Origin of the sequence: Albibacterium bauzanense (genome assembly GCF_004339765.1) — a bacterium.
Taxonomy (GTDB): domain Bacteria; phylum Bacteroidota; class Bacteroidia; order Sphingobacteriales; family Sphingobacteriaceae; genus Albibacterium; species Albibacterium bauzanense.
Map to the genome: position 1 here is coordinate 230,687 of NZ_SMGO01000001.1, position 922,746 is coordinate 1,153,432.

The 922,746-nt window shown below is 35.7% G+C and carries 844 protein-coding genes, 11 tRNA genes, 2 other RNA genes, 1 pseudogene and 1 riboswitch (2 of these 859 only partly in view); of the genes and pseudogenes, 422 read left to right on the forward strand and 436 right to left on the reverse strand.

Annotated elements, in window-relative coordinates; genetic code table 11:
* The 3 genes in view from C8N28_RS00985 to C8N28_RS00995 are tightly spaced (at most 37 nt apart) and all read right to left on the reverse strand, a layout consistent with a single transcriptional unit that may run on beyond the window.
* Window positions 1–1,009: the 5' portion of a hypothetical protein gene (locus tag C8N28_RS00985; RefSeq protein WP_132220657.1), read on the reverse strand. Its footprint begins 575 nt before the window's first position; only the first 1,009 of its 1,584 coding nucleotides appear in the window; it begins with the start codon at window positions 1,007–1,009; the stop codon falls past the left edge of the window.
* Window positions 1,010–1,046: 37 nt separating this feature from the next.
* Window positions 1,047–1,973: a glycosyltransferase family 2 protein gene (locus C8N28_RS00990; RefSeq protein ID WP_132220659.1), complete on the reverse strand. Its 927-nt coding sequence runs from the start codon at window positions 1,971–1,973 to the stop codon at window positions 1,047–1,049.
* A gap of 5 nt (window positions 1,974–1,978) precedes the next feature.
* A complete protein-coding gene (locus tag C8N28_RS00995; protein WP_132220661.1) occupies window positions 1,979–2,341 on the reverse strand; it encodes an EamA family transporter in 363 nt (120 codons plus the stop codon).
* 146 nt (window positions 2,342–2,487) lie between these two features.
* On the opposite strand from C8N28_RS00995, the gene C8N28_RS01000 reads away from it, so the two are divergent.
* Both C8N28_RS01000 and C8N28_RS01005 read left to right on the forward strand, forming a co-directional pair.
* Window positions 2,488–3,477, forward strand: a complete 990-nt coding sequence (locus C8N28_RS01000) for an SDR family oxidoreductase (protein ID WP_132220663.1) — start codon at window positions 2,488–2,490, stop codon at window positions 3,475–3,477.
* Window positions 3,478–3,496: 19 nt separating this feature from the next.
* Window positions 3,497–4,789, forward strand: a complete 1,293-nt coding sequence (locus C8N28_RS01005) for a nucleotide sugar dehydrogenase (RefSeq protein ID WP_132220665.1) — start codon at window positions 3,497–3,499, stop codon at window positions 4,787–4,789.
* Window positions 4,790–4,940: 151 nt separating this feature from the next.
* Here the strand turns inward: C8N28_RS01005 and C8N28_RS01010 are convergent, their stop codons facing one another.
* The gene (locus tag C8N28_RS01010) at window positions 4,941–6,779 is read right to left on the reverse strand and encodes an acyltransferase family protein (protein WP_132220667.1); all 1,839 of its coding nucleotides are present in this window, start codon (window positions 6,777–6,779) and stop codon (window positions 4,941–4,943) included.
* A 340-nt stretch (window positions 6,780–7,119) separates the two neighbouring features.
* Between C8N28_RS01010 and C8N28_RS01020 the strand changes: the two genes are divergently transcribed.
* The 24 genes from C8N28_RS01020 (at window position 7,120) to C8N28_RS01135 (ending at window position 32,429) form a co-directional block, all read left to right on the forward strand.
* Window positions 7,120–7,296: a polysaccharide biosynthesis protein gene (locus C8N28_RS01020; protein ID WP_221410172.1), complete on the forward strand. Its 177-nt coding sequence runs from the start codon at window positions 7,120–7,122 to the stop codon at window positions 7,294–7,296.
* Window positions 7,253–8,452: a UDP-4-amino-4,6-dideoxy-N-acetyl-beta-L-altrosamine transaminase gene (pseC, locus tag C8N28_RS01025; RefSeq protein ID WP_132220671.1), complete on the forward strand. Its 1,200-nt coding sequence runs from the start codon at window positions 7,253–7,255 to the stop codon at window positions 8,450–8,452. The genes C8N28_RS01020 and pseC overlap by 44 nt, the downstream gene beginning before the upstream one ends.
* Before the next feature lie 55 nt (window positions 8,453–8,507).
* Window positions 8,508–9,419, forward strand: coding sequence for a hypothetical protein (locus C8N28_RS01030; protein WP_132220673.1), 912 nt, complete (start codon window positions 8,508–8,510; stop codon window positions 9,417–9,419).
* A gap of 19 nt (window positions 9,420–9,438) precedes the next feature.
* A complete protein-coding gene (gene pseI / locus C8N28_RS01035; protein WP_132220675.1) occupies window positions 9,439–10,449 on the forward strand; it encodes a pseudaminic acid synthase in 1,011 nt (336 codons plus the stop codon).
* A 160-nt stretch (window positions 10,450–10,609) separates the two neighbouring features.
* A complete protein-coding gene (locus C8N28_RS01040; RefSeq protein ID WP_165870280.1) occupies window positions 10,610–11,578 on the forward strand; it encodes a sugar-transfer associated ATP-grasp domain-containing protein in 969 nt (322 codons plus the stop codon).
* The gene (pseF, locus tag C8N28_RS01045; RefSeq protein ID WP_132220679.1) at window positions 11,568–12,284 is read left to right on the forward strand and encodes a pseudaminic acid cytidylyltransferase; all 717 of its coding nucleotides are present in this window, start codon (window positions 11,568–11,570) and stop codon (window positions 12,282–12,284) included. Before C8N28_RS01040 ends, pseF begins: the two co-directional genes overlap by 11 nt.
* Window positions 12,285–12,303: 19 nt before the next feature.
* Window positions 12,304–12,831 carry an N-acetyltransferase gene (locus C8N28_RS01050; RefSeq protein WP_132220681.1) on the forward strand — a complete coding sequence of 176 codons (528 nt, stop codon included), beginning with the start codon at window positions 12,304–12,306 and terminating at the stop codon, window positions 12,829–12,831.
* Window positions 12,832–13,093: 262 nt separating this feature from the next.
* The gene (locus C8N28_RS01055) at window positions 13,094–14,239 is read left to right on the forward strand and encodes a DegT/DnrJ/EryC1/StrS family aminotransferase (RefSeq protein WP_132220683.1); all 1,146 of its coding nucleotides are present in this window, start codon (window positions 13,094–13,096) and stop codon (window positions 14,237–14,239) included.
* Between the two features lie 43 nt (window positions 14,240–14,282).
* Window positions 14,283–15,059, forward strand: a complete 777-nt coding sequence (locus C8N28_RS01060; RefSeq protein ID WP_132220685.1) for a polysaccharide biosynthesis/export family protein — start codon at window positions 14,283–14,285, stop codon at window positions 15,057–15,059.
* 22 nt (window positions 15,060–15,081) lie between these two features.
* Window positions 15,082–17,463 carry a GumC family protein gene (locus C8N28_RS01065; RefSeq protein WP_132220687.1) on the forward strand — a complete coding sequence of 794 codons (2,382 nt, stop codon included), beginning with the start codon at window positions 15,082–15,084 and terminating at the stop codon, window positions 17,461–17,463.
* Window positions 17,464–17,533: 70 nt separating this feature from the next.
* Window positions 17,534–18,691 carry a hypothetical protein gene (locus C8N28_RS01070; protein ID WP_132220689.1) on the forward strand — a complete coding sequence of 386 codons (1,158 nt, stop codon included), beginning with the start codon at window positions 17,534–17,536 and terminating at the stop codon, window positions 18,689–18,691.
* 8 nt (window positions 18,692–18,699) lie between these two features.
* Window positions 18,700–19,704 carry a hypothetical protein gene (locus C8N28_RS01075; RefSeq protein WP_132220691.1) on the forward strand — a complete coding sequence of 335 codons (1,005 nt, stop codon included), beginning with the start codon at window positions 18,700–18,702 and terminating at the stop codon, window positions 19,702–19,704.
* Window positions 19,705–21,501, forward strand: coding sequence for an ABC transporter ATP-binding protein (locus tag C8N28_RS01080; RefSeq protein ID WP_132220693.1), 1,797 nt, complete (start codon window positions 19,705–19,707; stop codon window positions 21,499–21,501).
* Window positions 21,502–21,533: 32 nt separating this feature from the next.
* Complete coding sequence (locus C8N28_RS01085; RefSeq protein WP_132220695.1) at window positions 21,534–22,679, forward strand: hypothetical protein; 1,146 nt, start codon at window positions 21,534–21,536, stop codon at window positions 22,677–22,679.
* 16 nt (window positions 22,680–22,695) lie between these two features.
* The gene (locus tag C8N28_RS01090; protein ID WP_132220697.1) at window positions 22,696–23,616 is read left to right on the forward strand and encodes a glycosyltransferase family 2 protein; all 921 of its coding nucleotides are present in this window, start codon (window positions 22,696–22,698) and stop codon (window positions 23,614–23,616) included.
* An 8-nt stretch (window positions 23,617–23,624) separates the two neighbouring features.
* A complete protein-coding gene (locus tag C8N28_RS01095; RefSeq protein ID WP_132220699.1) occupies window positions 23,625–24,758 on the forward strand; it encodes a glycosyltransferase in 1,134 nt (377 codons plus the stop codon).
* A complete protein-coding gene (locus C8N28_RS01100) occupies window positions 24,755–25,843 on the forward strand; it encodes a glycosyltransferase (RefSeq protein WP_132220701.1) in 1,089 nt (362 codons plus the stop codon). Before C8N28_RS01095 ends, C8N28_RS01100 begins: the two co-directional genes overlap by 4 nt.
* Entirely contained in the window at window positions 25,830–26,942 is a 1,113-nt protein-coding gene (locus C8N28_RS01105) for a glycosyltransferase (protein ID WP_132220703.1), read from the forward strand. Before C8N28_RS01100 ends, C8N28_RS01105 begins: the two co-directional genes overlap by 14 nt.
* Window positions 26,939–27,895, forward strand: coding sequence for a GNAT family N-acetyltransferase (locus C8N28_RS01110; RefSeq protein ID WP_132220705.1), 957 nt, complete (start codon window positions 26,939–26,941; stop codon window positions 27,893–27,895). Before C8N28_RS01105 ends, C8N28_RS01110 begins: the two co-directional genes overlap by 4 nt.
* Before the next feature lie 20 nt (window positions 27,896–27,915).
* Entirely contained in the window at window positions 27,916–29,109 is a 1,194-nt protein-coding gene (locus C8N28_RS01115) for a hypothetical protein (RefSeq protein ID WP_132220707.1), read from the forward strand.
* Window positions 29,099–30,058, forward strand: a complete 960-nt coding sequence (locus C8N28_RS01120; protein WP_132220709.1) for a polysaccharide deacetylase family protein — start codon at window positions 29,099–29,101, stop codon at window positions 30,056–30,058. Before C8N28_RS01115 ends, C8N28_RS01120 begins: the two co-directional genes overlap by 11 nt.
* Before the next feature lie 3 nt (window positions 30,059–30,061).
* Entirely contained in the window at window positions 30,062–31,228 is a 1,167-nt protein-coding gene (locus C8N28_RS01125; protein WP_132220711.1) for a glycosyltransferase family 4 protein, read from the forward strand.
* On the forward strand, window positions 31,216–31,821 hold the full coding sequence (locus C8N28_RS01130; protein ID WP_132220713.1) for a sugar transferase: 606 nt from the start codon (window positions 31,216–31,218) through the stop codon (window positions 31,819–31,821). The genes C8N28_RS01125 and C8N28_RS01130 overlap by 13 nt, the downstream gene beginning before the upstream one ends.
* On the forward strand, window positions 31,821–32,429 hold the full coding sequence (locus tag C8N28_RS01135) for an acetyltransferase (protein WP_132220715.1): 609 nt from the start codon (window positions 31,821–31,823) through the stop codon (window positions 32,427–32,429). Before C8N28_RS01130 ends, C8N28_RS01135 begins: the two co-directional genes overlap by 1 nt.
* Here the strand turns inward: C8N28_RS01135 and C8N28_RS01140 are convergent.
* Entirely contained in the window at window positions 32,426–33,058 is a 633-nt protein-coding gene (locus C8N28_RS01140) for a response regulator transcription factor (protein WP_132220717.1), read from the reverse strand. The genes C8N28_RS01135 and C8N28_RS01140 overlap by 4 nt on opposite strands.
* A gap of 346 nt (window positions 33,059–33,404) precedes the next feature.
* Here C8N28_RS01140 and C8N28_RS01145 point away from each other — a divergent pair, with 346 nt between their 5' ends.
* The 15 genes from C8N28_RS01145 (at window position 33,405) to C8N28_RS01215 (ending at window position 51,561) form a co-directional block, all read left to right on the forward strand.
* Entirely contained in the window at window positions 33,405–34,103 is a 699-nt protein-coding gene (locus C8N28_RS01145) for a hypothetical protein (protein WP_132220719.1), read from the forward strand.
* A gap of 2 nt (window positions 34,104–34,105) precedes the next feature.
* Complete coding sequence (locus C8N28_RS01150; protein WP_132220721.1) at window positions 34,106–35,767, forward strand: hypothetical protein; 1,662 nt, start codon at window positions 34,106–34,108, stop codon at window positions 35,765–35,767.
* 100 nt (window positions 35,768–35,867) lie between these two features.
* Window positions 35,868–37,259 carry an undecaprenyl-phosphate glucose phosphotransferase gene (locus tag C8N28_RS01155; protein ID WP_132220723.1) on the forward strand — a complete coding sequence of 464 codons (1,392 nt, stop codon included), beginning with the start codon at window positions 35,868–35,870 and terminating at the stop codon, window positions 37,257–37,259.
* 128 nt (window positions 37,260–37,387) lie between these two features.
* Window positions 37,388–38,134: a polysaccharide biosynthesis/export family protein gene (locus tag C8N28_RS01160; protein WP_246012685.1), complete on the forward strand. Its 747-nt coding sequence runs from the start codon at window positions 37,388–37,390 to the stop codon at window positions 38,132–38,134.
* 26 nt (window positions 38,135–38,160) lie between these two features.
* Complete coding sequence (locus C8N28_RS01165; protein ID WP_132220727.1) at window positions 38,161–40,530, forward strand: GumC family protein; 2,370 nt, start codon at window positions 38,161–38,163, stop codon at window positions 40,528–40,530.
* Window positions 40,531–40,671: 141 nt separating this feature from the next.
* Window positions 40,672–42,198: an MATE family efflux transporter gene (locus C8N28_RS01170; RefSeq protein ID WP_132220729.1), complete on the forward strand. Its 1,527-nt coding sequence runs from the start codon at window positions 40,672–40,674 to the stop codon at window positions 42,196–42,198.
* Window positions 42,195–43,616 carry a Coenzyme F420 hydrogenase/dehydrogenase, beta subunit C-terminal domain gene (locus C8N28_RS01175; RefSeq protein WP_132220731.1) on the forward strand — a complete coding sequence of 474 codons (1,422 nt, stop codon included), beginning with the start codon at window positions 42,195–42,197 and terminating at the stop codon, window positions 43,614–43,616. Before C8N28_RS01170 ends, C8N28_RS01175 begins: the two co-directional genes overlap by 4 nt.
* Before the next feature lie 38 nt (window positions 43,617–43,654).
* Window positions 43,655–44,737 (forward strand): polysaccharide pyruvyl transferase family protein, encoded by a 1,083-nt coding sequence (locus C8N28_RS01180; protein WP_132220733.1) that lies wholly within the window; start codon window positions 43,655–43,657, stop codon window positions 44,735–44,737.
* 103 nt (window positions 44,738–44,840) lie between these two features.
* The gene (locus C8N28_RS13960; protein ID WP_394345257.1) at window positions 44,841–45,905 is read left to right on the forward strand and encodes an EpsG family protein; all 1,065 of its coding nucleotides are present in this window, start codon (window positions 44,841–44,843) and stop codon (window positions 45,903–45,905) included.
* 3 nt (window positions 45,906–45,908) lie between these two features.
* On the forward strand, window positions 45,909–47,096 hold the full coding sequence (locus C8N28_RS01190) for a glycosyltransferase (protein WP_132220737.1): 1,188 nt from the start codon (window positions 45,909–45,911) through the stop codon (window positions 47,094–47,096).
* Between the two features lie 9 nt (window positions 47,097–47,105).
* Window positions 47,106–48,017 (forward strand): glycosyltransferase family 2 protein, encoded by a 912-nt coding sequence (locus C8N28_RS01195; RefSeq protein WP_132220739.1) that lies wholly within the window; start codon window positions 47,106–47,108, stop codon window positions 48,015–48,017.
* A 94-nt stretch (window positions 48,018–48,111) separates the two neighbouring features.
* Window positions 48,112–49,122 (forward strand): glycosyltransferase family protein, encoded by a 1,011-nt coding sequence (locus C8N28_RS01200; protein WP_132220741.1) that lies wholly within the window; start codon window positions 48,112–48,114, stop codon window positions 49,120–49,122.
* Between the two features lie 19 nt (window positions 49,123–49,141).
* Window positions 49,142–50,452: a nucleotide sugar dehydrogenase gene (locus C8N28_RS01205; protein WP_132220743.1), complete on the forward strand. Its 1,311-nt coding sequence runs from the start codon at window positions 49,142–49,144 to the stop codon at window positions 50,450–50,452.
* A gap of 165 nt (window positions 50,453–50,617) precedes the next feature.
* Window positions 50,618–51,067 (forward strand): glycosyltransferase family protein, encoded by a 450-nt coding sequence (locus tag C8N28_RS01210; RefSeq protein ID WP_132220745.1) that lies wholly within the window; start codon window positions 50,618–50,620, stop codon window positions 51,065–51,067.
* A complete protein-coding gene (locus C8N28_RS01215; protein WP_132220747.1) occupies window positions 51,064–51,561 on the forward strand; it encodes a glycosyltransferase in 498 nt (165 codons plus the stop codon). Before C8N28_RS01210 ends, C8N28_RS01215 begins: the two co-directional genes overlap by 4 nt.
* 44 nt (window positions 51,562–51,605) lie before the next feature.
* On the opposite strand, the gene C8N28_RS01220 is transcribed toward C8N28_RS01215, so the two are convergent.
* A complete protein-coding gene (locus tag C8N28_RS01220) occupies window positions 51,606–53,141 on the reverse strand; it encodes a capsule assembly Wzi family protein (protein WP_132220749.1) in 1,536 nt (511 codons plus the stop codon).
* Between the two features lie 191 nt (window positions 53,142–53,332).
* On the opposite strand from C8N28_RS01220, the gene rfbC reads away from it, so the two are divergent.
* The 4 genes from rfbC to C8N28_RS01240 all read left to right on the forward strand — a co-directional run bounded on the left by rfbC (window position 53,333) and on the right by C8N28_RS01240 (window position 56,749).
* Window positions 53,333–53,905, forward strand: a complete 573-nt coding sequence (gene rfbC, locus C8N28_RS01225) for a dTDP-4-dehydrorhamnose 3,5-epimerase (RefSeq protein WP_132220751.1) — start codon at window positions 53,333–53,335, stop codon at window positions 53,903–53,905.
* A gap of 8 nt (window positions 53,906–53,913) precedes the next feature.
* Window positions 53,914–54,999, forward strand: a complete 1,086-nt coding sequence (locus C8N28_RS01230; RefSeq protein WP_132220753.1) for a mannose-1-phosphate guanylyltransferase — start codon at window positions 53,914–53,916, stop codon at window positions 54,997–54,999.
* A gap of 215 nt (window positions 55,000–55,214) precedes the next feature.
* Window positions 55,215–56,219, forward strand: a complete 1,005-nt coding sequence (locus C8N28_RS01235) for an acyltransferase (protein ID WP_132220755.1) — start codon at window positions 55,215–55,217, stop codon at window positions 56,217–56,219.
* Window positions 56,220–56,560: 341 nt separating this feature from the next.
* Entirely contained in the window at window positions 56,561–56,749 is a 189-nt protein-coding gene (locus tag C8N28_RS01240) for a hypothetical protein (RefSeq protein WP_132220757.1), read from the forward strand.
* 408 nt (window positions 56,750–57,157) lie between these two features.
* Here C8N28_RS01240 and C8N28_RS01245 read toward each other — a convergent pair whose 3' ends face one another.
* The 8 genes from C8N28_RS01245 to C8N28_RS01280 form a co-directional block, all read right to left on the reverse strand.
* Window positions 57,158–58,027: a hypothetical protein gene (locus C8N28_RS01245; protein ID WP_132220759.1), complete on the reverse strand. Its 870-nt coding sequence runs from the start codon at window positions 58,025–58,027 to the stop codon at window positions 57,158–57,160.
* Window positions 58,017–58,364, reverse strand: coding sequence for a helix-turn-helix domain-containing protein (locus tag C8N28_RS01250; RefSeq protein ID WP_132220761.1), 348 nt, complete (start codon window positions 58,362–58,364; stop codon window positions 58,017–58,019). The genes C8N28_RS01245 and C8N28_RS01250 overlap by 11 nt, the downstream gene beginning before the upstream one ends.
* Window positions 58,365–58,489: 125 nt before the next feature.
* Window positions 58,490–58,993, reverse strand: coding sequence for a hypothetical protein (locus C8N28_RS01255; protein WP_132220763.1), 504 nt, complete (start codon window positions 58,991–58,993; stop codon window positions 58,490–58,492).
* Window positions 58,994–58,999: 6 nt separating this feature from the next.
* A complete protein-coding gene (locus C8N28_RS01260; RefSeq protein WP_132220765.1) occupies window positions 59,000–59,581 on the reverse strand; it encodes a CHAP domain-containing protein in 582 nt (193 codons plus the stop codon).
* Window positions 59,500–59,874, reverse strand: a complete 375-nt coding sequence (locus C8N28_RS01265) for a hypothetical protein (protein WP_132220767.1) — start codon at window positions 59,872–59,874, stop codon at window positions 59,500–59,502. The genes C8N28_RS01260 and C8N28_RS01265 overlap by 82 nt, the downstream gene beginning before the upstream one ends.
* Before the next feature lie 94 nt (window positions 59,875–59,968).
* Window positions 59,969–60,601 (reverse strand): DUF6266 family protein, encoded by a 633-nt coding sequence (locus C8N28_RS01270; RefSeq protein WP_132220769.1) that lies wholly within the window; start codon window positions 60,599–60,601, stop codon window positions 59,969–59,971.
* 357 nt (window positions 60,602–60,958) lie between these two features.
* On the reverse strand, window positions 60,959–62,206 hold the full coding sequence (locus C8N28_RS01275; protein ID WP_132220771.1) for a type II toxin-antitoxin system HipA family toxin: 1,248 nt from the start codon (window positions 62,204–62,206) through the stop codon (window positions 60,959–60,961).
* 3 nt (window positions 62,207–62,209) lie between these two features.
* Complete coding sequence (locus C8N28_RS01280) at window positions 62,210–62,503, reverse strand: helix-turn-helix domain-containing protein (RefSeq protein ID WP_185140113.1); 294 nt, start codon at window positions 62,501–62,503, stop codon at window positions 62,210–62,212.
* Window positions 62,504–62,689: 186 nt separating this feature from the next.
* Here C8N28_RS01280 and C8N28_RS01285 point away from each other — a divergent pair, with 186 nt between their 5' ends.
* Both C8N28_RS01285 and C8N28_RS01290 read left to right on the forward strand, forming a co-directional pair.
* Window positions 62,690–64,081, forward strand: coding sequence for an APC family permease (locus C8N28_RS01285; protein WP_132220773.1), 1,392 nt, complete (start codon window positions 62,690–62,692; stop codon window positions 64,079–64,081).
* 72 nt (window positions 64,082–64,153) lie between these two features.
* On the forward strand, window positions 64,154–64,702 hold the full coding sequence (locus tag C8N28_RS01290) for an SAM-dependent methyltransferase (RefSeq protein WP_132220775.1): 549 nt from the start codon (window positions 64,154–64,156) through the stop codon (window positions 64,700–64,702).
* 49 nt (window positions 64,703–64,751) lie between these two features.
* Here C8N28_RS01290 and C8N28_RS01295 read toward each other — a convergent pair whose 3' ends face one another.
* On the reverse strand, window positions 64,752–65,813 hold the full coding sequence (locus tag C8N28_RS01295) for a class I SAM-dependent methyltransferase (protein ID WP_132220777.1): 1,062 nt from the start codon (window positions 65,811–65,813) through the stop codon (window positions 64,752–64,754).
* 90 nt (window positions 65,814–65,903) lie between these two features.
* On the opposite strand from C8N28_RS01295, the gene C8N28_RS01300 reads away from it, so the two are divergent.
* Both C8N28_RS01300 and C8N28_RS01305 read left to right on the forward strand, forming a co-directional pair.
* Complete coding sequence (locus tag C8N28_RS01300; RefSeq protein WP_132220779.1) at window positions 65,904–66,251, forward strand: PadR family transcriptional regulator; 348 nt, start codon at window positions 65,904–65,906, stop codon at window positions 66,249–66,251.
* The gene (locus tag C8N28_RS01305; RefSeq protein ID WP_132220781.1) at window positions 66,248–69,448 is read left to right on the forward strand and encodes a DUF2723 domain-containing protein; all 3,201 of its coding nucleotides are present in this window, start codon (window positions 66,248–66,250) and stop codon (window positions 69,446–69,448) included. Before C8N28_RS01300 ends, C8N28_RS01305 begins: the two co-directional genes overlap by 4 nt.
* A 14-nt stretch (window positions 69,449–69,462) precedes the next feature.
* Here the strand turns inward: C8N28_RS01305 and C8N28_RS01310 are convergent, their stop codons facing one another.
* Window positions 69,463–70,245: an NUDIX hydrolase gene (locus C8N28_RS01310; RefSeq protein ID WP_132220783.1), complete on the reverse strand. Its 783-nt coding sequence runs from the start codon at window positions 70,243–70,245 to the stop codon at window positions 69,463–69,465.
* Window positions 70,246–70,341: 96 nt separating this feature from the next.
* On the opposite strand from C8N28_RS01310, the gene C8N28_RS01315 reads away from it, so the two are divergent.
* Complete coding sequence (locus C8N28_RS01315; RefSeq protein WP_132220785.1) at window positions 70,342–71,211, forward strand: alpha/beta hydrolase; 870 nt, start codon at window positions 70,342–70,344, stop codon at window positions 71,209–71,211.
* A gap of 13 nt (window positions 71,212–71,224) precedes the next feature.
* On the opposite strand, the gene C8N28_RS01320 is transcribed toward C8N28_RS01315, so the two are convergent.
* From C8N28_RS01320 to C8N28_RS01345, 6 genes are all read right to left on the reverse strand, one after another.
* A complete protein-coding gene (locus C8N28_RS01320) occupies window positions 71,225–72,343 on the reverse strand; it encodes a fatty acid desaturase family protein (RefSeq protein ID WP_132220787.1) in 1,119 nt (372 codons plus the stop codon).
* A 209-nt stretch (window positions 72,344–72,552) separates the two neighbouring features.
* On the reverse strand, window positions 72,553–73,470 hold the full coding sequence (locus C8N28_RS01325) for a sugar phosphate isomerase/epimerase family protein (RefSeq protein WP_132220789.1): 918 nt from the start codon (window positions 73,468–73,470) through the stop codon (window positions 72,553–72,555).
* Between the two features lie 65 nt (window positions 73,471–73,535).
* Complete coding sequence (locus C8N28_RS01330; RefSeq protein WP_132220791.1) at window positions 73,536–74,525, reverse strand: YihY/virulence factor BrkB family protein; 990 nt, start codon at window positions 74,523–74,525, stop codon at window positions 73,536–73,538.
* Between the two features lie 6 nt (window positions 74,526–74,531).
* The gene (locus C8N28_RS01335; protein WP_132220793.1) at window positions 74,532–74,939 is read right to left on the reverse strand and encodes an acyl-CoA thioesterase; all 408 of its coding nucleotides are present in this window, start codon (window positions 74,937–74,939) and stop codon (window positions 74,532–74,534) included.
* A gap of 2 nt (window positions 74,940–74,941) precedes the next feature.
* The gene (mltG, locus tag C8N28_RS01340) at window positions 74,942–75,991 is read right to left on the reverse strand and encodes an endolytic transglycosylase MltG (protein ID WP_132220795.1); all 1,050 of its coding nucleotides are present in this window, start codon (window positions 75,989–75,991) and stop codon (window positions 74,942–74,944) included.
* 9 nt (window positions 75,992–76,000) lie between these two features.
* A complete protein-coding gene (locus C8N28_RS01345) occupies window positions 76,001–76,765 on the reverse strand; it encodes a PASTA domain-containing protein (protein WP_132220797.1) in 765 nt (254 codons plus the stop codon).
* A 176-nt stretch (window positions 76,766–76,941) separates the two neighbouring features.
* Here C8N28_RS01345 and C8N28_RS01350 point away from each other — a divergent pair, with 176 nt between their 5' ends.
* Window positions 76,942–77,958: a D-alanine--D-alanine ligase gene (locus C8N28_RS01350; protein WP_132220799.1), complete on the forward strand. Its 1,017-nt coding sequence runs from the start codon at window positions 76,942–76,944 to the stop codon at window positions 77,956–77,958.
* Here C8N28_RS01350 and C8N28_RS01355 read toward each other — a convergent pair.
* Together C8N28_RS01355 and C8N28_RS01360 are read right to left on the reverse strand one after the other, a co-directional pair.
* A complete protein-coding gene (locus tag C8N28_RS01355) occupies window positions 77,932–78,876 on the reverse strand; it encodes an MlaD family protein (RefSeq protein ID WP_132220801.1) in 945 nt (314 codons plus the stop codon). The two genes, C8N28_RS01350 and C8N28_RS01355, sit on opposite strands and share 27 nt — an antisense overlap.
* Before the next feature lie 67 nt (window positions 78,877–78,943).
* Window positions 78,944–79,744: an N-acetylmuramoyl-L-alanine amidase family protein gene (locus C8N28_RS01360; protein ID WP_132220803.1), complete on the reverse strand. Its 801-nt coding sequence runs from the start codon at window positions 79,742–79,744 to the stop codon at window positions 78,944–78,946.
* 160 nt (window positions 79,745–79,904) lie between these two features.
* Between C8N28_RS01360 and C8N28_RS01365 the strand changes: the two genes are divergently transcribed.
* The 3 genes from C8N28_RS01365 (at window position 79,905) to C8N28_RS01375 (ending at window position 85,285) form a co-directional block, all read left to right on the forward strand.
* The gene (locus C8N28_RS01365) at window positions 79,905–82,562 is read left to right on the forward strand and encodes a putative LPS assembly protein LptD (RefSeq protein WP_246012687.1); all 2,658 of its coding nucleotides are present in this window, start codon (window positions 79,905–79,907) and stop codon (window positions 82,560–82,562) included.
* A gap of 27 nt (window positions 82,563–82,589) precedes the next feature.
* Window positions 82,590–83,837: a competence/damage-inducible protein A gene (locus C8N28_RS01370; protein ID WP_132220805.1), complete on the forward strand. Its 1,248-nt coding sequence runs from the start codon at window positions 82,590–82,592 to the stop codon at window positions 83,835–83,837.
* 110 nt (window positions 83,838–83,947) lie between these two features.
* Complete coding sequence (locus tag C8N28_RS01375; protein ID WP_132220807.1) at window positions 83,948–85,285, forward strand: dihydrolipoamide acetyltransferase family protein; 1,338 nt, start codon at window positions 83,948–83,950, stop codon at window positions 85,283–85,285.
* A 23-nt stretch (window positions 85,286–85,308) separates the two neighbouring features.
* Here the strand turns inward: C8N28_RS01375 and C8N28_RS01380 are convergent, their stop codons facing one another.
* From C8N28_RS01380 to C8N28_RS01410, 7 genes are all read right to left on the reverse strand, one after another.
* On the reverse strand, window positions 85,309–86,625 hold the full coding sequence (locus C8N28_RS01380; RefSeq protein WP_132220809.1) for an ABC transporter permease: 1,317 nt from the start codon (window positions 86,623–86,625) through the stop codon (window positions 85,309–85,311).
* Window positions 86,625–87,536 (reverse strand): ABC transporter ATP-binding protein, encoded by a 912-nt coding sequence (locus C8N28_RS01385; RefSeq protein WP_132220811.1) that lies wholly within the window; start codon window positions 87,534–87,536, stop codon window positions 86,625–86,627. Before C8N28_RS01385 ends, C8N28_RS01380 begins: the two co-directional genes overlap by 1 nt.
* 92 nt (window positions 87,537–87,628) lie before the next feature.
* On the reverse strand, window positions 87,629–88,789 hold the full coding sequence (gene dnaJ, locus C8N28_RS01390; protein WP_132220813.1) for a molecular chaperone DnaJ: 1,161 nt from the start codon (window positions 88,787–88,789) through the stop codon (window positions 87,629–87,631).
* A gap of 9 nt (window positions 88,790–88,798) precedes the next feature.
* A complete protein-coding gene (locus C8N28_RS01395) occupies window positions 88,799–89,407 on the reverse strand; it encodes a nucleotide exchange factor GrpE (RefSeq protein WP_132220815.1) in 609 nt (202 codons plus the stop codon).
* A gap of 164 nt (window positions 89,408–89,571) precedes the next feature.
* Window positions 89,572–90,252 (reverse strand): cell division ATP-binding protein FtsE, encoded by a 681-nt coding sequence (locus tag C8N28_RS01400; protein WP_132220817.1) that lies wholly within the window; start codon window positions 90,250–90,252, stop codon window positions 89,572–89,574.
* 1 nt (window position 90,253) lies between these two features.
* Window positions 90,254–90,457 (reverse strand): fructose-6-phosphate aldolase, encoded by a 204-nt coding sequence (locus C8N28_RS01405; protein WP_132220819.1) that lies wholly within the window; start codon window positions 90,455–90,457, stop codon window positions 90,254–90,256.
* 21 nt (window positions 90,458–90,478) lie between these two features.
* Window positions 90,479–91,543 (reverse strand): acyl-CoA reductase, encoded by a 1,065-nt coding sequence (locus C8N28_RS01410; RefSeq protein ID WP_132220821.1) that lies wholly within the window; start codon window positions 91,541–91,543, stop codon window positions 90,479–90,481.
* A 133-nt stretch (window positions 91,544–91,676) separates the two neighbouring features.
* Between C8N28_RS01410 and C8N28_RS01415 the strand changes: the two genes are divergently transcribed.
* Complete coding sequence (locus tag C8N28_RS01415) at window positions 91,677–92,027, forward strand: 4Fe-4S dicluster domain-containing protein (protein WP_132220823.1); 351 nt, start codon at window positions 91,677–91,679, stop codon at window positions 92,025–92,027.
* 40 nt (window positions 92,028–92,067) lie between these two features.
* On the opposite strand, the gene C8N28_RS01420 is transcribed toward C8N28_RS01415, so the two are convergent.
* Window positions 92,068–92,538: a universal stress protein gene (locus tag C8N28_RS01420; protein WP_132220825.1), complete on the reverse strand. Its 471-nt coding sequence runs from the start codon at window positions 92,536–92,538 to the stop codon at window positions 92,068–92,070.
* 85 nt (window positions 92,539–92,623) lie between these two features.
* Here C8N28_RS01420 and C8N28_RS01425 point away from each other — a divergent pair, with 85 nt between their 5' ends.
* Window positions 92,624–93,418, forward strand: a complete 795-nt coding sequence (locus tag C8N28_RS01425) for a C40 family peptidase (protein ID WP_132220827.1) — start codon at window positions 92,624–92,626, stop codon at window positions 93,416–93,418.
* Here C8N28_RS01425 and C8N28_RS01430 read toward each other — a convergent pair.
* The 9 genes from C8N28_RS01430 to hisG are packed head-to-tail and all read right to left on the reverse strand — an operon-like array spanning window position 93,396 to window position 101,499.
* On the reverse strand, window positions 93,396–94,331 hold the full coding sequence (locus C8N28_RS01430) for a WD40 repeat domain-containing protein (protein ID WP_132220829.1): 936 nt from the start codon (window positions 94,329–94,331) through the stop codon (window positions 93,396–93,398). The two genes, C8N28_RS01425 and C8N28_RS01430, sit on opposite strands and share 23 nt — an antisense overlap.
* A 44-nt stretch (window positions 94,332–94,375) precedes the next feature.
* Window positions 94,376–95,002 carry a bifunctional phosphoribosyl-AMP cyclohydrolase/phosphoribosyl-ATP diphosphatase HisIE gene (hisIE, locus tag C8N28_RS01435; protein ID WP_132220831.1) on the reverse strand — a complete coding sequence of 209 codons (627 nt, stop codon included), beginning with the start codon at window positions 95,000–95,002 and terminating at the stop codon, window positions 94,376–94,378.
* Window positions 94,983–95,774: an imidazole glycerol phosphate synthase subunit HisF gene (gene hisF / locus C8N28_RS01440; protein WP_132220833.1), complete on the reverse strand. Its 792-nt coding sequence runs from the start codon at window positions 95,772–95,774 to the stop codon at window positions 94,983–94,985. The genes hisIE and hisF overlap by 20 nt, the downstream gene beginning before the upstream one ends.
* Window positions 95,744–96,478: a 1-(5-phosphoribosyl)-5-[(5-phosphoribosylamino)methylideneamino]imidazole-4-carboxamide isomerase gene (locus tag C8N28_RS01445; protein WP_132220835.1), complete on the reverse strand. Its 735-nt coding sequence runs from the start codon at window positions 96,476–96,478 to the stop codon at window positions 95,744–95,746. Before C8N28_RS01445 ends, hisF begins: the two co-directional genes overlap by 31 nt.
* A 17-nt stretch (window positions 96,479–96,495) precedes the next feature.
* The gene (gene hisH, locus C8N28_RS01450; protein ID WP_246012691.1) at window positions 96,496–97,101 is read right to left on the reverse strand and encodes an imidazole glycerol phosphate synthase subunit HisH; all 606 of its coding nucleotides are present in this window, start codon (window positions 97,099–97,101) and stop codon (window positions 96,496–96,498) included.
* Between the two features lie 8 nt (window positions 97,102–97,109).
* Window positions 97,110–98,264 (reverse strand): bifunctional histidinol-phosphatase/imidazoleglycerol-phosphate dehydratase HisB, encoded by a 1,155-nt coding sequence (gene hisB, locus C8N28_RS01455; RefSeq protein ID WP_132220837.1) that lies wholly within the window; start codon window positions 98,262–98,264, stop codon window positions 97,110–97,112.
* Window position 98,265: 1 nt separating this feature from the next.
* Entirely contained in the window at window positions 98,266–99,318 is a 1,053-nt protein-coding gene (hisC, locus tag C8N28_RS01460; RefSeq protein ID WP_132220840.1) for a histidinol-phosphate transaminase, read from the reverse strand.
* 1 nt (window position 99,319) lies between these two features.
* Window positions 99,320–100,627 carry a histidinol dehydrogenase gene (gene hisD / locus C8N28_RS01465; RefSeq protein WP_132220842.1) on the reverse strand — a complete coding sequence of 436 codons (1,308 nt, stop codon included), beginning with the start codon at window positions 100,625–100,627 and terminating at the stop codon, window positions 99,320–99,322.
* A gap of 20 nt (window positions 100,628–100,647) precedes the next feature.
* Window positions 100,648–101,499 carry an ATP phosphoribosyltransferase gene (hisG, locus tag C8N28_RS01470; protein ID WP_132220844.1) on the reverse strand — a complete coding sequence of 284 codons (852 nt, stop codon included), beginning with the start codon at window positions 101,497–101,499 and terminating at the stop codon, window positions 100,648–100,650.
* Between the two features lie 410 nt (window positions 101,500–101,909).
* Between hisG and C8N28_RS01475 the strand changes: the two genes are divergently transcribed.
* From C8N28_RS01475 to C8N28_RS01530, 12 genes are all read left to right on the forward strand, one after another.
* Window positions 101,910–104,360: a glycoside hydrolase family 31 protein gene (locus C8N28_RS01475; RefSeq protein ID WP_132220846.1), complete on the forward strand. Its 2,451-nt coding sequence runs from the start codon at window positions 101,910–101,912 to the stop codon at window positions 104,358–104,360.
* Between the two features lie 17 nt (window positions 104,361–104,377).
* Entirely contained in the window at window positions 104,378–106,297 is a 1,920-nt protein-coding gene (gene glgB, locus C8N28_RS01480; RefSeq protein WP_132220848.1) for a 1,4-alpha-glucan branching protein GlgB, read from the forward strand.
* A 7-nt stretch (window positions 106,298–106,304) separates the two neighbouring features.
* Window positions 106,305–107,723 (forward strand): glycogen synthase, encoded by a 1,419-nt coding sequence (locus C8N28_RS01485; protein ID WP_132220850.1) that lies wholly within the window; start codon window positions 106,305–106,307, stop codon window positions 107,721–107,723.
* A complete protein-coding gene (locus tag C8N28_RS01490; RefSeq protein ID WP_132220852.1) occupies window positions 107,720–108,994 on the forward strand; it encodes a glucose-1-phosphate adenylyltransferase in 1,275 nt (424 codons plus the stop codon). The genes C8N28_RS01485 and C8N28_RS01490 overlap by 4 nt, the downstream gene beginning before the upstream one ends.
* A gap of 196 nt (window positions 108,995–109,190) precedes the next feature.
* A complete protein-coding gene (locus tag C8N28_RS01495; RefSeq protein ID WP_132220854.1) occupies window positions 109,191–110,459 on the forward strand; it encodes a dihydroorotase in 1,269 nt (422 codons plus the stop codon).
* 10 nt (window positions 110,460–110,469) lie between these two features.
* Entirely contained in the window at window positions 110,470–111,141 is a 672-nt protein-coding gene (locus tag C8N28_RS01500) for a hypothetical protein (RefSeq protein WP_132220856.1), read from the forward strand.
* Between the two features lie 11 nt (window positions 111,142–111,152).
* Window positions 111,153–111,740 carry a DUF4199 domain-containing protein gene (locus tag C8N28_RS01505; protein WP_132220858.1) on the forward strand — a complete coding sequence of 196 codons (588 nt, stop codon included), beginning with the start codon at window positions 111,153–111,155 and terminating at the stop codon, window positions 111,738–111,740.
* Between the two features lie 3 nt (window positions 111,741–111,743).
* Entirely contained in the window at window positions 111,744–112,694 is a 951-nt protein-coding gene (locus C8N28_RS01510; protein ID WP_132222470.1) for a glycosyltransferase family 2 protein, read from the forward strand.
* Between the two features lies 1 nt (window position 112,695).
* Window positions 112,696–113,658, forward strand: a complete 963-nt coding sequence (locus C8N28_RS01515; protein WP_132220860.1) for a glycosyltransferase — start codon at window positions 112,696–112,698, stop codon at window positions 113,656–113,658.
* Window positions 113,659–113,669: 11 nt separating this feature from the next.
* Entirely contained in the window at window positions 113,670–114,851 is a 1,182-nt protein-coding gene (gene galK / locus C8N28_RS01520; RefSeq protein ID WP_246012693.1) for a galactokinase, read from the forward strand.
* A gap of 3 nt (window positions 114,852–114,854) precedes the next feature.
* Window positions 114,855–115,670 (forward strand): NAD(P)H-binding protein, encoded by an 816-nt coding sequence (locus tag C8N28_RS01525; RefSeq protein WP_132220862.1) that lies wholly within the window; start codon window positions 114,855–114,857, stop codon window positions 115,668–115,670.
* 167 nt (window positions 115,671–115,837) lie between these two features.
* On the forward strand, window positions 115,838–117,805 hold the full coding sequence (locus tag C8N28_RS01530; protein ID WP_132220864.1) for a polysaccharide biosynthesis protein: 1,968 nt from the start codon (window positions 115,838–115,840) through the stop codon (window positions 117,803–117,805).
* A 3-nt stretch (window positions 117,806–117,808) separates the two neighbouring features.
* On the opposite strand, the gene C8N28_RS01535 is transcribed toward C8N28_RS01530, so the two are convergent.
* Window positions 117,809–118,090: a hypothetical protein gene (locus tag C8N28_RS01535; protein ID WP_132220866.1), complete on the reverse strand. Its 282-nt coding sequence runs from the start codon at window positions 118,088–118,090 to the stop codon at window positions 117,809–117,811.
* 206 nt (window positions 118,091–118,296) lie between these two features.
* A complete protein-coding gene (locus tag C8N28_RS01540) occupies window positions 118,297–118,650 on the reverse strand; it encodes a hypothetical protein (RefSeq protein ID WP_132220868.1) in 354 nt (117 codons plus the stop codon).
* 532 nt (window positions 118,651–119,182) lie between these two features.
* On the opposite strand from C8N28_RS01540, the gene C8N28_RS01545 reads away from it, so the two are divergent.
* The 3 genes from C8N28_RS01545 to C8N28_RS01555 all read left to right on the forward strand — a co-directional run bounded on the left by C8N28_RS01545 (window position 119,183) and on the right by C8N28_RS01555 (window position 122,478).
* Window positions 119,183–120,676, forward strand: coding sequence for a gluconokinase (locus tag C8N28_RS01545; protein ID WP_132220870.1), 1,494 nt, complete (start codon window positions 119,183–119,185; stop codon window positions 120,674–120,676).
* Window positions 120,677–120,679: 3 nt separating this feature from the next.
* Window positions 120,680–121,972 (forward strand): gluconate:H+ symporter, encoded by a 1,293-nt coding sequence (locus C8N28_RS01550; RefSeq protein WP_132220872.1) that lies wholly within the window; start codon window positions 120,680–120,682, stop codon window positions 121,970–121,972.
* A gap of 209 nt (window positions 121,973–122,181) precedes the next feature.
* A complete protein-coding gene (locus C8N28_RS01555; protein ID WP_132220874.1) occupies window positions 122,182–122,478 on the forward strand; it encodes a hypothetical protein in 297 nt (98 codons plus the stop codon).
* A gap of 24 nt (window positions 122,479–122,502) precedes the next feature.
* Here C8N28_RS01555 and C8N28_RS01560 read toward each other — a convergent pair whose 3' ends face one another.
* Window positions 122,503–123,855, reverse strand: coding sequence for an MATE family efflux transporter (locus tag C8N28_RS01560; RefSeq protein ID WP_246012695.1), 1,353 nt, complete (start codon window positions 123,853–123,855; stop codon window positions 122,503–122,505).
* Between the two features lie 175 nt (window positions 123,856–124,030).
* Between C8N28_RS01560 and C8N28_RS01565 the strand changes: the two genes are divergently transcribed.
* From C8N28_RS01565 to C8N28_RS01575, 3 genes are all read left to right on the forward strand, one after another.
* A complete protein-coding gene (locus tag C8N28_RS01565; RefSeq protein WP_132220876.1) occupies window positions 124,031–124,576 on the forward strand; it encodes a Sec-independent protein translocase subunit TatA/TatB in 546 nt (181 codons plus the stop codon).
* Window positions 124,577–124,667: 91 nt separating this feature from the next.
* Entirely contained in the window at window positions 124,668–126,899 is a 2,232-nt protein-coding gene (locus C8N28_RS01570) for a Tex family protein (RefSeq protein WP_132220878.1), read from the forward strand.
* A gap of 257 nt (window positions 126,900–127,156) precedes the next feature.
* Complete coding sequence (locus C8N28_RS01575) at window positions 127,157–128,443, forward strand: citrate synthase (protein ID WP_132220880.1); 1,287 nt, start codon at window positions 127,157–127,159, stop codon at window positions 128,441–128,443.
* Between the two features lie 44 nt (window positions 128,444–128,487).
* On the opposite strand, the gene C8N28_RS01580 is transcribed toward C8N28_RS01575, so the two are convergent.
* Entirely contained in the window at window positions 128,488–128,700 is a 213-nt protein-coding gene (locus tag C8N28_RS01580) for a hypothetical protein (RefSeq protein WP_132220882.1), read from the reverse strand.
* A 112-nt stretch (window positions 128,701–128,812) separates the two neighbouring features.
* Between C8N28_RS01580 and C8N28_RS01585 the strand changes: the two genes are divergently transcribed.
* On the forward strand, window positions 128,813–129,991 hold the full coding sequence (locus C8N28_RS01585) for a prolipoprotein diacylglyceryl transferase (protein WP_132220884.1): 1,179 nt from the start codon (window positions 128,813–128,815) through the stop codon (window positions 129,989–129,991).
* A 6-nt stretch (window positions 129,992–129,997) separates the two neighbouring features.
* Here the strand turns inward: C8N28_RS01585 and C8N28_RS01590 are convergent, their stop codons facing one another.
* From C8N28_RS01590 to C8N28_RS01605, 4 genes are all read right to left on the reverse strand, one after another.
* Complete coding sequence (locus C8N28_RS01590; RefSeq protein ID WP_132220886.1) at window positions 129,998–130,552, reverse strand: NifU family protein; 555 nt, start codon at window positions 130,550–130,552, stop codon at window positions 129,998–130,000.
* 63 nt (window positions 130,553–130,615) lie between these two features.
* Entirely contained in the window at window positions 130,616–131,221 is a 606-nt protein-coding gene (locus C8N28_RS01595; RefSeq protein ID WP_132220888.1) for a bifunctional nuclease family protein, read from the reverse strand.
* 75 nt (window positions 131,222–131,296) lie between these two features.
* A complete protein-coding gene (locus C8N28_RS01600) occupies window positions 131,297–132,268 on the reverse strand; it encodes an electron transfer flavoprotein subunit alpha/FixB family protein (protein ID WP_132220890.1) in 972 nt (323 codons plus the stop codon).
* A 39-nt stretch (window positions 132,269–132,307) separates the two neighbouring features.
* Window positions 132,308–133,045 (reverse strand): electron transfer flavoprotein subunit beta/FixA family protein, encoded by a 738-nt coding sequence (locus C8N28_RS01605; RefSeq protein ID WP_132220892.1) that lies wholly within the window; start codon window positions 133,043–133,045, stop codon window positions 132,308–132,310.
* Window positions 133,046–133,195: 150 nt separating this feature from the next.
* Here C8N28_RS01605 and C8N28_RS01610 point away from each other — a divergent pair, with 150 nt between their 5' ends.
* Window positions 133,196–133,540 carry a tetratricopeptide repeat protein gene (locus C8N28_RS01610; RefSeq protein ID WP_132220894.1) on the forward strand — a complete coding sequence of 115 codons (345 nt, stop codon included), beginning with the start codon at window positions 133,196–133,198 and terminating at the stop codon, window positions 133,538–133,540.
* Between the two features lie 6 nt (window positions 133,541–133,546).
* On the opposite strand, the gene dnaB is transcribed toward C8N28_RS01610, so the two are convergent.
* Window positions 133,547–135,106, reverse strand: a complete 1,560-nt coding sequence (dnaB, locus tag C8N28_RS01615) for a replicative DNA helicase (RefSeq protein WP_132220896.1) — start codon at window positions 135,104–135,106, stop codon at window positions 133,547–133,549.
* Window positions 135,107–135,439: 333 nt separating this feature from the next.
* Between dnaB and rlmB the strand changes: the two genes are divergently transcribed.
* On the forward strand, window positions 135,440–136,207 hold the full coding sequence (gene rlmB, locus C8N28_RS01620) for a 23S rRNA (guanosine(2251)-2'-O)-methyltransferase RlmB (protein ID WP_132220898.1): 768 nt from the start codon (window positions 135,440–135,442) through the stop codon (window positions 136,205–136,207).
* Window position 136,208: 1 nt separating this feature from the next.
* On the opposite strand, the gene C8N28_RS01625 is transcribed toward rlmB, so the two are convergent.
* Together C8N28_RS01625 and C8N28_RS01630 are read right to left on the reverse strand one after the other, a co-directional pair.
* Window positions 136,209–137,291 (reverse strand): mannose-1-phosphate guanylyltransferase, encoded by a 1,083-nt coding sequence (locus C8N28_RS01625; RefSeq protein WP_132220900.1) that lies wholly within the window; start codon window positions 137,289–137,291, stop codon window positions 136,209–136,211.
* Between the two features lie 64 nt (window positions 137,292–137,355).
* Entirely contained in the window at window positions 137,356–138,321 is a 966-nt protein-coding gene (locus tag C8N28_RS01630; protein WP_132220902.1) for a KpsF/GutQ family sugar-phosphate isomerase, read from the reverse strand.
* 93 nt (window positions 138,322–138,414) lie between these two features.
* Here C8N28_RS01630 and recQ point away from each other — a divergent pair, with 93 nt between their 5' ends.
* From recQ to C8N28_RS01650, 4 genes are all read left to right on the forward strand, one after another.
* Window positions 138,415–140,604 carry a DNA helicase RecQ gene (gene recQ / locus C8N28_RS01635; RefSeq protein WP_132220904.1) on the forward strand — a complete coding sequence of 730 codons (2,190 nt, stop codon included), beginning with the start codon at window positions 138,415–138,417 and terminating at the stop codon, window positions 140,602–140,604.
* 24 nt (window positions 140,605–140,628) lie between these two features.
* Window positions 140,629–141,444, forward strand: coding sequence for a 3-deoxy-8-phosphooctulonate synthase (gene kdsA, locus C8N28_RS01640; RefSeq protein ID WP_132220906.1), 816 nt, complete (start codon window positions 140,629–140,631; stop codon window positions 141,442–141,444).
* A 341-nt stretch (window positions 141,445–141,785) separates the two neighbouring features.
* Window positions 141,786–143,129, forward strand: a complete 1,344-nt coding sequence (gene gdhA, locus C8N28_RS01645; RefSeq protein ID WP_132220908.1) for an NADP-specific glutamate dehydrogenase — start codon at window positions 141,786–141,788, stop codon at window positions 143,127–143,129.
* Window positions 143,129–143,377 (forward strand): hypothetical protein, encoded by a 249-nt coding sequence (locus C8N28_RS01650; protein WP_132220910.1) that lies wholly within the window; start codon window positions 143,129–143,131, stop codon window positions 143,375–143,377. Before gdhA ends, C8N28_RS01650 begins: the two co-directional genes overlap by 1 nt.
* A gap of 608 nt (window positions 143,378–143,985) precedes the next feature.
* Here C8N28_RS01650 and C8N28_RS01655 read toward each other — a convergent pair.
* A complete protein-coding gene (locus tag C8N28_RS01655; RefSeq protein ID WP_132220912.1) occupies window positions 143,986–144,558 on the reverse strand; it encodes a DUF6580 family putative transport protein in 573 nt (190 codons plus the stop codon).
* Between the two features lie 107 nt (window positions 144,559–144,665).
* Here C8N28_RS01655 and rnhA point away from each other — a divergent pair, with 107 nt between their 5' ends.
* Complete coding sequence (gene rnhA, locus C8N28_RS01660; RefSeq protein ID WP_132220914.1) at window positions 144,666–145,133, forward strand: ribonuclease HI; 468 nt, start codon at window positions 144,666–144,668, stop codon at window positions 145,131–145,133.
* A 21-nt stretch (window positions 145,134–145,154) separates the two neighbouring features.
* On the opposite strand, the gene lysA is transcribed toward rnhA, so the two are convergent.
* From lysA to rpsO, 7 genes are all read right to left on the reverse strand, one after another.
* Window positions 145,155–146,336: a diaminopimelate decarboxylase gene (gene lysA, locus C8N28_RS01665; protein WP_132220916.1), complete on the reverse strand. Its 1,182-nt coding sequence runs from the start codon at window positions 146,334–146,336 to the stop codon at window positions 145,155–145,157.
* A gap of 15 nt (window positions 146,337–146,351) precedes the next feature.
* Entirely contained in the window at window positions 146,352–147,665 is a 1,314-nt protein-coding gene (locus C8N28_RS01670; protein WP_132220918.1) for an aspartate kinase, read from the reverse strand.
* A 126-nt stretch (window positions 147,666–147,791) separates the two neighbouring features.
* Window positions 147,792–148,742 (reverse strand): D-2-hydroxyacid dehydrogenase, encoded by a 951-nt coding sequence (locus C8N28_RS01675; RefSeq protein ID WP_132220920.1) that lies wholly within the window; start codon window positions 148,740–148,742, stop codon window positions 147,792–147,794.
* An 18-nt stretch (window positions 148,743–148,760) separates the two neighbouring features.
* Window positions 148,761–149,828 (reverse strand): 3-phosphoserine/phosphohydroxythreonine transaminase, encoded by a 1,068-nt coding sequence (gene serC / locus C8N28_RS01680; RefSeq protein ID WP_132220922.1) that lies wholly within the window; start codon window positions 149,826–149,828, stop codon window positions 148,761–148,763.
* 206 nt (window positions 149,829–150,034) lie between these two features.
* A complete protein-coding gene (gene rpe, locus C8N28_RS01685) occupies window positions 150,035–150,706 on the reverse strand; it encodes a ribulose-phosphate 3-epimerase (RefSeq protein WP_185140114.1) in 672 nt (223 codons plus the stop codon).
* Window positions 150,707–150,727: 21 nt separating this feature from the next.
* The gene (locus C8N28_RS01690) at window positions 150,728–152,854 is read right to left on the reverse strand and encodes a polyribonucleotide nucleotidyltransferase (RefSeq protein WP_132220927.1); all 2,127 of its coding nucleotides are present in this window, start codon (window positions 152,852–152,854) and stop codon (window positions 150,728–150,730) included.
* Window positions 152,855–152,977: 123 nt separating this feature from the next.
* Window positions 152,978–153,256, reverse strand: coding sequence for a 30S ribosomal protein S15 (gene rpsO, locus C8N28_RS01695; protein ID WP_132220929.1), 279 nt, complete (start codon window positions 153,254–153,256; stop codon window positions 152,978–152,980).
* Window positions 153,257–153,357: 101 nt separating this feature from the next.
* On the opposite strand from rpsO, the gene C8N28_RS01700 reads away from it, so the two are divergent.
* A complete protein-coding gene (locus tag C8N28_RS01700; protein ID WP_132220931.1) occupies window positions 153,358–153,771 on the forward strand; it encodes an acyl-CoA thioesterase in 414 nt (137 codons plus the stop codon).
* Between the two features lie 5 nt (window positions 153,772–153,776).
* Here C8N28_RS01700 and C8N28_RS01705 read toward each other — a convergent pair whose 3' ends face one another.
* Genes C8N28_RS01705 through C8N28_RS01720 form a run of 4 tightly spaced genes read right to left on the reverse strand, consistent with a single transcriptional unit; the run spans window position 153,777 to window position 157,032 of the window.
* Window positions 153,777–154,691, reverse strand: a complete 915-nt coding sequence (locus C8N28_RS01705) for a ribonuclease Z (protein WP_132220933.1) — start codon at window positions 154,689–154,691, stop codon at window positions 153,777–153,779.
* Window positions 154,688–155,077 (reverse strand): STAS domain-containing protein, encoded by a 390-nt coding sequence (locus C8N28_RS01710; RefSeq protein WP_132220935.1) that lies wholly within the window; start codon window positions 155,075–155,077, stop codon window positions 154,688–154,690. Before C8N28_RS01710 ends, C8N28_RS01705 begins: the two co-directional genes overlap by 4 nt.
* A gap of 19 nt (window positions 155,078–155,096) precedes the next feature.
* Window positions 155,097–156,050, reverse strand: coding sequence for a phosphoribosylaminoimidazolesuccinocarboxamide synthase (locus C8N28_RS01715; RefSeq protein ID WP_132220937.1), 954 nt, complete (start codon window positions 156,048–156,050; stop codon window positions 155,097–155,099).
* 10 nt (window positions 156,051–156,060) lie between these two features.
* On the reverse strand, window positions 156,061–157,032 hold the full coding sequence (locus C8N28_RS01720; protein WP_132220939.1) for a PhoH family protein: 972 nt from the start codon (window positions 157,030–157,032) through the stop codon (window positions 156,061–156,063).
* Between the two features lie 170 nt (window positions 157,033–157,202).
* On the opposite strand from C8N28_RS01720, the gene C8N28_RS01725 reads away from it, so the two are divergent.
* Together C8N28_RS01725 and C8N28_RS01730 are read left to right on the forward strand one after the other, a co-directional pair.
* A complete protein-coding gene (locus C8N28_RS01725) occupies window positions 157,203–157,988 on the forward strand; it encodes an SAM hydrolase/SAM-dependent halogenase family protein (RefSeq protein WP_132222476.1) in 786 nt (261 codons plus the stop codon).
* A 1-nt stretch (window position 157,989) separates the two neighbouring features.
* Complete coding sequence (locus tag C8N28_RS01730; protein WP_132220941.1) at window positions 157,990–158,502, forward strand: hypothetical protein; 513 nt, start codon at window positions 157,990–157,992, stop codon at window positions 158,500–158,502.
* An 82-nt stretch (window positions 158,503–158,584) separates the two neighbouring features.
* On the opposite strand, the gene C8N28_RS01735 is transcribed toward C8N28_RS01730, so the two are convergent.
* Both C8N28_RS01735 and C8N28_RS01740 read right to left on the reverse strand, forming a co-directional pair.
* Window positions 158,585–159,124 carry a hypothetical protein gene (locus C8N28_RS01735; protein WP_132220943.1) on the reverse strand — a complete coding sequence of 180 codons (540 nt, stop codon included), beginning with the start codon at window positions 159,122–159,124 and terminating at the stop codon, window positions 158,585–158,587.
* A gap of 46 nt (window positions 159,125–159,170) precedes the next feature.
* Window positions 159,171–159,779 carry a hypothetical protein gene (locus tag C8N28_RS01740; protein ID WP_132220945.1) on the reverse strand — a complete coding sequence of 203 codons (609 nt, stop codon included), beginning with the start codon at window positions 159,777–159,779 and terminating at the stop codon, window positions 159,171–159,173.
* A gap of 234 nt (window positions 159,780–160,013) precedes the next feature.
* On the opposite strand from C8N28_RS01740, the gene C8N28_RS01745 reads away from it, so the two are divergent.
* The 5 genes from C8N28_RS01745 to C8N28_RS01765 all read left to right on the forward strand — a co-directional run bounded on the left by C8N28_RS01745 (window position 160,014) and on the right by C8N28_RS01765 (window position 166,067).
* Window positions 160,014–161,933 carry a tetratricopeptide repeat-containing sensor histidine kinase gene (locus C8N28_RS01745; RefSeq protein ID WP_165870281.1) on the forward strand — a complete coding sequence of 640 codons (1,920 nt, stop codon included), beginning with the start codon at window positions 160,014–160,016 and terminating at the stop codon, window positions 161,931–161,933.
* On the forward strand, window positions 161,926–162,537 hold the full coding sequence (locus C8N28_RS01750) for a response regulator (protein WP_132220949.1): 612 nt from the start codon (window positions 161,926–161,928) through the stop codon (window positions 162,535–162,537). The genes C8N28_RS01745 and C8N28_RS01750 overlap by 8 nt, the downstream gene beginning before the upstream one ends.
* Window positions 162,538–162,633: 96 nt before the next feature.
* Window positions 162,634–163,305, forward strand: coding sequence for a hypothetical protein (locus C8N28_RS01755; protein WP_132220951.1), 672 nt, complete (start codon window positions 162,634–162,636; stop codon window positions 163,303–163,305).
* Window positions 163,306–163,360: 55 nt separating this feature from the next.
* A complete protein-coding gene (locus C8N28_RS01760) occupies window positions 163,361–164,203 on the forward strand; it encodes a ThuA domain-containing protein (RefSeq protein WP_132220953.1) in 843 nt (280 codons plus the stop codon).
* A gap of 37 nt (window positions 164,204–164,240) precedes the next feature.
* Complete coding sequence (locus tag C8N28_RS01765) at window positions 164,241–166,067, forward strand: ABC transporter ATP-binding protein (RefSeq protein ID WP_132220956.1); 1,827 nt, start codon at window positions 164,241–164,243, stop codon at window positions 166,065–166,067.
* A gap of 152 nt (window positions 166,068–166,219) precedes the next feature.
* On the opposite strand, the gene C8N28_RS01770 is transcribed toward C8N28_RS01765, so the two are convergent.
* The 3 genes from C8N28_RS01770 to C8N28_RS01780 are packed head-to-tail and all read right to left on the reverse strand — an operon-like array spanning window position 166,220 to window position 168,864.
* The gene (locus C8N28_RS01770) at window positions 166,220–166,972 is read right to left on the reverse strand and encodes an ABC transporter ATP-binding protein (protein WP_132220958.1); all 753 of its coding nucleotides are present in this window, start codon (window positions 166,970–166,972) and stop codon (window positions 166,220–166,222) included.
* Window positions 166,973–167,019: 47 nt separating this feature from the next.
* A complete protein-coding gene (locus C8N28_RS01775) occupies window positions 167,020–167,736 on the reverse strand; it encodes a lysophospholipid acyltransferase family protein (RefSeq protein ID WP_132220960.1) in 717 nt (238 codons plus the stop codon).
* Window positions 167,737–167,748: 12 nt separating this feature from the next.
* A complete protein-coding gene (locus tag C8N28_RS01780) occupies window positions 167,749–168,864 on the reverse strand; it encodes a fatty acid desaturase family protein (RefSeq protein ID WP_132220962.1) in 1,116 nt (371 codons plus the stop codon).
* Between the two features lie 150 nt (window positions 168,865–169,014).
* Between C8N28_RS01780 and dinB the strand changes: the two genes are divergently transcribed.
* From dinB to C8N28_RS01795, 3 genes are all read left to right on the forward strand, one after another.
* Window positions 169,015–170,106 carry a DNA polymerase IV gene (gene dinB / locus C8N28_RS01785; protein ID WP_132220964.1) on the forward strand — a complete coding sequence of 364 codons (1,092 nt, stop codon included), beginning with the start codon at window positions 169,015–169,017 and terminating at the stop codon, window positions 170,104–170,106.
* 17 nt (window positions 170,107–170,123) lie between these two features.
* Window positions 170,124–171,065, forward strand: a complete 942-nt coding sequence (locus C8N28_RS01790; protein WP_132220966.1) for a helix-turn-helix transcriptional regulator — start codon at window positions 170,124–170,126, stop codon at window positions 171,063–171,065.
* A gap of 102 nt (window positions 171,066–171,167) precedes the next feature.
* Window positions 171,168–171,662 (forward strand): DinB family protein, encoded by a 495-nt coding sequence (locus C8N28_RS01795; protein ID WP_132220969.1) that lies wholly within the window; start codon window positions 171,168–171,170, stop codon window positions 171,660–171,662.
* A gap of 8 nt (window positions 171,663–171,670) precedes the next feature.
* Here the strand turns inward: C8N28_RS01795 and C8N28_RS01800 are convergent, their stop codons facing one another.
* The gene (locus tag C8N28_RS01800) at window positions 171,671–172,747 is read right to left on the reverse strand and encodes an SGNH/GDSL hydrolase family protein (protein WP_132220971.1); all 1,077 of its coding nucleotides are present in this window, start codon (window positions 172,745–172,747) and stop codon (window positions 171,671–171,673) included.
* Between the two features lie 83 nt (window positions 172,748–172,830).
* Here C8N28_RS01800 and C8N28_RS01805 point away from each other — a divergent pair, with 83 nt between their 5' ends.
* The 3 genes from C8N28_RS01805 to C8N28_RS01815 all read left to right on the forward strand — a co-directional run bounded on the left by C8N28_RS01805 (window position 172,831) and on the right by C8N28_RS01815 (window position 174,542).
* A complete protein-coding gene (locus tag C8N28_RS01805) occupies window positions 172,831–173,949 on the forward strand; it encodes a DUF2914 domain-containing protein (protein WP_132220973.1) in 1,119 nt (372 codons plus the stop codon).
* A 90-nt stretch (window positions 173,950–174,039) separates the two neighbouring features.
* Window positions 174,040–174,291, forward strand: coding sequence for a type II toxin-antitoxin system Phd/YefM family antitoxin (locus C8N28_RS01810; protein ID WP_246012697.1), 252 nt, complete (start codon window positions 174,040–174,042; stop codon window positions 174,289–174,291).
* Window positions 174,288–174,542 carry a Txe/YoeB family addiction module toxin gene (locus C8N28_RS01815; RefSeq protein WP_132220977.1) on the forward strand — a complete coding sequence of 85 codons (255 nt, stop codon included), beginning with the start codon at window positions 174,288–174,290 and terminating at the stop codon, window positions 174,540–174,542. The genes C8N28_RS01810 and C8N28_RS01815 overlap by 4 nt, the downstream gene beginning before the upstream one ends.
* 173 nt (window positions 174,543–174,715) lie before the next feature.
* On the opposite strand, the gene C8N28_RS01820 is transcribed toward C8N28_RS01815, so the two are convergent.
* Window positions 174,716–175,324 (reverse strand): master DNA invertase Mpi family serine-type recombinase, encoded by a 609-nt coding sequence (locus tag C8N28_RS01820; RefSeq protein WP_132220978.1) that lies wholly within the window; start codon window positions 175,322–175,324, stop codon window positions 174,716–174,718.
* Window positions 175,325–175,475: 151 nt separating this feature from the next.
* Between C8N28_RS01820 and C8N28_RS01825 the strand changes: the two genes are divergently transcribed.
* A complete protein-coding gene (locus tag C8N28_RS01825) occupies window positions 175,476–176,342 on the forward strand; it encodes a TaqI-like C-terminal specificity domain-containing protein (protein WP_221410173.1) in 867 nt (288 codons plus the stop codon).
* On the opposite strand, the gene C8N28_RS01830 is transcribed toward C8N28_RS01825, so the two are convergent.
* Entirely contained in the window at window positions 176,326–180,033 is a 3,708-nt protein-coding gene (locus tag C8N28_RS01830) for a DUF7149 domain-containing protein (RefSeq protein WP_132220980.1), read from the reverse strand. The two genes, C8N28_RS01825 and C8N28_RS01830, sit on opposite strands and share 17 nt — an antisense overlap.
* A 453-nt stretch (window positions 180,034–180,486) precedes the next feature.
* Here C8N28_RS01830 and C8N28_RS01835 point away from each other — a divergent pair, with 453 nt between their 5' ends.
* The 3 genes from C8N28_RS01835 to C8N28_RS01850 all read left to right on the forward strand — a co-directional run bounded on the left by C8N28_RS01835 (window position 180,487) and on the right by C8N28_RS01850 (window position 182,268).
* Window positions 180,487–180,993: a helix-turn-helix transcriptional regulator gene (locus C8N28_RS01835; RefSeq protein WP_132220981.1), complete on the forward strand. Its 507-nt coding sequence runs from the start codon at window positions 180,487–180,489 to the stop codon at window positions 180,991–180,993.
* Window position 180,994: 1 nt separating this feature from the next.
* A complete protein-coding gene (locus tag C8N28_RS01840; RefSeq protein WP_132220982.1) occupies window positions 180,995–181,642 on the forward strand; it encodes a nucleotidyl transferase AbiEii/AbiGii toxin family protein in 648 nt (215 codons plus the stop codon).
* 431 nt (window positions 181,643–182,073) lie between these two features.
* Window positions 182,074–182,268, forward strand: a complete 195-nt coding sequence (locus tag C8N28_RS01850) for a type II toxin-antitoxin system Phd/YefM family antitoxin (RefSeq protein ID WP_165870282.1) — start codon at window positions 182,074–182,076, stop codon at window positions 182,266–182,268.
* Window positions 182,269–182,416: 148 nt separating this feature from the next.
* Here the strand turns inward: C8N28_RS01850 and C8N28_RS01855 are convergent, their stop codons facing one another.
* Window positions 182,417–183,256 (reverse strand): tyrosine-type recombinase/integrase, encoded by an 840-nt coding sequence (locus C8N28_RS01855; RefSeq protein ID WP_132220984.1) that lies wholly within the window; start codon window positions 183,254–183,256, stop codon window positions 182,417–182,419.
* A gap of 206 nt (window positions 183,257–183,462) precedes the next feature.
* Here C8N28_RS01855 and C8N28_RS01860 point away from each other — a divergent pair, with 206 nt between their 5' ends.
* The 8 genes from C8N28_RS01860 (at window position 183,463) to C8N28_RS01895 (ending at window position 190,836) form a co-directional block, all read left to right on the forward strand.
* Window positions 183,463–184,506, forward strand: coding sequence for an SIR2 family protein (locus tag C8N28_RS01860; RefSeq protein WP_165870283.1), 1,044 nt, complete (start codon window positions 183,463–183,465; stop codon window positions 184,504–184,506).
* Window positions 184,506–186,269 (forward strand): ATP-binding protein, encoded by a 1,764-nt coding sequence (locus tag C8N28_RS01865; RefSeq protein ID WP_132220988.1) that lies wholly within the window; start codon window positions 184,506–184,508, stop codon window positions 186,267–186,269. Before C8N28_RS01860 ends, C8N28_RS01865 begins: the two co-directional genes overlap by 1 nt.
* Window positions 186,254–186,532, forward strand: a complete 279-nt coding sequence (locus C8N28_RS01870; protein WP_132220990.1) for a hypothetical protein — start codon at window positions 186,254–186,256, stop codon at window positions 186,530–186,532. The genes C8N28_RS01865 and C8N28_RS01870 overlap by 16 nt, the downstream gene beginning before the upstream one ends.
* A 325-nt stretch (window positions 186,533–186,857) precedes the next feature.
* A complete protein-coding gene (locus C8N28_RS01875; RefSeq protein ID WP_132220992.1) occupies window positions 186,858–188,123 on the forward strand; it encodes an AAA family ATPase in 1,266 nt (421 codons plus the stop codon).
* Between the two features lie 7 nt (window positions 188,124–188,130).
* Window positions 188,131–188,841 (forward strand): RloB family protein, encoded by a 711-nt coding sequence (locus tag C8N28_RS01880; protein WP_132220994.1) that lies wholly within the window; start codon window positions 188,131–188,133, stop codon window positions 188,839–188,841.
* A gap of 168 nt (window positions 188,842–189,009) precedes the next feature.
* A complete protein-coding gene (locus C8N28_RS01885; protein WP_132220996.1) occupies window positions 189,010–189,708 on the forward strand; it encodes an HNH endonuclease in 699 nt (232 codons plus the stop codon).
* A 105-nt stretch (window positions 189,709–189,813) separates the two neighbouring features.
* Window positions 189,814–190,206 (forward strand): DUF1398 domain-containing protein, encoded by a 393-nt coding sequence (locus tag C8N28_RS01890; RefSeq protein WP_132220998.1) that lies wholly within the window; start codon window positions 189,814–189,816, stop codon window positions 190,204–190,206.
* Window positions 190,207–190,284: 78 nt separating this feature from the next.
* The gene (locus tag C8N28_RS01895) at window positions 190,285–190,836 is read left to right on the forward strand and encodes a dihydrofolate reductase family protein (RefSeq protein ID WP_132221000.1); all 552 of its coding nucleotides are present in this window, start codon (window positions 190,285–190,287) and stop codon (window positions 190,834–190,836) included.
* 43 nt (window positions 190,837–190,879) lie between these two features.
* On the opposite strand, the gene C8N28_RS01900 is transcribed toward C8N28_RS01895, so the two are convergent.
* The 8 genes from C8N28_RS01900 to C8N28_RS01935 form a co-directional block, all read right to left on the reverse strand.
* Entirely contained in the window at window positions 190,880–191,620 is a 741-nt protein-coding gene (locus tag C8N28_RS01900; protein ID WP_132221002.1) for a hypothetical protein, read from the reverse strand.
* Between the two features lie 345 nt (window positions 191,621–191,965).
* On the reverse strand, window positions 191,966–192,478 hold the full coding sequence (locus C8N28_RS01905; protein ID WP_132221004.1) for a DUF6141 family protein: 513 nt from the start codon (window positions 192,476–192,478) through the stop codon (window positions 191,966–191,968).
* Window positions 192,479–192,556: 78 nt separating this feature from the next.
* Window positions 192,557–193,411: an alpha/beta hydrolase gene (locus C8N28_RS01910; RefSeq protein ID WP_132221006.1), complete on the reverse strand. Its 855-nt coding sequence runs from the start codon at window positions 193,409–193,411 to the stop codon at window positions 192,557–192,559.
* Between the two features lie 6 nt (window positions 193,412–193,417).
* A complete protein-coding gene (locus tag C8N28_RS01915) occupies window positions 193,418–194,137 on the reverse strand; it encodes a siderophore-interacting protein (protein ID WP_132221008.1) in 720 nt (239 codons plus the stop codon).
* A gap of 121 nt (window positions 194,138–194,258) precedes the next feature.
* Complete coding sequence (locus tag C8N28_RS01920) at window positions 194,259–194,567, reverse strand: helix-turn-helix domain-containing protein (protein WP_132221009.1); 309 nt, start codon at window positions 194,565–194,567, stop codon at window positions 194,259–194,261.
* Window positions 194,564–194,695 (reverse strand): type II toxin-antitoxin system RelE/ParE family toxin, encoded by a 132-nt coding sequence (locus C8N28_RS13900; protein ID WP_132222478.1) that lies wholly within the window; start codon window positions 194,693–194,695, stop codon window positions 194,564–194,566. The genes C8N28_RS01920 and C8N28_RS13900 overlap by 4 nt, the downstream gene beginning before the upstream one ends.
* Window positions 194,695–194,886 (reverse strand): Txe/YoeB family addiction module toxin, encoded by a 192-nt coding sequence (locus C8N28_RS01930; RefSeq protein ID WP_221410174.1) that lies wholly within the window; start codon window positions 194,884–194,886, stop codon window positions 194,695–194,697. Before C8N28_RS01930 ends, C8N28_RS13900 begins: the two co-directional genes overlap by 1 nt.
* Before the next feature lie 69 nt (window positions 194,887–194,955).
* Window positions 194,956–195,210 (reverse strand): type II toxin-antitoxin system Phd/YefM family antitoxin, encoded by a 255-nt coding sequence (locus C8N28_RS01935; protein WP_132221010.1) that lies wholly within the window; start codon window positions 195,208–195,210, stop codon window positions 194,956–194,958.
* A gap of 181 nt (window positions 195,211–195,391) precedes the next feature.
* Here C8N28_RS01935 and C8N28_RS01940 point away from each other — a divergent pair, with 181 nt between their 5' ends.
* The gene (locus C8N28_RS01940; protein WP_132221011.1) at window positions 195,392–195,823 is read left to right on the forward strand and encodes a hypothetical protein; all 432 of its coding nucleotides are present in this window, start codon (window positions 195,392–195,394) and stop codon (window positions 195,821–195,823) included.
* Between the two features lie 43 nt (window positions 195,824–195,866).
* Here C8N28_RS01940 and C8N28_RS01945 read toward each other — a convergent pair whose 3' ends face one another.
* Window positions 195,867–196,058, reverse strand: a complete 192-nt coding sequence (locus tag C8N28_RS01945) for a hypothetical protein (protein ID WP_132221012.1) — start codon at window positions 196,056–196,058, stop codon at window positions 195,867–195,869.
* A gap of 482 nt (window positions 196,059–196,540) precedes the next feature.
* Between C8N28_RS01945 and C8N28_RS01950 the strand changes: the two genes are divergently transcribed.
* The 5 genes from C8N28_RS01950 to kdsB all read left to right on the forward strand — a co-directional run bounded on the left by C8N28_RS01950 (window position 196,541) and on the right by kdsB (window position 202,449).
* Window positions 196,541–199,219, forward strand: coding sequence for a porin family protein (locus C8N28_RS01950; protein ID WP_132221013.1), 2,679 nt, complete (start codon window positions 196,541–196,543; stop codon window positions 199,217–199,219).
* A 5-nt stretch (window positions 199,220–199,224) separates the two neighbouring features.
* On the forward strand, window positions 199,225–199,986 hold the full coding sequence (locus C8N28_RS01955) for a GLPGLI family protein (RefSeq protein ID WP_132221014.1): 762 nt from the start codon (window positions 199,225–199,227) through the stop codon (window positions 199,984–199,986).
* 95 nt (window positions 199,987–200,081) lie between these two features.
* Window positions 200,082–201,077, forward strand: coding sequence for a tryptophan--tRNA ligase (gene trpS / locus C8N28_RS01960; protein ID WP_132221016.1), 996 nt, complete (start codon window positions 200,082–200,084; stop codon window positions 201,075–201,077).
* 8 nt (window positions 201,078–201,085) lie between these two features.
* Window positions 201,086–201,700 (forward strand): deoxynucleoside kinase, encoded by a 615-nt coding sequence (locus C8N28_RS01965; protein WP_132221018.1) that lies wholly within the window; start codon window positions 201,086–201,088, stop codon window positions 201,698–201,700.
* Between the two features lie 2 nt (window positions 201,701–201,702).
* Window positions 201,703–202,449: a 3-deoxy-manno-octulosonate cytidylyltransferase gene (gene kdsB / locus C8N28_RS01970; protein WP_132221020.1), complete on the forward strand. Its 747-nt coding sequence runs from the start codon at window positions 201,703–201,705 to the stop codon at window positions 202,447–202,449.
* On the opposite strand, the gene C8N28_RS01975 is transcribed toward kdsB, so the two are convergent.
* On the reverse strand, window positions 202,450–204,237 hold the full coding sequence (locus C8N28_RS01975; protein ID WP_132221022.1) for a chloride channel protein: 1,788 nt from the start codon (window positions 204,235–204,237) through the stop codon (window positions 202,450–202,452).
* A 74-nt stretch (window positions 204,238–204,311) separates the two neighbouring features.
* Between C8N28_RS01975 and C8N28_RS01980 the strand changes: the two genes are divergently transcribed.
* The gene (locus C8N28_RS01980; RefSeq protein WP_132221024.1) at window positions 204,312–206,453 is read left to right on the forward strand and encodes a S46 family peptidase; all 2,142 of its coding nucleotides are present in this window, start codon (window positions 204,312–204,314) and stop codon (window positions 206,451–206,453) included.
* A 1-nt stretch (window position 206,454) separates the two neighbouring features.
* On the opposite strand, the gene mce is transcribed toward C8N28_RS01980, so the two are convergent.
* Window positions 206,455–206,868, reverse strand: a complete 414-nt coding sequence (mce, locus tag C8N28_RS01985) for a methylmalonyl-CoA epimerase (protein WP_132221026.1) — start codon at window positions 206,866–206,868, stop codon at window positions 206,455–206,457.
* Between the two features lie 85 nt (window positions 206,869–206,953).
* Between mce and C8N28_RS01990 the strand changes: the two genes are divergently transcribed.
* From C8N28_RS01990 to coaA, 6 genes are all read left to right on the forward strand, one after another.
* Window positions 206,954–208,141, forward strand: coding sequence for a cysteine desulfurase family protein (locus tag C8N28_RS01990; protein ID WP_132221028.1), 1,188 nt, complete (start codon window positions 206,954–206,956; stop codon window positions 208,139–208,141).
* A gap of 78 nt (window positions 208,142–208,219) precedes the next feature.
* Window positions 208,220–208,546 carry a HesB/IscA family protein gene (locus C8N28_RS01995; protein WP_132221030.1) on the forward strand — a complete coding sequence of 109 codons (327 nt, stop codon included), beginning with the start codon at window positions 208,220–208,222 and terminating at the stop codon, window positions 208,544–208,546.
* A 65-nt stretch (window positions 208,547–208,611) separates the two neighbouring features.
* On the forward strand, window positions 208,612–210,513 hold the full coding sequence (locus C8N28_RS02000; RefSeq protein ID WP_132221032.1) for an AMP-dependent synthetase/ligase: 1,902 nt from the start codon (window positions 208,612–208,614) through the stop codon (window positions 210,511–210,513).
* Between the two features lie 55 nt (window positions 210,514–210,568).
* Window positions 210,569–211,801: a nucleoside recognition domain-containing protein gene (locus C8N28_RS02005; protein WP_132221034.1), complete on the forward strand. Its 1,233-nt coding sequence runs from the start codon at window positions 210,569–210,571 to the stop codon at window positions 211,799–211,801.
* A 2-nt stretch (window positions 211,802–211,803) separates the two neighbouring features.
* Window positions 211,804–212,184 (forward strand): methylglyoxal synthase, encoded by a 381-nt coding sequence (locus C8N28_RS02010; protein WP_132221036.1) that lies wholly within the window; start codon window positions 211,804–211,806, stop codon window positions 212,182–212,184.
* A 35-nt stretch (window positions 212,185–212,219) separates the two neighbouring features.
* Window positions 212,220–213,176, forward strand: coding sequence for a type I pantothenate kinase (gene coaA, locus C8N28_RS02015; protein ID WP_132221038.1), 957 nt, complete (start codon window positions 212,220–212,222; stop codon window positions 213,174–213,176).
* Here coaA and C8N28_RS02020 read toward each other — a convergent pair whose 3' ends face one another.
* Window positions 213,177–214,022: a helix-turn-helix domain-containing protein gene (locus C8N28_RS02020; RefSeq protein WP_132221040.1), complete on the reverse strand. Its 846-nt coding sequence runs from the start codon at window positions 214,020–214,022 to the stop codon at window positions 213,177–213,179. It lies immediately after the preceding gene.
* A 110-nt stretch (window positions 214,023–214,132) separates the two neighbouring features.
* Here C8N28_RS02020 and C8N28_RS02025 point away from each other — a divergent pair, with 110 nt between their 5' ends.
* Window positions 214,133–216,232, forward strand: coding sequence for a heavy metal translocating P-type ATPase (locus C8N28_RS02025; protein WP_132221042.1), 2,100 nt, complete (start codon window positions 214,133–214,135; stop codon window positions 216,230–216,232).
* Here C8N28_RS02025 and C8N28_RS02030 read toward each other — a convergent pair.
* The 12 genes from C8N28_RS02030 to C8N28_RS02085 form a co-directional block, all read right to left on the reverse strand.
* Window positions 216,229–216,795 (reverse strand): gluconate 2-dehydrogenase subunit 3 family protein, encoded by a 567-nt coding sequence (locus tag C8N28_RS02030; protein WP_132221044.1) that lies wholly within the window; start codon window positions 216,793–216,795, stop codon window positions 216,229–216,231. The genes C8N28_RS02025 and C8N28_RS02030 overlap by 4 nt on opposite strands.
* A 20-nt stretch (window positions 216,796–216,815) precedes the next feature.
* Complete coding sequence (locus C8N28_RS02035) at window positions 216,816–218,495, reverse strand: GMC oxidoreductase (protein ID WP_132221046.1); 1,680 nt, start codon at window positions 218,493–218,495, stop codon at window positions 216,816–216,818.
* 26 nt (window positions 218,496–218,521) lie between these two features.
* Complete coding sequence (locus C8N28_RS02040; protein WP_132221048.1) at window positions 218,522–219,745, reverse strand: nucleoside permease; 1,224 nt, start codon at window positions 219,743–219,745, stop codon at window positions 218,522–218,524.
* 201 nt (window positions 219,746–219,946) lie between these two features.
* On the reverse strand, window positions 219,947–220,549 hold the full coding sequence (locus tag C8N28_RS02045; RefSeq protein ID WP_132221050.1) for a hypothetical protein: 603 nt from the start codon (window positions 220,547–220,549) through the stop codon (window positions 219,947–219,949).
* Window positions 220,550–220,608: 59 nt separating this feature from the next.
* Entirely contained in the window at window positions 220,609–224,031 is a 3,423-nt protein-coding gene (locus C8N28_RS02050; RefSeq protein WP_132221052.1) for a UvrD-helicase domain-containing protein, read from the reverse strand.
* Window positions 224,032–224,034: 3 nt separating this feature from the next.
* On the reverse strand, window positions 224,035–227,235 hold the full coding sequence (gene recC, locus C8N28_RS02055) for an exodeoxyribonuclease V subunit gamma (protein ID WP_132221054.1): 3,201 nt from the start codon (window positions 227,233–227,235) through the stop codon (window positions 224,035–224,037).
* On the reverse strand, window positions 227,220–229,004 hold the full coding sequence (gene recD / locus C8N28_RS02060; protein ID WP_132221056.1) for an exodeoxyribonuclease V subunit alpha: 1,785 nt from the start codon (window positions 229,002–229,004) through the stop codon (window positions 227,220–227,222). Before recD ends, recC begins: the two co-directional genes overlap by 16 nt.
* Before the next feature lie 63 nt (window positions 229,005–229,067).
* Window positions 229,068–229,538 carry an OsmC family protein gene (locus tag C8N28_RS02065; protein WP_132221058.1) on the reverse strand — a complete coding sequence of 157 codons (471 nt, stop codon included), beginning with the start codon at window positions 229,536–229,538 and terminating at the stop codon, window positions 229,068–229,070.
* Between the two features lie 48 nt (window positions 229,539–229,586).
* Window positions 229,587–230,942 carry a M23 family metallopeptidase gene (locus tag C8N28_RS02070; protein WP_132221060.1) on the reverse strand — a complete coding sequence of 452 codons (1,356 nt, stop codon included), beginning with the start codon at window positions 230,940–230,942 and terminating at the stop codon, window positions 229,587–229,589.
* A 115-nt stretch (window positions 230,943–231,057) separates the two neighbouring features.
* Window positions 231,058–231,672, reverse strand: coding sequence for a gluconate 2-dehydrogenase subunit 3 family protein (locus tag C8N28_RS02075; RefSeq protein ID WP_132221062.1), 615 nt, complete (start codon window positions 231,670–231,672; stop codon window positions 231,058–231,060).
* Entirely contained in the window at window positions 231,672–233,417 is a 1,746-nt protein-coding gene (locus C8N28_RS02080) for a GMC family oxidoreductase (protein ID WP_132221064.1), read from the reverse strand. Before C8N28_RS02080 ends, C8N28_RS02075 begins: the two co-directional genes overlap by 1 nt.
* 97 nt (window positions 233,418–233,514) lie before the next feature.
* Complete coding sequence (locus tag C8N28_RS02085) at window positions 233,515–234,468, reverse strand: lipid A deacylase LpxR family protein (protein ID WP_132221066.1); 954 nt, start codon at window positions 234,466–234,468, stop codon at window positions 233,515–233,517.
* A 162-nt stretch (window positions 234,469–234,630) separates the two neighbouring features.
* On the opposite strand from C8N28_RS02085, the gene C8N28_RS02090 reads away from it, so the two are divergent.
* Window positions 234,631–236,256 (forward strand): gliding motility protein RemB, encoded by a 1,626-nt coding sequence (locus C8N28_RS02090; protein WP_246012699.1) that lies wholly within the window; start codon window positions 234,631–234,633, stop codon window positions 236,254–236,256.
* Between the two features lie 6 nt (window positions 236,257–236,262).
* On the opposite strand, the gene C8N28_RS02095 is transcribed toward C8N28_RS02090, so the two are convergent.
* Window positions 236,263–237,702 carry a gliding motility protein RemB gene (locus C8N28_RS02095; protein WP_132221068.1) on the reverse strand — a complete coding sequence of 480 codons (1,440 nt, stop codon included), beginning with the start codon at window positions 237,700–237,702 and terminating at the stop codon, window positions 236,263–236,265.
* 310 nt (window positions 237,703–238,012) lie between these two features.
* On the opposite strand from C8N28_RS02095, the gene C8N28_RS02100 reads away from it, so the two are divergent.
* From C8N28_RS02100 to C8N28_RS02145, 10 genes are all read left to right on the forward strand, one after another.
* Window positions 238,013–241,147 carry a PAS domain-containing hybrid sensor histidine kinase/response regulator gene (locus C8N28_RS02100; RefSeq protein ID WP_132221070.1) on the forward strand — a complete coding sequence of 1,045 codons (3,135 nt, stop codon included), beginning with the start codon at window positions 238,013–238,015 and terminating at the stop codon, window positions 241,145–241,147.
* A gap of 16 nt (window positions 241,148–241,163) precedes the next feature.
* Window positions 241,164–241,916, forward strand: a complete 753-nt coding sequence (locus C8N28_RS02105) for a sensor histidine kinase (RefSeq protein ID WP_132221072.1) — start codon at window positions 241,164–241,166, stop codon at window positions 241,914–241,916.
* Between the two features lie 10 nt (window positions 241,917–241,926).
* Window positions 241,927–242,571, forward strand: coding sequence for a response regulator transcription factor (locus tag C8N28_RS02110; protein ID WP_221410175.1), 645 nt, complete (start codon window positions 241,927–241,929; stop codon window positions 242,569–242,571).
* Window positions 242,572–242,686: 115 nt separating this feature from the next.
* A complete protein-coding gene (locus C8N28_RS02115; protein ID WP_132221076.1) occupies window positions 242,687–243,244 on the forward strand; it encodes a peptidoglycan-binding protein LysM in 558 nt (185 codons plus the stop codon).
* 118 nt (window positions 243,245–243,362) lie between these two features.
* Entirely contained in the window at window positions 243,363–243,959 is a 597-nt protein-coding gene (locus C8N28_RS02120) for a hypothetical protein (RefSeq protein WP_132221078.1), read from the forward strand.
* Window positions 243,960–244,016: 57 nt separating this feature from the next.
* Window positions 244,017–244,589: a peptidoglycan-binding protein LysM gene (locus tag C8N28_RS02125; RefSeq protein ID WP_132221080.1), complete on the forward strand. Its 573-nt coding sequence runs from the start codon at window positions 244,017–244,019 to the stop codon at window positions 244,587–244,589.
* Window positions 244,590–244,667: 78 nt separating this feature from the next.
* Window positions 244,668–245,498 (forward strand): fimbrial biogenesis chaperone, encoded by an 831-nt coding sequence (locus C8N28_RS02130; RefSeq protein WP_165870284.1) that lies wholly within the window; start codon window positions 244,668–244,670, stop codon window positions 245,496–245,498.
* 56 nt (window positions 245,499–245,554) lie between these two features.
* Window positions 245,555–248,311, forward strand: a complete 2,757-nt coding sequence (locus tag C8N28_RS02135; RefSeq protein WP_132221084.1) for a porin family protein — start codon at window positions 245,555–245,557, stop codon at window positions 248,309–248,311.
* 3 nt (window positions 248,312–248,314) lie between these two features.
* Window positions 248,315–249,094, forward strand: a complete 780-nt coding sequence (locus tag C8N28_RS02140; protein ID WP_132221086.1) for a hypothetical protein — start codon at window positions 248,315–248,317, stop codon at window positions 249,092–249,094.
* Window positions 249,091–250,137 (forward strand): hypothetical protein, encoded by a 1,047-nt coding sequence (locus C8N28_RS02145; protein ID WP_132221088.1) that lies wholly within the window; start codon window positions 249,091–249,093, stop codon window positions 250,135–250,137. The genes C8N28_RS02140 and C8N28_RS02145 overlap by 4 nt, the downstream gene beginning before the upstream one ends.
* A 2-nt stretch (window positions 250,138–250,139) precedes the next feature.
* On the opposite strand, the gene C8N28_RS02150 is transcribed toward C8N28_RS02145, so the two are convergent.
* The 4 genes from C8N28_RS02150 to C8N28_RS02165 form a co-directional block, all read right to left on the reverse strand.
* Window positions 250,140–251,525, reverse strand: a complete 1,386-nt coding sequence (locus C8N28_RS02150; protein WP_132221090.1) for an SLC13 family permease — start codon at window positions 251,523–251,525, stop codon at window positions 250,140–250,142.
* 104 nt (window positions 251,526–251,629) lie between these two features.
* Complete coding sequence (locus C8N28_RS02155; RefSeq protein WP_132221092.1) at window positions 251,630–252,877, reverse strand: glutamate-5-semialdehyde dehydrogenase; 1,248 nt, start codon at window positions 252,875–252,877, stop codon at window positions 251,630–251,632.
* A gap of 19 nt (window positions 252,878–252,896) precedes the next feature.
* Window positions 252,897–253,946, reverse strand: coding sequence for a glutamate 5-kinase (proB, locus tag C8N28_RS02160; RefSeq protein WP_246012701.1), 1,050 nt, complete (start codon window positions 253,944–253,946; stop codon window positions 252,897–252,899).
* Between the two features lie 211 nt (window positions 253,947–254,157).
* Window positions 254,158–255,585: a 3-keto-disaccharide hydrolase gene (locus C8N28_RS02165; protein WP_246012703.1), complete on the reverse strand. Its 1,428-nt coding sequence runs from the start codon at window positions 255,583–255,585 to the stop codon at window positions 254,158–254,160.
* A gap of 341 nt (window positions 255,586–255,926) precedes the next feature.
* On the opposite strand from C8N28_RS02165, the gene C8N28_RS02170 reads away from it, so the two are divergent.
* Window positions 255,927–256,961 carry an MBL fold metallo-hydrolase gene (locus C8N28_RS02170; RefSeq protein ID WP_132221094.1) on the forward strand — a complete coding sequence of 345 codons (1,035 nt, stop codon included), beginning with the start codon at window positions 255,927–255,929 and terminating at the stop codon, window positions 256,959–256,961.
* Window positions 256,962–256,984: 23 nt separating this feature from the next.
* Here the strand turns inward: C8N28_RS02170 and C8N28_RS02175 are convergent, their stop codons facing one another.
* The 3 genes from C8N28_RS02175 to C8N28_RS02185 all read right to left on the reverse strand — a co-directional run bounded on the left by C8N28_RS02175 (window position 256,985) and on the right by C8N28_RS02185 (window position 260,520).
* The gene (locus C8N28_RS02175; protein ID WP_185140115.1) at window positions 256,985–257,470 is read right to left on the reverse strand and encodes a YMGG-like glycine zipper-containing protein; all 486 of its coding nucleotides are present in this window, start codon (window positions 257,468–257,470) and stop codon (window positions 256,985–256,987) included.
* A gap of 91 nt (window positions 257,471–257,561) precedes the next feature.
* On the reverse strand, window positions 257,562–259,463 hold the full coding sequence (locus C8N28_RS02180; protein ID WP_132221096.1) for a polysaccharide biosynthesis protein: 1,902 nt from the start codon (window positions 259,461–259,463) through the stop codon (window positions 257,562–257,564).
* Between the two features lie 313 nt (window positions 259,464–259,776).
* Entirely contained in the window at window positions 259,777–260,520 is a 744-nt protein-coding gene (locus tag C8N28_RS02185; protein ID WP_246012705.1) for an SDR family oxidoreductase, read from the reverse strand.
* A 145-nt stretch (window positions 260,521–260,665) separates the two neighbouring features.
* On the opposite strand from C8N28_RS02185, the gene C8N28_RS13765 reads away from it, so the two are divergent.
* The 6 genes from C8N28_RS13765 (at window position 260,666) to ppnP (ending at window position 263,699) form a co-directional block, all read left to right on the forward strand.
* The gene (locus C8N28_RS13765; RefSeq protein WP_165870285.1) at window positions 260,666–260,809 is read left to right on the forward strand and encodes a hypothetical protein; all 144 of its coding nucleotides are present in this window, start codon (window positions 260,666–260,668) and stop codon (window positions 260,807–260,809) included.
* A 20-nt stretch (window positions 260,810–260,829) separates the two neighbouring features.
* On the forward strand, window positions 260,830–261,417 hold the full coding sequence (locus tag C8N28_RS02190) for a hypothetical protein (protein ID WP_132221098.1): 588 nt from the start codon (window positions 260,830–260,832) through the stop codon (window positions 261,415–261,417).
* A 129-nt stretch (window positions 261,418–261,546) separates the two neighbouring features.
* Window positions 261,547–262,386 carry a VOC family protein gene (locus C8N28_RS02195; protein ID WP_132221100.1) on the forward strand — a complete coding sequence of 280 codons (840 nt, stop codon included), beginning with the start codon at window positions 261,547–261,549 and terminating at the stop codon, window positions 262,384–262,386.
* Between the two features lie 37 nt (window positions 262,387–262,423).
* Window positions 262,424–262,882 (forward strand): SRPBCC domain-containing protein, encoded by a 459-nt coding sequence (locus C8N28_RS02200; protein ID WP_246012707.1) that lies wholly within the window; start codon window positions 262,424–262,426, stop codon window positions 262,880–262,882.
* A 34-nt stretch (window positions 262,883–262,916) separates the two neighbouring features.
* On the forward strand, window positions 262,917–263,327 hold the full coding sequence (locus C8N28_RS02205; RefSeq protein ID WP_132221102.1) for a VOC family protein: 411 nt from the start codon (window positions 262,917–262,919) through the stop codon (window positions 263,325–263,327).
* Window positions 263,328–263,387: 60 nt separating this feature from the next.
* Window positions 263,388–263,699 (forward strand): pyrimidine/purine nucleoside phosphorylase, encoded by a 312-nt coding sequence (gene ppnP / locus C8N28_RS02210; RefSeq protein ID WP_221410176.1) that lies wholly within the window; start codon window positions 263,388–263,390, stop codon window positions 263,697–263,699.
* A 46-nt stretch (window positions 263,700–263,745) separates the two neighbouring features.
* On the opposite strand, the gene C8N28_RS02215 is transcribed toward ppnP, so the two are convergent.
* The 3 genes from C8N28_RS02215 to C8N28_RS02225 form a co-directional block, all read right to left on the reverse strand.
* Window positions 263,746–264,606 (reverse strand): alpha/beta fold hydrolase, encoded by an 861-nt coding sequence (locus C8N28_RS02215; RefSeq protein WP_132221104.1) that lies wholly within the window; start codon window positions 264,604–264,606, stop codon window positions 263,746–263,748.
* 213 nt (window positions 264,607–264,819) lie between these two features.
* Window positions 264,820–264,893, reverse strand: a tRNA-Arg gene (locus C8N28_RS02220).
* Between the two features lie 98 nt (window positions 264,894–264,991).
* Window positions 264,992–266,242, reverse strand: a complete 1,251-nt coding sequence (locus C8N28_RS02225; RefSeq protein ID WP_185140116.1) for a DEAD/DEAH box helicase — start codon at window positions 266,240–266,242, stop codon at window positions 264,992–264,994.
* A 205-nt stretch (window positions 266,243–266,447) separates the two neighbouring features.
* Here C8N28_RS02225 and C8N28_RS02230 point away from each other — a divergent pair, with 205 nt between their 5' ends.
* Both C8N28_RS02230 and yidC read left to right on the forward strand, forming a co-directional pair.
* The gene (locus tag C8N28_RS02230) at window positions 266,448–268,085 is read left to right on the forward strand and encodes a CTP synthase (protein ID WP_132221106.1); all 1,638 of its coding nucleotides are present in this window, start codon (window positions 266,448–266,450) and stop codon (window positions 268,083–268,085) included.
* 39 nt (window positions 268,086–268,124) lie between these two features.
* Window positions 268,125–269,963: a membrane protein insertase YidC gene (gene yidC / locus C8N28_RS02235; RefSeq protein ID WP_132221108.1), complete on the forward strand. Its 1,839-nt coding sequence runs from the start codon at window positions 268,125–268,127 to the stop codon at window positions 269,961–269,963.
* 72 nt (window positions 269,964–270,035) lie between these two features.
* On the opposite strand, the gene C8N28_RS02240 is transcribed toward yidC, so the two are convergent.
* From C8N28_RS02240 to C8N28_RS02255, 4 genes are all read right to left on the reverse strand, one after another.
* Complete coding sequence (locus tag C8N28_RS02240; RefSeq protein WP_132221110.1) at window positions 270,036–270,257, reverse strand: DUF2795 domain-containing protein; 222 nt, start codon at window positions 270,255–270,257, stop codon at window positions 270,036–270,038.
* Between the two features lie 83 nt (window positions 270,258–270,340).
* Entirely contained in the window at window positions 270,341–270,889 is a 549-nt protein-coding gene (locus C8N28_RS02245; protein ID WP_132221112.1) for a cob(I)yrinic acid a,c-diamide adenosyltransferase, read from the reverse strand.
* Between the two features lie 99 nt (window positions 270,890–270,988).
* A complete protein-coding gene (locus C8N28_RS02250) occupies window positions 270,989–272,086 on the reverse strand; it encodes a S1C family serine protease (protein ID WP_132221114.1) in 1,098 nt (365 codons plus the stop codon).
* Window positions 272,087–272,100: 14 nt separating this feature from the next.
* Window positions 272,101–272,664 (reverse strand): RNA polymerase sigma factor, encoded by a 564-nt coding sequence (locus C8N28_RS02255; RefSeq protein ID WP_132221116.1) that lies wholly within the window; start codon window positions 272,662–272,664, stop codon window positions 272,101–272,103.
* A gap of 189 nt (window positions 272,665–272,853) precedes the next feature.
* Here C8N28_RS02255 and C8N28_RS02260 point away from each other — a divergent pair, with 189 nt between their 5' ends.
* The 3 genes from C8N28_RS02260 (at window position 272,854) to C8N28_RS02270 (ending at window position 274,722) form a co-directional block, all read left to right on the forward strand.
* On the forward strand, window positions 272,854–273,045 hold the full coding sequence (locus C8N28_RS02260) for a hypothetical protein (protein ID WP_132221118.1): 192 nt from the start codon (window positions 272,854–272,856) through the stop codon (window positions 273,043–273,045).
* A gap of 175 nt (window positions 273,046–273,220) precedes the next feature.
* Window positions 273,221–274,564: an adenylosuccinate lyase gene (purB, locus tag C8N28_RS02265; RefSeq protein ID WP_132221120.1), complete on the forward strand. Its 1,344-nt coding sequence runs from the start codon at window positions 273,221–273,223 to the stop codon at window positions 274,562–274,564.
* A 75-nt stretch (window positions 274,565–274,639) separates the two neighbouring features.
* A tRNA-Leu gene (locus tag C8N28_RS02270) sits at window positions 274,640–274,722 on the forward strand.
* A 552-nt stretch (window positions 274,723–275,274) separates the two neighbouring features.
* On the opposite strand, the gene C8N28_RS02275 is transcribed toward C8N28_RS02270, so the two are convergent.
* The 3 genes from C8N28_RS02275 to C8N28_RS02285 form a co-directional block, all read right to left on the reverse strand.
* Window positions 275,275–276,552 carry a M16 family metallopeptidase gene (locus tag C8N28_RS02275; protein WP_132221122.1) on the reverse strand — a complete coding sequence of 426 codons (1,278 nt, stop codon included), beginning with the start codon at window positions 276,550–276,552 and terminating at the stop codon, window positions 275,275–275,277.
* Entirely contained in the window at window positions 276,545–277,789 is a 1,245-nt protein-coding gene (locus C8N28_RS02280) for a M16 family metallopeptidase (protein ID WP_132221124.1), read from the reverse strand. The genes C8N28_RS02275 and C8N28_RS02280 overlap by 8 nt, the downstream gene beginning before the upstream one ends.
* Before the next feature lie 82 nt (window positions 277,790–277,871).
* A complete protein-coding gene (locus C8N28_RS02285; RefSeq protein ID WP_246012709.1) occupies window positions 277,872–279,320 on the reverse strand; it encodes an ATP-dependent DNA helicase in 1,449 nt (482 codons plus the stop codon).
* Window positions 279,321–279,349: 29 nt separating this feature from the next.
* Here C8N28_RS02285 and C8N28_RS02290 point away from each other — a divergent pair, with 29 nt between their 5' ends.
* The 3 genes from C8N28_RS02290 to coaD are packed head-to-tail and all read left to right on the forward strand — an operon-like array spanning window position 279,350 to window position 281,153.
* Complete coding sequence (locus C8N28_RS02290) at window positions 279,350–280,147, forward strand: DUF3822 family protein (RefSeq protein WP_132221126.1); 798 nt, start codon at window positions 279,350–279,352, stop codon at window positions 280,145–280,147.
* Window positions 280,138–280,674 (forward strand): 16S rRNA (guanine(966)-N(2))-methyltransferase RsmD, encoded by a 537-nt coding sequence (rsmD, locus tag C8N28_RS02295; RefSeq protein WP_132221128.1) that lies wholly within the window; start codon window positions 280,138–280,140, stop codon window positions 280,672–280,674. The genes C8N28_RS02290 and rsmD overlap by 10 nt, the downstream gene beginning before the upstream one ends.
* Window positions 280,675–280,679: 5 nt before the next feature.
* A complete protein-coding gene (coaD, locus tag C8N28_RS02300) occupies window positions 280,680–281,153 on the forward strand; it encodes a pantetheine-phosphate adenylyltransferase (RefSeq protein ID WP_132221130.1) in 474 nt (157 codons plus the stop codon).
* On the opposite strand, the gene C8N28_RS02305 is transcribed toward coaD, so the two are convergent.
* On the reverse strand, window positions 281,150–281,734 hold the full coding sequence (locus C8N28_RS02305) for an NUDIX hydrolase (RefSeq protein WP_246012711.1): 585 nt from the start codon (window positions 281,732–281,734) through the stop codon (window positions 281,150–281,152). The two genes, coaD and C8N28_RS02305, sit on opposite strands and share 4 nt — an antisense overlap.
* A gap of 22 nt (window positions 281,735–281,756) precedes the next feature.
* On the opposite strand from C8N28_RS02305, the gene pyrE reads away from it, so the two are divergent.
* Both pyrE and C8N28_RS02315 read left to right on the forward strand, forming a co-directional pair.
* Entirely contained in the window at window positions 281,757–282,407 is a 651-nt protein-coding gene (gene pyrE / locus C8N28_RS02310; protein WP_132221134.1) for an orotate phosphoribosyltransferase, read from the forward strand.
* Between the two features lie 8 nt (window positions 282,408–282,415).
* Window positions 282,416–282,811: an SRPBCC family protein gene (locus C8N28_RS02315; RefSeq protein WP_132221136.1), complete on the forward strand. Its 396-nt coding sequence runs from the start codon at window positions 282,416–282,418 to the stop codon at window positions 282,809–282,811.
* A gap of 6 nt (window positions 282,812–282,817) precedes the next feature.
* Here C8N28_RS02315 and C8N28_RS02320 read toward each other — a convergent pair whose 3' ends face one another.
* The 6 genes from C8N28_RS02320 to arfB all read right to left on the reverse strand — a co-directional run bounded on the left by C8N28_RS02320 (window position 282,818) and on the right by arfB (window position 288,235).
* Window positions 282,818–283,423 (reverse strand): Maf family protein, encoded by a 606-nt coding sequence (locus C8N28_RS02320; protein ID WP_132221138.1) that lies wholly within the window; start codon window positions 283,421–283,423, stop codon window positions 282,818–282,820.
* A 3-nt stretch (window positions 283,424–283,426) separates the two neighbouring features.
* On the reverse strand, window positions 283,427–283,948 hold the full coding sequence (locus C8N28_RS02325) for a KdsC family phosphatase (protein WP_132221140.1): 522 nt from the start codon (window positions 283,946–283,948) through the stop codon (window positions 283,427–283,429).
* A gap of 38 nt (window positions 283,949–283,986) precedes the next feature.
* The gene (locus C8N28_RS02330; RefSeq protein ID WP_132221142.1) at window positions 283,987–284,769 is read right to left on the reverse strand and encodes a Rossmann-like and DUF2520 domain-containing protein; all 783 of its coding nucleotides are present in this window, start codon (window positions 284,767–284,769) and stop codon (window positions 283,987–283,989) included.
* A 3-nt stretch (window positions 284,770–284,772) separates the two neighbouring features.
* On the reverse strand, window positions 284,773–287,256 hold the full coding sequence (locus tag C8N28_RS02335) for a heme lyase CcmF/NrfE family subunit (RefSeq protein WP_132221144.1): 2,484 nt from the start codon (window positions 287,254–287,256) through the stop codon (window positions 284,773–284,775).
* Between the two features lie 57 nt (window positions 287,257–287,313).
* Window positions 287,314–287,721, reverse strand: coding sequence for a cytochrome c maturation protein CcmE domain-containing protein (locus C8N28_RS02340; protein WP_132221147.1), 408 nt, complete (start codon window positions 287,719–287,721; stop codon window positions 287,314–287,316).
* A gap of 106 nt (window positions 287,722–287,827) precedes the next feature.
* Window positions 287,828–288,235, reverse strand: a complete 408-nt coding sequence (arfB, locus tag C8N28_RS02345) for an alternative ribosome rescue aminoacyl-tRNA hydrolase ArfB (RefSeq protein WP_132221149.1) — start codon at window positions 288,233–288,235, stop codon at window positions 287,828–287,830.
* Window positions 288,236–288,286: 51 nt separating this feature from the next.
* Between arfB and cmk the strand changes: the two genes are divergently transcribed.
* Both cmk and rpsA read left to right on the forward strand, forming a co-directional pair.
* Entirely contained in the window at window positions 288,287–288,973 is a 687-nt protein-coding gene (cmk, locus tag C8N28_RS02350; protein WP_132221151.1) for a (d)CMP kinase, read from the forward strand.
* Window positions 288,974–289,084: 111 nt separating this feature from the next.
* Entirely contained in the window at window positions 289,085–291,016 is a 1,932-nt protein-coding gene (gene rpsA / locus C8N28_RS02355) for a 30S ribosomal protein S1 (protein ID WP_132221153.1), read from the forward strand.
* A 110-nt stretch (window positions 291,017–291,126) separates the two neighbouring features.
* On the opposite strand, the gene C8N28_RS02360 is transcribed toward rpsA, so the two are convergent.
* Entirely contained in the window at window positions 291,127–291,417 is a 291-nt protein-coding gene (locus C8N28_RS02360; RefSeq protein ID WP_132221155.1) for a YgaP family membrane protein, read from the reverse strand.
* Window positions 291,418–291,564: 147 nt separating this feature from the next.
* On the opposite strand from C8N28_RS02360, the gene C8N28_RS02365 reads away from it, so the two are divergent.
* On the forward strand, window positions 291,565–292,044 hold the full coding sequence (locus C8N28_RS02365; RefSeq protein ID WP_132221157.1) for a hypothetical protein: 480 nt from the start codon (window positions 291,565–291,567) through the stop codon (window positions 292,042–292,044).
* 35 nt (window positions 292,045–292,079) lie between these two features.
* Here the strand turns inward: C8N28_RS02365 and C8N28_RS02370 are convergent, their stop codons facing one another.
* Entirely contained in the window at window positions 292,080–292,742 is a 663-nt protein-coding gene (locus C8N28_RS02370) for an MgtC/SapB family protein (protein ID WP_132221159.1), read from the reverse strand.
* A gap of 103 nt (window positions 292,743–292,845) precedes the next feature.
* Here C8N28_RS02370 and pnuC point away from each other — a divergent pair, with 103 nt between their 5' ends.
* On the forward strand, window positions 292,846–293,436 hold the full coding sequence (gene pnuC / locus C8N28_RS02375) for a nicotinamide riboside transporter PnuC (protein WP_132221161.1): 591 nt from the start codon (window positions 292,846–292,848) through the stop codon (window positions 293,434–293,436).
* Window positions 293,437–293,530: 94 nt separating this feature from the next.
* Here pnuC and asnB read toward each other — a convergent pair whose 3' ends face one another.
* From asnB to purU, 4 genes are all read right to left on the reverse strand, one after another.
* Window positions 293,531–295,213: an asparagine synthase B gene (gene asnB, locus C8N28_RS02380; protein ID WP_132221163.1), complete on the reverse strand. Its 1,683-nt coding sequence runs from the start codon at window positions 295,211–295,213 to the stop codon at window positions 293,531–293,533.
* A gap of 243 nt (window positions 295,214–295,456) precedes the next feature.
* Complete coding sequence (locus C8N28_RS02385) at window positions 295,457–296,071, reverse strand: plastocyanin/azurin family copper-binding protein (RefSeq protein ID WP_132221165.1); 615 nt, start codon at window positions 296,069–296,071, stop codon at window positions 295,457–295,459.
* 85 nt (window positions 296,072–296,156) lie between these two features.
* Window positions 296,157–296,420: a hypothetical protein gene (locus C8N28_RS02390; RefSeq protein ID WP_132221167.1), complete on the reverse strand. Its 264-nt coding sequence runs from the start codon at window positions 296,418–296,420 to the stop codon at window positions 296,157–296,159.
* A 131-nt stretch (window positions 296,421–296,551) separates the two neighbouring features.
* On the reverse strand, window positions 296,552–297,391 hold the full coding sequence (gene purU / locus C8N28_RS02395) for a formyltetrahydrofolate deformylase (protein WP_132221169.1): 840 nt from the start codon (window positions 297,389–297,391) through the stop codon (window positions 296,552–296,554).
* A gap of 187 nt (window positions 297,392–297,578) precedes the next feature.
* Here purU and C8N28_RS02400 point away from each other — a divergent pair, with 187 nt between their 5' ends.
* On the forward strand, window positions 297,579–298,052 hold the full coding sequence (locus C8N28_RS02400) for a Dps family protein (protein WP_132221172.1): 474 nt from the start codon (window positions 297,579–297,581) through the stop codon (window positions 298,050–298,052).
* A gap of 51 nt (window positions 298,053–298,103) precedes the next feature.
* Here the strand turns inward: C8N28_RS02400 and C8N28_RS02405 are convergent, their stop codons facing one another.
* The 3 genes from C8N28_RS02405 to C8N28_RS02415 all read right to left on the reverse strand — a co-directional run bounded on the left by C8N28_RS02405 (window position 298,104) and on the right by C8N28_RS02415 (window position 300,777).
* Complete coding sequence (locus C8N28_RS02405) at window positions 298,104–299,264, reverse strand: MFS transporter (protein ID WP_132221174.1); 1,161 nt, start codon at window positions 299,262–299,264, stop codon at window positions 298,104–298,106.
* Window positions 299,265–299,385: 121 nt separating this feature from the next.
* Window positions 299,386–299,760 carry a hypothetical protein gene (locus tag C8N28_RS02410; protein WP_132221176.1) on the reverse strand — a complete coding sequence of 125 codons (375 nt, stop codon included), beginning with the start codon at window positions 299,758–299,760 and terminating at the stop codon, window positions 299,386–299,388.
* A gap of 165 nt (window positions 299,761–299,925) precedes the next feature.
* Window positions 299,926–300,777, reverse strand: a complete 852-nt coding sequence (locus tag C8N28_RS02415) for a dienelactone hydrolase family protein (RefSeq protein ID WP_132221178.1) — start codon at window positions 300,775–300,777, stop codon at window positions 299,926–299,928.
* A gap of 200 nt (window positions 300,778–300,977) precedes the next feature.
* On the opposite strand from C8N28_RS02415, the gene C8N28_RS02420 reads away from it, so the two are divergent.
* The 5 genes from C8N28_RS02420 to C8N28_RS02440 are packed head-to-tail and all read left to right on the forward strand — an operon-like array spanning window position 300,978 to window position 306,432.
* Window positions 300,978–301,625, forward strand: a complete 648-nt coding sequence (locus tag C8N28_RS02420; RefSeq protein WP_132221180.1) for a TetR/AcrR family transcriptional regulator — start codon at window positions 300,978–300,980, stop codon at window positions 301,623–301,625.
* On the forward strand, window positions 301,600–302,970 hold the full coding sequence (locus tag C8N28_RS02425; RefSeq protein ID WP_132221182.1) for a TolC family protein: 1,371 nt from the start codon (window positions 301,600–301,602) through the stop codon (window positions 302,968–302,970). Before C8N28_RS02420 ends, C8N28_RS02425 begins: the two co-directional genes overlap by 26 nt.
* A gap of 13 nt (window positions 302,971–302,983) precedes the next feature.
* Window positions 302,984–304,021 (forward strand): HlyD family secretion protein, encoded by a 1,038-nt coding sequence (locus C8N28_RS02430; protein WP_132221184.1) that lies wholly within the window; start codon window positions 302,984–302,986, stop codon window positions 304,019–304,021.
* 4 nt (window positions 304,022–304,025) lie between these two features.
* Window positions 304,026–305,573: a DHA2 family efflux MFS transporter permease subunit gene (locus C8N28_RS02435; protein WP_132221186.1), complete on the forward strand. Its 1,548-nt coding sequence runs from the start codon at window positions 304,026–304,028 to the stop codon at window positions 305,571–305,573.
* Window positions 305,574–305,586: 13 nt separating this feature from the next.
* Entirely contained in the window at window positions 305,587–306,432 is an 846-nt protein-coding gene (locus C8N28_RS02440; RefSeq protein WP_132221188.1) for a universal stress protein, read from the forward strand.
* 13 nt (window positions 306,433–306,445) lie between these two features.
* Here C8N28_RS02440 and C8N28_RS02445 read toward each other — a convergent pair whose 3' ends face one another.
* Together C8N28_RS02445 and C8N28_RS02450 are read right to left on the reverse strand one after the other, a co-directional pair.
* A complete protein-coding gene (locus C8N28_RS02445) occupies window positions 306,446–307,054 on the reverse strand; it encodes an alpha-ketoglutarate-dependent dioxygenase AlkB family protein (protein ID WP_132221190.1) in 609 nt (202 codons plus the stop codon).
* A gap of 2 nt (window positions 307,055–307,056) precedes the next feature.
* Window positions 307,057–307,908 (reverse strand): bifunctional helix-turn-helix domain-containing protein/methylated-DNA--[protein]-cysteine S-methyltransferase, encoded by an 852-nt coding sequence (locus C8N28_RS02450; RefSeq protein WP_132221192.1) that lies wholly within the window; start codon window positions 307,906–307,908, stop codon window positions 307,057–307,059.
* A 280-nt stretch (window positions 307,909–308,188) separates the two neighbouring features.
* Between C8N28_RS02450 and C8N28_RS02455 the strand changes: the two genes are divergently transcribed.
* Complete coding sequence (locus C8N28_RS02455) at window positions 308,189–308,839, forward strand: carbonic anhydrase family protein (protein ID WP_132221194.1); 651 nt, start codon at window positions 308,189–308,191, stop codon at window positions 308,837–308,839.
* A gap of 131 nt (window positions 308,840–308,970) precedes the next feature.
* Here C8N28_RS02455 and C8N28_RS02460 read toward each other — a convergent pair whose 3' ends face one another.
* Window positions 308,971–309,801 carry a ferritin-like domain-containing protein gene (locus tag C8N28_RS02460; protein ID WP_132221196.1) on the reverse strand — a complete coding sequence of 277 codons (831 nt, stop codon included), beginning with the start codon at window positions 309,799–309,801 and terminating at the stop codon, window positions 308,971–308,973.
* Between the two features lie 11 nt (window positions 309,802–309,812).
* Entirely contained in the window at window positions 309,813–310,490 is a 678-nt protein-coding gene (locus C8N28_RS02465) for a ferritin-like domain-containing protein (protein ID WP_246012713.1), read from the reverse strand.
* A gap of 156 nt (window positions 310,491–310,646) precedes the next feature.
* Between C8N28_RS02465 and C8N28_RS02470 the strand changes: the two genes are divergently transcribed.
* Both C8N28_RS02470 and C8N28_RS02475 read left to right on the forward strand, forming a co-directional pair.
* Entirely contained in the window at window positions 310,647–311,204 is a 558-nt protein-coding gene (locus C8N28_RS02470; protein ID WP_132221200.1) for an RNA polymerase sigma factor, read from the forward strand.
* Window positions 311,201–311,998 carry an anti-sigma factor gene (locus C8N28_RS02475; RefSeq protein WP_165870286.1) on the forward strand — a complete coding sequence of 266 codons (798 nt, stop codon included), beginning with the start codon at window positions 311,201–311,203 and terminating at the stop codon, window positions 311,996–311,998. The genes C8N28_RS02470 and C8N28_RS02475 overlap by 4 nt, the downstream gene beginning before the upstream one ends.
* Before the next feature lie 58 nt (window positions 311,999–312,056).
* Here C8N28_RS02475 and C8N28_RS02480 read toward each other — a convergent pair whose 3' ends face one another.
* From C8N28_RS02480 to C8N28_RS02490, 3 genes are all read right to left on the reverse strand, one after another.
* Window positions 312,057–312,320: a TFIIB-type zinc ribbon-containing protein gene (locus C8N28_RS02480; protein WP_132221204.1), complete on the reverse strand. Its 264-nt coding sequence runs from the start codon at window positions 312,318–312,320 to the stop codon at window positions 312,057–312,059.
* A 207-nt stretch (window positions 312,321–312,527) separates the two neighbouring features.
* Window positions 312,528–313,280 (reverse strand): LytR/AlgR family response regulator transcription factor, encoded by a 753-nt coding sequence (locus tag C8N28_RS02485; protein WP_132221206.1) that lies wholly within the window; start codon window positions 313,278–313,280, stop codon window positions 312,528–312,530.
* Window positions 313,277–314,290: a sensor histidine kinase gene (locus tag C8N28_RS02490; protein WP_165870287.1), complete on the reverse strand. Its 1,014-nt coding sequence runs from the start codon at window positions 314,288–314,290 to the stop codon at window positions 313,277–313,279. Before C8N28_RS02490 ends, C8N28_RS02485 begins: the two co-directional genes overlap by 4 nt.
* Window positions 314,291–314,675: 385 nt before the next feature.
* On the opposite strand from C8N28_RS02490, the gene C8N28_RS02495 reads away from it, so the two are divergent.
* The 4 genes from C8N28_RS02495 to C8N28_RS02510 are packed head-to-tail and all read left to right on the forward strand — an operon-like array spanning window position 314,676 to window position 317,722.
* Window positions 314,676–315,176, forward strand: coding sequence for a nuclear transport factor 2 family protein (locus C8N28_RS02495; RefSeq protein WP_132221210.1), 501 nt, complete (start codon window positions 314,676–314,678; stop codon window positions 315,174–315,176).
* Window positions 315,177–315,198: 22 nt separating this feature from the next.
* Window positions 315,199–316,002: an SMP-30/gluconolactonase/LRE family protein gene (locus C8N28_RS02500; RefSeq protein WP_132221212.1), complete on the forward strand. Its 804-nt coding sequence runs from the start codon at window positions 315,199–315,201 to the stop codon at window positions 316,000–316,002.
* Between the two features lie 30 nt (window positions 316,003–316,032).
* Window positions 316,033–317,202, forward strand: a complete 1,170-nt coding sequence (locus C8N28_RS02505; RefSeq protein WP_132221214.1) for a PQQ-dependent sugar dehydrogenase — start codon at window positions 316,033–316,035, stop codon at window positions 317,200–317,202.
* A 58-nt stretch (window positions 317,203–317,260) separates the two neighbouring features.
* The gene (locus C8N28_RS02510) at window positions 317,261–317,722 is read left to right on the forward strand and encodes a nuclear transport factor 2 family protein (protein ID WP_246012715.1); all 462 of its coding nucleotides are present in this window, start codon (window positions 317,261–317,263) and stop codon (window positions 317,720–317,722) included.
* Between the two features lie 97 nt (window positions 317,723–317,819).
* On the opposite strand, the gene C8N28_RS02515 is transcribed toward C8N28_RS02510, so the two are convergent.
* From C8N28_RS02515 to C8N28_RS02535, 5 genes are all read right to left on the reverse strand, one after another.
* Window positions 317,820–318,311 (reverse strand): cupin domain-containing protein, encoded by a 492-nt coding sequence (locus tag C8N28_RS02515; RefSeq protein ID WP_132221216.1) that lies wholly within the window; start codon window positions 318,309–318,311, stop codon window positions 317,820–317,822.
* 12 nt (window positions 318,312–318,323) lie between these two features.
* Complete coding sequence (locus tag C8N28_RS02520) at window positions 318,324–319,388, reverse strand: alpha/beta hydrolase (protein WP_132221219.1); 1,065 nt, start codon at window positions 319,386–319,388, stop codon at window positions 318,324–318,326.
* A 9-nt stretch (window positions 319,389–319,397) separates the two neighbouring features.
* A complete protein-coding gene (locus tag C8N28_RS02525) occupies window positions 319,398–320,120 on the reverse strand; it encodes a carboxymuconolactone decarboxylase family protein (protein ID WP_132221221.1) in 723 nt (240 codons plus the stop codon).
* A 119-nt stretch (window positions 320,121–320,239) separates the two neighbouring features.
* Window positions 320,240–321,325 (reverse strand): alpha/beta hydrolase, encoded by a 1,086-nt coding sequence (locus C8N28_RS02530; RefSeq protein WP_132221223.1) that lies wholly within the window; start codon window positions 321,323–321,325, stop codon window positions 320,240–320,242.
* A gap of 11 nt (window positions 321,326–321,336) precedes the next feature.
* Window positions 321,337–322,320 (reverse strand): aldo/keto reductase, encoded by a 984-nt coding sequence (locus C8N28_RS02535; protein WP_132221225.1) that lies wholly within the window; start codon window positions 322,318–322,320, stop codon window positions 321,337–321,339.
* 195 nt (window positions 322,321–322,515) lie between these two features.
* On the opposite strand from C8N28_RS02535, the gene C8N28_RS02540 reads away from it, so the two are divergent.
* Entirely contained in the window at window positions 322,516–323,418 is a 903-nt protein-coding gene (locus C8N28_RS02540; protein WP_132221227.1) for a helix-turn-helix domain-containing protein, read from the forward strand.
* 156 nt (window positions 323,419–323,574) lie between these two features.
* Here C8N28_RS02540 and C8N28_RS02545 read toward each other — a convergent pair.
* Window positions 323,575–323,648: transfer RNA gene (locus C8N28_RS02545), tRNA-His, on the reverse strand.
* Window positions 323,649–323,770: 122 nt separating this feature from the next.
* Between C8N28_RS02545 and C8N28_RS02550 the strand changes: the two genes are divergently transcribed.
* From C8N28_RS02550 to C8N28_RS02560, 3 genes are all read left to right on the forward strand, one after another.
* Entirely contained in the window at window positions 323,771–324,667 is an 897-nt protein-coding gene (locus C8N28_RS02550; protein WP_132221229.1) for a site-specific tyrosine recombinase, read from the forward strand.
* A gap of 595 nt (window positions 324,668–325,262) precedes the next feature.
* The gene (locus C8N28_RS02555; protein WP_165870288.1) at window positions 325,263–327,500 is read left to right on the forward strand and encodes a TonB-dependent receptor; all 2,238 of its coding nucleotides are present in this window, start codon (window positions 325,263–325,265) and stop codon (window positions 327,498–327,500) included.
* A gap of 18 nt (window positions 327,501–327,518) precedes the next feature.
* Entirely contained in the window at window positions 327,519–328,094 is a 576-nt protein-coding gene (locus C8N28_RS02560) for a hypothetical protein (protein ID WP_132221233.1), read from the forward strand.
* Between the two features lie 64 nt (window positions 328,095–328,158).
* Here C8N28_RS02560 and C8N28_RS02565 read toward each other — a convergent pair whose 3' ends face one another.
* Window positions 328,159–328,728 carry a UbiX family flavin prenyltransferase gene (locus tag C8N28_RS02565; RefSeq protein ID WP_132221235.1) on the reverse strand — a complete coding sequence of 190 codons (570 nt, stop codon included), beginning with the start codon at window positions 328,726–328,728 and terminating at the stop codon, window positions 328,159–328,161.
* Window positions 328,729–328,857: 129 nt separating this feature from the next.
* On the opposite strand from C8N28_RS02565, the gene C8N28_RS02570 reads away from it, so the two are divergent.
* Together C8N28_RS02570 and C8N28_RS02575 are read left to right on the forward strand one after the other, a co-directional pair.
* The gene (locus tag C8N28_RS02570) at window positions 328,858–329,682 is read left to right on the forward strand and encodes a sulfite exporter TauE/SafE family protein (RefSeq protein WP_132221237.1); all 825 of its coding nucleotides are present in this window, start codon (window positions 328,858–328,860) and stop codon (window positions 329,680–329,682) included.
* 87 nt (window positions 329,683–329,769) lie between these two features.
* A complete protein-coding gene (locus C8N28_RS02575; RefSeq protein WP_132221239.1) occupies window positions 329,770–330,420 on the forward strand; it encodes an ankyrin repeat domain-containing protein in 651 nt (216 codons plus the stop codon).
* Window positions 330,421–330,432: 12 nt separating this feature from the next.
* Here the strand turns inward: C8N28_RS02575 and C8N28_RS02580 are convergent, their stop codons facing one another.
* Together C8N28_RS02580 and C8N28_RS02585 are read right to left on the reverse strand one after the other, a co-directional pair.
* Complete coding sequence (locus C8N28_RS02580) at window positions 330,433–330,651, reverse strand: PspC domain-containing protein (RefSeq protein WP_132221241.1); 219 nt, start codon at window positions 330,649–330,651, stop codon at window positions 330,433–330,435.
* Between the two features lie 2 nt (window positions 330,652–330,653).
* Window positions 330,654–331,934, reverse strand: coding sequence for a DUF2851 family protein (locus tag C8N28_RS02585; protein ID WP_132221243.1), 1,281 nt, complete (start codon window positions 331,932–331,934; stop codon window positions 330,654–330,656).
* Between the two features lie 162 nt (window positions 331,935–332,096).
* On the opposite strand from C8N28_RS02585, the gene C8N28_RS02590 reads away from it, so the two are divergent.
* Window positions 332,097–332,876: a nitrilase-related carbon-nitrogen hydrolase gene (locus C8N28_RS02590; protein ID WP_132221245.1), complete on the forward strand. Its 780-nt coding sequence runs from the start codon at window positions 332,097–332,099 to the stop codon at window positions 332,874–332,876.
* 71 nt (window positions 332,877–332,947) lie between these two features.
* Here C8N28_RS02590 and C8N28_RS02595 read toward each other — a convergent pair whose 3' ends face one another.
* Window positions 332,948–333,526: a hypothetical protein gene (locus C8N28_RS02595; protein ID WP_132221247.1), complete on the reverse strand. Its 579-nt coding sequence runs from the start codon at window positions 333,524–333,526 to the stop codon at window positions 332,948–332,950.
* A 127-nt stretch (window positions 333,527–333,653) separates the two neighbouring features.
* On the opposite strand from C8N28_RS02595, the gene smc reads away from it, so the two are divergent.
* On the forward strand, window positions 333,654–337,199 hold the full coding sequence (smc, locus tag C8N28_RS02600; protein WP_132221249.1) for a chromosome segregation protein SMC: 3,546 nt from the start codon (window positions 333,654–333,656) through the stop codon (window positions 337,197–337,199).
* Here smc and C8N28_RS02605 read toward each other — a convergent pair.
* From C8N28_RS02605 to recR, 3 genes are read right to left on the reverse strand one after another with little or no spacing between them, the layout of a single operon-like run.
* Window positions 337,179–337,457, reverse strand: coding sequence for a hypothetical protein (locus C8N28_RS02605; RefSeq protein ID WP_246012717.1), 279 nt, complete (start codon window positions 337,455–337,457; stop codon window positions 337,179–337,181). The two genes, smc and C8N28_RS02605, sit on opposite strands and share 21 nt — an antisense overlap.
* A 57-nt stretch (window positions 337,458–337,514) precedes the next feature.
* Complete coding sequence (locus C8N28_RS02610; protein WP_132221251.1) at window positions 337,515–338,333, reverse strand: SDR family oxidoreductase; 819 nt, start codon at window positions 338,331–338,333, stop codon at window positions 337,515–337,517.
* A gap of 18 nt (window positions 338,334–338,351) precedes the next feature.
* Window positions 338,352–338,966 carry a recombination mediator RecR gene (gene recR / locus C8N28_RS02615; RefSeq protein WP_132221253.1) on the reverse strand — a complete coding sequence of 205 codons (615 nt, stop codon included), beginning with the start codon at window positions 338,964–338,966 and terminating at the stop codon, window positions 338,352–338,354.
* 102 nt (window positions 338,967–339,068) lie between these two features.
* Here recR and C8N28_RS02620 point away from each other — a divergent pair, with 102 nt between their 5' ends.
* Together C8N28_RS02620 and queG are read left to right on the forward strand one after the other, a co-directional pair.
* On the forward strand, window positions 339,069–339,779 hold the full coding sequence (locus C8N28_RS02620; protein WP_132221256.1) for an LOG family protein: 711 nt from the start codon (window positions 339,069–339,071) through the stop codon (window positions 339,777–339,779).
* 26 nt (window positions 339,780–339,805) lie between these two features.
* Window positions 339,806–340,741: a tRNA epoxyqueuosine(34) reductase QueG gene (gene queG, locus C8N28_RS02625; RefSeq protein WP_132221258.1), complete on the forward strand. Its 936-nt coding sequence runs from the start codon at window positions 339,806–339,808 to the stop codon at window positions 340,739–340,741.
* A gap of 24 nt (window positions 340,742–340,765) precedes the next feature.
* On the opposite strand, the gene C8N28_RS02630 is transcribed toward queG, so the two are convergent.
* The 4 genes from C8N28_RS02630 to C8N28_RS02645 form a co-directional block, all read right to left on the reverse strand.
* Window positions 340,766–341,740 carry a 3'-5' exonuclease gene (locus tag C8N28_RS02630; RefSeq protein WP_132221260.1) on the reverse strand — a complete coding sequence of 325 codons (975 nt, stop codon included), beginning with the start codon at window positions 341,738–341,740 and terminating at the stop codon, window positions 340,766–340,768.
* Between the two features lie 190 nt (window positions 341,741–341,930).
* Complete coding sequence (locus C8N28_RS02635) at window positions 341,931–342,491, reverse strand: C40 family peptidase (RefSeq protein WP_132221262.1); 561 nt, start codon at window positions 342,489–342,491, stop codon at window positions 341,931–341,933.
* A gap of 12 nt (window positions 342,492–342,503) precedes the next feature.
* Window positions 342,504–343,823, reverse strand: coding sequence for a tRNA (N(6)-L-threonylcarbamoyladenosine(37)-C(2))-methylthiotransferase MtaB (gene mtaB, locus C8N28_RS02640; RefSeq protein WP_132221264.1), 1,320 nt, complete (start codon window positions 343,821–343,823; stop codon window positions 342,504–342,506).
* 73 nt (window positions 343,824–343,896) lie between these two features.
* Complete coding sequence (locus C8N28_RS02645) at window positions 343,897–344,559, reverse strand: DUF6766 family protein (protein ID WP_132221266.1); 663 nt, start codon at window positions 344,557–344,559, stop codon at window positions 343,897–343,899.
* 111 nt (window positions 344,560–344,670) lie between these two features.
* On the opposite strand from C8N28_RS02645, the gene C8N28_RS02650 reads away from it, so the two are divergent.
* From C8N28_RS02650 to C8N28_RS13770, 4 genes are all read left to right on the forward strand, one after another.
* The gene (locus C8N28_RS02650; RefSeq protein ID WP_132221268.1) at window positions 344,671–345,897 is read left to right on the forward strand and encodes a DUF763 domain-containing protein; all 1,227 of its coding nucleotides are present in this window, start codon (window positions 344,671–344,673) and stop codon (window positions 345,895–345,897) included.
* Window positions 345,898–345,956: 59 nt separating this feature from the next.
* The gene (gene mqnC / locus C8N28_RS02655; protein WP_132222503.1) at window positions 345,957–347,081 is read left to right on the forward strand and encodes a cyclic dehypoxanthinyl futalosine synthase; all 1,125 of its coding nucleotides are present in this window, start codon (window positions 345,957–345,959) and stop codon (window positions 347,079–347,081) included.
* Window positions 347,082–347,087: 6 nt separating this feature from the next.
* Window positions 347,088–347,651, forward strand: a complete 564-nt coding sequence (scpB, locus tag C8N28_RS02660; RefSeq protein WP_132221270.1) for an SMC-Scp complex subunit ScpB — start codon at window positions 347,088–347,090, stop codon at window positions 347,649–347,651.
* 84 nt (window positions 347,652–347,735) lie between these two features.
* On the forward strand, window positions 347,736–347,903 hold the full coding sequence (locus tag C8N28_RS13770) for a hypothetical protein (RefSeq protein WP_165870289.1): 168 nt from the start codon (window positions 347,736–347,738) through the stop codon (window positions 347,901–347,903).
* 66 nt (window positions 347,904–347,969) lie between these two features.
* Here C8N28_RS13770 and C8N28_RS02665 read toward each other — a convergent pair whose 3' ends face one another.
* The 8 genes from C8N28_RS02665 to trxB form a co-directional block, all read right to left on the reverse strand.
* Window positions 347,970–348,308: a helix-turn-helix domain-containing protein gene (locus tag C8N28_RS02665; RefSeq protein WP_132221272.1), complete on the reverse strand. Its 339-nt coding sequence runs from the start codon at window positions 348,306–348,308 to the stop codon at window positions 347,970–347,972.
* Window positions 348,309–348,402: 94 nt separating this feature from the next.
* Entirely contained in the window at window positions 348,403–349,761 is a 1,359-nt protein-coding gene (locus C8N28_RS02670; RefSeq protein WP_132221274.1) for a UDP-N-acetylmuramate--L-alanine ligase, read from the reverse strand.
* 3 nt (window positions 349,762–349,764) lie between these two features.
* Window positions 349,765–350,613 (reverse strand): 50S ribosomal protein L11 methyltransferase, encoded by an 849-nt coding sequence (gene prmA, locus C8N28_RS02675; RefSeq protein ID WP_132221276.1) that lies wholly within the window; start codon window positions 350,611–350,613, stop codon window positions 349,765–349,767.
* 14 nt (window positions 350,614–350,627) lie between these two features.
* Entirely contained in the window at window positions 350,628–351,398 is a 771-nt protein-coding gene (gene tpiA / locus C8N28_RS02680) for a triose-phosphate isomerase (RefSeq protein ID WP_132221278.1), read from the reverse strand.
* A 12-nt stretch (window positions 351,399–351,410) separates the two neighbouring features.
* Complete coding sequence (locus C8N28_RS02685) at window positions 351,411–352,622, reverse strand: putative sugar nucleotidyl transferase (protein ID WP_132221280.1); 1,212 nt, start codon at window positions 352,620–352,622, stop codon at window positions 351,411–351,413.
* A 95-nt stretch (window positions 352,623–352,717) separates the two neighbouring features.
* Window positions 352,718–352,966, reverse strand: a complete 249-nt coding sequence (locus tag C8N28_RS02690) for a type B 50S ribosomal protein L31 (RefSeq protein WP_132221282.1) — start codon at window positions 352,964–352,966, stop codon at window positions 352,718–352,720.
* A 93-nt stretch (window positions 352,967–353,059) separates the two neighbouring features.
* Window positions 353,060–353,959 (reverse strand): histone deacetylase family protein, encoded by a 900-nt coding sequence (locus C8N28_RS02695; protein WP_132221284.1) that lies wholly within the window; start codon window positions 353,957–353,959, stop codon window positions 353,060–353,062.
* Window positions 353,960–353,979: 20 nt separating this feature from the next.
* Complete coding sequence (gene trxB / locus C8N28_RS02700; protein WP_132221286.1) at window positions 353,980–354,966, reverse strand: thioredoxin-disulfide reductase; 987 nt, start codon at window positions 354,964–354,966, stop codon at window positions 353,980–353,982.
* Window positions 354,967–355,138: 172 nt separating this feature from the next.
* Between trxB and C8N28_RS02705 the strand changes: the two genes are divergently transcribed.
* Window positions 355,139–356,023, forward strand: coding sequence for a polysaccharide deacetylase family protein (locus C8N28_RS02705; protein WP_132221288.1), 885 nt, complete (start codon window positions 355,139–355,141; stop codon window positions 356,021–356,023).
* 262 nt (window positions 356,024–356,285) lie between these two features.
* On the opposite strand, the gene guaB is transcribed toward C8N28_RS02705, so the two are convergent.
* A complete protein-coding gene (gene guaB, locus C8N28_RS02710; protein ID WP_132222505.1) occupies window positions 356,286–357,755 on the reverse strand; it encodes an IMP dehydrogenase in 1,470 nt (489 codons plus the stop codon).
* A 119-nt stretch (window positions 357,756–357,874) separates the two neighbouring features.
* Here guaB and C8N28_RS02715 point away from each other — a divergent pair, with 119 nt between their 5' ends.
* The 9 genes from C8N28_RS02715 (at window position 357,875) to arr (ending at window position 363,458) form a co-directional block, all read left to right on the forward strand.
* A complete protein-coding gene (locus tag C8N28_RS02715) occupies window positions 357,875–358,411 on the forward strand; it encodes an RNA methyltransferase (protein ID WP_132221290.1) in 537 nt (178 codons plus the stop codon).
* A gap of 360 nt (window positions 358,412–358,771) precedes the next feature.
* Complete coding sequence (locus C8N28_RS02720; RefSeq protein WP_132221292.1) at window positions 358,772–359,110, forward strand: TM2 domain-containing protein; 339 nt, start codon at window positions 358,772–358,774, stop codon at window positions 359,108–359,110.
* Between the two features lie 32 nt (window positions 359,111–359,142).
* The gene (locus C8N28_RS02725) at window positions 359,143–359,526 is read left to right on the forward strand and encodes a DUF2752 domain-containing protein (RefSeq protein WP_246012719.1); all 384 of its coding nucleotides are present in this window, start codon (window positions 359,143–359,145) and stop codon (window positions 359,524–359,526) included.
* A 223-nt stretch (window positions 359,527–359,749) separates the two neighbouring features.
* Window positions 359,750–360,541 carry a PhzF family phenazine biosynthesis protein gene (locus C8N28_RS02730; RefSeq protein WP_132221296.1) on the forward strand — a complete coding sequence of 264 codons (792 nt, stop codon included), beginning with the start codon at window positions 359,750–359,752 and terminating at the stop codon, window positions 360,539–360,541.
* A gap of 29 nt (window positions 360,542–360,570) precedes the next feature.
* On the forward strand, window positions 360,571–361,050 hold the full coding sequence (locus tag C8N28_RS02735) for a VOC family protein (RefSeq protein WP_132221298.1): 480 nt from the start codon (window positions 360,571–360,573) through the stop codon (window positions 361,048–361,050).
* 77 nt (window positions 361,051–361,127) lie between these two features.
* Window positions 361,128–361,571 (forward strand): DinB family protein, encoded by a 444-nt coding sequence (locus C8N28_RS02740; protein ID WP_132221300.1) that lies wholly within the window; start codon window positions 361,128–361,130, stop codon window positions 361,569–361,571.
* Between the two features lie 40 nt (window positions 361,572–361,611).
* On the forward strand, window positions 361,612–362,178 hold the full coding sequence (locus C8N28_RS02745; RefSeq protein WP_132221302.1) for a dihydrofolate reductase family protein: 567 nt from the start codon (window positions 361,612–361,614) through the stop codon (window positions 362,176–362,178).
* Window positions 362,179–362,202: 24 nt separating this feature from the next.
* On the forward strand, window positions 362,203–362,688 hold the full coding sequence (locus C8N28_RS02750; protein WP_132221304.1) for a GNAT family N-acetyltransferase: 486 nt from the start codon (window positions 362,203–362,205) through the stop codon (window positions 362,686–362,688).
* A 356-nt stretch (window positions 362,689–363,044) separates the two neighbouring features.
* The gene (gene arr / locus C8N28_RS13965; RefSeq protein WP_394345258.1) at window positions 363,045–363,458 is read left to right on the forward strand and encodes an NAD(+)--rifampin ADP-ribosyltransferase; all 414 of its coding nucleotides are present in this window, start codon (window positions 363,045–363,047) and stop codon (window positions 363,456–363,458) included.
* Between the two features lie 13 nt (window positions 363,459–363,471).
* Here the strand turns inward: arr and C8N28_RS02760 are convergent, their stop codons facing one another.
* Window positions 363,472–363,828, reverse strand: a complete 357-nt coding sequence (locus C8N28_RS02760; protein ID WP_132221306.1) for a winged helix-turn-helix transcriptional regulator — start codon at window positions 363,826–363,828, stop codon at window positions 363,472–363,474.
* Between the two features lie 99 nt (window positions 363,829–363,927).
* Between C8N28_RS02760 and C8N28_RS02765 the strand changes: the two genes are divergently transcribed.
* The 9 genes from C8N28_RS02765 to C8N28_RS02805 all read left to right on the forward strand — a co-directional run bounded on the left by C8N28_RS02765 (window position 363,928) and on the right by C8N28_RS02805 (window position 370,451).
* Window positions 363,928–364,683, forward strand: a complete 756-nt coding sequence (locus C8N28_RS02765) for an SDR family NAD(P)-dependent oxidoreductase (protein WP_132221308.1) — start codon at window positions 363,928–363,930, stop codon at window positions 364,681–364,683.
* Between the two features lie 25 nt (window positions 364,684–364,708).
* Window positions 364,709–365,698, forward strand: coding sequence for an SDR family NAD(P)-dependent oxidoreductase (locus C8N28_RS02770; protein WP_132221310.1), 990 nt, complete (start codon window positions 364,709–364,711; stop codon window positions 365,696–365,698).
* 138 nt (window positions 365,699–365,836) lie between these two features.
* The gene (locus tag C8N28_RS02775) at window positions 365,837–366,352 is read left to right on the forward strand and encodes a GNAT family N-acetyltransferase (protein ID WP_132221312.1); all 516 of its coding nucleotides are present in this window, start codon (window positions 365,837–365,839) and stop codon (window positions 366,350–366,352) included.
* Complete coding sequence (locus C8N28_RS02780; protein WP_132221314.1) at window positions 366,349–366,699, forward strand: cupin domain-containing protein; 351 nt, start codon at window positions 366,349–366,351, stop codon at window positions 366,697–366,699. The genes C8N28_RS02775 and C8N28_RS02780 overlap by 4 nt, the downstream gene beginning before the upstream one ends.
* A gap of 13 nt (window positions 366,700–366,712) precedes the next feature.
* Complete coding sequence (locus C8N28_RS02785) at window positions 366,713–367,006, forward strand: hypothetical protein (RefSeq protein ID WP_221410177.1); 294 nt, start codon at window positions 366,713–366,715, stop codon at window positions 367,004–367,006.
* A 43-nt stretch (window positions 367,007–367,049) separates the two neighbouring features.
* A complete protein-coding gene (locus tag C8N28_RS02790) occupies window positions 367,050–368,216 on the forward strand; it encodes an FAD-dependent oxidoreductase (protein WP_132221318.1) in 1,167 nt (388 codons plus the stop codon).
* Between the two features lie 68 nt (window positions 368,217–368,284).
* Window positions 368,285–368,869: a Crp/Fnr family transcriptional regulator gene (locus tag C8N28_RS02795; RefSeq protein WP_221410178.1), complete on the forward strand. Its 585-nt coding sequence runs from the start codon at window positions 368,285–368,287 to the stop codon at window positions 368,867–368,869.
* 101 nt (window positions 368,870–368,970) lie between these two features.
* A complete protein-coding gene (locus C8N28_RS02800; protein WP_132221322.1) occupies window positions 368,971–369,795 on the forward strand; it encodes an SDR family NAD(P)-dependent oxidoreductase in 825 nt (274 codons plus the stop codon).
* 119 nt (window positions 369,796–369,914) lie between these two features.
* Complete coding sequence (locus C8N28_RS02805; RefSeq protein WP_132221324.1) at window positions 369,915–370,451, forward strand: glycosyl-4,4'-diaponeurosporenoate acyltransferase CrtO family protein; 537 nt, start codon at window positions 369,915–369,917, stop codon at window positions 370,449–370,451.
* A 35-nt stretch (window positions 370,452–370,486) separates the two neighbouring features.
* Here C8N28_RS02805 and C8N28_RS02810 read toward each other — a convergent pair whose 3' ends face one another.
* The 3 genes from C8N28_RS02810 to gltB all read right to left on the reverse strand — a co-directional run bounded on the left by C8N28_RS02810 (window position 370,487) and on the right by gltB (window position 377,367).
* Entirely contained in the window at window positions 370,487–371,239 is a 753-nt protein-coding gene (locus C8N28_RS02810; protein WP_132221326.1) for a DUF2249 domain-containing protein, read from the reverse strand.
* 131 nt (window positions 371,240–371,370) lie between these two features.
* Window positions 371,371–372,834, reverse strand: coding sequence for a glutamate synthase subunit beta (locus C8N28_RS02815; protein WP_132221328.1), 1,464 nt, complete (start codon window positions 372,832–372,834; stop codon window positions 371,371–371,373).
* Between the two features lie 12 nt (window positions 372,835–372,846).
* Window positions 372,847–377,367 carry a glutamate synthase large subunit gene (gene gltB / locus C8N28_RS02820; RefSeq protein ID WP_132221330.1) on the reverse strand — a complete coding sequence of 1,507 codons (4,521 nt, stop codon included), beginning with the start codon at window positions 377,365–377,367 and terminating at the stop codon, window positions 372,847–372,849.
* Between the two features lie 301 nt (window positions 377,368–377,668).
* Between gltB and ffs the strand changes: the two genes are divergently transcribed.
* From ffs to C8N28_RS02860, 8 genes are all read left to right on the forward strand, one after another.
* Window positions 377,669–377,768: signal recognition particle sRNA small type (gene ffs / locus C8N28_RS02825), an RNA gene on the forward strand.
* Between the two features lie 107 nt (window positions 377,769–377,875).
* Window positions 377,876–378,535 carry a fructose-6-phosphate aldolase gene (gene fsa / locus C8N28_RS02830; RefSeq protein ID WP_132221332.1) on the forward strand — a complete coding sequence of 220 codons (660 nt, stop codon included), beginning with the start codon at window positions 377,876–377,878 and terminating at the stop codon, window positions 378,533–378,535.
* A gap of 23 nt (window positions 378,536–378,558) precedes the next feature.
* Window positions 378,559–379,548, forward strand: a complete 990-nt coding sequence (locus C8N28_RS02835) for a YpdA family putative bacillithiol disulfide reductase (RefSeq protein ID WP_132221334.1) — start codon at window positions 378,559–378,561, stop codon at window positions 379,546–379,548.
* Between the two features lie 69 nt (window positions 379,549–379,617).
* A complete protein-coding gene (locus C8N28_RS02840; RefSeq protein ID WP_132221336.1) occupies window positions 379,618–380,760 on the forward strand; it encodes a 5-(carboxyamino)imidazole ribonucleotide synthase in 1,143 nt (380 codons plus the stop codon).
* Window positions 380,761–380,769: 9 nt separating this feature from the next.
* A complete protein-coding gene (purE, locus tag C8N28_RS02845) occupies window positions 380,770–381,279 on the forward strand; it encodes a 5-(carboxyamino)imidazole ribonucleotide mutase (RefSeq protein WP_132221338.1) in 510 nt (169 codons plus the stop codon).
* A gap of 115 nt (window positions 381,280–381,394) precedes the next feature.
* Complete coding sequence (gene mnmA / locus C8N28_RS02850; protein ID WP_132221340.1) at window positions 381,395–382,483, forward strand: tRNA 2-thiouridine(34) synthase MnmA; 1,089 nt, start codon at window positions 381,395–381,397, stop codon at window positions 382,481–382,483.
* A 174-nt stretch (window positions 382,484–382,657) separates the two neighbouring features.
* On the forward strand, window positions 382,658–385,051 hold the full coding sequence (topA, locus tag C8N28_RS02855) for a type I DNA topoisomerase (RefSeq protein ID WP_132221343.1): 2,394 nt from the start codon (window positions 382,658–382,660) through the stop codon (window positions 385,049–385,051).
* Between the two features lie 15 nt (window positions 385,052–385,066).
* Window positions 385,067–385,471 (forward strand): hypothetical protein, encoded by a 405-nt coding sequence (locus C8N28_RS02860; RefSeq protein WP_132221345.1) that lies wholly within the window; start codon window positions 385,067–385,069, stop codon window positions 385,469–385,471.
* A gap of 111 nt (window positions 385,472–385,582) precedes the next feature.
* Here C8N28_RS02860 and C8N28_RS02865 read toward each other — a convergent pair whose 3' ends face one another.
* The 4 genes from C8N28_RS02865 to hemF all read right to left on the reverse strand — a co-directional run bounded on the left by C8N28_RS02865 (window position 385,583) and on the right by hemF (window position 391,451).
* Complete coding sequence (locus C8N28_RS02865) at window positions 385,583–386,755, reverse strand: tetratricopeptide repeat protein (protein ID WP_132221347.1); 1,173 nt, start codon at window positions 386,753–386,755, stop codon at window positions 385,583–385,585.
* Window positions 386,756–386,761: 6 nt separating this feature from the next.
* Window positions 386,762–387,886 carry a tetratricopeptide repeat protein gene (locus C8N28_RS02870; RefSeq protein WP_132221349.1) on the reverse strand — a complete coding sequence of 375 codons (1,125 nt, stop codon included), beginning with the start codon at window positions 387,884–387,886 and terminating at the stop codon, window positions 386,762–386,764.
* A 5-nt stretch (window positions 387,887–387,891) separates the two neighbouring features.
* Window positions 387,892–390,444 (reverse strand): DNA gyrase subunit A, encoded by a 2,553-nt coding sequence (gene gyrA, locus C8N28_RS02875; protein ID WP_132221351.1) that lies wholly within the window; start codon window positions 390,442–390,444, stop codon window positions 387,892–387,894.
* 107 nt (window positions 390,445–390,551) lie between these two features.
* A complete protein-coding gene (gene hemF / locus C8N28_RS02880; RefSeq protein WP_132221353.1) occupies window positions 390,552–391,451 on the reverse strand; it encodes an oxygen-dependent coproporphyrinogen oxidase in 900 nt (299 codons plus the stop codon).
* A 74-nt stretch (window positions 391,452–391,525) separates the two neighbouring features.
* On the opposite strand from hemF, the gene C8N28_RS02885 reads away from it, so the two are divergent.
* From C8N28_RS02885 to C8N28_RS02905, 5 genes are read left to right on the forward strand one after another with little or no spacing between them, the layout of a single operon-like run.
* Window positions 391,526–392,026, forward strand: coding sequence for a DUF4442 domain-containing protein (locus tag C8N28_RS02885; protein ID WP_132221355.1), 501 nt, complete (start codon window positions 391,526–391,528; stop codon window positions 392,024–392,026).
* A 42-nt stretch (window positions 392,027–392,068) separates the two neighbouring features.
* Window positions 392,069–392,509, forward strand: a complete 441-nt coding sequence (locus C8N28_RS02890) for a hypothetical protein (protein ID WP_132221357.1) — start codon at window positions 392,069–392,071, stop codon at window positions 392,507–392,509.
* Window positions 392,509–393,156, forward strand: coding sequence for an SCO family protein (locus C8N28_RS02895; RefSeq protein WP_317127305.1), 648 nt, complete (start codon window positions 392,509–392,511; stop codon window positions 393,154–393,156). The genes C8N28_RS02890 and C8N28_RS02895 overlap by 1 nt, the downstream gene beginning before the upstream one ends.
* Complete coding sequence (locus tag C8N28_RS02900; RefSeq protein WP_132221359.1) at window positions 393,146–393,574, forward strand: c-type cytochrome; 429 nt, start codon at window positions 393,146–393,148, stop codon at window positions 393,572–393,574. Before C8N28_RS02895 ends, C8N28_RS02900 begins: the two co-directional genes overlap by 11 nt.
* Window positions 393,575–393,626: 52 nt before the next feature.
* Entirely contained in the window at window positions 393,627–393,800 is a 174-nt protein-coding gene (locus tag C8N28_RS02905) for a hypothetical protein (RefSeq protein WP_165870290.1), read from the forward strand.
* Between the two features lie 28 nt (window positions 393,801–393,828).
* Here the strand turns inward: C8N28_RS02905 and C8N28_RS02910 are convergent, their stop codons facing one another.
* On the reverse strand, window positions 393,829–395,022 hold the full coding sequence (locus C8N28_RS02910) for a BaiN/RdsA family NAD(P)/FAD-dependent oxidoreductase (protein WP_132221363.1): 1,194 nt from the start codon (window positions 395,020–395,022) through the stop codon (window positions 393,829–393,831).
* A gap of 110 nt (window positions 395,023–395,132) precedes the next feature.
* On the opposite strand from C8N28_RS02910, the gene pncB reads away from it, so the two are divergent.
* Window positions 395,133–396,311 carry a nicotinate phosphoribosyltransferase gene (gene pncB / locus C8N28_RS02915; protein ID WP_132221365.1) on the forward strand — a complete coding sequence of 393 codons (1,179 nt, stop codon included), beginning with the start codon at window positions 395,133–395,135 and terminating at the stop codon, window positions 396,309–396,311.
* Window positions 396,311–397,018, forward strand: a complete 708-nt coding sequence (locus C8N28_RS02920) for a class I SAM-dependent methyltransferase (protein ID WP_132221367.1) — start codon at window positions 396,311–396,313, stop codon at window positions 397,016–397,018. The genes pncB and C8N28_RS02920 overlap by 1 nt, the downstream gene beginning before the upstream one ends.
* Here the strand turns inward: C8N28_RS02920 and mutS are convergent.
* The 5 genes from mutS to C8N28_RS02945 form a co-directional block, all read right to left on the reverse strand.
* Entirely contained in the window at window positions 397,008–399,617 is a 2,610-nt protein-coding gene (mutS, locus tag C8N28_RS02925) for a DNA mismatch repair protein MutS (RefSeq protein WP_132221369.1), read from the reverse strand. The two genes, C8N28_RS02920 and mutS, sit on opposite strands and share 11 nt — an antisense overlap.
* 53 nt (window positions 399,618–399,670) lie before the next feature.
* On the reverse strand, window positions 399,671–401,035 hold the full coding sequence (locus tag C8N28_RS02930; protein ID WP_132221371.1) for a sigma-54-dependent transcriptional regulator: 1,365 nt from the start codon (window positions 401,033–401,035) through the stop codon (window positions 399,671–399,673).
* Between the two features lie 68 nt (window positions 401,036–401,103).
* Window positions 401,104–403,248, reverse strand: a complete 2,145-nt coding sequence (locus C8N28_RS02935) for a cation:proton antiporter (RefSeq protein WP_132221373.1) — start codon at window positions 403,246–403,248, stop codon at window positions 401,104–401,106.
* A gap of 99 nt (window positions 403,249–403,347) precedes the next feature.
* Entirely contained in the window at window positions 403,348–405,321 is a 1,974-nt protein-coding gene (locus tag C8N28_RS02940) for a polysaccharide biosynthesis protein (RefSeq protein WP_132221375.1), read from the reverse strand.
* A gap of 125 nt (window positions 405,322–405,446) precedes the next feature.
* Window positions 405,447–406,814 carry a dipeptidase gene (locus C8N28_RS02945; RefSeq protein ID WP_132221377.1) on the reverse strand — a complete coding sequence of 456 codons (1,368 nt, stop codon included), beginning with the start codon at window positions 406,812–406,814 and terminating at the stop codon, window positions 405,447–405,449.
* An 83-nt stretch (window positions 406,815–406,897) separates the two neighbouring features.
* Here C8N28_RS02945 and C8N28_RS02950 point away from each other — a divergent pair, with 83 nt between their 5' ends.
* From C8N28_RS02950 to ssrA, 3 genes are all read left to right on the forward strand, one after another.
* Window positions 406,898–408,121: an MFS transporter gene (locus tag C8N28_RS02950; RefSeq protein WP_132221379.1), complete on the forward strand. Its 1,224-nt coding sequence runs from the start codon at window positions 406,898–406,900 to the stop codon at window positions 408,119–408,121.
* Window positions 408,122–408,221: 100 nt separating this feature from the next.
* Entirely contained in the window at window positions 408,222–410,372 is a 2,151-nt protein-coding gene (locus C8N28_RS02955) for a S46 family peptidase (RefSeq protein ID WP_132221381.1), read from the forward strand.
* Window positions 410,373–410,453: 81 nt separating this feature from the next.
* Window positions 410,454–410,820: a transfer-messenger RNA gene (ssrA, locus tag C8N28_RS02960) on the forward strand.
* Window positions 410,821–410,895: 75 nt separating this feature from the next.
* Here the strand turns inward: ssrA and C8N28_RS02965 are convergent.
* The 3 genes from C8N28_RS02965 to C8N28_RS02975 all read right to left on the reverse strand — a co-directional run bounded on the left by C8N28_RS02965 (window position 410,896) and on the right by C8N28_RS02975 (window position 413,062).
* Complete coding sequence (locus C8N28_RS02965) at window positions 410,896–412,065, reverse strand: calcium:proton antiporter (RefSeq protein WP_132221383.1); 1,170 nt, start codon at window positions 412,063–412,065, stop codon at window positions 410,896–410,898.
* Window positions 412,066–412,181: 116 nt separating this feature from the next.
* Window positions 412,182–412,763: a Crp/Fnr family transcriptional regulator gene (locus C8N28_RS02970; protein WP_246012722.1), complete on the reverse strand. Its 582-nt coding sequence runs from the start codon at window positions 412,761–412,763 to the stop codon at window positions 412,182–412,184.
* Window positions 412,764–412,813: 50 nt separating this feature from the next.
* Window positions 412,814–413,062 (reverse strand): winged helix-turn-helix transcriptional regulator, encoded by a 249-nt coding sequence (locus C8N28_RS02975; protein ID WP_246012724.1) that lies wholly within the window; start codon window positions 413,060–413,062, stop codon window positions 412,814–412,816.
* Window positions 413,063–413,335: 273 nt separating this feature from the next.
* On the opposite strand from C8N28_RS02975, the gene C8N28_RS02980 reads away from it, so the two are divergent.
* The gene (locus C8N28_RS02980; protein WP_221410179.1) at window positions 413,336–414,382 is read left to right on the forward strand and encodes an NADP-dependent oxidoreductase; all 1,047 of its coding nucleotides are present in this window, start codon (window positions 413,336–413,338) and stop codon (window positions 414,380–414,382) included.
* 17 nt (window positions 414,383–414,399) lie between these two features.
* On the opposite strand, the gene C8N28_RS02985 is transcribed toward C8N28_RS02980, so the two are convergent.
* From C8N28_RS02985 to C8N28_RS03020, 8 genes are all read right to left on the reverse strand, one after another.
* On the reverse strand, window positions 414,400–415,320 hold the full coding sequence (locus C8N28_RS02985; protein WP_132221387.1) for a helix-turn-helix domain-containing protein: 921 nt from the start codon (window positions 415,318–415,320) through the stop codon (window positions 414,400–414,402).
* A 107-nt stretch (window positions 415,321–415,427) separates the two neighbouring features.
* A complete protein-coding gene (locus C8N28_RS02990) occupies window positions 415,428–416,300 on the reverse strand; it encodes an SDR family NAD(P)-dependent oxidoreductase (RefSeq protein WP_132221389.1) in 873 nt (290 codons plus the stop codon).
* A gap of 148 nt (window positions 416,301–416,448) precedes the next feature.
* Window positions 416,449–416,871, reverse strand: coding sequence for a hypothetical protein (locus C8N28_RS02995; RefSeq protein ID WP_246012726.1), 423 nt, complete (start codon window positions 416,869–416,871; stop codon window positions 416,449–416,451).
* A gap of 171 nt (window positions 416,872–417,042) precedes the next feature.
* Window positions 417,043–418,956, reverse strand: coding sequence for a RagB/SusD family nutrient uptake outer membrane protein (locus tag C8N28_RS03000; protein ID WP_165870291.1), 1,914 nt, complete (start codon window positions 418,954–418,956; stop codon window positions 417,043–417,045).
* Between the two features lie 21 nt (window positions 418,957–418,977).
* Window positions 418,978–422,205 carry a SusC/RagA family TonB-linked outer membrane protein gene (locus C8N28_RS03005; RefSeq protein ID WP_221410180.1) on the reverse strand — a complete coding sequence of 1,076 codons (3,228 nt, stop codon included), beginning with the start codon at window positions 422,203–422,205 and terminating at the stop codon, window positions 418,978–418,980.
* A 775-nt stretch (window positions 422,206–422,980) separates the two neighbouring features.
* The gene (glf, locus tag C8N28_RS03010) at window positions 422,981–424,141 is read right to left on the reverse strand and encodes a UDP-galactopyranose mutase (protein WP_132221393.1); all 1,161 of its coding nucleotides are present in this window, start codon (window positions 424,139–424,141) and stop codon (window positions 422,981–422,983) included.
* Window positions 424,134–425,297, reverse strand: a complete 1,164-nt coding sequence (locus tag C8N28_RS03015) for a glycosyltransferase (protein WP_132221395.1) — start codon at window positions 425,295–425,297, stop codon at window positions 424,134–424,136. Before C8N28_RS03015 ends, glf begins: the two co-directional genes overlap by 8 nt.
* A gap of 332 nt (window positions 425,298–425,629) precedes the next feature.
* Window positions 425,630–425,869, reverse strand: coding sequence for a PIG-L family deacetylase (locus tag C8N28_RS03020; RefSeq protein WP_221410181.1), 240 nt, complete (start codon window positions 425,867–425,869; stop codon window positions 425,630–425,632).
* A 64-nt stretch (window positions 425,870–425,933) separates the two neighbouring features.
* On the opposite strand from C8N28_RS03020, the gene C8N28_RS03025 reads away from it, so the two are divergent.
* Entirely contained in the window at window positions 425,934–427,106 is a 1,173-nt protein-coding gene (locus C8N28_RS03025; RefSeq protein WP_132221397.1) for a family 1 glycosylhydrolase, read from the forward strand.
* Between the two features lie 23 nt (window positions 427,107–427,129).
* Here C8N28_RS03025 and C8N28_RS03030 read toward each other — a convergent pair whose 3' ends face one another.
* Genes C8N28_RS03030 through C8N28_RS03055 form a run of 6 tightly spaced genes read right to left on the reverse strand, consistent with a single transcriptional unit; the run spans window position 427,130 to window position 435,555 of the window.
* Complete coding sequence (locus tag C8N28_RS03030) at window positions 427,130–428,521, reverse strand: MFS transporter (protein WP_394345255.1); 1,392 nt, start codon at window positions 428,519–428,521, stop codon at window positions 427,130–427,132.
* The gene (gene uxaC / locus C8N28_RS03035; protein WP_132221399.1) at window positions 428,506–429,915 is read right to left on the reverse strand and encodes a glucuronate isomerase; all 1,410 of its coding nucleotides are present in this window, start codon (window positions 429,913–429,915) and stop codon (window positions 428,506–428,508) included. The genes C8N28_RS03030 and uxaC overlap by 16 nt, the downstream gene beginning before the upstream one ends.
* 38 nt (window positions 429,916–429,953) lie before the next feature.
* The gene (locus C8N28_RS03040) at window positions 429,954–431,597 is read right to left on the reverse strand and encodes a UxaA family hydrolase (protein ID WP_132221401.1); all 1,644 of its coding nucleotides are present in this window, start codon (window positions 431,595–431,597) and stop codon (window positions 429,954–429,956) included.
* A 26-nt stretch (window positions 431,598–431,623) separates the two neighbouring features.
* The gene (locus C8N28_RS03045; protein WP_132221403.1) at window positions 431,624–433,093 is read right to left on the reverse strand and encodes a tagaturonate reductase; all 1,470 of its coding nucleotides are present in this window, start codon (window positions 433,091–433,093) and stop codon (window positions 431,624–431,626) included.
* A gap of 3 nt (window positions 433,094–433,096) precedes the next feature.
* Window positions 433,097–434,164, reverse strand: coding sequence for a DUF6807 domain-containing protein (locus tag C8N28_RS03050; protein ID WP_246012728.1), 1,068 nt, complete (start codon window positions 434,162–434,164; stop codon window positions 433,097–433,099).
* 38 nt (window positions 434,165–434,202) lie between these two features.
* Complete coding sequence (locus tag C8N28_RS03055) at window positions 434,203–435,555, reverse strand: Gfo/Idh/MocA family protein (protein WP_132221405.1); 1,353 nt, start codon at window positions 435,553–435,555, stop codon at window positions 434,203–434,205.
* 229 nt (window positions 435,556–435,784) lie between these two features.
* On the opposite strand from C8N28_RS03055, the gene C8N28_RS03060 reads away from it, so the two are divergent.
* Window positions 435,785–436,795 carry a LacI family DNA-binding transcriptional regulator gene (locus tag C8N28_RS03060; RefSeq protein ID WP_132221407.1) on the forward strand — a complete coding sequence of 337 codons (1,011 nt, stop codon included), beginning with the start codon at window positions 435,785–435,787 and terminating at the stop codon, window positions 436,793–436,795.
* A gap of 15 nt (window positions 436,796–436,810) precedes the next feature.
* Here the strand turns inward: C8N28_RS03060 and C8N28_RS03065 are convergent, their stop codons facing one another.
* A complete protein-coding gene (locus C8N28_RS03065) occupies window positions 436,811–437,140 on the reverse strand; it encodes a hypothetical protein (protein WP_132221409.1) in 330 nt (109 codons plus the stop codon).
* A 156-nt stretch (window positions 437,141–437,296) separates the two neighbouring features.
* On the opposite strand from C8N28_RS03065, the gene C8N28_RS13935 reads away from it, so the two are divergent.
* The gene (locus C8N28_RS13935; protein ID WP_132221411.1) at window positions 437,297–437,752 is read left to right on the forward strand and encodes a cold-shock protein; all 456 of its coding nucleotides are present in this window, start codon (window positions 437,297–437,299) and stop codon (window positions 437,750–437,752) included.
* 92 nt (window positions 437,753–437,844) lie between these two features.
* Here the strand turns inward: C8N28_RS13935 and C8N28_RS03075 are convergent, their stop codons facing one another.
* Genes C8N28_RS03075 through C8N28_RS03085 form a run of 3 tightly spaced genes read right to left on the reverse strand, consistent with a single transcriptional unit; the run spans window position 437,845 to window position 439,993 of the window.
* A complete protein-coding gene (locus tag C8N28_RS03075; protein ID WP_132221413.1) occupies window positions 437,845–439,146 on the reverse strand; it encodes a glycoside hydrolase family 2 TIM barrel-domain containing protein in 1,302 nt (433 codons plus the stop codon).
* A 60-nt stretch (window positions 439,147–439,206) separates the two neighbouring features.
* Complete coding sequence (locus C8N28_RS03080; RefSeq protein ID WP_132221415.1) at window positions 439,207–439,644, reverse strand: DUF2231 domain-containing protein; 438 nt, start codon at window positions 439,642–439,644, stop codon at window positions 439,207–439,209.
* Between the two features lie 10 nt (window positions 439,645–439,654).
* On the reverse strand, window positions 439,655–439,993 hold the full coding sequence (locus C8N28_RS03085; protein ID WP_132221417.1) for a hypothetical protein: 339 nt from the start codon (window positions 439,991–439,993) through the stop codon (window positions 439,655–439,657).
* Between the two features lie 97 nt (window positions 439,994–440,090).
* Between C8N28_RS03085 and C8N28_RS03090 the strand changes: the two genes are divergently transcribed.
* Complete coding sequence (locus C8N28_RS03090) at window positions 440,091–441,137, forward strand: DNA topoisomerase IB (protein ID WP_132221419.1); 1,047 nt, start codon at window positions 440,091–440,093, stop codon at window positions 441,135–441,137.
* Between the two features lie 40 nt (window positions 441,138–441,177).
* On the forward strand, window positions 441,178–441,726 hold the full coding sequence (locus C8N28_RS03095; protein WP_132221421.1) for a low affinity iron permease family protein: 549 nt from the start codon (window positions 441,178–441,180) through the stop codon (window positions 441,724–441,726).
* A 23-nt stretch (window positions 441,727–441,749) separates the two neighbouring features.
* Here the strand turns inward: C8N28_RS03095 and C8N28_RS03100 are convergent, their stop codons facing one another.
* The 7 genes from C8N28_RS03100 to C8N28_RS03130 all read right to left on the reverse strand — a co-directional run bounded on the left by C8N28_RS03100 (window position 441,750) and on the right by C8N28_RS03130 (window position 453,869).
* Entirely contained in the window at window positions 441,750–443,915 is a 2,166-nt protein-coding gene (locus C8N28_RS03100; RefSeq protein WP_132221423.1) for a DUF5916 domain-containing protein, read from the reverse strand.
* 153 nt (window positions 443,916–444,068) lie between these two features.
* On the reverse strand, window positions 444,069–446,600 hold the full coding sequence (locus tag C8N28_RS03105; protein ID WP_132221425.1) for a phosphocholine-specific phospholipase C: 2,532 nt from the start codon (window positions 446,598–446,600) through the stop codon (window positions 444,069–444,071).
* A 15-nt stretch (window positions 446,601–446,615) separates the two neighbouring features.
* Window positions 446,616–448,103, reverse strand: a complete 1,488-nt coding sequence (locus C8N28_RS03110) for a SusD/RagB family nutrient-binding outer membrane lipoprotein (RefSeq protein ID WP_132221427.1) — start codon at window positions 448,101–448,103, stop codon at window positions 446,616–446,618.
* Window positions 448,104–448,159: 56 nt separating this feature from the next.
* Window positions 448,160–451,384, reverse strand: a complete 3,225-nt coding sequence (locus tag C8N28_RS03115) for a SusC/RagA family TonB-linked outer membrane protein (RefSeq protein ID WP_132221429.1) — start codon at window positions 451,382–451,384, stop codon at window positions 448,160–448,162.
* Window positions 451,385–451,585: 201 nt separating this feature from the next.
* Window positions 451,586–452,116 (reverse strand): RNA polymerase sigma factor, encoded by a 531-nt coding sequence (locus tag C8N28_RS03120; RefSeq protein WP_132221431.1) that lies wholly within the window; start codon window positions 452,114–452,116, stop codon window positions 451,586–451,588.
* Between the two features lie 42 nt (window positions 452,117–452,158).
* A complete protein-coding gene (locus C8N28_RS03125; protein ID WP_132221433.1) occupies window positions 452,159–453,565 on the reverse strand; it encodes an alkaline phosphatase in 1,407 nt (468 codons plus the stop codon).
* A 103-nt stretch (window positions 453,566–453,668) separates the two neighbouring features.
* Window positions 453,669–453,869, reverse strand: coding sequence for a YwbE family protein (locus C8N28_RS03130; RefSeq protein ID WP_132222523.1), 201 nt, complete (start codon window positions 453,867–453,869; stop codon window positions 453,669–453,671).
* Window positions 453,870–454,081: 212 nt separating this feature from the next.
* On the opposite strand from C8N28_RS03130, the gene C8N28_RS03135 reads away from it, so the two are divergent.
* The gene (locus tag C8N28_RS03135; RefSeq protein ID WP_132221435.1) at window positions 454,082–454,702 is read left to right on the forward strand and encodes a porin family protein; all 621 of its coding nucleotides are present in this window, start codon (window positions 454,082–454,084) and stop codon (window positions 454,700–454,702) included.
* Between the two features lie 110 nt (window positions 454,703–454,812).
* Window positions 454,813–455,361: a hypothetical protein gene (locus tag C8N28_RS03140; protein WP_132221437.1), complete on the forward strand. Its 549-nt coding sequence runs from the start codon at window positions 454,813–454,815 to the stop codon at window positions 455,359–455,361.
* A gap of 5 nt (window positions 455,362–455,366) precedes the next feature.
* On the opposite strand, the gene tamL is transcribed toward C8N28_RS03140, so the two are convergent.
* Window positions 455,367–457,715: a translocation and assembly module lipoprotein TamL gene (gene tamL / locus C8N28_RS03145; protein ID WP_449369350.1), complete on the reverse strand. Its 2,349-nt coding sequence runs from the start codon at window positions 457,713–457,715 to the stop codon at window positions 455,367–455,369.
* Here tamL and C8N28_RS03150 point away from each other — a divergent pair.
* The 3 genes from C8N28_RS03150 to C8N28_RS03160 all read left to right on the forward strand — a co-directional run bounded on the left by C8N28_RS03150 (window position 457,706) and on the right by C8N28_RS03160 (window position 458,780).
* A complete protein-coding gene (locus tag C8N28_RS03150; RefSeq protein WP_132221439.1) occupies window positions 457,706–458,455 on the forward strand; it encodes a TrmH family RNA methyltransferase in 750 nt (249 codons plus the stop codon). The two genes, tamL and C8N28_RS03150, sit on opposite strands and share 10 nt — an antisense overlap.
* 44 nt (window positions 458,456–458,499) lie before the next feature.
* Window positions 458,500–458,570, forward strand: a tRNA-Cys gene (locus C8N28_RS03155).
* Between the two features lie 27 nt (window positions 458,571–458,597).
* Window positions 458,598–458,780: a spore protein gene (locus C8N28_RS03160; protein ID WP_132221441.1), complete on the forward strand. Its 183-nt coding sequence runs from the start codon at window positions 458,598–458,600 to the stop codon at window positions 458,778–458,780.
* A gap of 72 nt (window positions 458,781–458,852) precedes the next feature.
* Here the strand turns inward: C8N28_RS03160 and C8N28_RS03165 are convergent, their stop codons facing one another.
* Entirely contained in the window at window positions 458,853–459,884 is a 1,032-nt protein-coding gene (locus tag C8N28_RS03165; protein ID WP_132221443.1) for a quinone-dependent dihydroorotate dehydrogenase, read from the reverse strand.
* 53 nt (window positions 459,885–459,937) lie between these two features.
* Between C8N28_RS03165 and C8N28_RS03170 the strand changes: the two genes are divergently transcribed.
* Complete coding sequence (locus tag C8N28_RS03170; protein WP_132221445.1) at window positions 459,938–461,851, forward strand: ABC-F family ATP-binding cassette domain-containing protein; 1,914 nt, start codon at window positions 459,938–459,940, stop codon at window positions 461,849–461,851.
* A gap of 18 nt (window positions 461,852–461,869) precedes the next feature.
* On the forward strand, window positions 461,870–462,397 hold the full coding sequence (locus tag C8N28_RS03175) for an acyl-CoA thioesterase (protein ID WP_132221447.1): 528 nt from the start codon (window positions 461,870–461,872) through the stop codon (window positions 462,395–462,397).
* A 5-nt stretch (window positions 462,398–462,402) separates the two neighbouring features.
* Here C8N28_RS03175 and C8N28_RS03180 read toward each other — a convergent pair whose 3' ends face one another.
* The 3 genes from C8N28_RS03180 to C8N28_RS03190 form a co-directional block, all read right to left on the reverse strand.
* Entirely contained in the window at window positions 462,403–462,813 is a 411-nt protein-coding gene (locus C8N28_RS03180) for an EVE domain-containing protein (RefSeq protein WP_132221449.1), read from the reverse strand.
* A gap of 67 nt (window positions 462,814–462,880) precedes the next feature.
* Window positions 462,881–463,378: an FKBP-type peptidyl-prolyl cis-trans isomerase gene (locus C8N28_RS03185; protein ID WP_132221451.1), complete on the reverse strand. Its 498-nt coding sequence runs from the start codon at window positions 463,376–463,378 to the stop codon at window positions 462,881–462,883.
* Between the two features lie 4 nt (window positions 463,379–463,382).
* Entirely contained in the window at window positions 463,383–465,419 is a 2,037-nt protein-coding gene (locus C8N28_RS03190; RefSeq protein ID WP_132221453.1) for a thioredoxin domain-containing protein, read from the reverse strand.
* Window positions 465,420–465,542: 123 nt separating this feature from the next.
* Between C8N28_RS03190 and C8N28_RS03195 the strand changes: the two genes are divergently transcribed.
* Both C8N28_RS03195 and mazG read left to right on the forward strand, forming a co-directional pair.
* Window positions 465,543–467,321: an aminopeptidase P family protein gene (locus C8N28_RS03195; RefSeq protein WP_132221455.1), complete on the forward strand. Its 1,779-nt coding sequence runs from the start codon at window positions 465,543–465,545 to the stop codon at window positions 467,319–467,321.
* 10 nt (window positions 467,322–467,331) lie between these two features.
* The gene (gene mazG, locus C8N28_RS03200; protein WP_132221457.1) at window positions 467,332–468,138 is read left to right on the forward strand and encodes a nucleoside triphosphate pyrophosphohydrolase; all 807 of its coding nucleotides are present in this window, start codon (window positions 467,332–467,334) and stop codon (window positions 468,136–468,138) included.
* A 15-nt stretch (window positions 468,139–468,153) separates the two neighbouring features.
* Here mazG and C8N28_RS03205 read toward each other — a convergent pair whose 3' ends face one another.
* A complete protein-coding gene (locus C8N28_RS03205) occupies window positions 468,154–469,374 on the reverse strand; it encodes an ABC transporter permease (protein WP_132221459.1) in 1,221 nt (406 codons plus the stop codon).
* Window positions 469,375–469,442: 68 nt separating this feature from the next.
* On the opposite strand from C8N28_RS03205, the gene fmt reads away from it, so the two are divergent.
* Window positions 469,443–470,354, forward strand: coding sequence for a methionyl-tRNA formyltransferase (gene fmt, locus C8N28_RS03210; RefSeq protein WP_132221461.1), 912 nt, complete (start codon window positions 469,443–469,445; stop codon window positions 470,352–470,354).
* Here fmt and C8N28_RS03215 read toward each other — a convergent pair.
* Window positions 470,346–471,224 carry an aminotransferase class IV gene (locus tag C8N28_RS03215; RefSeq protein ID WP_132221463.1) on the reverse strand — a complete coding sequence of 293 codons (879 nt, stop codon included), beginning with the start codon at window positions 471,222–471,224 and terminating at the stop codon, window positions 470,346–470,348. The two genes, fmt and C8N28_RS03215, sit on opposite strands and share 9 nt — an antisense overlap.
* Window positions 471,225–471,254: 30 nt before the next feature.
* Window positions 471,255–472,298 carry an RluA family pseudouridine synthase gene (locus tag C8N28_RS03220; protein WP_132221465.1) on the reverse strand — a complete coding sequence of 348 codons (1,044 nt, stop codon included), beginning with the start codon at window positions 472,296–472,298 and terminating at the stop codon, window positions 471,255–471,257.
* A 77-nt stretch (window positions 472,299–472,375) separates the two neighbouring features.
* Here C8N28_RS03220 and C8N28_RS03225 point away from each other — a divergent pair, with 77 nt between their 5' ends.
* Window positions 472,376–473,260: a 1-aminocyclopropane-1-carboxylate deaminase/D-cysteine desulfhydrase gene (locus tag C8N28_RS03225; RefSeq protein WP_132221467.1), complete on the forward strand. Its 885-nt coding sequence runs from the start codon at window positions 472,376–472,378 to the stop codon at window positions 473,258–473,260.
* A 90-nt stretch (window positions 473,261–473,350) separates the two neighbouring features.
* Entirely contained in the window at window positions 473,351–473,743 is a 393-nt protein-coding gene (locus C8N28_RS03230; protein ID WP_132221469.1) for a hypothetical protein, read from the forward strand.
* 4 nt (window positions 473,744–473,747) lie between these two features.
* Here C8N28_RS03230 and C8N28_RS03235 read toward each other — a convergent pair whose 3' ends face one another.
* The 3 genes from C8N28_RS03235 to C8N28_RS03245 are packed head-to-tail and all read right to left on the reverse strand — an operon-like array spanning window position 473,748 to window position 476,549.
* Complete coding sequence (locus tag C8N28_RS03235) at window positions 473,748–475,106, reverse strand: acyl-CoA dehydrogenase family protein (protein WP_132221471.1); 1,359 nt, start codon at window positions 475,104–475,106, stop codon at window positions 473,748–473,750.
* Window positions 475,107–475,136: 30 nt separating this feature from the next.
* Window positions 475,137–475,880: a bacillithiol biosynthesis deacetylase BshB1 gene (bshB1, locus tag C8N28_RS03240; RefSeq protein ID WP_132221473.1), complete on the reverse strand. Its 744-nt coding sequence runs from the start codon at window positions 475,878–475,880 to the stop codon at window positions 475,137–475,139.
* 54 nt (window positions 475,881–475,934) lie between these two features.
* Window positions 475,935–476,549: a DUF4294 domain-containing protein gene (locus C8N28_RS03245; protein WP_132221475.1), complete on the reverse strand. Its 615-nt coding sequence runs from the start codon at window positions 476,547–476,549 to the stop codon at window positions 475,935–475,937.
* A gap of 96 nt (window positions 476,550–476,645) precedes the next feature.
* Here C8N28_RS03245 and C8N28_RS03250 point away from each other — a divergent pair, with 96 nt between their 5' ends.
* From C8N28_RS03250 to C8N28_RS03265, 4 genes are all read left to right on the forward strand, one after another.
* Window positions 476,646–478,859, forward strand: a complete 2,214-nt coding sequence (locus tag C8N28_RS03250) for a RelA/SpoT family protein (protein ID WP_132221477.1) — start codon at window positions 476,646–476,648, stop codon at window positions 478,857–478,859.
* A gap of 101 nt (window positions 478,860–478,960) precedes the next feature.
* Complete coding sequence (locus C8N28_RS03255; protein ID WP_132221479.1) at window positions 478,961–479,467, forward strand: Fur family transcriptional regulator; 507 nt, start codon at window positions 478,961–478,963, stop codon at window positions 479,465–479,467.
* A 45-nt stretch (window positions 479,468–479,512) separates the two neighbouring features.
* Window positions 479,513–480,787, forward strand: a complete 1,275-nt coding sequence (locus tag C8N28_RS03260) for an adenylosuccinate synthase (protein ID WP_132221481.1) — start codon at window positions 479,513–479,515, stop codon at window positions 480,785–480,787.
* Window positions 480,788–480,808: 21 nt separating this feature from the next.
* Entirely contained in the window at window positions 480,809–482,017 is a 1,209-nt protein-coding gene (locus tag C8N28_RS03265) for an anthranilate synthase component I family protein (protein WP_317127308.1), read from the forward strand.
* 19 nt (window positions 482,018–482,036) lie between these two features.
* Here the strand turns inward: C8N28_RS03265 and C8N28_RS03270 are convergent, their stop codons facing one another.
* From C8N28_RS03270 to C8N28_RS03285, 4 genes are all read right to left on the reverse strand, one after another.
* Window positions 482,037–482,837, reverse strand: coding sequence for a M48 family metallopeptidase (locus tag C8N28_RS03270; protein ID WP_132221483.1), 801 nt, complete (start codon window positions 482,835–482,837; stop codon window positions 482,037–482,039).
* Between the two features lie 66 nt (window positions 482,838–482,903).
* The gene (gene plsY / locus C8N28_RS03275; RefSeq protein ID WP_132221485.1) at window positions 482,904–483,545 is read right to left on the reverse strand and encodes a glycerol-3-phosphate 1-O-acyltransferase PlsY; all 642 of its coding nucleotides are present in this window, start codon (window positions 483,543–483,545) and stop codon (window positions 482,904–482,906) included.
* Window positions 483,546–483,551: 6 nt separating this feature from the next.
* Complete coding sequence (gene nadC / locus C8N28_RS03280; protein ID WP_132221487.1) at window positions 483,552–484,427, reverse strand: carboxylating nicotinate-nucleotide diphosphorylase; 876 nt, start codon at window positions 484,425–484,427, stop codon at window positions 483,552–483,554.
* A 70-nt stretch (window positions 484,428–484,497) separates the two neighbouring features.
* Entirely contained in the window at window positions 484,498–484,890 is a 393-nt protein-coding gene (locus C8N28_RS03285; protein ID WP_132221489.1) for a DUF4783 domain-containing protein, read from the reverse strand.
* Window positions 484,891–485,110: 220 nt separating this feature from the next.
* Between C8N28_RS03285 and gpmI the strand changes: the two genes are divergently transcribed.
* Together gpmI and C8N28_RS03295 are read left to right on the forward strand one after the other, a co-directional pair.
* On the forward strand, window positions 485,111–486,634 hold the full coding sequence (gpmI, locus tag C8N28_RS03290; protein WP_132221491.1) for a 2,3-bisphosphoglycerate-independent phosphoglycerate mutase: 1,524 nt from the start codon (window positions 485,111–485,113) through the stop codon (window positions 486,632–486,634).
* A 16-nt stretch (window positions 486,635–486,650) separates the two neighbouring features.
* A complete protein-coding gene (locus tag C8N28_RS03295) occupies window positions 486,651–487,187 on the forward strand; it encodes a hypothetical protein (RefSeq protein ID WP_132221493.1) in 537 nt (178 codons plus the stop codon).
* 76 nt (window positions 487,188–487,263) lie between these two features.
* On the opposite strand, the gene C8N28_RS03300 is transcribed toward C8N28_RS03295, so the two are convergent.
* Window positions 487,264–487,929, reverse strand: coding sequence for a tetratricopeptide repeat protein (locus C8N28_RS03300; protein ID WP_165870292.1), 666 nt, complete (start codon window positions 487,927–487,929; stop codon window positions 487,264–487,266).
* Between the two features lie 260 nt (window positions 487,930–488,189).
* Between C8N28_RS03300 and lon the strand changes: the two genes are divergently transcribed.
* Window positions 488,190–490,661, forward strand: a complete 2,472-nt coding sequence (lon, locus tag C8N28_RS03305; RefSeq protein WP_132221497.1) for an endopeptidase La — start codon at window positions 488,190–488,192, stop codon at window positions 490,659–490,661.
* 75 nt (window positions 490,662–490,736) lie between these two features.
* Here lon and C8N28_RS03310 read toward each other — a convergent pair whose 3' ends face one another.
* From C8N28_RS03310 to C8N28_RS03350, 9 genes are all read right to left on the reverse strand, one after another.
* On the reverse strand, window positions 490,737–492,176 hold the full coding sequence (locus C8N28_RS03310) for a Glu/Leu/Phe/Val family dehydrogenase (protein ID WP_185140117.1): 1,440 nt from the start codon (window positions 492,174–492,176) through the stop codon (window positions 490,737–490,739).
* 33 nt (window positions 492,177–492,209) lie between these two features.
* Window positions 492,210–492,434, reverse strand: coding sequence for a CcmD family protein (locus C8N28_RS03315; protein ID WP_132221499.1), 225 nt, complete (start codon window positions 492,432–492,434; stop codon window positions 492,210–492,212).
* Between the two features lie 45 nt (window positions 492,435–492,479).
* Window positions 492,480–493,148, reverse strand: a complete 669-nt coding sequence (gene ccsA, locus C8N28_RS03320) for a cytochrome c biogenesis protein (protein WP_132221501.1) — start codon at window positions 493,146–493,148, stop codon at window positions 492,480–492,482.
* 59 nt (window positions 493,149–493,207) lie between these two features.
* The gene (locus C8N28_RS03325; protein WP_132221503.1) at window positions 493,208–493,867 is read right to left on the reverse strand and encodes a heme exporter protein CcmB; all 660 of its coding nucleotides are present in this window, start codon (window positions 493,865–493,867) and stop codon (window positions 493,208–493,210) included.
* 67 nt (window positions 493,868–493,934) lie between these two features.
* A complete protein-coding gene (locus C8N28_RS03330) occupies window positions 493,935–494,342 on the reverse strand; it encodes a YtxH domain-containing protein (RefSeq protein ID WP_165870293.1) in 408 nt (135 codons plus the stop codon).
* A 62-nt stretch (window positions 494,343–494,404) separates the two neighbouring features.
* Window positions 494,405–495,547: a sugar phosphate isomerase/epimerase family protein gene (locus C8N28_RS03335; RefSeq protein ID WP_221410182.1), complete on the reverse strand. Its 1,143-nt coding sequence runs from the start codon at window positions 495,545–495,547 to the stop codon at window positions 494,405–494,407.
* A 35-nt stretch (window positions 495,548–495,582) separates the two neighbouring features.
* Window positions 495,583–496,380, reverse strand: a complete 798-nt coding sequence (gene ispE, locus C8N28_RS03340; RefSeq protein WP_132221507.1) for a 4-(cytidine 5'-diphospho)-2-C-methyl-D-erythritol kinase — start codon at window positions 496,378–496,380, stop codon at window positions 495,583–495,585.
* A gap of 37 nt (window positions 496,381–496,417) precedes the next feature.
* Window positions 496,418–497,068, reverse strand: a complete 651-nt coding sequence (locus tag C8N28_RS03345) for a hypothetical protein (RefSeq protein ID WP_132221509.1) — start codon at window positions 497,066–497,068, stop codon at window positions 496,418–496,420.
* Between the two features lie 13 nt (window positions 497,069–497,081).
* Complete coding sequence (locus C8N28_RS03350; RefSeq protein ID WP_132221511.1) at window positions 497,082–499,487, reverse strand: alpha-ketoacid dehydrogenase subunit alpha/beta; 2,406 nt, start codon at window positions 499,485–499,487, stop codon at window positions 497,082–497,084.
* Window positions 499,488–499,731: 244 nt separating this feature from the next.
* Here C8N28_RS03350 and C8N28_RS03355 point away from each other — a divergent pair, with 244 nt between their 5' ends.
* The 7 genes from C8N28_RS03355 (at window position 499,732) to phoU (ending at window position 505,713) form a co-directional block, all read left to right on the forward strand.
* On the forward strand, window positions 499,732–500,115 hold the full coding sequence (locus C8N28_RS03355; protein ID WP_132222533.1) for a DUF1573 domain-containing protein: 384 nt from the start codon (window positions 499,732–499,734) through the stop codon (window positions 500,113–500,115).
* Window positions 500,116–500,220: 105 nt separating this feature from the next.
* On the forward strand, window positions 500,221–501,423 hold the full coding sequence (locus C8N28_RS03360) for a pyridoxal phosphate-dependent aminotransferase (protein ID WP_132221513.1): 1,203 nt from the start codon (window positions 500,221–500,223) through the stop codon (window positions 501,421–501,423).
* 120 nt (window positions 501,424–501,543) lie between these two features.
* Window positions 501,544–502,527: a PstS family phosphate ABC transporter substrate-binding protein gene (locus C8N28_RS03365; protein ID WP_132221516.1), complete on the forward strand. Its 984-nt coding sequence runs from the start codon at window positions 501,544–501,546 to the stop codon at window positions 502,525–502,527.
* Between the two features lie 4 nt (window positions 502,528–502,531).
* A complete protein-coding gene (gene pstC / locus C8N28_RS03370) occupies window positions 502,532–503,419 on the forward strand; it encodes a phosphate ABC transporter permease subunit PstC (RefSeq protein ID WP_132221518.1) in 888 nt (295 codons plus the stop codon).
* Between the two features lie 22 nt (window positions 503,420–503,441).
* A complete protein-coding gene (gene pstA / locus C8N28_RS03375) occupies window positions 503,442–504,275 on the forward strand; it encodes a phosphate ABC transporter permease PstA (RefSeq protein WP_246012732.1) in 834 nt (277 codons plus the stop codon).
* Entirely contained in the window at window positions 504,251–505,042 is a 792-nt protein-coding gene (gene pstB, locus C8N28_RS03380; protein WP_132221522.1) for a phosphate ABC transporter ATP-binding protein PstB, read from the forward strand. The genes pstA and pstB overlap by 25 nt, the downstream gene beginning before the upstream one ends.
* Before the next feature lie 17 nt (window positions 505,043–505,059).
* The gene (phoU, locus tag C8N28_RS03385) at window positions 505,060–505,713 is read left to right on the forward strand and encodes a phosphate signaling complex protein PhoU (RefSeq protein ID WP_132221524.1); all 654 of its coding nucleotides are present in this window, start codon (window positions 505,060–505,062) and stop codon (window positions 505,711–505,713) included.
* An 80-nt stretch (window positions 505,714–505,793) separates the two neighbouring features.
* Here the strand turns inward: phoU and C8N28_RS03390 are convergent, their stop codons facing one another.
* Complete coding sequence (locus C8N28_RS03390) at window positions 505,794–506,717, reverse strand: SMP-30/gluconolactonase/LRE family protein (RefSeq protein ID WP_132221526.1); 924 nt, start codon at window positions 506,715–506,717, stop codon at window positions 505,794–505,796.
* A gap of 125 nt (window positions 506,718–506,842) precedes the next feature.
* Here C8N28_RS03390 and C8N28_RS03395 point away from each other — a divergent pair, with 125 nt between their 5' ends.
* The gene (locus C8N28_RS03395) at window positions 506,843–507,586 is read left to right on the forward strand and encodes a cupin domain-containing protein (protein WP_165870294.1); all 744 of its coding nucleotides are present in this window, start codon (window positions 506,843–506,845) and stop codon (window positions 507,584–507,586) included.
* Between the two features lie 6 nt (window positions 507,587–507,592).
* On the opposite strand, the gene C8N28_RS03400 is transcribed toward C8N28_RS03395, so the two are convergent.
* The 8 genes from C8N28_RS03400 to C8N28_RS03435 all read right to left on the reverse strand — a co-directional run bounded on the left by C8N28_RS03400 (window position 507,593) and on the right by C8N28_RS03435 (window position 516,719).
* On the reverse strand, window positions 507,593–508,327 hold the full coding sequence (locus C8N28_RS03400; RefSeq protein WP_132221528.1) for a phosphatase PAP2 family protein: 735 nt from the start codon (window positions 508,325–508,327) through the stop codon (window positions 507,593–507,595).
* A 72-nt stretch (window positions 508,328–508,399) separates the two neighbouring features.
* The gene (locus C8N28_RS03405; RefSeq protein WP_132221530.1) at window positions 508,400–509,662 is read right to left on the reverse strand and encodes a sensor histidine kinase; all 1,263 of its coding nucleotides are present in this window, start codon (window positions 509,660–509,662) and stop codon (window positions 508,400–508,402) included.
* On the reverse strand, window positions 509,659–510,327 hold the full coding sequence (locus C8N28_RS03410) for a response regulator transcription factor (RefSeq protein WP_132221532.1): 669 nt from the start codon (window positions 510,325–510,327) through the stop codon (window positions 509,659–509,661). Before C8N28_RS03410 ends, C8N28_RS03405 begins: the two co-directional genes overlap by 4 nt.
* A gap of 1 nt (window position 510,328) precedes the next feature.
* Window positions 510,329–513,355, reverse strand: a complete 3,027-nt coding sequence (locus C8N28_RS03415) for an efflux RND transporter permease subunit (protein ID WP_132221534.1) — start codon at window positions 513,353–513,355, stop codon at window positions 510,329–510,331.
* A gap of 5 nt (window positions 513,356–513,360) precedes the next feature.
* Complete coding sequence (locus tag C8N28_RS03420; RefSeq protein WP_132221536.1) at window positions 513,361–514,284, reverse strand: efflux RND transporter periplasmic adaptor subunit; 924 nt, start codon at window positions 514,282–514,284, stop codon at window positions 513,361–513,363.
* Between the two features lie 2 nt (window positions 514,285–514,286).
* Complete coding sequence (locus tag C8N28_RS03425) at window positions 514,287–515,531, reverse strand: TolC family protein (RefSeq protein WP_132221538.1); 1,245 nt, start codon at window positions 515,529–515,531, stop codon at window positions 514,287–514,289.
* A 39-nt stretch (window positions 515,532–515,570) separates the two neighbouring features.
* Window positions 515,571–515,978 (reverse strand): GtrA family protein, encoded by a 408-nt coding sequence (locus C8N28_RS03430; protein ID WP_132221540.1) that lies wholly within the window; start codon window positions 515,976–515,978, stop codon window positions 515,571–515,573.
* A gap of 30 nt (window positions 515,979–516,008) precedes the next feature.
* Window positions 516,009–516,719, reverse strand: a complete 711-nt coding sequence (locus C8N28_RS03435; protein ID WP_132221542.1) for a CDP-alcohol phosphatidyltransferase family protein — start codon at window positions 516,717–516,719, stop codon at window positions 516,009–516,011.
* Between the two features lie 207 nt (window positions 516,720–516,926).
* On the opposite strand from C8N28_RS03435, the gene C8N28_RS03440 reads away from it, so the two are divergent.
* The 3 genes from C8N28_RS03440 to namA are packed head-to-tail and all read left to right on the forward strand — an operon-like array spanning window position 516,927 to window position 519,670.
* Window positions 516,927–517,298 carry a BlaI/MecI/CopY family transcriptional regulator gene (locus C8N28_RS03440; protein ID WP_132222537.1) on the forward strand — a complete coding sequence of 124 codons (372 nt, stop codon included), beginning with the start codon at window positions 516,927–516,929 and terminating at the stop codon, window positions 517,296–517,298.
* Between the two features lie 20 nt (window positions 517,299–517,318).
* The gene (locus tag C8N28_RS13870) at window positions 517,319–518,578 is read left to right on the forward strand and encodes a M56 family metallopeptidase (protein ID WP_132221544.1); all 1,260 of its coding nucleotides are present in this window, start codon (window positions 517,319–517,321) and stop codon (window positions 518,576–518,578) included.
* 24 nt (window positions 518,579–518,602) lie between these two features.
* The gene (gene namA / locus C8N28_RS03450) at window positions 518,603–519,670 is read left to right on the forward strand and encodes an NADPH dehydrogenase NamA (RefSeq protein ID WP_132221546.1); all 1,068 of its coding nucleotides are present in this window, start codon (window positions 518,603–518,605) and stop codon (window positions 519,668–519,670) included.
* Between the two features lie 48 nt (window positions 519,671–519,718).
* Here namA and C8N28_RS03455 read toward each other — a convergent pair whose 3' ends face one another.
* A complete protein-coding gene (locus tag C8N28_RS03455; protein ID WP_132221548.1) occupies window positions 519,719–520,375 on the reverse strand; it encodes a DUF6266 family protein in 657 nt (218 codons plus the stop codon).
* A 268-nt stretch (window positions 520,376–520,643) separates the two neighbouring features.
* Between C8N28_RS03455 and C8N28_RS03460 the strand changes: the two genes are divergently transcribed.
* Window positions 520,644–521,291 (forward strand): S8 family serine peptidase, encoded by a 648-nt coding sequence (locus C8N28_RS03460; RefSeq protein WP_132221550.1) that lies wholly within the window; start codon window positions 520,644–520,646, stop codon window positions 521,289–521,291.
* Window positions 521,292–521,324: 33 nt separating this feature from the next.
* Here C8N28_RS03460 and C8N28_RS03465 read toward each other — a convergent pair whose 3' ends face one another.
* The 3 genes from C8N28_RS03465 to C8N28_RS03475 form a co-directional block, all read right to left on the reverse strand.
* Window positions 521,325–521,840 (reverse strand): VanZ family protein, encoded by a 516-nt coding sequence (locus C8N28_RS03465; protein ID WP_132221552.1) that lies wholly within the window; start codon window positions 521,838–521,840, stop codon window positions 521,325–521,327.
* A 104-nt stretch (window positions 521,841–521,944) separates the two neighbouring features.
* Window positions 521,945–522,379 (reverse strand): SRPBCC family protein, encoded by a 435-nt coding sequence (locus C8N28_RS03470; protein WP_132221554.1) that lies wholly within the window; start codon window positions 522,377–522,379, stop codon window positions 521,945–521,947.
* Window positions 522,380–522,499: 120 nt separating this feature from the next.
* Window positions 522,500–522,964 (reverse strand): response regulator, encoded by a 465-nt coding sequence (locus tag C8N28_RS03475; protein ID WP_132221556.1) that lies wholly within the window; start codon window positions 522,962–522,964, stop codon window positions 522,500–522,502.
* 190 nt (window positions 522,965–523,154) lie between these two features.
* On the opposite strand from C8N28_RS03475, the gene C8N28_RS03480 reads away from it, so the two are divergent.
* From C8N28_RS03480 to C8N28_RS03500, 5 genes are all read left to right on the forward strand, one after another.
* On the forward strand, window positions 523,155–524,291 hold the full coding sequence (locus C8N28_RS03480; RefSeq protein WP_132221558.1) for a ThiF family adenylyltransferase: 1,137 nt from the start codon (window positions 523,155–523,157) through the stop codon (window positions 524,289–524,291).
* An 11-nt stretch (window positions 524,292–524,302) separates the two neighbouring features.
* On the forward strand, window positions 524,303–525,010 hold the full coding sequence (locus C8N28_RS03485) for a hypothetical protein (protein WP_132221560.1): 708 nt from the start codon (window positions 524,303–524,305) through the stop codon (window positions 525,008–525,010).
* Window positions 525,007–527,172, forward strand: coding sequence for a sensor histidine kinase (locus C8N28_RS03490; RefSeq protein WP_132221562.1), 2,166 nt, complete (start codon window positions 525,007–525,009; stop codon window positions 527,170–527,172). The genes C8N28_RS03485 and C8N28_RS03490 overlap by 4 nt, the downstream gene beginning before the upstream one ends.
* Window positions 527,173–527,174: 2 nt before the next feature.
* Window positions 527,175–527,639, forward strand: coding sequence for a hypothetical protein (locus tag C8N28_RS03495; RefSeq protein ID WP_132221564.1), 465 nt, complete (start codon window positions 527,175–527,177; stop codon window positions 527,637–527,639).
* Between the two features lie 153 nt (window positions 527,640–527,792).
* On the forward strand, window positions 527,793–528,272 hold the full coding sequence (locus C8N28_RS03500) for a DUF4199 domain-containing protein (RefSeq protein ID WP_132221566.1): 480 nt from the start codon (window positions 527,793–527,795) through the stop codon (window positions 528,270–528,272).
* Between the two features lie 73 nt (window positions 528,273–528,345).
* Here C8N28_RS03500 and C8N28_RS03505 read toward each other — a convergent pair whose 3' ends face one another.
* Complete coding sequence (locus C8N28_RS03505; protein ID WP_132221568.1) at window positions 528,346–528,825, reverse strand: DinB family protein; 480 nt, start codon at window positions 528,823–528,825, stop codon at window positions 528,346–528,348.
* A gap of 182 nt (window positions 528,826–529,007) precedes the next feature.
* Here C8N28_RS03505 and C8N28_RS03510 point away from each other — a divergent pair, with 182 nt between their 5' ends.
* The 3 genes from C8N28_RS03510 to C8N28_RS03520 all read left to right on the forward strand — a co-directional run bounded on the left by C8N28_RS03510 (window position 529,008) and on the right by C8N28_RS03520 (window position 531,799).
* Complete coding sequence (locus tag C8N28_RS03510) at window positions 529,008–529,634, forward strand: ATP-binding cassette domain-containing protein (RefSeq protein WP_165870295.1); 627 nt, start codon at window positions 529,008–529,010, stop codon at window positions 529,632–529,634.
* Window positions 529,635–530,726, forward strand: coding sequence for a hypothetical protein (locus tag C8N28_RS03515; protein ID WP_132221572.1), 1,092 nt, complete (start codon window positions 529,635–529,637; stop codon window positions 530,724–530,726).
* Between the two features lie 95 nt (window positions 530,727–530,821).
* Window positions 530,822–531,799 (forward strand): diaminopimelate dehydrogenase, encoded by a 978-nt coding sequence (locus tag C8N28_RS03520; protein ID WP_132221574.1) that lies wholly within the window; start codon window positions 530,822–530,824, stop codon window positions 531,797–531,799.
* 58 nt (window positions 531,800–531,857) lie between these two features.
* Here C8N28_RS03520 and uxuA read toward each other — a convergent pair whose 3' ends face one another.
* Together uxuA and C8N28_RS03530 are read right to left on the reverse strand one after the other, a co-directional pair.
* Window positions 531,858–533,024, reverse strand: a complete 1,167-nt coding sequence (gene uxuA, locus C8N28_RS03525) for a mannonate dehydratase (protein WP_132221576.1) — start codon at window positions 533,022–533,024, stop codon at window positions 531,858–531,860.
* 30 nt (window positions 533,025–533,054) lie between these two features.
* Window positions 533,055–533,876: an SDR family oxidoreductase gene (locus C8N28_RS03530; protein ID WP_132221578.1), complete on the reverse strand. Its 822-nt coding sequence runs from the start codon at window positions 533,874–533,876 to the stop codon at window positions 533,055–533,057.
* Between the two features lie 386 nt (window positions 533,877–534,262).
* On the opposite strand from C8N28_RS03530, the gene C8N28_RS03535 reads away from it, so the two are divergent.
* Genes C8N28_RS03535 through C8N28_RS03545 form a run of 3 tightly spaced genes read left to right on the forward strand, consistent with a single transcriptional unit; the run spans window position 534,263 to window position 540,339 of the window.
* Window positions 534,263–535,303: a LacI family DNA-binding transcriptional regulator gene (locus C8N28_RS03535; protein WP_132221580.1), complete on the forward strand. Its 1,041-nt coding sequence runs from the start codon at window positions 534,263–534,265 to the stop codon at window positions 535,301–535,303.
* A 4-nt stretch (window positions 535,304–535,307) separates the two neighbouring features.
* Window positions 535,308–537,443 (forward strand): alpha-glucuronidase family glycosyl hydrolase, encoded by a 2,136-nt coding sequence (locus C8N28_RS03540; protein WP_132221582.1) that lies wholly within the window; start codon window positions 535,308–535,310, stop codon window positions 537,441–537,443.
* Between the two features lie 43 nt (window positions 537,444–537,486).
* Entirely contained in the window at window positions 537,487–540,339 is a 2,853-nt protein-coding gene (locus C8N28_RS03545; protein WP_132221584.1) for a glycosyl hydrolase 115 family protein, read from the forward strand.
* A gap of 87 nt (window positions 540,340–540,426) precedes the next feature.
* On the opposite strand, the gene C8N28_RS03550 is transcribed toward C8N28_RS03545, so the two are convergent.
* The 4 genes from C8N28_RS03550 to C8N28_RS03565 all read right to left on the reverse strand — a co-directional run bounded on the left by C8N28_RS03550 (window position 540,427) and on the right by C8N28_RS03565 (window position 547,976).
* Window positions 540,427–542,376: a RagB/SusD family nutrient uptake outer membrane protein gene (locus C8N28_RS03550; protein WP_132221586.1), complete on the reverse strand. Its 1,950-nt coding sequence runs from the start codon at window positions 542,374–542,376 to the stop codon at window positions 540,427–540,429.
* Between the two features lie 12 nt (window positions 542,377–542,388).
* Complete coding sequence (locus tag C8N28_RS03555; RefSeq protein ID WP_132221588.1) at window positions 542,389–545,463, reverse strand: SusC/RagA family TonB-linked outer membrane protein; 3,075 nt, start codon at window positions 545,461–545,463, stop codon at window positions 542,389–542,391.
* A gap of 423 nt (window positions 545,464–545,886) precedes the next feature.
* Complete coding sequence (locus tag C8N28_RS03560) at window positions 545,887–546,585, reverse strand: response regulator transcription factor (protein ID WP_132222539.1); 699 nt, start codon at window positions 546,583–546,585, stop codon at window positions 545,887–545,889.
* On the reverse strand, window positions 546,582–547,976 hold the full coding sequence (locus C8N28_RS03565; protein WP_132221590.1) for a sensor histidine kinase: 1,395 nt from the start codon (window positions 547,974–547,976) through the stop codon (window positions 546,582–546,584). Before C8N28_RS03565 ends, C8N28_RS03560 begins: the two co-directional genes overlap by 4 nt.
* A gap of 163 nt (window positions 547,977–548,139) precedes the next feature.
* Between C8N28_RS03565 and C8N28_RS03570 the strand changes: the two genes are divergently transcribed.
* From C8N28_RS03570 to C8N28_RS03585, 4 genes are read left to right on the forward strand one after another with little or no spacing between them, the layout of a single operon-like run.
* Window positions 548,140–551,130, forward strand: a complete 2,991-nt coding sequence (locus tag C8N28_RS03570) for a SusC/RagA family TonB-linked outer membrane protein (protein ID WP_132221592.1) — start codon at window positions 548,140–548,142, stop codon at window positions 551,128–551,130.
* Between the two features lie 34 nt (window positions 551,131–551,164).
* Entirely contained in the window at window positions 551,165–552,799 is a 1,635-nt protein-coding gene (locus C8N28_RS03575) for a RagB/SusD family nutrient uptake outer membrane protein (RefSeq protein WP_132221594.1), read from the forward strand.
* A gap of 26 nt (window positions 552,800–552,825) precedes the next feature.
* Window positions 552,826–554,217 (forward strand): 3-keto-disaccharide hydrolase, encoded by a 1,392-nt coding sequence (locus C8N28_RS03580; protein ID WP_132221596.1) that lies wholly within the window; start codon window positions 552,826–552,828, stop codon window positions 554,215–554,217.
* A gap of 26 nt (window positions 554,218–554,243) precedes the next feature.
* Complete coding sequence (locus C8N28_RS03585; RefSeq protein ID WP_132221598.1) at window positions 554,244–556,199, forward strand: c-type cytochrome; 1,956 nt, start codon at window positions 554,244–554,246, stop codon at window positions 556,197–556,199.
* Window positions 556,200–556,428: 229 nt separating this feature from the next.
* On the opposite strand, the gene C8N28_RS03590 is transcribed toward C8N28_RS03585, so the two are convergent.
* Window positions 556,429–557,451: an LLM class flavin-dependent oxidoreductase gene (locus C8N28_RS03590; RefSeq protein ID WP_132221600.1), complete on the reverse strand. Its 1,023-nt coding sequence runs from the start codon at window positions 557,449–557,451 to the stop codon at window positions 556,429–556,431.
* Between the two features lie 233 nt (window positions 557,452–557,684).
* Between C8N28_RS03590 and C8N28_RS03595 the strand changes: the two genes are divergently transcribed.
* Window positions 557,685–558,242: a dihydrofolate reductase family protein gene (locus tag C8N28_RS03595; RefSeq protein ID WP_132221602.1), complete on the forward strand. Its 558-nt coding sequence runs from the start codon at window positions 557,685–557,687 to the stop codon at window positions 558,240–558,242.
* A gap of 33 nt (window positions 558,243–558,275) precedes the next feature.
* Here C8N28_RS03595 and C8N28_RS03600 read toward each other — a convergent pair whose 3' ends face one another.
* Window positions 558,276–559,151, reverse strand: a complete 876-nt coding sequence (locus C8N28_RS03600; RefSeq protein WP_132221604.1) for an SDR family oxidoreductase — start codon at window positions 559,149–559,151, stop codon at window positions 558,276–558,278.
* A gap of 137 nt (window positions 559,152–559,288) precedes the next feature.
* On the opposite strand from C8N28_RS03600, the gene C8N28_RS03605 reads away from it, so the two are divergent.
* A complete protein-coding gene (locus C8N28_RS03605) occupies window positions 559,289–559,654 on the forward strand; it encodes a winged helix-turn-helix transcriptional regulator (RefSeq protein WP_132221606.1) in 366 nt (121 codons plus the stop codon).
* Window positions 559,655–560,254: 600 nt separating this feature from the next.
* Here C8N28_RS03605 and C8N28_RS03610 read toward each other — a convergent pair.
* From C8N28_RS03610 to prmC, 6 genes are all read right to left on the reverse strand, one after another.
* Complete coding sequence (locus C8N28_RS03610) at window positions 560,255–561,118, reverse strand: helix-turn-helix domain-containing protein (protein WP_132221608.1); 864 nt, start codon at window positions 561,116–561,118, stop codon at window positions 560,255–560,257.
* 76 nt (window positions 561,119–561,194) lie between these two features.
* Complete coding sequence (locus C8N28_RS13815; RefSeq protein WP_185140118.1) at window positions 561,195–561,914, reverse strand: putative quinol monooxygenase; 720 nt, start codon at window positions 561,912–561,914, stop codon at window positions 561,195–561,197.
* A 429-nt stretch (window positions 561,915–562,343) separates the two neighbouring features.
* A complete protein-coding gene (locus C8N28_RS03620) occupies window positions 562,344–563,426 on the reverse strand; it encodes a site-specific integrase (RefSeq protein ID WP_132221610.1) in 1,083 nt (360 codons plus the stop codon).
* Window positions 563,427–563,651: 225 nt separating this feature from the next.
* A tRNA-Lys gene (locus C8N28_RS03625) sits at window positions 563,652–563,724 on the reverse strand.
* A gap of 241 nt (window positions 563,725–563,965) precedes the next feature.
* Window positions 563,966–565,201: an MFS transporter gene (locus C8N28_RS03630; RefSeq protein ID WP_132221612.1), complete on the reverse strand. Its 1,236-nt coding sequence runs from the start codon at window positions 565,199–565,201 to the stop codon at window positions 563,966–563,968.
* A gap of 201 nt (window positions 565,202–565,402) precedes the next feature.
* Window positions 565,403–566,266, reverse strand: coding sequence for a peptide chain release factor N(5)-glutamine methyltransferase (gene prmC, locus C8N28_RS03635; protein ID WP_132221614.1), 864 nt, complete (start codon window positions 566,264–566,266; stop codon window positions 565,403–565,405).
* Window positions 566,267–566,352: 86 nt separating this feature from the next.
* On the opposite strand from prmC, the gene ribD reads away from it, so the two are divergent.
* From ribD to C8N28_RS03660, 5 genes are all read left to right on the forward strand, one after another.
* Window positions 566,353–567,402 (forward strand): bifunctional diaminohydroxyphosphoribosylaminopyrimidine deaminase/5-amino-6-(5-phosphoribosylamino)uracil reductase RibD, encoded by a 1,050-nt coding sequence (gene ribD / locus C8N28_RS03640; RefSeq protein ID WP_132221616.1) that lies wholly within the window; start codon window positions 566,353–566,355, stop codon window positions 567,400–567,402.
* Window positions 567,399–568,262: an EamA family transporter gene (locus tag C8N28_RS03645; RefSeq protein WP_132221618.1), complete on the forward strand. Its 864-nt coding sequence runs from the start codon at window positions 567,399–567,401 to the stop codon at window positions 568,260–568,262. The genes ribD and C8N28_RS03645 overlap by 4 nt, the downstream gene beginning before the upstream one ends.
* Entirely contained in the window at window positions 568,249–568,866 is a 618-nt protein-coding gene (locus C8N28_RS03650; protein WP_132221620.1) for an IMPACT family protein, read from the forward strand. Before C8N28_RS03645 ends, C8N28_RS03650 begins: the two co-directional genes overlap by 14 nt.
* Window positions 568,867–568,985: 119 nt before the next feature.
* Window positions 568,986–571,310 carry a transglycosylase domain-containing protein gene (locus C8N28_RS03655; RefSeq protein WP_132221622.1) on the forward strand — a complete coding sequence of 775 codons (2,325 nt, stop codon included), beginning with the start codon at window positions 568,986–568,988 and terminating at the stop codon, window positions 571,308–571,310.
* 66 nt (window positions 571,311–571,376) lie between these two features.
* Window positions 571,377–574,535 (forward strand): basic secretory protein-like protein, encoded by a 3,159-nt coding sequence (locus C8N28_RS03660; RefSeq protein ID WP_246012737.1) that lies wholly within the window; start codon window positions 571,377–571,379, stop codon window positions 574,533–574,535.
* Between the two features lie 50 nt (window positions 574,536–574,585).
* On the opposite strand, the gene C8N28_RS03665 is transcribed toward C8N28_RS03660, so the two are convergent.
* Window positions 574,586–574,927 carry a GIY-YIG nuclease family protein gene (locus C8N28_RS03665; RefSeq protein WP_132221626.1) on the reverse strand — a complete coding sequence of 114 codons (342 nt, stop codon included), beginning with the start codon at window positions 574,925–574,927 and terminating at the stop codon, window positions 574,586–574,588.
* A 103-nt stretch (window positions 574,928–575,030) separates the two neighbouring features.
* Here C8N28_RS03665 and C8N28_RS03670 point away from each other — a divergent pair, with 103 nt between their 5' ends.
* From C8N28_RS03670 to C8N28_RS03680, 3 genes are all read left to right on the forward strand, one after another.
* Entirely contained in the window at window positions 575,031–575,801 is a 771-nt protein-coding gene (locus C8N28_RS03670) for an XRE family transcriptional regulator (RefSeq protein ID WP_132221628.1), read from the forward strand.
* A 105-nt stretch (window positions 575,802–575,906) separates the two neighbouring features.
* Window positions 575,907–576,386 carry a hypothetical protein gene (locus C8N28_RS03675; protein WP_132221630.1) on the forward strand — a complete coding sequence of 160 codons (480 nt, stop codon included), beginning with the start codon at window positions 575,907–575,909 and terminating at the stop codon, window positions 576,384–576,386.
* 144 nt (window positions 576,387–576,530) lie between these two features.
* Window positions 576,531–577,379 (forward strand): 3-hydroxyacyl-CoA dehydrogenase family protein, encoded by an 849-nt coding sequence (locus C8N28_RS03680; protein ID WP_132221632.1) that lies wholly within the window; start codon window positions 576,531–576,533, stop codon window positions 577,377–577,379.
* A gap of 19 nt (window positions 577,380–577,398) precedes the next feature.
* On the opposite strand, the gene argS is transcribed toward C8N28_RS03680, so the two are convergent.
* Window positions 577,399–579,177 carry an arginine--tRNA ligase gene (gene argS / locus C8N28_RS03685; protein ID WP_185140119.1) on the reverse strand — a complete coding sequence of 593 codons (1,779 nt, stop codon included), beginning with the start codon at window positions 579,175–579,177 and terminating at the stop codon, window positions 577,399–577,401.
* A gap of 18 nt (window positions 579,178–579,195) precedes the next feature.
* Complete coding sequence (gene rocF, locus C8N28_RS03690; protein ID WP_132221636.1) at window positions 579,196–580,143, reverse strand: arginase; 948 nt, start codon at window positions 580,141–580,143, stop codon at window positions 579,196–579,198.
* 107 nt (window positions 580,144–580,250) lie between these two features.
* On the opposite strand from rocF, the gene C8N28_RS03695 reads away from it, so the two are divergent.
* Window positions 580,251–581,639, forward strand: coding sequence for an arginine decarboxylase (locus C8N28_RS03695; RefSeq protein ID WP_132221638.1), 1,389 nt, complete (start codon window positions 580,251–580,253; stop codon window positions 581,637–581,639).
* A gap of 19 nt (window positions 581,640–581,658) precedes the next feature.
* On the opposite strand, the gene C8N28_RS03700 is transcribed toward C8N28_RS03695, so the two are convergent.
* A complete protein-coding gene (locus C8N28_RS03700; RefSeq protein WP_132221640.1) occupies window positions 581,659–582,396 on the reverse strand; it encodes an RluA family pseudouridine synthase in 738 nt (245 codons plus the stop codon).
* Between the two features lie 222 nt (window positions 582,397–582,618).
* Here C8N28_RS03700 and C8N28_RS03705 point away from each other — a divergent pair, with 222 nt between their 5' ends.
* On the forward strand, window positions 582,619–582,981 hold the full coding sequence (locus tag C8N28_RS03705; RefSeq protein ID WP_132221642.1) for a response regulator: 363 nt from the start codon (window positions 582,619–582,621) through the stop codon (window positions 582,979–582,981).
* Window positions 582,982–582,994: 13 nt separating this feature from the next.
* Here the strand turns inward: C8N28_RS03705 and C8N28_RS03710 are convergent, their stop codons facing one another.
* From C8N28_RS03710 to alaS, 3 genes are all read right to left on the reverse strand, one after another.
* Window positions 582,995–583,684 carry a response regulator transcription factor gene (locus C8N28_RS03710; protein ID WP_132221644.1) on the reverse strand — a complete coding sequence of 230 codons (690 nt, stop codon included), beginning with the start codon at window positions 583,682–583,684 and terminating at the stop codon, window positions 582,995–582,997.
* A gap of 99 nt (window positions 583,685–583,783) precedes the next feature.
* Window positions 583,784–584,881 carry a peroxiredoxin family protein gene (locus tag C8N28_RS03715; RefSeq protein WP_132221646.1) on the reverse strand — a complete coding sequence of 366 codons (1,098 nt, stop codon included), beginning with the start codon at window positions 584,879–584,881 and terminating at the stop codon, window positions 583,784–583,786.
* 28 nt (window positions 584,882–584,909) lie between these two features.
* On the reverse strand, window positions 584,910–587,525 hold the full coding sequence (gene alaS, locus C8N28_RS03720) for an alanine--tRNA ligase (protein ID WP_132221648.1): 2,616 nt from the start codon (window positions 587,523–587,525) through the stop codon (window positions 584,910–584,912).
* Window positions 587,526–587,641: 116 nt separating this feature from the next.
* On the opposite strand from alaS, the gene C8N28_RS03725 reads away from it, so the two are divergent.
* On the forward strand, window positions 587,642–587,977 hold the full coding sequence (locus tag C8N28_RS03725) for a MerR family transcriptional regulator (protein ID WP_132221650.1): 336 nt from the start codon (window positions 587,642–587,644) through the stop codon (window positions 587,975–587,977).
* On the opposite strand, the gene fbp is transcribed toward C8N28_RS03725, so the two are convergent.
* The 9 genes from fbp to C8N28_RS03770 form a co-directional block, all read right to left on the reverse strand.
* On the reverse strand, window positions 587,972–589,000 hold the full coding sequence (gene fbp, locus C8N28_RS03730) for a class 1 fructose-bisphosphatase (protein ID WP_132221652.1): 1,029 nt from the start codon (window positions 588,998–589,000) through the stop codon (window positions 587,972–587,974). The two genes, C8N28_RS03725 and fbp, sit on opposite strands and share 6 nt — an antisense overlap.
* Before the next feature lie 115 nt (window positions 589,001–589,115).
* Window positions 589,116–589,610 (reverse strand): metallophosphoesterase family protein, encoded by a 495-nt coding sequence (locus tag C8N28_RS03735; RefSeq protein WP_132221654.1) that lies wholly within the window; start codon window positions 589,608–589,610, stop codon window positions 589,116–589,118.
* 15 nt (window positions 589,611–589,625) lie between these two features.
* Complete coding sequence (locus tag C8N28_RS03740; RefSeq protein ID WP_165870296.1) at window positions 589,626–590,282, reverse strand: tRNA1(Val) (adenine(37)-N6)-methyltransferase; 657 nt, start codon at window positions 590,280–590,282, stop codon at window positions 589,626–589,628.
* Between the two features lie 57 nt (window positions 590,283–590,339).
* Window positions 590,340–591,236: a metal ABC transporter permease gene (locus C8N28_RS03745; RefSeq protein WP_132221658.1), complete on the reverse strand. Its 897-nt coding sequence runs from the start codon at window positions 591,234–591,236 to the stop codon at window positions 590,340–590,342.
* An 11-nt stretch (window positions 591,237–591,247) separates the two neighbouring features.
* On the reverse strand, window positions 591,248–592,537 hold the full coding sequence (locus C8N28_RS03750; protein WP_132221660.1) for a metal ABC transporter permease: 1,290 nt from the start codon (window positions 592,535–592,537) through the stop codon (window positions 591,248–591,250).
* A complete protein-coding gene (locus C8N28_RS03755) occupies window positions 592,537–593,322 on the reverse strand; it encodes a metal ABC transporter ATP-binding protein (protein ID WP_132221662.1) in 786 nt (261 codons plus the stop codon). The genes C8N28_RS03750 and C8N28_RS03755 overlap by 1 nt, the downstream gene beginning before the upstream one ends.
* A complete protein-coding gene (locus C8N28_RS03760; RefSeq protein ID WP_221410183.1) occupies window positions 593,319–594,257 on the reverse strand; it encodes a metal ABC transporter solute-binding protein, Zn/Mn family in 939 nt (312 codons plus the stop codon). Before C8N28_RS03760 ends, C8N28_RS03755 begins: the two co-directional genes overlap by 4 nt.
* A 164-nt stretch (window positions 594,258–594,421) precedes the next feature.
* Window positions 594,422–595,315 (reverse strand): helix-turn-helix domain-containing protein, encoded by an 894-nt coding sequence (locus C8N28_RS03765; protein ID WP_132221666.1) that lies wholly within the window; start codon window positions 595,313–595,315, stop codon window positions 594,422–594,424.
* A 79-nt stretch (window positions 595,316–595,394) separates the two neighbouring features.
* Window positions 595,395–595,838, reverse strand: coding sequence for a 3-hydroxyacyl-ACP dehydratase FabZ family protein (locus C8N28_RS03770; RefSeq protein WP_132221668.1), 444 nt, complete (start codon window positions 595,836–595,838; stop codon window positions 595,395–595,397).
* 161 nt (window positions 595,839–595,999) lie between these two features.
* On the opposite strand from C8N28_RS03770, the gene C8N28_RS03775 reads away from it, so the two are divergent.
* Window positions 596,000–597,430 (forward strand): alanine/glycine:cation symporter family protein, encoded by a 1,431-nt coding sequence (locus C8N28_RS03775; protein ID WP_132221670.1) that lies wholly within the window; start codon window positions 596,000–596,002, stop codon window positions 597,428–597,430.
* A 58-nt stretch (window positions 597,431–597,488) separates the two neighbouring features.
* On the opposite strand, the gene C8N28_RS13905 is transcribed toward C8N28_RS03775, so the two are convergent.
* A complete protein-coding gene (locus C8N28_RS13905; RefSeq protein WP_262708398.1) occupies window positions 597,489–597,611 on the reverse strand; it encodes a hypothetical protein in 123 nt (40 codons plus the stop codon).
* A 492-nt stretch (window positions 597,612–598,103) separates the two neighbouring features.
* Window positions 598,104–599,243 carry a cystathionine gamma-synthase gene (locus C8N28_RS03780; RefSeq protein WP_132221672.1) on the reverse strand — a complete coding sequence of 380 codons (1,140 nt, stop codon included), beginning with the start codon at window positions 599,241–599,243 and terminating at the stop codon, window positions 598,104–598,106.
* Window positions 599,244–599,404: 161 nt separating this feature from the next.
* Between C8N28_RS03780 and egtB the strand changes: the two genes are divergently transcribed.
* Both egtB and C8N28_RS03790 read left to right on the forward strand, forming a co-directional pair.
* Entirely contained in the window at window positions 599,405–600,589 is a 1,185-nt protein-coding gene (egtB, locus tag C8N28_RS03785; protein ID WP_132221674.1) for an ergothioneine biosynthesis protein EgtB, read from the forward strand.
* A 7-nt stretch (window positions 600,590–600,596) separates the two neighbouring features.
* On the forward strand, window positions 600,597–601,547 hold the full coding sequence (locus C8N28_RS03790) for an L-histidine N(alpha)-methyltransferase (RefSeq protein ID WP_132221676.1): 951 nt from the start codon (window positions 600,597–600,599) through the stop codon (window positions 601,545–601,547).
* Here the strand turns inward: C8N28_RS03790 and proS are convergent.
* Window positions 601,544–603,016, reverse strand: a complete 1,473-nt coding sequence (gene proS, locus C8N28_RS03795; protein ID WP_132221678.1) for a proline--tRNA ligase — start codon at window positions 603,014–603,016, stop codon at window positions 601,544–601,546. The two genes, C8N28_RS03790 and proS, sit on opposite strands and share 4 nt — an antisense overlap.
* A gap of 169 nt (window positions 603,017–603,185) precedes the next feature.
* On the opposite strand from proS, the gene C8N28_RS13820 reads away from it, so the two are divergent.
* The 4 genes from C8N28_RS13820 (at window position 603,186) to C8N28_RS03815 (ending at window position 606,995) form a co-directional block, all read left to right on the forward strand.
* A complete protein-coding gene (locus tag C8N28_RS13820; protein WP_185140120.1) occupies window positions 603,186–604,070 on the forward strand; it encodes a hypothetical protein in 885 nt (294 codons plus the stop codon).
* Between the two features lie 67 nt (window positions 604,071–604,137).
* Window positions 604,138–605,643, forward strand: a complete 1,506-nt coding sequence (locus C8N28_RS03805; RefSeq protein WP_132221680.1) for an OmpP1/FadL family transporter — start codon at window positions 604,138–604,140, stop codon at window positions 605,641–605,643.
* Between the two features lie 141 nt (window positions 605,644–605,784).
* Window positions 605,785–606,135 (forward strand): MmcQ/YjbR family DNA-binding protein, encoded by a 351-nt coding sequence (locus tag C8N28_RS03810; RefSeq protein ID WP_132221682.1) that lies wholly within the window; start codon window positions 605,785–605,787, stop codon window positions 606,133–606,135.
* A gap of 365 nt (window positions 606,136–606,500) precedes the next feature.
* Window positions 606,501–606,995, forward strand: a complete 495-nt coding sequence (locus C8N28_RS03815) for a hypothetical protein (protein ID WP_132221684.1) — start codon at window positions 606,501–606,503, stop codon at window positions 606,993–606,995.
* Window positions 606,996–607,097: 102 nt separating this feature from the next.
* Here the strand turns inward: C8N28_RS03815 and C8N28_RS03820 are convergent, their stop codons facing one another.
* From C8N28_RS03820 to C8N28_RS03835, 4 genes are all read right to left on the reverse strand, one after another.
* On the reverse strand, window positions 607,098–607,451 hold the full coding sequence (locus C8N28_RS03820) for an HPF/RaiA family ribosome-associated protein (RefSeq protein WP_132222541.1): 354 nt from the start codon (window positions 607,449–607,451) through the stop codon (window positions 607,098–607,100).
* Between the two features lie 14 nt (window positions 607,452–607,465).
* Window positions 607,466–608,362: a tyrosine-type recombinase/integrase gene (locus C8N28_RS03825; protein ID WP_246012740.1), complete on the reverse strand. Its 897-nt coding sequence runs from the start codon at window positions 608,360–608,362 to the stop codon at window positions 607,466–607,468.
* A gap of 53 nt (window positions 608,363–608,415) precedes the next feature.
* Window positions 608,416–608,607 (reverse strand): 30S ribosomal protein S21, encoded by a 192-nt coding sequence (gene rpsU / locus C8N28_RS03830; protein WP_132221686.1) that lies wholly within the window; start codon window positions 608,605–608,607, stop codon window positions 608,416–608,418.
* 93 nt (window positions 608,608–608,700) lie between these two features.
* Window positions 608,701–610,740, reverse strand: a complete 2,040-nt coding sequence (locus C8N28_RS03835; protein ID WP_132221688.1) for a glucoamylase family protein — start codon at window positions 610,738–610,740, stop codon at window positions 608,701–608,703.
* Between the two features lie 223 nt (window positions 610,741–610,963).
* On the opposite strand from C8N28_RS03835, the gene C8N28_RS03840 reads away from it, so the two are divergent.
* Genes C8N28_RS03840 through C8N28_RS03850 form a run of 3 tightly spaced genes read left to right on the forward strand, consistent with a single transcriptional unit; the run spans window position 610,964 to window position 613,644 of the window.
* Window positions 610,964–611,848, forward strand: a complete 885-nt coding sequence (locus C8N28_RS03840; RefSeq protein ID WP_132221690.1) for a LiaF transmembrane domain-containing protein — start codon at window positions 610,964–610,966, stop codon at window positions 611,846–611,848.
* A gap of 9 nt (window positions 611,849–611,857) precedes the next feature.
* A complete protein-coding gene (locus C8N28_RS03845) occupies window positions 611,858–612,898 on the forward strand; it encodes a sensor histidine kinase (protein ID WP_132221692.1) in 1,041 nt (346 codons plus the stop codon).
* Between the two features lie 2 nt (window positions 612,899–612,900).
* A complete protein-coding gene (locus C8N28_RS03850) occupies window positions 612,901–613,644 on the forward strand; it encodes a LytR/AlgR family response regulator transcription factor (protein WP_132221694.1) in 744 nt (247 codons plus the stop codon).
* Between the two features lie 3 nt (window positions 613,645–613,647).
* On the opposite strand, the gene C8N28_RS03855 is transcribed toward C8N28_RS03850, so the two are convergent.
* Window positions 613,648–614,151 carry a TlpA family protein disulfide reductase gene (locus tag C8N28_RS03855; protein ID WP_132221696.1) on the reverse strand — a complete coding sequence of 168 codons (504 nt, stop codon included), beginning with the start codon at window positions 614,149–614,151 and terminating at the stop codon, window positions 613,648–613,650.
* Between the two features lie 135 nt (window positions 614,152–614,286).
* On the opposite strand from C8N28_RS03855, the gene purN reads away from it, so the two are divergent.
* From purN to rodA, 7 genes are all read left to right on the forward strand, one after another.
* The gene (gene purN / locus C8N28_RS03860; RefSeq protein ID WP_132221698.1) at window positions 614,287–614,883 is read left to right on the forward strand and encodes a phosphoribosylglycinamide formyltransferase; all 597 of its coding nucleotides are present in this window, start codon (window positions 614,287–614,289) and stop codon (window positions 614,881–614,883) included.
* The gene (purH, locus tag C8N28_RS03865) at window positions 614,884–616,416 is read left to right on the forward strand and encodes a bifunctional phosphoribosylaminoimidazolecarboxamide formyltransferase/IMP cyclohydrolase (protein ID WP_132221700.1); all 1,533 of its coding nucleotides are present in this window, start codon (window positions 614,884–614,886) and stop codon (window positions 616,414–616,416) included. It abuts the gene before it with no gap.
* Window positions 616,417–616,556: 140 nt separating this feature from the next.
* Window positions 616,557–617,579: a rod shape-determining protein gene (locus C8N28_RS03870; protein ID WP_132221702.1), complete on the forward strand. Its 1,023-nt coding sequence runs from the start codon at window positions 616,557–616,559 to the stop codon at window positions 617,577–617,579.
* A gap of 82 nt (window positions 617,580–617,661) precedes the next feature.
* Window positions 617,662–618,498, forward strand: a complete 837-nt coding sequence (gene mreC, locus C8N28_RS03875; RefSeq protein WP_132221704.1) for a rod shape-determining protein MreC — start codon at window positions 617,662–617,664, stop codon at window positions 618,496–618,498.
* Complete coding sequence (gene mreD, locus C8N28_RS03880; RefSeq protein ID WP_132221706.1) at window positions 618,491–619,003, forward strand: rod shape-determining protein MreD; 513 nt, start codon at window positions 618,491–618,493, stop codon at window positions 619,001–619,003. The genes mreC and mreD overlap by 8 nt, the downstream gene beginning before the upstream one ends.
* The gene (gene mrdA, locus C8N28_RS03885) at window positions 619,000–620,964 is read left to right on the forward strand and encodes a penicillin-binding protein 2 (RefSeq protein ID WP_132221708.1); all 1,965 of its coding nucleotides are present in this window, start codon (window positions 619,000–619,002) and stop codon (window positions 620,962–620,964) included. Before mreD ends, mrdA begins: the two co-directional genes overlap by 4 nt.
* Window positions 620,945–622,228 (forward strand): rod shape-determining protein RodA, encoded by a 1,284-nt coding sequence (gene rodA / locus C8N28_RS03890; protein ID WP_132221710.1) that lies wholly within the window; start codon window positions 620,945–620,947, stop codon window positions 622,226–622,228. The genes mrdA and rodA overlap by 20 nt, the downstream gene beginning before the upstream one ends.
* A 31-nt stretch (window positions 622,229–622,259) precedes the next feature.
* Here rodA and C8N28_RS03895 read toward each other — a convergent pair whose 3' ends face one another.
* The 7 genes from C8N28_RS03895 to C8N28_RS03925 all read right to left on the reverse strand — a co-directional run bounded on the left by C8N28_RS03895 (window position 622,260) and on the right by C8N28_RS03925 (window position 630,335).
* Entirely contained in the window at window positions 622,260–623,234 is a 975-nt protein-coding gene (locus C8N28_RS03895) for a hypothetical protein (protein ID WP_132221712.1), read from the reverse strand.
* A 93-nt stretch (window positions 623,235–623,327) separates the two neighbouring features.
* Window positions 623,328–624,896: an FMN-binding glutamate synthase family protein gene (locus C8N28_RS03900; protein WP_132221714.1), complete on the reverse strand. Its 1,569-nt coding sequence runs from the start codon at window positions 624,894–624,896 to the stop codon at window positions 623,328–623,330.
* A gap of 70 nt (window positions 624,897–624,966) precedes the next feature.
* Window positions 624,967–626,637 (reverse strand): alkaline phosphatase PafA, encoded by a 1,671-nt coding sequence (pafA, locus tag C8N28_RS03905; RefSeq protein WP_132221716.1) that lies wholly within the window; start codon window positions 626,635–626,637, stop codon window positions 624,967–624,969.
* Window positions 626,638–626,726: 89 nt separating this feature from the next.
* Window positions 626,727–627,161: an SRPBCC family protein gene (locus C8N28_RS03910; RefSeq protein WP_132221718.1), complete on the reverse strand. Its 435-nt coding sequence runs from the start codon at window positions 627,159–627,161 to the stop codon at window positions 626,727–626,729.
* 33 nt (window positions 627,162–627,194) lie between these two features.
* On the reverse strand, window positions 627,195–627,521 hold the full coding sequence (locus tag C8N28_RS03915; RefSeq protein WP_221410184.1) for an ArsR/SmtB family transcription factor: 327 nt from the start codon (window positions 627,519–627,521) through the stop codon (window positions 627,195–627,197).
* Window positions 627,522–628,095: 574 nt separating this feature from the next.
* Window positions 628,096–628,168: transfer RNA gene (locus tag C8N28_RS03920), tRNA-Phe, on the reverse strand.
* Window positions 628,169–628,559: 391 nt separating this feature from the next.
* Window positions 628,560–630,335 carry a glycoside hydrolase family 9 protein gene (locus C8N28_RS03925; RefSeq protein ID WP_132221720.1) on the reverse strand — a complete coding sequence of 592 codons (1,776 nt, stop codon included), beginning with the start codon at window positions 630,333–630,335 and terminating at the stop codon, window positions 628,560–628,562.
* A gap of 135 nt (window positions 630,336–630,470) precedes the next feature.
* Between C8N28_RS03925 and C8N28_RS03930 the strand changes: the two genes are divergently transcribed.
* The 6 genes from C8N28_RS03930 (at window position 630,471) to C8N28_RS03955 (ending at window position 639,219) form a co-directional block, all read left to right on the forward strand.
* Window positions 630,471–632,207 (forward strand): ABC transporter ATP-binding protein, encoded by a 1,737-nt coding sequence (locus tag C8N28_RS03930; RefSeq protein WP_132221722.1) that lies wholly within the window; start codon window positions 630,471–630,473, stop codon window positions 632,205–632,207.
* A complete protein-coding gene (locus C8N28_RS03935; protein WP_132221724.1) occupies window positions 632,197–633,957 on the forward strand; it encodes an ABC transporter ATP-binding protein in 1,761 nt (586 codons plus the stop codon). Before C8N28_RS03930 ends, C8N28_RS03935 begins: the two co-directional genes overlap by 11 nt.
* A 95-nt stretch (window positions 633,958–634,052) precedes the next feature.
* Window positions 634,053–634,442 carry a hypothetical protein gene (locus tag C8N28_RS03940; RefSeq protein ID WP_132221726.1) on the forward strand — a complete coding sequence of 130 codons (390 nt, stop codon included), beginning with the start codon at window positions 634,053–634,055 and terminating at the stop codon, window positions 634,440–634,442.
* A gap of 108 nt (window positions 634,443–634,550) precedes the next feature.
* Window positions 634,551–636,857 (forward strand): TonB-dependent receptor, encoded by a 2,307-nt coding sequence (locus tag C8N28_RS03945; protein ID WP_132221728.1) that lies wholly within the window; start codon window positions 634,551–634,553, stop codon window positions 636,855–636,857.
* Between the two features lie 29 nt (window positions 636,858–636,886).
* Complete coding sequence (locus C8N28_RS03950) at window positions 636,887–638,227, forward strand: sialidase family protein (RefSeq protein ID WP_165870297.1); 1,341 nt, start codon at window positions 636,887–636,889, stop codon at window positions 638,225–638,227.
* Window positions 638,228–638,328: 101 nt separating this feature from the next.
* Complete coding sequence (locus C8N28_RS03955; protein WP_132221732.1) at window positions 638,329–639,219, forward strand: aldo/keto reductase; 891 nt, start codon at window positions 638,329–638,331, stop codon at window positions 639,217–639,219.
* Window positions 639,220–639,233: 14 nt separating this feature from the next.
* Here C8N28_RS03955 and C8N28_RS03960 read toward each other — a convergent pair whose 3' ends face one another.
* Together C8N28_RS03960 and C8N28_RS03965 are read right to left on the reverse strand one after the other, a co-directional pair.
* A complete protein-coding gene (locus C8N28_RS03960; protein ID WP_132221734.1) occupies window positions 639,234–640,301 on the reverse strand; it encodes a trans-sulfuration enzyme family protein in 1,068 nt (355 codons plus the stop codon).
* A 139-nt stretch (window positions 640,302–640,440) separates the two neighbouring features.
* On the reverse strand, window positions 640,441–641,958 hold the full coding sequence (locus C8N28_RS03965; RefSeq protein WP_132221736.1) for a catalase: 1,518 nt from the start codon (window positions 641,956–641,958) through the stop codon (window positions 640,441–640,443).
* Between the two features lie 220 nt (window positions 641,959–642,178).
* Here C8N28_RS03965 and C8N28_RS03970 point away from each other — a divergent pair, with 220 nt between their 5' ends.
* The gene (locus tag C8N28_RS03970) at window positions 642,179–642,814 is read left to right on the forward strand and encodes a peroxiredoxin (protein WP_132221738.1); all 636 of its coding nucleotides are present in this window, start codon (window positions 642,179–642,181) and stop codon (window positions 642,812–642,814) included.
* 73 nt (window positions 642,815–642,887) lie between these two features.
* On the opposite strand, the gene C8N28_RS03975 is transcribed toward C8N28_RS03970, so the two are convergent.
* A complete protein-coding gene (locus C8N28_RS03975) occupies window positions 642,888–643,799 on the reverse strand; it encodes an alpha/beta hydrolase (RefSeq protein ID WP_132221740.1) in 912 nt (303 codons plus the stop codon).
* 112 nt (window positions 643,800–643,911) lie between these two features.
* On the opposite strand from C8N28_RS03975, the gene C8N28_RS03980 reads away from it, so the two are divergent.
* Both C8N28_RS03980 and C8N28_RS03985 read left to right on the forward strand, forming a co-directional pair.
* Entirely contained in the window at window positions 643,912–645,678 is a 1,767-nt protein-coding gene (locus C8N28_RS03980) for an ABC transporter ATP-binding protein (protein WP_132221742.1), read from the forward strand.
* Between the two features lie 38 nt (window positions 645,679–645,716).
* Window positions 645,717–647,012, forward strand: a complete 1,296-nt coding sequence (locus tag C8N28_RS03985; protein ID WP_132221744.1) for an NAD(P)/FAD-dependent oxidoreductase — start codon at window positions 645,717–645,719, stop codon at window positions 647,010–647,012.
* A gap of 60 nt (window positions 647,013–647,072) precedes the next feature.
* On the opposite strand, the gene C8N28_RS03990 is transcribed toward C8N28_RS03985, so the two are convergent.
* Window positions 647,073–647,843 carry an NIPSNAP family protein gene (locus C8N28_RS03990; RefSeq protein WP_132221746.1) on the reverse strand — a complete coding sequence of 257 codons (771 nt, stop codon included), beginning with the start codon at window positions 647,841–647,843 and terminating at the stop codon, window positions 647,073–647,075.
* 163 nt (window positions 647,844–648,006) lie between these two features.
* Here C8N28_RS03990 and C8N28_RS03995 point away from each other — a divergent pair, with 163 nt between their 5' ends.
* Window positions 648,007–650,472, forward strand: coding sequence for a TonB-dependent receptor domain-containing protein (locus tag C8N28_RS03995; RefSeq protein WP_165870298.1), 2,466 nt, complete (start codon window positions 648,007–648,009; stop codon window positions 650,470–650,472).
* A 67-nt stretch (window positions 650,473–650,539) separates the two neighbouring features.
* Here C8N28_RS03995 and C8N28_RS04000 read toward each other — a convergent pair whose 3' ends face one another.
* Together C8N28_RS04000 and purL are read right to left on the reverse strand one after the other, a co-directional pair.
* Complete coding sequence (locus tag C8N28_RS04000; protein ID WP_132221750.1) at window positions 650,540–651,196, reverse strand: SGNH/GDSL hydrolase family protein; 657 nt, start codon at window positions 651,194–651,196, stop codon at window positions 650,540–650,542.
* A gap of 318 nt (window positions 651,197–651,514) precedes the next feature.
* Complete coding sequence (gene purL, locus C8N28_RS04005) at window positions 651,515–653,737, reverse strand: phosphoribosylformylglycinamidine synthase subunit PurL (RefSeq protein ID WP_132221752.1); 2,223 nt, start codon at window positions 653,735–653,737, stop codon at window positions 651,515–651,517.
* Between the two features lie 250 nt (window positions 653,738–653,987).
* Here purL and C8N28_RS04010 point away from each other — a divergent pair, with 250 nt between their 5' ends.
* The 8 genes from C8N28_RS04010 (at window position 653,988) to C8N28_RS04045 (ending at window position 663,975) form a co-directional block, all read left to right on the forward strand.
* Window positions 653,988–656,174 carry a glutamine synthetase III family protein gene (locus C8N28_RS04010; protein WP_132221754.1) on the forward strand — a complete coding sequence of 729 codons (2,187 nt, stop codon included), beginning with the start codon at window positions 653,988–653,990 and terminating at the stop codon, window positions 656,172–656,174.
* Window positions 656,175–656,273: 99 nt separating this feature from the next.
* Entirely contained in the window at window positions 656,274–657,449 is a 1,176-nt protein-coding gene (locus C8N28_RS04015) for an AIR synthase related protein (protein WP_132221756.1), read from the forward strand.
* Window positions 657,450–657,458: 9 nt separating this feature from the next.
* A complete protein-coding gene (locus C8N28_RS04020) occupies window positions 657,459–657,890 on the forward strand; it encodes an ATP-dependent zinc protease family protein (RefSeq protein WP_132221758.1) in 432 nt (143 codons plus the stop codon).
* Window positions 657,891–657,921: 31 nt separating this feature from the next.
* Window positions 657,922–658,851: a 30S ribosomal protein S6--L-glutamate ligase gene (rimK, locus tag C8N28_RS04025; RefSeq protein ID WP_132221760.1), complete on the forward strand. Its 930-nt coding sequence runs from the start codon at window positions 657,922–657,924 to the stop codon at window positions 658,849–658,851.
* Window positions 658,852–658,888: 37 nt separating this feature from the next.
* Window positions 658,889–661,162: an ATP-dependent helicase gene (locus C8N28_RS04030; RefSeq protein ID WP_132221762.1), complete on the forward strand. Its 2,274-nt coding sequence runs from the start codon at window positions 658,889–658,891 to the stop codon at window positions 661,160–661,162.
* 11 nt (window positions 661,163–661,173) lie between these two features.
* The gene (locus tag C8N28_RS04035) at window positions 661,174–661,854 is read left to right on the forward strand and encodes a DUF4290 domain-containing protein (RefSeq protein WP_132221764.1); all 681 of its coding nucleotides are present in this window, start codon (window positions 661,174–661,176) and stop codon (window positions 661,852–661,854) included.
* A 61-nt stretch (window positions 661,855–661,915) separates the two neighbouring features.
* Complete coding sequence (gene murA / locus C8N28_RS04040) at window positions 661,916–663,241, forward strand: UDP-N-acetylglucosamine 1-carboxyvinyltransferase (RefSeq protein WP_132221766.1); 1,326 nt, start codon at window positions 661,916–661,918, stop codon at window positions 663,239–663,241.
* Window positions 663,242–663,330: 89 nt separating this feature from the next.
* Window positions 663,331–663,975, forward strand: a complete 645-nt coding sequence (locus C8N28_RS04045) for a YceI family protein (RefSeq protein WP_246012742.1) — start codon at window positions 663,331–663,333, stop codon at window positions 663,973–663,975.
* A gap of 114 nt (window positions 663,976–664,089) precedes the next feature.
* Here C8N28_RS04045 and C8N28_RS04050 read toward each other — a convergent pair.
* The 6 genes and pseudogenes from C8N28_RS04050 to C8N28_RS04075 all read right to left on the reverse strand — a co-directional run.
* Window positions 664,090–665,061, reverse strand: a pseudogene (locus tag C8N28_RS04050) (PLP-dependent cysteine synthase family protein); the annotation flags it as partial.
* A 6-nt stretch (window positions 665,062–665,067) separates the two neighbouring features.
* Window positions 665,068–665,889, reverse strand: coding sequence for an AMP nucleosidase (locus tag C8N28_RS04055; protein ID WP_132221770.1), 822 nt, complete (start codon window positions 665,887–665,889; stop codon window positions 665,068–665,070).
* Between the two features lie 83 nt (window positions 665,890–665,972).
* Window positions 665,973–667,214: an ATP-dependent Clp protease ATP-binding subunit ClpX gene (clpX, locus tag C8N28_RS04060; protein WP_132221772.1), complete on the reverse strand. Its 1,242-nt coding sequence runs from the start codon at window positions 667,212–667,214 to the stop codon at window positions 665,973–665,975.
* Window positions 667,201–667,911 (reverse strand): ATP-dependent Clp endopeptidase proteolytic subunit ClpP, encoded by a 711-nt coding sequence (clpP, locus tag C8N28_RS04065; protein ID WP_132221774.1) that lies wholly within the window; start codon window positions 667,909–667,911, stop codon window positions 667,201–667,203. Before clpP ends, clpX begins: the two co-directional genes overlap by 14 nt.
* A 193-nt stretch (window positions 667,912–668,104) precedes the next feature.
* The gene (gene tig / locus C8N28_RS04070) at window positions 668,105–669,445 is read right to left on the reverse strand and encodes a trigger factor (RefSeq protein ID WP_132221776.1); all 1,341 of its coding nucleotides are present in this window, start codon (window positions 669,443–669,445) and stop codon (window positions 668,105–668,107) included.
* Between the two features lie 77 nt (window positions 669,446–669,522).
* Window positions 669,523–669,604: transfer RNA gene (locus C8N28_RS04075), tRNA-Leu, on the reverse strand.
* 173 nt (window positions 669,605–669,777) lie between these two features.
* Here C8N28_RS04075 and C8N28_RS04080 point away from each other — a divergent pair.
* Window positions 669,778–670,419 (forward strand): hypothetical protein, encoded by a 642-nt coding sequence (locus C8N28_RS04080; RefSeq protein WP_132221778.1) that lies wholly within the window; start codon window positions 669,778–669,780, stop codon window positions 670,417–670,419.
* 78 nt (window positions 670,420–670,497) lie between these two features.
* Complete coding sequence (locus C8N28_RS04085; protein WP_132221780.1) at window positions 670,498–671,151, forward strand: sigma-70 family RNA polymerase sigma factor; 654 nt, start codon at window positions 670,498–670,500, stop codon at window positions 671,149–671,151.
* Between the two features lie 65 nt (window positions 671,152–671,216).
* Here the strand turns inward: C8N28_RS04085 and C8N28_RS04090 are convergent, their stop codons facing one another.
* From C8N28_RS04090 to C8N28_RS04110, 5 genes are all read right to left on the reverse strand, one after another.
* Window positions 671,217–671,555, reverse strand: a complete 339-nt coding sequence (locus C8N28_RS04090; protein ID WP_132221782.1) for a plastocyanin/azurin family copper-binding protein — start codon at window positions 671,553–671,555, stop codon at window positions 671,217–671,219.
* The gene (locus C8N28_RS04095) at window positions 671,555–672,094 is read right to left on the reverse strand and encodes a DUF4142 domain-containing protein (RefSeq protein ID WP_221410185.1); all 540 of its coding nucleotides are present in this window, start codon (window positions 672,092–672,094) and stop codon (window positions 671,555–671,557) included. Before C8N28_RS04095 ends, C8N28_RS04090 begins: the two co-directional genes overlap by 1 nt.
* Before the next feature lie 76 nt (window positions 672,095–672,170).
* Window positions 672,171–672,554, reverse strand: a complete 384-nt coding sequence (locus tag C8N28_RS04100) for a helix-turn-helix domain-containing protein (RefSeq protein WP_165870299.1) — start codon at window positions 672,552–672,554, stop codon at window positions 672,171–672,173.
* Between the two features lie 154 nt (window positions 672,555–672,708).
* Complete coding sequence (locus tag C8N28_RS04105) at window positions 672,709–673,224, reverse strand: hypothetical protein (protein ID WP_132221786.1); 516 nt, start codon at window positions 673,222–673,224, stop codon at window positions 672,709–672,711.
* A gap of 42 nt (window positions 673,225–673,266) precedes the next feature.
* A complete protein-coding gene (locus C8N28_RS04110) occupies window positions 673,267–674,070 on the reverse strand; it encodes a DUF4382 domain-containing protein (protein ID WP_132221788.1) in 804 nt (267 codons plus the stop codon).
* Between the two features lie 210 nt (window positions 674,071–674,280).
* Between C8N28_RS04110 and C8N28_RS04115 the strand changes: the two genes are divergently transcribed.
* The 6 genes from C8N28_RS04115 to ligD all read left to right on the forward strand — a co-directional run bounded on the left by C8N28_RS04115 (window position 674,281) and on the right by ligD (window position 681,228).
* Window positions 674,281–674,616 carry a hypothetical protein gene (locus C8N28_RS04115; protein WP_132221790.1) on the forward strand — a complete coding sequence of 112 codons (336 nt, stop codon included), beginning with the start codon at window positions 674,281–674,283 and terminating at the stop codon, window positions 674,614–674,616.
* A gap of 10 nt (window positions 674,617–674,626) precedes the next feature.
* Window positions 674,627–675,469: a hypothetical protein gene (locus C8N28_RS04120; protein WP_132221792.1), complete on the forward strand. Its 843-nt coding sequence runs from the start codon at window positions 674,627–674,629 to the stop codon at window positions 675,467–675,469.
* Window positions 675,470–675,474: 5 nt separating this feature from the next.
* A complete protein-coding gene (locus C8N28_RS04125) occupies window positions 675,475–676,149 on the forward strand; it encodes a response regulator transcription factor (protein ID WP_132221794.1) in 675 nt (224 codons plus the stop codon).
* A 1-nt stretch (window position 676,150) separates the two neighbouring features.
* Window positions 676,151–677,467, forward strand: a complete 1,317-nt coding sequence (locus tag C8N28_RS04130; protein WP_132221796.1) for a sensor histidine kinase — start codon at window positions 676,151–676,153, stop codon at window positions 677,465–677,467.
* Window positions 677,468–677,755: 288 nt separating this feature from the next.
* A complete protein-coding gene (ku, locus tag C8N28_RS04135; protein WP_132221798.1) occupies window positions 677,756–678,529 on the forward strand; it encodes a non-homologous end joining protein Ku in 774 nt (257 codons plus the stop codon).
* 35 nt (window positions 678,530–678,564) lie between these two features.
* The gene (gene ligD, locus C8N28_RS04140; RefSeq protein WP_132221800.1) at window positions 678,565–681,228 is read left to right on the forward strand and encodes a DNA ligase D; all 2,664 of its coding nucleotides are present in this window, start codon (window positions 678,565–678,567) and stop codon (window positions 681,226–681,228) included.
* Window positions 681,229–681,238: 10 nt separating this feature from the next.
* Here the strand turns inward: ligD and C8N28_RS04145 are convergent, their stop codons facing one another.
* A complete protein-coding gene (locus C8N28_RS04145; RefSeq protein ID WP_132221802.1) occupies window positions 681,239–682,603 on the reverse strand; it encodes a sensor histidine kinase in 1,365 nt (454 codons plus the stop codon).
* A gap of 639 nt (window positions 682,604–683,242) precedes the next feature.
* Between C8N28_RS04145 and C8N28_RS04150 the strand changes: the two genes are divergently transcribed.
* The 4 genes from C8N28_RS04150 (at window position 683,243) to C8N28_RS04165 (ending at window position 689,575) form a co-directional block, all read left to right on the forward strand.
* Complete coding sequence (locus C8N28_RS04150) at window positions 683,243–684,427, forward strand: hypothetical protein (protein ID WP_132221804.1); 1,185 nt, start codon at window positions 683,243–683,245, stop codon at window positions 684,425–684,427.
* Window positions 684,424–686,814 carry a hypothetical protein gene (locus C8N28_RS04155; RefSeq protein ID WP_132221806.1) on the forward strand — a complete coding sequence of 797 codons (2,391 nt, stop codon included), beginning with the start codon at window positions 684,424–684,426 and terminating at the stop codon, window positions 686,812–686,814. The genes C8N28_RS04150 and C8N28_RS04155 overlap by 4 nt, the downstream gene beginning before the upstream one ends.
* Before the next feature lie 214 nt (window positions 686,815–687,028).
* Window positions 687,029–687,838: an AraC family transcriptional regulator gene (locus C8N28_RS04160; protein WP_132221808.1), complete on the forward strand. Its 810-nt coding sequence runs from the start codon at window positions 687,029–687,031 to the stop codon at window positions 687,836–687,838.
* 78 nt (window positions 687,839–687,916) lie between these two features.
* Window positions 687,917–689,575: a serine hydrolase domain-containing protein gene (locus C8N28_RS04165; protein ID WP_132221810.1), complete on the forward strand. Its 1,659-nt coding sequence runs from the start codon at window positions 687,917–687,919 to the stop codon at window positions 689,573–689,575.
* Window positions 689,576–689,671: 96 nt separating this feature from the next.
* Here the strand turns inward: C8N28_RS04165 and C8N28_RS04170 are convergent, their stop codons facing one another.
* Complete coding sequence (locus C8N28_RS04170; protein WP_132221812.1) at window positions 689,672–690,499, reverse strand: helix-turn-helix domain-containing protein; 828 nt, start codon at window positions 690,497–690,499, stop codon at window positions 689,672–689,674.
* 112 nt (window positions 690,500–690,611) lie between these two features.
* On the opposite strand from C8N28_RS04170, the gene map reads away from it, so the two are divergent.
* Complete coding sequence (gene map, locus C8N28_RS04175; RefSeq protein WP_132221814.1) at window positions 690,612–691,370, forward strand: type I methionyl aminopeptidase; 759 nt, start codon at window positions 690,612–690,614, stop codon at window positions 691,368–691,370.
* A 70-nt stretch (window positions 691,371–691,440) separates the two neighbouring features.
* Here map and C8N28_RS04180 read toward each other — a convergent pair whose 3' ends face one another.
* From C8N28_RS04180 to C8N28_RS13875, 3 genes are all read right to left on the reverse strand, one after another.
* Window positions 691,441–692,355 carry a poly(ethylene terephthalate) hydrolase family protein gene (locus C8N28_RS04180; protein ID WP_185140121.1) on the reverse strand — a complete coding sequence of 305 codons (915 nt, stop codon included), beginning with the start codon at window positions 692,353–692,355 and terminating at the stop codon, window positions 691,441–691,443.
* A gap of 113 nt (window positions 692,356–692,468) precedes the next feature.
* Window positions 692,469–693,185 (reverse strand): GlxA family transcriptional regulator, encoded by a 717-nt coding sequence (locus C8N28_RS04185; RefSeq protein ID WP_246012744.1) that lies wholly within the window; start codon window positions 693,183–693,185, stop codon window positions 692,469–692,471.
* Window positions 693,154–693,444 carry a hypothetical protein gene (locus C8N28_RS13875; RefSeq protein ID WP_246012745.1) on the reverse strand — a complete coding sequence of 97 codons (291 nt, stop codon included), beginning with the start codon at window positions 693,442–693,444 and terminating at the stop codon, window positions 693,154–693,156. The genes C8N28_RS04185 and C8N28_RS13875 overlap by 32 nt, the downstream gene beginning before the upstream one ends.
* Window positions 693,445–693,587: 143 nt before the next feature.
* Here C8N28_RS13875 and C8N28_RS04190 point away from each other — a divergent pair, with 143 nt between their 5' ends.
* Genes C8N28_RS04190 through C8N28_RS04205 form a run of 4 tightly spaced genes read left to right on the forward strand, consistent with a single transcriptional unit; the run spans window position 693,588 to window position 695,479 of the window.
* Window positions 693,588–693,962 carry a DoxX family protein gene (locus C8N28_RS04190; protein WP_132221816.1) on the forward strand — a complete coding sequence of 125 codons (375 nt, stop codon included), beginning with the start codon at window positions 693,588–693,590 and terminating at the stop codon, window positions 693,960–693,962.
* A gap of 51 nt (window positions 693,963–694,013) precedes the next feature.
* Complete coding sequence (locus C8N28_RS04195; protein WP_132221818.1) at window positions 694,014–694,460, forward strand: SRPBCC family protein; 447 nt, start codon at window positions 694,014–694,016, stop codon at window positions 694,458–694,460.
* 8 nt (window positions 694,461–694,468) lie between these two features.
* Window positions 694,469–694,870 (forward strand): VOC family protein, encoded by a 402-nt coding sequence (locus tag C8N28_RS04200; protein ID WP_132221820.1) that lies wholly within the window; start codon window positions 694,469–694,471, stop codon window positions 694,868–694,870.
* 36 nt (window positions 694,871–694,906) lie between these two features.
* Window positions 694,907–695,479 carry a dihydrofolate reductase family protein gene (locus C8N28_RS04205; RefSeq protein ID WP_132221822.1) on the forward strand — a complete coding sequence of 191 codons (573 nt, stop codon included), beginning with the start codon at window positions 694,907–694,909 and terminating at the stop codon, window positions 695,477–695,479.
* 67 nt (window positions 695,480–695,546) lie between these two features.
* Here the strand turns inward: C8N28_RS04205 and C8N28_RS04210 are convergent.
* The 5 genes from C8N28_RS04210 to C8N28_RS04230 all read right to left on the reverse strand — a co-directional run bounded on the left by C8N28_RS04210 (window position 695,547) and on the right by C8N28_RS04230 (window position 700,500).
* A tRNA-Leu gene (locus C8N28_RS04210) sits at window positions 695,547–695,626 on the reverse strand.
* A 59-nt stretch (window positions 695,627–695,685) separates the two neighbouring features.
* Window positions 695,686–697,008, reverse strand: coding sequence for an RIP metalloprotease RseP (rseP, locus tag C8N28_RS04215; RefSeq protein ID WP_132221824.1), 1,323 nt, complete (start codon window positions 697,006–697,008; stop codon window positions 695,686–695,688).
* Window positions 697,009–697,013: 5 nt separating this feature from the next.
* Window positions 697,014–698,198, reverse strand: coding sequence for a 1-deoxy-D-xylulose-5-phosphate reductoisomerase (locus C8N28_RS04220; protein WP_132222552.1), 1,185 nt, complete (start codon window positions 698,196–698,198; stop codon window positions 697,014–697,016).
* A gap of 4 nt (window positions 698,199–698,202) precedes the next feature.
* Window positions 698,203–699,696, reverse strand: coding sequence for a GH3 auxin-responsive promoter family protein (locus C8N28_RS04225; RefSeq protein ID WP_132221827.1), 1,494 nt, complete (start codon window positions 699,694–699,696; stop codon window positions 698,203–698,205).
* Between the two features lie 18 nt (window positions 699,697–699,714).
* Complete coding sequence (locus C8N28_RS04230) at window positions 699,715–700,500, reverse strand: beta-carotene 15,15'-monooxygenase (protein WP_132221829.1); 786 nt, start codon at window positions 700,498–700,500, stop codon at window positions 699,715–699,717.
* Window positions 700,501–700,630: 130 nt separating this feature from the next.
* Here C8N28_RS04230 and trxA point away from each other — a divergent pair, with 130 nt between their 5' ends.
* From trxA to C8N28_RS04270, 8 genes are all read left to right on the forward strand, one after another.
* Complete coding sequence (gene trxA / locus C8N28_RS04235) at window positions 700,631–700,927, forward strand: thioredoxin (RefSeq protein WP_132221831.1); 297 nt, start codon at window positions 700,631–700,633, stop codon at window positions 700,925–700,927.
* 2 nt (window positions 700,928–700,929) lie between these two features.
* The gene (locus tag C8N28_RS04240; RefSeq protein WP_132221833.1) at window positions 700,930–701,409 is read left to right on the forward strand and encodes a rhodanese-like domain-containing protein; all 480 of its coding nucleotides are present in this window, start codon (window positions 700,930–700,932) and stop codon (window positions 701,407–701,409) included.
* Between the two features lie 52 nt (window positions 701,410–701,461).
* A tRNA-Ser gene (locus C8N28_RS04245) sits at window positions 701,462–701,548 on the forward strand.
* Between the two features lie 556 nt (window positions 701,549–702,104).
* Window positions 702,105–702,602 (forward strand): hypothetical protein, encoded by a 498-nt coding sequence (locus tag C8N28_RS04250; RefSeq protein ID WP_132221835.1) that lies wholly within the window; start codon window positions 702,105–702,107, stop codon window positions 702,600–702,602.
* Window positions 702,603–703,055: 453 nt separating this feature from the next.
* The gene (locus C8N28_RS04255; RefSeq protein ID WP_132221837.1) at window positions 703,056–703,784 is read left to right on the forward strand and encodes a hypothetical protein; all 729 of its coding nucleotides are present in this window, start codon (window positions 703,056–703,058) and stop codon (window positions 703,782–703,784) included.
* A gap of 197 nt (window positions 703,785–703,981) precedes the next feature.
* Entirely contained in the window at window positions 703,982–704,179 is a 198-nt protein-coding gene (locus C8N28_RS04260) for a hypothetical protein (protein ID WP_132221839.1), read from the forward strand.
* Window positions 704,180–704,451: 272 nt separating this feature from the next.
* Window positions 704,452–705,786, forward strand: a complete 1,335-nt coding sequence (locus C8N28_RS04265; protein WP_132221841.1) for an SIR2 family NAD-dependent protein deacylase — start codon at window positions 704,452–704,454, stop codon at window positions 705,784–705,786.
* Between the two features lie 121 nt (window positions 705,787–705,907).
* A complete protein-coding gene (locus C8N28_RS04270) occupies window positions 705,908–706,447 on the forward strand; it encodes a hypothetical protein (protein ID WP_132221843.1) in 540 nt (179 codons plus the stop codon).
* A gap of 271 nt (window positions 706,448–706,718) precedes the next feature.
* Here C8N28_RS04270 and C8N28_RS04275 read toward each other — a convergent pair whose 3' ends face one another.
* Entirely contained in the window at window positions 706,719–707,348 is a 630-nt protein-coding gene (locus C8N28_RS04275; protein ID WP_132221845.1) for a DUF4145 domain-containing protein, read from the reverse strand.
* A 590-nt stretch (window positions 707,349–707,938) separates the two neighbouring features.
* Between C8N28_RS04275 and C8N28_RS04280 the strand changes: the two genes are divergently transcribed.
* The 3 genes from C8N28_RS04280 (at window position 707,939) to C8N28_RS04290 (ending at window position 710,884) form a co-directional block, all read left to right on the forward strand.
* Entirely contained in the window at window positions 707,939–708,667 is a 729-nt protein-coding gene (locus tag C8N28_RS04280) for a copper homeostasis protein CutC (protein ID WP_132221847.1), read from the forward strand.
* 78 nt (window positions 708,668–708,745) lie between these two features.
* Window positions 708,746–709,114 carry a DUF2200 domain-containing protein gene (locus C8N28_RS04285; RefSeq protein ID WP_132221849.1) on the forward strand — a complete coding sequence of 123 codons (369 nt, stop codon included), beginning with the start codon at window positions 708,746–708,748 and terminating at the stop codon, window positions 709,112–709,114.
* 153 nt (window positions 709,115–709,267) lie between these two features.
* The gene (locus C8N28_RS04290; RefSeq protein ID WP_132221851.1) at window positions 709,268–710,884 is read left to right on the forward strand and encodes an alpha-amylase family glycosyl hydrolase; all 1,617 of its coding nucleotides are present in this window, start codon (window positions 709,268–709,270) and stop codon (window positions 710,882–710,884) included.
* Here C8N28_RS04290 and C8N28_RS04295 read toward each other — a convergent pair.
* From C8N28_RS04295 to C8N28_RS04320, 6 genes are read right to left on the reverse strand one after another with little or no spacing between them, the layout of a single operon-like run.
* Window positions 710,877–711,680 carry an alpha/beta hydrolase gene (locus tag C8N28_RS04295; protein WP_132221853.1) on the reverse strand — a complete coding sequence of 268 codons (804 nt, stop codon included), beginning with the start codon at window positions 711,678–711,680 and terminating at the stop codon, window positions 710,877–710,879. The two genes, C8N28_RS04290 and C8N28_RS04295, sit on opposite strands and share 8 nt — an antisense overlap.
* Window positions 711,680–712,789, reverse strand: coding sequence for an alcohol dehydrogenase catalytic domain-containing protein (locus tag C8N28_RS04300; protein ID WP_132221855.1), 1,110 nt, complete (start codon window positions 712,787–712,789; stop codon window positions 711,680–711,682). Before C8N28_RS04300 ends, C8N28_RS04295 begins: the two co-directional genes overlap by 1 nt.
* A gap of 50 nt (window positions 712,790–712,839) precedes the next feature.
* Window positions 712,840–713,973 carry an alpha/beta hydrolase gene (locus tag C8N28_RS04305; RefSeq protein ID WP_132221857.1) on the reverse strand — a complete coding sequence of 378 codons (1,134 nt, stop codon included), beginning with the start codon at window positions 713,971–713,973 and terminating at the stop codon, window positions 712,840–712,842.
* 39 nt (window positions 713,974–714,012) lie between these two features.
* Window positions 714,013–715,362, reverse strand: a complete 1,350-nt coding sequence (locus C8N28_RS04310; RefSeq protein ID WP_221410186.1) for an MFS transporter — start codon at window positions 715,360–715,362, stop codon at window positions 714,013–714,015.
* Entirely contained in the window at window positions 715,359–717,581 is a 2,223-nt protein-coding gene (locus C8N28_RS04315) for a family 65 glycosyl hydrolase domain-containing protein (protein ID WP_132221859.1), read from the reverse strand. The genes C8N28_RS04310 and C8N28_RS04315 overlap by 4 nt, the downstream gene beginning before the upstream one ends.
* Before the next feature lie 35 nt (window positions 717,582–717,616).
* On the reverse strand, window positions 717,617–718,441 hold the full coding sequence (locus C8N28_RS04320; protein WP_132221861.1) for a phytanoyl-CoA dioxygenase family protein: 825 nt from the start codon (window positions 718,439–718,441) through the stop codon (window positions 717,617–717,619).
* Window positions 718,442–718,574: 133 nt separating this feature from the next.
* On the opposite strand from C8N28_RS04320, the gene C8N28_RS04325 reads away from it, so the two are divergent.
* A complete protein-coding gene (locus C8N28_RS04325) occupies window positions 718,575–719,444 on the forward strand; it encodes an AraC family transcriptional regulator (protein WP_132221863.1) in 870 nt (289 codons plus the stop codon).
* Between the two features lie 15 nt (window positions 719,445–719,459).
* On the opposite strand, the gene C8N28_RS04330 is transcribed toward C8N28_RS04325, so the two are convergent.
* The gene (locus tag C8N28_RS04330) at window positions 719,460–720,227 is read right to left on the reverse strand and encodes a hypothetical protein (protein WP_132221865.1); all 768 of its coding nucleotides are present in this window, start codon (window positions 720,225–720,227) and stop codon (window positions 719,460–719,462) included.
* A 387-nt stretch (window positions 720,228–720,614) separates the two neighbouring features.
* Here C8N28_RS04330 and C8N28_RS04335 point away from each other — a divergent pair, with 387 nt between their 5' ends.
* Together C8N28_RS04335 and C8N28_RS04340 are read left to right on the forward strand one after the other, a co-directional pair.
* Entirely contained in the window at window positions 720,615–721,553 is a 939-nt protein-coding gene (locus C8N28_RS04335) for an NADP-dependent oxidoreductase (protein WP_132221867.1), read from the forward strand.
* 76 nt (window positions 721,554–721,629) lie between these two features.
* On the forward strand, window positions 721,630–722,502 hold the full coding sequence (locus C8N28_RS04340) for an alpha/beta hydrolase (protein WP_132221869.1): 873 nt from the start codon (window positions 721,630–721,632) through the stop codon (window positions 722,500–722,502).
* 50 nt (window positions 722,503–722,552) lie between these two features.
* On the opposite strand, the gene C8N28_RS04345 is transcribed toward C8N28_RS04340, so the two are convergent.
* From C8N28_RS04345 to C8N28_RS04370, 6 genes are all read right to left on the reverse strand, one after another.
* Window positions 722,553–723,503, reverse strand: coding sequence for a sugar phosphate isomerase/epimerase family protein (locus C8N28_RS04345; protein WP_132221871.1), 951 nt, complete (start codon window positions 723,501–723,503; stop codon window positions 722,553–722,555).
* 52 nt (window positions 723,504–723,555) lie between these two features.
* Window positions 723,556–725,079, reverse strand: a complete 1,524-nt coding sequence (locus C8N28_RS04350) for a serine hydrolase domain-containing protein (RefSeq protein ID WP_132221873.1) — start codon at window positions 725,077–725,079, stop codon at window positions 723,556–723,558.
* An 85-nt stretch (window positions 725,080–725,164) separates the two neighbouring features.
* Complete coding sequence (locus C8N28_RS04355) at window positions 725,165–725,935, reverse strand: SDR family NAD(P)-dependent oxidoreductase (RefSeq protein ID WP_132221875.1); 771 nt, start codon at window positions 725,933–725,935, stop codon at window positions 725,165–725,167.
* 3 nt (window positions 725,936–725,938) lie between these two features.
* Complete coding sequence (locus tag C8N28_RS04360; RefSeq protein WP_132221877.1) at window positions 725,939–727,087, reverse strand: DUF4861 family protein; 1,149 nt, start codon at window positions 727,085–727,087, stop codon at window positions 725,939–725,941.
* 14 nt (window positions 727,088–727,101) lie between these two features.
* Window positions 727,102–727,944 carry a 5-dehydro-4-deoxy-D-glucuronate isomerase gene (gene kduI / locus C8N28_RS04365; protein ID WP_132221879.1) on the reverse strand — a complete coding sequence of 281 codons (843 nt, stop codon included), beginning with the start codon at window positions 727,942–727,944 and terminating at the stop codon, window positions 727,102–727,104.
* A 38-nt stretch (window positions 727,945–727,982) separates the two neighbouring features.
* Window positions 727,983–729,176 (reverse strand): glycoside hydrolase family 88 protein, encoded by a 1,194-nt coding sequence (locus tag C8N28_RS04370; RefSeq protein ID WP_132221881.1) that lies wholly within the window; start codon window positions 729,174–729,176, stop codon window positions 727,983–727,985.
* A 140-nt stretch (window positions 729,177–729,316) separates the two neighbouring features.
* Between C8N28_RS04370 and C8N28_RS04375 the strand changes: the two genes are divergently transcribed.
* From C8N28_RS04375 to C8N28_RS04385, 3 genes are all read left to right on the forward strand, one after another.
* Complete coding sequence (locus tag C8N28_RS04375; RefSeq protein ID WP_132221883.1) at window positions 729,317–729,802, forward strand: RNA polymerase sigma factor; 486 nt, start codon at window positions 729,317–729,319, stop codon at window positions 729,800–729,802.
* A complete protein-coding gene (locus C8N28_RS04380) occupies window positions 729,802–730,434 on the forward strand; it encodes a hypothetical protein (protein ID WP_132221885.1) in 633 nt (210 codons plus the stop codon). The genes C8N28_RS04375 and C8N28_RS04380 overlap by 1 nt, the downstream gene beginning before the upstream one ends.
* A gap of 88 nt (window positions 730,435–730,522) precedes the next feature.
* Window positions 730,523–730,924 (forward strand): hypothetical protein, encoded by a 402-nt coding sequence (locus C8N28_RS04385; protein WP_132221887.1) that lies wholly within the window; start codon window positions 730,523–730,525, stop codon window positions 730,922–730,924.
* Between the two features lie 228 nt (window positions 730,925–731,152).
* On the opposite strand, the gene C8N28_RS04390 is transcribed toward C8N28_RS04385, so the two are convergent.
* Genes C8N28_RS04390 through C8N28_RS04405 form a run of 4 tightly spaced genes read right to left on the reverse strand, consistent with a single transcriptional unit; the run spans window position 731,153 to window position 738,326 of the window.
* Window positions 731,153–732,568, reverse strand: coding sequence for a hypothetical protein (locus tag C8N28_RS04390; protein ID WP_132221889.1), 1,416 nt, complete (start codon window positions 732,566–732,568; stop codon window positions 731,153–731,155).
* A 43-nt stretch (window positions 732,569–732,611) separates the two neighbouring features.
* Window positions 732,612–733,817 (reverse strand): DoxX family protein, encoded by a 1,206-nt coding sequence (locus tag C8N28_RS04395; RefSeq protein WP_132221891.1) that lies wholly within the window; start codon window positions 733,815–733,817, stop codon window positions 732,612–732,614.
* An 11-nt stretch (window positions 733,818–733,828) separates the two neighbouring features.
* Window positions 733,829–735,172 (reverse strand): RagB/SusD family nutrient uptake outer membrane protein, encoded by a 1,344-nt coding sequence (locus tag C8N28_RS04400; RefSeq protein ID WP_132221893.1) that lies wholly within the window; start codon window positions 735,170–735,172, stop codon window positions 733,829–733,831.
* 16 nt (window positions 735,173–735,188) lie between these two features.
* Entirely contained in the window at window positions 735,189–738,326 is a 3,138-nt protein-coding gene (locus C8N28_RS04405; protein WP_221410187.1) for a SusC/RagA family TonB-linked outer membrane protein, read from the reverse strand.
* A gap of 240 nt (window positions 738,327–738,566) precedes the next feature.
* Here C8N28_RS04405 and C8N28_RS04410 point away from each other — a divergent pair, with 240 nt between their 5' ends.
* Window positions 738,567–740,021, forward strand: a complete 1,455-nt coding sequence (locus C8N28_RS04410; protein ID WP_132221895.1) for a phytoene desaturase family protein — start codon at window positions 738,567–738,569, stop codon at window positions 740,019–740,021.
* A gap of 3 nt (window positions 740,022–740,024) precedes the next feature.
* Here C8N28_RS04410 and C8N28_RS04415 read toward each other — a convergent pair whose 3' ends face one another.
* The 8 genes from C8N28_RS04415 to C8N28_RS04450 all read right to left on the reverse strand — a co-directional run bounded on the left by C8N28_RS04415 (window position 740,025) and on the right by C8N28_RS04450 (window position 749,254).
* A complete protein-coding gene (locus C8N28_RS04415) occupies window positions 740,025–740,633 on the reverse strand; it encodes a hypothetical protein (protein ID WP_132221897.1) in 609 nt (202 codons plus the stop codon).
* Window positions 740,634–740,732: 99 nt separating this feature from the next.
* Window positions 740,733–741,386 (reverse strand): dienelactone hydrolase family protein, encoded by a 654-nt coding sequence (locus C8N28_RS04420; protein ID WP_132221899.1) that lies wholly within the window; start codon window positions 741,384–741,386, stop codon window positions 740,733–740,735.
* A 178-nt stretch (window positions 741,387–741,564) separates the two neighbouring features.
* Window positions 741,565–741,660, forward strand: a riboswitch (TPP riboswitch).
* A 123-nt stretch (window positions 741,661–741,783) separates the two neighbouring features.
* Window positions 741,784–741,868, reverse strand: a tRNA-Ser gene (locus C8N28_RS04425).
* 89 nt (window positions 741,869–741,957) lie between these two features.
* The gene (locus C8N28_RS04430; protein ID WP_132221901.1) at window positions 741,958–742,836 is read right to left on the reverse strand and encodes a Ppx/GppA phosphatase family protein; all 879 of its coding nucleotides are present in this window, start codon (window positions 742,834–742,836) and stop codon (window positions 741,958–741,960) included.
* The gene (gene ppk1, locus C8N28_RS04435) at window positions 742,833–744,905 is read right to left on the reverse strand and encodes a polyphosphate kinase 1 (RefSeq protein ID WP_132221903.1); all 2,073 of its coding nucleotides are present in this window, start codon (window positions 744,903–744,905) and stop codon (window positions 742,833–742,835) included. The genes C8N28_RS04430 and ppk1 overlap by 4 nt, the downstream gene beginning before the upstream one ends.
* A gap of 102 nt (window positions 744,906–745,007) precedes the next feature.
* Window positions 745,008–746,042, reverse strand: a complete 1,035-nt coding sequence (locus C8N28_RS04440; RefSeq protein WP_132221905.1) for a Gfo/Idh/MocA family oxidoreductase — start codon at window positions 746,040–746,042, stop codon at window positions 745,008–745,010.
* A 14-nt stretch (window positions 746,043–746,056) separates the two neighbouring features.
* A complete protein-coding gene (locus C8N28_RS13775; RefSeq protein WP_165870301.1) occupies window positions 746,057–746,632 on the reverse strand; it encodes a hypothetical protein in 576 nt (191 codons plus the stop codon).
* 57 nt (window positions 746,633–746,689) lie between these two features.
* Window positions 746,690–749,254, reverse strand: a complete 2,565-nt coding sequence (locus C8N28_RS04450) for a phosphoenolpyruvate carboxylase (RefSeq protein WP_132221907.1) — start codon at window positions 749,252–749,254, stop codon at window positions 746,690–746,692.
* Between the two features lie 276 nt (window positions 749,255–749,530).
* Between C8N28_RS04450 and C8N28_RS04455 the strand changes: the two genes are divergently transcribed.
* The gene (locus C8N28_RS04455) at window positions 749,531–749,941 is read left to right on the forward strand and encodes an organic hydroperoxide resistance protein (RefSeq protein ID WP_132221909.1); all 411 of its coding nucleotides are present in this window, start codon (window positions 749,531–749,533) and stop codon (window positions 749,939–749,941) included.
* 129 nt (window positions 749,942–750,070) lie between these two features.
* Window positions 750,071–752,224 carry an FUSC family protein gene (locus tag C8N28_RS04460; RefSeq protein WP_132221911.1) on the forward strand — a complete coding sequence of 718 codons (2,154 nt, stop codon included), beginning with the start codon at window positions 750,071–750,073 and terminating at the stop codon, window positions 752,222–752,224.
* A gap of 32 nt (window positions 752,225–752,256) precedes the next feature.
* On the opposite strand, the gene C8N28_RS04465 is transcribed toward C8N28_RS04460, so the two are convergent.
* On the reverse strand, window positions 752,257–752,868 hold the full coding sequence (locus tag C8N28_RS04465; protein WP_132221913.1) for a WbqC family protein: 612 nt from the start codon (window positions 752,866–752,868) through the stop codon (window positions 752,257–752,259).
* 73 nt (window positions 752,869–752,941) lie between these two features.
* Here C8N28_RS04465 and C8N28_RS04470 point away from each other — a divergent pair, with 73 nt between their 5' ends.
* A complete protein-coding gene (locus tag C8N28_RS04470; protein ID WP_246012746.1) occupies window positions 752,942–753,811 on the forward strand; it encodes a lysophospholipid acyltransferase family protein in 870 nt (289 codons plus the stop codon).
* The gene (locus C8N28_RS04475; RefSeq protein WP_132221915.1) at window positions 753,804–754,829 is read left to right on the forward strand and encodes a glycosyltransferase family 2 protein; all 1,026 of its coding nucleotides are present in this window, start codon (window positions 753,804–753,806) and stop codon (window positions 754,827–754,829) included. Before C8N28_RS04470 ends, C8N28_RS04475 begins: the two co-directional genes overlap by 8 nt.
* Window positions 754,830–754,837: 8 nt before the next feature.
* Here the strand turns inward: C8N28_RS04475 and aroQ are convergent, their stop codons facing one another.
* Window positions 754,838–755,251 carry a type II 3-dehydroquinate dehydratase gene (aroQ, locus tag C8N28_RS04480; protein WP_132221917.1) on the reverse strand — a complete coding sequence of 138 codons (414 nt, stop codon included), beginning with the start codon at window positions 755,249–755,251 and terminating at the stop codon, window positions 754,838–754,840.
* Window positions 755,252–755,359: 108 nt separating this feature from the next.
* Between aroQ and murI the strand changes: the two genes are divergently transcribed.
* Window positions 755,360–756,184, forward strand: coding sequence for a glutamate racemase (murI, locus tag C8N28_RS04485; protein ID WP_132221919.1), 825 nt, complete (start codon window positions 755,360–755,362; stop codon window positions 756,182–756,184).
* Between the two features lie 75 nt (window positions 756,185–756,259).
* On the opposite strand, the gene C8N28_RS04490 is transcribed toward murI, so the two are convergent.
* Complete coding sequence (locus tag C8N28_RS04490; protein WP_132221921.1) at window positions 756,260–756,457, reverse strand: cold-shock protein; 198 nt, start codon at window positions 756,455–756,457, stop codon at window positions 756,260–756,262.
* 131 nt (window positions 756,458–756,588) lie between these two features.
* On the reverse strand, window positions 756,589–757,668 hold the full coding sequence (fbaA, locus tag C8N28_RS04495; RefSeq protein WP_132221923.1) for a class II fructose-bisphosphate aldolase: 1,080 nt from the start codon (window positions 757,666–757,668) through the stop codon (window positions 756,589–756,591).
* Between the two features lie 169 nt (window positions 757,669–757,837).
* Between fbaA and accD the strand changes: the two genes are divergently transcribed.
* Window positions 757,838–758,680, forward strand: coding sequence for an acetyl-CoA carboxylase, carboxyltransferase subunit beta (gene accD, locus C8N28_RS04500; RefSeq protein WP_132221925.1), 843 nt, complete (start codon window positions 757,838–757,840; stop codon window positions 758,678–758,680).
* A gap of 29 nt (window positions 758,681–758,709) precedes the next feature.
* Here accD and C8N28_RS04505 read toward each other — a convergent pair whose 3' ends face one another.
* The 3 genes from C8N28_RS04505 to glmM form a co-directional block, all read right to left on the reverse strand.
* Complete coding sequence (locus C8N28_RS04505; protein ID WP_132221927.1) at window positions 758,710–758,916, reverse strand: hypothetical protein; 207 nt, start codon at window positions 758,914–758,916, stop codon at window positions 758,710–758,712.
* Window positions 758,917–758,985: 69 nt separating this feature from the next.
* On the reverse strand, window positions 758,986–760,128 hold the full coding sequence (locus C8N28_RS04510) for a cysteine desulfurase family protein (protein ID WP_132221929.1): 1,143 nt from the start codon (window positions 760,126–760,128) through the stop codon (window positions 758,986–758,988).
* 9 nt (window positions 760,129–760,137) lie between these two features.
* Window positions 760,138–761,529: a phosphoglucosamine mutase gene (gene glmM / locus C8N28_RS04515; RefSeq protein WP_132221931.1), complete on the reverse strand. Its 1,392-nt coding sequence runs from the start codon at window positions 761,527–761,529 to the stop codon at window positions 760,138–760,140.
* 133 nt (window positions 761,530–761,662) lie between these two features.
* On the opposite strand from glmM, the gene C8N28_RS04520 reads away from it, so the two are divergent.
* The 3 genes from C8N28_RS04520 to C8N28_RS04530 all read left to right on the forward strand — a co-directional run bounded on the left by C8N28_RS04520 (window position 761,663) and on the right by C8N28_RS04530 (window position 763,678).
* Window positions 761,663–762,400: a class I SAM-dependent methyltransferase gene (locus C8N28_RS04520; protein WP_132221933.1), complete on the forward strand. Its 738-nt coding sequence runs from the start codon at window positions 761,663–761,665 to the stop codon at window positions 762,398–762,400.
* Window positions 762,401–762,569: 169 nt separating this feature from the next.
* Complete coding sequence (locus C8N28_RS04525) at window positions 762,570–762,971, forward strand: phosphatase PAP2 family protein (protein ID WP_317127311.1); 402 nt, start codon at window positions 762,570–762,572, stop codon at window positions 762,969–762,971.
* Window positions 762,968–763,678: a ZIP family metal transporter gene (locus tag C8N28_RS04530; protein WP_132221937.1), complete on the forward strand. Its 711-nt coding sequence runs from the start codon at window positions 762,968–762,970 to the stop codon at window positions 763,676–763,678. The genes C8N28_RS04525 and C8N28_RS04530 overlap by 4 nt, the downstream gene beginning before the upstream one ends.
* Before the next feature lie 31 nt (window positions 763,679–763,709).
* Here the strand turns inward: C8N28_RS04530 and C8N28_RS04535 are convergent, their stop codons facing one another.
* The 7 genes from C8N28_RS04535 to C8N28_RS04565 form a co-directional block, all read right to left on the reverse strand.
* A complete protein-coding gene (locus C8N28_RS04535; RefSeq protein WP_246012747.1) occupies window positions 763,710–764,660 on the reverse strand; it encodes an MBL fold metallo-hydrolase in 951 nt (316 codons plus the stop codon).
* Window positions 764,653–765,264 carry a dephospho-CoA kinase gene (coaE, locus tag C8N28_RS04540; protein ID WP_132221939.1) on the reverse strand — a complete coding sequence of 204 codons (612 nt, stop codon included), beginning with the start codon at window positions 765,262–765,264 and terminating at the stop codon, window positions 764,653–764,655. The genes C8N28_RS04535 and coaE overlap by 8 nt, the downstream gene beginning before the upstream one ends.
* Before the next feature lies 1 nt (window position 765,265).
* On the reverse strand, window positions 765,266–766,213 hold the full coding sequence (locus tag C8N28_RS04545) for a CdaR family protein (RefSeq protein ID WP_132221941.1): 948 nt from the start codon (window positions 766,211–766,213) through the stop codon (window positions 765,266–765,268).
* 75 nt (window positions 766,214–766,288) lie between these two features.
* On the reverse strand, window positions 766,289–766,600 hold the full coding sequence (gene yajC / locus C8N28_RS04550) for a preprotein translocase subunit YajC (protein WP_132221943.1): 312 nt from the start codon (window positions 766,598–766,600) through the stop codon (window positions 766,289–766,291).
* Between the two features lie 19 nt (window positions 766,601–766,619).
* Window positions 766,620–767,081, reverse strand: coding sequence for a DUF1573 domain-containing protein (locus C8N28_RS04555; protein WP_132221945.1), 462 nt, complete (start codon window positions 767,079–767,081; stop codon window positions 766,620–766,622).
* Between the two features lie 30 nt (window positions 767,082–767,111).
* The gene (gene nusB / locus C8N28_RS04560; RefSeq protein ID WP_132221947.1) at window positions 767,112–768,059 is read right to left on the reverse strand and encodes a transcription antitermination factor NusB; all 948 of its coding nucleotides are present in this window, start codon (window positions 768,057–768,059) and stop codon (window positions 767,112–767,114) included.
* 38 nt (window positions 768,060–768,097) lie between these two features.
* On the reverse strand, window positions 768,098–769,192 hold the full coding sequence (locus tag C8N28_RS04565; RefSeq protein WP_132221949.1) for a Leu/Phe/Val dehydrogenase: 1,095 nt from the start codon (window positions 769,190–769,192) through the stop codon (window positions 768,098–768,100).
* Window positions 769,193–769,307: 115 nt separating this feature from the next.
* On the opposite strand from C8N28_RS04565, the gene C8N28_RS04570 reads away from it, so the two are divergent.
* Window positions 769,308–771,098: an ABC transporter ATP-binding protein gene (locus tag C8N28_RS04570; protein WP_132221951.1), complete on the forward strand. Its 1,791-nt coding sequence runs from the start codon at window positions 769,308–769,310 to the stop codon at window positions 771,096–771,098.
* On the opposite strand, the gene C8N28_RS04575 is transcribed toward C8N28_RS04570, so the two are convergent.
* Window positions 771,099–771,635: a tetratricopeptide repeat protein gene (locus C8N28_RS04575; RefSeq protein ID WP_132221953.1), complete on the reverse strand. Its 537-nt coding sequence runs from the start codon at window positions 771,633–771,635 to the stop codon at window positions 771,099–771,101. It lies immediately after the preceding gene.
* Between the two features lie 99 nt (window positions 771,636–771,734).
* On the opposite strand from C8N28_RS04575, the gene ung reads away from it, so the two are divergent.
* Entirely contained in the window at window positions 771,735–772,412 is a 678-nt protein-coding gene (ung, locus tag C8N28_RS04580; RefSeq protein ID WP_132221956.1) for a uracil-DNA glycosylase, read from the forward strand.
* Here ung and C8N28_RS04585 read toward each other — a convergent pair.
* From C8N28_RS04585 to pyrF, 7 genes are all read right to left on the reverse strand, one after another.
* On the reverse strand, window positions 772,409–772,879 hold the full coding sequence (locus tag C8N28_RS04585; RefSeq protein WP_132221958.1) for an Lrp/AsnC family transcriptional regulator: 471 nt from the start codon (window positions 772,877–772,879) through the stop codon (window positions 772,409–772,411). The two genes, ung and C8N28_RS04585, sit on opposite strands and share 4 nt — an antisense overlap.
* A 60-nt stretch (window positions 772,880–772,939) precedes the next feature.
* Window positions 772,940–773,362 carry a SufE family protein gene (locus C8N28_RS04590; protein WP_132221960.1) on the reverse strand — a complete coding sequence of 141 codons (423 nt, stop codon included), beginning with the start codon at window positions 773,360–773,362 and terminating at the stop codon, window positions 772,940–772,942.
* Between the two features lie 24 nt (window positions 773,363–773,386).
* Window positions 773,387–774,610, reverse strand: a complete 1,224-nt coding sequence (locus tag C8N28_RS04595) for an aminotransferase class V-fold PLP-dependent enzyme (protein WP_132221962.1) — start codon at window positions 774,608–774,610, stop codon at window positions 773,387–773,389.
* Window positions 774,611–774,621: 11 nt separating this feature from the next.
* Window positions 774,622–775,923: a Fe-S cluster assembly protein SufD gene (gene sufD / locus C8N28_RS04600; protein ID WP_132221964.1), complete on the reverse strand. Its 1,302-nt coding sequence runs from the start codon at window positions 775,921–775,923 to the stop codon at window positions 774,622–774,624.
* Between the two features lie 5 nt (window positions 775,924–775,928).
* The gene (gene sufC, locus C8N28_RS04605) at window positions 775,929–776,693 is read right to left on the reverse strand and encodes a Fe-S cluster assembly ATPase SufC (protein ID WP_132221966.1); all 765 of its coding nucleotides are present in this window, start codon (window positions 776,691–776,693) and stop codon (window positions 775,929–775,931) included.
* 50 nt (window positions 776,694–776,743) lie between these two features.
* Window positions 776,744–778,192: a Fe-S cluster assembly protein SufB gene (sufB, locus tag C8N28_RS04610; protein WP_132221968.1), complete on the reverse strand. Its 1,449-nt coding sequence runs from the start codon at window positions 778,190–778,192 to the stop codon at window positions 776,744–776,746.
* A gap of 185 nt (window positions 778,193–778,377) precedes the next feature.
* Window positions 778,378–779,211 (reverse strand): orotidine-5'-phosphate decarboxylase, encoded by an 834-nt coding sequence (gene pyrF / locus C8N28_RS04615; RefSeq protein WP_132221970.1) that lies wholly within the window; start codon window positions 779,209–779,211, stop codon window positions 778,378–778,380.
* Window positions 779,212–779,469: 258 nt separating this feature from the next.
* Between pyrF and rho the strand changes: the two genes are divergently transcribed.
* The 3 genes from rho to purS are packed head-to-tail and all read left to right on the forward strand — an operon-like array spanning window position 779,470 to window position 782,043.
* Complete coding sequence (gene rho, locus C8N28_RS04620) at window positions 779,470–781,083, forward strand: transcription termination factor Rho (RefSeq protein WP_132221972.1); 1,614 nt, start codon at window positions 779,470–779,472, stop codon at window positions 781,081–781,083.
* A 13-nt stretch (window positions 781,084–781,096) separates the two neighbouring features.
* Window positions 781,097–781,795, forward strand: a complete 699-nt coding sequence (gene pssA, locus C8N28_RS04625; RefSeq protein WP_132221974.1) for a CDP-diacylglycerol--serine O-phosphatidyltransferase — start codon at window positions 781,097–781,099, stop codon at window positions 781,793–781,795.
* Window positions 781,792–782,043, forward strand: a complete 252-nt coding sequence (gene purS, locus C8N28_RS04630) for a phosphoribosylformylglycinamidine synthase subunit PurS (protein WP_132221976.1) — start codon at window positions 781,792–781,794, stop codon at window positions 782,041–782,043. The genes pssA and purS overlap by 4 nt, the downstream gene beginning before the upstream one ends.
* Window positions 782,044–782,122: 79 nt before the next feature.
* Here the strand turns inward: purS and folK are convergent, their stop codons facing one another.
* Window positions 782,123–782,626 (reverse strand): 2-amino-4-hydroxy-6-hydroxymethyldihydropteridine diphosphokinase, encoded by a 504-nt coding sequence (folK, locus tag C8N28_RS04635; RefSeq protein WP_132221978.1) that lies wholly within the window; start codon window positions 782,624–782,626, stop codon window positions 782,123–782,125.
* Between the two features lie 122 nt (window positions 782,627–782,748).
* Between folK and sppA the strand changes: the two genes are divergently transcribed.
* From sppA to C8N28_RS04655, 4 genes are all read left to right on the forward strand, one after another.
* Window positions 782,749–784,515 carry a signal peptide peptidase SppA gene (gene sppA, locus C8N28_RS04640; RefSeq protein ID WP_132221980.1) on the forward strand — a complete coding sequence of 589 codons (1,767 nt, stop codon included), beginning with the start codon at window positions 782,749–782,751 and terminating at the stop codon, window positions 784,513–784,515.
* 6 nt (window positions 784,516–784,521) lie between these two features.
* Complete coding sequence (locus C8N28_RS04645; protein WP_132221982.1) at window positions 784,522–786,210, forward strand: DNA polymerase/3'-5' exonuclease PolX; 1,689 nt, start codon at window positions 784,522–784,524, stop codon at window positions 786,208–786,210.
* Between the two features lie 4 nt (window positions 786,211–786,214).
* Window positions 786,215–787,036, forward strand: coding sequence for a glycosyltransferase (locus tag C8N28_RS04650; RefSeq protein ID WP_132221984.1), 822 nt, complete (start codon window positions 786,215–786,217; stop codon window positions 787,034–787,036).
* A 69-nt stretch (window positions 787,037–787,105) separates the two neighbouring features.
* Complete coding sequence (locus tag C8N28_RS04655; protein WP_132221987.1) at window positions 787,106–787,828, forward strand: glycosyltransferase; 723 nt, start codon at window positions 787,106–787,108, stop codon at window positions 787,826–787,828.
* Window positions 787,829–787,972: 144 nt separating this feature from the next.
* Here the strand turns inward: C8N28_RS04655 and C8N28_RS04660 are convergent, their stop codons facing one another.
* Window positions 787,973–788,746 carry a glycosyltransferase family 2 protein gene (locus tag C8N28_RS04660; RefSeq protein WP_221410188.1) on the reverse strand — a complete coding sequence of 258 codons (774 nt, stop codon included), beginning with the start codon at window positions 788,744–788,746 and terminating at the stop codon, window positions 787,973–787,975.
* 97 nt (window positions 788,747–788,843) lie between these two features.
* Between C8N28_RS04660 and C8N28_RS04665 the strand changes: the two genes are divergently transcribed.
* Window positions 788,844–789,323, forward strand: a complete 480-nt coding sequence (locus C8N28_RS04665) for a SixA phosphatase family protein (protein WP_132222564.1) — start codon at window positions 788,844–788,846, stop codon at window positions 789,321–789,323.
* Between the two features lie 12 nt (window positions 789,324–789,335).
* Here the strand turns inward: C8N28_RS04665 and dprA are convergent, their stop codons facing one another.
* The 3 genes from dprA to C8N28_RS04680 are packed head-to-tail and all read right to left on the reverse strand — an operon-like array spanning window position 789,336 to window position 792,239.
* Window positions 789,336–790,457, reverse strand: coding sequence for a DNA-processing protein DprA (dprA, locus tag C8N28_RS04670; protein ID WP_132221991.1), 1,122 nt, complete (start codon window positions 790,455–790,457; stop codon window positions 789,336–789,338).
* 3 nt (window positions 790,458–790,460) lie between these two features.
* Window positions 790,461–791,096, reverse strand: coding sequence for a 16S rRNA (guanine(527)-N(7))-methyltransferase RsmG (rsmG, locus tag C8N28_RS04675; RefSeq protein WP_132221993.1), 636 nt, complete (start codon window positions 791,094–791,096; stop codon window positions 790,461–790,463).
* Window positions 791,097–791,114: 18 nt separating this feature from the next.
* Window positions 791,115–792,239 (reverse strand): glycosyltransferase, encoded by a 1,125-nt coding sequence (locus C8N28_RS04680; protein WP_246012748.1) that lies wholly within the window; start codon window positions 792,237–792,239, stop codon window positions 791,115–791,117.
* A 129-nt stretch (window positions 792,240–792,368) separates the two neighbouring features.
* Between C8N28_RS04680 and tgt the strand changes: the two genes are divergently transcribed.
* The 5 genes from tgt (at window position 792,369) to C8N28_RS04705 (ending at window position 799,201) form a co-directional block, all read left to right on the forward strand.
* On the forward strand, window positions 792,369–793,499 hold the full coding sequence (tgt, locus tag C8N28_RS04685) for a tRNA guanosine(34) transglycosylase Tgt (RefSeq protein WP_132221995.1): 1,131 nt from the start codon (window positions 792,369–792,371) through the stop codon (window positions 793,497–793,499).
* Window positions 793,500–793,514: 15 nt separating this feature from the next.
* On the forward strand, window positions 793,515–794,597 hold the full coding sequence (locus C8N28_RS04690; protein ID WP_132221997.1) for an LptF/LptG family permease: 1,083 nt from the start codon (window positions 793,515–793,517) through the stop codon (window positions 794,595–794,597).
* Window positions 794,598–794,607: 10 nt separating this feature from the next.
* Window positions 794,608–795,507, forward strand: coding sequence for a DMT family transporter (locus tag C8N28_RS04695; RefSeq protein ID WP_132221999.1), 900 nt, complete (start codon window positions 794,608–794,610; stop codon window positions 795,505–795,507).
* Between the two features lie 516 nt (window positions 795,508–796,023).
* Window positions 796,024–798,879: a TolB-like translocation protein gene (locus C8N28_RS04700; RefSeq protein ID WP_132222001.1), complete on the forward strand. Its 2,856-nt coding sequence runs from the start codon at window positions 796,024–796,026 to the stop codon at window positions 798,877–798,879.
* 31 nt (window positions 798,880–798,910) lie between these two features.
* Window positions 798,911–799,201 (forward strand): LapA family protein, encoded by a 291-nt coding sequence (locus tag C8N28_RS04705; protein WP_132222003.1) that lies wholly within the window; start codon window positions 798,911–798,913, stop codon window positions 799,199–799,201.
* Here the strand turns inward: C8N28_RS04705 and C8N28_RS04710 are convergent, their stop codons facing one another.
* Together C8N28_RS04710 and C8N28_RS04715 are read right to left on the reverse strand one after the other, a co-directional pair.
* On the reverse strand, window positions 799,202–800,029 hold the full coding sequence (locus tag C8N28_RS04710) for an alpha/beta hydrolase (protein ID WP_132222005.1): 828 nt from the start codon (window positions 800,027–800,029) through the stop codon (window positions 799,202–799,204).
* 24 nt (window positions 800,030–800,053) lie between these two features.
* Entirely contained in the window at window positions 800,054–800,995 is a 942-nt protein-coding gene (locus C8N28_RS04715; protein ID WP_132222007.1) for a hypothetical protein, read from the reverse strand.
* A 38-nt stretch (window positions 800,996–801,033) separates the two neighbouring features.
* On the opposite strand from C8N28_RS04715, the gene C8N28_RS04720 reads away from it, so the two are divergent.
* The gene (locus C8N28_RS04720; RefSeq protein WP_132222009.1) at window positions 801,034–802,329 is read left to right on the forward strand and encodes a (Fe-S)-binding protein; all 1,296 of its coding nucleotides are present in this window, start codon (window positions 801,034–801,036) and stop codon (window positions 802,327–802,329) included.
* Window positions 802,330–802,362: 33 nt separating this feature from the next.
* Window positions 802,363–803,154 carry a (Fe-S)-binding protein gene (locus tag C8N28_RS04725; protein ID WP_132222011.1) on the forward strand — a complete coding sequence of 264 codons (792 nt, stop codon included), beginning with the start codon at window positions 802,363–802,365 and terminating at the stop codon, window positions 803,152–803,154.
* Between the two features lie 32 nt (window positions 803,155–803,186).
* On the opposite strand, the gene C8N28_RS04730 is transcribed toward C8N28_RS04725, so the two are convergent.
* A complete protein-coding gene (locus C8N28_RS04730) occupies window positions 803,187–803,690 on the reverse strand; it encodes an OmpA family protein (RefSeq protein ID WP_132222013.1) in 504 nt (167 codons plus the stop codon).
* 128 nt (window positions 803,691–803,818) lie between these two features.
* Window positions 803,819–805,051, reverse strand: a complete 1,233-nt coding sequence (locus C8N28_RS04735; RefSeq protein WP_185140122.1) for an NADP-dependent isocitrate dehydrogenase — start codon at window positions 805,049–805,051, stop codon at window positions 803,819–803,821.
* A 142-nt stretch (window positions 805,052–805,193) separates the two neighbouring features.
* Here C8N28_RS04735 and C8N28_RS04740 point away from each other — a divergent pair, with 142 nt between their 5' ends.
* Window positions 805,194–805,592: a hypothetical protein gene (locus C8N28_RS04740; protein ID WP_132222015.1), complete on the forward strand. Its 399-nt coding sequence runs from the start codon at window positions 805,194–805,196 to the stop codon at window positions 805,590–805,592.
* A gap of 27 nt (window positions 805,593–805,619) precedes the next feature.
* Here the strand turns inward: C8N28_RS04740 and trhA are convergent, their stop codons facing one another.
* The 10 genes from trhA to C8N28_RS04790 form a co-directional block, all read right to left on the reverse strand.
* Complete coding sequence (gene trhA, locus C8N28_RS04745) at window positions 805,620–806,252, reverse strand: PAQR family membrane homeostasis protein TrhA (RefSeq protein WP_132222017.1); 633 nt, start codon at window positions 806,250–806,252, stop codon at window positions 805,620–805,622.
* Between the two features lie 41 nt (window positions 806,253–806,293).
* Window positions 806,294–807,061 carry an ABC-2 transporter permease gene (locus C8N28_RS04750; protein WP_132222019.1) on the reverse strand — a complete coding sequence of 256 codons (768 nt, stop codon included), beginning with the start codon at window positions 807,059–807,061 and terminating at the stop codon, window positions 806,294–806,296.
* Window positions 807,054–807,773, reverse strand: coding sequence for an ABC transporter ATP-binding protein (locus C8N28_RS04755; RefSeq protein ID WP_132222021.1), 720 nt, complete (start codon window positions 807,771–807,773; stop codon window positions 807,054–807,056). The genes C8N28_RS04750 and C8N28_RS04755 overlap by 8 nt, the downstream gene beginning before the upstream one ends.
* A gap of 9 nt (window positions 807,774–807,782) precedes the next feature.
* The gene (nosD, locus tag C8N28_RS04760) at window positions 807,783–809,048 is read right to left on the reverse strand and encodes a nitrous oxide reductase family maturation protein NosD (protein WP_132222023.1); all 1,266 of its coding nucleotides are present in this window, start codon (window positions 809,046–809,048) and stop codon (window positions 807,783–807,785) included.
* Window positions 809,024–810,067, reverse strand: coding sequence for a nitrous oxide reductase accessory protein NosL (locus C8N28_RS04765; protein WP_246012749.1), 1,044 nt, complete (start codon window positions 810,065–810,067; stop codon window positions 809,024–809,026). Before C8N28_RS04765 ends, nosD begins: the two co-directional genes overlap by 25 nt.
* A gap of 75 nt (window positions 810,068–810,142) precedes the next feature.
* The gene (gene nosZ, locus C8N28_RS04770; protein WP_246012750.1) at window positions 810,143–812,125 is read right to left on the reverse strand and encodes a Sec-dependent nitrous-oxide reductase; all 1,983 of its coding nucleotides are present in this window, start codon (window positions 812,123–812,125) and stop codon (window positions 810,143–810,145) included.
* Window positions 812,126–812,274: 149 nt separating this feature from the next.
* Complete coding sequence (locus C8N28_RS04775) at window positions 812,275–814,059, reverse strand: hypothetical protein (protein WP_132222025.1); 1,785 nt, start codon at window positions 814,057–814,059, stop codon at window positions 812,275–812,277.
* A gap of 138 nt (window positions 814,060–814,197) precedes the next feature.
* The gene (locus tag C8N28_RS04780; protein WP_132222027.1) at window positions 814,198–815,469 is read right to left on the reverse strand and encodes an acetyl-CoA hydrolase/transferase family protein; all 1,272 of its coding nucleotides are present in this window, start codon (window positions 815,467–815,469) and stop codon (window positions 814,198–814,200) included.
* Between the two features lie 6 nt (window positions 815,470–815,475).
* Entirely contained in the window at window positions 815,476–816,624 is a 1,149-nt protein-coding gene (gene nirK, locus C8N28_RS04785; RefSeq protein WP_221410189.1) for a copper-containing nitrite reductase, read from the reverse strand.
* A 147-nt stretch (window positions 816,625–816,771) separates the two neighbouring features.
* Window positions 816,772–817,260 carry a c-type cytochrome gene (locus tag C8N28_RS04790; RefSeq protein WP_132222029.1) on the reverse strand — a complete coding sequence of 163 codons (489 nt, stop codon included), beginning with the start codon at window positions 817,258–817,260 and terminating at the stop codon, window positions 816,772–816,774.
* 181 nt (window positions 817,261–817,441) lie between these two features.
* Between C8N28_RS04790 and C8N28_RS04795 the strand changes: the two genes are divergently transcribed.
* Window positions 817,442–818,668 (forward strand): hypothetical protein, encoded by a 1,227-nt coding sequence (locus C8N28_RS04795; RefSeq protein ID WP_132222031.1) that lies wholly within the window; start codon window positions 817,442–817,444, stop codon window positions 818,666–818,668.
* A gap of 5 nt (window positions 818,669–818,673) precedes the next feature.
* On the opposite strand, the gene C8N28_RS04800 is transcribed toward C8N28_RS04795, so the two are convergent.
* The 3 genes from C8N28_RS04800 to C8N28_RS04810 form a co-directional block, all read right to left on the reverse strand.
* The gene (locus tag C8N28_RS04800; RefSeq protein WP_132222033.1) at window positions 818,674–819,039 is read right to left on the reverse strand and encodes a Rossmann-fold NAD(P)-binding domain-containing protein; all 366 of its coding nucleotides are present in this window, start codon (window positions 819,037–819,039) and stop codon (window positions 818,674–818,676) included.
* 75 nt (window positions 819,040–819,114) lie between these two features.
* Window positions 819,115–820,173, reverse strand: a complete 1,059-nt coding sequence (locus C8N28_RS04805; protein ID WP_132222035.1) for a response regulator — start codon at window positions 820,171–820,173, stop codon at window positions 819,115–819,117.
* Window positions 820,174–820,183: 10 nt separating this feature from the next.
* On the reverse strand, window positions 820,184–821,368 hold the full coding sequence (locus C8N28_RS04810) for a PAS domain-containing sensor histidine kinase (protein ID WP_132222037.1): 1,185 nt from the start codon (window positions 821,366–821,368) through the stop codon (window positions 820,184–820,186).
* Window positions 821,369–821,650: 282 nt separating this feature from the next.
* On the opposite strand from C8N28_RS04810, the gene hemN reads away from it, so the two are divergent.
* From hemN to C8N28_RS04855, 9 genes are all read left to right on the forward strand, one after another.
* Window positions 821,651–823,000, forward strand: coding sequence for an oxygen-independent coproporphyrinogen III oxidase (gene hemN, locus C8N28_RS04815; RefSeq protein ID WP_132222039.1), 1,350 nt, complete (start codon window positions 821,651–821,653; stop codon window positions 822,998–823,000).
* 3 nt (window positions 823,001–823,003) lie between these two features.
* Window positions 823,004–825,397, forward strand: a complete 2,394-nt coding sequence (locus C8N28_RS04820; protein WP_132222041.1) for a heavy metal translocating P-type ATPase — start codon at window positions 823,004–823,006, stop codon at window positions 825,395–825,397.
* A gap of 7 nt (window positions 825,398–825,404) precedes the next feature.
* Complete coding sequence (gene ccoS / locus C8N28_RS04825; RefSeq protein ID WP_394345260.1) at window positions 825,405–825,581, forward strand: cbb3-type cytochrome oxidase assembly protein CcoS; 177 nt, start codon at window positions 825,405–825,407, stop codon at window positions 825,579–825,581.
* A gap of 115 nt (window positions 825,582–825,696) precedes the next feature.
* The gene (ccoN, locus tag C8N28_RS04830; RefSeq protein ID WP_132222045.1) at window positions 825,697–827,814 is read left to right on the forward strand and encodes a cytochrome-c oxidase, cbb3-type subunit I; all 2,118 of its coding nucleotides are present in this window, start codon (window positions 825,697–825,699) and stop codon (window positions 827,812–827,814) included.
* 33 nt (window positions 827,815–827,847) lie between these two features.
* A complete protein-coding gene (locus C8N28_RS04835) occupies window positions 827,848–828,039 on the forward strand; it encodes a hypothetical protein (RefSeq protein WP_132222047.1) in 192 nt (63 codons plus the stop codon).
* A gap of 3 nt (window positions 828,040–828,042) precedes the next feature.
* Window positions 828,043–828,873 (forward strand): cbb3-type cytochrome c oxidase N-terminal domain-containing protein, encoded by an 831-nt coding sequence (locus C8N28_RS04840; protein ID WP_132222049.1) that lies wholly within the window; start codon window positions 828,043–828,045, stop codon window positions 828,871–828,873.
* Window positions 828,874–828,878: 5 nt separating this feature from the next.
* The gene (gene ccoG / locus C8N28_RS04845; protein ID WP_132222051.1) at window positions 828,879–830,258 is read left to right on the forward strand and encodes a cytochrome c oxidase accessory protein CcoG; all 1,380 of its coding nucleotides are present in this window, start codon (window positions 828,879–828,881) and stop codon (window positions 830,256–830,258) included.
* A 1-nt stretch (window position 830,259) separates the two neighbouring features.
* Window positions 830,260–830,685 carry a FixH family protein gene (locus C8N28_RS04850; RefSeq protein WP_132222053.1) on the forward strand — a complete coding sequence of 142 codons (426 nt, stop codon included), beginning with the start codon at window positions 830,260–830,262 and terminating at the stop codon, window positions 830,683–830,685.
* The gene (locus C8N28_RS04855; protein WP_132222055.1) at window positions 830,682–831,380 is read left to right on the forward strand and encodes a sulfite exporter TauE/SafE family protein; all 699 of its coding nucleotides are present in this window, start codon (window positions 830,682–830,684) and stop codon (window positions 831,378–831,380) included. The genes C8N28_RS04850 and C8N28_RS04855 overlap by 4 nt, the downstream gene beginning before the upstream one ends.
* Window positions 831,381–831,383: 3 nt before the next feature.
* Here the strand turns inward: C8N28_RS04855 and C8N28_RS04860 are convergent, their stop codons facing one another.
* Entirely contained in the window at window positions 831,384–832,130 is a 747-nt protein-coding gene (locus tag C8N28_RS04860; RefSeq protein WP_221410190.1) for a hypothetical protein, read from the reverse strand.
* Between the two features lie 436 nt (window positions 832,131–832,566).
* On the opposite strand from C8N28_RS04860, the gene C8N28_RS04865 reads away from it, so the two are divergent.
* The 4 genes from C8N28_RS04865 (at window position 832,567) to C8N28_RS04880 (ending at window position 838,534) form a co-directional block, all read left to right on the forward strand.
* Complete coding sequence (locus C8N28_RS04865; RefSeq protein WP_132222057.1) at window positions 832,567–835,476, forward strand: SusC/RagA family TonB-linked outer membrane protein; 2,910 nt, start codon at window positions 832,567–832,569, stop codon at window positions 835,474–835,476.
* A 17-nt stretch (window positions 835,477–835,493) separates the two neighbouring features.
* A complete protein-coding gene (locus C8N28_RS04870; protein ID WP_132222059.1) occupies window positions 835,494–837,026 on the forward strand; it encodes a RagB/SusD family nutrient uptake outer membrane protein in 1,533 nt (510 codons plus the stop codon).
* A gap of 185 nt (window positions 837,027–837,211) precedes the next feature.
* A complete protein-coding gene (locus C8N28_RS04875; protein ID WP_132222061.1) occupies window positions 837,212–837,619 on the forward strand; it encodes an Rrf2 family transcriptional regulator in 408 nt (135 codons plus the stop codon).
* Window positions 837,620–837,688: 69 nt separating this feature from the next.
* A complete protein-coding gene (locus tag C8N28_RS04880; protein WP_132222063.1) occupies window positions 837,689–838,534 on the forward strand; it encodes an SDR family oxidoreductase in 846 nt (281 codons plus the stop codon).
* Between the two features lie 280 nt (window positions 838,535–838,814).
* Here the strand turns inward: C8N28_RS04880 and C8N28_RS04885 are convergent, their stop codons facing one another.
* From C8N28_RS04885 to C8N28_RS04900, 4 genes are all read right to left on the reverse strand, one after another.
* Window positions 838,815–839,273 (reverse strand): pyridoxamine 5'-phosphate oxidase family protein, encoded by a 459-nt coding sequence (locus C8N28_RS04885; protein WP_132222065.1) that lies wholly within the window; start codon window positions 839,271–839,273, stop codon window positions 838,815–838,817.
* 25 nt (window positions 839,274–839,298) lie between these two features.
* A complete protein-coding gene (locus C8N28_RS04890; RefSeq protein WP_132222067.1) occupies window positions 839,299–839,871 on the reverse strand; it encodes a hypothetical protein in 573 nt (190 codons plus the stop codon).
* A gap of 86 nt (window positions 839,872–839,957) precedes the next feature.
* Window positions 839,958–840,854: an MBL fold metallo-hydrolase gene (locus C8N28_RS04895; RefSeq protein WP_132222069.1), complete on the reverse strand. Its 897-nt coding sequence runs from the start codon at window positions 840,852–840,854 to the stop codon at window positions 839,958–839,960.
* 56 nt (window positions 840,855–840,910) lie between these two features.
* A complete protein-coding gene (locus C8N28_RS04900; RefSeq protein ID WP_132222070.1) occupies window positions 840,911–842,728 on the reverse strand; it encodes a DNA polymerase III subunit gamma/tau in 1,818 nt (605 codons plus the stop codon).
* A 153-nt stretch (window positions 842,729–842,881) separates the two neighbouring features.
* Here C8N28_RS04900 and C8N28_RS04905 point away from each other — a divergent pair, with 153 nt between their 5' ends.
* From C8N28_RS04905 to mtgA, 5 genes are all read left to right on the forward strand, one after another.
* Window positions 842,882–843,469: an OmpA family protein gene (locus C8N28_RS04905; RefSeq protein WP_132222071.1), complete on the forward strand. Its 588-nt coding sequence runs from the start codon at window positions 842,882–842,884 to the stop codon at window positions 843,467–843,469.
* An 88-nt stretch (window positions 843,470–843,557) separates the two neighbouring features.
* Window positions 843,558–843,917, forward strand: a complete 360-nt coding sequence (gene rpsF / locus C8N28_RS04910; protein ID WP_132222072.1) for a 30S ribosomal protein S6 — start codon at window positions 843,558–843,560, stop codon at window positions 843,915–843,917.
* Window positions 843,917–844,183 (forward strand): 30S ribosomal protein S18, encoded by a 267-nt coding sequence (gene rpsR, locus C8N28_RS04915; protein ID WP_132222074.1) that lies wholly within the window; start codon window positions 843,917–843,919, stop codon window positions 844,181–844,183. The genes rpsF and rpsR overlap by 1 nt, the downstream gene beginning before the upstream one ends.
* Before the next feature lie 16 nt (window positions 844,184–844,199).
* Window positions 844,200–844,643, forward strand: coding sequence for a 50S ribosomal protein L9 (rplI, locus tag C8N28_RS04920; protein WP_132222076.1), 444 nt, complete (start codon window positions 844,200–844,202; stop codon window positions 844,641–844,643).
* A gap of 64 nt (window positions 844,644–844,707) precedes the next feature.
* Window positions 844,708–845,424 carry a monofunctional biosynthetic peptidoglycan transglycosylase gene (gene mtgA / locus C8N28_RS04925; protein WP_132222078.1) on the forward strand — a complete coding sequence of 239 codons (717 nt, stop codon included), beginning with the start codon at window positions 844,708–844,710 and terminating at the stop codon, window positions 845,422–845,424.
* Window position 845,425: 1 nt separating this feature from the next.
* On the opposite strand, the gene C8N28_RS04930 is transcribed toward mtgA, so the two are convergent.
* Together C8N28_RS04930 and C8N28_RS04935 are read right to left on the reverse strand one after the other, a co-directional pair.
* Window positions 845,426–845,890 (reverse strand): ABC transporter ATPase, encoded by a 465-nt coding sequence (locus C8N28_RS04930; RefSeq protein WP_132222080.1) that lies wholly within the window; start codon window positions 845,888–845,890, stop codon window positions 845,426–845,428.
* A gap of 98 nt (window positions 845,891–845,988) precedes the next feature.
* The gene (locus C8N28_RS04935) at window positions 845,989–847,389 is read right to left on the reverse strand and encodes an ammonium transporter (RefSeq protein WP_132222082.1); all 1,401 of its coding nucleotides are present in this window, start codon (window positions 847,387–847,389) and stop codon (window positions 845,989–845,991) included.
* A gap of 538 nt (window positions 847,390–847,927) precedes the next feature.
* Between C8N28_RS04935 and C8N28_RS04940 the strand changes: the two genes are divergently transcribed.
* Window positions 847,928–848,941: a glycosyltransferase family protein gene (locus C8N28_RS04940; protein ID WP_132222084.1), complete on the forward strand. Its 1,014-nt coding sequence runs from the start codon at window positions 847,928–847,930 to the stop codon at window positions 848,939–848,941.
* A 26-nt stretch (window positions 848,942–848,967) separates the two neighbouring features.
* Complete coding sequence (locus C8N28_RS04945; RefSeq protein ID WP_132222086.1) at window positions 848,968–850,302, forward strand: GH1 family beta-glucosidase; 1,335 nt, start codon at window positions 848,968–848,970, stop codon at window positions 850,300–850,302.
* A gap of 16 nt (window positions 850,303–850,318) precedes the next feature.
* Here the strand turns inward: C8N28_RS04945 and C8N28_RS04950 are convergent, their stop codons facing one another.
* Together C8N28_RS04950 and C8N28_RS04955 are read right to left on the reverse strand one after the other, a co-directional pair.
* Complete coding sequence (locus tag C8N28_RS04950) at window positions 850,319–852,889, reverse strand: ABC transporter permease (protein ID WP_221410191.1); 2,571 nt, start codon at window positions 852,887–852,889, stop codon at window positions 850,319–850,321.
* Entirely contained in the window at window positions 852,879–853,556 is a 678-nt protein-coding gene (locus C8N28_RS04955) for an ABC transporter ATP-binding protein (protein ID WP_132222088.1), read from the reverse strand. Before C8N28_RS04955 ends, C8N28_RS04950 begins: the two co-directional genes overlap by 11 nt.
* Window positions 853,557–853,682: 126 nt before the next feature.
* On the opposite strand from C8N28_RS04955, the gene C8N28_RS04960 reads away from it, so the two are divergent.
* Window positions 853,683–854,363, forward strand: coding sequence for an arylesterase (locus tag C8N28_RS04960; protein WP_132222090.1), 681 nt, complete (start codon window positions 853,683–853,685; stop codon window positions 854,361–854,363).
* A 9-nt stretch (window positions 854,364–854,372) separates the two neighbouring features.
* Here C8N28_RS04960 and C8N28_RS04965 read toward each other — a convergent pair whose 3' ends face one another.
* The gene (locus C8N28_RS04965; RefSeq protein ID WP_132222092.1) at window positions 854,373–855,185 is read right to left on the reverse strand and encodes a patatin-like phospholipase family protein; all 813 of its coding nucleotides are present in this window, start codon (window positions 855,183–855,185) and stop codon (window positions 854,373–854,375) included.
* A gap of 75 nt (window positions 855,186–855,260) precedes the next feature.
* Here C8N28_RS04965 and C8N28_RS04970 point away from each other — a divergent pair, with 75 nt between their 5' ends.
* On the forward strand, window positions 855,261–856,046 hold the full coding sequence (locus tag C8N28_RS04970; RefSeq protein WP_132222094.1) for an SDR family NAD(P)-dependent oxidoreductase: 786 nt from the start codon (window positions 855,261–855,263) through the stop codon (window positions 856,044–856,046).
* Here C8N28_RS04970 and C8N28_RS04975 read toward each other — a convergent pair.
* On the reverse strand, window positions 856,043–856,672 hold the full coding sequence (locus tag C8N28_RS04975; RefSeq protein WP_132222096.1) for a hypothetical protein: 630 nt from the start codon (window positions 856,670–856,672) through the stop codon (window positions 856,043–856,045). The genes C8N28_RS04970 and C8N28_RS04975 overlap by 4 nt on opposite strands.
* Window positions 856,673–856,802: 130 nt before the next feature.
* Between C8N28_RS04975 and C8N28_RS04980 the strand changes: the two genes are divergently transcribed.
* On the forward strand, window positions 856,803–857,699 hold the full coding sequence (locus tag C8N28_RS04980) for an NHL repeat-containing protein (RefSeq protein WP_132222098.1): 897 nt from the start codon (window positions 856,803–856,805) through the stop codon (window positions 857,697–857,699).
* A 21-nt stretch (window positions 857,700–857,720) separates the two neighbouring features.
* Window positions 857,721–858,212, forward strand: a complete 492-nt coding sequence (locus C8N28_RS04985) for a YajQ family cyclic di-GMP-binding protein (protein ID WP_132222100.1) — start codon at window positions 857,721–857,723, stop codon at window positions 858,210–858,212.
* Window positions 858,213–858,277: 65 nt separating this feature from the next.
* On the opposite strand, the gene C8N28_RS04990 is transcribed toward C8N28_RS04985, so the two are convergent.
* The 9 genes from C8N28_RS04990 to C8N28_RS05030 all read right to left on the reverse strand — a co-directional run bounded on the left by C8N28_RS04990 (window position 858,278) and on the right by C8N28_RS05030 (window position 871,805).
* Window positions 858,278–859,042: a 3-keto-disaccharide hydrolase gene (locus C8N28_RS04990; protein WP_132222102.1), complete on the reverse strand. Its 765-nt coding sequence runs from the start codon at window positions 859,040–859,042 to the stop codon at window positions 858,278–858,280.
* Window positions 859,043–859,078: 36 nt separating this feature from the next.
* On the reverse strand, window positions 859,079–860,233 hold the full coding sequence (locus C8N28_RS04995) for a Gfo/Idh/MocA family protein (protein WP_132222104.1): 1,155 nt from the start codon (window positions 860,231–860,233) through the stop codon (window positions 859,079–859,081).
* Window positions 860,234–860,254: 21 nt separating this feature from the next.
* Entirely contained in the window at window positions 860,255–861,298 is a 1,044-nt protein-coding gene (locus tag C8N28_RS05000) for a sugar phosphate isomerase/epimerase family protein (protein WP_132222106.1), read from the reverse strand.
* A 29-nt stretch (window positions 861,299–861,327) separates the two neighbouring features.
* Window positions 861,328–862,533 carry a cupin domain-containing protein gene (locus tag C8N28_RS05005; RefSeq protein WP_132222108.1) on the reverse strand — a complete coding sequence of 402 codons (1,206 nt, stop codon included), beginning with the start codon at window positions 862,531–862,533 and terminating at the stop codon, window positions 861,328–861,330.
* Between the two features lie 31 nt (window positions 862,534–862,564).
* Window positions 862,565–863,623 carry an aldose 1-epimerase family protein gene (locus tag C8N28_RS05010; RefSeq protein WP_132222110.1) on the reverse strand — a complete coding sequence of 353 codons (1,059 nt, stop codon included), beginning with the start codon at window positions 863,621–863,623 and terminating at the stop codon, window positions 862,565–862,567.
* Window positions 863,624–863,637: 14 nt separating this feature from the next.
* Window positions 863,638–866,313, reverse strand: coding sequence for a c-type cytochrome (locus C8N28_RS05015; protein WP_132222112.1), 2,676 nt, complete (start codon window positions 866,311–866,313; stop codon window positions 863,638–863,640).
* An 86-nt stretch (window positions 866,314–866,399) separates the two neighbouring features.
* Window positions 866,400–867,887, reverse strand: a complete 1,488-nt coding sequence (locus C8N28_RS05020) for a RagB/SusD family nutrient uptake outer membrane protein (RefSeq protein ID WP_132222114.1) — start codon at window positions 867,885–867,887, stop codon at window positions 866,400–866,402.
* Between the two features lie 20 nt (window positions 867,888–867,907).
* Window positions 867,908–871,018, reverse strand: coding sequence for a SusC/RagA family TonB-linked outer membrane protein (locus C8N28_RS05025; RefSeq protein WP_132222116.1), 3,111 nt, complete (start codon window positions 871,016–871,018; stop codon window positions 867,908–867,910).
* A 238-nt stretch (window positions 871,019–871,256) separates the two neighbouring features.
* Window positions 871,257–871,805 (reverse strand): plastocyanin/azurin family copper-binding protein, encoded by a 549-nt coding sequence (locus C8N28_RS05030; RefSeq protein WP_132222118.1) that lies wholly within the window; start codon window positions 871,803–871,805, stop codon window positions 871,257–871,259.
* 209 nt (window positions 871,806–872,014) lie between these two features.
* Between C8N28_RS05030 and C8N28_RS05035 the strand changes: the two genes are divergently transcribed.
* Window positions 872,015–872,665, forward strand: coding sequence for a DsbA family oxidoreductase (locus tag C8N28_RS05035; RefSeq protein ID WP_132222120.1), 651 nt, complete (start codon window positions 872,015–872,017; stop codon window positions 872,663–872,665).
* On the opposite strand, the gene C8N28_RS05040 is transcribed toward C8N28_RS05035, so the two are convergent.
* Window positions 872,662–873,810 (reverse strand): BaiN/RdsA family NAD(P)/FAD-dependent oxidoreductase, encoded by a 1,149-nt coding sequence (locus C8N28_RS05040; RefSeq protein ID WP_132222122.1) that lies wholly within the window; start codon window positions 873,808–873,810, stop codon window positions 872,662–872,664. The genes C8N28_RS05035 and C8N28_RS05040 overlap by 4 nt on opposite strands.
* Before the next feature lie 72 nt (window positions 873,811–873,882).
* Here C8N28_RS05040 and C8N28_RS05045 point away from each other — a divergent pair, with 72 nt between their 5' ends.
* Window positions 873,883–875,109: an MFS transporter gene (locus C8N28_RS05045; protein ID WP_132222124.1), complete on the forward strand. Its 1,227-nt coding sequence runs from the start codon at window positions 873,883–873,885 to the stop codon at window positions 875,107–875,109.
* Here C8N28_RS05045 and C8N28_RS05050 read toward each other — a convergent pair.
* The 16 genes from C8N28_RS05050 to cls all read right to left on the reverse strand — a co-directional run bounded on the left by C8N28_RS05050 (window position 875,106) and on the right by cls (window position 894,366).
* Window positions 875,106–876,095, reverse strand: a complete 990-nt coding sequence (locus tag C8N28_RS05050) for an NAD-dependent epimerase/dehydratase family protein (RefSeq protein WP_132222126.1) — start codon at window positions 876,093–876,095, stop codon at window positions 875,106–875,108. The two genes, C8N28_RS05045 and C8N28_RS05050, sit on opposite strands and share 4 nt — an antisense overlap.
* Complete coding sequence (locus tag C8N28_RS05055; RefSeq protein WP_132222128.1) at window positions 876,092–877,213, reverse strand: hypothetical protein; 1,122 nt, start codon at window positions 877,211–877,213, stop codon at window positions 876,092–876,094. Before C8N28_RS05055 ends, C8N28_RS05050 begins: the two co-directional genes overlap by 4 nt.
* Window positions 877,210–878,415: a serine palmitoyltransferase gene (spt, locus tag C8N28_RS05060; RefSeq protein ID WP_132222130.1), complete on the reverse strand. Its 1,206-nt coding sequence runs from the start codon at window positions 878,413–878,415 to the stop codon at window positions 877,210–877,212. The genes C8N28_RS05055 and spt overlap by 4 nt, the downstream gene beginning before the upstream one ends.
* A gap of 186 nt (window positions 878,416–878,601) precedes the next feature.
* Window positions 878,602–879,474: a cysteine synthase CysM gene (gene cysM, locus C8N28_RS05065; RefSeq protein WP_132222133.1), complete on the reverse strand. Its 873-nt coding sequence runs from the start codon at window positions 879,472–879,474 to the stop codon at window positions 878,602–878,604.
* Complete coding sequence (gene epsC / locus C8N28_RS05070; protein WP_132222135.1) at window positions 879,471–880,286, reverse strand: serine O-acetyltransferase EpsC; 816 nt, start codon at window positions 880,284–880,286, stop codon at window positions 879,471–879,473. The genes cysM and epsC overlap by 4 nt, the downstream gene beginning before the upstream one ends.
* A gap of 16 nt (window positions 880,287–880,302) precedes the next feature.
* Window positions 880,303–881,586: a hemolysin family protein gene (locus C8N28_RS05075; RefSeq protein WP_132222137.1), complete on the reverse strand. Its 1,284-nt coding sequence runs from the start codon at window positions 881,584–881,586 to the stop codon at window positions 880,303–880,305.
* 198 nt (window positions 881,587–881,784) lie between these two features.
* On the reverse strand, window positions 881,785–884,037 hold the full coding sequence (locus tag C8N28_RS05080; RefSeq protein WP_246012753.1) for a copper-transporting P-type ATPase: 2,253 nt from the start codon (window positions 884,035–884,037) through the stop codon (window positions 881,785–881,787).
* 23 nt (window positions 884,038–884,060) lie between these two features.
* Entirely contained in the window at window positions 884,061–885,257 is a 1,197-nt protein-coding gene (locus C8N28_RS05085) for an efflux RND transporter periplasmic adaptor subunit (protein WP_132222139.1), read from the reverse strand.
* Complete coding sequence (locus tag C8N28_RS05090) at window positions 885,257–886,363, reverse strand: efflux RND transporter periplasmic adaptor subunit (RefSeq protein WP_132222141.1); 1,107 nt, start codon at window positions 886,361–886,363, stop codon at window positions 885,257–885,259. The genes C8N28_RS05085 and C8N28_RS05090 overlap by 1 nt, the downstream gene beginning before the upstream one ends.
* The gene (locus C8N28_RS05095; RefSeq protein ID WP_246012754.1) at window positions 886,341–887,627 is read right to left on the reverse strand and encodes a TolC family protein; all 1,287 of its coding nucleotides are present in this window, start codon (window positions 887,625–887,627) and stop codon (window positions 886,341–886,343) included. The genes C8N28_RS05090 and C8N28_RS05095 overlap by 23 nt, the downstream gene beginning before the upstream one ends.
* Entirely contained in the window at window positions 887,578–889,512 is a 1,935-nt protein-coding gene (locus C8N28_RS05100; protein WP_132222143.1) for an efflux RND transporter permease subunit, read from the reverse strand. Before C8N28_RS05100 ends, C8N28_RS05095 begins: the two co-directional genes overlap by 50 nt.
* Window position 889,513: 1 nt before the next feature.
* Window positions 889,514–890,809, reverse strand: coding sequence for an efflux RND transporter permease subunit (locus C8N28_RS05105; RefSeq protein ID WP_132222145.1), 1,296 nt, complete (start codon window positions 890,807–890,809; stop codon window positions 889,514–889,516).
* A gap of 2 nt (window positions 890,810–890,811) precedes the next feature.
* Entirely contained in the window at window positions 890,812–891,429 is a 618-nt protein-coding gene (locus C8N28_RS05110) for a DUF3347 domain-containing protein (protein ID WP_132222147.1), read from the reverse strand.
* A gap of 197 nt (window positions 891,430–891,626) precedes the next feature.
* Complete coding sequence (locus C8N28_RS05115; RefSeq protein ID WP_132222149.1) at window positions 891,627–892,028, reverse strand: HYC_CC_PP family protein; 402 nt, start codon at window positions 892,026–892,028, stop codon at window positions 891,627–891,629.
* 88 nt (window positions 892,029–892,116) lie between these two features.
* Window positions 892,117–892,845: a GDSL-type esterase/lipase family protein gene (locus C8N28_RS05120; protein ID WP_132222151.1), complete on the reverse strand. Its 729-nt coding sequence runs from the start codon at window positions 892,843–892,845 to the stop codon at window positions 892,117–892,119.
* A gap of 54 nt (window positions 892,846–892,899) precedes the next feature.
* Complete coding sequence (cls, locus tag C8N28_RS05125; RefSeq protein ID WP_132222153.1) at window positions 892,900–894,366, reverse strand: cardiolipin synthase; 1,467 nt, start codon at window positions 894,364–894,366, stop codon at window positions 892,900–892,902.
* Between the two features lie 128 nt (window positions 894,367–894,494).
* Here cls and C8N28_RS05130 point away from each other — a divergent pair, with 128 nt between their 5' ends.
* The gene (locus tag C8N28_RS05130) at window positions 894,495–895,271 is read left to right on the forward strand and encodes an NYN domain-containing protein (protein WP_132222155.1); all 777 of its coding nucleotides are present in this window, start codon (window positions 894,495–894,497) and stop codon (window positions 895,269–895,271) included.
* 113 nt (window positions 895,272–895,384) lie between these two features.
* On the opposite strand, the gene C8N28_RS05135 is transcribed toward C8N28_RS05130, so the two are convergent.
* The 4 genes from C8N28_RS05135 to C8N28_RS05150 all read right to left on the reverse strand — a co-directional run bounded on the left by C8N28_RS05135 (window position 895,385) and on the right by C8N28_RS05150 (window position 899,618).
* Window positions 895,385–895,897 carry a hypothetical protein gene (locus C8N28_RS05135; protein ID WP_132222157.1) on the reverse strand — a complete coding sequence of 171 codons (513 nt, stop codon included), beginning with the start codon at window positions 895,895–895,897 and terminating at the stop codon, window positions 895,385–895,387.
* A 144-nt stretch (window positions 895,898–896,041) separates the two neighbouring features.
* On the reverse strand, window positions 896,042–896,743 hold the full coding sequence (locus C8N28_RS05140) for a 3-keto-disaccharide hydrolase (RefSeq protein ID WP_132222159.1): 702 nt from the start codon (window positions 896,741–896,743) through the stop codon (window positions 896,042–896,044).
* 700 nt (window positions 896,744–897,443) lie between these two features.
* Window positions 897,444–898,181, reverse strand: a complete 738-nt coding sequence (locus C8N28_RS05145; RefSeq protein ID WP_221410192.1) for a 3-keto-disaccharide hydrolase — start codon at window positions 898,179–898,181, stop codon at window positions 897,444–897,446.
* A 534-nt stretch (window positions 898,182–898,715) separates the two neighbouring features.
* On the reverse strand, window positions 898,716–899,618 hold the full coding sequence (locus tag C8N28_RS05150; protein WP_132222161.1) for an Abi family protein: 903 nt from the start codon (window positions 899,616–899,618) through the stop codon (window positions 898,716–898,718).
* 1,004 nt (window positions 899,619–900,622) lie between these two features.
* Between C8N28_RS05150 and C8N28_RS05155 the strand changes: the two genes are divergently transcribed.
* The 4 genes from C8N28_RS05155 to C8N28_RS05165 are packed head-to-tail and all read left to right on the forward strand — an operon-like array spanning window position 900,623 to window position 901,867.
* Complete coding sequence (locus C8N28_RS05155; protein WP_132222163.1) at window positions 900,623–900,877, forward strand: hypothetical protein; 255 nt, start codon at window positions 900,623–900,625, stop codon at window positions 900,875–900,877.
* Complete coding sequence (locus C8N28_RS05160) at window positions 900,867–901,355, forward strand: hypothetical protein (protein ID WP_132222165.1); 489 nt, start codon at window positions 900,867–900,869, stop codon at window positions 901,353–901,355. The genes C8N28_RS05155 and C8N28_RS05160 overlap by 11 nt, the downstream gene beginning before the upstream one ends.
* A gap of 12 nt (window positions 901,356–901,367) precedes the next feature.
* Window positions 901,368–901,499: a hypothetical protein gene (locus C8N28_RS13910; protein WP_262708399.1), complete on the forward strand. Its 132-nt coding sequence runs from the start codon at window positions 901,368–901,370 to the stop codon at window positions 901,497–901,499.
* A gap of 5 nt (window positions 901,500–901,504) precedes the next feature.
* Window positions 901,505–901,867, forward strand: a complete 363-nt coding sequence (locus C8N28_RS05165) for a hypothetical protein (protein WP_132222167.1) — start codon at window positions 901,505–901,507, stop codon at window positions 901,865–901,867.
* A gap of 185 nt (window positions 901,868–902,052) precedes the next feature.
* Here C8N28_RS05165 and C8N28_RS05170 read toward each other — a convergent pair.
* From C8N28_RS05170 to C8N28_RS05180, 3 genes are all read right to left on the reverse strand, one after another.
* Window positions 902,053–902,126, reverse strand: a tRNA-Ala gene (locus C8N28_RS05170).
* A gap of 47 nt (window positions 902,127–902,173) precedes the next feature.
* Window positions 902,174–903,694, reverse strand: coding sequence for a malate:quinone oxidoreductase (locus tag C8N28_RS05175; RefSeq protein WP_132222169.1), 1,521 nt, complete (start codon window positions 903,692–903,694; stop codon window positions 902,174–902,176).
* 92 nt (window positions 903,695–903,786) lie between these two features.
* Window positions 903,787–904,569, reverse strand: a complete 783-nt coding sequence (locus C8N28_RS05180; RefSeq protein WP_132222171.1) for a TerC family protein — start codon at window positions 904,567–904,569, stop codon at window positions 903,787–903,789.
* A 192-nt stretch (window positions 904,570–904,761) separates the two neighbouring features.
* Here C8N28_RS05180 and C8N28_RS05185 point away from each other — a divergent pair, with 192 nt between their 5' ends.
* Window positions 904,762–905,619: a DUF6263 family protein gene (locus tag C8N28_RS05185; protein ID WP_132222173.1), complete on the forward strand. Its 858-nt coding sequence runs from the start codon at window positions 904,762–904,764 to the stop codon at window positions 905,617–905,619.
* A 39-nt stretch (window positions 905,620–905,658) separates the two neighbouring features.
* Here the strand turns inward: C8N28_RS05185 and C8N28_RS05190 are convergent, their stop codons facing one another.
* The 4 genes from C8N28_RS05190 to C8N28_RS05205 all read right to left on the reverse strand — a co-directional run bounded on the left by C8N28_RS05190 (window position 905,659) and on the right by C8N28_RS05205 (window position 911,444).
* Entirely contained in the window at window positions 905,659–906,186 is a 528-nt protein-coding gene (locus C8N28_RS05190; RefSeq protein WP_132222175.1) for an adenine phosphoribosyltransferase, read from the reverse strand.
* On the reverse strand, window positions 906,179–907,090 hold the full coding sequence (locus C8N28_RS05195; RefSeq protein WP_132222177.1) for a helix-hairpin-helix domain-containing protein: 912 nt from the start codon (window positions 907,088–907,090) through the stop codon (window positions 906,179–906,181). The genes C8N28_RS05190 and C8N28_RS05195 overlap by 8 nt, the downstream gene beginning before the upstream one ends.
* 124 nt (window positions 907,091–907,214) lie before the next feature.
* Window positions 907,215–908,537 (reverse strand): hypothetical protein, encoded by a 1,323-nt coding sequence (locus C8N28_RS05200; protein WP_132222179.1) that lies wholly within the window; start codon window positions 908,535–908,537, stop codon window positions 907,215–907,217.
* A 123-nt stretch (window positions 908,538–908,660) separates the two neighbouring features.
* On the reverse strand, window positions 908,661–911,444 hold the full coding sequence (locus C8N28_RS05205; RefSeq protein WP_132222181.1) for a TonB-dependent receptor: 2,784 nt from the start codon (window positions 911,442–911,444) through the stop codon (window positions 908,661–908,663).
* 296 nt (window positions 911,445–911,740) lie between these two features.
* Here C8N28_RS05205 and C8N28_RS05210 point away from each other — a divergent pair, with 296 nt between their 5' ends.
* The 3 genes from C8N28_RS05210 to C8N28_RS05220 all read left to right on the forward strand — a co-directional run bounded on the left by C8N28_RS05210 (window position 911,741) and on the right by C8N28_RS05220 (window position 914,803).
* The gene (locus tag C8N28_RS05210) at window positions 911,741–914,008 is read left to right on the forward strand and encodes an aconitate hydratase (RefSeq protein ID WP_132222183.1); all 2,268 of its coding nucleotides are present in this window, start codon (window positions 911,741–911,743) and stop codon (window positions 914,006–914,008) included.
* A 128-nt stretch (window positions 914,009–914,136) separates the two neighbouring features.
* Window positions 914,137–914,349 (forward strand): hypothetical protein, encoded by a 213-nt coding sequence (locus tag C8N28_RS05215; protein ID WP_132222185.1) that lies wholly within the window; start codon window positions 914,137–914,139, stop codon window positions 914,347–914,349.
* A gap of 127 nt (window positions 914,350–914,476) precedes the next feature.
* Window positions 914,477–914,803, forward strand: a complete 327-nt coding sequence (locus C8N28_RS05220) for a DUF3276 family protein (RefSeq protein ID WP_132222187.1) — start codon at window positions 914,477–914,479, stop codon at window positions 914,801–914,803.
* 64 nt (window positions 914,804–914,867) lie between these two features.
* Here the strand turns inward: C8N28_RS05220 and C8N28_RS05225 are convergent, their stop codons facing one another.
* A complete protein-coding gene (locus C8N28_RS05225) occupies window positions 914,868–915,047 on the reverse strand; it encodes a DUF5670 family protein (protein WP_132222189.1) in 180 nt (59 codons plus the stop codon).
* 114 nt (window positions 915,048–915,161) lie between these two features.
* On the opposite strand from C8N28_RS05225, the gene pyrR reads away from it, so the two are divergent.
* From pyrR to C8N28_RS05255, 6 genes are all read left to right on the forward strand, one after another.
* The gene (gene pyrR, locus C8N28_RS05230) at window positions 915,162–915,713 is read left to right on the forward strand and encodes a bifunctional pyr operon transcriptional regulator/uracil phosphoribosyltransferase PyrR (protein WP_132222191.1); all 552 of its coding nucleotides are present in this window, start codon (window positions 915,162–915,164) and stop codon (window positions 915,711–915,713) included.
* Window positions 915,714–915,742: 29 nt separating this feature from the next.
* Window positions 915,743–916,681: an aspartate carbamoyltransferase catalytic subunit gene (locus C8N28_RS05235; RefSeq protein WP_132222193.1), complete on the forward strand. Its 939-nt coding sequence runs from the start codon at window positions 915,743–915,745 to the stop codon at window positions 916,679–916,681.
* A gap of 138 nt (window positions 916,682–916,819) precedes the next feature.
* Window positions 916,820–919,849 carry a tetratricopeptide repeat protein gene (locus tag C8N28_RS05240; protein ID WP_132222195.1) on the forward strand — a complete coding sequence of 1,010 codons (3,030 nt, stop codon included), beginning with the start codon at window positions 916,820–916,822 and terminating at the stop codon, window positions 919,847–919,849.
* Between the two features lie 3 nt (window positions 919,850–919,852).
* On the forward strand, window positions 919,853–921,574 hold the full coding sequence (locus C8N28_RS05245) for a TonB-dependent receptor (protein ID WP_221410193.1): 1,722 nt from the start codon (window positions 919,853–919,855) through the stop codon (window positions 921,572–921,574).
* A 24-nt stretch (window positions 921,575–921,598) separates the two neighbouring features.
* Window positions 921,599–922,654, forward strand: coding sequence for an SPOR domain-containing protein (locus C8N28_RS05250; protein ID WP_132222199.1), 1,056 nt, complete (start codon window positions 921,599–921,601; stop codon window positions 922,652–922,654).
* Between the two features lie 31 nt (window positions 922,655–922,685).
* Window positions 922,686–922,746: the 5' end (the start) of a MotA/TolQ/ExbB proton channel family protein gene (locus tag C8N28_RS05255; RefSeq protein WP_132222201.1), read on the forward strand. 635 nt of this gene lie beyond the right edge of the window; 61 of the gene's 696 nt are visible here — the first part of the coding sequence; the start codon lies at window positions 922,686–922,688; its stop codon lies beyond the right edge, outside the window.

Here is a 922,746-nt window from a genome sequence, read left to right on the forward strand (position 1 = left end):
GGGTATCAAAGCCACTAAAGAAGGGATATTTATTTACGATAATGTAAGGAATAATACCTAAGAAGATGATAATAACTCCTATCAGTAAAAATTTGATAGATACCCGTATGTTGAAATCTATATATTTTAGCCTGTATAATATTACTACAACCAAAATTAAAAACAATACAATAAACTCAATGCTTGTAAACATCTCTTGAAGTAGAGGAACCAGTGTGGTGAAAAAACCTGTTGAGAATTTGATTAAACGGGTTGGCATAGCCACTAAAGAATTTAATCCTATTTCATTGTAATTTAGCGCTGCATATTGCTGTGAAGGAGCTAAGAAAACACCTTTAAATATCCAAAATATAAAAGGTAGAAGTAAGAAGTCCCAATACCTAAGCGTATTCTTAATTAACATCGAAAACACCTCTGCAAAGTTCTTTAATCCGCTATTAAGAATATATTTTATTTCATTTGAATATAAGATCCAGATAAATGGAATTAAGTAAAATACAACGAAGGAGTTAATCATAAAAGAAAAGAAAAACAACAACAAGCTTAAGGACCTATCCAATGGTTGCTGTTCTAATTTGAACCTTACAAGAAAGTATATTGCCAAAATGAAAACAGTTAAACACAATGTAAATGGAAGGCATATCATCGCTATTTTAGCATCCCCTAATGGCAGTACACTATAAATTAAAACAGCAAAGTATGCAAAGTTCAGTCCTTTACTTTCGACAGTAAACCATTTATCAATAATCTTAAATAAAGTATAAATACTTATTAGTTGTAAAACAAAAGTTAACAGATGATAGAAAATCGGTGCATTTGGAAGTTTTTGAAGTAAAACATGCATATAACCAAAGATCACCGCTCCATTCCCATGAAATTGAGTCATAATGCCTTTATCAGACATGTTATAGAGCGTCCAATCATCCCAAAATACACCGGGATTTATAAGCATCAAACAATTTGAAATAACAAAAAGCAGGTATGCTGTTGTTTTTATCTTGCCTTGCATGTTAATGTATTTAGGAAAATTGGTTTAAATCTTAAGGTTAATTATAAATCTTCTTTATAATATAATTTGGACGGTTTTGTACTTGTTTGAAAATTTTGAATAGGTAAATCCCCATTAACCCTAAGAAGGTAGAAATAATTCCTAAAATTAATATATTAATAGAAACGAGTGAGGTCCAACCTAGTTGAATAGCATCGCCCCAGATGATTTTTTTGGCTATTAAATAAATAATTGAAAGTACGCTTCCAAAAGTAATCAGCAATCCTGAATAAAATAGATACTCCAGTGGTTTTCCCGAAAAAGAAGTCACTGCCTGGATCATTAATTCCAATCTCTTTCTTGTGCTATAAGTACTTTCCCCTTCGCGTAATCCCTTAGTAACTGGCAAGCCAATTTGGTTATAGCCTGTCCAGTACATCATACCACCCATAAATAGGTTTGCATCACCCAAAGAATTAAGACTCTTTACATATTGTCTTTTCATCAATCTTTCTGAAAGAATATTCTCCGGAATCTTAACTTCTGATATCTTATTGATTGACCAATAAAAAAGTCTGCCACCTAAACTTTCTATAAACTTACCCTTCCTTTTTTCTTGATAGCCATATACCACATCGACATCTTCCTGACTCTGCATCGCATCAAAACACCGGATTATAAAATTAGGATGAGTTTCCAAGTCATTATCAATTAAGAATACAAAGTCGCCCTTTGCGTATTGTAGACCTGCTTGCATCGCATAATGATGACCGAAGTTTCGGGACAAGTCAATAACTACGATCTGTTGGATTTCTTTCTTTTTATCCAATAAGAAACGCAACGAATCATCGGGTGAGCCATCATTTACAAAAATCAATTCATAATCATCGATGTTCAGCTTCCGAATGGCTTCAATCATTTCTAGTAAAAAAGTATCTAAAAACCTTCTTGATTTATATAGCGTTGTTACTACAGATAAAGTCATGCTTTTTAAAACTTAACGGTGATTAACGTTCCTAAAATAATAAAAAATAACCCGATTAATTTTCCCCAGGTAAAAGTTTCCCCTAGAAAATAGATTCCAATAATAAATACCAAAGCAGGAGAGAGGCTCATAAAAGGATATGCCTTGGTAATTTCAAATTTAGTCATGGCTGCCATCCAAAAAAGGGAAGCCAGAAATGCACTAATAAAGCCTGAGATAATATAAAAGTCTAATAAGGCATGCCCCATAAACTTGAGTTTACCGCTAAACCCTTCAGGCAAACTCCCCAATTGATTAAGTCGCCATTTAAGGATTATCTGTCCATAAATAGTAAATAAGATTGTACAGAAAATGTATATATACCCCATATGGTCACAAATATATATGAATTAATGAATAATATTTTGATGTTTCAGTTAATTAAGTAATTGAAATTATATATTTGCATCACATAAAATCGTTATTTGAATTCATATTACTTTATTAATACTATTTAATTATAACAAAATTAATAATGAGCAATAGTTCATCAGAACCAAAAACCATATTAATTACCGGAGGAGCCGGGTTTATCGGTTCCAATCTATGCGAATACTTCTTAAATAAAGGCTATGTGATCCGCGTGTTGGATAACTTTTCTACCGGTCATCGTCATAATATAGCCTCCTTTTTAGATCAGGAAAACTTTTCTTTAATTGAGGGAGATATCAGGAATCTGGAAGATTGCAAACAAGCCTGTGAAAATGCAGATTATATTCTGCATCAGGCGGCACTTGGTTCCGTACCCCGATCTATTAACGACCCCATCACTACCAACGAAGTAAACGTTAATGGATTTTTAAATATGCTGGTCGCAGCAAGAGATGCACAAGTAAAAAGGTTTGTTTATGCTGCAAGTTCTTCAACTTATGGCGATTCTGAATCTCTACCTAAAGTTGAAGATAAAATCGGAAAGCCTCTATCTCCTTATGCAGTTACTAAATACGTTAATGAACTGTATGCCGATGTTTTTTCAAAAACATATGGTTTAGAGTGCATTGGATTACGCTATTTCAACGTATTCGGCAGAAAACAAGACCCCAATGGTGCCTATGCTGCTGTGATACCTAAATTCGTTAAACAGTTCATGAGCTATGAAAGTCCGGTTATTAACGGTACTGGCGATTATTCACGCGATTTTACCTACATTGATAACGTAATCCAGATGAATGAGCTTGCTATCATGACTAATAATTCTGATGCTCTCAATACGGTTTATAATACAGCTGTAGGAGATCGTACCACCCTCAACGAATTAGTTCAATACCTAAAAGAATACCTAACAGAGTTTGACCCTAAGATTGCCAGTGTTACTATTGAACACGGGGAAAATAGGGCAGGAGACATTCCACACTCTTTAGCAAGTATAGATAAGGCTAAAACATTACTGGGCTATAAACCATCACACACCATACAGGAAGGTTTAAAAGAAGCTCTTACTTGGTACTGGGGAAATTTAAAATAATACATAGAATAATATAGAAATGAATAATCTTATAGAAACTAGGATTGCTGTTATTGGTTTAGGTTATGTAGGTTTGCCCTTGGCACGTTTATTTGCGACTAAATACCCGGTAATCGGTTTTGATATTAATCAACCTCGTATCAATGCATTAAATGCAGGTATCGACTCAACATTGGAAGTATCTGAAGAGGTATTGAAAACAGTCTTAGTTGATAAGCCTTCTAATTCAAACGGACTCTATTGTTCTTCTACTTTATCCGATATTGCAAACTGCAATATCTATGTTGTAACCGTACCAACGCCTGTCGATAAAAACAATCGTCCAGATCTTACCCCGCTTTATAAATCAAGCGAAACTGTTGCTAAAGTATTAAAAAAGGGAGATATCGTAATTTACGAATCAACCGTTTATCCTGGTGTTACTGAAGATGAGTGCGTTCCTGTTCTTGAAAGAGTATCGGGTTTAAAATTCAATATTGATTTTTTTGCAGGCTATTCTCCAGAACGTATCAACCCGGGAGATAAAGAACGTACGGTAGAGAAAATATTAAAAGTAACTTCTGGCTCTACTCCTGCAATTGGGGAGCGGGTTAATGAGCTATATAAATCTGTAATTCCTGCCGGCACTCATTTGGCACCTAGTATTAAAGTTGCTGAAGCTGCAAAAGTTATTGAGAATTCGCAGCGCGATATCAATATTGCCTTCGTAAATGAATTGGCAAAAATCTTTAATCGTTTAGATATTGATACCCATGCGGTATTAGAAGCAGCAGGTACCAAATGGAATTTCTTGCCTTTTAAACCAGGCTTGGTAGGCGGACATTGCATTGGTGTAGATCCATACTATTTAGCACAAAAGGCTCAAGAGCACGGTTATCATCCTGAAATTATCTTAGCCGGCCGTCGTTTAAACGATGGAATGGGAGAGTACGTTGCTCAGGAAGTAATCAAATTAATGGTTAAGAAGGATATTCAGGTTAAAAACTCTAACATCCTTGTATTAGGGATCACTTTCAAAGAAAACTGTCCCGATGTCCGCAACACCAAAGTTGTAGATGTATTAAATGCTCTAAAGGATTACGATGTAAATATCACGATCTACGATCCTTGGGCAAATCCTGCTGAAGTTAAGCATGAATACGGATGGGATAGCATCAAAGAGCTGGGCGATGCAAAAGATTGCGATGCCATTATTCTAGCTGTCGCTCACGATGAGTTCAAGTCTCTTGATCTCACTCAACTGTGCAAGAAAAATAAAGTTATCTACGATGTGAAAGGAATCTTAGGCGAATTGGCTGACGGGAGATTGTAATCTTTCTCTCAATTTCAAGCTAGCTTGCTTTATATAAATCCGTAGTTCTTCCGTATTGCGTCCGTTGTGTCTACGTTAAAACACGCAAAACAACATAGAGATTACGGAAGGATAACCTGAAAAAGATTTAAGAATCTAATAGAAGAGCTTTTTATTGGTATTTATTGATTAATTTATCTAAGAGTGTCATAAAATCAGCGTCGAGGTCTTTTGCCATTTCAACTGCCCCATACACATTTAGATGACTTTGGTCATAATACATAAGTGTATCTTTATAAAATGGAGGCGAGTTAAAAACCTTGCTTTTTGAGAGATCATAGTAATATACATTATCATATTTATTAACAATCTCTTCAATAAGTTCCTTGTTTCGTGATCTGTCACTAACCTGAAATTTAAAATCAGTTGATTTTACAATAGATTTATTTACTCGGACAGGATTCCGACCAATAATAGGAAAAGTATTTAAGATTATTAAGCTTTGGTTTGATCGTAAGTTTTTTGCAAAATTATTTAAGGCTATTTTCATTGATGGCAGTCTGTCAAACCCTATACTATTAATAATTATTATATCATTTTTAGCTACCTCTATTAATGTAGTGTCAATAAAAGTTTGAGCAATCTCATAATTAATAGCACTATATGCAGGAACCTCTTCTCTGATGACCCCTCCAATAGATGGATAACCTGATGTTGTAATTGTTCTAAATGAAAAATTATTTTGTTTGCCAATATAATCCAAAAAAGGCTTGATAGCTAAAGCATGACTATCTCCAAAAAGAAATATCCTATCATACGTAGGTGATGCATTTCCAAATGTTTCAATATTCTTTTTCCCATTTGATTCTGTCCCAAAAGTTGGCATAATATATTCGTCTGGCATTGCACTTTTCTTAGCAAGTACAGGAATAGTAAACGCAAGCACCAGGAGGAATACAACTACAGGAGAAAAGGATAAAATAAATTTCTTATTCCCTGTAGTTCTAAAGACGTTTTCAATAAATGTATAAGAAAGCCATGCTAGAACATAAGTCGAAACTGAGATGAATAGTATTTCATATACCGTAAAATCATAAGCCACATTCATTCCTTCTTGATATCTCATGAATGCCATAATAGGCCAGTGCCATAAATATAATGAATATGAAAGTTCTCCGATATGAACCATCACCTTTTTCGAAAGTAAGTCCGAGAATATATTTTTCTCGGAGATTAACAGTAATCCAGTACCGATAGTTGGGATTAATGCTAATACGCCAGGAAATGTGGATTGTCCAGTCATAAAGATTGCACTACCAAATATAGCCAAAAGACCTATCGTGCTGATTATAAGACTATTATTCTTATTAATTGGCTTTCGTTTTAAAAAAATCAAACTCAATAGTGATCCGACAAAAAATTCAGGCATTCTTGCTAAAAGAGAAAAATACATACTTGATGTAGCATGATTAACCATCATTTGATAGGTGCTATATCCCGTAAACAAGATGATTAATCCACCCATAACATAGGGCAGGTATTTATTTTTTATGAATATTATAAGTAATGGTAGTATAAAATAGAATTGCATTTCTATTGATAATGACCAGGTGTGCAATAATGGGTTATCACTTAATCCTACCCCAAAATAAGATTCGCCTCTTGCAAATACAATATTGGATATGAATAAGGCGGAGCCTAAAATCGAACCTCTTAGGGTTTTTATATCATAATAAAGATATACGAAGTATACAGCAATTAATACAAAGATGACTAGGATAAAATGTGCAGGAACAATCCGCTTAATTCTTTTCTCATAGAATGTTAAGAAGCTGAAAGTACCTTTTGCCTTTTGATGCATCAAGATGGATGTAATGAGATAGCCTGATATTACAAAAAATATGTCTACCCCAATGAAGCCACCAGGAAGCCAAGAATGATTTAAATGAAAAATAAAGACAAAAAGAAAGGCTAAAGCTCTTAGCCCTTGGATATCATTTCTGAATTGCATTGTTTAGGTTTATTTTAGCTCGAAAGTAATTAAATTGTAGGAGCTATCATAAATTATAAACAACATAAACGCTCTTTTTCATAAATCTTACTATAAGAAGAATAGATAGCAAGGAGTTTATCCAAGTGCAATAGCAGGAGTTTGGTATAAGAGATAAGATTGAAAATTGCGAGATAGTTATACAATGATTATTATTGCGCATCGTTTGCCTATATTTAAAAAGAATTTTAATTAAGATATCTATGCTATCCAACAAATCTATATTAATAACCGGGGGCACAGGCTCTTTGGGAAAGGCATTAATTAAGCACATCTTAACAAATCATCCAGCTGTTATGTAATGGGTTCAAGTGGATCAGTTATTCCTTTCTTTACCAGTAAAATGATATACGGTGTATTGCCAATTACTAATCCGAATATGACACGTTTTAATATTTCTTTAGATGACAGTGTTGATTCAAGTTTTGACTATAATGAAAAAACAATTTATTCCCTACAGCAGTCAACATATAACTGATGAAGATATTCAGGCAGTAATTGAAACCCTGAAATCAGATTATTTAACGCAAGGGCCAAAAATAGCTGAATTTGAAAATGCCTTTGCAAAATACATTGGAAGCAGCTACGCAGTATCAGTTGCTAATGGCACTGCTGCTCTTCATTTATGTGCATTAGCGCTGGATGTTAAAGAAGGTGATAAGGTTATCACAAGTCCCATTACATTTGCAGCCTCTGCAAATTGTGTACGTTATTGTGGTGGAGAGATCGTTTTCGGTGACATAGATCTTCAAACGTATCTATTGGATGTTAACTCAGTCAAATCCTTATTAGAATCATCTCCGTCTGGCACGTACAAAGGCATCATTCCCATTGATTTTGGCGGCAGAGCAGTTAACTTAGAAGTTTTCCGTGAACTCGCAGATGAATATAATTTATGGATTATTGAAGATGCCTGTCACGCACCTGGTGGTTATTTTACTAACTCGGACAATCAGAAGCAAAACTGCGGAAATGGTAATTATGCAGAACTTGCTGTATTCTCCTTTCATCCTGTTAAACACATCGCTTCTGGTGAAGGAGGAATGATCACTACAAACGATGAACGGTTATATAAAAAGCTTCTCCAATTAAGAACACATGGTATTGTTAAATCTGATAAGGATTTTACGAATAGCATTGAATTTGCAGGTGGGGAAGAATCTTATCCAGGATGGTATATGGAGATGCAGCTATTAGGTTTTAATTACCGTTTGACTGATTTTCAAGCTGCATTAGGGCTTAGTCAATTGGGTAGGGCTGATGAAGGCTTGATCAAGAGAAGATCCATTGCCAAAACGTATGAAGATGCCTTTAACGGTCAATCGTATATTAAAGGGCAATCTGGAGTGATTGAAGGCCATGCTTATCACCTATATATACTTGAAGTAGAAGATCGTCTTGGTTTGTATAATTATTTACGCCAGAATAATATTTTCTCTCAGATTCATTATATACCCTGTCATTTAATGCCCTATTATCGTCAATTTGGCTGGAAAGAAGGCGATCGACTGCATTCTGAAAAATATTACAAACATTGCCTGAGTTTACCAATGTATCCTACCTTGAGCTATGAAGAACAAGAGTTTGTGATTAATAAAGTAAAAGAGTTCTATAATGAAGTTCGGAATAAATGATGTAATCATATATTCCGAAGGGGGATTTACTCTAGGCCTTGGGAATATTTATCGAATGATCGAACTTGCAAAGTCCTTAAAAGAAAATCGAGATTTCCACATAAGGTTTGTAACTTCCAGTGAGGCTTATATCGCAGAACTCATTAGGTATAATGGTTTTGATGTTCTATTAGCAGAATATGATAAGTTGCTTGAAGTCATTAGTGGACAAAGCTTTGAGCTATTAATTATTGATAAATTAGGTGTCGAATCTGATTTCATTCAATCAATAAAAGATAAGAAAAGCAATCACTTTAAAACGGTTATTTTTGGTAATTGTACTTCTGCAAATCAGCTTGCTGATTTAGTAGTTAATGCTGTTATTGGTACTGATTTTTCAAACAAAATACATACCGATCACTCTGGAACTAAATATCTAACCGGACCAAAGTATCTAACCTTAAGAAAAGAATTTGCATATAAAGCTTACCAGCATAAAAACATCCTTAATAATATTCTATTATTATTTGGAGGGTCAGATCAAGCCAATCTTTCTTGCAAAATATTAGAATATTTTCGCGGATCATCGAACCCATATAAATTTACAGTTATAATAGGTAAGGGCTATCGCTTTCATGCTGAATTAGAAGGTATAACAAGAGGGAATGACAATATAAAGGTCCTAAGAGATATTGACAATGTGGAAGATGTAATGTTAGAAAATGATTTTCTTATTACTTCTCCTGGTACAACATTATTTGAAGGTTTTTATTTAGGTATACCTTGTATAGCATTGTATCAAAACGATTCACAGAAAGAAGTTTTCCGCAATTTCTACATGACTTTTTCCTATGAAGGCATTGATAATTTAGAGAATTACATGAACGATGTTTATTTTAATATCGAAAAGTATTATGAAGAATTAGATAAACTGGAAATAGGGTCGGGAAAACAAGATATAATTAACCATATAAGTGAATTAATGTAATTTCAAAAAGGCGCTATTAATGGATAAAAAACAAGTATTTATTATTGCTGAATTATCAGCAAATCATAATAATGATTTTGACTTAGCTGTAAAAACTATTAAAGCTATTGCAGATTCGGGTGCAGATGCCGTTAAAATTCAAACTTATAAACCTGAGAGCTTAACTTTAAACTTAAATACTGGTCTCTTTGCTCCACGCACTGAAGGTTTATGGAAAGGTTACACCCCTTGGGCTCTGTATGAAGAAGCTTCTATGCCATACGAATGGCAACCTAAACTTAAACGAATCGCTGAAGATTTAGGTTTAACCTTTTTTTCTTCTCCTTTTGATAAAGAAGGAGTAGATTTTCTTGAAAGCATGGACGTATCATTATATAAAGTTGCTTCTATGGAAATTACAGATATCCCTCTTATAAAGTATATAGCAAGTAAGGGTAAGCCTATAATTATTTCAACAGGTACTGCCGAACTGGAAGATATCGAATTAGCATTGAAATCATGCAAAGAAATGGATAATGATTGTATTACTTTACTGAAATGCACTGCTGAATATCCAGCTCCTATTAATAAAGCTAATTTATTGACGATCCCTAATTTCAAAGAAACCTTTGGGACAAAGGTTGGTGTTTCCGACCATACGATTGGTAGCACTGTCCCCGTAGTAGCTGTAGCGTTAGGAGCTACGGTTGTAGAAAAACATTTTATACTTGATCGAAGTTTAGGTGGTCCGGATTCTGCATTTTCCATGGAACCACATGAATTTAAAGCGATGGTACAGGCAATAAGAGAGGCAGAAAATGCACTAGGTCAAATTACTTATGATGTATCAGAACAAAGTAAAATGAAAAGGAGATCCTTGTTTGTGGTGGAAGACATTAATGCAGGAGAGAAGCTCACTGAAAAGAATATTAAATCAATAAGGCCAGGCCATGGACTACACCCCAAACATTTCCAAACAATTCTTGGGAAATTTGCTAATCAAGATTTAAAAAAAGGTACGCCAACTAATTTAACGTTTTTTAGAGACTAGTAAAAACCTAACATCCAAGATGGCTTCCAACATTTTTATTTACATTTACCCTTTTAATATAAACCCATACCAATACTTTACCTTAATGAATTTAAAACACACGAAGTTTTCTTTCGTTAATTATTTATTGAGAAGCATTCAACATAAACATCTTTTTAAGATGAATGTCTTTAATACAATTTCAATGATGTCAAAGGGTTTTGATGTAGAAAGTATCTATCTTTATTCATTGAATAAAACGAATTATAAAAAATATCTTCCTGATTCAGCCATACCTAAGATTAGTTTAAATTCAAATAATGGTTATTGGCCAATTTTACATGATAAGTTTGTCTTTTATAGATTTATAAAAGACAAACTTCCTACAGGAGAACTATTAGGAATAGTTTTTAAGGGTGAGATTACTGCAGTTGATGGTGTTTTTGGATATGCAGAACTGTTGGAAGGTTTAAAAAAATCGAATAAATATGTTTTGAAACCCCTCCAAGGCGGTAATACTACAGGCATTTTGTTTTTATCTTTAACGAATGAAGCTTTAATTTTACAAGGTAAACCTATAGATCAGGATATCCTGAAATCAACTATTAATGGATTAAATGAATACGGAATATTTAAATTTTATGAACAGCATAAGTTGTTTGCTAAGATTTATCCCGGGTCGATTAATACCATACGATTGGTTACATTATATGATTTTGAACAAAAGAAGCCTTTTATTCATGCGAGTATATTAAGAATGGGCTGGTCAAGATCAGCACCTTTTCATAATTTTCAAAAAAGAGGATTGGTTTCGTTAATTGATAATGAAACAGGGCTATTATCCATTTGTAAAAGAAAGGATGAAAATGGAAGAATTACACATCAGAGCAACCATCCAGACACAAATCAAGTAATTGAGGGAATGGTGATACCTTTCTGGGAAGATATAAAAGGAACTATCTTAGCTTATTTGGAAAAAAATCCTTTTCTTGATTATGTAGGATGGGACATCTTGGTTACCGATGAAGGTTTCCTGGTTATTGAAGCCAATCATAATCCTGGATTAGGCTTTATGCAAGCTTTTAAGCCGTTATTAGAAGATCCGAGAGGGGCTAATTATTTCAAAACAAAAAATATTTATGCTTCCTGATAAGACAAAGAATCTAGCCATTATACCCGCGAGAGGAGGAAGTAAACGAATACCGGAAAAAAACATTAAACTCTTTTTCGGTAAACCGATTATTGCTTATTCTATAGAAGCTGCATTGGCGAGTGACCTTTTTGATGAGGTTATGGTGTCTACTGATAATCTGGAAATTGCGGCAATTGCTCAAAAATATGGTGCCAAAGTTCCTTTCATTAGAAGTTTTAGAAATTCAGATGATAATGCAGGATTAAATGACGTGTTTTTTGAAGTTCTTAATTATTATCAGGATCAAGGAATGCACTTTACCAACTTTTGTGGCATTTTGTCTACTGCACCCTTTATTGAGAAAGAGTATTTACAAGAATCTTTCTCACTTTTAAATGAAATGACACATGCAGTTATTCCTGTTGTCAAATATGATTTTCCGATTGAACGATATTTAATGATAGAAGATGAAATTTTAAAGGTTGGTGATAGAGATAATTATGGTAAGAGGAGTCAGGATTTACCAGAAAGATTTCATGATGCCGGACAATTTTATTGGGCTAATTGTGAATCTTTTTTATTAAACAAAGGTTTTTTTAAATTAATGCCTAAAGCTTATCGTCTCAATAGGAATGTTTTTCAAGATATTGATACCCTGGATGACTGGGAAAGAATTGAAATGATCTACCAGTTTTTAAATATGAAGAAAAAACCAAGTCTTTAAATAGCTGTTTAATTTTATTATGACTATAAAGAATAGATTTATTGCAAATCTTGATAAATTGGAGTGTATAGCCGGTTATAAGTGGGAACTAATAGCAGATAAACACTCTTCTTATATCTTAAAATGGAGAAATGATCCAAATAATGCAGTTCTATTTGAAGATATAAGTACATTAACTATTGAAAAACAAAAGGCTTTTTTAAATCGATATGATGAACATGACAGGGTAGACCTCGTATTAGTTAAAGATGATTTAATCAGGATAAACACCCCAGTGGGTGTATTTAATATTAAGAATCTAGGAACATCTCCAGAATACGGGGCCTTGATAGGCGATGAGACATTGAGGAATAAAAGCTTGGGTTACAATGTTAAAGTAACAATTTTTAGATTTTGGTTTGATGTGATGAAAATGAAAGAGATTTTAGTTAAGAATAAGATTCAAAATCAAAAAGTCATTGAAAATAATTTAAAAATGGGGTTTAAACCAGTAAAACTGGAACCGGCTTTAATTACGTCGACTTTAACAGCAGATTTAATGAAATAGATTCGCATAAATCTATAATTACCAGGCTCTTTTCAGTTAAATATTTTAATATTTTTTTGATTTAAAAGGGTTATTTTTTTTATAAGATATTTTATTATCAATTTTATTTGGTAATATTACATATAATTACTAATCAATAAAATTATACTAAATTAGTCGACATTAAACTTTACAGATAAATTATATGACAGGCTTTCTGTATAAGATTTGATTTTTTAAGATAACGATAACGTGTTATTGCATTTTTTTATATATAAATAATATGTTTGATAAAATATGGCTTTCTTCTCCACACATGGGTGATGAAGAATTCTCCTTTGTAAAAAATGCCTTTGATGCCAATTGGATAGCCCCAACCGGACCGGACATTATTGGTTTTGAAAAGGATTTAGAAAGTTATCTTGAAAATGGTGTACATGTCACTACGGTTAGCTCTGGAACTGCTGCCATTCATTTAGCACTGCTTATTCTTGGAGTAAAAGATGGAGACGAAGTTATTTGTCAATCTCTTACTTTTGTTGCAACTGCCAATCCTATTTTATACTTAGGTGCTAAACCTGTTTTTGTTGATAGTGAAAAAGACACCTTTAACATGTCTCCTGAACTTCTGGAGCGAGCTATTTTAGACAGAATCTCTAAAGGTATAAAACCCAAAGCTATTATAGTTGTGCATCTATATGGCAATCCTGCAAAGATTGTTGAAATCATGGAAATTGCCAGACGCTATGACATATTGGTCGTAGAAGATGCTGCAGAGGCTTTGGGATCCAGTTATAAAAATCAGGCTCTTGGAACCTTTGGCGACTTTGGAGTTCTTTCTTTTAATGGTAACAAAATCATTACCACTTCAGGTGGAGGTGCTTTAATCTCTAAAAATAAGGAATGGATTGACAAGGCGTATTTTTATGCTACACAAGCACGTGACAATGAGCACTATTACCAGCACAGTGAAATGGGTTATAATTACCGAATGAGTAATATTTGTGCTGCTATTGGTAGAGGACAAATGACGGTATTAAATAAACGAGTAGCACAACGAAGAGCAAACTTCTACTTTTATAAAGAAAAATTAAAGGAATTTAAATCATTTCATTTTATTGAAGAAAGTGATCGCAATTCTTTTTCCAATCATTGGTTAAGCGTAGCTGTATTAAACGGAATTGACCCTAATATAATTCGTTTAAAATTACAAGAAGTAAACATTGAATCCAGGTTCTTTTGGAAACCAATGCATTTACAACCTCTTTTTGAGAAATATGATTTTTATGGTGACGGTACTTCAGAATACCTGTTTGAGCGAGGAATATGTTTACCTTCAGGGTCTAGTCTTACTCAAACACAGAAAAACTTTTTGGTTCAAAATTTAAAAGGGATATTGAAAGAAGAAGAGGTAAATAGCATAACATAGAAATACCAAATTAAATTTTAAGTAACCATAGTACATATTCTTAATGAAGAGAAATTTTTACCCCATCCTTATTGTATTTTTATTGATTTTAAGCTCCTGTACCGCAACACAACAGTTGAGGTATTTTAACGACCTTCCAGATACATCCCGCTTTGATCTTCCACCAATGCCTCAAATAGAAAGGACTGTTCAAACTGGAGATCGATTATTAATAACCATTGGAGCACAGGATCCTGAAGCTGCAGCATTATTTAATAATTATGGTGGTATACCCACCTCCGGCAACACCGGTTCTAGCCAAGGTGGCCAATCTGAAGTAGTTGGCTTTCTTGTGGATGCTGATGGACAAATTGAATTGCCATTTTTAGGGAAAGTCCTTGCTGCCAAGCTTACTGCTGAAGAATTAAAGAATAATCTGACTACAAGTCTTGAGGAGTATCTTAAAGAACCTTTTGTTACTGTCAAGTTCTTTGAAATCAAATTCACAGTTCTTGGTGAAGTACGCAGTCCAGGAACCTATACGCTTCCACTTCAACGAACTACTTTCCTGGACGCTTTAGGTGCAGCGGGTGACTTGCCTGTTTCGGCAAAAAGATATGATATTCAAATTTACCGTGACTATGATGGCGAACGTGCAATTTTCAAAGTTGATCTTCGCAAAATGGATATACTTTATAATTCTGAGTTGTTTCAGATAAGACATAACGATGTAATTTATGTTCAACCCAGAGATAGCCGTAGATTTAGTGAGGAAACTCGTTTTTACGTATCCCTGTTGTCTCTGGCAGTGGGTTTAGTTGCCATATTTACAAGATTTTAAGAATTTAATATTTATAGACCACATGGAAGACGTGTTTGAGGATGAGTATCAACGATCGGCAAAAGGCTCTTTTAACTTAAAATATTTTTTAACAAAATTGCTTGCTAACTATGTCGTGATTTTGGTAACGATGTTAATAGCTTTACTGGGTGCTTACATCTACTTACGCTATTCAACTCCTAAATACCGAATCTCTAGTTATATTTTAGTTGGTGGTGGTGAACTTGAAAGTAATGCCAATAGTATTTTGACAAACGTTGGACTAATTAGTAATGTTGATAATACGTTAGCTTCAGTTAATAATGAAATCTTTATTTTAAAATCACATGCCATTAATGGGAAAGTAGTTGATTCTTTGCAATTGAATGTAATTGTTTCCAAGATGGGGCGATTAAAAAATCAGCCGATAACAAAAGACAATTTACCAGTTACTATCCAGGTACATAAATCCAACCCAAATAGTAGCAGTCCAGAATATGGGTTAACATTAAATGAGGAAGGCTTTATTATAGATGATAATGGTGAATCAATCAAAGGTATTTATGGAAAATCTTTGATACTAAATTCTGATACCATAACATTCAATAAAAAGTCGGGTGCAATTATTAATGATGATACTTATTTATTTCAATTGACGGGAAGGTCTCAAACCATTGCAAAATACATTTCCCAACTAGGGGTTGAAGCTACCAGAAATGGAGGAGTTGGCTTATTAAAATTATCTATTGTTGAAGAAGTCCCTGAAATAGCTGAAAAGTATATTCAAGTATTAATTCACTCTTATAATGAATCCTATTTAGATTACAAGAACCAGGCAATTAGAAGGGCATTAACATTCCTAAATCAGCGTTTAGAAACTATCGGTTCAGAATTGAATGCACAAGAACAAGAGATCGGTGAATTTAAGGCAAAAAATAAATTATACGATATCTCTACGACTGCTGCTGAGCTATTGATGAAATTACAAGATCTGGATGATCAAAAAAGCCAATATACTTTTCAGAATGAACTGCTCTTGATGATTCAAAGTAGTATGCAAAATGCATCTGATAACGAAGAAATTATTGCTACTAATAATGGTCTTTCCGATCCAGTCTTACTTTCTCAGGTTCAACAATATAATGAATTAGTTTTACGTAAACAGATGATTCAAACAACCGGAGCAAAATCTGATCCCCGGTTAGGTATAGTGAATGAACAATTGGCGAATGTTAGAAGCAATACATTATTAAATATTGCTAATATTCGTAAACAATTCCAGGCTAGCAATAATCATCTTTCCTCATTAGAAAACTCACAAAATAATGAATTTAACACTCTCCCAGAAAAGGAAAAGGAATTTGTGGAACTTCATCGTAAGGTAAGTATTAAGGAAGCACAATACTTATTTTTACTTCAAAAGAAAGAAGAAACCGATATTCAATTAGTTTCCTCTGATACAGAAAGATCAAGAACCGTAGATGATGTATTAAATGAAGGGAAGGTTTGGCCTATTACTTTAGATATTTATGGTATCGCATTAATGATTGGATTTCTATTCCCTTGCTTTATTATTCTACTTAGAGTTTTATTAAATCAAAAAATAGAAACCCGCGAAGAAATAGAAAATGCGATACATATACCAATTCTTGGAGAGCTAAGTCTTAGTCATTCAGAAGAACCTATTGTTATCTCAAAGAATAACCGATCTGCTATCGCAGAACAGTTTCGTTCTATACGGAGCAATCTTTCCTTTATGGATACGAATGAAACAAATAAAGTTTTTGTGATTACATCCTGTACAAGTGGAGAAGGGAAAAGTTTCGTAAGCTTAAATTTAGGAAATAGTTTAGCCCTTAGTGAGAAAAGAGTAGCTATTTTAGAACTTGATTTAAGAAAACCAATTCTATCGGAAAAATTAGGATTAAAAAATAAAGTAGGTATATCAAGTTTTATAATTGATAAAACAATGCAACCTTCTGATATCATTCAACCATTAAAAGCATATCCTAATTTATTTTTATTAAGTTCTGGTCCAACTCCCCCTAACCCGGGTGAGTTAATTATTCATCCAAGAATAGCAGAATTGATTAGTTATTTGAAAGAAAACTTTGATTTTGTCATATTAGACACTCCTCCATTTGGATTGGTTGCAGATGCACTTAATTTAGCAGCACTTTCCGATTTATCTATATTTATTATTCGACCAGATCATTCCTTACGATCTTCCTTGACTTTACTAAATGACCTGTATAAAAACAAAAAGTTTCCGAACATTTCTGTAATAGTTAATGGAATACGCCCTAGAAAAGGTTATGGCTATGTTTATGGCCATGGTTATGGTTACGGTTATTATGCAGATGATGTAATAAAAAAGGAGAATAGCTTAATTAAATTCTTTAAACGACTATTGAGGATAACCTAATATATTTAGTTATTAAATTCTGAGCAGTAGAGTAGATGACTGTTTATTTTAAAAAAATCGAAAGCAATATATGGGTAATACGATTTTAGTATTTGTTATGATGCGAATTTATAGAGATTCTCATCGCAAAATATTCGATATTGACCGTTTAGTTAATGAAGGTCATGAAGTGTTATTCCTTTCATTTTGTGGTTGGAATGGATATTCAGCAACTGTAAAAGACCCATATTTGATTGAGAAGACTCTTTTCATTAACAATGATAATGATATAGAGAATTTCATTAATAAGTATACTGATAAAACTGTTTTATATATAACAAGTGTAAATTATCCTCGCTCATTTATAAAACATTTTAATTCGTTAAAAAATCATCCATCAAGTCAAGTCTTAGGATATAGCACAAGAATGGTACCCTCCATGATTGATTTAAATATTAGAAAATCCATATCTCATGGAATAACAAAATTCATAGCCTATCGACCCCTAATAAAGAGGCTTCTTTCAAGCTTTAATTTTAATAAAGTGAAGCTTGATTATTTATTAGCCGGAACACTTTATCAGACTCCTTTTTTTACTAACTTTTCTAATACAAAAATTATATCGGTGCATACAGATGATGTGAATCAAATATTATCTGTTCAAAATGAATCACAACCAATCCATACAGGCAATTATGGTGTTTTTACAGATCAATTGATCCCTTTCGCCTTTAAACACTTATATAATGAATCAGAAAGAGATGAATATTATCAAAATCTTAGTGATTTTCTTGAATATCAAAGAGTCAATATGGGGTTAGATATAATATATTTTGCTGCCCACCCTGAAATAGAAGTATATAGTATGCAATATGATTTTTTAAAATATGATTTCAATATAGTAAAGAATGATGTTGTAAGGTTAATCAAAGACTCAACAATAGTATTCACTCATTTCAGCACTACAGTGGGCGTAGCTGTATATTTTAATAAACCTGTACATATTTTAATCGATAATAAATTAAAGGATCATAAAAGTGTTATAAATCGAATTGAAGTAATATCAACTCTTTTAAATTCACCGATTTCAAATATGGATAATTATTTAGAAAGTGATTCAAAAATAGTTAAGGTAACAGTAAATAGTGCTTTATATTCCAACTATAAAATTAAATATTTAAAAGATAATGAAATACAAGAGCACTCGTATTGCCATGCTATTAGAACTATCTTAGAACTCAAAGGTTAAACATTAAAATGAACTCTGTATTACTTATTATTTCCACAGAAAGACATATTCAGGAAGCGCAGCAATTTTTTAACTGCTGTTTACAAGTAGATTCAGAGTGGAACTTAGATATCGTTTTATTAGGAAGCCTAGTAATACCCGATCAAGCGAAACGTTTATACTCCATATTTAATAAAATCAGGGTGCTTTCACTCTATGAAAAGACTCATAAGTATAATTCTACATTCTTATTAAAGAACATAATAGAATTCATTAATTTTCGTAAAACCAAATATAAGATATTGATTTTTACTAATTTCATGAGCCACCGTCAACGATGGCTTATAAATTTTGTGAAATACAATAGATCAGTATCCCTTACAGATGGTTCTGTAATTCTGTATATTAACAGTAATCGAATTAAAAATATAGACTTAGTTAGAGACAATTATAAATTATTTAAACCTCGTAGAATTAAACATATACTGTTTTTTAGTAAATTTCATTTTAACACAAGTGCTCATGACTCACTAATTACATATTCAGAAAAATACTTAAAAAGCATTATTTCACCAGTTGATGAATGGCATTTTATAGGTTCACCTTTAATTGAACTGAAGAAAATGTCAAGTGTTGATCTTGAACTAATTATTGATAAGCTTATTATGGATAGTGGCAGTTCTATAAAATATTATATGCATCCCCGGGAATCAAATCAATCCTTGATTAACATAAAAAAGAAATGTGAAGTTATACCTTTTGAAAAAACATATGAAGAAAGAATTCGTAATGGTATGAGACCTCAAGTTGTTCTTTCATTCTATAGTACAGTTCTATTTGAACTGTTAGATGTTGATAGTTCTAATTTAAAATTAATATTTATCGACATTAGAGACTTACTTAAAAAGAATGATGCAACGGAGGAATATTATTCAAAAATAGAAACAGTTTACAAGTATATCCATAAACAATCCGAAGTGAATGAAAACGTAAAATGTATACCTTTCTATGAATTCATTAGTTGTTCTCTATAGATGAAAATATTAAAACAATTTATAATAAAGAATTTTAGAAGTTTTGTTTACTTCTATTCCTTTTTAAAATACCGCATTTTTATTTCTATAGCGTTAAGTCTACTAGTAGGAGTATTGGATGGCTTTGGGTTGGCTATGTTTTTACCACTATTACAAATTGTGGGAAATCCTAATGGCGTAGACTCAACTCAAATGGGAAGCTTAAGTTTCTTATTGGATGGATTTGATACGCTAGGAATCGAATTAAATCTAATATCCATTCTGTTATTAATGCTAATCTTTTTCATTCTAAAAGGAATATTTAAATTTATTGAAGGATATTACCGCTTAATATTACAATTAGATTTTACAAAGAAAATCAGATTCTCCAATATAAATCTTCTCTCTAATTTTAAGTATAGCGCATTCGTAACAAGTGATACCGGCAGGATTCAAAACACTTTTAGTGGAGAAGTTGAAAAAGTAGTGCAGGCGTATCGTAATTACTTTACTGCATTTCAATATGGTGTACTGGTATTTGTTTATATCTTTTTAGCATTTCTCGTTAATCCACAATTTGCCTTATTAGTGAGTATTGGAGGTGGTTTGACTAACTTTATCTTCAAGAAGTTTTACTTTTTTACAAAATCCAATTCTAAAAAACTTACTAAAGAACTTCATGCTTTCCAGGGCTTACTTATACAGATAGTCACGAATTACAAATACCTTAAAGCGACGGGTTTAGTTTTTAGTTTTGCTAAAAAATTAAAGAATACAATTGATGAAACTCAGGTATCCCAACAAAGGATCGGCATATTGGCAACGTGGCTAAATGCTATAAGAGAGCCTATAATCATGATTGTTATAGTCAGTGTAATACTTATTCAAGTGAGTATATTTAATCAACCTCTAGCATTAATTATTTTAAGCCTTTTGTTTTTTTATCGATCATTAAGTTTTTTAATGTCTTTACAGAACTATTGGAATGGGTTTCTTGCTGTATCGGGATCATTAGAAAACATGAAGGAATTTACAAAGATACTTTCTAAGCATCAAGTGGAAAACGGAACCCTAACTTTCGAAGGGTTTAAAAACAGAATTGATATTAAATCCTTGAATTTCTTTTATGGCGATAAACATATACTTAAAAATATAAATTTAGACATTAACAAAAATGAAACCATCGCTTTTGTTGGAGAAAGCGGATCTGGTAAAACTACATTAATTAATATACTATCAGGTCTCTTACAAATTAAGGAAAACAGTTATTATATTGATAACAATGATGTCTGTAAATTAGAAATGCATTCATTTCATAAACGTATAGGTTATATAACACAGGAGCCTGTTATTTTTAACGATACCGTCTTTAATAATATAACATTTTGGGATCAACCAACAACAGAAAATATAAATCGCTTTGAAATTGCACTGAAAAATGCTTCTATCTTTGAATTCGTTATGAGTTTACCGGATAAAGGAAATGCTTATTTGGGAGACAATGGTATTATGATTAGCGGTGGACAAAAACAAAGAATATCAATTGCCAGGGAACTATATAAAGATATTGATATTCTATTTATGGATGAAGCTACTTCGGCATTGGATTCCCAGACTGAAATGGATATTCAATCAAGTATAGACAAACTGAAAGGAAAATATACTATTATATTGGTTGCTCACAGATTATCAACAGTTAAATCTGCTGATAAGATCGTCTATTTGAGTGAAGGTGAAATTTGTGGAATCGGGGATTTTGATACCTTGAAATCTAATTCTACTGGGTTTAAAGAAATGGTAAGCTTACAAGGTTTTTAAATAATGGGAAATGGTCTTAAAAAAGCTATTAAATGAAGCTTAATAAAAAAAATATAGAACAAATTTTTTTTTCTAATATCCAAAATAAAGCTCATCTGAAAGTAAGGAAGCGCAGCAATCTAAGAATTCTAATTACCCATATTTTTGATTTGTTTCATTATAAAGTACATAAAAATGAAAAGTTAGAAAATGCAACAATGATTTTTAGTGCTCCAGAGTTTTTAGATGCTAGTTTATTTCCGGGTTTTTTAGCGTTAAATGCTAAGAATAAACATATATGTGACCTTAAAAATGGCTGGCGTTTTGAAGAATATCTCTTATCTCTTGGGTTTCTATTAAATAGTAGCCTACGCCTTTCATTGTCAAAATATATATTAAAAAGAGTAGAAAGGAAATTGAATGGGATTACTTTTAATGCTTTTATCTGTTCTTTTCCTATACCTATATGTTATTTTATCGCATTAGTTTTAAAAGACCGCAAAACAAAGATATTCACCTTTCAACACGGTATTTACTTAGCCGATTATTATAGAGCCAACTTTTTTGAAAAACAGATTGCTGATTACAATTTGGTTTGGGGACAGGTGTACAAGGATTGTTATATAAGAAATGGAATAAGTGAAAAGAATATAATTATTGTAAATGCTATTATAAATAAAAATTATAATAGAGATATTAATAAGAGAGGTGTTAATCCAGTTTTTTTAGGTCAACAACTGTACAAGGTTTTACCTCGAATATTTACAGAGTATAATAATACAATATCCAACCTTATTGATTTTTACGCTAAACATAATATACGACTAAAATATAAACCTCATCCTAGAGAAGATATAAAAATGAGCTTAAGCAAAATTAATAGAAGTAGATTGTACTTCTATGAAAAGAAAAGAGTTCAGAGTGATTTCTTTAATTCGATAACTCATGCATTTTCAGTAAATTCAACTGCACTTATTCAGGCTTTATGTTTGGGTGTTAAATGCTGCCAAATATTAAATCCAGGAATACCCAATATCGATTTTACAAAATATACATCCATAACTAGTTTGAATCTTGAAGGCGATACAGATGATCTTATATCGATTCAGGATAATTCCTTCTTTATTGAGGATAGATTTCTTAAATTAAGCAGTAATACTCAATACGATAATTCTGAATTGATATTAAAATATATTTAATCTTCTGTAATACCAAATGGTTTCAAATAGTCTCATATCTGTAATTCTACCAACTTATAATCGGGGTGATTTTATTTCCAGATCGGTTAGGAGTATACAAAATCAAACCTATCCTCATTGGGAATTAATAGTAGTTGATGATGGATCAGAGGACAATACAGACAAGATAATTAATGAATTCATTAGAAAGGATAGTAGAATATCATATATCAAGCTTACTAAAAACGTTGGGGCAAGTAGAGCAAGAAATAAGGGAATAGAGTTATCTAAAGGGGATTATATAACCTTTATTGATTCTGATGACGAATATCTGTCTGAGAAGATAAAAAGCCAATTGGAGTTGTTTTTAGCAGATAAAACTCATCAAATAGGATTGGTAACCTGTGGAAGACAAGATTTTAGAGCTGACAGATTATATAATGTATGGGTACCTGCAATTAAAAGCAATGTATTAAGCAATCTTTTTAAAGGTAAGCAGATAGGAGCAGGAACTCCTTTCTTGATGGTAAGCAGAAAAGTAATTGAGTCGGGTGTAAGATTTGATATAAATATCAATGTTGTTGAAGACTTTGACTTTGTAGTACAAACTTTAGTGAATGGATTTAATCTTGACTTCGTCAATAAACCGCTCGTTAATGTATTCCACGATGCACAGGAAAGAAATTTTAATTATGAACAGGGGTTTTCAGCAAGAGAATATCTCTATAAAAAGTACAAAGATTATTTTATAAGAAATAAAACAGAAAGGAAATCTTTTCTTTTAAAAAGTTGCTTCTTTTATGTTGAGATGAATAATAGAAATAAAGATTCCAATATAATAAGAGATGTAAAAAAAGAATGGCCTATGGCATGGTTTACTTTCTTGATTATGAGAACAATACCAAAAGGCAGGCTTAGAAATGCTTTTATAAAACTTCACAAACTGGTTATAAAATAAAAAAGATTATGAAAGTTTTGTTTTTTATAGATACCCTACAGACTGGAGGTGCTGAAAAAAGCATATTAGAAATAGCTGCGAATTTAAAAGAGTTCGATCCCATTATTTGTACACTATTCTCTGACAAGGATGACTTGAAAAAAGAATTTGCAAAGGTTAAGATCCCTGTATATGAACTAGGTTTAAAGAAATCTTCCAAATTCTGGATATTCAAAGGTAAAAAAGCCTTCGAGACGCTCATAAAGACAATTGAACCAGATATAATTCATGCTCATCTTTTTAAAAGTGAGTTAGTTGCAAGGATTTCTAATCGACCGAAATCGATACTTTTAATAGGAGCCTTTGTAAATGATTCCTATTCTAAGGAAAGATACGAAGCGCAAACCTTTACAAGGAATATTAAGCTAAATATGGTCAAATTTATCGATCGTATTTTGGCTAAAAAGGTTGATTATTTTACTTCTATAACTAAAACAATATCAATTTCAAATGCCAGGGCATTAGGAGTTGACATCAATAAGATAACTACTATATATAGAGGAAGATCTATTGAGAATTACAATCCAGTTCAACCTATGTACGAATCTAAAGATCGATTTGTGTTTTTAACCATTGCGCGCCTCTTAAAAAGGAAAGGTTATATAGAATTAATTGACGCAATTGGCGAATTAAAAAATACCAACGAGGATTTTATCTGTATGATTGCTGGCGATGGAGCTGATGCTAATGAAATTAAACTTTACGCCAATAGAAAAGGAGTTTCAAATAATATTGAATTTTTAGGTAATCGAAATGATATTTCTGCCCTTCTTCAAAAGACTCATTCATTTATCTTCCCATCTCATTATGAAGGACAAGGTGGGGCTTTAGTAGAAGCAATGTTATCTGCTAAACCAATAATCCTTTCGGATATTGATGTTTTTAAGGAACAAATTAATGAAGGAGAAACCGGGATTTTTTTTAAATTGAAGAACCCTATTGATTTAGCTGAAAAAATGAATTGGATGATGAACAATTATGACAGTGGTAAAGAGATGGGATTAAAAGCAAGATCTGTTGCAATGGAAAAGTTTGATATTTTAAAAATAGGGGATCAGCATGATTCTTTTTATAAAAGTGTGCTGGAAAATTTTGATAAATGATTATTTTCCAACTAATACAGAAATCACAACTCCGGGGCGCAGAGATATTTGCTGCTCAGCTTTCACAGCATTTGGAGGCGGCAGGACATGAAGTGTTTCTGATTAGTGTATTTCCAGGGAACGATGTGCTTCCCTTTGATGGAAAGAAAATACAGTTAAACAGACCCCTATCAAAAAGGTGGTTTGATATAAAAGGGTGGAAAGCATTAAATTCTTTAATTAAGCAGCATCAACCAGACATTATCCAGTGTAATGCTGGTGATACCTTGAAATTTACCGTTTGTTCGAAGCTGTTATATAATTGGAGAGTGCCTATTGTTGCAAGAAATGCAAGTATGGTCAGCCAGTATATTAAGAACCCGTTGATAAAAACCATAAATCGATGGTTATATAAAAAAGTGGATGCTATTATATCGGTTTCTAAGCATTCAAAAGATGACATCAATGAATTATTTCCTGAAACTAAAAAGAAGACTTCAGTAATTCCAATAGGTATTGAATTAAAAAACATAGAGAATGTTAACTGGCTAGGTAATAACAATTCTAGTTTAAACATTATACATGTTGGCGGTTTCACATTTGAAAAAAATCATGAAGGGCTTTTAAGAATTTTTAAATTATTTTTAGAAAGGCAGTCAGATGCTCATCTACACTTGCTGGGAGAAGGCTCTAAACGTAAGGAAATAGAAGAAAATTCTAAGCAAATAGGCTTGCAAGATAATATTACTTTCTATGGATGGAGAACAAACCCAATGGATTACATTGGTAAAGCAGATATGCTCTTGCTACCCAGTATCATTGAAGGATTACCAGGTGTGATTCTTGAGGCAATGGTATGTAAAACTCCAGTAATCGCTTATAATGTTGGTGGAATATCAGAAATTGTCCAACAAAATGAAACAGGATTTCTAATCAATAGAGGTGACGAAAAATCTTTTGCATTATTAATGGAACAAGCATTGCTTCCTTCTGTAAAACAAATTACACAGAATGCATATGATAAAGTTATTCAAGATTATAATAATCAATCCATTGCTCAACAGTTTGAAAGCACATATATAAAGATGATTCATGGAGAAAATTAAAATATTACATATCATTAAATCTTTAGGAAGAGGTGGAGCAGAGATGTTACTACCCGAAACCCTAAAACTCCATAATCAAGAACGATTTGAATTTCATTATATTTATTTTCTGCCTTGGAAAAACCAATTAGAAAATGCCCTTAAAGATGCTGGAGGAAAGGTCTCTTGTTTTTCAGCTAAGAACAATATTGAATTGATGCTTCAATGGAGAAAAGTGATTCGTTATATCACTCAGCATAACATACAATTGGTTCACTGTCATCTTCCCTGGGCAGGCTTTTTAGGGCGTTTAGTACACCGTTTAAAAGGAATTCCTCTGATCTACACAGAACATAATAAACAAGAACGTTATCATAAAATCACCTTTTATTTAAATAAATGGACTTTTAACAGCCAGAGCAAAGCAATCGCTGTTTCAGAAGACGTAGCTCTTTCAATCCAGAAAAACATTCAACCAACAATACCTGTAGAAGTTATTTCAAATGGTGTTAATACTTCTTCTTTTAAACGTAATACTCAGGATGGAGTTGCTATACGTAAAGACTTAGGATTGCCAGAAAATGCATTAATTATAGGAACGGTTGCAGTTTTTAGATTTCAAAAAAGACTCTTGGAATGGTTAGAAGTTATGGCACAAGTCTGTGCGAATGATGAGCGTGTTTATGGCATTATCGTTGGCGACGGTCCATTAAAAGAAGAACTTCTTAACAAAAGAAGAGAATTAGGTTTAGAAAACAGAGTTTTTATGCCAGGTTTGAAGGTAGAGGTTAAACCTTGGTTATCAGCAATGGACATCTATATGATGAGCTCTGAATTTGAAGGGCTGCCTATTGCTCTATTAGAAGCTATGAGTATGGGTTGTGCAGTTGTAACAACAGATGCAGGTGGTATTAAAGAAGTGATTCAAAATAATATAAATGGTTTAATGGTACCGGTTGAGGAATGGAAGAGTTTAAAAAATGAGGTTTTGAAATTAATATATAGCGAACCTTTACGACTAGAATTAGCACAAAATGCAGAAAAACGAGTGCAAGAGGCATTTAGTTTGGACAAAATGGTTTATGAGCTAGAAACAGTATATGAAAATATGTTTCAATGAGTGATACAATGCAAATAAGAAAAGCAAACTCAGAGGATATTCCGAAAATTATTGAACTCTTAAAAATCTCATTAGGGGAATCTTTAATACCTAAATCTGAAAAGCTTTGGCGATGGAAACATATTGATAACCCATTCGGCGCCTCAACAGTCTTACTAGCAGAAGAAAATGAGCAGATAATAGGCCTAAGAGCATTTATGAATTGGGAATGGAAAGATCAGGATCAGAGCTATAAAACCGTTAGAGCAGTAGATACAGCAACTCATCCTGCTCATCAGGGAAAGGGAATTTTCAAAAATTTAACCTTAAAAGGTTTGGAGGAAATCAAACAAAATACAGCTTTTGTTTTTAATACTCCTAATCAAAAAAGTAAACCAGGTTACCTAAAAATGGGCTGGGAAGAACAAGGAAGAATGCCCATACAACTAAAAATAAATCCCTTTGCATTTAAAGGCAAGATACCATTAGAATTATTCTCTTGGAATGGTTTAAAGTTATCGGATAAACTCTTCGAAAATCCAGGGCCTGGAATCCAAACTAATTATAGCAGGGCATATTTTGAATGGCGGTATTCAGCTAATCCTATGTTTGACTATCAATTCTTAACTGACAACGATAGTTATCTAATAGTTTATCGTTATAAGCAGCATAAGTTTGGGGTAGAGCTTCGAATTGTAGATTTTTTAGTAAACAAGAATATTTTTAATTCCGATAAAAGAAAGCAGTTAAGTTATGAGCTAAAATTGCGATGTAAAAGAGTATTTTTGACTACAGTTTCTGGTAACCATTATAAAAACATGAATTTTCAATATCCATTCTTAGGTCTATTGCCAATTCTTAAAATAGGGCCTATGATCACTCTAAAAAATATTGGGCTTTCTTCTTCGGAATTTGAAGAACTCTTGAATACCGAATCTTGGATATATAGTTTAGGGGACTTAGAGTTGTTTTAATTAAATAGAAATACTACATTATGGTAGGCGCATTGATTTTAGCAATTATTCTTTATGGGCTGCAACAGCCTTTATTAGCAAACCTAAAAAATAAACATCCTTTTATTAATTTAAGACTTTTAGACAATCTATATGTTTACCACCTGCTTTTTTGGCTGATATATTATATCTATACCCGCTCTAGCCGATCTGATTCATTCGCTTATTTTAATAGAGCAGAAAATGGTGATACATGGCTCGGAATCTATCATACAGGAACGCGATTTATAGATTTTGTAGCTTATCCATTTGTGAATTTAGGATTTAACTATGAAATGATGATGATGCTTTTTGCATGGTTTGGGTTTATCGGATTCGTCTATTTCTATATCTTTTTTAAAGAAAACAACCGTTTACTAGTTAGATATCAAGGCTATGATCTGATTGCTATCTTACTATTTCTTCCAAATATGCATTTCTGGACTGTATCTTTGGGTAAGGGATCATTGATATTCTTAGGTTTAGGCTTATTTGCATATGCGATGAAAAAACCTCAAGCGCGTTTGATTGCATTGACTTTAGGAAGCTTAATCGTGTTTAACATAAGGCCACATGTATTTTTATTTCTAGGGGCTGGTGCAGTAATTGGCTATTTAACCGGAAGAGAAAAAGTACCTCTATATCAAAAGATTTTAGTTTATATTACTTTTATAGGTGCTATATTTTTATTTTATGGTCAGATATTGGCCGTCGCAAACTTAAATGAGGCTGATATCATTGGCAGCTTTGACGAATTTGCAACAAAAAGGGCGGGAGAGCTTTCCTCATCAGGGTCTGGTGTAGATTTAAATAATTATTCCTTGCCCCTAAAGTTATTTACGTTTTGGTTCCGACCATTATTCCTGGATGCTTCTGGGATATTAGGCATCTTTGTTTCGTTAGAAAATCTCTTATATTTATTGTTGGTTTATAAACTATTTGACAAGCAATTTATAAGCTTCTTCAAACAGTCTTCTTCTTTAGTAAAAATGAGTGCCGTCATTTTTTTAACTTCCTCCATAGCGTTATCTTTTGTAATGTCAAATCTTGGTTTAGTAATACGGCAAAAAAGTATGGTTATGTATTTTCTATTCTTTGTTATCCTTTCCTTTTTGTCATACAAAGAGAATTTGCGCAGAATCTGGATTAACAAACGTAAAGCGGAACTAGTAGCAAAAACTGAAAATGAAAAATAAAGGCACATTCACTATTTCTTTAGATTTCGAATTATACTGGGGAGTATTTGAAAAAGTAAACCTTCAGGATAGGCTTACCTATTTCAGAAACACTCGAGAAGTGATTCCAAGAATGTTAGAACTATTTAATAAGTTTAATGTACATGTTACCTGGGCAACCGTAGGAATGTTATTTGCTGAGAATTGGGAAGAATGGGAGGAGATTAATCCGGTATGTAAACCCAATTACTTGAACCAACATGTTAATCCATATAGATTACAAGAAATATATGGTAAAAGAAAGGAATTAGAATTTTGTTTTTTTGCTCCAGATTTAATAAAACAGATCATCAGCAGTGAAAATCAAGAACTAGCAAGCCATACGTACTCCCATTATTTTTGCCAGGAGGAAGGTCAGGATGAAGCTAGTTTTGATGCTGATTTAGAAATAGCGGTTAAATTAGCTAAACGATTAGGAGTGGATTTGAAATCATTGGTTTTTCCACGGAATCAGATCCGTCAAGATTATCTAAAGATATGTAGTCAACATGGAATAGAGGCTGTTCGTTCAAATCCTATTGATTGGTATTGGAATGAAACAGGTAAAGAAACCTTAATGAAAAAAGTATTCAGAACAGGTGATGCGTTTATTCCCTTGGGTTCGAAAAAGTCATATAAGCTCTCAGATACAAATTTAGAGGAAGTAATACAGTTAAAGGCAAGCCGCTTCTTGAGGCCTTATTCCTCAAAAAGTATAATTAATGCTTTGCGCTTGCGTCGCATATTAAAAGAAATGGAAAGTGCTGCTATTGATAAAGAACATTATCATTTATGGTGGCATCCGCACAACTTCGGAACGTTCCCACAGGAAAGTTTGGCTGGATTAGAAATTATATTGAATAAATATAAAGAACTCCAACTCCGATATGGGATGCAAAGTTTTACAATGAAAGAAATCAGTAATTTTTAATTCATGAGTAATCCCAAGCTTATCCGTATTACTACTGTCCCTCTTTCATTAGAGAAGCTGCTTGAACATCAACTTCGTTTCATGAGTCAATATTATGAAGTTATAGCAATATCGTCTGATAAGCCTTGGTTAGAGAGAATTGGAGAGAAGGAACAAGTTTCAACATATAACGTTGAAATGAGCCGACAAATCACACCAATTTCAGATTTGAAAGCATTGTGGAGGCTCTATCGCTTTTTTAAGTTAGAGAAACCTTTGATTGTTCATACACATACTCCAAAGGCTGGTATTGTAGGTATGCTTGCTGCAAAAATGGCTGGTGTTCCACATCGTTTCCATACGGTTGCAGGAATGCCATTAATGGAAACTACCGGTAATAAAAGAAAGCTGCTTAATTTTACAGAACGATTAACCTACAAATGTGCTAACGCAGTTTTTCCTAATTCTAAAGGATTGAAGGAAACCATTTTAAAAGAAGGGTTTTGTGTAGAAAGCAAGTTGAAAGTTATTGGAAACGGTAGCTCGAATGGTATTAATACATCTTATTTTGATCCTGCACTTTACTCCTTGGACGACGTACAAATTTTAAAAGATGATTTAGGAATTGATATTAACGATGTTGTTTTCCTTTTTGTGGGTCGTTTAGTGGGTGATAAGGGAATAAATGAACTGGTTTCTGCCTTTAAAAAATTGAACATCCAATCTCCAGCAACAAAAATAATCTTAGTAGGTCCTCAAGAACAACATTTGGATCCTTTACTGCCAGATGTAGTTAGAGAAATAGAGAACAACCCTTCCATTATATCGCTTGGTTACCAATCTGATGTAAGAGCATATTATTCAATAAGTGATGTAATGGTTTTACCAAGCTATCGGGAAGGCTTTCCGAATGTCGTAATGCAAGCAGGTGCGATGGGATTGCCTTGTATTGTATCTAATATTAATGGGTGCAATGAAATTATTATAGAAGGAGAAAATGGTTTAATTATCCCCACAAAGAATGAGAAAGCCTTATTGGAAGCAATGATTAAATTTGTGAATAATAAAGACTTGTTAAATAAATTAAAAGCGAATACCAGAAAAATGATCATTGACCGTTATGATCAACAGCATTTCTGGAATCTTCTATTGAATGAATATAATACACAGATTCAAAAATGTATCAAATAATCATTAAACCTGTTTTTGATTTTAGTTTAGCATTCATGGGCTTTGTGCTTCTTTTGCCAATATTTTTCATACTTGTCATTCTTTTATTTTTTGCGAATCAAGGAAAACCTTTTTTCATACAAGCCCGTCCGGGTAAAAATGGAAAGATATTTAATCTTATCAAATTTAAAACCATGAATGATAAAAAGGCTGCAGATGGAAATTTGCTTCCTGACTCCGATCGACTAACGGCAATCGGCTCTTTTATACGTAAAACCTCCCTTGATGAAATACCTCAATTATTTAATGTAATTAAAGGCAATATGAGCTTAGTGGGACCACGGCCTTTATTGGTAGAATACCTGCCATTATATACTTTGGATCAGAATCGCAGACACGAAGTAAAGCCAGGAATTACAGGTTGGGCACAAGTGAATGGTAGAAATACCATTTCATGGGAGAAGAAATTCGGGTATGATGTTTGGTATGTGGACAATATATCTTTGGCCTTAGATGCAAGAATTTTATGGAGAACCATGGCAAAGATTTTCAAGGGCGAGGGTATTAATGCAGGAGGGCAGGCAACTATAAATAAATTTAAAGGAAGTATATAATGGTATATTTAATTGGAGCGAGTGGACATGCTAAAGTAATAATCGAAATTCTTGAAGACCTTGATATAAAAGTCGGTGGTCTATTGGATTCTAATCCAGAAATTAAAACATTATTAGATTACAAAGTTTATGAAGGACTTCCTGTTTCATTCAACCCGAATGAGGATAAATTAATCATTTCAATAGGGAATAATGCAATCAGAAAAAGGCTGGCTTCTTCTAGTATTCATAAATTTATTTCAGTTCGTCATATCAATACAAGCATTTCTAAACGATCAACTATTGGAGAAGGTACTGTAATAATGGCCGGAGTATCTATGAATTCATCATGCAATATTGGAAACCATGTTATTATTAATACAAACGCTTCCATTGATCATGATTGCATACTTGAGAACTATGTACATATTTCACCAAATGCTGCTTTAGCTGGTAATGTGCAAATAGGAGAGGGAACACATGTAGGTATTGGGGCTTGTATTATTCAAGGAATCAAAATTGGGAGATGGTGCACAATAGGTGCGGGGGCTGTGATTATCCATGACGTACCAGATGGTGCAACGGTTATTGGTAATCCTGGGCGTATAATTAAAATGGGGAAAATTTAATGAGTATTCTGCACCCACTTATTCTTATTAGCAACCCGAATTGCGTCTTCCTTGCTTACAACTTCTAGTTTACGGTAAATATTTTTAATATGCGTCTTAACGGTTTCTTTACTAATAAATAGCTCATCTGCAATTTTTGAGTAACTTTTGCCTTCTGAGATATACTGTAATACTTGCGATTCCCGATCTGATAAAGGAGAGTCATTCTGCTTTTGGAAGGATTCAACAACCATCTTTGAAATCGATAAACTCATAGGCGCACCACCAGCAAGTGCTTCTTCAATAGATTTTTTAATTGTATCCAGACTGGCTGTTTTAATAATATAACCACTTGCTCCAGCACTTAATGACTTAAATACTTGACTACTATCCTCAGAAACGGTAATAATAAGAATAATACAATTCGGTAATTTTTTTCTAATTAACGTAGTGCCTTCAATTCCACTTATTCCAGGCAGTTGTATGTCTATCAAAACAATGTCAGGAGCATCGCGCTCTAAATTAGCAATCGCATCTTCACAATTGCTATAAGTGCTAACAATAACATATTTTCCTGCCGACTGCAAGATCATTCTTAAACTTTCACGTATCAACTGATTATCATCAATAATAATAATCCTATTCTGCATTTTTGTTTAATTTTTTTGTTCGGTTTATAAAAGGTGGTAGTTCAATATAGCTCAGATTTCAATTAACAAATTTTTATTTTATTCAGGTTAAAATTGATGAAATATTTGTATTTCTTGTAATAAAAAAGTTAAGTCATATTAAAAATAACCTTCTCTTAACAAATATGTAACTAAATTACGAAATATCCCCCATAATGGGTGATATAAAAGGATTATTTTTGAATTAGCTTTGAACAAATTAAGAGATATAATCCATGAATTTAAACCTGAACACTAATTTTAAGAAGCTAATCAATTAACCCTAAGTTGAAAAGATAATTTTTCTCATTGTATTTAATTAATAATTATGAAACCATTGTTATACTTAACAAGCGTAATGTGTGTATTGCTGGGAAGTTTTTCTCAAGCAAAAAGTCAAACTCCGGACAACCCTGTTTATGTTCGCTCTATCGGAATTCAAGCCGGTACACAAGGAGTAGGGGTAACCTTTTCGGTACCTTTTCAAAACCACCTCGCCCTTCGCGCAGGCGCAGCTTTTTTACCTTTTGATACCGATGTATTGAAAACCTATAATAACTATAAAACGACAAACGATATTACTGCACGTATGTCCAATATACATTTACTAGTTGACTGGACTCCATTTGATGCAAATGATAACTTTGGTAAGCATTTCGCAATAAGTGGTGGTATGGGCTATTTCTTTAAGGCAAAAGGTACATTTGTAACTAAACTTACTGAACCTTATCAATATGGGGAAATTGAGATTGCTCCGGAAGATATTGGTGTTCTTACAAGCAGTATTGACTGGGAATTCTCTTTAGCTCCTTATTTAGGATTAGGGTTACAAAATTTCAATTTAGGACCAAAGCTTGGTTTAGATCTTAATCTGGGTGCTTATTACCTTGATAAACCTAATGTTCGCATCGTAGGAACTAACTTGTTGGACGGAAACGAAGCAAACGCAAAATTAGTAGAAGATAATGTAGATAAATATCGTTTCTTACCGGTTGTTCAATTAAGTCTAAGCTATAAAATTAAATAAAAATGAAAAGGATATACTTTATATTAGTAGGGGCGTTGATTTCAACCATGTTGTTCTCACAATGTGCTGATCCCCTAAAAGGTTTTGAATTAAATGTTAGTACAGACGTAATTCACTATACTACTTTAATTCAAGTTAAAGATGCCAATGGTGGTTCAGTAGGTAATGATATTACTGTAACCATTACTGGTCGCGATGCCGCCTCTATTTATAATCTTGCCGGTGAAAAGCAGTTTGCTTTATCTAGTGGAATTTTAGGCTTAGGTGTTACTCCATATGCAGATCCTACAGCAGGTAATAACATTCAGTTTACGGTAGTTCTTTCTGGCGCAGGTTATGTTACTCAGAATGTGCCTGTAACCATTAACTACAATCAATTTGAGAGTGTTAAAACTGTTACCTTATTAAAACCAGCTAACCCTCCGGTTGATGGTATTGTTGAGAGTATAACAACTACTGCATTGGTTAACAATGCTACTGCAAGCCCAATTGTTCTTACAACAGGTAGTGGGGATATAGGCAAACAATCTGTTAATATTGAGATTGCCAGTGGTACACAGTTCTTAGATGCAGCCGGTACAGTTATTACAGGTGCATCATTAAGGAGTTCAGTAACGTTATTCGATCCATCTGAAGAAACAGCTCTTGCTGTATTCCCTGGTGGAAGTTTAACAACAAACAATGTTATTCCTGAAGGTGGCGGTGCTGCAGAAACTGGTTCATTTGTACCAGCAGGGCTTGTAAATATTGAATTCAGTATAGGTAATACGCAAGTAAAACAATTTAGTAAACCAATTACAATTGATATTGGACTTGAGCCGACCTTCATCAATCCAAGCACTGGTGCTTCCTTACAAGCAGGTGATGAGTTGGGTATTTACAGTTATGATAATGCTACCGCACAATGGACTTTTGAAAAGAATGTAACTGTAACCATGGTGAATGGCAATCCGGTTGCTCGTTTTGAAACCAATCACTTAACCTGGTACATGATAGGAAGTTTCTTTAAATCATGTAATACTCCACTTGTTATCAATGTTCTATCTCCATGGATGCAAGATGGTATTACCTATTCTTTAACTGTGGAAGCTATTATAGCAGGAAAGGTTGTTTCTTCTACCCAGGCTTCTGTAACGAAAGAAAATCCTACAATTACACTTCCTCAACTACCGGTTTCAAGTGGTTTAATAAGTATTCGTGTTCGGGACAACTCAGGTAGAGACTTAACAGAAAATGAAGGCTTCTATGGTATAAAACTTGTCGCTCTGGGATGTACTGCACTTCCATTTAACTTCCAGCTTAATGAGCCAACAAGTAATCCTAAAGTAACCTTACAACTATATGTTCGTTGTCCGGGTGATGATTTGGTGCTAAATGTTCTTCCAACATTCTATCTATATGTTCGTGACCGTGAGAACGGTGAAACTGAATTCAAACTATTAGGTGTTGTTAAAAATGGCTTCATATCCACTTCTATGTTAACTGCTGGTGCAAAATACGATTTCAAAGCAGTTTGGGGTGATAAAGTTAAAGTTGTTGTTGGCAAGACAGTAACAGCCGATAATTCAGGAACAGTAGGTATTGAACCGGGTGATATCATTGGCGAGAAAGCTGGTGCAGTTAACCTTGAAATGCTAACTGAAGCTTGTAATACTATAAAATAATAATCTTATAACCTTATCCTGATCAATTATTAATCAGGATAAGGTTATTTCATAGACACATCCATTGTGTTTACCTCTTGTTTTGTTTATTAAGTAAATCATGCAATCGAGTTTCGCTTATATTTCTAAATATATTGTAGCCTTAACAGATGTTATTCTGGTAAGTGTTGTCTTTCTTATTTCGGCTGAATTAACAGAATATGTATTTGGCTTGAATATCAGAGATTTCTATAAATATTATTTATTAATTGTAAACTCAACCTGGTTGGTAATTGCCTTGGCTTTTGGTTTATATACAGCCATTGGTATGGAGAATTTAGAGAAGTTTTACCGCAGCACTTTTCGTTGCAGTGTATTCCATCTCCTTTTTTTTGGTATCACCTTATTTTTTATTGAAAACAGCTTCCTTTCTTTAAAGGTATTTATTTTCTTCTATCCTTTACTGGGTTTAGGTCTATTGCTTAGTCGCTTCGTTGGTACCTATTTTCAAATGGTTGTTTTGAGCAAATTTAATGTTCGTAAATCGGTTGCCATTATGGGTAATAATCAGGGTGGACAAAAATTGGCTCAATATTTCAGTACACATGAACTTAATTATTCTTTCGAAGGTTTCTTATCAGAATCTGATTCTTTATTGGTTAATGATAAGGGTGAATTGATGCCTGCTGCCTTTGGACAATTGCAAAAAGCCGTCGATCAAAATATCAATGAGGTTTATGTTTCGCTGAAACCAGAGCGCATGTCACTCACTACTTCTTTATTGGCAGAAGCAGAACGCCAGTGTATTCGTATTAAATTGGTGCCAGATTTAAGTATGGAAAATAGGATACCTTTTGAAATGAGCTTTATGGGCGAATTGCCTGTGTTGAGTGTTCGACAGGAACCATCTTACGAGATAGAGAACCGCTTTAAGAAACGTGTTTTCGATCTGTTCTTTAGTTCATTGGTAATTATCTTTTTGTTAAGCTGGCTTTATCCAATTTTAGCTATTCTAATAAAATTAGAAAGCCCAGGACCTGTCTTATTCAAGCAGCAACGTAGTGGGAGGGATAATAAACCTTTTTGGTGCTATAAGTTTCGTAGCATGGAAGTAAATGAGAATAGTGATTCTCTACAAGCATCCAAAAATGACTCTAGAGTAACGAGGTTAGGTAAGTTTATGCGAAAAACGAGTATTGATGAACTTCCTCAATTCTTTAATGTGCTTCAAGGCACTATGAGTGTAGTAGGCCCTCGTCCTCACATGCTAAAACATACCAAACAATATAGTAGGATTATAGAGAAATATATGGTAAGACAATTTATGAAACCAGGTATTACGGGTTGGGCGCAAGTTAATGGTTACCGCGGAGAAACGAAAGACCCTGCTTTAATGGAGAAAAGAGTGACTCATGATATTTGGTACATGGAAAACTGGACTGCAATGCTGGATGTAAAAATTGTATTTTTAACTGTAATTAATATCCTTACCGGAGAAGAAAATGCAATCTAAAATTAACAGGATTGCACAATTAAGTTGATATCTTCGCGTTTGCTAATTATCAACCATTTCATATATCTACCATGTACAAACATATACCCAACACAAGAATATTTGTTCTTCTAACATCTTTCTTTCTCTTGTCATTTTCATCTTGCGTAGTAACCAAAAAATCAGTTTATTTTAACGATCTACCTTTTGATAGTACTGCAGTTGTAAACTTGGCTAAGTTTAATGAACCTGTTATTCAAGCTGATGATATTCTTAACATAACGATACAAACAGTTGATGTAGATGCAACAGCTGCCGTTAATCAAGTGTCAACGGTACCCGCAGTAGGTGCCAGTTCAGCATCAACAGTAGGCAATCAGGTTATTAAAGGATTTTTGGTCGATAAGGATGGAAATGTAGCGATACCTATGCTAGGAAATATTAAAGTAGCAGGCTTAACTACCTATGATGCACGCCAGTTAATCGCTGAAAATGCTTCTAGATTTTTTAAGGAGCCTACGGTTCAAGTACGCTTTGCAAACTTTAAGATAACCATTATTGGCGAAGTAGCTAAACCTGCAACTTATACAGTACCAAATGAAAAAGTAACCTTATTAGATGCCATTGGCTTAGCTGGTGATTTAACCATTTATGGCAAAAGAGAAAATGTAATGCTCATAAGAGACAACCTGAATGGTGAAAAGGAATTTATACGCTTTAACCTTAATTCTTACGATACCTTTAAATCACCTTATTTCTATTTACAACAAAACGATGTGATATATGTAGAGCCAGGTAAAGGTAAAGTTGCAGCTAATAATGCTGCAAGGACTCAAACTATATCCTTAATTAGTGCACTTGCATCTTTAGCAATCGTTGCATTATCCAGATTATAAAATTCTAAAATAAAAAGACTTATTATATGAGCGAGTGGGAGGAATATGGCTTCAAAGAAGAATCAAATGATGCTAATAAAGCAATTATTGGTTTGCTTAATAAATTATTGAAAAATTGGTATTGGTTTGCATTGGGTGCTTTTATTGGTTTAGCAATAGCATTTACTTATTTACGTTACAGCACTCCAATTTATCAAATCAATGCTAAGGTTTTGGTAAGTGATGAAAAAAAGGGAGCTGGTGTAGAAAATGCTCTATTAGGTGATTTTGCTGGCATGCTAGGCGCTAAGAGTACAGTTGATAATGAAGTTGAGATATTGAAAACTCGTACTTTAATGGAGGAGGTAGTTCAGGAACTTCATTCCAATATTGTGTATTATCGAAAGGGAAATATAAGAGACGTTGAGCTCTATAAACCGCCGTTTTATATCGATATTATAGAGATAGATTCTAATGTTGTTAATAACCTTTTCAACTTAAAACCTATTAGTGAAAAACAAGTTCAAATATCAAATAGTGATTTTCAAGAAACAATTTCTTATAATCAGATACTAATTATTCCTGAGATTGGTAAGTTTCAAATTATAAGGAATAGTGAAGTATCATTTTTAGATGAAACCTATCAGTTCAGTATTTCAAGTTTAGACAATAGGGTCGTTGATTTTATGAAGAGACTTAATGTTGAAGTCGCTAATAAATTAGTTACAGTTATCGATTTGGGCTTTGAATATCCTCTAAAGAGAAAAGGTGAAGATATTTTAAATACCTTGATTAATAAATATGTTCAAAGTAACTTGAGAGATAAAAATACTATTGCAGATAGTACCATAGCATTTATAGAGGATCGTTTAGTCTTAGTCAGTCAGGAATTGGGAAGTGTAGAGGGAGATATCCAGAGCTTTAAACAAAAAAGCCAATTGGCAGATATGACTGTACAGTCTCAAATTCTTTTAGAAAATTCGAGTCAATATATCAAAGACCTAGCTGCAATAGAAACACAATTAAGTATTCTTAGCAGCATGCAGGGTTATTTAGACGACAGAAATAATGCACGAATTATTCCCAGTGCCATGCTGCCTAGCGATGTTGTTTTTAGTGGACTTGCAGAACGTTATAATACATTATTATTAGAACGTGATCGTAGATTACTAAGTTCAACTCCAGATAATCCAACCATAATTAATCTGGATAAACAGCTTACTAATTTAAGGCAAGACATCCAAGGTAATCTAAATAGTACAAAAGCAAATTTAACTATTACAAGAGCTGATCTTTTAAAGAAAACAGAACAATTAGAAGGAGCCATTCGTAGTGTACCTGCTACTGAAAGAACCTATCTAGATTTAGAAAGACAGCAGCAGATCAAACAAGAACTCTATGTATTCCTCCTACAGAAGAGAGAAGAAACGGCTATTAGTAAAACCTCAAATATCTCAAATAGTAGAATAATTGATGCTCCTAAAGCTGAAAATCTTCCAATTAGTCCTAAAAAATTGTTTGTTTTAGCTGTCGGTTTATTATTTGGTTTAGCTATACCTTTTATTATTTTATATCTAAAGGATATTTTAAATACAAAGATTCAGGATAAAGAAGATATTAAACGGAGAACACAGGTTCCAATAATTGCAGAGATTGGTCATAATGATAAATATGAAATTGAGTTAATCACAAAAGAATCACGTTCAGCTCTCTCTGAGAGTTTCCGATCATTAAGGACGAATTTAGATTTTTATTTAAGATCTAATGATCAAAAAGTTGTTTTACTTACCTCTAGTATGAGTGGAGAAGGAAAGTCTTTTGTTGCAATTAACTTAGCCTTGGTTCTAGCTTTTTCCGGAAAAAAAGTAGTTGTTATGGAAATGGATCTTCGTAAACCGAACCTTTCTGTTAAACTAAACTCAAAAAATACCATTGGATTTAGTAATTATATTATTTCAGAACAGTTAACCTCGGAAGATATCATACAACCTTCAGGTATAAATGATAATTTGTTTTTAATAAGTTCTGGGCCAATTCCTCCAAATCCATCTGAATTAATATTAAATGAGCGTACAGATCAATTAATGACGACATTAAAAAATGAATTTGATTATATAATCATTGATGCGCCACCAATTGGATTAGTTACAGATGCTCAATTATTGAGTAAGTATGCAAGTCTCTCGCTATATGTGGTACGACAAGGATTTACAATGAAAGGTCAATTAGGAATTGTTAATGATTTGGGGCAAGATAATAAATTGGGTAAAATTGCGATTCTTGTGAACGATATTAAATATAATAAGGGTTATGGCTATGGCTATGGCTATGGTTATGGCTATGGTTATGGCTATTATGAAGATTCTCATAAAAAAAATTCTAAGAGATGGTTGACTTGGTTTTCGAATACTAAATAAGTATTCTAATTATTTAGTATTGCATTTATAATTGTTATAAGTCTCAAAACAATTCGTCTTATAATAATTATAAATGTTTTAGAAATATTATAAAGCATAATTCGTAAAAACATAAAAGAAGATTAAGAATTCTAAAAGAAAATGGTTCCGGCAAATAGGGTAGTACTAAATACTGTAATATTATACGGTCGCATGTTAATTACAATGGGTATTACTTTGTATTCGACACGTTTAGTTTTAAATACCTTAGGAAGTACGGATTATGGTATTTTTAATCTTCTTGCAGGGATTATTACAATGCTATCATTTCTGAATACAGCAATGGCAACTTCAACTCAACGCTATCTATCCTTTTATCAAGGGACAGATAACATCTCGATGCAAAAACGAATTTTCACAAACTCCTTTTTTCTGCATATTATTATCGGGGGAGTTATAGTCTTAATTTTAGAGATTTTGGGTCTATTTTTATTTGATGGTGTTTTAAACATTCCACAAAATAGAATTGAACAAGCAAAGATAATCTATCATTTTATGTCCTTAACTGTTTTTTTTACAATTATAACTGTTCCTTTTACGGGAACTCTAATTGCAAATGAAAATATGCTTTGGATAGCCATTGTAAATATTTTAGAGACATTGTTAAAGTTAATCATAGCGATTTCATTATATTATGTAACTTTTGATAAACTTGTATTTTATGGTTTCTTTACAGCAGGAATTAGTATAATAAGCTTTTTCTTGTTTTCTGTCTATTGTTTTAGAAGGTATAAAGAATGCACTTTCAAACGAGTGTTTAATGTTGATAAAACATTAATAAAAGAATTAAGTTTTTTCGCAAGCTGGAACCTCTTTGGAACTTTTTGTGGCTTAGGGAGAAATCAGGGCCTGGGGATTCTGATGAATCTATTTTATGGAGTAATCATTAATACTTCATATGGGATTGCCAATCAAGTCTCTGGTCAACTTAAATTTTTTTCTGCTACATTGTTACAAGCAATAAATCCGCAAATAATGAAAAGTGAAGGTGCAGATGATAGAGAAAGAATGTTAAGACTCTCTATGATTGGAAGTAAATTCAGCTTTTTCTTACTAGCTCTTTTTGCTATTCCTTGTATTTTTGAAATGGAACAGATTTTGCAACTTTGGTTAAAGAATGTTCCCGAATATGCGGTAGTATTTTGTGACCTGATTTTAATTGCAACTTTAGTTAATCAATTGACAATAGGATTACAGTCCGCTTTTCAAGCCACGGGAAAAGTGAAAGTTTATCAAGCTATTGTTGGTACAATTTTATTATTCAACCTTCCTTTTTCCTATATTTTGTTGAAGCAAGGCTTTCCTGTTTATTCTGTATTAATCTGTTATATTGTTTTAGAAGCTATAGCGTGTATGGTGCGGGTTGTGCTTTTAAAAATAATTGCTGGATTGTCAATAAAAGAATATATGGAAAGAGTTTTAGGAATGACAATAATTCCCGTACTACTTTCTATTGTGGTTTGTGCGATATTTAAATATAAGGTTGAATTACCTTTTAGGTTTTTATTTACAGGAATTGTGTCTGCTATTACATTTATTACTGCTATTTATACCGTAGGCCTATACAAAGATGAAAAGAATATGTTAATGCAAATATTTAATTATGCACTTAATAAATTTAGAAAATGACCAATAGTATAAAAGAGGCTGAATCTTTAATGGAGACGGTCGTGAAAGGTGGATATTGTGTTGGTTGTGGAGCTTGTTCTGCAGTAGAGAATTCCCCAATACGCATGGAATTGGATGCTGATTCTAAATATCAAGCTACTTTGGACATTAAAGATGTTAGCTCTGATTTTAAAAAATCTGTTTTAGAAGTTTGCCCTTTTTCTGACCAAAGTCTCAATGAAGATCAAATTGGCAAAGATCTATATGGATCGCATGCAACAATGCATGATAAATTAGGATATATAATATCTACATATGCTGGTTATGTAGCACAAGATAATTTCCGTGAAATGGGTAGCTCAGGAGGTATGGGTACTTGGATATTGTCCGAATTATTAAGTCAAGGGTTGGTAGATGGAGTTATTCATGTAAAAGAGAGGAAGGATTCAGAGGACCATTCGATGATCTTTAAGTATTCTATATCAACAACACTTGACGAAGTTATAGAAGGTGCAAAATCAAGATATTATCCAATAGAAATATCTGAAGTTATAAATTTAGTAAGAAATAGACCAGGTAAATATGCTATTGTTGGTTTACCTTGTTTTATAAAGTCTATTCGTTTATTAACTAAACAAGATCCTGTTTTAAATGAACGTATTAAGTATTGCATTGGACTTATATGCGGCCATTTAAAAAGTGAGAATTTTGCAAAAATGTGGGCATGGCAATGTGGAGTACATCCAGATAATTTAGAATCTATTGATTTTCGAACTAAATTAGAAGGGTATACTGCTAATCAGTATGGTGTTACAATTAAAGGAGAAATAGATAATAAAAAAGTTGCAATTCAAAGCCCTCCCTTGAATCAATTATTTGGCGCAAACTGGGGATGGGGACTTTTTAAGTATAAGGCTTGTGATTACTGTGATGATGTTACTGCAGAAACAGCTGATATTACTATTGGAGATGCTTGGTTACCAAAATATCTGAATGATAGTAAAGGGACAAATATTATAATAGTAAGAAATCCTATAATCAATGAATTAATAATTAAATGTCGATTGGAGAAGAAATTGATAGTAGAAGAAATAAGCCCTCAAGAAGCAATTGCATCTCAAAGTTCTGGATTTTCGCATAGGAGAGAAGCTTTATCGTTCCGTTTATTCTTAGCCGATGAAGAAAAGAAATGGCGACCGCAAAAAAGAGTATTGGCTTCAAATTCAACGATTAGCGACCTTATGAAAACCCGTCAAATACTGCGTATGGATATGGCAAGAACAAGTCACTCAGCATTTAATGAATCACTAAGACACAATGACTTTAATATATTTAAAAATCAACTCGATCCAATAATTAAAGAGTATAAAAGAACATATGCTCAAACGATAGGAAGAAAAGTTCTTAATAAAATAAAAAAATACCTTAAAAAGTATTAGTATAAGTACATTTTAAAGAATAATAAGTAAAGATTAATATGAAAATTGGAATAATTACTTTTCATTGGGGAGCAAATTATGGTGGTGTTTTACAAGCTTATGCGTTACAACAATTCTTGAAAAAAAATATAAAAGGAAGTGAAGTAAGCATTATAAATTATGTTCCAAAAACTCCTACACAGTCATTGTTCAAATGCATTGCAACGAGAAAAATAAAGTATATTCCGAGTAATTTAATTACCTATTTTAAAGAAAGAAACTTTGTGCCTTTTAGAGATAAGAATTTAATATTGACAAAAAAATATTCTTCTTTAAAAGAATTGCAAGAAGACCCTCCTGAACTAGATGTTTATATTACTGGAAGTGATCAAGTATGGAATCCTTATATTATTAATAAACATGGGACACCTTATTTTTTGACCTTTGGAGATAAATCAATTAAGAGAATTTCGTACGCTGTTAGTTTTGGGTGTACAGAATATCCTGAAAGGGAACTTTCATTAATTAAACCTTTTATTGAAAAATTTGATGTCTTAAGTGTACGTGAAAATACTGGATTATCAATTCTGGAAAAGGTGGGAATAACAAAAGTGGAATTAATGCCTGACCCAACACTATTGTTAGAGGAATCTGACTTAGAGAGATTGATTTCTGAAAAGAAGAAAACGAAATCAAAAAAATTCATCTTTTTTTACATCCTTCAAGAAAATCAAAACTGTATTCAAGAAATTTACAACTATTTAAAGTCTCGAAAAGGAATAAAAACTATAAATACAAAAAGATTAAGATTCTCAACTATAAATATTGAAAGCTGGTTATTTAATATCAAATATGCAAAGTGTATAATAACTAATTCTTTTCATGGAGTTGTATTTTCTATATTATTTAATAAGAATTTTATTGTAGTTCCAATTGAAGGGAGACATAAAGGAATGAATGATAGAATATATACTTTACTTAATAAATTTGATTTAAATGATCGAATCTTAGAAAAATATGATGAGGCACTAATTAATAGTAAAATAGATAATCCTATTGATTGGAATAAGGTAAATCAAACTAAAAAAAGAGTAAGTAGCCTGGCTTCCGAATTTTTAAAAAATGGTATTATTAATCCTTGATAAAGTCAAGTCTTAAAATTAGAAATCCAATATTTTATTAAAGGATATGAAAAAAGGTAAACCGTCTTCTTAATTTATGACTCCGTATATAACTTTATATTTAATGCTTATATGTTCTTTTCTAATAACATGGAAAAGAGAAAATATAGAAGCTAAATGGCTTTTTGGATTTTTTTGTATAATTGTTTTCTTGCTTCCTGCTTTAAGAGATATTAGTGTAGGAACTGACACAATTAATTATATTCATTTTTTTCAGCATCCAACGATCGGCTATGATGTTAGGGCGAATACCGAATATGGTTACAAATTATGGAATTCCATAATCTCCTATATATGGAATAACAAACATTTTTTTATATTCACAAGTGCTGTATTATCGTTAAGTGGTGTATTTTTCTTCATCTATAAAAGATCTCCTTATCGAATTCTATCTCTTCTTTTATTTGTATTGGTTGGGCATTTTTACCTTTTCCAATTTTCCGGTATGAGGCAATCTATTTCAATTTCCTTTTTTCTGTTTGCTCTTCATTATTATATAAAAGGCAAAGATTATAGACTAATAGCTATAGTCTTCTATATTTTGTCTATTAGCTTCCATACCACAGTTTTGTGGTGTTTGCCAGTAATATTAATCGTAGAAAGGATCAAATTCGACAAAAAATGGTTGTATATTTTGTTATGGTCTTCTTTCATAATTGGATTATCCGGTATTCTTAACTATAGGTTATTAATTTCAATGTTTTTTGAAGTTGTAGGACAGGGAATCAATGTAATCAATAGATATGATTCATATACAGATTCCCTTTCAGACGTACAAATGTCAACCTATCGAATTCTTGCAGATATGACTCCTCTAACACTTATAGGCACAGCTTGTATATATTATGTAAAGGATATGAATGGTTTATTACTAAAGTTGTTTATTATAGGAATATTTACAAACAACATGATTATTACTTACCCTATTGGTTTTCGTTTAGTAATATATTTAGTTATATTAATTATAGTTGTTGTGCCATCTATTTTTCAACGAAAAGACACAACATCGCTTTTATTTTATCTATTAATAATATTATATTATTTATATAAATCCTATAGCCTCTTAGTTGTGCAATATAGTTCTGATTTCATTGGGAATAAAGTTATACCTTATAAAATGTTTTTTTAGGTGATGAATAGAAAAATTAATGTACTCTATATATCTGTGGGTGAAGGAGGATCTGATATAGCTCTATTAAATATGCTTAATGGTCTTTCTGTATATGAGAATATCAATCCTGTTGTTTTAGTAAATCCAAGAAAAGTATTAATCCCAGAGCTAGAGTCAAGGAATATTGTATATAAGATTGTTAACTATAAATTCTCTCTCTGGCCGAGGTTTAATTACTGGTCAGAGAAAATCCGTTACCCATGGAGGTTAATTTCCAATCCAATTAAGAATTTTATTGCCGTTAAAAAGATTATTAAGATTGCGTCTGATTACAATATAGATATCATACACACAAATGTAGGCGTTATTCAAATTGGTTACATTGTAGCAAAAAAGCTTGGCATACCACATATTTGGCATCTTAGAGAATACCAAGGGCCAGAATTTAAAATGTGTCAATTTCCGAGCAAAAAATTTTTTTTTGACAAATTAAACAATGACAATAACTATTCAATAGCTATCACGAACGGTGTATATAATCATTTTAAATTGAATCAGCAGAATTCTTGTCTTATTTATGATGGAGTACTTAAGAATAATCAGACTAGGTTTATACTTGAAAAGGAAAAATATTTTTTATTTGTTGGAAAAATAACAGATAATAAAGGAGTTACTGAATTATTAGAAGCTTTCATTGAATTTGCAAAGACTGATGAATTATATGAATTAAGAATCGTTGCTAAATTTACTATAAATGAATATACTCGAACATTAATTAAAAAAATTAAAAAGAGTGGTTTGCAGGACAGGATTAAATTTTTAGGTTACCGCCAAGATACTTATGAGTTGATGTCAACTGCTTCGGCATTAATTGTCCCTTCTAAGTTTGAAGGTTTTGGTTTAACAACAGCAGAAGCAATGTTTAATGGTTGCTTAGTAATTGGTAAAGATATTAGTGGTACAAAAGAACAATTTGATAATGGTTTAAAAGAATGCGGATTAGAAATTGGAATACGCTATTCTACTTTAAAGGAATTAACTTTAGCAATGAATGATGTAAAAACTAATGGTATTCAACATTATGTTGAGCAAATAAAAAATGCACAAGCTACAGTTAAAGGATTGTATTCTATTGAAAAAAACACACAAGAAATAAATTTACTTTATAAAAAAACCATGAATAAAATTAATAGAAGAATCATAAAGTAATACTTGAATATGGATGTATCAGTAATAATCGTTTCTTATAATACAAAAGACTTAACTTTACAATGCGTTAATAGTGTTCTAGAACAAACTAAAGAAGTCAGCTTTGAGGTCATTATTGTAGATAATGATTCTAAAGACGGGACAAAAGAATACTTTATTAATGATTCGCGCATTACTTATATACAAAATGATTCGAATGTTGGGTTTGGAATAGCAAATAATATTGGGGTCAATGTATCAAAAGGCAGGTATGTTTTTCTGTTAAATTCAGATACAATACTTTTAAACAATGCCATTAAGTTATTTTATGACTTTATGGTAGAGAATGAAACAAAAAACACTGTTGGCGTAATTGGTACTGTTTTATTGAATATGGACAAAACAGAAGGTCTTTCTGTTATTCATTTTAAAAGTATATCATATTTGTTGAGGTTGTCGTTCAGGAAGCTAATCCAAAAGATATTCGGTCTCTCTCAAGCTTTTGTTGATAAAAAACTACCTAATAAAATGACCTTTAATGTGGATGGAGTAATGGGAGCTGATATGTTTATACCTTCCACAGTTTATAAAAAAATTAATGGTTTCGATGATTCCTATTTTATGTTTGGAGAGGAAGTCGATCTGCAAAAAAGAATCAAAGATTTAGGACTTCAGCGATTAATAATTAGAGGGCCACAAATTATCCATATTCATGGAGGAAGTGGGGATAATGATGGTCGAAAGTTGTCTTTTAGATCTATTTACTCTATACAAAAAGGTTCTATTTTTTTTATTAAGAAGAACTATTCAAGTCTCTATTATATTTCATATAAATTTATCCTCTTGTTGATTTGGTTTCCATGGGTATTGATTGATAAAAGATTCGATGCAATACAGCGTATTTCATTATTTAAACTAATTATTAATCCCTCGAAATATTGATTACTTCTGACCTTTCTTTTCCCTTATGCCCATCCAATTTATTTGAATTTAATTTTTACCCTTATATAATAAATACTAGAAATATTCATTAAATATGAAAACAAAGAATACTGAAATGTTCATTGCTTGGATTAAGTTTCAACGGCGAGCATCTTCTATGCAACCATTTTTCAATTTTAATCTTCAATTTATTCTCCCTATTTTCCAGCAGAGAAAGTTAAAGATATTCGATTATTTTGGTAAAGGAATAGAAACTTTATGGATGTTACTAAAAAGACGCCCAAAAACTTTATGGGTTCAATTGCCCCCAACTCCACTTTTAAATATAGCTTTAATTTACAAACGTTTCTTTAATAAAAATATGATAATCATTGCAGATTGTCATAATGGACTTTTTAGTGATAAATGGGCTCGATTTTTAGGAAATTGTTCAACCTTAAACAAGGCTGACTTAATATTAGTGCACAACCATGTAATTGAGAGAATAGCAATCGAGCGAGGAGTTAAAGCTTCCAAATTATTAGTTCTAGAAACGAAACCTGCCTATAAAAATACACAAAATATATCCTCATATAATCTAAATATACAAACACCATGGATATTAATGCCGTGTGCTTTTGCAATAGATGAGCCTATTTCTGTCGTTTTTGAAGCTGCTAAATTAATACCTGAAATTCAAATATTAATTTCAGGGGATACCAGAAGAGCTGTTGGAATTCATGATTTAAATAAAATACCTGAAAATGTCACTCTTACTGGCTATCTTTCAGAAGATGATTACGAATCTTTGTTTATTCAAGCACACGCTATATTAGGACTAACAACTGAATCACATATTCAACTTAGTGTTGCTAATGAAGCCACTGGATTTGAGAAGCCTATGATACTGTCTGATACGGAATTACTTAGAGATCTATTTAATAAAGGTGCAGTTTATGTTGATACATTAAGCCCAATGTCTCTAGCTGAGGGAATAAAAACTGCGATTCTAAATAAAGATAGTTTAGCAGAGGATGTCAGAGTATTGAAAATTGAGCGAAATAAAAAATGGGAAATGCAGGCAACAAGAACTAAGGAAGCAATAAAAAAATTAAGTTTACAATAACAAATAATATATATATATAATGAATATAAGTATTTTCGGGTTAGGTTATGTTGGATGTGTTAGTATTGGCTGTTTAGCTAAAAATGGTAATCATGTAGTAGGTGTTGATCCAAACATTATTAAAGTCAATCAAATTAATAGTGGACGTGCGACAATAATTGAGAAGGATATTGATCATATTATAAAAGAGCAAAAAGAAGCTGGTCGAATTTCTGCAACAATAGATTATAAGAAAGCTATTCTTGAAACTGATATTTCTATTATTGCAGTAGGTACTCCTTCTACATTGAATGGTCACCTGAATTTAGGTTATATGTTTAATGTTGCTGAAAATTTTGGTGAAACACTTATGGAAAAAGAAGGGTTCCATGTGATTGCGATACGTTCTACCGTTATGCCTGGTACAGCCGATAGGTTTGCTACAATAATTGAAGAAAAATCCGGCAAACTAAGAAATGTGGATTTCGCAATTGTAAGTAATCCTGAATTTCTTCGAGAAGGTTCTGCTGTTGCAGACTACAATAATCCCCCTCTTACTTTAATAGGTTCTCATAATCCACAGGCGACAAAAATAATTTCTTCTTTATATGCTCATTTACCAGCTGAAATAGTAATCACTGATATAAGAGTAGCTGAAATTATGAAATACGTTAATAATACGTTTCATGCATTAAAAATATCTTTTGCAAATGAAATCGGAAATATTTGTAGCGCACTAGATATTGATTCTCATAAGGTAATGGATATTTTTTGTAAGGATAAGCATTTAAATATTTCTCCATATTACTTTAAACCTGGTTTTGCTTATGGAGGTTCATGTCTTCCAAAAGATTTAAAAGGTCTTCAAACACTTGCACATGATTTATATATTAAAGCTCCTGTTATTGAAAATATCGACAAAACCAATGAAGTGCAGATTCAAAGAGCTGTAGAGATTATTGTAAACAAGAATAAGAAAAAACTTGGGTTTTTAGGTCTTAGTTTTAAAGCTGGTACAGATGATTTACGGAATAGCCCATCGGTATCTCTAATAGAAATACTTTTAGGTAAAGGATATCAAATCAGCATTTATGATAAAAATGTTGAGATTTCAAAACTAACTGGAACAAATAAAGAATATATCGAAGCGCGTATACCTCACTTATCTAAATTAATGGAAAGTAGTATAAATTCATTACTAGATGATTCTGATATGATAATTGTTAACAATAAAGAAGAGGAGTATTCTGAAGTTTTATCTTCATGGAATAGTGATAAAACTATTTTGGATATGGTTAGATTAGATCAAGAGGTAAGGAAACTGCCGGGATATAAAGGTATTAACTGGTAGGTAACACTTTAAAATGAGTTCAAGGAGAAATCAAGCACCAAATTACCGAATTTTGGAGAGATTGGAGCAGGAGCAAAGAGATGCTGTAAGACGATTGGACAAACTTACCATATTCTGCAGATACTTTAATTGAAAAGTTGAAATATATTTGTAATAAATTAATAAATGAGTAAAAAAATCATAGCTATTGCTTCTGCAGGAGGGCATTGGATACAACTATTACGCATTGCACCTGCTTTTGAAAACAATGAAGTAGTTTTTGTCTCTACTGAACCAAGTTTCGCTAGCTCCGTCAAAAACTTTGACTATTATCTTATTCCTGATGCAAGTCGATGGGATAAAATCGGACTTTTAAAGAGCTTTTACTCTGTATTTAAAATGATTTTGAAATTAAAACCGGAAATAATTATTACAACAGGGGCAGCTCCAGGTTTAATGGCCATTATCGTCGGACGTATTATTGGATGTAAAACCATATGGATTGATAGTATTGCGAATGTTGATAAAATATCGATGAGTGGTAAAATCGCATTACGATTTGCAAACATAGTATATACACAGTGGCCGGAACTAGTGAAAGGGAAGATAGTTTACCACGGAAATGTTATATCATGAAGAGAATATTTGTTACTATTGGAACACAGGTTCCGTTTGATAGATTAATTTCCGCGATGGATGAAATCGTGGGTCAATTAAATGAAAGTTTAACATTACATGTTTTTGCACAAACTGTAAGTTCTAAGTATAAACCTAAAAATATGGAATGGACAAGCTTTATGTCTCCTTCTGAATTTAATAGGCATCTTAATGAAGCGGACTTAATTGTTGCACATGCAGGAATGGGCACTATAATATCTGCATTAACCTTAGATAAACCAATAATTGTATTACCAAGATTATTAATTCACAATGAGATCAGGAGTGATCATCAAATATCCACTTGTAGGACTTTTGATAAATTAAAATATGTTCATGTGATTTATAATGAAAGTGAACTAAAGACTAAAGTAGAGGATATCTTGACCGAAAAAATAGAAGGTAGCCTTCATAAAATAACTAATTTTGCTTCAGCAGAACTTATATTATCTATAAAGAATGAATTGCAATAATCATATATAATTCTATAAAGGGAAAATAAATTCATTAAATAATGCTAATTAAAACTTCTGACTAACTTCAATTGAAGACCAATAGAATTGTCTAATAATCTTCCTTGATCTAATGCGACAACCATTCCCATAGTTAGTTTCTTATTAAATTCCTTTTGTAATTCTAATTGCCCTGAAAATTGATTAACAGTTTCAAAGAGTCCATAAATAGGAGGATTTCTTATTTCTCCTATCGAACCACCTATAGGGCTAGTATTATAAGTTCCAAAATTCCTTGAATAGGAAACCTTAGAAATAAAATTCCAATCTTTCAAATGGCCGGAAAAACCTAAATGGAAAGAATATAAACGATTATTAATGAAATATTCATTTGGATTTTTAATCTGACCCTTTTTTGATTCAGACACTGTTGTAATAAAGGGGGTTCCTAATCCTTGTCCATTATAAGACCACCCTTCTTTGTAATAATAACTATTATAATAGTTTTCATCTCCAGATTTGGTAATTTTAGACCAAAGCTCTCCTGCTTGATTTTTAGTATAAAGAAACTCAAAAAGGATAGTTTTCCATTGAAAAACATTTTCATTTTGGAGTCTTGGCCTTTTGTTTTCCAAACGAATACCATTTAAACCATCCCTGATATTTGCTAATTTTGAAAGTGCACCTACATCGTAAAAATTCTGTCTATAAACAAGAAGGTTACTATTTTTAAATTCATATTCTGCACCGACATCAATTGAGCCTAGTTGATTTCCTATTTTAGAAGAAAGTACTATGCCATTTGCATATGGTTTACCAGTTATTACGTATAAAAATGTTTCAAAGCTTGAAAGATCGAAATCAGCACCATAAACATCCTTTTCGTTTCCCCACATTGCTTGGTGACTAAAACCACCATAAAGTTTAAGTTTCCAACTATCTCTTCCAATCCGGCCATATAAAGATTTTTGATGAATGTAGGTTTTTGTATTAATTGTTTCATCTTCTAATGTTCCTACTTCTTCTAACTCTACGGTTTGCACTGTATATTTTCCAGCCCAACCGTGTGAAAAATTCCCTTTGATAGCTATTAGTCCATCCCAAAGAGGCAAAGTATAATATTCAGGTATTGAAATCTCAATTTTAGGTATGCCTAATGCATTTCCTGAGATTGCAAAGTTCCCGGAAGTAAGTGAACTATCCCCATTAAGCCCCATTACATCTTTCGTTCTTCCTGCCTTAAGTTCAAAGATGGCTACTCGCATTTTGCCATAGCCTTCAATTAAAGCTAGGTTTGATTCTTTTCCGAGGTTGGTTCTGCCTTCAAATCCTGCCCCCCAATCAATAAGCTTTTTTTTACCATACCAAGTATTACTTCTCGTTGTATCGTAGGCTTTAGATGCTCTACCAAGAAAGCTTCCGGAAACGCCGGCGTTTGGTATAGAGCCATATTGGTTTGAGCGCATCCAGAAAGGAACAACACCATTGCTTGTAGCAGTTGTTTGGGCTTCTACTTCATAATGGAAGAGGGAATCTTGCGCGAAAACATTTAATTGCAAACAGAAAATAATGCTTAAAATTGTAAAAAGAGGTCGTGTCATTTTAATAAATATGGAACATGCTATTGTTGAATGTACTAAAGTACTACTTACATTTTTAAAATTTAAAATAACCATGTTAACTTAATATAAATCTTAAAAAATCACCCAAAATGGGTGATTAATATCCGCTTTTAAAAATGATACTTTGTCCTTTAAATGAATATTACAGGAAGTAATTTAGATAAGTCACAATGGAAATAATTAACACTGGTTTAGCCGAGTGCTTCATAATAAAACCAAAAATATTTGAAGATTCAAGAGGCTATTTTTTTGAAAGTTTTAATGAAACATCCTTCAAAAAAACAATAGGAAAGGATATTAATTTCGTTCAAGATAATCAATCTTATTCTTCATATGGAGTAATAAGAGGATTGCATGCCCAAAGTGGGGATTATGCTCAAGCAAAATTAGTAAGAGTTTTAGGTGGGGGTGTACTAGATGTTGCAGTAGATGCTCGACCAGAGTCTTCTACATATGGTAAACATATCGCAGTTGAATTAACTGCAGAGAATAAGTTACAGCTATTTATTCCTCGTGGTTTTTTACATGGCTTTGCAGTATTAAGTAAAACTGCCGAATTTTTTTATAAATGCGATAATCTATATAAGAAGGAAGCAGAGCTAGGAGTTTCATATAACTCACCCGAATTAGGAATTGATTGGATTATTCCTCAAAAAGATCAACTTATTTCACAACGCGATTTAGAGCTACCACTATTTCTAAAATATAATAATTCTATTTTAGAATCCATTCCTTTAAAATAATACCTAGAATGAATAACAAGCATATTAACTTATTTATAATGGCTGGTGGTGTCGGTAGTAGATTCTGGCCAAAAAGCCGAAATGCCTTTCCAAAGCAGTTTATCGACATTCTGGGAACAGGTGATTCCCTCTTACAATTAACATACAATCGATTTAAAGATTATATAAACAACGATAATATACATATAGTAACAAATCAAGATTACAAACAATTAGTTCATGAGCAATTGCCAAATCTTACAGTTAAGAATATCATTTGTGAACCGTCAAGAAATAATACAGCACCATGTATTGCCTATTCTGCATTTAAATTATTAAAGAAAGACCCAAATGCAATAATGATTATTGTTCCATCTGATCATTTGATATTAAAAGAAAGCGCCTATCTAAATATTATTCAAGATGCCGTAAATCATGCAATGAAAAGTAATGTTTTAGTAACTTTAGGCATATCACCTACGCGCCCGGATACGGGTTATGGTTATATTCAATATGATGCATCGGATAATGAGAAATTACATCTGGTAAAAGCATTCCATGAAAAACCTCAGTTAGAGTTAGCTATTAAATATATAGAAGAACCTGATTTTTTATGGAATGCAGGTATGTTCATTTGGAAAGCAGCGGATATCATTGAAGCGTTCAGACTTTATTCACCTGATATATATAAATTATTCGATTCTGGATTTGAATATTACAATACTGATAATGAAGAAGAATTTATAAATAATAACTACCCTAATTCACCTAATGTATCAATTGATTATGCAGTTATAGAAAAGGCAACAAATGTTTATACTATTCCTGCAGATATTGGATGGAGTGATTTGGGAACTTGGAATTCTTTGTATGAAATAAGTGATAAGGATAATAACAACAATGTTCTTATTGGAACCAATAAGTATGAAATTAATAATTCTAATGGATGCATTATTAGTGCATCAGCGGAGAAATTAGTAATTATAGATGGTTTAGATGATTATATTATTGTTGATGATGATAATGTATTGCTAATTCATAAGAAGAATAGGGAACAAGAAATTAAAACAATAGTCAATTCTTTCAAAGATAAAGGGCTTAATGAATATTTGTAATATTCAATAGGAAATTCTTGTTACATTACTAAAAAACAAACCGATTGAATTACAGCAAACTAGACAATAAAAGCATTAGAATAAAATGCATATTTATTACTAGAATAATTTCACCCGTTCTTCTAATGAAAAAAGCTAATGTTAGCATAAAAAATATAGGATTAAGTCAACTCTGTATTTAAGAGTCGGTTATGAAAGTTTAAAAACTTATTTAAATGGAAAAAAGAATACCATATTATGATTTGTTAAGAGCTGTTGCAATATTAGCAGTTTTATTGATTCATTCTTTAAATGCAGAAATCAATAATGAAATTTCTTGGATAGTTGTTTTGGTTAGGCAATTAATCAATTTTGCAGTTCCTCTTTTTATCGCCCTTTCAGGATACTTTATGGTAGACAAAGTTTTTAACGCTGAATATACTTATAAAATGTTTCTTCAAAAGCAGATTTCAAGAGTTTATTTGCCATACCTAGTTTGGAGTTTGCCCTATATTTTCGTGGCTCTTTATTTCAAAGGAGAGACCATTTTGAATAGTTTATATAAGCTTTTAACTTTTCAAATTTCAGGAATATTTTATTACGTTTTCTTGATAATTCAGTTTTATATATTCTTTCCATTGCTAAAGAAAATGACGAATAAAAGAGGTCTTGTTATAGCTACTCTATTAAGTTTTATCTGTTGTTTAATTTTCTTTTTTTTGAAATTATTCTTGAATATTGATATACCTTTAATTATCTATGCGGGTAATTTTATAACCTGGATAATGTTTTTTATTCTAGGTATGTATCTAAAAAGAAATAAGGTAAGCTTAAATAATAAAACATTAATAATTCTAATATTTCTTAGTTTAATATTAGAATTGATTGAGACAAAAATTCATTTTAATATGTTAAATAATATAGGCGAGGCGATAACTGCTGTGAAGATATCGAGTTTTATATATTCTGGATTGTTAATAATACTTTTACTGAAGGAAAACATGGTAAATATTAAAACCTCTAAATTTTTAGAATCTTTAGGGCAAGTATCATACGCAATTTATTTAAACCACTTGCTTGTTTTGATTTTTGCAAATAAAATTGTAAAGCTCATATTTATGGAAAACACTTTGCTTACACAGCTATTAGTTTTCTTAATTACAATGGTTGTTTCATATTTACTTTGTATAATGATAAAATCTATTGATAAATCTAGGGCACATAAATACTTAGGAATATAAATTAAAATAAATACTAATCGCTACTGATAAACTCTATCAAAAAACATGAATGGAAAGACTCAAAGCATTTTTAGGTACGACCTTGCCATTCCTCGATAAAACACAGTGCTTATCTTGAAAGCTACTAAAATACTGTTTCCTAATTAATATATCGTTAAGAAATTAATAGCTGTACTCTGTTATTAAGAAAATCCCCCAATATGGGGATAGGTTAAGATAAAGATATACCTATGGCACGATTTTCTTTTAAAACAATAGTTTTCTTTCATAACGTAATCTAAAATGTTTAGCAAGAATGTAAGAAGCAACCGAATTAATACATAAGCGGTTATGTTTATATCATGGATGAACAACAAGCCTTAATATTGGTGCAACTTCTGAAGAATGAAGCTGCCACCTTATCATTAGCAAAGTCGCTAATGACAGAAGAAGAATTTGCTAAATATCTAGAAATGTACCGCGAAAGTTTTAATTTAACGCTGAATTCATTTAAGGATTGGTTTCCGGGAATGATTGAGAAAGAAAGTTAGCTTAAGAATAATACTGTGTGCAATAGCATGTGTACTTGCTGCTAAGTAGTCTAATTAATAGGCAGAGTTGGAACGATGTAACATTTATTAGGTCAGATTACAACATACATCCTCCCCCACTTATCTTTAAAACAGTCAGTCACTGTCTTTAGATAAATGGGGGAGTAATGTTCTTGAACAAATTCATTCATTTCAAGAAAGAATTCAGGGTCATAAAAGGTTATTTCTGCTATGGTTTCAGTACAAACATCAATTTCTGCGCCTCGTTCCCCGTCTATATATTGTTCGTGAAAACAAAGAGCCCAACCTTCATCATTATAATAATATAAGCCCCTTCACTTTGACACATAGGGATTACACGACCACTCACAATAAGAAAGACATTAATACCTTTAGCCATATCTCCAATCACTTTCTTTTATGATACATCTTTATTTGGTAATCATTATATTCCCTTAGTATTTCGAGCAGATCTGCCATCTTATAGAGAGTTATAAGACTATAGGTATTAAAACGAGACTTTAGCGTATTTGTACTAAATTTCTTACCATCAGCACGACGAACAAGTTCGCTTATTACCTCAAAAAAGGATTTAAAGGGTATATGGAGTTTTATTATGTTTGTGTTAATGAGCATATTAAACGCATACATCATGACCGCAGAGGTTCCTATAAGGTTGATAATTCTGGGTATATGGCGATAGCCTGTATGGACAGATTGCATCGCTTGTTCATTTTCACGCTTGGATTGACACTTTAAAATGGATATGTGGTTATTAATAGTTGTACCGAGACAATGATTAGCAGATGTGTAAATTATATCCTTTTTGGGTAGATAATGGCTCTCAATCCAATAGCAGTTTAGTATATCGTCTTTACTATCAGGGTTATTTTCGATCTCAGAATCTATTTTATTAATATAATATTCAATAATTTGATCTTTATTAAAGTTTATTAAAATAAAAAAACGCAGCAAGAGCTGTTCTTTAGGTACACTGCTTTCTATCTTTAAAACCTTGATAAGTCGATAGCTAATTATTCGTAAATACATAATGTTTCGTTCGCTGGGTACTTCCTGGGGTCTCTCATTATTTAGATTAAAATAATAGCTGAGGATGCGAAATAGATCGGAATCAATAGCTGCTTTCTCTAATAAAGCGACAAGCTTCTTCTTTACTGTTTGTACTTTCTGTATTATTATTGCATTTTCTTTAAGCTCAATGTTAAGCGTACTTTCGCTGTAAGAGTATTCTGAGAATAGGTTGATTTTATTTTCCATTATCTCCGCCTCCTTCCTTCTTTTTTATTGGGCCAGTTCTGTAATTTCGATCAAGAAACTTTTTAATGTCGCTTTCAAAGAAAACATGACGATTGCCGATTCTGCTGCAGGGAATATGTCCTTCATTTACATAGCGATAGAGGGTAGTTGGACTAAGCCGAAGCTTTTGAGAGAGCTCTTCTATGAAGATAAGGTCATGCAGCACGGAGACAGGAGCTTTATCTTGTGCTTTTATCTCTTCGATGGTTCTAATAATCTGCTCGTTTGTTTGAAGTAGCTGGTTTAGAGCTTTTACCAACTTGGATAGTTCATAAGTGAATACATCATCTGTTTTCATAGAAATAGATTTTAATTATTTGAATTATTCGGTTATTTACATTCGTTAATTAGGTTTACTGCCGCGTAGGGGCTTATTGTAGATGTGTTTACAAATGAGTGCATTTAATAAATGCTTAGCAAGTACTATCTTTTGTTCCTTTTGAGTTTGTATGCAAGGAGAAGGGGAGATAGGATAGCAATTAGTACCAATAGTATGAGCCATTTTAATGGGATAGATGGAGAGCGTTCTTTTTCATGCTGCAGATTGCTTTGTTCTTGATGGATACTAAGCTCTTGCTGTTGACGGTTATGATTGCTTTCTTGTTCTTTGTTTGAAAGGACTTGATGGTTTGTAGCTGTTTGCTGTTTTAGCTCACTGAAGATGATACTGCCTTTGCTTAACTGAAAACCACCGTTGGGTTGATAGCTGATTGTTGAATCGGAATGGATAAGGGTAGTGCTGTAATGAAGCTGTTCTATCCATGATTGAAGCCATTGGCTTGCCTCAAGGCTAAGGTGGCTGTCATGGCTTTCTAAACTTGTAATTCCTGCTGTTTGCGCCGACTGCTGTAAGCTTTGTTTTTTATGGAGGCTTGCACAGCTAAGAATTAGGAGGCTGCTGATTAGTAGGAAGGGTATTCTTTTCATGATGATTTATTTTAGGGGTGTGATCCAATCTGATACTTGAAAGATGCTGCTAATGGGTCTTCTTTTTCGATACACGCCATCGCCTTCGCGGCTATTGGCATCGTTTGTATTTCCTTCGACCGTGATTACATATTTATCGCCCCATTCGTCTACAAAGCCTGCATGAGCGATGCGCTTTAAGTTGGAATAATAAATTCCGAAAACATCTCCTGCTTGAGGAATGGGCTTGTTTTGATTCTTTCGCCAGATGATTCGTTTGTTGGGAAATAGGGAAGGAGACCAGGCTGTTTTTGGTTCTTTTAGTCCTGCCTGGCCAAACGACCAGGAAACGAAGGCTGCGCACCAGGCATAGCCTTCGTTTAAACCTGTGTATTTTAGATATTCACCAACTCGTTCGCCATCGTTCTTATTGCTTTTCTCGCGTACTCCGATTTCTTGTGTATAAATTGTACGGATCTGGGCTCGCTGCTGTTCTGGCAGGTTGGTGGCCTCTGTTTGAGCTTGTATTACATAAAAGCTGCTGTTGCTAATATGAAGGCATAGAAAACTGCCAAATAGAAGGAGAAGTAGATCAATACTTTTTGCCATGATAGTAGGGATTTAAAGGTTCTTTCTAAAAAAATGTGTTGATATTCATTCAATACAGGCCATTGCCAGGCGATCATCCATCCGGTTAAAATCATAAAGGATATAACGGTGATGGCTGATAGGGGTATGACTGCCAGTACGCCCAGATCAATGGGAGCTGCTGTGATGTCTATCCTCCGGATGGTATCGCCAAAAAAGATGAATACAAGGATGGATAATACCAGCATTAAACTGAGCTTGTGCTGATTGAAGAAGTAGTTGAACTGATCGAAAACTGTTTGGATGTGATTCATGATGATTGGGTGCTAAAGTGAATGGATTTGGGGTTAGAGCTTGTTTAGAGCGGGAAATTATGGAGGACCTCTTGCGAGATCCTCCATATGGATGTTACAAGAGTGTAAGCGACCCGAAGTAACTGCTGTTTGAGCGTTTTGATCCATCGCTGGAACTTACTGCGCTCCAAATGTGAAGTTCTCCCTGACCCATGATCTCAGGATTGATAGAGTCTTCACCATCCTCGCGAATAGCATCTTGATACAGGAAGTAATCTTTTGTTGCTTCGTTGTACATGATGAAATAAACCAGATCATCTGCTTCGGACGATAATGGGTTGACGGTAGGATCCCACGTGATATCCAGATCTCCATCCAGGTTCTTAGTAACCAAAGGTGAGATGGTTTTTAGTGAGCCCTTTGAAAGTCTCACATCATCATACGGAATGCTGAAGTCTGGATATTGTCCTTCGACTTTTGGCAGCAAGTGCCTTACTGCCCGGTTAAAGGCTGTCATCTTTCGCTCTTGGGAATCGTTGTATCCCATGTTTATAAAGCTTCGCAAGGGGTTGAGGAATTCAATAACTAAAGCAAACTTTGACCGATGTGCGATTTGCTTAGCTGTTGCTGCTTTCTTTGACGGTTTAGGAAGCGACCTTAAGTAGTCGATAGAACGCCAATTAGATCCTACAACGTTTCCAAGCTTCCCTGAGAATGAGCCCAATGCTCCTTTTACATAAATTGCCATTTTCTTAAAATTAAAAGGTGAATAAAACTGTTAATTGAATGAGCAACCGGTTTGCAATCATTGGGAACAAACATATCGTAGGGTACTGCCCTCTAAAACTTATTGGGAATATTGCTTGCTAAAGGGCTTATTTGATTAATGGTATTTGATTGATTTCGAAACTTGTGCTTAGAAAGGCTTTGATTGAACAGGAGAAGGTTAGTGGGTTTGGGTGAATGGGAGTAGGTGAGGGGGAAATTTGGAGGAGAGAGGTTTTATTAGTTATAATGAAATGCTCAAGAGGAAAGAAAGCTATATTGGTAGAATGAAATATTCAGATGGAGAATGAGGGGCTTTATTTTTATACAGAAAGAATATTTAAACCTTAAAGGCGGCTGCCATTAGTATTTGTTCACTACGAGATATTCCAATACCCTTTGCTATTTCCCGCCAACTAGATACAGCATTTTTCACTTCTTCTATTATTTCGTTCATCTTTTTCTCACTCAACCTACAATGAACACCAATGCTCTTGGCAAGATTGATGTCTAATAGATTGTTTTCTGTATCAATATTTAATGCCAAGCCTCCTTTGTCTATAGAAGGGTTTATATCAAAAGCAGGAGATAAGCGCCAACCTTCATTTGTAAGTATAAAACCATGATTTCTTAAATGATCATCAGTATTAGAAATTAGTATATTAAAAATAATTCTTCTCCAAAGTTGTTGTAGATCATCATCTATATGCACTCCAGAAAATTGAATAAATTCTATAATATTCAAATATGAAGGTGTAGTATTACGAATGAGTTCTTCATTATTTCCGGTCATAGTCATTGCAGAAGCGAAATGAACCCTAGCCTCCTTATCTCTATCGAACCGTTTAGTAAAAAAAGTATAATGAGCTCCAGCGACATGTTCTATTTTTGATTCTGTCATAACAATACCCGCATTGACAGCAAGGCGATATGCCAAATATTCCCATGCACCTTTATTTATAGCATTATCATTCTTTGAAGGAAACTTAGCAATCCAAGGGTGACTATCATTATCCAAAATATTAGCTTTAGGTCTAGCTCCTCCAAGCGAGGAACCTGGAGCCATCAATATAGCAAGCCATTTGTTTATTTCGATCGAATCGATATCAGATTCAATCATTTTTGCGCCATACTGTAATTCTCTAATACTTGCCCAAGGAGGAGTAGGTGAAACCGAATCGTTATTAAGGAAATCTCCATCAGGTTCTTTCTTAAATCTTAAAGCCCCCATTCTGCTTAAATCATGGACTCCCAAAAGAAAGTCAATATCATATAAAGTAGGTGCTGTTTCTCCCCGTTCATGTGCAATAAAAGCAGCTCGCCGTTTCATTAAAGTTCTTCCCCAAGTATCTGGCATGGAGTCCATAAATACACCAAAGTTTTCTTTTTTATTGGGATATTGTTGTCCACTATACCATTCAATATCAGGATCAAGTAACATTTGCTCATGAGAAATTATCCAGTCCTTATCGTAGGAAAAACTAAATGCTTTTCTTCCTTTAGCATGGTGGGCAGATAATACCCCAATACATTTAGGAGAATCCATACCTTTCCAATCTGCGTAAACCCATATATCTGTCTTTGCCATCTTTTATTTTCCCATTAGACTAAGATCTTGTAATTTCCTTCCAAACTCATCGTCTGTTGCCACTTTTAAAAAATCATCATGAAGTCCTAATACTCTAAGTACATTAAAATATGCACCCATTGATACACTAGGATTCCCTTTTTCAATATAATATAATGTAGAACGATCAATACCCGCTCGTTCTGACACTTGTATGGTAGTTAGTTTACGTCGTTTCCTAGCTAATTTGATGTTTTCTCCCACTTGTTCTAATTCTTTCTGATACTTAGGAAGCAGGATTTGTTTCTTCAACTTCATAATATGTTGTTTATTATCTACAATAATAGCAATTTTGATTGAAATATACAACATAAAGATAATAGAGAGGTAGCTATCCGATTGTAACAATTATCTCTACGTATAAAACAATTTCGTATTTAAACAGTATTTTAATAAAATAAACAAAAGTTAAATACCTAAATACTAATTATATATGAATGAATTATGGAAAGAGATACCACTCAAAACGTGGCACCTAAACACCAGCTAAGTATTACTGATGCTGTTGCTATTATTGTAGGCATTGTAATAGGCGCTGGGATTTTCAGAACACCTTCTTTAGTTGCAGCCAATACAGATTCTGACTCATTATTTTTATTTGCCTGGATATTAGGCGGAGGAGTATCATTAATTGGTGCACTTTGTTATGCCGAACTTACCACCGCATTTCCCAATGCTGGTGGAGATTATCACTTCATAGGTAGAGCTTATGGAAAGAAGCTCGCTTTTCTTTTTGCATGGGCCAGGATGAGTGTTATTCAAACTGGATCAATCGCTTTACTAGCTTATATTTTCGGAGATTATTTTAGCCAGATACACAGTCTCGGTGAGTTTTCGTCTGTGATATATGCTGCACTTGTCGTCATAGTTCTTACAGCCATTAACATTACGGGAATTAGATTAGGGACGGGCACACAAAAATTATTTACAGTGGCGGAGGTAGCTGGTGTTTTACTGATTGCCGCTGCTGGGCTGATCTTTGCACCGGAGGTTATTGAAACTGCTCCGCCTGTAATGGATGCATCTACATCCTCTGGCAACTTTATAGGGTTGGCAATGGTTTTTGTTCTACTCACATTTGGTGGATGGAATGAAGCAGCATACATATCGGCTGAATTAAAATCTGGAAAGAAGCGGATGGTTCAAGTGTTGATCGTCAGTCTGTTTATTATTACAGCAGCTTATCTTTTAATTAATATAGGATTCTTGAGGGCATTGGGACACAGCGGGATAGCTCAATCTGATGCTGTAGCGGTAGATTTGATGAGAATTGTGTGGGGAGAAACGGGTGTTTGGCTTATTGGAATTATTGTAGCTGTTTCGGCTCTAACATCTGCCAATGCAACGATTTTTACAGGTGCAAGAACCAATTATGCATTAGGAAAAGATTTCAGGATACTTTCTTTTCTTGGAAGGTGGAATAGCCAGACATCTGGCCCGGTAAACGCGCTTTTAGTACAGGGATTGATTGCCTTGGTATTAATAAGTTTAGGTTTATTTACACGTAGTGGTTTTGAAACTATCATTGAATATACAGCGCCTGTGTTTTGGTTTTTCTTTTTATTGGTAGGTATTGCATTATTTATATTACGTAAAAAAGAGCCGGATGTACCCAGGCCCTTTCGCGTTCCACTTTACCCGATTACACCTATTATCTTTTGTTTAACAAGTGCTTACCTTTTATACTCAAGCTTGATGTATACGGGTGTTGGTGCGCTGGTAGGTGTTGTAGTATTATTCGTAGGGGTATTACTGCTTGCGATATTTAAAAAAATAGAGGGAAGAAATAAATCTAAACAAAGCGATGAGTATCATGTTGATAAAATTATCACTTGATTGATATACAGAAACTTATAAAATATTAGATATAATTAATTCATATATTTTTTAACCTTTAAATTAAACAAGATGAAATCTGTAAAAAAACTAATTGGGGTCGTGCTTTTATTAGTATCTGTTGCTACTCTTGCAAATGCACAAGATCGTCCGGCGTTGGATGTTCCATACGTACCAACACGCCAAGCGGTTGTTGATGCAATGCTGAAATTAGCCGATGTAAAACCTGGTGATGTATTGTATGATTTAGGATGTGGTGATGGAAGAATTGTTGTTACTGCTGCCAAAGATTATGGTGCAACAGGTAAGGGATTTGACATTGATCCTCAGAGAATTGCAGAAGCTAATGCCAATGCTAAAAGTGCAGGGGTGAGCGATAAGGTTGAGTTTTTTAATGCTAACCTGTTTGATACCGATTTGAGCGGGGCTTCAGTTATTACTTTATATCTGTTACCTGATGTAAACATGAAATTACGTCCGAAAATTCTGGCTCTTAAACCAGGTACAAGGATTGTATCGCATGCTTTTACAATGGGAGACTGGAAACCTGAAAAGACACAAACTGTTGATGGCTCAACAATTTACTTCTGGACTGTTCCTGAAGGAGGGGTTATAAATTAAGGGCTGTTTATAAAAACTAAATAATCGGATAACAACACTTATTGCTAAGTTACAATGGGTGTTGTTTTTTTTGAATTAAGAATTTGAACTTACTCCCCATATCGATCAATAGGGTATGGTTCAAAAAGGATATTTTGCGAGCAGCTTGAATAACATCATCTTCATGGGTGATCATTTGCTGAATTAGCTCTGTGAATCCCATAGATAATAGAAAATCACATTGACTGGTAAACGCACAATCATTCAGTCCACTTTTCCTGCCAGAGTTTATTAATGCTGAAAAATTTACATGAGAGGTAATATCTTGTATTCCGATATTGTCGTATAGATTATCATTGACCTTGTGATTATTATAACACATAAGTGTACCCTGGCTTCTATAAGGCTTATATAATTCCGAACTTAAATAGCCATAATCGATCGTCATTACATAGCCTTGATTCAATGAGCTTGCTATTTCCTGGATCCAGTTAATGGCCTGTAAGTTTATTTCGCTGCGGAAATCTTTGGGGAGTTCAATATTTAGCTCCTTAAGATATTCTTTCAATTCTTCTTGGGCTGGCTGTAATACTTCTGTAAAGCCATTATCATAGCTTACGAAAACTTCCATGAGTTCATTTTTCATTACGACTTGATGAACAGCAAAATTATCTACCAGCTCATTTGAGAATATACAGCCATTAACTTCCGGAAGCTCATTAATTGAATTGAGCCACTCTACTTTTTCAAGTAAATGCGACTTTTCAATCTCTCGCATAATAGGACTCTTTTCGATGATGTAGTACTTTAACTGCTCATACATTTTCTCATTCTTCTTAAGGTAGGAAAGAATATCATGACATAACATGCCTGTACCTGCACCATATTCGACAATGGTAAAATCAGTGCAGCCGAGCGTTTTCCACATTTCTTCTAACTGCTTACCAATCAATGCACCAAAAACAGGTGTAAGGTATGCGCTGGTATAAAAATCACCATTCATTCCGATCTTATTTCCAGGAGAAGTATAATACCCAAGTTCAGGATAATAGAGACACATTTCCATAAATTCCTCGAAGCTGATGACTCCTTCATCCTTAATTTTTTGCTGAATGATTTCTGTAAGACCCATATTTATAAGACAATATGGTTGATAAATGGTTTTTACATCTTGCTTATATACATAAGTTACTTATATATAAATAAAATTATATATTTGTGTATGGATTCGATTAAATATAAAGGTTTATTAAAGGGGAGTCTTCAAATAATCATCTTGAAACTTCTTCAAAAAAATGGAAGGATGTATGGATATGAAATCACTCAAGTAGTTAAAGAAATTACCAATGGTGAGATCTTACTTACCGAAGGGGCTTTATATCCTGCTTTACATAAACTGGAAAAAGAAGGTTTGTTAGCAGCAAGTGTAGAGCTTGTAGATAATAGGGCGCGTAAATATTATACGCTTAGTGAGAAGGGGAGAACTGAGGTTGAAATTAAACTAAAAGAAACTAAAAGCTTTATGGGTAACCTGGATTTATTACTCAATTTAAATCTTAAGCTAACATGAAATTAACTGTTCTTCAGAAGCAAGAGATCCGTAAATATCTGGAAGAGGTAACTATCGTAAGATCTAATTGTGATGAGTTGTTTGATCATATTATTACTGATTTAGAACAAAATTCGACATCGGATAAATTGGATATTGAAAGGGTTAAACAAAGCATTGTGGTTGAATTTGATTCAATGATAAATACTGAACAAGAGAAAAGAAACTATCGGCGAATCAATACAATAGTTGGTTTTACTTTGTTCTTATTTGCCTTAGTGGTTTATTGGCTGACCATGGAGCCAACTGTCAGCTTTTGGGATTGCGGGGAATTTATTGCTGCTGCATTTAAGCTTGAAGTTGGCCATCAGCCCGGAGCGCCCATTTTTCTTATGCTGGGAAAGATCTTTAGTCTGTTTGCTTTTGGCGAAAGTTCTGCAGTAGCCTATTGGGTTAATTTTAGTGCTGCGTTTGCAAGTGCTGCTACCATTATGTTTTTATTCTGGACCATAACAGCTTTGGTTGCCAGGGCTTATAAGAATGAGAAGATTAAATCTAAGACTACAAGTATCATAATTGCTGGTATAATAGGCGCTTTGGCTTATACCTTTTCAGATACATTTTGGTTTTCAGCGGTAGAGGCTGAAGTATATGCACTTTCATCCTTATTTACAGCTGTTACCTTTTGGGCGATTCTTAAATGGGAAAGTCAGGCAAATGACCGTTGGTTAATCTTAATTGCATTTATGATTGGCCTGTCGACAGGAGTTCACTTACTTAATCTGTTAACGATTCCAGCAATTACACTTGTTTATTATTATAAAAAAGCAGAGAACAGTACTACCTTAGGAACTCTTAAAGCTTTACTGATTGGGTGTGCAATCGTCGCTTTTGTTCAATTTGGAGTTATTCAATACTTTGTATTAGGAGCATTTAAATTCGATCTTCTTTTTGTTAATCTATTTGGGTTTTCATTTGGATCGGGCGCTTTGTTTTACATTGTTATAGTTGGATTTTTGTTGTTCTTCGGCGTTCGATATTCTATCCGAAAACATAATTACAAGCTAAATCTAGGTTTAATATGCACGGTATTCTTACTATTGGGATTTAGTTCTTATACAATGATTCTTCTTCGTGCAAATGCTAAACCTGCCATTAATCTAAGCAATCCGGATAATATTTATTCACTCTATAATTATCTTGGAAGGACGAATTATAAATCTACTCCTTTATTGTATGGTAATACATTTGATGCTAAAAGCATTGAAAACGAAGTAACAGGAAATCTATACAGAAAAGGGGAAAATAAATATGAGATTGCTGGAAATACATATAAAACGACTTATGATAAAAATTTACTATTTCCACGAACATATAGTCAGACGCCACAGCATATTGATTTTTACAAGGAATGGATAGGACTCAGAGATGGGGAAACGCCAACTTTTAGTCAAAATCTTGGCTTTTTTGCCTCCTGGCAAATGGGAGTAATGTACTGGCGGTATTTTCTTTGGAATTTCTCTGGTCGGCAGAATGATATTCAGGGATATGGCGATATAAAAAATGGCAACTGGATAACAGGGATTAAGCCTTTAGACGCCATTCGTTTAGGAAACCAAACGAATCTTCCGCCAAGTATAGTTGCAAACGAAGGACATAATGTATTTTATGGTTTACCTTTTTTACTTGGCATAGCAGGTGCTATATGGCTGTTTAGAAGAAATAAGCAGATCGGTGTTATTCTTACTGCTTTCTTTTTCTTTACGGGCATAGCTATCATATTATATCTGAACCAGGACCCTATGCAAGTTCGGGAACGCGACTATGCTTATGCTGGGTCTTTTTATGCTTTTGCAATCTTTATAGGCTTTGGTTTTCTTTTAATTAAGGAAATTCTTCAAAGAACTTCTACGAAAAGGATAGGTTTAATAGCGGCTACAGTAATTTGTTTATTCTCTGTTCCATTTTTAATGGCTACTCAAGGCTGGAATGATCATAATCGGTCAGATAAAACAACATCTTTAAATTGGGCAAGGAACTACCTGAACTCTTGTGCTAAGGATGCTATTCTTTTTACGAATGCCGATAATGATACTTATCCGTTATGGTACGCGCAAGAGGTAGAAGGTATAAGAACAGATGTACGAGTAATTTGTCTTCAGTTTTTACAGGATGATTCATTTATTGATCAATTGAAAGCAAAGGTAAATTCTTCAGAGGCATTGCCCATTAACTTATTGCATAAGCAATATCAGGCTGGTGTTAGAGACTTTTTCCCCTATGTGGATTATGGAATTACTGATAGTGTAGAATTAAGAGATCTGATTGCAGTAATGACCTCTGAGAATAAAAATGATAAAGTTCAAATGACAGATGGTTCTTATATGAATTTTATACCTGCCAGAAAATTGAAACTTTCGATAGATGCTGATCAGTTGATAGATACAAATACGATTCGGCCTGATCAAAAATCAAACGTGGTGCCTGCAATGGAATGGAGCTTTAATAAACCCTATGCAAGTAAAGGAGATTTAATTATGTTTGATATTTTGGCAAACAATGACTGGAAAAGGCCTATTTATTTTGCTACATCAGTATCTGAGGATACGTATATGGGTTTAGAACAATATCTATATCTGGAAGGATATGCTTATCGGTTATTGCCTTTAAAAAATGAGGGTAAAGAGGTGGATAAGACCCAGCGCACTAATACTGATGTAATGTATTCAAATGTGATGAACCGACTGGATTTTACAGCATTTAATAAAGCGAAATATATTGATGTTGAATCAAGGAGGGTTCTGAATAGTACATGGCAGTTAAATAATACATTGACTAATAACTTGATTACTGAAGGTAAAACAGATAAGGCAAAGCAGGTAATGCAGAAAAGCATGAGGGAACTGCCTTTAAGAAATTACTCCATTATAGATACTCTGAATAAACTGAATACTGTAAGAAATTTATATGCACTGGATCAAACTGAGGAAGCTAACAATGTTACCAATACTACATTGGATTTCTTAACACAGGAACTGCAGTATATAACAACGCTTACTATTTCTCCACAATTAGCCTATCGGGATGAAATTCAAATAGGATTGTATGTTTTGGATGAATTTGAAAGGATTACAGCTGGCTATCAGCAGAAGGAATTAAACCAACGAACTAAAGATGTTCTGGATCAGATGATAGAGGCTTTTCAGATTAAAAGTTAATATTCTAAAAGCTTTTACCATAGATCTTTTAAGCCATTTTGTAAAGCTTCTTCGTAGCTTTCTTTATCAAACCGATAGAGGTAGGGTGCTTTGTAGGCTCCACCTTTTCGTTTAGTGGGTAAACGTTCAAGTATTTTATAGCTGAGCATTTTGCGTTGAAAGTTTCTACGATCAAGAGTTTTACCTAAAAGGGTTTCATAGAGTCTTTGAAGCTCGGGCATGGTAAATTCATGCGGAAGCAGGCTTAAACCAATGGGCTGATAATTTAACTGCTGCCTTAATGTTTTAAGTGCTGTTTCTATAATTGATTGATGGTCTGAAACAAGTAATGGCAGATCTTGAACATCATGCCAACGGCACTCAATTGTAAAGATATCATGTTTGGGCTCTACTTCTGTAAATTCTACGAGAGCGTAAAAACCTATGGTTATAAAACGGCCTAGTACCCACTCAATAAACTCTTGTGCATATTGATCTTTAGCATATTGTTCTTTTAAAAGTTCGGCACGTTTATTTATTCGTGTACGTTCAGGATCACCAAAGGCATGGAACTGCTGAAGAAAGATATTATTCAATCCTGTTCTTGAAAAAAGTAAACGATTGGCAGCTTCTTCAAGGCTTTCTTCTTTGCCAATAAATCCACCAGGGAGGGTCCAGCTTTCCTTATCCTTATTCTTTAATAATAATATTCTCAGGTGGTTTTCATGAAAACCAAAGATTGCTATATCTATCGATATGGATGGTAAATTATCTTCGATAACATTCTTTAACGAGATAATCTCATTATCTTTTGCCATATTACAAAGTAAAATATTTTTTTGGAAATTAGGTGGCCTAGAATCTTTTAATTATTATTGTGTCAATGTAACACATATTTGTTAAATATAAGAACCATGAAGAAATCAATACTGTTCTTTTTCTTTTTAATTATCGCTTTTTCATCTTTCGCAGCCAAGGTAGATACTATTGAGGTCTATAGTAATGCTATGGGCAGGAGCCTTAAAACAGCTATTGTTACTCCAAATTCGTATAACAAGAATAGTTCAGCATACCCGGTTTTATATCTTTTACACGGGGGTAGCGGTAGTTACCGCGACTGGCATCATTCTATACCAGACAAGTCTTTACTTCATAAATTAGCAGACCAATATAATTTGATTATTGTAACTCCTGATGGAGGAACTACCAGCTATTATTTTGATAGTCCGACTGATAAAACAAGCCAATACGAGACTTTTATTTCTAAAGAACTAATTGAGAGTATTGACAAAAATTATAGAACAATTAAAGATCGAAAAGGAAGAGTTATTGCTGGATTATCGATGGGAGGGCATGGTGCTTTCTTTCTTGTCACGAAACACCCTGATTTGTATTCAGCAGCTGGAAGCATGAGTGGCGTTATGGATATTAATACGGCTCAATGGGTTGTTCCGGCTGAATTTGCTGAATCAAGAAAACAAAATTTCATTAAACTTCTAGGACCTGAAAGTACAGGTGAATTTATTTACCCTAATAATACAATGATTGCCATGGTTAGCAAAATGAAGACCAGCAACGTGAAATATATATTTGATTGTGGCGTAGACGACTTTTTAATTAAGACTAACAGGGCTTTGCATGAAAGACTGGTTTATAATGGAATACCACATGAATATATTGAGCGTCCGGGTAAACATGAATGGCCATATTGGGAAAACGCCTTATACTATCAAGTACTATTTATGCACAAGGTATTAGAAGAAAACGGGGCAAACGTTCTTTAATACTTATAACCTATTAAGCAACGCTGAATTTCTTTAGAATTATATAATGAGATTTCATAGCATCCCAAAAAGTAATGTTTTCAATATAGGGAAGTTGATATTGATGGGCCGTTTCTCTAACAATATGTGATATGGCAGGGTAGTGGATATGACATATTTTAGGGAATAAATGATGCTCAACCTGTTGATTTAAACCGCCGAGCAGGAATGCTGCTAATTTACTTTTCATAGAAAAGTTGGCTGTAGTTCTCATTTGATGTTCTGCCCAGGCATCTTCCATATTTCCCTCTCCATTGGGAATGGGGAATTCTGTACCTTCAACCACATGTGCAAGTTGGAATACTAATCCCATAACCAAGCCTTGTGCAAAATGAAGGGCTACAAAGCCAATAATTCCTTGCCACCAGGTAATATCTGTTAAGAGTACCGGTAAGCCGAAGAAAAGGAAATAGTACAAAAACTTGAAGAAGAACAGGTTAAAGTATTCTATTTTAGGGTGTTTCGGACTTACGCATTCACCCACTTTTGATTGAAAGAACTTCTTATAATCCTTACGAAATACCCAGGATAGGGAAGCTAAACTATATAATGGAAAGGCATAGAAATGCTGAAAACGATGCATACTGGTTAATTTATCATCATCAGATAGTCGAATAAGACCCGGGGCTATTTCAAGATCTTCATCATGACCGGCAATATTGGTATAAGTATGATGGACCACATTATGAGTAATATTCCAAACGTAAGGATTGGCTCCAACAAAGTGAAATACAGTACTGAATATTTTATTTACTCTGGAGTTAGATGAAAGGGCACCATGGATGGCATCGTGGCAGATATTAAATCCGATAAAAGCACTGAATACGCCTAATAAAACGGCAAACAGCAGCATAATTAAAGGATTAAAGAGGTTAGAAATTATTAAGGCATATAATAATACAAAGCCTGTTAGGAAAATAACAGCCTTTGTCCACATGGCTCCATTTGCCTTCTTTTCTATTTTATTAGATTTAAAATAGTGGTCTACCTTATGTCGCACGTCGGCGAAAAAAGAAGAACGGTTCTTATTGTTGAATTTTAATTTGTTGGAAGACTCATTAAGAGTACTATCAATCTTTATGGTTGATGACATTATGTTTTGTTGTTCATTATTAAAGTAATTCCTGGGAGATACAATGAATCGTTAATCTATCAACGTTTTTAACTTTAATAATTACTCAAAACAGGCACCTAAAGTCTTTTAATGACTTATCCTTCGTTACACATTAGTAAATATAAGAAATATAAAATGCCTATATCTCAGAAAATCAAGATATAGGCATAAAAAACAAAAAGGTTACATTAAATTAATTCTGTTTTAATGTAATTAAAGCTTTGCGTAATGCTTTCATAAGGATCCATGCTGAAGTTTTCTTGTTCTACAAAGAAACGCTTCATTCCGGATTGCTCTGCACCGGCAAAGATTGCTTTAAAGTCAATAGAGCCACTTCCTACTTCAGTATTGATGGTTGGAGTAGCTTTATCCATATCTTTTATATGCCACATTGCAAAACGACCAGGGAATTCATTGAATAAGGCAATAGGGTCATTTCCTGAACGAACTGCCCAATATAGATCTAATTCAAACTGAACTAATTCAGGATCTGTATTATTCATAAAGATTTTAAGGGCAGTTTCACCACCTCCCAGATCTGCAAATTCAAAATCATGATTATGGTAGCCTAACTTTAAACCTGCTGTTTTACACATTTCTGCAGCTACGTTTAATTTATCAGCAATCATTTTGTAGCTATCAAGTGTCCTTAAGTCTTCTGATAGATAAGGTACAGTAACGTATTCATTACCAATAACTTTAGCTGCATCAATAATAGCCTGAAGTTCATCTTTACTATCGGTTCTGATAAACTCTTCGATTCCATAATGTCCGCTGGTACTAACCAGGTTATTTTGATCTAATAATGCTTTAAACTCTTGTGGACTTAATCCCCAGAAACCACCTTTAGATGAAAAGCCATAGCCTTCAACATCTTTGTAACCAATTGCAGCTACTTTTCCAATCACTCCGGGTACATCTTGTCCGATGATTTCTCTTAAGGTATATAACTGTAAACCGATGTTAGTATCAGCTGGTACTGATGCTTCATTATTTGCTTCCTGACTGTCTGAAGTATTATTTGTGTCGGACATGCATGAAGGCAAAATAAGTGCGCCTGCTGCAAGCATGGCTGATTGTCTTAAAAAGTCTTTTCTGCTTTTCATTTGATTTGTTTTATGATTAAGGTTTAAAAAAAAATAATTATCTGATAAATAAGATGTGAATACGTTTACCAACGTTTTAAACGATCTTCTGTTTGCACATTTGTTTTAAATGAATTGAAACGAGGTGTTACTATCTTGATACTACGTTTAGAGAGTTCTATAGCTGCATTTAACTCAAAGCCGATTAATAATATTAAAGAGTTTAAATAGAGCCAGATCATAATAACGATTAAGGTACCAATAGAGCCGTATAGTTTGTTATAGGTATTAAAATGGTTTATATAATAAGCGAAGCCTATAAAAGTGAAAATAGCTAAAATTGTTGATAAGGTTGCACCCGGACTAAAAAATTTCCATTTTGTAGCTGAAGAAGGTCCGAATTTATAAACGAAACTTACAGTGAAGAAGTAGATTGCTGCTAAAATGAACCAGCGGGTTACCATAATTACATTTAACCAGGAACTGCTTGCTATACCAAACAGTTCTTTAATAAAGTTAAATATCTGACTGGATATTGTAAGAAGGGTCATCCCGATTGTTAAGGCAACAACGATCATGAAGGCGAGACCGATAGCTACCAAACGCTGTTTTACCCAACCTCTGTTCTCTGTAATTAACGATGCTTTATTAAAAGCCATCATTAAGGATGTTAGGCCATTGGTAGCAAAAAGGGCTGCCGCAATAAAACCAAAAGAAAGCAATCCGCTGTTTTGATTAATAATAATATCTTCTACAGTTGTACGAATGGTTTCATATGCATTTTCGGGCAAAACAAGTGCTATAAAGGAGAGTAGTTGATCTTGAAAGTTCTTTACCGGTATATAAGGAATTAAAGTAAAGAGGAAGATTATTGCCGGAAAAATAGCCAGCAGGAAGTTATATGCTAAAGATGATGCCTTGTTTAAAAGAGATTCGCGGGCAATTTCCTGAAAGAAAAACACGGCTACCGTATATAATGGCAATGAACCAAAACCAGGCAACACAACCACCTTTGTCCACTCAATTAAATAATCGTATGGTTTGAATTTCAACAAAGTTTGGTGAATTCGATTCATGCTTTATCAGGTAAAATAAGGAGCCATTTTTTTATTAAACTCTTCGGGTGGAAGACAGGGTTTGTTCTTTTCTATATTTACGAACACTAAAATGGTTTCTCCTATATTAATTAACTCTTGCTGTTCATTATGAATTTCATAATAGAACTTGATACGGATGCCTGGCTTTTCTTTAATCATAACAGTAATAGTCAGGTTTTCATCATACCTGCCCGGTTTGATATATTTACAATATAAATCTAAAACAGGCATCATTACACCATTGTTTTCCATGTCTTTATACGAAGTACCTAAACTACGTAACATTTCTACACGTGCAACTTCATAATATTGGGCATAATTACCGTAATATACATAACCCATTTGGTCAGTCTCTCCGTATCTTACCCTGATATTACAGCTGAATTTAAACATAATTAACGTTTTATGTTTCTTTGATCTAATGCTCTTTGGAATTTTCTGGCATTTACTAAATGTTCTGCCACTGTAGTTGCAAAGTTATGATAACCTGAAAAATCATCTTTCGCGCACATATAAACAAAATCATGTGTTTGTGGATTTAAAACAGCATCGATAGAAGCGATACTAGGCATCATAATAGGTCCGGGCGGCAGGCCCTTATGTATATAAGTATTATAAGGTGAGTTAGTGCGTAAATGCACATTAAGTACTCTTCTGATAGTAAAATCTTGTGTTGCAAAGATTACAGTTGGATCTGCCTGCAGAAGCATACCTTTTCTTAATCGGTTCAAATATAAGCCTGCAATTTTAGGCATTTCATCGTTATGTAATGCTTCACCTTTTACGATTGCTGCCAAATTGCTTACCTCAATTGGAGTTAGATTAAGGGCTTTTGCCTTGGCTTTTCTTTCTTCATTCCAGAATGTTTCATATTCTTTATGCATCCTTTCAACAAACTGATCTGTAGAAGTATTCCAGAAAAATTCATAGGTATTGGGAATGAACATTGTAAAAAAGTTTTCATGGTTGAAACCATATTCCTTTGCCAGGCTATCGTTATTTAAGAGTTGAATAAAGGCAAGTGAATCTGGCTCAAGCTGCTTGGCTAATAAGCCCCCAAAGTTTTCTTTTAAACGAATATTCTGAAAACGAAGTTTAACAGGTTCTTGTAAACCGGCACTTAACTGGTTAAGGAGTGTACGATTGTTCATTCCTTCTGTTAGTTTATATTTACCAGCTTTAACACGCAATGGATAATCTTTCTTTTCTGCAGCCCATCTAAATGCTGCTGTATCTTCTAGTATTTCATTATCACCCATATTTTTCATCAGGTCTTCGAAATCTGAACCTGTTGGAATATATAGGTAGGGCTGATTAGCTGTTACATTGGGTGCTAAAAATCGTTGATAAACGGTGAAGGCGATAGCAGCACCAATTATAAAAACAAGAACCCCGACAGCTAATAATATTTTCTTTATAGAAATTGATCTTTCTCTTTTTTGCATAGAAATTCTCTAGTTGCTTAATGCAAGGTTAATAGCAGTTCCTACACTTACCTTCTCCATTTGTAAAGAATCTGCAGGAGGTGTTTGACTTACCACACGTGCTGTTAAGCTGTCAGTAATATAACCCATATAATTAACCGTACCAACAGTTAAGGAAGATCCTAAGATTGAGAAGCGGGCTTCACTTAGGGTTAAACCAACTACATTAGGCACTAGTACTTCAGAATCGCCCATTCCATTACCTAAAATCAAATTGATCCGGGAGCCTTTTGGTATTTCTTGTCCGGCTTTTAATTCTTCTCCGCCATAACGAACATCCAATACTACATCTCGGGCAATATCAGCCACATAGGTTGTATCGCCTAAGCGAAGTTCATAATTACCAAGAATGGCACGAGCTTCAAGAAAGGTCATTTCACGTATCTCAGGGAAGCTCACTACCGGCGGACTTAAGGTAATCATGGTAAGATAAATTGTACGATTATCTTTCACAAAAGAACCTCCAACAGGATCTTGATCAATAATAACTCCTGGTTCAGCATTAGCTTGATATACGGAATCTACCTGATATCTAAAGCCTTGTTGCTCTAAAAGGCTAATGGCTTCTGTAATGGATTTGCTTTTTAAGTCTGGAACTTTAATCTTTTCACCATGGTGAGTATAATTCCGTAAAACAAAGAATATTAAGGAAACGAATACAATGATTGAAATGATTGCTATAATCAAGTGTCTTCTAAATGTTTTAGTACCGAGGTACTGAAAGAGTTTACTCATATTGATAATTTAAACAAATCTTCTTCTTTGTTAGCAAATATTAATCCAATTGATTGGATACGGTTTTTGCACCTCCAAACTTACTCAAAATATTAAAGAGTGATCTACTTTTTTTTATGATGGGTAATTTATTCAACGTTAAATAAAATCTATATTTGCTTTTAAAATTGCCCCATATGAAATTAAAAATCGCCTTGCTTTGTGGTGGATATTCAGGTGAAGATGAAGTATCTTATAAAAGTGCAGCCTTTGTTGAAGAGAGCCTGGATAGTGAACGTTATGACGTGTATAAAATAAAAATATTACCTCGTGAGTGGTTCTATGAAAATGCAGAAGGGTTTATTTATACGATTGATAAGAATGATTTTAGCTTAACAATTTCTGGGAATAAAATCCAGTTTGATTTAATTTTTGTGATGATACATGGCTCTCCTGGAGAGAACGGATTGTTGCAGGGTTATTTTGAAATGTTGGGTTTACCTTATACGAGCTGCGACTCGCTGACATCAAGCCTGACCATGAATAAAGCATATACCAAGGCGGTTCTTCGAGGTATTTCAGATATGTATTTGGCTAATTCGGTTCAGTTGTTTGAACAGGATCAGGAAGGAGCAGTAGAAATTATCGAGAATAAACTTAGGCTGCCCATTTTTGTAAAACCGAATGGGGGAGGAAGCAGCATTGGTATGTCTAAAGTGGATAAGGCTGAAGGTATTAAAGCTGCAGTTGATTTGGCTTTTAATACTGAAAATACAGGAAGACAGGTTTTGGTAGAGGAGTTTGTATCGGGCAGAGAGTTTTCAGTAGGGGTTTATCGCTTTAAAGACAGTGTACAAGTGCTTCCTGCAACGGAAGTAATTACAGATCGTGATTTCTTTGATTATAAAGCGAAATACATAGCAGGGTTAACGCAAGAAATTACGCCTGCAGAAATTAATGAAGAACAGGTAGAACGAATGGAACGGATTGTAAAAGAAATCTATCTGAAATTAAACTGCAAGGGATTGGTACGTATTGATTTCTTTTTTGAACATAAAACTGATAACTTCTATTTTATAGAGATTAATACCATACCGGGACAAACAAAAACGAGCTTTATTCCACAGCAAATTCGAGCAACTGGAAAAACAGAGCGAGCCTTTTATACAGAATGGATAGAAAGCTCTTTACTCAGCTTTGCGACCAAAGATTGAGAAATGGACGTACCTTTTAGGATTTTGCTTAACATCGATAATTAGATTATCAAGGCTTTTTGATGCATCCTGAAGGTTATTGTATAGTTCATCATCGTTCAATAGTTTTCCTAATGAACCTTTACCACTGTTAATACTATCAACCGCCAATTGAAGGTCTGAAACAGCCATGTTTGCCTTATTCATTGTTTCTTCAAAGTTTAAGCGGGCGGCTTTATCACTTACCGTTTCTAAATTTGCAAATATGCGGGTAAGCTTTTCATTATTATCATTAAAATTAGCTGAGATGGATTCCATATTGGTTAAAATCCCTGAGATTTTTGACTTTTCAGTTCCTACCATACCATCTACCTGAGTTGCTGTATTCTCTAAGGTATTTAAGGTATTTGCAATACTTTGTAAACTTCGGTTGATGTTCTTTTGAAAATCCGGACTGATGGTATTATTAACAGAACTCAATACAGAATCTAATACAGCAAATAGGGCTTCGGCTTTCTTCTGAATAGGTTCAACCTGCTCCATAATATTTTTTTGAACGTCAGATTGCAAGGTATCACCAGTTTGTGCATAGACCTTACTATCGCCCAGATCAAAAACAATGGCTTTACCTCCTAATAGATCTGTGCTGGCAATACGAGCAATTGTATTTTCAGGAAGCTCGTATTTCTTATCAATCTTAAATTCTGTCAGAATCGTACCATTAGGTAATAATGTTAATCCGGAAACTCGTCCTATTTGATATCCGTTTACATATACGGGTTTAGAAACGGTTAATCCATCAACTCGTTCATAAACTGCATAATAAGTATTTTCTGAGGTAAAAACATCGTTTCCTTTTAAGAAACTATAGCCTAATACGAGTATAGCAATGGCAACAGTTGCCAATATTCCAACTTTAGTTTCGTTTTTTATTTTCAAAATAATTTCGGTTCTAAGGATTTATATTTCATAAACCATAACAACTTTTTCTGCTGAATGTTTTAAATTAACGTTCAATCAAACTTTTATATGATTTTATCGCGTTCGTTAAATTCTCTACAATTTCTGCTTGTCCGGCAGCTGAAGTCATGTATCTCTCTTCAGCCGGATTACTAATAAAGCCAATTTCTGTTAAAATAGCAGGCATTCCCGCTCTTGCCAATACGGCAAGCCCTTGTTCTTTAACCCCGCGGTTAATTCTGCCGGAAGTAGCATAATGATCTTGTACCAATGTTGCCAGCTTGATACTTTGATCACGAAACTGATTCTTCATTAAAGAGAAAATGATGTAGCTTTCAGGATCGTTGGGGTCAAAATCATAGTTCTGCTCATAATTTTCTTCTAAAAGCATGGATGCATTTTCGCGCATAGCAACATCTTGTTCTCCCAATCTATGAAAACCTGAGACAAACGTTTCTGTACCGCTTACACGTTCATTACCAGCTCTTCTTGGCATAGAATTACAGTGAATAGAGATAAACAGATCGGCATTATTATCATTGGCTACTGCGATTCTCTCATATAATTTTACAAAGACATCTGTTTTGCGGGTATAAATTACTTTCACGTCTTTCATCTCGCTTTCAATCTTTTTTCCAAGCTTTAAAGCAACTTGCAGAGCTACGTCTTTTTCCCGCGCTATTGCTCCACGCGTTGCTCCATCTTCTCCACCATGGCCAGCATCAATTACAATTGTTTTTATTCGAAAATCAGGTTTATCCTCTTGGTTGCTAAAACTTAGAAAGGGTATAAGAAAACATAAAAAGATAACGTTTAATATTTTTTGTTGCGTATTTTTGATTTTCATAGCGGGAATAACAATTTTGTATTATTATTATTGTTTTAATAAATAGAGTTAAGCATTATCGTATTTTCGCAAATCTGAGATTTAAGAAATAGCTAGCTTAATTTTCATTAATTTTGGCATTTTCAGTTTGTTTTACAAAAGTACTATTCAAAGTCATATTTTGAAATTGATTATAAGCATTTTTCAACAAATATTTTTCATTATAACGTTTTTTACGGTACTTTCTGTATACGGGCAAGATACAACAAACACGAATATAACTGGAATACAGGATACTTTAAAAAATGATGCAGACTCTATAGCTGCTAAAGATACGGTATTAGCCACTGAATTTCAGGATACCACAGCACAAACTACTAGTCCGCAAGAAAGAGCTAATGCGTTAAACTCTGCTATTAATACTGCTGCCAGCGATTCCTCCTGGATGGATTATCGTAACAATGTTATTCACTTTTTCGGAAACGCTAAGATAAAGTATGAAGACTTTGAGTTAACAGCCGATTATATTCGCATCGATAATAACTCTCATTTGCTTTTTGCAAGTGGTTCTTATGACCATAATCACAAATACAGAGGTCGTCCTATCTTTAAAACAGCAGCCGAACCACCGGCAACTACTGATTCTTTATACTATAACTTTGATACTAAAAAAGGTAAAGTCTATGGCACCTTTTCGGAAGTAGAAGGTGGATTTATACAGGCGCAGCAATTAAAGAAGAATGAATTTAATGAGGCATCTATCAAAAATGCCATTTATAGTACATGTAATTTACCTGAACCTCATACCCACTTTGGTATTTTTATCAGCAGGGGTCTTGTCACGGAAAAGAATGTAATTACCGGGCCTGCTTATTTAGTAATTGAAGATGTACCCTTACCTTTTATAACGGTTCCATTTGCCTTTTTTCCGAAAATGAATAAAAGAACTTCCGGATTCTTATTCCCATCTTTTGGAGAGGACTATACGCGTGGTTTCTTTATGCGTGATATTGGTTGGTATATAGGCTTAAACGATTATTGGGACGCGGAAATCAGAGGTTCCCTCTATTCTAAAGGATCATGGGAGACGTCTTTAAGAACGCGTTACCGTAAAAACTATAAATACGACGGTGGCTTTAGTATGCGTTTTGCCAGTACCAGAACAGGAGTAGAGGGTACGCCAGGGTATAAACCGAGTAAAGATTTCAATATTACATGGAATCATAGTAAGCGGCAAGAATCAAACCCAGGAACGACTTTTAGTGCCTCTGTAAATGTGGGTACAGGTTCTTATTTTTCTAAAACTGCTGCTGGCGGAAGTTATGATTATGACCAAATTACCCGTAATAGCATGTCTTCAAGTATTAGTTATGGTAAAATATTTGGCGATGGCCGTTTTAACTTTACTTCTTCTTTATCACACCGGCAAGATATTTCGGCAGGTACGGTTTTCTTAGAACTGCCTTCCTTTAACTTGAATATGACCTCTTTTAATCCTTTTGATTCTAAAGATAGGATTGGAGAACAAAAGTGGTATCAAAGAATTAACGTAGGGTACAGTTTACAGGGGCGTAATTCAATAAGTTCTACTGAGTCAGAATTGTTTAAAAGTGAAACGCTAAAAAAATTCAGGAATGGCCTGCAACATAATATTCCAATAAGCCTTTCATTAAATCCATTGCAATTTCTCCAATTCAATACCAGTGTCAATTACACCGAGAGCTGGTATCTTCAAACTATAAGAAAGAGATTGGATAATACAGCCGGAGGCTTTGTTCAAAAAATTGATACAGTACCCGGATTTAGCCGTGCTTATGATTATTCTCTCTCGAGTGGATTTTCAACCAAATTCTATGGAATGAAGGAGTTTAAAGGTAAGCTAGCTGCTATACGACATGTTGTAACACCTTCAATAAACTTTAATTACCGCCCTGATTTTTCAGATGCACGCTTTGGTTTCTATCGCAGATATCAAGATGTTAATGGAAATGAAGCAATGTACTCTATCTACGAGAACTCTGTTTTTGGTGGCCCCGGAGCTGGAGAATCCATGGGTATTGGATTCTCGATCGACAATAATATCGAAGCTAAAGTGCGTAGTACAGAGGACAGTACGGGCTTTAAGAAGATCCCGATACTACAGGGTTTATCTTTTAATGGTAATTATAACTTTGTTGCTGATTCATTTAAATTATCCAATATAAACTTCTCAGGAAGAACTTCTTTGTTTGATCAAAAATTAGGGCTTAGCTTTAATGGTAGCTTTGATCCATACCAATATGATCCGGTAAATATGCGGCGGGTCAATCAGTTCTCTGTTAAGGATGGAGTTTTAGCTCGCTTGGTCAATTTTGGTTTATCAATGGATTATAGCTTAAACTCTGAAGCCAGGAATAGCAGAAATGAGAATATTGAGGAATTGAACAATGCTTCGAATGGTGCTATGACACCAGAACAAAGCCAGCAATTAGCACGAATATCATCAGATCCTAATGCCTTTGTAGATTTTAAAGTACCGTGGAATATAGCAGCGTCCTTTAGTTTTTACTATTCGAAGCCGGGAGTTGTGTCTTCAATTACCAGTACTTTAAATCTCTATGGGGATGTAAATTTAACACCTAAATGGAAGGTACAGTATAATACTGGTTATGATTTTAAAGCACAAAAAATTATTCTAACCCAGTTTAATATTTACCGCGATTTACATTGCTGGGATATGTCGTTTGGGTGGATTCCATTTGGTACTTATCGAAGCTATACCTTCACATTACGTGTAAAAGCATCTATACTTCAAGATCTTAAGCTTAATAAGCGTAATGATTATTACAATAGCTTTTAGAAAGTTTTCTTTTCTTAATTAAATTTTATGCGAGCAGAACTCATAGTTATCGGTGATGAACTTTTAATAGGTCAGGTTCTTGATACAAATTCAAGTTGGATTTGTGCACATCTCAATGAAATCGGTGTTCAGGTAAAGCAGATTTCCACTATTTCTGACGATGGAGAGGAGATAATCAATGCCTTAGCTTTAGCCACTTCTCGTTCAGATGTAATTTTAATGACAGGTGGTTTAGGCCCCACGAAAGATGATGTGACCAAGCAAACTCTATCGAGATACTTTAATTCTGAATTAGTATTTGATGAGAAAGTACTTGCACATGTTAAAGGGATTTTTGAGAAATACGATCGACCAATGCTCCCTGAGAATATAAAACAGGCTGAGGTTTTAAAGATCGCAGAAGTTCTTTTTAACAAAGCAGGTACAGCACCGGGTATGTGGATTAAGCAAGGCAAAAGCCATGTGGCTATTATGCCAGGGGTTCCATCTGAAATGAAATATTTAATGGAGCATGAAGTATTGCCTCGAATAAAGGTACTTCCAGGTAGAAAAGAATTGATACAAAATCATATTTTAACAGCCGGACTTGGAGAGTCTTTCCTGGCAGAAAGGATTGCGCATATTGAAGATCGTTTACCAGCCTATATTAAACTCGCCTACCTTCCTGCGCCTTTGCAGGTACGTTTACGCTTGAGTGCAGAAGGCGATAATCATCAATTATTAAAAGAAGAGCTGGATAGTTTTACTAAAGAGATTAAAGATGAATTAAAAGAGTACTGCATCAATGATAATGAACAGACATTGGAAGAAACTTTATTAGATGAGATGAAGAATCTGAACCTGAGCCTGGCTTTAGCAGAAAGCTGCACAGGAGGTTATGTTTCTCATTTAATTACTGAAATACCAGGTAGTAGCCAGGTTTTTTTAGGTAGTATTGTGAGTTACGACAATTCGGTGAAGGTTAATTCATTAGGAGTAGAACAAAAAACATTAAATGATTTTGGTGCAGTAAGTGAGCAAACAGCGATAGAAATGGCAGAGGGTGTAAGACAAAAACTTGGCAGCAGTTATTCGATAGCTATTACCGGAATTGCAGGTCCGGGTGGGGGTTCTGTTGAGAAACCAGTAGGAACAGTATGGGTGGCTATTGCTGGGATTAAAAAAACTTATACTTTTAAGTATTTGTTTAAGAATAGTCGCAATGGTACTATTATAAGGGCATCTAAGAATGCTTTATACCAACTAATTCAATTAGTTAGGGAAGAGAATAAATGATTTTTGAAATATAGAATGGCTTATAGTTAATTATGGCAAATAATATTCCGTAAAAATAAATGTCTGCAATTATTTAATTAACTTCGCCTTAATACAGAATCTTTAAGTTTATGGCAAAATATAATTTACTTCTTCCACGTATGGGGGAGAGCGTTTCTGAAGCAACTGTAGTTAAATGGCTCAAACAACCTGGAGATTCAATTGAAATTGATGATTCAGTTTTAGATATAGCAACCGATAAGGTTGATTCTGAAGTACCTTCACCCATTGCCGGAACGCTTGTTGAACAGCTCTTTAAAGAAAATGAGATTGCTCAGGTAGGTGAGGCGATAGCGATTTTAGAAGTTAATGAAGAAGACCTTGAGCAAGAGCCTGAAATACCATCCAAAGAACCTTTTGTTAGTAAACCTGCTGAAGATAAAGTTGAAACACATACAAGTATTCCTATTCCAGGAATAGATCTGTTAGCGAATGAAAGTAAAGAAACGATTATAGATTCCTCCAACCGTTTTTACTCTCCTTTAGTAAAGAATATAGCTGCAGAAGAGGGTATAAGCCTGGAAGAATTGGATAAAATTAAAGGATCTGGCTTGGAAGGCCGTGTTACAAAACAGGATGTTCTTGATTTTGTTGCCTTCAAAACAGGTAATACTCCACCTGCAACAAAACCTTCAAGCTCTGAGTCAATTAGCACGAATACAGAACCAGCTCCTCAGGCTCAACCAGTTTCTATTTCAGAAGGAGATGAAATTATAGAAATGGACCGTATGCGTAAGCTTATTGCAGGACATATGCTCACAAGTGTTCAAACTTCGCCTCATGTTTGTTCTTTTATAGAAGCGGATGTAACAAACATTGTTCATTGGAGGGATCGTGTTAAAAATGCTTTTGAAAAGCAGGAGGGGACTAAAATTACATTTACACCTATTTTCATTGAGGCTATCGCAAAAGCTATAAGAGATTATCCGATGATTAATATTTCTGTCAATGGTTCACAAATCATTAAAAAGAGAGATATTAATATTGGAATGGCAACTGCTTTACCTTCGGGTAACCTGATTGTTCCGGTTATTAGAAATGCTGATCAATTAAACCTGGTTGGTATTACTAAGGTCGTAAACGATATGGCGGCCAGAGCCCGCATAAATAAATTAAAACCAGATGAAACACAAGGAGGTACTTTTACAGTAACCAATGTAGGTTCATTTGGAACGGTAATGGGAACACCTATTATAAACCAGCCGCAAGTTGCAATATTGGCTTTAGGTGCAATTATAAAGAAGCCTGCGGTTCTCGAAACAGAACAGGGCGATGTAATCGCAATCCGCCAACGAATGTTCTTATCTCTTTCTTATGACCATCGTGTTGTTGATGGCGCTTTAGGTGGAAAGTTCTTGAAAAGAATAGCTGAATATTTAGAAAACTGGGACGTTAAAAGAGAAAGCTAAGTTTTCTCTTTTAATCATTCCTATTATTTACGGTAATTAAACCATTTGATAAGTTCTTTATAACTTGCTTTTTTACCATACATTAAAATTCCTACTCGATAAATACGCGAAGCAACCCATGTTGTTAAAATAAAACCAGCTATCAGTAAAATAATGGATAGGGATAATTGCCATAATGGGACTCCAAATGGCACGCGTACCATCATTGCGATGGGTGAAGTAAAGGGAATCATGCTTAGCCAAAAAGCCAAAGGACCATGTGGATCTTTAATAAGTACGCCAAAAGACATTACATAGGTAAAAAGCAAGGGCATGGTAATGGGTAGCATAAATTGCTGAGTTTCTGTTTCGTTATCAACCGCAGAACCTACTGCAGCAAATAAGGCGCTATAGAGTAAGTACCCTCCAATAAAGAAGATTAAAAAACAGCTAATCAAATAAGGGAAGTCAATACCTGCCAGCGTTCCTTGTACATCACCCAACAAGCTATTTTGTTGAGCAAATGCTGCTGAATTGGGAACAGATGATGAAATAGAACTTAGCTCTTCTGGAGAAAAAGCATCGGGCATCTGGCTTGCCATAATTAATCCTCCTACTGTCAGAAGTGTACCCGATAAAACGATCCATAAAAGAAACTGGGTTAAACCAACCAAGCCGATACCTACTATTTTACCTAGCATTAATTGGAAGGGCTTGACTGAAGATATGATAATTTCTACAACGCGATTATTTTTTTCTTCAATAACGCCTCGCATAACCTGCGCACCGTAAATAAACAAAGTTAAATAGATCATAATGGATGCAAACATCCCGATTCCCATAGCAACACCAGCATTTGATTCTTGCTCTCCTTGTTCTGTTATTTCAAGCGATGTTACTTTTACCTTAGGCTGAATGCTATCTAAGGTCTGAATATCAATTCCTGCATTGTTTAATAATATCTTACGTAAGATATTATCTACTTGATTACTTATTTCGCCCTGAACAAAAATACTTGCTTTTTGAGAGGAGAGAAGGTCTAATTTTTGAGACTCTAAAATATTTTCAGGGATCACTAACAGAAACTGGTTTTCTTGCAGATAACTTTTCTCTTCATTTGCAGAACGGGTAGCCTTTTCAAATGAAAGGCTCTCTGTATCCTTTAAATCATTAATAATAAGATTGCTATTATCAATTACATAAACTGTTGATGAAGATCCAGAATCTTGTATAGATAGGGCTATTACACCACCCCACATTCCGAGAAACAATAGAGGGACCAAAAAAGTAATGATTAAAAACGATTTCTTTTTAACCCGACTTAGGTACTCACGTTTGATGATAAGAAATATTTTCTTCATTAGTTCTCTTTAACCTGTTTTACAAATATATCATGAATACTAGGAATAATTTCAATAAGCTCCTGGAGCTGAACCTGATTTATCAGATGGGCTAAAGCATCATTAATATGATGGCCATTCAATAATTCGATGGTTGCTTTATTTCCTTCTTCATATTCTTGGGTATCTAAAACCTGAAACAATTCATACCCTTCCGGATTTTTAAGCTGTATTCCTTTATTGCTATATTTTATTAGATATTGATGTTTTCTATAGGCATTCTTGATTTCAGAAACCTTGCCATCTAATATCTTTTTTGATTTATTGATAAGTACAATCGAATCACATAGTTCTTCAACAGATTCCATCCGATGTGTAGAAAAAATGATAGTTGCTCCTTTCTTATTCAGGTCTATAATTTCATTTTTAATCACATCTACATTTACAGGATCAAAACCTGTAAACGGTTCATCCAGAATAATTAATTCAGGCTGATGGATAACTGTAGCAACAAATTGCACTTTTTGCTGCATTCCTTTACTTAAATCTTCTACCCGTTTATTCCACCAGGTTTCCATTTCCATCTTCTCAAACCAGTGCTTTATTCTTTCTGTAGCATCTGCTTTGCTTAATCCCTTTAGTTGGGCAAGGTAAAGCATCTGTTCTCCAATCAGCATTTTTTTATAAAGACCGCGTTCTTCGGGCAGATAGCCAATTCGAGATATATGTTTTTCGCTTAATGCTTCTCCATTAAATAAGATCTCACCATGATCGGGTGCTGTAATTTGGTTGATAATACGAATTAAAGATGTTTTTCCAGCTCCATTAGGACCCAGAAGGCCAAATATACTTCCTTTCTTTATCGTGAACGATACATGATCTAATGCGAGATGTTTTGCATATTGCTTAACGATGTCTTTTACTTCTAGCATCCAGATGGGGTTTATTGGATTAGATTCAATAGAGGTTATTTTGTTACGTATAAAAAAAGCCTAACGTTCAGTTAAGCTTTTTATTTATATTTTTATTCGAAATACTCTTTCATGCGTTCAAAAAAGCTTTTTTCGTTTTTACCAGGCTGAGGCTTAAAGTTAGAAGACTCACGCAAATTTTCTAACTGAGCTCTTTCTTCCTTGGATAATGCTTTTGGCGTCCAAATGTTGATATAAACTAATTGATCACCTTTAATATAAGAATTAACCTCTGGTATACCTTTACCTTTTAGTCGAAGGATTTTGCCTCCTTGTGTACCTGGTTCAATCTTTATTTTTGCCTTTCCATCAATGGTAGGTATCTCAGATGTTGTTCCCAATGCTGCATCTACAAAACTTACATGCAGGTCATAAATAATGTTAATTCCATCACGCTTTAAAACTTCATGAGGAATTTCCTCAATAAGAATTATCAGATCACCGGGAATACCTCCCCGAGGAGCAGCGTTCCCTTTACCACTCATAGAAAGTTGAATGCCTTCGCTTACACCTGCAGGAATATTTATGGTAATTGTTTCTTCACCTTTGGTTAAACCTTCACCATGACATTCTGAACATTTAGCAGTAATTTCAACACCCTCGCCATTACATGTAGGGCAGGTGCTGGTAGTTTGCATTTGGCCTAAAATAGTATTGGTAACTCGCCTAACAGATCCTGTTCCTGAGCAAGTTGAACAAGTATGAAAAGAAGATTTATCTTTTGCACCAGAACCATCACAAGTTTTACAAACAACGTTCTTATTAACCTTGATTTTCTTTTCTACACCTTTCGCTATTTCTTCAAGAGTAAGTTTTACTTTGATTCGTAAATTACTTCCACGAATAACGCGACGACCGCCACCACGTGAACGAGATCCTCCAAAGAAACTTTCGAAAGGACTGCCCCCATCACCGCCAAAGATATCTCCAAACTGACTGAAGATATCTTCCATATTCATTTCTCCACCATAGCCGCCTCTTCCATTAGCGTTTGCGCCTGCATGGCCAAACTGATCATAGCGTTTACGTTTTTCCGGATTGCTTAATATTTCATAAGCTTCTGCAGCTTCTTTAAATTTATCTTCGGCTTTCGGATCATCCGGGTTTTTATCCGGATGAAACTTGATTGCTAGTTTTCGGTAAGCTGATTTAATTTCTGCTTGATCCGCAGCACGAGCAACCCCTAATATATCGTAATAATCTCTCTTTGACATCTTTTTATACTAACTGCCTACAACTACTTTTGCATAACGAAGTACCTTATCGTTCAGGTAGTAACCCTTCTCTATTTCGTCTAGTACTTTACCTTTTAAATCATCTGTAGGAGCAGGAATATTAGTTATTGCCTCATGAATTTCGGCATCAAAAGGTTGATTAATAGATTCCATTTCCTTAAGGCCTTTTTGTTGAAGGGTCTTTTTTAATTTTTGAGAAACCAGCGTAACGCCTTCTTTTATAGAATCAACACTATCACTTAATTCCATCGCTTTTAAGGCACGATCGAAATCATCTAAAGTTGATAAAAGATCACCGATAACTTCTTTTCCTGCAGTTTGTAAAAGTTCAATACGCTCTTTAGAAGTACGCCTTTTATAATTATCAAATTCTGCATATAAACGCAGATATTTATCATTCGCTTCTTTTAACTCAGCTTTCAATAATATTTCTGGCGATAAATCATCGGCTTGATCTGCTTCATTCAGGTGCGAATCATCTTTACTATGTAAACGAGCTTCATTTACTGATTCTAATTCGTCAATAATCTTTTTATTTTCCAAATGTTCTTCAGGGTTAGTATTCTCCAAATGTCCCTCAGGATGTTTATTTTTCATTTGAATAATTAATTAATTCACTTTTATTTAATAACTCTAATCCATACTATTCTATTAAAATAGCATAAACTAAACTTCAACAATTGTTTTGCCAATTGTGCTTCTGCGTCAACATGTCAGTCAAAAACATAAATGTCTAACCAGTTGACGTAAAATTAGGATAATTATAGGCTGATATTATCCAATAATGAACCAGTTTGTGTCTTGATTATTCGAGATGGTAGATTTTTGATAATCTGATAATCATGTGTGGCCATCAAAATGGCAGTTCCAGAACGACTAATTTCACGTAAAAGAAGAACAATCTCTTCGGATGTATCAGGGTCAAGGTTACCAGTAGGCTCATCGGCTAAAATAACGTCAGGGTTATTTAAAAGAGCCCGGGCAATTACAACACGTTGTTGCTCTCCTCCTGATAACTCATGTGTCATCTTTTTTAGCTTAGAACGCAAACCAACCTTTTCAAGCACATCCAACATCCGATCGTTCATAAGTTTCTTATCTTCCCATCCGGTAGCCCGCATAACGAATTCTAAATTCTTTTCAATAGTACGGTCTGTTAAAAGATGAAAGTCCTGAAAAACGATTCCTAACTTCCTTCTCAGGAAAGGAATATCGCGCTCATTCAGCTTTTTTAAATCGAAGCCAGCAACCATTCCCTCGCCAGCTCCAATAGGAAGTTCTCCGTAAATCACCTTTAACAAACTACTTTTACCTGAACCGGTCTGACCTATTAAATAAACGAATTCACCCGATTGGATCTGGAGGTTTACATTGGATAATACTAAATGTTTCGGCTGATATATATCAACATTCTTTAATGTTATTACTACGTTTTGATCCATTTTAAAGTTCTAATTTTGTTATTTTACCAAAAGGAATGTCACTAACTAATTTCATGATAACATCCTTTTTGGAGCCTAAACCAACCTTATCTAATGATTTATCAGGTCTATCTACCCGAAAATAGGCCAATAAAGTAAATTCATCATCACGTAATTGAACATAGTCTGGAATTTTTGCAACGCCTTTTACTTTAATGATGTACATATCTTCAAAGTTAACCATAAACTAGCTATTGGCCTTTAAAAAATCTAAAATATTTACACCATCAGCATAATCAACTAAACCAGGTAACTGACTTGTACCAAAGCCTGTCAAGGGAATTTCCAAATCTTGCATTGAATTTGATCCCTGAATAGCTTCTTCACATACAACGCATTGGATACTATCTTTATTCTCCTCTAAATGAGTTTCTACGAAACTGAACAAGTCATACTCTTCAAAATAAACAACACCAAGAGGGGAGGCAAAACGGGTATCTGCTTTTAATAATAAGAAGCCATTATCAAGATGTTTATCTCCGTTCACTAAATAAATGGCCTTATTATATTCATAATTATTATTGTATTTATAATGATTACTGATGGATGAAAATGACTCTATTGCTTCAAAAAACAAAGAATAATTATAATTCTTTGGAAAGAATATCTTGGAAACATTCCGACATCCCAAACCAAAATAGTCAAATAAATCATGCCCTAATTTCCCTAAATCACTCTTAGTTTCCTTACCTGTGATAATAGCTACTGAATTTCTGTTCTTTCTGATTATATGAGGAGTCTTTTTAAAGTAATAATCAAAATAGCGTGAACTGTTATTGCTGCCGGTTGCAATCACCAGATCAAAATTTGACAGGCGATCTACCAAGTTGATTTTAGCTTTAAAAGCGGGTTCGATTTCTATTAACCTTTTTAATAAATAGGGAATAAGAAGTTTATCATCGGCCGAAGCCTTAACCTGGACATTAAATCCTGCTATTAAACACGATAATACATCATGAAAGCCTACCATAGGAATATTTCCAGCCAATATTAAACCAACCGTTTTATCACTATCATTTTGGAAATACTTTGAATAGGGTTCAATCCATGCTCTCAAATCCACCAGATTTAAAAGTGCAAGATTTGCTTGCAAAGCCTGCTCAACATTGCCAGGTGTAAACCAAGGGTTTTGAAACTGAGACGATTGAATTATTTCATTTAGCGTTTGAGTTCCTTCGGAGAATGTTTGAATTTCATTAGATAACTGAGATCCAAGATTTACAAATGCCTCAATGCGTTGATTACTTGTCAAAATATGTGTTTTTTACTTGAATGTCTTAAGAATACTTTATATTTGTCTACAAAAGTAGGAAACTTATTCCACGCATTAGAAACGTTTTCTATTTAGGATAAAATATAATATTTAAACAATATTTCAAATAATAATGGCAATTATAATTACAGACGAATGTATTAACTGTGGGGCTTGTGAACCTGAATGTCCAAATAATGCAATCTACGATGCAGGTGAATCTTGGCGTTACTCAGATGGTACATCATTAACCGGAATGATTGATTTCGGTGGTGGAAAAACAGCCGATGCCGACGAACTTCAAGCTGCCATTTCAGATGAAGTGTATTATATAGTTCCCGACAAATGTACAGAATGTGTTGGGTTTCATGATGAACCTCAATGTGCAGCTGTATGTCCTGTTGACTGCTGCGTTGATGACGAAGATAGACGTGAAACAGAAGAAGAACTGCTTGCAAAGAAAGCATTCTTACACGCTGAATAAATAAATACAAAACTTAATAAAACAGACCTGTAATTCCTTATTATTGGTCTGTTTTGTTAGGCACAATAAGAACCGGACATATAGAACGTCGTGCCACTCCTTCAGCAACACTTCCTGAAATGAAATGATCGAAACCAGTCCTTCCATGTGTTCCTAAAATAATAAGATCAGCATTCCATTCATTGGCTGTTGCTAAAATTTCAACTCTTGGATTTCCAACTTTGCTAAAAGTAACAAGCTCTTTATCACTATCCCAAATAGATCCGTAACGCTCCAATACAGATTTTGAAGTTTCCTCTTGCATATCTATTATTTCAGGCATAACCAAAGGTTGCTGACCTAAAAGGGGATCTCCTGAATAAGTAGAAGAGGGCGGATCCATCACATTTAATAAGGCAACATGTGCATCCATAAGACGCGCTAAATGAAAACCATATTGAGCAGCCTTTTCAGAATAAGGAGAATCATCGATAGCAATCAGGATTCTTTGAAAATTATTAATAGCAGCCATAACTTTAGTTTTTATTTTAAAGATAACAAATAATGATTAATCGGGTTTTAAATAGTAGTTTTATATTTGCCCTCAAAATAGATTTATGACACAATATGGAATTTGCAGTTTATCCCTAATACCTCTGCGTGCAGAACCTTCACATAAAAGTGAAATGACTTCCGAGGTTTTATTTGGCGACTGTTTTGAAATTTTAGATGAGCAGCAGTCTTGGTCATTAATAAAATTAGCCCACGATAATTATGAAGGTTGGGTAGACACTAAACAAATCACGCCTGTAAATTTTGATTTATACAAAGAGATAACGCATCATGTACAAGCTGTTTCAGATCTTTCTTCGCATGGTATCTTGATGAGATTAGGGCATGACGAGATGTTACATATATTACCAGGAAGCACACTTCCATTATTACAGGAAGATGGTTTATTTACCATTGGTGAAACCGAATATATGTTTTTAGGGCTTTCCATAAATCCAGATGCACGTAATATCACCAAAGAAATAGAAGAAGTTGCAAGGTTCTATATTAATGCACCTTATTTATGGGGTGGACGCAGCATGTTTGGCATCGATTGTTCCGGATTTACGCAAATAGTATATAAGCACTTTGGTGTAAAAATTCCAAGAGATGCATATCAGCAAGCAGGTGAAGGAAAAACTATTGATTTCTTACAAAAAACACTTCCGGGCGATCTGGCATTCTTTGATAGCGAAGACGGTAAAATTGTTCACGTCGGAATTCTACTTAACGATTCAGAAATTATTCACTCATCAGGTAAAGTGAAAGTCGACAAAATAGATGAAAACGGAATATTTTCTTTAGAAGAACAGAAATACACACACAAGCTTAGAATCATTAAGAGGCTGGCTCATTATTAAGCCCTACACTCCAAACGAAAGCCAACTTCTCGTCTCCGACAGATATTAACTGATTAGCATTACTATTCCATACTATTTTATTAATAGAAAGCTTATGGGCATCGTATCCTTTTTCAAAACTAACCGTTTTTAAAAGCTTAAAATCGTTTGCATCCCATAGTTTAATACTTTTGTCGCGACTACCTGTTGCGAAAACAGGTAGGGTAGGATGATAGGCAATGCTGTAAACAGTATACATATGCGCTGTTATGTGCTCTATTCTTGAAAAATCAGAAGTAAGATAAATATTGAGTTTAGCATCGCGCCCTCCGGATAAGAAGTATTTTCCATCAGGAGAAAAGCACAAAGAAGTTATTGGCATGGTATGATCCTTTAAAAGATATTTAAAGCTGTAGTCATGCGCATCATAAATATAAATTCTCGCATCTTTGGTCCCAAAGGCAATGGTTGCTTCCGTAGGATCTATCGCAATTACACGCACTGTTTGATTGGAAATATCAAGGTGATGAACTTTTTTATAGGTCTTCAAGCACCATACACTAACTGTGCCGTCTTCAGAAGAGGCAATTAATTCATTCTTGCTCGCCAAAAATTTAAGATCAAAGACCGGTTTAGCATGAAATAACAATGTTTCAATTACTTCATGAGAATCAAAGCTGAAGATATTTATTTTACCGCTTCGCTCTCCAATGGCAAGAAAGTTTAAGGAAGGAATATAATGAAGTGCATATACGGAAGACTCAACAGGTAAGAGTACCTTATCGAAAGTCATTTTATCTAAATCCCAAAGTACAATACCCTTGTCGTTTCCAGCTGTTAATAGCTGATTAGGCTTAGCACCATTTTCAACAGTATATATGGGATTTTGATGCCCACTTAAAATGGCATCTAACTGCACGGAAAGCTTCAACATAGCAATAATCTTTTTCGTAAAAATATACTTTACGAAGATATTGGTTATTTATGTCTGCTTTCTAAGTTCTTTGCAATCTTTTTAAGTGAAATCTTTTTTTCCTGTAATAAAACCAATAAATGGAACAATAAATCGGACGACTCATTGATGAAATCCTTATCAGTTTCTCTCAATGCTGCAATTACCGTTTCAACAGCTTCTTCACCAACTTTTTGTGCAATCTTAGTTACTCCTTTTTTCCTTAACTTATTTACATACGATTCCTCGCTTGGGAATTCATAGCGCTGACTAACAATTTGCTCCAGCTCAAATAAGAAATTCTGATTATACTCAGTATTAAAGCAACTGCGTGATCCTGTGTGGCAAGTAGGCCCTTCGGGTTTTGCTTTAATCAACAGGGTATCATTATCACAATCTATATGCGTAGATTTAACTTCAAGAAAATTCCCACTCTCTTCACCCTTAGTCCATAATCTATTTTTAGAACGGGAGAAAAAAGTTACCCTTTTATCTTTTTGAGTAAGCTCCCAGGCTTCAGCATTCATATAGCCTAACATAAGAACTTCTAGCGTTTGAAAATGCTGTATAATTACAGGAACTAGTCCATTATTTTTACTAAAATCAATCATGATTTCTTTTTTATTCTTCTTTTTATCTTGTACAGATTCCATTTCTTTTTAATTCTTTCTTTAAGTCGGGAATACTTATTTCTCCATAATGAAAAACCGAAGCAGCTAATGCGGCATCCACATTTGCTTTTTGGAATACATCTGTAAAGTGCTGCATATTGCCAGCGCCACCGGATGCTATAAGAGGAATAGTAAGATTTAAGTTAATTTCACTTAGTAAATCGCAATCAAATCCATTTTTGGTGCCATCATAATCCATAGAAGTGAGTAGAATTTCTCCAGCTCCTAGTTCCTCAGCTCTTTTAACCCATTTAAAGGTTTCCCAATCTGTTTTTAACCTTCCACCATTTAAATGAACATAATTCTGCCCATCAATAAATCGGGTATCTACAGCAACCACAACAAACTGCTTTCCAAATGCATCTGCTAATTGCTTAATTAGATCAGGATTTCGAACAGCAGCAGAATTGATTGATATTTTATCAGCACCAGCATTCAACAAAGCATCGGCATCCGCTATTTCAGATATTCCTCCACCGATCGTAAAAGGAATATTAATCTGCTCAGCTACAGCCTTTACCAAGTCAAGCGTAGTTTTTCTCCCTTCATTCGTAGCAGAAATATCCAAAAACACGAGTTCATCGGCACATTGCTGAGAATATTGCCAGGCCAATTCTACCGGATCTCCGGCATCTCGTAAATTTATAAAATTAACACCTTTAACAGTACGGCCATCTTTAACATCTAAACAAGGAATGATGCGCTTGGCAAGAGTAGAGGAATTTAAAATTTTATCAGTGAACGTAGGTTCCATTCTTTTATTTCTTCAATGCTAATTCGGTTCTCATAAATGGCTTTCCCTACAACAGTAGATTCAACTCTTAACTGAGCAAGTTCTCTCACATCATCCATAGAGCTTATACCGCCAGAAGCGATGAGTTTGATAATAGGGGAGTGATCCAGTAATTTCTTATACAATTCGATTCCTGCACCTCCCAATTTACCATCCTTATTAATATCTGTACATAGAAAACGGAAAAAACCAAGCGATAGGCAACGATCTATGTAATCGATTAATTTCACAGGAGAACTTTCCATCCACCCTGAATATTTAATAACTTCATCTAATACATCGATAGCAATTATAACCTGATCTGAACATTTTAGCTCACTCAGTTCGTCTAGAAAACTTGGATTAGTAACTGCCTGGGTTCCTACAATAACTCTAAAAACACCTTCATCGGTTAGTTTCTTTACCATATCAATACTACGGATTCCACCGCCATATTGAATCTTCATATCTACTTTCTTTACAATATCAAAAAGATGTTGTTGATTTGTAAAATCTCCTTTAGCACCATTTAAATCAATGATGTGAATAATTTCGGTACCATTTGCCTGGTACTTCTCAATCATCTCTTCAAGGCTAACATCATAGGATGTTACGTCTTTATAATTACCCTCTCGTAAACGAACAACTTTTTTGTCTAAAATATCTATAGCCGGTATGATATACATGTTATGCTCCTGATTGGTTATATTGTTGAAAAATTCTTAAGTATTAATTCTCCTGCATCTCCTGATTTCTCGGGGTGAAACTGTACACCATAGAAATTATTATTCTGTACTATAGCAGAGAATGAAATTCCATAGTTGCAAGAAGCGACGGTAAATTTAGGATTATATTCAATATAAAACGAGTGTACAAAATAAAAGTATGTTTCTTGAGGAATACCTTTCATTAATTCTGATTCATTCACCTGTTTTATGGTATTCCAGCCCATATGTGGAACCTTTAAATCAATTCTTCCTTCAAAATTAAGAGTCCGCAAAGGAATCAATTTAAGTAAATCAACATTTCCCTCTTCTGAATAATCAGTCAAAAGCTGCATACCTAAACAAATGCCCAACACAGGCTTCTTCAATTGCAGGATAGAATCAATCATTCCACTTGCTTTTAATTTCCCCATTGCCTTAGCAGCATGCCCAACACCGGGAATAATTATTCGATCGTAATTATCAAGCTCTTCAGGTCTATTAACCATTCCATATCTCAATCCTTGCCGCTTTAAAGCTGCAGTCAATGAGAAAATATTCCCAGCCCCGTAATTAACAATTCCTATAGAAGAATGTTTTTTCACTTTATTAATTATAATAAGCCCTTGGTACTTGGTAATTGCATATTATCTGCATCTCGTTTAATAGCCATCTTTATTGATTTTGCGAAAGCTTTAAAAATAGCTTCAATCTTATGATGCTCATTTTGACCCTCTGCTTTAATATTGAGATTACATTTAGCAGCATCTGAGAATGATTTAAAGAAATGATAGAACATCTCAGTAGGCATTTCTCCAATCTTTTCACGTTTAAATTCTGCATCCCATACTAGCCAGCTTCTTCCACCAAAATCAATTGCAACCTGGGCCAGGCAGTCGTCCATTGGTAAACAGAATCCATAACGAGCTAAACCTCGCTTATCTTGCAGTGCCTCTAAAAAAGCTTCTCCCAAAGCAATACCTGTATCTTCAATAGTATGGTGCTCATCAATATGTAAATCGCCTTTAGTCGAAATCTTTAAATTAACTCCTCCATGACGTGCTAATTGATCAAGCATATGATTAAAAAATGCAATTCCGGTTGATATATCAGACTTTCCTGAACCGTCTAAATCCAATTCAATTTCAATATCAGTTTCGTTTGTCTTTCTAGTATGTTTTACTTTTCTCTTTCCTAACTTCAAGAATTCGTAAATAGCTCGCCAAGAACCTGTTTCAATAGCTACCGTAGCTGGGTCAATCTCTAAATTCTCATTAATACCAAGCGCAGGGTTATTGTTTAACCAAATAGCCTTTGCTCCTAAATTCTGTGCTAATTTCACATCGTTTACCCTATCCCCAATAACGAATGAATGTTTTAGATCATACAATTCGGAATTAAAATACTCAGTAAGTAAAGCTGTTCCAGGTTTACGGGTAGGAGCATTTTCATGAGGAAAAGTTTTATCAATGTGTTCTGCAATAAAGTTAATACCTTCTCCTTTTAATGTATTTATGATAAAGTCGTGAACAGGATGAAATGTTTCTTCAGGATAAGAATCAGAACCTAAACCATCCTGATTACTTACTAAAACTAATTTAAAATCAAGTTCTTTCGCAATACGGGAAAGATATTGAATAGCTTCAGGGTAAAAGGTTAATTTTTCAAAGCTATCAATTTGCTCATCTTCAGGTTCTTTGATTAACGTTCCATCACGATCAATGAACAATAATTTATAAGCCTGACTTCTAAGTGTACTTTCTGACATGTTATTTGTAATTATTTAAAGACTCAAGCAATAAATCGTTCTCTGCCGGTGTTCCAATAGTAATTCGTAAACAACCTTCACATAATGAGACTTTAGAACGATCACGAACAATTATTTCATGATCAGCCAAATGGTTGTAAATGGAAATAGCATCTTTAGTTTTCACTAAAATAAAATTAGCATCTGAAGGATATATCTTCTCCACAAAAGTAAGCTCAGCTAACTTTTCAATCAGCCTGTCTCGTTCCAATGTAGTTTCCAAAATCCATTTATTAACCATATCAACTTGCTGAAGGCCTTCAAGTGCTAGTTCCTGAGAAGATTGATTGATATTATAAGGCGGCTTTATTTTATTAAATACCTCTATAATCTCTTCACTTGCAAAAGCTATTCCTACACGTAAACCAGCTAAACCCCAAGCCTTTGATAAAGTTTGAAGAACAACCAGGTTTCCATACTCTGTAAGTTCTTGAATAAAAGATTTCTGACGTGAGTAATTGATATATGCCTCATCTACTACAACCAATCCGTTAAAATTCGCTAACAGCGTTTCTATGTCCTCTCTATAAATTGAATTCCCCGTCGGATTATTAGGAGAACATACAAAGATAATGCGAGTATGTTCATCAATTGTTTCTGCAATTGCTTCTAAATCCAGTTGGTATTCTGAATTCAGATTAACATGCTTAACTTCAACATCATTAATCGCCGCTGCCACTTCATACATCCCATAAGTAGGAGGTAGGATTAGGATATTATCATGCTGAGGATTGCAAAATGCACGAATAAGAATATCAATAGCTTCATCACTGCCATTACCTAAAAAAGTATTGGCCACAGGAACTCCTTTAATTTTACTGATTGCCTCTTTTACACTAATTTGTAAAGGATCAGGGTAACGATTAAAGTTTTTATCGAGAGGAGATCCGTAAGCATTTTCATTTGCATCTAAGAAAACAGATGCCTTCCCCTTAAACTCATGTCTGGCACTTGAATAAGGAGTGAGATTCTTTATATTTTCTCTAAGAATCGACTGAATATTAAAATTAGACATGTTATTTATTCTTTGATTGTAAATGTTTTAATCGTATGCTAACTGCATTCTTGTGTGCTTGTAAACCTTCGATCTCGGCAAGTATTTCTATCGTAGGACCTAAGTTAAGGATTCCATCTTCATTAATTTGTTGAAAGGTAATTTTCTTAATAAAGGAATCAACCGAAACTCCCGAATAAGCCTTCGCATGCGCACTTGTTGGCAAAGTATGATTAGTTCCAGATGCATAATCTCCCGCACTTTCAGGAGTTAAATGACCATAAAATACAGAGCCGGCATTCATTATCATCCTGCTATAAGCTTCCGGCTCATCTACTGATACAATAAGATGCTCAGGAGCATAATCATTACAAAATATCATAAGATCCTGTTTAGAATCAAACAATATACTATAAGAGTTTTCAATGGCTTTTTTAGCAATCTCTGCACGAGGCAAAACCTCTATCTGTTCCCTCAGCTCTTGCTGAACCTGTTCAATAAGAGTTTTACTGGTACTTAATAAAACAGCCTGACTGTCTTTACCGTGTTCTGCCTGAGCAAGTAAATCGGCAGCAACAAAGGCCGGGTTACTTGTATCATCACCGATAACTATTACTTCTGAAGGTCCGGCAGGTATATCAATAGCTGTATTGGCATTCAATTGTACCAGCGTTTTTGCTTGTGTAACGTATTGATTTCCTGGCCCAAATATCTTGTCTACTTTAGGAATACTTTCTGTACCATAGGCCATAGCTGCAATTGCTTGTGCCCCTCCTGCACTATAAATCGTATCTATTTTTAATAGCTGTGCACAATAAGCGATGTAGGGATTTATTTTACCATCCGGCTGCGGAGGCGAACAAACTACTATTTCTTTACAACCTGCTATACGTGCTGGAACAGCCAACATTAAGAATGTACTAGGCAAAACAGCTGTTCCACCAGGAATATAAAGTCCAACCCGTTCAATAGGCCTATTTTCTCGCCAGCAGCTTACACCGTTTGTAGTTTCAACCTGTTTCTCTTTAGTCAATTGATAACGGTGAAACATATAGATATTATTAAACGCAATTTCTAACGCTCTTTTCTGATTACGATCTACTGTCTCTGCTTGCTGATTAATTTCGTCTTCATCAATTATTAAAGATTTCAATGAAACCTTATCGAATTTTTCAGCATAGGATATCAATGCCCGATCTCCGTTCTCTCTTACTTCAGCAATGATTTCCTCAACTTGTTTTTGAATCTTGTGATCTGAATCAGAGTTACGTAATACCAGCTTCTTTTTATCTTCAATAGTTAATTGACTATATTCAAAATACGCTAACATTTATTCTTTATTAACCAGATTTACACAATAATTTTTTCTATTGGCATAACCACAATTCCTTGTGCACCAGATGCTTTTAAAGCATTGATTTTTTCCCAAAAATCTTGCTCAGAAATAACTGTATGTACTGCAACCCATCCTTCTTCTGCAAGAGGGATAATAGTTGGGCTTTTCACACCTGGTAAAAGGGTTAAAATAGAAGGTAGATTTTTGCGCTCTACGTTTAATACCACATATTTAGTTTCACTGGCACGTAAAACAGATTGAATTCTTTGTAATAATTCTTCAACGATCGAATCATGTTTGATATCTTTCTTACCGATCAAGACCGCTTGCGAAGATAATACATCTGCAAAAGGTTCTAAGCCGTTACTTTTTAAAGTCCCGCCGGTTGATACAATATCACAGATAGCATCACTCAAACCTAACCCGGGTGAAATTTCAACCGACCCTGAAATCGTACGAATACTAGCATCAATCTTATTCTCTGTCAAGAATTTCTGTAAAATTATCGGATTAGAAGTAGCAATTGATTTGCCATTCAACTCTTGTAACGATTCATAATTCTTTCCCTTTGGAATAGCAATTTTTAAAGTGCATTTCCCAAATCCAAGTTTTTGAAGGTATTCAACATCTACCTCTTTTTCCTGAATTACGTTTTCTCCAACTATACCCAAATCGGCAATGCCATCTTGAACATATTCAGGAATATCGTCATCGCGCAAGAACAGAATTTCAAGCGGAAAATTATTAACAGAAGTGATAAGTGAACTTTTATAGTTCTCGAAGTTTAATCCGCAATTTTTAAGAAGTGCTACAGATTTTTCGTTTAGACGGCCAGATTTTTGTATGGCAATTTTTAATGCTTTCAAAAGATATATTATTAATAAAATTAAACATTGGGGTTACGCTCCACGTAGAAACATACTATTTTATATCGCCACAATGGCGATGGAAATGTAAGTGATGTGTGAAGGTGTAATTCATGTTGTGGAGATAATTATTAATAGCACTATATATTGCAAATATAATTGCAATTTAGACAATACCAAATAAAAATCTAAATAATAACTCGCTTTAGTTGAAATATTCCAAAATCACGAGAATAATTCATTCATTTAATTCTACGACCAATTAAACAATGGTTGTTATCATCAAAGTCTTACAAAAAGAACATCGGAAACTCAAGCCAATATTTTATAGTAAAATACGATTTGTTTACTAATGTAAATAATGTAATTTGCTTACGATATATCTTAAAAAAAAACAGAATCGAATTAATATGGTGGAAGAGTTTAGAGTGACTAAAAGTTTAAAAGAAAAAATAAGCGATCAATATGAAGAGGACATACATCATGTTAATAATCCTGTACTTGATCCTCCCAAAATTGAAAAGAAGTATTTGGGTAGAATAACTCAGTATCTTCAGAAAGGTAATAGCTTTTATTTCCATGATAATAAAGCTACAGTAGAAATTAAAGTTGTAAGCGATGAGATCATCAGAGTTCGTTTGGCTCCTAACTCCAGTTTTCTTTCCGATTTTTCATACGCAGTTGATAATGTAAATCAACATGTAGACTTGTATGAACTAGATGAAGATAATGAGAACTATCGGGTGAAAACCAACACGGTAACCTGTGTACTGAATAAAGAAAACTTTCATATTTCTTTTGAAAATAGAGATGGAAAAATAACCAATCAAGATCACGCTCCCATGCACTGGGAAGAAAACGATGACTTTGGAGGTTACTACGTTTATTGCACCAAACAAGCAAAGGAAAATGAAGGTTTCTTTGGATTAGGGGATAAGGCTAGCCATTTAAATTTAAAGGGCAGGCGCTTAACGAATTGGAATTCTGATACTTATTCATTTTCATTTAATCAAGATCCTCTATATAAAAGCATTCCTTTCTATTTGAGTCTACACGAAGGAGAATCTTATGGAATTTTCTTTGATAATACATTTAAAACTTACTTTGACTTTGCTAGTGAAAAAACAGATCAAACTAGCTTTTGGTCAGAAGGAGGAGAGCTTCAATATTATTATATTCACGGACCCTCTATGACGGATGTAATAAAACGTTACCATAATCTTACAGGCACCCATTATTTACCACCTACCTGGGCATTGGGCTATCACCAATGTCGGTGGAGCTATTACCCGGAAAGTAAAGTAAGAGACCTTGGACTTCAATTCCGGAATCGCCAAATTCCTTGCGATGCGCTCTATCTCGATATTGATTATATGGAGGGATACCGGTGTTTTACATGGAATAAGCGTTATTTTCCTGATCCAAAAGGGATGATTCAGGATTTAGCTAAAGATGGTTTTAAAACTGTCGTAATGATTGATCCTGGAATAAAAGTAGATGATAATTACTGGGTATTTCAGGAAGGTAAAAAAAACAACTACTTCTGTAGAAGAGGGGATGATTATTTTATGGAAGGATATGTATGGCCTGGTCGTTGTCAATTCCCTGATTTCACCAACCCACAAGTCCGCGCCTGGTGGGGAGGTTTGTATGAAGGATTAGTTGAAAGTGGAGTAGCGGGTGTTTGGAATGATATGAATGAACCTGCTGTTTTTGGTGGCAGGGTATTTCCAAATGATGTTCGTCATAATTACGATGGTCACCATGGGTCTCATAGAAAAGCACATAACATCTATGGAATGCAAATGGTTAGAGCAACATACGATGGATTGAAAAAACTTCAACCCAACAAAAGGCCTTTTACCATTACCAGAGCCGCCTATGCAGGCACTCAACGCTATGCATCAGTATGGACAGGTGATAATGTTGCAACCTGGGAGCATTTAAAAATGGGATCCTTGCAGTTACAGCGCTTATCGATGTCAGGCTTGCCTTTTTGTGGAACTGACATTGGTGGCTTTAGTGGCGAACCTACTGCAGAATTGTTTACAAGATGGATTCAATTTGGGGTCTTTTCTCCTTTTATGCGTGCACATTCTGCAGGCGATACAGCAGAAAGAGAACCTTGGAGCTTTGGTGAAGAATACGAGAAACTAAATAGAAAGTTTATTCAACTAAGATATAAACTGTTACCCTACATCTATACTGTTTTCAGGCAACATGCCCATGATGGCTCACCCATTCTAAATCCTCTAATTATGCTTGAGCAAGAGGAGGTAAGTAATCTGCAACGAGAAGAAGAATTTGCTTTTGGTGATAAAATACTTGTTTCCCCTGTTTTAGAAGCCGGTCAGCAACAGAAAACAATCTACCTTCCAAAAGGCAAGTGGTATGACTACTGGACACATGCTTTAATACCTGGAGGTATGGAGCATCAATTTGACACTCCACTAGATAAAATGCCGATTTTTATTAAAGCAGGCACTGTATTGCCAGAGCATCCTGTCATGCAATATGTAAATGAGAAAACAATTGAGATCCTTGATTTAAATGTATTCTATTCAGAATCACATGTTGAATCAAGTTTATACGAAGATGAAGGAGATTCATTTGCTTATGAACATCAGGGATACGTAAATAAGAAATTCATAGTTAAGGGTACTGCAAGTTCCTTAGAGATTACACAAGAGGTTGAAGGTTTATATACAGAGTCGTACCATGAATACCGTGTTAATATTATTGGCTTACCTTTTGAATTAAAGACTGTACTTGTTGACAATGAAATAATCAACTTTAGTCAAAACGAACTTGGTAGTACAGTTGTTATAGGAAAAAGGTTTAAAAGCATGCTACTTAAATAACCACCAAAAATCTAACTATGCTAAATTCTGTACAAGCTTATTCTAAGTTTTCTGATTTTGATATCAGTCTATTTCGCGCAGGCAAACACTATAAGCTTTACGAAAAATTTGGCGCTCATGAGCTGCAATTTAACCAGCAAATAGGAACTTATTTTGCTGTTTGGGCTCCCAATGCTGATGCCGTTTCAGTCATAGGAAATTTCAATGGTTGGAATCGTTTTTCCCATCCGTTATTGTTACGCTGGGACCAATCAGGCATTTGGGAAGGCTTTATTCCTCAAGTAAAGAATGGAGAAATCTATAAATATGCCATTAGTACAAAAACGGGTGAGGTACTTGAAAAAGGAGATCCATTCGCTTTTCAATGGGAAGAACCACCTTTAACAGCGTCTGTAGTAAATACTACCTGGTATGAATGGAAAGATAATGATTGGATGACAATCCGTCATTTGAAAAATGCTTTGAATGTGCCACTAGCTGTTTATGAAATGCATTTAGGCTCGTGGATGCGAAATATATCTAATCCATCTAAGTTTCTGACCTATGAAGAAATAGCTGAAAAACTGATTCCTTATATCTTAGAGGCTGGCTTTACACATGTAGAGTTTATGCCTGTTATGGAGCATCCTTACAGTCCGTCATGGGGCTATCAAATTACAGGCTTTTACGCTCCAACAGCTCGCTTTGGCTCACCACAAGGATTAATGTACTTAATAGAACAACTTCACTTGAATGATATTGGAGTAATTTTAGATTGGGTGCCATCTCATTTTCCGGGAGACGCCCATGGTTTGCATAAGTTTGATGGAACCTTTTTATATGAACATGCAGATCCTAAACAGGGCTATCATCCCGATTGGAATTCATACATTTTCAATTATGGCAGAAATGAGGTAAGATCTTTCTTAATCAGCAATGCTATTTATTGGTTAGACAGATATCATGTTGATGGCTTAAGGGTAGATGCGGTCGCTTCTATGTTATACCTCGATTATTCTCGAAAAGAGGGAGAGTGGATACCCAATGAGCTGGGTGGCAGAGAAAATTTAGAGGCAGTATCGTTCCTTAAAGAATTTAATGAAACAGTATATAGCGAATTTCCAGATGTTCAAACCATCGCAGAAGAATCAACAGCTTGGACAGGCGTTAGCAGTCCGACTTTTCAAAATGGATTAGGTTTCGGAATGAAATGGATGATGGGATGGATGAATGACACACTTGATTATTTTAGTGGAGATTCTCTCTTTCGAAGATATGACCATGGAAAAATAACGTTCAGTACCGTTTATGCCTTTACTGAAAATTTCATGTTACCGCTCTCTCATGACGAGGTAGTACATGGAAAGAAATCGCTTGTATACAAAATGCCAGGCGATAATTGGCAACAATTCGCTAATCTTCGTGCACTTTATTTATATATGTACACGCATCCGGGAACAAAGCTATTATTTATGGGCTCTGAGTTTGCTCAAACTTCTGAATGGAACTTTAATCAGTCGCTCGATTGGCATTTGATGCAATATGAACCACATATTGGTATATTTAAATTTATCCAAAAACTAAATACCATTTATAAATCTGAACCGGCATTATATGAAGTATCTTTTCGACAAGAAGGTTTTGAATGGATAGAATATGGAGATGCTCAAAACTCTGTACTTGTTTACCTTCGAAAGGGCCATCATGTAGATGCAAACTTATTAGTAATCCTAAATTTAACACCAGTTACACACAATGATTACCGGGTTGGTTTACCCGCATCCGGACAATGGGATGTTATTCTTAACTCAGACGATCTCGAGTTTTATGGCTCTGGAGTTGTCCAGGACTCTGTTTTAAGTGAACCAATCGCTTGGATGGGACATGCACACTCTGCCATTATAAAACTACCACCATTAGGAGGATTAGTTTTAAAGCGACAACCAAATCTAATTTAATACAGCTATGAAGGTATTTCATATCAGCGCAGAATGCTATCCTGTTGCAAAAACTGGTGGCTTGGGCGATGTAGTAGGAGCATTGCCAAAATATCAAAACCTATTGGGTATCCAGGCAGCTGTTATTATGCCTTGGTATGACAAGCCATTTGTAAGAGACCATAAGTTCGAGAAAGTATACGAGTCAGAATTTAAGCAAGGTTCACAATTTTACTCATTCGCAATTTTAAAAGAAACCACAAATATTTTGGGTTTTGAAATCTATTTGGTCAAAATTCCCGGACTATTAGATCGTACTGAAATATATAGTTATCCGGATGAAAGTAATCAATTCATAGCCTTCCAGCACGCATTGCTGAAATGGATAAGTGATCAAAATATTGCACCCGATTTATTTCATTGTCACGATCATCATAGTGGCCTTGTTCCTTTTTTTATTGAAAATGCAGAAGAATTTAAATCATTAAAAGGCATCCCGACCCTTGCTACCATCCATAATGCTCAATACCAGGGATGGATGGGCTGGCAACAAGCTATTTTAATGCCCTCCTTTGATTCCAATAAATGGGGTTTATTAGACTGGGATAAAAATATTAATCCATTAGCTTCTCTCATTAAATGCTGTTGGGCTTATAATGCAGTTTCGACGGGTTATTTAAAAGAACTTTTTAAAGAAGCAAACGGTCTTGAAAGTCTTTTCTTTTCTGAAAAAGAGAAAGGCTATGGAATTATCAACGGTATCGATGAAGAGATATGGAATCCTGAAACAGATCCATTCCTTCATAAAAACTACAGTGTTAGAACAGTAATAACGGGTAAAAAAAGCAATAAAAAGGCCTTATGTGAAAGCTATGGTTTAGATCTGGAATTACCATTATTGGCATTTATCGGGCGCTTTGCACTCGAAAAAGGAGCAGATTTATTACCAGGCTTTGTTCAGGAATTAGCGCAAAAATTTACCGGAAAAATAAACTTTATCGTCTTAGGATCTGGAGATATACATATACAGGAAGCCTTAACCCACCTACGTGAGAAAGGAAATACAGCAGTAATTATTGGATATAATGAAAAACTTTCGCATCAAATTTATGCATCTGCTGATTATTTAATTATGCCTTCCAGAGTAGAACCCTGTGGCCTAAATCAATTATATGCCATGCGTTATGGCACCATTCCTATTGTTCGGAGCATTGGAGGTTTAAAGGATACAGTAACCGATTTATCGAAGAATAAGGCCAACGGAATTGTTTTTGAAGAAGTTTCCTTACGTAATATGGTTCAAGCAATAAAACGCGGATTAAAACTGTATGAAGAGTCAAAAGTATTTAATAAATTACAAAGAGAAAACATGAAGCTGGATTATTCATGGAAAAGCTCTACAATGAAATATATACAGTTATATGAAAACTTAATTAATCGCTTATGAAACCCAATGTGATTTCCATTGTTTTAGGGGGAGGAAGAGGAACTCGTTTAAATCCTTTAACGTTAACGCGTTCAAAGCCGGCTGTGCCCATAGCCGGAAAATACCGATTGGTTGATATACCTATTTCTAACTGTTTAAATGCAGGTTACAACCGTATTTTTGTTCTTACACAGTATAATTCAGCTTCCTTAAATTCACATATTAAAAACACCTATAATTTCAGTGTTTTTGAGAAGGGTTTTGTTGATATTCTTGCTGCTGAGCAAACAAACGATGGGGATAAATGGTATGAAGGAACAGCCGATGCTGTTCGACGAATAAACAGGTATCTTGAAGCGCATGAATATGAATACATTCTTATTCTTTCAGGAGATCAACTCTATCAAATGGATTTCCAAAAGTTGATTGATTTTCACATCGAAAAGAATGCAAAAATTACCTTAGCAACTATTCCGGTAAATGCGAAAGATGCTACCTCATTTGGAATTCTAAAATCGGATGAAAACGACCGGATAACTTCCTTTATAGAGAAACCAAAAACTGAGTTGTTGGTCGACTGGAGCTCTGAAGTAAGCGATTCAATGAAAGGGCAGGGCAGAGAGTATCTGGCTTCCATGGGAATTTATGTATTCAATAAACATGAGTTATTAAATTTATTGGAAACAACCGATGGACTTGACTTTGGCAAAGAATTAATACCTCATGCAATCGAACATTCAGACGTATATAGCTTTCAATATGATGGATACTGGACAGATATCGGGAATATTGATTCTTTCTTTGAAGCAAATATTGGTTTAACAGACGATATTCCTCTATTTAACTTATTTGATTCAAACACAATATATTCACGCTCAAGAATGCTTCCACCTTCAAAATATGCAGGTTGTTTACTTGATCGTGTAATCGTAGCAGGAGGATGCATTATTAATGCAGATAAAATAGAACGGTCAGTAATAGGCGTACGTTCCAGAATCGGAAAGGGAACAGTAATACGAAATACTTACATGATGGGTTCAGATCATTATCAAAACCTGGACGATATAGTGGCAGCTCAAAAGGCAAATAGGCCACTTGTTGGTGTAGGCGAACGTTGCTATATTGATAATTGCATTATCGATAAAAGTGCTTGTATTGGAAACGATGTTCGAATTACTGGCGGAGAACACATAGAAGATGGTGATTTTGAAACACATACCGTAAAAGATGGTATTGTTGTTATTAAGAAAAAAGCTATTCTTCCAAACAATACAGTTATTGGATCTAAGTAATTTTGAGAAATACAAAATATTCGTTATTCATTAACGAGTATTTTGTATTTTTGTTCTTTAATGGAAGATATCCAAAAGCAATCTTTGTTTTGTCTTAAACAAATTTCTTTATTCCTTCTCGCAAGGAATAGTTCTGAATTATTGATGACCTTCCATTTCTCAAGATTATCTCAATCCCTAAACTTCACCTACACCTATGGAAAGACTGATTATTCAATCTGCTAATATTCTTTTTCCTGATTCTAAGTTCTATAAACAATCAGCTGATGTTTTAATTGAAGATGGAATTATAAAAGCCATTGAAGCACCTGGAAAACTTACGGTTAGCAAGGGAACTAAGCTTATAGCTGGTGAAAACCAGTTCCTGGCACCTGGCTTTTTTGATTTGAATGCAAATTTTGGAGAACCGGGTTTCGAAACAAAAGAAGATTTTATAACAGGTTGCGCTACCGCAGCAGCCGGTGGTTTTACAGGGGTGGTTTTACAACCCAATACCAATCCTCCTTTACACAGTCGTTCAGAGATTGCATTTATTGTTAACAGTGCCAAAGATGCACCGGTTGATATATATCCCTTAGGAACTATTACCAAGAACAGAGAAGGAAAAGAGCTTGCAGAATTATATGATATGAAATTGGCTGGTGCTGTCGCTTTCAGTGATGGAGACCGAAGCTTACAACATGCAGGATTAATGAGCAGAGCCCTTTTATATAGTCAAGGCTTTGACGGGTTGATATTCTCATATTCAGAAGACAAGTCGATTGCAGGAAAAACTAAAATGAATGAAGGAGAAATGAGTACCTATCTCGGGATGAAAGGAAATCCGAATATGGCAGAGGAGCTCATGATTTCCCGTGATCTGTTCCTGGTTGAATATAACGACTCTCCTATCCATTTTAGCACAATCAGTACAGCAGGGGCCGTAGAGCAAATTCGAAAGGCGAAGAAGAAAGGTCTTAAAGTTACATGCGATGTTGCCGCTCATCATTTACTTCTAACAGACGATGAGTTAATTTCATTTGACAGCAACCTGAAAGTAAGACCTCCTTTACGATCTAAGGCTGATAGAGATGCATTGATAAAAGGATTAAAAGATGGAACCATTGATGCCATCGTATCTCAGCATACCCCACACGAAGTTGAATATAAAAAAGTAGAGTTTGAAATAGCCGAATTCGGAATAGCCAGCTTACAAACTGTTCTACCTATGTTGTTAAAAGCAAAACTATCACTTGAATTGATTATAGAGAAGCTAGCTATAAATTCACGGAAGGTGCTAAACATAGAACCAATCCAACTTAAAGTTGGTGAACAGGCGAATCTAATTTTGATTAATCCGAATGAATTATGGATATTTGACAGCAAGTCTAATCGCTCAAAAGCAAACAATAACCCTCTTTTTAATTCAGAGTTAAAGGGAAAGGTAAGTTTATTAATACATAAAAATAAAACTTTAATCCTTTAAAATCATCACTATGAATCCTCAAATAGAACAAGCACTTAAAGCCTCTATTCACGAATATAGTCTAGCAAACAATCAGAAATCAGATGTATTTAGCAGACGCATTCTAGAAGCTTTCAAAATAGATAAGCCCTATCTCGAAAAAGTTGAATACTTAGATCGCGTGTTCGATGACTTTATTCATTTCGATGATTTACGTGAAATATTTTTTGATCTACTGTTAATTAACTTCTTTACAGTTGATGCAGAAAAACTTGAAGCAGATTATCTTGAGTCTCCTGAATGGGAGCGTATCGAAGATCAAACTATTGACCGTGGAACTGAATTATTAAACGTTCTTCTCTATTTACGAGAATGCAAAGACGAAAAAATAAGTCCTGAATTAGATGATTTTCTAAAAGAGTTCTTATTAGTCGAAGAAGATGAATTTCAAGATGAATATCGAATCTATGAACCTTTTATTGAAAACCAGATCCTGGTAGATAGTGATTTCGAAGGAATAGCAGCTGTTGCCGGAAAGCTTGATCCAGATCAAGAAGTTGCAGATCTGTTTTATCCGGTTATGTGTTTTTTCTCAGAACCTGAACCAACTGAACAGCAATTCGATAGCTATGTTAAATCAAGTAGAAATAAATCTTTTGACGCGGCGATACTTGCTTTAATCGTTGCTTATAATCAATCTTAAACTTAAATACGATGGATTCAAACACCCTTATCTCCGCAAGATCGCTGGCCATCAAATATGGTCTAGTCTGGACAGCAATTAATCTAGTTATATTTTTACTCGTTTATTATGCAGGCCCACAATTAATGGGTACATGGAAATACTCTGCAATCCAATTAGTTATTGGCTTAGGATTAGCTGTATATTTCACATTAGAAATAAGAAAGCAAATAGGAGGTTTCTGGTCATTTAGCGAAGCACTGAAATCTATCTTCATCCTGTTCATTATTCCTACAATTATTTTGTTTTTCTTTTCAATAGTCTTTGCACGGTGGATAGAGCCTACTTATGAATCAAAGATTACTGAAATGACATTAAACGCGACAACCGAATTAATGGAAAGGATTACAGATGATCAGGAAATCATTGATAAAGCCATTTCAGATGCTGAAATAGCCATGGTTAAACAGTTTCATCCATCCTTTATGGATATCGTTAAAAGTATCGGTTTTTCAGTCATCATCTACTTTATAGGTGCTATGATATGGGCGGCTATCTTTAAAAAAGACAGACCTACTTTTTACCGTGCAGAAGAAACTAATGACGAGCTGAACGACTAAATGATGAATATTTCTATTGTCATACCCTTATACAACGAAGACGAGTCTTTACCAGAACTAACTGCATGGATTGATCGGGTAATGTGGGAAAATAAGTTTAGCTATGAACTTATTTTTATTGATGATGGTAGTACCGATGACTCTTGGCTTGTCATTGAAAGACTTAAAGAAAAGTTTCAATCAGTTACAGCTGTAAAGTTCAGGAGAAATTATGGTAAGTCAGCAGCACTCAATGTTGGCTTTGCAATGGCACAAGGAGATGTTGTCATTACCATGGACGCTGATTTACAAGACAGTCCGGATGAGATCCCGAAGCTGTATAATAGAATTAAAGAAGAAGGCTTTGACTTAATTTCCGGATGGAAACAGAAACGGCACGATCCACTATCAAAAACTCTTCCCACAAAATTATTTAATTCAGCAACACGCAAAATGTCGGGGATAAATAATTTGCACGATTTCAATTGCGGATTAAAGGCCTACAGAAAAGAGGTAGTGAAAAATATTGAGGTATATGGTGAAATGCACCGTTATATACCTGTAATTGCAAAATGGGCAGGATTTAAAAAAATAGGGGAGCAGGTTGTACAACACTATCCTAGAAAATATGGTGAAACAAAATTTGGAATGAGCCGGTTTATCAATGGGTTCCTTGATTTAATCTCCATCTTCTTTGTAGGTAAATTCAGCAAGCGGCCCATGCATTTCTTTGGTACGATGGGTGCGGTGAGTTTTTTTGCAGGATTTCTTATCACCATTTGGCTATTGATCCAAAAACTCAGTGCAATTTCATCACATATCACATATCGAGATGTAACCGACCAGCCCTTATTCTATTTAGCTCTGGTAGCTATTATCGTTGGGTTCCAGCTTTTCCTAACAGGCTTTGTTGCAGAATTGGTTTCAAGAAGCTCCACCGAACGAAATAATTATCAAATCGAAAAGGTAATATAATATGTTTTTTTCGATTATTATTCCACTTTATAATCGTCCTCAAGAGATCGACGAGTTGCTTTTTACGTTAGAGCAACAAGAATATAAAAACTTTGAAGTCCTGATAATAGAGGATGGCTCTAAACAAGATGCACGCACTATTGTCGAAAGCTACTCTGATAAAATCAATATTCAATATTTTTACAAAGAGAATGCTGGTCAAGGCTTTGCTCGTAATTATGGCTTTGAGCGTGCAAAAGGCGATTACTTTATAATCTTTGATTCCGACTGCCTGATACCAATCGATTATCTAAATATTGTAAATGACTATCTAAAAGAACATTATTTAGATACTTATGGTGGCCCGGATGCAGCGCACGACTCTTTTACACCCATTCAAAAGGCAATTAGTTATTCCATGACATCTCCATTTACTACCGGAGGTATCCGTGGTAACAAAAGCCATATTGGCACCTTTCATCCCCGAAGTTTTAATATGGGAGTTTCCAGAAAAGCATGGGAACAAGTTGGCGGTTTTAAATTAACTCGTTTAGGAGAAGATATAGAATATAGCATCAGGATACAAAAGGCAGGCTTTAAAATTGGGCTTATTCCAGAAGCCAAAGTCTTCCATAAAAGAAGAACTGATTTCAAACAGTTTTACAAACAGCTACATTTTTTTGGAAGGGCAAGAATAAATATTTACAAGCATTTTCCTAGCGAATTAAAGCTTGTTCATTTCTTTCCATCAGCGTTTGTATTGTTCTTATTCACGACTCTTATCGCAAATTTGCTTTCCCTTCCCATAGCCCAGCTTGGTAACTTACTATTAGCTATCTATATTCTTCTTTTATTCTTTCATGCCTGGAATAATACAGCTTCACTAAAGATTGCTTTTTTAAGTGTATTTACTTCTTTAATTCAGTTAGTTGCCTATGGCTTAGGTTTTATTCAAGACTTCTGGAGGCGAATTATTCTTCAATAAGATAATAAAATATGAAAACAATCATGCCTGAACTTGCAAAGATCGTTCATGATATAGAGCAAACTTTCAATAAAAGATATAATTCAGATCCTTTGATATTCTGCTCTCCGGGTAGAATAAATTTAATCGGTGAACATACTGACTATAATAATGGATTAGTATTACCTGCGGCAATTGATAAATACATTATTCTTGCTATAGCAGCCAGGGAAGACAACGAAGTTCATATTTTCTCTCAGGACTATCAAGATAGCTATATAGCATCTTTATCTCATATAGAAAATTCAGACAAATTATGGCCTGATTACATTATGGGAGTAATTGACCAGATGCAAAAACTAGATAAAAAAGTAAGCGGAGTTAACATTGTTTTTGGAGGCAATATACCTCAAGGAGCCGGTTTATCATCTTCTGCAGCAGTTGAATGTACAACTGCTTATGCTTTTAACAATCTTTTTAATCTCGGATTCAGTTCTCTCGAACTAGCTAAAATATCTCAGGCAGCAGAGAATGAATTTGTTGGTGTAAAATGTGGCTTGATGGATCAATTTGCAAGCACTTTCGGCAAAGAAAACAAGCTCATTAAATTAGATTGCGAAACCTACGAGTATAAATATGTTCCATTTGATACCAACGACTATAGCCTGATCTTATTCGACACACAAGTAAAACACTCTTTAGCATCATCCGCTTATAATGAGAGAAGGCAACAATGTGAATATGGAGTTGAACTTATCCGTAAACATCATCCTGAAGTTACAAGCTTAAGACAAGCTACGTTAGAAATGATTGATAAGTTCGTTAAACCAGTCGATAAAATAACATACAATCGTTGCGAATTTATTATTCAAGAAATAAAACGTGTTGAAGACGCTTGTAGCGATCTATTAGAAGCTAATTACACTCAGTTTGGACACAGAATGTTCCAGACTCATGAAGGATTAAAAAATCAATACGAAGTAAGTTGTGAGGAACTCGATTTCTTAGTTGAGTTTGTAAAAAATTATCCGGAAGTTCTTGGTGCAAGAATGATGGGAGGGGGGTTTGGCGGATGTACAATTAACCTGATAGAAAATTCAGCAATTGATCGAATCTCAAATAGCACAGCCCTGGCATATGAAAAAGCCATGGGAAAACAGATGAAAATATATCCAGTGTCTATAGTTGATGGAACAAGGTTATTAAGAAAGTAGAGAATGAATTCGAATAATAAACTATTAACTGTTAGCATATTAGGTTGTGGATGGTATGGATTAGCTCTGGCAAAGTCACTCATAGAAAAAGGATACCATGTAAAAGGATCAACAACATCCGGTGAAAAGTTAAATGCCCTTAAGGAATCAGGAATTGATAGCTACCAGGTCAACTTTTCCACAGAAGACGCGGTATACAATCCTCAATTCTTTCAAAGCGACGTGCTTTTTATCGCCATTCCTCCTAAAAGAAAATCAGGAGAATCAGATTACTATCCTCAAAAAATTAAAGCTATTTGTAAAGCAGCCACTAGCAATAAAGTAAAACATGTTATCTTAATCAGTTCTACAGGCGTATACGAAAATACTGGAAAGGAATTTAATGAGCTAGATTCTCCACAACCTACCAGCGAATCAGGTAAGGCATTGTTCTCTGCAGAAAATATTGTACTTGCTCAGAAAGACTTTACTACTACCATTCTCCGTTTTGGTGGTTTATTTGGCCCAGGTAGAAATCCGGGAAGATTCTTAAAAGGCAAGAATTCAATTCCAAACGGTTTGGCTCCTGTTAATATGACCCATTTAAATGATTGTTTAGCAATTAGCCATGCCATTCTAGAACAAGAATCATTCGGAAAAATTTACAATGCTTGCTCTCCTCAACACCCAAGCCGTATTGATTTTTATACTCATTATTCCATAAGCGCTAATGAAGAAGCCCCTGATTTCGTCCATGAATTACATGAATGGAAGATCATAAATAGCGTTAATATACCTTTATATTTAAAATATATCTTTCAGGAAGCGTTAATTTCTTAATAAAAGGTTAAATTTATATTGAATTAAACCAAGGATTGCTTAATTGGTGTACCTACACTTAGGTATTTTTATAAAAAAGTTTAATGGTTACTTAAGTTAATTTAACTTTGTTAACCTGGTTATTATGAATTAATTAATAATTAGGAGCATAACAATTAATAAATTGTATGAAAAACCTTTCTCCTTTAAATGTAAACCCGATTAAGAATTTCTTATTAAACGATAAGCATCTTCACCCCTTAATCATTCTGTTTATCGATATGGTACTTATTTCCTGTGCATTTACCCTGTCGTTTTTTATTGTAGAGTGGTTCGAATTTTTCCGCATAGACCTTGAACGTTATTCTGCTTACATAGTCCTTTTCAATTTAGCGGCTCTACCAATAATCTTTTTATTAAAATTACATACACGGCTTCTCCGATTTTCAAACACAATTGACCTACTTCACATATTCTTCGCTACACTCATTGTTACATTATTATTTCTAAGCGGAGTATTACTATTTGGAGACCATATTATTAAAGGTAATTATAAGGCCTTATACCAGGTCTTAATAATTAATATATTCGTTTGTTCCACCTTATTAATCATTTTCAGACTGCTTGCCAAATCATTTTATTTATCAATGGTTCAGCATTTCTCTAATAAAAAAGCTCATCGCGTCTTAATCTATGGATCTGATAAAAATGCAGTATTAGTTAAGCGAGCGTTAGAAAACGACCAGGAAATGAACTATATCATAGAAGGATTCATAGATATAGAACAAAACCGATTTAACAGCTATGTAGAACAAAAAAAGGTCTATCACTTTAGTGATATGGAACGTCTTAAAAAACAAAAGAATATTGACGAGCTTTTAATAGTCAACGAAAACCTAGATCAAAAGTCAAAACAAACAGTAATTGAGTGTTGTATGCGATTGGGTATCCAGGTTCTCACCATTCCACCTTCTAAAAACTGGCTTTCTGGAAAAGTTGCCAAAAAGCAGATCAGAGAACTACAAATCGAAGATCTACTGCAACGTAAGCCCATTAATATTTCCTGCAATATGGTAAAGAAGCATATAAAAGGAAAGCGAATTTTAATAACCGGCGCTGCAGGTTCGATAGGCTCTGAAATCGTCCGTCAGGTACTTAGTTACAAACCCTCGTTCCTAATATTGTGTGATAATGCCGAATCGCCTTTATACAATATTCAGTTGGAAATAGAAGAGAACTTTCCTAATGCTAATATTGAAATTGTAATTGCCGATGTAAAAGAATATGACCGGATGTATAAACTTTTCGATGTGTGCAGGCCCGAAGTTGTATATCATGCAGCAGCATATAAGCATGTACCTTTAATGGAAAATAATCCCTTTGAAGCCATTGCTGTAAATGTGGGCGGTACTAAAAACATTGCTGACCTATCCGTAGAATTTGATATCGAGAAATTCATTATGATATCTACCGATAAGGCAGTAAATCCAACCAATGTAATGGGAGCATCCAAGCGATTGGCAGAAATCTATACTCAATCACTTGATTCTTTTCCCCATGGTAAAACCCGTTTTATTACCACTCGTTTTGGCAATGTTTTAGGCTCAAATGGCTCTGTTATCCCTCGCTTTCGTGGACAAATTGAAAAGGGCGGACCTATTACAGTTACCCATCCTGAAATTACACGTTATTTTATGACCATTCCAGAAGCAGTACAACTAGTTTTGGAAGCTGAAACAATGGGGCAGGGTGGAGAGATTTTCGTGTTTGATATGGGGAAACCAGTAAAGATATTGGATATGGCTAAAAAGATGATCCAGCTTGCAGGTTTAGAAGAAGGAAAAGATATCGAAATTGTATTCACCGGATTACGCCCTGGCGAAAAACTATATGAAGAATTACTGGCTTCTACAGAGTTAACTATAGCTACCCATCATAAGAAAATCAATATTGCCCGTGTTCAGAATTATCCTTACAAACAAGCTAACAAGGCAATAGAGGAATTGCTAAAAGTGAATTTACATCATAATAACGAAGAGGTAGTCCGTATGATGAAGAAGATCGTTCCTGAGTTCTTAAGCAAGAACTCTGTTTATGAAGATTTAGACCCAAACACAAATCAGCAGATATCTCAATCCATAGAAGAAGTAGGTTAACACTTACTTATATTTAGCTACATACCTCAGCAACTCCTGTTTATTAGTCAAACTATAAACCATATCCAACGTTAACTTTCTGAATGCTGAAATAATTTGATCGATAGTAAAGTTATTCGTCAAGTTGGCTGCTGCACTATACACTATCTCGCAAAAGTTCCTCATCTTATACTTAAATACATAGAGATCATGATAACCTTTCAATTTACCATTCTCGAAGAATAACAATTCATTTAATGATTTAATCTGAAGCAGACGCAGTAATTCCTTGAAGTCCTTTTCCATACTTTATCGGTTTTCTGGTTATAAATTAGGTTTATGCATTAAAAATGCCGATTAAAGCCGAGAAAGCTATATTTCGGAACATATTGCTAAATATTATACCAAATTCGGGAGTATTTTGATGAGTTTGTATCTAATTCTTCCTAAGACCTCTCTTGATTTAAATAAACTTTAATAATAGAACAAGAACCTAAGGATCATTGACCTTTTTAAAACTTATACCCGACACCAACACCAACATTCCATTTACCATCACTGCTTGCTGTCTTACCATTATAAAAAAGGGGTATTTGAATAGCGAAGTGTTTATAAACGCTTGTTAGACCAAAACCTAGCGTTGGTGTAATCAATGAGTTTTTTGTCCCACTATCGGATTTATCTTCTTTGAACTTCAAACTTGGCAATAAACCCACTAACACCGTCAAAGGTTTATTAGTAAATTTAATAGCAGGCCCTACCAGGTTTAAGTAGCCTCCATTATCTGCATACCCAGCAACTATAATTCCCTCTATTAAAGTAGCTTTCGTTTCATTTACTTGTGCTTTCAAAAAAACAGTTGGCATAAAACACAGGATACAACCAAAAAAAATCGTTTTTACTTTACTTACTTGCATAATATTTATTTAATAAATCAATAATTGTGAATTTCTATATATCAAATATATTATATTTTATATATATTATATATATCAATATAATATATATACATATTTTAATAATTTTTATTGCAATTAAAATAAATTAATATGTTTTAATACATATTATAACATATATATAAATTAAAATATAAATAATACAAGTTTTATAAACAAAATATATAATATAATCACATATAATTATTATAAATTAAAATAATTATGATAATTTATATAGAGATACACCTTTACTATTAAATAAAACACCTAAAAATTCCATAATCAATAACAAAATCAACCTCTATTTTAGAATTAATGCCAGATATACCTACAATCTACATTCCTTTACTTAAGATCGCTATAGAAAATCATTAACAAGTGGTCTGATGTTAATAAGTTCTAGTCCTTTTTCCTACTTATTTTTTTCTAAAAACTCTATATTGCACATTAAACCCCAACTATGAAGTATGTTTTAGGAATAGACATCGGTACAGGCAGTGTAAAAGCTGTATCGGTTGATCTTCAATGCAAGTCGTTTGAAACTTCTCAACAGTATTATTCCTTCAATTCCCCAAAACCAGGTTATCATGAGCAAGATCCTGAACAGATATGGGCAGCCTTTTTAGAGAGTATTAAAGAGATTATCATTAAAATAGGCTCACAACCTTTGGCTATCAGTTTAAGTAGCGCTATGCATAGTTTACTTGCTGTAGATAAAGATTGTAAACCACTGTCAACCATGATGACATGGGCGGACAGTAGAAGTTCCGATATAGCAAAAAGATTAAGCGATTCTGCCGAAGGTCTTGCTATTTATAACGATACTGGCACTCCGCTTCATGCCATGTCGCCTTTATGCAAGCTGATCTGGATAAAAGAAAACCAGCCAGAATTACTTAACAAAGCCCATAAATTCATCTCTATCAAAGAATACCTTTGGTATAAACTCTTTCAGGAATATAAAATTGATCATTCAATAGCATCCTGCACTGGCTTATTTGATATCAATAAATTAACTTGGCACAAATCCGCATTGGCATTAATTGGCATTAATAATAACGTATTGTCTGAACCAGTGCCTACAGATTATACAAAAGAATTTAATGGTACTAGTCAAAACCCTGAACTTGGTTTTCTTCAAGCAGGCATTCAATTTGTAATAGGTGCCAGCGATGGTTGCCTGGCAAATCTTGCCAGCATGGCCAATAAACCGGGAGTAGCGGTAATGACTATTGGCACAAGCGGTGCTATTCGAATTGCCAGTAAAACACCTTTGCCAAACGAAAAATCAATGCCCTTTAGTTATATTCTAGATCGGGAGACTTTCATTTGTGGTGGCCCGATAAATAATGGTGGTATTACTCTGCAATGGTGGCTAAAAAATATTACAGAAGGCAAGCCGACAGAAGAAAGTTATGATCAACTTTTCAAACAAATAGGAGAGGTGCCAGCAGGTAGCAGCGGATTAATCTTTTTACCTTACTTAACCGGAGAGCGCGCACCTATCTGGGACAGTGAAAGTTGCGGTACTTTCTTTGGAGTTAAACTTCAACACGGTCAGCAACATTTTTCAAGAGCTGTTTTAGAAGGAGTTTGCTATGCAATGAGAGATGTTCTGGATACCGTTCAGCAAAATGCTGAACCCATTACACAAATCAACATCAGTGGCGGATTTGTGAAGTCAGATATATGGGTACAAACACTTGCTGATATAACCGCAAAGAAATTGGTAGTTGTTCAAACTGAAGATGCATCTTCAGTAGGCGCCGCTTTTTTAGCTATGAAAACCCTGAATTTAATCCAGGAATATCCAACTTCAAATTATGCCAATCTAAAAACCATTGAACCAAACCCAATAAATTCTAAAATTTATTCAGAGAATTTTACCATCTTTAGACTCCTTTATTCCAATTTAAAGGAAACCATGCATCAGTTTTACCAAATGAACAATTAAACCATGTCGTCTTTACTAATTGTACTCCTAGGCATTGTATTGCTTTTTATTCTTATTCTTAAGAAGCTAAGTCCAATGATTGCCCTTCTTATTGTTGCTATCCTTACTGGTTTATTCCTCGGAATGCCAGTATTAACGGTGATGGATTCTATCGGAAATGGAATAGGAAGCACACTCGGGAGTATGGTTATGGTGCTTGCACTGGGCGCTATGATGGGTAAACTGATTGAAGACAGCGGAGCCGCTAAAAAGATCGTATTTGTACTAATGAAATCTTTTGGATATGATAATATCCAATGGGCAGTATTACTTACCGGCCTATTAGTAGGTATCCCATTATTCTACAATGCAGGCTTCGTAGTATTGATTCCACTGGTTTTTGCAATAGCTTCAGCTACCGGATTACCAAAATTATACATCGGTATACCCATGGCAGCAGCATTATCGGTTACACATGGTTTTTTACCACCCCATCCAGGTCCGGTTGCTTTAGCAGCGATTTTGGATGCTGATTTAGGAAAAACACTCTTATACGGACTTATTCTAACAGTGCCGATCTCTATCATAGCAGGTGTTTATTTCCCCCGATTAGTCATAAAAAGAGAAAAGGGAGTGAGCTTTGATATGGGTTCTTTTTCTTCGGATACAAGCTTACCATCTGGCTTTAAAAGTTTTGTAGTTGCACTATTACCCGTATTCATTATCATTGCAGGAACAATTGGCGCCAGCGTTATTCCCGAATCAATTACGCATACATTTTTTGCATTTATCGCCGACCCAACTGTTGCTTTACTTGCATCGGTCTTAATCGCTGTAATTGTGCAGGATACGCCTATTAAGGAAGCCATGGAATCTTGTTCTGAAGGAGTAAAAAGCATTGCCATGATCATTCTGATTATTGCTGCCGGTGGCGCCTTTAAACAGATACTGGTAGATAGCGGAGTAGGAGAAACTGTGAAAGAAATTGCAGCAACCATACAATTATCTCCTTTATTACTTGCCTGGATAATTACCGCACTATTACGCGTCACTTTAGGATCAGCAACTGTAGCTGCATTAACTGCCTCAGGAATGGTTCTGCCAATGATCGGACCCGATGCTCCAGCCGAATTAATGGTTCTTTCTGTAGGCGCCGGAAGCTTAATGCTCTCTCACGTAAACGATACAGGCTTCTGGATGTTTAAAGAGTATTTCAATCTATCACTTAAAGAAACCTTTACCACCTGGACCGTCATGGAAAGTATCGTGTCGATACTTGGTTTATGTGGTGTATTGCTATTAAGTCATTTCGTGTAATCCACTCTTCAACCAATAATAATTCAGATAAGTTTCGATTTTTTAGTACTTTAAAACAGTCATGTAAAGACATTGCTTTACATACTCGAGTAGTTATCGAATGATCTCTTCGTTGTGTCTACGTTTTTTTAGGCTAAACAACGTAGTTACAACGAACCCTATACTCCGCAAATTTTGAAAGATGTAAAACAATGAGATAGGGAAGAGTAATGCTACTATTTAAAACAAGAAGTGCTTATGATTGTATTAAGTATATGCGCAACGATGAAGAAATAAAGAAAAAAGCCTACGAAGAGTTATCAAAACTCGACCATACTGAACTGGAGTCAGAACATGAGATCAATCTCGAAATTTACTTTCAAGACCCAGAAGGAATCGTCGAAAGGTTTACTGTATTCTTTGAAAGAGGTTTTGATGACGGTAAAGAAGGATGGATAATCCGCCACATCATTAGTCCGGATAAGCTGCAAAGCCCTGCCGACAAAGAAGACGATAGTATTGAATAGACTGAACTTAATTATTCAAACAGTTTATTTAAGTAAATGGCGTGTTTTTGTGCGATAGCGAAGAAAGAGCAGAAGCGATGAAGCCATTAATCCGATAGTTAAACCATACCAAATACCTTCCAGACCATAGCCAAGGTGGATTCCTAAGTAGTAACTAATAGGTAAACCGATGATCCAGTAAGCAACAAATACGATAAAAGTAGGTTTGTTAACATCACTCATACCTCTTAATATACCTAAACCCACTGACTGGGTACCATCAAACAGCTGAAATAAACCAGCAATGATTAATAACTGTGCAGCCAAATAAATTACAGCTTCATCGGCTGTGAATATCCAAGGTAATTGTTTATTAAAAACAACAAAAACAAGTGCAGTAAAAACCATAAATACCAGCACAATATGATAGCTTGAAGCAGAGAAGTTAAAGAGACGATTCAAGTTATTCTTCCCAAAGCTATTGCCTACTTGTATGGTTGCAGCCGAAGCTATTCCTGTTGCTACCATATAGGTTATGGCCGCTAAGTTAATTGCTACTTGATGAGCAGCTTGCTCTACAGCACCTAATTGTCCGGCTAAAATAGAAGCTGCTGCAAAAGCCCCGATTTCAAAGACATACTGCATAGCAACCGGCGACCCGATTTTCAGGATATTAATAGAACGAACCCAATCAACTTGTTTCCAAACAAAGTGCTTAATATAGGGGCGGAAGTCTTTTGAATTAAAAATATAGACTCCCATTACCAATGCCATCAAGCAACGATCTATTAAGGTAGCATAACCAACACCGCTAACTCCCATAGGCTTAATACCAAACATCCCTTTAACGAATATAATAGCGATGATAACATTCAATACATTTCCCCAGATGGTAATTCGCATAGCTTGTCTGGTAAACCCTAAACCTTCTGCAAACTGTTTGAAGGCACTGAATATCATGATTGGAACGATGGAAATACTCAATATCAGCAAATAGGGTTTGGCTTCTACTACAACTGCCGGGTCTTGATCAAGGTGAGTTAACATAGCCATAGAGCCATAATAAACTATAAAGAACAGAACTACCCCTGAAATGATATTTAGAAAAATACTGTTTGAAAATAATCGGGCACATTCTTCTTTATTACTACGGCCGTTTTCTTGAGCAATTAAAGGAGTTAAGCCAAAGGCAATTCCCAAACCGACTACCATAACGATCATAAAAACACTATTTACCAAAGACACAGCAGCTAAAGGAACGGTACCTGCAAAGTGCCCAACAATAACACTGTCAGCAGTATGAACCAATGTATGACCTAACTGAGAGATCATAATGGGGCCAGCCAAATGCAAGTTGGAGCGGTAATAAGGTAAGTACTTTGAGAAATATGCTTTCAATGTCTGTTTTTTTTTATAATCCGGCAAAGATACGGATATCTTATGTCCTATGGAATCAACGAATGAAATAGGTTATTTATACCCTGATAAACAGCAATCATTTATCCGATTTATATTCATCATTATTCCTAAAAAATAATAACTTTGAAGAATCAATAACCAATACTAGAAAAATATGTACAGTTCAATTCTTTTATTTTTAAACATAGGCGGGCAGGAAATGATTTTCATTTTCGTGATTGCGTTGTTTCTCTTTGGAGGCAAGAAGCTTCCAGAATTAGCGCGCGGTTTGGGCAAAGGGTTAAGGGAGTTTAAAGATGCTTCAGAAACCATTAAACGCGATATTAACGATCAAATTAACGACTTTGAAAAGGATGTTGAGAAAAAATCTGCACCAAAAGCTATAGCAGAAAATTCATCGACTCCTGCTAGCAGCGATGCAAGCGTTGTAGCAGAAAGTGAAAGGCCTTCTTCGGAGGAAGCAGCCAATGCAGATGACCCGACAGGAAGTTCTGCTGAGGCAGCTGCAACAAAGGATTACAGCGATCCTACGTTAGATCCAAACTACAATCCGGAATATGATGGCTTTTATCAGCCGAATTATGATTACAGCGTCCATTCAGATGAGGCAACGTCAGCATCGGCTACTGAAACTCCTGAACCAGCTGACAGCACAGAACCTCTTAAAAACACAGAGGATCCGAATTCTAAAACAGAGTAACCAATATAATCCCTTTACACATATTGATGAGCCGGAATTTATTTTCGGCTTTTCTATTCAAAAAATTAAGATTTCATTCCCTTGTAAATTCATGAATTACGAATCTAAAATCTCTCAAGAGCTTGCCTTGGCAGGCAATCAGGTGAAAAGCACTATTTCTTTACTTGAAGAAGGAGCAACCATTCCTTTTATAGCACGCTATCGAAAAGAAATGACCAATGGGCTCGATGAGGTACAAATAACGGCCATCCGAGATTTATTAAAACAATTACAAGAGCTTGATAAAAGGAGGGAAGCAATCTTTAAATCGATTGAAGAACAGCAGAAATTAACTCCTGAGCTAATTAAGATGCTCAATGAAGCAGAAACGCTCAGTATTTTGGAAGACATCTACCTGCCTTATAAACCAAAAAGAAAAACCAAAGCAAGTGTAGCGAGAGAAAAAGGTTTAGAACCTTTGGCAGATGCATTACTCTTACAGGAAGATGGCGATGTTTTAAAAATAGCTAGTGAATTTATTGATCAGGAAAAAGAAGTTGAATCGGCTGAAGATGCTCTGCAAGGTGCGCGGGATATTTTAGCTGAATTATTTTCTGAAAATGCATCTATACGCTCTAAAGTTCGAGAATTGTTCTATGAGAAAGGTGATTTTAAATCAACTCTGATTGCAGAAAAAGAAGAAAGCGCACAGAAATACAAAGACTATTTTGATTGGAAAGAGCCTGTTAAGGCAGTAGCTTCTCATCGATTACTGGCTATGCGCCGCGGAGAAAAGGAAGGTTTATTAAAGCTGGAATTAATTGTTAATGAAGATGATGCCATCGATATATTAAACAAAGAATTTAAGAAGGGAAATAACGATAGTTCTAAGCAAATAGCACTTGCTACGCAAGACAGTTATAAAAGATTGATTAAACCCTCTATTGAAACAGAGATCCGGGTATTAACAAGGCAAAAAGCAGACGATGAAGCTATCAGGGTATTTACTGAAAATGCCAGACAATTGCTATTAGCAGCTCCTTTAGGGCAAAAAAGATTAATGGCCATCGATCCGGGTTTCCGCACCGGATGCAAAATTGTTTGTTTAGATGAACAAGGCAAGCTACTTGATAATAGTGTTATATACCCGCATACCGGACAAGGAAAGTTAAAAGATGCTGAAAAGATTGTTAACGATTTAATAAGCAAATTTTCAATCCAGGCTATCGCCATTGGTAACGGTACTGCAGGAAGAGAAACAGAAACGTTTATTCGCAGCGTTGTTCCTTCTTCGGTCATTGTAGTAATGGTGAATGAAAACGGAGCTTCTATTTACTCGGCATCACCTGTAGCAAGAGAAGAGTTTCCGGATTACGATATTACTGTTAGAGGAGCTATATCTATTGGTAGAAGATTGATGGACCCACTGGCAGAGTTGGTAAAAATAGACCCCAAATCAATAGGGGTAGGGCAATATCAACACGATGTAGACCAAGCAAAATTACAATCATCATTGGATGAAACGGTAAGTAGCTGTGTAAATGCAGTTGGAGTTTCATTAAATACAGCTTCCAGGCAGATTTTGGCTTATGTATCTGGTTTAGGCCCTGCGTTAGCCAATAATATTATTTCTTACAGAAATGACAACGGTCCTTTTAAATCACGTGAGGATTTAAAAAAGGTTCCGCGACTAGGAGGGAAGGCATTTGAACAGGCAGCCGGATTTCTAAGAATTACCGATGCTGAAAATCCTTTGGATGCCAGTGCAGTTCACCCTGAGCGTTATTCGCTGGTTGAGCAAATAGCAAAAGACTCTAAAAGTTCAGTTTCAGAGCTTTTAAAGGACGATAAGCTGAGAAAAAGTATCAAACTGCAAGACTATGTGAATGATACCGTAGGTTTGCCGACATTGAATGATATCTTTTCTGAGCTGGCAAAACCAGGAAGAGATCCGCGCGATCAATTTGAAGCCTTTGTTTTTGCAGAAGGCATAAATGGCATTGACGATCTAAAAGAAGGAATGGTTTTACCTGGCCTGGTTACCAACATTACAAACTTTGGAGCCTTTGTAGATATTGGCGTTCACCAAGATGGATTGGTTCATTTGAGTCAACTTTCAAATCGATATGTGAAAGACCCGAATGAAATTTTAAAGGTTAACCAACAAGTAGAAGTGCGGGTTACCGGTGTGGATGTCGCCCGAAAGCGAATTGCGTTATCAATGAGAAATGAACCAGCACCGATTCCTAAAAAGAAGCCTGTTAAAATTAAAAAGCGTACAAATAATGATAGTCAATTAGATATGCAAGCAAAACTAGCTGCCTTAAAAGAGAAATTTAAGTAATATTAGCTTTTATCAGGTCCTTAAAAACTGAAAATAAGCTAATTGGTAATCCAGTTGTAAATTCTGAATAAAAATTTAATTATAATTGGTGTCTTTTATTTAAATTTTGCTACTTTTAGACGTTCTGAACGTGAAATTCGTAGTTAGTAATTTCTTAACATCATTTTTACATTTATAGCAGATTAGAATTTATTCTGTATACGTACATCCTAAATTTTAATCGAATTAATTACTTTTGTATAAAACCAAATTTAAATATGTCTGAAACTATTTCTTTAAGAATTGGGGAAAATAACTTAGAATTACCTGTAATTACTGGAACAGAGAATGAGAAAGCGATCGATATTTCAAAACTCCGTGATCAAACAGGATATATTACTCTTGACCCTGGATTTAAAAACACAGGTGCCGCAAAAAGTGCCATTACATTCTTAGACGGTGAAAAGGGTATTCTTCGTTATCGTGGTTATGCCATTGAAGAATTAGCTTCAAAATCAACTTTTGTTGAAGTTGCTTATTTATTGATTTATGGAGAGTTGCCAACTGGAAACGAACTGGAAACTTTTCGTATGACAGTAAGAAGGCATACACTTATTCATGAAGACATGAAAAAGTTCTTTGATGGTTTTCCATCAAAGTCACACCCAATGGGTCTGTTGTCTGCATTGGTAGGTGCATTATCTGCATTTTATCCCGAATCTCTGAATGCACACGCAACAGAGGAAGAGGAAGACTTAACGGTTATACAGCTTTTGGCAAAGATGCCAACCATTGTTTCATGGATATATAAAAAATCATTGGGCCATCCGCTAATCTATCCTTCTAACGATTTAGATTATGTAACCAACTTTTTAAATATGATCTTTGGTCAAAGAACCGAGCAGACTGAAATTGATCCGGTAATGGTTTCTGCCATGAATACCTTATTAATCCTTCATGCCGACCATGAGCAGAATTGTTCAACTTCTACGGTTCGAATTGTAGGATCATCACAAGCTAATTTATTTGCTTCTATTTCTGCAGGGATATCTGCTTTATGGGGGCCACTTCATGGAGGAGCGAACCAGGCGGTAATTGAAATGCTTGAAAAGATTAAAAATGATGGAGGAGATTGTGATAAATGGATTGCAAAGGCAAAAGACAAAAACGATCCGTTTCGCTTAATGGGTTTTGGTCACCGTGTATATAAGAACTTTGATCCCAGAGCTAAAATTATTAAGAAAGCTTGTGACGAAGTATTGGAGAAATTAGGAATTAATGACCCGGTATTGGAAATTGCGAAGAAACTAGAAAATGCTGCTCTTAACGATCCTTATTTTATAGAAAGAAAACTATATCCGAATGTTGATTTCTATTCAGGAATTATTTACAGGGCATTAGGCTTTCCAACAGATATGTTTACCGTTTTATTTGCACTGGGCAGACTTCCGGGATGGATTGCTCAATGGCGTGAAATGCGTACTAACAAGGAGCCAATTGGTCGTCCTCGTCAGGTATATGTAGGTGCACCTGAACGTAACTATGTTGATTTAGCTAAACGATAATAAAAAGGGCCCCGTTGAATATTCAACGGGGCCCTTTTTATAAATTAAACTTTCTTTTTATCAACCAATATTAAAACTACTCCGGCTACAAGTAAAATACCACCCGTATAAGAAGGCCAGTTAACTTGTTTTTCTTTATCGGCATTTACCTCCAATGGGCCGATATCTACTACCTTTTCTTGTTTGGTATAACTAAAACCAGTCCATATGAGCATAACGATACCCAAAATAGTAAGAATAATTCCAAAAGTTTTCATAAGCATGTTTGATTGATTAGAATAACAACAGCGTCTTTATTAAAATGTTTTAAAATGCGTTAAATCATCTTTACTCTTTTCTGCTTATCTTTAAAAACTATATCTTTATCCTATGTTTCCAACCCTATCACACCTTATAGAATATATTACAGGAATTTTTGTTCCTCTACCTATTCAAACCTTTGGTTTGTTTGTTGCAATCGCTTTTGCCTGCGGATATAGTATGTTCGTTAAAGAGTTAAAACGAAAGGAAAAGGAGGGCTTAATCAAGCCTTTTCAACGAACACGCATAGAGGGAGAACCTGCTGGCACAACTGAATTAGTTCTAAATGGTATTTTAGGATTTTTGTTAGGCTTTAAGGTTGTTCATGCATTTTTCAATTATGAAAGGCTGGTTCAAGACCCACAAGGTTTTATTCTTTCGGGTGAAGGCAATATAGTAGGAGGGCTTGTATTAGGAGCTTTATTTATTTACTGGATATGGAAAGATAAAAAACGAACTCAACTTGCCAAGCCTAAAAAGGTTACCGAGACTGTGCATCCTTATGAATTAATGGGCAATGCATTGGTTTGGGCAGCTGTTTTTGGATTATTAGGTGCTAAGATTTTTCATAATCTGGAATATTGGGATGAGTTTATGGCTAATCCGATAGAAGGGATATTCTCATTTAGCGGATTAACATTTTACGGCGGACTGATATGTGGTGGTGCGGCAGTTTTATATGTTACAAACAAACATGGTATAAAGCCTGCTCATATGCTGGATGTTGGAGCACCCGGAATGATGCTGGCTTATGGAGTAGGAAGAATGGGTTGCCATATGTCTGGCGATGGAGACTGGGGGATTGAAAACACAGCCGCTAAGCCCGGTCTGTTATCCTGGCTTCCGGATTGGGCATGGTCTTTCAAATTTCCTCATAATGTCATAGATGCTGGTGTGCCTATTGAAGGATGCGTTGGTAGATTTTGCCATACGTTACCAGTAGGAGTATACCCAACATCTTTATATGAATTTACTGCTTGTTTAATACTATTCGGAATTCTATGGTTCTTAAGAAAGAAGATCAGGTATGCAGGCATGTTATTTGCCATTTACCTGATCTTTAGCGGACTGGAGCGTTTCACGATTGAACTTATCCGTGTTAACTCAAAATACCATGCCTTTGGCTTAGACTTTACTCAAGCAGAACTGATTTCAGTAATCATGGTTCTTGCAGGTATTGTTGGTATATTCTGGAGTATTAAATACACTAAAAAGAACCCGGAAACAATGGCTCCTTTATCTGTTTAATTCTGATTAAAGGGAATCGGCAACTACTTCCTGAACTTCGGGAACCATTCTTTTTAATAAACCTTCTATACCTGCCTTTAAGGTTACTATAGAAGAAGGGCAACCGCTGCATGAACCACGTAGTTCAACAGTAACCGTACCTTCGTTATAATTTAAGAAATGGATAGCGCCGCCGTCTTGCTCAACAGCCGGTCTTACATAATCGTGCAGAATTTGTTGAATCTTAACTTCAATGTCTGTGCCTTCAAAGTTTACATTCATATCGGTAACAACTTCCTGAACTTTTAGATCAGACTCTACTGCTCCTTTTACAAATTCTTTAATGATTGCTTCAATATCTTCCCAGGTGCTGTCGGCTGATTTTGTAACGGTTACAAAATTACTTGCAAAGAAAACACCATCAACAAAATTGAATTTATATAACTCGCTTGCAAAGGGTGATACTTGTGCAGACTCACGTGTAGGGAAATCTAAACTACCATTCATTAATAGCTTATTTACTAAGAATTTACGTGTAGCTGGATTAGGGGTTTCTTCGGTATATACTTTTATATTAGCCATAATTTTATAAATAGAATCAAATGCAAAAGTACGAAAAAAACACGAGGCATCGTCAGCTACAAGTCAGGAAGACTTTCTTCTGGAAATTTCATCACGGATCTTAGCAGCCTTTTCATAAGCTTCGTCATCCAATGCCTGATGGAGTTTCTCTTTTAATTCTTCATCAGAAAATGTAGAGTAAGAAATGGGACTTTCTTTCTCTTTTGAGCCAATATCTTTTGAGTCAGAATCCATATTCTCAAGAAATGCAAAATCATTTCCTTCGATTATAATGCCAGCAGATGACAAAATGAATTCATAGGTATAAATAGGGCAATTAAAACGAACGGCTATGGCAATGGCATCTGACGTGCGGGCATCAATCTCAACGATTCTACCATCATCATTACAGATTAGTTTGGCAAAGAAAATGCCGTCTACCAGATTATATATTAAGATCTCTTCTATTGTAATATCAAAGGTATCTGCAAATGATTTAAACAAATCATGAGTTAGCGGCCTGCTTGGAGTCATTTTCTCGATCTCTATAGCAATAGCTTGAGCTTCAAACCCACCGATAATGATCGGTAATCTCCGACGTCCATTCACTTCCCCCAAAACTAATGCATAAGCACCTGACTGGGTTTGGCTATATGATAAGCCAATAATCTCTAATTTGATTTTATCCATATAATCTTTAAATAAAAAAGTCTTCGATAAATAGAATTCAGATTCAAATAATATTTATCGAAGGCTCCCTTATAATTACCCCGCCTTATAAGATTTTATTGCAGCAATTAATTGAGGAACTACCTCAAATGCATCGCCTACAATTCCATAATCAGCTACTTTAAAGAAAGGAGCTTCAGGATCCTTATTTATAACAACTATGGTTTTAGATGCACTCACGCCTGCAAGGTGTTGAATGGCACCAGATATACCAATTGCAATATACAAATTTGGCTGCACAGAAATACCAGTTTGACCAACATGTTCTTCATGAGGGCGCCATCCAGCATCAGAAATAGGCTTTGAGCAAGCAGTAGCAGCTCCTAATGCGTCGGCAAGTTCTTCTATCAATCCCCAGTTTTCAGGTCCTTTTAAGCCTCGTCCACCCGACACAACAATTTCAGCATCTGCAAGTGATACTTTATCTGTTGAACGTACAATATCTTTAATAATGGTATTCAGATCATTTGTTAACTGAGGATCAAAATCAATGATCTCTGGCTGAACTTGATCTACTTTTAGCTCAAATGAGTTTGGAGTTAGGGATAGTACCTTATTGGCTGCTTTCAATTCTGTAAAAGCAAATGCTTTGCTAGAGAAAGCAACTCTTTTAACAATCAGATTATTGCCACTTATTTCAGGAAGAGCTACTGCACCAGGTGCAAATGCCGCCTCAAGCTTAGCTGCAACACGAGGAGCTAAACCTTTACCACTGAAAGAGTTTGAAAGAATAACAACAGCCGAATTTTCGCTCTTGGCTGCAGAAGCAATAACGGATGCATAAGAATGGCTAACAAATGATTTTAACTGATCAGAGTTAACATTTAATATTTTTGAGGCTCCATATTGCCCCAATAGATTCAGGTTAGATGGATCAACAGTTCCAATGGAGATGGCAGTTAAATCGGTATTCAATAAACCTGCAATTGCTTTGGCATAAGAAACCACTTCAAATACAGATTTTTTAAATTCACCTGCGGTATTTTCTACATATACTAATACAGACATTTCTTCTTTGATTTTACGTATAACATGTTTGGCCAGAGCCTATATAACATGTGATTTACTGTGCAACAATTCTACCAATTTTTCTGGCTCATTGGCAGCTATTAATGTTACTTCGCCTCTGGGTTGAGGAGTTTCAAATTTAGTAACACTTGAAAGTTCAGCTACTTCAACAGCTTCAATAACCTGCAGGGGTTTAGTGCGCGCCGACATGATACCACGCATATTTGGAATACGTGATTCTGCAACACCTTCTGCAACACCAATTATGCAGGGTAGAGAAATACTTAATACTTCCTTTCCTCCCTCAACTTCCCGATCAACTAAAGCTGTCTGATCCTGAACTTCAATTTTTTTAGCAATAGATACAGAAGGAATGTTCATTAGTTCACCAACGAAACCTGCAACTTGTGTTCCGTTATAATCAATTGACTCTCTTCCTGTTAATATTAAATCGAAGTTATTTTCTTTGGCATATTTTGCTATCTGATGGGCTACGAACCAGGCATCTCTAGGTTTTGCATTAACGCGTACAGCATCATCTGCACCGGTAGCCAGGGCCTTTCTAATCGTAGGATCTGTTTCGGCTTCTCCAACATTAATTACAGTTACTGTTCCTTTTCCACCTTCACTTAACTCAATAGCTCTTGCTAAAGCTATTTCATCATAAGGATTTACAATAAATTGTACACCCGTCGAATTGAACTGGGCATTATCATTTGTAAAGGTTATTTTTGTGGTTGTATCAGGAACACTGCTAATACATACTAATATTTTCATCAGAATAAATTGTTTTTAAATGGTGATAAAACTATCATGGGTGTTTATTATTTCGGTTTGTGAAGTTTATAAACTCATGATGGTTTCATTTAGTTAAATTATTAAAAATTCCTTTTTACAAATCTAACAAAAAAAAACAACGACTGAACAATGAGTAAGGAACGTTTAGAGCAATTAATGAACTTTTTAAACGAGGGTTCAACAGATCCATTTATACGCTACGCGATTGCCACAGAACACGTAAAACTAAAGCAATATGATTTAGCTTTAAAGTTTTATCAGGATCTACTTTTGAACAACCCGGATTATATAGGAACCTATTATCATACAGGAAAACTATTAGAATTACTGGATAGAAGGGATGAGGCTATATCGGTTTATGAAAAGGGGATGCAGATAGCCAAAAAAGCAAGAAACATGCATGCCTTTTCAGAGCTGCAGGGAGTTTATAATATGGCTTTGGGATTAGATATAGATGATGACGATGATTATTAACGAAATTTAAAATGGTAGTGGTTCGTCACTATTCATATCGTTCATTTTTGACGAACGTGTAATAACGCCCGGACTGTTAAACTCTTGAGAAGGGGCCATTCCTGCTGAAAATGAACTGGCTGGTGTTCCAAAATCATCATCCAAATCGGTAAATTTCACATATTTACCGACGAACTTCAATGGAACTGTTGCAATCTCACCGTTTCTATGCTTGGCTATAATTACTTCTCCAACACCAGCTGTACTGTTACCACTTTCATCTTCAGTAAGTCCATAATATTCTGGCCTGTAAAGGAATAAAACCATGTCGGCATCTTGCTCAATAGATCCCGACTCACGTAAATCTGAAAGCATAGGACGCTTGCTATTTCCAGGGCGACTTTCAACAGCTCTACTTAATTGAGAAAGTGCAATTACGGGGATATTTAACTCTTTTGCCACTGATTTTAAAGCACGTGAAATGCTACCAATTTCTTGTTCACGATTTCCGCCTTTTCCATCTACCTTTCCGTGCATTAATTGAAGGTAATCGACAATGACCATTTGAATGTCAAATTGAGCCTTTAATCTTCTGCACTTTGCACGAAACTCAAATACGTTCAATGCAGGTGTATCGTCGATTAATAAAGGAGCTTCTGTTAGTTTTCCTATACGGGAATGCAGTTGAGTCCATTCATGATCGGCTAAATTACCTTTTCTCAACTTCTCTTGTTCAATCTCTGTTTCGCCCGAAATCAAACGATTTACCAATTGAACGGACGACATTTCTAAAGAGAACACAGCAACGGGTTTATCATATTGTACTGCTGCATTTCTGGCACAAGTTAAAACAAAAGCAGTTTTACCCATAGCTGGCCTTGCAGCAATAATAACAAGATCTGAAGGCTGCCAACCAGAAGTAATTCGATCTAATGCAGTAAATCCTGAAGGGACACCTGTTAAAGAATCCTTTCGATCACGAAGCTTCTCCAAAGCATCCACAGCATTCCGCATGATATCATCTATCTTTTGAGTATCGCGACGTAAATTATTTTGAGCAATGTCGAATAAGCTCTTTTCAGCACTATCTAATAGATCGAATATATCGGAAGTCTCATCGTATGCTTTGGTGATAATTTCAGATGAGATCTGAATAAGTTCTCTTTGAATGTATTTTTGAGATATTATCCGCGCATGGTATTCAATGTTTGCAGCAGATACAACCCTGTCTGTTAATTGTGTAAGGTAATAAGCTCCGCCAACCAGTTCTAATGAACCCATTTTACGAAGTTCAGCTGTTACTGTCAATATATCTACCGGAGAAGATTTCTGAAACAAATTGGTAATAGCTTCAAATATCTTACTATGCGCATCGCTATAAAAGGTTTCTGTTTTTAAAATATCAATCACCACTGATAGTGCATCCTTTTCAAGCATTAAAGCACCAAGAACCGCTTCTTCTAAATCTAAAGCCTGAGGAGGCAATTTACCCAATCCGCCTGTTAATTGTGAGTACTTTGATTTGCGATCAATAAAGGCAGGTTTGTTAGATCTGTTAGAAGAGGGGTTAAATTCATTGGTACTCATTGATATCTAAATAACTAGGTTTATGCTCTAAAACGTATTGATTTTCTGTACAAACAAAGATATCTAAATTTTACTCGATTCGGTCATTTCATTTATAAACACCCAATTTATAAAGCTGAGTAATGTTTCATTTTGATATTTAAAAACGGAGCTGCTAATTAACATTCGTTGTTGATAAAATGTTAGCATTACACATAAATACCTTATAGTGAATATTTTATATATTGTGTTAATAAGTTTAAAATTGTGTATTATATTGAGTTTTATTTTAATTACAATGAATTATTGTTCACCTATAATTAATGCTGTAACTTCGTAGCGAAAATAGAATATATGCAAGATTTTTCCAGACCTATTAAGAAAGAGACCAATCAGTTCATTTTTGGTATCCGAGCAGTCATTGAAGCAATTGAAAGTGGTAAAGAGCTAGAGTCTTTATTTATTCAAAGAGGTTTAAATGGTGGGTTATTAATAGAATTAAAAACATTGATAAGAGAAAGAAATATCTCTTATCAGCAAGTACCAATTGAAAAGCTTAATAGGCTTACACGGAAGAATCATCAGGGCGTTGTTGCTATTATATCTCCAATTACCTATCAGCACATTGAAGACATCATTCCACTTGTGTATGAAAGGGGAGAGGTGCCCCTTATTCTTATGTTAGACGGAGTAACTGATATCCGTAACTTTGGAGCTATTGCAAGAACTGCAGAATGTGCGGGCGTACATGCGATTATCGTACCTCAAAAAGGTTCTGCAGAAATTAATCCTGACGCTATAAAGACTTCAGCGGGGGCCTTATTTAAAATCCCGGTATGCAGGGTTGATAGCCTTTATAAAACGGCCAAATTCTTACAGGAGTCTGGCTTACAATTAATTTCTTGTACAGAAAAAACAGATGATACTATTTATCAACCTGATTACACCTCACCAAGTGTTTTAATTTTAGGATCAGAAGAGAGAGGTATTTCAGATGATTTAATCCGGATATCAGAACACTTAGCTAAAATACCGCTCTTTGGTGAAATAGCTTCACTCAACGTATCCGTTTCTACCGGAGTAGTCGTTTATGAAGCAATCCGTCAACGTACAAAGAAATAATTCACAGATATTTACTTCCGTGCTTTGATTTAACATCGGTCAGAATTTGCTTAAGATTCTGTTCCTGATCTCGTGGAATAATCAATAATACATTATCAGATTCTGCAATAATTAAATTGTCGACGCCCTGTAATACAACTAGTTTTTCTTTTTTTACGCTAACCATGCAATTCTTCGAATCGTAGAACATTACGTTCTTTGAAGGAATGGACAAATTACCAGAGAAATCTTTCTCTGCCAGGTCATAAACAGAACTCCATGTTCCAAGATCTGACCAACCAAAGGTTACGGGTAAAACATATACATTATCTGCTTTTTCCATAATGGCAAAATCAATGGAAATATTAGGACAACGTTGATATGCAAGTGCTATAAACTGCTTTTCTGTATCTGCATTGAGGTGTCTTTCTCCTTCAGCGAATATCTCATTCAATTCATAAACATACTTACCTAATGCTTTTATAATAGATTTTGCAGACCAGATAAATATACCCGAATTCCATAAAAAGTCTCCGCTCTGAAGGAAGGTTTTTGCTATTTCTAAACTGGGCTTTTCTGTAAATGTTTTTACTTTTTTAAACTCTTCCTTAGCCGACCCATCCAGATATTGAATGTAGCCATAACCTGTATCGGGTCGTGATGGTCTGATACCTAAAGTAATTAATCGATCTTCTTCTGACGCAGTATCGAGTGCTTTAATGATAGACTCATTAAAGTTTTTCTCATCGAGAATTAAATGATCTGAGGGCGATACAACAATGGTAGCCTCAGGATTAATTGCTTTGATTTTATGACAGGCATAAGCAATACAGGGAGCTGTATTACGCATGATTGGCTCTGCAAGTATTTGATTATCTGATACGGAAGGAAGTTGTTCTTTTAGTATTTCTAAATGAGATTCGTGCGTTATTATAAATATATTTTCAACGGGAACAATTTCACTGAATCGTTGATATGTAGACTGGATAAGGGATTTTCCTGTACCAAATAAATCTAAGAATTGTTTAGGATATAAAGATTTGCTAACAGGCCAGAAACGACTTCCAATTCCTCCTGCCATGATAACCACAAAGTTGTTTTTCATTGATGCTAATTAATGAGTAACGATAAAATAATAGAATTTTACCAAATCAAATGTAAGCTTTTGATTAGATAATTCCTTCTTTAAGTAAATCGTGAAGATGAACGATTCCTGCATATACTTTACCATCTGTAACAATTACCTGTGTAATATGATTTTTTCGTAGTAAATCAAGAGCATTTACAGCAAGCTCGTCTTTTTGAATTTTAATAGGATTGACTCCCATAATATCTTTTGCCGTCAGGTTAGCGATATTCTCATGGTTCTCTATCATTCTACGAATATCCCCATCTGTAATAATTCCGACGATGGTATCGTTTTCTAAAACAGCAGCAGCTCCTAAGCGGTTCTTCGTTATCTCTACCAAAACCTTCTTAATAGAGTCATGAATTAACACGCTTGGCTTTTCATTTTGAGATGCCAAATCACCAACCTTAAGATATAGTTGCTTTCCAAGAGAACCTCCCGGATGATACCTTGCGAAATCTGTATTACTAAAAGATCTGCATTCTAATAAAGATATTGCTAAAGCATCGCCCATAGCCAATTGTGCTGTTGTGCTGGTTGTAGGGGCCAAATTTAACGGACAAGCTTCCTTTTCAACTGTCGTATTTAATACAAAATCGGCCTGCTTAGCTAAATATGAGTTTATATCGCCAACTAATGCAATCAATTTGTTACCCAGCTGTTTTAATAAAGGAATAAGGACTTTTATTTCAGGGGAGCTGCCACTTTTGGAAATAGCTATCACCAAATCATCGGATTGTAACATGCCTAAATCGCCATGTATCGCATCTGCAGCATGCATAAAGATTGCCGGGGTTCCTGTAGAATTCATGCTAGCTACAATCTTTTGAGCTATAATTGCACTTTTCCCAATTCCTGTAATAATAACCCTACCTTTGATATTTAAAATTTCAGTAACAACCTTAACGAAGTCATCATTAATGTGTTCAGTTAATTTCAGAACAGCTTCCGCTTCGGTTTTTAAAGTATTGATGGCAATGTTTTTTATTTCCGAATTAGTTTTCACAATTTTTTTTTATATTTAGTACAGAATTCACACAAAAATATGTTATTTTGAGTAATCTAATGTACATATTAGACATTTTCCTTGAGGACAACAATGCAAATAGAAAAATCATTATTCGATAATCTGCAAATATTTTTTGGTTTTGATACTTTTAAAGGTGAGCAAGAGGCAATCATAACTAACATTCTGCAAAAGAAAGACACTTTTGTTATTATGCCTACAGGTGGTGGGAAATCGATTTGTTATCAATTACCTGCATTAATGAGTAAAGGAACAGCTATTGTAATTTCTCCTCTTATCGCTTTAATGAAAAACCAGGTCGACCAATTACGTGCATTTGGAGGCTCTGAAAGTATCGCTCATTTCTTAAACTCTTCCCTTAATAAAACAGAAATAGCTCAGGTAAAGAAAGATGTAATAGATGGTAAAACGAAATTACTATATGTTGCACCTGAATCGTTATCAAAAGTTGAGAACATTGAGTTTCTACGTTATATAACGGTTTCTTTCGTTGCAGTTGATGAAGCCCATTGTATTTCAGAATGGGGCCATGATTTCCGTCCGGAGTATCGTAAAATAAGACAGGTTATCAATAATATTGGTGATAATATTCCTATCATAGCACTTACAGCAACAGCCACACCGAAGGTTCAATCGGATATCCGCAAGAACTTGAATATGGTTGACGCCAAATTGTTTAAATCATCCTTTAATCGTCCAAATTTATATTACAAAGTACAGCCAAAGGTTGACGTTGTAAAAGAGATTGTTCGCTTTATAAAAAACAATACAGGAAAATCGGGCATAATTTACTGCTTAAGCCGAAAAAAGGTAGAAGAAATTGCTGAGATTCTAAAAATCAATGGAATTAGAGCTTATCCGTATCATGCAGGCTTAGACGCCAAAACCAGGGCAGAGACCCAGGATCTGTTTTTAATGGAAGGAGCTGATGTTATCGTTGCTACCATTGCCTTTGGTATGGGGATTGATAAACCGGATGTCCGATATGTAATTCACCATGATATCCCCAAAAGTATGGAAGGGTATTATCAGGAAACAGGACGAGCAGGAAGAGATGGTGGGGAAGGGGTTTGTTTAGCTTTTTACTCTGAAAAAGATGTTGAAAAGCTCACCAAATTCATGAAAGATAAACCTGTTGCGGAGCGAGAAATTGGAACTCAAATATTAAAGGAAGTAATTGACTACTCCGAATCTGCTGTATGTAGACGGAAACAGATATTGCATTATTTCGGGGAAGATTTTGATGCAACCGGATGTGATTGCATGTGTGATAACTGCAATGCCGAAAAGACTTATTTTGAGGCACAGGATTCTCTATTAAAAGTATTAAAGTTTATACAAGAGCAGGGTGATAAATTTGACGATCATCATATTACCAATGTAATGATGGGTCAGAATAACCAGCCTGTATCTTCCTATAAACATGATGAACATCCTTTCTTTGGTTATGGAAAAAATGAAGGGATTGTATATTGGAAATCCTTCTTTAGACAGGCTGTTCTTGAGAATTTTCTTTCAAAAGACATAGAAAACTACGGTTTGCTTCAGTTAACCGAAAAAGGGAAGTCTTATTTAAAAAATCCATATTCAATTAAGTTCATTCTTAACAATACAATGGAGAAGGCTTCAAACACAGGTGAAGCTAGTTCTGGTGAAGGGGGGAATGCTGTAGATTCAGTCCTTCTTAAGATGTTAAAAGATCTAAGAAAAAAAATAGCCAAGCAAAAAGGTTTACCTCCATTTGTTATTTTTCAAGATCCTTCTTTGGAGGAAATGTGTATACATTATCCGGTATCAATCGATGAATTAAAGCAAATTCAGGGAGTAGGGGCAGGTAAAGCATTAAAGTTTGGAACTCAATTTATTTCTCTCATTAAGAATTACGTTGAAGAGAATGAAATTGACCGTCCGGTTGACCTAATTATTAAAAGTACTGCTAATAAATCAGCATTAAAAGTATCCATAATTCAAAATATTGATAGAAAAATAGGTTTGGATGACATTGCTTCAGCAAAAGGGATAACTTATGAAGAGATTTTAAAAGAGGTAGAATCGATTGTAAATTCGGGTACCCGATTGAATCTTAATTATTTTATCGATGAAGTCTTGGATGAGGATCGTCAAAATGAGATATTTGATTACTTTAAAGAGGCAGATTCAGATTCCATTGAATCAGCTTTAGATGAGCTGGGGAATGACGATTATTCATTCGAAGAAATAAAACTAATGCGAATTAAATTCATGTCTGAACTCGGAAATTAGTTCAAAAATATATTATAATTAAAAATGAAAATAAACCCTTTATCAGGCATCAAGAATTCAGATTCAAGCAATTTCTTTTTAATGGCAGGCCCTTGCGCAATAGAAGGTGAGGATATGGCCTTACGCATTGCGGAAAGAATTATTCAAATTACCGACAAGTACAATATTCCCTATATATTTAAAGGATCGTACCGTAAAGCTAATCGCTCAAGAATAGATTCATTTTCAGGTATTGGTGATGAAAAGGCATTGAAAATCCTTAGAAAAGTTGGTGAAACCTTTAATATTCCTACAGTAACGGATATTCATGAAAGTCATGAAGCAAGTATTGCTGCAGAATTTGTAGATGTATTACAAATTCCCGCGTTTCTATGCCGTCAAACCAATCTACTAATTGCTGCTGCCGAAACAGGTAAAGTAGTAAATGTTAAGAAAGGACAATTCTTATCAGCTGAGTCAATGCGATTTGCGGTAGATAAAGTTAAAGAATCAGGAAATGATCAAATTATTCTAACTGATAGAGGAAATACATTTGGTTATCAAGACCTTATTGTGGATTTTCGTTCAATTCCACAAATGCAGTCATTTAATGTTCCTGTAGTAATGGATTGCACACATTCTTTACAGCAACCTAACCAGGCAACCGGAGTTACAGGAGGTAAACCTCAGCTTATAGAAACCATTGCAAAAGCTGCTATAGCAGTTGGCGCAGACGGTATATTTATTGAAACGCATCCTGAACCAGCTATGGCCAAGTCTGACGGAGCAAACATGTTACAGTTAGATCTTTTAGAAGGTTTAATAGATAAGCTTGTTCGTATAAGATCTGCGATTCTTTAGAATAGTATATTCTGTTTCTGACATCTACACACTCTGATTATATTACATGATATATACCTATCTTTTAATCTTTCTAAGATTAAGATAGGAGCCTCTGAAATGAGCCATTCTGAATTGCATATATTTCTATTTAACATAATATGTATTATAAGTACAATTAAACATAAGATATTAACCAGGGTATTTAATTAATAAAAATCAAGACTAATTGAAATTCCAATTACACAATTTTTAACATACATATTTGAAATAATATGAAGAATATATCTACAAATTTGAATAATACGCATATTATAATTATTATTGTTGACAAAATAAAAATCAAAACAAATTATAGTAATATGTCCCAAAAATTTAAGTCTTTCATAAAACTTCTTAAAGAAAGAAATCCTAATCAACCGGAATTTATTCAGGCTGTAACTGAGGTAGCCGAAGATGTTATTCCATATATGGAAGAATGTAACCCTGCTTTTCTGGATGAAAAGATTTTAGAGCGCATTATGGAACCAGAGCGTGTAGTTAGTTTCAGGGTATGTTGGGAAGACGACAATGGTGATATTCAAATCAATCGAGGATTTCGTGTTCAAATGAACAGTGCGATCGGTCCTTATAAAGGCGGCTTACGCTTTTCTCCTACCGTAAACTTAAGCATATTAAAATTTTTAGCCTTTGAGCAAGTTTTCAAAAACAGCTTAACAGGATTACCACTTGGTGGTGGTAAAGGAGGATCTGATTTCGACCCTAGAAACAAGTCTAATAAAGAAATTATGCGTTTCTGCCAAAGTTTTATGACAGAGCTATCTCGTCATATTGGCTCTAATGTTGATGTTCCGGCTGGTGATATTGGTGTTGGAGAAAGAGAAATTGGTTACCTTTTCGGACAATACAAGAGAATAAGAAACGAATTTACAGGAATATTAACAGGTAAAGGACCAGGTTGGGGTGGCAGTTTAATTAGACCAGAGGCAACAGGTTATGGCCTTTTGTATTTCGTAGAACAAATGCTATATGAGAGAAACATCTCTATAAAAGGTAAAGTAATCACAATTTCTGGTAGTGGAAATGTTGCCCAGTTCGCTGCAATTAAAGCCGTAAACCTTGGAGCTAAAGTTATTACTGTATCAAATAGTGATGGTGTACTTCATGACAAAGATGGTTTTACGATTGATAAGATTCATTTTATCACGAAACTAAAAAACAAAGGATCAAGAGACTTTAAGGAATATACAGATCTATATGATTCGACCTTTACACCTGGTAAAACTCCTTGGATTTATCCATGTGATATAGCCCTACCCTGTGCTACCCAAAATGAATTAGATACTGAAGATGCAGCTTTTTTAATAAAGAATGGATGTTTCTGTATAGCAGAAGGTGCTAATATGCCTTGTACTATGGGAGCAGTAAAATTAATATTAAAATCGGGTATTTCTTATGCACCAGGAAAAGCGGCAAACGCAGGTGGTGTTGCTGTATCAGGATTAGAGATGTCACAAAACAGAATTGGTCAATGCTGGACTGAGGAAAAAGTCGATGCTAAATTAAAACACATCATGCATGACATCCATAATACATGTACTCATTACGGTAAAGAAGAATCGGGTAAAATCAATTATTTGAAAGGTGCCAATATTGGAGGATTTATTAAGGTCGCCAAAGCAATGTGCGCTCAAGGAATTGTATAATGAGAAGTATTGCAGAATTACCTCATCCTGATTGTAAGATCACTATCTTTTCAATGAATCAAAAGTTTATTATCAAGATAGAACAAGGTAGTCTTGAACAAACTTATAAGATATCGGAAATGGATGTAACGGATGGAGTTAATGGTGTATTTCAATTGATCGACGAAACCTTCATCAATCAAGCATTATCTCATTTTAAGTCTATGATGGCCTCCTTTAAAGAAACCTGTAATAGACATGAGTTCTAATCTATGATAACTACAGGTAAACAAGTATAATCAACTGTATACTAATACGATAAGTCCCCAAACAGAATAATATTCTGTTTGGGGACTTTCTTTTTTATACACATAAATGACTACAAGTATAAAAACTTTATGTAAACTACATAACTACCTGATTATAAGAATATATAACACAATATCGGAACTATATTTGGTGACGTAAATCACCAAATATGTAGGAACTATTCTAAATTTAGATGTAATTTTCTTAAAACAGCTGAAGACGAATTAGTGTATATATTTAATCATAACATTACTAAATTGAATATATAAAACAGCGGATGAATCATAGCTTTGTGAGAAGACATTAACATTTCACAAGCATCATTAGAGGAGGACTTATAAAGATTATAAAAGGAGAACAGAACCTGTCTGTATAAGTAAAAACATAAAGGATCCATAACATATAAATCCCAATATTGAATTTTGCAGATTCTATGTCATAAAAAAAGCTGACCCTAATTAAGGCCAGCTTTTAAATATTATAATACTATTAAGTATATGCTATACTAGTATAGTACATATTCCAGTTTTAACTTTCAGTACAATTCTATAAGAGGTCTTATACTGCTTTATGATATACGAGCTAAAGACAGTTTCGGGAAATATGATTTCAATAATTCAAATCCACCGAACATAGCTGCACTATATAATAGAGTTCCTGCAAGGAAGTTCTTTTCGAAAGGTATAGCCATTACAAGACATTGCAAAAAGCCTGCAGGTGTTTGTGCAAATGCAGGATTATTTAACCATACACCAATATCTGCTACAACCCAATGTATAAGAACAGTAGCAAGAGCAGATAAAAGAATACTCGTTGGTTTTACATGTTTGATAGCTCTGCCTAACAGAACAATCAAAGCAAAGCTTAAGTACACCCAGAAGATTCCATCATAAAGAAGAGTAAATTCACCGAAATAACCATAGTTAATGAAAGCATCGGAAACCAATAAAATCAATAAAGGAAGAAGAAAAGCCTGGTATTTATTCTTAATATAGGCACCTCCGAAAAGGGCTATGGCCCCTACTGGAGTAAAATTAGCTAAGTCTCCAAACCTTTCCGGGCTCAATCCACGTAAGGCAGCAAAACCAATGATGATAAATAGAATAATCCAAGTTCTAATATTAATTTTCTCGAGCGACATAATTATATTTAAATTAAAACGTAAAGATAACAAAAATATAAATTAGGGTGAATTAAAGTCTGCTAATAAAGATGCTGTTTAAGAGCTTATCCATTATCTTTGCTTTCATGATAGAAATTTTTACTGATGGAGCTTCAAGTGGAAATCCAGGACCTGGCGGTTATGGCGCAATTTTAAGAAAAGGACAACACTATAAAGAAATTTCAGAAGGCTTTAGAAAAACTACCAATAATAGAATGGAGCTATTAGCGGTAATCGTAGCTCTTGAATCAATTAAAATTCCAAATCAAGAGATAATGATTTATTCTGATTCAAAATATATAATTGACGCTGTTGAAAAAAAATGGTTGTATGGCTGGATAAAAAAAGGATTTGCAGGAAAAAAGAACAAAGATCTGTGGTTACGATTCTTTGCAGTATACAAACAACATCAAGTTAAGTTTACTTGGGTAAAAGGTCATGCAGGGCATATAGAGAATGAACGTTGCGATGAATTAGCTGTGCAAGCGTCAAAGGATAAATTAAACTGGAAAGTAGATTCAGTTTTCGAAATGGAGCAAATAAAGCTATTATAACAGCTTTATTTGCTCCATTAATTATTTAACTAATATTTCGTCGCTATAAACATAGCGAATTTCCTCACGTAAATTATAACGAGAAGCCATCACCTCTCCATAAGCACCGGCAGTACGGATAGCCACTAAATCATTCCTGCTTGTTTCAGGTAAAACAACTTCCTTAGCAAAGCAATCTGTACTTTCACAAATAGGTCCGACGATGTCATAATTAGCAGTCGCGGATTCTTCTGTTTGAGAATCTTTAATTTCTAACCGTTCTATCTGATGATAAGCCTGATACAATGCTGGTCGCATTAATTCAGTCATTCCTGCATCCAGAATTAAGAAATTCTTCTTTAACCCGGTCTTCACATACAGAACTTTACTAATTAAACTTCCACATTGTGCCACAAGTGCTCTACCTAATTCAAAATGAACTTCCTGATCATTCTTCCGCTCTAAGAACTGGTCAAAAACATTAAAATAGGCTTCAAAATCCGGAATACTATTTCCATCAGGATTATGATAATCAACACCAAGCCCCCCTCCTACATTTAATACTTTCAAATAATAACCGCGTTCTTCAAACCAGGTATTTATTTCATTAATCTTAATGCATAGACTTTTGAAAACATTTAAATCAGTAATCTGTGAACCAACATGAAAATGAATACCGATTAATTCAATATTGTTAAGAGTTTTTAGTTCATTTATACAACCATCTAACTCCCAAATTTTAATACCAAATTTATTCTCCTCTAAACCAGTTGTTATATAATGATGCGTTTGGGCATCAACATTTGGATTGATTCGCAAAGCAATGCGAGCTTTCTTTCCCTTAGCCTTTGCTAATTCATTTATTACTCCTAACTCCTGAATAGATTCCACATTAAAAGCGAAGATATCATTTTCAAGAGCGGCTATAATCTCCTTATCTGATTTACCTACACCTGCAAAAACTATTTTACTAGCATCAAAACCAATCTCAACAGCCTTTAAAACCTCATTACCACTTACACAGTCAGCTCCAAAACCAACACTACAGATTGACTTCAATACCCGATCATTAAAGTTAGCTTTTAATGCAAAATGGACATGAAATCCATGCTTATCTGCACCTTTTTTAGCTGCCTGGAGAGTATTTTCTAATAAAGCTAAATCGTAATAATAAAAAGGAGTTTCTTTATTTTGAAATTCCTTAACTAAATGATTATCAAACATATTTGATCCTGGTCTTTAAAATAAACGAGTATGCAATGATTTCAGTGCTTCTACTTTATCAGAAGTGTTTAATAAAAGAGAGATGTTATACTCACTTCCACCGTATGATATCATTCGAATTGGCAAGTGTTTTACTGCATCCAAAACTCGTGATGTATAACCATGAGTACTTGAACTAAAGTCGCCCACAACACAAACAATCGTTTGATCATAGTCAACTTCTACATGCCCAAAATCTTCGAGTTCTTTCTTAATTTCCTGCAAATGTTTAGTATCATCTATTGTCAAAGAAATAGCAACTTCCGATGTTGTAATCATATCAATCGGAGTTTTATACCGCTCAAAAACCTCAAAAACTCTACGTAAAAAGCCATATGCCAATAACATTCTGGAAGAATGGATACGAATAGCTGTAATTCCATCCTTGGCTGCAATAGCACGCACCCCACCTTTTATAGCACCCTCTGCCCTAATTGTTGTCCCTGGTGCTTCAGGAACTAACGTATCTAAAATCCTAACCGGAACATTATAGCGTTGCGCAGGAAATACACTTTGAGGATGAAGAATTTTGGCTCCAAAATAGGCCAGCTCTGCTGCTTCATTAAAACTAATATGTGCAATAGGCTTTGTTCCTTTAACAATCCTGGGATCATTATTGTGCATACCATCTATATCTGTCCAAATCTGAACCTCATCAGCTTGTATAGCAGCACCAATCAAAGAAGCTGTATAATCACTGCCCCCTCTACGTAAATTATCTATTTCTCCAAAAGAGTTCCTACAAATAAATCCTTGAGTTATGAACAGCTGACAATCTTTATCCTTATCCAACAATTCTTGAAGCTTCACTTTAATAAAATCAATAATAGGTTCATTATCTTCATCTATTTTCATAAAATCAAGTGCGGGCAACAATCGTGATTTTACACCTATTTCAGTTAAATAAAAATGGAATAAAGTAGTAGACAATAATTCTCCTTGAGCCAGAATAACTTTTTCTTCAACTGGAGTGAATTGCTGTTCAGAAAGAGAAGCTATCAATTTAAAATGATAATCTATTAATTCTTTCCCGTTCTCTAACCCTTTCTCTGTTGTAAATAATTCCTGAATAAATGCATTATACTTTAATCGCAATTCCTTTATTATAGCATCAGCAGCTTCCTTCTTACCATGTTGAAAGGCTTCACTAATTTCAACTAAAGCATTTGTAGTTCCCGAAACAGCCGATAAAACAATGATTTGTCTGTCATCAGATTTTGCAATCTGATAAAGTGCTTTCATTCTTTCAGCAGTCGCTAAGGATGTTCCCCCGAATTTTAGGATTCTCATTGGATATAAATATTAAAGGCCATCTTGTTTAAAGAACAGCCATTTTACCAAGTTCAGGTTATTTAATATAGACCTCTCTTAATTAAATAACCTGAACAATTATAAATTCTATGAATATTATTAAAATTACGAACCTGCCAGTTTTGCAATAATTAAACTTGCAAGCTCCTCTCCTACACGTTGCTGAGCTTCATTTGTAGCTGCACCAATATGTGGAGATAAAGATATTTTAGCATTAGTTAGTAATAAATTATTTGGTTGTGGTTCATTTTCAAACACATCCAAACCTGCAAAAGCAACTTTACCAGAATCTAAGCTATTAATTAAAGCAGTTTCATCAATAATTCCACCTCTTGAAGCATTAACAATACCAACTCCATTTTTCATCTTCGAAAACTCTTCAGCACCAATTAATGGTTTACCTAAGAAAGGAACATGAAGGCTTATAAAATCTGCATTCTGTAGTAATTCCTCAAGAGGAACTTGCTTAACATTGAATTTTACAGATTGTCCATCAAAGAATGTCAATGAAATTTCTGTATTAACAGGAAAAGTATCTGCTACCAAAACATTCATCCCTAAACTCAATCCCATCTTAGCAGTTTCATGTCCAATACGGCCATAACCAATAACTCCTAATGTTTTTCCACGCAATTCAACACCTTTAGCATAAGCCTTTTTTAAGCCAGCAAAGTTAGTTTGACCTTCAACAGGCATCTTTCTTTGTGAATCATATAAGAAACGTACACCATTAAATAAGTGAGCAAAAACTAATTCAGCAACTGATATTGATGATGCAGCTGGAGTATTAATTACAGTAATACCTTTGTCACGAGCATATTGAACATCAATATTGTCCATACCTACTCCTCCCCTTGCAATGATCTTTAAATTCGGACAAGCATCAATAAGTTCTTTACGAACCTTTGTTGCACTACGTACCGTTATAACATCATATTGAGGTAATTTCTCCATTAATTCATCCTGTGGAATATGAGTGGTATCTACTTGAAAACCTGCGTTTTCAAGCATTAATTTACCTTGATCATCAATTCCATCATTAGCCAGTATTCTCATTTTTAATTCTATTTTTTATTATTTATGATTTTCTTCGAATTCTTGCATTACATCAACCAATAAATGAACACTTGATATTGGCAATGCATTGTATAAAGATGCTCTAAATCCACCTACACTTCTATGTCCTTTTAAAGCAACCAGGTCTCTCTTTTGAGCAAGCGCTAAAAATTCGCTTTCCAACTCAGGGTTTTCCATTACAAAAGTAACGTTCATTCTAGAACGATCTTCTACTGCTGAAGGTCCTCTAAACAATGGATTACGATCTATTTCCTCATATAAAGTACGAGATTTTACAATGTTCTCTCTTTCAATTTCCTCTATTCCGCCTTTTAAACGCAACCATCTAAGGTTTAGCATAGCAACATAGATAGAAAATACAGGAGGTGTATTAAACATTGATTTTGCATTAATATGCGATTGGTAGTCGAATACAGAAGGAATAGTTCTTCCTGTTTTTCCTAGCAAATCATTATTTACAATTACAATTGTTAATCCTGCTGGTCCAATATTCTTTTGAGCACCTGCATATATTAAACCAAATTTTGAGACATCTATCTTGCGGCTCATGATGTCAGAAGACATATCACAAACTAAAGGAACAGGTGAATTTGGTATATCAAAAAGTTCAGTTCCAAAAATAGTATTATTAGATGTATAGTGAAAATAATCTACATCCGTAGGGATAGTATAATCCTTAGGAATGATGGTATAATTATTTTCTTTACCTGAAGCAACCACTTCTACCGATCCAAAATTCTTAGCTTCTTTTATTGCATAACTGGCCCAGCTACCTGTATCAAGGTAAGCACTCTTTCCACCCTCTTTTAATAAATTCATAGGAGCCATTGCAAATTGCTGACGAGCACCTCCTTGCAATAACAAAATAGAATAATTCTGTGGTACCGAAAGCAAATCACGAATCAAAGATTCCGTTTCAGCCACTACTGCCTCAAATTCTTTGGAGCGATGTGAAATTTCTAAAATAGATAAGCCAGTATCATTAAAGTTAATTACTGCCTCAGAAGCTTGTTTAAAAACCTCTTGGGGCAAAATACATGGTCCAGCACCAAAATTATGTTTCATTCGTTGTAAAATTTAAGTTAAATATTGCGATAAAATTAAATATTAATTTTCATTTTATCATTATTATTAACAAAGCTTTATCAAAAAAACTAAAATCTAATTAGATAAATACGAAATATTTAATTTATTAAGGGAATTAATACAGAATATAAAAAAAAACGGAGGATAATATCCTCCGTTTTCAAATTACTCTATTTAAAGAATATCTATATTCTAATATTTGACACTGCTATGTTTTTTAACTCATCAATAACAGCTTCGGGGTTCTTAGCTGCAAATATTGCATTTCCTGCAACTAATACATCAGCTCCGGCTTTAAGCAAATCACTCGCATTTCCTAAATTAATTCCTCCATCTACTTCAATAAGCAAACTTTCATTCTTAGCGGATGCCATAGCTATCAATTGACGGATCTTTTCATAGGTATTTTCAATAAACTTCTGACCTCCAAAACCAGGATTTACAGACATTATTAAAACAAGATCCAAATCTCCTATTACCTCACTAAGAAAAGCAACCGGAGTATGTGGATTAAGCGCAACACCTGCCTTGCAGCCAACATCTTTAATAGCCTGAATCGTACGATGCAAATGAGTACAAGCCTCGTAATGAACCGTGATAGTATGAGCGCCACAATCTTTAAACTGTTGCAAATATCTATCTGGCTCAACAATCATTAAGTGAACATCAAGTGGCTTCTTTGCATAACGGCTAATAGCCGTTAAAACAGGGAAGCCAAATGATATGTTCGGAACAAATACTCCGTCCATAATATCTATATGGAACCAATCAGCATTGCTACGATTAACCATATCTATATCTTCTTTTAAATTAGCAAAATCTGCCGATAAAAGAGATGGAGAAATTAAATGTTTCATATTAATAATGATAATATACTTTTATTTAGATTCGTCTTTTTCCGGTTTCGGAAGCAATACCTTTCTAGATAATTTAAACTTGCCTTGCTTATCAATGTCTAGCAATTTAACCTTAATTACATCGCCTACATTGAAGATGCCATCCATAGTCTCTAAACGTTTCCAATCTATTTCGGAAATATGTAGCAAACCGTCTTTTCCTGGCATAATCTCAACAAACGCTCCAAAAGGCATAATTGATTTAACTTTACCTTCGTAGATTTCACCAATCTCTGGTTTAGCAACAATTGTTCTGATACGTCCAACGGCAGCATCAATAGCAGCCTTATTATCAGCAAACACTTGTACTATACCTTTTCCGTCTACCTCTTCAATTGAAATAGTAGCACCTGTTTCTCGTTGCATTTCCTGAATGATCTTACCTCCAGGTCCAATAATAGCACCAATAAATTCTTTATCAATTGAGAAACTAACAATCCGGGGAGCATGTGGTTTATAATCTTCACGAGGAGTAACCAACGTCTTCTTCATTTCACCCAAAATATGCAAACGAGCTTCTTTTGCCTGATCTAAAGCTTGAGTTAAAACTTCCCATTTCAAACCATTTATTTTCAAGTCCATCTGACAAGCAACAATACCTTTTTCAGTACCTGTTACCTTAAAGTCCATATCACCTAAATGATCTTCATCTCCTAAAATATCGCTTAATACAGCATATTTACCAGTATCCTCGTCCATGATTAAACCCATAGCAATTCCTGATACCGGAGAACTAATTTTAATACCTGCATCCATTAATGCCAACGAACCAGCACAAACAGTAGCCATCGATGAAGAACCATTCGATTCTAAAATATCTGAAACAACCCTAATTGTATATGGATTCTCATCGCCCTTTGGTAAAACTTGTCTTAAAGAACGCATCGCTAAATTACCATGACCTACTTCTCTACGACCCGGGCCTCTATTTGGACGAACCTCACCTACCGAAAACGATGGGAAGTTATAATGCAATATAAACTTATTGTATCCATGAATAAATGCACCATCAATCATTTGCTCCGAATCTTTCGCTCCTAATGTAACAGAAGTTAATGATTGAGTTTCGCCACGTGTAAACACAGCAGAACCATGAGCAGCAGGCAAATAATTTACTTCGCTCCAAATTGGGCGAACTGTACGAGAATCACGTCCATCTAAACGAATTCCTTCATTCAGAACTAAATTACGAACAGCAGCCGATTGTACATCATGAAAATACTTTTTTGTTAAGAAAACAGTGTCATCATCTAAGTCTTCAGTTAAAAAACCAGAAAGAATTTCTTTGAACTGTGCTGAACGCTCCTGTTTAGGAAGACTTAATTTAGCAATCTCGTATACTTTATCATAAGATGCAGCATAAATAGATTCACGCAATTCTGGATTAGAAGGCTCATGATTGTATTCACGTTTTACCTTTTTACCAACCATCTCTGCAAGATCAAGCTGAGCTTGAACCTGAACTTTAATTGCTTTATGAGCAAACTCAATAGCTTCAAGCATTTCTTCTTCAGAAATCTCTTTCGCCTCTCCTTCAACCATTCCAATATCAGAAGCGGAACCGGCAACAATAAACTCTAAAGTTGCACGCTCTAAATCTGATAAAGTTGGATTAAGAACAAGCTGGCCATCAATCTTAGCTACACGCACTTCAGAAATAGGGCCATTAAATGGAATGTCAGAAACTGCCAATGCAGCAGAAGCTGCTAAACCAGCTAAAGCATCAGGCATTATATTTTTATCTGCAGATATTAAGCTAATCATAACTTGTGTATCTGCGTGGTAATCTTCAGGAAATAATGGACGAAGCGCTCTGTCAACTAAACGTGAAATTAAAATCTCATAATCAGACAAACGTGCTTCACGACGCAAAAACCCACCGGGAATACGACCAGCTGCAGCATATTTTTCTTGATAGTCTACAGATAGAGGTAAAAAATCTGTTCCAGGTTTAGCTTCTTTAGCAGAAACAACCGTGGCTAATAACATGGTATCACCCTGTTTTACTACAACAGAACCATCAGCCTGTTTAGCCAGTTTTCCTGTAGAGATTTCAATCTGACGACCATCGCCTAAATCGAATGTTGTTTTAAATTCTTTATAACTCATTTTTGTTTCGATATAATACGGTTTCATCTTCAAGCCGTATTCTGTTAATATATTGTATTGTGTTTTGCAAAAATAAAAAGCCATCTCCGGTTTGGGATGGCTTTCTCAAAATTTTCCTGATTTCTATTTGATAATATCTCTCAGTTTTAAGGCTTTGATAATCGCACGGTATCTTTCGATATCTTTTTTATAAAGATACGCTAATAAACCACGGCGTTTACCTACCAATTTTTGAAGTGCTAACTGAGTAGAAAAATCTTTTCTGTTTTTCTTTAAATGCTCAGTCAAATGAGCAATACGATGTGTAAATAAGGCAACTTGTCCTTCTGTAGATCCCGTATTGGTTTCTGATTCTGCGAATGTTTTAAAAATCTCCGCTTTGTACTCTTTACTTAAATACATTACCTGAATAATATTAAAGTGTAATTAATTAATTTTATGCAAAAATAAGGTATATATCTTATATTACAATGAATTGGCTTATAATTTTTTAATTTAACTACATGAAGATTTATTCCCGTTTCAAAACCTCCTATAAGGTCAGGCCTGATGATATCGATATGTTTCAACATGTTCACAACAGCAGATACTTTGATTATGTAATGGCTGCCCGCTATGATCAAATGCGAGAATGCTATGGCATGAGCATGGAAGAGTTTATGAACAATGGTTATGGATGGGTAGTTCGTACTGCTCATATCGACTATAAAAGAGCGTTAACAATGGGACAAGAGTTTACTGTTGAAACAGGAATTGAAAGTATAAACTCAAAAGGATGTAGAGTTAATTTCGAAATACAAATTACAAAAACCGGAAAAACAGCTTGCGATGGTTGGTTTGATTATATATTAATCGACATTAAAACTGCAAAATCCGTCCATGTAACCCAGGAAATGATCGATAAATTCTCAATCTAACTCCCTTATTCAACAGGAAATGTAACCCCTTCCATAGCTAAAAAAGAATTCTGAAACACACTTTTACTTTCATTCAGTAAAGGTTCCAGATTTCGATAGCGGGCTGAAAAATGCCCGAGAAGTAATTTCTTTGCCAGTACATTTTTAGCAATCACACCAGCTTGTAAAGCTGTAGTATGATATGTTTCAACTGCCCTTAATAACAGGTCATTTAAAAATGTGGCTTCATGATATAATAAGTTCACACCTTTTATAGAATCATGGTAACTACCAGAATCAAGCGTGTCTGAACAAAATGCATAGCTACGCGTTAACGGTGGCGGATAAGTAAGCTCTGCAGATTTATATACTTTACCATCATCAGAAACACAATCCATTCCTTGTTTTAAAACCGGCAAACACTCTGTTGGCACCCCTTGAGCCTTTACGGCCTCTATGTTAATTTTTGCCAATCGGGCTCTTTCATCAAAGCGAAAACCAGTACAAGGAATACGATGATCTAAAGGAAAGCTGCGAACAATAACATCATCATTCTCTAATATTACTTGCTCCTGCGAAGGTTGAACAGGATGAAAAATTAATGGATAACGTAACCTGGTATCAGAATGCAGCAAATGAATATCTATAATTTCCTTTAATTCCGGAGGACCAAATAACGTCAGTTCTTCTTTACGACCAATTAAATGCATGGAAGAAATCAGGCCTACTAAACCTAAATAATGATCTCCATGCAAATGACTGATAAAAATATACTTTATTCTAGAAGATTTTATATTATACTTCATTAACTGAAGCTGGGTTCCTTCTCCACAGTCAATTAAATACAGCTTCTCATTTATATTTAATACTTGCGAAGTCTGGTTACGCCCATAGGCCGGCGTGGCTGAATTACTACCTAATATTGTTAATTCAAATGTCATCCTTCTTCTGATGCCGAAGACCCTCTAAACTCTTTCTCCAATTCTTCCATAAAAACAATATCTTCAGCCTCTTGAATTGTAGGCACCGATAAAAGAACCTCATCTAGCTTACAGATTTCAATCAATTGAGAAATCTCTGAATTAGCATGTGCAAGAATAAAAATCCCTCCCAATGCTTTACACATTCTATGAGCCATCAATGCAGAGCGTAAACCTGATGAATCAATCTCTTCTACTTCAGAAAGATCTAATACAATGTTTCGTTGTCCGTCTGTATTAATGCGAACAAATTCTGATTTAACTTGTGGTGCGGCACTCCCATCCAATACTTTTTCATGTGGTTTCAAAACCACATACCGCTCATGCCTATCAATTGTAAATTTCATCTTGCTCGTATTTGTATTACTATTCTACCTCTAATCTATCTATTGCTGCCAATATATTTGATTCTACTCGTTTATTTATATCTCCCGAATTCGGATAATCAAAATCTTCACCAACTATATGCTCATATAACTCAATATACCGTTCCGAAATAGATTGAACCACTTCATCTGTCATTAGCGGAACCTGCTGCCCCTCTTTTCCTTGAAATCCATTTTCAATTAGCCATTTACGAACAAATTCCTTCGATAATTGTCTTTGCGGATCTCCTGCCTCTTGTAATTTATCATAAGAATCAGCATAAAAATACCTGGAGGAGTCAGGTGTATGGATCTCATCCATCAAATAAATCTGATCTCCTACTTTCCCGTATTCATACTTCGTATCTACTAAAATCAGTCCGCGCTCTGCAGCAATCTCAGCTCCCCTTTTATACAGAGCCTTTGTATATTTTACTAATTTAGTATAATCTTCTCTACTTACAATCCCTTGTTTCAATATTTCTTTCTCAGAGATATCTTCATCATGCCCTACTGCTGCTTTTGTTGTAGGAGTAATGATAGGTTCAGGCAACTTATCATTTTCATTTAAACCATCTGGCAACCTTTCTCCGCACACTTCTCTTTTTCCTAATTGATATTCGCGCCATGCATGACCAGATAAATAACCTCTGATCACCATTTCTACTTTAAAAGGCTTACAAATACGTCCGATACTTACATTCGGATCAGGAACATCAATCAACCAATTCGGGATAATATCCTCCGTTGCTTTGAGTGCTCTTGCTGCAATTAAATTTAAAACTTGTCCTTTAAATGGAATAGCTCGTGGTAAAACTACATCAAATGCAGAGATTCGGTCACTAACAACCATTGCCAGGTATTTATTATCGATGGTATATACATCCCTCACTTTCCCTTTATAAAAGGCAGTCTGCTTAGGAAAATTAAAACTGGTTTCTTTTAAAGCGTTCATCTTTATTCTATTAAATATCTCCGTAAGCAGATAATATACTTTTAACCAATTTATGCCTTACTACATCACTTCCACTCAAATAAATAACATCAATGCCTTCAATATTATCTAGTAGTTTAATAGCCGTGTTTAATCCAGATTGTTGCTTTTTTGGTAAATCTATCTGAGTAACATCGCCTGTAACAATAAACTTTGCAGTTGGCCCCATCCTTGTTAAAAACATCTTCATTTGCATATCCGTTGCATTCTGGGCTTCATCCAAAATAACAAAGCAATTATCCAATGTCCTCCCTCTCATAAATGCCAAAGGTGCAACTTCAATAATCCTGTTTTCCAACATATATTTAAGCTTTTCAACCGGAATCATATCATCCAATGCATCATATAGAGGTCTTAGATACGGATCCACCTTTTCTTTTAAATCACCAGGCAAAAAACCAAGATTCTCACCAGCCTCTACAGCCGGCCGGGTAAGAATAATTCTCTTAATTTCTTTATTTCTAAGAGCTCTAACAGCCAATGCTACGGCAGTATAAGTTTTACCAGTTCCAGCGGGCCCAATAGCAAAAATAATGTCATTCTTATGAATGCTATCAACCATCTTTCTCTGGTTAGGCGTCCTGGCCTTAATAACTACACCATTTGGCCCAAAAACAATAGGTTCTCCCCCACCGGGTGCAACTAATTCTTTCCCTTTTGCAGAACCTTTTTCAACAGTTTTCACTGAGTTTTTAGAATCGTAAATTGTTTCAATATCTCTTTCAATGAGATTATTATATTTCTCAACATGAGCCATTAAGGCATCAAAATACAATCGAAACTCTTCAAGTTCTTTAACATCCCCTAAAACAGTGAGATCGGTACCTCGCGCAACCATCTTTAGTTTTGGAAAATATTTTCTTATTAATTTGAAATGCTCATTTTCCGGACCCCATAATATTTGAGGGTCAATTTGTTCTAGATTAATTTTTATTTCACTCAAATTAATGTTTTTAGAAGGCTAAATTATATGTAATAAATTTGAATCTTTGCAGATCAAATTCCTTACGCAAGATTACTAATAATGGAGCATAAAAAAAAGCAAAATAATTCTGCTTATGTTTGCAAAAATGAGTTAAAACCAAATTTGGATTTGAGGAGACGTTTTTAATGATGGGTATAATTACTTTAACTACTGATTTAGGACATAAAGACTTCTATCAAGCTGCATTAAAAGGAAGCATCTTGTCGCTACATCCTACCGTAAGGATCATTGATATATCTCATGATATTGCACCCTTTGATCTACAACAAGCAGCCTTTATTTTAAAGAATTCTTATCCGTATTTTCCCAAAAAGACAGTGCATTTAATTGGCATTGATTCAGTCTACAACGAAAACACAAAATACCTGGCATTAAAGTACAATGGGTATTATTTTATTGGTGCAGATAATGGAATCTTTTCATTAATTTTTGAAAATCAACCAGAAGAAATAGTAGAATTATCCATTATACAAGACTTGAAATTTCTACATTTCCCATTAACTGATATTTTCGCAAAAGCTGCCTGCCATTTAGCTAAAGGTGGCAAACTAGCTGAAATTGGCGAGCCAGTGACCGAACTCGTTCAGCGACGGGTTTTTGAACCTATTGTAGAGCCTGATGCAATTCAAGGAAGCGTAATTTACATTGATTCATTCCAGAATGTTATAACCAATATCCATAAAGAATTATTTACTAAAATTCAAAAGGAACGTCCTTTTACGCTTTTTTTCAAACGAAACGAAACTATCAATCAATTAAGCTGGCATTATAACGAGGTTCCTGAAGGAGAGAAACTTTGCCTGTTCGGTATCAGTAATTACCTTGAAATTGCCATTAACAAAGGAAATGCCAGTGGATTATTAGGTCTGCAAACTGATAATATCGTAAGAATTGAATTCCAAAATAAAAAGTAAAATGAACTACAAGATATTTTTATTTTTTGTCTTCATACTTTTAAGCTATCAACCACTTTTAGCTCAAGACACCTTAGCTTATGAAGTACAACGTCAGCGAGTAAATTCCTTACTTGACCAACGCAGTGCTCGTTTCGGGCAGTTTGATCAGAGCCTAAAAGCTCGCACAGGAATCTTTGGTTTGAAAACCAAAAAAGATATGCAAGCTTCCATTGATATTTTAAAAGAAATTGTTGCTACCGATAATAATATTTTTAAAGAAACTAAGGTATTATTAGAATACAAAGACATGGAGAAAACCTTCATCTCTTCCGAGGCAGAACAATCAACTAAACGTATCAATGGTTATGTTAACACAATCAGCAAGCTTCAAAAAAACCAGGAAGAGCAGTTACTAAAAATTCAGGAAATCCAACAAACATCGAATCGTTATCTCGTTATTTCTCTCTTCAGTACCCTTGCAGTAATTATACTTGCTTTTCTCCTGATAAAGACTAGAAACAAAAAACGCTAGATAACATCAATACTTTATGCAAAAGCCCCTCTGAAATTCAGAGGGGCTTTTGCATAAAAAATTATAGAAAACCTTTGGTCTTTTAGAACTTAATGGTAATTCCCGCATTCAATACCGAAACACCATAACCTAGTTCAGCATAACCGCCTATTTGTTCACTGAAGAACCATCTTCCACCCAGAAAACCCGAAAAGCCCAAACCACTGCCATAGCTGTTACTCATGGAATCATCATCTCCATCTGAGGAATATTTCACAATATTATACCCAAGCATAACTCCTCCATAAACATCAAGATCCGGAACATTGGTAAAGCCATTATAATGGTAGGCACCTCTTGCACCTACGATCGTGTAGTTCCATTTAGCGGTATATCCCAAATCAGTGTATTTGTAACCGGTATTGCCAATATAACCACCAAGGCTGATCACGCCTGGGCCACCAATATCCCACATGCCATGATCTAGCGATACAGAAATAGCAGGACGCGCTTTTCCTAAGCCGCCTAAAGCGGTTCCCAGGCCTATACCAGCATTTGCCATAGTTGTTCCATTTTGAAATTGCTGCGCATGGACAGCCCCAGCGATAAAGATCACCAAGAGAGTAAAAATTGCTTTTTTCATAATTTATATAGTAATTTAGTTAAAACAAAGTAATTAGATGTTTATCCTACTTTTGACATTTACAAACGGCGCCCCCCACTAAAACTCCATCGACAGTGGCTTCAACATAATGTTTGCGACCAATTATTATTTCCGCTTCCACAGGAACAAGTCCTAACTCCTTAACATCACCTCCTACCTCGTCTTGTTTCATCACTGTCCCTGATACTTTCATACGGATTCGTTGATCAGAATTCTCCACCAGAGTAATGGTAGCATTACCCCATTCACCTTCTTCTTCAAAACCATAAAGAGGAAATAATCCAGACTCATTTGCTTGAAATGACGTTGCACCAAAAAAACCTACAGGATAAGTTCCTTCAGGTAACTTGCTGTTAAAGCGACCATTGTATGCAACAGCATCCATCACAGATTCCTCGCTTGGATCTGTTTTTGCCTGAGTTATCCTAAACGAAAAAATATCCTCCGCAGATGACGTTGTGATCACAATATTATCCTGACCAAACTGATTTGGAAGTGTTGTCTGCCCATCTATTGTAACTTTGTACAAACATTCGGCACTACCTTCCATACCGAGATCATCATTCTCTTTTACACAAGCTGTTGTTGTTAATGCTATAAAGCATAAAGACATCATTTTCTTAATTGCTATCATTATTTTTCTATTTTAGTGTTTACAATTTCTATCCAGAGCCGGCTGACAAATTAATCAACCTCTTTTCCTTTATGATGAAAGCAAAGTTAAGGCGGCCATATTTTATACAATACCCCCCAAATGGGGTTTTTATCAGGCATGTATGCATCGTACCTTTGCTATATGAAAAACTAGAGATAAACCCGTTAATTAAACAGTATGATAATAAGATATATACATAAATACATACAGTATATGTGTCGCTTTTTCTTATACCTGATTTTTGCATTGCTGCCTTTAATCGGCTTTGGGCAATCGGTAGATTCCTTGGAAAAAGTATTAACTACAAAAAAACTTACAGAGGGAGAAAAGATCAAGCTATATCAGGATCTGTCAGACAGATACTCGAACCTTAATATGCAGAAATCCTTGGAATATGCAAAAACAGGACTAACATTAGCTTTACAAACCAAGGATAAAAAAGCGGAAGCCCTATTTTACCAAAATATGAGCTTAGCTTATCTCAAGGGAGGGGTTTATGATTCAGCAACAATTTATTTAGACAAAGCATTACCGATCGCGCAAAAACTTGAAGATGCAAAATTAGAAGCAACACTAAATAGGGTTTATGGCAGCCTTCATGCTTATCAAAACAAGTATGACTTAGCGATGGATTATTATAAAAAATCAGCAGGCATACTTGAAAAAATAAATGACACCTATGAACTGTGCCAGACCTATGCTGGTATCGGCGGTGTTTATCGATTGCTGAGCAACGACGACCAAGCCATGGTATACTATATTAAAGCAGAGCAAATGGCAATAGAGAGTGGAAATCGAGAGCGACTGGCCGACATATATTTAGCCATGAGTTATATATATCGAAATCAGGAAATGAGCAAGGAAGAAGTTGTGCAACCCATTAAGCAGGCAGTTAAAATCTATCAGGAAACAGGTAATAAGTTCGGAGAGAATCAAGCCTTAGCGACTTTGGCGAACACATATAGCTATTATGACGACTATGTCTCAGCCCTGCCTATAGCGCAACAGGCACTACAACAGACCGAAGAAGCAGGTTTTTCGAATTTAATATCCACCAGTGCAACTATATTGTCTGCTATATATTATTATACTGGCAAATACGAAGAATGTATAACGACTGGCCTAAAAGTCTTGCAAATAGATTCGGCTGATGTCAATCTTACCAAGCATGCTTATATCCATCTTTCATTAGCCTACGGACAGTTGGGGCAAATCGACTCCATGGAGTATTATGTAAACCAATTTGTTACAGCACTGGAAGAACAACATAACGAAACTTTTCATAATACACTTTCCGAAATGGAAGTAAAATACGAAACCGAAAAGAAAGAGTTTCAGATCAGTACCTTACAAAGCCAGCGAAAGCTGTATTTATTGCTCGGTATTACCGGTGGATTGATTTTAATAATCGCACTAGCTTTTGTTGTCATACGCTACCGCCTGGCAGTCAGCCGGCGAAAACTTGCTGAAGAAGAAACGCAGCGACTGGAACAAGAAAAACAACTAGTAGCAGTACAAGCCACACTTGATGGCGAAACGGCTGAACGTAGCCGGCTGGCGAGAGACCTGCACGACGGCTTAGGCAGCATGTTGTCTCTAGTAAAAATCAATCTGCCGCAGGTAAAAGGTAATGCAATTCTAGAAGCCGTAGACGTTTCCCGCTTCCAGAAAGCCTTAGGCATGCTGGACGATTCTATACAAGAACTTCGTCGAGTAGCGCATCACATGATGCCCGAATCGCTTCTACGATCTGGATTGAAAGTCTCCTTGACAGATTTCTGCACCGCAATCCCAACCGTACGCTTTCATTATTTTGGAGACGAAGCTCGCCTATCCGGTAATCTGGAGATCATGATATATCGTTGCATTCATGAATTGGTTAATAACGCACTAAAGCACGCAGAAGCTACGCAAATCAATGTGCAACTGATACAAGAAGATAATCGTGTATCTTTCACCGTACAAGATGACGGGAAAGGTTTCAACCAACAAAAGGTAACCGAAGGAATGGGCTTACAAAATATCCGTCAGCGTGTAGCTGCTTTTCAGGGTAAAATGGAGATTTATTCATCGGAAGATGGAACGGAAGTACATGTAGAGCTAAAACTTACAAAAAGCGAACATCATGATTAAAGTAGCCATCGTAGACGACCATAAGATATTGACCGAAGGATTGCAGGGGTTAATTGCTGCGTCTGGATTGGCCACCGTGGTTAATGTAGCACACAGTGCTTCAGAATGCCGGCAATCCTTGGGTTTTTGTAAACCAGATGTATTGTTGCTGGATGTAAGCTTACCGGATATTAGCGGATTAGATTTCTGCAAAGAAGTAAAAACAGAGTTTCCGGAAATAAAGATACTAGCCCTAACCACACACAATGAGTATAGCATCGTGCGCCAGATGCTCGACAACGGTGCTTCAGGGTATTTAATCAAGAATGCCATGACCGAAGAAATATTGGCAGGAATAAAAGCAGTAGCCGCTGGCGAAATATTTCTTTGCCATGAGATCGATATTTTGATGAAGCGCCCGAAAGAGACACATACCTGGCTCAGCCATCGAGAAAAGGAATTGCTGAAATTGGTTGCTGAAGGATTGACAAACAGTGAAATTGCAGAACGGATATTTTTGAGCCCTGAAACTATCAAAAGCTACCGAAAAAACCTGTTACTGAAATTGGATGCTAAAAACACAGCCGTGCTTGTCAGAATAGCACTCGAGAAAAAATTAATCTAATCATCTTCGTAAAAAATTTTCTCAGCTACAAAGGTTAAAAATTTCATTCTTCATTCTTGGCAGAAGATTTGTTTATTTATTCTGAAAACAATTCAAATGAAAAACTCAATTAATATAATAAGGAAATCCTACCCTCTTTTAATCATTTCGTTTGCAATGATATTTATTGGAGCATGTACCGGCAATACAAATCAAAATTCACAAAACATATCACAAACAGACAGTACAAGAAATAAAACCCAAGCAATAGACAGCGTCAAACTAAAGCTTTCTGATAGCGACACAATATTTGTTATTGCAGGAAAATCATTGGGCAGATTTGAATTAAAACAAGAAGTAGAACAAGCTCAGTTATTTAATGTATTAGGAAAGGCCGACAGCGCAGATGCTGCCATGTGTAAAAGTTGGAGTATGTGGTATTTAGACAAACAATCTCCCAAAAAAGAATTGGATGTCTATGCTGTTTGTGATGCTAATGTGGATATGCGAAAAACCATACAAATTTTACGCCTAAGCAATGTAGATTTTATTACAGAGAAAGGAATATCATCCACAAGTACGCTTAGTCAATTAAAAACAGCTTACCCAAATGCAGAAAGCATTGAAGGTATTGAAACATCATCTTCCATAAAAGTCACCCTGATTGATGATATCGCTTCAGGAATTGCTTTTGAGATATCTAATGATAAAATAACATCCGTTGCTATACATACTCCTGGCGAGAAAATTACAGATACCTATTTACCATTCTACAAACAAGTTAATTAAACCCTAAATAGATCGTTGCAGAATTTTATATCTTAGCAGTTAAGGTCTTCTATTTATGAACATACGAACTATAAAACAGGGCATCCCTCTTGTTACTCTTTTCATATTATGTTTCTTATCCATTAACCTCTCAGCTCAGACAAAGAAACCAGACTTTAAGGTTATTGCCTTTTATACTGCTAAAAATGATCAGGCTCACATCAGCTACGTTCATGAAGCAAATAAGTGGTTTCCTCAGGTAGCGAAAGAATATAACTTTACTTATGATTCTACCTCCGATTGGAATAATCTCAATGCAGAATTTCTATCCAAGTATCAGGTAGTCTTATTTCTGGACACACGACCTGAAGATACAGCACAAAGACAAGCCTTTCAACAATACATGGAAAACGGGGGCGGATTCATAGGCTTCCATTTTGCAGGCTTTGCACTTACACCTTCTGATTTTCCACAAAACTGGGATTGGTATCACAATGAATTTTTAGGGTCAGGAAGTTATGTAAGCAATACCTGGCGACCAACATCGGCTGTATTACGCGTAGAGAATCACTCACATCCAGCGACTAAAAATCTGCCCGAAACGTTTACATCATCTCCAAATGAATGGTATCGCTGGCAAAATGATTTAAGAACCAATCCGAATATTGAAATATTACTTTCTATTGATCAAAGCAGTTTTCCTGTAGGAACAGGTCCCAAACCTCATGAGATTTGGCACAGTGGTTATTATCCAGTGGTATGGACAAATAAAAAATATAAAATGTTGTATATCAACATGGGACATAACGATATCGATTATGAAAATGGCACCAATAAAGATTTATCATTTACTTTTACAAACAAAATTCAGAACCAGCTAACCATCGATGCCCTACTATGGATGGGTAAAACCAAATAAATATTATGTATTTTTGGAGCCTATTAGATTAATAAATATGGCACGCAACGTATCGAGCACAAAAGAAGAACTTCCAAAGCCCAAGCTAAATAAAGAGAACATCAAAAGCGTTAAAAAGCTTTTAAAGTACCTAAAACCTTATCAGTTCAAGTTTATCATTGGAATGATATTCCTCTTCCTGTCAAGCATAACCCTACTTGCCTTCCCTGCTCTTTTAGGTGCAATGATAGATGCCGCACAATCTAAACAAACCTATGCATGGTTACCTTCAGATATAGCAACCATTGGTTACATAGCATTCATCATTTTATTCGCTCAAGCAGTCGTATCATTTTTCAGGATCCGCTTATTTGTAGAGGTATCTGAAAAATCAGTTGCAGATATTCGTCGCGACACCTATTTCAACCTCATTACCTTACCCATGGATTTCTTTTCAAACCGTTGGGTAGGAGAATTAAACAGTCGACTTTCTGCAGATCTATCTCAGATTCAAACCACCATGACTACAACATTGGCAGAAATGATCCGCCAACTCATCACCATGATCGGAGGAATAGCCTTCTTAATAATCGTTTCCCCAAAACTTACTCTTCTAAACCTTGCAATCCTACCAGTAATGATCATTGCAGCCGTATTTTTTGGAAGCTTTATCAGGAAACTATCCCGCCAAACTCAAGATCAACTAGCTGAATCAAATACCATCGTACAAGAAACCCTACAAGGAATCTCAAACGTTAAAGCTTTTGTAAATGAAGCATTTGAAGCAGGAAGATATAAAAAATCACTGACTGAAGTTGTACGTATCGCTATGCGCGGTGCTAATTATAGAGGAGTATTCGTTTCATTTATAATCTTCTGTATTTTCGGAGCGGTAATCGGAGTAATTTGGTACGGTTCTGTACTTGTTTTAAATGGAGAAATGACTGTAGGCGATTTAACAACCTATATTTTATACTCTATGTTTGTGGCAGGCTCTATGGGTAGCTTTCCCGATTTATATGCAAATGTTCAAAAAGCAGTTGGTGCAAGCGAACGTGTTATTGAACTCTTAGAAGAAAAACAAGAAGATATTTCTATCAATCCTATTAACAGCAAAGATAGAAAACGTATTTCTGGAAATTTAAGCTTTGAGCATATCAACTTCTCCTACCCTTCCCGCTTAGAATCTCCTGTATTAAAAGATATTTCATTCTCTGTTAAAGCCGGTGAAAAGTTAGCAATCGTAGGACCAAGCGGTACAGGTAAATCAACCATTGCTTCCTTAATTTTAAGGTTCTACAACCCACAAAGCGGACAATTACTATTCGATGGTAATCCAGCTGAAAATTATTCATTAACTGATATCAGAAGTCAGATTGCCATCGTTCCACAAGATGTATTATTATTTGGTGGAACCATCCGCGAAAACATTGCTTACGGAGATCTAAATGCCTCGAATGAAGAAGTGATTGAAGCTGCGAAAAGAGCTAATGCCCATGACTTTGTTACCGGATTTCCCGAAGGCTATGAAACCCTCGTTGGTGAACGCGGTGTTAAACTTTCTGGTGGTCAACGTCAAAGAATCGCCATTGCAAGAGCACTTCTCAAAGATCCCGCGATTCTAATTTTAGATGAAGCCACTTCCTCTCTCGATTCAGAATCAGAACGTTTAGTTCAGGAAGCACTCGAAGAGTTATTGAAAAACAGAACCTCTATCATCATTGCCCATCGTTTATCTACCATCCGTCAAGTAGACAAAATTATTGTAGTAAACGAAGGCCAGGTTATTGAAACGGGAACCCATCAAGAGCTTATTATACGAGAAGGAGGAATGTACAAGTATCTGTCAGAATTACAAACCGAAACCAAACCAATTCATTCTTAAAATGTATTTATAGAATGAGGAAGCTATTTTTTAAAACCTTATTAAAGATCAATAACAAAGCTTTACCCCGATATGCAGGTAAAGATCCCATGAAATTGACTAGCTTTCAGAAGCTAGTTTTAGGTTTCCGATATTGGGTATTAAAAAACGCTTTATAAGCTATTATTTTCGTTGTTTTTTAACTCTTCTAAACGAGGAGAAACACGCTTTACAGAATCATTCATATAATCATCCTCAATTAAACCGTCTCGCATTCTCACAATACGGTGGGCATGTTGAGCAATGTCTTCCTCATGTGTAACCAGGATAATGGTATTTCCTTTGGAGTGAATTTCCTCCAATAAGCCCATTATTTCAATGGATGTTTTTGTATCCAGATTACCTGTAGGCTCATCGGCCAATATAATTGATGGATTATTAATTAAAGCACGTGCAACTGCTACCCTTTGTCTCTGACCTCCAGATAGCTCATTAGGTTTGTGATGAACCCTGTTTCCCAATCCAACATTCTCAAGTGCTGCTTGTGCTCTCTCAGTTCTTATATTTTTATTTACACCAGCATATACTAAGGGCAAGGCTACATTATCCAACGAAGTAGACCTTGGGAGTAAGTTAAATGTTTGAAACACAAAGCCAATTTCCTTATTTCTTACATCGGCTAATTCATCTTCTGACATCTCACTAACACGGATATTATTCAACAAATATTCACCACGTGTAGGTGTATCCAGACATCCAAGAATATTCATTAAGGTCGATTTACCAGAACCAGAAGGCCCCATTAAGGCTACAAATTCGCCTTTATTAACTTTCAAAGAAACCGATTTAATCGCATGAATAGTTTCTGCTCCTATAACATACTTCCTGCCAATATCCGTAATATCTATAAGTGATTGCTCTGTCATTTCAATTATTTTACTGTTAGATACCTAATAGATCAATTTGTTACTAATTAAATGATCCAATTTACTTTATATAATTTATAAACCAGATCATGCAGTTCGTCGGCCGTCAAATTTAATTCTGATACTTCAACAGGCTTCAAAACATGCACATTTACCCTACCAGGCTTAGTGTCATATTTTGCACCATCATCCCAATGTATTTTCCAGGCATCCTCTATAACTACCGGTAATATAGGAATATTCAAATCTACTGCTAATTTAAAAACCCCGTTTTTAAATGTTTGTAATTTTGGCGGATACTCATCCGATATCCCTCCTTCCGGAAAAATAGCAATACTCTTTCCTTCATTCAAATAAACTTCCGCTCGCTTAAATGCCTTATAGGCTGAAATCTTACTAGAGCGGTTAACCGGAATATCAATCGTTCTAAAGAAGAAACCGGTTACCGGATTATGTAATAGCTCATCTTTACCCATAAAGCTAAAGTCAGATTTACAGACCTTCATTAAGGCTGTTATATCTAGATTTGACGTATGGTTTGCACAAATTATATAATTACGAGACCAATCAACAGGTTCATCAGTTTTAACCTTATAACTAATTCCTGCAGCACCAGAAGATAGTAAGGCCAGCATCCTTCTTAGGCGCACAAGAGCCGAAAAGTTTTTAGAACTATTCTTCCCCAAAAAATATAAAAATGGCCACACAAGAATAAAGAAAATGATAACCAACGCTAAATAGAAATTTCTATGAAGGTGTTTCATTTCTAAGAGGCACTAAATTTCACCATGTGCAAATATACTTTCTTTTAGACCACCTTTTACCCCACTCTTTTTAAGCAAAAAGTAATGCGACCGAATTGCTTGATAGGCTGGGTAGCAAGTATATGGAAAACCATATTCTTTTGCATAACGACGAATAATTGGTGTAATTTTAGGATAATATGTATGAGCAACATGCGGAAACAAATGATGCGCAACATGATGAGTAAATCCTCCAAAAAGAAAATTAGCCAGCTTATTGTCTGCACTAAAATCCTTTGTTACCGTTAATTGGTGAATCGCCCAGGTAGTATCCATCTTTCCATCTTCAGGTGGCATCGGGAATACAGCATCCTCATCAACATGTGTTGATATTAAAGCTATTACGCCAAGCATACTTGCAGCAATATGCATAACCAACCATGCAAATACGATTAAATACCAAGGTTGATTTAAAAAGAGAATGGGAACAATTACCAGATAAAAAACATTGAATATTTTAGCAGCAAAAAGCTTAAAGTACTCTATTTTTGGAATACGAAGAATCCTCTTTAAATAATTATCCTTCGTACCAAAGAAATCTTTAAAATCCCTGTTAAACAACCAGTTTAATGTATAAAAAGGATAAATAAACCACATATAAATATGCTGGTATTTATGAATCTTCAATATTGGACTTTCAGGGAAAAGATGAACAATATCGCTTTGCTTAATATCTGTATCCCAGTTTTGCACATTCGGATATGGATGGTGTAGTAATAAATGTCGCTTAGACCAAATGTAACTATTACTACCAAACAGTTCTAAAACATACATAAATCGTTTATTCAGCTTTTTATTCTTGAAAACAGCCCCATGAGCTGCATCATGAAAAGCGTTGATAAACAATATCATGGTAGAAAACCCTAGAAAAATATAGAAGAGAAAAAGCAACCAAACGTTATTACCAAAGATCAGGATACAAGCGTAAAGAATAAAATAGAATAATAATACGCTGATAGATTTAATAACATTTTTACGTTGAATAGACGTATCCGTTAACACATTATCCTGAACTTCCTTTTGTAGCTTTCTAAAAAAATCATTGGGGCCTGCTTTCTTATAGGTAGGTCTAATAAATATTTGTTCCATGCTTGCTCAAAAAAATAAATCGTCTGTAATTAATATTAAACGTATTTCGCAAAAACCGTGCTATCAATTATAAAACTGATGTTTTAATTTGGTACGTAAAAATACAAATTATTAAAAGAAATTATTACATTATCACAAATGAACACCTCTATGATCGAAGAGAAAATCTATCGTAAGATAATCCATATTGATATGGATGCATTCTTTGCATCGGTAGAGCAGCGTGATTTTCCAGAATATAGAGGCAAACCTTTAGCCGTTGGTGGTTCTCCCGAAGGCCGTGGCGTTGTAGCTGCAGCAAGTTATGAAGCTCGCGTCTTTGGAGTACGATCAGCAATGCCTTCACATAAAGCGATAAGTCTTTGTCCTCATATCTTATTCGTACGACCCCGTTTTGATGTTTATAAAAAAGTATCTGGCAGCATTCGTGAGATCTTCAAAAGATATACAGATCTCATAGAACCCCTATCTTTAGATGAGGCTTATTTAGATGTGAGTTATGATAAACTAGGTATAGGATCAGCCCTGGATATTGCCAAGCAAATTCGAGAAGCCATTAAGGCGGAGCTAAATCTTACCGCTTCAGCAGGTATTTCAATCAATAAATTTGTAGCAAAAGTAGCATCAGATATTAATAAACCAGACGGTATTACCTTTATTGGCCCCTCAAAAATTGAAGCCTTTATGGAAACTTTACCCGTTGGAAAGTTTTACGGCGTGGGTAAAGTAACAGCCAAAAAGATGGGACAAATGAATTTACATACTGGAGCCGATCTTAAAAGACTAACAGAACCCGAACTGGTAAAACACTTCGGCAAACAGGGACATTTTTTCTATCGCATAGTTCGCGGAATCGATGACCGGCCAGTGCAGCCTAACCGAGAAACAAAGTCAATCAGCGTAGAAGATACCTTTGAGCATGATTTAACCCGCTTAAAAGATATGGACTTTGAACTGGAAAAGATTGCTGAGAGATTAGCAGGGCGTTTGCAAAAGCACCAACTTAAAGGTCGGACAATCACCCTAAAAATTCGGTTTAATGACTTTTCAATCATCAATCGAAGTAAATCTTTACTTCAAAACACAAATGACCTATCCATCATTTTGCAGACAGTAAAAGAGCTTTTATCAAAAGAATTATCTGCAGAAGATAAAAGAGTGCGGCTCTTAGGGATTACCCTTTCCAATTTCAATGAAATCACTATCATAAATAAAAACCCACAACAATTACGTTTATTTTAGCAAACTAATTAAACACCATGAACCGATTAGATCGTATAACCGCTATCCTTATTCAACTACAATCCAAACGGGTTATAAAAGCACAAGAAATTGCCGATCGTTTTCAAATTAGTTTAAGAACCGTTTACAGAGATATCAGGAGCTTAGAAGCAGCTGGAATCCCTATAATTGGAGAAGCCGGAGTAGGTTATTCAATTATGGATGGATATCGACTACCACCCATTCAATTTACAAAAGAAGAAGCAACAACCTTTTTAATGGCTTCAAAAATTGTAGAGAAATATACCGATGCAAAGAATTATCAACTTTACGAATCTGCCCTATTTAAAATCAAAGCTGTACTAAGAACCGTAGAGAAAAACTATCTTGAAGACATTGCTCCACATATTCTTGTCCTTAACAATTACCAGCAAGAAAGCACTACTAACAATCAATTTCTTCAAAATATCTTAAATGCAATCAATGAAAAGAAACTTGTTTCATTAAAGTATAAGAATATAAATGCAGAGAAAATCACTCAACGTGATATTGAAACCGTTGGAATTTATCTTCAAAATAGCTTTTGGTATCTCATTGCTTATTGCCGTTTAAGGAATGACTATCGAACATTCAGAACCGACAGAATATTAAACTTCGATATCCTAGATGAATGTTTTCAAACACAGCACCCCACATTAAAAGAATATCTAAAAATCAAATCTGAGCAAGAAGATTTACAAACGGTAGTACTATTGGTGGAAAAAATACTCGCTGGCCATATCACCACTCAAAAATACTATTACGGCTTTGTATCTGAAGAAGAAAAAGGAGATCAAATAGAAATGACATTCCTAACTGCTTCATTAAGAGCTTTTGCCGGATGGTATTTAACATTAGCCAAGCGTGCTGAAATCGTATCACCAAGTTCCTTAAAGCAAGATGTTCGAAATATGATTGCTGAAATTGCAAAAAAAGTATAAAATATTTTTTCTGCTGACATAGGGTTGTCAGCATCCCGTCGTTTCTTTGTTATATAATTAGAAATTGAATTAAAGATTCATCACCATTTTAAAATAAACATTATGAAACAGACAGAAGCATTCCTAAAAGAACTAAAAAATGAAAGCGTAACAACAAGAAAAATGTTATCTATAGTACCCGATGACAAATTTGATTGGCAGCCCCACCCTAAGAGTATGACTATAAAAAGATTAGCCGCACATATTGCAGAACTTCCTGGCTGGGTTGGCATGGCATTAAATACAACTGAATTAGATTTTCAGAATAATCCCTACCAACCAAAAGATATCAATACCACAAAAGAATTACTAGTCGAATTTGAGAACAACGTCGCCGATGGTATAAAGCAGTTTGAAAATGCCAATGAAGATCAGCTTTCAGAAACATGGGTTTTAAGAAACGGCGATCAAATATTGAGCACAGGAACAAAAGCAGATATAATTAGAATATCATTATCTCAAATCATTCATCACAGAGCACAGCTTGGTGTATTCTTACGTCTGTTAGATATCCCAATTCCAGGAAGCTATGGACCAAGCGCCGATGAGACGTTTTAGAAAACCCATCAGATAATTTTATGTTTCTTGAGAACTTCCAACACTATCGGTTGGATTTTCTCAAGCATTCTGGAAAAGCCAACATCGGTAGGATGAGTACCATCAACCGTACCTTCATGATCATCGCCCAAAAGATCTTTTCCTTCGATAAAATAAAGATTTTTGATCCCTTGATCCTGCAGCTTTTTAAACTCAATGCCTATTTGTTCATTTTGCTTTCTTACCCTTTCACCAACTTCCTGATTCCAGAAACCACTTTCCCTAACAAGGCTCTGCATAATAATAATTGGTGTTTCCGGGTGTTCACTTCTAATCTTTTTAATAAAAGACTCTGTCCGTTCTGCTACAATATCAGCTGTTGAGTTGGGAACAAAATCCAGGATGAACAGATCAGCTTGCATTGGTGCAATCATATCTGCAACTGCAGGTTCAATTTTAGCACTACCGCTCAAACCAAGATTGATAAAGTTCAAACCCGTACTTCGGGATAATTGAGCCGGATAAGCCAATCCTGGCCGACTAGCAGAAGCACCCTGAGCAATGCTTGACCCATATACCAGAATCTGCTTTTTAAAAGGGTTCTCCAATTCCTGAAATTCGGCTGCATTTGAAACACCAACCTCAAGACTTTTCACTTCATCATATAGAGGCAGGTATAACAGAAATTCCTTCTCACTACTATCCATATGATCAACCAGCGTATATTCATTACATTCCTTCGTTGCAGGATTACCACTACCTGCAAACTGCCATTTTCCTTCCTTATTTTTTATATAAATATCAAGCCCTTTATAAGCTATCGCCGTCATATTCGGTGATACACCTCTACTGGTTACACACCATTTTGCCTTAACATATTCGCTATTACTTTTAAAACTCACGAACAATCCTGCACCGTTAGTCAGCAATCTTTTCACATTGCCGGGTATGTTTGGATATCGGGTAGTATCAATACGATGGAAAGAATTTCCATTATCTTCAGCCTTGCCATAAACAGTTAATCGGTGATACTGACTTGTTTCTTCAGTCTGACCATAGGTTAAACCAGATATAAAAATGAAAAGGATTATTAAGGGTGTTTTCATAAAATAAAGATAGTTAATATGAATTAACCCACAATCATAATTAGATCTTTAAAAAACCTTAATTTAACTGGTTGAAAAGAACAATGAAAAGAGCATTAGTACGATTTAGAAATAGCGCATTTCGAAAATATATTCGAAAACATGAAAAGCATTTACCTGTACTATTTTTCATGGGAGGATTCATCTTTGACACTATGACATTAGGCAGAATAGATCGTGTATATGATCTTACTATTCTTTGCTTACATATGATATTTCTAACGATTAATATCTATCTCTTTAATTTAGCTGATGATGAAAAGTGGAAAAACACCTTTATCGAAAGATTCGAGATTTACCTTCCTTTAGCCATACAGTTTTCTTTTGGAGCACTTTCAAGTGCATACGTCATTTATTTTTCACGAAGTGTCTCTCTATCAAAGACAGCTTCATTTTTCATCATTTTAGTTTTTATACTATTCGCAAACGAATTACTGAAAAAACGAATTTCAAATAAATACTTGCAGTTTAGTGTACTCTATTTTTTAAGCTTTACATTTTTCAGCTTTATAATCCCTGTTTTTATCAGAAAGATGAATCAAGATATTTTTCTGATCTCTGGCTTTACCAGTTTAGCTTATATTTTCTGCCTATTGATTTTTATCTATCTAGTAAGTCCCAGCACTCGCAAAGAGATTCATTTGGGAAAAATGATCAGTATGATATTGATACTTTATACAACATTAAATTTCTTTTATTTTTTTAAACTGATTCCTCCTGTGCCCTTAGCATTGGAAGATGGAATTGTTGCGCACCAAGTAGAGATAAGCAACAATAAGTATAAAGTTATATATGAGGCAGACGAATGGTATATATTCTGGAGAGACCATCGATTAAAATTCACTCACCGTCCAAATGAAGATGTTTATATTTTTACTTCCATATTTGCTCCTACAAACCTGGAAAAAGCTATTGCACATCGTTGGAAATGGTTAAACCCTGCTACTAAAAACTGGGAAATTGTAGAAGATATTGCTTATGAAATTAAAGGTGGCAGAACAGGCGGTTATCGAGGATATACCTACAAAAACAATGTTAAGAACGGAATCTGGAAAGTTGAAGTCATTACTGTAGACGAAGAACTTGTTTTAGGAGTGGTAGATTTTGAAATCGTTTCAGGATCAAGTACAAAACAAATAGATTTAAAAGAAAGAAGATTTTAGTCAAAGAGAGATTTCGTAAATCATTATCATAAGCCAGTACACAATGTACAACATATTGTACAATTATAAAATCTTCTTATATTTGTTATTATGATTACAACCTATTCAGATTTCAGACAAAAGCTAAAGAAATACTTGGATGAGGTATTTAAAAGCAATAGTCCCTTATTTGTCACCCGTACAAAGGGTGAAAATATCGTAGTACTTTCAGAATCAGATTACGAAAGTATTATGGAAAGTTTTTATTTACTAAAATCTCCGAAAAATGCGGAACGGCTTCAACGAGGAATTGAGCAGTATCAGCAAGGAAAAGCTCAACCAAAGAATCTTATCGAAGAATGAAAGTTATTTTTGTCGATGGTGCTTGGGAAGACTACTTATATTGGCAACAGACTGATAAATCAATGCTAAAAAAGATCAACGGCCTAATTAAAGAAATATTGAGAACTCCTTTCCAAGGAACAGGTAAGCCTGAACCTCTAAAAGAAAATTTATCTGGATTTTGGTCAAGACGTATAAATCAAGAACATCGCCTTGTGTATAAAGTCGAGGATGGAGTTGTTATAGTTCTTCAATGCAAGTATCACTATTAAAACCCTCCTCAATCTTTATAACCAATAAACTACTTTTTATACCAAACTCCTAATATCCTACTCGGATTAAATTCTTTATTATTCAAATAGGCGTTTGCATAAGAGAAATAAAGAAAGGTTTTTGGAGCAGCCAACATTTGTATCGGCAAGAATTGGAGATTGACTTTTAATATTTAATTGTTAAGGATTTGGTGATGTCTATTTACAAAACTCGAAACAGTTAATCTATGCACGCCCAGTATTCTTCCAATCGCACTATAAGACACTTTTCTTTCCAATAAATCCTTGATCTTTTTCTCTTGACCTGTAAGTTTCGTTTTCGAGGATTTACTTCCTTTAGGACGACCAAGAATCACACCTTCTGCTTTTTTCCGAGCAAGAGCTTCTTTAGTTCGTTGAGAAATAAGATTTCGCTCTATCTCAGCAGATAATCCAAAGGCAAATGCCAATACTTTAGAATTTATATCACTGCCTAAACGATAATTGTCTTTAATAGTCCAAACTTGAATATCCCTATTCATACATTCATTAAGCACACCCATAATCATTAAAAGATTTCTTCCCAAACGAGACAATTCAGAACAAATTAGAATGTCCTCTTTTTTCATTTTTCTAAGAAGCTTACCTAATTTTCTTTCATCTACATTTTTCGAACCTGAAATAGTCTCTTCTATCCATTTGTCTACTACATATACACTTTTCTTACAAAATTGGTTGATTTCGTACCGTTGATTTTCAACTGTCTGTTTGTCTGTACTTACTCTGATGTAACCGTAAATCATAATTTTATCTGTTTAAATGAACAGTAAAAGTATTGTATAATTTAAATCAGTTCTGTCTAAATTAAAACAGACTATTATTATATGCAACCAAATCAGCGTTTACTTTAGACAGCATGCAACTATCTCTCAATTTAAGGGTTCAGAAAGTTGGGTGATTTTAAGCCCGATTGAACAAGGAATTAAGGCTAAAATAGAGGCTGTAGGAACGCCTCTTAAGGATTGGGACATTAATATAAATCGAGGTATCTTGACTGGGTATAATGATGCTTTTATAATTGACGGGAAGAAAAAAGCTGAACTTATAACCTTAGACCCTAAATCTGCTGATATTATACGACCAATACTTAGAGAGCGTGATATCAAGCGATATTCACATGAATTTGCTGATTTATGGCTTATTTATATACCTTGGCATTTCCCTTTGCATAATGATCCAACTGTAAAAGGCGCATCGCTAATTGCCGAGCAAGCCTTTGAAAATCAATACCCTTATATATATGCACACCTCTTGAAATACCATGTGGAATTGTCTAACAGAAACAAATCCGAGACCGGAATACGGTATGAATGGTATGCTTTACAACGTTGGGGAGCAAATTATTGGGAGGATTTTTCTAAACAGAAAATCATATGGAAAATTATTGGCGACCAAATGGCTTTTTCTATGGATTCTAGTAATCTTATGGTAAATAATGCTTGTTATATCTTGACAGGTGGCAATTTAAAATACCTATTAGCCGTTTTAAACTCACGTATAATAAAATGGTATAGCTATCTAACTAACATGAATAAGACAGGTGTAGGAGATATGCAAATAGGTGCTCAAAATGTAATACTTTTTCCAATTCCTCGTATTTCTGACGCTGAACAAAAGTCAATTTCGGAATTAGTACAAGGAATTTTAACAATGAAAGAAAATAACGAAGAAACAACTAAATTTGAAGCAGATATTGAAATATTAACCTATGAATTGTATGGTCTAACTAAAGAAGAAATTGCATTTATTGAAGCTCAATAAATGCAATTTCTTCTTTAGTTAGCTTAAATGAATTATATATAATTAAATCAATATTTTCCGAATTTTCTATCGACACATTTTTGCTTAAGCTAATTAATTGATTTGCTATCCCGGATGTATTTGGCATTGGAAAATTTTCAAAAAATGTATGTTTCATACGAATTCCATTTTCGCCTAATCCTCCACCACCATAAAATGTCTTTACCGCATAAAAGAATAATTTTGAATTCAAAATAGTAATCAGCACGTCGAGATTTTCTCCAGTTATAATTCTTGCCGTGTCCAAGCATAGATATTTACCATCTTCATCCAACATAAAACTTGGTTCCTGAACCATCTCTTGAAATATGATTTTCTGTTTAGAAAAATCCTCCATATATGCGCAGTTCCTTAAATTATAAGGAGTAATCCCTTTATCAGTTCTCTTTTCAAGTTCAGAATAATATTGGTCAAGATGTTGTTTAATCGCGGGATAATCGTCTATATTTATGGGTTTTATACTTTGTTCTCTTATGCCATTATGGCTATTAATCAGCCACAAATCAGCAAATTCATGTGAATATCTTTTAACGTCCCTGCCGCGTAAAATAGGTCGTATAATATCAGCAGATTTAGGGTCTAAGGTTATAAGTTCAGCTTTTTTCTTCCCGTCAATTATAAAAGCATCATTAAAACCTGTTTTAATGCCGTAGTTTATACTAATTTCCCAATTTTTTAGCGGTGTGCCTATAGTTTCTATTTTAGCCTTTATTTGCTGCTCAATGGGGCTTAGGATTGTCCAATTAGTAGGGGTAGTAAAACTGGTTGTAATTCCAAACTGCCTAATATAAACGCTCAAATTACTTAACACCTTTTCTTTGACGACACAGGTTAACGTTTTTTGTTGATTTTTATCCTTAGAAAACATTAAGATATTAGTATCTACAGTCGCTGTATCAAAAATTTGTGTGCCTCCAAAATCGACTAAAACCAAAGGATTGCTCTTCTCTATAAAAAACTTCCTTAAACTTTCTCCATAACCAGCCCTCATCCATTTATTGGATGTAATAAAAATCAATAATCCCTTATTTTTTAAAATTCGATGCCCTAATTCATAAAACAAACTATAGATATCTCCTGTACGAGCGAATGTTTCATAACCGACTTTTTGTAAAGCATCGCTATCAGCTCCCATTTTCTGCAATTGAATATATGGTGGGTTTCCAATAATTGCATCAAAACCAATAAAGTCGCCGTCATCATTTAATACTTCGGGAAATTCAATTCGCCATTCAAAAGCATTTTCGTAAATCTTATTATTCTTAACCTCTTCTCTAAAAGCTTCAATCTTTTGGATTTTATCTTCAAGGCTTTTTTTATCCTTTTGTTGAGCTTTAGTTAAGGTGACTGTAAATAACTGATCACTGCCATATTTATTAAAATATTCTGCATTCAGTAATTGTAAACTTCTTATTTCTTTACTATTTCTACTAATCTCACTCTTGAAATTGCCCTTTATATCATTAATTAATATTTCTAATTTTCTTTTTTGATCTTTACTCTTTGCATTACGATAATCAGAAACTGCATTTCTATAATCATCAATCGAAATTTTGCTGCTCTTCAAAGCAGACTTCAAATCACTATCAAAACCAAAGCGGCTGATTAAAGAATTACCATTCTTAATATTAATATCAATATTTGGCAATGTTTCTAATTCTGTTTTTGTCTTATAATATGAATTCTTTAACAATTCAATCCACAATCGCAGACGACAAATCTTTACAGAGTTTGGATTAATATCAACTCCAAAAAGACAGTTCTCAATAATAATCTGCTTTTCATAAAACAATGTCTCTTGTATACGCTGACTCTCTCTGTTACTTGGATTATACTCAAATAATTCCCCGTCCTTACCGGTAATAATTAACTCATCATTTTCTACTTCAACACAATATTCTCTTAATCGCTTTCCATCCTTATCTTGCAAAATCTCCAACTCACTTTTTATAGCGATTAATTCATTTAGTGCAGAAACTAAAAAATGGCCCGAACCAACAGCTGGATCGCAAATTTTGATACTATTTATAATCTGGTTTGCTTCATCTAAATCTTCAATTTTATTATATAATTTAGAAAACTCTTCACAGTTCCAACCTTTGACTTCGTTAAATTTTTGAATAACAGTTCTTCTTAAAATCTCCTTGCACATATACATAGTAATCACCCCTGGAGTAAAAAAAGACCCATCTTTGTAGCCATTAATTTTTTCAAAAATTAACCCAAGTACAGAAGCATTAATTAATGTCTTATTACCTTCTTGAATTTCTTCAGCCCCTTCACTACTAAAATCATACGAATCTAAAAATTGAAAAAGGTACTCTATAGTTGATAAGTTCCCTACCCTTCTATTACCTTGTTGATCTTTTAAAACAGTCGTTGAAAGAATAGGAATTTTTTTATCATCTTTTAAATTACTGATAAATAAAGTAGAATGTTCTATTTCTGTAGGTTCAAAAAGTGAACTATTTAAATAAGGTACTTTTTCGAATATCTTTTTTACATCGTCATTCCTTTCCTCATGTTTACGTGCTAAAACCTGAAAAAACAAGCTGTTTAAATCATCGTATTCCTTGATTCTATCTAGATTCAAAAATGAATATGACTTATCGCCTTTATGGTATTTAATGAGCTGTGCTTCAAGTAATTTAAGAAATAGTACACGATTTATCCAAGTGATATTTAAAGTTAAGGCTACATTAAACAATCGTTCCTGATGATTTTCACCATATAGAAAAGCTTTATCTAATCTGGTCATTTTGTCCAAACTATCTAATTGGATAATAGTATCTTCTATGATAGTTCCGGAATTTCGCTTACCATCTTTATTGCGTTCTATTAACCTTTTCCCTCCTTCTTTCGTTTCTACCAGACCAATAATATGAAGCAATTCATTATAAAATTGTTTATCTAACGTATTACTATCATTCGTAAATGGGAGTTTCAAAAGATGCTCAGGAGACAATAATTTGAATAAAGCAATTAACTTATTATCATCCTTTTTATCGTCGTTCCTAACAATATCTTGGTAATCCCGAATATCAAAATGAGTAAATTCTATTTCTTGGACGATAGATTCAATAGCTGGTTTTGCAATTTCCGAATAAAAGAAATCAGTCGTTTTACCTGATAATCTGCCATTTATAAACTCCTCAAATTTCCATACCAAATCCTTATTTTTAGCAAATAAACGTTCAAAGACATGAACGTCAAAGAAATACCACTCATAAATATTAGTAATAATTAAACTTTTTACTTCAATGTTTTTATGCGTAACTCGTTCTTGTAAATAATAAAATACTAATTCTTGAAGAGCCTTAACGTTTAAGTTAGATAAACTTACCATCTCGCTCTTATTTGAAAGTTTCTTAGCTTCAAGAATCACCCCTACTGAAGTACTGGCTTTATCTCCATTATGGATTACAAGATCTTTTCTTCCTTTTGTATTTATAAAATGATTAGGATCATAATAAGTCTTCTTAAGGAAGTCAATAATTATATTTTTATGGAACTCTTCTGATTCATTATCATTAATTCTGTCAATCAATTGAATCAGATTATTCTTGAAACTCTCTATTTCAACCCTGTTTGGTTTTACTTTCAGAAAAGCTTTATTTAACGCTTCTCTAGGCTTCAATACTTTAATTTCCATCCGTCTTATTTCTGCTTTAAATCAGTTAGTCCATTTATATCTACTCACCTTCTCTATAGAAAATGATAAATACTAATAACATTCAAAATTCACTTTACCTTAAACAGTATCCAAGAATCTGAATTACTGCTCTATTTCTTAACTTTCTGGTTATCATCTATAATTGGATAGTTAATGACAACAATTTGGCTTAATGAGCTAAAAAATCCATTTATTGCTAAATGTAATACTTATTAAGAGGAAAACAAAACTCTTTTACTACTGTAAAAACTGTCTAAATTAAAGGTGCATTCATTCCTATAACAAACTCCCAATATCCCACACGGATTAAACTCTTTATTATTTAAATATCCGAAGTTTTGCGAAGAAGCGAAAAACCGCAGTTCGAAAGCAAAAACAGTATATTCTTAAAAGTAAACAATAATGTTTACTTAAATTTGTTTATCTTTGAATATGGAAACGACATTAGAGAAATATAAAGGAATACATCCAGGAATGATTCTCGAGCGCGAACTAAAGAAAAGAAATCTTAAAAAGGGTCCTTTCGCCCTTTCCTTAAATGAATATCCCCAAACGCTAAATGAGGTAACCAAGGGAAGACGCGGGCTAACTCCTGCCCTATCTTTGAAAATAGACAAGGCTCTGGAATTAGAAGAAGGGACTATGTTTATACTGCAAGCCTATTACGAAATCAAAAAAGAGAAACAAAAAACTGAATTCAGAAAGCACCCTGACTTATCGATCATTCGAGAAATACTCTTCTGGGACACTGATATTAGTAAAATTGAATGGCAAAGACAATACAAATACGTTATTCAACGCATATTTGAACGAGGAAATACTGAGGAAAAAGAAGAGATCTTAAAGTTTTACGGTAAGGGCAAAATAAAAGAAATAACTGGCAAGGACAAGATCACAGGTAACAGTATACCGATCATGCTTCATAAAAAACTTAAATAATATGTTGTACTGGAATACTGTAAATAATCTTTTAAAAGACACCCTGATTACACTCATGCAATCTAAAGAATTCCTGAAATTCCGACTAGTAGGCGGAACAGCATTAAGTCTGCAACTAGGTCACAGAATGTCAGTTGACATCGATTTCTTTACCGACGCTTCTTATCGTTCAATCGACTTTGATGCAATTGAGGACTTTCTTAACATATCATTTGGTTATGTTCAAGGTGATTTTGGTGGCAACCCTGGCATAGGAAAATCTTATTTGGTCGGACCTGACATTAATCATATCACCAAACTAGATGTCTACTATGCAATAGATCCATTTTTTCAACAAGCTATAGTTGAAGATAATATACGGATGGCCACAATTGAAGAAATTATAGCGATGAAAGTAGACATAGTTCAAAGAGGTGGAAGAAAAAAAGATTTCTGGGACCTGCACGAAGTACTTGATCACTATAGCATCAGCGAAATGAAGGATCTGCATCGCCAGCGTTTCGAATGGTCACATGATGAAGCTTTAATCCATCAAAACTTTACCGAGTTCGAAGCAGCCGATGATGAGCCAGATCCCATCTGTCTCAAAAACAAAGAATGGATCTTTATCAAAGAAGACATCGAACAAGCCGTAAACGCCTCACTGTAACAAATTTACACATATAAAATGCAACGATTATTGCTTTGCACAAATCTACCTTGCTTTAAAACTTCCTCACCTCCTATACCAAACTCCCAATATCTTACTCGGATTAAACTCTTTATTATTTAAATATCCGAAGCTCTGTAAAGAGGAAATAATCCTTTAGATAAATTGAACTAGCTAAAAATCCATTTAATGATAAATGTACTTCTTATTAGAAGTAAAACAAAACTCATTTACCATTACAAAGAAATAAATAGATTCTCGAAATGTTAAGAATGGAATCTGGAAAGTTGAAGTCATTACTGTAGACGAAGAACTTGTTTTAGGAGTAGTAGATTTTGAAATTGTTTCAGGATCAAGTACAAAACAAATAGATTTAAAGGAAAAAAGATTTTAGTCAAAGAGAGATCTGTAAATTTCCTTATATTGTTATTATGCATACAACCTATTCAGATTTCAGACAAAAGCTAAAGAAATACTTGGATGAGGTATTTAAAAGCAATAGTCCTTTATTTGTAACCCGGGCAAAGGGTGAGAATGTCGTGAGTCTTTCAGAATCAGATTACGAAAGTATTATGGAAACTTTTTATTTATTAAAATCTCCAAAAAATTCAGAACGGCTTCAATGAGGAATTGAGCAGTATCAGCAAGGAAAAGCTCAACCCAGGAATCTTATCGAAGAATGAAAGTTATTCTCAATCCTTATAACCACTAAACTACTTCTTATAGTGAAGGACTATTTATTTTAGATCTATCTGAATTACTTTGCTAGGGATATTAAAGGAAATCTAAAGGACTTGGCGTATTTATTCTATTTACATCGGTAATGTGAGTATATATCTGAGTAGTTTTTATCGATTGATGACCTAATAATTCCTGTACTATACGAATATCAGTACCACTTTGAATTAAATGTGTAGCATATGAGTGTCGTAATGTGTGTACTGTGCCTAAAGTGCCTATTTTAGCTCGGGAAAGTGCTTGTTTAAGAACAAGTTGTACACTACGTTCACTATATCTATTACCCGAAGCACCTTCAAAAAGATAAACCTTTGGTTTGTATTCTTTATAATATTCTCTTAAAGTTACTAATAACCTGTCGGGCAATGATACAATACGATCTTTATTACCCTTACTTTGATTTATTCTCAGTAATTTATCTGAAGATCTAACATCGGTAATTTTCAGGTTCAAAACCTCACTGAGCCTTAATCCACAGCTGTAGATTGACATAAGCAAAGCCTTATGTTTTAAATTAGAAGTGCATTCTAAAATCTTTCTTATTTCATCTTTGGAAAAGAACTTAGGTAAACTGTCAAAACTCCTTTTGGGATATAAGTAATCTAACTTGATATTTTTCACTAGTAAGAGCCTATATAATTTTTTAATGGCACCAACTAGCCCTTTTTGATAGGAAACGCTTATCCGATCCTCTTTTACCTTCATATTTATGAAGTTTTCAATTTCTATTATCGGTATCTGTTCCAAATCAACATAGTCTTCCATATGTTTTAGAAAAATATGTGCATAGTCTCGGTAGGCTCTAATTGTACTAGGTGAATACCTTTGAAGTGCCAACCTTTTCTCAAATAATGTCAATAGATTTTCGCTATCCATATTTAGTTAACAAGAATATTTTATAAATAGTTTCGCTATTTTGTCAATAATTAATAATATTTCCCTATTAGTCAATGTTTTAATATATTTACATAAGAATAAAACGCTATACATATATAATGTTGTATTAGCGAAATATGATTTCGTTAATACAGATGTTAGGGGCAAGGATATCGCAAAATCAACATCTATCATATTGTAACAACATGGAAAATTTAAAAGAAATTCTCGCGACACCCAAACAAATAGGTCTTTTATTAGGGGCTGGAGTATCTAAAGCATGCGGACTCCCAAATATTGAAGATATAACTAAACTAGCTATAGCAGGTATTACTAATGCTAACTTCATTAAAATATTAGATGATAAGGATACTGTCGAAAATATATTAAATAAAACACAGCAATTAAGGATTTTATTAAAATCTGGAAAAGAAATAAATAGCTTAAAGGAACAAGATATTCTTGATATCGAAAAGGCTATAAAGAAAATTATTTTTGACGAATTATCAATTGAAATTGATACTGATAATTTTTATAAATTAGTTCTTTGGTTAAATTTTATTAATCGAGATTATGAAAAAGAAATTTTTACCCTAAATTATGATTTATTAGTTGAAAAAGCACTTGAAAAAGCGAGTTTACCATATTTCAGTGGTTTTATTGGAAACGTAAAACCTTTCTTTATTACAGACTCTGTTGATGATTTTCAAGGTGTCTATGTTAAGCAAAGCTGGGTTAAATTATGGAAATTACATGGTTCTTTGAACTTTGTAAAGGATATAAGTGATAAAATATACATTGACAATAGCGGAATTGAATCTGCTGAAAACCTGCTGATATATCCTTCTATGGATAAATATTTATCTTCTAGAAAGGCTCCATATATTTCCTATTTAGATAGACTACGTAAATATCTTATTGATAAAGAAAAAATTGTTTTTGTATTGGGATATTCTTTTGGTGATGACCATATAAATGAGGTTATTGTTAATGGGCTTAATAATAATCATCGTTTGTCAGTCATTGCTTTTGCATATGATGATTTCACTTTTAAACAAGGAATAGGTTTGTTAGGTAGTTATCCAAACTTTTCTATTTATACCAATAAGAAAAAGTATTCTAATCGAAGAGAAAGTATTTTTAATAGCACCTCTAATATAGGTGATTTTAATAATTTAATCTCCTTAATTGATGAGATTACTTTTTCAAAACCAATTGCTCCCGAACCTAAAATAATACCCAAACCATAATGTTAAATATCACAAATAGCGGCAAAATTGGTCAGGTTATAGAAGTTAATACTGAAAGAGTTATAGTTGAAGTCAGCAATGAACTCGATAATTATAATATAATCCATAATGGAACTTTGTATCGTATTGGTCAGGTTGGTAGTTTTGTAAAAATCATTAATGGTCTTTCTTGTGTTTATTGCGTTGTTGAATCTTTTTCAACTTATATGCAAACTGGTGATATTGCAATCAATAAGAAGGTAATTAATGTCTCATTACTTGGATTTAAAAATATAAAGGGCGAATTTGAAAGCGGAGCTAAAATAACACCAAGTATTGCCGATTCAGTTTTTTTGATTGATGAAGACGATATCAATGTCATATTTAAATCTGATGTGAAATTTCCTATTGAAGTTGGGAAAAATTATTTTTCCAATAGTCTACCTGTTTACTTAAATCTTAATGAATTTGTACTTAAACATTCACTAATAGTAGGTAGTACAGGTAGTGGTAAATCTAATACTGTTGCTTATCTATTAAATAATATAACGACAGAATATAAAAGTTCCAGGGTTGTAATTATTGATATTCATGGTGAATACATGAAATATCTTGGTGACGATGCAAATGAATTCTCCATTTATGACCCAGCAAAAAAGCTGGTTATACCATATTGGATGCTTGATTTTGAAACTCTTTGTAAATTGTTTGGACTTGGAAACGGTTTAACTTATTCCTCAATTATAGATGTCTTTAGGGATAGGATTCTTGAAATGAAAAAAGAATTTGTTAATTCAGTAGACTTACTAAAAGAAAAAATAAAACTATCAGATATAAATATAAATTCGCCAATTCCATTTAATATTAAAAATATTTGGTTTGAATTTTATAATAGAGGTTATGGCACCTTTGAGAATGGCTCAAGAATATTCGGTGAATTCGCATATCTAAAAGACGGAGATGAAAATCCTTTAATTGGAGATGCTGAAAATTTGATTAAACCTCAATTTGAACCATATTCTATGGGAGTCAATAGACCATTTAAGTCAAATGAGGTTCAATATAAAAACGTTGCAGATAACATCGAGAATTTATTGCGTAATGAAGATTTTAAATTTGTATTTGGTGATGATGAATACATAAAAGGAGATAAAAGTATAGCAGAATTAATTTCCTCTTGGATTGAAAATGATAAACAAATAAGCGTATTAAACCTAAGCGGAATACCATATAATATCTTAGATGTTGTCATTGGAGTACTTTCAAACTTACTATTTGACACGGTTTATTATACTTTAAAAATTGACGATAAGAAATATGAAGGTCGGCCTTTGCTAATATGTTACGAAGAAGCGCATCGGTACTTAAATTCTGGAACTCAAAATAGTTTTTCTCAAAATGCTGTAGAACGAATAATGAAAGAAGGAAGGAAATTTGGATTGGGAGCAATGATAATTTCTCAAAGACCAGTTGAAATTCCTAATACGATTTTATCCCAAGTTAGCACTTTTATTGCTCTGCGCTTAACTAATAGTGAGGATCAGTCAAAAATTATAAGTTTTGCACCAAATAATTTTTCAATGTTCCTCAAATCTTTGCCATCCTTGGGAAATGGAGATGCATTTGTAATTGGCGAGTGTATGAAAATACCAATGAAAGTAAAAATACCATTATTAGACACTGTAAAGAACATAAACTTTGCTGAAAAGATAAGAGCATGGAATCAAGAAAAACCAGAAGAATTAAGTTATAGTGAAACAATAATACGTTGGATGCAAAAATAATTAAAGGAAAAACTATGGATATAGAATGGCAAGAAATTGGGTTTGACTCAGATAATATTGATAGAATTGCTCATACTGGATTAGATATGTATGTAGAATTTAAGAAAGGTAGCGGTTACAAGTTTTGTAACTTACCTTATGAAATTTTCGAAAGAATTCTAAATAAAGAAGTAATTAGTAAAAGTCAGGGTAAACCATCTTATGGCGCCACATTTAATATGCTAGTTGTAAAAGGCGGTTACAAAGGAGAGCAGTATAAATAATAGTTTTGAATTAAATTGAATGAAAATTAGAGAATAAATCCCAGCCCCTAACAGCACCTACAAAAAATTGGCGTTTCAGTGGTTAAATGAAGCTTTGTGCTTAGTTTCAAGTTCAATGGTAGCAGATAGTTTAGAGCTTCGAAATCGCCAACTTCTTGTAGCTGCAAAACGTTAGTGGCAAGGCTAACGGGCGAAGCTGCCAAATAAGAGAATGTCGTCAATAAAGATCTTTTTTTTGAGACTTTTTCTCAATTTATAATCAGAAATTGTGTTTTTTTGTGAATTTATGTTTTAGATTTGCGTATATTTCTCAAAATAAATAAAAATGTTAGTACAATTTACAGTTGGAAATTTTCTTTCCTTCAATAAGAAAAGAACACTAAGCCTTGAAGCCAAAGGCATTTCCGAATTAAAAACCAATATATCTAGTTTCAAACCTGAAAAGATTCTTCGTTCATCTGTAATTTATGGAGCTAATTCAAGTGGAAAAAGCAATTTGATTAAAGCCTTAGAAAGAATGAGAGACGTTGTTTTGAGCTCTGTGAAGTTAAATGATTCAGATGAATTAGATTATTCCCCATTCTTACTATCCACCGAAACCGAAAATCAACCGACTTTTTTTGAAATTGTTTTTTGGCAAGATTCAACGAGATATAGATATGGCTTTGAATATACATTGGAGCAAATTGTCAATGAATGGCTATTTGCTGGGAAATCTGAAAAAAGTGAGAAATCTCTGTTCATAAGGACATTGGATGGAATAGGTGTTTCCGATAAATTTAAAGAAGGCGAAGGAAATGAATCTAAAACAAATGGCAACCGACTATTTATTTCTCTGGTAGCTCAATTAGGCGGTGACATTTCAAAAAAAATAGTAGATTTTTTCAATGATTATAATGTATTGTCAGGTCTTGAGCATAATGATTATACAGGGTTTACAATGAGAATGCTTCACAAAAATTTGAATGGATGCAATGAATCTTTGAAACTATACCAAAAGCTTAAATTAGGATTCAAAGAGATTAATGCGGTAGAGTCAGACTTTAATCCAGCTGAAATCCCTGACTTTATTTCAGCTAAAATGAAAACAAAACTTATTAAAGACTTCGCTGGGAAAAAAGGTGTTAGTTTAAAGACCGTACATAATAAATTTGACAAAAAAGGAAATGTTATAGATTTTGTTGTTTTTGACAAACAAGGAAATGAGTCCGAAGGTACTAACAAAATTATTGATTTGTCTGGACCGATTTTCGATACATTGTATCTCGGTAAAGCGTTAATTATTGATGAATTAGACGCTAAGTTACATCCGCTAATTACAATACGTATTGTTGAACTTTTTAATAGCCCAGAATCAAATCCTAACAATGCTCAATTGATTTTCACAACACACGATACTAATTTATTAGGTGAAGATCTTTTTAGAAGAGATCAAATTTGGTTTGCAGAAAAGGACGATCAAGAACAAACAGATTTGTATTCGCTATCCGACTTCAACTTACCTGACGGCTCTAAAGTTAGAAACGATTCAAATCTTGAAAGAAACTACATAAGAGGCAGATATGGTGCCATTCCATTCATTACAAACTAATTGAACTATGGCACGAATTATAAAAATTGATAATGCTTTACAGAAGCGTTTTGCAAAACAGGCTAAAAAAAATAAAGCAAGAGAACTTGTAACTTATTTTTTAATTGTATGTGAAGGGGAAAAAACCGAACCGAATTATTTTAAATCTTTCCCCAAACAAGTAGGCAAAATTGTCTACGACATTGGATTTGATGGTGGTGGAATTAGCACTCTAAAAGTTGTTGAGAAGGCTATTGAACTCAGGGATAAATCTAAACAAAAGTATGATAGAGTTTGGGCGGTTTTTGATAGAGATAGTTTCAAGGCAAATTCTTTCAATAGTGCAGTTTTAAAAGCTAACGCTAATGATATAAAGTGTGCTTGGAGTAATGAAGCTTTTGAATTATGGTATTTGTTGCATTTTTATAACCGTATAACAGCAATGACGCGAGATGAATATAAGAAATCTATAGAAGATGCTGTAAATACAAAGCTTGGTAAAAAGAAAAATATATTTCAATACAAAAAAAATGATACTGAAATGTATTTTCTATTAAATAAAGTAGGTAATCAAGGCTCTGCAATAAAATGGGCTAAAGAATTAGCTAATGGAATTACTGGAGAACAATTTGCCAATTACAATCCGCAAACAATGGTGTTTAAACTTGTTGAAGAACTTAATGGACAGTCTGAAGAATTAAACGCTGAGATTATAGAAAAATATAGGGAAGGACAATAAGCAAAAGCCATAGCCACCAACAGCAGTTTGGCAAAATGTCGGGTTTAGTGCTAAGTTCAATGGCAGTTCTTCGAATGAACTTTTGTACAAAATTGAACATTTGTGCTTCGATTTCCGCCACTTCGTCAAGCTGCAAACGTTAGCCGTAATTCTACCAAAAGTACGCATATGAAAAACCGAAAGTATCAAGGAGAAGCGTGGAAATCTTTTCGTAAAGATATTATCGAATCCGATCGGTTTGTTTGTTTGCAGTGTAGACGAAATTCATTTGAAGTCGTTTTGCAAGTACATCATAAACATTATATAAAAGGTAGAAAACTATGGGAATATGCGAGCGAAGATTGTATAACTTTATGCAGAGGTTGCCACGCAATGGAGCACGGAATTATAATGCCAAATTTTGGATGGGATTATATTTGCGATGAAGATTTAGGGGATCTAATCGGGATATGCGACAGATGTGGAAATAATATGCGATATGCTTTTCATATATATCACGAAAAATGGGGTTCGATACAAGTAGGAAGACAATGTTGCGACAATTTAACTGACAGTTTTGAAGCGTCAAATCATTTAGAATCAGCAAGAAGATTTGAAAGTAGAAAACAAAATTTTATCAAATCGTTGAAGTGGAAAGAAGAAGATAACATTTATAAAATAAGTAAAAATTTATTTGAAATTTTAATCAGTAAAGATGAAGAGTGTTTCAATTTGTCGATTTATGGAAAGAAAAGTTCTAAAAAGTACAAAACATTGTCCGATGCAAAAGCGTCTGCGTTCGAAGTATTGGAAAATGGAAAATTTATTGATTATTGCTTAAAGCATAAAATAATATTACCTCCAAAATTTAAAATAAATGACAAATAGGAACTACTGCTAAATATTGGATTGGCGAAATATGGTTTTGTTAATACAGATGTTACCTGCAAGCAGAAAAACCGAAACTTGAAATAAAAAAATGGAATATTGAATATGTTTACAATAGAACAAATACACCAAGCATTTGGAAAAGTTAAAAGCGGAGCGGATTTCCCTCAATTTGTCCAAAATTTAAAAGAAATTGGAATAACACATTATGATAACTTTGTATCAGACGGACGAACAAAATATTATGGAATAAATGACTTTACTCTTGACGGAGAATCAAAATATCCGAAAATGGAAGTAAACAATATAAATTCAGCGGAAAAACTGAAACACGCAATTTCAATCCATCAACAAGGACAAACAGGCTACCCAACTTTTTGTCAACAAGCATCAGACGCAGGAGTTGAAAAATGGACAACTCATATGATTGAAATGACAGTAACTTATTTTGACAAAAAGGGAAATAAATTAGTGGTTGAGCCAATTCCGCAGCTGTGAAATATTAATAAAGAATAATGTGAAAAAGACAGCGAATAATAAAGCCAGCAGGTAACACCGTATAAATGTTAAAAAAATATGAGAAAAATAATTGCGGCACTCAATATGACAGTTGATGGAATTTGTGATCATACAGTAGGAATTCCAGATGTAGAAATACATCAACATTATACAGAATTATTAGGACAAGGTGACGCAATTCTATACGGCAAAACCACGTATCAACTTATGGAATATTGGCGGACATTTTTAGAAAATCCTTCCGAAGAAAAATCAATGAATGACTTTGCTACGGCTATTGACAGAATACCAAAAATTGTTTTCTCTCATACACTTAAAAATGTAGATTGGCAAAGTGCAACCTTAGCAAATAATGATTTAAAAGAAACGGTTTTAGAACTCAAACAACAATCAGGGGAAAATATTTTTATTGGTAGTCGTAGTTTAATCATACAACTATTGAAACTTAATTTGATTGATGAATTACAACTTTGCATATATCCAATGGTTGAGGGAAAAGGTTTAGCTCTATTTGAAGAAATATACGACAGAATTATTTTTAAACTTGTTAAAACTAAAATCTTTAATAGCGGAGCTATAATACTTTACTACCAACTGCTACTGTATTAAGTTCAAAGCGTTGAAAGACATAAATATTGACATAATCACCCCCTTACCTCTTATACCAAACACCCAATATAGCACAGGGATTAAAGCTCTTATTATTCAAATATCCGAAACTCTGTAAAGATGCAAACAGTCGCAATCCGAAAGCAAAAAGTAGCATACCTCTTTCAATTGTGGCATTATCAATAACCAATGGAATTTCAAAATTCTGTTCTTTAAACCCTTTGGAGATTCGGAAACGTTCCGATTCGAAATAATGAACTACCTCAGCAAACCGTGAGTCAAAATCATAATGGATCAACAAAAACCCAAAGCCGATATGAGATACGTCTTTCATAATACCTTTGGCTTCTTGATTAGCATCGAATTCAGAGATATCTAGCGTACAACTCTCTCCTGTTATTGATACCTGTGGTTTTTCCAGAAGAATATCACTTACCTGTGCCTTTGAATTAACAACCATACTTTCAAAACCAGGAACTGTCTCCCAATCATCGAATACCGGATTATCTGCAATTTTATGCTTTGAGTAGAAACTTTTCTTAAAAAAGCTAACCATACTACAATAAAATGATCCATCCTGATTGTTTAAAGCAAAGTCCTTCAAAAAACCAAAAATCCTTGCACTTTGATAGGCTGCTTTCCCAAATTTTTTACTTTCCAAAACGGTGCCTCCTCGTGGTTTTACAGTACGCGGATAAGATTGAATAATCTCCTGCCCGTTCACCACGCGATAAACATAATTTCCAATCCTTCCATGAATTTTGCCATTCTTAATAATTGCCATAATCTTAAAATTTAATTGCGAAACAAAACCAAAGATTGGCGGATTATACCGAGAAAGCCAGTTTGTGAGAAAATTGCATAATGAAACGGGCATTTGATTAACAGAAGCATAGGAGACGCACATACCTTCTCTTAAATTAATGAAAACCCACAGAAAGTTTTCACTGCTATATCTACACTAAAAGAGCCAAAAAAGCGCAGACGTAGCGCAAGAATAGCTCTTTAATAACTCTAATGTGTAAAGCAAGGTGTTTAGAATTTATATAAGAAGGAAGTAAAAACTAAAAGTATGAATAACTTTCCTGTATTTAGCAACTTAGTAATGAGGTTTTGGTTTGTTTCAGCTTTAAGATTTAAACTGGTTTATTTCATTGAGTGCTTTAATCAACTCTTCGGGGCTACTTGTTCCTATTAATAATTTCTTCTGATCAGTAAATTGAAGCTGCAATCCCATATTGCCTGAAACATTATAGGCTGTTCCGCTTCCAAAGATACTGAATCGTAAACCCCATCCACCGTATTCAACAAGTGGCCTGTATTTCCTCACAAATGATCTGGTTATTTTATCCCAAGGATAATATTTAAAAGAAATATGGAAAGGAAAGAATCTAATATAAATGCCATCATTCTTTACCTGTGTTTCTAATCGAGCGAAAACAAACAAGACTGTAAACAAAACAACTAAGCCTGTGGCAAATATAAGTCCTTCGTTGCTCATTGGCTTGTCGCCAAATTGCTGTCTTTCTATAACTTGTTTATATGCTCCTAGTATAAATAGTGTGTTTATACCCAATAAGATTAACCAAAACCACCATTGTCTGAATCTTTGTTGCTCGCTAAATAAGACTTTATCGTTCATATTTTAATTTTGCGGTAGGGTTAAAATAATGTTCTGATTCTTGGCTTCATAACAGATTTTATTTCTGAATACTGATTCTTATTCTTGAGTACTATTTGTTGTTATATATAAATTCTTAAACGCATTTGCTACTGCTTGATGCAGTATTGTTGCGTGGTCTTCATCGGGTAAATAATCGAATAAAACCTTTACATTTTTGTTTTTGGCCATTCGTAATTTTTCTGCCAATAAATTTGCATCAACCTCCATTACTCTTGGAATTGCAGTTGGTGTCAAACCTTCTTTGCCTACAGCAATATAAACTAAAGTATTGACATTATAATCGGCATTTAATATCTCAGAATCCTGATTAAGCAATGAGCCATTATCCCACCAAAGACTTGGACTAACGATAATATATTTATTAAAAAGCTGAGGTTTCTTTAATAGAATCTCTGTTTCAAGAAGCCCTCCTAATGACTGTCCAATTATTGTTTTGGATGAACTCGTTTTATAGTTTTTGTCTATATAGGGCTGCAGTTCCTTTTCTATGAAACTGATAAACCTATCTGAATGCCCTGCTGAAGGATATGTCTTTTTATCTTCTTCTATTGCTGTAGGAAATGTAAAGTCTCTCCTTCTATCCACAGTAGCAATGCCTACCACGATAGACTTTGGCACACGATTTACCCATTCAAAACTATTAAATTGAACAAGGCCAACAATATGAATAAAGTCTTCATCTGCCGAACCATCAAGCAAGTAAATAACAGGATAGCTTACCGTGTCAGCATCGTTATATCCTTCAGGAAGATAGATATTAAATGTCCTTTTCTCTCCTAATTCTTTTGATTGAATTTCATCAATTATGCCAAGCACAAATGGTTTACCAGATTGTGCATAGATTGAAATCGTTGAGAAAATGAAAAATAAAAATATGATTATCTTCTTCATTATTTTCTATAAACCTGCTTTCCCTTTAAGCCAATATCCTTTTGTGAATATTCGTCCTTTTACACTATTGCTTTTCAAGACGTGTCGAAAGTTTTGAACCGAAGTTGCATTTCCTGTTAAAACGAAATGACTTGTATTCCAGTCAGGTGAATTAAATATAGGCAAATCGTTTATTAACTGTCTATTTATAAATATATCATTTTTTGAGAAAACAGAATAATTTTCTAAACCTAAAAGCTGAGGCACGTTGAAGTTAGATTCATCCAGTTCAAAATAAAATTGAAATTGATGCTGGTTCTTTTTTAGATAAGGAAGAAAAGAGCAAGCAAGTCCCAATGAGGTTTCGTCTCCAAAGATAAGATGTTGTTTTATCGTTGGTTCATATTGTTTTTTCCCTCTAGGCGCACTGATGCGTATCTCATCTCCTACATTTAAATTATCAATAAAAAGGCTTCCCGGAGCTTGACCATGTATATAAAAAATGATTTCTAAAATCCCATTTTCCACATCGTTAAATACAACTGTATAGTTTCTAAATTCTGTTTCATTTACACGGATAAGAACTGCATAACCAGGTTGAAAACTCATACCGGAAAGGTTTCCCTGAAAACGTATTCTTTTTATTTTAGGACTGATGTAATTCGTTTCTACTACTTCCATTAACGGCATTTTGGAAGGTATTAAGGCTTCCATTGCATCGCCTAACCATTTTGCTACTCTTGGCATTATATTAATATATTGATTTGGAGCAAAACTGCATAGAATTATTAGGTATATGTTGTAAAATGGGCGGTTATAATTGTACTAATCAAGGTTGTTAATGGAGAATACAAACAAGACGAATAGGTCAATAAGCAAATTTTTCATTGTTAAATTCAACGTTAAAATTCACTTTTACATCTAATGCTTTGAAAACTTTTAAAATTGTAGCAAACCTAGCGTTGGTTGCATTATTCTCAATTTTCGAAATTTGTGCTTTCTTTACTCCAACCAGTTCGCCTAATTCTTCTTGGGTCATATTTCTTTCTAAACGAACTTGTTTTATAGCTTGTCCAAGCAAGTCTAGTCGTAATTCATTCTCAAATTCATTACGCTTTTCAGTCTCTTTTTTACCGATGTAATTATCAGTCAATTCGTCTAAACTATAAGTTTTCATTTCTTTTTCTCGTTAAAATACTTCTCTCTTAATCTTTCAGCTTTTTCAATTTCACTTCTCGGAATTTTATCCGTTTTCTTAACCAATCCGTGAGTTGAAATTACAACGGTATTTCTTTTATCCTGTATTACCTATCATTATAATGTCCTTTAGCAGAAACTATATAAACGGTTACGGTATCTTCATGAACCATGTATATTAACCTATCTTTTTGATTAACTTTTCTAGACCAATATCCAGCATATTGATATTTCAACATTTCGGGCTCACCTATCCCTATAAAAGGAGTTTCAACCAATTCAGCAAAAACCCGCTCCAATCTTTTGATACTTTTTTTATCGCCCGATTTATATATCCTTTAAATCCTTAATAGCTTTGTCGGAGATATTTACAATATATTTTCCCATAGAGTTTTGGTCGGATCTAGTTTACTGTATTTACCTTTTCTTAAATCCTCTATACCCTTCTCTATCTCCTCGATATTCTTTATATCATCAAAATAAGGATCATCGCTTATACGTTCTCTTTTACGTAATTCAAAAGTTTCAGTTTTTCCTCGTTGTATTATTATACGCTCATTTTCGGCTAAATCCAGATATTTTTTCAAATTACCTCTTAGCTCACTTGGACTAATTACTATCATAACTATAAATATATGTACATACAAATGTACAAAATAATGTATAATAAAATAAAGATCATTTAGTTGATTATAAAAACGTTAACAATATTTAACACTCAAAAAGCATTCTGTCTTTCAAGAGACTATTTTTCCGTATATTGCTTTAGTGCGTTAGTTTTAATCTTCTATCGATATTGTGATTATGAAAAAAGTGTTTGCTATAAGTCTATTTGTATTCTTTTTTGTAAATGTACAAGGTCAAATTGTTGTGAATGCCGACGGAACCCATTCTATACAGCATGGCCCACATATCATTAATCCGAATGGCACAATTTCCGTTCAACATGGTCCGCATATTATAAATTCTGATGGGTCGGTTTCTGTTAAACATGGTTCGGTTATCGTTAATACCAATGGTAGTCATTCTACTATTCTAGGATCTGAAAGAGACGATAGCAATCATTCATTAGAGCTATTATCTAACAAAGACGCTGAGAAACAGCAAAAAAGCCATCAGTTTTACTTTCAGAGTCGAATGATGGGTACGGCAGCAAGGTTAGATAGGTTTGATGCAGAACGAAAAATTAGAAAAGAGGAAAAGAAGTTGAAAAAGCAAAGATTAAGGAACAAGTAAGGTAGAATTGCAATATGATTCTATATCTCATCGGTCCTAAATACTATTCGAACTTCAAATAGCTCAACTCAATATCGGTATTTATCGCATCAGCTTCGTCTGAGATTATGACAACACGACCACTGAACGTTATACTCATGAATTGGTCTTCTGCCATTTCGAAGCTGGCAGGCATATTACAAACAATCATTGGCAGACCGTCGGAAGATTCAATGACAAATTTGTAGCCTGACAAGGGAATGTTTGAGATAGTATTCGTATATCCCAGTGAACCGTTTAACCTGTTAACGATCTCAACATTAGAATTCGAAAAATTACAAGTTTGTGAGAACTTTAAATCGGAATCGATTTTTTCTTTCTCACAGGAAAGCAATGCAAATAAAACGACAACTATTGCATAAATATTACCTTGGAGATCATAATACTGATATTTTAAAGGTTAATCCACGAATCCTCAAAGAATGGCTGAAAATTTAGACAGCTAAAAACACTAATAATCAGCTGGTATTATAACGAACCCTACGAGAAAATGCTACATACAGCTTACTTTTACGATATACACCTACTGCTGTTAAACATTAACATAACTATTATTTTAGTTATTAAACTATTTTTGTAGTTTAGCACGATGGGTACTCCTATTTCTCGTTAGACATATTAAAGATTGATTACTGGTTCTCTAGTTCTAAGTATGAAACAAAATAAGCTTAAAAAGGTATGGTGAAAACTATTGCTTCTATAACTTTCTTTTTTCTTTTCTTGACTTTTAACGTGGCATACTCCCAAGATATAGAAATTAAAGGCGCTGTATACACTGAAGATGGGATTGCTTTAAACGGTTCAATTCTACAAATCATTAATCAACAAGATTCGATAATCCATACTTTCGGACGAACAGATAAAGAAGGAAAATTTTCATTTCTCGCTCCCGTTGATACAGGACAGTTTTTTCTTATTGCTATTTACCCAAAACATACTGATGTTTTTATCCCTTTCCATGTGGACGACACTTTTTCAGGAAGGGATTTTGGCACCATTGAACTTCCCCTAAATTCAGTGTTTCTTGAAGAGGTCGTGATTACAGCTAAGGGGCTGATGAGTGTTAATGGGGACACGCTGGAATATAATATAGGCGCTTTAAAATTTGAACCCAATGCCCGGATTGAAGATATTATCAATGATCTTCCGGGTATGCAGATTACTCGCGGTGGACAAATCTATTCACATGGACAGATAATCGAAAGGGTGCTTGTGGATGGTGAACCATTTTTTGGCAATGATCCCACTTTGGTCACTAAAAATATCAGGGCAGATATGGTAGATAAAATACAAGTGTATGATGATATTAGTGAAAATGAAAAAATAACAGGGATTGTTGATAGCGATAGAAGAAAAACAATTGATGTAAAACTTAAGGAAGATAAGAAGTCAGGAATGTTTGGGTCTGCAGAGGGAGGATATTTGAACAATTACTACAATAATGTTGTGATGTTAAATACATTCCGCGGCAACCGCAAAATCTTTGGTTATGGTGCTCTTAGCAATACAGGTAAGTTGGGGGTTGGTTACAAAAACATGGTTGCAAATGGTTCTGCACTTGGTAATCAATTTGACAGTTCTACAGGTAAATTTCTAGGGGAAGGAACTCCAAAAGTATATAGTGGTGGACTGAGCTATTCAAATATCTGGAACAGGAAGAAACTAAATACCAGTGTTAGTATAAGTGGGATGAATGTTGAGGGTACGAAAGATATTTATGAATTGATAGATCCAGATGTAAACCCACTGTCAAACACAAGGAATACAGATTTTCAGCGGAAGTCTCATAATCAAAGCTTTCGCATAAATTATGAAAATGAAGTTGCTTCAAAGATATACCTGGACCTTCAGGTGAATCATTCAAAGCAGACCGGCTTTATTTATCAGGACTCCTATTTGAAGCGGATAGCAGATAATGTAGTAGCCGTTCATTCAAATCAAGTAAACAATAGCAATGGAGATGACTTTACGACATCTCTGAATGCCAATTGGTCAAAAGAGTTAAGTAAAAAAGGAAGGCGAATATCGATTGGGATCAGCCCTGAATTGAAATCGTCAAAAATGGATAACCAAATTATCTTGGAGACAAACAACCTTGGAGAGGAAAACGCCGATCATCTAGAAATAGCAAAGCAAAAGCTTGATTATAAAATAAACTCTAACCTGGTTTATAGCGAACCAGTTTTTAATGGAAGCTTAATCAATAGTTTTGAAAACAAAAACCATAGTGTTTCCAATGCTGTGAATACTACCAGTAACAATCTGGCCTATGAAGATAGGTTCAGTGGAGATCATAGGTATAGTTATATCGAAAATAAGTTGAAATCTATTTACAGAAGGTCTATCGATAAGTTTTCCGGTGAGATAGGTACAGCGATATCTTTTGACAGGAGCCTGTTAAAAGATATAGATACCCAGATATCTTTAAAAAATGATTTCATTTTTTTTCAACCGTTAGTTAATCTTAGATATAATATTAGTAGTACTCATAGGTTGGAATTTCGGTATTCCAAAAACAACATAGCCCCAACCCTTCTGCAGGTTCAGCCTATTACCTATAGTGACGATTTTATCAATATGTACTCTGGAAACAAGTATTTAGAACCGGAATCCGTCAGTAAATTTTATTTTAATTATTACAACTTTAAGCTTAATAAGTTAAGAGCTCTTAATAGTGAATTTGAATTCAATGTAAAAAACAATGCCGTTGGTTACAATATTAACACCTTGTCCGAAGGCAATCTCATTTCCCCGGTGAATATCAAGAAAAATATATACAGTTATACTTTCCATACGACCTATGGGAAGGAAATCAGTAAGAAAAAAGATTATCTATGGTTACCTCTTGACATGAAAAAGGAATTAAGCTATAGTTACATAAATTCTATTGAGAATAGGATAATAAGTACTTTTATTGATCTACGTCCTAGCTTTGCTTTTATTAAACGAGGAGGGATACGATTTGGCTTAGCCGCTGGCCCTAGTTATGAGCGGATAAAATATTCAGAAAATACCGATTTTAACTATGAAGGCTTCGGCATTAAAGGTACCGGAAATGTAGACATTGACTTACCACTCAAATTTCAATTGAAACAAAACTTCAATTATTTGTATAAACCCAAGTACACTTTTTCAAACACATCATTGAACCAATTATTGTGGGATGCTTCCTTAACAAAGTTGTTTGGGAAAAATGATAATTTCACATTAGAACTATCCGTAAATGACCTTTTAAATAAAAATACTGGGCTTCAGCGGGTTTATGGAAATACCGGGTTTACAGAAAGCAGATATTCGACTATAAAAAGGTATTTCTTACTAACCATAAAATTCGACATCAATAAAATGAAAGGATAAAGGATATGAAAAACATTGTTGTTGTATGCTTATTACTATTTTCTACATTTTCTCTCAAGGCTCAATTTAACCATATTATTGATGCAGGAACGGTTACTTATGAATATAAGATCAACCAATATGAACGTTCAAAGAAACTACTTGGCCAGGAATCCTTAGCTGATAAATACAGAGATTACTTATACTCGTTAGAACAAAATCGTTTTGTTTTACGGGAGTATAAGCTATCCTTCGACCATAATATCAGTTTTTTCCAGTTGATGAACAACAAGGAAATAACAAACTATCTTGATTTTTTATTGGGCATTCCAACAACCAGTGTATACAGGGATTTGAATGCTGATTCATTAAGAATAACAAAAGAATCGGGTGAGGATATCTATAATTTGAAAGATGTGATCGTACCGATTAAGTGGAAGTTTACAACTGAACGTATGAATATTTTAGGTTATGAATGTCGCAGGGCAAATGCCATCATACTTGATTCTATTTATGTCGTTGCTTTTTATTGTCCGGATATAAATGTTCCTTCCGGTCCATCTATTTTTGGTGGATTACCGGGATTGATCTTGGGAGTTTCTCTACCATATGACAACATTAACATTTTTGCAACGGAAGTAAGATTAGACAACCCCGAGATTCCTAAGACAAGTTTAAAAAAGGAAAATAATAAAACGATGACTTTTAATGAATACGGTGATTTTATTAAAAACTTATCTTCTAGTAAATCCAGAATAGATTATAATCAGAGATCATTGTATTTTTAAAGTACAATCCGACTTGATTAAGAATCTAAGACTAAAAAATATTTGCTCTCCACCATTACCCAATATTCCTTCGAAATCTGTATTTTCGCAACCATATGGAAACAGTCGTTAGCGGTATCCGGAGTACCGGAAAATTACATTTGGGAAATTACTATGGTGCAGTAAAGAACTTCATTGAGATGCAGGAAAATTACAACTGCTTCTTTTTTATTGCCGACTGGCATGCGCTTACTACACATCCTACAGCATCTGAAATGCATGACAATGTACGACAAGTAGTTGTTGAATATCTTGCTGCAGGCATCGACCCGGAAAAGGCAACGATCTACGTTCAGTCAGATGTTCCTGAAATTACTGAGCTTTATTTATACCTTAATATGAATGCTTACCTGGGTGAGCTTGAGCGAAGTGCCTCTTTTAAAGATAAGGTACGTTCACATCCGGATAATGTAAATGCTGGTCTGCTAACCTACCCTACGCTAATGGCGGCTGATATTCTTATACATCGGGCTACAAAAGTTCCTGTTGGAAAAGATCAGGAGCAGCATTTAGAGATGGCTAGAACATTCGGCAATCGTTTTAACAGGCTTTATAATGAAGATTACTTTCCAGAGCCTTATGCATTCAGCTCGACACAGAAACTGGTTAAGATTCCTGGTTTAGATGGTAAGGGAAAAATGGGAAAATCAGAAGGAGAAGGCAATGCAATCTTCCTTTCAGATACGCCGGAGGCTATTCGTAAAAAGGTAATGAAAGCTTTAACAGATGCTGGCCCAACAGCTGAAAACCAAGCTAAACCAGATTATATTCAAAATCTATTTGATTTAATGGCAGTGGTTTCTTCAAAAGATACGGTTGCTCACTTTGATCAACTATATAATAGCTGCCAAATTCGTTATGGCGACTTTAAGAAGCAATTAGCTGAAGATATGATTGCCGCAACTGAACCGATGCGTTCACGAATCAATGATATTGCAAACGATCATGAATATGTTAAAAAAGTAGTTAATTTAGGTGCTGAAAAGGCAAGAGCTTCTGCTCAAAAAACCATATCAGATGTCCGTCAGTTAATTGGCTTGAAATCATTTTAGAAAAAACCATGCATATAGCGATCGTTGGAAATATTGGAGCGGGTAAAACAACCCTAACGCGTTTATTGTCAAAGCAAATGGGCTACGAACCTCAATTTGAGGCGGTAGAGCATAACCCCTATTTGGAAGACTTTTACAACGATATGAAACGCTGGTCGTTCAATTTGCAGGTATTCTTCTTAAATAGTCGCTTTCGCCATATGCTGGAACTGCAGAAAGAGAAGAAAAACATCATACAAGATCGTACCATTTATGAAGATGCTTATATTTTTGCAGAGAACCTGCATGATATGGGCTTGATGACGGCCCGCGATTTTAATAATTACAGTAATATCTTTGAAAGCGTTTTAGAGTTTATCCAACCTCCTGATTTATTGATCTACCTAAGGGCTTCTGTTCCTACATTGGTTGATAATATTCAATTACGAGGTCGTGATTATGAGGCTGGTATTCGTTTAGACTATCTGTCTAAGTTGAACGATAAGTATGAAAAATGGATCAGCTCTTATGATGGAGGAAAGTTATTAGTGCTTGATAAAGACAAGCTTGATTTTGAAAACAATACAGAAGATTTATCCTTTGTTTTGGAAAGTGTTAATCGGGAAATAAACGGCTTGTTTTAATTATGAATATCATTGGTATCATACCTGCCCGTTATGCTTCAAGCCGTTTCCCTGGGAAGCCTTTGGTAGATATAGCAGGTAAATCAATGATTCAACGGGTATATGAAAGATGCCTGTTATCCAATAGTTTAAGTTCTGCAGTAGTAGCTACTGATGATGACCGCATAGCTGATCATGTAAAGTCTTTTGGAGGAAACGTTATCCTTACTTCTAGTAGCCATAATAGTGGAACGGACCGCTGTGCAGAAGCTGCCAATCATTTTCCAGATGCAAATATTATTATTAATATCCAAGGTGATGAGCCTTTTATACAACCAGAGCAAATTGATCTATTGGCAGCTTGCTTTAACTCGGAAGGAACTGAAATTGCAACATTGGTTAAAAAAATCGACAGCTATAAAGAGCTCTTTAATCCTAATACACCCAAGGTAATTATAGATAAAACAGGGAAAGCTTTGTATTTCAGTAGAAATACCATTCCTTTTCAGCGTGATGTTCCTGAAAACGAATGGCTGGACAAGCAAGATTATTTTAAGCATATTGGAATCTATGGCTTTCGGGTAAAAACTTTGCAGCAGCTAACTTTATTACCAATATCTGCACTTGAAAAGGCAGAAGCCCTGGAGCAATTACGTTGGTTAGAGAATGGTTATTCTATTCAAACTGCAAAAACCAGTTATCAATCTTATGGTATTGATAGTCCGGATGATATCACCTTGGCATTAAAAGAATTCAAAGACCTTTTATAGTTACTCCAGGTAATTACCTATACGCATAAGCAATGCGCGGTATTTATTAAATATGGCTGATTTAGATACAAATCCCAAATACTTATCATTTAGGTCTATTACAGGAAGAATCCATATATCCTCACGATCCATTTTCCGCATAACCTCATACATATTCGTATCAATACGAATAACATCTTGAGGTGGTTGAGCAAGCTCCTTCATTGTTTTATCTGGCGAAGCCTCTCCTATCAATATTTCAAATAGCTTTTCACTATAGATAATTCCTACTAAAACCTGGTTATCATCAACTACAGGAAAAATATTTCTCTTGGTATGGAGAATGTCCAATCGTCTATCCATTGGCTTCTCATTGGGATGCAATACAGTAAAATTTCGCTCAAGAACATAACGCAATTTCATCATCTTTAAAACTGTCCGGTCTTTGTCTTCATGAGGAAGATAATCGCCAGATTCAGCCAAAGCTTGAGTATATATTGAATATTTCAAAATACTCTTATTGATAAAATAAGTAATAGCAGAAACAATCATTAGGGGTACCATTAGTGCATATCCTCCTGTAATTTCAGCGATCAGAAATATACCGGTTAAAGGTGCGTGCATAATTCCGCTTAATGCTCCGGCCATTCCTGCCACAATGAAATTGGCTACATTTAATTCAACAAATCCGGTTAAATTAATGCCGTAAGCAAATGCAAAGCCCAAAATACCTCCCATTACCAAACTTGGCCCAAAGTTTCCTCCATTTCCACCACTATGTAAGGTAATTACTGTTGAATAGGCTTTAGCAAAAACCGTTATAATGGCATATATAAGTACAAGCCAGCCAATATTCTGATATTCTGAAAACAAGCTATTCCCTAATAAAGAAGTACTTTTACCAGCCAATAGCTCTTGTATAGCCAAATAACCTTCGCCATATAAAGCTGGAAATATAAATACCATTACTCCTAATACCAATCCACTAATAATAAGCTTATGGTATTGATTCTTCATTTTTCCAAACCATCCCTTAGCAGCATGGTTCAGTTTATTGAAAAACACGGAAAACAGGCCGACACATAAAGCTAATAAAACATAAAAGATTAATGCATCGAATGCCCAGGTATCAGTAACCAGGTAAAAAAGTGGCTCGCTATATAAAAGCCTTGATACGACAGATGAGGTTGCTGCGGCAATTAATAAAGGGATGAAGGCTGGTATGGAGAACTCGGGAAGAAGAATTTCTATAGCAAACACCATTCCTGCTACCGGACTATTGAATGCACCGGCAATTCCGGCTGCTGCACCACAAGCCAGTAGCATGGTAACCTCACGGTAATTTAAACCAAAGAATCGACCAATATTAGAACCAATTGCAGAACCGCTGGCTACAATTGGAGCTTCCAGACCAGCTGAACCACCAAAACCTACGGTTAATGCACTGGTAATAATTTGGGAGTAAACATTGTGTACGGGTATCCTACTTGATTTATTGGAAATGGAATACAAGATGGGTGTTATACCATGATCCATCTTTTTTGTCTTTAAAAACTTTCTGACATACAGAACGCTTAAAAAGATACCAATTAAGGGAAAAAACAAATAAAGATAACCCCTGAGTTCCCATGGAACCTCATTCTGTAAGAATGTAGCTATATGTAAGGTAAGTGCTTTTAAGGCAGAAGCAGCTAATCCACCGGTAATACCTACAATTGCAGCTAAAATAATTAAGAAGCTCCGATTAGATATCCGCTGTATCCTCCACTGGTTTAACCTGTTAACAAAGGTTGTGATCTCTTTAATCATCCATTGGGTTTAATTCATTTATGTTATTGCTAACTTTGCGAATATAATTAATCAAAACTTGTTGAATACTATTTATGAATATTTTTAAGAAAAATGTACTTGTTACTGTTATATCGCTTATTATCGGGGCAGGAATAACTTCATTTACATTCCTGGATGAAGGGATGTTTCCTTTGAGCGATTTAAATCGGGTTGATTTAAAGAAAGCCGGACTTGAAATTAGCCAGACTGATATTTTTAATCCGGGACAGGTTGGATTGGTAGATGCATTAGTACAAGTAGGTGGCTGTACAGGATCTTTTATTTCGGATGAAGGATTAATCATTACCAATCATCATTGTGCTTTTGGTGCTGTGCGTTTGGCCAGTACGCCAGAAAATGATTACCTGACCAATGGTTTTGTAGCGAGACAAAAAGAGTCGGAAATAAAAGCGCAAGGGTTAACCATCCGGATTACCGATAGTTATGAAGATGTTTCGAGTCGGGTATTGCAGGCTGCACAAGCATCGAGTGATCCGGCACAGAGAATTCATTTGATTACTCAGGAGCGTTTAAATATTGCAAAAGAGGCAGAGCTGAAAGATCCTTCTATTAAGGCTGAAGTTTCAGAGATGTTTATCGGCAAGAGCTATGTTCTTTTCCGATATAAAACTATTGAAGATGTACGCCTGGTGTATGTTCCTCAACAAATTATAGGTGAATTTGGTGGCGACACTGATAATTGGATATGGCCAAGACATACAGGCGATTTCTCATTTTTACGTGCTTATGTAGCTCCTGATGGTTCGCCGGCTGCTTATTCAGTAAACAATGTACCTTATAAGCCTAAGAAATTTTTAAAAGTAAATCCGAATGGTGTTAAAGAAGAAGATTTTGCTTTTATATTAGGTTATCCGGGTAGAACATTCAGGCACCGTCCGGCTCAATATATTGAATACCAGGAACGATTCCTGCTTCCTTATACAGCTGCTCTTTATGATTTTCAAAACAATGAAATGGTGAAGGCAGGGAATAATGACCGGGCAATTGAACTTAGTCTGGCAACTCGTATTAAAAGTAATGCGAACGTGATGAAAAACTACCGTGGTAAGATGAAAGGCTTAAAGGCGATAGACCTTCATAAGAATAAACAAGATGAAGACTTGGCATTGGCGCAGTTTATTGAAAACGACAGCCAGTTAAAAGGCAAATACGGTAGCTTAATGGCTGATATTGATAATCTTTACAAGGATATCTTTAGTGATGCTGAACGTGAGCTCTGGTTTAATCAAATCTATGCAAGCACTCGTTTATTGAATGTGGCAAGACAAATAAATGCTTTTAAATTAGCACTAGGAAACAGTGCAAATAAAGAGGAAATGTTCCAATCTAATTTACCACGCCTTAAAAGTATCCTTAACAGCCTGTATGAAAGCTATAACTTTAGTACTGACAGTGCCATCTTCACTAAGATGTTACTAGATGCGTCTAAATTTTCTGACAACCAATCGGTTACTGCGGTTAATAAAAGATCAGATCTAGTTAATTTCGCTAAAAAATCTTTGTCTGCAAGCAAATTAAAAGATCAGGAATTTGTATTCAATAAGCTTTTACTATCTCCTAAATCACTTCTTAGCTACTCAGATAATTTGTTGAGCTTTCAAAATGATTTGCAAACACAGCAAGCAGCATTAAAACCTGAATTGGATCGCAGAGAGGGTGTCTTAAATCAACTAATGGGCGATTATGTGGCAGTTAAGGAGCAGTTTCAGAAAAGGGACTTTATTCCTGATGCTAATAGTACTTTACGTTTAACCTATGGCTATATTCGTGGTTACTCTCCTGCCGATGCTACGTATGTAAAGCCTTTTACCACGATTCGTGGTATTATTGAGAAAGGAGCACTTGATCAGCCTGATTTCCGCTACCCTTCTAAGATTAGGGAAGTTTGGGAAGCTAAAGATTTTGGACCTTATGCGATGAAAGAGTTGGGCGATGTACCCGTTAATCTATTATATAATATGGATACGACAGGAGGAAATTCTGGCTCTCCAATTATGAATGCTAAGGGTGAATTGATTGGTGTAAACTTTGACCGTGCCTACGATGCAACCATTAATGATTTTGCATGGAATGAAAGTTATAGCAGATCAATCGGTGTTGATATACGTTATGTACTTTGGGTAGCTGATAAAATTGACAATGCTGATTTCTTATTAAAGGAAATCGGTATTTGATTTACGAATTTGGTGTGCTAATCGTTTGAACCAATTCGGTTAGTACACCATTATTATCTTTTGGGTGAATAAAACAAACCAATTTATTATCGGCACCTTTCTTTGGCTCTTCGTTCAATAAGCGTGATCCCGCTGCCTTAAAGCGAGCCATTTCTTTCTTAATATCTGCAACTTCATAGGCAATATGATGAATACCTTCTCCCCTTTTCTCGATAAATTGATAAATAGGGCCTTCGTTATTCAATGCTTGTAACAATTCGATCTTACTTTCTCCTATTTTAAAGAAAGCCGTTTTAACCGATTCACTTTCAACAGTTTCAGTTTTATAGCAAGGGCTTTGCAAGATTTGTTCGTAGTTCTTTATTGCCGCATCCAGGTCTCTTACCGCTATGCCAATGTGTTCAATTTTCTCCATCGCTGTTTTAAATAGAATTATTTCATCAAATTTGTTTAATTAACAAATAAAAGTTCACAATCTTTTAAAAAATAAATAAATCGTAATGGCAGCTTCTATTTATTTAGATAATAACGCAACAACGCAGGTTGATCCGAGAGTGCTGCAGGAAATGATACCCTACTTTACGGAAAACTATGGAAATGCTTCTAGTACGAATCATAAATTTGGACAAATAGCCGCTGAAGCAGTACAAACAGCCCGATTAAGGATTGCTGAATTAATAGATGCAACGGATCGGGAAATAACCTTTACCTCTGGAGCTACAGAATCTATTAATATTGCCATAAAGGGAGTTTATAATCGATATCAATCTATTGGTAAACATATCATTACTTGTCAAACTGAGCATAAAGCTGTTTTAGATGTATGCCGTTCGTTGGAAAAACAGGGTGCTGAAGTGACCTATTTAGCAGTAGATAGTCAAGGAAATATTGATTTACAGGATTTAAGGAATGCCATTCGAAAAGATACTGTGTTGATTGCATTGATGTTTGCCAATAACGAAACGGGTATTATTCATCCTATTAAAGAAATTGCCAGCATTGCTGCAGAGAATAAAGTATTATTCTTTTGCGATGCTACGCAAGCTGTAGGAAAAGTGCCTATTTCATTGAAAAGTGCAGGGATTGATATGATGGCTTTTAGTGCACATAAAATCTATGGACCTAAAGGAATTGGTGCATTATATGTAAAACGGAAGACTAGAAGAATACAATTGGAGCCTTTAATGATGGGTGGCGGACAGGAGAATGGTTTACGAGGTGGAACATTAAACGTTCCAGGGATTGTAGGTATGGGTGCTGCTGCTTTATTATGCAAACAAACGATGTTAGAAGAAAGTAAGTGGCTAGAATCTTTAAGAAATTACTTACAAAAGTCTCTATTAAAAATTGAAGAGACAACTGTTAATGGGCTTTCAGATAATAGATTATCTCACACTACTAATATTACTTTTCGGTTTTTAAAAGCCGAACATATTATGGTTAGCTTAGGAAATATTGCCTTGGCATCTGGCTCTGCCTGCTCTACAGGTTCGCTGGATCCATCGCATGTACTTTTAGCCATGGGTTTGAGCAGAGATGATGCTCATGCTTCTTTGCGTTTTAGTTTGGGAAGATTTAATACAGAAGCAGAGATAGATCAAGCAGTTAAACTTGTATCAAGAAAAGTAAAGGAGCTCAGAGAGGAGTCTCCAGCCTGGCAACTATTTAAAAGTGGATTAATTGATTAATTAATTTCATTTTAGGATGACAAGAGAATTGTATGCTTAAATAAATAATGTCGATATTTGTAAAACTATTTAATAGCTATGATTACAATTACTGATAAGGCAAAACAACGCGTAGAAGATGTGATGAAAGAAGAGAATTACGATTCTTCTTATTTCGTTCGTGTTTCTGTTGATAGCGGAGGCTGCTCTGGCTTGACTTACAAATTGGATTTCGATAACCAAGAGCAAAAGGATGACCAGGTATTTGAAGACAAGGGAATTAAACTGGTATTAAATATTAAATCCTTTCTTTATTTAGCTGGTACTGAATTGGATTTTTCGGATGGACTGACTGGTAAAGGTTTCGTATTTAATAATCCGAATGCTTCCCGTTCATGTGCTTGCGGAGAAAGTTTCGCTGTTTAACATCCTCTGATTTTCTTTAGATTATTTTTTTTTATGTTTGTAATGACCTATAAACATAGAAAGATATGAACCCTGTTACGCAAGAAATGACAGTGCCAGACTTGTTGCGCAATGTCATTAAAAACATTCATCCGGAAGATCATTCTTTTTTATTGGAAAAAACAGGTCAGGAATGGACTGAAATCTCATATAAAACAGCCTACGAATATATTAATGCAGTTTCGGCCTATCTTATCTCGATTGGTATTCAAAAAGGCGACCGGGTAGCTTTGCTAATAGAAAATAGTCCGACTTATCTTTATTTTGATCAGGGCATTCAACAAATTGGAGCTATCAATGTATCTATCTACCCTACTCTTCCAGAAAATGACACCGAATATATTTTAAATGATAGTGGTGCAAAGATAATCTTGGTAGGCAATCACTTTCTATTGAAGAAGATAGTAAAGATTGCTAATAACTGCGGATCTTTAACGCGGATTATTGCCGCTTTTGATGATTATGAAAAGACGATAAAAGATGCGCACCTAAAGGCTGGAGTGATTTCTTTTTCTTCACTAATTAATGAAGGTAAAAAGATATTTCCTGATTATGAACGGAAGATCATAGCTGCCTGCGAAGGAATCATTCCATCCGATCTATCTACTCTTATTTATACATCAGGCACTACAGGAATACCAAAAGGTGTAATGCTTACTCACTCAAACCTGGTGAACAATGTTCGGGCAGCTCTGGATTTAATTCCTGTTATTGAGTCAACGGATTTATTCTTATCCTTTCTTCCCCTTTCGCATGTTTTTGAAAGAACTGCAACTTACCATATCTGTTTATCTTGCGGTTGTCGCATCGCTTTTGCCCAAAGTTTAGAGCTACTTGCTAAGAATATGGAAGAGGTTAAACCCACTGTATTAAACTGCGTTCCACGTTTACTGGAGCGCATCCATGATAAAGCAATTCAGGGAGGCACGCAAGCTGGAGGGATGAAAGCGAAAATATTTACATGGGCATTGGCAGTGGGAAAAGAATTTAGGGAAGTGCAGGAAAATGGCACACAAGCTGGTCCGATTTTACTTTTAAAGCACAGTCTTGCAGAACGATTGGTATTCAGTAAAATAAAAGCAAAGACTGGTGGCCAGCTTAAATTTTTAATTTCTGGTGGTGGCGCTCTTTCTCAAAATGTTGGTGAGTTTTTTGGAGACTTGGGTATAAAAATATTGGAAGGTTATGGCTTAACAGAAACATCTCCTATAGTATCAGTCACCGAATATGATCGACAAGTATATGGTACCGTAGGGAGAGTTGTACCGCGTATTGAAATAGGAATTCAAAACTATGAAACCAATGAGATATACACGGTTCAAAGCTATGAGTCTTTTAATCCTTCATTTGAATGTCCTGAAGGTGAAATCATTATCCGCGGACATTGTGTAATGAAAGGTTATTGGAATAAACCAGAAGAAACAGCCAATGTAATTGATAAAGAAGGTTGGCTGCATACAGGAGATATTGGAAGGTTTTATAAAGGAAACCTTCAAATTACTGATCGATTAAAGAATATGCTGGTTAATTCTTTTGGTAAAAACATTTATCCTACTCCGGTAGAGAATACCTATTTAAAAAGTCCTAAAATAGAACAGATTTTTTTGATTGGTGATAAGCAAGAATATATTACAGCCATTATCATTCCATCGCAAGAGAGTTTAATTACACGTTTTAATATTAAAAAGGAGTTTTTTGAAAAGCCGGACCGGTTTATTACAGATTCAGATATTATAAGCTGGCTTAATGAAGACATAGCAAAACTCTCAAACGAATTAGCAAAGTTTGAAAGGATTAAAAAGTTCCTGGTTAAACGTAACCCATTTTCTATCGATGAAGGTGAACTCACACCTACGATGAAAGCCAAACGAAAGGTGATTGAGAAAAAATACGCAAAAGAAATAGATGATCTTTATAAAAGTGATTAGAATCTGATTTTATTTAGCTGATTAAAATCTTACATTTACTGACTCAATCGTCAATATGGCTTTAAATTACGTCTGGATCTCATTTTTTCTTATCGCATTTGTCGTTGCCCTATTTAAACTTATTTTTCTTGGCGATGTTGAGATATTCCAACGTATTATTACTGGAACATTTGACAGTGCAAAGGTAGCAGCAGAGATTTCATTGGGATTAATTGGCTTAATGGCCTTTTGGTTGGGAATTATGAAGATTGGCGAAAAGGGAGGAATGGTTCAGCTTTTTGCAAAAGCTGTAGGACCGTTTTTTCACAAACTGTTTCCTGAGATTCCTAAGAATCATCCTGCCTTAGGATCTATCTTAATGAACTTCTCGGCAAACATGTTGGGATTAGACAATGCAGCTACTCCATTAGGATTAAAAGCGATGAAGGAGCTTCAGGAGTTAAATCCTGATAAAGAGACAGCGACGAATGCACAGATTATGTTTCTGGTATTAAATGCTTCTAGCTTAACGCTGATACCTATCAGCATTATGGCCTATCGGAAAGAAGCAGGGGCGGCTGATCCGGCTGATGTTTTTATTCCCATTTTAATTGCCACCTTCTTTTCTACAATCGTAGGATTAATAACTGTTGCCATCTATCAGAAGATCAATTTATTTAATAAGATAGTTTTAGCCTATTTAGGAGGTATATCCTTATTTATTGGAGGTTTGTTATTTTACTTTAATACATTACCACAAGAAGAAATTAGCACCATTTCTAAGGTAGGTGGAAACGTTACTCTGTTTGCAATCATCGTTTCCTTTATTGCCTTAGCGATGTATCGCAAAGTAAATGTATATGAAAACTTCATAGACGGTGCAAAGGAAGGTTTTGAGGTTGCTATAAAAATAATACCCTACTTGGTCGGTATTTTAGTTGCTGTAGGTGTGTTTCGTGAGGCTGGAGTAATGGATTACCTTGTACAAGGAGTTAGCTCTGTTGTAGCTTGGTTTGGCGCTGATACACGCTTTGTTGAAGCTTTACCAGTAGCATTTATGAAGCCGCTAAGTGGAAGCGGTGCAAGGGGATTAATGGTTGAACTAATGAACGCAAATGGTGCAGACGACTTTGCTTCGCGGGTAGCCAGTGTAATTCAGGGGTCTACAGAAACTACTTTTTATGTTTTAGCCGTATATTTTGGCTCTGTAGCCATAAAGAAGACAAGACACGCATTACCTTGCGCACTTTTAGCTGAACTAGCAGGTGTTATTGCAGCTATTATTGTAGCTTATATATTTTTTGGATAGATATGGAAAACAGAAAAACTATTGCATTAATTGCTCATGATGGAAAAAAAGATGAGATGATTCAATTCGCTAAAGAAAATCACGATCAACTTAACCAATTTCATTTAATAGCTACGGGTACTACCGGACAACGAATCATTGAAACAGCTTTACAGGTTGAACTTAAATTAAGTGGCCCAAAAGGAGGCGACGCACAAATAGCTGCCTTGGCGGCAGAAGGCATATTAAGTGCTGTATTATTTTTTCGCGATCCATTAGGAAAGCATCCTCATGAGCCCGATATTCAAATGCTTATGCGTATTTGCGATGTGCACAACGTACCGTTGGCAACTAACCCTAGTACTGCTAAACTAATATTACTTGGTTTGCAGAGTGAATTATAAAACATGGCCTTTAAAGTAAATGCAAATTTATTGTAATGATCCAATTTAATAATAACGAACAATACTCACCTTTTATAGGAATTGAACGTAAACGATGGAGAGAATTGAATGGATCTATATCCTATAATTTATCCAACGAAGATATTGGTTCTCTGAATGCAATGAATGAGCCATTAACTCTTCAGGAAATACAAGAAATTTACTTCCCGTTAAGCCATTTACTTAATATTCATATTAATGAGGCGCGTCAACTACACTCTGAAGTAAGCGGATTTTTAAAAGACCGAACCCATAAGCTACCTTTCATTATCGGTATTGCAGGTAGTGTTGCAGCTGGTAAAAGCACAACTGCCAGGGTATTACAAAGGTTGCTTTCATTGGCGCCTGATAAACCACAGGTAGATTTAATAACAACAGATGGCTTCTTATATCCCAATAGCGTACTGGAAAGTAGAGGAATACTAAATAGAAAAGGCTTTCCAGAGAGCTACGATACAAGGAGATTAATTCGCTTTCTGGCTGATATCAAATCAGGTAAAAAAGAAATATCTGCCCCTACCTATTCACATCTGGAGTATGATATTATGGAAGGTCAGAATCAGTTAATTAGTTCACCCGATATTGTTATCATAGAAGGAATTAACGTTTTACAAGTTAACTTATCAAAACAACATAAAGGGCCCAGAATATTCGTTTCTGACTTTTTCGACTACTCCATTTATGTACATTCAAATGAACAGAATTTACAGAAATGGTACGTAGATCGTTTTCTATCACTTCGTGATACAGCGTTCAAGAAAGCAGACTCATATTTTCATAAATATGCTAATCTTGATCATAAAGAGTCTATAAGTACAGCCACATCGATTTGGAATGAGATTAATAAACCCAACCTTTTAAAGAATATTTTACCAACTCGCTATCGCGCCAATTTGATCCTTGAGAAAGATGTTAATCACTTAATTAAACGAATTAGTATTCGTAAAATCTAGTTAATCTTTTTGTTGGAAATCGCTGGGTAAAAGGCCTGTATATTTTTTAAAAAAGCGTGTAAAATAGGCTGGGTCATCAAAACCTGTTTGATAAGCAACCTCTCTAATTGGTGTATTTGTCCAAAACAAGAGTCTTTTAGCTTCCAGAATACGCTGTTCGTTAATTAATGTCTTCGCATTTTTGCCTGTTATTTCTTTAATTACATCGTTTAAATGTCCAGGCGATACAAATAACCGCTTAGCATAGTCGCTTACCTTTACTTCCTCAAGTGCATGAACAGTTACCAATTGCTTAAAGCCTTTATAGATTGAATTGTACTTTTTTCTTTTTTCAAGAGAATCGTTCTTCTTTAAATGAAGCGATATCTTGTCTAATAAGGCACTAAATATTTTCGCCAGGATTTCTTTATTCTTTAACTCGCTATCATATTCTTCAATCATTAGATTAATGAAATTCATAAAAGCTTGCATGCTATCGCTATCCAGCTCAATAACATCTGCACCAAATATATCATGCCAATTATTCCTACTTTGTAAAGACATCAAAAACTGTTCTTTAAAAGAGATAAGAAGCAGTTTGGCATTCTTTGCCTTTACATGAAAATGAATCTGTTCCGGGCGCATTACGATTAACGCATTAGCCTGTACTTTGTATTCATGAAAGTCGATAAACTGGATTGTTTCACCTGAGATTAGAAAATAAATACTAAAATAATCATGGCGATGCGGCTTTTTGATCTTCTCCAATGAATCGATGTTCAGATCAAGCCATTTTATATTGAAAAAGTCATCTTCATCTAATATATTCGATGAGCTTTTATATATAGGGATGGATTTACTCTTCATAAAATCAAATGTTGTAATTTCCGTGAAAAGTACTATTAATTCCCGACTTTATTATCTAAATAAAGAATCACTTGCGGTAATTTTGATATTATAATTAGATAAAGACTATCATGAGCAACGAACACGACTTAGTAGAATTGAATGTAACAGGAATGCACTGTAATAATTGTGCGCTATCGGTTCACAAACTATTAGAGAAAAAAGGTCTTCAAGACATTCATGTTGATTTTGCAAATGAAGAGGTAAAATTCTCAGGTGCTGAGGATTCATCATTACCCACTATTATAAAAGATATTGAAGGATTAGGCTTTAAGGTTTACGAACAAGAAGAAGCTCCACAAGAAAAATTTTATGATAAAATAGAGAATCGCTTCTATTTTAGCCTAATCTTTACGATTCCTCTATTCTCACATATGTTTCTGCCTTTTCATTGGTTACATAATCCTTATATTCAGTTAGCTCTGTGTTTACCGGTTTTCATCTTAGGTGCTATCCATTTTGGAAAAAGTGCATTTAACTCCCTTAAAAACGGAATGCCGAATATGGATGTGTTGATCTTTATTGGTTTCACTTCAGCTTTTATATATAGTTTAGTAGGTACCGCATTTGAGTTAGGTGCTAACTATATGTTTTATGAAACTACAGCAGTAATTATAACTTTAGTATTATTGGGAAATCTCTTTGAGAAAAGATCGGTGTCTCAAACTACATCTGCAATCAAGGATTTACTAAAATACCAACAGGTTAAAGCTACTCGTATAAAAGGTGAAACGCACGAAGTTATAGACTCCAGAACGATCCAGAGTGGTGATATATTATTAGTAAATACGGGTGATAAAATACCAGCCGATGGTGATATTATATGGGGAGATGCTTCGGTTAATGAGTCATTAATAACCGGAGAAAGTATTCCGGTTGAGAAAACCAAGTATGATTCGGTAATTGGAGGAACATTGGTTGAGCATGGAACAATCAAAATTAGCGCAACCAAGGTTGGAAAACACTCTGTACTTTCTCAGATCATTGAGATCATGAAACGTGCTCAATCTTCAAAACCTCCTATTCAGCGTTTAGGAGACAAAGTTGCTGGCGTGTTTGTACCTGTTGTAGTAAGTATCTCTGCTCTTACCTTTATTCTTGCCTATTTTGCTTTTAATATTGAGCTGGGTGATTCAATTATGCGAGCTATTGCTGTACTTGTTATCTCCTGCCCTTGCGCTATGGGATTAGCTACACCGACAGCTGTAATGGTTGGTTTGGGCAGAGGCGCAAAAAAAGGTGTTCTAATTAAAGGTGGGGCCACCGTTGAAGAAATGGCTAACCTTAAATACATGGTTTTTGATAAAACAGGAACGCTAACCACTGGAGATTTTAATATCAAAGCAATGGACGTTATTGATATAAGCAAGGAAGACGCAGCTTCTATCATTGTTGGTTTAGAAAGTTATTCGAACCATCCTATTGCAAAATCATTGGTAAAAGAACTTCAGTCTCAAGTAGTAAAGAAGTTTATATTCACCGAAGTAAAAGAGATTAAAGGATTAGGGATAAAAGCCGTTGATAATGATGGTAACACCTATGAAATTGGATCTAATAAGATCATAAATTCTGGCGAAGATGATTTTGATATTTACTTAAAAAGGAACAACAACCTGTTGGTCAAGATCTCTATTGAAGACCAATTAAAACCAGATGCAAAAGAGCTAATCGATATCTTAAAAGAACAAAAGATCACGCCTATATTATTAAGTGGTGATAGAAAAGAGAAGTGTGAATCGGTAGCGAAGAAATTAGGAATCGAAGTAGTTTACGCTGAGAAATTACCGCAAGAAAAGCTGGATATTATTGACTCTTACAAAGAACAGGGAACAACAGCTATGGTTGGAGATGGTATTAACGATGCGCCTGCTTTGACTACTGCTGATGTAGGTATATCATTAGGGAATGCGAGCCAGGTAGCTATTCAATCAGCTAAAGTTGTATTGCTAAACAATGATCTTAAATCAGTTATTACCTTGTTAAAAGTTGGTAAACATACTTTGATCACGATTAAACAGAATTTATTCTGGGCCTTCTTTTACAATGTATTTGCTATACCATTAGCTGCATTGGGCTTTTTAGGCCCAATGTTAGCAGCTTTGGCAATGGCATTTTCTGATGTAGTGGTTATTGGTAACTCACTACGTTTAAAGATTAAAAAATTGAACTAAGCCCAGGCTTTATCACCTTTCGTATAGGCAATATCACCATCATACCTTCCAGGAATCGGATTGTATCTTAAAGCTTTGGTAGCACCTAACTCAGAAGTAAAGTAACCCAAGAGGGTTAGTTCTTTAATCATTCTGAAATAATGGTTAGGCTCACCTTCTTTCTTATTCTTTTGGTATTCTTGTTGTTCTTTATCCAGATCAATTAATAAAGCAGTTCTTTCTTCCGCACTTAATTGCTGAAAGTTTTTGCTGTATTTTTTATTGGAAGCTTCTTCAATTTTTGTTAAACCTTCCATAAATGTCTTTTGATCTTGCTCAGTATAGCAGTCGCGTACCATTACTGGTATAAACTCTCCTACTCCGGCCTCTTTTGCTCCAGGAGTTTTCGTTGCAGGAAGAATTGTATCAGCGATGTCTCCTAAAAAGTCTGTCTGATTTTTTTCAAATAGGCTTGCAACATCTTTTGTGGCAGGACGAGTACATCCTTCAAGGAATAACTGTCCACCTATAATTGTACCACCGAAAACTAATGCTACCCGATTAATTGCTTCTCTTCTATTCATGATGCTTTTCTTAATGGATATTAAAGATTCTGTTTTTTCAATTCGCTAACGGCATAATCTACAGCGCGGGCTGTTAAAGCCATGTAAGTAAGAGATGGATTTACAGCAGCAGCTGAAGCCATGCATGCACCATCTGTAACAAATACATTTAATGCATCCCAAACTTGATTATGTTTATTAAGGACCGATGTTTTAGGATCAAGCCCCATACGAGCAGTACCCATTTCATGAATTCCTTGTCCGAAATAATATCCCGAGTCAAAAGTTGTTACATCTTTTACACCGGCAGATTCTAACATTTCCTTTCCGTCGGCCATCATGTCCTTTCTCATCTTCAGCTCATTCTCACGCAACTCACAATCCATCGCTAAGACTGGCAATCCCCACTTATCTTTTTTCTCTTTGTCTAGCGTAATTTTATTATCGTGGTTTGGTAAGATCTCACCGAAAGCCGTAATTCCTATCGACCAATCTCCTGGTTCGCTTAATTCATCTTTGAAAGCACCGCCAATATTCAATTCAGCAATGTTTCTCGACCAGCCACTCCGGCTTGCAGAACCCTGATATCCGAATCCTCGCAGATAATCGCGTTTATCATCTCCCACATTTCTGTAGCGTGGTATATAGATACCGTTAGGTCTTGATCCATAGTAATATCGATCATCGAAACCTTCCACTCTACCACTTGCTCCTAATCTAAAATGATGATCCATTACATTATGGCCTAATTCACCACTGCTACTTCCTAATCCGCCTTCCCATACATCTGTTGCAGAGTTCATTAGTACCCAGCTAGAATTAAATGAAGAAGCACATACAAAGACTATTTTAGAAAAATACTGATAAGTCTGATTTGTTTCAGCGTCCAATACTTCTACGCCAGTTGCCTTTTTGGTGTCTTTATCATAAAGTATTTGAGTAACGATAGAGTAAGGTCTTATAGTTAAATTACCTGTTTTAGCAGCTGCAGGTAAAGTAGCCGATTGAGAGCTAAAATAAGCACCGAAATTACAACCTAACCAACATTTGTTTTGGTATTGACAATTAGTTCGATCATGATGAGGTACTGTAATATTTGCTGTACGGCCAATGATCATTTGTCGGCTACTATTGTAATGCTTTTTAAGTCGTTCAGCAATATCCTTCTCAACAACGTTCATTTCCATTGGTGGCATGTAATCCCCATCAGGCAATGCAGCAATTCCATCTTTGTTTCCACTAATTCCTGCAAATTTTTCTGCATAACTGTACCAAGGCGCTATATCTTTATAACGGATAGGCCAGTCAACAGCAATGCCTTCTTTGGCATTTGCTTCGAAATCCAGGTCGCTCCATCGGTAACTTTGACGGCCCCATGTTAATGAGCGCCCTCCTACTTGGTAACCACGAAACCAGTCGAATCGTTTAACTTCTGTATAGGGACTCTCCTTTTCATTCACCCAAAACTTGAGATTCTTTTCATTTAGAGGGTAATCACGTTTTAATACCGGGTAATCCTCTATCATTTTTTGAGTACGCCCACCTCTATGGGGGAATTCCCAAGGATCAGTAGTATTGTTTTGATAATCTTTAACATGCTCTACATTCCACCCTCGCTCAAGGACAATTGTTTTTAATCCTTTCTCTGTCAATTCTTTTGCAGCCCATCCTCCGCTAATTCCGGAGCCGATTACGATTGCATCATACGTGTTATCTGCCATAATTTAATAATTTAGGTATTCTATAATTAACTTTCTAAAATTGCTTGTTTTTGATTCCGATCACGGAAAAATACAATAAATAATAAAACTACTATTGCAGCAATAGCTGCAGGTATTAACCATATATTTTGCCAGCTATGTGTACCATCACTATTTAAATAATTATCTACAATTGGTCCTGAAATAAGCGACCCAATTAACATACCAACACCATAGGTTGCTAAAGTGATCATACCTTGCGCTGCAGATTTAAAGCGATCTCCTGCTAAGTTATCGGTATAAATTTGACCAGTTACAAAGAAGAAATCATAGCAAATACCATGAAGAACAACTCCTCCTATTAACATCCAATAGCCTGCATCTGCATTTCCATAAGCGAAGAATACGTAGCGAAGAACCCATGCCAGCATACCAAATGCAAGCATTTTCTTAACTCCAAATCTCACGAAAAGGAAAGGCATAACCAACATAAACAAAAATTCTGATACTTGACCTAGTGACTGAACGGCTGTTGGTGCTGCTACTCCTACTTCAGTTAGAAATGCATTTGTAAAATTATAATAAAAAGCCAGAGGAATACAAATAGCAATGGATGAAATAAAGAAGATTAAATATGATCTGTTTTTAAGTAAACGAAGTGCATCCAGACCTAGTATTTCTCCTACAGATATTTTTTCACCCTTTTTCATCGGTGGAGTACTTGGCAATGTAAAAGAAAATAAACCCAATATCATTGAAGCAATAGCTGCCATTTTAAAAGTATTTCCTAACTGACCTGAATCTTGACTATCCCAGGCTAAGTAGCTAATTAATAGACCTGCTATAATCCATCCTGCTGTTCCCAGAATACGAATTGGCGGGAATTCTTTTTCGGTATTGGTCATTTGTCTGAAGGCAATTGAGTTTGCCAAAGCCAACGTAGGCATGAACAATATCATATAAATTAAAATTAAAGGGAAGAAACCTTCAAATGTAGCTGCTTGTCCGGCAAACCATAGAAGGAGTGCCCCTATTATATGTAATACTGCAAAAATACGTTGAGCTGGAAAATAACGATCCGCGATAATTCCAACGATAAATGGTGCCAGAATTGCACCGAATGATTGTGTTAAAAAGGCTGTTCCGACTTGAGTTCCTGTTGCTTTATAAGTACCAAATAAGAATGTTCCCAGTGTTACAAACCAGGCTCCCCATATAAAGAATTCGAGGAACATCATAAAAGATAATTTAAAGCGGTTGCTTGTGTTCATAGGTTAATGATTAATTGATGGTTTAGTGATTAATGATTATTTATTTTGATATTATTGATTTCTAAATGTACTCATTTTTTAAATTGTCTTTTTCATCTTTTAAACTTCACGGAAGAAACTCCTTTGGATATTTTTGAAAAGAAAGTTCTAATTTACCACCATTATCCTAAAAAGCAAACAAAGGATTGCAATTTAGAAACCTTATAATTGCAAAAGAAGGTCATTGTTGAACTCACGTTGGATATCTATAAACCCTGGGTAATGCACCAATTGGTCGCCAATAAGAATAGCGGGTTTTACTCGTATGGTGATATAGGTTTTCTTTCCAGATTGATTAGTCCCCGTTATAAACTGCTGGATATCATTCCGAATAGAATCATTCGCTAAGAACTCGTATATATTCTTATTAAGCTCTAATCTAACCTCCTTTACTCCTTGTGGTGCAATATCTATTCGTTGATTTATTGCACCTTCAGATAACTTCTGTTTATTAATTAGAATTTCATAATCGAAATAATTAATAGCAGCATAGTCATTGGTTGGATTTGACACTTCAATGGTTAGATCAGCCTTTAAAGGGATACTTTTGTTTATAAAACCAAGAGCAAGAGAAGGTATATTGGTTAAACTCATATCTCTTTTAGAAATAAGTTTTTGAACGTCGGTACCTGATACAAGAATGCTATTTACACGTACAATACGATAAGTACAATCTGCTAACGTCTTCATTTCCTTCGCTTGTTGGCTTATTCCACACCCTGCTAGAACAAACAACATTAAACCAACTGAAATTATCGCTTTCATAAAAATCTATTTTACTGTAAAACCTAGTTCAAACTGTGAAGTTAAATATTGAAATTCGTTTATTTATGAGAATATGATAAAACACTTTCTAATTCCTTGATTCGATTCAATTCAGGTTTGCAAACAAATATACCATAATCACTATCCTTCCTTAATCCTCTTACAAAAAGGTAAATGACACCTCCGAAATGCTTCTCATAATCAAAATATGGCAATCTTTGTTCCAGGTATTTCTTGGCTGCTATGGTATAGATGAGATACTGTAAATGATAATTATTATCAAACATCACTTCATTCAAAACTTCCTTTGAGTAAAAATCCAGAGAATCTCCCAAGAAGTTCGATTTCCAATCCAAGATATAAAACATGCCATTGTGCTCAAAGAACAAATCCATTTTACCGTTCATGATACCTTCAAGCTCTCCGAATGAATTTACGCTAAATGGATATTCTGTAGTAGATAATAAATTTAAACTCTGAGTGTTAAATACAGGAACATTAAAGTCAAACTCTAACTCATTCAAACGTTTATCCTTGGATAGTTCTGACAACCTAAATTCCTGATCTGCTATTTTTATCTTAGCATTTAATACTTCTTCAAGCAGCTGAATCAATGAAGCTTTATAATTTTCCAATTGTTTTGGCATAAATCGAATTAAAGAAGCATGAATATACCGTTCCCAATATTGTCCATTTGTGAAATCAATATTTTCAAAAATATGATGCAAGAGATTACCTGTAATATTACCCTTTTGCAGTTTTTTGAAAATAAAAGATTCATAGTCTTTTAAATCAACGTAGGTATTCTGCTTCTTCGTATAGATTGGTTTCTTTGCTAAAGAAGAATAACTTAGCTTACGCCAATATTTTTCATTTAAATTGAACCGATCTGCATAGCCAGGAGTAGAAAGTTGCTGATCTGCCGACTTGGAATAACGGTAATCTTTATCGACCTCCAAAGCCTGTGAAAAATTAATGAGTTGAGGTTGTTCTGGGAGGGCTTGAATTGATCTGACAAATGGAATTAGAGAAGTATTATTTTGATAATAGGTATAGCGGGTTATAAAGCACTTATATACTGCGCGAGTTATTGCAACATAAATAAGTCGCCGATTTTCCTGTTCTAACTGCTTTTCTACCATTTCACGATGCTCATCTGTTAGGTGTTCTGTGATACCAAACAAGTACTCTCCATTTGAATCATCTTTAAAACTGCAGAAATCACGATCATTCTCCGATTTCAAATCTAAAAATGGAGCAAAAACAATGTTATACTCCAGTCCCTTACTTTTATGAATGGTAACAATTTCAATTGCTTTTTCATCGCTCTCAATTCTTTGCTCAAATTCGTCACCCTCCAGCCTCATCCCTTCCAAGCCTCGCTTAAGCCAGTGTATTAACTCTAATTGCGAAAAATTCTTATGAGATTGCACTTTATGAAGTATCTCAATTAGTTGATAGAGATTGGTGATGATTCTTTTTCCATTTCCTGAAACATTATTTAAAAGGCTTCCCTTAACACCATAATCAATAATAAACTGCATGAGTGTTGCATAAATACCATCCTCTTTCCAAAGCAGTCCATATCTTTTAAAATTTTGCAACTCCTCATCCTGATCCAATTTCAATATCTCTAAGCGAGTATATCCAGTTAAAGGGTTCAGTAGGGCTTTGTTGATCGTGGAGATGTTACTCTCATAAAATGCATTTAAAAGATAATATACAAATTTTGCCTCCTGGCTTTGTAAAACCTTACTATCATCGATAGTTATGGCAGGAATACCATATTTGGCTAACTGCGCCTTAATCTTTCGGCCTTCACCATTATATCTTACAAGAATGCCGATATCAGAAGCTTTAATTCTTCTTCTTTGGCCGTTTTTCTCAATCAGATAATCTTCGTTTTCTAATAGCTGAATAATCTGTGCAACTACTGTTTGATAGCGTTCATCTGAGCCTTTATTTTCAACGATCGTTATAGGAAAATCGACTACATCTTTATTTAGCAATACACCTTTACTGTTATTAATAGGAGATTCAACATGATGATAAACTATGCCTTCTTTTTCTCCCTGATAATGGAAAGTATCAAAATCAGCCAAAGGCTTAAAGAATAAATTCATCGCCTCAATTAAGGGCGCTGAGGAACGATAATTATGATTCATTCCGTATTTATTACTTACTTCACGAGCAGCTTTAAAATAGGTGTTCAAATCCGCTTGTCGCCAGGCATAAATGGATTGTTTTGGGTCTCCGATATAAAAAAGAGTTGTATTATGTCCAAATGCTGTATGAAAAATCTCATACTGTAATTTGTCGGTATCCTGAAACTCGTCAATAAAAACTGCTTTATATTTCTCTTGAAGTTCAGCCACCAGTCTTTCATTACCTTGTCTTGTCAGGGATCTATGTAGTTGTTCAATCATATCATTAAATGAAAGAACATTTTTCTTTTCCTTATGCTGAACAATATATTGGACGGAATCCTGAATTAGTATACAATATAATCTATTCAAAACTTCCATTACTCGCGTAGAAATAGAATTTTGAAAAGCATCAACTTCAGCAATTTTATCGAGCCAATCTGGAAAAAGCTTAATAATATAAGCTGCATCGGACTTGTCTTTCAAATAATCCAAAAAAGCTTCTGGTTGATGAATAAGCGGTAACACATTTTTCTTTGCGAAAGTATTCGAATTACAGCGTTCTGTAAGCTCATTTGTTGAATCTATGACCTCCTGGTATAAACTTTCAAGAAATGCACTTTTCTGTTCTTCAATAGTAAGTAGTTCTGAAAGAACAGCTTTTGATTCACTTTCAGAGAAAGAATAAGATATTTGCGAATCATATTCAATATATCGCTGACCATTCAGATAAGTTTCTATAAACCTTACCAATATTTTCCTGCTTAACTTATCTCCTTCCTTTTTAAATCGTTCGCCTTTTAAGAACTTTAACAGTATAGGATCAAGCGTAGTTATTTTTTCACGCCAAAACCTATTAACCTCATCCTCAATTAAAGAAGATGTGTCTTGTAAGGTTTCTGAACCAAAAAGCTGATTAGTTTCAAAAGCAAACTCATTCAATGTTTTCTGACAAAAGCTATGTATGGTCATAACTGATGTTTCATCTAATAATAGTTTGGCTTCTTTCAAAAGCTCTATAACCTCTTCCTGACCCCATTGAGCTATTGTCCGATCTACTAACAACTTAATGGTCGAATCTTCAATTTCTTCCTTATGAGCACTCTTATATGCTGTTCGTACAAACAAACGTATCCTTTCTTCCAACTCTGCTACAGCAGCCTTGGTAAAGGTTACCATTAATATTTTCTTGATACTTAGCTTTTGTTCAAGAATTAATCTCAAAACAAGAATAGCAATTGAATATGTCTTACCTGTTCCTGCGCTGGCTTCTATTAAGTTGCTACCACTCAACGGAACATCAGCTGCCACAAAATCTAAGTATTCTTCCTTTTCCATGAGTTAAACCTTTATCTTAAATAGCCTAAAAGCCGCTGAAATAACCATTTCTGAATTACTCAGATATTCCTCAAACATGCCTTCTTGTTCAAAGAAACCAAGATCATATTCATTTAACAAATATTGATCTCCACATGGAATATGCTCATTCTGGAAAATACCATTAAGCATCCTTTCGTATTTTTTTAAATCGTATTTAGCAAGTTTATCTGGGTCGTTTTCGAACCTTGGATGAAACATAAAAGGCTTTTCTTGCCCATGAAAATAGGCGCGTACCAATTCACCCAATTTCTCTCTTGCCTCTTCCACGCTAAGCGCAGACTTATCTATTTTGTAAATACATTTATCAACATCTGAAATTAAATAACTATCTATCTCAATATTACTGGCGATAGCAAGCAGATATTTTATATATGCCTCTAACCTATATTTATTGTTATGTTTTGAAAAACTAACCAGAATCATTCTGTCACCGAATACCTTATTAATTTCTCCTGTTATTTTTATTCCTTCAACCTCTAATTCAATTGAGATAGTGCGTTCATCTTGATTATTGATACTTTCTTCTACTAACTGTTTTGTAGATTCAACAGCTGAATATATATTGGTTAATAAAGTCTGCGACATATTTTTCAAAGGCAATTGCCCCTTTTTTATACCTCGCTGTATATAACCATCAAGCTCTTGCTGGCCAAGAAAAAGGAAATCTTGCTTTATTTGCCACTCCTGTAACCCATCCAATTCAAAATGTTCAGTTTCGGGCAATAAAACACGCTCTTCCCGATAATATATGTTCAATACTTTATTATGATAATATTCAAATGGATTTTTAAAGAAATTGATTAATTCATTAATAGATACTTCCTCTAATACAGAGCTCTCTTTTGCCTGAGAATTTTCAAAGCTTGCTTTCTCAACACGTTTATCATTGGCTGCCAGATAATTAGATATACCTGAAGGCTGTGGAGTAAAATTATGTAAAGGATGCTGGATAACAAATTGCTCTCTCACAAACGAATCCTCTGCATTGGTTGCTATAACATCTATTCCAGAAACAATGTAATCAATCAGCTCATCCACAATTGCTGATGGCGGCAATAAGGTATTATCTTTTGTATTCTTACCAATATAGCTAATGTATAAATGTTCTTGCGCTGAAAGGATGGTCTCCAGAAAAAGGTGTTTATCATTTTCTTTAATATTACGATCACCCTTCCTCTTCTCCTGCTGCATAATATTAAAGCTCAAAGGATCTTCTTTCCTTGGAAATTTATCAAATCCTAAACCTAGTAAAGCAACCACTTTAAAAGGGATACTCCTCATCGGAATTAAAGAACAAAAAGTGATCCCGCCAGATGCGAAGTTGTTAGTCCGTATTTCACCTGATAGGTTACTAAGGAAATTATATTTGAATACGTGAAAACCAATCTTCTCTTGAATATTTTCACTAATCAAGTTTAGTTTCTTTACATAATTAATCAACAATTGGTAATCATCATTCACTTCCTCTTCCGACTGAAAAATAAGGTTTGAAACTAACCTCAAAATATATTCGCCCCATTCAATAAGTGTTCTGTCTTTTTGTTGTTCTCGTATTGTTTCAACTAATACTTCCACAAAATGAGAAAAACGAATCAGTTCAAATGCTTGTTCTCCTTCTACTATATCTAAAGGATAAAAACTGTAATCATTCAATTCATAAGCTTCATCAATCTTCATACTAATACCATATACAACTCTATTTAAGCCATTTAACCAGCTTACATAAACTGTATCATCAGATATATTGCCTTCAATTCCAAAACGAATATTAGCTTCATCTACTATCCTCCTTATTAGTTCTATATCTTCAATATTGAAACGATTACGAATATAGCTCCATTCCAATATCTGCAAAATGTCTTCTGCTTTAAAACTTTCTTCTAAATTTAAAATCGCATGAAGTGCCCCGATTAATCCATCACTAGATTGAATACTTTCATCGGCAATTGTAAATGGAAAGGAATAAGGAGCAGATTTAAAAATAGCTTTTATATAAGGAGCATACGTATCAATATCACTTACCATAACCACCATATCACGTGGTGATAAACTTCCTGGATCCTGATTTACCAAATGAACCAAATAGTTATACAATGCTTCTACCTCTCTAACAGGCGTATAACAAGAATTCAGACTAATAGAACCATCTTTTAAGTCATCTAGGCTGAACTTGCTACGATCATCAGAAACAGCATTATTATAAATATCATTTTGAATCTTACTTAATAAACTTTTGGGAGCGGGTTCTATACCGCTATCTTCATATTCATTTAAAAAGTCGTCATCTTTGAAAAACAGTCCAAAAGTGTTTTGAATTACACTCCCCCAATTAGTTAATAGTGCATTCCCTTCAATAGGAACCTCGTATAATGATGCTTTTTGTCGTGCTTTGCTCTTCCAGCGTGCAATTTGTTGAGGGCTTTTATCATCAAACCAATAAATTGATGGAGATGGGTTCAGTAGGTTAAAGGAGATATCAATATGTTTAGCTAGCTCATGGAAAACCTCCAGATGATACTCCGTAATAATAGATATACCGAAAAAATCAATTTGAGGAAGTTTCCTTCTTAACTTTTCTTGTTGCAAAGGATTCTGAAGACTATCAATAATAAATTTCCCTACCCGGGTTTTATCTGGCATTTTATCTCCTATTTTACCCTTCACAGCAATCCATAGGTATTTTTGCCAATTATTTTCACTCAAATCAGGAGTTTGAGTATTATTCCACTCATTAATCATCTCCGGACGATATATCTGATATTGGTCAAATAGATCGGCAACCTTCTCTGCCAAAGCCATTCGTTTGGTATCTTCTCCTTGATTATAATATTGTGCGATAAAAGGAAATCGACCTTTAAAAGCATATTCATCTAATAAGCCATAAATAAGCCACTGTAGATTATCTACGGATAGTATTTGCTCTTGTGGACCATCTAATAAAAAATAAACATGATTAATAATATCGTTCGGTTTCAAGAATTGGCAATTCGCAGTAATTCCTAATTTTTCAGCTATTTGTATTTTCAGCCAATTATTCATTCCCAGTGTCTGGGTTACTATAAAATGAGGTTGAAAAACCGTAGGTAATGGTTTCTGCAGATTATTAGCGAGCTGTTCAACTAATCTAAAAAGCGAGTTGGAAACATTTAATTGCAAGCCCATAGATCATTTTGTATAGAGTCATTAAAGCGATCTTTAATCCCTGAAGCTCTTTTCACAGTTCTATCAATCGTTGATAATAATATATTTTCTGAACTCTGAATAATCACCTTTAATTTAGCCCTTGTTACTGCAGTATATAATAGCTCCCGGGTGAGTATATGCGTACCTTCATGATCTGGCAAAACGATCAGCACTTCATCGTATTCTGAACCCTGGCTTTTATGAATAGTCATGGCATAAACTGTTTCAGATTCAACAATAAGTTGAGGAAGCACTGCTTTTAATTGCTTCTCACTGTCCTCAAACCATGCCATCAAAATGTTATTTGAATCGGGTCTGAGAATACCTATATCGCCATTAAACAGCCCTAAATCATAGTAGTTTTTAGTTATAATAATAGGCCTATTCATATAGAACTCTGTTTGACTATCAATAAGCCCTTCTGCATTTAATAAAGTTTCTATTGCCGTATTAATATGATACAGTCCAAATTTTCCTTCTCGAACTGCACATAGTACCCTTATTTTATTAAATTTATTCAGAGCCGAACGAATATCATCCTCTTGAATATAGGCTTCGTAACTTTTCACAAATTCTCTAAATATGTCAGGACTATATTTTGTATCAATATGAATTTGCTCATCATAGCCTGACTTCAGAAAATCTTCAATCTCAACTGAATTATTAGAAATTATAGCTCTACTGAATTTCCCAATGCCTTTTGTACTATCAAAGCGCCTGCTTCTTTTCAATTCAATAATATGATCAGAAAGAGGATTAGCAGACTTATCTGACATAAAGTTATCAGTTAATTTAGCTTCATTATTAGCTATGAATGAATTAATTAAGTCGATTTTATTTGATGATAACGAATTCACCTTTTCCTGTGTTTGACATAAATCCCTGAACAGACTTCCAGCCTCTACCGATGATAGCTGATCTTTATCTCCTAATAATATTAAACGAGTCTCTGGTCCAATAGCATCTAATAATTTAGCGAATAAGGCTACATCAATCATAGAAGCTTCGTCGATAATAACGATATCATATTTTAGCGGATTCTGTTGATTGTGTTTGAAATGAATTGAACCATAAATCGTTTTAAGCATACGATGAATGGTTGTGGGTTGATCGCCCTGCAAAGATTCTGCTAAGCGCATAGCAGCCTTCCCTGTAGGAGCCGCCAATCCAATCCTAATATTCGGATCTATTCGTTTCAGTAGTTCTAATAGCTTTGAAACAGTAGTTGTCTTACCCGTGCCCGGCCCACCAGTAATAATTGTAAAATTGTTTAATAAACCCAAGATGGTTGCTACTAACTGCCAATCTATCCTTTCATCCGCAGATAATCCTTCCCGTGAATCATCCGAACTAAAAAGGCTGGCTATAAACTCTCTGTGTTTATTGATTAACTCAATACGATAAGTGAAATCAACAGACTCACTATTTATCAAAACTTGTATACGCTTTAAAATAATGGTTTCATAAACAAAATATCGCTGGAGGTATAGCTTTGATTTAAACAACACAAAGGGTTGTTTATTATCGATTGATGTACTCACTAAAGGTTCTTTAATCAAGTCATTTTCCATTTCTGATAGACTATGATATAGAGAAGGAAACTCTATTTCTCCATTCAAAATCTCTTTCAGATCCAGACAAATATGTCCCTCACCAAGTTTCTTTAAAACCAGGCTGGCAAAAGGTTTTAGCTTCTCTGCTTTAAAAAATTCAGCAAATTGTTCATGAACGTTATTTAGAGTTTGCATATCCTATTGCGCCTAAATGTAAACGATCTTAAAGTATTTTTTAAAACAAGGTGTTGGAACCTTTTAAAGTACAATACAAGTGGGTTTATGTTTAACCTGGAAATTTACGGAGTTAGCGATAAAACAGAGTTCTCTTGCTTTTGTATGCAGCTCATTTGCTTTTTCCACCATGAATGCCTCACTCACGGTAACTACGGGCTTTAGTGTAACTTCTGTAAAACGACCGCTACGATCAGGTTTCTCTTCCATTATTCCTGAGGCATTGTCTGTATAGTCTACTACTACTACGCCTGCATCTGCACATAAATCAAGATACCAAAGCATATGACAACTAGATAAAGCAGCTAACAAAAGTTCTTCGGGGTTATATTTCGTTTTATCACCTCGAAAGGAAGAATCTGAAGAACCCAATATATCGGGCTTATTTTTACCGCTAATTTTATGATCACGACCGTATAAACGCGAATCAAAAGTTCCGTGTCCTTTGTTACCGGTCCATTTCACTGTCAAATCGTAGGTGTGGGTTTTATTCATTGCTTAGTTTTTTCGTATACCTATAAATATAGAAAAAAATAAGCACTCTTAAAGGGTATTCTCGGAGCCTTCGCTATTAAAATATTTAAACAAATTCTCTGGTCTTCCTTCATAAGCTAAAAAACGAGTTTCTTTAACCCCGTTTTCAGTAGTTATAGCAGCAAGAGTATTTTGATTACGCTGAATCTCTTGACGGAATGAAGCCATATATTCCTTAGAAATAGGCTCTGTCCGCTGGAAATTCTGTCTTAACGGATCTACCTGTACACCATTCTTCCAAAAGCGATAACATACATGCGGTCCGGTAGCCAGGCCTGTACTTCCTACATAACCAATTACTTGACCTTGCTTAACTCGCTGTCCTCTTTTAACAGCAGTCTTAGTCATATGAAGGTATTGTGTTGAATAGGTTTTATTATGTTTAATCTTAACGAAATTACCGTTTGCACTTGTATAACGAGAGTCCTCTACTACACCATCACCAGTAGCAATTATAGGGGTTCCTTTAGGTGCAGCATAATCTGTTCCTAAATGAGCTTTCCTTACTTTTAGAATAGGATGTAAACGACTATTACTAAATTTAGATGTTATTCTGCTAAACTTCAAAGGAGCTTTTAAGAAAAAGCGCTGTAAGCTATTCCCATTTTCATCGTAGTAATGACCTTCTGATGAACCTTCTGGTTGAAAATAATGAGCCTGGTATTCTTTTCCATTTTGAGAAAACATAGCAGATCTAACCTTGATAGCACCTACTGGTTCATCACCAACATACTGTCGGTCATATTCAATTTTAAACCAATCACCCTTTTGGATCGAATAGAAGTCAATTACCCCTCCAAAAATATTAGATAGATAGACCGCCATATCAGGATTACCACCATTCTCTTGTAAAGCCTCATATAATGAATTTGTAATTGTTCCACCAATGGTCTCTACTGTTGTACGAGTAGGTTTCATCTCTTTATAAACTCGTACAGAATCTCTTAAGTCATATACAATATAGTCAACCGCATTAGGCTGATAAACAAAATATTCAGCTTTATTAGAATTATCTTTTGCAAAAAAAACAGTGTAAGGTTTATTGGCAGCCATATTACGTACATCAAACACTGGTTTTGATGCCTTCACCAATTTAGCAATGGTTACTTTATCAATCTGATAACGATCTAAAATCGTAGATAAGAACTCATTTCGTTTAATCGTTGAGTTTTCAATGCGATAATCATCTACTGGCAATCCAAATAATCGTTCAGAAATTACTTCATCAGCTACAGCATTATTTTCAGCTAGTGAGCTAGGTTTATCCGATACATTAGATTCAAAGGCAGAGAAGGTCAGGAAACTGGTTAACAAACTTATGGATAGTAACACCAATATGCTTAGTGCATTTATTTTAATTTTCATCTATTGCTTATTGCAGGTTTCAGAATAAAAAAAAGCATTTCGCCTGATTGGTTATTCAAACGAAAAGACTAATTTCATGAATTCTACTTACAATAACAAGAAAAGAAGGAATTTATTATAAATTATACTTAATTATTTCATCTTCCGGAACGCCTTCCCATTTATTTGGCACATTTCCTTTATAGCCAATATCCTCAATTCCAATCTTAGTTGTATAAAAACCGGAGGCTGTGAGCTGTCTCAAGCGGCTAAAAAAAGCAACCCCTTGTTTCATTTCAGGAGTAGCTTTATCTGGATAAGCAATTTGATCTATTAGTTCAATTTGTTGCGCTTCATTACATTCTTTAAAAACAGAATCAAATCGATTAAGACATTGCATATCCAACCACTTCAATCCTCCACGCATTGGCAGTTGGTGCTGAGGTATATCTTTTACAATAAATTCAATAAAATCAGGAACGCCAGCATCGGTCGCACTTCCTGAAACTTCGTCTTTAGGAATAATAATATCTACCAGAACAGCAATTGTTGCCATCTCATGCTCATCGAAGAATTGTTCTTCATTTAAGTCATTGATCCGTTCAATCTCAAATTTCTCACGACCAGGAACGGCTTCCACCTCTCCTTTAGCTGTTTTACCAGTTTTATCATCTGTTGTACAGGATTTTAGCAAAGCCGTAGAGCCTATTGCAGTTAATCCTAAAGCTTTTAAACTATCTCTTCTATTCATTAGGATAAGTTTTGTTTTTTTCTTTGATCCAATATATATTCAGCAGTTCTCATTGATAAAGCTAAAATAGTCCAGGTAGGGTTTTTATCTCCTTGTTGTACAAACGGTGCTCCATCAACAACAAAGACATTATCACAATCATGAGCCTGCCCCCATTTATTTAAAGCTGAAGTGGCACGATCATCTCCCATTCGCACAGTTCCAACTTCATGAATAATCTCACCTGGCTTCAATAAGCCATAATCATTTTCCGGGCCTTTTGGTTTCGAAATATTCATAGCACCCATTGCATTTAACATCTCTTCAAAAGTTTCTTGCATATGTTTTGCTTGCTTTAGCTCAGCATCACTCCATGTATATTGGAACCTTAAAACCGGAATACCAAATTTATCTACTACATTTGGGTCTATTTCACAATAATTTTCCTTCCTGGCTATTGCCATTCCTCGTCCTGCCATACCCACTTGTGTACCATAAAACCGACGATAATCATCTTTTAAAGATTTACCATATCCACCGGCTGGTTTCATATTACCATCCCGATCAGGAACCAAACCATTCAGCGTAGGAGTACTTCCACCAAAACCATAAGAAGGCATACCAAAACCTCCGCCATATTCAATATGATATCCTCTTGGGAAATCTAAATTCTTATTATCAAGCCACCATGGCGAATAAATATGAACACTTCCTACACCATCATCGTTATAACGTTTCCGATCCATTAGTTGAGGAAGGAAACCCGACATAGATACTCCGGTTGAATCATGCAAATACTTACCAACAATATCGCTGCTGTTTGCCAAACCATTTGGATGATTATTTGATTTAGAATTTAATAGAATCCGCGCCGACTCACAAGCACTGGCAGCCAATATTACAATAGCACCCTGAACCTGATATTCCTGTAAATCTTCTTTACTAATATAAGAAACTCCTGTAGCCTTTCCATCTTTATCTGTAATAACCTCACGAACCATTGCGTTTGGCACAACTTTCAGATTTCCAGTCTTAATAGCAGGAATAACTAAACAAGAAGATGAAGAGAAATCCGCATAAACTTTACAGCTTCTAGAACATTGACCACAATTAAAGCAAACACCACGATCCTTGTTTCCCGGCAATTGTTCAGTAAGCACAGAACCTCTACCGGGGATTACTTTAACTCCAGTTTTCCTTGCTCCCTCCATAATAAAAAGCTCTGTCAACCTTGGCTTTGGAGGTGCTAAAAAAATACCATCGGGCTCATTTTCCATTCCTTCTTTAGTACCATACACACCGATTAAACGGTCAACCTTATCATAATAAGGCTTAACATCGTCGTAGCTTATTGGCCAATCATCGGTAAGTCCATCGTAAGATTTTCCCTTAAAATCAAGCGGTCCCATGCGTAAAGAAATCCTTCCCCAATGGTTTGTTCTTCCTCCCAACATTCTTGAGCGAAACCACTCAAATTCTGTATTGTCTTTCCGTGTATATGGCTCTCCATCTATTTCCCAACCTCCATAAGCAGCATCGAAATCACCAAAGGGTCTTACTGTTGAAGCACCACGGCGTGGCGACTCCCAAGGCCATTTTAACTGATGTGAATCGAGCACGGGATCAAAGAAAGGTCCGGCTTCAAGCATCAAAACATTTAATCCTGCATTTGCAAGAACATAGCCTGCCATACCACCGCCAGCACCAGAACCTACTATAACTGCATCATACTTTGTTGCTGATTTTTTTATTTGAAAATCCTTCATCAAGGGATTGGTTTTAAGGTTTACAATATTATGATCTGTATCAGATAGGCTAATATATAATATTTTATTTTAATAAATAGGAAAGTTTAAAAACTAATCAAAAATAATAAGTCACACCAAGAGACCCATATTCATGTGTATTTAATTGATTTACAGCCTCTCTAGTAGTGTGTATATAATTAATGTTTAAACCTACATGATCAGTCGCCATTTGAAAACCAATAACTTGAGAGAACACTATCGGTTTAATATCAAAAGCTACCGGCCTTTTATGAGTAGCTAACATTCCACCTTGAACCGTTGAATTATAAACAACCCAATTAAACTGCGGACGATAAAAGAAATAAAATTCTCTATCAGGTTTATGGCTCCCAGACTGTATTCTGCTTCCCATAGCAGCCGATTCAAACAAACGGTTAATTTTCCCAAAGCGAATACTCGGACCAATTGCTAAGCGTGTATTATTGAGTCCCAGAGAAACAGCACTATTCATAAAAATATCCAGACGCTTTCCCCTATTCCGAAACATCAACCGACTGTAACTGCCGCGCACATCTACACCAACCGCATTATTCAATTGATATTGCCATCCGTTTATCTCATAAAAGCCAAAAAGTTGATGAAAACTGCGTTGAACATCTTCTCCGAAAGCTTTTTTTCCAATAACAGCTAGTTCCATACCCAAAGTCATTGCCTCTTCTTTTTTCGAATACCAGCTCATTTCACCATTCACATATAAATAGCCAGTTATTGGCCGATCTATATCATCCTCGGATTCAATATCTCCAGTATAAGCATTATATATTTTATGCCCTGCTCCAACCGACCAAAGTTTATTTTCCCATTTATCTTGCGAGAACCGCATTGAATCAATCGCTCTTTTATAAAAAAGACTAATACCATTCGTATAGTACTCATCCTGAGACTTCATTAAATAGACGTCATTATCATTCCGAAATCCCAGTTCATTATGAATTCTTTGCTGGCCATATACACAATTGGATGTAATCGCAAATAACAGACAAAAAGAAAAAGCAAAGATTCGATGCATTTTTAAAAATAGCCTAATTAGGTTTATAAATTCAAATTTATCAGAATTTTCATCAAAGCTATCATAAGCAATTCAATTTACATTTAAATCTCTAATTTCGCTTCTGGCTTGATTTTAGCTGCTATTTAAAATAGGTTCACCATACACGATTATTTTATGCTTATGACACAGTGCTCTCTTAAAAACTATTTTATAAAATCGATTATCATTTTCCTATTTATTTTCATTCTGAGTCCGTTTACTACAAAAGCTCAGGCTGTTTATCAACCCTATTCTTATCAATTTTATCAAAAGTTAAACTCAATACAATACAGTACTGAAACACGCCAGCATACCGCTTTAAAGCCATTTCTCATTGATTCTGTAATGCGGCCAAGCTACGATTCATTAATGAATCTCAATTTCCAAGAACGTGATAGTTGGTTAGGAAGGAAAATTTATAATGAGCATCTTATTGAAAGTAACCAAAACAACTCCCATTTCTATGCAGACATTTTACCCGATTTATCCTTGGGACGTGACTTTGCCGGAGGAGGCAAAAATACTTTCGTAAGAACTCTGGGGGCTCAAATTGGCGGAAATATTAATGATAAATTCTATTATTATATAAGTGCATACAACAACAGAAGTATATTTCCCAATTACATCAATACTTTTATAGATAAATCAAAAGTTGTACCCGGTCAGACTTATGGAGATGTAGGAGAAAATGTTCAAGACTGGAACAATTATACTGCTGTAACTTCCTATACACCTAGCAAATACTTGAATATTAGTCTGGCTTATGATAAAAACTTTATTGGCGACGGTTACCGGTCCATGCTTCTATCGGACGTTGCATCCAATTACACTTCTCTAAAACTAACAGGTAAGCTCGGAAACGTACAATACATGACTATGTGGTCTTATATGATTGACCCATTATCTCCAGAATTAGTTGATAAAACCAGGGGAAAATGGGGAACCTTTCAATACTTGGATTGGAATGTAAATAACCGTCTATCTCTTGGATTCTTTCAATCCATTATCTGGGCCAATCGCACAGAAAGCGGCAACGGAGTACGAGGCATCGAACCTGCCTATCTAAACCCCATTATCTTTCTACGTTCAGTTGAGTCTTCTGATCCCGACTCGCCTGATAAAATGCACTTGGGGTTAAATGCTAAATATAAAATATTAAATAACTTTGCTTTATATGGTCAGTTTCTACTAGGTGAATTTACTGCCAAAGAATTCTTTACTGGCAATGGCTATCTTCACAATAAATGGGGTGCTCAACTAGGTTTCCGAACCTTCGATACCTTTGGCCTTAAAAGCTTAAACCTATTAGGAGAGTTCAATGCAGCACGCCCTTATACCTATACCCATTTTGATCCTATTAGTAATTACAGTCATTTTTCACAACCACTTGCTCACCCTCTGGGAGCTAACTTTCGCGAATTCGTAGGGATAGCCAACTATTCGATTAAGCGTTTCGATTTCTCTTTACAAGGCAACTATTCTTCCTATGGACTAGATCCAGATGATGATAGCAACTTTGGGAAGAATATTTTCAAATCTTATTTTAACTATGAGAGCCTTTATGGCAACTACATTGGTCAAGGACTTAAAACTAATTTAACATTCATTGATACTCGGGTTTCCTATTTGCTAAACTCCAAATATAATTTGCGTTTTGAATTAGGTGCCATCATTCGTCAGGAAAAAAATGAACGTGGAAAAGAAAGCTCAAAAATGGTTACATTAGGATTACGTTCATCCTTTAGAAATTTATATTACGACTTCTAATAATAGCTAAAAATCATAATAGAGATTACGGAACGATGCCCGCAAACCTAAAGTAATTAAGCTGCTGGTATTAGTCCATTCAGCATTGCTTTCTCGACGAAGAACTGCCCCGGCTTCTAATCGCAGATTGTACTTTGGATTTACAACATAAGCAACTTTAGCATCTGCGTATACCATATTAGTTTTCAAACCCTGTCCGATAGCACCACTATGTGCCAAGTTTTTATCATAAGGTTTAAATAAGTTCTTTCCATAATTATCACCTTCTATTATGTCTAAACCATAAAGTCCGTAATTACCTTGCAAAGAGAAATCAAACTTCTGATAAGAGTAATTCGCTACCCCTACGAATTCGCGAAAATTGGCACCAAAAGGATGTGCCAAAGGCTGAGAATAATTACTATAACTTGTTAAAGGATCGGTATCGGTGTAACTATAAGGTTTTGCAAAATTATATTCAGCCAGGAAAGTCAAGTTTCTCACACCCAATGCATCAAAACCACGAACACCTATTTGTCCGGCTAGTTTTTTATTCAACAACAACTGCCCATAAAAAGAAGCATTTCTAAAAGCCTTATACTTTGTATTTAAACCAACCTGCATCATATCACTCACTTCAACATTATTGCGATTAGCCCATATAATAGAATGGAATAATCCCATCGAAAAACGGTTGCTTAGATTCCAATCTGCATATTGAAAAGCTCCCCATCTTCGTTGGCTACCACTTCTATTGATACCCGTCTCTCTTGGGTCTAACATATAAGACATAATACTGATAAGCTGTACATTACCAAAAACCCCATTAAACTTTAAGAAAGTACTGTTAGAAGATATATCAGATAATAACATAGATCGATAACCGTCTCCTATAAAGTTCTTATCATAAGCAAGAGAGAAATTCAAGTTCTTTCTAGGAGAATAAGACACAATAGCCGAGGCATAAGTCCAATCCTGCTGATCTGTACCAAGCTTCCCATACATCTGACCAGGCACTACTTTATTTTCCAAAATAAAATCATTCACATAGGTTGGAAATACTCCCTGATTCTCATATGCACTCGTATAAAAGAAAAATTTTTCACTTATAGTCCCTCCCAGTTGAAAGCCGCGAGTATTCAACCATGTATTTTTACCTCCTCCTCCAAAATCTCTTCCCACCTGAAAATCAGGTATAAAATCACCATAAATAGTATAACCTTCTCCTTTTACATCAATCAAATGCTCATTCCACAATTTACGGCCCACCCATGTCAACCGCTCCTTCACTCCTACATTCATCAACGAATCATAAACAGGAGTCATTATCGAATCAATAATCATCGGCTTCACAGCTGTATGCTGACTGGTTTCCCAGCTATATTGAACTTTATTAAACTTTTGATAAAAATGATATGAATAAGGTTGATAACTTGCCTGTGCTTGAGTTAATATAGGTGCAAGCATAAACAATAATAGCAATGACGTAAAAATAATATTTTTAAAAAAGTGTTGTTTTATAAGCATGCGGCTAAATATTCGTTTAAAATCTTATCATTACTCATACTATGAATAAATCAAATCTGTTACAGCCAAAATCAAGCCAAACAAATCGTTTCTCAAACATACCCAGATTTTCACTAAAACAGCGATTGATTTAATAAATGCAATAAATTTCAAAGTTATTATATAAAGCTTTCTAATAAATTTGAGATATTAGAGTTTGATTTAAAACCTTATTATTGCAAAAACAAACAAATCCAGCACTGTCCATTTCATGAAGAAAAAACATCTTCTAAAAGCCCTTAGAAAATATAGCCAGCTTAACGTTAAGATCAAAAACGAGAATATCTTTGATCTTTTAAATGAATCGGTCGCTCTTATTGCTGATGTACCACTTAGCAACATCTGCTTATTTCAAGGTGATGAAATGGATTTCATAGCTAACTATGGATTAAAGTTCAACCTCAACAGCCTCTCTCAATTACCTTACAGAGATCTGATAGTACACAACAACTTCTTTGAAATCAAAGACATTGAAGCTAGCAACTACCATAATCTTACAGGCTTTAACGAAAATAAGATTTGTTTTTTTGCGACTCATCCATTCTATGATTCAGAAGGATCTTTATTAGGTACAATTAACCTCTATGATTATAAAAAAAGGAAACTTAATGTTGAACAAAAGCAATATATTCTAAAGGCTGCCAACCGCGCTTCTCAAATCACAATTGATAGAAAAACCGTGCAGGCGTCTCAGTTATTGGAGATACTGTTCGAGTCTACAGATGATCTTATTGTCGTTTCTAATCGGGAGAAAATATTACATATAAACCCGGCAGCTTCAAAACTGTTGGGATACAGTCAAGTGGAAATATTAAAAAGTGAATTAACACGGTATTTCCATCCGGATGATGTACAAAGCTTTGAAGAAGCAGTTAAGCTTCACAGCAAAGGTCGGGTCTTAAAGAAACTGACTAATCGCCTTATCTCAAAATGTGGAAAAACACACTACATTCAATGGGCAAGTGTTCTTGAAGAAGAAACCAGATTAATATACTCTATAGGTAGAGATATTACTAATCTGGAAGAACAAAAGAACCTTTTATCTCAAAGCGAAAAACGCTTCAGAGCTTTTTTTGAGAATTCGCAAAATCTTTTCTGCATGCATAATTTAGAAGGCAATTTTCTATCTGTCAATAAAACGGGTGCTGATATGGTTGGTTATACAATTGAAGAGATAAAACAAATATCTCTTTTTGATATTATACCAGAAAATAATCAAGTTCTACTTAAGCAATACCTCAATACTATCAAAACCAAAGGGCGTGCTGAAGGTATCATGAAGGTTATTACAAAAACAGGCAATATCAGAACCTGGTTATTTAATAATGTGTTACAACAAGATGATCAGGAAAAAGAATATGTTATAGGCAGTGCCGTTGACTTAACCGAACGCTTCGAATTAGAAGGTCAGTTAAAGGATGCAAAACGCAACGCCATTCAAGCAAGCAGTGCAAAATCAGAGTTTCTTGCAAACATGAGTCATGAGATCCGCACTCCTTTAAATGGAATTATTGGCTTTACCGATTTAATGCTAAAAACAAAACTAGATAACACTCAGCAACAATATGTAAATATTATTAACCAATCGGGCAGCACATTACTGGGAATTATAAATGACATACTTGATTTCTCAAAGATTGAAGCAGGAAAATTAATTCTCAATAATGAGAAAGTTGATTTACAGGATATGGCATCCCAAACTTGTAGTATTGTAACCTATGGTGTAGAACAAAAGAAAGTTGAGCTTCTATTAGACATTTCAGAAAATGCACCCCGTTATATTTGGGCAGATGAAACACGCTTAAAACAGATATTGGTTAATTTACTCAGCAATGCTATCAAATTTACGGAAGAAGGAGAAGTAGAACTGAAGATTACACCTATGCAAGAATTCAGTGATGGGAAAACTTCTATTCGTTTTGAAGTAAGAGACACTGGCATTGGTATCAAAAAAGAAAAGCAAAAAGAGATTTTTGAAGCTTTTGCTCAAGAAGACGGTTCCATAACAAAAAAGTACGGGGGTACCGGCCTGGGGCTTACAATTTCTAATAGTTTATTAAAACTTGCAGACAGTAAACTTCACTTAATAAGCGATGTAGGTATGGGCAGTTGCTTCTATTTTGATCTTACTTTTAAAACAGAGAAGGATGAACCTGAAGATGTGTCTTTGAAAGATGTTAAATCAGTATTAGTAGTAGATGATAATGCAAATAACCGGCGCATATTGAAACACATGCTTGAGCTTAAGAAGATCACTGTAAATGACGTGGATAGCGGTTCCCAAGCCCTCCGTGAACTTCAAAGTGGTAAAAACTATGATGTTATCATCATGGATTATCACATGCCTTTTATGGATGGTATTGAAACTATCCGAAAAATAAAAAGCATCATTCATGCACAAAAACAACCTATAATCATGCTTTATAGCTCGTCTGATGATGATCAACTTCAGGAAGCATGTGATGAACTTGGAGTTGAATCACGCTTGGTAAAACCTATCAAAATGCGTGAAATGTATCAGGTATTAGCACAATTAAAAAAGGAAAATTTAGCACGCAAATCCATAAAACAAGAAGATAGGCTCAAATTCGCAAAGGGAATAAAAGTTTTAATTGCAGAAGACAATGAAGTAAACATGTTTCTCACCAAATCCATTATTCAACAAATCGCTCCAGATGCTTCCATTTTCGAAGCCCGTGATGGAAAACAGGCCGTTAAGCAATACCAAAAAGAAGACCCGGATATTATCTTAATGGACGTTCAAATGCCAAACCTTAATGGCATTGAAGCAACTCATACTATTCGAGAACTTCAAAAAAGTTTTCATGTACCTATAATTGCTTTAACAGCTGGAGCAATGAATGATGAAAGAGAAAGATGTCTGGAAGCAGGAATGGACGATTTTATGACGAAACCTATCGTAAAACAAGACATCGCTGATATGTTTACTAAATGGATAGGAACAGCAACTGCGCAAGAAACTTCATCTATTTACGAGAGCCCGATAAATTTCCAACTATCAAATCATATAGATCGAGTATGGTTTGATGAATACACATCTTTAGATCCAACTTTTAAGATCGAATTCATTAAGTTACTTAAATTAGAACTTTGTGAAAGTGGAAAATATCTTAAACAACATGTCGACTCAAACGATCTGGAGGGACTAAAAAGAACAGGTCACAAACTGAAAGGCACTAGTTTAACTGCAGGCTTAACAGAATTAAGCAAACTCGCTATCGCATTTGAACTACTAGCAGACTTTGATGCAACTTATATTGAAGAATTATTAGAAAAAACGTTGGATGAAATCAAAATTATTCTAAACTTGTTAGAACTTGAATAATAACAATTTAATATTAATGGAAAGTACACAGTTGATAGAGACAATTAAACAACAAGAATCTATCATCAAAGAACTAAAAAAAGATATTCAAGCCAAAAAACAATGGATATCATTAATTGCTCATGATTTTATCGGAGTATCCAGAAACCTACTATGGGTTCTGGATGCATTACAAAATGGAGATATTTCGCAAGAAATTTTATCTGGATTACTGCCTGAGTTAAGATCTAGTGCAATGCTTAATCAGCATACCATTGAGTCTACTCTTACTTGGATAAACACCCAGCAAGATGGATTCAGTCTGCATAAAAACGAACTAAACGGCTTTAAATTATTCCTATCTATTCAGCAATTATTCAGTAATGATCTAAAGAAAAAGAACGTCCAACTTTCCTTTAAAGGAGATCAGGAAATTACATTCATAAGTGATGCAGTATTAATTTTATTTATTTTAAAAAAAATTATCGAAAATGCTATTAAGTATTCTTATGTTGGAGGAAATATTATCTTTGACTGTACATTAATTGACAGTGAAAACATTAAATTCACAATAGAAGATTTTGGTATTGGTATGAGCAATCGAGTTCTAGAAGACATATTCACCCTTAACGAAGCAACTCATACGGGAACCTTAAATGAGAAAGGTGCTGGCATTAGCCTTGCCATCATCAATGATTTATCAAAATTATTAAAAGCTACTATTAAAATAGCTTCAATAGAAAATAACGGCACAAAAATTGAAATGAATCTGCCGCTAACCTTAGTTTGACCTGTATATCATGACCGAGAAAATACTTATTGCAGATGACCACGGCATAGTTAGGTTGGGATTATCCTTAATGATTAAAAAGCTAAGACCTTCAGTCATTATTGAGGAAACAGACAACTATAGAGGACTTTTGGATATAATTGACAAAAAACAATATGATTTAATCATATTAGATATCAAAATGCCTAACGGCAATTTTCAAGAAACCTTAGAGATCATTAAAATAAAATACCCAAAGATTAAAGTATTGGTTTTTTCTGCCCAAGACGAACAATTATATGCTATCCGCTATTTAAAAATGGGAGCTGACGGTTTCTTACATAAAGACTCAAACGAAGAACGGATTGGCAAAGCACTTGAAAAGATGTTCGACAAAGGAAGCTACATTAGCAGTGAAGTGAAAGATACAATGGTATTCAATACCCTGAATAAACATGTACCTTCTCAGAACCCCATTGAAGTTCTTTCTAATCGCGAAATGGATATTGCAGAAAAGCTTATCAAAGGACTTACTTTAAAAGACATTTCTAACGATCTTAATATTCATATCGCATCCGTAAGCACCTACAAAACACGTTTATTTAAAAAACTAGATGTTCAAACTGTTCCGGAACTCATAGAGATATTCAGATTATATGATATTTCTCTTTCTTAACAAGTAGTAAAGTTATTACTTGTTACGCTTTTATTATACTACAAAAAGATAGAAATGTATATCATAGCTTTGTAGCAGAATATCTTTACAATCAGGGTAAATACTATTAAAGCAAATGAAAAAGAATATTATAACCAGCATATTTATCAGTACCCTGCTTCTTATAACTTTTTCAATAAAAGCACAAATCATTCAATCCGGTACTGCTCAACTCAGCATCAAAATTTCTGATGTAATGTCCATTGACCCAAGCAGCAGCATTCATTCTGAGTCTGTACTTTTTCAATATAAAAATGAAGGTGATTATAATACTAATCAAACCATTGTAAGAGAAAGCTACTTAATAATCACTGCTACCCAAACCTTTGATGTAAAAGTTAAAGCGGATGGCCCTAATTTTATTGGTGAAGGAAGCGCTGCCGGCAGCCTCATTCCAGTTAATGTTCTCACTGTAGATGCTAGCGGCAATACCAACCTTTCTGGCGCTACCATATCTGTTATTAATTTGAGTACCGAAAATCAGAATATTATTACTGCAGCGGATAGAGGAAGTGAAAAACACGTTACTGTTAAATACATCATTCCACAAGCAAAGTCCCAGTCTACTGATATCCTAGGAAAACCAGGTGGAAATTACATGCAAACTCTCACCTATTCTGTAACAGCCCATTAGGCTTTTACACAAGCACAAGCCTCCTTCTGTAGTAAACATACTACTAAATCTCGCTGATATATATTACAAAAACAAATCTTATTCAACCTCATCTTTGGATAGATTTAAAAAGGTAATAATGAACAGTGTTAGAAAATTGAGGACTAGTATAATAAGCAGCATAGCATTAGCTATTTGCCTACTGATACTTACATCAACTGTATCTGCACAGAATCTGGTTGAAAAAGATCCTGGTACTACATTATCACATATACCTATTCCAGTAGCTGTAGAAGTAGATGATTTCATTAGCTTAAGTTCTAATATAGGAACGGGTTTACAAGTTAACTTGAGTCTCAAAAATATAGATGATTATGAGAATGGCGTTTCTTTAAATATGCCCAATCATATTGTGGTATCTTCTAATCAAAGATTCAGCCTCTTAGCTCGGGCAGCATATAAGGATTTCACATCGGCAGGTAGCCCTGCATTTCCTTCTAATATACTGGGTATACAAATTAAGAATACTGATATATCAGGAACTGGTCTTAGCTTACAAAATATTCCTGGCTTAGAAATAAACGATCAAGTATTAATTGAGAATGCCGCACCTTCTATCAAAAAATACTTAAACATAGAATATAGTATATCTTCCAAAAATGCCATTAACAAAATATTAGGTATCGGTGGTGGCATTTACACAAACACTATAATATACACCCTTAGTGCACTTTAAAAACAAATAAGATAAAATAAACAAAACAAACAATAAACTAAGACAAATTCTACTAACATGAAAAAGCAATTAATCATCGGCGCATTATCTTTCGTAGCCATCCTTTTCATTAACACCCAAGCTAAAGCTCAAGCAGATGCTACAGCAGGGACAGCAAACGTAAGTATTGAGCTCTTAAATTTCAATTCCATTGATGCTGGTTCTGGTATCGATGGTAGCGATAACAATATAGCCTTCGTTTACGATACTCCAGCTAAATACAATGATCCTGCAGGACAATCTGTTCTGAAGTTAAACCACTTAATTATCACTGCTGCTAATGACTATACTGTTAAAGTAAAAGCTACTGGCAGCACTGGTGAAAACTTCACTACTACTACTGCCAGTGAGATTCCATTAGATGTATTATCTATTCAAGCAAGTTCAAATGAGACTGATCCAGGGACTATGGATATTGTTTCATTAAGCACAACTGATCAAGATCTGATTGAAGGAGCAACACTTGGTGCTGCAAAATCATATGAAGTAACGTATTTCATAACACAGGAGAAAGCGCAAACCGTCCTTTTAGGAAAAGAATCAGGAACCTATGAAGCAACTGTTACCTATACCATTGTAAATGCACTTTAAATTTAATTACAGAAAAGTTTCTTAATATCCTTTCTTTGTAGTTAATTTAGGAAACTTTTCTGTATTATGAATTTAATAATGAATCAAAATCAAACTCAGCATATTACTCAGGCGATTCTCTTTTTAAGTTTACTCCTTTTGAGTATATCTGTTAATGCACAGGGAATCTCCATATCTCCAACTCGTATGTTCTATAGTGGTACTCCAGGACAAACTTTGGTACAAAACGTAACTGTTACTAATGGATCCTCAAAGCCTCTTACCTTCAATACCAGTACCAAAGATTGGTATCGCGATGAAACAGGAGAAAAGATATATGTAGATGCAAATACATTACCCAAATCCAACAGTGCTTGGATATCTACCTCTGAACCTTTATTCACAGTAGAAACAGGTGCCTCAAGGAATATCCCGGTTACATTGCATATTCCAGAACAGGCTTCTGCGAATGAAGTTACAAACAGCATGTTATTTTTCTCACAGATAGGACAACAAGCTGATAACTATCAAGGAGGAGTAGGTATTGGTATACAGGTACTATTTGAATTCGGGATACAAGTTTTCAATACACCTCCAACCAATACAACGCAAGATTTGGAATTTACAGCTGTAGACGATTTAGGAAACGTCACTAAGAATAATGAGTCTTATCGTAGAATTGGAGTAAAGGTAAAAAACCAAGGAAATACAATCAGTGATGCTTCAGTAGAAATGGAATTAACAAATAAAAATAGCGGGCAGGAGATAAAATTAAATCCCGTAAACATTTCCATGTTGCCTGACGCTGAACAGTTAATTTATTTCGACTTATCTCCTGAGACGAAAGGTTCTTTTTCTGGCGTATCCTTTATCAAAATGAGTGGAACGACGGATATACGTGTAGCTGAAAAAGATTTTGAATTCAATTAAAGTATAAAATCATTGCAAGGTAGAGGGACTTAAACCCATGTTACTAAGTTCAATAAATGAGAAATATCTTAGTTCTTTTTACGTGCCTTTTGGGAGCACTAAGCTCTGCTATTGCGCAAGAAAAAGCACCTCTTACTTTTTCATTTGAACAAGATTCCATTCTGGCAGAGCCGGGCATTACTTTTATTAACTTTTTACTCGTAAAAAATCAAAGTAGCGACAGCCTTAAAATAAACAAAATAACTGCCCAAGCAGCATATCCTGGTAGCCTTTTATCACCAAGTACTGCCTCTTTCTCCTTAGCCCCAAATGAAAGCAAACGCTTTCCTGTTAAATTCCTTACAAATCAAGACTTCTTAAAAATACCCGAACAATCCATTCAATATAACATCTCTTATTTATTAAATGGAGATAACAAAACACAGTCTGCAAGCTTCCATATCAATCGAAAAGAAGAGATTGATTTAAACATCTACCCCTTTGCATTGGATAATTATTTGGACCCAAATCTTCCGGAAAATAAAGTTTCGTTCTTTGTGGAAAACAGGAGTTACTCAAGCCGACAAATCAAACTCAGTTACCGACTTCAGCCAGATGGATTACAAATTGCTCAAAAAGAGCTCATTATTAATTTAGAATCCAAGGAAAAGAGGCTTATAGAATTACAAGTAAGCTCACGTTCCACAAATGCTTTCAGCCCTGACTACCAACTTATTGTTAATGCAGAAGATTTAATCCTAAATAAAGTGGTAGGTAGTACTGCCATTCGTATTGTAATTTTGAGCAGTTCGAGGCAAATGAATGCTACTAGGTTTAATACAACAGGAAACTCCATCGAATTAACGCATAATCAATTAAACAAGGGCCTATCATACAGCCAATTACGAGCTAACGGGACTTTTTTACTCAATAAATTGCAAGCTAGCTTCACTACAAACGCTGATTATTATCAACAGCGCGAAAACCTAAATATCTACAATACCTGGTTTGAACTGGGTAACCAGAAATTAACCCTACGTTTGGGAAATATTTACGGAGATGGTTATGACTATAGCATAAGTGGCAACGGAGCAAAGATCACTTATCAACCAAATGATCATCGAAGCTTCGAAATCATAGGCTCACAAAACGATTATAGCATCTATAATAATCTAAACAACAATAATAGAAACCTAGCTACTACACTCGCCTCTCGTTATCAATTTACTAATAAAAATACTCAATCAGAAATAGCCTATATCTACAATACCGACCCTGAAAAAGCTATTAATACCAATTTACTTACACTATCTTCTTCTATAAAATTAGACCCTATCCAAAACATCCGTTTTGAAGGAGGAATTAGTAATGAACAAAACACAGATGCTATGATTCAGGCATTTGGCTACTCTGCAGGCATTTATTATGGAATAAAAGACAAAAACTGGAGTATTAACTCAACTAATTTCTATAGTACACCTGAGTATGCTGGACAGAAAAGAGGAACCCTTAATTTAAATCAAAGTGTTTCTTATAGTCTCAGCACAAATAAACAGCTTTTTTTACGCTATTCCAACAATACAAATCAACCTCATTACTTAACTCAAATACCTCTGGTTGATTTAAACGGAATGCCTCTTTCAGAGAATTACTATTACGGTCGCAATCAAACACTTGGAACAGGTATATCCCTCAATCATAACAACTTTAATTTTTCTATTTCTCCCCAAATTATCGAGCAAAAAAATATAACCAATCGCATAGAGAATAAAATGCTTTCTTATAATATAAGAGCCGACATAAGCACTGGTTTCGGAAAGCACAATCTCAGTCTCTCTTCTGAATATGGTTTATCCAATGTCAATAATGAAGATGATTGGTCCAAAACCATGCGTTTAATGCTATCCTATCGCTATAAAAATATAAGCTTAAATGCTATAGCAAACCTTAATCCTCAGAACATCTACGATGCTATTCAAGCAATTCAGTCCAAAAACAAATCAAATAATTATTCGCTCTATTCATCTTACTCTTTCAAAGCATTCAATCAAAAACTCATTGCAAACTTATCGGGTGGCTTAAACTATTCAGCGATATACAGTAATTTTAATAAAAGCCTCAACGCAAATGTCGAATACACAGTAATGAACAATTGGGCTTTAACTGCTGCAAGTAGCTACAGTGGCTTTAAATCTGAAAACTTCTCCAGCAATAACATGCAATTTAGAGCTGGAATTAAGAAATATTTTAAACAAGCTACAGCCTTAGGTAATCATAAAGTTAAACTAAAACTTTTCCAGGATAAAAACTATAACGGTATAATGGATAATCAAGAACAAGCCATTCCTGGCAAAATAATCCGGCTTAATAGCACAGCAGCTCTAACCGATAAAAATGGTGAAGTTAGTTATCAAAATGTTATGTCTGGTACTTATCGAATCCGGATTGATGAAAAAGAAGGTTTACAATTGGGTTCCGATTCGCTTCAAGTAAAGCGTAATAAAACCGTTTTACTTCCTATGATCCAAAACAACCACATTTCTGGAGAGCTAAAAGAAATACGCCAACAATACGATGAAAAAATATCTGACATTGTGGGTGTCAATATCTATGCTAGAAATGAGAAAGGAGAAATATTCAATACCTTTGTTAACCCGGAAGGGAAATTTAATTTCTATGTCAAGGAAGGAACCTATACCATTTACATTGAAAACAACCGATATCAATTTTTAAATCCTTCTCAAAATATTAAAGTTATCACAGGTCAGGATTCGGATAAATTAATCTTTGAATTTAAGAAGAAGGATACGGAAATCAAAGTTAAAAAGTTCTAAGCAATGAAAGCACTACTAACAAGTATTTATATTTTTATAAACTTTACTTGCTTTGCACAAAGTGCCATATCTACTTCTGCATCCCGCATCTATTTTACTGAAAACGGCAACAAAGAGCAGATGTTTGTTGTTCATAATCCTGATACCACCTATGCATTAGAATTGGGACTGTCTTTTCATGACTGGCAATACGATTCCATTGGCAATAATAAAACATATGATTCAGGAACGCTTGCCAACTCGCTTAGCGATTACTTAAATCTTCCTTCAGGAAATCATATCACCCTTCCTCCAGGAGCAACAGATACAATACATATTGCTATTCAAAGTATTCAGGATGATGATATACCTGTTCGTACAGCAATGCTGTATCTTACACAATTAAGTAGAGATAAAGAACAAAGTCAGGCTTTTATACAAACTTTGGTACAAATGGGTATTAAAATCTACTATAAAAACAAGGAGTACCCTCAACCTAAGATAGATCTTGGTAATTTTAGCCTAAATCAATCAACATATGGAACTAAAGATCTCAAACTATCTGTTGCTAATCGAGGCAATATATGGCAAGACGGTAAAATTCAGTATGAGCTATTAAATTTAGAGACTCGGGAAATGGTTAAATTAGATGAAGTTGCGTTTTTTTCATTACCTGATGATAAACAGTGGATAAGCATAAACTTACCTAGTAGCTTAAAAAAAGGCAAGTACGTTGCTTATGCTCAACTGGTACCTGCTACAAACCATGGAATTAATAATATTGAACTAATCTTTACAAATTGAAAGCTAATATATTTACACTCTGTTTACTTATATGGTTCAGTGGAAACTTAAGCGCTCAACCAAAAAAAGATATTACCATTAGTTCTTCGCAAGGTGGAGGGTCTTATATCCAATTTAACAACCAAAATGATTTAGATAACGGAGGTACCTCCATCGGAAATATTCAAATTCAATTTGCTATCCCGGGTGGTAATAATGAAAAGAATTGGAAGTTAACTGTACAGGTTACCAGCCCAATTACAGTAAATAATACTACTTTAGATCCTCAATATGTTTTAGTAAAACACAACCCTTCTCTTTCTAGTGAACCAACTTTCGCAAATGCTATTAATGCTCCACAGGTATATATTCCCATGAATTACAATGAAGTAACACTTATTGCATCTTCGGCAACTCCCCTGAAAGCACCACCATATTATTCTGTTAATATAAGATACGATTTAAAAATTCAGGGCGGCCCGCAACTTGTAGAGCTACAAAACGGATCCTATCCTTGCCAACTTACCTTTCGTCTCTATAATAGTGGCGGAGTATTAATGTCCTCCTCCTCAACAACCTATGGATTTGGTAAATATTTCAATGGTAGTGGTGGTGGAGGAGGTGGTGGTGGTACTCCCCTTACTAGTTTAACTTTAGTTAACGGTGCACAAAATACTTCATTGGATTTTAATGGTCCCGCAGACTATATAACAGGAGCTTCCCTTACTATTAGTAATGGACTAAGAACTCAATCTACAGAACCCTATCAAATTAAAGTAAAAAGCAGTACAGCCAATTTCTCTTCCAGTCAAACTAGCATTATCCCTGTAAGCGCCATTAAACTTCAAAGTACAAATGGTGCTCCTGCACCCAGTAATGTAACTCATAACACCATCAGTTTAGATAATATTGGTAAAACGTTGATGATAAAAGACGGTTGGACAGACCCCAACCCTGTATACTATAATCTCAAATATTTTACTATGCCCAATGACACTAACTTTAGCAATGCTCGATCTGGCAATTATACTACCACCTTAACTTACACCATGGAACCTAAATAACTTTATACAGTCCAAACTATCGGCCACCAATAATAAATAAACAAAAATATAAAGAGAATTGAAGTTAGATTAAGCCATAATCCAATCCTGGCCATCTCTCCTATCCTTATCTTGCCCGAACTGAAAACAATCGCATTAGGCGGTGTAGCTACCGGAAGCATGAAAGCGCAAGAAGCTGCTAAAGCAGCCCCCGCCAATAATGGTATTGGAGGAATACCTAAAGCTGCTGTCAAAGTTATCAATAATGGTAAAATCATGCTCGCGGTAGCAGTATTAGATGTTACTTCCGTTAAAAAATTAATTCCGGCAATAACAAACAAAGATATCAGCATAGCCGGAAGGAAATTAACAGCCATAAACTGCATAGCAAGCCAACTTGCCAAATCGGTCTGAGAAAAACCTTTTGCAATGGCCAAACCAGCACCAAAAATCAATAAAACATCCCATGGAAGCTTCTTAGCAGAACTCCAGGTCATTAATTTTCCTTTACCCTCACCTGCGGGAACCAAAAACATAAGTAAAGCACCAACAATGGCTATAATGGTGTCATCCAAACCAGGAATAAAAGTATCCCAAATAAATGAACGAGTAATCCAGAAAAAAGCAACTAATGAAAATATAGCCAATACCCGCTTCTCTTGAAGCGACATTTTACCTAGTTCCAATAATGCAACATGTTCAGCTTGATTCTCCATCTTTAACTTATAGCGTGTAAGATAAAGCCAGGTAGCAAATAATAATACAATACTCAAAGGAAGCGCAAACATCATCCACTGCATAAAAGAAATCTCGATTTGAAAAGCTTCCCGAACAACACCAGCAAGTATTAAATTAGGCGGCGTACCAATTAAAGTAGCCATTCCGCCAATAGAAGCTGCATAAGCAATACCCAACATCAAACTTCTGGAGAAAGGCTGCCTTTCTCCCATATGCTTTATAACCGACAAACCAATTGGAAGCATCATAATGGTAGTAGCCGTATTAGATAGCCACATCGATAAAAAGCCCGTAGCCAGCATAAAACCCAGAATCATCCGCTTCTCTCCTGTCCCTACAAAATTGATGATCTTATAAGCGATTCGCTGATGCAAGCCCCAGTTCTCAATAGCCATACCTAATATAAAACCACCCATAAACAGGAAAATAAAAGGGTGACCATAAGACGTAGTAGTTTGATCAATCGTTAAACCGCCTGCCAACGGCAAGAGAGCTAAAGGCAATAAAGAGGTAACAGGAAGTTCTGCAGCTTCACTAATCCACCAAACTGCTATCCAACAGGTACAAGCCAAAACCGCTTGCCCTTCAGGCGAAAGACCTTCTAAATGAATATACTTGATAATTAAAAAAGACAAAGGGCCAGCCAGCAGGAAGAAATTTTTCCAAGTCATAAAACAATAATCAGGTTATCAAGATTAGTTTATAGGATATTTCGAGCGTGGACCTAAAAATTCCTTTCGCTAATATAAAAAAATAAACTAAATCTTAATTACGATTACCTGATTTGTCCATCACCTCGAATCAGCCACTTCTCAGTAACTAATTTCTCCAATGCAAATGGTCCGCGGGCATGTAGCTTCTGAGTAGAAATACCAATCTCAGCACCCAGTCCAAATACACCTCCGTCTGTAAAACGAGTAGAAGCATTTACGTAAACTGCAGCAGCATCTACCTCATTTAAGAAGCGTACTTGTTTATCAGCATCCTTAGAAACAATGGCTTCCGAATGTTTAGACGAATAGTTTGAAATATGATCCAATGCCTCATCAATATTCTCCAAGACAAGAACCGAACATTTCATATCTAAAAACTCACGGCCAAAATCCTCCTGCGTTGCAGCTTGCAATTGCTTATAATTAGAATGAGATAAAATATCATACGATTCCTTATCTGCGAATATCTCTACCTGAAAATCTGCTAATTTAGGAGCTAATAATTCTAAAAATGGCTTAGCAATTGCCCGATCTACAATGACGGTATCCAATGCATTGCATACAGATGGACGAGTAACTTTAGCATTTACTACAATAGACACCGCCTTTTCTAAATCGGCAGTAGTTTCCACATAAGTATGGCAAACACCAGCACCCGTTTCTATTACCGGAACCTTCGAATTATTTCTTACAAATTGAATTAACTGATCAGAGCCACGGGGAATAATAATATCTACGTACTTTGAAGCATTCAACAATTCATCTACAAAACGACGATCGACCGGTAAAAGCTGAACAACAGCCCGGTTAATATTAAACTTATCTAAACACTGATGAATAAGCTCAACCAAGATCGTATTTGTATGAAAAGCATCACTACCACCACGAAGCAAACAAACGTTGCCTGAGCGAAGACAAAGAGCTGCCACATCAATCGTTACATTCGGTCTTGACTCATAGATCACTCCTACTACACCCAAAGGCACAGTTTTCTTGATAACCTGCAATCCATTATCCAATGTTCTTTCAACAATCACTTGATTGGCCGGATCTGGCAAAGCAGCAATTTCATCCAAGCTCGACGATAAATCATCAATGCGGGCATCCGTTAAAACTAAACGATCTTTCTTGGGGTCAGCATCATCCATTTTATTTAAATCCAATTGATTGCTCGCAAGGATTTCTTTTTTAGAATTCTTTAACCGTGTTGAAAGTTCTTTCAACAATGACTTTTTTACCTCCTCAGAAAGAGCTTGGACTACTGTAGTAGCTTTCGCTGCACTTTTAAGGATCTCTTGAATATTCTCCATTGTCTATGAATCGTAATGTTTATATAAATACAATATCATTGGCATTTGCCACTTCTAAATTCTGTTTCTTCAAATTCTTTATCAACTCGCTCGATGATATCTTGGTTTTCGCTACTGCAATGGCCACATTATCCTCATCCACGATCTCAATCACTTCTCCCTGCTCAAAATCACCAATAACCTCCTTTACACCAACAGCAAGCAAACTAAACCTTTTACTTAATGCAGCTGTAGCACCTAAATCTACCTTGATCTTTCCCTTTATCAAACTACCGCTTGCAAGCCAGCGATTTCTAGCCGACATCGAACAAGGTTGAGGTTCGCAAACGGTTCCTGCTTCCCCTTTAATAGCTTTCAAAATGCCGTTCTCAGTTCCTATTCCAAAAATAACTGCTTTTATACCCATTTGATTGGCCAAACGTGTATAAGTTAGTTTAGAAGTCATCCCTCCTAAACCAGATGCCGATTTCTCTTTGTTTGCCAATTGTAAAACCGATTTATCGCTCGTATCCAACGCTTTAATCAGCTCGCCATTAGCATCCAACACACCTGGAACCGATGTACTGAATAATAACAAAGATGCATTAAAACCTACAGCAATCAAAGTAGCCAGCTCATCATTATCAGAAAACTTGAGCTCCAGATTACTGACAACGTCATTTTCATTCGCTATCGGAATAATATTATTCTCCCAAAGTTTCTCGTAAGTCTTTTTTAATTGCAAAAACTGCTTCCGATTAGAAAAGTGAGTCCGTTCACTCAAACTTTGCGCAATATTAATACCACAGGGTGTAAAATATTGTGAGTATTTATTAAGCAACAACGTATTTCCAATAGCAGCTGCTGCCTTTCTTTCGCTTAAACCTTTCTTATAATCTTTTATAAAAGATTTACCCGCAGCCACCGCTCCCGAGGAAACTAAAACGATGTGATATTGTGAATGAATTTGTGCAACCTGTTGAGCAATACCAGCAATTACCTGCTCGTCCAGTTCTCCACTATTGGTAGTTATAGATGCTGTTCCAAATTTTATGACTAGTATCGGTTTCTTAAGAATTGACTTTTTCAAAATAATTGCCTTCGTATTTAAATAAAGGAACAAAATAGAGAATTTATTTATGAATTTGGAAATAGAACGGTAAAATAAAGGGAAATTGTTTTTTAAGAATTTAGTAAAAATGAAAGGTTCCCAAACGGGGAGAATGGGAACCTTTACTAACCAATTATAAACCTAAATTATGATAGTACAAATATAGTGTACATTATACACTTATTCAAATTTATAACGATTTTATTTTAATATTTTTAAAGCTAACATTATCACCATGATCCTGTAGTAAAATATGGCCCTTTTCAGCTTCACCAAAATTAGTCCAGTCTTTATATTTACTAGCAGCAACTAGCTTACGATACTCCTCTGAGCCTCTTACGTACGATAAAACTACTACTCCATTCAAATAATGCTCAACTCGTTTATCTGGATAAGCAACAATTCTACCACGGTTCCATTCTCCTATCGGACGCATAAAACGAGGCTGTTTATTTGAAGTAATCAGATCATATAAAGAGGCAATTGTACGATTACCATCTTTACCCAGCTTAGCATCCGGGTGCACAGCATCATCCAAAATCTGATACTCTAAACCAATGGCCGATCCGGCACTTTGCTCTGCCAGTGTAACGAAATATTTTACACCACTATTAGCTCCCGTAGTTAATTTAAATTCGAAGGAAAGATCAAAAGCACCATACTCATCTTTGGTTACAATATCTCCACCATTGGTAGATTCTGCTCCATCTGATGCCAGAACTGAAAGTATACCGTTTGATATTTCCCATCCTTTTTCTGGAAAAGTATCTTTATGAGCGCCTACCCATCCTTCACTTGTTTTTCCATCAAAAAGCAATTTATAACCGTCATTCTTTTCCTGATCAGATAAGCCATTAGTTGTTAAATTAACAACATACACTCCGGTTGGAAATGCTTTTGGAGTTAAGTTCTCTGTTTGTAATTCAATGTTTTTGAAATACACCTTTTTACCAACTTGTTCATCGCTAGATACTGAATGCACCTGTAAACCAATAAATCCGGTTGCATCCAGGGTATCAATAACATAGGCAATCGGGGTATCGTTAATCCAGGTCTTCAATTCATTTCCGATACTCTCAATTCTAAAATGATTATATTCTCCTACTTTAAATACTTCTTTTGCAGGTGGATTTAAATCAAGCGGATAAAGCCACATTCTGCGCGCTTCATCGTAGATCCCGCCAGTCCATTTCCGATCAGAAGCATCCACTTCTACTTGTCGGCCAAATACCAAACCTGCACCATCCTTACCTGCCGGGTCAAACTGGCCACGCGCCATAATTCCCGAATTGCTATTCACGCCTTCAATTTTAATATCTACATCTAAAATGAAATCACCATATTCCTTCTCGGTAATTAAGAATGTATTAGGAGTATTTTTAACCTGGGTACCTACTATTTCTCCATCGATGACTTCAAAAGGTGCCGTTCCGGCTACTTTCTTCCAGCCATCCAATGTCTGACCATCGAAGATTGGTTCTAATTTTACAGCAGAATCCGTCGCATTATTAGCTGACTGAGTACAAGACTGAAAAGATAAAAGAACAAACATAGCAGCAAAGGCAGTCGAAATATGACCTCGCTTTTGCACGATCGTTTTAAAAGAATTGGTGATCATAATTTAAGGGTTTTAAAATATTAATTAAGGGTTTTAAAAATAAAAGGATACGGTAGTATTCAACTCATGAACACTGTTTTTTGAATTACCGAATATAATACTTTGAAATTAATCGACAAAAAGAAAAAACATTCAATAACCTTGCTTTACGTATACGAATACAACCATCATATTTCCTTAATTACATCAACGTTAAAACAGCCTAAAAAACACAGATACAACGGAAGGACCACCCGAACATAACTCGGTTATGTAAACCATGGTATTATTATAGGTAATACAAGGTAGCTCTTCCTTGCTTCGTAATAAATCAGTAAATTGCTCAACAATAGCAGAAACTCATGAAAGATCGTCGGATTACCCAATCAAAAAACTACAAAAATGGTTCTTTTCAGAACCTCTCTTCTACTCCAACAATGGCTCCGGATGTTTCTTTTATTAGTATACTAAAAGATATGTTTCGTCGGCCGAAGAGCGTTCGTCCGCAGCATATGATTCCATCTGTTAAAACCGATTTAAAGTTGCTTTTCTCAAAAGAACCTTTAATTGTGTGGTTTGGCCACTCCTCCTATCTAATTCATTGCAATGGTAAAAACATCTTAGTAGATCCTGTTTTTAGTGGCCATGCATCACCCATGTCATTTATGGTGAAGGCTTTTAATGGCTCAAATGTATATACGGCAGAGGATATGCCTGAAATTGATCTGTTAATTTTGACTCATAACCATTATGATCATATGGACGTTCAGACTATCAACAAATTAACGGGGAAGGTGAAGAACTATTTAACAACAATTGGTGTTAAACGATCTTTAATAAACCTGGGTATTCCAGGGTATGCAATAACAGATCTGGACTGGTGGGAAAAGGAGGAGTATAATGAGCATTTAATATTAACCGCTACTCCGGCACGGCATTTCTCTGGCAGAGGAATTAGAAGAGGTGGAAGCTTATGGGCTTCTTTTGTACTTGAAATGGAAGGTTATAAGATCTTCATTGGTGGAGATTCAGGCTATGATAGCCATTTTAAATTAATTGGAGAGACCTTTGGCCCTTTTGATATAGCAATCCTTGAATGCGGACAATACAACACATCGTGGCCTTTTATACACATGATGCCTGAAGAAACAGTACAGGCTTGTATTGACTTAAATGCTGCAACATTGTTTCCGGTACATTGGGGGAAGTTTGCTTTGGCAAATCACCCCTGGGATGAACCCATTCAGCGTGTTAAACAAAGTGCTGACCAAAAAGGATTAAGAATGATAGCTCCTATGATTGGAGAACCCATTATGATAAGAAAGAACCAACCAGACAATGAGCAAACAGCTTCTGATAGTTATTTGCAAAAAGAATGGTGGAAACTTGACTTATAATAATGGGTTTCTATTGAAAATAATTATTTTTTTGTTTCAACTCTTCCACTTTCCCGGTCGCTCTTTCTGCCGATAGCATAACCGCTACCGCCGCCGATTGCAGCTCCAATAGCTGCTCCTCTAACTGGCTTATCTTTATCAATTAAAGCTCCGCCGATAGCTCCTACACCTGCACCAATTGCAGTACCTTTGGCAGCATCGCTCCAGCCTTTCTTTTGTTGCTCTTCAGCAGCTTCTGGCGAAGCATGAATTACCGTACTGGTATTTGTGGTAGGAATTATATTTGATTCCTTTTTAGAATAGCTTTTAGCAGCTTCCTGCTCTGCAAGCGCAGCTTTTGCTGCTTCAGCCCTTTTGAAACTATCCAATTTCAAACTATCATTTACTCGCTTTTCTGCCATTTCCTGAGCGAGAACATCTTGTTTTTCGCCTGATGCATTACCGCATGCTGTTAAAAGACTAAGAGATACTGCAGTCAATGCTATAAAGGTTATCGCACTATTTTTCATTTTACTTTGTATTTGAAATTTGTCAGAATATTTAATTTATACCAAGCAGCTATAAGAAATAACTATGCCAAAGACAAAATAACGGACTGATTTAACTGAGGTAGTTGGTATCTAAACTCTCGTATATTGAGTTATTGCTTAAAAATTCAGGTATTACTTCCTTCATCTTACGAACTACTAACTCGTTATCTTGCATCTCATTAATTTCCAATAATTCTATAATGGCAGTATTGGCTTCCTCGTAGGAATGGTTCCTCACTTTAGCTATATTTATTTTTTTATGATGGGTAGGAAGCGTAAGTTCAGAAGAAGCTAATAGCTCTTCATATAATTTTTCACCCGGTCTTAAGCCAGTATATACAATCTTTATATCTACTCCCTCATTAAAACCTGCCAGCTGAATCATCTTCTTCGCCATATCAACAATCTTAACCGGCTTACCCATATCAAAAACAAAGATTTCTCCGCCATGTCCCATTGTACCGGCTTCTAAAACCAATTGTACGGCTTCAGATATGGTCATAAAATAACGCGTAATCTCAGGATGGGTAACTGTAACCGGGCCGCCCTTTTCAATCTGTGCCCGAAAGCGTGGTATTACAGAACCATTAGAACCCAATACATTGCCGAAACGGGTAGTTATAAATCGGGTTTTTAAAATAGGCGAATTCAGAGCCTGAATATATATTTCTGCCAGACGCTTAGAGGCTCCCATCACATTCGTGGGATTAACTGCCTTATCGGTAGATATCATCACAAACTTTTCGACCTCATATTTAACAGCAAGATCTGCAATATGCTTTGTTCCACCTACATTTACATCAACCGCCTCAAATGGATTATGCTCCATTAATGGTACATGCTTATAAGCTGCAGCGTGATAGATTACTTGAATATCATACGTTTTAAAGACAAATTCCATCCGATTAGCGTCACGTACATCAGCTATGATCATCATAACTGAGGCATCGGGAAAGGTTTCTTCTATTTCTAACTGAATGGCATGTAAAGGTGATTCAGCATTGTCGCAAAGTATCAATAAAGTTGGCTCATATTGCAAAACTTGTCGCACAATTTCAGAACCTATAGAACCGGCTGCACCAGTTATCAGAACACGTTTGCCATGGAGATCAGTTTTTACGCGGCTTTGATCTATTTTAATAGGTTTGCGCTGCAGAAGATCTTCAATGCGAAGCTCATGCATTTGTTTCCGTTTAAGAGTCCCTGAAAGCCATTTACTGGATGGAGGCACTGTAATAACTTTAATTCCTAAACGAAGGCTGCGTTCTATAACCACCTTTTTAGAACGTTCGTCTAAGTTCTCATGAACAATGATCAGTTCTTGTATTTTCTTATATTTCTTAAGTTCAGGCAGTTCTTTAAAATGATAAACCTTCTTTTGCTCCATATAGCTATAAAGCCTGTTGCGATTGATATCAATAAAACCCACAACAACATAGTTTACTTCTTGATTACTCTCTAATGCTTGTTTTACCAGTATGGCATTTTTGTCGGAACCATAAATTAAAACGTTTACAAACTCTTTTCCGGCAAATCGACGTGTTAAAAACTGATAAACATTCCGCCCTATTACACGTAGCATAACCAATAAAGATGTACAAATAAAGAAGTTGATAAGTACAATTAAAAAGAGGTTTTCATGCTCATCGCCTATAACTGTCTGCGCAAACAGAAGCATAAAACTTAAAAAGATAATATTAAAAGTAATAGAAGCAGAAAATATACGGAATAGATCTACACTATTAGAGTAACGCAGCAAACCTGTGTGCATACGGCCAACATAAAGTGTGGCAATTGCAATAATGGAAAAAGAAGCGGTATAGATAGCGAAACGCAGTGGACTTATTAATGTAAATTCGAAACCCTTAACTAATAAGAAAGAGAAAGAAAAGGACCAGGAAACAATTAGCAAATCTAAAATTAAGATAGTCCATCTAGATACAGTCTTTCCTTCTAAGAGGAATTGTTTCATTTTCTCTTTTATATTGAAAACAAATTCATTCTGAATCATTGTTTATGGGCTCTGTTTAGAAAAAATGTGTGAATGACAAATTATAATCGTCAATCTGTATAAATTTGTTTAATACAGATCAGCCAAAATTAATCAATAAATGTTCAACAAGAAATACTATTCATCAATTTATACTAAAGCGTACTGTAAGATAGAATATTTTGTTCTAAATAAGCTTGTATATTAATCAAAAAGGACGAACAGCTTATACAGAAAATCTATATAAACTGTTCGTCTTAAAACTGGGCTTAGAAAAAACAAGCACAGAATAGAATTATTTTTGCGGTGGCAATGAAGGTCTTATTTCTATTTTACTAGGAAGAGAACGAGCATTCATTTTCAAAATATCTGCTACGAGTTCACCGATATCCTCTTTTTGAATTTTCCATGCATCCTGATCGCTAATTTCATGGCCATTAAAAGCAGTAGCAACAGATCCCGGCATAATGGTAGTTACACGAATTCCGAGTTTACGAATGTCGAGCATTACAGCTTGAGTAAAACCAGTAAGACCAAATTTACTTGCATTATAGGCAGATGCACCTTCGAAGAAATTAGTTCCCGCTAAACTAGAGATCGTAATAAAGTAGCCTTTAGAAGCAGCTAAAGCATCTAAAGAGGCTTTTATACTATAGAATGGACCGGTTAAATTGGTATCAATAGTTTCATGCCATTCTTCAAGAGATAGATCAGTAATAGAAGCAAAATGCCCAACACCGGCATTAGCTACAAACACATCTACCCTACCCCATTTCTCTAATACCTCTTTTACAGCAGCTGTTTGAGATTCAAAAGAACGAACATCCACTTCCAAACCGATTACAGCACCAATTCCAACTCCCTTTAATTTCTTAACTGCTTGCAGAGCTCTTTCTTCAGACCTGGAAGTAATTGCAACATTATATCCTTCCTTTAATAAGGATTCTGCAATTCCATAACCGATACCTGAACTTCCACCAGTAATTATCGCTACTTTATCAATTTGTGTCATAGTCTTAATAGTATTACGTTTATTCATTTATGTTAATTACGAAGCTACAGGAAATATATGAGAACAATATTTCCAGACTGTAAAATTTCATTAATTTATATAGAATTACAAAATTGCACTCAGTTTTCGTATATTTATAAATGCAATAACGCATAATAAATTATAAACAACCATGGGAAGAAATGATAATAAAAACTCGAATAAGAATCAGAAAAAAGCTCCCAAAGATGCAAGTTTGGCTGGTTCAAAAGTAGTCTCAGACTACCAGGCAGGCAAAAAAAGCAAATCATCCGACCTGGATAGCAAAAAGAAATAATTAACTAACGAGTGTAGGGTTTGATTAGATTTATTTGTCTTTTAGTTTTTGCGCTCTCAATTAATCCATCTTTCGGTCAGGATGTGGAAGATGAGTACATGATAGAATTAGCAAAAGAACTGTTTCTAGGACTTCCAATAAAATCTGACCTGCCCAGCTCTCTTTCTTTATTAAAAGAATCTAATAAAGTTGATAAAGTAACTGTCCTGGACGAAAATATAAAGGCTACATTCATCAGTCACCCAATCCTTAATATTAACTCCATAAAAGGCGATGACAGGTCTGGATCAGCAGATATTGAACTCTTATTTTACAACAATCAAATTTTTGAAAGAAGAATTATAGTAAATAACCAATGCGATCTTACAGCTTTCAATACTCTATATAATCTCTTGAAAGCTGTATCATTTCATATAGAAGCAGAAAAACCTGTAACAGATTCAACCAGCTATCGTAGAAACACTCTTTTCACCGCAAAGGATGGAAGGAATCTGGCTCATATTGAACTTTCTTATAACCCTGCTCTCTTTAACCCCGAAAGAGACCTGACTGATAAAGCTAAAACAATTGCTATTGTCTTTGCTATTTACGACAATACCTTATATTAGGTTTACCTAACCTTTAAAATTAGCTGTTATTATTTTGTCGCAATCACCCCTATAATTGTCGCAGTAATATATATATCTGTTCTTTCTATACGTTAAATTTGTATATATCAACCAGTTAATATATTTATTATGAAAAATTCAATTTATCCATGTCTATGGTTTAATAATGAGGCAGAGGCAGCAGCAAATTTTTATTGTTCTGTTTTTAAAAATTCAGAGATAACATTAAAAAGCCCCTTAGTTGTTAACTTCAACTTATACGGTGAAAAATTTATGGGCCTAAATGGCGGGCCTGCATTTAAAAAGAATCCGTCCATCTCCTTTTTTGTATTATGTGAAACTGTAGAAGAAACCAATCAAACCTGGGATAAACTTAAAGATGGTGGTTCAGTACTAATGCCTATTGATAAATATCCATGGAGCGAACGATATGGTTGGGTTCAGGATCGTTTTGGCGTTAGTTGGCAGCTTTATTTAGGACAAATGCAAGACGTAGGACAAAAGTTCACCCCCTCATTCATGTTCGTAAAAGAGCAATCTGGTAAAGCAGAAGAGGCTGTTCATTTTTATACTTCAATTTTTGAAAACTCAAGTATAAACGGTATTGCGAAATATACTGCCGAAGACGCTGATGTTGAAGGTTATGTAAAGCATGCCCAGTTCAAGCTTAATGATCAGGTGTTTATGGCAATGGATAGCTCTGCAGAACATGAGTTTTCGTTCAATGAGGGAATCTCTATTGTGGTAGGTTGTAAAACACAGGAGGAGATAGATTATTACTGGAATAAGCTATTAGAAGGCGGTAAGGAAAGTCAGTGTGGTTGGCTAGAAGACAAATTTGGTGTTTCATGGCAAATCGTTCCAAATGTTCTAGATGAATTAATGTCTGACTCCGTAAAATTTGAACGCGTTATGCAAGAAGTTATGAAAATGAGAAAATTAGATATTCAAACTATGGTTGACGCTTAATTTTAATTATTAGCTCAATTTTTTAAACAATAATATTATGAAAAACGAAAGTAAATCTATGCAAATGCTACATTTCTCAATAAGCATTCATGCACCCAAAGAAAAGGTATGGCATACCATGTTGGATGATAAAACATACCCTAAATGGACAACTGTATTTCATGAAGGTTCTCTCTATAAAGGAAGTTGGGAAAAAGGAAGTAAAATCCAATTTTTAGATCCTACAGGCTCGGGAATGTTTTCGAGAATTGAAGAAAACAAACCTTATGAATTTGTTTCAATTGAACATTTAGGCTTTATAAAAGATGGAAAGGAAGATTTAAAAAGTGAAGGAGCAAAAGCCCTGGCTGGAGCACATGAAAACTATACCTTCAAAGAAAAGGATGGAATAACCGACCTTTCAATAGATGCAGATACGCCTGAAGAATATAAAGAGATGTTCGAAGATATGTGGCCAAAAGCATTGTCAAAGCTTAGAGAGCTTGCTGAGGAATAAACATATTTAATCTAACAATTTAAGAAATATAGTCATGGAAAAAATCACATTAAATGCTTATTTACTTTTCGATGGAAACTGTCGGGAAGCAATGGAATTTTACCAACAAATTTTTGGAGGAGAGCTTCAAATGATGACATTCGGACAAGTTGATGATAGTTGTCCGGCAGCTAAAAAAGATTCAATTATGCACGCTAGCCTTATGGGAGGAGAAGTTGATTTAATGGCATCCGATAATCCCGAGGATAAACCATCTGGCAAAGGAAACATAAGCCTCGCCCTTAGTGGTTATGATGAAGAAAAGCTCCGCAAAAGGTTCTCTGATTTAAGTATGGGAGGGAATATATTTATGCATTTGGAGAAACAAATTTGGGGAGATCTCTATGGTGCCTTTACTGATAAGTTTGGCATCGACTGGATGGTTAATATCGGCACTAAAAAATAGTGGGTAATTGGAGAAGAGATAATATATTTGCTTAACTTTATTTAATACAAACAATAATTTATGAGCGACTCAACAAACTCTTCTTCAATTAATGCAATATCTCACAATGTATATTTTGATGGTAAGGTTCAAAGCCTTGGAATAGACACAGAACAAGGTAAAGCTACACTAGGTGTAATGAAAAAAGGAACCTATGAGTTTTCTACTTCTTCACCAGAAAGAATGGTAGTAGTGTCTGGTATCATGAATGTTAGATTACCGGAAGCTAGCTGGAAAAAGTACCAGGAACACGAAGAGTTTAATGTAGAAGCTAATACTACATTTGAGGTTTTATGTGATACGGATGTTGCGTATATATGTTATTATGGGTAGATAGCCGTTCACTACCAGCTGTTGGATTACCAATAGCAAAGAAACATCATCCATTTCTAACAAAATCATCAATCAAGCTTGCAACTGCATCTGAATTTTCCTCAGGTGCAAAGTGTCCGCTATCGACAATTTTCTTTGCTTTAACTTGTGTAAGGCCACTTAATTGAAAACCTTGCACATAATCCTCTATGTTACCCTGTTCTTCAGCACCCTTTAAATACAATAAAGGTACATCAGAAATAATATTCAAGTTCCTTTCTTTTTCGTCTTCAGCAAAGGAACGATACCATCCCAAACTTGTACTCAATGCCTCTTTCGAATTATAAGCCTGAACATATTTCTCTCTCCTATCTGGAGCTATAGCATCCTTTTTTGCAGCAATTGAATTATAAAAATAATCGAAGAGCAGATTCAGTTTGCCGCTAATTAACTGCTCAGGCAATTCTGGCACTGAAAAGAAAGCAAAATGCCAAATAAAAGGATTCCGCTTAACCTGTTCCCAAGGTGCGACACCAGGAACGGCCGTACACATGATGACGGCTTTAGATAAGTATTCGAAAAAGTGTTTAATAAAAGCATAGCAAACCATTCCTCCAACATCATGACCAACAAGAACAATATTCTTTAGGCCAAGAACATCAAGTAAATTCTTGATAAATTTCGCAATAGATAATTTAGTTGTAGAAGCGATACTTTCAGTTTGTCCGATTCCGGGCAGATCTATAGCCATTATATGATAATCATCCTGCAACAATCTCATAAGCTGTTCAAATTCCATCCAGGTTTCCGGATATCCATGAAGACAAAGTATTGTCTGTTTGGATTTATCTCCAGCCTCCACTACATGTGTCGAAATCCCGTTAACCAGTACTTGAGAATGCTTAAAATTATAAGATGAGATATTCATAAATCGCTATTATAAAAGTTTATTCAACTTAAGCCAATTCAATGCAAGAAGCATGGATTCAGACAATAATAACAGCTATAAATCAAATTAAGTTTTCGGTCTTACGTTTATCGTTTAGATATAAATAAGTATAAATGAAGGGCTTTAAACAGAGAAAGCCACAAGAAGGTTATTCTTATGGCTTTTATGAGGTATTTACTACCTATATTTTAGTACCCCCAACAAGATTCGAACTTGTGACCGACGGTTTAGAAAACCGTTGCTCTATCCAGCTGAGCTATGGAGGCTCGTTGTTAAAACGAATGCAAAATTAATAAAATCTTTAACATTCGAGCAAATTAAAGCAACAATATCTGCATTTTCAATCTTATTAAATAATGCTTAATTAACTCTTTGGAGCATTATTTGTTTCGACAACTTGTTTCTTCTTGAATATCTTGCGTTTACCGTTATTAGATTTTTTATTTGTCGGACGACCATTTGATTTTAAAGGCTCTTTTGGCTCTTCACCATAAATACCTGGCAATGCTACACGGTCAACTTTTCGATCCATTAACTCCTCTATTGACTTAAACTTACCGTAATCTTTATTATTAACGAAAGTTATTGCAGTACCTGTACTTTCTGCCCGAGCTGTACGACCAATTCTATGAATATAATCCTCCGGATCGCCTGGTACATCAAAATTCACTACCAAATCAATCCCATCCACGTCAATCCCTCTGGAAAGCACATCTGTACCTACCAACACATTCAGCTTCCTATTCTTAAAATCAAGCAATATCTGCTGTCTTTCATCTTGTTTCAAATCGGAGTGAAAAGCTTTTACCTTTAGGCCGGTCTTCTTTAAATCTAAGTCTAAGCGCTTTACCTTCTCTTTCGTTGAAGCAAAAACTATTACACTCTTAAATTCACCATTCTTCAAAATATCTACCAAAAGAGCGTTTTTATTCTCATCATACACCCGGTAGCATTGTTGAAGAATACCTTCAGCCGGACTAGAAGTAGCAATATTTACTTGCTGTGGATTCTTCAGCAGCTTTTGAGCAAACTGCCTGATCTTTGAAGGCATTGTTGCAGAGAAAAGCAATGTTTGACGCTGAGCAGGAAGCTTCCGGATAATATGTAACAAATCTTCCTGGAAACCCATATCCAACATCCTGTCTGCTTCATCAAGAACCAGGAATTTGATATCATTGAAAAGAACTCCCCCTGAATTTAAGTGAGCAATTAACCTGCCTGGGGTAGCTATTACAATATCTACACCCTCTCTTAAGGATCTTCGTTGTTGCTCATAATCTATCCCATTTCCACCACCATATATTGCGATAGAGCTAATGCCTGTAAAATAAGCTAACCCTTCAATCTGTTGATCAATTTGCAAGGCTAGTTCACGCGTAGGAGCTAATACCAAGGCACTTATAGGCGGTTTCTTAGCTAACTTACAAATACCATCCATTACGGGAAGTAAATAAGAAGCTGTTTTTCCTGTACCTGTCTGGGCACACGCAATTAAATCGTGGTTTGATTGAATAAGAGGAATTGCTTGAGCTTGTATTGGAGTAGGGCTTTTATAACCCATACTATTCAGTCCGTCTAAAAGACGTTCATCAAAATTAAAATCAGTAAAAATCAATATTATATATATTATTAGAAATGTAAAAGTATTAAAAATAAGTGAAAGTCAACCTTTTATCGAACGTTTTATGCAAACAAAAAACGCACTAAATATTTATTAAGTCAAAATACCCAAAATAATTCCTAATTTTGTATCCCGTACAAAAACATTTAGAAAAGGGTCTAAAAAGATCATTTCCTATAAGAATATCCAACATATCAATATGACAAAATACATTTTCGTTACGGGCGGCGTTACCTCCTCGTTAGGTAAAGGCATTATTTCAGCATCTTTAGCTAAACTTCTTCAGGCGCGTGGCTACAAAGTTACCATTCAAAAATTCGATCCTTATATTAATATTGATCCGGGAACATTAAATCCTTACGAACATGGAGAATGCTACGTAACAGAAGATGGAGCAGAAACAGATTTGGACTTGGGTCACTACGAACGATTTTTAGATACTCCTACCTCACAGGCAAACAATATTACTACCGGAAGAATTTATCAACATGTAATTCAAAAAGAACGTGCTGGTGATTATTTAGGTAAAACAGTTCAGGTTGTACCCCATATTACAGACGAAATTAAACGAAATATGCGTTTATTGGGAGAGGGTGGCAATTATGATATTGTTATAACTGAACTTGGCGGTACCGTAGGCGATATTGAATCGCTACCTTTTATTGAAGCTGTTCGTCAGCTTCGATGGGAATTAGGCAGCAATGATTCACTGGTTATACATCTTACTTTAGTACCATTCTTAGCTGCAGCAGGCGAATTAAAAACCAAGCCTACACAGCATTCGGTAAAAATGCTTTTAGAATATGGTATCCAGCCAGATATCCTGGTTTGCCGTACAGAGCATCACTTAAATGCAGAACTTCGAAAAAAAATAGCCTTATTCTGTAATGTCAATCTAAATGCAGTTATAGAATCAATAGATGCTCCTTCAATTTATGATGTTCCTCTATTGATGCTAAGAGAACAGCTTGACAAAACCGTTTTAGCAAAATTAAAACTTCCAACCCGGTCTGAGCCAGAACTGTCTTTATGGAAGAACTTTCTTGGTAAGGTTAAAAACCCCACCTCTGAGATCAAGATTGGCTTAGTAGGAAAATATGTTGAATTACCCGATGCATATAAATCTATTAACGAATCATTTATCCATGCCGGAGCAGTAAATGAGTGTAAAGTGATCGTTAAATACCTTTCGTCTGAGAGCATTACAGAAGGTAATGTTGTTGATAAATTAAAAGGATTAAGCGGCATTATCGTTGCTCCTGGTTTTGGAGAAAGAGGATTAGAGGGAAAAATTGCTTCAATTCAATATGCCCGTGAAAATCAGATTCCCTTTTTCGGAATTTGCTTAGGTATGCAATGTGCTGTTATTGAATTTGCAAGAAATGTTTTAGGAATAAAAGATGCAAACAGCTTCGAAATGAATTCTAAAACGAAGCACCCTGTGATAAACTTAATGGATGAGCAGAAAAAGATTAAAAATAAAGGCGGAACTATGCGATTAGGCTCCTACCCTTGCGATCTTAAAAAAGGCTCTAAGGCAGCTGCTATCTATGGAAAAGTAAAAATTACAGAACGCCATCGCCATCGTTATGAATTTAACAACAAATACCTTCAGCAATTTGAAAATGGAGGAATGATTGCTTCAGGTATAAATCCTGATAATGGGCTGGTAGAGATTATAGAACTTAAAAACCACCCATTTTTTATAGGATCTCAGTTTCACCCTGAATTAAAATCAACAGTTGTTAATCCGCATCCACTTTTTGTTAACTTTGTAGCCGCTTCTTTACAGCATGCCAAGAAGGTTAATGAAGAACGAAAAATAACTACTAAATAGATAAAACTAAATAGAAATTAATAGAATAATATATTAAGTATGGATAGAAATACGTTTACCGGCCTCTTTTTAATGTTAATTATTATCGTTGGTTCGGTATTCTTGATGAGGCCATCTGATGAAGAAATTAAAAGAGAGCAGCTTTTACAAGACTCTATTGCACTTGCAAAAACACAAGGTGTAAACTCCACTACAAACAATACAGTCACCAGCACTGCAGCAGACAGCACCTTAGCGATCCCTACACAAGATTCAATAGTTGCCACCGGCCCTTTTGGTAGCTCTAAAAATGGAAGCGAAAAGCTTATCACATTAGAAAACGAGCTTCTTAAAGTTAACATTACCAATAAAGGTGGAAGGATTAAATCTGTTGAGCTGAAAAACGAAGTTGATTATACCGGCAAACCTTTAATTATGTTTGACGGAGATGAAAACACCTTCGGCTTACAATTTTCAAGCGCAGGTGAAAATATCATTACCAACAACTTATATTTTGCCGGCCCAGATCAAGGATTTGAAGTAAGTAACAGTGATTCTTCTTCAGTAACTCTACGTTTAAATTATGCCGAAGGCAAGTATATTGATTATATCTACTCATTAAAAGGCAATAGCTATCAGGTTGGTTTCGTTGTAGTTACAAAAGGAATGCAAGATGTGGTTGCTCCTGGCGAGAAACAATTAATCCTGAACTGGAACTCCGCGCTTTCACAAAAAGAGAAAGATATTGCTAATGAACAACGTTATTCTACAGCTTATTTTAGAACAGCAGAAGGTGATGTTGAAAGCCTGAGTACAGGGAAAGATGATCAAGAAGATATTGGAAAAACCGATTGGATTACCTTTAAACAACACTTTTTCTCAAATACACTGATAGCTGATCAAGATTTTGCAAGTGGAACTTTAGCTGTAAATACAACTGCTGAAGCAAATGTTGTTAAAACTTTCGAAGCAAATCTAAACCTGGATTTCGCACGACAAGATATCAATACTTATCCGATGAAATTCTTTTTCGGACCTAATAAGTATTCCATATTAAAGGATCAAGGATATGATTTTGAGCAACAAATTGATTTAGGATGGGGACCAATGACCTGGATTAACAGGTTTATTACTTTACCCGTTTTTAATGTTCTCGAAGATTTTAATCTGGGATATGGCATAATCATTCTTATACTTACCGTTCTTCTTAAATTAGTTTTATCACCATTGAGCTACAAATCATATGTATCAATGGCCAAAATGCGGGTATTAAAACCTGAAATGGATGAAATTAAGAAGAAGGTTGGTGAGGATAACCCTACCCTGCTACAACAAGAATACCTCAAGCTCTATAAGCAGGCTGGCGTAAACCCCATGGGAGGTTGTATTCCTATGATTTTACAGATGCCGTTTACCATTGCTTTCTTCTTCTTTTTCCCTAACCTATTTGAGCTGAGGGGAGAGAGCTTCTTATGGATGAATGACTTATCGACCTACGATGCTATTATAACCTTCAAACCTATTTTCGGAGTTGGACATATTAGTTTAATGGTTATTTTAATGACCCTTGCTACCTTGCTTTCAACCTGGTATAACAATTCAGTATCAGGTGTAACAGGGCAAATGAAGTACATTGGTTACTTTATGCCGTTAATATTCTTATTCGTTTTGAATAGCTATCCGTCTGGATTAACTTACTACTATTTCCTTTCAACCTTATTTACATTCGGACAGCAGTTTGCTATTCGTCAAATGATTAACGACGAAAAGATTCACGCAAAACTTCAGGAGAATAAAAAGAAACCAGAGTCAAAGAAAAAGAAATCAGGTTTTCAAAAACGTATGGAAGATTATATGCGTCAGCAAACTCCTCCAACTCCTGCTCCTAAAAAGAAATAAGAATAAAATTAAGACAATAAAAAAGGCGTTCAAATTGAACGCCTTTTTTATTGTCTTAATTTCTCCTACTATTTAGTACTCATCTTCGTTAAAAAAGAAATCTTCCTTTGTAGGATAGTCCGGCCAAATCTCTTCGATATTTTCATAGGGCTCTCCGTCATCCTCCAGGGCTTGTAAGTTCTCTATAACTTCAACAGGAGCACCTGAACGGATTCCATAATCTATTAATTCATCTTTAGTTGCCGGCCAAGGCGCATCTTCTAAGTGAGATGCCAGCTCTAATGTCCAGTACATAATTCGTTGTATTTATTAGTGTTCAATTTTGCGCAAAAATATAATAATTATTGACATAATCAAATTTATTTGAAAACAATCGTTTATAAACGAGGTACCCAAATATTCTCTTCAATTTTATCGTCAAAAGATACCTTTCTTCCAAGCACAAAAAGGTAATCACTTAAGCGATTTAAATAGATCAAAACCTTCTCATCCACAAAACTTTCTTCTGATAAATGCACGGTTATTCGCTCTGCTCTGCGGCACACACACCGCGCTAAATGACAGCTGGCTACTGGCAATTCTCCGCCAGGCAATATAAAATGTTTCAAAGGAGGCAATTCCTCATTCATCTTATCAATTTCTTCTTCCAAAAGAGTAACATCTGATTCATATAGATCAGGTATTTTCATTTTTGAATGCTCAGGATCAGAAGCCAAGGAAGAACCAATGGTAAACAAACGGTCCTGAATTTCCTTCAATACTACTGCTTGTCTTTCGTCTATTTTCTGACTCCTGATTAAGCCAATATAGGAGTTAAGCTCATCGATCGTACCGTAGCTTTCAATCCGTAAATGATGCTTAGCAACCCTTGTACCCCCTATTAGAGAGGTCTGCCCTTTATCACCTTTTTTTGTATAGATCTTCATGTATATAATTTTAATACGTTCAATATAATAATTAATAGGAATAAAAAAGGCACTTTATCTTGATTAGATAAAGTGCCTTTTAAAAAACAGGATATACTTTTAATACACCTTAACTATGTAAACAAAATCTTGAATCTTTTTAATCTGAGCAGTCCTCGAAAGGCCTTTCAACAAGTTAGTCTTGTTAATTTGCATCTTACGATTTAATGCGTCTTTAGATATTGCATCTACAGATTTAAGTAAATAGCTGGTCTTAATAGCAAAGGCTGCTCCATCGGCTTCCTTTTGTTTACCATTAATTACACCAATCACATTTCCGCTATCATCTAACACCGGTCCACCGCTATTTCCAGGGTTTACAGGAATCGAAACCTGATAAGCAATCGTATCTCCACCAAAGCCTGTAGTTGAGCTTAAATAACCTCTACCATATACAGCTTCCTCACGTGGGAAACCAATGGTATAAACATCTTGTCCTAAATCTGATTCTGTCTTTTTAAATGTATAAGGCAGCGGTGCAGGTTCTTTAAAAGTAGGATCTACAATTTCCAGGATGGCGATATCATAAGTAGGGTCAATATAAACAACCTCAGTTTTAAAAGAAACGCCCTTCGTATTCTGAACATAAATAGAATCAGCACCATTGATAACGTGGTAATTGGTAGCGATATAACCGTTAGAAGTTAAAGCAAAACCTGTACCCCCAAATGTACTTGGGGCAACTGCTTTTTCACTATTAGAACTTATATTGCTAATAACCTTATTCTGAGCATTCACATTATTCACAATCCGGTTCATATCACGCTTTAAAGCACTATATTTACTCGAATTGTCCTTTACATCACTATAAAAACCAGACATCCATAAAGTAGAAAATACAATTACTAATGCTACAGAAGCTGCTATTAATGCACTATAACCGTAGTTTTTCCAAAGTTTTACAATCCCGGTCGAACCCGATAACTTATGGATCTTAGGAGTTTCAAGCTTCGACTGTATACTCTCTAGTTTCGATCGGAAATCAATTCTATTTTGATATTCGTTAAGTTTCTCTAATAATAGAACATGCTCCCTGTATTTTGATGCCTCCGACGGATTTTCTTTGCAATATTCTTCAAATAGCCTCCGCTCCTCTTCATTCATGCTTCCTCGAACATATGCATCTGCCTGTTCAATAAAATCAATACCCTTCTTCATTTCATTTTTATATTTTAGCCGAAAAATAACTTCTTCAGGCGTTGTAAACATTTATACTTTTGCGTTTTGGCGTTATCTGCATTGGTATAGCCAAACTTCTCACAAATCTCCTGCATGGAAAGATTCCGTAAATAAAAGTCGCTTATTATAGTCTGACACGGCTCTCCCAACAAATGCAGCGATTGCTCCATCAATAAAAACTGCTCTTCTTTCAATTGATATTCAAGCAAATCATTTTCTACAGCAACAATCTCTTCATGCTCCTGAACATTAAAACTCAGTCGATCATTCTTATTTAATCTCTTAAGCCATAACCGCCTGCATACAGAATATAAGAACGTTTTTAATTTACTACTTAAAACAAAGTCTCCACTATTTACCCGATCGTATAATACGATCACTGCTTCCTGAAAAATATCCTTCGCATCGTCCTCGCTCCCATTGTTTTTAGTCACAAGCTGAAAAACCATGGGGAAATATGCAGCGTATAAATATTCCAACTCATCAGTAGAGCCATTTGCTATACCTTCAATAACTTCCTGGTCACTCAGTACCCGACTTTTTATGTTATTCACCATTTAATACTTAAAACGAATAAAAGTAACCCAATTTTCTCATTATAAAGGAAATAAATTTACATTCAAACCAATCAACCCATGATTAATATTATTCTTCAATTTTTTTAAAATTGTTGGGTTACCTTTTACATCTAAATGTATTAAGTGTAAAATAGCATGTTATTTTAAAACAACAAAAAACAATTAAAAATGAAAAATCTATTAAAATTCGGTTTCTTAGGACTAGCTTTAACTCTTGCTGTATCAGCTTGTAACACTCAACCAGCTGCAACTGAAGCAGATGACGTTGATGTAATTGTTAACGAAGACACTACTGTAGTTAACGACATCGATACTGCAGTTATCGACACTAACGCTATCGATACTAACGTTGTAAATTAATTATAATTACATCGGTAAAAAAACCTGTACGAAAACGTACAGGTTTTTTTTTATTCCTTTTTTTAAGGTTTTATATAAAGTCGCACCCTTTTATAAAAAACCTCATTACCCTTTCTTAGAAATTGTATAGCTCCTTTCCTTTTTCTACCTTTACAGACCATAAAGAATATATCTCATGAAATTCTCACCTCTTACTGCCATTTCACCTATAGACGGTCGCTATCATAAATCAACAGCCATTCTATCTAATTATTTCTCAGAATTTGCTCTTATTCGTTTTCGTGTTTATATAGAACTTGAATATTTCATTGCCTTATCCGATAGTGATATTCCCCAATTACCGAAACTCAGCACCGAACTAAAAAACGAATTGCTGAAAATAGCCAGCGAATTCACAGAGAAAGATGCAGAAGAGATAAAAGAGATTGAGAAAACAACCAATCATGATGTAAAAGCTGTTGAATATTTCATTAAGAATAAATTCGATCTGCTAGACCTACAAGAACACAAAGAATTCATTCATTTTGGTCTAACATCTCAAGATATTAATAATACAGCCATTCCTTTTTCCTGGAAAAAAGCGCTTACGGAAGTTTATTTGCCAGAACTAAATCTGATAGTTAATAAACTGCAGGAGCTAGCTTCTAAATGGAAAGATATTGCTTTACTTGCCCGAACACATGGTCAACCAGCCTCTCCAACGCGTTTAGGGAAAGAAATCCTGGTTTTCTGCGAACGTTTAGAAAATCAGATCAAACAGGTAAACCACATTCCATTTTCTGCAAAATTTGGTGGAGCAACGGGTAATTTCAATGCCCATCATCTTGCTTATCCGGCTATTGATTGGGCCGAGTTTGGAAATGACTTTGTTAACGAACAACTTGAACTATCGCGCTCGCAATACACCACGCAAATTGAGCATTATGATAACTTCGCAGCACATTGCGATGCCATGAAACGTATTAATAATATCCTTATTGATTTTAGCAGAGATATATGGACCTATGTATCCATGGATTATTTTAAACAGGAAATTGTAGCCGGACAAATTGGATCGTCTGCCATGCCCCATAAAGTTAATCCAATCGACTTTGAAAACGCAGAAGGAAACTTGGGTATCGCGAATGCTCTTTTTGAGCACTTAGCCGCTAAACTGCCTATTTCAAGGCTTCAACGCGACCTTACAGATTCAACAGTTTTGCGTAATGTTGGTGTTCCTGTAGCACATACAATGATTGCTCTGAAATCACTAATGCGCGGACTCAACAAGTTAATCATTAATGAAACGGCAATACGAGCAGACCTGGAAAACAATTGGGCTGTTGTAGCTGAAGGAATTCAAACAATTCTTCGAAGAGAAGGTTATCCGAAGCCTTATGAAGCTTTAAAAGACCTAACTCGTACAAATACCAAGGTTAATGAGCAAGTTATTGCTAACTTCGTGGATAACCTGAATGTATCCGATTCTATAAAAGAAGAGATTAAGTCAATTACCCCATGGAACTATACGGGTATATAATTTTCCGGCAAATTTTAACCCTTACATAATATATCAATATATTATAATTATATATTTGCATTCAAATATTTCATTGCCCGGGTGGCGAAATTGGTAGACGCACCATCTTGAGGGGGTGGCGCCCTAAGGGCGTGGCAGTTCGAATCTGCTCCCGGGTACTCCTTAAATCCACAACAAACACATTTACAGATACCTAGCTCACATAATATATCTGTATATACAAACTACACACATTCTATAACCCAAACTATCTTCTAACAGAGGATGTACAGAGGTTTAACAGTCATTTTACCACTGCTTGAGGACTGTTCAACCACTGTTTGACCACTGTTCAACCACTGTTTAACTACTGTTTGATTAAAACCTAGTAAAAATCAAATACGCATCGCCCATAAATGAAATCTTGAGCTGTAATATTTATTTTTTGTTAAGAAGAAGTAATGAAATCAACTGTATTGTTGAAAATTGAGACTAAAGTCGCGAAAAAGATAGTTTAGAAAATGCAATAGCAGGAAAACAAAAGGAAATAAGAAGAGAAATTTTTAGCCCCAAATGCACTGGGTCGTACAATAGGGCTAAAATTTCTAACAAAAACATCCGAAAATATAAAATAAATTTAGAAAAGAAGAATTTAGACGATAATATATATAGAAATACTTAACATTAGGTATATAAGCATTCGAAAATGTTAAATTATTATCGTCAACTTCTTATATTTTTCCTACAACAACTTGAACCATCGTGCTAAAATCTAAATACTCAGTAGCCAGGTCTAATAAACCTTTGGGAGTAATTTCTTTTACCTGTTGAGTATAGTAGTCGAAGTAATCAAGGGTCAATCCTGAGAAGTAAGCTTGCTTAAACTTATCGGTATGAGAAAAAACATCTTCCAGGCTACCCAACATAGATCCTAATAAGTAGTTTTTCACCAAGGTTAGTTCTTCCTCCGATATTTTCTCAGTTCTTAAGCGATTAATTTCAAATTCTATTTCTTTCAAGGTATCAGCACAAACTGCAGTTCCTACTTCGGAAGAAATAGTAAAGAATGCTGCATGTTTCAGAGAACCTAAGCCAGATCCTATTCCGTAGGTATATCCTTTATCTTCTCTAATATTCATCATCAAACGTGATCCGAAATAGCCACCTAGGGTTGTATTTAATACCTGCAAAGCAGGGAAATCAGGGTGAGCTCGTGGAATACTCAATTGTCCGATGCGAATAGCAGACTGTACAGCCTTCTCCCTTTCAATCACAACCTTCTGAGCAAGAACAGCTTCAAACACAGGTCTAGCAAAGGTAGGAGCTTCAGTACTTCCAACCCAGCCATTATTGATTGTGTTGCTGATGTAGTTTAAAGTTTCATTGGATATTTTTCCTGAAACGAAGATTGTACAATTAGCCGGGACAATCTGTTGCTTAAAAAGAGCCTTCAAATCATCTCTATTCAGTTCATCGAAATCACTCTCTTTCTGAATATACCCATAATTACTATCACCAAAAAGCAGGTTATTAAACTGACGTCTGGCCAGGTAGTCATTTTTCTCTAAAGAGATCTTTAAAGACTGCTTAGAATTACGTTTATAAGTATCCAATTCCTGTTGAGGGAATATTGCATCATTCAATACCTCAAGAACGAAAGGCAATAGTTTATCTAAATACTTTGTTAAGGTAACCAGGTTTAAGGTTGTTTGATCGTAGTTGTATTCAGGAAAAAGATAGGCTCCATAAAAATCAACTTTCTCTGCAATCTGGGCACTCGTATATTTAGAGGTTCCTTCTAATAACATAGCACTAAGTGCTGAATTTATAATAGGCGCATTGGCCTTGAAAGCGGCATTCTCAAATACCCATTGAATGCGAACGAGTTCTTGTTCGCCGGCATTAAACATAAACAGATTAGAACCATTCGATAGTTTCAATGATTCCGGAGAAATTATATTTACACTTTCAATTGGATGAAAAGCTGGTGGATTGATTCTATTAAGCATGGTCTTGGGCTAAGTAAATTAAGGTTGACGAATTATCTTTCTTAAAGATTTCAGTACTCATGTTTCGAATATCTTCAACAGAAACAGCTAAATATCTTTCTACTTCTGTATTAACTTCTTGTGCATTGCCTAGTAATTCAAAATAAGAAAGGTTCATGGCTTTGTTTAAAATAGACATTTCGGAGAAAACCATGGTAGATTCAACTTTATTCTTGACTTTCTCTAATTCGTAATCTAAAACGAATTCAGACTTCATTTTTTCAAGTTCATCCCAAATTGCAGCTTCAGCAGTTTCTATCGAAACATTAGGCAAGGGTTTTCCTTCGATAATAAATAAACCAGCATCGATACTACCGGTTATATAGGCATGAATCTCACTAAAGATCTCTTGTTCTTTTAATAATCTTCGATATAAGCGGGATGATGAGCCTTGTGATAAAAGATCAGAAATTAAATCAGCAATATAATAGCCCTTCTCTGTCCTTGCCGGCATATGGAAGGCCATATATATACTATTTGTAGGAACATCTGAATGAATGATCTCTCTTCTCTCCTCCAATTGTTCTGGCTCAACAGGAAGGTTTCTTTTATATTCTACTCCCTTTGGAATAGGTTCAAACCAATGCTCTGCTAATCTCTTTATTTCTTCAGTTTCAACATTTCCAGCTACTACCAAAATAGCACTCTGTGGATTATAATGCTTTTTGAAGAAATCTTTAACATCTTCAATCTTTGCATTTTCAATATGAGAAAGTTCTTTACCAATCGTAGCCCAGCGATATGGGTGCTTTTTGTATGCTAAGGGTCTTAATTTCAACCAAACATCACCATAAGGCTGATTCAGATAGCGCTGCTTAAATTCTTCGCAAACTACATTTCGCTGAACCTCTAAACTTTTTTCACTAAAGGCTAAGCTCAACATCCTATCGCTCTCTAACCAAAAAGCAGTTTCTATATTTACAGCAGGTAACGTAATGTAATAGTTGGTTATATCGTTACTTGTAAACGCATTATTCTCACCCCCAACCAATTGCAAGGGTTTATCATATTGTGGAATATTTACGGATCCACCAAACATAAGATGCTCAAATAAATGCGCAAAACCAGTTTGGTCCTCATCTTCGTCCCGAGCTCCAACGTCATAAAGAATATTCATTACCGCCATCGGAGTTGAAGGATCCTCATGAACTAAAACTCTAAGTCCATTTTTCAATATAAATCGATTATATTTTATCATTTCTTGTGGTTTCTATTTAACATTAGCTGACAAATTTAATTAAATAAGGAAGGATTAAGGAAAATCGAAGAGAATAGGTAATTTATGTTTCAACAAAGAAGGCATCACCAAAATTCAAAAGGAAAAGCTCTTTTGTTGCACGTGTGCAGGCAGTATATAACCAACGCATAAATTCGGTGTTGAGCATCTCTTCTGTAAGAAAACCTTGATCTATAAAAACAGCCTCCCATTGTCCCCCTTGGGCTTTATGACAGGTAACTGCCATCGCAAATTTTATCTGCAGAGCATTATAATAAGGATCTTGTTTTAATGCCTGAATTCTATCCTTTTTTGTGGGCAGATGCATATAATCTTCCATGATGGCTTCAAAGAGCCGTTGTTGATCTGCTGAAGGAAGATTCGGAGCATCTGCATAGAGTGTTTCTAATAAAACGCGGCAATTTAAAGCTTCACTGTCTGAATCTACAAACTCCAGGCTTACATCTGCAAAATGAAATCCAAATTGGGTATGAACATTACTTACTCTTGTAACCTTAGCCATATCGCCATTAGCGATAAAGCTTTGACTCTGATTTTTATCAACCCAGAAATAGTTATTTCGAACTACCATAATATAATCACCACCGGTCAATTCTTCTTCACGATAGAGAATCCTATTTCGAATATTTAAATTGTACAGATTAGCATTCTTATTCGATCTGCAGATAACCAACGTATTCTCCATACCATATTTATTATATGCGTATTCTAAGCCTTCAATCAGGCGCTCTCCGGTCATTCTGTAAATATCTTTAAAGGGCTTTACATGAAACTGAGGGTATGGATATGATTTCTGCTCATTTGAATTATTAAGTATTAAATTACGTATGGTAGTTGCATTATAAAGAATGCCTGATGTTTTCTCTTGCCTCACAACCTCTGTTAGTTCAATCTGAAACACTTTCAGGCTAAACAAGGTATTTAGGATCTTTGATGATAAGGCAGGACTCTCTAATAGGCCTACAGGAGGAAGTTGAGCGGTATCGCCTACTAACATTAACCTGCAGTTCTCTCCATTATAAACGTATTCAATTAAGTCTTCTAACAAACTTTGTCGGGAGAAACCAGCCCGTTCATTAGAAATCATTGATGCCTCATCTACTATAAACAAGGTATCGGTATGTTTATTTTCTGCTAAGGCGAAATCCATATCAGGGGTTCCAGCAACCTTTTTCCTGTAGATTTTTTTGTGAATCGTTAATGCATTCTTATTGGAGTAGGATGTAATTACCTTAGCGGCTCGTCCGGTTGGTGCTAATAGAACAAAGCGCATCTTTATTTGTGGTAGTGCCTTTACAAGTGCACTTATGATACTGGTTTTCCCGGTTCCGGCATAGCCCTTTAATATAAAACAAGAAAAATTTTCGGTCGAATTCAAAAAATCTGCGAGGACCTCAAACGCATCCTGTTGGTGTTTAGTGGGATTATTCGGAAAATATTGTTTAAAAAGTTCTGCTTTAACCACATCCAAAGTTATGAAAAGGTTTGCCAAATCGATTGTAAAACCTATTTTTGTTAAGAATGGAAAGTCAATTAGAATTATTGAAAGCTGAGGAAAAGTTTATTCAGGAAAACAGCTTGAATTGCAAATTATTTATTCATCCAAAAGCAGATCTTTCACAGATTGCCATTATAGATGAAAATAATACGATCCGATTAATACAAGAAAAGCCTACTGAAGACTTCTTTAGAGGCAAAGCAGGTATTCTAAACTTACGTTTTCTTAAAACTTATTTGGTAGTTACTCCAGAATCAGTATCCTTAATACCTCTGGATCTTTATGAAGAAGATGCAAATCCTTCCTTACACTTATTAGGTGAAGAAAATATATCAAAACAGTTTAGTTCAATAATTGACAAACAAAATTGTCTTATAAGTTTTTCTCCTCAGGAAGATCAAAAGTTTTGGTTGACCGTTCTAAAAGATGTGCAACTCATTCCTAGTTCTAAAATAATGATCAATTATTTGACCGACATGAAGGTAAAATATAAGACCGTATTAGGATTGAACTTTTATAACGATCATTTTGAGGTTACGCTGATTGAGGATAATAAACTTAAGTTTTATAGTCAGTTTAACTGTGCTACCGCAGACGAATTTAACTTCTTTCTATTAACGCTATTTGATAAATTAGATCTGACTCCTGCTTTAACACAATTCTACTTATGGGGAGACATTGCTGAAGGGGATGAAAACTATCAGCGCTTATCCAAATACAGTCAAAACCTTTCTTTTCCTAGTGAAGAAAACTTAAATCTAATTGGTCAAAAGGAATATTCCAACCTCAACTTTCTAATTGGAGCCATCGAATGCGAATAATTTCCGGAGATTTAAGGGGTAGAAAAATTGATCCTCCAAAAGGATTACCGGTAAGGCCGACAACAGATATGTCTAAAGAGGCATTATTTAACGTACTGAGCAATAGACTCGATTTTGAAGATATACGTGTATTAGATTTATTTAGTGGAACGGGGAATATATCATTAGAGTTTGCATCAAGAGGTGTAACAGATTTGGTAGCCGTAGATCAAAATTTCAAATGTTGTGCTTTTTTAACCTCCATGGTAGAAGAATTTAAATTACCAGGTGTAAGGGTTGTAAGAGACAGGGTATTTAAATTCATTGAGCGCACACATGAACCCTTTGATTTAATCTTTGCTGATCCGCCCTATGATTTACCAGAGCTTGCTGAGATACCCGATAGAATCTTTAAAACCGAGCTTTTAAAGCCAAACGGATTACTTATACTTGAACACCCTAGCTTTCAACACTTTTCGAATCATATAAATTTTGTTGAAAAACGTAAATACGGACAAACCTCTTTTAGTTTTTTCACTCAAACTTAAAAAAGATGAAAACAGCTGTCTTTCCAGGATCATTTGACCCGATAACAAATGCTCATATTGATATAATTAAACGGGCTTTACCCCTGTTTGATAAAGTTTACTTAGCTATTGGAGTGAATAGTGCAAAAGAACCTTTTATATCTTATGAAATAAGACGGCAGATCTTAGAGAGGATTTTCATCTCTGAGAAAGATAAAATTATAATAGATAGTTATCAAGGCCTAACCATTGACTATTGTAAAAAAGTTAACGCCAAATTCATTATACGCGGCATGAGAAATGTTAGCGATTTTGAATATGAACAACCTATATCTCAAAACAATCAACTGATTGATGAGCAGGTACAAACTATATTCTTGATAAGCAGTCCGGGTTACTCACACATAAGTTCTACCATAGTGAGAGAGATCTATAGAAATGGTGGTAACCTGAGCAAATTGGTTCCACAAGAAGTGATTGATCTTCTACCTAAACCTTAGTTTAAATCAGCAATTAATGCTTTAATCAGCGGATAAGTATTTTCACGAATTATATGGAGGTCTTTAGCGGAGAACCATTTAGCGTCGCTAATATCTTCTTCAGTTTGAGGTATTAAATCTGGAACGCTATTAACCTTCATTTTATACCAATTTGTTTTCTTGAGAATAAACTCACCCTTTAAAACATAAACATGATAGGTTGATTCTATCTTCTTTCCTAAAGAATCGATCTCAATACTGCATTCTTCTGCAACTTCTCTAACCGCAGCTTCGCGCATTTTTTCACCTTCTTCAACTTTTCCTTTTGGCAAATCCCATTTTCCTAATCTTTTAATAAACAAATAGTCAGAATTAGCGTTTTTAACTAGTCCACCAGCGGCATTAATGACTCTAACTGCTTTCTTTATTTCTTTTAAAGTAGCTTTCGGATCATCTGTTTGAAGGATAAAGGTCTGTTGAAGCTTGTTTTCTACAATTTGTTGAAAAAGCTTTTTTATATCAAAATCTTGTATGTCAATATTTTGTGTAGAGCTAGACGAGGTTTCGTGAAAATGAGTTAGAATCAAAGCTGATTCGTTCATATAAATTTTATAGATTTGCGGCATGAATCACATGAGTGAGATAGAACAAAAAATAGCAGAATTTCTATTGCAAATTAAAGCAATAAAACTAGAACCAAAAAATCCTTTTACGTGGGCTTCAGGCTTAAAGTCACCTATTTATTGTGATAACCGGATAACCCTATCCTATCCTACAACGAGGACGTATATTCGACAAAAGTTTTCGGAAGTTATTCATGAAGAATTTGGATCGATAGATATGATTTCAGGAGTTGCGACAGCCGGGATTCCACAAGGAGTTTTAGTAGCCCAAGATCTTGGGGTACCTTTTACCTACGTAAGATCGAGTGCAAAAGATCATGGCAGACAAAACCTTATTGAAGGTGAAGTTGTAGATGGTCAACGTGTAGTTGTTATTGAAGACTTAATTTCAACCGGTAAAAGCAGTTTAAAAGCAGTACAGGCTTTAAGAGATGCAGGCTGTAATGTAGTTGGACTTGTTTCAATATTTACTTATAACTTACCGATTGCTGAAGAGAACTTTAAGGAAGCAAAATGTCGATTAATTAGTCTTTCAAATTATGAAACCTTAATTAAATATGCTTTTGAAAATCAGTTTATTAATGAATCAGAATTGGCCCTGCTAGAAGAATGGCGCCTTAATCCTGAAGAGTGGAGCAATAAACATCAATAAATAGAGCTATGACATCCTTCGAGAGTAAAACAACCTTATCCAAACCCATCGAAGAAGTTTATGCATTTCTAGAAGATTGCAATAATCATGAGCAATTGCAACCAGATAATGTCTATGACTGGAGCTCTACCAGGGACGAAGCTACTTTTACCATCAAAAACATGTCTAAATTAGCATTGAAGGTAAAAGAACGCAAAGAGAATTCAGAAATACGCATTGTTCCTGCGAGTGAGACTCCATTCGATATATCTTTGAATTGGCTATTAGACCAGAAAGATGGTAAAACTGAAGTTAAGCTGGAGCTGAACGCAGAGTTGAATATGATGATGAAAATGATGGCATCAGGCCCTTTACAGAAACTCATCGATTTTCAAATAAAGAGGCTAACTGATATTTTCTCTTAGTTTTAGCTAAAAGGTGCTTTTACTTTGCAGTAAAAAAGAACCGATCTCATGATATAATCTGGCGGTAGGCAAACCAACCACATTATTATACGACCCTTCTATCCCTGTAACGCCAACCATTCCAATCCATTCCTGGATTCCATATGCGCCAGCTTTATCAAAAGGTTGATATTCCTTAATATAGTATTCTATCTCAGCGTTTGTTAATTCTTTGAAATGAACAGTTGTTTTCTCATAAAAAGAATAGATCTTTTGCATGTATAAGAGTGCAACACCTGTAATTACTTCATGAGGTTTACCTGAGAGCTTACGAAGCATCATTTTAGCATCATGCGTATCCTTGGGCTTACCGAAGATTTCATCTTCTATTGAAACAATGGTATCTGCAGCAATTAATAATTCATCTGTTAAACTCTTAAGAAATGAATTGGCTTTCTTTTCTGCTATATAGACCGCAACGGCTTCCGGGCGAAAACTTTTAGGATAAGATTCATCAATCTCTTTGGATCTCACTTCAAAAGGAATACCTAATTGTGTTAAAAGTTCCTTTCTTCTTGGAGAATTAGTTGCTAATATGATTTTGGTATTCTGAATAATCTCAAATAAATTCATTCTTTAAACACTTTTAACTTCAGGGTCAATATCCCATTTATTCTGTAAACGTAAAACTTTCTCAATAACATCACGTACAGCTCCCTTCCCTCCTTTTACAGGTGAAATATAATGAGAAATTGCTTTAATATCTTCTACTGCATCAGCCGGACAGCTAGCGAAACCAACCATGCCCATTGCTTCTATATCAGGAATATCATCTCCCATATAAAGAATGCTTTCCGCTTGAATATTATTCTTCTGCATCCATTGCTCCAGGATCATTGTTTTATGAGAGATATCAATAAACACATCTTTGATTCCTAAGCCTTCAAGCCTTAACTTTACTCCCAGGGACTTCCCGCCAGTAATGACAGCAATGGGATATCCTTGTTTTACGGCCAATTTTAAAGCATAGCCATCTTTTATATAAAAAGACCGAAGCTGTTCACCTTCTTCCGTAACCAACACTTCGCCGTTCGTAAGAACTCCATCTACATCAAAGACAAAAGCTTTAACTTTCTTTAATTGATCAAATAATACCATAATTACAAAATGAGGTCTTTTTAAGAAATTTCCAAATACTAGGAACGATTTTTATCGGTAAATGTAGTAATTTGATTGCTTAATAAACGGTAAATAGCCGAAAGTTCAGGTTCACTCTCAAGCTGCTTTAGATGGCTGTTTATAATGCTTAAATCATTCCTGGCTGCAGGTCCGGTTTGAGCTTCGGCAGGCATGATTTCTTGAACTTTAAGGGCTGTCTCTAAAATCAGCGGACGAATTAAATCAAAATCCAAACCGTTATCTTCCAGAAGTTTTTGTGAAATTGTATAAAGGTGATTTGTAAAATTAGAAGCAAAAACCGCTGCTATATGTAATACCTTACGCTGATCAGAATTGCACTCTTGAACCTTATCAGAGATAGATAAAGCCACAGACTCTAATACAGACAAAGAATTTGAGTCAGAGCCTTCTAATAGTATAGGAACGTTTTTAAAATCAATTTCCTTTCCAATTGAAAAGGTTTGAAAGGGATAAAACACCCCGTAATTAGAAAACTTGTTGTGAAAAACGTCGATAGAGGTACTTCCTGAAGTATGTGCTATAATTCCACTAACAGGCTTCATTTTGGAGACTACAAATGGAATAGCATCGTCACTGATTGAAAGTATATATAGATCGGCTGAATCTACCACCTGATCTATATCATCAGTAAATTGAGTATGGAGCAGGTTAGCTAAAGCCTTTGCGTGCTCCAGCTTCCTGCTCCATACTTGTATGATATTATTATAACCCGCTTTCGATAGAGATGTTCCTAATAAGGTTGCTACATTTCCACTTCCAAGGATTACAATATTGATCATACTTTATTCTTTTATTTCCTTATTCCTTCTAAAGATAGAGAGAATAAATCCGATTGTCATAATGATAGTACCAGCCCAGAAGAAGTTAATGAATGGAAATTCAATGGCTTTCATTACGATCCATTTCTTTTCTGCCGGTGGTTTTTGATAAACCATTAATTCTAACTTATTAGCATCCGGAATAATCTTTGTGAATCTGAATTTCAAGCCCTCTTCCTCCACATCTTTTTCAAAATCGTATACAGAGTTACCTTTTATCAGGTAAACGGGTTCTGCAGTATAAGTTTTATCATCCATGGCATGAACTTCTACCGTTAATCCAACAGCAATATCATTTTCTCCTATCGGCATGTTCTGAATGCTTGCATTCCGATTTACTCCTTTAACGATAATAAATCCACTGCGATAACGAAGCGTATCACCAACATTGACTTCATAGGTCATTGGTTCTTCATAATTCTCATAGGCAGAATGCCCTTCATGATCTTCATGTTCGGCACCGCCCAATAATGTCTCAATCTTTGGTGCTGCAGTTACAATGGTATAAATATCTCTATGTAAATAATGTCTTGTACTAGGAGTTCCAACTAAACCCATTTTAGGGTTTTGTTGAGCACGAGGAGTTAATTGAAAAGTTTCTTTGATATTTCCCTTGTCATCTTTCCTCACATAGTTTACTTTGTAATATACATCTACACCATTGATACTATCGCCTACATAGGTAATGGTATAATCACCCATTTGTATGGGCTCATTTATGTACATAAATAAGTTGTCGCCAGGTGTTTCAACAGCATCAAAGCCTTCAACTGCAATTACTCCTGTACTATTTTTAGAAACTATATTTTCTGTAGAAGCTGCTACCAAAGCTCCGATTAAAAGTAATGCGAAACCAATATGCGCAACGGCAGACCCTGCCAGCTTCCACTTTCCTTTGAAAGCATCTCCAAGTACTTTTGCATTGGATACAATCGAGAATACAGCAGCAAAAGTTAGTAATATATACATAAAGTTTGTGTAAACTTTAGTTATATAAACCACTGCAATAGTTGCAACAATGGCAACAATTAAGGAACTTAATATATTTCTATAAAACTTATGAATATCAGTTCGACGGTATTTAAAGAATTGTGCGGTTGCTGATAAAATTGCAACTACGATAGCAAAAGGCACTTGCCATTTATTATAATGAGCTATCGGATCGATTGGAGGCGCAACTTTAGTTCCAAATATCGCATTAAAGACAGGAATGGATGTACTGGCTACGATTTGAATACAAGCTACTAAAAGTACCATGGATCCGATAAACAGCCAAAACTCTCTTGAATACGTTTCTTCATCCTTTTTTGTTATTGGCAGCTCTTTCCAGCGGCTTACAAGCGCCCAGATCATCATTGCTAAAAAGATGAAATTGAATAGAACCAATTGCCAGAACATACCTAAATCTGTAAATGAGTGTACAGACGTTTCTCCTAGAATACCACTTCTTGTTAAGAAAGAAGCATAGATAACTAATATGAAACTAATCATTACCAGGAATGAAGCTGTAAAGTATGAATGTCCTGAATTTTTATAAGCTAAAAGAACGTGTACCGCTGCAATTAGTGTAAACCAAGGAAGAATAGAAGCATTTTCTACTGGATCCCATGCCCAGAAACCTCCGAAGTTTAAGGCTTCATACGCCCAAAAGGAACCCATAATAATTCCAACTCCTAAAATCATTACTGCGAATAAAGACCAGGGCATTGCAACTTTCACCCATTCTGAATAACGTCTTTGCCATAATCCTGCAAATGCATACGCAAAAGGGACTACCATGGATGCGAATCCTAAAAATAAGGTTGGAGGGTGAATCACCATCCAGTAGTTTTGAAGTAAAGGATTTAAACCATTTCCATCAACAATAACCTTAAGATAGTTTCTGTAGTTCTCCGGATCTGCAAAAAACACTGGAGCCATAGCTTTTATGTCTATTGCATCTCTTAAGAGAATAAAAGGAGAGCTGCCTACGCGTTCTCCAAAAAACTCTACTCCTATTAACATAGATGCTAATACAGCCTGACAAAGCATGACTGTTGTCATAACCGGGCTTTCCCAGGTTTTTGCTCTAAATACAAGTACAGCACCTAGTAAAGCTTGCCAGAACATCCATAACCAAAAGCTTCCTTCTTGTCCTTCCCAGAAACTGGCGATCATATAATGGGTAGGCAGAATGGTAGAAGAGTGTGCCCACGCATAATTATATTCAAAAAGGTGGTTATAGATAATATAATATAAACAGGTACCAATACCAATCACTGAAACCAGGTTGATCCAAAAAGCTATCCTCGCAATTTTCATCCATGAAACAGCAGCAGGTTCACCCTTAACTTTGGTAGCGTAAAAATAACTTATGAGCGAGAGTAAAGCAGTTCCAAATGTCAATACAATAAAGAACTGACCTAACTGACCAGGCAGAAGGTTTTCACCTTGATAAACGATATCCATTAAATATTAATATAATTTTTGTAATCTGCAGGTTAGATGCAGATATTAAACTGATAATTAAACTTGTGAAGTAGCAGTTGCTTCTGTTATCTCAATTTGCTGATCATTATATTTTGAAGGGCATTTCATCAAAATCTTACTAGCATGGAATTCTTGTCCTACCATTTTTCCTGTAAGAACTATTTGTTCTGAACGTTCAAAATCTTGAGGTTTAGATCCCTGAAAAACGACCTTACATTCCTGACCATGTTCATCAAGCATATAAAACGAGAAGTAGTTGGCGTTCTGAACGGGGTTATATACCAGTTCTTTTTCCTTATTTAACTGGCCCACTACATGCAATTCAACTTCCGTTTTTTGAGCTTCAGAAAATGAAGCGTAGGTACTTGAATCTCCGTAAATACTAATGATTATTGCGATAAAAACAGCAATTACTACTATTCCTAGAATCGAACTTTTTTTCATAGTTATCCGATAAATTGTTTAACTGCAAAAATACAAAACCAAAGTTAAATCTACGAAGAATACAAAGGCAGGGGCATATTAAGAATTATTCTAAATAGAATTGGTTTTAATCCCATTTTATCTTCCTGCTTATCTTTTTTAACGCTTGATTCTTCTTTTTATCAAGTCTTACCTGAACAGACTTCTTGCTTGGTTTAGTAGATTTTCTTTGTTTTTGAACAACCAGGGCTTTCTTTATAAGGGAAGTCAGCTTATCTAAGGCTATTTCCTTATTGTTTAATTGAGATCTGCTTTCCTGACAAATTATTTGAATGTAATTATCAGATTGAGTTCGCGATTGTAACATTTTTGAAATCAATGCCTTTTCCTCATCTGAAAACAGAGAAGCCTTCGAGAGGTCGAACAGAAGCTCGACCTTTGTAGAGACTTTATTTACGTTCTGCCCCCCACTGCCACCACTTCTGGAAGTTTTAAAGGTTATATAAGGTAATAGATCTTCTTTTAGAAAACTCATGCAGGCAAAGTTAATATACATTTTCTAGTAAAATAGTACCTTTGCCAGTCAATGGATAAAAGAAATATCATTATTGCCATAGACGGTTATTCTTCCTGTGGCAAAAGTACGGTTGCGAAAGCATTGGCTAACAAGCTAAATTATATATATATAGATAGTGGAGCGATGTATAGGGCTCTAACCTTATATCTTATAGAGCACCATATTTCTGCTAATGATATTGAAAAGATAAAATCTCATCTTTCTGATATAGAAATTAAATTCGATTTAAAAGATGACAAGACCATCGTATTACTTAATGGCAAAGATGTAACTTCTAAAATAAGAGAGATGAATGTATCTGAATTAGTAAGCGAAGTTAGCTCTATTAAAGAGGTTCGGAAAGCCATGGTGGTTCAACAGCAAAAAATGGCAGAGAACCAGAACATCGTAATGGATGGGCGTGATATTGGCACTGTAGTCTTTCCAAACGCTCAAGTTAAAATATTTATGATGGCAGACCCTAAAGTACGAGCTGATCGTCGTTTTAAAGAATTACAACTTGCAGGGAAGAATGTAACGTTAGAAGAAGTTTTCGAGAATTTAGCACATCGGGACTATCAAGACACTACCCGTAAGGAGAGTCCTCTAACCCGATCAGAAGAAGCTATTGTATTAGATAATACCAATTTAAATCAGGAACAACAGCTTGATTTTGTTATAAATGAGGTCAAAAAAGTTTTGTCACCTAAAAAATAGGATTTTTCAGCTAATTATTCAATATTTATAGCTAAATTTTTACCTTTTCAATAATTAATTCCCTACATTTGCAGTCCTGACCAAAGTCGGGAAAAGGAGATAAATTAATTAATGGCAAAAAAACAAGAAGCAGCAAAAGAACTAGAGGCTAAAAAAGCCGAACTTCAAGACACTGATTTAGAATCAGTAAAAGAAAAAGAGAACATCGAATCAGAGGCTGATTCATCGTTCATTGACGAAATCAAATCCAATACATGGATTACCCCAGAAGGTGATTTTGACTGGGATCAAGACACCAAAGGTTTCGGAAACTACAATGACGCGGAACGCGAAAAATTAGAAGAGCAATATTCCGGCACTTTCAATTCAATCAATCAGGGAGAAATTGTTAAAGGAACTGTTGTTTCAATTAACAGCAAAGATGTAGTACTAAACGTCGGTTATAAATCAGACGGTTTTGTATCTTTTACTGAATTCCGCGATTTACCAGATCTTAAAGTAGGTGACTCGGTTGACGTATTTGTTGAAACTCAAGAAGATGAAAACGGACAATTAATACTGTCTCGTAAACGTGCGAAAACTCAACGCTCGTGGGAAGCTATCAATGAAGCTCTTGAGAATGATATTATCATTAAAGGTTTTGTTAAAAGCCGTACTAAAGGAGGTTTAATTGTTGACATTCAAGGTGTAGAAGCATTCTTACCAGGATCTCAAATCGATATTAAACCGATCCGCGATTATGATATTTATGTAGGTAAGACTATGGAGTTCAAGGTTGTTAAGATCAATCATGAATTTAAAAACGTAGTTGTTTCTCATAAAGTGTTAATTGAGGACGATTTAGAAAATCAAAAAACAGAAATTGTTGCTAAACTAGAGAAAGGTCAAGTTCTTGAAGGAACAGTTAAGAATATCACTGATTTCGGTGTATTTATTGACTTAGGCGGAGTAGATGGTTTATTGCATATTACTGATATTTCTTGGGGACGTATTGAACATCCGAAAGAAGTTTTATCATTAGATGAAAAAGTTAACGTTGTTGTTTTAGACTTTGATGATGAGAAAAAACGTATCGCATTAGGCTTAAAACAATTAACTCCACACCCTTGGGAATCATTAGATACTTCTCTTGAAGTAGGTTCTAAAGTAAAAGGAAGAATTGTTACTGTAGCTGATTACGGTGCTTTCTTAGAAATCACTCCAGGTGTTGAAGGATTAATTCACGTTTCAGAAATGTCTTGGTCACAGAATTTACGCAGTCCACAAGACTTCATAAAAACTGGTGATGAGATTGAAGCACAAATTCTAACTCTAGATCGCGATGAGCGTAAAATGAGTTTAGGAATTAAACAATTAACTCCTGATCCATGGAAAGACATTGCTGAGCGTTACCCTATTGGTAGCAAGCATACAGCAACCGTTAAGAACATGACTAACTTCGGTGTCTTTGTTGAAATCGAAGAAGGAATTGACGGACTAATTCATATTTCTGATCTATCTTGGTCTAAGAAAATCAACCATCCAAACGAATTTACGAAAGCAAATGAAGTAATTGATGTTGTTGTTCTTGAGCTTGATGAGCAGAATCGTAAATTAAGTTTAGGTCATAAACAATTAGAAGAAAACCCTTGGGATACCTTCGAAACTATCTTCACAGTTGATTCTATCCATGAAGGAACTGTATTAAAAGTTGGTGAGAAAGGTGCTATCGTAGCTTTAGCATATGGAGTTGAAGGATTCAGTCCTAGCAAACACAGTGTTAAGCAAGATGGTTCAGCTCTAAAAGCAGATGACACAGAACAATTTAAAATCATTGAATTTAACAAAGATGCAAAACGCATCGTAATCTCTCATTCACGTGTTTGGGAAGATGAACGTGCTGAAGCTCGTGTTGAAGAATTCAATGCTCGTAAGAAAGAAGCCAAAGCATCTTCAGGTGCTGTTAAAAAAGTAAAGGATTCAGTTGAAAAATCTACTTTAGGTGACTTAGATGTTCTTGCTAAATTGAAAAAACAAATGGAAGGTGATGAAAACGCCAAATAATCTATCATAGATTATTAACCATTTCATATTAAAAGAAAGAGGCCGTTAGAAATAACGGCCTCTTTCTTTTAATATAGATTTCCTTTATACATTATTATTCTTAATTAAAGCTACATTGCTTCAATCAGATATGTTGTGGTTGTCTCTTCTTTCTTTGGTAACAATTTATCTTTTACTTTACAATAGCCAGTAACACCCCGATATAATAAAGCACCTCCCAATGCTACTTCCCAAACCGAGTTAGATGGTTTTGAGAAAATGTCTTTCATACCCTTCCACAGTATAAAGCCTCCTGTTGCTACGGAGACTATCCTTTCTGACGTACTGATATTAACGTTTTCTGTTGATTGTACTATAACATCAACTACTGAATCCAATATTTTGTTCACATTATCTTTCATAACAAATTTTATAGTATTTCTTATCCTATATAACGTTTAGAGTTAAACGTTGTTTTTAATAACCTAGCTTATTTTCAATTAACCTTTCATGGACTGATTTTTGTTATGTTTAAATAGGAATCTAAATGATCATTCAATTAAAAAAACATGAAAAAAGCCCTATTTATAGTATTCATTTTACCTTTCCTTGGAGCATGTATCAGTGATGCAACAAAAAATGAAGCGAACGATATAACTATTACTAGCAATCAAGATTCCATTATTTCCAATCCTCCTTCTAGCGAAACAATGTGTTTTCTCAAATTGGATGGAACGCAAAAACAGGATTCGACTTATGTTTACGTACGTTTAGAGGGTGACTCAATTAGCGGTGTGTATAATTGGATACCCGAGATGAAAGACGCACGAAGAGGAATAATAAATGGCATAAAACGTGGTGATACACTTAATGTTGTTTGGAGTTATATGCAAGAAGGTATAATTGACACAATCCATACTCAATTTCTTTTAGAAGAAAACAACTTAAAACAACAGCCCTACCTTACTCGTGAAGATGGTCGGCAGGTCCGAAATAGAAATGCATCATTCGATATTGTATATAACTCTACTGGCTGCCCGACTTTTTAGATAGTCATATCACAAAAACAATTATATCTATAAAGCTATACAAAATCAATGCTTTTGACTCTTGGATCTTTACTGATTCTTCCGGCAATTGATTTAAGGTCTTTGCTTTTAATTGAGCTTATTTTCAATGTTAAAGTTCCATTATCCTTCCTGTCTAATGCAAAATGACGAATATCATATTCTTCATTTTGCAAAATGCTATCGATAATTGCACTTGAATCCTCTACAGAATCAAAATGTATTAATAAGTTTCTATTCGTTTTGGAAAACAAAAGGGCTTCGATTGGCTGTAATAACCATAAAATAGTAATTGCAATAGCAGTTGTTGCTAATCCGGCCCAGTACATTCCACCACCAACTGCTAAACCAATCGCAGCAACTGTCCATAAACCCGAAGCGGTCGTTAATCCTCGAATAATACCATGTCGTAAAAATATAATAGTTCCTGCGCCTAAAAACCCAATTCCACTTACAACCTGAGAAGCCACTCTAGAAGGATCTAATGAAACATTCGGATGTTTCAATATCTCTTCAAAACCATATGCAGAAACAATCATATATAATGCTGAACCAACGGCCACCATCATGTGTGTTCTCATTCCTGCAGCCCACTCCTTACGTTCCCTTTCAATACCGATTAATGCTCCACACAATGCAGCACAGCCTAAACGAATAATGATTTCGTATATTTCAATCATAGAAAATATAATAAATGGATGAGAATAAATATAAAGAACAACCTTAAGAAATAAAAGTTTTAATCTTTCTTTCGCTTATAAATTTTCGTTTACTTTGCATGCCATGAGCCTGAACACTATCCTAGAAATCATATCCGTAATCTTTGGTATTTTGTATTTGACCTTAATGATTCGGGAAAATATATGGTGTTGGATATTCGGCATCCTTGCATCTGCTATCACTGTATATTTATATGTGCATGTAACTCTTTATCTGGAAGCTGGATTAAATATTTATTATATCCTTGCAGGCTTCTATGGATGGACTTACTGGTATCAACATCAAAATAAGGAAGCTATCAGTGGAAAAACTAATGTACCGATCCGCACCTGGAAGCTTGGCAATCATGTAATAGCTATTGTTACAAGTGGAATATTAAGTGTTGTATTAGGAATAATAATGCATCAATACACTGATTCAGAAAGACCTTATATAGATGCCACAATCACTGTTTTCAGCTTTGTAGCAACCTATATGGAAGCGAGAAAAGTGTTATCTACCTGGCATTATTGGTTTTTATTAAATGCAGCATCTATTTTCCTGCAGATAGACCGGGGCTTATATTTCTTTGCAATTCTTTCTGTATTCTATACAATTATGAGCGTGTATGGATTTAAACGCTGGAAGAAAACTCTTATATCTCAAAGCGCTTAGTGCAAACAAAAAAATCCGTGGATATATAAATATACCCACGGATTTAAATCAAAGCTATTATACTATACCTCTAACAATCAGATAAGAAGATAGTTTATTCAACAGATAATTTTGTATAACTCTCTTGATGAACAGAACCAACGGCTCTTCCCGAAGGATCATTCTGGTTAAGGAATGACTCATCCCATGCTAACGCTTCAGGTGAACTACAAGCTACTGAAGGCACTGAAGGTACAGTAAGAGCTGCAGAATCTGAAGGGAAATGTTCCTGGAAAATACTTCTATATAAATACTCTTCCTTATTTCTTGGAGGATTGATTGGGAATTTCTTATATGCATCGGCCAACTCCTGATCACTTACTTTTGTTTCAGCTTGTTCTTTTAAAGTGTCAATCCAGCTATACCCTACTCCATCAGAGAATTGTTCTTTTTGACGCCAAACGATACTTTCTGGTAAATAATCTTCGAATGCTTTTCGAACGATCCACTTCTCAATACGACCTTCTCCAATCATTTTATCTTTTGGATTTAAGCGCATTGCGATATCCATAAACTCCTTATCTAAGAAAGGAACACGACCTTCAATACCCCAGGCTGCTAACGATTTATTCGCTCTTAAGCAATCATATAAATGCAGTTTGCTGAGCTTTCTTACAGTCTCTTCATGAAATTCCTTAGCATTTGGTGCTTTGTGGAAATATAAATATCCTCCAAACAACTCATCCGATCCCTCTCCTGATAATACCATCTTGATACCCATTGACTTGATAACTCGCGCCAATAAGTACATTGGAGTAGATGCACGGATTGTAGTAACGTCGTATGTTTCTAAATGATAGATAACATCACGTATTGCATCTAAACCTTCTTGAATACTAAAGTTTATTTCATGATGCACAGTACCTATATGGTCTGCTGCTTTTCTTGCTGCAATTAAATCCGGAGAACCGTGTAAACCAACTGCAAAAGAGTGCAATTGAGGATACCAAGCACTTTCCTGATCATTAGATTCTATACGCTTAGATGCAAACAATTTAGTAACCGCCGCAATAACTGAAGAATCTAATCCACCTGATAATAAAACACCATAAGGAACATCCGACATCAATTGACGATGAACAGCTGCTTCCAAACCTAAACGTAAGGTTTCGATATCAGATTCATTGTCTTTTATGTTTTCGTAAGACTCCCAGTCTCTCTTATACCATTGTTGAAACTGTTGTCCATCTTTACTATAAATATAATGTCCGGGTTTAAAAGTTTCAATCGTTGTACAAACTCCTTCTAATGCCTTCAATTCAGATGCAACATAAAATGTTCCTTGATCATCCCATCCGATATACAATGGCACGATACCAATATGATCTCTTGCAATGAAATATGCATCTTTTTCAATATCATAAATTGCAAAAGCAAAAATACCATTCAGTTCATCCAAAAAGGTCGGACCTTTTTCCTGGTAAAGAGCCAAAAGTATTTCACTATCAGTTTCTGTTTTAAAATCATATTCAGGAAACTGTGCGCGAAGCTCTTGGTGATTGTATATCTCGCCATTGACAGCTAAAACAAGCTTTCCATCTGTACTATATAAAGGTTGATTACCTGATTTAGGATCAACAATTGCTAAACGTTCATGAGAAAGGATTGCATTTTCGTTACTAAATATTCCAGACCAATCTGGTCCGCGATGACGAATCTTTTTTGACATTTTAAGAACGCGAGTTCTTAGCTCAGGCGAACGACCTTTTAAATCAAAAGCTCCAATGATACCACACATATAAAATCTTTTTTATGTTCTTTACCTAATATTTATAAATTTCAAAACAAAGATACCATATTATTATTGAAATTATCAAACAAAAGATAAATTAAATATGGAATTAACAATAAACAAATACTTTCTTTATAAAAGTGATTAATTATTAAACCAATATTTGTGAATTTAATTTTCAAAACTATACACCTCCCGCTTCTTATCTAAGATGCTGGAGGTGTATAAGGAATAATTTTTTATTAAAATTTACTGAGTAACAGTAATTACACCTTTCATAATAATATAATGCCCGGGGAAAGAGCATATGAAAGGATAGCTGCCTGGTTTGCTAGGAGCATTGAAATAAATGGTTTCTGATTTATTAGGATCGATAATAGAAGTATATTCTAAAACCTTAGGTGTACTTGGAACGTAATCCATTTCTGCACCTTTAGCTCCTAATTTTAAAGCCAACTGACCCACTTCTGTTCCAGCCCCAATATCAGTCAGAACAAAGTTATGTGGCATTACATCTTTATTGTTAAAAGTTAACTTTACTTTGCTTCCAGCCTTAACTGAAATTGCAGCGGCATCAAACTTCAGTCCGGGTAAGGTACCCAAAGCAATTGTTTTATCAACCACACCTTTCCAGCTCGCGGGCATCGTGGTTACACGCTTTGCAGCGTCGTCTGCACTTCTCACTGCTTTTGCAGCAGGAACATCTGTCATAGAAACATGGTTCATTGCCATATGATCATGACTCATAGGCTTTTCAATATTACTTGCCATTGCATTTGAATTGGCAAGTGAAATTGAGTTTTGGGAAAAAGCATATTGTGCACATAATATCCCGCACAACAATAGCATAATGTTCTTTGTCATATAATTTAGTTGTTTATTAATCGTACGCAAATTAATAATTTCATTCAACAAATAAATAACTTTTTATAAAAGTTGAATGTTAAAATTACTTTCTTAATCCACCACCAGGTCTTTCATTTTCTTCTCCGTCCTGTTTTGTGGGATTAGGGTTCTTTAAGGCATCTTCATCAATAATTAAAATATCATCATCCATTTGATTTCCTAATTCGATATCGTCAAAACTACTTAAGGCATCTTCCAATATATCTCCTTTCAAGATATCCTGATCTTCATCTTTCTGATTGCCTTTAACCCTGCTTTTATTTTGCGGATACGTTGTTTTATTCTTCTTTTCTATTTTATCCTTCATGTTATTTTTTAAATCAGAACATCTATCTAAGAGTTATTGTTTAAACGGATGCCTAACCAAAAGGTTTAAATGAATGCTTAACTAAAAATAGAATTCATAAATTAAAACAACTTAAATTATATATACAGTCACTAATCAAACACAATGGTTTTATTACCTGTAATAAATACTCGATCTTCAAGAACCAAGGCTATCGCTTTACTCAGTACCGCCATCTCAACTTCTTTCCCGGCAATTCTCATCTGCGAAACACCGTAATTATGATTGATATGAATGATCTGTTGCTTAATGATAGGCCCCTCATCTAAATCGCCCGTTACAAAATGCGCAGTAGCGCCAATGATTTTAACACCTCGTTCAAAAGCCTTTCTATAAGGATTGGCACCTATAAAGGCAGGTAAAAATGAATGATGGATATTGATTATTTTACCTTCATAATGCGTTATAAATTCGGGCGATAATATCCTCATAAACTTTGCTAGAATTAAATAATCAGGCCGATAGTTTGATAACGTATATAGGATTTCACCTTCAAACTCCTCTTTACTTTTACCTTCATGTGAAATATAGTAGAAAGGAAGTGAAAAACGCTCTGTGATAGATCTTAAGTATTCATGATTTCCAATAACACATTGTATTTCTGCACCTAAGGTATCAAAGAAGTTCCGCATTAATATATCGCCTAAACAGTGATATTCTTTTGTGACAAATATGGCTATCTTCTTTCGTTTACTAGGGTTTATTGTGATAATAGCTTGCTCAGGAAGAGCATCTTTTAATTCATTATAAAGATGTTCACTATCTTTTGGTGAACCATTGCATTCAATGCGGGCAAAAAAACGTGAAGAAAGTTCATCAACAAACTCCCTCATACTAATAATATTCAGATGTTGCGAAGCAAGGATTTGCGTAACCGAAGTAACCAATCCAATACTATCTTTACATTGGATCAGAATTAAAGTACTTTCCATTCTATTCTATAAAAACAAAGTGTTATGCTTTTAGTAATTCTATTGAGATTTTGAAAAACGAACAATCATGTTCTGTTTCATTCGCAATATTACATTAATATTTTTATTTTTAAGTTCTAAGCATCAAACTTATTTACTCCTATTTTGTTATACCAATTCAAATTTTAAAGAACTCAATTTGAAAACTATGAAATCAAACATTGGTATTACGCAAGAAAACCTAGCGAAGGTTGCCCATTCGCTTAACGTACTTTTAGCAGATGAAACGATATTGTATATCAAAACAAGGAATGCACATTGGAATGTGGAAGACCCGAATTTTCATGCACTGCATTTATTTCTAGAAGAGCAATACGGAATATTGGCTCAAATAATTGACGATATAGCTGAACGAATCCGCTCATTAGGGCACTATGCAGAGGCTACTTTGAAAGGTTATTTAGAATTGACGCATCTCACTGAGAAAAAAAGCAAAAAGAATGATGGTCCTGGCTATTTGAAAGAACTATTAGATGACCATGAAGCTATTATTAAAGAATTACGAGGTAATATTCCTGTTTATGATGAAGATTGGAATGATGTAGGTTCAAGCGATTTTATAACCGGTATACTTCAAACTCATGAAAAGATTGCCTGGATGCTGAGGTCACATCTAAAATAATATTACATTTATGGTAAGTAGATTTTATGGCTCTGTTATATTATCTACTTATTATATTTTTGCCCTTGTAGATAATACGATTATAAAAGAACCCATAAGAGCAATAAAAACAAATGCAATTCTAAGTGTAAATGCTCCAGAAAGGAACCCAATTAACGGTGGACCAATTAAGAAACCTACAAATCCAATTGTTGAAACTGCTGCAATAGCAACACCTGGCGACATCGTTGTCGATTTTCCAGCTACACTATATACCATTGGCACAACCGAAGACACCCCTGCTCCTACAAGTAAAAACCCAGCTATAGCAGTATATAATGTTGGAAAAATAACAGCTATAAGTAAACCTGTTACTGTAAGAGTACCACTAACCTGTAAGGTCCTTTTCAATCCGAAACGTTCGGCAAAACTATCAGCAACAAAACGACCCAAAGCCATTGTACACATAAAAGCAGTATACCCTGCTGCTATCCATGCTTTTTCTGCTAAAACTATCTTCTTAAAATAAATTACACTCCAATCAAACATTGCACCTTCACAAACCATTGAGCAAAATGCAATTAATCCCAGAATCATCAATGACTTATCTGGTATAACAAAAGCAGGACTGGCACTTGCTGAATTATGATCATCATTTAAATATCGCCAGCAAATAACAACCGAGATGATAGTAATAGTGGCGATAATCATAAAATGTGGTGCCGGCAGTATTTCCTTACCAATCATAAATGTACCGATAAGTGCTCCTACAAATCCTGCTAAACTCCACAAACCATGAAACGATGCCATGATGGGTCTGCCATACAAGGCTTCGGTCACTACTGCCTGCGTATTAACAGAAATATTAGTTGCATTACTTGCGAAACCAAAAATGACTAAACAAATAACGAGTTGATATGTCTGATTTACAGCACCTAAACTAACAAGTGCTAAACCATAGATTATGAGAGCAATGGTCAATAATCTACGGCTTCCTATCCTTGATACTGCCCAACCAGATAAAGGCAGAGACAGCATTAAACCTACTGGCAAAGCAAACAATACACCTCCTAGCTCTACGTCAGAAAGCGAGAGTTTTTGTTGTATGGTTGCAATACGCGATGCCCAGCTTGAAAAGCAGAGGCCAGCCATAAAAAACATGGCGGCGACAGCAGTTCGTATAATAGTATTTGAATATTTAGAGGTTTTTTGTTGCAACTGAGTTGTGTCCATAATTGGTATTAGAAATCTAATCTACAAATTTAGATTTATTTCTAATACATCAACAACTATGTATTATTATATTAATAAACAAAGGGTACTAAATGGCTATACCCTTTGTTTATTAATATTTTTATCCTATTGGTGCTCCTGTATCAGGTACTGGCGAAGGATTGGTTGGAGTATTAGTTCTCGGATAATCTGGTGCATTTGGCTGAGGTTCCGGAGCTGTCCTTGAACCAGGATAAGGACTAGGATTGCTTGGGGTTGATGGTGGTAACCCATTATTCCTGTTTGTTGTGTCACTAGTCGTCGGATTGTTTGGTGCCGGTGTAATCATATCACTGGTATCTTTGCTACTAGTGTCTTGCCTGCTTGTATCGGCAGGCATTGTTTTTTGATCTCTATCGTTGTTTCCGTTCAAAGTATCTTGAACTTGAGCGCTTGCATTATTTGCAATGAAACAAAAAAAGAATGATGCTGCTAAACCAAAGAATAACTTTTTCATAATGTTGATGTTTAAATTATATTCATATTAACTATAATTCATCAACACTTATTTGGCTTTTTTAGTTAGTGAAAAATAGAAATACACGTATTTAACCTTATAAACCCGTATTAATTCTATTTTCTCGTAATTTATACGTTCATTCCTCTATTATTATTAAATGTGTTAACTCAACTTTTCTTTAAAGAGCTGAATAGTTCTTTGCCAGGCAAGTTTAGCAGCAGTCTCGTCATACCTGGTTGGTGAAGTATCATTATTAAAGGCATGATTCACACCTTCATATATAAATAATTTATAATCAATATTATTCTTTTTCAGTGCTTCCTCATAAGCAGGGATTCCGGCATTGATGCGCTCATCTAAACCTCCATAATGCAACATTACACTTGCTTTAATATTTGGAACAGCTTCTGTCTTCGGTTGCGAACCATAATAGGCGACAGCAGCTTGAAGTTTTGGATCACTTACAGCCAAATTATTGACCAGTCCCCCACCCCAACAAAAACCGATACAGCCAACTTTACCATTTGCGTCTTTACGAGACCGCAAATATTCTAAGCCCATTAAAAAGTTTTGAAGGTTCTTAGAGGCATCCAACTTACCAAACAATTCCCTGGCTTCATCTTCATTAGCGGGTGTACCTCCAAAAGGCGATAAAGCATCTACACCAATAGCAATAAAGCCTTCGGCAGCCACTCGTTTAGTTACATCAATTATATGTGGATTTAAGCCTCTGTTTTCGTGAATAACCAATACGGACCCCAAGTTAGTTTTATCCTTTGGTTTTGCTAAGAATGCTTTCATGGGTCCATCTGTTCCCGGATAGGTTATATTTTCCATTAGAAGCCCTTCCTCATCAACAGGAGCCGCAGTTGCATAGTTATTTTCTAATAAAGGTAACACTGACAATGCTACAGCTGTACTACCTGTAAGAATAGTTAATTTCCTCATGAACTCTTTTCTGCTCAATTGGCTGTGCGTATACTGGTCGTATAAATTAATAATCTTCTGATCCATTGGATTTTGCTTTATAAATGATAGAATAAATATAATAGTTATCTCACAAAACAAGTGCAACGTAACAATTAAAATACGATTATATAAAAATAAAATAACTGTTTATCAGCAAGTTAAATTCCTACACATGGTTTTTTTTATATAATATTAAATAATTAATCAAACGATTGATTAATTTTGCATCCTCAAAAAATAATACCATGGATAAAGAGAAAATTGATAAAAAAGAACGTATTCTCGACGTTGCTGAAAGGATGTTCTCCGATCTGGGATATGACGGGGCTTCTACCCGCATAATCTCCAAAGAAGCAGGTGTCAATATGGCTATGCTAAACTACTATTTTGGATCTAAGGATGGTTTATTTACGGCCGTATTTGAACGTCGTGTATCAACCTTCAGAGCCACCTTACAGAATATTAATAACGAAAACATCACCTCTTGGGAGAAACTCCAAAGGTGTGTAGATTATTATATAGACCGTATCATTTCTAATAGCTGTTTCCATAAATTAATACACCGCGAATTATCCTTATCACAGCGATCAGAACTTACAAAAACCATTATAGATATTCTTTCTAAAAACGTAATAGAAGTAAAAAAGATTATCACAGACGGCATAGATAACGGCAGTTTCAAGGCCGATATTGATGTTGAAATGGTGATTGCTACCCTATTCGGGACAAAGTATTACATCTTAAACACTCCCCAAATGTCATCTGCTATCTTAGAAAGAGACGTAGAGAACGAAAAAGTGATGGAAGAAGAACTTAAACCCCGAATGAAAAGTCACTTAAAAAACTTATTTAAAGCTTACTTACTCAATGAAGACTATAAAAATAGCGAATAAGCCGATCAATAGCTTTTTGTTAAAAACAACAATACAAACACTACAAAGAATTGGGATTACAATAATTATACTGAGCTTCTTTACCTACGCGCAAGCTCAGGAAAGAATAATAACACTTGATGAAGCCATTCAATTGGGATTAGAAAACAGCAAACAACTCAAACTTTCCCAATCACGTGTTGACAAAGCAATCTCTCAATATAATCAGATAAAAGATAAAGCTTTACCCACCGCCAGCACAAGTTTTGCTTACAACCATTCTGAAATATTAAATGATCAATTCCAGATTGGAAAGGAAGAGCCCTTTGACCTACCTGCTCGCTCAGATGTATATATAGGCACAGCTTCGGTTCAGCAACTTATCTTCCAAGGCAATAAATTGAAGTTTGCCAAAGAATCTACCAACCTGTTAACTCAAGTAGCCCGTCTTGATATCGATAAAGACAAGCAAGACATTACCTACAACATTGTCAACGCATATTACAATTTGTATAAAGTGTTACAAAGTGAAAAGGTGGTTGAACAGAACCTACAGGTTATTGACCGTCAAATTAAACAATCACAACGATTTTTTGAACAAGGTATTGTTACCAAAAATGATGTATTGCGTTTTCAATTGGAAAAATCAAATATTCAATTAACTGGCCTTGACCTGGAAAACAATCGTAAAGTAGTAAACTACAATTTAGATATATTATTGGGCTTACCAGAAAGCACGGTATTAAAAATAAACGAGATACCTGATAATCAATCCATCGCAATGGGATTGCCCAGTTATATTGACAATGCTTTAAGCAACCGCGAAGAACTCAAACAAATAAGTTTACAAACACAGGTTGCTGATTATAATATAAAATCAATTAAAGCAGATCTTTTACCAACCTTTGGGGTAGGTGCCCAAATGTATTATATAAATCCTAGTGGCAAATTTATTCCTCCTGTTAATCAATTCTTAGCTCCTGTATCCATAGCTGCTACCCTATCTTGGAATTTAGGAAACCTATGGACAAATAAAAATAAAGTAGCAGAAGCGCGTATTCAGAAAGAGGAAACTCAGATTAATGAAGGAATTCTTCAAGATCAAATAAAAACCGAGGTCAATCAAGATTATCAAAACTACTTGAAGTCAGTCGAAAGAATAAAAATCTTACAAACTTCTATTGCACAGGCTCAGGAAAATGATAGAATCTTAGAATCAAAATATGAAAATACGATAGCTTCTGTAACAGATCGTATTGACGCCAATAATCAACTATTTCAATCCCAGATTAATCTGGAACTGGCTAAAGCCGATGCAATGCTTGCTTATTATACTCTATTAAAATCAACCGGAACATTGAAATAAAAATTGAATCCAAATGGAAAAGACACAAAAGAAATCAATAAAAGTAATTCCAATTATACTAGGCCTTGTAATTATTGCCGGTGCCGCTCTCGGAGTAAAAGAATACATCTACTATAGCAAGCACGTAGACACAGATGATGCACAAATTGATGGAGACATCAGCCCTGTTGTAGCCCGTGTTGGTGGTTATGTTGACTCTATCTTATTTGAAGAAAATGAAAGAGTTACGCAAGATCAGGTTTTACTTAAACTAGACGATCGTGATTATCAAATCAAACTAGAACAAGCATTAGCTGCACAGCGTGGCGCAAGTGCAGGAGTTGGTGTTTCTCAATCGCAGATCAGCTCTACTTTTGCTAATTCATCCAGTGCAAAAGCACAAGCAGAATCAGCAAAGGCCAAGCTATGGCAGGCTAATAAAGATTATGAACGTTATGCCAATCTAATTAAAGACGGCTCTATAACTCAACAGCAATTTGATCAGGCTAAAGTTCAAAGAGATGTAGCACAAGCTTCTTATCAGGCAGCTCAAGATCAATACAAAGCAGCAGTTGAACAAATAGCAACCACTAAATCTCAATTAGCGGTAACTAATACCGGTGTAGATCAACGCCAGGCCGATGTAGATTTCGCAAAGCTTCAATTATCTTATACCGACATTTCTGCTCCTGCTACTGGTATCGTTTCTAAAAAGAATGTTCAGAAAGGACAGCTGGTGCAAGCAGGTCAGACCTTATTTTCTATTGTTAATGAAAATAGTATTTACGTTACTGCTAATTTCAAAGAAACTCAATTAGAAGATATCAAAATTGGTGCTCCTGTTAATATTGAAGTTGATGCTTATCCGGATGAAAAAATTGAAGGAACAGTCTATAACTTCTCTCCCGCCACCGGTGCTAAATTCTCATTATTGCCACCTGATAATGCAACCGGAAACTTTGTAAAGGTGGTTCAACGTATCCCTGTGAAGATTAAAATTAACACTACAAAAGAGATTATGGAAAAGTTGCGTCCGGGAATGAGTGTTAAGGTATCAGTAATTACTGAATAATTCAATGGTAGAAACAGGATTTAGAAAATGGATTATCACGTTTACGGTAATCACAGCCTCCTTATTGGAACTGATTGATACAACCATTGTAAACGTGGCATTGCCCCAAATACAAGGTAATCTTGGGGCTTCCTTAGAAGATATTGCCTGGCTATCTACAGGTTATGCAGTAGCGAATGTAATCATCCTGCCTATGTCGGGTTGGCTGGGAAACCGCTTTGGCCGAAAGAATTACTTTCTTGCTTCCATCGTTTTATTTACAATATCATCCTTTTTATGTGGAAATGCAACCATGCTGGAAGAGTTGATTGGATTCCGAATATTACAGGGCATTGCAGGTGGTGGACTTATAGCAACAGCTCAGGCTATTTTATTAGAAACCTGGCCCAGAGAAGATGTAGGTATTGCAACTGCTTTGTTTGGCTTAGGTGCTGTCGTTGGTCCTACCGTTGGACCAACTATTGGTGGCTATATAATAGAGATTAGTTCATGGCCGTGGATTTTCTATGTAAACATTCCAGTTGGTATTCTGGCAGCGTATTGTACATACACATTTGTTAGAAGCACTCCGCGAGAGGGAAAAGGTATGCCTATCGACTGGTGGGGTATTGGTTTACTGGCAGTTGCTGTTGGTAGTTTACAGACCTTGCTGGAGAAAGGAGAGAGTGAGGATTGGTTTGCTACTCCTTATATCATCGTATTAGCCATTCTATCCGTATTTGGTGTTATACTGTTTATATGGCGGGAACTTAGTACCGATCACCCTATTGTTAACTTCAAAATAATGCGGCATCGAAGCTTCTCTGTAGGTATGTTTACCTCCTTTGTATTAGGTTTTGGTTTATATGGTTCTGTATTTGTATTTCCGATATTTTGTCAGAATTTGCTTGGTTTTACACCATTACAAACTGGGGAAATTCTTTTTCCAGGTGGTGTATGTACCATTATTATGATGCCGTTTATCGGGATGATGCTTAAAAAAGGAGTTCCAGCGCAGGTTATGGCTAGCATAGGAATGCTATTGTTCTTTGTCTTTTGCTGGATGTTAAGTAATTCGACACTTTCTTCTGGAACCGGCGATTTCTTCTGGCCATTAGTAATCAGAGGTGTTGGAATGGCATTGTTATTTGTGCCTTTAACTACTCTTGCTATCCAGGATTTAAAGGGACCTGAAATAGGTCAGGGATCTGGTTTAAATAACATGATGCGACAATTAGGTGGTTCATTTGGAATTGCCGCCTTAACCACCTTAATCCATATCCGCCAAGGTTTTCACCGCAGTAATCTACTAGCGAATATTAATGATTACAATCCGGCTTTTGTTGAACGATTTAAGATGCTCATCCAGAACTTTATGGGCAAAGGATATTCCGGATTGGACGCCCAACATATGGCTACAAAGGCAATAGAAGGCACTGTTATTAAACAAACTTTATTATTAACTTACAATGATGCGTATTGGATTGCAGGCTTAATTATGCTCTTTTCAATCCCCTTAGTATACTTTCAAAAGTTTAAAAAGAACGTAGATATTCCAACAGACGTACATTAAACAATATTGTTATATGAAAACCATACTTGTACCTACTGATTTTTCTAAAGATGCCACCGAGGCGGCAAACTATGCAGCCCAACTTGGCAAATACGTTGGAGCTTCACGTATTGTGCTGTTAAACTCTTTCTATGTTTCTATTTATGAAAGTATTTTGCCGTCCGTAAACTTTATTCAACTCAGCAACGAAGAGATATGCCAAAAACAAGAAAGCTTATTGAGACGATTAAGAGCCTTAAAAGCACGTTTAGAGTTATTAGTTGATGGAAGCAACATCACAATTGACTATCATTTAAGTAACTTGCCATTACTAAGAGCTATTCAGCAAACAATTGAAGAACAGGAAATTGACTTGGTGATTATTGGTAGCACAGGAGAAAATGCAAAAGAAGATAGCGTTTTAGGAAGAAATACAATTGGCATTGCTAAAACAAGTACAATTCCTGTTATCGTTTGCCCTTCACAAACCAAGTTTACCCCTATTAAAAAAGTAGTTCTCGCCTGCGATTTCAAAAAGGTAACAGACACCATTCCGTTAAATGAACTCGAAGAGATATTAAATATAACAAAGGCAGAACTTTTGGTTTTAAATGTTGATCCACATGGTCATCATTTAAAACCAGAAGCTGTATCTGAAGTTTCTGCATTGCAACAGATGCTGAAAGGCTTTAATCCACAATATCATTATACAGACGATATGGATACCATTGATAGCATCATCCAATTTACAGATACTCAGGAGGCTCAACTTATTATTGCCCTTCCAAAAAGATATAGTTTCTTACAAGGGTTGGTACATAATAGCATTTCACAAAGATTGGCTTTGAACTCAAAAACACCCGTTTTGATTCTTAAATAACTGGCAAGGCTCATTACTCAACGATCGTTCTGAAAGTCAAATTTACACGTGGTTTTGCAATTAGCTTTGAGGGTGGCAAACGATGCAACCAATGAGTTTGTGTAGCATCTTTCATGATCAATAAACTTCCATGCTCCAAACATAAAGAAACTGTTTCCTTGGTTTCTTTATGTTTGAAAGCAAACTTCCTTTCTGCTCCAAAACTCAAAGAAGCAATGGCTCCATTCTTTTTTAAATCCTTTTCAGCATCGCTATGCCAAGCCATTCCTTCATCACCATTGTGATATAAATTCAGCAAGCAAGAATTAAATTTCTCTCCTACCCGCTCTTCTATCTTTGCCTTTAATTCAAGGAGTTCTTTAGTCCAGGGTAAAGCCAATTTTGTTGTATTAGAATAAGTATATTCAAAAGGTTTATCACCATACCAGGCAACTTTACGTTTGGTTATAATACGTTTACCAAAAATAACGGCTTCATCATTTTTCCATTCAATATTATTTAACAAAGCCTCTAGATAATAATCGGCCTCTTTTAGAGAGATTAATTTGCCGTAATAGTTTACCGTTCCATCTTTTGGCAAAAGATTGCGTGTAACATCTATTTCATTATTGAATAAATCCATTCCTAAAGATCAATATTTGTTTTTACACCTTCCCAACCTATCATCGCTGTTTTTCTTGTATTACCCCACATATATCCACCAAAGATTCCGGTAGAGCGAATAACTCGATGACAAGGAATTAAATAAGCAACAGGATTACTTCCAATGGCTGTACCAACTGCTCTTGATGCTGTTGGTTTACCAATTTCTCCAGCAATTGTACCATAAGTTGCTAAACCTCCCATTGGAATTTTCAGCAGTGCTTCCCAAACCTTTAATTGGAAATCAGTCCCTTTTAAATGAAGTTTTATTTCAGATAATTTACTCCAATCGTTTTGAAATATAAAAAGAGCGTTCTGCTGTATTAGGTCTAATTTACGTTGATTTTCTGCATTTGGAAACCTGCGCTTCAAATCCTCTATTGCTTTCTCTTCATCATCTTCAAAGGCCATATAACAAACACCTTTTGCGGTAGAAGCCACTATCAAGTTTCCAAACGGACTTTCTGCAAAACTATAATTAATAGAAAGGTTTTTACCACCATTCTTATACTCGAAAGGTGTCATCCCCTCTATATTGATAAACAAATCATGCAATCTGCTCGCTCCCGAAAGACCTGTTTCGTAGGCAGTATCAAATAATGTAGCCTCATGCTCACCATTGAGTAAGTTTTTAGCATGCTGAACACTGATATATTGCAAGAATTTCTTTGGACTTGTTCCTGCCCATTCAGTAAATAATCTTTGAAAATGAAATGGGCTCAAATGAACTTTCTCTGCCACCTCGTCCAGATTTGGCTGTTCCCTAAAATTGGTTTTTATATAATCTATCGCTTCTGCAATACGTTTATAGTTGATACTATCTTGCTCTTTCATTCCTGTCTCAATTTTTACACTATAAAGATCGCTAGGTTTTTAATAGAATAAAACCCGAAACTTGCTATAATTTCTCAATATAAAACTCAGACTTATCATCTTTCTTATTAAATTCTAGATCGCTCCTTTCCTCCGAAATAGGTAATAACTGATTAGCAAAAATAAAATCAGCACACCGGCTGCAGGATTCCGCTGTTAATCCTTCTTTTTAACCACTATAAATAACTGTTCTTATTTCTTAGAATGATTTTTACCTTTACAAAAAAACCAATACAATATCATGAGATTACATAATATAGAAGATCAAAAATCATTAACTCCTTTATTGGCATTGTCATTTTTAAAAGAAGGAAACCAACGTTTTGTAAACAATTTAAAAGCCAACCGTAACCTACTAGAACAGGTAAACGAAACAAAAAATGGCCAATTTCCCTTTGCTGTCATATTAAGTTGCATCGACAGTCGAACTTCTGCTGAACTTATTTTCGATCAAGGCCTTGGTGATATATTTAGTATCCGTGTCGCAGGAAATGTGGTTAGCGACGATGTTATAGGTTCGATGGAATTTGCTTGTAAACTTGCTGGTTCCAAACTGATTGTAGTACTAGGGCATTCTAAATGTGGAGCTATTACTGGTGCTTGTAAAAAAGTCAAATTAGGACATTTAACGAACCTTCTTGATAAAGTAAGCCCATCGATCGAATATGTAAAAGAACATTATAACGATACAGATTTGAGTTCTATCGAAGGCATTAATCTCGTAGCATCTATGCACGTAGAACATACTATAGGAGAAATCTTGGACAAAAGCCAAATACTTCGCGACATGTATGAAAAAGGAGAAATAGGTGTTTTAGGGGCTTTCTATAATGTTGAGACCGGCGAGGTGGATTTTATTAAAACGATGTTTTTAGAAAACAGCACAGTATAAATCTTCGCTATCATTTTTACTCCTGTTGTTTTTATCAGAAACTTCTTGTTAATGGAATTTGTTTATCCTAATAACTTGTTTTAATCTTTGATATCTAAATTAGATATCAAAGATTAAAACAAGTCAAAAAATTACTTAATGAATGGATTTACAATAGCTAATACAGCTTCAGCGGTTAAAGGTTCATCGAAAGATTCTGTTGCAGCATTTGCAGATATTTTACCTCCCACTCCATTTAATTGATTAATATCAACTCCTGCTTGATTCTTATTATCTTCACCAGCGTATACAGCATCAACTGATGATCCTATCCCGGTATCATTTGCACCAGTAATCCATGGTTTTAAATTCGCAGCTGCCCCTCCTCTAGCCCTCCTCATCTGTCTTAAATGAGAAGCGTGTCTTGCTTCAACTGAATGAATATTAAGAGCTGCAGTAAGTATATCTTTATTACTCATTAATCCAGTTGCCTGACCTTTATAAGCACGAACACCCGTATCTTCAAAAACTTGTGCTACGGCTAAAAAAGTATCATAATTACTAAACACATCAGCAAAAGCACCACCAGCTGTAAAATCGAAAGTTGGTTTTACAACTGCATCACTACCTAAAGCTGTTTTCAAAAAAGCTACGTGCTCATTTTCATGATCTCTTATAGTTGTCAATGCAGCAACTGCCGCACCTGATGGTATCAACCCTGAAGTTGCAACACCCTTCGTATAAAATTCTGCTTCTAAATACTCTAATGTTAATGCAAAATTTAAAATAGCCTTTACATCACCTGGCACCGTCTGTCCATAAGCTTTATTAAGAATTCCTCCAATAGCAAAGGGCATTGCTGCAACAGTAACTTTTGTACCAAAATTTAAAAAACTCTTGAGAGCTGCTCTACGAGGATTTAAACGTTCATGAATCTCTTGATCCACATTTTCTATTTCGTCAATTATATTAAATAAATTCATTTTATTTAGGATTAGTAGTGTGGTAAATCTTTAACATTCAATTTTGTTTTGATATAAACAGAGGCGATTTCTAACACTTCACCAGGACTTCTTGATTTATCCAAGCCATTCATATCAACAACCGTATTGTCAGCAAATGACCCATTGCTAATTAAATCACGTATTAGTGCAGCATGTCTAGCTTCAACGGAAACTATTTTCCCAGCCAGAACTAAGTATTTACCATCTTGAATTAAACGACCAGCACCATTATACGCAGAAACACCCAGGTCTTCAAAGGCTTTAGCTGTGGCCAACACACTTTCTCTAGAACCAAAATTTATGGAAGAGAAATCTACTTCAAGCCCTTTTATTGCGCTACCACCAATTGCTGCTTTAAAAAATTCACGATGTGCAATTTCATGATCACGAATATCAGTAAAGAATGAATTTTCTTGAGTTGAAATTCCACTATAAGGTGATTCTGCTACTTTCGTATAAAATGCAGCCTCTAATTGTTCCAATGCATATGCATAATTTAATATTGCGATATCTCCACTACCAAAGTATTCCCCGTCTTCAGGATTTGGCATATGATTATCACTTTTCTTACATCCAGCTACTGCCAATGCTGTAACTGCAACTCCGGCTCCTGCATACTTTAAAAAGCTGCGTCTTTTTAGACCCTCATTTTCCTGCTTATTACTCATCTCTTCCATTTTCTTAATTTTAAGTTATTTAATTTCTATACTATTGTATTTATAGATACGAGATAAATTCAATTCCGGTTTTTTAAAAAAATAAAACCAAAACTTAATCCTTCTCGTAAATAATTTAAATTATCTTCGTTTTTATAAAAACATTCATTGCAGAATAACCCGTATAACGAAATTGAATTAATAGTCTTATTAAAGGCAAAGGATGAACGCGCCTATAATTATCTATACGATAATTATTCAGGTGCACTCTATAATGTGATTATTAAAATCTTAGGGGAAAGAGAAGAAACAGAAGATGTAGAAGATGTATTGCAAGAGTGTTTTATTAAAATTTGGAAAAATATAGATTATTACGACATAAACAAAGGCAGACTTTTTACATGGATGCTTCAAATAACCAAGAATACAACAATTGATTTCGCTCGTTCAGCTTCCATACAAAAAGAAAAGAAAACAAATCGTTTAGAAAACGATTCGCCTATAATTGAAAATAAAAGAGTTACATTTCTTTATACAGATCATTTAGGCTTAAATACTGTAATTGATAGTTTACGAAAAGAAGATAAACAAATTGTTGATCTGGCTTATTTTAAAGGATTCACTCAAAAGGAGATCGCAGATGAATTAAAGATTCCATTAGGAACGGTTAAAACCAGGGCAAGAAAAGCACTTATGCTGTTAAAAAATATTTTAAAATCAAATTGAATATACCGGATTACATATCATCAGGAAACATTGAAGCCTATGTATTAGGCTTGTTGGGAGAAGAAGAAGCTCTCGAACTGGAACGCTTATGTCTTGAATATCCTGAAATAAAAGCGGCTGTACAAGAAACAGAAAGTGCTTTAGAAAATTATGCGCAATTAAATGCAATTACTCCACCTAAACATTCCAAAAAGCAGATCTGGGCTACTATCAATAATTCTACTATAGATAAAACGGCTATAAATTCTGAAAGTGAAACAATAAGGTTTCAGAAAACCTCACAGTTATATACTTATTTAGCCGTAGCGGCAGCATTGTTAATTTTTATTGGTCTTCCTTATCATTTTATTAAAATGAACCAATATAAAGCTGAAATTTCAACCTTAAAAAAAGAAAAAATCGAAATATTAGCTCAAAATAAAACCTTTCAAGCTCAGATTCAAAATGCCAGTAAAGAACTTGATGTTCTTTCAAACCCTGCTACAAGAAACGTTTTCTTAGCCGGAGTAGCCGGATATGAAAATAATGAAGCTACTTTATATTGGAGTAATTCAGGAGAAGTATTCTTAAAGGCTAACTTACCACAATTATCAATCGACAAACAATATCAACTTTGGGCTATCGTTAGTGGAAAACCAGTAAGTGCAGGGCTTTTAGACCAACAAGCAAATACCCTTTTACAGAAAATGGTTACGATAGAAAAGGCAGAGATGTTTGCTATTACCATTGAAAAACAGGGAGGAAGCATACAACCTACACTGGAACAGATGGTGGTTGCAGGAAAACCGTTGTAGTTACAACCTATACTATAAAAGAAAACCGCTAGATCAAACGTAATGACCTAGCGTAAAATTAAAAGTCAAAAAGATCACCTAAAAATGATTTTTTCTTATATGGCTTACGATTATAATCGCTGCCCGGACTTTGATCATAACCATACTGATTATAATCGCGGTCATAGTTTTCTTTTTTAGAATAATGATCCGCTGACCGCTCGATGATCTTATCCAATTCACCACGATCTAGCCATAACCCTCTACAAGAAGGGCAATAATCAATTTCAATTCCATTTTTATCACTTATCAATAAGATTTCGTTACAGCTGGGACATTTCATATTTACTATATTATTTGATAGAATTTGTTAAAAAATAAATATAGAGTTTATCAAATTAGGTATAAATATGATTTGTGTAATTTTGATGTGATAATGTTAAAAATGATCTACCAATACTCTAAATATACATTTTTGAGGATAAAAAGTTATAAATTCCTTTAATAGGCTTCTAAAGTATTTAGTAAAGATGATTTACCTCAATTTACATTACACCCAATCTTTTATGAAATCATTAAACGACTGCTTGTATTGTTCTGTTACGGGAATCGTCAGATCTCCGATTTGAAGGGTGTTTTTCGCAATTGCTGTAACAGCGTTCCCCGCAACGATAAATGAACGATGAATACGAATAAACCCTGACGGCGAAAGCCTCTCTTCAAGGTTTTTTAAGCTCATTAAAGTAAGTAACGGCTTTTCTTGGTTTTTTAGAAAGATTTTTACGTAATCTTTTAATCCTTCAATATAAAGAATATCTGAAATTTGAATTTTAACTAACTGATAATCAACTTTAAGATAGATATAACTCTTTTCGGCACGTTGCTCTGCTGGTATAATACTGGAGTTGATGTCATTATTTTCCAAAAGCTTAAAGTAATCATAAGCTTTGGAAGCCGATTTTGTGAAATCAGCAAAACTGAAGGGTTTTAATAGATAGTCAAGCGCATCGACCTTAAATCCTTCCAATGCATACTGATCGTAGGCTGTGGTAAAAATTACACGGAGCGTTTTGCTTCTTCCTGTTTGCTCGATGATCTTGGCCAGTTCTATGCCGCTTAAGTCGGCCATACGAATATCGAGGAACAGCAACTGGAGATCTGGCTGTTCATGGATTGCCTTTAGCGCTTCAACTGCATTGGTAAACGTCCCCATCAAGTTTAAAAATGGTGTTTGCTCAATGTAGGATGTTACCAATTTTAAAGCAACCGGCTCATCATCTATCCCTATACAGTTTATCATCATTTTAAAACCAGCGTTAGAATTATGGTATAATCTTCGGTTTTCGTGTCGTTAAATACTTCAAGTGTATATCTGTCAGGGTACAACAAGTCGAGCCGGCGTTTTGTATTAGCTATGCCAATGCCATTACTATCTTCCAGGTGCTGGGCCTTTTCTTTAAAAAGTGAGTTCTTCACTTCCAGCTTCACTTTATTTCCTGTTTGGCTAATGTCAATATAAATATAACTAGGATTTACAGAACTAATACCATGCTTAAACGCATTTTCGACAAAAGGCAGGAAAAGCATTGGCGCTACTTCGTAATTCGTCATTCCCGCTGGCTTTTCGTAAATAATCTGTACATTCTCACTCAATCTCAAGCGCATTAATTTAATATAGTCCTCGATGAGTTTAATCTCCTTTTCCAGATCGGTCAGATCATTTTTGGTTTCATATATCACATACCGCATCATATGCGATAACGTGTAAATAGCATCCTTAGATGCTGCTGAATTAGTATCAGCCAGACCGTAGATAGTATGTAAGATGTTGAAAAAGAAATGTGGGTTTATCTGGGCTTTGAGAAGAGAGAGCTCGGTATTAACCTTATCTCGTTCGATTGCTTCGAAAACCGACTGGTCGATCTTTAGTTTTTTATAGAAAGCAAGGATAGTACTAATACCCAACAATACCAAGGCTGTCATCATCGTCCAGTAAAAATCATGAGAATTGTATTCAACAGGATTTTGATCAAATATTTTTATAAAGGCCGCTCTAGAGCCAGTCACATCATCAAGGAAACTGTTTATATAGACCGATGCCATCACCATCCCTAATGATATACATATAAAAAGCAATGCTTTATTTTTATATAATAATCGTGGAGTCAAAAACAACAGGTTAAGATAGAATAAGCCCGCCCAAATGAGACGCATAAGTATTTGCTTTATCCAAAACTCATAAGGAAGATCGACAGGCCACGTTAACGGAAAAAGCGTAAACAAAACAAAACCCGCTACAATATAGAAATGCATCGAGAGAAACATCTTTTTTAGACGAAGCGGGAGAACCATAAATATCCTTTAATATAAAATTAGCATAAAAAAGCGAGTTTTGTTTTTCAGGCAAAACTCGCCATCGCCGTTGCAAAAATAATAATCAATAACCAATCAATTAACTATCTCAACGAGATTACACAAATCAGCACTTTTTTATCTAATAAAAAACATCAAATAGACAGTTGGTGTTATAAAATCGATAGAATGGCCTTTTTTATCTATCAGGAATTTAAAGATAAGCTTAAAACTTTAGCTATCGATTCTAAGTGCCTTTTCGTCTATTTTAAAAGGGAAACTGTCTATTAGGCAATTTCGAATAGCTGATTTTCTGTTATTTGGCGTAATCAAAAAATATAAAACCATGAAAAGATTAATTATCGGGATCTTCCTGTGCTTCATTAGTGTAAATTTATTATATGCCCAGGCAAAGCTCCCAAATGCAACAACAACTGCTACAAAAGAAGAACAAGAAATCCTCGACCTTTCCAAAACAAAATGGACATGGATGTCAGACAAAAACGTAGATTCTTTAAACAATCTATTTGACGAAAACTGTGTCTTTGTTCATATGGGTGGAAGCTGGGGCAAGACTCAGGAATTAAATGTTATTAAAAGTGGTGGCATTTGGTATAAAGAAGCAGCGGTTTATGGAGCTTCAGTGAATATTATAGGAAACACGGCTATCCTTTTAAATGACATTGATTTGCTGGCAGTAGTCGGGGGAAATGAAGTTGTCCATTCTTTTATGGTGACTGAAGTATACGTTAAAGAAAATAACAAATGGAGAATGGGTTCGCTCACCTTCTCACAACTGCTTAGGCCAGTTAAAATGAATACTAATAATAATCAGCCTGCTCAATAACAAAACATTAATTTTATAAGATATGAAAAAATTATTTTTATTAGGAATCATTGTACTGGCATATTCACCCTTATTCGCACAACACAGTCTTGAGAAGTTATGGGAGTCAGATTCCATTACATTGAAAGGCCCAGAGTCTGTACTCTACGACTCTAATTCAAACTCACTTTACGTGTCTAGCATGGGTTCGGGCACAGTTGTCCGAATGGATTTGAATGGAAAGGTGATTAAGAATGATTGGGTAACAGGTCTTACATCCAATAAAGGATCTGCTATATTCAACGGTTTATTTTATACAGCCGAAACATCTGGGGTTGCGGTTATCGATATTGATAAAGCTTCGGTTATAAAACGTATTCCGATTGAAGATGCTCAAATGTTAAATGATTTGGCAATCGATTCAAAAGGAATTGTTTATGTAAGTGATACGCGAGCAGGTAAAGTATATAGAATCGAGGGAGACGAACCGGCCCTTTACCTTGAAAACATTCCGGGCGCAAACGGCTTATTGACACTAAATTCGGACTTATACGTAGTAGGATCTTCAACTTTCCAAAAGGTAAATGCTAATAAAGAGATCACAACAATTGCTGACAGCTTTGAAAACGGACTCGACGGAATTGTGATGATTGCAGAAAACGAATTTATACTGAGCAATTTCCGGGGTATTTTATACTACATAAATAGAGACGGAACAAATCAGCTATTGCTGGATAGCCGAGCCAATCAAATAATGGCAAATGATATTAGTTATGACAACCAAACGAGAACTCTTTATGTACCCTCATTTGGCACAAACCGTATCATCGCATATAAAGTAAAATAGGATCTCAAATCAATTTAACATTTAGTCGCCATGAATAAATTACAATTTATATCAATTGCAGCAACAGTGATAGGCTTGATCTCACTTAACAGTACAGATAAAACCGCCGCTCCTGAAAAAAAAGCTAATGATGGCTCATTTGCTGCCATCACCGGTTCCAGTGCTAACTTACCTCTGGAAACAATAAAACTACCTGATGGATTTTCCATTAGCGTATATGCAGAAGTTGAAAATGCACGCTCCATGGTAATGTCTCCTTCCGGGACACTCTTTGTAGGAAACCGAACTGCGAATTCAGTATATGCGGTAAAAGATACTGACGGAGATAACATAGCAGACAAGAAATGGGTTATTGCCTCAGGTCTCCGTTCACCTAATGGGGTAGCACTTAAAAATGGCGACTTGTATGTCGCAGAAATCAGCAGAATCCTCAAATTCCCCGATATTGAAAAGAACATTACCAATCCAGGCGAGGGTGAAGTTATTTATGATAAATTCCCTACTGATGCCCCACACGGGTGGAAATATATTGCCTTCGGCCCTGATGGTAAATTATATATTCCCGTAGGTGCGCCATGTAATATTTGCGAACCTACAGAAGAATATGCTTCTATATTTAGAATGAATGATGACGGAACTGGATTAGAAAAATTTGCAAGTGGTATTCGTAATACCGTAGGTTTTACCTGGCATCCCACAACCAATGATCTATGGTTTACAGATAATGGTAGAGATATGATGGGTGACGACGTTCCTTTTTGTGAGTTGAATACTGCACCTACTGCTGGAATGAATTTTGGCTACCCCTATTTCCATAGCGGCACCATTAAAGATCCTCAGTTTGGTGGCACACATGAAGCCTCAGAATTTACTGCGCCTGCCCAAAATCTTGGAGCCCACGTTGCACCCCTTGGTCTTAAATTTTATACAGGAAATATGTTTCCAGCCGAGTATAAGGATCAGATCTTTATTGCAGAGCATGGCTCTTGGAATCGCAGTAAAAAGAGTGGTTACAGGCTTAGTCTTGTAAAGCTTGAAAACGGGAAATCAGGATATGAAACATTTGCAAGCGGTTGGTTGGATGATGCTACCCAAAATGCATGGGGTCGACCAGCAGATGTACTTGTACTTGCAGATGGATCAATGCTTGTTTCAGACGATACAGCTGGAGTTATCTATCGAATTTCTTATAATAAATAGTAATCTAAAATAAAAATCAATGACAAAAACAAAAACAATGAAATTAGCAATGCTGGGAATGTGTTTCATAACGAGTATACAATTGGCCTTTTCACAACAACAAAACGCAAGCTCTACTCCAGCTAATAGTATTACCGCAGAACAACAACAGATTATCGAACTTTCCAAAGATAAGTGGCAATGGATGGCAGACAAAGATGTTGACAAGCTAGCAACACTTTTCCATGATAAGTCAAAATTTGTCCATATGAGTGGAACCTGGAAAAAGGATGAGGAACTTGATATTATTAAAACAGGAAGAATCTGGTATAAGAAAGCTGACATTCATGATGTTGCTATAGAAATCATTGGTGACAATGCCATTGTTTGGAACCGCATTACGCTGACAGCTGATGTCAGAGGCAACGATGCAGTGACTGAATTTACAGTTACTGAAGTTTATAAAAAACTAAATAACGATTGGAAATTGTTAGCAATGACATTTAGCAGTGTCCGTGACACTCATGTTATTGAGAAGTAAATCTGATAGCTCTTCAAATAGAACAGGGGATCTCAAAATTTTGAGATCCCCTGTTCTATTTGAAAGATTAATCTAAAACTATTTAAAGATTATACACTTATATTGCATTATATTCTTCATCCGTTACTGGTTTCAACCATACTGCACCACCTATATTGGTATTGGTTCCTATAGCAATATGTGTCATTGCCTCGGTTAGTGTGGCACCATGCCAGTGTTCTATATTGGGTGGACATTTTATAACTTGACCCATTTCAATTATCTCAACTGGTTTACCTTTCTCCTGATATAAACCTTTTCCTTCGGTTACCAGGAGTATCTGGCCTCCTTTGTGATAATGCCAATTAGTTCTTGCTCCTGGTTCAAAAGTTACCAATCCGATGTTAACATTATGAACAGTATCTGCTTCTGCTAAATAATTGAGCCAAGCCGTTCCTACAAAATTATCGTTCGTTATTTTTTCACCCTTTGAAAAAACGGGTGATGTTTGTGATTCCGATCGGGCTGTTTGCGTCGAATCGCTCTGCTGACTACAAGACACAGAAACCGTTCCAATAAGAAATAATATAGCTATATTTTTAAAGTTCATATTTTTTAAATTTCAAAGGTTAGTTTGATAAAAATCAATCAATTTATTCACCGCTTGCGATACATATTCAGGTTTCCAATAGGTTTGTATATGAGTAGCTCCATCAATAAGAAATAATTCCTTGTTTTTTGCATTAATTGCTTTGCTAAATGCTTCATCAGTCATATATTTTGTATCAGCTTTGCTTCCAGCCATCATCAAAAGCGGTTGATTGATCAGATCCATATTCGTTGTAGCATCCCAAGTCATTAAGTCGAACAGACTGCTCATGGTATACAAAAAGGTTGAATTTGGATGTGCATAAGTCCTATAGTAATACTCATACCCTTCACGATATAGATCAGTTGAGGTTTTAGCAATTTCTTCATCTGTTATGCTCGCCACTCCTGCATAGATCACTTCACCACCTGCGGCTTCTTGAGCACGGGCATTCGAAGCTTGTTGTAAACGTTCTTGAATAGTGTTTAATTGTGAATTCTGGAAGCCATTACGTCTTACCTCTCCAGAGTTGAACATACTTAAGGTTGCAACCGCTTTAAACCGTTTGTCAGATTGGGCCGCTTTTATTGTATAACCACCGCCGCCACAAATACCTAAAACACCTAAATGGTTGACATCAACACCTGGGTACTGAGTAATAAAGTCTGCCATACCATGAATATCTTCTGTTCGAGATGTAGGGTTATCTGTATGACGAGGCTCACCGCCGCTTGCTCCTTGGTATGCGGCATCGGCAGCGATGGTAATATAGCCAGCTTCTGCTAAACGTTGCGCATATAATCCAGCTGTCTGCTCTTTTATGCCACCGTTGGGATGTGCGACTGCTATTGCTGGATATTTCTTTGAAGCATCATAATTTGCTGGCGTATAAATATTGGCAGCGATATCAATCCCATTCAGTTTATAAGTCACTGGGTGAATATTCACTTTTCCATTTACGTTTTCCGTAATAGCTCCCTCATAAACCAATGTATAAGGGTTTTGCTGACGGTTTGAATTTTGTTTAGTTTGTGCATTTACTACATCTGTAGCTGCTATTGACATTGCGAATGCAATTATTGATGTTAATTTTCTCATGTTTTAATTTTATTTTCTACTATTTAGAATTTCGTCTAAAACTTTTTGAGCCGCTTTAGCTTCCTTTTTACCAACGGATGATTTGATAACTCCTACAAATTGTTGTAATTGATTTGGTGTTAAACCAACATTCAGGCATAGATTTAAATGTGAACGCAGCATGGGTTCCACTCCGCCTATACTACTGAGTACCGATACTGTTACCAATTCTCTTTCTTCATAGGTCAATACATCTCGTTCGAAAATATCAGCGAAGAGGTGTTCTTTAAGGAAGATCTCTATTGTGGGTGCAAAAGCTGCATAACCGGTTTTCGGATAAGTTTCCGGCACGCCAGTTAATTCTTCTAATATCGCCTTTCCACGTTCGTATTTACTGCGTTCATCACTAATTAGTGATGCATCAATTCCTATTTCATCTTGAATATTTTTAGCTTTTCGTTCATCTAAAACAATCATAAAAGTTTGCAATCCCCTAAGGCTACGAGGAAATCCGGCATAGGCATAAAGATGCATAATAGCTTCCTTGATCTGGTTGACGGTCAACCCGGCATCAAGCCCCCTATTCAATTCTCCTTTTAGCTTTAACAGATCGCCTTTTGCAGTAACCGCCGAAATATTGATAATGGCTTGCTGTTTTATGTTTAAACTTTGATCTGTATCAACCTGTGCATTAGCAGTATATGTGAGAATTCCTGTCATTACCAATAGTATTAATCTTAAGAGTTTGTTCATAATCATTTCTATTTTTACTAATTATTCAACCTACATTCTCGTAAGAAGAATTGATGATACAAAGGTCGAGATTGAAAGAGAATCAATTAGTATACGGATTACGGTTTTCGCTACCAATATTACTTATCGAGACCTTTTTTCTTTAACCATTTTGATAATTCGTCGGCTACCTGGATATTGTTCAGGTCAGAAAAAGGAAAGTGCGTATTACCTTTAATACCAAATTCGGGAAGATGAACTACTGTTGCATCACCGCCATGTTTATTGATAGTTGTCGCCCAGATCCTCGCCATTTCAAGTCCTGAACGCCAATGATCCATATTCCAGACATTAGTGGGCCCCTTGGCAATGTTATCACCGTAGTAAATAACGATTGGTATTTTGGTAAGCTTAAGAAAATCAGCTAAAGGTATTTCCTCACCTTTCAGCTCGCCAAAAAGACCTGTTGATTTTATCGGTTGGGGCAATTCACCTTGGGGAAACAGGAAGCTGCTATACGGCTCATAAGCCACTACAGCTTTAACCTTATCATTTTTGATGGCTGTAAACCAGCCCGGCCCCCCACCCTGTGAATGAGTAACCAAAATACCTTCACCGATCTTATCAAATAATCTGGAAACCGCATCTGAAATAATGTTGCTATCAAAACTGCCCGTATTGGGAGTCATTTGTCTAAAAAATTGTTCAAGAGAAGCGCTGTCTTTTGGAAATTGGACATCTGGGAAGTAATCAGGATAATTACCAATCCTGAATTGCGTAAACCAGAACTGTTCGTCAGGAGTTGGGGTTATAGCAGCCGAAACAGAACTTTTTCCTGCATCGCCACGTCTCGGTTGGTCAATCAAGTAAACTGGAAATCTTCTGCGAAGAAAAATATTTTGAAAACCTTCTCTACCATCAGGTGTTGTTTCCCATGTTTTTTTAGATTGTCCAGCTCCATGCAAAAAAACCAGTGGATATTTTCTAGCTTTTATCGGGATCTGATAAAAAGTATAAGCATGGTCTCCATGAAAAGTTTGTCCTTGAGGCTTCAGAGAATTATTCAAATCGAAACTGCCCGGTTCAATAATCGTTGTTCCACCAACAGCAAAACTGCCTTGCTCTGCAATAATCAATGGTTTATGTTTATTTTGGGCATTAAGCGATATTGATGTAGCTAATACTAACGTGAATGCGCCCAGACACTTCATTAATTCTTTTTTCATTTCAATTGAATTTATTTTCCTACTCTGTTTTGTAAAGCTTCGGGATATCTCGCTCCCTGTATGGATATCTTTGAAGTTGCGTTACTAATTTGCTGAATATCTTCTACGGACAGTTCAAGGGTGGCAGCCCCAATATTTTCTTGCAAACGATGCAGTTTGGTAGTACCCGGAATAGGTACGATCCAGGATTTTTGAGCCAATAACCATGCTAATGCTATTTGAGCTGGTGTTGCATCTTTTTCTGCAGCGATCAATTTTAACAAATCTACCAATGCCTGATTTGCTTTTCTGTTTTCTTCCGAAAAACGGGGTACGATGTTTCTGAAATCCGTAGAATCAAATTTCGTGCTTTCATTGATTGCGCCAGTTAAAAAACCTTTTCCCAAAGGACTGAAGGGTACAAAGCCAATTCCTAATTCTTCCAATGTCGGGATAATTTCCTTTTCAGGTTCACGGAAGAATAAAGAATATTCGCTTTGCAACGCTGCAACAGGTTGAACAGCGTGTGCGCTACGGATTGTTCCAATACCTGCTTCTGACAGCCCCCAATGTCTTATTTTTCCTTCGCTAATCAAATCCCGAATGGTTCCGGCAACTTCTTCAATAGGTATATTAGGGTCAACACGGTGCTGATAAAAAAGATCAATATAATCGGTTTTTAGTCTTTTCAAGGACGCTTCTGCCACTGTTCTTATCCTTGTAGGACTGCTATCCAATCCTTTTTTTGAATCACCGTCCTGAAAGCCAAATTTAGTAGCAATGACTACTTTATCGCGAAAGGGTAAAAGTGCTTCGCCCAACAATTCTTCATTCGTAAACGGACCATAACATTCAGCGGTATCAAAAAAAGTTACACCTGTTTCAAAAGCGGCCCTGATCAATTTAACAGCTTCCTGTTTATTTGTAACAGGACCATAGCCAAAACTTAATCCCATACAACCTAATCCGAGAGCTGATACTTCCAGCCCACTATTTCCAAGCTTACGTTTTTCCATTGCTTTTAGTTTTAATTGTTTTCATTTCTTATTGAATTGCTGTTCTTTTATTCAACACTACAAAGTTCTGGTTTGATATTGAGTGAATTAGTATACCAATTACGGATTCTACTACCAATATTACTGATTGGTATGTATATACTCTTATTGTTATAAGAGAATGTTTAATTTTGTATCAACAAAAAAGTAATAGCTATGGAACAGGCATATAATTTTGATACAGTAAGCCAATATAATGCTTTTAATGATCATGAAACTTTACACCCATTGGTCAGTATAGTTGATTTCTCAAAAGCGAAGAAAAGATCAGGTTCCCGTATGACTTTTGGACTTTACTGTATCTTCCTCAAGGAAATACACTGTGGAGATTTAAAGTATGGCTGTAATTATTACGACTATGAGGAAGGTACATTGGTATTTATCTCTCCGGGGCAAGTGATTGATGTGGAGAATAAAATAGATTATTATCAACCAATGGGACACGGTTTGGTTTTTCATCCGGACCTTATCAAAGGAACATCTCTTGCCAAAAGCTTGAATGAGTACAATTTTTTCAATTATAACACCGCTGAGGCATTACATCTGTCTGAAAAAGAAAGGAAGATTGTTTTTGATTGTTTTTCTAAAATTGAATATGAATTAAGTCAATCAGTAGACAAGCATAGCAAAAAGTTGATTGCATCTAATATTGAACTGTTCCTGAATTACTGTGAACGATTTTATGATCGCCAGTTTATTACGCGGGAAAACGTTAATAAAGGAATATTGGAAAGGTTTGAAGAATTATTGAATAGTTATTTCGCTTCCGAAAAGCCCTATAGCATTGGACTGCCATCTGTAGCTTATTTTGCAGATAACTTGCATCTATCGCCCAACTATTTCGGTGATCTGATCAAAAAAGAAACAGGAAAAACGCCACAAGAGTATATTCAGTTCAAATTAATTGACATCGCCAAAGAGAAAATTTTCGATTCAAAAAAGACCATCAGTGAAATAGCATACGAATTAGGCTTCAAATATCCACAACATTTTAGCCGGTTATTCAAAAAGATAGTCGGTCAAAGTCCAAATGAATATAGGGGTATAAATTTAAATTGATAGCAATAACTATATCTACCAGTTCATCACTTCCTACGTGCATATCCCTTAAATGTTTCTTGCTTCTCTATCAGTAATTTTGTTAGTTAAAAACATCTAGACTTTTGAGCATAAAAAAGCCCTTTAAATTGCTTTAAAGGGCCTCCAAGGTATTTGGGTGGATGATGGGGCTCGAACCCACGACCCTCGGTACCACAAACCGATGCTCTAACCAACTGAGCTACAACCACCGTTTGATTGGATTGCAAAAATACGTAATAAAACTACATCTGCAAATTATTTCTATCCAATATTAAAACAATTTATTCAGCTCCAATTATTTTAAAGTTTATGCGTTAATTTGTAGAGGATTATGGACTGGAAAGCTTCGATAAATAATTTTAAACAGTATTTACAGCTTGAAAGATCGCTTGCTGCCAACTCAATAATTGCCTATATTATGGATATCGAGAAGCTGTTTTCGTTCAGCTTAACACAAGATATTCTCAATCCGGTTAAATTAGAAACCAAGCACATTCAACTGTTTTTAGTTTGGCTGAAAGATTTAGAAGTGTCCCCTTCTTCACAAGCAAGAATACTCTCCGGAGTTAAAGCATTCTATACTTTCCTGGCCATAGAAGGTGAAATTAAACATAACCCGGCAGAGCTGATTGAAGCACCAAGATTAAGCAGAAAACTCCCCGATTTCTTACACTTATACGAGATTGAAGAAATTATCAACGCAATAGACCTCTCACAGCCAGAAGGACTACGAAACAAAGCTATTATAGAAACCCTCTATGGTTGTGGTCTCCGAGTAAGCGAATTGATCAATCTAAAGATATCTAACCTGTTTTTTGAAATAGATTTCGTAAAAGTAGTCGGAAAAGGCAGCAAAGAACGCTTAATCCCAATTGGAGGAGCGGCCAAGAAAATGATAAACCTCTATCTTCAGGAAATCCGAAACCATACACCTATCAAAACCGGATTTGAAGACTTCGTTTTCTTAAACCGCAGGGGAAGAGCTTTATCCAGAGTAATGATCTTCTTAATTATAAAAGACCTGTTAAGCAAAACCAATATCAAAAAGAACGTTAGTCCACATACTTTTCGTCACTCATTTGCTACCCATTTAATTGAAGGAGGGGCAGATTTACGTGCCGTACAAGAAATGCTCGGTCATGAAAGCATCACCACAACAGAAATATATACCCATTTAGACAAAGCTTACTTACAATCAGTTATCACCTCTTTTCATCCAAGGCCTTAAGCCAACAATTAAAAAAACTTGCAAATTCATTTAATTTAAGCAATCTTTGTTCGTTAAAACAAAGCAAAAACCATTGGGCAGAAAACTAGTACTTAAGTCTATTGCGTTTCTACTGGTGTTTACCCTCGCATATGTGCAAACTGTGCTGGTTGAACACCGATCACATCGTACTACCCAACATTCCCATCATTCATCAAACGAAGATCAAGTAAGCACCTATACTGTAAAATGTATAATCTGTGATTATGTATCTACCAGACGATCTGATCCTGCTTTATTAAGTTCCCCTATTCAAATTACGGTCTTCGAAAAGACCATCCATGTTTTTCAAGACAAAAGTAAAACAGATATCCTTTACTGTTTTCTAGAAGAATATTCCAACAAGGGCCCCCCTGCTGCATAATTTTATATCTATCGTAACCTAAAAAGATTACGATTCTTCATTTTCCACATCTATATCAAATTATTGATACAGGTGTGTTCAGATATAATATATGTTCCATTAACACCCGTATTCATGTTATTTATAAAAAGATTCATATTACTTGTAATCTTATTAGTTCCATTTTATTCACAAGCGCAAAACAATTGTAATTTGTCTATAAAGGGTCGGATCTTAGATACAGATACCAATCTGCCTTTATCAAATTCAACCGTCCACCTTCAACAAGGTAATAGAGAAACACAAACAGATGGACATGGATTCTTTAGTTTCGATAAACTTTGCCCTGGAAATTACACGCTGCATATAACTACTTTAGGCTTTAAGAACCAGGAGTACAAAGTTAAGCTTCCACAAAGTAGTCCATCAATTGATATCCTTCTAGAACATGAAGGCATCGTTTTACATGATGTAGAAGTTATTGGCCATCAAGCTGCAGTACGAACTACAGCAACCGCAACCACGATCAAAAACAGCGATTTGGTTGAATCAAAAGGTTCTGTATTGGCTGAAATATTACAAAATGTTGCTGGTGTAACCATGATGCAAACAGGAGCAACCATTGCAAAACCAGTAATCAACGGTATGCATAGCAATCGCGTTTTAATGGTTAATAATGGAATAAAACAAGAAGGGCAGCAATGGGGTTCGGAACATGCTCCAGAAATTGACCCCTTTGTAGCATCACAAATTACCGTGATTAAAGGTGCAGAATCTGTTCGTTACGGCGCAGAAGCTATTGGTGGGGTAATTCTGGTAGAGCCAGCTCCTCTACCCATTAATAAAGAACTTAGCGGTAACATCGATCTGGTTGGTAGCAGCAATGGAAGAACCGGCACAGCCTCTGCCATGCTTGAAGGCAGCATAAATAGCATACCAGGTTTATCATGGCGGGCGCAAGGTACTATAAAGCAAGGAGGTAATTTACAAGCTGCCGACTACTATTTAGATAATACAGGCGTTAAAGAAAAGAACTATTCTGCTGCATTATCATACAATGCTCGCATTGCACAAATCGATGTGTACTACAGCCATTTCAACACAGATCTTGGTATTTTTGAAGGAGCTCATATTGGCTCTCTGCAAGATCTGGAGGCAGCGATTAAAAATGGACGACCTTTTGATGATGGTGAATTTACATATAAAATTGGTGTTCCAAGACAAGCTGTTACACATGATTTAGCTAAACTAAAGGTCCATAAAGACTTAAACAATGGTGCCCAACTCGATTTACAATATGGTTATCAACGCAATGCACGTCAGGAGTTTGACATCCGCCGTGGAGATCGAAGCGCCATTCCGGCACTGGATCTAATATTAGATTCACATAGCCTGGACTTTACTTATGATAAGATAAATGCAAAAAGCTTAAGAACAGTTCTAGGTTTGAATGCTACCGCGATTATCAATAACAGTGTACCCGGAACTCAGGCAACACCCCTTATCCCAAATTATGATAGTTTTGGCTTAGGAGGATTTGCTATCGAACGTCTGGTACGTGATAAGTATGAATTAGAAGCTGGAATACGTTATGACTACAAGAATTTAGATGCTGCTGGTTACAGAAATCAAGCCTTATATGGCGGAAAACACGAATACCACAACGTTTCAGGTTCTCTGGGAGCAGTGTGGAAACCAAAACAAAATTGGGATCTGCGCAGCAATATCGGACTCTCCTGGCGCCCCCCTACTGTAAACGAATTATATAGCAATGGTTTGCACCATGGTTCTGCTTCTATCGAAATCGGTGATGACCAACTTAAAAGCGAACAAGGCTATAAATGGATCAATACCTTTCATCTTCAAGAAGAGAACTTAAATATCGAAATCAGCGCTTATGCTCATTACTTGAATCATTACATCTATTTAAACCCCACTGGTGAAATACAGGAAAGCCTGAGAGGAGCATTCCCTGTTTTCGATTATATGCAGACCAATGCGCTATTTTTAGGCACAGATATTTCAGCATCTTATCGTTTTCCTTATGGATTTGAATATTTCCTTAAAGGATCGCTCCTTAGGGCTGATGATACAAAAAGCGAACAGAATCTACCAATGATTCCCTCAGACCGTTTAGAGAATCGCATTCGATATTCTATGCCTATAAATAACGACAAGATCTCAGATTCGTTCCTGCAGATAGAATACGCTACGGTATTTAAACAAACCCGCTATAATCAGGAAACAGACTTTGCACCGGCTCCTCCTACCTATAGTTTATTAAACGTTAGCGGTGGAACCAAACTATTAATGGGTTCACAGTCAATAGGATTAAACGTTTCAGCTAACAATTTACTTAACGTTTCCTATAAAGAATACATGAATCGTTTTCGTTACTATGCTCACGACATAGGACGAAACATCACACTTAGATTATCTTATAATTTCTAACATTAAAAATTTACAAACATGAAAAAGAATCAATTATTATCAATCGCAGCAATCGCACTTTTACTTATAGTTAGCATCACATCTTGTTCTAAAAACGACCCTATTCCTGAACTGGATCAAGAAGAATATAATTCTATTCAACTTGTTTTTGAACATGGAACTTATACTAACAACGTATTTACTCCTTCTGATGGAGAGACCCTTGTAACATTCACAAAAGACGGGACTCCAACTCCAGGAACTATCAATTTAACTGAAGGCAAATCTTACCGCATGAAAATCAACCTTCTTTCAGATAATGAAAGCATTAATCAAGAGATCATTGACGAAGCAGATGAACACCAATTCTTCTTCTTAGGCTCGCCAGATGGAGTTTTCGATTATAAATACGAAGATGATCAAATTGGATTAACAGGAATATTGAGTGCACTGAAAGAAACAAATGCAGCATTCGACTTCCAAATCCTATTACGTCATGCTCTAAACAAAGACCACGCTGCAGCTCAAGCATGGAATAGTAAAACTTACGTTGAAGCAGGAGGTGCAGATGATTTAAACATCAAACTGAAAATTCAAGTAATACCAGCGAATTAAAAACCAATAACAGTAATATTAGATCAATCAACCGATGGTGGGCAGCATTAGCTGTTCACCATTTTTATTCTTCTCCCCAACGATAGCTTTTAAGCGAAAAACCAGCTAACTGCAAAACACGATCTACCACCGTAGCGGCAAGCTCTTCAAAATTCTTAGGTAAACTATAAAATGAGGGACTGGCAGGACAAATAATTCCACCTGCTTCAGTAATCTGCTTCATATTTTGCAGGTGAATTAAATTATAAGGAGTTTCACGAGCTACCAAAATCAACTTTCTACGTTCTTTTAGAATCACATCTGCAGCCCGGCTAACAAGGTCGTTCGATATCCCACTTGCAATTCTACCAATGGTACCCATTGAGCAAGGACAAACAATTAAACATTCATAACCTGCAGATCCTGAAGCAAAAGGAGCAAAAAAATCATTGGTTTTATAGAACGTAAAAGGATAATCTTTATAATTTGCATTACCAAGTTCTAACTCCCATACCGTTTCTGCATTATCCGACATAACAAGTCCAATATCCGACACCTGATCTCCTAACTGGGTTAATCTATCAAACAACACCTTAGCATAAATGGAGCCACTGGCACCCGTAACGGCAACTACAACCTTTTTTCTCTCTTGCATAACATACAAATAAACTCAAAGCTAAAACAAATAAATACTGATTACAATATAATCACATTTAAACGTTTTCTACCTCTTGCAAAAAACAACATTGGTATTCTACTGTTTAATCTTTAATTTTGGCGACATATGACAGCCCTCTTATTAATATTTCTGGGATTAATGGTTGGAACCTTTGGAACAATGGTAGGAGCTGGCGGGGGCTTCATTCTCGTACCCATACTCTTACTGCTTTACCCAGAAAAAGACCCCGAAATCATTACCAGTATCTCTTTAGCTGTCGTATTTCTCAATGCAACCTCAGGATCTTTGGCCTATGCGTTTAAAAAGCGTATCGACTATAAATCGGCCTGGTTATTTTGTATAACTACCCTACCCGGCTCTATTCTAGGGGCTTTATCAACCTCTTATATTTCAAGAAAAGCATTCGACCTAATATTTGGAATCGTTTTATTAATACTAGCGATCATATTAATCATCAAACCAACAAAAACCGCCCCGGAGAAAGAAGGAAAGGAAAAGAAATCATTTTGGAGAATGGCAAGGTACCTGATGGATATTGATGGTGTTCGATATATCTATCGTTATAATTTGCTTTTAGGGATTGTATTAAGCTTTTTTGTAGGCTTTGCATCTAGTTTATTAGGTATCGGCGGAGGCATTATTCATGTACCGGCAATGGTTAATTTATTAAACTTCCCGGTTCATATTGCAACAGCAACTTCCCACTTTGTATTAAGTTTAATGGGTTTAAGCGGAAGTATGATCCATTACATTAAAGGAGATTTACAAGAAGGATATTTTCAAATACTATGGTTAGGTATAGGTGTTATCGTGGGAGCACAGATTGGCGCTATATTCTCAACACGTATTAAAGGAAAAATAATTATCCAATGCTTGGCATTTGCATTATTAATTGTTTCTATCCGAATTTTGTGGACAGCCTTTGGCTAATTCGCTTCTATTTTTATAATTTTGTCGTTCTGGTTTTTAACATAAAATTATCATTCTCCCATAAAGAGACGATTTGAAAACAACAATATGAGTTTAAGCTTACTGGAAGAATACATAGAATCTGGCGATTCATTCGCAATGGATAATTTACTGCATAATAATCCGAGCTTAGCTACACAAAAGACAAGTCACGATATCTCCCCGCTCCTGCTTGCCTGCTATTATCACAAGCTGCAAATTGTTAAAGTACTCTTAAAACATATTGATAAAGTAGATATCTATGAAGCTGCTGCAGTAGGCTTAGTAAACGAAGCTGCTGAAATTATTGAAGCTGATCCTTCTCAACTATCCTCCTATTCAAATCACGGCTTTACAGCTTTGGGAATGGCTTGCCACTTCGGAAATGAAGAAATAGTACGTCACTTATTATTAAAAGGCGCTGATCCGAATCAAACATCCGACAATGGATACCATGTAAACCCTTTGTATACAGCTGTTAATGCTAACTTTGATGCTATTGCTAAATTATTGGTTGAAGGGGGCGCAGAAGTAAATATTATACAAGCCGGAAACCTAACACCTTTGCATGCTGCTGCTGCAAACGGAAATATAGAAATGTTGATTCTATTATTGGAGAACGGGGCAAATGTGCTTATAAAAGATGATAACGGACAAACTCCGGCTAATTTTGCAGAAGCAAAAGGCCATCATGAGATAGCGAAGATTTTAAGTTTTTAAGAGCCGAGTGTTTTAAAAGTCAAACAGGCTATTGTGAGTGCGCTTCACATAGTTTCTGACATCCAAAACAATACCTGCTAAAAGGTAGAAAATAACGGGAAACCCTACCGCCAAAAATGAGCTATAAATAAAAAACAGGCGAATCCTTGCTACAGAAACACCAAAGCGCTCACCTAAATAGGTACATACACCAAACGAACGTTGTTCTAAAAATACCACTAAGCCTTTCATACTTATCTTTTAATAATTTGTGAACCAATCTCACAGTTTAAACAACGCTTTTTATCGCAATAACTTATTTTTAATTGCTTTAAAGCTTGAGTATCTGCTGAAGATTGAACTCGTATTTGCAATTCGGTATATTTTTGAATAATACGATTATTCTCTGGCTTTATACATTCAAGAAATAAAACACTTCGGTCCATAAAGCTGCTATCACCCACATACTTTCCATAGGAAAACAAAAGCAATGCAATCGTATTAATCAGAATAAGATCAATGGCACCCTTACCTAATGTGGTATTATGTCTGGCAGTTTCCTTTTTAAAATGATAATGCGTAGACCAATACTCATTAATTATCAAGGCATTAAATCGTACTCGCCACAAATTTAAGTTTTCTATTTCAATAATAAGAGCAAAAAAATGATTAATTGAAGAGCACAAAGCAGCAAACTGAGCTAAACGAATAGTTGGGAAACCTGAAGGGCGCATTCTAAGGAATTTCCAGCTCACACTTTCCATTGGCTTAAGCTTATGTATCTTGCGCAAATAATTGAATTCTTTCTGCAGATGTAGTGGGTATTCCTCCTGAAAATCAACGCCCAACATCCCAGCCTGTCCAAATACTAAAGCTTCAATAGCTGTACGATCGGGGCTGTATTTTCTTATTAATCCAGAAGGTAATATTCTCGCCAGCTGCTCAAAAGCATCTGCATTTACACCAAATCCAAAACTTCTGGCAAGCATAATATAGCTCACCTCTTCCCAATCTCCACGATATTCATCTAATAATTTTAGAATATACGCTGATTTTGAAATAAACCTTTCAAACAGTAAAGTGCCAAACCACTGCTGGATATAAAACGGATCAACCGTATGGATCAGTTTCTCGCAAGGGATCCAATGCATGCTATTCATGATAGAATCGTATCTTTCCAACACCTTAGCTTCTATCAATGATTCCAATACCAGTGTTTCAGGGATTGTACCGTCTTCTCGCTTAATTTCTACATCGTATTGATTTACAACATGAAGGACTACATTGTTATAAACTGGATTAGACTGATGATTATGATTATTCCATTCCGAAGAGGTTGTATGAATTTCGACATTTCCTACCCAGCCAATACCATCAATACTAAGAAAAGCATTCTCGAAATCTGGCCCTTCATTAAAGTTTTGAAGTCCGACACGCTTAATCTGCAATTCCTTTCCCGATAGTGTACGAAGTTCTACCTTTCTAAAAAGTTGATACTTCCATATAAATTGAAGAATATTCTCTGAAAGCTTCATCGCCCATCAAGATAAATATTAATCAATCTTCCTGAATTACTATCGCGCTAAAACTATAATTATTAGCCCTAACTATACTTAACTAGATATAGAACCGTTTCCTTTAAAAGCGAAAACTACACTCTTCAAGCCTAACTTCAAATAAAACAGTATATTTACAATATGGAAGCATTAAAAGTAACCACATTCCAAGCTTATCTGTTTTGGGAGAACACTGAAAAGAACCTTAGCAATCTTTCTTTAAGACTATCCTCATTACGTACTTCCACAGATATAATTATCCTGCCAGAGATGTTCAATACGGGATATACAATGAATGTTGAAAAATGTGCTGAAGAAATGCACGGCATAACCATGCAATGGATGAAAAGTCATGCCAAGAGGTATGACTGCGTTGTTGTTGGAAGTTTAATTATAAAAGAGAAATCCAATTACTACAACCGTTTAATATGGATGCGTCCTGACGGAACTTTCGAGCAATATGACAAACGGCACCTTTTCACTTTAACGGAAGAAAAAACACTGTTTACTGCAGGAACCGAGCAGATTACTGTAGAACTTAAAGGCTGGAAAATACGTCCGCTAATATGCTATGATCTTCGTTTTCCTGTATGGTCAAGAAATGTTGATACAGAATACGATATCTTGTTATATATAGCAAGCTGGCCCGATTCAAGGATTGAGCACTGGCAAAAACTGATTCCTGCGCGAGCAATTGAAAACCAATCTTTTGTTATTGCAGTAAACCGCGTTGGTTATGATGGCAATGAGATCTATCATTCTGGCGGCTCCATGTGTATATCGCCTGCTGGTGAAGTAATTTACTATAAACCTGAAAACGAAGATCTATATACATTCACAATATACCCGAAAGATTTAATAGCTAACAGAGAAGAATTTGCATTCTTGGCAGATGCTGAGAAGTTCAAGATAATTAAATAAAGTACCTTTTAGAGAAAAGTTAATCTACTTCGAAAAGCAAGGCCATTCAAGCCTATAAAGTATGCTCTGGTTTAAGAATAAGGACGCTCAAGTATCGCTTTAATGACAATAGCTTCCTCTAGGTTGAAATGAACAGCGTTTCTTTCCCTCTCCAGATCATGAACCTCAAGCGCCATCGTTTCCAATCGCTTAGTTTCAGTTCTTCTATCTGCCCTTATTTTCTTCGCTCTTTTTATCTCTCCATCCTCATCGTAAGTAGATAGCCGTTTGTATTCTTCTAATAAACTTGCAGGTCTCTCAGTAGGAACGTATTTCTCTCGCTTATAAAAAGTCTCGTATTGAGGTTCTACATAGGCTTGCTCATACCTTTCTTTTGGAACTTCAACTGGTGGTTTATCGACTATAACAGGCTGTTGCTGTGGCATTTGAGGATCCAATAGTTCTTCCAGCCAATCTCTTTTTCGAGGAATAGCCTCCCTTTTTTGAGAAACAACTTTCTTAGCAGGTTCAGGATGAGAAGCTACCGGAGGAGGTGAGCCTGGTTTTCCTAAATTTCGCTTTGCCGCCTTTTCTTGTTCTTTCTTAACACCCAAATAGGCTTGAAAAATAAAGAAAGCAATCGCTAAAACAACGGGAATGAAAGTTTCCATCCTTAAAGATACAATATTTATGGGGACATCAACAAAATAAAAGCTTTCCTATGTATAAACCATGCTCAATATTAAAAGAATTATTAAATTCGCATTCCACTGTTTTTACCTTAGTACATAATTATTAATGCAATTAACGCGGCTTGACATAAAGGGCTTCAAAAGTTTTGGTGATAAAACAACCATCCATTTCAACAATGGGGTAACCGCGATTGTGGGTCCAAATGGTTGTGGAAAATCAAACGTGGTAGATGCAATACGATGGGTACTAGGAGAACAGAGCACTCGAAATCTTCGTTCAGAGAAGATGGAGAACGTCATTTTTAACGGCACGAAATCAAGGAAGGCAGCCCAGCTTGCAGAAGTATCGCTATCTTTTAATAATACAAATAACACCCTACCTACCTCTTTTTCTCAGGTTACCATTACCCGAAAATTATATCGCAGTGGTGAAAGTGAATACCGCATTAATGATGTTCAATGCCGACTGAAGGATATAACGGATCTGTTTTTGGATACTGGTGTAGGTTCTGATTCATATGCCATCATTGAGCTGAAAATGGTGGATGAGATCATCAATAATAAAGAAAATTCACGACGCACCTTATTTGAAGAAGCATCGGGTATATCGAAATATAAGATCCGTAAAAAGCAGACTTTCAATCGTTTAAAAGAAACCGAATTAGATTTAAGCAGAATAGATGACCTCTTACTTGAGATTGAAAAAAACTTAAAGAGTTTAGAATATCAAGCCAGAAAAACAGAACGCTATTACCATTTAAAAGAGCAATATAAAACGAATGGTATTGCTTTGGCTTCTTTGAGGATGGCTGGATTTAAAAAGGACTTAGAAAGCATTAAGGAAAAAGAGCTTGTTCAACAACAGCAGAACAACCAGGTTAGCAGTGAAATATTTAACGTAGAGGAAGCGATTAAAAAGTTAAAAGCGGATCTATTAACAAAAGAAAGCAACCTAAGTACGCAACAAAAGGCGCTCAATAAACAAAGTTCAGAAATCCAACAATATGAAACTGAGAGGAAGGTTAAAAATGAACAGCTTCGTAATCTAAATGAAAAGAACGAAAGCCTGAACAAAGACCTACTACAAGATAAACAGCAATATAATCACATTCAATATAACCTGACACGCATAAAGGAAGAGTTATTCATTGAAAAAGAAAAGCTAAATGTCTCCAATCAGAACCTCGAAGGAAAGTCTAAAGAAGTAGATACGCTCAACAATCAACAAAAAACGATAAAAGCAGAACTGGATGAACTGTTGAGTCAAAAAAGCATTGCTCAAAATAAACGCTATGAATTAGAGAAATCAACTGCTGTATTGTTAATTCAAATTGATGCGTTAAAGCAAGAAAGTCAGAAAAGCTCATCCGATAATGAGACTCATGAAATTGAACTAAGTTCATTTGATAAAGCGGTTACTGAAATAAAGATCAGGTTAGAAACACTTCAGAATGATTACGATTTCTTTATTAAAGAAGAAGAAACACTAGAGAATCAATTAAAGGAAACTACACAACGAATTGAGGAGCTCAACACGCAAAACAATCAGGAAATAAGGCTGTTAGATGCCCGCCAAAACGAATATAACTTAACAAAATCGTTGGTTGATAATTTAGAGGGCTTTCCTGAATCTATTCGTTTCCTGAAAAAGAACCCAAAATGGAAAGCTAATGTTCCTCTATTTTCAGACATTTTATATTGCCAGGAGAACTACCGGGTAGCAATTGAAAACTACCTGGAGCCCTACATGAATTATTATGTGGTTGATGATACGATAGATGCTTTAACCGCCATTCAACTTTTGAATGATTCAGCAAAGGGGAAAGCTGGTTTCTTTATTTTAAATGCGGTTAAACCCGTCGACAAAGAAGAAACTCTAACTGCTGACAATCTGATCCCTGCTTTAACCATCATTGATGTCGACAAGAAATATTTACATCTTTGCCAGCAGCTGCTAAGGAACGTTTATTTTGAACGAGAAAGCACGACAAGCCTGCAAGATCATCAATTATCGGATACTGATCTGGTTATATTAGATAAACATGGATCGTTTATAAAGAAAAGCTACAGCATCTCAGGAGGGTCTGTTGGCTTGTTTGAAGGAAAAAGAATAGGCAGAGCAAAGAACCTCGCTAACTTACAAACGGAGATCAATAAGCTGACTAAAAATCAGAAATCTTTAGAGTCATATCTACATCTTGAACAAAACAAATTAGCTTCTTTAAAAAACAGTTCCAGAAAAGAACAACTTCAGGAAATAAAGCTCCAGATTAACCAGCTTACCAACGAATTAATTTCGGTACAAACCAAACAAGAACAATACCAACATTTTATTGCCCATAATCAAAGCCAAAAAGAAAGTATCGACCAAAAGATAAAGGAGTTTGAAATTGAACTGCAGGAGAAAAAAGTTGAATTAGATAGCAAAACAAATGCTGTAGAGTTGTTCAATGACAGGATTGATTATCTCCAAAAAGAGCATACCAGTTATTCACAATTATATGCTGATGAGTCTGCTCTTTATAATCAGCAGAATATCAGCTTCCATCAACAAAAAAATAAGGTTTCAGGCTTAGAAAAAGACTTGGAATACCGTGAAATCCAATTAGAGAACATTGAAAACCGTGTTAGCAAACACCAGGAAGAAATTGAAAGAATAAAGCTTTTACTTCAAGATACTGTTCAGTTTGTAGATCTATCTGATGTTGATTTACAAGCAATGTACGAGCAAAAGGATTCGCTTACAAAGGGCTTAAGCGAAATTGAAAAGGAATACTACGCTATCCGAAAGGATATTAATGACCTTGAAGATAAGGTGGTTATTTTACGTCGGAATAAAGAACAGACTGATATCCTTTTAAATGAATTAAAGGATCGATCCAATGAGATAAGACTGGGCTTAAATGCTCTTTCTGAACGAATATCAGTAGAATTTAATCTGGAATTAGAAGATATAGAAACGCAGCATAGCATTGAAGGAGACGAAGAAGAGCTAAGAGAAAAAACAAACCGGTTAAAAAAGCAGCTAGATGAATTTGGAGCCATCAACCCGATAGCAATGGAGTCTTTTAAAGAAATGGATGAACGCTATCAGTTCATTAAACAAGAGAAAAATGATTTGCTGGAAGCCAGGGAAACCTTACTTCAAACCATCAAAGAGATTGACAATACCGCACGAGAGAAGTTCATGATTGCATTTAATGATGTAAGAGAGAATTTCATCCAGGTATTCAGGTCTTTATTCAGCGAAGAAGATACTTGCGATATTTTACTAACCGACCCTGAAAACCCATTAGAATCTGATATACAAATCATTGCCAGGCCTAAAGGAAAGAAGCCTCTATCAATCAACCAACTTTCGGGTGGTGAAAAAACCTTAACTGCGACCGCATTACTGTTCTCTCTTTACTTATCGAAACCTGCTCCTTTCTGTATATTCGATGAGGTGGATGCCCCGCTTGATGATACTAATATCGATAAGTTCAATAATATAATCAGGACCTTCTCAACAAGGTCTCAATTTATTGTTATCTCTCATAATAAAAGGACAATCGCCAACACGGACATCATTTATGGAGTAACCATGGTAGAACAAGGTATATCCAGGTTAGTAGCCGTAGATATGCAGGATTTAGTAGTCGATAGCAATTAAACTATTCAAAGGCAATAGAATTCCACCTTTAATTTGCAAATATTTATCCGTTAAAGACCAGACCGTAGTTTCAATACGCTTCGGACCATCTTGGGTCATAAACGTGATACTTGATTTTGATTTAAATTCATTTCCCAAACGAAGTGCATTCTGTAGCTTTGCCTTCAAATCTATACTATGATCAACAGGAGCATTAATAATCTTGTATTGATAAATATCCTCTTTTTGTATAAGTTCTGTTATCATTGCATTTTCCATATTCCAAACTAGTTAAGGGCCCTTATTTTTCTCGTGAATTTAATCAAAAAAATAGATTTATTTAATTAAAGGATTTTTTTCTTTAGCAAATAATTTAAATACTTGCTTATCAACCCATCCGGGAAAGAATTTATTCATAAAAACAGCCATTTTACCCTGTGAAGTCATAATTAAGGACCTTTTCCTCTTAAATACCCCATCTACTATTCGCTGTGCAACCTCTTCTGCCGACATCATTTTTCCTTCATCCATGTTAGTTTCACCTTGCTGTTTTCCTCTGGTATCCAATGCTGTATTACGGATGTTAGAAGCCGTAAATCCCGGACAGGCAAGCATAACATGTAAGCCGGTTTTAAGATTCTCAACCCGTAAAGATTCCATAAATCCGTTCATTGCAAATTTAGATGCCGAATAACCGGTTCTACCGGGTAAACCTCTATAGCCTGCGATGGAAGAAACCCCCACTAAAGAACCTTTTGATGCTAATAGTGATGACATTGCATATTTACTGCAATATACAGTACCCCAAAAATTGACATCCATTAAAGTCTTAAGAACCTGCAAGTCCAGATCCTTAAACAAAGCACGCATGCTAATTCCTGCATTATTAATTAGCACATCTATTCCTGAAAATTCAAGAAGAGTTTGTTCAATCAAATTCCTGCAATCTTCTTCTTTGCTGACATCACATTGAATAGATTTTGTTTTAATCTGATACTTTTCTTCAAGCTCTACTCCTAGTTCACATAAAGATGCATACTTCCTCGCAGCCAATACTATATTTGCTCCTCTTGCTGCAAACTCTTCTGCACAGGCCCGGCCTATTCCTGAAGAGGCACCCGTGATGATTACCGTTTTATTTTTAAAATCTTTCAATTCAGAGGGATTAAGAAACTAAGCAATATTACGCTCGTATGGAATCCTGGTTACAATAGAACGTCCCAGGGTTACCTCATCAACATATTCTAATTCGCCACCAAAGGCTATTCCTCGAGCAATGGTGCTTATCTTCAAGTTAAAATCCTTTATTTTCTTATATAGATAGAAAATAGTGGTATCACCCTCCATCGTTGCACTTAAAGCCAGAATAATCTCTTCTACCTCGCCTTTTCTCAAACGTTCAAGAAGCTGTTCAATTCTCAAATCTGTTGGTCCTACCCCATCCATCGGCGATATTAATCCGCCTAAAACATGATACACACCTTGAAACTGATTGGTATTTTCAATTGCCATTACGTCACGCGTATCCTCAACCACACAAATAATACTTTTATCTCTTTTATGAGAAGCACAGATCTCACAAATCTGATTATCAGCTATATTATAGCATTCTGAGCAATATTTAATCTTAGTCTTCAGCTCACTCATTGCTTCACTAAAGCGATTTACATCCTGTTCAGACTGGTTTAAAAGATGCAGCACTAATCGCAGTGCGCTCTTTTGTCCAATACCTGGTAAACGGCTAAATTCATTTACCGCATTTTCAAGTAGTTTAGAAGAAAAATTCATCTAACAAAGATAGAAATTCTACCTAAAAATTGCAGTGTAGAAAGTAGCATATACCCAAAGCCGAAGTAATTTATTAAATTAGCCCAATTCTATAAAAATATTATGGTAGAACAAGGAGAAGATAGAATCAGAGATGCATTCGAGAATAAAAGCTGGCAAGAAATCAAAGTAACTGATTCATGGCAGATATTTAAAATCATGGCAGAATTTGTAGAAGGATTTGAAAAAATGGCCAAAATAGGTCCATGTGTTTCAATATTCGGCTCTGCACGTACACCTCGCGACCATGCATCTTATAAACTCGCAGAAGATTGCGCCCGACTATTAACTGAAAAGGGCTATGGTGTTATTTCAGGTGGTGGCCCCGGAATTATGGAAGCTGCTAACAAAGGAGCTTATGAGGCTGGCGGAAAGTCGGTTGGGTTGAATATTGACCTGCCTTTCGAGCAGTTTCACAATCAATACATCGATCGCGATAAACTCTTAGAGTTCAATTACTTCTTTGTTAGAAAGGTGATCTTTACCAAGTACTCACAAGGATATATCGTACTCCCCGGAGGTTTTGGAACGATGGATGAACTGTTTGAAGCCATTACACTAGTACAAACAGGTAAAATAGCCCGGTTCCCAATAGTTCTGGTTGGAAAAGAGTACTACGGTGGCATTTTTGATTGGATAAAAACCCAAATGCTTGGAGCAGGAAATATTAGCGAGGGTGATTTAAGCCTTTATAGATTAGTTGATACGGCAGAAGAAGCAGTTGAACATATATTTAGATTCTACAATAAATACTTGCTTAAACCAAACTTCTAGCGGCTATATAAGCTTATTACTATATCATGTCTGTTGCTTCAACTTATAGCGCATTAATAAAAAAAGAAGCAGAACGTTTAGGCTTTCTTTCTTGCGGTATATCCAAAGCAGATTTTCTTGAAGATGAAGCCCCACACTTAGAGAGGTGGCTTAAAAACAATTATCAGGGTGAGCTCTATTATATGGAGAACAACTTTGATAAACGCTTAGATCCACGTTTATTAGTTGATGATGCAAAGTCGGTTATATCGCTATCATACAACTACTTTACAGAAGAAAAACAGCAAGACCCACAGGCTCCAAAACTATCGAAATATGCTTACGGAACGGATTATCATTTCGTAATCAAAGATAAACTCAAAGAGCTTCTATTGTTTATTCAAGAACATATTGGAGAGGTATCTGGAAGAGCTTTTGTTGATTCTGCACCAGTATTAGACAAGGCCTGGGCAGAAAGGGCTGGATTAGGGTGGATAGGTAAACATAGCCTTTTGCTCTCCAAACAAAAAGGATCCTTCTTTTTCTTATCGGAATTAATTGTTGATCTTGAATTAGAATACGATTCAAAAATACAAACAGACCATTGTGGAAGCTGCACAAAATGCATTGATGCCTGTCCTACAGATGCCTTACTGGATAATAAAACAGTAAATGCCAGCAAGTGTATTTCTTACCTCACCATTGAATTAAAAGAAAGCATTCCCTCCTCTTTCTCAGGAAAAATGGATAACTGGATGTTTGGATGTGATATTTGCCAGGATGTATGCCCCTGGAATCGCTTTTCTATACAACATCAGGAACCTTTATTTAATCCCCATCCTGATTTATTAGGAATGACTAAACAAGATTGGGAGGAAATAACAGAAGATACGTTTAAAAAGATATTTAAGAAATCGGCAGTGAAGAGAACAAAATATGCTGGTCTAAAACGCAATATCACGTTCCTGGACCAGCATACCTAATTCTATTTAAAGAATCTCTCTTTACTATTTTCCGAACTTATCTTGCAAACTTTTTAACATATCTGCAGAGATAGGACGAGGAGGTTTAGATGACTCTTTTGGTCTCTCTCTTTCTGTTTTAACGGGTGGTTTTGCCTGGGCACTACTTTCACCTATCTGCTGACTTTTCTTTGGAGCATCAGGAGCCTTGGCCTGACTCTGACGTGAACGATTCCAGATCCTTTCTAAACAAGTCTTTGTATACATTGGAAAATCACCTTTCATCATCCAGGCATAATAACTAGGTTCAATTTTAAAAATCTCCTCTACAGCCCTGCCTTTATGCTTGCCAAAGCTAAAAATCTCTATCCCCTCATTATCATAAACCATTCTTCCTGCGAAATCAACAGTTTTATTAAGATTAGTGAATTTATGCAAAGCCTCAATATCGTTTTTAACTGGAATCGACACTTTACCGGATTTATCTTCCCACTCTTTATTCTCGTATCTTAAAACCTGAGCTTTTAACACTTCAAAAGTGGCTATAACATCAGCCTCGGCTGAATGTGCATCTATTAAATCCTTTTCACAATAAAATTTATAAGCAGCCTTTAATGTACGCTGCTCCATCTGATGAAATATATTTTGAACATCAACAAAGAACCGGTTCTCGATATCAAAAGGAACATTCACCCGCAAGAACTCTTCCATCAATACTGGAATATCGAACCGATTTGAATTATAACCACCCAAATCAGCATCACCAATAAAATCTGCCAATTCCTGCGCTACTTCTCTAAAGGTTGGAGCATCAGCAATATCCTCCTGGTAAATACCATGAATTAATGAAGATTCTAATGGAATAGGCATTTCAGGATTAATCCGAAAGGTCTTTGTTTCTTCTGTACCATCAGGATTAGCTTTCAGTGCGCTGATCTCCACGATCCTGTCAGATGCTACATTAACACCCGTAGTTTCAAGATCAAAAATAACAAGGGGGCGTTTTAAAATTAAAGTCATGATTATATTATAAGGAGGGAAAAATTAACTGAATATGATGATTCCTATTATGATACCAACTATCATTACTACATATAGGGATATCTCAGAACTTGCATAATGTGTAAAATGACTCCACATACTTTCTTTATGCTTAGGTTTCATATAACAAATTTAAAAAATCAAACGATATATTCAGCAATTATAATGATTATAAAACAGAGCCAGCACGAGAAAAATATTTCCAATACCAGGGTTCTTTCAAATCGCTGATTATTACTCCTTTACTGGTCGATACATGTACAAATTTATTATTTCCCAAATAAACTCCAACATGGTCAAAGGTCTTTCCATCAAAATTAAAAAACACCAGATCGCCTTCCTTTAATTGATTCTCATACTTTCGTTTAACAACTTCAGCCATATCCCTCGCAGTTCTAGGAAGGGTTTTACCATATACATCCAATATCAAATGATTTGTAAAAGCAGAGCAGTCTATTCCTCTTTTATCCTGGCCACCCAAACGATGAGGAATCCCCATCCATTCATCAATGTATCTATAGAGTTCGTAATTTTTAAGATCCTTGGCATCTACGCCAATAATATCCGCGTATTTATTAAAAATATTTCCAGAAGATGGGTTATTCCTTACAGAAGAAGATGGTGATGAAGGTAATGTTGTACGAAGACGTTCGGGGCGAGATAAACAACTCGTTAAAACGCTTGCACAAAATACAAGGATTATCCATGTACTAAGTCTTTTCCCCATCATTACCAATAAAAGCTAATGAATAAAGGTTTCAGTAAGCTGTTGAATCTGAACATGGTTCTCTTCACTAATAGATAAAAGTTTCGCTTCAATAACTTCATTAATTAAAAGAGGATCATATGGCGTTTCAACCTTAACATAGTTCGATGAAAACCCATGCATTAATCCATTCTTCTGATCACTTTCAAATAATATCTCAACCTGCTTGCCAAGTTGTTGCTCATAAAACAAACGACGCTTCTTCTCAGATAGTATATGCAGCATTTTACTTCTCTCTGATCTGCTGGCACCAGGTACCGAACCTTCCATTTGTGCAGCGATGGTATTTTCTCTCTCTGAATAAGTAAAAACATGCAGATAAGAGATTGGCAATTCATTTAAGAACTGGTAAGTATCGAGGAAGTCTTCCCTGCTTTCTCCAGGAAACCCCACAATCACATCAACACCAATGCAGCAATCCGGCATTAAAGCTTTTATCGTTTTTACACGTTCTACATATAACTCACGTCGATATCTGCGTCTCATCAGTCCCAATATTTTATTAGAACCCGATTGGAGAGGCATATGGAAATGAGGAACAAAACGCTTAGAATTTGCTACAAAATGAATCACCTCATCGGTTAATAAATTAGGTTCAATAGAAGATATTCTAAACCTGTTAATACCTTCTACATGATCTAAAGCAGTAATTAGATCTAGAAAAGTCTCCTTACGCTCACCATTTTGCAATCCAAAATCACCAATATTCACCCCCGTCAATACAATTTCCTTAATTCCGGATGCAGCAATTTCTTCAGCTTGTTTAACAATGTCTGAAATTTTACCACTTCTGCTGGCTCCTCTGGCAAGCGGTATGGTGCAAAAAGTACAAGAATAATCGCAACCATCCTGAACCTTCAAGAAGGTACGTGTACGGTCACCAATAGAAAAGGCAGGAACGAAAATATTGGTTTCAGAAATAGGTTTATTATGAATAATTGCCTTAGGCTGCTTCGTTAACTCATTGATATGTTCAATAATGTTAAACTTTTCAGCAGCGCCCAATACCATATCCACGCCTTCAATTTCAGAGATCTCTTTTGGCTTTAACTGAGCGTAACAACCAACAATGGTTATGTATGCACCTGGCGAATGCTTTAAAGCTTCTTTTACAACCTTTCTACACTTTTTATCTGCATGGTCTGTAACAGAGCAGGTATTAATTACATATACATCTGCTTTCTCGTTAAAAGCAACAGGCTCATATCCAGCATCCTGAAACAACCTGCCGATGGATGATGTTTCAGAAAAGTTAAGTTTACAACCTAATGTATAAAAAGCTACTTTCCTATTCATAATTGCTTGCAAAAATAAGAAATTATTTAAGAGCTTTCCTATTCATTAGGATTCATAAAGAATAACACCTTCTTTAACTCTCTGTTTCCAGATAAGGTGTGTCAACAGGTTTGGATTCAGGCGAACCCTTTTGACGTAAAAAGATAGTTAACACAACAATGGATGCGACAGATAGAAATTCGCTTTGCCAATTCTGAAAAGTCTCAAACCAAAAGGTTGGCTCAAAAACATACATTGATATTTCAACTACAGGTTTTCCGTCCATCTTCTGCTCAACATTAAAATCTTCCCAGCTACCATAAAAATGCATTGTCCAACTTATAAGAAATAACAATAAAAAAGTGAGGGATAAAGAATGACTGTACAATTTTAAGATCCAACCACCCTTACGAACAGGCCAGGGAGCTTTAGCCGAGGGCTCGGGTTCTCTATCTACCGGTTCCTTTCCTTCTATCTTTTTAGATTCTGCAGATCCTATCTGACGTAAACTAATAGTAAGCACCACATATAAAGCCATTTGAAGAAATTCACTTTCAAAGTTTTCAAAAGTAGCTGAAATAAAATGACCACTATTTAAATATTCTGTAAATGATAAAGCAGCCATTGAAGCGTCTTCTAATTCAGAATTATGGACTTTAAAGCCTGTTAAGGCCTGTGCCAAAAGAGTTATGAAAAATAGAGCAATGAAAACTATCGATAAACTATTACGATATAACCAAGAATAGTGCTTCTTCATATATTTATTTTTATACCAAATTATCTGTAAAAAGGTGTTCTCTAAAATAACATTCAATCTCTTATTAAGTTTCATGATGAATAAAACTAATTAAATTAGTAAATTGCATGCATGAGAAGCGGACAAGCAGACTTACCTTTACATTATGGCAAAGTACCCATCTGGCTAGCAGAAAGGATGAGTAAATTGGGAGGTGCAATTGCAGAAGCTATTGTATTAGAATATGGCAAAACCACCTTATTGCAAAAATTAAGCGATCCATGCTGGTTCCAGTCTCTTGGCTGTGTTATGGGCATGGACTGGCATTCATCGGGTATCACTACTTCGGTAATGGGTGCACTTAAGAAATCCATAAACACTCGCTCACAGGAACTAGGAATCTATATATGTGGAGGCAGAGGAAAACATTCTCTTAAAACTCCCATGGAAATAACGGCCATCGCAAATAAAACAGGAATGGCTGGCGAAGAACTTATCCGCGCAAGCAGGCTCTCTGCAAGAGTTGATAACAACGCTATACAAGATGGATTTCAGCTTTATTTACATTCATTTATTTTAAGTAATGAAGGAGAATGGGCGGTTATTCAACAAGGAATGAATACCAATAACAAAATGGCCAGAAGATACCATTGGCATTCTCCAAGTATAAAATCCTTTACAGAAGAACCTCATCAATTTATTTATGGAAAGAATCAAGGAAAGATCTTAAATCTTACAGATAAAGCAGCAACTCCATTAAAATCAGAGATGATTCAATTGTTAAAAGAGGAACCGTCTCACTTATTAAAAGAAATAAAAACACTCTGCATGCCCGCACATCACGATGTCAGAGAAAAAGATATAAACCTAAAACGTTTAGGATCAATTTTAACACTTGCGCAGAACTTAGAAGTGAATGACATGGAATCTTTGTTATTACTAGACGGAGCAGGCCCCCGAACTATTCAGTCATTGGCATTGGTCAGTGAAGTTATTCATGGAACAACTTCTCGTTTTGATGACCCGGCACGCTTCTCTTTTGCACATGGCGGAAAAGATGGCCACCCCTTCCCTGTTCCTTTAAAGGTCTATGATGAAACTATACAACACCTTGAAACAGCCTTGCAAAAGGCTAAATTAGGTTTCAATGACAAGAATCAAGCATTAAAAAACCTGTCAAAAGTTGCTATCGAAATGGAAAAGGACTTTAAGCCCAATGATCGGTTTGAGGATTTGATTCAAAAAGAACGGGATGACTCCTGGAAATATAAAGGAATGACAGTTAATGGTCCTGCAATACCCAATAAAAAGGGAGATTTAAGTAAAAAGAAACACATTCAATTAAAGCTTGACTTTTAGATAACAGACTAAGAACAATTTGCTTTGCCTTTCATTTAAAGCTATGTATATTTGTAATGATGGATATAAAACAACTTTTAGAGAGAGCCCTGCGATTTGAATTCTTAACACAAGAAGAAGGAGTTTATCTATATAACAATGCTTCTACAGCTGAATTAACCTTTACGGCTAATGAGCTTCGTAAAATTCAGGTACCTCACGGAAAAGTAACCTGGCAGATTGATAGAAACGTTAATACAACCAATGTCTGCATTGCAAATTGCAAGTTTTGTAATTTCTTCAGACGCCCGGGTCATCCAGATAGCTATATCACCGACATAGAAACCTATAAGCAAAAAATAGAAGAAACCTTCCTCTATGGAGGCGATCAGCTATTGCTTCAAGGAGGTCATCACCCAGATTTAGGGCTTTCCTTTTATACCACTCTATTTAAGCAATTAAAAGAACTCTATCCTACCTTAAAGCTACATGCTTTAGGCCCCCCAGAAATAGCTCACGTCTGTAAATTAGAAGGATTAAGCCATACTGAAGTTTTAAAGGCTTTAAAAGAATCAGGCCTTGATTCGCTACCTGGTGCTGGTGCTGAAATATTAAACGATCGGGTAAGAAGACTGATTTCTAAGGGTAAATGTGGCGGACAAGAATGGCTGAAGATTATGGAATCGGCTCATCAGCTAAACATTTCTTCTTCTGCTACCATGATGTTCGGACACATTGAAACCATTGAAGAACGCTTCGAACACCTGGTTTGGATTCGTGAAGTTCAGGAAAAGAAACCTCCAGAAAGCGATGGTTTTATTGCCTTCATTCCATGGCCATTTCAAGATGACGGAACTTTACTTAAGAAAGTACGCGGTATAACGAATACCACCACCAGCGAAGAATATATCCGCATGATTGCCTTAAGCAGGATTATGCTACCTAATATTAAAAACATTCAGGCCTCTTGGTTAACTGTTGGTAAGAAAACAGCACAGGTTTGCTTACATGCAGGTGCAAATGACTTTGGTTCCATTATGATCGAAGAAAACGTAGTTTCTGCAGCTGGTGCGCCTCATCGCTTTACCTCACAAAGTATTCAAAAAGCGATACAAGAAGCTGGATTCGAACCGCAATTGAGAAATCAGAAATACCAATGGCGGGAAACTCCTGCCCATATGGAAGAACAAGTTATAGATTATTGATTCTAAATGATCGATCAATTAGAGCAGCATATCGAAGCCTTAATCTTTGCCTCTGAGCAAAGTATTTCCGCATTAGAGATACAAACCATCCTCCAAAACACATTTAACGAGGAAGTAGCTGCTGAAGAGATCGATCAGCTTATTAATAGAATTGAAAGTAAATACAATCAGGAAGAGCTTGCAATTGGTTTGTTCCGCTTAAATGATGGCTTCCAATTTTTGAGTAAAGCCAAGTATTACACAGTTATTAACCAATTACAAATACACCGTTCTAAGAAGAAATTAAGCCAGGCAGCCTTAGAAACCCTGGCTATTATTGCTTACAGAGAGCCCATTACCAAGCTGGAAGTCGAACAAATTAGAGGTGTCAATTGCGATTACTCCATCAGAATGCTTTTAGAAAAAGAGCTGATCACCATTCTTGGAAAGTCAGATGCTCTTGGAAAACCCATCCTTTACGGCACAAGCCCCTTATTTTTAGATCACTTTGGCATTAACTCAAAAGCCGATTTACCAAAGCTAAAAGAGATCGTTTCGGAAGAAAATTTTATTGGAAATTCTGAAGAATAAAAATCAATAATATTTTAGGAAAATATTTTAAATACTTTGTACTTTTATAATCCAAAACAGGTAACAATAAAATTTGACTAATTTATGAAAACGCCGGGAAAGACTGTACGAGCTGATAAAAAATCAGAAGTGTTTAAAAAGAAAGGTTCGAACAACGATTCATTTAATGACTTTGACGACGAAATGGAGTTAGAGGATTTTAGTGAATTCGAAGACTTAGATGACTTCGACGTTGAGGACGACGATTTTTAATCCATCCAGAATCTTTTAGAAAAGAACCTAGAATAATGGCAATACTATATCCTAGGTTCTTTTAGATTAGTTTCCTTTAACCTTACGAAGCTCTTCGTAAAGGTCGATTACCTTTTTTTGCAAACCGATGATCTGATCCTCACAGGCTTTAATCTTTCCGTTTGCCAGTTCAAGCTCCGTATTATACTTCTTCTGGTCATCCGCATCATTATAAGTAAGAAGCTGTACAATACTCAAATCAAACAATTGAGAAATTTGATCTAAACGCGATAAGTTCACGTCAGTTATACCGGTTTCTATTTTAGAAAATGCAGGAATAGAGATATCCAAGCGTTTCGCAACATCTTCCTGGCTCCAGCCACGTTGATGCCTTAACAGCCTAATTTTTTTTCCTAGATTTTTCATATGCTACCCTTTATGTGTGTTTTAAGCGTATTTGTCGTTCACATAACACCCTTACAAAGATACAATTAACTAATTAAGAAATAAACCTCTCTGATTAAGAAATAAATTCTTCAGCAAAATTAACCAGGCTAATTCCTCCGAAATTGCCTGAACTCATAAAGAGTAAATTTTTACCCTTCGAGTCTATTCCTTGTAAATATCTTTTCAAACTATGAATGGTACTAAAGCAAACTATATTCTCATTATTGAAAGCGGTTCGTAGTAAACTGTCGCTTAAAGGAACAAGATTCTTTTGTTTAAATGTTTCCTGATTAATAAATATCAAGGGGATATCAGCCTTATTCATGGTATCCTTATATTCTGATAGAAAACCTTCATTCAAACTTACGTTAGAAGGTAACTCCATAATAGCCACCAAAGTTTTATCAGGATATTGTTCTTTTACAGCTTGAATAGAAGCTTTTACCTTCGAAGGTGTATGAGCAAAGTCTTTATAAACCACACTCTCACTGTTGCTGGTAACAAACTCGAGTCTCCTTGAAGCACCTTTAAAGGATTGAATTATTCTAAAAAACTCCTTACGGCTAATCCCTAACCACTCACAAACTGTATAAGCTGCTGCTAAATTTGAAAGATTATGGCGGCCAAATACCTGAAGAGGAATTTCACCTTCGGGTGTATGTACTGATGTTTGTCCTTTATTAATCGTAAACTCAGGTGTGCGATAACCGTGTTTATTAATTCTTGAATTATTCTCAGAAACCAATTCTTGAACTTGCTTATCCTCCTTGTTGTAAATTAAAGTTCCTTTTGGAGCAATACTTTCAATAAAGAGTTTAAACTGACGCAAGTAACTTTCGAAAGTCGGATAAATATCAACATGATCCCAGGCTATACCGCTTATTAAAGCAATATTAGCTTTATATAGCAAGAATTTAGGACGTTTATCTTCAACAGAGGCAAAGTTATCATCGCCCTCAATAATAATTATTGGAGCGTCTTTAGAGATACGTACCATATTCTCAAAGTCATTAAGCTTCGCCCCTACCACATAATCAAATTCACGGCCCAATTCTTTCAAAACATGCATAATCATCGAGGTAATTGTAGTTTTTCCATAACTACCTCCTATCACAACGCGTAATTTATTAACAGATTGCTCGTAAATAAACTCCGGATAAGAATAAACAGTTATCCCCAACTCCTTCGCTTTAATTAATTCAGGATTATCTGCCTTGGCATGCATTCCTAAAATAACCGCATCTAGCTCACTATCAATCTTATCAGGATACCACCCATTTTCTCTGGGCAGTAAACCATGCTCAAATAAATTAGAATGCGCGGGCTCATAAATGTAATCATCAGAGCCGCTAACTATATAGCCCTTATTGCTCAGAGCTATTGCCAAGTTATGCATAATACTTCCGCCAATAGCAATAAAATGAACGCGCATAAATTATTGTTCTTTATTAAATTTAAATTTTGCAGCAACCCAATTGTCGCGTGTCTTATAATCCATAAATTCAAAACCGCATTTAGCAGCCTCTTTCTTTAATAGATCAAGATCTTCCCCTTGGTAAAAACCACTTAAAAACAAGTTCCCCCCTTGCACAATAGCCTGCGAATAATAATAAAGATGTTCTAATAGTATATTTCTGTTAATATTAGCCAATATAATATCAAAGTTCTGGTGAGGGATTGCATAAGCAGAACCTTCCAGAACTTTCATGTTGCTAATATTATTTAAATGTTTATTTTCTTTCGAACTTTCCACACATATTGGATCATTATCAATTGAAACAATATTGTTTGCTAAAAGTTTGGAGGCAAGAATACCAAGTATTCCTGTCCCACAACCAATATCCAATATGGTTTTACCTTCCAGATCTTCTTCCAGAATATACTCCATCATTAAACTTGTTGTTTGATGATGGCCTGTTCCAAAAGCCATTTTCGGATCTATCAAGATCTCAATTGGGTAATCTGGATAAGCATCATGAAAAGTTGCTCGAACACATACCCGATCCTTAATAAAGATTGGCTGAAAGTTGCTCTCCCACAATGCATTCCAGTTCTGAGGAGCTATCGAAGACAATTTATAGCTTACCTGAAAACCGCTATCTAAGTTCAACAGAACTGTTTCCAGATCAATCGGATTAAAATTAGGTTCAGGAATATAAGCTTTAAACCCCTCCTCTGTTTGCTCAAAAGTATCAAAACCTGTATCGCCAAGTTTATCGATCAATAAATCTTGCTGCCAGCTCTGCGAGGGATTACAATTAAAATCGAATTCTAAATATTTCATCGGTTAGGACCGTATTAACGTCCGTTAAACACATTTATAATATCAAGAAAATCTCTTGATTTCAAAGAAGCTCCGCCAATTAACCCACCATCAATATCTGCTTGTGAGAAAAGCTCAGCAGCATTCTTAGGATTACAACTTCCTCCATAAAGAATACTTGTGTTATCTGCAACCTCTTGATTAAAGCTCTTAGCAATCTCTTCACGAATAAAAGCATGAACCTCTTGTGCCTGCTCAGGAGTAGCTGTTAAACCTGTACCGATAGCCCAAACAGGCTCATAAGCAAGTACCACATTTGCAAAGTCTTCGTTTGAAAGAAGAAACACAGTCTCTTTTAATTGTTTTGCAAGAATATCCCAAAATTCACCCGATTCTCTTTCGTCTTTCGTTTCACCGATACAGAAAATAGGCTTCAATCCATTCTTCAAAGCCTGGTTCAATTTCACTTCAAGCAATTTCTCATCTTCACCAAAGTATGCACGACGCTCTGAGTGACCTAATATTACATAAGATGCGCCTGTAGATTTAACCTGGCTTGCAGAAATTTCTCCTGTATAAGCCCCACTATCATTTTGATGAATATTTTGTGCTCCTACAAAAACATTTTCAGAATCCTTTGATTGTTGGGCGATGTTGTATAAATGGATAAAAGGACTGCAAACAATTACTTGTTGATTGCCCCTTGTTTCATCTCCAACCATGTTAAGGATCTCTGAAAACAAACTAATTCCTTCTTGATAGTCAAGATTCATTTTCCAATTACCAGCAACGATTTTATTTCTCATGTTTTAAATAATTTAATAATTTCTATAGTTTTTCGTTAAATCAAAAACCGATTTAAGCAATTTTTTTTCAATCTCGTCAAATTTACAACTACGCCTTTGAAAAAGCAATTCACTGGTCTGAAACATTTTCTCTATCTCATAACAAGTAAAACTACCCTTACTTCCCCATGAAAAATCAGGGATAAAAGTAGGCGGTACACCTACATCAAAAATACTAACACTCACCCCCACCACTGTACCTGTATTAAAGGCAGTATTAATGGCGCAACGAACATAGTCGCCCATAATAACACCACAAAACTGCAAACCAGTTTCCCGATAATTCTTCTTCTCGTAATCATAAAGGCGCACATCCTTGAAATTGTTTTTCATATTAGAGTTATTCGTATCTGCGCCCCAATTACACCACTCACCTACCACCGAATTTCCCATATAACCATCGTGCCCTTTATTTGAATTTCCCCAGATAACGCTGGTATTCAATTCTCCTCCAACCGTACAATAAGGCCCTATAGTAACATTACTGTAAATCCGAGCACCCATCTTTATAGTCGATTCTTCACCTAAAGCAAAAGGACCACGAATGTGGCTTCCTTCCCAAACCTGACTTGATTTGCCCAAATAAACCGGCCCCCTACTGGTGTTAAAAGTTGCAAATTCAGCATTTACCCCTTCTTCCAAAAAGATAGGGTAATCTCCAAAAACTTGGTTTGTTGTACTTAAAGGAGCAGAAACTCGCCCTTTTGTTAAAAGTTCAAAATCTTTCTTAATCTCTTCTCCATTATTCTTAAAGATATCTTCCGGATAGTCAATACGATCTATTGATTCCTGATAATGAACAAGTTTAATGCTCTTTTTATCCAGATCTTTAATATGAAAAGATGAAACAGTTCCCGCGTCAGCCACATCTGTTTTAAATGCGATAATCTCATCCTGTGAAACCAATGCCTCACCTGCTTTTAAACTACGAAGGCTTTCACATAAATGTTCGTCAGGGAGAATATTTCCACGGATAATCAGAACCGTATTATCCGATACATTACTTAAAGGATATTTTTCTGCCAGATAGTCTTCTGTAACAAAAGATACCGGCACATTGAAGTATTTACTCCATTTCTCATCAATGGTTAATATCCCTACCCTCAAATTCGAAACAGGACGTGTCAATGCTAAAGGGAAGAGCTTTACACGCCATAAATCGTTATCATAAAGAATTATCTGCATGACCTGTTTGTTGGGTAATAACCGATTGAATTTCAATAAAATTAAAAAAGTCCCGGCAATAATAACCGGGACTTTCTTTTTATTCTAAAATATGCTTATTTTTTATTGTAACGAGTACGGAATTTATCAATACGTCCCGCAGTATCAATTAACTTCATTTTTCCAGTATAAAATGGATGTGAAGTATGAGAAATTTCTAGTTTAACCAATGGATATTCATTCCCGTCTTCCCACTGAATAGTCTCTTTGGTATCAATGCAAGACTTTGTTAAAAAGGCATATTCGTTAGACATGTCTTTAAAAACAACTGGTCTATAATTTGATGGATGCAAATCTTTTTTCATTGTATTTTTTATATGATTGTATACTTGTTCTCTGCTAATTAGGGCGCAAATATACTTAAACCAAATGCATTAACAAAATATTTTAACGCATTTTTAAAAAACCTTCAACGCCTGTTTAAATGTATTGCAATGTGCATCTACAATTGCCCGATGCTGAGGAGAATAGCCCCCTCCCATGCTTACCTGAACAGGAACTTTATATTCCTTACAGTATTGAAATACGAGTAGATCTCGCTCCTGGCAGCCTTTTTCTGAAACAGACAGCTTACCCAATTTATCAGAAGCAAGAATATCTACCCCTGATAGATAAAAAACAAAATCGGGTTGCTCTCTCGAAAACAAAAGCTTTAAATTATCAGCCAACACTTCCAGGTATTCATCATCGCCTGTATAATCCGGCAGTCCGACATCCAGATTAGAAACTTCCTTTTTAAAAGGGAAGTTATTCTGACAATGCATCGAAAATGTAAACACCTTGCTATTACTCTCAAAGATCTCTGCCGTGCCATTTCCCTGATGAACATCCAGGTCAATCATCAAGATCTTCTTGCAATGCTTTTTATTCAACAAATAAGCAGCAGCAATTGCCTGGTCATTTAACAAACAAAAGCCCTCTCCCCAATCGCTTCCAGAATGATGTGTACCTCCGGCAATATTAAAAGATACACCCTCATCCAAGGCAAACAAGCTCCCTTTTATCGTGCCCTCAACAATTCTAAGTTCACGTTCAATAAGCTGTTCTGATAGCGGAAAGCCAATCCGCCTGATCTCCTGATAACTAAGCTGCATCGTTTTCAAACGCTGCCAGTAATCTGCTTTATGCGCTAATAAAATATAGTCCTCATTTACCGGTTCCGGCTCAAAGAAATTATCCAATGTAACTACCCCTTGATATATCAGCTGTTTATAAAGCAACTCATATTTAACCATCGGGAAACGATGCCCCTCTGGTAAAGGATGCACATACAAAGGATGATATGCTATCTTAAACAATAGGAATCTTTTTAAACGCCTTATTCAGCCATCACATGTTCTTTCGCTGTTATATAGCGTTCAGCTTCTAAAGCAGCCATACAACCCGTTCCTGCTGCAGTTACCGCTTGTCTGAATACATGATCCTGCACATCGCCACAAGCAAAAACACCTTCAATATTGGTTTGCGTACTGTTATCTTTTGTTATCAGATAACCAGTGCTTTCCATATCAAGCCAATCAACAAACAGCTCAGTATTAGGCTGATGACCGATAGCAACAAAGAAACCTGTTACATCAACCGCTGATTCTTTAAGTGTTTGGTTATTAACTACCCGAACACCGGTAACATTTAACCCGTCACCCAAAATCTCTTTGGTTTCAGTGTTATAATAGATCTCAATATTTGGGGTATTTAATACGCGATGCTGCATCACCTTAGACGCACGAAACTCGTCACGGCGAACAAACATATGCACCTTTTTACAAAGTTTTGCCAGGTATGTAGCTTCTTCTGCGGCTGTATCTCCAGCTCCTACAATCGCTACTTCTTGTCCTCTAAAGAAAAAGCCATCACAAACTGCACAAGCAGAAACACCGAAACCATTGTATTTTTGTTCACTTTCTAATCCCAGCCATTTAGCACTGGCGCCAGTTGCGATAATAATAGTATCGGCAGTAATAACCGTTACTCCATCAACTTCAACCTTATGTACCGGACCAGTAAAATCTACTTTAGAAACATGGCCAAAACGTATCTGAGCTCCAAAGCGCTCTGCTTGCTTCCTGAAATCCTCCATCATTAAAGGACCGGTTATACCTTCAGGATAACCCGGATAATTCTCTACATCATTTGTGGTGGTTAATTGCCCTCCAATAATAATTCCAGTATATAAAACTGGCTTCAAATCTGCCCGGGCAGCATAGATGGCTGCAGTATAGCCAGCAGGGCCTGAACCAATAATCAAACATTTTACATGTTCCACTTCCTGCGCGTCTTTTTCTACTTCTTCTATTTTTTCTATCATTTTTACCGTGTTATTTGCGAACAAAAATAAGAAATTTTAAGATAGCAATTGTCTGACTAAATTCAAATGAATAAGCATCAAACATTTATAAATAATTAGAATTTTAATACTCTTTTAATACGCCGGATGATGTTATTTATCGCTAATATTACATGAAATATTTTTGCGCAAAATGAAACAGAATGGATACGTATCGGGGTTATTTTTTGCCTTGATTTTAAGCAGCTGCCAATACCAAAACACCGCCGACAAGATCATTAAAGGCGATCTCAACAAAATAGATGTCGAAGTCAGCGAAGTATTGCAACCAGCAGAAGATACCGCGAAAGAAAGAAAGGTAGCAAGTGCAGCAGAAATATTAGCGAGAAAGCAGGTCCCTATACTTTGCTATCATCAAATAAGAGACTGGACTGCCAAAGACTCAAAAAGCGCTAAAGATTACATCACTCCTATCGACATATTTAAAGATCAGATAAAAGCACTGGCAGATAGCGGTTATACTACCATCTTGCCCGATCAGCTTTATAATTATTTGGCATACGGAGATGAATTACCGGAGAAACCGATCATGCTTACTTTTGATGATAACGATTTATCTCAATATGAAAATGCGGCACCCTTTTTAAAGGAATACGGATTTAAAGCTGTATATTTCGTAATGACGGTCACCATCGGCCGGCCGAAATACATGAGTAAAGAGCAAATAAAGGAATTATATGACGATGGAAACGTAATTGGAAGTCATACCTGGGACCATCATAATGTTAAAAAATACGAAGGTGAAGACTGGGTGACTCAAATTGAGAAACCCTCCAAGGTGTTAGAAGGAATCATTGGCAAGAAGATAGATGATTTTGCTTATCCATTCGGGCTCTGGAGTCCTGAGGTTTTGCCCGAGCTTCAGAAAAGAGGAATACGAACTGCTTTTATTCTCTCTACCAAGCGCGACGAAAACCAACCTCTCTTAACTATTCGCCGAATGATTGCAAGTGGTTTTTGGGGAGGCAAAACGTTAATCAACGTAATGGATAAAACCTTTGCAGCATCCCGAAATTAAAGAATATCTTCAAGTAAGAACCCTGATTAAATATCAGATAGAAGTTGCTTTACATCGTTCCATACTTAGTCCCTATATTCTTTGTTATATCTACGTTGTTTTTAGGCTAAACAACGTAGACACAACGAAGGGATCACTCGCTAACAACGCAAGCATGTAAAGCAAGGGTATAACATGTGTAAAGCAACTGTACAACAAAGGGTCGTAGCTGTTAAAAACTACGACCCTTAAAAATACTTCAATTTAACCTTAAATTCTTTACTTATCTGCTGTAATTTGGAGCTTCTTTAGTGATTACGATGTTATGAGGATGGCTTTCGCGCAAACCAGCACCCGTGATCTTTACAAAACGAGCTTCCTGAAGTTTTTCAATGGTAGAAGCACCACAGTAGCCCATGCTTGCTCTTAATCCACCAATATACTGATAAACTACTTCTTGAAGGGTTCCTTTGTAAGGAACTCTACCTACAATTCCTTCCGGAACTAATTTCTTAAGGTCATCTTCAGCATCTTGGAAATAACGATCTTTTGATCCTTGCTCCATCGCCTCGATTGAACCCATACCGCGGTAAGACTTGAATCTTCTTCCTTCGTAAATAATAGTTTCGCCGGGAGCCTCCTCTACTCCTGCAAACAGCGAGCCTGCCATAACAGTACTTGCGCCCGATGCAATGGCTTTGGCAATATCACCGGTTTGTTTAATTCCACCATCTGCAATAATAGGAACACCGCGACCTTTAAGTGCCTTAGCACACTCATAAACTGCATATAATTGCGGCACTCCAACACCTGCAATAATTCGAGTTGTACAAATAGATCCAGGTCCGATACCTACCTTGATAGCATCAGCACCTGCATCAGCAAGATCGATTGCTGCCTCTGCAGTAGCCACATTACCAACAATTACCTGAAGGTCTGGGAATTTCGCTTTTACTTCCTTTAATTTATCAATTACACCTCTTGAATGGCCATGAGCCGTATCAATCGTTACCACATCAACTCCTGCATCTACAAGAGCCGCGATGCGGTCTATCGTGTCATAAGTTACGCCAACGGCTGCACCTACACGTAAACGGCCATGCTCATCTTTAGCAGCATTAGGGAAGTTTTTAAACTTCTGGATATCTTTAAAAGTAATTAAACCAACTAAATAGCCGTTATCATCAACTACCGGTAATTTTTCAATCTTATAATTTTCAAGAATAGCTTCTGCCTGAACCAAATCGGTACCTACAGGCGCTACTACTAAATTGTCTTTTGTCATTAATTCAGCGATAGGAATGCTCATATCTTTCTGAAAACGCAGATCGCGGTTGGTAACAATACCTACCAGCTTTCCATTTCCATCAACTACTGGAATTCCACCAATCTTATTTTCTTTCATGATGGTGAAAGCATCCTGTACGATTGCATTTTCGTGCAACACAACAGGGTCTTGAATCATGCCACTTTCTGAACGTTTAACTTTACGAACTTCAAGCGCCTGAGCTTCGATGCTCATATTTTTATGAAGCATGCCGATACCACCCGCCTGCGCCAATGCTATAGCTAATTCAGACTCGGTTATCGTATCCATTGCTGCTGAAATCAAGGGAATATTTAGTCGGATCTTTTTAGTAAGATAGGTACGCGTATCTACTTCGCGTGGTAAAACTTCTGAATAAGCCGGTATTAATAATACATCATCGTAGGTGAGGCCTTCTGCTACGAATTTTTGAGGATCTAACTGCATGGCAAAATTGTTTTGGAGTTCTTTTTTGCCGGGCAAATTTAATTATAAAAACCGGCAATTGAAAGTATTTGCAAAGATACTCTTTTTAAAAAAGGAATTCGATTTTTATATCTTTGCCCATGCGAAAATTAGCAATGGACGAGCTAAACCGTCCAACCATCGAAGAATTTCAAGAACAAAAGAAGTTACCTATAACTTTAATTCTAGACAGCATTCGCAGTTTACACAATGTAGGGTCAATATTTAGAACTGCTGACGGCTTCGCTGTTGAGAAAATAATACTTTGTGGCATTACTGGTCAGCCACCTCATCGTGAAATTGAGAAGACAGCATTGGGTGCCACGAGCTCTATTTCTTGGGAATATGAGCAAGATATTGTTACAGCTATTTCTTCCTTAAGATCAAAAAATTACAAAATAATAGCAATTGAACAGGCAGAAAACAGCCAATTTCTGAATACCTACTCCCCTAACCCTCAAGAAAAGTATACTTTGATTTTAGGAAATGAAGTACACGGAGTGTCGGACGAGGCGATGAAAATGATTGATGGCTGTCTGGAGATCCCTCAGTTTGGCACTAAACATTCGTTAAATGTTGTAGTTTCTGCCGGGATTGTATTGTGGGATTTTGCTTCGAAGTTGGGGTTTGAGGTGTAGAGTTTTTGCTAAAGAAAAAATATTATTCTGATAATTATTTATAGAATATAAAGAACTATATTCGTATAAATCAAAGTTAACAACAATAATTGTTAGCAATTAATAATTATAAACCCAGTACCTGACATCATATCTTTATAATATTAAAGCATTTAATTTCGCGTTAGCGAGGGGTTTCATGCTTCGCGGACATTTTGATTTCGTCACGTTTAACAAACGATATATCAATTAAAATCAAGATATTAACTTATTAATTCAAAACAAATTTATATAAATGGAGGCTTGTAACCATTTTAAAAAACAGGGCGAAAACGAAAAGCCATACGAGTAGAAATTATTAAATAAATAAAAATAAACCTAATGGATGCACAAAGAGTAGATATGTTTATCATGTCAAATGCAAAATATTTCGAGAGTTATCAGCTTAATGCAATTAGAGATAGACTAATTGCAATGGATGATTCTAAATGGGTAATGATTTCAACTTTACAGTTAAAAGACCCGACTACAAGTTTAATTGTTTCAATTTTAGTTGGCACACTTGGTGTTGACCGGTTTATCATTGGCGACACGGGGCTAGGTATTGGTAAACTTTTAACCTGTGGTGGTTTAGGAATTTGGACGATTATAGACTGGTTTATGATTCAAAGCGCTACGAAAGAAAAGAACATGCAAAAAATACAACAGTTTTTATATTAATGATCCTCAGCAGGAATAAACTGTATTCAATCATGTTTATAGCCTGCATAGCAGGGTATACCTGGCTTTATTTTGTTTTGTCAAATGAAAGATCTGAAAGCAAACAGGTTCAAGTATGCTTAATAAAGCAATTTACCAATATACCCTGCCCTTCTTGTGGCTCAACCCGTTCAATAATATTATTGACAAAAGGCAATTTTCTTCAAGCCCTTAACATGAATCCAATGGGTGTTATAATTGCATTCATTATGTTGCTTTCTCCAATTTGGATCATCGCAGACCTAATTACCAGAAAAAAAACTTTCTTTGATTTTTATCTAAAAATAGAGAGCTACTTAAAAAGACCACGATACGCTATACCATTAATTTTACTTGTTATTATCAATTGGATTTGGAACATCGCAAAAGGACTATGATAAGTAACAAACATTTTCTATGCTGTAAAAGACAGAAACTTGGTGACCAGTCAGAATCCGTTTTCAGGAACTGCATTTAACAAACTTTTTTTACAAGCACTGCCTGAATATTTAGCATCGAACGAAGATTACAGTAGTTGAACTTCAAAAAGACGAATATTTTTCTGAAACTGATAATTATATATAACTTTCGAATAGTTATCTTGCATATTGAATACACAATATGAGAAAACAGAAAATATATCAGATAGATGCATTTGCCGACAAAGTATTCTCAGGAAACCCGGCAGCCGTTTGTCCGCTTGACCAATGGTTGAGTGATGATATTTTGCAGAAAATAGCAATGGAAAACAATCTTGCTGAGACTGCATTTTATGTAAAGCAGGATAACCAATATCAAATAAGGTGGTTTACACCAACAATTGAAGTGGACCTCTGTGGACACGCAACTTTGGCGGCGGCTTTTGTTTTATTCAACCACGAAAACTACAACGAGAATATCATTCGGTTTTATTCCCCAAGAAGTGGAGAATTAACGGTAAAGAAAAAAGGGGAATTATTGGTACTGAATTTTCCGACAGATGTATTTGAGCAAGTAATGTTATCTGATGAAATAACTAGTGGCTTTAATATCAAACCCAAATTAGCCTTTAAAGGTAAAACGGACTACTTACTCGTATTTGACAGTGAAGATGAGATAAGAAACATAGTTCCTGAATTTGAGGCACTTTCAAGATTAAAGGCGCGTGGAATTATTATAACAGCCAAAGGTGACAAGGTTGATTTCGTGTCGAGATTTTTTGCCCCACAATCAGGCGTTAACGAAGATCCTGTAACAGGGTCTGCTCATACTACTTTAACCCCATATTGGGCAAAACAACTTGGCAAGATTGAACTGACGGCAATACAACTTTCAGAGCGTAAGGGATATTTACAATGCAGCTATTTAAACGACAGAGTTGAAATTAGTGGGCAAGGAAAGTTATATTTAATTGGAGAGATATATTTGGAATAGATTGACTGAAATTATAAAAAAATATACCAATGAAAAAAAGCAACCTACTACAAATGAACAATGTCGGTATCGTTGTAGAATCCCTTGACAGCGCTATTTCTTTTTTTACAGAAATAGGATTGAAGCTCGAAGGACGGGCTATGGTAGAAGGTGAATGGGCTGGACGTGTAACAGGGCTTGGTAATCAGTCTGTTGAAATTGCTATGATGATTACTCCCGATGGACACAGCCGTCTTGAACTTTCACGTTTTATAACACCATCTATTATATCAGACCACAGGACTGCCCCTGTAAACTCTCTCGGCTATCTTCGTACCATGTTTACTGTTGACAACATTGATGAGTTGGTATCCAGACTTATCAAGCATGGTGCTCAGCTCGTTGGCGAAGTGGTTCAGTATGAAGACGTGTATCGGCTCTGCTACATTCGCAGTCGTGAAGGGCTTCTCGTCGGGCTAGCTGAACAACTCGGCAATAAATCAGCGACAGATATTGTAGAAAACTCTTAGCAGAGAAATTTTCGCTAAAAAAGTCTCTTGACAATAGCAATTGTGAGGTTAATATAGACAATAAAAGACAATAATAAATGAAACCATTTTTTAAAGAGTTATTTGAATATAATCATCATTACAATCAAAAATTGGGAGACGTTTTTAACGACAATCCAGACAAAACATCCGAAAAGGCGATAAAATTATTTAGCCATATATTAAATGCTCACCGTGTTTGGAACATTAGAATTGACCCCAAACAAACGGCTTTCGGGATTTGGGAAATTCATCCTATTCAGAACTTTAAGAACATTGACAAGGTGAATCAAGAGCATTCACTGCTTATACTCGACAAATTTGATTTAAACGAAACCATCAACTATGTCACTAGTAATGGGCAGGCTTATAGTCATTGTATTCGGGATTTATTATTTCACGTGATTAATCATTCCACTTATCATAGAGGGCAAATTGCAACTGAATTTAGACAAAACGGACTTGACCCTTTGGCTACAGATTATATTCATTATAAAAGATAAAGTAAAAGAACGTAACAAACATCAATAAAAATAGAGCCATATGAGAAAAATAATTTCATTTATGCACATATCGCTTGACGGTTTTGTAGCAGGATCGAACGGAGAGATGGACTGGATTAAAGTTGATGAAGAAATTTTTGACCATGTCGGTAAGCGGATAAGTGAAGGCGACACTGCATTATATGGACGAGTGACTTATCAGATGATGGAAAATTACTGGCCTACCGCAGGGGACAAGCCGGCAGCGACCAAACACGATATTGAGCATTCAAAGTGGTACAACAAAGTTCATAAAGTTGTTTTATCGAAAACAATGAAAGACGCGAGTTTGACCAATACAACAATTATTAGCGACAATCTTTCAAACAGAATAAATGAAATAAAACAAACGGCAGGCAATGATATCTTGCTTTTTGGTAGCCCGACAGCAACACATTCACTTATTCAACTGAACTTAATTGACGGCTACTGGCTATTTGTTAATCCAATTATTCTTGGACAAGGCATTCCATTGTTTGTAGATATCACAGACAAAATAAAACTAAATCTATTGACAACCCGACAATTTGCTTCTGGAGTAACTGAACTGAATTACATCGTGGACTGACAATAACAACTTAAACAAGATTAAATGAAGGCTAAAAAACTTGACATAAAACTTAGACCAACAGAAATTGCAGACTTAGACTTTTTGTTTCAATTTCAACTGGACAAAGAAGGTGGATACTTAGCTGCATTTATGCCAAAAGATCCGACAGACAAAGCAGCGTACATAACAAAACATACGAAATTATTGAGCGACCCAACAGTTAACAACCAGACAGTAATTATTGACAACATTATTGTTGGAAGTATTGCAAAATTTGTAATGGAGGGAGATACGGAAATTACTTATTGGATTGACAGAAAATTTTGGGGACAAGGTATCGCAACAAAGGTATTAAACGAATTTCTTGCCATTGAAACTTCCAGACCCATTTTTGGACGAGTTGCATTTGATAATTTTGGCTCACAAAAGGTTTTAGAAAAATGTGGTTTTATAAAAGTCGGAAATGACAAAGGTTTTGCAAATGCGCGACAAAAAGAGATAGAAGAATTTATTTATAAACTGACTTGACAAAATCGCCACCTTCGACCAAGCCAATGGAATTTAATCCGAACAATCCTATTGTTAAGCTCTGTATCCAAGGAATGGGTATGGAAGAAAAAAATAAATCTGAAGATGCAAGCAGACTGTTTCTTCAGGCATGGGATGAGGCAACAAATGACTTCGAAAAATATATTGCTGCTTTTTATGTTGCCCGACATCAAGAAAATGTTCCCGACAAATTAAAATGGCTCGAAACAACTTTGCAGTTTGCATTAAGAATAAATGACGACTCAGTTAAAGGAGCATTCTCTTCTCTATATTTAAACATTGCCAAATGCTATGAGGATTTGAACGACCTTGACAATGCAAAAAAGAATAATGACTTGGCGGTTTCGTTCAAGGAACAATTGTTTGACACCGGACCCTTTTATCATGGAACAAAAGCAGATTTGGGGATTGGTGATTTACTGACAGCAGGAAGCAGGTCTAATTACAAGACCGAAGTCATCATGAATCACATTTATTTTACCGCCTTAATTAATGGAGCTGGACTTGCTGCAGCACTGGCCAAAGGTGAAGGTCGTGAACGTGTTTATATCATTGAACCGACAGGGAGCTTTGAAAACGACCCAAACGTTACAAATAAAAAATTTCCGGGCAATCCGACACGTTCTTATCGCAGCCAAGAACCATTGAAAATCGTTGGTGAGATAACAGATTGGGTAAGACAAACACCTGAGCAGCTCAAAGAATGGCGTGAAAGATTGGCAAATAATAAAGGAGAAATTATTAATTAAAATCTCAAAAAAACTATTTCTCAATAATTTTCTTTCGATGTTCAATTCCCCATTCTGTCAGATTGTTAATTATGGTCTGTAGTGTTTTGCCGTGTTGTGTAAGCTCATACTGAACGGTTATAGGTTGCGTGTCTAAAACTGTTCGTTTAACCAATTTGTTTATTTCCAATTCTTTTAATTCCTTGCTTAACATTTTGTTGGAAATACCAACCACATCATTTAAAATGTCGGAAAATCTTCTTTTGTTGTAATAGCAAATAGATGATATAATAGAGATTTTCCATTTCCCATTAAGCACGTCCATTGAATCCTGGACAGCCATCATTTCTTTTTTATACTCTTTTTGAAATTCTTTTACTTGACACTCCATGTTACTTTGTTACCTCAAGGTTACTATTACTTTTGGTTACAAAGTTACTAAAATAACTTTCCATGATATAGCTTTGCTAATAATTTTTAATTAAATGAAATGGGCAAACTAAAAAACAAAGTAGCGGTAATTACAGGTGCTTCAAAAGGAATAGGTGCTTCTATCGCAAAATACTTTGCAGCAGAAGGAGCAAAAGTTGTTGTAAATTATGCTGCGAGCAAAGAGGGAGCAGATAAAGTTGTGAAGGCCATAACAGATAATGGCGGAATAGCAATTTCGGTACAGGGGGATGTATCAAAAGAAGCTGATGTAATCAAACTGTTTAAAGAAACAAAGAATGCTTTTGGGACGTTGGATATTTTGGTAAACAATGCAGGTATTTATCTATACGAGCCGATTGAACAGGTATCGGCAGAAACTTTTCATCAACAATTCAACATTAATGTTTTAGGCTCTATACTCACCATTCAAGCAGCTTTGAAGCTGTTTGGCGATAAGGGTGGTAATATCATCAATATTAGCTCGGGTGCAAGTAATACGCCTTTGCCGACAGGGTCAATATATTCTGCCACAAAAACTGCATTAGATGCCATTACTATTTCTTTATCGAAAGAATTTGCAGGAAGAAATATCCGGATTAACTCTATTCTGCCTGGTGTGGTAGAAACTGAAGGTTCATATAGTGCAGGTTTTATTGGCAGTGAGGCTGAAACAAAATTAGTTGCCAATACACCGCTTGGTCGAACCGGTCAGCCAGAAGATATTGCAAAAGTTGCCGTATTCCTTTCTTCTGATGATTCAGCTTGGATTACGGGAGAGAAAATTTCCGTTTCAGGCGGTATTTACGGTTTATAAATTCATCATTCAAAAAACAAAAACAATGGGACAAAATAATTATAACGGAGCATTACAGAAACCAATAGGTTCAGGATTTAATGCAGTTTCTACCTCATCAGAAGTAATCAAAGGAATTGATCTTACAGGGAAAATTGCAATCGTAACCGGTGGCAACACAGGGATTGGATTAGAAACAGTGAGAGCACTTGCAAATGCAGGAGCAACTGTAATTGTTCCTGCGAGGAATATTGAAAAAGCAAAAAGAAACTTACAAGGAATCAGCAATGTAGAAATAGAAGAAATGGACTTAATAGATCCCTACTCTATTGACAAATTTTCTGAAAAGTTTTTGGCTTCGGACAGACCCTTGCATCTACTTATCAATAATGCGGGCATTATGTTTGCTCCGTTACGCAGAGACAGTCGTGGAATAGAATCCCAATTAGTGACTAACTATTTAGCACAATTTCAATTAACAGCAAGATTATGGAATGTACTCAAGAAAGCCAATGGGGCAAGAGTAATTAACGTATCTTCTCAAGGACATCATTTTGCAGCGTTCAATTTTGAGGACCCTAATTTCGAAAACCGTGAGTACGAAACTTTATCAGCATATGGACAATCGAAAACTGCTGTCAATCTATTTTCACTTGAATTAGACAATCGCGCTAAAGCATTTGGAATAAGAGCATATTCAGTACATCCGGGCAATATTTGGGGAACTGAATTGGCAAGAGAAGCACCAATGGAGTTATTACAGAATTTTGGTTTCCTTGATGAAGAAGGGAATCCGGTACAGGAAGTTGTAGCATCGCTAAAAACCATTCCACAAGGTGCGGCTACAACGATTTGGTGTGCTACAAGCCCTTTATTAAACAACATTGGCGGAGTATATTGTGAAGATTCTAATATTGCTGATTTAGCTGTGGGGCAGGAAATGACAGGTGTAAAACCCTATTCATTAGATGAAACCAACGCAAAACAACTGTGGACATTAAGTGAAAAATTAACCGGGACTACATTCACTGATTGATAATAAGTATTGCTATTATGAGGACTAACGTTATATTTCGTTAGTCCTTTTTTTATACATTTGTATTGTATTGAACGTAAATGTTTTAACTCCACACTGTGACAATACCTGAACCGTTATACAATTATACCGACATTTATGATCGAATTACTGGCTTTTGAAGAAAAAGACTTTGGCCGACTTATTTCCTGGATTAAAAATAAAGAAGAAATGATTCAATTTGCTGGCCCTGTATTTACTTATCCACTGACTCGAGAGCAGCTACTGAAATATGTTGGTGATAGTGCAAGACAAGTTTTTAAAGTTCGACTAATGTCAACTGGTGAAATTATCGGGCATTGTGAACTTAATCTTCAAAATGAAATTCCACGGCTTTCAAGAATATTAATTGGCGATCGTTCTGTCAGAAATCAAGGAATAGGAAAAGCAATAATAAAAAATTTATTAAGTCGTGTATTTACGACTACTGAATTTGAAAATGTTGACTTAACTGTTTTTGATTGGAATCACAATGCAATTGCTAGCTACAAAAGTGTAGGCTTTGAAGTTAACCCTGGATTTGAAACCTATATGGAAGTTAATGGAAAAATTTGGACCGCTTGTAATATGATAATCAGTAAGCAAAAATATCAACTTTTGAGAGACCACATATGACAGAGAAAATAATTGATAGGCAAACAGCAGAGCATTATTTGTGGGGTGAAAATTGCAACAGTTGGGTTTTAGCAGACACAATTGGACTTTCGGTTAAACAAGAAAACATGCCTAGTCGAACGAAGGAAAAATTACATTTTCATACTAACGCCCAACAGTTCTTTTTTATACTCAAAGGTTCTGCAACCTTTTATATAGATGACAACAAGATAATTGTAGTCGAGCAAAAAGGAATATTAATTCATCCTAAAACAGAACATTATATAGCGAATGAGACCGATGAACAACTTGACTTTCTTGTAATTTCACAACCGACAACAAATAATGATAGAACTATAATTGAATGATAATATGATACTGATGACTCAACTAATTTACATAATTGAAGGACAAGAAAAGACTTTCGATGAATTTGAAAGTATCGCAATCCCTACAATTTTAAAGTATAATGGGAGACTTTTATTCCGAATAAGGCCTACAGAAAACAATTTTATTGAAAGCCATATTGACAAACCCTATGAAATTCATCTTGTAGAATTTGAAACACAACAAGACTTTGATAATTTTAAACAAGATGAAGAACGAAAAAAATTTTTACACCTAAAAAACCAATCAGTAAAGTCATCAATCTTAATACAAGGAACAAAGCTATAACGACAGATAACAACGTAGTATATACACAAAACAACAAATCTCAATGGATGCAATAAGTGGGCTAAAAAAAATCGCGATTATTGGCGGTGGTCCAGGTGGATTAACATTAGCAAGACTTTTGCAGCTTAAAGGTGCAAAAGTAAATGTGTATGAAAGAGACTTGAATAAGAATGCCCGTGTGCAAGGTTCTCCGCTTGATTTGCACGATGAATCGGGTTTGGCAGCCATCATTAAGGCAAATCTGTTAGATGAGTTCAAAAATAATTTACTCCCCGGAGCCGATAGAAAGAAAATAGTTAATGAACGTGCAGAAGTATTTTTCAGCGACCACGAAACCAAACTTGAGGAAAACTTTGGCAGCGAATATTTTCGCCCTGAAATTCTCAGAGGGACATTAAGAAAAATATTTTTAGAATCTTTACATCCAGAAACCGTGGTATGGAACAGCCATTTTATTTCAATGGAAAAACAAGATGAAGGTTGGCTGTTGCATTTCAAAAATGAAAACTCTGCTTATGCAGATATTGTAATCGGCGCTGACGGAGCGAACTCAAAGATCCGTCCATACATCACAAACATTAAAGCTCTTTATTCGGGCATTATAATGCTTGAAGGTAATATTTATAATGCGAAAAATGCAGCACCAAAAATTTCTGCATTACTGAATGGCGGAAAAATAATGGCATTCGGAAATAAAAAGAATATACTAATGGGGCAAAAAGGTAATGATGAAATCGGATTTTATGCAAGCTTTAAAGCAATAGAAAATTGGCCGGCTAACAGTGGTTTAGACTTTTCAGATAAAACACAATTGCTTGAATGGTTTAAAAAAGAATATTTTGAATGGAGCAGCATTTGGTATGAACTATTTGAAAATACAACAACACCTTTTATCCCAAGACCGATATATTGTATACCTTTAGACCAAACCTGGGAAGCCTTGCCCAATTTAACAATGCTTGGCGATGCGGCTCATACAATACCTCCATTTGCAGGCGAAGGTGCAAATATGGCTATGCTTGATGCGTTGGAGTTGAGCGAATGTTTAACGTCTGACAAATTCGATACTGTGCACGAAGCTATCTCTTTCTATGAAATAAACATGCGTAAAAGAGCAGCGATTGCAGCAAAAGAGTCGCTTGAAAATGGTGAACGAATGCACAGTGAAAAAGCATTAAACACCATGCTAGGGTTCTTTAGTGCACACTAAACAGGTATACCAACAGCAGATCATCGCAAACCCTGAAATAAATAAAGAATTATCTACCTTTACAATTGATGGAATACGACCCAATTATAGAATACATTTCAAGATATGTAGAATTAACCGATGAGGAAGTAGATCAGCTTACACCCTTTTTTAAGATTAAAAAAGTTAAGAAAAGACAATTTATTGTACAACCAGGGTTTGTTTGCAGACATAAGAGCTATGTGGTTAAGGGAGCATTTAGAGCCTATTTAGTCGACAATCAAGGTAAGGAACACACATTAGCTTTTGCAATAGAAGACTGGTGGATTTCTGATTATAGCAGTTTAATTTATCAAGAACCAGCTACCTTATTTGTTGAGGCTTTGGAAGATTCTGTTCTTATACAAATTGATTTTAAGGACGAACAGACTTTCCTAAAGGAAATACCAAAAATGGAAAAATTTGAACGTATTATTACTCAGCGTTCTCTAGCATTTCAACAAAAAAGGTTACTTTCTAATTTTACAAAAACAGCAGAAGAACGCTATGATGAATTTATAAGCAAGTACTCTGCAATTGCCAATCGAGTTCCACAATATGCTTTAGCTTCTTATCTTGGTTTTAGCACCGAATATTTGAGTAAGATCCGCAATCGAAAAGCTTTAAAAAGTTAATCTAGTTCAACCATTTTTCCTAGACCAGTTCATTTTTATCTTTTTTATTCTGCCCCACCTTTGTAAGGTCAATAAAGGCAAATAATTTAAAGAAATAAAAAATGATTAAGACAATTTTAATTACAGGAGCTTCTCGGGGATTTGGAAAAATATGGGCAGAAGCATTTTTGAAACGTGGCGATAATGTTATTGCTACATCAAGGAACATTGACCATTTACAAGAATTAGCAGATAAATATGGCGATGCTGTTTTAACGCTACAATTAGATGTTACGAGCAAAGCCGACTGCATAAACGCCGTAGAAAAAGCAACACAACATTTTGGAAAAATCGATGTAGTGATAAATAATGCAGGCTATTGTGTATTTGGTACTATTGAGGAAAACAGTGAAAAAGAAGCAAGGGATTTATTTGAAGCCAACGTATTCGGAACTTTATGGATGACACAAGCGATTCTTCCAGTTTTCAGAAAACAAGGCAAGGGCCATATTATTCAATTATCAAGCGTTTTGGGTATTAATTCTTTACCTACAATGGGATTATATTCTGCTACAAAATTTGCAGTAGAAGGACTAAGCGAAGCATTACAAGCAGAAGTAAAAGATTTGGGTATTCATGTTACAATGCTAGAACCTAATTCTTTTAAAACTGATTTCTTTGGCTCGTCAGCAATAGAAAGTACACCAATAGACGCTTACGAAAAAGTGACTTCGGATTTCAAAAATGGCGAGGGAGTGAAACCAGAAAACATTGGTGACCCTATTGCAACTATTGAAGCTATTTTTAAAGTGGTGGATTCTGAGAACCCTCCCCTACGTTTATTTCTTGGTAAATTAGCTTATCCCTGGACACAATATACCTATGGTGAAAAATTAAAATTGTGGGAAGAGTGGAAAGATGTTTCCACGAAATCGCATGGGCATTAAATAGATTTATTTAAAAAAATTATTAGCCGAATTGTTGCTCATGTTGAGTCAATGATTCGGCTAATTTTGTAAATTCGAGCTGACTAATATTTGATATTTCTAGTAAAGGCCCAAGAAGCATGCGTAAATATTTAAATTTAATTTTGCCTATAATTATCTCATTACTTGTAATTTATGGCACATCAATCTGGAAAGGCTTGGATAGTTTTTTATTCGCTTGGATACTAAATTTTATGCTGATGATATCGGTCCTTTCATTTACTCAAACCTTAAAACCAAAACTAGCTTCCAGTTACTACAATACTAAAAAATGGGAAGAAGAAGGGACAATTTATCAATTCTTGGGGGTTAGTTTTTTTAGAAAAATTTTAGTTTGGATTGGTTGGGAGAAACTCAATAAAAAAGGAAATCCTGTTAAAAAGAATATAGATTCATTATTACATCTTGAATATGGAACAAGGCAATCTGAATTCGGTCATCTTATCATATTCTTTATAGTATTAGCAATAAATATTTTTGTAGCTATAAAATTCGGGTTTGTAAAATCATTATGGCTTTTGATATTAAATCTGATATTAAATTTTTATCCAATAATTGTTCAACGCTATAATAGACCAAGATTGAAAAAAGTTATAAATGCAAAGAGAAGTTTATAGTCTCACTAAATCTAAGATTAGGGAGACTATAAAGATTATTCCTTTGTTTTAATGACTCTCACTTTCCATGCTTCAGGACCTTTTTCAAGGTACTCCCATTTAAAAGGTTCTTTGCTTTCTGCTTCCATTTGATAATAAAGAGGCAATGGGTCATGATCATTGATAAATTCGAAAGCTTCGCCTGCTTTTATATCAGCAAAGGCTTTATAAAACATCTCATGGCGTTCTGTTGGTGGAAAAGGCCGGATATCGAACTCATTAACGACTGAAAAACCATCATCTCCTAAACCACTCTTAACTTCCTTTTTTATATGAACAATGTATTCATTAGGTTCCTTTTTCTTATATATCCAGGAATGTTGTCCTTCAAATTTATTAATAAAAATGTCATGAATTTCTTTTGGATCTTCCGCAGCAATAATTTCCATTACGTCACCTTGCTCCATCATACCGTAACGGTGAAATACGATCTGTTTCCATTCATTTTCATTGGCTTTCCGAAGATCAAGCAAGGTTGAGATATCTGTGAATTCTCTTCCTTGAGAAGCCTCGATTCGAGTAACTTTTACCTTCCATTCTCTGCCTCCACGATTGAGATACTCCCATCCCACTACATCTCCATAAATTGAACGAAACTCGTAATAAAGAGGAATTGGATCATGGTCATTGATAAAGATGAAGCTTTCATCAACGGGTAATTCCTTAAACAGTTGTATTAATTTCTTGTGTCTTTCAATCGGAATAAGCACACGCACATCCAATTCTTCTATTTGTATTTTATTATCCATGTTTTTTTTATTTATTGCATAAAGATATAAAAGATGTTTTTGTCTTTTATTTAAATAAGGTCACTTCTCTGCAATAAAAAAGTCTATCCTTTTTTAAGGGATAGACTTTAATCTTTAGATACTTATATTATTTAAAGTACTGGAATTGCGTCTTTTGATTCGAGCTCGGAAACTCCCATTAAGAATTCGTCTACCTTTCTGGCACATTCTCTACCTTCTGAAATAGCCCAAACAACTAATGACTGACCTCTGCGCATATCTCCGGCAACAAATACTTTGTCGACATTAGTGCTATAAACACCTTCCTGAGCTTTAACGTTTCCACGTTGATCATATTCTAGTCCAAGTTGATCTAATAAACCTGAATGCTGTGGATAAAGGAATCCCATGGCTAGAAGAACCAATTCGCAAGGTAACTCTCTTTCAGAGCCTTCAATTTCTGTAAATTTAACAGGTCTTCCATGGCGATCTTTTTCCCATTCTAAATCAACTACTTTTAATCCTTTGAGATTACCATTTTCATCAGCAATAAATTCTTTGGTGTTAATAGACCAATAACGTTCGCAACCTTCTTCGTGGGATGAAGTAGTTTTAAGTAGCATAGGATATGTTGGCCAAGGCATGGCTTCTGTACGGTTAGCAGGTGGCTGAAACATCAACTCAAACTGAGTAACTGAATTTGCGCCTTGGCGATTAGAAGTACCAACGCAATCTGAACCTGTATCTCCACCGCCGATAACAATTACATTCTTTCCTTTTGCTGTAATTTCTTCAGTAAGGATTGGAGATTCTCCTACCCTCTTATTTTGTTGTTTTAGAAAATCCATTGCAAAATGAATGCCTTTAGCTTCTCTGCCTTTATTTGGTAAATCACGCGGGATGGTTGAACCACCAGCAAGAACAACGGCATCGTATTGTTCTAATTCCTTTACAGAAACATCAACACCTACCTCAGCATTGCATTTGAAAACAACGCCTTCCTCTTCCATTATTTTTAACTTACGATCAATAACCCATTTATCAAGTTTAAAATCAGGAATTCCATAACGAAGTAGTCCACCTGGTTTATCGTCTCTTTCAAACACAGTAACCTGATGGCCAGCTTTACTTAATTGAGCTGCAGCGGCTAAACCTGCAGGACCAGATCCTACTACTGCAACGCTTTTACCTGTGGGAAATAATACAGGTTTCGCTTTTGCATAACCTCTGGAATAAGCAATTTCAGCTATATGTTTCTCAATAGATTCAATGCTTACCGGTGAACGGTTAATGCCTAGCACGCAGGCTGACTCACAAGGAGCCGGACAAATCCTTCCGGTAAATTCCGGAAAGTTATTTGTTGAAGAAAGGATGTCGTAAGCCTCTTCAAATTTACCATTATAAACAGCATCGTTAAAATCAGGAATAACATTTCCTAAAGGGCAGCCCGACTGACAAAACGGGATACCGCAATCCATACATCTGGCTGCTTCTTTATTTAATTCCTGATCTGTAAAAGGCTTAACAAATTCTTTAGAATGTTTTAACCTTTCAGTCACCAATTCCTTTTTAGGAGACCTTCTTTCATACTCCTTAAACCCTGTTATCTTTCCCATTATTGTTGTGTACTAATTGTTGTTAATAAGTGATTTAGCCATTAAAGCTTGTTTGTATTCTTTCGGGAATACTTTAACAAAGAATGGTTTATTATCTTGCCAATTACTTAAGATATGATTTGCGATATCACTGTTGGTAAGATGTATATGTTGTTTAAGCAAAGATATTATTTGTGTCTCGTCTTGTGTTTCCAGTTTTTCAAGATCAACCATTTCCAGGTTACATTTTGATCTGAAAGTACCCACTGTATCAAAAACCCATGCAACACCTCCGCTCATACCGGCTGCAAAGTTTCTTCCGGTTTCTCCTAATACCAAAACACTTCCACCGGTCATATACTCACAACCATGATCGCCAAGTCCTTCGACTACAGCCGTTGCGCCCGAATTTCTTACTGCGAAACGCTCGCCAGCCTGTCCGCGAACAAATAACCTTCCGGATGTGGCACCGTATAAGGCTACGTTTCCGATAATTATATTCTCACTTGCTTTATATTCACTCTCTTTTCGAGGATAAATAGCTAATTGTGCTCCTGAAAGGCCTTTTCCTACATAGTCATTTGCTTCACCTTCTAATTCAAAAGATAAGCCCTTAGTTGCAAAAGCCCCGAAACTTTGTCCGGCATAGCCATTAAACTTGTAATTGATGGTATTATCAGGCAAACCTTCCGATTTATATCTTTTCGATATTTCATTGGATAATAAAGTACCAATGGTACGATCTGTATTTTTAAGATTAAAATTACCAAAAACAGGTTCCCTGGTTTCAAGCGCGTTTTCAGCTAATTTCAACAATTCCCAATCAAGGATGGTATCCATTTCATGATCCTGACCTTCTGTATGATATAAAGACCGAGGGTTTGAATGATGTGCCACATGGAGAATATCTGAAAGATCTATACGATCTATCTTCCAATGATGTATTCCTTCTTTTCTCTTTAAGAACTGAGCTTTACCAACCATATCATTGATGGTTCTGAAGCCTAAAGAAGCCATGATTTCACGAAGTTCTTCAGCAATAAAATAGAACAGGTTAACAATGTGTTCTGGCTTACCGGTGAAGAGTTTACGAAGTTCAGGATCTTGTGTTGCCACACCTACCGGACAAGTATTTAAATGGCATTTACGCATCATAATACATCCTCCGGCTACTAAAGCGGCAGTTGCAACGCCCCATTCTTCTGCACCCAAAAGTGTGGCTATAGCTATGTCTCTCGCAGTTTTCATTTGTCCGTCGGCTTGTAATACAACCCGGCTTCTTAATTGATTTTTAACCAATGTTTGATGAGCTTCTGCTAATCCTAACTCCCAAGGTAAACCTGCATGTTTGATAGAGCTAACTGGCGAAGCACCTGTACCACCATCATAACCTGCAATTAAAATCACATCGGCATGAGCTTTTGCAACCCCTGCAGCTATCGTTCCAACACCTGCTTTAGATACTAATTTAACATTGATCCGAGCTGCTCTATTCGCATTCTTTAAATCAAATATCAACTGTTTTAAATCTTCAATTGAATAGATATCATGATGTGGCGGCGGTGAGATTAATCCTACTCCTGGTGTAGCATGTCGAACGCGGGCAATCCAGTCATCAACTTTATGTCCGGGTAATTGTCCTCCTTCACCAGGCTTAGCACCTTGTGCCATTTTTATTTGTAATTCGTCTGCTTCGCTTAAATAATAAGAGGTTACACCGAAACGTGCAGAAGCAATTTGTTTGATGGATGAACGCATAGAATCGCCATTTTGTAATGGCTGATACCTGATTTCATCTTCTCCACCTTCACCTGTATTACTTTTACCGCCAATTCTATTCATGGCTATGGCTAAAGTACTGTGGGCTTCATGTGAAATGGAACCAAAAGACATAGCTCCGGTTGCGAAACGTTTTAAAATATTTTCGGCAGGTTCAACCTCTGCTAAAGGTACAGCAGGGCGGTGATATGCAAAATCTAAAACATTACGAAGAGTATAAAATCTATCTGTTTGCTTACTTATTAAAGCTGAATATTGTCTATAGACATCAAAATCATTGGTTCGACAAGCTCTCTGAAGTAAGTGAACGGTCTCTGGATTAAATAAATGAGACTCTCCTCTTTTTCTCCATGCATATAAGCCTCCTTCTGGCAGCAAATTACTGGCAGACCTGCTACTTGCAAAGCCTCTTCTATGTTTAATGATAACTTCTTTTGCAATTTCATCAAGGCCTAAACCTCCAATTCTTGATACTGCACCACAGAAATAATTATCAACTACATCATTATTAATTCCTAGTATTTCAAAAGATTGTGCTCCATGATAAGATTGTAAAGTTGATATTCCCATTTTAGAGAAGATCTTTAACAAACCTTGACAAATGGATTTCACATAGTTCTTTCTAAGTTCTGGCCATGTTAATTCAGTAGTTATAGAACCTTGTTCTTTTAAGGTACGGATTGATGCAAGTGCCAAATAAGGGTTGATTGCAGTAGCACCAAAAGCTAATAAACAAGCGAAATGATGAACTTCCCAAACATCCCCTGCTTCAACAACCAAACCTACTGATCCACGATGTCCGGTTTTAATTAAGTGGTGATGTACAGCAGATACCGCTAATAATGAAGGAATTGCTGCATGCTGTGAATCAATTGCCCTATCGGTTAAGATAATAACCTCAAACCCATCATTTACAGCATCTTCTGCATATTTACATAGACGATCTAAGCCTGCTTGCAAAGCACCCGGCTTATCTTCTGCCTTAAAGTAAGTCTGTAAACTTTTAGCCTGAAAAACGCCTGTATCAATGCTTCTTAATTTCTCTAATTCCTTGCTTGTTAAAACAGGATGTTCTAGAGCTACGCAGTGGCAATGCATTTTATTTTCATCAATAATATTGCCTCCATTACCTATAAAGGTTGCTAAGCTCATTACCAATTTCTCACGAATAGGATCGATTGGAGGGTTAGTAACCTGTGCAAAATATTGTTTAAAGTAGCTGGATAAATGCTGCGCCTGGGTAGAAAGAACTGCCAAAGGCACATCGGTTCCCATAGATCCTATGGGTTCTTTTCCGTCAAGAGCCATCGGTGTTAAAATATCTTCAACATCTTCACGAGAATAGCCAAAGGCTTGCTGATAGCGATAAACCGATTCTTTAGCTAAATAGGTAAAGGTAACGCGTGGTTCTGCAAGGTCGTCTAACCTGATCTTATATTGATTTAACCAATCGCCATAAGGTTGTTGATTAGCAAGTTCATCTTTAATCTTTTCATCACTGATGACCTCTCCTTTTTCCATATCAACCAAGAATATTTTTCCTGGTTGTAAACGTCCTTTCTTGATAACAAGTTTTTCATCCAATGGTAGAGCGCCAGTCTCTGAAGCAACAATTACACGATCATCTTTCGTAATTGAATATCTTAAAGGACGCAAACCATTTCTATCAAGCATGGCACCAATCATTTTGCCATTGGTAAAACACAAAGCAGCAGGACCGTCCCAAGGCTCGATTAGAGTTGCGTGGAATTCATAAAAAGCTTTCTTTTTAGGTTCCATTTGATCGTTTCCATCCCAAGCTTCAGGAACCATCATTAACATTACATGTGGCAATGACCTTCCGCAATGCATTAAAAGTTCTGCAACGTTATCTAAACAAGCTGAATCAGACTGTCCTTTATCAATAATAGGCAAAAGGATTTCCATCTCTTCTTTTGTAAAAAACGGGGAGGCTAATGATCTCATTCTAGCATAAAACCAGTTTAAGTTACCTGTTAGGGTATTTATCTCTCCATTGTGAGCTACAAAACGAAAAGGTTGAGCAAGTTTCCATGAAGGAAAAGTATTAGTAGAGAAACGTGAATGGACTAAGCCAAATGCCGAAACCATTCTTGCATCGCTGATATCGGGATAGTAAGCACGAACTTGAGAAGTCGTTAGTTGTCCTTTATATACAATGGTTTCGCATGATAAAGAGCTAACATAAAATTGCTCCTGAACTTGATGTTCCGTCTTTTTTATTTCTTGAACGATTAATCGGCGTAAAACAAATAGTTTACGTTCGAAATCTTCATTATTCTTTATTTCTGCTGGTCTTTCTACAAAAAATTGAACAATTGCAGGTTCAACACTCAATGCTGTTTTACCTAAACCGCTTGAGTCAACTGGTACATCCCGGTAACCTAGAAATTTAAATCCTCTATCTTGAGCTGCCTTTTCAATAATCGATCTGCAAATATCATTCTCTTTTTCACCTTTTGGTAAGAAAGCCATACCAACACCATAATGGCCAGGTTCTTTTAATAAAATGTCTAATGCAATACACTCTTCCCAGAAAAATTGATGAGGAATTTGGAACATAATACCTGCTCCATCTCCACTGTCAGGATCGCAACCGCAAGCTCCGCGGTGCTCCATATTTTCTAACATTATCAACGCATCCATAATTTGCTGATGCGATTTTTCTCCTCTTACATGCGCAACGAAACCCACTCCACATGCATCGTGTTCAAACTCAGGGCGATATAATCCGTTTGATTGTGCTTCTTTATTCATTTTTTTATTTGGTAGAACCTCTTGAATTGTTTTGCTAAATTACTATTATTTTTAATAAATATTATCTTTTCCGTAATTTTTATTTACTTTCCTTAAAGAAAACTCATATAAACTTGAATATAATAGGTTTTTAGCAAAACGATGTACAAGAATTTAAGCAAATTTCCATCCAGTAGTATCCTGCTTTCCTCTCAACTTTCGGAAGCCTGGGATAAGAAAATTAAGGTCAAGTAAATCAATCATATAACGATTAGAGTGCCCATTTTTATATTTATATCACTTTTTTTCTTACTTTTGTGGTGGGTAAGTCTTTTACGACCAGCTCCCTTTGAACTCCCCCAGGGTGGGAACGCAGCAAGGGTAAAAGGTTGTAGCGGTGCGATAAAAGGGGCTTGCCCATTTTTTGTTTCTTTTCTTTCTGAATAAGAAACAGGGGTTTATAAAAACCTGAATAATATTGGCTAAATTTGTCCGTATTATTTAACAATTCACATATTCAAGTAATCTCATGAAATTTTTTATTGATACTGCCAATCTTGCTCAGATTAAAGAAGCTCAAGATTTAGGCGTTCTAGACGGAGTAACCACTAATCCGAGTTTAATGGCCAAAGAAGGCATCAGTGGTGAGGAAAACATTATCAATCATTATAAAGCTATTTGTAAAATTGTAGACGGCGATGTAAGTGCGGAAGTTATTTCTACAGATTATGAAGGTATCATCAAAGAAGGTGAAGCTTTAGCAAAATTAGACGACAAGATTGTTGTTAAAGTTCCGATGATTAAGGACGGAATAAAAGCTTTAAAATATTTCTCTTCAAAAGGAATTAAAACAAATTGCACGTTGGTATTCTCAGCTGGTCAGGCTTTATTAGCTGCCAAAGCTGGTGCAACCTACGTTTCTCCATTTATTGGGAGATTAGACGATATATCGACTGATGGCTTATCATTGATCGAAGACATTCGATTGATTTATGACAATTACGGTTTCGAAACTCAAATACTTGCTGCATCTGTAAGAAATAGTATTCATATTCTTGGATGTGCAAAACTTGGAGCAGATGTGATGACAGGTCCCCTATCAGCTATTCTTGCTCTTTTAAAACACCCTTTAACCGATAGCGGTTTGGCTCAATTCTTAGCTGACCATGCTAAAGCAGCTGGTAAATAATCTAAATCTTTTTGATTGCTATTATGCAAATTGAAAAAATTATTGATTTAATTATTATTGGAGGTGGCCCCATAGGACTGGCCTGTGGGATCGCCGCCAAAAATGCCGGACTATCCTATCTAATTATAGAGAAAGGTTGCTTAACCAATTCCCTTTATAATTATCCGCAAGGAATGACTTTCTTTTCAACCGCTGAGCGTTTGGAAATCGGCAATTTGCCCTTCGTAAGCATTAACCCGAAACCTAAGCGAGCAGAGGCTCTGGAATATTATAGAAAAGTCTCACTTTCTTATGATCTAAACATCCGTCTTTTTGAACCGGTAAAGAACGTGCTAAAAAAAGACAACACCTTTACAGTAGAAACTTCAAAAAGCAACTACGAAACAAGGAATATTATTGTCGCTACCGGATTCTATGACATTCCAATGCTAATGGATATCCCCGGCGAAGATTTACCGAAAGTCTTTCATTATTACCAAGAACCTCATTATTTTTCTCATCAAAATGTAGTTGTAGTTGGCGCAAGCAACTCTTCTGTCGATGCTGCTCTTGAAACCTTTAGAAAGGGAGCGAACGTTACCTTAGTTGCAAGAGGTTCCGGAATTGGAGAACGTGTAAAATATTGGGTAAAGCCAGATATCGAAAATCGGATTGCTGCAGGCGAAATAAAAGCTTATTTTTCGAGCAATTTGGTCGAGATTAGGGAAACAGAAGTGGATATAGAAACACCTGATGGTAAAATAACAATCCCTAATGACTTTGTCTTAGCTTTAACAGGCTATCAACCCAATTTTCAATTCCTTGAAAATATAGGAATAGAGCTTGATCAGGAAAACATGAGAATGCCACGTTATAATGAAGTAACTATGGAAACCAATGTTGAAAATATTTATCTGGCAGGCGTAGTATGCGGCGGATTAAATACACATTCCTGGTTTATTGAAAATTCAAGAATCCATGCTGATCAAATAATTGAGGCAATTAAGCAAAAAGGAAATATAGCTAAGATATAGCTGTTTACTTATATAAATAAATCATTTAACTTTACAGAAATAATATAGATTGGGCCACAGGCTAAAGATATGGCAAAAGAATTTTACAGCGATTTAAGGTTGGGTATTTTAGGAGGTGGACAATTAGGACGGATGCTTATTCAAGAAGCAATCAATTTTAATGCGAGTGTATCAGTACTTGATCCGGATGAAAATGCTCCTTGTAAGAATCTTTGCGATCATTTTGAGGTAGGCGCACTTGATGATTATGATACGGTTTATAAGTTTGGAAAACGTGTTGATTTGCTGACTATTGAAATTGAGAAGGTAAATGTTGACGCGTTAGAAAAACTCGAAGAAGAAGGTATAATCGTTTATCCTCAAGCACGGATTATTCGATTAATTCAGGATAAAGGCTTACAAAAAGAATTCTTTAAACAAAATAATATTCCTACTGCTCCATTTCAATTGATTTCTTCAAGAGATGGTTTAGATAATGCAAAGCTTCAACTTCCCTATATTCAAAAATTAAGAAAGGATGGCTATGATGGCCGTGGTGTAATGAAGATTACAAACGAAAACGATAAAGCCAAAGCTTTTGAAGCACCTAGCTTAATTGAGAAATGGATTGACTTTGAAATGGAAATCGGGGTAATTGTTGCCAGAAATCAAAATGAAGAAGTTAAAGCCTTCCCTTGTGTAGAAATGGAATTTAACCCAGAAGTGAATTTGGTAGAGTATTTAATCTCTCCTTCTCTTTTGCCTCATGATATTCAACAGAGAGCAGAATCTTTAGCGATTAAAATTGCTGAAGACCTTCAAATTGTCGGTCTGCTAGCTGTAGAAATGTTTTTGACTAAAGATGGTGAAATCCTTGTTAATGAACTTGCTCCTCGTCCGCATAACAGCGGCCACCAAAGTATTGAAGGGAATATTACATCGCAATTTGCACAACATTTGCGAGCTATATTCAATCTTCCGTTAGGAGAAACACAATGCAGAACGAATGCTGTTATGATTAATTTACTTGGAGAATCTGATTTTCAAGGCTTAGCTCAATATGTTGGTTTAGAGAAAGTATTAGAAAAAGAAGGTGTTTACATTCACCTATATGGTAAAAAATACACAAAACCATTTCGTAAAATGGGTCACGTAACGATTGTTAATGACGATCGTGCAAAGGCTATAGAAACAGCCCGATCTGTTCAGGATATTTTAAAAGTAATTGCTTAAACTAAAAATATGTCAAATCATCAACTTGCAGAAGTGGCTATAATTATGGGAAGTCAATCAGACCTGCCCATCATGAAGGATGCTGCAGAAATATTAAAAACTTTAGGAGTGAGATTTGAATTAACTATAGTCTCAGCTCATAGAACTCCGGACAGGCTCTTTGAATTTTCAAGAAGTGCTGCCTCTAAAGGATTGAAAGTAATTATTGCGGGAGCGGGTGGCGCAGCTCATCTTCCAGGTATGGTTGCTTCATTAACCCATTTACCTGTTATTGGAGTTCCTGTAAAATCATCAAACTCAATTGATGGCTGGGATTCGGTTCTCTCTATTCTGCAAATGCCAAACGGTATTCCTGTTGCTACTGTTGCCTTAAATGCAGCAAAAAATGCAGGGATTTTAGCTGCGCAAATACTAGCAACCAATAATGAAGAACTGACACAAAACCTAATAAACTACAAAGAAGAATTAAAGAAAAAGGTGGAAGAGAGTGCTGATGATGTGGAGAAAATGAACTTTTAACCACTTTGAAACTTTCTATATTTAATTTATACATCCACATTTTTACTTTCATTTGAACTAAACATAAATCCATTCCATATATTTTGCCTTACATTTGCAGCTTCAACATATTGATATGAGTAAACGCGGAAGAGTATTAGTGGCAATGAGTGGCGGAGTTGATAGTTCTGTAGCAGCAGTTATGCTTCATGAACAAGGCTATGAGGTTATTGGTTTAACAATGAAAACCTGGGATTATGCTTCAGCAGGCGGATCGTCCAAAGAAACTGGATGCTGTAGCTTAGATAGTATAAATGATGCACGTGCTTTAGCGGTAGCCTATGGCTTTCCACATTATATTTTAGATATCAGGGATGAGTTTTCAGGCTTTGTAATTGACAATTTTGTTGAGGAATATATTGCTGGTAGAACGCCTAACCCTTGTGTGCTATGCAATACTCATATTAAATGGGAAGCTCTTTTAAAACGTGCAAATCATCTTGATTGTGAATTTATTGCAACCGGGCATTATGCTAATATTAGGTTGCAAGATAGTGGCCGCTATGTAGTTTCAAAAGGTAAAGACGAAAACAAAGATCAATCGTATGTACTTTGGGGTGTTTCACAAGAAAATCTTGCACGAACACGTTTCCCTCTTGGAACTTATAGTAAACCGGAAATCCGGCAAATGGCTAATGATATGGGACAACGAGAGTTGGCTAACAAATCCGAAAGCTATGAAATATGTTTTGTTCCTAATAACGACTATCGATCATTTTTACGTCACCGTGTTGAAGATTTGGACGAGCGTGTTGGGGCTGGCAATTTTGTATTAAGCGATGGGACGGTTGTTGGAAAACATGAAGGCTATCCTTATTATACAATTGGGCAACGAAAAGGACTTGGTATCGCTTTAGGAAGACCTGTATTTGTTATTAAAATTATTCCGGAAACTAATACCGTTGTATTAGGTGATGAAGTTGAGCTGCAAAGATCTTTCGCCATTGTAAAAAACATCAATCTTGTAAAATATGCATCCATTGATGCCCCTTTTGAGGCTGTAACTAAGGTACGGTATAAGGATGCCGGAATGCTAAGTACAATTGAACAAGAAGGTACTTCTATGAAGGTTGAATTCCACCATGCAGTTAAAGGAATTGCACCTGGCCAATCAGCTGTTTTCTATGAAGGAAATGACTTAATTGGAGGAGGTTTCTTAGCTTAATTACATTGTATAATACCTATAAATTAACAAACCAAGGCAATATTTAACACCTTGGTTTTTTCATTTCATATATTCAATAAAAAGTGTGATTTCATAATATTCAATAAATTAAATATTGGCATAGGCTTGAAAATCCCTTTTTAATTGACTTTATTTGCAAAAATCAAGTTATTAATGGCAAAGAATTTACTTATCGTTGAGTCTCCAGCAAAAGCGAAAACAATAGAAGGATATTTAGGAAAAGATTTTTTAGTTAAATCCAGTTATGGACATATACGTGATCTTGTCAAGACGGATGAAGCAATCGATACAACAAATAACTTCGCACAGAAATATGAAGTCCCAACAGATAAAAAAGCAGTTGTAAGCGAACTTAAAAAGCTAGCAAAAGCATCTGAAACTGTTTGGCTAGCTTCAGATGAGGACCGTGAAGGAGAAGCAATTTCCTGGCACCTGTTTGAAACACTAGGCTTGGACGAAAGTAAAACAAAGCGAATAGTTTTCCATGAAATAACGAAACCTGCTATTTTAAAAGCCATCGAGAACCCTCGTAAAATTGATTATAATTTGGTGAATGCGCAGCAAGCGCGACGCGTGTTAGACAGACTGGTTGGCTTTGAACTTTCTCCTGTACTTTGGAAGAAAGTAAAACCATCTCTATCAGCAGGAAGAGTACAATCAGTTGCAGTAAGATTATTAGTAGATCGCGAAAGAGAGTATAATAATTTTATACCGGTTGCATCTTTTAAAGTAGTTGCCATATTTTATACTGATAATAAAAAAGAACTTTTCAAAGCGGAACTGCCAAAACGTTTTCAAACAGCAGGAGAAGCAGAGAATTTTTTAAAAGACTGCATAGCTGCAGAGTTTAAAATCAAATCGTTAGAAACGAAACCCGGCAAACGCACTCCATCTGCACCCTTTACAACCTCTACACTACAACAGGAAGCTAGTAGAAAGCTAGGTTATTCTGTTGGCAGAACAATGAGTTTAGCACAACGTTTATACGAAGCAGGTTATATTTCTTACATGCGTACAGACTCAGTGAACTTAAGTCAAACGGCTTTAGATGCTGCAGAAAAAGAAATTAAGAATGCTTATGGAGATAAATACCATAAGCCCCGTCAATATAAAACAAAATCTTCCGGAGCTCAGGAAGCTCACGAAGCCATACGACCTACGAATTTTGCAAGCCATAGTATTAGTGGAGATTCTGCTGAACGTAAATTGTATGAATTAATTTGGAAACGTGCTATTGCTTCGCAAATGAGTGAAGCCGAGTTTGAAAAAACAACTGCTAAAATTTCAATCTCTTCCCGATCTGAAGAATTAACTGCCAGCGGAGAAGTAATGAAGTTTGATGGATTTTTAAAAGTATATTTTGAATCAACAGACGAAGAAACAGATATTAATTTAGATGATAGCAGTGATAATGCCCTTCTTCCACCACTGAAAACAGGGCAAATCGTTTCCTTAAAGGAAATGAACGCAACTGAACGATATAGCCGTCCGCCTTCTCGTTATACAGAAGCAAGCTTAGTGAAGAAAATGGAGGAATTAGGAATTGGTCGTCCTTCAACATATGCTCCAACTATATCAACCATACAAAACAGAGGTTATGTAGTAAAAGAAGATAGAGAAGGGAAATCACGTAATTATCAAGTAATTTCCTTGGGTAATGGTATAATTACATCAATCGTTAAATCAGAAATTACTGGTGCGGAGCGAAACAAGCTATTTCCAACCGATATTGGAATTATGGTAAATGATTTCTTAGTGGAACATTTTGTAGATATTGTTGATTTTAATTTTACAGCAACTGTTGAAAAGGAATTCGACGATATAGCACACGGCTTAAAAGAGTGGACAACCATGTTAAAGGACTTTTACGGACCTTTTCATACCGATGTTGAGAATACCCTCGAAACTGCAGAGAGAGCTAGTCATGAGCGAGAATTAGGCACAGATGCTGCAACAGGAAAAAAGATTATTGTTCGTGTTGGCCGATTTGGCCCTTTAGTTCAAATCGGATCTACTGAAGACGAAGAAAAGCCAAGATTTGCGAGTTTACGGCAAGGACAAATGATTGAAACCATTACTTTGGAAGAGGCCTTAGAATTATTTAGGCTTCCAAAAAATGTTGGAATGTTTGAAGGTAAAGATATGACGGTCGCAATAGGTAGATTTGGTCCTTATATTCGTCATGATGGATCTTTCTATTCTTTATCTAAGGATATTGACCCTCATAAAGTTGAGGAAGAAGAAGCTATTGAGATCATTAAAACAAAACGTCAAAAAGATATAGATAAAATTATTAAAACTTTTGATGAAGATCCTGAAGTTCGTATAGAGAATGGTCGTTGGGGCCCCTTTATCAGATATGGTAAACTTAACATAAAGATACCTAAAGATAAATTACCTGAGGACCTTAGTTTCGACGAAATTAAAAAGCTTGCAGACGAACAACCTGCAGCCAAGAAATCTTTTAAAGGTGCAAAGACCACTGCAACAGCAGCTAAGAAGAAGGCTCCAGCTAAGAAAAAAGCTGCTCCAAAAGCAAAAAAATAAGCATTTAATTATTTAATGAAAAGAGACTTACCAAAAAATATAGTTGAAGATATAGGAATAGCCATTGTTCTAGAAGGCGAAACACCTGAAAGCAAATTCTGGTATGTTTATATTATTAATCGAAAAAAAGAAACAATTAATAATGTTTTAGTAAGCTCTAGAGGCTATGACTATACGGATGGTAAAGATATTCAAACTACTACATTAAGACACTTCATTGGAGATATTAATGGAAATTCCTTCGCCAAGATAGAACCTATTGATGAAGCCCTGTTTGGATTAACCAATGAATACTGGCTTAGCTATTATATTAATGGGATCATTTACGATAAGAAATTTATCTTCTTACCCGAAAGCGTGGTTGATTCAAATTTCGTTAGAATACCTATTATTAACAAACCAGGGGTATTGATTGGTTAATCAGCTACAAACTACTTAAACCTTATATTTATAATTCAAGGTTACAAGATTTAATAAAACAAGAATGGCTGGAAATTTCCAGCCATTCTTGTTTTATTAAATCTCTATAAACTATAGTTCTTTTATTTTTGCTTCTATTTCTGCTACTTTCTCAGCATTCTCTTTGATTTGATAATAAGTCTTTAGATTTTGCCAAGCTATTGCATGTGTAGGTGCTACCTCTGTTGCTTTCTCTAAATACGGGAACGCCTCTTCAATCAATGCATTACCTTCTTTAGCACGTTCATTATATTCACTTTGCTGATTTGCAGGTAACTTACTTGCTTCCCTAAACATATTAATACCTTGATCTAATAACATTACACCCAGATTAACATACGCATCTGCGAAGGTAGGATCTAACTCAACAGCTTTTATATAGGCTTCTTTAGCAGCTTTTTCATCTTTATTAGAGCTTAATGCAATTCCATAATAATATTGCAATCTGGCATCGCCTGGGTTCTTCTCAATTTGTCCGGCAATACTTGAAATTAGCTTTTCTCCATGACCTGCTTGAAGGTTTAATTCAATATTTTGAGTAGCCAACTGCTGGTTATCTGGAAATTTGACAGATCCCTCTTCAGCATATTTAATAGCAGCCACGGTATCTTTCGATATCATGTATAGACGAGAAAGATCTAGATATATTTGAGGCAAAGTAGAAAAATCTTCATGTCCTAATAACACCTTATATTTTTCTATAGCATTAGGGTAGTCTTTAGCATTAATAGCAGCTAAACCTGCATAATAGCTAAACAAAGTATCTCCTGGTAAATAATCAAGCCCTTTATTAAAAGACTGATATGCGGAAGCATAATCCTTAGCCTCAAAGGCTGTAACGCCGGCATTTAATTCAATCTCAGCTAAAGTGCTTGAAGCCGCGGAAATATTTTGTGCTTGTTCTGCATTTCCTTCTGCTGCTTTAGCTTTTGCAATTGCATCAATAGCTTTTTGCTTGTATTCTGCTGCTGCAGGAGTCTTATCTACAAGAGCATAGTCTGCATATACGAGAGCTAAATAAGTCCAGGTTTCTGATAAGTTGGAAGTTTTATCATTTGAAGACGCCTTCTCTAAAGACGTTTTTGCAGCTTCCAGGTCTTTCATTCCCAGAGCCGGTGTACCAATTTGTTTAACCTGGTTAAACTTGTTGTAGCTAGCCACACCTTTCTTTAATTCCCCGCTTTGTGCAAATGCACCGAAAGAATAGAATAAAGCAGCAAGTAATAAGAGTGATTTAATTTTCATTTTGGTTTAATTGAATGTATTTTGATTTAATTGATTTTTTACTCGCTCATATTGTATTATATCAGCCGACTTCTCATATAATACTGCTAGTGACTTCAATGCATTTTCAGAATTAGGATCAATTTCGTTCGCTTTCAGTAAATATTTTTCTGCTAATTCAAAGTTTTCAACGTTTGTTGTATCGCTGATATAGTCCTTTAAAAAAAGTAATCCTAGTTCATAATTCCCATCATAGTTATTGTCATCTAGCTTTATAACAGTTTCATAATACTGCGCAGCTAATTTACGATTTCCTATAATTTCATAAGCATAGCCAGCTAAATAATTTAACTTTATATTTTCCGGATCTAACTCATGTGCTACACTGATTAAAGGGATAACAGCATCATATGAACCATTATCTGCATAGATATTGATTGCCTCGAATAGAATATCCTTATTGTTCGGAAAAACATCCAAACCATCTAACAATGTATTTAATTGTTCAGTGGGGTTACCCGCTTTTGAATATAGATCAGCTAGTATTAAGACATTCTCAGGACTCAATTTGTTCAGACTTTCCAGATAGTCTTTATAATAATTAACTGCTTCTTCGGGCTTATCAAGACGCGAGCTTAAGACTGATAAATTATGTTTAACATTAATTCCACTTTTACTAAAAGCATCTACTTCTTTGAAGTTATTATACGCTTCCTCTAGTTTGTTATTATTAAGAGCTCTTTTTCCTAAGATTAAATAGGCATTAGATAACTTTCTGTGAATATAAATTATCTGGGCCTCGTTCTCATAGTTTAGCTGATTATCATTCAACCTTGATAATGCGAATTTAGCCTCCTCAATCGGATCTTTTGTATACTTTAATTTCCTGTTCGAATCAGCAACAGCCAAACTACTATAAACTAAGGCACGTAAAAGATTATTCTTATAAGCTATGGAGTCTCTATGATCTTTATATGCATTATCAGAAAACTTCCTTGCTTTTTCCAGGACTGTAAAATCTCCTGATTTGGTATACATCGCAAAATTATTGCGTCCTTCTTTTTCGTCCGATTGTGCGTAGACCACTCCCTGACCAATAAAAAGTAATAGGAAAATTAGAAAGAATCGACTTTTTAATTTAAACAATAACATACTAATTAATCATTTTCAATTATACTTGAATCATCATTTAATCCATTTTCATCAATCTGTGGATTATCTTCTACATCTTCATCTTCTTCCCGCACTACCTTAGCAACCGATGCAATTTGATCGTCTTTCTTCAAATTAATCAACTTAACTCCCTGAGTAGCACGTCCCATTACACGAAGTTCGCTTACTGAAATACGGATAACAATGCTCGATTTATTAATGATCATCAAATCATCCTGGTCAGTAACATTCTTTATTGCAATTAGGTCACCAGTTTTTTCAGTTATACTAATCGTCTTTACACCTTTACCCCCGCGGTTCGTGATGCGATAATCTTCTAACTCAGTACGTTTTCCATAACCATTTTCAGATACAACCAAAATGGTAGTTTCAGGATCATTCACACTAACCATACCAACTACTTCGTCATTTTCATGAGCTAAAGTAATTCCACGTACACCAGTAGCTGTTCTTCCCATAGGACGAACAGTTGATTCATTAAAACGGATTGCTCTGCCTGAACGCAATGCAATTACTATTTCACTTTCACCACTAGTTAAGTTAGCTTCTAATAATTGATCGCCTTCATTGATATTAATTGCATTAATTCCATTTGCACGAGGACGAGAATATGCTTCTAAAGAGGTTTTCTTTATTGTCCCCTTCTTTGTACACATAATAATGAAGTTATTTTCCAGATACTCCTGATCTTTCAAATTCTTCACCTTTATATAGGCTTTAACCTTTTCATCTTTCGGAATATTAATAATATTCTGCAAGGCTCTACCTCTTGAAACTCTTGATCCTTCAGGAATTTCAAAGGCTCTTAGCCAGAAGCAACGTCCTGCTTCTGTAAAGAACAATAAATAATTATGAGCAGTGGCAGAGATAATATGTTCTGTAAAATCACTGTCTTTGGTATTCGAACCTAAAGCACCTTTTCCACCTCTACCTTGTGTACGATATTCTGTAAGAGGTGTTCTTTTAACATATCCATCATGTGATATGGTAATAACAATTTCCTCGTCATCAATAAAGTCCTCCATACTCATATCTCCCGCAGAATGAACAATTTTAGAACGTCGTTCATCACCATACTTTTCTTTAACCTCCAGAAGTTCGTCTTTGATAATCTGCATACGAAGACCTTCATCAGCAAGAATAGACTTCAAGTATTCAATGGTTTTCATTAACTCAGCATACTCTTCTTTAATCTTATCGCGCTCTAATCCTGTTAAACGACGAAGAGTCATATCCAGAATAGCCCTAGATTGAATATCTGACAAACCAAATTTCTCCATTAAACCAGTACGTGCCTCTTCAGGTGTATTGGATGCACGGATTAATTTAATAACCTCTTCAATATGATCTAATGCAATTAATAAACCTTCAAGAATATGTGCACGTTTTTCGGCCTCAGACAATTCAAACTTCGTCCGGCGAATAATTACTTCATGTCTATGTTCAACGAAATAGTGAATTAAATCCTTTAGATTTAACATGACTGGCCTTCCATTGACCAATGCAATGTTATTCACACTAAAAGAGGTTTGTAAAGCAGTGTACTTAAACAAATTGTTTAACACCACAGAAGCATTAGCATCTCGTTTAATATCATAAACAATTCGCATACCATCTCTATCTGATTCATCACGAATTGAAGAGATACCTTCTATCTTTTTCTCATTAACTAATTCAGCTGTACGCTCAATCATGGTCGCCTTATTCACTTGATAAGGGATTTCGGTTACAATAATTTGCTCCCGATCGCTTTTGGTAACTTCTATCTCAGCTTTGGCACGCATAATTACGCTACCACGTCCTGTCTCAAAAGCACTCTGAATCCCTGAATAACCATAAATGATACCTCCTGTAGGGAAGTCAGGTCCTTTAATATGCTGCATTAAATCAGCTATTGTAATATCACGATTATCAATATAAGCTATCGTTCCATCAATCACTTCTGATAGATTATGAGGAGCCATATTTGTGGCCATACCTACAGCAATTCCAGACGCTCCGTTGACTAATAAATTAGGTATACGAGTTGGCAGAACCGTTGGCTCATGCAATGTATCATCAAAATTCAATTGGAAATCAACGGTGTCTTTTGTAATATCGCCCAACATATCTTCAGCGATCTTCTTCAACCGTGCTTCTGTATAACGCATTGCTGCAGGAGAGTCTCCATCAACAGATCCAAAGTTACCCTGTCCATCAACTAAAACGTAGCGCATGCTCCATTCCTGAGCCATTCTCACCATGGTACCATATACAGAAGAGTCTCCGTGTGGATGATATTTACCTAAAACATCCCCAACTATACGTGCTGATTTTTTATGTGGCTTGCTGCTTGTGACACCCAAATCTAACATACCATATAAAACCCGCCTGTGCACTGGTTTTAACCCATCGCGTACATCAGGTAATGCCCGTGAAACGATAACCGACATTGAATAATCAATGTACGATGATTTCATTTCATCTTCAATATTAATCTGGATTATACGATCGTCAGCTGGTATTAAATTGTTTTCATTTTCTGTTTCGTCAGCCATAAGAATTTAGTTCATTTAAACTATGCTTTCAAAAATTTGAACGCATGCGAAGTTAGCAATTTTATGCTTATTTAGCGAATATTAAGAGACAATTGGGTGGTGTTTTTTTAGGATATCCATTCAATTCCTTGCTTTAATAAACCAAGGGTTTTTTCTTCCTCACTTCCCTGTTCCGGCTTAAAGTTATAATGCCAGTTAGCTTGTGGAGGCAGACTCATAAGAATAGATTCTATGCGACCATTGGTTTCCAATCCAAACTTGGTCCCTGCATCATAAACCAGGTTAAACTCAACATAGCGGCCTCTTCGGAGCGCTTGCCAGGTCTTATGTTTATCAGAATAAGATTTATCTTTGTTGCGTTCAATTAGCTCTGTATAAATAGGTAAAAAAGAATTACCAACCTGCTCTGAAAAATTAAGGATTTCACCATATGACAATCCACTTTTTTCCGGATCTAATCGATCATAAAAGATTCCACCAATACCACGTGTTTCCTTTCGGTGATTAATGTAAAAATACCGGTCAGCCCACGATTTAAAATCTGCATAAAACAATGGAGAAGATTGATCACAAATATCTTTAAGATAAGAATGAAAGAAACGAGCATCTTCTTCTATAATATAATGAGGAGTTACATCAATACCACCACCAAACCAGCGAACTTTCTCATTTAATTCAAAGTAGCGAATATTCATATGGATAATAGGAATCCATGGATTAACAGGATGGATCACAATAGACACACCTGTTGCAAAGAAATCATCTTCATCTACCCCAAACGATTTCTTAATTTGTTCTGGAAGCTTCCCATGCACTGCAGAAAAATTAACTCCTCCACGATCAATAACAGCGCCTCCTTGCATAATTCTGGTTCTGCCACCCCCACCACCCTCTCGCTCCCAAACCTCCTCTTCAAACCTTCCCAATCCATCAGCTTCTTCCAACCCTTTACAAATCTGATCTTGAATTTGCCGATAACTTTCAGCAACTTTTTCTTTAAAATCCATACCCGCAAATATCTATTTATTTTTGAAAAGAAAGAAATAGCGACTTTCATCACTTCTGCGTATATTTGAATAGAATGCAAGCATCAGAGAATTTACTTAAATGGGCGATGCGATTTTATCCACCGCTTTTTTTTCAACGAATATGGGTTCAACAATTCCATAAAGATTTCCGAGGTGTAGATGTGAAAATTAATCGCAGCCTGCTTAATAAAAATTACAACTCATCAATTTTTGGAGGAACGATTTTTTCTGCTACGGATCCCTTCTATGCAATACTATTTGATCAAATATTTCAAAGAAAAGGTTATACTAATCTCGTTTGGTTAAAAAGTGCAGAAATACAGTACATAAAACCAGCAAAAAAAAATCTGTTTTTTACAATAAAACTATCAGAAGAAGAGATAGCAAAAGCTGAAAAGCACCTTATTCAAGAAGGAAAATACGTTGCAGGTTTTAATATTGAACTCTTCGATAAAGATGGGATGCTCTATGTAAAAGTCAAAAATGAAGTATATATACGCAACCTCAATTTTAATAGAAACGATTCAATTAAACCTCCTTCTTCTCTACAATAGACAAAGACAATTAAAGCTTGTATATTTGCTAAAAATTTTTCTATGAAACCTATCCTACTATCTGCATTAAGTTTGTTGTTATTAATAACAGCATGCAATACAAAAGACAATTCAACCAAGCAACTTCAAGATGAAGTTATTGCTATTCACGATGAAGTAATGCCTATGATGGCTACATTTACTCATACAAGCATTAAAATAGACTCCATTTTAAATAATTGGGAAACTATTAAGCTTGAACATTCTGAGATTGATACTACAGAACAAAAAGCAAAACTTATAAATCTTAAGAAAGAGATTGAGGCTTCTAATGATGCAATGAATGATTGGATGCATGAGTTAAATTTAGATTATGAAAGTATGTCGGAAACAGAAACTCAAGAATATTTACAAAATGAGCGTTTAAAAGTTCAAGACATTAACACACGTTTCAAGACAGTAGCAGAAGAAAGCGCATCCGTTCTTAGTATTTTTAACAAGTAATGATGAGAAACTTATTATTTACAATAGCATTTATATCCATTTTAGCACTATCAGCTTGCCAATCCACTAATACAGATAAACTACCTATTCTAGGTTCCAGAGAACCTGTTACTACAGAAGTAAATGGTGAAACCGTTACAGATACAGTTTATCACAGTATTCCAGATTTTGAATTCTTAAATCAGGATAGCTTACCAATAACAGGAAAAACATTTGAGAATAGCATATATGTAGCTGATTTCTTCTTCACTTCTTGTCCAAGTATTTGCCCAATAATGCATCGTAATTTGTTAGAGGTTTATAAAAAATACAAAGACAACCCTGAAGTAATGCTTTTATCACATAGTATAGATACAAAATACGACACTCCAAGTGTCTTAAAATCTTATGCCGAAAAACTTGGGATATCAGGAAACCAATGGCAATTTGCATCAGGAACTCGAGAAACAATCTATGGCATATCACCTGAATACATGGTTTTTACAGAAGAGAATGATCAAGTGGCTGGAGGATTTGAACACCAAGGATGGTTTATATTAGTAGATAAAGACAAGCATATTCGCGGTGCCTATAACGGAACAGATGAAAAAGAAGTTGCCAAGCTTATGAAAGATATGGATATCTTATTAAGTGAATATGAGAAATAACTGGATATACAGTATTGTAGGTATTTTCACTATCAGCATTTTTATTCTATCATGTCAAAGCAATGAAGAAATAGAATATGCTCACTATTATGTTAATGGAAAGACAGCCTATGAAACGCATTGTCAAAATTGCCATGGAGCGAAAGGTGAGGGATTAGGGTTACTCTATCCGCCATTAACCGACACAGCCTTTATTGCAAAGAACAAAAACAACCTTGCTAGCATAATTAAATACGGCATGAGTGGAGAATTAATAATAAACGGACAATCTTATAACGGTGAAATGCCTGCCGAGACACACCTTTCTCCCATAGAAATTACTTATATAATTAACTATATAGGAAACTCTTTTGGAAACAAAATTGGACATTATACTCAAGAACAGGTTCAGCAAGATCTAATTAACGCGCGAAATTAGAAGAAAACATTTATATATGTTCTATGTTATATTTCTGAAAGGAGACATTAACATGGAACAAAACGATAAAGCAGAACATGATTATTCACATCACCAGAGAAACCCCGGGCCTTCAAAAGAAGCTCTCGAAGAAAAAAGCGATAAGCCTGCAAGCAGACTTTTACAATGGGTTATTATAATTGCAATCGTCGTTTTAACAATTATAATCTTCTGGCATTATTATTAGTTATTTGTTTTAAAGCCATTTCCAATCGCTAAAGATTTTTAGCGATTACAAAAGCTGATGCCCATGCCCATTGGAAATTATATCCGCCTAACCAACCCGTTACATCCACACATTCACCTCCAAAAAAGAGTCCTGATATTTTAATGGATTCTAAGCTCTTAGAACTTAATTCTTCTGTTGCCAGCCCGCCTCGCATTACTTCAGCTTTATCATACCCTTTATCACCAGCAGGTTTAACAGTAAAATGATGAATTGTTTTATTAATTAATTTAGCCTCCACCTTACTTAAGGAAGCTATCTTTTTATCAATTGGCAAGAATTTTGCCAAAGACTCAACAAATTTTTTAGTAAAATGCTCATGCAAAACATGTTGTAGCAAACGCTTGCCGCCTAAATTTCTTTCTTCAGAAATAATCTCTGCCATAGAAAATCCGGGCAACAAATCAATTACTATCTCTTCGCCTGCACGCCAATAAGATGATATCTGCAAAATAGCAGGGCCGCTTAAACCCCAGTGAGTAAAAAGTATATTCTCATTAAAACTAATTCGGTTATTTGAAACCTTACAAAAAATAGAATTCCCTGCTAGTGCAGCAAACCATTCCTTATCTTTTCCAGTAATTGTTAAGGGAACCAGGGCTGGTGCCGTTTCAATTATTCTTAAATCAAATGATCTTGCAGTGCGTAAGGCAAAATCACTTGCGCCAAGCTTACCAATTGGGAGCCCTCCACTTGCCATAACAACTGCTTTTGACAACACCCTTACTTTTCTATTATTAATCTCATAAATAGTTTCAAACAACGACTCATCGGTCCTATCCACGTTAGTAACTGAACAATTTAATTTAAGTTCAGCCTTATATTTTCTAAGTAAATTTAAAAAGACTGACACAACATCCTTTGCATTATTACTTACAGGAAATAGTTGACCCAACACCTTTTCCTTACCTATAATTCCATTACTCTCAAAGAACCAGATACTATCTTTAACAGTCCATTGCTTAAAAATATTTTCACAGAAAGTTTGGTCTTCTGAAATAAAGTTTTCAGATGTACTATAAAGATTTGTATAATTGCAGCGCCCTCCTCCTGAGATCAATATTTTAGCACCAGCCCTATCGTTCTTTTCAAGGATTAAAACCTTTTTTCCAAGAGCAGCTGCTTGTACACCACACATTAGTCCACAAGCCCCAGCTCCTACTATTACCGCATCATAAACCATACATCTATCTGATTATTGGACGAAGATAAAAAATCTATCAACGTAATTATCTTTTAGATTTGTTTAAAAAACCGCATATTAGCATACCTATCATTTAATAGATACTCCTTATGACAGATATCCATTTATATTCAATTTTGGATAATGATTTCTATAAATTCACGATGCAACATGCAGTGATAAAATTATTTCCGAATGCTCAAGCAAAATATAAGTTTATCAATCGAGGGCAGCATCCTTTTCCTCCGGGATTTGCAGAAATACTAAAAGAGGAAATAGACAAAATGGAGCAATTGAAGCTCACAAAAGATGAAAAAGAATATTTAAGAAAAACATGCCCCTATCTTGATCCCACCTACCTTGATTTTCTTCAGGGGTATCGCTATGATTCTTCAGAAGTTGAGGTTACTCAAACAGGAAATGATCTTTCTGTTAAAATAGCCGGCTATTGGTATCGTACAATTATGTGGGAAGTTCCAATTATGAGTCTCATCTGTGAACTTTATTATAAGATCACCAAACAAGAACGCATAAGTGATGAAGAAGTTAGCTTCATTGCAAAAGAGAAAATAAACAAATACAAAAAGTTAAATATAACGATCGCTGATTTTGGCACTCGTCGCCGGCATTCTTACAAAGTTCATGACCTTACTATTAAAGCTCTAAAAGATTTCGGTTCAGACTGTTTTATAGGAACTAGCAATGTACATTTAGCTATGAAAAACCGTATTAAACCTATCGGTACTCATGCCCATGAATGGTTTATGTTTCATGCAGCAAAATATGGTTTTAAAATGGCGAATTCTTTAGGCCTTGAAAACTGGTCTAATGTTTATCGTGGCGATCTCGGTATTGCATTATCTGACACCTATACAAGTAAAGTATTCTTTTCACAGTTTGACAAGAAATTCACCAAGCTTTTTGATGGTGTACGGCATGACAGTGGCGATCCGTTAGAATTTGCAGATATGACCATAGACCACTACAAGCACTATGGCATTGACCCAACAACGAAAACGATTATATTTTCTGACGGTTTAAATTATGAGAAAGTGGAAAGGATTTCCAATTACTGCAAAGGAAAAATAAGAATCTCTTTTGGCATTGGAACCAATTTCACAAACGACGTAGGGTTAAAGCCAATGAATATTGTTCTCAAAATGACAGATACTTTGCCAGAAGAGGCTCATTGGACACCAGTAATTAAGCTCTCCGACGAAAAAAATAAATACACAGGAGATGAAGAAATGATCAAATTATCCAAAAGAATTTTAGAAATTAAAGATTAATGCAATATCCTGATGTATACGGGGAAGCCCTTCTCGATTATTACAATACAAATAAAATTGAAAATGAATTGATCCTTCATACGAATCAATCAGAAACGGAGTTTATGCCCATCGATCTCTTTTTTAGAGATGAAAGTGAATTTCCAGATCAGGAACTAATTGCCCTGGCGCTTTGCGATGGAAAAGTACTGGATATTGGTGCTGGAGCAGGCAGCCATGCACTTTATCTACAAGAACGAGGTATGGATGTAACGGCATTAGAAGTATCCGCCAACGCCTGTAAAATCATGAAACTTCGAGGTATCAGATCAGTTATTAAAGAAGATATATTTTCTTATAATCAAGGCAAATATGATACCCTTCTGTTTTTAATGAATGGCATTGGTCTTGCAGAATCAATTGATGGACTAAAACGACTCTTCAATCACTGCAAAACATTATTAAACCCTGGCGGACAATTATTATTTGACTCTTCTGATATCTCTTACTATTACGATGAAGGCATTCAAAAGCCAAATCATTATTATGGAGAGATTAAATTTCAATACGAATATAAAGGAAGAATGGGTAAACCATTCGGTTGGATATATATCGATCAACAAGAATTAATTAAAGTCGGTAACGAAAATGGTTGGGTAGTTCAAATCCTTGATGAAGATGATCACTACCAATATCTTGTACGTATGGAATTAAAATCTAGCTTTTAAGCACACGTTGAATCTCATCTAATTTCATTAGTGCTTCAATTGGCGTTAGGGTATTGACATCTAAATTATTCAGAACATCCCTTATTTTCACTAAAACAGGATCATCAATAGAAAACATCTGCAATTGATAAGCTTGCTTTTGAACCTTTTTCAAACTATCCTTAATATTCTCCCCTCCTGTCCTTTCTTGTTCTAAACGTTTTAAAATTTCATTTGAACGGTGAATAATTGCTGAAGGCATTCCGGCCATTTTAGCAACATGAATCCCAAAGCTGTGTTCACTGCCGCCAGGAACTAACTTTCGTAAAAAGATGACCTTATTACTTACTTCCTTAACCGATATATTGTAATTCTTAACTCTGTCAAAGCTATTTGTTAATTCATTCAGCTCATGATAATGCGTGGCAAAAAGAGTTTTTGCTTTAGCCGCCGGATATTGATGTAAATATTCAGCGATCGCCCAGGCAATAGAAATACCATCATATGTACTGGTACCTCTTCCAATTTCATCAAGCAATATTAAACTCCGTTCTGAGATGTTATTTAAAATACTTGCAGTCTCACTCATTTCAACCATGAAAGTCGATTCACCGCTTGATACATTATCAGAGGCACCAACCCGAGTAAATATCTTGTCCACAAGACCAAGTTTTGCTGACTTAGCAGGAACAAAACTCCCCATCTGTGCCATCAAAACGATAAGTCCTGTCTGTCTTAATAAGGCCGACTTTCCAGCCATATTTGGACCGGTAATAATAATAATCTGCTGCGTCTCACTATCTAAAAAAACATCATTTGTAATATATTCTGTTCCTAGAGGTAGATTTTTTTCAATAACCGGGTGCCTGCCTCCCTTAATATCAATAACTGTATCTATATTAATTTCAGGCCTTGTATAATGATTGTTTTTAGCAATTAAAGCAAAGTTTAATAATACATCTAATTGAGCAATCAACTGAGCATTCAATTGAACCGGCTTAATATATTCTAGCAAAGAACTTAGCAATTCAGCATAAATCCGGCTTTCAAGAACATATATCTTTTCTTCCGCACCTAATATCTGCTCTTCATATTCTTTTAATTCAGCAGTAATATAACGCTCAGCATTTACCAAGGTTTGTTTCCTTTGCCAGGTTTCCGGAACCTTATCTTTATGAGAGTTCGTTACTTCAAGGTAATAACCAAAAACATTATTGAACGAAATCTTCAAAGAAGGAATCCCTGTATTCAAAGCCTCTCTCTTCTGAATTTCCAGTAAAAAGTCTTTTCCTCCAAAAGCAATCTTTCGCAAATGGTCTAACTCTTCATTCACTCCATTTGCAATAACATTACCCTTAGCTATTAAAACCGGAGGTTCAGCTTGTAATTCAGCTTCAATCTGCTCTGTTAAATGTTTACAGCCGTTTAATTGTTCTGCAATTACCTGTAGGGCCTTTGAATCAACATGCGATATGATCTGTTTAATCTCTGCAATTGCGTGTAACGATCTTTTTAATTGTACAACTTCTCGTGGATTCGCTCGCTGTAAACCAATCTTACTGATCAAACGCTCTAAATCTCCTATTTGTTTAATTTCATTCAGTAAATCTTGTTGCAATTCGGGATTATTCAACAAAAACTCAACAACATCTAAGCGGGCATTAATTGGTTTTTGATCCTTCAAAGGCATTACGATCCATTTCCTCAATAAACGAGCTCCCATTGGAGAGGAAGTATGATCAAGTACATTTAATAAAGTAATTGCATTATCGTTATGAGAATCTATCAGTTCTAAGTTCCGAATCGTAAAACGGTCCAACCACATAAAGTGATCTTCTTCTACTCTTGAAAGAGTCGATATATGTTGAAGATTATGATGTTCCGTCTCATTTAAATAATGTAATGAAACCCCGGCAGCTACTATTGCCAGACCTAATCTTTCAACACCAAAACCTTTCAGCGTACTTACCTCAAAGTGCTTCAGTAAAAGCTCTTTTGCATAATCGCCGGTATAAGGCCATTCATCTAAAGAATAAATATAAAAGCGATCTCCAAAATTCTCAATAAATTCTTTATGATTTTTTTTACTTAAAATAATCTCATTAGGCTTGTAACTCTGTAAAAGCTTATCAATGTACTCTATCTTACCTTGAGCTACCAAAAATTCACCTGTTGAAATATCCAAAAATGAACATCCAACTGAGTTCTTTTCAATATAAACAGAGGCTAAGTAATTATTAGATTTTTGTTGAATTATATTGTCGTTGTAAGAAACACCCGGAGTTACTAACTGCGTCACACCTCGTTTTACGATGGTCTTCGTAGTTTTTGGATCTTCTAACTGATCACAAATTGCTACACGAAGTCCTGAGCGTACTAATTTTGGCAAATATGTTTCAAGTGAATGATGAGGAAAACCCGCCAAAGCTACCTCTGAAGTTGAACCAGCTCCCCTCTTTGTAAGAACAATCCCTAAAACATCTGATGCCTTAACAGCATCTTCACCAAAGGTTTCATAAAAATCACCAACTCTAAATAATAATAATGTTCCTGGATATTTAACCTTAATGCGATTATACTGCTGCATCAAAGGCGTTTCCTTTTTCTCTATTTTAGCCAATATTATAGTATTAAACGGAGTAAAGATAAAAGAAGATCCCTAGATTGGAAAATCTAAGAGATTTGATATTTATCTAACTTATTATATAAAGTCTTGCGGTCAATATTCAATAATTGGGCAGCCTTACTCTTATTATACTTCACCTTCTGTAAAACTTCTATAATCAGTTGTCTTTCATGAGCTTCACTCTTTGACTTTAGATCATCTCCAGAGATATCATAAGAATTTATGTTATTCTTTAACGATTGAACCATATCTTCCGGCAATGCAGAAACCTGAACAGTATCCCCTTGCGTCAAAAGGACCATCCGCTTAACAACGTTTTTCAATTCTCTTAAATTGCCGGGCCATTCATAGCTTTCAAAAACAGCAATTACTTCCTCATCTAATTGTTTTACATCTCTTTCTAATTCTTCATTTGCTTTTTTCATAAAGAAATCAACAAACAAATTCAAATCGTTACCACGCTCACGCAGAGGAGGGACGTGGATTTCAAATTCATTAATTCGATGATATAAATCTTCTCGAAAATCACCACCAGCAGAACTTCCCAATAAATCATCGTTAGTAGCAGCAATTACACGCACATCTACTTTAATCTGTTTATTGGCACCTATTGGCTGAATTATACGCTCTTGCAATGCCCGAAGAAGCTTTACCTGAACCTCATAACTTAAATTTCCTATTTCATCTAAAAACAGGGTTCCACCCGAAGCCTCTTCAAACTGTCCCCTTTTATCAACTACAGCACCTGTAAATGACCCTTTAATATGACCAAATAGTTCGCTCCCGGCTAATTCCTTAGATAAGGTTCCGCAATCAATGGATACAAAAGGTTTACCGGCTCTTTTACTTTTCTCATGAATAGATTTTGCTACATATTCCTTCCCTGTCCCACTTTCTCCTCGTATCAAAACAGTCATATCTGTAGGAGCTACCAAATCAATATATTCCTGAAGTTTATTAGCTATTTTGCTCTTGCCTTTAACATACTCTTTCTCATCTGAATTATCTTCTTCCTTTAGTTTTAATTTTGAAACTATGTTTGGCTTTTCAGTAGAATTCGTTAATGCTTCTTTTAAGATCATCAGTAACTCATCCTGGTTCACAGGCTTTGTAATGTAATCATAAACCCCTTTCCGCATAGCTCTAACAGCAGTGCGAACGTCACTGAAGCCTGTCATTATTATAACTGGAACAACAAGTCCATGGTGTTGGATAAAATCCAGCACCTCTAACCCATTACCGTCACCTAAACGATAATCCAGCAAAACCAAATCATACTTATTCTTTTTAATAGCATTTATGCTATTACTAATAGAAAAATAAGGGTCGACCTGATATCCGTTCTTTTTTAAAAAACTTTCAATAATAGCAGAAAAGGTAGTATCATCCTCTACTAACAGCACATTGATCATATATAGTTTGTTTTCTCAATTTTATAAAACGATATAAAACCAGGTAATGATATACCCCAGCTATATCTTTACTCCTTTTTCAATATATCGCCAAACTTTCTACCCAAATACCCCACCGTTTCCCGGCTAGGAGAATACGATATCTGATGTATATCCGTTAAATCAACTATCATACTCTTTTTTCGCCTACTTGGAAAAACCAGCATAAGATTATTATTCTCATAAACTTTACCTACTCTTCGTGGAACACCATCAAAATCATGATCATATGAGACATCTCCTACGCGAGCAGACACAAATACAACAAAATCATCTGGTTTTACATATTCACTCAAACCTTGTAAAGAATCCCACTCTTTATACAACTCAAACTGAAAATTAATACTTGTTTTACTTTTCAACAAATATTGATCGATAGCAGATTGAGAACGACTATTACAAACACACAACAATGGCAAACTCAGCTCTTGAGTCAATCTGGAAACTTTATTCAGCCAATAATGAAAACCTTTCTCTGCTTCTGCCATTGGTGGTACTAATAGTATAATACGTTTCTGACTTACAAATGGTTTTTCCAAACGGCACATAAATAAACTTACATCTGTCAAATTCAATATACTTTCCGTCTTTTCACCAACAAGTTTTTCAATAATACTTGCTTTACTAGGCCATCCGATTAAAATACAGGTTGCCAAGATTTCACGAGAGGCACGACTGATCCCTCCAGCAATATTATAATCAATGGTAGCCATTATATTTACTTCTGTCTCACTACCTGAAGCATACTTTACAATGGAATCTAAATTTTTACGAGCAGTCTTCAAATTAGCCTCTGCCATTTCATTATTTGGAACAACAGATAAAATAGTAGGTTGATGAGGTGACTTTTTATTACGAATCAAAGTTGCCATATCCAGCAGGGGCTCCATATTATTTAAATTCGCAATCGGTATTAAAATATGCTCATCTGCAAGTTGATTCGGCTCCTCTATTATTTCATCCTGACTCCCTGCTAATACTACTTTTTTTGAAGCCCCTTCAGTAACCAATGTTGCAACAACACAAGTAACTAAAATTACTACAATGGTTCCATTTAAAACATTTTCATCAATTATTTCATACTGATAACCCACCATTATTACAGCCAGGGTAGCTGCTGCGTGAGCACTGCTTAAACCAAAAATTAATTGCTGTTGCGCATTCGTATAATTAAAAGTAACACGGGTTAACCATGCTGCTATATATTTTCCCGCCAATGCAGTAATCGTTAAGGCACCGGCAACATATAATGTAGCAGGGCCGTTAAAAACTACATTTATATCAACTACCATACCCACACTGATTAAGAAAAATGGGATAAATAACGAGTTTCCAATGAATTCAATACGGTTCATCAATGCCGAAGAATGAGGAATCAATTTATTCAGTGCTAACCCAGCCATAAAAGCACCGATAATGGGTTCCAGGCTACATACCTCAGCTAAAAATGCGGCGAAGAAGACAACAAACAAAACGAATATGTAATGTGAAGTCCTTTCCCCTTCAACTTTTTGAAAAAACCATTTTGCTATTCGGGGAATAACTCCAAACATGATTAATAGAAAGACAGCAAAGGACAAACACAGCCTTAGCCAAAACTGCTGATCTAACTGACCTTGTGACGAACCGATAATAACAGCTAGAGCAATTAAAACTGCGGTATCTGTTAAAATCGTACCGCCTACAGTTATAGCTACCGCCTCGTTTTTAGTAATTCCATAACTATTAACTACAGGATATGAAACTAAGGTATGCGTAGCAAACATACTTGAAATCATTATGCTTGCACTGATATCGTAACCCAGAATATAATAACAAACCGGATAGCCAATAAGTGCAGGAATAATAAATGTATAAAAACCAAAGGTTCCACTTTTATGCCTTGTCTTTCGGAATTCATTTAAATCGAGTTCCAGACCTGCTATAAACATAATATAAAGCAAGCCAATAGTAGAAAACAAATCAACTGCAGAATTACGTTCAAGAATATTTAATGCATGAGGACCTATGAGAACTCCCGAAAGAATGAGTCCGATTATCCCCGGGATTCTGATTTTTCTTAAAAGAATTGGGGAGAGAAGTATTATAAATAATATAAGTGCAAATATGAGAACCGAACTGGTAAAAGGCGTCTCAAATGCATGTTTTATATGTTCGATAAATCCTTTATCCATAGACAGCTTTTCTTGTATTTGTTTTAATACTGATTAATCATGTATGCAATATTACTGCAATACGCGACCTCAAATATAAAAAAATACATCAAGTCTCAGCTAAGTAACTATGTGCTTTTCTTCCAATTCAGCGTCTAATAGCTCATATGGAGAGTTTTTGCTTATGAATTCTGGTACAATTTGTTTCATTTTACGAACTACAGCTTTATTGATCTGTTGTTCATTTATTGCCAATAGTTCATCAATATTCCTTTTTGTTTCATCAAATGGATAGCTCACAACTCGTGCAATGCTTATTTTTTCATGATGAGTTGGTAAAGTATGTTCAGAGGCACTTAATAGCTCTTCATACAGTTTTTCTCCAGGGCGTAAACCAGAAAACACTATATCAATATCTACACCTTCCTGCAAACCAGCAAGTTGAATCATCTTTCTAGCTAAATCAACAATCTTGATAGGTTTACCCATGTCGAAGACAAATATTTCTCCACCTTCTCCCATTGTCCCTGCTTCCAAAACTAATTGAACAGCTTCATAAATAGTCATAAAATATCGGGTGATCTCGGGATGAGTAACAGTTAAAGGACCTCTCTTTTCTATCTGACTCTTAAAACGAGGTAAAACAGATCCGTTTGACCCTAATACATTTCCAAACCTGGTTGTAATAAAACGGGTCTTAACATCTTTTGATACATACATGCCGTTTCCATTCACCCCACCCTTGTGTTTCAATGAATACTGACCATCATTCAAAGCTTGTATATAGATTTCTGCCAGGCGCTTCGAAGCACCCATAATATTAGTAGGATTAACTGCTTTATCAGTAGATATCATAACAAATTTATCTGTTCCGAATTTCACAGCTAAATCTGCAACATTCTTAGTTCCTTGCACATTCGATTTTATAGCCTCAAAAGGGTTATGTTCCATTAAAGGAACATGTTTGTAGGCTGCAGCATGATAAACTACTTGGGGACGTAAATCATTAAACAATTTATGCATCCGACTATAGCTTCTAACATCAGCGATCTTAATTTTTATAGAAGCGTCTGGAAACTTATCTTCCAACTCCAATTGCATTTCATGAAGAGGAGATTCAGCCTGATCACATAAAATAAGAACAGCTGGATTATATTTTAATACTTGTCGAACAATTTCTGACCCGATCGATCCTGCAGCTCCAGTAACCAATACTCTTTTCCCTGTCAAATCGTTACTCACCCTTGTTTGATCTATTCGAATAGGCTTCCTTTGCAAAAGATCTTCAATGCGTAACTTCTGCATTTGCTTTCTATCCAATTTACCAGAAAGCCAGGTTCCTGCTGGAGGAACTGTTATTACTTTAATACCTAACCTTAGAGCACGCTCAATTACAACCTTTTTATCTCGTTCTCCTAATAGCTCGTTGATAACAATAATCTGATCAATATTTTTCTTTGCATTTAAGACAGTAAGCTCCTTAAAATGATAGACCTTCTTTTGCTCCATATAACTATTTAGTCTAGTCCGGTCAACATCAATAAAACCTTCTACTACATAGTTTGCATCTGAATTACTCTCCAATGCCTGTTTAACTAAAACAGCATTTTTATCTGAACCATAAATTAGTACATTAATTCTTTCTTTATTCCCATAGCGTCTGATCATTACATAAAAAGCTGCTTTTGCAAAAATCCTCAACATAATTAATAATGAGGAAGTAATGAAGAAATTAATGATCAATATACTGAACAAATTCAATAACTGAATATGTAAAATCGGCTGCACAAATAAAAAGGAAGCAACTAAAAAAACAATGCTGAAAGTTAATACGGCAACAAAAATACGCAACATATCCTGCGTATTAGAATAACGTAAAAGACCTGTGTGAAGTCTTAAGAAGTAGATTACAGGAGATGCTATTAAGCAGAAAAGAGAAATATAAATAAGATAATGACCTCTTACCATATCATTGAACTCAAACCGCTCAACAATAAAGTACGAAAAGGAAAAAGACCAGCTAATAATTATTAAATCAACAATAAATATTACCCATCGTGGGAGAGTCCGTCCTTGAAGTAAAAATTTTCTCACATTTTTATATTAAGCCTGTTTTTATTTCATGTTACCTTAAAGCAATAAGTGTACCATGAAAACGATTGTTTATATTAAAACGCAACAATAAATTCTTTATAAAGTTTCACAAAATAATCCAACTATCAGCTTAATTCATTAAAATATTTATGAAACAAAGGAATGGTCTCGATACCCTTCAGGTAATTTGCAATATCATACTTCTCATTTGGTGAGTGCAAATTATCGCTATCTAAACCAAAGCCCATAAGTACAGTCTTAATGCCTAATTCTTGCTCAAACAGTGCTACAATCGGAATACTCCCTCCACCCCTTGTTGGAATCGGAGCCTTTCCAAAAGATTTCTCAATCGCTTTTGAAGCTGCACGATACGCTACACTATCGGTAGGAGTTACAACAGGTTCTCCCCCATGATGTGGCTTTACACTCACAGTAACAGTATCTGGAGCGATACGTTTAAAATGATTCTTAAAAATTTCAGTTATTTTATTTGAATTCTGATTAGGAACCAAACGCATCGATATTTTAGCACTTGCTTTAGCAGGCAGAACAGTTTTTGCACCCTCACCGGTATATCCACCCCAAATACCATTCACCTCTAACGTTGGTCGTATACCTGTACGCTCCAAGGTAGTATAGCCTTTTTCTCCCCAAACATTTTCAATCCCCAAATCTTCTTTATATTCCTCAATATCAAAAGGAGCTTTATTAAGCGCCTCGCGCTCTTCTTCTGATAAAGTTACAACATCATCATAAAATCCAGGGATTGTAATATGATTGTTTTCATCATGCAGAGAGGCAATCATTTTTGCCAGGATAATAGCAGGATTAGCCACAGCACCTCCATAAACGCCTGAATGCAAATCACGGTTTGGCCCCTGAACTTCAACCTCAACATATGATAAACCTCGTAAACCTGTTTCCAGAGAAGGGTTTTCCAAACTAATCATAGAGGTATCTGAAATTAAAACAACATCTGCCTTTAATCGTTCCTTATTTTCGCTAACAAAAACTCCTAAATTGTCTGATCCTACTTCCTCTTCTCCTTCAATCATAAATTTAATATTACAAGGTAAGCCATCTGTTTGAAGCATCAATTCAAATGCCTTCACATGCATATAGAATTGACCTTTATCATCACAGGCACCTCTTGCATATATTTTTCCATCACGCACAGTTGGTTCAAAAGGAGGAGTCTTCCAAAGCTCTAAAGGATCGGGAGGTTGAACATCATAATGTCCGTAAACTAAGACAGTTGGTTTATTTGGATCTACTATCTTTTCCCCATAAACAATCGGGTGACCTGCAGTCGGACAAACCTCAACCTTATCAGCACCTGCAGCACGCAATTTATCAGCAACAAAAGTCGCCGTTCTTGCAACATCCTCTTTATATTTTGGGTCAGCACTTATTGAAGGAAATCGAAGGAGTTCAAACAACTCATCTAAAAAACGTTGTTTATTTTGTTCAATATAATTTTTGATGTTTTGCATAACGAATAATTTGTCATCAAAGTTAATAATTTGATTTGAGAATGGATAGAAACCCAAAAACACCTAAGTTTGTAAATATATAAATGAAGAACCACTTTCAGATTTATCTCAACGCCTACCGAGGATTATCTCAGCCTGCCTGGATGCTATCCTTAGTTATGCTTATAAACAGAATGGGTGCAATGGTAATACCATTCCTGGGTTTATACATGACAGAGCATCTTCATTTTTCATTAAAAGAAACAGGGATAGTTTTAAGCTTTTTCGGACTAGGAGCAATTTCAGGATCTTATATTGGAGGGAGGCTTACTGATATTAATGGTCATTTTAAAATTCAACTATTAAGTCTTTGTTTAACTGTTCCATTATTTTTTCTTCTTCCTGCTCTAAAGACACCTCTTCTACTAAGCATTGGTATTTTCATTCTAAGTTTAATTGCAGAAACCTTCAGACCAGCTAATTCGGTTTCAATAGCCTATTACGCTAAGCCACAAAATTTAACACGTGCCTTATCCTTAAACCGGATGGCCTTAAACTTAGGCTTTTCAATTGGTCCTGCTGTTGGGGGACTTCTTGCTGCCTTTTCTTATAATTGGCTTTTCTATGGCAATGGGATTAGCGCTGCGTTGGCAGGCTTTGTTTTTTATATTTACTTCAGAAGACGAGAAGGAAATCAGAAGCTTATAAAACAAAATAATAGTCAAAGAATTCAAATACTGCCTCTTGCCAAGTCTCCATACAAAGACAAGGCGTTTATTATCTTCAATATTTTATGTACCTTTTATAGTATCTGTTTTTTTCAACTACTAAGCACATTACCTTTATATTATAAACAAGAATATATATTAGAAGATAGCGCTGTCGGTATCATACTTGCTTTCAATGGACTAGTGGTTTTTCTTTTAGAGATGTTTTTGGTACATATTGCTGAAAAAAAACTTACTTCCTTTCAAACCATCACTCTGGGTGCAGCTTTGCTAAGTATATCATTCCTCTTACTAATAAATAGTGCAGGCGTCTGGATTCTTTTCTTATCTATGTTTATTCTCAGTGTTTCCGAAATATTCGTTTTCCCCTTCACTTCAACAGTCACTTTAAAACGTGCTCACATAAGTAACCAGGGCGCCTATATGGGATTAAACGGATTAGCCTTTTCAGCAGCACATATACTATCTCCATCTATTGGAACACAGATTGTATCAGCTTTCGGATTTGATATATTATGGTTGTCAACAGCTGTTTTAGCATTTATCAGTACTATCGGATTTTATTTAATCAGAAATAAGTTTAACACTCCCTTCAAATAATCCTAAAAGATATTTTACCTCATTTAAACAATTATCTTTTTGTCACTTTATTAAATTAATGCAACTTTGCCGCCTAGATCAAATATTTAAATACATCAAAATGAAAAAGTTTCTTTTATTTATTTTATTAGCTGCAACAACTTTCTCGGTTAAAGCCGATGAAGGTATGTGGTTTTTAATGAATATCGAGCGATTAAATGAGCGAGATATGCAGAAGATGGGCTTACAGTTAACCGCTGAAGAAATCTATAGTATTAATAATTCCAGCTTAAAAGATGCCATTGTTCAATTTGGAGGAGGTTGTACAGCAGAAATAGTATCCAATACAGGCTTAGTAATGACCAATCACCATTGTGGTTATGGAGCAATTGCAGAACTATCAACTCCAGAAAATGATCATTTAACAAATGGTTTCTGGGCACAAACTAAAGCCGATGAATTAAAGCCAAAGTCGTTATCTGTAAGATTTTTTGTACGTATGGACGATGTTTCAAAACGTATCTTAAGTAAGTTAAATGATACTATGACTGAAGCTGAACGTGAAGCTACTATCAACAGAGAAATTGCTCTTATAGAAAAAGAGAATAACGAAGGTGGTAAATACACTGTATCAGTAAAATCATTTTATGAAGGCAACGAGTTTTATTACTTCGTTTATCAAGACTATACAGATGTTCGCTTAGTTGGAACTCCGCCCGATAATATTGGCAAATTTGGGGGAGACACCGACAATTGGGAATGGCCTCGCCACACCGGCGATTTTTCTTTATTCCGCGTATACGCAGATAAAGATGGTAACCCTGCAGAATACTCTCAAAACAATGTGCCACTAGTACCAAAATATCATCTTTCTATCAGTCTAAATGGATTCAAAGAAGGAGATTTTGCTATGATCCTTGGTTACCCGGGTCGTACAAATCGTTGGATGCCTTCGGCTGGAATTTCGCAAAATGTAAACTTCGCTTATCCGGCATGGGTTGAAGCCTCAAAAACAGGCATGGATGTGATGAAGAAATACATGGATCAGGATCAGGCTATCCGTTTAAAATACGCATCAAAATATGCAGGTGTTGCTAACTATTGGAAAAATCGTCAAGGTATGATTGATGCATTAACCCAACATCAAACTGCTAAAACAAAAGCAGCATCCGAAAAGAAATTCAATAAATGGGCCAACAAATCTAAGAATCGCGACAAGTACGGTTCTGTAATGGCTACCATTAATGAATATTATGCATTGACAAATGAAGAAGCCCGACATGATAATTATATTTCAGGCGGTATTCTTCGTAGCAGTTCTTTAGCACCACTACCTTATACACTAGGTAATGCAATTAACTTCTATCTTCAACAAAACGATGCTAAAAAAGCAGAGCTCTTACCTCAACTAATTAATCAGGCTAATTCTTCTTACGAAAATTTATCCATGCCTGTAGAGAAAGAACTGTTAATTGCTCTTCTTAATTTATATGTTGAAAAAGGAGGTAAAGACTTAATCGCTCCGTATGTTGCTGAAATAGCAAAAGAAAATAACGGCGATGTCACCCCATACATCAACAAAGCATTTGAAACAAGTATATTTGCAAATCAGGAAAAGCTAATCGCTTTCATTAATAACCCCAACCTTGAAGTTTTATCCAACGATTTACTTTTCAAACTATCCAATGATATCATAGCACGTTATCGCTATGAGTCAGATACCATGAAAACAAAACAAGCTGACTTTAATCGCGCTTTCCGTTTAATGGTTCAAGGTATGCGTGAAGCAAATCCAAAAGTAAAATACTATCCGGATGCAAATAGTACACTTCGTTTATCTTACGGAAAGATCCGCGCTTTACCTGCAGATCCAAGGAACGATGCTACAATCAATAACTATACGACATTAAAAGGGACCATCGCTAAATACAAACCTAATGATCCGGAGTTCGATTTACCGCAAAAGCTAATCGATTTATATGAGGCTAAGGACTTCGGACAATATGCTGATAAAAACGGCTATATGCCCGTAAATTTCTTATCAGATAATGATATCACCGGAGGAAATTCTGGCTCACCTGTATTAAATGGAAAAGGTGAATTATTAGGCCTTGCGTTTGATGGAAACATTGAAGCTATGGCAGGCGACGTTATTTTCGACCCTGAGCTTCAACGAACCATTAGTGTTGATATCCGTTATGTATTATTCCTGATCGACAAATTTGCTGGTGCAAGCCATATTATCGATGAATTTACCCTAGTTAAAGATTAATAAATAACTCAAGTAATTAAAATCTCCAATCCGGTTACATAAATTTGTGACCGGATTTTTTCGTATATTTGTACATTATATGGGGTCGACCGGAATTGACAGGATGGAGACGGTTATGTAAGCATGCAGCGCGTTGTTAGTCTAGCGCTTTAATCTGAACTTTCAACTTTTTAAATGGCGAAAATAACTACGCCTTAGCTGCCTAATTTAGAATTAGTTTAGCTTTTGTCCAGTCTGGGTTTTGTTCTGTAGCCTAGACACACGGGCATCGAACTATGGAACTGGTTGCTTCAACGCTGTGATGAAGTGACGAGATAAAACAGATAAGGATTTGGTATAGGTAAGCAACCAACCTTCCAGATCTCGAAAATTTAATGGAAGCTAAGCATGTAGAAAGCATATACAGTACCATGTTTGGACGAGGGTTCGAATCCCTCCGACTCCACAAACAAGGCTTGGTTGAACACCAAGCCTTGTTTTTTTTAATCTAAAGGATGCAGAATAGATTAAACTTCAGAAAAGTTTATGGGTTAAAAATCAGCATTATAAAAACTGCAAATAATACCAGGTGCATAATACCAACAATAGGTGTTGTCCTTTTGCCAAGAAAAGTCATTACGCTCAATAATAAGGTAATAACAAAGAGGATCATCTCGCTGGAGGTAAGCCCAAATATCACAACTTTACCGGTTAGCATACCAATAATCAGCACACATGGAACCGTGAGCCCTACCGTAGAAACGAAGGCTCCGTGACAAAGGTTAATTGCTCGTTGAAACTCGTTATTGAGTGCAGCCTTAACGGCCGTCATAGATTCTGGTGTAAAAACAATAATAGCAATCAACACCCCACCCAATAAGGTCGGAAGCTTGGCTGCTTTGATTCCAAAATCAACTACAACTGCCATATTATGAGACAATAAAACGATTGGCAAAATCATAAAGAGCAACACCAATGACCGTATCCACATTTCACTTCGGTTTACCACACTCGCTTCGCCTAATGCTGTGTTACCAACGCTTTGTAAATCTCTTTCCTTAAAAGGAATTCCCATCGAGCCCAATTTAGGCTGAACATACAGGTGCCTGTATCCTTTCATTTGAAAGAATAGAAAGCACCCATAAAGAAAAATAATCAGAGCAGACAGTATAGTGGCTTGAGTGTTAGTAAACATTCCATTTCCCGCACCCACAATAAAGTTAGGAAGCAACATGCCGAGCCCACCCAACATGATAATCATGCCAAGATAAGACATCGTTCCTTGAGCATTATACTCCTGTTCACCATATTTTAAGCCACCCAGTAAAATACATAACCCTACAACGAGATTCATGATAATCATCATAACGGAAAAAATTGAATCTTTACCGATAGTCGGATTTTCACCCGGGCCTAGCATTACAGCAGCAATTAGTATTACTTCAATAGAAACGATAGATAAAGTAAGAATAAGAGTACCATAAGGTTCACCAAGTTTATGCGCCAATTCATCGGCTTCGTTTACCACGCCAAAAGCTGATAAGATAATTGTTGACAGCAAAACAATAAATGCGACAACCGCGACCGCAACAGACATACCTGAACCCAATAAGGAATGACCAAATATCATGAACAATAACACGATCAGCCACGCTGTCGCCAACCGTAACCACGTTTTTGCCGAAAGGATCTTTATAATATTCAAGTCGTTCATATATTATTATTTACCATCACATTAATTCTTTATACTCACTGCTAAGTGAAAGCAAAATTATGGAGAATTAATTTTGCAAAATTTATCCTATGTTAAATAATGATCTTACCTCGAACCTATTTTTCCTTTCTTATCCGGCTTAGGCTCACTTGAGTAATGCTAAGATAAGATGCGATATATTTCAAAGGTACGCGCTGTATAAGGCCAGGCGAATTTTCGAGCAAACTGTCATAACGTTTTTTGGCTGAAAGAAGTTCGGTAGACACTACCCTGTTTTCAATTTTAAGCAGTTCTTTTTCAGCAAGTCTTCGTCCCCAATTGGCAATATGGATATCCTGATTGTATAGTTTGTGTAGCATATCAATTTTCAGCTCAAAAAGTTCACAGTCTTCCAGTAGTTCCACATTTTCGTAGCCTTTCTCATTCGCTACATAACTTTTCATCGAAAGAATAGTTTCCCCTTCTTCGCCGAACCAAAATGTCACGTCTTGTTCTGCTTGAGGTGCAAATGCTCGTACAATACCTTTCTTGATGAAGTATACAGCTTTCTCAACACGATCAGCCTTTAAAAGAATGTGACCTTTCTGGAAAGAATCTGCAGTAATATAGCTAAGCATCAATGTTTTCGAAGCTTCCGGCAATACATATATCTGATCAAGTATTCTTTCAATTGTCACTGCGATGTAGAGTCTAATCATTAAAGTATCGAATATAGAAATTTCTTCGTAAACAGCCTTTCTCAATAAAATTAATCAGTCACTAATTCATTCGCTAATTGCTTCTTACCCCAATCGTTCAGATGCTCTATAAATGGAATTAATTCCAACCCTGTATCGCTCAAAGAATATTCTACTTTTGGTGGCACTTCATGATACATTTTTCGGACTATCAATTGATCTTCTTCCAGATCCCTTAAAGTTTGGGTAAGCATTTTTGTTGTAATATCGGGCAAAGTCCTTCGCAATTCGCCATAACGCAATACCCCTTGTATACTCAAATGCCATAAAATACGCGCTTTATATTTTCCGCCTATGCGTCTGAAAGCATAATCAACCCCGCAATTTTGTATGCATTCAGGAATTTGATTTATTTTTCATTTTTATACTATTATAAAGTGCTGATAATCAACAATAGATACTTTTTAGTATGTAACATACAAATAAGTACATACTTGTCAAAAGTAAACAGAAGATTTAATATTGCAGCTTATTAAATAATCTCAGACGTCAACTGAGGGTGAATTAAATTTTATACATAAAAGCACAATACAATGGAAATATTTGAGAATAAAACAGATAAGATTGAAAGCACACCTGTGATGAAAGCAATTCGGCAACACAAATTCGGTGGCCCTGAAGTGCTGTATTACGAAGATGCACCAATTCCAGAACTGAAACCAGGCGAGGTGTGCATTCGTGTTCATGCGGTCGGTCTTAATCCTCCCGACTGGTATTTGCGCGACGGATATAAAATGTTGCCCCCTGAGTGGCAACCAAAGGTGCCGTTCCCCATAATTCTGGGGACAGACATTTCAGGCGTCATCGAGACGATCGCCGATGATGTTAAGGACTTCTCTGTTGGCGATGAAGTGTATTCTATGGTTCGCTTTCCCAGCTACGGTCCTAGTCAGGCCTATGCAGAGTACATTAATGTGCCAGTATCTGAAATTTCGCTAAAGCCGGCTGGCATCGATCACGTTCATGCTGCCGCAGTACCGATGTCGTTGCTCACCGCTTGGCAATTTATGATAGAAGTAGGTCATAACGTACCAAACCCTCTTCAGCCGAACATGCATAAGCCGGTACCCCTCGAAGGCAAAACGGTACTCATTAATGGTGCAGCAGGTGGCGTTGGACACTTCGCAGTACAACTTGCAAAATGGAAAGGTGCACGAGTGATCGCAGTGGCGTCTGGTAAACAGGAAGCGTTCTTATACGAACTTGGTGCCGATGAATTCATCGACTACAACAAAACTTCTGTCGAAGATGTCGTACATGATATCGATCTCGTCATTGACTCAGTTGGTGGTCCAACAACCGGTCGTTTCTTGCGCACGCTCAAACGTGGTGGCGCTTTGTTTCCAATTTTTCCTTTAGGTTTTTCCAGCTCCGAGGAAGCTGATAAATTAGGTGTCACAGTCTCGGCAACTCAGGTACGTTCGAACGGCGCCCAACTTGCAGAACTCAGTCGCTTGCTCGATGATGGAACAATTCGTGTAGCCATCGACAGTATATTTCCACTTTCCGATACCCGTAAGGCACACGAAAGAGCTGCTCTTGGACACATTCAGGGCAAAATCGTCCTCGCTGTCACCTAAAAATGAAGTTATATCATTTAATTAAAAGATCGTTTGAATTCTAATGGCGACAGGTTAGTTTTTGTTTTGAATAACTTACTAAAAGATTGCGAATACTCAAAGCCCAGCTCATAGGCGATCTCGCTTACTGACAAGTTGGTTGTAGATAGTTTTTCTTTCGCTTTCTCGATAAGCTTATCGTGTATATGCTGCTGTGCATTTTGTCCGGTGAGAGAACGCAGCATATCACTCAAGTAACTAGGCGACATATTAAGCTTTTCCGAAAGATATTGAACTGTGGGTGTTCCTTGATTTAGAGGGCTTTCACCCGAAAAATAGCTATCTAAAATTTCTTCCAGCTTTTGCAATAGGTCATTGTTCACTGCTTTACGCGTAACGAACTGACGTTTATAAAAAAGATTAGCATAATTCAGCAATAGTTCTATTTGAGAAATAACCACATCCTGGCTAAAGTCATCAATCCGGCTTCGCAACTCATTCTCGATCATTTTAAAAATCTCAATGATCGTTGCTTTTTCATCTTCCGAAAGATGCAGTGCTTCATTGGTTGAATAAGAGAAGAAGCCATATTGCTTTATGTTTTTTGATAAGGGATAACCTAAAAAAAAATCCGGATGAATAAGTAAAGTATATTCGGAACATACGCCGGCATCGTTATCATTGTTGCCAATAACCTGGCCCGGAGAAATGAACAATAAACCACCATCATCAAAATCATAATAACTCTGGCCATACTTTAATTGGCCACTAAGTTTTGGTTTGTAAGATATTTTGTAAAAACCAAGTACATGGTGTTGGGGAAGCTTACAAAGTTCAGCCTGCATATCACGCCCGTTAAGCAGGCTAACGAGCGGATGCTTTGGTTTAGGTAAATCAAAAAACTGATGTGCATCAGAAAGAGATGCAATTTTCTGAGGGCTGTTTTCTTCCTTTTTCATATCCTAAAACCTAAATAATAATGATAACCGATACAATGATAAATATCGGTTATCATTATTATTATTTTATCAAATAATTGTCTTATTTCTGTACTCTTCTATCTTGGTTAACCCTGAGCCGAGTTAGAAACATCCTCCCAAGCTTCCCAAATGGCCAGTCGCTCTGCATATTCGGCGCGTACCAATGGTAAACAATGGCTTCCCAAAAAGAATCTTAACGGCGGATTTTCCGCGTCAACAACCTTAAAGATGGCTTCTGGCGTGGCATTCGGATCACCCCTTTCCATAGTTTTTAAGCTCTCTACAAAGCGATCTTTAAGATCGGTATAGATATCAAGGCTTGTCGCAAACTTCAAAGACTCCTGGCTACCAAACTCTGTAGCATATGCACCTGGCTCAACGATGGTTACCTTGATTCCGAAATCTTTAACTTCTGCGGCAAGGCTTTCGTGAATAGCCTCAAATGCCCATTTTGAAGAACAATAATAACCTATCACGGGCATCGTTACATGACCAAGGTTGCTTGAGGTACCCAATATATGACCCCCTCCCTGTTTCCGAAGCAGTGGCAAAGCGGCCTGAATAACAGATACTGCACCAATAACATTTGTTTCATAAAGTAGACGAATTTCATCTGCGCTGGCTTCTTCAATCGTACCAACAAGGGAATACCCGGCATTGTTAAAAACAATATCAAGCCTGCCGAAATGAGCATGAGCCTGCGCTACAGCTTTCTTTACTTGTTCTGGTTTTGTTACGTCGAGTTCCAACGTAAGCACATTTTCACCGTATTTTTCCTTTAGATCAGCAATACTTTCCAGTTTACGTGCTGTAGCAGCAACTTTATCGCCACGTTTAAGGGCGGCTTCAGTCCAAACGTGGCCAAAACCACGAGAAGCACCTGTAATAAACCAAATTTTACTAGATATATCAGGAGTTGATAGGGAAACAGCACCTGAAGTTTCATTTTGATGTGACATAATTTTATATTTAAATTAATAACACAACAAAGATCAACAGCTGCTAATTAAGGTTTGTAGCCTAAATGAGACTTTTTGTAATCTAAATAAGAATACAAATACTCATATTAAGCTTACAAAATTGGTAAAGGGAATTATAAACTGGTACTTATTGCTTATTAAGATTACTTTTCGCAATAAGATCTTTATAGTTTTTCTCGTTTTCGAAATATGCCACTTCCCCATGATCTCCAACTAGAACAATGTATGCATCGGCTTTATCTACTGCTTTTAAGCTATATAAATCTATCGCAGTACGAACTTCTTTCTCTTTGGGTATGCGTTCCTGACACATTTCACAACAACCAAAATATGTTTTTCCTTCAAAAGACACCTCCAATTGCGGAACGCCCATATAGGCGTTATTAACCATACAAACCAGGTTATTTGGAACACGATCTCCTATTTGAGGAGCACTTGTTGCCTGCTGTGCAACTACTTCGTTTTCATTATTGCCTAAATTACAAGCATTAAAAAGTACCGATGCTAATACAACAATACCGATATATTTTATTTTACTTATGATATTCATACTGCAAATTTAAACTTTTATCTCATTCCTTTATGCTTTACATTTAAAGTTTGATCTTATTAATTTGCAGAATCTCTAACAAACATAGCTTATACAATAAAGCTCCTGCGAAGTTTTGGCAATTGCCAAAACTTCGCAGGAGCTAAGAATTTATTCAATTAACCTTACTTGCTAATCCTGACGATAGTTTGGATTCTGCAACAATTGAGGTGCTTTTTGTCGTTCTGTTGTTGTAATCGGCAACCAATAAGTCGCATTGATCAAAACATTGTTTGGCATCGCTTGATTATATTTCCATGTGGTTGTAACTTTTTCAGGCGTCTGTCTTTTATCAGTTACTTCAGTAATATCCACACCGTATTGAGGCAATGTCATGGTTTCATCCATAATTAACCACCTTCTTATATCAAACCATCTCGATTCTTCGCCATAGAGCTCAATCTTTCTTTCATGTCTCAATGCATCTCTTAATTCTGCATCGGTCGCAGTAGTATTAGGAAGAAGTACACGATTTCTGAAAAAATTCACCCATTCTCTGGTTTCTCCATATTCGCCCAACTCCCAACAAGCTTCTGCATAGCCAAGCACTACTTCAGTATAACGTAAATATGGCCAGATATTCGAATTATAACCCGTACTACCTGTAACACCTTGCTGTACCCATTTCATTGTCAAATAACCAACGTAATTACCATTACCAGCTACAATAGGGCCATTTCGTGTATCCAAACCATAAAGAACAGTCTCCGATCCATCAGCATTAATGGTAATACGTGTACGCCTGTCATAAATTCCTAGAGGATCGCGAAGTTTCAAACTCGAAGGTCTTGGTTCAATATTATAGATGGCACTATCATACAAAACATTGGCATAAAACCTTGCTTCGCGATTGTGGTACGGGTTTGGACTTTTAAAGCCTGCATCTGGTTTATTTTTTATGTACCTTCCGGTCCCTGAACCTTCAGAAACCTCCTCAATATAGTAATGATCAAAGAAATTTGAACCATCTTCCATCTCGTATTCATCAACCATTCTTTGTAAAGGAGCATTTCTTCCATAAAGTCCATCATAGCCATTTGGCCCATCTACCTGGTTAGTACGATGTCTGGTACCAAGCGCCTGATCAAACATTTTAGCAAATATAAATTCACCATCAGCAGGAGTAGTACTATTGCCGGTTAAAGCTCTATAATTTTGTGCTACAGTTTCTTTATTACCACTAGCTGCTCCAAAATCAGCTAATGCTAAAGAAGATCCCGGAAGGTTCATTAAATCTTTAGCTGCATTTTTTGCAGCAGTCCATAAGGCTACTCTGTTTGGATTTACATAATGAACCAGCGCATTAGTTTCATTTATACCTATGCCAGACACATCTCCGGCAGTAAGATCGCTTGCAGCGAATAATAACATTCTTGCTTTAAGTGCTAAAGCTGCTTCTTTATTAGCTCTTCCTAACACTTGCTGCGATTTTAACGGCAACAGAGCTGCTGCTGCATCACAATCAGCAACAATAAAATTAATTGTTTCTTCAAAAGTTGCTCTTGTAATTGTTGAAAAATCATCATTTAATTCAGCTGCTTTATCCAATAATGGTAAACCTCCATAACTACGCGCCATATTACCATAATTAAATGCTCTCAAAAACAAAGCTTCTCCTTTCAAAACATCAGTCTTAGCCTTTATATCAGCTTTCTGTCCTTCAGGATAAGTATCAGCAATTCCATCTATTTTACCAAGGAATTTATTAATACGCTGAATTTGCGAAAATTGTGACCACCGATAAGGTTCCATAAAATGATTACTCAACGATGCATCCGGAGACATTGTTCCATTAAGCAGAGCAGTAGTACTAGCCCCTCTGCCAAATATTGCTTCATCAGTGAAATTACTTGCTTTAACGCTTTGAAATCCATGACCAAGGCCATCATAACAATAATTCAGATAAGAACTAGCAAGCTCCGGGTTAGACCATACAGTTTCATCAGAATATTGATCTAAGGGAGTTTTGTCCAGAATATCCTTAGTACATGCAGTAGAACAAAGCAAAAGGACAACTAAAATTAAACCGTTTAAATATTGTTTCATAACTTCCATAATTAATATAAATTAAAAAGATACTCTTGCACCCAATGCTAACACCCTGGTGGTTGGATAAGTAGAAACGGATGATACTTCCGGATCAGTTCCTACAGCATTTTTGTTGTACAAGAAGAAGAGATTTTTACCTGTAACATATACACTTGCACCTTTCACCTTAATCGTTTTTAATACACTTTCTGGTAATGTGTAAGAAAGTTCAACGTTTTTAAGCCGTGCAAAGGCCATATTATAATAATCAGAACTGGCCAGGTAAGCATCTTTTCTCCAATATTCCTCTACCCTTTCAAAAGCTCTATGCATTGTTGCATCGGTATTAGATTCAGTCCATCTGTCATTGGCATAATATTGAAAGTAATTTCCGAAAGTTCCCATGTATATAAAATCATCTTCCGAATTTGCAATCCTCCGCCAGCTGTTCCCCACACCTTGAACCAATGCTTGCAATTGAAAATTCTTATAACCTAGAGAAAGGTTAACTCCAAAGGTTATTTCCGGGCTACCATTAAGATTATAAACAATCCTATCGGCTTCCGTAATTTCACCATCGTCATTATAATCGTATAATATTACATCACCCGCTCTTGCTCCCGGAACGTGAGGTGTAGAATTGACGTGAGCCTCATCTTTATAGATTCCAATAGCTTTATACTGAAGGAAAGCAGAAGTAGAATGCCCTGTCAATCTTTGCCAGTCATAAGAAGCTTCAGGCTCATCATACTCTACAATCTTGTTTCGTGCAAATGAAAACATACCTGTAATAGAGTAATCGAAATTACCTGCCTTATTGTTATATCCAAGCGATGCATCAAAGCCTTTGCTAGTTACAATTCCAAAGTTTTCATCTGGTAAAGACAGTCCTGTAAAATCCGGAACGGAAGCATTTCTGGCGACAAGAATATTTGTGCGTTTTTGATAGAAAGCATCCACGTCAAATTTGATTCTGCTATTAAACATATAAGATTCAAACCCTGCATTGAAAACATTTGCAACTTCCCAGGTTATAAAAGGATTGGGCTCTCCAACCTGATATAAACTTGATTGATAACTTCTTGATGGCCCAAATGTCTGACCAGTACCGGTTGCATACATTGCCAAATATTGAAATGGTATCACCGCATCATTTCCTAGCTGTCCCCATGAAGTTTTTAGTTTAAAATAATTAATTGCTGAAAGATTGTTCGCCCAAAAATCTTCTCTTGATGCAACCCATCCTAGGAGAACACTCGGAAAGTTTCCCCAGCGGCCAACATCTTTTGAGAATCTAAGCGAACCATCCCGACGAAAAGTAAATTCGAACAAATACTTGCTATCATAGTTATAAGCAAGCCTTCCGAAAAAGTTCAATCGGGCATCTATATCTGCAGACGAACTGTTACTCATCTCTTCCGTAGATCCAAAATTCAGATAAGGCAGCTCAGTTGTTTGAAAGCCTCTACGATATGCCGTAATCCCTTTACTAAGAAACTCCATGCTTTCAACAGCAGCAAACGTACTAATAGAGTGCTTATCAAACGATTTGTCATAATTTATCTTAAAACTGCTTGTTATAGTTCTTGAATCACTATAAGTATCTTCTACTCTTGGGTCTGCAATTTCAGCTCTTATCTGCGGTTTAAGAAAAGCCTGTCCATTCTGACTACCATCATTTCCGGCGGCTAAATAAGCTGCTTCATCCAGAAAGTATAAAGTTGCCAGATCTCTTACATACTTTCGTACGCCAAAAAACATATCATAAGAATAGTTACCAACTAAAGATAACCCATCTACCCAGGGAACTTTTACCGTAGCAGTTAACGTATTCTCACTTCTGTAGCGCTTATAATCAGTATAACCCGTTTTACTAGCATCGGTGTCTGTTACCGGCTGTTGAGCTTTCTCAATATCAGGACCAGGTTCACCAGTTGGCCAAATAGCTGTCGATACTGGTAAATTTCTTATAATACTGCTGAAAGAAGTATTATAAGGATCCATTATATCTGATTGAGAACCTCCTAAATTAAGATTCAGAGTGATATAATCATTTAATGTTGTTTCTAAATTAACTCGAAAGTTATATCGATTATAGGATGAAGAACCCGACTTATAGATTCCATCATCCGTTTGTGCACCAAAGGCACCATAATACTTAACATCTTTAGTTCCTCCCGATACCCTAAAGCTATAGTGATCGCTCTTAGAATAATCTTTTATTACGGTACTAAACCAGTCCGTATTAGGATGCGTCCATGGATATTTTCCAGACTTGAATTTATCAACATCCTCAACAGAATAGGCCATATTTTCTTCAGCAATACCTCTGTAAGATTGTACTTCCCGAACCATGGTTGCATAGGTAGCAGCATCTGTCATTTCTGGAAGCAAGGATGCTGAAGACCATCCTGAATAAAAATCAAACTCAAATCTTGGAGGGCTTTCTCTTCCTGATTTTGTAGTTACAAGGATAACACCATTAGCAGCACGAGAACCATAAATCCCTGCTGAAGCATCTTTTAAAACAGAGATACTTTCAATATCACCAGGTTCTATAGAATTGAGATCACGGCCCGGAATACCATCAACAACAACCAGCACTGCGGTATTACCAGAAGAATTTGCAATAGTTGCAGTTCCTCTGATACTTAATGTTGCATTATCTGCTCCGGGGCGGCCGCTCGACTGTGTAACAAATAAACCTGGTACCCGACCGCTCAATGCACTAGAAACATTAGCAGTTGGTGTTGCCGTAATTTCTTTAGATGATAGAGTAGAAACAGAGCCGATTACATTAACTTTTTTCTGTACACCATAACCTACTACCACCTCTACCTCTTCCATCTCAATAGATGAACTTGTTAAAGCAACATTAACTACGGTCTTGTTCTCAACATTAACTTCTTGAGTTTGCATTCCTATAAAAGAAAACTGCAATACAGAATTTCCAGGAAGATTAGAAAGAGAGTAATTTCCTTCAGCATTCGTCATCGTCGAATTTGAAGTACCTTTTACTGCTACGGTAACGCCAGGAAGCGATTCACCAGAAGAATCCGTCACTTTACCAGTTACTGTTCTTTGTAGTTGAGAATTCGTTACAGTTAAGCCGGGCCTTATCTTCTTAAAGTCTTTAATCAGTTCTTTCTCAGAAGAAGTTGAAGGTTTCAACTCCATATTTGATCGGACTTCAAAATGAGAGTAAGCTGAAACTTCAAAAAGGGCAATAAAAAACAATAAGGTTGTTAGTAATTTTTTTTGTTTCATAATATTAAAAAATAATGTTAAATAATTTTATGACCACTACACCAACGACGGTGCCTCACAATCCCATCATAGCTTTCTAAGTATCCCTTAGGCTACGATATTTACTGTTATTTAATTTTGCTCAATTTCTCTTTAATCCTATAATCATTCGTAGTCAGACAACAACCTCTAACTCCTAAAATGAATTCTTCAATCTTCTGCAAACGGTCTCGAAAAATGATTAATAAACTATCTGTTTTTCTCCAACCCTTACTACAAATAAGTAAAGAAATATTAAGCACAAAAATTCTGTAACGTTCTCTTTATAACGGTTTTAACGCGCTGTTTCTAACGCGTTACTAATTCAATGTAGATATATATTTTTATAAAAAACACAGTTCCATTAACATTATTAACGCAATCGTTACCGGTAACGATTGCGTTAATAATGTTAGTTCTATATTTCGTTCTATTGTATCAAAAGACCAATAATTATCTGGTCTTACATTGAAAGGGCTTTACAGTTTATTAACGTAAAACTGTTCATATGGAAGGATATTAAAGAGTTATTAAAGACTCGATAATTATAAACGAAAGTGTATAGCTATAATGGGGTAAAACAGGCAAAACACTTATTCATAAAGAACAGTAGTCAAACAGTGGTTGAACAGTGGTTGAACAGTGGTCAAGCAGTGGTATAATGACTGTTCATCCACTGCTTGGCCTTTGTTTATTCTCTGTTTAACATGCACAAGTATAAAAGAATGCTTATCTCAAAATTTAGATATCCTGATACTTATATCTCGGAAAGGTCTTTACTGTTTAAAATCATTTTATGATTTGCCAAAATATTTGCATTCGCTATTTCATTGTCTCTAATTTGTTTAAAAGTAGCTAGGGCCTGCGCAACAACCTGGTCCATATTATAATATTTATAAGTTGCTAAGCGTCCAACAAAGTAAGTGTTTTCCATTTGCAGCGCGAGCTGTTGATACTTTTTATATAACAAGGCATTTTCTGGCCTGGGGATGGGATAGTAAGGATCACCATCTGTCTTTGAAAACTCATAAACAACGGATGTTTTGTGATGCTTTTGCCCACTTAAATACTTAAACTCAGTTATTCTGGTAAAACCGTAATCGTTGGGATAGTTAACCGTACCGGTTTCCTGAAATTTTTCCTGATCTAATGTTTCAAATTTAAATTCAATAGAACGATAGGGTAATTTCCCAAAGCGGAAATCAAAATATTCATCAATCGGCCCCGTATATATTAGTTTCTTATATGCAATTACCCCTAGAATATCCTTATAATCAGTATTCAGCATGATGTGGATATTGGGATGATCTAACATCTTTTCAAACATTTTTGTATAACCGTATAGAGGCATCGCTTGAAAAGTATCGGTAAAATATCGGTCATCTTTATTGGTGCGGGTAGGAATACGGGCTATGACCGATGCGCTAAGTTCTGAAGGATCAAGGTTCCATTGCTTTTTAGTATAGCCTTTAAAGAACTTCTCGTATAATTCTCGTCCAACGCTGTTTATAACAACATCTTCTGAAGTCAGGATTTCTTTCTTCTTTTCTGAGCGCTCTTTAAAAAACTCTGTTAGTTCATCGCTGCTAAGGTTCAACCCATACATTGTATTTATCGTGTTCAGGTTAATCGGTATGGGTAGTAGTTGTCCGTCAACACTCGCTAGTACACGATGCTGATAGTTTCTCCACTTCGTGAATTTAGACAGATAATCAAATACATCTTTGCTATTTGTATGAAAGATATGCGGTCCGTATTTATGAACCAGAATGCCTGCTTCATCGTAATAATCATAAGCATTTCCAGCAATGTGATTTCTTTTATCGATTATAAGTACTTTTTTATTTTCTACTCTTGCTAACCGCTCAGCCAATACGCTTCCTGCGAATCCGGCCCCAACTATCATATAGTCATACATATGCGCTATTATCCATTAATGATGTTGAATTCTTGTTTTGTAAGACTTTCTTTATTTGAGTTAACATATTCACATATGTATTATCCCAGGAAAGATCTTTCATAAACTCGTCTACTTTTCTCAACCACTCTCCTTTATCCGGGTTATTCAATTCACTTTCAATAATTTTTATGAAACCATGTGAGTTGCCGCTAATATGAACCAGGTTATTAGTGCCATAAGGATTGATAACATCGTAAATTGGGGTTGAAACAACGGGTACTCCTGCTGCCAGATATTCAAGCGTTTTGGTTGGACTGATGTATCGGGTTGATTCATTCAGTTCAAAAGGTATTAAGGCAACATCCCACCCGGATAGGTAAGCAGGTAATTCATTATATAATTTCTGCCCTAAATAATGAATATTGCTATTCTGCGGCAGGATGTCTTCAGAGATTTTAACCACCGGACCAATTAAAATTATTTGCCAATCTGGACGCTCGTTAGCAATATTTCTAATTAATTCGATATCAAATCGCTCATCTATTACTCCAAAGAAACCGATCCTTGGACCTGCTATATCTATCTGGTCATCTGGTTGAATCTTTTGTGATCTGGCCTTCGTAAAATGCTCTTTGTCAATACTGCTTGGAAAAGGAAAAATTGTTGGATGCAATTGTTTTTTAGCTGCATACAGCGAGTGTCCTCCGGTAAATACTATATCAGCTTTTTCCATTAGTATTTTTTCTAGGCTTACTAATTCGACTGGAGCAAACTTAAAAGCAGAAAGTTCATCCATGCAATCATAAATAATCAATTTAGGTTTGAATTTATTAGTAAACGCATAGGCCATAGGAGTATAATACCAAAAGGCCCAATCATCCATTTTTACATCCAGCAGAAATTTATCAAGCAACGTTGTCAATGTTGCATTAACAGCTTGTGGATCTATTTCTTCTTTCAAATGCGGCACAATAACATTTACCCTCTTGCCTCTTTTTGAGATTGAAAGATAATTCTCATTCAAAGCATCGAAAACTGGTTCTTCAAAGAAATAAACAATCGCATTACTAGCAAAACGGCTTAATAAATGTTGGGGACGTTGAAAGACAAAGTCCCAGCGTAAATGAGAGAAACAAAGAATGTGTTTAAGTGGTATTTCAGTTAAGCTTTCCATATTTTATTTTGATTTAGGTATGTACAAACAGAGTAAACTGCTTGCAAGATCAACCAGCTGACAGGAGGGAATGTTTCGAGGTATATACGCCATTTAAAGAAGATAAATATCCATTTTGCTAAGGAAAAGTACTTGACGAATCTGCGCACCTTTATATTCTTCCACGAACAAAGAGACTAGCATTTGTATAAATACTTACCGATAAAAATATATACGTGTTTTACTTAATTGATAAACCATTAAGCGTTTAAGAGAGTTATCTATCTTGATTTAGAGTCTTATCATGATCATACCTTTTAGTACTTTCTTTGCCTCTTCTTCTCTCAGGTCTCTTAACCTTTTTGAGGATAGATTTTGGAGTTTGGATGAGACATTGTACCATCGGTAATAAAGATTAAATGCACCGAAAATTTATTTTTTCTTAATAGGGCAATTGTTCCACCGCAAGCTAAAGATTCGTCATCAGGATGAGGCACCAAAATCAACGAATTTCCGATAACTGAACTACTTGAATCTGATATTATAGGTCCTTTGATAAAAGAAGAGTCGAGAGCAGCCTTTAAAGTTTCCATATGAGGTTTTTAACCTAAACAATTTCACAGCAAAACAGTTCTAGATAAAAAGACAGATCCGGTTATGAGTTATAAAGAAAGTCCTTTTCAATCCTTTTGGATGGGAGGTTTTGAATGCAGTGATAAGATTAACTGCTTTGGTGATCGCGTAGACTTATTAAAGGAAACAGACCATATCAATCAGTTAAAATCTGACTACGAAATGCTTCTACAGATGAATATCGATACTGTCAGAGAAGGAATTCGTTGGAGCGTTGTAGAAACTAAGCCATTTCATTACGATTTTGATACGGTAAAGTTCATGATGGATACAGGAGATCAGCTTGGTATACAACAAGTATGGGATCTTTGCCATTTCGGTTACCCTGATGACCTATCACCTCTGCATCCACAATTTACTCAGCGATTTGTAGGACTGTGTACTGCTTTTGCTAATTTTTTCATTGAGAACTATGGGAAGAAAGAACTCATCATCACTCCCATCAATGAAGTAAGTTTTATATCCTGGTTAGGAGGAGAAGCCGCCGGAACGGTTCCTTTTTGTACAGCAGAAGGATGGAACGTGAAATATAAACTTATGCATGCTTACATTGAAGGTGTTAAGTGTTTGAAAAAAATTAACCCTAATTTTAAGATACTTAGTACTGAACCTTTGGTAAGCATAATTCCAAATTTAGATTCGACAGAAGAGCAAATTAAATTGGCACAAGCTGCTCATGAGAATCAATTCCAGGTACTTGACATGTTAACCGGAAAGATTTGTCCGGAATTAGGCGGCACACCCGAATGTGTTGATATAATAGGCCTAAATTTCTATTATAATAACCAATGGGTTCATAATAGCATTGAAGGAATTTTTTTACCATGGGCTAATGAACATTCTGATCCAAGGTGGCGCCCTTTACATTCATTAATTGAAGAGGTTTATCAACGTTATCATTTCCCGATAATACTAGCTGAAACCAGCCATAGCGGAGAACATCGTCCTAACTGGATACATTTCATTTCTGATGAATGTAATATCGTATTAAGTAAAGGTATTCCTTTCTGGGGTATATGTATATATCCTATTATTGACCGGCCAGATTGGGACCATTTAGATAAATGGCACCATTCTGGGGTTTGGGATCATATTTCTGAAAATGGAATAAGAAGACAGCTTAATGAAGAATACGCCAATAAAATAATTGATTGCCAGCTTATATCTTCAAATTATATATCGAAAACTAGGTTATAATTTCGTCTAAGCTCTGATCGTCTTTAATCATCCAGATCAACTAATTTCATTTTTGGAACCAGGGCTTTCATTATTACCCATGCAATTAGATAGGAAACAGCACAAATTGCAAACATAATTGAATAACCAGTATGGAGATCGCCGATGCTATCATAATAATCGAAAAGCGCACCAGCCAGTTTACTCATTACTACACCGCCTATACCACCAGCCATGCCACCTATTCCTACAACGGACCCCACTGTAATATTAGGAAACATATCTGATACGGTAGTAAAGATATTTGCAGACCACGCCTGATGTGCAGAAGCTCCAATTCCTATTAAAATTACCGGTATCCAATAGCTAATATCGCCCAAAGGCTGGGCTAATAAAACTAATAAAGGAATAAAGGCTATAATAAGCATTGCTTTCATCCGACCATCGTATGCATTATATCCTTTTTTAATGTAATACATTGGAAACCAACCACCCCCAATACTACCGAACATGGTCAAACCATATAATACCCCAAGCGGGATCATAATATCGGTTCCTGTCATACCATACTCTGCCTTCAGATATGATGGTAACCAGAACAGGAAAAACCACCATACACCATCGGTCATGAATTTACCAATAGTAAAAGCCCATGTTTGCCTGTAAGTCAATAGCTTTGTCCAGCGAACTCTTTTAGCTACAACCTCTTCCTTATCAACAGGTATTTCAACAATTTCATTATCACTTTGAATGTAGGCTAATTCTTCAGCAAAAAGTCTTTTTTGCTTTTCGGGTTTTTCATAAAACCAGAACCAAAGAATTAACCAAAGAAAACCAACAGCACCTATACCAATAAATGTACTCTGCCATCCCCAATGTAATGCCATCCAGGGCACAGTTAACGGAGCTATAATGGCTCCTACAGTTGAACCTGAATTAAATATACCTGTAGCAAAAGAGCGATCTTTCTTCGGGAAATACTCTGCGGTAGCTTTAATAGCAGCAGGAAAATTACCAGACTCGCCAACACCTAAAAAAGAACGTGCTAAAATAAATCCAATAACAGAAACTGATAAACCTGTTATCCCAACAAGGCCCAAAATGGAAACAACTCCTTCGCCTAATGGAATTGCATAAGCATGTAGAATGGCCGCGATAGACCAAACTATAATTGCTACTGCAAAGCCCAACTTTGTTCCAAGGCGATCAATGATGCGCCCTGCAAAAAGCATTGAAAAAGCATATACGAATTGAAACGCCGATGTAATATTTGCATAATCAGTATTGGTCCAGTTAAACTTCTCTTCCAACATAGGATGAAGCAAACTCAGAACCTGCCTATCCAAATAATTAATCGTAGTGGCTGCAAAAAGCAGTGCACAAATTGTCCATCTATAATTGCCTAAGGGCTTAGTAGCGTTCATCGTATGTTCCATCCGAAATATTTATTTGCATTATTAAAGGAAATGTCTTCTATAATTTTACCTACCCATTCCATATTGTTAGGTATCTCACCATTTTCGATTTCAGTACCAAAGAGATCGCATAATAAGCGTCTGAAATATTCATGACGAGGGAAGGATAAGAAACTTCTTGAATCTGTCAGCATTCCTACAAAATGACTAAGCAGCCCCATATTCGACAAGGCATTTATCTGCCTGGTCATGCCATCTTTTTGATCGAGGAACCACCATGCCGAACCATATTGAATTTTCCCGGCTACAGACCCGTCATTGAAGTTACCAATCATGGTAGCAAACAAATCATTATCACTCGGATTAAGATTATACAGTATTGTTTTAGCTAATTTATTATCTCTGTCAAGTCTATCAAGGAACTTAGACAGTGCTCTTCCTTGTGAGAAATCTCCTATTGAATCCCAACCAGTATCAGGGCCTAAATGGCTCATCATCCGGCTATTATTATTTCTTAAAGCTCCTAAATGATATTGCTGTACCCATCCTTTTTCAGCATCCCATTCAGCAAACTCTACTAACATGGCTGATTTGAATTTACGATGTTCTGTTATTGAAACTTCCTTACCCGCAATAGCTTTGTCGAAGATTCTGCTGATTTCCTCTTTGGTATAGTCATCAGAATAAACTTCTTCTAATCCATGATCAGATACGGTACAGCCCATTTTGGCAAAGAAATTATGCCTGTTCTTTAATGCAGTTAAAAAACCTGAATAAGTTGAGATGGAAATATCAGCTGCCGATTCAAGCTTTGCTACATAAGCACTAAATTTACTTAGATTATCTAAGTTCATCGCATTATCTGGTCGGAAAGCTGGTAAAACAGGAATTTCATATCCCTCATCTTTAAGCTGTTGATGAAAATTAAGTGAGTCTGTCGGATCATCCGTAGTACAAACCATTTTTACATTCATTTTCTTTAGGAGACCTCTTACTCGAAAATCTTCGGTCTGTAGCTTTTCCTGACATTGATCATAAATTCTATCGGCACTTTTCCCATCCAATACTTCATGGATATCAAAATACCGCTGTAATTCCAGGTGAGTCCAATGATACAGAGGGTTTCTCAATGTATAAGGAACTGTTTCAGCCCATTTACGAAACTTCTCTCTATCCGGCTTATCACCTGTGATATAGCTTTCGTCAACACCATTGGAACGAAGTGCACGCCATTTATAATGATCGCCATTAAGCCATACCTGACTAATATTTTCAAACTGAGTATTTTCTGCAATTTGCTGCTGTGGCAAATGACAATGATAATCAATGATGGGCATTTTAGCTGCATAATCATGATACAGCGTCTGTGCAGTTTTAGTATTCAATAAAAAGTCCTTATCTAAAAATTGTTTCATCTTTATTAGTTTTATCTGTTTTGCTTCTGAATACAGTATTATAGCGATATACCGCGTTTCCAAGGAATAAAATCATCTTGATTAAGCTGTACTGCCTTAGGAATAACTTCTCCGGATGCCGCTTTAATACAATACTCAAGGATCTCCTCTCCCATTTCTTCAATGGTTCTATCTCCTGAAATAATTGGACCGCAATCAATATCGATGATGTCTCCCATCCTACTCGTGAGCTTACTATTTGATGATACCTTTATAACCGGACAAACGGGATTACCAGTAGGTGTACCAAGGCCGGTAGTAAATAAGATAAGTGTCGCCCCGCTCGCTGCCTTTCCTGTAGTTGCTTCTACATCATTTCCAGGCGTACAAACAAGGTTCAGACCTGGCTTAACAGCAAGCTCTGTATAATCCAACACATCAACAATAGGGGCCGTTCCACCTTTCTTAACCGCTCCATTACTTTTAATAGCATCGGTAATCAATCCATCCCGAATATTACCGGGTGAAGGGTTCATATGAAATCCTGAACCCACACTTTCAGCAGAATCGCTATAAGCGGTCATCAATGAAATGAACTTTCTGGCAGCAGCTTCATCGACCGTACGATCAATTATATTTTGCTCAGTTCCACACAGTTCCGGAAACTCGGCTAATAATACCTTTCCTCCCAATGCAACCAATAGATCTGAACAATAACCAACAGCAGGATTAGCAGATATCCCGCTAAAACCATCACTTCCTCCGCATTTTACACCAATCGTTAATTTACTTAAAGGAGCCGCTTTCCTGGTTATTTTGTTCACTTCAGTTAAGCTCACAAAAGTTTTCTGAATGGCAGTCATAATTAATTGCTCCTCACTCAATGATCGCTGTTGTTCAAAGACGTGCATGGGTTTATCAAAGTTTGGATTGCGTAACTTCAGATCAGTCAAGAAGTCTTTAACCTGTAAATTCTGGCATCCTAAACTCATAACAGTTACTCCGGCAACATTAGGATGATCTGCATAGGCTGCAAGTAGTTTACTAAGAACTTCAGAGTCTTGTCTTATACCTCCACAACCACCTTGATGGTTCAAAAACTTAATTCCGTCGACATTTTTAAACAGACGATCTACAGGCACAACAGATTCTTTAATATTTAAATCAGCACTTTGAATCTCTTTTCCTGTTTCATACAACTCACGAAGAAGATGAACTCCAGCCTTGTATTTATCTGTTACAGCATAACCTAATTCATTATGCAATGCTTCGCGAATTACATCCAGGTTCCTGTTTTCACAAAATACCATGGGTATAAACAGCCAATAATTTGCTGTACCTACATTACCATCGCTTCTATGATAACCATTAAAAGTTCTGTCTTTGAATTTATGAACATCAGGTGCTGTCCAATGATAATTGTAAGGGCGATATTGATACTTTGCGGCTGCATGTTTCACATTATCGGTGCTCATCCTTGAACCCATCTTCACATCAAATTGCGGTCTTCCTACTAAAGTACCATACATAATAATGGAATCACCTTCCTTTAAATCCTCTGTAAAGAACTTATGCTTTGCAGGAATTGCCTCTTTCAACAGATAAGATATCCCCTTATATTCAACAGTCTCTCCTGCTTGTAAATCTTGCAGGGCAACTAACACGTTATCATTAGGGTGCACCTTTAATACTCGATACAACATCTTCTAATTATCTAAAAAACTCTTTATTATTTATTTTGATTATTATTCATCTGCCGGATTACTTCTAATGCCGGATAATTCAATAAAAGCTGCAACTGTGTTTTTACTGCTTCAGCAAAACCAGAAACTTTGCTTAAATCTGTATTCCAAAGCTTCTGGTTTTTCAATATTCTATCTACCAATTCATTTAGATCATATTCTTTCCATAAAGAATTTAAAGACGACTCATCTTCAACATCTTTCATAAAAAGTAAATATGCGGCAAATCCTAAAGCCATGTATTGAGGTGCAACCTGTCGTTTGCGCGAATAGTTCTCTATTAAAGCGACTGTACGCATCTGCAATTTTGAAGTATAATTAAAACAAATGCTCTTCCAAGAATGATCCAGAAATGGATTGCTAAACCTATCAACCACATGTCCGGCAAAGTCATTAGCTTCTGCCACAGAAATCTCTTCTCCCGTAATAGCTGGAATAATTTCTTCCTGTAATAGATGTTGCAGATAAAGAACGAAATCTTCATTTCTCATGGCCTCTTTTACAGTTGAGAAACCACATAACAGGGCTAATCCGCATGAAAATGTATGACTACCATTCAGCAAACGCAGTTTAAGCTCTTTCAACTTTCCAATATCAGGCACAATAACCACCCCTTTATCAATACTGGCAAATGAAAGTACTCTTTTCACTTCATCACTATTAGACTCTATAGCCCAAAGCCGGAATGGTTCAACCAATATTGCTAAATCATCCATGTATCCTAATTGTAACTCTTCCTGTTTCTGGTCCTCTTTAGACAATTTTCCAGGCACAATGCGGTCAACAAGCGTATTGCAGATATGATTAGCTTGTTTAATCCAGTTAATAAAGTCTTCACCGAGATTATGGATCCGTGATAGCTCGATTATAATTTCTTTCAATTTTGACCCGTTATCACTGATCAATTCTGTAGGTAGTATAACCAGGCCTTTACTTTCATCACCCCTAAAATGCAGGAAGCGCTTGTATAGTAATGCCGTTAGCTTAGCAGGAAACGAGTGTGGAGGCTTTGCTTTTAAATCATCTTTTGTATCTAAAACAATACCTACTTCAGTGGTGTTCGATATAACAAGCTCTAACTCATCTTTCATAGCAACATCGATTATCTCTTCCCAATCTTCATTGGCGGCAAGCACCCTGCTAATGGAAGAAATTATCTTCGACTTCTGAACCTCGTTACCATTCTCTATTCCCTTAATATACAGTGTATAAAGACTATCTTGATCTTCAAACTCGCTTATTCCTCCTTTAACGGTGGACTTTACAACAACGACACGTCCATTAAACACGCCCTGTTGATTAGCTTTATCAATAAAGTAATCAGGCAAGCCTCGAAGTAAAACACCTGTACCAAACTGTAAAACCTTTTCAGGTAATTGATCCCAGCCTTGAACCGGGCTTGTTAACTCTTTTGATAGTTTATTTTCTTTCAAAAGAGTTTTATTCAGTTTAGCCATTTACTAATTATTAGAAGTAGCAAATGAGTCAAACGCTGCATTTACCTGATCATCAGAAAGATTACTACCAGAATTAATGAGTACTTTATATTTAAATACTACTGATTCTCCAGCTTTCAGTTTATAATCCAATGTCTCTGCGCCTTTGCTAAACTCTTTTTGTCCTAATGGGTTGGCAGCAAATAATCCATAACCACGAGCATGCCAATAGGTCGGATAACCTACATTTCCTGGATTATCAAGAATAACCAACGAAACTGGCTCATCGCCTATTTTTCCATTTAAATTAACCCACTTGCCACGGGTAGCCCAAACGCTATCACCTTCAATTCCTTCACTGCTACGATACAGGCCAGTTACTCCCTCATTATTCATTTGCGCAACATCAGTAGCTATTCCATTTGCATCAGTAAATTTCTCAGGTTTATCAGAAGGATGTTCCAGTTCACGAGCTAAACGAATGCCTAATAGACCTTCTTTATTATCCATAAAAGAAACATCTTCATCTAAGGCAGTCAGCTTTGTGATTAATTCAATAGCACGTTCATCACCTTCTTCAGTAAAGATATATTTGGTTTCATCCTTTAAAAGACTAGTACCATCTGGTTTCTGCCAATCCATGGTTACTTCTAACACGGCTTTATCATTATCTGCAGTCATATTATTAACCGAAACATGCTTAATGGTGCCAAAATCACCCTTTTTCTCGTCAGGTATGGCTGTTGAGTTATTCCAAAAATCCAAGCCATTAACATTACCATAATTAAACCACATACCAACATGATGAGGGTGGTCTACACGTTCTCCCGGACGAGGATCCATAGGCCAACCCCTTGTAACTAATGTGCCTTTTGATGTCCGCAATGGATATAATACAGGCTTCATCAATTCGTCCGGATAGATATATGAAGTAAATGGCTCACCATCTACCGTAATATCTATACGTTTATCGGCTTCATTCTCTACTATATTAAAACGTGTTGTCTCATTAGATGGCTGTGAAGAACATGCCATAAACAACATCAATCCCCCTAAGATTAAGGGTTTGTATAGTTTATAATTTTTGATCATTTTCTTTGCTTAAAAAATCTATGTATCTTATGTATCAATTAACTAGTAACAACTTCTTGTTTGGCATCATCAAATGTTACTCTTTTACCAGTTTCCATTGCTGTTCTTGCCATAATATTCGCTACTGAATGGTTATAGCCTGCTTGTACCGAAGCATTCGGCGTTTTTCTACTACGAACACATTCCATCCAATTACGCATATGAAGAGAAGTCATTGGGTCGCCACCAGTATTTGCAGATGTCTCCATTTTTGCAGCACTTGCTAATGTAAAAGGAGTTAATAAATTAGCTTTCATTCCCATTTCTGCTGCCGATCTTTCTGTCAATCCACCTTCTGATGTCACTTGATTTGTATCCAAATTCAGCATGCCGCCATTTGAGTAATACAATTCCTTAACATCTCCTGCTGAATTTGTAAAACGAGAAGAATAAAGAACCTGGAACCCTTTGCTCATATCATTTGCCGGTCCGTAATCCATTACTGCTGTTGCTGTATCAGGATTCTGACGTCCATCTTTCCAAGTATAAATACCTCCATTTGCAACCACACTTCTTGGATGATTTAAACCTGAAAACCAATGTACCGTATCAATTTGATGAGCCATCCATTGTCCCCAAATACCAGAAGAATAAGGCCAGAATAAACGAAACTCTAAATATTTACGTGGATCCCAGGCAACTTTTGGTCTATTCATGAGAAAGCGATCCCAATCTGTGTCTTCCTGGCGAATTTCACTTACCAATTTCGGTAAACGCCAACGGCCCGGCTGATTTACATTCCAGGTCATTTCCACCATATTAATATCACCAAACTTGCCAGATCTGATATATTCATTGGCAGCTATATAATTAGGTGCACTCCTACGTTGAGAACCTACTTGCAATATCTTTCCTGTTTCCTGAACAGCCTTCAAAAGAATTTTAGCATCTTCTAATGTTTCGGCCATTGGTTTCTCTACATATACATCTTTGCCATTACGAACAGCTTCTGCTGCCATTAAAGCATGTTGAAAATCTGCTGTACTAATAATTACGGCATCAATTCCTTTTGCAGCATGCAGCTCGTCGTTATTACGATATTTCTTAATTGTATTGCCCGTTTTTTCTTTTATATATGCTTCTGCCTCATCACGACGACGATTCCAGATATCAGAAACAGCTACAAATTCAAAATTAAGCTCTTTTGCATGGTTCATAAATGAAGGAACCAAAGAGCCTCTAAAACGGTTAGAAAAACCTACAATACCTACCTGGACGCGATCATTAGCTCCCATAATACGGCTGTAGCTTTTAGCATTAACCCCCATTGTTGATAAACCAAGTACACCTACACCTAGTGAAGCCTTCTTGATAAAATCTCTTCTTGAATTTTCTAAATTGTTTTTTTCCATAATAAGTAATTATTTAATAATCATCTTTTATAAATACAGAGTTTATATAAAAGTATTGGTTAGGACAGAGTAACTATGTCATAATTAACGAGTTTACTACTTAATTACGAAAAAAACGACTTTATTAGTATAAAAAACTACGCAATCGATACCGGTAACGTTTCCATCTGAAAATAACAATTGGACTAACTAATCATTTTATTATCTTTGGTTATATAACAAATAAACCGTGTTCAAACCAATTACACTCAAAGACATTGCAACTGCACTGGATCTTTCGCCATCTACAGTATCTAGAGCATTAAGCGATAGCTATGAAATTAATACAGAAACAAAAAAAAGAGTTCTTGATTATGCCGAAGAGCATAACTATAAAAAGAACCCAATTGCTTTAAGTTTAAGAAAACGTAGAAGCTATTCTGTAGGAATCATTGTCTGCGAGGTAGCCAATAATTTCTTTTCACAAGTAATTGATGGGATTGAATCTATAGCATACAGTAAAGGCTATCATGTAATAATCTCTCAAAGTCATGACTCTTATGAAAGAGAGGTTGTTAATATACAACATTTAGCGAACCGATCTGTCGATGGCCTGCTTGTATCTATGTCGGCAGAAACCAAGGATTTTTCGCATATCTTAAAACTTCATAAACAAGGACTGCCTATTGTATTCTTTGACCGGGTTATATCTGCCTTTGATACCCATACGGTGACATCAAATAACAAAAAGGGAACAAAAGATGCAATGCAAGCTCTCATCGATAAAGGCTTTAAAAGAATTGCTCATTTAGCAAATGCTCCGCACTTATCCATTACAAAAGAAAGATTAGAGGGGTATCAGGAAGCTTTGCGTGTTAACAATATGGAAGCTAAAGATTCTATGGTTAGATACTGTCACCATGGTGGCCGACTGCAACAGGAAGTAGAAGATGCCATAAAATACTTTATCAGTATGGATGAGAAACCAGATGCGATTTTTGTGGCTAGTGATCGTCTAAGTATTGGCTGCTTAACCGCGCTTAAAAAGCTTTCACCACATCAAACACATCCGGCGGTAACCGGATTCTCAAATTCGGATATATTAGATCTGCTTCAACCTGGTTTTTCATGTGTCCGTCAGCCGGCTTTCGAAATGGGCAGAGTAGCCATGAACATGCTTGTTCAATTAATAGAAAGTAAATATCCGGTAACTGAATTTGAATCTATCGTTTTAGATACCGAATTAATAAAACAGAAATAAAGCCTGGGGATTATATTACTTAAAAGAGCCTTTTAAATACCGCACCCACGCATAAAACTTCCTCTTTTTTAAATAATCAAAATCTTGTTCATTCATATAAGCTTCCCTTTCAAAGGATATATTTCTATATGCCTTGTCCATATTTTTATATTGAATTAGACGTCCTATATACTCGATTACATAAAACAGATAAAAAGGAAGAATAAGCATTTCAACTTGCTGCCTTAAATGTATCCGTTCATGATTCATTATAATCTCTCCTACTTTTCCCTTTGCGAGAACAAAAGGAAAGATAGCCATGGCTGTGACTTTCTTAGGAAGGAAATTGATTTTTACGATTTTCATTATTCTTGTCTTTTTATAATGCAATTATCATACTAGCATTAGTAATTGGCAATAATTAGCTGTATATTTGCATTCTACGCATTAGATGCGCTCATTCATTCTTCTCCTTACCGATCATTAAAATATTAAAATAAAACAATAATCCTAAAACAAAATATGGCTAAATCACAAGAAACATTTAACAAAAAAGAAAAAGAAAAAAAGAGATTAAAGAAGAAACAAGATAAAGAACAAAAGAGAGAAGAACGCAAAAGCACTTCATCAAAAGGCAAGAGTCTTGAAGAAATGTATGCTTATGTGGATGAGAATGGCGATCTAACCTTCACCCCACCCGATCCGAAGAAAAGAATAGTCATCAAGCAAGAAGACATTGAAATCGGTGTTTCTAAACAAGAAGCTCCTGATCCGGCTGACCTGATCAGAAAAGGGATCATTACCTTTTTCAACGAATCTAAAGGTTACGGCTTTATCAAAGATCAAGAGTCGCAAGAAAGCATCTTTGTACACGTAAACAGTTTTGAAGAAGAACTTGGAGAAAACGATAAAGTTACTTTTGAAACCGAGAAAGGTCAAAAAGGACTAAATGCTGTTCGCGTTAAAAAGCAGAAATAATCCGACAAATATCTGTCGTCCATTATAAAGTATAATTCCTAAGATATATACTGATAGTAATATCTTAGGAATACTTAATGCAATTAAAGAATCTACTTCTTTACATAAAAAGGAATATTAGCCGTTGCTACTTTATTCTGCCCATCCGTAGCATATACAAACAAGCGGTATGCTCCTTCCTTATCAGGACTTCTTAAAGTAATCATTCCATTACCATTATTGGCAGTAAAAGTATTCGCAATCGAACTTGGCCTTGCTTCATAATCACCTCCTTCTCCCACTTCGGTTGGTTCTGGCAATAACTCATAACGATAATTTAATGTAGTATTCTTATCGGGGTCATTAACAGATGCAAACACTTTGTAACTGCCACCTGGCTTCAAATAGATATTGTCAGAAGCTTTCTTTCCATCCAATTGAAATGAATAAATATGTGGGGCCCTGTTAGCAGGCCACTTTCCGGACCATAGATATTCCATAGCATCCATCACTTCTGACTCTTCTCCTTTTTCAGTAAAAAGCCCATACCAGGTAGGGGTTCTTTCTTGCTTTTGCCCCCATAAAAACACATAGGAACCTAAACACTGATTCTTATCTCTCTCAATAGAATATTCATAACGCCTCTTATAGACCGATGCTTTCTCACTGCTCGTTTCTTCTATCGGCATCTTCCATTCTGTTTGTAAACTCTCCCAATGCCCTGTCGGCCCCCATTCAGTAACCATATAAGCACCTTTCCAGCCTACATTCTGAACTTTTTGTGGCAAAGAAGCCAGATCTCCGTAAATATTAATACCAAGAAAATCCATATCCGGACTTACTTGTTTGATATAATCGACTTCCTTTTGATTAATACCTGCTAAAATTGTGCCTGCAGGGTGGTTTGGATCAACCTCATGAATCATCTTAACGATATCATTTACAGCATCCCATACTTTTGGATTCGTATATTGAAGGTTCAACTCATTGCCTATTCCCCAAGCCAATAAAGCCGGATGGTCCTTATACTTTATTACTTCCGCTTTTATACGATCAAACTGTTTCCTTACAGCTGCTGTATCATTATAATCGAAATTATGTCTTTCTGCAGTAACGGAAAGGCCCATTAAAACCGTTAATCCGTGTTTGGCAGCCGAATCAAGCACACGCTGTCCATTGTTCGAACCCCAGGTTCGTATGGAATTACCACCATAGCTAGCCAACCTATCCAGATAACCTGTTCCGCCTGCACCTTTCACAAAATAAGGTTCTCCACCTCTAATAAATTGATATGTATTGCCTACCTTCCGTATCTCAACCTTGATAGGTTTTGACACAGCTTGAGCTTGAGAAAACTCTACACTCACCAATAAGAAACACAGAACAGCAACAGATAAACAAAAAACTCTTTTCATACAAAAACCTATATTAATCTACTAATATAGGTTTTTCTTAAAGCACTAATTATTTTTATATTATTCAATTTTAACGGCTACTCTATATTTTAAAATTAAATCTCCACCAAAGAAATTACCAAGTATCAAAAAAGCATTTGTTAATACTTTTATAATTAACATTACTACACTATCGGGCTCCAATAAAGGATAGTTCTTATATTGAATATATGCTAATATTGTATAAACAGTTATTACAATTGTATTAATCCCTCCATGTAAAAGCGCTTTATTCATGGCATCTGGCTTATTCTCGAAAATGGCAATTAAGTCAAAAGCACCAAACACAATGGCCACCCATCCTAAAATCACACCTGCACTCATTAAATAGAAAGATGCATTCAGAAATGACAAATCATGATTAAAATAATTAATCGCTGAAAATACAAGTTCCATGGGAAGTAATGCAGTAGGAAAATGGATTAGCATAACATGAATAGGATGTCCAAACACTTTCATCTTTCAGTTATTAAGCAAATACAAACAAAAGTAAAGTTACAAAACCACCCAAAGCAATGAGGGCATGTATAAAGGTAATATTAAGCGGACTAGCTTTCTTCTTAAGATCGAGCGCAAACATATACAGTCCGCCAATAGCAGCTAAAACAAAAAGGACAATACTCACTTTAGGGAAGTTATCCGGATTTTGGACTGCATAAATCACCAATAGTAAAAGTGCTATAACAGCAAAAATACCATGTGAGTAAATTACAGAGCGCGGAGCATCTTTTTTTGTAAGCCATTTAATCAAAATACCCAAGCCTAATGCGGCAGTTAGTGCAAATAATGCGATCGATGTATATATCATTTCTTTATTTATTTAGTTACAAATAAATAGAGTCTATGAATTCGATAAAGGTTACAAACAAATTACATAATTCTAAGTTATTCAATTGGAAATTAAGATGAGAACAAAAGCCGAATCAACGAACAAACTGTCTTCAACATTAAGATATATCCCTGATACTATTGAGGGATATACCAGGAAATTAAAAGGAAAAACAGCTATATATTATTTTAAAGGCTCTCAAGTTAAAGACCCAAACCTTATAAAACGTTTTAATTCACTTGTAATTCCGCCTGCATGGAAAGATGTTTGGATTAGCCCCGCAGAAAACGGTCATCTTCAAGCAACCGGCATTGATATTAAAGGAAGGAAACAATACATCTACCATTCTGAATGGCAGCAAATGCAGCATGAGAATAAATTTGCCAGAATTGTTGAATTTGGAAGAGCGCTGCCTTGTATTCGAAAAAACATACAAAAAGATATTCGGAAAAGAAAACTTACCAAAGAGAAAATAGTTGCAATTGCACTTCAATTAATGGAAGAAACATTGATCAGAGCTGGAAACAGTTACTACCGCGAACAGAATAACAGCTACGGATTAACTACTCTCAAAAATAAACATGTTCAGATTCATGGTTCAGTAATTTTTTTTAATTTTAGAGGAAAAAAAGGCGTATTGCATAAAATTAAAGTTAGCGACCGTTCCCTTGCTAAACAGCTAAAGAATGTCAAAGAGATACGCGGACAATCTTTATTTCAATATTTGGATAAAGATGGCTCCATTTGCATACTCGACTCAGGAGATCTCAACGAATATATTCAATACTGTACTAAACAAGATTTTACTTCTAAAGATTTCAGGACCTGGTATGGAACAGTTTGGGCATTTCGCAAGCTATGCGAATTAGGTTCTTTTGAAAATCAAACCCAATACAAAAAAAATATCATTGAAATGTATGACTTCGTAGCGTCCAAGCTCGGGAATACCCGAAGTGTTTGCAAAAAATACTACGTTTCTGATAAATTAATAAAGGCTTATAAAGATCAAACCATCGTTCCTTTTTTTAAAAAAGCATTACATAAAGGAGGTAGGCTGTCTGATATGGAAAAAGCTGAAAAACAATTACTACAATTACTCGATATCACGACTCAGAACAATTAATATTTAACCTTGTTTATAAAGAATCCTAAACTCAAAACCTATGCTTAACACATCAACTGATAAAGAAACAAAAGTTAAGAAGAAAAGCTTCTTCGAAAAATTTGCCAATAAGATAACAAATTGGACAGGTAGCTCTACAGCTTTTACATGCGCGGCTTTCATCGTAATTGCATGGGCTTTTAGTGGTCCGATATTCGATTATTCTGAAACCTGGCAGCTTGTAATTAACACTGGTACAACAATTATCACTTTCTTAATGGTTTTCTTGATCCAGAAATCACAGAACAAAGATTCTAAGGCGATTCAATTAAAGTTGAATGAACTAATTGCTGCCAATCGATATACAAGCAACCGAATGGTAGATATTGAGGATCTTACAGAAGAGGAATTAGATAGTCTGCATAAATTTTATGGCCAATTAGCTGTATTAGCAAAAAGTGAGGGAAACATCCACAAATCTCACTCTATTGATGCAGCTAAAGTTTTATGGGAAACCAAAAAGAAATTCAGAGACACTTCTAAAATCCAAGAAAGTAAAACACCCGAGAAACCTAATCAAACTATTGATCCTACCCGACCTATTGACTAATATTAATTGAGGTAAATACAGCTTTATAAATTCCACCAGTAAGTCCATTTTACAACCAATTGTCTGTTTTTAACAGAGAAGGATGAAGTAGGATCGTAATTATCTGCATAAACGATATAGAAGTCGGAAGCAGGTTTATAGCGCCATTGCAATCGGGTGTTGATATTCATATTTTTAAGCTGTTCATTATATTGAACGAAAGCTGTAAAATAAAGCGTATTAGAGAAAGTTACGTCAGCACGAGGACCTACAAGCCAGAAAGAGTTATGTCCCCAGGGTTGTGGCAATTTTAGGTCATTATAAGAACTGGCAATCGCAAGACTAACATAGGGCTGAAAACGGTATCCTAATTGAGAGGTGAAACTATAGCGTGTACCTTCAGCATAATAGCCTCCATATGAGCCACCTAGCTGATAAGTTAATACACTTTGTGGTTTAGATACGTAATCTAAACTCGCCGTATTCCATTGATGTTCAGTTCCGGTAGCTAATAATCCCTTTCCAATATTGGTGGGATCAAATGGTTTTAGCAATTTAACATAACTATTGTTGAATGCAGCAGTAATGCTACTTTGATCGCGCAGGGTAACCATATAAGACAGAATACTTTCATTATCCGTGCGGTTCATTGATCCATCAAAATAATAGGTCGAAGACAGTTGTACTGTGTGGCTTAATATGTTTCCTGATTGTGGGAAAAAGTTACGTGATACTTTCGGATTAATCTTAACATAATCATTTCGAGGCACGTAACCTACTTCGGCAAGGTAATTTTTACCCACATACTCTTCTTGAAGGTAGAATGTCCAATTCTTACTGAGGTATTGCAAATGAGCTGCTTGCACAACGTTATCTTGCGTTTGATCCGGAGTAAAAGATTTCAAGACCATCGCCTTACCCGACCATAGGTTATTGGAAGAAGCCAGGTTATATTCTAATCCTACATTACGATTAAAATCAGGAGATGTACTATTCTTTGATAATGAACCGGTAGACTGTCTGTTAACAAACATAAATGCAATATTAGAGCGAGAAAACACTCGCCGCTGAAGTGTAATTGCACCGTAATTCTGAGCTGGAAGTGAAGCTTCATCTACGTCACCAGTCTGCACATCCATAACTCCTATACGCCAATCTTTATTCAACTTTCCTGAAAGTCTGGCACCATAGCGAATGGGTGCGTTTAACCCAATACGGCGAGAAAAGAAAGGTCGAATACTTGAATAACCAAAATTTGCAAACAGGTCGCCATTTTCCAGGAAAAACTGACGTTTTTCAGCAAAGAACAGCTCAAATCTATTTAGGTTAATTACTTGTTTATCTACTTCAACCTGTGAGAAGTCCGGATTAACGGTTAAGTCCAGATTCAGAGAAGAATTAAGTGCTACTTTAACATCTCCACCAATATCTTTTCGATAATCTATTGGGGTTCCATTTACATGATCTTTCGAAACACCGCCTAATACATAAGGAATAATAGAAATATTTCTCCCAGCAGAAGGCGGAACTTCATCCCAAACTATTATACCTGTGTAAGCAAGCGAAGCGGATGGAAATTGACGTGGAACGGGTGCCCAACTGGATTTCTCACCACTTTTTATATCGAAACGACTGAAATTGATCCCCCACTCCTTGATTCCTTCTTTGTAACGAATACTTTTAAAAGGGATTGCAGCTTCAAAAACCCAACGATCGGGATAGTTGGTTACGACCGAAGTCCATTTATTATCCCAGCTTAAATCTACTTTTGAGCCTTCATACATACTTCCATCCCACTGTGCGCCTGCAGCATTAGAACCGAATGAAAAACCATCCGTGCGGCCATCAAAAGGGTCCATAAATAATAAGAAGTTGTCGTTCTTGTTGAAAGAAAAATCTCGTTTAAGCGATTCGACTACATAGGCCCCAGGATTGGTATCATAACAGATTGCAATAAGATAGATATTTTTATTATCATAGGTCATCCGTACTTCTGTGAGTACATTGGCGAAGCTTGTATCCATGGGTACCATCATATAGAAGTCTTTAGCAGACTCTGCTTGCAGCCAAGATTCCTCATCCATCACACCATCGATTACGAGTGGTGAAGTAGCTTTTTTAATATGATAACGATAGGATTCATTCTTTTTCTGGGCAAAGACAAATAGGCTTGAGAAAATAAATAAAAGTACGAGTAAATTTTTCTTCATATTCAACGGCAGTAAAGGTTTATGGTTAATTGTGGGGCCAAATATAGAATAAAAGAAATCTTAATAGCTTATTAAACAAAAAATACCAGGTAAGGAGTTTAAGATCCTCCTTACCTGGTATTAATTAGACAGATTTTCTATCTGTTTGATAGATTAGCCGTTAAGAACCTTTCCCATTAATGGATCAGTTTTTCTAATCTCGCCAGTCTCTATCCTTCCAGCAAAATGTTGAGTAAAGCTTTCAAAACCATCAACTTGTAGTATAAAATCATACCATCCATGGCTTTTAGCAGTATCAATGTCTACTTCAATGATTTGACCATTCAGTACCTCTCTAGTAATTTTAGGCAAACCATAACTTTTATCCTGAATTGTTACTCTTAACTTTTTATCGGTTTCATTATTAGCAATTTTCAACACTAATTTGTCTTCAACGGCTTTTGTTAAGCTAAGGGCAGTCCGATAACCATCGCTAATCTGCAAAGCAGGATCATTTGAGTTTCCTTCAAAAGAACGGAAAAATCCATTAGGACCATAAACTAAAAGTGCATAAGAATTATTCTCAAAGTTATTCAATAACCAATTTTCTGTTAACTCATCTCCTGCTTTAACGGCATAAGCCCATGATTTACCCCGTTCTAAGCTATCGTTTGAATTGGTTCCCTTATAATTTGTGCTTGCATAAGCCAGGTAGGGAACACCTGCCGATTTTTTACCAAAAGGATTACCTGCTTTAAATTTAATAGCAAAAGACTTTTTGTCATCACTTAAACCGCCACTTGCATGCATTTGATAAGGAAGTGCACAAGAATCTCTTATACCTGTTTCCTGACCTGGCATAAGCTCTTCAGGAACTACATTTCCCTGATTAACGGTATTGATTTCAGCTGTGTTCAAGAGTCTATATCCACTCGGCAACTCTTTGAATTTAGCATTGTAAATACTCTGGATAAATTTTTCCTTATCTACCGGTTGAGGATATTGTATTTCTTCACCGTTATAGGGGCTAAAAGCGGAAGTTAAATCGCCGCAAACTGTACGTCTCCATTCACTGATATTGGTTTCTTTAATCTCCTTCCCTGTTTTATTACTTAAAAAGCTTTCCAGAAACTGAATAATGGAAGTATGATCTAATACTTCTGAATTAACTTTTCCTCCTCTACTCCATGGTGATGCAATAAGCAAAGGTACTCTGAAGCCTAAACCAATGGAACTTGCTCTGGCATCCTTTTCAGAAACTTTCTTTATATTTAACTCTTCATTCAGATCAACAAACTCAGCTTCCATAGAGATTCCTTCAGAAACCTTTCCAGGTAAACCTTCTCCATTTGGTGAAGGAGGCACGAAAGGAGGAATGTGATCAAAATAGCCATCATTCTCATCATAAGTTACAATAAAAATGGTCTTTTTCCAAAAATCAGGATTCTTGGTTAAGATATTCATTACCTCAGAAACACACCAGGCACCATACCATGGTGAACCTGGATGATCGGAAAAATGTTGAGGAGGTACCAACCATGAAACCGTAGGTAAAGTATTGTTATCTACATCGTGTCTGAATTGATAAAGCACATCTCCGGCAGGTACTTTCATAGTTCGGGAAACACCATTGTCATCGTAAATGCTATCAACAACTTGACGATATGGTGGGTGATTTTTATTGGTTGTAAAGGCCTTAGCATGGATACTCTTTTCTATTTCAGGCAGTTTACTGAAGTTCTCGGGAGTCCATTTTTGCAAGCTTTCCTGATAATTTTTTAAGATGTTCTGCTTCTCTTTCTTTTCCGGAGTTTCGCTATTAATAGCAGCTATTTCCTTTTCTAATAAACTAGCCTTTCTCTTTAGCTCTTCCAAGTAAGTTTCCGAATACCAAACATGAAACTGTTCAAACCATTCTATGGGATTATTAGTGAAATTAGCTAACCATGGTTCTTCCTCATCTGTAAATCCTGTATCCAAACTCAACTCATTCTGATAAATTCTCCAGGATATATCATTCATTTCCAGCAGTTCAGGGAATGTACGCCAGTCTACATTTTTCCGATAGGTTACATCGGAATTTCTAACATTCCCGACTGCATTCTGCTTCTTAGAATCGCGCACAGTACCACTCCATAGATATAACCTGTTAGGAGTCGTACCTGTTAAAGAAGAACAAAAATGCTGATCGCCGACCGTAAAGGTATCTGCCATAGCATAATAAAAAGGGATGTCTTCACGGTTGTAGTAGCCCATGGTTAAAGGCATATGCACATATTCCTTATTTCCTGCTCGCTTTGCTTCTAACCAGTTATTCATTTTTCCCTTATTATGGGCATCTACCATATCTGACCAAGAATGTGGTAAACCGCCCATCCAGGTAGAACGAGTGTCTTTTATATTCAACCTAAAGGGTGCATAAGTTTGTCCTTTTTTATCAGACTGTAACCATACCTTATTTCCATTGGGCTGCTTAATTGCACGAGGGTCATTGAAACCTCTAACACCTTGAAGGCTGCCAAAGCAATGATCAAAAGAGCGATTTTCTTGCATTAATATAACTACATGTTCGGCATCATAAAAGGTACTACCTAACTCTGGATTAATCGCAATTGCTTTTTTCAATGCATCAGGTAATGCATTCCATACACCGGATGAACCTGCTATTAGCGCAGCTTGCTTAATAAAATCACGTCTTGTATTCATGTTCTTAATTATTATTTATTTAAGCCACCATGTTTTCTGGTGAATATTATCATTTCCTTCACCAAACTGGGTACGGATAGCTTCTGAAACATTTTCTGCATTGTAATTATATTCCGATTGTGGGTACATCCAACGATATGGAACATTTACACCTGCAGGTCTTCGAAAAGATGGATAACCTGTCCGTAAATGATCGTAGAATGCAGACCACCCGTTCTGTAAAAAGGATCTAATATATTTTTGCATAATGATACGTTCAATTTTATCTTCCAAGGTAGTCGCTTTCGAAAAATCCACTAATGGATTAGATAAGTATTCAGTAACTTTATCAGCATTCACATAATTACCTAAACCTTTCGCATAGGTTTCATAAAACTTAAAGGAAGCTTTCACTCCTGCATCATAGTATTGTTTTGCATCCCCTGAAATCCAACCTCTTGCAGATGCTTCGGCTAAGATCAATTGCTGCTCTGAATAACCAATTAAAACAAATGGTTCATTTGTTGGATCTTGATGATAGCGTTCTAATACCTTCGATGTTTTACCTGCTGCTGCTTTTAAATTTACTTCGGCATACGATGCGGCTGGATCACCTCCATCATAGGAACTAAAATCATCAATTTCTTTCCCTGCCTCTTGAGCGAGCCTTGTTTGAGTGAAAAACACAAATAGTCTTGGATCTTCGCGTTCTTGTAAACGATTGATAAATGTTTCATCAATATACATACCTGACCCATAACCACTCGAGTTAAACTCTGGATAGCGGTTACCTTCCTGATTTAAGAATACTAATTGCCCGTCATCTATTCCATCGGCTCCCAACAATGGCCCATTTTGAACGATTTGTGCAAAAGCAGCCTTAATATTTAAATCAGCATCGGCTTCCTTATGAGATAATGTTATTAACACTTTAAGACGAAAAGCATTAATAAGCTTTCTCCATTTATAGCTATCGCCTTTATAAATGATATCGCCGGCAATTGACTCATTTTGATCTTTTAACAATTCATCTGCTTCTGCCAGGTCTGCTAAAATTCCCATAAAAACTTGCTTTTGACTATCGTATATTGGAGGCACATAGCCATCTGTCGATTCACCTTTTAATGCAGCTGAATATGGGATATCTCCAAATGTAAGCGTAAGGTTATAAAAATAATAAGCTTTAAAAAACTTTGCTAAAGCAATATAGCTATTATCATTTATCCGTTCCGCTTCTTCAGCCATTTTCGTAACATCACGCATGTTATAATAGGGGTCAAAGCTTCCACGATTCCATTGATAGTATTGATTACTATTTTCACCATCTGTTTGAACCAGCATTTTTATAGCGTAAAGTGGCCCGGTACCCTGAAAAGATCGAAAAGCATCCCACTGAACCTTAGTGAGCTGTAACTGAGGATGCGTTTCTGTTGGACGATTTGGATCTATATTTATATCTTCTAAACGCTCACAGGACGTTAAACAGAAGAGCATTACTATAGCACTGTATATTATTCTTTTCATGTTTTTATAATTTTCTATAAAATCTATTTGTTAATAATCCTTTGACTTTTAAGATATTAGAACTTTAAATTCACTGAGAAGCCCAAATATCTTGCAGATGGGTCTTGTAAATCAGTATCATTACCATAGTCAGGATCTACATAAGGGATTTTCTTCCACATCAAAAGATTGTATCCAAATAGGGATACATTAACACTTTTTGCATTACCAATTTTCATGATATTGGTTAAATCATAGCCAACTGAAAGTCGGCGAAGTTTGACATATGTTCTGTCGTATACGTTTGCAAACTTTTCACTTTCCTCTTCAGTAACTTGTGCCTGATAGGGGTAAATCTGGCTCCAGGTTTGCCAGTTAACAGCAGTAGTACTAGGTGTATAGGTACGTGTATCAGACAAAATATTACCATCTACATCTCTGGTAATTTCGCCACCTGTTATAACTACGCCTTGGGGTACATAAACCGGATGGCCGGCAGCATATTCCTGATCTCTATATTCAACTGATTCAGGGTGCTTACCTCCCCACCACATTTTTTCAATCGTTACAGATCGCATTAAACCTCCCCACGCTCCGTCTAAATCAAGATTAACTGTGAAATTTTTTACTTTAAATGTGTTTTGGAGACCAAATCTCCACTCCGGTTCTGTATTTCCAAGATAAGTCGGATACGGGTCTCTGATTGGTAAACCACTATTCGGATTCAGGATTAGATCTCCTGCAGCACTTTTTTGCCAAACAGTAGCATAATAGCTATCTACCCGGTCGCCTACTTTCAGGTTTCCGAATTTCTCTTGATTGTCGTATATTTCATTGATCTTCTTTGCATAACTCGTCCAGTTTAAACCAATATCCCAAGAAAAACGATCTCCTATAATAGGTTTTGCACCTGCCATAAGTTCAAAGCCATTGGTAGCATAAACATTCCCGTTTACTTTGCGGCTGGCAAAACCAGAAGCTTGAGAAATACTTAAATCAATGATCTGATTTTCATCAATGATATTATAGTACGTTAAATCAAGAGACAAACGATTATTAGCGAATGAAGTAGCTAAACCGATTTCATACGAAGTAGATTTCTCGGGCTGGATATAAGGGTTAATAATTCCTGACGGATATCCAACAGATGGTGTAGAACCATAAGTCACTTCTTTATTATAGGTAGAATAAATACTATAAGGTTCTAAATCACTTGAAACCTGTGCCCATGATGAATATAGCTTTACAAAATCAATGGCTTTAGGCATGCTTATGTAATCAGAAAGAATGGTACTGATAGACGCACCAGGATAAAAATAGGAATTCCCGCCACTAGGTAAAGTTGAAGACCAGTCGTTCCGGGCAGAGAAGTTTAAGAATACTGAATTAAATAAATCTAAGTTAGCAGTACCATACACGCTTCGTACAGATTTTTCCTGAAAATAATTTGTTGCCTGCACCGGGCCTTGTGTATTATTTAAGCTGTAAACGTATGGAACGATTAGACCATCGCTGGATTCATAATCTTCTCTAACCGTACGATCAAATGTAGAAGCTCCGGCGTTTAATGTTAAGTCAACTTTAGAAGATAAACGTTGATTAAATGAAGCTAAGAAGTCTAAGTCGATATTAGCCTGTGCTTTATTCCATAATTTATAATCGCCGTTCCTGGAGTCGCCATAATTCATATATGATTTAGGGCTTTGCATATCTTCAAAGGTTTTATTTTCACGAAGTGAAGCACGGCCCTGAAGATTCAAGTTAGGTAATACACGCCAATTCAATGTTGTACGACCTGTTATTACATCTCGATTTAACTTTTGTTCAAGTTCATAAGCAGCGAAATAAGGATTATTGTACCAAGCATAATTATAATTAGCTTGTCTGTATCCTTCTTGTCCAGGCACATACATGTGTTCTTTTAACTCCTTACCATTCACATCATCTCCCATCCAGATCAAAATGGTATACATATGATTCTTAGGGCCATAACCATAACGTGGATAATTAGGAGACGTAACCTTATTGTATGACAGAGCTGCATCTAACTGCAGATTATCTCTTAAATAAAAAGAAGAATTGAAATTAAGTCCGCCGGTAGTTAAGGATGTATTAGGTACTTGCCCTTTTTGATGGGCATATTTTCCGGAAGCATAAAAACTTGCCTTTTCACCTTTAAATGCTATCGATAATGAATTATCTGTAACGAGGCCGGTTCCTAAGAAATCATTCAAATTATCATGTCTGATCCAATCTGTAGGTACACGCTCATAACGAGATTTATCATCGTACATCGTTCCCGATACATCTCCCCACCATGGTATTATTTCACCTGTTTGCTTATCCTTAATCGGACTATTCCATTGGGGAACTTTAACACCCGTTCCAAATTTCGGTCCCCATATCATATCTCCATCCGAGATACCACCATCTGCCCCATCCCAAAATTCATATTGACCATTAGAACCATTACCATATTCTGTTTGGGTTTCAGGAAAAACAGTAAAACCGGCAGTAGCCATGTTATTCGTGTTAATATTGATTTCCAGTTTATCGCTTTTAGCACTTTTACTTGTAATTAGAATCGCTCCATTCTTTCCTCTCGCTCCATAAAGTGCCGAAGCTGCTGTTCCTTTAAGAACATTTATATTCTCAATATCTTCGCTGGAAATATCATAAAAATCAGTCTCAATAGGAATACCATCCAATACGATCAATGGATTTTTACCCCGTAAAGAGAAAGAAGGTTTTTGGAAAATACCAGTAGGATTGGTTACTGTTAGACCAGCTACTTGTCCGGTCAGCGCGCTACCAAGATTCATTGTTTTTGCTTCTGCTAATACTTCAGCTTTTACTTCTTGAGTAGCATATCCAATCTTACGTTTCTGTTGACGGATACCGATAGCCGTTACAACCACCTCTTCTAATGAAGATGCGTCTTCATTCAATATAACATCAATTATATTTCTTCCATCTATAGCAATTTCTTGTCTGCTATACCCTATCATACTAAACACCAATGTTGAGTTAGCAGGAGAAGATAAATTATATTTACCATTTATATCAGTAGAAGTTCCTTGGTTAGTACCCTTTAGCTGAACCGTTACACCCGGCATATTATTACCTAAAGAATCGCGTACAGTACCTGTTACATTTTGTTGTATAGAGATATTACCGAAATTATTGGATATACTCGCTTTTGCTAAACTAGCATTGGCATAGGCGGTAAAAAAGGAAGTCAATAGGACAGTTAATAGTATAACCGACAACCCATACTTAGTCGGATTAGTTATTTTATTCATATCTATTATATAAAATTTTAGCGTTTTATTGTTTGACTGAAAAGTGCTAGAATGCCTTTCCTTAGGACCGTTTTCTTTATTAAGATTTAAACGGGTATTAATGATCGTAGACTTTAAATTTTCATTTTTCTCCTTTCTGTTTCTTTACCTTTAAGTAACAGAAAGGAGGAAAATCTACTTTGATTTACAATGAAGTTTGGGTTAACTTATTGCTAGTTCCATTCGTAAGCGACGTACTGCTTCTGCTATATTATTGGCTACAGTTTGCTCAGCTAAATTAAGCCTTACTGCTATTTCTTTAATACTCAGATTTTCACGCCGAAGAAGGAAGGAACGTTTCATGTTTTTAGGTAAATTATCTATGGCAAGAACAAGCTCATTTTCCACTTCCTGGATTGAGAAAGACTCATCTATGCTGTCTATAATAAATCCTGTTTCATCCATCACAAATCCATGAACACGTTGTTTAATGTTTTCAGATCTAAAATAATTGAATACCTGCATTTTTACAGCACCCAATAGATAGTTTTGCAAACTGGTTTTTATGGCTAATTGAGTTCTCTTTTGCCAAATACTAACCAACACTTCCTGAACAATATCTTTTGCTATATCTTTTTCAGCAATTCTATTAAATGCTGCTTTATAAAGTAGTGTCCAATAACGATCATACAAAATATCAAAAGCGATAGACTCTCCATTTTGCAAACAAATCAACAATCTTTCTTCTGTCATATTAAGAAGCTATAGGATTTTCTGTTATTGCATTCTATTGATCTATGATTTTTCTATTAAACCAGCAGTTTGTAGCATGAAATTATGTAAATCTGTATTTTTCACAAAATGTTTAAGGTCTTCACTTCCGGGACCAAACATTGCTAATTCAACAAAATCACTAGAGTGATTGGTAGAACCGAATGAAATGCCAGTATAATTAGATTGAATTTCAGCAAACGTTTTAAATGGCAGATTATTAGGATTATATAAACCTTCACTATCTAATTGATTATAGTGCTTTAAAATTTCCTTTGCCTCTTCATCTTTTATAGCAATACCTTGAGCCGATTCAATGTAATCTATTACTTGTTTCGAGCTAAAATTTCTATTGATACTATTCAGTACCTTATCATTCGTTTGTTTAAAATGCTGGATTTTATCGAATTTATCATTGCTAGAAAAGAGGCCTGGATTGGCATTTCCATGATCGGTTGTTATAATAACAAGTGTCTCACCGTCTTCTTCTGCAAAAGATATTACTTCTGATAGTGCTTCGTCAAATGCTATTTGCTCGTGTAATAAAGCACTAGCGTCGTTGGCGTGGGCAGCCCAATCAACACTTCCTCCTTCTACCTGCAAAACGAAACCATTTTTATTCTGCTTTAAGCGGTTTATTGCCTGCTTAGTCATTTCTGATAGAGAAGGTATTTCAGCCTTCAGTCTATTATCAAATTGAATATCAAGAACATAAGGCAATCCGTCTTCATGAAATACACCTAACAAGGGTTTAGTTGTAGAACTTTGAAGCAGATCATTTCTATTCTGAACTACGTGATAGCCTTTTTGAGAGAATTGGCCAAAAACATCGGCTTTATCTTTTCTTTTATCTGCACTAAAAAACTCGGTTCCGCCACCTAAAAGGACATCAAAATCTAAGTTTAAATATTCGACTGCTATTTCAGACTGATCGCCTCTGCTTGCAATATTTACGCAAAATCCTGCAGGCGTTGCATGTGTTATTGGAACTGAGGTAACACAGCCTACAGCCTTACCTGCTGATTTGAATTTCTGAAGAATTGGCTTATTGAAGGATCCATCTGGGTTTACATTCAGAGCACCATTGTTTACTCGCTTACCACCTCCCCATGCAGAGCTGGCAGCTGCAGAATCAGTTACCAGGGCATTAGCAGAAGCGGTATCCATTAAAGCACGAGTCGCTTTTCCTTCATCATAAAGTGATAACCATTTACTTCTACGACCTTCTTTTCTTTGCAGAAGTAAGTCGGCCATAGTAAGTGTGCCAATGCTCATTCCATCACTCACCATAAATATTATATTCTTTGCTGAACCAGCATTATTAGCTAAAATGCTACGGCGTTTTTCTGAAGCCAATAAATCGAATGGGGAAAGCATAGTTGCTCCGGCAACCGCAAGCGATGCTTGTTTAAAAAAGGATCTTCTTTTCATTTATGAATAATCTATATTAATATGAATAAGCAAATATTGTCTATTCGTATTAGTACAGTGTTAAATTCATATTATCTGAATAAGAAGATTATGATATTGAGATCTAATCTTCTTCTAAAATTTCAGCTACTCTGCCAATCTGGCCATCTTCTAATCGAACTTTAATACCGCGTGAATGATAGGCTGATGAAGTTAGAATGTCTTTAACGATACCCTCTGTTAAATTACCAGATCGTTGATCCTTTTTCAAGATAATTGCTACCAATAAACCTGGAAAAATATCTTTTCTGTTTTGTCCACCCATATTCTGTTTGTATATAAACATCAAAAGTAGTGAAGATTTTGGGTATTTATGTCCTCATGTGTATAAGTTTAAGTACAATCTCAGATTTGTATTATAAATAAATATTAACCTGATTATAAGGAACTTACAAAACAAAATGTTTTTTTGGCTTGACAGTTGCAAAGCAGTTTATGTTTTAAACATTAAAAAAACAGAACACAAATTTAGAAACTATGAAAAAGTTAATCTTATCTGCAGTAGCAGTATTATTTACAGTTGGAGCTTTTGCTCAAACACAAGGAATAGGATATGGTATCAAGGCTGGTGTGAATCTACCAACTTACCATTTCAGTGATGGTAATAATGCAGACGATACTGAAGCTTCTACCAATTTCCATATAACTGGTTTCATGGATGCCCCTATAACATCTATGTTCTCTATCCAACCAGGAGTTTCTCTTCAAGGAAAAGGAGCAAAATTAATGGATAATGATTTAGGAACCTTGACACAAAATACGATGTGGATTGAAATTCCAGTAAATGCAGTAGTTAAATTTCCTGCAGGTGGTGGTAATTTCTTTTTAGGAGCCGGACCTTATGCAGCCTTTGGTATATCGGGTAAGAACTCATATAAAGGAGATTGGGGTTCAGCTGAACAAGATTTCGATTTTGGTAAGGATGGTACTCAAAAGGGAACTGAGTTTGGTGCAAACTTCCTTGCCGGATACCAATTATCGAGTGGTTTGACACTTGGTGCAGGTTATGGCTTGGGATTATCAGATATCGCTCCGGATGGTGTAGATTACAAACAAAACAACCGCGTACTTTCATTCTCGGTTGGATTTGCATTGTAAAAATACCTAAACCTTTAAATAAAAAAAGAGGGAAGATATCTTCCCTCTTTTTTTTATGCACTCTGATTATAAAGAATTCCTTAATATTGTAAGTCTAATAACATGATCGGATGCACAAGTCAATTTATCGTTTCTTTATTTTTTCTGCAATTATTCTAATACCAAACATAACTTTTGCACAAAAACAGACAAACCAAATTAATCATTTCATTGTAGAAGAAAATCTGCTAAAAAATGATAAACTTGCAATTATTGCAACTGACTCGCTTGAACAACCTTTGGAAAATATCAATGGAACCTTCCAATTCTCTTTAAATAACTTTAATTATCCGCTTGAGTTTCATAATGGGGTTGCTATTACTCCTAATCAAGTAGAAAAATCAACCTTCGTCTTTATTAAACATATTAACGATAGTGGATCTCACGGACAGCTATTTTATATATTAAAAAGTGATTCAGGACTTAATCCTATAAAAATAAACTGGGTTGTATTACTTATAGTTCCGGCCATATTTATACTTATTGGAATGATGTTCCGTAAACTTCTAACCCTCGCTATTATTGCCCTGTTAGTATTCTTATACTTTAATTATAAGCACGGGATGGATTTAACTACATTTTTTGAAACACTGGTGCATGGCATCAAGGGAATCTTCTGAGGGCTCTAGAAAGGCATACCAATCCCAAAATTATATTGAACAAAGTTGTACCGATCAGGATCGTTGGTCTGATTATACCGTTCCTTAAAATCTTTCGAATTCAATATCTCTGATATAACCCATCGGTCGGCTCCTTCAAATTGAGGATCTCTTACTTTAGCAGCAATATCAAAACGGAAAACAAAGTACTCCAAATCGAAGCGGAAGCCTACACCTGCACCAATTGCGATCTGATCCATAAACCTATCCCACCTAAACTGACCCTTAGGATTCAATCCATCATCTTTTATCCGCCAAATATTTCCGGCATCAATAAAAGTTGCCCCCTTCAATTTTGCTCCAAAAAAATTATTCATTATTTTAAAGCGATATTCTGCGTTAGCTTCTAATTTAACCTCTCCTAACTGATCAAGGTTTCGAAGATTCAATCGCAATGAATCAGGCAGTACAGAACGGTTATAACCACCAGGCCCTAATGTTCTAGCTTGCCAGGCACGAATACCGTTCATTCCACCTGAGTAAAAATTCTTCTCAAAAATTAACAGGTTTTGATTATTTCCATAAGGAACGGCCACACCAGGATTAATACGCAATACCAATTGACGCTCTCCACCAAAGTATTTATAGAATCTAAAATCAGTTTCGACCTTTGAATATTGTAAATAAGGAACGCCTAAAAGTGTTTTTTCTCCGCTCTCATTCTTCTTAAAATCAACGACTGAACTAATTAAACCCAAAGTGTTTCCACTTACATCCAATGTACCTCTAAAATAGAGGAAGTTCTCTAAACTATTTAGACGGAGCGTATTAAATGTATAAGAATACTGACTACCCAAGCCTATATAAGCCCGGTCATTACTCTCAATATATAAACGATAGCCTTCTTTATCGAGTTGCTCTTTAAAAGACGCATCTAAGCGACCGATACGATATTCAAGCAATATGGGAGTAAGCTGATGCACTTTATAGCGAGTTTCATTCCAGATATAGGATATGGAATTAATAAAATATCGGTTTGAGTAAGTACTTGCCTGATCGAATATTTGCCAATTTGTAGAGAATACTGTTCTCGGCATTCCATTTTTTCCCATAACAGGAATCCAGAATGGGACAATCAAACGAGGAATAGTTAAGGAGGCACCAAACTGGAAGTCACGGTTATAGACGCGATTGAAAAGACTTCCTGAAAGTTGTGAATCAAATAGAATACCGAACTGACCCTTCACCTCCAACTGCTCCGATCCTCCAAATAAATTTCTATTCGTATAGGTATTACCTATATTGAAACCACTCCTGCCTGAGTTAAAAGTATATTCACCTTCTATTCTATTAGCCATTCTTTTTAAAGGAATAAGAGCATAATGAGCATTGATATGCGAAGAATCAGGCTTTGTATAGCTTACTTTAATACCTTTAAATGTATTTAACTCATATAAACGATCGTAAGTAAGGTTTTCATAATCGTAATTATAACGGTCACCTTGTTTTTGAAAGATATATCGATTAAGTGGTACGGCTTTAAACTTTCCTGTATGATCTGTATAGTACATGGCTTGATCCAATGTATCTTTACGAGGAAGATTACTTATTGAGCCATCACTTTTGGCTATTTCTATAAAACTACTATCAATATAAGAGATGGGATGACTCGCTTTATTTTCGGGATTATCGATAATCAGTTTCAGATCTACAAGATTACCTTCCATTGCTGAATCTACTTCAAAACGAACATATTGACGGAGAAAATCAAAGTATCCATAACGTCTGGATAAATTATATATATTCTCGCGTTCATACACCAGCGAATCACTATCATAGCGCATGGTTGCATGAAGATGACTGAACTCAGGACTCATTCGCTTATAGAGACTATCCAGTTTAGGATCTGCAATCTGGTATTCTAAGTTTCGAATAAAAAAAGGATTACCTTGCTCGACGATAAAAGTAATACTTGCCTTTTGTTTTTTTATAGCAATAGAGTCTTTAACCTTTGCGTTGAAATAGCCTTTGCTTGCTAGAAAACGTTCAATTTGATTACGGGAAATCTCGATCAAGGAACTATCCAGTAGTCTCGGAGCTTCACCAACATTACGAATCTTATCGGTTCGGTAATGATCGCCTTGCTTATTTGCAAAGTTGTAAATAAATAAATTTATGGTAGAGTTTGGACGTATTTCTTTCTGAATATATTCTGATGCGTCTTCCTCGTAGGCATTATCGATCCCTTTTAATTTTACTTTTGTCACTAAGGTTTGATTATCTTCTAATAAACGAACCGATCTACAAGATGTAATAAATAGCAGCAAAAGCGCTATAATTGTAAAAGATATAAGTTTAGAAGTAAATGCTCTCAAAGTCCCAAATAAGTTTAATCAAATCTCTTCACCTAAAAAAGTTTCGGAAGACCCATAATCTCTTTATTGTAGAAGGTCTCAAATCCATAACGGAATTTATCAATGAAGAGTATGTACTTCATAGTATATATTACCTTCCCGAAATGTCTTCAAAAGTGGTTAATTTTCTGCAAATTATAAAAGGAAACGAGATAAGTTCCGATGAATTAAAGAAAATAAGTGCTTTAACTAATCCTCAGGGAATTTTAGCTGTCTTCAAAATACCTCACTACGATTTAAAAGTTGAAGATTTACGAAATAAATTCTCGTTAGCTTTAGATTTTATCCAGGATCCGGGAAACTTAGGAACAATCATTCGTACGGCTGATTGGTTTGGAATGAATACATTGATTTGTTCAATGAATACCGCTGATATTTATAATCCCAAAGTTATACAAGCAAGCATGGGCTCTCTGGCACGAATAAAGGTATTTTATTATGACCTGAAAGAATGGTTACCTAAATGTAAGCTTAAAATTTATGGCGCAACTCTGGACGGAGAATCGATTTATGAAACTGATTTTGGTAAAGAAGGAATTATTTTGATGGGAAATGAAGGAAGTGGGATTCAAGCAGATTTAATACCTCTTATTTCTGAAAGAATTACGATCCCTCGATTTGGTAGAGCTGAATCATTGAATGTTGCTATCTCATCAGCCATCATTTGTTCGGAATTAAGCAGAAAAATCAAAAAAACTTAGGCAAGATAGATTAATTTACTATTTTTGCATTCCTTAATGGGAATGGTCGGATGGCCGAGTGGCTAGGCAGAGGTCTGCAAAACCTTTTACAGCGGTTCGAATCCGCTTCCGACCTCGTTATTAAAATAAAAAATATACAAAAATGGGAGTTACTCGCTTAAAAAGAAAAGATAGAAAGAACAAAGTTACTGCTAAACTTGATGTTCAATTTCTAAAATTAGGTCGCAACATTGAAACCGGAAGCCGTTCTGAAATGCCAGCTACGCATCAGGTTGTTAAAAACAACGCGATCTTAGATCAGTTATCTGCTGGTTTAAAGAAATAATCTATTTCGATAGATTAAAAAGCGGGATACTCAAATGAGTATCCCGCTTTTTTTATATAAATATATAGCGATCTACTTTTTATTAATTAAGCGCTTACATATCGCTTTAATTAATTGTGGGCCTTCATAAATCATCCCTGTATACACCTGAACCAAACTTGCGCCTGCTTGCATTTTAGAAAGAGCATCTGCAGAAGAGTGAATGCCACCCACACCAATAATCGGAAATGCCTTTCCTGATTTTTCTGACAAATAATGAATTACTTCGGTTGAACGCACAGATAGAGGTTTACCACTTAAGCCTCCACTCTCTTTTAATAAAGAAGATTCACTCTTCAGTCCTTCCCGATTTATAGTCGTATTTGTAGCAATAACTCCTGCTATTTTTGTATCAATAACAATCTCTATAATATCATCAAGCTGACTGTCGGTTAAATCGGGAGCAATTTTTAATAGAATCGGCTTTGGCTTCTCATGACCCTCATTTCGTTTTTGCAATGTATTTAAAATATGCTTAAGGGGTTCTTTCTCTTGCAAATCACGAAGTCCGGGTGTATTTGGAGAACTAACATTTACAACGAAATAGTCAACTACATCAAAAAGCTTATCAAAACAGATGATATAATCACTTACAGCATCTTCGTTGGGAGTGGTTTTATTTTTACCAATATTTCCACCAATAATAAGGCCGTTTCTATCTGTAAAATATTTCAGGCGTAAGGCTGCTACATCTACTCCTTGATTATTAAAGCCCATTCGATTTATTAAAGCTTCGTCTTTTGTTAAACGAAACATTCTAGGCTTATCATTTCCTGGCTGAGGTCTAGGTGTTACCGTTCCAATTTCAACAAAACCAAAGCCTAAAGCAGCCATTTCATGAATGTATTCAGCATTCTTATCGAAGCCAGCTGCCAAACCTACAGGGTTCTTAAATTTTAATCCGAAAACCTCTCTTTCCAATGAGGGATCTGCATAGGAGAATGCCGCCTCTAGGATCTTCTTGGCGCCCCAAACTTTCAAAAAGTTTTTGAGCCCGCTAGTTACCGTATAATGAGCCGTTTCTGGCTCCATCGAAAAGAAAAAAGGTTTAACCAATTTGTACATAAGAACAAAGATAGAAAACAATTTAATTTAAAAATCCGTACTTTTGCAGCGAAATGATATCAATCAATAATTTAACTTTTGAAATAGGTGCCCGCGCACTTTATGACGAAGCAAACTGGCATATAAAACCAGGAGAGAAAGCCGGATTAATCGGTGCAAATGGAACTGGTAAAACAACTCTATTAAAGTTGATCGTAGGAGAAATGAAGCCTACATCAGGCACGATTTCTATGGCTAAGGATCTGAAAATAGGCTACCTTAACCAAGATCTACTATCTTATCAATCTGATAAAAGTATTTTACATGTTTCCATGGAAGCTTTCGAAAGGCAGAATGAACTGCATGATCAGATAGAAGAGCTTCTTAAAAAGTTAGAAACAGATTATAGCGATGATATCTTACATAAATTAAGCGATAAGCAAGCCGAATTTGAAGCTCTTGATGGATACAATATAGAATATCGTGCTGCAGGAATATTAGCAGGTCTAGGTTTCAATGAAGAACAACAACAGCGAAAACTGTCTCAATTCTCTGGAGGATGGAGAATGCGGGTTATGCTGGCAAGAATATTATTGCAAGCCCCTGATATTCTATTGCTGGATGAGCCTACCAACCACTTAGACTTACCTTCCATTCAATGGCTTGAAACGTATTTGCAAGCATTTGAAGGAGCAGTGGTAATTGTATCTCACGATAGGTATTTCTTAGACCGCGTTATTAACAAAACCGTTGAATCTAGAAAAGGCAAACTAAATGTTTACGCTGGAAACTATAGCTTTTATCAGGAAGAAAAATCCTTAAGGGAGGAAATTCAAGGTAATCAGTTTAAAAATCAGCAGGCTAAGATAAAACAGGAAGAGAAGTTGATTGAGCGTTTTAGAGCAAAAGCAAGTAAAGCTAAAATGGTTCAATCACGTATCAAAGCTTTAGATAGAATGGACAAGGTGGATGCTGTAGATGATGATACCCCAACTGTAAATTTCAGTTTCCGTTTTAGTAAACCTTCGGGACGTCATGTTAAAACTTTAAAGAATATCAGTAAATCCTACCCGAATGTTCCTATTCTAAAGGACACTGAAGGAATTATTGAGAAAGGTGATAAGATTGCTCTTATTGGAGCGAACGGTAGAGGTAAATCAACCTTGTTACGAATCATTGCAGGCGTAGACCCTGATTTTGAAGGTACATGTGAATCAGGTCATAATGTTTCACAAACATTTTTTGCTCAACATCAATTGGAAGCACTTCATTTAGAAAACGAAGTGCTTCAAGAATTACAAGCATTTGCACCTAAACATACAGAAACAGAATTACGAACCATTCTGGGATCTTTCTTATTTACAGGCGATGATGCTTTTAAGAAAATTAAGGTTCTTTCTGGAGGAGAGAAATCTCGCGTAGCATTGGCAAAAGCATTAACAGCAGATGCTAATTTCCTGTTGCTGGATGAGCCGACCAACCACTTAGATATACAATCTATCAATATTCTGATTCAAGCTCTTAAACAATATGAAGGAACTTTTATTGTAGTATCTCACGATAGATATTTACTAGATAACGTAGCCAATAAAATTTGGTATATTGAAGATCAAAAGATCAAACAATATCCTGGAACTTATCAGGAATATGAAGATTGGCAAGCGGGCAGAAAGGAAGCTATTAAAAACACTTCAAAGGAGCCAAAGATAAAGAAGGAAAAAAAAGAAGTTAAACCTGAAATAAAAAAGGTTCAGGGAAAGAGTTCTTCAAATCTGAATAAAGATCTAGAACACTTAGAAGCAGATATTGTTGAAGCAGAAAACAAGATCAAAGATTTTGAACTTCAATTAGCTGATCCAGAAATATACAACTCAACCGACAAATTAGCTGAGTTAACAAAATTATATCAAGCAGCAAAGAACCAACTAAACGATTATAAAAACAGATGGGAAGAACTTGCTGATAAAATCTTAGAATTAGAAGAATAATAATTAATCAATAGGGTAATGGACAAAAAATTCGCAAAAGAATCCTTCACGGTTATGAATGAATTGGTGTTACCCAATGATACCAATCCGTTGAATAGTTTAATGGGAGGCCGCCTACTGCACTGGATGGACATTGCTGCTGCAATATCTGCCCAAAAGCATTGCAACCGAATTGTTGTAACGGCTTCTGTAGATACTGTATCTTTTCATCACCCTATTAAATTAGGAGATGTTGTTACGATTGAAGCACAGGTTAGTCGCGCATTTAACACTTCTATGGAAGTTAGGCTTACGGTTTGGGCACAAAACATCCCTTCAGGCACCAAGATCAAATCTAATGAGGCTTTTTATACTTTTGTTGCTATCGATGAAAACTCTAATACCCTAAGAGTACCTGAATTAATACCTGAAACTGAAAACGAGAAGCTTTATTATACCGAAGCAATTCAACGTCGCCAATTACGACTTGTTTTAGCTGGCAAAATGAAAGCTTCCGATGCTCATGAATTGATGCACGTATTTGACTCCTCAAATTCTGCTAAATAAGAGAATTATTCAGCATTCCCTAGTGCGATAATACGATCAAACTCTGCTGCTTTTAAGGGCATTACCGACAAACGACTTTGTTTTACCAGAGCGGTATCTTTTAAAAGTTCATCATCTTTTATAGTCTGCAAACTAACTGGTTGTTTTAATGCTTCTAACGGTGCCAGATCAACTACAACCCAACGATCATCAGTAGTGGTTGGATCTTGATAAGATTCTTTAATAACTTTTGCAATACCGACTACTTCCTTCCCTTCATTACTATGATAAAAAAGGACCAGGTCGCCTTTTTTCATATCTTTCAAATTATTACGTGCCTGATAGTTACGAACGCCGTCCCAAAAGGTTTGTTTGTCTTTAAGAAATTGATCCCAGCTGTATTTAAAAGGTTCAGACTTAACTAAAAAATAATTCATAGTATTTTATAAAAAAGAGATTTAGGAATTATTCCTAAATCTCTTCTAATTTAATAAAAATTTAAACTTAGTGACCTGAATGACCATCTGCACCATGTGCATGACCATGTGCTAATTCATCTGCAGTAGCTTCACGAACATCTAAAACCTCAATATCAAAATGCAGGTTTTGTCCGGCCATTGGATGGTTTAAATCAACTACAACAGCTTCCGGACTTACTTCCGTTACTCTTGCTCTAAATTGATTTCCTTGATTATCTTGTAAAGGGATAATTTCTCCTACTGGAGGAATTCCTGATTCTTTAAACATATCGGCAGGCAATTGTGCTACTGCACTTTCATCTAAATCTCCATAAGCATCAGCAGCTTGTAGTTCAAAATCAATTTTATCACCTTTTTTCAACCCTTGAATATTTTCTTCAAATTTAGGCAACATCATACCTACACCTGATAAAAAAACCAATGGGTTTGCTTGATCAGCTTCTTCTACAAATTCTTTTGAACCATCGTTTACAGTGTGTAATTTGTAAGTTAGCGCAACTACGCTGTTGGGTTGTATAATCATCTTGTTAAGATTGTGGAGAATTCTGTCCATTCTCCGGTTTAAAAATTAATTTTAATAATCCCGGTATATTTATTACCGGTAAACTGCATGTTTTGTTTTTACAAACATATATTTTGTTGGCCGAATCTACACGACCCTTCAATAAAGGAAGGTTTTCATCTACCCCTCCCATCACTATTTTATTGGGAAGATAATATTTATCCAACTCTTCTTGATTTCGTTGATAATCAGGACCCGTTATAGCAATCTCGTTTAAGCCAAAGACTTCTTCTAAAAGCTGTATCGACCAATTCGAAAATGCAGAGGAATATGCTTTAATCTGTGGAAAAACATTGATCAATATCTGCATTGCAATTGAACGATATGAATTGTTATCAAAAAATAAGCCTAACTTAAACAACTGACGTATTAACACAGAGTTTGATGATGGAATGACATCATCCATTATATCTTTCTTATTTGCAATCAATTTCTCTGATTGGTGAGAAGCAAAGTTGAAAGCAGTATCATTTTCATGCCTAAAATCAATTAATACCTTATCCATAAGTGATTTTGCTTTTTCAAGATAATCAATCTGAAAAGTAGTTTCATATAAAGCAATTAATGCTTCAATGTAAAATGCATAATCATCTAAGAAACCGGTTATTTCTTTTCCATTATAGGTAGGCTGGCGCAATAAATCGCCTTTTGAATTAAAAAGCTCCCTTTCAATAAAAATAGCCGCTATTTTTGCAGCAGTTATAAATTCCTCTTCGCGAAATATCCGGTAAGCATCTACGTACGCTTTAATCATCATAGAGTTCCAGGAACAAAGGATTTTATTATCCAATGCCGGGCGAGTACGTTTCTCCCGATGCTGATAAAGCTTCGATTTAATTTCACTTAAATAATTATTCCATTCAGATTCTGAATAACCCGCCTCTCGCGCCAAAGTGTCAGCATCTTCATGCAATTCCAATACGTTTGTATTTTCCTCTAACCAATTTCCTCTCTCCGTAACTTGAAAATAGTTAATAAATAATGGAGCATCTTCACCTAAGACTTCCTTTATTTCTTGCTGAGTAAATGTATAATATTTACCTTCTAATCCATCGCTATCTGCATCCAGCGAACTATAGAATGCCCCTTTATGGCTAGTCATCTCACGTTTAATCCACCCTAGGGTTTCATAAATTACCCTCTTATATTGAGGAGTTCTCTTTTGTTGATAAGCTTCGCAATAAAGGCTAACTAATAAAGCGTTATCATACAGCATTTTTTCAAAATGGGGAATATGCCATCTGGCATCTACCGAATAACGGGCAAAACCGCCGCCTACTTGATCATAAATGCCTCCGGAAGCAATTTTCTTAAGTGTAAAATGAGTATGCTCTAACACCTCCTCATCTTTTGCAAGAAAGCCATATCGCAAAAAGAATAACCAATTATTCGGTATTGGAAACTTCGGAACACGTTTATAACCTCCCTCTTTTTTATCAAACGAAGCTTTCCAAACCTCTACAATCTCATGTAATGTCGATACTTCAAAAGGTTTATCGAGTTGATGAACCGGCATAGCATCTGACTCATGAATGCCTTGCGTTAATCGTTGTGCATAATCTAATGCAACCTCAGGTTTTTCATTCCAAGTTTCTACTAGTTGAAGCAATACATTCTTCCAATCTTCAGGAGGAAAATAAGTACCCCCATAAATAGGACGTGTATCAGGTAAACAGATAGCATTAAGCGGCCAGCCTCCTTGTCCTTTCATAAGCTGTACCGCAGTCATATATACCTGATCAATATCAGGTCTCTCTTCCCGATCTACTTTAATTGCTATAAAATGATCGTTCATTACTTTCGCAACTGAATCGTTTTCAAAACTCTCACGTTCCATTACATGGCACCAATGGCAGGCGGCATAACCAATGCTTACAATAATGAGTTTATTCTCTTTTTGAGCTTTCTGCAGGGCTTCATCACCCCAGGGATACCAATGAACAGGATTGTTTTGGTGTTGCTTGAGATATGGAGATGATTCAAACTTTAATTGATTTGCCATATTTAGTATAAATGTACTGTTTTGTATTTAAAATAATAAATCCATACCGGTTAGATATGGCGAGTCAAGCTATTTATAACATCGGCGCTTTTTGCTAACTTGCAGACTTAAATATTAGCAGAAATGACACCTTCAGATAAGCTTTCAGCACTTCGAGAGAGGATGAAAAATGAAAATATCGATGCCTATATTATTACTATGGCAGATCCTCATATTAGTGAATACCCACCCGATCGCTATAAAAACATAGAATGGATCTCCAATTTTACAGGTTCTGCTGGAACACTTGTAGTTACTGCGGATTTTGCAGGTTTATGGACCGACAGCAGGTATTTTGTACAAGCAACTGATCAATTAAAAGGCTCTGGTTTTCAATTGGTAAAGCTAAAAGCTCAAGGAGCAGCAGAATATACCAAATGGCTTTCTGAAACCCTTTCTTCTGGAAAAACTCTTGCTTTTGATGGAAAATTAGCTTCTGTAACGGTTGCAAAACAACTACTGTATACTTTAAAGCCAATAGGAATTAACATCAGAACTGATCTTGACCTGATTGAGGAAATTTGGACTGACCGTCCGCTTCTCCCAAAGGAGCCTGCTTATTTACTAGCTAAAGCTATCACCGGGAAAGATACTTCTGAAAAGATTAAGGAAATACAAAGTGTTTTAAAACAAAGAGGAGCTTCTGTTCATTTGATTTCATCGTTAGATGATATTTCCTGGATATTTAATATTAGAGGTGGAGATGTTAAATGCAATCCGGTAGTTCTTAGCTTTGCATTATTCATTTCAGGTAGTGTGCAATTATTTATTGACTCTGAAAAACTCAACAAGGAGAATTTAGAAGAATTGAAAAGTATAGGAGTTTCTATCCATCCTTATGGAGCAATTGAGGATGCAATAAAAAGCATCCCTGCTAATGCTAACATTTTTATTGACCCTAAAAGAAATTGTTACTCGTATTATGCTTTAATTCCTGAATCTTGTAATAAAATTGAAGATACTAATCCCAGTACATTTTTAAAGTCTGTAAAAAACGATACAGAACTAGCTCACACTCGTGAAACCATGATTAAGGATGGGGTAGCATTAAGTCGTTTTTTCTATTGGTTAGAACACAATATAGAAAAAACGGCAATCTCGGAAATTACCCTTGCTGAAAAACTAAAGGAATACAGAGCTGCGCAAAAAGATTTTGTGGGTGAAAGCTTTGATACGATCGCCGGCTATAGAGAACATGGTGCCCTGCCCCATTATAAAGCTACTTCTGAAAGTAATGTAAAATTAGAATTAGACGGACTACTTCTGATTGACTCTGGCGGACAATATATTACTGGGACTACTGATATTACTCGCGTAATTAGCTTAGGAAATCTTACTGACGATCAAAAGAAAGATTATACCTTGGTTTTAAAGGCTATGATTGAAGGAAGTATTACTGTTTTTCCAGTTGGAACAAGAGGATATCAAATTGATGCAATTACGAGAAAGCCACTTTGGGATGAGTTCCGAAATTATGGTCATGGCACAGGGCATGGCGTTGGTTTCTTTTTGAATGTTCATGAAGGCCCTCATGTTTTTAATGCATCAAATACTGATATCGCTATTGAACCTCATGTAATAACTTCCATTGAACCTGGTCTTTATAGGGAAGGACATTATGGTATCAGAATTGAAAACCTTGTAGCAAGTCGCTTGAATAAGGATTCTGATTTCGGACAGTTTATGAATTTTGAAACCCTGACACTATGTTATATTGAGACTTCCATTATCAACAAAACATTCTTAGAAAAACGCCATATTGATTGGCTAAACAAATATCATAGCGAAGTTTTCGATAAGCTATCTCCATTTTTAAATGAAGATGAGAAAGCTTGGCTGGCATCCAAAACACGATCTATTTAAACAAGAAAAAATGTCAAAAACACCACCTCCTGAAGAATATACACCAGGAGCAGCCTTTGAACGATTACTTACTATATTGAATACCTTACGTACTGACTGTCCGTGGGATAAGAAACAAACGATGCTCAGTTTAAGGCATCTATCTATTGAAGAGATGTACGAATTGGGAGATGCAGTTTTAGAGAATGATCTCCCTGAAATTAAAAAAGAACTGGGCGATATTCTTCTACATTTGACCTTTTACGCTAAGATCGCTGATGAACAGAAAGCTTTCAACATTACAGATGTTCTAAATTCGGCCTGCGAAAAACTAATTAACAGGCACCCTCATATTTATGGAGACGTTATTGTTGCTAATGAAGAAGATGTTAAACAGAATTGGGAACAACTAAAATTGAAAGAAGGAAACAAATCAGTCTTATCAGGAGTACCTAAATCGCTCCCCGCATTAGTCAAAGCTTATAGAATTCAAGATAAAGTAAAAGGTGTTGGTTTTGACTGGGAAGATAAAAGCCAGGTATGGGAGAAAGTTGAAGAGGAACTTCAAGAATTTAAGGAAGAATTCAATATAGAAGATTCTTCTTTAATTGATCAAGAAAAAGCGGAGAATGAATTTGGTGACTTATTGTTCTCATTGATCAATTACGCCCGATTTTTGAATATAAATCCAGAGAACGCTTTGGAAAGAACCAATAAAAAGTTTATCCAACGTTTTAGTTACCTGGAAAACAAGGCTAAAGAAGAAGGGAAAAATCTAAAGGATATGACCTTAACAGAAATGGACATCTATTGGAATGAAGCAAAGAAATTAGAATAGTCCTTAGGCCAAAAGCTATTTAAATCCGATTGCTTTTACCGGGCTAATTCGGCTTACTAGTCCTGAAGGAATTAAAAGAACTAATAGGCAAACTACTAAAGTTCCTAAATTCAAGAAAATAATATCGGAAAAACCAATGGATATAGGCACATGATCTACATAATAGGATGCCTGGTCAAGCTTAATGAACTTTGTTTGACTTTGAATAAGACAGAAACCAAGTCCCATTAAATTTCCTAATAACAATCCATAGCCAATTAAATAAGTAGCATTATAAAGAAATACTCTTCGGATACCTCCGTTTGAAAAACCAAGCGCTTTTAAAATACCAATCATCTGAGTTCGTTCAAGAATCATGATTAAAAGAGCCGAAATCATATTAATAACTGCCACAAGAACCATTAAGAACAAAATTACCTCCGTGTTTACATCTAATAGATCTAGCCATTGAAATACTTCTGGATAATATTCCACAACACTTAGTGATCTGAGCTCTATAGGCAGTGCATCATTTATCTGAGTTTTGCTCTCATTCAGACTGCTAAATGAATTGAGCATAACCTCATAACCACCTACCGTATCTGCGCCCCAATCATTTAAACGTTGAATGAGTCCCAAATTACCAATTACAAAAGTTTTATCTATTTCTTCAGCACCCTGATTAAAGATACCGACAATTGTAAACTTTCTCTTTCGTAGAGGCTCTTGAATGAAATACATTAAAAAATCATCTCCAAGCTTTAGATTCAAACGATTTGCCAGATAGTTAGAAATTAATATCTGACTATTTACATTTTCCTCATCTGAAAAATCAATCGGCTTACCTTCAGTTAGAATACTGGCGATAAATTCTTGATTATATGTTTTATCAATACCTTTTAATACAACACCTTCAATTTCCTCATTAGCTTTGATAATCCCGGGTTTAGTAGCAAAAGGCTGGATAGTTTTAACAAACGGAATTGCGCTTAATTTCTCTCTTATGGAATCATTTAGTAGAAATGGGGTATTATCATAAGCTGGATTTAAATCGAATTGAAAAAGAACAATATCTCCAGAAAAGCCACGCTGTTTTTCAATTACTTCCGATTTAAAACCACGAAGAACCGCAATAGCCAAAATCATGATGGTAAGTCCCAACATAATACCAGCAATGGCTACTCGAACAATCAATTTTGAGAAAGTACGATTGCTTTTAGTCGTAATCCGCTTAGCAAGAAATAAAGGAAAATTCAAATTCGATATATTATTTTTACCTTCGCAAAGGTAAAGAATGTATTCCAAAATTTTCTGAATTCTATCTTATGTCAATTATATTTATGGGTACTCCTGAATTTGCAGTTGCTTCTTTGCAAGCCTTACTGAAAGCAGGAGAGAAGGTTGTTGCCGTAGTTACTGCTCCTGATAAACCAGCAGGAAGAGGTCAAAAGATTCAAGAATCTGCTGTAAAAAAGTTTGCTTTAGAAAACAATTTACCTGTATTACAGCCAACAAACTTAAAAGATCCTGATTTTATAGAGCAGTTAAGAAGCTACAAAGCAGACCTGCAAGTGGTAGTCGCTTTTAGAATGCTACCCGAAGCTGTTTGGGATATGCCTCCAAAAGGAACTATAAATCTACATGCATCTCTTCTACCGCAATATCGTGGCGCAGCGCCAATAAATCATGCCATTATGAATGGTGAAACAGAAAGCGGTGTAAGTACTTTTTTATTGCAGCATGAAATCGATACTGGGAATATTCTCTTTAGTGAGAAAACACCAATTCTACCCGATGATACTGCGGAAGACCTCCACGATAAACTAATGAATATTGGTGCTCAATTGTTGGTTAAAACAGTTCGTGCTATTTATGAAGGCAATATTGAAGGGACACCACAACCTGAAAACAATGATTTAAAAACTGCACCAAAAATCCATAAAGAAGACTGTCGCATCAATTGGGATCGTTCAGTTCAGGAAGTTTATAATTTGATTAGAGGATTAAGCCCATACCCTACAGCATTTACACTTCTCGAAGGGAAGATCCTAAAAATATATAAAGCAAAACCAGAGTTTATTCAAGTTAATGAAAAACCAGGAACACCTTTAAGCGACAGCAAAACCTATCTGAAATTTGCATGCAAAGACGGGTATATCCATATTATGGATCTGCAAATTCAAGATAAAAAAAGAATGAGTATCTCTGATTTTCTCAGAGGTTTTCGATTAAAGTGATTTAGCCTCTTCCGCGATCTTTCTTTGCCATTGTTCATATTTTTGCCACAGATCCTTAGATAAACGGTTGAAATACCTTTTTTTCTTGTAGCCTAAAACACACTGCATACCATGCACTGCATTGGTTAAGAAAATCTCTTCTGCTTCATTCAAAATCTGTGGATTAATCTGAGCTTCAATAATTTCTATCTCATTCTCTTTGGCAAAATCAAGGATAGAACGACGCATTACTCCATCTACACAACCTTCGCTTAAAGCAGGAGTATAGAGCATGCCATTATACCACACAAAGATATTTGAGCTAGATGACTCCACTAAAAAACCACTTTCATTTATTAGTAAAACATCATCAAACGCGTGTTTTTTACGATAAGCGCCTGCTAATACATATAAAATTGCATTACTGGATTTTATATTAGAAAGTGAATTCTGAGGTTTACGATGATCAGAAAATATGTCAATAATCAACCCAGACTGATTATTAACATTTATCTTTTTGTCTAACTTAGTTACCTCTATTATATAAGCCGATTGATTAGTTTGTGGAGTATATAAACCTTCCCCATCACGAAATACAGAAAAACGTATTCTACATTCATTCTCTATTAATTGATTTTTCTCAAGCAAAGATGTAACTCTCCGACGAATAAAAGTACTATCAAATAGCTTTCCTCCTTCTATTTTCAAGATATCCATACTTTTTATTAAACGCTCAGCATGATAGTTCAAAAGTTGAATATCTCTATTTTCCCAACGCATTGTTTCAAATAAGCCATCTCCATAACGAAAGCCTCGGTTAGTTGCATGAAATATAGCTTCTTCCGTATGATGAAAGCGACCGTTAAAATCTAAAAAGCGGCTCTGATTCATTAACTCTATATAAACTGATTTAATAATTTCTTACTTATTCCCTTCGTGATCATATTGAACATATGACCGCCATTTCTCCAAACATAAACGAAAATCTTCTGGTAATGGTTTATCAAACGCAATCTTTTTTTTACTCGTTGGATGTGTAAAACCAATTATTTGAGCATGTAACGCCTGTCTGGGCAATAAGGCAAAGCAATTATCAACAAACTGTTTATACTTAGAAAAAACCGTTCCCTTAACTATTCTATCTCCTCCATACATTGCATCATTAAATAAAGGATGGCCAATCGACTTTAAATGAGTACGGATTTGATGAGTTCTTCCTGTCTCTAATTGACACTCTATTAAAGTTACATAACCAAGTCGTTCAAGCACTTTATAATGAGTAACTGACCACTTACCTTGGTCTTCAGAATCATACATAGACATTACACGCCGATCTTTTAAGCTTCTGCCTATATATCCGGTAATAGTTCCATCTTCTGTAATATCTCCCCATACTAAAGCCACATATTTTCTTTCTATACTATGATCGAAAAACTGCTTAGCCAAATTAGTCATTGTCCACTCATTTTTTGCAATAACCAATAAACCACTCGTGTCTTTATCGATACGGTGTACTAAACCGGGTCTGCCATCATTACCTGGCATCTGAGGCAATGAATTAAAATGATATGTCAACGCATTAACAAGCGTTCCGGTATAGTTATTATAACCAGGGTGCACAACCATTCCAGCAGATTTATTGACAATCAATAAGTCATCATCCTCATAAATAATATCCAATGGAATATTCTCTGGATAAACTTCTGTATCTCGTGGAGGATGAGGAAAAACGACAGAAATGACATCCTCAGGCTTTATTCTATAACTAGCCTTAACCTCTTTTTCATTAACCAGCACATTACCTGCATCAATTGCATTTTGGATCCGATTCCTTGAAGCATTTTCAACGCGATTCATTAAAAATTTATCAATGCGGAGAGGTGTCTGACCCTTATCCACTATTATTCGTAAGTGCTCAAATAAATCCTGATCGCCGTTATCCTGTGGATTAAGTTCATCTATCATAATTGCAAAAATAACATATGTTATGCAAACGCTCTAGAAATACTTAGTTTTATGAAAAAAAACATCATATCGTCTAAATGGAATTTAATTTTGATTTTTTTAGTCCGGAACAATCTCTGATTTCACCATTAGGTGAAGAAAAAGGAATTAAAATATTCATTAAGCGGGACGATATGATTCATCCTTATATTTCAGGTAATAAATGGAGAAAGTTAAAATACTTACTTATTAAAGCCAGAGATCAAAATAAGAATCATTTGGTAACATTTGGTGGTAATTGGTCTAACCATATATTAGCAACTGCCGCTGCTGCTGCACAATTTAAATTTAAAAGTACTGCATATATCAGAGGAGAGAAAGTAGACAACTCTATTTTAAGTTTATGTAAGTTATTTGGCATGAATATTCATTTCGTTACACGAGATGAATACAAAAATAAAGAAGAATTATTTCAAAAATATCATGATAATGATCCATCATCTTTTTTCATAAATGAAGGAGGATATTCTATTGAGGCCGTCAAAGGTTGCGAAGAGATTATATCTGAATTAACAGAAAGATACGATCATATTTTTGCAGCTTGTGGAACAGGTGCAACCTTAGCTGGCTTAGCAAAAGGTGCAAGTAAATTTCAACCCAACGCTCATATCCACGGGATTCCTGTTTTAAAAGGTGGAGATTTTATTGAGACTGCTGTTCACAACCTTTGTCCGGAAGTAAAAATAAACCTTCATACTGATTACCACTTTGGAGGCTATGCTAAAACCAAACCTGAACTAATTGAGTTTATAAAAAATTTTTGCAAGGATACTGGTATCTTGATTGAACCTGTTTATACAGGAAAGCTATTCTTTGCTGTGATGGATTTAATTTCAAAAAACCACTTTAAAAAAGGAGAACATATTTTAATTTTACATAGTGGCGGACTAACAGGATTTCTAGGTCAACAAGCAAAATTTTAGTACTTTTGCAGCACATTTCCCCCATTAGGAAAGTTCAAAAATATCATTAAGATATGCTCAGCACTTCTGGAACTAGTAGATATAACAAAGATGAATAAAGTAAATAAAAAGCGTTGGATTTGGTTTGGCTTTGTAGTTGTGTTAATTTTGATCGTTATCATTAGCGACTCTTCATTATTAACAAATTCGCAAAAGATAAGAGGTGGGTTTACTGAAACTGCTTTTTACAGAAATGAAAACAATTCGGGTCCGGTAATTCGTGTATATGCTGTGAAAGTAGACAGCCCTTTGGTTGCTGATTATGATTCTTACGGAAATTCTATGCCCCATACGGAACATGGTATCACAAAAATATTTTTCTTTGATGCTAAAAGTGGTGCTCCCGACAAATTAACAATGAACTCTCCTCATTATGACACGACACAATATAGAACAATCTGGGTTTTTCAGAAGAATGCCGTCGGTAGGGTAACTGAGGAATAACAAATTAGACGAAAGCACTATAACCCGTTATAGCTCTACCAACGATTAAGGAATTGATTTCTTTGGTTCCTTCATACGAATAAATAGCTTCTGCATCGGCAACAAAACGTGCTACATTATATTCCATTAAAATGCCATTTCCACCCATGACTTCACGTGCTCTACTAACGATATCACGCATTCTTAAAGTACAAAACACTTTAGCTAATGAAGCATGCTCATCTTTTAATAAGTCATTATCTTGTAACTCTGATAACCGGTAAACCAATGTCTGCATAGCAGTAAGATTAGATAACATTTCAACTAAATGATTTTGAATCAATTGAAATGATGCAATCGGTTTTCCAAATTGTTCACGTTTGCGGGTATAATCTAATGCATTTTCATAAGCTCCTCGTGCACAACCAACTGCCATCCATGCAACCCCTGCCCTGGTCATTCTCAATACATTTGCTGTATCCTTAAAAGAATTAGCTAGAGGTAACCGATCAGATTCTTGAACAATACAATTTTCAAGGGTTATTAATCCATTCTGGACGATACGCAAAGACAATTTACCTTTTATCTTTTCAACGTGATACCCCGGAGTTCCTTTTCTTACTAAAAAACCCTTTACTTGATTATCTTCTATATCTCTGGCCCAAATAATAGTTACATCAGAAAAAGGAGCATTACCAATCCACTTCTTCTGTCCATTAAGAACCCAGCCTTCTTCTGTTTTCTTTGCTGTTGTTGTTAAACCTCCGGCAGCTCCTGATCCTACCTCTGGTTCAGTGAGTCCGAATGCCCCGATCTTTTTTAATTGCTGTAATTGAGGCAACCATTCATTCTTTTGTTCTTCAGAACCACAAAGATAAATAGAGCCCATAACTAACCCGCTTTGAACACCAAAAAAGGTAGCTATCGATGAGTCAATCCTTGCCATTTCCATAGCAATGATACCTTCCATTAAAAAAGACAAATTCGGACAACCATAACCTTCATAAGTAACACCGCATAGATTCAATTCAGTGAACTTAGGTAATATCTCAAAAGGAAATTCATCATTTAACCAATACTTATTGACTAAAGGTTTAATTTCACTTTCCATAAAGTTTCTAACCTTAAATTGAATAGCTCTCTCCTCTTCTGTTAAACGAAGATGTACTTCATAAAAATCACCATTGATTACTGGCAGTTCACGAGTTCCTTTATCTGACTGAAGCATTTTCATTAATCCGGATAACTGATTATCATCTAGATTCGAAAAGCCTGCCAATGCCTTAGGAAGGTCTACCTTTTCGGATAGTTTATTTAATTGATCAAAGTCAATCTGCTTTAATAATTTAAAAGCACTTTTAATCTTAGAAAAAGCAGTGGCCATAATTATGTGTACTAGTTGAACTATTTCATTTTATAGTAAATCAGATAAATTATTTACTCCCAATAATCTTCGGCAGGTAAAACCCTCTGCATATCTTGCTTGAATATTTTTACCAAACTCAATTGCACGACTCTCTATAACTTCTAAAAATTCAGGTCTGGATATATAGGTCTGAGGTTCATTCTCATTATATTCTGGATTGAAGAATTGAGTTTTATAGGCTTGTATAACTTTTATTTTTTGGTCCCAATATTCACTTATATCAACTACGATATCAGGTTTTATATAATAATCTTGTATAAGTTGTAATAATAATCTTGTACGATGAATATCCTGTTCTACATCTTTGTCATAGGTTGCGATTTTACGCAAACCAGCTAAAAACACAGCATCATTTATAAGATCACCAGCACGTCCATGATCAGGATGTCTATCACGCAGTGCATTAGAAATAATTATTTCAGGTTTATATTTCCGAATCGCTGAAATCACCTTCAATTGGTGTTCTTCGTCATTGCGAAAAAAACCATCCCTCATTTTCAAGTTTTCACGAACCTTCACCCCTAGTAATTCTGCAGCGTTAGTTGCTTCCTCATGACGGGTTTCTGCTGTACCTCTGGTACCTAATTCACCTTGCGTTAAATCAATTATTCCTACCTTTTTGCCAGCAGCAATATGTTTAAGGATTGTGCCTGCACAACCTAATTCTGCATCGTCTGGATGCACAGTTATGACTAATAAATCTAGTTTTAGATCTAAGCTTTCTGATTTCATATAGTATTAAAGATAAAGTATTCGATACAAATTCGAATACAAAGAAAGTCGAAATTAATAAAATCGGTACATACTATCCGAACTCCGGATAATATTTTCAATATCACGATCAACTACTGGATCGTATTCGTTTTTTAAATTATGACCAAAAACTCGTGCTAAAGACTGATAAAAGAAAGCAGGAACTCCTCCTTTTAACTCCTTAACCAACTCATAACTTGTATTTCCTGTTTGACGATCGATTAATTTTAGCAATATTTCACCTTGAGAAATTGTCATATTCTTAATCTCTTTATAAAACATATCTTTAATATCCTTCTCACATTGCTTTATTAATCTTTTCTTCTCTTTCCGGTCACCAGTTAAAGCTAAATCACGGTAAAGCTGGTCATATTTTTGTTGAGCAATCCTTGCATAAGGCAACACCTTCAACACATTATATCTCAATCTATTAAAGGCTAATCGATCTGCTTCTGTCCGAAAAGTACGTTGCCCATATATATTCACTACCCGAAGCAAAATCCAAGGCACTCGTTCTCCATCTAGCAATGTTGTTGGAACATTCATCGCTACTGATGGCATTTCAAAACGCTCTTCCTCTTCTTGTGCATGTAGCACAAATCCACAAAAAAGTAACGGAAATGTTAAATAAAATGCTAAAAATTTCATATATTTAACTAAGCTAAACTCACGACTAATTTATGAAAAATTTGTTTCAATAAATAATATTAGTCGCTGAAGGAAGAGAAAGAAGAGAATAGAAGTATGAAGGAAATAGTAATCGATTTAGAGTCGGAAAAAAAAGAAATTCTAAAGCGATATCGCGCATTATTAAGGGCTTGCAAACCAACAATGCAAAAAGGCGACAAGCAAATGATTCGAAAAGCTTTCGATATAGCTCTGGAGAGTCATAGTGATATGCGAAGAAAATCTGGCGAGCCATATATTTATCACCCAATTGCTGTGGCTCAGATCGCAGCAGAAGAAATCGGTTTAGGAACTACATCTATTGTATGCGCTTTATTACACGATGTAGTAGAGGATACAGATGTGTCCTTATTAGATATTGAACTCATATTTGGAAAAAAGGTTAGTAAGATTATTGATGGATTAACCAAGATCTCCGGAATATTTGACCCTAACAGTTCAATACAAGCTGAGAATTTTAGAAAAATGCTGCTTACACTGGCAGATGATGTCCGTGTTATATTAATTAAACTGGCTGATCGCTTACACAATATGCGAACCATGGAGTTTATGCCTCGGGATAAGCAATTAAAGATAGCATCTGAAACTAGTTATTTGTATGCTCCACTTGCACATAGACTAGGTTTATATGCCATCAAATCTGAGTTGGAAGATCTTTCAATGAAGTATACAGATCCTGATACTTATAAATTCATTGCCCGAAAATTAAACGAAAAAAAGGCAGAACGTGAGCGCTATGTTGCTGAATTCGTTGAACCTATAGAGGAAATATTAACCGATCAAGGTATTGATGCTAAAGTATTCGGACGGTCGAAATCCATTCATTCCATCTGGAATAAGATGCGTAAAAAATCAACTCCTTTTGAGGAAGTCTACGATTTATTCGCAATTCGGATTATCATTGACTCTCAACCGGAGTTTGAAAAGGCAGATTGCTGGAAAGCCTATTCGATTGTAACCGACCTTTACCGACCAAATCCAGACCGACTAAGAGACTGGATATCTTCTCCAAAAGGAAATGGATACGAGTCCTTACATACCACTGTAATGGGCCCTAAGGGCCAATGGGTAGAAGTGCAGATCCGAACAACACGAATGAACGAGATTGCTGAAAAAGGATTTGCTGCACATTGGAAATATAAAGAGTCTAACCCAGATAGTGGCTTGGATCAATGGATACAAAAAGTACGAGATATTTTAAGTAGCCCAGAGAGTAATGCTCTTGATTTTGTTGCCGATTTTAAAATGAATCTCTTCTCTGATGAGATATTCATCTTCACTCCAAAGGGCTCATTGATTCAATTACCGCAAGGTGCAACGGCTCTTGATTTTGCCTTCGAAATCCACTCAGATTTAGGTGCAAGTTGTATTGGAGCAAAAGTAAATCATAAGCTTGTCCCAATCTCACATATTCTTCAAAACGGCGATCAGGTAGAGATCATTACATCAACCAAACAATCTCCTAAAGAAGACTGGTTGAACTTTGTAGTAACAGCCAAAGCTAAATCTAAAATAAAATCATCTTTAAAAGAAGAAAAGAGAAAAGTAGCAGAAGACGGCAAAGAGATTCTAGAGCGCAAATTAAAATCTCTTAAAGTAACTTACAATACTGATAATCTAAATAAACTTACTCAGTTCTTTAAGCTCTTCTCCACTCAGGATTTATTTTATAACATAGCTAAAGGAGAAATTGATGTAAAAGATTTACGAGAGTTTGCACTTGCCGAAAAATCTGTAGATTCTGTTAATTCCAATCACTTCGACTCTCACGTTGAGGGACTCGTTAGGAAAATTAATAAAAGAGATCAAGAAACATTATTAATTGGAGACGATCTTCAAAAAATAGACTATACACTTTCTCCTTGTTGTAATCCAATTCCTGGCGATGATGTATTCGGATTTGTGACTATAAATGATGGCATTAAAATCCATCGAAACAACTGTCCAAATGCAGCTTCATTAATGGCAAACTATGCTTATAGAGTTGTCAAAGCAAAATGGACATCACAAAAAGAATTAGCATTTCTGACAGGCCTATCAATATTAGGCATCGACGATGTTGGATTGGTAAACCGGATAACAAAAGTTATATCAGAAGACTTCAAAATTAATATCCGCTCCATTACAATCTCAAGCAATGAAGGTATTTTTGAAGGATGTATCATGATTTATGTCAATAGCACTGATCATTTAGAAAGGTTAATTAAAAGATTAAAACAAATAAAAGGGATTACCGGAGTCAATCGTTTTGAATCAGAAATAGTATCTTAAAACTGTGCAATGATAAATCAGTTGTTTAAAAAGATATCAATTCAGCGAATTTTCCGCATTTCAATTTTTTTTGGGTAAATTTGTTCCTTTAAGAAAAACAAATGACTGCACAAGACTCATTTCAAGTGGTAAAGAAAATTTTCGAGGCCTATCTCGAAAATAAAAGTTTAAGGAAAACACCTGAACGTTTTGCCATACTTGAAGAAATTTATTCTAGAAACGACCATTTTGATGTGGAATCATTATATATCCACATGAAAAATAAGAAATACAGAGTTAGTCGCGCTACTGTATACAACACTCTTGAATTATTAGTTTCATGTGACTTGGTGAAAAAACATCAATTTGGGAAAAATATGGCCCAATTTGAGAAGTCCTATGGCTTTAAACAACACGATCACGTTATTTGTATTGAATGCAGTAAAGTTGTGGAATTCTGTGACCCCCGTATCCACCAAATTCAATCCATGATTGGTGAACTATTAAATTTCGACATTAAGCATCATTCATTAAACCTATATGGTATTTGTAGTGCTTGTGCTTCAAAACGCAATAAAGAAGAGCAATCACTTCTAAGTAAAGGTTCTCTTAATCATATAAATGATTAACAAATACTATTAAATATTTAATTTTCACTTTCTATAAAAAAAATTATGCAAGTTGATATACTTTTGGGTCTTCAATGGGGCGACGAAGGTAAGGGAAAGATTGTTGATGTCCTATGTCCTCAATATGATCTGATAGCACGTTTTCAAGGTGGCCCAAATGCTGGCCATACATTAGAATTCGACCAACAGAAATACGTATTAAACACCATTCCATCCGGAATATTTAATGACAGAATCTTAAATGTAATTGGTAACGGAGTAGTGATTGACCCAATTATCTTAAAGAGAGAAATTGATAGTCTAAAAAAGAACGGTTTTGACCCCGTTGCTAAAGGAAAACTGGTAATTGCAAGAAAAGCTCACCTTATCTTGCCTACTCATCAACTATTAGATGCAGCTTCAGAATCAAAAATGGGTGATGGTAAGATTGGATCTACGTTAAAAGGTATAGGTCCTACATACATGGATAAAACCGGCAGAAATGGTTTACGTGTTGGAGATACCACATTGCCTGATTTTCAAACACGTTATAATAAGCTTGTTGAAAAGCATAAATCTATTCTATCTCATTATGGAGATATCCCTGATTTTAGTGAAAAAGAAAAACAATTTTTTGAGGCAATAGAATTCCTAAAAACTATTCCTCATGTAGATAGTGAACATCTAATAAATAAAGCATTACAAGATGGCAAGAAAGTTTTAGCCGAAGGTGCTCAAGGCACATTGCTTGATATAGATTTTGGTTCTTATCCATTCGTAACATCATCTAATACAACTTCTGCTGGAGCCTGTATTGGTTTAGGAGTAGCTCCTCAAAAGATCGGCAGCGTTATCGGCATCTTCAAGGCTTACTGTACACGTGTTGGCAGCGGCCCATTTCCTACAGAGCTTGACAATGAAATTGGTGAAAACTTAAGACAAATCGGCCACGAATTCGGTGCTACTACTGGTAGAGCGAGACGAACAGGCTGGATTGATATCCCTGCTTTAAAGTATGCCATCATGTTAAATGGAGTTACTGAATTAGTAATGACAAAGGCCGATGTATTAAGTGGCTTTGATGAAATAAGTGTTTGTACACATTATATTCAAAGTGGCGAGAAGATCGATTATATGCCATATGATATTATCTCTATTAAACCAGAGCCTGTCATCGAAAATTTACCAGGGTGGAAAGAAGATATAACCAAAATAACTTCAATAGAAGAAATTCCTGAGGCCTTGAAAAGTTATATTAGCTATTTAGAGGAGAAATTAAACGTACCTATAAAATATCTTTCAGTAGGTCCTGACCGTGTACAAACTCTAATTCTAAAATAATTACAGTAAATAAATAGATTCGTGATTTACGAACCTTCAAATATTGATTTATTTAAAGAAAAAGCCCAATTATGGGCTTCTTCTTTTTCTACCGTTTGCATATTAGATTCAAATAACTATAGTGATCCATTCGGTTCAATATCTTTAATGATTGCAGTTGGAAAAACATCAGAATTCAAGTCCGACAAACTACAAGACTTTAAAGATTTACAGAACTTCCTCAATAAACATCCTGAAGAAATTATTCCTGGTTATTTAACTTATGACCTTGAAGCCTACTTCTTTATTCCTAACTACCTATTAACTTTCAAGAAAGGTAAAGTAGAAATAAAAGCTACTGATCCATATGCAATTATTAATGCAATAGAGTTGATAGATATTAAAGTGGAAGCTATTAATTTCCATGGTACTATAAAAAACCGGATGTCTCGCCAGGAATATGGAACTGCTTTCCAAAAACTTCAAGAACATATCTTTAAAGGAGATATATACGAAATAAATTTATGTCAGGAATTTTATTCTGAGAATTCAAGTCTTAATTGCTTCGCTGCTTATAAAGAATTAAATTCCATATCGCCTACTCCTTTTTCGTGTTTTCTGAAGCATGAAAACAATTTCATTATATCTGCTTCTCCTGAACGTTTCCTCTCAAAAAAGGGTGAAAAATTAATATCTCAACCTATTAAAGGAACGGCACCAAGAGGAAAAACACCAGAAGAAGATAATGAAATAAAGAACAGACTAAAAAATGACCTGAAAGAAATCAGCGAAAACATAATGATCGTTGATTTAGTCAGAAATGATTTAACTAGAAGTGCTAAAGCAGGAACTGTCAAAGTAGAAGAACTGCTGGGATTATATAGTTTCAAACAGGTTCATCAACTCATATCAACCATTAGTTGCACCATTAAACCAGGAATAGAGTCAACAACTACAATCCAAAACACTTTCCCTCCTGGGTCAATGACAGGCGCGCCAAAAATAAGTGCAATGAATCTAATAAGTCAATATGAAAAAGGAAACCGTGGCTTATATGCTGGATCCATTGGGTACTTCAATGGAAATAACGACTTTGATTTCAATGTCGTTATTCGCACATTAATACATAATTCTGAAACAGGATATCTATCTTTCCATGTCGGAGGAGCAATTACAGCTTATGCAAATGAAAATGCAGAATATCAGGAATGCTTACTAAAGGCTTCTGCTATAAACAAGTTACTTTCCTAAAATATCCTCCAATTCTCAATTAATTCGCTTTATAATACTTCATCGCTTCGGGAATTAACTTTTTAATATCATTAATTCTGCGTGCATCACTAGGGTGTGAACTCAAAAACTCGGGTGGAGCTCCAGATCCTTCTTTAGCATTCATCATTCTGGTCCAGAAGTTAACGGCTTCATTTGGATTATATCCGGCCATTGCCATAAAAATAAGACCCATTCTATCTGCTTCAGACTCTTGATTGCGAGAATAGTTTAAGATAGCTAATTGACCTCCAATACCGTAAAGCTGATTTATCACTGCTTGTGACTTACCCGATGAAGCAGCACCAATCAGAGTACCACCACCTTGTGCCAAAGCCATTTGAGAGGCTCGTTCAGCAGAGTGTTTTGCTATTGCATGAGCAATCTCATGACCCATAACTGCGGCTAAACCACTCTCATTTGCAGTAACTGGTAATATACCAGAAAAGACCGCTACCTTTCCTCCGGGCATACACCATGCATTAATATTTTTGTCTTTTATCAATGCAAACTGCCAGTCAAAGTTATATTGACTACCCATCCCATTATTATTAAAATATGTAGTAATGGCACGTGAAATTCTTTGTCCAACCCGTTGAACTTCATTTGCATCCGCGGTTCCAGTTATTACCGTAGTTTGAGGGCTCTTTAAAAACTGAGTATAAGCAAGTGCTGCCTCCTGTCTCAAACTACTATCATCTACCAGGCTCAATTGTTTTCTACCGGTAAAAGGAACAGTAGAGCATGCTGTTATAAAACTCATTAAGAGCAAGCCGGCAGTTATCTTAGGCAGGTTTTTCATCTGATTATTTATTTAATATATAACAATAAAAAAGCAATTAACATGCCAGTACAGCAAACAACCGTATTATTTATGTTTAAATAAATAAACCTTAGATTCTTTTCCTTTTAGTAAACGTTCAATATTTTTTTGATGAGTTATCAGAACCAATACGCATATACAAATACCATAAAGGAGAATAGATTTTATAGGAGTATGAAAAACCACCGAAACACTAAAAGGGAATGCAAATCCTGCACAAATAGAGCTTAAAGAGACGTATTTAAAGAGCAATAATAGGATGATGAATACTGCAACACAAACCATTGCTGCTTCAAAATGAATAGCCAGTATCATCCCAAATAAGGTCGCTACTCCTTTTCCTCCACGAAAACCAGCAAACACAGGAAATAAATGGCCTAATACAGCAATAACTCCTAAAATAAGTTGGTAATTTATAAATTGGATAGAACTTTGTGGCCCCGTAACAGAGATACCTATGAAATAGGCCAAATTGGTAGCAGTCCACCCCTTTAATATATCAATCAGCATGACAGCAGTTCCAGCCTTTGTACCTAAAACTCTGAACGTATTAGTTGCTCCGGCATTTCCACTACCGAACTCTCTCACATCAACCCTATAAAACGATTGCCCTAGCCAAACCGCTGTAGGTATTGATCCAAATAAATAAGCTGCTATCAGAGCTAAAATAGAAGAAATAGATATCATTAACTGCTACTTTTTCGAAAGGGTCTTTGCCAAATTGCTTTTAAGACTTATATCTATACTTTTTACGGAGTGTGTTAATGCCCCCATAGAAATAAAATCAACCCCACATGAAGCGTATTCAAAAGCATTTTCAAAAGTAATACCTCCTGATGCTTCAGTTACGAATCGTTTGTCAATTATTTGAACAGCTTCCTTCAATGTCTTAATATCAAAATTATCCAAAAGTATTCGCTCCACACCTCCATGTTCTAATACCTCATTCAGCTCATCAATACTTCTAACCTCTATTTCAATATCAATATTTTTTTTATGTTCTCTACGATATTTATTTGCTGCATCCAAAGCACTCTTTATTCCTCCAGCAAAATCAACATGGTTATCTTTAATTAATATCATATCATACAAACCAAATCGATGATTAACTCCCCCTCCAATACGAACAGCCTCCTTTTCTAAGAAACGAATACCCGGTGTCGTCTTCCTTGTATCCAAAACTCTTGTTCCGGTCTTTGAAAGCTGTTTAACAACTTTGTTTGTTACTGTTGCTATACCACTCATACGTTGCATAACATTTAAAACCAAACGTTCTGCTAATAGAATACTATGCACACTTCCATAAATCTCAATAACGATATCACCGGGATTTACTTCCTGACCATCCTCAAAAAATATAGTCAATTCTAACTCTGGATCAATTTCTTTGAATATAGCTTTAGCAACTTCAACTCCAGCCAGAATACCAGATTCCTTTATCAGGATATGAGCTTTTCCCTGTGCACCTTTCGGAATCGTAGACAATGAAGTATGGTCACCATCACCAACATCTTCACGAATTGCTAATTGAATAAATTGATGCATAGCATTCCTCTCTATTTGATCCATACTGTTAAATTTCCCCTCAAAAGTAAGAATTTGCCCTGAATTACCTTTAATATTTTCAAAAACTCGTTAACTAATCAATGGTTTTCTCTATCCTAATTTCCACAACCTGGGCTTTATTATCATTAATTCTAATAGAATAAGAAACCCGAAAATACCCCTTTATTGTATTCAGCTCAATTACTGCATGTTGATAGTTAGGGTTGCTGTCTAAACGATGAATGACCTTAGAGCCTGTAGGGGAATTCATCTTAAAGAATGATTCAAGAATGATTTCTGCCTGTACCTTGGAATATACATTATTGTCATTTAAAATCGACAAATTCACCGTTGGTGAGAAGTACTTAGAGATCTCTCTGGCGTTTCCCTGTCGAAATTGACCTGATAATTCTCCAATCAAATCGTTCCCGATTGAATTCGAAATACAAATAAATATAAAAGCAATGGATAAAATACAACTCTTCATTAATTATCCTGATTCAATTTAATATATCAATAATCATTTCTTACACTAAAAGGATGCCGAGAAATCAAATATAGAATATAATGCCCATTTAAAGAAAGATAAATAATTTCACCAACATTAAAATGCGCCATTATAATAGTCTTCTAATTATTCTTAAATTTGTATAATTGAGTCCACTTTTTGGATAAAGCATAATTCATAGAACTAAAATATAATTTTAATGCAAAAAGATAAAAAAGTAATGTTAATGATTCTCGATGGCTGGGGATTTGGTAAGCACGATAAAAGTAATGCTGTAGAAGCGGCGTCTACGCCATTCTTCAACTCTCTATTAAAAGAATATCCAAACTCTCGTCTACAAGCCTCCGGAGAATTCGTTGGGTTACCAGAAGGACAGATGGGTAATTCAGAGGTCGGACATATGAATCTAGGTGCAGGAAGAATTGTTTACCAAGAGCTGGGAAGAATAAACAAGACAATTACTGATAATGAATTAAAAGACAATCAAGTTTTAATTGATGCTTTTAATCATGCATTAAAAAACAATACTAATATTCACTTTATTGGATTATTATCTAATGGAGGAGTACATTCTCATTTCAATCATTTAATAGGATTGTGCGATGTAGCTAAAGATGCTGGCTTAAAGAAAGTATATGTTCATGCATTCCTTGATGGAAGAGATACAGACCCTCATTCAGGAAAAGAATTTCTTCAAACAGTAGAAGAAAAGATCTCAAATGGAGTTGGTGAAATAGTATCAGCAGTTGGCAGATATTATGCCATGGATCGAGACAACCGTTGGGAGCGTGTAAAAAAAGCATATGATTTATTAGTAGGTGGAAAAGGCCATCCTACCAAAAACATTATAGATTCTGTTCAGAACTCGTATGATGAAGGAATAACTGATGAGTTTGTAGAGCCTATAGTAAAAGTAAATAGCAATGGAGAACCAATTGCAACCATAAAAGATGGAGATGTAGTTATATGTTATAACTTTAGAACAGATCGTGCTCGTGAAATCACAACTGCATTAACACAAAAACCGCTGCCAGAATTCGGAATGCACCCACTAAATCTTCATTATGTAACCATGACTTCATATGATGAAACATTTAAAAACGTAAATGTTGTTTTCAGAAAAGACGATGTGGCTCAAACACTTGGAGAAGTTTTAGAACAAAATGGGAAAACTCAGGTTAGAATTGCAGAAACAGAAAAGTACCCTCACGTAACTTTCTTTTTCTCAGGTGGCAGAGAGAAAGAATTCATCAATGAACGCCGTCTTTTAGTACCTTCACCTAAAGTTGCTACATATGATCTGCAACCAGAGATGAGTGCCAATACTATCGCTGATACAATTTGTGAAGATATAAATTCTAATAAGCCAGATTTCATATGTCTAAATTTCGCAAACCCAGATATGGTGGGCCATACCGGAGTATTTCAAGCAGTAATAAAAGCAGTTGAAACTGTTGATCGCTGTAGTAAGCAAGTTATTGAGTGTGGTTTAGAAAACGGTTATTCTTTTATTATTCTCGCCGATCACGGTAATGCAGAATATATGATTAATGACGATGGAACTGTTAATACCGCTCATACTACCAATCTGGTACCTTGTATTTTGATAGATAAAGATTATAAATCAATCGCTGATGGAAAACTAGGAGATATTGCGCCAACAATATTAAAACTAATGAATGTTCCAATACCCGAAAAGATGACAGGGCTGCCATTAGTGTAGTTTAATAAATGGGTAGATGCTAAAGACTTTATTAAACAGTTTATATTTAATTTTATTTCTATTTAGTTCTTGTTCTCAGGTTGAAAATACGGAATCAACCGCTCTTACTTATTTTGACATTAAAAGCTATTTTCTAAATGAAGCCTCTAGATTATCTTCAAGAAAATCGGCTATTCTTAAAGAAGTAAGTAAAAACGAACAACAGGAAAGAAAAACTATTTTAATTAATGACTGGAAAAAAGAATTCGACCTTTTTATTGAATCTGATATTAATAAACCTTCTTGGACTTCAAGTTATAAAATTGAAATTAATGGCGATACTACTCTCTATCAAGCCTTAACTCCAGAATTACGAACACGTATGATTCAAGTTATCAAAGGCGGTAGTAAAATAAGATCTATTTCTATAAAGAATGAGTCGCTCAATAGACTTTACAAAAGCTATGAATCTCTTTCCTATTATCCGGACTCAATATATGTAATTGAAAAAGAGCAACAAGTACGCTTCTTGGGTAATAACAAATACAGAGTAACAGGTATTTTTACTGATTAAAATATCGTATAATTAAAAAGGCTAGCAACATAATTGTTGCTAGCCTTTTTAATTAATATCAAAATACGTTTATTCTCTATAAACTAGTTCTGTATACCTTAACCTTCTTCAATTCTAAATCTAAATCCTTCCTATTTGGATTTTTCTTCAATACAGTTTCTAAATCTTTAATGCAATTATCATATGACTCAACGGCAGCAGTCTTATTATAATTTTTTGAAGTACTTGTACCTATCAAATTACCTAGATCACGAAAAGCCATTGCTCTATTCTGATAAAGCTTAGCATCACTATCATTCATTTCAATAGCTTTACTATAATCACTAATACTTGCATGTAATAAATTGCTTCGTTGTTCATCGGTCAACTTAGACTCAGTATCTATGGCCAATGTATTTTGAGCTTTTGCACGATAGTAATATGCTGATACATCATTTGGTCTTCCTTTTATAACAGATGAAAACGACTTAGTAGCTCCAGTATAATCATTTGACTGATACTGAGAATAGCCTAACATATAAAGAATATCTAAATTTTGTGGATCTGACGGAAGCGCTTTTTCAAGATTAGTAACAGCGGCCTTAAAATCCCCATCAATCAATGCTTTCTGACCAAGCTTAACATAAGGGTTTGTATTATTATCGGCATTCTGCGCAAAAGCAGGAATACTTCCAATAACAAACAATCCTGCTATCACAACTTTTTTTACACTTAGGTGTACTTTATTCAATTTGACTCTCATATACAATTTTCTAATTTGGGATATAAACATAAAGTTAAGAAATCTTGTCAACAATAATTAAACTCATTTCTATCCTTTTTATTATGCCTAGTACAAAAACGGTACCGAAAATATAATTAAACAGAAATTCTGTCGCTTCCTGGTCGTCTCTCGAGATTGGCATAAGCCTTGCAGATATTACATTTACTATATGAATTAAAAAAAACCTAGTGTTGTTGCTGTCAATATGTCGCAAAATTATTAGGAACAAACTAAAATAAATGAGCAATTACAACCCTTTTGATTTCAGTCAGGTTCTACCCATTATAAATGAGGATACTGAATTTTTTCCTTTATTATCACAACACGATGAAGACGAAATGAGCGCTGCTGAAATGCCAGAAGTACTATCTATATTACCATTAAGAAATACCGTATTATTTCCTGGAGTTGTTATTCCTATAACTGTAGGTCGCGATAAGTCGATTAAATTAGTTAAAGATGCTTACAAGGGTGATAAAATAATTGGCGTCGTGTCTCAATTAAACATGGGCACAGAAGATCCTACTTTTGAAGAACTGAATAAAGTAGGAACGATAGCCAGTATTATCAAGATCCTTCAAATGCCTGACGGTAATACAACTGTTATTATTCAAGGAAAACAACGGATTGTCTTAAAAGAAGCTGTACAAACTGAACCTTACATTCGTGCTACAGTTGAACGTTTCAAAGAATCCAAGCATCGTGCTAACAAGGAATTCAATGCTTTATTAGCATCCATTAAGGAATTGGCGTTAGATATTATACGACTATCTCCTAACCTGCCAAGCGAGGCAGGAATAGCTATTAAAAATATTGAGAGCCCTGGTTTTCTAATCAACTTCATTTCTTCAAACATGAATGCTGATTTAGAATTCAAGCAAAGCTTATTAGAACTTCCAGGTTTAAAGGATCGGGCACAGAAAGTTCTCGAACAATTAATGGTAGAGCTACAGCTCTTAGAGCTAAAAAACCAAATCCAAAATAAAGTAAGAGGAGATTTAGATAAACAACAAAGAGAATATTTCTTAAATCAACAGTTAAAAACAATTCAAGAAGAACTTGGAGGAAACTCTCCTGATCTTGAAATTGAAGAACTTCAAAAAAGAGCCAAAGGGAAAAAATGGGGCGAAGAAGTTGCTATCCACTTTAAAAAGGAATTAGACAAACTTGCAAGAATCAACCCGGTAGCTGCAGATTATTCTATCCAATTAAACTATTTAGAAGTATTGCTGGATCTTCCCTGGAACTCTTTCACCAAAGATAAGTTCGATCTTAAAAGAGCGAAGAAAGTACTTGATAGAGATCATTATGGATTAGAAAAGGTAAAAAAACGTATTATCGAATACCTGGCTGTTTTAAAATTAAAACAAAACATGAAAGCTCCTATCCTTTGTCTGGTAGGCCCTCCAGGAGTAGGAAAAACATCTCTCGGAAAATCGATTGCCTCTGCTCTGGGAAGAAAATATGTTAGAATTGCATTAGGAGGTATTCATGATGAAGCAGATATTCGTGGTCACAGAAAAACCTATATCGGCGCAATGCCAGGTAGAATTATTCAATCATTAAAAAAGGCAAACACAGCTAATCCTGTATTTGTATTAGATGAAATTGATAAAGTTGGAAGCGACTTCCGTGGCGACCCTTCTTCTGCCCTTTTAGAAGTATTAGACCCAGAACAAAACAATGCATTTTATGATCATTACGTGGAAGTAGATTTTGACCTCTCAAATGTAATGTTTATTGCAACCGCAAACTCTTTAAATAATATTCAACCGGCATTATTAGACCGGATGGAAATTATTGAGGTAAACGGATATACAATTGAAGAAAAAATAGAAATTGCTAAAACCCACCTCTTACCAAAGCAAAAAGAACAACATGGTGTAAAACCAAAAGAAGTAACGCTTAAATCTTCCGTTATCGAGAAAATAATCGAAGACTACACTCGTGAATCAGGTGTTCGTGGATTAGAGAAAAAAATCGGCTCTGTAATACGAGGCGTAGCTACTCATATTGTAATGGAAGAACCTATCGGACCATCACTTTCTAACAATGATATAGAAGAAATTCTTGGTGCTCCTCTCTATGATAAAGATCTATACGAAAACAATGAAGTAGCAGGTGTGGTAACAGGGTTAGCCTGGACACAAGTTGGTGGAGATATCCTTTTTATAGAATCAAGCTTAAGCCCGGGTAAAGGGAAGCTAACTCTTACCGGAAACCTTGGTGATGTAATGAAAGAATCTGCTTCAATAGCTATGGCATACCTACGAGCTCATTCTAACGACATTGGTATAGACGCACATGTTTTTGATGAATGGGATGTGCACATTCACGTTCCGGCAGGCGCAACTCCTAAAGACGGACCGTCAGCAGGTGTTACTATGTTAACAGCATTAACATCTGTATTTACTCAACGAAAAGTTAAAAAGCATCTTGCCATGACAGGAGAGATTACCTTAAGAGGGAAAGTTCTACCTGTTGGAGGGATTAAAGAGAAAATACTTGCAGCAAAACGCGCGAATATCAAAGAAATCATTCTATCCAAGTCTAACAAGAAAGATATTTTAGAAATTAAAGAAAGTTATATAAAAGACCTGACTTTCCATTATGTTTCTGAGATGAATGAAGTGATCCAATTAGCCCTATTAAAAGAAAAGGTAAATAAACCTCTGGATCTTAGCCCTAAGGAAACAAAGTCTAAAGTATAGAAATCCCATTAAAAATAAAGGGCCGGTTTGAGAACAATTCTCAAACCGGCCCTTTATTTTTTAATTAGCAATACTTTATGGCCAAATACCCATATTTTGATAGGCTATAGCTATTTTATCTATAGAGCTTACCAATGCAGATGTCCTTAAACTCGTAATTTTAGGGTTAGCCACAAATACTTCTCGTATTTCATGATAAGAACGAATCATCGTATCCTCTAACCCTGAATTAACTAACTCTGCTTCCGATGGCCCTTTTACAATAATCTTTCGTTGTATCGCAGTTAAAGAACCTCCCGTTACAGCCTCAACCATATTTACAATATTCAAATTAGCTGTTTCCGTATAACGTCTATCCATGCGTCCAAAAGCAATATGCGACAAGTTCTTTAACCATTCGAAATACGACACAGTAACACCACCTGCATTACAATACATATCCGGAATAATTAAACCACCGTTCTTTATAAATGCGGCAGCAGCTCCAGGAGTAGTAGGGCCATTTGCACCTTCTGCAATTATCTTTGCCTGAATACGTTGAATGTTCGCTTCAGTTATTTGGTTTTCCAACGCAGCTGGTATCAACACATCACATGGCTGTTCTAACCCTTCGGCTGAAGACTTAAATTCTCTCTTTGCACCCGGGAAACCTAAAATACTACCTGTATTCTTACGATGTTCTAATATTTCATCCGGATCCAGACCATCCTCATTATAAAGCGCTCCATCATACTCACAAACACCAACTATTATTGCCCCAAATTCCATTAATACTTTGGAAGAGAAATAGCCTACATTTCCTAAACCTTGAACAATAATCCTTTTTCCCTTTATACCCGGAGTTAGCCCCAAAGCTTTCATATCTTCAGCAAAACTCACACATTCCCGAATCGCAATAGCTACTCCCCGCCCTGTCGCACCTCTACGACCTGCGATACCATCCAATGTTAAGGGCTTCCCTGTTACACAACCCAACGCATCTAACTGACCCGGATTCATAGTTAAATACGTATCCGCAATCCAGCTCATCTCCCGTTCACCTGTCCCATAATCAGGAGCAGGCACATCAATACCAGGACCAATAAAGTTCTTCTTAATTAACTCAACCGTATATCTACGAGTTATATTTTCAAGTTCACCAACCGTATAGTCCTTTGTATTAATCCGGATACCACCTTTCGCTCCTCCAAAAGGAACATTAACAACTGCACATTTATAACTCATCAATGCAGCTAATGCCATCACTTCATCCTCATTCACCATATCACTATAACGGATACCACCCTTTGTAGGCGATTTATGATGAGAATGTTGCACCCTCCAGGCATCAACAACTTCAATTTTACCGCTTTCACGTCGAATAGGGAATTGAAAACGATATACACTATTACATGCCTTAATCTGGTTTAATAAACCAGCATCATGTTTCGTAAATTGAGCCGCCTGATCAAAGAACTCACAAACATCTTTGAAAAAATGAGGCGCGCTAGCAGACAAAGCTATTGGATTAGCCATAATAAATATAAATTAAGAATTAGATTAGACTTCCTACTGGATATTCTTGTCTTTCTTTTCCAGCTTACCTATTCTTCTATCGATTGTAAACAGATAGATAATAAAGCCAATGAAAATAATCAACAACACAATTACAACAACGTAAATTTTCCCTGAACTACGTAAGCCAGTAGCCATTTCAACTCCGTTATCTGATTGAGCAAACGTAACCAGAAAGTTAAAGCAGCTCATTATTATTAATAGAAATATTTTTTTCATCTCGAATTTTATTTTAAAACCAGTTAAAGCCTAGAGAACTACTAATTAGTTACTCTGTTCATCTGTATGATATTCTAATTTTCTTATACGATATCTTAAAGTCATTATCCAACAACCAATAAGCATCCATCCCAATGCAGCTGGTCTAAATACCCATTTCATACTTCCAGTCATATCATAACCGCTGAAGCCCGGATTTCCGCCATTCCCAGGATGTAAAGAGTCTGTTAGTCGAGGTAAAATAAATAACAAGACGATCATAATCGGAAAAGCAAAAACGTTGTATATAGCTGATATCTTTCCTCGTTTTTGTTCCTCATCAAGTGCATTTCGAAGAACAACATAAGCCAGATACATTAATGAAGCTATTGCAGAACTATTTAATTTAGGATCATTTGGCCAAGGATCTCCCCAGGTTATATTCGCCCATAACATACCGCTTAATAAACCAAAAAGGCAAAATATCAAACCCACATTCACACTTTCAACCGCAATGAAATCATCTTCTGGTTTTCCTGAACCCAAATACTTAATACTATAAACTACTGATATTAAATACATCAGAAGCATTGCAAACCACATAGGAACGTGAAAATAAACATTGCGAATGCTCTCATGCAAAATCGGCAAAGCCGGAACTTCACCTAATAAGCCTGCAATGACTGTATATGCAACGATAGCTGCGCCTAAAAACTTCCACCAATAAGATTTCATTAATTAATATTTAAGTAGAACAATAATCATTTGCTCCAGAACTACCTATTGGCAATTCATCAGTCCCTCCAAATGTAAGGAAATAACAATAAAGAAACGGAAATTACGATCGCATTTATTGCTAATAACACAAAGATTTCATCGTAGCTTACACTCCTATCAAGTCCATCCATCGCATTCTTGGATAATTTAATTAAAACGATAAGCAAAGGGATAATAACCGGAAAACTTAATATGGCCATTAAAGTGCCATTATTATTGGCTTTAGCACTAATTCCAGAAATCATGGTAAAAACTGTGGCGAAACTAATACTGCCTAATACAACCGAAACTAAATAAAGGAATGGGTCTCCTAATGGATTTCTGAAGATTACAGAATAAACAAATAAAGCTATCAAAGACAGCACTAACATTAAAACAATGTTATAAATTATTTTGGAAAGTATAATTGCATTGGGACTAGCTAATGTATAATAGTATAGCTGCCTTCCCCTACTTTCTTGAACAAAGCTTTTTGAGATAGCATTGATAGAAGCAAAAAGCAAGATTATCCAAAACAATGCATTCCAAACAACACCGTCAACACTGCGAAACGCTTGGTAACAAACGAAAACGGTTGATATAACATACAACAAAATGCTGTTGAAGGCGTATTTTGAACGCCACTCCAACAGCATTTCTTTATAAACTAAATATCGTACTTGTTCTAAGAAACTCATTGACACCAAAGATACGATTAGGACTCTTTAGTGGCTAATGAATTCATGAATAATTATTTAAAAATTACTAACGCATTTTATTTTTAGCATCAGTTGCTAAATCTTCAGCACTACGCGCAGCTCTTCTTCCAAGATTTTCAGCATCATCCTTTAAGCTGCTTCCTTTTTTCTTAATTTCACCCGATACATCAGAGAACTTATCTTTACCTTCTTCGAATTTCTTCTTCGCTTTATCTTTTGCCTTCTCTGCAAAATCAGAAGCACAATCCAATCCTTCGTTAGCTTTTTCTTTAATAGTGTTCGAAAGTTCATTAATACTATCGATCGCCTTATTTAAACTTTTGCGCCCATCTTTGGTACCAAATAAATACCATGCGGCTGCACCTGCTGCTAAACCTGCTAAAGCAAATCCTACTAAACTTGAATTCTTACTCATCTTATCTTTATTTAATGATTTTTTTAATTCTGATTTCATTTTTATATCACTTTTCATAATAAGATCAACAAGCTTTAAAAGGTTTTGTTTTATAAAAAGTATTATTTCAAGCCTTTCACATCGGTTAAAGCGATATCTTTTCGTTGAGGCTGAACAAGTGCTTTATAGCTATTAAACTGATAACCATCTTGTTTCAAATCCCACAACATAGGCCGCAAGAAACTTATAGCTGCTTCATAACCTTGTGTAATTGCAGCAAGATTGCCTGTTCCTTTTGAATTCATTGCTTCATTTTCAATTTCAAAAGCATCCACAAAACCTTTCTCTTTTAATATATCTACAAATGCGCGCCAATCCATACTATCAGACCCTCCAAATCCAGGTAACATAGCTTCATAGTGATGACGATCCCAGCTATTTTGTGGAATAGAAACATTCGCCTTTAATGCTAAATCTGCATTAACACTCTGCATAGGATACATTCCTCCCCAATCAGTACGCGCCTGATTTTTAATATTTCTAGTTGTTTTAACATGGATACGATGAATACGATCAATATCGCTATTAGCAATTACATCAACCGGATCAGTATTCTGCCAAACATCATGAGAAGGGTCATAGATTTCTCCATGAGCCTTACTTGGAATCATCGCATACATTAATTTTCTGGCAGCCAAAACTCCCGGTAAATTGTTAAATGTATTGGTAAAACCCGGTGCGCGCCACCCCTCCATCGGACAATTCTCATACATCACCGTAACCCCTAAATCTTCTGCATATTTTATAATCGGGTTAAATACACGGTAATACTCATCCAAATTCTTTTGAAAACCATTTTCTTGATTTCCTAGTTCATGATTATAACCAACAAAAGTTCCCACCTTCACATTATTCTCATCACCACCTAGCAAATAAGCAATTCTAATTAATTTCAATAAATGGTTCTGGTTCTTAATCCGTTCAGCTTCATCGCCGCCAATCATATTTTCAAAGGCACCTAAAGACAGGCCCAACTTATTCTGATTAAACTGCTCTATCAGTTTTTTTGCATCTTCTACTCCAAAGTTTTCATATTCAAGATGAGTAGCCGTATGATCTTCCCGCGTACCATCTTTTCTAAAAACACATAAGTCGAGCCCCTGTGCACCAACCTCTATAGCTTTCTCAATTAATTGATCAAGATTCAATTGATCAAAAGCCGAACTCATCACCCAAATAGGATTGTTTAAAGAATTGTTTTTCATTTTAAAATTAAATTATTGTGATTAGGTTTAAATAATTAACAATATATCACCTGGTTCGATTTAGCTAAATCAGGTAAACAAACAGCCTGATCAAATATAGCGAAAAGCGAAGAGCCACTTCCGCTCATTGCGGCATATACAGCTCCGGCATCATAAAGATCTTGTTTTATCTGTCCAATACTAGGGAACTTTTTGAAAACTGTAGCTTCAAAATCATTAAAGATAGTTTCTTTCCATGTATTAATCGGTTCAAGAATCATCTCTTTCAAGTTCCTTCCATCCTCCTTTAATAAAACGCCACCATAGGCCTCAGCCGTATTAATATGTATAGGAGGATTAACCACTAGTAAATGATAAGCTGAAAGATCTATTTCTATTTCTAAGAATTGATCTCCGATCCCTTCTGCAAAAACACTTTTATTATTGATGAAGAATGAACAATCTGCCCCCATCGTACGTGCATAGTTCATCATCTGTTCAGACTCTAGTTTCAGATTAAAATAATCATTCATTAATTTAATCAAAAAAGCAGCATCTGATGATCCTCCACCCAAACCTGCTCCAATAGGAATCCGTTTATGCAAATAAATATGTATAGGCGATAATTTATAAATACCTCCTAATAGATTATAAACCCGGCTACATAAATTATCACCACCATCTGGTATAGGAATTCCCGATACAAAAAGCTTTGTCTCAGAAGCCTCAACAATCTCAAGTGCATCATATATTGGAATAGGATATAAAACAGTTTCTATATCATGATAGCCATCAGAACGTTTCCTCAAGACCTGAAGACCTAAATTTATCTTAGCATTCGGGAAAGTAATCATAGGGATTTAATTGCTCAGAAATCGTCAATAATAGCTTTTATTTTTTATTCGGACGATGAGAAAAGAAATGCTCTTGCAACTTATCAGTATCTATTTTAGCCTCCTCTTCATCCAGGCGGAATATCCATGCTTTCATTCCCAAAACAGGAACTTCTTTTTTAGAAGTCGACAAATCAACAGGTCGTATTTTCTTATCGTATATTAAGGGCTTTTTAACATCAAGCAGATTTTTCGAAAAGAAAAGCAACTGGAAATTGAACACTGGCCAGTTTCCAATAGAAGCAGCATTAGCAGTATAGATCTTTTCAGCAGCATGTGCTGTAATCTGCCCGCTAAATTCACCCTTTATCTGATCAGCTTTTTTCGTATTCATAGCAAACATCAGCTGATAAGAACTTTCATTAACAACAAAAAATTCTACCAATCCTTGTTTCGGGTCGCCGGTTATCGCTAAGTATATTCCTTCATTCTTAAATTCAGCTTGAGGAACCTGCGCCTCCTCGCTTCTTTTATCCTCTTCAGTATCCATTTTACCATATACCAGCGTAACTTTCGTTGCTGGCACCGGAATTTCAAAGCCATCCTCTCCTGTAACCGCAATCATTCCATCATTCAGAATGGCAGTAATATAACCTTCCGCGTCTTCTTCTACAAGGCGTACGAAATCTCCTAATTTATATTTACTCATTATGGATATTTATCTAAAAAATAGTCGGGTACTTTTCCGGGTTCGCTTCATTCATGATAGCGTAAACCGCTTCAACAACGTCATCTATAGAAGGTTTTGTGAAATAATCTCCATCCGAACCATAAGGAGGCCGATGAGCCTTTGCAGTCAATGTTCGCGGCTGACCATCCAGGTGAAAATAACCTTTTTGCTGTTCTAGAATTTGTTGAAGAATAAATGCAGAACCACCACCGGGCATATCTTCATCTACTATTAAAAGTCTATTTGTTTTGCTCAATGACTTTCCACACGTATGCTTAATATCAAAAGGCTGTAACGTTTGAGGATCAATGATCTCAATAGAAATTCCAAGCTCTTCCAGTTCTTCTGCAGCTGCTTCTACAACCCGTAAAGTCGATCCGTAAGAAACCACCGTAACATCCGTTCCTGTTCTCATAATCTCTGCTACACCCAACGGTACAGTAAATTCTCCCACATTCTCAGGCAAAGATTCCTTTAAACGATAGCCATTCAAACTCTCAATAACCAATGCAGGTTCGTCAGATCTAAACAATACATTATACATCCCTGCAGCCTGTGTCATATTACGCGGCACACAAATATGCATTCCACGAAGCGTATCTAAAAGCATAGCCATTGGTGAGCCCGAATGCCAGATACCCTCTAACCTATGCCCCCTTGTGCGAACAATAACTGGCGCTTTTTGACCACCCTTAGTACGATAACTCAAAGAAGCTAAATCATCACTTAAAGCAGTAATTGCATACAGTACATAATCCAGGTATTGAATTTCAGCTATCGGCCTTAAACCCCTTAATGCGAGCCCTATACCCTGGCCAATAATTGTATTTTCACGGATCCCTGTATCAAAAACACGTTCCTCTCCAAATTTCAACTGCAAACCGGCAAACCCTTGATTAACGTCACCAATTGCACCTACATCTTCACCAAAGGCAAGCAATCTTGCATCTCGCTCAAAATTAGCGATAAAACAAGCATTTAAAATCTCTCTGCCATCAACCAGTTTAACTTCATCAGGGTATTCTACAGCTGTCTCTGTTATATACTCAACACCCTCTATACTCTCAGTAAATACTTTTGAATTAAAGCGATCCGTATTAATTTCCTGATGCCTTTCATACCATCTTAGCAAGTTGTTTTTTGCAGTCGAATTTTCCTTCCGCACAATCCGTAAAGCCTTGCGTACAAGCCCATAAATATCTTTAAGGCTTGGTTCATACATTAATCTTAATTCTTCAGCCAACTGATATGCCCGATCATTGTTCAAATCACGAACAAGCCCAATCGCTTCTTCTTTCTCAGTTTCAAATACAGCCAGGTAATCCTTCCATGCCTTCTGCTGAATTTTTTTAATCGCATCCTTAGATTCCTTCTCAAGTTCGTCCAGCTCTTCAGCAGAAGAAACTTCCGTTTCAATCATCCAATTACGCATCTTACTAATACAGTCAAACTCTTTTTCCCATTCCAAGCGTTCTTTCGTTTTATAACGCTCGTGCGATCCTGAAGTTGAATGTCCCTGAGGCTGAGTCATTTCTGTAACATGAATCATTACAGGAATATGCTTTTCTCTACAAATCTGAATAGCTCTCTCATAAGTAGCAACCAATGCTGGATAATCCCAACCTCTCACCTTAAAGATCTCAAAGCCTTCGCCTTTTTCGTCCCGTTGAAGTCCCTTTAATATTTCTGAAATATCTTCTTTGGTTGTTTGTATATCATTAGGAACAGATATACCATATCCATCATCCCAAATCGAAATTGCCATCGGTATTTGCATAACTCCGGCAGCATTTAATGTTTCAAAAAACACACCTTCCGATGTAGAAGCATTACCGATCGTGCCAAATGCAACCTCAGTACCCATATTCGAAAAGGTGGTCATATGCTGTAAATCCTTCCGCTCTTTATAAATTTTAGATGCTTGGGCCAAACCTACCAGGCGAGGCATCTGCCCGCCTGTAGTTGAGACATCTGATGAAGAATTTTTTTGTTGAGTATGATCAAGCCAGTTACCACCGGCATCTATTAATTTCGTAGAAAAATGGCAGTTCATCTGCCGTCCGCCAGACGACGGTTCTGCATCTATATCCGGATGAGCATATAGCTGCGCAAAGAATTTATAGTAATCTGTTATGCCCGAAGCAAATGCAAAAGTCTGATCTCTATAATAGCCCGAACGCCAATCCCCATTTCTGAAAACTTTGGCCATCGCTATTTGAGCCAACTCCTTTCCATCTCCGAAAATACCAAACTTTGCCTTACCCGTTAAAACCTCTCTCCTTCCAATTAAACTAATCTGTCGGCTTTCAAATGCTATTCTATAATCGGCAATTAATTGACTTTTAAATTCGTTATAGCTTAATTCGGCCTTGGAAAATAGTTTCGTGGTTTCTGACATAACGTTTGTATAAACTCAATAGAAATCAGTAAAAACCCAAAGATAAAAAAAATATAATAAATGAGGGAAGCATGCTAAACTCAGAACTATATAGCAAATAATCGGTATTTCACAAAATATAATATCGATACCGTTAATTTAACAACTATTCCATTGTTATAAACACATTATTTTATGTACTTTTGATTAAATGAAAACAATTAATCAATATCGTTATGTAATCAACGGTATAAATTGGAAAAACATGAAGAAAATAATCTCAGTCCTGGTGCTTGCCTTAACTTTTATGGGTTTAACTTCCTTGACTCTACAAAATAAAGCTGAATTCAAATTTGAACAAGAGACACATGATTTTGGTAAGATTGCTCAAGGGAAGCCTGTAAGCTATGAATTCAAATTTACGAATACAGGTACAGAACCACTTATTATCAGCAAAGTTGAGTCAACCTGCGGATGTACCGTACCAGAATTCACCACTGCCCCTGTTCAACCAGGTGCAGAAGGAAAGATAAAAGTAACTTTTGATGCCTCTGCGGCGAGTCCATTTTCAAAAATGGTGACCATTCGCTCCAATGCGAAAACACCTGTCAAAGCATTATATATTAAAGGCGTTGTACAAAAAAACTAAAGAATAAAATTAATCCAAAAGGCTGTTTGATTTTATTCATTCAGCCTTTTTTTATACTCAAACGAAAAATAATCAAACAAATAACTAATAATTTCAATACTAACAATGCCTAAAATATCGCAGAAGGGCTATGATATGCCAGCATCTCCAATCCGCAAATTGACTCCTTATGCGGAATCAGCTAAACAAAAGGGAAAGAAAGTATATCATCTAAATATTGGGCAACCTGATATTGAAACGCCGAAGGGAATGATAGATGCTATAAAAAGCATAAACTTTAAAGTTTGGGCCTACACTCCCTCAGAAGGGATTCTCTCCTATCGTAATAAATTAGCTCAACATTATAACCGGATTAATTACAACATTACACCCAATGATATCCTGGTTACCAATGGTGCCTCAGAAGCGATCACCATTGCCATGCAAACCTGCTTAAACAGTGGCGATGAGATCATTATCCCTGAGCCTTTCTATGCCAACTACAGTGGATTCGCTTGTATGGCTAACATTGTTGTTAAGCCTCTTTTATCGGTCATGAATGACAATTTCGCTCTTCCTTCCATTGCCGAATTTGAAAAAGTAATTACAGATAAAACAAAAGCTATCTTTATTTGCAATCCAAATAACCCAACAGGTTATTTATATTCTAAAGAAGAACTGGAATCGCTACGTGACCTCTGCCTGAAATATGATTTATTCCTCTTTTCAGATGAAGCATATCGTGAATTCTGTTATGATGATCGTGAGTTCATCTCACCTTTAAACTTATCAGGCTTTGATGATAATGTAGTGATCATAGATAGTGTTTCAAAACGCTATAGTGCTTGCGGAGCACGTTTAGGCTGTTTAATCACTAAAAACAAGGCTATTTATAAAGCGGCTTTAAAATTTGCTCAAGCCCGCTTAAGCGCTCCTTTAGTTGCACAAATAGCTGGTGAAGCTGCCCTTGATACTCCTGACAGCTACTTCATTGAAGTTAAAAAAGAATACACTCAACGCAGAGACCTTCTTGCCAATGGATTAAATAAGATACCAGGCGTACGCTGTTCTGTTCCAGGTGGAGCATTCTATATTTTAGCAGAATTACCTGTTAATGATACCGAGAAATTCTGTCAATGGATGCTAGAAGAATTCGATTATAACAATGAAACAGTTATGATGGCTCCTGCCTCAGGATTCTATAGTACCCCAGGTATGGGAAAAAATGAAGTAAGATTAGCTTATGTGATTAATCAAGACGACCTAAAAAAAGCCTTAATATGCTTAGAAAATGGTTTAATTGCTTATAATTCGTCTGCAAGAGACTAATAATATTTAAAAATAAACTTATCTACTATGGATATTGTTAACATTAAGTTAACATATCCATAACCTATGGTATACATTACCTTAATATCTTTGCACCATATTAAATCGTATTTCATACCTATGTATAGATTTATTTCGCTGGCAACCTTGCTCGTAGTATTCTCATCATGCTTTAAGAGCTACGAAGGGAAAATTAATATTGATGGCTCCAGCACCGTTTACCCTTTAACGGAAGCTGTTTCAGAAGAGTTTCGCGAAATACGCCCACAAATACGGGTAACTGTTGGTGTTTCAGGAACAGGTGGAGGCTTTAAGAAATTCCTTAGAAACGAAATAGACATCAGCAACGCTTCTCGTCCAATAAGTAAAAGTGAAATTGAACTAAGCAAACAAAACAACATTGGATTTATCGAAATTCCGGTATCTTATGATGGCTTAGCAGTAGTTGTAAGTCCAAAGAATACATTTGTTGACTACCTGACCGTTGAAGAGCTTCATAAAATGTGGTCGCCGGAAAGTCAGCGAAAAATTACCCGCTGGAATCAAATCCGTCCAGAATGGCCAGATGCACCATTGAACCTTTATGGCGCTGGTACATCCTCCGGTACTTATGATTATTTTACCGAAGCTATCAACGGAAAAGCTAAAGCTTCCAGAGGCGATTATACAGCCAGTGAAGACGATAACGTATTAGTACAAGGCGTATCTACCGATGTAAATGGCTTAGCTTACTTTGGCTTAGCTTATTATACAGAAAATAAGGACAAACTAAAGCTCGTACCAATCAAGGTAGATCAAGAGAGTGAAGCAATTTATCCAACAGATGAAACCGTTAGAACAGGTACCTATCAACCTCTTGCGCGTCCTGAATTTATTTATATCAATGTAAAATCTGCCGAAATACCTTATATTCAAGAGTATGTAAAATTCTATTTAGAGAATGCAGCAGCTTTAGCAGAAGAAATAGGTTCTGTGGCATTACCATCCGAGGTATATAAACTGTCTTATGAAAGATTTAAAAACCTAAGGACAGGTTCTATCTTTGAAAACAAATCAATTGTTGGGGCAAATCTCCTGAACTTATTACACGAAGACGCACAATAAAGGAATGGCTAACTCATCTAGAAAATCCGAGAAACTTATTGAACTAATCATGATTGCATGCAGTCTGATCTCAGTTCTCACAACACTTGGTATCATTCTCGTCCTTTCCATCGATACCATAAAATTCTTTGCAGAGGTCTCTTTTTTCGATTTTATTACTGACACGCAATGGACACCCCTTTTTGCAGATAAGCATTTTGGAATCCTACCTCTGCTTGCCGGTACAATCTTAACAACTATAATTGCAACACTTGTTGCTGTACCTGTAGGGATTAGCATTGCCGTATATTTAAATGAATATGCATCCAAAAAATTCACGGCAACCGTAAAACCGATTCTGGAAATACTGGCTGCTATACCAACCGTTGTATATGGTTTCTTTGCTTTACAATTCGTAACACCTCTTCTACAACTTTTAATACCCAGCTTATCTGGCTTTAACGCACTTTCACCGGGTATCGTTATGGGAATTATGATTATCCCTTACATTACTTCACTAAGTGAAGATGCTTTACGTGCAGTTCCAAAATCATTGAGAGAAGCTTCTTACGGGCTAGGAGCAAACAAACTTCAAACAGCCTTTAAAGTAATGGTTCCTGCTGCCAGTTCAGGTATCATCGTATCCATCATCCTGGCTATTTCAAGAGCTTTAGGCGAAACCATGATTGTAGCCATTGCTGCAGGTCAGCAACCAAACTTAACTCTCAACCCACTTAAATCAGTAGAAACTATTACAACATATATTGTACAGGTGAGTATGGGTGATGTACCGCAAGATTCTTTAGAGTACCGCACTATTTTCGCTGCCGGTATCACACTATTTGCATTCACCTTTATCCTCAATAATATCTCTTTCTGGATTCAAAAGAAATATCAAAACCGCTATGACTAGAAAGCCACTCTTCTCTATAAAGATGAAAGATAGAATCTTTCGGATATATGCTATTGCATGTACGGCGTTTGCTTTAATCATGTTAGCCGTTTTATTAATCGATATAACCATTAAAGGAGCATCTCGTCTTGACTGGTCGTTCTTTACAAATTTACCATCCAGACACCCGGAAGAATCTGGCATTTATACTGCCCTGGCCGGAATGGTTGCCTTACTCCTCTTCACATTAATTGTTGCTTTGCCAATAGGCATTCTGGCAGGAATTTATCTACAAGAATATGGCACAAAGAACAGACTTGCAAAATTCGTAGAAATCAATATATCCAACCTTGCCGGAGTTCCTTCAGTTATTTATGGTATCTTAGGCTTACAGGTGTTTGTACGTATGGCCGGACTAGGAAACAGCATTCTTGCAGGGTCGCTGACTCTGTCTTTGCTAATCATGCCTATCATTATTGTATCAACCCGTGAAGCCATTAAAGCAGTGCCAGATTCCCTGCGTCAGGCGGCATTGGGACTAGGAGCTACAAAATGGCAAACCATCCGTCGAATAGTTTTACCAGCATCCTTTGGAGGAATCATGACAGGAATCATCCTCTCAACATCCAGAGCCATTGGTGAAACAGCTCCTTTGATTGTTGTAGGCGCATTGGCTTATGTACCTTTCATCCCAGAAGGTCCGTTAGACCAATATACTTCTCTGCCAATTCAAATCTTTAACTGGACATCCAGACCGCAACAGGGATTCATTATAAATGCTGCTGCTGGAATTATTGTGTTATTATTATTTACATTTATATTAAATGGGATCGCTATCTATTTAAGGAACAAATGGTACAAAAAAACAAATCTGTAAAAGAACTCAACCCGGAATATAAGCTGGAAAGCAGAAATTTAAATCTGTTTTACGGCCAGAAACAAGCTTTAAGAGATGTTTCAATCAAAATGTCAGCAAATACTGTTACTGCATTCATTGGTCCATCCGGTTGTGGAAAATCTACTTTTTTACGCTGTTTCAATCGGATGAACGACCTGATTGAAGGCGTTAAGATCGATGGGGATGTATTGATCGACAATGTAGATATCTACAAAAATGAAATCGATGTATACGAGTATCGCAAAAAGGTAGGGATGGTTTTCCAAAAACCCAACCCCTTTCCAAAATCCATATTTGAAAATGTTGCCTTCGGCTTGCGGATTAATGGTGAAAAGTCCAAATCTTATATAGAAGATACTGTTGAGTATGCTTTGAAACAAGCCGCTTTATGGGAAGAAGTAAAAGACAGTCTTCATAAATCAGCCATAGCAATATCTGGTGGGCAGCAACAGCGTCTTTGTATTGCCCGTGCCATTGCTGTTAAGCCGTCCATTCTACTAATGGATGAACCGGCATCTGCTTTAGACCCGCTATCTACTACCAAAATCGAGGAGCTTATCCATACGTTAAAAGATAATTATACCATCGTAATTGTTACTCATAATATGCAGCAAGCAGCTCGGATTAGCGATAAAACTGCGTATTTTTATATGGGCGAATTGATCGAGTATGATTTAACTGAGAAGATATTTACAAATCCTTCAAGAATAGAAACTGAAAACTACATTACCGGCCGATTCGGTTAATCCAGAACTATAAGATTATGATACATTTAGATAGAGAACTTGAGCAATTGAAAAAGAGCACCACAGCCATGTGGGTCTTAGTACAATCTCAAATAGAGAAGGCATATAAAGCTTTAGCAGCAAATGATAAAGACCTGGCAAGGGAAGTAATAGCCAATGAGAAACGCGTCAATTCTATGGAGCTAAAAATCGATAGTGATTGTGAAGATCTTTTCGCTTTATATAGTCCCGTAGCCAGCGATTTACGTACTGTTCTTGCAACCTTAAAAATCAATACTAATCTGGAGCGCATCGGAGACCTTGCTGAAGGTATCTGTAAACATATACTCAGTGAAGAGAAAGCCTTTGATAAAGAACTTTTAAAAGCTTCCGAAATTCAGGAGATGTATGATGTTGTTATTGAAATTATGAAGGATGTTCTTAAAGCTTATATTAAAGAAGACACGAAATTAGCTCGTACAATCTTCAAAAAAGATGAGATTTTAAATGAAATCAATATGCAGGCAACCAAAAATATAACAGAATACATTGGTTCAGACATCTCAAAGATTGAAGCCGGATTGAATTTCTTATCCATTATAAGAAAACTTGAACGCGTAGGCGATCAAATTACAAACATCGCAGAAGAAATTATCTTCTCACACGAAGCTAAAGTGCTAAAGCATCTTTAGTTTCAGAAATTATATCAATCTTAAAAAAGCCAAGAGGGTTGAAACCTTCTTGGCTTTTTTTAAGATTTAATATAATATTATTACTCAATACCTTTCACATTCATTTGCAAGGTATAAACTCCCTTAGATGCTGTAACGAACAAAGTTTTACGATCTTTACCAGCAAAAGATACATTAGCAACCCACGCATCCGTAATAGGAATATTTCCTAAACGCTTACCGTTCTTATCGTATACAGTTATACCACGCCCTGCTAAATATAAATTACCCTCTTTATCCAGAGTCATTCCATCCGAACCTTGATTAACAAAAAGTTGACGGTTACTCAACGTACCGTCTTTATTGATCTGGTACTTATAAGTCTTATTATCTTTTATATCAGCTACAAATAAATACTTACCATCAGCCGTACCCACCAAACCATTTGGCTTTAATATGGTACTATCAACTACAATCGCTTCTTTTGACCCCTTTGGCAAATAGTAAACCCGCTCACCATCAATTTCAGAAGCCTTTCGCGTCCAATAATCACGTTGATAATAAGGATCAGTAAAATAGATTCCTCCTTTAAAATCAACCCACACATCATTCGGGCCATTTAATTTATGCCCTTTAAAGTCAGTTAATAAAACTGTTACTTTTTTATCCGGACTAATAGACCATAGTTCATTCTTTTCATCCGCACAAGCAATTAAATTACCTTTCCGGTCAAAAAATAATCCATTAGCTCTGCCCGCATCATCCATAAAAACCGATAGCTGCCCATCTGTAGAATATTTCCATATTTTATTATTTGGCTGATCTGTAAAATAGATATCACCATTTTTACTAATAGCCGGGCCTTCTGTAAAAGAAAACTGAGTAGAAACTTCTTTCACACTCGCTCCGGGTGCAACCACCTTAATACTATCCAGCCCTTGAGCCATACTATTCTGTCCGAATAGAAAGGGTATAGTAAGAAATGTAAATGCTACAAACGTATTTTTAAAAGATTTATTGATCATGAAATATAAGATTAGGTTATCACATCGAAGTTAATATTTATCTTTTAATATCTTTATACTTATATTGAATTATAAGGTCTAAAAACATTTAACCGACTCTTTGGTTATAAATAAAAAGATTGCTTATGAGAACAATGACAACCGTTTCAGAAGTATTAAACGTACTCAAAGAAAGAGGATATACTGTAGATTTCAATTTAAATAATAATTGTCTGATCTGTCATCAAAATTCCCTGCAGATCTACCCAGGCGAATTTGTTGTCGATAAGCACTATCGCTTTGAAGGTATGTCTGATCCGGGAGACGAAGCCATTGTATATGCCATTTCTTCAGATAAGCACAGCTTAAAAGGCACCCTCGTAAATGGTTATGGTATTTATGCAGATGAACTTGCCGATGAAATGATTCAGGCCCTTCGTGAAAACCCAAACACCTATCAAACAGAGGAAGATCTGGATGAAGAAGATGAAGATACCAAGATAAAATACAATCAATCTACACCATTACGGCCAGAAGGAGACAGATTACTTGATGCCCAGATGGTAAAAATGGATCTTTCAGAATACAGAGCGAAAATAAAAGACGAAAAAACCTGGAAAGAAGGTGACCGTACAGCCATCACTTTATTTAAATCAGACAGTATGCGCATCGTCCTGATTGCTCTTCATGCAGGTTCAGAAATGAAAACGCACACCGCACCGGGAATAATCAGTGTTCAGGTATTGAGTGGCAGAATTAACTTTCGCACAGAACGACAAACTGCTGAATTAAGTGAAGGACAAATGTTAACATTGCATAAAGGAGTACCTCATAGCGTTTTAGCCTATGAAGAATCTACTTTTTTATTAACGATGGCTCTTCAGGCATAACACAAACTAATTACTACTCTTTCCCTTCTCGAAGAAATGATGGTTTATCCAATAACTAGCCTTGGTAGTCAAAATACCAATGCCGGCACCTGTTAAAACATCGGTAAAATAGTGCTTATTATTCAGCATGCGCAAGGCTCCTGTAGCAGAAGCAGCAACATAGCCCGAATAACTTAATAAGGGTGCTGTATTCTTAAATTCCTGATGCATAAATTCAGCAGCTACAAAAGCAGTAGCCGTATGGCCCGATGGAAATGAGTTATAAGTACTACCGTCCGGACGCTGAATATGTGTTATACTCTTCAACGCATACACGCTACCGGCCATCAACAAGCCCGATGTCACATACAATCGTAATGAACTTCCAAAAGCATGCTCACTCTCCTTTCCAGCCATCTTCAATGCAAAAGTAGCAACAGCCGGGCTAAACTGTAAATAATCATCTACACTCGTTTTAAAATTAGGATAATGCTCCTGTACTTCTTCCCTAAACTCATAATTAAGAGCTTTCAGTCCATCATTCTCAATCCCGACAAAACCATAACTTGTTAAAGCTAATGGAATAAACAATGGATGTGACAGAATTCTCCTTGCAGAAGACGCTCTTTGTGGCAGAGAATATGTTAGTTCAAGTGTATGAATAGAATCCTGTTTAATATCTTCAGGCGTTACTTGTGAGAAACCAGGATTAGCCTGTAATAAACCAAGCAAAAACAACCCCACTGCTATTACTATATTCATTTATTAGCTCTATAATTAAATCAACGAAGAATTACAGGCTAAACTAAATGGCGAATCTGAAGATAATCTGAATTAGAAATAAATTGCAAAATGATGATGAGCTTCTTGATAAACATAGGCTAATTTCATACCATGGAGTTTAATTATTCTAAATGATATAGCTAACCCCAGGCTATTCCCCTTCGAGTTTCCTTGTTTCTTTGAAAAACGTTCAAAAAGCTTCTCTTTCTTAAAAGGCATCTCCTCTCCCGGATTAATAATCTCAATAGATTTTGATGAAAGAATAATTCGAATTTCAGAACCCGGTGCTGAATACTTAATAGCATTCAATAAAAGATTAGTCACAACCTGCTTAAACAATTGATGATTACCCAATAAAGAGGTATTTGTTTCTTCCACATAGCTAATATGATGCTGTGAAACCTCTATAAAGAAGTCCAATTCTTCAATAATCTCTTTAATCAGTTCGCTTGCTGAAAACTCTTCATTCAATGGATACTGCTGATTATCCATTTTAGTCAATAACAACAGGCTCGTATTCATTTGCTCCATACCTGTCAATACTCCGTTAATTTCATCAATCAACTTACTCTGACTTTCAGAAAGATGCTCCTCCTGCAGAAGCAACTCTAATTTAACTCGCATAATAGCCAATGGAGTCTGTAGCTCATGAGAAGCATTTTCTGTAAACTCTTTTTGTGATGAATAAGCAGTATTAACCCGACTTACCAAACCATTAACAGAATAATTAAGCTCTCTAAACTCATCTATCACCAAATCAGTATTACTATTTATAATACCTTTATCCAATTCAAACGTTTTAAGATAATTCAAAATACCTTGAAAAGGCTTCCATATCTTTTTACTGATATACTGATTAATCCACAAATAGCCCAAAAACAAAAAACTCAATAAAGCTATTTGCAAACCTAAAACAGCTTTAACAAGATCCTCCTTTTCAATCAAAGAAGATTTGAAAGTAATCACATAATCCCTATCTAAGAGCCGAACATCCTTCTCAAGAGCACGAAACTGTATACTCTCTTTCGCTCCCTTGCTATGTTCAATAATTGTATAAGGCCTTTGCTTAATAGCAATTCCATTTGCAGGGTTTACCTCAATATCCCAATCCAGATTCTTCCATAGCTCAATATCTGCTTCCGACTTTATATGTTTTGTATATTCAGGTAACAGAATAGCCTGATGCTTTAGCGAATCATCTACAGCCCTAATAAACAATTTTTCCAGAACAATGTAGAAGATCGGAATGCTCAAAACAACCAATAAAACCGAAAAAACCAGGTATCTTTTTGTACTATAGGTTAATAGTTTCATGCTTCTAATTTATAACCTGTAGCATAAATAGTCTTTAAGTATTCTCCACTACTACCCAATTTCTTTTTCAAATTCTTGATATGCGTGTAAATAACATCAAAATTATCGAAGTACATAGCAGACTGACCACTCAAATGTTCAGCAATCGTACTTTTAGAAACCACCTTCCCCTTATTCATCAGCAAAAAAAGCAATAACTCCAATTCTGTCCTGGTAATCTCAATGAGATCGCCCTTCACAGTAACACTCTTAGCAAGCATATCAATCGTAATAGTTTTATAATGAATAACATTACTACCTCCTAATTGCCTGCGTCGGATAATAGATTGAACCCTGGCACTCAGCTCAGCCAAATGAAAAGGTTTAGAAAGATAGTCATCAGCACCTACATTCAAAGAGAAAATACGGTCTTCCAGCGAGTTTTTAGCCGAAACGATAATAATGCCGTCCATCTTGTTTTCTTTTTTCAACATCTCCAGCAAATCGATCCCATTGCCATTAGGAAGCATAATATCCAATAGAACACAATCGTAATCAAACAAAGCTAACTTCTCTTTTGCCTCCTGATAATCAAACGCTGTATCGCAAACATAATTTTCCTGCTTCATATAAGCTACTATACTTTCCGAAAGTGCTCGCTCATCTTCAACAATTAATATTTTCATTTCAGTTTTTCCCCGGGCTTGTTAAATTCAATAAAGATGGTAAAACAATTAACAACAATGGAAGAGCAAACAAGAAGCCTCCTATAACTGCAATTGCCAATGGCTGATGCAGCTGAGCGCCTGTTCCTATTCCCAAGGCAAGTGGCGCCAGCGCAATAATAGCGCCCAAAGCCGTCATTAGTTTAGGTCTCAAACGAGTACTGATGGCATAAATTAATGCCCTGTCCTGAGTCATCTTCTTCAAAGCATCCTCGTATTGAAGATACGTAAAAATAGCATTCTCACCCACAATACCCACCATCATAATTAAACCAGTATAGCTTCCAACATTCAAGGGAGTATTCGTTAAAAATAACAAAATACAACTTCCAGACACCCCTAATACTGCTACAGTAAGAATAATAAGAGCAACCCAAATATCCTTAAAAAGGAATAATATAACAGAAAAAACCAGCAAACTCGAAATCACTAAAATCATAAACAACTCCTTAAAAGATTGCTGCTGTTCAGCATAAGCCCCGCCATATCTAAGAGTATACCCATTTGCCAAAGAAACCTTGGTAGCTATCGCTGTTTGAATATCACTCATTGTACTACCCAAATCCCGATTATCCAATCGAGCAGTAACTACACCCATAACCTGTAGGTTTTCACGATCTATTTCAGCTTCTCCCGAATGGATCGTAACATCAGCAAACTCACTAATAGGTTTCATTTTTCCATCAGGCAAGAAAACAGACGTATTATTAACATCGTTCACATTCAAACTACTGCTTAGTGGATAAATCATACGAATAGGTGTAAGCTGCAAAGGATCAAAAACATCACCTATCACATTTCCTTCCAGAGCGGTTTGCAATTGATACTGTAAAATCAAAGGCGTAATATTATATTGTGCTAACTGAACGGCATTCGGCTTAATAGAAACAGAAGGCCCGGCAATAATGCGCCCATCAAAAACATCAGCAGTACCCTTTATCTGACTAACAATTTCACTGATCTGTGCTGCATAGGCTTGAACCCTTTCCTGATCCGGGCCAAATACTTTAACTTCAATAGGCTGCACCGAACTCATTAAATCACCCAGCATATCACCAATAACCTGTCCAAAATCAATCCTCAACGCTGGCTGAGAAGACTCTACCTTAGCTCGTATCTCATCAATCACTTCATCAGTTGTATGCGTCCTGTCTTTCTTCAATTGAATCAAATAATCTCCCTGGTTCGGCTCTGTAATAAAGAAACCCATCTGCGTACCCGTGCGCCTGCTATACGACTCAACTTCAGGCACTTCAAGAATCATTCTCTCAACCTCTTTCAATATTCTGTCCGTTTCTTCCAACGTAGTACCTGGAGGAGATTCATAATCCAATACGATACTCCCTTCATCCATTTCAGGCAAAAATCCAGTAGCTAATCGTGGTAAAATCAATACCATTGAAATAATAAACAGCAACATAATTATCAAACTGATAACCGGCTTTCTAATAAAAAAACCTACCCATATACGCTCCTTAACCTCATGCTCAACCATGCTTTCTTTAGAGTTATTCTCTTTTTTAGTAAGCAATAAATAAATAACTGGAAGCAATACCCAGGTAGCAAAAAAGGAACATACCAAGGTAATAATCATCGTATCGGTCATTACTTTAAAGTAAGCCCCGGCAACACCACTCATTAATATAAAAGGAAGAAAAATAACAATCGTACTGATGGAAGATCCAATCATTGCTTTTAATAGAAAATTAATAGCTTTCTGAACCAGCACCTTACTAGATTCTGTTGGATGCTCTTCATGAGTACGATGAATCTGCTCAACTACGACAATGGCATCATCAATTATCAAACCAACCGCGGCAGCGATGGCCCCTAAAGTCATAATATTAAAAGTCTGGCCCACGAAATACAAAACAATCAATGTCAGGCTCAAGGTAATAGGGATAGTAATCAAGATCGTTAAGCTCGCCTTCCAAGATCTCAGGAAAATGATCGCAACCACCATTGCTAATACCAAACCAATCCACAAACTATCGCTTACACTTTTTATAGAATCATTAACGAAATCAGCCTGTACGTAATATGGTTTGATAATAATATCGGCAGGTAAAGCCTTTTGCAGCTCCTCAATCTTCGCCTCCATCCTTACACTCAGATCAATCAAGTTAGCATTTGGCTGTTTAACAACAGCAATCAATAAACTTTCTTCTCCATTCGCATTCACTTTAACATATTCTTTTGCTTCGTGAATTTCAACGCTCGCTATATCTTTCAGTTGAATAACCCTTTTGCCATCGTTTTTAACAACCAGATCAGCCAACTGCTCTTTATCGGTAATCTGTGCATCAGTAACCGTTAAGTACATCAATCGATAATCAGACAAATACCCGTTTGAACTAACAAAATTAGTGCTACTAACAGCCTGACTTACAGCATCGGGCGTTAAACCCAATCTGCTCATCTTCTCCTTATCCAACACAACCCAATACTCCTTATCCTTACCACCCACAATTCGAATATCACTACTTCCTTCTACCTGTGATAAAAAGGGCTTAATTGTATGTAAAGCCAGTTGCTTTAACTCCAAAGGACTTCGACTGGCACTATTTACAGAATAACCAATTACAGGCAAAATAGAAGGATTCATCTGCTCTACTGTAATCTGGATATCAGGTGGCAATTGATTTCTTATCTGATTAATCTTAGATTCAACCTGTTGCTGGCTCAAATTAATATCAGCATTCCAGTTAATAAAAGCCGATATTTCACAACTCCCCCTACTTGTTATACTTCGTATATTCACCAAACCAGGAACTTGTTTAATGGCATTCTCCAACGGACGCGTAACCGTTACCGTCATTTGCTTTACAGGCTGCTGTCCGGCATCTGCAATAATCTTTATCTTAGGAAAGGTAATTTCAGGAAAAAGAGCCGTTTGCATGCGCGAATAAGTATAACCCCCACCCATAATAATTAATAAGGCAATAACCAGTAAAGGATTTTTATATCGATAGAAGAAAGAATTATCCATAGCGTTTATTCCTTAATCAACCTAACTTTTGCAGTATCAGCCAATCCATAATTACCACTGATCAAAATCAGATCTTGAGGACTGAACTGAGGTGATATAATCTCCACACGCGAACCAGTTTCCAGGCCCTTATGAATTGGTGTACGAACAGCTGTTGAATCATTCTGCATCTTCATAACCCAGAAATTCTGCTGTTGCTCATCAGAAAGAACTGCCTCCTTTGGCAAAGAAGGGTACTGTGCGGTCTTTTTAACTAACAAAACTTTGGCTATCAAATTTTCAGGAATATTAGCAGCGTCACTAACTTTTATAAGTACCCTCTGTGTTTGAGAAACTGAATCTACACTGGGCATGGTTTGCGAAATAATACCTCGCAAAACTCGCTCGTCTGGCAATACCAACTCAATCAACTTATTATCTTTCAGCAATTGATTATACTCATAAGGCAAATTCATAATAAATCCAAAGCTGCTTTGGTCAGACAACTGCGCCAAAGATTCACCATCCTGAACATAATCTCCTACCTGATGATTTAATTGAACAATATAACCACTGGCGGAACTCTTGACCTGAGTAGTTCCGGAAAAATTAAAAGAAGTATCCAGCTTAGTTATCAGCTTACCGAGGCTCTCCGCCTCCTTTGTTTTAATAACAAAAAGCGTCTGCCCTCGATTTATCCAATCGCCCACCTCAATGTTCGATGAAGTTATATAACCAGTTGTATTAGCTTTTACAAAATTCTTAAGCAGAAAAACAGCTGTAGCATTCAGCTCAATCTTCTCCTGTAATAAAGCAGAATCAATACTTATTGCAGTTACAGGTGTAGCTGCAGCCGCAGGAGCTTGCTCGGCAGCTGCAGGGTCGCTTACCTGACAAGCATTGATGCTTAAACAAAATATCAATAAAGAATAAATTGATAAGTACCTCATAGCTATTGAATTAACAAATAATTAAGCTGATTAATAAGTTGCTCTTGATTAACGTAATTCTGAATAATAGCAGACCTCAAATCCAGGTAATTATTAACAGAAAGAACAAAATCAACTACACGTACATCCCCTTTTTGCAACTGCAAGGCATTGGCTTGCACCAAGGTCTTTGAATATTGTATTTGCTCTTCTGCTAATTTTAAAATATCATTATACTGTTCTACTTGCTGCTGAATTTGCAATATTTGCTGTTGATACTGTTGCTTTGAAAAATCACGATTAGCAACAGCAGTTGATTCAATCAGTCTGTTTTTTGCCAAAGCAATCCTCCTTTGTCCACCATCATAAATAGGAATTGAAAGATTTAGCCCAACACTAAAACCCATATTTTTATAAGCGTGCGTAATCAACGGTGACTGATAACCGGCATCTGCAAAAACGCTTAATTTAGGTTGATATGATTGCAAAATCAACTGCTCATTATTGCTATTTTTAAGACTGTCGACTTGAAAGCTCTGATAATAAATACTGTTCTGAAAGGAAGTCTCATCCAGCTTCTTAATAGCAGGTTTTTCTAAATGTTGAAGAGTTGTGTCTACAATTCCACTTAAATAATTTAACGTTGCCAAATCATTAAGATACTGTCCATGCAACTGTTTATGAGCTAATTCGCGCTGTTTCAAAGTCACATTAAAGGTCAAATATTCAGTTTGCGTAAACACAGCCTTTTGAGTTAAAAGCTTTAAAACCTGATCTTCTCCATAAAGCAGATCCATTATTTCAGAAGAAAGCAAAAGCTGCTCCTGTTCGCCATAAACAAGCACATATTGTTCGGTAATACTTTTTCTTAAACTAGCTCCAGCTAGTTTATATTGATTATTTAATGCGTTCTTATCAAGCTCAACACCCAATAATTGAGCATTTAATTTCTTACGACCAACAAGTTCCTTGTTAACAGTTACCAAAGCACTTACCAGCTGCCCATTTGTGATAGCATCATCATAACCATAACCGTTAATAACCGGGGCATACATTAAATTAGATCCTGCAGAAACTTGCGGTCCGTAAGAAGATTTTATTTGCTGATTATCCAAGTCTAATGACTGGATTTGATTTTGGAGGTCTACAAAAACAGGGCTATTTCTCTCAGACGCATTAATAAAGTAATTTAAATCTTTATCCTGAGCGGATACAGATAAGCTCCATACAATTAATAATAAATTAAATATGCTTATCCCAATTTTCATAACCGAAAACTAGCTATGAAATCTGAATACTTTCTGAATTTATTTCAGTGCTTCACCTTTTTTAAACACCCAATAAGTTTGTAAGGTATAATTGAACCCAAGTGAAACTAGAATATCTGTCATAATCCTGCTTATCTTATAATCAATTCTCAACCAATTGGTAAACAGGTAGGTACCTGCAGATTTCAAGAACACGCTACCAACAACAACCACAACAAACTTTAATAATTGGCCTTTTACTTCCAGCTTATCCGCACGGTAAGTCCATTTTCTATTAATAGAAAAATTAACAATGGCACCAATAAAGCCGCTAATAACAATTGAGATCGTATAATGAATATGGATTATCTCGGTACAGATTATCATGATTGAATAATCTACCAGCCCTCCAATGAAAGCTGATGCCTGAGCTTTTATGAAAACAAGAAAGGAAGATTTCTTCTTCAAAATAACTATTTAAAATAAACAGGTATATTCTTAATCAATAAGCTTATTTAATTCCTTAACCTTTCTATCTGCAATATCCCGGTCATCACCCAATTTCAAGAGTTTTCGGGTATCAATAATATTAATGATAAAGAGAATAACACAAATACCACCAACGAAAAAGTGAATTGTATTAAAGAATAACATTTCAATCAAAATCATTAAAGCGATAACGATCCGTATCTCTGTAGGCCCCATCAAGCCGGCATCAATGGTATAAACATCTGTAATCCGGTATCGAAGCTGTGATATGATCATTGCCCAGCCATATAGCACTACAAAGAGAAAAGCAAGCACCTCATAACCGTCTTTGGCATAAAAGAAGTAACCCATACCGATCAATACCGTACCCACCCAGTCCATGACAATATCAAGCGAAAAGCCATACCATTTCCTCGGTATATTCCTATAATAAGCAATTCTGCCATCGAGCGAATCTCCAAACCAGTTAATAAAAAGTCCGGCTACGCCCAATAAAAGAAAAAGCTGACTACCATAATATGCCAGTATAAAACCCAGCATAACCAGTAATGAACCAAACAGGCCAATAGCCGTAAGCCTATTAGGTGTTATAAATGCAGGTATTCTCGCAACCAGAAAAGAGATGAATGTTTGCTCCGGGCCACTCAAAATATTAGTCCGTTTTCTATCTTTAAATAGCTTTTTTTTCTTTGCCCTTTCAGCCACTTCTAAATCTGTCATTGTTTCATCCTAATTTTGCCTGCAAATATACACAAACAGAAGTATCTACAATTACAACTAATAAACTAGTTGCGAAACTAGGACATTAGTATTATATTTGATTATATGAAATATCCATGTAGCACAGGCTGCACAAACACGGATGAAAACACATTGGATATTCCATATGACCATTAAAGGTCAAATTATTTACATATGAAACACACCATGGAAATCAAAGAATTAACAAGAGCCGAAGAGGAAATTATGCAAAAGTTATGGGTACTGGAAAAAGCTTTTGTAAAAGATATTATTAAAGAGCTTCCTGAACCTAAACCAGCTTATAATACGGTGTCTACCATTATCAGAATCTTAGAAACGAAAGGTTTTGTAGCTCATGAAAGCTTCGGAAAAAGCCACCGTTACTATCCACTTGTTTTAAAAGATGCCTATAAAAACTTTGCATCAGGCAAGCTGATATCTTCTTATTTCGACAATTCTGCACAAAACATGCTCTCCTTCTTTCTTAAAAAAGAAAAGCTGAATGTCAAAGAAATGGATGAGATCCTTAAAATAATTGAAGACGCAAAAAAGAAATAAACAATTAAAACCCCAAGGTTATGGAATATCTATTATGGGCAAATGCCTACCTGGCAATCTTTTACGGATTCTACTGGTTCTTTTTACGAAAAGAAACCTTCTTTCAATTAAACAGATTGTATTTGATAGGCAGTACGTTATTTTCCTTCATTATTCCCCTCTTAGATCTGAAAATATTTAAAGCCAGTTCAGAATTATTCTCTACCGTTCTTCCTATTTCTGCAGTACTTCCTTTAGCCGAAATTAATCCGGCTACTGTATCTTACAGCAATTCCGAAAGCGGTTTATCAGCCTTAACTACCATCTATACTATCGGTTGCTCACTATCCATTCTATGGCTTTTATACCGACTTTTCATCTTTAAAAAGAACTTAAATAAACCGGCTTCAGGCGATGCCTACTCCTTTCTTAACTTTGTAAGGGTTGACCCGAATATAGATGGATATGCTAAAGTTGTAGCGCATGAGGATATTCATGCTCAAGAATACCATAGCCTGGATATCTTATTTTTTGAATTCATCCAAATCATCAATTGGTTTAACCCACTCGTTTATTTTCTGCTTCGATCTGTCAAGCTCAATCATGAATACATTGCAGATGAAAAAGCTACTAGCACCAATGACGACCGAATTAATTATGCGAATTTATTAGTAAGTCACGCTTTTTCTACTCCCGTACATTCTATCATGAACAATTTCTTTAATAAACCATTTTTAAAAAGCAGGGTTACGATGTTATTTAAAAACAAATCAAAGAAATCAGTATTGATACGGTTCTCACTTCTAATTCCAGTCATGCTAATAGCATTCGCTCTTCAATCTGGGAAATCGATTGAAACAAGCGCAAAACCTCTTGTCACCCTAAATAACCCTGTAACATCGCCCTTAAATACTATAGAAGAAACTAGCGGAGAGAATTCAAAAGCAACCAATGAACCTACTGACACACACATTTTCACATCTGTTGAAGAGCCTCCTGAACCTATTGGCGGATTAGAAGAGTTCTATAAATACATAGGTGAAAACGCCAACTTTTCAAAAGAAGCCTATCCAGCTAGCGACAGTAACTCGAATGTTAGAGTACTCGTTAGCTTTATTGTGGAAACAGATGGTTCTCTATCAACTATAAAAAGTCTGCGAGATCCTGGTCATGGAACCTTTGAAGAAGTAAAACGCTTATTAGAAAACGCACCGAAATGGAAACCAGGCATACAAAACACAAGACCAGTCCGCGTACAATTTACCTTACCTATACAACTTAACAGCTTGGCTAAATCTTAAATATAAAATCTCTATATTTAATGCATGTCAATATTATTCAGTCCACTTAGCGTAAGAGAAGTAACGTTCAAAAACAGAATCGTTGTTTCTCCCATGTGTCAATATTCTGCTCAGGATGGTTTTGCAAACGACTGGCACCTGGTTCATCTTGGAAGCCGTGCTGTAGGCGGAGCCGGACTAATTATCGCAGAAGCCACTTCCATAACGCCTGAAGGCAGAATTTCACCAGAAGATCTGGGCATCTGGAAAGATGAACACATCCCTGAATTAAAAAGAATAACTAATTTCATTCATCAACACGGAGCAGTTGCCGGTGTTCAACTGGCACATGCAGGTCGAAAAGCAAGCAGCTCTTCTCCCTGGAATGGTGCTACACAACTCTCTCTTGAAGAAGGTGGCTGGCAAACTTTAGCACCCAGTGCAATAGCATTTAACAGCAATAACCGCCCTCCCCTTGCTCTGGATAAACAAGGTATCGAAAGAATTATCAGCAGCTTTAAAGATGCTGCCGAACGTGCTCTGGAAGCCGGATTTCAATTGATCGAAATTCATGCAGCACATGGCTATTTAATAAACCAATTCTTATCACCACTCAGTAACCAACGCGAGGATGAATATGGCGGATCTTTTGAAAACAGAATCCGTTTATTGCTGGAAGTCATTCAAGCTATCAGAGAAGTCTGGCCCGAAAGCTATCCACTTTTTGTTCGCATATCAGCCACCGATTGGGTTGAAAATGGCTGGCAGATTGAAGACTCCATCGATCTGAGCAAAATCTTAAAAACAAAAGGAGTTGATTTAATCGATTGCTCATCGGGAGGAGTAATCTCCGGAGTAAAAATTCCGCTAGTTCCTGGCTATCAATCGCCCCTTGCAGAAGCAATAAGAAAGAATGCAAATATCTTAACCGCTGCAGTCGGGTTAATTACTGATGCTGAACAAGCCGAACAACTTTTACAAGATGGCAAAGCCGACCTAATTCTATTTGCCCGCGAATCATTACGCAACCCCTATTTACCACTCATTTTTGCACAAAAACTAAACGCAGAAATAGACTGGCCACTTCAATACGAACGCGCTAAACCCAGATAGATTCAACGACACTGCTTTCAGAAAAGCTTAGTTATATTTTAACCACGATTACATTTCAACCGCTCCGAGATAAACACTATCCGACTGGTTGCTCCTATCAAATGCTGAAAACGCAGCATAAATATGATAGGTTTTATTTGGGCTAAAACTATCCGGAGATATACTTAATGTATCGCTTCCTGTTTTCCTAAACTGACCAGTTAGGCTAAAGAATGCATTTCCGCTGTTTACCTCGTCCTCTTTCTCTATATTGTAAGCCAACAGCATGATCTGATCATCAGGATAAGCACCTTTAACCCTATCCGGATTCCAGGTAAAAAGAAGTTCTGAATCACTGATCTTCTCAAACTGTATATCTTCGGATAATGGCAAATCGCCATAGCTCACTTTTACAAATGCCGGATTTACTGTCGTTTCAAACCCCTCTCCTTCTAATGCATTTCTCGAGAGATAAGATTTTGCTGCAGAGAATCCTTCAAAAGTTTCGGTATATCCTTTAAACCCTGCCCTAACAAATACCAATAATGGACGAAGCCATAACTGCGAAAGTCCAAACCTAAATCGATTCTTTAATTCGTTCTCTGTTGGTGGTTTCTTCCTATCAGGTAAACTTTTAATATAATCGATCCCATTCCAACTACTACCCACAACGTCCCCTACCTTACCAGATATAGGTCCATTTATTCCCTTTTTCAATCTCGCCATTGCCTTACATTTAAATTTGATAAAACCTTAAGATAGCCAATACTTTATGCATAAGCTAATTAAAGCAGGATTTAGCAAGAACCAAACAAGGTTCAAACAGGGTCGATATGACTGTTTTGCCCCTGTTTGAACCTTGTTTGAACCTTATTTAAGCAAATCGAGATATGAACGATTTTCTAATCTGCATTATGCAATAATTTATTAAATTGTAGCAATTCAATATCAGCTTCCGTTCTAAAAATACCTGATACCAAAACGATAAACCATTATGAAGAACAAACAACCAGTTTTATACCTATTGGGTATATTCATGTTAATTATATGGGGATGTAAGAAGGAAGATAATAGCAAAATCCGTAATGGAGAACGTTATTACTATTATGGATTCGAAGAAAAGATTTATATAAACAAGCTGAACAACAAATTGGCAGTCAAATACAACGATAATGAAGCTGCTAAAAAGTCAACTTCAGATATAGCTTCTTTTGCGAAAGGAGCAGAATTTCTATGGCATAATGAGCGTACAGTTGTTATAACTCTGAACCCGAATGTGGTGAACAACGTTATGACACTTTTAACTAAAGATAACAATGTTATTTCAGCTAACCCAGTTTATATCTTAGCTTCAGGTTCCGATTCAGAAATGTTTTTCACAGATGAATTTGCTGTAAAATTTAAACCAACTACTTCTCCGGCTGAAATAAAGAAAATTAATGATCGATATGGTGTTCGAATTATTGAAGAAACGGATATATATACTTTGTTAACTGTACCCAGATTGGCTGATGCACTGGAAATAGCAAATAAATACCAAGAAAGTGGTTTAGTTGTATATTCAGAACCCAATTTCTATATGAAGATTGAATTTGGTTCAACTGCCGAATATTTACCTAAAGAAACGTTTAAGGATTTGTAAAGATGCCCAATAGTACTTCGTTAGCTATAAACACTACATTCTAAACATGAAAAGTTTATTTATTTTTAGAAATAATAGCAACGAAATCATTAAGATAGTCCCTATTGTTGCAATTATATTGATGAGCTTTTGTGCCTTAACACTATTTCCAAATGCTCTCTTAAGGCCTTTGAATATCAGTAATCCAATTATTCCACCTAAAGTGTTAGTAATTATATCTGTAATATCAAAAGCTCCCAATATCAAAATAAATTGAAGGACTTCAATTAATAAACTGATCAAGAAAACAAAGAAAAGTTGTTTTCCAATAGTCCACCTTTCAAATAGGGCTGCCGCATAGATACCAAGTGGTACAAAAATCACTATATTCAATATCATTTCAGCAAATGAAATTTTACCATTTAATACTAAAGGTTGATTAAACGGAATTAGATTTACACTTCTGGTATTTCCCATATAAGAGAATTGCACATTAAATTTGAATAGGATGATCCAAAATAATGCAATCAAATAGATTACGAATAACACACTGGTTAACTTATTTGTCATATTATTATCTTCTCTAATGTCTGATGCATCATCTTGTTTTTCGCACTTTGCTCACACTTTCATCTGTGAAGAAAGAACGGCATGCCCATGATGGTTTCTTATCATCAATGAATTTCAGTATATTTTTTGAAGTTATCTAATATCGATTGCCAGCCATCTTTTTGCATTTCAAGCGAGTTGGTCTTTTCTGCTTCAAATGTTTCAACAATTTTTGTGTTTTTGCCTTGGTCGCTAAACGATATCATGACCTTTCTTCCATCACCAGTTGTATATGTAATGGTTTCATGATGTTTAACTTCAGTGTATACGCCATTAAAATCAAAGCTGAAGCTTTTATCTTTTGCTGACATGGTCGTACTAAATTTCCCTCCTACTTTTAAATCGTTTTCGGCTGCCGGAACATACCAATCGTCGGAAGCTGAACACCAATTCTGAATATGAGAGGGTTCTGTCCAAAATTTCCAAACCTTTTCAATAGGTGCTGCTACTATTGCCTCCACTGTGATGCTTGGTTTTTCGTTTTTTGTTGATTTATTCATTTCTCAATAATTTATGTTTCATAATCTAAGGCTAAATTAACGCCTTTCTATAGATATAAGCTATTGATATTACGACAAATTAAGAGGTTAATTACGACAAGAAAATAAATAAATGTGAGTTTAAGAGAGTAGTTTTTGACGAAGTAAAAACTCTAACTGGGAATTAGTAATTGAGAGTTCTTTATTTTCATTCATGATTTCAATCTTTTTAAGATAAACATCATAGGCCTCTTCAATAATTCTTGACATTTCCTTATCATCCCAGGGCTTGTTCAAATAATGATAGATATTTCCTTTGTTTACGGCTGCTATGATAGCAGACATATCTGTATAGCCCGTTAAAAGGATACGAATGGGGGCCGGATGTGTTTCAATAACCTTTTCAAGAAACTCTACCCCGGTCATATTGGGCATACGCTGATCTGTAATAACAATATGTATTTCGTTTTTATCCAGAATCTCCAATCCTTCAGCACCACTAATAGCTGTAAAAATATTATACTTGGATCGATACACAGCGCGAAAAGACAATAGATTAATCATCTCATCGTCTACATATAATATTGATATTACCTTCTCTGCCATAAATATATTCCTTCTAAAAACAATTCACTTCCTAAAGTTAATACTAAATTAATGTTTTTTGCAAAAAAACTTAATGAAAGGGTCGCTATTTTGCAGGAACCCCAATTATATTAAATTAATAAGTTCATGACAAAGAACTGTTTTCATAGAAAAAGAAAGTATCTTTATTGATACTAAAACCTATTCTAACGTGCACAAAACAATTAACCAATTACATTCAATCTATAAACCTTTGTTTTATAGGCTGAATAACCTTCACGATGAAGAAGCTTTTCAAGAGCTATTACGTTCTACCGACAATATAAAACAATACGATACAATTTACAATCAACTTACCGAGCTCATAAAATTATCAAATCCAACAGAAAGATTGAGTAAAGAGGCTATGGATAATTTGATAAAAGATCATGTTCAAATACGGGATCTAAGCAAATACGGTGTTTGGGTGTACTATCCCTGGTCTAATAATTTAGTCCACTTATTAGACGAAGAAGAGTTTATTAAGGTGCGAACCAATAGAAACATGTATAAAATAGCTCCGGAAGAGATTGAGCTTTTAAAAGGCAAGAAGATAGGAATCATCGGACTATCGGTAGGACAAAGTATTGCGCTTACGCTTGCAATGGAACGTACTTGTGGTGCACTTCATTTAGCCGACTTTGACGACATTGAGTTAAGTAATATGAACCGACTAAGAGTAGGCGTGCAGGATTTGGGGATGAGCAAAGTAGTTATTGCTGCGCGACAGATTGCAGAATTAGATCCTTTTGTTAAAGTAAGCTGCTTTATGGAAGGTTTAACGAGCGATAATATTGCAAGCTTCTTTACTGACAATGGTTCGATCGATATTTTGGTAGAAGAGTGCGACGGACTGGAGATTAAAGTATTAAGCAGGATTATGGCTAAGAAATATCAAATACCAGTTGTGATGGATACCAACGACCGCGGAATGCTGGATGTAGAACGGTTTGATTTGGAGCCAGATAGACCTATCTTTCATGGCAGAACAAAAGAACTTGAAAATTTAACACCTGAAGAATTAATTGCTAAATTTGCAGGCCTGGCTGTTGAACATAAAATATCTTTTCTGGCACAAATCATCGGTATTGAAAACGTTTCTTCAAAAATGAAGCAATCCTTAGCTAATATGAATAAAACGATTGTAGGTTGGCCGCAATTAGCATCGGCTGTAACCTTAGGTGGAGCAATGGTGACTGATACTTGCAGAAGAATTTTATTGGATCATTTTAAAGATTCAGGAAGATATTTCGTTGATTTTGACGAACTGATAACAGCAGATAACAATAAAGAAAACCAACCTTCATAAATTTTCTAAAAATGATTCAGATAAGAACCTTTAGAGCCCCGGATGATCCTGAAGCTTGTGAGAAATTTATTGTCGGTCATAAAAAACTGCTTGAGATTTTTGGAATAACCAAGATTACATCCAATAGGCAAGAGTGGGTGGATGACTATAATACGAACGTTATTTTAGTAGAAGATCAAAAGACGAAAATAGTATATGGGGGTGCGAGATTACAGGTTGTTACAGGGCACTATAGTTTACCTATTGAAGATGCATTAGGAAAATATGATGATGGGATTTTTAAGATGGTGAAAGAGGATCAGCTATCGGGCGGCACCTGTGAACTTTGCGGCCTTTGGAACTCCAGAGAGGTTGCAGGAATGGGAATTGGGAGTTATATCCTATCTCGTGTAGGAGCGGCCATTGCATCCCAACTATCTTTAAAAAGCATCTTTGTTTTATGTGCGCCGATTACAGTAAGGATGGGAAAACGAGTGGGTGCAGTTGTTGAGGAATCTTTGGGAGATAAGGGACTTTTTTACTATCCAAAGGATGATTTGATTGCGACTGCTATGCGATTAAGGAATATTTATGATTTAAGTACGGCAGATCCAACAGAGCGAGAAAAGATTATTTCTCTGCGAAATGATCCTCATCAATTTATAATGGAAAAAGGCCCCAAAGGCACCTTTGAAGTAGAATACAACTTAAAGATACCTAATCTAGAAAAGCAAATATGAGTATTAAAAAATATTATCTGATACTAGTATTGCTACTCTTTAATAGCGGTGTTGGTTATGCTAGCGATGGTAGAGTCGATTATATTTTTGATAATGAGCAAGTACTTTTCGGAATAGATAAAGGTGTTGGTGTATACATTGATGAAACAAAAGAGTTATCAATAACAGATGTTGTTAAAAAACAGTTCCTCTTAGATATTGATTCAAATCTCAATTTTGGAATTACAGACTCCAAGGTCTGGGTTAAATTTCAAATCAAGAATGAAACGCAAGAGGAAAATCTCTTTTTAATGGCTTCGCAACCTTCTATTGATAAGATTAGCCTTTATACTCAAGACCTTTCAGGTAAGTGGGATAGTTTGGAATTAGGGGAATATAAAACTTATAAAGAACGTTTTAGAGAAAGCCCTAATTACATTTTTCCTGTAAAAATTCCATATAATACTTCCCGTTATTTTTACATCAGTATCCAGTCGAAGGATCAGCTGCAGACTGCTTTTTATTTGGGTAATGAATCAACAATATCTCATTGGGAATCAACAAGAGCTATTATAACCGGGATCTATATTGGAATGATCCTTATTATGGCTTTTTACCATATTTTTATTTATTATACCGTAAAAAACGTCAGCTACATCTATTACATTTTCTTTATTTTATGTGTTGGATTGGTTCAGATAAATTTTCATGGATTCGCATTCAAATACCTGTGGCCTGATACGCCCTTCTTGGCATTAAATAGCACTTTTTTAGTCCCGATGCTATCGGGTTTGTCGACTGCCTTCTTCGTCAAAAAGTTTTTACATACGCGTTCTTTTACACCGAAACTAGATACTGGCATCAACATCTATATCTTTTTATGTATTAGTGCCACTATTATAGGAATGGCAGGCTTTAATGTTTTTGGAGTAAAAATACTTCAACTTATTGCTTTGGCAGGTGCAATATATGCGATGTTTGTTGCTTTTGTTATTATGCGAATGAATTACAGGCCGGCTAAATTTTTCTTAATAGCCTTTGCTTTGTTCTTTGTTTGTATTATCATTTTCGTTTTAACAAACTTCACGATCCTTATCCCCTATAGCACATTCTCTCCTTACATTTTGATGCTGGGATCTGTTATTCAAATTGTACTGCTTTCTTTTGCTCTAGCTGATGAAATAAATACGTATAGAAAAGAGAAGGAAGCTTCACAAACAGAGGCTTTAAATACTTTAAAAGAAAACGAAAGAATTATCAGGGAACAAAATGCTTTCCTTGAAAAGGAAGTCAATAAAAGAACGTTGGATCTGAGCAAATCAAACGATGATCTTCAGAAGTCACTGCTTGATTTAAAACAGGCACAGACTCAATTGATAGAGACAGAAAAGCTGGCTTCTCTGGGTATGTTAACTGCAGGTATTGCACACGAAATTAACAACCCGATTAATTTTGTTACAGCCAGCATAACTCCTCTAAGAAGGGATATTGACCAGACCTTTCAAGCTCTTACTGAAATGGAACGAATTAGTTTATCTTCATCATCCGTATTTGATAAAAAGGATGATATAAGTAAAGTTAAAGAGGATTTAGAGATCGAATATATAAAAGAGGAAATTCAATCTCTTTTAATGGGAATTGAGGAAGGGGCTAACAGAACTGCAGGGATTGTGAAGAGCTTGCGTATCTTTTCTCGCGTTGATGAAGACGATTTGAAAATGGCCGACATTAACTTAGGTATGAAATCAACCTTGGTGATTCTTGATAGCTCATTGAAAGATACGATTAATATAAAGACAAACTATGGCAAATTACCTCTCATAGAATGTTATCCGGGCAAGCTTAATCAAGTGTTTTTAAATTTGCTAACAAATGCGTCTTATTCTGTAAAAAAGAAATTTGGCAGCAAGCATGGAGCCGAATTAGAAGTAAATACTTATCAAGAAGGCGAATTTGTTTATATCCAGGTTAAGGACAATGGCTTTGGCATTGATGAGGCGATACGCGGTAAAATTTTTGATCCTTTCTTTACAACGAAGGATGTTGGAGAAGGAACGGGCCTTGGTTTATCGATTGTTTATCAAACTATATTAAAGCATCAAGGAGAAATTATCGTCAACTCTGTACTTGGAGAAGGCTCTGAGTTTACGGTAAAGATACCTGTTAAACAAAGTGATATTTAAACATGTATTTAACATTATTGACCTTACATTCCTTAGTTCGATGGTTTGTATTGATAAGTTTAATTGTTTCTATTTACCTCGCCTACAGAGGATGGTTAAAGAATAAGCCTTATACTAAATCTGATAGAATAATAAGGATTATCACGGTTTCTATTGCTCATACACAGCTAATTATCGGTTTATGGCTTTATTATATTAGTCCGATAGTTGATTATTTTCTTCATAACTTTAAGGAGAGCATACATCAAACTCAACTTAGATTTTTTGGTATGGAGCATATAACGATGATGCTCATAGCTATGACGCTTATAACTGCAGGTGCAGGAATAGCCCGAAGAAAGAAGGTTGATAAAGACAAGTTTAAGTCAACAGCTATCTGGTATTCTATAGCGCTATTAATTATTTTCACATCCATCCCTTGGGAATTTTCTCCGTTTACCAGTAGGCCGTATTTTAGGTTTTTTTGAGTAAGGTAAATCTATTTAAATATTGAAAGCGAAAATAGCAACTCAATACCTAAAATAGGTATGGCTTGTAATTATATAAAAAGTTTATCTGATGTTAACGAACATGTAGTAACTTTAATAATGAAAGCCACTATTAATACTTAAAATCAACCTATGAAAAACATTAAAATTGAAATCAAATGGGCGATAATTTTTCTAATAGTAACTTTTGCTTGGATGTTCATGGAGAAATTGATTGGGTTACACGATCAATATATTAAACATCATGAAATTATCACGAACCTTTTTGCTATCCCCGCTATTGCAATTTATGCGTTTGCTTTATTAAATAAACGAAAGAAGTTCTATAATGGCGTAATGACTTATAAACAAGGTTTTATGAGTGGGCTCATTATCACCGTTATATTGACGATACTGGCACCTCTTACACAATATATTGTTTCTGTATTTATTACCCCTGACTATTTTGATCAGGCTATTAAATATGCAGTAGAAAACAGAAAAATGACCTTGTCAGAAGCACAAGATTATTTCAATTTGAAAAGCTACATTGTTCAAAACTCTATCGGCACACCTGTTATGGGAATTATAACAACAGCAATAGTTGCTTTCTTTTGCAGGACAAGAAATTAATAGCCATCAGATTTAATTATGAGAATAATAAAGGCGTCAGATTTAATTATATATTGACGCCTGAATTGTACACTTATCCTCTCTCCCAAAAGAATGGAGGTTCGATTCCCAGGATTCTCAAATAAACATAACCTTGTCCGCGATGATGAATTTCATTATCAATAAAATAGAAAATATTTTCAATAACCGGGAATTCATACTGTCCGAAAAGATTAAAAGTCTGACTAAAGTTCTCATCTTTTAGTTGGCGCCAATAGTTGTTAATCTCTTCAGTAGCTTCATCCCATTTTTCAAGATATTGTGCCTTGGTGCTTAGTTTTTTGGAGGCTTCGTCATAGGGTTTTCCTTCTCGATTTACGATTTCTTTCATAGCGGGAGCTCCGATAGCAAGAAGCTCTGAAGTTAATTCTGAAAAAGGTCTCATTCCTCCAATAGAGAATTCGAAAAAGTCTTTTTCTGGGAATGCTTCAATCACACGACGAGTTAAACTTCTATGTCCTTGCCAGTGTTTTAATAGATCTTTTGAACTAATGATTTGGGTTGCTGTATTCATAATATATTTTTTTATTGTTTTGTAAAGCAAAATTAAAATGGGATGTGACAACAGTATGTCAGCAGCATTTTTGAAGGTTGTAGATATCTATACATAGAATTGTATTGAGAAAGAACTATCTTAGATTAGATAATTTTATATTCCAGAATAAAATACATCATCAGAATTAAAAGCTTAATATTTTGTTAAGATTAACCAATATCAGTAAAAAATACGGCAGTAATGAAGTATTAAACTTCAACACATGGGAAGTAGAAAAGGGAATACACTGGCTAAAAGGTGGAAATGGAACTGGGAAATCGACCTTATTCCGAATCATTTCTGGACAAATACCTTTTAATGGAGAAGTGGAATTTAAAGGGATCAATTTAAAAAAGCAACCCATATTATTTCGTTCCAAAATCAGCTTTGCCGAAGCAGAACCGCAGTATCCTTTATTCATAAAGGGAAAAGAATTCATTGATTTCTATCAGGAAATCCGAGAAGCTGATACTAAAGAAGTAGAATACCTTGTTGATCACTTCGAGATGACTGCTTTTCTAAATAACAAAATAGGTGGTTACTCGAGTGGAATGTTGAAAAAGTTATCGCTGATTTGTGCTTTTATTGGAAATCCAGATCTATACATCTTGGATGAACCTTTAATTACAATTGATACGGTTTCTTCAGATAAGCTTTATGGTTTAATCAAAACAAAAGCTTTAGAAGGGAAAAGTTTTTTATTGTCCTCACATCAGGATATTAATATTAACAAATTAAGCTTGGATACAACATTCCAGATTATTGATAAACAAATCGTCAAGCTATAGATGTTTAAATTACTGGTCAATAGTTTAGCAAAGGAATTTTATAAACAACATGCAGGATTATTCCTTTTTGGGTTTTATATTTTATTTGGGGTTGTTGAGGCTTCTCAATTAATTGAATTCCATCAAGCTTTATTACTAATGAGCCTTTCTTCTCCTCTGGGAATAATGCTTGTATCGATTTGCTGGCTCTTATATTGTGCGAAAGTTCATTTATACATCAGTCAGAAACTTAGTTTAGAGCAATACAACTTCACAAAAGAAATAGGTTCACGAGAAAAAAATTTTCAGTTAAAGCTATGGCTAAAGTTGTATTCGATCTTTCTTTTACCAATTCTCATCTACGTTGTTTTGCTAATTATACTTGGTTTAAAATTCCAATTGTATAGCAGCGTAATTAGTATTGTATTAATCTTTCTTACTTTATCAGTTCTATTAGCCTGGCTGCGGTTTCATTCTTTAACTTTCAGCTTTTTAAAACAGGAAAACCGACAGGTAAGATTCAACCTTCAAATAAAACGACCGTTCTTTAGCTGGCCAATATTTTATCTTTTCAATGAACAGCTAGTGATGTTGTTGATGTGCAAAATTATATCCGCTATTTTATTTAAAGGTGTTTTATGGATGTTTGCTGACGTTGGAAATGATATTAAAGTTTTACTTACTGCTCTGTTGGCAGCAATAATATGCCACTCGGCCTTAGTACTGAGCTTATTAAGATTTGAAACTGAACAGATGAACTTCGTTAGAAGTTTGCCCATTAAAATCACTAAAAGACTATGGAATTGGCTATTGCTTTTTGCTATCATTTTGATTCCGGAATGGACGCTTTTTACGATGGCAGCAGACTATAATCTATATGCAATTGCTAATGGCTTCTTGTTTGGACTTTCTGCATTACTTTTCTTAGTAACTATTTTAAATATGATTAAATTAAATACTGAGACCTATTTGAAGTTCCTTCTATTTTTCTTTTTCATAGCCTTGTATGTCATACTAGGTAGCTACTATATCGTGTTTAGCATTTTAATGATTACTTGTTCTTTGATGTTTTACCTTTTTAGGTTTAATAAAACCGACTTAAGAGAGATCTAATTTTGCAGTATTATCGAATGCATATTTGCTTTTTATTTAACTTAGCAGGTTAAAATTAAGAGCAAAGAAAAATAAATCAAAAAACAAGAAACATTATGAATGATATTTTAAGAGTTGGTATTGTAGGTTATGGAAATTTGGGGAAGGGCGTAGAATTAGCAATTTTGCAGAATCCTGATATGGAGTTAATTGCAATTTTCACAAGAAGGCAGCCAGATGATTTGAATACCAATTCTAAAGTGATTTCTATTTCAAGGATAGAAGATTTTAAAGGTAAAATTGATGTAATGATTCTTTGTGGAGGATCTGCGAAAGACTTGCCAGAGCAAGTAATAGTGATTTCTAAATTATTTAATACAGTAGATAGCTATGATACACATGCGAAGATCCCGGAATATTTCAAACTGGTTGATGAAACTTCCAGATCCAGCAATAAATTGAGCCTTATTTCTACAGGCTGGGATCCGGGGTTATTCTCAATGGCTAGATTGCTTGGTCAGAGCATTTTACCGCAAGGTGAAGATTATACTTTTTGGGGTAAAGGCCTAAGTCAAGGCCATTCAGATGCTGTAAGGCGTGTTCCTGGTGTTAAAAATGGAGTTCAATATACAATACCCATTGATAGTGCGATAGAAAGGGTTCGGGCTGGTGAAAACCCACAACTTTCGACTGCGGAAAAACATCAAAGGGTTTGTTATGTTGTTGCAAATGAAGGTGCCAATTTATCTGATATAGAAAACAACATTATTAAAATGCCTCATTACTTTGATGAATATCAGACTACTGTTAATTTTATTAATGAAGAAGAGTTATTAGCGAATCATTCGGGAATGCCTCATGGAGGGGTTGTTTTTCGTTCAGGCATTACGGGCAATGGTTCAAAACAAAGAATTGAATTCAGTTTAGCCTTAGAAAGCAATCCAGAATTTACAGCCAGCGTTTTAGTAGCTTATACAAGAGCTGTAGGAAAAATGGCGAAAGAAGGGCAAATAGGTGCTCGGACTGTTTTTGATATTCCTTTAGGATATTTATCTCCTAAGTCGCCTGAAGAGCTTAGAAAGTCTTTATTATAATCTAGTCTGGTAAATTTCATTTACATATACATAAGGTGGGATTGAAAAAACACATTCTTTATTGATTAATTGTTTTTTCAATTCCCAACTCAAGTCCTCTTAATTCAGCTAAACCTTTTAATCTTCCAATAGCTGAGTAACCAGGATTGGTGATTTTATTTAAATCATCAAGCATTTGATGCCCATGATCAGGCCGAAAAGGAATAGGCACCTCTCTTTGTTGATTAATTGCTATTAATTCTTTCATTACGCCGTGCATATCTACATCACCAGTGAGATGATCAGATTCATAAAAATTCCCATCTGCATCTTTTTTTACGTTTCGTAAATGTGCAAAATAAACTCTATGTCCTACTGCTTTCAGTATTTCTACAGGATCATTATTGCTATTTGCACCCAGAGATCCTGTACATAAACAAATACCGTTTGAAGGGTGATCTACAGATTCGATAATGTGCAATAAATCCTCTTTGGAACTTGCTATCCGAGGTAATCCAAGAATAGAATATGGTGGATCGTCTGGATGAATCGTCATTTTAATATTCAATTGCTGACAAGTATCCATAATAGACTGCAAGAAGTAGGCTAAGTTTTTACGTAAGCCATCGAATCCAATCTTTTTATATATTTCAATACTTTCTGTCAATTGATCAATGGTAACGCCTCCTTCAGTAGGAACACCCATTAGTATATTTTCTTTAAGTACTTGAACTTCAACTGGAGTCATCTTTGCAAACTTACTCTGTGCCTGCTGAACTACTTTTTCGGGATAGTCACGATCTGCATTTTCTCTCTTCAAGATAAATAAATCAAAAATGGACAGATCAACCCAATTAAAGTACAACGCTTTTGCGCCATTGGGCAACATATAGTCTAATTCGGTGCGTGTCCAATCAAGAACAGGCATAAAATTATAACATACTGTTTGAAGTCCACAAGCAGCCAGGTTTTGTAGAGTTTGCCGATAATTAGACAAATATAATTCACAATTGCTGCCTCTCGTTTTTATCTCTTCATGTACGGGTACACTTTCTACTACTACCCATTGAAGTCCGGCCTTCTCTATAATTTGTTTTCTTTCTGATATTTCTTCAATAGACCATACTTCGCCATGTGCTACTTGATGCAATGCAGTCACAATACCTTCTGCGCCTGCTTGTTTAATATCTTGTAAAGTTACCGGATCGTTTGGACCATACCATCTCCAACTTTGTAATAAAGCCATGTTCGTTAAATTATATATGTAATATAGCTTTTAAACACCACTATAGGCATTAAAGCCCCCATCTACTAATATTGTTTCTCCACTAACAAAACCAGAAGCGTCGCTTAACAGGTAAATGAGCGTTCCGCTTAACTCTTCGGGTTTTCCCAAACGCTGATAAGGGGTATTATTTATATAGCGCATTGTTCTATCTGTATAAGTGCCGTCAGAATTAATTAACAAATCTCGGTTTTGGTCTGTAAGAAACACTCCGGGAGCAATAGCATTTACTCTCACTCCTCCCCCATACCTTAAGGCAAGTTCAGTAGCCATCCATTTGGTATAAGCTTCAATAGCCGATTTTGCCATGGTATAGCCCAAAACACGAGTAATGGATTGCTGAGCAGCTAAGGAAGATATATTCACGATAGAACCTTTCCCCTTTTCTGCTATTACTTTTCCAAAAATATGTGTCGGAATCACTGTTCCAAATAAATTCAAGTCAACGGCCTGACGCGTATATTCGATCTTTGCATCAAACAAATTTTGATCAGGCTGAATAACCGCACCTGCAATATTGCCACCAGCAGCATTGACCAGTCCATCAATTGTACCCCAAGTGTTTATAATTTGCTCTTTGGCAGCATAAATCTGCTCTTCTATTAAAACATCCGCCAATATAGAAAACGCTTCTCCACCTATTGCCTTTATTGCGGCTACTCTTTGATCTGCACGTTCTCTATTTCTTCCCAATACTACAACCTTCGCTCCTGCCCTGGCTACATCCAATGAAAATGATGCACCTAATATTCCCGTTGCTCCAGTAATTACAATTACCTTATCTTTCAACGAGAACTGATTTAACTCTTCCATGTTTTTCTTAATCGATTTTTATTTTCCTATAAACAACAATAGCAATTCCTTTAAATTAATAAATCTACATCTATATCTTTTATACAGCCTTGCAACCGATTGCATAAAAGTATAACATTTATTTAAAATAACAAAGAACGAATTAAATATTCCGTTCGTATTTTCTGATAATGAATTGAAAGTTTTAACAACTAATATAATGTTTACCTTGCTCTATTCTAAAGATTTTTATACTTTAATAAAAACATTTGGACATAACACCTAACTTACCCGAGGCCTTTGCAATATAATTTAAGTAAATATAAGAAAACATTATTTTATGCAATCGGTTGCAAACAATCATTATTCTTTGTACTTTTAAAACGTGATACTAACCAATTAACCATATGGCTAAAAAAGAAATAACAATATATGATATAGCTAAACAGCTAAACATTTCGCCGACAACAGTAAGCAGAGGTTTAAATGATCATCCGGCTATAAATATAAAAACTAAAACTAAGATAATGGATCTTGCAAAAGAATTAGATTATAGATCTAATAAGTTTGCAAGTAACCTAAGAAAACAGAGTACAAATACGATTGGAGTTATCGTTCCAAAGTTAGACAGTATGTTTATGTCTTCTGTAATTTCAGGAATTGAAAAGATAGCTAATAATGCAGGATATAATTTGATTATCAGTCAATCATTTGAATCTGAAGAGAAAGAAAAAAACAATGCTGTCACTATGTTTAATAGCAGGGTTGATGGACTTATTGTTTCTTTATCTAATCAGACTAAAGATTTTAATCATTTTAAAACATTCATTAAAAAGGGTGTCCCCTTAATACTTTTTGACCGTATTGCTGAAGACCTCCCGTCAACAAAGGTTATAATTGATAATTTCAAAGCCGGGTATACTGCAACCAAACATTTGATAGAACAAGGATGCAAGAACATTCTTCATATAACAAGTGACTTAAATAGAAATGTTTATAAAGACCGTTTTGAAGGTTATAAAAAAGCTCTTCTTGATCATGAAATAAGCTATAAACCAGAACTGTTTATTACAAATGACTTGAGTGAATCAGCAATCATCGATTGCTTCAAAAACGATGTACTAAAGAGGAAGACTTTGCCCGATGGTATTTTTATAACCAGCGACTTTGCTGCTGCCCTGGCTATTACAACATTAAAACAGGCAGGCATCAGAGTTCCAGAAGACATTGCTATTATTGGCTTCAACAACGATTTGATTTGTAAAGTAACTGAACCGACTATCAGCACAATTAATTACCCGGGTAAAGAAATGGGTGAAAGTGTAGCACGCATCCTTGTAAATCATTTAAAAGGAAATGGGGATCTGGGTATTACAAATACAGTTGTATTAAATACTGATCTGGTTATTCGCAAATCTTCTTTAAAAAAGAACAAAAATAAAACCTAATAATATGAAAGCTACAAAACTCATTTTCTTACTTACTTTGTTAAACTTATCTGCCTTTGCTGATAATGGGTACCGATTATGGTTAAAATACGATGCAATAAATCAGACAAAAATTTTAGAAAATTATCGTGAAGAGATAAGTTCTATTTATTCATTCAAGTCGTCTGAAACTATCTCTATAGCTATAAACGAATTAGAAAATGGATTAGAAGGCCTTTTACAAAAGAAAGTTCAAAGCGACCCAACTATAAAACCAGGATCTATTGTTCTCCTTAAAGAAGAGGATCAGCCAACTCATAAAATAACTGTCGATGTTCCGGATCACGAACATGGATATATCATTAAAAATACAATTATCGATCAGAAACCGGTAATTCTTATTAGCTCCAAATCTGATATAGGGATTTTATATGGTGTTTTTAACTTTTTAAGAATACTGCAACAAGAATTACCTATAGAAAATCTATCTATTACAGAAGAGCCGAAAATAGAAAATAGAATCTTAAATCATTGGGATAACCTGGACCGGACAGTTGAAAGGGGTTATGCAGGATTCTCTTTATGGAATTGGCAGACGCTTCCTGGCCATATAGAACAACGTTATATTGATTATGCAAGAGCAAATGCATCAATCGGAATTAATGGTACGGTATTAACAAATGTTAATGCTAACTCAACCATATTGACGCCTGAATGGATTAAGAAAGTGAAAGCTCTAGCAGATACTTTCCGTCCATATGGTATAAAAGTTTACTTGCCAGCTCGGTTTAGCTCCCCTATTGAGCTTGGAAAATTGCCTACAGCCGATCCTTTAGATCCACAAGTGATTGAATGGTGGGAAAAGAAGGTGGCAGAAATTTATAAAGTAATCCCTGATTTTGGTGGTTTTATAGTGAAAGCAAATTCTGAAGGTCAGCCTGGTCCTCAAGATTATGGTCGCAATCATGCGGATGGTGCCAATATGTTAGCAAAAGCCGTGGCTCCTTTTAATGGTATCATTATGTGGAGAGCATTCGTCTATAGTAACGAGGTTCCAGATGATAGGGCGAAACAAGCATACAATGAATTTAAACCTCTTGATGGGAAATTCGACAAGAACGTATTAGTCCAAGTTAAAAATGGAGCTATTGATTTTCAGCCGAGAGAGCCTTTTCATCCATTATTTGGAGCAATGCCTAATACTCCTTTAATGGTGGAACTACAAATAACACAAGAATACTTAGGAATGTCTACCAACTTGGCTTATTTAGCAACCTTATTTGAAGAGAACTTAAAAGCTGACACTTATGCAAAAGGGAAAGGCTCAACCGTAGGGAAAATTACTGCTGGTAAGCTAGACAATCATTCGCTGTCGGCAATCGCCGGAGTTGCAAATATTGGTAATGATATAAATTGGACCGGCCATCCTTTTGCACAATCTAATTGGTATGCCTTTGGCCGTCTTGCCTGGGATTATGAGCTCAGTTCTGAAGAAATTGCTGACGAATGGATCCCAATGACTTTCAATACTGACAAAGCTTCTGAAGACTCGATTAAAAACATGATGATGGGTTCCAGAGAAACTATTGTTAATTATATGACACCTTTGGGTCTTCATCATATAATGGGATGGAGTCATCATTATGGTCCGGGACCATGGATTAAAGATAAACCTAGAGCTGATTGGACATCAGTTTATTACCATCAAGCCGATAATAAAGGAATTGGTTTTGACAGAACTGCAACAGGAAGTAATGCTGTAGCGCAATATTTTCCAGAAGTGGCCCGACAGTTTGCCAACTTAGATACTTGTCCGGAAGAATACTTATTATGGTTTCACCATCTTCCTTGGGACTATAAACTTAAATCGGGTGACATTCTTTGGGACGGAATTGTAAAGCATTATTATTTAGGAGCTGAACAAGTGAAAGGAATGCAAAATACCTGGAATGCTTTGGAAGGAAAAGTGGACGCAGAATGGCATCGCTCAGTTAAACAACTATTAGCCATTCAATATGAAGAAGCTGTATGGTGGAGAAACTCTTGTGTTTTATATTTCCAATCTTTCTCTAACAGGCCGATTCCTGCCGGTCTTCCTAAACCAGACCACGATTTGGAATATTATGAAAGTTTAGAATTTAAATATGTACCTGGCAATTAAGCTTTCATATTAATGAGATTTAGTGGCATCCAATTAAATTCTTATGAAAAACTTACTATTTATATGTTTATTAATTATTGGAAATACTTTCAATCTAAAGGCTGGCAGCGATCCATTTATATCTGATTATTATTCAAAAGGAAGCTTCGCAATTGCCCAAAAAGGAAAAGTAAGTCCGATAATAGTAAGTGACAATGATTATAAGGGTGTACTTAGAGCTGCAATAGATCTGCAAACAGATATTGAAAAAGTAACTGGAATAAAGCCAGGGTTAAACACCAATAATGCTAGCTATGCTATCATTATTGGTACTATTGGACATAGCGATGTTATTGACCAGCTAATTCGAGACAACAAAATAGATGTAACTGGTATAGCAGGTAGGTGGGAAAGTACACTCATTGAAGTTGTTAAAAATCCATTACCAAACGTGGATAGCGCATTAGTAATCGCGGGTAGTGATAAAAGAGGATCCATTTATGGAATCTACGAAGTTTCTTATCAGATAGGCGTTTCTCCTTGGTATTATTGGGCTGATGTTCCTGTAAAGAAGCAAGATAATATTTATGCTTTAGCCGGCCGCCATCTTATAAATTCGCCTGCTGTGAAATACCGCGGTATTTTTTTAAATGATGAAGCACCAGCATTAACAGGCTGGGCGAAAAAAGAGTTTGGAGGCTTCAATCATCAATTTTATGAAAAGGTTTTTGAGCTTATACTTCGGTTAAAAGGAAATTATTTATGGCCGGCAATGTGGGGAAGCGCATTTAATGATGACGATAAACTTAATCCGGTTAAGGCTGAAGAATATGGGATTGTAATAGGAACTTCTCATCATGAACCTTTAACCAGAGCGCATGATGAATGGAGAAGATATGGTTCTGACGAATGGGATTACAGTAAGAACTCTGAAAAATTGAAAGAATTTTGGGAGAGCGGCTTAAAAAGAACAATTGGTAATGAGCAAGTTATCACAGTAGGAATGAGAGGTGACGGGGATGAGCCAATGACACAAGGAACAGCCACTGCCCTGTTAGAAAAGATTGTATCTGATCAAAGAGAGATCATTGAAAAGGTAAGTGGTAAACCTGCTAATGAAACCCCGCAAGTATGGGCATTATATAAAGAAGTTCAGGATTATTATGAAAAGGGAATGCGAGTTCCTGATGATGTAACTCTTCTTTTATGTGATGATAATTGGGGAAATATACGAATGCTTCCAAAATTAAGTGAGGCACCACGAAAAGGTGGGTATGGTATTTATTACCATTTTGATTATGTTGGCGGACCAAGAAATTACAAATGGATTAACACCAACCCTATTCAAAAGGTTTGGGAACAGATGAACTTGGCTTATCGATACGATGCCAACCAATTATGGATTGTCAATGTTGGAGATCTAAAACCAATGGAATTCCCTATTGAGTTCTTTTTGGATTATGCCTGGGATCCAGATGCTTTGCCTTATGAAAGGCTTATGGAATATACTATTAAATGGGCTAATAAACAATTCGGGAAGGAATATGCTTCTCAAATTGGATATCTAATAAACGAATACACCAAATATAATGGAAGAATAAAACCCGAACTTTTAAACGAAAACACATATAGCCTTGTAAATTACAATGAATTTGGTAGAGTTGTGAATGACTATAACCTTTTAGTAGACCAAGCAAATTTTATCTATAATAAAATACCAGAGGATCAAAAGGATGCTTTTTATCAATTGGTTCTTCATCCGATCTTAGCTTCTGCAAACTTAAATGAGCTTTATTATACGGTTGCAAAAAATCATTTATATGCAAAACAAAGAAGAAATAGCACAAATGAATTAAGTCAGAAAACAACGGAGCTTTTTGAAAAAGATTCAATCATAAGTCATTATTATAATAAGGTTTTAGCGAATGGCAAATGGGATCATATGATGGATCAAACTCATATTGGATATACTTATTGGCAGCAACCTCCGGTAAACGTTATTCCAAAAACTGAAAAAATAGAAGTAACAAATAAAGGGGAAATGGGAGTAGCAATTGAAGGTAGTGAAACTTCATGGACGGGCAGAACAGAAATAAACGAGGCTTTTCCTACTTTCTATTCAGTAAAAAATAAAAATCATTATATAGAGCTTTTTAATAAAGGGGTTCAACCTATTACGTACACTATCCAGGGACCAGATTACATTAATATTAGCCATCCAAAAGGCCAAATTACTGAAGAACAAAGAGTTCAATTAAGTATTAATTGGACCAAGGCACCCAAAGGCACCAATTTATCAAAATTGACTATCAAAGGAAGTGATAATTCTGTTGTGGTGCTTACTATCCATACTGATAACACTGATGGTAATAGCCATCAAATCAATACCTTTATAGAACAAAATGGTTATGTGTCAATGGAGAGTGTAAATTACAGCAAAGCTGTTAATAGCCGACCAATTTTTTGGAAAACACTTACTGATTATGGTAAAACTTTAGGAGGAATGACTACTTTCCCTGTAACTACAAGCCCTCAAGAATTAACTAAAGACTCCCCTCATTTGGAATATGCGATTTATTTAAATAAATCCGGGAATTTCACTCTTCATAGTTATATATCTCCAACTATAGATTTTACGAACAGTGATGGATTAAAGTTTGCAGTTTCAATAGATGATGAAGAGCCTGTAATTGTTAATATTAGTGAAGATTATCAAGATAATAAAGCTTGGGGAAAGTCGGTTGCGGATAACATTAAGATATTCAAAACAAAGCTTCACTTCAATAAGCCAGGAAAACACACAATCAAATACAGGATGGTAGATGCTGGCGTTGTATTGCAGAAGCTAGTATTAGATACTGGTGGGTTGAAATCAAGCTTCCTTGGTCCGGAAGAGACCTTTGTAAGTATTCCATAGTTCAATTAACTAAGAAACACAAACAAGAATGGCCATTCAATAATTGAATGGCCATTCTTGTTTGTGTTAAAACTCAGAGTTCCGGAATTAGTTATATCCCGGATTCTGATATTTCTCTTTTTCATCCGGAGTCATTAACATTGACTCTATCTGACCTTGAGGAATAGGTCTAAGGTAATGGTATGGTTCAATAGTTCTAGTAACTGTTACTGCAGTATGATCTCCTTTTGCAGTTCCTGCTATTTTATAAGAAGAAGCTAAATCATTCCATTTCTGAGTACGTACCAGATCATACCAGCGATAACCTTCTCCATAGTATTCGCGTGAACGTTCAGCCAAAATATAATCAATGGTGATGTTAGCCGGAGTAAGTGCAGTCATAGCCGCACTATTATCTTCAACCTTAGCAACGTTTCCATTATTATCCCAACTCCATTTACCAGCTCTTGCTCTAATAACATTAATAAGCTCTCTAGCACTCTTACCAGATTTTACATTAGCACCTTTCACTGCGGCCTCTGCAGCTACAAAATAAAGCTCAGAAAACTTAGCAATATTAAAAGGACGTGTACTTGCAGCATTTGGCTGTCCTAATCCATCACCATTGTCAGTACGATAAGGTCCAAGTTTCCAAAGTCCCGGATACACAATTCTGCTTATTCCTTGTGGCCCCACTACGTAATCTGATCTTCCAGGTAATGTTCCTGCCCCAATATTACTAGTCCCTTCATTACTTGGATAAACAATAGGAGTAATTGGTTCTTCATTCAAGAAAGTTAAAATTGCATCTCCAGGTGAAACCGGTAAATTGTTTGCGTTATACAATACTGTATTTGAGACACCTCCTTTTGGCCAATTACCTCTATAAACGCTAACAAAAGTACCATCGTATCTAGAATCGAGTGTTTTATCAGCAAAGGTATTTACAATTGCACCAATTGTAGGAGCCATACGAGTCCACGGACGACCTAAATGTTGATCTGCTTCCCGCTGAACAGAACTTGTAGCACCACTTCCGTCTGCATTTGCCCCACTCCTAATATCTGTGTAGTTCCATGTCATCATCCATCCAGCGAAATTTTCAGGTGCACCTCCATTGGAATATGTAAGGCTACTTGCATTATAAAATTCGCTTGTTTCTGTATGATCAGCATATAGAAGAATCTCATTATTCCGGTCATTTGTACCAACATTTACATCATAGTAAGTTGCCTGTAATCCAAAAGGTCCGGGATTATCGATCGCCTCAGCTGCTATATCATATGCTTGTTGAAAATACCATTGAGCATTATGTCCATCCGGATCTGTTCTGTCAGCTTGTGGATAGGTAGGTATATTATTTGGATTTTCTAACCACCATGCATAAGTAAGGTAAGCTTTTGCCAAATAAAGACGGGCAAGGGTTTTTGTAGCCCCACCGGTAACTCTTCCAACCATTGGTAAATCATCCACTGCTTTTATTAGGTCTGGAAATACCCCTTTAGTATAAACTTCAGGAACGGTATTACGAACAGATGTTCTTGCAGGTTTATCATTAGGCATCAGCTCTCCTGAGCCTAAATCTAATGGAACCCCACCAAAAGTCTGTACTAATTGAAAGTAGTCAAATGCTCTGAAGAACCTTGCTTCTGCAACAAGCGCATCAGATACACCCACTTCACTTGCATTCTCGATAATACCACTGGCCGTATTTATATTTGATAAAGCAGCACCCCATAATACATCAGCTCGGCTACTCGAAGGTGTGAGCTGTCCTATACCAGAAAGGTCCATATCTTTAAAGTTAGCATCAGCACTTTGAGCATAGGTTACTTCATCTGTACCTGTAAGTGTAGCATTATAGTAGTAGGCTTGGCCATATATATAGCGTAAATGAGCATACATAGATGTTATTCCACCCCTGATTCCTTTCTCAGTTTTGAAGAAGCCTGGTTCGTAAATGCTTCGCGGCTGCTCTTCTAAAATCTTTTTACAGCTTGGTGATAACATACAAATCACAGCTACTGCTATTAATGTCTTTATATTTATATATTTCATGATCATCAATCTTTAAAATGTTAAATTAATACCAACTAAATAGCTACGAGTTGCCGGAGCATTTGTACCTATTGTTAGCAACCTCCTTAAGTTCTGAGAATATGCAACTGCCGCATTTTCATTACCATACGAGTTAGTTTCAGGATCCATACCAGATTCTTTCTTGTAAGGAGAGAATAAAACAAATGGATTTTGAGCAGTTAAATAAACACGAAGTCTGCTAACACCGATATCCTTTAACCAATTATTATTGTCAAAGTTGTAACCCAATGATAGCGTTCTTATTTTTAAGTATGATGCATCAAAATAACCCAAAGTACTTCCATATTTCGGATTATCACTGCTTGTAATTCCACCTGGTTTAGGGTATGTAGCATCTGTATTTTCAGGAGTCCAATAATCTATTTTCACATTATTTCTACGTCCGCTCATCATATTAAGATAACCAGCCGAAGAATAAAGAGTACTGATTAATGTACCACCGCTTTTAAATGAACCAATAGCTGATAAATCAAAACCTTTATAAGAAACACGTGTATTTAAACCCCCTTGAAACTTAGGTTCTATACTCATGATTTGTCTATCATCTGCGCCTATTGATCTAAGCGGTGTACCGTCTTCCGCATATTCACCGGTATATTTTACTTTAATCATACCTACATTTCCACCTGGTTCAAGTGTGCTTAAGTAAGGGTCACCTTCTTGCCAAAGACCAACTTTTTGATAATCGTATACTACATCAATAGGATGACCAACAAACCACCAGTTACCTTCATCTCTAGTAGCTCCAGATGCCAATGCAACCAGCTCATTTCTATTTGCATAAAGGTTAAAACCAGCTTCCCAAGTCCATCCATTATTATTGTCCACAATTACACCATTAAGAGAAAGCTCCAAACCTTTATTACGAGTTTGGCCAACGTTGGCAGTATAGCTGCCAACTCCTGAAGTAGAAGGTAAATTAACTCCTAAAAGAAGGTCTTTTGTGTTTGTAGTATAGTATTCGATTGTACCTGACAAGCGATTATTTAATAATGCAAAATCAACACCATAGTTAAATGTTTCTGAATACTCCCATCCTAAATCAGCATTCGGCAATTCAGTTACATAGTATCCTGTAGAATATTCGTCACCAAAGTTATATGGGCGGGTACTTAAACGTCCAAGTGTAGCATATGGCGCAACAGACTGATTAGATGTTTGTCCATAACCAGCTCTTAATTTTAACATGTTTATGAATGAAACGTCTTGCATAAATGATTCATTGCTGATATTCCAACCGGCAGAAACAGCAGGATATGTATGCCATTGATGTCCTTTTGCTAACCTTGATGAACCATCAGAACGTAATGTAGCAGATATCATATATCGGTTGTCATAAGAATACATTACCCTTCCCATCCAAGACATCAAACCGCTTACGCGATAGTTTTGTTCATTCGGATTAACAGTAATCTCTCCGGCAGCTTGTCCTAAATTATAGAATTGGAAAGCATCAGCAGGAATATCTTTCGCTGAAATTCTAGAATCATTAAAACGATTCTCTGAAGCAGAATATAATGCAACTACATTAAAATCATGTTTCTCGGCAAAAGTACGATCGTAGGTTACTAAATTCTCAATCGTCCAATCAGTAGTCATTGCATTACTAATAGATGCAGTTGATACCGTTTCAGGGTTAGAACTATTTATTCCAGTACCTGTGTAGCTACCACCATTAGCCTGACGATAGTTTAAGCCTAAATTAGCTCTGTATTTCAAACCTTCAACACCAGGTATTTTAACTTCACCATATAATGTATTATATGTTCCGTATGCTCTATTCTGACTTAACCATTCATCTTTTAAACTATTTACAATATCTCTTGAATAAGACCATGTCTCATCTAAAGGCATTCTAATAGTTCTTTTCCAGCTTCCATCTTCATTATAAGGATTTGCAATAGGAGACATACTTAATGCACCATATATACCTACATTAGATCCTTGAGTAACATTGAAATTACTGTTTGTAGTAAAACCAACACGGAAATATTCACCAATTCCCTGATCAATGCTACCACGAATAGAATAACGTTTATATCCTTGAGTAGGAATTACTCCTTGATCTTCAAAGTAACCTGCATTAAAATAGTAGGTACCTTTTTCTGTTCCACCAGAAACACCAAAATCATGGCTTGTTGTCATTCCGGTTCTGTATAATAAATCTTGCCAATCGGTATTTGTATCATCCGACTCATCTAATGAATTGGTGTATTGACCTGCAGCTTTACGCAAAGCAGCAAATTCAGAACCGTTCATCATTGGAAATTTAGCAAACAAATCTTTAGTACCAACATAGCTATTATAGCTAAACTTAGCCTTTTGACCAATCTGACCTTTATTAGTTGTTACTATAATAACCCCATTAGCACCTCTTGAACCATAAATAGCAGTTGCCGATGCATCCTTCAAAATATCAATACTCTTGATATCATTAGAGTTAATATCTCCGATAGATCCTGCGAAAGGTATTCCATCCAACACAATTAATGGATCATTACTTGCAGATAGAGAACGAGAACCCCTTATTCTAATCTGCATGGCCGCCCCTGGCTGAGATGAAGTTTGTGAAAGCTCCACTCCGGGTAAACGACCCTGTAAAGCCTGAGAAATATTAGCAGCGGGAACCTCTCGTAACGCATCTCCTTGTATAGAGGAAACGGAACCGGTAACTGCTTCTGCCCTTTGTGTTCCATAACCTACAACTACAACATCCTGTAAACTAGTGCTCTCAGACTCCAGAACAACAATTACCTGCGATTCACCAGCAATGTCTACATCCTGGCTAATAAAACCAATAAAAGACACAACCAAGGTTGTTTCTCCTGTTGGAACAGCAATCGTAAAAGTTCCATCATTTGCACTAAGCGTACCTATAGATCCATTCTTGAGCTGCACACTTGCATTGGTTAGAGGAGTTCCATCCTCACTTATTACTTTCCCCGTAACCGTCCTTTGTGCAAGGAGAAAGCAAGGTGTAAACACTACCAAAAATAAGGCTAGTGCTATACCCTTTAAATAACTTTTTTGTTTAGTTTTTTTCATAATTAAGAGTTTAAAGTGGTTTTTCAGTATCTGATATTAGTCAGATCTAATTAAAGGTTTAATTAAAAAGTCACTGTCGGGAATAAAGGTTGACGGCAACTATTCTGCGTTCAGAAATGTATTTGTGCTTCATAAATGTTATAATTTAATGGTTAAAAATATGTGCTATTATTGTATATGTTTTACAAAATAAGCATGCGATAAATTAAAGGTATCAATTAATATTATATTTTGCAACCGATTGCATTAATTTATATTAAGAAAATCAAAATTATGCTAATAACAGGCTTTAATGAATACCATACTAATGCTATCGATTGTATTTATGAGAGAAATATTTTAACTATTTCAAACCAATAGGATACTAGGTAGATTTAACAACTACATAAATTATTGAAGGCTCAGAATATTGCCATGAGATATTTAAACTTTCATTTCTTGGAAAACAAATCCAACTCCATAAATATTATTGATTTGAATTCTTTTGGAAGGAGATAACACCTTACGAAGCCTGGAAATAAAAACATCTAAACTTCGACCCATGAAATAATCATTTTCACCCCATAAGTTCGTTAATATTTCTTCTCTAGAAAGAACTCGATTGCTAGAACGATATAAATAGAGTAATAGCTCAGCTTCTCTAATTGTAAGAGACACTTCCTCATTGTTTGGAAAAGTCAACCTTAAAAGATCTTGATTAAAAACAACATCACCGATTTTCAGACAAGCCGGATTATCTGAAGGAATTTTTTCAGTGCTTCTTCTAAGAATATTATTAATCCTTAACACCAATTCATCAATGTCAAAGGGTTTAGTAATGTAATCGTCTGCTCCAAGCTTTAATCCGGTAAGCCGATCGTGTTTTTCATTTCTTGCTGTTAGAAACACAAAGTATTGATCTTGATTTAACTTTAAGACCTTATTCACAAGATCAAAACCGTTACATCCAGGAAGATGAATATCTACCATAAGAAGGTCAAAATCATTATCTTTTAAATACATTCTATAAGCAGATTCTGCAGTTTTGAACCAACTCACCTTAAATCCTACAAGCTCCAAATATTGCTTGACTACATTGCCAAGATCATCCTCATCTTCAACATAAAGAATATTTTTTGTCATAGCGTTGTTTTCTTTATAATGATACAGAATGTAGTGTAATGTCCTTCCTTGCTCTGAATTTCCAATTGCCATTCATGCATTTTTATAATTTCGTTTACATAAAATAACCCTAAACCCAAACCACCGTTACTTTTTCTAATATCTGCTTGATAGAATTTTTCAAAAACTTTTTTACGTAAATTTTTAGGAATTCCTACACCATTGTCAGTTATATAAAGTCGTATTTCATTATTATTCTTTTTTATGCCAAAGTGAATTAATTTAGATGAGGAGAGATTATGCTTGATGGCATTATCAATAATATTATTTAATAAAGTTATCAGCAAAAAACGATCGGCTTTAATAATAACTCCTTCATAATTATCAAAATTATTACTGAATACCACATTCCTATCCTTCTTTAATTCATATTCTTGCGTTATTTCATTTATGAATCCTATTAGTTCTAGGTTTGTTTTTTTTATTTGTTTTTTATTAAACTTAACGGTGTCTACTACTTGACTTACAAAAGTTTTTAATCGCAAACTTTGACGCTCAATAACATTAGTTAACAACGTTTTATTATCATCATCAATATTTTTCCTTTGTAAGCTTTTATTAGCAACAAGAATGGTGGCAATTGGTGTGTTAAACTCATGTGTTATGTTATTTATAAAGTCTGATCTTATTTCAGAAAGTGCTTTTTGCTTTAACCAGTTTTTATACGTTAAAAAATAAATACCAATAACTAAAACGATGGAAATAAAAGACAGAATAAATGTTGATAAAGAGCTTTTCAAAATCGCCTGAATTCTATTTTTTGTATCCACATGTAATAGAAAAACAAGAGAATAAGTATTAGGTTCTGCGCTACTTACCTTTAATGAGGTTATTAGATTCTGTGGATTAAGGTCAATTAAATCACCACTAATTACAGACGACAATTCATTCGATGGCTTTCTATCAAATAAGTCTATAAACTCAGTTCCGTCAAAGGTTATTTTTAATTTTTCAATAACTAAAGCATAATGAAGGTCTTCCTTTAACTGGTTCTCAATAACAATATGTCTAATTACCCTATCCATATTGCTTGATTGTCGAAGTTTCTGAAAAAGACTATCACTAATCAATTGTGCTTTTTTAGTGAATTCTTTTCGATTATTATAATAGAGAAACTCTAGTTCTGGCAGTTTAGGGTTAATATAACCATCTATGATGCTTTGTCCTCCTGGAAAAAGCTTGTCATTGTGAATAATCTGATTATAGCTTTCGCTAATTGCGGCTTTTTCATTTAAGTAATATTGTTTGTTATTTAATATAACGGTATTGTAGACCAATCTAGATTGAACAAAGATCAATATTGCTAGACTTAACAAAGCAATAACTTTATATAGTTTGATGGTTGAACTCATTTTTAGATTATGGGAATAACTAAAATTAGAGAATATTCTTTAAGGAAAATCATATTAAGTATCCATTAACAATTCATTAGGAATTCATTAACAGGCCCCTCAGCCTATAATATCTAATTTTATCCAACAGTTAACCAATCATTTACAGGATAAATCAAATTCTATGAAAAATTTATTACAAAAAGAGAAACTGGTATTTCTTAAATTAAAACCATTCTTTACTTTATTAAGTTTTTTTCTGATTCTTAATTTAAATAATGCCTATTCACAACAAAATTCTATTACAGGAATCGTGAGAAATGGAGCTGACCAAGAGACATTGCCAGGTGTCTCGGTGAATGTTAAAAACTCCAACAGAGCTACTTCAACAAACGATGAAGGGCGCTTTACGATTGAAGCTTCACCTGAAGAAGTCTTAGTGTTTTCTTACATAGGTTTCTTATTAAAAGAAGAAAAAGTAGGAAATCGTACTTTAATTAACGTTGTAATGCAGGAGGACAAAAAGGCTTTAGATGAAGTAGTCGTAATTGGTTATGGAACTCAAAAAAGAAGCGAAGTTACTTCCGCAGTTGCTACAGTAAAAGCAGAAGACTTTAATCAAGGTGGTTCAAGATCTGCCATGGATTTAATACAGGGAAAAGTAGCTGGTTTAAACATTACCAGAACGGAGGGGAGTAATCCGAATTCAGGTACGGCTATACAACTTAGAGGAATTACTTCACTCACCGGAACACGTGAACCACTCATTGTGATCGATGGTATTCCTGGCGGAAGTCTGGATTTACTGCAACAAGAAGACATAGAGTCTTTTGATGTTTTAAAAGATGGATCAGCAGCAGCAATTTATGGTACACGAGGAAATGCGGGAGTAATTTTAATCACGACAAAAAAGGGAAAATCAGGCGATCCAATATATGAATATTCAACTTATTTTCAACGCGAATTCATCGATAAGAAGCCTGCCTATTTAAATGCAGATCAATTTAGAAATTTAATTAAAGACGGAGTGATTAACAGCTCTCAAGATTTAGGTTCTTCTACCGATTTATATGACCTTCTGGTCGATAAAAATAATCTGAGTCAATACCACACTCTGGCAGCCTCCGGAGGAACAGCGAAAGCCAACTACAGAGCATCTGTGTTTTATAATGATGCAAATGGAATTGCTGTTCAGAACGGGCGTAAACAATTTGGTGGTCGATTAAATTTTAATCAAACAGGTTTACAAGATCGCTTAAAATTACAAATAAATGTGGCAACAAATTTTAACAAAGCCAATCTTTTAGGAGGTGATCGCGGTTATTTTGAACAAGCAATTCAACGTAATCCTACTGCACCAATTTATAATGAGGATGGCACTTTTGTTGAAACTCAAGCCTACAATAACTACAACCCTCTTTCTCGTCTGGCAAATAGAATTAATGAGCGAAATCAACAGACTTTTTCTGGCGACGCAAAATTATCTGTTGAAATAATTGAGGGATTAACTGCTTCTGCTTTTGGATCATACGTTAGAAACAATTTTAACGACAGGCAGTTTAGATCAAAAAATGATTGGGATCAACGTCCTACCTCCGACTATCAAGGAATGGGTTATGCCTATAAAAGCAACTTTCTAGATTGGACTCAAACTTTTGAATCTACGGTAGATTATAGTAAAACCTTTGCAGAGGTTCATGCTTTGAGCGCGGTGTTGGGTTATAGTTATCAATACAGTTCTGAAGAAACCTTTAATGTTAATAACAATGGATTTACAACCGATGGTTTTTTAGACTGGAATTTAGGTGCAGGAAGTGCAATTAATAATGACCAATTACCTAGACCTGGCATGGGTAGTAATAAGTTCGACAACCGTTTAGCTGCCTTTTTTGGACGGGTTAATTATGCCTATGCTGGAAAGTATTTTGCACAAGTTATCTTACGTAGAGAAGGTTCTTCTCGTTTTGGTGCTAATCATAAATGGGGTAATTTTCCTGCAATGTCTCTAGGATGGACACTTTCAGAAGAGGAATTTCTTCAGGAAATTCCAGCTATCAATAATTTAAAGCTTCGTGTAGGATATGGTGTAACAGGCAACCAAGGTATTCCAAATTACCAATCCTTGGTAACTCTTGGTACTGGAGGAGTATATCCGATTGATGGTGTTTATTATCAAACCTACGGTGCAGCAAGAAACCCTAACCCCGATTTGAAATGGGAACGTAAAGCAGAATGGAACTTCGGTTTAGATTTTGGTGTTCTTGAAAATCGCATTACTGGATCGTTGGATGTATATAAAAGAAAAACAACAGATTTACTGTATCAGTACAATGCACAACAACCTCCATTTGTTAGAAACAGCCTATATACCAATGTTGGTTCTATTAGTAATAAAGGAGTAGAACTTTTACTATCAGCAACACCTATTCAAAATGACAACTTTAGTTGGAATGTAAACCTAACTGCAAGTTCCCAGTTTAATAAGCTTACCAAATTATCGAACGATGTTTTTAAAGCAAACTATTTAGAGTTTTACGGACTTCCATCGCCGGGTAATTTAGGAAATGCATTCAGATTGGAAGAAGGTGGAGAAGTAGGAAATTTTTACGGAAAACGCTTTGCAGGATTTACTGATGAAGGGAAATGGCTTTTTTATAAAGCAGATGGAAGTCAGGCATTAGCAAGTGAAATGAATAACGACGATTTGGCAATAATTGGAAACGGCGTTCCAAAATACCATGCAGGTTTAAGTAATACCATTAACTATAAGAATTTCGACTTAACAATATTTTTCAGAGGAAAATTTGATTTTGACATCTTAAATACCAAAGAACTTTACTTCGGAAATAAAAAATGGTTACCAAATAACGTATTAGAAAGTGCTATAGGGAAAAACAGTGAACTAAATGATGATCCACAATATTCTGATTACTATTTGGAAAGAGGAAGTTTCGTAAAACTGGATAACCTGACATTAGGCTATCGATTTAATTTGAAGACTCCTTATATCCGAAATATGCGCTTGTATATTTCCGGAAGAAATTTAGCAACAATAACAGGATATAGCGGAATAGATCCAGAATTGCAGGATACTGGATTTGAAACTGGAGTAGATCGGAGAGATTTCTACCCAAGAACAAAATCTTGGACTATTGGATTAAACGTCGGATTCTAACATATTATTTTTCCAACATTTTAAATAGATATCAATGAAGAAATATATAAATAAAGCCCTTTTCATAAGCATCGCAAGCTTATTTATGGCATCGCTAAGTAATTGTACGAAACTAGATGAAAAATTGTACAATGAATTGAACGAAAAGAATTTCTATAATAATAAGCTTGAAGTAATGCAGGCCTCCTTAAGACCCTTTACTCACATGCAAGCTTGGATTGCTCCAACTGGCCAAAGTGCATATTATTATCATTCTGAGTTATCATCCGATCAGTTGGCATGGCCTCAAAAAGGCCGTCATGGTTACGATGGTGGAGATCATTTTCGCCAACATTACCATACTTGGACCCCCAATGAGGGCAGAATGCGTGGAACCTGGGAATTAATGTGGACTGGAGTAGGTTATGTAAATTCGGCGATAGAAGATCTATCAAAATTAGATTACGTCAAATTAGGTATGACAGAAACTGAGATGAAATCAATTTTAGCCGAATTGAAGGTATTGAGAGCATTTCATTATATGAAAATTATGGATTTATGGGGCAACGTACCTATAGTGACTACTGTAGCTGAACCTTTAAACCCACCAACACAATCTCGCAAAGAAGTATTTGAATTTGTTCAAAGTGAATTGGAAACCTATGTTCCCGCTTTACAACCCTATTCAAATGCATTAATTGGTAGAGTTTCACAAGCTGCTGGCTATGCCATGTTATCAGAGTTGTATCTGAATGCAGAAAAATGGCATGGAACTCCTATGTGGGACAAGTGCATTGAAGCATCCGATAAAATAATTAGCGGATCGGCAGGTGGTATTAATGGTGGACCTAAATTAGCTCCTGATCTCGAATTAAATTTCAGCAATGTTAATAAAACCTCACCTGAAGCTTTATTTCAGGTTGCTTATAGTCGTAAAGGAGGCTTTGAGTTCGGTTGGGGTGGCTTCTTTATGGGATACGATTCAATGAAAGAAGTACTAAATGTAGGATACGGAGGTTGGAATGCTTTTGTAGTAATTCCTAGCGCATTTGATGCCTATTCAGACAATGATTTACGTAAAAAAGAATGGTTCCTTTTTGGCCCTCAATACAAGTACGGAACAACAACTCCAGTTATGGGAAGTGAAGAATGGAGCGGAAAACCACTTGTTTTTGTAAACAGCATTCGTCGTGAAAGTGAAGGCGACTTAACTAGTGAAGGCAGTATGGCTGAAGGAGAAGAAAACAGTGGAGCACGTTTCAATAAATATAAATCTGGAACTCTAGATGATCCTAATTATTTAGAAAATCATTATATTCTCTATCGCTTAACTGAAATTTACTTTAATAAAGCAGAAGCTATTATGCGAAAAAATGGCGGTTCAGCAACTTCTGAAGCAGTTGAATTAATTAATGAAAGTAGAAAGAGAGCATTTTCTGCTGCTGATTGGCCTGCAGAACAATATACAACCGCTTCTTTAACTTTAGATGAATTACTTGCAGAACGAGGTAGAGAGTTTATCTTTGAAGGGAAAAGAAGGACAGATTTAATTCGATTTGGGAAATATATTAATGGAGCGTGGTGGGATCATGAGCCAACAGGAGATATAAATAAAGAGGTTTATCCTATTCCTCATACACAAATTGCAGCAAATCCTAATTTGATTCAAAATCCAGGATATGAAAATTAATCACACAAAAAATAAAACTAATCACTTTGAAAAAAAACACAATTAGCGTCTATCTATTAATGCTGAGTACCACCTTGGTTTTGACTGCCGAAATAAATGCAGTATATGGACAAGAAAAGTCAAACCAAATTCCATTAAATGACCTTACTGCCTTTAATGATCCAGGTAAAAGTTGGGCTATTGTTGAAGATGTAAACGGAAATATTAATGTAGCCAATAGCCTTACGGGCGTTACAGGAACAGGCGTATTACTTAATTTACCCAGTAAAAAAGTGAAGGGAACTGATCTTTATACTGTACTTGAATATGGTGATGTAGATATTGAACTGAAGTTTTTAATGTCTAAAAACGGAAATTCAGGCATTTACCTACAAGGTCGTTACGAAGTACAATTAGAAGATTCATGGAATTTAACAAAAAGCACTTCGGCTAGCAATGGTGGAATTTATAACTTGAAAGCGCCTCGCATCAATGCATCAAAAGCGCCAGGTCTATGGCAAGATCTGAAAATTTCTTTTCAAGCACCGCGTTTTAATTCTTCAGGAGAAAAAATCCAAAATGCCAGATTCTTAAAAGTATTGTTAAATGGAGTAGTAGTTCAGGAAAACGTAGAACTGTTTACACCCACTCCCGGGGCAGTCAGTAATCAAGAAGTAGCAAAAGCCGCATTACGTATTCAAGGAGATCATGGTGCTATTGCATTTAAAGATCTCGTTATTTCAGAAATAAAAGAGAAGAAGGTAGACGAGAATGAAGGTTATGCTGCTGATCCTATTCTAGTAGAAGCAAATGAAAATACGATATTAAGAAGCTTCATGGATTTAGATCAAGGTGTTCGAGTAGTGCATGCAGTTTCTGTAGGTAGCGCTAATAACGTTCATTATACCTATGACATGGATCATGGCATGTTGGTGCAGGCATGGCGTGGCCAGTTTTTGGATGCAACACCCATGTGGGATGGTAGAGGAAATGGCACCTCCCTCCCCATGGGTGCTATCCAGTATTTTGGCCAACCAGCTTTAGAAGTTGTGAAGTTAGCAAACCAACAAGAAGCTTGGCCTGTAGATACTGTGAATTCACATTACAAACCCGATGGATATGTAGTAGATTCAGGCGGTATTCCCACCTTCGTTTACAAAGTTTCCGACTCAGAAGTTAGAGATAAATTAAGTGTATTAGATGATGGAAGTGGCATAAATCGAGAAATTACGGTTGAAAACGGGAATAATATGTATATGAGATTGGCAAAATCTACACAGATCTTAGAAATTAAAAAAGGGCATTATCTTATCGGCGATAAAGAGTATTATTTGCAATTACACGATCCGAAGGCTCAAGTTATATTACGAGATGTAAATGGTGAGAAAGAGTTGATCGCTCCAATTAAGGATCACATTACTTATTCAATATCATTTTAATCGAAATCAAATAAAACACAGTGTATATGCTATCGAATATTATCCAATATTATACTAAATTCATTCTAACAAGCCTCCTTTCTTTTGTCACACTCTTCACATTTGCACAAGAAACACCTAAGGAGGAAGATTTTTACAAAATAGTTAAGCTGCCTGCTCCGGAGCATGTTCTACTTGAAGTAGGTGGTTTGGTTACTTTACCGAACGGAAACTTAGGCGTATCAACCCGAAGAGGTGATATTTATATAGTTGAAAATCCAACCAGTGCTAAACCTTATTTTATAAAGTTTGCATCAGGTTTACATGAAATTCTAGGATTAGCCTATAAAGATGGGGCATTTTATGCAGCCCAACGTGGCGAGCTTACTAAACTGACAGACACTGACTTAGATGGCAAGGCGGATGTCTATAAAACCATTTACTCATGGCCCCTTTCAGGACATTATCATGAATACAGTTTCGGTCCTAAAATAGCACCTGATGGATCATTTTTTGTAACCGCCAATGTTGCTTTTGGTGATGAAGAATGGTGGCGTGGTGAAAGTAAAGTGCCATGGAGAGGCTGGACAATGCAAATCTTTGAAGATGGAACAATGAAGCCTTGGGCAACTGGTATGCGCTCTCCTGCTGGACCTGGCTTTATTAATGGAGAATTTTTCTATGCCGAGAATCAAGGCGATTGGATTGGGTCAGGAGGACTTTGGCAGGTTCCTAAAGGCGCATTTACAGGACATCCAGCTGGATTAGTATGGACTGGAAAAGAAAATTCTCCACTAAAACTAAAGCAGCAAACTCTATTTGATCTAATTGATGAACGTAGAATCAGAAACGATAATGGAAGAGCGGTAAAGCCTGAAAATATTATTCAAGGAGAATTTAAAACTATGGCCGAAGCAAAGATTGAAGTACCAGAACTTCAACTTCCGGCGGTTTGGCTTCCACATGCAATTCTAGGCATTTCAAATTCTGAACCCATCGAGATCCCAGAAAATACCTTCGGCCCCTTTGCCGGTCAGATTTTAATAGGAGATCAAGGGATGAGTATGATATCTCGCATTATGTTAGAAAAAGTAAATGGCGAATATCAAGGTGCAGCAATTGCATTAAGAAGTGGCTTCCGTTCTGGAATACTGCGTTTAGCTTGGGCAAAAGACGGCTCCTTATTTGTTGGAGAAACGAACAGGGGTTGGGGTTCTGCTGGCGACGCAAATGAAGGTTTACAACGTTTAATTTTCAATCAAAAAGATATGCCTTTTGAAATGAAAAATATAAAAGCGATGCCAGATGGTTTTGAAATAGAATTCACATTACCTGTAGACAAAAATTCGGCAGAAGATATCGCTTCTTACTCACTAGAAACGTTTACCTATAAATATAACTCGGTGTATGGTAGTCCGCCCGTCGAGCAAGAAACCGCCAAGATTAAAGGTGTAAAACTATCAAGTGATGGCTTAAAAGTTCGAATTGTAACAGATGGCTTAAAAAAACATTTTATACATACCCTTACTTTAAATGGAATACGCTCTGAAGAATCATTTTATTCTTTAATTCACCCTACAGCCTATTACACCTTGCATAATATTCCAAGCGGTCCAAAACTAGCTATAGAAGAATTAAGTACAAAAGATTCTTCTATCCCTTTGGAAGTCAAAAAACCCATAGCAAAATCAGTAGCTAAGACAGCACCAGAAAAGAAAATTGAAACAACAGTAAACGTAGAAAGGGTACCCACATTTTCAGAAGTACAAGGATTATTAGCTAAAAACACTTGCATTGCATGTCATAACGCTGATACTAAACAAGTAGGTCCGGCCTTTAAAGAAATTGCAAAAAGAAAATACAGCAATGAAAAAATTGTCGAATTAATCTATAACCCAAAACCGGAGAATTGGCCCGACTACCCAACTGAAATGCCACCCATGCCTCAAGTATCAAAGAATGAAGCATTAAAAATAGCTGCTTGGATAAATTCTCTAAATTAATTGAACAATCCTGACACTAGTATAAAAGAAGCCTGTAATCTTTCGATTACAGGCTTCTTTTATATTTCGATTACCATTACTGCCTCTACCCTTCCACTAAATAAATATCAAATACTTCTGTATTCTTACCGTAAAACATCGAAGAAGAACGGAGACACAACGGAGAGAAGACCCGAGGAGCACGGAAGCATCTTAACCAAGTCTTAAGTAAAGCTATAGCTTTAGATTCTCAACGCCAACTCAATCCAGGTGCAACATGCTCCAAAATAGCAGATAGCATGTGTATATTGTAATCAACGCCTAGCGTATTAGGTACCGTCAAAAGAAGTGTATCGGCTTCCTGTATGGCTTCATCTTGTGCCAACTCTTTGATAAGTTGATCTGGTTCCGCAGCATAACTTCTTCCGAAGATGGCCCGTTTGTCCTTTTCGATAACACCTGTTTTATCTTGTCGATTGGCTTCCTGACCAAAGTAATAGTGGTCTTGGTCGTTTACCAGTGCAAAAATGGATCGGCTTATTGATACTCGGGGTTCGCGTTGGTGGCCTGCTTTTTTCCAGGCATCTTTATATAACCTGATCTGCTCTGCTTGCTGTACATGGAAAGGCTTAAAGCTTTCATCCTCTTTAAGAGTAGAACTTTGTAAGTTCATTCCGTTCTCGGCTGCCCAAATAGCTGTGGCATTGGAACCTGCACCCCACCAGATTCGTTCGCGCAATCCTTCAGAGTGTGGCTCCAGACGTAATAAACCTGGTGGATTCGGAAACATCGGGTTTGGACTGGGTTGAGCAAATCCAACGCCTTTCAGCTTTTCTAGAAACTCCAATGCCTTACGGCGGCCCATAGCTGCGTTATCTTCCCCTTCTGCCGGCTCATAACCAAAATAACGCCAACCATCAATAACCTGTTCTGGCGAACCTCTACTAATGCCCAATTGCAAGCGTCCCTCTGAAATTAAATCAGCAGCTCCGGCATCCTCAACCATGTATAAAGGGTTTTCATAACGCATATCAATAACGCCGGTTCCAATCTCAATTTTGCTAGTTTTAGCACCGATTGCAGAGAGCAATGGAAATGGCGATGCCAATTGTGCTGCAAAATGGTGTACCCGGAAATATGCACCATCCAAACCAATTTCTTCGGCAGCGACAGCCAAATCAATGGATTGAAGCAAGGTATCACTTGCCGAGCGAGTTTGATATGAGGGATGAGTGCCCCAATGTCCAAATGATAAAAATCCTATTTTCTTCATATATTAATTCAATTCAGATGGTACATACAAATTTACATGAAGTTTTCCGAAACCACGCACAAAGGGAATAACCAAAGTCACAAGACTAAAATCCATTCTGTTAAAGTTTGTTGGTATAAACTTTGTGCATTAGCACCAAAAAATATAAAACCGTTTGAATTTCTATATTTGGGTCTTAAAGTCATTACAATAAACGAACTTCAAAGATTAAATACCTTAGAAATACTACAAGAATGAAAAAAGTAATTTTAGACTTAGCCGTAACCTTAGATGGATTTATTGAAGGCCCTAATGGGGAAATTGATTGGTGCATTATGGACGACGATATGGACTTTGATGGTTTTCTATCTACCATAGACACTATATTTTACGGCAGAGCAAGCTATGATGCCTGGGGTAATTTTCAACCAGATATGGACGTCAGTCAAGCGGAAAAGATGCTATGGAATGAAGTACATTCAAAGAATAAATTTGTTTTCTCGCATCAAAATAGACAAGATGACAAAGCCTCCTTCATAAGTTCTGATATAGTTAATAAAGTAACAGAAATTAAAAAACAGGGAGAAAAAGATATTTGGTTGTATGGTGGCGCCAGTCTTATTAAAACCTTTATTCAATCAAACCTTATTGATATATACCGTATATCAATACATCCTATAGCTTTGGGTAATGGCAAGCCCTTGTTTGAAGATTTAAAAGAACGTTTAGAGTTAAACTTAATTAAAACCAATATTTTCAAATCGGGCGTTGTACAACTTATTTATGAAGCAAAAAATAAAACAACGAACTGACTATACCATTACACCAATGCTTTAACACATCCTTTATTTTCTTCGTTCACTATAAAAATTTTGCTGCAAATAAACTTTTAGATCAGTAGGTTTTCTGCCTAGCAAATTCTTTAGATCATTACCTGGAAGGTCGAAATCTCCATCGCGCATCGCTATTGAAAATCCACTGGCAATCTGCGCCATATGTTCCGGCAAGCCTGAGGCCTTAAGCGAATCGATGTAACTGTCTTGATTGGGGTTAGTATAAATAATTTTTTTCTTAGCCAGCTCTGACAGGATATCTGCCATGTCTTGAAAAGAATAATTTACATCATTGGCAATATTGTAGCTTTTGTTTTCATGACCTTCACTAATAAGTACATTAGCATTAGCTTCGCCCATCTCATCGCGCAGAGCAAAGGGTACACGGCCTTCACCTGCAGGAAAAACAATACCCTTGTCCAGTACTTGACGCCCTATATACAATGGAATCATTTCTGCGTACAAGTTATGGCGCATGAAAGTATAGGCCATGCCGCTTTCCTTTAGGTAATCTTCAGTCTGAAAATGATCTTCTGTAAAGTGTTTCAGCACCGAGGTATTCACATTCTTTAGACTGATACCAGTGTAAGTAAAATGGCTTACGCCTGCTGCCTTTGCGGCATCAATGACATTTTTATGCTGGCCGAAACGGTCATTGAAATCACTCGAACTGACCAATACTGCTTTGTGCACATCTACAAAAGCAGTAGCCAAGGATGCGGGATTATGGTAATCACCCATACGGATAATAACACCTGCTTCTTTAAACATAGTAGCTTTCGCTTCGTTGCGAACCAGGGCGATAATTTGATTAGCTGGTATCTTTTTTAATAAATGTTGAATGATCGAGCTGCCTAAGTGTCCGGAAGCTCCTGTTACTAAAATCATGTCTTTAAATTTTTAGATTAATGAATTTTTAAGTAGACAAATTTAAATCGAACCTTACAAAAGGTTACTATAGGTTTCATTGAGGTAACTGGTTACGTTGATGAAACTATATCGATATTCAATATCTTTGCAATACTATGGAGGTGAATAAACAACAATTAGTATCAATCGAATGTGGAAAGGACGGCTTACTTGCTATCAAAGATACAATGGTTTTATTGTCCGGAAAATGGAAGATTCAAATTATCGGCTGCCTAATGATGTATGGTACTATGCGTTTTATGGATATGAGGCGGCATATAGAAGGAATTGCCGCAAAGATGCTTTCCAAAGAATTACAGGAATTGGAACAAAATAAATTGATTAGACGCAATGTTATGAATACCCGGCCAGTTACAGTAGAATATGAACTAACTGAACATGGTGCCAGCTTACTGAATGTAATCAGTGAAATCAGAGAGTGGGGTGTAGCCCACCGCCAATACTTATTCCATAAAATATAGTACTGATCTTTTGCCAAGATTTTAGCATACTATTTTGGATAGAGTTTGAGCGAAAAAAGCCTTCAAAATCAATGACTTTGAAGGCTTTTTATTTTGTGATCCCGCTGGGAACACAAAAATTGCGTTTAATTAATTCATATTTAGCTATTTAGATAAACCTCTTTACGATTGGTAACCGAATAGGTCACCGGATAGCATGATTTGATTTGATCTAATTCGACAAAGAACTTCTTATTTCAAAGATAAGAAAAGAATCCTACAGACATCAAGTGATGATGAAAAAATAAAAATCTTTCGACATTACACTTCTCCTCCTGTATTTATTTCGACATGAAAATATTTATATGTTGAAATATATCCGTATTTTCGACATGAATATTATTTCATGATGAGTCAATCGACATAAGTAAATGATAAAGATGAAATTCTGATAAAGTTTCGACATATGGCATATAATAAAGACATTCCCTATAATGACCTTCCAGATTTACCCCCGGTAACTTTTATGGAGTCTAATGAACTATTAAGACATTTTGTAATCTTCCCCTAATTCTATTGCGTATATATATAAGTTATGTGCAACTTAAGACATACTGACAATCATAATTTTTCTAGTTTAGCAAAACCTACTGTCTTTCTATAATTATCGGGAGAAACACCTACTTTCTTCTTGAAAAACCTACTAAAATAAAATTCATCGTCATACCCAAGATTAGCTGCGATTTGTTTCAAAGGTTTTGAGGTTAAATATAGTTCGCGTTTAGCCTCTATAATAATTCTATTAGAAATTAACGAACTAGGTGTTTGCTGTAAATATTTTTTCACAATTCCAGCCAATGTTTTAGTGCTAACACATAAAACATCTGCATAATCTTTCGGAGAGTGTAACTCAGAATAATTCTTCTCAATAGAATCTACTAAATTTTGCAATATTTCAGATTGATCATCAGAAAATTTTGGCACTATATCTTTATTGGATTGTTTTTTTTGTCTCACAACTTCTATTAAAAACACCTTTAAAAAAGCCACAAGAACCTCATGCTGAGCAATAGAATCTCTATCCATTTCTTTTGAAATTTGATCTATAAGGTTAAAAAACAACGCTTCTTCAGAAATTTTAAAATGTGGTAATCCATGAAAGTTGTTAAAAAGAATGCCCTCTGTTTCAATTTCATTTTGATGTCGATATGTGCAAAAAAAGTCAGGGTGAAAATTTAATAACCAGCCTGAACAAGACTCTTCAGAAGAAATCATAAATGGTTGATAAGGTGACAAGCAAATCATTTGGTTGCCTTGTAATTCATAATTAGAAACATCTACATTTATCTTGTAATTGTTTCCTTTTAGTAAAATAATAGAATAATAATTTTTTCGCTGTAAATGGTCAAATTGATTAAGATTTTCAAACCTTTCTAGTCTAAATGCCAGTTCACCATTTTGCTTATCAATAATAATTTGAGCCATAAGAGTCTATTTCTTCTTTAATGTTACGTATTAAAAAGAAAGGAGTGTTTGTTACACTCCTTTCTAAAGATAACAATTATTTCGAAGCTATGATGTCTATTTTTTGAATTGCTGATGCTTCAAAACCATCTAAAAGAACAGGCGCATTTTCCATAAGTGCTGCTGCAACTTTCCCTGTTAAATGTGTATCTCTACCAGAATCATCTGCAAAAGTATCAAAGATTGCATATGTAGTAGCATCTATTTTTATAGCACACCAAGATAAAGTTTTTGGCTCGTCACCAACTAATTGTTTGCCGACATTAAGGAAGTTTTCAACATCTGTTGTCTTTGCTTCTTTAGATTTCATAATAACAAGCAAACCCTTGTTTTGCAATCCGGATTTATGATTAGATGCTAATACATCTACTGCTTGAATATCTGTGCTAGGATCAAAGTTCTCTAATAAATCACCTGCATTTGCTAATAATGCCTTCGCAACTTCGCCTGTTAAATGTGCTTGTCTTCCTTCTTCTACTTCAAAAGTATCATAAATACCAAAAGTATTATTATCTATTTGAAAGGCAAACCAAGATACTGTTTGAGGTTCTTGATTTACTAATGCTAATCCACCAAGTAAGAAGTTTTTGACGTCTTGTTCTTTTCCTGTTTTTGCTTTCATAATTACTAATAATCCGATAGTTTCTTTTTTTGTACTGTTCATAATGTTTGTGTTTTTAGATTTTGAAAATGTTTGAATTGTAAATCCTAGTAGAAAAACTAGGAATGCTAATTTTAATGGAACTTTAGTTTTCATCGTTTCTTGTTTATTTGTTACAGTGCAAATTTGAGACGAAACAAAAGACTATGGAATGGATGTTTATTACTAACGCATGGACAATTTTCAAAAAAAGCAATACTATTGAATCCAGTATGCACATAACAACGTATATAAAAAATACGCCAGCTTTCGTTATATTTGAGTTCTCGCCACTTTATAACAAAACGTTGTGAAACCCTCCCAATTTTCGGACTGGCATCCGGGCGATTATCTAAATGCTCTATTGGTCTTTCTCTTTACTGGTGTTTTTGGCAATTTGATCCAATTTACTGGCTATATAATTCATCCATTCTATTTGTTCCTTTTGTTGGTTGACAATTTGGTTTATTTTCCAATACCATAAAAAGATCCCTCTGAAAACAAAGAATATAGCAACAAGGAAGGCTAAGGAAATAAGTAAGGGAATTAAACTGGGAATACCACCCGTTCCAGCTTGCAGGATAATTTTAGATAGCCGTTATACCTCGCATTGGAATCAATGGGCATCAATCGGTTATTAATGATGCATCTGGGGTGATTCCGATACTTCTTGATCAAATCATTCACAATGGGTAGTACTGGAACCATTTCAGACACACCTGTTTTGCCCCGGTCTTTGATTAACCACTTTTCCTTAGCTGTTCCGACGCGAACAATATTTTCTGGTGTAAGCCCGTAAATATCCTGATAAGCAAAGCCAGTGAAACATTGGAAAACAAAGGAATCACGTACTTCATTCAAACGGTCAATACCAAAATCCTTATTGTAGATAGTATCAACCTGATGGAGCTCTAAAGGCAGGATCTGCGTATCGTCACCACCGCATTTAAAGTCCTCAATGGGGTTGACTGTAATTAGCTTCTTTTTTACACCTGATTTAATAATCTGTTTAGTGTTTTTGATATGTTTCTTAGCCGAGGGTTCGGCCAGAGGAACTTTTACTTCAAGGGTAAGGTAATCATAGAAATGATCACCGAAGGTAGGGTCAATTCTATTTAGTGCTATATCCTTCGCTCTGTACTTATGTACTAAAAATGATTCAACCTTCTTTTTGGTGGTACGCCAATGCTTGAGTGTATCATAGGAGCGGAGCCCTTTATCTACCATTTTTTCGAAACGCTCAATAAACTCGTCAAAAGCAAACAAGATGGTATTCTTGCCCTTTTCTGATTTCTCTATCTTGGATTTTGCATCCAACTTACCCAAGTAGGCATTCTTTACCATATCGGGTGTTACTCGATCTTCTTGAGATAGTAAGCCATTAAAGTGCCGATCTAAATCAACCTGAACTTGAATAATTTTGGAATTAATAGCCTTATAAGAAGGCTCTGTCTTTTTGACCCGCTTGGATTTAATATCCCAGTCTATTGGATTAATTTTTACTCCTAGCGATATTTCCTTAGAAATACCGTCAATGGTCACTCGGATGTACAAAGGTGCTACATCATTTTTCGTTTGACTTCTGCGTATCCAAAGCAGAAGATCCATGTTTTGTTTGATTTTCATCATCCCACATTAAAAGGTTAACAAATAAATATTTGAGAGTTCCTTTTGTCCAATTCGCCTCATCAAACCCGTCTAATTCGGTGACCTAAATTTACCATTTAAAATAGGTCACCGAATAGGTCACCGAATGATATGCTATAGAATGATATTAAATGAATCGCTTTTTTGTAAAAATCGCAGTAAACAGACTCGTTTAACGAAAAAAGGCGCAATTTCTTGCGCCTTTTGTGATCCCGCTGGGATTCGAACCCAGGACCCATACATTAAAAGTGTATTGCTCTACCAGCTGAGCTACGGAATCCTTTATTAATTTTCTTTCCTTTTCCAGAAAGTGATGCAAAGATAGAATTCTTAGCTATACTGTCCAAAAATAATTGGAGTTTAATTTAAAATTAAGTTTAACTACTTAAACTTCAGAGATAAAAGATTGATTAAAGATGATTATTTTCTCTTATTAATCATCAAACACTCTTCAATAAAAGCAGAATGGCCGTTCCAATAATGAAACAGCCATTCTGCAATTTATAAAAATTATTATTCTACTATGCTGTAGCTAATGTTTCTGCATCTGTAGCTTTTGATTTCTTTTGCCATAAAAAGAAGATTATAAACAAAACAATCAATATAACTGGGAAAGTAACCATCTTCGATAACGTATCCTGACCGGCAACCAATTCTAATTGAGAACCGGTTAAGCCAGCAGCAGCATTTTCAGCTGTTGCGACATCAATCCATCTACCAATAATTGGTTGGAAAATAGAGGTAGAGAACATACCCACACCACCAATAATAGACATTCCTAATGCACCACTCAATGGTACTCGTTGAGCTACTGCACCAACCATAGTTGGCCAGAAATAACAAACTCCTATAGCAAATAATACTGCTGCAACATATACCATAGGGCCTGTAACTGTACTAAATAAATAGATACCGATAGCTGCGAATACTGCTGAAGTTAACAATACACCAGTCTGACCAAATACTTTAGTAACAGGGCCACCGAAGAACCTACCCACTGCCATCAATCCGGTTACTGATGCTAAAATTAACATCGGACTAGCTCCGCTACTGCTCATTATAATACCAACCCATTGTTGAGTACCAAACTCTGTAATTGCAGTCATAGCCATACAACAGAACAAGAAGATATAAAGAGGTGTTAACATTGCTTTAAAGTTTTTAGAAAGCGATGTAACTCCTTCTGTTGTCGGTTTTGGAAAAGTTTTTCCATAAAAAAGGACAGCATAAATAACTGTAGGAATCATAAGAACCCACATTTGAATTTGCCAGCTCAACCCAAAATCAGTCATAAACTTAGAGATTAAACTGCCTAGAAAGATACCTCCTGGAAACCACATATGGAATCTGTTCAACATCTTATTCATTTTCTCACCTGAATACATGTCAGCAATCATAGGATTACATGCTGCTTCTGTACATCCGTTACCAAAACCGATGAAAAGTGTAGAAATTAACAAGCCTGTATATCCTCCGGAATAAATGGTCATAATAATTCCAATGGTGTGAGCAACCAATGCTACTCTCATAATATTCTTTGGACCAACCGAGTGATAAACAAGTCCCCCGATAACCATAGATATAGGAAACCCTAAGAACCACATTGAGTTAATAAATCCAAGTTGTTCTGCAGTTAAATTAAATTCCTCACCCAGCTGAGGCAAAATTCCTGCCCTAATGGCAAATGTAAAAGCGGTTGTAATTAGTGCAAAACAACTTCCGTTAAATAATGCACTTCTGTTAATGTTTTCGTTCATTGATAATTAGATTTAATCAGTTAGTTAATACTTAAAACAATCATAATTTAGTTTGCTAGTTTAAAACTACTAAAGTTTATCGAAGCTAGCAAAATAAATATAGATGTCTGAGAAATAAATTGCAACCTGCTCTATCCTGACTACTGATATCTTAACCTAAACAAGGAGGTTTAATGGCTTTAAATAATTGAATATGTGCTATTAAGCCAAAATCGCGGATATCATACGATCATGACTACTGATATCTTTCCTTAATTGGGTATGCTGAAAACCTTTTTCATTTAACATGGCAATAATCTGGTTGCCATATAACTGATTGATTTCAAAATAAAGTTTCCCATTCGGATTGAGGTTCTTTACGGCAAAATCCGCGATAGCATTATAAAAAACAAGAGGATCATCTTCTTCAACGAATAAAGCAATATGCGGTTCAAACTCCAATACATTATTATGCATTAATAGTTTTTCCTTTGGAGTAATATATGGCGGATTGCTTACAATTATATCAAACTTTTGCCTGGCTTCTATAAATAAAACTTCCTCTTTAAGAATATCTAATTGAATGAAATCTACCTGACAGGCTAAAAAATCAGCATTTAATCTGGCTATATTCAATGCTTCTTGAGATATATCCACTCCAACCACTTCAGTGCCTCTTGAAAGATGTTTTTTTAATGAAATAGGGATACATCCACTACCTGTACCAATGTCTAAGACCCGTAAGCCTTTCTCTGTGTTTTCATTTAATATCAAAGAAACTAATTCTTCGGTTTCAGGTCGAGGAATCAATACCGCTTCACTTACTATAAACTTTTGATTATAGAACCATGCATATCCTAAAATATACTGAATTGGCCTTCCCGTCTGCAATTCATTAAGTATATAATTAAATATTGACTGTTGGCTTTCTAATAGATTAACCGATTGCTTCAACTTTAATTGAAGTCGTGAAATTTGTAGAATATGTTCCATACTCATCCAAAACAATTCAATAGATTCATCAACTCCATAATTGGAACTTAAATGCCTTATAAATCGTTGTTTCAGATGTTTAATTTCAATCATTAAAAGACTTAAGAGTAGGCTAATTTGTATTATAATTTTATTAGATCAAATCTACATAAAATAACTAAAGGGAGTATATTTGCAATATGCAAGAGCACGAACTTTATATGAAACGCTGCCTGGATTTAGCAGCCTTGGGTGCAGGAAAAGTAAGTCCGAACCCAATGGTGGGGTGCGTAATTGTGCATAACAATCAGATCATTGGTGAAGGATGGCATCAAGAATATGGAAAAGCTCACGCTGAAGTTAATGCGATCAATCAGGTCTTAGAAAATTATCCTGCGGAGGCGGATAAACTATTAAAAAATAGCACCATATATGTAAGTTTAGAACCTTGTGCCCATAAGGGAAAAACTCCTCCTTGTGCTGATCTGATTATAAGGCACGATATTCCAAAGGCTGTAGTTGCATGTCGCGACCCTTTTAAAGCAGTAAATGGACGTGGAATAGACCGTTTAACAAATGCAGGTGTATCAGTTATCGAAGGCGTTTTAGAAGAAGAAGCCCTCCATCTTAATCGTCGCTTTTTTACCAGGGTAAAAAAACAAAGACCTTATATCATTCTAAAATGGGCAGAAACAGCTGACGGTTTCTTTGCGCCGGATAATCAAAAACAACAGTGGATTAGTGGTAAGCAAGCTCAGCAATTGGTTCACCGTTGGCGAGCAGAAGAAGATGCTATACTTATTGGAAAAAACACAGCTTTTATTGACGATCCTCGATTAAACACGAGATTATGGCCAGGTAAAAATTCAAAACGAATCGTGTTAGATCGAAACCTGGAATTGCCTAAGAGTTTGAATATTTTTGATAATAGCATTGAAACAATTATTCTCAACGAGAAAGACACCACAATAGAAGGATCTACAAAATATATCGCTTTAGAGAGTTTTGACTTCTATTTGGCAGAGAGTATTTGTTATCAATTATTTTTATTTGATATACAGTCTGTCATTATTGAAGGAGGCGCAAAAACCCTTAATCTATTTCTAGAAGCCGGGATATGGGACGAAGCCCGTATATTCGTATCGAATTCTAAATGGGGACAAGGTCTTTACGCACCTACAATTAAACAATCAGCCGAAGAAAAAATAGTACTGGGAAATGATGTCCTTTCAATTTACTATCATTTATGATTTTTGTCCTTTTAAGCATCTTTTGTAGTGTTTTAGTATCTGTTATACTAAAATTATCCAGACGCTATGAAATACCTACCAACCAATTAATTGCCTGGAATTATCCTACCGCTTTATTACTAAATATACTCTTTTATAAGCCCGACATACAAGCTATATCATTTAACCTTGGCAATACCAGCCTTTATCTTGTATTGGGATTTTTACTTCCTGCCTTATTTTTAGCTATTGCTGCATCTATTCGCTATACAGGTATTGTCAGAACAGAAATAGCTCAACGTATTTCTATTTTTATTCCTTTAATAGCTGCATTTCTAATTTTTAATGAAACACCTACTTCACGTTCAATACTTGGAATTGCAATCGGATTATTAGCAATCTTTTTCTCTATACGCTGGGTTGCAGATAAACAGTCAAAAAACAATTTATGGCTATACCCATTAATTATATTTCTGGGAATGGGCATTATTGACATATTGTTTAAGCAAGTTGCACAACATACAGAAGTACCTTATACATCATCTGTTTTTTTTATATTCCTAACTGCACTTATTATTTCATTTGGCTATATTGGCATTAGAATTTATAAACAGTATGAGAAACCTAGCTTATCCGCTTTCTTTTGGGGTATAGGCCTCGGAATATTTAATTTTGGAAATATTCTATTTTATTTAAAAGCCCATAATGCAATTCCTGAGAATCCATCAATTGTCTTTTCTGCAATGAACGTAGGGGTTATTGCTTTGGGAGCGCTTGTAGGACTCGTTATTTTCAAAGAGAAATTAACTGTCTTAAACAAGATAGGAATCTTGCTTGCCATCTTAGCAATTCTTATAATTGCAGGCAATGAGTCTATTTGAAGATCAATATAAAACAATTAACGAGCCTTCTGAAGGTGTTTTTCGAGATAAGGGAAGCAAGTTTATTGCCTACTCCTACCCTTTTACGGATGAGAACAAGCTAAAAGATATTTTAGGTGATGTAAAAAGTACCCACCCAAAAGCCAGACATCATTGCTATGCCTATCGTTTAGGTATGGACAGATCCGTTTTTAGGATAAACGACGACAATGAACCTTCAGGCTCTGCAGGAAGACCTATTTTAAACACATTGTTATCAAATGATTTAACGAATATCCTCGTTATTGTGGTACGTTATTTCGGCGGAACACTTTTAGGCATCCCCGGGCTAATAAATGCTTATAAATCGGCAGCTCAAGAATCAATTAACAATGCCACGATCGTTGAAAAATATCAAAAAGATATTTACAGAATTGATTTCGATTATTTACAAATGAACAATGTAATGCGAATAATAAAAGATGAAGACCTTGATATTCTAAGCCAAACCTTTGACAACAATTGTAAAATGGAGATTACAATCAGAACATCCCTGGTCAATCGGGTAACTGCTAACCTATCTACATTGCCAGACCTCAAGTTCAAGTACTTGAAAACAATATAATTACTCAGGTAAAGATTCCAAATACAATATTCAAAGCTTCCTTAAACTTTTAATTTAGTTAAACAGGTATTTGTAATACAAAGCTTCTTTTTGAGTAAACATTTACGATATTTACGCATATGTTTAGAAGAATCAAGAATAAGCCTTTGCGCTATATAGTCCTATTTATCTACTTCTTTATTATATTTATATGTGCAATTGAGATAAACTTTCTAAACCTTTTTGGATACTCCCCTAACAGAAATGATATCCTAATGCCTAATCTAAATATAGCCTCTGAATTATATACAGCAGATGGCAAGTTATTAGGCAGATACTTCAAAGAAAACCGTAATCCTGTCGAATACAAAGAGATCCCTGGTGCACTCATAAATACATTAGTATCAACAGAAGATATTCGTTTTTTTAAACATAATGGAGTTGACTTTATTGCAGTTTTTACAAGTTTATTCTCAACTTTTCAAGGTGATAGAAGAGGTGCAAGTACCATAACCCAGCAATTAGCAAAGAACCTTTACCAAACACGATATGATAAATCAGCCGGTTTGTTAGGTAAAATTCCAGGTGTAAGATTAATAGTTATTAAGATAAAAGAATGGATCACTGCTTATAAACTAGAAACCAAATACAGTAAAGAAGATATTCTAACCATGTATTTAAATACGGTTTCCTTTGGAAATAATAATTATGGGATCAAAACCGCTGCAAAGTATTATTTCAATGTAATACCAGACTCATTAAATGTACCGCAATCAGCTCTTTTAATAGGAATGCTAAAGGGTACCACATTATACAACCCCATTCGAAACCCCGAGAATTCAAAAAACCGTAGAAATGTGGTTTTATCTCAAATGGAGAAAGCCAATTTCATCACAAAAGAAGAGTTAACTAAATTCCAAAGTTTACCGATCGGCCTCTCTGTAAATGAAGCCAATGAAGATTCTAGTGAAGACTCCTATATTCGGGCAGCGGTATTACGTTTCTTGAACGACTGGAGCAAAGAAAGTGGTTACAATATCTATGAAGATGGATTAAAGATTTATACAACCATCGACTCTAAAATGCAGTCTCACGCAGAAGAAGTGGTTTCCGGACAAATGAAAATTTTACAAAACAGGTTTAATAATGTCTGGGGCAATGATTTACCTTGGCGAGATTCTGAAGGAAAAATAATTGATAACTTTTTAGAGAATTTAGCATCCAAGACGCCTTTCTATACTTTCCTAAAGGAAAAATACAAAGGGAATACAGATAGCATTAATTACTATCTGAATCAGAAAAAGGAAATGGAGGTTTTTACCTGGAATGGAATGAAAGAAATGAATTATTCCACATTAGATTCCATTGCACATTATGCTAAAATGCTTAATACAGGCATGATGTCCATGGATCCTTTTACTGGTGAAATCAAAGTTTGGGTGGGTGGTATTAATCATAAATATTACAAATTTGACCACATAGACCAGGCAAAAAGACAAGCAGGTTCCACCTTTAAACCCTTTGCTTACTTAACTGCCATTGAGCAAGGAATGGCACCCTGCGATATATTTACCGATAAACCAGTTAAAATAAACTATACTGAGGATGGCAAAGAGATGGAATGGGAACCCAAAAATGCAGACTGGAATTTTACTTATCAAGACATGTCGCTAAGATGGGCTATGGGTCGTTCTGTTAACTCAATAACAGCACAAATAACAGAAAAGGTAGGCTGGGATAAAGTAGTAGAAACTGCTCATCGATTAGGAATCGAGAGCCCGTTAAAAGCAGTACCATCTGTTAGTTTAGGACCCAATGATGTAAGTGTTTTTGAAATGGTAAAGGCATATTCAACTTTCTTAAATAAGGGAAATAGTGTTGCTCCTATTTTAGTTTCAACTATTAAGGACCGTGATGGAAAAATAATAGCTGAATTTAAAACTAAGAGCAAACGCGTATTAAGTGAAGAAAACGCATGGCTAATGATGTATATGTTACGCGGCACAATGGAAGAACCAGGTGGAACATCACAAGCATTGTGGGAATGGGATTTATGGAAAAAAGGGAATCAAATTGCTGGCAAAACTGGTACTTCTTCAGATTACGTAGATGGCTGGTATATGGGATTAACAAAAGATCTTGTGACAGGTGTATGGGTAGGAAATGATGAACGAAGCATTCATTTCAAAAGTTCATCGACAGGAGAAGGAGCTCATACTGCCTTACCAATCTTTGGTAAGTTTATGGAGAAATTATATCAAGATGAAAGTAGTGGATATACATATGGACCATTTCCAGAGCCTGATGTAGAAATAACAAAAAAATATTATTGCCCTACTCCCAGACCAGTTCAACCTAGCCCTACCGATTCAACTATTTTTAGAATTGATTCCATTCCATTTTTGGATAATATAGATATAGACAAAGTAATAGAAGAATCTAAACAAGCAGTACCACGATTTTAATAGACGTAGAGTAAGAAAAATAATTAACTTTAACTATTGACTAAAATTCAGTGAATTATGAAATACATGGATACAAGAAATTTCGATCATCGGCTTCTCGTGCGCTTCTCCTTAAGTTTTCTCTTTCTTATCCTTACGTTTAGTGCGCATGCCCAATATTTTGGTCAAAATAAGATGCGTTATAAAAAACTAGATTTCAAAGTATATGAAACCCCGCATTTTGACCTTTATTATTATTTAAAGAACGACTCGTTAATAAAAAACATAGCGAAAGAAAGCGAAGTTTGGTATGAATTGCATCAACAGGTTTTCAGAGACACATTTACCAATAAAAATCCGTTAATTATCTATAATAATCATCCCGATTTTCAACAAACAACTGCCATACAGGGTACTATAGGAGTTGGAACAGGTGGTGTCACCGAAGGTTTCAAAAATAGGGTTGTAATGCCAATCATGCAAATTAACAGTCAGACCCGACATGTTCTTGGCCATGAAATGGTCCATGCTTTTCAATATCACTCACTGATAGAAGGAGATTCTACTCAATTAGAAAACATCGCAAATCTGCCATTATGGATGGTAGAAGGTATGGCTGAGTACCTTTCAATTGGCAAAAAGGATGCTTTTACTGCTATGTGGATGCGTGATGCTTATTTAAACAAGGATATTCCATCTTTAAGAGATTTAACAGAAAGCAATAAATATTTCCCATATCGATATGGTCAGGCATTTTGGTCTTATATAGGCTCAACCTATGGCGATACTGTAATTGTACCATTATTTAAAGCCACTGCAAAATACGGCTATCAAATGGCTATTCAGCAGGTATTTGGATACAATGAAACTACCCTCTCAAACCTCTGGAAAACTGCTATCGAGAATACATATAAACCTTTATTGACGGACACTGCACAAGTGCCGATAGGAAAAATAATTATTGATAAAAATAATGCCGGTAATACCAATGTATCTCCGGCGGTTTCTCCAGATGGTAAATATGTAGCCTTTCTTTCAGAAAAAGATCTGTTAAGTATTGATTTATATCTAGCAGAAGCTGAGACAGGAAAAATTATCCGGAAACTAACCAGTCGAATCTCGAATAGCCATATTGATGAATTTAGTTACATCGAATCTGCAGGAACATTTTCGCCAGATAGTCGAAAGTTTGCATACAGCGTCTTCTCTGGAGGACGAAATAAGCTATTGATCACTGACGTAACAAATGGTAAAACCCTATTCTTAGAAGGCATGGGCGATGTGGCAGAGTTTAGTAATATTGCATGGGCTCCTGATGGAAATTCAGTTGTTTTTTCGGGGCTAAAAGAAGGACAAAGCGATTTGTATCAATATATGTTTCAAAATAAAGAATTGAAACAGTTAACCAATGATGCCTATTCAGAGTATCATCCGGCGTTCTCACATAGCGGAAAATTACTAGTCTACAGTACAGATCGTGGCAGCTTTTCCCGCGACGATAAAACGGCAGATATTAGTTTCAACCTATCTATTATGGATATGGCAAGCAATGAAACAAGAGATTTAGGTGTATTCCCTTTGGCTAACAACTTAAATCCTCAGTTTTCTGGAGATGATAGCCAAATATATTTCTTATCCAATCGCGATGGTTTTAGAAATATGTACCGTTACACAATTGCCACTAACTCTACAGAACAGCTGACAGATTACTTTACCGGAATAAGCGGTATTACCGAGTATTCGCCTGCACTAAGTGTTTCAGCAAATGATGATATCATATATTCTTATTACCGCTCTCAAACCTATACGATTTATAATGCCAAGGCTAACGATTTTCAAGCTAAAGCCGTAAATAATGAGGATGTTGACTTCGCTGCAGCAATGATCCCTCCTTTCCAAACATATGGTGTAGATGTGATTAATACCAATCTTAGAAACTTCAATAATTTTTCCAGGATCGATACTTCTTTAATAAATCACATCCCATATACGCCTAAATTCAAGCTAGATTATCTGGCGAGCAGCGGAATGGGGGTTTCTGTAGGAAGCAGATACGGTTCAGGGTTAGCAAGTGGAGTTCAAGGAATATTCTCTGATATCTTAGGACGAAACCAGATCTTTGCAGGCTTATCAATTAATGGAGAAATTTATGACTTTGGAGGACAAGTTGCCTACATTAACCAAAGTAGCCGTTTAAATTGGGGTGGAGCGGTTTCACACATTCCATTCATTTCAGGATTGGTTTCTTATTCTATTGATCCTAACTCAACAGCTTCACCTACAGGAGTGGCTTACTTAGACAACTATGATATTATCAGAACCTTCCAAGAACAGGTAGAAGGCTTTGTTGCCTACCCTTTCTCTCGTACTACACGCTTAGAAGCAGGAGCTGCATTCTCACATTATAGCTATCGTATTGATCGATATACAAATTACTACGCTGCAGATGAGTCAGGATATCCTTTATACTTTATAGGTGGAAACCGTCACAAATTATCATCAGAAGAAGCCAAAGATACTTATAACAGTAGTTTTGATTCATTTACCATACAGCAATTAAATACTGCATTCGTTGGTGATAATTCAGTATTTGGGGTTGCTGCTCCTTTAGATGGCTACCGCTATCGATTAGGAGTTGAACAGTATTTCGGGGATTATAATTTTAGAGGCTATACAGTTGATTTAAGAAAATACCATCGCATGAAACACGTTACGCTTGCTGCAAGGGCATATACTTATATGCGTGTAGGCAAGGACGATGATAAGCTATATCCTTTATTCTTAGGATATCCATACTTAATACGTGGTTATGAGTCGGCTAGCTTCTATAACGATAGAACCGGAGCAGCCTCCAATTTCAATTATAATCAATTAACCGGAACACGGATTGCAGTTGCGAATTTCGAAGCCCGCATTCCATTTACTGGTCCTGAACGTCTATCTTTGGTGAAATCCAGCATGCTTTTCTCCGATTTAAATATATTCTTTGATATGGGTTTAGCGTGGAGTGAAGGTGATAAAATCGCATTTAAAAGTCAGCCTGATCTGTTAGAAACAATTGCAGACCCTAATAATCCTAACAACTTTATAGCTATATATGAACGAGTACCAGCTATGAGTGCTGGTGTATCACTACGGATTAATATGTTTGGGTATTTTGTAATAGAACCCTATTATGCGATTCCTTTCCAACGAAAGGATGTTAAATTTGGAACCTTCGGAATTAACTTTGCACCGGGCTGGTAATTAAATATTAAAAAGATCTAATATTAAAAAGACTGGTTTCTACTACACTCTTAAGAAGCAGAAACCAGTCTTTCATATTTATCTGAACCGTTCATCAAACCGAATGTGGCATAAGGTTGAATACTCAAGTCGTTCCAATTATTATTAAGAAGTCTGATCAATCTCTCTTTCTGAACCCGCGTGAATACGCTCACCTCCTTAAATCTTTCCAGGGCAGATTCTAAAGATACAAGTTCCTCAAAATAAACCAACCTGGAAACTTTCTTATTGCCATCAAAAAACAACGAATGCATTTCCTTATAATAATTCATTGTATATACCAAATCATGCGTCAAACCAACGTGAAGACTCTTACGATTACTGTCTGTTAAAATGTAGATAAACTGTTTCATACGCTAATATTTGACTAACTTTTTTGGTGAACCGGATATTAATTGCTAACTTTAATTGCACAATGATACTAACTAATTTAGTAAAAACAAAATTATTTTAAAAATGTCTAATATTGCACCAAATCTAAGGTACCTACGTAGGAAAAAAGGCTTAACCCAACAGAAATTCGCTGATTTAATAGGAATAAAGCGTTCTCTTGTTGGAGCATATGAAGAATACAGAGCAGAGCCTAAATACGATTTGCTAAAAAAAATGGCAACATTCTTTAACCTTAGCATGGATGAACTTGCACAAGATTTGATTGATGATGAATGGAAACCAAAAACAGTCAGAGATAGCTCCTCTCTACGAATTCTAAGTATTACTGTCGACAAAAAGAATAAAGAAAACATCGAATTGGTACCGCAGAAAGCAAGTGCTGGCTATCTAAATGGATATGCGGATCCGGAATTTGTTAAAGAACTACCTCGTTTCAGCCTTCCATTATTTAAAGATGGAACCTTTCGTGCCTTTGAACTCAAAGGCGACTCAATGCTACCATTAGATACGGGAACAATTATTATTGCCGAATATGTAGAACATTGGAACGATATTAAGGTTGGTAAAACTTATGTTGTCGTGTCTAAATCTGAAGGTATCGTTTATAAGCGTCTAGGCAATAAAGCTAATAATGAGAAAGGATTAAAAATATATTCCGACAATAAGAGTTATCCACCCTATTGGATTGAACTTGATGATATACTTGAAATATGGCAAGCTAAAGCTTATTTAAGCACAGACTTCCCCGAAGCCCAAAATGGACCTACCATTGACGACATATCAAATATGATGCTTGATATGCAAAAGAAATTAAGTGATTTAAAAAAGAGATAAACCTAAAACAACGAACAACTCAAACCAAATTAACATTATTTAACATTTCGACTATTAAACCTTGTTAGAATAATCTACTCTATCCATATAACCAACACGGATATTATGGTAACGAAAAGATTAATGACATTATTTATCGCTTTTATGATAAGTGGATTTGCTTTCGGGCAGAATGTAGATCAAAAGACCACCGAAAGGACGCAAAGAACTCCTGAAGAAATGGCAAAAGCATCTACTGATAGATTATCACAAAGACTTCAATTAAGTGCAGATCAACAAAAAGAAGTCTATGCACTAACTCTTGAACAAGCTAAAAAGGCAGAAGAAAGAAAAGAGCTGAATAGAACTAGAATGGAAGAAATGCTCAAAGAAAGAGATGCCCAGCAAGAAAAACTTAAAAGTATTCTGACGCCAGAGCAGCTAAAAACATTTGATGAATCAAGAGCATCTGCAAGGAATAATAATCGAAGAACAGACAGGTTCAGAAGAGGATCAAATATGGCCAACAGGCGTTCAATGGATGACAATCATTCAATGAATAATAAACGAGATTCAATTCGTAACGAACAACCAAGGAGAAAATAGTCCGAATCAATACAATAGAATAATTTCATTTTTTAGGTTTAAGTTTAGTAAAGCTCGTATAGGGTTTCGAGCTAATCGACGGTCCACTACTCATACAGTGGGCCGTTTTTTTTATTACATTAGAGAATCAATATCTAAATCAAGATGAAAAACATTACAATTATTGGATCTGGAACAATGGGCAATGGTATTGCTCATACATTTGCACAACATGGCTTTCAGGTATCATTGATAGACATAAACCAAAAAGCATTAATTGAAGCAACTAAAACGATCAATGCCAACCTCGACCGACAATTAAATAAGGGAGTCATAAGTTTTGATTTAAAAGAGCAGACTCTTAAAAACATCAAAACTTTCACAAGTATTAAGGAAGCAGTATCAAATGCAGATTTAGTAATAGAAGCAGCAACCGAAAATATAGATACAAAACTTTCCTTATTCCAGGAACTAGATAAATTATGCAAGCAAGAAACTATTCTCGCTTCAAATACTTCCTCTATTTCGATCACAAAATTAGCATCTGTAACAAATCGTCCAGACAGAGTGATCGGAATGCATTTTATGAACCCTGTTCCAATTATGATATTAGTTGAAGTTATTCGTGGATACAACACAAGTAAAAGGGTAACCGAGACAATTATGGAGCTGTCAAAAAGCCTTGGAAAAACTCCCGTTGAAGTCAATGATTATCCAGGATTTATTGCAAACAGAATATTAATGCCTATGATCAATGAAGCCATTTATGCTTTATATGAAGGAGTTGCCGGTAAGGAAGAAATAGATCAAGTAATGAAACTAGGCATGGCTCACCCAATGGGACCTCTTCAGTTAGCAGACTTTATAGGCTTAGATGTTTGTTTAGCAATCATTAAAGTTCTTCAAGATGGTTTTGGTAATCCTAAGTATGCCCCCTGCCCACTTTTAGTAAACATGGTGAACGCGGGTAGATTAGGAAAAAAAACTAAACAGGGATTCTATAATTATGAATAACCAGAATCCCTTTCAATAATTACATTCTCTCAGGAACATCAATACCTAACAACTTCATTCCCTTAGCAATTGTCAATGCAGTTACCTTAGAGAGCTTTAACCGGAAGTTTTTAATATGCTCGTCTTCTGCTTTTAATATACTTTCCTCGTGGTAAAATTTATTATAAAGCTTTGAGAGATCATAAATATAATTAGCTAATTGTGCCGGACTGAACTCTTTAGCTGAAGCTTCAATCTTCTCTGGGAACCGATCTAGCAATTGAATAAGATCCAACTCCGACTCCTTAAATACAGTTGGCTTCTCTACTATTGTTTCCACATTAAACCCACTTTTATTCAACACAGAGTTAATCCTCGCATACGTATACTGAATAAACGGACCCGTATGCCCTTGAAAATCGATGGATTCATTGGGGTCAAATAGCAATCTTTTCTTAGGCTCAACTTTCAGTAGAAAATATTTCAGCGCTCCCAGTCCAATATTATAATAAAGCTTTTCCTTTTCTTCAGATGAGAAATCACTTACTTTTCCTAGCTCTTCAGTACGAGCCTTTGCTGTAGATATCATCTCCTCTATCAGGTCATCTGCATCAACAACAGTCCCTTCACGAGATTTCATTTTACCTGATGGTAAATCAACCATACCATAAGATAAATGAAACAGGCCTTCAGCCCACGACTTTCCTAATTTCTTAAGTATTAAAAACAAAACCTTGAAATGATAGTCTTGTTCATTACCAACTACATAAATGGATTCGTCTATTTTAAAATCATCGTATTTAAGTTGAGCAGTACCCAAATCCTGAGTTATATATACCGATGTTCCATCACCACGTAAAACAAGCTTCTCATCTAAGCCATCATCGGTTAAATCAATCCAAACAGAATTATCATCCTTCTTATAGAACACACCACTCTCAAGACCTTCCTGAATAATATCCTTTCCTAACAGATATGTATCTGATTCATAGTAATATTTATCAAAATCAACTCCTAATTGCTTATACGTTTCAGCAAAACCAGCATAAACCCAACCATTCATCATACGCCACAGCTCTACAACTTCTGGATCATGAGCTTCCCATTTTTGCAGCATAGATTGAGCTTCTTTAATCAATGGAGCATTCTTCTTAGCTTCCTCTTCTGTATGTCCACTACTGATTAGCCCCTTAATCTGTTTTTTATATTCCTTATCAAAGCGTACATAATACTTACCAACTAAATGATCCCCTTTTAAACCAGATGATTCAGGAGTTTCTCCATCACCATAAAGCTTCCACGATAGCATCGATTTACAAATATGAATCCCTCTATCATTAACCAAATTTGCTTTTATAACCTCATAACCATAAGCCTTTAAGATTTCAGCAACAGAATAACCCAATAAATTATTCCGGATATGACCTAAATGGAGAGGCTTATTTGTATTGGGAGAAGAATATTCCAGCATTAATTTCTTTCCGTTCTTAGGAAAGAAACCATGATCAGGGTCGGTAATTTCAGTTTGTAAGCGTTCAAACCAATAATCTGAACTTAATACTAAATTTAAAAAGCCTTTAATAATATTAAAATCAACAATAGAGTCTATCTCATTTTTAAGATACTCTCCTATTTCCTGACCAGTTTGTTCAGGTGATTTTTTTGAAAAACGAATGATCGGGAAAGTCACTAAAGTAAAATGCCCTTCAAACTCTTTCCTTGTTTCTTGTAAAGATATCTGATCTTCAGACAGATCGGCTGCATATAAATCTTTTACAGCTCGCTGAGTAACCTTTATAATTTGATTTTGTATATTCATTCTAATTTGTAAACCGTATTAATCGTTGGTCAATGCATTTATTGCACGGACCAGAATTTCAAAGGCATTTTCAGCCATTAAATTTTCGGTGTCTAAGGTAGGATTTACTTCGACAATTTCGAAACAACAGATTTTCGGATACCCACATAAACGAGCAATCAAGTTTCCAATCTCTCTTTCAGTGAAACCATTTTGGACAGGAGTACCGGTACCCCTCGAGATAGAAGGGTCCATACAGTCTACATCAAACGACACATAAATCATATCGCATTGATCCAAATAACTCATAACATCAGTAAGAACCCTCTCGACACCTAACTTTCGAAAACTAGACACCGATATATTCTTAATTTTCTTCTTGTTCAATAAATATAGTTCTGGTGGTTCAATATCACGGGCACCTATATAAACTAAATCTCTTGATACTATTTTCGGAGCAATAGCTCCTACATTTTTTAACTGAAACCAGTAATTCAATGTCTCCTGATCAGGTTGATTAACCTTCTGTGTTAAATTATCTTCATCCAAAGATGCTGAAATAGACATTCCATGCAAATTTCCGGATGTACTGGTGTACGGAGAGTGAATATCTGCATGGGCATCAACCCAGATTACACCTAGTCTCTTTTTCGGATAAGCCTTATGAATGCCCGCCATAGTACCTATCGCCGAACTATGATCACCAGCTAATATAACTGGAAACTTCTTTAGATCAAAAGTCTTATGAACCTCATCAGCAACACGCTCACATACAGTGAGAACGCCAGATATCCGCTTAGCATATGGACTTCCTGAAGATTCAAATAGTAAATGATTCTCATTAGGAACTTCAACAGATGGATATTGTTTAAAGAAACGGCTCCCAAAATCAAGTGCTGCTGTCTTTATTGCATCAACACCCATACTAGCACCTCGGGTACCAGCTCCTAGTTCTGATTTCACTTCAATTAGTTGAATCTCTCTCATCTTCAATATACAAATTAGATCCCAATTTCAAGGATGGAACAAAATTTGATTACTAATTGTTCAACATCTCAATTCGAAAGTATATCTTTGCCAAAATTAGAAAAATAATGCAGACCTATCAGGAATTTCTTGACTTAAGTGTTGGTTTTCCGCAAGACGGATTCGAAGTCATAGATGATGAACTTTATTTCCACGATATCAATCTAATGGAAATGATTGAAACGTATGGTACTCCTCTACGGTTTACCTATTTGCCCATTATTAGCAAAAAAATACAGCAAGCAAAGATTCTTTTTCAGACCGCTATTTTAAAAAACAATTATAGGGGATCTTATAAGTACTGCTATTGTACAAAAAGCTCTCATTTTAGACATATCGTCGAAGAAGCATTAAAAAATGATATTCACTTAGAAACATCATCTGCCTTTGACATGCCTGTAATTGATGCTCTTGAAAAGAAAGGTATCGTAAACAAAGATATTACGGTAATATGCAATGGATTCAAAACATATCAATACAAGCAATATATCATTGATATGCTCCATGATGGATTCAAAAACATCATTCCGATACTTGACAATAAAGAAGAATTCAATCTTTTTGATGACGAAGTAGAACTAGATACTCCCTGCAATCTGGGTATCCGTATTGCTGCAGAAGAGCAACCTGATTCTCAATTCTACACTTCCAGACTAGGAATTAGAATGGAAGATATTATTGATTATTATAACAATAAAATTGTTCCAAATCCTAATTTCAGAGTTAAGGTATTACACTTTTTCATAAATTCAGGTATATCAGATACTCCTTATTACTGGACAGAATTGGAGAAATATGTTACTCTCTACTGCAAATTCAAGAAAATTAATCCAGATCTGGATACATTGGATATCGGAGGTGGTATGCCTTTTAAAGATTCATTAGTTCATAATTTCGATTACGAATACATGGTTAATGAAATCGTGAATAGAATTAAAGAAATCTGTGCTCAACATGAAGTAATGGAGCCTGATATTATTACAGAATTTGGTAAATATACGGTTGCTGAAGCTTCAGGAATATTATACAAAGTAATCGGAAGAAAACAACAAAATGACCGCGAGCGTTGGTTAATGTTAGATGGTTCTTTTATAACAAACCTACCTGATGTATGGGCGTTAAACCAAAAATACATTCTACTTCCAATAAATAACTGGGACTTTGAATACGAGAAAGTGAATTTAGGAGGTATTACCTGCGATGGTCAGGATTACTATAACTCTGAAGCGCACATGAACAACGTTTTCATGCCAAAAACGAGAAAGGTGCAATATCTGGGCTTCTTCCATACAGGTGCTTACCAGGAAGTATTAAGCGGCTATGGGGGCATACACCACTGCTTATTACCTTCTCCTAAACATGTTATCATACGAAGGAACAGAGATGAAACCTTTAACTTCGAAGTTTTTGGTGAAGAGCAAAACAGCAAACAAGTATTAAAAATACTAGGCTATTAATAACAAGAGAAGTTTGGCTCTATGAGTCAAACTTCTCTAACTGTTTAATTAAAGTCGAAAAGTCTTTCGGATAAGGAGCTTCAAATTCAAACAAAGACCCTTCAATAGTAAAGCTTACCGATCTTGCATGCAATGCAAAGCGTCTCATAATCGGCAATTCTTCTTGTCCTTTTCCCAAACTATAACCTCGTTTTAATTGCGACAAATAAACTGGTTTACCTTTGTACAAATCATCTCCTACAATAGAAGCACGTTGAGTTGCTAAATGAATCCGGATCTGGTGCATTCTGCCAGTAATAGGCTTACATTCAACCAGAGTAAAGTGATTAAAATAGCGAATAGAATTGAAATAAGTAATTGCGTTCTTGCCGTTTACCCGATCAATGTTTACATTCTTATTTCCTTGATTCAAAATAGGTAAATCAACTTTCAGGTTGTCAAATTTATGCACACCCTCTATCAATGCATGATATTTCTTATCCACTCTCCTATGTTCAAATTCCATAGACACCAAACGATAAGTTTCAGGATTTTTAGCAATTAACATTACTCCCGAGGTCTCTCTATCTAAACGATGGCATATCTGAGCATCCTCATAATATCTTTTAGCCAATCGAAGAATATTCATGCTCCCACCTTCTCGATCATCTAAAGATGAAACCAAAGGAGGTTTATTAATCACAATAAGATTGTCATTCTCAAATATGATAAGTTCACTAAATTTTAGAAATTTGGGTTGTGATTTCGATATATCCATTGCAACAAAAGTACAATAAGAATAACTGAATAGGAAAATGTAGGCAAAGAAATACAAAAGCAATTAAAAGGAATCTTCTCCCAATTTATATTAATAATGATACACTCCTTAATACACTATAAATCAGAAATATAACAACTAACTATTTTACATGCTTACTTTTCCATAAGTTTGGACTCACTTTTGTGCTATTTAAAGCCCAATCAATTGATAGTAAATAATATGACACATAAAATACTAATTCTTGATGACGATTCAGACATCTTGTTTTTCTGCACTTATGTATTTGAGAATCTAGGATTTACTGTAATATCTTCAAACCATTGTAACGATATTATTGCTCAGGTTGAATCGTCACAGCCAGATATTATTCTAATTGACAATTGGATTCCAGACATCGGAGGTGTAAAAGCAACTCAACAGCTCAAAGCAACCGAACATCTTAAACATATACCAGTGATTATTTTTTCAGCAAATAGCAACCTGCCCCAATTAGCTGAAGAAGCAGGAGCAGATGACTATCTCAGAAAACCTTTTGATTTAGAGGAATTAGAAGGCCTGGCTCTTAAATATGTCAAACCTTAATAACAGGTTTGAACTAGGATACTTCAAATTTGTAGCCTACCCCTTTAACGGTAGCAACATAGTTTCCTCCTACCTTTTCTCGAAGCTTACGAATATGAACATCAATGGTTCTATTGGTAACCACTACAGAATCTTCCCAAATACTTTTTAGAATCACATCGCGCGTAAAGACCTTACCAGGTTTAGAGGCTAATAAGTAAAGTAGCTCAAATTCTTTTTTAGCTAATATAATTCTTTCCTCATTTCTAAAAACCATAAATGCATCGCGATCAATTACCAGGTCAGCAACTTCCAGCTTATTAAAAATGGGTTCTTCCTGTTGAATATTACGTCTCAGAATAGCATTTATGCGACTTACCAATACACGAGGTTTGATTGGTTTGGCAATATAATCATCGGCTCCGACATTAAAACCGGCAATTTCCGAATACTCTTCGCTTCTTGCTGTTAGAAATACCATGAAAGTATTTTTAAACTCAGGCATGGCACGCATTAATCTGCAAGCTTCAATGCCATCCATTTCAGGCATCATGATATCTAAAATAATCAGATCAGGAATCTCGCGTTTAGCCATGGTAATGGCTTGCTTGCCATTAACGGCAGTCGTGACATGGTATCCTTCTTTTCTTAAATTATATTCGATCAGTTCACGAATATCCGGTTCATCATCAACAACTAAAATATTATTCTTCGAAGTATTCATTCTTTATATTTTAGACGAATGTATGAATTAATTAAAACCACATCATTACCACAATATTAACAAATTGTTAATGATTACATTGCAAGTGAACTTAATTTATTATTGGATCCTTTCTTTTAACGCATTCTCCAAGTCTAAACCATGTAAATTCTTTCCAATTATAACACCGTTCGGATCAATCAAGAAGGATGCAGGTATCGCTGTTATTTTATAAAGCTGTCCTGTTTCACTATCCCATCTCTTTAATTCTGAAACCTGAGACCAATCTAAATTGTCATCTTTTATTGCTTTTAACCAGGCCGCTTGATTGTCATCTAAAGAAACACCCAAAACTGTAAAGCCTTTATCTTTAAATGTATTGTATTGTTTAACAATATTCGGATTTTCTTCACGACATGGCGCACACCAAGATGCCCAAAAATCTAACAGAACATACTTACCTTTAAAATCAGATAATTTAATCTTCCTGCCAGTTGATGATAGCGACTCAAAATCAGGAGCTTTCTGTCCAATGCTTACAGGCTTTAATTCTGCCATATGATTGGCAAAAGATTGCACGGCTGAATTATCAGGAAATTTAACACGAGCTTCATCTGCATAGCTTATTAACTCATGTTCATATTTTATAGGATCTAGAGAAAACAACGATAACATTGCATAAAAACCAGCGAGATTATCACGATTTTCTTGAGCAAACTCGAAAGTATTCCTTGAATTTTCCGCTATAATAGAATCGTTCTTCTTCGTTAACTCATTATGTACTGAATCCTCATTCTCCGTTAAAATTCTTTTTTCAAACTCGGCTTGAATCTCACTCTGACTTTTTTGAAAAGCCGCACGTATTGAACTCAACTTCTGTAATCTGGCAGACACCTCAGAACCTTTTATAGTATACTGATCTTCATTTTTATTTAAATCAGTACTAAATTCCACATTGTCACCATTCATTAACACAAGCATATACGGTCTGTTTGCTACAACCAGTGTATATGGCTTAGCCTCTAAGGCCGTTCTTTTAAACCTAAAATTATCATCCTCATTAAGAAAAGCAGAGTCTACAACATTATCACCTTCATACAACAATACTTTTTTAAGATCACCTGCATTCTCAACTTTCCCATTTAAAACAAATTGTTCATTGTTAGAACATGACGCAAACAACGATAAGGCTATCAGCCCTATTAATATTTTTCTCATTATCTTTCCTTTATGTTAACACATCAATTTATTGAATAATTGTCCGCCCTTTATCAATGGCCTCCTGCAACCCTTCACTGTTCTTACCACCGGCAGTTGCAAAAAATGGCTGACCACCACCGCCACCTTGAATCGACTTAGCCAACTCCCGAACAATATTACCTGCATTATAATTTCTTTCCTTTATTAAATCATCAGAAATCATTACACTTAAGTTTGGCTTTCCCTCTAAATCAGCAGCCAATACTAAAAATAGATTATCGACTGAATCACGCAACGAAAAAGCAAGAGTCTTTAAAGCATCAGCATGAGGTAAATCAACCTTTTGGCCAATGAAATTAATACCATTAATCGACTCAATTTTATTTAAAAGGTCTTTTTTAAGCGCTCTCGTCTTTTCAACCAGATTCTTCTCAAGTTCCTTTTTTAACTTAGCATTTTCTGTTATTAAGTCTTCCAATGCCTTTATCGGATTATTACCTTTTAATAATTCCGATATTTGTTTACTCTGACTTATTTTCTCTTCATAGTAGCGTAAAGCTGCTGAACCTGTTAAAGCCTCAATACGGCGCACACCAGAAGCCACAGCTGATTCTGAAGTAATCACAAATAAACCAATCATTCCCGTTTGAAGAACATGTGTTCCTCCACAGAGTTCAATTGAAAAATCAGGATCCATAGTAACTACCCGAACATAATTACCATATTTTTCACCAAAAAGTGCCATTGCTCCTAATTGCAAAGCATCTTCTTTTGGCATTTCAACAATTTCAACAACTAAATTCTTACGTATTTCTTCATTTACTATGATCTCAACTCTACGAATCTCATCATCAGTCATTTTAGCAAAATGAGCAAAATCAAATCGTAAAATATCAGGAGAAACCAACGATCCCTTTTGAGCCACATGCTTACCAAGCACACTCTTTAATGCTGCCTGCAAAAGATGAGTAGCACTGTGGTTATAACTTGTATTTAAACGCTTCTCAAAATCTACCTTTGCAACAACTGTTCCTTCAATCTCTGCTGGCAGCTTATCCAAAAAATGAATAATTAATTCATTCTCTTTTTTAGTATCGGTTACATAAATATCTTCATCACCAAAAGACAGAACTCCAGTATCTCCTACCTGGCCACCGCTCTCTGCATAAAATGGAGTCGATTCTAAAACCACCTGAAACTGTACCTTATCTTTATTCTTTATCTTTCGATAACGAGATACACGTGTTTCAATCAATAAATCATTATAGCCTACAAAATCAGACCCATCCTTAGCTGATAAAACAATCCAATCTTCTGTATCTACAGTAGTAGCAGCCCTGCTTCTATTCTTTTGCTTATGCATTTCTGCTTCAAAGCCTTCCTCATCTACCGTAAAATTATTCTCTCCGGCAATAAGACGAATAAGATCAATAGGAAACCCAAAAGTATCGTATAGTTCAAAAGCGTTCTTACCAACTATAACCCTGTCCTGTTGAGGATTACGGACAATATCATCCATTTTTTTCAAACCCTTTTCCAGTGTCTTTAAAAAAGATTCTTCTTCCTCTTTTATTACTTTCGACACGAAATCCATTTGCAGGTTTAATTCAGGGAAAACCGATTCAAATTGGGAAGAAAGAACGGGAATTAATTTATGCAGCAGGGCTTCCTCTACATGCAAATAAGAGTAATAATAACGAACCGCTCTGCGCAATATTCTCCGTATTACATATCCGGCACCTGTGTTTGATGGTAGCTGCCCATCAGCAATCGCAAAAGCTACTGCACGGATATGATCAGATAAAACCCGGAAAGCTACAGCTTCTTTACTATCACTTCCATCGTATTTTTTACCTGCTATCTTCTCAATCTCCTGAATGGTACCAGTAAAAACATCTGTATCGTAATTACTCTGTTTATTTTGCAATACCCTTACCAGTCTTTCAAATCCCATTCCTGTATCTACATGTTTAGCAGGTAATACCTGCAAAGAACCATCTTTCAGACGGTTATATTCCATAAATACATTATTCCAAATCTCTATTACCTGTGGATGATCTGCATTTACAAGATCCTCGCCAGCAACTTCTTTTCTTTCTGATTCTGAACGACAATCGATATGAATCTCACTACAAGGCCCGCAAGGACCTGTATCACCCATTTCCCAAAAATTATCTTTCTTATTTCCTTTTAAGATCCGATCCTTATCAATCCATTTCAACCATTCATCATACGCTTCCTGATCAAAGGGCAAACCCTCCTTTTCATCACCCTCAAATACAGTTACATAAATCTTATCTGGGTCTATCTTAAAAACCTCTGTAAGCAATAACCAGCTCCACTCAATGGCTTCTTTTTTAAAATAATCGCCAAAGCTCCAGTTTCCCAACATCTCAAACATGGTATGATGGTAAGTATCAACCCCAACTTCTTCAAGGTCATTATGTTTACCACTAACACGTAGGCATTTCTGAGTATCAACCACCCTTTTAAATTCAGGCACACTGTTTCCTAAGAAATAATCTTTAAATTGATTCATTCCTGCATTGGTAAATAACAATGTAGGATCATTCTTTATAACGATGGGTGCTGAAGGAACTATATGATGTTGTCTTGATTCAAAAAAATCTAAAAAGGCTTGTCTAATTTCTTTACTCGTCATGTGATTGCTATAATTGTGCAAAGTTAATCGTTTATCCTTAATTAGATAAAAAATAGGATATTAATCATCAATAAAGTAGCTTTGTGATAGTTCACAAATTAATCAATATTACAAATATGCCATACAAAGAACCCAATATCGAAAAATTGTATTATAGTATGGGAGAAGTAACAAAAATGTTTGATGTAAATGCTTCTCAGATCCGATTTTATGAACGTGAGTTTGATATACTTAAACCCAAAAAGAATAAGAAAGGAAATCGATATTTCCGTCCCGAAGATATCGATAACCTAAAGACCATCTTTTCTCTGGTAAAAGACAAAGGCTACACCCTTCAAGGTGCACGCGATTATATGAAATCTAATAAAAAGGATATTCAGGATAATCAAAGCATCATTAATTCCCTGGAAAAGATTAAAGCCTTTTTAACAGACGTAAGAGAAAGCTTATAAAACAGTATTCACAGGCTGTTTCACACCTCTTATTAAATACTCTTCAACCATCTCAACCATTTCTATATTACCTATAAAAATGGGTGTCCTTTCATGCATACTTTGAGGCTGGATCTCTAAAATCCTTGATTTACCATTGCTTGCCTTACCCCCGGCTTGTTCAACTATAAAAGCTAGTGGATTACACTCATACATTAAACGAAGCTTTCCATTTGGATAAGATGCAGTAGCCGGATATAAAAATATACCTCCTTTTAGCAAATTGCGATGAAGATCAGCAACCATTGAACCAATATACCTGGAAATAAAAGGTCGGTTTGTTGCTTCGTCTATCTGCTGACAATATTTTATATAATCTTTTACACCCTGAGGAAAATGAGCATAATTTCCTTCATTAATAGAATACATATGAGGATCTTGTCCAATCTTCATTTGAGGGTGCGATAAACAAAACTCTCCTATAGATGGATCCAATGTAAACCCGTTTACACCTTTACCGGTAGTATAAACCATCATGGTAGAAGAACCATAAACTATATATCCTGCAGCTACTTGCTCTGTTCCTTGCTGAAGTATCTCTTCCTGGCTAACCTCATTATCAAAGTTCTTCCGTCTGTATATCGAGAAGATCGTACCTACAGAAACATTGACGTCAATATTCGACGATCCATCAAGCGGATCAATACAAACAATGTACTTTGCATTCTTTGAAACCTGCGTGTTAATCCGGATACATTCATCATGTTCTTCTGAAGCTATCATACAACACTCTCCGCCATTGCTTAAAGCTTCAATAAATTCTTTATCTGCAAATACATCTAATTTTTGTTGTCCTTCACCCTGGATATTCTCAGTTCCGTTGTCCCCTAAAATATCCGCCAGCCCCGCTTTATTCACCTCCCTGTTAACAACCTTTGCTGCAATTCCTATATCACGCAATAAACGAGATAGCTCCCCTTTTGCAAAAGGAAATTCAGCTTGTTTTTCAATAATAAATTGGCCTAAAGTTTTAAATCTTGTCATAATTTGGTTTTACTAAGTATTAGATCACATAAATTGGTTCGGCAAAAGTAAGATGAAATGCTTAGTGTACAAGCCAGATCTTATATATGACTAAAAAATGACTGCTTTATCCCTTTTATTTCGGCCCTAGCTCAATTAATTCCATATTTTGAATGGAATCACCATCAATTATAAACCTCAAAATTGTCCTTACTTTCTGCCAACCATGCTTACCGGCAGCACCCGGATTTAGGTGTAAACAAGCATAATCTTTATCATACATCACTTTTAAAATATGTGAATGTCCTGATATAAATAATTTAGGGGGATTAACTTGCATTATATTTTTCACGACAGGCTGATAATGTTTCGGATAACCTCCAATATGGATCATGTATACATCAACATCCTCACAGGTAAACCTATTCTGTTCAGGAAACATCGCGCGCACTTCCTTTCCATCAATATTACCATATACACCGCGCAGAGGTTTAAAAGCAGCTAAAGTATCTACAAGTTCAATATTACCAAAATCGCCTGCATGCCATATTTCATCACAAGAGTCGAAATGTTTAAAAATGGCATCATCCAAATAGCTATGCGTATCCGAAAGCAATCCAATCTTTTTCATAAGCTAATCAAGAAATCAATAATTAATAAAAAAAGGTTTTAACAAACTCTGATAGTAAGCAGAATACACTCCCTCCTTTTCATAGATTTCAAAGTTCTTACTAACATACAAATCTGGCGGCAACTTTCTAAATACTGAAATTACCCTGAAAGGATCAGAGTGTGGAAAAGATTGAATATAAGTCTCTTCATTCAAATACAGATCAGCATCTAAACTCAAACTTAATACCTGATCCCGAATTTCAAGAGGCCAGATAATCTGGAAAGCACCTGTTAGAGTTAAGAACCTTCCGCACTTTTCAAACATCTTTTTATAAAACTCTATAGAAGAATGTCTTGATAAACTTTTCCTTTTATCTGCATTCTTCAATGAATTAATAAAAAACGGCGGATTAGAAACAATTAAGTCATAAAACCTCGTAGTCTGATAATCCTCAATCCCTGTATGATGTACTTCCAGGCGATCTTTAAATGGCGAATTCATAAAATTCTGTCGGGCACACAATACAGCATCCTCATCAATATCAATTGCTTCAATATAGGCATGTGGATAACGTTGCGCAAGCATCAATGCCATCACACCTGTGCCGGTACCAATATCTAAAACATACTCAACCTGATTATCCTGATTTGCCTTTACTGCCAATAAAACACCATCGGTGTTTATTTTCATTGTACAACCCTTTTGATTAACATTAAACTGTTTAAATCTAAATATATCTTCTTCCATCTAAACAGTTTCAGCAGATTGAGGTATCTGGGTCATTACAATATCTTTCTTTTTCATTTTTGAATTATAACTGGTATAGACAAAGCAGGCCGCAAAAATAATGCCCGTTGTAACTGCCATACAGCCTGCAACAGATACATCAAAATAGGCTGCGATCTGATAGCCAAAAAACGCAATCAAAATACCAATAATGACAGTATAGATAAGCATTCTTTTCAAGCTTCTGGTTATTAAATAAGCAATAGAAGGAGGCCCGATTAAGAAGTTGATTATCAGTATCGCTCCTACAGACTGGAAGGAAACAACAGTGGTAATAGAAACCAGCCCCATTAATAAATAATGCCAAAGTACGGTCGAAATACCTATTGCAGTAGCAAAGCCGGGGTCAAACGCTGTAAGCGAAAGCTGTTTATAAAAGAATATAATAAACGATACTATAACAATCAGCAAACCTCCTAATAAGTAAACAGGTCTTGGGCCTAAATTCATGCCTGATGCTGTAATCAATGTATCAATGGGCACATAGGCTATTTCGCCATACAAAACACAATCCTGATCTATATCAACCTGCCCCGCAAAAAGGCTCAGCAAAATTACCCCTACCGCAAATAAGAAAGTATAAGTTACACCAATAGCAGCATCGCCCTGCACCTTCGCCTTTTTATGAAGATATTCAATAATAAAGGTAGTGACCAGGCCCAGCGTACTTGCTCCTATTAATATTGTTAAAGGTTCCCTGTTCCCACTGATCAAAAAGGCGATTACTATTCCCGGTAAAACGGCATGACTGATGGCATCTCCTACCATACTCATTCGGCGAAGAACCAAAAAGCAACCCAGCAAACCTGCTGAAACAGCAACCAATGCACCGGTTAATATTATCCAAAATGAGATCATCTCTTCTATTTTTAAATTCTTGGTATAACAGATTCATGTGGATCCCGATCCGGGAAACCTAATTGAATCTCAAGTTCCTTTTCCAATTCTGGTGTTAACACATGCTCAATCATCTCAGCATTCTCATGTACCTTATGAGCTGGCATCTGCATGTATTTTGTTAAATACAGTTCCCATAAACGATGCAAACGCACAATTCTGGCCGATTCTTTCATACCTTTTTTCGTAAGCAGCCAATCTTCTCCTACACGTTCAATAAGATTCTGCCCTTTCAAGCGATTTAAAGCAGACTTAAATCGATCCTGGCCAACGGTCCGTTTCTCCATCAATTTTGAAACTGAATATTCACCTTCAAAATAACCTGAAGGTTCACCCAGTTGATAAAATATCTTAAGTATATTTTCTTCATCAGTTGTTTTAAGATGCTGTCTTTTATTCCACCACAAGAATACAGAGCCCCTCTTTGGTGCAAAAAAGAAAGAGAAAAATGCAATGAATGAAGAAGCAACCACCATCCATGGCCCTGTAGGCATGGCAGGTGCCATATAAGATATAAATGCTCCTGCCAAACCAGAAAACGCACCAAAACAGGCTGATATAATTACAATCTTTCTAATATTATCTGACCAGAAGCGAGCTGCAGCAGCAGGAGTAATTAACATAGCTGCCATTAAAACAACTCCAACTGCCGTAATACCGGTAACAACGGCTAATACGGTAAGCGTAGTAAGCAATAATTCTAACCTGGATACAGGTAAGCCAAGTGTTTTAGCATAAGGTTCATCAAAAGCGGTTAATTCAAACTCCTTAAAAAAGGTAATAACCGTAATAACTAAGATAATTGCAATAATGGAAAACACAATTACATCATTTCCAATCAAAGCTGCTGCATTCCCAAAAATAAAGCTCTCCAATCCGCTCTGCGAAGCATAACCACTATGTTGAATATGAGTCAGCATCACAACACCCAAACCAAAAAATACAGTTAAGATAATACTAATGGCTGCATCTTTCTTAATCTTAGAATTACGCGTAATAAAATCAATAATAACAATTGCCAACCAGCCAGATATAAACGCGCCGATAATCATTAAAGGAATGTTTTTATTACCTGCAAAAAGAAATGCAGCACATATTCCCGGCAAAACAGAATGAGAAACAGCATCGCCAATCAATGCTTTCTTCTTTAATACAATAAATACTCCCACAATAGCAGAGCTCGCTGCCAATAGCATAGACCCCAATACCACATAGCGAATATTAGGATCTGAAAAGGAGAAAAAATCTATTACTGCCTGCATTATTTATTTTCCTTTGTTGGATAGGGTGTGTTTGCTAAAATATTTCTAACATCAGAAAGCAAAGTCAACTTCCCTCCATACGTTTTTTTAATATTCTCTTCTGTAAATGTTGTTTCTGTTGGTCCATGAGCCACTAAATTCACATTCAACATAATTATCCAATCGAAGTATTTCTTAACAGATTGCAGGTCATGATGCACAACAATCAGAGTCTTATTCTCTTCCGACATTTTCCTCAATAATTGGATAATTGTTTCTTCAGTAGCTGCATCAACACCCGCAAAGGGTTCATCCAATAAATAAAAATCAGCTTGCTGTGCCAAAGCTCTTGCTATAAACACTCGTTGCTGTTGTCCACCAGATAGTTGAGATATTTGACGCCTGGCAAAATCTGCCATTCCAACCTTCTCCAGACAATCCAATACCACCTCTTTATCGGCCTTACGAGGTCTGTTTAAAAGCCCCAATCGGCCATACCTACCCATCATTACTACATCAAAAACAGAAGCCGGGAAATCCCAATCTACAGATTCACGCTGTGGCACATAGCTCACTCGTTTTCTAACCTCATCAAGCGACTGATCAAAAATCTTTACAGAACCGTTCGTAATGGGAATAACTCCCATAATCGATTTTAATAAAGTTGATTTACCGGCACCGTTCGGCCCCACAATACCAACTATTTTACCTCGTGGAATTTCAAAATCAATTCCCCATAATACTGGCTTCCGCGTATATCCAACTGTCAGACTATTTACTTTAAGAACGCTATTTTCATTCATCATCTTAATGCTTTAACAATCGTATTTACATTATATTCCATCATTCCGATGTAGGTACCTTCCTTTGAAGCAGGCTCGCCTAATGCATCTGTATAGAGCGTTCCTCCAATTTTCACTTCCTTCCCTTTCTCCCGAACACCTGCAACAACTGCATTTAACGATTTCGAAGAAACAGAAGTTTCAACAAAAACAGCCTGAATATCCCTGTCAATAATCATTTTAACTAAATCAGACACATCACGCAATCCGAATTCAGAAAGCGTAGATATTCCCTGCAAACCTTTCACCTCGATATGATACTCAGATCCAAAATAATTAAAGGCATCATGCGAAGTGATAAGCACTCGCCTACTTGTCGGAATCTTAGCAATCTCCTCTTCCACATAACTATCCAAACTATCCAGTTTCTTAATATAAGCTGCTGTATTCGATTCAAAATAAGAGGCCGAACCAGGCATTTGTGCCGACAGTTTTTCACAAGCAATAAGCACAAGCTCTTTCCAGATTTTTACGTTAAACCAGATATGAGGGTCAGGAACAGCACCTTTCTTATCAACCTTCCGGATCATTTGTTCTGGAATTTCATCGGCCAAAGCCATCACTTTTTTAGTACGGCCTAACTTCTCAAGTACCTCTGCTAATTTACCTTCTAAATGAAGACCCTGATAAAATATATAATCGGCCTGCATTAATTTTTCCAAATCGCCCAAGCTCGCTTTATACAAATGGGGATCAACACCTGCACCCATTAATGACTGAACATCTGCAGAGTCCTGAACAATATTACGAACAGCATCTGCCAGTAAACTTGTTGTAACTACAATCAAAGGTTTATCCCGCACTTCAGCTGCCTTATTCTGACAGGAAGAAAAGAAAAAAACAAATGATATTAAAAGGAACAAATACCGCATATCCAAATTTACAAGTTTATATTGCAAAACTAATTAATTTAGATTAATCTAACAATTATATTTTCACTTACATCGCGAATTATTTAACCGTTCCTCTTTATCTAAACGAATGATCTCTAAGGAACAAAAGAACCTAAAGCAAAAAGGGGAACGATTATAATCGTTCCCCTTTTTGCTTTATTAAAAAACATTTAATTCAGCACCCTATATTCGCTTGGCAAATACCCTACTCTATTCTTAAACAAACGAGTAAAATGCTGTGGATATTTAAAACCCAATTCATAAGCAATTTCACTTAAAGACTTATTCTGATCCAGAACCCTTTCTTTTGCCTCATCAATCAGTTTAGAATGAATATATTCTTGTGGTGATCTGCCTGTTTCTTTTTTAACCAAATCTCCGAAATAGTTAGTCGAAAGATTCAACTCATTAGCGCAATATGTAACGGAAGGAAGTCCAATATTCCTAGGATTATCAGATTTAAAATAACCATTCAACAAATTTTCAAATCTTTCTAAAACCCCTTTATGCACATCCTCCCGAGTAATAAACTGCCTATCGTAAAATCGAGAACAATAGTTTAAAAAAAGCTCAATGTTAGATGAAATAAGCGTTTTACTATGCGAATCAACAGCATGTTCAATTTCATACTTGATTTTCGAGAAACAATCTAATATAATTTGTCGCTCTTGTTCCGACATATGAAGCGCTTCACTCATTTCGTAACTAAAGAAGCTATAATCACCTATTTTCTTAGCAAGTGGAGTACCTTTAATTAAATCTGGATGAAATGCCAAAGCTACTCCCGATGGCTGATAATATTCTTTATTTGTTGCTTCAGTAAGTTGTCCGGGTGCCACAAAAACCAATGTTCCCTTCTGGTAGTCGTAGTTATGCCGTCCATACCTTAGATCGCCACAATTTACATCCTTTAAAAAAACAACATATAACCCAAAAAACATTTTACAACCTTTTCTTTTGTTCGCTTTAGAAAGATCTAAAACATTCACCAAAGGATGTAAAGTTTCGTGGTTATTGAATTTATTGAAATCGTTAATTGTTTCAAAATTGTTTATCGCCTCCATAATCTTCCCATATTAAAGATAATTTTATTACAAAGCTAAACATATCAGACTTTTTACAAACAGACAACTGGCAATAACCTTACTTCAAGATCTTTGTAACCATTCCGGAAAGCGTCCCTTTGCACACTATTTCTCCTGTCTCATTTTGCATAGATACATTACAATGCAATCTTTTCATGCGAAAATAAACCTTCTCAGACGTTACCGTAACCTTCTCTCCGGGGAATACAGGTTTCAAAAAATCAATCGCTGTAGAAGTAAGCATAACATGGCCAACTGAACTATCTTCAGCGTTTCCGACCAAATACAAGCCCAGGCAAACAAGTCCAATCTGCGCCATTGTTTCTGTTAAGATTACACCGGGCGTAACAGGACTATCTTTGAAATGACCTTTATAAAAATCCAGGCCAGCATCAAAAGTAAATGTTCCAACAACACCATTCTCATCTAATCGCTGCAGATCATCCACAAACAGAAATGGTTTACTATAAGGTAAAATGTTTAATATATCTTTCGCATTCATAAATTATTATTTACACTATTAACAAGACAAGATTAGTAAATTAAATTTCAATAAATTTAACTTGTTGTTCACATTTTCTACATAAATTTTCTTTTCTTTATACGAAATATAAGAACATATCTACGTTATTATATTTATAACCAACCAATTAAAACCCCATTATGGAGCAAATAGCTACCTTTATTAACGATATTATCTGGAGCAATGCACTTATACTACTTTGTATCGGAGCTGGAATATATTTTTCAGTTGCAACCCGTTTCTTACAGATTCGCTACATAAAAGAAATGATTCGCTTGCTTTTTGATGGGCAGGCTTCCAATCAGGGAGTATCTTCCTTTCAAGCATTTTCAATTGCGATTTCAGGAAGAGTTGGTACAGGTAATATTGTTGGAGTTGCTACAGCCATTGCCATGGGAGGTCCCGGAGCCGTATTTTGGATGTGGGCAATTGCATTTCTGGGTGCTTCTTCAGCCTTCGTTGAAGCTACCTTAGGACAGATCTATAAAGTTGTAAAAGACGGCCAATTTCGAGGAGGACCCGCCTATTACATCGAAAAAGGATTGGGCATTAAATGGTATGCTATGTTATTTGCAGTGGTTACTATTTTAAGTACTGCTTTATTCCTACCAGGCGTACAAAGCAATAGCATCGCATCCAGCATGTTTAATGCCTTTGAAATACCAGTATGGGCAACCGGTACATTTATTACTATCTTACTGGGACTTATCATCTTCGGTGGAGTTAAAAGAATTGGTAAAGTTGCTGAAATTGTAGTCCCTTTTATGGCTGGTGCCTACATTTTAATGGGAGCAATCATTGTCTGTATAAATATTACGGAAGTTCCTGCTGTTTTTAGTCTGATATTTCGTTCAGCATTCGACTTAGAACCTGCATTTGGAGGTATATTCGGAATGGCCGTTGCATGGGGAGTAAAAAGAGGGATCTACTCTAACGAGGCTGGACAAGGTACTGCACCGCACGCCGCATCTGCTGCAGAAGTTAGCCACCCCGTAAAACAAGGCTTGGTTCAAGCTTTTTCTGTTTACGTAGATACCATTTTTGTTTGTACAACCACTGCGTTGATGATTATCTTCACCGGACAATATAACGTTGAAAACCCAGCCGGTGGATTCATTCTTGAAAACATTCCAGGCGAAGGTCCAAGTTCATTTACGCAATTTGCTGTTAACACCCACTTTCCAGCTGTTGGAAGTGGATTTGTGGCTATAGCTCTTCTGTTTTTTGCTTTCACCACTTTAATGGCCTACTATTACATTGCAGAAACCAACCTCAGCTACCTATATAGCAAAGGAACCAAAAAATGGATGCTCTGGTCGCTTAGAGGTTTAATTATGATTGCAACCTTCTATGGAACCGTAAAATCGGCAGAATTAGCCTGGACCTTTGGTGACATTGGCGTTGGATTAATGGCGTGGTTAAACTTTATAGCTATCATCCTATTAAGGAAACCTGCATTTATAGCATTTAATGATTACATGGCTCAACGCAAACAAGGGATCAAACCAGTCTTTAATGCTAAAAAACTAGGAATCAAAAACACCAGCGAATGGGGCGATGATAAAACTTAACAGTCCTTTGGTATCAAAGCAACAACCGTTAATTTACAAACAGCACTGATGGTTTAAGCTAACAACCGCTTTGTCCTAATAACCAATAGATAATAACGAACACTAATATTGTTCCGATACAACCTCCACCCCATCTCCAGGCGGCAGCTCCGGCAATTATTGTTTTTAGCCAATTTTGCATACGATGTCTTCTTGAAGTAAAATTTAATCTTTCATCTACAACACAAAACCAGGGACTTTGTTTATTTACACCTTCTTTCTATTCCATTTTGCATTTATTTGTGTAAGACAAAAGATTGTCATTTAAATGAAAAACTGCTTGTACTGCTCCTGTAGAACTAGGAATATATGTATAACCAAAATCAGTAATTATTATAGCTAATACTGGGTAAGACATAGTTTTGATCAAACAGTGGTCAAACAGTGGTTGAACAGTGGTTAAACAGTCCTCAAGCAGTGGTACAATGACTGCTTAAGGACTGTTTAACTACTGCTCTTTCTCTTCTCTTCCTTTTCCAGGTATGGAGAAAGCAGTTTCAATTAATTACTTATGATCTTAAATATACTTTTACGGAAAAAGCCAATCTCATTCGGATTGGCTTTTTGTATTGGAAATAATTATCAAATACTAAGGCTAAGGCTAATAAATAGCTTGAAACTAGCGCTTGAAATGTTAAGCTAATGCTTGCTTTAAGTCCTCTAATAAGTCCTCGATATCTTCGATACCTACGCTTAAGCGGATTAAATTATCGACTACACCAACTTTTTCACGAACTTCTTTAGGGATAGAACCGTGAGTCATGGTTGCAGGGTGGTTTATTAAAGACTCTACCCCTCCCAATGACTCTGCTAAAGAGAATACTTTAAAGGAAGAAGCTATGCGGAAGGTATTTTCAATGGAAGTATCTTTGAAAACAATGGATATCATTCCTCCAAAATCGCGCATTTGTGTTTTAGCAATATCGTGGTTATTGTGATCTGGGAAACCAGGCCAATATACCTTTTCAATTTTAGGGTGGCTTCTTAAATATTCAGCTACTTGTCGGCCGTTTTCACAATGAGCTTTCATTCTTACATGAAGGGTTTTGATACCCCTTAATGCTAAGAAGCAATCTTGAGGTCCGGGTGTACCACCACAAGCGTTGTAATAGAAGAATAATTGTTTGTAAAGTTCTTCATCATTCACAACCAAAGCACCCATAACCACATCTGAATGACCACTGATGTATTTTGTTACGGAGTGCATAACAATATCAGCACCTAAATCTAATGGATTTTGCAGATAAGGAGATGCAAATGTGTTATCTACTGCTAATAAAACATTATTTTCTTTTGCAATTTTGGAAACTGCTAAAATATCAACAATCTGTAAAGTAGGATTGGTTGGCGTTTCAACCCAGATCATCCGTGTTTTCTCATTTAAGTATTCACGGATAGTTTCCGGATTAGAGAAATCAATAAAATGGAATTTGATTCCGTAGGGTTCAAATAGCTTAGTGAAAATACGATATGAGCCACCATATAGATCATTTCCTGTAATTACTTCATCGCCTGGTTTAAGTAATTTTAAGGCTGTTTCAGTTGCAGCCATTCCGCTTGAAAACGCTAATCCAAACTTGCCATTCTCTAACGCAGCAATACAATCTTCTAATGCTGTACGCGTAGGATTTGTTCCTCGCGAATACTCATAACCTTTATGTTTGCCGGGAGCAGCTTGGGTATAGGTTGAAGTTTGAAAAATCGGAGTCATAATCGCTCCGGTAGTAGGATCCGGACTTTGGCCAGCGTGTATGGCCTTGGTTGCAAATTTCATATTATATAAATCAATTAAACGTTTTTATTGTTCTTTAATGGTAAGATAACAAATGTACAAAACTTAATACAGACCATAAACTCATCAGTTTCAATAGCCTTATATAGTTTTCCAATAAAGTTTTACGATATTTATAAAAGATCATAAAAATATATGAAATTATGAATCCCTCTGTAGCTGTTTTAAATCCCATTCTAATTGACCAATACAAAGATGTAAGAGAAGCTTCCGAAAAAATCTGTGAACCTTTAGAGGTTGAAGATTATGTGCTTCAACCCATTGCAGATGTGAGTCCGCCGAAATGGCATTTGGGCCATACTACCTGGTTTTTTGAGACCTTCATTTTACTCAAGCATTTAAAGGGATATGAGGCATTTAATCCGCATTATAATTTCGTGTTTAATAGTTATTATGAATCAGTAGGAGCAAGGGTTATTCGGGTAAATAGAGGAAATCTGAGTCGGCCGACTGTAACGCAAGTTTATGAGTATAGAAGGCATGTTGACCTGGAAATGAAACGTTTTTTGACAAGTACTCTTTTGGACCGTGATTTAAAAAACTTAATACTATTGGGCTTAAATCATGAACAGCAGCACCAGGAATTACTGCTATGTGATATCAAATACATTTTGGGCAACAATCCTCTTTTTCCAGTTTACAATATTTCTCCAAAGGTTCTTGTTTCTCCAAAACCAATAAGTACGATCCAGATTCCCGAAGGGATTTATAAGATCGGGAATAGCGATACGGATAGCTTCAGCTTTGATAATGAACGGGGTAGACACAAAGTACATCTTCAGGAATTCTCAATAGCAAGTGAGCTGGTTAGCAACGCAGATTATTTGGAGTTTATTGAAGATGGAGGCTATGCTGATTTTGTTTATTGGCACGCTGACGGTTGGGAATGGGTAAAAAAGAATGAAATTATGGCTCCATTATACTGGCATAAAGTAGATGGCGAATGGTACAATTATAGCCTTAATGGCTTTCAAGCCATTGACCCTGAGGAACCTGTTTGCCATGTTAGCTATTACGAGGCTTTTGCTTATGCTAGCTGGAAAGGCACACGCTTGCCCACAGAAGCTGAATGGGAAGTTGCATCTGATTATTTTGATTGGGGCAAACGTTGGGAATGGACGGAAAGTGCTTATCTGCCCTACCCCGGATTTAAGAAAGAAGAAGGCGCTATTGGAGAGTATAATGGCAAGTTTATGGTCAGTCAAATGGTATTGCGCGGAGCTTCTGAAGTTACCCCAAAAGATCATAGTAGAAATACTTATCGTAATTTTTTCTACCCTTCTGCGAGATGGCAATTTACGGGTATCCGAATTATCTTAAACCCTTAAATTAGCTATGAGCAAATTTTACGATGATGTAAAACAAGGCCTATCAAGTAATCCTAAAAGACTGTATTCAAAATATTTTTATGATAAAGTTGGTGATGCAATATTTCAACAACTTATGCATTCTCCTGAATATTACTTAAGTGAGTGTGAATTAGAAATACTACAGCAGCAATCAGCCGATATAGCTGATCAGGTGACTGATCATTTCAATGAATTTGATTTGATTGAGCTTGGTGCAGGAGATGCGAGTAAGTCTGTCTTTTTGCTGCAGGGCTTGTTAGATAAGGGTTCTGATTTCACTTATTATCCTGTCGATATTTCTCAAAATGTTATCGAGCAACTGGAGGATAAGTTACCTAAAATATTACCTTCTATTCAAATAAAGGGGTTAAATGGCGAATATCTAACCATGTTAAAGCAATTAACCGAGCAAAGCAGCAAGCCTAAGTTGATCTTATTTTTGGGAGCGAATATAGGGAATATGAACATGGACCATGCGACAACTCTTTGCCAGAAAGTTCAGGAGTTATTGAAACCAGGTGATCTGTTTTTTATCGGTTTTGACTTAAAGAAAAATCCTTTAACAATTCTTGCTGCCTACAATGATAAAGCAGGTTTAACCCGCGATTTCAACTTGAATCTTTTGAGCAGAATAAACAAGAAGCTGGCTGGCAACTTCGACCTGGATGCTTTTTATCATTACCCAAACTATGACCCCATGACAGGGGCCTGTAAGAGTTATTTAATCAGTGCAAAAGATCAGGAAGTAAGCTTTAGTGATGGAAAAGATGAAGTATCTATTCATTTTAAACAGCATGAGGCTATTTTTATGGAAATATCAAGGAAGTATAGTATTGAGGAAATTGAAGACCTGGCTAAGGCTGCAGGTTTTGAAATAACGAACCACTTTCTTGATTCAAAAAAGTGGTTCGTAGATAGTTTATGGAGGAAAAACTAGTAGGCTCTGGCAAATAAAACACGTTGAGTGGATGGTTTACCTGTCAATATACATTGACCTTCTTCTAGCTTATTATCTAATGGGATACAACGGATTGTAGCCTTTGTTTCTTCTTTGATGCGCTTCTCTGTTTCAGCGGTTCCATCCCAATGAGCAGATATGAAACCTCCTTTTCCTTCTAAAACCTCCTTAAATTCATCGTAAGAGTTTACAAGGGTAATATTATCAGTACGGAATTTCAATGCTTTTTCATAAATCGCATGCTGTATTTCGTCTAATAAAATTTCGATACGCTGTGACAAGCCTTCTTTAGAAACAGATTCCTTACTCTGATTATCACGACGAGCAAGCTCTACCAATCCGTTTTTCAGATCTCTTGCGCCTATTGTTATTCTTAATGGAACACCTTTTAATTCCCACTCAGCAAATTTAAATCCTGGCCGGTAGCTATCTCTGTCATCAAACTTAACAGTAATATCTTTTTGTTTACATTCTGCAACTACTTGGTCAACGAGCTCAACAATTTCAGCTCTCTCTTCATCTGTTTTGTAGATTGGCACAATAACCACTTGGATTGGAGCTAATTTAGGTGGCAAAACCAACCCGGCATCATCAGAATGTGCCATAATTAAAGCACCCATCAAACGAGTAGAAACTCCCCATGAGGTTGCCCATACGTATTCTTGTTTACCTTCTTTGGAAGTAAATTTAACATCAAATGCTTTTGCAAAATTCTGTCCTAAGAAGTGAGATGTTCCTGCCTGAAGGGCTTTACCATCTTGCATTAATGCTTCAATGCAGTAAGTATCTAAAGCACCGGCAAAACGCTCGGTTTCTGTTTTCTTTCCCTTAACTACCGGAACCGCCATCCAGTTTTCTGCAAAATCTGCATAGACATCAAGCATTTGTTCTGTTTCTGCAATGGCCTCTTCGGCTGTAGCATGAGCAGTATGGCCTTCTTGCCATAAGAATTCTGCTGTTCTTAAGAACAAACGGGTACGCATTTCCCAACGAACAACATTCGCCCACTGATTAACCAAGATAGGCAGGTCGCGGTAAGATTCGATCCATCCGCGATAGGTGTTCCAGATAATGGTTTCTGAAGTTGGCCTTACAATCAATTCTTCCTCAAGCTTGGCATCTTCATCAACCACAATGTTACCGGTACCATCGTCTTTTAAACGGTAATGTGTTACAACAGCGCATTCTTTTGCAAAACCTTCAACGTGAGAAGCCTCCTTTGTAAAAAATGACTTAGGGATGAATAAAGGAAAATAGGCATTACTATGCCCTGTATCTTTAAACTTTTTATCTAAAGCGGCTTGCATCTTTTCCCAAATTGCATATCCATATGGTTTAATGACCATACAACCTCGGACAGCAGAATGTTCTGCCAGATCAGCCTTACTAACTAACTCATTATACCACTGGGAATAATCTTCTTTTCTGCTTGTAATACCCTTACTCATTTCTTTATTATCTCAATTTTTATTCGTATATTATACTACATTGACAAAGTTATACGGATTTATTAATAATGTAGCGTATATTCAATAAAAATCGTTTATGAATTAAACTACGTCATATAAATATAGTCCGTACTTTTGTAATTGACCACGATGCATAAAACGAACAGAGATGAAGATGAGAAAATATATAATTAAAGGCCTGGCGTTCTCAGGAATATTAGCGTTAATGGCCTCTTGTACTACGATGCAGACAGCTCAGCGGAGCTTTCCTGATGATGTTTATGGGCGAACACCTGAGCCTCAGGTTGTAGTTCAAGACACCGATTCTGATGCTAATGAACAATACAGCGATCAGGAATATGCAGACAATTATTATAATGATTATTACGATGGTTATAATGATCGATTCTTATACGGAGATCGGAGCAATCGTTTTTATTACGGTACTCCCGGAATGCCTTTCTACGATCCTTGGATAAGTAGCTACGACTACTATAGTCCATATTATTACAGCCCTTTTCAATACAGTCCTTTCAGATCAGGTTTTTACCTTGGTCTAGGATTTGGCAGTCCATGGTATAATCCATTCAATTCTTGGTATAGCCCTTATGGGTACTATGGTTATGGATATTATGGATATTCAAGTCTTGGTTGGGGATATCCATATTATGGTTCTTACTGGGGACCTTATTCTTACTATGGTGGAGGTTATCCTGTTAACGTTAGGAACGAGCGTACGCGCCCTACCCGCTTAGGAACCGACAATGTTGTTAGACCTAACAGACCATCGTCTTCTATAGGGCGTCCTACTATAAACAGCACCGCAAGGCCAACGAGAGTACCTAGTGCTACAAATAGCAGACCATCGAATGCAACGACAAGACCTACTACAGAGCGACCAACAACAAGGCCTACGCAGCAAACGCGTCCTACTCAAACAAGACCTGTAGCAAGGCCAGCTGCACCTACAGTAAGCAGACCAACTAGCAGTGGCTCTCGTCCGACTAGTTCTGCACCTTCTAGATCAAGCGGCGGTAATACACGTTCAAGATAATTTAAATTAAGCCGATGGTGATATCATCATCGGCTTAATTTTATGATGATATATAGACACCCTTTTTATGAACAAAAAAACAATTCCTATTCTAATTGCTTTAGTTTGCATGGCAAGTTTGAGCAAAGCTCAATATATTGAAGATGCAATGCGATTTTCGCAAACTGACCTTGGCTCAACGGCTCGTTTTAAAGCTATTGGAAATGCAAGTACTTCGCTTGGTGGCGACTTAAGCTCTATAACAGGAAATCCGGCAGGGTTAGGTTTCTTCAACTCTTCAGATGTTGGTTTCAGCTTAAACTATCTTAATAATAATAATAACGGTAATTATTACGGCACTTCTTCTTCGGCACAGGTTGAAAAATTCAATTTCGACCAGGCTGGTGTAGTTTTCAATATGCCTATTCACCGGAATGCATATAGAAATTCTGGCTGGTTAAACTTTAATGTGGGAATAGGATATGCGAAAACAAATGACTTTAACTCTACTATCCATTTTGAAGGCGAAAACAATAACAGTAGCTATACCAATTTCTTAACAGAAGCAACGGACCCTGTGTTTGAGGACTGGGGCGTAAATAGCTGGCTATTGGAGGTTGACCCAACTAATCATTATTATACATCTGCCAGCGAAAGCTTAACAAATGATCAAAAGAATAGTGATATACGAACCGGCAGTCAATACCAAACCAACTTTAGCTTTGGAGCAAATTATAACAATCAGTTTTACGTTGGTGCTTCAATTGGTGTTGCCGGATTTAACTATCGATCAGAGAAAAGATTTGATGAGTTTGGAAATATAAAAAGTGCAAGCGAATTCCTGGTTATAAATCCTAATTCTAATTTCTTAAAACCTGAGAATGCAGGGCTTTTAAATGCCCCTTATACGCTTAGCTCATCTAGTACTCAAAAAACAAATGGTACCGGTTTTAACGCAACACTCGGACTAATTTATCGTCCTGATAACATGTTTCAGATCGGATTCTCAGCTACTTCTCCAACCTGGTATGTGGTAACGGACGACTATTCAATGTTTTTTGATAGCTGGATTGATCCAACTGATGGTACTGAAACCGCTGAATATCATCCCAATGAGGAATTATATTATGAAGAATATAATCTTAGAACTCCATACCGCTTAAATGCTGGTGTATCTGCAAAATTTGAAGGCGGATTAATCAGTGCTGATGTTGAGTACGTTGATTATACCAGTATGCGAATTACAACGAATGACCAGGCAAATGACAATCAATCTGCAGATATAATAAGTAGTGAATACAAAGGAGCTGCTAATTTCAGATTAGGTGGGGAATATAGATTAACTTCTGATTTCTTGTTAAGAGCAGGTTATAACTACCAAGGCAATCCATATCAACATATCAGCTCTACGAAACAAACAGTTTCTGGAGGCTTAGGTTACCGGGTAAACAATGTATATATTGACTTAACTTACCTGAATAGCAGACAAGAAATAGGTTACACACCTTATCAATCAGAAACTTTCCCAACTGACCCGGCTACTATTAAGAATTCACGAGATAATGTATTTTTAACTCTTGGGTTGAAGTTCTAAGCACAAAACCGATATTCGAATATATTTTAAAGAGGTCTGTATCATTTCTCATGGTACAGGCCTCTTTTTTTGATTGTTTTCCGCTAAAATATTTACATTAGTTGCTGTAAAGGGTGTTTACATCTCTTAATTATCCAGATAATGAATATAGAAGAATTAAGAAGCTATTGCTTAACAAAAAAAGGCGCAACAGAGAGTTTTCCATTCGGTGAACAAACATTGGTATTCAAGGTTGGTGATAAAATATTTTTATTAACCGGATTGGATTCACACCCTATGTCTTTCAATGCAAAATGCGATCCGGAAGAAGCGATAAATCTGCGCGAACAATATCCAAACAGTGTTTTCCCTGGGTATCATATGAATAAAAAGCACTGGAACACGGTAGTTCTTAACCGCGAAATTACTTTGGATCAAGCAAAAAGAATGATTGATCATAGTTATGAACTTATATTTAATTCTTTGCCATTAAAAATAAGAGACAATATATAAGCTTACAATTATTGTATATTTATAAAGCATTTTATTTTCGACCTTCGTATTAGGGGTATTAATAATTATCTTACTAACAGAATTAAAATTAAAGAAACTGAGATAAATGTTTATATAAAAAACTAAAAAAGGTATCCATACGGATGCCTTTTTTGCTGAAATTAAAAAATCAAAAGCATATAATTCCAATTAAAAAATACCTTATTTTAGGTATTGTTTTTTAAAACCACTGCCGCTATTTTTAAGAATAAAACAGACTATTAGCAAACAAATTTATTAAGAAAAATTACTTGTAAATATTATCTACTCAACTACAATCACATTCCAGAAACTAACAAAAACATTTACTTAAAAAAACTCTTCCAATGAAAAAACTAACACAACTCAGCAAATTATTTGCACTTATTATCCTCCTTGTTGTAGCATGGAGCCTGCCTCAGGCACAAGCACAACATGTTGCCAGAAAAAGCTCTTTTGATGGCTTTTGGATAGGTGAGTTATCGGACAGTGACGATGACACCAACATTGTAATTATTGGTATAAAAGATGGTGTAGCTCAAAGATATTTTTACGATGAAGAAGAGGATGACTTCTTCCCTAGTGAGTATTTTGATGAATCTACTTTAATAGCAGGTAATAATGTTGCTTATACTTGGGTTAATAAAGGTGGTATCTGGTCAGAAACTCAGGCACATTTAATGGATTATCTTAGACCAAACTTACTTTATTGTGTACTTATTCGACAAGTAAATAATGCAGCGGCAGATGAAGACTTTCCTAGTATGAACAACGAATGGTCGACTACTTATGAAGGTACACTTACTCGCTATAACACTATACAAGAATATTTGGATGAGTAACAGAATTTTTCACAAAATGAGAAAGCCCCAGTATTATCTGGGGCTTTCTCATTTTACAACATACGTTCCAATAATGAAACATTGACGTTCATATACTCCTGACTAGAAATCTTCTTTGTTTTCTATTTCTACAAGAACTTCCTTATGATTGCTTAAAATAGTTTTATTTTCTTTGGTTTTCTGTTTATTTATCTGCCTGCGCAACGACTCCATTGCTAAATCGGTAGCCTCTTCAAAGCTCTTTGCTTGTCCTTTAGCGAATAACTGATTACCAGGCAAATTAATTTTAAACTCTGCGATTTTATTCGCCTCACTTTCTCCTTTTTCCAGTTTTAGATAACATATCCCGTCCAATAATTGGTCGTAAAACTGTGTTAATTTATCAGCTCTGCGCCGAATAAAATCAATTAACTTTTGATCTGCATCAAAATGGATAGATTGCACATTGATATTCATCATTCCTCCTTTTTTTAGGCCTTTGGATGAGCCTGTTTATAAATAGATTTCAATCGTTCAACTGAGTTATGCGTATAGATTTGCGTGGACGCTAGGCTTGCATGACCCAAAAGTTCTTTAATATCATTTAACTGAGCCCCATTGTTAAGCAGAGCCGTTGCTATGCTATGACGGAGTATATGGGGACTCCTCTTTTGTTTTGATGAAATGAGAGCTAATCGATCAGTAACTGTACGATATATTAGCGTTTCATAAGCATCCGCTCCTGTATTTGTAACGATAAGTTTGTCGCTTATATTTTCAAATTGTCTATCCTTTTTTAATTGTATATAATTATTTAATGATTTGGCTAGCGTATTCGTAATAGGTACCAGCCTTTCCTTACTGCCTTTACCAAATATACGGATTGTACGTTGAAGAAAATCGATATCATTCTCAGAAACGTGTAATAATTCAGCTCTTCGGATACCGGTTCCAAATAATAATTCAATTATTATCCGATCTCTTTGTCCTTCAAATCCATCCTCGAAAATATTATCTGCTTCCAGCATCTGAACAATACTTTCTGCTTGTATTACCTCTGGTAAATTTTTCGGAGTTTTCAACATTTTAACAAGCAGCATAGGATTATCATGAAGGATACCTTCACGAAGTAAGAACTTATAAAATGTTTTTAAGGATGATATGCAACGGTTGATGCTTCGGGCTTGAAGCTTCCTTTCCATTAAGCTGGCAAGATATGCTCTAACTTGATGATGAGTTGCTGTTTGAACATCGAATTCTTGTTCGTTTAAGAACGTCAAGTATTCACTAATATTCTGTTTATAGGCCGTAATGCTATGAACGGAGTAATTCTTTTCGTACTTTAAAAAACTAAGAAAACGGTCTAAAAACATAAAAACTATTTGCATGTTCAACAAGTTGAAGATACAAATAGTTTTTATTTATGTAGAAACAATTCTAATTAAATCGGGTCTTGATTTAATTGTTGTTTATAAACAGCTTTCTTTACCTGAATACGACGGGTAATAGATTTTTTTTCAAAAGCCTGGCGTGAACGTAGCTCTCTAAGAACTCCTGTTTTCTCGAATTTCTTCTTGAAACGTTTTAAAGCTCTATCCAAAGATTCACCATCTTTTACATTAATAATAATCATGTTTTACAGTACCCCCTTTCAGTTGTTTTAAATTTCAGATTGCAAAGATAGAATTTTTCTTTTTATTTTGATAATAATTAAGAATATACTTTATTAATTTATACCGTTGGAGTCAGCATCAAATAAGGCATCTACAATTCTGCGAATATCTTGATCTTGAGAAAATAGCTTCCAGATCAGATTCGTCTTTCCATTTTCTATCATTATAGCTTCAGTCCCAAAACGAATTCCTTGTGTATTCAATGAAAGCTTATTTTCTTTTATATTGATTGTTCTAAAGCCATATTCACTCCAAAATAATGTTGGATAATTTCGATAAACCTCTACTAAATTTCTAAGGGCAAAGCCTGGATTTAATGGGTACGTACTAACAATTGATGAAGGATTAACCCATCCCAGCGAATCAACAATTAAATTACTTCCTAAACCAGCGGGCAAGGAACCTTCTTCTAATGATCTCCTATACTGGATCAAAATTAAATTCTGTAGTTCTTTATAATAATTAGCTGTTTTATCATGCTTATCTCTTGGATCAAATACCGCAAAGGCAGTCAATAATGTATCAAGAGAGTCATCTATTGCTCCAATTGTTAATGGCAGACCATAATAAGTTTCTTCAGACAGATTTTTAGTTATAGAAATAGAGTCATTAAACGGAATGTTATATGCCGGAGAAGCCCATGCGATAAGATAAGCAGACAGTGCTTCTCTTCCCAACAAGGGTGTAGCTTCCTCAAAATTCGTATCTACTGACCAATTGGTAAACAAGAAGGGAGTTTCCGGCTTCATAAACTCTTTCCATTCAACTGCATTTATAATAGATGTAAGCTTATTGATTATAGCAGCTTCCGTAGCGTCTTTCGGATTTAGATATTGCTTTACTACTATTAAACCTTGTATCAGGTAGGAAGTTCCATCCAGGTCGATTACCGGGTTATGAGGATTGGGGAAAACACCTTTTCCGGTCCTGCCATCCATTAAAGCAGGAAAAGCGCCATGAATAGATTCTGCAGAAGTTAGAAAATCACTTATTTTGCTAAGCCTGTCAACTAAAACACTTCGAAGTATCATCTTCTGATTAACACCACTAATCAATGCCATTATTCCAACTCCTGTAAGCTTGGAAGAAACAATTGCATTACCATGAGATCTTTTAAATTGTTGCATTCCACTATTAAACTCCGATCCATCGACAAAGTATTCAACATTGGCTTGTTGAACCATATTTAAAAGCTCCTCATTACTAAGAAGCTTTGTCTTGGTTTCTTTTACCGAACTATAAGGTGACTCTCTGTATTGAAAATCCAGCCATGTAATTTTATAATAATAGGTCTTTCCAACTTCTGAGACAATATCACTATACTTTGTCGCAAAAATTGGACGAATTGCGATAGGCCTGAAATCCTTATTGTTCTCTGATCGATAAATTTTAATATAACGAATACTTGGAGTTAAAGGCAATCGCCATGAAATATCAACATGTTTTTCGAACGGAATAACATTCTGTATAACTGCCGCACTCGTCAATTTATTCATGGGTGTTCTGGAAGGCAGTATCTCTATCTGATCGATATACAGTTGGTGTTCCTTATTATCTGCTCCTTGTTGAAGAAATCGGATAGCAACAATTTCGTGATCATTAGATATGCCTTGAATTCTATTCAACGGAACCTCGATAGAAAGCCAAGTATCCTCTTTAAAATTGCTTAAATAATCTTTAAGCAGCATAGGCTGAGACATTACCGAATCGGCTTGAATTATCTGAAACGCAGGTAGTTCATCTATCGTTGTTTCAGACTGCACATATAATTTCAAGATTAAAACTCCATTTCTCGAAGCCTGATAATTCTCTGGATAAAAAACATCTGCCTGCCAATATCCTTGAGCTGAGGAAATATAATTTAATGAGAGAGCATTATTGGGTGTAAAGAAAATGGAATCTGAAACGGGTAGATTTCCTCGAAGATTTTTAATCCAGCTATCTCCTTGATATTGAATTTTACTACCAGAATAACTACTTGGCAAGACGCTGTTTTCAAACAAAACCTCTGGATAGGTTTCTGCCATTAATGATATAGGAACACTTAAAAAGGAAAGAAAAAAAACTATATAAAAAGTAATTGTTTGTTTCATATTAATTGATGACAAAGAACTTCATACAAAAATTAAGCCAGCACAATATAATAAGATATGCTTATATTAGTTTACATAAAATGGCCATGTTTTTATAACTCGATAATATCAATTACTATTTACCGACAAAACTCCATCGTTTACCGATTTATTAAGGTGATATAACTATTTACTCTTTAGGCATTTGATTGAGGTAACTATATTTGAACAAATTATTAATACAATGAAAAGAAGAAATCAATCAATCCAAGGCTCTCGTTCAGGAAGAAACTTCATCGGGCTTATCATTATCCTTATAGGAGGATTGTTACTCATTGATCGGCTCATACCAGCACTTTCATTAGGCTGGCTCTTTAGTTGGCCAATGGTATTAATTGTCGTCGGATTATTTATAGGAGCAAAATCCCAATTTGAAAATGTAGCCTCATATATTCTAATAATACTAGGTGGCTTTTTCTTATTAAATAACTATTTCGATTTTAGATTAGGGCCTTTATTATGGCCAATCATTCTTATATTTCTGGGCTTCTGGCTTATTAAAGGTCGTTCTCAAAGATTCCGATCAGGCATTCCACCTGTACCTCCTGTACCACCTACACCTGATGATTTTGTATGGGACAGAAGAGTTAAGGATGAGAATGATGTTGAAAATGAAGTGCCTCCGAAAACTCCACCTTCAACTGATGAAAGTGAATTAAAAGATGAAGGAGATTGGAGTAAAAACAACGCTTACAACAAAGAAAATACAGAGAACTATAAAGAAAATAAAGATGACTATATAGATTCTACTTCCATTTTTGGTGATGCTAAACATTACGTCGTTTCCCAACAGTTTAAGGGAGGCGACGTAGTGAACATTATGGGGGGCGCTACCATCAATTTGATGAGGGCTGACCTTAAGGGACCTGCAACCTTGGAGGTAGTTCAACTTTTTGGGGGCACTACAATAATCACTCCATCTCATTGGGTAATCCAACCAGAAATGGCATCCATTTTTGGGGGAATTGAAGATAAGCGTTTTCATACGCATTCAGCACCCGATCGAACAAAAGTATTATATATAAAAGGAACTTCAATTTTTGGAGGTATAACGATTAAAAGCATCTAATTTGCATACATGTCACAATCTAGCCAGCCTATTGTAAGGCATAGATCTCTATTATTAAGTTGCGCAATCATTTTTTCTGGTTGGGCAATTGTGCAATCTATCACCCTCTTCTGGTATGATATTCCATTTAGCATTGCAATAATAGATAGCTTGATATCTGCTGCCACTATAACCATAGCCTGCTATGTTGTTGCAAATGCGTTACATTATTACCAACCAGGAAATGAAAAAGTAATCTATATTCTGGTTTGGGTCTTATCACTTTCAACTCTTAGTATTGTTATTATCCGTTATGGAATTGGCTGGAGCATCCCAAATAACAACTATCAGCAATTTGTTGATTTCTCTATTCTATTAAGATTTCTTGCAGCAAGCCTACTAATCGGGTGGATGGCGCTAATGAATGTTTTATGGAATATTCAGCAAAATAACAGCGAATCAGAAAAACGCAAAGTTGATGCAGAAAAGATAGCTCGTGAAGCTGAATTATACAATTTAAGACAGCAGTTACAACCCCATTTTCTATTCAATAGCTTAAACTCTGTCATCGCTCTAATTAGTACTAAACCAGAGCAGGCACGAACCATGGTCTTTCAACTATCAGATTTTTTACGAGGAACCCTGCATAAAGACGATCAAAAACTGTTAGGGCTTAACGAAGAGCTGGAGCATCTCCAACTTTATCTGGATATTGAAAAGGTCCGATTTGGGCACCGTCTAAATGTGGATATTCACATTGATAAGGCCAGTAACGATTCACAACTTCCTGCAATGATTGTACAGCCACTACTTGAAAATGCTATTAAGTATGGCCTATACGATACCCTCGCCCAGGTTAACATTGAAATAAACGTTCAAAGGAAAGACAACATGTTGCAGATTCAAATTAAAAACCCCTTTGACCCCGAAAATATAAACATACAGAAGAGTTCTGGATTTGGCCTTAGAAGCATTGAGCGACGCTTATTTCTGATCTACGGCCGGACCGATTTATTACAAACCCGTGCTGAAAAGGATACCTTTACAGCAACCATTTCAATTCCCCAATAACCATGATAAAAGCATTAATTATTGACGATGAACCCTTAGCCAGAAGTATCTTATTAGAATACTTAATTGATTTTCCTGAGATTCAAGTTATAAAGGAATGCAATGATGGGTTCGAGGCGGCTAAAGCAATCGCTGAATTTGAACCTAATTTAATCTTCCTCGACATTCAGATGCCAAAAATAACTGGCTTCGAACTATTGGAGCTACTGGAAGAACCTCCTCCTGTGATATTCACAACAGCTTATGAAGAGTTTGCTATAAAAGCATTTGAGCAGCATGCTATCGACTACCTCCTGAAACCTATCAGCAAAGCTCGATTTACCAAAGCCGTTCAGAAATTTTTGGCACAAAATGTTAATAACACCCATCAGGAAAAAACGAAATCTTTCATCCAAAAGGTCAATGAAAACAATCGCTATATAGACCGCGTACTGGTACGAACTGGCAACAACATCAAAATAATTCCGGTCAGTAAAATAAATTATCTTGCAGCCGATGATGATTACGTATGCATTTATACCGATGAAGGAAGTTCACTAAAAAAGAACACGCTTTCTTATTTCGAACAAAATCTCGACGAAAAAGAATTTGTGAGAGTCCACCGTTCGTTCATTGTCCGAATAAATCAAGTTATACGTATTGAACCTTATGACAAAGATGGACATAAGGTTATCCTTAAGGACAAGACCTCTGTTAGTGTAAGTAAATCAGGTTATTCAAAACTTAAAAAAGCTTTGGAAGGTTAGATCCTATTTATTAACTGCTGCAATTACCTGATCGATACCGTTTTCACCTTCCATGAAAGCTTTTAATTTCCGATCTGGTCCATATACATATAAAGCAGGATATTGCATTGGTTTAAACTTGGCAAGGAATTCGTATCTGCTATCTAATAACACATGAACATTTGGTTGATCACGCATTTTACTTCCATAAGTATTCATAAAATCAGTAATGATTGCCTTATCCTGCTGAGAAACCATGTAAAAAGTGGCATCCTTAAACTGAGAGAAATTTTCTCCCATTGCAGTAATCTCATTTCTACAATGAATACAACCTGTATCAAAAAACACAAAAACGATATTACCTTGTATCGCTAAACTTGTTCTTGTAACCGGTGTATTATCTGCCATATTCAGAAAAGTAAATTCTGGAACTGATGCAGGAGCATTTGTAGCTTCACTACTATTATTGCTATTACAACCAGCAAAAATAAATATGGATAACAATGTAAATAAGGCAGATCGTAGCATAGACTCTCTAATTTTTTAATTTATAATAAAAGCGTTCAAATATCTTGAGCCAAAAATATAAAAATAAATCAATTTAAATTTATATACTTTTCCTATGTTGAACGATATTAATATCTTTGTGGAAAAATTCACAATTTGAAGAAGCGCATCGCCATTTTCGCATCCGGATCAGGGTCAAATGCTCAAAAAATCTTAGAATATTTCAAGGATCACAGTTCCGCTGAAGTATCTATTATTTTAAGCAATAACCCCGATGCCTATGTATTACAAAGAGCAGATAATTTCGAAATACCTACCCACATTTTTGATCGGGATGAATTCTATCATAGCGATAATATCTTGAATCTGCTAACAGATCTTCAAATTGATTTAATTGTTTTAGCCGGCTTTCTATGGTTAATACCAAAGAATCTGATTGAGGCATTCCCGAATCGGATTATCAATATCCACCCTGCCCTACTTCCATCTTACGGAGGAAAAGGCATGTACGGAAATCATGTACATCAAGCTGTTCTGGAAGCGAAAGAACCTGAATCAGGTATTACCATTCATTATGTAAATGAAAAATTTGACGAAGGTAAAATTATCTATCAGGCAAGATACAGAATCGAACCTGACGACACCATTGAATTAATTCAATTTAAGGGTCAGCAATTAGAGCATTTACATTATCCCAAAGTAATTGAAAACATCATAAAAGAATTAAATACATCATCTCAACAAACACAATAAATGAATCAGCCGGTAAAAATCAAAAACGCTTTAATATCAGTTTATTACAAAGACAATCTAGAACCTCTTATCCACCTTTTACAGAAATACGGGGTTAAGATATTTTCTACCGGAGGAACGGAGAAATTCATCCGTGATCTGGGAGTTGATGTTACTGCAGTAGAAGATCTAACAGGCTATCCATCTATTTTAGGAGGAAGAGTAAAAACCTTACACCCCTCTGTTTTTGGTGGAATTCTTTCCAGACGTGATAACGACAGCGATAAAGAACAAACCCAACAATTCAAAATCCCTGAAATTGATCTAGTGATTGTAGATCTATACCCTTTCGAAGAAACTGTAAAGTCTGGAGCAAGTGAAGAGGATATCATTGAAAAAATCGATATTGGTGGAATATCTCTAATTCGTGCCGGAGCTAAAAACTTCAAAGATGTTGTTATCTTATCTTCAAGAGATGATTACAAAGAATTTGAAACTATTCTGGCAGCAAATGAAGGGTCTACAAGCCTGGAACAACGCAAATATTTTGCAAAAAGAGCGTTTCATATTTCTTCTCATTACGATACAAGCATATTTAACTACTTTAATAGTAATCAACCTGATCCTTTAAATGTTTTCAAACACAGCGAGGCTCAATCAAAGAGTCTTAGATATGGCGAAAACCCACATCAGGCAGCAAGCTTTTATGGTAATTTAGATGCCATGTTTGACAAGTTGAATGGAAAAGAACTATCATATAATAACTTAGTAGATGTAGATGCAGCAGTATCTCTAATAGACGAGTTCTCTGAACCAACTTTTGCTATTCTAAAACATACAAATGCTTGCGGCATAGCGAGTAACAACTCTATCTTAGAAGCTTGGAAAACAGCACTTGCATGTGATCCTGTTTCTGCATTCGGTGGTGTATTAATTAGCAATGCAAAAATTGATGAAGCAACAGCAGAAGAAATCAGTCACCTGTTCTTTGAAGTTCTTATAGCTCCTTCATACAGTGATGAAGCGATTCAGGTTTTGACTTCAAAAAAGAATCGCATTATTTTAAGACGCAAAGAAGTTGAATTACCTGCCTTACAATTCAAAACCTTGTTGAATGGAATCATTCAACAAGATAAAGATACTGCCATTGAGAGCATTGAGCAAATGGAATGCGTTACAGATCGCAAGCCCGAAACTCGTGAGTTAACCGATTTAGTCTTTGCCAATAAAATTGTTAAACATACAAAATCAAATACCATAGTTCTTGTTAAAGATGGCAAATTGATTTCAAGCGGTGTAGGACAAACATCAAGAGTAGATGCACTGATACAAGCAATAGATAAAGCAAAGCATTTTGGCTTTAGCCTGGAAGGTGCTGTAATGGCATCAGATGCATTCTTTCCTTTTCCTGATTGTGTAGAAATTGCGGCAGATGCAGGTGTAACCGCCGTATTACAGCCAGGTGGATCTATCAAAGATAAAGAGTCTGTAAATATGGCTAATAAGAAGAATATCTCGATGGTTCTTACCGGGGTACGCCACTTTAAACACTAAGCCAATTATTATTTTTATCTTGCTATTGCAATCATTATTAATCAAAACATTATTATTCATTTTTTATAGGAAATTAATAAGCATTTTTGCAAAAAGGAATTAACTTTACAATCAATATAAATTTATAAACAAATATCTGAATGGGGTTATTTAACTGGTTCACTCAAGAAGTTGCCATTGATTTAGGTACTGCCAATACATTAATTATACATAACGATAAAGTTGTTGTTGATGAGCCTTCTATCGTCGCATTTGATCGCACAACGAATAAAGTTATTGCAATAGGTCGTCAGGCCATGCAAATGGAAGGTAAAACACACGCTAATATTCATACTGTACGTCCTCTAAAAGACGGTGTTATCGCCGACTTCAATGCTGCTGAACACATGATCCGCGGAATGATTAAGAAGATCAACAATGGCAAAGGTTGGTTTTTCCCATCCTTACGCATGGTTATCTGTATCCCTTCAGGAATTACTGAGGTTGAGAAACGTGCAGTTCGCGATTCAGCTGAAATTGCAGGAGCAAAAGAAGTTTATCTTATTCACGAGCCTATGGCTGCTGCCGTAGGAATTGGAATAGATGTAGATGAACCCATGGGAAATATGATCATTGATATTGGTGGAGGAACAACAGAAATTGCTGTTATTGCTCTTTCCGGTATCGTATGTGATCAGTCAATTCGTGTAGCAGGAGATAATTTTGATTCAGATATCATCAACTATATCCGTCGCCAGCATAACATCATGATCGGTGAGCGTACTGCAGAAAAAATCAAAATAGAAGTCGGGTCAGCTTTGCCTGAACTACAAGATCCGCCTGAAGATTTCGCTGTTCAAGGAAGAGATCTAATGACAGGCGTTCCAAAGCAAATTACGGTTTCATATACTGAAATTGCACATTGTTTAGATAAGTCTATCTCTAAAATTGAAGAAGGGATATTAAAAGCTTTAGAGATCACTCCTCCCGAGCTTTCTGCTGATATCTATCAAACAGGTATCTACCTAACAGGTGGAGGAGCCTTACTTCGAGGTTTAGATAAACGTATACACGCTAAAACTAAACTTCCGGTACATATTGCAGAAGATCCTTTACGGGCGGTTGTGAGAGGAACAGGTATCTCACTGAAGAATATTGGTAAGTTTAAATTTTTAATGCAATAAAAAGATATGAGATTGAGATTGATGACTTGATGTTCGAATAAACCAAAAGCATAATTTCAGATCTCTATCTCAATTTTAAAATATGCGCAATCTTTGGGTATTCATAAATAGATACAGTACATTCTTTTTGTTTATCCTGTTTTTCGGAGGCTCTATAGTTTTAGTTGTCCGTAATAACACCTTTCAACGCGCAAGTACTATAAATTCTTCTAATCAAATAATTGGCTCTATTTATCAGCAGGTCGATTATTTCAAAGGATATCTAAGTCTGAATGAAACTAACTTAGCCCTTGCACGTGAAAATGCTGCACTTAGGGCTTTATTAAAGAGTTCTAATTACGATAACAAAGTTATATCCAATGTTATACGCGATAGTACTCAACAGCCTGAATATTCCTATATCCAGGCTCGGGTAATAAACAATAGTGTCAATCAGAAAAACAATTATATTACAGTAAATCGGGGAGCCAGGCACGGAATAAAAAAAGGAATGGGGGTAATTTCATCCAAAGGAATTGTAGGAATTGTTCTTAATGTCTCCGAAAACTTCTCCACTATTCAGTCCTTGCTGCACTCCGATACAAAAATCAGTGCAAGTTTGGCGAAGAGCCAAGCCTTTGGTTCGCTCGTTTGGGGAACACAATCATCTGATCCTCAAAAGGCACTCTTAAGAGACATCCCCAACCACGTCAAGGTTGAGAACAAGGAACAGGTAATAACTTCAGGATTCTCTTTATTCCCTCCGGGCATAGTAATCGGAACCGTATTAGAGACCGGACTAAGCAGTGGAAGCAGCTTCTTAGACATCAGCGTATTATTAAATAACGATTTCAGTACCTTACGATATGTTTATGTAATTGTAGACAAATATTCAGAAGAGAAGGAAGCACTTGAAATACAAAATTTAGATAATGACTAAGCTATTATTAGAAAATATTCTACGTTTTATACTGCTAATCTTAGCACAAGTATTCCTTTTCAAAAACATGGGGTATTATAACCTGGTCATTCCTTTCCCTTATATTATGGCCATCATGTTACTTCCTGTTCGGATTTCAAAAGTATTACTCTTTATAATTGCCTTTCTAACCGGACTAACAATTGATGCTTTCTACGATACTTTGGGAATTCATGCAGCCGCATGTGTTACATTAGCATGGGTCCGAATTATCTTCTTAAATCTTACAATACAAGATGATGATCATGACTCCATATCACCTGGAATTGATCAAATGTCTTTCCGTTGGTTTTTAATTTACACCTTTATACTAAGTTTCTTTCATCACCTAACCTTGTATTTATTAGAGAGCTTCTCTCTAAATAACATCCTTTCAACGTTAACAAGCATTCTTTTTAGTTGTATATTTACAACTGTTCTAATCATACTCTTTGAGTTAATCTTTTATAGAAGGAAAAAAAGGTGAATAGTTTTTTTGCACGAAAATTCATTGTACAAGGTATTATCATTGCAGCCGCAGTAGTTCTTCTATTACGCCTGTTCTATATCCAGGTTATTGATGACTCCTACTATCTGTCTGCTGAAAACAACGTTCTTCGTAAAGTTATTATTTACCCTGCACGCGGTGTAATTCTCGATAGAAACTCAAAAGTACTTGTACAAAACGAACCGGTTTACGACCTTTTAGTTACACCAAGAGAGGTGAAGGACATCGATACCGCACTCTTTTGCCAGTTAATTGATATTGATAAAAAAGGATTCATCAGTCGTTTCACAAAAGCAAAAAACTACTCTCCTTATAAAGCATCCATTTTCGAGAAACAGCTCTCTGCAGAAACATACGCTCGTTTACAAGAGCATCTATACAAATTCAGAGGTTTCTATGTACAGAATCGTACAGTCAGGAATTATCCTGACAGCATAGCTGCACAGTTTCTTGGCTATATAAACGAAGTTACAGACAAAAATATCGAACAAAGTAACGGCTTTTATAGACCAGGGGACTATATAGGTGTCAGTGGCGTAGAACGTGCCTACGAAGATCTTTTACGAGGCCAACGAGGCGTTCAAAACCTCATGGTCGATGCATTCAATCGTCCGAAAGGGCACTTTGCCGATGGAAAATATGATACTTTGGCTGTAGCAGGTGAAGATCTGATGTCATCATTAGATAAAGAATTGCAAATACTGGGAGAAAAGCTCTTGAAGAATAAAGTAGGAACCATTGTGGCTATCGAACCTCAAACCGGTGAAATACTAAGCTTTGTTAGCAGCCCTTCTTACAATCCAAACATGATGGTGGGAAGAGAAAGGGGTAATAATTATATGAAATTATTATACGATCCTAACAAACCTATGTTTATCCGGCCTATCCAGGCACAATACCCTCCAGGATCAGTCTTTAAAGTTGTGAGTGCACTGGTTGCCCAGCAGGCTCAATTAATTGATGAGAATACAACATTTTACTGTCCGGGTGGCTATCGCTATGGCAGAAATGGATTCATGGGCTGCACCCATGTTCACGGCTCAACCTCATTGGTATCTTCCATCCAAACTTCTTGCAATACTTATTACGGATATACCTATGCAAAGATGATTGATGGAAGAGGTGAAAAATCATCATTAGCATACAATCAATGGCGAGCGGCTGTTCAGAAATTTGGCATTGGAGAAAAACTGGGCATTGACCTGCCTGGAGAAAACTCAGGCAATCTCCCAACTTCTGATTATTATACCAAACAGTTTGGGAATAACAAATGGACTTCAGCTTATAATATATCTTTATCAATCGGTCAGGGAGAACTAGGTATTACCCCTTTACAAATGGCAAATATCATGGCCATTGTAGCAAATAGAGGTTTCTATTATCGCCCGCATTTAATTAAATCAATTGGCGACAAGAAGATCGTTAAACCAGAGTTTACTGAACGGATATCTGTAGGAGTAGATGCTAAATACTTTGAACCCGTTATTGAGGGTATGAGCCAAGCCGTAAACCGGCCAGGCGGAACTGCCTATTCTGTAAAGATAAACGGTATAGAAATGGCTGGAAAAACTGGAACCGCTCAAAATCCCCATGGAGAGAACCATGCTGTATTTTTTGCTTTTGCCCCACGTGTAAATCCTAAAATAGCTATTGCTGTATTTGTTGAAAATGCAGGCTATGGAGGTGTCTGGGCTGCGCCAATTGCAAGTATGATGGTTGAACAGTATTTAACTGATACGATTACCATGCCTAAATACATTCAGGATCGGATTTATAATGGAAATCTAATGCCAGCTGTTAAGCCTGCAGCAGTAAAAGAAACAACACAAAAGAAAACAGATACTACCACAAAGCAAACACCAGCAGATCAAAAACAAGCTCAAAGAATCAGACAAAATAATACCGCGATATTAGCTCAAAATGACAAATACAAATCGTAAATTCTTCGGTTCTGACATTGATTGGCTTACTATATTTTTATGGTTAGCTCTCTGCGTAATTGGCTGGTTCAATATCCATGCAGCTGTTTATGACATTGAGAACCCCAGCATCCTGAGTTTAAACACGAACTACGGGAAACAATTTATATTTATACTGTCTGCTATCGTTCTAGGTGTTGTTATATTAGTTATCGACAGCAGGTTCTATAGCTCCATTGCACCTGTATTCTATGTAATTACCCTCCTATTGTTAATCGTCGTATTGTTTATCGGGCGAAACGTTGGTGGTAACCAAGCGTGGATAGAACTAGGTTTATTTCGCTTACAACCCTCCGAGTTTGCAAAGTTAGCAGCCTGTTTAATGCTTGCTAAATATCTGAATATCAATAGTACAAAAAATCCAAACCTTCAAACTTTAGCAGTCGGAATCCTTCTACTCCTCATTCCTGTAATACTAATTATGCTTCAGCCTGATACAGGTTCAGCATTAACATTCTTCGCCTTAATCTTTGTCTTTTATCGGGAGGGATATGTGCCTGGCAAGGTCTTACTAATTGGAGGAATCAGCATTGCTTTATTTGTTCTTACTTTACTTTATACTGAGTGGATTGTAATTGCTATCGTTGGTCTGCTGACTATTGCGGTAATTTATTTCTCTAAAAAGACCAGGAGTAATATCATCTCCAGTGTAGTTATCTTTATATCAGCTTCTATATATGTACTAGGAGTGGATTTCGCTTATAATAACATCCTTCAAAGCCATCAACGTAATCGCGTTGAGGTGCTACTAGGAAAGATTGATGATCCAAGAGGAGAAGGCTATAATGTCAACCAATCTTTAATTGCTATTGGCTCAGGTCAACTGCTTGGAAAAGGTTACCTTGAAGGCACCCAAACAAAATACAACTTTGTACCTGAGCAAAGTACTGATTTTATATTCTGTACAATTGGCGAGGAATGGGGCTTTGTAGGCTCTGCAACTCTGGTATTAATTTATGTAGGCTTACTTTTAAGATTGATTCATATTGCAGAACGACAACGATCTTCTTTTGCAAGAATATACGGATACGGTGTTGTATCCATATTATTCTTTCACTTCTTTATAAACATTGGAATGACTTTAGGAATCGTCCCTGTAATCGGGATTCCTTTACCATTTATAAGCTATGGGGGTTCTTCCTTATGGAGTTTTACAATCCTGCTTTTTATATTGATTAAACTAGATGCAAACAGAAAAGGTTTGTTTAATATTCAATCAATATAACCAAGCTTATACTCCAACAATACAGCTATAACTAGCCATATCGTTGTCTTAATATAGCGTATAATTTGTCTACACTAGCTTGTTTTGTATCCCAACTATTCTTCTGCGCATAATTACTTTTCAGAAAGCGGTCAGCATCTTCAAAGCTTTCAAACCTATTCAACAATTCGATTGCTTCGCTGTATGCAAGGCTATAACCGTTAAATAAATCTTTAATAAACAACAGTTTATCATTCAAATTTATTCCTGATTTAATATCCTTGATCCTGCGTGGCGACTCTAAGTGCTTTTTCTCTGAATCCAAAGCCTTTCTTTGCTCAGAAAGTCGATCATTTAAACTCATCGGGCGCTCACTATGAATATTTAAAGTTTTCTCTTCAATTACAACTTCATGAGTAATTTCTTTAACAGGCTCAGAGATAGGTTCAGTTTCCACTTTCCTTTCAGGAACAGGCTCTTCTTGATATTGAGGTTTATCTATCTCTTCTTCTTGCTTACTAACCGTGTTACTTTCACTGCTAAATACATTATTATCTTCCTCTACAATTTCCTCAACAGTTTCTTGAGAATCTAAGGCTTCTTCTCCTACAGATTCACTACTTGATGCAGGAGTGAAAATAATAGGCTCAACAAGTCTTTCCTCTGCCGGTTTTTCTTCCAACGCTGTCTCTTCTTCCCTTTCGGCAGCTACTTCTTTTTCAACAATAGGAATATGTTCTATATCTTTCAATTGCGTATGCTCTACCTCTTCCACCTCTCTTTCATGAACCTCTTGACTTTGTTCATGCCTTGCCGATTCCTCAGCCTCAGCATACTTTCTAGCTTCCTCGTCTTCAAGTTTGCGAAGGAGATTTGCATGTTCAGCAAAGTAAGCAGCGTTTATTTCAAAAAGTTGAAACTCAAGAGGATTCACATCCTTATCAGGGTCTGAAATATAATCGAACTTATCACTAAGCTCCTTTAATAACACTCCAACTTTCTCAATAATCTCTTCTTTAGATATCATAATTGCAAAAATATTTATCTTAATATAAATCGATGAACCAGTCAAATTTAATTAATAAATCTGATACTTACAGTGATTTACTACCTCTTATAATCAATTACTTCTTTGTTCATCAGGTCGATCTCCTACGCGTTTAAATGTTGATTCCTCAGTCCTTATTTTTGTGAAATCATCCAAATAATTCGGAAAATAAATATCTGATAAATGCATAAACTCATCACCTCGCATAAAGATATCCATACTAATATCATCAAAACTCTTCTTGCCACAGGCAGCTAGTAATTCCATTGCTGCGAGTAAAGTATTACGATGAAAATAATAAACACGATCCTTCTTTTCAGTTACCGCCAGTCCTTTTACAAGCATTTTATCTTGCGTTGCAACACCTGTCGGACAATCATTCGTATTGCATCTTAGTGCTTGAATACATCCCAAAGAAAACATAAACCCACGAGCACTATTACACAAATCAGCTCCCAACGCAAGCATTTTTAGAAAAGAAGCAGCCGATAGAACTTTACCACTGCAAATAATCCTGAGCTTATCCCTTATTCCATATTTTTCCAATGACTGGTGAACAAAGATCAATGCAGGTTCTAAAGGAACACCAACAGCATCAGCAAATTCTAAAGGAGCTGCACCTGTACCTCCTTCTGCGCCATCAACTGTTATAAAATCAGGATAAATATTTAACAGATTCATGGCTTCACAAAGTTCAATGAACTCATCAGTTCTTCCTATACAAAGTTTAAAACCTACCGGCTTACCATCTGATAGCTCGCGTAAAGTTCCGATAAATTGAATAAGCTCCATGGCATTAGAAAAAGCACTATGATGTTGAGGAGAAAGCACCAAAGTATTAGGTATCAGGCCTCTTATCTTTGCAACCTCCTCTGTATTCTTAACAGCCGGCAAAATACCTCCATGGCCTGGTTTTGCGCCCTGTGATAGTTTCAATTCAATCATTTTCACTTCTTTCCAAAGTGCTTTTTCACGAAACCTTTCCGGACTAAAACTGCCATTCTCTGTCCGACACCCAAAATAACCGGTTCCAATTTGCCATACCAGATCACCACCTTGCATATGGTAATCAGAAATGCCACCTTCTCCTGTATTGTGATAAAAATTCCCTCTCAAAGCTCCCTTATTCAAAGCCATAATAGCATTAGAACTTAAAGAACCATAGCTCATAGCAGAAATATTTAACCGGGAAGCATTATAAGGCTGCTTGCAATCTTTACCTCCAATTATTATTCGCGGCAATTCTTCAACGATATCAACCGGATAGATTGAATGCCGAAAACCTTCATAATTACGGTGATTAAGCTCAAGTTGAGTACCAAACGGCGATGTCGATTCTATATTCTTTGCACGCTGATAGGCAACAGACCGTAAATTACGGGAGAAGGGCTTTCCATCTGTGTTTCTTTCAATAAAATATTGTTGGAGCTCCGGAGAAATAAACTCAAAAAAGTAACGCAAATAACCTATAACAGGGAAGTTCTTTAAAATAGCATGCTTATCCTGAATCAGGTTATAAATACCCAATCCCAATATAGCCAGAGCAATTAATGTTAACCATATTAAACCAGGGTAAAATCCAGTAAAAATCAGTAACAAAACCACAATTGGAATTGCTGTATAAAGAAAGAGGTTTCTCATTTTAAGTATAGATTTAAAACATTTGGATATCTGCCTTTGACATAATCCAACGAAATAACATCCGGAATTATTACTTTATTGCCTCCGAAATTGGAATACCAATAGAGCCATTCGGCTGCTGAATTTTCAATATAGCTGCAATGGTTGCTGCAATATCAGTCATATGGGTCGGCCTGTCCGTTTTTCCATGATTAACCCCCCATCCCATAAATATCAAAGGAATATGAGCATCGTATGGATTCCAAGCTGAGTGACTAGTTCCTGTTGGGTTTGCAGAACCACTACTATACCAGGCAGGATCTAAAATAACCTGAATATTACCACTCCTATCATAATTGTAACCATTAATTATCCGTTCACGAATAACTTTTGGAATTGATGCCGTTTGAACTTTATCCATATCCACAACATAGGTTACTCCTTCTTGCTTTCTCAAGAAATCAATAGCTGCTAATTTAATAGCTTCCATGTCTAAACCCTTCTCTTCAATCACTTTATAGTTAAGATGTCCTTGGTAATTTAACAGACTTATTATCAGTTTTTCTTCTCCAAACTTAGCTTGAAGCACCTTATTTAATTCAGTTAATATCTTACCTGATCCCCAAGCTCCGGCAGGTATATTGTTGTCCTTTAAGAAACTTACATTATGCGCACCACCATGATCTGCAGATAAAAACACCGTATACTCTCCTGCACCCACTTTCTCATCCAGATATTTAAAAAAGCTTGCCAGTTCTTTATCTAATCTCAAATAGGTATCTTCAACCTCAATTGCATTGGGTCCAAATTGATGACCCACATAATCAGTCGATGAAAGACTCAAAGCCAGAAAATCAGTTACAACACCCTGACCTAATTTTTCATTCTCAACGGCGGCTTTTGCCATATCAAAGCTTAATGTATTTCCATAAGGTGAAGTACGAATAGCTCCTGCTCCACTCTTCTTATACAGCTCGGCAGTATTAACAGGGAAAACAGGTTTCTCTGATACACTAAACTTACCTTCATATCTATTATCATCAGCAGAACTTTGTATATAGCTACTAATAGGATATAAAGTTTCCCAGCCTTGATTCAAATATTTCTCTACTAACTTTTGTTTATTAAAACCATCAACCCACGAAGGCAGCTTATCCATATAATAGGTCGAAGTAATGAAATTTCCGGTCTCCCCATCAAACCAATAAGCAGCATCTGCAGCATGTCCTGCAGGCAAAATACTTCCCCTATCTTTAATTGCTACACCAATCACTTTCGATCTGAAATTAGTGGCTAACTTCAACTCATCAGTTATTGTGCTTGCTAACAAATTCCTTGGCGACATCTCCCCTGCATTAGAGGTACTTCCAACTGTACTAACTGTACTATCTTCTGTACAATACATGGTTTCACCAGTAGCATTTATAATAAAATCATTCCCTGCTATTCCATGTATGGAAGGTACAGAACCTGTATAAATTGTTGTATGACCAATCGCAGTTACAGTCGGCACATAGTCAATGTTAGTGTTATCAGCACTAAAACCCTGGTTAATCATCCTCTTAAAGCCATCGCTACCGTATCGGTCATAATAACGATACAGATAATCCCAGCGCATTTGATCAACTACAATTCCCACCACTAACTTTGGTCGTGGTAGTTTTCCTGAATCTCCATTATTATTCTGAGCAAAGGAAACAGAGCTAAATAAGATTAACGCAACTGCAATTGCTACGAAACTATAGGGTACATATTTTCTCATAATGTTTTAAGGTTTTTACAAAAACGAAGCTACGAAATTACTCCTAATTTCCCTATTGCGCTCAGACATAATGAGAACTTTAAAAGTTTTTAATGCTTCTCTACATAATTTTTCAATGACTCCCCAAGTATAAAATTCCAACCCTCTGTAAAGCTTGTAATAGCAAAATTAGGATTATCTTTAGGAAAGCTCTCAAGTCCTTCATGGCTTAATCTTAACCTTGTCTTTTGTTCTCCCTCTTCAAAAAGCTCCCAGGTAACCACTGAATATCCATTGTTATGTTCAGGATAGGTCCAGCTGTAACTGAGCTTATGCGGTGGATCTACGAAAATCACTTCACATTCATGAAGATATTGCACGTTTTCATCTCCGCCGGTGAACTGAAATTTAAATCCTTTTTCAGGTTTAAATTCCTTAAGTGCAAAATACCATTCTTTCATCTGATCCTTGTCGGTAATGGCTTTCCAGACTTTTTGAATGGATGCATTATAAATGCGTTCTACAATCAATGGTTTTGTTTCCATAATATTGGTTTTTAGGTTTGCAGAATATTGTTATCAAATAGTTTTGTCGTTTTGGTGTTCCAAAAAATCTTCCAAGGCATCAAGTTTATGATTCCAAAACTTTCTATAGCGTTCAAGCCACTCATCTACCTCTTTCAGTTTTTGCAGGTCTGTCCTACAATAACGCTCCCTCCCTTCCTGCCGGACAATGATCAACCCACATTCAGTAAGAATCTTAATATGTTTCGAAATGGCCGGACGGCTAACGCTGAAATGTCCAGCAACGGCATTTAAGTTTAGCGATTGGCTACTAAGCAAATCAATAATGTCTCGCCTTGTCGGATCAGATATTGCCTGAAATACGTCTCTTCTCAATTCCATCTATATTAAATCATGATTACAAATATATACGAAACCATTTGGTTACCCAATATTTTTTACACTTTTTTTTCATGGCTGTTGAAGACACTCTACAAACAAGATTGTGCAAAAGGCAGCTATTAGCAGTAGCGACTACACCTTTAAGAAAGAGAAAAAAGTATTATTTCCGATTCCTGCAATAAACAAAAGAGGATAGTTCAATTCAACATCATAATCGACCAAACGATTACTGTTTTACAACAAATTCATGAAAATCGATGATTATTATATATCGGACAGGAAGATTTCAAGAGATTAAACAACACAATGATCAATGCAAATTTGTTAAATATTCGTTAAATAATTTGCAAAATTCAAAGAAGAAGCGTTTATTTACTATGTTTTTGTTAGAAATTTTATAGCTTCTCCTTTGATTTATCTGGGAGGGCTATAAGTTTTCTCTTTAGAGAATAACCACTCCTGAGTTGTAACGTCCAATTATCGTGCCATAGGATAAATAAGTGGATATTTCGGATTGAAACCGACAATATATAAACGAGAAAAGCCTTCTACATGATGTAGAAGGCTTTTTGTGTGGTGCCAGCTGGAATCGAACCAGCGACACAAGGATTTTCAGTCCTTTGCTCTACCAACTGAGCTATGGCACCCTAAACAAAAGAATATTTCTTCGTTTGAGGAATGCAAATGTAGCTTCTTTTTTCATTTTTGGAAACTTTTTTCTAATAAATTTGGAATTAATTCCAATCAAGAAGGTTTCTTGTTGACTATGAGTGTCTTAATTTTCATCAATAATACGCCTTAATACACAATACAACTACTTTGTATTAGACTTGCTTTACATGCTCTTCTACTCCCATCTGATATCTTCGTTGTGTCTGCGTTTTTTTGCGTGTTTTAACGCAGATACAACGGAAGAAGTATTATGAAGGTAATCTAATATATAAAGCAAGGCATTCTTATGAGTAATGCTAATGCAAGTGTTATCAATCAATATGCTATCCGAGGCAGAATGGCTCTGCTGAAAGTTTCCTTTAATTTTTAATAAAACTCATCTTGCAAAGCTTCTAAAGCAACAGAAAGGTAAGCAATCGGAGCATTCCAATTTATCGCGATTTCATTGGTTGCATAAGATTCTGAAACATCCGCGTAAGCTTCGCTCGGGACAGAGCTTGGCAATGCTACACCATCTTGCTCTCCAGGATTTGGACCACCAACTAACATACCAGAAATCGGTTCTTTAACTCCATCTGCAACAGAAGGGCGGTGATGTGGAAACATCGGTGTTTTAGACCCCAACCCTGTAACATATGAATAACCAGTAGCATTACGACCTAATAAATAATCAAGATTAGCCAGAGCATATCTCAAATATTCTTTATAGCCGGTTAAGCGATAAGCCTGAATCAAAGCGATACCTTGATTTGCCGCGTTTGAGTTACTTCCCCAGTTAAAATCACGACGACTTTTACCCATAACTGTTTGATAGGCACTTCCACTAACACCTGCTATATAAGAATCTGCCATATTAATAATACGATTCTTAAGCATTGTAAAATATTCAGGAGCGATACTATCTAATAGTTTTTCATTTCTAGCCAGCGTATAATAACCCAATAGCCGAACATTTGACCAGGTAGGCAACGGCATTGAATTGTCAGGAAATATATTCAGCATTTTTAAATATTGTCCATCACCGGTTGTAACAGAAAGCTCAGACGCTGCCCAGATAAATTCATCGGTAAAATTTCTATCACCATAAGCACCTGTTGTTACCTTAGGCTCATATTTAGTATTCATCTCATCTTGATTGTAGGCAACATTCGGATTCTTTTGTGCCCAGTTCCAAGCAGCAAGCGATGCCTTATAGCAGGAGTCTGCTAATCCGGGAAACTCAACATTATATTCTTTAAAAACACGACTTGCCTGGGCTAATACTGCAGCAAAATCAAGCGTAGCTGCGGTTCCTTTTTGTACAGCATAGCGAGGGTCTTTGGTTACTCCCGGCATAACCATTCCATCAAAAGAAGCGTTGGTAAGTTTATGATAGACTCCACCATCTTCAGGATCTTGCATAGTTAGCATCCAGCGTACATTCCAAAGAATTTCATCTAGCAAATCAGGAGCTTTATTCGTACTCTCTGGAATAGATAGGTTTAAATCCTTAACATAGTCAGGGAAATCTTCATAAATGGAAAGCAATGTGCCGGTCGTAATACCAGAATTGACAATGTATTTATTATAATCGCCTGCATCATACCATCCTCGAGAAGCATTTATGATTGTTCCTGCCGGACGAGTTGTGGTAGCAGCCGAGGGATGAATTAACACTTTATTATCCGGATGTCCGGTTGTTCGATGCCATTTACCTGCAAACTCTTCTGGCAAGGCTGTAGATACACGCTGAAAATAAAAGGCTTTTATGGTAGCTTTGGCCAGTCCGTTATTAACCGAATCTTTAATAGAGAAGGGATAAGAATACCCCAATCCATCTACATAAAGCACATAATCTCCGGGGCTTTTAAAGAATGAAAAATCGGCTATGAAGGTTTTATTCCCATTTAAAGCTGTATCTGCTGATTCTTTTAACTTAAATGCGGTTAATACCGTTTTACTTCTATCGCTCGTTAACAAGCTATAGGTAGAAACATTGGGTGATGTAATAATGGCGAATTTAGGTGCATTAGGGTAAAAACCCAATTGATTTAGCCGTATACTTTCTGATACCTGACCACCCTTTTCTTGCGAGTAGGCTACAGAACAGAATAATAAAAATAGGCAACAAGTTTTAAGAATTAGGCTTATACGGTTTTTCATATGTAAAGAGGTAAGTATCAATTAAAAATATTGGACAAAATAACTAAAAAAACAAACATCCGTTTATATTTGTATCCTCAATTGTAACAAAAATATCAGAAAGAAAGTCTGAGAGGGAGCGTCTGAAATAATAAGATGGATCAAGATAGAAGCAAGAAAAAAGGAAACTCAAGTATTTTTAAACTACTAAAGCCTTACTCAGGAATGATCTTTCTGCTGATATTGTTCGCATTACTCAGCAATGCCTTAAATTTATGGATACCTAAAATCATTGGGGATGGTATAGATGCGTATGAAAACGGAACCTTTGTATTCCGATCGCTAATTATACAATTCATGATTATTATCGTCATTATATTCATCTTCACCTATTTACAAAGCGTTATTCAAACCTATGCATCTGAAATGGTAGCACGTGATTTACGAGCAAAACTTTCTGATAGAATATCTGAACAAAGCTTTGAGTATATTGAAACTGCCAATCCATCGAAATTATTAACCAATTTAACAGCCGATATTGATTCGATTAAACTGTTCGTATCTCAGGCCATTGTATCCTTGGCTTCATCGCTGTTTATCATTGTTGGAGCAAGTATTCTATTACTTTCAATCGACTGGAAACTTGCTTTAGTTGTTCTCGCTATCATCCCGATTCTTGGAATTACATTTTATCTGGTACTCGGAAAAGTGAGATCATTATTCATTCAAAGCAGAGCGGTTATCGACTGGCTTAATAAAGTTATTAGTGAAAGTATTTTGGGTTCTGCAATTATTCGTGTAATTAATTCGCAACAGTTAGAATACGATAAGTTTTTAGAAGCAAATACAAAGGCCAAAGATTTTGGACTGGCAATACTTCGACTTTTTGCAGGACTTATTCCCATAATTATTTTTACAGCTAACCTGGCCGGATTGGCAATTCTATTGCTGGGAGGTAAATTTGTAATTAATGGCAGTATGAGTTTGGGAGATTTCGCTGCGTTTAATAGTTATTTGGCCCTTCTAATTTTCCCAATACTCGTTATTGGCTTTATGAGTAATGTTATAGCGCAAGCCAGTGCTTCTTATGAACGTATCAGCAATATTATTGAAACCAAGCCCTTAGAAGAAACAGGTTCAATAACCAGCGCTTTAAAAGGAAAGATTGAACTTCATGCTGTTAATGTTAGTTATGGTCAGAAACCTGCTTTAAAGAATGTTTCTTTTTCGATTAAACCGGGATCAAAAACTGCAATTATTGGACCTACAGCAGCAGGCAAAACACAGCTCCTGTATTTACTTACAGGCTTAATACAACCTGAATCAGGAACAATTGAGTTTGATAATCATCGCATTGATGAGTATCATTCAGAAGCTTTCCATAGCCAGGTAGGCTTTGTTTTTCAGGATAGTATTATCTTTAACATGAGTATCCGCGAGAATATCGCTTTTAGTGATACGGTAACTGATGAATCCTTGAAAAAGGCAATTGATACTGCAGAACTAAATAATTTCATTGACGAACTTCCTGATCAATTAAATACAATTGTTTCTGAACGGGGATCAAGCCTTTCGGGAGGGCAAAAACAAAGAATCATGCTTGCTCGCGCTTTAGCAGTAAATCCAAAAATACTATTGCTTGATGATTTTACTGCCAGGGTAGACAATAAGACCGAAAGCAAAATATTATCAAACATTCAAAGTAACTATCCGGATTTAACTTTAATATCTGTAACCCAGAAAATTTCATCAATAGAAAAATACGATCAGATTATTTTATTAATGGAGGGTGAAATAATTGCTACAGGCACGCATCAGGAACTAATGAATTCTTGCCCGGAATATATTCAGATTTCTAATTCACAAAAAAGCACCAGCAACTATGAATTATAATCTGAACGAACTTTTTGAACAAGAGAAAAAGAAGTCGACATACGCCGGGCTTAAAGATCTTTTTAAATTAATAGCGCATGAGAGGAAGAACCTGATCATAGCATTCTTCACGATCCTGACAGATGCTACTCTTAATCTTCTTGGCCCTTTTATAATCGGTCATACCATTGATAAATATGTAGTAACGAAGGACTTTCATGGAGTATTGGTTTTTTCGGGGATTTTATTGGCCATGTACATTGGTGCCCTATTCACCAAATACTTACAAACTACATTAATGGGAAGTATTGGTCAGCGTTTATTATATACACTGCGAAATGCTATTTTCAATAAACTGCAATTATTGCCAGTTGCTTTTTTCAATCAGAATAAAGCCGGTGACCTTATCTCGCGCGTTAACAACGATACCGATAAGCTAAACCAGTTTTTCTCTCAGTCGTTGATGCAATTTATCAGTAGCATTGCTTTAATGACCGGGGCAAGTATATTCTTGCTATCAATTAATTTCAAACTGGGTTTAGCTACACTTGTTCCCGCTGTATTGATATTAATTTTCACTCAGCTTGTATCTCCCTGGGTAAAAAGGAAAAATGCGGCTACCTTAAAGAGCATTGGTGGCATGAGTGCAGAAATACAAGAAAGCCTTAACAACTTTAAGGTTATCATCGCTTTTAACCGTCGGGATTACTTTCGAAAACGTTTTAAAGAGACCAATCAGGAGAACTATAATGCTGCCATCGGAGCTGGTTTGGCTAATAATATATTCTTGCCCGTTTATGGTTTATTCTCAAGCCTTGCCCAGCTAATTGTATTGGCTTATGGTATTTATTTAATTTCTATTGGTGAATTTACAATCGGTTTATTGGTAAGTTACCTTTCTTACGCTGTCAATTTATATAACCCTTTAAGGCAACTGGCTTCACTTTGGTCAACATTTCAAGTAGCCATGGCAGGTTGGGATCGGATTTCTCAAATACTGTCTTTAGAAAGCAATTTAGCTATTTCTGATAGTAACGTTAAAGAACCTTCAGCTGCTTTATTAGAATTTAGAAACGTTTCTTTCGCTTATCCGAATGGAAAAGAAATCTTACATGATATCAATCTGAAATTAGAACGTGGTAAAACCTATGCTTTGGTTGGCCCAACCGGAGGAGGAAAAACTACCACTGCATCATTAATGGCACGTTTATATGATCCTACAGAAGGAAGTGTTCTTCTTGACGGTAAAGATATAAGATCATATAAGCCCGATGAGCGCTCACAAAAAATTGGTTTTATCTTGCAGGAACCTTTTCTATTTACAGACACCATACAAGACAATATTCTTTATGGAAACGAGACTTACTCGAATTATAACAGCGAGCAACTAACTGAATTAATACAGACTTCGGGACTGGGAGAGTTACTAGCTATTTTTGAAAGCGGCCTTGAAACTAAAGTTCTTTCAAGTGGAGATAGCATTAGCTTAGGGCAGCGACAAGTAATTGCATTTATGCGTGCTGTTTTAAGAAACCCTGAAATACTGATCCTGGATGAAGCCACAGCTAATATTGATACCGTAACGGAGCAATTATTAGAGAAAATATTAAAAAAACTACCCGAAAGCACAACGCGGGTTATTATTGCCCACCGTTTGAATACAATAGAGAATGCGGATGAGATATTTTTCATTAATTCGGGAGAAGTAACGCTTGCAGGCTCTTTTAATGAAGCTGTTGATAGATTAATGCATGGAAAAAGAAGTAGTTAATTCATAATTGTCTGCTTAATTCAATTTCTATATAAATTTTCAAAAAAATATCAAATTAATTACCCTTGTATTCAATTTAGCTTTACATTTGTTACATGTTCAAGAGGCAGATTGCTTTCATACTTATCTTAACGCTAGTAACATCTAGCTTTAGTAGATTTTTTATCTATGCTGGCTTCGAACTTAACCGCGATTATATTTCTTCAACACTTTGTGAGAATATAGACATGCCTGAATTACATTGTAACGGACAGTGTTATTTGGCAAAGAAAATTCAACAAGCTCAGGAAAAGGAGAAAAATAATACACAAGATCAAAAGAAAGGTAACTATCAAGAAGCTTTCATTACTCAAAAGGTTGTTTTAATAACTCCCTTTACGTATGTAGAGACCTTTACGGCTACGGAAATGCCTTTCGATCTTCCGGTACAGCCAGCAACAATCTTCCACCCTCCAAAGATCAACTCAAGCATCTTAATAGGATAAATTTCATTTGTCCGCATTATTAATTCATAAGAAGCTTATATTATTATATAGGTGGGCTATGACCTATAATTTCATGCTTAGGATATAAAATCCTTCAATATTAACTTAATGAAATCTTTCAGATACTATTATCTGTTGATGGTTTTCGTGGTGCTTTCTATTTCAGCAAATGCACAAGATGGAACCATTACCGGACATATTTATGACTCGCAGACGCGCCAGCCATTGGTTGGAGTTACAATCAAAAATCAAGCAGAGGCATTGCTCTCTCAGTCAGAGCAAGGTGGTTATTTTAAGATCAACTTAAATTCACCCGACAGCCTTATTCAGGTTGCTATGCTTGGATACAAAACTCAATGGGTTAAAATCAATCAAAATAATAATGACCTCAATATTCAATTGGATGAAGATGCAATTAACTTAAATGAGGTTCGGGTAACCGGATTTAATGAAGGCAGAAGCAATAAAGAAACTGCTGGCTCAATTGGGTTAATTACTACAAAAAACATAGAAAGAGGAAATGGTCTTTCTATACAACCGGCTCTGAATTCAATTCCGGGTGTTAAAATGGAACAGAGTACTCTTTCTGAAGCAAGAATATCTATCAGAGGAAACGGGGTTCGTGCAAGCTATGGAATCCGGAATATTAAAATATACGTTAACGAAATTCCAGTTACTGAAGCAGATGGAACAACGCGTATAGAAGCTTTGGATATGAACAGTATTGGACGGGCTGAAATAATTAAGGGCCCGGCATCCAGCATTTACGGAGCAGGTGTAGGTGGTGTTATTAATTTTCAATTGCAGCGCTCTCCTTATCAGGAACAAAGCATTGAACTAAGCGGCCAAGTAGGTTCTTATAATTTGCATCGCTTTGCCACAACTTATAGAAATGGTGGTGATAAAATGAATAGCTATGTATCTGTAGGATGGCAAGAATATGATGGCTATAGAGAACATAGCAGCGATATGCGCCGTTTCATGACTGCTAACTTTCAATTTTTCCCGAGCGACAAGCGTATTATAACCGTACTTTTAAATCGGACAACTCAACATTCGCAAATACCGGGCGGCTTGACCTTAGATCAGGTTAATACCGATCCGACTCAAGCAAACGCTTCAAACTTAGATAAACAAGCAGGAAGGTATCAAAACTGGACGCGGATTGGTCTAGGCCAACGCTATCAATTCAATGATCAATTCTCTAATAGCAGCAGTGTTTTTACCTATTTCTATGATTTGGATCATCCTCTACCCTATGCTTATCTGAGAAATTACTATCAAAGCTACGGAGGTAGAACTCGTTTTACTTACGAACCAAATTTTGCTATTCTTCCAACCCAGTTCACTCTTGGTGCAGAATTCAATAACGGAATTACCAAAGGATCTCAATTTGTAAACAATCAAGGTACAGAAGGTGCTATAAATTCTACCATTGACTATAACAATGATAATTTCTCATTATTCTATCAATCAATCACAGAACTAAGTGAAAATACCGATCTTATTTTAGGTTTAAGTTATAACAGCTTAAATTATAACGTTAAAAACTATCTGGATAAAACACAGAGTGGGACCAAGAAATTTGACCCGCAAGTTTCACCCAGGATAGCACTTAGCCATAACTTTGGTGAGGCATTAAGCCTGCATGCAAGTGTTAGCTCAGGTTTTTCTCCTCCTTCTAGTTCAGAAATAAAAAATGTAGACGGACTTATTAATCCTGAAATTCAGGCAGAAAAAGCCATAAATTATGAAATTAATGCAAAGGGTAATTTATTAAAATCAAAACTGGCTTATGATCTGTCTCTTTTCAAAATGGATATGAAAGGCGAATTAATTGCTCAATCAGTTCAACAAGGCATCACGATCTATAATAATTCGGGAAAAACTATCCACAATGGTATAGAGCTTGCCCTGTCTTACCAGCTTTTAAATGAAGAAAATAGTAATATCATTACCAGTCTGCGTCCATTCACAGCAATAACTTACTCAGATTTTAAATTTGACGATTATAAAAAACTCAACGCCGATAATGAAGTTATAGCAGACTATAGTGGCAATGAACTTACAGGTATTGCACCTTGGGTAGTTATGGCAGGATTAGACCTGGAAACAAAACTGGGCTTGTATTTTTATGGTAGTTATTTCTATAATGATAAAACTCCTCTGAATGATGCCAATACAGACTATCACTCATCTTACCATATTGTAAATACAAAAATAGGATTTAAAAAACAGCTGAATGAGGTGTTTGTAGTAAATATATATGGTGGAATAGACAATCTGTTGAATAAAAAGTATAGTTCTATTCTTTCATTAAATGCTACTGGTTTTGGAGGTGCTGCTCCTGCTTATTACAATCCATCTCCTGAACGAAATGGCTATGCAGGTCTCAGTATTAAATATTTATTATAATAAAAAGAACAATGTTAATTACAGTTAAAATGAAACATACAATTCAATTAATCGTTGCTTCTTTTTTCATTATTCTGCTTGCATCATGCGAGCAGAGTAATGAAAAAGGCATGGATATAAAATCCATTGATAATGAAAGTGCGGATGCTATTAACCCATATCTTACAAAAGATCAGAATGGGAATATAGTCATGAGCTGGACTTCAAAAGACCCGATAGATTCACTGTATCGATTAAAATATGCGCTATATAATGAAAGCGATAATACATTTGGTGAGATTATAACGGTTCCGACTTCCGCAGACTTAAGCACTTCGCCAGAAAGTATGGGGAAGGTTGCTTTTAAAGCTGATGGCACAATAATCGCTGTTTTCGGAAAGAAAATTGAAAGTCATGTAAACTCTTTCGCAGGAGCAATTTACTACAGTGTTTCTACAGATAACGGCAAAAACTGGTCGGCAGAAGAGATTATACATTCAGATACTTCACAAAATACAAGCCATAGCTTTTTTGACATAGAAACACTTAAGGATGGAGAAGTAGCAGCCGTTTGGTTAGACGGAAGGTTTAGCTCAACTGAAAAGGGATCTGCCTTGTTTTTCGCAAAAACAGAAGGTAACATCTTTGGAATAGATACTCTTTTAGATACAAACACCTGCGAATGCTGCAGAACAGACATCCTCTCTGATGATATGGGTAATATCCACATCGCTTACAGAAGTATTGCTCTTCCTGGCGGTGTGTTTGGAAAACAGGTTAGAGATATGGTATATCTTTCATCAAACGATGGAGGAGAATCCTTTTCAACGATAAAACCAATCAGTGCAGATAACTGGCAAGTTGAAGGTTGCCCACACACTGGCCCAAGCCTTGCTGTAATTAATCAACAAGTTAATGCAGTTTGGTTTACTGCTGGCGGAGGTGCTGGCTTATATTATACATCTTCTCCAAATCTATCTGAAGACTTTAAAAACCGCTCTTTACTTAGCGCTAATGGAAGACATCCTCAAATGGCCACATTCGCTCAAAATAAGCTAGCAGTTGTTTATGAAGAAAATGCAGTAACTCCTTCTAATGCAATGGAAGAAAACAATGCGCATGCATCTATGAAAATGCATAATGCAAGTATGGATATGAACATGGACACGACAGAAATGGTTATGGAACATTCAGCTATGGAAAAGGCTGATAAAGCACAAATAGTTCTTCAGCTAATTGAAAATGGAAATAAAACTGAAACGATAAAAGTTACCGATGGAAAACAACCCAATCATCATGCAGTTATTGCTCCTATTAATAATGAGGTACTTGTAGCCTGGATACACGAAGAAAACGGAAAAGCATCAATCAACTATTCTAGAATATTTTAGCAATTAAAGAATTTATACTTAAACATGGTCACATTTTATTAATTTCGTTAACGGGATCAGTTAATATATCATGCTCCCATAATCTTATATAGAATTGTATCATGCAGAAAATATACTTGAGTGATGCCGGACCAAAGGTTTCTCCAGCTATTTATGGGTTTTATAGATGGGATAAGGTAGAGAACATTTCTTCTACCATGGAAAGAATTGTAAACTTATGTCTTGACTTAGGAATAAACACCTTTGATCATGGCGACAGCTATGGATCTTATCATTGCGAAGAGATCTTTGGAGATCTTCTTCATAAAAAAACGATAAAAAGAGACGATGTAGTTTTATTTACAAAATGTGGGTTAAAAACACCCAATGCAAATAATCCGGAAACAAGAATCAGTCACTACGATACATCTGGAGATCATATTATAAAAAGTGTTGAGTCTTCTCTTAAGAAACTAAAAACAGATTATATTGATATCTTTTTGCTCGATCATTTAGATCCTATTTCGGACCTTGAAACAACTGCCCAAACCTTAGAAAATCTAAAGAAATCAGGAAAGATCAGAAACATTGGCGTATCCAATTTCTCTGTATTTCAACATCAATTGCTGGCAACTTATTTAAGTATTCCTATTGTAACCAATCACATTGAGCTAAATCTGTTAAATGTTAAAGCAATGGATAATGGGCAGGTAGATTATATTAAGCAACGTTATATGCGCCCATTAGCTTCTACTCCGTTAGCAGATGGAAGAATTGCAACCGGTCAAGATGAACAGGCCATCCGGGTTCGTAAGAAATTGGAAGAAATAAGTTTAAAATATAATGCTGATATCGAATCAGTTGCCGCAGCATGGCTAATCAAACTGGGTGCTCTCCCATTAATTGGAACGAGGGATGAGAATCGTATCAAGAATATCGCAAATGCATTCAATATCGATCTTGACCATCAAGACTGGTACGAACTCTATAATACTACGCGCGGTATTTTATAATACAATTGAGGATATTAGTTAATTGCAGAATTAATATCCTCAATTAAATCTTCTATATTCTCTAAACCAACTGAAAGCCTCAGCAAATTTCTTGGTGTCTTTGTATTCGGCCCTTCTATTGTAGCCCGATGCTCTATCAAACTTTCAACACCACCAAGGCTCGTTGCCTGCGTAAATATTTTTGTGGAATTAGCCACTTTAGCAGCCTCTGCCTCTCCTCCTTTTACCAAAAACGATAACATACCGCCAAAGTCCGGATAGAAAACTTCCTCTACTTTTGGATTAGATTTTAGAAACGATGTGAGCTGCTTAGCATTTTCTAAATGGCCACGCATACGATAGGGCAATGTTTTTATGCCACGCACAGTCAGGTAGCAATCAAAAGGTGACAAGACAGCGCCTGCCAGCTCCTGTACTTTAAGTATTCTATCCCAAAATTCATTCTTTTCTTTAGTTACCAAAGCACCTCCAAGCGTATCACTATGTCCGCCCAGATATTTGGTGGTTGAGTGCATCACCAAATCAGCGCCCAGCTTTAATGGGTTTTGGAAAATAGGAGTTGCAAAGGTATTATCGCAACAAACAATTACTTTATGTTCTTTTGCAATATCAGTAATTGCTTTAATATCACTAAGCTTTAAAAGTGGATTTGATGGTGTTTCCAACCAAATTAACTTGGTGTTTTTCTTGATTGAATTTCGCACTTCTTGGAGATCTGACATATCTACATAGTCGATTTCCAGAATTCCTTTATATACTACATTTAATAAGTTACGCAAACCATGATACATATCCGTTGGTGCCAAGACATGGCTGCCAGGCAACAAAGCTTGAAATACTGCTCCACCAGCTGCGTTTCCAGAAGAAAAAGCACTGGCAGCTACCCCATACTCAAGTTTAGAAAGAACGTTCTCTAAAGAAGCACGATTCGGGTTGGCAATACGCGTGTACATATACCCACTTGGGTAACCTCCATCTTCTCCTCTCTCATATGTTGTTGATAATGTGATGGGCTCAATAACTGCCCCGGTAGCTGCATCTACTCGATTTCCTGCATGGATTGCAATAGTTTCAATTTTCATGTTCTAATATTAATTAGACTGTATCAGACTCTTTTATCCGATACTCAAAGATGCGAATAAAGAATAAAAAACACAGTAATCTCCATAAAAAAAGTAGTCATTCTTTTTCACAATAACTACTTTTTTATTAAGTCTTAAGCTAAGGCTTTTGGACCATAAATCGTGGATTAGCTCTAAACCAATCGCATAATTCTCTGGTTACAACCTTATCAATATCGATCCCCATAGCCTTAGTAACTCCTTCTCCATAAGCAGGGTCAGCAATATAGCAGTTTTGAGCATGTCTGATCTTAATGAACTCTTCGGCTCCATTAATAGCACGAGCGGTGTTATCAAACAACAATTGCTGTTTTTCAGGAGTCATTAATCGGAACAAGTTTCCAGGCTGTGTATAATGATCATTATCATCTTGGTAATGATCCCAATTATCAGCATCTCCCTCTAATGGCAATGCTGGTTCTTTTGCGCTCGGCGTATCATTCCAGGCACCATAACTATTAGGCTGATAGTGTGTTTTCGCACCATAATTTCCATCTACGCGCATTGCTCCATCTCTGTGGAAAGAATTAACAGGACACTTTGCCTGATTAACGGGAATCAGATTATGATTTACTCCTAAACGATAGCGTTGAGCATCTCCATAAGAGAACAAACGCCCTTGCAGCATCTTATCTGGAGAGAAGCCAATTCCTTCAACAATATTTGCCGGGTTAAAAGCAGCTTGCTCCACTTCAGCGAAATAATTCTCCGGATTTCTATTCAATTCAAAGAAGCCAACATCAATTAATGGAAACTCTCCTTTAGGCCAAACCTTTGTTAAATCAAAAGGATTATGATAATGAGCTTTAGCCTGTTCAGTTGTCATAACCTGGATCTTCATATCCCAGCGAGGGAATTCACCTTTCTCAATACTATAAAACAGATCTCGTTGGGCACTTTCACGATCATGACCAACCAACTCAGCAGCTTGGGCATCACTTAAATTTTCAATTCCTTGCTTCGTAACGAAGTGAAACTTCACCCATACACGTTCATTGTTTGCATTCAGCATACTATAGGTATGGCTTCCGAAACCATGCATGTAACGCATCGACAGAGGGATTCCTCTATCGCTCATTACTATGGTTACTTGATGCAGAGATTCTGGTACGGATGTCCAGAAATCCCAATTATTATTCGCACTCCGTAAGTTTGTCTTAGGATCGCGTTTTACCGCATGGTTTAAATCTGGAAATCTTAAAGGATCCTTAAAGAAGAACACCGGCGTATTATTACCTACCAAATCCCAATTACCCTCATCGGTATAGAACTTCATCGCAAAGCCTCTTATATCGCGCTCTGCATCGGCTGCGCCGCGTTCACCAGCCACCGTTGAAAAGCGAACAAACATATCTGTCTGCTTTCCTATTGTAGAAAATAAACTAGCCTTGGAATATTTAGTTATATCATGCGTAACAGTAAATGTGCCATAAGCACCTGATCCTTTAGCATGCATTCTTCGTTCGGGAATTACTTCACGATCAAAATGAGCCAATTTTTCCAAAAACCAAACATCCTGTAATAAAACGGGACCTCTGGGTCCAGCGGTCTGAACATTTGTATTATCCGCAATAGGTCTTCCATTGGTGGACGTCAACCTGTCATCTCTTTTTTCCATAATTCTCTAAAAAGCTTCTAAACAATTAATAAATATTGATCCTAATATACAATTTTTAAGAATATGAACTAAACACAAAAAGACTCGATGATTATCTCTTAAATATTCTAAAGATTGGAACTATACAAGAAATAAAATTTATTGTATATTTGAATAAATATATAGTCTATAAAATTGATAGTCTATTGGCATTAATCCATTAATCTAAAATAATTGTTTTATGAGTTTACGCTTAGGGGATACGGCGCCCAATTTTAAAGCCGTTACGACAATTGGTGAAATAGATTTTTACGAATTCCTTGGAGACAGTTGGGGAGTTTTGTTCTCGCACCCTGCAGATTTTACTCCGGTTTGTACTACAGAACTAGGAAGAACAGCGCAACTTAGCAATGAATTCAAAAAAAGAAATGTTAAAGCAATCGCTGTGAGCGTGGATTCTGTAGAAGACCACCGTGGTTGGGTTAAAGATATCAATGAAACACAAGTTACTGATGTTGATTTCCCAATTATTGCAGATAAAGATCATAAAGTAGCTGAATTATATGATATGATCCATCCAAATGCATCTGCTACACATACTGTAAGGTCCGTTTTCATTATTTCACCAGATAAAAAGGTTCGGTTAACATTAACCTATCCTGCTTCTACAGGAAGAAATTTCACTGAAATAATCAGAGTAATCGACTCTATGCAGCTAACTGACAAACATAGTGTTGCTACACCAGCAGACTGGAATCCAGGTGAAGATGTGATTGTTTCTAATGCTATTAAAACTGAAGATGCAACTACTAAATTTCCAAAAGGAGTTCGTGAAGTAAAACCATATTTACGTTATACTCCAGATCCTGCCAAATAAAAGCAGAGATTCTAAAAACAATGGGCTATTGATAATATCAATAGCCCATTATTTTTAATGATAATTTTTAACGTTAATCAATAGTCTTGAACCATTCCATAAAATGATCAAACCATTGATCTGTTGTTGTTTTATTATTTAATCCGAAACCATGTCCACCCTCATCGTAAACTAATAATTTCACAGGCACATGATGACTTGTAAGTGCATCCCTAAAGCGTTCACTATTTGCAATCGGTACAACTTTATCATCCTTAGCATGAACTATAAAAGTTGGAGGAGTATCATCACTAACCTGCTTATCATTAGAGAAGTTAGTTATTTGGCTCGCTGAAGGGCTCACTCCCAGTAGATTTACTTGAGATCCTTTATGCGTAATCACTGGGTCCATACTAATTACAGGATAAAGTAAAAGCATGAAATCCGGACGTAAACTGGTGTTTTTCGGATTAGGGATCAACGCCTTTTGATAATGAGTTCCAAGTGTAGAAGCTAAATGCCCTCCTGCTGAAGAACCTACAATTCCAATCTCGTTTGTTGAAATTCCCCATTCAGCTGCCCTCTCACGAACAAGCTGTATAGCGCGCTGTGCATCTTGCAAAGGCCCTATACTTTTATCTTCCATAATTTTATCACTTGGAAGTCGGTATTTTACAACAAAAGCAGAAATACCCTCTTCATTCAGTCGTTTGGCAATAGCATAACCCTCATGATCAATTGCCAGAACAGAATAGCCGCCACCTGGGAAAATAATAGCCGCCTTGCCCGTATTATTATCTTTTTCGGGTAAAAAGGCAATAATCTGGGGTCTGGTAACTCCCGAAACTCGTGGGGTTCCATCATTTGCAGCAGGTGAAACTTCGACAACCTCACTGTTCCTGGAATTAGGAACCGAGCCGTCGTATAAATCAATAGTTACTTGTCCGAATACTGGAATTGATACAACTGAAATCACAGTATATAAAATTAAATTCTTAAAAATCATCGATTCTATAATTTAGGTGGCATTTATTAGAATTGCTAATTCAAATATAAATTAATCTATTTAAAATACTCTAACTTTGCCAAAAACTCATCGTTGGCAAAAATTCTTTTTCATGAAACTACTCCTCAAGTACTTAAGTAAGTATAAGCTACTTATCTTTATAGCACTCATTTTAGCAGCCATAAATCAAATATTTTCTTTATTAAATCCTTATATACTTGGTAACTTCTTAATTGACCCCTTTGCAAATAAAGCAGCTGAATTCAGGAATACGGGTGCCAATACCGAATTCTTTAGAGGAGTAGCCATAGGTTTATTGATGATTATCGGTGCAGCTATGGTTTCAAGGATTGCAAAGGCATTTCAAGACTATGTAGTGAATGTTATTATCCAGAAATTTGGAGCACAACTCTATACGGATGGCTTGCAGCATGCTATGCGCCTACCCTACCAAGACTTTGAAGATCAACGTAGTGGAGAAACCTTATCGGTTCTCCAAAAGGCTCGTGAAGACTGCTCTAATTTTATAACTGGTTTTGTAAATGTCCTCTTTGCAACCATTGTAGGTATCGTATTTGTAACAATTGTTGCTTTCCGCTTAAGCCCTTTACTTCCTTTAATCTATTTAGTAGGAACCTTTGCATTGGCATTTCTTACCAGCTTTTTAAGCAGAAAAATAAAAGCTATTCAAAAGAACATTACCAAAGAAACAACTGCTCTTGCTGGTTCTACCACTGAATCTTTACGTAATATAGAATTAGTTAAGAGTTTAGGGCTTACCCAGCAAGAAATCCTCCGGCTTAATGGTACTACCATGAAAATTCTTAACTTGGAATTAAGAAAGGTCAAAAGTATACGTGCTATTAGTTTTGTTCAAGGAACCTTCGTAAACTTTTTACAACAGGTAATTATGTTTGCCCTGATCTCCTTCATATTTTATGATAAAATAACTGTCGGCCAACTCATGATGATGCAGATGTATTCCTTCTTCATTTTCGGCCCCTTACAAGAATTAGGAAACATCATCATGTCTTATCGTGAGGCAGAAGCTTCTTTGATTAATCTGGAAACTCTATTTTCAAAGAAAGTTGAATATCAACCTTTGATACCAGAAAAGATTAACTCCATCACGAATCTAAGATTCAACAATGTGAAATTCCAGCATCATATTGCCAAACAACCGGCTCTCGAAAATGTATCTTTTGAAGTAGAACGTGGCGAAACAATCGCCTTTGTCGGACCTTCTGGTGCGGGTAAAACAACCTTAGTAAAACTTTTAGTAGGATTATATACACCTACATCAGGCAATATTTACTACAACCACATTAGCGAAAACAAAGTTGATTTTGAAGGCTTAAGACATCAAATAGGCTTCGTTACTCAAGACACACAGCTGTTTTCAGGATCAATCCGAGAGAATCTCTTATTTGTAAATCCGCATGCTACTGAAGAAATGATGCTGGAGGCCTTAAGAAAAGCATCTGGCAAAAGCATCCTTGATCGTGCAGAAAATGGATTGGAAACTGTTATTGGTGAAGGTGGACTTAAATTATCAGGCGGAGAAAGGCAGCGTCTTTCAATAGCCCGATCTTTGTTAAGACAACCCAATTTAATTATCTTTGATGAAGCAACTTCAGCGCTCGACTCTATTACTGAAGAGGAAATATCAAATACTATTAGAAGAATTACAGCAGAAAGACAACATATAACCGTTATGATTGCACATCGGTTATCCACCATCATGTATGCTGACCGGATCTATGTTTTAGAGAAAGGCCACATTATAGAAACAGGAAGCCATAGTGAATTGTTAGAGTTAAAAGGGCTATATTATGCCATGTGGCGCCAACAAATTGGTGAAAGAGAAGTTCTCGTATAGCAAATCATTTAAATTTATATTAATCCTTAATTTAGATCATGGAACAATACATAAAGAAAGTAGTCATTGTTGGAGGAGGCTTTGCAGGTGTTAATCTTATTAAGAAACTCACAAACGATCCTCGTTTTCAGGTGACTTTAGTAGATAAAAACAATTATCATTTCTTTCCTCCTCTATTATATCAGGTTTCTACCGCATTTATTGAAAACTCAAATATAAGTTACCCTTTCAGGAGAATGTTCCAACACAGAAGGAATATACGTTTTCATATTGGTTCACTAATTAAAGTAAATTCAGAAGAAAATACAATCGAAACGGATACTGGTATTCTTCCATACGACTACCTGGTTCTAAGTTTAGGTACTGAAACCAATTACTTTGGCATGGAAAACGTAAAGCAAAATGCTTTATCCATGAAAACAATTAGAGATGCTCTTAAACTGCGCGACCACCTGTTATTGAACATGGAAAAAGCTGTTCGTGCTGTCAATAAATTTGAGAAAACCAAATACTTCAATATTGTAATCGCAGGCGGCGGCCCTACAGGTGTAGAAATTGCAGGAATGCTAGCCGAAATGGTGCACAGTATCGGAGCTAAAGATTACCCTGAAATTACCGACCGTAAGGTGAACATCATATTAATAGATGCTTCTCCATCATTACTAGGCCCGATGAGCAAGAAGTCTCAGGAAGAAGCAGCCAATGTATTAACAAAACTAGGAGTCCAAATTAAACTGAACACACCTGTAAAAGATTATAAAGACGGGAAGGTATTATTAGGAAATGGTGAAACAATCCCTACAAACTCATTAATCTGGACCTCAGGCGTTATCGCTTGTGAGGTAAAAGGCCTGGCCCCTGAAGCTATTGGCCGTGGCAGAAGAATAATAGTTGATGAGTATAACACTGTACATTCAACACAAAATGTCTTTGCTATTGGTGATATTTGCTTGCAAACATCTGATGAACATTATCCAGGTGGCCATCCGCAATTAGCACAAGTGGCTATTCAACAAGGAGATCTTTTAGGAGAAAACTTAAAAAAGATGGTTGAAAACAAACCTTTGCGTGCTTTCCATTATAAAAACAAAGGAAGCATGGCCATCATTGCAAAATATAAAGCTGTAGTTGATTTACCGAAAGGATTTTTTAAAGGATTTTTTGCCTGGTTAGTTTGGCTATTCATCCATTTAATACCTATTGCCAGTTTCAGAAATAAATTCACCTTGATGTTTAACTGGTTCTTTGCCTTTGCGACAAACGATCCTACTCTGCGTTTAATTATCAGCAAAGAGAAGAAAAAGGGAGAAGAAGTCAAGAAAGAACTGACTTAAAATAAAACATCCTTACATTAAGTTAATGCAAGGATGTTTATTAAATTTTTATTCTATCAATTAATAATTAGAATAATCCGTTGGATATAAAAACAACGTTACATTCTTTGACACATTATGTTGGTATTGAGGTAATTTACTTACCGGTGCATATTCTGGTGAAAATGCTTTCCAATGCTCATCTCTATCAGTCTTATTATTAAAGGTTGTCATGTACATCAAGTTAGGCATTGTACCACCAGAAATTACCTTTCCGTAAAATACTGCGTTAAAGTTTAGCTTGGTAAATATATCTAACTCAGCAAAATTAAACATATCAACTTTATTATCAGCCAGCTTCTCTGTTGCACTTTCATAACTGCGCAACTCATAGATCCGCTCACTTTTAGGTGAAGTTAGATTAGGTATAGCTGGTTTTAACATTCCCTCAAACGCCTTCATAATAATTGTTTCAATCCTTGTATAAGGTGCGTTATTATAAGCAGCATTTAAATAAGGAGCTCCAGCAGATTGAAATTGACTATCCTTTGCTAAGGTATTGTCAATATTTAAAAGCTGTTCAAACTTAGCTACCGGAGTGAATACATAGATCCGCTGATCTGCTGTATCTTGCACAACAGGTTTAAAAACACCGATTGCCGGAATACCTGCCCGGTGCATCGCCGGAATATAAGCATCCTTTAAAAACTGATCAACCTGCGCCTCTTGAGCTGCTGTTTTAAAATGGTAGATCTTCAATTGATAATAATAACCTTTGTCGCGGCTATATGCCAACGATGACATTAACATGCAAAATACCAAGGCTACTATTGGTAATAATTTAGGTTTCATATAGATTATATTTTGATTTGCCGTAAAAGTAATAATAAAATGACATGAATTTAAAATTCTTTCACCGAGTTTTTCATTAGGCTTACCGATTATTTAATTCAGCCTACCTAATTCATATTGTCTATTTATAGCGATGCTTATAGTTTTGGATCAAATAATTAAAATGATGAAAAAAATTACAACCCTAAAACTACAAACGAATGTTTTCCTTGCATTCTTTTATCTCATCCTTCTTGGTGGAACAGCAAATACAGTATTTGCCCAAGATTCGGCAGGAAAAATAAGCGGAAAGGTTATTGACGAAACTGGCAAAAACATGGACTATGCCACCGTAAGCCTTATTAAATCGTCCGACTCTTCAACTGTAAAAGTATTATTCTCTGATGAACAAGGTAATTATACATTTGATCAAATCAAGAATGGCAGCTACTTCGTTCAGGCAGAATTACTTGGATATAGTAAAAGCAACAGCGAAAGCTTTCAATTACAGGAAGGCAAGCAGACTATTAAAATAAAAGATATTAAACTTTCGGTAAACAATAAAGAGTTAGAGACGATTGTGATTACCGCCAGAAAACCTCTTATTGAACGAAGAGCAGATATGCTTGTAGTTAATGTTGAAAATTCAACTCTTGCAGCTGGCAATAACGCCCTCGAAATATTAGAACGCTCACCCGGCATCACTGTAGATAAAGATGATAACATTAGCTTAAACGGAAAGCAAGGTATCATGGTTATGATTGATGGTAAAGAAACCCATCTGTCGTCTACGCAATTGGCTAATTTACTTCGCTCTACAGATGGAAATACATTACAATCAGTAGAAATCATCAATAACCCATCTGCAAAATACGATGCAGCAGGAGGTTCTGGCATCATCAACATTAAATTAAAGAAAAACAAAATTGCCGGAACTAATGGAACCTTCAACTTAGGTGGAGGACGTGGAAATGGTTATAAAGGCAATACTTCATTAAACATTAACCACAAGAAAGATAATGTAAGCTTGTTTGGAACCTACTCTTATCAAACCAACGATCGGACAGACTTAATGGATATTAACCGAATAGTAGAACAAGATGCTGACTTCACCAGCTTTGCACAAAACAATATGATGAACAGCCAATATGGTAGTCACTCTTTAAGAACAGGAGTTGACGTGCAAACTTCTGAAAAGAACACCATCTCTCTTCAGGTAAGTGGACTATTAAATAACTCTGAGGACAATAATACCAGTAATGTACAAATTGGCTCGCATGAATCACCATTAGATTCTACTCTCGCTGCCACATCGCAATTTGATAATGAATTTAAAAACTACTCTATTAATCTAAACAATACTTATAACATCGATACCCTGGGAAGTAAAGTAAGCGCAGATGTAGATATCTCTGCATTCTTTGAAGACAATTCAGCCGATTATGGCAACTTCTTCTACAATAAGGATGGCTCTGTAATGCATGATCCACTTCTTCTTAAAAGCGATATGCCATCAACAATCCATATTCAATCTTTTAAAACAGACTATACTCGTCCATTCAATGAAAATTCAGGATTTGAAGCCGGATTAAAATATGCTAATGTAAAAACAGACAACAACTTAAAGTTCTCTGAATTTATAAATGAAGATTGGGAAAATGTAGCCAATAGAAGTAATCACTTCGTTTATACGGAGAGAGTAGCTGCAGCTTATATAAATTACCATACTAAATTTAAGAAGATTGGCATACAAACTGGTTTAAGAACAGAATACACTACTTCTAATGGAAATTCTATCACATTGGGCAGTGAAGTTAAACGTGACTATGTTGATTTCTTCCCAAATATATCATTGAGCTATGATCTATCAGACAATAATCAATTTAGCTTAAGCTACTCAAAACGAATTAACAGACCTAATTATGGTGTATTAAACCCTTTCAACTATTTCTTAGATAAATATACCTATCAACAAGGTAACCCTTACTTACAACCAGAATATATACATGCTTTCGCTTTAAATTACACCTTGATGAAACGTTTTAACTTTTCGACAGGCTATGAAATAAGAAAAGATGCGATCGTAGAGATCATGAAACAAAACGATGTTGATAAAACAACACTGGTTACCAATGAAAACATTGCACAGCAAAAACAGTGGTTCTTAAATGTAAATGCACCCGTTAAATTCACCAAATTCTGGAGTTCAAACACCAATGCTACAACATTCTACTTAGGATTCGAATCAAATCAAGCGGAATCTCCGATTAGCTACGGCCAACTAGCATTTCAAGGAACAAGCAATCATACATTCCAACTATTATCTACTTTAAGTGCTGATGCAACTGTAAACTACCAATCCGGATTGCGCTATAGCATTTATAAGATCGGACAATCGTGGAGCATGGACCTGGGTATCAACAAATCGTTCAAAGACAAACGGGCAAATGTTAAACTAGCTGTATCAGATATCTTCAACACCCGATCACAGCATGTAAGCACAGAATACGCTAACTTAAACACCTCCATAGATCAGAAAAGAGAAACACGTGTAGTTAGATTATCTCTTAGCTACAGCTTTGGAAATACCAAGATCAGCGGTCCGAAACAAAATGTTAAAAGTGATGAAGAGAACAGAGTGGGGAAATAAGAATGTTTTAAACAGGAAGAGAGCTCGCGACGGAGCTCTCTTTAGTCATAATTAGGTTATCAATAAATTATTTTAGGAATGGCAAAAGGTTATCAGCAACTAATTTATTGCCAAGCTCATTCAAATGAACACCATCTGAAGTAAGCACACCTTTTTCCAAGTCTGTTGTATTATGTTCTTTTTCGTAATTAGTAAATAGAGTGCGCAGGTCGCATAGAGGTAAATTATTCTTTGTTGCTAACTCTCTAATTGCACCGGCAAATTTATCCAGGTTTTCATCCATAGGATTTACACCATTCTTCTTCTCGCCAATAACAGTTGGAGTACACAATATTACTTTACTGCCTGTATTTTCTATTTTAGTAATAATAGCCTGATAGAATTTTATAAACTTATCATAATCTGTTCCCGTACCTTGCAAGCGATGCCAAACGTCATTGATACCAATATAGATAACAACTACATCTGGTTTCTTCAATAAAACATCTTCTTCCATCCGTAAATACAGATCGTATACTTTGTTACCGCCAATTCCGGCTCCGATAAGTTCATAGTTTGGCATTTTCAGTGAATTACCCAATTGCGTAATATAACCATCTGGTTTTACACCTGCCTGAGTTATTGAATCACCAAAAAATATAATGCGTTTAGGTTTCTGCTGCTCTATTGCAGAGGTCAGAACAACGACACATAAGATAATAAGAAAGTAAAGTTTTGCTCGCATATTTAAATTCCAAAGATTAAATGTAGTATTATTTTTTAATTATCAAAAATTATTACAATTAACAAACAATTAATATTTAGATAATCTTCGTTTAACATCTAATAATTATAAGAACAACATGCTTATATACTAAGAACATTTTTCGGACATTATAGGTATTTACCTCTAAGGTCCCTCCCTGGAAGGTACTTATAACGTTCCTATAAAATTCCTAAATAGAGGTATTATCAGTTTTAAACAAAACTGATAATATAGTATTAAACAAAAAAGCCTAAAGTAATACTTTAGGCTTTTAAATTATTTGAATTTATCTAAGAATTAATCTCCCAGGTAATTGTGAAACACGTTGTCGTAAATACTTTTTGCATGCGCAGTAGTATCGTACATTTCATCATCAACCACATTTCCTGAAGAAGTTACTACTCCCAGGTAGGAGAATTCTGTTTCAGATGTTGCCATTGATTCAATAAACGCAGCTTGTTGTTCTGGCTTTACAGATACAACTACCCTTCCTTGTCCTTCACCAAATAAGAATGCGTCTTTTCTGATTTCGCTATCAGTCTCTATCGCAAATCCGAAATTATTTGGCATTGCAGATTCTAATAAGGTAATATATAAACCACCATCAGATACATCATGAGCAGAAACGATTAACTTATTAGCAATTAACTGCTTTACGGTTTGTTGCATGGTGTATTCCTTTTCTAAATCAAAATAAGGTGCTGGAGAAGCAGCAATTTTATGATAAGAAGCAAGATATTCAGATGAAGCGATATCATTAACAGACTCACCAATCAAGTAAATAAGATCGTCAGTAGCTTTAAAATCCAAGGTCATCATATCAGCAGCATTTTCTAAAACACCTAACATTCCGATGGTTGGTGTTGGAAAAACAGCACCTTCATCAGATGATTGGTTATAGAAACTAACGTTACCGCCTGTTACAGGTGTTTCAAACTTCAAACAAGCTTCGCTCATTCCTTTGATAGCACCCACAAACTGCCAATAAACTTCCGGATTATAAGGATTACCAAAGTTTAAACAGTTTGTAATAGCAGAAGGCTCGCCACCAGCACATACAATATTACGGGCAGCTTCTGCTACTGCGATAGCTGTTCCTACATGCGGATCTGCATATACATAACGTCCATTACAATCAACCGTTAACGCAATTGCCTTATTTGTACCTTTTACGGCTACCACTGCAGCATCACTCGGACGGTTATCTGTCATGGTAGCTGTTCCAACCATTGAATCATACTGATCAGATACCCAACGTTTAGATGCAATATTTGGATGAGCAATTAAATGCTGTGCAACTTCACGTAAATCTTTAGGAAGTGGAACATCATCTATATTAAATTTCTTGAATTCTTGGAAATAAGCAGGTTCTCTATACTCGCGGTGATATACCGGAGCTCCGCCACCCAATACTAAATCATCAGCAGGAACGTCAGCCACTAACTCACCTTTAGCATAATATTGTAGACGTTCGGTATCAGTTACTTCACCGATAATGGCACAATTTAGATCCCATTTATCGAAAACTGCCTCTACCAAAGCTTCTTTACCTTTTTCTACCACAATAAGCATACGCTCTTGTGATTCAGATAATAAGATTTCATAAGGCTTCATGTTTTCCTGACGAACAGGTACCTTATCTAAATCGATCCGCATACCGTGTTTACCTTTTGCAGACATCTCTGAGTTTGAGCAGATAATACCTGCAGCACCCATATCCTGCATACCGATAACAGCACCTGTTTTTATAACTTCAAGTGAAGCTTCTAAAAGTAATTTCTCCTGGAATGGGTCACCCACCTGTACAGCAGGCAAATCATTTACAGAATCTTCTGTAATATCTTTTGATGCAAATGCTGCACCATGAATACCGTCTTTACCAGTAGCAGAACCAACAATATAAACAGGGTTTCCTACTCCATACGAAGTTGCGGAAACTGTTTCTCCTGCTTTTACGATACCTGCCGACATGGCGTTTACCAATGGATTAATTTGATAACATTCATCAAAGAATACTTCACCACCTACGGTTGGAACTCCGAATGCATTTCCATAATCGCCAATTCCTTTAACTACACCTTTTAATAACCACTTGGTACGGTCATTTTCAATGCTACCAAAGCGAAGTGAGTTTAATTGTGCGATCGGACGTGCACCCATGGTAAAAATATCACGGTTTATACCTCCAACTCCGGTTGCAGCACCTTGATAAGGTTCTAAAGCTGATGGATGGTTATGCGATTCAATTTTGAAGCAGCAACCCAAACCATCACCGATGTCTACTAAACCTGCATTTTCCTCACCGGCTTCAGCCATTAAGTGAGCACCTTTATTTGGTAATTTCTTTAACCAAACGATGGAGTTTTTATAAGAGCAGTGTTCACTCCACATTACAGAGAATATAGATAATTCTGTAAAGTTGGGAGTCCGTCCTAAAATTTCCTTGATGCGATCGTATTCTTCAGGGATCAACCCGAGCTCTTTAGCAGTCTCTAAAGTACTTAATTCTTGATTTTCCAATGTATCGTTTTAACGTAATAAACTAGGTATGCAAAAATAAGAATAATTACTGATTTGGCAATTTTTATGACACGAGAGCGCATAGAACTCATAATACGAGAATCAATGTAATTATTTTTAGCAAATTAGATTATTCACATAAAAAATTATAAATTACCTCAATAAAATTATGTATTTGTGATTTTTTTTAATGAATTTTGCGCAAACACTAATTTAATTACAAAAAAGCACCCCTAATAATCAGCAAAAAATGAATAATCTCAGGTTTGATGCGGTGGAAACCGTTTTATCTAGAAAAAAGAAATCAACGTCTACTCCGGAAGGTAAGCCCTCTACATTTTTTGGTAAGAACGTTTTCGGAATTAAGAAAATGAAAGAGTACCTGCCAAAGAATGCTTACGAAAAACTGGTAACTATTATTGACACCGGGGAAGTAATTGACAGAGAATTAGCAGAACATATCTCTCAGGCTATAAAAAGCTGGGCAATTTCGAACGGAGCAACACATTATTCTCACTGGTTTCAACCATTAACAGGCAGCACTGCTGAAAAGCACGATGCTTTCTTTGAACCTGACAATAATGGCTTACCAGTAGAAAAATTCACAGCAGATTCATTGATTCAACAAGAGCCTGATGCATCAAGCTTCCCGAATGGAGGAATAAGAAATACTTTTGAAGCCAGAGGATATACTGGTTGGGATCCATCATCTCCTGTTTTCCTTTTTGAAACAGCTGCTGGCAAAACACTTTGTATACCTACTGTATTCCTTTCTTATACAGGAGAAGCGCTTGATTATAAAGCACCTTTACTTAAAGCTATTAACGCGCTTGATAAAGCAGCAGTTGATGTTTGTCAGTATTTTGGGAAAAGCGTTACTCGTGTAGCCGCATCGCTAGGAATTGAGCAAGAATACTTTTTAGTTGACTTAGCTTTATACAATGCTCGTCCGGATTTACTTTTAACCGGAAGAACACTTTTTGGACATATGTCTGCAAAAGGCCAACAATTAGAAGATCATTATTTCGGGTCAATACCTGAGCGCGTAATGGCTTTTATGGTTGACCTTGAAAATGAATCGTTAAAACTGGGTATTCCTTTAAAAACCAGGCATAATGAAGTTGCACCTTCACAATTTGAATGTGCACCGATGTTTGAAGAGATGAATTTAGCAATTGACCATAATCAACTGTTGTTGAATATCATGGAACAAATAGCTTTACGTCATAACTTTAAGGTGCTGATCCATGAAAAACCTTATGCCGACATTAATGGTTCAGGAAAACATAACAACTGGTCTTTAATTACCAACACAGGAATCAATTTGTTAGCTCCGGGAAAAACTCCTAAAACTAATTTAATGTTCCTTACTTTCTTTGTAAACACCATTAAAGCTGTTTATGAGCACGCTGATTTATTGCGCGCATCCATAGCATCTGCAAGTAATGATCACCGTTTAGGAGCAAATGAAGCACCTCCGGCAATTATTTCAATTTTCTTAGGAAGTCAGTTAAATGATGTTTTAGACGAGATAGAAACTCCTAGAATTGCGAAGATCGTTAAATCAGAAAGCATGCTTTGGCATGGTATCCCTAAAATTCCTGAGTTAAACTTAGATAATACAGATCGTAACAGAACTTCTCCATTTGCATTTACAGGTAATAAATTTGAATTCAGAGCGGTAGGTTCTTCTGCCAACAGTGCGAGCTCAATGACCGTTTTAAATGCAATTGTTGCTGAACAATTAATACAGTTTAAAACTGACGTTGATAAATTGATTGCAAAAGACACCAAGAAGGATTTAGCGATCTTAAATGTTATCCGTAAATATCTTAAACAATCCAGAGCTATCCGCTTTGAAGGAAATGGATATAGTAAAGAGTGGGAAATAGAAGCAGAAAGCCGTGGATTATCTAATATAAAAACAACTCCAAAAGCGCTAGACGTATATACAAGCGATAAGTCACTGAAGCTTTTTGAATCATTGGGTATCTTAAACAGAAGAGAATCTCATGCTCGTCATGAAATATTACTGGAAAGCTATTTCAAAAAGATTCAGATAGAAGCTCGTGTTATCGGTGAGATTGTAAACAGCATGCTTGCTCCGGCTTCCATCACTTATTTAAATGAGCTTGTTGAAAATGTAAGAGGATTAAAAGACTTAGGGTTGCCTAAAGAATCATACAGCTCGCAGCTTAATTTGGTGGAACGTATTTCTACGCTTATCAATGAAATATTAGAAAATACAGAAGCAATGCGTCAGGAACGTAAGAAAGCGAATAACATTGAAGATATCCGCGATAAAGCCATTGCTTACGATGAAAAAGTACGCGTTTATTTTGATAAGATACGCTACCATATTAATAAATTGGAACAGATTGTTGACGATAACAAATGGCCTGTACCAAAATTAAGAGAGCTATTATTCGTAAATTAAGAATATTTTAATTTGTGAATTAATTATTTCAGAGGGCTGGCTAAACCAGCCCTCTTTCTTTTTTACTCTTTCTCAATTCTTATCCTTATTTTTGTCGCAATGTCTGATTTAAAATACAACCAGCGCGGGGTTTCCGCAGGAAAAGAAGATGTGCATAATGCCATCAAGAATATTGATAAAGGAATATTTCCTCAAGCATTTTGCAAGATTATCCCTGATATTTTAGGAAATGATAGCTCGTATTGCAATATAATGCATGCAGATGGTGCAGGTACAAAATCTTCTCTTGCCTATATTTATTGGAAAGAAACCGGCGATGCAAGTGTTTGGAAAGGAATTGCACAAGATGCTATCATCATGAACTTGGATGACCTGTTATGCGTTGGTGCTACAGATAACATTTTGCTTTCTTCAACTATAGGCAGAAATAAGAACTTAATATCAGGCGAAGTAATCGCTGAAATCATCAACGGCACGGAAGAAATTCTTGCCGAGTTACGAGAAATGGGGATTGGCATTTACTCAACAGGTGGTGAAACTGCCGATGTGGGTGATTTGGTACGAACTATTATTGTTGATTCTACGGTTACCTGCAGAATGAAGCGTGAGGATGTGATTTCCAATCATCGTATTCAAGATGGAGATGTGATTGTAGGTTTGGCTTCTTTCGGGAAAGCCACTTATGAAAAAGAATATAACGGCGGCATGGGATCTAACGGATTAACTTCTGCCCGTCATGATGTATTTAATAAATTTATTGCTGATAAATACCCTGAAAGCTTTGATTCGGCAGTACCGGAAGATCTGGTATTTGCAGGAAGTAAATCTTTAACTGACACCATTGATATTGGCAATGGGGAATTGATAACTGCCGGTAAGCTGGTTTTATCACCAACGCGCACCTATGCTCCTGTAATTAAAAAAGTATTAGACAGCTACCGCTCAAAAATACACGGAATGGTGCATTGCAGTGGAGGTGCGCAAACTAAAGTATTACACTTTGTTGAGAACCTTCATATTATAAAAGACAATTTATTTCCGATTCCTCCCCTTTTCAAACTGATTCAACAAGAATCAGGAACAGATTGGCAAGAGATGTATAAAGTATTTAATATGGGCCATCGGATGGAAATTTATGTTTCGCCAGAAGTTGCAGAAGATATTATACGTATTTCAAAAAATTTTGGAATAGACGCTCAAATCGTTGGTCGTGTAGAAGCTACAGAAAGCAAGAAAGTTACTATTCACTCTGAGTTCGGGACATTCGAATATTAAGCTAAACGCATGAAGACAATTGGCTGGAAGGAATTAGTTGATTTCATCGACTTCGGCATCTCAGATGTACCAGCAAAAATTGATACTGGAGCTAAGACTTCTGTTTTGCATTGCGACCATATTGAATTAATTAAAAAAGGGAGAAAACAATTTGTTAAGTTTATTCCTTTAAGTGAAAGTTATTCTTCAGGAAAGGTTTTTATACTCCCCTTTCACAAAGAAAGAAAGATTAAAAATTCGTTCGGACTAGAAGAGAACCGCTATATAATTCATACACAGATTAAAATGTTTGGTGAAACTCATGGGATTGAGATATCTTTAAGAGATCGATCTAATATGGAATTTCCAGTGTTATTAGGCAGAAGCTTTATCCGCAAGAAATTCTTAGTCGATGTAAGCCGCTCAAACCTATCATCCAAGCGCACATCAGTAAAAAAATAATAAAGGATTAACCTTTAAAACCCCACAGCAAGTGAAAATTGCAATCCTGTCAACTAATAGAAATCTGTATTCTACCAAAAAGCTCTATGAAGCTGCTTTAAAGCGTGGACATGATTGTGTGGTTTTAGACCACCGAAAATGCTATGTAGGTATTAAACAAGGTAAGCCAAGTATTCATTATAATGGACAAGATGTGTCGGATATCGATGCTATTATTCCAAGAATTGGTGCTTCAGTAACCTTTTACGGTTCTGCTATTGTTCGCCAATTTGAAGTAATGGGTGTAGTATCAGCCAATCCGAGTCAAGGTATTACTCGCTCACGGGATAAACTTCGGTGTATGCAAATTCTATCAGGCGCCGGAATTGGCCTGCCGGTAACCGGCTTCGCCAAAAACACGCATGATGTTGATGATTTAATCAAGATGGTTGGCGGTGCTCCCTTAGTAATTAAATTATTAGAAGGGACACAGGGTATCGGAGTAGTGTTAGCAGAAACCAAAAAAGCGGCAAGCTCTGTAATAGAAGCTTTCTTTGGTTTGGGCAACAATATCCTGATACAGGAGTTTATTAAAGAGTCGAAAGGAACTGATATTCGCGTACTAGTGGTAGATGGAAAAGTAGTAGGTGCCATGAAAAGAATTGCCAAAGAAGGTGAATTCCGATCCAACCTACATCGCGGTGGTACAGCCGAATTAATTAAGTTAAGTAAGGCTGAAAGAGAAACAGCTTTGAAAGCTTGTAAAGAATTAGGCCTAACAGTTTGTGGTGTAGATATGCTACCTTCAGATCGAGGACCGCTGGTATTAGAGGTAAATTCGTCTCCCGGATTAGAGGGGATTGAAAAGGCTACCGGAAAAGACATTGCATCCAAGGTTATCGAATTCCTTGAGAAGCAATATGCCACTAAAATGCAGAATTCGCATATTTCACGCAAGTCTTCAGCAGGGCATAAATTATAATTTTGTAACTTTAACCTTTAAAAAAAGAGGTACAAATTTGGACTATTTACAAGGATTAAACACTTCACAACGAGCTGCAGTAGAGCAAATAAAAGGACCGGTAATGATTGTTGCCGGAGCCGGATCAGGAAAAACACGAGTAATTACCTATCGCGTAGCGCATCTTATAAATAATGGGGTTGACCCCTTTAATATCTTGGTGCTAACTTTTACGAACAAGGCTGCAAAAGAAATGCGGGAACGTATTACCAAAGTGGTTGGTGGCGAGGCAAAGAATATATGGATGGGTACTTTCCACTCGGTATTTGCAAAAATATTAAGAGTTGAAGGGCATCATCTGGGCTACCCAAGCAATTTCACTATTTACGATACAGATGATTCTAAAAGCCTGATCCGCACCATCTTAAAGGAAATGCAATTAGATGACAAGTTGTATAATGCCAACTTTGTATATAACAGAATATCGTCAGCTAAGAATAACTTGATCTCCGCTGCTGAATATCAAAAGAACGAGCATATTCAAGCAGAGGACCGTTCATCGGGCAGACCTCATTTAGGAACTATTTATCAAACTTATTCACAGCGATGCTTCAAAGCCGGAGCAATGGATTTTGATGATCTTCTATTCAACACCAACGTTCTGATGAAAAACCATCCGGATGTGTTGTATAAGTATCAGAATAAGTTCAAATATCTAATGCTTGATGAGTACCAGGATACAAACTTTTCGCAATATATCATTGTGAAGAAACTGGCTGCCATCCATGAAAACTTATGCGTTGTTGGTGACGATGCTCAAAGTATTTATGGCTTCAGAGGGGCCAATATTCAGAATATATTAAACTTTGAAAAGGATTACCCGGATTTAAATATCTTTAAGCTTGAACAGAACTATCGTTCAACTCAGAATATTGTAAATCTGGCCAATAGCATCATCGCCAAGAATGAACATCAACTGAAAAAGGACGTCTTTTCTACCAATGAAGTGGGCGATAAGATTAAAATATTCCGTGCATTCAGTGATAATGAAGAGGGAAAGATTGTAGCAGAAAACATTGCTCAAAAGCGCTCACTTTCAGGATCTCCTTATCAAAGCTTTGCGATTCTCTATAGAACAAATGCGCAATCCAGGGCAATGGAAGAAGCGCTGAGGAAAATCGGAATTCCTTATAAAATTTATGGAGGAACCTCCTTCTACCAAAGGAAAGAAATTAAAGATTTAATAGCTTATTTTCGTTTAACGTTTAATCCGAACGATGAAGAAGCATTAAAGCGTGTAATAAACTATCCGCGCCGTGGTATCGGAAATACTTCCATTGAGCGTATCATGATATCCGCTAACGAGCATAATATTTCTTTATGGGACGTTATTAGTAATGCAGAGAATTATCTTGATTCAAGAACTGCAGTAACGGTTGCTCCTTTTAGCCTTTTAATTAAGAGCTTCCAGGCAGCGGCTGCTACCAATACAGCTTTTGACAGTGCCATGCACATCGCTCAACATTCAGGCTTATTAAAAGACCTTTATGAGGATAAATCGATTGAAGGCTTAAGCAGATATGAAAACATACAAGAGTTGCTCAACGGAATTAAAGAATTCAGCGATCGCGAAGACATAGAAGAGAAAGGCTTGGATGTTTTTATGCAGGATATAGCTTTACTTACAAATGAAGATAACGACAAGGACCCGAATGCAGATACGGTTTCATTGATGACCATACATGCATCTAAAGGCCTGGAGTTTCCTTTTGTTCACATTGTAGGTTTGGAAGAAAACTTATTTCCTTCTCAACGATCCTTAAATTCGCGAGACGATTTAGAAGAAGAACGTCGTTTATTTTACGTAGCTTTAACCCGCGCTGAAAAAAACATCTATATTTCTTATGCTACCTCACGGTATCAATGGGGTAATTTAAATAACTGTGAACCCAGTCGTTTTATAGATGAGCTAGACCCTCAATACCTGGATCTGGATTTCAGGCCAAAATCAAACAGTTCTGATTCTTCTTCCTTTGAAAATGAAAGAAGTTCTTGGCAGCCTCTAGATACTTTTTCTAAGCCGAAACCACAAACAAGTAGGCCAAAAACCACTTCCATTTTACCTAAAGCTCACGTCCCTTCTTCTGGTTTTACACCTTCAGATACTAAAAACTTACAGGTAGGAATGGAAGTTGAGCACGAGCGGTTTGGTTATGGAAAGGTAGTAAATATGGAAGGAAAGAGCCCTGATTTAAAGGCAACTATTTTCTTTAAAGAATTAGGACAGAAGCAATTGTTGCTTAAATTTGCAAAACTTAGAATTATAGAATAAATTCATCTTATATGGAATTTGATTATAACAGCACACGAAGCCATCTTATTTTAGCAGAATACGGTCGGAATGTGCAAAACATGGTAGATTATATATGCACGCTACCAACTCGTGAGGAACGTAATAAATATGCTCAAGTGGTAATTGATTTAATGGGATTTTTAAATCCCCATTTAAGAGATGTTGCTGATTTTAAGCATAAATTATGGGACCATCTATTCATCATTTCTGGCTTTAAAATAGATGTTGATTGTCCTTATCCAAGACCCGTAGAAGGATCTATTCGTTCCAAACCAGAAATATTAGCTTATCCACAGAACCGCATTAAGTTTAAACATTACGGTAAAACCGTAGAAAAAATGATTAATGCAGCCAAGGCTATAGAAGATCCGCAACGGAAAGAACATATGATTCTATCTATAGCAAATTTCATGAAAATGGCTTATGTTACCTGGAATAAAGATTCGGTTATTGATGAGACTATCATCAACGATTTAAAAGAACTTTCTAATGGTGAACTGCAGGTTAGTGATGATCTTAGTTTAGCAAAGGTTGAATTTAAAACTCCGCCTCCGGGAAGTCGTACACGTACAGCCCAAAACACAAAAGGGAGAAGCAATGGTTCCAACAATAAAAATCAAGGCCAAAGCAACGGGTACAATAAAAAGAGAAACACAGGGAAACGATACTAATATAATTCTAATACATAACCATTTCTTTCTACAAGATTGAATCGGCTAATTTTTTAAATCAATGATCAAAAATTCTTTTGAAATTATCGGCGGGAAACCTCTTAAAGGTGAGATAATACCTCAAGGTGCCAAAAACGAAGCCTTACAAGTTATATCAGCCGTTTTATTAACGAAAGAAAAAGTTACCATCAGCAATATTCCGGATATAAAAGATGTTAACAAACTAATAGAGCTTTTAATAGCATTGGGGGTTGAAGTAAATAGAATTAACGACGACACTTATACCTTTGAAGCTGCAAACATAGATATCGAATACTTCAAAACTGAAGAATTCAGAACAAAAGGTGGTGGACTACGGGGCTCTATTATGATTATAGGTCCATTATTGGCTCGTTTTGGCAAGGCAGCCATTCCTAAACCTGGTGGTGATAAAATTGGTCGTCGTCGACTAGATACTCATTTTATCGGTCTTGAAAAACTAGGTGCTAAATTCGTTTACAACCCAGAAACACACTTCTTTAATATTGATGCTACTCATTTAACAGGAACTTATATTCTTCTTGATGAGGCTTCTGTAACCGGAACTGCCAACATTGTTATGGCAGCAAGCCTAGCTCATGGAACAACAACGCTTTATAATGCAGCGTGTGAACCCTATTTACAACAGCTATGTAAAATGCTGAATCGCATGGGCGCAAACATAACCGGTGTCGGTTCTAACTTACTTACTATCCATGGAGTTGAATCTTTGGGAGGTACAGAACATAGAATGCTGCCCGATATGATCGAAATTGGCTCATTTATCGGATTGGCAGCAATGACTGGTTCTGAGATTACTATCAAAGATGTTCATTTCAATGAATTAGGAATTATTCCTTCCGTTTTCTCACGTTTAGGAATCAAATTTGAACTTCGAGGTGATGATATATATATCCCTAGCCAATCAAACTATGAAATTGAAACATTCATAGATGGCTCTATACTTACTGTGAGCGATGCTCCATGGCCGGGTTTTACGCCCGATCTGTTAAGTATCATCCTGGTAACTGCCATTCAGGCGAAAGGGAATGTGCTAATCCATCAAAAGATGTTCGAGAGCCGCTTATTCTTTGTAGATAAACTGATTGATATGGGCGCTCAAATAATCTTATGCGATCCCCACCGGGCAACTGTGATCGGTTTAAATAACGAAGTTAAACTGCGTGGAATTGAAATGTCATCACCTGATATCCGTGCAGGTGTATCCTTACTAATCGCTGCTCTTTCAGCTCAGGGAAAATCTACTATCCATAATATTGACCAAATCGAAAGAGGATATCAACATATTGAAGAACGTTTAAAAGCTTTAGGAGCTGATATTAAGCGTGTTAATACGAATGTAGGGTAAATAGCAATAATGTTACCCTATTAGCATATCGAAGTAGAATATAATTTGTTTTCTTTGGAGTTAATTACTCACTTATAAAAATTACGACAATGAAAATGAAAACTGCTTTGGCCCTACTTGGTGTTACGACAATCCTTTTGGCCTCCTGCGTTAGTAATCCTGAAGGAGAACGAGCTGCAACTACCGATGCAATTGAAACAAATGCTGTTGCTGATGGAACAACCCTAGCTATTGACACAAGCGCATCCCAAGTAGTATGGCATGCAAACAAAGTATCTAAAGAACATTTTGGTGAAATTAGTCTTACTTCAGGTAATATTAATGTCTCTAGTGAAGGTAAAATAACTGGAGGAAATTTTACAATCGATATGAATAGCATCGATGTTCAAGATTCTGAAGGAGAAAGCAGAGATAAATTAACCGGACACCTAAAAAACGAAGATTTCTTTGATGTACCAAAATACCCAACAGCTACTTTTGAAATAACGTCAGTTACTGAAGGTGCAACAGCTAGTGATCTTGTAATTGCAGGAAATCTAAATATGCATGGAGTTACCAAGAACATCACTTTTAATGCGAAAGTAACTGAATCTACACCAGCATCTGTTGTTGCTGATGCAGATTTCAATGTTGCCCGCGAAGATTGGGGAATTACCTATACAGGAAAAGCTGATGATTTAATCAGTAAAGAATTTAATCTTAAGATTAAAATAGTAGCTAAAAACCAAGCATAGAATAATTGCTGAGCCAAGCATAATAATTATATTAATACTTATAAAGAGAAAGCCCTTCATTCATGAATGAAGGGCTTTCTCTTTATAGATACTTAACCTATTGCAGATCTAGTCTAAGTATCCCATTTCTTTCAACCAGTCTTCATTAAACATCTTGCCCATGTACCTGGAACCATGATCATGAAAAACAATCACCACAACATCATCTTCTTTTAATTGATCCTTCAATTGAAGCACTCCGGCCACCGCAGCACCAGCTGAATTTCCAACAAAAATTCCTTCCTGAAGCGCAATTTCACGAGTCATTAAGGCAGCGTCCTTATCCGTTACTTTTTCAAAGTAATCAATGATATCAAAGTCAACATTGCCAGGCAGAAAATCTTCACCAATACCTTCTGTTACATAAGGATAGATTTCATCTTTATCAAAAATGCCTGTTTCCTTGTATTTTTTAAATACCGACCCATAAGAATCAATACCCCATACTTTAATATTAGGATTCTTTTCTTTCAGAAATTTTCCTGCCCCACATATTGTTCCTCCCGTCCCTACTCCTACTACTAAATGTGTAACCTTTCCTTCTGTTTGTTCCCAAATCTCTGGTCCGGTTTGTTCATAATGAGCCTGAGTATTCGATAAATTATCATACTGATTTGGCTTCCATGAATTAGGAGTTTCGCGTACTAAACGGCTTGAAACCGAATAATATGAACGAGGATCTTCAGGTTCAACATTCGTCGGACAAACAATTACTTCTGCTCCAAAAGCACGTAATGCATCAAATTTCTCCTTTGACTGCTTATCGGTAGTTGTAAAAATACATTTATAGCCTTTTATAACCGCAGCCATAGCAAGGCCCATTCCTGTATTTCCAGAGGTTCCTTCAATAATAGTTCCTCCTGGTTTAAGAAGTCCGGCTTTTTCTGCATCTTCAATCATCTTAACCGCCATTCGATCTTTAATTGAATTTCCCGGATTGGTTGATTCAATCTTGGCTAAAATAGTAGCAGGTATCTCTTTCGTTATCTTGTTTAATTTAACTAGTGGCGTGTTACCAATCGTCTCTAATATATTATTATACCACATTTATTATCAAAATTTAAGATGTTTGACAGTTAGTTTGTTGTGAATTAATTGTTGAAGTGAATCGATCCCTATTTTCAGGTGCATTTCGACAAAGTTAGCAGTTACGTGCGAATCACTTTTGTCTGTTTTTACACCTTCAGGTTCCATAGGCTGATCAGATATCAATAATAAAGCTCCGGTAGGAATCTTATTGGCAAAACCCACAGAAAAGATAGTTGCAGTTTCCATATCTACTACCATTACCCGGGCATCTTTTAAATATTTCTTAAATTGTTTATCGTGTTCCCATACCCTTCTATTAGTCGTATAAACTGTTCCGGTCCAATAATCCATCTCATTATCACGTATAGAAGTTGATATCGCCTTTTGCAAAGCAAAAGCAGGTAATGAAGGAACCTCCGGAGGGAAATAATCATTGGAAGTACCCTCCCCACGAATAGCAGCAATTGGAAGCACCAAATCGCCTATTTTATTCTTCTTTTTAATACCTCCTGCCTTACCTAGAAATAGAACAGCACTTGGTTTAATGGCCGATAACAGATCCATAATGGTTGCTGCTACCGAACTTCCCATTCCGAAATTTATGATAGTTATTCCATCGGCAGTAACGCTTTGCATGGGCTTATCCAATCCAAGTATAGGCGCATTATCATGCCATTTGGAAAACATTTGCAGATAATTTGAAAAGTTTGTCAACAGTATATACTTTCCAAATTCATCCAAAGGTCTGCCAGTATACCGGGGAAGCCAGTTTAAAACAATCTCTTCCTTGGTCTTTAATCCTATCTTAATCGGACTACTATTTTCTTCCTTTTCTTTTTCCTTCATAATTTAAAGGCTAACAACCATTTGAATAAATATAAAAAAAATCCCCGCAATAAGCGAGGATTCCTTTATGCTTAAGAATATTCTTAAGCAGCTTTTAATTTATCTATATCAGATTTCATTAGTTTATCTTGTGCATATTCCAATGTTACCTGCAACTCCATCATCGTTTTATGTTTCTTTGATGGCATTTCATACATCGCATCTAACATAATAGCTTCACAAATAGCACGTAAACCTCTTGCACCTAAGTTGAATTCCATTGCTTTATCAACAATGTAATCAAAAACCTCTTTGTCAAATTCAAGCTTCACATTTTCATATTCAAATATCTTCTGATATTGTTTAATCAATGCATTCTTTGGATCTGTCAGGATATTTAATAATGTATCTCTATCCAATGGATTCAAATGAGTTATCACCGGAAGCCTTCCGATCAGTTCAGGAATTAACCCAAATGATTTAAGATCAAGCGGAGTCAGATATTTATGTAAATTATCCTCGTCAATCATCCCTCCATTGGTTTGCATTTTATAACCAACAGTTTGCGTACGCAATCTTTTAGCGATTCGTTTCTCAATACCATCAAATGCTCCACCACAGATAAATAAGATATTCGATGTGTTTACAGGAATCATTTTCTGATCCGGATGCTTACGTCCTCCTTGAGGTGGAACGTTCACAATAGTTCCTTCCAAGATCTTAAGCAAAGCTTGTTGAACACCTTCACCTGAAACATCCCTGGTAATGGAAGGATTATCACTCTTACGGGCTATTTTGTCAATCTCATCGATGTATACAATGCCCTGCTCTGCAGCAGTTACATCATAATCTGCAGACTGTAAAACCCGCGTTAAAATGCTTTCAACATCCTCACCCACATAACCGGCTTCTGTTAATACAGTTGCATCAACAATGCTGAAAGGAACATTTAAAATCTTCGCAATCGTTTTAGCCAATAACGTTTTTCCTGTCCCGGTCTTACCCACCATAATGATGTTTGACTTTTCAATCTCAACACCGTCTTCATCAACCTTTTGGCTCAAACGTTTGTAATGGTTATATACAGCTACAGACAATACCTTTTTAGCTTCATTTTGTCCGATGACATATTGATCCAAATGATCTTTAATTTCAATCGGCTTTAAAAGCTTTAAAGCAGTTTGTACACTTTTACTTTTGCGCAGATCTAACTCTTCGTTTAAAATCTCTTTAGCTTGTGATACGCACTGATCACATATATGTGCATTATCACCTGCTATTAGCATCAATGTATCCTTTTTTGGCCTTCCGCAAAAGGAACAAGTTATCTCCTTACTTTTTGTCATCTTCTTTTTTCTTTCCAATCAACACTTCATCAACCATCCCGTGTACTTTTGCTTCATCTGATGTCATCCAGAAATCTCTGTCAGATGACTTCTCAACCCATTCAAAAGACTGTCCGGAGTGTTCCGAAATTATATTGTAAAGTTCTTTCTTCAATTTCAACATTTCACGAAGGTTAATCTCCATGTCAGTTGCCACACCTTGCGCGCCACCAGAAGGCTGATGAATCATTACACGAGAATGTCTTAAAGCAGCACGTTTACCTTTAGCACCTGCAACCAATAGAACTGCGCCCATTGAAGCTGCCATTCCAGTACAAATGGTTGCTACATCAGGAGATATATACTGCATGGTGTCATAAATTCCTAAACCGGCGTATACACTACCGCCCGGAGAATTTATATATATCTGAATGTCACGCTGAGCGTCAGCAGACTGAAGGAACAATAACTGAGCTTGGATAATATTAGCAACTTGATCGCCAATTGCATCACCCAAAAATATAATACGGTCCATCATTAAACGTGAAAACACATCCATTTGAGCCACATTCAATTGTCTTTCCTCAATAATATAAGGGGTCATTGAACTAGGTACATGAATATTCTCAACTCTTGAAATAAAACCATCAACATGTTGACTGCCAATGTGGTGATGCTTTACAGCATATTTTCTAAATTCATTTTTATCGATACTCATATTATTTTTAATTTATTGTATATGACGAATATAGGGAATAAGGTTATCATTATAAAGATACAGAGATTGCAAAAATTGCGCCATCTGTTATATTGATAAATAACTGACAAATTGCCCGATTATGGGAGACATAAAAAAATGTCATATCGGTTATCCAATATGACATTTCCTTATCGCAAGGTTTACGAATATCTTATTTTAATTCAAGAAACTCATTGTAAGGAATTTCTTTTTTCTCAATCTTAACCAAGCCTTTTAAGTAATCAAAAACCTTCAAAGCTTTCACTTCTTCAAATAATCGATTAGCCTGCTCTTTATCTTGTAAAAGTTGCATTGCATATTGGTTTAATTGCTCTTCAGGCAATTCTTGCTGACCGTACATTTTAAATTGAGCCAATAAACGATCTTTCGCTGTAGCAACTACCTCTTCGTATTTAATTTCCAATGCATTATCATTGATAATTTTATTTTCGATTAAAGTCCAGCGTAGGTTCTTAGCGAAGTCATCATAACCTTCCTGAATTTCTTCATCAGTTAATTTCTCATTGGTTGCCTTTAACCAGCGTTTCAAGAAATCATCAGGAAATGCTGCCTTAACACGATCCATTCCTAAAGTATACAAGTCATTCTGAAGTTTCTGATCAGCGTTCTGAACAAACATCTCTTCAATCTCTTTCGCAACACGAGCTCTGAACTCTTCTTCAGTTTTCACTTCATCTTCACCGTAGATCTTGTTAAAGAATTCCTGATCCAATTCTGCTTCTTCCAAACGGTTAACATTTTCAACAGTTAACTGAAACAAAGGGCTAAGAGCTTCTACCTGATCTTCTTCAATTTCCAGGATTCTTGCAACCGTACTATTATCATAAGCTTTTTTCAAGTCGATAATCACTGTATCGCCTTTCTTCAAGCCAACTAAGCTTTTCTTGATCTTCTTAACATCAATAATGTCAGTACGAAGAGAAGCTGTTTTTACAATTCCACCTTCAACAACTTCATTCTTATCATCTACTTGTTTTAATTCTCCGTAGATAACATCGTTCTCTTCTGATACTTCAGGATTTGAACGTTTACCATAGCTTTTACGAAGATTCGAAACTCGTGAGTTCAATGTTTCTTCATCAGCCTTTATTGTATATTCAGTTAAGGTATCTTTATCAGAGAAAGGAACCTCTACTTTCGGTGCTAAACCAATTTCGTATTGAAATTTAAAATCTTCACTAAAGTCCCAGGCATACTCTTTACCTTCTTCTTCCTTTGGAAGAGGCTGACCTAAAATCTCAAGCTTATTTTCGGAAATAAAGTTGTTTAAACCGTCTCCAACAATCTTATTTATCTCATCAATTAAAATAGCCTTACCATACGTTCTTCTGATATGAGAAGCAGGTACCATTCCTGGGCGAAAACCTGGTAATTTAGCTTTTTTTGCCTGACTTTTAATTACACTATCAACTTGACTTTTATAATCTTCCGGGGTTAACTCGATATTGATTATTGCATTCAAATCATCAATGTTCTCTTGAGAAATATTCATAGCTATTATTGCTTTTACTTTGTTTTTTATATCGTTTTAACAAAAATTCCCCCCGGTTGTTGCCGGGAGGAATCAAGTGCGGAAGAAGGGACTCGAACCCCCACGCCGTGAAGCGCCAGATCCTAAGTCTGGTGCGGCTACCAATTACGCCACTTCCGCAGGTATTTATTATTAATTATGGATTGCAAAGGTACCTTTTTTACTGAAACCAACAAAATGATTTTTAATTTATTTTAATAATATTTCATAAGGCATTAATATAGGCTACTTTAACTCCTAATATCCATATAATGATTGTTTTTCGTAATTTTGATACTTAATTACATTCTCTTATGAAAACAGTTTATTCCTTACTCCTGAGCCTTCTTTTTTTATCAGCCTGTACCAATGATAAAAAAGCAACCGTAGAGGAAGAAGAAAAGAAAGACTCTATCGCTATACAGCAAGATAGCATCCCTGTTATAGAAAAGGAAGAGATAAGTATAAGCGATTTAACTCAAACAATCCTTAAACAAATTAAAAACAAGGATTATCCTTCATTAATTCAATACATTAAGCCCGATTCAGGCTTACGCTTTAGTCCATACGGCTATGTTAATACCAATACAGATATCGTTCTTAAACCAAACCAGTTCCGTTCCATGATAAACGATTCAACTAAGTTAGTTTGGGGACACTATGACGGATCTGGCGACGATATTAACCTAAATTTCAGAGAGTACTTTGAAAAGTTTGTTTATAATGTAGATTTCTTAAACGCAGAAAAAGTATCCATTAATCAATCAGCAGCTAAAGGAAACAGCCTGAATAACATTATGAAGGTTTATCCGAATGCGGAATATACGGAGAGCTACTTCTCTGGCTTTGAAAAGAAATACGCAGGAATGGACTGGCAGGCACTCCGTTTAGTTTTTGCAAAAGAAGGCGATAAATACTACCTGATAGGAATTGTCCATGATCAATGGACTATCTAGCTAGCATTTCAAAATTTTATATGCTATAAAATGTAACCCTTTTCAATTTGGGTACTCTATTTTAAATAAAACAGTTCCATGAATTCAGCCAATCTAATAAATAGCACATTAAGTGATGAGGAAATCGTGACAGAGATACTAAATGGAGAAACGCATTTATACGAAACGCTAATCCGAAAATTCAATTCGCGCTTATATAGAATTAGCATGTCTATCGTTAACGACGATAAAGAAGCCGAAGATATTATGCAAATCTCTTACCTCAATGCTTACCGGCAGCTAGCTAGTTTTAAGCATGAATCAAGCTTTAGTACCTGGCTCATTAGAATACTAATTAACGAAAGCCTATTGCATAAAAAAAGACAGCAAAGATTAGAAAAAAGGCGAATAGAAAGTCCCTATAATGATTATCATAGTGAAACACCTTTAGATAACCTTATGAATAAGGAATTAAAATTGATACTGGAAAAAGCAGTATTTACATTACCTGAAAAATACAGGATTGTATTTGTTATGCGAGAAGTACAAGGCATGAGCACCCATGAAACAATGGAAGCATTGGACTTAGGAGAATCAAATGTCAAAATCAGATTAGCTCGCGCCAAAGAAATGCTTCGTACTGAATTAAAAACTTATTGGCAACCAGAACAGCTTCTGGAGTTTAACCTGATACGCTGCGATGTGATTGTTAACTATGTAATGACAGAAATAAATAAAATAACCAGGGCCTAATACCAGCGCGTTAAACATAAAAAGGGTGACCTCTTTCATTAAGAGGTCACCCTTTTCTGTACAAATTAATTTAATACTATCTTACCCTTCATAACAACATGAATACTGCAATAGTAATCGGCTGCTTCTGTTACAGTCATTTTCCATGATCCACCAGCTGGAATTACAGATGAAGTCCACGCTTTCGAGGTTTCTTCTGTCACATCATGGGGCATTATATCTCTATTTATCCATATAATGGTATCTCCTTTATTAACAGTAATACTCTCTGGCACAAACTTCATATCTTTAATTTCAACTGTATGTGTTTTAGGATCTGCCTGGGCAGAAGCACAGCTATAGACCACAAAGGAAATTAATAGCGAACAAATGCAGCTACTTAAAACAAATACAGCCCTTTTCATTATTTAAGATCTTTTTGCACCATTTCTGCATGAGCAAGGTGAGTATTTAATGCAGGCAAAACTTTTTCCAGCAAACCCTTAAGTTCAGCATTCTGACTTTGAGGAATTAATAAACCTGATACCGCTGCAATAACAGCCTTATGATAAGCCACCTCATTATCGATGTATGCTTTATCAAAAGCTTTTCCTGATTTTGCACGGAGGGCTTTTCCTGTCTCTGCAGCATCAGATAGTAATTTTTGACTTACTGCATTACCCTTCGGAGTAACCTTCAATCTGGTAACTAAAGCTACAGCCTGTGCAATAACCGCTTTGTGGTCATTGGTCATTGTTTCAGCAAACTTCAATACCTCTGCATTCTTAGATTTCTCTTTTGCAATAACAGCATAATCGATATCAATTTGATTAGCTGTTACAGCTACTGAAGCTATTTCCGGATCAGTCAGCTTAGGATTTTGAGCAAACGAATCAATATTAAACACAGTAATGAAAGCCAAAGCGATCATTGAAGAATACACTAATTTTTTAAAGTTTTTCATATTAACCTTTTTTAAAAATGATTTTGAATTTATACCTATTAGAGATAGGCTTTTAAAAAAGGGTTACAATATTTACTTAATCATTAGAAGGCTTTTTATTAACCTTCGTAGATTTTGTTGAAGCCAATTGGTTATTCAACAAACTATTACATTTTTCTAAAATATTTATGTATTTATCTTTCCAATATCTTCTTTCATCCAGAAGCTCAGAATAACTTTTAGGAGAGCTGTAATTCACCGGAGGTTCTTGTATTGCCTGAATAACTTCAGGAAAGAACGGCGACATATCTTTATTGATCACTTTGCCTATCTTCAATAAAAAATCAATTGGGATATCTGCCTTATCAAACATTCGGTAAATAGTTGACCTATTAACGCCCATTTGCTTTGCTATCCTACTAATAGGGATATCTCCTTTCCCTATTAACTTTTTTAATATTTCCCCATCGTGTCTCAACATGTTGCAAACATTCAACATAATTCGTCTTATTTATATCACACTAAATCGGGATTAGTTCTATTAAAACAATCAGTTTGATGCTCCCCCGCCACACAAAGACTCTCTATGCAAACACCAAACTAATTGTTTCACAAACAAGGATTAATTAATAGAACTAACGCTTCCCTTTACCATTAGCAGCTCCCCTGCCTCTACCATTCCCTTTATTATTATTATTTCCATTTGAATATACCTTCTTGGCTTGTCCAGGAGGCATTCCATGTGGATGACCCTTAATTACATAATACCGCGGATCATTACTATATCTGATAGCCCTTTGGTTATGTACTTTCTTATATTTTGCATATCGAATTCTGTCATTATTAATGTTCAGATATGCATTCCTTCCATTAACTACTACTTTGTAACCTCTATACAGATCATATCCTCTATATCTGGACGGCAAAGATGCTGAAAAGATCCATCTCCCATTACTCAGATAAACAAACTGTCTTTCAGGCACATAATAATAGCTCTCAATTTCAGGTAAGTAATAGTAATCCACATAATCATAACCAACAGGACCCCATAAAGGCTGCGATCCTATATTTACGTTTATACTAACTTGTGCCGAAGAGCGTAAGGAAACAAGGCTAAATACAACGAAAAATGTTACTATTATTTTTTTCATGATCTCTGTCGATTTACTACATATATAAATAGATGTTCTGAATTACTCTGCTTCTAGTGTAACGATACCTAAACTGGTATTTTGACCTAGTTCAACATTTACATCCGTGATGGTACTATCTCTGTAACCTTCAACAGGAACAAATTTTACTGAATAATTTCCTTCAGCAAGACCACCCACTGTAAACTGACCGGTAAGTGGATCAACCACTGTACCCACTGTGTCGGCTCCTTCAATAACCAATACTTCAGGATGACTCAATAAAGGCATAACTGTTCCAGATATTAAACCTGATGTAGCTGCGGTAAGGCCTCTTACTACTGGTTTAAGCAAATATTTACCATTACCCGCACTTACAATAGATTTTGCGGCATCAAAGTCAAGTACCAAAGAATAAGTTACTCCAGGCACCAATGAAGGGTTCTCTTCAAGTTTAACTTTCCAACCAGATGATTGTCCGCTAGGAGTTGTAAGCTCTTGTGAAACACCGTCAACAACAATCGTATTTCCAGAATCATCCAATACTAACCTAACTTCAGTAATTTCACCACTTGGCATCTCTCCGGAAGCTACCAATATATCAGGATTACTGGTTCCAATTCTAAAATCTAAAATATTAAAGATGTCTGCATCTGCAGTAAAAGTATAAGATTCCTCACCAGAGAATAATACGATCTCCTTAACATTCAGGTTAATTTCATCAAAATTTCCAGGGGCATCAGTCATTCTGACTTCTACCTTGGTTGTTCCTTCTGCAGAACCAATATTCTCTTTTTCGCATCCAGAAAGAATAACAAGTCCTGTAAAAAACAAGGCTACTCCTGAATACATAATTGCATTTTTCATAGTTTTTAGTTTAAATGAATATTCATATTTTCATTACTCAAAACTAAAGCGGGAACATGAAATCAACATGAAATTCTGGATTTATTAGGCCTCAGAATTTCATCTTAATTTCATGTTCAATACTCATCTTTGTTATTATAATACAGATACTGAATAGAATTCAATTGTATATCCTCGATTTTATAAAACAAACTTATTTATATTTACGTAATGGACAGATCATTCATTTTTAAGGCATTATTAAGCTCCATCCTGCTGTTGGTACTGTTTCCACCAGCTTGGGCAAATTCTCTAGAGGGGAAAACCGTTGCCGGCTATTACTTAAAAAACAACCTTACACCTTTAATTGTTGAGAGTGAGTATTTACAACAAGACGATAAACAAATTAAAGGCAAGGAGAAACCAGGCAATAATCAAAAGCCCCAACAACCAGATATTAAAACTGTGCCTAAAGCTCGTAAACAGCCAAGGCCAACTGTGGTAGCTAAGCCCAAGGTTAAACCAAAACCGGTTAAAGTTGTTCGTCCTAAGATTAAAAAACCATAAGGAGCATTCTATGAGGTTCACATCCCTATTAATCTTATTTTTTATGGTTTATATGAGGGTGCAGGCTCAGCAAAACAGCGCACAAAAAACGACATTGACATTAGCCACCCTCTATGGTAGTAACGTTAGTTACTATGGACAGGTTACGAATGAGAAGCTCCCTTATATATTAGCGAATGCAACAATCAGGTTTCCAATCGGATTCTACCTCTCTGCAGGTTCTTACAAGCTATTAAACTACGGACCCGGATTATCCGAAACAGATATTGGCGGCGGTTTTGATTACGATTTTAATGACAGGTTTACTACAGGAGTAGCCTATACACGCTCTTTTTTTCCAGCAAACTCACCATTATTACAAGCCTCTAATGAAAACAATGTAAATTTATCAGCCGGATATACTTGGAACTGGCTCGAAAGTTCATTAAGTGCCGATTACGCTTTTGGCGAACAAGAAGATGTTTTCCTTAGCCTTAGCCATTCAAAGGAGATTGATATTGGCTATCTCTTTAATGAAAAAAACTCACTCTCACTAGAACCTGCAATTGAATTATCGGCAGGTACCAGGCATTTTTATACAACCTACATCATAGAAAAAGGGAAGCGTGACCAAGCTAAGGGAATAATACAAAAACCTAATCCGCCAGGAAATCCAAACTCATCAACTACCACCACTATTGCCTCTAACAACTTCGACTTGCTGTCTTATAACTTTAAACTTCCACTTAGTTTTAGCCGTGCAAATTATATTGCCGAAATTAGTTACCAGCTATCTATTCTGGGACCAAAAGCTGAAGCTGAATTAAAACGTCAACAATCGCTTTTTGGACTAGCATTTTACTATCAACTTTAATTCTAATGAAAGTATTAATTATTGAAGACGAAAAAACACTGGCCTATGAAATGGAAGCTTTCCTGAAAAAAAGCTTTTACCTGTGTGATCTTGCACATAATTTCAGAACAGGATTAGAACAGCTAGAACTAAACAAATACGACTTCATATTAATAGATTTAAATTTACCCGATGGCGATGGGCTTGATATTTTAAAAAGCGCAAAAAAAAGCAATCCGGATGCAGCATACATTATCATTACTGCCAGAACTAACTTAAAAGACCGGGTTAATGGGTTGGATTTAGGCGCCGACGATTACCTCGCAAAACCATTCTACCTTTTAGAACTGCAATCAAGAATGCAAGCCATTACCCGCCGCAAATTTAGCATCACAGAAGAACTATTGCCTATCGGCGAATTCAATGTCGACCTCCAAAAAAGGCTGGTTATATTTAAAGAACAACAGATCGAACTTTCACGCAAAGAATTTGATCTCTTTAGCTACCTTTTACTGCATAAAAACAGGGTATTAACACGAGTTCAGCTTAGCGAACATATTTGGGGTACCTTTGTAAACGACGATTACGATTCAAACTATATCGATGCACATATCAAGAATATCCGTAAGAAATTAAATACATGGGCAGATACTGAATGGCTCGAAACGGTACGTGGTGTAGGCTATAGAATCAAAAAATAGCATGAAATTATCTACTAAACTCACGCTTTTTATTACCGGGTCAAAATTGGCCATTGTATTATTATTCGTTTTAGCACTACCGTTCTTAATTAAACAAATCGCTTCGCAGTACACTAACTATACCTTAAATCAGCAGCGACAAAAAGTACTCGATATCGTAAGCAGAAATGGCTTAGACTACTATTTTCAGGGCGATGACAGCTATGGCAGCTATACCATGCTTAAAGAAGAATTTATAGCCCTGTTACCTGTTGAGCCCAGCCTTAAAATGGATACCATTAAAGATTCTCAACGTCTTATAGAGAGCGACACGCTCAATTACAGAGTTTTAAGCTATACTTTTAACAATGACAATAAAAACTATTTACTAGAAATCGGTAAAACCACAGATAGCATCAATCAGTATAATAAACCCTTACAACAGTTTGCTTTATTTGTGTTGATCACCTTAATTGTCCTAACCATATTGATAGACCTTACCTTTGTTCGTATTTTGGTTCGTCCGCTTGCAAAGATCATAGGAACCAAGTTAACAAACAGGAGATTCCCCTTTAAAGACAAGCAAGAGCAAATTCAAACCAGTACTACCGACTTCAAATATCTCGATGAATCATTAATCCTTTTGATGAATCAGATCAATGAAGCCTTCTATAAGGAAAGAGAGTTCACATCCAACGCTTCCCACGAACTGATGACGCCCATTAGTATTCTTCAAAATAAACTGGAGAATCTGCTTAGCGACGAAAATCTCGACGGACCAACCTCTCTGGCTTTAATAGAGATGATGAAAACTGTAACCAGGCTAAAGAACATTACGAAATCACTGTTATTAATTTCAAGAATCGAAAATGAACAGTATATTAGAGATGACGAAGTTAAACCACTATTACTTTTTAATGAGATCATTGAGGAGATCGACCATCGGTTAGAAGAAAAACACATCAAGATCTTCTTAAACATCTCTCCCGATAGCTCATTAAAAGGAATGAATAAGGATCTGCTATTTCAATTGTTCTTTAACTTGGTTCACAATGCCATTAAGTTTAACCGGGATAAAGGTGAGATCTTTATAAACGACAAATATCTAAACAACGGCGCCTACGAAATCACGATCACAGATACCGGCATCGGGATTCCAAAAGATGATTTAGCCTCTATTTTTGATCGCTTTAAGAAAACAAACCTGCAAGAAGATGTAGGCTATGGATTAGGACTAGCCATCGTGAAAAGCATTAGCATGTATCATCAATTACAAATTAATGTTCAATCGGAGATTGGAAAGGGTACTACCTTTACCATAACATTCCCAAACAATTAATATACCTCAAAGTAATCTGCTATTAGTTTCTTCTGTACTCCCTCAGTGATCACTGAGTAGTATCTGTGTTGAAACAGCCTAATAAACGTAGACTTAACGGAGGGATCACTCGCTCATAACTCAATTACGTAATACAAGTTCTTTACTTGTATTACGTAATTTATATAAAAGTGCTGATTGTATTAATATAAGCATTTATTTCATAAAATAAATCATAACAGGCATTGATGTCTGTATGTTTCAAACAATCACTCCATAACCGACGTTTATAAATCAAATGGTTTGATTATGAGATCGATTTGGAAAGGTTCTATAGGTTTTGGATTGGTAAATATTCCTGTTAAGTTGTATTCTGCTGTGCAGAACAGCAACCTGGATTTAGATATGCTTGATAGCCGTGATCATGCGAAAATCAAGTTCCAACGTATTAATGAGGATACACGAAAAGAGGTTCCCTATGATAAGATTGTAAGAGGCTACTTCTTAGACGATAGATACATTATTCTGGATGAGCATGATTTTGAGGAGGCAGCGCCAGAGAAAACTAAAGTAATTGAGTTAGAGAATTTTGTAGATATCGAAGAGGTAAATCCTATCTATTATGAAACTTCGTATTATTCAGAACCAGAAAAACAAGGAGAAAAAGCCTATGGCCTTCTTTTGAAAGCTTTGGTTAAATCAAAAAAGGCCGGTATCGGTCGTTTTGTATTACGTAATACAGAAAACCTGTGTGTAATTCATCCAATGGAAGATGTTATCGTCATTACTAAAATCAGGTTTCAAGAAGAAATCAGAGATCTATCTGATATTAAGAAAGTAAACGATAAAACTATTTCTACTAAAGAAATGGATGTAGGCTTAGCCTTGATTAAACAATACAGCTCTGATTTTGACATATCAGCGTTTAAGGACACCTATAGTGATGAACTCCTTAAGATTATTAAAGCCAAGGCAAAAGGTAAACGGGCGGTTGTTAAAAAACTTAAACCTCAAAAAGCATCCAGTGATAACCTATACGATCAATTAATGCAAAGTTTAGCAGGCCCTAAGAAAAGAGCTTAACCGCGTCTTTTGATTGCTACTATAATGAAATAAGCATGGCACTTGAAAAATACAAACAAAAGAGGGACTTTTCGAAAACTAAAGAACCGAAAGCTGGTAGAAGTAAAGATAAGAATAAATTGATGTTCGTTATCCAGAAGCATGATGCCTCTCGCTTGCATTATGATTTCAGGTTGGAAATGAATGGTGTGCTAAAAAGCTGGGCGGTACCCAAGGGCCCAACCTTGGATCCGAAGGTGAAACGCCTGGCTATGATGGTAGAAGACCACCCTTTTGACTATCGGAATTTTGAAGGAATAATTCCCAAAGGCGAATATGGTGGAGGAACAGTAATTGTATGGGATCAAGGCTGGTATGAGCCAATTGATTCTATTAAGGGCAAAGAAGCACAAGAAAAATACTTGCTGAGCGAACTTAAAAAGGGCTCGGTAAAAATGAAACTGCATGGTGAAAAACTTAATGGAGAGTTTGCACTGGTAAAAACGCAAGGCATGGGTGAAAACGCCTGGCTATTGATCAAACATGATGATGAGTTCTCTTCGAAGAAAGACGTTACTAAACTAGATTCTTCTATCCTTTCTGGCAAAACCATTGAGATGATGGAAAAGAGCAGTGAAAAAGTTTGGCATAGTAACCGGGAGGAAAAAGTTACTAAACCAGACACTGCCGGCATACTGAAAAAGGCACCAAAATCTGCAATTTTAAAGAATATAAAACCAATGCTCGCCACCTTGGTAGATCATCCTTTTGACGACTCGGACTGGCAATATGAAGTAAAATGGGATGGTTACCGCGCACTAGCCTTTATGAACAAAGGAAAAGTGGAATTGCTTTCGCGTAACAATAAATCATTTAATGATAAATTCTACCCTATTTATCAATTACTTTCCGGACTAAAGTTGAATGCTGTAATCGACGGAGAGATTCTGATATTAAATGAAAAAGGGGTTTCCAATTTCAGTACGTTACAGAACTGGCGAAGCGAGGCTGATGGAGATTTGGTATTCTATGTATTTGATATCCTTTGGTATGAAGGAAAAGACCTTACCGGACTGCCTTTAATAGAAAGACAAGCGGTTTTAAATGAGATTTTGCCAATAGAGGATGATAGAATGAGGATTTCACGGGTTTTTGATGCCAGTGGAATTGATTTTTTTGCTGCAGCTGAACGTATGGGCTTAGAGGGAATTATAGCCAAAAGGAAATCAAGCATCTATATGCAAGGCAACCGTTCTAAAGATTGGCTCAAGATTAAAATCTCGCATAGACAGGAAGTGTTAATTGCCGGATTTACAAAAAACAAGGACACATCTAAACTGTTCAGCTCTTTGATACTGGCGGTCTGGGAAAAGGATGTATTGACCTATGTAGGAAAGGTTGGAACTGGCTTTTCTGATTCTGATCAGAAAGAAATGATGAAACAGTTTAAACCTCTTATCATTTCCAAAAGTCCATTTAAACTGGTTCCGGATGTCAACAAGCCTTCCAGATTTCGACCTCAGCAAATGAATGCGCAAGCCACCTGGATGAAACCAGAGCTGGTATGTGAGATTGCCTATACCGAAGTAACCCAGGATGGAGTTTTTCGCCATCCTTCTTTTAAAGGAATGAGAATAGATAAAAACTCAAAAGATGTAGTACGTGAAACTGCAAAAGATGCAGACGAGATTGTGGAGGAAATAAAAACAGAAATCTCTACAGAAACAAAAGCCTCGACCAATGACAAGCTTTCAGATGCTGTTCGACCATCAAAGGCAACTGCTCCAAAAACACTTTTAAATCCAAAAGACGAAACCCAAGTAAGAAAGGTAAATGGAAAGGAGTTGAAATTTACAAACCTGAGCAAGGTTTATTGGCCAGAAGATGGTGTAACCAAAAGAGAAATGTTTAACTATTATTACCAAGTAGCAGACTTCATCCTACCCTATTTAAAAGACAGGCCTCAATCGCTAAACCGTTTTCCTGGAGGCATACATGGCGAAAGCTTTTATCAGAAAGATGTGAAAGGTAAAGCGCCCGATTGGGCAAAAACCTTCCCCTATACGACAAGTGACGGTGAGCCAAAGGAATACTTGGTTGGTGATGATGTAGCTACACTTTTATGGATGGCCTCTTTAGGTTGTATAGAAATCAATCCTTGGTTTTCGAGGGTGCAATCTCCAGATTATCCGGATTATTGTGTAATTGACCTTGATCCTGACAAGCAACATTTTGACCAGGTGATTGACGTGGCACTCGTTATAAAGAAGGTATTAGACTCTATTGATGTGCCCTGCTTTCCGAAGACCTCTGGCTCTACCGGAATTCATATTTATATCCCGACAAACGCTAAATATACGTATGATCAGACACAGCTTTTTGCCCGGATTATAGTAGGTATTGTGAACCAACAGCTGCCTGATTTAACTTCTTTAGAACGAACAGTCTCTGCCCGTAAAGGAAAAATGTACTTAGACTTTTTACAAAACAGGCCAGGTGCAACCATTGCAGGGCCTTATTCTTTAAGGCCTAAGATTGGTGCTACGGTTTCGATGCCTTTAGACTGGAAAGAGGTGAAACCAGGACTTAAGATGAAGGATTTTACCATTTTCAATACCATGGAAAGATTAAAGAAAAAGGGAGATTTATTTAAGTCGGTTTTAGGTAAAGGAATTGATCTTGAGAAAGCAATTAAAAAAGCAAAGGAGCTATATCCTTAAGATAATACCATTAATCTGCTTTTAATGGTATAAAAACGAAAAAGCTGGAACCAAGCCCCAAATGACTTTCAAAACCTATCCTGCCACCTTGTCGCTCTATAAATTCCTTACACAAAACCAGGCCTAAACCAACTCCTCTTTCATTGTCTGTGCCAAACTCGGGATCTGACTTAATGGAAAAAATATTTTCTTGTTTATCTTGTGAAATACCTCTTCCATTATCACTAACGGTTATCTTACATTCATTCAATATCAATTGAGCATCAATATTAATATGTCCTCCATGCAGAGTAAATTTCACAGCATTGCTAATTAGGTTACGCACCACCAGTTGAAGCATATCAACATCAGCAATAACCATTAACTGAGGTGGAATGCTATAGTTTAAGGATATATCTTTCTTCAATGCATGTATTTTTTCCATCTCCAATGTATCTTCTAACACTGAGAAAAGGTTTACTTCTATTAACTGTACACGAGAACCTTCCATTTGTGATTTCGTCCAATGCAATAAGTTTGAAAACATATCTACGGCATTATTAGTAGATTTGAGCAAAGCTTTCTCTAATACAGGGCGCATTTCACTGTCTATTTCATTTTCATTTAACAATACCAGATAGCTTTGTATATTCAACAACGGTGCTCGCAGATCATGCGATATAATAGACATTAATTTGCTTTTTTCCTGGTTGCTTTCCTCCAACTGATTTTTTTGCAACAAAATCTGCGCATTACTTATTTCAACAGCTATTGTCTTTTCTTCAGCTGCTTTTCTTTCCTTATCATAGCTCCGCCTCATAAAATTAATGATGATGTAAACTGCCACAACAGGCATGGGAAATGCAGTAACACGATCAATAAACTGTCCTTTGCCTGCACTAAAAGGATGTTTTATCAGAAAAGGATAGTAATATTCAACAGTATGCAATATTAAAAAGCACAACAAATATACGATCAGCCATTTGATATGCTGATGGTAAGGAGAAATTGCAAATACAAGTAACAGATAAGCGGGCCATATAAGATCGGTAGATCCGCTGATGCCTGAATTAGAAAAATAATTAACTCCGAAGATTATAATACCTGCTAAACCAAATAATGTACTATTATGCAGTCTACCATGAATCCTGGAATAATAATACTGCTGAAAAAAAAACAAACCAAATATAAGAGCAGACAAGGAGCCAATATATAGTCCGGCAAATAAATTATAAGGAACGTATATTGCGGCTATGATAATCATACCGATACTAAGAGAATGAAAGATCCTGCTCTCTAAAGAAAACATTGACGGACTCCCTATCAGTGCTAACCAAAAAGTATTTTTTTCTTTTAAAGGGTGACCGTTAGGAAGCTGGAAGTTGAATTTGGACATGAATAATATGATCGTAATCTATTGTCTTTGTAGGGAGTGAGGTAATAATAGATCTCAAATTTAATGTTATTTTTTCAAAAAGATTCTAGCCTAGTTTAATAGTATTTAGATTTTATTGAGAGACCTTTATTGAAAATGCTAAATGTGTTAATATCTCTCATTATAAGAATCTATCTTTATTGCGAGAAGTAAAACCTGATGTACCGCATATTACCAATATTCAGCCCAAGAATCCAAAGCCCGACGATATTTTACAGGGACACGTTTCGCCACTACTGTAGCTGATGTTAAAGTAATGACAGTTGATACTGAGATAATATCAACTATTACTACAAATAAAATCAAGTTAGTCATAATCAACTTTAACTTTGGACAACCTCACGGTATCAAAGGAATACTGATGAACAAATCTCTTCGATTTTGAGCTTAGAACTATTATTCTGATATAAAAATCGAAAAACAAAAATTTTCTTAGTAGATGTTTTTACCATGTATAATTCACTTAAACATCTACTATCATATTTATTATGCATAAAGTAAAAAAAAACATTTAACTTGTTTCATAACTAATATAATCAAAGTTGTATATACCATACATTTATAAGTATATTTTTATTATAAATGAAAAAAATGCCTCTAATGAATAAAATAATTGTGCCTAGCAAATTAGATGATAAAGTTTTAGAAGGGCTATTTTTGACATTTGTAAATACTCCAAAAGATTTGGATTTGGAGTTACCATTAGAAATTAACTACAGAGGATTTGGTATTTTGCCCAAATTATTTCTTGTAATATTCACTTGGGTTAGAAATAAAAACGGAAAACTCATAATTCCTATTGATATAAACAATGAATCAACTCTTTCAGAATTTGCTCAAAGCTATTTTGGCTATATTGTGCTATTAACAGTTTGGAAAGATTGTGATATAGAAAATCCATTAGGAGAATCCTTAAAAAGAGCCTTACGTCCATATACATCCCAATTTCATAACAAAATTGATTTTCTTAAAGGATTGCCAAACGATGCCATTCTAATCCCGAATTTTGATCATTATTCAAAATCACAAGGCTACTCTCATTGGTTTTATACTTTAAATTACGATTTTTTCGAAGTACCATCAGCATTGAATAATACAGTATATCGTGTTTTTGAATGTTTAAGTATAAATCTTAAAAGTAAAATCATTAATTCTAATAGTGGAATAATCGAAGATCTCCAATCAATCTTATGGGAATTAATGCGAAATACACATGAGCATGCAATCAAAGATCACTTAAATCAAATTAACATATCTCCAAATACACGTGGAGCATATTTTAGGATTCAACGAAGTTCTAAGAGAAACTTTATTAAAGAAGCTAAATCTCATAAAGGCTTAATTTCCTACTACGAAAACGCTCTGGAAGAGGGTGATAATTTCATGTTAGAGGTTTCTGTATTCGATAGTGGCCCTGGTTTAGTAAAGAGATTTTTAGGAGCGAAATGGGAAGATAATCTAAATATTCGAGATGATGTTAATACGATTAAGCAATGTCTGATTAAGGGACAAACTTCGGTAGTTACATCTAAGGGGTTAAGTAAAGGTTTTGGATTGGACCATGTCCTTAAACTGTTAAGCAAAAAACATGGTTTCTTAAAAATAAGAACTGGACGAGCCAGTTTATACCGTGATTTGATTAAAGCACCTTATTTTAAAACTCAGGATTTATCAGAAGTGGTATTAAATGATTGGATAAACAGTTCTAATAGTTCATACGTCAACATGAATAACACTGAAGGAGCGATGATTACTATGGTGTATCCTATAAATGAAATCAAATGAAGAAATGCTACATATTTAGTTTCATCCATGATATCATTATCTCCGATCAGGGTGAAAAGAAAATTAATACCTTGGTTTTATTTTTTCCTTATAAAAATATCGAAAGGGATACAGAAGATGTTCAACTCCAACTAAGAGAATATTTCTATAAGAATATACCACCAGATAAAATAACAATTATATGCCCTGAATTTAACCAGGTTGAAGTCACAAAGATATTCAAAAAGGGATCTACAATTTATTCTTATATACCACATTTTGAAGGTGATGGTTTCAATGATAATATAAGTGCAATATCAATAAATAAATATGGTGTATTTAAAACATTCATAGGTACCGAAGTTAATATTGATCATATAGATGAAATTTACAATCGTGGTTTAATTAAGATATTTAATGCAAACGGTGGTTTAATAATCTCTAAATCGGCCCATCATTTTGTTTTCCCATCAGGAAAGCATTGTGATCGGTTTTTAAGGACAGGTAACGTTTTGATACACGGTTCAGAAATACTGTTTATTGTATCAGCCCTAATTAAAAAATTTAAAAACAAAAGGTTCGAAAATATCTATTGCGATACTTCATCTATCAATTCACTAGCTTATTCCTATATAACATTTCTTAAGGAACTAGATAATGACTATAATGCGTGCGTTAGAGTTGAGAGCTTTGGAAGCTACAAGTTATTTGAGGAATCAAAGTTTACAACTGAAAGAGGTAGTTTATTTTTAATTTCAAGTAGTACGTCAGGTAGTATTATCAGAAGAATGACTGAGGATAAGCGGAGAAATATCGAATTAGAAAATATAGCAATTATATATGGACTGAGTGTAGATGACAGCTTTAATGGTCAAGTAATTTGTGACTTGACTATTGATCCCATTCACAACCCAGATGGGTTAACTGAATTTAAAAGCTATAATCCATTAAAAGGAAAGTCTTGTAATCTCTGTAAAGACGCTTCAAAACCTATTGAAGTTCAGGGTGATGTATTCTTATTAGAAAAACCGAATGTAGTTGGACAATTGATTTCTAAACTTGATGCTCCTTCCTTTCTAAATAAAATAGGATCGTTTTATGAAAAATCTAAAGACTCTAAAAATGCAGTGCTAAAATGTTACTTCAAGGATGATGGAGATGAAAAAAAGTATGATGTGTATATTGATATAGCCGAAATCCTCGGTGAGTGGGAAAATCGAAACAATAACAAGGCTCTATATAGTAAGGTATTTGAAAAGTTAGAGAAATATGTCCTGCAAAACATTCCCGCTTCATTGAAATATATGATTGTTTTATCAGACGAGGCCTCTACAACTTTAGCAGAAATTATTTCTGAAATATTAAATCAAAACGGACTTCCTTTTAATAATAATAATATAATAAAAGATTATGACCTTAAGAAAATTGATAAGAAGAAAAAAGGAACTATTGCTGTCATAAGTTCTTCTATTGTGTCAGGAAGAAACCTATTGTTTTTGGGTAGAGCCCTTCGGGATTTTGAATTAACTTATCAAAAGATGTTTTTTACATTTATCAATCGGACACAAAATCCAAAACACTGTGAATTTTTGGAATCAAATTTAGGGTTAGGTGAGTTTGGTAAAAACACGAATAGGATTATTAGCGTGGAAAAAATATACTGCTCTGACCAAGCTTATAAAACTTCATGGCATATGGAGTTAGATTATGTTAAAGAAATAGAACAATATTGTGATTCCAAAGAAGATGAGTTTCCTAAAACATTAAAACACTGCAGAGAAAGAGAAGTAATATTAAACGAAAGCGGTCTAACGAATGGATTAATAGATAATTTATTTTTCCCCTCTACAGTAGATGACAAACCTTTAAAAATTCGTAAAGGTTTTGCATTCGCCCCAAATATTAAGTACTTTATTGCTCGATCTACTCAATCAGAAATCTACTTTATAATTTCTTGCATAATTAACGAATTAAGGATTCAAGGACGATTAGATCAAAGCGAATATGTTCGAAATGTTTTAGATCCTGGCAATTTTATTAGATACAATGATGGTATCATACAAGCATGTTTATTAAGAGCGGCTACCACTGAAGAATTAAGATATGATCTAACAGATGAAATGGGTTCTCAAATGAAACGAGTTCTTGGAGATATGATAATTCACTATGGTGACAACCACTCTGAAGGGTTAAATGAATTCTTCTATGCAATTGCCATTAAAAAGCTGCGATTAAAAGAGAATATTATTCAAGAATGCATAGACTTACTTGAAGATCAAAAAGCATACTTACATGGAGATTCTATACTCAAAGGGCTTATTGGCTTTATAAAGGACAAAGTTTTGATTCCAAAAAATATCACTGAAGACTTTATGAAATTCAGCGAAAAGCAAATAATAGTTGAATAAAGATAAATAATTAGTTTTCGAAAGCCTATTTTCTGTTCTGTGTCATTAATTATAAATTTTGAGTCGTAAACCGTTTTTAAGTAAATTATCCTCGGCTTCAATTAGATCTTCGATCAATATATAATTGAAGAAAGTGTTTTAAGGATAGAGGAATAATATGAGTTTTTACTCAACTTAAAGTGACAAGATTTTTAAAGAGATTTAGTAAACCAATATGAAACAATCATTAAGAGGAAAATTTTATGGACAGACCAATAGAACTATTAGTCTGAACGGAATAACACTTACTGATACAGTTTATACACACAATAAAGTAGATTGGCATTATCATGAGCATGCTTATTTCACTTTCATTCTCGAAGGTAACGTTATAGAAGGAAATAAAAAGGAAATTTATAATTGTGCACCCGGAAGCTTACTTTTTCACAACTGGCAAGAACCACATTATAATATCAAAAATAAGGGATTTACCAGAGGATTTCATCTAGAGATTGATAAAAAATGGTTTGATAATTTAGCATTATCCTGCGATGGTCTGCAAGGAAGCACCAATATTTTAAATCCAGATATTAAGCTCCTAATGTATAAGGTTTTTAGGGCTACGAAAATCGATGACATGTGTATAGATATTTCCATTCAAAGCTTACTAATAGAAATGTTATCAAAAATGAATTGCAATACTCAGTCAACGTTACATAAGATGCCCAGGTGGGTATTAATGATTGATGAAATCCTCCATGACCAATTCGCAGAAACAACCACTTTGGATGAATTGTCGAGGATGCTAGATATTCATCCAATTCATCTTTCACGCGATTTTTCAAAATATTTTAACTGTAATTTAGGGGAATATATTAGAAAATTAAAAGTTGAGAAAGCTTTATCCTTAATAGCACTACAAAATAAATCATTCACTGAAATTGCTTACGAATGCGGGTTTTCTGATCAAAGTCATTTTACGCGATGTTTCAAGGAATTTAATGGATTGAACCCTTCAAGACATCGAAAATTGCTTTTTACATAAATAGCCTGATGTTAATCTCATACAATTTTTAAAATACTTAGCATCGTAGTTTTGCATTTAAATTTATAACGTTAAACTATGAAAAATATCTTTTTGTTAATTTTAATTAACCTAGCTAATTTTATTGCCTCTGCCCAAATTCCCGATCTCTACAAAACAGATGGAATTGTTGGAGAATTACACAGATCTAACATTGGAAGAGTCACTTTTATGAATGAAAATATCCCATTAAACGAATATCAAAGTTCTGACTTTTTGAAATCCTTTGAACTGACTCATAATTCAGACCTAAATATTAGGGTCTTTATGGATAATTCAGTAGCAAATTATTTACACCGATTGGCTCCGCACTTGTCCGCAGAAGAACTTTTGAAGGCCGGCAATCTCCAATTTACTTTCTATGTCGACAATAAATTTATTTATCAAGAAAATATTGATCAAGGATGCAATTTTGGTTCAGGAGGGAGTAAAAACACTTCAACAATATTTAGAGTTCCCCTGACCAGTTCAAAAGGAGAAGATTGGTGGGCGATGTATATGTGGGAAAGGTTTAAACTTAATGGAGGAGAAAAAGCATTGACTGATGGTAATCATCAACTCAAAATTGAAATCAGACCCTACATAAAAATAGATGAAACTATTAAGGTCGGCAGTCTTATAGCAGATGGTCAGATTAAACTAATCATAAAAACACCTAAACTAACAGCAGAGGATATTAGAATCCAGCCTATTCAACCAAACAGCGGTTGGGTGATTTCGAATTTTCAATTTGACAAAAAGAAAATTGAAATGCTTAATGCCGCAATTGCTAGCTATAGCCTAAAGGATATAACAAGTGTTGTCGTCATCCATGATGGAAAATTAATGCTTGAAGAGTATTTTAACGGTGCTAAAAGGAGTACACTGCATGACACCCGCTCGGCTGGAAAATCTTTTACATCAACGCTAATGGGAATAGCTATCAAAGATGGATATATCAAAAACGAATACCAAACGCTTAACACATTTTATAATTTAAAACAATTTGCAAATTACGAAGCAAAAAAAGACAGTGTAAGAATTAAAGATTTACTTAGCATGAGTTCTGCATTTAATGGTTCTGATGCAAATAGTGATTCACCCGGCAATGAAGAAAATATGTACCCTACAAATAACTGGGTGAAATTTACTTTGGACTTACCTATGGATAAAGCTAAAACAAACGGTGGAAAATGGGATTACTTCACTGCTGGCGTGGTAGTATTAGGTGATCTTCTAAATAAAAATATTCCTGAAGGTCTAGAAAAATATGCTGATGAAAAACTTTTTAAGCCATTAAATATAACGAATTACCAATGGCAATATACTCCACAAAAAGTTGTAAATACTGCTGGAAGCTTACAAATGACATCTTTAGATTATGCAAAATATGCACAATTGTATAAGAACAATGGTGTTTGGAATGGTAAGCAGATAATTCCAAGTGAATGGGTTCAAAAGACTCTCACGCATCAAATCCAAATTCAGGAACGTGATAATCAATTTTATGGTTATTTGTTTTGGAATAAAAGTCTTCTTTTCAATGGCGTAAATCATGAAATTTATTATTGCGCTGGAAATGGTGGAAATGAATTTCTAATTTTCAAAGATCTACCCCTTGTCATTATCATAACCTCAAAAGCCTTTAATAAACCATACGGGCATCCTCAGGCTGATAAAATTATAGTAGATTATTTATTGCCTGCAATATTGAACTAGCACAATTTAATATTCCAATACCTCTAATACTTATTTAGAAATCGAAGAATCTTCACTAACACAAGCTCATGGTCAACTTATTTGATAGAGATCAGACTATAATTGAAACTTCAGATACTCTAATGGTGTTTTTCCGGTATAGGCTTTAAAATCTTTCAGAAAATGATTTGAATCGTAGTATCCGTTTGATATTGCGATTCGCATCAAATCAACCTTCTCACTTCCAACCAATTCAAGGTATGCATGAATAAAACGTTGAAGCTGAATGTACTCTTTGGGTAAGAGTCCAATATTTTTCACGAAACTTCTCTCTAACCACTTATAGTTTACGCCTGCATTATTGCTTACATTTTGTACAGTGCTGTTCCCTTTTATTTTATGGATGTAGTCTAATGTATTTTGTAAAGTTTTAGGGATGCCAGTCTTCATAAAAGAATTCTGAACATATGTTTCGACAAATGCTATTTTTTCTTCAATTAAATTGTATCCAAAAAATTCTTCTATACTGAAATTACTATCCTTAGCAATATATTCAAATGGAATAATTGGACTATTCCTAAAATATTGAGCGTCTAAACCAAACAACTGATAGAAAGCACTTGGATAGAATCGAACTATAAAGATCTGATCTGTATTATTATTATATTTTACATAAACATTTTTAATTGAGCCAGCACTTGCCCATGCAGCTTTAATTTCGAATGCATTGTTTTCTTCTGTTACCGCTATTGTGTCTTCGCAGCTTTGTAAAAATACAAGCACAGGAAAGCCATCGTTAAAAACAAGATGTGTATCCTTATTTGTTTCTCTGGAGAAAACATAAAACCCCTCGATAACAGATTCAATTTCTATTGATGGGCTAATTGTATAAGCTTCCTCATTAAATTCTCCTAATTGTATCTTCTTCAGATAATTTATTGGCATGCAGCAAATTTACGGGAAATGTTAATGACTCGAAAATAATACCCTGTCTAATATTTACTATGAGCACCATTTAAATACCCATAGCTTTGTGCAGAACTGAGTGATACTGCTTATGATTGTTAAAACAGAAGAAGACTTACAGGGTATAAAGAAAGTGAGTGAGGCTGTTGCACTTACCTTACGAAAAATGAAAGCATTTGCCCAGATAGGTATGTCTACAAAAGAAATTGATGAATACGGAAGACAAAACCTAGAAGCTCTTGGTGCAAGATCTGCTCCATTCGAAACTTATGGTTTTCCTGGATATAGCTGCATCAGCGTCAACAATGAGTTTGCTCATGGCATTCCATCAGACAAGGTCATTCTGAAAAACGGTAACATTATTAACATTGATGTATCTGCAGAGCTAGGTGGTTATTGGTCTGACAATGGATGCTCATTTGTTGTTGGTGAAGATATTCAAGGTTTACAACATTTGATAGATACTTCAAAAGAAATATTACTGGATGCAATCTCTCATATTAGCGGAGGAGTAAGAATTTCTGATATTGGAAAACAGATAGAAACCAAAGCTAAAAAAGCAGGATATACTGTTATCCGAGATCTGGGTGGTCATGGAGTCGGACGAAGTTTACATGAAGAACCAGACGCGATAATGAATTACTATGACCGTTATGATAAAAGGCGATTTAGAAAGGATTCTATTGTAGCTATTGAAACATTTATCTCCACCAAATCCACATTTATTAAAACAGCGTCGGATGATTGGGCCTTTTTAGGCGATAAAGGTGGATTTGTAGCTCAACATGAACACACAATATTGATAACGCACGACAAACCAATAATCTTGACAGCAGCGAATGGGATATAAGTATATATTTTAAAGTTAAAGCTATATACTTATATCCTCCGATGACACATGCACTTATATCAATTACCTTCTAAGGCATATTCTTTTTCTCGAACCTCCAGTTTGAATTCTTTGCAAGTCCGGCTGGCTCGCCTGTAAACATCTTACCAGCTTCTACATCGTCCATTAACTGCCATTTATACCACGCTGTGGCAAGCTTAGCGAATTCGCCGCCATGCGGCTGACCGTAAGTACCACCATGTCCTACATCCATATTGGCAACAAAAACCGGGACATGATTTATTTGTCGGTAATCATCTATTCCATTCGCATAAGCGATGTCTTCTTCTCCTCCAAGCATATACAATGTTGGCGAATGAATTTTCTTAAGGTTCTCTTTCGTGAGGTTCGGCATATTACTTATACCGTTTCCAGGAGTATTAAAAATACCACTATTATAAACGACTACGGTGCTAACACGTGGATCGGAAGCAACTTCCAGCGTTTGCAAACCACCGCAAGACATACCGCTCACTGCTACGTTCTCTATATCAATTTTATTGTAATAAGGACTATTCTTATCTCCATTCTGAGCAATAGCCCAATTAATTGCATCGGTTAGTTGTGTCGATGTTGATCTTCCACTTCCCTTCTCTCCTTCCATTGGCATAGGACCAATTGCAACTACAAGAAAACCATAGGATGAAACTTCAGATAAAAAATTTACATGTTCCCATGGGGAGTTTGCACAAGCACCGTTACCCCACGCAATTATTGGCAGCTTTTGGTTATTGCCGAAAGAGCTCAAATCTTTTGGCCGAAAAACTGTATGACTGGGCAATGTAGCTTCTGAAAGCATAATGGCATTATAGGGGCCAGTTCCGCCATCCTCAATCACTCTTGAAGAAGTTCGAATAGGATCTGCCGTCTGTTGTGCATATACCGGAGTTAAAACGCTCAATAAGGAAACGCAAAAAAGCGTGAAGATTGTAATTTTCTTAATCATAAGGTTCATTTTGTATTATAATTGATATTTATTTCTCAATGAGAATTTTATCAGTTGGGTAACTAACTGTCATTCTCAATTGCACAAAATACAATTTTTTAAGAAGTTTTTTCTTATACTTCGTTTGCAACCCTGGCAAATTTATCTCTGTACTCAATTGGAGTAAGCCCTGTAATTTTTTTAAAGATATCCCTAAATGCTTTCGTATCAGTATAACCCACATTAAACATAATTTCCGATACATTCTTTCTCGAGCCCTCAAAGGAAAGTTTAGCAGCTTCGATTCTCACTCTTTGTATATACCCTACAGGAGTGTTGTTGGTAGCCTCTTTAAATCTCCGTTCAAAAGTTCTACGGCCAGTATTGATTAAGCTTGCCAACTTTTCTATTGTTATTTTATCATCATAGTGCTTTTCAATATAATCTTGCACTATTTGAATATCTGCATCCCCATGGTTTCTTTGACCTCTGAATATAGCAAATTGAGATTGGCTATCCCTCCCAATATCTAAAGCGAAGTATTTTGCAATCATTATAGCCACCTCTCTGTCAGCAAACTTTTCTATCAAGTATAATATTAAATTCCATAAACTACTTGCTCCGCCACTGCTGTAAATATTATCATGCTCTGTTATAATAGCTCCGTCTTCTACTTCTACATCCGGATATCTTTCTCTAAACTCATTGATATGTGCCCAATGTGTAGAACATTTTTTACCGTTCAATAAACCTGTTTCAGCTAATAGAAAGGCGCCAATACACAAACTGGCTAAGCTCGAACCATTCTCATGTAATCGTTTAAAATAAGGTATTGCCTCTGCATTGGCCAATATTCCCTTGGAGGTATCGCCAAATGTAGGAGGTAAAAAGTAAATCCGTTGTAATTACGTCTTTCAATAACCTATCGGTTTTTATGGTGTATTCACCATTATTAGCCGGTACATATTCATTTAAGCCTACGTACTCTACCTCAAAAATGGGCTTTTTACCAAATGTTGTTAAAAACTCATTAGCTGTATGAAAGCTTCTAAATGGTGGAGTAACGGCTTCAATTACTCCAAATTCTGGCACAAAGACTGAAATTCGCATATCAATTGATTTCTATACTATAAATATATTAAAATAGATTGTCATAATAACCCCTTAAGGTTGTCGCTTTTACAACCTGTGAAATTTTAAATCCTATCGTACTTTTGAATAGTAAAATTGTTATCAATTAAAAAACGAAAGAAATGAAAAAGAATAAAACAATCTTTTGGGTGGCAACTGGTATTATAATACTTTGGGAAGGTATCATGCCACTTAGCACCTTATTATTTACACCAGAATATGTAAATATGGGCACAAAACCTCTGGGCTATCCAGATTACTTTGCCCAAACACTTATCATCTGTAAAGCACTTGGTGTTTTTGCTATCGCATATCCTAAAACACCAGCCACGCTGAAAGAATGGGCATATGCAGGGCTCACATTTAATTTAATCTTTGCATTTATTAGTCATGCCTATGTAGATCAAAATATTGGGTATATGCTCCTGCCTCTTGTGGTGTTGGGCATTCTCGCTATTTCTTATGTTTATAATAGAAAAATTCAGCATCATGGCTAAGTCCTGTTACAAAAAACAATTAAATTAATCACAAATCTAAATTCAATAAAAATGGCAAATTCAGTTTCATTACACAGGGTAATTAAGGCAAGTCCCGAAAAAGTATTTCGGGCATTTTCAGACCCTACAGCACATTCCACCTGGCTGCCGCCTTATGGCTTCGTATGTACCGTACAACAAATGGATTTTAAAGTGGGTGGTCAATATAAAATGACCTTTATCAATTTCAGTACAGGTAACGGACATTCTTTTGGTGGACAGTATATTGAAATCAAACCCAATGAATTGATTAAATACAACGACAGGTTTGACGATCCTAATTTACCCGGAGAGATGACCACAACTGTATGGTTGAAAAAAGTAATAGGCGGTACAGATCTTAAAGTACTGCAAGAAGGAATTCCTGAAGCAATACCAGCTGAAATGTGCTATTTAGGTTGGCAAGACTCGCTTGAGAAATTGATAAAATTGGTAGAGCCTGAAATTCCGGATGCTTAATATACAATATGATTGAGCATCTCCACGATAAATTAATCAATGCAGTTTTCGTAACCTTTTCCGGAAATTGTAAACAGGCTCTCACATTCTACCAAACCTGCTTTGGGGGCCTGTTGCAATTTGAAACTTTCGAAAAAGAATTACCGGGTTGCACAGAGCTTCCTGTTGTTAGCGGCTCTTTAGTATCAGAAAGGATAATTATTCATGGTTCTGATCTGGTGCATAATGAAGGAAGAAAGATCGGGAACTATATTTCTATTTATTTGCAGTGCGAGAACAACTATGATAGAAGGGAGCTAATTAAAAAACTGGAATCGGGTAAAAAGAGTCTTTCACTTAGCAATAGAGAGGAACAGCAGCTGATTGAAGTTACCGATATTTTTGATGTGAGGTGGGTATTTGGTGTTTAGCAACTTCATACAAACATTGAACTAATAGTAAACAAAATGAGAAAAATCAGAATATTTGAACATATCTCGCTGGACGGAGTAATCGAACAAGGCAAAGACTACGTAAATGGCGAATGGACGGCATCATATAGAAGTCCGGCTGGGCTAGAGGCCGTCATCGAGGCACAAGGCACAAATTTTGATCTGCTACTTGGTCGCCGCACCTACGATATTTGGGCCGGATATTGGCCAAAAGCTGGGGATAATCCGATAGCCAACAGTATAAATGCTGCAACGAAATACATCGCGACTCACAGACCTGACAGTCTTGAATGGGCGCCAGTTGAAGGCTTGGGCGAGGATATCATAAAAGACATTCGCGATCTAAAATCAACAGATGGACCTGACCTGATCGTTTGGGGAAGTTCAACGATAACCTCCTTGTTACTACTTGAGCAGGGACTAGTCGACGAAATTGTATTGATCGTTTACCCAGTTTTGCTTGGTCAGGGAAAACGCTTCTTTTCTGATATCGCTCACCCACGCGAACTCGCTCTCGTCAGCACGAAAACCATATCTACGGGTGTGCTCATCAACACTTATCGACACATCGGACCGCTGCAAACTTAACCCTAATATCCATAATCATCACGTCTGAAAAAAACAAAAGCCCTGATACATTCGTATCAGAGCTTTGTACCCAGCGCCGGAATCGAACCGGCACAGTTTCCTATCGGTGTTTGAGACCGACGCGTCTACCAGTTCCGCCAGCTGGGCATTGTTTGTTAGGGATGCAAATGTATTTATTAATCGCCCAACAACAAAATTTATTTCAACTATTTTTGAATCAGTTTAAAAATATCATTCCCCATTACAAAGACCATCAGAGCAACAATTATCACAAAGCCCACCAACTGAGCTGTCTCCATAAATTTATCACTCATAGGCTTCCCTTGTACCATCTCTATCAAAAGAAACATGGTATGACCACCATCCAAACCTGGAATTGGCAATAAATTCATTAAAGCCAATGCCATAGAAAGCAAACCAACCAATGTCCAGAAACGAACCCAGTTCACTTCTGCACCAAACATTTCTGCTATTCCAACCGGTCCAGATAAAGCCTTTGTCGCTTTCACTTGTCCCGTTGCTACCTTTCCAAGTCCTTTTGCATTATCAACTAATGAACCCCAAGCTCTTGAAGCACCAATTGGTAAAGACTGTAAAAAGCTATATTGAACAGTTTCAATAGGCAAATTAAATGGTATACTAACTCCTAAAGTTCCATCTTCCGGAACTTTAACCTGAAGGTTGATCTCTTGCCCTTTACGGTTAACTAAAACACCGACTTCTTTATTCTTATTCGCAGCTAATGTAGCTTGAAATTCATCAAAATACTTTACAGGTGTACCTGCTAAAGTCAAAATACTATCTCCAGCTAAGAATCCTGCCTGGTCAGCAGCACCACCTTCTTGAACGTTAGCAATCCCATTCAAATAAACCCGCTCTGTAATAAACTCATCCCTGCCAAAATCTGCAATATCATTCAATACATCGTTTGGAACTGCAATATGCTTTATTGCCCCATCACGTTCTACAGTAAGATCAACACCTCCCATTAAAACTTTTGAGCTCAATAGTTCATCAAAACGAACTACTTTCTCACCATCTACCTCTGTAATTCTATCTCCTGCAACCAGACCAATATCCTTTCCGATAGATCCGGGAACAATACCTTGAATCAGCTTATCATTACTGATAAATGCTTCGCCATATTTAAAAGTCATCATCCAGAAGATGAAAATACCCAGAACTATATTTACAAAAATACCACCTAGCATTACGATTAACCGTTGCCAGGCTGGTTTTGATCTAAACTCATGTGGTTGTGGCGGACCTGCCATTTGTTCAGTATCCATCGATTCATCAATCATTCCGGCAATTTTCACATAACCACCCAATGGCAGCCATCCAATTCCATATTCACAACCTTTATAATTAAACTTAAATAACTTCACTCCCCAGGCATCAAAAAAGAGATAAAACTTCTCTACTTTAATACCAAAAGCACGTGCAGCCAAAAAGTGACCTAATTCATGCAACACTATTAATATTGATAGGCCCAGAATTAACTGTCCGGCCATTATCAAACCATCCATATATTTTATTTAAAATTTGTACTTGATATAGTTCTTTTTCTCTTTACAGACTCTTCTGCATACATCCTACTTACTTGGTCAATCTCCAAAAAATCTGATAAACCTGGTTCTTTAATAAAATTGGTTTTTGTCATTATCTCAGCAATAACATCACTCATTTCAAGAAATCCAATCTCTTGCTTCAAAAATGCTGCCACTACTACTTCATTGGCAGCATTCAACACACATGGCATTGATCCGCCAACCTCCAATGCCTTATAAGCCAAATCTAAATTAGCAAAAACTTCTCTATCTGGCTTCTCAAAAGTCAATTGCGAGAAATGGTCAAAATCAAGGCGTGGATGGTTATTTTCAACCCTATTTGGATAAAAAAGCGCATACTGAATAGGCAATTTCATATCAGGTAAACCCAACTGCGCCTTAACAGATCCATCCTTAAATTGCACCATAGAATGAATAATTGATTGTGGATGGATCACTACGTCAATTTGGCGTACATCCACATTAAAGAGCCATCGAGCTTCAATAACTTCCAACCCTTTATTCATTAACGATGCTGAATCGATCGTAATCTTATCTCCCATTTGCCAATTAGGATGTTTCAATGCCTGCTTTGATGAAGCAGTCGATAAAAACGCGCGATCCTTTCCAAGGAAAGGTCCACCAGATGCCGTCAAAATTATCTTTTCTACTGCTGAACTCTGTTCCCCTACCAGGCATTGAAAAATAGCAGAATGCTCAGAATCAACAGGTAAGATCTTAACATTATTTTCTTTAGCAGCTCTCGTTATAAGGGCGCCGGCAACCACCAATGTTTCTTTATTGGCTAAAGCAATTGTCTTTCCTTCTTTTATAGCTGCAAGGGTTGGCTCTAACCCTGAAAAACCAACCAACGCTGTTAAAACAACATCAATTGATGATATTTTAACAACCTCTACTAAAGCCTCAGCACCTGTATAAACCTGAATTCCGATGGCATGTAATGCCTCATTTACAACTGAATAATATTTCTCATTCGTGATAACAACGGCCAATGGTTTATACTTTCTGGCCTGCTCTATCAATAACACGTAATTATTAGCGGCAGTTAGAACCTGTACCTGGAACAAGTCAGGGTATTCACTTATAACTGAAAGAGTTTGCGTTCCAATACTTCCTGTAGAACCTAGTATTGCTATATTCTTTTTAATCACATCAATATTTTTCTAATTCATCTGCGATCTTCCGATCATTAGCCAAACGAGGTAATTTATTCTGGCCTCCTAACTTCCCATTTGAACGCATATAATCAATAAATGCACCCTTTTTCATACTCCTCATCTTTAAGGGTTGAAGAACCTTGCCCTCAATCAAGTCAAAATAATAAGGATTCTTCTTTTGTAAAGCCTTATCTACCTCTAACCTAAAAGCATCTAAATCATACGGTGCTTTATTAAATTCAACAAACCACTCATGATAAGGCAACTCACCATCCTCTGGCGTTACTTGCGGTGCAACGGTAAATTCAACAATCTCTAATCCCTCCTTTTTAGCCACCGATAATAAAGCATGTTCAACCTCCTCACCAATTACATGTTCGCCAAATGCCGAAATGAAATGCTTAATCCTTCCACTTACAATAATACGATAAGGATTTAAAGAAACAAACTTTACTGTATCTCCTAAACTATAACCCCAAAGACCGGCATTTGTATTTAAAATAAGTACATAGTTAACTCCTAATTTAACCTGTCCTAAAGATAAACGTGTAGGGTTTTCATTAAAATACTCATCTGCAGGAATAAACTCATAGAATATTCCTGAATCAGGAAGCAGCAACATCCCCTTCTCTCCTTGTACATCCTGAAAAGCGATAAAGCCTTCTGATGCCGGATATGTTTCTATAGAATCAACCCTTTTACCGATACTCTCTTCTAATTTAGCACGATAGGGTTCATAATTTACTCCCCCATAAACAAAAAGACTAAAGTTTTTAAAGATATCCTTTATCTTCTTCCCGTCAGCTTTGGTAGAAAGTCGATCAAAATACATTTGAATCCAAGGTGGAATACCAGAGATTAACCTTAAATCCTGGTCAATCGTCTCATCTACAATGGCATCTATTTTTGTTTCCCAATCTTCGATACAATTCGTTTCAAAAGAGGGTAAGCGGTTCTTTTGTAAATATTCAGGAACATGATGGGCTACAATTCCGGAAAGTCTTCCAAAATCAATGCCTTTCTTTTTTTCCAATAAAGGACTTCCTTGAATAAATATTATTTTTCCGTTCACAAAATCATTGTTACCAGTTTCATGAATATAATTTAATAAAGCGTCTCTGGCAGCAGTAATTTGTTCAGGAAGAGAAGCTTTTGTTAAAGGGATGTATTTTACTCCTGATGTGGTACCAGAGGTTTTGGCTAAATAGACTGGTTTACCCGGCCATAATACATTAGATTCGCCAGCAATAACTCTATCGATGTATTTTCTCAGTCCTTCATAATCCTGAACGGGCACCCTGCTTTTAAAATCATCATAAGATTTAATTTCATCAAAATGATGATCCTTCCCGAAGGCCGTTTTCCTTGCAGAATGTATTAATTCACTAAGTACTTTATTTTGAATTGATACAGCATCTTTGCGCCAACGCGTAATCTTCTTTGCATTAACAGCTGCATAGACTTTACTTAATGATGCTTTTAGACCCATAAATATTTACAGTTTTTTTTAAATTATATTTTCCATGATAGATGGATCTGCATCCCCACGATAATCACGCACCATTTTTCGATAAGCGATTATAAAGGCTACACTTGATAGAGGAACTATAACGAAAGAATTTACCATACTTAATCCACTTGAGATTACTGCATATCCGCGGTAGCTGAAGTATAAATATAGTGAGCCAAATAAGGCAAAGAATGCCAATAGTAAAACGATCCTTATAAAGTTACCTCTGGTAGTTGCCAAGCTTAATCGGATTGCCTTAAAAGGTTTCACTCCTTTATCTAAAATAAAGAATGGGAAGAAAGCAATTCTCAAAAACATACAGAAAGCTAACACAAAGGTTATAAAGTAAACAATCTGCACCATTACCTCTACCGATATCAAATAAATCAATGGAAAAAAGACAACAGAAATTAAAAGGTAGGTTATAAATGCACCTAACAGTATTGAAATAACACAAGCAAAAAAGTAAATCATTTCTTTCAGAGTAGGGATACTATCCCGCCACCGAATATCATCTTGTTTACGATCAAGAACCTGAAAAATATGCTTAAATAATGCTAATTGAATCCCGAAATAAAGAACCAAGAATAAGAGTGCCATGAATACACTCAGAAAAATGCTGATGCTGTTCAGATACATTGCCAATATTCCTGAAACATTGGAAACAACAAATAACAAAAAACAAATGCCGGCAATCGCGAAATAACGTTTTTTCAAAACATCCCAAGCGTCGCTGATAACATCGTTAATTACGAAAGTGCTTTCTTTTAGGTATTCAATCATGAATTTACTTGGAAAATTTTGTTTACAAAGATAGAAAAATAGGAGATAACAAAGATTAGTTTAATCAATAAAACCATACCTTTAGCAATATATTTACAGAACATTTTTAAAATCCCATTGTTTTAAACATATGAGTAAATTTTCAGAGATAATCAATGCAGACAAGCCCGTTTTAGTCGATTTCTCCGCAGAATGGTGCGGACCCTGCAAAATGATGGTGCCGATTTTAGACGATGTTAAAAAAACGGTAGGCGATCGGGCAACCATCCTAAAAGTGGATATAGATAAGAACCCGGCTGTAGCCAGATCTTATAATATTCAAGGTGTACCTACTATTATTATTTTCAAAAAAGGTGAATTAAAATGGCGACAAAGCGGTGTGCGAACAGCTAATGAACTCACTACAGAACTTTTAAAATTAAGCTAACAATGAATATAAAACTTTTTAATGCAATAAGTGCAATAGCAATAGTATGCTTGATAAGCAGCTGCTCTGTGTTTAAAAAAACTCCTGAAAAAACAACAACAGCTGTAAGTGCTGCTCCTCCTGCCAGTGAAGTTGAGAACACAACAACAGCAAGTTCAAGCGGGCAAATACAAACCATAAATGCTGAACAATTCAATAAGCTTTTGGTATTGGATGAGGTACAGCTGGTTGATGTTCGTACACCTGAAGAATTCCAAAGCGGCCATATCAAAGACGCAGAGAACATTGACTATAACAATGAAAATTTTAAATCTAAAGCAAGCAGCCTTGATAAGAGCAAACCTGTTTTAGTTTACTGCAGATCTGGTAAACGAAGTGCAAGTGCTGCTGAAATATTGAAGGAGATGGGATTCACTAAAATCGTCTCTCTTGATGGGGGTATGATCTCTTGGGAAGCTGCTAATTTGCCAACAAGCAAATAATAATTTCCGAATCATCAAATTAAGGTGTAAATTCGCCCACTCAAAATATTCCGGAGAGATGTCTGAGTGGTCGAAAGAGCAAGCCTGGAAAGTTTGTATACTCGCAAGGGTATCCTGGGTTCGAATCCCAGTCTCTCCGCTGTAGAAATTAATACAATTAGCCATAATCGCCTAACAAATAGATGATTATGGCTTTTTATTTTCATGTGAATATTTAAGGGGTGCAAAAATGACTGCTTTGGCGACAATATTAAATCTCGTATATTTGATCAACCGATTACGATTGGTTAAAACTCATTAAGCTTGGTCATTCATTTGATCGGGCTTTCTTTTTTCAGCGCGCTGCCATGCACCTGTGTATTTATGTACCGATGATCATAAACGAGGCATTATGAGAATGCATAATAACATGAAGAGATCGCCGTAGCTTATGCATAAATGATTTTTTCACATTGCAAGATGTGTTGTTGTACCACAAAAACCCCTTGCCTGACAAGTGAATCCTCGCAACTCGGTATCATTCAATTTAGTCAGCTTCTCAAATAACAGGTTTTAACAGGTTCCGGATACTGACATTTGCCCACATTATCTGATTTGAGTGGAGTCGAATAATAGGCAGAGTTATCGCCGACAACGCTTCATGAACTTTCATCTTGAAGTAGTATATTGAAACATAGCCAAATAAACCATCACATTTGATAACAACCTATCATTATGAAGAAGACATTAATAGCCTGCCTTGTCGCGTCGATCGCGCTATCCTCCTGCTCAATCCAGCAACAAGTGAAAGAAGCTTACAAGTATTCAGCATCAACCGGCTTTATCGATTACAAGAAATACGTACCGAGTCCAATTCTGTGAGCTTTGCTTATAGTCCTATCGGAACAGTTCTCTCGAATGAAATGTCTGGATATAAAAACAAAGAAATAGTCAAGGAAACAGCAATAGTCCCAGCTCAAAACAATAACAAAGATGATGTTTATGACTCTGCCTCCAAAAAAGCAAATGCTCCAGCTGCAAAAACTTCAAACCAGATATTGCTAGCCACGTCTGAAAATTGTTTACATCTATTGATTGAAAAAGCTAAAGCTATGGGAGCAAATGGGATAATTAACTTAAAACTAACTACCAATAATGAAAGAGGTGTAAATGGATATTATACAGCTTCAGGAATGGCCATTAAAACAAAATAGTTATTCAATTTACAGCAGTTATTACAATTCTTATTTTATGGGCTAAGAAAACACTTATAAATTTCACCCAATGAAAGCAAATTGAGTTTGTGGAGTTTAATAAAGATTTTATTTGACACAAACCTACTTCGGATGTAATTCATATAAATAATAACTCTCTTGAGGTATACCGGGTTCGATAAATTTTAATGAATAGAAATTCTGAATAGATTTTGTCAGATCCTCTTGATGTCCTTTATTAAGGGGAACCCTAACTCTCATTCCATAATATTGCCCTGGCATGAATGTATCGCCATTGATAGTGTCATCCGAAATTTTCCTTTCTAGTTTTTTTATCTCTATTATATAATCAGTGGTCATATGAACAATTTAAGTGTATATAAAACTATACCCTATTTTTGATAAAAACAAGTAACTTGTATTAAATGAGATGATTGGTTAGTTAAAATAAATATGGAAGAGAAGATAACTAAAACTAATTGGGTTCCAACGGCTAATAGATTCGTTTGTTTTCTGGATATAATGGGATTTAAAGATTTGGTAATGAGGAATAATCATAAATATATTTATGAGCTATTACTAGATTTATCTAAGAATCGAGAAACGCTCGACAATGTAAAGTCACTTCCAGAAAGGTACGATTTAGATTCATTAAAAACGGTAAGTTTTTCTGACTCAATCGTTATTTTCACTAAAACTGATAGTGTTGAATGTTTTGAATTATTAACAATTTCTGTTAACTGGTTGTTCGCTCAAGCAATTAAATCAGAAATTGCAATGAAGGGGAGTATTGCTCTTGGCGAAACTAGCGTAAATATAGCAAAACAAATATTTTTTGGACAATCAATAATTGATGCATATTTACTGCAAGAAGAAGTGGCATTCTATGGAATCGTAGCCCATAATTCGGTTGAGAATTTTATTGCCAATGAAGGTATCGACGAATCTGTATTTAACACTTATAAAGAATGCAAAGCGCCTTTGAAGTCAGGAAAAATTGGGCATCTGATTTTGAATTGGGCAGATGCTTTTGACAGAGAAGAAGGAATAGATTTAAAAGAAAATGTTTTATTGGTTATACAAAAGCTTAGAAACAAAACATCTGGATCCCCAAGAAGGTATATTGATAATACAATAGGCGTGATTAATGAGATCTATAAATCGTCTCTAGATAATAAATAAAGCTTTCGTTATATCTGACGATTAAACAATGGAACCTTGGTCATACAAAACTGGTTGTATATAGCGTAAATTAAGATAGTTAACTTAAAAAGCTTTACCAAATAAAAAGAAATTATGAAAGCAAATCACTGGCATATAATGGAGTTGGTCGAGTATGTGAAAGTAAGTTAGTATCTTTAGGTATCTAACCTATTTCTATGCCACGCAAACCTGCAAATCCATATTCAAAATACAGTAAAAGAAAAGATCAAGAAAAATATTATAAGAATTTAGCTAATATGTCCTCTGAAGAAAGATTTGAGCACCGAGCAAAGGTCTGGATTGTTCTGATTATTATTTGTGCTATTATTATTTTCTTCTTTGGATGGGATGGCTTTGTTAAATGGGCGATCTGATTTAAAGCCTATGTATCAATACTCATCATTGTAGATTTCATCTATTTAAATGAATTCCATAAAATGTCAATTTTCTTTTTAAAAGCTCACCTTCTTCCTATAAAGGTAGAATAAAGAAGGTTTTTTCAAAAAAGTGGACATTGGTTTTTCAAGTAGGCAAAAAACTCATTACGTTTGTTAGGTACAGTAATATTCTTATATAAGTACAATAGATACTGATTTTCTTAAATTTATCTGAGTGTTGCGTATATTTATGAATTACAAGCAATTATATGAGTGATTACTTAGATATATCAACATCATTATATACAAACTCTCTGACACTTTTTGTCGGGACTGGCTTTAGTAAATATATGACAAATGGAAAAGCGCCGAATTGGCTTGAACTTCTTGTTGAATGCACTAAGTCTATTGACAAAGAGAATAAATTATTGAATCAATTATTCAATTCAGATTCCTCGGGAAAAGTAAAAGAAGCAATTTATGACCTTACTATATGTGCACAAATACTAGAAGGAGAGTATCTCAAGAAAAGGGAAGACATCAAAAAAGAAATTTCCAAGATTATTCAATCTAAAATAAATGAAAAAACTATTGACAAAGAAAAATTAAAACATCTGCAAACATTCTTTTCAGAGCATCCAAATATTAATATTATAACAACCAATTATGACACCATTTTCTCAGATTATGTTATTCCAATTACAAGTAGAATTGTGATTGAAGGAAGTATAATACCACGATTGAATTCTGGTCAAAATATATATCATATACATGGATGTATCAATAGGCCTGAAAGTATTATACTAACAATAAATGATTACTATAATTTTCAAAATTCAAGGAATTATTTTTCAAGAAAATTTTTTACACTTCTTCAAGAAACGACAGTAGCTATTCTAGGTTATTCTTTAGGCGATTTCAATTTGAACTCTATTCTTAATGAGGTGAAAAATTCAAAGAATGAATCAATCAGAAGGACTGATATATATTATGTAACTCAAGATCCAATCGCCGATGTAATTGAAAGATTTTATTCTCTTACCTATGGAATAAAGGTGATTCAGGATACAAAATCCAATGATTTTTTTAATAGGATTGATGAACAATATGAGAAAGCAAAACAATTAATTGAATCTGTCGAGAACTTAAAGGATGTAATGTTAGGAAATAAGAAATATACTGATGAGTTTTTAAAATTGAGAATAGCACTAACAACTATTCTCCTGCAGGCAGCAAGTTTAGGTATTGGCAGCAAAGACAAGATGTTTATAAATACGCTGTTTGCATTGTTGAAAAAGAAGCGTGGTTTTACTAGAGAAGATAACGCTTGGGTACAATATGAACATCTTGCTGACTGGCTAATTGAAATAGCTTCGATAATCATAATTAAAGAAACTGAATTCGAAAAAGAATTTTGCGCAATAGCAACTTATTCCTTTAGACATTCTAGTAGAAAACTATACAAAGGCTACTCATGGCATGCGTGGGAATCATGGCATAACCGCTGGCATGAAATGAAACTTGAAAACCAACTCATGTTAGAAGATATTATAAAAAATGGGTCATGGGTTTCAAATTCAGAAATACCATCTATAATAGAATAACTTTAATTAAATCGGTTAGGCAATATGGAGGATTTGTCTTAAAATCAAGTTCAGTTTTCCAATTTGCTCTACTTCGCAAAGTCGAAAACCTTTTGGCCAATTAAAACAAAAATTCAGCTTTATGGATAGATTTGAAATTGCACGAATTAAATATAAACCAGATATTATAAAGGTACTGCTTATTGCAGAGGCTCCACCTAAATCAGATTCTGATAGATTCTTTTATTTTGAAAATGTACCCGAGCAAGATAGTTTGTTTCTTGAGACAATGAAAGTATTATACCCAATAGAAATTTCTCAACTGACAACCAAAGAAATAAGGTCTAATAAACGTAAATTCCTGTTAAATTTTAAACAAAGCGGATTTTATTTAATAGATTCTTTGGAAAGGCCCTTTGATGTTAAGTACTCTTCAAATCAGAAAGTGAGATTAATAGAAAGGGACCAACCCAATTTACTTTCTAAGATTAATTCGATTATAGATGAAAACACAAAAGTGATTCTCATTTCCGCTACTGTTTTCAAAGCAGATTTTCAGTATCTTAAACAAAATAATATCAATGTAATCAATAAAGAATTGATTGATTTTCCAGGATCTGGTAATCAAATTAAGTTTAGAGAAAAAATGAATATAATATTAACCGATTATAACATTGTGTAATTTTATTGGGATGTCAGTTCAGGTTAAAGGCTTTGTAACTATTGATTTCGGTGTAGATGTTGAGTATACTTAAATGTTTACTTTTTTAAAAGCTCATGCTTTAAATATGAGAATATTTAACAATTAATGGATATCTGAATCCCTATCGTTGAGTAAAAAGAAGTGTTAGCAGCTAGGTTATATTCGGTTTTATTCGCCAACCTCTTGTATCAATGTTTCATAGAAACACTTAAGCCGCCATATTGCAAAACTGATGTTGTGAGTAATTATTTTATTCCGTTGGCTTTTTTAAACTTCTCAATTTACTTAAAAGAGATTCGTATTGATAAACAGCTTTAAGTATCTCTTTTGTAAATTCTATTGAAATTTCCACTTCATTTTTTCCAACCTCATCAAAAGTGTTTGATTCAATGTGAGCAGCGTCATTTCCAAGAAGCCGCAATTCTTGCATTCCTTCAATTAGTTCCTTCGGAATAACAATTTTAGTTCCTAAATCTTGTAATCTTGCATATAAATTTTTCCCTGTTGCACCTCTATCAACACAAATTTCTTCTAACGTTTTTCTAATCATTATTGCAGAAGCTATAAAGCAATTGTTTGAATGAGAAATAATTGCTTCTTGGAAAGCATTTAATACCTTATCAGGAATATTCTCTTTGTCAAAAGGGATGGTGTCGGAGGGATGCGTAATTATAAGTTCAGAACTTTGATTATTATAAATAAAAAACAGATGTCCGAAGCATTTACCATTCGGACAACGTCTAAGGCCAAAAGTTTTGTTATTATTTTGTATGTCAGCACCCACGGATTCAAATGTTCCGTTATGTCCACAATGCGGACATCTTGTGGAGATTCTTGTTCCGTTCGAATTTTGGATGAGCCCAGTTAGTTTAAATATCATTAATTAGTCTTTTTATAATTAATGCAAGCAACAAAATTAACGAAACAGAATTTCGCTAAATCGTCTCTATATCCGTAATGTGTTCTTACAAATATAATATTTCCCAGTAAACAAGCAAGATACTGCTTAATGAATATTGCATTGTTAATTGCTTCCTTTTATTATCTCTAATATTATGTCCTAGATACTTAGTATTAGATTCACTTTTCTTATTATATTTACTTTAAGCAATAAATAAACCTCAAAATTTTTAACATAAAGGACACAGAATCTTTACGCAAATGCGTAAAGACTAACACTATGGTATAATGCTGCACTAATTGATTTGAACGTTATCAATGAAGATATATTACTATTCTTGAAACAGGGAATTACTTATTACCATTATCAATCATAAACTACAATAGGATATATAGAATCTAAAGTACGAGAAGTTATTAGATCAAAATAAATATTTTTGCATAGTCAACAATTTTAATGCTCTATTTAACTAAGCTTCCGAAAGTTACTATCTTCAACCTGTATTTGTATATTCTGTAACCAGCAGAAACGACAAATGCTTAACCTTCTAAAAGTCATTATAAATAATCATGAGAAATAAAGCTGTATTAGAAGTTTGTGCCTTTCACATTGATTCATGCATTATTGCAGAACGGTGTGGCGCCCTGAGGGTTGAATTATGCGACAATCCTATTGAGGGAGGCACAACACCAAGCTATGGAACAATTAAGCAAGTAAGAGAAAAAATTTCCATCAAGCTATACCCACTCCTGAGGCCACGTTCAGGAAATTATTTTTATAGCGATGAAGAATTTGATATTTTGAAAGATGATATAGAAATATGCAAGCAATTAGGATGTGATGGCATTTCTGTCGGAGTATCAAAAATCAATGCTGAAATTGATACTGAAAGATTAAAACGTATTGTGGAATGGGCAGGCCCGATGGGCGTTACTTGCAATCGCGTATTTGATTGCTCGCCTGATCCATTTAAGGCTTTGGAAGATATTATTGATTGCGGATGTGAACGCGTACTTACATCCGGTCAAAAAAGTACTGCTAATGATGCAGCCTACCTCTTAAAGCAATTGGTGCAGCAGGCGGATGGCCGAATCATTATAATGCCCGGAGCAGGAGTAAACTCATCAAACATCTTGAATCTTAAAAATGCAAGCGGCGCAATGGAATTCCATTCATCTGCAAGAAAAATAGCTCCTAATCCTGTTACTTATATTAATAAGGAAGTTAGCGATTATGGCAATGTTTATATTGCTGATGAAACTGAAGTAAAGGCAATGATTGATGCGTTAAATAATTAGTCTTATTAATAAAAGAATTTTTAAAGTATATTTATTTCAAACTCCTTCTAAGGAGCATCAACACTAAAAACTCAAGATATGGACAATTCCGATAAACACAACCAACGTATTGCAAAAATGACCTTTGCTTCAGTCTATCCAATGTATCTCAAAAAAGTGGAGAACAAAGGAAGGTCAAAAGAAGAATTGCATCAAGTTATAGAGTGGTTAACAGGCTTCGACAACAACAAATTGCAGGAACTAATAAAAGAAAATGTGACCTTTGAAACATTCTTCCAATCCGCTTCGCTAAATCCCAATGCGCAACTCATCACTGGATTAATCTGTGGCTATCGGATAGAAGAAATTGAGAACCCATTGACGAAGCAGGTTCGATATTTGGATAAGCTGGTGGATGAATTAGCCAAGGGGAGAAAAATGGAGAAGATATTGCGTAACCCTATATAATAACAACAAACAAACGAAGTCCATCACCAACGCTAAGCTTAATCCATCTAAGCACTTTCCTCCATTTTATGGTTAATTTATTCATTTTTTTATACCATAAGAACCTCGTTATTTGAATAGATATAGAAGCCTAACATCTATAAAAATTTCATTATGGCGAATTCCTTTATAAAATCAGCGATACTAGCAATTACTCTTTTAGTGGGTTTACAAGCTTGTACTTCAACAAGTAATCAAGATCCTACTATAGAAAAAGAAGCACCCGAAGTTATCTATCATGTTTTCCAGCGTAGTTTTTATGATTCAAATGGAGACGCAAATGGAGATTTAAACGGTTTACGTGATAAACTAGATTATTTACAAGACCTAGGTGTTACTTCAATCCTAATGGTACCGCTTTATGAATCAGTATATTATCATAATTACTTCTCAAGCGATTTTGAGAAAATCGACTCGACCTATGGAACAAAAGAAGATTACCTGGCTTTAGTTCATGACATCCATGAAAGAGGAATGAAAATATACATGGACATGGAGACTCAATACGTCACTCAAGATCATCTTTGGTATAAAGACTCTTATAAAAACCCTAAATCAGTTTACAGCGATTATATTTTATATGAGGATTCACTTAACGAAAAACCCTCTACAATCGTTGCAGATCTCACAGAACTTGTAGGATACAACGGTGTTACGCATAAAATCACTACCGTTAACTTATTAAATAAAGAAGTATTAGAATACAATAAAGAGCTATTTAAACACTGGATGGATCCAAATGGAGATGGAGACTTTAAAGATGGTGTAGATGGTTTCCGTTTAGATCATATGATGGACCATCTGGATAATAAACCTCAACTTACAGATCTATTCACTAAATTCTGGAATCCTTTAATCAGTAGTTTAAAAGAACTCAATCCAAAAATAAACATTATAGCAGAGCAAGCAGATTGGAGCTCCTATGGCATTGACTATCTAACAGAAGGAAATGTTGATGTAGTCTTCGCTTTCAGACTAATGGGTGCTATACGCAATTTAGATAAAAAAGAAATTGTAACCATGGCTGATACTATATTCTCTATCACTCCTAAAAATAAAGGACAAATAGTTTTTATTGAAAATCATGATATCCCTCGCTTTGCAACAGTGGTAGAAAAAGACCTTCCTAAAATGAAGGTCGGCGCAGCTTTGAATCTATTAATAGGAGGCATTCCTTCAGTTTATTATGGACAAGAAATTGGCATGGCTGGTGGCGGAAGCCTGGGACTATTTGGTGGAATTACTGACGCTAATGAAATCCCGGAACGCGAAGCTTTTGAATGGTTTAAAAGTGATACTGGCAAAGGAATGGCATTATGGTATAAAGATTCAGGCCCATGGTGGGATAACCGAAATAACAAACCAGATGACGGAATATCATTAGAAGAACAAAAAGATGATCCATCTTCACTTTGGAATTACTACAAAACACTTATCCAATTACGAAAATCGTCTCAAGCTCTTGGTTTTGGAGATTATATAACGTTAAACAATACAAATGATCAACTCTATTCTTTCATGAGATATATTGATGATCAAGCTGCCATCGTTATTATTAATCTTTCTTCAGAGCCACAATCTGCAGATGTAGACTTACAAAACAGTCCGGTCCAGATTGAAGGAAAAAGCTTAAAAACTACTTTTGGAAACGTTGAAGCAAAAATAAGCGGACAAACGCTAACAAGCAGTCTACAAGGCTACGGTGTCCAGGTATATGAACTAATTAAATAGAAGCAAAAAACTGTAAAGTTCTGGAAACCTGCTCTTGCCAATATGGCCATTCATGTTTCCCAACAAACTCTTCGTAAACATGTGGAATGCCCTTTAAGGTTAATTGTTGATGCAAATGCCGATTCTGATCAATCAATAAATCATCTTTCCCACAGTCAAATCGTATAGGCGGAAGTTGATTTTTATAACGTAAGAATGTTTCAAAAACATCTTCTTCCACAGAGTCACTTTGCCTGAAATTAGCTATATCTTCCTCTACGAATAAGCTCATTTGCTCTAAATTCGTAATAGAAGAATGCGCTGAAATGCCTTTAAAAATAGAAGAATACTTGGCTCCTATCCTCATTGCACCAAAGCCACCCATAGAAAGGCCGCCAATAAAAAGAGAAGAATTGCTGCTTACATATCCAATAGTCTGCCGAACAGCATTCGGCACATCTTCAACAATCCACTTTTCAAAATTAAAAGAGTTATGCTGAAGATAAGCAGACCCATCTCCCCATAACCCGTCTGATGGCATCGCGATTACCATTGGCATAATCACCCCTGCTTCCATTAATTCAAGGGCTTTTAAATGTACACCACCCTGATGTGTCCAACTCCAGCAACTTCCATATACACCATGTAAAAGAATAATCAATGGAATATCTTTCTGCAATTCCACACCCGGGGGAACAAAAACACAAATATCTCCCCGCCCTTTTAAATTAGGAGTCTTTACTGTTATAAAACGCAGATGATTAGATTCAAACACTGGATTTGAAACTTCAATCGTTCGAAATGTTGAATTACTCATTAAAATTTAATTACTCCTTTTGCATTTTTACCCTGTAGCATATCATCAAATGCCTGTTTCAAATTATCAATGGAATAAGATCTGGTAATCATTTCTTCTAATAGAATCTCACCCTCTTCATAATGTTTGATAATTTTTGGGAAGTCAACTTGTGGACAACATTTTCCATATAACGGATTAATATATACTTTATCCCACTCAAATAAATTCATATCAAACTTAATTTCCTGTTCAATACCACTAACCTGAACAGCCGTTCCTGCATTTCTTACCATTGCCAATGGGGCAGCACCTAATTGAGGAATAGCTGTACATTCAAATGCATAATCAGCACCACGGCCATCAGTCATTTCTTTAACTTTCTGAGCGGCTTTTAATAATTCAATATCGTCTTTATCTGCTAACAAGGTATGTGTCGCTCCAAACTTCACAGCCATTTCTAAACGATTTCTATTAATATCAATGGCAATAATCTTCTCTGCTTTAGAAATACGAGCACCTTGTATTACATTTAAACCCACACCTCCTGTTCCCAATACAACAACAGAAGACCCTGGCAAAACCTTTGCAGCATTCACAACTGACCCGTAACCTGTCATAACCCCGCAACTAATAATGCTTGCTGCAGAAAATGACATGCTTTCTGAGGTGTTTTTTACAACGGCTGTATCCTTTACAAGGGTATATTCTGCAATTGTTCCAATATTAAAAGATCGCTGTATTTCTTTCCTTTTCCAGGTAGTTCCAGCAGAATGTGCATGCCCTTCAGAAAAGGGTTTAGAACTTGCAATAACCGGTGAATTATTTTCACAAAGATGCTGATTACCAAGAGTACATTGAAAACAAAAACCACAATGCATTGCCCAAGTAAGAATAACAGAATCACCAACTGATACATTTTCTACCTTATCACCAATCGCTATAACCTCTCCTGCACCCTCATGTCCAAGCACCAGATTTTGCCCCCAGGAAAGTGAATCAAAATCTGTATGACAAAGACCGGCCGCCTTTATTTTCACTAAAACCTCATGCTCTTCAGGTGCTCCTACTTCTATTTCGTCTATCACAAAATCACCTCTACCATCTGTAATGGCCGCTTTGCATCTCATTATATCCTATTTTTTTGTTCTTATAAATTTTACTCTCACGCCGACAGGTCTTACTTTCCAAACAAAAACATCAATGGAATTTCCAATCGTTTCGACCAAGCCTGTTCATTATGAAATTCTCCGGGGAAAACTTCATATTTCAATTCAATTTCAGAATGCTTGCTTACCAACAGCTTGTCCATCTCATCATTTGCTGGCAAAAAATGCTTATCAAGTTCCTGATCACCGCAGTCAAGATATAATCGTGTCCCAGCTAATTTCTTATTTGATTCTGCAACTTGTTTCAATATATTTCCATCATCAAATGCAAACCCACTCGATAATCCGGCTGCCTTAGAAAACACATCCGGATGTAACCACGCCATATAAAAAGAAATCAGCCCACCCATAGAAGAGCCCAACATCGCTGTATTAGCTTTATCTGTTTTCGTTCTATAATTCTTATCTATAAATGGCTTTAAATTATCAACAATAAAATTGAGATAATCCATTCCTTCAGGTGTTCCTGAATATTCTACCCACCTGTCTTTTGTATTACTAATAGCTACAATAATAAATTCTTCAGTCTTGCCGGCCTTCATTAAACTATCAGCTATTTCATCCATGCGCCATTCCCTTCCATAAGAAGTACTTTGATCCATCAGATTCTGACCATCATGCGCATAAAGTACCGGATAACGTTTATCTGACGACTCATCATAAGAAGGCGGCAACCATACAACTACATCTCGGGTATTCTTTAAATGCGTATCCGCAAACTGATGATGGTATCTTACATTTCCTGTAATGCTCCGATTGTATAAATCATTCCAATTTGTTGGATGTATAACTAAAGTCGTATCCTTCACTAAGGAAAAAGGCTGCGGTGCTACATCTCCATTATAATACATAGCCTCCTTATAGTAAGATCCTCTCGTAATTTTAAAGTTCACAAAAGAATTACCAGGAAAATAGCCTTCATATACCCAGGTTGAATCATTCTCTCTTTCCATCCTTGGTGCAGAAGGATAAAACCAATTTCCTATTTTGCTATCCTCACCTACTAAAATCAGCGTATCATTCAATGGAGTACTTGCAGGTGAAATAACCTTTACCTTTAAAAGATGGTCCTGAGCTTCCAGATTCAAAGCAGACATCAAACAAATAACTATTAGTCCAAACAAAGATTTCCACATCGCATTCATTTTTAACAATTTACTTATTTTTCTAATAAGGTGTATTCTCTATCCTGCCTCTTTCCTTTCCCGAATATTTATCGCCGTAAAAGCCCCTATAATCATAAAAACACCAGCCATTACAAGTGCCCAAACTGTTTCGCCCTGAAAAAAATATTTTATCAGCAATCCTCCCAAAAAACCACATACCAATTGAGGTAAGGTTATAAAGAAATTAAAAATACCCATGTATACACCCATCTTTCTTACAGGAATATAAGATGATAGAATAGCGTATGGCATTGCCAGAATACTACCCCAAGCTAAACCGATACCTATCATAGATAATAGCAAAGTAGCAGGCTCAGTAACAAAGTAAATGGATATCATTCCTGCGCCACCGGCAATTAATGAAATTGCATGAGCTATCTTTTTATTTGTTTTCCGGGCAATCCACGGTAAGCATAATGCATAAACTGCTGCAATACCATTATAAATACCAAACAACATACCCACCCAATTTCCGGCATCAGCATACATGGCTGAACTTGTATCATTGGAAGGCAAATTATATACATGTTGTGCAACAGCCGGGGTCATGTAAACCCACATCATAAACAATGCAAACCAGGAAAAGAACTGAACAATTCCCAATTGCAACATAGTTTTAGGCATCGATGCAAAATCATGCATAATGACCCGTATTCCATTATCTTTCTTAGAACTCACCAGTTCTGTTGAACCAGTATCATTCAATTCAAATTCAGCAAACTCCTTAGGAGAATATTCTTTTGTAGTAAAAACCGTCCATAACAGTGTAAACAACATCAAAAAGGCTCCTGCATAAAAAGAATAGACTACATTATCCGGAACCTGCCCGACGATAGCAGTTTTATTTACTCCTAAATTTGCCAACACATAAGGCATCAATGAGCCTAAAACAGCACCAATGCTTATTAAAAACGTCTGAATAGAAAACCCCTGACTTATCTGGCTCTCGGGTAATTTATCAGCTACCAAAGCACGAAAAGGCTCCATCGCAATGTTAAAAGATGCATCCATTATCATCAACATTCCTGCACCTATCCAAACAGGAGCCATCAAAGCTGATAAAAAGGAGGCATTGGGCATCAGCATCAAGGCTGTCGCCGCTAAAATAGCTCCTCCTAAAAAATATGGTCTTCTCCTTCCCAACCGGGTCCAGGTACGATCACTATAATGGCCGATAATTGGTTGGATCAACATCCCCGTTATGGGTGCTGCCAGCCAAAACAAAGACAAATGTTCAATATCAGCGCCAAATGTTTGTAAAATTCTTGAGGCATTTCCTGTCTGCAAAGCAAAACCGAATTGAATTCCTAAAAATCCAATGCTCATATTCCAGATCTGGATAAGCGGTAAAGTGGGTTTCAATTTCATAAGATTTCAACCCCTTCCTTATTAACTTTAACCAAAATCGATTTCCCTCTATAAACCATATTAAAGGAAAAGGACTTCCATTTCTCAGGCAACATGGGGTTAAAAGTCAATTCATCATCAACCATTCTCATACCTGCAAAACCTTCTACTATAGTCATCCACGTACCCGCCATAGAAGTAATATGCAAACCATCTTCCGTATCATTATTATAATCATCTAAATCCAATCGGGAAGTTCGCAAATAAAAATCATAGGCAAGTTTTTCATATCCCAGCTTAGCTGCTAAAATGGAATGGACACATGGAGACAATGAACTTTCATGCACAGTCATTGGTTCGTAGAAGTCAAAATTCCGTTTGAGAGTATCCAAATCAAAACGATCTTGAAAAAAATACAAACCCTGCAATACATCGGCCTGTTTAATAAAGCAAGAGCGTAAAATACGATCCCAACTCCACTTTTGATTCAATGGTAAATTTTCAGGACCCAAGTTCTTAACCAGTATCAGCTCTTTATCCAAAAATCCATCTTGTTGTAAAAATACTTGCTGCTTATCATCCTTCGGATAATACATCTTATCAATAATATCTTTCCATGATGTAATTTCCTCCTCTTTAAACTGAATACGATTCATTAAAGTGTAATACTTAGCTTCATCACGACCTTTTACATAACGCATCGCTTCCAAAGCATATTCCAGGCACCAGGATGCTATGTAATTGGTATACCAATTATTATCAACATTATTTTCATACTCATTCGGGCCAGTAACACCTAAAATCACATATCGCTCCTTTTTTATACTCCAGTTCACGCGCTGTTTCCAGAAACGGGCAATTGCCAAAAGAACTTCAAGACCATATTCAATTAAGTAATCCTGGTCTCCGGTATAGCGGATATAATTATAAATGGCAAAGGATATAGAACCATTTCTATGGATCTCTTCAAAAGTAATTTCCCATTCATTATGGCATTCCTCACCGTTCATTGTCACCATTGGAAAAAGAGCGGCACCATCAAAGAAACCCAATTTCTTTGCATTCTCAATAGCCTGCGGCAATTGTTTAAATCGGTAGATTAATAAATTCCTGCTAACTTTAGGAGCTGCAGTTGCCAAATAAAAAGGTATGCAATAAGCTTCTGTATCCCAATGTGTTGCTCCACCATATTTTTCACCGGTAAATCCTTTCGGACCAATATTCAATGCCGGATCTTCACCCGTATAGGTCTGATATAATTGAAAAATATTATAGCGAATAGCCTGCTGCGCCTCTGGATCACCCTCAATTTCAATGTCACTTTCTCTCCATTTAAGATGCCAGGCATCTGCCTGCATCTTAAGCAAATTGTTAAAGCCTAAAGAACAAACAACTCCTAATTCTTTCTCAACATGCAATCGTAACTTATCCTTAGGTGTATTTAAAGAAGTATAATTTACTGCATATTTACAGAATACCAGCTCCTTCCCTTCTTCGGCTTTAATTTTGATTTCTCTTCCAATATACTTTTCACGAACCATTGGTGCAGATTCAAAAGAGATGGTCTTTCCATCTTTTTGCACATCAAAAGCAATTCCTGTACATGCAAAAAAGTTGGTTCGCTTCGTTTTCATTGTTAATACAGCAACGTCGGTCGCTGAATCCTTTTCAACTTCTTTCCAAAACTTTTCGCCATAATTAGCATCCTGATTACTAATATCCCCATCAATATCAAACAAAACAGATAACTCACCATCAAAATTAAGAGGAGTTAATGAATAGCGAATCGCTCCAACAGAATCATGCACAATGCTTAAAAACCGCTTTACCTGAACAGATACTTGCCTGCCACTTTCAAACTCAGCTTTAAAGGAACGTTCCAGATACCCATCTCGCATATTAAGCTCTCGCTTAAACTCCAGAACCTTACATCGGTTCAGATCCAATAATTCATTATCAACCTGAATTCTAATAGTCCCCCAGTTAGCTGCATTTAATACCTTCGCTGCATATTCAGGATAGCCGTTTTTCCACCAGCCAACCTTTGTTTTATCCGGATAATATATTCCGGCCAGATAACTGCCTTGTAAACTTTCACCTGAATATCCTTCCTCAAAATTGGCGCGGTGACCCATTCGGCCATTCCCCAGGCTAAATATGCTTTCAGAAACACGATTCAACTCTGGGGAAAAACCTTCTTCAATAATCTTCCACTCATCAACTTTCAGGTACTTCTTCATAAATTAGGTAATTGGTTAGTATAAGATCAAGGATATTATAACAATGCTGGGTTTAATTCAGAATCAGCCAACGTGCCAACTTCTTTTTCCATTAACCATTTTTTATGATCGGCTTCCTGCCATTCATGCTGCGGTTTAGCTACTTTTGTTCCATCAGCATAATAGATAATCGTCATTACTTCCCGCATCTTATCAGATGTATTTCCTGGTGCATTGTGAATCGTATAACCTTGATGGAAAGTAGCATCACCAGCATTCATATAAGTAGGTCTGGAAAGCTTAAACTGATTCTTTTTCACGTAATCCTCAAATGCACCTTCTGATTCATCTGAAATTACATAATCAAATATATTTCCTTTCTTCTGCGACCCAGATGCGAAAGTCAGCATCCCCATATCTTCATTCGGCATATCAACCAAAGGCATCCACATAGTAATAGTCTGAGTGGTATCTAATGGCCAATAATTCTGATCTTGGTGCCAAGGAGTTGGACCACCACCTGGTTCTTTAAACAAAGCCTGGTCATGATATAAACGTACATTTTTTACGCCCAGCAAATCTGCAGCGATTTTGGCAAAACGCTTTGCCAGAACAAATTTCTTTGCAGCTTCATCCTCTCTCCAAAGATTCATAATCTGAAGAAATGCTTTACCATACGTATCTCTATCCTCTAGCTTTCTCTTCTCACTATTATATCTGCTTGCCGCATCCACAAGCACATCGTGATACACACTTATTTCTTCTTTCGAAAGAATATTCCTGATTAAAGTATGTCCCAATTCCTGGAACTCATTCACCTTTTCCTTTGGAACATTAATCGTGTTGTTTAAATCTGGTAGAATTTCTTTTTTATTTTCCATCTCAATTCTAATTATTGGTTTAATCAAATTTACCCTTTCAACAAAGGAAATAGAATGAAGAAAATGGACTAAATATGGGGTATATTAACATATATAGTAAAATATTACTACATTTATATTAAAAACAGCCACATTGAAAGCTTCAGTTGAAATCTTATATCCCAAAAGCGACCAATCATTCTTAGTCAGAAAGTTTGATAAATCTGCATTTGAAGCACCCTATCACTATCATTCCGAATTTGAGCTGACTACCATTATCAAAGGAAGAGGAAAAAGATATATCGGCAACCACATGGAAGACTTCCAGGAAGGTGATTTGGTATTATTGGGTGCAGGTTTACCCCATTGTTGGAAACTAGAAAACACTCCAAATAGCGAAAATGAGGAAGCCAGTGCAGTCGTTGTTCAATTCACAAGAGATTTTCTCGGAACAGATTTTTTTGATAAAGTAGAACTAACCGGTATCAAAAAACTACTGGAAGAGAGTCGTTATGGCATACGTTTTTCAGAGGAAATAAGCACTAAGGTTCAAAAACAGCTTATTAGTCTAAGTAAACCTAATAATCATTTCAAGTCGCTAATGCGCCTCATGACCATTCTTCATGATCTTGAATCATCCGACAACCAAATTATACTTGACAAACACATTACTTCTGCTCTCGACTCAGTAGAGCAAGCCCGCATCAATCCTGTGATGGCTTATATTGTTGATAATTTTAACGATAAGATCTCTTTAGATAAAGCTGCTGAAATAGCGCATATGACTCCCAATGCCTTTTGCAAGTTCTTCAAAAAGGTGACCCGTAAAACTTTTGTACAAATGGTTTTAGCATATCGGTTGAATTATGCCCGACAAAAACTCATTCAAACCGATAAACCCATTTCTGAAATTTCATTCGAAAGTGGCTTCGGAGATGTATCGCATTTTTATAAAATGTTTAAAGCCGAAACCAAACTAAGCCCATTAAACTACAGAAAGAAATTTATGCAGAGGTTCTCTTAGTTTAGCATTCAGATCTTACAAGCCTATATACCGATTGCCGAAATTATAAGTCAAACTTACATTCCAGATATAATCGTCTCCTATAGTAATATTACTATTAATCTTCCTATTAAACAGTGCAGACAAAGTAAATGGTAAATTTTGCTTATTAACAGAAACTCCTGAACTCGCATAAATCCCCTCCTGTCCATCTATTCGTAAATAATAAATTTGAGGTGACACACGAAATTCATAATCTTCAATCATCAACTTACTCACGTTAGTTCTAAAAGCTAAAAAATGTGTATTGCGTGTAGTTCCCTCAAGTCTATGCGTATACATGTAATAAAGACCAAGGTTAACCTTATTAGAAAGAAAATATGTTGGAGCAATATCTGCTGTAGGTGCACGTTCAACAGCTAAAATCTTTTCGGTTTCGCCATTCTTAATTATACTTTGACTCTTGAACGACAGACTCGGATTTACCCCAATTTGCAAACGCCACTTCTCATTTTCTACTATCCGATATCTCCACCAAAAGATAAACGCCCAAGGCTTTAGATCTTCCATATCAAAACGGAGTTCTGGCTCAAAACTTAACTTATCTTTCCTAAAAGAGAAATAAAAGATAGTGGCAGCTTTACCTAAGGTAGAGGAAGGGATAGTTGAAATACCCTTATTAGTTGCAGTAATCGATCCATTAAAAACAATCGTATCCTTTTTTGTAGTAGCTACTACTTCAGTGCTATCTTGTGCATATAATGTGTGGGGCAACATCCCAGAAATAGCCAATATAGCTATCATAACCGGGTAAATTATTTTATTTGTAAAACTTCTAGTTGATATTTCTCGCAGTTTTAAAGGCACTTTTCTCATGTATTATTTATAAGTAAGTTAATTTATTAATCAATCATTTAATGAGCGCAAATATCTCAACTATACCCAATCAAATTGTTATACATATTACTGTTTAACTAACCATTATCACTGATTTATAGATTATACTACACATATTGCCCCTAACAAATGGTTAACTTAGATAATTATGCAACTGCAAACACAATTCTAACACCTATATTAGGTAAAAACATCCTTATTAAATCAAAAAACAATAACTTTATTCATCTCTTTCACCCTATAAATTATAAGAAGGAAATCTCTAATAAATAAGATTTTAATTACAAGAATAAAATGAAAGCAATCATCCTAAATGAACCAGGAGCACCAAGCAATTTAGTTACTTCAGAAGTTTCAGCTCCTTCTATAAAATCAGATGAAGTACTGATACAAGTAAAAGCAATCAGCATTAACCCTGTCGATGCAAAAACAAGATCGGGCAAAGGCTTGTATGGCCGACTTAAAGACATAAATCCACTCATTCTTGGCTGGGATGTTTCAGGCATCGTGATAGAATCAAACTCAGGTCTCTTCAAAAAAGGAGATGAAGTTTTTGGAATGATTAACTTCCCCGGACATGGAAAAGCTTATGCAGAATATGTAGCTGCACCAGCCTCTCACTTAGCCAAAAAACCAAAAAACATCACACACAATGAAGCTGCCGGTGCAACACTCGCTGCACTTACTGCCTGGCAAGTGCTTATTACCAATGCTAAAGTCAAAAAAGGAGACCGTGTACTCATTCATGCCGCCTCCGGAGGTGTGGGTCATTTTGCCGTTCAAATTGCCAAAAACTTAGGCGCTTATGTTATCGGCACCTCTTCTGCTGAGAACAAAGATTTTGTCCTATCACTTGGCGCAGATGAGCATATCGATTACAAAGCACAGGCTTTTGAAAAAGCAGTTAAAAACATCGACTTTGTATTAGATACTATTGGCGGAGAAAACATAGACCGTTCACTCGAAGTGATTGTAAAAGGCGGTACATTAATCAGCCTCCCTACCGGTTTAAATGAAGCAGTTACCGAGAAAGCAAAAGCAAAAAATGTAAATGGATATTTTATCCTGGTCCAATCCAATGGTGAAGATATGCAGGCAATAGCCGATCTTTTAGAAAAGAATACCATCAAATCTCACATATCAAAGACCTTCTCTTTTAATCAGATGCCAGAAGCGCATATGCAAATTGAAAGTGGAAGAACTGTTGGAAAGGTAGTAGTAGAATTAGATTAATGAATGTTTTTTTATATTATTGTAATACCATTTATCAATAACCTAATTCAACTAATCTATATTCAATTAACCAACTATGAAAAGATTATTATCTATTGCATTGTTAATGCTGTGCACAGTATCTATCGTTCTGGCTCAAGGAAGTCAAGTTTTTGAGACGCGTACCGTAAAAAGTGATATCCTTAAAATGGATCGCAAATATGCAATTTACTTACCCGAAGGCTATGATCAAAGCGACCGCAGTTATCCAGTTCTCTACCTCCTTCATGGCAGTGGAGATAATCATACAGGCTGGGTACAATTCGGGCAAGTTCAACACATTGCAGACAAAGCGATTGCTGAAGGTAATGCAGGTCCAATGATCATTGTAATGCCCGATGCCGATACCGGAACCAGAGGATATTTCAATGTTGTTGACGGCAGTTATAATTATGAAGACTTCTTTTTTAAAGAGCTAATTCCGCATATTGAGAAAACATACCGGGTACGTAGTGAAAAACGTTATCGGGCTATCTCTGGCTTATCAATGGGTGGGGGTGGAACCATCTTTTATGCTCTGCACCAGCCAGATATGTTTGCTGCTGCTGCTCCTCTAAGTGCAGCAACCGGAAACTGGGATTTTGAACAGTTCAAAACAAGGCTTAAACAAACACCTACTAGTGCTTCCGACAAACAAATCGAAGATTACTTCAATCTCCATAGTATAGAAAGCATTGTTAAAAATGCATCTGAAGATAATTTAAAGAAGATTAAAGGAATACGATGGTATATAAGCTGCGGCGACGATGATTTCCTTTATGAAGGCAATAGCCGAATGCATATTCTATTGCGTCAAAGCGAAATCCCTCATGAATACAGAGTTAAAGATGGTGGACACACCTGGACATACTGGCGAAACGAATTACCTTTAGTACTTGAGTTCGTCTCAAAGTCATTTACACAATTCTAATCTAAGCATCCAAAACAGCATTTGATTAATGCTGTTTTGGATGCCTTTAACTATACTCCTTCAGCAATTGCTTTCATCTTAGCTAAACCGGTTTGCGCAACTAACAATGCGTCTTGCTGATAATAACTCTGGTTGAAAACCTCCAGTGAAAGAATAATTTGCTTGCCAGGATCTTTAATGGCCTGCAAAGCTTGACGAATCGGAGCAATACCATCTCCCGTATAAATACGATCAGGCTCAGATATTTTAGCAGGAAGAATACCTGACGGATAATCATTAACATGGAAAATATCAATCGCCGGCTTACCTACAAATGCTAGGCTGTCAAAGCTTGAACCTCCTTTGTAAATATGAAAAATATCCAATAAAGCACGAGCATCTTTATGTCCGCTTTCAGTAACCACGTATAATACCTGACTAATTTTCTTAAGATTGGGTGATGCACCCCACATTTCAAGCACCGGCTTCACACCAGTCTGCTCGCCCATCTCAAGTATTTTAATATATCTTTCAGTAATAACATTCAAATCAAGCAATGCTGCATTAGCACCATTGGCACCCGAAGGTGGAGCTGCTACTCGTTTACAACCAATCCCCGCCAATTGCTCCATTTCTCCCTGCAACTGCTTAAGTCCAGCAGTACGCATAGCTTCATCATCTACAATCCATCTGGCAAAACCAATTGCATTTTCTATTTCAAGACCTAAATCATCAATAATCCTTTTAGCTTCCTTTACCGTACCCCCTTCTTTCAAATAGGTTTGAAAACTATCTATCCATATTTCAACCGAGCCAAATCCTGCTTTCGATGCAACTTCCAATTCTTTAACAAAACCGAGTTTCTGTCCACGAATGGTGCTCATATTGAGCGCATATTTAAAACTTGAATTAGTTTGCTTTGAAGTCTCTTTAGCAGAAGCGGGTAATTTTAACAGAGAAGCCCCGGCAGTCAAACCCAATGTTTTTAATACTTGCCTGCGGTTTAATAAAAGGTCGGTCATAATAAATTAAGCTCTTTATGTGAATTAATAGCCGTAAAAATACAATTATTAATTACAGAGCTGCAACACTACCTTTATAATTCCTAAAAAGATAACGCAACCTCACAAATACAACCAATACATTAGCCAATGCTATCAATCCTAATCCTAAAATAAAATCCGACATCATTAAAAAAATGCCATCCCAACTCAATATCCGACCGCTCAACATAGTTGTAATCCAGGACATTGAAAGAAGTAGAATAAGAGGTAAAAGCCGTAATAGCAGATAGGACCACGATAACCAAAGAGGTCGTTTATTATATTTCTGATACCATTCTTTTACCCTGAATATTCTACGCACTGCAAAACCAAAAGCGATAAGAAAAACTAAAAATCCACACACTTGAAAAAACCAATGTGGCAAAGAGGAAACATCGGGCTCCTGTCCTTTCAGTATTTCGTGAATGCCATCCACGAATGAATAATAATCCACAAGAGGCTTAATACCGCTATTAAATAGAACAACGATTCCATACCCATCATTCGTATAAATCATTTGCTCTGAACTGTAGGTCCATAAAATCCCACCGTGATACAAGCTGGAATCTCTATTCAAATTCCAACCCATAGCATAAGACGATTCATTCCCTGACTGTGCTTTATGTGTCAATGCGAAACCCTCTGCACTCAATAATTCAATATCTTTAAAACGACCTTTATTTAACTGAACACGAAGCCAGTTGGCCATATCATTAGAGCTAGAAACCACTCCTGCTGCACCATCCACAAACCATTCAGGATCTTTTGCAACAATTGGTTCTCCAACAAAAAAGGTATAACCTTTTGCTATACCTTCTTTATATAATGATTTAGTATTAGGAACATCCCAGGTATAATTCATTTCCAGCGGATTGAAAATATGGTTTTCCAAATACGAAGAAAATCTTTCGCCGCTAACCGCTTCAACCAATTTCGCCAGGATCTCATAATTGGGATTATGGTAATGAAACGTTTCACCAGGCTTACTTACTAATTTAGCCTTCTTTAGTAATACAATGACTTCATCCAAGTTTGTGGCTTGCTGCTTAAAAGTCATATCGGGAAAACCAGTATCTGCTAAACCACTTGTTTGATGCAATAGCTGACTAACTGTTATACTTGCACCACGAGGGTCATCTATTTCAAAAGAAGGGATATATTTAACAACCGGACTATCCAAAACTACTTTACCTTCCTCTACCAGCTGCATAACTGCCACCCCTGTAAATGCTTTACTTAAGGAAGCTATTGGAAAAGGCGTATCAGCATTTACGGCTTTACCATCACTTGTAACACCATAGCCTTTTGAAAAAATAACAGAATCTGAATGAACAACGGCAACAGCCAAGGACGGAATTTTATTGCTCGCCATCTTAGCCGTCAAATAGCGATCTATCTTTTCTACGGTATTTCCACTCTGGGCCTGAGCATTTCCAGTACCTGCAAAAAGCAAAGCCAAATACAGAACTATTATCTCTATAGCCTTTAAAATATACTTTATAGGAGTAAAATCTGAGAACATATCGGTATAATTGATTACCAAACATAATCTCATCTACCTAATATATAAACACTTAATCGTTATACCGCACTATATAGTCGGTAAATAACAGGTTTTTGTCGGCTAACGAAATGCTGAATTATCTACCCATCCATCCACCGTCAACTGTCATGACGGTACCATGCATATAATCTGATGCAGCCGAAGCCAGAAAAACTACCGGCCCTTTAAAGTCATCCGGGTTACCCCAACGACCAGCAGGAATACGTTCCATAATTGAACGACTACGATCTTCATCTTTTTGCAAAGCAGCTGTATTATCAGTAGCTATATAACCCGGTGCAATCGCATTTACATTGACACCTTTTGCTGCCCATTCATTTGCAAAAGCCTTAGTAAGCTGTCCGATAGCACCTTTACTGGCCGCATACCCAGGCACAGTAATTCCTCCTTGAAAAGTAAGCAAGGAGGCAGTAAAAATCACTTTACCACTTCCACGTTTAATCATTTCCTTACCAATCTCTCTTGTAAGAATAAATGGAGCAGTTTGATTAACCGCAACTACCTCATCCCAATATTCATCCGGATGCTCAGCAATCGGTTTTCGCAATATTGTACCGGCATTATTGATAAGAATATCAATAACAGGATGATCTTTTTTCACCTGCTCAATAAAGTTATTAATTGCATTACGGTCACTAAAATCACACTGATAGGCATAGAATCTTCTATCCATTGCTTTAACAGATAGTTCAACATCACTGCCACTAAGTTCCAAATTTGCAGAAACGCCAATAATATCAGCACCGGCTTCCGCTAAAGCTTCAGCCATGGCCTTTCCAATCCCTCTTTTACAGCCTGTAACCAAGGCTATTTTTCCCTTTAAACCAAATAGATCTAATACTGACATATCTTATTGAATTATAACTTTTAATGGCTGTTTCAATTTCTGATTAAATGAATCTACGTAAGTAAACCACTGCTTAGCAGAACCTCCTGCAGAAGCGCCATTAGCTTTACTCCAAATAGAACCATTATAATAAACCAAAGGCTCATTGGCCTTAACTGAAGCATGCGTTAATAAATGAAGCCTATCGGTGTTCATTTTTACATCTCCCGATGGATAAATTGTAGCTACACCTGTAACACCATCCGCACCATGTTCAGGTTCCCAATAACCCATTATTCCCTGCTGTTCATCCATCATTACAGCACCTGGCTCATTTCTCTTTACAATACCAATTACTACTGGTAAGTTTTCTCCGTCATTATAACTATAAACAACTTGTATTTTATTAAAGCGAGAACCTGCATCAAGTGATATCGTTTTTACAACGCTTATCGATTTTCCAGCTACATCCCATGCATCATAGCCTAATTGAAAGCTGGTACGCAAAGGACCATTATCCAGCACTTTCCAATGATGGTAATTCTTAGAATAATAAACAGAATCCATCACATAAGGCGCTATATCTCCGGCACCCAAAGTTAAACCTACGCTGTAATAATCCATCCCATCACCATGATCTTTATGATAATCAGCTGTTTTATACCAATCGTTAATAACCAGTTTATTGGTTCTTTTAACCCATACATCAATCCCAAAAGCATTATCAGGTCTGGTCTCTAAAGCTTTTCCATACATCCGATAAGCAACTTTATCATTCTCCCAGGCAAAATCATCATAGCGCTCAGGAACATACCTGCCATAAGTTTTGCTAACTATTGGCTCTGGTTTACCTGCTACCACAGAAAGCCGAATGCTAGCCTTAGCTGCTACACTCACCTGCAGCAATAAATTCTGAATAGCTTTCTGACCTGCATGTTCAAGTTGGAAAGGAACTTCCTGGTTGTTTGCAGCATTTACAACTTTAAAGTTGGCTGTATCAATAGACGGGTATTTTGAAAGAATTGAAGTCCAGCTAATTGCTACAAGCTCATCCGTTCTCTCCATATCCAACGAATTACTGATGCTTATGCTAGCCTTTACTGCATTGGTCTGTGCAGATAATACCAAAACGGTCCCAAAAAGCAAGAATAAAAGAACTGATATCTTTTTCATTTTATGCTTTCTACTTATTTGATGTCATTGATAGCACAATGATCCATATCGCCATAATCCAAATTCTCTCCTGCCATTCCCCAGATAAAAGTATAATTGCTGGTTCCTGCGCCTGAATGGATCGACCATTCCGGAGAAATTACAGCCTGCTCATTCTGCATCCAGATATGCCTGGTTTCCTGAGTTTCTCCCATAAAATGGCAAACACTTTGTCCTTCCGGCACCTCAAAGTAGAAATAAACTTCCATTCTACGATCGTGTGTGTGAACAGGCATCGTATTCCAAACACTTCCACTTTTTAACTCTGTCATTCCCATTTGCAGCTGACAAGTAGGAAGCACGCTATTAACTAACAACTTATTAATTACACGATGATTAGCAGTTTCCAAACTTCCTAGCTCAACCACTTCTGCTTCTTGCTTTGATACTTTTTTAGTAGGATAAGCACGGTGAGCAGGTGCTGAATTAATGTAAAACTTAGCCGGACTATTTTTATCGGCTGATGAAAAACTTACCTCTTTTGACCCTCTGCCAATATAAAGTGCTTCCTTAAACTGAAGCTCATAAGTCTTTCCATCTACCGTAACCGTACCTTTTGCTCCTACATTAATAATTCCCATCTCTCTTCTTTCCAGAAAATACGATGCCTTTAAATAATCCGGATTTGAGAGCTGCAAAGTTTCATTTACTGGCATAGCACCACCGGCTATATAACGATCATAATGAGTTAAAGTAAGGTTGATCTGGTCTGCCTCAAATATTTTACTAATTAAAAAGTTCTTTCGCAATTCTTCGGTAGCCATTAACTTGGTTTCACCCGGACTGAATGCATATCGTTTTTCAAAATGTGCTTGCATGATTCTAATTTTAATCGATTGTAATAATTAACGAAGGCCTATAAATACCACTCCTTATAACGGTGCAGCGCCTCTAGGAAATAATAATCGCCGTAGGTAAGCGGAACATCTACTTCTGAATTCTGCCCTAAAAATCCTACTCCGTGTTTTAACAGAAATCCACCATTTTCTCCTAATTTAGACCGATAAGTATCGGAAGCCAGTGTTCTGATAGCTTTTTCTGAAGCATCTAAATACTTTTTACTCTCTGCTTTATTTGAATACTGAGCTAACTCCAATAATGCAGAAGCCATAATTGCACCTGCAGAAGCATCGCGATAGGTATTTGGAATTTCCGGAGCATCGTAATCCCAATAAGGAATCATATCAGCAGGCATATTTGGGTCGTTTAACATAAAATTAGCAATGTGTATTGCCTGATCCAAGTATTGCTTATCTTTTGTAAAGCGATACATCATTGTAAAACCATACAATCCCCAAGCCTGTCCACGACTCCAAGCAGATTCATCTGCATAACCCTGCCAGTTCACTTTTTTCAACACCTCTCCTGTTTCCATATTATAATCCAGAACATGATAAGCGCTATAATCTGGTCTGTAATGATTCTTTATCGTAGAGTTAGCATGATTAACAGCAATCTCTTTATACTTTTTATCGCCATCATGATCGCTCACCCAACTTAGCAGTTCTAAGTTCATCATATTATCAATGATCACAGGCCCAACCCATCTATCGCTTGAATTCCACGACTGAATTACCTTTGCTGCAGGATGATAGCGTGTTGAAAGAGAAGCAGCCGAGGCTTCGATAATGTCTTTATAAGCAGGGTCATGAAGAAGCCTGTATGCATTGCCAAAGCTGCAATACATCATAAAACCAAGGTCATGCGTGCCTTTATTATTCTTTTCTTTTTCAAGAATAGTGAGCCTTCTTTTTGCTTCTGCTAATATTTCAGCGTCTTGAGTGTATTCATAAATGTAAAACAAAGAGCCCGGAAAAAATCCACTGCACCACCATGCAGTATTACTGGTTACCACCTTATCGGTCGTTGCATTATAGGTTTTAGGCATTACATCTGCTGGTAAATTTTTAGCCAATACCTTATATTGCTGATCGGCAAACTTAAATTGCTGATCAATTAATTCGCCCATCTTCTGATCCTTCACCTGCGCATTTAACATTCCGCTATTTATCAATAAAAAGCAGAGTGCAGTCATTAGTTTTACTTTCATGTTTGGGTTATTTTTAATTATTGGTAGATGATCTAGATTGTAAATTTATATATTACCTATTACAATAGTATAAAAATATTTTAATATGTGTTAATGTAAGGATTCAGGAAAAGCTACGACTAACTGTATAAATATAATCATTGGAAGAAGAATTTTTAAAATCGATTAATCAATACCAGGGCATTATCATCAAGGTATGCAGAATGTATTGCGATGATAACGAAGATGCTGAAGATCTGTTTCAGGACATACTTTTCCAACTATGGAAGTCGTGGCCAACATTTAATTCAGATTCGAAGGTTAGTACGTGGATGTATCGGATAGGCTTAAATACAGCTATTACGAGGTTGCGAAAGAACAAACAGAGGCCTCTGTTTCAGAGTCTGACGCTAGCACAACATTCAATACCCAACGACTCATCGCAAAGGCTGGATATCTTATTCGACGAAGAACTGCAAAACGCCATTGCAAGTCTGAATAAAATGGACAAAGGAATTGTAATGCTTTACCTCGATGAAAAAAGCTACAAAGAAATAGCTGAAATCATGGGTTTAACAGAAAGCAATGTCGGAGTAAAAATTAACCGGATTAAAGAAAAGTTACGGAAAACAATAAATCGCAGATAATGGAATTAGAAGATTTAAAAAACAACTGGAAAAAAGAATCAACAGAAAACCTGGTATTAAACACACAAAGTATGGAACAATTACAATCAATCTTAAAAGAAAAAACCAGCGGTACCTTAAAAGGTATGAAGAAAAAATACGAACGGATCATTTCGTTCTTACTGGCCGGGATATTATTAAACGTTTTGATAAACCCTTTCCTGCACTTTTTACTGGGCGATGAAGGCCCGATATTTAGAATAACATTTGGTGGTTTACTATCGCTTATTACCCTCATAGCGATCTGTGTTATCGTCGTATTCTTTTACTGGCTTAAAGTGCTCTCAATCAAAACAGAAAGCCCTGAAGGTGAGCTTAAAAGTGTATTAATCAACCAAATTAAAAATCTTAACAGATCATTAAGACAAGAGATTTACTTTATTACAGCAATATTTATCTTTCTATTTATCATCGGAAGGGCTACTTCTCAATACCTCGGCAATGGTAGCTTCTGGGATATTTTTCATCAGGATATTTTACTTGCTATGCTTGCCGCAATTTGTATAATGGGCTTTTATATCTATAAAAGAGTTACCTTTTACAAAAAGAATATCCATGAGTTTCAGAAGTATCTGGATGAGTTTGTTGCTTAAGATTGATTTGATTGCTTCGGGAATATATATTCTTTATTGTAGCGTTCAACTGTAAAAGGAAGTATTAAGTTAAAGAAAAACCATAATTATGAGAAGATCTATCCCATTACTACTACTTGCTCTTGTATTCTTTATTACCGCTTGCGATAAAGACAACTTACAAACAAACGACAACACATTAACTGGAAAATGGAAACTCTCTGAAACCTTAGCCGATTCCGGTGATGGCAGTGGAGAATGGATACCCGTTGCTAAAAAAACTCCCTACGATTACGTAGAGTTTAAAGAAAATGGCGATTTAGCAGGAAACCTCTTTACTGAGTATAAAAGCTACATGTTAAAAGACGACATCACCATCCAGTTCTCCATCGATGAAGATCGCAAACAAGAATACAGATATAGTATTATAAACGGCGTGCTCAGCATGAGCCCCAGCTACCCAATGCTTTGTATTGAAGCTTGCGGAACTCGCTATATTAAAGTAAAATAAGCAGCCACTAACATCAACATCTATTCCTAATATCCCTTCTTATTTCGTTGAATAATTTATTGAATTGAGATATAATCGATTAGAAAATCGTTCATATCTCGATTTGCTTAAACAAGGACCAAACAGGGTTCAAACAGGGACCAAACAGGGGTAAAACAGTCATATCGCCCCTGCTTGATCCTTGTTTCGTCCTTGGTTGATCCTTATTTAATGTTATTTAATTTTGAATCAATCTTTAAGAGGAATTAAAGCATAATCAGGCTTCCTCTTTTGCAGAATAATAGATAGTGAATCATTATTATTGTTAACGCCGTTCAATGTAATAATTGACTCAGATGGCATTTCGTAATGGAAGGTATAAGCTACTTCAGGTTCCTTATTACGGCTGGATCCGGCACCTCTTTTCTGAGTTTTGTGTTTGTTAAATAGCTTCAAAACTTTGTTCACGGTATCAGCTTCGTAATAGTAATATTGCCTTCCTCCGGCTATTCCTGTTAGCTCCCAATTTCTATTCACATCCTTTGGTTGCGGTGTGCCGTTCTCCAGATCTAAGTCAATTGGTTTGTTTACTTTGAAATTGATGGTCGAATATTCTTCAAAAACCGCATCCTGCCAACGGAGGGTATCCAATGGTGAATAGGTGATAGATTGATTGTTATAGCTAAATTCAATAACTTCATAATAACCAGTGGTATTGGATAATCCGGGGGTAATAGGTTCTTTAATAAAAGGATTATGTAAACGATTCTGTATATGGAGGTAGCTTAATACAACCACAAATAAGAAAATAATGCCGTATTTGAAGATAAACCGAGGAATACGTTTGGCAAGACTATCAAAGGAAGGATAATAGCGAACAGGGCTTACATCCTGCTCTTTTATTAACAATTTCCAGAAATCTGGCAGGTACTGGATTAGCAAAAAGGCACCTAAAAGTACAAAATAAGTACTGTAAACATGCACGCCGCCATCATAAGCAAAGTTGACATACACAATATTTGCAGATGCCGCCACTGTTAAAAGAGCACCAATGAAAGTGGTTTTTCTAAAGAATAACAGGAATCCGGCAATCACTTCAATAAATCCTAAAAAAACCTCGTACCATGGAATAATTCCTACTGACAGCCAAAAGAGCTTTTGAGCTGTAATATCGCCTAAATTTGTATGGAGTGTACCAATAGGTGGCAAAGGCATTTGAATAAGAAAGACTTTTACAAAACCAAACTCAATCATACCTACTGCTACCCGGTATCTTACAAGAACGCGCAGCCAATAATAAAGCAGGTTATAGTTTGTTCTCTTCCTTTCAATTAGGCTCCATATGCCGGCACCTACAATTGCTACACCAAGCAGTAATGCCCAATCGGCATAGCTTGCCCACCCCCATCTTCCACTTTCTGTATCAATATTGAGAATATTGGGACTAAATCGTCCGATATTGGTTATATTTCGGTAACCCAGATTGAACCAATCAAGAGAAAATAAGGTTGTATAATATCTTCCGCTTAGCGGAATACACATCAATACAAAAAAGATAAAAGCGATTCTAAAAAGAATTAATTGATACTTTTTCCAATTTAAAATATCGTCTTTCAACTCACCCGTTTCTTCTGATGAATTTTTTATTATACTTTCTGCAGTCATTATAATTTGTTAATTAATGAGCTATAAATACGATTAGATTTTATTAAAGCTTTACAGGTTTCCGCCTGCCTTCAAAGAGCAGATACTTTTTATCTACCTTGGTTAATACGGTATAAATTGAATCCCTGGCTTGATTTACACCAGATAATATGATCGTTGAAGAATCTGGTCTTGTATAATGAAGCTCTAATAATTCATTGCGTTGATGGATGTTTTTATTTTGCAAATGAAGCGTGTTCTGATTGCTATCAATGGTATAGGTGTAAAAATGCCTGCCTATATTCCCTGCCGATTCATAAACCCGGTCAAGATCTTGCAAATTTTCAACCCCAGGTCGCGTATTATCCAGCGGTATGGGCCGAGCTGTAAGGATGCTTAATGTTCCCCATTCTTCAAACACAACATTTTGCCATCTATTTGTATCGCTTTTTGAGTAAGGAATAAGTTCATTATTTATCCTAAACTCTTGAACGTTATAAAGTCCTGCCGCTTTTTTTAAACCAGGATTCTGAGGAATTAAATATGGATTATTAGCATAATTATTATAGGCACCTACACTGTATATTATCATTATTAAAATGAAAGCGCTTTTGAGGGCTATACGTGTATTTCGTTGCCATTTACCATTAAAAGAAATCTTTGTTCTATTTGCGAGAGCTGGTTTCTCCAAAAGAAGGTTGTATATTCTTGGTACGTCATAAGAAACCAGGAATAAAGCGATTACAAAAAGATAGATGCTATAACCTACCCCTCCAATTTGATAAGCAAAATTGGAGGGTATTATATTCAGAAACAAACCGATGGCTACAATGGCACCGAGGGTTGCTGTTCGTCTGCATAGAAGCAAGATTGCAGCAGAAAGCTCTGCTAAACCAATGATGGTTTCATAATTGGCCTTTGCAAGTCCGATGGTTAGAAAATAGACTTTCCAAGGTAAAAAATCACCATATTCCGTATTCAGATCACTCAATGTTGGAAAAGGCATTTGCAAAGGAAAAATCTTGATAAATGCATAGGTAAATAAAGCCGCAGAGAGCTTATAACGCAATGCAATTCTCAGCAATTGATATAGATTATTATAAAGATTCTCGCCATTGCCCTTTTTGGTCAAAAAAACAGCTGTAAGGCCAGAGATGGTAATAATAACGATCAATTCCACCAATTGAATGAAGGCCGGATTGCCTACAGAGGAGGATGAATAGTTAGCGAGTGAAAAAATATCGAAGAAACTAAATGTATGATTTTCCATTATTATCCTCCCTATAAATAACCTTCATTTGGCTCTAAGGCTGGATCAACCTTAAGCTCATCAATCGGTATTGGCAATACATACCTGTTTCTATCACTAAGCCCTAAAACGGCTTCAGCACGGTCGGTTCTAACTAAATCAAACCATCTATGCGGTTCAAAAGCGAACTCTAATCTGCGCTCTTGCTCAATTGCTAAAAATATTTCGTCTTTACCATCAGCAGAACTGGCACCAAGACCTGCACGTTCTCTAACAGCATCAAGATCTTTTAATGCATCCTCATATTTGCCTTGTTGTGCACGTGCTTCTGCACGGATCAATCTTATTTCTGCAATCCGAATAACATAAGCCGGATCGGTAGCAGGGCTCCGATAATACATATTTCCATACCAACGGCCGTCAGAAGTTGAACTAACCATAGCACTACGATTTCCTCCTATTAAAGGATCATTAATCAATGCTAGAAATTCACTATTAGGTGCCCATTGTCTGGTACCACCATTTTGAGGAGGTTGCCAATTACCTCTATGGCTGCTGGTATTTGTAGCACTGTATGAAAGTTCGAAAACTGACTCTTGTGTTGCCACTGCATTATTTGCAAAAAACGAGGAATATGGAGCTATTAAATTATAAGATTGATCAGCAATCACCTTATCGGCATAGCTTTCGGCTGCTGCCCATTCTTTATTATAAAGATGATAACGTGACCGTAAAGCCCAGACAGTTTTCCTGGTTGCCCTTATTCTATTGGTTGTTTGAGGCAATAGTGTTTCTGCTGCTTTTAAATCTGCCAGCACTTGTGCATATACTTCTTCTTTTGAACTCTTCGCTTTCCCATGATTATCATTTATAGAAAGAGTAGGTGCTAAATAAATGGGAACTGTGCCCCATAACCTGACCAGGTCAAAATAAGCCAATGCTCTTACAAAATAGGCCTCTCCTACTAACTGATCTTTTTTCTCTTGTGTGAATGTGGGTTCAAGTGCCAAGGTCGAAACTTTCGCTATAACGTTATTTGCCCGATTAATGGTAGTATATATAGCCGACCAAACTGCTGCTACAGAACCATTATCTGCCCGGACATCGTGATTTACAAATTGACCTGCGATAGCCTGCGAACCGGTCCATTGAATATTATCTCCAGATAAATATCCGATTGACTGAAAGGTTGAACCGTAATAACTGTTGCTGGCAAGTGCCCTGTACATCCCTCTAACAGCAGTTTCGGCAGACGATCCGTTTGTAATTGTTGATTCATCCGAAATGGATTCTTGAGGTTGAACCTCAAGAAAGTTATTGCACGAAAAGGTTATACTCGCAATAACAAACAGTATAAAATATCTTAAATGTTTCATTCTATTAAAAATTGAATTAGAGTGTTAAATTAATACCGAGCTGGAAGGTTCTAGGCTGAGGAGGTGTTCCAAAATCTAAGCCCTGAACATTTTGGCTGCTTGCTACGTTCGATTCAGGATCTAGCCCTGAATATTTGGTGAATAACAATACGTTACTACCTGTGAAACTAAGTCGAAGATCTTCAATCTTAAACCGGGTAAGCAGTCTTTTAGGGATTGAATACCCGATTGACAATTGCTTTAACCTAATAAAAGAACCGTCTTCAAGCAATCGGCTATTTTGTTCAAGTCTGTAGTTATTTCCAACGGTTGTAAACCTTGGCACATCGGTAATATCACCCGGATTTTGCCATCTTTTAGTAGAGTTAGCAGATGCGAAACGTTCTGCACGTGTGCCACCAGCCATATCAAAGAATTCGTTCATGTTGAATACATCATTTCCATATTGGAAAGTGAATAAGATGCTGGCATCCCACCCTTTATAAGTGAAGCTATTACTTATTCCACCAAAGAAATCTGGCATGGCATTACCCAATAGTTGTCTGTCTTCAACGGTAATCTTTCCATCCTTATTTACGTCTTCAAAAACGGCATCGCCTGTTTGAGGATCTACATATAACTGTTTATATAGCCAGAAAGAATACATGGGATGACCCTCTTCCATTCTCAACCAATCTCTGCTATACACATTGATTGGCGTAGCAAGCTTTTCAATTACATTTTTATTGCTAGCAATATTAAAGTTGGTTTGCCACTGGAAATCACCTTTTTCAATATTGGTTGTATTGATATTTAATTCAAATCCGGTATTGCTTATTTCACCCTCATTGCTGTAATAAGAAGAGAAACCGGTTGAAGATGCCAATGGTCTTTGAATCAAAAGATCAGAGGTATATTTTCTGTATACATTTAATTCAAGCGCCACTCTGCCATTCCATAACCCCAGATCTACCCCTCCGTTAATTTGTCTTGTTTTCTCCCATCTTAAAGTTGGATTAGCCAATTGCTGAGGTGCAATACCAGGTTTATCTCCTCCGGTAATATTATCCGGATAACCTACTCCGCCGATCCATAAACCACGGGATGCGAAATTATTTATCCCATTCTGATTACCAGTAATACCAAAGCTTCCTCGTAATTTCAGATCACTTATGAAATTAACATCCCTCAAAAAGTTTTCTTCCTTAATTCGCCATGCTGTACCAACTGAAGGAAAATAACCCCACCGGTTATCTGCTCCAAAACGTGAAGAGCCATCGGCACGTACGCTAAGCTGGAGGTAATATTTACTTCTATAATTATAATCTGCCCGTGAGAAAAAAGAAACCAACTTACTTTCAGTCCATGAATCAGAACCGATTCTAGTTGCTGCCGAGGATATCTTTTTGAAAGAATCGTTCGGAAAATTAGTGCCTTGAGCAAAAGTGGATTTTATTAAATCGCCCTGTAAGGAATTACCGACTAAGAGTCCAAAATTATGATCTCCGTTAAACACCTTGCGATAGCTAAGCGTTTGTTCATTTAGCCATGTGCTATTATTCGTTACCGCTGCTGTAGCCAAGCCGTTTGTTGGAGAAGCGCCGATTAGAGTAAGAGAATTCCAATATTCAGATTCGTTATAGTCGTTATAATCAATACCGAAGCTGCTTCTGAATTTCAGTTCAGGGGTTATATCAGCATCCAGATATACGTTTCCAATGTATCTGATGTTCTTTGTTTTTACATCGTAATTATTAAGCAGAACATCTAAATTATCCCACGGGCCCCATTTGGCTGGAGTTCCATCAGCATTGAACTTAGGCAGATAAGTAGCCACCAATAAGGCTGTTTGAAACATTCCTCCTTGTGGGCCATCACCAGCTCTGGCCTGATTTCTAAAGGTTCTGGAAATGCTATTTGTTATTCCTACCTGAATATTGTTATTAACCTTTTGGTCGAGATTTAACTTGAAGCTGGCTCTGTTAAAATAAACGGGCTTCATAATAGCTTCCTGCCTGGTATATCCGGCTCCGAAGTAATATTTTGTTCCAGAAGAGCCTCCTTGTAAGGATAGATCATAGCTTTGGAGCCGGGCTGTTTGAAAAATATCACCTAAACGATCGTAGGTCTGTTGCTCTTCGGGTAAGCCTCTCCCTCCTTCTGATACAGGACGAAATGGCCGGTTTGCATAAGTTTGATTAAGCGCCGGATTATCAATACCGCTGTTAATCCATGACTCATTATGCAGTTCTGCATTTAGCGGGCCTGATGCCTGCCCCCATATCTTGGCGGCCTCGGCTATTCCTTGAGTTGCATTAAAACCAAGCTTTGCTTTAGAATTGTAATTTCCTCTTTTTGTGGTTACTATTACCACTCCATTAGCACCTCTGGCACCATAAATTGCAGTGGCGCTGGCATCCTTTAAAACCTCAACACTTTCTATATCGGCAGGATTGATATCAGCAATTGGAGAGGTTGCTTTACCTCCGGTACTCACGGTTTGCAGACTTGAATTGTTAATAAAAACACCATCAACGATATATAAAGGGTCATTACTTGCATTTATAGAAGTTGTTCCGCGAACTCTAATAAAGATTCCTTCACCGGGAATACCTGTATTGGAATTGATTTGTAGTCCGGCAGCTTTTCCTTGCAATTGCGCATCAAAGCTTCCAACAGGTATTTGTTTAACTTCATCTGCATTGATCTTTGAGATCGAGCCAATTAGATCCTTTCTTTCTTGCGAACCGTATCCAATAACAACTACTTCACTGAGTTGCCTTAGGTCTTCTTCTAATAATATGGTTAAGAAATTAGCATTTGTTACAACCACTTCTTTGGTTTTAAATCCAAGCAAAGAGAGGGTTATTACTGAATTCTCTGGCACTTGATTGCTGAATTTAAAGTTACCTTCCAAATCAGTGGCCGTTGAAGTATTTGTTCCCTTAATAGTTACTGTTACACCTGGCAGAGAATTACCGTTTGCATCGGTTACTTTACCGGCAACAGCAATATTAATCACACCTAACTCACGTTTTAGAAAAGCAGGTTCTATAATATTTGCATAAGAAATACTGTGCTGAAAAATCATTGTACAAATGGCAAATAAACAAGAGAGTTTCAATGAAAATGGAGTCCTACTTTTGATTTCTAAGATTTTGTTAATTGTTTTCATTTGTTAATTTGTTTTTCAAAAAGTGCGCTAAAGGCCTTTAAAGGCTGTTTTAAATTATTTGTTTGCAAATGTATATAATATCTATAGAATTAGTATACATTTGAATAAAAAAAAATCAAAGTTTTTTATAGGATCATTATTAGACTAAGAAATGCTTCCTATTATCAAGTAATTAATCAATATTTGTAAACATCAGATTTAGTAAGATTTTTATTCAATCTGAACATTAAATAAATTACAATGAGCGTTCTCATGAAGAAAGATTTTGATGCAGTTGTGGTTGGTTCTGGGCCCAATGGTTTAGCTGCTGCTATAACCTTACAGCAGGCGGGCTTGTCGGTTTTACTGGTAGAAGGAAAGGATACAATTGGAGGAGGAATGGGCTCAGCCGAACTCACCTTACCCGGCTTCATTCATGATGTATGTTCAGCCATTCATCCGATGGCGGCGGCTTCTCCTTTTTTTAAATCGCTACCCTTAGAATCACATGGCTTAGAGCTTATTTACCCGGAGATCTCTGCTGCTCATCCTTTCGATAATGGTAAAGCTGCTTTCCTGACAAAATCTATGAAGGAAACTGCATCCGCTTTAGGAAAAGATAAAGACACCTACCTAAACCTAATGAAACCGATAGTTGACTATTGGCCAAAGATAGATAAAGATGTTTTGGGACCCATGTTACGCATTCCTAATGCACCTATACCCTTGGCTCAATTTGGTTTAAAAGCAATGACATCTGCCCTGATGTTGGCTAAACGTTTTTCAACCCAGGAGGCGAAAGGTTTGTGGGCAGGTATGGCAGCCCACTCTATTCAACCATTATCAAATCTGACAACATCAGCCATAGGATTGGTATTAATGGCTGCCGGACATTTGGGTGGATGGCCAATTCCGAAAGGAGGATCCATAGAAATTGCAAATGCCATGGCTTCTTATTTTATTTCTCTTGGAGGGAAGATAGAAACCAGTACATATGTTAAATCTCTTAAGCAACTACCCTCCTCTCATGCTGTTTTACTGGATGTAACACCCAAGCAATTACTTGAAATAGCCGGACATAAATTCTCATCGATTTATAAATGGCAACTGGAAAAATACCGCTATGGAATGGGTGTATATAAAGTAGATTGGGCATTGGATGAAGCAATTCCTTTTACGGCAGATGCTGCAAGAAGAGCAGCTACTGTTCATATTGGAAATACAATAGAAGAAATTGCTGCGGGGGAATATGCATCTTCAAAGGGTAAGATTGTAGAGAAGCCTTTTGTATTGCTTGCTCAGCAAAGCTTATTTGATGACAGTCGGGCACCGCAAGGAAAGCATACAGCCTGGGCATATTGTCATGTGCCGAATGGTTCTACCACGGATATGACTGAGCGGATTGAAAAGCAAATAGAACGTTTTGCGCCTGGCTTTAGAGACCGGATATTAGCTAAGCATAGCTTTAATCCGACACAAATGGAAAACTATAATCCAAATTATATTGGAGGTGACATTAATGGAGGCATACTTGATATCGGACAGTTATTTACTCGTCCGGTAATTAGCGCTTCTCCTTATCGTACTTCTGCTAAAGGAATTTATATTTGTTCTTCATCAACTCCTCCGGGAGGTGGTGTTCATGGAATGTGTGGATATCATGCTGCAAACAGAGCTTTAAAGGATGTTTTCAATTTAAGGGCTAAAGTTCTATAGATATTAGCTTCTTAGATATTTATATCTAATGGTTGAGAATTTCCCATCCGACACGATTGGACTAACACCAGAACGGGTGCCTTCTCCTGATGCTGTTCTTTCTCCATTCTTTCTTAAACTATTTATAGAAACAGCTGCCAGTAAGCTTCCTTTTCTAAAATGTAAGCCTTGAATTCTTTCGTATCGCTCTCCCTCAACATCTTCAAAAACCAATGCAAACTCTATATTCTTTTTTAATTCATCGAGTCTGGTGGTTGAAGAAAACTTATTCTGACTGATGGGTAGCCAGGCTGAAAAGTTGTATTGAAAACTATGTGTACATTCTTCAGGGATGGTTACTGGCTGGCCTGTATCTTCTTCCCTTAAATTAAACACACGTTTATCTTTCATCGAAAGATGCTGTATGCGAACTGAGTAAGCTATATTTTCTGATCTGTTTTCGATTGCAACAATAAGCTTGAAATCATAACGCTTACAATTTCCCTTGATTTCGGGAGGCGCCCACATTCCATAAATCTCACAAGACGATACCAATCTAGGCTTAGCGTTATTCTGAAAGCTAAGGTGCCTAACAATATCAATTAGCTTTGCAGTTATTAATTCCTTGTTCATACTTATACAACCAAGAAACTAAGAGAAAAGTTTAGAGTTTCTTTGCTTTTTTACAATAATTGAATAGTTCAAGTTATTAACAGGATTTTTCCTTAAAATCTACTCGACTACAGTAAACAAATATTTATTAAACCATTGAATTGCGAGGTTAGCTACTTCTTCTAGTTTCCCTGGTTCCTCAAATAAATGACTTGCTCCGGGTACAATCACGATCTCTTTTAAAGCACCTATCATTGAAAAAGCTTTCTGATTCAAATCAATCACCTGGGTATCCAATCCTCCAACAATGAGCATGGTTGGGGATTTCACTTCAGGAAGGTTTATATCAGCCAAATCAGGTCTGCCTCCTCTCGACACAATTGCAGCTATGATGGAGTTTCCAAGATCAGCAGCGGCATTAAGTGTTGCAGCGGCACCTGTACTAGCCCCAAAATAGCCGATGTTTAAATCGCCTGTTTCTGGTTCGGTTTTTAACCAATCGGTAACTTTGATCAGTCTGTCAGTCAACAGATCTATATCAAAACGAGTATTATAATCCTCATCTTCCTTTACCGTCAAAAGGTCAAACAACAGCGTTGCAAAACCTTCATCCTGCAGGCTTCTTGCAACGTATTTATTTCTGGAACTGTGTCTGCTACTACCGCTTCCATGAGCAAATACAACGATACCTTTAGCTCTTTCAGGAATGGATAACTCTCCTGTTAAAGTGATTTCATAAATCGGGATTGATATTTCTTTTTCTATTGTTTCCATGGCAAATATTTTTTAGCTGTTTAGCTTTACTTCACTGTCTGTCAATACCTTTCTACTATTCAGCCTCTTTATTAGTAACTTTTTTAAGAATAAAAAGTTTAAACAGAAATGAAAGAACAAGGGAAATAAAAAAAATAAAATTTTTAAAAACTTTTTTTATTCCACTATGTCTTTAATTATAGATGCAATGGGGTGCTTAATTTATTAGCTGAGATACATACCCTTATTACCTGAACTAGATAATACTAGCGTAGGAAAAGCATTTAATACAATATTCATATATTGTATGACTCCATTTTCTATTCGGAAATGGAGTTTTTTTATGAAAACTTTAACAAACAAAAAAACCTGCAATCAATGATTGCAGGTTTTTTTGTTTGTTTTAATATGATAAGTGCGGAAAGCGAGGGATTCGAACCCCCGGACCTTTGACAGTCAACGGTTTTCAAGACCGCCGCATTCGACCACTCTGCCAGCTTTCCGGAGGCAAAAGTACACACTTTACTCAATTCTGCAAACAATAAGGCACCTTTTTTTGAACTTTCACATTAACCTGTTCATTCCATGTAGATTAACTTTTCAGATTTTTATCAATTAATGTCTGAATAACCCCATCAACCAAACCAATGCGCGGAACAGCGATCTCTTTTATCTTTACCCATTTCATTAAGCTGATAAAAATCTCACAGGCAGGAATAATAACATCGGCTCTATCAGGTTTTAAGCCTAGTATTTGAATGCGGTCTTTTAGTGTGTAACTATTGAGCATATCTGACAGTGATTTAAGATTAGCATAGCTCAACAAATTGCCTGGCTTTTCATTAGACAGAGAAAACAGTTTATTGATATTTCCTCCTGAACCAATCGCGATTACTTGTTTAAAGCTTTTTGTATGGTCTTTAGCCCATTTTTTCATATCATCCCATACTTCTTCTTTATCTTGATTATCAAGTATACGGATGGTGCCTATATCAAATGATTTGGATGCTTCTAATTTACCGGCATGGAAAACAGAAAGCTCGGTACTTCCTCCTCCAACATCAATGTATAGATAGGATCTATTACCATTCAGTTTTTCTATAACATGACTAGAGTAAATTATTTCAGCTTCTTGATTGCCATCAATAATCTGCAGGTCTATTCCAATTCTTTTTATCTTTTCAACCAGATCTGGGCCATTTGTAGCTTCACGCATAGCAGAAGTAGCACAGGCCATATAATCTTCAACCTCATAAGCATCCATTAGGTTGCGAAAGGCTGACATTGTTTTTATTAAAAGGCTGGTCTTTTTCTCCGATATCTGATGTTCCAGAAAGGCATCGTCTCCCAAACGTAGAGGAACACGAATTAGCGTATCCTTATTGAAGCTGTAACCTTTACCTTCTTCTCTTATTTCAGCAATTAATAGACGAACTGCATTTGAACCAATATCTATAGCGGCGTACCTCATGAGTTTACTTTGTTTTTAAAATATAAATAGGTCTCTAGTTGTGAATGATGAGATGGATGACCTATAGTTTTTATATATCGATTATCGTTTTCGACATTAATTTCTCTGGCTTTCGTATTATCCTGTAATTGAAGGTCGATAACTTTCCGGATTTGATGTTTAATAGATGGATCAAGAATCGGGAAAGTTACTTCTACCCTCCTATCCAGATTGCGATTCATAAAATCAGCCGAACTCAAATAAATCTCTTCATCCCCATTATTCAAGAATATCCACACGCGAGCGTGTTCCAAATAACGATCAACAATACTACGTACTTTAATGTTTTCACTGAAACCTGGAACTTGAGGTATTAAGCAACACATTCCTCGAACAATCAAATCAATCTTTACTCCGGCATTACTTGCTTCATACATCTTGGCAATAATTTCTTCATCAGTTAATGAATTTAGCTTAAAGATTATTGATGCCGGCAAGCCTGCTTCCGCATGTTTAATTTCTCTGTCTATAAACTGAATAAGTTTTGGACGAGTTTCTAAAGGGGAAGTAATGAGAGCTTGATAATCATTATTAAAGGTATTATCTACCAGACCAGCAAACAGGCGTTTCAGATCTTCAATGATGGTGTCGTTTATGGTAAATAAATTATGATCGCAATAAGTATTGGCTGTTTGCTCATTGAAATTACCAGTTGCCAGAGTGGCAAAATATTGAATACCTTTACGCTCTTTCCGACCAACTAAACATATTTTAGCATGCACTTTAAAGTCGGCCAGACCAAAATAGACTTTAGCTCCTGCTTCTGTTAATTTCTGACTCCAATCAATGTTTGCCTGTTCATCAAACCTAGCCTTTAGCTCAAGGAAACAATAGACTTTTTTGCCATTTCTAACTGCATTGATAAGCGCATTCACAACATTCGAATACTCAGCCAGCCGATACAAAGAAATAGCAATGGAAACTACTTTAGGATCAATAGCAGCCTCGCGAAGAAAGTGGATGATATAATCATAGGATTGATAAGGGAGATTAACCAGAAAGTCTGATTTCTTCATCTGACTGAAAAGGCTTTTCTGTAAATCGAAGCCAGCCACCGGTACAGGATTTAACTTTCGATACTCCAGATGCTTTCCACCTACATTGGGAAATTTAATAAAGTCTTTAAAGTTATGATAGCGGTTACCCGGAATAAACGCATCGGAATCTAACTTCATTTTTCCCACTAAATAATCAAGCATATCTTGCGGCATCTCAGAATCATAAAGCAAACGCATAGGCTTACCTTTATCTCTCTTTTTAAGGCTTGATGCTAGGATATCAATAAATTCTTCCTGGAGGTTTAAATCCAGATCAAGCTCTGCATCTCGGGTTAGTTGTATTGTATAGGCCTCAATACTATTGTAGTTGAAAATAAAAAATAGCTCGCTAAAGCAATAGCGAATAATATCTTCTAAGAGAATAATGAAATTCAAATTCCTTTCGGATGGAAGAATAAGAAACCTGGATAAGACTTTGGTTGGTACTTCTAATAAAGAATAGCTAATCTTTTTCTTATGTGTTAACTTAATGAGAAAGTAGATCCTTCGATCTTTTAGGTCAGGAAAAGGTTTGCTAATACTTCCATGATCGAGCATAATAGGCACTAGCTTAGGCAAGACCTTGTCCTCAAAGTAACTATGAATAAATTGACCCCTGCCTACATTTAGTTGCTTTTCATTAATAATAAAGATCTTCTCGGCTGCTAATAGTTTGATGATTTCCTCATACAGATCATCAAATTGCCGTTCTAACTTTACAACAAGTTCTTTAATAAGCTTAAGAATCTTTTTTGGACTGAAACCTAACAGTTCTTTTGCCTGAACGTTTACATTCGATAAACGATTTAATGTGGCTACGCGAACCCGATAGAACTCATCTAGATTGGAAGAGAAAATAGCTAAAAATCGCAAACGTTCGATAAGTGGGACAGACTGATCTGCAGCCTCTTGCAATACTCGTTCATTAAAATGCAACCAGCTAATTTCCCTATTAATAAGGGGGATATTCTTTAATTCAGAACTATTTTGCATATTATTAACTCGAAACTTTACCGCGATTACAAATATTGTAATGCAATATAAAGTATATATTAAGCTAATATTAAAATTAAGGAATAAATTTTAAAAAGGAATCTATTCCTGGTTCCAATAAGGTTGTTCTAAGATTTCTAATTGAGTAAGGATCTGTTCTTCTGTTACAGGAAAGGCTTTATCAGATCGAATAGTATGATACACCTCTTCAAATAAACCTATAATGGAAGCAGTTGGTGACGCCACACGCGAAACCACTTTCTCTTGAAAGGTATTAATATAGGTCAAGACCCCTTGATCTCCTTCTGGTTCGATACCAAAACGGGGATTGCCTGGCTTTAAGCCTTCGATTAATTGATCTTCCTGAACATCTGACCGAAGTTTTTTAAATGTGCCTTCTGTACCACGTAATACATAAGCAGCACCATTATCGACAACCAGGTTACTGATGGTTACGAAAACCTGTAATCCTTCTCCATAAGAAAGAACAAAAGATACGTAATCTTCAATCTGAGTATCCTTTCGGTTCTTAGTGCCAATTTTAAGAGTTTTCTGAGGTATACCAAACAAATAAATAGCCTGGTCAATCATATGAGATCCTAAATCATAAGCAATTCCACTGCCAGGGATAGGAGCTTCTTTAAAAGCTTTGGGTCCGATTTCTGGTCGGTAGCGATCAAAGCGGATATGCATTTCGATTAGATTCCCGATCCGGTTACTTTCGATAACATTCTTGACAGAAAGGAAATCGCTATTCCATCGACGGTTTTGATAAACCATCACCTTTTTATTCAACGATTTTCCAAGTGCAAAAAGTTCTTTGGCTTCCTTTGATGTAGGTACAAAAGGTTTCTCAACCAATAGGTGCTTCCCACTTTCCAAGGCCTTTACAGATAGCTCAAAATGCGTATCATTAGGAGTATTGATAATGACCAGTTCAATTTCTGGATTATCTAGTAGTTCTTCAACCGAATTATAAGAAATAATGGCCGGATAATATTTATTTGCTTCTTTTTTACTACGTTCAACAACAGCAACAAAATCAAAAAGTGGATTGTCTGCGATGAAAGGTGCATGAAATATTTTACCAGACATACCAAATGATAGCAAGCCGGTTTTAATAGGTTTTCCAGTCATTATTTCAACAAAAATTATTTAATTGAAGACTTTGTTTGTTCAAGAAGCTCTTTTAATCCTTCTAACTTGGATGCTGCAAAATTGCGGATAGAAACATTGGTATTCCGAGTCACAACTTCAAATTGATGAACTATCTCTTCTTGTGAATGAATTACTTTTTGAGCAGGTGTTTCTTGAGCAACAGGATGAGATTCTTCCTGAATAACCGCAGGGCTTGCAATAGCAGCAGAATCAGATACTGCTGTATCTGCCATTACTGCAAAACTAGTAATTGATGGAGCTGCTTTTTCATCAAAATGAGTAGCAGAGAAATTTGGCATCAAAACATTGTTTTTAGTTGCCAGTTCAATCAACTCTTCTGAAAGTGCCTGATACTCCTGAGCTATCTTTTGAGATTCAGCACCTAAATTATAATTTTTAGCTGCATGTTGCTGAAACAGTGCTTCTTCATAGGTTGTCTTAAGGAAATTAAAAGCTTCCGTATCGGCTTTAGTGTATTTATTATATTTAATGTCTTTATTAGGATCAAGACATGATCCTAATAAAACAACTCCAAGAAGCAAAGCAATAAACAATTGTAACTGTTTCATTTTATGACCTTATAAGATTAATAGATAAATTTAAGACAAAAAGTTAAAAGAATCAATTTATGCAAGATTTCTTCCTGCATTCACAATCCCAAATATACTTCTTGTAATTAACTTGCTGTATACATGGTATTGTGGATCGTTTTCATCTAATTCATTTAATTTCTGGATTGAATAATGTTGGATTACCACTAGCGGAAGTATAATCCTTTCGCGCATAGCGATGGAATCACGGTCAACTGGGAACTCATCCATTAATCTCTCAGAGTTACTAATCTTTAATAAATAATGCTTTGTTCGATCGTACTCATCTTTCATCGTCTTCCAGAATTCACCGTATACAGGATCTTCGGCTAAATGCGAGGTAATGTTAAAGTTGATCTTAGACATGGCCATAGCACAGTTATCAATGATCGTTTTAAACATTCCGGAACTCTTATATAGAGCCTGTATTTTATCCCATTCTCCAGATTTTTCTGCACTTTCTAAAGCAGAACCAACTCCATAGAAACCAGGAATACCTTGTTTAAGCTGACTCCAGGAGGTTACAAAACTAATCGCTCTTAAATCTTCTAAGCGCAATTTAGAATTACCATTTCTCTTTACCGGACGGCTGCTGATATTTATTTCAGATAAGAATTTTAAAGGGCTCTTTTCTTCCAGATATTGTAAGAACAAAGGATGATGACGTAGTTTCAAGAACTTTTCATGACTAACTTGTGCCATATCTTCAAACAGCTTCTTTTCATTTACGTTCAGCGTATCACCGGGTCTCGGGTTTAACGTAGAAGCCAATCCGGCTTGCATTAACTGCTCAATGTTATAATGCGCAGTATCCGATGAGCCATACAAACTGCTGATTGTTTGCCCTTGAATAGTTAACTGAATATGATTATTTTCTACCTCTTCGCCCATGGAAGCATAGAAAGCTTGAGTTTTACCACCACCACGTGCCGGAGGGCCTCCACGTCCATCAAAGAAGGTTAAATCAACATCGTATTCGCGTGAGACTGCGGTGAGTTCAATTTTGGCTTTATAAATGGACCAATTGGCCATCAAATATCCTCCATCTTTTGTACTATCAGAGAAACCAAGCATAATGGTTTGTCCTTTACGTTTTTTCAGATGTTCTTTATAAAGTGGATGATTATAAAGAATTCTCATTACATCTGCTGCACGCTCCAGATCATCCACCATCTCAAATAAAGGTACAAAGTCAATCGGCAAGTCATCAATTTTCCAACCATTTACCAGGAATAACTCCATTAGTTGCAATATATCTGATGCTTGTTGACAGTTACTTATAATAAAACGATGAGCTGCTAATTCGCCACCAGCTAGCTGCATCTTTTTGATATAACGAATAACTTCAAATGTATCCAATACTAATGGATCAAGTCCTTTTTCTAGTTCAATCTCAGTTTCCTTAAATTGAAGGGCAGCATTTTTATTTTCTTCAGATAGCTCTTCGAAACCATCTATGGCTTCAGGATATGTTTTTGCGCGGACATATTTATGAGACTTTCTTAAAATACTACTATCCTGGCGAACATCTAAGCTTGCAAAGAAACAACCAAAGTTTCTTACTTTCAGAATTAGATCATCAACCAGTTCTTCAAATAAACCACCGTGTTTTTCTGATAGAACACATTTTATAGCCTGCAAATTTTCTAAAATAACAGGCTTTACATTTATTGGGCTATTTACCGGGTTAAAGCTATTTTCATAGAATATATCTTGCAGATTATCCATAAACTGCTCTACCCCTCTAAAAGTAATACGGCGTTTTATAACGCGGAAATCACGATAATATGCACGGAAAAGGATCGTTCTAAGTAAAGAAGAGACTTCTTTAGTGCTTTGCACACTTACATTTGGATTTCCATCTCGATCACCTCCTGGCCAAAAACCTAACTGAATAATTGGATCTTTTGTTTCTAAATTTTCAAAGTTAGAATCTAACCTCTTTTGTATGGTAGAAATAACAGGATAAAACACATTCTCAAGAAACCAAGCCAAGCTTACTGCTTCATCTACTGGTGTAGGCTTCTCGGTTTTAATAAATGGAGTTTTTCCTAATTGCTCTAATAATGAAATTATATTATCAAGATCATTGTTCTTTAATGCTGCTGTTAAATCAGTTATGATTCCTAATACATCACCCGGATAAAATTGGGTTGGATGGGCTGTCAGCACTAATCTCAATGAGAAATTTTTAAACTTCTCAACAATCTTTTCATTTAATTCAGGATTAGTAGCAGCTTGTTTTAATAGAGACCCTAACAAATAAGCGTCTTCTGAACGTCCTGTTTTGACAAATTCTGCATCCTCAACTGCATCGAATAGAACTACACGTCGTTCTATATATTGAATGATCCGAAACAATAGGTCAACTTCATCCATCTCCAATTGATATTGACCATATTGTTCAAAAAAATGCTCAATAATATCTTTTGGATTAACTTTATTTTCTACTTCACGTTCACAATGGGCCGTAAAAAAAGGCAATAGTGCCCCCGTATGTTTTACTTTTTGAAAAGGTAGCGTTTGAAATAAACTGTTATATAACTCGAACCGAGTTAATACTTCATTCTTGTAAATCGTCTCTTGCTTCTCTGCTTTCATATAAGCCTTAGTTTTGAATAATAATATTCCTTGGAAATCCCCGAAGTTAATTCAAATATTTTAAAATTAAAACCTTTTATATTTAAAATCCTCTTCTAACTTGTCTATATTCATGAAATGCTATCATCAAAATGGCTCATTTCATATGAAAATAGCAAACAATAATCTTATCTGTCCTGAAAATCGAAATATTTTATTTTGTTTCTATAAACATTCCTAATCAAACTTTGTTTAAATACGAAACAGACAGAATTAACAATGCTTGAATTAAATTAAATGGAAAAGTTATATACAGCGGAAGTAACCGCAACTGGCGGACGTGATGGGCACGTAAAGTCGACTGACGGGATGATCGATTGGGAAATGCGCAAGCCAAAAGAAATGGACGGTCAAGGTGATGGCTATAATCCAGAACAATTGTTTGCTGCGGCATGGAGTTCGTGCTACTTAGGAGCACTAGAATCTATAGCTACGAAAGAAGGCATTGATGCTACAGATGCTGAGGTTACTGTTCGGGTATCTTTCAATAAAGATGGAAATGCTTTTTTATTATCAGCAGAATTAGATGTACATGTACCAGGAATTCATATTGAGGAAGCACAGCGTTTAGCAGAAAAAGCAAACCATGCATGCCCCTATTCTAAAGCTACAAAAGGCAATATAGAATCAACAGTTGTTGCTTTATAGCTTAAACCTGTACTGCCAAAAATATCTCAAATAAACCCGATAAGAAGAGTTTGCTTGAGGTATTTTTTTTGATAGCTTAGCCTTTATAAATTAGAGACAATTTAATTTATTGGTGAATCTGCTTTCTAAATGGTAAAAACTCAGGATATTCTTCACTTTTTGTATAGTCAACATTTTGCAAATGGGCTACGCATTTCCTTTGGAGCAATTATTCCTGCCTTAATTGGCTATTATTTTGGCGATCTGTCAGTTGGTATTGCCATTTCATTGGGTGCATTAATTTCTAGTATTCCTGATACACCCGGACCTGTCTCGCATCGCCGTAATGCATTGTTAGCAACTTTATTTCTATTTTTTGTTACTACCCTTATAACTCAACTAATTAATAAGTATCCGATTCTAATTGGAATAGAACTACTAATTTTTGGTTTCATATTTGGCATGTTTGCTACCTGGGGACCACGAGCAGCGGCAGTTGGCACTTCTACTCTAATTATGATTTTTTTAAGTATAAGTGAATCTGGGAGTGCGAATAATTTTCTTGAATATTCACTGTTTGTTACCATAGGATGCGCTTGGTATACTCTTCTTAGTCTTTCCTTAAGTCAATTTATGCCTTATCGGCTCGCCCAACAGGAGCTTGCAGAAGCTATTCGTGAAATAGCAACTTTTATTCGAATAAAATCAGAATTCTATGATCTTAAGTCGGATACGGACAGATCATTTAGTAAACTGATTGATCAACAAATAATAATAAATACTCACCTGGATAGTCTGCGAGAGATTCTCTTTAAGAGTAAATTAATTGTTAAGGATTCTACATCAATTGGCCGTACTCTTATTCTCATTTTTTCAGATATACTTGATCTATTTGAGAAAACGATGGCTACGCAATATAACTATGATGAAATCAGATCGAGGTTTGGAGAAACGGAAGCTTTTAATGAAATTAGGATTACACTTATTCGACTGGCAAACGAATTAGATAATTTCGGTTATTCTTTGGGAGCAAACCGCCGGCCAAAATCATTATTTAATCTTCAGGATGACCTCGAGAACTTAAAGAAATTAATTGATCAAACTACGGAAGAAAGCAATGAAACAACTTTTGTACTTAAAAAGATTTTAATAAATGTTAGAGGTATTTCATTACGGACTCAAACATTATATAGTTATTTTCAAAAGAAAGAAGTAGATACAAAACGTAATATTGGGGATATCAGTAAATTCGTATCTCACGATGTTTATGATCTTAAAAGCTTCCGAAATAACTTAAGCTTTAAGTCTAATACATTTAGACACTCTTTAAGATTAGCTATTATTTTGGTCATTGGTTATATTGTAGCTGATCTTCTTAATTTTAATGCCCATGTTCACTGGATCCTTTTAACCATCTTAGTTATTTTAAAACCAGGTTGGAGCTTAACAAAAGAGCGGAATTTTCAACGTTTGGTAGGAACGATTGTGGGTGGTATAGCGGGTATTATTATTCTAATTTGGGTTAAAGATCCTTCTGCACGCTTTGTTATACTACTGATATTCATGGTTCTTACATACAGCTTAATCCGCATCAATTACATTATTAGTGTAATGTTCATGACTCCTTACCTACTTATTCTATTTAGTTTTTTAGGTCAGGATACCATGGAGGTTGCTCAAGAAAGGATTTTCGCCACTTTTATAGGTAGTGGATTAGCATTTATATCTAGCTACATAATTTTTCCGAGTTGGGAAAGACATCAGATACAGGATAATATGCAAAAGTTATTAATTGCAAATTATAATTATTTCACAAAAATATTAGAAACAGTAATTGGTAGAAATCTAACAGAAACCGACTATAAGTTAGCAAGGAAGGATGTTTATATTGCAACGGCAAATATGGCTTCGGCTTTTCAGCGAATGATTACCGAACCAAAAAGCAAGCAAAAAGATTCAAAAGGATTGAATAAGTTTATTATTTTCAATCACCTATTTACCTCACATACAGCGAACCTAATCAGTACTGTTAGAAATGTTTCTAATGATGAGATTACTGGTGAGCCTATAAAAAACCTTAAACGAGTCCTTAACACTTTAGAAAAGCTAATTAAAAGCTATAAAAGAGAAGGAACCGGCTCATTTGAAGAAGTAAAATTTCAAATTCCAGAGCAGCTATTACTTGATGTTAAAGATAGCGCTGAAAAGAAATTCATTAATGGTCAGGTGCTGGAGCTAAGAAAGATCAGCATCGACCTGCAAAAAAACTCTGATGATATACTAGGTCAAGGTAACGTAGCTTAATCTATCAAAGAAACACAATATAACGAATAAATTTATAGAAACTGTTTACTTTGAGGACCTTGATTAAATAGTAGATCTATAATACTTAAATTAGGAATAAAGCCATTTTTTTCTTCAAAAACCTGGAAGTAGGGCTTTAAATTATGGGAATCTGAGTGGGCATTGGGACTTACTGCATGCCTGTAGTCTTCTAAATCTTCGACGGTCTTCACATATTCAGTTGTATAGGAAATATTCGGATTTAGTTTTAATAATTTAAGACATAGCTCCATTAACCCAACATTAAGGTCGAATAAAAACTCGGTATGTGTGTGAAAAAAGGGAGCAAAATCATCCTCATAGTATTCAAAAAAGGACGAGCTACGATAAGAAGTTTGAATACTGCGCCAATGTAACCGTTGCCAATTTGCATCGTAACTTATCCGAACATCTTTTATCTTAGTATGCGGATTTGCACCACTTTTTACAGGTACTGTTAGGTTTAACTTACCATTTGCTGAATGAATACTTGTTCGGTTACGATTAGTCTGTTTGGGATAATGCTCACATGTTTCAAAGATAATATTGTCAGAATGGTGTTTTATTTTGCTGTAATACTCCAGAGGTCCAAGGTAAAAAACAGGTAAAAGAATTCCTTTTTGCATATATTCGTAATAATAAGAAATTATGATGCGAAAATAAATATAAATAAAAGATATTTGTATTGTTAAAACATACATGAATATTAAATCCAAGGCACTTTCTACCGTTATTTACCTAATCTCAATTCTTCCTTTTGGGGCTTTATATGTTCTATCTGATATCATTTATTTTCTTTTACGAAGGATTATTAAATATAGGAAAAAGGTCATTACGGAGAATCTTCAACATGCTTTTCCAGATAAATCCATAAAAGAACGAGAGGAGATTAAAAATAAGTTCTATCACTTTTTAGCAGACTTACTTATAGAGAACCTGAAGATGAGAAGCATGTCGGCTGCTCAATCAAAGAAAAGATTAAAATTATTAAATCCTGAAATACCATTAGATTATTTAAACAAAGGTCAATCAATTATAATTGTAACTGGTCATTATGCAAATTGGGAATGGGGCATACATTCTTTATCATTAATGACAGACTACCCATCTCTAATTATTTACAAACCTATCAATGATCCTGTTTTTGGAGATATTTACAACAAGATGCGCAGTCGCTTTGGAGCAATTATGGTACCTATGAAACAAACCTTGCGTAAGATCACTGAATATAAAGGTAGAACACATAGTAGCGTTTTTTTAGCCGATCAAACACCAACAAGAAAAGAGTCAAACTATTTCATTCCTTTTTTAAATCAACAGACATCTGTATTCAAAGGAATAGAGAAGATTGCAAAAAAAACCAACAATCCGGTTATTTATTGCCGTATTGACCGTATAAAACGTGGTTATTATACTGCTAAATTCACTATACTTGCAGAAGATCCAGCAAGGTTTTTGGAAAATGAAATAACGAATATTCACACCAAATTCCTGGAGAATATAATACGTGAAAAACCAGAATTATGGTTGTGGTCTCATAAAAGATGGAAGCATAAACCTCATGACTAATTATCCTAAAGTTGCAATTATCATACTTAACTGGAATGGCAGATTCTACCTTGAAAGTCTTTTGCCTTCTATTTATAATACTATTTACCCCAATTTGGAGTTTGTAGTTGGTGATAATGCTTCTAGTGATGATTCTGTAGCATTTATTAAAAAAACATATCCAAAGATTCGCGTTATTGAGAATGATAAAAACTATGGTTTTGCAGAAGGATATAACCAAATATTAAAACATGTTGAAGCCGATTACTTTATACTTCTAAACTCTGATGTAGAAGTGAAAGAAAACTGGATAGAGCCTGTTATTCAGGAGATGGAGGCCGATATAAAGATAGCCGTAGCACAGCCTAAAATACTATCCTGGACACAACGTAACACTTTTGAACATGCGGGTGCTGCTGGTGGGTTTATTGATCGTTATGCCTACCCTTTCTGCCGAGGAAGAATCTTTCAAAGTGTAGAAATAGATCGGGGACAATATAACGACTCTGGTGAAATTTTCTGGGCTAGTGGAGCGGCCTTCTTTATTCGAAGTAAATACTGGAAAGAAAGTGGTGGTTTCGATGCTGATTTCTTTGCACATATGGAAGAAATAGATCTTTGCTGGCGTTTAAAACGAATGGGTTACAAGGTTTGGTATTGTGCTAACTCTGAAGTTCTCCATGTTGGTGGAGGGACTTTGGATAAAAGCAACCCAATGAAAACGTATTTAAATTTCAGGAACAACCTGTATATGATTCATAAGAATGCTCCTTACCCATATACAATCATCTTTATTAGACTTTGGTTAGACCTTATTGCATTGATACAATTTATGTTTTCCAGAAAATTTCAAGATGCAAAAGCGATAAGTAAAGCACATATCCATTTCTTTAAAAACTTTAATATTACCAAGAAGAAACGATACGCTATAAAAACTCCTTACAGAGTGACGAATATTTATAAAGGAGTAATCATATGGGATTATTTCATACGGGGTAAGAAGCGCTTTAATAATTTGGACCCAAACAAATTTAAATAGAAAGATTTCTACCGAAAACTTTCTATTGCAAGCTTATAACTCTTCAATCCGAATCCACAAATACTACCTAGACAGTTTTTGGCTATGAAAGAATGGTGGCGAACGGCTTCTCTGGCGTGGATATTAGATATATGAACTTCAATAACAGGAGTTGAAATTGCAGCAATAGCATCAGCAATAGCCAAAGACGTATGTGTATATGCACCAGCATTCAGTACAATCCCGTCTATTGAAAATCCGACCTCATGAATTTTATCAATAATTGCTCCTTCACTATTACTTTGGAAATAGCTGATATTAATTTGTGGATAATCTCTAATCAAACTATCTAAGTAGCTTTCAAAAGACTCGTTTCCATAAACATCAGGTTCACGCTTTCCTAATAGATTCAGATTAGGCCCATTAATTATCAATACTTCCATGCTGCTAAGTTCTTTCACCAAAGATAATAAAGCATTTTCTATTTTCTTAATTTCATTTCCAGTGTTTTTTACAGATATTAGATGCGAAATAGTTGAAAATATCTACAGGTGAATAAACCAGGGCCAATAGGAATATTTGATTCAGGATACGGAGGGTTAACCGTATTTAAAGAAATTATAAAAGAGTTACCTCAGTATAATTATATTTATCTGGGTGATAATGCTCGTATTCCGTATGGGACACGTTCTTTTGAGACCGTATATCAATACACTTGGCAATGTGTGCAGGCAATGTTTGAATTAGGTTGTCCGCTTGTTGTCTTAGCATGTAATACCGCTTCTGCTAAGGCCCTAAAAAGTATTCAAACTATTAATCTTCCTGAATTATCTGATAATCGCCGAGTATTGGGAGTAATTCGCCCCACTACTGAACGAATAGGAGAATTCACTAAAAGCAGGCATGTTGGCATATTAGCAACACCGGGAACAGTTTTATCAAACTCTTATGAGATCGAAATAAAACGATTTTTCCCAGATATAAAGGTATTTCAGGAAGCTTGTCCTATATGGGTATCTTTAGTAGAGAGCAATGAGATTAACAGTTCAGGGGCTGCTTATTTTGTAAAGAAGCACATTGATCAACTTTTAGAAAAATCTCCAAAGATTGATACTATCTTATTAGCTTGTACTCATTATCCATTGCTTTACCCTCTTATCAGGAAGTTCACACCTCCATCCATCCAAATATTACAACAAGGAGAAATCGTATCAAAAAGTTTGAGTAAATACCTTGAGCATCATCAGGATATAGACCAAAAATTAAAGAAAGAGTCAGAGATATTATTTTACACCACTGAGAGTCCAGAAGTTTTTAACGAAAAAGCGGGGCTGTTTTTTGGACAAGAAGTCAATTCAACTCATCTATCTTTATAAGGAGATTATTATCAAGGCACAAAAAAAGTGTACCGGATAGGTACACTTCAGTTATGGATTAATCTATAGTTTTGTTTATAGCTTTCTTACATTTACAGCCTGAAGACCTTTACGACCGTCAGTTACTTCAAATTCTACTGAATCTCCGTCTCTTAAAACGTCGATTCCGCCAATTACATCTTTAAAATGTACAAAGATATCTTGACCATCTTCTTGAACAATAAATCCAAATCCTTTTTGGGCGTTAAACCATTTTACTTTTCCGGTTTTCATTAATATAAATTTTATAATTGTTATAATTTGCAAAACCAAAACTGAAATAATGATACAACAGTTAAAGATTGCTGGTTAATTGATTATATCAAAGATATAAAAATGGAAGAATAAAACGAATAAATCCCTTTTTATAATTTGCTATTTGCGTCGATACAATTTAACTCGTTAAATGCTTGTGTTAAGCGCTTTACGAAAGTTTCCTCGCCTTTTCTCAACCAAACTCTTGGATCATAGAATTTTTTGTTTGGAGTATCTGGATTTTTAGAATCTCCGATCTGAGCTTGAAGTGAATCTTCATTTGCTTGGTAATATAACCTGATTCCATCCCAGAATGCCCATTGCATATCGGTATCGATATTCATTTTTACAGCACCGTATGATAACGCTTCTTTTATTTCTTCAGGAGAAGATCCAGATCCACCATGAAATACAAAGTTCACTGGTTTATCTTCTTTAATATTATATTTTTCTTTGATATATGCTTGTGAATTATTTAAAATCACAGGCTGAAGTTTCACATTTCCTGGTTTATAAACCCCATGAACATTTCCGAATGCCGCAGCAACTGTAAACTTGTCGCTAACTTCTTTCAACTTCTCGTAAGCATATGCAACCTCTTGTGGCTGTGTATACAGTTTTGAACTATCAACATCAGAGTTATCTACTCCGTCTTCTTCACCACCAGTAACTCCAAGTTCGATCTCAATGGTCATACCCATTGGTTTCATGCGTTTTAAATACTTGGCTGAAGTTTCAATATTTTCTTCAAGTGTTTCTTCTGAAAGATCAAGCATATGAGATGAAAATAATGGTTTGCCATGTTGTTGAAAAAATTTCTCTCCATGATCTAATAAACCATCAATCCAAGGAAGGAGTTTTTTAGCAGCGTGATCCGTATGTAAGATTACTGCAACCCCATAATGTTCTGCTAATAAATGTACGTGTTGAGCTGCAGAGACAGCACCAAGTATACATGCTTGTAATTTACTATTATCCAACGTTTTGCCTGCATAGAACTGTGCACCACCATTAGATAATTGAATAATAACAGGAGAATTTACTGCTTTAGCAGTTTCCATAACTGCATTGATAGAATTGGTCCCAATAACATTTACGGCTGGTAAAGCAAACTGATGCTTTTTCGCTATTTCAAATAACTCTTGTACCGCATCGCCGTGCAATACTCCTTTATAATTTTTTAAGCTCATTAAAATAAGAATTTATAAGAATTTAATTAAAATTCCCCGAATTTAGCAAAAAAACTCCGAATGCAAATGATAAAACCATAACAATGATACTCTAATAACGAAGTAAAAATATTATGGAAGTCTATGTCTATTTTTTTTTGTTAATTTGCATAAAATTCAAAGATTAAGAATGGCTTGGTTTAAACGTAGTAAAATTGGTATTAATACTGCAACAGAAAATAAAAAGGAAGCACCTGATGGTTTATGGAAGAAATGTCCATCGTGTAAGAAGCCTCTTTTAAACTCAGAGCAAATTGAGAATCAATACGTTTGTCAATATTGTAACTATCACCTAAGAATAGGTTCTGCCGAATATTTTTCAATATTATTCGACAATAACTCTTTTAAAGAGCTATTTCCTAATCTAACATCTGGGGACCCTCTCAATTTTGAAGACACAAAAAAATATACGGACCGCTTAGAAGAAAGTTATCTCAAAACAGGTCTTAAAGATGCGATACGTTGCGGATATGGAAAAATACAAGGTGAAGATATTGTAATTGCTTGTATGGATTTCGCATTTATTGGAGGGTCAATGGGTTCAGTAGTAGGCGAAAAGATCGCTCGCTCCATAGATTACTGTCTTGAACATAAATTACCATTCCTACTGATTTCAAAATCAGGAGGTGCACGCATGATGGAAGCTGCATTCTCATTAATGCAAATGGCTAAAACCTCTGCCAAACTTGCTCTCCTAAGCAAAGCGAAGATTCCTTATATATCATACCTAACTGATCCGACAACGGGTGGTGTAACCGCGTCTTATGCCATGTTAGGCGACATCAACATATCTGAACCAGGAGCATTAATCGGCTTCGCGGGTCCGCGTGTGATTAAAGAAACCATTAAAAAAGACTTACCAAAAGGCTTCCAAACTGCAGAGTTTGTTTTGGAACATGGATTTCTCGATTTCATAGAAGATCGCAGGAACATGAAAAACAAAATTGCTTCTTTTATACGAATAGTAAAATAAGTTATACTAGGGTATAAAGACAATTAATGTTAATCACCTGCTCTGGGAGTAGTGCCTGTTAAAGGCTCTCCATGTTTTCTCCCATGCTTTTCATCCTCTATCTTTTTATGAGTATTCGAAATCACATTATCGGGAGAATCGCTATTAGCTGAATTAATATCAGTTAATCCTTCTTCAATATAAGTATCAGGTGTTGAGGTTCGTCCCTTTTTCTTATTTTCATTCTGTTTTGACATAATATCTCCTTATTAATTATAAACTATCATAATTATAAGTTGAACAAACTCAAAATGATTATGTTTAAATTATCTTAAAACTTCATGGAGAAAGATCTCTTTGATTTTAGATACCACGATATCAACCTCTTCTTTAGTATTGTATTTGCTAAAAGAAAAACGCACAGAAGGACGGTCGGGATGCCCTCCAATAGCTGTTAAAACATGTGAGCCAATATTAGTTCCTGAACTGCAAGCGCTTCCTCCAGATGCCGAAATTCCAGCGATATCCAAATTAAACAAGAGCATATCAGCCATATCCATTTCAGGAAAACAAACATTTAGCACAGTATACAAACTCTTTTCAGGCTCAATTTCTCCATTAAATGTGCAGTCGGGAATATGTTCATTTATTTGTTGGATCATGTAAGTTTTCAAACTCTGAATATAACGTTGATGATCTTCTATTTCATTATATGCCAACTCTAAAGCTTTCGCTAATCCTACAATACCATAAACATTTTCAGTTCCTCCACGCATATTACGCTCTTGAGCACCACCAAATAATAAAGGTTTTATCTTTATATTATGATTGATATAAATAAATCCCACTCCTTTAGGACCATGTAATTTATGAGCAGCACAAGTCACAAAATCTACATGTAGTTTTGTTAAATCATATTTATAATGCCCCATTGTTTGTACCGTATCACAATGGAACAATGCATCGTATTTTTGACATATCTCGGAGACACGTTCTATATCTAACAAAGTTCCAATTTCATTATTAGCATGCATCAAAGAAACAAGTGTTCGTGGAGAGTTTTGAAGAAGCTCTTCAAGTTGTTCCAAATTAATATTCCCTTTTGAATCAACGTCCAGAAGACTATATTTAAGTCCTTTAGATCTCTCTAATTCCTCCAATGTGTGTAATACAGCGTGATGTTCTATTGGAGAACTAATAGCATGATTGATGCCATAGCTCTCCAGTCCCATACGAATTGCCATGTTATCTGCTTCTGTTCCTCCTGAAGTAAAAAATATCTCTGAAGGAGAGACATTAAGCAAATGAGCTACGGTTTTCCTGGCTTTTTCAATCAAAGTTCTTACCTCCCGCCCATGTGCATGAATAGATGATGGATTTCCATAATAGTCTCGCATAACCCGAGTCATTTCTTCAAAGACCTCTGGATCAATGGCAGTTGTAGCTGCATTATCAAAATATATACGCATGCTGCAAATTTACAAATTACTCTCTACCAATGACAACACATCATTAATAACTTTCTCTGCTATGACATTTGCCTGTACCGCTGTTGCTGCTTCAGAATAGACACGTATGATAGGTTCTGTATTTGATTTGCGAAGATGTACCCATTCATTCTCGAAATCAATCTTTAAACCATCAATGGTACTGTGATTTTCTTCTTTATATAAATCCCTAACACCGTCCAATATCTTATCAATATCCATCCCTTCTGTAAGAGATATTTTATTTTTAGACATATGATATACCGGATAACTTGCTTTCAACTCTGAGATACTAACCTTTTTCTTAGCTAAATGTGTTAAAAACAGTGCGATCCCGGCCAATGCATCTCTTCCATAATGAGTTTCAGGATAAATTACCCCTCCATTACCTTCTCCACCAATTACAGCCTGCACCTCTTTCATTTTATTCACCACATTTACCTCTCCTACGGCGGCTGCATAATACTCTCCCCCGTGTTTCAAAGTTACATCACGTAAAGCACGCGTAGAGGAGAGATTCGAAACTGTATTTCCTGGAGTACTTTCTAATATAAAGTCGGCAACGGCGACCAATGTATATTCCTCTCCAAACATTTCACCATTTTCCATGACAAAACATAATCGATCTACATCTGGGTCGACCGCAATACCAAGATCTGCTTCATTTTCAACAACAAGATTGGATAGATCAGTTAAATGTTCAGCCAGAGGTTCAGGATTATGAGGAAAATAACCTGAAGGATCGCAATATATCTCATATACTGTTTTTACGCCTAAAGCCTTTAAAAGAGCTGGGACAAATATTCCACCAGTTGAATTAACAGCGTCTACTGCAATCTTAAAATTGGCTTCTTTTATGGCTTCTGCATCAACTAACTCAAGAGAAAGTATCGCGTCAATATGTTTCTGTAAGTAGCTATTATCTATTTCAACCTTCCCCAGGCTGTATACATCTGAAAAGTCGAAATCAAGTTCTTCTGCAATCTCCAGAACCATTTTACCTTGTTCATCATCAATAAACTCGCCCTTTTCATTTAATAATTTCAAAGCATTCCACTGAGCTGGATTATGACTTGCTGTAAGAATTATCCCTCCGCCTGCACGCTCCATAGGAACTGCAATCTCTACAGTAGGAGTGGTTGATAAACCTAAATCTATAACATCTATTCCTATACTTTGAAGCGTACCAACAACTAAGTTCCTTACCATTTCACCAGAAATCCTAGCATCACGACCTATTACAATTTTATTAATACCAGTATTCTTTTGAATAAGTTTACCAAAACCAGCTGTAAATTTTACAATATCCAATGGGCTCAAGCCTTCGTTAGAGCGTCCTCCGATTGTACCTCTAATTCCAGAAATAGATTTTATTAAAGTCATAGTTCTTTTTATTATTAGGGAGTAAAAGTAAGCATATCTTCAACTTGTAGCAATAAACAATACAGCGAAATCTGATAAGCAATATCAATCCTATAAATTTATTATATTTGCGGTTAAATTGGTCCAAGCACAGATGGGAAAAAAGTGGTTTGAAAGTTGGTTTAATACTCCTTATTATCATATTCTATACAAAAATCGCGATAATGCTGAAGCCGCTCTTTTCATTGACAATCTTTTCGAACACTTTCACCCGGATAAGCATGCAAGATTATTAGACATTGCATGCGGCAGAGGCAGACATGCTAAGTACATGAGTGATAAAGGTTATGATACTACAGGTATAGATCTTTCTGAATCAAGCATTGCCTATGCAAAGAAATATGAAAATGAAAACCTACACTTTCATGTTCAAGATATGCGGAAAAAATATTGTAATAGTTGTTTTGATTTCGCGTTTAATCTTTTTACAAGTTTTGGTTATTTTGAAACAGAGAAAGAACATCTTGATGCTTTAAAAGTTTTTAATGAGGCATTGAAACCAGATGGAATATTAGTACTTGATTATTTTAATGCAACCAAGGCTATTCAAGACCTTGTACCTGTTGAGATTACAAATAAAAACAATATAACATTTAATATATCAAAACATTTAGAAGGCAAAAAGATTCATAAAACCATTAATTTTGATGACGACAATAAATCTCATCAGTATGTGGAAGAAGTATTTGCCTTTACTTTGCAAGATTTTCATTCAATGTTAGAACTGAGTAACTTTACAATAATTGAAAAATTTGGAAATTATCATTTTCAAGACTTTGATCAAAATGAATCACCAAGATTAATCCTAATTTGTAAAAAGAAACATGCTTGAATACCTAACCGAAATTGACAAAATAGTTTTTTTGTCGATTAACCAAGGGTTATCAAATCCATTTTTTGATTTCCTAATGCCTATTCTAAGAAATCCTTATACGTGGGCACCACTATATCTCTTTATCTTAATTTTTGCAATTAAGAATTACAAGAAAAGGGGAATTATCATGATCCTGTTCTTTCTCTTGTCCTTCGGCTTAGGAGATATGATTTCAGCCTCCGTTATTAAGCCTCAAGTAATGCGTGTACGCCCCTGCAATGATGTTCCGTTTAAAGAACAAGTCACTGTGCGTGTACGTTGCGGTAGCGGCTATAGCATGCCTTCCTCTCATGCAACCAATCATTTTGCAATGGGTGTTTTCCTATTAATGGTTTTCAGAAAAAAATGGAAGCCAATTATTTGGTTAAGCATATTATGGGCTGCGTCCATAAGCTTTGCACAGATCTATGTTGGCGTGCATTATCCGGGAGATATTTTAGTAGGCTCATTACTTGGTATATTAATAGGCTTATTTACGTCTAGTATTTTTTTATTTTTCCAACCCGATGAACCCAGGGAAACAGCATGATAATTAGTATATTATTTTTTTCTGCCCTTTTGGGTGGACTTTCAGTATTTGTTGTAAAACGGGATAACTCTAAAATGCTAAAATTAATATTAGCATTTAGTGGTGCCTATCTTTTTTCTATCACAGTATTACATTTAATTCCAGATGTCTATATAAACGCAGATGAATCAATTGGACTATTCATTCTAGGCGGATTTCTTTTTCAGCTTGTATTAGAACAATTTTCGGAAGGTATTGAACATGGGCACATCCACCATCATGAGCATAATTTATCACATGCTTTTCCGGTTGGAGTTATGTTTAGTTTATGTTTGCATGCCTTTTTAGAGGGAATGCCATTAGCAGGAGATCATAAGAATTATTTATTATTCGGTATTTCTCTTCATCATATCCCAGCGGCATTTGCATTAGGATCGTTACTGTTGAATACACACATTTCCAGACAGAGGATAATAATACTGTTAGTAATATTTGCAATGATGTCTCCATTAGGCTATCTATTAAGTTTGGGCATTAAGGCCAATGAACTAGGAGATATCAACCAATATTTTGATCGGATAATGGCAATCGTTATTGGTATATTCTTACATATTTCTACAACGATTCTTTTTGAATCATCGAATGCTGGTCATCATTATAATCGCCAGAAAACAATAGCAGTTTTATTAGGAGTTTCTGTTTCTTTACTGAATTTTATTTTTCATTAACTACTTCACCTATTTATAGAAAAAGTATTTACTACCCTAGTTTTTTAACAGGAATCATCTCTTTATAATACTCTTCTAATTTGTAACCATCACCGTGTATAGTCCAAATTTCCTGAGGTTCCACATACTTAATATATTCGATTATATCATTCCAATCAACATGATCGGAAATATAAAGAGATGTATTATTGTTTTTTTGCAGATATTCCCAACCAGAAGCAAAAACTCTTACCATATCTCCCACTTTAATTGAACTATTGAAAGTAACTGGCGGAACAATATATACAAACTCCTGATTCCTTTGTTGTTTCATAATCTTTCTATCATAAGGCTTATAGAGAAGTTTATTTACACCGAAATGTTCATAAATTTTATGAATACGCATTATTGAATGATGCAATAAAACAATCTTATTAGGACAGTGAATATTAATAAGATGATTTATACGTTGTGCTTTACCTAATGGATAGGCACCTAGAAGAATATTATAAGGTATTTCACTTAGCTGTTGGATCTCGCTGTCCGGGTTTGGATGTTTTACTGACGGATTCGCAAATGTACTCTCTGTTATCAATACATCTGCCTTAACATAATCAATCGGCTCACAAGTAGCATCCTCCTGCATTTTATAATCGCCTGTATAAAGATAACGGACTTCTTTATAGACCATTAGAATTTGTGCAGAACCAAGAACATGCCCTGCCGAGAACAATATGATTTGAATATCGTTTATAAAGAATTCCTGATAGAAGTCTTTTGGTATAAAGCTCATAGACGCATTATTGCCATAACGGCATTCCATAATAGCCTGGGTTGCTGGAGTACAGTAAACAAGCTGATTTCCAGGACACGCATGATCAGCATGAGCATGAGAGATTAATGCACAACCAACCGGGACTTTTGGGTCAATATAAAAACCACCGTATGTACAATATAAACCCGATGATGTTAAGACTAAAAAGTCGTTTAATATTTTATTCACTTATGGAAGGTGTTGTTCTTGAAATGCTATTGAAGTACTCATTCAGCTTTAGTACCTGGGGAATAATAGCTGTTTTATCATCATTTATAATTATGAAATCAGCTAACTCCGTTTTTTCTTTCTCGGGCATTTGTTTACTCATCCTCGACCTTACATTCTCTTCACTAACACCTTCTCTATTTTTAACACGCTTTATACGAATTTCTTCAGGGGAAGTGACAACAATAACAAAATCACAATCTCGATATGAACCACTTTCAAACAAAATAGCTGCTTCTTTAATAACATAAGCAGATTTTTGCTGTAATGACCAATCAATAAAAGCTTTTATTGTAACCGGGTGTACCAGGCTATTTAACTTCTTTAATTCTTCCTGATTGTTAAATACTTTATTCGCCAAATAGCTTCTATTTAATTCATTATTGGGAAGGTATGCTTCTTCTCCAAACTCTCTTTTTATTGAAGAAATCAAAAAAGCATCTGTTACCATGATAGACTTGGCAATTACATCTGCATTAAAGACAGGTATGCCAAGTATTTCAAAAACACGGCAGACAGTGGTTTTACCGCTCCCAATCCCTCCTGTTATTCCAATTTTAAGCATACTACCTCTTTATAATAAAATCTATATTTTGAGGATTTATTTTAACAATTTCACAAAAGTCCGGAAATTTGGTCAAAATAACGGGCAAAGTACTAACCTTATTTTCAGTCCAATTCTCTAAATTAACAACAGCTTCAAATGAACTTGGAGTAATGTTTGAATAATTTTTAAGAGAAACCAAAACAGTAATCTTTACCTTAGAGGGGATCAGTCGTACAGAGGAATATCTCTCTGCATTTTCTACTTTTAAAGGCAATTCAAGAACCTTCTCTGTAACCTCTCCTATTGGGACAGTAACTTCAACAGAGGTTGGATAAACATTGATATTTGCTTTACCTTTCTGCTGTAAAAACAAACGGCCCGTCAGGTCAGAATCAAGATCTTTGCGTCTAAAGGTATCAGTTTCCCATTCTTCTATTCGTACTAAATCTTCTAAAGGTCCAGTAATTGTAACATACGCCGGATTAATACGAATACTATCAATAATATTATATTGCCTTTGGAAACTGAGATCAGAGATAAGCTTCACAGGTACTTTTTTAACAGTCTGCTTAGAGAAATCAAAATAAAGAGTATCGGGAGTAATAGATACAACTCTCTGTGTTCCTCCAAACTGCCTATTGATAAAACCCATTTGGCTGGAAAAGACGATCCAATCTCTTGTCCTTAAAGGACTCAAGTCGATATCAATATCTTGAGATTGTAACCTAAGCTTAGAGAACAATACCTGCCAGCCTGAACCTTCTACTTGAAGATCTACTGTATCTGACTGTAATGGATGAAAAGCTTTATTATCGGGTGCATTTACATATCGAATAGCAGCTGGAACTCGATACAGGTATTTACTAGACATCGCAAATAAACCCCATGACAAAATTGAGATTACTACACATACAATAAATATGCGGGCTTTCTGCTTTTGTAATTTGGTTAAATTCAAAACTGCCATGACCTAGAATAAAAAATTAAACGCTTAACAAATAGTTTACAAAACTACCTGTTAAGCGTTCTAAAGACCTTATCTCTACTGAGCGTTCGCTGCTTTAGAAGCATCTAAAGATACTGAACTTTTATCAAAGCGAATTTTTACTCCACTTCCTACATCTAGTAAAATAGAAGTATCACCAAGCTCTACAATACGACCGTGGATACCTGCAGTAGTTACTACTTTATCGTTTACTTTTAGTGCTTCAATATATTTTTTATGATCTTTTGATTTCTTCATTTGTGGACGGATCATAAAAAAATAGAATACCACAATGATCAAAATCATAGGTAAAAAACCCATCAATCCACCACCACCAGTGGCCTGTAATAAAATTGTTCCTGTTGTCATAATTATTTTCTTTTTGTGTTTACTTTACTTCACCTTTTAAATGAAAAATTGTTTGTGAGGGGTACGCATTAGATTCCATAGTTATTACTTTATGCTGCATTCCCGGTTGATTACTTGTATCAAATACTACATCAATTGTAAATTCTTCGCCTGGTTTAATAGGTTGCTTCGGATAATACGGTGTTGTACACCCACATGAAGCACGAACAGAATTAATTATCAATGGTGTTTTACCAGTGTTAATAAATGCATATTCATGAGATACTTTTTCTCCTTCTTTAACCTCACCGAAACTATAAGTATCTGTTTCCTGAAACACTATAGGTGCATTAGCTGTATCAACAACCGCAGTTTCTGCTGAAGGCTCTGTAGTAATTGCTTCAATAGTATCTAAGTTTCCCTGAGCTCCTTCTTGAGTGCTATTACCGCAGGAAACAACAAAGAATGAAGCAGAAAACAATAGTATTACTAGATTTTTCATTCAAATATGGTTTGTTTACAAATATAAATTTTATTCGTTTAATCCACGACCTTGTTTACGAATTCTACCAGAAGTTTTTAACTCCGATAATACTTTATCAAGAATTCCATTTATAAAAGTATTACTTTTCGGCGTGCTGAATATCTTAGAGATCTCAATATATTCATTAATGGTTACTTTAACAGGAATAGAGGAGAAATTAATTAATTCGCAAATCGCTAATCGCATAATTAACGTATCCATCAAAGCAATTCTATCTGCCTCCCAGTTCTTCGTTTTACCACTTATAAAGGACTGATATTCATCGGAATGACTAATGGTTAAAATGAACAAGTCCAGAATAAACTCTCTATCTTCATCCCAATTAGGCGTTAATTCTGCTAAATGGTTTTTTGAAAAGTCAACAGAGCTGAAATTCTTAAAGGTTTTTGCAACTAATGCTTGGAGGACTTCCTTATCTAACTGCCAATTAATAAATTTCTCTTCAAATACTTGCTCAACAGCAGGCAGTTGAAGAATTATTCGTTTAAAGACATATTTAATAATATCCTTTTCGGCAGCTATTGAATGATCTTCCTGATTTAAATAAGCTTTGTATTCTTCTGAGTTCTTTAAATTCTGAAATATCTCACGAGCAATTTCGGGGTCAAATGCCCACGATACACGATATTTTTTTGTCTGATCTATAAATTTGCCGTTTTTCCGCAGAGCTTCAATAAAAGCATTATCATGAAAACGCAAATTATTGTTTAAATCATTTTCGGTAGGTAAATGTTTTCTTGCTCTGCCCTCTGCATCAATCATAGTATAGTCTGCTACCTCAATTAAAAGGTTTAACAGCCATATATACATCTCATATACCTGGTCTACATTGTTTAATAGTGATTTCTCAAACTTAGAAACTTCTTTTTCTTCTGATTGATTGTAGGCATATAAAGTTTGTAGAACTTTAATGCGGAGGTGTCTGCGGTTTAACATAAATATAAAGAACGATTTTTTTTAATGGAAATATAACCTTAGTTGGATTTGAAATTATTAATTATTTTAATGGAATTGATTCGATCTTCAGCAATTTTATTGGCTGCTAAATGGGTAGAAATATTTTCTGCCCTCGATCGCTGAATAACAGAACGAGTAGCCTCATAGATATTTTCTGCCAGTTCAAGGGTTCTTGATGAAGAATAACCTGCTAATTCAGAATAGCAGCTAATTAAACCCCCGGCATTAATTAAATAATCAGGTGCAAATAATATCCCTCTTTCCAAAAGCATCTTACCGTGCTTACCCTCATCTTCTAACTGATTATTAGCTGAACCTGCAATAATTTTGCAGTTCAATCTTGGAATTGTATTGTCATTTAATGTTCCACCCAATGCACATGGGGCGTAAACATCTATATCTAAATCATAGATTCTGTTATTTTGAACGATCTCGGCTCCGTATTTATTTGCAACTTTAATCATCCTATCTTCTACGATATCACTTATATATACTTTAGCATTTTCGTTTCTTAATAAAGCAACTAAACCTTCTCCTACCTGCCCTGTTCCCTGAACCAATACTGTTCTTCCTGCTAAACTATCATTGCCAAAAAGCTCCTTTATTCCTGCCTTAATACCATAGTAAACACTTTTCGCAGTAAATGGAGATGAATCTCCGCTACCACCAACAGAACTTGGCAAACCAGCCACATAAGGAGTCTCCATCTTTATGATCTCCATATCCCGAGGATTGGTACCTATATCTAAAGAAGTGATATAACTTCCATTAAGCTCATTTACAAACTGACCAAAGCGACGCAGAAGTACTTCTGTTTTCTGAGTTCGGCTATCTCCAATAATAATTGCATTACCCCCACCGAAATTAACACCAGTAATTGCTGATTTATAAGTCATTGCTTTTGATAGGCGCAATGAATCTCTAATCGCATCCTCTTCGGTTCTATACTCGAGCATACGTGTACCACCAATGGCGGGTCCTAATGTAGTATTATGAATAGTAATGATTGCCTTTAAACCGACTTCCTCATCATTACAAAAGACAATTTGTTGATGACTAAAACGTCCAAGTAAATCAAATATGCTATTATTTATTAAATTCTCAGTGTCCATTTTTATTACAGTCGGCAATATTGCCAAAAGTAATAATTTTTTAGATTAATTTACGGATTCATTCAATTAATCGGAATCATGCTCCTATCGATATAATTCATATTTTTGTACTTAAATGAAATACTTACTTTTTCTTAATAAATATTTCTATAAATATAGATGGAGATTAATTCCAGGTGTATTGTTCGTTATTGCATCCAATTACTTTGGAATTCTACCTGCCCAGGTTATTCGTATAGCTTTCGATCTGGTAAAGGAAAATATTAGCCTGTATCAGTTATTTGATGGCTTTGACAGACAAAAAGAAATATACCAAATATTCGGTTATAGTTTACTTCTATTCGGAACATTGGTGCTTATCCTGGCTATAATAAGGGGGCTATTCCTGTTCTTAATGCGCCAAACTATTATACTCACATCCCGGCATATTGAATATGATTTAAAAAATGAGATATACGGCCATTATCAAAAACTAGATATGGCTTTCTTCAGAAAAAACAATACAGGAGACTTACTCAATCGGGTAACTGAAGACGTAGGAAGAGTACGAGGCTACCTGGGACCAGCGTTAATGTATTCTATCAACACCATTGTTTTAACCATTATGGTTGTGGTTGCTATGTTGAACGTTAATACTACCTTAACATTTTACGCCTTATTACCAATCCCCTTCTTAGCTACGGTTATTCTTCTTATAAACAAGATTATTAATCAACGAAGTGAACGGATACAGCAACAACTTTCATCACTTTCTAACTTTGTACAAGAAACATTTTCTGGTATTCGGGTTTTAAAAAGCTATAACCGTGAAGAAAAGAAAATGAAAGATTTTCGTAAAGAAGGAGACCTATATAAAGATGCTTCTATTTCTTTGGTCAAGGCTCAGGCGATCTTCTTCCCACTTATTTTAATGCTAGTAGGATTAAGTACTATCTTAACTGTTTACATTGGAGGGCAGGAGGTTATTAAGGGAAATATCTCTTCAGGAAATATTGCTGAATTTATTGTATATGTAAGTCAATTAACATTTCCAGCTATGTCTTTAGCATGGGTAAATTCATTAATTCAGCGAGCGGCAGCTTCTCAAAAGCGAATAAACGAGTTTCTAGAAACCAAACCAGATATCCATAATACCAACGGATCATCAAACAAAATTAATGGCCACATCAAATTTGACAACGTATCCTTTACATATCCTCACACTGGGATAGAAGCTTTAAAAAACATCTCTTTCGATGTAGATCCCGGAGAAACACTCGCTATTTTAGGACGTACGGGTTCTGGAAAATCTACAATTGCTGCTCTATTAATGCGCATGTACGATGTACAGTCTGGAGAAGTTTTAATGGATGACAAACCCATCAGTTCCTATAATTTACAAGATTACAGAAGACAATTTGGGTATGTTCCTCAAGGTGTGTTTTTATTCTCAGATACAATTGCCCGTAATATCGCTTTCGGTCTTGATAATGAAAACCAAGAGAAGGTTGAAAGGGCTGCTAAAGCAGCAGCTGTTTATAATAATATCATACATTTTGCCAACGGATTTCAAACTGAGATTGGAGAACGTGGCTTAACTCTTTCAGGCGGGCAAAAACAACGAGTATCCATCGCTCGAGCTCTGATTACAGAACCGGAGGTTTTGATATTCGATGATTCATTATCTGCAGTTGATACAAAAACTGAAGAAGAGATCCTTGAAAACTTAAGCGAAATAATGAAGAACAGAACTAGTATATTGATTTCTCACCGTGTATCAACTATAAAAAATGCCGATAAGATTATACTACTGGAAGCTGGAAGAATAGTTGAAAAAGGAACACATCAAGAACTAATATCAACCAAGGGGAAATATTTTGAACTTTATGAAAAGCAAAAGCTAGATGAAGAGAAAATCTATTCTTAGCTAGCGATATTTCGTTTGAGTTCTGTCCATTAAACTCATCTGATCCTTCATTGTTTTTATTTGTTCTGCTAGAAGCTTATTAGTATCTACACGTTTAGCTTCTTGTAGAAAACGTGTTGCTTCTCTCTTATTACGTTTTGCCATTGCAATTCCTGCTAAACTGATATAAGCCATAGCTGTGTTATGACTCATACTTAAACCAACAGAAAGTGCACGCTTAAAGTATTTTTCAGATTTTAAGGGAGCTGTACGCGATTCTATTAAGCCTAATAGTAAAAAATAATAGCCATGTTGCCCTTTAAAAAGCTGCTTTTCAAAGTTGGTAATATTATTTAACCACATCTCAGCTCTATCCATCTTTTCCTTACGAAGATAAAACTGAGCTATTAACATATTCTCATTATAGAAAAATGTTACACCAACTAAGATAGCTATCAATACAATTAATATTCCCCAACCCCAGTGACCAAAAACAAACAAAGTAACCGCAGTCCCTAAAAGACCAAAAGCTATTATTAATCGAACTATATTAGGCATCCTTACTTTCTTTTAATATATAATTTGTGCAAATATCTACTTATTTAGCCGTTTTAACAACTCATTCGTTTAATAAATAGAAAATCATTATTTTCGAAAATGGAATTTGAATTAAATGAAAAGTGGAGAGAAGTTTTAAAAGATGAACTTAAACAACCTTACATTGAAGATCTGAAAAAATTCCTGGACAAAGAATATAATGAGTATACCATTTTTCCTCCTGATAATTTAATTTTTGAAGCCTTTAAAGAAACTCCTTTTAATAAGGTAAAGGCAGTCATACTAGGGCAAGACCCTTATCATAAAGTTGGACAGGCAAGAGGGTTAGCTTTTTCTGTTCCAAAGGGTATTAAAATTCCACCCTCATTGAGAAACATTTATAAAGCCTTGAAGAATGATATCGAGGACTTTCAGATTCCATTACACGGAGACCTTTCTTCTTGGGCAGAACAAGGTGTTTTATTACTTAATACAACATTAACTGTCCGAGAAAATCAAGCTGGTTCGCATCAAAAACATGGTTGGGAACGATTTACAGATAAAGTAATTCAGATCCTTTCAAATAACCAAGAAGGTATCGTATTCCTTTTATGGGGCAATCCGGCTAAAGAAAAAATCAAACTAATAGATACGAATAAACACTACATTTTAACAGCAGTACATCCCTCACCGCTATCAGCCCACAATGGCTTTCTTACTTGCAAACACTTCTCGAGCACAAACGAGTTTTTGATAAAACAGGGAAAGACGCCTATTGACTGGCAAATCCCATCTTAGTATTCCATAGGAATAGTTGGTTCCTTCTTACTTGTGGACATAATCATCATAGTATGAAAGGTTTTTACATAAGGAATTTTACTGATTTTTTCCATAATCAATGTCTCATATGCTTTAATATCTTTCACATAGACTTTCAGAATAAAATCACATTGCCCAGTTACATGATGACATTCAGTAACTTCTTTAATGTTCTTGATAGAAGCAACAAATTCGGGAATAGCATTATGTGTATGAAAATCTAATGATATCTGGATAAATGATTTAATTCCTAATCCAAGGAGTTCCTCATCCACCAATGCATGATAGCTCTTTATATAGCCTGAATTCTCAAGTTTACGAACACGTTCAAGCGTGGGTGCAGGAGATAAACCAATATTGGAAGAAAGTTGGAGATTGGTTATCCTACCATTCTCTTGCAACAACTTTAATATTTGAAGATCAATTTTATCCGGAACGTAAGCCATAATATTCTATTAAGAAGTAAAGCTACACAAAACCAAATTATATTTCGCTAAAATGTGTTATTATTTATTTTCTGATTGTAAAGCAATGGCATACATTTTCATTTGCTTTACCATTGATAACAATCCATTGGCTCTTGTTGGTGAAAGATGTTCTTTCAAACCAATTTGATCAATAAAATACAGATCTGTATTAGCAATTTCTTCAGGTGTATGATTCGAGAGAACTTTTACCATTAAACTTACCAGTCCCTTAGTAATAATAGCATCACTATCTGCAGTAAAAATCACTCTATTGTCAACATAGTCGGCGTGTAACCAAACTTGAGATTGACAGCCTTTAATCAAATACTGTGGTTTCTTATATATTTCATCAATTAGAGGTAATTCTTTTCCTAATTGAATAATATATTCATATTTAGCCATCCAATCTTCAAAAAAGGAAAAATCTTCAATTAGTTCGTCTTGTAAGGCATTAATACTCATCTGATAATTATAGATCGTTAAAATTTATGAAAGCATAGCAACGGCTTTCTTCACTCCTTTTACTAAGGTATCAATATCTTCCTTGGTATTATATAGTCCAATAGAAGCTCTTACTGTCCCCGGAATTCCATACCGAGCCATTAAAGGTTGAGTACAATGATGGCCTGTACGAACAGCTATGCCTAATTTATCCAGAATAACTCCAATATCATAAGGATGAATATCTCCAATAACAAAAGAAATTACACTCGATTTCTCTTTTGCAGTACCAATTATCCGCAAACCATTAATATCTAATAACTCATCAGTTGCATAACACAATAGTTCGTGTTCATATTGAGCAATCTTATCTAAACCAATAGAGTTTATATAATCTATGGCAAATGCTAATGCAACTCCAGCTTCAATATTTGGAGTTCCCGCTTCAAATTTAAAAGGTAAATCGTTATAGGTGGTCTTTTCAAAACTTACGTCCTTAATCATATCCCCACCGCCTTGATATGGAGGCATAGCATTTAACCATTTTTCCTTGCCGTATAAAACACCAACACCCGTAGGCCCGTACATTTTATGGCCTGAAAAAGCAAGAAAGTCAACATCCAATGCTTGAACATCTATTGGAATATGCTGAATGGTTTGAGCAGCATCTACTAATACAGGAATGTTTTGATCATGAGCCAGGCGAATTATATCCTTTATCGGATTGATAGTTCCTAATGTATTAGACACATACGTAATAGATACAATCTTAACTCTCTCATTCAGGAGTTTACTGTATGCATCCATATCCAGCTCTCCGGCATCATTTATAGGAATGACCTTTAAATTCGCTTTTTTACTCTCACATAGAATTTGCCAGGGAACGATATTAGAATGATGTTCCATAGCAGAAATCAGAATCTCATCACCTTCATTTATAAAAGCATTTCCAAAGCTGGAAGCCACTAAGTTAATACTATCTGTAGTCCCTTTAGTTAAGATTATTTCATGTTCCTCTTTGGAGTTAATGAATGCCTTAAGTTTTCTACGAGTAACTTCATAAGCATCAGTCGCTATTTGACTTAAATAATGAACTCCTCTATGAACATTACTATTTTGAGAGCTATAATAATGGTTAATTGCGTCAATAACCAACTGTGGCTTTTGAGTAGAAGCACCATTGTCTAAATAAACGAGCGGTTTACCATTAACCATACTTTTAAGAATGGGGAAATCGTTTCGTATACTATAAATATCGTAATGTGTCAAAATCGTATGGATTAATTATGTTTTAAACCCAACTCTACAAGATGATCTACGTGATTTCTAATGGTTTCATTTTTAAACCGTTCTGTAACATCAAATGCAAACGCATGAACCAATAAGGTACGTGCTTGCTCTTCACCAATACCACGAGATTGAAGATAGAATTTCGCATCTTCATTAAATTGACCAATGGTACAGCCATGGCTACATTTAACATCGTCTGCAAATATTTCTAATTGTGGTTTAGTATTTATAGTAGCATTAGCACTTAACAGCATATTATTGTTTTGCTGAAAGGCATTTGTTTTCTGAGCATCTAAACGAACAAAAATCTTACCGTTAAAAACGGCTGTAGAAGAATCCTGAAGAATATTTTTATACCACTCGTAACTCTCACCAAAAGGCTTCATGTGATCAACAACTGTATGGTTATCAACCAATTGATTGTCGGACAATAATGTGATTCCATACAAATGACTTTCTATATTAGGATCATCCATACGAACATTAATCGTATTGCGAACAAAAGAAGCACCAGGAAAAGTACAGTTATAGTTATTGTAAAGGCTATATTTTCGTTGGATAATTTCTGTGTGGTTATTAAAACTACTTTGTGAACGTGCTTGTTGCAAATAATAATGCTCTAACTTCGCATTTTCATCTACCACAATTTCAGTAACTGTATTCCCGAAAGTCTTAGATGAACCATCTTCAGTAACGAAAGTCTCAATAATTTGCGCTTCCGCATTCTTGTCTAATACAATTAAATTTCGTGTCTGAAAAAATGTCTGTGAATCGGCAACCGAAATATGAACAATATGGATTGGCTTTTGAGCTATTTTGCCCGCTTGAATCTCTATAAAGAAACCGTTATTGGCCAAAGCAGTATTTAACCAAACAAAGGGATTTTCAGCCTTATCTGCATATTGTGCAAAATGTTTATTAAAAGCCTCTAACTGTGCAGCGTCAGCAAAAGAACTAAGTACTATTCCTTGCTCTTCAATAGTATCTGACAAGTCATGACGATAAAAACCATTGACCAATACCACTCGATAGGCATCAACACCTTCTATGTTTGCAGCGTCAACATTGACAGCCTGTCCCGGAAGATGTGCACCTAATTGATAATCCTGATTCAATACAGGTTGAATATTCGTGAACCGCCATTCCTCAGCCTTCGCAGTAGGAAAACCGGTATCTTTAAATTTTTCAAAAGCCTCTTTACGTCGGCTCTCAAGAATCTCCTTTGCAAAAAGCGGATCCTCAAAAGAACCAACTAGCTGTTGATATAATGAACTCGAAACTTGTGTAATCATTTTTTTTAAATTGCATTTTGAGTATCAAAACTCTCTTTTAGCCAATCATATCCTTTTTCTTCCAACTCCAACGCAAGTTCTTTTGTACCTGAACGAACAATTTTACCATTGTAAAGAACATGAACAAAATCAGGAACGATGTACTCTAATAACCGTTGGTAGTGAGTAATCATCACAAAAGCATTGCCAGATGATCTCAATTGATTAACGCCATTTGCTACAATACGCAAAGCATCAATATCCAAACCAGAATCCGTTTCATCCAATATTGCCAATGTTGGTTCTAGCATGGCAAGTTGAAAGATTTCATTTCTCTTTTTTTCACCACCAGAAAAACCTTCATTTAAAGAACGGTTAGTTAATTTAGCATCAAATTCTACCAATTGCTGCTTTTCCTTTACAAGTTTAAGAAACTCTTTTGCACTTAAAGGAGGTAATCCTTTATAAGCACGTATCTCTGTTAATGCAGTTTTTAAGAAATTTATATTAGAAACACCCGGAATCTCTATTGGGTATTGAAAAGCTAAAAATACACCTTCACGTGCCCGGTCTTCAGGAGACATATCTAGTAAATTTTTACCGTTAAAAACAACCTCTCCAGCTGTCACTTCATACTCTGGCCTTCCAGCTAACACAGAGGCCAAGGTGCTTTTTCCTGAACCATTGGGTCCCATAATAGCGTGCACTTCACCTGGTTTAACTTGTAGGTCTAACCCTTTTAATATTTGTTTATCTTCAATTGATGCTTGAAGGTTACTTATGCTTAGCATTATTCTAAATTAGATTTTAAAAAAATATACTTATAAACTTGAACGAACGATTAACCAACACTACCTTCTAAAGAAATAGCAAGAAGCTTTTGAGCCTCTACTGCAAATTCCATTGGTAATTGATTTAATACTTCTTTGGCATAGCCATTTACAATGAGTCCTACAGCCTGCTCTGAATCGATTCCTCGTTGATTCAAATAAAACACCTGATCTTCCCCTATCTTAGAAGTGGTAGCCTCATGCTCTAACATAGCAGACTCATTTTTTGATTCAATATATGGAAACGTATGTGCCCCACATTTATCACCAATTAACATAGAGTCACACTGGGTATAATTACGAGCGCCATCTGCTCCCTTGCTAATCTTAACCAAACCTCGATAACTGTTATGGCTAACTCCTGCAGAAATACCTTTGGATATAATCCGACTACGAGTGTTTTTTCCAATATGCATCATCTTAGTACCTGTATCTGCAACTTGATGATTTCGGGTTAAAGCAACTGAATAAAATTCTCCAACCGAACTATCACCTTTTAATATAACACCTGGATATTTCCATGTAATTGCAGAACCAGTTTCTACTTGTGTCCATGAAATCTTACTGCGGTCTCCTTTACAGATACCTCGTTTAGTAACGAAGTTAAAAATCCCACCATTCCCATCTTTATCGCCAGGATACCAATTCTGAACAGTAGAATACTTAATTTCTGCATCTTCCATAGCTATAAGTTCAACTACCGCTGCGTGCATTTGATTTTCGTCACGCATTGGAGCAGTACATCCCTCTAAATAACTTACATAAGAACGATCATCTGCAATAATCAGCGTTCTTTCAAACTGTCCGGTATTTTCAGCGTTTATCCTAAAATAGGTAGAAAGTTCCATCGGGCAGCGAACACCTTTTGGTATATACACGAAAGATCCATCTGAAAATACCGCTGCATTTAAAGCTGCATAAATGTTATCTGTAGAAGGAACTACAGTTCCTAAATACTTTTTAACCAACTCTGGATGATTCTGAACAGCTTCACCAAAAGAACTAAATATAACCCCTTGTTCTTTTAACTTTTTCTGGAAGGTTGTTTTTACAGATACAGAATCAAAAACTGCATCAACAGCAACTACTCCTGAAAGGATTTTCTGTTCATCTAATGGTATTCCTAACTTTTTAAAGGTTTCTAATAACTCAGGATCAACCTCATCCAAACTATCATATTTTGGCTTCTCTTTTGGAGCAGCATAATAAGACATATCCTGAAAGTCAACATCTGGATGTTTAAAATTCTGCCAAGTAGGTATAGGCATCGTAATGAAATAACGATATGCTTTCAACCGCCATTCCAATAACCACTCTGGTTCATTTTTCTTTGCGGAAATAAAACGAATTGTATCTTCAGTTAAGCCCTTTGGGGCTATATCCATTTCGATATTGGTTGTAAAACCGTATTTATATTCTTCGGTGGTTAACTCTTCTAATAATTGTTTTTCAGAACTCATTTTATAGAAATTTGAGAAATGTTCTCTAATTGATACTGCTGCAAGAATAGCTAAAGACTACTAATACTACAAAGTTACAATTTGAGAGTTAATAAATAACTTTGACAATTGATTTTTACTCAATTTTGATAATCAGCGGTAATCAGACTAATTATCAATAAGCCAACATACAAAGATAAGGCTTATTATATGATATTAGCTTTAATTAATTCCTTTTCCATTGCCTTTTGAAGTAATATAGCTTCTTCACGTGCTTTTTCAGCAAAATCTTTTCCAGATGAAGCATAGATAATAGAACGCGTTGCATTAATCAATAAACCACAGTCAGCATTCATACCATACGTGCAAACATCTTCCAAACTCCCTCCTTGAGCACCTACGCCAGGAACTAAAAGAAAATGATCGGGGGCATGTTTTCTAATTATTTTAAATGCCTCTCCTCTTGTAGCACCTACAACATACATTAGATTTTCAGGACTTCCCCAATAATTAGCGCGCTCAATCACTCTTTCAAAAAGCTGAACTCCTTCTTTATCTTGAATATTCTGAAAGTCTGCACTCCCTTGATTCGAAGTAAGCGCCAAAATAATTGCCCACTTATCTTTAAATTGCAAAAAAGGTAAAACAGAATCACTACCCATATAGGGAGCCACTGTTATAGAATCAAAACCTAAACCAGATGCCCCTTCATCAAAAAAAGCTTGAGCATACATATTAGCAGTATTTCCAATATCTCCACGTTTGGCATCTGCAATACTAAAACAATCTTTAGGTAAAATTTCCCATGTTTTTTGCAAACTCGTCCACCCTTTTAAACCATAACATTCATAGAAAGCAGTGTTAGGTTTATAAGCAACGCACAAATCAGAGGTAGCTTCAATAATCCGTTTATTAAACTCATAAACAGGATCTTCAAATTCCAAAAGGAATGAGGGAATTTTCTTAATATCCGTATCTAAACCTACGCATAAAAAAGAACGCTTAATTTTAATTTGTTGGATAAGTTGCGCTCGTGTCATCGATATTTCAGTAATATTTGGGACAAAACTATCAAAATGTAAGGTTTAAGACGATTTTTTTCAAATTAATTTTTGATATTCCAATTCTTATGCATAGAATTGTGGCGTAATCTCAAAATTACTCAAAGTCGAGAAAAATCAATATTATCTTAGCGCTTAGAAGAAATAAAACATTCAAAACAAATCTATTGAAGAAATAGATGCAATAGAACCCTATTTTAAAATAGCATAATCCGATTTATTTATAATAATTATTTGATGGATATTACTGAATTGAACGCAAAGCTCGTGTCTGAGCTACGTGAAATTGCCAAGTTGATTGGTATAAATGATGCTGATAAGCTACGCAAGCAGGATCTTATAAACAAGATCGCTGCAAATGAGCTTGAGCAAAAACCTACCGAAACGATAGCTAAAACAGAAGAAAATACAGAAGAAAAACAAGAGAACGATTCCTCTGATAAACCTCGGAAGCGTGTTCGTCTTACAAAATCTGCTCAGCCTATTACAGACACTAAACCTCATAAGCCAGCGTCAACTCAAGGCAGAAATCCTTTTAAAACAGATTCTACACTTAAATCAGACGCTGTACAAGACAAACCTTTACACGCTGAAGCTACGTCAGAAGAAGCTATAAAAGTTCAAAGGCCGGAAAGAACAGAGAGAACAGAGAGAACAGAGAGAAAACCAGCAAATAATCCATCAATAAATAAAGGTGATTCTGGTACAAGTAGTTCTCCTATTACAAACCTCGATTTCGACAATGTTATCGCTAATGAAGGTGTTTTAGAGATAATGCCGGATGGATATGGTTTTTTAAGATCATCAGATTATAACTACCTATCATCACCAGACGATATTTATGTATCACAGTCACAAATAAAATTATTCGGACTCAAAACCGGAGATACAGTACGAGGAAGTATTCGCCCTCCAAAAGAAGGAGAAAAATATTTCCCATTGGTACGTGTAGAAGCTATCAATGGTCAAAATCCAGCCGATATCAGAGACCGTGTCCCTTTCGACTATTTAACTCCTCTATTTCCAACAGAACGATTTAAATTATACAATGGACCTGGAAACTTTTCTACCAGAATAATAGATTTATTTACACCTATTGGAAAAGGACAACGTGGTTTAATCGTAGCCCAGCCAAAAACGGGTAAAACAATGCTATTGAAAGATGTAGCGAACGCAATTGCAAAGAACCACCCTGAAGCTTATTTAATAATTCTGTTAATTGATGAACGACCAGAAGAAGTTACAGATATGGCTCGTAGCGTCCGCGCGGAAGTTGTTGCTTCTACATTTGACGAACCGGCAGAGCGCCACGTAAAAATCGCAAATATTGTCCTTGAAAAGGCAAAAAGAATGGTTGAATGTGGTCATGATGTAGTTATACTATTAGATTCCATTACACGTTTAGCTCGTGCCTATAATACAGTTGCTCCTGCTTCAGGTAAAATCTTATCGGGTGGTGTTGATGCAAATGCCTTACATAAACCAAAACGCTTCTTCGGAGCTGCAAGAAACATAGAAAACGGAGGTTCTTTGACTATATTAGCAACAGCATTAATTGATACTGGTTCTAAAATGGACGAAGTAATCTTTGAAGAATTTAAAGGTACTGGTAACATGGAACTTCAACTCGACCGTAAATTATCTAATAAACGAGTGTTCCCAGCTATTGATCTTACTGCCTCTAGCACGCGTAGAGACGATTTATTACTCGATAAAGAAACATTACAACGTATTTGGGTACTACGCAATCACCTTGCTGATATGAATTCAAGTGAATCGATGGAATTCTTATTACAACAAATGCGTGGAACACAAAGCAATGAAGAATTCTTAATCAGCATGAACCGCTAATTATAATCTTTCAATGATTGTAAAACACATCCCCAATGCCATTACATCCCTTAATTTATTGAGCGGTTGCCTGGGAGTTGTTTTTGCCTTCGATGGTAATTTAAAATATGCGGGGTATGCTATTTTAATAGCCGCATTCTTAGATTTTTTTGACGGAATGGCTGCAAGGCTATTAAAAGTAAGTTCTCCGATAGGAAAAGAACTGGATTCTCTTGCTGATATGGTAAGTTTCGGATTCTTACCAGCAGCTATACTGTATCAGCTTATTACACAATCGTCAGGAATTTATGATGGAAATGAATGGATCAGGTATCTGGCATTTCTAATAGCTATTTTCTCTGCTCTTCGATTAGCAAAATTCAACATAGACACCCGTCAAAGCGATAGCTTCCTTGGTTTACCAACACCTGCTTGCGCATTGGTAATTATTTCTATCCCCTATATTATTGAACGAGGTGGATTTATAGGCTCAATTTTTCAATCATCACTAAGTCTGGTTATTCTAGCGTTTGTTTTAAGTTACCTTTTAATTGCAGAATTGCCCTTATTATCTTTAAAATTCAAGAATCTACGCTTCTCTGAAAATCAGTATCGTTATATTTTGGTAGCTTTGGGAATTATATTGTTTGCATTTTTTAACTTTGCAGCAATACCATTAATTATTCTAATATATATTCTATTATCAATAATTCAATTTAATATTAAAACATGAAGTTCATCGCAGAAATAAATGTAATGCCTTTAAAAGAGATTCTAGATCCACAAGGTAAGGCCGTTGCAGGAAGTATGAAAAATCTAGGTCTTTCAAACATTAAAAACGTTCGTATCGGTAAACATATCACGCTGGAATTAGAAGCAGAAAATGAAGCTGCAGCGCGAGAATCTGTGGAACAAGCTTGCAAGCAGCTCTTAGCAAACCTTATAATGGAAAGCTATGAATTTGACTTAAAAGCAATATAAATCCATTTATATAAAAAAGGGGAGGCAGAGCTTATACAGTTCAGTCTCCCTTTTTTAATAACATCCCATATCATAGGTGTTATTCTCTATCTCCTCTTTTAGATGGCAATTTAATCACCTTTAAAGGATCATTAAGTTCTGCTAGAAGCTGTTCGACTGTTTTCAGTAAAACAGGATGTCTGTATTCAGAAGCGATTTCTGCTAACGGAACCAAAGTGAATTTTCTTTTATGGATATAAGGATGCGGAATTATCAAATCAGGATCATCTAAAACCATTTCATTATAAAATAAAATATCAATATCAATTAAGCGTGACTCCCATCGCATCTGCCGAGTTCTGCCAAGATCGCTTTCAATTTCATGAATCGTTTTCAATAATTCATGCGGAGTTAAATCAGTAGTTACACATAGAACCTGATTTAAATATGATGGCTCATCTTCTCTACCCCAAGCCGCTGTCTCATAAAGAGCTGAATATTTTATTACATATCCTATCCTTTCTTCAATTTCCTTAAATGCATTAGATAATTGGCTAAAACGATCACCCAAATTAGCTCCCAAAAGAAGATATATCGTACTCATATAACAAAGCTATTAATTATAAAACAGCAGCCATTATTTTTGTAAATTTGATTTTTTAAATATCTGTAACACCAACCCCTTATAATCATCTAAACTTATAGATAATTAATAATTAAAAATAAATGAATTCATTTTTCAAATATGTTCTAGCAACTATAGTCGGTATAATCGTAGCTTTTTTCTTGATTATATTCATATCGCTAGGCATTATTGGTGGTTTAGTTCACTCTATAAACAGTGATGAGTCCGTCATAGTAGCTGACAACTCTGTCCTTACCATTTCAATTCCATATACAATAGATGAACGTACAAATAAAGGTATATTAAATAGCATTAGTTTTGCTGGCCTTGATAATGACCGAATTGGATTAAACGATATCCTGACACGTATTAAAGTTGCAAAGACCGACGATAAAATTAAAGGTATCTATCTAGATCTAAGCTCTGTTACAAGTAGCTTCGCCACATTAGAAGAAATAAGAAACGCTTTAGAAGACTTCAAAACATCTAAGAAATTTGTAATCGCTTATAGTGAATATTATTCTCAATCCTCCTATTATTTAGCATCTACTGCTGATAAGATCTATCTTTATCCAGAAGGCTTACTTGAATTTACCGGACTATCAAGCCAATCTATTTTCTTTAAAGGAGCACTGGATAAATTAGGAATTGAAGCACAAGTCATTAAAGTTGGAACCTATAAAAGTGCTGTAGAACCCTATATTCTTGACAAAATGAGTGCTGCAAACAAAGAACAGGTTACTTCATTCTTAGGGTCTATCTACTCTCATTACTTAGACAAAATCTCTTTAAGTCGCAAAATACCAGCTGATTCATTATTTAATATTGCGGATAAGTTTAAAGTACAGGATGCCAAAGACGCTGTAACTTATGGATTGGTAGACGCTACCAAATATAAAGACGAAATACTGGCTGAATTAAAATCAAGATTAAAAATTGAGAAAGATGCTAAAATAAACTCCATTTCCATTGAAGATTACAACGTTACAGATCAAAGTTTACCCAAAAACTCAAAAGATAGAATTGCTGTAGTATATGCAGTTGGAGAGATCGTTTCTGGCGAAGGTAATGACCAACAAATCGGTTCTGAGAAAATTTCCAGAGCAATACGTACTGTAAGAGAAGATGAAAAAGTAAAAGCTGTTGTATTACGAGTTAATTCGCCGGGAGGAAGTGCCCTTGCATCTGACGTCATTTGGAGAGAAGTAGTATTGACCAAAGCTGTTAAGCCTATTGTTGTTTCCATGGGAGATTTAGCTGCATCTGGAGGCTATTATATTTCTGCTGCAGCCGACTCTATTTTTGCACAACCTAATACAATTACAGGTTCAATTGGAGTATTTGGAATAATACCAAACTTCCAGCGGTTTTTTAATGATAAATTGGGAATCACATTTGATGTAGTCAAAACAGCAGAATTTGCAGATTTAGGAGCATTTAATAGACCTCTAACAGCCCAAGAAGAATCAATCATTCAACAAAATGTAAATAAGATTTATTATACATTTACACAGAATGTAGCCGACGGGCGCAAAAAAGAACGGAGTTATATAGATAGTATTGGCCAAGGCCGGGTATGGACCGGAACACAAGCTATCGAATTAGGACTAGTCGATCGCATCGGAGGTATAGAAGATGCCATTAAATCTGCAGCAAAAAAAGCAAACATACAAGAATATAGCTTGGTGAACTACCCTTCTCAAGATGACCCATTGAAAGCACTATTTAATAGATCTGGCAGACAAATAAGCCTTTGGTTTACAAAACAAGAAATGGGTCTCGCATTTCCGGTTTATCAACAGGTTAAAGAAACAATGCAGCAAAGTGGTATCCAGGCAAGAATACCTTATACCATCGATATTAAATAATTTATTATGGATAATAAAGCAATCGCTCGTGAATTCAAACTACTTTCACAATTATTGGAATTTCATGGTGAAAATAGCTTCAAAATAAGAGCCATTGCTACAGTGGCCGATAAACTTAGAAAGCTTCCTTTTGATATTACATCAAAAACACACGAAGAATTAAGCGAAGTACCTGGAATAGGTAAAAGCTCGGCTCTCAAAATTAAAGAGATTTTAGATAACGGAAGTCTTAAAGAGTTAGAAGACCTAATACAACAAAGCCCTCCCGGCATTATTGCTCTATTGAAAATAAAAGGAATTGGTCCAAAGAAATTAGCTGTTATTTGGCAAGAACTAGGTATCGATAACTTAGGTGAGCTATGGTACGCATGCAAAGACGATAAGATTTCGAAACTTAAAGGCTTTGGGCAAAAAACTCAAGATGAATTGAAATCTATCGTTGAGTTTACCATGGAGAACCAAGACAAATTCCGCTATGCTGATATAGAGCCTTTTGCAAATGATATTTTACATAGCCTAAAAAAGCATCTGAAAGAAGAGTCGCTAGTTTCATTTACCGGGCCTCTGCGCCGTTGTTGTGAGATACTTGAAACAATTGACATTCTTGCATCTAGCACTAAAGATGAATTAATCAAGTGGGTCAATCAATCAAATATTATTACGGATATAAAAGAGAGTGACAATCAACTACAAGGTACACATCAAAGTGGTATTAAGACAATCATTCATTGCTCTAATAAAGAAAGTTTTTATGCACGTTTAATTGAAACGACAGGCAATGAAAATCATTTAAAGGGATTAGAGGAGAAACTAAATATCGAAATCCCATCTTTAGAAAGCGAAGAAGCTATTTATAAAAAGGCAGGACTAAGCTTTATTCCGCCAGAATTACGTGAAGGATTGAATGAAATAGAATTAGCCTCTCAAAATAACATTCCTAAATTAATTGAATACAGCGATTTTAAAGGCAGTTTACATAACCATAGTTTATGGAGCGATGGTGTATTCTCTATCGAAGATATGGCCATTTATAGTAGAGATATACTTAAATTAGAATACTTTGGTATATCGGATCATTCCAAAACCGCTGTTTATGCCAATGGACTAAGCACCGATCGGGTTATAGCTCAATGGAAAGAAATCGACTCATTAAACAAAAAGCTTGCACCTTTTAAAATCCTTAAAGGCATTGAGTCAGATATATTGTCGAATGGCTCTTTAGATTATCCTAATGAAATTCTAGCAGAATTCGATTTCGTTGTTGCATCCATCCATGCACAGCTTTCTATGGATGAAAAAAAAGCTACTACTCGTTTAATTAAAGCAATCGAAAATCCGTATACCACCATTCTTGGTCACCCTACTGGTCGACAGTTATTAGTTCGCAGAGGTTATCCTATAGATCATAAGAAAGTAATCGATGCCTGTGCGGCGAATGACGTTATCATTGAAATCAATGCTAATCCTCTACGCCTTGATATAGACTGGCGATGGGTACCCTATTGCCTTGAAAAAGGAGTTACACTTTCAATCAATCCAGATGCGCATCATGCCTCAGAACTCAATTATTTAAGATACGGACAATTAGTAGCCAGAAAGGGTGGCCTCTCTGCTGAAAACTGTTTAAATTGCCTTTCTTTAGAGAAAATTGAGCTGCAGTTAAAAGCCAGAAAGGATAAAAATCAAGGTATTTAAATCAATGGATCAGATTACAATAAGCCTGATTATTTCAGTTTACAAAAACATCAAGGACTTAAAAGTAATTTTGGATAACCTTCACTATCAGACACACCTTCCTGATGAAATTATTATTTCCGAAGATGGCAACAGTTCTGAAATGAAGCTATTTATAGAAAATTATTCTATTGATATTCCTCTTGTCCACCTTAGTCAGGAAGACAAAGGTTGGCAAAAGAATAAAGCATTGAATAATGCTATTATAAAAGCGAAATACGAATACCTAATCTTCATTGATGGAGATTGTGTGCTTCACACTAAATTCATACAAAATCACCTATTACTTTCAAATCCCCAACACATATTAGCAGGAAAAAGAGTAAAATTAGGCCCTACTTATAGTGAAAAACTATCTAATATAAAATTGCCAGAATTTCAAAAAAAGATCATTCCAGAAGCCAGAAAGCTTTTAAAAGACAATGCGACATTCTATGAAGAAGCTATATATATTCCTCTTAACCCTCTTACGAAAATAATCATTCAAAAACTGGGAATCAGCAGCATTAAAGGTTGCAATTTTTCATGCTATAAAACCGCAATCCTAGCTATCAATGGTTTTGATGAAGACTACATTAAGCCTGCAATTGGAGAAGATCATGATTTAGTTTGGCGCTTTGAAGGTTTGGGCTACAAAATAGTATCAATTAAACATTTTGCAGTTCAATATCATCTATATCATAAAGAAAACTGGTCCTCTCAGGAAGAAAACCTAATCTTACTAAAACAGAAACAAAAAGCGAAAACATTCATCTGTTTAAATGGGATTAAAAAAACTCACTCCTAACCTTCTTTGCTGAAAACTACTCATATACACTTATGATTTAAATATAAATAAATACTTAAGTTTGTATTTATGACAGAAAATAAGCTTGAAGCCATTATTGTAACGCCTGTTAAAAATTCAATTAACACAACACTCGATACAATTAAAACGATCTCTAATTCCCGATCAACAATACATCACATTGTATATAACGATTTCAGTGATGAAGAAACCAAAAGGATACTAGAGGAGAGCAAAGAAAAATACAACTTCGAGCTAATTAATTTAGAAGACATTACAAGCAATCCTTCTCCAAACTATAAACTGGTATTACAAGATGCTCAAGCAAAAGCTCTGCAACATAATGTACCATTCATTGTAGTTGAATCTGACGTAAAAGTAAATGAAGACACCTTTGAAAAGATGCTCGATTTTGAAAAGATTCACTTAAAATCCGGATTAATTGGAGCAATTACAACCGATGAATCTGGAGATATTAATTTCCCTTATCTAAAATTTAAAGGAGAAAAAAGAGCAATTATTGAAACAAAGAGAAGTCTGAGCTTTTGCTGCACTTTATTAACATTGGACTTTCTAAAATCTTATAGCTTTTCAAAGTTGGATCAATCTAAAGACTGGTATGATACTTTTCTTTCTACAAAGGCATTAGAATTAGACTTTAAAAACTATATTTTACTGGATACACCTGTGCTTCATTTGCCTCATGGTAGCAGACCATGGAAAAAGCTTAAATATACCAATCCAATTAAATACTATTTCTTAAAGCTTATAAAAGGAAGAGATAAGATATAATCTTGCTTTACACAATAGAGCTGTTAAAGAACTATTCATGCGCTATGTCTGCGCTTTTTTGGCTCTTTAAGCACAGATATACCGCTGGAAGCTTTCTATTGGTATTCATGAATGTAAAAGAAGGTGCGTCACATGAAAGAGTGACTATTTAAGTAAACCAAACATTCTTAAAAAAGTATTATATTTTCTAGAGTGAGTGCGCTGAATCCTTAATGGACCATTCAATTGCTTATAAATAAAGTCTTTGTGTTTTCTATTTATATAGGCAATAATCTTTCCTTTTCTCTCTTTAGTCATTCCCTTTCGCCTTGAATTTGTTCTGATTCTATAATAAAATCCGGTGATTGGTAATTTAATTACTTTACCCCCATTCTTCAACATCGTTATCCAAAATTCCCAATCCTCTCTTCCCCATACCATATCTTCAGAGTAACCTCCACACGCTTCCCAGTCTTTTTTTCTATATAAAGCACTTACAAATATCATATTATCAAGTGCTAATCTTTTTAAACTAAACGGTTTCAGATTCCACTTTCCTTCCTTTTCACCGAATTTTTCAGCATCACAATAAACAACCTTCACCTCCGGATCAAATTCGAACACTTTAACTGCTTCAGAAATATAATCATTCGAAATAATATCGTCTGAATCTAGAGGCAAAATATAAGTCCCATTTGCTTTTCTTATACCATGATTTCGCGCTACCGATGGACCTTGATTAAGTTGAGAATAGTAAAACACGTTCTCATATTGACCAGATAAACGTTTACACACCTCATCCGTATTATCAATAGAACCGTCATTAACTAATATAATCTCAATATCAGGATGAATGGAATTTAATACAGAATTAACCGTTTCTTCAATAAAAACAGCTTGATTATAACAGGGTATAACTACACTTACTAACTCAGACACAATCATTCTTTAAATTAACAGACCAAATATACAAAACACAATTCTATAAACACTTTCAGGCATGATTTTGGAAGTAGGTGCGAATAAAGAAATAACAATGATCAAAGATCTTTTTTTAATACGACACGCAGAATCCAACCATCCTTCAGGAGTAAAAGATTTTGACCGCCCATTAAACGACAAAGGTTATATGGAGGCAAGAGAAATGAGTGATAAATTAGCGAATTATAAATTACAGCCTGAATTATTAATTAGTAGTCCTGCAAAGCGTGCTTTAAGTACTGCGACAATTTTCGCTGAGAAGCTTCATATACCAGCCCATCAAATCCAACCTGAAAATATGATTTACGAGGCAAACGCTTCGTTATTACTTCCCATCATCAACTATCTTCCCGAACAATATAACCGGGTTGCTCTCTTCGGTCATAATCCCGGGATTACAGAATTTGCAGGTTACCTTAGTGGTACCTATATTCGAAATATTCCTACTGCTGGAATCATTCATATTAGATTTACAACAGAATGGAAAATGATAAGCGCAGGATCAGGAGAAATAAAATGGGAAGCAAGCACTTAAGCATGGATAGTATTAACTATTGAAAGATCGGTAGATCTTTCCTGGCATAGTCATAATCAAGCCCTTCATTTCCAGTTCTAAAAGAACAATTGCTAACTTGCTCTGCTTTTCACCTGCCAATTGAGCTATTTCATCAATACTTATTGGCTCTTTCTCCCGAATAAGCTTATAAATATTCTTTTCAGCATCATTTAAAGAGACGGCTAATTGTAATTGAGCAGTACTTGATTTTTGACTATTCAACTGCCAATCCATCAAATAACCTAAATCTTCAGCTCGCGTAATAAGATGGGCTCGATGGCTTTTTATTAAAAGATTACAGCCGGCAGAATATTCCAAATCAACATTGCCTGGAAAAGCACAAACATCTCTGTTATAGTTATTAGCAATTTCAGCAGTTATCAACGCACCGCCACGAATAGCAGCTTCTACTACAACAATTACATCTGCCATACCTGCTATAATCCGGTTTCGTTGAGGAAAATTCTGCCGATCCGGTCGAGTATTAGAGGGATATTCAGACAAGAGACCTCCGTTATCTAACATTTTAACAGCCAGATTCCTGTTTTTATTTGGATAGATTTGATCAAGTCCATGTCCTAATACCCCAACAGTAGGCACATCATTCTCAACACTTATCTTATGAGCATAACTATCGATACCATAAGCTAAGCCACTTACGACCAATACATCGTCATAGCCACTTAATGCTTCCACCAATTCTTTGCAACGATCTCTTCCATAATGGCTCGCATTTCTCGTGCCTACAATACTTACGATTCTCGCAGAATCCAAATTAGCATTACCGCGATAGTAAATTAACATAGGAGCATCTACACATTGCTTTAATCGGCGAGGGTATTTATCATCTAAAAATGGTAAAATTTTAATCTGATGTTTATCAGCAAATTCAATCTCTTTTTCGGCACGCTCATAGGCAGCAGACTTACCGTTCAAAATCTTTGCAGATATTCTTTTACCAACGCCGCTAATAGATTGTAATTCTCCAGAAGATGCTTCAATAACTGCTTTAGGAGAACCAAAATGATTCACTAAGTTCCTCTGTGTAATAATACCTACACCTGGGATAAAATTAAGTGCAAGTGCATCAACCAAAGAGGAATCAACAGCCATAACTTAAGTAATAGGAATATGAAGAATGTATTTAGTTTCGAAAAAATCTTCAGAAAAATAGGCAGAAATGGGTATCAGTTCTGGCTTCAACCCCGATTCTTTTATTTCCTGAGCCAGGTCTCCTCCTTTTAAATAAAGAATTCCATTGGGAACAGCATTAATGGAGTCCTTTTTAACCTTATTCCTCACCCAAGGATAAAAATCTTTTAACTGTGTTACTGCTCTGGAAACAATAAAGTTAAACTTTCCTTCTATAGATTCAGCCCTGGCATGGATTCCTTTTACATTTTTCAAACCAATAGAGTTGGCAACTTCATTTACTACCTTTATCTTCTTTCCAATAGAATCAACAAGAACAAATTCGGTTTCCGGGAATAAGATAGCAAGGGGTATGCCTGGAAAACCTCCTCCTGTTCCTACATCCAATACCCGCTCTCCTGCTTTAAACTCAATATATTTAGCAATTGCTAAAGAGTGAAGAACATGTCGCAGATATAAACTGTCAATGTCCTTTCTTGAGATCACATTTATTTGTGAATTCCAATCCCTATAACAATCATCAAGAGCATCAAACTGTTGTTTTTGCAGATTTGTCAAATTTGGAAAATATCCATAAATCAATTCAGAAGGTTTTTTCAAAGCAAAAATATTAATTGATCATTTCCAACGTACTTCTCGCTTAAAAAGTGAGAAGAAACCATTAAAAGCAGTATAAAAGTAGAAAAATATATCCAACAGAGGTGTGAATAACAATAAATCTAAAACTTGTAGTTTTTTCATGGCAGATCTATAAATCAGCATCTGAACTATCAAACGAACAAAATAACCTGCAGCCAGATATAGCCTATATTCTGGGTATAGAAACATACCTGCTATGAGAAAGATGTAAAAAACAACAGCACTCGATATTTGCATTGATAACATCCACTTATGTTTTCCTTTATAAGCTTTTGAGGCTCCATGATGACGAGCCTTTTGTAAAGAATAAGAAGAGTAACTTATTTTCGGTTCACTCCAAACCTGAGCATCAGGGTGAATACAAATGGTAGTATTCTTCTTAGTTGCATTCTGATTCACAAATAAATCATCATCTCCAGAAAGAATATGCATATGAGAAGCAAAACCTTTTCCTTTAAAAAACAAATCTTCAGAATAAGCCATATTTCTACCTACTCCCATATATGCATTGCGTTTTAACGCATAAGAAAGATAACTTATAGCTGTATGGAAAGTCTCAAAACGAATAAACTTATTTAAAAACCCTGGTAACTTATTATAAGGTGAGTATCCAAGTACGATTTCTTTATTCTTCGAAAATGAATTCCCCATATGCTTTAGCCACTGATCAGATTGAGGTTTGCAATCTGCATCCGTAAAAACCATTAATTGATTCTTAGCTCCCTTTATACCGATAGTTACAGCAAATTTCTTCCCGTGTTTAAAACGAGCATCTTCTTTTAATGTAACTACATTTAAATGTGGATACCGTTTACTTAAATCCTTTAACACCCATTCACTATCATCCGAAGAACAATCATTTACTAAAACGACTTCAAAATCTGGATAATCTTGATTCAATATACTCTCCAAATTCTGTTTAAGATTCTCTTCTTCATTCTTAGCGCAAATAACGACAGACAAAGGAGGAAATAAAGCATCCTCAGGCAAATCTTTAGTTTTATATACTGCAAGCTTTCTATACACAGCAACCAAAAACCAAAACTGTATGATCCATGCAAGTCCAGCAACAGCAAGAGGTATATAAATAAAATATGAATCCAAAATCAGATAAATTTAATAAGAAAGCCCAAAGATAAACATGTAAATACAAATACTTGTAAGTATTACCATTAATGAGCAAAGCCTTTTAATTTTTGTTATTTTTGCAAGCTTATAAGACATCGTTCATTCATGAAGTTTACCCTTAAAGCAAAAGATCCAAATAGCAAAGCACGTTTAGGTGAAATAGAAACCGCCCACGGCAATATTCAAACCCCGGTATTTATGCCAGTCGGTACTGCCGGCTCAGTAAAAGCAGTGCATCAAAGTGAACTTTTAAACGATGTCAAAGCTCAAATAATTCTAGGAAATACTTACCATTTATACCTCCGTCCGGGTTTAGATATAATCCAAAAAGCAGGAGGTTTGCATAAGTTTAATAGTTGGGACAAACCACTCTTAACAGATAGTGGTGGCTTTCAGGTCTATTCGCTGACAGAAGTTCGAAAAATAAAAGAAGAAGGAGTAACTTTTCAATCTCATATTGATGGATCGCGACATCTCTTTACGCCCGAGCGTGTAATGGATATTCAGCGCATCATAGGTGCCGATATTATCATGGCATTTGATGAATGCACTCCATACCCATGCGACTATTCTTATGCTCGCAAATCAATGGATATGACCCATCGCTGGCTAAAGCGTTGCTGCGAACGATTTGATGAAACTGAACCTTTATATGGTTATAGTCAAAGCCTGTTCCCTATTGTTCAGGGATCCGTATATAAAGATTTACGAGAAAGGTCAGCCGAGAAGATTGCTTCTTATAACCGAGAAGGAAATGCTATTGGCGGATTATCTGTTGGAGAACCCGCTGAAGAGATGTATGCGATGACAGAAATAGTCTGCAATATACTCCCAGAATCTAAACCGCGTTATTTAATGGGTGTAGGAACACCTGTTAACTTACTTGAGAATATAGCTTTAGGGATTGATATGTTCGACTGTGTGATGCCTACAAGGAATGCAAGAAATGGAATGCTTTTTACAAAAGAAGGAATCATCAATATAAAAAACAAGAAATGGGAGGATGACTTTTCACCAATTGATGAAAGCAGTGATCTTTTCTCAGACCGTTTATATTCCAAAGCTTATTTAAGACATTTAATACGATCAAAAGAAATACTAGGCGCCCAAATTGCTAGCTTGCATAATCTACATTTCTACCTTTGGTTAATGGAAGAAGCTAGAAACCATATTGCTGACGGAACATTCTATAATTGGAAAAATAAAATGACTAAAGTATTAGACCAAAAGATATAAAACATCAGATACCCAATGAAATTAACCATCATAGATAAATATATCATTAAGAAATACCTGGGAACCTTCCTGTTCACGATGGCTATTTTTACGGTGGTTATGGTAATTTTTGACGTATCCGAACGCTTAGATGATTTTCTGGAACATAAAGCTCCATTATCAAAAATTGTCTTTGAGTATTATGCAGGTTTTATTCCCTTTTACTTAAACTTTCTTTCACCCCTCATCAATTTTATTGCAGTCATCTTCTTCACAGCTAAAATGGCCGATCAAACAGAGATCGTTCCAATCTTAAGTGGAGGAATGAGTTTTAATCGCTTTCTACGGCCCTATTTCATCTCGGCTTTCCTGATCTTCATAGTAACTTTCGCTTTCAATCTTTACATCATACCCAAAACAAATAAGCTAAAAATAGAGTTCGAAAATATATATGTAAAACCTAAAGATAGCAACACGAAGAATTCAACTCATATGCAAATCGATCCAAATAGCTTTGTTTATATCGAAAGCTTTGATAATGATCGAAAGACTGGTTATAATTTTGTTTTAGAAGTTTTTGATGGACAAGAGCTTAAGAGCAAATTAATTGCCGATCAAATAACATGGGACTCAGTCAAAAATAACTGGACTATCCTCAATTATACCATACGGAATATAGACAGCCTAAAAGAGGAAATGATCAAAGGAGCCTCTAAAGATACGACCCTGGATATGAGTCCAAAAGACTTTGAAGTCTACGATAACATCTTCGATGCGATGGATATAAGTGAACTAAATACACGCATCGAGAAAGAGAAAATGAGAGGGACAGGCTACATGGTAAATCTGAAACTAGAAAAGTTCAAACGGTTTGTTTATCCCTTTTCTGCATTTGTATTAACGCTCATGGGTGTTGCACTTTCTTCAAGAAAGGTCCGGGGAGGCATTGGCCTAAGTCTAGGTATCGGTATTGCGCTTAGCTTCACTTATATCCTATTTATCCAATTTGCCAATATGTTCTCCTTAAAAGGCGGACTACCCCCTTTAATAGCTGTTTTAATACCCAATGTTCTTTTCGGTATCCTAGCAATATACTTAATGATAAAGGCACCAAAATAATAATAACATCATGTTTAAAGGCATATCCAAAAACACATGGTTGCTTCATGTAACGGTGCTTATTTGGGGGTTTACCGGAATTTTAGGAGTATTAATTAATACCTCTGCTCTCCATCTTGTATGGTATCGGGTTTTAATTGCCGCTCTATCTTTATTGATCTATCTTTTGATTAAAAAAAGATCCATAAAGGTCACTAAAAAACAGCTTATTCAATACACTCTTACCGGTGGTACAGTAGGTCTACACTGGGTTCTTTTTTTTAGTTCCATCAAGCTTTCAACGGTGTCAGTAACACTGGTTTGCTTATCCTCCGTAACGCTGTTTACTGCCCTCTTGGAACCCATCATTAAGAAGCAAAAAATTGCAGGAATAGACATCATTACAGGGCTTATAATCATCTTCGGAATCTACCTCATATTTGCCTTCGAAACCAAATATCTTCTAGGTATTATTCTTGGAATACTTGCTGCATTTATTGCCAGTATTTTCTCTATTGTCAACTCCAATTTAGTCAGTAAAGGTAGTGCTACATTGATTGGATTTTATGAAATGTTCGGAGCATTTTTCTGGATTTCATTATTTATGCTCATCACAAATCGCTTTGACGAGGGACTTATTCTCCAGCAATCCGATCTATTATATTTAATTCTTCTGGGCACAATCTGTACTGCTACAGCCTATGTCTTAGCCATCGCTGTAATGAAAGAATTGAGTGCTTTTACAGTAGCCCTCGCCACCAATTTAGAACCCATTTATGGAATCATATTAGCTCTAATATTCTTCGGTTCTGAAGAAAAGATGAGTACAGGTTTTTATGTAGGCGCCTGCATCGTATTAGGTACTGTTCTATTATACCCATATTTCAAAAAAGCCTACGAAAAGAGGAAATTCAAATCACTGCCATTTTAGCAGCTATTCATTAAATCAAAATCTTAATTCAAATTCCAGCGCTAAGAATAGCGAGGAAGATCCTTGTATAAAACAGATTAGTTTTATATGCTGAGATTATTGTTCTACAGAATAAGATATCTGACAATGAAACTTTCCAGAGGTAATATTATAAGTAAACAATGTGAGAGCAAAAACCATCAATAGTACTTTTCACAGACTTTATGAATTCTCAGATATAAAGTAGCTGAAATCAAATACCCTTCTATACAAATACAATTATATTCTCTAATATTTTTTCAATCCATTTTTCAGAAGATTACAAAAACTTAGTGTACATTCGATCTGCTTTTCAAAGAGAATAAAAAGAGTCCTAAAAATATAGTAAATGACAGATTTAGCTCATTATTTATACTTATTATCTATAATATTAGTATAATCTATAATTATATATATATCATATAATCAACATTATACAAACATCATATATAGTATAACTTAAGAAAATAAAACACATAATACTACATATATTAGCATATGACAATTACCGTTAATAAAATATCGAATTATCTATTATCAATCAGTAACTTATGTGTAATTATATTAACTATTAGTTCCCATACTGTTTTTGCCCAACTTATTAATACAGACCAAGCCCCACCTAGTGTAAAATGGAGCCAAATTAATGAAGAGTCTTTTAACCTCATCTACCCTATTGGACTTCAATATGAGGCTCAACATGCTGCAAACATCTTAAAAAATCAGGTTCAGTATATCAGCTCTGATCTTGGTATTAAACCAAGAAAAATTACTATCATTCTTCAAAATAGAAATGTAGAAGGAAACGGATATGTTCAACTTGCACCACGAAAGTCTGAACTCTATACAACTCCTCCCCAAAAATCAGATCCATCAGACTGGGTACAAAACCTTGCTATTCACGAATATCGTCATGTAGTACAGATTGACAAACTGACAGGAAATATCCATTTTCCTCTGGAAGAACTCGGCTTCGCATTTTTTGGGATTGCTTTGCCAACCTGGTTTTATGAGGGCGATGCCGTACTTACTGAAACTCTATATAGCAAGGGAGGACGTGGAAGAATTCCATCTTGGGAGATAAATTTGCGTGCAAATATCCTTGAAGGAAAAGATTATAGTTATCAAAAAAACTACCTGGGTTCTTTCAAAGATATTACACCAGGATACTATCAATTAGGTTATTTCCTTACAACCAAATTAAGGAGAGATTATGGGGAAAATATAACAGATAGTCTCCTCACCAGAATTGCCAATAATCCATTAAGATTATATAACTTCTCAAAATCTTTAAAAAAACTAACTGGTTTCAAAAGCCAAGAATGGCACGAACAAACTCTATCCGAATTAAACGATTTATGGCAACAACAACAAGCCGATTTACAACCAAAAACCTATCCAACTATTAGCCCTATTGAAAGTAAATTCCCAGTAAATTTTAGCAACCCGCAAATTGATAATCGGGGTCATATTTTAGCCCTAAAACAAACCCCCGAAAGGGTAAATGCTATTGTGGAAATTAGCAGCAATGGAGGCCTCAAAGAACTCATAAAAACAGGTCGTCAAAGCGACCCGGACTTCTCTTATTCATCCGGTAAATTAACCTGGAATGAAGTACAAATTGATGGGCGTTTTAAGCTCAGAAGTTATTCTGTAATTCACATCTATGACATTGAAACAAAAACTCATTTTCAGCTAACCAAAAAGAGCAGACTTTTTAGCCCCGATTTAAATACAGACGCCACTAAAATAGCAGCCGTAGACATAGATTTAAGCAACAAAATCTCATTGGTTATTCTAGATGCTAAAACAGGTGAAGAAGTTCTGCGTATCGCTTCACCACAAAACCAAATGCTATCTTCACTATCTTTTGAAGAAAACAATAAAGTATTAGCAGTTACCCGGACAGCTGAAGGGACTGGTATTATTGAATTCTCTTTAACAGATAAAAGCAGCCAAATCCTAATCGACAAGCAAACTCAGGAAATCAAGTCACCCAGTTACGCTAATAATAAAATTATATTTCAAGCTCATTATAATGGGATAGATAACATTTATTCACTCAACCCGCTTAACCTGGAAATCACTCAACTAACAAACGCAAAATACGGAGCATATGATCCTTACTATGATTCAAAGACCAATCAAATTTACTTCTCTAATTATGATGGGCGCAATTATACCATCAGCCGTACCTCAATAGAAAATACAAGCGAAACACCTCTTTCAAAAATCAATGACACCTTTATCAGCTATTTTAAGCCCCTACAAGAGCACGAGCATTCAAAAACAACGATTGATACCTCCTTTCAAGAGATATTCCCTCAGAAACCCTATAAAGAGGTCAATTATCTGGTCAACTTTCATAGCTTGTCCATAAATGACGGAAATTACGATGATCTTGAAAATTACAAACCTGGATTATTTTTACTATCAAATAATCTAATGAATACCATGGCAGCCAAAATTGGAGCCACTTACGATCCCGACCTACATGGTCTAAACTACCATGCAGAAATACAATATAATCGCTACTTTCCAAAAATCACAATTGCCTATAATAACAGATCTCAATTAAGCAATCTCCGCAACCCAAAAGATTCTAAACTCTATGCAGTCCGCTGGCGAGAGAACTTTACGCAGTTTAAGGTAGAACTTCCATTATCTTACAATCGATTAAATCAAAACTATTCCATAAAATTCCAAGTCGCCAGCTCTTATACCAATCGTTATAACTTAGATAATGTGCTTTTCGATAAAATCCTTATTAAAAATGTCCAATTCCCTATGCACTATCAACTCTCTTTAGGAAGGAACTCACGCTACAGTTCATTAGATTTAGCTCCTAAATGGGGTCAAAATATTTCAATAGGATACAGCGATTTCCCTTTTTCCAATATAAGCGGAACTCGCTTCTTTCTACAATCAGCACTTTACTTTCCTGGCATTTTACCAAACCATTCCAGTCAGCTTCGTTTTAATTACCAACATGGTGAAGGCATTCTGGCCAACAGCAATGTAATTCAAATGGTAAGCGGCTATGATCAGCTTCGACTAACACAACCAACAAATACCTTCTTTATAAATTATAAATTCCCATTTGCCTATCCAGATTTCGAAATAGGTTCTCTGGCTTATATAAAACGATTAAAAGCGATTCTATTCGCTGATTATGAAAATATCGGAATAAACAACTCCTTCCAGCCAAGAACCTTTGGTGCTGAAATCCGGGCTGATATGAATCTCTTCAGATTCCTCCTTCCTAATTTTGATCTGGGAGTAAAAGCAATTTATATTAATGAGAATAATCCAAAGCGATTTATTTTCCAATACAGTTTGCGATATTCTTATTAGAATATCTATTTTAGCTTAAAAATAAACTCATATGCGTCCTAAAATCATCTTCATTGTCGTGATCACAGTATTGGTAACCATTATTCTAATGAATAATACCGATACAGTTACATTTTGGATCTTTGGTGACGTTCAAATCCCAAAACTGACCATCTTAGGCGTTTTATTTGCATTGGGATTTCTTGTTGGATTTATAGCAAGAGGAAAAAGAAAACGTCTGGAACAAGAATTTACAATAGAAAAGGTGAACCCAGCCCAGCCGAATGATCCCTATCTGGATTCAAGCGATGACAACTACTCAGATGAAGATTACATCAGATAACTAGCTAGCGCTTTCAGCCTTTTTAAAATATTCATTCATAAACAGTATCTGATAAAGAATAGAGTTAGTCCAGTAAGGCCAATTATGTGCACCCGGCTTAACAAGATAGGTATGAGGGATATTTCTTAAAAGCAATTTATCATGTAATTCTTCATTTACTGCATAAAAAAAATCAGAGGTTCCACAATCTATCATGATTTCAAGCGATCCGGGTGTAAGTAAATGAGTTAAATTAATTACCGTATTTTCCTCCCACAGACTGGAGTTTTCAGCATAACTTCCTAAACGCTTAGCCATATCCCAATTTAATGGAAACGGACGTATATCAACTCCGCCTGATGTACTTCCTGCAGCACCATAAACATCCTGGTGCTTAAAAGCCAGGTATAAGGCTCCATGCCCACCCATACTTAAACCTATAATAGCTCTACCCTCTCTGCCTTTACGAGTCTTAAGATTCTGATCAGCCCAGCTAACCAGCTCTTTTGAAACAAATGTTTCAAATCGAAAAGCAGGATCCACCGGACTATCCCAATACCAGCTGCCAAATCCGCCATCCGGGCAAACAATAATTAATGAATATCGATCTGCTAATTCTTTAATTACTGGAGCCTTATTTACCCAATCACTATAATTTCCACTATAGCCATGCAGTAAATAAATCGTTGGAAACTCCTTTTTGGAATCATAGTCAGCAGGTAAAATAGTAACGGTTTTTATATCACGGTTCATTGAGGGGCTAAAAACAGATACAGTATCCACTTTTGCAGCAAACGAAACATTTGATAATAGAATAAAAAATAAAATAGTGTAGACAATGCGTTTCATATTTTTCGATTTAATCTTTACAATTTATTTAATGCCTTTAACATGCAGCATAATCAAGGTACTATGTGGCATACCCAATGTTGTGCCCGGTTTTATTTCCATCCAATTCTGCAGGTAAACATCAATAATACCTTGTAAAACCCTCTTTCGTGATTCCTCAAATTCCGGACTGGTAATAAATTTACCAACAGTCATTTTTCCATATTGATCTACCAATACAGAAAACGAATAGTAAAAATCTTTATAAGCGTTCTTAATTTCTATATCAAATTCAGGATAAAGATATCGATAAGCCAAGCTCTTACCAATCGCCTCTCCCGGATCATACTCATACCTGGCAACACTCAGGTTCGAATTAATACTGCGCAACTGAACCCCATCTCTGGCAGAAAAAACACTATCGATTGTTTGTGGATTCCGATTAGCGCGTTCAACCCGTTTTCGGATAAAAACCGAATCAGCATGATTAGGTTTCCTTAACTCTTCGATCGTACTTTTCAAACTATCGCGAATAAAACTCTCTGAATAAAACTTCATATAAACATTCGAGAGGCTCTCCTTAACACGCAATCCTTTCACACTTAACCGTTGAAAAAGCATACTATCCTTATCCAGACTTTTTACTCGAAACCACTCTGTACCGAAGTTAAAAATAGAATCATGATCATAATAGATCGGATATTCACCCATCATATTCAATGTCGGACTATAAATCGAAACCGTATCGTTATTAATAAAACGAAGCATCCAAACTGGCTCTTGCTGAAACCCAATGGTATCAAACGACAGGCCATTGTCAAAAGAACGGCGCGCCTCATAAAAATCAATTCCAGCAATAGGCAAAAAAGGAGGTCGTTTACCGTCTCTATTCCCTTTTTCAGGAAGTGTACAGGCAGAAACAACCAAGACGCAGAGAGTAAATAACAAAATAATGTTCCGTCGTAATTCTGATAATTGTTGTTGCATAGGTTCACAAATATATCATTAATCCATATATTTGAAATATGATTAGTCAACTCATATTTGCAATTTTATTTATTGGAGCAATCGTACTATTTACAATCAATGCCCGTAAAATAATCCGCAACATTAAGCTAGGTAGAAAAGAGAGTCGTAATGACCGATCAACTGAACGTCTGAAAACAATGCTTTTAGTAGCATTCGGCCAAAAAAAAATGTTTAAGAGACCTATCCCGGCTCTTTTACATTTATTTGTTTACCTGGGCTTTATAATCATTAATATTGAAATGCTTGAAATTGTTATTGACGGCCTTTTTGGCTCTCATCGACTTTTCAGCATACTAGGACCCTTTTATGGTTTCCTGATAGCCGCTTTCGAATGGTTAGCACTATCCGTTTTACTTGGTTGTATCGTATTCCTTATCCGAAGAAACATCATTCACGTTCGCCGATTTTTCGGCGTCGAAATGACATCCTGGCCAAAAACAGATGCCAACCTGATCCTTATCATGGAAATTCTATTGATGAGTGCCTTCTTACTTATGAATGCTGCTGATTATAAACTGCAACTATCCGGAGCAGAACATTACGCTCTGGCAGGAAACTTTCCTGTAAGCTCTGCCCTACTAAGCATCTTGCCAGATAATATCAACTCATTAATTATAATAGAACGTAGCGCCTGGTGGTTTCACATTATTGGTGTATTAGCTTTCCTAAACTACCTGGTTGTATCCAAACACCTCCATATAATTCTTGCCTTCCCGAACACTTATTTTTCAAGCCTGGAGCCTAAAGGTAAATTCCCGGTAATGGAAAGTGTAACGAATGAAGTAAAAGCTATGCTCGACCCCAGCTTTACTCCTCCGGCACCTAGCGAAGAAATTATACGCTTCGGTTCAAAAGATGTTCTCGATTTAAGTTGGAAAAGCTTACTCGATGCTTACACCTGTACAGAATGTGGGCGCTGCACTTCAGTTTGCCCTGCAAACATGACAGGAAAACTCCTTTCTCCACGTAAAATCATGATGGATACACGCGATCGTATTGCAGAAGTAGGAAAAAACATCGATAAAAATGGGAAATTCGAACCGGATAACAAATCCCTACTTGACACATACATTACCCGAGAGGAACTCTGGGCTTGTACCACCTGCAATGCTTGCGTAGAAGCTTGTCCGGTTAATATTGATCCATTAAAGATCATTATGGAGCTCCGACAATTTGCAGTCATGGAAGAATCACAAGCACCTGCACCTATTAATGCTATGTTTTCAAACACTGAAAACAACGGTGCCCCATGGAAGTACTCTCAAGAAGATCGGGCAAACTGGAGTAAATAATCCGGTCCAAACAATTACCTTAAACAAAAGAAAATGACAGATATTCACGTACCAACAATGGCAGAGCTAGCTGCTAAAGGTGAAGCTCCAGATATTTTATTCTGGGTAGGCTGCATGGGCAGTTATGACGAACGTGCACAGCGAATTACCAAAGATCTTTGTAAGATCTTGCAACACGTAGGACTAAAGTATGCCATATTGGGAAAAGAAGAAAGTTGCACAGGAGATCCGGCGAAACGTGCCGGAAACGAATTCCTCTTTCAGATGCAGGCAATGACCAACATCATGACACTAGACAGCTATCAGATCAAGAAGATAGTAACGGCTTGCCCTCATTGTTTCAATACCATAAAAAACGAATACCCTGCCTTAGGTGGCAACTATACCATCATTCACCACACTCAATTAATACAAGACTTAATTAACGAAGGAAAATTAAAAGGAGAAGGCGGAGAATCTTTTAAAGGAAAAAAAATTACATACCACGATCCTTGTTACCTGGGGCGGGCAAATGGAGTTTACGAAGCGCCAAGAAAAGCTTTGGAAGCATTGGATGCCGATTTAACCGAAATGAGGCATTGCAAAAGCAACGGACTTTGTTGCGGAGCCGGCGGCGGACAAATGTTCAAAGAGCCTGAAAAAGGTAAAAAGGATATTAACGTAGCAAGAATTGAAGAAGTAATGGAAACCGGCGCTCAAGTAGTAGCTTCTTCCTGTCCATTCTGTATGACGATGCTACGCGATGGTGTTAAGCACTTCGATAAAGAACAAGAAATTAACGTTCTGGATATTGCCGAAATTACTGCACGTGCAAATGGCCTATAAGCCTTGCACATGCAGTAATTCAAATTATAAGCTTAATTTAAAATAGTTATCTCTACCCTGCGGTTTTTCTGACGACCCTCTGGAGTATTATTTGGAGCAACCGGTTTCTCAAGTCCGTAACCCTGTGTACTGATACGACTTTCTGAAATACCTGAAGATGCTAGAAATACCTTTACAGAAGTTGCACGCTTATCCGACAACCATTTATTATATTCAGCAGTTCCTGTTGCATCCGTATGTCCATCTACTTGAATATTAGCAGTAGGGTGATCTTTAACTACTTCTACAAATTCTAACAAGGCAGTTTTAGCCTCATCTGTTAAATAAGAAGAATTGATAGGGAATAATACATCCGATGCAAAAGTCATCATCAGTCCCCGATCTGTTTCCGTAACATTCCCTGGTCTGGTAGTATTTCCTGTTTGCCCTGTATAACTAACAACTGCAGGATTCTTAATATCCATTTTCTTCATCTTACAAGAAAACAGGAATAATGAACTTGCTATACAGGCAGCAATTAAGGTAGGTTTATTCATTTGAATTTAGTTTTAATATATCCGGTTTTAAGATAGCCAATTTTTTTAAAAACAGAATAAAATTTAATGTCAAATAAAAAAGCTTCGGCAAAAACACCGAAGCTTCTCTATAATCTTATGTTATAAAATTACTTGCTCAATCTAGCTTTTAAGTTTTCATCAATTGCTGCCAAGAAATCTTCAGTATTTAAATACTGATCTTTTGCAACCTTGTTTCCATGAATACAAACAGCTAAATCTTTCGTCATCTTACCACTTTCAACAGTTTCAATACAAACTGCTTCCAATGTATCAGCGAAATCGATTAACGCTTGGTTATCATCTAATTTACCACGGAAAGCCAAACCACGTGTCCATGCAAAGATTGATGCAATTGGATTCGTAGAAGTAGGGTTACCTTTTTGATGCTCGCGGTAGTGACGTGTAACTGTACCATGCGCAGCTTCAGCTTCCATTGTCTTACCATCTGGAGTAATCAACGTAGAAGTCATTAAACCTAATGACCCAAAACCTTGAGCAACTGTATCCGACTGTACATCACCATCGTAGTTCTTACAAGCCCAAACAAAATTACCATTCCATTTCAATGCAGAAGCAACCATATCATCAATTAGGCGGTGCTCATATGTAATTCCAGCTTTATCAAATTCAGTTTTAAACTCGTTTTCATAAACCTCTTGGAAGATATCTTTAAAACGACCATCGTATTTCTTTAAGATGGTGTTTTTTGTTGAAAGGTATAAAGGCCATTTCTTACTCAATGCCTGATTGAAACAAGCACGAGCGAAACCAAATATACTTTCATCCGTATTATACATAGCCAAAGCAACTCCATCTCCTTTAAAGTTGAACACTTCAAATTCTTGAACATTGCCATCTTCACCTTCAAATTTCATTGTTAATTTACCCTTGCCTTTGGTCACGAAATCAGTAGCACGGTATTGATCTCCGTAAGCATGACGACCAATACAAATTGGGGCAGTCCAGTTAGGTACCAAACGAGGAATATTATTAATAACAATAGGCTCACGGAAAACAGTTCCATCCAAAATATTACGGATCGTACCGTTTGGCGAGCGCCACATTTGCTTCAAACCAAACTCTTCTACACGAGCCTCATCTGGAGTAATGGTAGCACATTTAATTCCTACACCGTGTTCTTTAATTGCATTAGCAGCATCTATCGTTACTTGGTCATCCGTAGCATCACGGTGTTCCATTCCCAGATCGAAATACTTGATATCTATATCCAGGTACGATAAAATAAGTTTGTCTTTAATGAATTTCCAAATGATGCGAGTCATCTCGTCACCATCAAGCTCCACAACAGGGTTTGCTACTTTGATTTTTTGTATCGACATATTTTAAAATTATTGACTTGTTTTTCAAAAGCCCCAAATATACAATTTTAAACCAATTCAGTATAAGATATCTAGCTGATTATTTGAATATATAAGGAAACAATTGATGTGAATGCCTGTTATTTACAAAAAAGAAACTACCATGACAAAGCAAAGAAAAGACAACAATAACATTGAAGAGGATAACAAATTCAATGAAGGGAAAGAAGACTCAGCACAAGACCTAAAATACAATGCAGAAGAGGATAGTTTTGAGCTTGATGTAGAAGGTGATGATGATGACGAATATACTCACGAAAACCCATACGACACTGTAGCAGAAGATGGCGATGATATGGATTCTGATTGGGATGAAGCCAATTTAAACGTTGGTGCTGAATATGAAGAGTTTACTGAAGAAGAGGAAGTAGAAAAACTAGGAATGCATATAGATAGAGGTCAAATTGTAGAGCTCGATCCTCTTGACGAAAAACTAGCAGAAACGCCAGAAGATAAACGCAGCGATTTAGATGAAGAAGGTTATCCTAAAAATGACACCTAACAGGCAAATATTAGCATAGCCAAATATTTAAAATGTCAAGAGAATTGCTACATAATGACAGATAGCGGCACTAAGTACAAAAAAATGCCACACTGCGTGATTAAAAAGGTACTTTTCCCATAAATAAAAGATCGTTCCTATTAAATACAGCCCGCCTCCTATGAAAATCATAATAAGGATTGACCAAGGAATATTAATAAAGAAAAGACGTCCGCCAACAAATAAAATCAAACCCATCGCTATATAGATCATGGTAGATATCAAATTCCAGCGACCAGTAAAGAAAATCTTAAAAACAATTCCAAAGGCTGTTAATCCCCACAAAACTGACAATAATGTAATACCAAAGCTATTATTTAAAAATATTATCAAGAATGGAGTATAGGTGCCGGCTATTAGAAAGTAAATGCTAATATGATCCATAATTTCTAATGCCCGCTTTACCTGATGGTTCTGAAATCCATGATAAAGGGTTGAAAATGTAAAGAGCTGTAAAAAGCAAAAGCCATAAATAGCGGCTCCAAGAATGTGGGTTACGCTTTCACTTTTTATAGCTAAACTTATTAATATAGGGATTGCTACAATTCCAAAAATGATTCCGAACCCATGAATAATACTATTTACTAATTCTCGTTTTATATTAAAAGCGTGATCTGACATTTGAGTAATCTTTATTTATTTTCAGGATTGTGATTCTTAAATCACAAATCCTTCCGGTAAAACTTGTTCAAGGATAGAAAAAGTGGCACAGCAATCCACAATAGCATAATAAACGTCGCTATCAGCATTCCCCAACTACCACCAAATATTAATTTAAAAACAGCGCTAGAGGCTCCCATTAATGCTGAAATATCCATTTTTAAAAGAATAAGAATACGAGCCAAATCGATCGGGTTTAGTATACTAAAACCAACAAGGATATTTTCTAATGGATAGTCCATGAGCTGAAACAAGAGAAACAGAACAATCCCATCAAATACCACTGTAAAATAAAACCAGAGTAAAATAGAAGTCCCGATACCTCTAGCTTTGTCCTTTGTATAAACACAAGCCAGCAATGCAATTGCAACAAATATTATTGATAAAAGCGTGCCCATTAATAACATGGTCCATCCAGTAGCAGTATTCGAAAAAATCAAGATGGGGATACCGCATCCTAATAGGAATGCCAATACTAGGGAAAGTGAAAGTCCGGAAAAAATACTAATCCAGAGTGTTTTCCTTTTAATTGGCTGGGCAGCTAAAAACTCAATAAATTCAGCTGAATTGTATATATATATAGCAGAAAAAACCATGCTTATTAACGGAATAGCGATGAGATTAACTGTGAGTATACTGGCCAAACTTTTTTCAGGGTTATCTTCCATCAGAAACAATCCCATAGAAAAAACAAACAGGAAGATTGTATAGGCCACAACTATCTTATTTCTTAAGATATCCAGAACGACGTGTTTGATAACCTTATTCATATTCCAGCTCCTCTCTCATTATTTGTGCAATAGCATCTGTTAGCCTTAGTTTCCCGGTATCTATTTTCAACTGTTTCAAGGATTTATTCAAAACAATCTTACCTTCTTGCATATATATAATCTGATTTACAATTTCATCTAGTTCATTTAGATTATGAGAAGTGATTAGAATTAACTTTCCATTCTCCCTTTCCTTAAGGATTTTGTCTTTTAGTATCTCTGATGATAAAGGATCCAACCCTGCTGTAGGCTCATCCAAAATGAGTGTATGCGGATTAAAAAGAAAGGCTAGTTGTGCGCTTACTTTTTGTCTTGTACCACCAGAAAGGTCTCCCATTTTCTTATCCAATATCCCATCCAATCGAAATGAATGGTAAAGGTCCTCGTCATAAATTTGCACATGCTTAAACCTAATATCCTTTATCATATTGAATATTTGACCCACAGAAAGGTTTTCAGGATACCTGCCGAGCTGAGGCATATAACCGATACTATCACGATACATCCATTGACCGCTAATTGACTTCCCTTGTACTACAATTTCCCCATTATCTGGAATAACCATCCCTAATATGCTTTTTATCAAGGTTGTTTTACCACAACCATTTGGGCCTATTAAAGCGATAACCTGCCCAGACTTTAAATCTAGGTTGATGTTCTTTAAAACGTTAAATTTTCCAAAGCGCTTTTTCAGATTTGAAATTTGTATCATAATAAACACTTATTTATGTGCATGATTAATTTTCTTTATTTGCGGATTCCCATCTAAGACATCTACAGGCGTTAATGAAGGAAGAACGCTTTCTGCCTTATCCATCAATTTAACAAGGAAGCTGCGGAATAGCATAAGTGCACCTGAATTTCTCTGTATAATAATGGAATAAAAACTTACCGGATGATATGGAATATCACCTGATCCATCCCTGTTCAGGTCATAACCTTCATATTTGTCCCAATAGTTGGAATCAAACTTATTGCTTGCGAGTCTTCCATTCGTGGAAACATCAAAAGTGTTTCCCATGAAGTTATTGCCAACAATGTTCATATCGCTTGCACTTGATTGCAACTGAATTGCCCACCCATTTTTAATGAACTGATTGTTTTCCATTTGAATCCTGTTTGTACTTTCTGCAAAAATTGCCGTCGTGTTTCGTTCAAAACGGTTATCTTCAATTATACTATCATTTATTTCCTTCAATAAAATGCCATAAGCCGCATTCCCCCAATTCTCAGAAAATATATTTTGTCTCATAACAACCCGATTCGAATACATAACCGCGACACCAGCACCATTTTTTGAAAGCCGATTATGTGTGTAGGTATTGTCGTGAGAAAACATAAAATGGAGACCATAACGTTTATTACCAATGCTTTTATTGTCTTTAATGATGGAATGGGTTACGAATTCCAAATAGATTCCATCCCGATGACCAGAAATCGTATTATTGACAATCCGCATATTAGAAGTTTTCCAACAATGGATGCCGTTGGCAAATTTCATCCCTTTCCTACCACCGGATAATATCTCATTGCCAATCAATGTCCCATTTGGAGATTCCATGCTGTGAATAGCAAAAAAATTATCCTTGAACCGGTTACTCCTTACTGTAACGTTTCTGGATTTTGAAATCTTTAAGGCTGAGATATCAAGATAGCTTGAGCTTCCGGAATTTCTAAATTCAATACCCTCTATTATCACATTATCACTTTCAACCGTAAGAATCTGATGGGCATTCTGTCCATCTATTACCGGGAAATTTTGACCCTTCAAAAAAATAGCTTTTGTAATGATGATATCATGTTCTTTGTAAATACCAGGCTTTATCATCACCGTATCACCCGATCGAGCAAGATCAACAGCTTCTTTAATTGTTTTAATCGTCCCTTTTGGATTCACCACCCATGTCTTAGCTAAAAGACCTGATGCTGAAAAAATAAAAAGCAGCAACAATATGTATCTGCCTAATTTTTTAGATACTCTTCCCATGTTACCTCCTTCCCTGAAAACCGCGTTTGATAAGTCTCCAGACTGTCTTTTGAACCGAATGCAACTGTATTTGAACCCATCGGACTATTCACTTGATCGGCTTGGAAAAAATAACTTCTGGATGCTTCTATTAAAGTTTCTGCTATAGAAAAATCGACGAAATAAATAGCACCTATTTCATTTGTGTCTATTTCACCATCTTCTAAAAAAGCTTTAATACAATGGAGGTCATCAAACTTAAAAACTTTGCCTTTTTTGGTCACGATTTCCGCCCCGAAACGGTTATCACTAATCGTCATTTTACAAAAATCACAATTGTCACTTTCAAAGCGTATAGGCTTAGGGCCAGAGCTGCAGCCAATAAAAACAATCTGTATAATCAAAATTGAAGCTGCTGTTCTCTTAGCGCATAACATGCATTTAAAAAACGGTTTGTGATTTCTTAATTCGAAGATTAGGCAACCTAAGAGAGCTAAGCCTACTAGAAGCATAAGCCATCCTCCGATAGCAGGAAAAGAATAGGCTCCAAAGTTCAGCAATTGCTTAAATCCAATCAAGGGTGGCTGATAGGCTTGTCCGGGCACCTTTATGGCAGCTGTAGGATCCAGATTATGACCATACTCATACTCCCAATTATAAAAATCAACCATTGCCAGAATTGCAAATAGAAAGAAAGCAATAGCCCATAAATAGAACAATTTCTTTTTCTTTGCTTTAGCAGTTATGAATCCAAAAATGGCAAAAAAACCAAGAATATAGGGGAGAACTGTAAATTCGACAAAATCATCTTTATGCAAAGTACGCATACCTATATAATGGTTCAGACCATTAATAATTTCGACATCACCTGCCAGTTTATTAGCATGTATTTGCATCTCCAAGCCTTCAGGATATTGTGGAGCATCAAGTTGGATTCTCCAGATTGGCACAAAAATCACAATGATTAAAGCTATCCCACATAGAATAGAGATGATCCTGGTAATCATTGAGATTTGTGTATGGCCACTTTCATCTTTCATGATATTGGGCTTTATTTTGGAAGTAATAAACCTCTCCTAAAACAAAAGAGGTTTATTACATGAACGGATTTAATTTTATTTTGTACCAGGTCCTAGTGCTGTATCACCTAAACCATAACGAATCGGTGTATTCGAACCAGCTGGTGAAACACGGATATAACCAGACATCTCTTGGTGCAATGCACTACAGAAATCAGTACAATACATAGGCCAGATGCCTGCTTGTTTAGGAGTCCACTTCAATGTTTGCGTCTCTCCTGGCATAACCAAAAGCTCAGCCGTATTCGCTCCCTTTATAGCAAATCCGTGTGGGATATCCCAGTCCTGCTCTCTGTTGGTAAAATGGAAATAAACCTCATCACCAACATGAATTCCCTCAATGTTATCCGGGGCTAGGTGACTACGGATGGCTGCCATATATACATGAACTATTTTTCCGTCTCGTACCACGCGAGCATCACCTTCATTCTTTGTCACATAGGGGTGTTTGTTTTCCTCAAGATTATAAATCTTCTTTGAATTCTTCATAATCGTTTCGGCTGGGATGATCTGACTATAATGAGGCTCCCCAATTGTTGGAAAATCAAGCAATAACTGCATTTTATCGCCTGAAATATCATAGAGTTGTGCACTTTGTGTCAATTCCGGACCTGTAGGTAAATAGCGGTCCTTTGTGATTTTATTATATGCAACTGCATATTTACCACTTGGTTTCCGAGTATCTCCACCAGGTATTGTTAAGTGCCCAACAGAGTAAAAGGTAGGAGAACGATCAATGATTTTAAGGTCTTTTAAGTTCCATTTCACAATCTCTGACGAAAGAAAGAATGAAGTATATGCATTCCCTTTATCATCAAACTCAGTATGTAAAGGTCCTAAACCTGGTTTTTCAACTTCACCATATAATACCGATTCATATTTAAGCACATTAAAACCATCGTACTGACCATCGAAGTCTTTATTATCAATGGCTTTTTGAATTTTCGAGAAAGCGAAGACCGGTAGCAAAGCAGCCAATTTACCACTACCTACTATGTACTCACCTGAAGGGTCAACATCAGTTCCATGAGGAGATTTTGGACAAGGGATAAAGTAGCATATCTCTCTTAGCATATCCGGTGTTAACGTTAAGATTTCAGTTTTAATTTCAGATGAAGCTGTATGTGTTTCTTCATTATACTTATTATGTGCATATTTCACTGTTTTCTTTATTCCCTTTCCTGCCTTAATCAATTCCTCTGCCTTTTTCCAGTTTACTGCCATAATAAAATCTTTGTCATTTTGAGAAGCATTGACTTCAAGCTGAGTATATGCCTTTTCGGTGTTGTAAGTAGAGAAGAAGAACCAGCCGCTACTTGGGCCTTTTCCTGAATGACTAAGATCAAAATTAAGTGCAGGAACTTCCAATTGAAAAGCGATATCCATATTTCCAGTTGTTTTATCTACACTTATAAAACTGATCGAACCTTTAAAGTTCTCTTTATAGGTATGAATGGGATATTCAACACCATCATCAGGAACACTGAAACGGGTACCAGCTACAACATATTCTGTATTTTCTGTTATAAAAGGTGAGGAGTGATTACCTGCACTATTAGGAATTTCTATAATTTCAACCGTTTTAAAAGTTGTAAGATCAATCCTGGCAACACGAGGAGTATTGTTCGCATTCGCAAAAACCCATCTTCCATCCATGATACCGTCCGTTTGAGAGATTTGAAGGTGATGCAAATCATCCCATGGAACAAATCCATGTGAAGTATTTAACAATGGTATCGTTTCTTCGGAATATCCATAACCCTTTTCAGGATCTACCGAAAAAACCGGAAGGACTTTTAACAAGCGGGCCGAAGGATATCCATATACTGCTAACTGGCCGCTAAATCCTCCGGAAACAAAACCATAATACTCGTCATATTCTCCCGGTGCCACATACACTTTTTCTGCGGCACCTGCACTTACGGCCGTCCCCGCCGTTTTGGGTTTACAGGAATTTAGTCCTGTCAGAATTGCCAGAGCAGATGCTAAGGCAAACATCTTTTTTGTTGAATTAAACATACGGTTTAGGATTAAATTTTCTAATTGTACTTATTTATAGTTCAAAGAATTATTAATCAAATCTAACCAGAGGTTTATATACAATATATGCGTTAAATCATATTTTTAAGTGATAGAAAATTAGAGATAAACAGCAGATTACCTACATGTTAAATGAATATTTCTGTAGCTAACTTATGTTCAAACTTTAGCAAGTCGTTCAACATTTTATTACGATAAATTTCCTTTTCATTATATAAATTTGGAATCAGTTCTTTATAGTAGTTTATCCCATTCTGCAATTGCTCCTTAAACTTAAGTAAGTATTTTCGCTTCTTTTCATTCAACTGCTCCACCTGCATATCAATCTCTTTATTCAGATACTCCACATAAAGCTTCAATTCATTAATGAATAAATTTGGACGCTCAATATCATTCAATAAGTTTACTTTACCATAGATATGCTTAATCATCTGTTCTAAAGTAAATCTGCCAGAAAAATATGCAAGATTAGGACCTGGACAAATGGCTACAGCTGTTCTCTCCTTTGGCTCTAAAATATTATTTTTAATATATGCAGAAGTAGCTAATCCTTCACACAAACAAACCTTCTCTGTAATTAAATCAAATTGTTTCTTGAACTCTTGCTCAGGTAAATTCGCAGTTTCCAATTGCTTTATTTTCAGGTTCTGAAATTCTCGAGAAGCGGTACAGATTGGTTGTTCAGTAAATTCAGTATTAGAAACAAGGAATTTCTTTTTGCATGGGCTTCCGGGTCTCCCTTTTTTAATGCGCTCCAACCTCAACTCTTCTGCAGAACTTTTCCTGAAATTATTAAAAGGGATTCCCAAAGGAGAAGAACCACTGATATAAAAATCATCCTGAGTAGCAAACTCTAAAGACTCCAATGTTCCATCATCAACGTTCGTTGCTTCAGGGACTAAAAGAAATGGACTACCCCAACCCGTTCCATCCAACTTATAATAATCAACTAAAAATCTATCCTCATCAGCAGTACCTATTCCGCCCTGAACTGTTAACCTTTGAGTTGGTATTTGATCGACAGCCAGCTCTTTTGTCTTCAATGCATTCTGATATATTTCAAAAAGGGAATCAGCCATCTCTTCCCGTCTTTGCTTAAACTCTTCCAATATTGGGCCCAAAAGATATCCTTCTGTAGCAAAAGCATGTCCTCCACAGTTCAAACCAGATTCTATTCGAAACTCAGATATCCATAAACCCTTCTTTGCCAAAAACTTTGCCTGAATAAAAGCTGACCGAAAATCACTCACTTTAAGAATAATCTGCTTTTTAAAACTCTGATTATAAGTTGGATAGAAATCATAAAAATCTTCTAATGAACTATATAATCTTGGATTCATTCCTGCCGAAAGAATAAGCGAAGAGTTAAGATCACTTTGTGCAAACCCACGGAGTGCAGCTATAGCATCAGTAAATTGATCACCCAAATTATCTCCCTCTGAACTAAAGTTCATTTTATCGACCTTAGACATAATATTTACATCAATGGAACCACAATAAAGTTGCTTTCTCAATTCAGTCTGCACATTCTTCTTCGTATTAATATCAGAAAGCAGCAGCATTTCATTGTATAATTTCTTTAATAAGGAGCGATCAGGTAGAAGTTCAAAATATTTAGAAATCTCTGAACCGGGACTAAATTCAGAGCATTTTAACAAGTCAAATTGTTTATCAACTATTTGTTTAAGCAAATTCAAATAGGCAGTAATCCGCTTTGCACGAAAATCAGGCACCTTGGAAGAAATTGGCACAAAATCCTCATCGATTTTCTTAGCATAAAATTGGCGCATCCGTTCAATCAAAATATCATCCACAATTGAAACAACAGATGAGATACCGTAACGAGCAACTTTCACTGGAGTATCAATCGAGAAAGCGAGACCTAGTACTGGGATATGGAATGTATGATTCATAATATTATGTTTAAATTCACAAATGTAAATTGACCTAATATTATAGAGTTAAAATATGATGAATATCATAAAAAAAAGTAATCCCTAAGCCACACGCACCAACGTATAACTTAGGGATATTATATAATTATAGTTTTCTTAAATCGGCTTGAAAATAGAAAACGCTTCTCTTTCTAAATGCTCCTGATGATCAGGATGAGCAATCTTAATTAATTCTTCACCACGTGCTCTCAAGTTTTTCCCATGCAAATATGCAATACCATATTCAGTAACAACATAATGTACATGAGCCCGGGTCGTGACAACAGATGCTCCCGGTTTCAGGAGCGAAACGATCCTTGAAATTCCCTTATTAGTCACTGAAGGAATTGCAATAATGGGTTTTCCACCTTTAGAAAGTGCTGCGCCACGCATAAAATCTACTTGACCGCCTACTCCGCTATATTGCCTGGTTCCTATAGAATCTGCACATACCTGTCCAAAGATATCTACTTCTATTGCGCTGTTAATAGCAGTAACCTTCGGATTCTTTGAAATCGTAACCGGATCATTTACATATTCAATATCCAGCATTCTTACAAGAAGGTTATTATCAACAAAATCATAAAGTCTCTTTGATCCAATAACAAAGCTCGACACAATTGCTCCCGGATGAATCTTTTTAAGTCTATTGTTAATAACACCTTTCTCAACCAGATCAATTACCCCATCAGAGAACATTTCTGTATGTATTCCTAAATCTTTATGGTTGGTTAAACATCTAAGAACAGCATTCGGAATACCACCAATCCCCATCTGAAGAGTTGCTCCATCTTCAACCAATGAAGCAACATTCTCACCAATAGCTAATTCTGTAGGAGAAGGTTCTTTAAGTTTTTGAGCAAATATTGGATAATCTACCTCAACTGTTGCAGTAAAATTAGAAATATGTAAAACTCCGTCGCCGATAGCACGTGGCATATTTGGGTTTATCTCTGCAATAATAATCGATGCTTTCTCCACTGCGGCTCTTGAAATATCGCATGATACCCCAAGGGTACAATAACCATTATTATCCGGAGGAGAAACGCTTATCAATGCAACATCCAAAGGAACCAATCCACTGCGAAATGCTTTTGGTATCTCACTTAAGAACATTGGAACATAGCTCGCTCTTCCTTCGTTAACAGCCTTTCGGATATTAGAACCTACAAAAAAGGCATTTATTTCAAATGCCGATGCATGTTCTTTATTAGCATACGGAGCATCCCACTCCGTATGCATGCTATAAATTCTAACGTTATTAAGTTCTCCACTTCTCTTTGCCATTGCATTCACCAATTCTTTAGGCGTTGCGGCAGCTGAATGGATAAAAACACGATGGTTAGATTGGATTAACTTAACAGCTTCTTCAGCAGTTGTAAAATTCATTCTGATTTATTTAATAGGGCCAGCTTTTTCTATCTCTTTCATTAAAGAATTATCCCATTCACCTTCGGCCTTAATAGTTGCAATAGCTCCGAAAGCAATTGCTTCAATCAAGTTATGGTTTACAAATGCATATGTTCCTGGTTCTCTGAACCGATAGAGTGCGGCTGCTGCTGATCCACCTGGAATATGCCAAGTTTCAAAATCTGTATAAGGAGTATTATTAAATTTCCCTCCTGGCCAGAACAGATCAGAGTGTCCTCCAATTAAATGTAATCGGGTATCTCGATTCGCTTGAGCGCTAATCAATAAAACCTTATCGCCTACATTTACAACAGGAGAATTCTTTCCGGTCAAGGAATTTTTCTTGCCATTAAACACTATATGCGTTGGTATTAACGTTTTAATAGAATTAGCCATTTCATTCATACTTTCATTAGCAGTAGCAAGATTCATAAATGAACCGTCTGCATTCTTAGGAAGGTAGAAGTCTTGTTCAACAATATAAAGTGCTTTATCATATTCTACCAAGTTTCCTTTTTCATCCTTCAATCCTTCTCTTGGTAAAACCATAATGGCTCCATTCATTCCTGAAGTAACGTGCATTGGAGTCATCATTCCACCTGGTGCACAGTGATACACAAAAACACCTGCTCTGGTAGCCTTAAAGCGGAAAACCACCTCTTCTCCAGGATTAACCTCTGAAATATCTCCCCCTCCCATATGACCTGTAGCTGCATGGAAATCTATATTATGCATCATGGAATTTGTTGCTGGATTCTTCAATGTCAATTCAACATAATCATCTTGATGAACAACAATTAAAGGTCCAGGAACTGATCCATTAAAAGTTAGTGCCCAAACTGAATCACCGGGAGCAACTTCCCATTTTTTTTCCTGTATTTCAAGGGTTACTTCAACGATCTTTGGACCACCTTTAGCAACTTGGTCATGCACAGGTACCAATGGAGGCATAACCATCTCTTGTTTAACACGCTCAAAATCGTCTCCCTCACCTTCAAAGGTTGCGTCTATAACAGATGTTTTTGAGCCTCCACCCTGACCACAAGACACCAATATGCCCAAAAGTGCTAAATACATCAATGGTCTAATTCTTTTTAACATTACAAACAGTCGATTAACTTTCATAGTCTTCATAGCTATTTATTTATATTACTAAAACACAGTATTCTTTTCCTACTGTACATCAAAAGTATCTTCATTTGACTATATAAATTATGACGAATGTCACTAAACAAATTGTTTAAGAACCAGCACATTCAAATATACATCATTTATACTTAACTATTTTACACCATCGTTTTCACGAAAGAATTCAACCATAGCATGTGCATCAACTTCTGCCAATGCTTGATCAGGCATTCTAACCATACATATTTCAAGTTCTTCTTGCATAGCTGGGTCTACGTCAATCATTTCATCTGTATTGGTTAAGAAATTCATAATCCAAACAGGAGTCCTGCGTCCTGAAACACCTTTGAAGCCTGGACCTACCAATCTTTCGTCGGTAGTTTTATGACAACTCTGACATTTTGCTCCATAAATAGCATCACCTTTTTTCGCTAGCTCAGCATCCACGGTAGGTGAAACCGTAAAGTTTGTTTCATTATATTTTCCGGTGCCGACAGTTTCATTATATTGTTCCTGTAAAGTTTCAGTTTGAACAGCATCATTAGTAGTTGCAGTAGTATCGGTAGTTCCCTCTTCGGTAGAACTATTTGTACAGCCAATAACAAACAAGGCCGCTGCGCTTAAATAAAGTAGTTTTTTCATGAGATTATTTGCTAAGTGATTTATGTAAGAACAAAAGTAGAATTCCTATGTTTTAAAAATATGATAATTGTCATTAAAAAGCAATTATTTTATCATAAAATCAATTTTCATATAGACTATATTTACAAAAAAGAAATAGTTGAATTATAAAATTTCTATTTCAGAAATAAATACATAGATTATGAATATAAAAAAATGGGTTACAATTACTTTATGCAGTTTACTATTTGTTGCAATATTGGGCGTACTATTACGCTATAAAATCAGCTTCTCTTTACCAATCATCAACCAAAAACACCTACAGCATAGTCATTCACACTTTGCATTAAGTGGCTGGCTGACACAACTTCTGATGGTTCTGCTTGCATCTTCCGTTTCTTCTATAATAGGAAAAACCCATTTCAAAAAATACAACTTCATTCTTTTCGCCAACTTGGTTGTTTCCTACGGAATGTTAGTTTCTTTCCTACTGCAAGGCTATGGTGTCGTATCTATTATTCTTTCAACGCTCTCCATTTTGATAATTTACTATTTTGGAATACAACTCTGGAAAGATATGAGGAGAGCTCCATTACAAAGCCCGAGCTTTATCTGGTTTAAGGCTGCTATTGTTTTTTCTATATTATCTTCCCTGGGAATAGCCATGCTAGCCTATATAATGGCTACCCACACGATAAATATTAAATTACAACAGGCAACAACCTACTTCTATCTACATTTTCAATACAATGGATGGTTCACATTTGCCTGTTTAGGGTTATTAATCGAAATATTGGCAAACAAAAACATCCAAATAAAAGGACTTCATAAATTTTTCTGGGTATATGCAGTCGCATGCATTCCAGCATATTTTCTATCCGTTTTATGGTTGTCGTTACCACTCTGGATCTACATAATTGTAGTCATATCTGCAGCAATTCTAATAACTGGGTGGATTTGGTTTTTCTTGCAAATTCAAAAACAATTTCAAGTATTCACTCAGAATCTGCCAAAAATTTCAAAACTGCTCTTAGGATGTTCGGCCCTAGCGTTCTCAATCAAAGTAATTCTTCAGGCCGGCTCTACAATTCCTTCCCTAAATAATATGGCTTTTGGGTACAGACCCATAGTAATTGGCTATCTACATTTGGTCTTTTTAGGAATAGTTACACTTTTTCTCTTAGGATATCTATTCTATAAAGGCTACCTAAAAGCGTTAAAATTAACATGCACAGGAATAGTTTTATTTCTGATTGGAATTATTCTAAATGAACTTATGCTAATGATGCAAGGTCTTGCAGCTATGGGATATTATAGAGTTCCTTATATCAATGAAATACTTCTGGGAATTACATTGCTGATGCTACTGGGAGTTAGTATTATTAATATTGGAGCAAATAAAAAATCAGCTCAAAACAAACTTGAATAAAATCTCTAAAAGCTGGCATCTAACAATCGATCAAGCTGCTTAATAATTTGAAGAGCCTTTTTTTCGTCGGTCAGGCTATTATGCACATAATTAATGAAAATGCCATATCCACGAGCTAGATGCACTATTGCATTACTCGGTTTATCTGCCCGACTAATAATTCGCTTGACTCCAAATTCCTGCAGTTTAAGAAGAAGTTCAGGACTCAGAGAATTTACAGTGTACAGGATTAAGGCTTCTTTGTCAAAAGAATAAATAACAGTATCATCATTCAATTCATTAGAAATAAAAGTCAGTTCATGCTTTTTAGCATTAGCCTTAACCAAATACTCCTTTTCTTGTTTCCTTATATTATAGGCGATAGCTTTCATTCAACCAATAATACGCCAAACAAATCCAATTAGAATGAAATCTCTCAAGCTAAAATATGATTTAAATCATATTTATTAGGTAATGGCCTTTAAAGCCTCTATATCCATAATATGTATTGAGTTACCTTCCTTAGTCAATAATTTTTCTTCCTTAAAATCAGCAAGAGTCCGGCTAACAGTTTCATTTGCTGTACCCGCCATAGAAGCAAGATCATCGCGCGATATTCGAATAACACATGTATTATCCTGAACGTCTTTCTTAAATTTCTCTGCATAACTTACAATGGCTTCAGCAATTCTCTTTCTAACCGAATTATACGCAAAACTCAAGAGCCTCTCATTTTTCAATTGATTTTTATGCGTTAATAACTGAATAAACTTCATATTTAATGCATGTCTTTTATGCATTAAATTCTCAAGATCTGCTTTATTAACCAATGTCAGTTCTGTTTCTTCCAATGTTTCAATATTGTCGAATCGCTTCTTGTCCAATAGAATCGCTTCATAACCAAAAAACTCGCCCTCCGAATAAATACCTGTTGTTAATTCCCGGCCATCCTCATAAAATAAAAAACTTCTTACCTTACCCGAATTAACTCTATATAAATAGAGTGGTACATCCAGCTCCTGAAAAATGTTTTGTTTCTTTTTATAAGTCTTCTTTCTTCCCAAACTAATAAGCTCTTCAAGCAAAGATTCAAGATCCTCTGGTAAAGACGATGATAAAATCGATATATTTCTCTTATTACTATGCTTCCGAAGACGCGATTCAATTGCATTCAAAAGCTCCATATCATTAAATGGCTTAATAAGATAATCATCAGCTCCCATTTCCATTGCTTTTCGTATATCTGCACGTTCAGCCTTAGCAGTTAAAAAAATCAACGGTATATTTGCCGTTTCTTCATGTTTTCCTAGAAGATATAAGACCCCATAACCATCCAATATGGGCATCATAATATCACATAGTATAATATTAGGCAAGTATTTCAAAGCTAACTCAAAGCCTGATTTTCCTTCAGATGCACTCAAAACATGATAACCTGCCATTTCTAAGATCTCAACAATACTTTCCCGTATATCGTCATGATCTTCAATAACTAAAACCGTTTTATTACTATTACTATTCTGCATCACATGAAGTTTATTGCTTAAAAATTAAAATGAAAGTTGTGCCTTCATCAAGTTTACTTATCCAGGAAATTTCACCGTTCATTAAATGAGCGTATTGTTTAACGATATTTAACCCCAAACCAGTTCCTGGTATCTTACCCGTATTATTAGCTCTAAAAAATGGTTCTAACAAATGCTTTTGGTCGGCTTCAGGAATACCTATTCCATCATCCTTTACCTCTACAATACACTTATCATTCGATATGTATGTATTAAATTCTATAAATGTATTCTCACCTGAATATTTTATGGCGTTCGAAATCAAATTGATTATAGCATTCTTTAGCAAATGAGGGTCAAGATAAACAGTTCCAACATTTCCTGTATGCTGATAAACAATGTTCTGGTTTTGCTTAGTCATTGACTGCATCTCTTCTATTATTTCTTCAGAGAATTTAACAATATTGAAACTCTTTGGATGAGGCTCAATTACCCCTCCCTCTAAACGATCAAGCGATAAGAAATCATTTAAAATACTAGTAAGAAGATCAACCGAGTTTCTGATTTTCAAAGTATGTTTATACACTCCCTCAATATCATGCTTCTCAGCATATTTATTTATCAATGAAGCAGAAAGCTGTACAGAACCAAGCGGAGTCCTAAACTCATGAGAAGCCATGGATACAAACTGCGATTTGAGGCGATTTAAATCTTTTTCCTTTTGGAGCGATTTAGTTACATTATCTTTGGCATCCTCCAACCTCTTAACCATCGTGTGAAGATCTGCTGTTCTTTCCCGAATAACCTCTTCCAGTTCTTCCGTATATAAACGAAGCATTTCTTCCGCTTCCTTTTGTTTACTTAAATCTTGAACAAAACCGGTAAATATTTTTCTGTTCTCATAATTTACCTCACTTATAGAAAGCCAAAAAGGAAAAGTAGATCCATTCTTCTTCTGTCCAAGCACCTCCCTCCCTATACCAATAATTTTCTTTTTACCGGTACTTAGATATCTATTTATATAATCGTCGTGTTGGCTCTTATAAGGTTCAGGCATCAACATACTGATATTGTTACCTATTACTTCTTCAGCAGTATAATCGAATAGTCTTAATGCACTAGGATTAATTGTTTCTACAATTCCAGAATCATCAATTGTGATGATACCTTCATTAGAATTCTCAATAACAGCCTTAAGTAATTTTGCACTTTCCATAGAACCAGAACGGTTGATCAAAAAATTGGAATATAATATTTCATATAAGATATAAAGATGCAATAACAGCTTCTAACCCCCATTTACAAATGTATTATTAAAATGATATATCACCACATGTAAAAGAACTTTAAATCAAGTCTTAATAAGAAAAACCGAAAGAGAAAGCTGAAAGCTAATTATTACCTTTTATTGTGACGACCGTCATAATTTAAGTACTTAATAATGATTCTCTTTACATAATAAGTTTATTGCAAATATTCATTATTCAACTTCTCTTCCATGTCACTAACACAAAAAGAGTTAATTCGAAAATACAACGTTCCCGTCCCAAGATATACCAGCTATCCTACAGTTCCGTTTTGGGATACTGAGAAATGGAATGAGGATCAATGGATAGAAAAGGTAAAAATTACACACAAAGAATCTTCAGAAGGCATCAGCCTTTATATACATCTGCCCTTTTGCGAAAGTCTATGTACTTATTGTGGTTGCAATAAACGTATAACTAAAAACCACGATGTCGAGTTACCTTATATTCAAGACGTTTTAAAAGAATGGGACCTTTATAAACAACATCTGGGTAAGGGTATAACAATCGGTGATATTCATTTAGGAGGCGGAACACCTACTTTTTTCACTCCGGAGAACTTAAAATTCCTGATAACAACATTATTAGCAGACCTAAAGATAAGCCCAAGAGCTGAATTCTCCTTTGAAGCACATCCTGCAAACACTACAATAGAACACTTAAAAACGCTCTTTTCATTAGGATTCAGAAGATTAAGCTTGGGTGTTCAGGATTTTGATCCGCTAGTACAATTTATCATCAACAGAAAGCAAAGCGAAGAGGATATTTTCAGAGTAATGAATCAGGCACAACAACTCGGTTACTCTTCCATAAATTTCGACTTAATTTATGGTTTACCTAAACAAACTCTAGCAACTGTAGAAAACACTGTCAATAAAGTCATTGCTCTTAAACCTGATCGAATATCTTTTTACAGTTATGCACATGTCCCTTGGTTACAACCAGGGCAAAGACATTACGACGAAAAAGATTTACCCAAAGATGAAGAGAAACTTCAGTTATATGAACTTGGAAAACAGATGATCTTGGAAGCCGGCTATGAAGACATTGGAATGGATCATTTTGCTCTGCCGGGCGATGCTTTGTTTAAGGCTTTCGAAAATGAAACTCTACACCGAAACTTTATGGGATATACAGATCGATTTTCTCCTCTAATGATTGGGTTAGGAGTCTCATCTATCAGCGACTCATGGAATGCATTTGCACAAAACGTTAAAAGTGTAGAAGAATATCGCTCTCTGTTAGCACAAAATAAATTACCACTCCTTAAAGGACATATTCACAACACCGAAGATCTAGTATTCAGAAAACATATTCTTAATATTATGTGTGAAGGAAGAACCAGTTGGGAAGCCTCCAACACACCTGATAATATCAATGAACTTACATCTCTATCCGATGATGGACTCATAATTTTAAAAGCCAATGGACTTGAGATAACTCCCTTGGGAAAATCCTTCTTAAGAAATATCTGCATGCCATTCGATCAGCGGCTACGAGCCAAACAACCCGGCACCAACATCTTCAGTAACGCTATTTAAGAAATGCAGAACAAAGCAATCAGCGAAAAAATTTATTGTTTCCATTGTGGAGATCCCGTTTATTCTGATCTTTTTCAAGAAGATAATCATGAATTTTGCTGCTTAGGCTGCCAAAGTGTTTACACCATCTTAAGTACCAATAATTTAAAAAATTATTATAAATATAACGACCACCCTGGTAAAGCTCAAGATAAAAAAGCAGAACATCTTGAATATCTGAATGAGCCTAAAATAGCTCAAAAACTCATTGACTTTCAAGACAACGAATACACACACATCACTGTATACATCCCTGCCATTCATTGCAGTTCATGTATCTGGTTGTTAGAAAATCTCTATAAATTAAATGCCTCCATCGTACAATCCCGAATCGATTTTACAAAGAAACAGGCAGCAATCAAATTCAAACATTCAGAGATAAGTTTAAAAGAACTCATTGAACTATTAATAGCCATTGGCTATGAACCGATAATTACCTTACAAGATGTTGTAAAAAAGCAGAAAACGGTCAATCAAAACTCATTAGTTAGAAAAATCGCGGTAGCAGGGTTCTGCTTTGGGAATGTCATGTTGTTCAGTTTACCCGAATATTTTGGCTTTGGAGCAATCGACAAAGAGTACGCTACATTATTCAATTGGCTGAATCTAAGTTTCGCATTACCAGTATTACTATACAGTGCAAAAGATTATTTTATATCAGCCTACAATAGTTTAAAATTAAAACAAGTAAACCTGGATGTACCCCTTGCACTCGGAATTTTCATCTTGTTTTTAAGATCTGCAGTTGAAATAATAGCTAAAAGCGGACCTGGATTCTCCGATACTCTATGCGGATTGGTATTCTTTATATTAATCGGAAAGTGGATACAAAACCGCACCTTCTATCACCTATCATTTGAAAGAGATTATCGATCCTATTTCCCTGTTGCTGTTACCTCAATTCAAAACAAAAAAGAACAGCCAAAAGCCATCGCTGATCTTGAAGTCGGAGAAAGAATACTCATCAGAAATAATGAAATTATCCCTGCAGATGCGATCCTGCTTAAAGGAAAGGCTGCAATAGATTTCAGCTTCGTTACCGGAGAGTCAAACCCGGTAAAAAAGACATTGGGAGAAATTATCTATGCCGGTGGCCGCCAGCTGGGTGAAGCAATTGAATTGGAAATAGTTAAATCTGTCTCACAAAGCTATCTTACCAACTTATGGAACAACGAGAACTACAAACAGTACAAGCGCAAATTTCAAACATTCAGCAATAGTATTAGTAAATATTTCACAATAGTATTACTCGCGATCGCAACTTCAGCTGCTATCTTCTGGCTTTTTAATAGCAATACAGATAAGGCATGGGCAGCATTTACAGCAGTTTTAATAATAGCATGTCCTTGTGCATTGGCACTTAGCTCACCGTTCACACTTTCAGCAGCTCTAAGTATTTTTGATAAAAATCGTTTCTTCATTAAAAATACAGGAGCAATAGAGCAGTTAGCAAAAATAGATTCTCTCGTTTTTGATAAAACAGGAACCATAACTTCCCCAAAATCACAACATATACAATTTAAAGGTGACCTAAAAGAATCAGAACTACAAGCAATCGCATCTATTTGTAGAAATTCCAGCCATCCTTTAAGTATCCAAATTGTCAATTGGCTTAAACTAGACACCCTCAAAAGCATACAAAACTATCAGGAAATCCCCGGAAAGGGAATACAAGCAAATGTTAATGGGAACTCTATAAAAATAGGAAGCGCTAATTTTACAAAAGCTAAAACCGAAGCAGACGCGGGAAGCAGGGTTTATGTAGCAATAGACAATGAAATAAAAGGTTATTTTTCTATCCTCCAACCCTGGAGAAAGGATCTAAGCACGCTCATATCAGATCTTAAAACTACCTATGACTTGCACCTAATCTCTGGCGACCAGGACAAGGATAGAGAAGTATTGCAAGAGGTTTTTCCGACAAGTAACATGCGCTTCAATCAATTACCGCAAGAAAAACTTAACTACATACAGAACTTGCAATCATCCAATAAAATAGTTTGCATGATTGGAGACGGATTAAACGATGCCGGCGCTTTAAAACAGGCCAACTTTGGAATCGCAATAAGTGATGATATCAATAGCTTCTCACCAGGATGTGACGCAATATTGGAAGGAAGTTCATTAAACAAGCTACCGCAATTTCTGACATTTGCTCAAGATGCCATGAAAGTAATCTATTTCAGCTTCATTATTTCGCTCTCCTATAATGTAATCGGATTATTCTTCGCAATACAGGGTACCATGTCTCCTCTATTTGCAGCTATTTTAATGCCTCTCAGCACCATTACCATTATATCGTTTACAAGCATTACCACACATATCTACGCTAGAAAAAATAAATTAAAAAGCAGTTAATATGGAAATGATCTACTTTCTTATCGGTTGCAGTGTCTTTATCGCATTAGTTTTCTTAGGTGCATTCATCTGGGCCAATAAAACCGGACAACACGATGACACTCACACGCCTGCCATCAGAATCCTGTTTGATGACGAAGAACCAAAATCTTCTGACGAAGAATCCTGTACCACAGTTAAATGATTAATAAGTGATATCTATCACTTTTATACTCAATTATCATCACATTGTCATTTAACTATTAGCAATATTTTTACAGAATCATAAAATCATCCAAAAAACTATTTAATTGAAAATTATGCAGATAGAAAAATTCTCCTATGACAACAAAATTGTAAGAAATTTTGGCATTGCCACTCTTGTCTGGGGTATCACAGGTATGACTGTTGGCTTATTGGCTGCCATACAACTATTCTGGCCATTTATGAATTTTGAAACCCAGTATACAACCTTTGGTAGAATCAGACCGATACATACCAATGGGGTCATTTTTGCCTTTGTAGGAAATGCAATCTTCATGAGTGTGTACTATTCCATGCAACGTCTTTTAAAGGCAAGAATGTACAGCGACTTTCTAAGTAAGGTTCATTTTTGGGGATGGCAGTCAATCATTGTAGCCTCCATAATAACTTTAGCAATGGGATTCACTTCCTCGCATGAATATGCAGAAATGGAGTGGCCAATTGATATTGCAGTAGTAGTCGTATGGGTGATTTTTGGAATTAATATGTTTGGAACCATCATTAAACGGAGAGAACGACATATGTATGTTGCAATCTGGTTCTACATTGCAACCTTTGTAACAGTTGCGGTTCTTTATATTGTCAACTCAGTTCAATTACCGGTTAGCGGATGGAAAAGTTATTACATATATGCCGGAGTTCAAGATGCATTAGTACAATGGTGGTACGGCCATAATGCAGTAGCATTTTTTCTTACAACTCCTTTCTTAGGAATGATGTACTATTTCCTACCAAAAATGGCCAACCGTCCGATATACTCTTACAAACTAAGTATTTTGCACTTCTGGTCATTAATATTTATTTATATCTGGGCAGGTCCACACCATTTACTTTATACAGCTTTACCCGAATGGGTTCAAAATTTAGGTGTTGTATTTTCAATCATGCTTATTGCACCTAGCTGGGGAGGAATGATCAACGGATTATTAACCTTAAGGGGAGCCTGGGATAAAGTTAGATCCGAACCCATGCTAAAGTTCATGGTAGTAGCGCTCACCTGTTATGGAATGGCAACTTTCGAAGGCCCAATGCTTGCCCTCAAACAGGTAAATGCCATTGCTCACTTTACTGACTGGATTGTTGCCCACGTCCACGTAGGAGCTTTAGGTTGGAATGGCTTTATGGTCTTCGGTATCCTTTATTGGTTAATACCAAGAATCTACAATACTACACTCTACTCTAAAAAACTATCATCAATTCACTTTTGGTTAGGAACTTTAGGAATCCTGTTTTATGCCATACCTCTCTATTGGGCGGCTGTTGTACAGGGTCTAATGTGGAAAGAATTCACACCTGAAGGAACCTTAAAATATGGCAACTTCCTAACTACCGTATTGCAAATCCTTCCAATGTATATGATGCGCGCCGTTGGTGGTGCCTTATATTTAAGCGGTGTTATCATAATGGCTTTTAACCTTGTTAAAACCATGAAACAAGGCAAACTGATAGCTAATGAATATGCTGAGGCAATGTCTTTAGAGCCAACCATTGTTAAAGAAAGAGGAATACACCGTCGTTTAGAGCGCAAACCGGTACTATTTATGGTTTTAGCTCTTATTGCCATACTCATTGGCGGAATGGTAGAGATGATGCCAACTTTTATGATATCCTCCAACGTTCCAACCATAGCAAGCGTTAAGCCTTATACTCCACTTGAAATTCAAGGACGAGACATTTATATACGTGAAGGATGTATGGGATGCCACACTCAAATGATCAGACCTTTCCGCTCAGAAACGGCTCGCTATGGAGAATACAGCAAAGCAGGAGAATATGTTTATGATTATACTTATCTGTGGGGATCTAAAAGAACCGGACCTGACTTGCATCGCATAGGACAAAAGTATCCAAACAAGTGGCATTATGACCATATGCTGGATCCAACGATTACTTCTCCGGGAAGCATTATGCCGGCCTATCCATGGTTACTTACACAAGACCTAGACTATGCCTCCACTCCTGGAAAAATCAGAGCATTAACCATACTTGGGGTTCCTTATACAACAGATTATGCAGATAAATCTATTGAAGAAGCACGCAGACAAGCCGACCTAATTGTAAAAGATTTAGAAGCCAATCAGGTTAAAACCGATAGTGATAAAGAAATAATTGCGCTAATCGCCTATCTGCAACGCTTAGGAACGGATATAAAAGTAAACGCGGATACGAAATAAACAGAAACGATCGATAAGAAATAATAAAGAATTATGTTTAAACAAATCACAAACCTAAACGGTGACGAACGATATCTAATATTCTCCTTATTAATGTTTTTAGCCTTTTTCATTATAGTAGGAATCATGTTGTTCCGAATGAAAAAAGATTATGCAGAGCAAATGAGCCAAATGCCTTTAGAAGAGGATAATGAAATAAACAAAATGGATACTGAAAATCTCTAAAATATGGAAACAATTAACATCCCTTCTACCTATTTATTCATTGTAACGATTGTTCTTTTCCTCACCTTATTGATTGCTTCAATCATTATTTTAAAGGCATTAAAAACCATTATAAAAGTAACAATGCCTGAGCTGGAACAGGAAGAAAAAGCATCGACAATCCCCAGTACTAATAAGAAATTACAACGTAAAGAAAGATGGAATAAAATCTGGGGTTTAAATCCGCTAGATAAAGAGGAAGAGATCATGATAGATCATGAATATGATGGCATCAGAGAACTTGACAATCCCATTCCGATGTGGTTCAATGCATTATTCTATTCTTCAATTGTTTTTGCAATTGGTTACCTGTTAGTATACCACGTATTTGGCTGGGGAATGACACAAGACGAAGAATACCAGGCAGCGATGCAAGCAGGTGAAAAGCAGCGAATAGAATTTCTGGAAAGCTCCGGCAGTAACATAGATGAAAATTCAGTCACATTGGATTTAAGTCCTGAGTTTGTGGCTGCCGGACAAGAAATATTCTTACAGAACTGCGGAATGTGCCATGGAAACCTAGGAGAAGGATTAATAGGACCTAACCTTGCTGACGAATACTGGCTGCACGGTGGTGAAGTTGGAGAAATATTCAGAACAGTCAAATATGGAGTTCCTGAAAAAGGAATGGTACCATGGGAAGCCAACCTAACTCCGGTACAGATTGCTCAAGTTTCAAATTTTATCCTATCCCTTGCAGGAACCAACCCGGACAATCCAAAAGACCCTGAGGGGGATAAGAAAGAAACCACCGCTACAGAAGAGCCAACAAATACTGAAGAGGTTAAAATCTAAATAAAATGGCAGCAACAGAATACAAACCAACCATATCTGCAAAAATACCAAGGCCTATTTACGCAAAGAAGCCACACGGTCAACTTTTAAAATATCGTCATTGGTTTGGCTATTCATTATTGGCTATTTTTATAGCGATGCCTTTTATCAAAGTAAACGGCGAGCAATTCCTTCTCTTTGACATTATAGATAGAAAATTTGTTGTTTTTGGTACCGTTTTCTGGCCACAAGACCTGCATATATTTGTTTTCGGAATGCTTGTCTTCATGGTATTTATTGTCTTATTTACCGTCATCTATGGACGGATATGGTGTGGTTGGGCCTGTCCGCAAACTATTTTCATGGAATTGATCTTCAGAAAAGTTGAGTATTGGATTGAAGGAGATGCAAATCAGCAGCGAAAGCTAAATAATGGACCGAATACATCTGATAAAATAGCTAAGAAAACGCTTAAACACATTATCTTTCTAGCAATCTCATTTCTGATCTCAAATCTCTTTCTATCTTATGTAATTGGAGTCGATCATCTCTATCAAATCATAACTGATCCCATTACGCAGCACCTTGGAGGCTTAGCCTCCATAATCATATTTACCTTGATGTTTTATGGCGTGTTTGCATATGTTAGAGAAATCGTCTGCACTACAATTTGCCCTTACGGACGCTTACAAGGAGTGTTATTGGATGATCAAAGTTTAGTAGTTGCCTATAATTACCAACGTGGTGAACCTCGCGGACATATAAAAAAGAAAGACAATCAACATTCAGAATCAGGCGACTGTGTTGATTGCAACCTCTGTGTTCAGGTTTGTCCAACTGGTATCGATATCCGCGATGGTCTGCAGCTCGAATGCGTAAACTGTACAGCCTGTATTGATGCCTGTGATGATGTTATGGAGAAAATAAACAAACCTCCAAGGTTAATTGGCTTTTATTCTTCAAAGCAAATTGAGGAAAACACTAACGAAAAGAACAACTCCCGCATTATAGCCTACTCCATTGTATTAGCTTTACTTTTAGTTGTTTTTGGATGGCTTATTTTTTCAAGAACTACCGTGGGAGGGACTTTATTGAGAGCCAAAGGAACAAGCTATCAAATTAATACAGATGGTACCGTAAGCAATCTCTATAATCTGGAGCTTATTAACAAATCGGGCAACGAACTTCCGTTTAAACTTGAATCAATGGATAAGAACTTCACGATTAAACTGGTAAATTCACGTGATGTTCTGGCAAAAGATGAAACGGCACAGTTTAGTTTTTTCCTTATTTCTGAATCAAAAAACATACACGACTATAAAACTGACATTAAGATCGATGTAGTTTCTGAAGGGAAAACAGTAGAAACTTTAAAAACTACCTTTATATCACCACCAACAGACTAAGATGAACTGGGGAACAAAGATTTTTATAACATTATTGATTTTTATGGCAACAGCCATAGGAACGGGGATTTATATGGTATCGCAAGATCAAGATACATTGATTGAGGATAACTATTATGAAAAAGGGATAAACTATGATTCTACTTATAACCAGAAAACGAACGTTCAGGAATTAAAGGCCGAACCAACAATCAGTACGAAAGATAATTACTTAGAAATCACTTTCACTGAAACAGGGAACAAAGGAATCCTTAACCTGCAACGTACATCCAATTCTTCCTTAGATCAACAAATACCATTCTCTACCGAAGACAAAGTATTAAAATTTTCAACTGATATTCTTTCAAGTGGAGAATGGAAAATTCGAATAAATTGGGAACACAATAACAACCTTTTCCTATTTGAAAAAGATATATTTATACCATGAGCATCAACTATTTAGCATTCTTTATGGGTCTTCTTGGCAGCTTACATTGTGTCGCAATGTGTGGTCCACTCCTACTTGCACTCCCTTCAGCAGAAAAAAGCCATAGCCAGATCATCCTTAACCGCACTATTTACCAATTAGGAAGAGTGCTAACCTATGCTGCTTTAGGAATGATCATTGGCTTCATATCTATAGGAGCAGAATACAAGGGATGGCAACAAGGTCTAAGTATTATAACAGGAGGTTTTCTATTGACTGTCGGGCTCTTTACTATTTTCAGTAACCATTCAAACTCTGCTAAATTAATTAAGATACAACAAAGGCTTTTCGCACCATTATTTAAGAAAATCGGCTATTGGTTATATAAACCTGGTGGCAATTTCTTTGCAGGCATATTAAACGGTTTCTTACCATGTGGTATGGTTTATATTGCATTAGCAACTGCACTAAATACAGGCAATACATTAGCAGGGGGAAAATTCATGCTCCTATTCGGCCTAGGCACCTTACCTCTCATGCTATTGACCGGCATTTCAGGAAATTATATCAAAAAGATAATACCATTCAAACTCTCCGCCTGGCTACCTGCCATGTTTCTAATCATGGGTGCATGGTTTATTTTAAGAGGCTCTAATCTTGATATACCCTATCTTAGTCCTCTAATCTACCCTGAAGGAATGATCGACTGTAATTAATACTTAACCTGCTTGTCCAAGAAAGAACAGTAAAATAATAACAGCAGCTATCAGCAATAACCAGCTTCCAATTGTTTTATAACTTAAAGCAGGGCCATCTTTTAAAACCTGAAAACCCATCGGCACTAAAGCAATACAAAGTCCCAAAGTAGCAATAACCGAAACAATTGAGCTACCCTTCAACACGCCAAGCATCAAAGGCGACATACATGCAAATGCGATAGAGCGAACCAGGCCCATCGCACCCGAAAGATAAGCTCCGATTGCCAAAACAACCCATCCAAATAAGATAGCACCATTCAGTGTCGATACAATATGAAAGCCTCCGTAAGAATCAGCTACAGTTTTCGTTGCCATTTCCAAACCTTGTAAACTCACCAGTTGAAAAGCAAAATGATCTACCCCGGCATGAAAAGTTCGTGCAAATAACCCAAAAATAACAAGCGTTCCTCCCCACAAAGCCCACTGACTTTTTCGAATACCAATATACCTTGCCAGTGTAATAATGGCTGGCCACAAAAGAATATTCCCCGTTACAAAGAAATTATAAGATGCAGCCATAAGACCAGGATGCTGTTCAAAAGCTTCAAGTTGTTGGGGAAAGAAAAAGTGAAATTGTATACGGAGTAAAACTCCCGTAAGTAAAACCAACGGAGCAACGATCATGGAGATGCCACCTATCCAACGACCCGGAAACCAAAATACTTGATCATGCCCTTCTCTATTTTTAAAGAGGCCCTGTTTTACCATTCCTATCGGATTATCTAATGATGCTTTTTATTCGGTTTATAATCTTCATCTACTTCCAAACTTACGTAATAATTTTTAATGAGAATCCAGACTGCATAAAATTATAACCAATACAGACTCCATTAAAACTCTTCATTATCTGCATACTTATGAATACAAATATTAATCGGGCTAATTGAAAAGCCTTATAAATACCCTATCGGTTTTGTATCTGTTTCAATTTATTTGTAGATTGCTGTCATGTAACATATTTATTACAGAGCAGCGTATGAGAATAATCTTATTGGCTTTGGTTTTTAAAATATTTGGTTGCATCAGGGATCCTCCCTTGCAGTATGCTTTCTTGTGTTCCTTTCAATCGTTAAGAATTTAATTGAAAATTTAATCACTAAATCAATTTAATATGATTTCATTTAGCAACAATCTAAATTTTCGAATGATTATACAAATAGGGGCCAGCGTTCTGCTACTCTTATTTTTAAACATTCCTCTGCATGCCTCAGGTGCAGCATTCCCAATTAAAGGTAAAGTTATTGATATAAACGGTGAGCCGCTAATAGGTGTAAGCGTTACTGAAAAAGGCATCAATAATGCAACAAGCACAGACAATAACGGCCAATTCGCATTAGAGGTCGCTAATGAGAACAGTATACTGGTTTTTAGTTATCTGGGATTCTCAACGCTCGAGGTTTCTGTAAATGGACAATCTACCTTAAACATTACACTTACTGAAGATACCCAATCTCTAGAAGAAGTAGTTGTAGTAGGATATGGCACACAATCACGTCGTGAAATCTCTGGATCAATTACAAATGTTTCTGAAGAAGATTTTAACCAAGGTGTTAACCGGACTGCGACAGATCTTTTACAAGGAAAGGTTGCCGGCTTAACAATTACAAAAGGTAGCGGCGATATTACCAACGAGCAGACCATCCGTTTACGAGGTACTTCTTCTTTAACAGGTAGCAGTCAGCCATTTGTAGTTATTGATGGGGTGCCAGGGTTAAGTATGAATTCAGTAGCCCCACAAGATATTGAATCCATCAGTATACTAAAAGATGCTTCCGCTGCAGCAATTTATGGCTCTCGTGCAGCAAGCGGTGTAATTTTGATAACCACAAAAAAAGGAATGGCAGCCAGACCAACCATTGAATATGAAGGCTATGTAGCAATGGATGAGGTTGCGAATATGCCTAAAGTACTAACTGCCGATCAATGGCGCGATTATACTTCGACAAACAATATTAATACCGAAGGAATTGATAAGGGAGCAAATACAAGTTGGTTCAACGAAATTATGAGAACAGGAATAAGCCAAAGCCACAGTTTATCAATGTCAGGCGGTGGTGAAAACAGTTCATATAGAGGATCCCTTTCTGCCCTGGATCAACAAGGTGTTGTTCGAGACAATTCTATGGAGAGATATAATGCCCGTTTAATGTTCAGTCAACGTGCTTTAGACGATCGGTTAAATTTAACGTTTACTGGAGCCATTACAGAAAGGAATTTCTCACCAACTGATACACGAAACTTTGTTCTGGCTTATAATATGGTTCCTGTTGTCCCTGTTAAAAATGATGACGGAACCTGGTTCGATTCGCAAGAATATGATCAGGGAAATCCACTAAGAAATATTACATATAATAAGCGAAATAATAAGAATAATTTGTATTACGGTAATATTAAAGCTGATTTCAATATTACAGAAGATCTCTTAGCTGGAATCAATTTACTAAAACAGCGCGAATCTAACGACTATGGAGAATACAATGACTCTCACACTGAACGCGGACGAAACGATCAGGGTTTCGCCAAACGAGAAGCATGGACAGCCGATAAAAAGTTATTGGAAGCAACTTTAAATTATAAAAAGATAATTAATGAGCATAACTTCAACTTTTTGGCTGGTTACTCCTATGAGGACAATCATTACCAAAAAAACGGTGCACAGAACAGACAATTCGTAACAGATTTTTTTAATTACAATAATTTAGGCGCCGGTGAAAACCTTCGTCCAAGTGATGTTTGGTCTGAAGCTAATATGAACAAGCTGATCTCCTTTTTTGGCAGGGTGAATTATATGTTTCAAGACAGATATATCCTAACAGCCTCCATTCGTAGAGATGGTTCATCAAAATTTGGAGCGAATCATAAATGGGGTACTTTTCCTGCCGTGTCAGCAGCTTGGATTTTAAAAGAAGAGGGGGCCTTTAGAGACATGAATTTCTTGAGCGATTTAAAATTGCGTGCAGGTTACGGCGTGTCTGGTAACCAAGCAGGTTTTGACCCCTATAAATCGCTTCAGTTATATGGTCAATCCGGTCAATACTACGATGACGGGAAATGGTATAATGCATACCAAATAAGCCAAAACGCCAACCCTAACCTAAAATGGGAAGGAACTTCCATGTTTAATGTAGGTATAGATTATAGTATTTTAAACAATCGGTTAAATGGTACAATTGAATATTACAATAAAACCACCAATGACCTGCTTTATACTTACAAAGTTTCTGTTCCACCATATTTATATGCTGATATGCTTGCTAATGTGGGATCAATGACAAATAAAGGAATTGAATTTGTGATCAATGGAGATATTATCAGGAAGGATGAATTTGTGTGGAATGCCTCATTAAATTTAGCACACAATAAAAATGAAATCACTAGCCTATCAAATGACCAGTTTACAACAAACTCAATCAAAACCGGTTCTGCCTGGATACGTGGAGGCTCTGATAATACAACCCACATAGTGGAAGAAGGAAAAGAGGTTGGAACATTTTATGGATGGCGATTCATTGCACTTGATAGTGACGGTAAATATATATTAGATGATATGGTTGATGGAAAAGAAGGGCTAACTGATGAAGATCGTACCTATATAGGATCTGCACAACCAAAATTAACCTATGGTTTTTCAAGCAATCTTTCTTATAAGAATTTTGATTTTAGTTTTTTCCTACGAGGAGTTTATGGCAATGATCTCCTGAATTTTTCACGCATGTCTTATGCAACGACTCAATGGTTGCCTGGAGCAAATGTTTTAGAAGATGCATTAACAAACGGCTTGACAGATAACCCTAAGTACTCAAGTTATTATATTGAAAAAGGTTCATTCTTGAGGTTAGATAACGCAACTCTTGCTTATAATTTTAATACAGGAGACGTATGGGGAATACGAAAATTCAGGGTTTACGTTACCGGACAAAATTTATTTACCATTACAAACTATACCGGCTTAGATCCTGAAGTTAACATGAGCGGCTTAGATCCCGGTGTAGAAGGAAGAGAATATTATCCAAAAACGCGAACATTCTCTGTAGGTGTAAACTTGAGTTTCTAACTATAAATCTATCAATCATGAAAAGATCGAATATATATTTAATAACCGCAATCATTCTATCATCTATAGTCTTTAATGGCTGTACAAAACTGGATGAAGAAGTGTATGATAAGTTACCAGTTAATGAATTCGGCGGAACAGAAAAGGAAATAAATGCATTAATTGCTCCAATCTACAGAACACTGAAAGGAGTATTTCCGAGCAATTTCTTTCTGTTAAGTGAATGCTCTTCAGATATGGCAATAACACCTACAAGAAAAGGTGGCGACTGGTGGGACGGCGGCCAATATAAAGAGCTCCGCTTACATACCTGGACACCCAATACTGCCATTCCGCGAAATGCATACAATAGCGCATTTACAAGTATAACAAACTGCAATAAAATTTACTCCTTAATCAATGAGAATGAAAACATTGAGAACAAAGAGCAAATACTAGCTGAAATACGTGGTATACGAGCTTATTGGTATTATCTATTGCTTGATAATTTTGGTAGCGTACCAATCGTAACAGATTTTGCCGATACTGAACTGCCAACTAATAAAAGCAGAAAAGAAGTATATGATTTTGTTCTAAGTGAACTAAATGATATCAAAGATGTAGTTCGAGATGATGTAACATCTGCAAGCTATGGCAAGGTAACCAGAGGTTTTGTGTATGCTCTGTTGGGAAAAATGTATTTAAACGCCATGGTTTGGAACCCGGAAGGAGGTCCAAAATGGCAAGAAACTGTTGATGCCTGTGATGAAGTAATGGCACTTCCTTACATCTTAGAGCCCAACTGGAAAGATAATTTTTCAGTACAGAATCAAACTTCCCAGGAAATAATCTTTCCAATTGTTTACAGCACGGCTGATGGTGGAAATGGACTTCCACAACGTACATTGCATTATTTAGATCCTATTGCTTTGGGACTTAATATCGGTGCTAATAACGGACTTAGTGCAATGCCGGCTTACGTAAAAGCCTTCGATGAGGATGATAAGCGTAAAGAATGGTCGTTCCTAATTGGGCCAATGGTTGATCCCGCAACTGGAGAAACACTGATTACTGCTCATAATAGACCCTTAATCCATACCGTAGACATTGATATGAAATACAACATGGATGCAGATGGCTGGGGACAGGTTGAACAAGAAGATGGTGCTCGCGCTTCTAAATGGGAATTTGAAAAAGGCTTGAATGGTAATTCAGAAAACGATTTTGCTATCTTTAGACTTGCAGATATCTATTTAATGAAAGCAGAAGCCCTGGTACGAATGGGTGTAAACAATGTTGAAGCAACCCGCTTGGTTAATGAAATAAGAAAAAGAGCATTTGATGATCCAGCCAAGTTAAAAGCATCTGTAACCTTGGAAGATATCTATCAAGAAAGAAGGTTTGAATTTGCTTGGGAAGTACAAACCCGGCAAGACATGATTCGCTTTGGCACATTCTTAGATCCAATACCAGGATGGAAAGGAGCTACTGCAGAAAAATATCTTGTTTTTCCAATTCCAACAACTGCTTTAGATGCAAATCCAAACTTAACACCAACTCCTGGATATTAATTGAATTAATATCTGTCATAAAACGCCCCATAAATATTTAATTTATGGGCGTTTTATTTGTACAATAGACAATTTACAAGCTAAATACTTTATAAATACTGCATAATAAAATAACACATTAAGCATTGATTTTAATTGTAATAATATTTGTTACAATTAAAAATATAACTACCTTTGTCATCAATATGAACAACACAAGATTTGCAACAATCATACATATCTTAACACTCTTGGCTAAGAACCCAGGTGAATGGATGAATTCTGATTGGATTGCAGGTAGTATCAATACCAACCCGGTTATCGTTAGAAAGGAACTGGGTGTATTACAAGAACAAGGATGGGTAACCAGCAGAAAAGGTAAAGATGGTGGCTTTATATTAAATATTTCAAGTGATGAGATCACTTTAGCAGAGCTATATAAAGTGGTAAAAAACTCGGATGTATTGGGAAAGAAAAATCTAAACCCAAATCCTCAATGCCCTATTGGGAAGGATATTAATAAGAATCTGGAAACCTTATTTACTGAAACTGATGACTTGGTATTCGCTTCACTTCAAAGAAAAACACTAAAAAGTTTTATGGAGCAATTTTAACATTTTTTTTCACACTTAATGTAACAAAGTTTGTTACAAATATCATCACCTTAAAAACAATTTATTCAAATGAAAACAGGTATCACAGGAGCTACAGGACAACTAGGTCGTTTAGTAGTAGAAAAATTAAAACAGAAAACAAACGCAGATAATTTAATAGCATTGGTGCGCTCACCCGAAAAAGCCGCTGATCTGGGAATTGAAGCACGCGCATTCGACTACACAAAACCTGAAGCATTAGCTAATGCTTTACAAGGAATTGATTATCTACTATTAATTTCAGGAAATGAAGTTGGTCAACGTAAAACTCAGCATGAAAATATAATCAGAGCTGCTCAAAAAGCTAATATTAAGTGGATCGTTTACACCAGCTTATTATATGCCGACACCTCTTCATTGAGCTTAGCTCCTGAACATCTGGCAACAGAAGAACTATTGAAATCTTCCGGAATTCCTTACACCATTTTACGAAATGGCTGGTACACAGAAAACTACACAGGTTCAATACCTGGAGCTTTAGGCGCAGGCGCATTTATAGGTAGTGCCGGAGAAGGAAAGATATCTTCAGCAGCAAGAGAAGATTATGCTGAAGCTGCAGCTGTAGTGTTGACAAGCGAAGGACAACAAGGAAAAACATACGAATTGGCAGGCGATAATGCTTATACTCTAAAAGACTTGGCTACCGAAATATCTCGCCAAACAGGAAAAGACATTCCTTACAATAATCTCGCTGAAGAAGAATACGCCGGAATCTTAAAATCGGTAGGCTTACCTGAAGGTCTTGCCCAATCTATTGCCAGCTGGGATGTTGGTGTTTCAAAAGGTGATTTGTTTAACGATAGTAAAGTGCTTTCCAAATTAATTGGACATCCAACCACTCCTTTTACTGATACCGTAAAGAAAGCTTTGGTATAAATAGATCCATATTACGATAAACACAGAAAAGCCAGATATCTTTTTACAAAAAGCTATATGGCTCTTCTATATCTAAAAATTGTATAATCTATTTAACTATTTCAGGCTAAAACACGTTTTTATCTCGATTTACTCAAACAAGGATCAAACAGGGGTCAAACAAGGACCAAACAGGGGCAAAACAGTCATATTGCCCTTGCTTTATCCCTGTTTGGTCCTTGTTTAATATGAGTTTAACTTTTGTTTGGGTAAAATGAAGTAGCCAGTTAAATTATCACACTCAAATTGATTTTACTTTGTATGCAATCATTGCATTCTCAATTTGTGATTCTTCTGTCGTATCAGGATACAAGAAATAACTTGGTGCTTGAATCACATCTACTTGTGTAACTTTAATTTCTATTACTGATTTTATTGGAAATTTATCCGTAAATAAGTCTGTTAAAGGCTTCACCTTTGCTTGGAAGCTCTCGTCGTCTTTGTCAATAAGTTTCGCTTTCCCTTTTATTTTAAACCCTTTTTGAACAAATACGTCTACGAAGCTTACACAAACGTTTGGATTCTCTTTAATGTTATTGATACTATTTGGTGAAGCAAGATTTGCTATTAACAATGTTGTATCATCCTGATATGTGAAAAGTTCTTTTGGTGAAACATTAGGTTCATTCTGCATATTACAAGTAGCCAGCCAACACAATATGCTTTTGTCAATATATTTCTTTACTTCGTTATTTATCATTTCTATTTATTGCTTTATCGTTATTTTATTCTGATAAGTTTTGAATACACTGCTCCCTGATTCTCCAAATCTCATCGAGAGAATATCCTATGTCGCTGTTTTCATTAAGCCAATTCACTAAAAAGCTTCTATGTATCTGAACTTTATCCCTGGTGATTTCATTTGGCTGAATCTCGGTTTCAAAAAACAAATCATTTAGAAAATCAGATGACGAGACATTTGGCTTTGTAAAATCAAAAAATTCAGATTTGTACTTTAAGTAATTATGGGCTTCAGGAATATATTTTAAGTTGTTTTCAGTTAAAGTTTGGGCGACTTTTGGTGTGTTCTTAGCGTTCATCTTAAAAACTCCAAGCATTAATTTGATGTCATTAAAATGATTTTCATGAGCTAACTGTTTCAAAACAGCATGTTTTGTACTACATGTTCCTTTGTTATCTGTAAAAACTGTTATTAAATCCTCTTTATTTAAATTTCTTCCATAGCTCAAGTTTCTAATAAATTCAATGGCTTGATAGAAAGTGAACATATTTCGAGATAAAAACTCTCTTGATATTTCTCCATTTGGTTTTATATCAAAATTTGGAAGTTTATTCATAAATAAACATTTGATTAAATAACAGACTGTCGCTCATTTAAAGTAATTGCATAAAATCTATTAAACAGAAGGGTGAAGATAGAGCGTTAGCTTGTTAGCTCTTCATAAGCGGCTTGCAAACTACGTTGAATTCCATCACCCTGCCATTCTGGAGCGCCGGGGATTGATTCAATCTTGAGGATTTCTTCTAAACTTTGATTGGCTTTAATCTTACTGCCAACAAGAGCAAGTAGAGATTCTAAGTAATTTTGGAAGGCTTTAATATCAGCTTTGTTTCCTGTATATTTTTCAGGATCTAAACTATGTCCGAAGATAAACAGGGTATCATTATCAAACTGATCCATTGCTTTTTGTAGACCAGTTATCCAGCTTTTAATATTTGCACCGGCATTACGGTCAATAAAGGGATAACGACGGTTAAAAACCGAATCTCCTGTATGCACAATGTTTGCGTTCTGAAAATGAATCATGGCATCACCATTGGTATGCCCTGCGCCGAAATAATGGGCTTTAATAAGTTCATCGCTTGTTTTTAGTTCCCAACTATCTGTAAAAACAGTATCTGGAAACAGCTGCTGAGCTTCACTACCTTGAGCTGCAGCTGCAGCTTTCTGATTGATCAATGAATTATTATGAGCCACTACATTCCCCGCAATACCTTTAAAAGCAATGTTTCCAGCTGTATGATCGCCGTGATGGTGGGTATTTATTAAATGAGTAAAGGATTTTGTTCCTAATTTCTTTAATTCACTAATTACATGAGGTGCAGTGTCGGGAAATTGAGCATCAACAACAACGAAACCGTCGGCAGAATTTAACCATCCAATAGTACCACCTCGCTCAGTAAAAGCACCTACATTGTTCCTTAAGGCTTTAAATTTATAAGTTGGTTCTTGTAATAAGGATGCAAAAGAATTTTGTTTGCTTAAAGTTAATAAACCAAGAGCTAAACCCGAGGTTGTTAGAAAATTTCTCCTTTTCATAATAAGTATATAAATCAGCGGTTAATATTAATATAACAAAAGTAACTCTAATAGGTTTATTCGAAACCCAAATTGAATTCTTTTCTAAATTGATCTAGCAATGGATTTTTAGAAAGCATGGCCTGATATTTCTCTGTATCGGTAACAGGCTTTCTTATAACATTTGTCTTTTGAAGCACAGGGATTAAATCAATCTTAAAGTTTTTAAGCTTTTGCCTTAAATAATTTAGCAGATCAATCTTAGATTCAATAAGAAGCTGCTGTTGTAATTGATTTTCAATAATAATGGCTACCTGATAGTTTTCCCGAAGTGTAGGCTCATTAGCTGTCATCAGCGTATACAGATTGATCTTATTCTCAATCTTCGCCTGCTCTGCAAAGCTTTTCCAATAGATTAGGAAGTCGCTTTCCTGAAAAGGTTCTTCAGCATCGCCTTGAATATATTCGGGGTCTTTTTCTGCGTCGACCTTCTTTTCTTCAAAAACAGAATCCAGATTCGGGATATGGGCATTGATAGCGATATCGCCAAACTTTGGAATTACTAATTTTGGTTTAGTTATTTTTTCAGCAGGCTCTGCCAGATTGGAATCTATTGCAATGCTTCCATCCATTGCTGGCATGCTAGCTTTCGTCTCTTCTGTTGAAACGGGTTCATGCTCTTTAGAAATTTCTTGAATTACTGGAGTTTCTGAACTTACTGAATGTTTGGTGTTGTTAGTTTTTTTTTTAATCTCCTGAGATTGCTCAACAGTTGGCAGCGGCATTTTAGTGAGCTGAATTGCAGCTGCAATATGGCACATCTTGAGCAGAGCTATCTCTACCTGCAAACGCTGATTTCTACTTGTTTTATATTGGATTTCGCATTGATTGGCAATGTTCAAACCCGATAATAACAATCCCTGGCTAGTTTTTTCTGCTTGACTTAAATAACGCTCTTTTATAGATTTACTAACTTCAAGCAACTTAATAGTTTGAATATCTTTAGCAACCAATAGGTTTCTAAAGTGACTAGCTAAACCTGAGATAAAGTGGCTTCCATCAAAACCATTAGATAATATTTCATCAAACAACACAAGGCATTTGGAGCTGTCTTCTTCTTGTATCGCCTGTGTAATTTTAAAATAATAATCGTAATCGAGTACATTTAAGTTATCAATTACTGCCTGGTAACTTAAATTCTTATTAGAGAAGCTTACCAATTGATCAAACATAGATAAGGCATCTCTTAAGCCTCCGTCTGATTTTTGCGCGATGAGGTGAAGACCGTCCTGATCAAAACCTACTTCTTCCTTTTCTGCAATATATTGCAGGTGATTGGCTATATCTTCTACTCGTATTCTGTTGAAATCAAAGATCTGACAGCGCGATAGAATAGTCGGCAATATTTTATGCTTCTCGGTTGTTGCTAAAATAAATTTGGCATATGATGGTGGTTCTTCCAGTGTTTTCAAGAATGCATTGAAAGCCTGGGCTGAAAGCATGTGCACCTCATCTATGATATATACTTTATATTTTCCAGCTTGTGGTGGGATACGAACCTGCTCTATCAGGCTTCGGATGTCTTCAACTGAATTATTAGAGGCCGCATCAAGTTCATGAACATTAAAGGAATTTCCATTCTGGAAAGCCATGCAGCTATCGCATACACCACAGGCTTCAACTTCGTTTGTCAGATTCTGACAATTGATCGTTTTTGCTAAAATACGTGCGCAAGTAGTCTTCCCTACTCCTCTCGGCCCACAAAATAAAAAAGCTTGTGCAAGCTGATTGTTCTTAATCGCATTTTTTAGTGTACCGGTTATATGTAGTTGTCCAACAATGGTTTCGAATGTTGCCGGGCGGTATTTTCTTGCTGAAACAATAAAGCTATCCATTGCCACGAAGATACAGCATATTAGTGTAAAGTTGAAAGACCGGACTTGAAAAAAAGAAAGAGAATGGCAAATTAAACAAAATCTGTATTTTAGCGTTTAGTTAAAGACGTAAAATAACTGGATTCGCACAACGAATATTAAAATAAACTTAAAATGAAAATCTTAAAAACTTCTCTTCTTGCTCTTACCTTATTAAGTGTAGTTGCATGTAATAATCAACAAACTGATGAGTCAGACGCTTCAATGAATGACAGTATTGCGAATACGAATAACAATCCGCCATCTCGAGACTTAAATGCTGAAGTTCAAGAACCTAATTTCGAAAACAGTAAATTGACCTTCTCAGAAACCAATACTCAATTAAAACTACAGTTACCCAATAGTGATATCTTTGAGGAAGGTACTGCTACAATTAAACCAGGGGAACAAGCTACCTTAGAAGAAGCCTATAAAACCATTAATGAGCGTGGAATTGGCAAAGTTTTAATTACCGGAAATAGCGGTAGAGAAGGTGATGTAGCTGCAAATACTAAACTTTCTGCAGAGCGCGCCATAGCAGTAGTTAAATGGATGAATAATAAAGGCCTTAAGAAAGATGTTTCTTTAAGCTCTCAAGGAGCTGGCGATAGATTTCCGATGGTTTCTTACCAACTTACTGACGGATCTCCTAATCCTCAAGCGAACGAATTGAACGATCGTATTGAAATAACTTTCCGTAAATCGCAGCTCGCAACAGAATAATTACTAGCTTGTTGTAATTTAGAAAATTTCATTGTACTTTTGCATCCCACTTAGAGTGGATTAAAAATTTATTAATTTAAACTGAACAATGCAACAGTACGAAACCGTGATCATTCTTACCCCGTTGTTATCAGATGAAGTAGCTAAAGAAACCATTGCAAAATTTAGCAACTTTTTAACTGAAAACGGAGCCGAAATTATCCACAACGATAATTGGGGTTTGAAAAAATTAGCGTATCCGATTGAGAAGAAATCAACCGGATTCTATCACCTAATTGAATTTAAGGCTCCAGGTGAAATTATAAGCAAACTGGAACTTCAGTATAAGCGTGATGAGCGTATTATGCGTTTCCTTACTATTGCTTTAGACAAGCATGCAATTGCCTACAACGAGAAAAAACGTAGTGGTGCATTTAACAAGAAACCTAAAACTGAGGAGGCAAAATAATGGCGAAAGAACAAAAAATTCAATACGTTACAGCTCCTAAGGTGGACGATAACCGTAAAAAGTATTGCCGTTTCAAAAAGAATGGTATTAAATACATCGATTACAAAGACGCTAACTTTTTATTGAAGTTTATTAACGAACAAGGTAAACTTTTACCTAGACGTTTAACTGGAACTTCTTTGAAATTTCAACGTAAAGTGGCTCAAGCTGTTAAACGCGCACGTCACATTGGTCTATTACCTTATGTTGCAGATTCATTAAAATAAACGGAGGTAAAGAAACATGGAAATTATTTTAAAACAAGATATTAAAAAGCTCGGTGAGAAAGATGATATTGTTTCAGTAAAACCAGGATATGGTCGTAATTACCTTATACCTCAAGGTTTTGCTGAATTAGCAACATCTTCTGCCAAGAAAGTTTTGGCTGAGAACATTAAACAAGCTCAGTTTAAACAAGATAAAATTAAGCAAGATGCAGAAGCATTGGCTACTAAACTTGAATCTGTAAAATTAAGCATTGGCGCTAAAGCTGGCGAGAGTGGTAAAATTTTCGGTTCGGTTAACACCATCCAAATTGCAGATGCACTTAAAAAACAAGGCTTCGAGGTTGATCGTCGTCGTATTACTTTTGAAGAAGAGCCTAAATTCGTTGGTGAATTTATAGCTAACCTTAACCTACATAAAGAGGTTAAAGTTCAGGTTCCTTTTGAAGTAATTGCTGAATAATTAATCAGTAAAAAACTAAAAAAGGCTATCCAATTGGGTAGCCTTTTTTTTGAAATAATCTTTTATGGCCATTAAACGCACATCTAAAAAGAAGAAGCCAGCGAGTAAAAAGAAAAAGATCTTGCATCTTTTCATTCGCTTGGTGATCTATTTTATTGCATTTAGTATTGCCTGGGTTTTAATATATCGTTTTATCAATCCGCCAATAACCTGGTTAATGATACAACGTAATTTTGAAAACAGCGAGGTCCCTAAAAAGGTCATAAAACGTAAATGGATTAATTACGAAGATATCTCTACTAATCTAAAGCTGGCCGCCGTGGCAAGTGAAGATGCCCGATTTATGCAGCATAATGGTTTCGACACAGAAGCTATTAATCAAGCTTTTAAGAGAAACCAATTAGGTGAATCTATACGAGGTGGCAGTACCATTAGCCAGCAAACCGCAAAAAATGTCTTCCTTTGGCCACATCGCTCTTGGTTAAGAAAGGGCTTTGAAGCTTGGTTTACCATTTTAATAGAAGCACTTTGGGGTAAAGAAAGAATATTAGAAGTGTATTTAAATATTATTGAAATGGGACCTGGTGTATATGGTGCGGAGGCTGCTACTCAATTTTATTATGATAAACCTGCCACTAGTTTAACGAAACGACAGGCAGCCTTACTAGCCGCAATCTTGCCTAATCCGCGTGTTTGGTCACCTAATAGACCAACGAACTTTATTAATCGCAAGACCAATACGATCTTGCGCTATATGCCATACAGTAAGATTCCAGAGTAGATTATGCAGGTAGTTGAAAAACCTTTGCATGCCAGCTTTCCTTCATTGGCACTTCCCAACGGCTAGCTAATTCTTCACTGTTACTAACCGTATTATCGAAAACGATGGTATTCTCATTTACTTCTCCTTTTTCAATCAGATTTTCGAACACAGATCTTGAAGCAACCTTGATTGCATCACCATGACGATAAGCTATCAACATTCTATCAAACAATTCAATATTCAATTCACTTTGAAGTTCTTTTAGAAGCCTTACCGATTTATCGATTGAACAACCTGTTGCAGCAGCCACCTCTTCATCTAAGAAAAGAATGATAAAGCGATTGTAACGAACTTCTGCACGAGCTGCAAGTTGCTTTCCATGTGCTTTCCATTGTTCAGTAAATCCTGATAATTTTTCGATGCTTTGTTCAATCTCCTGAGCTGTTAGTTCAAGGTTCGATTGATATATCCAAATGCGTTCCATTCCTATTTCCTTTATACAAACTTAATAATTTAATAGAGTGGATTACAGATAGCTGGCTATCTTTTTAATTTTTAACAATTGAAAGACATTAAAAGAAACTAAGCGATTTTTTCTTTATCCAGCTTCAACTTAACCTTTTGCTCGATCACTATTCTATCTATTTCTGAATAGCTGTAGAGCTCTTCATCGTGTTGTGTTATATCTAATCCTTGCTCTTCTTCTTCTTCAGATACACGAAGAGGATCGATATAATCAACCAATTTGAAAATACCATAGGATACAGTAAAACTATAAGCAACTACTACAACCACTCCTATTAGCTGTGCCAGGAAGAAAGCTGAGCCACCATAAAACAAACCATCTGCACCAACTCCATTTACAGCAGAATTTGCAAATATACCGGTTAAGATCATTCCAACAACACCTCCAATTCCATGACAAGGAATTACATCCAACGTATCATCCAGCGATGATTTTGATTTCCACTCAACGGCCAAGTTTGAAATAACTGCAGCAACTACACCAATAAATATACTTTGAGGAATGGCAACAAAACCCGCCCCTGGTGTGATAGCTACCAAACCAACTACTGCACCAATACAAAACCCTAATACAGAAGGTTTTTTGCCGCGTAATGCATCAAAAAACATCCATGCTAATCCTGCAGCGCCGGCAGCCGTGTTGGTAGTTGCAAAAGCAGAGACAGCTAATCCGCTAGCGGCCAGTGCCGAACCTGCGTTAAAACCGAACCAACCAAACCAAAGCAATCCTGTTCCAATCAAAACATAAGTAATGTTTGCTGGCCTGGTTTTAATATGAAAGAGGTGAGAACGCCTTCTTTTTAATACCAATACTCCGGCAAGAGCAGCACAACCAGCTGAAATATGTACAACTGTTCCTCCTGCAAAATCTAACACGCCTAATTTGGCAAGAAAACCATCAGGGTGCCAGCTCCAATGAGCTAATGGTGCATAAACAAACAAGCTAAAAAGAACAATAAATAAGGTATAGGAAGTAAATTTTATTCTCTCTGCTACCGCTCCAACTACTATTCCCGGGGTTATTATTGCAAACATAAGATGAAATACTGCAAATTCAGCGAATGGGATAGTTGGTGCACCTGCCCAAGGCTGTCCGGATACTACATGCTGAAAAAAGAAATAGGTGCCAGGGTTTCCAATTATTCCTCCTATTGATTCTCCAAAACAAAGACTGAATACAACCACAATCCATAGAACACTAACAACTCCGGCTGATACAATACTTTTAATCATAGTTGATATAACGTTTTTGCTATTTACCATACCACCATAAAAGAATGCAAGTCCGGGAGTCATTAAAAATACCAATGCTGCAGAAATTAATACCCAGGCTATATCTGAGCTATTATATTGACCATTTCCATCAAACATGGTTTCGGGACTAATAAAGAGCGATGCTCCAGCAATAATCACCAATAATAGAAATGGTGCCGCCTGTCTAATTGAAATTGTTTTCATTGTTTTGATTTTTTAAGCCGTTTTAAACTATTTTTTACTGTAAAGACTCACAATTTTTATTATTTACTATATAAAATGAATAATATTATACCAATTATTCAATAATATTAACAAATGAGCCATATATATATGTCAAAAATATAAATAAAATTACAAAAACAATTATTTTGTATAAATAAAATACAATTTTCGATAAATATTTATAATAATACCCCAATATTGGTATATTATTATGTCAAATACTTAATATTTTACACATTATTACCAGTATTTAGTATACAAATGTCAACCAGTACCATTAATAGAGCAAAGGTGGCTCGGTTAACGCAATGACCATACTAAATTATCTGTAAATTAATATTGAGCAAGTACCTTTATACTAGCAAAAAGGGTGTCTTATGAATAACTATCGAATACGTTTTAAACAAACTGCTGTCTTAAAAAGATCTTTAAGTAATTATATAGCAAATCTGACTTCTTGTGTCTTATTATTTACCTTATCCAGCTTTTCTTCTCCTTGGAAGTACAATAAAATTAGATGAGCGAAAGATTAAAAATTCTATATGCGATTCAAGGGACAGGCAACGGTCATTTAAGCAGAGCACGAGATATAATACCAATCTTACAGAAGAAAGGCGACCTGGATATTCTGATTAGCGGCATACAGGCCGACATTGAACTACCCTACCCAATAAAATATAAATTCTATGGCCTAAGCTTTATTTTTGGCAAAAAGGGAGGAGTAGATATTTTCGAAACATTTAAGAAAGGCGATATCAAAAAGCTTATTCTAGAGATAAAACAGTTACCTATTGAAAAATATGATCTTATTATCAACGATTTTGAGCCGGTTTCTGCATGGGCTTGCTATTTAAAGGGGAAAGAATGTATTTCATTAAGCCATCAAGCTGTTATACTCAATAAAAAATCGCCACGCCCTAAAGAGTTCAATATAATTGGGAAAACCACATTAAAAAACTATGCTCCTTCTACAGCCCAGTATGGTTTTCACTTTCAACAATACGAAGATTCCATTTACACTCCTGTTATAAGAAATGAGATTCGCGAACTTAATCCGCAGAATAAAAACCACTATACAGTATATTTACCAGCTTTTAGCGACGATAAAATCATTAAAATACTTTCAAAATTTCCTGAAACCAAATGGGAAGTATTTTCAAAACACACAAAAGAGTCCTATATTAAAAACAATATCTCAATTTCCTGCATTAATAATGAAAGGTTCATTATGAGTATGGCTGACTCGGCAGGCGTTCTATGTGGAGCGGGATTTGAAACTCCGGCAGAAGCTTTGTTCCTTAAAAAGAAACTAATGGTTATTCCGATGAAGAAGCAATTTGAACAACAGTGCAATGCAGAAGCGTTAAAACACATGGGGATTCCGGTTATTAAGAATTTAAAGCAAAAGCAGGTTTCAAGAATAGAAGCATGGTTAAAGTCCACAACTATAATTGATGTAAATTACCCGAACATTACAGAACAGATTGTTGATGCCATCATATTTAAACATGGCAGAAAAATCAATTCTTAAGAAAATCTACAATCAAGTAATAGTATATGGATCGATCGGATTTTGGCGAAGATTTTATTTGGGGCGTATCTACTGCCGCCTATCAAATTGAGGGTGCTCATAACTTATATGGCAAGGGAGAATCGATCTGGGATCAATTTGTAAATAAAAAAGGAAAGATTCTAAATGAAGATAAAGGGAATATAAGCTGTGATTTTTATAATCGCTTTGAAGGAGATCTTGCTTTAATGCGTGCCATGAATATCCCTAACTTTAGATTTTCTATTTCCTGGAGCAGGATTTTCCCTGATGGGATTGGCCGCCCTAATCAAATGGGTGTTGATTTCTACAACCGATTGATCGATCAATGTTTAGAACTAAACATACAACCCTGGATCACTCTTTATCACTGGGATTTACCTTCGGCATTAGAAAACCTTGGAGGCTGGACTAACCGCGATATTGTATTTTGGTTTGGCCAATATGTGAGTTTTTGCATAAGTACTTTTGGAGATCGTGTAAAGAACTGGATGGTACTGAATGAACCTATGGTATTTACCGGTGCCGGCTATTTTCTAGGTGTGCATGCACCTGGTAAGAAAGGTCTTTCAAATTTTCTGGCAGCAACTCATCATGCTGCACTTTGCCAAGCTGAAGGAGGCCGAATTATTAAATCATTACGCAATGATCTTTCTGTAGGAACTACTTTTTCTTGTTCTTACATTCAACCTTCAAGCAATAAAGAAAGAGATATATTAGCTGCTAAAAGGGTTGATACACTTTTAAACAGAACCTTCATTGAACCTCTATTGGGCCTGGGTTATCCTTCTCAAGATCTCAAAGCATTGAGAAGGATCGAAAACTATATGAAAGCAGATGATGAGAATAAGCTTAAGTTTGATATGGATTTTATCGGTATTCAAAATTATACTCAGGAAATTGTCTCACATTCTTATTTTACACCATTCTTAAAAGCCAAGATTATTAAAGCGGATGAAAGAAAGGTTGAAAAAACAGCCATGAATTGGGAAGTATATCCTGAATCAATTTACCAAATGCTTAAGAAGTTTTCTTTATATGATGGTGTTAAAAAACTAATTGTGACAGAAAATGGAGCTGCCTTTAATGATGAGGTCATTAACGGGGAGGTTCATGACATTCAACGCAAAGAATATCTCCAGAAATATATAGCTGAAGTATTAAGAGCCAAACAAGAAGGCATCAATGTACAAGGCTACTTTGTTTGGAGCTTTACTGACAATTTTGAATGGGCGGAAGGATTTCTCCCACGCTTCGGATTAGTGCATATAAATTATAAAAACCAAAAAAGAATTATAAAGGACTCAGGCAAATGGTATAAGTCTTTTTTAAAGACTTATTAACTTATATATTTCTGCTTTAATCCTCTTTTCTAAGTACCTCCAATGGCGTTCTGTTTAACAATGCCGTACTATTAAATATACCTATTATTACAGTCAGCGCTGAAACGCCAACAAAAAGACCTATAATAAGCAAGATATCTGGAACGAAAGGTAGTTCAAAACTAAAAATAGCTAACGCCCAACTTGAAAGTAAGGCTATTACGATACCTGTTGAAGCAGCAAGAGTTCCTAAAAACAAATACTCCATTGCGGCGATAGTCAATATCTGCTTTCTGCTAGCTCCCATGGTTCTTAATAAAACACTTTCTCGAACTCGCTGATATTTACTAATCATAACTGACGCTATTAATACGATTATACCTGTTAAGATACTTAAAGCTGCCATAAATTGGATTACAAAGCCAATCTTACTCAATATTTCATCTAATATGGTTAATATAAGATTCAGATCAATAATAGAAACCGTAGGGAATCGTTGAACTACAGCCAACTGAAAGGCAGCTGAGATTTCACTATTCGGAGTCTTTGTCATGATAACATGAAACTGAGGAGCATCATCAATAACTCCTTTAGGAAAGACTACCCTAAAGTTTGTTTGAACTCTATTCCAATCCACTTCACGAAAGCTCCCTACAATAGTAGGAACCATCAATCCCTGAACATTGTATACCAGACGATCTCCTATTTTAAGACCTGCCCTTTGTGCATATTCCTTTTCTAAGGACACTCTTGCCGTATCGCCTTTTCCTACTTCACCAATCCATACACCGTCGGTTATTTTCTCTGAAGAGATTATGCTATCACGATAGGTAACTCGTAATTCACGACCAAAGGAACGAACCGATAGACCCAAAGTGCTATCTTTTCTAACAGTAGCCTCATTATATCCATTAATCGTTTCAAGCTGAATAGTAACAATAGGAACTTCTTGAATAACCGGTAGATTCTCCTTATTCACTAAATCAAGTACTTTTTGTTTTTGGCTTGATTGAATATCAAACAAAACCATATTAGGCTGATTACTACTAGCAGAGAACGAGAGTTGCGAGATTAATAATGCCTTTACAAAAAACAAGGTTGCTATAAATGCCGTACCTAAGCCAATAGCCATTACCATAATAACAGTTTGATTATTTGGACGGTATAAATTAGATAAACCTTGACGCCAGAGGTAGCTCCATGAATGTGGAAAGTACCTCTTCACCATTTTTACCAATAGAAGCGAAACTCCGTATAGAATTAAAAACCCCAATAGAACACCTGCTGTAAACGCCAGTGTTTGAAACCAACTATCTAATTGCATTCTCGCAAAAAGCAGAATAAAAAGCACGATCAATCCATAAACTAATGTCTTATATTTATTCTTAGGGCCATCATTCTCTTCATAAGATAATCTTAAAGTATTTAAAGGAGATATTCTATGAATACCAATAAGCGGCAATAAGGCAAAGAGAATTGAAATAAACACACCAAGAGCTATTCCTTTAAGAATTGCTATTACCGACAGATCGTTACTTACTGCTACCGGCAATAAGTCTTGCAGAACAACTGGCAATAATTGTTGTATTAAAACTCCCAACGCTGCCCCTAGCACCGACCCTATCAAACCGATTCCGGCAACTTGGATCAAGAAAATAAGAAAAGCTTGTCTGGAACTCACTCCCAAACATCTTAGAACTGCTATGCTATTTAATTTTTCACGGATATAAATCTGAATGGCACTGGAAACACCAATACAGCCTAATAGTAAGGCGACAAAGCCTACAAGCGACAAAAATCCTGTGAGGTCATCAAAAGATCTACCCGTACTTTCTTTACGCATCTGAATGGTTTCTCCGTCCAGGCCTTCTAATTCAAAAGGTGCATCTAATTTTTCTACTATATTATCGACATCAGTTGTCTTGGGAAATTGATAATAGAAATTATAACTTACTCTGCTTCCTTTTTGTAATAATCCAGTCGACTCTAGATATTCTAATGGAATAAAAATAGCAGGAGCTACAGAACTGGAAATACCACTTTGTCCGGGAGCATTTGTAAGCGTGCCTGCAATTGTAAATTTCTGAGTACCGATCACTACCTGATCACCTACTTCGGCATTAAATTGCAGCATTAAGGTTTTATCTACCAATGCGTTTTTACCAGATCTAAAAGAGCTTTCAGCAGATTCAGGAATAGTTTCTAACTTTCCATAGAATGGGAAATTACCTCCTAAAGCACGAATATCTACCAGCCTGCTCCCTCCGCTTTTCTCAAATAAAGCCATAGAAGCAAAGCTCTTTTCTTCGGCAGAAGCGATACTAATACTTTTTATGGAGTCTATTAAATGTTGAGCGCTCTCTGACAATTCCTTACGACTATCAACCACCAAATCTGCACCTATTAATTCTGCAGCCTGCTGATCAATATCCTTTTTTAAATTATCACTAAAAGATGAGATAGCAACCATGGAAGCGATTCCAAGGACGATAGAAGAGATGAACAATAAGAGCCTGGATTTATTTTTCCTACTATCTCTTAAAGCCATTTTTAATATCCACCAAAAATTCGTTTTGGTGGTGTAGGATACCTTATCGTTATTCTGCATTATCCAATAATTTACCACCCTTTAATCGAATAACACGTTGCGTTCTTGCAGCCAGCTCAAGATCATGAGTTACTAAAACGAGGGTAGTTCCAGCTTCACGATTCAGATCAAACAGTAACTTTTCTACCCGCTCACCTGTTTCTGTATCCAGATTACCAGTGGGTTCATCTGCAAACAAGATTTTAGGAGAATTGGAGAATGCTCTTGCCAAAGAAATACGTTGTTGTTCACCACCCGATAGCTGGGATGGATAGTGAGAAGCCCGGTCTTGAAGTCCAACCTTCTCTAATAGCTCCATTGCTTTTTCCTTGATATTACTGGCTCCTCTCAATTCAAGTGGCACCATCACATTTTCAAGGGCTGTGAGTGTCGATAAAAGTTGGAAATTCTGGAAAATAAATCCGACATGCTGATTTCGTATCCATGCACGTTCGTCTTCATTAAGATTGTTTAGATTAATGTTATTCAAAATTACATCGCCACTACTGGCACGATCAAGTCCGGCACATAAACCCAAGAGGGTAGTTTTTCCGCTTCCGGAGGGGCCTACAATTGCTACTGTAGATTTCTCTTCAATATCGAAATCAATATGTTGTAATACGGTTAAAGTATTACTTCCACTTTTATAAATTTTAGCTAGATTTTTTACACTCAGAATAGATCCCAAAATATTTTATTTTAATATAATTGTATTCGACCAGGTTATTTTTTTAATAATGGCAAAAATATACGGATAAATTAAGTACTTTGTCAATTAAATATGATCCATAACAAGTAATTTTGACGTTACGATATGAATTTTAGAATACTGTTTTCTTTACTAATTTGCTCTTTTATATTGGCTTGTTCAAACGCCAATAATCAACAATCGACTCAGCAGGAAGACAATTCTGCTATTCCTGATACAGTAGAAACAACACAAATGAAAACGATTCTTTTCTTTGGAAATAGCTTAACAGCCGGCTATGGTCTTGATGATCCTAATGATGCATTCCCCGGACTTATACAATTAAAGATCGACTCTCTAGGCTTACCTTATAAAACAATTAATGCAGGGCTAAGTGGTGAGACCTCTTCTGGTGGAAAGGAAAGAATTGACTGGTTGTTAAAGCAAAAAATAGATGTTTTCGTGTTGGAACTTGGAGCAAATGACGGCTTAAGAGGTTTACCTGCAAATGAAACTTACAAGAGTTTACAAGCAATTATTGACAAGGTAAAAGCAGCCTGGCCCGATTGCAAAATGGTGCTAACCGGCATGTTAGTACCGCCAAGTATGGGGCAACGTTATTCCGAAGATTTTAAAGCCGTTTTCATAAACCTCGCTAAAGAGAATAATATGGCATTCGTTCCATTCTTGCTAGAAAATGTTGCGGGAGAAGTTGAACTAAACCAAGGCGATGGCATTCATCCAACAGTTGAAGGACAACAGATTTTAGCTGAGAACGTATGGAAGGTACTGCGCCCGATTTTATAAGGAAACATTTTATTGTTTTACGAGTTGGCTCAGATTCGTTTTTAGTTTCTCTAGAAAAGATGCTTCTTTGATTAAATTAGGATGTTCAAGTAAATATTTTACTCCATAATTATAGCCAATATCAATAATCTCATTGGCTTTACTCAATTCAAACAGGTTATAATCAATAAGCTCTTTTGGTTCTATGTACATAAAACATCCGTGAGCAGATCGTCGGACTTTTTCTACAAAGCTTAAATGGAAAGAACGATCTATTATTTCCCATAGGCCTCTTTTTTCACTTAAATCACGGATCGGGTTTACATGCACACAAACAACGTCTTTCTTCCTATTAAGAAATGGCTCAACTGGTAAATTGTTAAATAATCCACCATCAACATATGGAATATTATCAATTTCAACCGCTGGAAAGATTGCCGGAATTGCACAAGAGGCTGCCAATGCTTCCATGATGTCGCCCTTATTAAAGATTTTTTGAGTTCCATCAATAAACGAAGTAGCTGTTATATAAAGAGGCATATTCAACTCTTCGAACTTATGATGCCGCAAATTTTTCTTGATATATTCGCTGACTTTATTAAAAGAAATAAGACCCATCCTCAATGAATTCCAGGTAAACATTCGGCGGCTTAACTTTCCGGCAAGGATCTCGATAACTTCATCAACCGTATAACCATTGGCTAAAAATGCCCCAGCGATTGCTCCGGCACTGGTGCCTGATATTTCAGAAGGATAAACTTTCTGTTCGTGCAGAGCCTTTATTACTCCTAAATGAGCAAAGCCTCTCGCCCCGCCACCAGAAAGCACAAATGGTTTCTTCATTATTGCAATTGATAAGATATGCAAAATATCAATTTATTTACAGAACTTATAGAATATTTACATAGATTCAAAAATATGGCATATGTATTAATAACCGGAGGAGGTAAAGGAATAGGAAAGGCTATTGCTATAGAGTTAGCATCAAGAGGTTACAATGTATTATTAGTCGCCCGAACAGAAGATGATCTAATAAAACTATGCAATAAGATAGAAACAACATATTCTGTAAAAACTCAATATTTCAAAGCTGATCTTTCAGTAAAGGGCATCGAAAATGATATATTCCGTTGGGTACAATCCCTTAATATTGAAATCGAAATTCTAGTAAACAATGCAGGATATGGGTTAAGTGGAAATTTCGAAAGCCAGCGCTTAGATGATTTAAAAAATATGATGCAATTAAATATGATTACATTAACCGCGATTACATATGCCTTTTTACCTCAATTGAAAAAGCAGGAGAAATCGTTTATTTTAAACATTGCAAGTACTGCTGCTTATCAAGCAATACCCGGACTGAGTGTATATGCTGCAACAAAATCGTTCGTTCTTTCTTTTAGTAGAGGTCTTAAAGTAGAGCTTATTAATAGTTCCGTTTCTGTAACCTGTATATTGCCAGGGCCTACAAATACTGCCTTTATGGAACGCGCCAGCCTAAGCAAAAGAGGTTTAGAATTAACAAAGAAAGTACATATGCAACCAGAAAACGTTGCTAAAATTGCAGTTCACGCACTTTTGACTGGTAAGGCTGAAGTAGTTTCTGGATTAAAAAACAAATTGACAAGCTTTTTATCCTGGCTCTTACCGAAATCTTTAATAGAAAGAATTGCAGGTAAACTGATAAGGAATGTATTACACTAGTTTCGCTTCAAAATAACGCCTTTATTTATCATATCAGTCATGATGACCTGGCTTAATTCTGTACCTAAAGATCTTGCTGAACTCGGGTTAAATGACTTTGTTTGTGCCGAATATTTCAATGCTTTAGTACTTAAATCATAGAAATTAGCCTCTAATGTATAATTTGTTGATTCTGTATAATAGCCCGGATTATATATTCTTGCATAGACTGTTTGATAGAAACCCCAGAAATAATTATAATAAGTATAAGGCCTATAACTGACAGACCCAGGCACGTAGTCTTTGTCTTTTGATCGATCTAATAATGCTACAACTAAAACTGCATCATAACCATTATCCGTAATCTTAGCAACGGCTTCTTTTTCAGTAAGCTTTTCAAAGGCTTTAGGACCATATTCAATATATGCCGATCCACTCGCCATACCATTTGTTAAAAAACCTTGTACCAAACCTTTTTCAAGATTTTCCCTCAGCTCTAAATTCTTAGGGTCCATTAGCCCTAATACCAGAACCTTATTATACTGTTTAACAGTTTCATCAGGAGCCTTCCATGAAGAAACTAACCGAGTGCTGCTACATCCACTAAAAATGAACAGCGCAATTATTGGTAAAATGAACTTTTTCATGACCTGTTATTCTATATATATTAATAACATAACTATTGAGTTTCAGTTTTGTTATTAGAAAAATTTACTATCTTCAATGAAAATAGCTTTATTAAACCTATCTCTTATTAAATCCAATTTTTTATCAATTATGAAAAATCTATCGAAACTTAAATTCATAGCTCCCTTCCTTTTTTTATATGCATGTGGGGGAACTGCCAATAACACTGACTCCACACAAAACGTTAATGACTCTATTCAAGTAAGTCTTAGCCAGGTATGGTCTACTGATACTACTCAATTAGCTACTCCAGAATGTGTGACTTATGACCCTGCAACCAAGGTTCTATATGTTTCCAATTTAAATAGGGCAAATGATATTGATAACGATGGCTATATCTCCATTGTTAATACGGATGGCAGTGTAAAGAATGCTCAATGGGTAAAAGGTCTGGGAGCACCATTGGGAAATGACATTTATGATGGCCATCTATATGTTAATGATAATACCAATATAGTTAAGATCAATATAGAGACTGGAGAGATTGTTGATAAAATACAAGTTGATGGTGCAACCAGGCTTAATGGTATTTCTGTAGGTCCGAATGGAGATATTTATTCAGCAGATATTGAGGGTAATAAAATATTCAAAGTAACTCAAAATGGTGAAGTTTCTATAGCTTTTGAAAGTGCAGAACTTGACAGGCCTAATGGTGTTTTAATTAAAGGTAACGACCTAATTATTGCTTCTTTTAACGCCAAAAAACTATTGTCTGTTAACTTGGAAAGTAAAGAAATTAAAGTATTAGGAGAAGGATTAGAAAGTGCGGATGGAATCGTTGCACTAGACAATGATAATTACTTAGTATCAAGCTGGACTGGACTTGTTCATTTCGTAGGTAACGATTCAAAGGTTCAAAAGATTTTGGATACAAAAGGTCAAAGTATAAATGCTGCTGATATAACTTTTATTCCTGAAGAAAACCTATTGGTGGTTCCAACGTTTAATGCTAATAGCTTAATGGCTTATAAAATGGAACTCAAATAATTAAAATTAAAAGCTAATAAAATGCCCTCATTTGACATTGTAAGTAAGGTTGATGCCCAAACTCTGGACAACGCCATTAATAACGCAAAAAAAGAGATTCTAAATCGATATGATTTTCATAGTTCAAACAGCACGATTGATCATGATAAGAAAACAAATGTGATTACCATCGTGACCGAAGATGATATGCGGTTAAAAGCTATTATCGACACGATTACTGCACGGATGTTTAAACAAAACCTTGATGCTTCAAGCCTTGATTTTGGCAAAGAGCATAATGCGGCAGGAAATATGATCAGGAAGGAAATAAAAGTTAAAGAAGGAATCGATAAAGAAACTGCTAAAAAAATTGTAGCGAAGATTAAAGATAGCAAAATCAAAGTTCAGGCTTCTATTATGGACGAACAGGTTCGCGTACAAAGCAAGAATATTGATGATTTACAGAAAGTGATGGCTTTATGCCGAGGGGGAGATTTCGGCCAACCGCTACAGTTTATCAATATGAGAAACTAAGTAAAATAAATGGGGGAACTAATAATATTAGTTCCCCCATTTATTTTATTCTTTATTAAAATTATCTATTGCTTAATCTTAATGCTTCTGAATTCTACTTTCATTGGAGGGCCTACGTGCATTTGTACTCCAAGATAACCAGACATTTTACGATTTACTGTATCATTATCCAATACATCGCTCATCAAAACTCCATTGATATAGTGTTGAAGTCTATTGCCTTTCGCAACGATACGAATTTCATTCCAATCATTATCATGAATTGCGCTTCTTAAACTTGCAGCTGTTCCTAAACTATCTTTAACAATCATTGGACTCCACGCGTTTCTAGCTACCTTTGCTTTTGCTGTATCTGGTTCAGTAGGTATTTCTACTATCTGACCACGATAAGCCAAAGTAGTCCTCTTTCTCTCTTCATAATTTTGACCTGAATATCTATTTCGACCATCAATATCGGCTTGATAACCCTTCAATGCAAATGGAACTCCATCAACATATTCACTACGGTATTGGATTCCGCTATTTCCAGATTCAGTAATTCTATACTCAGCTTTTAATTCAAAATCTCCAGGCTGTTTGCCTTCCCAGATTAAAAATGTATTACTTTTCAAAGCAGGAAGAGATTCTTTTGTCTCTCCTGTTAGAACTCCATTAATTACATGCCAATAAACAGGATCCCCTGTCCAACCATTTAATGTCTTCTTATCAAAAATATCTACAAAACCATCCTGGGTTATTGCAGTTTGAACGTTGTCTGTGCCTTTCTGTGGTACAGGATCCGTAGCATTACTAAAGCTTAATAAGGCTACCAATGAAAATGTTAAAACCATATATTGTTGTTGATTAGAATTATATATTATTTAATATTATGTCCATTCTACATTTGTATTCTTCCATTCTTTATCAACAGCTGAATCTATAACTGATTCGCAAACTTTCTGTGTTTCAAGTGCATCTTTAAATGTAGGAGCACAAACATCATTTGATTCCAAACTTTTAAGAAAATCAGCTGCTTGATGAACAAATGAATGCTCATAACCTATTGATAAACCAGGCACCCACCATTTATCCATATATGGTTGATCTCCATCAGTTACATGTATAGAACGCCATCCTCTAATAATAGATTCATCTGAATTATCAAAATACTCTAGCCTATTTAAATCATGTAAATCCCATTTAAGAGAACCTTTTTCACCATTTATTTCAAGAGTGAACAATGCCTTGTGTCCTCTTGCATAACGTGAAGATTCAAATAATCCTAAAGAACCATTTTCAAAATGACAATGGAAAATACAGGCATCATCTATTTTTACATCTTGTAACTTGCCAGTGTCTTCATGAACACGTTGCTTAACAAAGGTTTCAGTCATCGCAGAAACATCCATAATGCCTCCATTTAACCACATAGCCGTATCAATACAATGTGCTAATAAATCGCCGGTAACACCTGAGCCTGCCGCTTCAGCATCCATACGCCAAAAAGCTCTTCCTCCTTGTGGAAGATTTTCGTTAATTGTCCAATCTTGTAAAAAATTAGATCGGTAATGAAATATTTTACCTAGTTTTCCTGAGTCTACTATCTTTTTTGCAAGCGTTACAGCAGGAAGGCGACGGTAATTATACCATACAGTATTTCTAACATTTGCTTTAGCTATCTCATCCACCATTAGCTGAGCTTCTTCTAAATTACGAGCGATTGGTTTTTCACAAAGAACCATTTTGCCGGCTTTAGCTGCAGCTATTGCAATCTCGGCATGCATATTATTAGGCGTACAAATATCTACCGCATCTATATCATCTCTTGAAATCAGAGTTTTCCAATCAGTTTCATACGATGCATATCCCCATTGATCAGCAAAACTTTTAACTTTCTCTTCATTTCTAGAACAGACTGCTTGTAATTTAGGTTGATACTCTAAGTCAGGGAAAAAGTTCTTCACTCTATTATAAGCATTAGAGTGCGTTCTACCCATAAAACCACAACCAATCAATCCTATTCTCAATTCTTTTTTCTTCATAACAAAATTTATGTATTATAATTATGCTTCGTACCAGCCGTGTGCTTCACGGACCTCAATCATCTTACTTAAAATATTATTCCAGGTCTGTTGTTGCTCCATTACTTGGTTAGGGAACATGCATCCATCCCAACAAATATGTCGTGTTGCCTTCGTAAGTTTGCCATCATTATCTCTTAACCAGAAACCTGCATCATGTGCAATATCAAGTTTCCCATTTGGATCATTGGCTAAACAATGACGTCCTGTTTTATCATGTGCGCCTGACCCGAAGACGGTTCCATCATTTTGGGCAACATGAAAATCAATTGTCCACGGGCGCAATTTATCTGTGAGCATTTTAAGTGCTTTATCTAGTTCAGCTCTATCATCCCACTGAAAATCCTTAGGTAAAACCCGATCTTCCGGACTATTATATCCTTGCAAGTACAATAACGTATGCGCCATATCAGCTTGGAAACCCATATTTGGTTTATCAACTGCTTCCAATGTTTCAAGCATTATCCGCCAACTTTGCATACCTCCCCAACAAATTTCACCTTCTGCTGCAAGTCTCTCACCAAAATCGGCTGCCACGTCACAAGCCTCGCGAAAAGTTTGAACAATTAATTTAGAATTCTCTACAGGGTTTTCACACCAGCTGTCAACATCACTTGCAGAATCAATACGAATTACATTTGCTGTACGAATACCCATATCACGGAGTTTCTTTCCGAACTTTGAAGCCTTACGAACGCTTTCTACAAATCTATTTCGCTCATCTTTGCTTCCCATTGCCGGACCACCGGTAGGAGCCCAAATTGGAGCGACTAAGCTTCCTATTTCTAAATCTAAATTCCCAACCTTATCAACAAATTTCTTAATGTAGTCATCCGATCCATCTATATTAACATGGTAATCAAAAAGTCCCAGATCAATCCCGTCAAATTTCACTCCGTCCACTTCTGCAGCGGCTGTCTTTTGCAACATGGTATCAAACGAAATAAGAGGTTCTGAGCCATCACCTTTTCCAACAATACCTGGCCACGTAGCATTGTGAAGCTTCGGAAAATTATTCTTATTCATAATATATATAATTTGGTCGTTAAAAATCTTTATAATACTAAATCAGGGTTTTCAGGACCGAAGTGCTTAAGCATAACTATAGGGTCTGTTGTTGAATGATTAACAATTTTTACTCCTTCTAACGCAGCTTTTTCTGAAACAAAAAACTCATCATTTGTTAATTGACCATAACGGATTAAGGCAGGAGTTTCAATATCCCAAACTCCCATTTTACCATGACCTTGCATCATAATCAATCCATATGCAGCACTATCCTTAATTGTTACAGTTTGACCTGGCAATACAGTAAGTTCCTTAGCACTAAATGCATCAGACTTATAACATATCCAGTTTTCAATGTAACCTTCACTCTTCATTTCATCCAATGGTTTTACTGGCTTAGGTGCCATAAACCTATTTTCCATCATATTTGGATCAAGGTTAAGATCCCAATCAATTACATCAAGCAAAGCTTCATAATCGCCTTTGCTTTCAGGAGGTGTACCTTTCCACAAAAGTTCTTCTGGAATAATAGCCTCATTTACCAGTGACTGGTACATAGCAAAAACATCAGATGCTTTTTGCGGCTCATAAGTACACATACTACCAGGTGCATGAAGTAATCCTGGAGGAACATCCCAACCTGTACCCGGATCTAATTGATATGCTTGTGAATAGCTTGTGATCTTATTATCTCCTTTAGTAAAGTTCATTAAACATTCTTTAATCTGCTCTCTGGTAGTACCAGGTGAAATACCCATAAATGTATATGGAAAATCTCCACCATGGTTATTAAGTTGAGGAGGGAAATAATATGCTTCAGGTTTACCCTTCTGCCCGACTAATGCAGCTTTCTCATCATTATGATGAATATGATGCGGAAGAGGTCCCATATTATCAAAAAACTTAGAATACATAGGCCAGGATTGATACTGATCCCATAATCTATTTCCAATAATTTCTCCTTTTACCTCATCAATAGCATCCTTTAATAATACTTTTTCTACTTTATCCCCATCATTAAATACTATAAAACTCAGTCCTTCATGCTCTCCCGTTAAAGGTCCATTCTCTGCTGGTGTAGTAGAAGAAAACCATCTCTCATCTATTCCTCCACGTTCTCCACCTAGTATATAATAATCGTCTGGATGAAGCTTAATCCTTCTACCAGGCACACAAAATGAGCGGGGAACCCATGTAGGTGCTAACCTCAGTATACCTTTTCCTTGCTCAAGAGCTTTAGTCGTAATACTCATATTCTGATTTTATAATTTAAATTTAATTGTTCTATTTATTAGAATTGTTAGTTGCTTCTTTATTATTTAGTACGCTTATTGTCAGATCGTACTCTCTTGTCTCTCCAGGATTTATAAATATAAGCTTCCCTGTTTCTCTTGCTTTCTTTTGACCTACCGGAGGATTAGTGCCGGGCTCCAATCCCATTACATATTCTCCTTTTCCCCAGTGCTGCCAATTTGTTAACCATGGCAATTGATCCTTCTTAAATTCAAGAGTTAAACCAAGACCTAGTTTCTTATTACGGATTCCAGACTTACACATGCCTTCACTATCTGCATCAACATCAATAAACACAGCTTCTTCGCCACCTCCTAAATGTGCATCAATTGGAGGTAAGCAAGTACGGAAATTGTTTCCTTCTTTAAATATTTGATTTTGACTTCCAGACTCTCTGGGTGTCCATTTTCCACTCCATATAATTTCGCTTCCTTCATCTACTAAAGGCCATCCAAAATTAAAATGATACAATAGCATATGTGGAGCCGGAGTGTTACCTCTATTTGTTATTTCATCTTTAATCTTTATTACAGATTCTCCTAAAACAGCAGAAACTGTCCTTCTCATTACCAAATTCGGACCTAAAGGGTGTCCTTGTCGTATTATGCCAGTAATGCTCATATCGAATTTGCCCATCACAGGATCGGGTTGAATAACCGATTCAATTTGAGCAGAAGTATTACTAATTTGATCATGGAGACCTCTGTCTCCAAAATCATCACTTTCCGGACCACCAACATGAGTTAAACCACATGTCACTAATAAACCGCCCCCGAAAGTCCTTAACCATTCAACACCATTATTTGAAAACGGCTGCGGGTTCACTACCCCTAAAGCGCTATGCCACGCTAAGCTATTTTCATTGAAAAAGGCATCAGAGATATCCATGGCTCGATCTATCAGAACTTTAAATCTTAATCCACTACCTGTATTAATCCAAGCAATTTTAGATCCCTTACCCAAACCATTATCAAGAATAGAAGTTTCAATTCCACCCAGTTGATTTGGATTAGAGATTTTATCGAGCCATGGCTTATCTGTTGATGTCATTTATAATTTAATTTTTAATTCTTTGGTTTAAATAATTCGCTGCTCTCATTTCCACCAGATCTTAAATATGCGATCAAATCTTTCAATTCATCTTTATTTAACGGACTGATTGTTCCTGGAGGCATAATTGAAACCTCAGATACTTTTACCTCAGCAACATTTGCTTTTGGTATCTCTCTAAGAGTTTGTGGAGCATATGGATTTTGTGAGATAGAATAAGAAGTAGCAGTTTCATTAACAACTCTACCAAGAACTGATGATCCATCTTTCAATGTCAAGACAGTAGAACCATATTGATCAGAGATCGTCTGACTTGGAAGAATAATAGCCGTTAATATATCTTTAGCAGAGAACCTGGTTCCTAATTGTGTTAAATCAGGTCCTGAAGAACCTCCTTCACCTTGAACTGAGTGACAAGCGATACAATTAACTGCAGCGAACATTGCTTTTCCTCTAGCAAAATCACGATTACCTGAATCGGCTTCTACTACTGGCAACGCAGTGTCTACAGTCCAGTTACCACGTGGACCTTGAGGTCTTATACCTGTAGCAGCTAATGCAGTACCACGTCCAGTACCAGTTAGAAGTTCACTTCCAGACATTACGTTATAACGAGCAGAGTCTGCTTGAGGAACATTTGCTAATGCCATATTTCTAGCAGTATTAATGAATCCTACATAGCTATTACCACCTTTATATCCAAATGCATTGTGGAACCATTTAAAATAAGTTTCACGCATTTCTGGAGTCCATCCTGATTTAGCATTAGCACCACTCAGAACAGTTGCCAGATATACCTGTTGTGCAGGTGGAGTTTTTGCTAACATACCGGCGATATCTAATCCATATTGAGGATTCCGCATAATTAAATCAGACGAGCTCATAATTGTCTGCTGATATGAAGCGTCATCTTTTGCTGTAGCAAGTAAGGTCACAGTTTTTTTAATTGCTTCTGGAGAATCTAAATACACTAATACTTTCGCTAATTCTCTATCTAACTCATTTTCACCAGCTGGGTAAAGAGGATTTAAATAGCTAATTACCGCAGCTTTTTCTTGATTATCCGGCATGCCCAATCTTAAGATTGCTAACTCGATAGCTCTTATCAAATCCAATTTCTGATCTGATGGTAAACTTGCAATATTAACAGATGTTAATTTCTTAAAAATCTGTGTCTTTGATGCAGAGTCTCCCACTCTAGCCATAGCAATCATTGCTTCAGTTATAGCACGAGGGTTGGTCTCATTTAAAGCTAAATTTCTCCAAGAAGCTACAGGTTGATGTTCTATCGCTATACGAGCAGCATAACGAACATATCTGTCAGGATGTTTCAAATAAGGCCATGATACAGATACCGCATTAGGGTACGCTTTAGAATCATCATGAAATACCTCCAATTGCTTTCTAATTTTAGCTTCAGGAGTTTCTACTATATTAATGGCTGGTGTACTAATGGTTTTATAATCCTTATGATATACACGGTAAACATCAGAACTTAATCTACGTCCACCAGTAAGGAAATACATTGCACCGTCAGGGCCAATATTACCATCTGTTAGAGGCAATGGCGACCCAGATATAAATTCTTCTGCATTACCTTCATACCCAGCTCCTTTTGGATTTGTATGAATTGCATACATAATACCAAAACTCCAATCAAAAGCGAACATGCTTGTTCTATACTTCTCAGGAAATTTTGCTTTTCCTCCATACATAAAGTTAGTTGGAGAGCCCTGACCGATATTAACGATAGCAGGTAAGTTATCCGGATAAGCAGGAGACCACTTACTATTACCGGTACGCCATCCGAATTCACTTCCGCTTGGTGAGAAACTAACACGTGTAGGACGGTACCAAGGCATTCCGAAATCCCACTCCATATCAGCATCATAAACAAACATGTCACCAGCAGCATTGAAATCAAAATCAAAGGCATTTCTATAACCCGCACTAATTAATTCATAACTTTTACCTTCAGGATCAGTTTTAGCTATCCAACCACCTGGCGCCATCCGATTATTAGCATGACCTCTTGGATCTTTTATCAAAGGGAACAAGTTATCTTCTTGCCAGTTATGAGGTAAACGATAATGATCTATTTTCGGAAGATCTGTATGATTACCAGCAACAATATACAATGATTTTCCATCCGGTGATAATTTAATACTATGCGGACCATGTTCTCCTGGTTCACCACTCAAAGCAAGTAATTGAGTTATTTTATCAAATTTATCATCACCATCAGTATCCTGTAATCTATAAAATCCATTTTCAGGTCCATTTCCATTAGCTACATTATTAGGCGTATTATTCACCATTACATAAAGACTATTAAAAGCGTATAATAATCCTTGTGCATAGCCCATTGCTACTTTGGTTGTATCTGTACCCATGGTAAGTTTCTCAACTTTAGGCTTCACAGTACCTGAACCGATCGCTGGAATTTCCAGACGGTATAAGAAACCATATTGATCGGCAGTAATCATTCTTCCCTTATCATCAAAGGTCATTGCAACCCAAGATCCCTGATCATTCTCTGAAGGACTATAAAGATGTTCAATGACAAAACCTTCAGGTACAACAATTTTTTCTGTTTTTGGATCCCCTGGCTGCAGACTATCCCACGAAACAATTACTAGAGCGAGGAATGCCAAAATCAGAATAGGAATCTTTTTTAGGTGGTTTTTCATAAGTTTTAAGTTAATTAATTTTTTTTATTTGTTCGGCAAAAGAACGGTAACAATATAATCATTACCGTTCTTATTTTTATAATATACTATTTCCACTCTGGATTCTGCTCTATATTATTGAGCCTTGTTTCTCTTTCAGGAATAGGATATAATAATTTCCAAGGCTGAATATTATAGGTTGCATCACTTAAACGGGGTAATAATGCTCTTTGTTCCTCACCATGTGCAGTCATTATTTCTATAGCCTTACCGCTTCTTAGTAATTGGAACCAACGATGATTTTCAAATGCCAACTCTACTCTTTGTTCATGAAGAACTGCATCTTTCAAATCAGGTGCTGTCAATCCAGATAGAGGATCTAAATCAGCACGCAGACGAACTTCATTAAGAGGTCCGTAAGGATCACCTGTACCCGATGCTGCCATTGCTTCAGATAACATCAAAAGCACATATGAGTAACGGTAAACTGGCATATTCTCATCAGATCTTGAATTCCGTGGATATGGAGGATGGTAGTATTTCTTAATAAATGGAATTGTACTACCTCCAAAATAATCTGCTTCCTGATACTTTTCATTCGCAGCATTCGTAAACATTTGTATTGATGCATCTTTACGAATATCTCCTGGCTCATAAGCATTCACCATGCTCGGTGTAGGAATATTCCAAGCACCTAATTGCCCACCAAATCCTGTAAGAATTTGTCTACCATCACGAGGGCCAAATGAGAATATCCAGTTAGCAGCTTCTGACTCTAAACCATAGTTAAATTGAATAGCATAAATAGATTCTTTGTTATTCTTTTTAGTAGGATCAAAGTTATCTGCATAATTATCCAATAAACCATAACCCATGGTAGTAACTTGTTGCAATGCAGGAATGGCTAGATCATATTGTTTAAGAGTTATATAAACCTCTCCTAACAGAGTCAATGCTGCAGCTTTCGAAGCTCTTCCAAGATTTGCTCCAGTATAGCTAGGTGGCAAATTATCAGCAGCAGCTTTCGCATCTAAAATAATTTGGTCATAAACGGCTTGAACACTTGCCTTCTCTCCACCAAAGGCAGTTTCTGGACCTGATATTTCTTCCAGAATTAATGGTACTTCTCCAAATAAACGTACCAAATGGAAGTATTGCATGGCGCGTAAGAACTGCATTTCACCTTTGTATTGATTTTTCAAGGTTTCATCAGTAAATTCAACAGCGTCAATTTTCCCCAAAACAATATTTGCTTGTTGTATAGTGGCATAAAGTCTGCTCCATACATCTTGAACTTGATTATTGGTCGGAGAAATCAAAAACTCATCGAGCTCTTCTCTTTGTTGAGCTCCACGATTCCCTTCATCGTACTGATAATTCGTATTATCTGATCGCATTTCAGTCATAGCAGGAAAATTTCCTGTATAAGTTGCCTGTGTTGTAGCATAAACTCCGTTTACCGCTAAACGTATCTGGTCTTCTGTCTTATAATAGTCTTCTCCTCTTGAAAAAGTATGAGGATCCACATCTAATAATTTATTACAGGATGTCATACTAAGAAGAAGGAGTGCTATCGCATATATTTTTATTTTCATCTCTTTTTCGGTTTAATTATTTAAAATGTAAAGTTTGTTCCCAATGTGAATATACGTGGTACTGGATAGTTCGAATAATCAAGTCCTGGTACAAGTGCACTTTGACTACCTCTATTGTAATTCGTTCCTTCCGGATTTCCAGGATAATTGGTTATCGCAACTACATTTTGAACAGAACCATATATACGTGCCGTTTTTAAGAAATTAGTTCCGATTCCATTCTTAAAGGTATAACCCAAGGTAATATTCTTCACCCAGGCATAATCTGTTTTATGGATCATATGAGAATGAGAATCTCTGAACATTACACGACCTCTACCATCACCAGATGTTGTTGGAACAATTCCATTACCAGGAATTGTTTCAGATTTCCATCTGTCAGCAACATCTTTCGTTACATTAAATACACCGTCAATATTCCAAGTATAATAGCTAGTTGCACGAAGCATTTCAGCACCCATTGCACCTACTACTAATACACGAAGATCTAAATTTTTATAATTAAGTGAGTTAGTAAGTCCCCAAGTAAAGTCAGGATAAGGATTTCCGATTACTTCAAAATCTGCGAACGGGGTAATTTCACCATCTCCATTAACATCTTTAAAGCGCATGTTTCCTGGAATTGCTCCTGGGAATTTCGGATATTTATCTAAATCAGCTTGATTTTGATAGATACCTTCAACTCTATAGCCAATAAGCATACCCAATGGCTGGCCAATCACACTAACGTTGGTTGGATTGCCCTCGCTACTGCTACCAGAATACAATGGATCTGTACTTCTACCTAAGGCAACTACTTTATTCTTATTAAAAGAAATATTAAAGTTTGTTGACCATCTAAAGTTTTCACCATTAATATTACGTGAATTAATTCCCAATTCTAAACCTTGATTACGAATATCTCCACGATTTTCCATAGCTGTTGCAAAACCAGAAGATTGTGGAATTTCAGATTCCAATAATAGATCCTGCGTATTTCTGATATAGAAATCTGCTGTCATTGTTAGTCTATTATTTAAAATAGTCAAATCATAACCCAAGTTCAATTCACGCATTTTTTCCCATCCTAGAAACGAATTCCCTAAATTAGTTTTATATCGGCCACTTGCTAACCCTCCGTTAAACACATAGTCACTTGTACCAATATTACTCATATAAGAATAGTTTCCGATATTGAAGTTACCAGAGAAACCATAAGATGCTCTCAGTTTGAATTCATTCATCCATTCTACATCTTTCAAGAAATTCTCATCAGACAATCTCCAACCCAAAGCTAATGAAGGGAATGTTCCCCAGCGATTATCTGCTCCAAAACGAGATGAACCATCACTTCTCACAGTAGCTGTTACAAGGTATTTGTCCATGTAACTATAATTTACTCTGGCAAGATAGGAAACAAGTCCCCAGTCACTAATATTAACTCCATTATTAGGTATAGTGATTCTAGCTGCTGCATTTAGAGCTTCAATATCATCGTTTGCGAACTCATTACCATTAAATGTGTGAGATCTAAACTTATTAGATTGAACTGTGAATCCTACTAATGCATCAAATGAGTGATTACCTGATGTTAAATCATAATTCAAGGTATTCTCATTTAACCAATTCATTGATGATCTGCCACTATAGTTACCACTTGGAATGGAAGGTGGTGGAGTGTTTGTAGAACCTAAAGTTGAAGGTCTAAAAGATCTTGACTCACCACTACCATAATCAACGTTAAAGGTTGATTTAAACTTTAAGTTCGTTAACAGATCATATTCTCCATAAGCATTGAATAGAACTCTTGCATTACTGCCTTTATTAACAGATTCTTCTAAGAACATAACAGGATTCGGCAGTCCAAATGCTCCTGGCGCTTCATCAAGAAATGCATTATATGTACCATCGGCATTATAAACTGGCGAGATAGGATTGGCAATATCAAAAAACTCATCTCTACCTTGTCCTCTAATATTACCATTTGTATAAGTAAGAGAAGGTGATAGGCTAACTCCCACTCTAAACTTATCTGTTAGGTTCGCATCAACATTACTTCTTAATGAAAAACGTTCAAACCCTGTATTAAGCATAACACCTTGTTGGTTGAAATACCCTGCGGATATATAGGCCTTAATATTGTCGCTACCACCACTAACACTTAAATTAACATCAGACATCGGTGCCACGCGAGTTACTTCATCAAACCAGTTTGTACCTTCACCAATCAATGATGGATTACGATAGATCTCAGGAATTTCATCCAATGATGGTTCTCTTCCTTCTTCGTATCGTATTTTGTCCATTAAAGCTTCTTGTCTCCATTGAGCAAACTCCTGACCGTTCATTAAATCAGGTCTTCCTTTTTGAGGAACTTCCTGTAAACCGGTACTTGCCGTTACAGCTATAGTAGCTTTACCACTTCTTCCTTTCTTGGTATTAATAATAACTACCCCATTCGCACCTCTTGATCCATAAATAGCTGTAGCAGAGGCATCTTTTAAAATAGTCATGGATTCAATATCCTGAGGATTGATTTCACTCATAGGATTAGATCGTTGACTGGAAGAACTTGGAACTGGAAAACCATCTATAACATATAGAGGCTCACTAGTAGCACCTACTGCACCAATACCACGAACCTGTATTTGAGGTCCACCACCTGGAATACCGTTAGATGTACTTACATTCACACCTGCTACCTGTCCAGCAAGGGCCTGATCGGGAGAAGCTAATGCCTGATCCCTAACATTTCCCATAGAAACGGTAGATACTGATCCAGTTACATCTTTACTCTGTTGAGTACCGTAACCAACAATAACAACCTCTTCTAAGCCTTCTGATCCGCTTACAAGGGTTACATTAATTGTTCCGGCACCTCCAACAGTTCGTTCCTGCTCGTTATATCCGATACTTCGGAAAACAAGCACAGAACCTGGTGCAACCGATATTGTATAGGCTCCTGTTGCACTAGTTACAGATCCTTGCTGTGTGCCCTTAACAAGAACGGAGACCCCGCCAATCGGGCCAACTTCGTCCCTAACAACCCCGGAAACCTGCACGGGCTGCTGAGCAAAAACAGTAAGACTAAATAAGAGGCTGCAACAAAGCATGAGCAGCCTTTGGCTAAAGAAAAGATAAAATCGCATCATAAGTTTTGGTTTTAAAGGTTATAAAATCACTATGGTTATTAAAGTAAATATACCCAGCACCCCAGATAGCGGCAACCTGCTCTATCCTGATGCAGCATCCAAATCCATAATTCAGCGAAAAAATCTGATCTGCTTAATCAAAAGAAAATCCCCATTGCTTACTCAATAAAGCAAGCAATGGGGATTAAAATTAGATTAAAGGTTAAATATGTAACAATCTCTGCTACATGAGAGTTTATTATTTAGTAACGGTCATTATACCACTCATCATTCTCCAATGACCGGGAAAAGTACATACGAAAGGATATTCTCCAGCCACATTAGGCACCTTAACTGTCAGCTCAAACTTATCACCCTGATTGAGCAAAGGTGTAGAATATAACACTTCAGGGATTTTTGGCACGTATTGCAATTCCGCACCATTCGCCATCCCTGCTAAAGCATCTGCAGCATTACCAACTTTATCTAATGAGCCTGGTTTAAGAATAAGTAGATTATGCTGCATAAAATCAGGATTCTCAACTACAACCTTTACAGTAGTACCAGCTTTTACAGAGAATTTTGTTTTATCAAATCTCATTTCGCCAGGTACAATTTTAATAGTGATAACCTCGTCAGCTACTATTGCAGTCTCAATTATATTTTCTCTAGTCTCAACTTTATTCATACCATCATTTGCAAGAGGTAACGCTGAGAGTTTCTCTATGGATATTACGGAAGCTTGGGAAGTAGTAAAAGCTCCTAAAATAATCAAAGCTCCTATTACTGATAAAAATTTCTTGTTCATCTTATTCTATTTAAAAATTTGTTTAATGGATACTAGATATAACTCCTCTTAAGAGATTATATTTTCTTGCGCAAAATAAATAACAAAAAGTAGCATACTATCATGCACCATCATGAGCTATACAATTAATGTGCCTGATAGTATTTTGAGTAAATGTGAAATGACGATTCAAAACCCGATATTTGTCTTCTATATTAAAACAGAAGAATATGAAAGTAGAAATATGGTCTGATGTAGCCTGTCCATTTTGTTACATCGGTAAGAAACGTTTTGAGAAAGGACTAGCAAACTTCGAACATAATAAAGAAATTGAAATTGAATGGAAAAGTTTCCAACTTGACCCTACCCTTCCAGAAGAAGGAGCAATGAAGTTACCTGATTACATGGCTCGACAAAAAGGGCTATCTCAAACAGAAGTTAAAGCAATGTTCCAACATGTAATTCAAATGGCCGATAGTGAGGGTATAGAAATGAAGATGGAGCAGATCAATGCAGCAAATACTTTGACTATGCATCGATTAATTCAGCTAGCGAAAACAAAAGGACTCGGTGAGATTGCAGAGGAAGAGTTTTTCAAAGCCTATTTCTCAGGAAAAGATTTTACCAATATAGCTATTCTTTTAGAAATATGCGAGACAATAGGTTTAAATAATGCAGAAGCAAAAGAAGTAATTGAAAGTGAAAAATTCTCCGATCATGTTTCTAAGGATATTTATGACGCTCGCACTATCGGTGTAAGAGGTGTTCCTCATTTTGTCTTCAATGATAAATATACTGTATCAGGAGCACAGTCTAGTGAAACATTTTTAGGTGCACTAGAAAAATCCTATAAAGAATGGAAGCAGAACAACAATGCTTAACTGATTTTAGCAGTATAATATCCGGACGAAAAACAAGCTTGTAATAAATACCCTCCAGTTGGAGCATCCCAATTTAGCATCTCTCCACAACATTGGATATTGGGATATTTCTTTAAAAACAACTGAGGGTCTAGTTCTCCCCATTCAACACCACCATATGTTGAGATTACTTCATCAATAGGTCTAAAACCTATTAATTGGATTGGAAACTTCTTGATTTTATCAGCTAATTGAACGGGGTCTATATAGGTTGCTTTATTTAAGCCTTTTAACATTGCCAATTTGACAGGCTCCAATCGAAGCTTTTTCTTCAGTACTTCGGAAATCTTTCCAGAAGACAGTAGCTCTATAATTTTTTCTGAATCAAGATTAGGTTTCAAATCAACATATAGGTATTGGGGAAAATACTTTTCTCTTACGAAACGATTCATAAAGTATACGGCAGAACCTTCTATACCATAATTGGCAATAATGAACTCCCCATATTTCTCGCCATATTCATTAAACAACCGAACATTCTTTAATGCCATACCAGCCAGGTTCTGCCAAGGTTCAGCCATTTCTAAGCCTGAATTAGAAGGTTCTAAAGGTTTAACCTGTATTCCCTTGTTAAAAAAAAGAGAAACCCAACTTCCATCAGAACCAGTCTTCGACCAGGACTTACCTCCAAATGCAAAAACGGATCGCTTATACAACACTTCTTTATTACTACCACCAGTTATAAAAACCAACTTCTCAGAGTCGAAATCTACTAAACTATGATTGAAGAAAAACTTAACATTCAATTCTTGTAACACAGCCAACCATCTTTGCAATACTTCAATGGGTTTAATTCCCTTTACGGGGAAAATCTTTCCAGAAGATCCTACATACGTTTCAATACCAATAGACTGCAGCCAGCGAATAGTATCCTGATTAGTAAAGTCCCGAACAATCAGTTGAATCTCTGGTGAATCATAACGACTAAGCAACAGTTCTAACTCCTCTGAATGAGTGAGATTAAAACCACCCTGACCAGCAACCAAAAATTTGCGGGCAGGTACAGATTTATGATCATATATAAAAACAGAGTATCCTTTTAAAGCAAATTGGTGTGCTGCCATTAAACCTGCCGGACCTGCTCCTACAATATGTACACTCTTCATAAATACGAAATTACCATTTTATGCCGTTTATTGCTTAGATTTAAATTAAAATAACAGCTCCTTCTAACGTGTATGTTGCTATTCCGTTCTCTTAAATACTATAATTACAGATTGTTTTTCACAGGACAATCCATTTCTCTTATAGGAACCTGGATGCAGCGGGTAGCCATTAGCTGGCTGGTATATCGTCTCACAGGATCACCCTTTATTTTAGGACTGATTTCCTTCGCCAGCCTTTTTCCTTCTCTGATATTAGCTCCATTTGCTGGGAGCTTGGTAGACCGGTACAATAAATTCCGAATCTTTTGGTTTACTCAAATCATCCTAATGCTCCAGGCAGGCACATTAGCTTTAATGGTATGGTTAAATTATTATGATATTTTATGGATCGGAATACTAAGTTTAGTACAGGGTTTAGTTACATCTTTGGATGTCACTGCACGTCAATCCTTAGTAGTAAACCTGGTAGACAGAAAAGAAGATATACCCAATGCCATTGCCCTTAATTCATCCGTATTTAACGGAGCACGTTTAATAGGCCCTGCTATCGCTGGAGTCATTCTAAGTTCTTTTGGAGAGAACATCTGCTTCTTAATTAATTTCCTAAGCTACATAGCAGTATTAGTTTGTCTCTTATTAATGAAGATAAAAATAACTGTAAATGAAAAATCAACAGAAAATATCTGGTTCGACCTAAAAGAAGGGTTCCGATACCTAAAAGCATCGCCAAACATATCTTCATTAATTTTATTAATGGCATCATCCAGTCTATTGGTTATTCCTTACACCACCTTTCTGCCTGTATTTGCTAAAGATATCTTTAATGGTGATGCCACAACTTTTAGTTGGTTTGAGAGTTGTGGAGGTCTTGGTGCTTTAATAGGTGCTATTTATATGGCAACCCTCAAATCACATCGCAATTTTACAAGAATAATTATACGCTCAAGCTTTATTTTATCAATATCTGTACTCGGCTTAGCTATGTCTCCTTCTTTAATTATAGGGCTACTCTTCGCTGCCACAGGCGCATTGGGGTTAATGGCGCAAAACTCTTCTATCAATACTTATTTACAAACACATACAGATGATAAGATGCGAGGGAGAACGATGAGTTATTATATTATGGCTTTTCAAGGAGTTTTACCAATTGGAGCATTGATGATGGGCTATTTCGCTCATCTTTTTGGAACTGTTTTAGTTGTAGCCCTCGAAGGTGTCGCGGGTATTCTAATTATGATCAGCTTTATTCTTTATCGTAAACATCGGCTTAAAGAAGCAAAAGCACGATTAATTACTTAAAGCCATTTACTTTCTTTATACCAATTTAACGTTTCAGAAACACCTTCCTTTAAACTGTATTGTGGCACAAAATTTAAATCTCTTTGAATCTTGCTAATATCACAAGCCCAATTAACCGCTGTAAGCTCATTCATCTTTTCTTTATTTAAGACCGGAGTATCCTTTCTATTCGAATACCATCTATCCATCAAGATAGCCAATCCAGTCACCATAAAAATCGGTAAATGAACCCGGAATGCCTTTTTACCTAAAATCGATTTAGCAGCATCTGCCAGTGCATAGCGGTTATAAACAACACCATCCGTAATATTATACATATTATTAGTTGAAGCTATGCTCAGCACCTTCACAAGAGCCTTAGCTAAGTCTTTTACATATATAAAACTAAGTTGCTGGCTAAACTTACCAATATAGGGATCCAGCCCTTGATTAATCGCCTTGAAAATTACATACAGATCGTGTTCCCGCGGACCATATACAGCTGTTGGTCGAATAATTACTAATGGCAGGTTTGGTATTTCCAGCAAGTATTGTTCTGCTAATAATTTACTCCAGCCATAACTGGTAACAGGATTAGGTATAGAATTATCTTGAATCAGAGTCGATAAATCTTGAATTGGCCCTAAAGCTGCCAAACTACTTACCAGCACAAACTTCTCTATAGGTACGCTTACCTGACTAGCGGCAAGAGCTAGGTTTCTACTAAATTCAGCATTGATCTGATTATAATCAGCTAAGGTCTTAGCTTTAGTAATCCCTGCAGCATGAATAATATAATTATATTTCTTGCCTTCAATCTCTTTTTTCAGATCTTCAACAGACGTATAATTCAGATGAATATAATTAATATTAAAATGACTGAGATGTTCAATCTTACTATTCGGTCTAATAGCTGCATATACTTCTAGTCCATTCTGTAGAGCTTCTGCAATTAAATGATACCCTACAAAACCGCTTGCACCTGTAATGAGGATTTTCTTTCTCATATCGATTTCTCCAGTATCCTATATTTACGATATGGAATACCATTGATACGCTCAATTGCTTTGTTTACTAAATCATTATGCTCTAAGGTCCAGGAGGCCTCCGCATAGGTGTAATTTTTCTCTTGAAAAGCTTTTATAATTAAGCCATATAAACAGGCCTCAATTCCCATCTTCCGATAGCCATCAACCACTCCTAAAGTCATAATACGTATCCCTTTGATCTTCTTTTTCATCCCCAATAATTTGAAAATTCCAAAAGGAAGTAAACGGCCTTTTTTTATCGTTTTAAGAATAGGATTAATATCAGGAATAGCTAAAGCAAAACCAATCAATTTGCCATTCTGCTCAGCAACTAAACAAAAATCAGGATCGAGGATCAACTTCAAATCCTTCGCCATGTGGTCAAACTCTTTATCAGTCATTGGCACAAAGCCCAAATTACTGTCCCATGCCTTATTATATACTTCTTTAACATCCCTTACCTCTTCCACAAAATTCTTCATATTAATCTTTCGAACAACAATTGAATTTCTTTTTAAACGTTCCTGAATAATATCAAGTAGTTTTACAGAACGGTCATCGTATGCTCCTGCCTCATAATAATAGGCTCTAAGATCCATGCGCTTACTAAAGCCCTGGTTTTCCAATAGCTGTAAATAATAAGGAGGGTTATAAGGCATCATTACCATTGGAGAGCCCTCAAAGCCTTCTATCAAAAGAGCACAGGTTTCATTTGTTGAAAAATTCACCGGACCAATAATAGTATTTAAACCTTGGTCTTTTAACCATTTTCCTGCAGTCTGTATTAACAGATCCGCAGTCTCCTGATCATTAATACATTCAAAAAAACCAAAGAATCCATCAGTTGAATGATGAAGCTCATTGTGGTTATTATTCCGAATAGCAGCAATTCTACCTATTACTTCCTGATCCTCATACGCTAAAAACAACTGAACTTTTGAATGTTCATGAAAGGGGTGTTTTCCTGGCGTAAGCATATCACGTTGAGCTATAAATAACTCAGGAACGTAATTCGGGTCATTCTTAAATAGCGTATGGGGGAAATCAATAAACGCTTTAAGTCCTTTTGATCCCTTTACTGCTATAACTTTTTTCATAAAGTGATATTAACTGTCTCTTCTTGTACAATCTTATATGCAGCGGAAATCTTTTCAACAGCTTCTTCAATTTGTTTAAATGTATGAGTAGCCATTAATGAAAACCGTATCAAAGAATCAGTTGAAGCTACAGCCGGAGATACCACTGGGTTTACAAATATTCCATTGTTATGTAAAATATTGGTAACCTTAAATGTTTTATCATTATCACGAATGTAGATAGGAATAATCGGACTTTCTGAATGTCCAATATCGAAGCCAGCCTCTAATAATAATTTAGTAGCATGGTGTGTGTTTTTCCAAAGAGTTTCAATACGCTCGGGCTCAGATTCGATAATATCTAAAGCAGCAATCACGCTCGCAACAGAAGAAGGAGGCATACTTGCACTAAACATTAACGATCTCGCTCTATGTTTTATAAATTCAATGGTTTCCTTCGTACCAGCAACAAACCCGCCTAAAGACGCAAGTGATTTACTGAAGGTACCCATAATAAGATCCACATCATCATTTAGGTTAAAATGAGAGGCTGTTCCAGAACCTTTATTACCAATAACACCCAAGCTATGAGCATCGTCAACCATAATATTAACACCAAATTCTTCAGCTATCTCAACAATTTCCGGTAATTTAACCAAATCACCTTCCATACTAAAGATACCATCTACTACAAGGAGTTTAGCAGCAGATTCAGGTAGTCGACTTAATTTCTTTCTCAAGTCGTCCATATCATTATGACCATACTTAATAGTACGAGCAAAAGATAAACGACTTCCATCAATAATGGAAGCATGATTGGACTCATCTAAAATAAGATAATCATTACGATCCAATAAACATGATATTACACCCAGATTAACCTGAAAGCCTGTACTAAAGAGTACAGCAGCCTCTTTGTCAACATACCTTGCCAAACGCTCTTCCAGTTCAAGGTGAATATCCAACGTACCATTTAAAAAGCGTGATCCGGCACATCCTGTTCCATAAACATCAATAGCAGCCTTAGAAGCTTCCTTGATTTTTGGATGGTTAGTCAAACCTAAATACGAGTTTGATCCAAACATTAACACCTTTTTACCATCAATAATGACCTCAGTATCCTGAGCCGACTCTATTGAACGAAAATAAGGATATAAACCTCTCTCTTTGATCGCTATAGCATCTTTAAATGACTCAACCCTATCAGATAATTTCTTACGCATACTTAAATTTAATTTATTTACAACGCCTCAAAGTCGAGTACCTTGATCATAATATTACCCTAATTTAAAGCAAATGTAAATTTTTGTTTGCAATTATTTACACTTTTCATCTTTTGATTATTTAAAACACAAACATTTATACGTTAAAAAACTATTTATATCCTATAATCAATTCCAACTATTGTACTACCCAAATAGATCGCTGCTTAAATAACGATCGCCTCGGTCACAAGCAATAAAAACAATATTTGCCTCTTTTACTTCACTTGCTAATTTCAATGCAGCAGCAAATGCACCACCACTGCTCATACCCACAAAAATACCCTCTCTCCGGGCAAGCTGACGCGCCATATCAGTAGCCTGATTTTGAGAAACATCAATAATTCTATCAACTCGCTTTGGATCATATATTTTAGGTAAATACTCTTCAGGCCATCTTCTAATCCCCGGAATTGATGACTCCTCTGTAGGTTGGCATCCTACAATTTGAATACTTGGATTCTGTTCTTTCAAAAACATTGAACAGCCCATAATACTTCCGGTAGTTCCCATAGAGCTTACAAAATGTGTAATCTTCTGATCTGTATCGCGCCATATCTCCGGACCTGTACCTTTATAATGAGCTTTGTAGTTATCCTTATTGGAAAACTGATCTACCAGGAAATAGTCAGCACCTGAACCTTTTTGTTCAGCGTAATCACGACATTCCTCTATAGTTTCCAATAATGTTACCTGGGCACCAAATGCCTCCATAGTTAATGTTCTCTCTCTTGTAGAGTTGGCAGGCATTACCAGTTCTATTTGCAGATCATAAATGCCCGCAATCATTGCTAATGCAATACCAGTATTTCCACTTGTAGCTTCTATCAGCCTGGTCCCTTTTTTAATATCACCACGCTCCATAGCACTTTGGATCATATTTAATGCAGCCCTATCCTTAACACTTCCACCAGGGTTATTACCTTCAAGCTTAGCATAAATATTTACATTAGAATATGGATTCAAATGCTGAATTTCTACTAATGGAGTATTTCCAATACAATCTATAATATTCTTCATTGAATTCTGTCTTTAGTATCAATCACTTTAACAGTGGACTGATGATATACAGTAGAATTTGGCGGAACACTCTTGGTTAACCATACATTTCCACCAATAATACAACTATGCCCAACAACTGTATCACCTCCTAAAATAGTAGCTCCGGCATACAAAACAACATGGTCTTCTATGGTTGGATGTCTTTTTGTATTCGCAAACAACTTTTCTACACTTAAACCGCCCAATGTAACACCCTGATATATTTTAACATGCTTACCAATAATCGTGGTTTCACCAATTACAATACCCGTTCCATGATCAATATAAAGGTATTCACCAATTACTGCTCCTGGATGAATATCAATACCAGTTTTAGAATGAGCTAATTCTGTTAAAATACGCGGAATCAAAGGTACATCAAGTTTCAATAATGCATGCGCTATTCTATAAAAAGAAATAGCCAAAAACCCCGGATAAGTCCTAATTATTTCGAACTCGCTTTTAGCAGCCGGGTCTCCATTTAAAATAGCCGAAATATCGGTATTCATTTTATCATAAAGAGCTGGAAACTCTTTAAAAAAGGTTTCAGCAACCAGTTCATTATTACAATCACTGCAAGCCTTAGTTGCATTTAATAATTGCACCAGCTCTTTCTCTAAATTAGAGAAAGACTCTTTAATATCATTTAATGAAAATTGATGACTCACTGAGCGTTCCGGGAATACCAAATTCAAAAGATTGTATACCCAATCAGCAATTACTTGATTGGAAGGTACAGCTTGAACATTAACCTGTTTTTCGAGTATATGGCGATAAAAATCTTCGTTCATTTTAATTTATTGATTGTTATTCAATATCAATCTGATTATCAAAAAGCAATAATTTATCTATACGCAAACCATCCATATCAACAATCTCAATTAAAAGATCATCAACATGTAACTTCTCTCCAGTCAGAGGAATATGTCTTATTTTATCCAGTACAAAGCCTGAAATAGTTGTATATCTAGAATGATCCTTCTCTATAATATCCCGACCGAAATATTGATTAATCTCTATAATTGTAGTTTTACCATCAACCAAATAACTGCCATCTTCTCTTTTTATAATATTATTATCTTCATCCTCTTCTGGCAAATCACCTATAATGGCCTCAAAAAGGTCATACAGAGTAATAACCCCAACAATTCCGCCATACTCGTCAACTACAATGGCCATGTATTGTTTTTGAGATTTAAAAGTATTCAAAATCTTAAAAGACGAAGTATTCTGTGAAATAATCACAGGTTTACGGATAATGTCTACGATATTAAAATCTTTCTTATTGAAATTACCTAAAAAGTCTTTAATATGAATGATCCCCCTTATATTGTCAATAGAGCCGTCTGCAGCAATAAATTTAGAGTGAGTACTCTCCTTTATATAATCAAATATCTCATCTATACTATTTTCAGTATTTATCCATTCTAAATCTGAACGGTGAGTCAACATTGATTTTGCAGTTTGGTCTGTAAACATAAAAAGGTTCTGATGAACCTGAGTTTCCTCTCTCTCCAACACACCTTGTTTACCGGCAGTCTTTAGTAAAAAACGCAATTCATCTTCACTGATCCTATCAGCTCCATGCTGTTTAATGCCAAAAAGGCCAACAATTATACTTGTTGAAAAAGATAAAAGCTTAACAAAAGGATAAGCAATCAGAGTAAAGTATTTAATAATTGGAATAGCAAAAAGCGCAATAGATTCAGCATTATTCATTGCCAATGTTTTCGGCACCAGCTCTCCAATAACAATAGAGACATAGGTAATACCCCCAATCACGATAATTAGGGAGATCGTATGAACATAATCACCAAAAAAAGAGAATTGAGATAGGTAAGCTTCCATATTGACGGTTAAAGTTGCCCCTCCATAAGCACCAGCTACAATACCAATCAATGTAATCCCTACCTGAACAGATGAAAGAAAATTCTCGGGACTCTTAAGAAGATGTAATACCGTTTCTGCTCTTTTATTTCCTTGTGAAGCCAGGTGCTCCAAACGACTTTTCTTTACGGATACTAATGCAATTTCTGATAGAGCGAAAAAACCATTTAATAATATTAAGATCAGAATAATAAGTATTTCCATCTACTGTATTACAAAATTTATATTTTCTTCTAAATACCTCATCCGAGCTAATTGATACTTTGATTAATTAAGAATGGTAAAGTTACTCATTTAAGAAATTATTACGAACAGTATTATTTGTATTAATTGTAATATTTCAAATAATCATTTTCCAGATTAATCTGCAGAAACAATATAATTGGGTATTATAAATTTCTCTTAATCCAACTTCACTTTTCTTAATCTCAATGAATTAAGAATAACAGAAATGGAACTGAAGCTCATAGCCAAAGCCGCTATCATTGGAGATAGCAAAATGCCAAAAAACGGATATAATAACCCTGCTGCAATAGGTATTCCTAAAACGTTATATCCCAAAGCAAAAAACAAGTTCTCTTTTATATTACGCATTACTTGATGACTCAGCATCCTTGCTTTGGCAATCCCATTCAAGTCGCCTTTTACCAATGTTATTCCTGAACTTTCAATAGCAACATCAGTTCCGCTACCCATAGCAATTCCAATATCTGCCTGCGATAAAGCAGGAGCATCGTTTATCCCATCACCGGCCATTGCTACTTTTTTACCCTCATGTTGTAATCGCTTTACTTCATTCATCTTATCTTCAGGCAGCATTTGAGCTTTATATCCATTAAGACCTATGGTTTCACTTACAGCCCGGGCAGTATCTTCATTATCCCCTGTTAACATGATAACTTCCAATCCTTCTTCTTGTAATCTGCGAATGGCTTTCTCACTCGACTCCTTTATTTTATCCGAAATAACTACAAATCCAACAGCAGTTTTATCAACTGCCAAATAAGACACTGTTTTACCTTGTTCTTGCTCAGCTTTTACCCGGTCATGTAACTCAACACTGATCTCAGCATTTACCTGCTCCATTAATTTCTTATTACCTAAGGCAAGGTTTTCTCCTTCAAGTGTACCAATCACTCCTTTTCCAACAACTGCTTCAAAATCAGATACAGGCATCACAGTTACATTCCTCTCATTTCCATACAACAAAGTCGCTTTTGCCAACGGATGCTCACTACTACTATTTAATGAAATTACCCGCCGAATAACTTCCTCTTCAGTAAAACGAGACTCAACACTAACAATTTTCTCTACAGATGGCTTCCCTTCAGTAACAGTACCGGTTTTATCAATTACTAATACATCAATAGCATTCATCTTTTCCAATGATTCTGCATTCTTAATAAGAACTCCAGAACGTGCTCCTTTTCCAACACCCACCATAACCGACATCGGTGTAGCAAGTCCCAATGCACAAGGACATGCAATAATAAGTACCGCTATTGCATTAACAAAAGCATATACATAAGCAGGCTCAGGGCCATAAATAGCCCATACAATAAAAGTAACCAGTGCAATTAATACTACAATGGGAACAAAAAAACCTGATATCTTATCTGCCAATTTCTGAATAGGAGCTTTAGATCGGCTTGCAGAATTAACCATTTCAATAATCTGCGATAGCAAAGTTTCTGAACCAACCTTCTCAGCTATCATCACAAAAGATCTATTACCATTAATGGTACCTGAACTTACATTATCACCTGTTTTTTTATCAACGGGAATAGGCTCACCAGATATCATAGACTCATCAATAGTTGATTCCCCCTCTTTAATACTTCCATCTACAGGTATCTTTTCTCCTGGCTTTACTCTTAATAAATCTCCCTTTTGAATGCTGTCAATACCAACCTCATGTTCTTTTCCATCAATAAGTTTTGTAGCTTTATTAGGCGCAAGTTTTAATAATTCTTTAATAGCACTGTTGGTCTTACCGTGAGCTCGCGCCTCTAAAAGCTGACCTAATAAAACCAACGTAAGAATAACAACAGCAGCTTCAAAATAAACATAAACTGTGCCCATGTGTGTCTTAAATTGATCTGGAAAGATATCAGGAAACAAGATTGCAAATACACTGAACAACCAGGCAGCACCTGCTCCTATAGCAATAAGAGTAAACATGTTTAACTTCCATGTCACAATAGACCTCCACCCTCTCTCAAAAAACATCCAGGTAGCATAGAATACCACAGGAATCGATAACACGAACTGAACCCAATTCCAATACTTCAAATCCATTAGCTTAAACAATGGATTATCAGGCAACATTTCCGACATGGCAATCAAGAAAATAGGAATCGTAAAAATGGCTGCTATTTTAAATTTATGCAGTAACTTAACGTATGTTTTATCCTCCTCTTCCTCATTCACCGTCATTGGAACTAAATCCATTCCACATATTGGACAGCTTCCTGGTTCATCGCGAACTATTTCAGGATGCATAGGACACGTATATTTAGTCGCTGTGCTTAATACAGGCTGTTCCACCAAATCCATTCCACAGACAGGGCAATTACCAGGTTGATCATATGTTTTCTCTCCTTCACAATGCATCGGACAATAATAGATTCCAGATATTTTATGATCATGTTCCATAATCTTTAGTTAAAGTTAAATCGTTAAACAGACACCGGGTGTTCTCCCTTTTTCAAAACATACTCACTATACAGTAAATAAGCACCGGTTACAACCACTCTATCTCCTTTTACCAACCCTTCCTTAATTTCAACCCTATCTGCTGATCCCTTTCCAGTTACAACCTTCCTGGGTTCAAATATGTTTTGCTTAGTCTCTATCCAAACATGCTCAGTCTTTCCATCTCTTATAACCGCATCAACTGGCAAAGTAAGCTCCTCACTATTAGAATCGTAAGGTAGTAATACTTTAGCTTGTAAGCCAGGTTGCCAATTATTCCGATTTTCAATAGTACCTCTTAACTGTAAAACCTGTCCGCCAGAAGCCATAGCCGGAGCTATAAATTGAACGAGCATATCCAAAGGTTCACTTTCCCAACCTGCAACAATTACTTTAAGCTTGCTACCAATCTTTATAGAAGACGCTTCACTCGGATAAATATCCGCTTCTACCCAAAGCCTGCTATAATCTTCAAGTCGCATCAATACAGATCCCTCATCTACATACTGACCTTCTACAACCATCAATTCAGAAACAGATCCGGAAGATGGAGCTAGATATGTTACATAAGGTTGAACAGCACCATCTTTCTTCAATCGATCAATCTGTCCTGCTGTCTGACCATATAAAAGCAATTTCTGCCGAGATGCATTGGCTAACTCTCTAAATCGCGTATTGCTACTCAGCTTCTCTGCCTGCGCTTCCATTAAAAGATAATCTTGCTGAAGGCTAAGCAGTTGCTCTGAATATAGTTTATAAAGAGCTTGTCCCTTTTTAACCTGTACTCCAGTTTCCTTTACATACAAAGTTTCAATCCTTCCAGATAGCCTGCTACTAACAAAATTTGTCTGATCCGGATTGACAACCAAATGCCCATTCAAATAAGAACTACTATTCAACGAACTTTCTCCAATAACAGCTGTCGTAATATTTGCCAAAAGCTGTTGATTTTCATTTAATGTAAGAAACTTCTCTTTATTTGTGCGATCAAAAGGCACGAGATCCATCCCACAAACCGGGCATTTTCCAGGAAACTCTTGCATCACTTGTGGATGCATCGGACAAGTATAAGTTTGTACAGCATCTGTTTGTGCCACCTCATTATTTGTACAAGCAGAAATCAACAAAGATGGGGCCGCCATTGAAAAGATCAAATTGCGTATAAAAATCTTCCTTTCCATTATTTACTTTCTTTAAGAGCGATAAAACTTTCACTATCCATTAAATAAGAAGCATCCTCTGCAATCTCCCATTCGTTGATAGCCGTTAAAACCTGAACTAATCCACCCACTTTAGCTCCCACTTCAATTTTCTTGGGAACAAAAACATCCCCTTCTTTTACAAATACAACTGATTCCATTCCAAGATCTATTACAGATGATTGAGGGAGCCATAAACTGTTTTTAATAAAGATCGGCACCTTAGCTTGTAACATTTCACCGATAATAAATCCTTCTGATGGCACATAGATACGTACCAATGTAAAATTCTCTCCTTCTCTAAAAATCGGCTGAATCAGATCAACATTTTCCACAAAAGAATCATCAGGGTTTCTAAGAGAAGAAAACAGAATACGTTGATCTTTCTTAATCAATGAGGCATTTCCCGGGTCTAAAGAAAACTCAGCTACTAAACCTGAATTTCCATAAACAGTAAAAACACTTTCACCTGCATTTAAGTATTGACCTTCTCGAACCATAACAGCCGAAGCTTCCTGATCCATCGTAGTAGAAGATCCGTTTTCTACAATAAATCCATTAACCGGACTATAAACCCCTACCCGATACTCAGGAGTTCCCGATTTTAATACTCTATCAATTTGAGACTGTGACATTCCCAGATATAAAAGCTTCTTCATGGCCGAACTCTTCACATCCCCGGAGTCTCCATTTTGAAGAAAAAGAAGCTCTCGCTGAGCAGCAACTAAATCAGGAGAGTAAACCTCCATAATCAGCTGTCCTTTTCTAACTGGCTGATAATTGTATTTTATATTCAACTTCTCAATCCGGCCTGCCACCCGACTACTTATCATTGTTTTTTCACGCGTATCGTACACTATACGGCCTTGTATCTCCAACTCCAGAACCTTGCTGCCAGAATCAGCATAAATAACCGGAGCCTGAGAAACAATCCTGCCATTTACAAGCTGTATACTCTTCTTTATATCATCACTTAATTCTTCCCCACTATGTAATACCGTATGCTCAGTAACCTTCTGCTTACAAGAAGAAGCCAAGAAAATAATACATAGAAAGGTAAACAAGCTACCTAAATAGTTCTTTTTCATAGTCTATTATTAATTGATAGAACGTTAACTTTTCATCTAATAAATTATTTTCCATCATATTCCATGCTTCCCAGTTATCAATAATAACCGGCAATTGAATTTTGTTCTCTTGATACGATTGAAAATTTGCATCCAATGCCCGCTTTAAAGAAGGGATAATCTTTGATTCAAGATTGTCCAATCGTTTCTGCACATTCAAAATCTCATACTGCATTCCGTAAACCATACCCTGCCTCTCTAAAAGCATACCTTGTCGTTCTTTTTGCATAGCATCAATTTCCAGGTTCATTGCAGAAACTTCATTTTTATACATTTTACTGCTCCACGGTGCTATCGGTATTGATATCATTCCCATAATGCTATAAGAGTTTGGCATCATACCTGCGCCAAGAGGTGACATATGATCAAATCGTATCTTAAGACCAGGGCGGCTTTCCTTTTTCATGACTTCCACTCCAAGCTTCATACTGGCAATCTCTCGTTCCATTTTAATGATGTCTGCTCGCTGGTCTGCTAAAGAAGCAGTATCTAAAACAGCCTGTGGAACAAATACCAACTGCTCTGATGTATCAATAGAAAAATAAGTATCTCCAGCCTGGTTCATCAAAGAATTAAGCCAAGCCCGAGATTTAGAAATCTCGCCTTCCTGCATCAAAATCATATTCTGATTTTCTTCAATTTTAGCATCAATATTAAAAATGCTCCCTAACTGACTTTGGTTATATTTATACCTAATCTCTTCAACCTCTCGCATTGTTTGCATAATTTTTTCATTTTCACGCAAAACTTGTATCCGCTCTAAAGCAATCAACCAACCAAAATACAGGCTTTTAGCTTGAGCTTTTAACTCATTTAATTTTACATCCCTACTTGCATATTCTATATCTCCAAGAGAGATAATGGCTTTTTGATTTGCTTTCTGCTGTGAAAAATTAGGAATATCCTGCTCTACTTGAAACATAAGAGAGCCTTTGTCATCCGCCATCGGATTTTGTCCGGGATAAGGTGTCATATAAGTTCCGGCACCTACCATCGGAGCCATCCAGGAAGTCGCAGCTTCTGATTTATAATTATAACTCTTCGCCTTCAAATCATACGATTCAAGGGAAACATTCTGCTTCTCTATTCTTGTTAAAATATCATTAATCGATAAAGACAATGAATCCTGTGCAAATACACTTACAGGCATCAGGAGAAGCAACAAACAAGTATATTTAATGTGGTGCATCATGGGTTTCAAGTTTTCCGAATTTTCGTAGTTCATACTCTTTAGACATTAAAAATATAAGAGGTGTCACCAAAAGGATGTGAATAGAAGATGTAAAAACACCCCCAATCATTGGCAGTACAATAGGTTTCATAATATCAGTACCAACACCAGTTGCCCATAGTATAGGTACCAGTCCAAATAACGAAACACAAACGGTCATAATTTTAGGCCGTAAGCGTTTGCTTGCTCCCCAAATCACATACTTTCTCAAATCCGCTTTACTAATGGTTTCTCTGCTATTGCCTTTTTCTTTGATCAATTGCTGCATGGCATCATTTAGATAAATCACCATCACAATACCTGTTTCAACCGCAATTCCAAAAAGGGCGATAAAACCAACAGCGACTCCAATAGAAAGATTAGCACCCCAGAAATAAACCATATATACACCTCCAATCAGTGCAAATGGTATTGTTATTAAGCTCAGGAAGGCTTCTCTAACAGAATGAAATGCAAAATAAAGTGAGAAGAAAATGATGACCAAAACAACCGGTGCAATCCAAATTAATGTTTGTTGCCCACGGATCAGGTTTTCATATTGACCGCTCCATTCTAAGAAATAACCCCGTGGCAGAATACCATCTGCAGCATTCAATTTCTCCATCGCTTCCTCAACTGTACTTCCTAAATCCCGATCACGAACATTAAACATAACCGCTCCGCGCAATAAAGCATTTTCTGAAGTGATCATAGGTGGTCCCTCTTCAAACTTAATAGTCGCCACAGCACTTAAAGGAACTTCGCCAAATACAGGACTCATTAAAGGGATCCGATTGAGTTGATCAATGCTATTTCGATAGTCTTGCAACAAGCGAACATTAATACTAAAGCGCTGTCTTCCCTCAATGGTCTGTCCAACAGGAGCACCACCAATGGCAGATTCAACAGTCTGGTTCACATCATCAACATTCAATCCATACCGAGCTAACGCATCCCTATTGATATCAACATTTAAATATTTTCCACCAGTTACCGGCTCCACAAAAAGATCCTGAACTCCTGGCGTACCTTCCAAAGCATTCCTTACTTTTTCTGAAACATTGGCAATAGTATCCAGATTCTGACCATATACTTTAATTCCAACATCTGTACGAATACCCGTTGCAAGCATATTTATCCGATTAATAATCGGCTGCGTCCATCCATTCACTACTCCAGGAATCTGAAGCTTTGTGTCCAGCTCTTTAATAATATCGTCTTTAGTTATTCCTTCTCTCCATTGATTTTTTGGTTTAAGCATAATCATTGTTTCAATCATGCTTAAAGGAGAGTTATCTGTAGATGTACTGGCTCTACCAGCTTTACCCAATACCTTATCTACCTCGGGCACCTGTTTAATGATCTTATCCTGAACCTGCAAAATTCTTCTGATCTCATCATTACTTACATCAGGTAAGGTTACCGGCATAAACAATATACTCTGTTCATCCAGCGTCGGCATAAACTCAGATCCCATGTTCTTTAACACAGGAATAGTAATTAATAATGCAAGGATATTAATAGCCAGCGTAGTTTTCCGCCACTCTAAAACCCATTCTATTATAGGCTCATAGATCCGTTCTAAGAAACGATTCACCGGATTTGAACTATCAGGTTTAAATTTACCTTTCATAAAAAAGGAAATCAATACCGGCGCCAATGTTAACACCAATAAAGCATCCACAATCATGATGAAAGTCTTGGTATAAGCAATGGGATGAAACATCTTTCCTTCCTGTCCTGTCAACATAAATACCGGAAGAAAAGAAGTGATAATAATTACAGTGGCAAAGAAAACACCACGACTTACCTGCTTGCTGCTCTTTTCAATGATTTGAAGCCTCTCTTCTTCAGATATCCATTGAGGCGTCTTTTTAAATAATCTTTTAAACCAATTCATGCTATTCAGATTTTGATTTTTGACTTAATTCCCACTCATGATATCGGTCAGATAAGTGTTTATATGAATTTTCACTCATAATAATTCCATTATCTACAATTACTCCAATAGCTAAAGCAATACCTGTTAATGACATGATATTAGAAGAAACTCCAAAAGCATTCAATAAAATAAAGCTGGCAGCCACCGTAATTGGTATCTGAATAATAATACTTAATGCGCTACGCCAATGGAAAAGGAAGATGATAACAATAAGAGAAACGATTATCATTTCTTCAATTAAGGTATTTCTAATGGATGAGATTGATTCCTTAATCAATTCTCCACGATCATAAACTATATCAAACTTCACATTTTCAGGAAGCCCTTTACTCACTTCAATCATTTTAGCTTTTACATCGTCAATAACCTGAGCTGCATTCTCTCCATAGCGCATAACCACAATACCTCCTACTCTTTCACCCTCACCATCTTGGTCAAATATGCCCAGTCTTGCCTCACCGGTCATTTGCACAGTTCCAACATCAGAAACATAGATGGGTACTCCATTTTGATTTCCAACCGGAATTTTCTGGATATCTTCTATAGATTCCAGATAGCCATTGGTTTTAATGATATAACCGATATCACTCACTTCGTACTTTCTACCTCCACTTTCATTGTTATTAGCACGAACAGCAGTGATAACATCTGGAACCGAAAGCTTATAATATAAAAGTTTATTAGGATCTACTGTTACTTGGTATTGTTTTTGAAAGCCTCCAAAAGAAGCTATTTCACTCACACCAGGAACATTCTGTAAAGCGAATTTAACATACCAGTCTTGTATTGCTCTTTGCTCTCCCAGATCCAAATCTGGTGCGTCCAATGTATACCATAAAATATGTCCTACTCCTGTTCCATCAGGTCCCAATTGAGGTGTTACATCTTGCGGTAGCGAACTAGTTATCGTACTCAACCTTTCCGATACGCGCTCTCGTGCCCAGTAAACATCCACATTATCTTCAAAAACCACGTAGATAAAACTCATTCCAAACATAGAGGTAGCTCTTACATAGTTAACTTTAGGCAAACCCTGAAGATTGGTAACCAACGGATAAGTTATTTGATCTTCAACTAATTGTGGAGACCGACCCATCCATTCGGTAAAAACAATAACCTGGTTCTCCGATAGATCAGGAATAGCATCAATGGGGTTGTTCTTTATAGAGAATATCCCCCAGATAAAAATCCCAATGCTAAGGCTTAATACAATAAACCGATTCCGTAAAGACCATTCTATTAGGCGATGTACCATAATTACATTACAAGTTCATCGATTGAACCACAATTAAGCATACTCTCACCATAATAAGGGTTCTTAATTTCATTCTTTTCAGTTAACCAGTTAGCATCAACCATTGGACAATGGGCTTTATAAAGTTTCCTTCCAGCACCAAAAGTTTTCACCAATGCGTAAACATCTTCACTCATCTTCTCAAAAGATTCACGTTGAACTTCAATATTATTTACATTGGTAGCAATAGCAGTAGCGTGTTCCTTAAGAGCATTCTCACTCTTTACATACATGTTTTTTTGCTCTTCGCTAAAAGCAGATTTATCTACATGATTAATAAGTTCTGAAAGTGCCATTCCTCCCGATGCAGCTGCCTTATTATCATCTTTACCTAAAGCAGTACTGACATTAATATAATAGTCAACAATTTGTTTAATAGATGAGGAAACTTCAGGCGACAGATCAGAAAACAGTGGTGTTATTGCCTTAAGATCAGCATCCTTAACAGCAACGTGTTCTGTATGATCAGACTCAACATGAGTTTCTGTAGCTGCTGTAGAGGTTGCATTTTGTGGAGTATTATTACAAGCCGAAATGCCAAGAGCAATTATTGCAATTGAACTTAAAAAGATAGTTTTCATTGTTATATAATTTATTGTATGATGTGTTTTAAAGATTGTATCTCTATCAAATCATCCATCGCATTCAAACAGTTCAACAACCATTCAGAATGAAAGAATAATTTAATTATAAGCTAGAAAATAGCAGTTGAATAAAGCATTTAAGAAAATGCCGATCAGCAGAATTTAATAAGTTCTGTGACCTATTAAGGAGGGTATTATATTATAAATGTACAGTTACGAAGATAGACCGGAACACTCTGCACATTGGGTGGTGCATTACTTACTGGGTGTTCGCTTGCGTCTGTTGGTAGATTTAAAAAAGCAGGTTGTTCATGAATGCTTAAAGGCAAAGAAATTGCCCAAGTCTGCATTAACTTTAAAGATGGTTCAGCCTTTAACTGATCTGTACTAACTTTGGTAATCTTTACTTCATCCTTACAGCAGTGGTCTTTCTCCATTTCAGGAGAATCAGGCATCCCACAGTCTTGCAACTCCTCAGCTCCATAAAGAATAGAAGCTGAAGTCAGCTTATCCATGCAATAATGGAAATGCATAGCAAACCCTGTTGAATTACCCAGGTATACAAAAGCCAGAAGTACAAGAAGTAGCTTTTTCATTGAAAGCAAAGGTACAAAATGATTTAATGAGTTTTATAAAACTACCGTTACAAAGGAATAAATCTTTGAATCTATATTCTGCAACTAACTACTCCAAATGCGGAGCCAGTGCCTTAGCCCAAACATCATAACCTGCCGGAGTCATATGTAGGCTGTCTGACAGAAAATAGGCTGGATTAGGTCTGCCATTTCCAAGCAACATAGGCTTAACGATATCTACATAACTTGAATTACTAACCGTCTCCAAATAATTTTCAACCAACGTATTTGTTTTCGTAAATTTATCCATCAAGGCCCAACGGCTCGGACTAGGTTTAATAGAAATGTAGGTAATCTTTGTTTTAGGTAGCTGATACCTGATATCTTCAAAGAAATCCTTTAAATCACTAAAAACCTTCTCAGGAGATTTTCCTGCATTAACATCATTATCGCCTACGTATACTACTACCTGCTTAGGCTGATAAGGAAACAACATTCTGAAAGCATAATAATGTACTTCGTCAGTCTGAGAGCCTCCAAAACCCCTGTTTATGATAAATTTGCCAGGAAAATAAGAATCCAAATCCTTCCACATAACCATAGAAGAGCTTCCAACAAAGAGAATAGATCCCTTCTTAGGTGGATTCTCTTTATCTTGCTGCTCAAATGCCGCAATTGACTTTTCCCATTTCTCAATGTCCTGAGGGATATTCTGAACTGTATTAAACTTTGAGTTAGCTTTACTATTCTTAATCTGTGGACTGCATGCAAATACAAAAGCCAACAGTGCCAATAAGAAACTGCCAACAATAGGTTTAATTAAGTTTAATCTTTTCATAGTATAGGTTGAAAATTCTAATTTATATAATTTATAACTCAAATCCTCTTTTTATCATAATAAAGGTGCTAATAATCTGCAAACTGAATCTAACCCCCTTTTCAAAACCGATCGTTTTTTCCAGTACTTCATATCAATATGCTTACTATCTTTCTTATCAATTTCAAATTGCTTCTGCATCTCTACACAAAGCTTCTTATCGTAAATTAAAGCTGCTATTTCGAAATTAATGTAAAAACTACGGATATCCATATTTACAGTACCCACAAAGGCAAGTTTTCCATCAACACAGATAGTTTTAGCATGCATAAAACCTTTTTTATACAAATATACGTGTACGCCTCTTTTTAACATTGGTTTTAAGAAAGAAAAAGAAGCATGACGAACAATATATGAATCTGGACGCATAGGCATAATCAATTCCACCTTTATTCCACTTGCTGCTGCAACTTGAAGTGCAGTACTAATTTGCTCACTCGGAATGAAGTAAGGCGTACAAATTTGAACCGATTCACTTGCACGGGCAATGGCTATTAAAATTGCCTCCATATTATAAGGTGAGGGCGAACCAGGATCACTTAATGCAAAACTTACTGTTGCATCTCCATCAGAACCATCATCCAAATCCATATAATGTTCTGTTAACTCATAAGGAATGCCGTCAGAAAAATGCCAGGTAAGCCAAAATTGAAATTGAAGAAGGAAAACTGACCTACCTTGTATTTTAACAGAAGTATCTCGCCAATATAAAGGGTTCTTTCCATCATTAACGTAGCGTCCGGATATGTTAATTCCTCCAATAAATGCTGTAGAACCATCAATAATAGCAACCTTACGATGATTCCTAAAGTTGCTATCTGCCATAGAGGTAAATCTAACAGGCAAAAAGCGTATAAAATAAACCCCTGCTTCTTGCATCAGCGCTTCTTCTCTTTTCATTCTGGAAGAACCAAAATCATCTACCAAAAAACGAACCTCTACACCTTCAAGAGCTTTTTCTATTAAGAGGTCAATAACCTGCCTCCCTAATTCATCAACCTCAAATATATAGTACTCGAAATGAATATGATGCTTGGCATGTTTAATAGCTTCAATCAATTCAGGAAACTTCTGCTCGCCATTTATTAATAGCTTCACCTTATTATCCATAATAGGTGCAGAAACATTTTCATTATACAAAAAACGATAGGTGTTCGCCAAATCACCCAAAGAAATATCGAGTTTCTTTAAGTTCTCTTCTAACTGAGGCCTATGTTTTTGCCACCTGTCATAAAAGATCTGATGTTCACCACTATTTTTCCGTTTAAAAACCTTCTTTTTCTTAAATCTCCGACCAAAGAAAAAATAGATACACAAACCAAGCCCTGGCAGAAAAACAATAACAAGCAGCCAGGCTAATGTCTTAGTAGGGTTTCTATTCTCAATAAGAATGGTGATAATTACTCCTGTATAAATCAGAGCTAAAGGAGCCCAATACCATTCTCTCGTAAAGTCTATTACTATTTTTAATAACTCCTCCATAAAACGAAATGAATGGTTTTATCTCTTAAGACCTCTAAGATAAAGATATAATTTAAAAAAACTCAACAGATTATTTGGCCCCTTTTAGAGTATCTTTGTTTAATTAATGCGCATTAAACAACAACATAATGGATTCTATCAAAGATTTACGTTTAGCAGTACTAATTGATGCTGACAACGTTCCTTACAAAAAGGTAAAGCTAATGTTTGAAGAAATCGCGAAATATGGCACACCTACTTTTAAAAGAATATATGCCGACTGGACGAAGCCCACTGTTTCAGGCTGGAAAACAGTTTTATTAGAAAATGCAATCACCCCCATTCAACAATATAGCTACTCAGTAGGTAAAAATGCAAGTGATAGTGCGATGATTATTGATGCCATGGATATTCTTTATTCAGGGAAAGTTGATGGTTTTTGCATCGTATCAAGCGATAGCGATTTTACAAGATTAGCCACCCGACTACGAGAAGCTGGCATGCGGGTAATTGGTATTGGGGAAAAGAAAACCCTCACTCCTTTTATTACTGCTTGCGACAAATTTATTTACATTGAAATATTAGGTATAGATGAGCATACCGATGAGCAGGAAGGTGTAACCGATATCGATAAAAGCAAAGAACGACCTTCAAATAAAGCAAAAAACAGTCTTCAAAAAATAGATAAATCCTTAATCCGTGTATTAAGCAGCAGTATTTCCGATTTAGGCGATGAAGATGGCTGGACTTTCTTAGGCGACCTGGGTAATTTCATCTTGAAAAAGCATCCTGATTTTGACCCCCGAAACTATGGCTTTCCAAAAATGCTTTCGCTCATAAAGAGCATAAACAAATTTGAAGTAGACGAACGTGAAACCGGAAAGAAAAACATTAAACATGTCTTTGTCCGGGTTAAAGGTGGGTAAGCGTTTCCACAAAGCGAGAATAAACTCAAAACAAAAAACAAACTCTAACAAAAGCGAGGCTTATCATAAATTATGATAAGCCTCGCTTCTTTTATGAACAAACAATCTTTATACTAAAACAAAGATATATTTACCTGAACCCTTGAATCTCTCGGATATCTATTAGCATACCTGCTATAATATTGTTCCGGTCGTCTATTTACTGGAATATCAGTGATTAAATTCATTCTGGCAGCTCCTAAATTCACCCCTACTAAAAAGGTTGGAACACTTCTGGAAAACACCCATTTACTATTCCGACGATATACATACCCTTCTCTATAAGGATCGTAGAACGTTTGATAATCACGGAAGTAAACATGATTCTTAGCCCGGTATCCATGTGCTGGTGCCCAGGCAGGCGGACCATTTCTCTTTCCTACATATGTATAGTTTCTACCGTTATTCTTATATTGCTTCTCAACATATTTATTATAAGCTTTTCTTTCTTTCTCTTGCTGTTTATAATACTCTTTACGAGCTTTCTCAGCGTGCTTACTATTACGATTCTGAGCTAGAACATCTGCACTGCCAAATAAAAAAAACGTTGCTGCTAATACAAGAGAGTAAATTTTAAATCTTTTCATGGCTTTCCTTTTTTAATTTCAATATCTATATATAGATAGATACGAAAAGTATGCCGAAGTTTAATTCACAAACACAATAACAATTTATATAAACAAAAAAGCCGCTCAATAAGCGGCTCTCCTGTTTATATTGATTGTTTTAAACTATAATTCTTTTATCTGAATATTGCGGAACCAAACTTTATCATTATGGTCTTGCAATGCTATCTTACCTTTTTTATAGGTACCAAAACCAGGCCATTCAGCAAACTTACTTCCTGCAATCAATGCTTTCCACTCATCATTATACATGGTAGTAGTAACAATATTTACACCATTTAAGAAGAACTGAAGCTTGCCATTATTACTAATAATCTCAGCCAGGTTCCATTCACCAACTGGCTTTGCCGGCTCAGAGCTCGAAGGAATTAAATCATAAAGATCACCAGCCCTGTGCTTAAATATCTTCCCATCAGGATGATTATCACTATCTAATACCTGCATTTCTGGTCCAGAGTTATACGTGTTAGCATATTTATCTTTATCCTCGTGAATATTAAAAATAACACCGCTGTTACCGCCTTCAGATATTTTCCATTCTAATTTAAGATGATAATTCTCATACTCTTTATCAGTTACCAAATCACCGCGATCATCTTGAGTTTTACCATCAATATTCAGATGCAAAGCACCATCACTTACCTCCCACGCCGCTCCTGCTTTAGCTTTTCCATAAGTATGCCAGCCTTTGGTAGTTTTACCATCAAACAGAGATACCCATTCGCCTTCTTGTGCTGATACTTCATTAGCAGAGCTGCCAACAATCACAGCAAGCAATGTAATAATTGTTGAAATTTTAAAAGTCATTTTAAAAATAGATTTAATTTATTAATTCGATTAAGTATTCATATTTACCCTGTCAACAGATAAAATATGGATGAAGATAATAAAATTAAAGAGAATTAAACTAACGCTTTCCGATTCTGCTGACTAACCATATTATTAAAGCAATAACGATTACAACCAAGGCAATCCCGAAATACATTCCACCTTTAAAAATACCGGTGACTAACTCGCACGAACTTAATGAAGTCATCAAAATGAGGGCTGCGGAAGCCAATATAATCGATTTTCTACTATTCATAATTTTCCTTTTTAAAGATGTTTTCATTAATAAACCCAGAAAAAAGAAAAATGTTTTTAAATGAACAACTCCAGCCTATAACCGAGGTAACCTAATTTTCAAATCAAATTTCCAGCGTCATATTTTGACTGTATAATAATGGTACGAAATTTATTTTAATCAAACAGAGGTTAAACAGTGGTCAAACAGTGGTTAAACAGTCCTTGAACAGTGGTAAAATGACTGTATAATCTCTGTACATTTACTGTTCAAATACTGGTTATTATATTTATGGTGTAAACTATAATCTTTTATAATAAGAGGATAAGATCTTTTTGATGCATTTTTAGCCCTAATACTGTTATTAACAGCCAGCTATAACAGTGAAAATGCTGAAAAAGCAGTACAAGGCTATGAAGGGCTATGAGATCTTGGAAATGAATACTATAGTTCTTTTATCTTTATATTACGAAAGGAAACGCCCTTCGACCAATCTTGTAAACCAATTCGCCCTTTAGTTGCCTTTCCATATTCAGGATAAACCTTAAATCCGCTGTTTGCTACCAACTCTCCCCATGCTTCTGTGTTTAAATCCTCTTCTGCAGTAAGTATATCATTTAGATAAAATTCTATCTTCCCATTTTCCTGTTTTATCCTCGCTTGATTCCACTCACCTTGGGGCTTTGTTTTTGCTTCATTCTTTTGAGGATAAAACCCATACAGACAACCTGCTCGTTTTTCGGGATTTGTTAAAAACTCAGGATTAGTATCTTCCAAAAGTTGATATTCCGGTCCAGAGGCCCAAGCCTTGGGAATATCTTCCCTTTCTACAACATTGATAAAAACTCCGCTGTTTCCGGCTTCAGAAATCTTCCATTCAAATTTCAAATCATAGTTTTCATATTCTTTATTCGAAACCAGATCTCCATGCTCAACTCCCAATGATGAATCGGCAGGTAAACATTGAAGTTCACCATTTCGAACCACCCATGCAGATGGAACTTTTCCTCTATTGTATAAATGCCACTCATCGCTAGTTTTTCCGTCGAACAGAAGTGTCCAGCCATCTTTCTGTTCACTTTCTGACAATGCGTTTTCTGTTATTGCTTTTTCTGCACAGGAACACAAAAGAGTCATCCCTATAAAAAGACTAAAAATAGGCGTATAAAATGATTTCAGCATTAGACTATAATTATTTAGTTATCAATTGGTTAGTTTAAATCGGTGGTTTTTCCAGATACAAGAATAAACAATACAAATTGTATTTCAAAGCATTTAAGTATGGAGAGGATTATTACAGAAGAACTCGGATCCTAGGACAAACATTATTAAATCTAGTTGTTAAGACTCAAAACTTTGACGATAAAAAACACAACTAAGTAGCCAATAGCCTATTACAAAGAATGACTGGCGAAAACAAGGGAGTAATAACAAAAAGAAAGGGAGTAACTAGTTCAATGAAAGAATCATTCAATCTCTATGACCAAAAATCCATTACAGAGAAACAATTGGATCCGGATACAAGAACTTGACTTAATACTCAAAAAGCGTTTAGATAAGTCCTATTCAAGGGAGAACGAACTTATAAAGAAGATAGAAACCTTTGAAAAGAACTTTGAAAGGTCCTTGAAGTAAACAGTTAAGTAAAGCAATATAAGTTTGAGTGGCGATTGCTGCTCCATTTTCCTTAGTTATCTACAGATGATAAAGGTATACTTATTGAATTCTCCACAAATCCTCATCTTCCCAATTTATAGGAAAGCCCATAGCATCAACATCGATATTCGGATAGTCAGACAAGAGGTCTTTGAAACGTCTAACGAACGAATTCTTTGGATTAATTGTTTGAAGCAGATATAAGAGCATAGAAATAACATAATAAGTTTTGCTATTTGATACATCTTGATTATGAAGCCAGGGTTTTTGTGTACGAATTGGCTTCATTGGCGTAATTTTTAGGTTACTATTCCAGAGTCTTGAATGATGAGCACACATATTTCTCAAATACACGATACAATGCATCCAAGATTCTAAAACCCGTTCGTTTAATCCAAAATGGTGAGATACTTTTCTTTTTGGTATGCGATCTTCTAAATTGCTATATAAACTGGATACCGATCCAAAAGAACTTACTTCTAATAATATCCAACATGGAGGAAGGTCATTATTATATTTTTCCTTGAATTTAATTATAAACTCCTCCTTGCTCCTAATATATTCTTCTTTAAGTTTGGCTAGCGTATTTTCATGATTATCTTGCCTTTTAAACAATTGCTCATTAGTATACCAAAATGGGTCATATTCGTGAGATAATATATATATCATTTTGGAACGTATTGATATTTCTATTTTTTCTAGTTCACGAATGATCATTACTCTTAATGCTCTGTCAAAAGAATACATCTTAAATGCATTATCGAACTTTGCACCCTTTTTGAAAATATGTTGTTCTTTATCTTCTAATAATGGATACCAATACCCACTAAGCCTGTAATAACTAATACTTTCTAAAAGATGAGTGGCTCTTCCTATATTCTCAATAATTAGACCTCTTTTAGAGAGTTGTTCAATCTGTTGTTGATAAGTGAGAGCAGGTTTATTAAATGGGATTTTTGCCATTCTGGTATAAAAAAAAAGCTTACCCTAAGCGCGCTGATCAATGGGAAGCGGGGTAAGCATGTTGCTACAAGTATACGAACATTATTTTAAATGACAATTTTTGATACAAAAAATTTACAAAACTGAGGTGTTTCTTTACTTCAATCAATTAAATATGCTCATAACTTGAAATTTGCTGACTAAAGTATGTTAGAATTCATGCTTATGAAAACAAAAATCTACAGGAGGATTCGACCCAGCAACACCATCCAAATTGAAAGAAGATATTTGGCAAGGACCAAAGACGTTTCATCCGTATTGCACGGATGAGGAATAAGAAGCCGACATAGCTATACTTCCACCGAAAGGCAACAAAAGAGAATACCTTTCATTCAGAAAAGTGCTATCATTCGATACAATTATTATATGTTTATTGAGGCTTTAAAAGAATAAAAAAACAACGAATAAAATGATATAGTAAAGGATGTGTGCCGGTGAAGTCAACGATTTACTATGAGAATTGCGTATCGAAATCTACATTTGATATGAAAAATTTAAATAGAAATCAATTAATGGATCTGGACGATTCATTAGTTAAACTCTGGGAAAATCTTAGTACTCATGATTACATGTATGGAAAGAATAAAAAAATCAGCGAGGAAGCAAGCAGAAATATTAAAAGCGCTATTATCTTTGATTGAAAGAGAAAGTTCAAAAGAGATAAAAGAATTATTTAAGTAACTACACTAACAATGAAGATCCTTATATTCTAGATGCATTTTATGGACCTATCTGGTTTGAAAGTGAATTACGAAATTTTATACTGCACATAGGACAGCTCATTTATGAATTTAAAGAATGAGGCAGCATAGTAGATTATCTTTACTGCTGAGCGTTTACTAATTTAGAATTCTTCAGAATGGAGCAATGATATAAATTAATGTCATCATTACTGCTATCAATGAACCTAGTGGATGTATTGAAAGAAAGTTAGTATATTTAGTTATATTGAACATTCATCAGATATGCCAGAATTTATAGCAAAGTTTAAATATTTAAATAACCAGTATGAAGGAGTAGTGTCTATGCCTGAAGATGGAGTTTATCAGTTTACTGAAGATGCGGGATTAAGTACTGTGTTCCGTTTATATCGAAGTGTTAGCAATGGTTGGCAGGAGAATAGAGAAAAAGTTTTAAATATACATAATACACCATTTGAAATAATAAATAATGTTGGTGTTTTGATCGATGAGCATATAAAATCTTCATATGACAGATAGTGCAGATGATATAAAGAAGCTTGAGTTTTTGGTAGAAAAATCAAGAGCTTTACTTAGAGAGCAATTGGTTTCTTATGAGAATTGCACAAGTAAATCAGGTATAATCATAACGGTAATTGCATTGTTTATTCCTTTGGCAGTTACTTTTATATCGAGCCAAGATCCATATTTTATTTTAAAATTAGCAACGATATTGCCGATTGGTTTAGCTGTTATGGCATTACATAAATTATTATCCGTGATGAAACCGAAAAGTCTAGGACATGGATTTAATTTCCAACAATTCTCTAAAAATCTCAGATCAGATTATTCTAAATTATTATCATATGAAATTGAAACTAATAGAGGAACATTCAATTTAAATGCCCCAAAAGTAAAAAAGCAAATTGACGACTTTAAAGAGGGTATTAGCTATATCGTCTTTAGTTCTTCTTTATTATTTTTAATTTTAATAATTAATTTATTTTTTCACCATTAAAACGTAACCATTATGTATAATATAAATCCAGAAGACCAGGAAAATAATTTATCTAATGATGATGATTTATTTCCACCAAATACAGACGAAAGTGAAATAGCTTATATCGAAAAGGGTGATGATAGAGAAATAGAAAAAAAATAATTAACATGAAAAAATTAATTTCAAGATTAGCTGGAGATATAAATACCGTCAAATTAAATAAATTCAATAACTCAGTTTTTCATATAAGTGACCTAAAGGACTCAATCAATTATTTATTGCCTGAATTGTATGAAGGGAATGAAGAGGCGAATAAATTGGTGGAAGCTTATTTCAAGATAAATAATGATAGAGAGTTTGATTTACTTTTTAGAGCATATATCTTAAGCTCTTCTGGAGATTTTGAATTTAAAACAAAGGTGAATTTAATTGCGACTAGAATCGCTTTTGAAGAGGCAATTAATGACAAGATTAAAAGCTACTTTGAAGAACCAGGTATTAGTCCAGATGTAATATCAGCTTTCCATTAAAATAACTTGTATAGATAAAACGATGATTGAGTTAAGTTCGACACGATGTTGAGTAGTGATGACTATGAATAATATTTTCGATCTAACATGACTTTTAAAGCACGCTTGTGTGCAATTTGTGGGCAAATAAAAAAGCACCTATTCGAGTTAACGCATAAGTGCTTAATTATTAATAATTATGAATGTGGAGATTACCGGAGTCGAACCGGTGACCTCTTGCCTGCCAGGCAAGCGCTCTAGCCAGCTGAGCTAAACCCCCCATTGCGACCGCAAATCTAATTAAAGATTTAAGATATGCAAAACCTATTATATACTGATTTCCTCTTTCTCGTTTAACTCTAGAATTGCAGCACTACGTGCACGCATTTTAGCAGTTAAATCAGCATCTTCTGCCAATGAATGACCATATGAAGGAATCAGATCTTGCAGTTTCGCTTTCCAATCTTCTTGTTGCATTTGTTTAGGGAAACATTTTGAAAGAACATCTAACATAATGGATACGGCTGTTGATGCTCCCGGAGATGCGCCCAATAAAGCAGATAAAGATCCTTCAGCATTGGTAACTACTTCAGTTCCAAACTCTAGTTTACCACCATGCTCTTCGTCCTTTTTAATTACCTGTACACGCTGACCAGCATATTCCAACTCCCAATCTTTCATCTTAGCGGTTGGCATATAGTATTGCAATGTTTTGATCCGGTCTTCTGGCGATTGTCTTACTTCGTTAATTAAATACCTTGTTAAGGCAATGTTATCCAAGCCGGCTGCCAACATTGGTCTTATATTTCCTATTTTAATTGAAGTCGCCAAATCCATGTATGAACCATTCTTCAGGAACTTAGTTGAAAAACCTGCGTAAGGCCCGAATAATAAAGCCTTTTTACCGTCAATGAATCGAGTATCTAAATGGGGAACCGACATAGGAGGTGCTCCAATTGCAGCTTTACCATACACTTTTGCATGGTGTTTTTCTATCACTTCCAGATTAATACATTTCAACCATTGTCCGCTAACAGGGAAACCACCATAACCTTTAGCTTCAGGAATACCTGATTTCTCTAAAAGCAAAAGAGATCCACCACCAGCACCAATAAATACAAATTTTGCTGTTACTACTTTCTTTCTTCTGGTTGTCAGGTTTTTTACCTCTATCTCCCAACGCCCATTCTCATCTTGTTGAATGTCTTGAACCTCATGTGCCAAACGCATCTCAACGCCATTCTGTTCACTTAAATAATGAAGCATAGCACGAGTTAATGCACCGAAGTTAACATCAGTACCAATATCAATACGAGTAGCAGCAATTTTTTCCTTTTTATTCCTGCCATCCATAATTAATGGAACCCAATCTTTAATCTGATCAAAGTTTTCAGAATAAGCCATTCCTTGAAACAGATGATTCTTTTGCATCGCATCGTAACGCTTCTTTAAAAAAGAAACATTGTTTTCGCCAACAACCAGACTCATGTGTGGGATGGAATGGATAAATTTATCAGGCATAGAAATAAGCCCCATTTCAACTAAAGATGCCCAGAATTGCTTAGAAACCTCGAAAGACTCAGCAATGTGCAGTGCTTTATCAATTGAAATAGAACCATCAGGATTTTGTGGAGTATAATTCAATTCGCACAACGCAGAATGCCCTGTACCGGCATTATTCCATGCTGCAGAACTTTCTGCTGCAACTTCATCTAAACGTTCTAATATTTGTATTTTAGCTCCCGGCATTAATTGTTTTAACAGAACGCCCAGAGTCGCGCTCATAATGCCAGCTCCTATCAATACGATATCTGTATTAACAGCAGTCTTCTTTTGTTTTTTAGTCATTTCTTATCAGAAAAATCGTGCAAAAGTACGATGTTTATCTTAATTCTAAAACTATGCTAAACAAATAACTAACAAAATGTATAATAGTTTGCCTATTTTTCTTTTGTTTTTGGTTGCGTAGTTGGGGCTATCGTACGCGTCTTTTTAGATTTCAGGTTCAGAACCTCTACTAAAACTGAGAATGCCATCGCAAAGTAAATATATCCTTTAGGAATATGTTGTTCAAATGCTTCGGCGGTTAGTGAAACCCCTATCAGTAGGAGAAATGAAAGTGCTAACATCTTAACAGATGGATGCTTGTTTACGAAGTCACTAATGGAGCCTGCGGATATCATCATTACAAAAACTGCTATAATTACAGCAGCAATCATGACTTCAATATGTTCGGCCATACCCACAGCGGTAATAACAGAGTCTAAAGAGAAAACAACATCTAATATCAGTATTTGGAAAATTACATTCCCAAATGTTACCTTATTTTTTGGCACTAATTCATCATGCTCCTCGCCTTCCATCCTACCATGGATTTCAACTGTACTTTTATAGATCAAAAATAATCCACCGAGAAGAAGAATAACATCTCTACCCGAGAAATCGAGCTTATCAAACCAGAAACCTGTATCCTGTCCGAAAATTTCAGCAACATTAAACCAAGGCTTGGTTAAAGACATGATCCAGCTTATAGATAATAGCAATAAGACGCGTGTAATCATCGCCAGGGCTAATCCCAATTGACGGGCTTTCTTTTGTTTATCTTCAGGGAGTTTATTGCTTAGAATAGATATGAAAACGATGTTGTCAATACCTAATACAATTTCTAATACTGTTAATGTTGCAAGGGAAACCCATATTTCCGGATTAGAAATCCACTCCATAAGCTATTTTTTTACAAAAGTATTAAAATAACTTATTCTGCGTTAAATTGTTTTCTGTTTGCATTAAAATTCACGGAAATATTACAAATTATGGTATCATCAAAACCTCTGCATAGTACTCATAAATGGAATGGCATTGTTTTGGCTTAACCAAAAGAAAAATATACTTTTACACAAAATTCTAAGCACTTTATGAAATTCGTTATCGTTGTTGCTTTACTGCTTTCCTTTAGCTCTAACAACTTATTAGCTCAAGATATTGACAGCCCTAAACTAGATTTACATCTTAATTTAACACCTGGCGACTCTTATCTATACTCGGTTTCTATCAATCAAAAAATGGTTCAAGAAATTATAGGAGAGCAGTTAGAGATGAATCAGAAGTTAAATACCGATTATAAGTATACGGTAGAAAGTAACGATGGCGAATCTATAAAAATTAAAGCGAGCTGTGAAAAAATGCAACTAACTGTTGATTATCCGGGAGATCAGATTGAATATAATTCTGAATTAAAAGGTAGTGATAGCCGTTTTTCCGGACTTGATAATCTGATTGGAAAACCATTTTATATTTTCATGGATACCAAGGGGAATATTTATAAAACAGAGGGGTTCAAAGAACTTGGAGATGGTTTACAATCAAACGAGTTCGTAAAGCAATTATTTACAGATTCAGCTTTAATTAATTCATTAAATATGAACATTTACCCAACTGAACCTATTTCTGTAGGTACAAGTTGGAATAAAGTAGCTTATATTGACCTGATGAATGTTAAGCTGCAAAACAACCTTAGCTATACACTGGAAGGCACAAGTGAAGATCTTGCATGGATTAATGTAAATGGAGACATTAACGGGCTTGCTAACAACTCTGATCTTAAACTAAATTTAAAAGGAATTCAAACAGGAACAATAGAAACTGACTTGGAAAGCGGCTTAATCTCTAATGGAAATATACAGATGGAAATTGAAGCCAATATACAATCGCTTGACCTGGTTAGCCCTATGAAGCTTTCTTCTGAGACTAATATATCTAGCAGGAAACTTTAAATGAACCTAGTAAATAACGGAGTTTATTCCCTTGTAATTCTAATAAGTTACTAAGGAAAAGATTTTATCACAAAAAGGCTTAATCTTTTCTGTACCATTTAGAAATTCTAAATTAATTACAAAGGCAAAAGCAGCAATTTCACCACCCATCTGTTGAATAAGCTTGCTGGTTGCCACAACAGTTCCTCCTGTTGCCAGCAAATCATCATGAACCAGTAAACGCGCTCCGGGCTTAAATGCATCCCGATGAATTTCTATGGACGCAGAACCGTACTCCAGATCATAGTGTTGTTCAAAAGTATCGGCAGGTAATCTTCCTTGTTTACGAATTGGAATAAAAGGTAAACCTAATTGATTTGCCAGCAAGAAACCAAATAAGAAACCCCGACTTTCAATTCCTACAACAGCATCTAGTTCCAAACCTTTACACTGATCTGCAAACTTGTTTACAATATCTGAACATAGCTGATGATCTTTTAAAATGGGGGTAATATCTTTGAAGATTATACCTGGTTTTGGAAAATCGTGTATATCACGGATGGTCTCTTTGAGTCTGTGTTCAATCATTTGTGAAGCTTAAATATGGAGCAATTTTACGCAAAAATTCTTCATTTAGGATTTCAATATTCAATAAATCGGTGTGTTCAAGATAGTTTCCATGCTGGTTTCGATATTGAACAATCACATTGGCTTGTTTCGGACTGATATAAGGATGCCTGGAGAGCTCTTGATAGCTAACGGCATTGATGTTGATCTTCTTCACTTTTGTTGAATCTGTGTAGATGTTTGCTTGCAAATTGCTGTATCTTTCTTCGTCCATTCCATATACTTCCAACAGCTGAGAACTGGCATAAAACCCACCGATAAGATCTCTGAAACGAATGATCCGTGATGCAAATACAGGTCCTATTCCTCGAAGCTCTTGCAGCTCCAGGGAATCTGTTGAATTAAGTTCAATTAATAATTGCAGATTTGGTTTAGTAAAGAGAGACTCGCTTATAATGGGCTTCGGTACACTTTCTTTCACACTTATAGCTGCTTCTAAATTAATATAGGGTGAGAGTCGTTGAAAATCTTGTTCGCTGATTGCATAGATTTTTGCAAAGTCGCTTTTGGTATAAAACCTTCCTCCTTTTGCAACGTAGTTATGGATCATTCTTATTTGATAATCTGATAAGCCTAAACGTTTTGCCTCCTCTGCAGTTAGCTTATTTGGATTAAACGTGAAATATTCCAATTCAGGTTGAATACTTTCTGTTACAGAATCCTCATCTATTGATCCGGATTGCTTCGCTAAAAAGCGACGAATCTCTTGCTCTCGCAAAGCAAAAGCAGGATCGTGTTTAATCGGTTTTAGGATGCGATAAAGATCAGGCAAAAACCAAAGAAAGATAACAAGAACGGTTAAAAACGAAAGCCCCTGCAGCTCCTTTCTATTCATAGAAAAGTGCTTATCAAACCATTTTCCCATAATACAAGGTTAATCACGAATATATAAGAATAAAGAGTGAAAGCAAAAAAGTCTGCGCAAGCGCAGACTTTATATTCCCCGAATCTAAAGGATGAATTTTAAATAGGGAAGTCTTTTATATGAATTAGTCAACTTTAGCCCAGCTTCCAACAGCAACCCAGTTGTCGCTTGCAGAAACTGCTCCTTGGTATTTAGCAGAAGTAAACCATGCGTCAAGAGTTTTAGGATCCAAAGCATTTGTTTCAGTTGTTCCTATATATTTACCAGTAATGAAGATAGGTTTGATAAGTGCATCAGCAGTATTGCTAACCTCAGCGCTGAATAATTTATCTCCTGTAAACGCTGCTCCTGCAGTATTTTTAAAGCTCCATGATTTTGGTCCGTAAACTGAAGAGTTTGCGAAGATCAATGAACCAGCTTCCATATTAGCCAAAGTTTCATCGTGTTCAACTTCTACTCCGCTTGAGAAACCATAAGTTACAAAGTTGTATAATTTACCTTTTGTACCTTCACGTAATTTTATAGCTCTTGTTTTTCCTGACTCAGGATTGCTTTCTAAATCATCACCAGTTTGAGCGATTAATGAACCTACTAACGTTACGTTAGAAAGAGTTGGCTCTGAATTAGGTGTTGCACTTCTATTACTGCCATTATTATCAGCTTCAATACCACGATCTGCTAAGATATCACCTTGTACAGCAACCCAGAACTGGCCTTTACCTTTCCATCCGTATGTCCAGTCAAAAGAATCATCTTGTGCACCGTAAACTACAGCATATTTAACGTTAACAGTTCCACCAAAGAACTCAATACCGTCATCTCCACCATGGTAAACAGCAATGTGCTCAACCGTAGTACCAGCACCTACGCCTTCAAAAGTAAAGCCATTGTGTTCTTTTTCTGAAGTAGATTTTTTACCAGTATATTCTGCACGTACATATTTCAATGTACCAGAACTATGATTATCATCTTCTCCTCCATAAGAAATACCTTGTCCCATTTCAGAAAGTGCAGTACCTCCTGTAACGTTGATACGAGCTTTACCAGTTAAGATAATACCACCCCAATCTTGTGCTTGTGGACTAGCTTTTCCTGATGTAAATATAATAGGTGCTTCTGCAGTACCAACAGCCTCAATCTTTGAAGTAGGATCGATTAATAAATAAGCTGCTGAACCGTCAACAGGATCAGATTTTACTGTTACACCTTCTTCAATGGTTAAAACTGCACCTCCTACAACGTGAACACCACCTTTTAAGAAGTAAGTATTACCTTTTGCTAAAGTTGTATTTGTACTGATATCACCTGTAAGTGTTGCATTGTTTTCTAATACTCCATCCTCATCCGGAGGTGTTACTATTGGGTTGTCGTCTTTTGAACAAGAGGCAAACAACACACATGCGCTTAGCGCTATTGCCACCGATTTTGTAATTCTAACTCTTTTCATTTTCTTCTATTTTTATTTTACTTATTTATTCTTTTCTAAAATTCTATCGCAAAGAAACTATTCAATTATTAACTAATTATTAAGAAATCTTAAACCTTTGAATCGGTTTGAAGATTGTTTTTTTTAGAAATTATAACTCAATGATGCTCCAAATGTTACCCCTTTCTTAAACTCTGAAAAGCTTAAGTTTTGGGTAGTAAATTCTTGCTCATACTTTATTGCAGGGTTTAAGATATTGGAGATCGAGAGATCAAAACCAAGGTGCTGATTAAACGAAGTGTTGATCTGCAGATCCAGGGAGTTAAATGGCATCTCAAAAATATCTCCGGCACCTTGTGAACCAGCAACGAATAATCGTTTACCAAATGTACTATAGGCCATGGTGAACATTGTATTGGTTGTTTTAGTCCAATCTGCCTTATAAGATAAATCCAAATTGATAAGATAAGGAGAAGCTCCATACAATGATCTTGACCTATTAGTAGGTGCAACCGGACTACCTTGTTGGCTCAATTCTAGGATACGTTCATCCTTAAATTGGATTTTATTATACATATAAGAACCATTAAAGCCGATAGATGCATTCGTTAAAGTTTTAGATTCTGATTTAAGCAGGCTTCCCAAATTCCTATTAAACTCTAATTCTACTCCGGCAATTGTTGCTTCATTAGAATTCACGTATGAGAAGATTGCCTCTGATGAAGCTAATTGCATCATCTCAATGGGATCCTTAATATACTTTCCGAATAAAGAAACAGCCATTAATTCTCCGCGTGAAGGATAGAACTCATATTTTAAATCGAGGTTATAGTTTGAACTGTTCTTTAAATGCGGATTCCCTTGTTGCTCTGCTGTAGCAGCGGCATTATTTAAACGGAAAGGTGCAACTTCTACAAACAAAGGTCTTGACATTGTACGACTACCTGCCAATAGAATATTAGATTTCTCATTAAACAGATACTTCAATGTAGCGCCTGGCAAGATATCAACCTGTGAAATTGTATTATTTCTAAAAGGAGCATCTTCCGGGTCTCTACCTGTTTTATAATCAAGTGATTGATTGGAAATTTCTGCACGAACACCGGCAACCAAATTCCACTTATCATTCCAGTTAAAATTAAAATTAACGTATGGTGCTGCAATTCCTAAGTTTGCATTGTATTTATTAGCAGCATAATAAGTTTCTCTATATTCCCAGGTTCCTGTTCCTAAGTCAGATTCATTCAATTCTGCATCCACATCATTTAAATCAACTACACCTTGACTTATGATTCGTGTATCAATTTGACGTGCTGAAAAATCACGAAACTTATACTTTGCATTTACCCCTAATTGATAGCTCTTTAAGATAGAAGTTTCATTCTTTGGTTTGAAATCCATTTCCACTTTTCCAGAAACCTCGTCATCATTCAATTCAGAAAAAAAGCGATGGTTATCAGCATTATTACGATTCGATAAAACATAACCTTGTGAGCCTTCTTCAAAAGTATTTTGAACACGGTCAGGAATTGAACCAATCGTTTTTGTATAACCTACTGCCCATGTTAACTTTAATCTATCAGAAAAATCATAATTACTATTTAGCTGTCCGGCGAAAAGGTCATTCTGAACTAAGGTATTTCTTCTACCCATTATGCTGTTATCGATATCAGCATATGTACCCATATTCTCAAAAACATTATCGTTGGATTGATTAACTACTAAACCTGTAAACGTATAGTTAGAACGATCATTTGGTCCGTAGGTTAAAGACATCAAGGCTGTAGAATTCGTTTTATATCCGTAATTCTGTGTCTCGTAATGATATCTGGGTGAAGCTTGTGCATTATACAATGCGCTTGTTCCATCTTCATATGAATAACCTACTTTATGTCCAATGTTAAATAAATAACCAATTCGTTTATCGTTCTTTAAAAAGATTTGATTTCCGGCAGAAATAGATATCCCTCTATTTATTGGTGCTGTAGTTGAATAAGGTGTCCAATCTGTATTAAAACCTGGAGCACTTCCTGCAGAAGAATTATAACTGTTTGTTTGAGCAACAACTGTTGGCATCTCTCTTCTTCCTTTATCAAAACCAAAGAATCCGCGCGTAGCTCTTGGAGACATTAGGAAATCACTTTTTCCTGTAACAATTGAATTGTAACCTGATGATAAGGATACTTTAAAATAAGGTCTTGCAGGATATCCTTTAGTTACGATATCAACCGTTCCACCTGAAAAGTCACCATAAAATGGAGCTGTATATGATTTTACTACCGCGATATTCTCCACGATTGAACTTGGGAAAATATCTAGTGGGATCAATTTCATATCTGGATTGGTAGATGGAATTGGCAAGCCGTTTAATGTTGCATTGTTATAACGATCGCCCAGACCTCTTACAAATAATGCTTTATTATTACCCATTGAAACTCCTGAAACTTGAGCCAGACCTTCGCCAACATCACTAAGTCCTTTTCTGTCCATTTCCTGGGCACCAATTTTCTGAACAACTGTAGTAGCATTTTTTCGCTCTGCTATTAAAGCAGTAGCATTTTGCATATTAGCACGAGCAGTAATAGTTACACTTTCCATTTGAGTAGCTTCAGACTTTAATGCAACAGCTACTTCAAGTGTTTTTCCATTCTCAATAACAACAGGAACTGTTTGAGGTTGGTAACCTATATAGGTTACGATTAAATTATAGGATCCAGCTGCTACATCAGCAAGTTGAAATTTCCCATCTAAATCAGTAGCCGCCCGAGAAAGCGTTCCTTGCAAACTGATATTTCCACCAATAATTGTTTCTTTAGTTGTGGCATCGGTCACTATTCCGGTTACCGAACCCTTCTGCGCATAAACACTATGAGTTGCGAGAAGAAAAATTGCAAGAGCTGCAATTCTGTTAAAAATTTGTACGTTCATCCTTTGTTTAAATTCTGGTACAAAGAAATGGCTGTACTATGAACTAAACATTACCAAAGAATTAAGTTACCTTAACGTTTAGGTTAATTTAATGTAAACAGTTTACATATAAACAAGGATGAGATTCTAATCCTTCCCGGAGCTTGGTTATAATATTGTAATTATAATACAAAGGGACTTTATATTATAAGATTTTTTGTAAATTCGCAGCAATTTTGGCTGATTTAGTGCCTTATAAGTACGAATTTCAGTTCCAATCACCGAACAATATACATTTAAATAAACAATAATAAATTATGGCATTTGATATCGAAATGATAAAAAGTGTTTACCAACGATTTGAAAGCCGCATTGATGCAGCTAGAAAATCAGTTGGCAAACCGCTTACCCTTACTGAAAAAATATTGTATGCTCACCTATGGAGTGGTGAAACAAATACTGCCTATGAAAGAGGCCAGGATTATGTAGACTTTGCGCCAGATCGCGTAGCAATGCAAGATGCAACCGCTCAAATGGCTTTATTGCAATTCATGCAGGCGGGTCGTCCACAAGTAGCAGTTCCTTCAACTGTTCATTGTGACCACTTAATACAAGCAAAAATAGGTGCAGATGCAGATTTAGCAATTGCTAATGAGCAGAATCGTGAGGTGTATGACTTTTTAGCGTCGGTTTCAAATAAATATGGTATTGGTTTCTGGAAACCAGGTGCTGGAATTATTCACCAGGTAGTTCTAGAAAACTATGCATTCCCTGGTGGAATGATGATTGGTACAGATTCTCATACTCCAAATGCAGGTGGATTAGGAATGATCGCTATTGGAGTTGGTGGAGCTGATGCTTGCGATGTAATGGCTGGCTTACCATGGGAGCTTAAATTTCCAAAATTAATTGGCGTTAAATTAACTGGAAAACTTTCCGGATGGACTTCTGCTAAAGACGTTATCCTTAAAGTTGCAGGTATATTAACTGTAAAAGGTGGAACCGGTGCTATTGTAGAATATTTTGGGGAAGGTGCTCGTACACTTTCTGCAACAGGAAAAGGAACCATCTGTAATATGGGTGCTGAAATTGGCGCTACCACTTCTATCTTTGGCTATGATGAAAAATCAGAAGCTTACTTAAGAGGAACTGAGCGTGGTGATATTGCTGATTTAGCAAACCAAATTAAACAACATTTAACAGGCGATGATGAAGTATATCAAAGTCCGGAATTATACTTTGATCAGGTTATTGAAATTAACCTTTCTGAATTAGAGCCTCATGTTAACGGACCATTTACTCCGGATTTAGCTTGGCCTATTTCTAAATTTGCAGCAGCAGTTAAAGAAAACAATTGGCCAGATAAATTAGAAGTTGGATTAATTGGTTCATGTACTAACTCTTCTTACGAAGATATCAGCAGAGCTGCCTCATTAGCACAACAAGCTTTAGAAAAAAACCTGGTAGTTCAATCTGAATATACAGTTACTCCTGGATCTGAGCTTGTACGCTATACCATTGAGCGCGACGGTTTCTTAGATACTTTCGAAAAGATTGGCGGATCTGTTCTTGCCAATGCTTGCGGACCATGTATTGGTCAATGGGCTCGTCATGGTGCTGATAAAAAAGAAAGAAACTCAATCGTTACTTCTTTTAACAGAAACTTTGCAAAACGTAATGACGGAAACCCAAACACACATGCGTTTGTTGCTTCTCCGGAAATCACAACAGCTTTAGCAATTGCTGGAAAACTATCATTCAATCCATTGACTGATACATTAACAAATTCAAAAGGTGAGCAGGTTAAACTTGATGAACCTTCTGGATTAGAAATGCCAACTAAAGGCTTCGCAGTAGAAGATGCCGGATACCAGGCACCAGCTGAAAATGGTGAAAATGTACAAGTAATTGTAAGCCCTACTTCTGACCGTTTGCAGCTTTTAGATCCTTTCAAACCTTGGAACGGACAAGACTTAATTGGCTTAAGATTGTTGATTAAAGCTGAAGGTAAATGTACTACAGATCATATTTCAATGGCCGGACCTTGGTTAAAATACCGCGGTCACATAGATAACATTTCCAATAACATGCTTATCGGGGCTATTAACTTTGTAAATGGCAAAGCTGATAGTGTTAAAAATCAACTTACCGGAGAATATGGTGCTGTACCTGCAACTCAACGTGCTTATAAAGCAGCTGGTATTGATACCATTGTTATTGGTGATGAAAACTACGGTGAAGGTTCATCTCGTGAACATGCGGCTATGGAGCCTCGTCATTTAGGTGTTCGTGTAATATTGGTGAAATCTTTCGCTCGTATCCACGAAACTAACCTTAAGAAACAAGGTATGTTGGGTATCACGTTTGAAAATCCAAATGATTATGACCTGGTTCAAGAAGATGACCGTATCGATATTATAGGACTAACTGAATTTGCTGTCGGACAACAATTAACAGTAGTTCTTCATCATGCTGACGGAACAACAGATTCTTTCAAGGTTAATCATACGTATAATGAACCTCAAATTGAATGGTTTAAAGCAGGTGGTGCACTAAACATCATTCGCCAAAATCAACTTATTTAATTTATTATATTTATATAAGGAAAGGCTTTCTCTTTTGAGGAAGCCTTTTTTGTTACACCCGATTTAACAATAAGTTAATATATACTTTATACTAACATCTTAACTTTGAAACAATTAAATAATAAGTTATGAGTAGTTTAAATTTAGAGATCTCAGAAAGAGAGTATATAATCAAACTGGATAGGAGTAACTATTCCCTATCAACTTTAGAAAAAGTAATAAAAAGGATTCAAAACGACTCCAATAATATCGTTTTTATTGAGCAAGACTTCGGTGGAGATGTTCGTAGTCACATAAACGACCAATATTTCGACAATTACGATCACCTATCTGAAAAGTAATGTTAGAAAAACCAAATTATATCTTTTATTAATGAATTTTTCCTTATTTCATTAAGTATTATTTGCATCTTTTCAAATTAATCATTTATATTTATAGCAAAAATTAAAACTTTATAAATATTTTCAAATGGGAGATTTTGACAAGAGAGATCGTGAAGAGGTTTTTTCTAAAAAAGTGAGAGCAGGGAAACGCACCTATTTTTTCGATGTAAAAGCTACTAGAGCAAACGATTATTACTTAACAATTACGGAAAGTAAGAAAAGACTAGAAGACGGTGTGTTTATTAAACATAAAATATTTTTATATAAAGAAGATTTCGAAAAGTTTGTTGAAGGATTGAACGAAACGGTAGAATATATTAAAGACAACCAAGAAGTTGTTGAAAAACGTTATGAATTCTCTGAAAACGGATTTTCAAGTTCTGAAGATAAAAGCGACGACTTTAGTTATTAAAAAATAACATTATAAAAATGAGAGCTGGCATGTTCAGAACATGCCAGCTCTCATTTTTATAATGTTAAAAATCATTTCTTCCCTGGTCTATTCGCTTATTTTTACCCTTAATAAGGCTAAGCACAATTAAGAATAAACCTATTACGAGTAAAGCATTAATAGCTACTCCAATTACTTTAAAGATTAATCCGATTCCCCAGAAAATCAATAAGATTATTCCAATTACGATTAAGGTATTTCTCATCACTTTCTTTTTTAAATTGTTTTAAAATCATTAATAGCAAATAGACGTCCAAACATTGCTAATTCTATGATGATTCTAAAAAAAATTACTATTTTTGACCAAATAACACCTCTGATGCAAAATTCAATTCTGTTAAGCGGCTCCAAATTCCAAATCACCATACAACGTCTTTGTCACCAATTGATTGAAAATCATCAAGATTTTTCCAATTCGGTTATCATAGGAATCCAACCGCGTGGAGGTTATTTAGCGAATAGGATTGTTCAGGAATTGAAAAAGATCCTATCTGTGGATAACATTCCTTCAGGAGATTTAGATATTACCTTCTTTCGCGATGATTTTCGAATGAAAGGAAGTCTGCCTTTATCTGCAAGCAGCACCAATATGAACTTCATAGTAGAAAACAAGAAGGTAATTCTGGTAGATGATGTATTATGGACAGGCAGAACGATTAGAGCTGCCCTGGATGCTATTCAGTCTTTTGGAAGACCGCAAAAGGTAGAGCTTCTGGTTCTCGTAGACCGCCGTTTTGCAAGACATTTACCGATCGAGCCCGACTATGTAGGCTTACCGATTGACTCTATTAACTCTCAAAAGGTAATCGTTAGCTGGAAAGAAACGGATAAAATGGATCAGGTATTATTATTGAATGAGGAAAATAATTAATATAAATAATCTTAATTCAAACACAAGGCATGAAAGAAGCAATAGAGCAACTTAGCACCCGCCACTTATTGGGAATTAAGGATTTGAATGCAAACGACATTCAGCTTATCTTTGAAACTGCTCAAACATTTAAAGATGTTCTAAACAGACCAATTAAGAAGGTGCCGTCTCTACGCGATATAACCATTGCCAATATTTTTTTTGAAAACTCAACTCGCACCCGACTTTCTTTTGAACTTGCTGAGAAAAGGCTTTCTGCTGATACAATTAACTTCGCGGCTTCCTCTTCTTCTGTAAGTAAAGGAGAAACCCTGATAGACACCGTAAATAATATTTTAGCAATGAAGGTGGATATGGTTGTGCTTCGTCACCCCTATCCAGGCGCAGGTGTATTCTTGAAAAATCATATTGGAGCACAAATTATCAATGCCGGTGATGGAGCACATGAGCACCCTACCCAAGCATTGCTTGACGCTTTCTCAATTATTGAACGATTAGGAGAAATAAAAGGTAAGAAGATTGCTATTATCGGCGACATTCTTCATTCAAGGGTAGCATTATCCAATATTCTATGTCTTAAAAAATTAGGTGCAGAAGTAATGGTATGCGGGCCAACCACTTTAATTCCCAAATACATTAAATCATTGGGCGTAAAAGTGGAACACAATTTATTAAATGCACTAAATTGGTGCGATGTGGCAAATATGCTGCGTATACAATTAGAAAGACAAGATATTTCTTACTTCCCTTCATTGAGGGAATATTCAATGCTTTATGGCCTGAATAAACAAATTCTAGATTCATTGAAAAAGGAAATTATCATTATGCACCCCGGGCCAATTAATAGAGGAGTAGAAATTACAAGTGATGTGGCAGATAGCAAACATTCAATTATATTGGATCAGGTTGAAAATGGTGTAGCAGTAAGAATGGCGGTTTTATATTTGCTGGCAGCACAACGTGGTTAATTAGCCATATCTCGCAAAATTAAATTACAATTATATTTTTTAAGACTTATTACCGTTATCTTAATGGTCTTACTTTATTAAAATACTAACAAAAGATTAATAATCATCTTATCTTAGCACAAAACAATATTGAATAATATGTTTAAAAAGTTTACTCAAATTACTCTCGCACTTAGCTTAATTGCAGGAGGAGTTTATGCTCAACAAAGTGCCTGGCAAGAAATTGACAAGGCATACAAAAGTGGGATGGAACTCTATGAACGAGGAAAATACGTAGCCGCAGCCAAGCAATTTGATAAAGTTGAAACCACCAGAATAAGGTCAGTTATTCAAGAAGATGAACAAGCACAAGTAAGCCTTCTAAAAGAGAAAGCCCGCTTCTATCAAGCAGTATGTGCTCTTGAAGTAGGGAACAGGGATGCTGAAGACTTGTTCATGAAGTATATAAAAGACTATCCAACAAGTTCTAATACAAAAGCAGCTTACTATCAGGTAGGCCGTTCTTATTTCGCACAGAAAAACTACGACAAAACCATTGAGTGGTTTGAGAAACTAGATGGAAGTGCTTTAACTGGTTCAGAAAGCTCCGAATATCGTTTTAAACTAGCTTACTCTTACTTTAAAAAGGATAGAAATAGCGAAGCAAAACCAATGTTCGAACGTTTAAAAAATGAACGTTCTGCTTATAACGAATCGGCTATCTATTATTATGCTTACCTGGCTTATCTGGATGGCGAATATAAAACAGCCTTGTCTGAGTTTGAACGACTAAAAGGATCTAAGCAATTCGAAAACAGCTACCCTTATTATATAGCTTCTTTATACTATTTAGATGGCCGCTATGATGATGTATTGGCTTATGCTATTCCTATTTTAGAAACCACAAAACAAGAAAGTGAAACCGACTTATTTAGAATTGTTGGAGCAACTTACTTCTCAAAAGGCGACCTGGTAAACTCAAAGATCTATTACGATAAATACCAAGCAGCTGATCAAGGTCAAACTCAAAGCAATCAAGACACTTATAATATTGGATACATTGCTTTCAAAAATGGTAATAACGAAAAAGCAATTGCAGAACTAGAAAAACTAGATCAACCTGAAGCCTATTATCAAGCAGGTATGATTACCTTAGGAGACGCATTCCTTAAAGCAAACAATAAGGAAAGTGCTCGTAATGCTTTTTTCAGAGCCTCTAAATTAGATTTCGACCCTCAACTAAAAGAAGAAGGTGCATTAAATTATGCTAAGCTTTCTTATGAGCTTGAGTTTCACCAAGTAGCATTAGAAGCTACTCAGGAATTCCTGACTACCTATCCAAGGTCAGCGAAGATAAATGAAGCTAAGACCTTATTAGCAGAAATACTCTTAAGCACAAAGAACTATAATGATGCAGTAAACATCCTGGAAACCATTGATAACAGAAGTCCGGAAGCCAATGCAGCTTACCAAAAGGTTACTTATTTCCGTGGATTAGAACATTATAATGAACGCGCTTTCGAGAACTCTATCTCTTTATTTATGCGTTCAGAGAGCTATCCTATAGACCCTGAAATACAAGCATTATCTACCTACTGGAAAGCCGAAGCAATGTATGAAGTTCGTAAATACGGAGAAGCAGTAGTAAACTTTGACCGTTTTTTACGCTATCCGGCAGCTAAATCAACTTCAGTTTACAACTATGCAAATTACGCATTAGCTTATGCCGCTTACCGGAACTCATCTTTCAGCACAGCAGCCAACTATTTTGAACGCTTTCTCGCCTCAGGAGATGTTGATGGCAACACAAGAAACGATGCTATTGCACGATTAGGCGATTCATACTTCTCATTAAGAAGCTACGATCGCGCATTGACGCAATACAATAAACTGATTGCGAGTAAAGCAAGTAGTGAAGATTATGCTCTTTATCAACGAGGAATTATTCAAGGTTTACAAGGACAGGTTGACACAAAAATTGCTACTCTATTAGATCTACAACAGCAATTTCCAAACTCAAACTACTCAGACGATGCGGCATTTGAGATCCCATACTCACATTTCTTAAGAGGTGATTATGATGTAGCAATAGCTGGCCTGCAAAAAATGGTTGAAGATTATCCAAGAAGCAGCTATGTTCCCCGGGCCCTTGTTACCATAGGTTTGGTACATTACAATAATAAGGAAAACGATGAGGCAATCAATATATTTAAACGTGTAGTAGGTGAGTACTCTACAACCGACGAAGCAAAATTAGCGTTGAAATCTATTCAGAATATTTACATCGACAACGGAGATGCTCAAGGGTATTTAAACTACGCGCTAAGCACAAATATTGGTAATTTAACAACTGCAGAGCAGGATAATATTACCTTCCAGGCTGCAAATGGTTTATTTGTTCGTGGAGAATTTGCAGCAGCCATAGAAGCTATTAACGCCTATTTCGATAAATTTCCAAAACCAATCCAAGAGAAATACGCACGATTCATTAGAGCGGAAAGCTTATGGAGAACAGGTAAGCCAAACGAAGCGCTTCACGATTATAACATCATCCTAAACGACTGGACAAGCCCTTATTCCGAACGTACACTAATAAGTGTATCTGAATTACACCTTCAGCTTAAACAATATAACGAAGCTGTCGCTACACTTAAAAAGCTTGAATTAACTGCAGATTATAAAGCGAACTACGGTTTTGCAATAAACAATCTGATGCTGTGTTATTTCATGATGGGTGATATGGATGAAGCTTTAAAATATGCAAACTTCGTTATCGGTTATGATAAATCTTCTCAGGAAGAAATTGCAAAAGCACACTTATTCGCAGGAAAAGTTTACTTAGCAAAAAATGATAAGGCATCGGCTAAAAAGGAATTTGACCTGGCAGCTAAAGGCAGTCAGACTATCGTTGGAGCTGAAGCCAAATACAATTACGGACAGCTTCAATTTGATGAGAAAGGTATTCTTGCAGCTCAAACAACCGCTTTCGATTTAATTAAAAACATGCCTTCGTATGACTATTGGGTAGCAAAAAGCTTTATTTTATTAGCAGACACCTATGTTGCTTTGAAAGATGATTTTCAAGCAAAAAGTACATTAGAAAGTATCATTGAAAACTACGACAAGAAAGACGATGATATCATTTCAGAGGCAACAAAACGTTTAGATCAAATTAACAATAAGAAATAAGCCATGATATTGAAAAGTTCAATACTTAAACATACATTCATTCTAGGCTTTTGTGCTTTTTCATTCAATGCATATTCGCAGGTGGATACAACGAAAACACAAGAACCAGCAACCATTGAAGAAGTTGAAGTAGTCCGCGATTATCGTCCGGTTTTGGCTGATGCAGTGAAAATAAGACGCAGTCCGGATTTAAATAATGTCAGAACCCAACAGCCTGCCCTACGATATAATGTGTTAGACAAAAGACTAAATTTCCCTTCAGGAATGGGTCAGTTAACACTGCAGGAGATGCAATCTTCACGGCCAGGAATTATGACTAATAACTATGCTAAATTAGGGATAGGGAATTTTAATTCAATCCTGGGTGAAATATATATCAATTCAGGAACAGACGAAAATTATCAAACTGGTTTTTATGCCAAGCACCTTAACCAAAAGGGAGACCTTGAAAACCAGAAATTCTCAGAACAAAGAATTGGAATATTTGGTCGCAGCATCTTAGAAAAGATCACACTTAGCGGAGAGCTTGGCTTCAATCGTTATGGAACAGCTTTTTATGGTGTTGTTCCGGGAGCTGAAGACAATCCAATCATTACTTCAGATGCGCAGAATCAACATTTTAATGATATATTCTTTGTTGGAGAATTGTTAAAGAATTACGATCCACAGGATACTGATTTAAGCTACTCTTTGAAAACAGATGTCTATCTGTTCAGTGATGCCTTTAATGCAAAAGAAAATTCATTTGCAATCAGCGGCTATCTTAATAAGGCAATCAATGTATTCAATATAGGTGCAAATGTTTCGGCTGATATGGCTAGTGTAAAGGCTGCTGATTATTCCATTTCGAACAACCTTATTCGCTTAAATCCTTATATCCGCTTTCAAGGAAATAACTACAAAATCACTTTAGGAGCCAACTTCATTTCTGAATCAGGAGAAACCAGCCGTTCTAATTTATTCCCATTGGCTAACCTGGAACTCGATGTTGTACCAGAATTTGTAAGTATTTTCGGAAGTGTAAAGGGAGATGTAAACAGAACTTCATTGCGTTCTTTAGCACAAAGCAATCCTTATTTAAATGAGAATATCGCCATTCGTAATACAATAGACAGGTTAAACATTACTGCAGGAGTAAAAGGAAATGTAGGAGCTACTTTCGGTTATAAAGCAAGTGTCTTTTATCGCAAGGTTGAAGACCTTCCCTTATTTGTTAATAGTCCGAATGAGCCGAAAAAGTTTGACTTGATTTACGATGCAGGAATCGATAAAGCAACCAGTATCTCAGGCCTCGAAGGTGAAATAAATGTGAGAGTATCTGAAACTGTAAATATCGGTGGGAAATTGAACATCAGCGATTATAAACTATCAACCGAAAGAGAAGCCTGGTTTATGCCTAAAGTTCAAATCTCTTCGAACGCACGGATAAACATCAGCGAAAAGGTATTCCTAAACGCAGAAGTATTATTTGCCGGAGAAACCTCTGCGAAAACATACGACTATAGCCTTGCTGCTATTCCTGTTACTGATTACACAACAGCTGATCCAATTATTAAAAGAGTACCAGCATTTGCTGACTTTAGTGCAGGTGCAGAATATAGAGTAAATCAACAGTTTGGTATTTTTATTCAAGCTAATAACTTGTTAAATTCCAATTACGAAAAATACTTATATTACCCTCGTTTAGGATTCAATGTTTTTGGAGGTCTTAATTATTCATTTTAATTAAATAACTTTGCTAGGATAGCAATGAACACATTAGGATTATACATAAAAGAAGCACTGCAGGATAAGAGAGAGATCTACTTACCCGGAATCGGTACGTTCAAAAAAGAACGTATTCCCGCTTTTTTTAACGATCTGAAACAGTGTTTTATGCCGCCCTTTCAAAGCATCGTTCTTACAGACAAGCAACCGGTATCAGATCAGTCATTGATTCAATTCATTGCTGAAAAAGAAAACATTGATTTAGAAGAAAGTCGTTTAAAAATTGAACAAACTATCTCGGAGCTTGAAACTGAGCTTCAGGAAAAGGAAGAAATCATTTTAGAAGGCTTCGGTAAATTAAAGAGAATAGAAACTCGCTATGAGTTCACTCATTTTCAACCTGTTCTTGAAGGAGCTTTTAATGATTATGAGCCTGTCGCCGAAGCGGAAATTATACTCCCTATTGAGAAAAAGGCAGGTATTACGAATCCTTCGATCGATTTAAACACAGATGAAGCCCTTTTACCGGTTGAGGAATCAACAATTAACGAAGAGTATCTGGAGCAAGAGAGCAATTCTAAAAAATGGTTATGGCCTGTATTAGCGCTGGTTATCTGTGTGGTTGCTGCCGCGTTCTGGTTCTTAAATCCGAATTTCAATTTTGCTAATCTTACAAATACGGCAGAAAGCGGATCAAACAAACAAGTTATCGAGCAACCAGTTACTGAAGCACCTGCAACAGCAGCTACTCAGTCTACCGACTTAAGCACACAAGCACCGCTTTCTGAATCTACAGAGCAAGTTACGCCAGATCCTGTAAACAATAACCCATCAGCCTCTTTGGTTAAAGAAGCTCAGGGACGCTTTGAAGTAATCATCGCTGCATTCAATACAATGGAAGAAGCAGAGGCTTATGTAAATAGAACCAATGCTAAAGGCTATAACGTATATATCATAAAGAATAACAACCCGGGTAATCTCAATAAAATTAGCTATGGCCCATTTCAAACTGCAGAAGAAGCAGACCAGGCCCTAATTAAAGTTAGAGAAGAATTAACAAAAGAAGCCTGGGTATTTGAAAATAAAAGTAAAAAATAAGAATCAAGAACTAAATAAAAGATAAAACCTCATGCTATTACAGATCGACAGCACAATTCAGTTAGACACCATGATGACGGCCGCACAGCAGG

Bases quoted from the DNA above. Each gene is read 5' to 3' on its own strand.
- C8N28_RS00990 (WP_132220659.1), bottom strand. From the start codon at position 1,973: ATGACTTTATCTGTAGTAACAACGCTATATAAATCAAGAAGGTTTTTA.
- C8N28_RS00995 (WP_132220661.1), bottom strand. From the start codon at position 2,341: ATGGGGTATATATACATTTTCTGTACAATCTTATTTACTATTTATGGA.
- C8N28_RS01000 (WP_132220663.1), top strand. From the start codon at position 2,488: ATGAGCAATAGTTCATCAGAACCAAAAACCATATTAATTACCGGAGGA.
- C8N28_RS01005 (WP_132220665.1), top strand. From the start codon at position 3,497: ATGAATAATCTTATAGAAACTAGGATTGCTGTTATTGGTTTAGGTTAT.
- C8N28_RS01010 (WP_132220667.1), bottom strand. From the start codon at position 6,779: ATGCAATTCAGAAATGATATCCAAGGGCTAAGAGCTTTAGCCTTTCTT.
- C8N28_RS01020 (WP_221410172.1), top strand. From the start codon at position 7,120: ATGGGTTCAAGTGGATCAGTTATTCCTTTCTTTACCAGTAAAATGATA.
- pseC (WP_132220671.1), top strand. From the start codon at position 7,253: ATGAAAAAACAATTTATTCCCTACAGCAGTCAACATATAACTGATGAA.
- C8N28_RS01030 (WP_132220673.1), top strand. From the start codon at position 8,508: ATGATCGAACTTGCAAAGTCCTTAAAAGAAAATCGAGATTTCCACATA.
- pseI (WP_132220675.1), top strand. From the start codon at position 9,439: ATGGATAAAAAACAAGTATTTATTATTGCTGAATTATCAGCAAATCAT.
- C8N28_RS01040 (WP_165870280.1), top strand. From the start codon at position 10,610: ATGAATGTCTTTAATACAATTTCAATGATGTCAAAGGGTTTTGATGTA.
- pseF (WP_132220679.1), top strand. From the start codon at position 11,568: ATGCTTCCTGATAAGACAAAGAATCTAGCCATTATACCCGCGAGAGGA.
- C8N28_RS01050 (WP_132220681.1), top strand. From the start codon at position 12,304: ATGACTATAAAGAATAGATTTATTGCAAATCTTGATAAATTGGAGTGT.
- C8N28_RS01055 (WP_132220683.1), top strand. From the start codon at position 13,094: ATGTTTGATAAAATATGGCTTTCTTCTCCACACATGGGTGATGAAGAA.
- C8N28_RS01060 (WP_132220685.1), top strand. From the start codon at position 14,283: ATGAAGAGAAATTTTTACCCCATCCTTATTGTATTTTTATTGATTTTA.
- C8N28_RS01065 (WP_132220687.1), top strand. From the start codon at position 15,082: ATGGAAGACGTGTTTGAGGATGAGTATCAACGATCGGCAAAAGGCTCT.
- C8N28_RS01070 (WP_132220689.1), top strand. From the start codon at position 17,534: ATGGGTAATACGATTTTAGTATTTGTTATGATGCGAATTTATAGAGAT.
- C8N28_RS01075 (WP_132220691.1), top strand. From the start codon at position 18,700: ATGAACTCTGTATTACTTATTATTTCCACAGAAAGACATATTCAGGAA.
- C8N28_RS01080 (WP_132220693.1), top strand. From the start codon at position 19,705: ATGAAAATATTAAAACAATTTATAATAAAGAATTTTAGAAGTTTTGTT.
- C8N28_RS01085 (WP_132220695.1), top strand. From the start codon at position 21,534: ATGAAGCTTAATAAAAAAAATATAGAACAAATTTTTTTTTCTAATATC.
- C8N28_RS01090 (WP_132220697.1), top strand. From the start codon at position 22,696: ATGGTTTCAAATAGTCTCATATCTGTAATTCTACCAACTTATAATCGG.
- C8N28_RS01095 (WP_132220699.1), top strand. From the start codon at position 23,625: ATGAAAGTTTTGTTTTTTATAGATACCCTACAGACTGGAGGTGCTGAA.
- C8N28_RS01100 (WP_132220701.1), top strand. From the start codon at position 24,755: ATGATTATTTTCCAACTAATACAGAAATCACAACTCCGGGGCGCAGAG.
- C8N28_RS01105 (WP_132220703.1), top strand. From the start codon at position 25,830: ATGGAGAAAATTAAAATATTACATATCATTAAATCTTTAGGAAGAGGT.
- C8N28_RS01110 (WP_132220705.1), top strand. From the start codon at position 26,939: ATGAGTGATACAATGCAAATAAGAAAAGCAAACTCAGAGGATATTCCG.
- C8N28_RS01115 (WP_132220707.1), top strand. From the start codon at position 27,916: ATGGTAGGCGCATTGATTTTAGCAATTATTCTTTATGGGCTGCAACAG.
- C8N28_RS01120 (WP_132220709.1), top strand. From the start codon at position 29,099: ATGAAAAATAAAGGCACATTCACTATTTCTTTAGATTTCGAATTATAC.
- C8N28_RS01125 (WP_132220711.1), top strand. From the start codon at position 30,062: ATGAGTAATCCCAAGCTTATCCGTATTACTACTGTCCCTCTTTCATTA.
- C8N28_RS01130 (WP_132220713.1), top strand. From the start codon at position 31,216: ATGTATCAAATAATCATTAAACCTGTTTTTGATTTTAGTTTAGCATTC.
- C8N28_RS01135 (WP_132220715.1), top strand. From the start codon at position 31,821: ATGGTATATTTAATTGGAGCGAGTGGACATGCTAAAGTAATAATCGAA.
- C8N28_RS01140 (WP_132220717.1), bottom strand. From the start codon at position 33,058: ATGCAGAATAGGATTATTATTATTGATGATAATCAGTTGATACGTGAA.
- C8N28_RS01145 (WP_132220719.1), top strand. From the start codon at position 33,405: ATGAAACCATTGTTATACTTAACAAGCGTAATGTGTGTATTGCTGGGA.
- C8N28_RS01150 (WP_132220721.1), top strand. From the start codon at position 34,106: ATGAAAAGGATATACTTTATATTAGTAGGGGCGTTGATTTCAACCATG.
- C8N28_RS01155 (WP_132220723.1), top strand. From the start codon at position 35,868: ATGCAATCGAGTTTCGCTTATATTTCTAAATATATTGTAGCCTTAACA.
- C8N28_RS01165 (WP_132220727.1), top strand. From the start codon at position 38,161: ATGAGCGAGTGGGAGGAATATGGCTTCAAAGAAGAATCAAATGATGCT.
- C8N28_RS01170 (WP_132220729.1), top strand. From the start codon at position 40,672: ATGGTTCCGGCAAATAGGGTAGTACTAAATACTGTAATATTATACGGT.
- C8N28_RS01175 (WP_132220731.1), top strand. From the start codon at position 42,195: ATGACCAATAGTATAAAAGAGGCTGAATCTTTAATGGAGACGGTCGTG.
- C8N28_RS01180 (WP_132220733.1), top strand. From the start codon at position 43,655: ATGAAAATTGGAATAATTACTTTTCATTGGGGAGCAAATTATGGTGGT.
- C8N28_RS13960 (WP_394345257.1), top strand. From the start codon at position 44,841: ATGCTTATATGTTCTTTTCTAATAACATGGAAAAGAGAAAATATAGAA.
- C8N28_RS01190 (WP_132220737.1), top strand. From the start codon at position 45,909: ATGAATAGAAAAATTAATGTACTCTATATATCTGTGGGTGAAGGAGGA.
- C8N28_RS01195 (WP_132220739.1), top strand. From the start codon at position 47,106: ATGGATGTATCAGTAATAATCGTTTCTTATAATACAAAAGACTTAACT.
- C8N28_RS01200 (WP_132220741.1), top strand. From the start codon at position 48,112: ATGAAAACAAAGAATACTGAAATGTTCATTGCTTGGATTAAGTTTCAA.
- C8N28_RS01205 (WP_132220743.1), top strand. From the start codon at position 49,142: ATGAATATAAGTATTTTCGGGTTAGGTTATGTTGGATGTGTTAGTATT.
- C8N28_RS01210 (WP_132220745.1), top strand. From the start codon at position 50,618: ATGAGTAAAAAAATCATAGCTATTGCTTCTGCAGGAGGGCATTGGATA.
- C8N28_RS01215 (WP_132220747.1), top strand. From the start codon at position 51,064: ATGAAGAGAATATTTGTTACTATTGGAACACAGGTTCCGTTTGATAGA.
- C8N28_RS01220 (WP_132220749.1), bottom strand. From the start codon at position 53,141: ATGACACGACCTCTTTTTACAATTTTAAGCATTATTTTCTGTTTGCAA.
- rfbC (WP_132220751.1), top strand. From the start codon at position 53,333: ATGGAAATAATTAACACTGGTTTAGCCGAGTGCTTCATAATAAAACCA.
- C8N28_RS01230 (WP_132220753.1), top strand. From the start codon at position 53,914: ATGAATAACAAGCATATTAACTTATTTATAATGGCTGGTGGTGTCGGT.
- C8N28_RS01235 (WP_132220755.1), top strand. From the start codon at position 55,215: ATGGAAAAAAGAATACCATATTATGATTTGTTAAGAGCTGTTGCAATA.
- C8N28_RS01240 (WP_132220757.1), top strand. From the start codon at position 56,561: ATGGATGAACAACAAGCCTTAATATTGGTGCAACTTCTGAAGAATGAA.
- C8N28_RS01245 (WP_132220759.1), bottom strand. From the start codon at position 58,027: ATGGAAAATAAAATCAACCTATTCTCAGAATACTCTTACAGCGAAAGT.
- C8N28_RS01250 (WP_132220761.1), bottom strand. From the start codon at position 58,364: ATGAAAACAGATGATGTATTCACTTATGAACTATCCAAGTTGGTAAAA.
- C8N28_RS01255 (WP_132220763.1), bottom strand. From the start codon at position 58,993: ATGAAAAGAATACCCTTCCTACTAATCAGCAGCCTCCTAATTCTTAGC.
- C8N28_RS01260 (WP_132220765.1), bottom strand. From the start codon at position 59,581: ATGGCAAAAAGTATTGATCTACTTCTCCTTCTATTTGGCAGTTTTCTA.
- C8N28_RS01265 (WP_132220767.1), bottom strand. From the start codon at position 59,874: ATGAATCACATCCAAACAGTTTTCGATCAGTTCAACTACTTCTTCAAT.
- C8N28_RS01270 (WP_132220769.1), bottom strand. From the start codon at position 60,601: ATGGCAATTTATGTAAAAGGAGCATTGGGCTCATTCTCAGGGAAGCTT.
- C8N28_RS01275 (WP_132220771.1), bottom strand. From the start codon at position 62,206: ATGGCAAAGACAGATATATGGGTTTACGCAGATTGGAAAGGTATGGAT.
- C8N28_RS01280 (WP_185140113.1), bottom strand. From the start codon at position 62,503: ATGAAGTTGAAGAAACAAATCCTGCTTCCTAAGTATCAGAAAGAATTA.
- C8N28_RS01285 (WP_132220773.1), top strand. From the start codon at position 62,690: ATGGAAAGAGATACCACTCAAAACGTGGCACCTAAACACCAGCTAAGT.
- C8N28_RS01290 (WP_132220775.1), top strand. From the start codon at position 64,154: ATGAAATCTGTAAAAAAACTAATTGGGGTCGTGCTTTTATTAGTATCT.
- C8N28_RS01295 (WP_132220777.1), bottom strand. From the start codon at position 65,813: ATGGGTCTTACAGAAATCATTCAGCAAAAAATTAAGGATGAAGGAGTC.
- C8N28_RS01300 (WP_132220779.1), top strand. From the start codon at position 65,904: ATGGATTCGATTAAATATAAAGGTTTATTAAAGGGGAGTCTTCAAATA.
- C8N28_RS01305 (WP_132220781.1), top strand. From the start codon at position 66,248: ATGAAATTAACTGTTCTTCAGAAGCAAGAGATCCGTAAATATCTGGAA.
- C8N28_RS01310 (WP_132220783.1), bottom strand. From the start codon at position 70,245: ATGGCAAAAGATAATGAGATTATCTCGTTAAAGAATGTTATCGAAGAT.
- C8N28_RS01315 (WP_132220785.1), top strand. From the start codon at position 70,342: ATGAAGAAATCAATACTGTTCTTTTTCTTTTTAATTATCGCTTTTTCA.
- C8N28_RS01320 (WP_132220787.1), bottom strand. From the start codon at position 72,343: ATGTCATCAACCATAAAGATTGATAGTACTCTTAATGAGTCTTCCAAC.
- C8N28_RS01325 (WP_132220789.1), bottom strand. From the start codon at position 73,470: ATGAAAAGCAGAAAAGACTTTTTAAGACAATCAGCCATGCTTGCAGCA.
- C8N28_RS01330 (WP_132220791.1), bottom strand. From the start codon at position 74,525: ATGAATCGAATTCACCAAACTTTGTTGAAATTCAAACCATACGATTAT.
- C8N28_RS01335 (WP_132220793.1), bottom strand. From the start codon at position 74,939: ATGTTTAAATTCAGCTGTAATATCAGGGTAAGATACGGAGAGACTGAC.
- mltG (WP_132220795.1), bottom strand. From the start codon at position 75,991: ATGCAAAAAAGAGAAAGATCAATTTCTATAAAGAAAATATTATTAGCT.
- C8N28_RS01345 (WP_132220797.1), bottom strand. From the start codon at position 76,765: ATGAGTAAACTCTTTCAGTACCTCGGTACTAAAACATTTAGAAGACAC.
- C8N28_RS01350 (WP_132220799.1), top strand. From the start codon at position 76,942: ATGAAATTAAAAATCGCCTTGCTTTGTGGTGGATATTCAGGTGAAGAT.
- C8N28_RS01360 (WP_132220803.1), bottom strand. From the start codon at position 79,744: ATGAAAATCAAAAATACGCAACAAAAAATATTAAACGTTATCTTTTTA.
- C8N28_RS01370 (WP_132220805.1), top strand. From the start codon at position 82,590: ATGCGAGCAGAACTCATAGTTATCGGTGATGAACTTTTAATAGGTCAG.
- C8N28_RS01375 (WP_132220807.1), top strand. From the start codon at position 83,948: ATGGCAAAATATAATTTACTTCTTCCACGTATGGGGGAGAGCGTTTCT.
- C8N28_RS01380 (WP_132220809.1), bottom strand. From the start codon at position 86,625: ATGAAGAAAATATTTCTTATCATCAAACGTGAGTACCTAAGTCGGGTT.
- C8N28_RS01385 (WP_132220811.1), bottom strand. From the start codon at position 87,536: ATGCTAGAAGTAAAAGACATCGTTAAGCAATATGCAAAACATCTCGCA.
- dnaJ (WP_132220813.1), bottom strand. From the start codon at position 88,789: ATGTCAAAGAGAGATTATTACGATATATTAGGGGTTGCTCGTGCTGCG.
- C8N28_RS01395 (WP_132220815.1), bottom strand. From the start codon at position 89,407: ATGAAAAATAAACATCCTGAGGGACATTTGGAGAATACTAACCCTGAA.
- C8N28_RS01400 (WP_132220817.1), bottom strand. From the start codon at position 90,252: ATGGATCAAAACGTAGTAATAACATTAAAGAATGTTGATATATATCAG.
- C8N28_RS01405 (WP_132220819.1), bottom strand. From the start codon at position 90,457: ATGTACATCATTAAAGTAAAAGGCGTTGCAAAAATTCCAGACTATGTT.
- C8N28_RS01415 (WP_132220823.1), top strand. From the start codon at position 91,677: ATGGCAATTATAATTACAGACGAATGTATTAACTGTGGGGCTTGTGAA.
- C8N28_RS01420 (WP_132220825.1), bottom strand. From the start codon at position 92,538: ATGGCTGCTATTAATAATTTTCAAAGAATCCTGATTGCTATCGATGAT.
- C8N28_RS01425 (WP_132220827.1), top strand. From the start codon at position 92,624: ATGACACAATATGGAATTTGCAGTTTATCCCTAATACCTCTGCGTGCA.
- C8N28_RS01430 (WP_132220829.1), bottom strand. From the start codon at position 94,331: ATGTTGAAGCTTTCCGTGCAGTTAGATGCCATTTTAAGTGGGCATCAA.
- hisIE (WP_132220831.1), bottom strand. From the start codon at position 95,002: ATGGAATCTGTACAAGATAAAAAGAAGAATAAAAAAGAAATCATGATT.
- hisF (WP_132220833.1), bottom strand. From the start codon at position 95,774: ATGGAACCTACGTTCACTGATAAAATTTTAAATTCCTCTACTCTTGCC.
- C8N28_RS01445 (WP_132220835.1), bottom strand. From the start codon at position 96,478: ATGTATATCATACCGGCTATAGATATTTTAGACAAAAAAGTTGTTCGT.
- hisB (WP_132220837.1), bottom strand. From the start codon at position 98,264: ATGTCAGAAAGTACACTTAGAAGTCAGGCTTATAAATTATTGTTCATT.
- hisC (WP_132220840.1), bottom strand. From the start codon at position 99,318: ATGTCTAATTTTAATATTCAGTCGATTCTTAGAGAAAATATAAAGAAT.
- hisD (WP_132220842.1), bottom strand. From the start codon at position 100,627: ATGTTAGCGTATTTTGAATATAGTCAATTAACTATTGAAGATAAAAAG.
- C8N28_RS01475 (WP_132220846.1), top strand. From the start codon at position 101,910: ATGGTGGAAGAGTTTAGAGTGACTAAAAGTTTAAAAGAAAAAATAAGC.
- glgB (WP_132220848.1), top strand. From the start codon at position 104,378: ATGCTAAATTCTGTACAAGCTTATTCTAAGTTTTCTGATTTTGATATC.
- C8N28_RS01485 (WP_132220850.1), top strand. From the start codon at position 106,305: ATGAAGGTATTTCATATCAGCGCAGAATGCTATCCTGTTGCAAAAACT.
- C8N28_RS01490 (WP_132220852.1), top strand. From the start codon at position 107,720: ATGAAACCCAATGTGATTTCCATTGTTTTAGGGGGAGGAAGAGGAACT.
- C8N28_RS01495 (WP_132220854.1), top strand. From the start codon at position 109,191: ATGGAAAGACTGATTATTCAATCTGCTAATATTCTTTTTCCTGATTCT.
- C8N28_RS01500 (WP_132220856.1), top strand. From the start codon at position 110,470: ATGAATCCTCAAATAGAACAAGCACTTAAAGCCTCTATTCACGAATAT.
- C8N28_RS01505 (WP_132220858.1), top strand. From the start codon at position 111,153: ATGGATTCAAACACCCTTATCTCCGCAAGATCGCTGGCCATCAAATAT.
- C8N28_RS01510 (WP_132222470.1), top strand. From the start codon at position 111,744: ATGAATATTTCTATTGTCATACCCTTATACAACGAAGACGAGTCTTTA.
- C8N28_RS01515 (WP_132220860.1), top strand. From the start codon at position 112,696: ATGTTTTTTTCGATTATTATTCCACTTTATAATCGTCCTCAAGAGATC.
- galK (WP_246012693.1), top strand. From the start codon at position 113,670: ATGAAAACAATCATGCCTGAACTTGCAAAGATCGTTCATGATATAGAG.
- C8N28_RS01525 (WP_132220862.1), top strand. From the start codon at position 114,855: ATGAATTCGAATAATAAACTATTAACTGTTAGCATATTAGGTTGTGGA.
- C8N28_RS01530 (WP_132220864.1), top strand. From the start codon at position 115,838: ATGAAAAACCTTTCTCCTTTAAATGTAAACCCGATTAAGAATTTCTTA.
- C8N28_RS01535 (WP_132220866.1), bottom strand. From the start codon at position 118,090: ATGGAAAAGGACTTCAAGGAATTACTGCGTCTGCTTCAGATTAAATCA.
- C8N28_RS01540 (WP_132220868.1), bottom strand. From the start codon at position 118,650: ATGCCAACTGTTTTTTTGAAAGCACAAGTAAATGAAACGAAAGCTACT.
- C8N28_RS01545 (WP_132220870.1), top strand. From the start codon at position 119,183: ATGAAGTATGTTTTAGGAATAGACATCGGTACAGGCAGTGTAAAAGCT.
- C8N28_RS01550 (WP_132220872.1), top strand. From the start codon at position 120,680: ATGTCGTCTTTACTAATTGTACTCCTAGGCATTGTATTGCTTTTTATT.
- C8N28_RS01555 (WP_132220874.1), top strand. From the start codon at position 122,182: ATGCTACTATTTAAAACAAGAAGTGCTTATGATTGTATTAAGTATATG.
- C8N28_RS01565 (WP_132220876.1), top strand. From the start codon at position 124,031: ATGTACAGTTCAATTCTTTTATTTTTAAACATAGGCGGGCAGGAAATG.
- C8N28_RS01570 (WP_132220878.1), top strand. From the start codon at position 124,668: ATGAATTACGAATCTAAAATCTCTCAAGAGCTTGCCTTGGCAGGCAAT.
- C8N28_RS01575 (WP_132220880.1), top strand. From the start codon at position 127,157: ATGTCTGAAACTATTTCTTTAAGAATTGGGGAAAATAACTTAGAATTA.
- C8N28_RS01580 (WP_132220882.1), bottom strand. From the start codon at position 128,700: ATGAAAACTTTTGGAATTATTCTTACTATTTTGGGTATCGTTATGCTC.
- C8N28_RS01585 (WP_132220884.1), top strand. From the start codon at position 128,813: ATGTTTCCAACCCTATCACACCTTATAGAATATATTACAGGAATTTTT.
- C8N28_RS01590 (WP_132220886.1), bottom strand. From the start codon at position 130,552: ATGGCTAATATAAAAGTATATACCGAAGAAACCCCTAATCCAGCTACA.
- C8N28_RS01595 (WP_132220888.1), bottom strand. From the start codon at position 131,221: ATGGATAAAATCAAATTAGAGATTATTGGCTTATCATATAGCCAAACC.
- C8N28_RS01600 (WP_132220890.1), bottom strand. From the start codon at position 132,268: ATGTCTGTATTAGTATATGTAGAAAATACCGCAGGTGAATTTAAAAAA.
- C8N28_RS01605 (WP_132220892.1), bottom strand. From the start codon at position 133,045: ATGAAAATATTAGTATGTATTAGCAGTGTTCCTGATACAACCACAAAA.
- C8N28_RS01610 (WP_132220894.1), top strand. From the start codon at position 133,196: ATGAGTAAGGAACGTTTAGAGCAATTAATGAACTTTTTAAACGAGGGT.
- dnaB (WP_132220896.1), bottom strand. From the start codon at position 135,106: ATGAGTACCAATGAATTTAACCCCTCTTCTAACAGATCTAACAAACCT.
- rlmB (WP_132220898.1), top strand. From the start codon at position 135,440: ATGCAAGATTTTTCCAGACCTATTAAGAAAGAGACCAATCAGTTCATT.
- C8N28_RS01625 (WP_132220900.1), bottom strand. From the start codon at position 137,291: ATGAAAAACAACTTTGTGGTTATCATGGCAGGAGGAATTGGAAGTCGT.
- recQ (WP_132220904.1), top strand. From the start codon at position 138,415: ATGCAAATAGAAAAATCATTATTCGATAATCTGCAAATATTTTTTGGT.
- kdsA (WP_132220906.1), top strand. From the start codon at position 140,629: ATGAAAATAAACCCTTTATCAGGCATCAAGAATTCAGATTCAAGCAAT.
- gdhA (WP_132220908.1), top strand. From the start codon at position 141,786: ATGTCCCAAAAATTTAAGTCTTTCATAAAACTTCTTAAAGAAAGAAAT.
- C8N28_RS01650 (WP_132220910.1), top strand. From the start codon at position 143,129: ATGAGAAGTATTGCAGAATTACCTCATCCTGATTGTAAGATCACTATC.
- C8N28_RS01655 (WP_132220912.1), bottom strand. From the start codon at position 144,558: ATGTCGCTCGAGAAAATTAATATTAGAACTTGGATTATTCTATTTATC.
- rnhA (WP_132220914.1), top strand. From the start codon at position 144,666: ATGATAGAAATTTTTACTGATGGAGCTTCAAGTGGAAATCCAGGACCT.
- lysA (WP_132220916.1), bottom strand. From the start codon at position 146,336: ATGTTTGATAATCATTTAGTTAAGGAATTTCAAAATAAAGAAACTCCT.
- C8N28_RS01670 (WP_132220918.1), bottom strand. From the start codon at position 147,665: ATGAGAATCCTAAAATTCGGGGGAACATCCTTAGCGACTGCTGAAAGA.
- C8N28_RS01675 (WP_132220920.1), bottom strand. From the start codon at position 148,742: ATGAGAATACTGGCTAATGATGGAATTGATGATCAAGGTAAATTAATG.
- serC (WP_132220922.1), bottom strand. From the start codon at position 149,828: ATGAAACATAATTTTGGTGCTGGACCATGTATTTTGCCCCAAGAGGTT.
- rpe (WP_185140114.1), bottom strand. From the start codon at position 150,706: ATGAAACATTTAATTTCTCCATCTCTTTTATCGGCAGATTTTGCTAAT.
- C8N28_RS01690 (WP_132220927.1), bottom strand. From the start codon at position 152,854: ATGAGTTATAAAGAATTTAAAACAACATTCGATTTAGGCGATGGTCGT.
- rpsO (WP_132220929.1), bottom strand. From the start codon at position 153,256: ATGTATTTAAGTAAAGAGTACAAAGCGGAGATTTTTAAAACATTCGCA.
- C8N28_RS01700 (WP_132220931.1), top strand. From the start codon at position 153,358: ATGAAGATTTATTCCCGTTTCAAAACCTCCTATAAGGTCAGGCCTGAT.
- C8N28_RS01705 (WP_132220933.1), bottom strand. From the start codon at position 154,691: ATGACATTTGAATTAACAATATTAGGTAGTAATTCAGCCACGCCGGCC.
- C8N28_RS01710 (WP_132220935.1), bottom strand. From the start codon at position 155,077: ATGAAATTTACAATTGATAGGCATGAGCGGTATGTGGTTTTGAAACCA.
- C8N28_RS01715 (WP_132220937.1), bottom strand. From the start codon at position 156,050: ATGAACGCTTTAAAAGAAACCAGTTTTAATTTTCCTAAGCAGACTGCC.
- C8N28_RS01725 (WP_132222476.1), top strand. From the start codon at position 157,203: ATGGGTATAATTACTTTAACTACTGATTTAGGACATAAAGACTTCTAT.
- C8N28_RS01730 (WP_132220941.1), top strand. From the start codon at position 157,990: ATGAACTACAAGATATTTTTATTTTTTGTCTTCATACTTTTAAGCTAT.
- C8N28_RS01735 (WP_132220943.1), bottom strand. From the start codon at position 159,124: ATGAAAAAAGCAATTTTTACTCTCTTGGTGATCTTTATCGCTGGGGCT.
- C8N28_RS01740 (WP_132220945.1), bottom strand. From the start codon at position 159,779: ATGATAGCAATTAAGAAAATGATGTCTTTATGCTTTATAGCATTAACA.
- C8N28_RS01745 (WP_165870281.1), top strand. From the start codon at position 160,014: ATGTGTCGCTTTTTCTTATACCTGATTTTTGCATTGCTGCCTTTAATC.
- C8N28_RS01750 (WP_132220949.1), top strand. From the start codon at position 161,926: ATGATTAAAGTAGCCATCGTAGACGACCATAAGATATTGACCGAAGGA.
- C8N28_RS01755 (WP_132220951.1), top strand. From the start codon at position 162,634: ATGAAAAACTCAATTAATATAATAAGGAAATCCTACCCTCTTTTAATC.
- C8N28_RS01760 (WP_132220953.1), top strand. From the start codon at position 163,361: ATGAACATACGAACTATAAAACAGGGCATCCCTCTTGTTACTCTTTTC.
- C8N28_RS01765 (WP_132220956.1), top strand. From the start codon at position 164,241: ATGGCACGCAACGTATCGAGCACAAAAGAAGAACTTCCAAAGCCCAAG.
- C8N28_RS01770 (WP_132220958.1), bottom strand. From the start codon at position 166,972: ATGACAGAGCAATCACTTATAGATATTACGGATATTGGCAGGAAGTAT.
- C8N28_RS01775 (WP_132220960.1), bottom strand. From the start codon at position 167,736: ATGAAACACCTTCATAGAAATTTCTATTTAGCGTTGGTTATCATTTTC.
- C8N28_RS01780 (WP_132220962.1), bottom strand. From the start codon at position 168,864: ATGGAACAAATATTTATTAGACCTACCTATAAGAAAGCAGGCCCCAAT.
- dinB (WP_132220964.1), top strand. From the start codon at position 169,015: ATGATCGAAGAGAAAATCTATCGTAAGATAATCCATATTGATATGGAT.
- C8N28_RS01790 (WP_132220966.1), top strand. From the start codon at position 170,124: ATGAACCGATTAGATCGTATAACCGCTATCCTTATTCAACTACAATCC.
- C8N28_RS01795 (WP_132220969.1), top strand. From the start codon at position 171,168: ATGAAACAGACAGAAGCATTCCTAAAAGAACTAAAAAATGAAAGCGTA.
- C8N28_RS01800 (WP_132220971.1), bottom strand. From the start codon at position 172,747: ATGAAAACACCCTTAATAATCCTTTTCATTTTTATATCTGGTTTAACC.
- C8N28_RS01805 (WP_132220973.1), top strand. From the start codon at position 172,831: ATGAAAAGAGCATTAGTACGATTTAGAAATAGCGCATTTCGAAAATAT.
- C8N28_RS01810 (WP_246012697.1), top strand. From the start codon at position 174,040: ATGATTACAACCTATTCAGATTTCAGACAAAAGCTAAAGAAATACTTG.
- C8N28_RS01815 (WP_132220977.1), top strand. From the start codon at position 174,288: ATGAAAGTTATTTTTGTCGATGGTGCTTGGGAAGACTACTTATATTGG.
- C8N28_RS01820 (WP_132220978.1), bottom strand. From the start codon at position 175,324: ATGATTTACGGTTACATCAGAGTAAGTACAGACAAACAGACAGTTGAA.
- C8N28_RS01830 (WP_132220980.1), bottom strand. From the start codon at position 180,033: ATGGAAATTAAAGTATTGAAGCCTAGAGAAGCGTTAAATAAAGCTTTT.
- C8N28_RS01835 (WP_132220981.1), top strand. From the start codon at position 180,487: ATGGAAACGACATTAGAGAAATATAAAGGAATACATCCAGGAATGATT.
- C8N28_RS01840 (WP_132220982.1), top strand. From the start codon at position 180,995: ATGTTGTACTGGAATACTGTAAATAATCTTTTAAAAGACACCCTGATT.
- C8N28_RS01850 (WP_165870282.1), top strand. From the start codon at position 182,074: ATGCATACAACCTATTCAGATTTCAGACAAAAGCTAAAGAAATACTTG.
- C8N28_RS01855 (WP_132220984.1), bottom strand. From the start codon at position 183,256: ATGGATAGCGAAAATCTATTGACATTATTTGAGAAAAGGTTGGCACTT.
- C8N28_RS01860 (WP_165870283.1), top strand. From the start codon at position 183,463: ATGGAAAATTTAAAAGAAATTCTCGCGACACCCAAACAAATAGGTCTT.
- C8N28_RS01865 (WP_132220988.1), top strand. From the start codon at position 184,506: ATGTTAAATATCACAAATAGCGGCAAAATTGGTCAGGTTATAGAAGTT.
- C8N28_RS01875 (WP_132220992.1), top strand. From the start codon at position 186,858: ATGTTAGTACAATTTACAGTTGGAAATTTTCTTTCCTTCAATAAGAAA.
- C8N28_RS01880 (WP_132220994.1), top strand. From the start codon at position 188,131: ATGGCACGAATTATAAAAATTGATAATGCTTTACAGAAGCGTTTTGCA.
- C8N28_RS01885 (WP_132220996.1), top strand. From the start codon at position 189,010: ATGAAAAACCGAAAGTATCAAGGAGAAGCGTGGAAATCTTTTCGTAAA.
- C8N28_RS01890 (WP_132220998.1), top strand. From the start codon at position 189,814: ATGTTTACAATAGAACAAATACACCAAGCATTTGGAAAAGTTAAAAGC.
- C8N28_RS01895 (WP_132221000.1), top strand. From the start codon at position 190,285: ATGAGAAAAATAATTGCGGCACTCAATATGACAGTTGATGGAATTTGT.
- C8N28_RS01900 (WP_132221002.1), bottom strand. From the start codon at position 191,620: ATGGCAATTATTAAGAATGGCAAAATTCATGGAAGGATTGGAAATTAT.
- C8N28_RS01905 (WP_132221004.1), bottom strand. From the start codon at position 192,478: ATGAACGATAAAGTCTTATTTAGCGAGCAACAAAGATTCAGACAATGG.
- C8N28_RS01910 (WP_132221006.1), bottom strand. From the start codon at position 193,411: ATGAAGAAGATAATCATATTTTTATTTTTCATTTTCTCAACGATTTCA.
- C8N28_RS01915 (WP_132221008.1), bottom strand. From the start codon at position 194,137: ATGCCAAGAGTAGCAAAATGGTTAGGCGATGCAATGGAAGCCTTAATA.
- C8N28_RS01920 (WP_132221009.1), bottom strand. From the start codon at position 194,567: ATGAAAACTTATAGTTTAGACGAATTGACTGATAATTACATCGGTAAA.
- C8N28_RS01935 (WP_132221010.1), bottom strand. From the start codon at position 195,210: ATGATAGTAATTAGTCCAAGTGAGCTAAGAGGTAATTTGAAAAAATAT.
- C8N28_RS01940 (WP_132221011.1), top strand. From the start codon at position 195,392: ATGAAAAAAGTGTTTGCTATAAGTCTATTTGTATTCTTTTTTGTAAAT.
- C8N28_RS01950 (WP_132221013.1), top strand. From the start codon at position 196,541: ATGGTGAAAACTATTGCTTCTATAACTTTCTTTTTTCTTTTCTTGACT.
- C8N28_RS01955 (WP_132221014.1), top strand. From the start codon at position 199,225: ATGAAAAACATTGTTGTTGTATGCTTATTACTATTTTCTACATTTTCT.
- trpS (WP_132221016.1), top strand. From the start codon at position 200,082: ATGGAAACAGTCGTTAGCGGTATCCGGAGTACCGGAAAATTACATTTG.
- C8N28_RS01965 (WP_132221018.1), top strand. From the start codon at position 201,086: ATGCATATAGCGATCGTTGGAAATATTGGAGCGGGTAAAACAACCCTA.
- kdsB (WP_132221020.1), top strand. From the start codon at position 201,703: ATGAATATCATTGGTATCATACCTGCCCGTTATGCTTCAAGCCGTTTC.
- C8N28_RS01975 (WP_132221022.1), bottom strand. From the start codon at position 204,237: ATGATTAAAGAGATCACAACCTTTGTTAACAGGTTAAACCAGTGGAGG.
- C8N28_RS01980 (WP_132221024.1), top strand. From the start codon at position 204,312: ATGAATATTTTTAAGAAAAATGTACTTGTTACTGTTATATCGCTTATT.
- mce (WP_132221026.1), bottom strand. From the start codon at position 206,868: ATGGAGAAAATTGAACACATTGGCATAGCGGTAAGAGACCTGGATGCG.
- C8N28_RS01990 (WP_132221028.1), top strand. From the start codon at position 206,954: ATGGCAGCTTCTATTTATTTAGATAATAACGCAACAACGCAGGTTGAT.
- C8N28_RS01995 (WP_132221030.1), top strand. From the start codon at position 208,220: ATGATTACAATTACTGATAAGGCAAAACAACGCGTAGAAGATGTGATG.
- C8N28_RS02000 (WP_132221032.1), top strand. From the start codon at position 208,612: ATGAACCCTGTTACGCAAGAAATGACAGTGCCAGACTTGTTGCGCAAT.
- C8N28_RS02005 (WP_132221034.1), top strand. From the start codon at position 210,569: ATGGCTTTAAATTACGTCTGGATCTCATTTTTTCTTATCGCATTTGTC.
- C8N28_RS02010 (WP_132221036.1), top strand. From the start codon at position 211,804: ATGGAAAACAGAAAAACTATTGCATTAATTGCTCATGATGGAAAAAAA.
- coaA (WP_132221038.1), top strand. From the start codon at position 212,220: ATGATCCAATTTAATAATAACGAACAATACTCACCTTTTATAGGAATT.
- C8N28_RS02020 (WP_132221040.1), bottom strand. From the start codon at position 214,022: ATGAAGAGTAAATCCATCCCTATATATAAAAGCTCATCGAATATATTA.
- C8N28_RS02025 (WP_132221042.1), top strand. From the start codon at position 214,133: ATGAGCAACGAACACGACTTAGTAGAATTGAATGTAACAGGAATGCAC.
- C8N28_RS02030 (WP_132221044.1), bottom strand. From the start codon at position 216,795: ATGAATAGAAGAGAAGCAATTAATCGGGTAGCATTAGTTTTCGGTGGT.
- C8N28_RS02035 (WP_132221046.1), bottom strand. From the start codon at position 218,495: ATGGCAGATAACACGTATGATGCAATCGTAATCGGCTCCGGAATTAGC.
- C8N28_RS02040 (WP_132221048.1), bottom strand. From the start codon at position 219,745: ATGAACACAAGCAACCGCTTTAAATTATCTTTTATGATGTTCCTCGAA.
- C8N28_RS02045 (WP_132221050.1), bottom strand. From the start codon at position 220,549: ATGAAAGCGATAATTTCAGTTGGTTTAATGTTGTTTGTTCTAGCAGGG.
- C8N28_RS02050 (WP_132221052.1), bottom strand. From the start codon at position 224,031: ATGGAAAAGGAAGAATACTTAGATTTTGTGGCAGCTGATGTTCCGTTG.
- recC (WP_132221054.1), bottom strand. From the start codon at position 227,235: ATGGGCTTGCAATTAAATGTTTCCAACTCGCTTTTTAGATTAGTTGAA.
- recD (WP_132221056.1), bottom strand. From the start codon at position 229,004: ATGCAAACTCTAAATAACGTTCATGAACAATTTGCTGAATTTTTTAAA.
- C8N28_RS02065 (WP_132221058.1), bottom strand. From the start codon at position 229,538: ATGAATAAAACCCACACCTACGATTTGACAGTGAAATGGACCGGTAAC.
- C8N28_RS02070 (WP_132221060.1), bottom strand. From the start codon at position 230,942: ATGAAAATTAAAATAAATGCACTAAGCATATTGGTGTTACTATCCATA.
- C8N28_RS02075 (WP_132221062.1), bottom strand. From the start codon at position 231,672: ATGAATAGAAGAGATAGTTTAAAAGCTTTAGGATTAACTGCAATAGGC.
- C8N28_RS02080 (WP_132221064.1), bottom strand. From the start codon at position 233,417: ATGAAGGATTTTCAAATAAAAAAATCAGCAACAAAGTATGATGCAGTT.
- C8N28_RS02085 (WP_132221066.1), bottom strand. From the start codon at position 234,468: ATGCATCGAATCTTTGCTTTTTCTTTTTGTCTGTTATTTGCGATTACA.
- C8N28_RS02090 (WP_246012699.1), top strand. From the start codon at position 234,631: ATGACACAGTGCTCTCTTAAAAACTATTTTATAAAATCGATTATCATT.
- C8N28_RS02095 (WP_132221068.1), bottom strand. From the start codon at position 237,702: ATGCTTGCACCTATATTAACTCAAGCACAGGCAAGTTATCAACCTTAT.
- C8N28_RS02100 (WP_132221070.1), top strand. From the start codon at position 238,013: ATGAAGAAAAAACATCTTCTAAAAGCCCTTAGAAAATATAGCCAGCTT.
- C8N28_RS02105 (WP_132221072.1), top strand. From the start codon at position 241,164: ATGGAAAGTACACAGTTGATAGAGACAATTAAACAACAAGAATCTATC.
- C8N28_RS02110 (WP_221410175.1), top strand. From the start codon at position 241,927: ATGACCGAGAAAATACTTATTGCAGATGACCACGGCATAGTTAGGTTG.
- C8N28_RS02115 (WP_132221076.1), top strand. From the start codon at position 242,687: ATGAAAAAGAATATTATAACCAGCATATTTATCAGTACCCTGCTTCTT.
- C8N28_RS02120 (WP_132221078.1), top strand. From the start codon at position 243,363: ATGAACAGTGTTAGAAAATTGAGGACTAGTATAATAAGCAGCATAGCA.
- C8N28_RS02125 (WP_132221080.1), top strand. From the start codon at position 244,017: ATGAAAAAGCAATTAATCATCGGCGCATTATCTTTCGTAGCCATCCTT.
- C8N28_RS02130 (WP_165870284.1), top strand. From the start codon at position 244,668: ATGAATCAAAATCAAACTCAGCATATTACTCAGGCGATTCTCTTTTTA.
- C8N28_RS02135 (WP_132221084.1), top strand. From the start codon at position 245,555: ATGAGAAATATCTTAGTTCTTTTTACGTGCCTTTTGGGAGCACTAAGC.
- C8N28_RS02140 (WP_132221086.1), top strand. From the start codon at position 248,315: ATGAAAGCACTACTAACAAGTATTTATATTTTTATAAACTTTACTTGC.
- C8N28_RS02150 (WP_132221090.1), bottom strand. From the start codon at position 251,525: ATGACTTGGAAAAATTTCTTCCTGCTGGCTGGCCCTTTGTCTTTTTTA.
- C8N28_RS02155 (WP_132221092.1), bottom strand. From the start codon at position 252,877: ATGGAGAATATTCAAGAGATCCTTAAAAGTGCAGCGAAAGCTACTACA.
- C8N28_RS02165 (WP_246012703.1), bottom strand. From the start codon at position 255,585: ATGATCACCAATTCTTTTAAAACGATCGTGCAAAAGCGAGGTCATATT.
- C8N28_RS02170 (WP_132221094.1), top strand. From the start codon at position 255,927: ATGAAAGATCGTCGGATTACCCAATCAAAAAACTACAAAAATGGTTCT.
- C8N28_RS02175 (WP_185140115.1), bottom strand. From the start codon at position 257,470: ATGAAAAATAGTGCGATAACCTTTATAGCATTGACTGCAGTATCTCTT.
- C8N28_RS02180 (WP_132221096.1), bottom strand. From the start codon at position 259,463: ATGAAACAATTCCTCTTAGAAGGAAAGACTGTATCTAGATGGACTATC.
- C8N28_RS02185 (WP_246012705.1), bottom strand. From the start codon at position 260,520: ATGAATAAACGTAATACTATTAAGACTATGACACAAATTGATAAAGTA.
- C8N28_RS13765 (WP_165870285.1), top strand. From the start codon at position 260,666: ATGGGAAGAAATGATAATAAAAACTCGAATAAGAATCAGAAAAAAGCT.
- C8N28_RS02195 (WP_132221100.1), top strand. From the start codon at position 261,547: ATGAAAAATTCAATTTATCCATGTCTATGGTTTAATAATGAGGCAGAG.
- C8N28_RS02200 (WP_246012707.1), top strand. From the start codon at position 262,424: ATGAAAAACGAAAGTAAATCTATGCAAATGCTACATTTCTCAATAAGC.
- C8N28_RS02205 (WP_132221102.1), top strand. From the start codon at position 262,917: ATGGAAAAAATCACATTAAATGCTTATTTACTTTTCGATGGAAACTGT.
- ppnP (WP_221410176.1), top strand. From the start codon at position 263,388: ATGAGCGACTCAACAAACTCTTCTTCAATTAATGCAATATCTCACAAT.
- C8N28_RS02215 (WP_132221104.1), bottom strand. From the start codon at position 264,606: ATGAATATCTCATCTTATAATTTTAAGCATTCTCAAGTACTGGTTAAC.
- C8N28_RS02230 (WP_132221106.1), top strand. From the start codon at position 266,448: ATGACAAAATACATTTTCGTTACGGGCGGCGTTACCTCCTCGTTAGGT.
- yidC (WP_132221108.1), top strand. From the start codon at position 268,125: ATGGATAGAAATACGTTTACCGGCCTCTTTTTAATGTTAATTATTATC.
- C8N28_RS02240 (WP_132221110.1), bottom strand. From the start codon at position 270,257: ATGTACTGGACATTAGAGCTGGCATCTCACTTAGAAGATGCGCCTTGG.
- C8N28_RS02245 (WP_132221112.1), bottom strand. From the start codon at position 270,889: ATGAAGATCTATACAAAAAAAGGTGATAAAGGGCAGACCTCTCTAATA.
- C8N28_RS02250 (WP_132221114.1), bottom strand. From the start codon at position 272,086: ATGAAGAAGGGTATTGATTTTATTGAACAGGCAGATGCATATGTTCGA.
- C8N28_RS02255 (WP_132221116.1), bottom strand. From the start codon at position 272,664: ATGGTGAATAACATAAAAAGTCGGGTACTGAGTGACCAGGAAGTTATT.
- C8N28_RS02260 (WP_132221118.1), top strand. From the start codon at position 272,854: ATGAAAAATCTATTAAAATTCGGTTTCTTAGGACTAGCTTTAACTCTT.
- purB (WP_132221120.1), top strand. From the start codon at position 273,221: ATGAAATTCTCACCTCTTACTGCCATTTCACCTATAGACGGTCGCTAT.
- C8N28_RS02275 (WP_132221122.1), bottom strand. From the start codon at position 276,552: ATGCTTAATAGAATCAATCCACCAGCTTTTCATCCAATTGAAAGTGTA.
- C8N28_RS02280 (WP_132221124.1), bottom strand. From the start codon at position 277,789: ATGATAAAATATAATCGATTTATATTGAAAAATGGACTTAGAGTTTTA.
- C8N28_RS02290 (WP_132221126.1), top strand. From the start codon at position 279,350: ATGGAAAGTCAATTAGAATTATTGAAAGCTGAGGAAAAGTTTATTCAG.
- rsmD (WP_132221128.1), top strand. From the start codon at position 280,138: ATGCGAATAATTTCCGGAGATTTAAGGGGTAGAAAAATTGATCCTCCA.
- coaD (WP_132221130.1), top strand. From the start codon at position 280,680: ATGAAAACAGCTGTCTTTCCAGGATCATTTGACCCGATAACAAATGCT.
- C8N28_RS02305 (WP_246012711.1), bottom strand. From the start codon at position 281,734: ATGAACGAATCAGCTTTGATTCTAACTCATTTTCACGAAACCTCGTCT.
- pyrE (WP_132221134.1), top strand. From the start codon at position 281,757: ATGAATCACATGAGTGAGATAGAACAAAAAATAGCAGAATTTCTATTG.
- C8N28_RS02315 (WP_132221136.1), top strand. From the start codon at position 282,416: ATGACATCCTTCGAGAGTAAAACAACCTTATCCAAACCCATCGAAGAA.
- C8N28_RS02320 (WP_132221138.1), bottom strand. From the start codon at position 283,423: ATGAATTTATTTGAGATTATTCAGAATACCAAAATCATATTAGCAACT.
- C8N28_RS02325 (WP_132221140.1), bottom strand. From the start codon at position 283,948: ATGGTATTATTTGATCAATTAAAGAAAGTTAAAGCTTTTGTCTTTGAT.
- C8N28_RS02330 (WP_132221142.1), bottom strand. From the start codon at position 284,769: ATGATCAATATTGTAATCCTTGGAAGTGGAAATGTAGCAACCTTATTA.
- C8N28_RS02335 (WP_132221144.1), bottom strand. From the start codon at position 287,256: ATGGATATCGTTTATCAAGGTGAAAACCTTCTGCCTGGTCAGTTAGGT.
- C8N28_RS02340 (WP_132221147.1), bottom strand. From the start codon at position 287,721: ATGAAAAAAAGTTCGATTCTAGGAATAGTAGTAATTGCTGTTTTTATC.
- arfB (WP_132221149.1), bottom strand. From the start codon at position 288,235: ATGAGTTTTCTAAAAGAAGATCTATTACCTTATATAACCTTTAAAACT.
- cmk (WP_132221151.1), top strand. From the start codon at position 288,287: ATGGATAAAAGAAATATCATTATTGCCATAGACGGTTATTCTTCCTGT.
- rpsA (WP_132221153.1), top strand. From the start codon at position 289,085: ATGGCAAAAAAACAAGAAGCAGCAAAAGAACTAGAGGCTAAAAAAGCC.
- C8N28_RS02360 (WP_132221155.1), bottom strand. From the start codon at position 291,417: ATGAAAGATAATGTGAACAAAATATTGGATTCAGTAGTTGATGTTATA.
- C8N28_RS02365 (WP_132221157.1), top strand. From the start codon at position 291,565: ATGAAAAAAGCCCTATTTATAGTATTCATTTTACCTTTCCTTGGAGCA.
- C8N28_RS02370 (WP_132221159.1), bottom strand. From the start codon at position 292,742: ATGATTGAAATATACGAAATCATTATTCGTTTAGGCTGTGCTGCATTG.
- pnuC (WP_132221161.1), top strand. From the start codon at position 292,846: ATGAGCCTGAACACTATCCTAGAAATCATATCCGTAATCTTTGGTATT.
- asnB (WP_132221163.1), bottom strand. From the start codon at position 295,213: ATGTGTGGTATCATTGGAGCTTTTGATTTAAAAGGTCGTTCGCCTGAG.
- C8N28_RS02385 (WP_132221165.1), bottom strand. From the start codon at position 296,071: ATGACAAAGAACATTATGCTATTGTTGTGCGGGATATTATGTGCACAA.
- C8N28_RS02390 (WP_132221167.1), bottom strand. From the start codon at position 296,420: ATGAAGGATAAAATAGAAAAGAAGAATAAAACAACGTATCCGCAAAAT.
- purU (WP_132221169.1), bottom strand. From the start codon at position 297,391: ATGGAAAGTACTTTAATTCTGATCCAATGTAAAGATAGTATTGGATTG.
- C8N28_RS02400 (WP_132221172.1), top strand. From the start codon at position 297,579: ATGAAATCAAACATTGGTATTACGCAAGAAAACCTAGCGAAGGTTGCC.
- C8N28_RS02405 (WP_132221174.1), bottom strand. From the start codon at position 299,264: ATGGACACAACTCAGTTGCAACAAAAAACCTCTAAATATTCAAATACT.
- C8N28_RS02410 (WP_132221176.1), bottom strand. From the start codon at position 299,760: ATGAAAAAGTTATTCTTTGGTTTAGCAGCATCATTCTTTTTTTGTTTC.
- C8N28_RS02415 (WP_132221178.1), bottom strand. From the start codon at position 300,777: ATGGATCAGAAGATTATTAATTTATACGACCAGTATACGCACAGCCAA.
- C8N28_RS02420 (WP_132221180.1), top strand. From the start codon at position 300,978: ATGGATAAAGAGAAAATTGATAAAAAAGAACGTATTCTCGACGTTGCT.
- C8N28_RS02425 (WP_132221182.1), top strand. From the start codon at position 301,600: ATGAAGACTATAAAAATAGCGAATAAGCCGATCAATAGCTTTTTGTTA.
- C8N28_RS02430 (WP_132221184.1), top strand. From the start codon at position 302,984: ATGGAAAAGACACAAAAGAAATCAATAAAAGTAATTCCAATTATACTA.
- C8N28_RS02435 (WP_132221186.1), top strand. From the start codon at position 304,026: ATGGTAGAAACAGGATTTAGAAAATGGATTATCACGTTTACGGTAATC.
- C8N28_RS02440 (WP_132221188.1), top strand. From the start codon at position 305,587: ATGAAAACCATACTTGTACCTACTGATTTTTCTAAAGATGCCACCGAG.
- C8N28_RS02445 (WP_132221190.1), bottom strand. From the start codon at position 307,054: ATGGATTTATTCAATAATGAAATAGATGTTACACGCAATCTTTTGCCA.
- C8N28_RS02450 (WP_132221192.1), bottom strand. From the start codon at position 307,908: ATGAAAGAGCAAGATAGTATCAACTATAAACGTATTGCAGAAGCGATA.
- C8N28_RS02455 (WP_132221194.1), top strand. From the start codon at position 308,189: ATGAGATTACATAATATAGAAGATCAAAAATCATTAACTCCTTTATTG.
- C8N28_RS02460 (WP_132221196.1), bottom strand. From the start codon at position 309,801: ATGAATTTATTTAATATAATTGACGAAATAGAAAATGTGGATCAAGAG.
- C8N28_RS02465 (WP_246012713.1), bottom strand. From the start codon at position 310,490: ATGAGTAATAAGCAGGAAAATGAGGGTCTAAAAAGACGCAGCTTTTTA.
- C8N28_RS02480 (WP_132221204.1), bottom strand. From the start codon at position 312,320: ATGAAATGTCCCAGCTGTAACGAAATCTTATTGATAAGTGATAAAAAT.
- C8N28_RS02485 (WP_132221206.1), bottom strand. From the start codon at position 313,280: ATGATGATAAACTGTATAGGGATAGATGATGAGCCGGTTGCTTTAAAA.
- C8N28_RS02490 (WP_165870287.1), bottom strand. From the start codon at position 314,290: ATGCATTTCTATATTGTAGCGGGTTTTGTTTTGTTTACGCTTTTTCCG.
- C8N28_RS02495 (WP_132221210.1), top strand. From the start codon at position 314,676: ATGAAAAGATTAATTATCGGGATCTTCCTGTGCTTCATTAGTGTAAAT.
- C8N28_RS02500 (WP_132221212.1), top strand. From the start codon at position 315,199: ATGAAAAAATTATTTTTATTAGGAATCATTGTACTGGCATATTCACCC.
- C8N28_RS02505 (WP_132221214.1), top strand. From the start codon at position 316,033: ATGAATAAATTACAATTTATATCAATTGCAGCAACAGTGATAGGCTTG.
- C8N28_RS02510 (WP_246012715.1), top strand. From the start codon at position 317,261: ATGTGTTTCATAACGAGTATACAATTGGCCTTTTCACAACAACAAAAC.
- C8N28_RS02515 (WP_132221216.1), bottom strand. From the start codon at position 318,311: ATGAACTTTAAAAATATAGCTATATTATTTCTTATTGGAACGGTTTCT.
- C8N28_RS02520 (WP_132221219.1), bottom strand. From the start codon at position 319,388: ATGAGAAAATTAACATCAATAATTGCATTCGCAATGTCAATAGCAGCT.
- C8N28_RS02525 (WP_132221221.1), bottom strand. From the start codon at position 320,120: ATGAACAAACTCTTAAGATTAATACTATTGGTAATGACAGGAATTCTC.
- C8N28_RS02530 (WP_132221223.1), bottom strand. From the start codon at position 321,325: ATGAAAAAAGAATTAATGAAGTGTCTGGGCGCATTCACGTTAGTATTA.
- C8N28_RS02535 (WP_132221225.1), bottom strand. From the start codon at position 322,320: ATGGAAAAACGTAAGCTTGGAAATAGTGGGCTGGAAGTATCAGCTCTC.
- C8N28_RS02540 (WP_132221227.1), top strand. From the start codon at position 322,516: ATGGAACAGGCATATAATTTTGATACAGTAAGCCAATATAATGCTTTT.
- C8N28_RS02550 (WP_132221229.1), top strand. From the start codon at position 323,771: ATGGACTGGAAAGCTTCGATAAATAATTTTAAACAGTATTTACAGCTT.
- C8N28_RS02560 (WP_132221233.1), top strand. From the start codon at position 327,519: ATGAAAAAGAATCAATTATTATCAATCGCAGCAATCGCACTTTTACTT.
- C8N28_RS02565 (WP_132221235.1), bottom strand. From the start codon at position 328,728: ATGCAAGAGAGAAAAAAGGTTGTAGTTGCCGTTACGGGTGCCAGTGGC.
- C8N28_RS02570 (WP_132221237.1), top strand. From the start codon at position 328,858: ATGACAGCCCTCTTATTAATATTTCTGGGATTAATGGTTGGAACCTTT.
- C8N28_RS02575 (WP_132221239.1), top strand. From the start codon at position 329,770: ATGAGTTTAAGCTTACTGGAAGAATACATAGAATCTGGCGATTCATTC.
- C8N28_RS02580 (WP_132221241.1), bottom strand. From the start codon at position 330,651: ATGAAAGGCTTAGTGGTATTTTTAGAACAACGTTCGTTTGGTGTATGT.
- C8N28_RS02585 (WP_132221243.1), bottom strand. From the start codon at position 331,934: ATGAAGCTTTCAGAGAATATTCTTCAATTTATATGGAAGTATCAACTT.
- C8N28_RS02590 (WP_132221245.1), top strand. From the start codon at position 332,097: ATGGAAGCATTAAAAGTAACCACATTCCAAGCTTATCTGTTTTGGGAG.
- C8N28_RS02595 (WP_132221247.1), bottom strand. From the start codon at position 333,526: ATGGAAACTTTCATTCCCGTTGTTTTAGCGATTGCTTTCTTTATTTTT.
- smc (WP_132221249.1), top strand. From the start codon at position 333,654: ATGCAATTAACGCGGCTTGACATAAAGGGCTTCAAAAGTTTTGGTGAT.
- C8N28_RS02605 (WP_246012717.1), bottom strand. From the start codon at position 337,457: ATGGAAAATGCAATGATAACAGAACTTATACAAAAAGAGGATATTTAT.
- recR (WP_132221253.1), bottom strand. From the start codon at position 338,966: ATGAATTTTTCTTCTAAACTACTTGAAAATGCGGTAAATGAATTTAGC.
- C8N28_RS02620 (WP_132221256.1), top strand. From the start codon at position 339,069: ATGGTAGAACAAGGAGAAGATAGAATCAGAGATGCATTCGAGAATAAA.
- queG (WP_132221258.1), top strand. From the start codon at position 339,806: ATGTCTGTTGCTTCAACTTATAGCGCATTAATAAAAAAAGAAGCAGAA.
- C8N28_RS02630 (WP_132221260.1), bottom strand. From the start codon at position 341,740: ATGACTTTAATTTTAAAACGCCCCCTTGTTATTTTTGATCTTGAAACT.
- C8N28_RS02635 (WP_132221262.1), bottom strand. From the start codon at position 342,491: ATGATGGGGAAAAGACTTAGTACATGGATAATCCTTGTATTTTGTGCA.
- mtaB (WP_132221264.1), bottom strand. From the start codon at position 343,823: ATGAATAGGAAAGTAGCTTTTTATACATTAGGTTGTAAACTTAACTTT.
- C8N28_RS02645 (WP_132221266.1), bottom strand. From the start codon at position 344,559: ATGAAGAAGCACTATTCTTGGTTATATCGTAATAGTTTATCGATAGTT.
- C8N28_RS02650 (WP_132221268.1), top strand. From the start codon at position 344,671: ATGAGAAGCGGACAAGCAGACTTACCTTTACATTATGGCAAAGTACCC.
- mqnC (WP_132222503.1), top strand. From the start codon at position 345,957: ATGGATATAAAACAACTTTTAGAGAGAGCCCTGCGATTTGAATTCTTA.
- scpB (WP_132221270.1), top strand. From the start codon at position 347,088: ATGATCGATCAATTAGAGCAGCATATCGAAGCCTTAATCTTTGCCTCT.
- C8N28_RS13770 (WP_165870289.1), top strand. From the start codon at position 347,736: ATGAAAACGCCGGGAAAGACTGTACGAGCTGATAAAAAATCAGAAGTG.
- C8N28_RS02665 (WP_132221272.1), bottom strand. From the start codon at position 348,308: ATGAAAAATCTAGGAAAAAAAATTAGGCTGTTAAGGCATCAACGTGGC.
- C8N28_RS02670 (WP_132221274.1), bottom strand. From the start codon at position 349,761: ATGCGCGTTCATTTTATTGCTATTGGCGGAAGTATTATGCATAACTTG.
- prmA (WP_132221276.1), bottom strand. From the start codon at position 350,613: ATGAAATATTTAGAATTCGATTTTAATTGTAATCCCTCGCAGAGCTGG.
- tpiA (WP_132221278.1), bottom strand. From the start codon at position 351,398: ATGAGAAATAAAATCGTTGCTGGTAATTGGAAAATGAATCTTGACTAT.
- C8N28_RS02685 (WP_132221280.1), bottom strand. From the start codon at position 352,622: ATGCAGATAATTCTTTATGATAACGATTTATGGCGTGTAAAGCTCTTC.
- C8N28_RS02690 (WP_132221282.1), bottom strand. From the start codon at position 352,966: ATGAAAAAAGATTTGCATCCATCAAATTATAGACCAGTTGTTTTTAAA.
- trxB (WP_132221286.1), bottom strand. From the start codon at position 354,966: ATGATAGAAAAAATAGAAGAAGTAGAAAAAGACGCGCAGGAAGTGGAA.
- C8N28_RS02705 (WP_132221288.1), top strand. From the start codon at position 355,139: ATGAAACAGAATGGATACGTATCGGGGTTATTTTTTGCCTTGATTTTA.
- guaB (WP_132222505.1), bottom strand. From the start codon at position 357,755: ATGCAGTTAGATCCTCAAAAATTCGTAGCAGAAGGCCTCACCTACGAT.
- C8N28_RS02715 (WP_132221290.1), top strand. From the start codon at position 357,875: ATGCGAAAATTAGCAATGGACGAGCTAAACCGTCCAACCATCGAAGAA.
- C8N28_RS02720 (WP_132221292.1), top strand. From the start codon at position 358,772: ATGGATGCACAAAGAGTAGATATGTTTATCATGTCAAATGCAAAATAT.
- C8N28_RS02725 (WP_246012719.1), top strand. From the start codon at position 359,143: ATGTTTATAGCCTGCATAGCAGGGTATACCTGGCTTTATTTTGTTTTG.
- C8N28_RS02730 (WP_132221296.1), top strand. From the start codon at position 359,750: ATGAGAAAACAGAAAATATATCAGATAGATGCATTTGCCGACAAAGTA.
- C8N28_RS02735 (WP_132221298.1), top strand. From the start codon at position 360,571: ATGAAAAAAAGCAACCTACTACAAATGAACAATGTCGGTATCGTTGTA.
- C8N28_RS02740 (WP_132221300.1), top strand. From the start codon at position 361,128: ATGAAACCATTTTTTAAAGAGTTATTTGAATATAATCATCATTACAAT.
- C8N28_RS02745 (WP_132221302.1), top strand. From the start codon at position 361,612: ATGAGAAAAATAATTTCATTTATGCACATATCGCTTGACGGTTTTGTA.
- C8N28_RS02750 (WP_132221304.1), top strand. From the start codon at position 362,203: ATGAAGGCTAAAAAACTTGACATAAAACTTAGACCAACAGAAATTGCA.
- C8N28_RS02760 (WP_132221306.1), bottom strand. From the start codon at position 363,828: ATGGAGTGTCAAGTAAAAGAATTTCAAAAAGAGTATAAAAAAGAAATG.
- C8N28_RS02765 (WP_132221308.1), top strand. From the start codon at position 363,928: ATGGGCAAACTAAAAAACAAAGTAGCGGTAATTACAGGTGCTTCAAAA.
- C8N28_RS02770 (WP_132221310.1), top strand. From the start codon at position 364,709: ATGGGACAAAATAATTATAACGGAGCATTACAGAAACCAATAGGTTCA.
- C8N28_RS02775 (WP_132221312.1), top strand. From the start codon at position 365,837: ATGATCGAATTACTGGCTTTTGAAGAAAAAGACTTTGGCCGACTTATT.
- C8N28_RS02780 (WP_132221314.1), top strand. From the start codon at position 366,349: ATGACAGAGAAAATAATTGATAGGCAAACAGCAGAGCATTATTTGTGG.
- C8N28_RS02785 (WP_221410177.1), top strand. From the start codon at position 366,713: ATGACTCAACTAATTTACATAATTGAAGGACAAGAAAAGACTTTCGAT.
- C8N28_RS02790 (WP_132221318.1), top strand. From the start codon at position 367,050: ATGGATGCAATAAGTGGGCTAAAAAAAATCGCGATTATTGGCGGTGGT.
- C8N28_RS02795 (WP_221410178.1), top strand. From the start codon at position 368,285: ATGGAATACGACCCAATTATAGAATACATTTCAAGATATGTAGAATTA.
- C8N28_RS02800 (WP_132221322.1), top strand. From the start codon at position 368,971: ATGATTAAGACAATTTTAATTACAGGAGCTTCTCGGGGATTTGGAAAA.
- C8N28_RS02805 (WP_132221324.1), top strand. From the start codon at position 369,915: ATGCGTAAATATTTAAATTTAATTTTGCCTATAATTATCTCATTACTT.
- C8N28_RS02810 (WP_132221326.1), bottom strand. From the start codon at position 371,239: ATGGATAATAAAATACAAATAGAAGAATTGGATGTGCGTGTGCTTATT.
- C8N28_RS02815 (WP_132221328.1), bottom strand. From the start codon at position 372,834: ATGGGAAAGATAACAGGGTTTAAGGAGTATGAAAGAAGGTCTCCTAAA.
- gltB (WP_132221330.1), bottom strand. From the start codon at position 377,367: ATGAATAAAGAAGCACAATCAAACGGATTATATCGCCCTGAGTTTGAA.
- fsa (WP_132221332.1), top strand. From the start codon at position 377,876: ATGAAATTTTTTATTGATACTGCCAATCTTGCTCAGATTAAAGAAGCT.
- C8N28_RS02835 (WP_132221334.1), top strand. From the start codon at position 378,559: ATGCAAATTGAAAAAATTATTGATTTAATTATTATTGGAGGTGGCCCC.
- C8N28_RS02840 (WP_132221336.1), top strand. From the start codon at position 379,618: ATGGCAAAAGAATTTTACAGCGATTTAAGGTTGGGTATTTTAGGAGGT.
- purE (WP_132221338.1), top strand. From the start codon at position 380,770: ATGTCAAATCATCAACTTGCAGAAGTGGCTATAATTATGGGAAGTCAA.
- mnmA (WP_132221340.1), top strand. From the start codon at position 381,395: ATGAGTAAACGCGGAAGAGTATTAGTGGCAATGAGTGGCGGAGTTGAT.
- topA (WP_132221343.1), top strand. From the start codon at position 382,658: ATGGCAAAGAATTTACTTATCGTTGAGTCTCCAGCAAAAGCGAAAACA.
- C8N28_RS02860 (WP_132221345.1), top strand. From the start codon at position 385,067: ATGAAAAGAGACTTACCAAAAAATATAGTTGAAGATATAGGAATAGCC.
- C8N28_RS02865 (WP_132221347.1), bottom strand. From the start codon at position 386,755: ATGAAAATTAAATCACTCTTATTACTTGCTGCTTTATTCTATTCTTTC.
- C8N28_RS02870 (WP_132221349.1), bottom strand. From the start codon at position 387,886: ATGTTATTGTTTAAATTAAAAAGTCGATTCTTTCTAATTTTCCTATTA.
- gyrA (WP_132221351.1), bottom strand. From the start codon at position 390,444: ATGGCTGACGAAACAGAAAATGAAAACAATTTAATACCAGCTGACGAT.
- hemF (WP_132221353.1), bottom strand. From the start codon at position 391,451: ATGGATTTTAAAGAAAAAGTTGCTGAAAGTTATCGGCAAATTCAAGAT.
- C8N28_RS02885 (WP_132221355.1), top strand. From the start codon at position 391,526: ATGCAAGCATCAGAGAATTTACTTAAATGGGCGATGCGATTTTATCCA.
- C8N28_RS02890 (WP_132221357.1), top strand. From the start codon at position 392,069: ATGAAACCTATCCTACTATCTGCATTAAGTTTGTTGTTATTAATAACA.
- C8N28_RS02895 (WP_317127305.1), top strand. From the start codon at position 392,509: ATGATGAGAAACTTATTATTTACAATAGCATTTATATCCATTTTAGCA.
- C8N28_RS02900 (WP_132221359.1), top strand. From the start codon at position 393,146: ATGAGAAATAACTGGATATACAGTATTGTAGGTATTTTCACTATCAGC.
- C8N28_RS02905 (WP_165870290.1), top strand. From the start codon at position 393,627: ATGGAACAAAACGATAAAGCAGAACATGATTATTCACATCACCAGAGA.
- C8N28_RS02910 (WP_132221363.1), bottom strand. From the start codon at position 395,022: ATGGTTTATGATGCGGTAATAGTAGGAGCTGGGGCTTGTGGACTAATG.
- pncB (WP_132221365.1), top strand. From the start codon at position 395,133: ATGACAGATATCCATTTATATTCAATTTTGGATAATGATTTCTATAAA.
- C8N28_RS02920 (WP_132221367.1), top strand. From the start codon at position 396,311: ATGCAATATCCTGATGTATACGGGGAAGCCCTTCTCGATTATTACAAT.
- C8N28_RS02930 (WP_132221371.1), bottom strand. From the start codon at position 401,035: ATGATCAATGTGCTGTTAGTAGAGGATGATACTACCTTTTCTGCTATT.
- C8N28_RS02935 (WP_132221373.1), bottom strand. From the start codon at position 403,248: ATGGATAAAGGATTTATCGAACATATAAAACATGCATTTGAGACGCCT.
- C8N28_RS02945 (WP_132221377.1), bottom strand. From the start codon at position 406,814: ATGCAAAACATCAAAAATTATATTGAACAAAATAAACAACGTTTTTTA.
- C8N28_RS02950 (WP_132221379.1), top strand. From the start codon at position 406,898: ATGAAGAACCACTTTCAGATTTATCTCAACGCCTACCGAGGATTATCT.
- C8N28_RS02955 (WP_132221381.1), top strand. From the start codon at position 408,222: ATGAAAAAGTTTCTTTTATTTATTTTATTAGCTGCAACAACTTTCTCG.
- C8N28_RS02965 (WP_132221383.1), bottom strand. From the start codon at position 412,065: ATGAACGACTTGAATATTATAAAGATCCTTTCGGCAAAAACGTGGTTA.
- C8N28_RS02970 (WP_246012722.1), bottom strand. From the start codon at position 412,763: ATGATTAGACTCTACATCGCAGTGACAATTGAAAGAATACTTGATCAG.
- C8N28_RS02980 (WP_221410179.1), top strand. From the start codon at position 413,336: ATGGAAATATTTGAGAATAAAACAGATAAGATTGAAAGCACACCTGTG.
- C8N28_RS02985 (WP_132221387.1), bottom strand. From the start codon at position 415,320: ATGAAAAAGGAAGAAAACAGCCCTCAGAAAATTGCATCTCTTTCTGAT.
- C8N28_RS02990 (WP_132221389.1), bottom strand. From the start codon at position 416,300: ATGTCACATCAAAATGAAACTTCAGGTGCTGTTTCCCTATCAACTCCT.
- C8N28_RS02995 (WP_246012726.1), bottom strand. From the start codon at position 416,871: ATGAATATCATAAGTAAAATAAAATATATCGGTATTGTTGTATTAGCA.
- C8N28_RS03000 (WP_165870291.1), bottom strand. From the start codon at position 418,956: ATGAAACAATATTTAAACGGTTTAATTTTAGTTGTCCTTTTGCTTTGT.
- C8N28_RS03005 (WP_221410180.1), bottom strand. From the start codon at position 422,205: ATGAAACAAAAAAAATTACTAACAACCTTATTGTTTTTTATTGCCCTT.
- glf (WP_132221393.1), bottom strand. From the start codon at position 424,141: ATGTATGACTATATGATAGTTGGGGCCGGATTCGCAGGAAGCGTATTG.
- C8N28_RS03015 (WP_132221395.1), bottom strand. From the start codon at position 425,297: ATGGAAAGCTTAACTGAAATACCACTTAAACACATTCTTTGTTTCTCT.
- C8N28_RS03020 (WP_221410181.1), bottom strand. From the start codon at position 425,869: ATGGAAACTTTAAAGGCTGCTCTCGACTCTTCTTTTATCAAAGGACCT.
- C8N28_RS03025 (WP_132221397.1), top strand. From the start codon at position 425,934: ATGAGTTATAAAGAAAGTCCTTTTCAATCCTTTTGGATGGGAGGTTTT.
- C8N28_RS03030 (WP_394345255.1), bottom strand. From the start codon at position 428,521: ATGGAACATACGATGAACGCTACTAAGCCCTTAGGCAATTATAGATGG.
- uxaC (WP_132221399.1), bottom strand. From the start codon at position 429,915: ATGAAACAATTTTTAGATAAGGACTTTTTATTGAATACTAAAACTGCA.
- C8N28_RS03040 (WP_132221401.1), bottom strand. From the start codon at position 431,597: ATGTTGTATCGAGTATTAAAGGTGCACCCTAATGATAACGTGTTAGTT.
- C8N28_RS03045 (WP_132221403.1), bottom strand. From the start codon at position 433,093: ATGGCTAAACTGAATAAAACTCTTTTGAAAGAAAATAAACTATCAAAA.
- C8N28_RS03050 (WP_246012728.1), bottom strand. From the start codon at position 434,164: ATGATCAAAAATTATAAACTATACAAACCCTTAATCTTAGGGGGATTG.
- C8N28_RS03055 (WP_132221405.1), bottom strand. From the start codon at position 435,555: ATGGAAAAAAACAATTTAGAAAATTCAAGAAGAGATTTTATCAAGAAG.
- C8N28_RS03065 (WP_132221409.1), bottom strand. From the start codon at position 437,140: ATGAAAATCGTAAAAATCAATTTCCTTCCTAAGAAAGTCACAGCCATG.
- C8N28_RS13935 (WP_132221411.1), top strand. From the start codon at position 437,297: ATGGCTAAATCACAAGAAACATTTAACAAAAAAGAAAAAGAAAAAAAG.
- C8N28_RS03075 (WP_132221413.1), bottom strand. From the start codon at position 439,146: ATGAAAAGAGTTTTTTGTTTATCTGTTGCTGTTCTGTGTTTCTTATTG.
- C8N28_RS03080 (WP_132221415.1), bottom strand. From the start codon at position 439,644: ATGAAAGTGTTTGGACATCCTATTCATGTTATGCTAATCCATTTTCCT.
- C8N28_RS03085 (WP_132221417.1), bottom strand. From the start codon at position 439,993: ATGATATATACATCGATCGCATTATTTGCACTAACTGCCGCATTAGGC.
- C8N28_RS03090 (WP_132221419.1), top strand. From the start codon at position 440,091: ATGAGAACAAAAGCCGAATCAACGAACAAACTGTCTTCAACATTAAGA.
- C8N28_RS03095 (WP_132221421.1), top strand. From the start codon at position 441,178: ATGCTTAACACATCAACTGATAAAGAAACAAAAGTTAAGAAGAAAAGC.
- C8N28_RS03100 (WP_132221423.1), bottom strand. From the start codon at position 443,915: ATGAAGAAAAATTTACTCGTACTTTTATTTATTTTCTCAAGCCTATTT.
- C8N28_RS03105 (WP_132221425.1), bottom strand. From the start codon at position 446,600: ATGAATACAAGACGTGATTTTATTAAGCAAGCTGCGCTAATAGCAGGT.
- C8N28_RS03110 (WP_132221427.1), bottom strand. From the start codon at position 448,103: ATGAAAAGAATAATATACAGTGCTATAGTAATGCTCTTCTGTTTAACG.
- C8N28_RS03115 (WP_132221429.1), bottom strand. From the start codon at position 451,384: ATGAATAAAATAACTAATCCGACTAAGTATGGGTTGTCGGTTATACTA.
- C8N28_RS03120 (WP_132221431.1), bottom strand. From the start codon at position 452,116: ATGACAGAAGAAAGATTGTTGATTTGTTTGCAAAATGGAGAGTCTATC.
- C8N28_RS03125 (WP_132221433.1), bottom strand. From the start codon at position 453,565: ATGAAAAGAAGATCCTTTTTTAAACAAGCATCGCTTGCGGTTGCCGGA.
- C8N28_RS03130 (WP_132222523.1), bottom strand. From the start codon at position 453,869: ATGGGTGGACAAAACAGAAAAGATATTTTTCCAGGTTTATTGGTAGCA.
- C8N28_RS03135 (WP_132221435.1), top strand. From the start codon at position 454,082: ATGAAAAAGTTAATCTTATCTGCAGTAGCAGTATTATTTACAGTTGGA.
- C8N28_RS03140 (WP_132221437.1), top strand. From the start codon at position 454,813: ATGCACAAGTCAATTTATCGTTTCTTTATTTTTTCTGCAATTATTCTA.
- C8N28_RS03150 (WP_132221439.1), top strand. From the start codon at position 457,706: ATGCTCTCAAAGTCCCAAATAAGTTTAATCAAATCTCTTCACCTAAAA.
- C8N28_RS03160 (WP_132221441.1), top strand. From the start codon at position 458,598: ATGGGAGTTACTCGCTTAAAAAGAAAAGATAGAAAGAACAAAGTTACT.
- C8N28_RS03165 (WP_132221443.1), bottom strand. From the start codon at position 459,884: ATGTACAAATTGGTTAAACCTTTTTTCTTTTCGATGGAGCCAGAAACG.
- C8N28_RS03170 (WP_132221445.1), top strand. From the start codon at position 459,938: ATGATATCAATCAATAATTTAACTTTTGAAATAGGTGCCCGCGCACTT.
- C8N28_RS03175 (WP_132221447.1), top strand. From the start codon at position 461,870: ATGGACAAAAAATTCGCAAAAGAATCCTTCACGGTTATGAATGAATTG.
- C8N28_RS03180 (WP_132221449.1), bottom strand. From the start codon at position 462,813: ATGAATTATTTTTTAGTTAAGTCTGAACCTTTTAAATACAGCTGGGAT.
- C8N28_RS03185 (WP_132221451.1), bottom strand. From the start codon at position 463,378: ATGATTATACAACCCAACAGCGTAGTTGCGCTAACTTACAAATTACAC.
- C8N28_RS03190 (WP_132221453.1), bottom strand. From the start codon at position 465,419: ATGGCAAATCAATTAAAGTTTGAATCATCTCCATATCTCAAGCAACAC.
- C8N28_RS03195 (WP_132221455.1), top strand. From the start codon at position 465,543: ATGACACCTTCAGATAAGCTTTCAGCACTTCGAGAGAGGATGAAAAAT.
- mazG (WP_132221457.1), top strand. From the start codon at position 467,332: ATGTCAAAAACACCACCTCCTGAAGAATATACACCAGGAGCAGCCTTT.
- fmt (WP_132221461.1), top strand. From the start codon at position 469,443: ATGTCAATTATATTTATGGGTACTCCTGAATTTGCAGTTGCTTCTTTG.
- C8N28_RS03215 (WP_132221463.1), bottom strand. From the start codon at position 471,224: ATGAATCAGAGCCGCTTTTTAGATTTTAACGGTCGCTTTCATCATACG.
- C8N28_RS03220 (WP_132221465.1), bottom strand. From the start codon at position 472,298: ATGATAGATGAACTTAATCCACAGGATAACGGCGATCAGGATTTATTT.
- C8N28_RS03225 (WP_132221467.1), top strand. From the start codon at position 472,376: ATGGAATTTAATTTTGATTTTTTTAGTCCGGAACAATCTCTGATTTCA.
- C8N28_RS03230 (WP_132221469.1), top strand. From the start codon at position 473,351: ATGAATAAAGTAAATAAAAAGCGTTGGATTTGGTTTGGCTTTGTAGTT.
- C8N28_RS03235 (WP_132221471.1), bottom strand. From the start codon at position 475,106: ATGGCCACTGCTTTTTCTAAGATTAAAAGTGCTTTTAAATTATTAAAG.
- bshB1 (WP_132221473.1), bottom strand. From the start codon at position 475,880: ATGAAATCAGAAAGCTTAGATCTAAAACTAGATTTATTAGTCATAACT.
- C8N28_RS03245 (WP_132221475.1), bottom strand. From the start codon at position 476,549: ATGAAATTTTTAGCATTTTATTTAACATTTCCGTTACTTTTTTGTGGA.
- C8N28_RS03250 (WP_132221477.1), top strand. From the start codon at position 476,646: ATGAAGGAAATAGTAATCGATTTAGAGTCGGAAAAAAAAGAAATTCTA.
- C8N28_RS03255 (WP_132221479.1), top strand. From the start codon at position 478,961: ATGACTGCACAAGACTCATTTCAAGTGGTAAAGAAAATTTTCGAGGCC.
- C8N28_RS03260 (WP_132221481.1), top strand. From the start codon at position 479,513: ATGCAAGTTGATATACTTTTGGGTCTTCAATGGGGCGACGAAGGTAAG.
- C8N28_RS03270 (WP_132221483.1), bottom strand. From the start codon at position 482,837: ATGAAAAACCTGCCTAAGATAACTGCCGGCTTGCTCTTAATGAGTTTT.
- plsY (WP_132221485.1), bottom strand. From the start codon at position 483,545: ATGATATCTATTTCTTCTATTTTAGCTCTGATAGCAGCTTATTTATTT.
- nadC (WP_132221487.1), bottom strand. From the start codon at position 484,427: ATGGATCAAATAGAGAGGAATGCTATGCATCAATTTATTCAATTAGCA.
- C8N28_RS03285 (WP_132221489.1), bottom strand. From the start codon at position 484,890: ATGAAGAGTTGTATTTTATCCATTGCTTTTATATTTATTTGTATTTCG.
- gpmI (WP_132221491.1), top strand. From the start codon at position 485,111: ATGCAAAAAGATAAAAAAGTAATGTTAATGATTCTCGATGGCTGGGGA.
- C8N28_RS03295 (WP_132221493.1), top strand. From the start codon at position 486,651: ATGCTAAAGACTTTATTAAACAGTTTATATTTAATTTTATTTCTATTT.
- C8N28_RS03300 (WP_165870292.1), bottom strand. From the start codon at position 487,929: ATGAGAGTCAAATTGAATAAAGTACACCTAAGTGTAAAAAAAGTTGTG.
- lon (WP_132221497.1), top strand. From the start codon at position 488,190: ATGAGCAATTACAACCCTTTTGATTTCAGTCAGGTTCTACCCATTATA.
- C8N28_RS03310 (WP_185140117.1), bottom strand. From the start codon at position 492,176: ATGGCTAATCCAATAGCTTTGTCTGCTAGCGCGCCTCATTTTTTCAAA.
- C8N28_RS03315 (WP_132221499.1), bottom strand. From the start codon at position 492,434: ATGAAAAAAATATTTCTATTAATAATAATGAGCTGCTTTAACTTTCTG.
- ccsA (WP_132221501.1), bottom strand. From the start codon at position 493,148: ATGAAATCTTATTGGTGGAAGTTTTTAGGCGCAGCTATCGTTGCATAT.
- C8N28_RS03325 (WP_132221503.1), bottom strand. From the start codon at position 493,867: ATGAGTTTCTTAGAACAAGTACGATATTTAGTTTATAAAGAAATGCTG.
- C8N28_RS03330 (WP_165870293.1), bottom strand. From the start codon at position 494,342: ATGAAATCAGAATTAAAAAAATCATTAAATAAAGATAAGATGAGTAAG.
- C8N28_RS03335 (WP_221410182.1), bottom strand. From the start codon at position 495,547: ATGAAAAACAATTCTTTAAACAATCCTATTTGGGTGATGAGTTCGGCT.
- ispE (WP_132221507.1), bottom strand. From the start codon at position 496,380: ATGATTACTTTCCCGAATGCTAAGATAAATTTAGGTCTTCAGGTCTTG.
- C8N28_RS03345 (WP_132221509.1), bottom strand. From the start codon at position 497,068: ATGAGTAAATATAAATTAGGAGATTTCGTACGCCTTGTAGAAGAAGAC.
- C8N28_RS03350 (WP_132221511.1), bottom strand. From the start codon at position 499,487: ATGTCAGAAACCACGAAACTATTTTCCAAGGCCGAATTAAGCTATAAC.
- C8N28_RS03355 (WP_132222533.1), top strand. From the start codon at position 499,732: ATGAAGAAAATAATCTCAGTCCTGGTGCTTGCCTTAACTTTTATGGGT.
- C8N28_RS03360 (WP_132221513.1), top strand. From the start codon at position 500,221: ATGCCTAAAATATCGCAGAAGGGCTATGATATGCCAGCATCTCCAATC.
- C8N28_RS03365 (WP_132221516.1), top strand. From the start codon at position 501,544: ATGTATAGATTTATTTCGCTGGCAACCTTGCTCGTAGTATTCTCATCA.
- pstC (WP_132221518.1), top strand. From the start codon at position 502,532: ATGGCTAACTCATCTAGAAAATCCGAGAAACTTATTGAACTAATCATG.
- pstA (WP_246012732.1), top strand. From the start codon at position 503,442: ATGAAAGATAGAATCTTTCGGATATATGCTATTGCATGTACGGCGTTT.
- pstB (WP_132221522.1), top strand. From the start codon at position 504,251: ATGGTACAAAAAAACAAATCTGTAAAAGAACTCAACCCGGAATATAAG.
- phoU (WP_132221524.1), top strand. From the start codon at position 505,060: ATGATACATTTAGATAGAGAACTTGAGCAATTGAAAAAGAGCACCACA.
- C8N28_RS03390 (WP_132221526.1), bottom strand. From the start codon at position 506,717: ATGATCAATAAATCTTTTAAAAATACGTTTGTAGCATTTACATTTCTT.
- C8N28_RS03395 (WP_165870294.1), top strand. From the start codon at position 506,843: ATGAGAACAATGACAACCGTTTCAGAAGTATTAAACGTACTCAAAGAA.
- C8N28_RS03400 (WP_132221528.1), bottom strand. From the start codon at position 508,327: ATGAATATAGTAATAGCAGTGGGGTTGTTTTTGCTTGGTTTATTACAG.
- C8N28_RS03405 (WP_132221530.1), bottom strand. From the start codon at position 509,662: ATGAAACTATTAACCTATAGTACAAAAAGATACCTGGTTTTTTCGGTT.
- C8N28_RS03410 (WP_132221532.1), bottom strand. From the start codon at position 510,327: ATGAAAATATTAATTGTTGAAGATGAGCGAGCACTTTCGGAAAGTATA.
- C8N28_RS03415 (WP_132221534.1), bottom strand. From the start codon at position 513,355: ATGGATAATTCTTTCTTCTATCGATATAAAAATCCTTTACTGGTTATT.
- C8N28_RS03420 (WP_132221536.1), bottom strand. From the start codon at position 514,284: ATGAGGTACTTATCAATTTATTCTTTATTGATATTTTGTTTAAGCATC.
- C8N28_RS03425 (WP_132221538.1), bottom strand. From the start codon at position 515,531: ATGAAAATTGGGATAAGCATATTTAATTTATTATTAATTGTATGGAGC.
- C8N28_RS03435 (WP_132221542.1), bottom strand. From the start codon at position 516,719: ATGACAGATTTAGAAGTGGCTGAAAGGGCAAAGAAAAAAAAGCTATTT.
- C8N28_RS03440 (WP_132222537.1), top strand. From the start codon at position 516,927: ATGGAAATCAAAGAATTAACAAGAGCCGAAGAGGAAATTATGCAAAAG.
- C8N28_RS13870 (WP_132221544.1), top strand. From the start codon at position 517,319: ATGGAATATCTATTATGGGCAAATGCCTACCTGGCAATCTTTTACGGA.
- namA (WP_132221546.1), top strand. From the start codon at position 518,603: ATGTCAATATTATTCAGTCCACTTAGCGTAAGAGAAGTAACGTTCAAA.
- C8N28_RS03455 (WP_132221548.1), bottom strand. From the start codon at position 520,375: ATGGCGAGATTGAAAAAGGGAATAAATGGACCTATATCTGGTAAGGTA.
- C8N28_RS03460 (WP_132221550.1), top strand. From the start codon at position 520,644: ATGAAGAACAAACAACCAGTTTTATACCTATTGGGTATATTCATGTTA.
- C8N28_RS03465 (WP_132221552.1), bottom strand. From the start codon at position 521,840: ATGACAAATAAGTTAACCAGTGTGTTATTCGTAATCTATTTGATTGCA.
- C8N28_RS03470 (WP_132221554.1), bottom strand. From the start codon at position 522,379: ATGAATAAATCAACAAAAAACGAAAAACCAAGCATCACAGTGGAGGCA.
- C8N28_RS03475 (WP_132221556.1), bottom strand. From the start codon at position 522,964: ATGGCAGAGAAGGTAATATCAATATTATATGTAGACGATGAGATGATT.
- C8N28_RS03485 (WP_132221560.1), top strand. From the start codon at position 524,303: ATGATTCAGATAAGAACCTTTAGAGCCCCGGATGATCCTGAAGCTTGT.
- C8N28_RS03490 (WP_132221562.1), top strand. From the start codon at position 525,007: ATGAGTATTAAAAAATATTATCTGATACTAGTATTGCTACTCTTTAAT.
- C8N28_RS03495 (WP_132221564.1), top strand. From the start codon at position 527,175: ATGTATTTAACATTATTGACCTTACATTCCTTAGTTCGATGGTTTGTA.
- C8N28_RS03500 (WP_132221566.1), top strand. From the start codon at position 527,793: ATGAAAAACATTAAAATTGAAATCAAATGGGCGATAATTTTTCTAATA.
- C8N28_RS03505 (WP_132221568.1), bottom strand. From the start codon at position 528,825: ATGAATACAGCAACCCAAATCATTAGTTCAAAAGATCTATTAAAACAC.
- C8N28_RS03515 (WP_132221572.1), top strand. From the start codon at position 529,635: ATGTTTAAATTACTGGTCAATAGTTTAGCAAAGGAATTTTATAAACAA.
- C8N28_RS03520 (WP_132221574.1), top strand. From the start codon at position 530,822: ATGAATGATATTTTAAGAGTTGGTATTGTAGGTTATGGAAATTTGGGG.
- uxuA (WP_132221576.1), bottom strand. From the start codon at position 533,024: ATGGCTTTATTACAAAGTTGGAGATGGTATGGTCCAAACGATCCGGTA.
- C8N28_RS03530 (WP_132221578.1), bottom strand. From the start codon at position 533,876: ATGGAAGAGTTAAATCAGTTCTCGTTGAAAGATAAGGTAATTGTAATT.
- C8N28_RS03535 (WP_132221580.1), top strand. From the start codon at position 534,263: ATGGCTAAAAAAGAAATAACAATATATGATATAGCTAAACAGCTAAAC.
- C8N28_RS03540 (WP_132221582.1), top strand. From the start codon at position 535,308: ATGAAAGCTACAAAACTCATTTTCTTACTTACTTTGTTAAACTTATCT.
- C8N28_RS03545 (WP_132221584.1), top strand. From the start codon at position 537,487: ATGAAAAACTTACTATTTATATGTTTATTAATTATTGGAAATACTTTC.
- C8N28_RS03550 (WP_132221586.1), bottom strand. From the start codon at position 542,376: ATGAAATATATAAATATAAAGACATTAATAGCAGTAGCTGTGATTTGT.
- C8N28_RS03555 (WP_132221588.1), bottom strand. From the start codon at position 545,463: ATGAAAAAAACTAAACAAAAAAGTTATTTAAAGGGTATAGCACTAGCC.
- C8N28_RS03560 (WP_132222539.1), bottom strand. From the start codon at position 546,585: ATGACAAAAAATATTCTTTATGTTGAAGATGAGGATGATCTTGGCAAT.
- C8N28_RS03565 (WP_132221590.1), bottom strand. From the start codon at position 547,976: ATGAGTTCAACCATCAAACTATATAAAGTTATTGCTTTGTTAAGTCTA.
- C8N28_RS03570 (WP_132221592.1), top strand. From the start codon at position 548,140: ATGAAAAATTTATTACAAAAAGAGAAACTGGTATTTCTTAAATTAAAA.
- C8N28_RS03575 (WP_132221594.1), top strand. From the start codon at position 551,165: ATGAAGAAATATATAAATAAAGCCCTTTTCATAAGCATCGCAAGCTTA.
- C8N28_RS03585 (WP_132221598.1), top strand. From the start codon at position 554,244: ATGCTATCGAATATTATCCAATATTATACTAAATTCATTCTAACAAGC.
- C8N28_RS03590 (WP_132221600.1), bottom strand. From the start codon at position 557,451: ATGAAGAAAATAGGATTTTTATCATTTGGACATTGGGGCACTCATCCC.
- C8N28_RS03595 (WP_132221602.1), top strand. From the start codon at position 557,685: ATGAAAAAAGTAATTTTAGACTTAGCCGTAACCTTAGATGGATTTATT.
- C8N28_RS03600 (WP_132221604.1), bottom strand. From the start codon at position 559,151: ATGATTTTAGTAACAGGAGCTTCCGGACACTTAGGCAGCTCGATCATT.
- C8N28_RS03605 (WP_132221606.1), top strand. From the start codon at position 559,289: ATGGAGGTGAATAAACAACAATTAGTATCAATCGAATGTGGAAAGGAC.
- C8N28_RS03610 (WP_132221608.1), bottom strand. From the start codon at position 561,118: ATGGCTCAAATTATTATTGATAAGCAAAATGGTGAACTGGCATTTAGA.
- C8N28_RS13815 (WP_185140118.1), bottom strand. From the start codon at position 561,914: ATGAAAACTAAAGTTCCATTAAAATTAGCATTCCTAGTTTTTCTACTA.
- C8N28_RS03620 (WP_132221610.1), bottom strand. From the start codon at position 563,426: ATGATGAAAATCAAACAAAACATGGATCTTCTGCTTTGGATACGCAGA.
- C8N28_RS03630 (WP_132221612.1), bottom strand. From the start codon at position 565,201: ATGAACGAAAACATTAACAGAAGTGCATTATTTAACGGAAGTTGTTTT.
- prmC (WP_132221614.1), bottom strand. From the start codon at position 566,266: ATGATTGAAATTAAACATCTGAAACAACGATTTATAAGGCATTTAAGT.
- ribD (WP_132221616.1), top strand. From the start codon at position 566,353: ATGCAAGAGCACGAACTTTATATGAAACGCTGCCTGGATTTAGCAGCC.
- C8N28_RS03645 (WP_132221618.1), top strand. From the start codon at position 567,399: ATGATTTTTGTCCTTTTAAGCATCTTTTGTAGTGTTTTAGTATCTGTT.
- C8N28_RS03650 (WP_132221620.1), top strand. From the start codon at position 568,249: ATGAGTCTATTTGAAGATCAATATAAAACAATTAACGAGCCTTCTGAA.
- C8N28_RS03655 (WP_132221622.1), top strand. From the start codon at position 568,986: ATGTTTAGAAGAATCAAGAATAAGCCTTTGCGCTATATAGTCCTATTT.
- C8N28_RS03660 (WP_246012737.1), top strand. From the start codon at position 571,377: ATGGATACAAGAAATTTCGATCATCGGCTTCTCGTGCGCTTCTCCTTA.
- C8N28_RS03665 (WP_132221626.1), bottom strand. From the start codon at position 574,927: ATGAAACAGTTTATCTACATTTTAACAGACAGTAATCGTAAGAGTCTT.
- C8N28_RS03670 (WP_132221628.1), top strand. From the start codon at position 575,031: ATGTCTAATATTGCACCAAATCTAAGGTACCTACGTAGGAAAAAAGGC.
- C8N28_RS03675 (WP_132221630.1), top strand. From the start codon at position 575,907: ATGGTAACGAAAAGATTAATGACATTATTTATCGCTTTTATGATAAGT.
- C8N28_RS03680 (WP_132221632.1), top strand. From the start codon at position 576,531: ATGAAAAACATTACAATTATTGGATCTGGAACAATGGGCAATGGTATT.
- argS (WP_185140119.1), bottom strand. From the start codon at position 579,177: ATGAATATACAAAATCAAATTATAAAGGTTACTCAGCGAGCTGTAAAA.
- rocF (WP_132221636.1), bottom strand. From the start codon at position 580,143: ATGAGAGAGATTCAACTAATTGAAGTGAAATCAGAACTAGGAGCTGGT.
- C8N28_RS03695 (WP_132221638.1), top strand. From the start codon at position 580,251: ATGCAGACCTATCAGGAATTTCTTGACTTAAGTGTTGGTTTTCCGCAA.
- C8N28_RS03700 (WP_132221640.1), bottom strand. From the start codon at position 582,396: ATGGATATATCGAAATCACAACCCAAATTTCTAAAATTTAGTGAACTT.
- C8N28_RS03705 (WP_132221642.1), top strand. From the start codon at position 582,619: ATGACACATAAAATACTAATTCTTGATGACGATTCAGACATCTTGTTT.
- C8N28_RS03710 (WP_132221644.1), bottom strand. From the start codon at position 583,684: ATGAATACTTCGAAGAATAATATTTTAGTTGTTGATGATGAACCGGAT.
- C8N28_RS03715 (WP_132221646.1), bottom strand. From the start codon at position 584,881: ATGAGAAAAATATTAATAGGGCTGATAGCCTTATCGTTGTTTGCGTCA.
- alaS (WP_132221648.1), bottom strand. From the start codon at position 587,525: ATGACGAGTAAAGAAATTAGACAAGCCTTTTTAGATTTTTTTGAATCA.
- C8N28_RS03725 (WP_132221650.1), top strand. From the start codon at position 587,642: ATGCCATACAAAGAACCCAATATCGAAAAATTGTATTATAGTATGGGA.
- fbp (WP_132221652.1), bottom strand. From the start codon at position 589,000: ATGACAAGATTTAAAACTTTAGGCCAATTTATTATTGAAAAACAAGCT.
- C8N28_RS03735 (WP_132221654.1), bottom strand. From the start codon at position 589,610: ATGAAAAAGATTGGATTGCTTTCGGATACGCATAGCTATTTGGATGAT.
- C8N28_RS03740 (WP_165870296.1), bottom strand. From the start codon at position 590,282: ATGAAAATAAACACCGATGGTGTTTTATTGGCAGTAAAGGCAAATCAG.
- C8N28_RS03745 (WP_132221658.1), bottom strand. From the start codon at position 591,236: ATGATCTCATTTTGGATAATATTAACCGGTGCATTGGTTGCTGTTTCA.
- C8N28_RS03750 (WP_132221660.1), bottom strand. From the start codon at position 592,537: ATGCAGGCAGTAATAGATTTTTTCTCCTTTTCAGATCCTAATATTCGC.
- C8N28_RS03755 (WP_132221662.1), bottom strand. From the start codon at position 593,322: ATGATGAATGAAAATAGCGTTCTTAAAGTAAATAGTCTGACAGTTGGA.
- C8N28_RS03765 (WP_132221666.1), bottom strand. From the start codon at position 595,315: ATGGAGGCGATAAACAATTTTGAAACAATTAACGATTTCAATAAATTC.
- C8N28_RS03770 (WP_132221668.1), bottom strand. From the start codon at position 595,838: ATGAATGCGAAAGATATATTAAACATTTTACCTTATAGTAAACCATTT.
- C8N28_RS03775 (WP_132221670.1), top strand. From the start codon at position 596,000: ATGGAGCAAATAGCTACCTTTATTAACGATATTATCTGGAGCAATGCA.
- C8N28_RS13905 (WP_262708398.1), bottom strand. From the start codon at position 597,611: ATGCAAAATTGGCTAAAAACAATAATTGCCGGAGCTGCCGCCTGGAGA.
- C8N28_RS03780 (WP_132221672.1), bottom strand. From the start codon at position 599,243: ATGAAATTTGCAACCAAGGCCATACACGCTGGCCAAAGTCCGGATCCT.
- egtB (WP_132221674.1), top strand. From the start codon at position 599,405: ATGAATCCCTCTGTAGCTGTTTTAAATCCCATTCTAATTGACCAATAC.
- C8N28_RS03790 (WP_132221676.1), top strand. From the start codon at position 600,597: ATGAGCAAATTTTACGATGATGTAAAACAAGGCCTATCAAGTAATCCT.
- proS (WP_132221678.1), bottom strand. From the start codon at position 603,016: ATGAGTAAGGGTATTACAAGCAGAAAAGAAGATTATTCCCAGTGGTAT.
- C8N28_RS13820 (WP_185140120.1), top strand. From the start codon at position 603,186: ATGAAGATGAGAAAATATATAATTAAAGGCCTGGCGTTCTCAGGAATA.
- C8N28_RS03805 (WP_132221680.1), top strand. From the start codon at position 604,138: ATGAACAAAAAAACAATTCCTATTCTAATTGCTTTAGTTTGCATGGCA.
- C8N28_RS03810 (WP_132221682.1), top strand. From the start codon at position 605,785: ATGAATATAGAAGAATTAAGAAGCTATTGCTTAACAAAAAAAGGCGCA.
- C8N28_RS03815 (WP_132221684.1), top strand. From the start codon at position 606,501: ATGAAAAAACTAACACAACTCAGCAAATTATTTGCACTTATTATCCTC.
- C8N28_RS03820 (WP_132222541.1), bottom strand. From the start codon at position 607,451: ATGAATATCAATGTGCAATCTATCCATTTTGATGCAGATCAAAAGTTA.
- C8N28_RS03825 (WP_246012740.1), bottom strand. From the start codon at position 608,362: ATGCAAATAGTTTTTATGTTTTTAGACCGTTTTCTTAGTTTTTTAAAG.
- rpsU (WP_132221686.1), bottom strand. From the start codon at position 608,607: ATGATTATTATTAATGTAAAAGATGGTGAATCTTTGGATAGAGCTTTA.
- C8N28_RS03835 (WP_132221688.1), bottom strand. From the start codon at position 610,740: ATGAAACAAACAATTACTTTTTATATAGTTTTTTTTCTTTCCTTTTTA.
- C8N28_RS03840 (WP_132221690.1), top strand. From the start codon at position 610,964: ATGAAAAGAAGAAATCAATCAATCCAAGGCTCTCGTTCAGGAAGAAAC.
- C8N28_RS03845 (WP_132221692.1), top strand. From the start codon at position 611,858: ATGTCACAATCTAGCCAGCCTATTGTAAGGCATAGATCTCTATTATTA.
- C8N28_RS03850 (WP_132221694.1), top strand. From the start codon at position 612,901: ATGATAAAAGCATTAATTATTGACGATGAACCCTTAGCCAGAAGTATC.
- C8N28_RS03855 (WP_132221696.1), bottom strand. From the start codon at position 614,151: ATGCTACGATCTGCCTTATTTACATTGTTATCCATATTTATTTTTGCT.
- purH (WP_132221700.1), top strand. From the start codon at position 614,884: ATGAATCAGCCGGTAAAAATCAAAAACGCTTTAATATCAGTTTATTAC.
- C8N28_RS03870 (WP_132221702.1), top strand. From the start codon at position 616,557: ATGGGGTTATTTAACTGGTTCACTCAAGAAGTTGCCATTGATTTAGGT.
- mreC (WP_132221704.1), top strand. From the start codon at position 617,662: ATGCGCAATCTTTGGGTATTCATAAATAGATACAGTACATTCTTTTTG.
- mreD (WP_132221706.1), top strand. From the start codon at position 618,491: ATGACTAAGCTATTATTAGAAAATATTCTACGTTTTATACTGCTAATC.
- rodA (WP_132221710.1), top strand. From the start codon at position 620,945: ATGACAAATACAAATCGTAAATTCTTCGGTTCTGACATTGATTGGCTT.
- C8N28_RS03895 (WP_132221712.1), bottom strand. From the start codon at position 623,234: ATGATATCTAAAGAAGAGATTATTGAGAAAGTTGGAGTGTTATTAAAG.
- C8N28_RS03900 (WP_132221714.1), bottom strand. From the start codon at position 624,896: ATGAGAAACCTCTTTCTTTATACAGCAATTCCAATTGTGGTTTTGTTA.
- pafA (WP_132221716.1), bottom strand. From the start codon at position 626,637: ATGAGAAAATATGTACCCTATAGTTTCGTAGCAATTGCAGTTGCGTTA.
- C8N28_RS03910 (WP_132221718.1), bottom strand. From the start codon at position 627,161: ATGGAAACAAAACCATTGATTGTAGAACGCATTTATAATGCATCCATT.
- C8N28_RS03915 (WP_221410184.1), bottom strand. From the start codon at position 627,521: ATGGAATTGAGAAGAGACGTATTTCAGGCAATATCTGATCCGACAAGG.
- C8N28_RS03925 (WP_132221720.1), bottom strand. From the start codon at position 630,335: ATGAAAAACCGTATAAGCCTAATTCTTAAAACTTGTTGCCTATTTTTA.
- C8N28_RS03930 (WP_132221722.1), top strand. From the start codon at position 630,471: ATGGATCAAGATAGAAGCAAGAAAAAAGGAAACTCAAGTATTTTTAAA.
- C8N28_RS03935 (WP_132221724.1), top strand. From the start codon at position 632,197: ATGAATTATAATCTGAACGAACTTTTTGAACAAGAGAAAAAGAAGTCG.
- C8N28_RS03940 (WP_132221726.1), top strand. From the start codon at position 634,053: ATGTTCAAGAGGCAGATTGCTTTCATACTTATCTTAACGCTAGTAACA.
- C8N28_RS03945 (WP_132221728.1), top strand. From the start codon at position 634,551: ATGAAATCTTTCAGATACTATTATCTGTTGATGGTTTTCGTGGTGCTT.
- C8N28_RS03950 (WP_165870297.1), top strand. From the start codon at position 636,887: ATGAAACATACAATTCAATTAATCGTTGCTTCTTTTTTCATTATTCTG.
- C8N28_RS03955 (WP_132221732.1), top strand. From the start codon at position 638,329: ATGCAGAAAATATACTTGAGTGATGCCGGACCAAAGGTTTCTCCAGCT.
- C8N28_RS03960 (WP_132221734.1), bottom strand. From the start codon at position 640,301: ATGAAAATTGAAACTATTGCAATCCATGCAGGAAATCGAGTAGATGCA.
- C8N28_RS03965 (WP_132221736.1), bottom strand. From the start codon at position 641,958: ATGGAAAAAAGAGATGACAGGTTGACGTCCACCAATGGAAGACCTATT.
- C8N28_RS03970 (WP_132221738.1), top strand. From the start codon at position 642,179: ATGAGTTTACGCTTAGGGGATACGGCGCCCAATTTTAAAGCCGTTACG.
- C8N28_RS03975 (WP_132221740.1), bottom strand. From the start codon at position 643,799: ATGATTTTTAAGAATTTAATTTTATATACTGTGATTTCAGTTGTATCA.
- C8N28_RS03980 (WP_132221742.1), top strand. From the start codon at position 643,912: ATGAAACTACTCCTCAAGTACTTAAGTAAGTATAAGCTACTTATCTTT.
- C8N28_RS03985 (WP_132221744.1), top strand. From the start codon at position 645,717: ATGGAACAATACATAAAGAAAGTAGTCATTGTTGGAGGAGGCTTTGCA.
- C8N28_RS03990 (WP_132221746.1), bottom strand. From the start codon at position 647,843: ATGAAACCTAAATTATTACCAATAGTAGCCTTGGTATTTTGCATGTTA.
- C8N28_RS03995 (WP_165870298.1), top strand. From the start codon at position 648,007: ATGATGAAAAAAATTACAACCCTAAAACTACAAACGAATGTTTTCCTT.
- C8N28_RS04000 (WP_132221750.1), bottom strand. From the start codon at position 651,196: ATGCGAGCAAAACTTTACTTTCTTATTATCTTATGTGTCGTTGTTCTG.
- C8N28_RS04010 (WP_132221754.1), top strand. From the start codon at position 653,988: ATGAATAATCTCAGGTTTGATGCGGTGGAAACCGTTTTATCTAGAAAA.
- C8N28_RS04015 (WP_132221756.1), top strand. From the start codon at position 656,274: ATGTCTGATTTAAAATACAACCAGCGCGGGGTTTCCGCAGGAAAAGAA.
- C8N28_RS04020 (WP_132221758.1), top strand. From the start codon at position 657,459: ATGAAGACAATTGGCTGGAAGGAATTAGTTGATTTCATCGACTTCGGC.
- C8N28_RS04035 (WP_132221764.1), top strand. From the start codon at position 661,174: ATGGAATTTGATTATAACAGCACACGAAGCCATCTTATTTTAGCAGAA.
- murA (WP_132221766.1), top strand. From the start codon at position 661,916: ATGATCAAAAATTCTTTTGAAATTATCGGCGGGAAACCTCTTAAAGGT.
- C8N28_RS04045 (WP_246012742.1), top strand. From the start codon at position 663,331: ATGAAAATGAAAACTGCTTTGGCCCTACTTGGTGTTACGACAATCCTT.
- C8N28_RS04055 (WP_132221770.1), bottom strand. From the start codon at position 665,889: ATGAAGGAAAAAGAAAAGGAAGAAAATAGTAGTCCGATTAAGATAGGA.
- clpX (WP_132221772.1), bottom strand. From the start codon at position 667,214: ATGACAAAAAGTAAGGAGATAACTTGTTCCTTTTGCGGAAGGCCAAAA.
- clpP (WP_132221774.1), bottom strand. From the start codon at position 667,911: ATGAGTATCGATAAAAATGAATTTAGAAAATATGCTGTAAAGCATCAC.
- tig (WP_132221776.1), bottom strand. From the start codon at position 669,445: ATGAATATTTCTCAAGAGAACATTGATGATTTGAATGCAATAATCAAT.
- C8N28_RS04080 (WP_132221778.1), top strand. From the start codon at position 669,778: ATGAAAACAGTTTATTCCTTACTCCTGAGCCTTCTTTTTTTATCAGCC.
- C8N28_RS04085 (WP_132221780.1), top strand. From the start codon at position 670,498: ATGAATTCAGCCAATCTAATAAATAGCACATTAAGTGATGAGGAAATC.
- C8N28_RS04090 (WP_132221782.1), bottom strand. From the start codon at position 671,555: ATGAAAAGGGCTGTATTTGTTTTAAGTAGCTGCATTTGTTCGCTATTA.
- C8N28_RS04095 (WP_221410185.1), bottom strand. From the start codon at position 672,094: ATGAAAAACTTTAAAAAATTAGTGTATTCTTCAATGATCGCTTTGGCT.
- C8N28_RS04100 (WP_165870299.1), bottom strand. From the start codon at position 672,554: ATGTTGAGACACGATGGGGAAATATTAAAAAAGTTAATAGGGAAAGGA.
- C8N28_RS04105 (WP_132221786.1), bottom strand. From the start codon at position 673,224: ATGAAAAAAATAATAGTAACATTTTTCGTTGTATTTAGCCTTGTTTCC.
- C8N28_RS04110 (WP_132221788.1), bottom strand. From the start codon at position 674,070: ATGAAAAATGCAATTATGTATTCAGGAGTAGCCTTGTTTTTTACAGGA.
- C8N28_RS04115 (WP_132221790.1), top strand. From the start codon at position 674,281: ATGGACAGATCATTCATTTTTAAGGCATTATTAAGCTCCATCCTGCTG.
- C8N28_RS04120 (WP_132221792.1), top strand. From the start codon at position 674,627: ATGAGGTTCACATCCCTATTAATCTTATTTTTTATGGTTTATATGAGG.
- C8N28_RS04125 (WP_132221794.1), top strand. From the start codon at position 675,475: ATGAAAGTATTAATTATTGAAGACGAAAAAACACTGGCCTATGAAATG.
- C8N28_RS04130 (WP_132221796.1), top strand. From the start codon at position 676,151: ATGAAATTATCTACTAAACTCACGCTTTTTATTACCGGGTCAAAATTG.
- ku (WP_132221798.1), top strand. From the start codon at position 677,756: ATGAGATCGATTTGGAAAGGTTCTATAGGTTTTGGATTGGTAAATATT.
- ligD (WP_132221800.1), top strand. From the start codon at position 678,565: ATGGCACTTGAAAAATACAAACAAAAGAGGGACTTTTCGAAAACTAAA.
- C8N28_RS04145 (WP_132221802.1), bottom strand. From the start codon at position 682,603: ATGTCCAAATTCAACTTCCAGCTTCCTAACGGTCACCCTTTAAAAGAA.
- C8N28_RS04150 (WP_132221804.1), top strand. From the start codon at position 683,243: ATGAATAAAATAATTGTGCCTAGCAAATTAGATGATAAAGTTTTAGAA.
- C8N28_RS04155 (WP_132221806.1), top strand. From the start codon at position 684,424: ATGAAGAAATGCTACATATTTAGTTTCATCCATGATATCATTATCTCC.
- C8N28_RS04160 (WP_132221808.1), top strand. From the start codon at position 687,029: ATGAAACAATCATTAAGAGGAAAATTTTATGGACAGACCAATAGAACT.
- C8N28_RS04165 (WP_132221810.1), top strand. From the start codon at position 687,917: ATGAAAAATATCTTTTTGTTAATTTTAATTAACCTAGCTAATTTTATT.
- C8N28_RS04170 (WP_132221812.1), bottom strand. From the start codon at position 690,499: ATGCCAATAAATTATCTGAAGAAGATACAATTAGGAGAATTTAATGAG.
- map (WP_132221814.1), top strand. From the start codon at position 690,612: ATGATTGTTAAAACAGAAGAAGACTTACAGGGTATAAAGAAAGTGAGT.
- C8N28_RS04180 (WP_185140121.1), bottom strand. From the start codon at position 692,355: ATGATTAAGAAAATTACAATCTTCACGCTTTTTTGCGTTTCCTTATTG.
- C8N28_RS13875 (WP_246012745.1), bottom strand. From the start codon at position 693,444: ATGCGAATTTCAGTCTTTGTGCCAGAATTTGGAGTAATTGAAGCCGTT.
- C8N28_RS04190 (WP_132221816.1), top strand. From the start codon at position 693,588: ATGAAAAAGAATAAAACAATCTTTTGGGTGGCAACTGGTATTATAATA.
- C8N28_RS04195 (WP_132221818.1), top strand. From the start codon at position 694,014: ATGGCAAATTCAGTTTCATTACACAGGGTAATTAAGGCAAGTCCCGAA.
- C8N28_RS04200 (WP_132221820.1), top strand. From the start codon at position 694,469: ATGATTGAGCATCTCCACGATAAATTAATCAATGCAGTTTTCGTAACC.
- C8N28_RS04205 (WP_132221822.1), top strand. From the start codon at position 694,907: ATGAGAAAAATCAGAATATTTGAACATATCTCGCTGGACGGAGTAATC.
- rseP (WP_132221824.1), bottom strand. From the start codon at position 697,008: ATGGATGGTTTGATAATGGCCGGACAGTTAATTCTGGGCCTATCAATA.
- C8N28_RS04225 (WP_132221827.1), bottom strand. From the start codon at position 699,696: ATGGGTCTAAAAGCATCATTAAGTAAAGTCTATGCAGCTGTTAATGCA.
- C8N28_RS04230 (WP_132221829.1), bottom strand. From the start codon at position 700,500: ATGATTGAATACCTAAAAGAAAGCACTTTCGTAATTAACGATGTTATC.
- trxA (WP_132221831.1), top strand. From the start codon at position 700,631: ATGAGTAAATTTTCAGAGATAATCAATGCAGACAAGCCCGTTTTAGTC.
- C8N28_RS04240 (WP_132221833.1), top strand. From the start codon at position 700,930: ATGAATATAAAACTTTTTAATGCAATAAGTGCAATAGCAATAGTATGC.
- C8N28_RS04255 (WP_132221837.1), top strand. From the start codon at position 703,056: ATGGAAGAGAAGATAACTAAAACTAATTGGGTTCCAACGGCTAATAGA.
- C8N28_RS04260 (WP_132221839.1), top strand. From the start codon at position 703,982: ATGCCACGCAAACCTGCAAATCCATATTCAAAATACAGTAAAAGAAAA.
- C8N28_RS04265 (WP_132221841.1), top strand. From the start codon at position 704,452: ATGAGTGATTACTTAGATATATCAACATCATTATATACAAACTCTCTG.
- C8N28_RS04270 (WP_132221843.1), top strand. From the start codon at position 705,908: ATGGATAGATTTGAAATTGCACGAATTAAATATAAACCAGATATTATA.
- C8N28_RS04275 (WP_132221845.1), bottom strand. From the start codon at position 707,348: ATGATATTTAAACTAACTGGGCTCATCCAAAATTCGAACGGAACAAGA.
- C8N28_RS04280 (WP_132221847.1), top strand. From the start codon at position 707,939: ATGAGAAATAAAGCTGTATTAGAAGTTTGTGCCTTTCACATTGATTCA.
- C8N28_RS04285 (WP_132221849.1), top strand. From the start codon at position 708,746: ATGGACAATTCCGATAAACACAACCAACGTATTGCAAAAATGACCTTT.
- C8N28_RS04290 (WP_132221851.1), top strand. From the start codon at position 709,268: ATGGCGAATTCCTTTATAAAATCAGCGATACTAGCAATTACTCTTTTA.
- C8N28_RS04295 (WP_132221853.1), bottom strand. From the start codon at position 711,680: ATGAGTAATTCAACATTTCGAACGATTGAAGTTTCAAATCCAGTGTTT.
- C8N28_RS04300 (WP_132221855.1), bottom strand. From the start codon at position 712,789: ATGAGATGCAAAGCGGCCATTACAGATGGTAGAGGTGATTTTGTGATA.
- C8N28_RS04305 (WP_132221857.1), bottom strand. From the start codon at position 713,973: ATGAATGCGATGTGGAAATCTTTGTTTGGACTAATAGTTATTTGTTTG.
- C8N28_RS04310 (WP_221410186.1), bottom strand. From the start codon at position 715,362: ATGAAATTGAAACCCACTTTACCGCTTATCCAGATCTGGAATATGAGC.
- C8N28_RS04315 (WP_132221859.1), bottom strand. From the start codon at position 717,581: ATGAAGAAGTACCTGAAAGTTGATGAGTGGAAGATTATTGAAGAAGGT.
- C8N28_RS04320 (WP_132221861.1), bottom strand. From the start codon at position 718,441: ATGGAAAATAAAAAAGAAATTCTACCAGATTTAAACAACACGATTAAT.
- C8N28_RS04330 (WP_132221865.1), bottom strand. From the start codon at position 720,227: ATGATAGCTATATTGGCTATTTCTGGGATGTTGCCCCACACATTATAT.
- C8N28_RS04335 (WP_132221867.1), top strand. From the start codon at position 720,615: ATGAAAGCAATCATCCTAAATGAACCAGGAGCACCAAGCAATTTAGTT.
- C8N28_RS04340 (WP_132221869.1), top strand. From the start codon at position 721,630: ATGAAAAGATTATTATCTATTGCATTGTTAATGCTGTGCACAGTATCT.
- C8N28_RS04345 (WP_132221871.1), bottom strand. From the start codon at position 723,503: ATGACCGACCTTTTATTAAACCGCAGGCAAGTATTAAAAACATTGGGT.
- C8N28_RS04350 (WP_132221873.1), bottom strand. From the start codon at position 725,079: ATGAGATTATGTTTGGTAATCAATTATACCGATATGTTCTCAGATTTT.
- C8N28_RS04355 (WP_132221875.1), bottom strand. From the start codon at position 725,935: ATGTCAGTATTAGATCTATTTGGTTTAAAGGGAAAAATAGCCTTGGTT.
- C8N28_RS04360 (WP_132221877.1), bottom strand. From the start codon at position 727,087: ATGAAAAAGATATCAGTTCTTTTATTCTTGCTTTTTGGGACCGTTTTG.
- kduI (WP_132221879.1), bottom strand. From the start codon at position 727,944: ATGCAAGCACATTTTGAAAAACGATATGCATTCAGTCCGGGTGAAACC.
- C8N28_RS04370 (WP_132221881.1), bottom strand. From the start codon at position 729,176: ATGAAAGTAAAACTAATGACTGCACTCTGCTTTTTATTGATAAATAGC.
- C8N28_RS04380 (WP_132221885.1), top strand. From the start codon at position 729,802: ATGGAATTAGAAGATTTAAAAAACAACTGGAAAAAAGAATCAACAGAA.
- C8N28_RS04385 (WP_132221887.1), top strand. From the start codon at position 730,523: ATGAGAAGATCTATCCCATTACTACTACTTGCTCTTGTATTCTTTATT.
- C8N28_RS04390 (WP_132221889.1), bottom strand. From the start codon at position 732,568: ATGACTGCAGAAAGTATAATAAAAAATTCATCAGAAGAAACGGGTGAG.
- C8N28_RS04395 (WP_132221891.1), bottom strand. From the start codon at position 733,817: ATGGAAAATCATACATTTAGTTTCTTCGATATTTTTTCACTCGCTAAC.
- C8N28_RS04400 (WP_132221893.1), bottom strand. From the start codon at position 735,172: ATGAAACATTTAAGATATTTTATACTGTTTGTTATTGCGAGTATAACC.
- C8N28_RS04405 (WP_221410187.1), bottom strand. From the start codon at position 738,326: ATGAAAACAATTAACAAAATCTTAGAAATCAAAAGTAGGACTCCATTT.
- C8N28_RS04410 (WP_132221895.1), top strand. From the start codon at position 738,567: ATGAGCGTTCTCATGAAGAAAGATTTTGATGCAGTTGTGGTTGGTTCT.
- C8N28_RS04415 (WP_132221897.1), bottom strand. From the start codon at position 740,633: ATGAACAAGGAATTAATAACTGCAAAGCTAATTGATATTGTTAGGCAC.
- C8N28_RS04420 (WP_132221899.1), bottom strand. From the start codon at position 741,386: ATGGAAACAATAGAAAAAGAAATATCAATCCCGATTTATGAAATCACT.
- C8N28_RS04430 (WP_132221901.1), bottom strand. From the start codon at position 742,836: ATGAGGTACGCCGCTATAGATATTGGTTCAAATGCAGTTCGTCTATTA.
- ppk1 (WP_132221903.1), bottom strand. From the start codon at position 744,905: ATGCAAAATAGTTCTGAATTAAAGAATATCCCCCTTATTAATAGGGAA.
- C8N28_RS04440 (WP_132221905.1), bottom strand. From the start codon at position 746,042: ATGACTGGAAAACCTATTAAAACCGGCTTGCTATCATTTGGTATGTCT.
- C8N28_RS13775 (WP_165870301.1), bottom strand. From the start codon at position 746,632: ATGAAACAGTTACAATTGTTTATTGCTTTGCTTCTTGGAGTTGTTTTA.
- C8N28_RS04450 (WP_132221907.1), bottom strand. From the start codon at position 749,254: ATGAAAGCAGAGAAGCAAGAGACGATTTACAAGAATGAAGTATTAACT.
- C8N28_RS04455 (WP_132221909.1), top strand. From the start codon at position 749,531: ATGGAAAAGTTATATACAGCGGAAGTAACCGCAACTGGCGGACGTGAT.
- C8N28_RS04460 (WP_132221911.1), top strand. From the start codon at position 750,071: ATGGTAAAAACTCAGGATATTCTTCACTTTTTGTATAGTCAACATTTT.
- C8N28_RS04465 (WP_132221913.1), bottom strand. From the start codon at position 752,868: ATGCAAAAAGGAATTCTTTTACCTGTTTTTTACCTTGGACCTCTGGAG.
- C8N28_RS04470 (WP_246012746.1), top strand. From the start codon at position 752,942: ATGAATATTAAATCCAAGGCACTTTCTACCGTTATTTACCTAATCTCA.
- C8N28_RS04475 (WP_132221915.1), top strand. From the start codon at position 753,804: ATGACTAATTATCCTAAAGTTGCAATTATCATACTTAACTGGAATGGC.
- aroQ (WP_132221917.1), bottom strand. From the start codon at position 755,251: ATGGAAGTATTGATAATTAATGGGCCTAATCTGAATCTATTAGGAAAG.
- C8N28_RS04490 (WP_132221921.1), bottom strand. From the start codon at position 756,457: ATGAAAACCGGAAAAGTAAAATGGTTTAACGCCCAAAAAGGATTTGGA.
- fbaA (WP_132221923.1), bottom strand. From the start codon at position 757,668: ATGAGCTTAAAAAATTATAAAGGAGTATTGCACGGCGATGCGGTACAA.
- accD (WP_132221925.1), top strand. From the start codon at position 757,838: ATGGCTTGGTTTAAACGTAGTAAAATTGGTATTAATACTGCAACAGAA.
- C8N28_RS04505 (WP_132221927.1), bottom strand. From the start codon at position 758,916: ATGTCAAAACAGAATGAAAATAAGAAAAAGGGACGAACCTCAACACCT.
- C8N28_RS04510 (WP_132221929.1), bottom strand. From the start codon at position 760,128: ATGCGTATATATTTTGATAATGCAGCTACAACTGCCATTGATCCAGAG.
- glmM (WP_132221931.1), bottom strand. From the start codon at position 761,529: ATGACTTTAATAAAATCTATTTCTGGAATTAGAGGTACAATCGGAGGA.
- C8N28_RS04520 (WP_132221933.1), top strand. From the start codon at position 761,663: ATGGGAAAAAAGTGGTTTGAAAGTTGGTTTAATACTCCTTATTATCAT.
- C8N28_RS04525 (WP_317127311.1), top strand. From the start codon at position 762,570: ATGATCCTGTTCTTTCTCTTGTCCTTCGGCTTAGGAGATATGATTTCA.
- C8N28_RS04530 (WP_132221937.1), top strand. From the start codon at position 762,968: ATGATAATTAGTATATTATTTTTTTCTGCCCTTTTGGGTGGACTTTCA.
- coaE (WP_132221939.1), bottom strand. From the start codon at position 765,264: ATGCTTAAAATTGGAATAACAGGAGGGATTGGGAGCGGTAAAACCACT.
- C8N28_RS04545 (WP_132221941.1), bottom strand. From the start codon at position 766,213: ATGGCAGTTTTGAATTTAACCAAATTACAAAAGCAGAAAGCCCGCATA.
- yajC (WP_132221943.1), bottom strand. From the start codon at position 766,600: ATGACAACAGGAACAATTTTATTACAGGCCACTGGTGGTGGTGGATTG.
- C8N28_RS04555 (WP_132221945.1), bottom strand. From the start codon at position 767,081: ATGAAAAATCTAGTAATACTATTGTTTTCTGCTTCATTCTTTGTTGTT.
- nusB (WP_132221947.1), bottom strand. From the start codon at position 768,059: ATGTTAAACCGCAGACACCTCCGCATTAAAGTTCTACAAACTTTATAT.
- C8N28_RS04565 (WP_132221949.1), bottom strand. From the start codon at position 769,192: ATGGACACTGAGAATTTAATAAATAATAGCATATTTGATTTACTTGGA.
- C8N28_RS04570 (WP_132221951.1), top strand. From the start codon at position 769,308: ATGAAATACTTACTTTTTCTTAATAAATATTTCTATAAATATAGATGG.
- C8N28_RS04575 (WP_132221953.1), bottom strand. From the start codon at position 771,635: ATGCCTAATATAGTTCGATTAATAATAGCTTTTGGTCTTTTAGGGACT.
- ung (WP_132221956.1), top strand. From the start codon at position 771,735: ATGGAATTTGAATTAAATGAAAAGTGGAGAGAAGTTTTAAAAGATGAA.
- C8N28_RS04585 (WP_132221958.1), bottom strand. From the start codon at position 772,879: ATGGCTTACGTTCCGGATAAAATTGATCTTCAAATATTAAAGTTGTTG.
- C8N28_RS04590 (WP_132221960.1), bottom strand. From the start codon at position 773,362: ATGAGTATTAATGCCTTACAAGACGAACTAATTGAAGATTTTTCCTTT.
- sufD (WP_132221964.1), bottom strand. From the start codon at position 775,923: ATGATTACACAAGTTTCGAGTTCATTATATCAACAGCTAGTTGGTTCT.
- sufC (WP_132221966.1), bottom strand. From the start codon at position 776,693: ATGCTAAGCATAAGTAACCTTCAAGCATCAATTGAAGATAAACAAATA.
- sufB (WP_132221968.1), bottom strand. From the start codon at position 778,192: ATGAGTTCTGAAAAACAATTATTAGAAGAGTTAACCACCGAAGAATAT.
- pyrF (WP_132221970.1), bottom strand. From the start codon at position 779,211: ATGACACGAGCGCAACTTATCCAACAAATTAAAATTAAGCGTTCTTTT.
- rho (WP_132221972.1), top strand. From the start codon at position 779,470: ATGGATATTACTGAATTGAACGCAAAGCTCGTGTCTGAGCTACGTGAA.
- pssA (WP_132221974.1), top strand. From the start codon at position 781,097: ATGATTGTAAAACACATCCCCAATGCCATTACATCCCTTAATTTATTG.
- purS (WP_132221976.1), top strand. From the start codon at position 781,792: ATGAAGTTCATCGCAGAAATAAATGTAATGCCTTTAAAAGAGATTCTA.
- folK (WP_132221978.1), bottom strand. From the start codon at position 782,626: ATGAGTACGATATATCTTCTTTTGGGAGCTAATTTGGGTGATCGTTTT.
- sppA (WP_132221980.1), top strand. From the start codon at position 782,749: ATGAATTCATTTTTCAAATATGTTCTAGCAACTATAGTCGGTATAATC.
- C8N28_RS04645 (WP_132221982.1), top strand. From the start codon at position 784,522: ATGGATAATAAAGCAATCGCTCGTGAATTCAAACTACTTTCACAATTA.
- C8N28_RS04650 (WP_132221984.1), top strand. From the start codon at position 786,215: ATGGATCAGATTACAATAAGCCTGATTATTTCAGTTTACAAAAACATC.
- C8N28_RS04655 (WP_132221987.1), top strand. From the start codon at position 787,106: ATGACAGAAAATAAGCTTGAAGCCATTATTGTAACGCCTGTTAAAAAT.
- C8N28_RS04665 (WP_132222564.1), top strand. From the start codon at position 788,844: ATGATCAAAGATCTTTTTTTAATACGACACGCAGAATCCAACCATCCT.
- dprA (WP_132221991.1), bottom strand. From the start codon at position 790,457: ATGGCTGTTGATTCCTCTTTGGTTGATGCACTTGCACTTAATTTTATC.
- tgt (WP_132221995.1), top strand. From the start codon at position 792,369: ATGAAGTTTACCCTTAAAGCAAAAGATCCAAATAGCAAAGCACGTTTA.
- C8N28_RS04690 (WP_132221997.1), top strand. From the start codon at position 793,515: ATGAAATTAACCATCATAGATAAATATATCATTAAGAAATACCTGGGA.
- C8N28_RS04695 (WP_132221999.1), top strand. From the start codon at position 794,608: ATGTTTAAAGGCATATCCAAAAACACATGGTTGCTTCATGTAACGGTG.
- C8N28_RS04700 (WP_132222001.1), top strand. From the start codon at position 796,024: ATGACAATTACCGTTAATAAAATATCGAATTATCTATTATCAATCAGT.
- C8N28_RS04705 (WP_132222003.1), top strand. From the start codon at position 798,911: ATGCGTCCTAAAATCATCTTCATTGTCGTGATCACAGTATTGGTAACC.
- C8N28_RS04710 (WP_132222005.1), bottom strand. From the start codon at position 800,029: ATGAAACGCATTGTCTACACTATTTTATTTTTTATTCTATTATCAAAT.
- C8N28_RS04715 (WP_132222007.1), bottom strand. From the start codon at position 800,995: ATGCAACAACAATTATCAGAATTACGACGGAACATTATTTTGTTATTT.
- C8N28_RS04720 (WP_132222009.1), top strand. From the start codon at position 801,034: ATGATTAGTCAACTCATATTTGCAATTTTATTTATTGGAGCAATCGTA.
- C8N28_RS04725 (WP_132222011.1), top strand. From the start codon at position 802,363: ATGACAGATATTCACGTACCAACAATGGCAGAGCTAGCTGCTAAAGGT.
- C8N28_RS04730 (WP_132222013.1), bottom strand. From the start codon at position 803,690: ATGAATAAACCTACCTTAATTGCTGCCTGTATAGCAAGTTCATTATTC.
- C8N28_RS04735 (WP_185140122.1), bottom strand. From the start codon at position 805,051: ATGTCGATACAAAAAATCAAAGTAGCAAACCCTGTTGTGGAGCTTGAT.
- C8N28_RS04740 (WP_132222015.1), top strand. From the start codon at position 805,194: ATGACAAAGCAAAGAAAAGACAACAATAACATTGAAGAGGATAACAAA.
- trhA (WP_132222017.1), bottom strand. From the start codon at position 806,252: ATGTCAGATCACGCTTTTAATATAAAACGAGAATTAGTAAATAGTATT.
- C8N28_RS04750 (WP_132222019.1), bottom strand. From the start codon at position 807,061: ATGAATAAGGTTATCAAACACGTCGTTCTGGATATCTTAAGAAATAAG.
- C8N28_RS04755 (WP_132222021.1), bottom strand. From the start codon at position 807,773: ATGATACAAATTTCAAATCTGAAAAAGCGCTTTGGAAAATTTAACGTT.
- nosD (WP_132222023.1), bottom strand. From the start codon at position 809,048: ATGGGAAGAGTATCTAAAAAATTAGGCAGATACATATTGTTGCTGCTT.
- C8N28_RS04765 (WP_246012749.1), bottom strand. From the start codon at position 810,067: ATGAAAGATGAAAGTGGCCATACACAAATCTCAATGATTACCAGGATC.
- nosZ (WP_246012750.1), bottom strand. From the start codon at position 812,125: ATGTTTAATTCAACAAAAAAGATGTTTGCCTTAGCATCTGCTCTGGCA.
- C8N28_RS04775 (WP_132222025.1), bottom strand. From the start codon at position 814,059: ATGAATCATACATTCCATATCCCAGTACTAGGTCTCGCTTTCTCGATT.
- C8N28_RS04780 (WP_132222027.1), bottom strand. From the start codon at position 815,469: ATGAATTTTACAACTGCTGAAGAAGCTGTTAAGTTAATCCAATCTAAC.
- nirK (WP_221410189.1), bottom strand. From the start codon at position 816,624: ATGAAGACTATGAAAGTTAATCGACTGTTTGTAATGTTAAAAAGAATT.
- C8N28_RS04790 (WP_132222029.1), bottom strand. From the start codon at position 817,260: ATGAAAAAACTACTTTATTTAAGCGCAGCGGCCTTGTTTGTTATTGGC.
- C8N28_RS04795 (WP_132222031.1), top strand. From the start codon at position 817,442: ATGAATATAAAAAAATGGGTTACAATTACTTTATGCAGTTTACTATTT.
- C8N28_RS04800 (WP_132222033.1), bottom strand. From the start codon at position 819,039: ATGAAAGCTATCGCCTATAATATAAGGAAACAAGAAAAGGAGTATTTG.
- C8N28_RS04805 (WP_132222035.1), bottom strand. From the start codon at position 820,173: ATGCAGAATAGTAATAGTAATAAAACGGTTTTAGTTATTGAAGATCAT.
- C8N28_RS04810 (WP_132222037.1), bottom strand. From the start codon at position 821,368: ATGGAAAGTGCAAAATTACTTAAGGCTGTTATTGAGAATTCTAATGAA.
- hemN (WP_132222039.1), top strand. From the start codon at position 821,651: ATGTCACTAACACAAAAAGAGTTAATTCGAAAATACAACGTTCCCGTC.
- C8N28_RS04820 (WP_132222041.1), top strand. From the start codon at position 823,004: ATGCAGAACAAAGCAATCAGCGAAAAAATTTATTGTTTCCATTGTGGA.
- ccoS (WP_394345260.1), top strand. From the start codon at position 825,405: ATGATCTACTTTCTTATCGGTTGCAGTGTCTTTATCGCATTAGTTTTC.
- ccoN (WP_132222045.1), top strand. From the start codon at position 825,697: ATGCAGATAGAAAAATTCTCCTATGACAACAAAATTGTAAGAAATTTT.
- C8N28_RS04835 (WP_132222047.1), top strand. From the start codon at position 827,848: ATGTTTAAACAAATCACAAACCTAAACGGTGACGAACGATATCTAATA.
- C8N28_RS04840 (WP_132222049.1), top strand. From the start codon at position 828,043: ATGGAAACAATTAACATCCCTTCTACCTATTTATTCATTGTAACGATT.
- ccoG (WP_132222051.1), top strand. From the start codon at position 828,879: ATGGCAGCAACAGAATACAAACCAACCATATCTGCAAAAATACCAAGG.
- C8N28_RS04850 (WP_132222053.1), top strand. From the start codon at position 830,260: ATGAACTGGGGAACAAAGATTTTTATAACATTATTGATTTTTATGGCA.
- C8N28_RS04855 (WP_132222055.1), top strand. From the start codon at position 830,682: ATGAGCATCAACTATTTAGCATTCTTTATGGGTCTTCTTGGCAGCTTA.
- C8N28_RS04860 (WP_221410190.1), bottom strand. From the start codon at position 832,130: ATGGTAAAACAGGGCCTCTTTAAAAATAGAGAAGGGCATGATCAAGTA.
- C8N28_RS04865 (WP_132222057.1), top strand. From the start codon at position 832,567: ATGATTATACAAATAGGGGCCAGCGTTCTGCTACTCTTATTTTTAAAC.
- C8N28_RS04870 (WP_132222059.1), top strand. From the start codon at position 835,494: ATGAAAAGATCGAATATATATTTAATAACCGCAATCATTCTATCATCT.
- C8N28_RS04875 (WP_132222061.1), top strand. From the start codon at position 837,212: ATGAACAACACAAGATTTGCAACAATCATACATATCTTAACACTCTTG.
- C8N28_RS04880 (WP_132222063.1), top strand. From the start codon at position 837,689: ATGAAAACAGGTATCACAGGAGCTACAGGACAACTAGGTCGTTTAGTA.
- C8N28_RS04885 (WP_132222065.1), bottom strand. From the start codon at position 839,273: ATGATAAATAACGAAGTAAAGAAATATATTGACAAAAGCATATTGTGT.
- C8N28_RS04890 (WP_132222067.1), bottom strand. From the start codon at position 839,871: ATGAATAAACTTCCAAATTTTGATATAAAACCAAATGGAGAAATATCA.
- C8N28_RS04895 (WP_132222069.1), bottom strand. From the start codon at position 840,854: ATGAAAAGGAGAAATTTTCTAACAACCTCGGGTTTAGCTCTTGGTTTA.
- C8N28_RS04900 (WP_132222070.1), bottom strand. From the start codon at position 842,728: ATGGATAGCTTTATTGTTTCAGCAAGAAAATACCGCCCGGCAACATTC.
- C8N28_RS04905 (WP_132222071.1), top strand. From the start codon at position 842,882: ATGAAAATCTTAAAAACTTCTCTTCTTGCTCTTACCTTATTAAGTGTA.
- rpsF (WP_132222072.1), top strand. From the start codon at position 843,558: ATGCAACAGTACGAAACCGTGATCATTCTTACCCCGTTGTTATCAGAT.
- rpsR (WP_132222074.1), top strand. From the start codon at position 843,917: ATGGCGAAAGAACAAAAAATTCAATACGTTACAGCTCCTAAGGTGGAC.
- rplI (WP_132222076.1), top strand. From the start codon at position 844,200: ATGGAAATTATTTTAAAACAAGATATTAAAAAGCTCGGTGAGAAAGAT.
- mtgA (WP_132222078.1), top strand. From the start codon at position 844,708: ATGGCCATTAAACGCACATCTAAAAAGAAGAAGCCAGCGAGTAAAAAG.
- C8N28_RS04930 (WP_132222080.1), bottom strand. From the start codon at position 845,890: ATGGAACGCATTTGGATATATCAATCGAACCTTGAACTAACAGCTCAG.
- C8N28_RS04935 (WP_132222082.1), bottom strand. From the start codon at position 847,389: ATGAAAACAATTTCAATTAGACAGGCGGCACCATTTCTATTATTGGTG.
- C8N28_RS04940 (WP_132222084.1), top strand. From the start codon at position 847,928: ATGAGCGAAAGATTAAAAATTCTATATGCGATTCAAGGGACAGGCAAC.
- C8N28_RS04945 (WP_132222086.1), top strand. From the start codon at position 848,968: ATGGATCGATCGGATTTTGGCGAAGATTTTATTTGGGGCGTATCTACT.
- C8N28_RS04950 (WP_221410191.1), bottom strand. From the start codon at position 852,889: ATGCAGAATAACGATAAGGTATCCTACACCACCAAAACGAATTTTTGG.
- C8N28_RS04960 (WP_132222090.1), top strand. From the start codon at position 853,683: ATGAATTTTAGAATACTGTTTTCTTTACTAATTTGCTCTTTTATATTG.
- C8N28_RS04965 (WP_132222092.1), bottom strand. From the start codon at position 855,185: ATGAAGAAACCATTTGTGCTTTCTGGTGGCGGGGCGAGAGGCTTTGCT.
- C8N28_RS04970 (WP_132222094.1), top strand. From the start codon at position 855,261: ATGGCATATGTATTAATAACCGGAGGAGGTAAAGGAATAGGAAAGGCT.
- C8N28_RS04975 (WP_132222096.1), bottom strand. From the start codon at position 856,672: ATGAAAAAGTTCATTTTACCAATAATTGCGCTGTTCATTTTTAGTGGA.
- C8N28_RS04980 (WP_132222098.1), top strand. From the start codon at position 856,803: ATGAAAAATCTATCGAAACTTAAATTCATAGCTCCCTTCCTTTTTTTA.
- C8N28_RS04985 (WP_132222100.1), top strand. From the start codon at position 857,721: ATGCCCTCATTTGACATTGTAAGTAAGGTTGATGCCCAAACTCTGGAC.
- C8N28_RS04990 (WP_132222102.1), bottom strand. From the start codon at position 859,042: ATGGTTTTAACATTTTCATTGGTAGCCTTATTAAGCTTTAGTAATGCT.
- C8N28_RS04995 (WP_132222104.1), bottom strand. From the start codon at position 860,233: ATGAAGAAAAAAGAATTGAGAATAGGATTGATTGGTTGTGGTTTTATG.
- C8N28_RS05000 (WP_132222106.1), bottom strand. From the start codon at position 861,298: ATGAATAAGAATAATTTTCCGAAGCTTCACAATGCTACGTGGCCAGGT.
- C8N28_RS05005 (WP_132222108.1), bottom strand. From the start codon at position 862,533: ATGAGTATTACGACTAAAGCTCTTGAGCAAGGAAAAGGTATACTGAGG.
- C8N28_RS05010 (WP_132222110.1), bottom strand. From the start codon at position 863,623: ATGACATCAACAGATAAGCCATGGCTCGATAAAATCTCTAATCCAAAT.
- C8N28_RS05015 (WP_132222112.1), bottom strand. From the start codon at position 866,313: ATGAAAAACCACCTAAAAAAGATTCCTATTCTGATTTTGGCATTCCTC.
- C8N28_RS05020 (WP_132222114.1), bottom strand. From the start codon at position 867,887: ATGAAAATAAAAATATATGCGATAGCACTCCTTCTTCTTAGTATGACA.
- C8N28_RS05025 (WP_132222116.1), bottom strand. From the start codon at position 871,018: ATGATGCGATTTTATCTTTTCTTTAGCCAAAGGCTGCTCATGCTTTGT.
- C8N28_RS05030 (WP_132222118.1), bottom strand. From the start codon at position 871,805: ATGAACAAGAAATTTTTATCAGTAATAGGAGCTTTGATTATTTTAGGA.
- C8N28_RS05035 (WP_132222120.1), top strand. From the start codon at position 872,015: ATGAAAGTAGAAATATGGTCTGATGTAGCCTGTCCATTTTGTTACATC.
- C8N28_RS05040 (WP_132222122.1), bottom strand. From the start codon at position 873,810: ATGAAGAGTGTACATATTGTAGGAGCAGGTCCGGCAGGTTTAATGGCA.
- C8N28_RS05045 (WP_132222124.1), top strand. From the start codon at position 873,883: ATGTTGCTATTCCGTTCTCTTAAATACTATAATTACAGATTGTTTTTC.
- C8N28_RS05050 (WP_132222126.1), bottom strand. From the start codon at position 876,095: ATGAGAAAGAAAATCCTCATTACAGGTGCAAGCGGTTTTGTAGGGTAT.
- C8N28_RS05055 (WP_132222128.1), bottom strand. From the start codon at position 877,213: ATGAAAAAAGTTATAGCAGTAAAGGGATCAAAAGGACTTAAAGCGTTT.
- spt (WP_132222130.1), bottom strand. From the start codon at position 878,415: ATGCGTAAGAAATTATCTGATAGGGTTGAGTCATTTAAAGATGCTATA.
- cysM (WP_132222133.1), bottom strand. From the start codon at position 879,474: ATGAAGAATATTATAGATTGTATTGGAAATACTCCATTAGTAGAAATT.
- epsC (WP_132222135.1), bottom strand. From the start codon at position 880,286: ATGAACGAAGATTTTTATCGCCATATACTCGAAAAACAGGTTAATGTT.
- C8N28_RS05075 (WP_132222137.1), bottom strand. From the start codon at position 881,586: ATGGAAATACTTATTATTCTGATCTTAATATTATTAAATGGTTTTTTC.
- C8N28_RS05080 (WP_246012753.1), bottom strand. From the start codon at position 884,037: ATGGAACATGATCATAAAATATCTGGAATCTATTATTGTCCGATGCAT.
- C8N28_RS05085 (WP_132222139.1), bottom strand. From the start codon at position 885,257: ATGGAAAGGAAGATTTTTATACGCAATTTGATCTTTTCAATGGCGGCC.
- C8N28_RS05090 (WP_132222141.1), bottom strand. From the start codon at position 886,363: ATGAAAAAGAACTATTTAGGTAGCTTGTTTACCTTTCTATGTATTATT.
- C8N28_RS05095 (WP_246012754.1), bottom strand. From the start codon at position 887,627: ATGAACTACGAAAATTCGGAAAACTTGAAACCCATGATGCACCACATT.
- C8N28_RS05100 (WP_132222143.1), bottom strand. From the start codon at position 889,512: ATGAATTGGTTTAAAAGATTATTTAAAAAGACGCCTCAATGGATATCT.
- C8N28_RS05105 (WP_132222145.1), bottom strand. From the start codon at position 890,809: ATGGTACATCGCCTAATAGAATGGTCTTTACGGAATCGGTTTATTGTA.
- C8N28_RS05110 (WP_132222147.1), bottom strand. From the start codon at position 891,429: ATGAAAACTATCTTTTTAAGTTCAATTGCAATAATTGCTCTTGGCATT.
- C8N28_RS05115 (WP_132222149.1), bottom strand. From the start codon at position 892,028: ATGAAAAAGCTACTTCTTGTACTTCTGGCTTTTGTATACCTGGGTAAT.
- C8N28_RS05120 (WP_132222151.1), bottom strand. From the start codon at position 892,845: ATGAAAAGATTAAACTTAATTAAACCTATTGTTGGCAGTTTCTTATTG.
- cls (WP_132222153.1), bottom strand. From the start codon at position 894,366: ATGGAGGAGTTATTAAAAATAGTAATAGACTTTACGAGAGAATGGTAT.
- C8N28_RS05130 (WP_132222155.1), top strand. From the start codon at position 894,495: ATGGATTCTATCAAAGATTTACGTTTAGCAGTACTAATTGATGCTGAC.
- C8N28_RS05135 (WP_132222157.1), bottom strand. From the start codon at position 895,897: ATGAAAAGATTTAAAATTTACTCTCTTGTATTAGCAGCAACGTTTTTT.
- C8N28_RS05140 (WP_132222159.1), bottom strand. From the start codon at position 896,743: ATGACTTTTAAAATTTCAACAATTATTACATTGCTTGCTGTGATTGTT.
- C8N28_RS05145 (WP_221410192.1), bottom strand. From the start codon at position 898,181: ATGCTGAAATCATTTTATACGCCTATTTTTAGTCTTTTTATAGGGATG.
- C8N28_RS05150 (WP_132222161.1), bottom strand. From the start codon at position 899,618: ATGGCAAAAATCCCATTTAATAAACCTGCTCTCACTTATCAACAACAG.
- C8N28_RS05155 (WP_132222163.1), top strand. From the start codon at position 900,623: ATGCCAGAATTTATAGCAAAGTTTAAATATTTAAATAACCAGTATGAA.
- C8N28_RS05160 (WP_132222165.1), top strand. From the start codon at position 900,867: ATGACAGATAGTGCAGATGATATAAAGAAGCTTGAGTTTTTGGTAGAA.
- C8N28_RS13910 (WP_262708399.1), top strand. From the start codon at position 901,368: ATGTATAATATAAATCCAGAAGACCAGGAAAATAATTTATCTAATGAT.
- C8N28_RS05165 (WP_132222167.1), top strand. From the start codon at position 901,505: ATGAAAAAATTAATTTCAAGATTAGCTGGAGATATAAATACCGTCAAA.
- C8N28_RS05175 (WP_132222169.1), bottom strand. From the start codon at position 903,694: ATGACTAAAAAACAAAAGAAGACTGCTGTTAATACAGATATCGTATTG.
- C8N28_RS05180 (WP_132222171.1), bottom strand. From the start codon at position 904,569: ATGGAGTGGATTTCTAATCCGGAAATATGGGTTTCCCTTGCAACATTA.
- C8N28_RS05185 (WP_132222173.1), top strand. From the start codon at position 904,762: ATGAAATTCGTTATCGTTGTTGCTTTACTGCTTTCCTTTAGCTCTAAC.
- C8N28_RS05190 (WP_132222175.1), bottom strand. From the start codon at position 906,186: ATGATTGAACACAGACTCAAAGAGACCATCCGTGATATACACGATTTT.
- C8N28_RS05195 (WP_132222177.1), bottom strand. From the start codon at position 907,090: ATGGGAAAATGGTTTGATAAGCACTTTTCTATGAATAGAAAGGAGCTG.
- C8N28_RS05200 (WP_132222179.1), bottom strand. From the start codon at position 908,537: ATGAAAAGAGTTAGAATTACAAAATCGGTGGCAATAGCGCTAAGCGCA.
- C8N28_RS05205 (WP_132222181.1), bottom strand. From the start codon at position 911,444: ATGAACGTACAAATTTTTAACAGAATTGCAGCTCTTGCAATTTTTCTT.
- C8N28_RS05210 (WP_132222183.1), top strand. From the start codon at position 911,741: ATGGCATTTGATATCGAAATGATAAAAAGTGTTTACCAACGATTTGAA.
- C8N28_RS05215 (WP_132222185.1), top strand. From the start codon at position 914,137: ATGAGTAGTTTAAATTTAGAGATCTCAGAAAGAGAGTATATAATCAAA.
- C8N28_RS05220 (WP_132222187.1), top strand. From the start codon at position 914,477: ATGGGAGATTTTGACAAGAGAGATCGTGAAGAGGTTTTTTCTAAAAAA.
- C8N28_RS05225 (WP_132222189.1), bottom strand. From the start codon at position 915,047: ATGAGAAATACCTTAATCGTAATTGGAATAATCTTATTGATTTTCTGG.
- pyrR (WP_132222191.1), top strand. From the start codon at position 915,162: ATGCAAAATTCAATTCTGTTAAGCGGCTCCAAATTCCAAATCACCATA.
- C8N28_RS05235 (WP_132222193.1), top strand. From the start codon at position 915,743: ATGAAAGAAGCAATAGAGCAACTTAGCACCCGCCACTTATTGGGAATT.
- C8N28_RS05240 (WP_132222195.1), top strand. From the start codon at position 916,820: ATGTTTAAAAAGTTTACTCAAATTACTCTCGCACTTAGCTTAATTGCA.
- C8N28_RS05245 (WP_221410193.1), top strand. From the start codon at position 919,853: ATGATATTGAAAAGTTCAATACTTAAACATACATTCATTCTAGGCTTT.
- C8N28_RS05250 (WP_132222199.1), top strand. From the start codon at position 921,599: ATGAACACATTAGGATTATACATAAAAGAAGCACTGCAGGATAAGAGA.